Here is a 901,640-nt window from a genome sequence, read left to right as displayed (position 1 = left end):
CCGGTGGCGCGGGGTGGCGGTACGGGGTTTCCGCGGGGTTACGCGACAAGGGGCGCGGGGCGGCCGGGGGCCGCGAGGGGCCAGGACCGGCCACCGGGATCGCATACGAACCGCGGCGGGGCCGCGCCCGGGAGGTCTCCCTCGCGGACGCGGCCCCGTTCGGCACGCTGCTCACCGGTTGATCGACTGGATCTCCTCGACCGTGACCGCCTGCTCGGCGCCGAAGGTGCCGTCGGGCAGGTCGCCGCCGGTGCCGCCGCTGCCGGTCCAGGCGATCTCCCAGGTCACGGTGGCCTGGAGCGGGAAGGTCTTGCCGCCGGAGGAACGGAGGTACGTCAGCCCGCAGTCGGGCGTCTCGTCCGCCTTGCCCTTGGCGTACGGCTCGCCGATCGACCCGTCGGCGTTGATCGCGCACTCCCCGGAGGCCGGGAAGGTCGTGGCGTCCTTGGTCCCCGGCTCCAGCTTGAGGGAGACGGGCTTGGCCGTGGTGGTCGCCTGGATGTTCAGGCCGCCGGCGTCGAGCGAGGCGGTGACGGCGACCTCCTTGAAGGTGGCCTTGTCGAGCCAGGCCCAGGTCGGCAGGTTGACCTTGGTGGCCACCTCCGGGGCGAGCGCGACCTTGGTACCGGGCACCTTGAGCCGGCTGTAGGCGAGCTGGGCGAGGATGTCCGGGGTGATGGCGTTCTCCACCTCGGGGGTCTCGCCGTTGTCGACCCAGAAGGTCGCCTCGTCACAGGCGAATGCGGCCGGGTCGAGTGCCTCCTCCCGCACCGGGTCGCGGACCGCCTCCCACCACATGCCCTCGCCGGACTTCTCCTTGTTGAAGTCGTCGTAGGGCTCGCCGTTGATGTAGTGGTCCTGGGACATCCGGTACGCCTCGCCGGCGCCGCTGAAGTGCGGGATGTCCCAGCTCTTGCGGAACTCCTCCTCGAACTCCTCGGGCGTCCACTTCGGCTCGTACCAGCAGGCGGGCGGCGTCCAGTCACCGGCCGGGGCGACCGGACCCGCGCCGCTCCCGCCGGAGCCGTTCTTCGACTCGTCGTACGTGACGACGCTGGCGTAGATGCTGTCCCCGCCGGTGCCGCCGGAGGGCGTGGCGGTGCCCTCCGTCGAGCCGCCGGAGCCGCCGCGGGCCGCCCACGCGGTCTGCGGCAGCACGGCCAGGGCGGCGGCCGCGGTCAGCACGGTCAGGGCCCTGCCGGTCCTCGACCTCACGGATGTCACTGGCATGGCGAAGTCCCCCTCTTCGAATACACATCGGTGGTCTGCCAGACGCCCTTGTCGTTCTTCACCAGCCGGGTGTGGTAGAAGACCAGGGAGTCGCCCGAGCCGTCGACCGCGTCCGAGACCTTCCCGGACTTCAGCTCCTTGTTGAACGCCTTGGACTCGTCCGCGCAGTAGGACAGGGTCGCCTTGTCCTTCTTCCTGCCCTCGACGGTGACCTTGCGGTCGTAGTAGCGGACGGTGCCGGTCCAGGTGATCTTGTCGTCGTAGAAGCCCTGCACCCAGACGGCGGCACCCCGCGCGGCGTCGCCCGTGTTGTAGAAGCCGAAGGCGGGGCGTTCCAGGGAGCGCGTGTGGATCGCCTCGTCCAGGGAGTTGATCCGCCCCTCGCTGTCCCGCAGGACGGCCTCGACCACCGGGTCACCCGTGCCGCCGCCCTCGAAGACGTTCTTCATGTCCTTCGGCAGCTTGATCGCGGGGCGCTTGACCTCGGGCGACGCACTGGGGCCGGGCGCGGCACTCGTACTCCCGCCGCCGTCGGCCCCCGCGATCCTGTCGTCCTCAGCGGACTTCTCGCCCCCGCCGCCGCAGGCGGACAGCGACAGCACGGCGGCCACCGCCAGTGGGACTGCGGGCAAAGAGCGGCGGTTCACCATGGACTCCCCGTGAGACAAACGTTCCCTCTGAGGAACTGACGCTACCGGCGCCGGTGTTGGTTTCGCCATAGCGATCCGGCGTCAGGCAGGGCAGGAAGGTGTGAAGACCGTGGGGCGGCGCCCGCCGGAGGACTCATCCCCCGGCCGGCTGTTCCACCTCGTCCACCAGCCGGGCCAGCTCCAGCCGGGACCGCACCCCGAGAGCCGCGTAGATCCGGCGCAGGTGGTAGTCGACGGTGCGGACGCTCACCGAGAGCGCGAGGGCGATCTCCCGGTTGGTGCCGCCCTGGGCGACGTGCCGGGCGATGCGGCGCTGCTGCGGGGTGAGCCCGGTCAGGGCGGTGGGGTCCGGCGAGGACGGCGGGGTGGCCAGCGAACGGAGTTCGTCCCTGGCCTGGCGCGCCCACACCTCGGCGCCGCAGCGGGCGAAGCGGGCGACGGCGGCGCCGAGCCGGTCGCGTGCCTCGCGGGGCCGGCGGCGCCGGCGCAGCCACTTGCCGTACAGCAGCGTGGTGCGAGCGTGCTCGAAGTCGCCGCCCGCCGTGGCGTGCCGGTCCAGGGCCAGCCGGAAGAGGGCGTCCGCCCCGTCGGTCGGGTCCAGCAGGGCCTGGCAGCGCGCGAGTTGGGCCGCGGCCTGGGGGTCCGCGCCGAACTCCGCCCAGCCGGCGTAGTCCTCCAGCAGCGTACGGGCCTCGGCGGCGCGTCCGGCGGGGACGGCGGCCTCCACGAAGCAGGGCACGGCCAGCCGCCACACCGCGAAGTGGCCGCGCTGCGGTCCCGCCAGGACCAGCAGGCCGAGCCGGTCGGCGGCGTCCAGGGGCCGGCCGCGCCCCAGGTCGGCCCGGCCAGCCGCCCACTGGGCCAGGGTGAGCACCTGGGCCAGGCCGTGACTGCGGGCGGTGGCGCAGGCGGCCTCGACGTGTTCCTCGACCACGTGCGGCTCGTCCTCGATGGAGGCGGCGAGCGCCAGGACGGCGTGGTGGTGCGCGGCCGTGTTGCGCTGCCCGGACCGCAGCGCGGCGCGCAGCCCCTCCTCGGCGTGCGCCCGCGCCTCGGCGTGGCGTCCGGCGCGCAGTTCGGCGTAGGCGAGGTACTCCAGGGCGCGCGGCACCAGCGCGGCCGAACCGTCGTACCGGGCTCCGGCCAGAGCGCGCGCACCGGTGCGGCGGGCCGCCTCCACGTCGCCCAGCAGCAGCGCGGCGGTCGCGGAGCGCAGCAGCGTCTCCGGTGCCGCCGGCCCGGCGGTGCCCTGCTCCCGCAACCGGCCCAGTCGCCGAGCCGCCGGGCCGAAGCGGCCTTCCAGCAGGGCCCGCATGCCCGCCCGCTGATGGCCGGCCGCCTCCGGTTCCTGGCTGCCCGGGGTGTCCGGGCCGAGGGAGCCGAGGCAGGCCGTGCGGTCACCGGCGGCCCACGCGGCGTCGGCGGCGGCGAGGCGGGCGGCGGCGGCCCGTTCGGGGGCGGCGGGCGTGGCGAGGGCGGCGGCGAGCAGCAGGGCGTGGTGGGCGTCCCCGGCCGGCCCCTCGGCGAGCGTGACCAGGCCGCGTACGAGGGTGGGGCGGCCGCGGTCCTGGGCGGGCAGGGCGCTCTCGGGGACGGTTTCGGCGAGCAGCCGGGCCCGCGCCACGTCACCGGCGCTCAGGGCGAGTTCCGCCGCGAGGGTCTGCCAGGCGGAGCCCTGGGGGCCGGGCCCGGCGAGGGCGGCGGCGCGGGCGTAGGCCAGGGAGCGCAAAGAAAGCGGCTCGTTTCCTGCGGCCTCTGCGGCCTCGGCGGCCAGGCGGGCCGCGAGCCGGGCATCCTCCGCGCCGGCCGCCGCCGACCAGGACCGGTGCAGCAGGGCGGTGAGCCGGTGCCCGTCGGCCGCGTACTCCTCGGCGAGCGCGTGGTGGGCGGACCGCCGCCCGGCCGGGTCCACGCCGGCGTACACCGCCCGGCACAGCAGGGGGCTGCGGAACCCGAGCGTGCCGTCGGCCTCCCGGAGCACGGCGGGTGGGGGCGCGGCGTCCTGGGCCGTGTCGGGGGCGAGGCGGCGCAGGGCGCGCAGGACGAGACGGGCGTCGACGCGGTCGGCCCCGGCCGGCCGGGTGGCAGCCGCCACCAGGGCCTCCGGTCCGGCGGCCCTGGTGGTGTGGCCGGTCAGGGCCCGGCCGGCGACCCTCGCGAGGGTTGCCGCGTCGGCGAGGGGGCGGGGCAGCGGGGCGCGTCCGCGCAGCGCCGCCGGGGACAGGTGGCGGACCAGGGCGTGTAGCAGGGCCGGGTTGCCCTCGCCCTCGGCGATCAGTGCGGCGGCCACGGACGGTTCCACCGTCTCCCGTGCCGCCTCCTCCAGCAGGGCCGCGGCCTCCTCGGGCGCCAGCGGGTCCAGGTGGACGACGGGCAGCGAGGCCAGTTCCCCGGGCAGCGGCCGGTGGGTGGCGGCGGTGAGCAGGAGGCCGCCACCCGCCTCGGACAGCCGCTCGGCCGCCTCCCCGAGGAGCCGCCGGGCGGTGGGCGGCCACTGGTCGGCGTCGTCCGCGCACACCAGCGCCGGGACCCTGCCCTCGCCGTTCTCCACGGCGCGCAGCAGGGTCCCGGGGGTCCACTCCTGGTGGCGGGGCCCGGCGCCGGGCCCCGCCACCAGGTGGCCGGTACTGTCCGCGCCCAGGGCACGGGCCGCCCAGCGCAGCACGGCGGTGCGTCCGAGGCCGGGCTCCCCGGCCACCAGCAGGGCGGAGCGGTGGGCGGGGGGCTGGTGCCACCAGGCACGGATACGGCTCAACTGCGGCGCGCGGCCGTGCAACCGCACCGTGGGGAGGGCGGATTCCTCGCCAGTCATCCCCGGGAGGTTACGCGTGCGTAACCCGGTGCGGAAGCGGGCCGTCCGCCACTTCGGCCGTGCGAGGGGCCGTCCGTCAGCCACCGAGGGGGCACGTGCCCCGGTACTCCTCGATGTCGCGGTCGGGCTCCGGCAACGGGCAGAGGAACTGCTCGTAGCGGGTGTCGTCGTCGATGAAGCGCTTCAGCCAGGAGACGCTGTACTTGGCGATGGTGGTGTTCGAAATGTTGGGCGCGAAGTGGGTGGCGTTGTTCAGCTCCAGGTAGGCGCGGTCCGTGGTGGACGGCAGGGTGGAGTAGAACGGCTTCGCGTGGGTGGCGACCGGGGCGACGGTGTCGCCGTCGGCGCCCACGACCAGCGTCGGGGTGGTCACCTCGGGCCAGGTCTTGTCCAGGTTCCACGGCGTGAGCGGGATCGCCGCCTTCAACGAGGGCCGCGACTTGGCCGCCTCCAGGGTGCCGCCGCCACCCATCGAGTGGCCGATGACGCCGAGCCGCGTGCCGTCGATCCGTGTTCTGGCGGAGCTGCGCTCCGTCAGGTAGTCGAGGGCGGCGAGCATCTGGCGGCCGCGTGAGTCGGGCTGGTCGAGGGTGGTCAGCGTGTCGATGGTGAAGACGACGAAGCCCTGCGAGGCCAGGCGCGGCCCGAGCCAGGCCATGGAGGACTCGGTCGCGGTGAAGCCCGGGGTGACCACGACGGCCCCGAAGGTGCCGTCGCTGGTGCTGGTCGGGTAGTAGATGGTGCCGCCGCCGAAGCCGGAGACGAGCAGTGAGGAGACGGAGGTCTGCGAGACGGCGTAGGGGCCGCGCGGCGCCTCGATGCTCGCCCGGGTGGGCGCGGGGCCGCGCTCGTACGGGTTGTCGGCGGCGTGCGCGCCGGGGGTGGACAGCGTGGTGAGGCTGACGACCGCGGCGACGGCGGCGGCCGTCCCGGCCAGGCGGCGGGTCCGGGTGCGACGCGTGGGGGGCGGCGTGGTGGTTCCGGTACGCGGGGTGGATTGCACGGCGAGCGTCCTCTCGGTCGTGGGGCCCTTCCGCGGCGCAGGTCCGCCGGCGGCGCGGACACCGACGGCGTCACACCCTCACCGGCCGTGCGCCACGGGCGAGTTGGCTCTGCCACTGTCAGGGCGCTACGGCACCCCCGCCATCGGCAGAATCACCGGTCCTCGCGCGCACCCGCCGGTTCGGCACCTCGCCCGCGCCGCAGCCGCCACAGCCATTTCTGGGCCAGCAGTGTCAGCGTCCCCGCGACGGAGATGGCGACCAGGTTGAGGAGGAGTTGTTCGCTGCTGGCGCGGGTCTGGGCGTAGTTGCCGTAGGAGAGGGCGACGGCGGCGTTGGCGGCGGCGGGGATGGTGGTGACGGAGATGGCGACGCCGACCAGGGCGCCGGACTTGGCGGAGGTGAGGGAGAGGGTGCCGGCGACTCCGGCGAGGACGCCGACGATCAGGGAGAACTCGTCGGGCGAGACGATGAATTCGGTGATCGGGCGGTGCCTGGTCAGCTGCTCGGCGTGGAAGAGTCCGGCCGCGTCCATGGCGAGGCTGAACAGCACGGTCACCGCGATGGCGACGGCGAACCCGACGAGCAGGCAGATCAGGCACCGCGCCACGAGCCGGTGGCGCTTCTCCACGACGGCCACCGAGACGCCCGCGAGGGGCCCGAAGTCCGGGCCGATGGCCATGGCGCCGACGATCAGCACGGCGTTGTCGAGGACCACGCCGCAGGCGGCCAGCGTGGTGGCGAGGGTCATGAACGACAGGTAGGTGACGGAGAGCGTCGACTCCTCGTGGGTGATCTCGGCGAGCTGGTCCCACAGCACGGCGTCCGCGCTGTCCCCCGGCGCCTCCTTCTCGGCCCGGTCGGCCCCCTGCGACACCGTCAGGTCGACGTTCTCGACCGCGATCGACCCGGACGTGTCGACGCCGAGCCGGCGCAGCGCGTGCACCGCGTCGTCGCCCGACTCGCGGGCCACGTCGCAGAGGATCACATCCCCTTCCGGTTCGCGGGCCGCCCCGGGGAGCACGATGAGGTTGTACGTGCCGGGGACGCCCCGCAGCGTGGTGAGGGTCTCCTCGGTGCGCTCGGCCGGGGTGATGATCCGCAAGTGCAGCATGACGGCAGGTTAGGCCGGGCGGGGGCGCCCGTGGCCGGGGTTCAGGGCGTGTCCGCGTCGGTGGCCAGGCGGAGGCCGACGCCGATCGCGGTGAGGTCGCGCTCGTAGGCGCCGTGGCGGCGGGCGCAGCGGGCCTCGTCGGCGTTGCCCGCGAGGTCCAGCACGCCGTACGGGCTCGCGCCCCCGGGGAACGAGCCGACCGGCGCGGTGGTGCCGAGGCCGAGGTCGACGAGATTGGCGAGGCCGGTGCGGTAGGTGTCGCCCCGGGGGAACTCGCGGTCGTCGTCGCCCCGGGCCGCCCGCTCCCACTCGTCCTCGGTGGGCAGCCGGATCCGCCCGGGCGTGCCGGACCGTGCACCGAGCCGGCGGCAGTACGCGGTGGCCGCCTCCCAGGTGACGCCGGTGACCGGGTGGTCCGCCGGGGCCACGGGCGGGGGACGCCCGGTGGCCCGCGCGAACGGAACCCACTGCCCCACCGCGACCTGCGTCCGCGCGATCAGGAACGCGGGTACGCGGACCCGGCTGCGGGGCGCCTCCTTGCGGTACCACTCCACCGGCACCCCGGTCCGCGCGTACCGCTCGGCCACCTCCGCGACCGCCTCGGCGGGCGTCCCCGCAGCAGCCAGCCGTCCGGCACGTCCACCCAGTCGACCGCCGCCTGGTTCGCCGCTCCGCCCGGGGGCAGACGCGGACAAAGGGAACAGCCCCCGACAGCACGGGAAGAGGAGACGTCATGCACACCCTCGACACGGTGAACACCCTGGCGCAGCAGAACGGGGAGAACGTCCCCCCGTGGCTGACCGTGCTGGTCATGGCGGGCTGCCTGGTGATGGTGGTCGTACTGCTGCGGCGGCGGGAGGAGTGAGCCGCGCCCGCAGCTCAGCCGCTCCCCACGGCCTCGCCCCGGGCCGACGACCTGCGGATACGCCTAGGCCTTCCCCTGGACAGAGATCACAGGGGGTCGTGGAGACCCCCGCGAAGAGGCCGGACCCGGCACGGCCCGGCCTCTCCCGCGCTCACGGCCGTTCGCCCGCGTCCAGCAGGGCCGCCGCGGTGAACATCTCCACGCCCACCCGGATCGCCGACTCGTCGACGTCGAAGTCGCCGCGGTGGAGGTCGCGGGAGACGGGGTCCCCGGGGCGGCGGACGCCGAGGCGGGCCATGGCGCCGGGGACGTGTTCGAGGTACCAGGAGAAGTCCTCGCCGCCCAGGCTCTGCTCGGTGCCCTCGACGGAGGCGGCGCCGCGGCGGGCGGCCATGGCGGTGTGGAGGAGGTCGGCGGCCGCGGGGTCGTTGACGACGGGCGGGACGCCGCGGATGTAGGTGATCTCGGACTTGGCGCCGTACAGGGCGGCGATCTCGTCGATGGCGGAGTGGATCAGGTCGGGGGCGAGCCGCCAGGCGTCGAGGTCGAGGCAGCGGACCGTGCCGGAGAGTTCGGCGTGCTGCGGGATGACGTTGCAGGCGTGGCCGGAGTCGATGCGGCCCCAGGTGACGGCGAGCCCGGAGCGGGCGTCGACGCGGCGGGCGACCAGCGCGGGCACGTCGGTGACGACCTTGGCGGCGGCGGTGACCAGGTCGGTGGTCAGGTGCGGGCGGGCGGTGTGGCCGCCGGGGCCGTCGAGGGCGATCTCCAGCCGGTCGCAGGCGGAGGTGATGGGGCCGACGCGCAGGCCGATGCGGCCCGCGTCGACCTTGGGGTCGCAGTGGACGGCGAGGATGCGGCCGACGCCGTCCAGGACGCCGTTCTCGATGGCGTCGGCGGCGCCGCCGGGCAGCACCTCCTCGGCGGGCTGGAAGAGCAGCCGCACCGGGCGGGGCAGCTTGCCCTCGCGGTCCAGGGCGGCCAGGACGAGGCCGGCGCCGAGGACGGTGGTGGTGTGCACGTCGTGCCCGCAGGCGTGGGCGCGGTCCGGGACGGTGGAGCGGTACGGGGCGTCCGCCTTGGTGTCCGGGATGGGCAGCGCGTCGATGTCGGCGCGCAGCGCCAGCATGCCGCGCTCGTCGCCCTCGGCGCGGGTGCCGATGTCGCAGATGAGGCCGGTGCCGGAGTCGAGGACGCGGGGGGTGAGGCCGGCCTGTTCCAGCCGGGTCTTGATGGCCAGCGTCGTCCGGAATTCCTGGTTGCCGAGCTCCGGGTGCATGTGCAGGTCGCGCCGGAAGGCGATGAGCTCCGCACAGAGCCGGTCGGGGATCGTGCCGGCGAGCTCGATGGCGGCCGGTACGTCGGCGGCCAGGTCGCGGGCGGTCTCGGCAGGGGCAGGGGCACCGGGTTCGCGGGACATCAGTTGGTTCACCTTGGCAAGGTTAGGCCGCCACGGGAGCCAACTCACCATCGATCAACAAAACTTCAGCCGGAAAGACGTAAGAAAAACGGGCTCCGGATGATTGTCGTGCGAGCACGGAGGGTATGAAATTTGCTTTTGCCCGGCGTTCACCTGCGGTGATGGCATTCTGTTCAAGCCATGGGGAACGCAGGACGGCCGGGCCGGATCGGACAGGTATCCGTCTCATCTGGTGGGCACCCGTGGCGCCCGGGCGGCAACGGCCCGGTCTCCCGGGCCGCCGTGGGCGTCTCACGGGTTCAAGGGTACGGAAGTGAGCCGGTGGGCCGCTCGAGCGCTGCTGGTGACCCCGGAGAGGAAGCCCTGGGCGCGCGGTGAGGCGTGGCCGGTCAGCCACTCCGGGTCGATGTCCAGGACGGCGATCCGCACCCCGGTCCCGGCCAGCGCCAGGGGCAGGGTGTGCACCACGGTCGAGGGGAAGCTGAGCAGGGTGCGGCCGGTCGGGCCGCGCCGCGCTATCAGCTCCAGCGGCAGGTCGGGGCGGACCACCTCCAGGCCGGTGCCGTCGGTGAGGTGGCGCAGCTTGGCGGCGCTCTCCCGGCGGTGGGCGAAGTAGCGGGTGACACCGTGCGCGCGGACCAGGGCGTGCACGGCCTCGCGGTAGCGGGCCTCGTCGACGACGCCGGTCTCCACCAGCGAGGTCCCGACCAGGTCCGCCCCGCCGGTCAGCCGGGGCGGGCCGAAGCGGGCCCGGGTCCAGGCCAGCGTGTTGCGGGTGAGGGTCAGCCCCTCGGGCGCCGCGTCCACCGGCATCGCCGAGAAGACCTCGATGCGCGGGTGCCCCTCGCCGGGGGTCAGCCGGCGCCGGGCGGCGGCGGAGACCGGGGCGAGCAGCAGTTCGCGCGGGCCCCGGCGGCCGCCGCGCCGGTGCCAGCGGACCAGGCGTTCGCCCCGGGCCAGCTGCGCGAGGAACTCCACGGTGGCCGTCCCGTCGTCCACCACGACCAGGTCGCGGGCGCGGCTGAGGGCGAGCAGCAGTTGCACGTAGCGGGAGAACGGGTCGCCGATGACGACCCGGCCCGCCTCGCGCAGCCGGGGCGCGAGGCCCCGGACGGTGGCCAGCGGTGCGGCCATCCCGCCCCTGGCCTCCTCCCAGCGGACCTCGACGCCCTCGCCCCGGGCCAGCTCGGCCATGCGGCGGAGCTGGCCCCGGGACATCGGGTCGAGGGGCGAGAGGACGACCAGGGTGAGGCGGTCGGGGTCCTGCCCGGAGGCGTGGGCCCACTCCAGCACGTTGAGGAGCTGGACGGGGCTCTCCACGAAGGCCAGCGCCTCGTCCTCGCCCTGGGCGCGCCGGGCGGGCCCGCCGTAGGCGGGGGCCGGCGCGGGGTTCCCGGCCCCCGGGCGCCCGGGGCGGGGGTCAGACGGCGGCGGGCTCACGGCCGGCCTCGGCCTGGGCCTCGGCGACGACGCCGGGGACGCGGCGGAGCTTCTTCATCGGGCCGAGCTCCGACTCGTAGACCTGCTTGACGCCGTCGCCGAGCGACTCCTCGATGGTGCGGATGTCGCGGACCAGGCGGGACAGGCCCTGGGGCTCGACGGAGGCGGCCTGGTCGGAGCCCCACATGGCGCGGTCGAGGGTGATGTGGCGCTCGACGAAGGCGGCGCCGAGGGCGACGGCGGCCAGCGTGGTCTGGAGACCCGTCTCGTGGCCGGAGTAGCCGATCGGGACGTTGGGGTACTCGGCCTGGAGGGTGTGGATGACCCGCAGGTTCAGCTCCTCGGCCTTGGCCGGGTAGGTGGAGGTGGCGTGGCAGAGCAGGATGTTGTCGCTGCCGAGGACCTCGACCGCGTGCCGGATCTGGCGCGGGGTGGACATGCCTGTGGAGAGGATGATCGTGCGGCCGGTGGCGCGCAGGGCGCGCAGCAGCTCGTCGTCGGTGAGGGAGGCGGAGGCCACCTTGTGGGCGGGCACGTCGAACTTCTCCAGGAAGGCGACGGCCTCGGTGTCCCACGGGGAGGCGAACCAGTCGATGCCGCGCTTCTTGCAGTAGGCGTCGATGGCGCGGTACTCGTCCTCGCCGAACTCCACGCGGTGGCGGTAGTCGATGTAGGTCATGCGGCCCCAGGGGGTGTCGCGCTCGATGTCCCACTGGTCGCGCGGGGTGCAGATCTCCGGGGTGCGCTTCTGGAACTTGACCGCGTCGCAGCCGGCGTCGGCGGCGGCGTCGATGAGGGCGAGCGCGTTCTCCAGGTCGCCGTTGTGGTTGATGCCGATCTCGCCGGTGACGTAGACGGGCTGGCCGGGGCCGGCGGTGCGGGTGCCGAGGGTGCGCAGGCGGGGGTTGGTGCTCTGGTTGCTCATGGGTGGTTCCTCACGTGGTGGGTCCGGTGTACGGGTGGTGGTCGGGGTGTGAGCCGGGTCAGGGCCGGGCCGGGTAAGGGCTCTTGAGGTCGGGGCCGAGGAGCCAGGAGGCGATCTCCCGGACGGCGCCGCGGCCGCCGGGGGCGGTGGTGACCGCGCGGGCGGCGCGGCGTACCGGTTCGTGGGCACTGGCGACGGCGACGGGCCAGCCGGCCAGCGCGAAGCAGGGCAGGTCGTTGGCGTCGTTGCCGGCGTAGAGGACGCGGGCGGGGTCGACGCCCTGTTCGTCGCACCACTGCTTGAGCGCCTCGTCCTTGCGGTCGACGCCGTGCAGGACGGGGATGCGCAGCTTGCGGGCGCGGGCGGTGACGACCGGGTTCTGCTCGGTGGAGAGGATGAGCAGCGGGATGCCGGCGTCGCGCAGGGCGGCGATGCCGAGGCCGTCGCCGCGGTGGACGCTGACGCGTTCGCGGCCCTCGGCGTCGATCTGCACGGTGTCGTCGGTCTGCGTGCCGTCGAAGTCGAGGACGACCGCGTCCACGTCGCCGGGTCCGGGCCGGCGGGCGCCGGGCGCCTCGTTCCGGTCGAGGAGCGGGGCGAGGGCGCGGGCCCGGGCGAGGTCGTGCGGGTCGTCGATCTCCAGGACGCGGGCGGGGTCGGTGCGGACCAGCGCGGTGCGGCCGAAGAAGCGGTGGCGTACGGCGCGGAAGCCGTCGCCGCGCATCGCGTAGGCGGCGCCGGTCTCCAGCAGGTCCTCGGGCCGGTCCTGGCGGCGGGGGCGGTGGGCGGCGTCGTGGTTGACGCCGTGGCCGCTGCTCGGCGTGGCGCCGGTGGCCAGGTCCCGCCAGAGGAAGCCGTGGAAGGGGGCGGCGGTGACGGCCGTGTCGGCGCCTTCCAGGACCGCCGCGGTCACGCCGTCGACGTCGTCGGCGGTGAGGAACGGGCTGGTGCACTGGACGAGGAGGACCACGTCGGCGAGGCGGCCGTGGCGGGCCTCGTCGGTGTCCAGCGCGTGCAGCACGGCGGCCTCGCTGGTGGCGGTGTCCCCGGAGAGCGGCGCGGGCCGCTCCACCGTGGTGGCCCCGGCGGCGCGGGCCGCCTCGGCGATGGCCGGGTCGTCGGTGGAGACCAGCACCTCGCTGACGAGGCGGGCGGTGCGGCAGGCGTGCACGGCCCGGGCGACCAGCGGCACTCCGCCGACCTCGGCGAGGTTCTTGCCGGGCACGCCCTTGGAGCCGCCCCGGGCGGGGATGACGGCGAGGACGCGGGGAGCGGGGTCGCGCATGGCGTCTCCTTCGAGGGTCGGGCGTACGGGTCGGGGCTCGCCGGTGCCGGTCACAGCCGGCCCAGGCGGCGGACGAGGGGGGCGACGTTCTGGACGCCGTGCCGGTAGGCGGCGCGGGCGGCGCCGCGCACCGCGCCGTTGACGGCGGTGCGGGCCCGGCCGCGCAGCCCCTCGGCGGGGGCGGGGTCGAGGGCCCCGGGCAGCGGGGTGCCGTCGGGCGCGAGGTGGTGGCGGGCGAGCAGCCCGGGCAGGTAGCCGGGGGCGGTGCGCGCCGTGTAGTACGGCGTGATCGGCGGGAGTTCCTTCGCCCCGGCCAGTTCCAGCAGGGCGGCGGTGCGGGCGCGGGCGGTGTCGAAGGCGCTCGCGTAGGCGGTGCCGGGGGCGACGCCGTTGCGGTCCTGCCAGGTGGGGTCGGCGACCGGGGTGTGGCCCTCGTCGAGCCGGTCGAAGGAGGTGAGGCAGCCGGAGCCGATGAAGTGGTGGTTGCCGAGTGCCTCGCGCACCCCGAGGTCGGTGAGGACCGCGGTCGGGATCGACCGGTGCAGCGACTCCAGGGCGGCCGTGGAGCTGACGGTGACCAGCAGGTCGGTGTGGTCCAGGACCTCGCCCATGTTGCCGTGGACCAGGCGGAAGTTGGCCGGCAGCGGTCCCCGGTCGCGGGCGAGCCGCTGGTAGGGAATCTCCTCCAGGTGCGTGGTGTGCTCGCCGGGCTTGGAGCGCAGCTTGAGCAGGACCTCGCGGTCGGGGTGGGCGCGGGCGTGGCCGATGAGCCGGTCCAGCAGGTGGGCGCGGTCGGCGCGGCCGGCGGGCACCGAGGGCTGGGCGGCGAAGACCACGGTGTACGGGCGGCCGTCGGGGCCGGCCGGGCGGTGCGGGGCGCCGCCGAGGAAGGGCAGCGCGGCCTCGGTGACAGCCGTGCAGTCGGCGCCGACGCCCTCGTAGACGGCGCGGAAGCGTTCCGCGTCGACCGTCGAGTTGGCGAGGACCAGGTCGGCGCCGTGGCGCAGCAGCAGGCCGTCGGCGAGCTTCTCGTAGACGACGCCGACGTAGCCGGTGACCACGACCGGGCGCACGCCGTGGTCCTGGCCGAGGCGGGCGAGGCCGTGCAGGGCGGCCTGGACGGCGCCGCCGACCAGGGCGAGGACGACCAGGTCGTAGGGGGCGGCGGCGTCGTCGGCATGGCGGCGCCGCAGTTCCGCGAGGAAGCCGGCGAGGGGGACCTCGGCGAGGGCGTCGGGGCGCAGGCCGACCTCGGCGAGCTGCCGCTCGGTGGGGGTGGCCCGGCCGCGCAGCAGGTAGCCGTCGGTGGTGGCGCCCTCGGGGGCGAGCCGTCCGGCGGTGAGGGCACCCCATTTCCAGCGGGTGTCGGAATCCGCGAGAACGGCGATGCGCGGGGTTCGGTGGTTGCTTGCTGGCACGTCGCCGACGTTAGGAAGGGTCGGCGCCAAAGGGCCCAACGGGATGGCAACAAAGGGTTAACAGCGCACCGACGAAAGGAATTGCCGGGCCCGGGACGGAATGCGGCGAGGGGGTTAACAAGCTGTCCGCCCGGCGTTCACCTGGTGTACCCGAGGGCTTCGCGGAGCGGGCCTCGGACGCCCCTTAGCGTCGATTCCGTGGTCAAGCTCTCCGTCATCGTGCCGTTCTACAACGTGCGGCAATTCGCGCCCGACACTCTGCGCAGCCTGAAGGCGAACGCGCGGGACGATGTCGAATTCCTCCTGGTCGACGACTGTTCGTCGGACGGCACCCGGGACCTGCTGGAACGGGCCGTGGAGGAGGTGCCCGGCGCCGTCCTCCTCCCCCACGAGGTCAACGGCGGCCTCGCGACGGCCCGCAACACCGGCCTGGACGCGGCCCGCGGCACCTACCTGACGTTCCTGGACGGGGACGACTGGTACGCCCCCGGCTACTGCGGCCAACTCCTCGACGCCGCCGAGAGACTGGGGACGGACTTCGTCCGCGTCGACCACGTCCAGGTGACGGGGAAGGCCCGCCAGATCCACCGCATGCCGCACGGCCGCCGCGAGGTGCCGCTGCGCCCCCTCGACGCGATCCTCCCCGCCGACCGCTCCACCTCGGTCGACTACCCGTACGCCTGGGCGGGCGTCTACCACCGGCGGCTGCTCGACTCCGGAGTCCTGCGATTCCGGGACGGACTGCGCACCGCCGAGGACCGCCCGTGGATCTGGCGGCTGCACCGCGAGGCGGAATCCTTCGCGGTGACCAGCCTTTACGGTGTTTTCTACCGGCGCGGGGTCGCCTCTTCCCTGACCCAGATCGGCGACGTCCGCCAACTCGATTTCCTGCGCGCATTCGACCAGGTGGTCGAGGAGACGGCGGCGCACGAACAGGGGGCGGAACTCCTGCCGAAAGCCATTCGCACCTATTGCGCCGTGATGGCGCACCATCTGGAATCCATCGAAAGGTTCGAACCCGCCGTGGCCCGGACTCTGCGCGCCGAGAGCGCGGCCGCCCTCGGGCGGCTGCCGCAGGACATCCTCCGCTCCACCCTGTCGGCCCTCGGCCCCGAGCGCGCCGCCCGGCTCCGCCGCGTCCGGCGCCACCAGGCCCTGCGCCCCGGCGCCCCCGCCGCCGTCCCCGCCACCCGCGTCCACGAGGAGGCGGCCCGATGAACGACGCCCCCGCGCCCGCCGGCGTCCGCCCGGGCTCCACCCAGCTCTTCCTCGCCGCCACCCAGTACGCCGCGGCGACCGTGGTGGCCGCGCTCCGCGCCGGGCGGTTCGGGCCGCGTGCCGAGCACCGGCGCGTCCTGGTGGTCAGCGACACCTCGGCCGTCCCCGAGGTCGGCACCCCGCTCGACGCCATGCCCGGCTTCGCGGCGCTCGCCGGCGAGTTCGACGCCGTGCACTCCTGGAACGCCTTCATCCAGCCCTTCCACCCGGCCGGCTGGTCCCCGCGTGAGCAGGACTGCCCGCTGTGGGAGCGCGCGGTGCGCGAGGCGTGGCAACTCGGCGACGGCCCGCTGGAGGTGGCCTGCGAATCGCTCCAGGCCAACCCCTCCCAGGCGGTGGTCCGGATCTTCTCCGACGCCCCCGTCCACCTCTACGCCGACGGCCTGATGAGCTACGGCCCGACCCGCTCCCGGCTCGACCCGCTGATCGGCACCCGGGTGGCCCGCCTGCTCCACCTCGACCTCGTGCCGGGGCTGCGCCCGCTGCTGCTCGGCGAGTTCGGCGTCGAGCCGGAGGTGGTCCCCACCGAGGAGTTCGTGAAGGTCCTCGGTGAACTGGCCGAGGACCCGGCCTCCGTACGCGCCGCCGACGCGGCCGGAGCGGCGGGCACCGGATCGCCCGCGCTCCTGCTCGGCCAGTACCTCTCCGCGATCGACGTGCTCACCCCCGACGAGGAGGAACGCCTCCACCTGCGGCTGCTGCGCGGCGCCGCCGCCCTCGGCCACCGCGACATCGTCTTCAAGCCGCACCCCTCCGCGCCCGCCGGGTGGACCCGCGCGCTGGCGGAGGAGGCGGACCGGCTCGGCGTGCGGTTCGGGGTGCTGGACGAGCCCGTCCTCGCGGAGGTCGTCTTCCAGCGGCTGCGCCCCGCGCTGGTGGCCGGCTGCTTCTCCACCGCCCTGCTGACCGCCGCCGTCTGCTACGGCCTGCCCGTCGCCCGCACCGGCACCGACCTGCTCCTGGAGCGCCTGACCCCGTACCAGAACAGCAACCGGGTGCCCGTCACCCTGGTCGACGCGCTGCTCCCGGCGCTGGAGGACGAGGCGGCGGTCGACGCCTGGACGCCGCCGGGGACGGACGGGGCCGGGCTGCCCGAGGGGCTGGCCGAACTGGTCGCCACCGTCGGGTTCGCGATGCAGCCGGCCCTCAACCCGCAGCTGCGCCCGGTCGCGGAACGCCACCTGGCCCGGCTGCGGCACACCCCGGCCCTCGCCCGCTACTTCAAGCGCCGCCGCCTCACCGCGCTGGCGCTGCCCGGCGGCGTACCGGAACGGCTGGCCTTCGTGCCGCGCAACCGGGCCGTACGGGGACTGGCCCGGCGGGCGCGGCGGCTCTCGCCCCGCCTGTCGAAGGCGATGGGGTGAGGGCGGCGCCGGTCAGACGCCGCTGAGGGAGAGCTTCACCGCGAAGCCGAGGAAGAGCGCCCCGGCCGCCGTCGTCGCCCCCGCCGACAGACTCCGGCGGCGGCGGAAGGCGGCGGCCAGCCGGTGCCCGGCGAAGATCAGCGTGGACAGGTAGGCGAAGCTGGCCAGTTGCAGCAGGGCGCCGAGGATCAGGAAGGAGAGCGCCGGATAGGCGTAGGCCGGGTCCACGAACTGCACGAAGAACGACAGCAGGAAGAGGATCGCCTTCGGGTTGAGCAGGCTGGCCACCAGCGCCCTGCGGTACGGGCGTTCGCGGGCGGCGTCGGCCGGGGCCGCCTCGGGCTCCGGGCCGCTCTCCTCGCGCCGGTCGCGCCAGAGCCGCCAGGCGCTGCGGAGCATCCCGATCGCCATCCAGGTCAGGTAGGCGGCGCCCGCGTACTTGATGACGGCGAAGACCAGCGGGTTGGTGCGCAGCAGCGAGGCCGCGCCGGCCGCCGCCAGCGTCATCAGGATCGCGTCACCGGTGAAGACGCCGGCCGCGGCCGCGTACCCGGTCCTCGGTCCGCGCCGTGCGGCCACGGAGAGGACGTAGAGCGAGTTCGGGCCGGGGAGCAGCACGATGACGGCGAGCCCGGCGAGGTAGGTCGGTAGATCGGTGACACCCAGCATGAGCGGAGTTTCGCACGTCCGTGCGGCTTCACACCTCTCGATTCCAGGAAGTGGAACGGCCACCTCCGGGGCGGGTTCGGGCCAGCCCGCGCGCGGGAGGTTCCACCGGCTCCCGGGGTGGGCATTCAGGGGCCAGGAGCGGGCATGTCCGCGCGCCCACGCGCCGGGCCCCGCCGACCGCCAAGGGGAGGGTGCGGCTCATGCCCACTGGGCACACGGGACGAGGAAGACCGGTCGCCACGGCGACGATCGGGGCACTGGCACTGCTGGCCCTCGCGGGCTGCCGGGTCGACGCCGCGGCCGGACCGGGGCTCTCCCCGGCACCGCCACCGCCGGCCACCATGGAGGACGCCCGCCCGCCGAAGCCCTCGCCGCCCCCGCCACCGCCGACGCCTTCCCCGGCGCCCACCACCGCGACGCCCAAGCCCCCGCCACCCCCGCCCACGCCGTCCGCGACGAAGCCCGCCGCCCCGGCCGTCCTCATGCGGCCCGGCCAGACCAGCGAGCAGGTCCGCGAACTCCAGGCGCGGCTGGCCTCGCTCGGCCTCTTCGGCCGCTCCCCGACCGGTTTCTACGGCGACGTCACCAGCGAGGCGGTCTCCGCCTACCAGCGCAAGGGCGCCCTGCCGGTCACCGGCACCACCGACACCGTCACCTGGGACCGGCTGCGCGCGGGCACCCCCCGCCCCACCCAGGACGACCTGCACCCGCCGACCACCCTCCCGCTGGCCAAGCCCGACAAGCGCTGCCTGACCGGCCGGGTGCTCTGCATCAGCAAGCAGAGCCGCTCGCTGGCGTGGATGGTCGACGGCAAGGTGCGCGCGGCGATGGACGTACGGTTCGGCTCCCAGTACACGCCCACCCGCGACGGCGCGTTCAAGGTCTACTGGAAGTCCCGCGACCACCACTCGACGCTCTACGACACCCCGATGCCCTACGCCCTCTTCTTCAGCGGCGGGCAGGCGGTCCACTATTCGAAGGACTTCGCCACCCAGGGGTACGCCGGCGCCTCGCACGGCTGCGTCAACGTCCGGGACAAGAAGAAGGTCGCCGCCCTCTTCGACCAGGTCCGCGAGGGCGACCGCGTCATCGTCTACTGAGCCCGGAGGCCGGGACGAAAAGAGGCGCGGGCGGGACCGGGGGAACGTGTCCCGCCCGCGCCGACGGCACTGAGCCCAGAGGTACGGGGGGAACCCCGGCTCGTCGTGCCACGCCGATGACCAGTCGGCTCACTTCCTACTGCGCCGTACGTCCGGGAAGTGTCACACCGGGGTTTCGCGGGGCCGGCCCCGTACGGCGTCTCCCTTGACCTTCACACCGGTGTGAGCCCGGAGCATCTCCCTGGGACGGCGCCGCGAGACGGCGGTGCCGCCGGCCCCGAACCGAGGAGACCCGCCATGTCCACGCCCCCGCACAGCAGCACCGCCCCCGCCGCCGTGACCGTCCTGGGCCTCGGCCGGATGGGCGGCGCCCTGGCCGCCGCCTTCCTCGCGGCGGGCCACCCCACCACCGTCTGGAACCGGTCTCCCGGCAAGGCCGACGCCCTGGTCGTCCGGGGCGCGCGCCGCGCCGGATCGGTCGCGGAGGCGGTGGCCGCCGCCCCGCTCGTGGTGGTCTGCGTCGCCGACGACGAGGCCGTGCACCAGCTCCTCGACCCGCTGGAGGGCGCCCTCGCCGGCCGCACCCTGGTGAACCTCACCACCGGCACCTCCGCCCAGGCCCGCGCCAACGCCGCCTGGGCGAAGGAGCGGGGCGCGGCCTTCCTCGACGGCGCGATCATGGCCGTACCCGAGGACATCGCCACCGACGACGCGGTCCTCCTCTACAGCGGCCCGCGCGACGCCTTCACCCCGCACGAGCCGGCCCTGCGCGCCCTGAGCCCGGCCGGCACCACCTACCTCGACTCCGACCCCGGTCTCGCCGCCCTCCACGACCTGTCCCTGCTCGGCATCATGTGGGGCGTCCTCAACGGCTTCCTGCACGGCGCGGCCCTGCTCGGCACGGCGGGCGTCCGCGCCGAGACCTTCGCCCCGCTCGCCGCCCGGATGACCACCGTGGTCGCCGGCTACGTCACCGCCGCCGCCCCCGAGGTCGACGCGGGCTCCCACCCGGCGGGCGACGCCACCCTCACCGTTCACCAGGAGGCCATGCGCCACCTCGCCGAGGAGAGCGAAGCCCTCGGCGTCAACGCCGAACTCCCCCGCCTCTTCCAGCTCCTGGCCGACCGCGCGGTCGCGGACGGGCACGCCGAGAGCGGCTACTCGGCACTGGTGGAGCAGTTCCGGAAGCCTTAGGGGCTGTTGTCCCCGGACGGTACGGGCCAGGGCGTGGGCGCGCCGGACTCCCCGGTGCCGTCGCCCTCGTCCTGGCCCTCGTCCTGGCCCTCTTCCTCCGGCCCCGCCCCGTCCTCCGCGTCCTCACCGTCACCGGTCGACGGAGACGGGGCGTACCCGAAATCCGGGGTGCCGCCGTCGGGGCGGTCGCCGCCGGTGCCCGGCACCGGGACGGCCGGGAGGGTCAACTGGGGCTCCTGTCGAGGCAGGTCGAGGACGCCGCGGCAGAACCGTTCGATCGCGCCGGGGCCACCCTTGGCCAGCCGCTCCAGGCGGCGGCGGTGTTCGGCGTCCATCGTGCCGTCCTCGTAGGCGCGGCAGGCGGTCTCGGTGCGCTCCTCCCAGTCCCAGCCGCCGCCCCGGGAGGGCGTCCGGCCCGGGTGCGGGGAGCTCTCGGGTGTCGGGGTGCCCGAGCGGGGCGGGTCGGTCTCGTCCTCCTCCGGGGTCGGCTCGCCGGGCGAGGACGCCGGCGGCGACGGGGAGTCGGGCGGAGTCGGGGAGGCGGGCTCGGACGGGTCCGGCTCCGGGGAGACCAGGACCTCGGGCGAGGAGCTGTCGGCGGAGACGGAGGCGGCCGGTGCCGGGTTCTCGGTCCCGCGGAACGGGGAGGGCAGCACGCCGGCACCGGCGGCCATCGCCACCCCGCCGATCATGAACCCGCCCAGCGCCACCGCCAGTCCGAACCGCACCGGCCGCCCCCAGCGCGAGGGTGCCGGGGCGGGGCGGCCGAGCCGCACCACACCGGCCCCGGTCTCCCGGTGGGCGGTGCGGAAGGCGGCGACGGCCTCCTCCTCGCGGGCGGCGGCCTGTTCGGCCGGGCCGGGCGCGGTGAGCGTCGCGAACGCGGCCCGCAGGGCGGCGGCCTCCGGCGGGTCGGGGGGTGCGTCGGCGGGGCCGGAGTGCTCGCCGCGCAGCAAACGTTCGGTGGCGTCCTCGGTCGGCCATCCGTGGTGCTCGTCGGCCATCACATTTCTTCCTGCGTCCGCGGAGGTGTTCGCGTCACACTGACGGTTGTCGCCGGGGATCGGTGCGGCGACCTCTGGGGCGGTACGGAGCCGGGGGTGTCCTCGCTCCGGCCGGTGCGGTCGGCGAGGAGTTCGCCGAGCCGCTTCAGTCCCCGGTGGGCGGCGGTGCGTACGGCGCCGGGGCGTTTGCCCAGCGTGTGGGCGGCGCTCTTGGCGTCCAGGCCGACGACGACGCGGAGGACGACCGCCTCGGCCTGGTCCTGCGGGAGTTGCGCTATCAGCGCGAGGGTGTCCCCCGTCGACAGCGCCTCCATGGCCTCACCGGCGGTGTCCGTCTCGGCGGCCCGGCCGGTCAGTTCGGTTTCGTCGCCCCCTATGGCGGGCCGGCGGCCGCGCATGCGGATGTGGTCGAGGGCGCGGTTACGGGCGATCCGCGCGGCCCACCCCCGGAACCGGTCGGCGTCGCCGCTGAACCGGTCGAGGTCGCGCGCGATCTGCAACCACGCCTCCGACGCCACGTCCTCGGCGTCGGCCTCCCCGACGAGTGTCCGCACGTATCCCAGCAGCCGCGGCTGCACCGCGCGGTACACAGTCCGGAAGGCGTTCTCGTCCCCGTCCTGCGCCGCGTGAACCGCGGCGGTCAGCTCCGCGTCGTCCCCCAGCACTCCCTCATCCTGCCCCACTAGTCGGCCGCGCCGTCACCGGCCCGGCCGGGCCCCTCGGGGATGCCCGGCACCCCCTGCCACCGAACGCGCCCGCGCGGACCAGCACGCTACGACCTGCACGCCCCCGCCGTCCACGCCCCGCACACCCCGCTGTCACCCTGTCACCCACCGGGGTGTGACAGAAAACGCACCGGCGGCGCAGTAGGGAGAGACGGGTCGCCCGCGACTCGCGTCGGCAACGGCCGGGGTCACTCCTGTGGGGGGTGGCGGCCCCGGCCGTTGTTCTGCTCCGGGGCCTCGCCGGACGGAGAACCTAGATCCGCGAGTTCCGCACCGACTGCCACACCGCGCCGGCGAGGGCCCGCGCCGACCGGGCGACGGAGAGCTTCTCGTGCTCGCGGTACAGCTCCCAGTTGTACTGGACCAGGGAGAGCTTGTTGGAGGAGAGCGAGGTCGCCTGGCCGGCCCGGTAGACGGCGAGCGGCTCGGCCAGGCCGCGGGCGTCGGCGCCGTCGCGCATGATCGACAGCCACAGGGCGTAGTCCTGGCGCTTGCGCATCTCCGGCATCAGCCGCGTGCCGAGGACGGAGCGGTCGTACATGGCGGTCAGGGCGCCGATGTGGTCCCGCACCAGCATCGCGCGGTAGTCGACGTGTGCCCGGGCGCGGATCACCCGGCCGTTCGGGGCGAAGTCGGTGCTCTCGCCCGCGTAGTCGGCGTCCATCTTGTAGTACGAGGTGAAGGTCAGCGGGGCGGTGCCTTCGCGCGCGAAGGCGAGCTGCCGCTCGGTCTTCTCCGGGAGCCACATGTCGTCGCTGTCGAGGAAGGCCACGTAGTCGCCCCGGGCCCGTTCCATGGCGAGGTTGCGGGCGCGGCCCGCGCCACCCCGCTCGGGCGCCGTCTCGGGCAGCACGCGCTCGTCCTGCCGGGCGAACTCCCGCAGCAGCTCCATGGAGTCGTCCGACGACTGGTCGTCGGTGATCAGCAGCTCCAGGTCGGTGTGGGTCTGCGTGAGGACCGACCGGACCGCCGCGCCGAGCGTTGCCGCCGAGTTGTACACGGGCATGACGACAGACACCAGGGGCACGCGATTCTCCTTGCTCGGCCGGAACGACGGTCCATTCAAACATCGCGATCGAACAGGGAGCGACACGCAGGTCCTCCCCACCGGGCGGGGCCGCCGCCACCGGTGCCGCATACTCCCCCACCCCGACGGGTAGAGGCCGTTCCCCGCCTCGCGACGGAGCAGGGAGCTGCGGTGCTGCGTATCCACTTCACGCCCGAGGACCTCACCCGGGTCCGGGTGGCCCCGGGCCCCGACCTCCTGTGGGAGATCAGCAACAGCGTGCAGACCTTGCAGCGGAGGGACGGGGAGCGGGTCTTCGGCGCCTGGCGGCGGTGGGCGCGGCCCCGCCTCCCGGAGAGCCGGGAACTGCTCTCGCCGCTGCTGCCGCCGTACGGCTACTCGCCGGACTTCCTCACGCCGAGCGCCGGGGAGCGGCCCACGTTCCGGGCCGCCGTCGAGGCCCTGCTCGGGACGGAGCCCGCGAGGCTGCGGGCGGAACTGGCCCGGCTCGCCCGGTCGGCGCGGCTGCCGGTGTGGGCGGCCTCGCTGGCCCGGGGGGACACGGAGACGCTGACGCGGCTCGGCGACGCCCTCCACGCGTACCAGGCACGCGCCCTCGTCCCGCACTGGCGGCAGATACGGGCGGACGTCGAGGCCGACCGGGCGCGGCGGCTGCGGGACCTGATGGACGGCGGCACCGAGGCGCTGCTGTCCGGGCTCGGGCCCGACGCCCGCTGGCGGCCCCCGGTGCTGGAGGTCACCTACCCGGTCGAGCACTGCCTGCGGCTGGAGGGGCGCGGGCTGGTCCTCCAGCCGTCCTTCTTCTGCTGGCCCGCCCCGACCACCCTCGCCGACGGCACGCTGCGGCCCGTCCTGGTCCACCCCATCCGCCACACCCCGGGCTGGGCCGCGCCCCGGACGGGACCGGGGCCGCTCGGCCGCCTCCTCGGGCAGACCCGGGCGGAGCTGCTGCGCGCCACCGGCACGGGCTGTTCGACCGTGGAGGCGGCCCGGATGCTCCAGGTGACACACCCGGCGGTCAGTCAGCACATGAACGTGCTGCGGGCGGCCGGCCTGATCACCACCGTCCGTACCGCCGGCCGCTCCTTTCACCTCGCGACCGCCGAGGGCCGCGCCCTGCTGGCCGCCGAGGAACACCGGCCGTAAGCCCTCCCTTACGGCTCTTGTGCCCGGGGAGGCAGCGCCCCCACGCTGTGCCTGCCCGGCCAGACCCCCACACCTCCGGAGGCCACGTTGAGCACGTCCCGCCCCACCCGCAGAGGCGTTCTGAAGGCCGCCGCGGGGCTCACCGCGACCACGGCGCTCGGCGCCACCAGTGTCCTCGCGTCGGCGTCCGCCGCCCACGCGGCCGGCGACGGCTTCGGGCTGCGCATCGTCGACCGCAACGAGAGCGACGCGCGCATGTGGTACTACCGCTTCGCCACCGACGCGATCGGCTGGGACCCCGGCGTCAACGTCCTCCTCCCGGACGGCTACCACGCCGGCGGGCGCCGCTACCCCGTGCTGTACCTCTTCCACGGCGGCGGCACCGGCCAGGACTTCATCACCTTCGACCGGATGGGCATCCGCGCCTGGACCGCCGGCAAGCCGCTCATCGTCGTCATGCCCGACGGCGGCCCCGCCGGCTGGTACTCCAACCCGGTCTCCTCGAACGTGGGCCCGCGCAACTGGGAGACCTTCCACATCGCCCAGCTGCTCCCCTGGATCGACGCCAACTTCCGCACCTACGCCGAGTACGACGGCCGGGCCGTCTCCGGCTTCTCGATGGGCGGCTTCGGCGCGCTGAAGTACGCCGCCAAGTACTACGGCCACTTCGCCTCGGTCAGCTCGCACTCCGGCCCGGCCAGCCTGCGCCGCGACGCGGGGCTCGTCACGCACTGGGCCAACGTCTCCTCGGCCGCGGTGGAACTGGGCGGCGGCACGGTCTACGGCGCGCCCCTGTGGGACGAGGCCCGGGTCAGCGCCGACAACCCGGTGCAGCGCGTCGAGAGCTACCGGAACAAGCGGGTCTTCCTGGTCGCGGGCACCAGCCCCGACCCGGTCAACTGGTTCGACACCGTCAACGAGACGCAAGTCCTCGCCGGGCAACGGGAGTTCAAGAGCGTGCTCGGCGCGGCCGGCATCCCGCACGAGGGGCACGAGGTCCCCGGCGGCCACTTCGTCCGCCCCGACCTGTTCATCCGCGACCTGGACGGGATCGTCGCCCGCCTCCGCAAGGCCTGACCGCCGCCCCTCCGCCGACCTCCCGGGAGCCCGACATGCACGGACCCACCCCGCCCGGCCCGCGGCCGACCCGCCGCGCGCTGCTGCGCGGCGCCGCGGGCGGCGGCCTCGCCCTGACCGGCCTGGCCGCCGCCGCTCCGGGCGCGCACGCCGCCGCGTGGGCCCCGGGGGCGCGGGCCACCGGCGCCAAGGTCCGCGACCTCACGGGCCCCTCCCAGACCGGGCGCTTCGGCGCCCCCTGGACCGACCTCGGCATTCCGGCGCGCTGCCCCGACGGCTCGATGCTGCTGGTCTGCGGGGACACCTTCGACGGCGAGGGCGTCGGCGGCCCGGACTGGCGCTCGCCGGTGGGGCTGCGCTCCTCGCACGCCGACCCGGCCGCCCTCACCGTCGACGGCTGCGTGGGCGGCGGCCGGGCGGTGGGCCTGGTCCCGGAGGGCCACGAGGGCGGCACCACCGCCATCCCCTCCGACGTCTTCACCGTCGGCTCGACCATGTACATGCACCTGATGCGCGGCGTGATCTACCGGACCCACCACTCCGACTTCTGGCGCTCCGACGACAACGGCGAGACCTGGCAGTACCTCTGCCAGTGGCCCGGCGACCAGTACGGCGGCCAGTTCCAGCAGAAGACGTACGCGGTCGCCGACGACGGCTACTGCTACGTCCTCTCCACCGTCTTCAACCGCGACATCGCCTCCGGCCTGCTCCTGCACCGGGTCCGCCAGGACGCCCTGGGGAACCCGGCCGCTTACGAGCCGTGGGGGTACGCGGGCGGGGCCTGGGCCTGGGGGAACCCGCCGACCACGGTGACCGCCGCCCGCCGCTGGGGCGAGATCTGCTTCCGCGCGATGGACGGCGGCTACGCGCTGAGCTGGCTCAACATGGCCCCGCTCGACCTGCGGGCACAGTTCTTCCCGCTGCCGACCTCCAACCTCTTCACCACACCGGAGCAGACCACGATCGTCCCCACCGTCCCGGGCCGCGAGACCGGCAACGCGGTGGCCAGCCCCTACGGCGGCTTCATCGTCCCGGGCTCCACCGCCGGGGACCTGCACCTGGCCGTCAGCCAGTGGTACGACGCCCAGAACTACCGGGTGATGCAGTACCGGATTCGCGGGCTGACCCGCTGACCGGGCCTCACATCGGGAGAATCTTCACCCGGTCCAGGAACCGGAAGAAGAGCGGTTCGGCGAAGGGGTCCGCCGGGGCGGTGAAGGTGTCGAGCAGCGGCCGGTACGCCGCCTCGTGCCCGGCCTCGGCGGCCCAGGCCACGGCCCGGTCGGCGGCGTCGGGCGGCTCCAGGAAGTAGTCCTCGACGGCGAGGCCGTCGGCGGCCAGCCGCTGGGCCATCGCGTCCCGGGCGAGGCAGGCGGTCCACCCGCCGCTCTCCGGCCCGGCCGCCTCGATGACGACGCAGGCGCTGTCCATGACGTAGCCGAAGAGGGCGGGGTGGCCGGTCTCCTCGGCGAGGGTGTTCATGCTGCCGATGTCGGTGGGGCCGCCCTGGGTGGGGCACTCCCAGATCTGCCAGTCGTCGGTCCGGTGCTCCAGCAGGGTCAGCGCTCCGCCGACCGGCCGCAGGGCCGCCAGTGTGTCGAGCGGTGCGGCGCTCCTGGCCACGACGTAATAGCCCCAGTACCCCATAACCGTGCTCCCCCGCGCTCGTGTGCGTGACTCCACCGGCAGGGACGCCGCTCGGGTGCCCGAACGTTCCCGGCCGGGGGCCTGCGGCGACTTCAGCACATCAGGGGCCGCGCGCGCCACCGAAAGCCCGCATCCCGTCGGGCGGAGGGATGCGGGCCGCGCGGGCGCGCGCCGGGCTCAGACCTTCTCGGGCGCCGGAGCGTCCGGGACCTCCGGGACGGGCCCGGGCGCCGCCGGGGGCCAGGGCTGGTGGGCGCGGGCGTTCTGGCGCCCGGTCAGCGCCAGCACGAAGAGGACGGCGATGACCGCGTGCACGACGCTGAACAGCTCGGAGTAGGCGACGTACCGGTAGGCGCGGGCGATCTCGTCCACTTCCTCGGCACGGTCCAGCTGGCGGGCGACGAACTGGCTGACGGCGTTGTCGAGGAGGAAGGCGCCCCACCAGAGGTTGAGCAGCAGCGGGCCGCGCCGGTCGGCCGGCGAAACGGAGGCGTACCAGGTCTCGGAGGCGATCCGGCGCGGGAACCACAGGCTGACCACCGGCACGAACCAGCCACCGATCGCCCAGCCGCGCAGCATGGTGTGCCCGTACGGGTCGAAGACCTCGGCGTTGACCCGGGTCCGGCGGAACCACACGAGGAAGACCACGACGCTGGAGAGGTACACGAGCGACCAGAAGTACGTGGCGTACGCGGAGAACCGCTCGGCCACCGTCCAGTCGTCCTCGACGGACCAGTCTCCGCCCGCCGCCTGGTCCGCGAAGCCCGCCATCACCAGGTCCAGCACGGCGGCGACCAGGTCGGTGAGACCGACCAGCGCGAACAGCCCGGCGGTCGCCCAGCCGAGGGCGACCGGCGAGCGGAGCACGGCGGTGCCGGAGACCGGGACCCGCCTGCGGCCGCCGAGGTGCGTACGGCCGTCGAGCCGTTCGGCGGCCTCGCACAGTTCGCAGCGCACCGAGTCCGGCCGGGCCTCGGCGGTGCGGCACCTGACACAGAGCATGACGAAGGAACCCCCCACGGGTGGAGCCGTGCGCCCGCGCCCCTCCCCCGAGGCGTGCGGCCGCGCACAGCGGAAAGCCCCGTCCGTGCGCGGTCATCCGGCGGCGGACGGGGCGTTGACCAGCGAAGAGTAAGGCAGCGGCGCCGCCTCCGGAAGCTTCTTTTCCGGTACGCGGGTGGGCCGCCGGGTCACTCCTCCGTCGTCACCTTGTCGGCGAGCTGGCGGAACTCGGTCCAGCTCCGCTCCGGCTTGCCGCTGTGCCACACCTTCTCGGCCAGGGCGGCGAGCGGCATCCGGATGCCCTCGGCGATCTCGTCGGTGGTCTGGGCGCCCGCGATGTCGCCCCAGACGGCGAAGCGGGCGCCGAGGATCTGGTCGTTCCAGCGGCCGGCGACCGGCTCGGAGCCGCGCAGCACCAGCGGGGTCCACTCGCGGTAGATCCGCTCGCCGGTGGGATAGGTGAAGGTCTGGGGCTCGCCGAGCACGTAGTAGAGGTACTCGTCGTTCATGTTGATCACCTTGAACCCCTCCTCCAGGTACTGGAGGGGCGGGCGGGCGCCGATCTCCTTGCCGGTCCAGTACTCGACCTCCAGGCCCTTCGGCGGCTCGACCTGGGTGTCGGCGAAGAGGCCGTCGTTCCAGACCTTGAGGGTGCGGTCGAAGGGGCGCATGGTGGCGGCCCGGTCGGCGACCCAGCTGGTGGCGAGGTCTTCGACGCGGGCGTTCTGCCCGTGCTTCTCGCGGGCGGCGCGGGCCAGCTGGGGGTAGGACTGCTCGGGGTTCTGCGCCATCAGGGCCGGGTACTCGTCGGCGCCGAGGTGCCAGTAGCCGCCCTTGAAGAGCTCCGCGTACTCCTTCAGCAGGTCGTCGACGATGCGGGCGGAGTCCGGGTTGGCGATGTCGATGGCGCCGCGCGGGGTGTCGCCGCCCGCGGCGCGGAGCTGGAGGTCCGGGTGGGCCTTGATGACGGCGCCGAGGTGGCCCGGGGAGTCGATCTCGGGGATGACGGTGATGTGCCGCTCGGCGGCGACCTTGAGCAGGCGGCGGACCTGGTCCTTGGTGAGGTGGTCGTCCGAGACGATCTCGGGGTGGCTCTCGGACTCGATCCGGAACGCCTGGTCGTCGGAGAAGTGGAGCGAGAGCTGGTTGTACTTGAGGTCGCCCAGCTCGCGTATCCGGTCCTCGATCCAGTCGACCGGGTAGGGCTTGCGGGCGATGTCCAGCATGAAGCCCCGCTGCGGCTTGGCCGGGGCGTCCTTGATCACGCCCTCGGGCGCGCTCGACCCGGTGCGCAGCGCCTGCTTGAGGGTGCGGGTGCCGTAGAAGACGCCGGCCTGGTCGGGCGCGGTGATCCGGACCTGGCCGTCGGCGACCCGCAGCTCGTACGACTGGGGGCCGCCGGGGGTGTCGCCCTCCACGTCGAGGCGGACGTCGCCGCGCTCGGGCTCGGCCTCGCCGCCGTAGTCGACGTTCAGCTCGCGGGCGAGCAGCCGGCCCTCGTCGGCCAGCTGCCCGTCGGCGACGACGACTCTGCTGCCCTCCCCCGGCTTCCACCCGGGTCCACGCGCCGCCTCGTGCTCGCGCACCGAGGGGACGGTGGCGGGCTCCTTCGACACCGGGTACGAGGAAGGGTCGCGGACCGGCGCCTCGGCGGAGCCGCCGTCCGGGGTGGAGCCGTCGGGGGCCCGGTCCTCGTGCGGCCAGAACGCGACGGCCAGCGCGGCGGCCCCGGCGACGACCACCGCGGCGATGCCCGCGAGGTACCGGGCCCGCCCGCCGGACGGCTTGCGGTGGCCGCGCGGCCGGGCCGGGGTCGAGCCACCACCGGGCGCGTGGGGGCCGTCGGGGTCCTGCGGTTCGCGCGGGCGGTCGGCGTCCATGGAGGCTCCGTACGTCGTAGGGGCTGGCGGATCTGGGGAGGGGGAGTGCGGGTTCGGGGGCGGGGGTTGGTCCGTCCGGGTGAACGGGGTGCGGTGGGGGCGGGTCACCCGTCCGGTGGAGCGGGTGGGGGCGCGGGGAGCGCGAGGGACACGCCCGGGCGCCGCCGGCGGCGGGAAATCGCTCGGTCGGGGGTGTCAGCGCAGCGTGCGGGCGTCCACGAAACGTCTCGAAACTCTCCCGTTCGGATGAAATTCGCGCATGCGTCGGACTCTTTCCGTCATCCCTCGCTAGCGTGGCGGCGCTGTCCCCGCCCCCGTACGAGGAGCGCACGCTGCCCGCAGAACGAGGCCGGAGCACCCACGCCCCGGCCGTACCCGGCTACCCCACGGTGCCGCCCGGACTCGCCCGGCTCAACTCGGACCCGGCCGACCGGGCCGTCGCCGCGCTCCTGACCTGCTGCGCCAGCCCGGCCTGGGCGAAGCGGCTGGCGGTCCACCGCCCGTACCCGGACGTCGCGGCCCTGCTCGCCGCGAGCGACGAGGCGCTCTACGATCTGCCGCCCGGCGACCGCCGCGAGGCGCTGACCGGCGAGGCCGACCGCTCCGCCGCCCCGCCGAGCGGCTACTCGGCGGCGGACACCGCGCTGGCCCACGCCCAGACGGCGTACGCGGCGAAGTTCCGCTTCCCCTTCGTCGTCTGCCTGGACGGGGCGAGCGCGGCGCACGCCCTGAACCAGCGGCTGACCGCGATCCACACCCGCCTCGACCACGACGAGGAGGCCGAGCTGGCGCTGGCCACCGAGGAGCTGCGGCGCCTGGTCCGGGGGCGGCTGGCCCGCCGGGCGGCGGGCGCGGCCCGGCCGGCGGCCTCGCTCCCCGCCCCCGGCAGGCACGGCCCTGACCGCCCGTACGGGTCGCCAGAAGACGCCGTATGCCCGGAATCGCGGGATTCGGGGCGTCCTGATAGCCCGTACGTGCCAGTTTGATCACACCGAAGGCCCCGGCGCGAGGGAACCGACAACACGTCGCTACGATGTCCAGGGCCGGTGGACCGTACCCGGCCGGGCCAAGACCGACCTAGGAAGCCGGCAGGCCCCAAATCCTTTCCCCGGAGGGTTCTTCCGTGCCGGCTGGAACGCTGTACCGCGGCCGGGAAGGAATGTGGTCCTGGGTGGCTCATCGAGTCACCGGCGTCCTCATTTTCTTCTTCCTGTTCGTACACGTGCTGGACACCGCTCTCGTCCGCGTCTCTCCCGAGGCGTACGACGAGGTCGTTGCCACCTACAAGACGCCCATCGTCGCCCTGCTGGAGTACGGCCTCGTCGCCGCCGTGCTCTTCCACGCGCTCAACGGCCTGCGGGTGATCGCCGTCGACTTCTGGTCGAAGGGCGCCCGCTACCAGAAGCAGATGCTGTGGTCCGTGGTGGGAGTGTGGCTCGTTCTGATGGTCGGGGCCCTGTACCCCGTCCTCGGCCACGCCGTACGCGAAGTGTTCGGGAGCTGACGCTGATGTTCACTGAGACCAACGCCGCCGTCGGCCCCGTCGAGGGCGCTTCCCTCTACGACGTCGACCACCCCGCGCCGATCATCGAGCCGCCCCGCCAGCGCACCCGCAAGACGCCCAAGTCGACCCGCGGCAACTTCGAACTGGCCGCGTGGCTCTTCATGCGCCTGTCCGGTGTCGTCCTCGTCGTCCTGGTCATCGGCCACCTGCTGATCCAGCTCGTGCTGGACGGCGGCGTCTCCAAGATCGGCTTCGCCTTCGTGGCCGGCCGCTGGGCGTCCCCGTTCTGGCAGGTCTGGGACCTGGCCATGCTCTGGCTGGCGATGCTGCACGGCTCCAACGGCCTGCGCACCGTCATCAACGACTACGCCGAGCGCGCCAACACCCGACTGTGGCTGAAGGGCCTGCTCTACACGGCCACGGTGTTCACCATTCTGCTGGGCACGCTGGTGATCTTCACCTTCGACCCGAACATCCGCTAGGCACGGGGCTGAGGCAACCGACATGAAGATCCACAAGTACGACACCGTCATCGTCGGCGCCGGCGGCGCCGGCATGCGCGCCGCCATCGAGGCGACGAAGCGCAGCCGCACCGCCGTGCTGACCAAGCTCTACCCGACCCGCTCCCACACCGGCGCGGCCCAGGGCGGCATGGCCGCCGCCCTCGCCAACGTCGAGGACGACAACTGGGAGTGGCACACCTTCGACACGGTCAAGGGCGGTGACTACCTGGTCGACCAGGACGCCGCCGAGATCCTGGCGAAGGAGGCCATCGACGCGGTCCTGGACCTCGAGAAGATGGGCCTGCCGTTCAACCGGACGCCCGAGGGCCGGATCGACCAGCGCCGCTTCGGCGGTCACACCCGCAGCCACGGCGAGGCCCCGGTCCGCCGCGCGTGCTACGCGGCCGACCGCACCGGCCACATGATCCTCCAGACGCTGTACCAGAACTGCGTCAAGGAGGGCGTGGAGTTCTTCAACGAGTTCTACGTCCTGGACCAGCTCATCACCGAGGTCGACGGGGTCAAGAAGTCCGCCGGCGTCGTCGCCTACGAGCTGGCCACCGGCGAGATCCACGTCTTCCAGGCCAAGTCGGTCGTCTACGCCTCCGGCGGCACCGGCAAGTTCTTCAAGGTGACGTCGAACGCGCACACGCTGACCGGTGACGGCCAGGCCGCCTGCTTCCGCCGGGGCCTGCCGCTGGAGGACATGGAGTTCTTCCAGTTCCACCCGACCGGCATCTGGCGCATGGGCATCCTCCTGACCGAGGGCGCCCGCGGTGAGGGCGGCATCCTCCGCAACAAGGACGGCGAGCGCTTCATGGAGAAGTACGCGCCCGTCATGAAGGACCTCGCCTCGCGTGACGTCGTCTCGCGCTCCATCTACACGGAGATCCGCGAGGGCCGTGGCTGCGGCCCCGAGGGCGACCACGTCTTCCTCGACCTCACCCACCTGCCGCCGGAGCAGCTGGACGCGAAGCTCCCGGACATCACCGAGTTCGCGCGCACCTACCTCGGCATCGAGCCCTACACGGACCCGATCCCGATCCAGCCCACCGCGCACTACGCCATGGGCGGCATCCCCACCAACGTCCAGGGTGAGGTCCTCGCGGACAACACCACGGTCGTCCCGGGCCTGTACGCCGCCGGTGAGGTCGCCTGCGTCTCGGTGCACGGCGCCAACCGCCTCGGTACCAACTCGCTGCTCGACATCAACGTCTTCGGGCGTCGCGCGGGCATCGCCGCCGCCGAGTACTCCCACAGCAACGACTACGTGGAGCTGCCGGAGAACCCGGCCGCCCAGGTGGTCGAGATGGTGGAGCGGCTGCGGGACTCCAACGGCACGGAGCGCGTCACCGAACTGCGCACCGAGCTCCAGGAGACGATGGACGCCAACGTCATGGTCTTCCGCACCGAGCAGACCATCAAGACGGCCGTCGACAAGATCGCCGAGCTGCGCGCCCGGTACAAGAACGTCTCCGTCCAGGACAAGGGCCGCCGCTTCAACACGGACCTGCTGGAGGCCATCGAGCTGGGCAACCTGCTCGACCTGGCCGAGGTCATGGCGCAGTCGGCCCTCGCCCGCAAGGAGTCGCGCGGCGGTCACTACCGCGAGGACTTCCCCAACCGCGACGACGTCAACTTCATGCGCCACACCATGGCGTACCGCGAGGTCGGCGACGACGGCCAGGAGTCGATCCGGCTCGACTACAAGCCGGTCGTCCAGACCCGCTACCAGCCGATGGAGCGTAAGTACTGATGGCTACCCCCGTACTCGACAAGCCGGTCCAGGACGCCACCGCGTCCCACCTGATCACGATCACGCTGCGCGTGCGCCGGTTCCTGCCCGAGGTCTCCGACGAGGTCACCTGGGAGGACTTCGTCCTGGAGATCGACCCCAAGGAGCGGGTCCTCGACGCGCTCCACAAGGTCAAGTGGGAGATGGACGGGACCCTGACGTTCCGCCGCTCCTGCGCCCACGGCATCTGCGGCTCCGACGCCATGCGCATCAACGGCCGCAACCGCCTCGCGTGCAAGACGCTGATCAAGGACATCAACCCGGAGAAGCCCATCACGGTCGAGCCCATCAAGGGTCTCGCGGTCCTCAAGGACCTCGTGGTGGACATGGAGCCGTTCTTCCAGGCGTACCGGGACGTCATGCCGTTCCTGGTCACCAAGGGGAACGAGCCGACCCGGGAGCGCCTGCAGTCGGCCGAGGACCGCGAGCGGTTCGACGACACCACCAAGTGCATCCTGTGCGCCGCGTGCACCTCGTCGTGCCCGGTCTTCTGGAACGACGGCCAGTACTTCGGTCCGGCCGCCATCGTCAACGCCCACCGCTTCATCTTCGACTCGCGTGACGAGGCCGGCGAGCAGCGGCTGGAGATCCTCAACGACAAGGACGGCGTGTGGCGCTGCCGCACCACGTTCAACTGCACGGACGCCTGCCCGCGCGGTATCGAGGTCACCAAGGCAATCGCCGAGGTCAAGAAGGCGCTCATCACGCGCCGCTACTGAGCCTCCCTCAGGGACCCGCTCAGAGCCCTGCTCAGGCCCGAAGGCCCCGTTCCCGGTACGTCCGGGGGCGGGGCCTTCGGCATGCCCGGGGCAGCTTTCTTGAACATGTTCAAAAAGAGGTCTACTGTCACGCGTGACAGCTTTTTGAACACGTTCAAGAAGGGTGGGGCACATGGACCTCACAGTGGTCTCGTACGCCGTCTACCTGGTCGTCAGCATCGCCCTGACGATCTGGGTGGCCCGGACGCTGAGCCGCAACGGCCGCCTCTTCATCGCCGACGTCCTGCACGGCGACGAGCGGCTGGCCGACGCCGTCAACCACCTCCTGGTGGTCGGCTTCTACCTCGTCAACCTCGGCTTCGTCGCCCTCTACCTGCGCGGTGGCGACGACATCGCCTCCACCGCCGCCCTCTTCGAGGAACTCTCCGCCAAGCTCGGCGTGGTCCTGCTGGTCCTCGGCGTCCTCCACCTGGGCAACGTCTGGGTCCTCTCCAAAATCCGCCGCCGCGGCATCCGCGACCAGGAGACCCACCCGCCGGTCACCCCCGACGCCCACCTCACCGCCGGCCCGTTCGCCGCCCCGGCCAAGGGCTGACCCCGGTGCCCGCCACCCACCGGCCCGTACGGCGGCTGACCGTGCTGTACGACGCCGGGTGCCCGCTCTGCACCCAGCTGCGCGGCTGGCTGGAGCGCCGCCGCCAGCTCGTCCCGCTCGACCTGGTCCCGGCCGGGTCCGAGCGGGCCAGGGAGCTGCTGCCGGGCCTGGACCACGCGGCCACCCTGGACGAGATCACCGTGGTGGGCGACGGCGGCCAGGTCTTCCGGGGGACGGCGGCCTGGATCACCGTCCTGTGGGCCCTGGACGGCTACCGCGCCCTCGCCCACCGCCTCGCCACCACCACCTCCGGCGCCCTCCTGGCCCGGGGCGCGGTCCTGGCCGCCGCCCGCCTGCGGGAGACCACCCGGCAGTGGGGCGGGACCAGTTACCCGGCCACGGACGGATGGCGGTACGACCCCCGTACGGGCTGGGTCTTCGAGCCCCCGGGGTGCGACACGACCTGCCCGGCGGACGGCTAGGCTCGGACGCGTGGCAGGCAAGAAGACCAGCGAGGAACACGACGGGGCGAGCGCGCGGGGGGCGGCCGCCCCGTCGGCACGGGCGGGTACGGCGGCCCCGGCGGCCAAGGAGCCGGACGGCCGGACCGCCAAGAGCGAGCAGACCCGCACCCTGATCCTGGAGACGGCCCTGCGCCTCTTCCAGGAGCGCGGCTTCGACAAGACCACGATGCGCGCCATCGCCCGCGAGGCCGGCGTCTCCACCGGCAACACGTACTACTACTTCGCCTCCAAGGAACACCTGGTCCAGGGCTTCTACGACCGCATCGCCGACGAACACCGGGCGGCCGTGGCCCCGGTCCTCGCGCGCGAGACGGGCCTGGAGGAGCGCTTCGCCGGGGTCCTCACCGCCTGGCTCGACATCGCGGCCCCATACCACGAGTTCGCCGCCCAGTTCTTCAAGAACGCCGCCGACCCCGCCAGCCCCCTGAGCCCCTTCTCCACCGACTCCTCCCCCGCCCGCGACGCCGCCATCGCCATCCAACGCGAGGTCCTCACCGGCTCCCGCGCCAAGCCCCCCGCCGAACTGGCCACCCTCCTCCCCGAACTGATGTGGCTGGCCCAGATGGGCCTCGTCCTCTACTGGGTCTTCGACTCCTCCCCGGACACGGAACGCACCCGCAGGCTCGCGGTGCGGGGGGCGCGGCTGACGGCCCGGGGGGTGAGCTTGTCGCGGTTCCGGGTGCTACGGCCGCTGGTGCGGGAGGTGCACGAACTGCTGATGGACTTCCTGCCGGGGGCGAGCGAGACGCTCAGCGCCAGGGAACGACGGAAGGCGGGCGGGGAAGCTGCGCCCGATCCCACGGACACACCACAGCGGAACGAAACCTCCCCCTCTGCCGGGCACTGAGCACCGGTCCCGGTGAAGGCGGGGATGGGCGCCTTGGGAAACCCCGCGATGGTCGCGCTTCCCAGCCCTAGTTCAGCGAGGAACCGGGGCATCACCGATCAGGGCGTAGGTGAAAGCGAGGCGCCGGTCGAGCCATTCGGCGCGGATGTCCACGGTGCCGCCTCGGGAATCCATGACCTTCTCCTGGCCCGCGTGCCACACCAGCTTTCGTTCGGCCATGTCTTCGCCGTCGCCACCCGCCAGCGCGTCGAATGCCTGCCCGGCGAAGGAACCGATCTTGCCGACGGGACCCGCGGTGTGGAGCCGGAGGCGTCATGGTGCGACCGTCGCCAGCGCCCACACCGTCTTCCCGTACCGCCCCCGGTCGCGGACGCCCCACGCCTCCGCGACGGCCGTGACCACCGTGCGGGCGTGGCCGGGGAGGAGGGTGTCGGGGGGTGTGGTGGGGGACGGGACGCCGGGGGACTGGTCGGGGTCGGGGGTGGGGAGGACGGCCTCGTCGGGGATGCCGTCGGAGACCTCGACGAGGCAGGAGCCGTGGGCGAGGACGGTGACGGCGACCTCGAAGTCGGGTTCGTCGCGGGGGCCGTGGAGGACGGTGTCGGCGGCGAGTTCGGAGACCAGCAGGACGGTCTCCTCGCGTATCGCGCTCCGTGGCGGGTGTCCCCAACTGGCCAGATGGCCCCCGGTCCGGTGCCTGGCCTCACCCACCGAAGCGGGGTGCCGGGGCAGCCGGAACGCCTTGCGTCTCAGCACAACCGACTCCGTCATCCCCACAGTGCACACACTTCTCTCACATGACGCAACGTCAAAGGAGGAAGAAGAACGCCGCGGGCCGCCCACGGATCACTCCGGAGCGGCCCGGCGGGTGGTGGCCCGCTGTTTCGGCGGGCAGCGGGCGGAAAAAGGCGCCCACGGCCCGCCGAGGGGGTCGGAAGGGTCAGCTCCGCTTGGCGGCGAGCTGGACGATCGTGATGTCGGAGGGGGCGCCGACCCGTACCGGCGGGCCCCAGGCGCCCGCACCCCGGGAGACGTAGAGCTGGGTGTCGCCGTATCGCTCCAGGCCCTCGACGGTCGGGTTGGCGAGGCCGGCGATGAGGTTGCCGGGCCAGAGCTGGCCGCCGTGGGTGTGGCCGGAGAGCTGGAGATCGACGCCGTGCTCGACCGCCTCGTCGATGACGATCGGCTGGTGGGCGAGGAGGACGCTGGCCCGGGAGCGGTCCCGGTCGCCGAGGGCGCGGACGAAGTCGGGGCCCTGGCCGTAGCTCTCGCCCGCCACGTCGTTGACCCCGGCGAGGTCGAAGCCGGCCTTCTCCACGCGGGCGTTCTCCAGCGGGCGCAGCCCCAGCTCGCGGACGTGGTCGACCCACTCGGCGGCGCCGGAGAAGTACTCGTGGTTGCCGGTGACGAAGTAGCTGCCGTCGCGGGCCCGCAGCTGGGCGAGGGGTTCGGCGGCGTGGCCCAGCTCCGCCACGCTGCCGTCGACCAGGTCGCCGACGACGGCGATGAGGTCGGGCTGGGCGGAGTTGACCGTGTCGACGATGCGCTGGGTGTGCCCCCGGCCGAGTATCGGCCCGAGGTGGACATCGCTGACGACGGCGATGCGGTAGCCGTGGGCGGCGCGCGGCAGCTTGGCCAGCGGCACCGTGACGTGCTTGAGCCTGGGTCCGCGCAGTACGCCGTACGTTCCGGCGCCGACCGTGCCGAGGGCGACGGCGGCGGCCGTCCCGCCGACGATCCGGGAGACGAAGAGGCGGCGGGAGGGGGTGGGGCGGGGCTTCGGGTCCGGGTCGCCGGGCGGCAGGGTGCCGGCGGGCGGGGCCGGGGGCGCCGGGGCGGCCGGAGCGGTCGCGGTGGCCGGCTCGGCGACGGCGCAGCCGCCGGTGGCGGTGCCGGTAGCGGTGCCGGCGCCCGTACCCGTACCCGTGGAGTCCACCGGAGCCGAGGGCTCGGCGGGGTCGGCGGGCTCGGCCGGGGTCGCCGGGCCGGCCTCACGTCCCCGCTCCCCCGGTGCCCGCATGCGCAGCAGCAGCGGGCGGACCAGCTCGCCGGCGAGGAGGGCCAGGAGGAGGTAGAGGAAGACGGCGGCCCAGAGGTAGCCGGGCCAGGCCACGATCTGCTTGACCAGGAACGGCAGGCCGGAGCGGCCGGTGGCGAAGGCGCCGACGAAGAGCACCGGGCCGAGGACGAAGAGCGCCGTGGCGACGTGGCGCACGGGCGAGCCGGGCCGGGTGGTGTCCCGGACCATGCGGCGCCAGACGTACCAGTGCAGGGCCACCAGCGAGGCCAGGACGGCGCAGGCGACGACGACGAAGAGGGGGTTCATGGCGCTCGTTCGGTCCTCGGGTCAGGGGGTGGGGCCGGGCGGGGCGGGGCTGGTGGCGGGGGCGGGGTTCTTCTCACGGCGCAGGGCGCGCAGACCGCGCAACCCGACGATCCCCACGGCCGTCCCCAGAAGGAAGGACGTCACGGCGAGCAGCAGGTGGACCCAGAAGTAGGCGGTGGGGTCCCCGGCGGCGTCGAAGGCGAGCCCGCTCGCGTCGTTCCAGAGATTCTTGACGAAGGTGACCCAGATGAACCAGCTCCACACCCCGAAGGCGAGCAGGAACCAGGAGACCGGGCGGCTGAGCTTCATACGCCCAGTATCGCGGCCCGGCTCCACCGCCCCGCGCCGGGGTCGGGAGCCGGTGGCAGGCGTTCCGCTCGGGGCGGCGGGCAGTCGGCCGACCGGGGCGCAGACAGCATCCGCCCGTACCTGTACGTTCTCGATCGTGCCTGCCTTGCGAAAGACCACCGTGCTGGTCGCCTCCACCGTCTTGCTGACTCTTTCCGCCGCGTTCCCGGCAGTTGCCGCCGAGAAGCCGGACGACGACAAGGCGAAGCCGCCGGGGAAGATGTCGGAGATCGGCGGCGCGCGGCTGGGGCAGGCCGGTACGCAGGTGAACGCCGGGCCGGGGGTGCCCAAGCTCCCGAAGAAGCTCACCGGGCGGTCCTGGATCGTCGCGGACGCGGAGAGCGGGGACGTCCTCGCCGCGCACAACGCGCACTGGAGGCTTCCCCCGGCCTCCACGATGAAGATGCTCTTCGCCGACACCGTGCTGCCCAAGCTCCCCAAGGACGAGGAGCACCTGGTCACCGACGAGGAGCTGGCCGGTGTGGGCGCGGGCTCCAGCCTGGTCGGGGTCAAGGAGGACCAGACGTACACCGTCCACGACCTGTGGCTCGGCGTCTTCCTCTCCTCGGGCAACGACGCCGTGCACGTGCTGTCCGCGATGAACGACGGCATCGACAAGACGGTCGCCGACATGAACGCGCACGCCGAGGAGCTCCAGGCGCTCGACACCCATGTGGTCAGCCCGGACGGCTACGACGCCAAGGGCCAGCTCTCCAGCGCGTACGACCTGACGCTGATCGCCCGGTCGGGGATGCAGAAGAAGGACTTCCGGGAGTACTGCGCGACGGTGAGCGCGGAGTTCCCGGGCGAGAAGAAGAAGGGCAAGAAGCGCGAGCACTTCGGCATCCAGAACACCAACCGCCTGCTCACCGGCGCGTACGGCATGGAGCGGTACGAGGGCATCGCGGGGGTGAAGAACGGCAACACCACCAACGCCGGGGCCACCTTCACCGGTGTGGCCGAGCGGGACGGCCGGGTGCTGCTGGTCACCGTGATGAACCCGGACGGCAAGGAGAGCAACGCCGTCTACCAGGAGACGGCCCGCCTCTTCGACTGGGGCTTCGAGGCGGCGGAGAAGGCCGAGCCGGTCGGCACCCTGGTGCCGCCGGTCAGCGCCGTACCGGCCACCGGTGCCTCGGGCGCGCCGAAGGACGAGGGTGCGGCGGGCGGGGCCCCGGCTCCGGCGGCCGGCGGCGAGGCGCAGGCGGCCGCCTCCGGCGGCTCGGACGGGGTCGGCACGGCGCTGGCGGTGGCGGGCGGCTCGCTGGTGCTGCTCGGCGGCGCGGTGTACGTGGTCAACCGGCGCCGCCCGCTGCCCGGGCAGGGGACGGGCAGCCGGCGCCGCTGAGGAGCCGGGCTACCGCTGGAAGGGCTCGCGCCGGGGAGTCTCCCCGGCCGGGCGGGCCCGGGTGGCGCCGCCTTCCGGGTCCGTGGCCCCACCGGTGCCGTCGCCGTCGTCCGCGTCCGCCTCCCGGGCCCCGCCCTCCTCCAGCGGGGTCGCCGTCCAGGCCGCGCAGACGAGGACGAGTTTGGCGGTGAAGTTGATCCACAGGAGCAGGGCGATGGGGACGCCGAAGGCGCCGTACATGCTCTTGGCGGCGACCCCGCTGATGTAGCCGCCGAGCAGCAGCTTGAGGAGTTCGAAGCCGACCGCGCCGAGCAGGGCCGCGCCGAGCAGGGCGCGGCGCCGGGGGTGGACGGCGGGGAGCAGCGTGAGGACGTAGAGCAGGACGAGGAAGCCGGCCAGGACGGCGAGGGCGAAGGCGGCGGCCCGGAGCAGGACGGTGCCGATGCCGGTCTCGGCGAGGCCGATCTGCCGGGCGATCCAGCCGAGCGCGCTGCCGCCGGCCGTGGAGGCGACCAGCGAGACGATCCCGGCGGCGCCGAGGCCGAGCAGCACGAGCACGTCCTTGGCCTTGCGCGCGACCGGGTTGCCCTCCAGGTCGGGGAGTTCCCAGACGGCGCGCAGGCAGTCGCGGACGGAGCCGACCCAGCCGACGCCGGTGAAGAGGAGCAGGGCGCCGGCGATGAGGGAGACCGTGCCGGCGTTGTCGACCAGGGAGGCGATGTCGAGCTGGTCGGAGATGCCGGGGACCTGCTCGGCCAGCTGGTCCTGGAGTTCGCGCTGCCGCTCCTTGGAGAGGGTGGAGGCGGCGACGGCGGCGACCAGGGTGAGCAGCGGGAAGAGCGCGAGAAAGCTGAGGTACGTCATCGCGGCGGCCAGCTGCGACCACTTGGTGCGGTCCAGCGTCTCGTAGGTGCGCCACAGGTGGGTGTGCATGAACCGGGTCATCCACGGCCCGACCACCGGAAGCTTCGTCAGCCAGTCCACTCGCTCCGCCTACCCGCTGGGGACACGGCCATGACCGGCCGCACACCCCCACAATTACGGCATGAGCGGAGACAATTCAATGAATGGACCATCCCAGTGAAACTCGGGATGTTCCGGCATGAACAGCACCGATCCGGGCGATACGGTCGCGGGCATGGCTGTCGACACCACCGTTCCGCTCACCGGCCGGGGCCGCGGCGCCCCCACCGCCGCGCGCCTGCTGCGACCGCGCAGCTACGAGGAGGCGGCCGAGGCCGTCCGCGACTGCGGGCATCGCGGCGCCATCGCCCGGGGCCGGGGCAGGGCCCCCGGGGACACCGCCAGGGACACCGGGGGCGACGTCCTCGACATGTCCGCGCTCGACCGGGTGCACGCCATCGACGCGGCCGGCGGGACCGTCCTGTGCGACGCCGGGATCACCCTGCACCGGCTGGCCGAACTGGTGCTGCCGCTGGGCTGGTTCGTGCCCGTGCCGCCGGGGGCGGAGCAGGTCACGGTGGGCGGCGCGGTCGGCGCCGACCTGCACGGCCCCAACCACCACCGCGCCGGCTCCTTCGCCCGCCACCTGCTCGCCTTCGAACTCCTCACCGCCGACGGCGCGGTGCACGTCGTGGACCGGGGTACGCCGCTCTTCGACGCGACCACCGGCGGGCTCGGCCTGACCGGCGTGGTCCTCACCGCCACCCTCCAGCTCCAGCCGGTGGCCACCTCCCTGCTGCTGACCGGCTCGGCCCGCGCCACCGACCTGGACGACCTGATGGCCCGGCTCTGCGACGCCGACCTCCGCCACACCTACGCGAGCGCCCGCGTCGACCTGCTGGCCCGGGGCGCCGCCACCGGCCGGGGCACCGTCCTCCACGCCGACCACGCCCCGCCTGAGGCGCTCCCGGCCCGCCTCGCCCGCCGCCCGCTGGCCGCCCGCCCCCAGCTGCCGGCCCCGCCGCAGCTCCCGCCCGGCCTCGTCCCCCAGCTGAGCCCGGACCGGCCGCTGGGCCGCCGGGCGCTGGGCCTCCTCCACGACCTGCGGCACCGGGCGGCACCGCGCCGCCGTGCCGGGACCCTGCGCGGCCTGGCCACCGCCCTGCCCGTGCTGGACGGCGGGCACGCGCTGGGCCGGGGCGAGGGCTCGGTGGCGTACCGGTGCGCGGTCGGGCACGGCTGTGAGGACGTGCTGCGGCACCTGGTGCGGCGGGTCGCGGAGCAGGGGTACGCCACCCGGCCGGGGCTGCTGAAGCGGTTCGGGGAGGGGTCGCCGGGGTGGCTCTCCTTCCCGGCGCGCGGCTGGGGCCTGTCGCTGGAACTCCCGGCCCGAGCACCGGGGTTGACCGCCCTCCTCGACGAGCTGGACGAGGAGGTGGCGGCGGCCGGAGGCCGGGTCTGCCTGGCCCGGGACAGCCGGGTCCGGCCGGAGCTGCTGGAGGCGATGTACCCGCTGCTCGACGACTTCCGGGAGCTGCGGGCGGCTGTGGACCCCGGCTCCGTCTTCACCTCCGACCTCGCCCGGCGGCTCGGCCTGTGAACCGGCCGGCGGGACACCCGCGAAGGAGCGGCATGCCCAAGGACGCCTCCGGTCCGCCCCGGTCCCTGCTGGTCCTCGGCGGCACCTCGGCCATCGGCCTGGCCACCGCACGCCGCCTCATCGCGCGCGGGGCACGGCTGGTGCACCTGGCGGGGCGCCCCTCCCCCGCGCTGGAGAAGGCGGCCGGCGAACTCACGGCACTGGGCGCGGAGGTCCGTACGGTGCCCTTCGACGCGCTCGTCCCCGAGTCCCACCAGGCCTCGCTGGGACCGGTGTTCGCCGCCGGGGACGTGGACCTGGTGCTGCTGGCCTTCGGCATCGCCGGCGACCAGGCGCGGGACGAGTCCCGCCCGCTGGACGCGGTCCGGGTGGCGCAGACCAACTACACGGGCGCGGTCGGCGCCGGACTGCTCTGCGGCGCCGCGCTCCAGGAGCAGGGCCACGGCACGCTGGTGGTCCTCTCCTCGGCCGCCGGGGTACGGGCCCGCCGCACCGACTTCATCTACGGCTCGTCCAAGGCGGGCCTGGACGCCTTCGCGCAGGGGCTGGGCGACGCCCTGTACGGCACGGGCGTCCGGGTCATGGTGGTCCGCCCCGGTACGGTCCTCGACCCGGGCACGCCGCGCGGCGACGCCCGCCTGACCACCACCCCCGGCCAGGTGGCCGCCGCGATCGAACTGGGCCTGCGCCGCGGCTCGGAGACCGTCTGGGTCCCCGGGGGTCTGCGCCTGGTCATGTCGGCCGTGCGCGGGCTGCCCCGGCCGCTGTTCCGGCGGCTGGTGGTCTGAGCGGAAAGGTGCCCGGGTGGCTCCCCATGGGGGAGGGAGCCGCCCGGGCCAGGGGTGTCGGACGACCGGGGTCAGCGGACCTCGGCGACGGCCTCGGCGAGGCCGTTGGCCCAGAGCTGCTCGACGCGGGAGCGCTCGGCGGCGTCGGGCTGGGCGTTGGTGCAGGACGGGCCGGGGCCGCCGCCGGACATCAGCTGGCTGCACGGGCCGGAGTAGGTGTCGGGCAGGCCGAGCACGTGGCCGGTCTCGTGGGTGGTCACCCGGGTGGAGTTGTACTGCTGGTTCTGGGCGTAGTCGAGGAAGATGTAACCCCGGCCGTGGCCGTCGGTGCTGGCGTACGAGCCGCGCGGGTCGTTGCCCTCGCGGTACGTGAAGTCGGCGTTGGAGCCCTCCTGGAGGCGGACGTTGGAGACCGCGCCGTTCCAGATCGAGGTGGAGCTGGCGATCTGCGAGCGGAAGGTGGGGGCGGCCGAGGCGTCGTAGGTGACGGTGACGGCGAGCGCGCCCGGGTTGGCGGCGCGCTTCTCGGCGACCGCCTTCATGACCGCCTCCTGGAAGGCGCGGGTGGCGGCGGCGTTCTCGGTGGACGCCTCGTAGGCGGCGACCGAGCGCGGGGTCGAGGTCTCGGCGGCGGCCGAGGCGGGGGCGACCGAGCCGAGGGCGGCGGCGACGGCGAGGCCGAGCCCGGCGAGGGCGGAGGCGGTCCGGGTCATACGCATGTGGGGGTCTCCTGACTGTCCGCGGCACGGGCGGAGTGGGGTCCGCCGCGTACCGGACCGAGGAGTTCGGTCCGGGAACGAGTCTGGAGCGCACCGAGGTCGGGCACATGATGCCAACCTGCGATAACCCGGTCTTATATTCCTGGCCAAGCCCCGTACGCTTCCGCATGGTTGAGGGCTTTTGGCGTGCTTGGGGCCACTGGCGGGGCGGGCGGGGCGCTTCTAGCCTCGGTCCATGGAGCTCGAGGTGCGTCACCTTCGCGCGCTCTGCGCCATCGCCGACACCGGGAGCGTGCGTCGCGCCGCGCGCGAACTCGGCGTGAGCCAGCCCGCGCTGACCACGCAACTGCGCCGCATCGAGCAGAGCCTCGGCGCCGAACTCTTCCACCGGGGCCGCGACGGCTGCCGCCCCACCCTGCTGGGCCGCACCGTGCTCTCCCGGGCCCGCACCGTGGTCGACTCGATGGCGGTCCTGGTCGAGGAGGCCCGCGCCGAGGCGGCCGCCCTCGGCCGGCCCGGGCCCCGGCTGCGGGTCGGCTCGACCGCGAGCCGGATCGTCGGCGACTGGCTGCGCCGGCTGCGGGGGCGGATGCCGGAGACCGACATCACCCTCCAGGTCGACGTCTCGGCCACCGTGCTGCTCCGCTCGCTGCGCGCCGGGCGGCTGGACCTCGCCTTCGTCCACGAGGTGGAGGGCAGTCCGCTGCGCGTCCCGGACGGCCTGGTGCAGCACACCCTGCTGGAGCGCGAGCCCCAGTTCATCTCGTTGGCCCCCGACCATCCGGCGGCCGCCCGCCCGGTGGTGGACCTCGCCGACCTCGCCCACGACCGGTGGATGGTCGACCCCTCGGTCGACGGCGAGTGGGACGGCGTACGCCGGGTGCTGGCCGCCGCCGGGATCGACCCGCCGGTGCTGCACGGCGACTACCTGACCACCGCCTCCCTGGTGGCGCTCGGCGAGGCCGTCGCCCCCTGCCAGCCCACCTCGGGCCCGCGCGACGACATGGTCATCCGCCCGCTCCGCGACGACCCGCTCGCCGTCCGCCTCCTCCTGGTCACCCCGCCGCGCTGCCCGGCCGCCGGTCCCGCCTACGAGGAGCTGACCGCCGCCTACCGCGCGGCGGCGCTCCGGGCGGGCCCGTACCGCGAATGGCTGGAGGGCGCGCCGGAACGGCCGGGGGCCCTGCTCGGCAGCTGACCCCGGCCAGGCGTACGCCCGTTCAGTACCCGCGCCCGATCCGTACCGCCAGTTCCGGCGCCTCCCCCGCCCGGAGCGCCTCCCAGCAGGCGCGGAAGTCGGCGGTGATGTCGGTGCCGGCGGTGATCCCGGCCGAGTGGGAGGTGAGGGTGGTGCGCGGCAGTTCCCAGACGGGGTGGTCGGGGGCCGGGGGTTCGTCGGTGAGCACGTCGAGGACGGCGGTACGGACGTGGCCGGCGGCCAGGGCGCGGCCGAGGGCGGGGAGGCTGACGGTGGCGCCCCGGCCGACGTTGAGGAAGGTGGCGCCGCGCAGGGCGGAGAGCCGGGGGCCGGCGAAGAAGTCCCGGGTGGCGTCGGTCAGCGGCAGCGCGTCCACCACGAACCGGGCGCGGCCCAGCCACGGCCCGTCCTCCTCGGCGGTGATCCGCTCGTCGAAGGGGCCGCCCGGCGCGTGCTCGGCGCGTCCCACGCCCACGGTGTGCACCCCGGCGGCGCCCAGCGCGCTCGCCACGGCGGTGCCGATGTGCCCGGTGCCGTAGACCAACGCGGTCTGCCCTGCGGCCAGTTCGGAGGGTTCGCGGCGCCAGGCGCGGGCCGCGGTGCGGGCCAGGTGGCCGGGGACGCCCTGGCAGTCGGCGAGGACCCAGGCCAGCGCGTACTGGCCGATGCGCTCGCCCATCCGGCCCACGGTGCGGGTCAGCAGCACCCCGGCGGGCCAGCCCCCGTCGAGCAGCCCGTCGACCCCGGCGTTGACGCTGTGGAACCAGCGGACCCGGGGGTCGCCGCGCAGCGCGGGCGGCAGGGTGGCGCCGACCAGGACGAGCGGGGCGTCCTGCGCCCCGCCGGCCGCCCCGCTCAGCCGCCCTTCGGCGTCGTAGCCGAGCACCGGGCGGCCGGTGAGCGCGGTCAGCTCCTCGGCGACGGCCGGGGCGGTGCCGGGCCCCACGGCGAGGGCGGCCCGGTCGAGCAGGCCGGCGGGAAGAGGGATGGAGGACATGGGCGGCTCCTCTGCGCGGGATCGGGTCCGTGCGGGGATCGTCGCATCCGGAGGCGGGGGCGGGGCCGCCGGGCCGCGCCGGGGTCAGCGGGTGGCGTGCACGGTCACGGGCCGGCTGAACGGGTTGCCGCTCTGCATGACCGCGATGTGGCCGACGCCGACGATCCGGTCGGTGCCGGGGACGACGGCCACCTCGGCGAGTCCCAGTCCCTGCCGGGCGCCCTCGCGGACCTCGCCGCCGGTGGGCAGTTCGGGGCGCTTCACCTTGTAGCAGGGGCCGTCGGCGGCCTGGTACCAGAGGTTCTCGTGGAGGGTGCCGGTGTCGCCGTCGACCAGCAGCGGGGGGCGGGTGCCGCAGGCGCCCTCGGCTCCGGGCAGGTCGCGCCAGCGCTTGCCGTCCCAGCGCAGCCGCAGCTCCTCGTCGTCGGGCTCGTCCTCCACCTCGCCGTGGTTGAAGGAGTGCCGCCCGTAGGCGTAGACCTCGTCCGGGGCGACGGCGAAGACGGTGCCGAGCGCGGCGCCCGCCTCGGGCGGGACCGGGTCGGCGAACCGCCGCAGCGGGGTGTCGACGGTCTTCCAGCGGCTGCCGTCGAAGTGGTGGGCGGCGGTCTGGGTCATCTCCTGGCCCTCGCCGCCGATGCCGGGTCCCGTCGAGCGGTGGCCGACGGCCCAGAGGTCGTCGCCGGAGGTGCCGTCGAGGGCGGTGGCGGCCGAGGGCAGCAGGGTGGTGGTCCAGCGGGTGCCGTCCCAGTGGGCGGCCCGGCTGCGGTCGTCGCTGGTGATGTTCCCGGCGCCGTCGTCCTGGTCGGGCAGGTGCGGGTCCTGGAGGAGGGTGACGTCGTCGGGGCCGAAGGCGACCAGGTCGAGCAGGTGGCCGCCGGGCGGCGGGGCGACGGTGGACCAGCGGCCGTCCTCGTACCGCGCGATGACGGGCGTGCCGTTCTGCTCGGCGGTGGTGCCGGTCGCCCAGAGGGTGCCGGGCCCCGCCGCGTCCAGGCGCGGCGGGTACGGGAGGCCGGCGAGGGTGTCGGGGAGCGGCAGGCGGCGCCAGCCCTCGCCGGTGTCGCGCAGCGGGTGGCGGGCCGTGACCTCGCCGTTCTTCTGGTCGTACCCGCTGGCCCACAGGTCGTCGGGGCCGAGCGCGGCCAGGTCGGTGAGCCGGCCGTCCCGGTCGCCGACGTGGTCCAGGCGGAAGGCGGCCGGGGCTCCCTCGGGGGCGGCGGACCGGCCGGGCCGCGCGTCGTCCTTCTCCCCGCCCCCCTGCCCGGCCCCGCAGCCGGTCAGCACCAGCGTGAGCACGGTGAGCGTTCCCGCGCATGCGGTACGGCGCGCCATGGGTCCCCTTCCCCGGGCGGGCCGGGATGGTCCGCCCGCAACTGGCGGGCAGCGTACCCCTGCCGCCCCGGGGCCGCTCTCAGCCCTCGCGGCCGAAGGGGAAGTCGCGGAGCTTGCGCCAGACGCCGTCCGGGCCCTGCTCGTAGAGGGCGAACCCGGTGCAGGTCCAGCTCGCCTCGAAATCCTTCAGCGCCTCGTACGCCTCGTCCATCGCCTCCTCGGCGATGCCGTGGGCGATGGTGACGTGCGGGTGGTACGGGAACTGGAGCTCGCGGGCGATGGGGCCCGAGGCGTCCCTGACCTGCTTCTGGAGCCAGGTGCAGGCGTCCGCGCCGGCGGCGACCCGGACGTAGACCACGGGCGAGAGCGGGCGGAAGGTGCCGGTGCCGCTGAGCCGCATCGGGAAGGGGCGGCCGGTGGCGGCGACCTCGGCGAGGTGGCGCTCGATGGCGGGCACCGTCTCCGCGTCCACCTCGGTGGGCGGGACCAGCGTGACGTGGGTGGGGATGCCGTAGGCCGCGGTGTCGCCGAAGCCGGCACGCCGCTCCTGGAGGAGGCTGCCGTGCGGCTCCGGGACCGCGAGCGAAACGCCGAGCGTTACGGTCCCCACGTCGTACTCCTGTCCTTCGAAGGTGGCGGCGCCGTCCCCTGCCGGACGGCACCGCCTTCAGGTGCGGGCACGGCCGCGCCCGCCGGGTCCGGGACCCTTCAGTGCTTGGCGGGCACCAGGCCGAGCCGGTCGTAGGTCTGCGCCAGGGTCTCGGCCGCGACGGCGCGGGCCTTCTCGGCGCCCGCGGCGAGGATCGCGTCCAGCGTCTCCGGGTCGTCCAGGTACGCCTGGGTGCGCTCGCGGAACGGGGTGACGAAGTCGACCATGACCTCGGCGAGGTCCGTCTTCAGCGCACCGTAGCCCTTGCCGGTGTACTTCTCCTCCAGTTCGGCGATTGTCGCGCCGGAGAGGGTGGAGAGGAGGGAGAGGAGGTTGCTGACGCCGGCCTTCTCGGCGCGGTCGAAGCGGATCTCCGAGCCGGTGTCGGTGACCGCGCTCTTGATCTTCTTCGCGGTCACCTTGGGCTCGTCGAGGAGGTTGATCAGGCCCTTGGGGTTGGCGGCCGACTTGCTCATCTTGGCCGTCGGGTCCTGGAGGTCGTAGATCTTCGCCGTCTCCTTGAGGATGTGCGCGCCGGGGACGGTGAACGTCTCGCCGTACGTGGCGTTGAACCGCTCGGCCAGCGTGCGGGTCAGCTCCAGGTGCTGGCGCTGGTCCTCGCCGACGGGGACCTGGTCGGCCTGGTAGAGCAGGATGTCGCCGACCATCAGCATCGGGTAGGTGAAGAGGCCGACGGTGGTGCGGTCGTTGCCCTGCTTGGCGGACTTGTCCTTGAACTGGGTCATCCGGGACGCCTCGCCGAAGCCGGTGAGGCAGTTCATCACCCAGCCGAGCTGGGCGTGCTCGGGCACCTGGCTCTGGACGAACAGGGTGCAGCGCTCGGGGTCGAGCCCGGCGGCGAGCAGCTGGGCGGCGGCGAGCCGGGTGTTGGCCCGCAGCTCCGCGGGGTCCTGCGGGACCGTGATCGCGTGCAGGTCCACCACCGTGTAGAAGGCGTCGTGGGTCTCCTGGAGCGCCACCCACTGGCGCACCGCGCCGAGGTAGTTGCCGAGGTGGAACGAGCCTGCGGTGGGCTGGATTCCGGAGAGCACGCGAGGACGATCAGAAGCCATGGACCCATTGTCTCAGGTCCGCCGGGCCTGCCGGAATCGGACCCGTCATACCCCGGGGGGTGCCGGGTGTACGGGGAGCGCACGACCCGCGAGCGGGGGCGCGCACCCGGACACGGGTGAGCCCCGCGCGGCGGGCTGCCGTGCGGGGCTCATGCCGCCCTGGCGGGCGGGGGTCCCGGTCATCGCCCCCGGGACGGGGGCGGGGTGGCGTAAGGCGCCGGTCACCAGCGGTACCAGCGACCTCGCTTGCCCCCGGCACCGGCGGAGCGGAAGACGAAGCCCAGGACCCAGACGATGATCACGATCGCCGCGATCCACCACAGGATGTCGAGAGCGAAACCCGCGCCGAAAAGAAGAGCGGCGAGCAGAAGAACAAGAAGAAGGGGCACCATTTCGATCAACCTCCGCAGTATCGGTTTCTCCGTCGAGAGCCCATGTGCCCTCGATCACCGGACAGATTCCCGACACGTTCCTCACAGATTGGTAAAGACGGGAACTCGCAGGTGAGGGCCGCGCAAAGGGCGCGTCCGGCAAATGCGGGGACAGTGAACGCGCGCACGTGAGGAGCCCCTGCGCGCCACCTCACCGGGGCCGCCGGAGGGCGTTTACCGGTGCGGATGTTTGCCGTCCGGATCGTCGGTCATGCGACCCCTCAGAGTTCAACGCCCTCTCTCAAAGGAGTCGCAGACCATGAACGAGAAGCGCATGACCGACGAGAAGAGCAAGAGCCGCGTCGAGCAGGCCAAGGGCAAGGCCAAGGAGACCGTCGGCCGGGCCGTGGGCAACGAGCGACTGGCCGCCGAGGGCCGGGCCGAGCAGAGCAAGGGCGACCTGCGGCAGGCGAAGGAGAAGGGCAAGGATGCCTTCCGCCACTGACCGCCGGGGCCGCGCGGTGCCGCGCCGGGGCGGGCTCGCCGCCCGCCTCCTGCCGGGCCGGCTGCTGGCCGGCCGCACCGGCGCCGCCGCGCTCAGGCCCGGCGGACCGGCCGCCCCGGCGGCCTCGGACCCCCGGGTGTCCCGGCCCAGACGGCCACGCCCCGGCGGAGGGCTGACACGGGCCGCCCGGCGGCTCCTCACCCTGACGGCCGGGGCTTTCCGGCAGAGCGGCAGCCCTCTCCGCCGCTTCCGGGCCCGTCGGCCCGGCTGACCCGAAGGCCCGCTCCCCCTCCCGGCGGGGCCCACCGCGCCTCCCTTTCCTTTCCTTTTCGCGGCGGGTGAGCGGGGACGGGCCAGAAGCGGGGTGGCAGGATTTCCCGATCCTGCCACCCCGCTTCTTCGTGCGCGGAGAAGAATGTCCGAAGCGGCGGACCCGACTCACCACCCCCTCCCTCCACCTCCCCTCCGTCCGGGAATTCACGGACATTCCCCCACCACGTCTCGCCACCCCCGCGCCCTGCCCTCCTTTTCTGTTTCTTCACGTTCCCCGGGGGCATCCGGAGTTCCATGAATTCCTCATCGATGGCACGTGAGGGCCACCGCCGGGCGCGGCGGGCGGCCGACAGCACAGTGGTCTCCGCCGGGGCGCGCGCCGGCTTCGCCGCGCGCGGCGTGATCTACCTGCTGGTCGGGCTCCTCGCGGGCCAGATCGCCTTCCAGGGCGGCGGGAAGCAGGCCGACCGGGGTGGCGCGCTCCAGGAGATGTCCGGGCAGCCCTTCGGCGGGATACTCCTCTGGGTGCTCGGTGTCGCGCTGGTGGGCATGGCGCTGTGGCGGCTCTCGGAGGCGACGTTCGGCGTGGCGGGGCCGGACGGCGGCAAGGCGACGAAGCGGCTGGCCTCCGGGGCGCGGGCCGTCTTCTACGCCTTCGTCGCGTACTCGGTGCTGTCGTTCGCCGCGGGGGAGAAGAGCGGCGGCGGCTCCAGCGACAAGCAGTCGCAGGACATCACCGCGCAGGCGCTGGGGCTGCCCGGCGGGCAGTGGATCGTCGGCGTGGCGGCGCTGGGCGTGGCCGTCGCGGGCCTCGTGGTCGGCGCGCGGGCGGTGCTGCGGAAGTACCACAAGCATCTGCGGATGGGCGCGATGTCCCGCCGTGTCCGCCAGTTCGTGGACGTGACCGGCGTCTTCGGCGGCGCCGCGCGCGGCCTGGTCTTCGCGGCCGCCGGGGTCTTCGCCGTGACGGCGGCCGTCGACTACGACCCCGACGAGGCCAAGGGCATGGACGACACACTGCGCTCCTTCGCGGACACCCCGGCGGGCCCGTGGCTGCTGGTCCTGGTCGCGGTCGGGCTCGCCGCCTTCGGCCTCTTCTCCTTCGCCAACGCCAAGTGGCGCAAGGTCTGAGGGCGGCGCGGGAGGCGAGCCCGGAGCGCGGGGGGGCGCCCCGGACCGGCCGGTCCGGGGGCGCCCGTCGGTGCGGGAGCGTGGCGCCTCAGGGCTTCGGCACGGCGCAGCCCTCGCGGCCGAGGTCGATCTCGCTGCCGGGGCCTATGCAGGGGACGAGGGTGTAGGTCTGCTGGCCGTAGTTGATGCCCTCGCGGACGGTCACCTCACCGTTCTCGTCGACCTCGCACGGGTTGTTGTCGGTGCAGCGGCCGCCGCTCTCGTTGCCCGTGTTGTTGACGGCGACGACCTTGCCGGTGGCGTCGTCGATCACCGGGGAGCCGGAGGTTCCGCCGATGGTGTCGCACGCGTCGGTGTAGCGGACCGAGTCCTTCCAGGTCCAGCTGCCCTCCTTGAGCTGGTGGGCGAAGCCGTCGACGGAGCAGGTGTACGTCCGCTTCCAGTAGCCGGAGGCGACGGTGATCGCGGTGCCCTCGGACGGGCGGGCGGCGTCGAGTTCCAGGGCCTCGATGCCGTAGGCGCTCTCGATCTCGGCGTAGCTCTCGCCGAGCTGGTAGAGGGAGACGTCGGTGTCGGTCATGGTGCCGTACGCCAGCTTGGCGGCGCGGAGCGTGCCGACGCCGTTTCCGGCGCCGTCGAGCAGGGTGAAGGAGCGCGAGGAGGGCTGGTCGACCAGGACCTCGCCGGGCGCGGGGAACCCGGTCTCCAGGCAGTGCCCGTTGGAGAGGACCAGCGCGGGGTCGTCGGCCGAGGCGGACGGGGTGCGCACGACGGAGCCGGAACAGTTGGAGAGCGCGACGGTGCCGGCCAGGTCGACGGCGGCGGGCGCGGGGGCGGCCGGGCCGGGAGCGGCGACGGCGGGAGCGGCAAAGACGCCGAGCAGGGCGGCGGCGAGCAAGGCTCCGGCCAGGGGCTTCTTCATGTGGGGGGCCTCTCTGCGGCCCGTGCCGGACAGGTGGGGGGCGCGGCACGGGCGTGCGGACGAATTGACATGCGCATTGTTGGCGCACACCTTCGGCCGGACAAGGGACCAATTTCAGCCACCGCCCCCGCCAACTCCCCTAAGCTGGCCCTTCATGAGCGCCAGCGAGATCACCCGGACCGAGTGCCGGCAGTGCGGCACCGAGATCTACGGCGTGAACGGCCGCTACTCCTGCGCGGTCTGCGGCTGGGTCAACCCCTGGTACGAGGGCCACGGGGAGCTGCCCACGGCCGAGGACGACCCGGACTGGAAGGGCGGCCGCCGCTGAAACGCGGACGCCGGTACGGCAAGGAGGCCAGGGGAATCGTTCCCTCACCCTCCGCCGCACCGGCGTCCGCGCCCTGCCGGGCCCCTCGCGGGGCTCACTCCTCGTCGGGCAGCTCCAGCACCACCGTCCACACGTCGCCCACCGAGGGCACCTTCATGGTGCGCGTCTCCGCCATGAGGACGTAGACCACGCCGCCGCTGCTGTCGACGCGGTAGGCGTGGGTGCGGGCGCCCTCCTCGTGGACGGCCTCGATCCCGAACCCCTTGGCCGCCACCGTCTCCAGCAGCTCCTTGGCGTTGACCCGGCTCTCCACGGCGCCGAAGTACGGCGCGAGCACCTGCGGCACGATCCCGACGCCGAACCGGCCGAGACGGTACGCCTGGATCTCGATGCCCGTGGCGTGCCAGCCGGTGTCGTACTGCTCGAAGATGATCTCGACCAGGCCGTAGTCACGGCGCAGCCGCCCCCGGCTGAGGCCGTCGGTGTACTCGTAGCCCATGCACCGGTCCCAGACCGCCATGGAGTCGCCGAGACCGGCCCCCCTGATCCGGCCCTCGATCAGTACCTCGGCACAGAAATCCAGCGCGCTCATATCTCTCCTGCCGCTCCTCGCCGTTGACCGGCCCTGTCGACTTCCCTCTTCGCGCCGTCCCGGCGGCCGCGCACCCAGGGTGAGCACAGCAACCACCGCACAACCTCTCCAACGCCCCGGGCACGCGGCGGCAACGGGTCGGCGCACCGCAGAATTTCGCCGGATAACCGGTCAGGGGCGGACGAGTCGGGACGCCCGGGGGGTCACGGTTGGATAACGCCCCCTGCGCGCCGGCTGGCACCGGCCGCCCCGACCGCCTCGCCGGAGAGGGCCGGGTTTCCGGGCCCCGGCCGCGAGCGACGATAGAAAGGGGGCCGCACCCCGGCCTCACCCGCAGCAGGACGAACGGAGATCCCGTGTCTGGTACGCCTTCTGGTACGCACTCCTCCCCCGCTCCCGGTTCCGCGACCGCCGAGGCCATCGACGCCGCCGAGGCGCACAGCGCGCACAACTACCATCCGCTGCCCGTCGTGGTGGCGAGCGCCGAGGGCGCCTGGATGACCGACGTCGAGGGCAAGCGGTACCTGGACCTGCTCGCCGGGTACTCCGCGCTCAACTTCGGCCACGCCAACCCCCGTCTGATCGCCGCCGCCAAGGCCCAGCTGGACCGGGTGACGCTCACCTCGCGCGCCTTCTTCCACGACCGGTTCGCCGCCTTCTGCGAGGAGTTGGCCGCGCTCTGCGGCAAGGACATGGTGCTGCCGATGAACACCGGCGCCGAGGCGGTCGAGACGGCGGTGAAGACCGCCCGCAAGTGGGGGTACCGGGTCAAGGGCGTCCCGGACGGCGCCGCCCGCATCGTCGTCGCCACCGACAACTTCCACGGCCGCACGACCACCATCGTCAGCTTCTCCACCGACGAGGAGGCCCGCGCCGACTACGGCCCCTACACCCCGGGCTTCGACCTCGTCCCGTACGGCGACGCCGACGCCCTGGAGGCCGTCCTCACCGACGACACGGTGGCCGTCCTGCTGGAGCCGATCCAGGGCGAGGCCGGGGTCCTGGTGCCGCCCGCCGGCTACCTGCGCCGGGTCCGCGAGCTGACCGCCGAGCGGAACATCCTCTTCATCGCCGACGAGATCCAGTCCGGCCTCGGCCGCACCGGCGCGACCTTCGCCTGCGAGCACGAGGGCGTCGTCCCCGACCTCTACCTGCTGGGCAAGGCCCTCGGCGGCGGCGTCGTCCCCGTCTCCGCGGTGGTCGGCGACAGCGACGTCCTCGGCGTCTTCCGCCCCGGCGAGCACGGCTCCACCTTCGGCGGCAACCCCCTGGCCTGCGCCGTCGCCCTGGAAGTCATCGCCATGCTCCGCACCGGCGAGTACCAGACCCGTGCCACCGAACTCGGCACCCGCCTCCACAACGCCCTCGCCGACCTCGTCAAGGCCGACGGCCCGGTCCGCGCCGTCCGCGGCCGCGGCCTGTGGGCCGGCGTCGACATCGACCCCGCCGTCGGCACCGGCCGCGACATCTCCGAACGCCTCATGGCACGAGGCGTCCTGGTCAAGGACACCCACGGCTCGACCATCCGCATCGCCCCGCCGCTGGTGATCTCGGCGGAGGACCTGGACTGGGGGGTCGGGGAGCTGCGGGGGGTGCTGGGGATGGCGTAGGGGCCCGGCCCCTCAGAGCCCGGTCGCCCCGGCCGCCCCGCCCGCCAGCTCCTTCACGTACCGCCGCCCCGCCGTCCCGTTCCGCAGCACCGTCTCCCCCGTCACCGTGAAGCCGGCGCGGGTCAGCACGGTGTGGGAGGCGAGGTTGTCCAGGTTTGCCTGGGCGCGGAGGGAGGTGAGGGCGTAGTCGGTGGCGGCCAGGTGGCAGACGGCGTGGGCGGCCTGGGTGGCGAGGCCCTGGCCCGTGGCCGACTCGGCCATGCGGAAGCCGAGTTCGGCCTCGCCGTCTTCGATGTCCATCAGGTTGAAGCGGCCCAGGATCGTGGTGCCGTCGTCGGCGACCAGGACGTGGAAGTGGTCGGTTCCCTCGTCCTGGTAGGTGAGAAGGGCCTGGTGGCGGGCGGGGAACTCGGCGAAGTAGGCGTCGCCCCGGTCGCTGATGGTGCGGGCGAACCAGGCGCGGTTCTCGCGTTCGAAGGCGAGGAGGGCGGGGGCGTGGTCGGCGCGCAGGCGCTGGAGTTCGGGCACCGGAGACTCTTTCGGAGCGGGTCAGAGGATGACGTGCGGGAGGAAGCGGGCGTAGCCGTCGGTGACGGGCCCGGACGATTCGCGGATGCCGAGCCCCGCGGCCTCGTCGGCGACGACCCAGGCGCCGAGGACGACGTGGTTGGTGGGGCTGTGGGCGCCGGGGGCCGGGGTCGACAGGTCCGGCAGGAGGGCGAGTTGCTGGTAGCAGCTCGGGCCGGTGGCGGGCGCGGGGGTCGGCGTCTCGCCCGGCTGGTGGAGGGTGACGCCGGCGCCTTCGCGGCCGAGCAGGGGCTTGGTGACGTACCCGGTGGTGGCGGCGAGTTCGCGCGGGCCGTCGAGGTAGGAGGCGAGGAGGTTGGGGTGGCCGGGGTAGAGCTCCCAGAGGATGGCGAGGAGGGCCTTGTTGGAGAGGAGCATCTTCCAGGCCGGTTCGATCCAGAGGGTGGAGCCGGTGCCGCCGCCGTTGTCGAGGGTGTCCAGGACGTGCGGGCCGAACTCGTCGGTGGCCAGCCACTCCCACGGGTACAGCTTGAAGCAGCTGCGGATGAAGCGGAGCCGCTGGTCGACGAAGCGGTGGGAGAGGCTGTCCCAGCCGATGTCCTCGACGGCTATCGCCTCGGTCTCCAGACCCGCCTGGACGGCGGTCTCGCGCAGGTAGGCGACGGTCATCAGGTCCTCGCCGCACTCGTCGTCGATGGTGTGCGCGAAGTGCACGGGGCTGCCCGGCGGCAGCAGCGCGGCCTGCGCGCGCCAGGCGTCGACGAGCCGTTCGTGCAGGGAGTTCCACTGGTCGGCGCCGGGGAACCGCTCCTCCATCCAGAACCACTGGGCACTGGCCGCCTCCACCAGCGAGGTGGGGGTGTCGGCGTTGTACTCCAGCATCTTGGCGGGCGACCCCGACCCGTCGTACCAGAGGTCGAACCGGCCGTACAGCGAAGGCAGTTCGGCCTTGCGGTGCCAGGCCTCGGTGACGAGTGAGGCGAGGCGCGGATCGGTGATGCCGAGTTCGGCGAAGCGGTCCTTCTCCACGATGTGCGCGGCAGCGGCGAGGCACATCGCGTGCAGTTCCTCGACGACCTCCTCCAGCGCCTCGACCTCGGCCAGGCTGAAGGAGTAGTACGCGCTCTCGTCCCAGTACGGGCGGAGCGTGTCGTCGGGGTAGCGGGTCAGCGGGTAGATGACGCCCTGGGCCTCGACGGTCTCCTGCCAGCCGGGGCGCGGTTCGATGGTGTGGCGCTGCATGGGGGTGGTCCGTCCTGTACGCGGCGGGCGCGGGCGGCGCGGCCCGCACGGGCGGATGGGCAGGGGGTACGGGCCCGGGGGCGCGGCCTGACCGGCGCGCGCCCCGGGCGTGTGCGCTGCTGCGAGTGGAGGCGGGGGCGGCCGGTCAGCCGCCGCCGCTGCCCTTCCCCGAGCAGCCGAAGCCGCCGGAGCTGACCGAACTCTTGTTGAACGAACCGTCGCTGGCGTACCCGCTCTTGCTGTCGCCGCCGTAGTACCACCCGGCGTTGGAACCCCGGTCGCTGCCGTAGCGGCCGCTGCCCCCGGAGCTGCCGCCCCCGCCCGTCCCGCCGGTCGAGCCCGAGGAACCGTTCCGGCACTGGCTGGAGTCGACCACCTTGTACCCGCCGCCGTACGAGTAGCTGTTGCGGTCCACGCAGCGACGGTCGGGCTCCGAACTGCACGCGGCGAGGGCGGCGGCCAGCACGCCCATCGAGCCCAGCGCCACGGTGCTGGAGCGCACCCGGCGGCGGGCCGCCTTCTTGCGCCGCTGCTTCGCCGCCTGCTCCCCGGAACCGGAGTTGCGCTCCCCCGCGCCGGACTTGGTGAGGCGGACCGGCGCGGGCGGCCGCTCGTCGGCGACCAGCGGGTCCTGCGGTGCCGTCCCGCTGCCCGGGCCGGTGGCCGGGCGGGCCACGGGCGCGTCCAGTGCCCTGACGGCGGGCACGGTGATGTTCTCGGCCATGCTTGTCTCAGCTCCCCGTTCGTCTCCCCTGGCGACCCCGCCCAGGACACGCGTCCTCCCCCGGGGTCGACAGCTCTTTTCGGCCGCCGCCCTGGCGTGGCGTCCGCCGTCCGCGGCGCCGTCCCGGCGGGGCCGACCGGCCAAGGGGGCCCTGACGGGGGCTCCCTGACCGGATCTCGCCTTTATGCGCAGCCTACGCCGCTGCTCTCAGAAGGGACCCCGCGGGAGGCCGCACGGTTCCGCCCCGGCCGGAAACAGCGGGCGTATGGCCGTCGGGGCTCGCCTCAGGGCAGGCACCGGCAGAGCGTCTCCAGCGCGCTCTGCCAGGCATGGTCCGGCGGCCGCCCGTACCCGATGACCAGGCCCTCCGGCACCGGCCTGCCCGCCGCCTCCGCGTCCGGGTGCCGGAACCAGGAGAGCCCCTGCACCCCCAGCCCGTGCCAGGCCGCCGCCCGCAACACCTCGCTCTCGGTGCCGGACGGCAGCAGCAGCACGGCGTGCAGCCCGGCCGCGATCCCGCCGACCCGCACCGAGGGCGCCCGCCGCGCGAGGGTCGCCACCATCTCGTCACGGCGGCGCCGGTACCGCAGCCGCATCAGCCGCACCTGCCGGTCGTACGCCCCCGAGGAAAGGAACTCGGCGAGCGTCAGCTGATCCGGCGCCCCGCACGTGTCCGCGTACCCCTTGGCCGCCAGCACCTCGTCCACCAGCCCTGGCGGCAGCACCAGCCAGCCGAGGCGCAGGCCGGGGGCGAGCGCCTTGCTGGCGGTACCGAAGTAGGCGACCCGGTCCGGGGCCAGCCCTTGCAGGGCGCCGACCGGCCGCCGGTCGTGCCGGAACTCCCCGTCGTAGTCGTCCTCCAGGATCAGTCCGCCGGTCCGCCGCGCCCAGTCGACCACCGCCGCCCGTCGCGCCGGCGAGAGCGTGCCGCCCATCGGGAACTGGTGCGTCGGCGTCAGCAGCACCGCCCGCTCCCCGCCCAGCCCCGCCGGATCGGTCCCCTCCGCGTCGAAGGGCAGCGGAACCGTCCCCACCCCCTCCTCCGCCAGCCACTCCCGGTGGAACCGCAGCCCGTACGTCTCCACGGCCACGGTGCCGGGCCCCTGCCGCCCGCCATGCCCGGCCCGCGCCGCCAGCACCTCCGTCACCAGCTTCAGCCCGTGCGCCACCCCGGCGCACACCACGATCCGCTCCGGATCGGCGGCGACCCCTCTCACCCGCGCCAGGTACTCGGCGAGCGCCGCCCGCAACTCCGGCCGCCCGCGCGGATCGCCGTACCCGAAGGCGTCGTTGGGCGCGGCGGTCAGGGCCCGCCGGGCCGCCTTCAGCCAGGCAGCACGGGGGAAGGCCGACAGGTCCGGCGTCCCCGGGGTCAGGTCGTGCGCGGGCCCGGCCCGCTCGGGGACCCGCACCGGACGCTGACGACGCGGCACCGACGCGGCAGGACCCGCCTGCTCGGCGACCCGCGTCCCGGAACCCTGGCGCGCGGTGAGATGCCCCTCGGCCACCAGATCGGCGTAGGCGTCGGCCACCGTGTTCCGCGCGATCCCGAGGTCGCCCGCGAGCGTACGGGACGAGGGCAGCCGCGTACCGGGAGCGAGCCGCCCCGACCGCACCGCCTCCCGCAAGGCGTCGGTGAGCCCCTTCCGCAGCCCCGGCCCGGCCGGCTCCAGATGAAGGTCGATGCCGAGATTGGCCCAAGATTCCGTCACGGAAATGGACCATACCCCTGGGCTGTCCCCCACCTAGGCTCGAAGACACGAACCACCTGAACCACCCGGACCACCTGAACCGACACAGACCGGAAAGATCGGGGACACCACCACCATGACCACCGAGAACACCCCCGCCTCCCCCACCACTCCCACCACCGACACCTCCCCCGACGAGAAGACCGCCGCCTACCTGCCGGAGCACACCCCCCGCATCTCCGTCGCCGAACTGGCCCCCGACCTCTACCGCGCCCTGGCCCGCGCTGACGCGGCCACCCGCAAGGGCCTGGACCCGGTCATCGGCGAACTGGTCAAGATCCGCGCCTCCCAGATCAACCACTGCGCGTTCTGCCTCGACATGCACACCAAGGACGCCCTGGCGATGGGCGAGTCCGTCGAGCGCATCGTCCAGCTCAGCGCCTGGGAGGAGTCGAAGCACTACTACACGGCCAAGGAGATCGCCGCGATCGAACTGACCGAGGCCATCACGGTCCTCACCGACGGCTTCGTCCCGGACGAGGTCTACGCCCACGCCGCCGAACACTTCGACGAGAAGGAACTGGCCCACCTGATCGGCGCCATCACGGTGATCAATGCCTGGAACAGGCTGTCGGTGGCGGCGCGGAATGTGCCGGGGCATTACGTGCCGGGGTCGTTGGGGTAGTGAGGGGCTGCGGCTACGGGGCGGGGGGGGCGTAAGCGGGGGTCCGGGGGGGGCTCCCGCTTTGCCTTTTGCCGCGGGGTGGGTGGAGCAGACGCCGACGGTGGTGAGGCTGGGGGCGGGGCAGGAGGGGGCGGGCAGCGTGGGCACGGCGCCGCTTGGTGGGGCGGCCCCTGCTCCGTCGTGATCGAGTCGAGCTGGTGCCGTGGTCCCGGTGCGGGCGGGGATGGGCCCGCACGAAAGTCCGTGGTCGTTACACGGTGGGGAAAGTCCGGTGCGCAACGAACTGTTCGCTGGTGGGCATCCAGTGCTGGCCGCACCTGGGGCAGTACCAACGCCAGTTGTCCGGATCGTTGCGGAGGTAGGTGGTGTCCTTCCAGAGGAGGCCGTGGATGTCGGAGTGGCACGCCCGGTCGGGGCAGGGCGGGGGAACGGGGGTGGTGCGCGGGCGAGTTGTGGTGAGCATTGCGGCCTCCGTGACTCGGTGGGGTCAGGAGGGTGGAACGAGGGGGTGCGGGGGCTGGGTGTGGGGCCGGGATGAGGTGCGTTCGTTCGCGTGGTGATTCGGCGATGTGGTTCCGGGGGTGCCTGGAGTCTGCTCTCGCTTCACGCGGGGCGGGCGTCGGCGTGGCATCGGCGCGGGCGGTCGACACGCCGTACCCCGGACCGCTGGGACAGCCCCACGCCGTTCCGGCCCCCGCGTGGCCTCGACTGACAGCCGCCGCCCCCACCTCACCCTCCCCTGCCGCATCGAACCGGGGCACAGTCACACCACCGGAGCGCCGAGCGATGACGCCCATCCGAGTCGCCCCCACCTCACCCCCGCCCCACCTTGCTCCCCCCACCCCCGCCCCCTAGCATGAATGCGCTTTCACAACGGTTGAGGCGGGCTGGGGCGGGGGTTCGCAGTGGCGCGGTGGACGCGATGGATGCAGGGAACGCGGTGGACACAATGCGCGCAGTGGACGCGGTGGACGCAGTGGTCGGAATGTCGTGATGGGCCGGATGGGATGAGGGCAGGGGCGCGTGGGTGACGGGGTGGCGGGGACGCCGACGGTGTATGACGTTGCGGGGCGGGCGGGGGTGTCGATCGCGACCGTGTCGCGGGTGTACCGGAGTCCGGAGTCGGTGCGGGAGGCTACGCGGGAGCGGGTGCTCGTGGCGGCGCGGGAGCTGGGGTATGTGCCCAGTGGGAGTGCGCGCGGGCTGGCCAGCCGGTCGACCGGGGTGTTGGGGCTCTGCTTTCCCGACTACTCCGACCCGGACGCGGAGAGCGAGGCGGCCTCGGTGGACGCCGATGACGACCACGCCTTCATGCTCTACTCCGACCAGATCATCCGGGGTATGGAGCGGGCCGCGCGCCGGCACGGGTACGCGCTGCTCATCGCCGCCTCGCTGACCGGTGGGCCGGAGAGTCTGGTGGCGAAGGTCGCCGGGCGGGTCGACGGGTGCGCGGTGCTGGCGCGGACGGTGCCGACCGAGGATCTGGAGGTCATCTCGCGGCGGCTGCCGGTGGTGATGCTGGCCGGTCCGCCCGAGCAGGACGGCCCCGGCGGGCTCGACCGGCTCGACCACATCGAGGTGGCCAACGCCGACGGCCAGCGGGAGCTGACCCGGCACCTCATCGAGGACCACGGGCTGCGCCGCCTCACCTTCGTCGGCGGGATCGAGGACTCCCCGGACGCCGAGGCGCGGTTCGCCGGGTTCCGGGACGCCTGCCGGGCGGCGGGGCTGCCCGTGCCGGACGAGCCGGATCTGCGGGCCGAGCTGATGACGCAGGCCGGGGGCGCGCGGGCGGCGGAGGAACTGGTCGACCGGGCCGGGCCGCGCGGGCTGCCCGAGGGCGTGCTCTTCGCCAACGACCAGATGGCGGTGGGCGCCCTGCACGCCCTGGCCGGCCGGGGTCTGCGCGTACCGGAGGATCTGGCGGTGACCGGGTTCGACGGGATTCCGCTCGGGCGGCTGGTGCAGCCGGCGCTGACCACGGTCCGGCAGCCGATGCGGCGGCTCGGCGAGGAGGCGGTGGAGCTGCTGGTCAGGCGGCTGGCCGAGGAGCGGCGCGGGGAGCCGGAGTCGCTGGTGCTGCCGGTCGAGGTGGTCCGCCGCGCCAGCTGCGGCTGCGGGCACGAGGCGTAAGCAGGGGCGGGGCGGGCGCGCGTACGCTCCGGTCCATGGACAACCACAACCACGACTCCACGGAGAAGGCCAAGCGCCCCCGGATACTGATCTCGGTCGACATGGAGGGCGTCTCGGGGATCGTGCATCCCCGGGAGACCAATCCGGACGGGTACGACTACGGGCGGGCGCGGGCGTTGATGACCGCCGAGGCCAACGCCGCCGTCGCCGGTGTGCTGGACGCCGAGCCCGGCGCCGAGGTGTGGGTGGCCGACGCGCACGGGTCGTACCGGAATCTGCTGCCCCAGGAGGTCGACCGGCGGGCCCGGCTGGTGCGGGGCAAGCCGCGGCCGCTGGGGATGCTCGGCGGGATCGACGAGCGGACGGACGCGGTCCTCTTCGTCGGCTATCACGTACGAGCGGGCGCGGGACCGGGCGTCCTCGCCCACACGATGAGCGACGCGCTCCTCGACGTACGGGTGGACGGGCGCTCGCTCGGCGAGATCGGCCTCAACGCGGCGATGGCCGGGCACCTCGGCGTACCGGTGGTGCTGCTCAGCGGCGACGACGCGGCCTGTGCGGAGGTGCGGGAGCTGGTGCCCGGGGTGCGTACGGTCGCCGTCAAGGAGGCGCTGGGCCAGTTCGCCGCCGCGGGCCTGCACCCCGAGGAGGCGCGGGAGCGGCTGCGACGGGCTGCCGCCGAGGCCGTGGCCGGGCGGGAGGAGGTCCGGCCGTTCGCGCTGTCCGGTCCCGTCGCGGTCGAGGTCGATCTGGCGGCGGCGCACACGGTCGACCTGGCCGTGCTGATCCCGGGTGTGACCCGCGCCGAGGGCGCCCGCAGCGCTCGTACGGTCGCGTTCACCGCCCCCGATTTCGCCCAGGCGTACCGGGTCGTGCTGTTGCTGGTGCAGCTCGGGAGCATCCGGCCGGCGTAGGCCACCGCCGCCGTAAGGGGGCTGCGTCGGGACGGGGCGGAGCTGGCCGAAGAAGGTGCTCAGCCGCCGGAGTCCACCCCCGAGCGGCGCAGCGGCTCCCGCCAGAACCTCTGGGTCGCGCTGGCTGAAGTAGCGCTGGCGAGGGACGCGTAGTCCCCGGCCCAGGAAGCTCCCTGGGCGGCGCCGAGCCCCGCCGAAGGGAGTCGGGGTGCTTCACCCCATCGGGTCATCCCTGTTCAGAGGCGTCCCACAGGTCTTCCAGCGCGGCGTTGACGCGCTCCGGCTGCTGGGTGTGCGGGTAGTAGCCGGGGACGACGAGGTGGGCGGCGCCGGTCGCTTCGGCGGTCTCCTCGGCGCAGGCGATGAGCGGGAGGCCCGCGTACGTGCGGTACGGCTCGGGGGCGCCCTCCCAGTCGCCGGAGACCAGGAGCTTGGGGAAGGCGGCGCGGGCCAGCGGGACGAGATCGATGTCCGCGTCCCAGCACGGGAGTTCGGCCATGGTCGTGGCGGCGGCGCGCAGGCGGTCGGGGGTCGCCTCCGGGATCTCCATGCCTACGGACTCGGTGGCGCCGCGCAGGAATTCGGCCGGGGTGAGGTCAGGCGGCATGGCGGCGGTGGCCGCGCGGGCCCGTGCCAGCGCCTCGGCCACGACCGGGTGCCGCTCGGCGGGGCGCAGGGCGCCGGGCTGGATCAGCGTCAGCGAGCGGACCAGGTCGGGGCGGCGTACGGCGGCCGCCATGGCGCCGACCCCGCCGTACGCGTGGCCGACCAGGTGGGCGCCGGCCCCGAGCAGCCCCACGATGTCCTCGGCGTCCACCGCCCAGTCGCTCCGGGCGATGTCCGGGCTGCGGCCGTAACCCCGGCGGTCCATGAGGAGGAGCCGGCGGCGGGCGGCCAGGGGGCGCTGGGCGGCGAAGCCGTAGCGGGGATCCGTGCCCCAGGTCAGAATGCCGTGGACGAAAACGACCGGCCAACCAGCCGCAATCCCCGCGGTATTGAGGCGGTGGTCCCAGACGGTGGCGTGCACCGGGAGCCGGGGCTCACCCGGACTCCGGCTGCTGCTGGAAGCTCCGGACATCTCTGGTCGTCCCCCTCGGGCCGGGTACGTCGAACGAACGGGCCCGACCAGTCTGCGCCACCGGGCGGTCACCGGTACCACTCCCGAACCTCGCACACGCGGAGCCGAGTTCAGAGACGCGCGAAGAACTCCCGGTCGGCGCGCGCCAGTCCGGCCGCCTCATCGGCCGCGCCGGGGTGGTCGAAGTGCCCGGCGCTCAGGACGTGCAGCGTGCGCAGGTCGTCCGGCAGGGCATTGTGCACGGCGAACTGGCCGGGTGGCGGGACGGCCGGGTCGAAGAGGGCGGCCGCGACCAGGGTGGGGACGCTGACGAACGTGGCCGCTGTGGCGGCGTCGAAGTAGCGCAGTACATCGACGACTTGGGGATGGTCGCGGTGATGGCGGCGGACGGACTCGCCGCTTCCGGCGCAGGGCAGGGTGAGGCGGAGCGGGTGGTTGCCGAAGGTGGGGACGGTGAGCCGGGCGGCGGCGAACCGGTCGTCCCAGGGCAGGGCGAGGGCGCCGAGGCCGCCGCCGAAGCTCTCCCCGAGGTAGCCGAGCCTGGGGCCGGAGGGGTGGCGGGACAGCTCGGGGACGAGTTCCAGCAGGGCCGAGGCGGCGCACCACAGGTCGGCCACGCACGCCCCGATGACGTACGTGTCGCGGGACGCGATGCCGTGCAGCACGTGCGCAGCGGCCACCGAGGGCACCCCGGGCAGACGCGAGCGCTCCCCCATGCCGCGTACGCAGGGCAGCAGCGCCGCCGAGCGCGGCAGCGGCAAGGGCAGATCGGGCCCGGGCGCGTCCCGCCCGCCGTACCCGTGCCCCACGACGAACCCGTGCTCGACCGGCCCGTCCACGGGCAGCGCGAGCCACCCCCCGAGCCGCACCCCACCCACCGAACTGAACGACACCCGGCACACCCGCACCCCGTCCCGCACCTCCTCCACCACCCCCACCTCAGGCGCGGTGTCCACCTCCAACGCCTCCTCGTACCGCCCCCGCCAGAACCCCTCGAACCCCTCCGTCGCGACCGGCACCCCAACCCGCAGCAACTCCTCCACCCCGTACCCGTACGACGGATCAAAGGAATACCCGTGCCGAAACCCGGCCCCAGAACCAGCAACACCTGAGAACGATGACGACGCCATACCGCCGACTGTAAACACCGCCCAGAACCCAGCACCGCCCGACGAACAGCCCGGCCGGCGCTTGAGGCCACCTTGAAGCCGCACCGGAAGCGGCCCCTCAGCCAACCCCCGGCCCAACCACCCCGAGCCCCGCCGCCAAAGGCGGCCCCCCTGCGAATTCCCTCACAAACCACCCCACCCCCCTCACCCACCTGCTTGATTGGTTCCGGAACCATCCATTCCACCCCCGGCACAACACGGCTCCCCCGGCCGCGCCGCTGGCCAGCCCCCGTTACGCGAGTGTGACCAAACCCCCTCTTGCGGCGAGCGGAACCCCTGGTTCAGAGTCATGTATGCGCTTACAGGCAGCGCATACATGTCCGGTAGCGCTCAAGGAGGAGCCGCCATGCACCGCGCCGCCAGAACCGCCACGGCCGTGATCGCCGCGAGTACGGCGTTGGCCGTCGTCACGGGCTGCGGGGGCTCCTCGGGGACCGAGGTCGCCGCCGACGCCGAGCAGACCCTGACCGTGTGGGCCATGGGGGCCGAGGGCGAGAAGCTCGCCGAGGTCGCCGAGGAGTACGAGAAGGAGAACCCGCACCTGAAGGTGAAGGTGACCCCGGTCGGCTGGGACGTCGCCCACCAGAAGCTGGTGTCGGCCGCGGCGGCGGGGAACCTGCCGGACATCGCGCAGATGGGCGGGAGCTACCTCGGGGAGTTCGCCGAGCTGGGCGTGCTGGAACCGGTCGACACCCAGCGGTTCCAGAAGAAGGACTTCTTCCCGGCCGGATGGCAGCAGGGCGAGGTGGACGGCGAGGTCTACGGCGTGCCCTGGTACGTCGACACCCGCGTCCTCTACTACCGGACCGACCTCGCCGAGAAGGCCGGCGTCGACAAGGCGCCGACCGACTGGAAGGAGCTGCGGGCGCTCGCCTCGGCGTACCAGAAGGACGCCGGGACCAAGTGGGGCCTGTCGATCCAGCCGAGCGGGCTCGACACGGTGCAGAGCTTCTACCCGTTCCTGTACTCGGCGGGGGGCGAGATCATCGACGAGGACGGCAAGGTCGTCGTCGACAGCCCGGCCGCCGTCAGGGCGCTCAAGGAGTACGGCGCGTACTTCGACAAGGGCCTCGCCAACAAGTCGGTGCAGCCCGGCTACGACGTGGTCAAGGACTTCGGCAACGGCCGCGTCCCGATGTTCTTCGGCGGCCCCTGGCACGTGACCCTGCTCAACGAGGGCCAGCCCGACATCGAGGGCAAGTGGGCCGTGGCCGAGGTGCCCGCCGACGAGGCCTCCGTCTCGATGGCGGGCGGCTCCTCGCTGACCGTCTCCAAGGACAGCCCGCACAAGGCCGCCGCCGAGGAGTTCATCTCCTACCTGACCAGCACCGAGGGCCAGGCCGACTGGTACGAGCGGACCAAGGACCTGCCCGCCAACACCACCGCCTGGGAGTCCGGCGCGCTCGCCGACGACCCGGCGCTGAAGGTCTTCGAGAAGCAGATGAAGACGGCCAAGGCGTCCCCGACCCTCGCCAACCTCTCCGAGGTCACCGACAAGGTCGACCAGGCGATAGCCCAGGTCACCCAGGGCAAGGCCACCGCGGAGGAGGCGCTCGGCAAGGCCAAGGACCAGATCGAGGGCCTCGTCCAGAAGTAGGAGCCATGAGCACCACCACCCGTAAGGCCGCCGACGCGGCGCCCGGCCCGCGGCGGCCGGGGCGCCGGCGGGGTTCGCTGGGCGTGCAGCACGCGGCCGGCTGGCTCTTCTCGACGCCGTTCCTCGTGCTGTTCGCGGTCTTCATGGCGTTCCCCATCGTGGCGACGCTGCTGATGAGCTTCACCGACTTCGGACTGGGCAACGTGACCCGGCCGCTGGACGCCGAGTTCATCGGGTTCGAGAACTACACGCGGCTGTTCGGGGACGAGCGGTTTTTGAAGTCCCTCTTCAACACCGCGTACTTCGTCGTGGTCGGCGTGCCGCTGACGATCGGGCTCGGGCTGCTCGTGGCCGTCCTGCTCAACAACGGGATCGACCGGGCCCGGACCTTCTTCCGGGTCGGTTTCTACGCCCCTGTGGTCACCTCGATCGTGGCCGTGGCGGTGGTCTGGCGGTTCGTGCTCGACCCGAGTGACGGGCTGGTCGCCGGACTCGCCTCCGAAGTGGGCCTGACCGCTCCGGACTTCCTCGGCTCCGAGGCGCTGGCGATGCCTTCGCTGATCGCGATGGCGGTCTGGCGCAACCTGGGCACGGTGATGGTCCTCTTCATCGCCGGTCTCCAGGCCATCCCGACCGAGGTCCGCGAGGCCGCCCGCCTCGACGGGGCCGGGCCCTGGCAGGAGCTGCGCCGGATCACCATTCCGCTGCTGCGGCCGACCCTGCTGTACGCCAGCGTCATCACCACCATCGGATACCTGAACGTCTTCGAGGAGCCGTTCGTGATGACGCAGGGCGGACCGTCGGACTCGACCCTGACGGTCTCGCTGAACATGTACCGCGAGGGCTTCAACTTCTTCCACTTGGGCTACGCGAGCGCGATGGCGTACGTGCTGTTCGTCGTGATCATGGGCATCACGGTGCTCCAGCTCCGACTGCTGAAGGACAACACCCGATGAGCGCCGAAGGCCGTGTGCGCAGGCCCCTGACGTACGTCCTGCTCTCCGGCGGGCTGCTGGTGATGGCGGCGCCGTTCCTGTGGATGGGGCTCTCCGCCTTCAAGACGCAGCGGGAGCTGTCGGCGAGCCCGCCGGTGTGGATACCCGGCCAGTGGACGCTCGCGAACTTCCGGCAGCTCCTGGCCGACCTCGATCTCCCGCTGTACTTCATGAACTCGGTGATCGTGGCCGTCCTGGTCACCGTCTCCAACCTGGTCTTCTGCTCGATGCTCGGCTACGCCCTGGCGAAGCTGAGGTTCGCCGGGCGGAGCAAGGTCTTCGGGGTGGTGCTGGGCGCCCTGATGGTGCCGGGCAACCTGATGCTGCTGCCGCTCTTCGTGCTGATGAGCAAGCTCCAGCTGATCGACTCGTACGCCGGTCTGGTGCTGCCGTTCGCGGCGGGCGCCTTCGGGGTCTTCCTGATGCGGCAGTTCATGCAGTCGATCCCGGACGAGCTGCTGGAGGCGGCCCGGATGGACGGGGCCGGGGAGTGGTTCATCTTCTGGCGGATCGTGATGCCGCTGGTCAAGCCGGCCCTGGCGACGCTGGCGATCCTCACCTTCCTCGGCTCCTGGAACAACTTCGTCTGGCCGCTGATCGCCACCAACGACCCGGACAAGTACACGCTCCCGGTGGCGCTCGCCACCTTCGCCACCGACCCGAACAAGGCCGGCGGCTCCAACGGGGTCCTGATGGCCGGGTCCTTCCTGATCGTGCTGCCGGTGCTGGCCGTCTTCATCGCCCTCCAGCGGCACTTCACGCAGGGGATCGCCACCGCCGGCATGAAGTGACCGGCCCGCGCCCGCCCCCTAGTACCTCCCCCACCGCACCACCGCACCAGAAAGGCGTGCCCTGATGACGACCAGCACCCCGTTCCCCGAAGGCTTCCTGTGGGGCGCGTCGACCGCCGCCCACCAGATCGAGGGCAACAACACCGACAGCGACTGGTGGGTCAAGGAACACACCGCCGGTACGCACATCCAGGAGCCCAGCTACGACGCCTGCGACAGCTACCACCGCTGGCCCGAGGACATGGACCTGCTCGCCTCGCTCGGCTTCACCGACTACCGGTTCAGCGTCGAGTGGGCCCGGATCGAACCGGTCGAGGGGCACTTCTCGCGGGCCGAACTCGCCCACTACCGGCGGATGGTGGAGGGCGCGATCGAGCGGGGCCTGCGTCCCATGGTCACCCTGCACCACTTCACCGTGCCGCAGTGGTTCGAGGCGCGCGGCGGCTGGACCGCCGAGGGCGCCACCGAGCTGTTCGCCCGGTACGTGGCCGCGTGCGCGCCGGTCATCGCCACCGGCGTGGCCCACGTCTGCACCATCAACGAGCCGAACATGATCGCCGTCATGGCAGGCCAGGCCAAGCGCGGCGACATCGGCTTCCCGCCCGCCGGGCTGCCCACGCCCGACGAGGAGACCACCCACGCGGTGATCGCCGCCCACCACGCGGCGGTCAAGGAGGTCCGGGCGGTCTCCCCCGGCATCAAGGTCGGCTGGACCGTCGCCAACCAGGTCTACCAGGCCCTCCCCGGCGCCGAGGAGGTCACCGCCGCCTACCGCCACCCGCGCGAGGACGTCTTCATCGAGGCGGCCCGCGGGGACGACTGGATCGGCGTGCAGTCCTACACCCGTACCCGGATCGGCCCCGACGGCCCGATTCCGGCGCCCGCGGAGGCCGAGCGCACCCTGACCGAGTGGGAGTACTACCCGACGGCGGTCGGCCACGCCCTGCGGCACACCGCCGACGTCGTGGGCGACGTGCCCCTGATCGTCACCGAGAACGGCATCGCCACCGCCGACGACGAGCGGCGCACCGCCTACTACACGGGCGCCCTCGGCGAGGTCGCCGCCGCGATCGAGGACGGGCTCAAGGTCGAGGGGTACCTCGCCTGGAGCGCGCTGGACAACTACGAATGGGGCTCCTTCCGGCCGACCTTCGGCCTCATCGCCGTCGACTGGGAGACCTTCGAGCGCACCGCCCGCCCCTCGGCCGTCTGGCTCGGCTCGCTGGGGCGTACGCGGGAGCTTCCCGGCCGGGCCGTCTGAGCCCACGCGCCCCGGTGGGCGCAGGAGTTGTGCAACTTCGCACGGGGTCGGGGCGTCACAGCAGGTGTACATGACCGGCAAACGAAGGAAGACGGCATGGCCTGGATGCGACGCCCCGACACCCCCACGACCCGGCGCGGACGGGCCGGCAGAGCGGCGGCCTCCCTGGCGGCGGCGCTGCTCGTCTCCGGCGGGCTGAGCGCCGCCGCCCTGGCCCCGGCCACCGCCCTCGCGGCGGACGGGCCCGCCGCCGCGGCCGCCGACGACTTCAACGGCGACGGGTACGCGGACCTGGTCACCGGCGCCCCCGGCGGCACGGTCTCCGGCAAGACCGGCGCGGGGTACGTCGCGGTGACCTACGGCTCGGCGAAGGGGCCCGCCCCCGCTCCCGGCACCGTGGTGAGCCGTTCCACGGCCGGGGTCCCGGGCGCGGCCACCGCCAAGCAGCGGTTCGGCGAGACCTTCGCCAAGGGCGACCTGGACGGCGACGGCTACAGCGACCTGGTGATCGGCTCGGCCACCGCCGAACCCGGCGCGGTGATCCTCTGGGGCTCGCCGGAGGGGCTGACCGGCGGCACCGCCGTGGCCGGCTTCGGGCAGGCCCCGCAGGTCGGCGACTTCGACGGCGACGGCCAGGCGGACCTGGCGCTCTTCGGCGCCGCCCAGGTCGCGGGCGACGACCCGGTCACCCAGGAGGCCCGCCTCTTCCAGGGCCCGCTCACCCGCGAGGGCACCCCGGCCGAGCAGCTCGACTTCCTCGACCGCTCCGAGTGGTGGGGCTACGGCAGCGACGGCCCGGCCTGCGCCGAGGACGACAGTTGCGTGGACGGACCCGCCTCGGTCGGCGGCCCGGTCCAGCCGAAGGCGGTCGGCGACGTGAACGGCGACGGCTCCGACGACCTGGTCACCTGGCTCTACGAGGGCGACGGCGTCTGGGCCCACCACCTGTTCACCGGCAGCGGCACCGGCTTCCGGGACGCCCAGGAGGCCGGCCCGATCGGCAGCCGCGGCGACGACGCGGCCATCGGCATCGGCGACGTGGACGGCGACGGCTACGACGACGTGGTGACCGGCAGCGGCGAGGCCACCGCCAAGGTCACCGTCCGTTACGGCTCGGCCGCCGGCCTCGAAGGCCGCGAGGACGCGTTCGACCAGAGCCTGCCCGGCCTCCACGGCGCCCAGGAGAAGGGCGACCACTTCGGCTCCTGCGTCGCGGTGGCCGACGTGACCGGCGACGGCCGGGCCGAGATCGCGCTCGGGATCAGCGGCGAGGACTTCAGCGGCCTCACCGACGCCGGTTCGGTCGCCCTGCTCCACGGCACCGCCTCCGGCGTGACCGGCGAGGGCAGCCAGGTCCTCCACCAGAATTCCGCCGGGGTGCCCGGCGTCGCGGAGAGCGGCGACATGTTCGGCTCCGCCTGCGCCCTGCTCGACACCGACGGCGACGGTCACCGTGACCTGGTCGCCGCCGCGGCCGAGGAGAACGAGCAGGCGGGCGCGGTCTGGGCGCTGCGCGGCACCGGCGAGGGGCTGACGGTGGAAAGCGCCTCCGCCTTCGGGCCCGGCCACGTCGACGGCCCGGTCAGCAAGGCGACGTTCGGCAGCTTCCTGCGCTGACCCTCCGCCGTACCGCCGGCTCTCCGGGGCGCCCTTCCCGCCGTACGCGGGGAGGGCGCCTCATCCCGTGCCGGGGCCCTTGCCGGCGGGCGGGTCGGCGTAGACGCCGTGGAGCATGCCGGTGGCCTGGCCGATCTCGATGAGGTAGCCGTCGGGGTCACGCAGGTAGCAGCGGATCTCGGCCTTGCGGTCGATGGGCGGGGTGACGAACTCGGCGCCCTTGGCACTCCACTCCTCGTACACCGCCTGGATGTCGGCGACCCGGATGTTGAGGAAGCAGGTGGCGGTGGAGGAGTCCTGGGGCGGGTGGAGGGTGATGCCGGGCTTGTCGGGGGTGGGGCCGCCGCCGGGGTTCATGATGAGCCAGCTGTTGGCGAGGCGGACCGTGCAGGGGTTCTCCTCCAGGATCACCTCGCCGCCCAGCACCTCGCTGTAGAAGGCGCGGGAGCGCGGCACGTCGGCCACGGTGAGGAAGTAGGAGAGGAGCATCCCGGACTCGGGCGCGGGAAAGCTTTTCTCGGCCATGGGGTCGTTCCCCCAGTCTGTATCGCTGTCGGGTCCTCTCCCACGGTGGGGCCGGGGAGCCGGACGCGAAAGACGATCAAGGGCGGCCGAGGGGGCGTACGCGCCGGAGCGCCCCGGCGGACGGTGGTCCGCGGGGGCGCTCGGGTACGGAAGGAGGGGTGGCGGGGCCGTTACGGCAGCCACTTCTTCCAGGTGGACTCGTTGGCCTTCACCCACTTCTCGGCGGCCTTCTGCGGGTCCATCTTCTGGTCGGCGATCCAGAGGGAGACCTGGTTCTGGTCCTCGGTGGTCCACTCGAAGTTCTTCAGGAACTCCGCGGCCTCGCCGCCGTTCTCCGCGAAGTCCGTGTTCAGGTACTTCTGGAGCGGGGTCTCGGGGTAGGCGCAGGCGACCTTGTCCGGATCGGCGTCGCAGCCCTCCTCGTACTCGGGCAGCTCCACCTCTGTCATGGGCACCTTCTCGAAGAGCCACTGGGGCTGGTACCAGTAGGTGAGGAAGGGCTTCTTCTCCTTGGCGAACTGCTTGATCTGGGTGATCTGCGCGGCCTCGGAGCCGGCGAAGACGACCTGGTAGTCCAGGTCCAGGTTCTTCACCAGGGCCTTGTCGTTGGTGACGTAGGAGGGCGAGCCGTCCATCAGCTGGCCCTTGCCGCCGCTCTCGGGGGTGCGGAGCTGGTCGGCGTACTTGTTGAGGTTCTTCCAGTGGGTGACGTCGGGGTGCTTCTTCGCGAAGTACGCCGGGACGAACCAGCCGATGTGGCCGGTGACGCCGACGTCCCCGGCGGCGGTGATCGTCTTCTTCTCCTCGACGTACCGCTTCTCCTCCTCCGGGTGCCCCCAGTCCTCCAGGATGGCGTCGACGCGCCCCTGGCTGAGCGCGTCCCAGGCCGGGACCTCGTCGATCTGCACGGTGTCGACGCGGTAGCCGAGCTCGTGTTCCAGGAGGTACTGGGCGACGGCGACGTTGGCCTGGGCGCCGACCCAGGACTGGAGGGAGAGGGTGACGGACTTGCCGTCCCCGGCGTTGGCGTACGGCGACGCCTGCTGGGTCATGTCGGCGGCGCCGCAGCCGGCCACGGCGAGCAGGGCGCCGGAGGCGGTGAGGGCGGCGGCGGTGCGGGTGGCACGGCGCGACGGGCGGAGCTTCATGTCAGGCCCCCTTCGTCGTGGTGCGGCGTTCGGTGGGCTGGGTGACGCGGTCGAGCATCAGGCCGAGGCAGACGATCGCGGCGCCGGCGACGAGGCCGACGGCGAGGTCGCCCTGGGCGAGGCCGAAGACCACGTCGTAGCCGAGCGCGCCACCGCCGACCAGGCCGCCGATGATGACGACGGCGAGGACCAGGACGACACCCTGGTTGACGGCGAGGAGCAGCGAGGAGCGGGCCAGCGGCAGCTGGACCTGGCGGATCTGCTGGCCGCTGGTGGCGCCGAGCGAGCGGGCCGACTCCAGGGCGCCGGCGTCGACGCCGCGCAGCCCCTGCGTGGTGATGCGGACGACGGCGGGCAGCGCGTAGACCACGGCGGCGGCGACGGCCGGGGCGCGGCCGACGCCGAAGAGGGCGACGACCGGGATCAGGTAGACGAACTGCGGCATGGTCTGGAAGACGTCCAGGACGGGCCTGAGCGCGGCCTCCACCCGGTGGGAGCGGGCGGCGGCGATGCCGGTGGCGAAGCCGAGCACGAGGGTGACGGCGACGGCGGCGAGCACCTGGGAGAGGGTGTCGAGCGAGGGGTTCCAGACGCCGAGGACGCCGACCGCGGCCATCGCCAGGGTGGCGGTGAGCGCGGTGCGCCAGGTGCCGATGAGCCAGGCGAGGGCGGCGACGATCAGCAGCAGGCCCCACCAGGGCAGCCACTGGAGGCCGCCGCGGACCGGGTCGAGGACCCAGGTGGTGAAGTGCCCGGCCCAGTCGGCGGTGCCGCCGATCAGGGGCACCCCGGAGTAGAGGTGGTCGGTCATCCAGTCGACGGCCCTGTTGACCGGTTCGGCGATGCCGTAGGTCCAGGTGGTGGGCCATTCCAGGACGGAGGCGAACCGGGTGGAGAGCGCGACGGCGAGGGTAGCGACGGCGGCCAGGGCCCAGCCGACGGCCGGGGAGAGGGAGCCCGAGGGGGCCTCCCCGGCGCCGATGCGGCGGCCTGCGGCGGCGGTGGTGCGGTCCAGGACGACGGCGAGCAGCACGATGGGGATGCCCGCGGCGAGCGCCGCGCCGACGTCGACGGAGGCGAGCGCCTGGTAGACGCGGTCGCCGAGGCCGCCGGCGCCGATGACGGAGGCGATCACGGCCATCGACAGGGCCAGCATGATCGTCTGGTTGACGCCGAGCAGCAGCTCCTTGCGGGCCAGCGGCAGCCGGGCGGTGAAGAGGCGCTGGCGGGCGGTGGTACCGAGCGAGGTGACGGCCTCCATGACGCCCGCGTCGGCGCCGCGCAGGCCGAGCGCGGTGAGCCGGGCCATGGGCGGCGCGGCGTAGATGACGGTGGCGAGCACGGCGGCGGGGACGCCGATGCCGAAGACCAGGACGACCGGGAGCAGGTAGGCGAAGGCCGGGAGGACCTGCATGGTGTCGAGGACCGGCCGCAGCAGGCGGAAGACCCGGTCGGAGAGGCCGGCGGCGAGGCCGAGCAGGGCGCCGAGGATCACCGAGGCGAGGACCGCGACGATCATCAGGGCGAGCGTCTGCATGGTCGGCACCCACATGCCGAGGACGCCGCAGAGCAGGAAGGCGACGGCGGCGGTGACGGCGAGCTTCACGCCCGCCACGCGCCAGGCGATCAGCCCGGCGGCCACGGTGACTCCGGCCCAGCCGGCCGCGAGCAGCACCATGTAGACGGCGCGTACGGAGAGGACGACGGCGCCTGAGACGTGGCCGAAGAAGTAGAGGAAGAGCGGGTGGCTGTCGCGGTTGTCGATGATCCAGTCGCTGGCGGAGCCGAGCGGTCCTGAGACGTCGACGGTGAGCGCCTCGGGCCAGCTGCCCGAGGCCCAGCGGGCGTGGGCGAGCGGCACCAGGACGGCGGCGAGGACCGCGAGGGCCAGCAGCTTGGTGAGGGCCGGGTGGCGGCGGGCGAGGCCGGCGAGCCCGGCGCCGGTACGGCCCGGCGGGGCGGCGGCGCCCGTGGTCGGGGCGGTGGTGGCGGCCATCAGAGCACCGCCTCCCCCGCCTTCGCGGGCGGTGCGGCGGGTCCGGGGTCGGCGCCCGCGACCACGCCGAGGAGCCGGTGGTGGTCGACGACGCCGAGGCAGCGGCCGGCGTCGACGACGCGGGCGGTCTCGCCGGTGCGGGCGACGGCCTCGATGGCCTCGGAGACGGTGGCGCCGGGGGCGAGGGCGGGGCCCTGCCGGGCCTCGTCGCCGGTGGCGGGGCGCATCGCGGTGCGCACGGTGAGGACCTGCTCGCGCGGCACGTCGCGGACGAAGTCGCGGACGTAGTCGTCGGCGGGCGAGCCGACGATCTCCTCGGGGGTGCCGAGCTGGACGACGCGCCCGTCGCGCATCAGCGCGATGCGGTCGCCCAGGCGCAGGGCCTCGGAGAGGTCGTGGGTGATGAAGACCATGGTGCGGCCCTCCTCCTGGTGGAGCCGCTTGACCTCCTCCTGCATGTCGCGCCGGATCAGCGGGTCGAGCGCGCTGAACGGCTCGTCGAAGAGGAGGACTTCGGGGTCGACGGCGAGGGCGCGGGCAAGGCCGACGCGCTGCTGCTGGCCGCCGGAGAGCTGGCCGGGGCGGCGGTCCTCCAGCCCTTCGAGGCCGACCAGGGCGGCGGTCTCGGCGGCCTTGGCGCGGCGTTCGGCGCGCGGGACGCCCTGGATCTCCAGGCCGTAGGCGACGTTGTCGAGGACGGTGCGGTGCGGCAGCAGGCCGAAGTGCTGGAAGACCATGGCGGCGCGGCGGCGACGCAGTTCGCGCAGCCGGTTCTTGTCCATGGCGCGGACGTCCTCGCCGTCCATGGCGAGCTTGCCCGCGGTGGGCTCGATGAGCCGGGTCAGGCAGCGGACCAGGGTGGACTTGCCGGAGCCGGAGAGGCCCATGACGACGAAGACCTCGCCCTGGCGGACGTCGAAGCTGACGTCGTGGACGGCGGCGGTGCAGCCGGTGGCGGCGCGCAGCTCGACGGGGTCGAGGGCGGCGAGCGCCGGGTCGGCGGGGACCCGCTCGGCCTTGGGGCCGAAGACCTTCCAGAGGTTCTCGACGGAGAAGACGGGGGTGTTCCGGTCCGCGGGGGCGTCCTGGCCCGGCGGCGTACTGGCGGCGACGGTGGTACTCATCGGGCGTCACCGCCCAGCATCTCGGCGCACTTCTCTCCGACCATGAGGACTCCGATCATCGGGTTGACCGCCGGCATCGTCGGGAAGACGGAGGCGTCGGCAATGCGGATGTTGTGCAGGCCGCGGATCTTCAGCTCAGGGGTGACCACGGCGAGTTCGTCGTCCTCTGCGCCCATCCGGCAGGTTCCGGCGGGGTGGTAGACGGTGTGCGCGACCTTGCGGGCGTACTCGCTGAGCGCTTCGTCGTCGGTGATCTCGGGGCCGGGGGCGACCTCGCGCTTGAGCCAGCCGGCCAGCGGTTCGGTACGGGCGATGCGGCGGGCGATCTTGATGCCGTCGACCAGGGTCTGGGCGTCGTAGTCGTCCTCGTCGGTGAAGTACCGGAAGTCGAGGGCCGGCTTGACCTCGGGGTCGGCGCTGGTCAGGTAGAGGCGGCCGCGGCTGTGCGGCTTGGGGATGTTCGGGGTCATCGACACGCCGTGCGCGGGGCGTTCGTAGCCCAGGCGCTCGGGGTTGTCGGTGAAGGGGATCTGGTAGAAGTGGAACATCAGGTCCGGGCCGCGTCCCTTGGGGTCGCGGCGGACGAAGAGCCCGGCGTCGCTGTCCATCGCCGAGTTCTCGGGTATGGGCCCGTCGGTCTCCCAGACGATGACCGACTCCGGGTGGTCGAGCAGGTTCTCGCCGACGCCCGGCAGGTCGTGGCGGACCTTGATGCCGAGCTTCTCCAGGTCGGCGCGGGGCCCGATGCCGGAGTGCAGCAGCAGCCGCGGCGAGTCGACGGCCCCGGCGCAGAGCAGCACCTCGCGCCCGGCCTCGACCAGGATCTCCTCGCCGTCCTTGGTGCGCACGTGCACGCCGGTGGCGCGGTCGCCGTCGAAGGCGAGCTGGTACGCCCAGGTCTCCAGCATGAGGTGGAGGTTGGGCCGGTCCAGGTACGGGTGGAGGTAGGCGACCGAGGCGGAGGACCGCTTGTTGTTCTCCGGGTGGTAGGCGAGGTCGAAGAAGCCGACGCCCTCGCTGAACGGCTTCTGGTTGAACCCGTCGACGTGCGGCACGCCGAGCGCGCCCTGCGCGGCGTCGACGAAGTCGCGCGCGATGGCGTTCCGGTCCTTCTCGTCGACCGGCACGATGTTGTTCTTCAGCCGCGCGAAGTACGCCTCCATCGGCACGGCGCCCCAGCCCTCGGCGCCCGCGGTCTCCCACTCGTCCCAGTCGGAGGGGAGCGGCTTGAAGGCGATGAGGGTGTTGTGGGAGGAGCAGCCGCCGAGGACCTTGGCGCGGCTGTGCCGGATGTGGCTGTTGCCGCGTGGCTGCTCGGTGGTGGGGTAGTCGTAGTCGAGGTCGCCGCCGAGCAGGCCCATCCAGCGGCGCAGTGTGAGGACGTCGGGCCGGTCGATGTCGGAGGGGCCGCCCTCGATGATCGCGACGGTGGTGTCCGGGTTCTCGGTCAGCCGGGAGGCGATCACCGATCCTGCGGTGCCGCCGCCGATGACGACGTAGTCGTACGTGGGCATGTTGCTCCTCCTTGGCCTGCAAGGTGCTGCGCGTGGTGGGGCGTTCGCCGCCTGGTGCGGCCGCCTGCGTGCTGCGGGACTTGCGGTCGTGGCTCTGCGTGGGGGGTGCGGGCGTCCCGGGTGGGGCGGGGCGCCCTGGCCCGGCCGCAGGATCGGGTTCCGGCGGCCGGACGGGGTGGCGGACCTGGGGTCAGCCCGCGAACCAGCGCACCGGCTTGGGCGCGAGGTTCTGGTAGACGTGCTTGGACTCGCGGTACTCGGCGAGTCCGGCGGGGCCGAGTTCGCGGCCGGTGCCGGACTTGCCGAAGCCGCCCCATTCGGCCTGCGGCAGGTAGGGGTGGAAGTCGTTGATCCAGACGGTGCCGTGGCGCAGCCGGGCGGCGACCCGGCGGGCGCGGCCCGCGTCGGTGGTCCAGACGGCGCCGGCCAGGCCGTACTCGGTGTCGTTGGCGAGCGCGACGGCCTCGTCCTCGGTGGTGAAGGTCTCCACGGTGAGGACCGGGCCGAAGACCTCCTCGCGGACCACCCGCATCTCGCGGTGGCAGCCGTCGAGGACGGTCGGCTCGTAGAAGTAGCCGGTGGCCGGGCGGACTTCACTGGGCTCGGGCTGCTTGCCGCCGGTGCGCAGCACGGCGCCCTCCTCCAGCGCGGAGGCCACGTACCCCTGGGTCTTCTCCAGCTGGGCCTGGGAGACGAGGGGGCCGCACTCGACGCCCTCCTCGGTGCCCCGGCCGAGGCGGATGAGCTGGGCGCGGCGGGTGAGTTCGGTGACGAACCGTTCGCGCACCGACTCCTCGATGATCAGGCGCGAGCCGGCCGAGCAGACCTGGCCGCTGTGGATGAAGGCGGCGTTGAGAGCCTGGTCGACGGCGGTGTCGAAGTCCTCGTCGGTGGCGCAGGCGTCGGCGAAGACCACGTTCGGGTTCTTGCCGCCCAGTTCCAGCGCGACCTTCTTGACCGAGGCGGCGGCGGCCTGGGCCACCTTGGTGCCGCTGACCAGACCGCCGGTGAAGGAGACCAGGTCGACGTCGTCGTGGGTGCCGAAGCGGGCGCCGACGGTGTGGCCGGGGCCGGTCACCAGGTTGGCGACGCCCTCGGGCAGGCCCGCCTCGGCGAGCAGGCGGATCAGGGCGATCGTGCTCAGCGGGGTGATCTCGCTGGGCTTCAGCACGAAGGTGTTGCCCGCCGCCAGCGCGGGAGCCACCTTCCAACTCGCCTGGAGCAGCGGGTAGTTCCACGGCGTGATCAGGCCGCAGACGCCGACCGGCTCGTGTACGACGACGCTGTGGACCTCGTCGGTACCGGCGTCGACCACGCGGCCCGCGCCCTCGCCGACGACCAGGTCGGCGAAGTAGCGGAAGGCGTCGGCGACGCAGTCGACGTCGACCCGGCCCTCCTCCAGGGTCTTGCCCGCGTCGCGGCTCTCCAGCAGGCCGATCTCCTCGCGGTCGCGGACCAGCAGGTCGGCGACGCGGCGCAGCAGGGCGGCGCGCTCGGCGACCGGGGTGTGGGGCCAGGGGCCCTGGTCGAAGGCGCGGCGGGCGGCGGCGACGGCGGCGTCCGCGTCCTCGGTGCCGCCCTCGGCGACCACCGCGAACGGCTTGGCGTCCGCCGGGTCGATGATCTCCCGGACGGCCCCCGACGTGGCCGCACGCCACGTTCCGTCCACGTAAATGGTCTGTTCTGCCGACACGTCGTGTTTGCCTTTCGATCCAAGGGGTGTGCTGCCGCCTGCCTGCACGGCAGCCCGGTGCACCTGCCCATGGGCGTCGAATCCATGCCGTGCGGCGGGGGCATCGTGGGATGGCTCACCCGCGCCGTATGGCATACGGCGCCTTTACCGGGCAAAGGGGGCCTTACCGTTGGTCACGTCGGTGCGGCGGTGTGTTGCCGGGCGGTGTGTTTCGGCCCTCCGGGCCGGGGGTGGGGTGGCCTCAGGCGCCGGCCGGGCTGGAAGGTGGCGGCCGGACTGGAAGGCGGCCGGCCGGGCTAGGTGCGTGGCTTCGGGGGGCGGAGGAGGGCTACCGCTTCGGTGAGGGAGAGGGTGGGTTCGGCTTTGCGGAGGGCACGGACTGCGGCTACGGAGTCGCGCTCTCCGGTGAAGGCGACGGAGGCGAGGCGGCCGTCGAGCCAGCGGGTGCGCAGGGTGTCCTCGTCGAGGCGGGCGGCGCCGGCCACGGCGAGGGCGCGTTGCAGGCCGGGGCGTTCGTCTTCAGGCGCGTCGGCGAGGGCTCGCCCCAAGGCGGCGAGGACCTCGTCGGAGTCCTGGACGAAGCGCAGCCGGGTCTGGTTCTTCGGTGTTCCCCACATGACGGTTCCCTACCTGAACGCGGTCCAGCTACACGCCAGTTGAGCAAGATATGAGACTGGGCTGCCGACAGGGGTACACGCCGGGCACGGGTGGGGACTGGCGGGACTCGGAACGCACGGAACTGCTGTCGCCCCGGCACGAGCGGTGGCTGCGGCGGGCGTGGTGGCTCTACTGGTCGGTGCTGGCCCTGTCCGTGTGCCTCCTCGTGATGCGGATGGTCGAGGGAGACCCCCCTCTCCAGATCCTGTCCTCGGCTCTGCTGGTCGCCGTGTGGATCTTCGATCTGTACGCGCTGCGCAGGCGGCTCCGGCGTCACGAAGCCGCCTCGGCCGCCCGCCCGGAGGGCTGAGCGCCGCCGATCTGCGGGTCCGCTCCCCCGCTCGTACGCTGGGAGAAGCCGCAGATCGGCGGAGGTGAAGCCATGCCCCATCCCATCCGCGCGGCAGCCGCAGCCGCGGCGTCCACCCTGCTCGCGGCGACCGCGGCGCTGGCGGCGCCCGGAGCGGCCGCCGCCGCCGAGGACGACCTGAGCCGGCTGAGCGCCGAGGAGATCGCCGAGCGCGCCCGCAGCGAGCTGCGCGATGCCGCCTCGCTGCGGGTCACCCTCGACCAGGACCAGTTCGACGGGGGCACCGGCGCCCTGGAGGACCCGGCCACCGCCGACCTCGCCATGGACGAGGAGGGCCGGTGCGCGGGGAACGTGACGCTCACCCGCGGCCGGGGCAGCGTCGAGCTGGTCAAGCGGGGCGACGAGGTGTGGGTGAAGCCCGACCGGGACTTCTGGGAGGCCCAGCTCCCCGGCGGTCAGGGCAGGGCCGCCGCCGACACCCTGCACGGCCGCTACGTGCACGGCTCCACCCGGGACGGCGTCCTCGCGGCGGTCACCGAGGCGTGCGACCTGGGCTCCCTCAAGGAGGACCTGATCGGCGAGGCCACCCCGGACGAGGGCACCCGGATGACCAAGGGCAGGGCCACCACGGCCGTCCTCACCCCGGTGGTCCCGCTGCTGCGCCAGGAGGACGGCGAGCGCGTCACCCTCTACGTGGCCTCGGAGGGCCCGCCCCGCCTGGTCCAGGCGACCCGTACCTCCGACGTCAAGGAGGACACGGTCACCGTGACCGGCTACGGGGCCGAGGTCCGTGCCGAGGCGCCGGCCGAGGAGGACACGGTGGACCTGAGCACGCTGCGTGACCGGCTCGGGCCGCTCTGAGGGGCGTACGGGAACGGCGTACGGGTCGGCGTGCGACGCGAAGCAGCCTCCGGCCGCCCGGGTCGCGGGTGGTCGGAGGCTGCTTCTGGGTCACCGTGGCCGCGTGGTCGGTGCGCTCGCGCGGTCACGGGAGACGGGGGCGGCCCGGGGGCCGGGGGTGGCTCAGATGAGGCCCAGGGCGCGGACGGCGTCGCGCTCCTCGGCCAGCTCCTGCACCGAGGCGTCGATGCGGGCGCGGGAGAACTCGTTGATGTCCAGGCCCTGGACGATCTCGTAGGTGCCGTTCTTGGTGGTCACCGGGAAGGAGGAGATGAGGCCCTCGGGGACGCCGTACGAGCCGTCCGACGGGATGCCCATGGAGGTCCAGTTGCCCTCGGCGGTGCCGTTGACCCAGGTGTGGACGTGGTCGATGGCGGCGTTGGCGGCGGAGGCGGCGGAGGAGGCGCCGCGCGCCTCGATGATGGCCGCGCCGCGCTTGGCGACGGTCGGGATGAAGTCGTCGGCCAGCCACTGCTCGTCGCCCACGACCTCGGCGGCGTTCTTGCCCGCGATCTCCGCGTGGAAGATGTCCGGGTACTGGGTGGCCGAGTGGTTGCCCCAGATCGTCAGCTTCTTGATGTCCGAGACCTGCGCGCCGGTCTTCTTGGCCAGCTGCGACAGGGCGCGGTTGTGGTCCAGGCGGGTCATCGCGGTGAAGCGCTCGGCCGGTACGTCCGGGGCGGCGGCCTGGGCGATCAGGGCGTTGGTGTTGGCCGGGTTGCCGACGACCAGGACCTTGATGTCGTCCGCGGCGTGGTCGTTGATGGCCTTGCCCTGGGGCTTGAAGATGCCGCCGTTGGCCTCCAGCAGGTCACCGCGCTCCATGCCCTTGGTGCGGGGGCGGGCGCCGACCAGCAGCGCGACGTTGGCGCCGTCGAAGCCGACGTTCGGGTCGTCGGTGATCTCGATGCCCTGGAGCAGCGGGAAGGCGCAGTCGTCGAGCTCCATGGCGGTGCCCTCGGCGGCCTTGAGGCCCTGCGGGATCTCCAGGAGGCGGAGCCGGACCGGCACGTCCGCGCCGAGCAGGTGGCCGGAGGCGATGCGGAACAGCAGCGCGTAGCCGATCTGGCCGGCCGCGCCGGTGACGGTGACATTCACGGGAGTGCGGGTCATGGCGATCTCCGTTAGACAGCGGGCGGTGGGGCGTACCCCAGGTGCGGTGGACCCACCGGGCCGGGCCCGGGCCGGTCATCCGGCACCCGGGTCGCGCGGCGCTGGATGATCGATCTCTTGGTATCAAGAGAGTTCCGGTGGTCAGGCTATCGCGCTCCCGGGGTCACGCCAGGTGCGGGTGCTGTGGCGGGCCTCACGTGCCGCCTCCCCCGCCCGGGGCCGTCCCGTCCGTGCCCCGGCCCGGGGCACGGACGTACGGCCGGTGACGTTCCGTCGGCGGCGGGCGGGGTCACCCCGCGGGGGCTCCGTTCACACCCGGAGCGCGCCCGCCCCCGCCGGACGGGATCACGGCGTCGGAGTCGTGCACCCCGTCGTGCCGGCGGCCAGGGTGGCGCACGCCTTCGCGTCGGCCGGGTTCTCGACGGCGAGCATCGCGGTGTAGGCGTCGAAGGTGGTGGTGACCTTGGCGCTCTCCTGCGCCTTGCTGCCGACGTCGATGGCGATCTCGTCCCCCGTCGCGGCCTGGGTGATGCGGGCCCAGGCGGCCTCGCAGGTCTTGCTGTAGCGGATCTCCACCACGGTGGGGCCGACGGTGGCGGTGGCGCTGGTGACGGCCTGTTCGCCCGCGCACCCCATCGCCTCCGGGTCCTCCCCGGTGCAGTCGGCGCCCGCGCACTTCACGCCCGCCGGCAGTTTCTTGGCCGTCTTGGTGGGCTTGGCGGTGGGCTGCGGGGCGGGCTCCTCGCCGGGGGCGAGGAGGAAGAAGCCGCCCGCGACGAGGGCGACGGCGGCGACGACGCCGCCGAGGATCAGCGGCAGGCGCTTGCCCTTGCCGCCCTTGCCGCTGCCGCCGGAGACGCCGCCGCCGGGCGGGGGTCCCTGCGGGGCCGGGCCGCCGGGCGGGCCGGGCTGGCGGGGTACGGAGGGTATCGGGGGAGCCTCGCGGACGCCCGCCGGGGCGCCGCCGCGCGCGCCGGGGCCGTCCGCGCCGTTGACCTTGGCGCGCGCCCCCGCCTTGGTGGCCCGGTGTCCGAGGTCGATGCCCTGCGGCGGGGTGAAGTCACCGAGGGCGGCCCGCGCCTGGGTGATGCGGATGGCCTCCATGGTCATGTCGTGGCGCATCTCGGAGCGGCTCCAGGCGCGCTCGGCCAGCTCCCACATGGTGGTGAGGTGGACCGGGTTGGTGCCGGTCGCCTCGGCCAGGGCGATGATCGCCCGCTTGGGCGCGAGGAGGCGCCCGTTCAGATACCGCTCCCAGGACGTCTTGCTGTAGCCGGTGCGGTCCGAGACCGCGGCGATGCTCAGCCCGCTGCGGTCGACCAGCCGGCGCAGCTGTCCCGCGAACTCACGGACCTGCGGATCGAGTTCCTCCGGCAGTGGTTTCCATCGAGCCATGACGTGCCCCCCATTCCCCCCGTGCCTGCCCTGCTGCTGCTTCCCCGTGCGGTGTGCGGTCGCCCCCGGTGCCGCCGCTCCACCCTATTTCCCCGGCCCGCGTGGCGGACGGAGTCCCTCCGGAAGCTCTGGCCGCCGGTCGTGCGGCCGAGTTCCGACCTACCCCAAGGATGCGTGCGGCAAGGATGCCAGTTCCCGGACACGGGGCGCACGGGTGCACGGAGGCATCCGCCGCGCACATCGCACGCCCCGGTGAAGGGTGGTGGCCTTCACGGGACGCACACAGTCTCCCACCGGAATGCGTCACCCCGGGACGCCCGCCCGTTGCGGGATGGGAACACCGTGCCGGAACCGTCACTTCCGTGCGACAGCGCCCCTCCCGACCTTGAGGTGCCCATGGCGCCTCGCCCAGTCTGTACCAGGGCGCCCGCCCTCCGACGGGGGAGAGGACGGGCGCCCCTCCTTCCGCCGCCCGCCGGAAGCCCTTCGTCCGCGCGGATCAGCGCACGGGGGCGCACTCCTCGCGGCCGTGCACCGGCAGCAGGCAGGCCGTCGCCCCGGCCGCGGCACCCGGCTCGGGGAGCCCGGTCATCAGCGTCGCCAGGTACCCGGCGGCCTCCTCCTCACCCACCGGCCCCGCCGTCCGCGCGGGCGCCCCGGGCAACCGCAGCGCGAACCGGTCCCCGGCCCGCAGTCCGCTGGCCCGCGCCCACAACGCCCGGCAGTGCCGCCCGTACCGCACCTGGACGCGCCGGCCCTCCTCGGTGCGGTGCTCGGCGAGGGTGACCACGGCGTCGGCCCGGTCGCACCCCATCGCGCCGGGGGCCAGCCCGTCGCACTCCGGGCCGGTACAGCCGTGCACGAGGGGGCCGTCCTGCCGCCAGGGGCCGGTGCCCGGCTCGGACGCGGCGGCCAGCGGGGCGCGTTCGACCAGCTCCTTCACCCCGGCGCCCGCCCCGGCGACGACCGCCATAACCGCACCCGCCGCCAGCAGCCACCAGGCCCGGCGCCGCCGGGGCGACCGGGCGACGGGCTCGGCCGCGGCGTCCGGCTCCGGAGGGTCGGCGGGAACCCCGGACGGCCCCGCCTGCTCCCGGATCGTGCACGCCCCGCGCCCGCTCCACTCCGCGTCGGCCAGCTCCCACAGCGCCAGCAGCCGCCCCGGCCGCTCCCCCGCCACCTGGCAGAGCGCCACCACGGCGGCCCGGGGCACGGGCTGGGCACCGGAGAGGTACCGGCCCCAGGACGACTTGCTGTACGGGGTCGCGGCGGCGAGGGCGGCCAGGCTGTGCCCCGACCGCTCGCGCAGGGAACGGAGTTCGCCGAGGAGGCGGCGGCACTCCGGGGGCGTCGCGTCGTCGGTCATCGGCGCAGCTCCCCCCAGGTGTCGGGGCCCACGACCCCGTCGACCGGGATGCGCCGGGCGGCCTGGAAACGCCGGACCGCCTCCTGGACCACCGGCCCGTACAGCCCGTCGACGGCGCCCGGGTCCACCCCGTGCCGGCGCAGCAGGCACTGGGCCTCGACCACGTGCCAGCCGGAGCTGTTGATGTCGAGGTACGCGGTACGTTCGCGGCTGTGGCCCGCGTGCAACAGGCCCTCGGCACGGCGGACACGGCAGGTGTGCTCGGCCCCGCGCCGCCAGCGCTCCCCGTCCGGCCGCACCAGGTCGGGGCCGTCGGCGCGGCCCGGCCCGGCGGCGGCCCGCGTCCCCGAACCGGCGACCAGACCGGTGGTCAGCCCCACCGCGAACCCCAGCGCCACCGCCCCCACCAGGAGCGCGGCCGCCACCGCCCTGCGCCGCCGCCCCGCCGGCGGACCGGGCGGCTCCGGGTGCTCCCCGGGCCAGGAGCGCGAGGCCGGGCCGGTGTCGGCGACCGGCTGGGCGGTCCCCGTACTGTGCCCGTCGGCGGCCCGGTGCTCGGTGGCCACCTCGTGCAGGGCCAGCAGCCGCGTCGGGTCGACGCCGCAGGCCTCCGCCAGCCCGATCACGGCGGCGCGCGGCACGGGCGCCCGCCCGCTGAGGTACCGCTCCCACGACGACCTGCTGTACCCGGTGCGCGCGCCGAGCGCCGAGAGGCTGAGCCCGCTGTGGTCCTTCAGCCGCCGCAGCTGTACGACGAGCTGCCGCTCACGCCGGTCGAGACCGGCGGGCAGTTCCGCCCAACGTGCCATGTGTGCCGCCCCTGTCACCCGCTCCGCCCGCCACCACCCGTCACCGGCGGTCGCCCTCAGGCCGAAGCATGGCGGACCGACCGGGCCGTCCATGCGCGATACGGCCCGTAATCACCCGATCCGGAGACCTCTGCCGGGGGTTGCGCCGGAGTGTGCCGGGCGCGTGCGGTGGCCCGCACGGCGCGAACAGCGCGCGTGCGGCTCGCGACTTGGGTCGCGCGCCGCGGGGTGCCTGGGAACCGGGTGCTGATCGGTCTGCCTCGCCGTGGCGGCGGGGTCACCGAGGGCCTCGAACGCCGGCCGTTCGAGGCCACCCGCGCCGTCCCGCGCACGGGCCCCGACCCGCCGAAGATCGTGGTCGTCACCACCTTCGAGAACGACGCGTACCTGTACGGGGCGCCGCGCGCGGGCGCCGACGGCTTCCTCCTCAAGCGCGCCCGCCCGGCCGAGATCGCGCACGCCCTGCGCGCCGTCGCCGCCGGAGACTCGCTCCTCCTCCCCTCCGCCGTACGGGAGTTGGCGGCCGCCCACGCCCAGGAGCCCGGCTCCGCCGAGGCCCGGGAGACCCTGCGCCGGGCCGCCCTCACCGACCGCGAGGCCCAAGTGCTCCGCCCGATGGCCCGCGGCCTGTCCAACACGGAGATCACCACCCACCTGGCCGTCGGCACCGAGACCGTCAAGTCCCACGCCAGCGCCCCCTCTCCAAACTCGGCGCCCGCGACCGCACCCAGGCGGTCATCGCCGCGTACGAGTCGGGCTTCGTCTCCCCCGGCTGGTACACGGAAACACGGAGACACGGGTCCGGCGGCGGCTCCCCCTCGACCGTGACCACCCCCGCCACTACTGTGACGCCCATGCGATCGGGGGATACGACGGCTGCCCTGGAGGCCCTGCCGCCACTGGAGTCGGCCGAGCACCACAGCGCCGCGATGGCCATCTGCACCTCGCTGACCGAGGCCGACGTGGCGGAGCTCGAGGAACTGGTCCGCGACACCGCCGATCCGTTACGGGCCTTCAACGCCTTCTACATCCTGCTGGCCCGCCACCGCCGGGCCCTGGACGGCGGCCGGTTCCGCACCCTCTACCTCCGCCACGCGGGACGCTTCAGCGCGATACCGATGCGCGCCGTCCTCGAATCCGACCTGGCCCTCCTCGACCCGATGGGCCCGAACCTGCCGGCCGCCCTGCGCCACGCCGTCACGGCCGTGACCGCCTACCCGGACAACCTCGCCCTGGTCGCCCACCACGCCCGTGTCCTCGCCGAGTACGGCTGGAGCGGCGGCGAGACCTCCGAGGACGAGTTGCGCGAGGCTCTGACCCAGGTGGAGCGGGCCGTGGAGATCAGCCCCGAACAGGCCCGCTACCGGGCGGTCCGCGCCCAGCTCGCCGCCCTGCTCGACGACTTCGACACCGCGCTCGCCTCCGTCCAGCGCGCCCTGGACCTGGAGGACTCCTCACGCTCCGGCTACGCCGTGCGCATCGTCGAGTACCACCGCATACGGGCCGACATCGTCCTGCGCCGGGAGACCGAGCAGAACCGCAGGACCCTGCGGGAGACCGCCGACCGCCTGGAACGCTCGATGGAGGAGCGCGTACGGCGGGTGGCGGAGGAGACCCGCGCCCACGAGCAGAAGGAACTCACCCGGCTCCGCTCCGAAACCCTGGCAAGCCTCGGTCTGCTGGCAGCGGTCATCGCCTTCATCGCCACCGGCACCCAGATCGCCCAGGATCTCCCCGTCCGCGAAGCACTACGCCTCCTGGCGGGCCTCGCCGGCATGCTCACCCTCGTCTTCACCGCCTTCGGCGCCATCTTCGGCGTAGGCCGCCCCGCCCGCCTCGTCCTCCCCGGCCTCTTCGGCGCCGTCCTGTTCCTCTTCGCCTGGGCAACAGCATGACCTGACGACTGGGCCCGGCCGCCCCCTGAACCACACCTCAGAGCCCGGCCGGCGCTTGAGGCCACCCCGGACCGCGCCGCGAGGCTAGTCCACCGTGAAGTGCAACGTCCGGTCCAGGAACGGGAGTTCCAGCCAAGGATCGGGCTGCTGCATCAGCGCGAGCACCACGATCACCACGCCGAGCACGGTGTACGTCACCAGGTCCGTGAACCGCGAGCGGACAGCGAGCATCCCCACGGAGGGCAACCACCACCGCAACCCGGCTCCCACGAGCAGCGCCACTCCGACGAGCAGGGTGCCGACCCGCGTCACGTCGAAGGCCGTGAGGATCAACCCCAGCCCCACCAGCGAGAGCACCAGCAGCATCGGCCACTGCCGGGCGGGCGCGGGCGCGTCCCCGGCGGCGGCCCGCCCCCCGCCCTCGGGCCGGGCGATGGAGCGGGTGATCCGCGGGAAGCGCCGCGACCCAGGCTCCCGCCGCGTCCAGCCCAGCTTGGCCACGCCGGTGCGCACCCCGGCCCCGGCGCGGCTGGCCCCGCCGGCGGGCTCGGGGCGCGGCTCCGGGGCCTCGGGGGTCCGCTCGGCGGTGGGCCGGTCGTCGGGGGCGTCGGTGCTCATCGGTGGCGGCCTCTTCGGGGGATCAGGCGGCGGAGGCGGCCTGGCGCTCGGCCGCCTCGACGACGTTGACGAGGAGCTGGGCGCGGGTCATCGGGCCGACTCCACCCGGGTTGGGGGAGAGCCAGCCGGCCACCTCGGCGACGCCGGGGTGGACGTCGCCGACGATCTTGCCGTGCTCGTCGCGGCTGACGCCGACGTCGAGGACGGCGGCGCCGGGCTTCACGTCCTCGGGCTTGACCAGGTGCGGCACCCCGGCGGCGGCCACGATGATGTCGGCGCGGCGCAGGTGGGCGGCGAGGTCGCGGGTGCCGGTGTGGCACTGGGTGACCGTGGCGTTCTCGGAGCGGCGGGTGAGCAGCAGCGGCATCGGGCGGCCGATGGTGACGCCGCGGCCGACGACGACCACCTCGGCGCCGTTGATCTCGACGCCGAAGTGGCGCAGCAGCGTGACGATGCCGAACGGCGTGCAGGGCAGCGGCGCGGGCTCGCCCAGGACGAGGCGGCCGAGGTTGGTCGGGTGGAGGCCGTCGGCGTCCTTGGCCGGGTCCATGAGTTCGAGGATGCGGTTCTCGTCGATGCCCTTGGGGAGCGGGAGCTGGACGATGTAACCGGTGCAGGCCGGGTCCTCGTTGAGCTCCCGGACGACCGCCTCGATCTCCTCCTGGGTGGCGGTGGCGGGCAGTTCGCGCTGGATGGAGGCGATGCCGACCTGGGCGCAGTCGCGGTGCTTGCCCGCGACGTACTTCTGGCTGCCCGGGTCCTCGCCGACCAGGACGGTACCGAGGCCGGGCAGCACGCCCTGGGCTCGGAGAGCGGCCACACGCTGGGCCAGCTCGGACTTGATCGCGGCCGCGGTGGCCTTGCCATCGAGAATCTGGGCGCTCATGCCCCCATCCTCGCGGATGCGCGCCCTCCGCCGCCAATCCGGGCCGGAGTACGGACGGAGGGGCGGGGAGGGTGCCGTCCACGGGCGGTCGTTTTCGGCCAGCTGGTCCGCTCCGCCCGAATGATCACGGAGGTTGCACTTGCACAACGTCCACGGCTGGTGACTGGACAAGACCCCGGTGCATTGAGAACGATGATGCGCAGACAGTGCCGCGGGCAGTGCCGGGGGGAAGCGCCGCTTACGTCTTTCATCGCAACCTCCTGCGCGGGCCGCGCGTCCCCGCGCTTCAACGGAGGAATCCCGCCATGAGTTTCGGCGACCCCAACAATCCTTACGGCCCCCCGCAGGGCCAGCCGCAGCAGGGCCAGCCCGGCGGTTACGGTGCGCCGCAGGGCGGCCAGCCGGGCTACGGCGCTCCCCAGGGGCAGCCGGCCTACGGCTACCCGCAGCAGGGCGGCGGCCAGCCGGGCCAGCCCGGTTACGGCTACCCGCAGCAGCCGGGGTACCCGGGCGTCCCGGGGATGAAGCCGGAGATGCCCGGTCTGATGAAGACGGCCCGCGTGCTGCTCTTCATCGTGGCCGGTCTCCAGATCCTGCTCGGCCTCGTCCTCGGTGTCGCCATCGGCGCCGCCAAGGACGTCGCCAACGGCATGGAGACCAGCGCCGCCGACGGCCTGGTCGGCCTGGGCTACGCCCTGGTCTTCTTCCTGCTCGCGCTGGCCGTCCTCGCCATCGTGCTCGGCGTGAAGTTCTCCACCGGCGGCTCCGGCATACGCATCACGACCATCGTCTACGCCTCGCTGATGCTGCTCGGCTCGCTGAGCAACCTCTTCGCGGGCGAGGGCGGCTCCGCCACCTTCGGCGGCATCATCGCGCTGGCGATCTACGGCATCATCCTCGCCGCGATGGTCAACAGCCAGGCGTCCGTCTGGTTCAACCGCCCGCGTTACTGACCCGCGCGAGCAGTTGAGACGGCCGAGGGCCGCGCCGCCCGCTCGGGGACGCGGCCCTCGGCCGTCTCGCGTACCGGTCAGTGGAAGAAGTGACGGGTCCCCGTGAAGTACATGGTGACGCCGGCCTTCTTGGCGGCCTCGACGACCAGTTCGTCGCGGACCGAGCCGCCGGGCTGGACGACGGCGCGGACGCCGGCCTCCAGCACGATCTCCAGCCCGTCGGGGAAGGGGAAGAAGGCGTCGGAGGCGGCGAAGGCGCCCCGGGCGCGCTCCTCCCCGGCCCGCTCGACGGCGAGCTTGGCGGAGTCGACGCGGTTGACCTGGCCCATGCCGACACCGACCGAGGCGCCGCCCTTGGCGAGCAGGATCGCGTTGGACTTGACGGCGCGGCAGGCCCGCCAGGCGAAGGCCAGCTCGGCCAGTTCGCCCTCGCTGAGCGCGTCGCCGGTGGCGAGCGTCCAGTTGGCCGGGTCGTCACCGGGCGCCTGGAGGCGGTCGGCCTCCTGGAGGAGGGCGCCGCCGTCGATCTGCTTGGTCTCGACGGTGGCGGCGGGCGGCTCGGGGCAGCGCAGCACCCGGATGTTCTTCTTGCGGGTCAGCGCCTCCAGGGCGCCGTCCTCGTAGTCCGGGGCGACGATGACCTCGGTGAAGATCTCCGCGACCTGCTCGGCCATCTCCCGGGTGACGGGCCGGTTGACGGCGATGACGCCGCCGAAGGCGGAGAGCGGGTCGCAGGCGTGCGCCTTGCGGTGGGCCTCGGCGACGTCACCGGCGATGGCGATGCCGCAGGGGTTGGCGTGCTTGATGATCGCTACGCACGGGTCCGCGTGGTCGTAGGCGGCGCGGCGGGCGGCGTCGGTGTCGGTGTAGTTGTTGTACGACATCTCCTTGCCGTGCAGCTGCTCGGCCTCGGCGAGGCCGCCCTCGCCGAGGGTGTAGAGCGCGGCGGGCTGGTGCGGGTTCTCGCCGTAGCGCAGCACGGTGGAGCGGGTCAGGGCGGAGCCGAGGAAGTCGGGGAAGCCGCTGTCGTCGGCCGCCGCGTAGTCGTCGGCGAACCAGGAGGCGACCGCCACGTCGTACGCGGCGGTGTGCTGGAAGGCCTTGGCGGCGAGCCGCTTGCGGGCGGCCAGCTCGAAGCCGCCGTCGCGGGCGGCCGCGAGGACGGCGCCGTACTGGCCGGGGTCGGTGACGACCGCCACGGACGGGTGGTTCTTGGCGGCGGCGCGGACCATGGAGGGGCCGCCGATGTCGATCTGCTCGACGCACTCGTCGGGGGTGGCGCCGGAGGCGACGGTCTCCCGGAACGGGTAGAGGTTGACGATCACCAGCTGGAACGGCTCGACGCCCAGCTCGGTGAGCTGCTCGCGGTGGCTGTCCAGGCGCAGGTCGGCGAGGATGCCGGCGTGGACGCGGGGGTGGAGCGTCTTGACCCGGCCGTCCAGGCACTCGGGGAAGCCGGTCAGCTCCTCGACCTTGGTGACGGGGACACCGGCGGCGGCGATCCGCCCGGCGGTGGAGCCGGTGGAGACCAGCTCGACGCCCGCCTCGTGCAGCCCGCGGGCCAGCTCCTCCAGGCCCGTCTTGTCGTAGACGCTGACCAGCGCGCGGCGGATGGGCCGCTTCGTACCTTCGGCGGTCACGGAATCAGAACCTTTCGTCCCTCAATGCGGTGGCCGTTGCGGGCCAGACGCCCCACGACCTCGACGAGCAGCGTGCGCTCGACGTCCTTGATGCGTTCGTGGAGGGCGGCTTCGCCCTCCGCCGAGTCGTCCTCGACGACCTCGACCACGCCCTGGGCGATGATCGGGCCGGTGTCGACCCCGTCGTCGACGAGATGAACGGTGCAGCCGGTGACCTTGACGCCGTACGCGAGCGCGTCGCGTACGCCGTGGGCTCCGGGAAAACTGGGGAGCAGCGCGGGGTGGGTGTTGACCACCCGGCCGCCGAAGCGGGCGAGGAACTCCTTGCCCAGGATCTTCATGAACCCGGCCGAGACGACGAGGTCCGGCTCGTACGCGGCGACCGCCTCGGTCAGTGCCCGGTCCCAGGCCGCCCGGTCGGGGTGGTCCTTGACCCGGCACACGAACGAGGGGATTCCGGCGCGCCCGGCCCGCTCCAGTCCGGCGATCGCGCCCCGGTCGGCGCCGACGGCGACCACCTCGGCCCCGTACGCCCCGGCGCCCTCGGCGGCGATGGCGTCGAGGAGGGCCTGAAGATTGGTCCCGGAGCCGGAGACGAGGACGACGAGGCGCTTCGGGCGTGAAGACGCGGCGCTGGGAAGCGGCGAGGCCACGACGGGGGCCTTTCTACGGTGACGCCGGCCGTGCGGGCACGGCGCGTACGGGCGGTGCGGGAGGCGCTGCCTTGTCCGCTCGGACGCCTTTGTGCGGTCGTACAAAGGTCGCGCTCTCCGCGATACGGGGAACTCTACGAAGCTCCCGACCGTCAGCAACGATACCGGCACACTCACCGGCCCCCACGGGACGGGGGCCCGAGGGGGCGGTAGCGTCTGGGAGGGGTCCCCAGGGGGCCCTCGGGCCCGTCCCGGCAGCACACCACCCGCACCGGATCACCGGATCACCACCGAGGGAAGACACGCACCTGATGCCGGACCGACGCTCCGCCGCGAGCCTCCGCCTCCCCCTGCCCACCGCCGCCCCCGGCTTCGGGGGCCTCGCCCTGCCGGGCGCCGCCGCGACGGCCCCGGAGGGGTGGGGCGTGGTGGCGGTCAGGGAGAGCTCGGAGAAGGAACGGAAGTCCTCCTCCGAGCCGGAAGGCCGTTCCGGGTCGGGGTCCGACTCCGGTTCCGGCCAGTCGGACAACCCGTTCGCGCCGCCGCCCGAGGGCCGGCCCGACCAGCCGTGGAAGCCCCGGACGCCCGCCGGCGGCTCCGAGGACGGTTCCGGGCAGGGTGGCGGGGGTGGCCGCTGGAGCGACCGCCAGCCGGGCCGCTCGCCCAACCCCTTCGGTTCCGGTTCGCGCGACGGCAGCGGCGAGGGCCGCCCGCCCGGCCCCCGCTGGGACCCGCGCGACCCCGGCCAGCGCCGCGCCCGGTACGCCCTGCTGTCGGGCATGTGGTCGTTCTTCTTCGCCCTCTTCAACTGGCCCTCGGTCGCGCTGCTGCTCGGCGCCCTCTCGGTGTACTGGGGCGTGACCTCGCTGAAGATGCGCGGCAAGCCCGCCGAGGGCGCCGACGGCGAGGCACGCGAGGAGCGCAAGCCGGGCGAGAGCGCCCCGGCGCCCACCGACTCGGGCACCCGCCAGCAGACCACGGCCGCCGTCAGCGGCCTGGTGACGGCGGGGCTGGGGCTCGCCCTGGTGGCCGCGATGTTCAGCGCCCGGATCGTCTACAGCGACTACTACTCCTGCATGGACGACGCGCTGACCAACGCCACCCGCGACACCTGCGAGAAGCACCTCCCGAAGGACCTGCGCCCGCTGCTGGGCGTCAACACCGAGAACAACGGCTGAGCGACCAGCACGCGTGAGCGGGCGGACGGGGCACTCCCGTCCGCCCGCTCACGTGTCTCACCCGCGCCCTGGCGGCCGCTCCCCCGGCGGGTCCTGCGGTTCGGCGGGCAGGGCGCGCCAGTCCTCGGGGCCGTGGGCCGGAAGCTGGTCGTACAGGTCGTACGAGGTCCCGAAGGAGCCGCCGAGCGCGGCCACCGGGTCGGGACGGGAGACCCGCTCCCACCAGTCCAGCGGGTCGACGCGTTCCGGGTCGTCGTCCTCGGGCTCGTCCGCGTCCGTGGCGTCCCGGGGTTCGTCCTCCGCGCCGGGACCGGGCACCGGGTCCGTACCGCCGTCCGCCGCCCCCGGCACCGCCAGCCCCGTCCCCGTCATCGCGATCCCGAAGAGCCCGGCCCCGGCCCACCGGCCGCCCCCGGCCCCGGCCCCGGCCCCGCGCGGCTTGCGGGTGCGCAGCCGCCAGGCGCGCAGGGCGAGGGCGGTGGGGACGCCGAGGAGCAGGGTCCAGGCGAGCGCGGCCCCGCCGGCCGCCCACCAGACGGGGCCCAGCTCCGCCAGCCGCCCGGTCCCGAGCGGGCCGCCCGCCGCCCGGGCCGCGCCCGCGCAGACCAGGCCGGCGACGAGGGCGGCCAGGGCGGCGGTCCCGGCGGTGACCGAGGCCGGCCAGGGCGGGGGCGCTCCGTCCGTGCCTGTACCGGAGGAGCGGTCCGGGGCCGCCGCGCGCCCCGTGAACCAGCCCGCGGTGATCCCCGCCACCACCGGGATCGCGGCGCAGGCCCAGGTCAGCGGCGTGCCTGGCCCGTCCGGCGGGAACGCGGCGAGCAGCGGGAAGGGCGGCAGGGCGGGGCCCGAGGTGGCGGCGAGCGGCGTCACCAGGGTGTCGGTGCCGACCTGGAACCCGGTGCCGAGCGCGTAGGCGGCGCCCCAGATCACCGCGTTGGGGAGGAGGGCGAGGGCGAGCAGGAGGACGGCGAGCCGTCCGGACCAGACGTCGGTGAGCATCAGGTACGAGGCGCGGGCCGGTTCCCAGTGCAGGGTGAGCGAGACGCCGACGAGGACGGCGCCGCCGCCCGCGAGGGTGAGGGCGGCGGCGAGCCCGGCCCGGCAGGCGGTGGCCCCGCGCCGCCCGGTCAGCGCCGCGCGGACGCCTCCGAACCGGCCCTCCGGCCCGGCGGGTGACGGCACGTCGGCGACGCGGCCCCGTACCGAGCGGAGTCCGGTGAGGGCGGCGGCGAGCGCCAGCAGCGGCAGGTGCCAGGCGGCCTCACGCAGGGTGGGGCGCAGCTCGCCCCCGGCGGCGTAGAGGGCGGCGAGGGCGCCGACGGCGGTGTAGCCGCCGGTGACGCCCCAGACGACGGTGCGGGCGGGGATCTCGGGGGCCTCGGGTGTCTCGGGTTCGGCGGCGTCCCGGGCGGCGCGGCGGACCAGCCAGAACGGGAGGAGGGCCAAGAGCAGCGGGGTCAGGCCGAGCGGGGCGGGGACGCCGGTGAGGGTGTCGGCGCGGGTGAGGCCGACGCCGTGGCCCAGCAGCCACAGGCTCACGGCGGTCCCGGTGGCGCCGCCGGGTCCGCTGTCCGGGTAGGGCGAGCCGATCCAGAGCGCCATGACCACCACCGCGTACGCGCCGAGGCTCAGACCGGCGGCGACCGCGCCGCCGAACAGACACCCCGCCAGGGCCGGCGACCGGTCGCGGAGGCGGTCGGCAAGTGCCCGGAGACGGGCGGCGGGTGAAAGGGAGTCATCGGTCATTCGGGTCACACCGGTCATGCTCCCAATGCCACGGAGGGGATGCGCGCAACAGGCGAAGTCCGGAGGTGTCGCCGAAGATACGGTTATGTACTTTTCCGTACGGACGGGTGGGGTGTGCCCGCGCTGCCCGTGCCCTCTGCCTGTCCTGGCGGTCCCGGCCCCTGCTGTGGAGAACGCGACATGACGAACCGTCCCGCCCCGACGCTCCCGGCCCCCGCGGAACGCCGGAGACTCCGCGAGGCGGCCTCGCTCAGCCAGGCGGCGCTGGCCGCGCGGATGAGCGTCACCAGCACGACCATCCACTCCTGGGAGACCGGGCGCACCACCCCTCGCGGCCGCGCCCTGGAGGCGTACGCCACCTTCCTCACCACCACGGCCGACCGCCCCGGACCGGCCGGAGAGCCCGTCAGGAAGCGGCGAACGCAGCCGGGGACGGCGGCCCGGAAGGGCGAGGACAAGGCCCGGAGGGAGGTGGTCAGGGAGGCCGAGGCCCCGCCGGAACCGGCTCGCGCGGAGGCGTCCCGCCCGCGTCCCGCCCGGCCGGAACCCCCGCGTCCGTCCCCGCGTCCCCCGCGGCCGACCGGGGCGAGCCCCCGTGAGGCGTTCGACGCGCTCTACGCCTCCTGCGCGGGGGTGCTCGTCCGGCAGGCCTATCTGCTGACGGGCCGGCACACCGTGGCGGTGGAGTCGGTGGAGCGGGCGTTCCAGCTGGCCTGGGCGCGGTGGCCGGAGGTGGCGGTGGACCGGGACCCGGCGGGGTGGGTGCGGGCCGCCGCGCACGAGTACGCCCTCTCGCCCTGGCACCGGATGCGGGCCGCCCACCGCCGCCCGGCCGCACCCGGCGCCGCCGTCCCGCCGCCCCGCGGCCGCGCCGACCACGACCTGATGAACGCCCTGCTCTCGCTCGCCCCCCGCCACCGCCGCACGCTGCTGCTCTACGACGGCGTGGGCCTGGACCTCCCCGAGACGGCGGCGGAGACCGAGGCGACCACCCGCGCCGCCGCCCACCGGGTGCTCTCGGCCCGGGCCGCCGTCGCCGAGCGCGTCCCGGCCCTCGCCGACCCGGCCACCCTGCACCGGCGACTCGACGCCCTCTCCCCGCTGGATGCGGCCACGGAGGAGCAGGGGGCGCTCATCCGTACGGTGGGTGAGCGCAAGGTACGCCGGTGGACACGGTCGGCCGTGGCGCTCACCGCGGTGATCGCCGGGGCGACCGGCTTCTGCGTCAGCGTCGCCCCCGACCACTACGTCCGGCCGCCCGCGGCGGGCCAGGCGATCACCGGGGTCCCGCCGCACGCGGGACCCGGCCCCCTCTCGGAGGAGGACCGCTCGCTGCGGGAGAAGCTGCGCGAGCACCCGGCGGCCGGACCGGAACGAGTCAGGCCGCTGCCGCGCTGAGCACCGCCCGTCCCCGGGGACGCCTGAGGGCCCGCACCCCCTGCCGGGGGTGCGGGCCCTCAGGCGTCGCTGGTCGCGCCGTCAGGCGCGGGACCGGTCCGCGCGTCAGCCGGCGAGGATCGCGCGGGCGAGCTCGGCGGTCTCGGTCGGGGTCTTGCCGACCTTGACACCGGCGGCCTCAAGGGCCTCCTTCTTCGCCTGGGCGGTGCCGGAGGAGCCGGAGACGATGGCACCGGCGTGGCCCATGGTCTTGCCCTCGGGCGCGGTGAAGCCCGCGACGTAGCCGACGACCGGCTTGGTGACGTTGGCCTTGATGTAGTCGGCCGCACGCTCCTCGGCGTCGCCGCCGATCTCGCCGATCATGACGATCAGGTCGGTCTCGGGGTCCGCCTCGAACGCCGCGAGGGCGTCGATGTGCGTGGTGCCGATGACCGGGTCGCCACCGATGCCGACGGCGGAGGAGAAGCCGATGTCACGCAGCTCGTACATCATCTGGTAGGTCAGCGTGCCGGACTTGGACACGAGACCGATGCGGCCGGGCTTGGTGATGTCGCCCGGGATGATGCCGGCGTTGGACTGGCCGGGGGTGATCAGGCCGGGGCAGTTCGGGCCGATGATCCGGGTCTTGTTGCCCTTGCTCGACGCGTACGCCCAGAAGGCGGCCGAGTCGTGCACGGCGATGCCCTCGGTGATCACGACGGCCAGGCCGATCTCGGCGTCGATCGCCTCGACGACGGCGGCCTTGGCGAACTTCGGCGGGACGAAGATGACGCTGACGTCGGCGCCGGTCTTCTCCATCGCCTCGGCGACCGAGCCGAAGACGGGAACCTCGGTGCCGTCGAAGTCGACGCTGGTGCCGGCCTTGCGCGGGTTGACGCCACCGACGATGTTGGTGCCGTCACCCAGCATGAGCTTGGTGTGCTTCATGCCCGTGGCACCGGTCATGCCCTGGACGATGACCTTGCTGTCCTTGGTGAGGAAGATAGCCATGGTGTTGGAGTCCCTCGTCCTTACTTCGCAGCCGCGAGCTCGGCGGCCTTGTCGGCCGCACCGTCCATGGTGTCCACGCGCTGCACCAGCGGGTGGTTCGCGTCCGACAGGATCTTGCGACCCAGCTCCGCGTTGTTGCCGTCGAGGCGCACGACCAGCGGCTTGGTGACGTCCTCACCCTTGGTCTTGAGCAGCTCCAGGGCCTGGACGATGCCGTTGGCGACCTCGTCACAGGCGGTGATGCCGCCGAACACGTTGACGAAGACGGACTTGACGTCCGGGTCGCCGAGGATGATCTCCAGGCCGTTCGCCATGACCTCGGCGGAGGCGCCGCCACCGATGTCGAGGAAGTTGGCGGGCTTCACGTTGCCGTGCTTCTCACCGGCGTACGCGACGACGTCCAGGGTGCTCATGACGAGACCCGCGCCGTTGCCGATGATGCCGACCTCGCCGTCGAGCTTGACGTAGTTGAGGTTCTTGGCCTTGGCGGCGGCCTCGAGCGGGTTGGCCGCGGCCTTGTCCTCAAGGGCCTCGTGATCGGGCTGGCGGAAGTCGGCGTTCTCGTCGAGCGAGACCTTGCCGTCGAGGGCCAGGACCTCACCGGAGGCGACCTTGGCCAGCGGGTTGACCTCGACGAGGAGCGCGTCCTCGGCGACGAAGGTGTCCCACAGCGTCACCATGACCTCGGCGACCTTCTCGGCCACCTCGGCCGGGAACTTCGCCTGCGCGACGATCTCGCGGGCCTTCTCGATGGTCACACCGGTGTTGGAGTCGACCGGGACCTTCGCGAGGGCCTCGGGGGTCTTCTCCGCGACCTCCTCGATGTCCATGCCGCCCTGCACCGAGGCCATGGCCAGGAAGGTGCGGTTGGTGCGGTCGAGGAGGTACGAGACGTAGTACTCCTCGACGATCTCGGGAGCGGTCTCGGCGATCATCACCTTGTGGACCGTGTGGCCCTTGATGTCCATGCCGAGGATGTCGGTCGCCCGGGCGACCGCCTCGTCGGGGGTGGCGGCCAGCTTGACGCCACCGGCCTTGCCGCGCCCGCCGACCTTCACCTGGGCCTTGACGACGGACTTGCCGCCCAGCCGCTCGGTCGCCTCGCGGGCCGCCTCAGGCGTGTCGATGACTTCACCGGCCAGCACCGGTACACCGTGCTTGGCGAAGAGGTCCCTCGCCTGGTACTCGAACAGGTCCACGCGCGTCCGTCCCTTATCAGTGGTCTCGCCGCTGTGCGGTCGATGGTCTGCATGGGCGTGCCGCGGCGGGCAACGTGACTGCGCACTGTCACAGGGGAGGCGTACTCGGTCACCGGTACGCGGCATGTCCGTCTGGCAGGTTAACGCCGCCGCCGTGCCGCCTCTAAATCGCAGATCACACCTGAGCGGTGATACCTGTCACAGAGTGCCGCCACTCCTCCCCGGCCCGGCCCGGTCCCGGTCCCGCGCCCGGGAGACCCCCGCGCCCTGTGGTTCCCGCCGCCGAGGTGTCCTCACGGGCAGACCGGACGCGGGGGCCGGGACGGCGGGAACGGGGCCCCGGCTCCAGTCGGCCGGCTGATCGACTTCGCCAGGGGCGAACGGGCGGGACAGGAGGGCGGGCGCGGGACACCGCCGACCGGTGCCCTCAGGCCGCCGCCCCCTCCGGTATCGGGATCGTCCCCTTCTCCAGGGCCGCAGCCATGACGTCCGGGAAGAGGTCGGGGGTGCAGGCGAAGGCGGGGGCACCCAGTGCCGCGAGGGCCGCCGCGTGCTCGCGGTCGTAGGAGGGGGCGCCCTCGTCGGAGAGGGCGAGGAGGGTGACGAACTGGACGCCCGCCGCCTTCATCGCCGCGACCCGCTTCAGCATCTCGTCCTTGATCCCGCCCTCGTAGAGGTCGCTGATGAGGACGACGACGGTGTCGGCGGGGCGGGTGATCCTGCTCTGGCAGTAGGCGAGGGCGCGGTTGATGTCGGTACCGCCGCCGAGCTGGGTGCCGAAGAGGACGTCGACCGGGTCCTCCAGCTGGTCGGTCAGGTCGACCACGGCCGTGTCGAAGACGACGAGCCGGGTCGCGAGCGACCGCATCGAGGCCAGCACCGCGCCGAACACCGAGGCGTACACCACCGAGGCGGCCATCGACCCCGACTGGTCGACGCAGAGCACCACTTCCTTCTTCACCGCCTGCGAGGCCCGGCCGTACCCGATCAGCCGCTCCGGCACGATCGTGCGGTACTCGGGGAGGTAGTGCCGCAGGTTGGCGGCGATGGTGCGGTTCCAGTCGATGTCGTGGTGGCGCGGGCGGCTGATCCGGGCGCTGCGGTCGAGCGCCCCCGTCAGCGCGGTCCGGGTCCGCGAGGCCAGCCGCTTCTCCAGCTCCTCCACGACCTTGCGGACCACGGCCCGCGCCGTCTCCTTGGTCTCCTCGGGCATCGCCTTGTTCAGCGACAGCAGCGTCCCGACCAGGTGCACGTCGGCCTCGACCGCCTCCAGCATCTCCGGCTCCAGCAGCAGGGCCGCCAGCCCGAGCCGGTCGATGGCGTCGCGCTGCATCACCTGCACCACCGAACTGGGGAAGTACGTCCGGACGTCCCCCAGCCAGCGCGCCACCGACGGCGCCGACCCACCGAGCCCCGCCCCCCGCTCCGCCCCCGCCTTCAGCCGCCCGTCCTTCCCCTCACCTCGCCCGTACAGCGCGGCCAGCGCCTTGTCCATCGCCACGTCGTTCCCCGCCGGCACGTACCCCGTACCGTCCGCGGGCCCGCCACCGAGCACCATCCGCCAGCGCCGCAGGCGCTCCTCCTCCCCGCGACTGGCCGGCACCGGGCCGACGCCACCGTCCCCGGGCACGTCGCTCGCGTGGGCCGGCTGAGCCGTCCTGACCTCGGTCATCGCTGGGTTCCTTCCGTCACGTGGGGCCGGCTGGGGCCGGGCTTCGGGTACTGGGTGCCGGGGGTCGGCCGGTGGGCGCCGTCGACGCTCGGCCTGGTCATCCGGAGCCCCCGTCCCCCACGCCCACCGGCACCAGCTCGCCCAGGAGGTGGCGCAGCACCTCGGTGACCGCGTCGGCGCGTCCGGGGTCGAGGCCCGGGCCGAAGCCGTCAGCCGGGGTGCCGGGAAGGAGCTCGGTGCCGGGGACCGGGCTGCCGCGGCGGACCAGTTCGCCGAGGGTGCGGCGTATGCCGGTCTCGTAGGCGGAGAAGGTGCGGCGCAGGAGGGGCAGGACGTCGGTGAAGGCGGTGGCCGGGACCGCGGCGAGCCAGGTGTCCAGCAGATGGCGCAGGCGTTCGTCGTGGACGAGGAGCATGCCGCCGCCGGCCGCGCCGCCGAGGAACCCCTCGATCCAGGCGGCCGCGTCCGGGGGCGGGGTGCCCGGGGAGAGGGCGAGGCCCATCCGCCGGGCCACCGCGTCCTCGTCGAGGGTGCCCTCGTCGAGGAGGAGGCGGACCGCACGTCCCCGGACCAGGCCGGGCGCGCTCTCCCGGTCGGCGATGTTCCGCAGCACCGCCCGCCAGCGCTGCCGCAGCCCGGGGCCGTCGACCTGGGCGGCGGCGGTGTCGGCGAGCAGCCCCACCGCGGTGTGCACCGCCTCGATCTGGCGCCGGAGTTCCTGCGCGCCGTCGGTGTCGAGGCCGGTGCAGGCGGGCGGGAGGCCGACGAAGACCCGCTCGGCCAGCCCGGCGGCGACCTCCGCGAGGGAGGCGGTGTCCGTGCCCCGTACGTCGCCGTACCGCACCGACCGCACCAGGGCGGGCAGCGCCTGTGCCAGGTGGCCCACGTCGGTGTCGAGTGCGGCGCGGTCGGCGAGGGCGCGCATGACCTCGGGGAGCGCCTCGGACAGCTCGGCGCGCAGGCAGAGTTCGGCGAGGGCGGTGATGTCGGCGAGGTGGGTGGCCGAGGTGGCGTCGGCGCGCGCCTTGGCGGTGGCGGCGGAGGCGACGGTGGTGCCCCAGACGCCGGCCTCGGCGACCCGCACCGCGAGTTCCGGCTGCCAGGAGAGGCGCCAGCTCTCCCGGAAGGTGCCGGTGCCGGAGCGTGCGGCGGCCGGTGTGCCCCAGTCGACGCGCAGCAGGCTGAGGCGGTGGAGCAGGCGGCTGCGGGCGGCGTCGTTCTCCTTGCGGAGGTCCAGGTCGATCTCGCGGTCCGCCGCCTCGGGCTTGAACCGCAGGCTCCGCTGGAGGCGTTCCAGGTCGCGCTGGAGCGGCACGGCCGGTGCGGCGGCGGGGACTTCGCCGAGGACGTCGCCGACCGTCAGCCGGTCCTCGATCAGCGCGAGGGGCACGTCGGAGCCCTCGCAGAGGACGGAGCGGATCGCGTCGGTGGTCTCGGTGAGCCCGGCCAGCGGCCGGCCCCGCAGCGTGGCGAGGGCCCCGGCGAGCCGGACGGCCTCGATGACGTGGGCGGAGGAGATGTGCCGGCCCTCCTCCCGGAGCAGCCCGGCGACCTTGGTGAGCCAGCGCTCCACCGGCCGGTCGGGAGCGGAGAAGAGGTGGCCGTACCAGCCGGGCGAGGCGATCCCCGCGCCGTATCCCCCGGCCCGGGCGAGCCGGCGGTGGGTCCACGGCACCCAGGTCAGGCCGGTCTTGACCTTGGGAAGGCCCTTGAGCAGGGCGCGGTCGGCGGTGAGCGTGGTGCGCAGCGCCAGGGCCGGCACGTGCCAGGCGCCGCAGATCACGGCGACGGAGTCCCCGTGCTCCTTGCGGGCGGCCTTGAGCCGGACCCGCATGTGGGCCTCGCGGACGAGGTCGCGGGCGTGTCCGCCGTCCCCGAACTCCTCGCGCAGCGCGCCCATCGCCTCGCCGAGCGCGCGGAACGAGGCGAGCGCGGCCTCGCCCGCGTCGTCCTCGGCGCCGCTCCCGTGGCCGCCCCGGTGCTCGACCACGTCCTCCCACCAGCGCTCCGGGTCGTCGTAGCCGGCGGCGTCGGCGAGGACGGCCAGCGGGTCCACCCGCAGGGCCTCGGGATGCGGGCGCGCGGGGTGCTCCTCCTTGCCCGCCTCCCCCACCTTGTCGGCGTCGGTACCGGCGCCGTCGTCTTCGGCCTCGTCCGCCGCGCGCAGGGCCAGCGTGTGGGTGGCGGGGAGGTCGATGAAGTGGACCGGGACGCCCCGGTCCAGGGCCCAGCGCAGCGCGACCCACTCCGGGGAGAACTCCGCGAACGGCCAGAAGGCGGAGCGGCCGGGGTCGTCGGTGGCGTGGGCCAGCAGGGCGACCGGGGGCCGCATCTCCATGTCGGCGGCGAGGTGGGCCAGTGCGTCCGCCTCGGGCGGCCCTTCGATGAGGACGGCGCCGGGCTGGACCGCGTCGAGCGCGGCCCGCACCGACCGGGCCGAGCCGGGCCCGTGGTGCCGTACCCCGAACAGCCAGGGCCCCCGCGTCCCCGCCTGACCGCCGGCCGGCTGCCGCATCACCGTCCCCCTCTCCTCGCTCACGCTGCCCCCGTCCGTCACGTCGCCGGTCACGCGCTGACCTCGCGGCAGGCGCGGTAGAAGTCCTTCCAGCCGTCCCGCTCGCGGACGACCGTCTCCAGGTACTCCTGCCAGACGACCCGGTCGGCGGCCGGGTCGCGGACGACGGCGCCGAGGATGCCGGCGGCCACATCGGTGGGCCGCAGGACGCCGTCGCCGAAGTGGGCGGCGAGCGCCAGGCCGTTGGTGACGACCGAGATGGCCTCGGCGGTGGAGAGGGTGCCGCTGGGCGACTTGACCTTGGTACGGCCGTCGTCGGTGACCCCGCCGCGCAGCTCGCGGAAGACGGTGACGACCCGCAGGATCTCCTCGGTGCCGTCGGGCAGGCGCGGCAGGTCGAGGGAACGGCCGAGCTGCTCGACCCGGCGGGAGACGATGTCGACCTCCGCCTGGACGCTCTCCGGCAGCGGCAGCACGACCGTGTTGAAGCGGCGGCGCAGAGCGCTGGAGAGTTCGTTGACCCCGCGGTCGCGGTCGTTGGCGGTGGCGATGAGGTTGAAGCCGGGGACGGCCTGGACCTCGGCGCCCAGCTCGGGGATGGGCAGGGTCTTCTCCGAGAGGATCGTGATGAGGGTGTCCTGCACGTCCGCCGGGATACGGGTCAGCTCCTCCACCCGGGCGGTCATACCGTCCGCCATCGCCCGCATGACGGGGCTGGGCACCAGGGCGTCCCTGCTGGGGCCGTGGGCGAGGAGCTGGGCGTAGTTCCACCCGTACCGGATGGCTTCCTCGGGGGTGCCGGCGGTGCCCTGGACCAGAAGGGTGGAGTCGCCGCTGACGGCGGCCGCCAGGTGCTCGGAGACCCACGTCTTGGCGGTGCCGGGCACGCCGAGGAGGAGGAGCGCGCGGTCGGTGGCGAGGGTGGTGACGGCGACCTCGACGATGCGGCGCGGCCCCACGTACTTCGGGGTGATCACCGTGCCGTCCGGCAGGGTGCCGCCCAGAAGATAGGTCGCCACCGCCCACGGGGAGAGGTTCCACCGGGCCGGACGGGGGCGGTCGTCCTGGGCCGCGAGGGCGGCCAGCTCACCGGCGAAGGCGGTCTCGGCGTGCGGCCGCAGCGCCTCCTGCGGGGCGCTCTCCGCCTGCCGCTTGTTCGAATTCTCCATGTCGTCCGTCCCCCGCTGCCCGTTCTGCTCCGCCGCCGTACGCGCCACGTCACCCGCGGCCTTCCCGCTCTCCACCGACACGCTCATTCCCACGATCCCCCTTCGGCCCGATTGCTGGTGTCCACCGTGCACCCCGCCACTGACAATCGCTCTGACCTGCGTCGATGACGGATTGTCAGTGGCGGGCCCTACCTTCGACGACATGACTCAGCAGGGGGTGCGCTGGGCGGCGGAGCAGGTGCTGGCACTTGCTCCTGACGCGGCGTCGCGCAAAGCGGGAAGCAGACTCGGCGCTTCGGGCCCGTGGTCCGAAGCCGGATGTTCGAATGAGGGGGCGGTGTGGGGACTCTGCAAGGGCAGCGGCAGCAAGCCCTACCGGACGGTGGTCGACACGACCGGTCCGGCGTACCAGTGCAGCTGCCCGAGCCGGAAGTTCCCCTGCAAGCACGCGCTGGGGCTGCTCCTCCTCTGGAGCGACCCCGAGGGGCCGGTCGCGCCCGGCGACGGTGAGGGCGCGCCCGACTGGGCCCGTACCTGGCTGGCGGGCCGGGCGGAGCGCACCGCCGGGAAGAAGACCGCCCCGGCCGCTCCCGCCGACTCCGGGGCGGCGCGCAGGCGTGCGGAGCAGCGCGCCGAGCGGGTCTCGGCGGGCGCCTCCGAGCTGGAGCAGCGCCTGGAGGACCTGCTGCGCGGCGGGTTGGCCGCGGCGGAGCAGTCCGGGTACTCCCTCTGGGAGGAGACGGCGGCCCGCATGGTCGACGCCCAGGCGCCGGGGCTGGCCGCGCGGGTGCGGGAGCTGGGGGCGATACCCGGTTCGGGGCCGGGCTGGCCGGTGCGGCTCCTGGAGGAGAGCTCGCTGCTGTACCTGCTGGTGCGGGCGCGCCGTCGGCAGGCCGAACTGCCCGAGGCGCTCTCCTCGGTGGTCGGCGCGCGGCTGGGCCTGCCGGTGCGCGCGGAGGGCCCGCCGCTCCGTGACACCTGGCTGGTCCTCGCCCAGTACGACACCGCCGACGCCCGCCTGACCACCCGCCGCGCCTGGCTCCACGGGGCCACCTCGGGCCGGACGGCGCTTCTCCTCTCTTACGGGGCCGCGGGAAAGGCACCGGAGCTGACCCTTCCGGTCGGGCTGGCCATGGAGGCGGAGCTGACCTGGTTCCCGCGCGGTACCGGGGGGCGGGCGGAGCTGGGCGAGCGGTTCGGCACCCCGGCCGTCCCTTCGTCACGCCCCACGGGGGTGGACGTGACGGAGGCGCTCGGCCGGTACGGGCAGGCCGTGCGGGAGGACCCGTGGACCCCGCACTGCCCGGTCGCCCTCGGCCCGGTCGTCCCGGCGCCGCTCCCCGACGGCCGGGGCTGGCAGCTCGTCGCCCCGGACGGCTCCGCCGCACTCCCCGTGAGTGCCTCGGCCGCCGCGGGGCCGGGCCTGTGGCGCTTGGTCGCGCTTTCCGGCGGCGCCCCGGTCACGGTCTTCGGCGAGTGCGGCCACCGGGGGTTCACCCCTCTGTCCGCGTGGGTGGAGGGGGACGAGGCGGTGGTGCCGCTGAGTTGAGGAATGGCCCGGCGGTCACGTGCGGGCAGCGGGCACCGCACTGGCAACCGGCTTCGCGGGCGGTACGAGAACGGGCCCGGCGAGCGGACTCTGCCGGGGCGCAGAGCGGGCACGTGCGCCCCGAGCGGCGAGTGGCGAGTAGCAAGTGGCGAGCGGGACGAGAGGAAGCGGGGGCAGACCGGTGCGGAGGACGGCGGACATGCGTGACGAGATGGTGGGCGCGGCCCAGCGGGTGGCCGAGCAGGGGGCCCGGCAGGGTGAGGCGGGCGTGCGAGACACGACAGAGCCCGTCGGTCCACGCGGCGGACCGGCCGGCACCCCCGTCGAGCCGGACGGCGGACCAGCCGTCAGCCCCGGCGTGCGCGAGCGGCGGCCCGGCACACCCGCACGCCCGGCCGACGCCCCCGGCCTGAGGGACGCGGCAGCCCCGGAAGGGGCCGGCGACTCCGGCCCCGGCCCCGAGGCGGGCAACGAGGCCGGCCCCGAGGCAACCTCCGCGAACGGAACCCCTCCCCACCCCCTCCCCTGGGAGGAACTGGTGAAGACCGCGCTGCTCGGGACCGACCGGCGGGCCGCTCCCGTCCGGGCCGGGGCGGAGGGGAACGCGCCGGGGGCCCTGCTGGCGGCCGCGGCGGTGCGGACGGTGCGGTACCGGGCGGGGCTGCGGCCGGCGGCTCCGGCGGGTGCGCCGCTGTCGGCGGCGAGGCCGGACGAGCGGCCGCCGCTGCCCCGGGCCGCGCGGAACCGGCTGGCGCAACTGCTGGCGGTACGGACGGCCGGGGGGACGGACCGCAGAGGAGCGGCCCCGGATCTCACGGAGCTGCTGCCGCAGTGGCTGGCGACGGCGCTCCGGCAGGGGTTCGCGGCCCCGCACGATCTGCTTCCGGCCCTGCTGGACGCCGCACGGGCCCGGACCGATCTGCGGCCCGCCGCGCTGGCCTTCGCGGGGCCGCGCGCCCTGTGGCTGGCGCGGCTCAACCCGGCCTGGCGGTTCGCGCTGCGGGGTGTGCCGGGCGGGGCGGCGGGCACACCGGCGCCGGAGGACGCCGAGGGGGTGGCCCGGTTGTGGGAGGAGGGGCTGTTCGCCGAGCGGGTGGCGCTGCTGGGCACCCTGCGGGAGCGCGACCCGGCCCGCGCGAGGGAGTTGCTGGCCACGACCTGGCGTACCGAGCGCGCCGAGGACCGTCTGCTCTTCCTCGACTCCCTGCGCGCCGGGCTCGGCGAGGCGGACGAGCCCTTCCTCGACGAGGCGCTGGCGGACCGCAGCCGTAACGTCCGGTCGACGGCTGCCGAGTTGCTCTCCGCGCTGCCGGGGTCGGCGCTGGCCGGGCGGATGGCCGAGCGGGCGGCCTCCTGCGTCAGTCTCGCCCTGACCGGCGAGCCCCGGATCACGGTGGAGGCCCCGCACGAGTGCGACGCGGGGATGGAGCGCGACGGCGTGGCCGCCAAGCCGCCCGCCGACCGGGGGGAACGCTCCTGGTGGTTCGGCCAGTTGGTGGAGGCGGCCCCGCTCGCGACCTGGCCGGCGCGGCTCGGCGGGCGGACGCCGGAGGAGGTGGTGGCCCTGCCGGTGGACGAGGGATGGCAGAGCGAGCTGCACGGTGCCTGGTGCCGGGCGGCGGTGCGCCAGCGGGACGCCGCGTGGTCACGTGCCCTGCTGGGTGCTCCCGGCTCGCCCGTGGCGGACGGGCCGGGAGCGGTCTCCCTCGCCGAGCGGGCCCAGTTGCTCGGGGCGCTGCCCGACGGAGAACGGGCCGCGTGGGTGGCCGGGTTCATCGCGGCGCACGGGCTCTCCGACTCGTTCCAGCTCCTCGCCACCTGCACGGCCCCGTGGGCCGGGCCGCTCGGCGCTGCCGTGGTCGACGCGCTCACGACGGCGCGCCGGGCGGGCGGTTACCCGTGGAGCTACAGCGGCATCATGGGCCTCGCCGAGCGCTGCCTCGACCCGGCGGAGGCCCCGCGCCTCGCCACCCTCGCCCAGCCCGACCCGCCCGTGGCCGACCCGCCGGCCAACTCCACCACGGCCTACTGGACGGACGCCTTCGCACGCCTCACCGGCACCCTCCGCCTGCGCGAAGCCATGCACGCCGAACTCACCCGGGCCCCGGCGTGAGCGCGAGCCTGAGCCTGTGCCTGACGAGGGGCGTGTCCTACTTCTCCACGCCCTTCTCCACGCCGATGTTGGCCCGGACCCACTCCACGATCGCCCCGGTGGTCGCCCCGGGCGTGAAGATCTCCGCCACCCCCTTCTCCTTCAGCAGCGGGATGTCCTCCTCGGGGATGATCCCGCCGCCGAAGAGGCGGATGTCGGCGGCCTCGCGTTCGGCGAGGAGCTCGATGACCTTGGCGAAGAGCGTGTTGTGGGCGCCGGAGAGTACGGAGAGCCCGATGGCGTCGGCGTCCTCCTGGATGGCGGTGTCCACGATCTGTTCGGGCGTCTGGTGCAGCCCGGTGTAGATGACCTCCATGCCCGCGTCACGCAGGGCCCTGGCGATGACCTTGGCGCCCCGGTCATGGCCGTCGAGCCCCGGCTTGGCCACCACCACGCGGATCGGTCCGGCTGCCACACCCATCACTGCCTCCATGTAGCGAGATGTCCGCGCACCCTCACGGGCCGGGAATGTGAACGAACGTTATCGCCAGCCTCGCCCAACCGGCAGTTTCGGGGTCGGGCGCGAGGGGGAAATCACACGTGGGACACGGATGGCGAGGCGGCAGGACGCACCCGCCTCGTACTCAGGCCGGAGGTCGGCCCATGTCAGCACTGTCGCCGCCCTTCCCCCTCCTCTCTCCTTCCCGTCTCGCCCCTCTCCTCCGTCTCCCTTCGTTCGTCCGCCTCCCCGGCACACCGACCGCCTCGCACACCCCGGGGGCGTTACTGCGCGCGGCCGCGCTGGAGTTGTCCGTCCTGGTGGCCCATCTCGCGCTCTACCCGACCGGGTTGGCCGCCGAGCGGCCGGCGGACGAGGCGGACACGGCCGGGCCGTCCGCCCCCGCCTCCCCACGCCTCCCCCTCGCCCCGCTCCCCCCGGTCGTCCTCCTGCACGGTTTCGCCGACAACCGTTCCGTCTTCGTGCTGCTGCGCCGGGCCCTGCTGCGCGACGCGGACGGCACAGCTCGGCGCCGGACGGTGGTCTCCCTCAACTACTCGCCGCTGACCTGCGACATCAGGGCGGCCGCCGAGCTGCTGGGGCGGCACGTCGAGGAGGTGCGCAGGCGGACCGGGGCGGATCGCGTGGACGTGGTCGGGCACAGCCTCGGCGGCCTGATCGCCCGCTACCACGTGCAGCGGCTCGGCGGGGACGCCGCCGTCCGCACCCTGGTGACGCTGGGCACCCCGCACAGCGGTACGCGCGTCGCACGCCCCGCCGACGTGCACCCGATCGTGCGGCAGATGCGGCCGGGGTCGCCGGTGATCGAGGAGTTGGGGCGGCCGGCGCCGGGATGCCGGACGCGGTTCGTCGCCGTCCGCAGCGATCTCGACCAGATCATGGTCCCGACGAGCACCGCCCGGCTCGACCATCCCGACCTCCGCGTGGAGAACGTCCTGGTCACCGGCATCGGCCACCTCGCCCTGCCCGTCCACCCCACGGTCACCTCCCTGGTGCGCGAGGCGCTGGCCGCCCCCGCCGGGCAAGGGGCCGACACCAGGGCGTACGAGGCCCCGGGTGCGCCGGAAAGCGCCGGCGGCACGGTCGCCTGAGCCCTCGCGGGCCGGGCGGAGGCACCGCCGGGCGGCCGGCGGCACCCAGCCCACGCGGTGCAATGCCGTGGCCATCACCTTGCGGCAGGAGTCGCCCCGCCACGCCCGATTGACCCCGTTCACCCCGCTTCGCCGTCTCGCTCCCATGTCGGGGAGGACTCGAAACGGCAACGGACGCAACCATCCGGCCGCCCGCCCAGCGCCCGCACCGGCCCGCCGCATTCGAACAAGAATCGAATCTCCGGCCAAGCCTGCGCCCGCCGTCCCCCGAAAGGCGACCGAATGCCCCTTTCTCAACGCCAGGAAACCTGCCGAAGATTGTCGGCTCCGCGAACCGGCGGGTACAGTCGCCGCACTGCTCTGCCTCTGGGGGTGCCCCACGCCAGACCCCCAGCCCTGCTGTCGAGGCGAAAGAGAAGTTGGTGAACGACCGTCACCCGTCGGGGAGCACGCACACCCCCGACCCGGCTCCAGACGCCGACTACACGCAGTACGCCACGTACGACCAGCAGAACGCGCAGTTCGGCTACACCGGGTACGAGAGCTACGGCACGCATGCCCAGGACCCGGGCGCCTATGCGGGCGACCCCGCCTACGGCTCCGGGACGAGCGGGCTCTACGGCAACGCGGGGTACGCGACCGGGGCCTACGACACCGGCCAGTACGACGCCACCCAGTGGACGGACGCCGGCCAGGCGGCCACGCCGGCCGAGCAGCACACCCAGACTTTCGACCCGTACGCGGCGCAGCAGACGCCGTACGACACGGGCACGTACGACACCTCGGGCAGCGGGACCGCCTACGGCACCGGTACGTACGACACCACCGCCCTGGGGGCGGCCTCCGGCTACGAGCAGGCGGATCTCTCCGGCACCCCCGCCCAGACGACCGGCACGTGGACCCCGCCGGGCACGTACGACGCCACCGGCCAGTTCGAGACCGGGCAGTGGGACACGACGGGCCAGTGGGAGACCGGCCAGTGGGACACCACGGGCCAGTGGGACCAGGCCACCGGCACTCCGGCCGCCGCGCCCGAACCGGATCAGCACGCCTTCGAGACGGCCCCGTTCGAGACCGGCCAGTTCGAGACCGGCCAGTTCGACACGGTCCAGGACGCCACCGGGTACGCCACCGGCCAGTTCGACACCGGTCAGTTCGACACCGGCGAGTGGCAGACGGCGGCGCACCCCGCCGACGAGGCCGACGCCCGTGAACCCGCCCCGGCCGGGCGGGCCGGCGAGGACGACGCGCCGCACGCCTACGCGGCCGAGGACGACACGCCCGAGTCCTACTACGACCCGTACGAGGACGGCGACGGCGCGGGCGACGGCCGGTCGGCGGCTGTCGGACGGCAGGTCTCCCGGGGTGGCCGCTCCTCCCGGCGGCGTCAGCCCGCCAAGCGGTCGGCGCTGCTGACCGTGGCGGTGCCCTCGGTCTGCGTGATGGGCGTGACCGGGATCGCGGCGGCCTCCGTCGGTGACCTCGGCGGCGACGACCAGGACAAGGTGACGACGCAGGCGGCACCCGACACGAGCGCGGTCAAGCCCGCCGTCGCCAACCGCACGCTCGACACCCAGCTCACCAACCTCCAGGCGGACGTGAGCAGTTTCGCCGACCGGGCCAGCCGGACCCAGGAGCGCATCGACCTCAAGGAGCGCCAGGAGCTCGCCCGGAAGAAGGCCGCCGAGGACGCCGCCCGCGCCGAGCGACTGAGGCCGAAATTCGCCCTCCCGGTGGCGCAGCACGGCCTGAGCGCCTACTACGGCCAGGCCGGTATCAACTGGCTCTCCGTGCACACCGGCATCGACTTCCCCGTCTCGCACGGCACGCCGGTGATGGCGGCGACCGACGGCACGGTCCGCACGCAGTGGAACGACGCCTACGGCAACATGGTCATCGTCACCGCCAAGGACGGCACGGAGACCTGGTACTGCCACCTCTCCAGCACCACCATGCAGAGCGGCGAGGTCAAGGCGGGCCAGACCATCGGCCACGCCGGCACCTCCGGCAAGTCGACCGGCCCGCACCTGCACTTCGAGGTCCGCCCGGGCGGCGGCGCCTCGATCGACCCGCTCGCCTGGTTCCGCAGCCACGGCCTCGACCCGCAGTAGCCGCGGACCCCGCGCGCCGGTCAGGTGGCGGGTGCCTCGCCCCATTCCCAGGTGTCGACGACGCGCGGCCGGATTCCGTCGCCCGCGACCGGGTCGGACAGGACGCGGTCCGGGTCGATCAGGGTGACGGCATGGCCGTCGTGGGTGAGGCGGCGGACCGTTTCCAGGATCATCCGGCGGGCGACCGGGTTGATGGAGTACACCCGGGTGAGATCGAGGGCCACCTCGTTGTGGCCGGGCGGGGTGTGGGCGATGCCGTGCACGAGGCGTTCGGCGCCCGCGAACTGGATGGTGCCCTGGAGTTCGTAGACGAGGGCCGACCTGCCGGCCGGGCCGTGCAGGACGCGGCCGCCGCGCAGGACCGAGCGGGCCGGGGCCGGGGCCTCCATCAGGTGCAGGCCCATGTCGGCGGAGAGCCGTTCGCAGACGCGGACGCCGCGCACGCTGTTGCCGTGCCGGTCCAGGCGCGGGGAGAAGACGCCGATGCCGACCTGCCCGGGAAGCGCGCCGAGGATGCCGCCGGAGACGCCGCTCTTGGCGGGGATGCCGACGGTGGTGACCCAGTCGCCGGCCGCGTCGTACATGCCGCAGGTGGTCATGACGCTGAGGACCTGGCGGACCACCTCGCGGCTGACCACCTGTTCGCCGGTGACGGGCTGCACGCCGCCGTTGGCGAGGGTGGCGGCCATCAGGGCGAGGTCGCGGGTGGTGACCAGCAGCGAGCACTGGCGGACGTAGTCCTCGACGACGTGCGGGGCGGCCTCCTCGATGACGTCGTAGCCGCGCAGCATGTGGGCGATGGCGAGGTTGCGGTGGGCGGTCTCCATCTCGGAGCGGCAGACGGCCTCGTCGATCTCCAGCCGGCGCCCGGCGAAGGCGGAGATGCCGGAGACGACCCGCTCGAACCGCTCCTCGCGCGGGGCGCCGGGCGGGCCCGCGAGGGTGTGGGCGGTGAGGGCGCCGACGTTGATCATCGGGTTGCGGGGGCGGGCCGAGCCCTCCTCCAGCGACAGCTCGTTGAACGCCTCGCCCGAGGGCTCCACCCCGATCTTGGCGAGGACCGCCTCGCACCCCCGGTCGGCGAGGGCGAGGGCGTAGGTGAAGGGTTTGGAGATCGACTGGATGGTGAAGGAGGTGCGGCTGTCGCCCGCCTCGTAGACCGTGCCGTCGACCGCCGAGACCGCGACGGCCAGTTGCTCCGCGTCGGCGGCGGCCAGCTCCGGCACGTAGTCGGCGACGGCACCCGCCCGGTCGCCCGCGCAGGTCCGGAGGACCTCGTCCAGGTACTCGGGGATCGGTGACCGCACGGCTCGCTCCTCCCGGCGGCCGCCCGGCGTGCCCCTCCGGCCGCCTCGGGACCGCGCCCGCCCAGTCTGGGCGAAGCCTGGGCGGAAAGGAGGGCGCGACGCGATGATTTCCTGCCGCCCCACGGGTCTGTCCTGCCGCACCGTGTACGGGAACGCTGTACGCGCCGACCCTGGGGAGCTTCCGCCATGCGCATCGTCATCACCGAGTTCGTCAGCCTCGACGGCGTCGTCCAGGCGCCCGGCGGCGCCGCGGAGGACACCGACGGCGGCTTCGCCCACGGCGGCTGGTCGGGCCCCTACTTCGACCCGGAGATCGTCGGCGGCGCCTGGGACTCCGTGCTGGAGCAGGCCGACGCCCTGCTCTACGGCCGCCGCACCTGGCAGGGGATGGCGGCGGCCTGGCCGCAGCAGAAGGACGACCCGTTCGCCGACCGGATGAACGCGATCCGCAAGTACGTGGTCTCCGGCACGCTCGGCGAGGCCGACCTGACCTGGAACAACAGCACGCTGCTCGCCGGGGACAAGGCGCTGGACCGCATCCGCGAGCTGCGCGCGGGCGAGGGGCGCGACCTCCTCGTGCTGGGCAGCCCCTCACTGGCCCGGACGCTCCTCGCCGAGGGGCTGGCCGACGAGCTGCAGCTGATCGTCATGCCGGTGCTGCTCGGCGGCGGCAAGTCGCTCTACCCGGCGGACGGCGGCAAGCGCCCGCTGGAGCTGGTCTCCACCACGACCAGCCCCGCCGGCGTCAACGTCTGCACGTACCGGGTCCCGCACGAGGACTGACCCGGTACGGGTCCGGGGCCAGGTCCCGCTACAGCTTCTCGACCGGCGCGTACCGCAGCAGCAGCCGCTTGGGCTTCTCGCCGCCGAAGTCGACGGTGGCCTCGGCGGCCGAGCCCGCGCCCTTGACGCCGACGACCGTGCCCAGGCCGAACTGGTCGTGGGTGACGCGGTCACCGACGGCCAGCGCGACCACCGGCTGCTCGGCGGCGCGCCGGGTGGCGAAGGCCGGGGCGCCCTTGGCGCGGGTGGAGGAGGAGAGCGAGGAGGCGACGGAACCGGCCGGGCCGCGCGGGCTCGCGGCGGCCGGGGCGCCGATGGCCCCGGTCCGCTTCCACTTCAGGTGCTGCTCGGGGATCTCCTCCAGGAAGCGGGAGGGCGGGTTGTACGAGGGCTGGCCCCAGGCGCTGCGCATGGCGGCGCGGGTGAGGTAGAGCCGCTCACGGGCGCGGGTGATGCCGACGTAGGCGAGGCGCCGCTCCTCCTCCAGCTCCTTGGTCTGGCCGAGGGCGCGCATGTGCGGGAAGACGCCGTCCTCCATGCCGGTGAGGAAGACGACGGGGAATTCGAGGCCCTTGGCGGTGTGCAGGGTCATCAGGGTGATGACGCCGGAGCCGTCCTCGTCCTCGTCGGGGATCTGGTCGGAGTCGGCGACCAGGGCGACCTGCTCCAGGAACTCGGGGAGCGTGCCCGCGCCCTCCTCCTCGCTGCGGTCCTGCTCGAACTCCAGGGCCACGGCGGCCAGTTCCTGGAGGTTCTCGATGCGAGTCTCGTCCTGCGGGTCGGTGGAGGCCTGGAGTTCGGCGAGGTAGCCGGTGCGCTCCATGACCGCCTCCAGGACGGTGGCGGGCCCGGCGCCGGACTCGACCACCGTGCGCAGCTCCTCCATCAGCGTGTTGAACCGCTTGACGGCGTTGGCCGAGCGGGCCGCCATGCCGTACGCCTCGTCGACGCGGCGCAGGGCCTGCGGGAAGCTGACCCGCTCGCGCTGCGAGAGGGCGTCGATCATCGCCTCGGCGCGGTCGCCGATGCCGCGCTTAGGGGTGTTGAGGATGCGGCGCAGGGAGACGCTGTCCTCCGGGTTGGCGAGGACACGCAGGTAGGCGAGGACGTCGCGGACCTCCTTGCGCTCGTAGAAGCGGACGCCGCCGACGACCTTGTAGGGCAGGCCGACCCGGATGAAGATCTCCTCGAAGACACGGGACTGGGCGTTGGTGCGGTAGAAGACCGCGATGTCGCCCGCCTTGGCGTCGCCCGCGTCGGTCAGCCGGTCGATCTCCTCGGCGACGAACTGGGCCTCGTCGTGCTCGGTGTCCGCGACGTACCCGGTGATGCCGGCGCCCGCCCCGGCGTCGGTCCAGAGGTTCTTCGGGCGGCGGTTCTCGTTCCGCTCGATGACGGCGTTGGCCGCGGTGAGGATGGTCTGGGTGGAGCGGTAGTTCCGTTCCAGGAGGATCGTGGTGGCGTTCGGGTAGTCCTCCTCGAACTGGAGGATGTTGCGGATCGTGGCGCCGCGGAAGGCGTAGATCGACTGATCGGCGTCGCCCACCACGCACAGCTCGGCCGGCTCGGGGGCCGGGTGGAGCGGGTCGTGGTCGGACTCGGCGCCCTCGGGGACGTCCGCCGGGCGGTCGGCCGGGGTGCCGACCAACTCCCTGACCAGGGAGTACTGGGCGTGGTTGGTGTCCTGGTACTCGTCGACCAGGACATGCCGGAAGCGGCGCCGGTAGTGGTCGGCGACGTCCGGGAACGCCTGAAGCAGGTGGACCGTGGTCATGATGATGTCGTCGAAGTCGAGCGCGTTGGCCTCGCGCAGCCGCGACTGGTACATCGTGTACGCCTGCGCCAGCGTCTTCTCGAAACCGTCGGCGGCCTGGGCGGCGAAGTCCTCGGGGTCGACCAGCTCGTTCTTGAGGTTCGAGACCTTGGCGGTGAAGGACTTCGGCGGGAAGCGCTTCGGGTCGAGGTCGAGGTCGCGGCAGACCAGGGCCATCAGCCGCTTGGAGTCGGCCGCGTCGTAGATCGAGAACGACGAGGTGAAGCCGAGGTGCTTCGACTCGCGGCGCAGGATGCGCACGCAGGCGCTGTGGAAGGTGGAGACCCACATGGCGTTGGCGCGCGGGCCGACCAGCTCCTCCACGCGCTCCTTCATCTCGCCCGCGGCCTTGTTGGTGAAGGTGATCGCGAGGATCTGGCCCGGGTGCACACCGCGCTCGCCGAGCAGGTGGGCGATGCGGTGGGTGAGCACGCGGGTCTTGCCGGAACCGGCTCCGGCGACGATGAGCAGCGGCGACCCGCTGTGGACGACGGCGGCGCGCTGCTCGTCGTTGAGCCCGTCGAGCAGGGCGGCCGGATCGACGGCGGGACGCGGGGCGCCGTCCCGGTAGTACGCGTCCCGGTCCGCGGGCGCGTCGAACTTCCCGCCGAACAGGTCGGCCGGGATCTCCTCCGGTGCCTCCTCCTCGGGCGGGGGCGGCGGCTCGTCACCGAGCCGGGCAGAGGGCGCCGAGGACTGGAGGTCGGCCAGGAAGCTGTCGTCAAAGAGGCTGCTCATCGCCTACCGAGTCTAGGCCGCCGCGCCGACAACCGGGCCGCCCTTCCGGCGACCGGAGCCCTGACCTCGGGGGACGTGACGTACCGGACACGGGGGACGCACGCGGGGACGTACGAGGGAGCGTGCGCCAGGTCACACGAACCGCCGCCCGGAGCTGCTTTTCGACCGTTCACCGACAAGATAACGAAAATGTATCGGGCATATCGCTCACCAACCTTCACAGGCACCACACGAGTTGGCTAGCGTGCTCGCCGGGTCGGTTCGTCCCCCGCCGGCGACTCGCGCCGGAGCGCACCGCCCCCTGCCGAATCCGGTCCGCCCCCACGGGCCCCGGAGCCGGGGACCCACCGCGCACCACCGGGGTGAATCGGTTCTGATCCGAACCGTAGGGCAGCCTTCCGTACGCCCGAACCCGACAGCTAACCCGGCAGGCGGTCCACGGAAGGAGTCGCACGCCTTGGCGTCGCATCGCAAGCCTCGTGCCCCGCGCCACCGCACCGCCGGTGCCCTCGGCCTCACCACCGCCGCCCTGACCTCGGTGGCCCTGCTCTCCCAGACCGCGCAGGCGGCCCCGCAGCGTCCGGCGGCCAAGCCCTCCCTGGAGGAGGTGCAGAAGAAGGTGGACCGGCTCTACCGCGAGGCGGGCACGGCGACCCAGAAGTACAACGCGGCCCAGGAGCGGACCAGGACCCAGCGCGCCAAGGTCGACAAGCTGCTGGACGGGGTCGCCAAGCGGGCCGACAAGCTGAACGCCGCCCGGGGCGAGCTGGGCGCCTTCGCCGCCGCCCAGTACCGCAGCGGCGGCGTCTCCGAGACCGCCACCCTGCTGCTCGCCGACGACCCGCAGAGCTGGTTCGACCAGAACCAGCTGATGAACCGCCTCACCCAGCGCCAGAAGGCGGTCATCGACGACTACCAGACCCAGCAGGCCGAGGCGGGCCGCGAGCGCGCCAGGGCCGCACGCCAGCTGGAGAGCCTCACCGAGTCGCAGCGCGCCCTCAAGGACAGCAAGCGCGAGGTGCAGGGCAAGCTCACCGAGGCCCGCACCCTGCTCTCCGAGCTGACCGCCGAGGAGAAGGAGCGGCTGGCCGAGATCGAGCGGAAGAAGCAGGCCGAGGCGGAGCGGAAGGCGAAGGAGCGCGCCGAGAAGGAGGAGGCGGAGCGCAAGGCCCGCGAGGCGGCCGAGGAGAAGGAGCGCGAGGAGTCCGGCTCGGGCTCCGGCCCGGGCTCCGGTTCCGGCACGGGCACCGGCTCCGGCGGCGGCTCCACGGCCCCCGACTCCTCGTACGCGGCCAAGGCCGAGAAGGTCATCGCCTTCGCCCGCGCCCAGATGGGCAAGCCGTACGTCTGGGGCGCGGCCGGGCCCGACTCCTTCGACTGCTCCGGCCTCACCCAGGCCGCCTGGAGGACCGCCGGCATCTCGCTGCCCCGCACCACCTGGGACCAGGTCGGCGTCGGCCAGAAGGTCTCCGTGGACTCCGCCCAACCCGGTGACCTGGTCTTCTTCTACGACGACATCAGCCACGTCGGCATCTACATCGGCGGCGGCGAGATGATCCACGCCCCGAAGCCCGGGGCGAACGTCCGGGTCGAGTCGATCTACTACATGCCGATCCACAGCGTGGTGCGGCCGGCCTGACCGGCGGAAATTCCGTGGCGACCGCGAGCACGGCCGTCCTACTGTCGGACCGGTCCGCGGCGTCCGTCGCGGCCGACACGGGAGGGGGGGCCGGTGAAGCTCGCGGAGGCACTGGCGGAACGGGCGGCGGCGGTCCGGCGCGTGGAGCAGCTGCGTTCACGCGTCGAGGCGAGCGCGCGCTACCAGGAGGGGGAGACCCCGGCCGAGGACGCGGCGCGGCTGCTCGCCGAGGCCGACGAGGTGCTGGACACCCTGGAGGCGCTGATCCGGCGTATCAACCGGACCAACGCCACCGTGGAGCTGGGCCCGGACGGCACCCTCACCGACGCGCTGGCCCGCCGGGACGTGCTGCGGCTGCGCCACGCCACGCTCACGGCGGCGGCCGACGCGGCCGCGGGCAGTGGTGGCCGGGGCGGGTACGGGCGGCAGCTGCGGTCCGAGCTGCTCATGCTCTCGGCCCTGCCCGTGGCCGAGCTGCGGGAGCGGGCCGACCTCGTCGCCCGGGACCTGCGGCAGCTGGACGTCCGTGTCCAGCGCGCCAACTGGGAGGCGGACCTGGTCCCGTGACGTGGAGCAGCAGGTAGCCGTTCGGAGGCGTGCACAACCGAGGGCCGGCGGTTCCGGTCCGCCTCCTGGCGCGTGAAGGGCGACGCGGGGTTCGATTCCCCCTCGACAGTGCAGCCCAGCACCACGCACAGGTGACGGCGCACCGCGCACAGCACATCACCGCGTGCAGATTCGGACGGCGAGGGCGGGTTCGGGGCTCTCCACGTCGCGCGGCCCGGCCGCGCACGGCGAAGGCCGGGTTCCTCAACGTCGTTCTCGACGGTGGGGAACCCGGCCTTCGCCGTGTGTGCCGCGGCCCGCGTGGTGTCCGGTGGGCGGCGGGGTCAGGTCCAGAGGGTGGCGATGAAGATGTTGAGGACGGTCAGGCCGCCGACGGCGCCGAAGACGCCCTTGTCGACCTTCTCGTCGTCGCGTTTCACGTAGACCAGCGCGAGGATGACTATGAGGACCAGCAGTTTGATGCCGATCTTCATGTGGTTGAGGGTGCCGCCGTCCATCTCCCGGAGACCGACCAGGATGATGCCGGTCACGAGCATGGTGAGGGCGCCGTGGAGCATGGCGGGGATGAAGCGGGCCGTGCCCGCACCGATCGCCTTCATCTGGGTGAGGAAGCCACCCAGCAGTGAGGCGATACCGATGATGTGCAGGCCGACGAACACATTGATGAGGACGTCCATGGCCCGCACCCTAACGAGGGCCGACCTGCCCCCTGACCACCAGGGTCCTAGGGGGTGTCTGCCCGGTGGCGGGGCTGCTCCTGGCGGGGAGCGGCTGGGCCGCCCTGGTCGCGGCTGCCGTGGCGCTGATCGCGGGCACGTGCGGACGCCCGGGAGCCTCCGCCCGAGTTCGATCACGCGCCCCTGAGAGAGGGCACAACCCGGAAGCCTGGCGCTCCGAACCGGTCGGCCCCGGCCCCGCTTCGGATGTTTGCGGACAATCCGTCACCGGGCCGTGACATCCGGGCTTAGCTCCTCCCTGGCGCAACCGGCACTCGGCATAGTCCACAGGCACCGGCCGCGTCACCGAGACGGCCCCGGCGGCACCCGCTCCCCCTGTGCGGGCTCCGCCCGGGCCCGGCTCACCCCCTGACCCCGACCGGAAGGACGCGCGGCTGTGGCCTCGCACCGGAAGCCTCGATTCCGCAAGCTGGCGGTGAATCTCCCCGCCCCCGGGCGCCTCACTCCGGGAGCCTCCCTGCGTACCGCCACCGCCACCGCGCTGGCCCTCGCCGGGGCGGCCGGGTCGGTGGTCGCCGGGGCGCCGGTGGCCCAGGCCGCGCCCGGCCCGACGACCGCGCAGGTCAAGGCCAAGGTGGACCGGCTGCACCGGGAGGCGGAGATCGCCACCGAGAAGTACAACGGGGCCAAGGAGAAGGCCGACAAGGCCGAACAGCGCCTCGGCCGGCTCCAGGACGAGGCCGCCCGGCGCACCGCCCAGCTCAACCAGGCCCGTACGGCGCTCGGCGCCACCGCCGCCGCGCAGTACCGAGCGGGCGCCGTCGACCCGGCCGTCGAGCTCTTCCTGTCCTCCGACCCCGACGGCTACCTCGACCGGGCCGCCCGCGCCGACCGCGCCGCCGGGCGCCAGTCCGCCCAGATCGCCGGGGTGCGCCAGAAGATGCGCGCCGTCGACCAGCTGCGCACCGAGGCCGACTCCGTCCTCGCCGGGCTGGAGAAGCGCCGCGGCGAACTGCGGACCCACAAGAAGACGGTCACCGGCAAGCTGGCGGAGTCCCGCGCCCTGCTCGCCCGCCTCACCGCCGCCGAACGCGCCGAGGTCACCGGCGAGACCCCGCGCGCCTCCCGCGCCCAGGCCCGCCCCGCCGCCGCATCGGCGACCCCCGCGGCCGGGGCGGTCAAGGCCCCCAACTCCCGTGCGGCGCAAGCCATCGCCTTCGCCCACACCGCCATCGGCAAGCCCTACGTCTGGGGCGCCACCGGCCCCAACGCCTTCGACTGCTCCGGCCTCACCCAGGCCGCCTGGCGCGCCGCCGGCGTCTCCCTCCCCCGCACCACCTACACCCAGATCAACGCCGGCCAGCGCGTCCCCCGCTCCCAGCTCGCCCCCGGCGACCTGGTCTTCTTCTACTCCTCCATCAGCCACGTCGGCCTGTACATCGGCAACGGCCAGATGATCCACGCCCCCAACCCGAACGCCCCGGTCCGCGTCGCCCCGATCAGCGAGATGCCGTTCGCGGGGGCGACGCGGGTGGGGTGAGGAGGCCGCTCAGGCGTGGCTAGCCCACCCCTGCCCGCGGGGCCGGCCGGTCGCCCAGCGGTACGCCGCGCCCAGGGCGAGCGCCTGGACCAGGGCGCCTACGGCCACGCCGACGAGGGGGAGCGGGCCGGGCAGGGAGACGAGGAGGAAGGAGGTCGGGGCGGTGACGAAGAAGCCCCAGACGCCGGCCATGCTGGCGTCTGCGTGGGTGACCAGCAGGGTGTCCACGCCGATCCAGGCCCAGACGGCGGCCACGACGGCCAGGTAGCCGAGGGCCGCCGGGTTGAGCAGGGTGCGGCGGAAGGTCGTACCGGCGGAGCGCTGGGCGGCAGCCATCTGAGGGGCCTCCTGATGATCGTGGCGGTTGCTGTCGGTTCCACGTTCTCAGGGTCGGGGCGCTGCGGCCTGAGTAGAGGTACTCACCACCTGATGCGTACGGGTCAGCGGTACGTGTAGGTGTTCAGGGCGTCGACGGCGGACATCGGGTTGCCGTCGCCGTACTGGTCGACGGCGAGGAAGTTGGGCTTCTTGGCGGCGGCCGGAAGGCAGTGGTTCTCGGCGCGGTCCTGGAGTTTGGCGTTGTCGTTGCGGTAGGTCGGGTACATGGGGACGTCGCGGAAGTGGTTCATGACGAAGAGGCGGCGGAAGCCGGGTTCCTCGCGGGTGAGCGGCACGTCGTCCCAGCGGCTGTAGCAGGACCAGTCGGCGTCGCCGATGCCGCCGCCCATGGACCAGTAGTTCTCCACCGTCCAGTCCTTCTGCGCCATGAAGCCGAGGCGGTTCTTGCCGTGGTCGCGGCCGGAGGCGGCAGTGTCGTCGGTGAAGAGGAGGAGCCGGCGGCCCGCCTCGCGCAGGGAGCTGACCGTGGGCCAGCCGTTCTCGCGCACCCCGGCGGCGTCGGGCCGGAAGACCTTGGAGCCGAGGCGGCCGTCGGGGCCGAGGAGGGGGCCGAGTTCCGCGGTGAGCTGGTCAGCGGTGGTGTAGTCCTCCAGGAAGACGGTGACCACGGCCTCCCGGTCGCGGTCGAGGAAGTCGGCGATCGCGGTGAAGACGGTGGCCGCGTCGGCGTTCGAGCCGCAGGGGTTGAGGACCGGGATGGCGTGGCACATCCGCACCCGTCCGTCGGCGTGGTGCGCGTCCAGCATCAGCGCCCGTACGCCGTCGTCCAGTTGACGGGCGATGCGGTGCGGCTGGTTGGGGGCGGCGAGGGTCGAGCGGCCCTGGTCCTCGGTGTTGTGCATGGCGTTGTGGGCGGTGAGGAAGGTCAGGTCGGCGAGGGTGGGGTCCGCGGGCATGGGTTCCCGCCCGGCGGCGGACGCCTGGCCGGTGAGCCCGGTGAGCACCAGCGCGAGGGCCGCGGCGGCCACCGCGCTCCGGCCCGTGAACGTACGACATGCCCGCACCGCTGTTCCCCTCTCCGCACAACTCCGGGCGCTGGTACGCCCGTTGGGAGGGTGGCACAGAACAGGGCGGCGGGCCAGGGTGCGGCCGGCGCCTACACTGCCCGCCATGGCATGCCGCATCAGTGAGCTGGTCCTGGACGCCGCCGACGCCGAAGGGCTCGCCGTCTTCTGGAGCGAGGTGCTCGGCTACGTCGAGGTCGGCCGGGAGGACGACGGCAGCATCGAGATCGGGCCTCCCCGGACCGGCTTCGGCGGACCGCAGCCCACCCTCGTCCTCAGCCCGAGCACCGACCCGCGCCCCCGGCGGCTCCGCCTCCACCTCGACGTCAGCCCGACCGACCGCGACCAGGACGCCGAGCTGGAACGCCTGCTCGCCCTCGGCGCCCGGCCCGCGGAGATCGGCCAGAGCGGCGAGGAGAGCTGGCACGTGCTGGCCGACCCCGAGGGCAACGAGTTCTGCCTGCTGCGGAGGCGCGTACGTCCCGTCTGACCGGCCCCGGCCCGGCCCCGCCCCGGCTCCGGGTGCGGGCCACCGGGGCCGCGCCTAGCCTGGCGTCATGGCCGCGATGCTGATCAGCGGGGCGTCCGTCTGGGACGGGCTCGCCGACGCCCCGGCGGGAGTACGGGACGTCTGGGTGGAGGACGGCCGGGTCCGGGCGGTCGGCGCGGAGCTGGCCCCGCCGCCCGGCACGGAGCGGATCGACCTGACCGGGCACACCCTCACACCGGGCTTCATCGACTGCCACACCCATGTCGCCATCGAGCCGGACCTCACGCGCTCCCTGCTCAGTTCCTCGGCGGCGGCCGCCCTGCGCGCGGTCCCGGTACTGCGGACCCTGCTCGACCACGGCTTCACCACGATCCGCGACCTGACCTGCGCCGACGTCGCGTACACCACGCTGGACCTGCGGGACGCGGTGGCGGCGGGGCTGGTCGAGGGGCCGCGCATGCTGGTCGCCCCGCACCTGATCTCGGCGCGCGGCGGCCACGGTGACTTCAGCGGCGCCCTCGACGACCAGCGGCAGGGCCGTGACCGGGTGCTGGAGATGGCGGCGGCCGACGGGCCCGACGAGATCCGCGCCCGGGTACGCCAGGAGATCCGGGCCGGTGCCGACTGGATCAAGTTCGCGGCCTCCGGCGGGTTCAGTTCCCCCTCCGACGATCCCAGCCGCCCGACGTACAGCCAGGAGGAGATGGACACCCTGGTCGCGACCGCCGCCGACCTCGGTGTCCCGGCGACCCCGCACGTCTACAGCGACGAGGGGGTCCGGCGCGCGGTGCGGGCCGGGGTCCGCAGCGTCGAGCACGGCAACCTCGCCTCGGCCGGGACGCTGGCGATGATCGAGGAGGCCGGGGTCTTCCTCGTCCCGACGCTGTACACGATCCTCACGGACGCGCGGCGGGTGGACGACGACGCGTACTGGGCCACGCGGCCGGCGTACAAGCGGCGCAAGTTCCGGGAGTTCCACGACGCGTTGGTGGCGGCCGCCGAGCACCTGGCCGCCAGTGAGGTGAAGATCGCCTTCGGGACGGACGCGGGGATGTTCCCGCACGCGGAGAACTGGCGGGAGTTCCCGGCGCTGGTCTCCGCCGGGATCTCGCCGCCGCGCGCGCTGAGGGCGGCGACCAGTGTCGCCGCCGAGCTGCTGGGGCTCGACGGTCTCGGGGTGGTCGCCGAGGGGCGGACCGCCGACCTGGTCGCCATGCCGGGCGATCCGTTCACCGACATCGAGGTGACGGGCCGGGTCGACTTCGTCATGAAGGGCGGGGTGGTCCACCGGCGGCCGGACGCTCCTTAGACCGCCGGTTGGCCCGCCACCTCGCCGGGGCCGGCGGAGCCGTCCCGGTCGGCGGTGGGCGCCGGGCGGGGTGAGCGGGGGCGGATGCGGAGCTTGGACTGGCCGTGCGGCAGGGCCTCCCAGTCGTCCATGAACTCGGCGGTGAAGCCGTACTTCTCGGCCAGGGCCACCAGGGTCTCGGTGCGGTAGTAGAAGTCCTCCCGCAGGACGTGGTGCTCCTCGCGCTCCGTGCGGTCGAAGGTGAAGTCGAACCAGCCGTCGGGCCGCAGCACCCGGCCGACGTGGGCCAGGCACTCCTCGACGACCTCGATCGGGGAGTGCGAGAAGACGCTGTGCGCGTGGACGACGCGGAAGTGCGCCTCGGGCAGGAAGGCGAGGGTCAGGTCGCGGACCGGGGTGAGCCGGGGCAGCTTCTCCTGGAGGTGCCGGCGGACCAGGGTCTCCTGCGCGGCGAAGAGGATGTCCGGGGAGATGTCGAGGCCGTAGTAGTGGCCGGGGTCGAGGTACTCGATGAAGCGCCAGCCGCCGCGCAGGTTGCCGCAGCCGATCTCCAGCAGGTGGTCCTCGGGCCGCAGGCCGTGGCCGGTGAGGTAGTCGAACTGGAGGGCGCCGAGGGCGAGCCAGCGCTCGTGGGACTTGCTGCCGACCGCGGCCTCGGGGCTCGCCGCCGTGTCGTGGCGCATCACGGCCCGGTAGTAGTCGACGTGGTCGGGGTGGCGCAGCCGCAGCCAGGCGTCCCGGCCCGCGCGGGCGAGGTAGCGGGGCACCCGCTCCGGGTACCGCGCGGCGTAGCGGACGCGGTGGGCGAGGGTTCTGCGGTTGGCGGTCAGGTTCTTCCTCGGCACGGGCACTCCCCGGAAGTCGCGGCTCGCGGTCAGGAAATATCACCGCGGCGGCAGAGCCTATTGCCCGGAACGTCCGTTTTGGCGACGGCGGGCGGAGGGCGTGCGCCAGCCGGGTCAGCCGTCGCCCGATTGCCCCGCCGAGACTTCTCTGACTAAGGTCAGGGAATGGAGAAGGAGCAGGTGGAACAGGTACGACGGTTCAGCAGGACGACCGCCGAGCGGATCGGCGTGCTCCACGAGCACCACCTGGGCGGCGCCCGTCCCTACGGCCAGGCGCGGCTGCTCTGGCAGCTCGGCGACGGCGGCGGCCCGCACGACGTCCGGACGGTACGGGAGCGGCTCGGCCTGGACTCCGGTTACCTGAGCCGCCTCCTGCGGGCACTGGAAGGCGACGGCCTGGTCACCGTCGAGCCCCACCCGGACGACCGGCGGGTGCGCACCGTACGGCTGACCGAGGCCGGGCGGCGGGAGCGGGCCCGGCTCGACGAGCGCAGCGACGCCCACGCCACCGCCCTCCTCGCCCCGCTGACCCCACGCCGGCGCGCTGAGCTGACCGGCGCCATGGCCCGGGTCGAGCACCTGCTCACCGCCTCCACGGTCGCCCTGGACCCGCTCGACCCGGATCACCCGGACGCCGCGTACTGCCTGCGCTCGTACGCCGCCGAGCTGGCGGAGCTCTTCGCGGAGGGCTTCGACCCGGCGGCCAGCCTGCTGCCCGACCCGGACGCGCTGCGCGCCCCGCGCGGGCTCTTCCTCGTCGCCCGGCTGCACGGCGAGCCGGTGGGCTGCGGCGGGCTCAAGCTGCCGCCGGGCGCCCCGGCCGAGATCAAGCGCCTCTGGGTCCGCCCGAGCGCGCGCGGCCTGGGCCTCGCCCGGCGCCTCCTGGCGGAGCTGGAGGAACGCGCCGCCCGCCACGGCGCCGAGACGGTCCGGCTCGACACCCACCGGGCCCTGACGGCGGCGACCCGCCTCTACCGGGAGAGCGGCTACACCGAGGTCCCGCCCTTCAACGACGAGCCGTACGCGCACCACTGGTTCGAGAAGCGGACGGGCGACATGGCCTAGAGGTGTTGCCCGTCCCCGTACATGGGTCGGCGCGCCCTGGGCATGAGTCCCCGGTACGACACACGTGTAGAAGCGGCTGCTGGGCAGCAGACCGGGAAAGCAAAGGACGCGCTCATGGGCATCATCGCCTGGATTCTGATCGGCCTCATCGCCGGCGCCATCGCCAAGGCACTGACCCCCGGCAAGGACCCCGGGGGCTGCCTGATCACGATGGTCATCGGCATCGTGGGTGGCCTGCTGGGCGGCTGGCTCGGCAAGGTCGTCTTCGGGGTCCACTCGATCAACGGGTTCTTCCACCTGTCGACGTGGATCGCCGCCATCGCCGGTTCGGTGATCGTGCTGCTGCTCTACCGCCTGCTCACGGGGAACCGGCGCTGACGCGCCCCCTCCGGTACGGCGACGGGCGGCCACGAGGACGATCCTCGTGGCCGCCCTTTCCGTGTGCGGGGGCCGGGGAAGGCGTCACGGCGCCCGGTCGCCCACCGGCCCGACCTGGAAGCTGTCGCCGCAGACGCGCAGGCCGGCCAGGTCGCCCGTGGTCACCGTCTGCCGGGAGCCGGGCGGGTAGACGAGCAGGGTCGCGGCCTCGGGCCAGCACCGCCCGTCGGTGACGCCCTCGCCCGCCGTCTTGACGGTCGCGTGGGCCGCCTGACCCGGGCGCAGCCGGACCGCGCCGCCGTCGCCCGTGCCGTCCTGGCTGCGGGTGGCGGGCTCACCGACGCGCCTGCCGCCGGCGTCCAGCAGGGAGACCCCGGGGTGGCCGAGGAGGGCGCAGGGCTCGCTGCCGGTGTTGGTCAGGCGCAGGTCGAAGTACTTGCTGTTCATCTCCTGTCCGTTGGCCACCAGCGACAGCGCCAGGCCCTCCGTCTCGCACCGGGCGATCCCGCCGGGCTTCGGTGTGGCGGACGGGGCCGCGCTCGTCGTCGGCGGCGGTGACTGGGTCGGCTCCGCCGGGGTGCCCGTGGGTGTCGGGGTGGCGGTGGGCGAGGTGGGCGACGTGGGCGAGGTGGGGGCCTCGCTCGCGGCACCGGCGGCGTCCGCGTCCCCGCCGTCGGGCCCGCACGCCGAGAGCGCCGCCGCACAGGCGAGGGCGAGGGCCGCGCCCCACACCCCGCGCGGCCGCCCCCGCGCCTGATCCGGTCCGCCCCGCCGCCGCCCGTGCCCGTCGCGCCTGTGTGTATGGCTCATGCTGATGCGGTTACCCGCGCGGCCGGGGCCCTGCACCACGCGCCGCCGCCCGGCGGGGGGACGACGGCGCGCGGGAGGGCGTACGGGGACTCGGCCGTACGGGGTCTCAGTCGTGCAGGGCCTTGGTGAGGGCGTCGATCGCGAGGTGGCGGGCGACGTTGGCGGCGCGGGTGTCGCGCAGGCTGTCCAGGAGCAGGAAGTCGTGGACCATGCCGGCGACCCGCACGGCCGTCACGTCGACCCCGGCCTCCCGCAGCCGCGCCGCGTACGCCTCGCCCTCGTCGCGCAGGACGTCTGCCTCGTCCGTGACGACCAGCGCCGGGGGCAGCCCGCGCAGCTGCTCCGTGGTGGCCTGGAGCGGGGAGGCGTAGACCTCGGTGCGGTGGGCGGGGTTGGGGGCGTACTGGTCCCAGAACCACTTCATGCCGTCCCGGGTGAGGTAGTACCCCTCGGCGAACTGGAGGTACGAGGGGGTGCCGAAGTCCGCGTTGGCGACCGGATACAGCAGCACCTGCCCCTTCAGGTCGATGCCGCCGCGCTCCTTGTTCATGATCGCGAAGACCGCCGACATGGCGCCGCCGACGGACTCGCCGGTGACCGCGATCCGCGAGGTGTCGAGCCCGTGCTCGGCGCCGTGCTGGAGCACCCACTGGCCGACCGCGTAGTTCTGCTCGACCTGCGTCGGGTACTGGGCCTCGGGCGCCCGGTCGTAGACGGGGAAGACGCCCGCCGCGCCGGCGCCCACGGTCAGCTCGCGGAAGAGCCGGTCATGGGTGTTCTCGTCGCCGAAGACCCAGCCCGCGCCGTGGATGTAGAAGACCACGGGCAGCGGCCCGGTGGCCCCCTTCGGCCGGATGATCCGGGTCCGCACCTGCCCCCACTGCCCCGCATCGACGGTCACCCACTCCTCGTCGACCTCGGGCCGCTCCACACCCTCCCCGCTCTGGAGCCCGGCGAGGATGTCCCGCCCCTGCGCGGGCGGCACCTCGTAGATCCGGGGATGCGGATCGGTCGCCTCGGCCAGTTCCTTGGCGGCCGTCTCGAGGTAGGGGTCGGGGGGCGGGGGGAGCTGGGACGCCATGCGGTCCTCCGGTGGTGAGCGGGGGTGGCATTTCGTCCAGTTTTGGGGGAGTGGGACCGGGTCGCAATCGGAGCGCGGGGGCGGCAGCACCCGGCCCTCCCGCGCCCCGCCCCGCGAAAATCGCGGGCACCCCCGGCCTCTCCCCCGCCACACTGCCCGCATGGCTCGGACACGCGCGGCGCGGGCACGACAGGAGCGGGCTCTCGGGCACGTGGCGGCCCTGGCGCCGGACGCGCCGCCCGTCCCCGGCGACCTGCGCGTCACCCTGAACTTCCACCCCGACCGCTCCTGCCGGGGCATGCCCGTCCTCCGGGCGATGGCCGAGGCGGGCGCCTACCGTTCGCAGTTCGCCACCGGCACCAGCAACGGCGGCATGACCGCCCGCCCCGGCGGCGACCGGTGGCGCTGGGAGAGCCGCCTGTTCGGCGGGGCGTACGACGACTGCCCGCCCGGGGTGCGGCCGGTGTACGGGGCGCTGAACTTCCGCCACCGCCCGGTCGGCGCCGCCCCGCGCTTCGGCTCGTCCCACTTCCGCCTGCGCCCGGAGGCGTCGGCCCGCGCCACCTACTGCTACCCGGACAGCTCCACGGACCCCGCCGCCGTCGCCACGGCACAACGGGCCGCTGCTGCAGGTGAAGCAGTCCCCCGAGGTGGCCACACCGGCCCGCCGCACCAGCTACCGTCCCCGCCCGCCGCGCAGCGCGCCCATGCCCGCCTCCACGCGACCCACACGGCGAAGCCCCCGGTCGCGCCCCAGGTCATCAGAGGTCCAGCGGCGGGAGCTTCGCCCGCCGGGACGGCCTCCGCGTCCTGCGACGCCTCGTCCACCGCCAGTAGTTGGAGAGTGCCATTCCCGCGCCCATGAGCAGGGCGGCCACCGCGATCAGGGGCAGCCACTGCCGGGCGACGGCCACCAGCGCCAAGCAGAACCCTGCCGGGGCAAGCCACCGGAACCAGGGCTCCCCGGGGCCCCGGAGGGCGTCCCACACCAGGAAGGCGAGGACGCCCAGCGCCGTCAGCGCGCCCACGACCGGGATTCCGGCGGGGGTGACGTTCACCGCGTGCGGGGTCTCGGAGGCGTACCGGAGCAGGTCATCCGCTGTCCGCCCCGATTCCGGGCGCACCCCCGGCCTCCCCCTCCGCCACCACCCGCAGATGCTCGTTCCGCTCGCGGATCAGGCGAGCCATGTAGCGGTCGAGGGCGACCCGTTCGGCGAGGCGGCCCAGTGGGCCGAAGGGGGCGCGGAAGTCGATCTCGTCGCGCATCAGGGTGCCGCCGTGGCCGTCGGGGGTGAAGTGGTGGGCGTGCCGCCAGTGGTGGAAGGGGCCGGCGGTCTGTTCGTCGACGAAGTGGGTGGGGTGGCCGTAGGCGGTGATGCGGGAGGTCATGCGCCAGACGACGCCGAAGTGGCGGGCGCGCCAGGTGACCGTGTCGCCCAGGGACATGGTGCCGGTGGTGACGCCGGCGACGGCGCGTTCGCCGGAGCGGGCCATGGAGGCGGTGTGCGCGTCGACGTCGAGGGAGAGGCCGAAGACCAGCGGCACCGGTGCGGCGATCCGGGTCTCGAGCTCGAAGCGCGTCATGGGGGGACTGTACGGCGGGGAGGGGCGGCCCCTGTCAGCACCCCTCGGCGTATGTACCGGCCTGTTCACGATGTCGTCCCGGTTGGGCCGCACCACCTTCCGCGACCGTCCCCGCACGGCCTACGTTCCTCGGCGCAAGCGGGATTCCGGACACAGATCACCACAGGGGGACGGCACGATGGCGAAGACGACGGCGGGCGGGGCTTCCAGACGGCGGGTGCTGCGGCTGGCCGGGGGCGGGCTGGCGCTGGCGGCGTTGGGGGCGGGGGCGGCGGGGTGCCGTGAGGACGACGCCGACCGGCCGGCGGCCGGGGGCGACAAGCCGGCCGGGAGCAAGGACCCCTCGGCGGGCGGGGACGGGGAGGACGGGAAGGCGCCGAAGGCGCTGTGGAGCCAGTCGGTGCCGGCCGAGACCTACGGGGACAACGACGAACTCGTCGCCGTGGCCGGCATGGTGATCGCCAGTGGCTCGCCGCTCTCCGCCCGGGACGCCGCCACCGGCAAGGAGCGCTGGTCCCTGCCGGACGGCGTGGCCCCCGGCGCCCCGCTGCTGCTCGGCGACGGCACGCTGTACCTGGCGAGCGGCAAGTACGACGGCACGGTCTCCGGTTACGACCCGGCGAGTGGCAAGGAGACCTGGCAGGGCCGGCTGGGCAAGGAGTACCGCCAGCCGAGGCCGATCGCGGTGGACGCGCGGCAGGTGTACGTGGTCGCCGAGATCCTGGAGAAGGACAACTCCTCGCACACCAACCTGATCGCCGCCCTCGACGCCGGCTCGGGCAAGATCGTCTGGAGCGAGCAGCGCGACCTCGGCACCGAGCAGAACGGCATCCACGCCGCCGTCCAGGGCCGCCACCTCGTCTACACCGACTTCAAGAAGAACCTCACCGTGCGCGACACCAGCACCGGCCGCCAGGTGTGGACGCAGAAGACGGAGAAGACCAACTACGGCTTCTTCACCGTCCACGAGGAGCTGGTGATCGTCCCGCAGGGCGACCGGCTCCACGCGTACGCCCTGGCCGACGGCGCCCGCAAGTGGACGGTGAAGGCCGGGCACCTCACCACCTTCAAGGAGCCCGCCGTGGTGGACGGCGTCCTCCACATCGCCGACACCGCCCGCACGGTACTCGCCCTGGACCCGGCCACCGGCAAGGAGCTCTGGCAGTCGAAGGCGCTCGCCGAGGCGGGGTTCCAGGTGCCCCGGCAGTACGTGAAGGCGGGCACGCTCCTCTGCGTCGCCACCGACCTCGACAAGGACGGCGGGGTCGCCGCCCTCGACGCGGCCACGGGCGAGCTGCGCTGGACCTTCAACGACGGCACGGGCGACCACCACTCCTGGCTGGTCGCCACCGACGGGAAGCGGGTCTTCGCCCTGCACGGCAAGAAGCTGCACGCGCTGCCCGTGTGACGCGGACGCCGAGGCGCGGGGCCAGGGGCGGTGTCGCGACACCGCCCCTGGCCCCGCGTCCGGGTCAGCCGCCCGGGGCGTCGTCGACCTTGAAGTCCATCTGGACGGTTCCGCCGGTGACCGACTTGGCGGTGACCGTCACGCCGTACTGCTCGCCGTCGGCGGCGAGTTGGCAGCGTACGGTGGCGCCCACCCGGGCCGGCAGGTCCTCCTTGCAGGCCAGCGCGTCGGGCTGACGGCCCGTCTGCGCGGCCAGGGCGGCCTTGCCCTGGCGGGCGACCTCGGCCTTGTCGACGGCGGGCGCCCCGGCCGCGTCGTCCGGCGTGCCGGTGGGCTCGGGCGGGGTGGTGGAGGCTCCCTCGCCCGGGAGGTCGTCCACCTTGAAGCCGATCTGGGCCTTGCCGTCCTTGACGGAGGTCGTGGTGGCCGTGAGCCCCAGCTTCTTGCCGTCCGACGTCAACTCGCAGCGCACGGTGGCGCCCTTCTCGGCCTTGAGGTCGTCCTCGCAGGTCACGGAGTCGGGCTCCTGGCCGACCTGCTCGCCCAGCGCGGTCTTGGCCTGCTTCGCGACCTCGTCCTTGCCGACCGACCCGCCGGTGCTCACGCTCGCCGAGCACCCGGCGGCGAGCAGCACGGCCGCGGCCGCGGCCGCCACCCGTACCGTCGTCCGGCGCGGACTCTTCCGTCCCGGCTTCTGCACGATTCCCCCCGTTGAACTCTTGTTCGGCACGTCTCGGCCGCCGAACCTACCACCGCCGTCCCGCGCAGATCCCGACGAAGGTCACCCCACTCCCCCGTCGTCCGGGGGAGGCCCGGGCCCCACGCCCCCGCCTGGCGTCCCCGCATTGAAACCCGGAACAGCGAGCACCCGTACGCCCCGTCCCCGGCCGCTCGTCGCCGCCGCCGTCCTCCTCGCCGGTGGGGCGGGGGTCGCCGTGCTCCCCCCGGCCCGGGGCTCCGCCGCCCCTGCCGGCGCCGCGCCCACCCCGGCGACCGCCGCCCCCGGACCGAGCCACCGCCCCACCTCGCACGCCCGCACCGCTCCCCCTCCTTCGCCTGCCGCCCGGCTCAATCCTCCCCCGCCCCGACCGACGCCAGAATCCGGTCGACGCGTTCCTCCACACTCGCCGCCGGGATCTCGACCAGGCGGAAGCCGAACCGCCGGTAACTCTCCTCGTGCACCTTCTCGAAGGCGAGCGCGTCCTCGTAGCTGATGCGCCGGGCCGCGGTGGGTTCCACGAAGCCGAGGGGGCGGAGGAGGAAGACGTACGGCTCGTAGAGGCCCGGCGGGGTGGTGAGGCGGGTCAGCTCGGCGGTGAGGGCGGGCGGGACGGGGTGGCCGAGGTAGGTGGCGAGGGCGTGGGTGCAGACCGGAGAGCGGTCGAAGAAGCAGGGGCCGGGGGCGTCGGCGGCTTCCTGGCGGGCGCGCTGCTCGGCGGTGACGTGGGCGATGAAGTCCGGGGCGGTCCAGGGTTCGGGGACGCCGCGGGCCTGTTCGCGGGCGATGACGTCGGTGGCCGCCTCGGCGACGGTGCGGTGGCCGCGGGCCGCGAGGGCGCGCAGGACGGTGGTCTTGCCGGCCCCGGGGGTGCCCGTGAGGACGTGGCGCCGCATGGCGGGGGTCCTTTCCGGCCGGACTCCCCGTCATGCGGCGGGCCCGGCCTACTCCTTGTCGGGGGGTGTCTGGTCCGGGCCGCGCTCCGGACCCGGGTCCGTACTCCCCGCCGGGCCGGTCTCGCCCTGGGTACGGCTGCGGGCGGCGCGGCGCAGGCGGGGGTGGGCGGTGGGGTCGCCCCGGCCCTCGGACATGGCCTCGCCGATCATCTTGCGGACGGCGTCGCGCAGGCCGTGCAGAGGCTGGTGGCGGCGGGGCCCCGCGCCGGGGTCCTCGCGGAGTTCGCGGACGGTGGCCCAGCACAGCCCCAGCATGACGACGACGAAGGGGAGGGCGACGAGGATGGTGGCCGACTGGAGGGATTCCAGACCGCCCTCAAGGAGCAGGGCGGCGGCGACAGCGGCCATCAGGACGCCCCAGGTGACATTGAGCCAGGCCCGTGGGTGCAGGGCGCCCCGGCTGGTCAGCGACCCCATCACCAGGGAGGCCGAGTCGGCGCTGGTGATGAAGTACATCATGATGAGGACCATCGCGAACCAGGAGGTGACCTGGCCGATCGGCAGCGCGTCGAGCATCGAGAAGAGGGCGGCCTCGGTGCCCTCGGACTCCTTCTCGGCCATGTCGACCACGCCCGTCTCGTCCAGCCGGATACCGGTGCCCCCCAGCACGCAGAACCAGACGGCGGAGGCGCCGGAGGGGATCAGCAGGACGGCGAGGAGGAACTCGCGGATGCTGCGCCCCTTGGAGATACGGGCGATGAAGGTTCCCACGAAGGGCGCCCAGGAGAGCCACCACGCCCAGTAGAAGATCGTCCACGAGCCGAGCCACTCGGCATCGGTGAAGGCACCGGTGCGGGTCGCCATCGAGATCAGCTCGTTGAAGTACCCGCCGACGCTGGAGGGGATGGCGTCGAGGATGTAGACGGTCGGGCCGACGAGGAAGATGAAGAGCATCAGCAACGCGGCCAGCACCAGGTTGACCGAGCTGAGCCACTTCACCCCGCCGTGCAGCCCCGTGAAGGCGGAGACCACGAAGGCGGCGCCGAGCACCACGATGATCAGCAGCTGGAGCCCGGTGGTGTTCTCCACGCCCGCCGTCAGCTGGAGCCCGGTGGCGATCTGGAGGGCGCCGATGCCGAGGCTGGTGGCGGTGCCGAAGACGGTGGCGAAGACCGCGAGCAGGTCGAGCAGCCGGCCGATGACGCCGTTGGCCCGGCGTTCCCCGATGAGCGGGACGAAGACCGCGCTGATCCGGTTGCCGCGCCCCAGCCGGAAGGTGGTGTACGCGAGGGAGAGGCCGACCACGCCGTAGATCGCCCAGGGGGTCAGCGTCCAGTGGAAGAACGAGTACTCCAAGGCGCGGCCGGCCGCCTCTGGGGTGCCGGCGGTGGCGTCGGTGGAGGGCGGCGGGCTCAGGTAGTGGGCGACCGGTTCGCCGACGCCGTAGAAGATGAGGCCGATGCCCATGCCGGCGGCGAACATCATCGCGACCCAGGCGAAGTCGGTGAACTCCGGTTCGTCGTCGCCCTCGCGGGCCAGTTTGATGCGGCCGAAGCGGCTGAAGGCGAGAATCACGCAGAGGATCAGGAAGACATCGGCGGCGATCACGAAGAGCCACTCGAAGTTCTTCAGCACCCACGGCAGGGCGGAGTCCGAGAAGTTCTTGAACGAACTCTTGCCGAGGCTCGCCCACAGGACGACCCCGAGGATGCCGAGCACCCCGATGGCGACGACCGGGACGTCCGGCCGGGAGTCGGCGCCGGGCGGTTCGGCGGACGTCGGGCCGTGCGGACTGTCCGGGGGCAGGTCGGTGTCGGTGGTGCTCATAGCTGCCCACTATGGTCCGCACACCGGGCATACCGTCACCTACCACGCCGGAACGCCGCCGAACGGCGCGGCGGCCCGGCCCGGCCGCCGCGCCGTCTCCCCGGGGTCAGACCAGACGGCGGGCGGTGGCCCAGCGGGTCAGCTCGTGCCGGTTGGAGAGCTGGAGCTTGCGCAGCACCGCCGAGACGTGCGACTCGACCGTCTTCACCGAGATGTACAGCTGCTTGGCCACCTCCTTGTACGCGTAGCCCCGGGCGATCAGCCGCAGCACCTCGCGTTCACGCTGGGTGAGCCGGTCCAGGTCCTCGTCGACCGGCGGGGCGTCGGTGGAGGCGAAGGCATCCAGCACGAACCCGGCCAGCCGGGGCGAGAAGACGGCGTCGCCGTCCTGCACGCGGAAAATCGAGTCGACCAGGTCGGCGCCGGTGATGTTCTTGGTGACGTAGCCGCGGGCGCCGCCCCGGATGACGCCGATGACGTCCTCGGCGGCGTCGGAGACGGAGAGCGCGAGGAAGCGCACCGGGCGCTCGGCGGCGCCCATCAGCGGGGCGCAGCGGCGCAGCACCTCGACACCGCCGCCGCCCGGCAGGTGCACGTCGAGCAGGACGACCTCGGGGCGGGTCGCGGTGATGACGGTGACCGCCTGGTCCACGTCGTCGGCCTCGCCGACCACCTCGACGCCGGTCTCCTCGGTCTGCCCGATCTCCGCCTGGACGCCGGTGCGGAACATCCGGTGGTCGTCGACGAGGACGACCCGTACGCGCCGCCCGCCGTCCTCACCCGCGCCGCCGCCGGCCGTGGTCTCGTCACTCATCTCGTCGCCCTCTCTCCCGGCCCGGCTCTGGAGCCCGCCTGTACCCATCATCAGCCCGCAGGCACCCATCATCACGTGTCATCACGTGCCGTCACGTGGTCGTCCGCTTCATCTCCAGCTCCACCTCGGTCCCGCCGTCGGGCGCCGAGCGGAGCCGGGCGGTGCCGCCGTGGCGTTCCATGCGGCCGATGATCGACTCGCGGACGCCCATCCGGTCGGCGGGCACCGCGTCCAGGTCGAAGCCGGGGCCCCGGTCCCGTACGGAGACGAAGACCTCCGGACCCGCGACCTCCGCGAACACCTGCACCGGACCCTCGCCACCGTACTTGGCGGCGTTCACCATGGCTTCCCGCGCGGCCTGGATCAGCGCGGGCAGCGGCTCGTCCAGCGGGCAGTCGCCGACCAGGACGACCTCCAGCGGTACGCCGTGCTTGTCCTCGACCTCGGCGGCGGCGCGCTTGACCGCCTCGGCCAGCGTCGCCGGCTCGTCCTCGGCGGCGCGGCCCGACCCTTCCGGCCGGTGCAGCCAGTTGCGCAGCTCGCGCTCCTGGGAGCGGGCCAGGCGGCGGACCTCGGCGGGGCGGTCGGCGTTGCGCTGGATCAGGGTGAGGGTGTGCAGCACCGAGTCGTGGACGTGGGCGGCGACCTCGGCCCGCTCCTGGGCCCGGATGCGCATCAGCCGCTCCTGCCCGAGGTCCTGCGCCATCCGCACCAGCCACGGCCCGGCCAGCAGCGCCACCCCGACCAGCACGGCGAGCGAGGCCTGAAGGACCGCCCCCAGGTGCTCGGCCGACCCCTGGATGACGAACATCCCCGAGACCCCGGCCCCGACCAGCAGCACGCCCGCCGCCGACCGGGCCAGCGTCAGGTTCCGCCGCCTGCGCCCGGCCTCGGCCCAGCGGGCCCGCCGGGCGTTGTCGGCCTGCCGCCACACCACGGCGACACCGGCGCCGACCAGCAGGGCGGGGAAGAGATAGGCGCGGGCGGTGCCGTTGAGGTCGACCGAGGCGACGAAGACCATGGAGGCGACCAGCAGCGCCAGCAGGGCGACCAGCTGTCCCCGGTCGGCCTTGGCGGGCGCGCTCGGCGGCTGCGGCGCGAGCCCGCCGACCCCCAGCGGGACGAAGGACCAGAACGCGGCGTAGAGCAGCGCGCCCAGGCCGTTGGCGACGAAGAGGGCGACGAAGGCGAGCCGGACCCAGAAGACGGGCAGACCGAGGTGGCCGGCGAGACCGCGCGCCACCCCGCCCAGCCAGCGGCCGTCGCTGCTGCGGTAGAGCTTGCGCGGCTCCCGCTCCTGCTCGATGGTCCCTGCTGCGGCGTCCGGCATGGACCGATCGTCACACGGGCGCGCGGCCGGAGGCATCAGGGTTGTCCCCGAGGACGCCCCCGGTCCGCCTCTCGGGGTCGATTTCAGGGTCCGCCCAGGGTCGTACCGGCTGCCCGGACGCCGCGCGCCCCGTCACCATGGAGCCATGACCCCGCCGCCCGCCGGAGCCACCGGTGCCCCGCCCGCCCCCGAGCCGCCCGCCGAGGAGCGGCCGCCCGGCTTCCGCCGCGACCGGCGCCACCGCAAGATCGGCGGCGTCTGCGCGGGGCTCGGCCTCCACTACGGCCTCGACCCGCTGATCTTCCGCATCTGCCTCGCCGTCCTCTCCGCGACCGGCGGCATCGGCCTCCTCTTCTACGGCTTCGCCTGGCTCCTGGTGCCGTACGAGGGCGAGGAGGAGAACGAGGCGCGCCGGCTGCTCTCCGGGCGGGTCGACGGGCCCGCGCTCACCGCCGTCCTCTTCGCCCTGGTCGGCTGCGGGCTGCTGCTCTCGGTCATCAACAACGGCAAGCTCCTCTGGTTCGCCGTGCTGCTGGGGCTGCTGCTCGCCGGGGCCGCTCGCTGGTCGAAGGCCCGGCCGGAGCAGGGCGAACACGCCCAGGAGGGGATGCCGCCCGAGCCGAAGGCGCCGCCGGTGCCCGACGGGCCCGGGTCGTGGTGGCGCGGCCCGATCGTCAAGGACGGCACCCACGAAGGCTCCACCGGCTACCTCTGGGGCCCGGCCGCCCTCGGCGACGACACCGGCGGTGCCACCAGCACCCGGGCCCGCACCCCCGGCCGCCGCCCCGCCGACCCCCTGGCCGAACGCCCGCGCCGCCCCCGCTCCCTGGGCTTCCTCACCTTCCTGCTGGCCGGGGCGGCGGGCACCCTCACCGCCCTCGCCGACTGGAACACCCAGCCGCTCGGCCCCACCCTCCAGACCGCGCTGGCCGTCGCCCTCGGCGTCTTCGGCCTCGGCATCACGGTCAGCGCCTTCCTCGGCCGGACCGGCCTGGGCACGGTCTTCCTCGCCGTCCTCACCGCCGTCGCCCTGGCCGGCGCCGCCAACCTCCCCGCCGACGCCACCGCCGGCTGGGCCTCCCCGACCTGGCGCCCCGCCGACACGGCCGCTCTCCGCCCCGACTACCGCATCGGCACCGGCGACGCCACCCTCGACCTCCGCGAGGTCACCGTCCCGAAGGGCGAACGCGCCTCGGTCCGGGCCCGCGTCGCCACCGGCCACCTGCGCGTCCTCCTCCCCCGCACCACCACGGTCGACCTCCGCGCCGAGTCCGGCGTCGGCACCGTCCACCTCCCCGGCGACCGGTACGACGGCATCCCCGTCGGCAACGACGTCTCCCGCAAGGCCACCTACCGCGCCCCGGAAGGCGGCCTCCTCACCGTCCATGTCGAGACAGGCTTCGGCCTGACGGAGGTCATCCGTGCTACGCCATGAACCCCAGCCCGGCCGCCTCCTCGCCGGCACCGTCCTGATCACCGCCGCCGTCCTCTACGCCGGCGACGCGGTGTCCGCCTGGTCGATCCCGTGGTGGGTCCTGTTCCCGCTCGTCTGCGGGGGGTTGTGGGTGGCGGCGGCGGTGGGGGTGTTCGGGCACCTGCTCCGCAGGCGGCGCCGCCGGAGGACGGGCGAACACGTCAAGGGGTGCTGACGCGCCGGTGATTCCGAATCTCCCGACTGACCTCGTACGCCTTGCTCCGGTCGCCCTGCGCCAACGCCTCCTCTCGTTCGCGGGCGAGGGCGGTGCAGACCTTGCAGCCTGGGGCCGGTTTTCCCTCCAGAAGCCACGGTTCGATCGGCAGTTCCACCGGAGGAGACGGATAGGTCCTGGGGTCGGCCATGCGGAAGCCACGTTCCTTTCGCCTGAGTTCGGTCGGCCTTCATGTTCCGATCGGCACCCAGGACAGGGGAACTACGTACGTTTCCCACATCCGGACGTCCCGCGGACGGTAGACCGTCCCTATGGTTGGTAACGAGCGCCTGCGAGCAGTAATGGCCGCCGGGGGCTGGACTCACGCGGCCTTGGCCTCAGCAGTCGGCGTGGACCCGAAGAGCGTCGAGCGGTGGGTGAACTTCGGCAGAGTCCCCAGGAAGGTGACGGCAATCAAGGCGGCTCAGGCTCTCCAGAAGAACACGCACGAGCTGTGGCCTGCGCTCAGGCAGCCCAGGTCGGCACGAGCCGTGAGCCCCGAGTTGGCAGCCCTGTACGAGCAGAGGGCCGACCTCCCCGTTTCGGTGTTCATCGACCTTTTGTCCTCGGCGCGAGAGCGAATCCAGTTTTTGGTCTACGCAGCACTGTTCCTGCACGAGGCTTATCCAAGGTTGAACTCCCTGTTGAAAGAGAAGGCGGAGGCGGGGTGCAGGGTCCAGATCTGCTCAGGGGACGCGGATTCGCCCAACGTCCGTCTCCGTGGCGAGGAGGAGAAGTTCGGACACGGAATCGAGTCCCGATGCCGACTCGCCCTACTTCACTACAAACCCCTTCTCGATGTCCCTGGGGTCGAGACCAGAACTCACGGAACAACGCTCTACAACAGCATCTTCCGCGCCGACGATCAGATGCTTGTCAACGCCCATGTCTGGGGCGTGAACGCGTACGGAGCACCCGTCTGGCACCTCCGCCGCGCAGAAAGCGGAACCATGTTCAACGGATACGCGGAGTCATTCGACGCGGTCTGGTCGACCGCCCGGGAGGTTCAGCAATGACACGCACCGAGTTCTACGACGCCCCCCACGCCCCCGAGCCCAACAGCCTGGTCGTCGCCGCCTCCGCCGTCGTCACCGACGACCGGGGCCGCATCCTGATGCAGCGCCGGGCGGACTCGGGGCTCTGGGCCCTCCCCGGCGGCGGCATGGAGCTGTCCGACACCCTCCCCGGCACCGCTGTCCGCGAGGTCAAGGAGGAGACCGGCCTCGACGTGGAGATCACCGGCCTCGTCGGCACGTACACGGACCCGCGCCACGTCATCGCGTACCCGGACGGAGAGGTACGCCGCCAGTTCAACATCTGCTTCCGGGCCCGCCTCGTGGGCGGCACCCTGACGGTGTCGGACGAGTCGCTGGCGCTGCGGTGGGTGGCCCCGGCCGACCTGGGCTCGCTGGACATGCACCCGACGCAACGACTGCGGCTGACCCACTTCCTGGAGGGGCGGGACGCGCCCTACCTGGGGTGACTCAGTCCCCCACCCCCAACCCCATGTCCAGCCCCCTCCTCCTCCGCAACCGCAGCGCGTTGTCCGCCGAGAAGTGTTCCGCGCCGGCCAGGGCCAGGGGGAGCCAGGCCATCAGGTACGCCAGGTCGTTGCCGTAGTAGTACGGGGTGGTCGGCCAGCTGACGGTGAGCCACAGGACGAGGGAGATGAGGGCGCCGCCGGTTGCGGCCACGCGGGCCCAGAGGCCCAGCAAGGTGGCGAGGCCGACGAGGAGTTCGCCGATGGCCAGGGCGTAGCCGAAGGCGGTGGGGCTGTGCTGGGCGAGGTCGATGAGGAAGGGGGCGCCCGCGGTGGAGCGGACGTTGTCGAGGAGTTCGCCGAGGGAGCCGGGGCCGGAGGCGGAGAGGAAGGCGGAGTCGGTGAGTTTGTCGAGGCCGGCGTAGGTGAAGGTGACGCCGAGGAAGGCGCGGAGGGGGAGCAGGGCGTACCGGCGCAGGGTGGCGCGGATGCCGCGCCGGGGGCCGAGGCCTCCGGGCTGTTCGAGCAGGGTTCCGTGGGCCATGGCTGGTCGGCCGCCTTTCAGGTTGCAGGAGGGTGCGGGGGTCGTCGGCGCCCCTGCCCGTTCCGGGCTCCGACCATACGTACCCGCGTGGCGGACGGAGGGTCAGCGGCCGCCGGCGACGCGGAGGACGGCGCCCGTGGTGTACGAGGCGTCGGCGGAGAGGAGCCAGGAGACGGCTGCGGCGATCTCCTCGGGCCGGCCTGAGCGTCCGAGCGGAATGCCCGGGGCCTGCTTGGCGGGGCGCTCGGGGTCGGCGTGGAACTCGGTCCAGATGACGCCGGGGGCCACGCAGTTGACGCGGATGCCGTCCTCCGCGACCTCCTTGGCGAGGCCGACGGTGAGGGTGTCGACGGCGGCCTTGGCGGCGGCGTAGTGGACGTACTCGCCGGGGCTGCCGAGGGTGGCGGCGGCGGACGAGATGTTGACGAGGGCGCCGCCGCCGGAGGCGGCCAGGTCGCGGACGGCGCGGCGGGCGCAGAGGAGGTAGCCGAGGAGGTTGACGTCCAGGGCGCGGGAGAGTCCGGCCGGGTCGGCGTCGGCGAGGCGGCCGACGGGGCCGCTCATCCCGGCGTTGTTGACCAGGCCGGTGACGGTGCCGAGGGTGGCGGCCTCGTCGAAGAGGGCGTCGACGGAGGCGGCGTCGGCGGTGTCGACGGCGACGGCGAGCGCCCGGCGCCCGGCGGCGCGGACCCGTTCGGCGACGGCCTCGGCGGCGGCCCGGTCGGAGCGGTAGCCGACGACGAGGTCGTGGCCGTCGGCGGCGAGGCGGGCGCAGACGGCGGCGCCGATGCCCCGGCTGCCGCCGGTCACCACGGTCAGGGGCTGCCGGCTGGTCGTACCGGTTGTGGTCGTCATCGTGGGAGACCTCCGCGTCGCACGCTCCCCCGCCGGGCGCGGAGGGCCGTCCTCACCGTAACGGCGGCCGGCGACCGGTCAGTCTCCGACCTCGATGGTCACCTTGTTGGTCTCCACGCCCGCCGCCGAGACGAGCTGCACCTCGGCCTTGCCGGGCTCGACCTCGACCGGCACCGGGACGATCAGCGTGGTGTCGGAGGGGTTGGTGAAGCCGCCGGGCACCGGCACCAGCGGGACGTGGACGTGGACGGCTCCTATCCGGACGACCATCCGCGCGAGCCGGTCCGGGGTGCGGGCGCTCGGCGGCAGGAATCCGGCGCCGCGGATCTCGATGTCGTCACCCGTACGGATCGGGCCGTCCAGGTCACCGGCCTCGCGGGCGCGCACCACGGCGTGGATGACCGGCCGGGACCCCTCGGCGTACTTGCTGGCCAGGTAGGTCGCGGCGGAGACGAGGACGAGCAGGGCCAGGCCCCAGGGGAGGTCGGGCAGCTGGTCGGGGCGGCGGGCCAGGCGGACCAGCGCGTAGACCACGGCGACCGCGCTGACCAGGACGTACTGGGTGTCGGCGAAGTGGGCGCGGCCGCTGTCGTCGGTGAGCAGGTCGGCGGCGCGCGGCCGGGGCGCCTGCGCCTTCTGGAGCCGCTGCCCCTGGACGCGTACGGCGACCACGCGGCGGACCACGACGGCCACCGCGCAGGTCACGGCGAGCACGGTGACCAGCCCCGCGCCCCGGGCGAGGTCGAGCCCGGCGATGAGCGTGTCGCGTTCCCCGTCACCGGAGGCGAAGGCGAGCCGCCCGGCGAGGACGAGGACGGCGTACGCGGTGAGCAGCACCCAGAGCGCGGCGACCGCGCGGGAGGTGGAGAGCCGGTTGTCCTCGCCGATCACGGGGGCGAGGACGCCGCCGCGCCGGCCGTGGAGGCGGGCCGCGCCGGTGAGCAGTCCGCCGCCGAGGAGGGCGGCGAGCAGTCCGGCCGTACGGGCGGCGGTCCACCCGGCGGTGAAGGCAGTGGCGACCTGGCCGAGGAAGAGCGCGGCGACCGTGCCCCAGACGACGTACAGGGTGCGCCGCCACAGCAGCACGTACCACCCCTCGGCCTCGGCCCGGGCACGGGCGCCGACCTCGCGGGCCGCCTGGGTCAGCTCGTCGGAGATCCACTGGCGGGAGGCCCCGGCCGAGTACGAGACGGCGGCGGGCAGCCCCTCGCCCGCCGCCAGCGCGTCCCGCCGGGCCCGGAAGGCGGCCTGCGCCTCGCGGTGGGCGGCCCGGGTGCCGCGCGGGCAGACCGGGCACGTGCAGGTGTGCGGGTGCGGGTGCGGGGCGTCGGCCTGCTCCGCCTCGCCGCCCGGCTTCCCGTCCCCGGGGCCGGGCTTGTCCTCCGGGGAGCCGGCCTGGTGCGGTACGGGCGGCGGGGCCTCGTCCGTGGGGTGGCCCGGGGCGGGCGGCACGCCGGCCCCGCTGGTGTCGTCCGCCGGGTTACCGGCCTCTCGCCCCGCCACGGTCCATGCCCGCCTTCCCCGTCGTCCACGCTGGTCCCGGTGCCGTACGGCACCCTCGGCGCGCGCCGGTCCGGGGCCCGTTCAGGGGCCTGCCAACTGCCGCGCGGTGACTGCAAATTGTGCCGTATGGGCGGGGTCCGGGGCACATCAGGGGCGCGCGGGGATCACCCGGGGGCGCATACGCCCACGAGCACGCCGCTGACCTGCGACGGAGCGGGCGCGGGGGGGGCGTGCGCACCGTCCGGAACACCTCCGGACCTCCCCACCCCGGCCAATCCCCAGCCCGGCCGGCGCTTGAGGCCAAAACTCAGCCCGGCCGGCGCTTGAGGCCATCCGTGACGCGCACCCCGACGGCGCGCACGCAAATCCAGCGGCGGGGCGCGCCCCGGAAACGCCAAATGCCGCCGCACCCCCGGCAAGGGGACACAACGGCACCCGGCATCAAACCTGAGCCACCAGGCTCACTCCCACTCGATGGTCCCCGGCGGCTTGCTCGTCACATCGAGCACGACCCGGTTGACCTCGGCCACCTCGTTGGTGATCCGCGTCGAGATCCGCGCCAGCACGTCGTACGGCATCCGCGTCCAGTCGGCGGTCATCGCGTCCTCGGACGACACGGGCCGCAGCACGATCGGGTGCCCGTAGGTCCGCCCGTCGCCCTGGACGCCGACCGAGCGCACGTCGGCGAGGAGCACGACGGGGCACTGCCAGATGTCGCGGTCGAGCCCGGCCGCGGTCAGCTCCTCGCGGGCGATGGCGTCGGCCTCGCGCAGCAGGTCGAGGCGGTCCTTGGTGACCTCGCCGACGATGCGGATGCCGAGCCCGGGCCCGGGGAAGGGCTGGCGCTGGACGATCTCCTCGGGCAGGCCCAGTTCCTGGCCGACCATCCGGACCTCGTCCTTGAACAGCATGCGCAGCGGCTCGACGAGCTCGAACTCGATGTCGTCGGGGAGGCCGCCCACGTTGTGGTGGGACTTGATGTTGGCGGTGCCGGTGCCGCCGCCGGACTCGACCACGTCCGGGTAGAGGGTGCCCTGGACCAGGAAGGCGACGTCCTCGCCCTCACCGGCCGCCTCGGCGACGATCTCGGCCTGGGCCTGCTCGAAGACGCGGATGAACTCCCGGCCGATGATCTTGCGCTTCTGCTCGGGGTCGCTGACCCCGGCGAGCGCGGTCAGGAAGCGCTCCTCGGCGTCGACCACCTTCAGCTGGACGCCGGTGGCGGCGACGAAGTCCTTCTCGACCTGCTCGGTCTCGCCCTTGCGCATCAGGCCGTGGTCGACGTAGACGCAGGTCAGCTGGGTGCCGATGGCCTTCTGGACGAGGGCCGCGGCGACCGCGGAGTCCACGCCGCCGGAGAGGCCGCAGATGGCGCGCTTGGTGCCGACCCGGGCGCGGATCTCGGCGACCTGCTCCTCGATGACGTTGCCCATGGTCCAGGTCGGGGAGAGCCCCGCGCCCCGGTACAGGAAGTGCTCCAGCACCTGCTGGCCGTGGGTGGAGTGCATCACCTCGGGGTGGTACTGCACGCCGTAGAGCTTCTTCTCGTCGTTCTCGAAGGCGGCGACCGGGACCACGGCGGTGGAGGCGGTCACGGCGAAGCCCTCGGGCGCGGCCGAGCAGGCGTCGCCGTGCGACATCCACACCGACTGCTCGTCGGGGGTGCCCTCGAAGAGCGTCGAGCCGGACTTGGAGACGGTCAGCTCGGTACGGCCGTACTCGCGGGCGCCGCTGTTGTCGACGGTGCCGCCGAGGGTCTGCGCCATCAGCTGGAAGCCGTAGCACATGCCGAAGACCGGGACTCCGGCCTCGAAGAGCGCGCGGTCCAGGGTGGGGGCGTGCTCCGCGTACACCGAGGAGGGGCCGCCGGAGAGGATGATGGCCGCCGGGTTCTTGGCGAGCATCTCCGAGACGGGCATCGTGCTGGGCACGATCTCGCTGTAGACGCGGGCCTCACGGACGCGGCGGGCGATGAGCTGGGCGTACTGCGCGCCGAAGTCGACGACCAGGACGGTCTCGGCTGCGGCGGGCGACGCGGGGGACGCTGAGGGCACTGCGGCGGCCTTCCGGCGGGTGATCGGGTGATTCATGGGCTGATCACAGGGGGTGGATGTCCACTGATTCTAACGGGGCCCCGGTCCGCTTCATTCCGTCTCGTCCCCGCGGAGGGACCCGCTCCGCGCCGGGCCGGGCGGCGGCATCGGCCAGTTCGGGCGCGGGCCGCCCCGGGCGTGTGGGCCGTCTCACCATCCGGCCCGGCTTGCCCGGGGGCCGGGCGACGGGTGCATACTGGCCCCGTGATCCAGCACCTGAGCTTCCTCTTTACCTATGGCACCCGGCCCGCCGGCTGCCATGGTCGTGCTGCTTGATCCACTGACAAGCGTGCGAAGGCGCCCCGGGCCGAACGGCCCGGGGCGCCTTCCGTTTCCCGGACCTCTCGCACCCGGGGCTCCCCGCCCGCCCCCACCCACCGGCCCACCCGGACCGGCCCGACGGAGCAGGAGCCCACCCCATGACCACCACCACGACCGCCGTGACAGCCACGACCGCCACCGACCGCCCCGCCGAACGCACCGGCGCCCGCACCCCCGAGGCGGCCGAGCTGATCGGCGGGGCGCGGGAGCGGATCGACGCGCTCGACGACCGGATCATCGGCCTGGTCCAGGAGCGGATCGCGGTCTCCGCCGTCATCCAGGAGGCGCGGATCTCCTCGGGCGGCCGCCGCGTCAACCTCTCCCGCGAGATGGAGATCCTCAGCCACTACCGGGACGCCCTCGGCGCGCCCGGCACCTCGCTCGCCATGACGCTGCTGGAACTCTCCCGGGGCCGGGTCTGAGGGCGCGCCGCAAGGCCCCGCACCTGAGTTCGCATCGCTTCTCACCCGTACGGCGCGTGACCGCCGGGCGCCGGGCTTCGTTGGTCCCGGTGTCCGTGCCAGCCAGGGGCGGGCCAGCAAGAACCACGCGTGGCTTTCACTGGAGCGATGAGACGTGCGGCGCCTGTCCGCACGTCGTGGGACCTCGCTCCAGCGTGACCGGACGGCAGGGGACAGCGGTCCGGTCACCCCCTGAACGGCCGGCTCCGGGGACGCCCGGAACCGGTCGTCTCGGGCCCCGTCTCCCCGCGCGGGCCCGGCACCCCCTCACCCTCACCTCCGTACGACTTTCCGGCGCCGCTCCCCTCCCCCGGCGCCGCCGCCCGGCACCCTGGCGTCCGACGACGCCGTGCCGCACCGAAGGGCCACGCCGCGTCCAGGACGAGGACGCCGCGGGGCCCTTCGCGCGCCCGGAGGGCGGCACTCCCTTTCTGCCGGGCATTGCGGGATCAAGGGGCGGCAACCAGGACACTGCCCGGGGCATGTGCCCGACGGCGTAAGAATTCTGTGAAGTTCCGTACAACCATTCGTGCGGGCGCACGGTCATCCATGCGAAACACCGGCCACTTCCGTGCTCCTTGCGGCGGGCGGCCGCCTTCACCTCCGTACCGCCCTCCAGGCGGTACGCCTACACACGAGGTCTGAATGAAGCTTCGCCGTGCCATGGCCGTCGCCGCCGCGACCGCCGTCATCAGCCCCGTCGCGCTGCTCGCGGCCCCCGCCGCCTTCGCGACGGACGGACAGCAGGACGGCCAGAGCAGCGAGACCACCCCGGCGCCCACCGCGTCGGAGAGCGAGACGACGGCTCCCGAGGAGTCGGCCGAGCCGACGACCGACCCGGCGGAGACCGAGCCGGCCCCGGCCGAGAGCGAGTCGGCGCCCGAGGAGACCCCCGGCACCGAGGACCCGAGCGGCGAGCCGACCGACGAGCCCACCGAGGAGCCGACCGAGGGCACCGAGCCGTCGCCGTCCCCGTCCGACGACGAGGACGATGACGAGGACCCGGACGACGGCTACGAGATCTGCGTCGACGAGGACGGCAACGAGCTGGCCGACCTGGGCGTCTCCGTCTCCGGCCTGCCCGGCCAGGTCCGCGCCGGCTCCACCCACGAGTTCACCCTGAGCGCCGTCAACTCCGGCAAGACCACCCTGGAGTCGGTCGAGTGGGGCGCCATGATCGCCAACGAGAACGACGACCTGTGGCTGGAGGACGGCAGCCTCATCTCCAAGATCGACCTGGCGTTCTACGACCCCGAGGCGAAGCAGTGGGTCCCGTCCGGCATCGGTGTCGCCTTCGGTGAGACCACCCTCAAGGCCGGCCAGACGGTCGACATCAAGCTCCGCATGACCGTCGCCAAGGACGCCCCGCTGGGCGCCGGCTACGCGTTCGGGTTCACCGGCTACGTGAACGAGGAGGAGAACTGCGCCACCGAGGCGTACGCCTTCTACGACTTCACCGTGATCGGCGCGAGCGCCACCCCGAAGCCGGGTGACGCCGAGGAGAACGAGGGCAAGAAGCCGCAGGGCGGCCTCAAGCCCGTCGAGGAGAAGAAGACCCTGGAGCCGACCGGCCAGCTGGCCGAGACCGGCGCCGGTTCGATGCTGCCGGTCATCGGCCTCGTGGGCGGCGTGACCGTCCTCGCGGGCACCGGCGTCGTCTTCGCCGTCCGCCGTCGCGGCGGCGTCGGCACCGCCGCCTGATCCTCCTCACGCGGTCCCGGCGACGTGCCGGGGCCGCGCGGGGAAAGGCGTGCACACAGCGAAGGACCTGCGCTCGGAGGGGGGCGCAGGTCCTTCGTCGTTTCCGGAACGGCCCTATCGGGCCCGGGAGTTACGCCCCCTCGGTCGCCTCGGCCGTCTCGTCGGCGGGCCGCTGCTTCGGCGGCATCGCGGGCATCCCCAGGAAGGGCAGGTCGAGCGCGGCGAAGGCCTTGGCCGGGACCGCCGGGCGGACCGGCGCGACGGGCGCGATCCGCTCGTAGGGGCGGCCCTGGGCGGGGCGCGGGTCGGCCTCGCCCTTGTTGGGCCAGAGCGAGGCGGCGCGTTCGGCCTGGGCGGTGATGGTCAGCGAGGGGTTGACGCCGAGGTTGGCGGAGACCGCGGAGCCGTCGACCACGGAGATGCCGGGGTGGCCGTAGAGCCGGTGGTACGGGTCGATGACGCCCTCGTCGGCGGTGGCGCCGATGGGGCAGCCGCCGAGGAAGTGGGCGGTGAGCGGGGTGCCCATCAGCTCGCCGATGTTGGACCCGGCGAAGCCGTTGATCTCGGCGGCGATCGCGGTGGCGGCCTCGCCTGCCTCCTTGATCTGCGTCGGGTTGGGCGCGCCGTGGCCCTGGCGGGCGGTGAGCAGGCCCTTGCCGATCCCCTTCGGCTTGCGGTAGGTGGTCAGCGAGTTGTCCAGGGTCTGCATGACCAGGCCGATGATGGTCCGCTCCGACCAGCGGCGGTTGGAGAGCGAACGGAGCACGAGCAGCGGGTGCTTGGCGCAGTTGGCGAGGAAGCCCGCGACGCGCGAGGAGTTCTCGGCGTACGGCACCTGGAGGATGGTGAGGCCGCCCATGGCGTTGGACTTCTTGCCGTAGCGGACCGGCTCGATGTGGGTCGAGTCGTTGGGGTGCACCGAGGAGGTGATGGCGACGCCCTTGGTGAAGTCGACCTTCTTTGCGCCGTGCGCCTTGCGGTAGCGGCGGTCGGTGGTCTGCGCGCCGACCAGGCCCTCGGAGTTGGTCCGGGTGAGGGTGCCCAGCTTGTCGGAGAGGCGCGGGAGCAGCCCGGTGTCCTTCATCCGGTGCAGCAGCGTCTGGGTGCCGTAGGTGCCGGCGGCCAGCACGACGCGGCGGGCGGTGAAGGTGCGGCCGCGGCCCTTGCGCTGGGCGTTGGTCGGCAGGGTGCGGACGGCGAAGCCGCCGCGCGAGTCCTCGGTGACCGCGACCACGGAGGTCATCGGGTGGATGGTGGCCCCGGCCTTCTCGGCGAGGTAGAGGTAGTTCTCGTTGAGGGTGTTCTTGGCGCCGTGCCGGCAGCCCGTCATGCACTCGCCGCACTCGCTGCACGCCCGCCGCGAGGGCCCGGCCCCGCCGAAGTACGGGTCGGGGACCTCCTCGCCGGGCTTGGCGCGGCTCTCCCCCGTCGCGTCCTTGCCGTCGCCGAAGAAGACCCCGACGGGCGCCATGTGGAAGGTGTCGCCGACGCCCATCTTCTCGGCGGCCGCCTTGAGGTGGACGTCGGAGGGGGTGGTGGTCGGGTTGAGCCGCACGCCGAGCATCTTCTGCGCCTGGTCGTAGTACGGCTTTAGCTCGTCCTGCCAGTCCGTGATGGCGCCCCACTGGGGGTCGGTGAAGAAGGGCTTCGGCGGCACGTAAAGGGTGTTGGCGTAGTTGAGGGAGCCGCCGCCGACGCCCGCGCCGGCCAGCACCATGACGTTGCCGAGCAGGTGGATGCGCTGGATGCCGAAGAGGCCCAGCGCCGGGGCCCAGAGGTAGTTCTTCAGGTCCCAGGAGTTGCGCGGGAGGGTGGCGCGGGTGAAGCGGCGCCCGGCCTCCAGGACGCCGACGCGGTACCCCTTCTCGGTCAGCCGGAGCGCGGAGACGGCCCCGCCGAAGCCGGAGCCGACGACCAGCACGTCGTAGTCGTACCCGTCCCCGTCCGTCGGGGGCGCCGCCGCGGCGGGCTCGGGGGTGACGTCCCGGCTCTGGGCAGAGCTCTCCTGTGACATGGGCACTCCTCGGTTCGTACGGGCGCGGCCGGCCGGCGCGCGGGACCCGTCCGGCCGTCCCGTGCCGGGTCGCGGGTCCCCGCGCGCGGCGGGGTGGTGCGGGCGCCGGGCGGGGTGACCGGCCCGGCGCCGGGGTGGTTCAGCGCAGGCGGAAGACCTTCATGGCGCGCAGGCTGCGGGTCATGAACTCGGCGTACTTGGCGTCGTCCATGCCGAACGACGGGGCCATCGGCAGCAGCCGCTGGTGGGCGACGGTCTGCGGCTCGGTGTACTTCAGGATGCCCTCGGAGCCGTGCCGGCGGCCGATCCCGGACTCCTTCATGCCGCCCATCGGCGCCTGCACCGAGCCGTAGGCGGAGGCGTACGCCTCGTTGACGTTGACGGTGCCGGTGCGCAGGCGGGCGGCGAGGGCCCGGCCGCGGCGGCCGTCCTTGGTCCAGACGCTGGAGTTGAGGCCGAACGAGGTGGCGTTGGCGCGGGTGACCGCCTCCTCCTCGTCGCGGAAGCGGTAGACGGAGACGACCGGGCCGAAGGTCTCGTCGTTGCAGACCGCCATGGCCTCCTCGACGCCGTCCAGGATGGTCGGCTCGAAGAAGTACGGGCCGATGTCCGGCCGGGGCTGTCCGCCGGCCAGGACCTTGGCGCCCTTGGCGACGGCCTCCTCGACGTGGGCGCGGACCGCCTCGAACTGGCGCTCACCGGCGAGTGAGCCCATGTCGGCGCCGTAGGCGAGGGAGTTGCCGAGCCGCATCGCCTTGGTGAGGGCGGTGAACCGCTCCAGGAAGGCGTCGGCGACCGACTCGTGGACCAGCAGCCGCTCGATGGAGATGCAGAGCTGCCCGGCGGAGGAGAAGCAGGCGCGGACGGCTCCGGCGGCGGCCTTCTCGATGTCGGCGTCCTCCAGCACCAGCATGGCGTTCTTGCCGCCCAGCTCCAGCGAGCAGCCGATCAGCCGGGCGGCGGCGCGCTGGGCGACGATCTTGCCGGTGGTGGTGGAGCCGGTGAACGAGACGTAGTCGGCGTGGCGGACGACCTCGGTGCCGACGACCGGACCCTCGCCGACGACCACCTGGAACACCTCGGCGGGCAGCCCCGCTTCGATGAGCAGGTCGCGGCCCCACAGGGCGGTCAGCGCGGTCTCGGTGTCGGGCTTCATCACGACGGCGTTGCCGGAGACGAAGGCGGGCAGGGCGTCGCCGACGGAGAGTTCGAAGGGGTAGTTCCACGGCACGATCTGGCCGACGACCCCGCGCGGCTGGCGCAGCTCGGTGATCTTCGTCAGGACGGGGACGGCGCCGGTGTGCCGCTTGGGCCGCAGGTACGAGGGGGCCTTGCGGCCGTAGTGGCGGGCGGCCAGCGCGACCGCTTGCACCTCCTCGTGGGCGTGCAGCCGGGCCTTGCCGGTCTCCACCTGGATGAGGTCGAGCACCTCGGCCTGGCGGGCCAGCACCAGGTCGTGGAAGCGCAGCAGCACGGCGGCGCGGCGGGCGACCGGGGTGGCGGCCCACGCCTCCTGCGCGGCACGGGCCCGCGCGAAGGCGTCCGCGACATCCTCGGGCGTCGACTCCGGCAGGTCGGCCAGCTTCTCGCCGGTGAAGGGCGCGTGGTTGGCGGTCCGCCCGGAGCCCACCACGTCGCGGGTGAGCTGCGCGACCACCTGGGGCGTCACCACGTCGGCCGCGGTGCGGGTCCCTTCGGGGGCCGGGGCGAGGGGGTTGGTGCCGGTGCGCGCACCGGCGGCCTGCGTCTCCGTCATGAGCGTGAGCGTACGGCCACCCAGCGCTTTTGGGTACCCGCCGGTAAGTACGTTTCACCCCGCCCTCACATCGCGCCAGCGGTCACTGGCACATATGCGCTGATCAGCGGCTTGACGCCGTGAGGAGCCGTGGCGAACTCGATCACGGGCGTGTGCGCCATGCGACGGCGCGGGGCACGGAAGCCGTCCGGAGGCCAGTGTTCCGCTACTCCCGCCACTCCCCGTCGCGCAGGATCAGCCGCCCCCGCAGCTCCGGCACACCCCGCCAGGCGCGGACGGCGTCCGGCACCACCCGCAGGTACACGTACGGCGCCTCCTCGGTCCGCGGGTCCCACCCGAACCGGGCCGCGAAGCCGTCGGCCGCCTGGCCGGGGACCTCAGCCGCCGTGAGGCACGCGGCCCTCCCCTCCAGCTGGACCACGTCGGAGCTGTCGGGCAGGGCGAGCCGGGCGCGGGGGTCGGCGCGCAGGTTGCGGACGGTCGGGGAGGCGGCGGCGGTGCAGCACCACACCGCCCGGCCGTCCCACCGGAACCAGAGCGGGACCTGGTAGGGGCCGTGCTCGGGGTGGGCGGTGGCGAGCCACACGTCCCGCTCGGCGCCGAGCCGGGCCAGGGTGTCGCGGCGCCGCTCGGCGCGGGTGCGGGGTCCGGCGGGGGCGGCGGGGTCCTCGGTGGTCATGGGACGACCCTAGGAAGAGGCGGACGGCCCCGCATCGGGCCCCGGACCTACGCCCGGGGACCGGCGGGGCCGCATGTCCCGCACCTACAGCTGGACCGTGAAGTTCTCCGCGATGGTGCGGAACAGCTCCTCGCCGTCGTCCAGGGCCTTGCCCGCGCCGGGCATGCCGACCCGCAGCCGCCAGTAGACCTGCTTCTCGCCGGGGACGACCAACTCGCGGTACCGGCGGCGCAGCGGGTCCTCGTCGTCGGCCTCGCCGTAGCGGTAGTAGTCGAGGACCGTCTCGAAGGAGCCCCGGCGGCCCTGGTGCTCGACGGCCGTGGTCACCACCTTGGTCTCCTCGAACTCCGTGCCGTCGGTGCCGCCCTTCTCGTAGTGCCGCTTCCAGGCGGAGGCGGTCGGCGGGAGGGGCTTGTCATCAGGCTCGGCCACCGCGCGGTCGACCCGCTCGACGTAGACGAAGAAGACACCGCTCGGGTCGTCGAAGCGGACGCTGGTGTCGTCGCTGTCGGTGGCGGACCGCTTGTACTCCTTGGGTACGCCGATGTCGGCGGCGACCGTCTCCGCCTCCGGCCGGGAGACCCAGTCCTCGGGCAGCCCGCCGCCGAACGGGTTGACCGCGATCAGCACCAGCACCAGGACGACCGCGACGAGGCCGCCGAGCACCCCGTACTTCGCCTTCGGGCTGCGCTGCATGACCGGCGGCAGCCACTGGCTGGTGCTGCGACCCGAGCCCAGCAGCCGGGTGGCCGGGGCGGCGGCCGGCTGGGCGAGGGCGGTGAGGGCCTGGCGGACCTCGGCCGGGCCGGGGCGGAACGCCGGGTCCTTGCGCAGGAGCTGCATGATCACCTGGCCGAGCGCGCCGGGGGCCCGGGACGGTGTGGCGGGGTCGGCCGACAGGACGGCCTGGAGGGTGGCCGGGGTGTGCGAGCGGCGGAACGGCGAGACGCCCTCGACGGCCGCGTACAGCACGACGCCGAGCGACCAGAGGTCGGAGCAGGGCCCGGCTGCTGGCCGAGGACCCGCTCGGGCGCGATGAACTCCGGGGAGCCGACGAACGCGCCGGTCTCGGTGAGCCCCTGCTCGCCCTCGACCTGGGCGATGCCGAAGTCGGTGAGGACGACCCGGTCGCCCTTGCCGAGCAGCACGTTGTCCGGCTTGACGTCCCGGTGCAGGACCCCGGCCTCGTGGGCCGCCTCCAGCGCGCCGAGGACGGCGAGGCCGATCCTGGCCGCCTCGCGGGCGTCGAGGGTGCCGTCCTGGAGGCGGTCACCGAGCGAGTGGCCCGTGACCAGCTCCATGACCACCCAGGGCCTGCCCTCCTCCACCACCACGTCGTGCACGGTGACGACGGCCGGATGCTCGATCCGGGCGGCCGCCCGCGCCTCGCGGTGCATCCGCCGGTACGCGTTCTCCCGCTCGGCCTCGCTCAACTGGTCCGGCAGCCGGGGCTCCTTGACGGCCACCGCCCGGTGCACCACCAGGTCGAAGCCGCGCCAGACGGTGCCCATCCCGCCGTGCCCGAGCCGGTCGTCGAGCCGGTACCGCCCGCCGACCACCCGCCCGGCGCCGGGGCCGGCCGCCGGGGGCGCCGGGGTGGCGTACGGGTTCGGGCGGGCGGGCTCGGGCGGGCGGGCTCGGGCGGGCGCGGCGCCGGCGGGTAGCCGTACTGCCCGGCCGGGGAGGGCTCGCCCTGGCGGGGCGGGGGCGGCTGCTGCGGCGGGCGCAGGTCGTAGCTGGTGGGGTCGTTCTGCTGTCCCCCGTTGTTCGTCATGCCCACATCCTGTGGGCAGCGACCGGCCGGAATCCACCGCGAAGGCGACTCGGTGTCCGCACCGTGACACGGCGAACGTCGGGCGCTCCCCGCCTACTTCGGGGTGTAGCTCCCCGAGGCCTGCTCGAACAGGCGGTCCACCTGGTCGCGTTCGGCGTCGGGTCCGCGCACCTGGACGACGTGGTAGCGGTCGCCGACCAGCATCGCGAGATTGCGGACGTACAGCGGGGTGCCGTTGGCGGAGTCCCAGGTGAAGGTGCCCTCGGCCATCGACCGGCCACCCACCTCGATCAGCCGCAGGTTCTGCGAGGTGGTCCAGGAGGAGGCGCGGTACGGGTCGAGTTCCCGCTCGTGCTCCAGCTGGTACTTGAGGAGGTCGTCGCCGTAGCGGCTGGTGGAGTCGCGGCCGGGGACGACGATCAGCTCGAAGCTGCCGTTGGTGTAGACGACCTGACCCCGGCCGTTCCTGGGCTGCCGCTGCCAGCCCTTGGCGACGGCCACCTGGAAGCCCTCGGCGTCCTTGCGCAGGGTGAAGCCCTCGGCGACCTCGGGGGCGTTCCCGTCGGCGGGCGGCTCCTCGCTCTCCTCGTCCTCCGTGGGCCCGGTGTTCCCCCCGTCGGGCGAGGTGCCCGCCTCGGGGGGCGCGGAGCCTGCGGGCGCCTCGCGGGTCTCGCTGGGGGCGGGCGGCGCGGCGGGGCCGACACCGTCGCCCTCCCCCTCCTTGGGCAGGAAGAGCACGGCCGCCACGATCACCACGGTCACCCCGCCGAGGATGCTCAGCAGCAGGGTCCTGCCCAGCGACTTCGGCTCGCCCCGCTCCTTGGGCGGCCGCCCCTGCCGGGGGGCGCGGCGGGCGCGGGGGGTGCTGTACGCGCGGTCCAGGTCGGCGCCGTCTCCGTACTCGGCCCGGGGCGCCGGGGGCGCGGGCCGCTCCTCGCGGACGGGCGGCCTCGGCGCGGCGGCGGCACCCCTGCGCCGCTTGCCGCGACGGCGGACGAGGTCGCCCCGGCGGCGCTTCTCGGGGAGCTTGCGGGGCTCGTAGGGCGGGGCGGCGACGATGTCGCGTCCGGCGTCCGGCTCCGGCGCCGAACGCACCAGCGAGCGCAACCAGCCGCTCAGCTCCTCGAAGTCGGGCCGCTCGGTGGGGTCCTGGCGCAGCAGCGACTCCACGACGGGCCGCAGCGGGCCGCACTCCTCGGCGAAGGCGGGCGGCTCCGCGCACACCATCTGGACCAGTTCGGCGACGCTCTCCTCCGGGTAGGGCGCGTGGCCCTGCACGCTGCGGAAGAGCAGCGCGCCCAGCGCCCACAGGTCGGCGGCGGGCCCGACCGGCGCCGCGAGCTGCCACCGGTCGTGCACGGGCCCCGCCTGCTCGGGCGCCCACCGCTCGGTGACGGCCCCGACCACGGTCATCCGGGCCTGGCGCGCCCGCTCGGCCTCCAGCGGGGTGTCCGGGCCGCCCGTGGCGCGGGGCGTGGCCATGACCTCGTCCCAGCTGGCCGGCGCGGGCTTCTCCAGCTCCACCGCCGCCTGCTCGGGCACGTACGGGACGGCGGCGACGGGGAGGTGGTCCGGGCTGGGCAGGACGACGTGGTCGGCGTAGGGCGAGGGGGCCGCGTCGCCGGGCGCGAGCGCCTCGGGGTGCAGGCCGGGCGGCAGGGCGTGCGGGTCGCGGTGCGCGGTGCCGTACGGCTCGGGGTGGTCCTGGTGGGGCAGCCGGGGCCGGTCCTCGTCGCCGTCCTGCTCGCCGGCGGCCGGGTCGCGGGGGCGCGGGGTGGCGCCGTGCCAGGACGGGGCCGCCTGCTCGCGCGCGCCGACACCGTACGGGTCGGCTATCCGGCCCGGCACCCGCTCCTCGGGCTCCTCGGCGGCGGGCGCGGGCTGTTCGCCCAGCCGGCGCCGCTGCTCCTCGCTGAGCCGGGCGGCGGCCCGCGAGGTCCCGGCGCGGTACGCGGCGATGGCTCCGGCACGGGCGGCACGGGCCTCGGCGGCGGGGTCCTGGGCAGTCGTGGCAGGGAGTTCGGGCTGCGGGGCGGGGTCCGGCCGGGCGGGAGACGCGGGCTCGGGCCCGGCGGGAGCGGGCTCCTCCTCGCCCTCGGGGACCGGGACCGGGTCGTAGCCGCAGAGGGCCTCCTCGGCGGCGCCGGCGGCCAGCCCGGTGAGCATGACGCGGCCGTCCTCGCAGACCAGCACGGTGCGGGCGGTGATGTTGCGGTGGACCCAGCCGTGGGCGTGCAGCACCCGGAGCGCGGTCAGCACGTCGGCGGCGACCTCGGCGGCGCGGTACGGCGTCAGCGGCCGCTCGGCGAGCAGGGCGGCGAGCGGCCGGGCGGGCACGGCCTCGCTGACGATCCAGAGCGAGCCGTCCTCGGCGAAGACGTCGAAGACCTGGTCGAGCCGGGGGTGGTCGGGGATGCGGGCGGCGGCCTGGGCGGCCTCCATGGCGCGGCGGACGGCCGGGTCGGCGGGCCGGCGGGTGGCGCGGGCACCGGGCGGCGCGGCCTGCGCGTAGTCGTGCGTACCGGCCTGCCCGTCGAGGACCTCGGCCTCGACCACCTCGGGCAGCAGCACCTGGCGGACCAGGACCTCCTGGCCGCTGTAGGAGTCGAAGGCCGGGGTCTCGGACAGCTCGAAGGCGCCCGCCGGGGGAAGCGGCAGGCGGTACCGGTCGGCGAGGACCCGTCCCGCGTACTCGTCCATCCCGTCCCCCTTCCCCGGCGGCCAAATCCGTTCGCACACACGCCCGTTGGTTCTACCCCCGGACGCCGCCCCTCACGATACGTGGCGAGGCGGGCGGAGATGAGGCGATAGGCGATCCAGGGAACATCTGCCCGGGAAGCGCCGCCTCACTTCTTCGGCCGGAAGGTCTCCGTGAAGGTCCGCCAGGTGCCCTCACGCAGGTCGGTGTGCCAGTTCGCGTCCTTGGCGGTGTACATCAGGCCGTACCCGAGGCTCTTGTTGACGACCAGGCCCCGGTCGATCGAGCGGTACTTCACGCCGCCGTCGACGTAGGTGAACTCCCAGTCGGCCGTGTTCCAGCCCCGGTAGTCGACCGCCTCGATCTGGATGCGCTCGTACTGCGCCCGGCGCATGTACTTCTCCTGCGCCTTCCAGTCCGCGACCGGGTCGTCCTTCGGCGTCCCCGTCCACCCGACCAGCAGCTTCTGTCCGTCGGGCCCGGCGAACCGGGCCCCGGCGGCCCCGGTGGTGGTGTACTTCCACCCCTTCGGCAGCCCGATCCTGAACCCCTGGGAGTGGCGGTACGTGGTGTGGTCGAGGGTGTCGTCACCCGGCTCGCCGGGGTCGTGGCCGCTGCCCTCGCCGGCCTCGTCGCCCTTGCCCCCGTCACCGTCCTCGCCCTTGTCCCCGTCCGCGTCCCCGGTGCCCTGGTCGTCCTTGCCGCCGTCCTTGCCGCCGTCCGCGGCCTCGCCGCCCTTCCCGCCGTCCTGCGCGGGGCCGTTGCCGCCGTCGGCCTTGTCCCCGCTCTCGCCGCCGGTGGCCCCGGCCGAGGCGTTCTTGTCGCCGCCCTTGGCCGCGTCGTCCCCGCCGCCGGAGTCGCCGCCCCGGGTGAGGACGAAGCCGAGCACGGCCGCGACCAGCAGCACGGCGACGCCCAGCGCCACCAGCAGCGAGCGCCGCGAGACCACGTCGGTGAGCGAGGCCCGCGCGGCGGGCGGGCGCCCGCCCGCGGCGGTGGCCGTGGTGGGGGCCGCGGCGTGCGACACGGCGGCCGGGGGAACGACCGGCGCGTCGTCGGACGCCTGCATCTTCGGCCAGAGCGCGGGAGACCTGGCGGCACCGGCGGCACCCGCGGCCGCCGCCGCCTTCGGGGCCTTGGCCGCCTTCGGCGTCTTCTCCAGCTTCGGCCGGCTCTCCCGGGCGGCGCCGTCGGCCGGCTTCGGCAGCGGTACGACCTTGGTCGCGTCGGCGACCTGGCCCGCGCCCGCCTCCTCACTGGCGATCACGTCACGCAGCAGGGCCCGCGCGCCCGCCTCGTCGAGCCGCTGCCCGGGGTCCTTGGCGAGCAGCCCGTAGATGACCTCGCTCAGCGGCCCCGCGTTCTTCGGCGGGTCCAGCGGCTCCGTCATCACCGCGGTGAGCGTCGCGATGGCCGACCCCTTGTCGTACGGCGGGACGCCCTCCACCGCCGCGTACAGGAGCCCGCCCAGCGACCACAGGTCCGCCGCCGGGCCGGGCTTGTGGCCCCGCGCGCGTTCCGGCGAGATGTACGAGGGGGCGCCGACCAGCATGCCGGTCGAGGTGATCGAGGGGTCGCCCTCCACCTGCGCGATACCGAAGTCGGTGAGCACCACCCGGCCGTCGTCACCCTCGATGAGCACGTTCGACGGCTTCACGTCCCGGTGCAGGATGCCCTCCCGGTGCGCGGCCCGGAGCACCCCGAGAATGGCGAGCCCGACCTCGGCGGCCCGCTTGGGGGTGAGCGTGCCGTCCTCCCGGATCACCTCGGCGAGGGACTTGCCCTCGATCAGCTCCATCACGATCCACGGCCGGTCGTCCTCGTCCACGACGTCGTAGACGGTGACCGCGCCGTTGCTCCGGATACGGGCGATGGCCTTCGCCTCGCGCAGGGTCCGCGTGATGAGCCGCCGCTTCTCCTCCTCGTCGATCGACGAGGGGAACCGCAGTTCCTTCACCGCGACGGTCCGCCCCAGCGTCTCGTCCTCGGCCCGCCACACCGTGCCCATGCCGCCCCGGCCCAGCACACCACCCAGCCGGTACCGCCCGGCGAGCAGCCGGCCGCCGTCCTTGGCCCCGTCGTCCCGACGGCCCTTCTGCGACTGCTCCGCGTCCGTCATGCGTCCCCTCTGAACCCGCCCCGACAGAGCCACCATTGTCCCTCACGCGGGGAGCAGACTGCGCCTGGGGGATGGGGCCACTGTGGGGTGCGAAAGCCACACCGGGCAAGACGAGCCGGCCTTCAGCGGGGCCGCCTGCCGCACGATATGACGACACATCATGGCCAGGTGGGGCGATACGGGCGGGGGCGGGGCCCACCTCGACAGTGACCGCCCACCCAGCACTCACCTCCCCAGATGCCCCTGCACGGCGGCGTTCACCGCCTCCTCACACCAGTCGCCTCTTCAGCGGCGTGCCCTCGGCACTCTCAACGGCACGCTCGGCGGGGCTTCATCCGCAGGATCGGGAGCCCCAGTCGGCCGGAGCTTTCGGGAGCCGCCATTCATCTGGGCACATCACAGATCGTGCGGGTAGAGCTGGATTTGCGAAGCCCGGAAGGAAATCCACCCCTCCACCGCAGGAAGCTCCGACCTACGATTCGGGATTTCCAGCAGGAGGATGTCCGATCCCACTCTGACCTCTACGACCGCATCATCACCATCGCCGAATCCGACAACTCGGCCCGTGATGAGCGTGCCGGAATCCGCTCCAGCCTGCGAGAGGGGAGCAACACCGGAGGAGCCAGCCGTCCACCCTGTGACGCATTCCGGGACTTCGATCTCGACATCAGAGCAACCCACTTCGGCGGGGTTCGACCCCGTCCAGCGACCAGACGCGAAGAACTCTGGATGAGCGCACACCCGGAAGCCTTCACGGAAGACCACCAGGCGCGCCCACGCCCCGAAAGCCCGGTCGGTGACCGGCACACCCCACCGGACAGACCGGCCGAAGACCGCCCGGCCGGGGGCCAGCCCCAGGCCCCCGGCCGGCACGTGAGGTCAGACCGCCGGGTTCGAGTAGGCGAAGCGCCAGAACGTTGCCTGGGTTCCCGCTCCCGCACGCCCGTCGAGAGCCCCGGTGTAGCCGCGGAACTTCTTCAGGTACGCCTGGAGGGACACGATCGTCGCGGGCCCCACGACCCCGTCGATGGCCCCCTTGTAGGGAGCCGGCTGGCTGGGCCAGGTGGCGAGGAAGCGCTGCATCGCCTTCCAGCTGTTGGGGCCGAGCGCCCCGTCGATCGCCCCCGTGTAGCCGTACATGGTGAGGACCCACCGCTGGACGCGCTTGGCGCCCTGGTTGTCGAGGCCGAGGTTGACCGCGGCCGCGCTCGCCGTCCCGGCGAAGCCGACCACCGCCGCCCCGGACGCCGCCACCGCCAGCAGCCCGCCCCGGAGCAGCCCGCGCCGCGAGAAACCGTTCCGTCTGTCCTGTTCCACGTCAATCCCCCTGTTCTGGCCGGGAGTTCTCCCGGACTGGCGCATACGCTAGCCCGGATCGCCGACGGCGATCCGGGCCAGGAGGAGCTTGGTACGCGCCTGTCACAGAGGCCCGCGTGGCCCCCGTGCCCCCAGGGGCGCGCCTACCCCTGCACGATGTCCGGCGCCCCCAGCCGAGCCGCGTCCGCCGTCAGGTCGTCGGGCTGGCGCTGCGACTCCCGTTCGGCCTCGACGCGCATCTCGTAGTGCGCGACCTCGTTGTCGATCCGCTCCTGGTCCCAGCCGAGGACGGGGGCGACCAGTTCGGCGCACTCGCGGGCGCTGCGGGTTCCCCGGTCGAAGGTCTCGATGGAGATGCGGGTGCGGCGGGTGAGGATGTCGTCGAGGTGGTGGGCGCTCTCGTGGGTGGCGGCGTAGACGATCTCGGCGCGGAGGTAGTCGTCGGCGTAGCGCAGCGGTTCGCCGAGGGAGGGGTCCTCGGCGATGAGCTGGAGGAGTTCGTCGGTGAGGGTGCCGTAGCGGTTGAGCAGGTGCTCGATGCGGACCACGTGCAGCCCGGTGCGGGCGGCGGTGCGGGCGCGGGCGTTCCACAGGGCCTGGTACCCCTCGGCGCCGAGCAGCGGGACCTCCTCGGTGACGCAGTCGGCGACGCGCTGGTTGAGCCCGCGCACCGCCTCGTCCACGGCGTCCTTCGCCATGATCCGGTACGTCGTGTACTTGCCGCCGGCGACCACGACGAGCCCGGGCACCGGATGGGCCACGGTGTGCTCGCGGGAGAGCTTGCTGGTGGCGTCGGACTCGCCGGCGAGGAGCGGGCGGAGCCCGGCGTAGACGCCCTCGACGTCGTCGCGGGAGAGCGGGACGGCGAGGACGGAGTTGACGTGTTCGAGGACGTAGTCGATGTCGGCGCTGGAGGCGGCCGGGTGGGCCTTGTCCAGGTCCCACTCGGTGTCCGTGGTGCCGACGATCCAGTGCCGGCCCCAGGGGATGACGAAGAGGACCGACTTCTCGGTGCGCAGGATGAGCCCGGTGGAGGAGTTGATGCGGTCCTTGGGGACGACCAGGTGGACGCCCTTGGAGGCGCGGACGTGGAACTGGCCGCGTTCGCCGACCATGGCCTGGGTGTCGTCGGTCCAGACGCCGGTGGCGTTGACGACCTGCTTGGCGCGGACCTCGTACTCGCCGCCCTTCTCGACGTCGGTGACCATGGCGCCGACCACGCGTTCGCCCTCGCGGATGAATCCGGTGACCCGCGCCCCGTTGGCGACCTTGGCGCCGTACGAGGAGGCGGTGCGGATCAGGTCGAGGACGAAGCGGGCGTCGTCCATCTGGGCGTCGTAGTACTGGAGGGCGCCGACCAGGGCGTCCTTGCGCAGGCAGGGGGCGACGCGCAGGGCGTGCCGGCGGCTGAGGTGGCGGTGGGTGGGCAGGCCCCGGCCGTGGCCGCGGGCCATCGCCATGCCGTCGTAGAGGGCGACGCCGGCTCCGGCGTAGAGGCGCTCCCAGCCGGCGTGCTGGAGCGGGTAGAGGAAGGGCACCGGCTTGACCAGGTGCGGGGCGAGCCGCTCCAGGAGCAGGCCGCGTTCCTTCAACGCCTCCCTGACCAGGGCGAAGTCGAGCATCTCCAGGTAGCGCAGACCGCCGTGGATGAGCTTGCTGGAGCGGCTGGAGGTGCCGGACGCCCAGTCGCGGGCCTCGACGAGGCCGGTGGACAGGCCCCGGGTGACGGCGTCCAGCGCCGTGCCCGCGCCGACCACCCCGCCGCCGACCACGAGGATGTCCAGTTCCCGTTCGGCCATCGCGGCGAGCGCCTCGGCCCGCTCGTCCGGTCCCAGTGTGCCTGTCCTCACCCGTAACCTCCCGTGACGTCTGCCTGATCCGGACTGGTCTGGTCTGGTGCCGCGGCGGGACGGGCGCGATGCTCGCGGCCGGGGCGGGCCCACGGCCCTCGTGTTCCCGTTCCCCGGGCGGCCCACGCGCGGCCTCCCGGAAACCCGCTCCCTCTGCCCGAATTCTGACCCGCTCGTCCCGTATCGGCCACCGGCCGGGTGCGGGAGGGGCACCTGACCGGCGGTATGCGTGACACCTCTGCGCGCCGACATGCGCGCGATCCGACATCAATACCGCATCTCGTTCATATGTATGCCTAGTCTGACATTCACGCAGGTCCGCGCCGGTCCAGCGGCACCTCGGGGAGCCCGGGCCGGCGCGTCCCGCGCCCCCCCTCGACGCCCCGGCCCCCTCGAAGGACGGTCCACCGCCATGCCCGCAGACCTCGCCGTCATCGGACTCGGCTCGCACGGCCTGCCACTCGCCCAGGCCGCCGTCGGCGCGGGCGTCGACACCATCGGCTACGACCCGGACCGCGCCCGCGACCTGGCCTCGGGCCGCCTCCCCGGCACCGGCGCCGAGGGCGCCCTCACCGCGGCCGACGTCCGCCGGATGCTCTCCGGCGGCTTCCGCCCCACCGCCGACCCCCGCGAACTGGGCCGGGTACGGACCGCCGTCATCTGCGCCCCCGCGCCCCCCGGCCCCTCCGGCGGCGTCGACCTCGGACCGCTCGCCGAGGCCGCCCGCGCCCTCGCGGCCCGCCTGCGGCCGCACACCACGGTCATCCTGGAGTCCCCGGCGGGCCCCGGCACCACCGAGGAGTTCCTGCGCCCCCTCCTGGAGTCCGGCTCGGGCCTGACGGCCGGCCGCGACTTCCACCTCGCCTACTCCCCCGGCCGCACCGACCCCGGCAACCGCACCCACGGCTACGCCGCCACCCCCAAGGTCATCGGCGGCCTCACCCCGGCCTGCACCGAGTCGGCCGCCGCCTTCTACGGCCGCCTCACCGACAAGGTGGTCCGCGCCCGGGGCCCCCGCGAGGCCGAGACCGTGCACGTCCTGGAGACCAACTACCGGCACGTCAACCTCGCCCTGGTCAACGAGATGGCGGTGCTCTGCCACGACCTCGGCGTCGACCTCTGGGACGTCATCCGCTGCGCCGAGACCAAGCCCTACGGCTTCCAGGCGTTCCGCCCGGGCCCCGGCGTCGGCGGCCACGGCCTCCCGCTCGACCCCAGCTGCCTCCCGCACGCCGACGCCACCCCCGGCAACGGCCTGCGCATGGTCTCCCTGGCCCGCGACATCAACGCCCGCATGCCCCAGTACGTCATCCAGCGCGCCACCCAGCTCCTCAACGAGCACGGCAAGTCGGCCCGCGCCGCCCGGGTGCTGCTGCTCGGCGTCACCTACAAGCCGGACGTCGCCGACCAGCAGGGCGCCCCCGCCCAGGAGATCGCCCTGCGCCTCACCGAGCGCGGCGCCTCGGTCAGCTACCACGACCCGTACGTCCCGCACTGGTCGCCGGCCGGGCGCCCGGTGCCGCGCGCCGACTCCCTCTACGAGGCGGCGGCCGAGGCGGACCTGACGATCCTGCTCCAGAACCACCGCACGTACGACCTCCAGGGCATCGCCGTGAAGGCGCAGCTGCTCCTCGACACCCGGGGCACCACCCCGGCGGGTGCGGCCCACCGCCTCTGACCGGCCAGGACACACCGCTGCCCGGCACTCCGCGAGGGGGCGCCGGGCAGCGGGACGTGCGAGGGCGGGGCGGTCAGCGCTTGTGGTGCGAGTCCGCGACGGTGACCTCGACGCGCTGGAACTCCTTCAGCTCGCTGTAGCCGGTGGTCGCCATCGACCGGCGGAGCGCGCCGAACATGTTCATCGAGCCGTCGGGGGTGCGGGACGGGCCGGTGAGGATCTCCTCGGTGGTGCCGACCATGCCGAGGTCGACCAGCTTGCCGCGCGGCACGTCCTCGTGGACGGCCTCCATGCCCCAGTGGTGCCCCTTGCCGGGCGCGTCGGTGGCGCGGGCCAGCGGCGAGCCCATCATCACGGCGTCGGCGCCGCAGGCGACGGCCTTCGGCAGGTCGCCGGACCAGCCGACGCCGCCGTCGGCGATGACGTGCACGTACCGGCCGCCGGACTCGTCGAGGTAGTCACGGCGGGCGGCGGCCACGTCGGCGACGGCGGTGGCCATCGGGACCTGGATGCCGAGCACGTTGCGGGTGGTGTGGGCGGCGCCGCCGCCGAAGCCGACCAGCACACCGGCGGCACCGGTGCGCATCAGGTGCAGGGCCGCGGTGTACGTGGCGCAGCCGCCGACGATGACCGGGACGTCCAGCTCGTAGATGAACTGCTTGAGGTTGAGCGGCTCGGCGGCGCCGGAGACGTGCTCGGCGGAGACGGTGGTGCCGCGGATGACGAAGATGTCGACCCCGGCGTCCACGACGGCCTTGGAGAACTGGGCGGTGCGCTGCGGGGAGAGCGCGGCGGCGGTGATGACGCCCGCGTCGCGGACCTCCTTGATCCGGCGGCCGATCAGCTCCTCCTGGATCGGCGCGTCGTAGATCTCCTGGAGGCGGCGGGTGGCGCGCTCCTCGTCCAGCTCCTCGGCGATCTCGTCGAGCAGCGGCTGCGGGTCCTCGTAGCGGGTCCAGAGCCCTTCGAGGTTGAGCACGCCGAGGCCGCCGAGCTGCCCGACGCGGATCGCCGTCTCGGGGGAGACGATGGAGTCCATGGGGGCGGCGAGGAAGGGAAGCTCGAAGCGGTAGGCGTCGATCTGCCAGGCGATCGAGACCTCCTTCGGGTCGCGGGTGCGGCGACTCGGGACGACGGCGATGTCGTCGAATGCGTACGCCCTCCGGCCGCGCTTGCCGCGCCCGATCTCGATCTCAGTCACTGGGTGGCCTTTCCTGTGGGTCTCAAGTCCATCAGTATCCCCCGCCCGCACGCCGAAGAGGCGGCCCGGTGTCCCGGGCCGCCTCTTCGACCGTGCGACGGGTCAGCGCTTGGCGGCGTAGTTCGGCGCCTCGACCGTCATCTGGATGTCGTGCGGGTGGCTCTCCTTGAGCCCCGCCGAGGTGATCCGGACGAACCGGCCGTTGCGCTGGAGCTCGGGGACGGTGGGGCCGCCGACGTAGAACATCGACTGGCGCAGACCGCCGACGAGCTGGTGCACGACCTGCGCGAGCGGGCCGCGGTAGGGCACCTGGCCCTCGATGCCCTCGGGGACCAGCTTCTCGTCGGAGGCGACGCCCTCCTGGAAGTACCGGTCCTTGGAGAACGACTTGCGGTCGCCGCGGGTCTGCATCGCGCCGAGCGAGCCCATGCCGCGGTACGACTTGAACTGCTTGCCGTTGATGAAGAGCAGCTCGCCGGGGGACTCCTCGCAGCCGGCCAGCAGCGAGCCGAGCATCACCGTGTCGGCGCCGGCCACCAGGGCCTTGGCGATGTCGCCGGAGTACTGGAGGCCGCCGTCGCCGATGACCGGGACGCCGGCCGCCTGGGCGGCGAGGGAGGCCTCGTAGATCGCGGTGACCTGCGGGACGCCGATGCCGGCGACGACGCGGGTGGTGCAGATGGAGCCCGGGCCGACACCGACCTTGACGCCGTCGGCGCCGGAGTCGATGAGCATCTGGGCGCCGTCGCGGGTGGCGATGTTGCCGCCGATGACGTCCACGCCGGAGCTGTTCGACTTGATCTTGGCGACCATGTCGCCGACCAGACGCGAGTGGCCGTGCGCGGTGTCGACCACGATGAAGTCGACGCCGGCGGCGATCAGCGCCTGGGCGCGCTCGAAGGCGTCGCCCGCCACGCCGACGGCGGCGCCGACCAGCAGGCGGCCCTCGGAGTCCTTGGCGGCGTTCGGGTACTTCTCCGCCTTGACGAAGTCCTTGACGGTGATGAGGCCCTTGAGGACACCCTCGTCGTCGACGAGCGGCAGCTTCTCGATCTTGTGGCGGCGCAGCAGCTCCATGGCGTCGACGCCGGAGATGCCGACCTTGCCGGTGACCAGCGGCATCGGCGTCATGACCTCGCGCACCTGGCGCGTACGGTCCGACTCGAAGGCCATGTCGCGGTTGGTGACGATGCCGAGCAGGCGGCCCGAGCCGTCGGTGACCGGCACGCCGCTGATGCGGAACTTGGCGCAGATCGCGTCGGCCTCGCCGAGGGTGGCGTCCGGGTGCACGGTGATCGGGTCGGTGACCATGCCCGACTCGGAGCGCTTGACGAGGTCGACCTGGTTGGCCTGGTCCTCGATGGAGAGGTTGCGGTGCAGGACACCGGCACCGCCCTGGCGGGCCATGGCGATGGCCATCCGCGACTCGGTGACCTTGTCCATCGCGGCGGAGAGCAGCGGGACGTTCACCTTGACGTTCTTCGACAGGCGTGAAGTGGTGTCGATCTGGTCGGGCGCCATGTCCGACGCGCCCGGCAGCAGCAGCACGTCGTCGTAGGTCAGCCCGAGTGTCGCGAATTTCTCGGGCACTCCGTCGACGTTTGCAGTCATGACACCTTCCCCAAATGGCCTTGATCGGTGCGGATGTCCATGCTAACGGGATTCTGCCCGCTCCCATTCCACTCCTGGGAGATGGACGGGATGGCTCCGGACACATGTGTCCGACGTCTCCCCCGCGCTTCTGCCCGCCCGCCGCCCGGCTACTGCTCCGCCAGCGCCCGCAGCCGGCTCAGCGCCCGGTGCTGGGCGACCCGGACCGCGCCCGGCGACATCCCCAGCATCTGGCCGGTCTCCTCGGCGGTGAGACCGACGGCGATCCGCAGGAGCAGCAGCTCGCGCTGGTTCTGCGGGAGGTTGGCGAGGAGCTGCTTGGCCCAGGCCGCGTCGCTGCTGAGCAGGGCGCGCTCCTCGGGGCCGAGGGAGTCGTCGGGCCGCTCGGGCATCTCGTCGGAGGGGACGGCGGTCGAGCCGGGGTGGCGCATCGCGGCGCGCTGGAGGTCGGCGACCTTGTGTCCGGCGATGGCGAAGACGAACGCCTCGAAGGGGCGCCCGGTGTCCTTGTAACGCGGCAGGGCGAGGAGGACGGCGACGCAGACCTCCTGCGCGAGGTCCTCCACGAAGTGCCGGGCGTCGCCGGGCAGCCGGGAGAGGCGGGTGCGGCAGTACCGCAGCGCCAGCGGATGGACGTGCGCGAGCAGGTCGTGGGTGGCCTGCTCGTCACCCTCCACCGCGCGATGGACGAGGCCGCTGATCGCCGTCGTCTCGTCGTCACGCATCGGTCCATGGTGCCTTGGCGCCGAACGATCCGGGACATCGCGTCCCTCGTTGTGCACCGAAGCGTTATGAGCAGGTGCGCCGGACCTCATCGACTGCGCCCTCCCCTGCCGCTCGACCGACTCGTTCCCGAGGAACTCCACCCCTCAAGGATGCGGCATCGGCGCGCGAACCGGCGCGAGCCCTCCTGGCGAGGCGGAGAAACGGGGGTGTGCGCCCCGTCCGCCGGGCGGCGGACGGGGAGGACCGGCAGGTCAGCGGACGAGGCCCCAGCGGAATCCGAGGGCCACGGCGTGCGCGCGGTCGGAGGCGCCGAGTTTCTTGAACAGGCGCCGGGCGTGTGTCTTGACGGTGTCCTCGGAGAGGAACAGCTCGCGGCCGATCTCGGCGTTGGAGCGGCCGTGGCTCATCCCCTCCAGCACCTGGATCTCGCGCGCCGTGAGGGTGGGCGCGGCGCCCATCTCGGCGGAGCGCAGGCGGCGCGGGGCGAGGCGCCAGGTCGGGTCGGCGAGCGCCTGGGTGACGGTGGCCCGCAGTTCGGCCCGGGAGGCGTCCTTGTGGAGGTAGCCGCGGGCGCCGGCCGCCACCGCGAGAGCGACCCCGTCGAGGTCCTCGGCGACGGTGAGCATGATGATGCGGGCGCCCGGGTCGGCCGAGAGCAGCCGCCGGACGGTCTCCACACCGCCGAGTCCGGGCATCCGGACGTCCATGAGAATCAGGTCCGAGCGGTCGGCGCCCCAGCGGCGGAGGACTTCCTCGCCGTTGGCCGCGGTCGTCACACGCTCGACGCCGGGCACGGTCGCGACCGCCCGGCGGAGTGCCTCTCGGGCAAGCGGGGAGTCGTCGCAGACGAGGACGGATGTCATACCCGCCCTCCCGAGCTGATGCGCGTCACTTTGAGCCTCCAGGCTGGTACGTAATCGTCACCTGCGCGATCGACGCGGTCGGACATCTGCCCGACCGCCTTTTTCCTTCAATCGCCTAGCCCTCTCAACGACGGTCACCCGAAAGAGTTACGGGGTCACCGACCGCATTCGGCACTCTACGTGAGGAGCCGGACACGGGGCGGTGAGGGCGCGGTCATCGAGGAGAGCCGTACTCCACGAACTCTGCTATGCCCCATTTAGCGCCTCTTCTTCCCTTTTGGCAGTGTCTGTGACTAGATTCGCAATGAGTCATATTTTCATCTCCTAGGACAGTAGATGTGCGGTCTTCGAGAGCGAGCACCCCGGACACCCGCCCGGCGCCCGTCCCTCACCCCCAGGGCCGTCACCACGCCAGTACGGCCGACACTGCTACGACGGGACCAGTAATGGCTGATTTCTCCCGCCTGCCCGGACCGAACGCCGACCTGTGGGACTGGCAGCTGCTAGCCGCCTGCCGAGGCGTCGACAGCTCCCTCTTCTTCCACCCCGAGGGCGAACGGGGAGCCGCCCGCAGCGCCCGGGAGACCTCCGCCAAGGAGGTCTGCATGCGCTGCCCCGTACGCGCCGAGTGCGCCGCCCACGCCCTCGCCGTCCGCGAGCCCTACGGCGTCTGGGGCGGCCTCACCGAGGACGAACGCGAAGAACTGATGGGCCGCGCCCGGACCCGGCTGACCCCGGCGGGGGCAGCGCCGGCGCCGGGTCCTACCCCGCCCGGGCCCGGCTTCCCCTGACCTTCCGGAAGGAACGTTTCGCCATGCGGTGGCCAGGGGCCAGGGGCCGGGGGCCGCTGGGGTGCTTCCGCGAGGTGTGCGTGACAGCCCGGCCTTGGCGGAGCGGGGAAGGCTCGGCCAGCTCCGGCGCGCTCCGGCGTGCGGCGCGCGACCCCCGCCCCCGCCCCGGCCTCGTCACCGCCCCGCGGTAGCCGCCAAATGATCCAGAGTCGCCGCCACCGCCGGGACCTGGGCCAGGTCAGGCAAGGTCAGCGCGACGATCTCCCGCTCCACAGCCGGCTCGACCGCGAGGGTGCGGACGCCCTTCGGGCGGAGGGACTCCAGGGCGAGGGCGGGGAGGACGGCCACGCCGAGGCCCGCCGCGACGAGGCCGAGGACGGCCGGGTAGTCGTCGGTGGCGAAGTCGATGCGCGGGGTGAAGCCCTCGGTCTCGCAGACCTCGACCAGTTGGCGGCGGCAGCGGGGGCAACCGGCGATCCAGGGGTCGGCGGCCAGTTCGCCGATGCCGACGGACGCGGCGTCGGCGAGGCGGTGACCCTCGGGGACCAGGCCGACCAGGCGGTCGGCGAGGAGGGGGCGGACCACCAGGTCATCCCACTCGTCGGGGGCGGTGGCGCCCGCGTACCGGAAGGCGAGGGCGATGTCGCAGTCGCCGGCCCGGAGGAGTTCGGCGGAGCGCGGGGGCTCGGCCTCCTCCAGGGAGACGCGGGTGCCGGGGTGGGCCGCGCGCAGGGCGGCGAGGGCGGCCGGGACCAGGCTGGAGCTGCCGCTCGGGAAGGAGACCAGGCGGACCCGGCCGGCGCGCAGCCCGGCGATGGCGGCGACCTCCTCCTCGGCGGCGGTCAGCCCGGCGAGGATGCCCGCGGCGTGCCGGGTCAGCGCCTCGCCCGCCTGGGTGAGGCGCATCTCGCGGCCGGTGCGGATGAGCAGCGGGGTGCCGGCCGAGCTCTCCAGGGCCTTCATCTGCTGGCTGACGGCCGGCTGGGTGCAGCCCAGTTCCCGGGCGGCGGCGGAGAAGGAGCCGGTGGCGGCGACGGCGCGCAGGACGCGCAGGTGGCGTGCCTCGATCATGGGTCGAGCATAAGCGAGTCTTGGGGGCGACCGGAAATATCGGTCCCGGGCTTTGACCCTGGGTGACCGGGACCCTCGCGCGGGTGGCCCGTACCCCGCCCCTGCACGGGCGCTGATCATCAACTCGTAGCCTGACCCCATGACTACGGCTCTGATTACGGGATCGACCGCGGGCATCGGCGCCGCCTTCGCCCGGCGGCTCGCCGCCTCCGGCACCGACGGGAGCGGGGCGGACCGGGGCCACGGCGCCGGGCACCACCTCGTCCTGGTGGCCCGGGACCGGGAGCGGCTGCGGCGGCAGGCGACCGAGCTCCACGACCGGCACGGCGTGGAGGTGGAGGTGCTGCCCGCGGACCTCTCCACCGACGAGGGGATCGGGGCCGTGGAGGCCCGGCTGGCCGACCGTACGCACCCGGTCGACCTGCTCGTCAACAACGCGGGGTTCGGCAACAAGGGCGAGTACCTCGAAGTGCCGCTCGACGACGAGCTGAAGATGCTGAAGGTGCACTGCGAGGCGGTGCTGCGGCTCACCACCGCGGCCACCGCCTCGATGCGCGAGCGGGGGCGGGGCGGCGTCGTCAACGTCGCCTCGGTCGCCGCCTTCGTGCCGCGCGGCACCTACGGCGCGTCCAAGGCGTGGGTGGTGCAGTTCACCCAGGGCGCCGCCCACGACCTGGCCGGTTCGGGGGTCCGGCTGATGGCGCTCTGCCCCGGCTTCGTACGGACCGAGTTCCACCAGCGGGCGAAGATGGGCACCGACAACATCCCGGGGTGGATGTGGCTCGACGCGGACAAGCTGGTCGCCGCGGCCCTCACCGACCTGGCCCGGGGCCGTACCGTCTCCATCCCGGACCCGCGGTACAAGGCGCTGATGGGCCTGGTGAAGCTGACCCCGCGCGCCCTGCTGACCGGGATGACCTCGCGGACCGGCCGCAAGTACGGGCCGCAGTAGGCGCCGCACGTCCGGGGCGGGTCCCCGAGCACGCCGGAGGCCCGGCTCCCCGCGACGGGGAGCCGGGCCTCGGCTGCGGTGGGGGTCAGCCTCAGTGGCTGTGCCCGTGGCCGTGACCGGCCTCGGGCTCTTCCTCGGCCGGCTTCTCGACGACCAGGGTCTCGGTCGTCAGGAGCAGGGAGGCGATGGAGGCCGCGTTCTCCAGGGCGGAGCGGGTGACCTTGACCGGGTCGATGACGCCGGCCTTGACCAGGTCGCCGTACTCGCCGGTGGCCGCGTTGAAGCCCTGGCCCTTGTCGAGCTCCGCCACCTTGGTGGTGATGACGTAGCCCTCGAGGCCGGCGTTCTCGGCGATCCAGCGCAGCGGCTCGACGGCGGCGCGGCGGACGACCGCGACACCGGTGGCCTCGTCGCCACTGCGGCCGAGGTTGTCGTCCAGGACCTTGACGGCGTGGACCAGCGCGGAGCCACCACCGGAGACGATGCCCTCCTCGACCGCGGCGCGGGTCGCGGAGATGGCGTCCTCCAGACGGTGCTTGCGCTCCTTCAGCTCGACCTCGGTGGCCGCGCCGACGCGGATCACGCAGACGCCGCCGGCCAGCTTGGCGAGGCGCTCCTGGAGCTTCTCGCGGTCCCAGTCCGAGTCGGTCGACTCGATCTCGGCCTTGATCTGGGCGACGCGGCCCTGGACGTCCTCGGCGTTGCCGCCGCCGTCCACGATGGTCGTGTCGTCCTTGGTGACGGTGACGCGGCGGGCGGTGCCCAGCACGTCCAGACCGGCCTGGTCGAGCTTGAGGCCGACCTCCTCGGCGATGACGGTGGCACCGGTGAGGGTGGCCATGTCGCCGAGCATCGCCTTGCGGCGGTCACCGAAGCCGGGCGCCTTGACGGCGACGGCGTTGAACGTGCCGCGGATCTTGTTGACCACCAGGGTCGACAGGGCCTCGCCCTCGACGTCCTCGGCGATGATCAGCAGCGGCTTGGAGCCACCCGCCTGGATGACCTTCTCCAGCAGCGGCAGCAGGTCCTGGATGGAACCGATCTTGCCCTGGTGGATCAGGATGTACGGGTCGTCGAGGACGGCCTCCATACGCTCCTGGTCGGTCACCATGTACGGGGACAGGTAGCCCTTGTCGAAGGCCATGCCCTCGGTGAAGTCCAGGTCCACACCGAAGGTGTTGGACTCCTCGACGGTGATGACACCGTCCTTGCCGACCTTGTCCATCGCCTCGGCGATGAGCTCACCGACCTGCTTGTCCTGCGCGGAGAGCGCGGCGACGGCGGCGATGTCGGACTTGTCGTCGATCGGGCGCGCGGTGTCGAGCAGCTCGGCGGAGACGGCGGCGACCGCGGCGTCGATGCCCTTCTTCAGGGCGGCCGGGGAGGCGCCGGCGGCGACGTTGCGCAGGCCCTCGCGGACCAGCGCCTGGGCCAGCACGGTCGCGGTGGTGGTGCCGTCACCCGCGATGTCGTTGGTCTTGGTCGCCACCTCCTTGACGAGCTGGGCGCCGAGGTTCTCGTACGGGTCGTCGCACTCGACCTCACGGGCGATGGTGACGCCGTCGTTGGTGATGGTCGGGGCGCCGAACTTCTTGTCGATGACGACGTTGCGGCCCTTGGGGCCGATGGTCACCTTGACGGTGTCGGCCAGCTGGTTCACGCCGCGCTCAAGGGCGCGACGGGCGTCCTCGTCGAACTTCAGAATCTTCGCCATGGGAGCTTTTCGAATCCTCTCGGAGCGGCCTGCCGCCGCGCTCTCGAAATGAAACGCGCCCCTCGCCACCCGGCAAACACTCGCGGGGGCCAGGGGCGCGCTTCAGGAAAAAGGTGGAGTCTGCCGTCCGGGCTGACGACCGGACGCCTCCGGCCTGCTACTTCTCGATGATGGCGAGAACGTCGCGGGCCGAGAGGACGAGGTACTCCTCGCCGTTGTACTTGACCTCGGTGCCGCCGTACTTGCTGTACAGCACGACGTCGCCGGTCTTGACGTCGAGCGGCAGGCGCTCGCCGTTCTCGAAGCGGCCCGGGCCGACCGCGAGGACGACGCCCTCCTGGGGCTTCTCCTTCGCGGTGTCCGGGATGACCAGGCCCGAAGCCGTGGTCTGCTCGGCGTCGAGCGGCTGGACCACGATGCGGTCCTCGAGCGGCTTGATGGCAACCTTGGAGCTGGCGGTCGTCACGATCCGACCTCCCCCTTCGGAGATCACGGGGTTAACTGATCTGAGTGTGGCGACCAGGTCGATCCGTCGTCGCGGGTGCCGGACCTGCCCGTCGCTGTGTTGGCACTCTCCTGCGGGGAGTGCCAGACCTGAGACTATGACCGCGATTAGCACTCGGTCAAGCGGAGTGCCAATGCGCGCGGCGCGCGCTGCTCTCCCGCCCTGCCTTACAGGGCCGCCTGCCCTGCTCCCCCGGCCTTGCCGGGCCTCTACTCGGGCGGGCCGACCCGGCCCCGGTCGGCCAACCTGGACTCGGCCCGACAGCCTGGTCTCGGCTGACCAACCTCAGCCCGGCCGGCGCTTGAGGCCACCCCACCGAAGCCCCTGCGGGCTGACACGTGCGACCGAAGCCTCGGCCACCACCCCCAAGCCGGCCGGCGCTTGAGGCCACCCGGACCGGCACGGTCAGACGTGTCCGCACAAAACCCAGCCCGGCCGGCGCTTGAGGCCACCCGGACCGTCCGGGCGGAAGACTCGCCGCTCCGCGGCTCATCGGCCTCAAGCGCCGGCCGGGCTGAGGTTGGCCGGGCCGAGGCTGGCCAGCCTCAGACGTAGTCCTCCAGCCGGGCCACGGCATACCCCTTGGAGGTGATCACCTTCATCGCCTGGCGAACCATGTCCACCATGGTCCCGTCCCACTCCCCCGTCCCCCGGAAATGGGTGAGCACGATGTCCCCGGGATGCAGATCCCGATCCCATTCGCGGTAGTCGACCCGGTCGGTGAAGGCCTCGGCGTTCCAGAGGGGGACGGCCTCGATGCCGCAGGACTTGGCGGCCTTGAGGGTGTCCTGGTTGTAGTTGCCGTACGGGGGGCGGAAGAGGCGGGGACGCTTGCCGTACTGCTTCTCGATGATGTCCTGCATGCCGCAGATCTGGTGGCGCTGCTCCTCGTAGGAGAGGCCGGGCAGGTAGGGGTGGTCGAGGGTGTGGTTGTGGAGGGCGGCGCCCTGCTTCTGCATGGTGCGGAAGTAGTCGTAGTCCTCGCTGACCAGGTAGTCGCTGAGGAACGCCGAGTAGGGGATGTCGAGTTCCTTCATCATGCGGAGGAACTCGGGGTCCTTCTCGGCGCCGTCGTCGATGGTCAGGAAGACGACGCGTTCCTTGACGGGGACGGTGGTGAAGACGTGGGGCAGGTCCTCCTGGCCCTCGACCTCGAAGCCGTCGCGCGTGCTGAGGGTGGGTTTGGCGTCGGGCGGGGCGGGTGCGGTCAGGGGGACCTGCGCGAGGCCCCACCGGCGGGTGGCGGCGGCGATGGCGGCCTGCTTCTTGGCGAGCCGCTGGGCCTTGGTCTCGGGGGCGGGGCCCGCCTGGCCGGCCGCACCCGGCCCGCCGGAGCCGCTCTCCGTGCCGAGCGCGCACCCCGAGAGGAGCGCGGCGGCGGTGAGTCCGGCGGCGACGAGCCGGGCGGCGCGGGTGCGGCGCAGCAGGCCGCCCGGGCGGAGCCTCCGTCCACCCGATTGTTCATTTTGTCGTACTTGTCCCATGAATCCGCATCCTGGCAGCGCCCGGTGCTCCCGCCGCCCCGACACCGCGAGGGGCGCCCCCCGGTCCACCGAGTGGCCGACAGGGGCCGGGAGAATGGCCGGGTGACCGACCTGGACTCCTTCACCGCCCTGCTCACCCCCGAGGGCCGCGCCCTGCTCGACGCCGTCGCCGGCCACGATCCGGCCGACGAGCTGGCCACCGCGACCCGGCTGCGCCGCGACCACCCGGCGCCGCTGGTCTCGGCCGCGCTCGGCCAGGCCCGGCTGCGGCAGCGGGCGGCGGCCAAGTTCGGCGCGGACGCGGCCCGGATGTTCTTCACCCCGCACGGCGTGGAGCAGGCGACCCGTACCGAGGTCGCCGCCCACCGCGCGGCCCGGATCGCGGCGCTGGGCGCCGGCAGCGTCGCCGACCTGTGCTGCGGGATCGGGGGGGACGCGATCGCGCTGGCCCGGGCCGGGGTGCGGGTGCTCGCGGTGGACCGGGACCCGGCGACGGCGGCCGTGGCGCGGGCCAACGCCGAGGCGCTGGGGCTGGAGGAACTGATCGAGGTCCGGGAGGCGGAGGCCGCCGAGGTGGAGGCGGGCGGCTACGACGCGGTCTTCGTCGACCCGGCGCGGCGGGGCGGGCGCGGCGGGCGGGTCTTCGACCCCGAGGCGTACTCCCCGCCGCTCTCCTGGGCCGTCGAGGCGGCGCTGCGCGCGCCGGTGGCGGCGCTGAAGATCGCGCCGGGCGTGCCGCACGAGGCGATCCCGCCGCAGGCCGAGGCCGAGTGGATCTCGTACGGCGGGGACGTGAAGGAGGCCGTGCTGTGGTTCGGCGGGGCGGACGCGCCCGAGGGCGTACGCCCGGCGCCCGGTTCGGTGCGCGCGACCCTGCTGCCCGCCGGCGACCAGCTCTGGAGCCCGGAGCCGCCGCCGGACGTGCCGGCGGGCCCGGTCGGCCGGTACCTCTACGAGCCGGACGGCGCGGTGATCCGTGCCCACCAGGTTGCGGAGGTGGCCGAGCGGGTCGGCGGCCACCTGGTCGACGAGACGATCGCCTACGTCACCTCGGACAGCCTGCGCCCGACGCCGTTCGCCGCCGCGTACGAGATCACCGATGCCCTGCCGTTCAACCTCAAGCGGCTGAAGGCGCTGCTGCGGGAGCGCGAGGTCGGCGTGCTGACCGTGAAGAAGCGGGGTTCGGCGGTGGAGCCGGAGGAGGTCCGGCGCCGGATGAAGCTGCGCGGCCCGAACGCCGCCACGGTCTTCCTGACCCGGGTGGCCGGGGCGCCGACGATGCTGGTGGGCGGCCCCGCCCCGACTCCCTGACCAGAACTCCCGGACGCCACAGCGGAGTTCACACCTCCACATTTCCCCAAAGAAATTCTGCAAAACTTCTTTTGCAAACGGCCGACCCCCGCCTACGCTCCTTGCATGCCCGAACAGCCCTCCTCCCGCATCGACCTCACCCACAACCCGGCCGCGCTCAAGGCCCTCACCCACCCGCTGCGCGTCCGGCTCCTGGGACTGCTGCGGTCGGAGGGCCCCGCCACCGCCAGCGAACTGGCCGCCACCACCGGCGAGACCTCTGCCTCCACCAGCTACCACCTGCGGGTGCTGGCCCGGCACGGCTTCGTCTCCGAGGCCGCCGCCCGCGACGCCCGCGAGCGCCGCTGGCAGGCCGCGCACACGCTGACCACCTGGGACAACGAGGCGCTGCTCGACCAGCCGGGCGGCGAGGTATTCCTCGCCACCACCCGCCGCCAGCAGGTGGACCACCTCGGGCGCACCCTGGACCGCCACGAGGCCGACCTCGCCGCCGGACGGCTGGCCCCCGCCTGGCGCGCCGCCGCCCACCTCGACGACTACGAGCTGCGGCTGACCCCGGCTTCGGCCGCCGGGCTGTGCCGGGAGTTCGCCGCCCGCGCGGCCGAGCTGGCCGCCCGCGACGCCGGGAACCCCGAGGCCGCCCGGGTCGTCGTGGTCACGGCCGCGCTCCCGGTGGCCGGGCACCCGGACAGCCCCCGTGCCGAGGAATCCACCGGCGCGGACGCCAGACCCGCCCAGGACGGAGAGACCCCGTGACCGCCGCACCGGCCCCCGCCGACTCGCACGTCCTGGACCCGGAGACGGCCCGCCGCCGCTACGTGACCGTCAGCGCCCTGTTCTGGTTCCCCATCGGCCTCTACGTCCCCTCCCTCGTGCTGATCCTCGGTGAGCGGGGGCTCACGCTCGCCGCCGTCGCCGCCGTGCTCAGTTCGCAGGGGCTCACCGTGGCGCTGCTCGAACTGCCCACCGGGGGTCTCAGCGACGTGCTGGGCCGCAGGGCGGTGCTGGCCGCCGGTGGCGTGCTCTCCTTCGCGGGACTCCTGCTGCTCGCCCTCGGCACCGCCCCCTGGGTGCTCATCGTCGGCGTGGTGCTGATGGGCGCCTCCCGCGCGCTCGCCTCGGGCCCGGCCGAAGCCTGGTACGTCGACATGGTGCAGGCCCACTCCGGGCCGGGGGCGGAGCTGCGCACCGGTCTGTCACGTGGCAGCTCCGCCATGGGCGCCTCGCTGGCCGTCGCCACCCTGCTCGGCGGGCTGCTGCCGTGGCTCTTCGCCGGCTCCGGGCTCGCGGAGGCCACCGGCGGCACCGTTCTGCCCCTCTCCCTGCCCGGGCTGCTCAGCGCCGCCCTGGTCCTCTGCTACCTCGCCTACGTCCTGCTGCGCCTCCCGGAGCCGCCGCGCGCCCCCGGCACCCTCCGCTCGGTCCTCGGGAGTGTCCCGGGCACCATCGCCTCCGGCGTCCGCCTCGCCACCCGCGAGCGCGTCGTCCGCAAGGTCGTGCTCACCACCGCCGCCGTCGGCGCGGCCCTCGGAGCCATCGAGCTGCTGACCCCGGGCCGGGCCGCCGCGATCACCGGGGCCTCCGAGTCGGGCGCCGTCGTCTACGCGGGGCTCGCCACCGCCGGTTTCGCCAGCTCCTCGCTGGGCGCCCGGCTCGCCCCGCTCCTCGCCCGCCTCACCGGGGGCAGCGGCCGGGCCGTGCTCTTCGCGCTCGGCGGGATGGCGTGCGGGCTGGCCCTGCTCGGCATCTCGGCGCCGGGCGCGGGCGAGTCCGCCTCCAGCCCGGCCGTCGTCACCGGCGTCCTCGGCTACGTCCTGGTCTACCTCTGCCTCGGCACCGCCGGGCCCAACGAGAACGACCTGCTCCACCACCGCGTGGCCAGCACCGCCCGTGCCACCGCGCTCTCCGTGCAGTCCCTCGCGCTCCAGGCGGTGGCCTCCCTCGGCGGCCTGGTCGCGGGGCTCCTGCCGCTGGGCCCGCTGCCGCTGCTGCTGACGGCGGCCGTGGTGGGTGCGGGTGCCCTCATGTGGGTACGCGCGGTACCGGACGGACCGCGACCCGGTCATCCGGATGGCGCCGACGCACTCGCGGCGCCTGCCGCCAGCGGCGAACCTGGTCGCTGAGCGGTCGGCCGGCCGGGAGAAGGGCACCAGATGAGCGACAGCGAAGACTTCGACGCCTTCGGCGACGACGTGTACCAGCCTCAGGGCGAGGACACCACGGACGACTCCGGGATCTTCGACGAGGAGGACAACCTCATGAACACCGGGCTCGACGACCTGCGGGACGAGGGGTACTCACCCCCGGAGAAACCCCGGGCCGTCGAGCACACCGGGACCACCGCCGAGGAGGAACGCGAGGGCGAGAGCCTGGACGAACGCCTCACCGAGGAGGTGCCGGACGTGCAGGTGCCGCCCGGCGACGGCATCGGCGACGCCGTCGACACCGACGGCGAGCTGATCGACGACGAGGTCGGGGACGTGCGCGCCGGGCGCCTGGTCGCGCCGGACGAGGGCGCCCACGAGGACGCCGAGAAGGACATAATCGCCGAGGACGTGGGACTCGACGGGGCCGCCGCCTCCGCCGAGGAGGCCGCCGTGCACCTCGTCGAGGAGGACGCGGACGACCTCTGACGGCCCCCTCTCGGCGGGCCCGGAAACCCGCCGGCGACCGGCTCGTACGTACGAGAAGGCCGGGCGCCCCCGTGACGGGGGCGCCCGGCCTTCTCGCGTTCGTTCTCGCGTTCAGCCCTGGTAGACGCGGCGGACGAAGGCGGCGAGGTCCTCGTCGGCGAGGTGCTGGGCGAGGTCGGCCTCGCTGATGATGCCGAGGAGGTCGCCGTCGTCCACGACCACGACCCGGCGGACCTGGGCGTTGCCCATCGCCTGGAGGACCTCGGCGCTGTGGGCGTCGGGGGCGACGGCCACCGGGGCGTCCTCGATGAGGTCTTCCACGGTGGTGCGGTCCGGGGTCTTGCCTGCGGCCAGGACGTGGACGACCAGGTCTCGGTCGGTGACGATGCCGATCAGAGCGCCGTCGGCGCTCTTGACCGGGAGGGCGCCTACGTTGTGGTCCCGCATGACCTGGGCGGCTCGGTCGATCGTCTCCTCCGCCAGGATCGACTGGACGTCGGTGGACATGAGGGTGCGGGCGTCTGCCATCGGGGCTCCTTGGGTTCCGGGGGGCCTGTCCGCCCCGGTCCAAGGGTCACCGGGGGGCTCGCCTCCGGCGATCGGGGGCCGCCGATCGGGGGACCTCTTCCGCCGGGGTCCGGGCCGCCCCGGGTGGGGGTGGCCTCAAGCGCCGGCCGGGCTGTTCTTTGCCGGCCCGGTCACAGACGGCCTCGAACGCCGGCCAGGCTGCTACAGGACCTCGACCGACTCGAACCGCCACCGGTGTACGGCCCTGGTGATCAGTTCGGCGGGGGGCTCCGGCAGTTCGGGGAGGTCCGGGGCGTCGTCGGAGTGCCACCAGGTGAGGCAGAGAACGCGGTCCTGGGGGGCCTGGAAGAGTTCGGTGCGGAGGGGGGCCGGGGTCGCGCCGGCGAGTTCGGTGGCGCGGGTGCGGGTCCATTCGAGGAGGTCGTCGCCTCGGCCCTCGGTGGCGCGGGCCTCCCACATGAGGGTGTGGGTGGTCATGAGTAGAGGTTGTCCTTGGCGGTCTCGTGGACGTGGTCGTGGGAGTGGGCGTGGCTGTGCGGGTGGGGGTGGAGGTGGGCGTCGCCGGGGACGTGGGTCTCGGTGACGGGCAGGGAGGAGTCGGCGGAGAGCTGCCAGTCGGAGGCGGCCCGGTTACGGGCGACCATCTCGGCGCCGAGGGCGGCGACCATGGCGCCGTTGTCGGTGCACAGGCCGGGGCGCGGGACGCGGAGGCGGATGCCGGCGCGTTCGCAGCGCTCCTCGGCGAGGGCGCGCAGCCGGGAGTTGGCGGCGACGCCGCCGCCGATCATCAGGTGGTCGACGCCCTCGTCCTTGCAGGCGCGGACGGCCTTGCGGGTCAGCACGTCGACCACGGCCTCCTGGAAGGAGGCGGCCACGTCGCGGACCGGGATCTCCTCGCCGGCGGCCCGCTTCGCCTCGATCCAGCGGGCCACGGCCGTCTTCAGCCCGGAGAAGGAGAAGTCGTACGCGGCGTCGCGCGGCCCGGTCAGGCCGCGCGGGAAGGCGATGGCCTCCGGGTCGCCCTCGCGGGCGAGGCGGTCGATGACGGGCCCCCCGGGGAAGCCCAGCTGGAGCACGCGGGCGATCTTGTCGAACGCCTCGCCGGCCGCGTCGTCGATGGTGGCGCCGAGCGGGCGCACGTCGGAGGTGATGTCGGAGGAGAGCAGCAGGGAGGAGTGGCCGCCGCTGACCAGCAGGGCCATCGTGGGCTCGGGCAGCCGGCCGTGCTCCAGCTGGTCGACGCAGATGTGCGACGCGAGGTGGTTGACGCCGTAGAGGGGCTTGCCCAGCGCGTAGGCGTACGCCTTGGCGGCGGTGACGCCGACCAGGAGGGCGCCGGCGAGGCCGGGTCCTGCGGTGACCGCGATGCCGTCGAGGTCGCGGGCCTTGACCCCGGCGTCGGTCAGCGCGCGCTCGATGGTGGCGACCATGGCCTCCAGGTGGGCGCGGGAGGCGACCTCGGGGACGACCCCGCCGAACCGCGCGTGCTCGTCGACGCTGGAGGCGACCGCGTCGGCGAGCAGCGTCGTGCCGTGCACGATGCCGACGCCGGTCTCGTCGCAGGAGGTCTCGATGCCGAGGACGAGGGGTTCGTCGCGGTGGTCAGCCATGGTGTTCGGTTCCTTGTGCGGGCACGGAGTCGGGGTCGTCCGTGGCGGGGGTGGCGGGGGCGGCCGGGTTGACCGACGGGTCGCTGAGGCGCATCACGAGGGCGTCGACGTTGCCCGGCTGGTAGTAGCCGCGCCGGAAGCCGATGGGCTCGAAGCCGAAGCGGGCGTAGAGCGCCTGGGCGCGGGTGTTGTCGACCCGTACCTCCAGCATGACCTCGGTGCAGTCGAAGGCGGTGGCGTGTTCGAGGAGGTCGGTGAGGAGTCGCGAGCCGAGCCCGCTCCCCCACTGGTCGCGGGCGACGGCGATGGTCTGGACGTCGCCGGTGCCGCCTGCGGTGGCGAGTCCGGCGTAGCCGACGAGGCGGTCCCCGGTGTACGCGGCGACGTAGCGGTGGGTGGCCTCGGGGCCGCGGGCGTGGGCCAGCTCGGACCAGAACATGCCGCGCGACCAGGCGTCGTCGGGGAACAGCTCCCGTTCCAGGGCGAGCACCGGGTCGATGTCCCACCAGCGCATCTCGCGCAGGACGGGCTGCTCGGGCGGTGCGGTCTCCTGGCTGCTCACTTCGGGGTGACCACCTTGTAGTTCTTCGGCACCTGGGCGTCGGGCCGGCGCAGGTAGAGCGGCCGGGGCGGCAGCAGCTCCTCTCCGGCGGCGAGGCGTTCGGCGGCGACGGAGGCGAGGGCGGCGGCCGAGACGTGCTCGGGGGCGCGGGCGTCGGCGAAGGTCTCCGGGTAGAGCAGGGCGCCCGCCCCGACGGCCGGGAGGCCCGCGACGCGGTCGGCGAGGTCGGCGGGCCGGTCGACGGCGGGCCCGGACAGCGGGGTGCGGGAGTCGGCGTAGAGCCCCCAGTAGACCTCCTTGCGGCGGGCGTCGGTGGCGACCACGAAGGGGCCGGCGTCCGGGCCGAGGTCGCTGGCGTAGGCGAGGCCGTCCAGGGTGCAGACCCCGTGGACGGGGACGCCGAGGGCGAAGCCGAAGGTGTCGGCGGTCATCAGGCCGACGCGCAGCCCGGTGTACGGGCCGGGGCCGACGCCGACGACGACGCCGGTGACGTCGGCGAGGGCGAGCCCCGCGCCGGTCAGCAGCGTGTCGACGGCGGGGAGCAGCAGCTCCCCGTGGCGGCGGGCGTCCACCTGGGTGTCGGAGGCGAGGACCCGTTCGCCGTCGTGCAGGGCGACCGTGACGGCGGGGGTGGCGGTATCCAGAGCGAGCAAGAGCACGCAAACAGCCTACGGCGCCCGCGCTGCGAACACCGCCTGCCCGGGCCCGGCCGGGGCTCCTGCTACGGTCACCGGGTATCCGTATGCGCAGACGCCGTACCCCGGCGCCGTACGAGAGGTGGACCAGGTGTCCAGGAGCAGCTCGGGAGCCGTCGCCGGGCTCACCGCGGCGGCCATCGCCGTGGTCGGTTTCCTCGCCTATCAGGCATCCGCCAACGTTCCCGACAACCTCGGCAAGGCCCCCGCCGCCAGTTCCGGGCCGGGCCCGACGGGCTCCGCGAAGCCCTCGGCGAAGCCCCGCCCGGACGCCCTGCCCGAGGAGTCCGGCAGCGGCACCCGCGTGGTGTACGCGCTGGGCAAGGACCGGGTCTGGCTGGTGGACGCCAAGGACAAGGTCGAGCGGACGTACAAGGTCTCGCCGAGCACGGTCGACCCAGAGCCGGGGACCTACGCGGTGACCTCCCGGTCGGGTTCCATCACCGGGTCGGACGGCGTCCCGATCGAGCACGTGGTCCGCTTCGCCACCCGCGACGGCGTCGTCATCGGCTTCTCGGCCGCGGTCAACGGCGCGATGCCCGAGCTGGACCCGGCCCAGCGCACCGGCGGGGTCCGCGAGACCCGCGAGGACGGCAAGGCCATGTGGGTCTTCGCCACCGTCGGCACCAAGGTCGTCGTCCTCCCCTGACCTCCGCCTTCACCCACGTCAGCGCCCCGGCGGCCGAGAGGCTGCCGGGGCGCTGTGCTGTACGGGTGGGGGCCGGGCGGGGCTCAGGCGGCCCGGGGCGTCGGTACGTCCGGGGGCGTGGAGACGGCGGAGGCGGCGGCGCAGGACTGGAGCAGGGCACTCATCGAGACGGCGCCCTTCTTCTCCTGGCCGGCCTCGGCTGCCGCGTCGGCGGGAATCCCGGCGAGTGCCCCGTGCGACGGAACCTCGGGCAGGGCCTGGACGGCGGGCGTGTCGGATGCGGACGTCGTCATCAGGGTGCCTCCTGCGATCAGGGGGAAGGCGTACGGAGCAGGTAAGGCAGACCTAACCTGTACTCCCCGACCATGGGAACACGGCCGACACCCCCCGCGCAACATCTTCCCGACAGCGCGTCGGAAAACACCCGCGCGCGGGAGCCCGGCCCGAACACCCGCTCCCACCTGCCCGCTTGATCGAATCGGGCGCCGCTCAGCCCTCCCGCCCGTACGCCCCTTCGCCCGCGCTCTCGTCCCCGCGCTCCCGCAGTCCGTCCAGCGCGCCGCCGGCCCAGCGCTCGCCGACGCCGCCGACCGTGACCAGACGCACATCGTCCACGTCCGCGTCGGCCACCCCGGCGGGCAGCTCGTCTCCGGTGGCGCGGTCGATGCGGACGTGCAGACGGTCGGCGGAGAGCTCCTCGACCTTGCCGTCGCCCCACTCCACGACCACCACGGAGTCGGGCAGCGAGACGTCGAGGTCCAGGTCCTCCATCTCGTCGAGCCCGCCGGCCAGCCGGTACGCGTCGACGTGGACCAGCGCCGGCCCGCCGGTCAGCGAGGGGTGGACGCGGGCGATGACGAAGGTCGGCGAGGTGACGGCCCCGCGGACGCCGAGCCCTTCGCCCAGCCCCCGGGTCAGCGTGGTCTTGCCCGCGCCCAGTTCGCCGCTGAGCAGGACCAGGTCGCCGGGGCGCAGGACGCCCGCCAGGCGGAGGCCGAGCCGCCGCATGGCCTCGGGCGAGTCGACGGTGAGGCGGAGGGCGTCAGGGCCGCTCACGGGGGCGGTCCGGGTGTGCGGTGTTTCCATGCCCGCCAACGGTAGTCGCCCCGGGTACGGCTCCCGCGCGGACCAGCAGGTCGGCGAGCCGGTCGGTGACCGCCTCCGGGTGCTCCAGCATCACCAGGTGCCCGGCGTCGGGGACCAGTACCAGTTCGGCGTCGGGCAGGGCGGCGGCGATGACCTCGCTGTGGGCGCTCGGCGTGATCAGGTCCCGGTCGCCTGCCAGCACCAGGACGGGCACCCCGGCCAGGAGCGGCAGCGCCTCGGCCTTGTCGTGCTCGGTGAAGGCCGGGTAGAACTCCGCGACCACGTCGATCGGCGTCGACTCGATCAGCCGTTCCGCGAACCGGACCACCCCCGGGTCGACGTCCCGCGAGCCGAACGAGTACCGCTTGACCACCCCGGCGAAGAGGTCGGCCGTCGCCCGCCGCCCCCGCTCGACCAGGTCCACCTGCGAGCCCAGCACCTTCAGCACGCCCGGCAGCACCCGCCGGACGGCGTTGACCCCGACGACCGGCAGCCCGAAGTCGACCTCGGAGAGCTTCCCGCCCGAGGAGCCGACCAGCGCGACCCCGGCCACCCGCTCCCGCACCAGCTCGGGGAACTGCTCGGCCAGCGCCATCACCGTCATGCCGCCCATCGAGTGGCCGACCAGCACCAGCGGCCCCTCGGGCGCGGCCGCGTCGATGACCGCCTTCAGGTCCCGGCCCAGCTGCTCCATGGTGACCGGCACGCCCTCGGCCTGGGCCCGGCCGCGCCCGGACCTCCCGTGGCTGCGCTGGTCCCAGTGGACGGTGCGGACCACCCCGGCGAGGGCGGCCCGCTGGAAGTGCCAGGAGTCCTGGGTGAGGCAGTAGCCGTGGCTGAAGACGACGGTGGCGGGGGCGGGCGCCTTCCGCCCGAAGAGCCGTCTGCGGCGCGCCGTGGCCGCCTGCGGCGCCGCGTCGGGCTCGTCCACCTCGTAGTGGAGCGCCGTCCCGTCCTCGGCGACGGCGGTCCCCGGCGTACCGCGCAGCGTGCCGTACGGGCCCGAGGCGTCCAGGGCCAGCCGCGCGCGCCTGCGCATGCCGCGCCCGACGGTCAGCCGCTCCACGGCGACCCCGGCGGCGGCTCCGGCGGCGACGACCCCTATGGCCGCCCCGGCGAGCCCCGCCCGGCGCCAGCCGCCCGCGGCGGCCTCGGCGGCGGTCTTCGGCGCCGCCAGCGCCTCGGCGGCCGCTGCCGCGATCCGTGCCTCGACCTCGTCCACCTGCCGCTCCCTTCGCCGGTCCGGGCCCACTCCTGCCATCCTGCCCGCGCCGGGGCGCGGGCAGCGATCAATCGCGCGGACCGGCCGCGTCGGCGCCGGGCGCGTCCCCGTCCACGTAGACGCGCGGGACCCGGCCGCCGATCCGGGTGACGATCTCGTAGCCGATGGTGCCGGCCGCCCGTGCCCAGTCCTCGGCGCCCGGCTCGCCCCGGTCGCCCGGGCCGAAGAGCACGGCCTCGGTGCCCTCGGGCGGCATCTCGCCGCCGAGGTCGACCACGAACTGGTCCATCGCGATCCGCCCGGCGACCGTGCGCCACTTGCCGTCGACCAGGACGGGCCCGGCGCCGGAGGCGTGGCGCGGTACGCCGTCGCCGTAGCCGAGCGGGACGAGGCCGAGGGTGGTGGGGCCGGGGGTGACGTAGTGGTGGCCGTAGCTGACGCCGTGGCCGCCGGGGACGTGCTTGACCAGGGCGAGGGGCGCCGCCAGCGTCATCACCGGGCGCAGTCCGTGGTCGGCCGGGGTGCCGAGTTCCGGCGCGGGCGAGAGGCCGTACATGGCGATGCCCGGGCGGACCAGGTCGAAGCGGGCCTCGGGGAGGGTGAGGACGGCGGGCGAGTTGGCCATGTGCCGCACCTCGGGGCGCAGGCCCCCGGCGTACGCCCGGGCACTCATCTCGTCGAAGCGGGCGAGCTGGGCGGCGATGGAGGGGTGGCCGGGCTCGTCGGCGCAGGCGAAGTGGGACCAGAGGCCGGTGACGGTGACCAGCCCCTCGCGTTCGGCGGCCCGCGCCTTGCCGACGAGGTCGGCCCAGTCGGCGGGCTGGCAGCCGTTGCGGCCGAGGCCGGTGTCGGCCTTCAGCTGGATCTTGGCCCTGCGGCCGGTGGCGCGGGCCGCCTCGGTGACCTCGGCCAGCGCCCACGGGGCGCTCACCGACATGTCGAGGTCGGCCTCGATCCCCTCGCGCCAGGGTCCGCCGGGCGTCCAGAGCCAGCACATGACGCGGGCCCGCTCGGGCGTGATCCCGGCGGCCCGCAGCTCCAGCGCCTCGTACGGCGTGGCGACGCCGACCCAGCCGGCCCCGGCCTGGAGCGCGGCCTCGGCGCAGCGCACCATGCCGTGCCCGTAGGCGTCGGCCTTGACCACCGCCATGTAGGCGGCGCCGTCCGTCCGGGCGCGCAGGGCCCGCACATTGGCCCGCAGGGCCCCGAGATCGATCTCGACCCGCGCCCGCATCCGCTACCTCCGGTGGTTCTGGCGGTCTTCGCCCGGGGACGCAGACCGCGACGCTCATCGGGGCAGACGGGGTGGGGGCTGCGCCCCGCTTTCGGGGGCTGGGGCCTGCCTCGCGACGGGCCCCGGCTCGCCCGTAAGCGTAACCGGAGCCTCCGGGAGGGCTGGTCAGGCGCCGGGACACGGCGGATACCAGCCACCGCGCCCGTTTCGGGCAGCCGGCCCAGACCAGTTCCAGCCCAGCTTTTGACTGAACATTGACAATTATTCGCTGGACTCGGAAGGCTGCGCTCTCATCCCGCCACCCGGCAGGGCCCGCCCCACCCAGGAAAGGGAATCCCCCCATGCGTTCCAGACGGTCCGTCAGAGCCACCCTCGTCGCCCTCGCCGCCACGGCCGGCCTGCTCGCCGCCGTGCCCGCCGCCACCGCGGACCCCGAGAGCCCGGCCCCGGCCGCCTCCCCCTCCGCCGGGGTCACCGTGAAGGTGGCCCAGAGCGCCGCCGACCGCCTCGGCACCGCCCGCAAGGCCCTGGTGGACGCCGTCTCCGCGGATGTCCTCGCCCGCTCGCACGACGCGAGCGAGTTGTCGCCGAAGACCGCCGTGGCCCAGCTCGCCGAGGAGGGCCGCAAGGTCGTCGTCGACGTCCGCGAGGCCAAGGGCGACTGGGCGCGCGGCGTCGCCTACGTCGAGGCGTCCCGCGAGCACCACGGCGGGCCCGAGGGCTGGCTCTTCCTCGCCCAGCGCGAGAACGGCACCTGGGTGCCGGGCCTGGAGGGCGACGAGGCGTTCGCCGATCACGTGGCCACCTCCCCGCTGGTCGGCAAGGCCGAGCGCGCGACGATCACCGCCTACGCCGAGCGCGAGGCCGACCCGCAGGCGAAGCCCGGCGAGATCGGCACCCAGGCCAACGCGGGCGGCCTGCTGCTGCCCTGGGCCCCCGACACCGTCATGACGCTCACCGGCGGCCCCCACGCCCACGACAGCGCGACCGGCTACTGGAGCGCCCTCGACTTCGCGGGCGGCAGCGGCGAGGTCCGCCCCTCCCGTGAGGGCACCGCCACCTCGATGTGCGGCGCCGGCGGCGGCTGGACCCGGGTCATCCACCCCGGCGGCTTCTCGACGGACTACTACCACATGCACAACACGGCCTACTTCAACGGAACGGCCATCTCCGCCAGCACCCGCCTCGGCTCCATCGGCGTCGACACCTGCGCCGGCGGCTCGGCGACCGGCCCCCACGTCCACTGGAGCCTGCGCACCTACGACGCCAACCTCAACGGCACGTACACCTGGCTCAACGGCCGCACCATCGGCGGCTGGACCTGGTACAACGGCAACGCCCAGTACTCCGGCTGCGGCACCCGCCAGGGCCTCACGGCCTGCCCCGGCACGGTGATCTACAACCGGCACGCGTGACGCCCGCCTGAAGCGCCCGCCGAGGCCCCGGCACCCGGCTCACCGCCGTGCCGGGGCCTCAGCGCCTTCCGCCTCGGCGCCTTCCGTCAGCCCTCGACGTGGGCGGCCAGGTTGGCGAGGATCATCGTGCTGCCCTCCCGTGCCCGGTCACAGGCGTCGGCGGTCGCGTTGGTCTGGTCGATGGTGACCTCGACCCCGCCCTCGGCCTCCTCGAACGTCACCCCCATGACCTCGTCCGGAGCGCCGGGCACCGCCATCGAGAGGACGAGCCGACGCCCTTCCTCGACCTCCAGGAAGGTCCCGCCGAGCGGGTACCGCCCACCGTCCGGCCCGAGCAGCACGCACTTCCACCCGCCCCCGACCCGCACGTCCAGCTCGGCGCTCCCCTCCTCCGCACCGAACCACTCCTGCCACTCGGCCGCCGTCGTGTACGCCTCCCAGGCACGCGCGGCCGTGGCGTCCATGACCCGCGAGACGCGGTAGGGGAAGCCGGTGGTGGTGGTGTGCGCGCTCATGTCAGTACCTCTCGCATCTGGTCGGCCCAAGTGGCCGTTTCTGTCGCGGTGTTGACCGGCGGGCTTCCCGAGATTCATCGGGTTTTCCCCATGAGCCTGAGTCGCACGACTGGGGAAGGGGCGGCTCGACGCGGACGGCGGCGCCACACCCCCTGCCGGCACCCCGCCTGACCCTCAAGCCCGCAGAGACCTAGTGATCCACGTCACTCAGCCAAACTTTGCACCGATGTCGACAATTTCGCACGCGTATCAAGCGATTGCGGAGCGTGATCACGCGTGTCATTATTACCAAGCCTTTGCGCGATCTATACAAAATCTTCAAAGGGGCGGGAAAATGAAGACGGCAATTCGCAATTCCATCGTTATTGGTGCGGCCATAGCCGCACCCCTCACGGCAGCTACGACAGCCACCGCCGATACCAAGAACACGGCGGCCACAGTCGCTGGGGGAGACGTATCAGTGATGAGCGTGACGAGCTGCCCTCGAGATGGCGACCCCGGGGGTGGTCAGCGATGCACCACCATCGGTAATGGCGTTCTGACCGTACGCGGGTCGAGCACGTACATCACGGTCAACTACTACAGGAAGAGCGGTGGATCGCTCACCGCACGAAACGGTATGGAGCGAAACGGCTCCAACACTTGGGCGAGTTACCGCAACATGAACAACACTCCCTTCCACTACACCAACTCGTTCAGCCTTTCGTCCAGCTGCAAGTCAGTCATCGGGAAGCTGAACACCTCCGCCGGCGACACGTACCCGACGCCGGCGTACCCGCCCTGCTGAGCCCTTCGCCTCGCACATCCCAGGTTTGCCCCGCCCGGCCGGGCGGGGCAAACCTGCATTCCGGAAAGAACATGACCCGTGCTGACAGCAGTATTCCGTGACCAAGAGGGTTTCATCGCCATCGGCACCCTCCTCGTCATCGCCACCGCCGCGGTGGCGTATCGAATGGCTCGCCGACGTACCTCTCGACCAGGCACATATGCTCTGTGGATCACATCAGCAGCGAGCGTTGCCATATTGACCACGTGGACCACTGGCAACGTCTCCGAATCGGCTGTGTGCCTCGTCAACAAGGACGTTCTTGAGCCGTTCCGCGGCGCTCAGGGACTTCTCAACATGGGGATGTTCGTACCGTTCGGTCTTATCGGGACCGTGGCCACCCGAAGGCCCGCGCTGGTTGCCGGGCTGGGGCTGCTGCTGTCGGCAGGGGTGGAGACGGTGCAGGGTTCGGCTTCTGTCGTGGGCCGCCTGTGCGACACCTCCGACCTGGTGGCTAACGCTTCCGGTGTGGCCATGGGCGTAGTACTGGGTCTGGCACTCAATCGCTTCGACAAGGAAACGGGCAAGCAACTGACTGCCCGAACGGCACGCACCCTGACACTGGCCGCCTGCGTGACGGCGATTGCCATCACGGCTACATGGGTGTTCCGCATCACTCCCCACGTCGTGGAATACACCGTCAGCGAAACCCACGCCTCCAGCGAGCAGGAGGCTTCCGTGAAGTCAGCCGTCAGAAAGGAGTTCGGCGGCCATTACAGCGTGACTTCCGTGCAGTTCACGCGAGGAGAAGGCGACTCGGGAACCGTTACCGCGGCACTCGCCGCCGACGGGCGTGACGGGGCAGGTTCCGCAGAACTGGCATGGCCCGACACGGACCAACTGAGTGTCAGCCTCGTGCCCACCAGCGTTGAAGAAGGGTTCACTTTCAAGGTTCCTGACGCACCACAACCGGCGCGAACAGAGGACCAAGCCCGCGAGGTGGCAGAAGCTTATGCCGAAAGGTATGCGCCGTGGGCGACCGAGGGCACTCAGCTCACGGTCGATCCTCTCGATGAGAGCGAGGACGCCGGCTGGCAAGCAAGCTGGCGCAGATGGCAGGGGGATGTCCTCCTGCCTATGCGACTCGACATTCGGATGGAGAGGAACGGCAGTCTCACCAGCGTATTCAGGCGAAACATCGCCGATCCCGACCTGCCACCGATGCGCACAACCATCGGTCGCGCTTGGAAGATATTCGAGGATCATTTCAACGGCAGCGTGCAAGGCGGCGAACGCGCGGAACCAGTGCTGCTGGCTCAGGAGCGCGACGGTAACTGGCGAGTGCACTGGATACTTTCCGTGCAGACCGAACGTGAACACTACGGGGCGATCGTCGACGCAACGACCGGCGAGCTGCACTCACCGGAACAGGTAGCGCTGAGGTCGTGACGCCACCGCCCGACCCGACAGCGGCAGCCCCTTGCGGCGGACGCTCACCGACGGTCGGCGCCGTACTGCACCTCGGGCGAGCGAACGAAAACGGGCCAAGCCGGACCGGAGACCGTGAACCCCGGGACACTCGTGTCCTTGCTGTCACGGACGGGAACCCGGCCATGAGCGAGGGCGTACTCTTTCGCCCACTCCAGGCAGTTCCCGCCGGACGCATTGCTGTACGAGGACTTGGTCCACTCGGGGTCAAACACGGCTGTCCTCCCAGGGGTTCGGCCGCACTCCAGCGCGGAGGACCTACCCCTGAGAGGCCGCGTTCAGCCTTGCGCCTTCAACGAGCCCACGAAGGTGGACCAGGCGGAACCGCTCACGGTGAAGCCGGGGAGGCTCGTGTCCTTACTGTCTCGGACCGGAACGAGGCCGGTGGCTACGGCGTGCCCTCTCGCCCACTCCAGACAGTCTCCGCCGGACCCATTGCTGTAGGTGGACTTGATCCATTCAGGATCGATCATGGAAACGCCTCCAACGCCTTTTTCAAGAACCGGGCCGTCTCCATGGGAGACAGAGAACGGCCCCATAGCCGATCCCAGTGACGCTCAAGGTGCTGCACGCGCTCCGGCGCCTCTACGAGCGTGCCCGTGGAGATGGCTTCCTCGTACGCGTACGTCTGCCCCTTCGGGGTGGTCATGAGGATCAACGTGCCGCCGAGAAGTCCGTGGGCTCCGAGACCTGCTGGAACCATGTGGATCTCGCACGTCGGAGTGTCCACCATGCTGAGCACGAACTCCCATTGGGTTCGCATGACGTCGGGCGTCCCGATCTGCCGGGTCAGCACGGTCTCGTCCACCAATACGGACAACAACGGAGGATCGTCGGAGGAGAGACGGGCCTGCCGTTTCCGACGCAGGATGCCCTGCGTCTCCGACCAGCCTTCGTCACCGGGCCTCCACGCACGAAACAGCTCGCGCGCGTACTCCTCGGTCTGCAACAGACCCGGTATCACGGTGCCGCCGTACGCCTTGATGGCTACAGCGTCACGCTCCAAGTTCGAGCGCAACTTGTATTGATGCGGAACCGACTCCAGGCAAGCCAAATCGTACATGTCGGCGAACATGTCGTTCTTCGTCTCGAAGAACCGGTCGAGAAGCGCCGGCAGCACCGGCTGCGCCAAGTACTCCCCCCGCTCGATGCGCCCGAGACTCGCCTTGCTGATCGGCGTGCGGGTGCGCCCCACGAACTCCTCGATGAACGCGTCCATGCTCAGGCCACGTTGCTGACGAGCCTTGCGCAGTTGCAGCCCGAACAACATGCGGCCCGAATCCGGGGTCAGCTCCTTGGGTGTTTGCCCACCCGGCATATGCCCTCCATGTGCCATGAGCCGACTTCCGAATCGGCACATGTATCCGTCGCCAAGTTATCGAGGAATGGACCAGATTGAGGGGTAGTTGCAGATCCCCTCACCCCCTTGAGGCGCACCTCATGCCCTACATCGCCTGGCACCCCCGTACCCGCCGCCCCCTGGTTGTCCTGAACCGTTCCGGGCCCTGCGCGAAAGTGCGGCTCGTCCACAGCGAGGTCCCCTTCGAGGTGCCCGCCTCGGAGCTCCAGCACTATCCGTGGGCCGCCGATCCGCACGCGCCGCCGGGGTTCCTCGCGGTGCTGCTGGACACCCCGCACGCCGTGCGGGAAGGGGACTGGGTGGTCGTCGTGGGGTGTGCGCGGCGGGTGCGGGCGTTGGCCCCGTACTCGGCCGGGAGCAGGCTGCTGGAGCTGGAGGGGTACGGAAAGTGGGTGCTCGCCGCGCCGCGCGTCGCGTACAGGCGGTCCTCGGCCGGTGGGCCGGGCCTCTGACCGCACTGCTCATCGTCACCTCCACCGTCGTCGCCGTCTTCCTCGCCGTGGAAGGAACCCCGTGAACCCCGTGACCCCCGCGAACCCTATGAACCACCCCCTGAACCCGTCGAGCCCCCTGAGGACCGTGAACACCGTGAACACCGTGAATGCCGTGAATGCCGTAACCGTGCCCGCCCCCGCAAACCCCGCCCTCTTCGGTCACCTGGAGTGGAAGGCCGAGCAGATTCTCGGGCAGCTCCGCGACGGGTACTCGCTCGAACGCCTCAGCGCGGTCTACGAGGTCCCGGAACCGCATCTGCGGGAGCGCGTGCCCGAGTGGCGCCGGAAGTACCCGGCGCAGGCGCAGGCGTAGGAGTGGGGGCGGGGGCGGGGGTCCGCCCCGGTCAGCCGTTCCGGACCGTGACGGCCCCGTTGCTGGTGCGGATGTCGAGCGTGAACTCGCCCTTCGGGTCGTCGGGGACGTCGATGGCGCGGCTGCCGTTGGAGGTGGAGGCGGAGACTTGGTAGGCGGCCTCCGGGACGGTGAGGGTGACGGCGCCGTTGGAGGTCTCGGCGCGTATGTCGGCGGGGGTGTCGGAGGCGAGGTCGATCTTGCCGTTGGAGGTGCGGGCCTGGATGCGGTCGGCCTGGATGCCGGTGCCCTCGATGCGGCCGTTGCTGCTCCGTACCTTGACCGTGCCGGTGACCCCGTCCATCTCCACGCGGCCGTTGCCCGTGGACACCTCGACCGCCCCGACCCGCGCGAGCCGGATCGTGCCGCTGGAGAGCCCGCCGGTGACCGGCACCCCGGCCGGCACGTCGACGGTGTAACTGACGGAGCAGCGGTTGCCGCAGTCGCCGAGGACCAGGACGCCGTCCTCGATCCGGTGGGTGGCGCCCGAGGGCCGCTCGCCCTTGTAGTCGAGTTCACGGTGCAGCTTGTACGGGGCGGAGGCGCCGTCCTCGACGCCGTTGACCTTGACGCTGCCCGAGTCGTTCTCCAGGCGTACCGCGGTGATTCCGTCCGCGCCGGTGAGCGTGTGCTCGTCCTCGTACCGTTCGCCCTGGCCGAGGCCGCAGGAGGTGAGCGCGCCGGCGGCGACGACGGACACCGTGAGCGCGCCGAGAGCGCGGAAGAGCTGACGCATGGAAGTACCCCGTTCCGAGATCCGCCGGGCCCTGGCCGGCCCGGCTCAGTCGACGCTATGGCACCGGCTACCGGGGCCACCATGGGGTAAACCCCCGGGCCCGATGGGCCATTTGCCCCCACCCCGAAGCGGTGGTCCCCGGAATCCCGCGCTCCGGCCACTACCCTCGGCCCGAGCGACGAGAGGCGGGACGAGGATGCGGCCAGAGACGACCGACAAGGACCGGTTCCTGATCTCCCTGGGCCTGATCGCGGTGAGTCTGCTGTGGCTCACCGTCGCCCGGAACGCCTGGCTGGCCGGGCTCTGCTGGACCGGGGCCCTGCTGGGCGCGGCCGCCGCCGTCCGCTTCGGGTGGCTGCTCCGGCGGGCGCGGAGCGAGGAGAGCTGGCCGAGCGAGGAGACCTGACCGGAACGGACAGTCCCCGGGACCCGGCGACACGGCGGCACAGCGGCACAGCGGCACAGCGGCACAGCGGCACGGCGGCGGACCGAAGGCGGGATCTCCGTACGCCATCCGCAGGAGGCGGGGGCGCGTCCGGGCGGCCCGGGCCCGGCGGCGGCCGCAGGATCGGCCGCATGATGAAGCACCTGACGGCCGCCGCGCTCGCGGCCTGCCTCCTGTCCCTGGCCCCGGCCGCGTCGGCGGCCGTACCCGCGCCCCCGCCGCACGCCAACGCCGTGGCGGCGTCCGCCCCGCTGAAGGCGGCGGACCGGCACACGGCCGAGGAGATCCGCGGCTTCCTCCGCTGGTTCTACGACGGCACCGGCCCCTCCCCGTACCAGCGCGAGCACTGGACCTCCGACTACCTGAAGGCCAAGCAGGCCGAGACCCCCGACCACGACGTGATCCTCTGCGCCCAGAACGAGCCGGTCGCCATCGAGGTCGGCCCGGTCACGGTCGCCCAGTCCGCCGGGTTCGGCTGGGCCACGGTGACGACCTCCTGGGCGGGCGGCGCCCGCCAGACGCTCACCGCGTACGTGGCCCTCGACTCCGACCCGATCGAGCTGCACGACGTGGTCTGCGGCTGACCTGCGGTCAGAAGGCCGGCGGGAGGCCGGGCGGGGTGAACACGAGGCAGGGCTCCCCGCCCGCCTTCAGCCCCGCTTGACGTCCCGCCAGGCCGCCGGGAGCGCGCCGGCCACGTCCTGCGCGTCGACCGGGGCGCCGTCGGCCGCGTGGCGGGCGGCGAGGCCGTGCAGGTACGCCCCGGCCGAGGCGGCGTCACGGGCGGAGAGGCCGGCGGCCAGCAGGGAGCCGACGACGCCGGAGAGCACGTCGCCGGAACCGGCGGTGGCCAGCCACGGCGTGCCGGTGGCGTTGACGCGGACCGGCATCGACTCGTCGGGCGCGGCCACCAGCGTGGTCGAGCCCTTCAGCAGCACCGTCGCCCCGTACTCCAGCGCCAGCCGCCGCACCGAGGCCAGCCGGGCCGCCTCCACGTGTTCCCGCTCGACGCCGAGCAGCCGGGCCGCCTCACCCGCGTGCGGGGTGAGCAGGGTCGGCGCGGTACGGGCCCGCAGCCGCTCCCGGTCGAGGAAGCGCAGGCCGTCGGCGTCGACGAGTACGGGCACGTCCTGCGCCAGCACGTCGGCGACGCGCCGCCCGGCCTCCTCGTCCTCCCCCAGCCCCGGCCCGACCACCCACGCCTGCACCCGCCCCGCCTCGGACGGCAGCCCGGCGCTGACCAGCGTCTCGGGATGCCGCGCGACCACCGCCTGGTCCCCGGGACCCGCGTACCGCACGGCCCCCGCCCCGGTCCGCAGCGCCCCGTGCACGCACAGCACGGCGGCCCCCGGATAACGCGCCGACCCGGCGCAGATCCCCACCACACCCCGCCGGTACTTGTCGCTCTCCGGCGCCGGACGCGGTAGCAGCGCGGCCACGTCGGCGTGCTGCAAGGCCTCGGCCGCCGCCGGTCCCGGCAGGTCGAGGCCGATGTCGATGAGGCGGACCGTGCCCGCGTGCTCCCGGGCCGGGTCGACCAGCAGCCCCGGCTTGTGCGTACCGAAGGTGACGGTGAGGTCGGCGGTGACGGCGGGCCCGTGCACCTCGCCGGTGTCGGCGTCGACCCCGCTCGGCAGGTCGACGGCCACGACGGGCACCTTGTCGGCCTCGGCGGCGTGCGCCAGCCGTGCCGCGCCGGTCCGCAGCCCGCCGTGCCCGCCGAGTCCGGTGATCCCGTCCACCACCAGGTCGGCGCGGGTCAGCATCCGCTCGACGTGGTGCCAGTGGGCGGCGTAGGCGGGATCGGTCGCCGTCTCCTCCGCCGTCTCGATGATCTCGCCCCCGGCGGCCGCCAGCGCGGCCAGCCCGCCCGCGTGCGCCTTGGCCGGGGCGAGCAGCAGGGCGGTCACCCCGGCCCCGCGCCGTACCAGGCGCGCGCCGGCGTACAGGGCGTCGCCGCCGTTGCCCCCGGCGCCGATCAGCAGGACGACCCGCGCCCCGTACACCCCGGGACCGCGCCCGGGACGTACGGCGGGTACGGGTCCGCGCCCCGCCAGCAGGGCGGCGCAGGCGGCGGCCAGCCCGGCGGCGGCGCGCTGCATGAGCGCCCCCTCGGGCAACCGCGCCATCAACTCACTCTCGGCAGCACGGACGGCTTGCACGCTGTGGGCATGTCGCATGGCCTCAACCTTCCGCGATCACCACGGCGGACGCCACTCCCGCGTCGTGACTGAGCGACACATGCCACCCGGTCACCCCCAGCTCCGCCGCCCGCGCCGCCACCGTCCCGCGCACCCGCAACCGGGGCCGCCCGGTGTCCTCGGCGTACACCTCGCAGTCCGTCCAGAGCAGCCCGGCCGGCGCCCCGAGCGCCTTGGCCACGGCTTCCTTGGCCGCGAAACGGGCGGCGAGGGAGGCGGGGCCACGCCGGTCGCCACTGGGGGTGACCAGCTCGGCGGCGACGAAGAGCCGGTCGTGGAGGGCGGGGGTGCGCTGAAGCGAGGCGGCGAAACGCTCGATCTCGGCCACGTCGATGCCTACGCCGATGATCATGGGGCTACCTCACGGAGGTCCGGGGCAACCGCTGCACGCCTGCCGCTCATCCTTCTGCCGACCGCTCCATGCTAGGCCGGGCTGGAGAGCTCCCGATCACGGGCGGTGGACCGCGCCCCGTCTCAGCCTGGCCTCACCCCCGCGCCAGCAGCTCCAGCGAGTCGATCACCCGGTTCGAGAAGCCCCACTCGTTGTCGTACCAGGCGACGACCTTCACGTGGCGCCCGTCCACCCGGGTCAGCGCCGAGTCGAAGATGGACGAGGCCGGGTTGCCGGTGATGTCGGAGGAGACCAGGGGGTCCTCCGAGTACTCCAGGACGCCGGCCAGGGGGCCGTCCGCCGCCTTGCGGTAGGCGGCGAGCACGTCGTCGCGGGTGACGTCGCGGGCGACGGTCGTGTTCAGCTCGACAATCGAGCCGACCGGGACCGGGACGCGGATCGAGTCGCCCGACAGCTTGCCGTCGAGAGCCGGCAGCACCAGGCCGATGGCCTTGGCCGCGCCGGTCGTGGTGGGGACGATGTTGACGCCGGCGGCGCGGGCGCGGCGGGGGTCGCGGTGCGGGCCGTCCTGGAGGTTCTGCTCCTGGGTGTAGGCGTGCACCGTGGTCATGAACCCGTGCTCGATCCCGGCGAGTTCGTCGAGTACGGCGGCGAGCGGGGCCAGCGCGTTGGTGGTGCAGGAGGCGTTGGAGACGACGGTGTGCGCGGCCGGGTCGTACGCCTCGGTGTTGACGCCGTAGGCCAGGGTGACGTCGGCACCGTCGGAGGGGGCGCTGACCAGGACCTTGCGCGCGCCCGCGTCGAGGTGGGCGCGGGCGGCCTTGGCCGAGGTGAAGCGGCCGGTGGCCTCCAGGACGAGGTCGACATCCAGGTCGGCCCAGGGCAGCTGCGCCGGGTCGCGTTCGGCCAGCACCTTGATGCGGTGGCCGTCGACCACGAGGGTGTCGCCGTCGGCGGTGACCGGGCGGCCGAGGCGGCCGGAGGTCGAGTCGAAGGCGAGCAGCCGGGCGAGGGCGGTGGGCTCGGTGAGGTCGTTGACGGCGACGACCTCCAGGGTGGTGTCGCGCTCCAGCAGTGCGCGCAGCACGTTGCGGCCGATGCGGCCGAAGCCGTTGATGGCGATGCGAGTGGTCATGAGGGTGCTCTCCCTTGTGCTTCTGTCCCGTCCCACCAGCGTCGTTCTCCGGTCGCGCCGCCGACAGTGGCGGGATCGCCATGGTTCGCGAGGATCTCGCCAACAGGCGGCGGGACGCGTCACTCGCCCCGCGTGAAGGTCCGCCGGTACTCGCTCGGGGTGGTGCCGAGGATGCGCTGGAAGTGGAGGCGCAGGTTGGCGCCGGTGCCGAGGCCCACGTCGGCGGCGATCTGCTCGACGCTGCGCTCGGAGCGTTCGAGGAGTTCCCGGGCGAGGTCGAGCCGGGCCCGCATCACCCACTGCATCGGCGTGTAGCCGGTCTCCTCGACGAAGCGCCGGGAGAACGTACGCGCCGAGACCCCGGCCTGACGCGCCAGCAGGTCGAGGGTGAGGGGCTCGCCGAGCCGGTACAGCGCCCACTCCCGCGTCTCCGCGAACCGCTCCCCCAGCGGCTCGGGCACGCTCCGCGGCACGTACTGCGCCTGCCCGCCGCTGCGGTACGGCGCCGCCACCAGCCGGCGGGCCGCGTGGTTGGAGGCGGCCACGCCGAGGTCCCCGCGCAGGATGTGCAGGCACAGGTCGATCCCGGAGGCGGCCCCGGCCGAGGTCAGCACCGTCCCCTCGTCCACGAAGAGCACGTTCTCGTCGACCTGGACCAGCGGGTACCGGGCCGCGAGCGCCCGCGTGTAGTGCCAGTGCGTCGTCGCCCGCCGCCCGTCGAGCAGCCCCGTCGCGGCGAGCGCGAAGGCCCCCGTCGAGATGGCGGCGAGCCGCGCCCCGCGCACGTGCGCCCCGACCAGTGCCGCCACGACGGCCGGCGGCGGGTCCTCCCGGTCCGGACGCCGGTACCCGGGCACGAAGACGATGTCGGCCCAGCCGAGCGCGGAGAGCCCGTGCTCCACGTGGTACGCCAGCCCGTCACCCCCGGCCACCAGCCCCGGCGCCGCCCCGCACACCCGCACCTCGTACGGCATGCTCGCCCGCGTCGTGAACACCTGCGCCGGAATCCCGACATCGAGCGGCTTGGCCCCTTCGAGCACGAGGACGGCTACGCGGTGGAGGGGGGAAGGCGGCACGGGACGAGGGTACGTGGGGCCGCGAAGCGTCAGGCGGTGCGGCGGACGGCGAGGAGGGTGGCGTCGTCCGCCAGGTGGCCCGCGGTGTGGTCGGCCAGGTCTCCGACGAGCCGGTCGAGCAGCGCGTCGGGCGCCGTGGTCCGCCGTCCGGCGTCCGAGGCCACAAGGTCGCGGGCCCAGGCGGCGAGGGGGAAGAACGCGCCCTGGCGGTCGCGGGCCTCGGTGACGCCGTCGGTGACCAGCAGGACCGTCTCCCCCGGCGCCAGGGGGACGCGGCTGATCCTGGCCGGGCCGCTGCCGGTGAGTTCGGCCAGGCCGAGCGGGGGGTTCTGGCCCTCGGGGAGGTGCCGTACTCCGCCGGGGCCGAGGACGAGCGGCCCCTCGTGGCCGAAGTTGACGACCTCGGCGTGGCGGCCGTCACCGAGGAAGCCGATGACGACGGCGGTGACGAAGCGCGGCTCGTGGCCCGGGTCGACGGCGGCCAGGAGCGCGTTGTGGCGGCGCAGGCCGTCCTCGACGCGGGCGGCGACCACGGCCATGTCCCGCTCGTGGTAGCCGGCCTCGCGGAAGGCACCCACGACGGCCCCGGCCGTCGACAGGGAGGCCACCCCTTTCCCCTGGACGTCGCCGAGAACGATCCGCGCCCCGTGCGGGGTGGTCAGCACGTCGTAGAAGTCGCCGCCCATCCGGGCCTCGGTGTCGGCGGGCAGGTACGAGGTGGCCGACTCCACCCCTCCCCAGCCACGCGGGATGGGCCGCACCACCACCTCCCGGGCGGCGAGCACCGCGGTCTGGAGCCGGACGACATAGTCCCGGGTACGGGAGCGCAGCACGGCCACCAGGACCGCGACCGTGACCACGCACAGGTCCAGCAGGAAGCTCTCCACCCGGAGGTTCGGCCCCGGCGCCACCACCGTGAACAGCCGGTTCAGCAGCAGGGCGAGCACGCCGAAGAGGGCTGTCACCCGGGGCGAGCACAGGGCCGCCGCCAGCAGGGGCACCATCAGCAGCCAGTTCTCGACATCTGCCGAGCGCCGCACCCAGAACCCCACCACCCCCACCACCACGAAGAACACGGCGGGCACCACCCAGCCCCACCGCTCCGCCCGCAACAGCCACGGCCCCCGCACCCCGCCCGAGAACCGCCGCACCGCCCCGGCCGCCCGCACCTCGGCGGCGGAAGATCCCTCACCCATGCCCCGCAGTGTGACCGTCCGGTACTCCCGCTTCCCGCAGCCACGCCACAACTCGGTGGTAGGGGCCTCCGGCCGCAGACTCAGCCCGGTACGCCCGGTCAGGCAGCGGCCACCCCGGCCGCCCCGGCCCTCACTCCACCGTGACCGACTTCGCCAGGTTCCTCGGCTGGTCCACGTCGTTCCCCCGGGCCGTCGCCAGCTCGCAGGCGAACACCTGCAACGGCACCGCCGCCACCAGGGGCTGGATCAGCGGCGGCACGGCCGGGAGGCGGATCAGGTGGTCGGCGTAGGGGGCCACGGCCTCGTCGCCCTTCTCCGCGAGCACGATCGTGCGGGCGCCGCGAGCGCGGATCTCCTGGATGTTGGAGACGATCTTGCCGTGGAGGAGGGCGGAGGTGGCCGGTGACGGGACGACGACGATGACCGGGAGATCGGGTTCGATGAGGGCGATCGGGCCGTGCTTCAGCTCCCCGGCGGCGAAACCCTCGGCGTGGAAGTAGGCCAGCTCCTTGAGCTTGAGGGCGCCTTCGAGGGCGACCGGGTAGCCGGAGTGGCGGCCGAGGAAGAGCACCGTCTCCTTGTGGGCGAGGCCGCGGGCCAGTTCGCGTACCGGCTCCATGGTGGCGAGGACGGCGGCGACGTCCTCGGGGGCGCGGCCCAGCGCCCGGGCGGCCTCGCGGAGTTCGTCGGAGGGGCCGCGCCGTACCTCGCCCAGGTGGAGGGCGAGGAGGAGGCAGACGACGAGCTGGGTGAGGAACGCCTTGGTGGAGGCGACGGCGACCTCGGGGCCGGCGTGGGTGTAGAGGACGGCGTCGGACTCGCGCGGGATCGTCGAGCCGTTGGTGTTGCAGACGGCGAGGACGGTCGCGCCCTGTTCGCGGGCGTGGCGCAGGGCCATCAGGGTGTCGGCGGTCTCCCCGGACTGGGAGACGGCGACCACCAGGGTGCGCGGGCCGACGATGGGGTCCCGGTAGCGGAACTCACTGGCCAGCTCGACCTCGCAGGGCAGCTGGGCCCAGCGTTCGACGGCGAGGCGGGCGACGAGGCCGGCGTGGTGGGCGGTGCCGCAGGCGATGACGACGACCTTCTCGGCCTCGCGCAGGACGGCCGGGTCCAGGCCCAGTTCCGCGCCGAGGCTGAGGGTGCCGAGGGCCGGGTCGAGGCGGCCGAGGAGGGTGTCGGCGACGGCCTTGGGCTGCTCGGCGATCTCCTTGAGCATGAAGGAGTCGTAGCCGTCCTTCTCGGCGGCGGAGGCGTCCCAGTCGACGCGGTAGGTGCGGGCGTCCGCCGGTGACCCGTCGAAGCCGGTGACGACGGCACGGTCCGGGTGGACCTCGACCACCTGGTCCTGGCCCAGTTCCATGGCGGTGCGGGTGTGGTCGATGAAGGCGGAGACGTCGGAGGCGAGGAAGGCCTCGCCCTCGCCGCAGCCGACGACCAGCGGCGAGTTGCGGCGCGCCCCCACGATCACGTCCGGCACGTCCGCGTGCAGCGCGACCAGCGTGAACGCGCCCTCCAGCCGGCGGCAGACGGCCCGCAGCGCCCCCGCGAGGCGGGGCCCGCCCTCCCGGCCCGTGCCCTCCAGCGCCGCGTACTCCTCGGCGAGCAGGTGGGCGGCGACCTCGCTGTCGGTCTGCGAGCGGACCTCGGCGCCCCGGGCGGCCAGCTCCTCGCGGAGGGCGGCGAAGTTCTCGATGATGCCGTTGTGGACGACGGCGCAGCGGCCGCTCGCGTCGAGGTGCGGGTGGGCGTTGGTGTCGGTGGGGCCGCCGTGGGTGGCCCAGCGGGTGTGGCCGATGCCGGTGGCGCCGCCGTGCCCGTCACCGGTGGCGTCACAGCCGGGCAGCGGGTCGTCGACCAGGGCCTTCTCCAGCTGCGAGAGCTTGCCGGCCTTCTTGACGCAGGCGACCTGGTCCCCGGCGAGGACGGCGACGCCCGCCGAGTCGTACCCCCGGTACTCCAGCCGCCGCAGCCCGGCGAGTACGACGTCGAGCGCCGACTGCGCCCCGACATAGCCCACGATCCCGCACATTCGCGCACCCTTTCGCCCACGCCGCAGGCCGCCCGTACGGCGACCGGTTCGCATGTTCGCAGAGTGAGCGCTCTTGTACGATGAGCGACCGTTTTCGCGCGCGGCGCGCTCGCCGCCCCTCGCCGGAGCAACTCCCTTGCAGGTCGGACACGTTCGAGCGGGCGGAGCTCGCCGGCGGGCAGTTCCACGCCGACCGGATCGCCCGGACGGAGGGTGCCGCCGGTGCGGACGACGCGCACGATCCCGGCCCTGCGGACGAACGCACCGCACCCCTTCCCGCCCCGCTCACCCCACCCGGTCGAGCGCGTCCTCCACCAGGTCGAGGTACTCGGCCTCCTCCGCGTACGGCTTGCTGCCGTCGTGGTAGAGCACCACCGCGTCCTCCAGGTACTCCCCGAAGTCCTCGTCGGGCAGCTCCCGCGCCAGCTCCGCGACCACCGCCGAGCGGGCGAGCAGCGCCCGGTCCCGGCGCGCCTGCGCCCCGCCCCGCCACCGGCGCCAGGCCGCCAGCGGCCCCCGCCGCACGGCCGGAGCCGCCCCGGCGCTCCCCACGGCGAACCAGACCACACCGCCCGCCCCGTACGCCCCGCCGACGGCTCCCGTGCTCATCGCGTGCCCCATTCCGTCCCCCTTCGGTCGTCCCGTCCGTTCGGCCACGTGACCGAACCCACCCCCCACGGCGTTCACACAGCCGCAACAATGAGGGGGTGATCACTCCCGAGTCCCGGAGCGCCCACCGCAAGCCGGAGGCGACTCCCTACGTGGACCTCACCCGCGAGCAGTGGAGCGCTCTTCGTGAGAAGACTCCGCTGCCTCTGACCGCCGAAGAAGTCGAAAAGTTGCGCGGCCTCGGGGACGTGATCGACCTCGACGAGGTCCGGGACATCTACCTGCCGCTCTCACGCCTGCTCAACCTCTACGTGGGCGCCACCGACGGCCTGCGCTCGGCGCTCAACACCTTCCTCGGCGAGAAGGGCGAGCAGTCCGGCACCCCGTTCGTGATCGGCGTCGCGGGCAGCGTCGCCGTCGGGAAGTCCACGGTGGCCCGTCTGCTCCAGGCGCTCCTCGCCCGCTGGCCCGAACACCCCCGGGTGGAGCTGGTCACCACCGACGGCTTCCTGCTCCCCATGGCCGAGCTGCGCGCCCGCGGCCTCACCGCCCGCAAAGGCTTCCCGGAGTCGTACGACCGGCGGGCGCTGACCCGCTTCGTCGCCGACATCAAGGCCGGCAAGGACCAGGTGACCGCGCCGGTCTACTCGCACCTGGTCTACGACATCGTCCCGGACCGCCGCCTGACCGTGAACCGGCCCGACATCCTCATCGTCGAGGGGCTCAACGTCCTCCAGCCCGCCCTGCCCGGCAAGGACGGCCGCACCCGGGTCGGCCTCGCCGACCACTTCGACTTCAGCGTCTACGTCGACGCGCGCCCCGAGGACATCGAGCGCTGGTACCTCAACCGCTTCCGCAAGCTGCGCGCCACCGCCTTCCAGGACCCGTCCTCGTACTTCCGCCGCTACACCCAGGTCAGCGAGGAGGAAGCGCTCGACTACGCGCGCACCACCTGGCGCACCATCAACCTGCCCAACCTGGTGGAGAACGTCGCCCCCACCCGGGGCCGCGCCAACCTGGTCATAAGGAAGGGCCCGGACCACAAGGTCCGCAAGCTGAGCCTGCGGAAGCTGTAGGCCCCCCGCACGCGGAACGTCCCGTCACCGGGACCCGGTGACGGGACGTCCGACAAGCGGGGCGCAGCCCCGACCGCCTTATCCGAGCGCCGACTTCACCACATCCGCCAGCCGCCCCGCGATGGCCCCGGCCTGCTCGATGTCGGCGGCCTCGACCATGACCCGCACCAGCGGCTCGGTCCCCGAGGGGCGCAGCAGCACCCGGCCGGTCGCGCCCAGCTCCTGCTCGGCCCGGGCCACCGCCGAGGCCAGCTCGGCCGAGGTGGTCACCCGGCTGCGGTCCACGTCGGGCACGTTGACCAGGACCTGCGGCAGCCGCTCCATGACTCCGGCCAGCTCGGCCAGCGGACGGCCGGTCTCGGCGACCCGGGCCGCCAGCATCAGGCCGGTCAGGGTGCCGTCGCCGGTGGTGGCGTGGTCGAGGATGATGACGTGGCCGGACTGCTCGCCGCCCAGCGCGTAGCCGTGCTCCTTCATCTCCTCCAGGACGTACCGGTCGCCGACCGCCGTCTGGACCAGGGAGATGCCCTCGCGCTCCAGCGCCAGCTTGAAGCCGAGGTTGGACATGACGGTGGCCACCACGGTCTGCGAGCGCAGCCCGCCGTGCTCGCGCATCGACAGGGCCAGCACCGCGAGGATCTGGTCGCCGTCGATCTCCCGGCCCTCGGCGTCGACCGCCAGGCACCGGTCGGCGTCGCCGTCGTGGGCGATGCCCAGGTGGGCGCCGTGCTCGACCACGGCGGCGCGCAGCAGCTCCATGTGGGTGGAGCCGCAGCCGTCGTTGATGTTGAGGCCGTCGGGGTCGGCACCGATGGTGACGACCTCGGCCCCGGCCCGGGCGAACGCCTCGGGCGAGACGCGGGCGGCCGCGCCGTGCGCCTCGTCCAGCACGATCTTCAGGCCGTCGAGGCGGTTGGGCAGCACCCCGATGAGGTGCGCGACGTACTGGTCGAACCCCTCGTCGTAGTCGCGGACCCGGCCGACGCCCGCGCCGGTGGGCCGCTCCCAGGCGGCGCCGGTACGGTGCTCCTCGTACAGCGCCTCGATCCGGTCCTCCAGCTCGTCGGCGAGCTTGTGCCCGCCGCGGGCGAAGAACTTGATGCCGTTGTCGGGCATCGCGTTGTGGCTGGCGGAGAGCATCACACCGAGGTCCGCGCCGAGCGCACCCGTGAGGTACGCCACCGCGGGCGTCGGCAGCACGCCGACCCGCAGCACGTCCACCCCGGCACTGGCCAGGCCCGCGACGACCGCGGCCTCCAGGAACTCACCGGACGCCCGGGGGTCCCGCCCCACCACGGCCACCTGCCGGTGACCGGTGCTCGCCGTGCCCGCCTCGGCGAGCACGTGCGCCGCCGCGACCGACAGGCCGAGCGCCAGCTCCGCCGTCAGATCCGCGTTGGCGACGCCGCGTACCCCGTCCGTGCCGAAGAGTCGTCCCACTGGTGTGTCCTCCGAACCTCAGGGCCCGCCGGCCGCGCGCACGTACGACGGACGCGCGGATGCGCGAACGCGACGCGGGCATGCCGGGGCCCGTGCTCATGCTTCATACCGTTGTACGGCATACGGCTGCACGACCGGTGATCGCACGGCGCGTACAGCCCCGTATGCCCGAGATTCCCGGTCCGCACCCTCGCGGGGGCACACAGACCGGGAACAGATAGACGTACGCCCCGGCGGCACAGCACGTGCCGCCGGGGCGAGGCGTCGCGAGAGCAGCGAGCGATTTAGCGCTTGCTGTACTGCGGGGCCTTGCGGGCCTTCTTGAGACCGGCCTTCTTGCGCTCGACCGCGCGGTCGTCACGCGTGAGGAAGCCGGCCTTCTTGAGGGCGCCGCGGTTGTTGTCCACGTCGGCCTCGTTCAGCGCGCGGGCCACGCCGAGGCGCAGGGCACCGGCCTGACCGGAGACGCCGCCACCCGAGATGCGGGCGATGACGTCGTAACGGCCTTCGAGCTCGAGCACCTTGAAGGGCTCGTTGACTTCCTGCTGGTGCACCTTGTTGGGGAAGTAGTCCTCGAGGGTGCGGCCGTTGATCTTCCACTTGCCGGTGCCCGGAACGATCCGGACGCGGGCGATGGCGTTCTTGCGGCGGCCCAGGCCGGCGGCCGGCTGGGGCTCACCGAAGCCGGACGCGAGGGACTCCGAGGTGTAGTCGCCCTCGGGGGTCTCGGACTCGGTGGTGTACTGCTCGATGTCGTCGAGGGGGAGCTCGGCGGTGGTCTCGGCCACGATTCTCCTCAGATTCGTTTCAGTCTTAGGGGTGTGGCCGGAACTACTGCGCGACCTGGGTGATCTCGAACGGCACCGGCTGCTGGGCAGCGTGCGGGTGCTGCTCGCCCGCGTAGACCTTCAGCTTCGAGAGCATCTGACGGCCCAGGGTGTTCTTCGGGAGCATGCCCTTGACGGCCTTCTCGACGGCCTTCTCGGGGTTCTTGTCCATCAGCTCGTCGTAGCGCACCGAGCGCAGACCGCCCGGGTAACCGGAGTGGCGGTACGCCATCTTCTGGGTGCGCTTGTTGCCCGAGAGGTGGATCTTGTCGGCGTTGATGATGACGACGAAGTCACCGGTGTCGACGTGGGGGGCGTAGATCGGCTTGTGCTTGCCCCGCAGGAGGGTGGCGGCAGTGGTCGCCAGACGGCCCAGGACAACGTCCCGGGCATCGATGACGTGCCACTGGCGGGTGACATCGCCGGGCTTGGGGCTGTACGTACGCACGGTTCGTAGCCTTCGCTTCTTCAGTGAGTGGGTCCTGACATGGCCACCACGGACGATCACGACAGCCCTGGCCGCACATCGGTGACGCATCCGAGTGCTTGCCGCTGGTCATCGGCCCGGTGGGACCGGTGTAAGGGCCCCTCACGTGAGAATGAGCAAGCCAATACACATAACGAACACGCACGATACCCGCGTTTCCCCGAACGGGTCAAAACGCGAGTGCGCGCGGGGCGGACCCGAAGATCCGGACCGCGAGCCGAGGCGTATCCGCCCCTCCACCATAACCAACCCCGGTCGTAGGATGCGGGCCATGAGCTATGGGCAGGGGGGCCCTCCGTGGGGCCAGGGGGACAGGGGCCCGCAGGGGCAGCAGCCGTACGGGCAGCAGCAGCCGGCCACGCCGGACTGGGAGGCGCTCGCCTCGGCCTCCGAGGCGCGGGGACGTAAGCGCCGCTGGACGCTGATCGGGGGCGGCGCGGTCGCCACGGTCGCGGTCGCCGCGCTGGTCGCGACCCTGGTGGTGCGCGCCAACAGCGACGACCCGAAGGCGGCCGACCCGATCGGCGGGGTCTCCAGCTCCTCGACGCTGCCCGAGGACACCACGGCCCCGGCGCCGTCCTTCTCCGAGGTGGCCCCGCCGCCCCCGCCGGACCCGAAGGACTTCGTCTCCAGCGCCGAGAAGGACAAGGCCCCGCTGACGGCGCTCTCGCTCTACCCGGGCAAGAAGCTCACCGTCGGCGACCGCGTGTACGCCAAGGGCGCCCTGCACCGCACCACCAAGTGCGCGAGCGGCACCCAGGGCGCGCTGGGCCAGGTCCTCACCAAGAACGGCTGCGAGCAGCTGATCCGCGCCACCTACCGGCGCGACGGCGTCGCGGTCACCGTGGGCGTCGCCACCTTCAAGACGGCCGACGTGGCCGCCAAGGTGAAGGAGGAGACCAGCGGCAACGTCGCCTCGCTGGCCGGCGAGGGCGTCCCCACCTTCTGCCGCACCACGGTCTGCCGCTCCACCGCCAACGCCTACGGCCGCTACGTCTACTTCACCGTCGGCGGCTTCACCAACGGCGACGACGTCACCAAGCAGGACCGGGCCGTCTTCACCACCGGCGACGACGTGGCCGAATTCACCCTGCGCCAGATCCACCGGCGCGGCGTCGCCCAGGCGTCCCAGGCGGCCGCCGCGCAGTGAGCCCGGCCGCTCAGCCGCAGCAGGCGGTGCCGGGCAGGGTCCGCTTGTTGCGGGCCTCCCGGTTGCGGGCCGCCAGCAGCTCGTCGGCCGGGTAGCCGACCTCCTCCAGGGTCAGCCCGTGCGGGCGCACCACGTGCACCGCGGAGTCGCGCACCCCGGCCGCCAGCACCTTCCCGGGCCATTCCACGGGCCGGTGGCCGTCACCGACGAAGAGCAGCGCGCCGACCAGCGAGCGCACCATGTTGTGGCAGAACGCGTCGGCCCGCACGGTCGCCGTGACGATCCCGTCCGCGTCCCGCTCCCAGCTCAGCTCCTGGAGGGTGCGGATGGTCGTCGCCCCCTCACGCCGCTTGCAGTACGCCGCGAAGTCGTGCTCGCCGAGCAGCGCCACGGAGGCCGCGTTCATCGCCTCCACGTCGAGCGTCCAGTCGTGCCACAGCACGTGCCCGCGCAGCAGCGGGTCGACCCCGCCGGGGTGGTCGGTGACCCGGTACGCGTACCGCCGCCAGACCGCCGAGAACCGCGCGTCGAACCCGGCCGGCGCCTCCGCGACCCGCCAGATCCGCACATCGTGCGGCAGCCGCCCCGCGAGCCGCCGCAGCAGCTTCTCCCGGTGCTCCTCCCAGACCTCCCCCGGCAGGTCCACGTGGGCCACCTGCCCGCGCGCATGCACCCCCGAGTCGGTCCGCCCGGCCACCGTCAGCTCGTACGTCCGCTCCCCCGCCCGCGTCACGGTCCGCAAGGCGTCCTCGATCTCGCCCTGCACGGTCCGCCGGCCCGCGGCCTGCTTGGCCCAGCCGGAGAAGTCCCGCCCGTCGTAACTGAGGTCCAGCCGCACCCGCACGTGCCCGTCCTCGGGCCCGTCCCGCCGCTCCGTGTACTCCACCTGCTCGCTCACCCGCGCATCCTCGTCTCCACCGTCCCGGTACGGCGGCGGGCCCGCACCCCCGAGGGGATACGGGCCCGCACACACGCGTACGACCGGCTCAGGCGTCCTTCGCCTCGTCGTCCTTGGCCTCGGCAGCGGCCTCGGGCGCCTCGGTGGCGGCCTGGTCCTTGCTCGCGGCGTCTTCCTTGACCGCGCGCTTGGTCGCGGCCTCGGCCTCGCCAGTGGCCTCCTGGGCCACGGTCAGGGCCTCCACCAGCTCGATGACGGCCATGGGCGCGTTGTCGCCACGGCGGTTACCGACCTTGGTGATCCGGGTGTAGCCACCCGGGCGGTTCTCGTAACGGGGGCCGATCTCGGTGAAGAGCGTGTGGACGACGCTCTTGTCCGTGATGACCTGGAGAACCTGACGGCGGTTGTGAAGGTCGCCCTTCTTCGCCTTGGTGACCAGACGCTCGGCGTACGGACGCAGACGGCGCGCCTTCGCCTCGGTCGTCTTGATCCGGCCGTGCTCGAACAGCGAGCGCGCGAGGTTCGCGAGCATGAGCCGCTCGTGCGCGGCGCTGCCGCCCAGACGGGCACCCTTGGTGGGCTTCGGCATGGTCTTTCTCCTTGTGATCTGCACCGGCCGTACCAGGTACCGATGACAGTGTCCGCACGAACTTGTGTCCGCCGGAGTCTCACCTCAACCGTCGGCCGAAAGCCTGCCCGGCGAGCCACCTAAAGCCCGTCCGGCGATTGAGGACATCTTCTCAAACCGGCCACGCCCCCGAGGAATCCCCCGGCAGCCCGGCCACATCTCAGCCCGGAAATCCAGCCCGTCCGGCGCTTGAGGACATCTTTTCCAGCCCGTCCGGCGCTTGAGGACACCCGAGCCCCGGCAGGGGCAAGCCCGAAGGCTCACCCCTGCCGAGCAGAACCTCAGTACTGCTCGGTCTCCACGAACCCGGCGTCCGCGTCGTCGTCGGCGCCAAAGGCGTCAGCGGCGGCGGTCGGGTCGAATCCGGGCGGGCTGTCCTTGAGCGCCAGCGACATCCCGGCCAGCTTCGCCTTGACCTCGTCGATCGACTTGGCCCCGAAGTTCCGGATGTCGAGCAGGTCGGCCTCGGACCGGGCGACGAGCTCACCCACGGAGTGGATGCCCTCACGCTTGAGGCAGTTGTAGGAGCGAACCGTCAGCTCCAGCTCCTCGATCGGCAGCGCCAGGTCGGCCGCGAGCGCGGCGTCCGTCGGCGAGGGGCCCATGTCGATGCCCTCGGCGTCGACGTTGAGCTCACGGGCCAGACCGAACAGCTCGACCAGGGTCTTGCCGGCGGAGGCCATGGCGTCACGCGGACGCATCGCCTGCTTGGTCTCGACGTCGACGATGAGCTTGTCGAAGTCGGTCCGCTGCTCGACTCGGGTCGCCTCGACCTTGTAGGTGACCTTGAGGACGGGCGAGTAGATCGAGTCGACCGGAACCCGGCCGATCTCCTGGCCCGCCTGCTTGTTCTGGACGGCGGAGACGTAGCCGCGACCGCGCTCGACGGTCAGCTCCATCTCCAGCTTGCCCTTGGCGTTCAGCGTGGCGAGCACCAGGTCGGGGTTGTGCACCTCGACACCGGCCGGGGGCGCGATGTCGGCGGCGGTGACCAGACCCGGGCCCTGCTTGCGCAGGTACATCACGACCGGCTCGTCGTGCTCCGAGGAGACGACCAGCTGCTTGATGTTGAGGATCAGGTCGGTGACGTCCTCCTTGACGCCCGGCACGGTGGTGAACTCGTGCAGGACACCGTCGATGCGGATGGACGTGACCGCCGCACCCGGGATCGAGGAGAGCAGCGTGCGCCGCAGGGAGTTGCCGAGGGTGTAGCCGAAGCCCGGCTCCAGCGGCTCGATCACGAACCGGGAGCGGAATTCGTCGACGACCTCTTCGGTCAACGAGGGACGCTGAGCGATCAGCATGCTTTCTGTTCCTTCAGTCAGGGGCGCCCGCTATTTGACGCCCGACCCGCCGGGCGGTGAGCCCGGCAATGACACTGCTCAAGGGTACGGGCGGTACGGCCGAATCGGCCGTACCGCCCGGAAACCCACAGCCGGCCGGGGCTCACGCCCCGGCGGTCCGGTCAAACGCGGCGGCGCTTGGGGGGACGGCAGCCGTTGTGCGGGGTGGGGGTGACGTCCTGGATCGAGCCGACCTCCAGGCCGGTGGCCTGGAGCGAGCGGATCGCGGTCTCACGGCCGGAGCCGGGACCCTTGACGAAGACGTCGACCTTGCGCATGCCGTGCTCCTGCGCGCGGCGGGCGGCCGACTCGGCGGCCATCTGCGCGGCGAAGGGGGTGGACTTGCGCGAGCCCTTGAAGCCGACGTGGCCGGCGGAGGCCCAGGAGATCACGTTGCCCGTGGGGTCGGTGATCGAGACGATCGTGTTGTTGAACGTGCTCTTGATGTGCGCGTGGCCGTGAGCGACGTTCTTCTTTTCCTTGCGGCGCACCTTCTTGGCAGCGCCCTGACGTCCCTTGGGGGGCATGTCTTATCTCCAGTGGGAGGTGGTCGGTCCTACAGCGAAGACCGCTGACGAGCGTCCGCTGCGGACTACTTCTTGCCCGGCTTCTTCTTACCGGCGATGGCGCGACGCGGGCCCTTGCGGGTGCGGGCGTTGGTGCTGGTGCGCTGACCGTGGACGGGCAGGCCACGGCGGTGACGCAGACCCTGGTAGCAGCCGATCTCGACCTTGCGGCGGATGTCGGCCTGGATCTCGCGACGGAGGTCACCCTCGGTCTTGATGTTGTTGTCCACGTACTCGCGGATCTTGACCAGGTCCTCTTCGGACAGGTCGCGAACGCGGGCGTTGGGGTTGACGCCGGTGGCCTCCAGCGTCTGCTGCGAAAGGGTCCGGCCGATGCCGAACACGTAGGTGAGGGCGACCTCCACACGCTTCTCGCGCGGGATGTCGACACCGGAAACGCGTGCCATCTAATGGCTCCAGTTGTCTGTCGGAGGTCTGCCGCAGTGCCGCTCCCGACCGCCGATCCACCGGGGCGGTCGAAGCCGCCGAGGGGCATGGAACGGAACGGGTCCCCGGCCTCCGACCGGGGGTACCGCCCTTCTCACGTGGTCAGTCCACGGGAAGAGGCGGGCACTGCGTTTGGTGATACTGCTGTGCGTCGCGCGTGATCTGCGAGAGGCAGGTGTACGTCAGCCCTGGCGCTGCTTGTGGCGCGGGTTGTCGCAGATGATCATGACCCGGCCGTGACGGCGGATCACCCTGCACTTGTCGCAGATCTTCTTGACGCTCGGCTTGACCTTCATGGTGAGGTTCTCCGGGTCAGGTGCCGGCCACCACCCCGGGAGAGGGGTGGCGAGCGGGCAAGATCTACTTGTACCGGTAGACGATCCGGCCACGCGTCAGGTCGTACGGAGACAGCTCCACCACGACCCGGTCGTCAGGGAGGATGCGGATGTAGTGCATACGCATCTTGCCGCTGATGTGTGCCAGGACCTGGTGGCCGTTCTGGAGCTCAACCTTGAACATGGCGTTCGGAAGAGACTCGACGACAGTGCCCTCGATCTCGATGGCACCTTGCTTCTTGGCCACGCTTCGCCCTTCGAATCGACTACCTTGACCGGCTCCGTCACATTTGCACACCCATGCAGGCATGCGGATGCACGAGAGCCGACGCGTCAGTCTACGTCAGGCCTCCCGCAAAAGGCGAATCGAGGAACAATGCCCCGATGCGCTGATCCTTATGCGTTCCTGCCGCAGACCATCGCAGGACCCGCCCGGACGGACGAGTCCACCGGCCCACCCGTCCCACAGGACGCGCACGCCGGAAAACCCTGATCAGGCCGCCGGGTCCGGGGCCGTGGCGATCCCGAACTCGGCCAGCTTCGCCTTGCCGCCGTCCTCGGCGGTCAGCACCAGCGGGCCCTGCTCGGTGAGGGCCACCGAGTGCTCCCAGTGCGAGGACCAGGTCCCGTCGGTGGTGATCACCGTCCAGTCGTCCTCCAGCACCTCGGTCTTCGGGGTGCCGAGGCTCACCATCGGCTCGATCGCCAGGCAGAAGCCCGGGACCAGCTTCGGGCCCTTGCCCCGGCGCCGCTCGACGTAGTTCAGCAGGTGCGGGTCCATGTGCATCTCGGTGCCGATGCCGTGGCCGCCGTAGTCCTCGACGATCCCGTACTTGCCGCCGCCCGGCTTCGGCTGCCGGCGGATGTACGTCTCGATGGCGCGGGAGATGTCGACCAGCCGGTTGCCCTGCTTCATCGCGGCGATCCCGGCCCACATCGACTCCTCGGTCACCCGGGAGAGCTCGACCAGTTCCGGGGCGTGGCCGGAGCCGACGAAGGCGGTGTACGCGGCGTCGCCGTGCCAGCCGTCGACGATGGCGCCGCAGTCGATGGAGATGATGTCGCCGTCGGCGAGCACCGTCTTCTCGTCCGGGATGCCGTGCACCACGACCTCGTTGACCGAGGTGCAGATGGTCGCCGGGAAGCCGCCGTAGCCGAGGAAGTTGGAGCGGGCCCCGTGCTCCTCCAGCACCTTGCGGGCCACCTGGTCCAGGTCCCGGGTGGTGGCGCCGGGCACGGCCGCCTCACGCGTGGCACGGTGGATGGCGGCCACGACCAGCCCGGCCTCACGCATCTTGGCGATCTGCTCGGGACTCTTGATCTGCACCACGGGACTTGAACCTCCTGATTGTGGGCGGGATTCACCGCCGGCCTCGGTACCGGCCGCGGGACGCACCGTCTTCCAGTCTGCCGGACGCGCGACGGCCGCGGGCCCCTGGCGGGGACCGCGGCCGTCGCTGGGCGCGTAGCCCTACGTCACTTCTGGTCGGCGCCGAGGGCCGCCATCGCGCGGGCGGTGACCTCGTCGACCTTGCCGAGCGCGGAGATCGTCACCACGAGGCCCTGGGCCTTGTAGTGGTCGATGATCGGCTCGGTCTCGTTGTGGTAGACCTCGAGCCGCTTGCGGACGGTCTCCTCCTTGTCGTCCGCGCGCTGGTACAGCTCGCCGCCGCAGACGTCGCAGACGCCCTCGGTCTTGGGCTTGCTGTACTCCACGTGGAAGACGTGGCTGGAGTCGTTGCGGCAGATGCGGCGGCCGGCGATGCGCTTGACCACCTCGTCCTCGGGGACCTCCAGGTCCAGGACCGCGTCGAGCGCGACACCCTGCGCCTTGAGGGACTCGTCGAGCGCCTTGGCCTGCGACACGTTCCGGGGGAAGCCGTCGAGGAGGAAGCCGTTGGCGGCGTCCGGCTGGGCCATACGGTCCTCCGCCATGCCGATGGTCACCTCGTCGGGGACGAGGTTGCCGGCGTCCATGTAGGACTTGGCCTGCTTGCCCAGTTCTGTGCCCTGGCTGATGTTGGCGCGGAACAAGTCACCCGTGGAGATGTGCGGGATCGACAGGTTCTTGGCGAGGAACGCGGCCTGCGTTCCCTTGCCGGCACCAGGCGGTCCGACGAGGACGATTCGCATCAGCGGAGGAACCCTTCGTAATTGCGCTGCTGAAGCTGGCTCTCGATCTGCTTCACGGTCTCCAGACCCACACCCACGATGATCAGGATGCTCGTCCCGCCGAACGGGAAGTTCTGGTTGGCCCCGAAGCCGGCCAACGCCATCGTCGGCACCAGGGCGATCAGCCCCAGATACAGCGAACCCGGCCAGGTGATCCGGTTGAGCACGTAACTCAGATACTCAGCGGTCGGTCGGCCAGCCCGGATGCCCGGGATGAACCCACCATACTTCTTCATGTTGTCGGCGACTTCTTCGGGGTTGAAGGAGATGGCCACGTAGAAGAACGCGAAGAACACGATGAGGAAGAAGTACAGGATCACGTGGGCCGTCGCGCCCGTGTCCGCCAGGTTGTTGTTGATCCATTGGGCCCAACCCGCCTGGGAGTTGGAGAACTGGACGATCAACGCGGGGATGTAGAGCAGCGACGAGGCGAAGATGACCGGGATCACACCGGCCTGGTTCACCTTGAGCGGGATGTAGGTGGACGTACCGCCGTAGGAACGGCGGCCGATCATCCGCTTCGCGTACTGGACGGGGATGCGGCGCTGCGCCTGCTCGACGAAGACCACCAGGCCGACCATGGCGAGACCCACCAGGATCACGGTGCCGAACTCGATCCAGCCGCCGGCCAGGTCGCCCTGCTCCTTGATGGCCCACAGGGAGGCGGGGAAGCTCGCGGCGATCGAGATGAACATCAGGATCGACATGCCGTTGCCGATGCCGCGGTCGGTGATGAGCTCACCGAGCCACATGACGAGGGCGGTGCCGGCGGTCATGGTGAGGATCATGACGGCGGTCACGAAGATCGACTGGTCCGGCACGATCTCGCCGGCGACCGGGCAGCCCTGGAAGAGCGAGCCGCTGCGGGCGGTCGCGACCAGGCCGGTGCCCTGGAGGACGGCGAGCGCCACCGTCAGGTACCGGGTGTACTGCGTGATCTTCGCCTGGCCGGAGGAGCCCTCCTTCTTGAGGGCCTCCAGACGCGGGATGACCACGGTCAACAGCTGGAGAATGATGCTCGCCGTGATGTAGGGCATGATGCCCAGGGCGAAGATCGTGATCTGGAGCAGCGCGCCACCGGAGAACATGTTCACCAGGCCGAAGAGGCCCTGGGTGGCGTTCGCCTGGTCCATGCAGATCTGGACGTTCTGGTAGCTCACGCCCGGGATCGGTACGTGCGCGCCGATCCGGTAGAGGACGATGATGCCGAGCGTGAAGAGCAGCTTCTTGCGCAGGTCGGGCGTCTTGAACGCCCGGGCGAACGCGGTGAGCACGGTGCCTCCTGCGACCCCCGCGCACGTGCGTCAGAGGTGACGGTCTTGAGGTTCGACGAATAGGGATCGGCGGATGAGCCGGGCGGCGGACCACTCGACCCCGGGGACGGGATGTCCCCTGTTACAGCAACAGCGGACGCCACCTTACCGGCGAGAGCGCCCCCCTTGGAACGACCAACCGGGGATGCCCCATTTATGAGGCATCCCCGGTGGGTTACGTAACGGTCAACGAACTCAGACGAGCTCGGTGACGGTACCGCCGGCGGCGGTGATCTTCTCCTTGGCGGAGCCGGAGACGGCGTCGACCGTCACCTGCAGCGCCACGGAGACCTCGCCCTGGCCGAGCACCTTGACGAGGCTGTTCTTGCGAACGGCACCCTTGGCGACCAGGCCCTCGACGGTGACCTCGCCACCCTCGGGGAACAGCTCGGCCAGCTTGTCGAGGTTCACGACCTGGAACTCGGTCTTGAACGGGTTCTTGAAGCCCTTGAGCTTCGGGAGACGCATGTGGAGGGGCATCTGCCCACCCTCGAAGCGCTCCGGAACCTGGTAACGGGCCTTGGTGCCCTTGGTGCCACGACCAGCGGTCTTACCCTTCGACGCCTCACCACGACCCACACGGGTCTTGGCGGTCTTGGCGCCCGGGGCAGGACGGAGGTTGTGGACCTTCAGCGGGTTCTGCTCCGCCATGTCAGTCGACCTCCTCGACCGTCACGAGGTGGCGGACGGTGTGCACCATGCCGCGGAACTCGGGGCGGTCCTCCTTGACAACCACGTCGTTGACCTTCTTGAGGCCGAGCGAACGCAGGGTGTCGCGGTGGTTCTGCTTGCTGCCGATGTACGACTTCTTCTGCGTGATCTTGAGCTGCGGCATTACGCACCCGCTCCCGCACGCGCACGCAGCAGGGCCGCGGGGGCCACGTCCTCGAGGGGCAGACCGCGGCGGGCCGCGATCTCCTCGGGACGCTGGAGGCCCTTGAGGGCCGCCACGGTCGCGTGCACGATGTTGATCGCGTTGTCGGAGCCCAGGGACTTCGACAGGATGTCGTGAACACCGGCGCACTCGAGGACGGCACGCACGGGGCCACCGGCGATCACACCGGTACCGGGGGAAGCAGGCTTGAGCAGGACGACGCCCGCGGCCTTCTCGCCGGTGATGGGGTGCGGGATGGTGCCCTGGATACGGGGGACCTTGAAGAAGTGCTTCTTGGCCTCCTCAACACCCTTGGCGATGGCGGCCGGCACCTCCTTGGCCTTGCCGTAACCGACACCCACGGTGCCGTCCGCGTCGCCCACCACGACCAGCGCGGTGAAGCTGAAGCGGCGACCACCCTTCACAACCTTGGCGACTCGGTTGATCGCGACGACACGCTCGACGTACGCGGTCTTCTCGGCAGCTGCGCCGCCGTCACGGCCCTTCCGGTCCCGCCGCTCGCCGCCACCGGCACCGCTTCCGCGGCGCTGGGGTCCAGCCATTGGATTTACCTCTCTCTGTTTCCGCTAGCTACGCAGCGACATTGAGTCGCTGTCCGCGACGGAGGCTCAGAACTTGAGCCCGGCTTCGCGGGCGGCGTCCGCCAGGGCGGCGATGCGCCCGGCGTACTTGTTGCCACCACGGTCGAACACGACAGCCTCGACACCCGCGGCCTTGGCACGCTCGGCGACGAGCGCGCCGACCTGCTTGGCGTGGGCGGACTTGTCGCCTTCGGCACTGCGGATGGACGTGTCCAGGGTGGACGCCGACGCCAGGGTGTGACCCTTGATGTCGTCGATCACCTGGGCGACCATGTGGCGGTTGGAACGCGTCACGACCAGGCGCGGGCGCACTTCGGTGCCCGAGACCTTCTTGCGGACGCGGATGTGGCGGCGCTTGATGGCAGCGGCCTTGTAGGCGTTGCCCTTAGCGATCTTCACACCGTATGCCATGGCTTACTTACCCGCCTTTCCGACCTTGCGGCGGATGACTTCGCCCTCGTACTTGACGCCCTTGGCCTTGTACGGGTCGGGCTTGCGCAGCTTGCGGATGTTGGCCGCAACCTCGCCGACCTTCTGCTTGTCGATGCCCTCGACCGAGAAACGGGTGGGGGACTCGACCTTGAAGGTGATGCCCTCGGGGGCCTCGACCAGGATCGGGTGGGAGTAGCCGAGAGAGAACTCCAGGTTGGAGCCCTTCGCGACCACGCGGTAACCGACACCGTTGATTTCGAGCTTCTTGACGTATCCCTGGGTCACACCGGTGATCATGTTCGCCACCAGCGTGCGGGACAGGCCGTGCAGAGCCCTGTTCTGACGCTCGTCGTTCGGGCGCGTCACCGAGAGGGTGCCGTCCTCGCCCTTAGCGATCTCGATCGGCGCGACGATGGTGTGCGCGAGGGTGCCCTTGGGACCCTTCACGCCGACCGTGCGGCCATCGATGGTGACGTCCACGCCGGCGGGAACCGTGATGGGAAGCTTGCCAATACGCGACATGAGCTTTTCCTCCGTTCCCGACTACCAGACGTAGGCGAGGACTTCCCCACCCACGCCCTTCTTCTGCGCCTGCTGGCCGGTCAGGAGGCCGTGCGACGTGGAGATGATCGCCACGCCGAGACCGCCGAGGACCTTCGGCAGGTTGGTGGACTTCGCGTAGACCCGGAGACCGGGCTTGGAGATCCGCTTGATGCCCGCGATGGAGCGCTCACGGTTGGGACCGAACTTCAGCTCGAGGACGAGGTTCTTGCCGACCTCGGCGTCCTCGGTCTTCCAGCCCGTGATGAAGCCCTCCTGCTGGAGGATCTCCGCGATGTGCGACTTGATCTTGCTGTGCGGCATCACGACGGAGTCGTGGTACGCCGAGTTGGCGTTACGCAGACGCGTAAGCATGTCTGCGATCGGATCAGTCATGGTCATGAATCGGCCTTCGGCCTTTCTCGCCGGGGTTTCCTGTATGCGCCATCCCTCTCCCCGATCCGGGACGGGACGGGTGCGGCGCGGGGACCTGCGGCGTAGTAAGCGTCATATGCGGACTGCTCAGTGGTGAGCGTCCGCGGGCTGTCCAGGGCGGCGGACGGCCAACCTCTCCAGCCTAAGCCATCGGAGGAAGATCGTCCGCCGCCTGGTTGCTTACCAGAGGCCCGGTGAATCCCTGAAGCGGGATCTACCAGGAGCTCTTGGTCACGCCCGGCAGCTCGCCGCGGTGAGCCATCTCACGAAGGCAGACGCGGCACAGGCCGAACTTGCGGTAGACAGAGTGCGGACGGCCGCACCGCTGGCAGCGGGTGTAGCCGCGCACGCCGAACTTCGGCTTGCGAGCGGCCTTTGCGATGAGAGCCTTCTTCGCCACGGCTCACGCCTCCTTGAACGGGAAGCCGAGGTGACGAAGGAGCGCACGGCCCTCAGCGTCGTTGGTCGCCGTGGTGACCACGGTGATGTCCATACCCCGGACGCGGTCGATCTTGTCCTGGTCGATCTCGTGGAACATGACCTGCTCCGTGAGACCGAAGGTGTAGTTGCCACGGCCGTCGAACTGCTTGGGGGACAGGCCGCGGAAGTCGCGGATGCGCGGGAGCGCCAGCGACAGGGTGCGGTCCAGGAACTCCCACATGCGGTCGCCGCGCAGGGTCACGTGGGCACCGATCGGCTGACCCTCACGCAGCTTGAACTGCGCGATGGACTTCCGGGCCTTGGTGACGGCCGGCTTCTGGCCGGTGATCGTGGTGAGGTCGCGGATGGCGCCCTCGATCAGCTTGGAGTCGCGGGCGGCGTCGCCCACACCCATGTTGACCACGATCTTGGTCAGGCCGGGGACCTGCATGACGTTCTCGTACTTGAACTCGTCACGCAGCTTGCCCGCGATCTCCTCGCGGTACTTCAGCTTCAGACGGGGTGCAGTGGTGGTCGTCATCAGATGTCCTCACCGGTCCGCTTGGCAACGCGGATCTTGTTGCCGTCCTCGTCGAAGCGGTACCCGACGCGGGTGACGACCTTGTTGCCGTCCTTCTCCACGACGAGCTGTACGTTGCTCACGTGGACCGGGGCTTCGGTGGTCACGATCCCGCCGGCCTGCGATGCGCGGCCCGGCTGGTTCGCCTTGGTGTGCTTCTTGACCCGGTTGACACCCTCGACCAGGACGCGCTCCTCGCGCGGGAAAGCGGCAATGACCTTGCCCTGCTTGCCCTTGTCCTTACCGGTGATGACCTGGACCAGGTCGCCCTTCTTGATCTTCATGCTTACAGCACCTCCGGCGCGAGCGAGATGATCTTCATGAACTTCTTCTCGCGCAGCTCACGGCCGACCGGGCCGAAGATACGGGTGCCGCGGGGGTCGCCGTCGTTCTTCAGAATGACGGCGGCGTTCTCGTCGAAGCGGATGTACGAGCCATCCGCGCGACGGCGCTCCTTGACGGTGCGAACGATGACGGCCTTGACGACGTCACCCTTCTTCACATTGCCGCCCGGGATCGCGTCCTTGACGGTGGCGACGATGACATCACCGATGCCCGCGTAGCGGCGGCCCGAGCCACCGAGAACGCGGATGGTGAGGATCTCCTTCGCACCCGTGTTGTCGGCGACGCGAAGTCGCGACTCCTGCTGGATCACGTCTATCTCCTGATCGTCTGCCGGTTCCCGGCAGGGGAGGAACCCCGTGGGGCCGCTCCCCTGCCGAGCCTGGCGGAACTGGTCCGAGGGTTACCCCTCGGAGGGATGCTCTTGCCTGTAGTCCCGGAAGGGATTACTTGGCCTTCTCGAGGATCTCGACGATGCGCCAGCGCTTGGTGGCGGACAGCGGCCGGGTCTCCATCAGGAGGACACGGTCACCGACGCCGGCAGCGTTCTGCTCGTCGTGGGCCTTGAGCTTGTTCGTACGGCGGATGACCTTGCCGTACAGGGCGTGCTTGACGCGGTCCTCGACGGCGACGACGACGGTCTTGTCCATCTTGTCGCTGACCACCAGACCCTCGCGGGTCTTGCGGAAGCCGCGGGCGTCCTTGGTCTCTTCAGTCACATTGCTCTCGCTCATCAGGCGCTCTCCACCGTCTCGATGCCCAGCTCGCGCTCGCGCATCAGGGTGTAGATCCGGGCGATGTCCTTACGGACGGCCTTCAGCCGACCGTGGTTCTCGAGCTGACCCGTCGCCGCCTGGAAGCGGAGCTTGAACAGCTCGTCCTTGGCCTCGCGGAGCTTCGCCAGAAGCTCCTCGTTGCCCAGCTCGCGCAGCTCGGACGCCTTGGTACCGGCCGACATCACGACTCACCTGCCTCGCGCCGAACAATCCGGCACTTCATCGGAAGCTTGTGAGCAGCGCGGGTAAGCGCCTCACGCGCAATCTTCTCGTTCGGGTAGGACAGCTCGAACATCACCCGACCCGGCTTGACGTTCGCGATCCACCACTCGGGGGAACCCTTACCGGAACCCATGCGGGTCTCGGCGGGCTTCTTCGTGAGCGGACGGTCCGGGTAGATGTTGATCCAGACCTTGCCGCCACGCTTGATGTGGCGGGTCATCGCGATACGAGCGGCCTCGATCTGGCGGTTCGTCACGTAGGCGGGGGTGACCGCCTGAATGCCGTACTCGCCGAACGCGACCTCGGTACCGCCCTTGGCCATACCGTTCCGCTTGGGGTGGTGCTGCTTGCGGTGCTTGACCCTACGGGGGATCAGCATGACCCTCAGGCCTCCGTTCCGGTGCTCTCAGCCGGAGCGGCAGCGGCGGGCGCTTCGGCCTTGGGGGCCTCGGCAGCCGGCGCGGACTGCTGCTGCGGCTTACGACCGCGACGCTCGCCACCACGGCCACGGGCCGGGCGGTCGTTGCCGCCGCCACGGGCCGGGCGGTTGCCGGCGCGGGCCGCGGCGTTCTCGGCGCGAACCTCGGCGATGTTCTTGACGTCGCCCTTGTAGATCCAGACCTTCACGCCGATGCGGCCGAAGGTCGTCTTGGCCTCGAAGAAGCCGTAGTCCACGTTGGCGCGGAGCGTGTGCAGGGGCACACGGCCCTCGCGGTAGAACTCCGAACGGGACATCTCGGCGCCGCCGAGACGACCGCCGCACTGGATCTTGATGCCCTTGGCGCCGGCCTTCATCGACGACTGCATGCTCTTACGCATGGCGCGACGGAAGGAGACGCGGGAGGACAGCTGCTCGGCGACGGCCTGGGCCACCAGCTGAGCGTCGGTCTCGGGGTTCTTGACCTCGAGGATGTTCAGCTGCACCTGCTTGCCGGTGAGCTTCTCCAGCTCGCCGCGGATGCGGTCGGCCTCGGCGCCGCGGCGGCCGATGACGATGCCCGGACGCGCGGTGTGGATGTCAACGCGGACGCGGTCGCGGGTGCGCTCGATCTCCACCTTGGAGATGCCGGCCCGCTCCATGCCCTTCGTCATCATGCGACGAATGGCGACGTCTTCCTTGACGTAGTCCTTGTACAGCTTGTCGGCGTACCAACGCGACTTGAAGTCGGTCGTGACACCGAGCCGGAACCCGTGCGGGTTTACCTTCTGGCCCATTACCGGGTTCCTTCCTTGCTGCTGACGACCACGGTGATGTGGCTGGTCCGCTTACGGATCCGGTAGGCACGGCCCTGGGCGCGCGGCCGGAACCGCTTCAGGGTCGGGCCCTCGTCCACGTACGCCTCGCTGATGACCAGCGAAGAGGCGTCGGTGTGGTCGTAGTTGTGCGCGGCGTTGGCGATGGCGCTGTCCAGCACCTTGCCGACCGGCACGCTCGCGGCCTGCGGGGCGAAACGCAGGACCGCCTGAGCCTCCGTGGCGTCCATGCCACGGATGAGGTCCACCACGCGGCGGGCCTTCATGGGCGTGACGCGGATGTACCGCGCCTGGGCCCTGGCTTCCATGGTTGTCCCTTCGGTGTTAGTCATAAGTCGTTTCCACCCCGCCTTTAGCGGCGCTTCGACTTCCGGTCGTCCTTGACGTGGCCGCGGAAGGTGCGAGTCGGCGAGAACTCGCCGAGCTTGTGGCCGACCATCGACTCGGTGACGAACACCGGGATGTGGGTCTTGCCGTTGTGCACCGCGATCGTGTGGCCGAGCATGGCCGGGACGATCATCGAGCGACGGGACCAGGTCTTGATGACGTTCTTGGTGCCGGCTTCGTTCTGGACATCCACCTTCTTGATCAGGTGGTCGTCGACGAAGGGCCCCTTCTTGAGACTACGCGGCATCTAAACCCGCTCCTAGCGCTTCTTGTTCGTCTTGCGGCGGCGGACGATGTACTTGTTGCTCGCCTTCTTGGGAGAACGCGTACGACCCTCCTTCTGACCCCAGGGGGAGACCGGGTGGCGACCACCGCTGGTCTTGCCCTCACCACCACCGTGGGGGTGGTCAACCGGGTTCATCGCCACACCGCGAACGGTCGGGCGGACGCCCAGCCAGCGCTTACGGCCGGCCTTGCCCCAGTTGATGTTCGACTGCTCGGCGTTGCCGACCTCGCCGATGGTGGCGCGGCAGCGGACGTCGACCAGACGGATCTCGCCGGACGGCATACGAAGGTGGGCCATGGCCCCTTCCTTCGCGAGCAGCTGCACGGAGGCACCCGCGGAACGGGCGAACTTCGCGCCGCCGCCGGGCCGCAGCTCGATGGCGTGGATGGTCGTACCGACCGGGATGTTGCGGAGCGCCAGGTTGTTGCCGGGCTTGATGTCCGCGCCGGGACCGTTCTCGATCCGGTCGCCCTGCGACAGGTTGCGGGGGGCGAGGATGTAGCGCTTCTCGCCGTCCGCGTAGTGCAGCAGCGCGATACGCGCGGTGCGGTTGGGGTCGTACTCGATGTGCGCGACCTTCGCCGGCACGCCGTCCTTGTCGTGACGACGGAAGTCGATCACGCGGTAGGCGCGCTTGTGTCCGCCACCCTGGTGGCGAACGGTCACACGACCGGTGTTGTTACGGCCGCCCTTGCTGTGCAGCGGGCGGACCAGCGACTTCTCCGGCGTGGACCGCGTGACCTCGACGAAGTCGGCGACGCTGGAACCACGACGGCCCGGAGTCGTCGGCTTGTACTTGCGGATACCCATTTCTCAGTCCTCGTCCGATATCGGACCAGGGCGCTCCGTTAGGAGGCCTGGCCGAAGATGTCGATACGGTCGCCCTCGGCGAGGGTCACGATCGCGCGCTTGGTGTCGGCACGCTTGCCGAAACCGGTGCGGGTCCGCTTGCGCTTCCCCTGGCGGTTGATCGTGTTCACCCCGGTGACCTTGACCTCGAAGACCGCCTGGACGGCTTCCTTGATCTGGGTCTTGTTGGCGTTGGGCGCGACGATGAACGTGTACTTGTTCTCGTCGAGGAGCGCGTAGCTCTTTTCCGAGACGACCGGCTTGACGAGAACGTCACGGGGGTCCGTGAAGCTCTTGCTCAGCGGGGTCTCGACGGTGTTCTTGCCCTCCGCGGCGTGGCGCTTCGCCTTGGCGACGCGCGCGGCCTTGGCGGCCTTGGCCGCCTTGGGGGCAATGCTCGGGTGACGCGTGGCCATCAGGCGTCGCTCCCTTCGGTCTCGTTGGCGGCCTTGGGGCCGGACACGAAGGACTCGAAGGCGGCCTGGGTGAAGACCACGTCGTCCGAGACGAGCACGTCGTACGTGTTCAGCTGGCCCGGCTCCAGGATGTGCACCTGGGGCAGGTTGCGGGCGGAGAGCAGCGCGGCCTCGTCGGAGCGCTCGATGACCAGGAGCACGTTCTTGCGCTCGCTGATCTTGCCGAGCAGACCCTTGGCGGCCTTCGTCGAGATCTCGCCCTCGACCACGCCGGTGACGACGTGGATGCGGTTGTGGCGGGCCCGGTCGGAGAGGGCACCGCGCAGGGCGGCGGCCTTCATCTTCTTCGGGGTCCGCTGCGAGTAGTCACGCGGCACGGGGCCGTGGACGACGCCACCGCCGGCGAACTGCGGGGCGCGGGTCGAACCCTGACGGGCGCGGCCGGTGCCCTTCTGGCGGTACGGCTTGCGGCCACCGCCGCGCACCTCGCCACGCGTCTTGGTCTTGTGCGTGCCCTGTCGGGCAGCGGCCAGCTGGGCGACGACGACCTGGTGGATCAGCGGAACGCTGGTCTTCGCGTCGAAGATCTCCGCGGGGAGCTCGACGGTCCCGGCCTTGTCGCCTGCCGGCGAAAGGATGTCAATGGTGCTCATCGTTACCTCAGGCCCCCTTGGCCGCGGTACGGACCAGGACGAGGCCGCCGTTCGGACCGGGGACGGCGCCCTTGATGAGGAGCAGTCCCTTCTCCGCGTCAACGGCGTGGACGGTCAGGTTCTGGGTGGTGACCCGCTCGTTGCCCATGCGGCCCGCCATGCGGAGGCCCTTGAACACACGGCCCGGGGTGGCGCAGCCACCGATGGAACCGGGCGAGCGGTGCTTGCGCTGGGTGCCGTGACCGGCGCCGAGGCCCTTGAAGTTGTGACGCTTCATGACACCGGCGAAGCCCTTGCCCTTGCTCTTGCCGGTCACGTCGACCTTGAGGCCGGCCTCGAAGGTGTCGGCGTTCAGCTCCTGGCCGAGGGTGTACTCGCTGGCGTCAGCGGTACGGATCTCGACGAGGTGACGGCGAGGGGTGACGTCGGCCTTGGCGAAGTGACCCTTGAGGGGCTTGTTCACCTTGCGCGGGTCGATCTCACCGAAGGCGATCTGCACGGCCTCGTAGCCGTCGGTGTCATTGGTGCGGACCTGGGTCACGACATTGGCACCGGCCTTGACGACGGTCACCGGGACGACCCGGTTGTTCTCGTCCCAGACCTGAGTCATGCCGAGCTTCTCGCCCAGGATGCCCTTAATCTGCTTAGCCATCTCTAGCGCGCCTCTCAGAGCTTGATCTCGATGTCGACGCCGGCCGGAAGGTCGAGTCGCATCAGAGAGTCAACGGTCTTGGGCGTCGGGTCGAGGATGTCGATGAGGCGCTTGTGGGTGCGCATCTCGAAGTGCTCGCGAGAGTCCTTGTACTTGTGCGGCGACTTGATGACGCAGTACACGTTCTTCTCAGTGGGCAGCGGCACCGGGCCTGCGACCGACGCACCAGTGCGGGTCACCGTCTCGACGATCTTCTTCGCCGAAGAGTCGATGACCTCGTGGTCGTAGGCCTTGAGCCGGATGCGGATCTTCTGTCCCGCCATGGCTACTTGGTAGTCCTGTCTCTCGTAACGCTCTGGGACCCGGGGTCCGGTCTCTCTCTCCGACCCACGCGGTCGGGTGTGTCGCCTTCCCGCCCGTACGAATTTCCTCGCGGAATCCCATCTGGGGGGCTGCGTTCCACACCGTGGCCACGCGGTTCGGTGAAGCCACACCTTGCGATGTGGTGACCACCGGGCGCCTGGCTGGTACCCCGCACACGCTTCCCGGAAGATTCCCGTACGTCCGCCACAGCGCTGCCTTCGGCGAACCTGGGGCAGTTGAGGCGACGAGTACTGTGGGACTCGCTTCCAGTCCTCCCGGCGGGAGGCGCGCGGCATCGGCACTCAACCGAGCAACCCGGACAGTCTGCCACACGGGCCCCGCATAGAGCCAATCGAGCCGAGAAGCTTACCCCCGGCCTTCCCGCCGTCAAACGCGGACGCGGCCGAACGAGGGCGAGGGGCTTCGCCCCGATACACCGCACACACGTTCCCCCACTCCCTCATCAGGGCGAACTCCCCCCTTCGGAGCTCTCTGGCATGTGCCGGAGTCATACGTTTCTGCCCCGATGATCAGACCGGCCGCCACCTGGCCGGTCCCGAGGCAGGAGCATTCATGGTCAGCTCGCCCCACGAGGCGATGCACCGCGTCTTCCAGGACCACCCGGGCCTGTTCAGCCGGGTCGGCCCGGCGCTCGGCGTGGACTTCCCCCCGTACACCTCGTTCGACGTCATGCCCACCGACCTCACCGAGCTCCAGCCCGTGGAGCGCCGGGTCGACACCCTCTTACGCTTCGACACCGAGCGCGACGGGCCGTTCCTGCTCGCCGTCGAGGCCCAGGGGAAGAAGGACCCCGCCAAAACGGCAAGCTGGGCGTACTACCTGTCGTACCTGCACTCGAAGCACCGGCTGCCCCCGGTCCTGCTGGTCGTCTGCCAGGACCGGGGAACGGCGGAATGGGCTTCGCGGCCGGTTCGGATCGGCCCGGCCCCGTGGACCTCCTTGACTCTGCGCCCTCTGGTGGCGGGCCCGCACAACCTGCCGACGATCACCGATCCGGCAGAGGCCGCGGAGGACCTCGCGCTAGCGGTCCTGGCCGCCGTCACCCACGCGAAGGAACCGGCCGTCGGTGCCATACTGAAAGCCCTGTCCGCAGCGTTGCGCGATGTCCCGGAGGACGTGGCGGACCCCCTCGCCGAACTCACCGCACAAGGGCTCGGGAAGCTCCCGGCCGCCGATCTGTGGAGGACCCTGATGGCCGTGGATCTCTCGTTCTACAAGTCGCCGATCAGCCAGGAGATCCGCGCGGAGGGAAAGGCGGAAGGAGAAGCGCGGGCGTTGCTCGTCGTGCTTCAGGCCCGAGGGTTCGAGCTGCCGGCCGCGACGGAGCAGAAGGTCTCGGAGTGCCGGGACTCGCGGACCCTGAACCAGTGGCTGTCGCGCGCGGCGACGGCTGACAGCCTTGACGAGGTCTTCCGCGAGGACTGATCCGGCGCCGTACGGCGAGGGGCCCGCGGCACGGCGATCGTGCTGCGGGCCCCTCGCCGTACGCGCGGGAGCTAGACGCTCTCGGGGCTGCGCAGCTGGTCGGTCCCGGGGACCGGCTCGGCCGGGTCCGTGCCGAGCGTGACCACGCGGTTCTGGGCGTCGACGTGGACGACGGACGGGACGAGGGAGCGGGCCTCGGTGTCGTCGACCTGGGCGTAGCTGATGAGGATGACCAGGTCCCCGGGGTGGACGAGGTGGGCGGCGGCGCCGTTGACGCCGATGACGCCGGAGCCGCGTTCGCCCTCGATGACGTACGTCTCCAGCCGGGCCCCGTTGGTGATGTCGACGATGTGGACCAGCTCGCCGGGGAGCAGGTCGGCGGCGTCCATCAGGTCGCGGTCGACGGTCACCGAGCCGACGTAGTGCAGGTCGGCGTGGGTGACGGTGGCGCGGTGGATCTTGGACTTGAACATGGTGCGCAGCATGCGGGTGCACTCCTGGGGGAAGGGGTCGCGCCCTCGGGGAGGTGCGCGCCTACGTCGCCATGGTAGAGCGGGGCGGCGCGGAGCGAGGGGGCGACCGCTTCCCTACTGCGCGGGCGAAGCGTGGCCCAGCTGCTCCGACATCGTGCGCGCAGTCTCCCGCAGCTCCTCCCCCAGCTCGGTGAGGGTGGTGTCGGTGAGGCCGCGGGACGGCATGACGAGGGTGACGACCAGGGGGAGGGAGTCGCCGGCGGTGAAGACGGGGGCCGCGAGGGGGGGGTGACGCCCTCGCGGCGGGTCTCGGTGCGGGTCTCGGTGACGCGGGTGCGGGTGGCCTCGGTCAGGGGCCCTCCTCCAGCTGGGAGCGGAGGACCGGGTCGGTGAGCTGTTCGGGGAGGTGGGTGAGGTAGGCGCCGCCCATCGCGCTGTTGAGCAGGGGCATGGTGGCGTCGGACCGGACGGTGATGGGGAGGGCGCGGGCGCCGTACTCCCAGCGGACCACGACGGGGCCGTGGTCGCCCCAGCCCGAGAGGTTGACGGCGTGCGTGGTGCGGTCGCGGAGTCCTGGGAGGTGTTCGCCGACCAGGGCGACCTCGTGCATCCTGCGGAGTGACTCGACGCCGAGGCGGCGCATGGCCGGGCCCAGGTCGTACCTGCCCGAGCCGGGTGACTGGGCCACCAGGCCGGCCCTGGCCAGGCTCACCAGGTAGCGGTGGGCCTTGCTGGGTGCGTTCCGCTGGCCGTGGCGATCTGGGTGAGGCTCATGGGGCCCCTTCCCTCCTCCAGGGCTTGCAGTACCGTCATGGCCAGCTCGACGGACTGGATGCCCTGGCGCGGGGGCGCGCTGTTGTCGGTCGCGGGGCGATCATAGGGCTGCCCCCCCCGTGGGCGCTGGGGGTGCCGGGGGCTGGGCCGTCTTTCGCCCGCGCCCCCATCGACCGTGCCGGTCACAGATGGCCTCAAACGCCGGCCGGGCTGTGAGGGGCGCGGTTCGTACCCGGCGCGGCCGCTGCCGGTGGCGTGGTCCCAGGCGTGGTCTTCCGCACCTCGCTGAGCGGCCGGGAGATCTCCCGCTTCACCGGCGTCCTGGGCCTGGCACCGGACGCCGGCCGGTTCGCCGAGACCGGCCAGCAGGCACCCCAGTACGTCCTGGAGGAGCTGCTGCGCGAGGCCGTCGGCGAGCTGGCGGGGGCGCGGCTGGTCGAGGAGGTGGCGGGCCGTCCGGTGCAGGCCCGGGTGGTCTCCACCGACCCCTGGGCGGCCCGCATGCAGATCGCCGACCGGATGCGCCGGGACCGGGTCTTCCTCGCCGGGGACGCGGCCCTTCTCAACCCGCCGTTCGGCGGCCACGGCCTCAACACCGGGATCGGCGACGCCGTCGACCTCGGCTGGAAACTGGCCGCCGTCCTCACCGGGTGGGCAGGGCCGCGCGTCCTGCTCCTGGTCCGACCGGACCAGGTCGTCGGCTGGGCCGGGGCGACGGCGCCACCCGCCTCCCTCGCCCTGATCGACCGGCTCACCGGCCACCCGGCCCCGGCCGCGGCACCGCGCTGACCGCCCGTACGCCCGTACGCCCGTACGCGCACCACCTGAACAGAAAGCGCCCCGATGCCCCGCGACCGCATCGACGTGCACGCCCCCCTACCTCGACGGCCCCACCGAGGCCCTCTTCGCCTCCGGCTTCGCCCTGGCCGGCGGCGTACGCCTTCGCCCCGGCCGGCCGGGGCCCCGTCGCTATAGTTGGCCGGGACAACGGTCGGCCGGAGCGGGGGACGCAGCGTGGGGACACCCCGAGGGGCGGTCCAGCCGGTCACGGCGCGGTCCGTGGTGGAGCAGGCCACGCAGGCGCTGCGGCGGGCGATCCTGACCGGGGCGCTGGCCCCCGGCGCGGAGTACTCCCTGCGCGAGCTGGCCGGCATGCTCGACATCAGCTTCATCCCGATCCGCGAGGCCCTGCGCAGTCTGGAGAGCGAGGGCCTGGTCATCATGCGGCCGGGCCGCAGTGCCGTCATCGCCCCGCTCGGCCTCGACGACCTCCAGGGCATCTACCGGCTGCGCCGCACCCTGGAGCCGGAGATCGCCGCCCGCTCCTGCCTCCTGCTGAGCGAGGCCGAACTCGACCGACTGGCGGAGCGCGCGGCCGAGTTCGGCGCCGTCGGCCACGGCATGGCCGAGATCTACGACGACCACCACGCCTTCCACCTCGCTCTGGTGGCGCCCGCCGCGACCACATGGGACATCCGGGTGCTGACCACGCTGTGGCGGGCCGGCGAGCGGTACATCCGGATCGGCTTCGGCCGGCTCGACCCCGGCCCGGCCGAGCACCAGCGGCGCGGCGAGGCCCACGGCGAACTGGTCGCCGCCTTCCGCACCCGCGACCCCGCCACGGTCTCCGCCGCCGTCGAACGCCACCTGGCCCGGAACGAGAAGATCGCCCTGGCCGCCCTCTCCTGACACCGGACCCCGCCGCCATGTCGGCGACGGGTGGGAGCCGCCGTTACGTCACGAGGCCGTCGTCACCTCGGAGTTCGGCGCGTCGGACCGAGCCTGCCGGGCGCCGCGCGTACCCGGCCTGAGCAGGCCGGTGAGGACCGCGCCGAGGACGGCCGGGACCACGAACGCGTAGAAGCCTGCCTGCGGCGCGGCGACCAGGACAGCGACCGCCGCCAGGTAGCCGGGGCCGGCGATGGCGCCGATCCGGCCCACCCCCAGGCTGAAGCCGAGCGCGGTGCCGCGCCGCGGGGCAGGGTGCGCGTGAGCGACGTAGATGTTGACCAGGGCCTGGGTACCGAGGGCGCCGCAGCCGACGACGGCGGCGGCGAGCAGCAGTACGGGCCGGGGCTGCGGGGTGCTGCCGGGTGATCATCGCGGCGGTGGCGCAGAGGAAGCTGGTGAGGGTGGCGGCCTTGAGGAAGCCCCGGTCGGCGACGACGACGGCGGCGGCGGCGGCCAGGGTGCCGAGGACGGCGCCCGCGTTCAAGGCGATGGAGAACTCCAGCGAGGAGCTGAGGTCGTAGCCGGAGTCGACCATCAGGGTGGGCAGCCAGGTGCTGGCGCCGTAGACGATGACGGGTCCGGCGAAGGTGGCGGCCCAGAAGAGCAGGGTGGTGCGGCGGCGGCCCGGGGGCCAGCAGCGCGCGGAGCCGGCCGGCGGAGGCGCCCGGCGGAGGCGCCCGGCGGAGGCGCCCGGGGCGGGCTCGGCAGCGCCTTCGGCGCGCGGGGCGGGCACCGACCGGGACGAAGAGCAGCGGGACGACACCGAAGTGGAAGAGGGTGTGGAAGTCCCAGGACGGCAGCAGAGTGCTGCCGACGACGCCGGCGATGATGCCGCCGAGGGCGATACCGGTCTGGGCGGCTCCGACCTGGAGCGAGTGGCGGGCGGGGGCGGCGGCCTCGCTGACGTAGGCGGTGACCAGGGGGATCAGGGCGCCGGTGCCCATGCCGGTGAGGAACGGGGTGGCGGCGAAGAGGGTGAGGTCGCCGGCGACGGCGCTCAGCAGCATGCTCAGCGAGAGCACGGCGAGGCTGACCGCCATCGGCAGCCGGCGCCCGTAGAGGTCGCCCCACCAGCCCGCGGCGATCGACTCGAACGGCATCCCGAGCGCCGTCAGCTGCCCAACAGCCCAAGCGTCGACGTGGTGACCTCCCAGCCGGGGTGGGCGAGGAGCGAGGGGCCTACCGCGCCCAGGATGAAGAGGTCGTACCCCTCGACGCAGAGGATGACGAGGCGAGGAGGACGCCCGGGCAGCCGGGGCGTGGCCGGGTGCCGTGGGCGGTGGAGGCGGGGTTCATCGGGCACTCCGGGGGTGCGGGGCCGCACGGGTGACGGACCCTCGGCGGGCCGGAAACGGGGTTCGCGGCGGGCCGGGGTCCGGGCCGGGTGCGAGGTGCGGGTGGGTCCGGCGGCCGCGGGCCCGCGCGACAGCGGACCGCGCCTCCGCCTGCCCCCGGTCAGACCCCGGGTCAGGCCCTCGGCCAGGCCCCCGGGCTCACTCCGGGAACTCCTCCACCAGCTCCTGCTCCGCCCAGATGGTCTTCCCGCTCTGCCCGTACCGGCTCCCCCACCGGCGGCTGAGCTGGGCCACCAGGAAGAGGCCGCGCCCGCCCTCGTCGGTGGTGCGGGCCCGGCGCAGGCGGGGCTGGGTGTTGCTGGGGTCGGTGACCTCGCAGTACAGGAGTTCGCCGCGGATCAGGCGCAGGCCGATGGGGCCGCCAGCGTGGCGCACCGCGTTGGTGACGAGTTCGCTGACGATCAGCTCGGTGACGAAGGCGTTGCCCTCCAGCCCCCACTCGGTCAGCTTCCCGGTGGCCGCGTTGCGGGCCGCCCCCACCGCGCCGGGCTCCGCCGGGAACTCCCAGCTCGCGACGGACCCCGGGTCCAGCGCGGAGGGACGGGCGAGCAGCAGGGCCGCGTCGTCGAGGAACGGGGTGCCGTCCCCGCCGGTCATCAGTCCCTTGGAGAGCGAGGGCAGGCTCTCCTCGGAGCGCTGGAGCCGGGCCAGGCGGTCGGCCAGGTCGAGGGTGGCGGTGTCGAGGTCGGGCCCGTACCGCCGGAGCAGCCCGTCGGTGTACAGACACAGCACGCTGCCCGGCGGGGTGTCCACGGCGGCCGTCTCGAAGGGCAGGCCCCCGACCCCCAGCGGCGGCCCCGGCTGGAGGTCGACCGGCTCGGCGGGCCCGTCGGGGAGGGCGAGGATCGGCGGCGGATGGCCCGCCGAGGCCATCACGCAGCGCCGGGTGACCGGGTCGTGCAGGGCGACCAGGCAGGTGGCGCCGACCGTGTCGCGGTGGCCGGGCTCGGCCTCGGCGGCCAGCCTCGCCACCAGCGTGTCGAGCTGGGTCAGCACCTCGTCGGGGGCCAGCTCCAGGTCGGCCAGGGTCTGCACGGCGGTCCGCAGCCGGCCCATGGTGGCGGTGGCGTGCAGCCCGCTGCCGAACACGTCGCCGACGACCAGCGCGGTACGCAGCGAGGGCAGTGCGATGGCGTCGAACCAGTCGCCGCCGATCTCCGCCCCGGCCTCCGCGGGAACGTACGAGCCGGTGGTCTCCATGACCCGGGTGGAGGTGGACGCCTGCGGCAGCAGCCGCCGCTGGAGGCTGTCCACCGCCCGGTGCTCGCGGGTGTACCGGCGGGCGTTGTCCACGCTCAGCGCGGCCTGCGCGGCGATCTCGGTGAGCAGCTCCGCGTCGTCCTCGTCGAAGGGCTCGGGCCGCTCGGCGCGCCAGACGCCGACGGCCCCGAGCAGCAGGGCGCGGGCGAAGAGCGGGGCGATGACCAGGGAGTGGCCGCCCTCGGGCGCCGCGAGCCGGATGCTGGCGGGGTCCTTCAGCATCTCCTCCACGGCACCCCGGTCCATCCGGATGGTGCGGCCCTCCTGGACCTCGCGCACCATCGGCCGGTCGGGGAAGGGCGGCACGGTCGCGCCGACCGGCAGCAGTTGGTCGGGCCAGGGCCCGTCGGCGGAGCGCACCGCCACCCTGCGCAGCAGCAGGTCTCCCCCGCCGGAGGTCTTCGGCGGCTCCTCGCCGGTGAGGACGGCGTCGGCCAGGTCGACCCAGGCGATGTCGGCGAACTCCGGGACCAGGGTGTCGGCGATCTCCTGCGCCGTCCGCTCGATGTCGAGGGAGTTGCCGACCCCCGCGGAGGCCCGGTGGCGCAGCTCGGCCCGCTGCCCGGCACGCCAGTGCTCGGTGGCGTCGGTGAGGAAGATCGCGACGCCGGTGGGCCTCCCCGCGGCGTCCTCGGTCCGTACGGCGGAGTAGGAGAGCGACCACTCCTGGTACGGCGGGCGGGTGGAACGTACGTGCTGCTCCTGCGCGGCCAGCGGCCTGCCGGTCTCCAGCACGTCCCGCAGCGTCCGCTCGGTCTCCTCGGCGTCCTTCCCGTCCATCACCTCACTCAGCACGCTGCCCACCGGCTGGGGCGGCCCGCCGAACTTCCCGGGCAGCACATTGCTCCGCAGGACGGCGAGACCGGCGTCCCGCAGCAGGAAGCCCAGGCGGTCCTGGGAGAGCAGCGCCCGGAAGACGGCGTCGGCGTCCTCGGCCTCGGCGGCCCGGCCGGCACCGACCGCCACCACCAGCGAGAACGGGGAACCCCGCAGCTCCTCGACCCGGTACCGCACGCGTACGCTCCCGGCCCCGCCGCACCGCAGGACGGCCTCACCGCGCTCCGGCAGCCGGGCCCGGCGCTCCTCGGCCAGCAGCCGCAGCACGGAGCGGCCCAGTACCTCGTCCGCCGGGCGCCCCACCAGCTCCCCGGCCGCCCGCGACCACCCCGCGACGATGCCCCGGCGGTCGACCAGCGCCACCGCAGCACCCTCCGGCGGACCACCACCCGCCTCGCTCGCACCCATGGTGCCGTCACCACCGCCTCTCACCGGGTCGGTGCCCCCATCATGTCCCCCCACCCGCACCCCCGCCTTCCAGCCACCGACTCCGGGTGACCCCACCCCCGAAATCCCACCCCGACCTCCTGCCGTTATCACATATAGCGCCCTATGCAGATCGACAACTCCGCCGAGCCGGACGAGGCGACCGCCTACCTGCACGGCCCCGAGTACGCGGCCGACTCCGCGGCCCCGCCCTTCGCCCCGGACGCCCAGCTCGCCGCCCGCCGCGCCGGTCACGCCGGAGGAGCTGACCGACCGCGCCTGGGCACTGCGCAGCGAACCGCCGGACCCGATGCTCGTCCTGAGCGGCGCCGTCTGAGCCGCCCCACGCCACAAGGGCCGGGACCCCGCCGCACCACCGGCGGCGCCGGCCCTTCCCCCTTGCCCCACCCCACCCCGCCGACGCCGACTGCTTCATGTGCGGCCTGGAGCAGACGACCGAGGAGTCCGCCGTCGTCTTCCGCGACCCGCTCTGGACGGCGCAGACGGTCCCGGGCTACGACGTCCCGCGCTGGTTCGTCCTGCGCGCCCGGCGCCACGCCGAACGGATCACCGGCCTGGACGACACCGAGGCCGCCACTTTCGGCCGCCGCGCCCGCGACCTGGTGGCGGCGGTCACCGAGGCGACCGGCGCCCCGCGACCTACCCGGTCGTCTTCGGCGAGAACCGCCCGCACTTCCACGCCCTGATCACCGCCCGCGGCGCCGACGTCCCCGCCGACCGCCGCAGCGGCGACCTCTTCGAACTCCGCCCGGAGGCCGCCGACCCGGCCGCCGCCACCCTGGTCCCCACGGTCCGCGAGGCATACACCCGGCTCACGGCGAGCGGGACGACGGCCGGCGCCTGAGCAGGCCCCGCACACGCCGAAGGGCCCGTACGACCGAAGTCGTACGGGCCCTTCTCAAGCAGCTCGGAGAGCTACCAGATCAGCGCAAGGCCATCAATTACTTGATGATCTTGGTGACCTGGCCGGCGCCCACGGTCCGGCCACCCTCACGGATGGCGAACTTCAGGCCCTCCTCCATGGCGACGGGCTGGATCAGCTCGACGCGCATCTCGGTGTTGTCGCCCGGCATGACCATCTCGGTGCCCTCGGGGAGGTTCACCACACCGGTCACGTCAGTCGTACGGAAGTAGAACTGCGGGCGGTAGTTGTTGAAGAAGGGGGTGTGACGGCCACCCTCGTCCTTCGACAGGATGTAGGCCTGGGCCTCGAACTCGGTGTGCGGGGTGACCGAACCGGGCTTGATGATGACCTGGCCGCGCTCGACGTCCTCGCGCTTGATGCCACGGAGGAGCAGACCGACGTTCTCACCGGCCTGGCCCTCGTCGAGCAGCTTGCGGAACATCTCGATGCCGGTGACCGTGGTGGTGGTCTTCTCGGTCTTGATGCCGATGATGTCGACGGTCTCGTTGACCTTGAGGACACCACGCTCGATGCGGCCGGTGACGACCGTACCGCGACCGGTGATGGTGAAGACGTCCTCGATCGGCATCAGGAACGGCTTGTCGACGTCACGCTCGGGCTCCGGGATGGACTCGTCCACAGCCTGCATGAGGTTGAGGACGGACTGGCCCCACTCCTTGTCGCCCTCGAGCGCCTTGAGCGCCGAGACCTTGACGACCGGCAGGTCGTCGCCCGGGAACTCGTACTCGGAGAGGAGCTCACGGACCTCGAGCTCGACGAGCTCGAGGATCTCCTCGTCGTCCACCATGTCGGCCTTGTTCAGGGCGACGACGATGTACGGAACGCCGACCTGGCGGGCCAGGAGCACGTGCTCCTTGGTCTGCGGCATCGGGCCGTCGGTGGCGGCGACCACGAGGATGGCGCCGTCCATCTGCGCCGCACCCGTGATCATGTTCTTGATGTAGTCCGCGTGACCGGGGCAGTCGACGTGCGCGTAGTGGCGCGTCTCGGTCTGGTACTCGACGTGCGCGATGGAGATGGTGATACCGCGCTGGCGCTCCTCGGGCGCCTTGTCGATCATGTCGAAGGCCGAGGCCTCGTTCAGGTCCGGGTACGCGTCGTGCAGCACCTTGGTAATGGCGGCCGTGAGGGTCGTCTTACCGTGGTCGATGTGACCGATGGTGCCGATGTTGACGTGCGGCTTAGTCCGCTCGAACTTCGCCTTCGCCACTGGGGTCCTCCTGGAGAGTGGTTCTGTACGCCTTACTCATCGGCGCCAGGTGATCTTTGCTGGGATGCCGGGCCCGGGACACCCCTTCCGGGGTGCGGACGAGGTGTCCGCGGGCTTCCGGTGACAAGCCTAAAGCGTGTGCTCGGAAGAGTTACTCGCCCTTGGCCTTCGCGATGATCTCCTCGGCGACGTTCCGGGGAACCTCGGCGTAGGAGTCGAACTGCATCGAGTAGCTTGCGCGACCCGAGGTCTTGCTGCGGAGGTCGCCGACGTAGCCGAACATCTCCGAGAGCGGCACCAGGCCCTTGACGACCCGGGCGCCGGCCCGCTCCTCCATGGCCTGGATCTGGCCACGGCGGGAGTTGATGTCGCCGATGACGTCGCCCATGTAGTCCTCGGGCGTGGTGACCTCTACGGCCATCATCGGCTCGAGGAGCACGGGGCCGGCCTTACGGGCACCCTCCTTGAACGCCTGCGAACCGGCGATCTTGAAGGCGAGCTCGGAGGAGTCGACCTCGTGGTAGGCGCCGTCGAGCAGGGTCACGCGCACACCGGTCATCTCGTAACCGGCGAGGATGCCGAACTGCATGGCTTCCTGGGCGCCCGCGTCGACCGAGGGGATGTACTCCCTCGGGATGCGGCCACCGGTGACCTTGTTGACGAACTCGTAGCTCGCGTCGCTGTCCGTCAGAGGCTCGATCATGATCTGAACCTTGGCGAACTGACCCGTGCCACCGGTCTGCTTCTTGTGGGTGAAGTCCACGCGCTCGACGGTCTTGCGGATCGTCTCACGGTAGGCGACCTGCGGCTTACCGACGTTGGCCTCGACCCGGAACTCCCGCTTCATGCGGTCGACCAGGACCTCGAGGTGGAGCTCGCCCATGCCGCCGATGACGGTCTGGCCGGTCTCCTCGTTGGTGTGCACCTGGAAGGAGGGGTCCTCCTCCGCGAGACGCTGGATGGCGACACCCAGCTTCTCCTGGTCACCCTTGGACTTGGGCTCGATCGCGACCTCGATGACGGGAGCCGGGAAGTCCATGGACTCCAGGATCACCGGGGCCTTCTCGTCGGACAGCGTCTCACCCGTCGTGGTCTGCTTGAGACCCATGACGGCGACGATGTCACCGGCGCCCACCGACTCGATCTCCTCACGCTTGTTGGCGTGCATGCGGTAGATCTTGCCGATGCGCTCCTTCTTGCCCTTCACCGAGTTCAGCACCGAGGTGCCGGACTGGAGACGGCCCGAGTAGACGCGCACGAAGGTGAGCTTGCCGAGGTGCGGGTCGCTCATGATCTTGAACGCCAGCGCCGACAGCGGCTCCTCGTCGGACGGCTTGCGGGAGACGACCTTCTCCGCGTCCTTGACGTCCTGGCCTTCGATGGCCTCGACGTCGAGGGGCGAGGGGAGGTAGCGCACGACCGCGTCGAGCAGGGGCTGGACGCCCTTGTTCTTGAACGCCGTACCGCAGAACACCGGGGTGACCGTGGTGTCCGAGGACTTGCCCGACGCGATGGTGATGCGGCGGATGGCCGCGTAGAGCTGCTCGACCGAGGGCTCGTTGCCCTCCAGGTACAGCTCCATCAGCGCGTCGTCGTTCTCGGCGACGGTCTCCAGCAGCTTGGCGCGCCACTCGGCGGCCAGCTCGGTGTGGGTCTCCGGGATGTCGACGGTGTCGTACATCTCGCCCTTGGCGGCGTCCGCCGACCAGACGTACGCCTTCATCGTCACCAGGTCGACGACACCCTGGAAGTCGGCCTCGGAACCGATCGGCAGCTGCATGACGATCGGGGTCGCGCCGAGGCGGTCCGTGATCATGTCGACGCAGCGCAGGAACTCGGCGCCGGTGCGGTCCAGCTTGTTGACGAAGCAGATGCGCGGGACGCCGTAACGGTCGGCCTGACGCCAGACCGTCTCGGACTGCGGCTCCACACCGGCGACGCCGTCGAACACGGTGACGGCACCGTCGAGGACGCGGAGCGAACGCTCCACCTCGACCGTGAAGTCCACGTGGCCCGGGGTGTCGATGATGTTGATGGTGTGGTCGACGTCCTCGAGCGGCCAGTGGCAGGTCGTCGCGGCGGACGTGATCGTGATGCCGCGCTCCTGCTCCTGCTCCATCCAGTCCATCGTGGCAGCGCCGTCGTGGACCTCACCGATCTTGTACGAGACACCGGTGTAGAACAGAATCCGCTCGGTGGTCGTCGTCTTGCCCGCGTCGATGTGGGCCATGATCCCGATGTTGCGGACCTTGGCCAGGTCAAGTGAAGTGGTAGCCATAAGGCTTCAGTCTTCTCTCGGTCTCGATGGGGGTAGCGACTACCAGCGGTAGTGCGCGAAGGCCTTGTTGGACTCGGCCATCTTGTGCGTGTCCTCGCGCTTCTTCACAGCGGCACCCAGGCCGTTGGAGGCGTCGAGAAGCTCGTTCATGAGGCGCTCGGTCATCGTCTTCTCACGGCGGGCGCGCGAGTAGCCGACCAGCCAGCGCAGCGCGAGCGTGTTGGCGCGGCCGGGCTTGACCTCGATCGGGACCTGGTAGGTCGCGCCACCGACACGGCGGGACTTGACCTCGAGGGTGGGCTTGATGTTCTCCAGCGCACGCTTCAGGGTGATGATCGGGTCGTTGCCGGTCTTCTCGCGCAGGCCCTCCATGGCGCCGTACACGATGCGCTCGGCGGTGGAGCGCTTGCCGTTCAGCAGCACCTTGTTGATGAGGGAGGTCACCAGAGGAGAACCGTAGACCGGGTCGATGATGACCGGGCGCTTCGGGGCGGGGCCCTTACGAGGCATTCTTACTTCTCCTTCTTGGCGCCGTAGCGGCTGCGGGCCTGCTTGCGGTTCTTGACACCCTGGGTGTCGAGGGAGCCGCGGATGATCTTGTAGCGAACACCCGGCAGGTCCTTCACACGGCCACCACGCACGAGCACGATGGAGTGCTCCTGCAGGTTGTGTCCCTCACCCGGGATGTAGGCCGTGACCTCGATGCCCGAGGTCAGACGCACACGCGCGACCTTACGGAGGGCCGAGTTCGGCTTCTTCGGGGTGGTCGTGAACACACGCGTGCAGACGCCGCGGCGCTGGGGCGAACCCTCGAGTGCGGGCGTCTTGTTCTTTTCGACCTTGTCCTGCCGGCCCTTACGGACCAGCTGCTGGATCGTAGGCACTACTTCTCCGGTTTCTGTGTGCCGAACAGGTAAAGCTAACCTGGAACCCACCCGACCCACGCGGTCGGGTGTGTCGAATACCGCGGATGCCCCGCTAGCACACGGGAGAAGCGCAGATTGCGGTGCTGACGCCTATCGCTCACCGCGCGGGCTGGACACGCACGGGAGCCTAGGCACACCCCAGGCACAAGGTCTGAGCGTACCTATCGCACGGAGTTCGGTCAAAACAAATGCACGCGCAGCGGACGCGCTGGTCAGACGCCCCGTACCCCGGGGCGGACCGGCACCCTCCGCTGCATGATCGTCTTCTGGTCCCGCGGGGGACGCTACACCGGGCCGCGAGGTGGTGCCAGGGGCGCCCTGGCCTGAATCGTTCGCCGGGCCCCGGCACACTCACTCCCACCCTCTGTGCGTTTTCGGCCACAGAGCGCAGCTTTCCCGCCGAGTAGCGGGGCGGGGGGATTCATTCCGGTCAAGGGCGGGCCACCTGGGCCGGGGGGTCAGTACGTTGACCCGTCCCGCCCCGTCCGTACCGCCGGACGGGGCGCGCGGGCACGGACGCGGTGCGGGGAACCACGGGGAGGGAGCCGATGACGGCCGGGGGAGACGGGCTGGACGACCGGGTGCCGTTCCTGGCCCGGCTGGAGGGCGGCGAGCGGCAGGCGCTCCTCGCCCTCGGCTCACCGATGACGTACGCGCCCCGGCAGGCCCTGCTGCGCGAGCACGAGCCCTCCGCGCACGTCCTGCTCCTGCTCACCGGGTGGACCAAGGTGACGGCCGCGGCACCCAACGGGTACGAGGCGCTGCTCGCGCTGCGCGGCCCCGGCGACATCGTGGGCGAGTTCGCGGCCCTGACCAGCAAGCCCCGCTCGGCGCACGTGACGGCGCTGGAGGAGGTGCGGGCCGTCGCGGTGGAGCCGGCCCGGTTCACGGAGTTCCTGCGGTCGGCGCCCCCGGTGTCGATGACGCTGCTGGCGCTGGTGTCGGACCGCACCCGGGCGGCCGACCGGCGCCGGCTGGAGTTCGCCTCGATGACCGTGCGGGAGCGGTTCGCCTCGCTCCTGCTGGAGCTCGCCCGCGGCTTCGGGCAGCGGACCGCCGACGGGGTCGAGCTGCAAGTGCCGCTCAGCAAACAGGAGTTGGCCGGTTCGGTCGGGGCCTCGCGGGAGATGGTGCAGCGGCTGCTGAAGGAACTGCGGGACCGGGACGCCGTCGTCACCGGACGCCGGGCCCTGGTCGTGCGCCGCCCCGACGTGCTGCGCCGGATCGCGGGGGGCGGGCCCTGACGGCCGGCCGGGCTCTCTCCCTCCCCGTTCTCTGTAAACACCGTCACAGTCCGAGCGCGCCATCCGTCCTCACGCGGTCCGGCGCTCGGGCGCCACGCTGAGACCACTCGCCCGGCCCAGTCCGCGCCGGGCCGGGTACCGCCGTTCGCACTCCGGCCCCCAGGGCCGTTCCGAGAGGTAGGCAGGGCACGATGAACGATCCCGTCAACCGGACGATGCTGCTGGTCGACATCGAGAAGTTCAGCGACCGCGACGACGTCGAACAGGCCTTCCTGCGGCGGATGTTGTACGACGTGGTCGACCGGACCATGGAGCGGGCCGGGATCGACGAGACGCTGCGGCTGCGGGCCGACCAGGGCGACAGCGTCATGGAGTTCATCGACCCGAACGTCCCGGTGCCGCAGGTGCTGCGCTCGGTCATCTCCGAGCTGCCCGCGCAGCTGAAGGCGGTCAACCGGATGGCCTCCAGCGCCGCCCAGATGCGGCTGCGGACCGTGGTGGCCAGCGGGTTCATCGCCCTGGACGAGCGTGGCATCTGGGTCGGCAGCGACCTCAACCACGCCTGCCGCCTCCTCGACGCCGACCTCCTGCGCGCCGCCCTGCGCGAGCGCCCCGGCGACGTCGCCCTCTGCGTCTCGCAGAGCGTCCACGCCGGGATCGTGCGCCACGGTCACCTCGGCATCCCCGCCGAGGAGTTCCACGAGGTCACCCTCGCCAGCAAGAACGGGCCCCTGCCCGCCTGGCTCCTCGGCCCGGTCCCCGCCTCGGGACAGGCCGCGGCGGCGCCGGGCGCGGCGGGGCCCGCACCGACCCCGGTCCCGGACGCTTCGGGGGAGCGCCCGGGACCGGCCGGGGGAACGGAGGCCGGGCCGTCGGGGGGCGGCTCGGCCTCCACCTCCACCCCGGCACCCGCGCCCGCTCCGGCCACCCAGCCCCCGGCGGGCATCCACTTCACCGGCGGCGCCCCCGCCTTCGGCGGCAGCCTCGTCATGGGGAACCAGCACGGCGTCTCCGGCGGCCGGGTCGACGGCGACGTCGTGATGGGCAGCGTCGGCGGGCCCCCGCGCCCGGGGCGCACCCCGGACGGACACGCGCCGGGCGTCGACACCCCGGACCAGGACGCTCCTTCCCCCGACGACCGGCAGACCCCCGGCACCGGCGGGGCAGGCCCCCGATGAGCGCCGCCGACACCGCCACTCCCCCGGCGAACCCCGCCCCGAACGGCCCGGCCGCGCCCCCGGCCGACCCGAACGCCCCGCAGCAGCAGGGCCAGGGCCAGGCCGAGGAGCAGGACGAGGCGGGCGAGGAGCAGGACCGCCCGCAGGACGCCTGGTCGTCCCGGCGGGAACTGGCCGACCACGCGCCGCCCGCCCTGCGGATCGGCTCCGGTGCCGGGTTCGGCGGCGCCCTGGTCCAGGGGGATCAGCACGGCGTCTCCGGCGGGCGGGTCGCCGGTGACGTGATCATGGGGAGCAAGACCGAGATCTGGCAGCTCGGGCCGCCCGCGCCGCACGCCTCGGGCGAGGTCCCGGCGGCCACGCTGGAGCGGCTGGCCGAGTCGTTCGTCGCCGACGAGGAGGCGTTCGCGGCGCTCGCGGACCGGCTGCGCGAGGAGCGCGTCCTGGTCGTCCGGGGCTCCGCCTTCACCGGCCGCCGCACCGCCGCCCTGATGCTGCTCCGGCGGGCCGGCGCCACCTCCGTACGCTCCCTGCTGCGTGACCGCCCGCCCGCCGAGCTGGCCGCGCAGCTCGACGCCGAGCAGCAGCGCGCCGAGCAGGCGCGGGCCGGGGACGCGCCCGCCGCGGGCCCGGTCGGCTACGTGCTCTGCGACCTGATGGCCGACCGCACCCGCCCGCTGCGCGAGCCGCACCTGCTGGCCGTTCGCGACCGGCTCGCCGCGCACGACGGCTACCTGGTGGTGACGGCCGGCCCCACCGCCGTCCTGGAGGAGGTCGACCCGGCCGGCTGGCAGCCGCCCTCGGTCGCCGAGGTGCTCACCGCCCACCTCACCGCCCACCTGCGCGCCACCGCCCCGGACCCGGCGACGCGCGAGGAGTACGCCGGGCGCGAGTCGGCCCGCCTGCTGGCTCTGCCGGCCGTCACCGGTTTCCTCGCCCGCGACCACCAGCTCCGCGAGGCCGCCGCCTTCGCACCGGCGCTGGCCCGGCACGCGGCCGGGGGCCTCGCCGCCGACGAGCTGGACGCCTTCTCGCTGGGGGCGCTGGAGAGCCAGGTGCGGGAGTGGTTCGAGGAGGACGAGGCGGCGCTGCCCCTGCGCGACAAGGCGTTCCTCATCTCGCTGGCCGCCTTCGACGGCGGGCCGTACGCCCTGACCGCCGAACTCAGCGACCGGCTCTACGCCGAACTCCTGCGCACCCAGCGCCCGCACGCTCCCGCCGACGTACCGGTCTTCGGGACACACATCGGCAAGCGGCTCCAACTGGCGCGCGCGGAGCGGCGCCAGGCCGAGGAGGCGACCGAGTGGGGCCCGGTACGGCAGTGGGTGGCCGCCTTCCGCGACGACCGGGCGGCCCTGGTCCTGCTGCGGGAGCTGTGGACCGGCCACCCCTCGGCACGGCCCGCGCTGGTCCGCTGGCTGCGCGCGCTGGCCGAGGACGGGCGCCCGCTGGTACGCACCCGGGCGGCGGCGACCACGGCCGTCCTCGCCCACGCCGACCTGCCCTCCGCGATGGCCCTGCTGATCGAGGAGTGGGCGGCCTCCCCGCGCTACCGCCACCGCATGGTCGCGGCCGGCTCCCTGGCCCTGGCCCACTTCGTGGGCGCCCCCAACGTCCCCCGCGTCCTGGACGGCTGGAGCCAGGGCGAGGACCGCCCGATGCGCTGGGTGGCGATCCGCACCCACGCCCTGATCGGCCCCGAACGCCCGGCCCGCACCCTGCGCCTCCTGCGCACGGTGGTCCGCAAGGAGTACGAGGAGTCCCGGCGCGAGGACCCGCCGGCGCCGCTGGACGAGGTGATGGTCGAGGAGCTGGCCGGGGCGGTGGAGCTGCTGCTCCTCTCCGAAGCCCGCGAGACGGTCCTCGGAGAGCTGCTGGCCAGCTACGAGGTGGACCGGCCCGCCCGCGACCTCACCCTCGCCGGATTCCTGCGCGCCTGCGGACGCGGCGCCGAACTCCGTACCGACCCGGAGTCCGGTCTCGGTCCCGACCCGGCCGAGGAGGAAGGCCCGGACGAGGAGCACCCGCACGGCTGGCCGCTGGTCCTCGACTGGTACCGCGAGGCCGCCGCCGACCCGGCCACCGCCTGGGCCGCGCACGGCCTGACCCGGCTGTGGCGCGCGGCCCTCGGCGACTCCCTGCACAGCCGGGACGCCCTGGAGGTGCTGCGGCTGTGGGTGCTGGCCGCCGCCCACCGCCAAGACGTGGAGTGGGCGCTGGCCGCGCTGCTCCCGGCGCTGGTCGCCGCACCGGAGGACGCGCTGCGCCTGGCCCACCTGCTGCGCACCATGCCCGGCGAGGACGGCGCGCCCCCGCCGCCGGTCGCCGCCCGCCTGCTGACCGTCGTCCCGGCCGCCGGCCACCCCGTGCCCCAGCCCCGCTGAACCGCCGTACCGCCCGACCGCACCACCGCACGCCGAGGAGACGCGAGCCATGCCCGACCACCGCCGCCCGCCGGAGTGGCAGCAGAACGCCGACCGCCACACCGAGTTGCGCGACCCCGTGCTGACCGTGCGGCAGATCTCGCGGTTCGAGTTCAGCCGCAAGGCCCTCACCCGCATCGACCACGCCCTGGTCTTCACGACCCCGCGTGGCGGCCACGAGGTCTACCTGCCACCCCGCAGGCCCAGCCGCAGCGAGGTCGCCGCCAGGCGCTACACCTCGGTCTACGAGGTGGACATGGGCATCCACCCGTGGCGCGAGGAGCTGGCACTGCCCAGCGACAACGACGCCTTCGAGTTCGGCGCCGAGGTCGACTTCTCCTGGCAGGTGGTCGACCCGGCGCGGTACGTCGCGGGCGGACACCGGGACGTACCGGCGCTGCTCGTCGGGGAGTTGCAGCAGGCGGCGCGCCCGGTCACCCGGCGTTTCCCGGTCTCGGCCAGCGCCGAGGCGGAGCGGGAGCTGCTGCGGGCGACGGCCGGACTCGGCCCGCTCGGGGCGACGGCCGGGCTCCAGGTCACCTGGACCCTGCGGGTCCGCCGCGACGAGGGCGACATCGCCCACCAGCGGCGGCTGCGCGAGATCGACCAGAACGTGGCCGAGCAGATCCGCGCCGACCAGGGCGGCATGGAGGCCGACCTGGTCCGCCACAAGCGCGAACTCCAGCAGGACGCGCTCCAGATCAGCCGCTCCCTGGAGTACGGCGAGCAGGCGCAGCGGCTCGCGCTCCAGCAGCAGCAGTGGCAGCACGAACAGGCCCTGGCCGCCAGCTACCAGCAGATGGAGCTCCAGCGGGTCAACGCCCAGAAGATCGACTACTACCAGCACCACCTGGCCCAGGGCGGCATCCACGCCCTCGCGTTCCGCCTCGCCGAACACCCCGAGGACATGCGGCTGGTGATGGAGAACATGCGCCAGGACCAGATCCAGCTCATGCACTCCCAGCTCCAGCTGGTCGAACAGGTCCTCAAGGGCGACCACGCCGAGGCGTACGAGCTGGACGAGCCGAAGAAGCTCGCCCTGCGCACCATGACGGAGATCTTCAACCAGCGCCTCCCCGGCGTCCCCCACGAGCCCCCGGTCATCGGCCCGCCGCCCCCGCAGACCCCGCCCTACCCGGGCCAGACCGTCCCCGGCCAGACGCTCCCGGAACCCCCGCGGCTCCCCCAGCAGGCCCCGCCCGAGACCACCGGGCCCGAGGCGGCTCCGCCCACCCCGCCCCCCGGCAACCCGTACGCCTCCCCGCCCCAGGCCGGCCCGTACACCCAGCCCCACCCGTACGCACCCCCGCCCCCGCCCTGGCAGGCCCCGCCCGGCTACGGCACCGTCCCCACCGCCCCGGGCCCGGCCCAGCCGCCACCCGCTCCCCCGGCGGCCCCGCCCCAGCCCGAGCCCCAGCCCCGCCCCGACACCCCGCACGAGGACACCGCCCCGGCCCAGGACGGCACCCCATGACCGACCTCGACCTCACCACCCCGGACCCCGCCCCGCCCCCGGACCAGGACGCCGACCACACCCGGCCCCATCCCGCCCACCTCCCGCTCCCCGCCACGCAGCCCCCGTCCCCGCCCCCGCCCGGCGCCACCGTCGCCGCCCGCCTCCTGGCAGACCTGCACACCGAGATCGGGCGGGCCGACAGCAAGGCGGCCGTGCTGGTGGCGGCGCTCGGCATGACGGCGGGCGTCTTCACCGGGCTGCTGGCGGGCAAGGACTGGGCCCCGGGCTCGCTCGGCCCGGCCGGGCTCCTCCTGTGGTGGGCCGGGGCCGCCGCCCTCGCCGTCTCCCTGCTCGCCCTGCTCCTCGCGGTCCTCCCCCGCTACCGCGCCGACGCCTGGGCCCCGGGCGAGCCGCTCTCCTACTTCGCCGACATCCGCCAGGCAGCGGCGGCGGGCGAGGCCGAGCTGACCCGGGCGCTGGCCGCCACCGAACGCGACCCGCTGCACGGGCTGGCCCGCGCCCTGACCGGGACGAGCCGGATCGCCGCCGTCAAGCACCGCTGGATCAGGGCCGGGCTGATCGCCTTCAGTGCCGGCAGCGTCCTGCTCCCCACGGCCGTCCTCACCGGCTGACCCGTCCCCTTCCGTCCCCCGCCTCCGCCCGGCACCGCTCACGCCACCACCGCACCGCGAGGTATCCCATGACCACCACACCCAACCCGCCGGACAGCACCGACCCGCACCCCGCCGCCGGGCCCACGCCCCCGCAGTACCCCCAGCAGCCCCCGGCCTACCCCACCGGGCCCACCCAGCCGCCCGCGCCCCCGGCGTACCCGGCCCAGTACGCGCCCCCGGCGTACCCGAGCCCCACCCCGCAGACCCCTCCCCCGGCGCAGCACGCCGCACCGCCGGTACCGCCCCAGCCCCAGCCCGCGATCCCGCCGAAGCCCATCACCCCGGCACCGCTCCACGCCCACCACATCAGCACCGACCAGCGCCGCGTCTACCTCAAGGCACACCAGCGGCACGCGGACGCCACCGCTCTCGGCTCGCTCCTGATCTACCTGCCGCACTTCCTCTCCAGCCTGGTCGTGGTGAGCCTGGTCTCGCTGCTCGTCCTGGGCGACCTGGCCTTCCTCGGCATCGTCGGCTGGCTGCTGACCGGGCTGCTGATCTTCCACCGCCCGACCGAGTCGACCCTCGCCCGCCGCCTGCTGGGGCTGCGCCACCCGACGCGGGAGGAGTTCTCCCGGCTGGCGCCGGTCTGGCAGGAGGTGACCGCGCGGGCCGGGGTCGACGCGCAGAACTACGAGCTGTGGATCGAGGAGAACGACACCGACCTCAACGCGGTCGCCGCCGCCGGCCACATCGTCGGCGTCACCACCTTCGCCCTCAACCGCCTGCCCAACGGCGAACTCGCCGCCGTCCTCGCCCACGAACTCGGCCACCACGTCGGCGGCCACGCCTGGGCCTCCCTGCTCGGCTACTGGTACGCGCTGCCCGCCCGGCTCGCCTACCGCGTGATCCGGTTCCTCGCCGTGATCACCCTGCGCGTCGCGGCGGTCTTCTCGCTCCTCGGCTTCCTGGTGATCGCGTTCTTCCTCGGCATCGTCGCCTTCGGCACGATCACCACCCTCTACGGGCTCCCCCTGCTGATCCTCGCCGCCCCCTACGCCCTGGCCGCCGTGGGCCGCCGCGCGGAACTCCGGGCCGACCAGCACGCCGCCGCCCTCGGCTTCGCCCCGATGCTCGCCTCCGTCCTCCACCAGATGCACGGCGCCGACCAGGCGGCCAAGCAGCAGGCAGCCCTGGCCGCCCGCGCGGCCGGTACCCGGCTCCCCAAGGAGTCGGCGATGGCCAAGCTGCTCGCCACCCACCCCGACCACCACACCCGCCTGCACCACCTCCAGCCCTGGCTCCAGCCCCAGCCCCCGCGCTGACCTCACCGCCGGGCCCCGGACACGCCGAAGGGCGGCCACCCCCGAGGGGGTGGCCGCCCTTCACGGCCTTACCGGCCTACCAGCTCACTGGTTGTACGGACCGTAGTCGTAGTCCTCCAGCGGGACGGCCTGGCCGGAGCCGGTGCCGAACGGCGAGTAGTCGATGTCGTCGTAACCGACGGCCGAGTACATCGCGGCCTTGGCCTCCTCGGTCGGCTCGACCCGGATGTTGCGGTAGCGGGACAGGCCCGTACCGGCCGGGATGAGCTTACCGATGATGACGTTCTCCTTGAGGCCGATCAGGGAGTCCGACTTGGCGTTGATCGCCGCGTCGGTCAGGACCCTGGTCGTCTCCTGGAAGGACGCCGCCGACAGCCACGACTCGGTCGCCAGCGAGGCCTTGGTGATACCCATCAGCTGCGGACGGCCGGAGGCGGGGTGACCGCCCTCGGTGACCACACGACGGTTCTCGGTCTCGAACTTCGACCGCTCGACCAGCTCGCCGGGCAGCAGCTCGGCGTCGCCGGACTCGATGATCGTCACGCGGCGGAGCATCTGCCGGATGATGATCTCGATGTGCTTGTCGTGGATCGACACACCCTGCGAGTTGTAGACCTTCTGGACCTCGCCCACGAGGTGCACCTGCACCGCGCGCTGGCCGAGGATGCGCAGCACGTCGTGCGGGTTGGTGGCACCCACGGTGAGCTTCTGGCCCACCTCGACGTGGTCGCCCTCGCCCACCAGCAGACGGGCACGCTTCGAGATCGGGAACGCCACCTCGTCGCTGCCGTCGTCCGGGGTGACGACGAGCTTCTTGGTCTTCTCGGTCTCCTCGATCCGCACGCGTCCGGCGGACTCGGAGATCGGGGCGACACCCTTCGGCGTACGGGCTTCGAAGAGCTCGACGACTCGGGGCAGACCCTGGGTGATGTCGTCACCGGCCACACCACCGGTGTGGAAGGTACGCATCGTCAGCTGGGTACCGGGCTCACCGATGGACTGGGCGGCGATGATGCCGACCGCCTCACCGATGTCGACCAGCTTGCCGGTGGCGAGCGAACGGCCGTAGCAGTACGCACAGGTGCCGACGGCCGACTCGCAGGTCAGGACCGAGCGGGTCTTGACCTCCTCGACGCCGTGCAGGACCAGCTGATCGATGAGGACGTCACCGAGGTCGACGTTGGCCGGCGCGATGACCTTGCCGTCGACGACGACGTCCTCGGCCAGCATGCGGGCGTAGACGCTGGTCTCGACATCCTCGGTCTTGCGCAGGACACCGTCCGCACCGCGGTCGGCGATCTTGAGCTTGAGACCGCGCTCGGTACCGCAGTCCTCCTCGCGGATGATGACGTCCTGCGAGACGTCCACCAGACGACGGGTGAGGTAACCCGAGTCGGCGGTACGCAGGGCGGTGTCCGCGAGGCCCTTACGGGCACCGTGGGTGGCGATGAAGTACTCGAGGACCGAGAGGCCCTCGCGGAACGACGCCTTGATGGGACGCGGGATCGTCTCGTTCTTGGCGTTCGACACGAGACCACGCATACCGGCGATCTGACGCAGCTGCATCATGTTTCCGCGCGCGCCCGAGTTCACCATCATGGCGATCGGGTTGGTCTTCGGGAAGTTGTCGTTCATCGCCTCGGCGACCTCGTTGGTCGCCTTGGTCCAGATCGCGATGAGCTCCTGGGTCCGCTCGTCCTTCGTGATCAGACCCCGCTCGTACTGCTTCTGGACCTTGACGTCCTGAGCCTCGTACGACGTCACGATGTTGCGCTTGGCCTCGGGGACGACGACGTCCGAGATGGCCACGGTGACGCCGGACCGGGTGGCCCAGTGGAAGCCGGAGGCCTTCAGGTTGTCGAGCGTCGCCGCGACGACGACCTTCGGGTACCGCTCGGCCAGGTCGTTGACGATCTGGGAGAGCTGCTTCTTGCCGACCTCGTAGTCGACGAAGGGGTAGTCCTCGGGCAGCAGCTCGTTGAAGAGCGCGCGGCCCAGGGTGGTGTTCAGCCGGAAGCTGTCGCCCGGCTGGTACTCCGGCTCACCCTCCTCGGCGACCGGCGGGGTCCAGCCACGCGGCGGGATGGTGCCGACCGGGAAGCGGATGTCGATCTTCGACTGGAGCGACAGCTCGCCCGCGTCGAAGGCCATGATCGCCTCGGCGGTCGAACCGAAGGCACGCCCCTCGCCCTTCACGTGCCGGCCGTCGCCGTCCGTGGTGAGGAAGAAGAGGCCGAGCACCATGTCCTGGGTCGGCATGGTGACCGGACGGCCGTCGGCCGGCTTGAGGATGTTGTTCGAGGACAGCATCAGGATGCGGGCCTCGGCCTGCGCCTCCGCGGAGAGCGGCAGGTGGACGGCCATCTGGTCACCGTCGAAGTCCGCGTTGAACGCGGTGCAGACGAGCGGGTGGATCTGGATGGCCTTGCCCTCGACCAGCTGCGGCTCGAAGGCCTGGATGCCGAGGCGGTGCAGGGTGGGCGCGCGGTTCAGCAGCACCGGGTGCTCGGCGATGACCTCTTCGAGGACGTCGTACACCACGGTGCGGCCACGCTCGACCATGCGCTTGGCCGACTTGATGTTCTGCGCGTGGTTCAGGTCGACCAGGCGCTTCATCACGAACGGCTTGAAGAGCTCCAGCGCCATCGCCTTCGGCAGACCGCACTGGTGCAGCTTGAGCTGCGGACCGACGACGATCACGGAACGCGCGGAGTAGTCCACACGCTTGCCGAGGAGGTTCTGACGGAAGCGGCCCTGCTTGCCCTTGAGCATGTCGGAGAGCGACTTCAGCGGACGGTTGCCGGGGCCCGTGACGGGGCGGCCGCGGCGGCCGTTGTCGAAGAGCGCGTCGACGGCCTCCTGGAGCATGCGCTTCTCGTTGTTCACGATGATCTCGGGCGCGCCGAGGTCGAGAAGCCGCTTCAGGCGGTTGTTGCGGTTGATGACGCGGCGGTACAGGTCGTTCAGGTCGGAGGTCGCGAAGCGGCCACCGTCCAGCTGCACCATCGGACGCAGGTCCGGCGGGATGACCGGGACGCAGTCCAGGACCATGCCCTTGGGGCTGTTGCTGGTCTGGAGGAAGGCGGAGACGACCTTGAGGCGCTTGAGCGCACGGGTCTTCTTCTGGCCCTTGCCGGTCCGGATGATCTCGCGGAGGCGCTCGGCCTCCTCGTCCAGGTCGAAGGTCTCCAGCCGCTTCTGGAGCGCGGCGGCGCCCATCGAGCCGTCGAAGTACGTGCCGAAGCGGTCACGCAGCTCGCGGTAGAGCAGCTCGTCGCCCTCCAGGTCCTGGACCTTGAGGTTCTTGAAGCGGTTCCAGACCTCGTCGAGACGGTCGATCTCGCGCTGCGCGCGGTCGCGCAGCTGCTTCATCTCCCGCTCGGCACCTTCGCGCACCTTGCGGCGCACGTCGGCCTTGGCACCCTCGGCCTCCAGCTCGGCCAGGTCGGTCTCGAGCTTCTTGGCACGGGCCTCGAGGTCGGCGTCGCGCCGGTTCTCGATCTGCTGACGCTCGACGGAGACGTGCGCCTCCAGCGACGGGAGGTCGCGGGTGCGGCGCTCCTCGTCCACGAACGTGATCATGTACGCGGCGAAGTAGATGACCTTCTCGAGGTCCTTCGGCGCGAGGTCCAGCAGGTAGCCCAGGCGCGAGGGGACGCCCTTGAAGTACCAGATGTGGGTCACGGGAGCGGCGAGCTCGATGTGGCCCATCCGCTCACGGCGCACCTTGGCACGGGTCACCTCGACGCCGCAGCGCTCACAGATGATGCCCTTGAAGCGGACCCGCTTGTACTTGCCGCAGTAGCACTCCCAGTCCCGGGTCGGACCGAAGATCTTCTCGCAGAAGAGCCCGTCCTTCTCCGGCTTGAGGGTGCGGTAGTTGATGGTCTCCGGCTTCTTGACCTCGCCGTGGGACCACTGTCGGATGTCGTCCGCGGTCGCCAGGCCGATCCGCAGCTCGTCGAAGAAGTTGACGTCGAGCACTTTGTCGTCAATCCCTCTTTCAGGGTTCGTGCCCCACCGCCCGGAGGCGGAACGGGGCTCACATCATGGTCTGTACGGGTCCGGGGCGGCCGGGCCTCGCGGTGGAGCGAGGCCCGGCCAGGCCCGTCAGACCTCTTCGACGCTGCTCGGCTCGCGCCGGGACAGGTCGATACCGAGCTCCTCCGCCGCGCGGAAGACGTCCTCGTCGGTGTCGCGCATCTCGATGGACATGCCGTCCGAGGACAGCACCTCCACGTTGAGGCAGAGCGACTGCATTTCCTTGATGAGGACCTTGAAGGACTCGGGGATGCCGGGCTCGGGGATGTTCTCGCCCTTGACGATGGCCTCGTAGACCTTCACACGGCCGGTCACGTCGTCGGACTTGATCGTCAGCAGCTCCTGGAGGGCGTACGCGGCGCCGTAAGCCTCCAGCGCCCACACCTCCATCTCACCGAAGCGCTGACCACCGAACTGGGCCTTACCACCCAGCGGCTGCTGGGTGATCATCGAGTAGGGACCGGTCGAGCGCGCGTGCAGCTTGTCGTCGACCAGGTGGTGCAGCTTGAGGATGTACATGTACCCGACCGAGACCGGGTCCGGGAACGGCTCGCCGGAGCGGCCGTCGAAGAGCCGCGCCTTGCCCGAGGACTGCACCATCCGCTCACCGTCGCGGTTGGGGATGGTGTGGTCGATCAGGCCGGCCAGCTCGTCCTCGCGGGTGCCGTCGAACACCGGGGTGGCGACGTTGGTACCCGGCTCGACCCGGTCGATGCCGATCGACTGGAGCCGCTGGGCCCACTCGGTCTCGACACCGGAGATGTCCCAGCCCTGGCTGGCGAGCCAGCCGAGGTGGATCTCCATGACCTGTCCCGGGTTCATTCGGGACGGCACACCGAGCGGGTTGAGGATGATGTCGACCGGGGTGCCGTCCTCCAGGAACGGCATGTCCTCGATCGGCAGGATCTTCGAGATGACGCCCTTGTTGCCGTGACGGCCGGCGAGCTTGTCACCGTCGGTGATCTTGCGCTTCTGGGCCACGTAGACGCGGACCAGCTGGTTGACGCCCGGGGGAAGCTCGTCGCCCTCCTCGCGGTCGAAGACGCGCACGCCGATGACCTTGCCGGTCTCGCCGTGCGGCACCTTCAGCGAGGTGTCGCGGACCTCGCGCGCCTTCTCACCGAAGATCGCGCGGAGCAGGCGCTCCTCCGGGGTCAGCTCGGTCTCACCCTTGGGCGTGACCTTGCCGACCAGGATGTCGCCGGCGTCGACCTCGGCACCGATGCGGATGATGCCGCGCTCGTCGAGGTCGGCGAGGACCTCCTCGGAGACGTTCGGGATGTCCCGGGTGATCTCCTCGGGGCCGAGCTTGGTGTCACGGGCGTCGACCTCGTGCTCCTCGATGTGGATCGAGGAGAGGACGTCGTCCTGGACGAGGCGCTGCGACAGGATGATCGCGTCCTCGTAGTTGTGGCCCTCCCACGACATGAACGCCACGAGGAGGTTCTTGCCGAGCGCCATCTCGCCGAGCTCGGTCGCCGGACCGTCGGCGAGCACCTGGCCCTCGATGATCCGGTCGCCCTCGTCGACGACGACCTTCTGGTTGACCGAGGTGCCCTGGTTCGAGCGGGAGAACTTGGCGAGGCGGTACGTGGTGTACGTGCCGTCGTCGTTGGTGGTGGTGATGTAGTCCGCGGAGACCTCCTGGACCACACCGTCCTTCTCCGCCTTCAGCACGTCGCCGGCGTCGGTGGCACAGCGGTACTCCATGCCGGTGCCGACGAGCGGGGCCTCGCTCTTGATGAGCGGGACCGCCTGGCGCATCATGTTCGCGCCCATGAGGGCACGGTTGGCGTCGTCGTGCTCGAGGAAGGGGATCATGGCGGTCGCGACCGACACCATCTGGCGCGGCGAGACGTCCATGTAGTCGACGTCGTCCCCGGGGACGTAGTCGACCTCTCCGCCACGACGGCGGACCAGGACGCGGTCCTCGGCGAAGTGGAGGTCCTCGGTCAGGCCGGCGTTGGCCTGGGCGATGACGAAGCGGTCCTCCTCGTCGGCGGTCAGGTAGTCGACCTCGTCGGTGACGATGCCGTCGGTGACCCGGCGGTAGGGCGTCTCGACGAAGCCGAAGGCGTTGACCCGGCCGTAGGAGGCGAGCGAGCCGATCAGACCGATGTTCGGGCCTTCAGGCGTCTCGATCGGGCACATGCGGCCGTAGTGCGAGGGGTGCACGTCACGGACCTCGAAGCCGGCCCGCTCACGCGAGAGACCACCCGGGCCGAGCGCCGACAGACGGCGCTTGTGGGTGAGACCCGAGAGCGGGTTGTTCTGGTCCATGAACTGCGACAGCTGGCTGGTGCCGAAGAACTCCTTGATGGAGGCGACGACCGGCCGGATGTTGATCAGGGTCTGCGGCGTGATCGCCTCGACGTCCTGGGTGGTCATGCGCTCACGCACGACGCGCTCCATACGGGCGAGACCCGTACGGACCTGGTTCTGGATCAGCTCGCCGACGTTGCGCAGACGGCGGTTGCCGAAGTGGTCGATGTCGTCGGTCTCGACGACGATCTGAGTGCCGTTCTCGCCGGTCGTCTCGGTCTCGCCGGCGTGCAGCTTGACCAGGTACTTGATGGTGGCGATGACGTCGTCGGTGGTGAGCACGCCGGCGTCCAGGGGCGCGTCGCCGCCGAGCTTCTTGTTCACCTTGTAGCGGCCGACCTTGGCGAGGTCGTAACGCTTGGGGTTGAAGTAGAGGTTCTCCAGCAGCGTCTGCGCGGCCTCACGCGTGGGCGGCTCGCCCGGGCGCAGCTTGCGGTAGATGTCGAGCAGCGCGTCGTCCTGGCCCTGGGTGTGGTCCTTCTCCAGGGTGGCGCGCATCGACTCGTACTCGCCGAACTCCTCGAGGATCTGCTCGGTCGTCCAGCCGAGAGCCTTGAGGAGGACGGTGACGGACTGCTTGCGCTTACGGTCGATGCGGACGCCGACCATGTCGCGCTTGTCGATCTCCATCTCCAGCCAGGCACCCCGGGAGGGGATGATCTTGGCGGAGAAGATGTCCTTGTCGGACGTCTTGTCGATGGAGGAGTCGAAGTAGACGCCGGGCGAGCGGACCAGCTGCGACACGACGACACGCTCGGTGCCGTTGATGACGAAGGTGCCCTTGTTGGTCATGAGCGGGAAGTCGCCCATGAAGACCGTCTGGGACTTGATCTCGCCGGTCTCGTTGTTGGTGAACTCGGCGGTGACGAAGAGCGGCGCGGCGAAGGTGAAGTCGCGCTCCTTGCACTCGTCGATGGAGTTCTTCGGGGGCTCGAAGCGGTGGTCGCGGAAGGTCAGCGACATCGACCCGGAGAAGTCCTCGATCGGGGAGATCTCCTCGAAGATCTCCTCCAGACCGGACTTGGTGGGGACGTCCTGTCCGCTGTCCAGAGCCGCCTCGACCCGGGCCTTCCATGCGTCGTTGCCGAGCAGCCAGTCGAAGCTCTCGGTCTGGAGGGCAAGGAGGTTCGGAACCTCGAGGGGCTCCTTGATCTTTGCAAAGGAAATGCGCAGCGGGGCGGTGCTGGCGCCGTTGTTCGAATTCGCGGAGGCAGTGCGCGAGGCGGCCAAGAGGGGGTCCTTCCGAGGGCTCGGACTCACTACGCGCGTACCGGTCCCGAGCCGACACAGCGGAAGAAATCCCAGGTCAGGGCGGTTTCACTCCACGGTGCTCAAGCACGGGCATGCCCCTGGTGACGGGCAGGAGGCAGCTAACAGGCAGCGCAAAGGGTCAGTGTAGCCACTTGGCCCACTGATGTCCAGTGCGGGTGACCTGGATGGTCAAAGACCCTCGCTGTTCTCAACTCCACGATGCCCTCGCGCCCTCTTGGACGCATATCAACACTGCCCGGTTCGCCGCCGATCCATGCCTCGATACCCGGATCGGTGTGACGACGCGTCCTGAGAATTGCGCGCGGCGTGCTGTTCGTCAAGGCCCCGTCCCCCGAACCGGGGGCGGAACCGCCTCGTCTGCCGCCTCCCGACCTCGGCCCGGGGCCCCTTCACGCGGGCGCCCGCCGGTCACCGGACGGCACAACGATGATCACCATACCCGCAGGTGAGCAGGGCGCAAGGACCCCGGCCCGACCACGCCCGAAGGCGACCACCCGGATGGGTGATCGCCTTCGGGAACAGGTCGTCCGGCCCCCTGAGGGGCGCTGGACGGACGAGTCAGAGACTCAGGAGAGTCACTTGACCTCGACGGACGCGCCGGCGCCCTTGAGGGACTCGGCGGCCTTCTCAGCGGCCTCCTTGGTGACCTTCTCGAGGACCGGCTTCGGGGTGCCGTCCACGAGGTCCTTGGCCTCCTTCAGACCCAGCGAGGTCAGCTCACGCACGACCTTGATGACCTGGATCTTCTTGTCGCCGGCGCCGGTGAGGACGACGTCGAACTCGTCCTGCTCCTCGGCGGCCTCGGCCGGGGCGCCCGGGGCACCGGCGGCGGCGACGGCGACCGGGGCGGCAGCCTCGACGTCGAACTTCTCCTCGAACGCCTTCACGAACTCGGAGAGCTCGATGAGGGTCATTTCCTCGAACTGCGCGAGCAGGTCGTCCTGAGACAGCTTCGCCATGATGGCGTCCTTCCACTAATTCGGCAGGTGCCGGATGTACATGAAGGCGGGCGTACGTGGGCCCGCTGCGACCGGGAGCCGGGTCGGCCCCAGGTCATGACGCGAGCCGAATTACTCGGCACCGCCCTGCTCGTCGCGCTTGGCGCGCAGCGCGTCCGCGGTGCGGACGAACTTCTGCGGGAGCGCCTGGAAGACAGCCGCGGCCTTGGCCTGGTTGCCCTTCAGAGCGCCCGCCAGCTTGGCGAGCAGAACCTCGCGGGACTCGAGGTCCGCAAGCTTCTTGATCTCGTCGGCGGACAGCGCCTTACCCTCAAGGACACCGCCCTTGATGACGAGAGCGGGGTTCTCCTTGGCGAAGTCACGAAGACTCTTCGCCGCCTCGACCGGGTCACCGGTCACGAAGGCGACAGCCGTCGAGCCCTTGAGGTGCTCGTCCAGCTCGACCCCGGCCTCCTTGGCCGCGATCTTGGTCAGCGTGTTCTTCACCACTCGGTACTGAGCGTTCTCGCCGAGAGAACGGCGCAGCTGCTTGAGCTGCGCCACGGACAGTCCGGTGTACGCGGTCACGACAGCGGCGTTGGAGTTACGGAGCTTGTCCGTGACCTCCTCGACGGCTGCGACCTTGTCGGACGTCGCCATGAGCCTCGGCCTCCTTCCGGGGTGATGATCCTCGACTGACCTTGCGATCAGCCTCGTACAGCACTGGGACCGTCTGGATCAGGCACGTGAGGAAGGACGTCGGGCAGAAGTCTGCTTTAAGACGAAAAACGCCCCGGCGCAGGCGCACGGGGCGTGAGCTCGACTGGGCGTAACACGTCCAGGAGCACATCCACAGTCACCTACGCAGGCCGTCCGCGTGAGCGGAATCCTTCGGCCACCGCCCTCTCCGAGGAGCAGACGGTAACGACCAGCGGTCTTTGGCTTCTGGGGAAGAGTACGGGAGCCGGGCGGCGGGAGGCAAATCGCCCGGAAGCACGGCCTCCGGGCGGGGTCCGCGGACCCCGCCCGGAGGGGTGGATCAGGCGCCCTCGCCCATCTCGGCCAGCTCCTGGAGCATGTCCATCAGGTCCAGGGTGTCCTTCTCGGCCGGGGTGTCCACCTTGGCGGCGGCGCCGTAGTCGGAGAAGGTCTGGACGATCCGGACGTCGCCCTCGGGCGTCTCCATGGTGACGTCCATCTTCACGGGGAGGTCGTCGCCGTTGACCCAGACCTGGGTCTGGTAGCCCTCCAGGCCGGACTTCTCCATGGCCTCGACGAGCTCCTTGCGGTCCTTCTCCGGCAGGGCGTCGAAGGAGGAGTTGGCGTCCAGCATCTCCTTGAGGGAGAGCGTGCCCTTGTAGTGCTGGGTCTCCTCGCCGCCGACCTTGGCCGGACCGACGTGCTTGAGGTTGGGCGACTCCATCAGCACGGCGATCTGCTGCGCCGGGTCCTGGTTCATGTTCTCCAGGCCACCGGTCATGGCCTTGGCCATCTCGCCGCCGCCGGCCTCACCGGACTTGTCCATCTGCTCGGCCAGCTCGCCGAGGTCCATCTTCATCCAGCGACGGCCGTCCATCTCCTTGGCCGCCTCGGCGCCCATGTCGACGTACATGACGGAGCCGTCCATGATGACGCGGCTCGACTCGGGCGCCGTCGGGTCCGACTCCTGGAGGGCGGAGCCGGACATCGTCATGTCGAGCACGGTCGGGTCCCAGCCCATGACGCCGGACATCTTCATGTCGCCGCCGCCGGGGGTCCCCTCCGGCATCGTCATGGTCATCTCGACCTTGGCCGACTTGGCCTCGCTGGTGCTCTTGTACGCGGCGTTGAGCGCCTTGCCGGCCTCGGCACGCGAGAGCACCTTCGGCGCGCTGTCCGCGGCCTTGCCGTCGCCCTTGGACTCGGTCTCGCCGCCCTCACAGGCCGCCAGCCCCAGCACCATCGCGACCGCCGCCGCCGGAACCGCGACCCGGCGCGCCAGGTTCTTCTTCCCCACTGTCCCCACCCCTGCTTGCTCTCTCGGTGACCGGTCCCCCCGGGCACGCTTTACTTTCGTTTTGCACGGTACCGCACGCGTACGACAACCCCGTACGAAAAAAGGACCGGCCCCCGCAGCTCAGAGCTGTGGGGGCCGGTCCCTTCAGACGCGTACGCGACCGCGGCGCCGGTTGATCACGAGGATCAGACGGCGGCCGGGTCCTCCTCGACGAGGAGGTTGCGGGTGCGGTTCGGGTCGACCTGGATGCCGGGGCCCATGGTGGTGGCGACGGCGGCCTTCTTGATGTAGCGACCCTTGGCGGCGGAGGGCTTCAGACGAAGGATCTCGTCCAGGGCCGCGCCGTAGTTCTCCACGAGCTGGGTGTCGTCGAAGGACACCTTGCCGATGATGAAGTGGAGGTTGGAGTGCTTGTCGACGCGGAACTCGATCTTGCCGCCCTTGATCTCGTTCACGGCCTTGGCCACGTCCGGGGTCACGGTGCCGGTCTTCGGGTTCGGCATCAGACCACGCGGGCCGAGGACACGGCCGAGGCGGCCGACCTTGCCCATGAGGTCCGGGGTGGCGACGACGGCGTCGAACTCGTTGAGGCGGTTGCCCTTCGAGATCTCGTCGATCAGTTCGTCGGAGCCGACGATGTCGGCGCCGGCGGCACGCGCGGCCTCGGCACGGTCACCGGTCGCGAAGACCAGGACCCGGGCGGTCTTGCCGGTGCCGTGCGGAAGGTTCACGGTGCCGCGGACCATCTGGTCGGCCTTGCGCGGGTCGACACCCAGGCGGAAGGCGACCTCGACGGTCCCGTCGAACTTGGTCGCGGAGGTCTCCTTGGCGAGACGGATCGCCTCGAGCGGGGCGTAGAGCTTCTCCCGGTCGATCTTGGCGTCCGCAGCGCGGAGAGTCTTGCTGCGCTTCACTTCTGCTCCTGGCAGTTACGTCCGGGGGTGCCGGACAGGGTGGAGTCGTGGTACGGGCCGGCGCATGGCCCTGCCACAGAGAGGTCAGGCGGGGTTGAGGTCAGCCCTCGACCGTGATGCCCATGGAACGAGCGGTACCGGCGATGATCTTGGCCGCCTGGTCCAGGTCGTTCGCGTTGAGGTCGGGCATCTTGGTGGTGGCGATCTCGCGGACCTGCGCGTCGGTGATCTTCGCGACCTTGGTCTTGTGCGGCTCGCCCGAGCCCTTCTCCACGCCGGCGGCCTTCAGGATCATCTTGGAGGCCGGCGGGGTCTTGGTCACGAAGGTGAAGGAGCGGTCCTCGTAGACCGTGATCTCCACCGGGATGACCCAGCCACGCTGCGACTCGGTGGCCGCGTTGTAGGCCTTGCAGAACTCCATGATGTTGACGCCGTGCTGACCGAGCGCGGGGCCGACCGGCGGAGCCGGGTTGGCCGCGCCGGCCTGGATCTGGAGCTTGATCAGCCCCGTGACCTTCTTCTTCTTGGGAGGCATTGCTCTCTCCGGGTCCTAGTGAGAGTTTTCCGCCTTCACCCGGTTCATCCGGATGGAGGCATACCGCACCACGATAACGGGTATCGCGGCGCGACCAAAAACCGACAGGTCAGACGGGCTGTGAAGCCCGTCTGACCTGGTCGGAGGCGTGTGGTCCAGCGACTGCGCGGCCGGTCGGAACCGGCGCGGCTCAGTTCTTCTGGATCTGGTCGAAGCTCAGCTCGACCGGGGTCTCGCGGCCGAAGATCTCGACGAGGCCCTTGACCTTCTTCGAGTCGGCGTTGATCTCGTTGATGGTCGCCTGGAGGGTGGCGAAGGGGCCGTCGGTGACGGTGACCGAGTCGCCGACCTCGAAGTCCAGCACCTGGACCTCGACCTTGCGCTGCGGCGCCGGCTTGCCCTCGGCCTCGGCGGCCTCGCGGGCGGCCTTCTCCTCGGCCTCCGGGGCGAGCATCTTGACGATCTCGTCCAGGGTCAGCGGGTACGGGTCGTAGGCGTTGCCGACGAAGCCGGTGACGCCGGGGGTGTTGCGGACGACGCCCCAGGACTCGTTGGTCAGGTCCATGCGCACCAGCACGTAGCCGGGGAGCTTGTTCTGCCGGATGGTCTTGCGGTCGCCGTTCTTGATCTGGACGACCTCTTCCTGCGGCACCTCGGCCTGGAAGATGTAGTCCTCGACGTTGAGCGAGACGGCGCGCTGCTCGAGGTTGGTCTTCACGCGGTTCTCGTAACCGGCGTAGGTGTGGATCACGTACCACTCGCCGGGCAGGAGCCGCAGCTCGTCGCGGAGGGCGGCGATCGGGTCGACCGGCTCGGCCTCCTCGGCCGGAGCTTCCTCGGCCTCGGCCTCGGTCTCCTCGGCGGCGGCGACGTCCTCGGGCTCACCGACGGTGTCCTCGGTGATCTCCTCGGCGGGCTCGCCCGCGGCGGCGTCGGCAGCTTCGGCCTGGTCCGGCGTCACGGCGTCCGCCGACTCGACAATGCCGAGCGCGTCCTCAGTGGACTCGGGAGCGCCCTGAGGCTCGACCACGTCGTTCGGGTTCGGGTCAGACACGGTGGCTGCTTCTTCCTGGATACAAAGGGTGGAACGCGCGAAAGGGGCGCCCTAGGGCGCCCTTCGCTTCTGGGCTCTAGCCGAAGATGTACTTGACGGCGTTGGAGAAGCCGTAGTCAAACACGGTCACCAGACCGATCATGATCACGACGAAGATGATGACCACCGTCGTATAGGTGGTGAGCTGACTGCGCGTCGGCCAGACGACCTTGCGGAGTTCCGCGACGATCTGCCGGTAGAAGAGGGCAAGGCGCCCGAAGGGGCCCTTCTTGCCGCGCTTGCCGCCCTTGCGGTTCTTCTTCTTGCCGTCGTCGTCCTGGGCATCAGGCATGTCGATGGAGCCCACGGCGTCCGTCACGCGTCCTCACCTGATTTCCGGGTCGTGGCCGTGCCGCGCCCGGTGGAGCCGCACGGCGGTGCATTGCAGTACGTACATGCGCACACATCCTGGCGATGGAGTGTGTAGCAGGGCCGGAGGGACTTGAACCCCCAACCGCTGGTTTTGGAGACCAGTGCTCTACCAATTGAGCTACGACCCTTTGATGTACCCCAACGTACCGCATCCGCTCCCGTGCACTGTGTGCCGGTGATCAGTGCGGCCCGCTGAGGGCCAACGAGGTGAGAGTGTACGTGTTCTCGGGCCGGGCGTCGAACACGATCCTCCGCCGGGCCCGCCGGGGCGGGTGACCGAGGGATGAAACCCGTGTGCCCGCCGTGTTTCCGGTCTGGAACCATGGGGCCCATGAGCGCTGCAACCCCTCCCACCGAGCGCCGGGTCTCCGCGCGCATCGGCGCGATCTCCGAGTCCGCCACTCTCGCCGTCGACGCGAAGGCCAAGGCCCTCAAGGCCGCCGGGCGTCCCGTCATCGGATTCGGCGCCGGTGAACCGGACTTCCCGACCCCCGACTACATCGTCGACGCCGCCGTCGAGGCGTGCAAGAACCCCCGGAACCACCGCTACACGCCGGCCGGCGGGCTCCCCGAGCTGAAGGCCGCCATCGCCGCCAAGACGCTCCGCGACTCCGGCTACGAGGTCGACCCGGCCCAGATCCTGGTGACCAACGGCGGCAAGCAGGCCATCTACGAGGCGTTCGCCGCGATGCTCGACCCGGGCGACGAGGTCATCGTCCCGGCGCCGTACTGGACGACGTACCCCGAGTCGATCCGGCTGGCCGGGGGTGTCCCGGTGGAGGTCGTCGCCGACGAGACCACCGGGTACCGGGTCTCGGTGGAGCAGCTGGAGGCGGCCCGCACCGAGCGGACCAAGGTCGTCCTCTTCGTCTCGCCCTCCAACCCGACCGGCGCCGTCTACGACCGCGCCCAGACCGAGGCGATCGGCCGCTGGGCCGCCGAGCACGGCCTGTGGGTGATGACCGACGAGATCTACGAGCACCTCGTCTACGGCGACGCCGAGTTCACCTCGCTCCCCGCGATCGTCCCCGAGCTGCGCGACAAGTGCGTCGTGGTCAACGGCGTCGCCAAGACGTACGCGATGACCGGCTGGCGGGTCGGGTGGATCATCGGCCCCAAGGACATCGTCAAGGCGGCCACCAACCTCCAGTCGCACGCCACCTCCAACGTCTCCAACGTCGCCCAGGCCGCCGCGCTCGCGGCCGTCTCCGGCGACCTGTCGGCGGTGGAGAAGATGCGCGAGGCCTTCGACCGCCGCCGCCGGACCATCGTGCGGATGCTGGGCGAGATCGACGGCGTCGTCTGCCCGGAGCCGGAGGGCGCCTTCTACGCGTACCCGTCGGTGAAGGGGCTGCTCGGCAAGGAGATCCGCGGCAGGCGCCCGCAGAGCTCGGTCGAGCTGGCCGCGCTGATCCTGGAGGAGGTCGAGGTCGCGGTGGTCCCGGGCGAGGCGTTCGGCACCCCCGGCTACCTGCGGCTCTCCTACGCGCTCGGCGACGACGACCTGGTCGAGGGCGTCTCCCGGATGCAGAAGCTGCTGGCCGAGGCCCGCGACTGAGCGGACGCCTTCTCGCGCGCGGCGGCGCGGGTCCCCGGAGTGCCGGGGACCCGCGCCGCCGCCGTTTCTCTGTTCGGGCAACCGCCCGTACGGGGAATCCCGTTGCCGCACGGGGGCAGGCGTACGGCAAGATCCTGGGATGTTGAGTTCTTCGGGAGGACCCCTGCGCACCCCGACCGCCCGCGACGTGCGGCTGCTGCCCAAGGCCCACCTCCATCTCCACTTCACCGGCTCGATGCGGCCCGGCACGCTGCTGGAGCTGGCGGACAAGTACGGGGTGCGGCTCCCGGACGCGCTCACCTCGGGGCGCCCGCCGAAGCTCCGCGCCACCGACGAACGCGGCTGGTTCCGCTTCCAGCGCCTCTACGACACCGCCCGCTCCTGCCTGCGCGAGCCCGAGGACATCCGGCGGCTGGTCCGCGAGGCCGCCGAGGAGGACGTACGGGACGGCTCGCGCTGGCTGGAGATCCAGGTCGACCCGACCTCGTACGCCCCGCTGCTCGGCGGGCTCACCCCGGCGCTGGAGATCATCCTGGACGCGGTCGACAGCGCCTCGCGGGAGACCGGGCTCGGGATGCGCGTGGTGGTCGCCGCCAACCGGATGAAGCACCCGCTGGACGCCCGTACCCTGGCCCGCCTCGCGGTGCGGTACGCGGACCGGGGCATCGTCGGCTTCGGCCTCTCCAACGACGAGCGGCGCGGCATGGCCCGCGACTTCGACCGGGCCTTCGCCATCGCCCGCGAGGGGGGCCTGCTGGCGGCCCCGCACGGCGGCGAGCTGAGCGGCCCCGCCTCCATCCGCTCCTGCCTCGACGACCTGGACGCCGCCCGGATCGGCCACGGCGTCCGCGCCGCCGAGGACCCCCGCCTGCTGAGCCGCCTCGCCGACCGGCAGATCACCTGCGAGGTCTGCCCCGCCTCCAACGTGGCGCTCGGCGTCTACGACAAGGAGGGCGACGTCCCGCTGCGCACCCTCTTCGACGCGGGCGTCCCGCTCGCCCTCGGCGCCGACGACCCGCTCCTCTTCGGCTCCCGGCTGGCCGCCCAGTACGAGATCGCCCGCCGCGAGCACGGCTTCAGCGACGCCGAACTGGCCGAGCTGGCCCGCCAGTCGGTGCGCGGCTCGGCGGCGCCGGAGGAGGTGCGGCGCGGGCTGCTGGCGGACATCGACGCGTGGCTGACCGGCACCTCGGTGCCGACCGCCCGCGACGAGCCGGCCCCGCGCGACCGGGCCGGCCAGCCCGACCCGGCCTGACCCCGTCGCCCATCCGAGGAGTTGCCATGCGGATCACGGTGTTCGGCGCGACCGGCGGCGTCGGCGGCGAGGTCGTCCGGCAGGCACTGGAGGCCGGCCACGAGGTCACGGCGGTGGTCCGCGACCCGGCGGCGCTGAAGGCCGACGGGGAGCGGCTGGAGGTGGCCCGTGCCGACCTCTCCGACGTCCCGTCGCTCGGCCCCCTGGTGGCGGGCCGCGACGCGGTCCTCTCCGGCCTCGGCGCGCGCGGCCGCCGCACGGACGGCCTGGTCTCCCGCCTGACCGGCGCCGTGGTCGCGGCGATGGAGGCCGAGTCCACCCGCCGCCTGGTCATGGTGAGCGCCGCCCCGGTGATCCAGCCGCCCCCGGACGAGCCCCTGACGGCCCGGCTCACCCGCGCCGTCGTCCGCCAGGTCTTCGGCGAGGTCTACGCCGACCTCGCCGGCGCCGAAGCCCTGCTGGCCCGCTCCGGCACCGAGTGGACGGCGGTGCGGCCGCCCCGCCTGACCGATGGCCCGCTGACCGGCACCTACCGCCGCGTCACCGGCGCCAACCCGCGCGCCGGCCGTTCCCTCTCCCGCGCCGACACCGCCCACGCGATGCTGGGCGCGGTCGAGGACCCGGGCACGGTCCGCCAGGGGGTGGGCGTCGCCTACTGACTCTCGCCCTACGGCTCAAAGCTCGACGCCGACCGTCACCGGCTCGTTGACCAGCGTCACCCCGAAGGCGTCCCGGACGCCTGCGACCACCTCGCGGGCGAGCGCGAGCAGGTCCTCGGTGGTGGCGGAGCCCCGGTTGGTCAGGGCGAGGGTGTGCTTGGTGGAGATGCGGGCGGGTCCCTCGCCGTACCCCTTGGTGAAGCCGGCCTTGTCGATCAGCCAGGCGGCGGAGGTCTTGGTGCGGCCCTCGCCGGCGGGGAAGGCCGGCGGGTGGACGTCGGGGCCGAGGCGGTCGGCGACGCGGCCGAGGAAGTCGGCGAGCTGGGCGTCGTCGAGGATCGGGTTGGTGAAGAAGGAGCCGGCCGACCAGGTGTCGTGGTCCTCCGGGTCGAGCACCATGCCCTTGCCCGCGCGCAGCTTGAGTACCGTCTCCCGGGCCTCGCTGAGCGCGACCCGCTCGCCCTGCTCGGTGCCGAGGGCACGGGCCGTCTCGGCGTACCGGATCGGGGCGGAGAGTCCGTCGGCGTCCTCCAGACGGAAGCGGACGCGGAGGACGACGTACCGCTCGGGGTCGGCCTTGAAGCGGCTGTGCCGGTAGGAGAAGGCGCACTCCTCGGCGGTGAGGGTGACGGTCTCCCCCGCGCGGCGGTCGTAGGCGACCACCTCGGTGATGGTCTGGGCGACCTCCTGGCCGTACGCCCCCACGTTCTGCACGGGGACGGCGCCGGCGGAGCCGGGGATTCCGGCGAGGCACTCGATCCCGGCGAGCCCGGCCTCGACGGTGCGGGCGACGGCGTCGGTCCAGACCTCGCCGGCCGCCAGTTCCAGTTCGGTGCCGTCGAGGCGGAAGCCCTGGGTGGCGAGGAGCAGGGCCGTGCCGTCGAAGCCCTTGTCGCCGATGACGAGGTTGGAGCCGCCGCCGATGACCAGCAGCGGGGTCCCGGAGGCGTCGGCCTCGCGGACGGCGGCGATCACCTCGTCGTCCGTGGTGGCCGTCAGCAGCCTGGTCGCGGGCCCGCCCAGGCGGAAGGTGGTCAGCGGGGCGAGGGGAGCGTCATGGAGTTCCTGCACGGCACCAGCGTACGGGGGCAGGCCGGCCGCGCGACCTGCCCCCGCCGCCCGGGTCAGGCCAGCCGGACGGTGGCCCGGCTCATGCCGAGCACCTTCTTGCCGTCGCTCATGGCGGTGAGGTCGACGCGGACGGTGCCGTCGTCGTTCTTGACGGCGACCTTGCCGGAGACCTCGATCAGCGCGCCGGTGTCGTCGTCGGGGACGACGACGGGCTTGGTGAAGCGGACGCCGTAGTCGACGACGGCGCCCGGGTCGCCGGTCCAGTCGGTGACCACCCGGATCGCCTCGGCCATGGTGAACATGCCGTGCGCGATGACGTCGGGCAGGCCGACCTCCTTGGCGAACCGCTCGTTCCAGTGGATCGGGTTGAAGTCGCCGGAGGCGCCCGCGTACCGCACCAGGGTGGCGCGGGTCACCGGGAAGCTCCGCGCGGGAAGTTCGGTGCCGACCTCGACGTCGGCGTGGGAGATCTTCGCGGCCATCTCGCTCATCCCTCCTCGGCGGCGCGGGCCACCAGCTTGGTCCAGGCGGTCACCACGTGCTCGCCGGCCTCGTCGTGGACCTCGCCGCGGATGTCGAGGATGTCGTTGCCCGCCATGGACTTGACCGCCTCGATGACCGAGGTCACCGTCAGCCGGTCCCCGGCCCGCACGGGCCGCGTGTACGCGAACTTCTGGTCGCCGTGGACCACCCGGCTGTAGTCGAGCCCGAGCTGCGGGTCCTCGATCACCTGCCCGGCCTCGCGGAACGTGAGGGAGAACACGAAGGTCGGCGGGGCGATCACGTCCGCGTACCCGAGCGCCTTGGCCGCCTCGACGTCGGTGTACACCGGGTTGGCGTCGCCCACGGCCTGGGCGAACTCGCGGATCTTCTCGCGGCCCACTTCGTAGGGCTCGGTGGGCGGATACGTCCGCCCCACGAAGGACTGGTCGAGCGCCATGGGCCCGATACCTCCTGGTTCACCGGAACTTGTGTCGTACGACTCATCCTGGCACCCCGCGCCGGCAGCACCGGCGGCGGTACCTCCGACAACGCCATGAGGCCGCCCCCTCGGAAGGGGACGGCCTCATGGACGAGCCTGAAAAGATCAGCCCTTGATCAGCGCGTCTCGCGGTGCGCGGTGTGCGAGTTGCAGCGCGGGCAGTGCTTCTTCATCTCCAGTCGGTCCGGGTTGTTACGCCGGTTCTTCTTGGTGATGTAGTTCCGCTCCTTGCACTCCACGCAGGCCAGCGTGATCTTCGGGCGGACGTCGGTGGCAGCCACGTGAGTGCTCCTGATGACGAACGGATGGAAAGGTCTTGCACAAAAAAGAGTAGCCGATCGAAGGACCGACCCCACAATCGGCTACTTTTCGTAGCGGTGACCGGACTTGAACCGGTGACACAGCGATTATGAGCCGCTTGCTCTACCGACTGAGCTACACCGCTGCGATGTGATCCGGACCCCCGCCCGAAGGCGGGGACCCCTTTCACACCAGAGCCCCAAAACGGAATCGAACCGTTGACCTTCTCCTTACCATGGAGACGCTCTGCCGACTGAGCTATTGGGGCGAGCGAGGAAGACATTACACGCCCACCCGCCGATCGCCCAAATCCGATTCGGCACCCCCCGCGCCCGCCCCGGCCGCACCCGCCCGCCCCACCGTCCTCGCAGGTCCCGGCGGTTCCCCCGGGCCTCACGGGGACCCCGCAGCGCACGCCGGTACGACTTATCCGCTCCTCCTCGATGGCACTCCGGAGGCGGCCTAGGCTCGGCCACACACGGTGTGATCTTGACGGACGCAACGTGACGCCGCCCCACCGCGCCCGTGCCGCGGTGGCCGAACGGGTGCGGCCCGCGGGTCAGCAGCGCCCGCCCGCCGCCCGAGCCCCCAGGAGCGCGATGTCCGACAGCCAGCCGCAGCCTTCGCCGTCCCCCGGCTCCCCCGGGTCACCCGGCGGCCCGGGCGGCGCCGACGTCCTGCTCACCGGGGCCACCCTGACCGACGGCCGCACCGTCGACGTCCGCCTCGGGCGCGGCCGCATCCAGGCCGTCGGCACCGCCGGGACCCTGGCCCCGCTCGGCCTCCGCGTCGACCTCCGCGGCTACCTGCTCCTCCCCGCCCCGGCCGAGCCGCACGCCCACAGCGACCTCGCCCTCACCGCCGACGCCGCGGGCCCCGTCTCCCCCGACCCGGCCGACGTCCAGCGCCGCGCCACCGAGGCCGCCCTCCTCCAGCTCGGCCACGGCGCCACCGCGCTCCGCTCGCACGTACGCATCGGCGACGTACAGGGCCTCGGCGCCATGGAGGCCGTCCTCCAGGCCCGCCGGGCGGTCCGGGGCCTCACCGAGCTGACCGCCGTCGCCATGCCCCGGCTGCTCACCGGCGTCGCCGGGGCCGACGGGCTCGCCATGCTCCACGACGCGGTCAAGATGGGCGCCTCCGTCGTCGGCGCCTGCCCCGACCTCGACCCGGACCCGACCGGATGCGCCGAGGCCGTCCTCGACGCCGCCGCCCAGCACGGCTGCCCGGTGGACCTGCACACCGACGGCTCCGACCCGGTCCGCCTCACCCGCCTCGCCGCGATGGCGGGCGGGCTGCGCCCCGGCGTCACCATCGGCCCCTGCGACGGGCTCGGCCGCCTCCCCGCCGACGTCGCCGGACGGACCGCCGAGGCACTGGCCGCCGCCGGCATCACCGTGGTCTGCCTCCCACAGGGCCCCTGCGGCGGCCTGGAGCGCCGCCGGGGCCACGACACCCCGGTCCACCTGCTGCGGGCCGCCGGGGTCCGCGTCACGGCCGGCAGCGGCGCCCTGCGCGACCTCGCCAACCCGGTCGGCCGCGGCGACCCCCTCCAGGCCGCCCAGCTGCTCGCCTCCCGGCACGGGCTGCGCCCCGACGAGGCGTACGAGGCGGTGGCCGGCGCCGCACGCGAGGCGCTGGGGCTCGCCCCCGTGCGGATCGAGGCGGGGTTCCCCGCGGAGCTGCTGGCGGTGCGGGGGACGGGGCTCTCCGAGGCGCTCTCGCTCGGGTACAGCCGGATCGTGGTCCACCGGGGCCGGGTCGTCGCCCGGACCAGCGCGGTGCGCGAGTACTGCGACTCGGCCACCGCGGCCGTCGCCGGGCTGCCGAGGCAAGGGCGCACCGGGACCGAACCTGCCTGAACGGCACGCCGGTTCGGCGCTGGACGGGCGGGACGGCGCGGCCGGGCGTACGGTCGGGATCATGCGCATTGTCATCGCTGGTGGACACGGAAAGATCGCGCTGCGGCTGGAGCGGCTGCTCGCCGCGCGCGGAGACGACGTGACAGGACTGATCCGTAACCCGGAGCAGGTCGACGACCTGCGCGAGGCGGGCGCCCAGGCCGTCCTGTGCGACTTGGAGTCGGCGACCGTCGAGGAGGTCACCGAGGTGCTGCGGGGCGCCGACGCGGCGGTCTTCGCGGCCGGCTCGGGCCCGGGCAGCGGTACGGCCCGCAAGGAGACCATGGACCGCGACGGCGCCGAACTCTTCGCCACCGCCGCCGAACGCGCCTCGGTACGCCGCTTCCTGATCGTCTCCTCGATGGCCGCCGACGCCGAACACCCGGGCGACGAGGTCTTCGACGTCTACCTCCGCGCCAAGGGCGCCGCCGACGACGCCGTCCGGGCCCACCGGAACCTCGACTGGACGGTCCTGCGCCCCGGCTCCCTCACCGACGACGCCGGCACCGGCAAGGTCCGCCTGGAAGCCTCCACGGGCCGCGGCAGCGTCGCCCGCGACGACGTCGCCCGCGTCCTGATGGAGCTGATCGACACCCCGGCCACGGCGGGCCTCACCCTGGAGCTGATCTCCGGCGAGACCCCCGTCCCCGTCGCCGTGAAGGACGTCGCGGGCAACTGATCCGCCCCGCCCGCCTTCGCGGACGCACACGGCACAACGAAAGATCCCCTCCTCCTGCTTCGAGAAGCAGGAGGAGGGGATCTCCACCCAGTGTGGCGGCGCCAGGATTCGAACCTGGGAAGGCTGAGCCGGCAGATTTACAGTCTGCTCCCTTTGGCCGCTCGGGCACACCGCCTGGGATGCCGCCTCGTAGCCCCGCTTCGGGGCGGTGCTCCGTGGCAACGACGTAAACGATACCTGATGCTCGGGGGTGGTCCGCCACCCGGTTGTTCGCGGGCCGGTGGTGGCGGTGGTGGCTAGTCTTTGCGGGTGCGGCCGGGGCGGACCCCGGCCGCCTTTCTGCCCGACCGTTGCCAGCACACCACCGAATCAAGGAGCCACAGGACATGGCCGACTCCAGTTTCGACATCGTCTCGAAGGTCGAGCGGCAGGAGGTCGACAACGCCCTCAACCAGGCCGCCAAGGAGATCTCGCAGCGTTACGACTTCAGGAACGTCGGGGCGTCGATCGCCTGGTCCGGCGAGAAGATCCTGATGGAGGCCAACTCCGAGGAGCGGGTCAACGCCATCCTCGACGTCTTCCAGTCCAAGCTGATCAAGCGCGGGATCTCGCTGAAGGCCCTGGACGCCGGGGAGCCGCAGCTCTCGGGCAAGGAGTACAAGCTCTTCGCCTCCATCCAGGAGGGCATCTCGCAGGAGAACGCCAAGAAGGTCGCCAAGCTCATCCGCGACGAGGGCCCGAAGGGCGTCAAGGCGCAGGTGCAGGGTGACGAGCTGCGCGTCAGTTCCAAGAGCCGGGACGACCTCCAGGCCGTGCAGGCCCTGCTGAAGAACCAGGACTTCGACTTCGCGCTGCAGTACGTGAACTACCGCTGACCCGGGGACCGGGACGGCGTACGGCACAGCGGCGGCCGCCCCTGGTCAGGGGGCGGCCGCCGGCGGTTCAGCGTCGGGAGTGGCCGAAGAGCAGGCGGTAGGCGATGAGCAGCACCAGGGAGCCGCCGATGGCGGAGACCCAGGTGGCGGCGTCGAAGAACTCGTTGGCGATGGGGCGGTCCAGGAAGCGGCTGGATATCCAGCCGCCGATGAAGGCGCCCGCGACGCCGATGAGGATGGTGCCGATGAAGCCGCCCGGGTCGCGCCCGGGGAGGATGATCTTCGCGATTGCTCCGGCCAGCAGGCCGAGAATGATCCAGCTGATGATGCCCATGCGGTGATCCTGCCTCTCGCAAACATGTTCATGCGTCGGGCGGGTACATGTCGTGGATCTTCACCGCAGGCCCCTCCGCGGCACACACCGCGGTCCCCCGTGCGGGTCGTCGTTCCATGCGCCCGGACGCCGTCCTCCCAGGAGGACGTGCCGGGCGGACGCGTGGTTGCCCGGGAGCGTCAGCGGGCCGCGAAGGGCTGGTCGGTACGGACGATCTCGCGGCCGAGCGGCATCAGCGAGACGGGGATCAGCTTGAAGTTGGCGATGCCCAGCGGGATGCCGATGATCGTGACGCAGAGGGCGATGCCGGTGGTGATGTGGCCGAGCGCCAGCCACCAGCCGGCCAGGACCAGCCACAGCACGTTCCCCACGCAGGACGGGGCGCCCGCGTCGCGCCGCTCGACGGCGGAGTAGCCGAAGGGCCAGAGGGCGTAGACGCCGATCCGGAAGGCGGCGACGCCGAACGGGATGCCGATGATCGTGACGCAGAGCAGCACACCGGCGACCATGTAGGCGAGGAAGAGCCAGAAGCCGCTGAGGACGAGCCAGATGATGTTGAGGAGGGTCTTCAACGGCTGCCTGCCATCCGTTCGAGTCGGGCGATGCGTTCCGCCATCGGCGGGTGTGTGGAGAACATCTTCGCCATGCTCTCCCCCGGGCGGAAGGGGTTGGCGATCATCATGTGGCTGGCCGTCTCGATGCGCGGTTCCGGGGGCAACGGCAGCCGTTTCGTCCCGGCGTCCAGCTTACGCAGGGCGGAGGCGAGCGCCAGCGGGTCTCCGGTCAGCTGGGCGCCGGAGGCGTCGGCCTCGTACTCGCGGGAGCGGCTGATGGCGAGCTGGATGACGGAGGCGGCGAGCGGGCCGAGCAGCATGATCAGGAGCATGCCGAAGAGGCCGGGGCCCTCGTCGTTGTGGGAGCGGCCGAACGGGATCAGCCAGGCGAAGTTGACCAGGAACATGATCACGGAGGCGAGGGCTCCGGCGACCGAGGAGATGAGGATGTCGCGGTTGTAGACGTGGCTCAGCTCGTGGCCGATGACGCCGCGCAGTTCGCGCTCGTCGAGGAGGCGGAGGATGCCGTCGGTGCAGCAGACCGCGGCGTTGCGCGGGTTGCGGCCGGTGGCGAAGGCGTTGGGGGCCTCGGTCGGGGAGATGTAGAGGCGGGGCATGGGCTGGCGGGCCTGCGTCGAGAGGTCGCGGACCATGCGGTAGAGCTGGGGCGCCTCGAACTCGCTGACCGGCCGCGCCCGCATGGCGCGCAGGGCCAGTTTGTCGCTGTTCCAGTACGCGTAGGCGTTGGTGCCGAGAGCGACGAGGAGCGCGACGAACAACCCCGTCCGGCCGAAGAAGCTGCCGATGACGAGGATGAGCGCGGACAGGCCCCCGAGGAGTACGGCGGTTTTCAGCCCGTTGTGCCGGCGGTGCACGGTACGCCCTCCAGGATGGTGCGGCAGGGGGGCCCTTGCGGACCGGGTGCGTTCTTCTGCACCCAGTGGACCCTTCCTCCCTGGTCAACGCGAGGCGAGCGGCACCAGTTCCCGGCCGTCCGGGCGCAAGGGGCCGTACGGCCCGTGCCCGGGGCCGGTCAGAAGAGGCCGGTGTCGGTGAACCGGAGGATCAGCTGCGGGGCGCCGGAGAGGGCCACGCCGATGAGGGCGGCCAGCGCGACGGCGGCGGTGAGCGGCCGGGGGACGGCGCGCGGCAGGGCGGCGGCCCCGTCTGCGGCGGGCCGGAAGAGCAGGGCGGTCCAGCGCAGGTAGTAGACGAGGGCGACGACCACGTTGAGGGCCATGACGACGGCGAGCCAGCCGAGTCCGGCCTCGACGGCGGCCGAGAAGACGGCGACCTTGGCGAAGAGGCCGACGACGCCCGGCGGCAGCCCGGCCAGGCAGAGCAGGAAGAAGCCGAGGGCGAGGGCGTGGGCCGGGTGGGTGGCGTACAGGGCGCGGTGGTCGGTGAGGCGGCCGGCGGGGCGGGTGCGGGCGACCAGGGCGACGACGGCGAAGGCGCCGAGGTTCACGGCGGCGTACATGAGGGCGTAGGCGAGGGTGGCGCCGACGGCCTCGTCGGGGGCGCCGGTGTACGCGGCGGCGGCGAGCGGCACCAGGAGGTAGCCGGCCTGTCCGACGGAGGACCAGGCGAGCAGCCGTACGGCGCTGTGGCGGCGGCCGGGGCGCCGGCGGAGGGCGGCGGTGTTGCCCGCGGTCATGGTGACGGCGGCGAGGACGGCGAGCAGCGGGCCCCAGACCTCGCCGTAGGAGGGAAAGGCGAGGACGGTCACGAGGGCGATGCCGGTCAGGCCGACGGTCTTGCCGACCACGGAGAGGTAGCCGGCGACCGGGACGGGGGCGCCGGTGTAGGTGTCGGGGACCCAGAAGTGGAAGGGGGCGGCGGCGGTCTTGAAGGCGAAGCCGACGAGGGTGAGGGCGACGCCGGCCTGGGCGAGGGTGTGCAGCCCGGGGTCGGCGGCGGGGAGGCGCTCGGCGATCTCGGTGAGGTGGAGGGTGCCGGTGACGGCGTAGACGAAGCTGACGCCCAGGAGGGTGACGGCGGTGGCGGCGACCGAGGAGAGGAAGAACTTGAGCGCGGCCTCGGAGGAGCGGCGCTCCCCGCGGCGCAGGCCCACCAGGGCGAAGGCGGGCAGGGAGGCCACTTCGAGGGCGATGACGAGGGTGGCGAGGTCGCGGGAGGCGGGGAGCAGGGCGGCTCCGGCGGCGGAGGCCAGCAGGAGGAACCAGTACTCGCCGGCGGGGAGGCGGTCGTCGCGGACGGCGGCCTGCGAGAGGACGGCGGTGAGCAGCGCGCCGCCCAGGACGAGGAGCTGGACGACGAGGGTGAAGCCGTCGGCGGTGTAGCTGCACGCGCCGCCCGCCTCCTCGGCGACGCAGAAGGTGGCGCGGTTTTCGCCGAGCAGGGGCAGCAGGGTGAGCAGGGCCGCGGCGAGTCCGGCGAGCGTGATCACTCCGAGGAGTGGTTTACGGCGCTCGGGCAGGAACAGGTCGGTGACGAGGACGGCCAGTGCGAGGACGGCCGTGAGGGTCGGCGGGGTGATCGCGAGCCAGTCCACGGACTGCGCCTGGGCGGCGAGCGCGGGCTGGGCGAGGGCGGCCATGGCCGGCGCGGTCATGAGGCGCCTCCTGCGAGAAGCTTCTGCACGGCGGGGTCGGTGAGGCCGAGCAGGACTGCGGGCCAGACTCCGGCGAGGACGGTCAGGGCGACGAGCGGGGTCCAGGTGGCGGCTTCGTGCCCCCGGACGTCGGCGAGCGGCGGGGCGCCCTCGGGGACGGCGCCCATGCAGATCCGGCGGACCACGAGGAGCAGGTACGCGGCGGTGAGCAGGGTGCCGAGTCCGGCGAGGCCGAGGTAGACGAGGAAGGCGGGGCGGCTGAGTCCGGCGGCGGGCTGGAAGGCGCCGAACATGGCGAGCATCTCGCCCCAGAAGCCGGCGAGTCCCGGCAGGCCGAGCGAGGCGACGGCGGCGAAGGCGAGGAGGGCGCCGAGGCGTGGGGCGCGGCCGTAGAGGGCGGCTCCGGCGACTCCGGCGAGGGCGTCGATGTCGGTGGAGCCGGTGCGGTCCTTGAGGGCGCCGACGAGGAAGAAGAGCAGGCCGGTGATGAGGCCGTGGGCGACGTTGGCGAAGAGGGCGCCGTTGACGCCGGTGGGCGTCATGGTGGCGATGCCGAGCAGGACGAAGCCCATGTGGCCGACGGAGGAGTACGCGATGAGGCGCTTCAGGTCGCCCTTGCCGCCCTCGCGGACCAGGGAGAGGCAGACCAGCGAGCCGTAGACGATGCCGACGGCGGCGAAGGCGCCCAGGTAGGGGGCGAAGGCGTGGAGGCCGTCGGGGGTGGCGGGCAGCAGGATGCGGACGAAGCCGTAGGTGCCCATCTTCAGCAGGACGCCGGCGAGGAGGACCGAGCCGACGGTGGGCGCGGCGGTGTGCGCGTCGGGGAGCCAGCTGTGCAGCGGCCACATGGGGGATTTGACGGCGAGGCCGAGGCCTACCGCGATGACGGCGAGAACCTGTACAGTTACGGAGAGTGACGAGCCGCCGTCCGCGGCGAGCGCCACCATGTCGAACGTGCCTGCCTTCAGCCCGATGAGGAGCAGGCCGAGCAGCATGATCACGGAGCCGAGGAGGGTGTAGACGATGAACTTCCCCGCCGCCTGTTCGCGGGCGGCGCCGCCCCAGCGGGCGATGAGGAAGTACATGGGGATGAGGACCGTCTCGAAGGCCAGGAAGAACAGGACCAGGTCGAGGACGGCGAAGGTGGCGAGCGTGCCGGTCTCCAGCAGGAGCAGCAGCGCGACGAACGCCTTCGGCGAGGCCCCGGTGGGGGGCCGGAAGTAGCTGTAGAGCGCGCAGAGGAAGGTGAGGAGCGCGGTGAGGACGAGCAGGGGGAGCGAGATCCCGTCGACGCCCAGGTGGAGGCGGATGTCGAGGGCGGGAATCCAGCTGATGTCGGTGCTCGCCTGCATCACCGAGGGCCTGCTGTGGTCGAACCCGGCGGCCAGGGCGAGGGTGAGCAGCAGGATCGCGCCGGTGACGACGACGCCGTGGCGCAGCACGGCCTGGTCGGGGCTCTTGCCCTGGAGGCCGGGCGGGGCGGGCAGCAGGGCGGCGACCGCGCCGACGAGCGGTCCGGCGACGGTGGCGGCGAGGAGCAGCTGGAGCACGGGTTCGCTGATATCGGGCACGGCTCTCACGCTCCGGCGGCGGTGACGAGGACGGCGGCGACCGCCAGGACGAGAGCACCGGCGAGGAGCACGGTGAGGTAGGTCTGCGCGTTGCCGGTCTGGCTCTTGCGGACGGCGGCACCGAGCAGCCTGGGCACGGCGGCACCCGCGCGGACGTACGTGTCGACGACCTCGCGGTCGAGGAAGGCGGCGAGCCGGGCGGCGGCCAGGGTCGGGCGGACGAAGAGGGCCCGTGCGGCGGCGTCGAGGTGGAAGCCGGCGGCGGCGTGCCGGTGGAGCGGGCCGAGCAGGAGGCGGCCCGGGTCGGCCGGGTCGGGGCGTTCGGCGAGGTCGCCGTCCTCGGGGGCGTGTCCGGTGAGCGCCTCGGTCGCCATCTCGGCCTCGGACTCGGGCTGCGGCTCCAGCGGTCCGCGCGGCCGGGCGGCGGCCAGGGCCGTGGTGTGGCGCCAGGTGCCGTAGGTGACCAGGCCGCCGACGAGGGCGAGCCCGGTGGCGAGGACCGAGGTGGTGAGGGTGGGGGCGAGGGAGGCGCCGCCGAACCAGTCGCCGAGGACGCCGTAGGCGAGGCCGAGGGCGAGGGAGGGAGCGGCGAGGACCCAGAGGATGACGTTCATGACGAGGGGCTGCGAGCTGTGGACGGGGCGTTCGGCGCCCTGGCCGTGGAAGGCGCGGAGCCAGAGCCGGGTGGCGTAGGCGGCGGTGAGGACGGCGGTCGCGAGCCCGGCGACGAGGACGATCCACCCGGCGACGACCGGGGCGGCCTCGGTGTGACCGACTGCGGCGCGTTCGGCGGCGCCGAGGACGGCTTCCTTGGAGAAGAAGCCGCTGAAGGGAGGCAGGGCGGCGAGGGCGAGCAGGGCGACGGTCATCGTCCAGTACGCGTCGGCGGCCCGCGTCCGCAGGGCGCCGGTGCGGGCCATGGCGGTCAGCGAGTTGGTCCCGGCGGCGTGGATGAGGGCGCCGGCGGCGAGGAAGAGGAGCGCCTTGAAGGCGCCGTGGGTGAGGAGGTGGAAGACGGCCGCGGACCGGTCGGCGACGGCGAGGGCAGCCGTCATGTAACCGAGCTGGCCGATGGTCGAGTAGGCGAGGACGCGTTTGATGTCGTCCTGGGCCAGGGCCGCGAGCGCCGACCCGGCCATGGTGACGGCGGCCATCAGCGCGAGGACCACGAGGGCGGCGGCGGAGGCCGTGAAGACCGGGAGGAGGCGGGCGACGAAGTAGACGCCGGCGGCGACCATCGTCGCGGCGTGGATCAGCGCGGAGACGGGCGTGGGGCCGGCCATCGCGTCGGGCAGCCAGATGTGGAGGGGGAACTGGGCCGACTTGCCGGCGACTCCGGCGAGGAGCAGCAGGGCGATGAGGGTCGGGTGGTCGAGGCCGCCGCTGCCGACCGCGTCGAGGATGCGGGTGATCCGGAAGGACCCGGTGTCGGCGGCGAGCGCGAAGAGCCCGATCAGGAAGGGGACGTCGCCGAGCTTGGTGACGAGGAAGGCCTTGAGCGAGGCGGACCGGGCCTCGGGGGTCTCCCAGTAGTGGCCGACGAGGAAGTACGAGCAGATGCCCATGACCTCCCAGCCGACCAGCAGCACGATCAGGTCGCCGGAGTAGACGACGAGCAGCATCGCGGAGGTGAAGAGGGAGACGAGCGCGGCGTACGAGGGGTAGCGCGGGTCCTCGCGCAGGTAGCCGGTGGAGTAGAGCTGCACGCAGGTGGCGACGGCGGCGACCAGCCCGGCGACGACCACGGCGAAGCCGTCCAGGTGCAGGGCGAGTTCGACGGGGACGGAGCCGGTCGGGGTCAGCTCGGTGGCGGCGTTGATCGCGGGTCCGCCGTGCTGGCGGGCGGCGACCAGGGCGGCCAGGACCGTGGCGGCCAGCGGCGGCAGGACGGCCAGCGGGCGGACGAAGCCGGGGGCGACGCGGCCGAGGGCGAGTCCCGCGAGGGCGCCGAGCAGCGGCAGGACCGGGACGAGGACGGCGAGGGTCGTGGTGGTCACCGGGCGGCCTCCGCCTTCTCGGCCGGGCTGTCGTACGGGGTGGCGGCGCGTGCCTCGTCGGCGGCGAGGGCGGCTTCGGCTGCCGTGGCCTCGGCGTCGTCGTCGGCCTCCGTCTCGGCGGTGTCGCGGAGCCGGTCGATGTCGGAGGATCCGCGGTTGCGGTAGACGAGGAGGACGATCGCGAGGCCGATGCCGATCTCGGCGGCGGCCAGGGCGATGGTGAAGAGGGTGAGCGCCTGTCCGCCGTGGAGGGTGTCGCGCAGGGTGGTGCTCAGCCAGACGTCGAAGGCGACGAGGTTGAGGTTGACGGCGTTGAGCATCAGCTCGACGGACATCAGGACGAGGATCGCGTTGCGCCGGGCGAGGAGGCCGTAGACGCCGATGGCGAAGAGGAGGGCCGACAGGACGGCCGGGTAGGCGAGATGCATCAGCGGGTCCCCTCGGGGCCGGGGGTTGCTCCGTCGCCGGAGGCGGGGGAGCCGGGGTCCTCGTCGCCCGTGCGGCGGGAGAGAACGATCGCGCCGACCAGGGCGGCGAGGAGGAGGACCGAGAGCGCTTCGAAGGGCAGGACCCAGGAGCTGAAGAGGGCCGCGCCGGTGACCTCGGTGGAGCCCTGCACGGCCTGGTCGAGGTCGATCCAGGTGGTGCGGAAGCCGTCGACGACCACCCAGACCAGGGTGGCGGCGGTGGCCAGGGCGACGGCCAGGGCGACGGGCCGGTTGCCGGAGTCGGTGTCCGGGGAGCGGCCGATGGGCGCGCGGGTCAGCATCAGTCCGAAGAGGAGGAGGACGACGACGGAACCGACGTAGATGAGGACCTGGACCCAGGCGATGAACTCGGCGGTCAGCAGCAGGTACTCGACGGCGATGCCGCCGAGGGCGACGACCAGCCAGAGGGCGGCGTGGACCAGTTGCCGGGTGGTCACGGTGAGGACGGCCGCGCCCACGGTGACCAGCCCGACGAGGAGGAAGACGACCTCGACGCCGGTCGGCGACAGGAACCCCCGGTGCTGGACGGCGTCGGCACTCTGGGCGGCCGTGGCGAGGGCTGCCGTGGTCAGGGCGGTCATCGGGCGTCGCCGTCCTCGGGCCGGTCGGACTCGGGCTGGGTGGAGCCGGGCCGGCCGGAGTCCGGCTGCGCCGCCTCGGCGGCCGCGGCGGCTTCGGCGGCCTGCTGGGCCGCGGTGCGGTCGGCGGACTTGCGGGCGGCCGCGTACTCCTTGGGCTCCTCGGCGGCGGGGACCAGGGCGGGCGGGGCCGGCACGGTCCACATCCAGTCGCGGAGCTTGTCGCGCTCGTGGGTGAGGTCGCGGATGTCGGTCTCGGCGTACTCGAACTCCGGGGACCAGAACAGCGCGTCGAAGGGGCACACCTCGATGCAGATACCGCAGTACATGCAGAGGGAGAAGTCGATGGCGAAGCGGTCCAGGACGTTGCGGCTGCGCTCGCGTCCGCCGGGGGCGGCCGGCGGCACCGTCTCCTTGTGGGAGTCGATGTAGATGCACCAGTCGGGGCATTCGCGGGCGCAGAGCATGCAGACCGTGCAGTTCTCCTCGAACAGGCCGATGACGCCGCGGGTGCGCGGCGGCAGGTCGGGCTGCACGGCGGGGTACTGGGCGGTGACGGTCTTCCTCGTCATCGTCCGCAGGGTGACGGCGAGGCCCTTGGCGAGGCCGGAGCCGGGGAAGCTGCGGCCGGAGGGCTGCGGGGACGCGGTCATTTACTGGATCGCCACCTTCACGATGCCGGTGAGCGCGATCTGCGCGAGGGCGAGCGGGACGAGGGTGGTCCAGGCGAGTTTCTGGAGCTGGTCCTCCCGCATCCGGGGGAAGCTGACCCGCAGCCAGATCACCACGAAGGCCAGGACGGCGGTCTTCAGCAGGGTCCACACCCAGCCGAGCCCGTCGGCGCCCCAGGGCCCGTGCCAGCCGCCGAGGAACAGCACGGTGGTGAGGCCGCAGAGGATCACGATGCCCGCGTACTCGGCGAGCAGGAAGAAGGCGAACCGCAGACCGGTGTACTCGGTGTACGCGCCGAAGATGATCTCCGAGTCGGCCACCGGCATGTCGAAGGGCGGCCGCTGGAGCTCGGCAAGGCCCGCCACGAAGAAGACGACCGCGCCGACGATCTGCCACGGCAGCCACCACCACTGGAAGCCGTCGAGAATCCCGCTCAGCGACACGGTCCCGGCCGCCATGGCGACGGAGGCCGCCGCGAGCAGCATCGGCAGTTCGTACGCGAGGAGCTGGGCGGCGGTGCGCAGACCGCCGAGGAGCGAGTACTTGTTGGCCGAGGCCCAGCCGCCCATGAGCGAGCCGAGCACCCCGACGCCCATCACGGCGAGGACGAAGAAGACCCCCCCGTCGACGTGGACACCGGAGCCGGACTCCCCCGGGCCGACCGGCAGCACGGCGAGGACCAGCAGGTACGGCAGGAGCGCGACGGCCGGGGCCAGCTGGAAGACCCGCCGGTCGGCCTCGGCCGGGACGATGTCCTCCTTCTGCACGAACTTGACGCCGTCGGCCATGAGCTGCGCCCAGCCGTGGAACCCGCCGGCGTACATGGGCCCGAGCCGCCCCTGCATGTGCGCCATCGTCTTGTGCTCGGCCTGCCCGACGACGAGCGGCAGCACGAGGAAGGCGACGAGGAGGACGAGCAGACGCAGCGCGACGTCGAGTACGTCGTTCATGCGGGGTCGCCTCCGGTGGGGGTGTCGTCGGCCGGGGCGTCCTCTTCGGGGCTCCGGGGCGGACGCGCGGGGTTCTCGGGTTCGGGGGCTTCGGCCTCCGGGCGCGGTGTTTCCTCGTGAGCCGGCTTGGCGTGGTGCCAGGGGGCGTCGGAGCTGCCCGCGCGGGCGGGGCGGCTGCCCGAAGCGGGGGGTCGCTGCTGCGAGGCGGAGCCGTCGGCGGCCGAGCGGTTGCGGCGGGGCCGGGCGGGCGCGGGGCGGTCCGGGGAGTCGGTGGCCGGGGCGGCCGGAGTCTCGGGTGCCGTGGGCCCGGGCGGTTCGGCCGCGCCGGTGTCAGCCGGCTCCGGGGTCGCGGGCGGCTGCTGCGAGGCGCTGCCCTGCGAGGCCGAGCGGTTGCGGCGCGGGCGGCCGGGCGCCGGGGACGCGGGCGCCTCCGGGGTGGCCGGAGCATCGGCGGGCGTGGCCGGGGCGGCCCCGGTCACTTCCTGGGGTGGGCCCGCCTGCGGGGGCGAGTCCGCCTGCTGGGGCGCCGCCTGCTGGGAGGCCGAGCCCTGCGAGGCCGAGCGGTTGCGGCGGGGGCGGGAGGGGGCCTCCGGGGTTCCGGCTGCCTCCGGGGCGCCGACGCCCGTCGGAGTCGCCCCGGCTGCCGGGGTGTCCGGGCCGCCCTGCGAGGCCGGGCCCTGCGACGCGGACCCCTCGGTCGCGGTGCGCGTCCGGCGCGGCGGCCGGGTGGCGTCGGCGGAAGCGGTGCGTCGGGCCGGGCGGGCCGGGGCGGCGGGGAGGGTGCCCTTGAGGGGGCCCCACTCGTTGGGGTCGGGGACGCCGGGCGGGAGCATCTGGCGGCGCTTGGGGCCGCCGTGGTCGGGGCCCTCGCCGGGTTCCTTGGCGCCGGGCCATGCCTTGGCGACGCGGGCGGCGAGGACGAAGTCCTTGCGCAGGGGGTGCCCTTCGAAGTTCTCGGGCAGCAGGAGCGGGTCCAGTGCGGGATGCCCGGTGAAGGAGACGCCGAACATCTCGTGCGTCTCCCGCTCGTGCCAGGCGGCGCCCGCGAACACCTCGACGGCGCTCTCCAGTACCGGCGCCTCGTGCGGCACGGTGGTGCGCAGCAGCAGCCGGCGCACCGGCGCCAGGGCGACCAGGTGGGCGGAGACCAGGAAGCCGGTGCCGGGTTCGTCGACCGCGCTGAGCCAGTCGAAGAAGGTGCAGCCGAGGACGGAACGGGCAGTGCCGAGCGCACTGGTCCAGCTCGCGGCGGGCACGTCCACCGTCAGGACGTCGTACGACTCCTCGGCGTGCGCGTCGGGGCCGAAGAGGGTGTCGGCGGGGTGCGGGAGCCAGCCGGTCACCGGTCCTCCCCCGGGGTGTCGCCCGCCGTGCCCGGTGCGGGCGGCGGAGTGACCAGGCCGCTGGTGAGAGCGGCCGTGGAGGGACGGTCGGCACGGTGTCCGTACCGTTCGCCGAGCGATTCGCGGGCGATCTTCTCCTGGAGCTTGATGATGCCCTGGAGCAGCGCCTCGGGCCGGGGCGGGCAGCCGGGCACGTACACGTCGACGGGGATGATCTGGTCGACGCCCTTGGTGACGGAGTACGAGTCCCAGTAGGGGCCGCCGCAGTTGGAGCAGGCGCCGAAGGAGATGACGTACTTCGGTTCGGGCATCTGCTCGTAGAGGCGCTTGACGGCGGGGGCCATCTTGTCGGTGACGGTGCCGGAGACGACCATCAGGTCGGCCTGGCGCGGCCCGGGGGCGAAGGGGATGACGCCCAGGCGCATGAAGTCGTGGCGGGCCATCGAGGCGGCGATGAACTCGATGGCGCAGCAGGCCAGTCCGAAATTGAAGACCCAGAGGCTGTAGCGGCGGCCCCAGTTGAGGACCACCTTCATCGGGGCGGGGGCCAGGCGGGCGAGGCCGCCGAGGCGCTGGGGTGCGGGGAGGGCCACGGGGGCGGACGCGGGGGCGTCGCCCTGGCCGGTCGCGGGGGGTGTCACGTCCATGTGAGGACGCCCTTCTTCCATGCGTACAGCAGGCCGATGGTCAGGAAGCCCAGGAAGATGAACATCTCCACGAGCGTCGTCGCCCCGTACCCGGTCTCGGCGAAGACCGTCGCCCAGGGGAAGAGGAAGATCGAGTCGACGGCGAAGATCACGTACAGGAACGCGTAGACGTAGTAGCGGACCTGGGTGTGGGCCCAGCCCTCGCCGACGGGGTCGACGCCGCACTCGTAGGTCAGCAGCTTCTCCGGCGTGGGGACCACCGGCCGCAGCAGGCGGCCCGCGCCGAAGGCGACGGCCAAGAACAGCACGCCCACGACGGCGAGCAGGCCGACGACCGCGTACGACCGGAAGTACTCCCCGGCGAGCACCGTCATGCGACGACCTCTCTCCCGCGCCCGTGTTCCCTGACGCCGTGCGTCCGACGATCTGTACGCACGGGAGTCTAGGGCCTGCTAAAGATGCGGTAAGCAGCCCGCCCGTGTCCCGGGCGGGCCGAAGGACGCCCGCGGGCCGAAGGAGGGGTGGGGTTAACCCCCGGCACGGCGACCGGCGCACCTCATGGCGGGCCGCCCCCGCTGCGGGGGACCCTGGCAGACATGAGCACACCGACCACCGAGAGCGCCCCCGGCACGTCCGGCGAGCCGACGCCTCCCCGCCCGTCCCTCGCCCTGGACGGCAGGACCTGGCGGGAGATCGCCTATCTCCTGGCCAACCTGCCGTGCACGATCGTCGGTTTCGTCTACGCGGTGACCCTGCTCGCCCTCGGCGGCGGCCTGGCCGTCACCGTGATCGGTCTGCCGCTGCTGGCGCTGGCGCTCGGCGGGGCGCGGCTGCTGGGCCGGTTCGAGCGGGGGCGCGCGCGGCGGTTGCTGGGCGTACGGGTGGACGAACCCAGCCGGCTGCCCCGGGGGAAGGGCGGCGGGCTGAGCGCGGTGTGGCAGGCGCTGCGGGACCCGGTCGGCTGGCGGGCGATGCTCTTCTCGCTGATGCGGCTGCCGTGGGGTGTCCTCACCTTCTCGCTGACGCTGGTCGGGCTGTTCGTGCTGTGGCCGGTGCTGCCGTTCCTCGTCCGGCTGCTGGCCGACGCCGACCGGGCGATGGTGCGCGGGCTGCTCTCCCCCTCCGACGAGTTGGAGCGGCGGATCGCCGAACTGGAGTCGGACCGGGGCGTGGTGGTCGACACCGCCGCGGCGGACCTGCGCAGGATCGAGCGGGATCTGCACGACGGGGCGCAGGCGCGGCTGGTCAACCTCGCGATGGGGCTGGGCCTGGCCAAGGAGAAGCTGGCCGAGGGGACGGCCGACGCGACGGTGGCGGCGATGGTCGACGAGGCGCACGGCGAGGTGAAGCTGGCCCTCCAGGAGCTGCGGGACCTGGCGCGCGGCATCCACCCGGCGGTCCTGACCGACCGGGGTCTGGGCGCCGCGCTCTCCTCGCTCGGCGGTCGGTGCACGGTTCCGGTGAAGACCGCAGTCGACCTCCCCGAGCGTCCGGCGGCGGCCATCGAGGGCATCGCCTACTTCACCGTCTCCGAACTCCTCCAGAACATCAGCAAGCACAGCGGGGCCCGCTCGGCCTCGGTCGACGTGTGGCGCACCGGCGACCGGCTCCTGCTGCGGGTGGAGGACGACGGGCGCGGGGGCGCGCGGCCGGCCGGCGGCACCGGCCTGTCCGGGCTCGCCGAACGCCTCGACGCGGTGGACGGCGTCTTCACGCTGGCCTCCCCCGAGGGCGGCCCGACGGTGGCCACGGCGGAACTCCCCTGGCGTGCCAGGCCCGCCACCGAGCAGCCCTGACGCGGGGCGCCGGCTCCCCTGCCCCGCACGGACGGGGGTAGGGAAAACCCCCGTACGAAGACCCCCACGTGCTCCATGGCTCCGCCCGGCGGGCACGGCGAAGCTGGTGAGGTCGCCGGGAGAAGGCGGTGCGGCCGGACGACCGGACGGCCGGGAGCGAGCGCGGGAGAGGGCGAACGGATGGCCACGGAGTACGGGCACACGGGCGGGGCCGGGGAGAGTTCGGCGCTCTCCCGGCCGGGGCGGGGGCAGCGGCCGCCGGCCTTCCTGGGCGGCCCGTTCGCGGCCCGGACCTGGCGCGCGTTCGGCTACATCTGGCTGAGCCTGCCGATCGCCACCGCCACCTTCGTCTACGCGGTGACGACGCTGGCGCTCGGCGCCGGCCTCCTGGTGACCTTCGTCGGCGTGCCGGTCCTGGCCCTGGGGCTCGCCGGGTGCCGGGGCATCGGCGTGCTGGAACGGGCCCGGGCGCGGGCGCTGCTGGGGGCCCGGGTGGCGGAACCGCGTCCGCTGCGGGGGCGCAAGCCGGGCGTGCTCGGCTGGATGACCTCGGTGATCAAGAGCGGCGAGTCCTGGCGCCACCTCCTCTACGCCTTCCTGCACTTCCCCTGGGCGGTGTTCACCTTCTGCCTGGCCGTGCCCGTCTGGGCGTACGGCTGGGCGATGCTGACGTACCCGCTGTGGCAGTGGGTCTTCCCCCGGTACGCGGACGTGCCCGGCATCCAGCTCTACGGGGACGAGCACCGGGAGATCTACCTCGACTCGCCCCCGGAGATCGCTCTGGCCGCCGGGATCGGCCTGGTGATGACACTGCTCGTGCCGTACCTGATCCGGGGGCTGACCACGGTGGACCGGCTGCTGGTGACGGGGCTGCTGGGGCCGTCGCGGCTGGAGCACCGGGTGTCCGAGCTGGAGTCGGACCGGGGTGTGGTGGTCGACACCGCCGCGGAGGATCTGCGGCGGATCGAGCGGGAGCTGCGCGACGGGGCGCAGGCCCGGCTGGAGGGGCTGGAGAGCGAACTGGGGCTGGCCAAGGCCAAGCTGACGCAGGACCCGGAGGCGGCGGCCCGCCTGGTGGCGGCGGCCCACGGTGAGGTGAAGTCGGTCCTCCAGGAACTGCGGGGCCTGGCCCGGGGCATCCACCCGGCGATCCTCACCGACCGGGGCCTGGGCCCGGCGCTCTCCGCCCTCGCGGCGCGGTGCCCGGTGCCGGTGCGGGTCCAGGTGGATCTGGCGGACCGCCCGGCTCCGGCGGTGGAGGGCATCGCGTACTTCGCCGTCTCCGAGCTGCTCCAGAACGTCGGCGCGCACAGCGGGGCGCGGTCGGCCCGGGTCGACGCCTGGCGCTCCGGGCCCCACCTGATGCTCCAGGTGGCGGACGACGGAACGGGCGGCGCCGATCCCGGGGCCGGGACGGGGCTCGCCTCCCTGGCACGGCGGATGGACGCGGTCGACGGCGTCCTGGTGGTCGACTCCCCGCCCGGCACCGGGACGACGGTCACGGCGGAGATTCCGTGGCGGGAGAGCTGACCACCGGGCCCGGCCGGGGCGCAGCCCGCTCCCCTGCCGCTCCCCCGCCCTTCGCGCCCACGCCCACCACGTCCCCGCCACACCCGCCCAGCTCTTCCGGCCCACCACAGCCACCCCCACCCTCGTCGTCACTCTGTGTAACCGTCCGTTCGGGGCGCTCCTCCCCGCGCCGCTCGCCGCCCACACCCGGAGGGTGGCGGTCCGGCCCGGGTTCACCCGTGCGAGCGAGGAAGTTGTCCACAATCCCCCGGCCGTCCACCGTTCCGGCCGCCCGCCGACGCGCGACGGCGTTCCCTGGGATGCTGTACGGGCCGCCGGGGCACGAGGCCGCGGCGGTCGGGGTCGACCGGGACGAGCGGGGGGCGCAGGACGTGGGTGTGCAGGGAGCAGGTGCGGTGGAGGACAAGGTGCGGGTGGTCATCGCGGAGGACTCGGTCCTGCTGCGGGAGGGGCTGACCCGGCTCCTCACCGACCGGGGACACGAGGTCGTCGCGGGGGTCGGGGACGCGCAGGCCCTGCTGAAAACCATCGACGAGCTGGGCGCGGAGGGGAACCTGCCGGACGTGGTCGTCGCCGACGTGCGGATGCCGCCCACCCATACGGACGAGGGCGTCCGGGCGGCGGTGCTGCTGCGGCAGACCCACCCGCAGGTCGGGGTCCTGGTCCTGTCGCAGTACGTGGAGGAGCAGTACGCCGTGGAGCTGCTCGCCGGGGAGACGCGGGGCGTCGGCTATCTGCTGAAGGACCGCGTGGCGGAGGTCCGGGAGTTCGTGGACGCGGTGGCGCGGGTGGCGAGGGGCGGCACGGCCCTCGATCCGGAGGTGGTGGCGCAGCTGCTGGGCCGCAGCCGGAAGCAGGACGTGCTGGCGGTCCTGACCCCCCGCGAGCGGGAGGTGCTGGAGCTGATGGCGGAGGGCCGGACCAACGCCGCCATCGCCCGCCGGCTGGTCGTGAGCGACGGCGCCGTCGAGAAGCATGTGAGCAACATCTTCCAGAAGCTCGGCCTCTCGCCGAGCGACGGCGACCACCGGAGGGTGCTGGCGGTGCTCACCTACCTGAACTCCTGACCCCCGCCGGGGCCGGTGCGGGCGTCCTGGTGGACGCCCGGGGGACGGCCCGACGGCCGGAGGACCTAGCCTTCAGGGCTGATCCAGCCCGGGACGAAAGAACCAGGTGCGCGCCGGAGCGCGGAGGCGTAAACGGGAGCGCGGATGCTTACATAGCCGTACAAAGTGCCTCGGGAAGCCGTCTCACCTGCCCGTCCATCATGCGAGCAGCCCGAGGAAGGCCACCCTTACCGACGTAGGGTGGTCCACGGGAGAGCCGACGGGCCGGCGCTTCCCTTGCTGTCCCTGCCCCGCGGCGGGGAGACCACACTGCCCCGACGGGAGGACCAGTTCCGTGACCAGCCAGGTCAGTAGCACAGCCGAGCAGGCCGACGGCGCCGTTGTCGCCGAACAGCGGCCGCCGCTGCCGGGCGCCGGTCAGGACGGCGCGTCCGGCCCGTCGCCGGAGAGCGGTCAGCAGGCCGAGGCCAAGGAGGTCCGCAAGCTGGACCGGGTGATCATCCGCTTCGCGGGCGACTCCGGCGACGGCATGCAGCTGACCGGTGACCGCTTCACCTCGGAGACGGCCTCCTTCGGCAACGACCTCTCGACCCTGCCCAACTTCCCCGCCGAGATCCGCGCCCCCGCAGGCACCCTGCCGGGCGTCTCCTCGTTCCAGCTGCACTTCGCCGACCACGACATCCTCACCCCGGGCGACGCCCCGAACGTCCTGGTCGCGATGAACCCGGCGGCGCTCAAGGCCAACATCGCGGACGTGCCGCGCGGCGCGGAGATCATCGTCAACACCGACGAGTTCACCAAGCGCGCCATGCAGAAGGTCGGGTACGCCCAGTCCCCGCTGGAGGACGGCTCGCTGGACGGCTTCAGCGTCCACCCGGTGCCGCTGACCACCCTGACGGTCGAGGCGCTCAAGGAGTTCGACCTCTCCCGCAAGGACGCCGGGCGCTCGAAGAACATGTTCGCGCTCGGGCTGCTCTCGTGGATGTACCACCGTCCGACCGAGGGCACCGAGAAGTTCCTGAAGTCGAAGTTCGCCAAGAAGCCGGACATCATGGCGGCCAACATCGCCGCCTTCCGCGCCGGGTGGAACTTCGGCGAGACCACCGAGGACTTCGCCGTCTCCTACGAGGTCGCCCCGGCCGCCTCGGCCTTCCCCACCGGCACCTACCGGAACATCTCGGGGAACCTGGCGCTCTCCTACGGCCTGGTCGCCGCCGGGCAGCAGGCCCGGCTGCCGCTGTACCTCGGCTCGTACCCGATCACGCCGGCCTCGGACATCCTGCACGAGCTGTCGAAGCACAAGAACTTCGGCGTGCGGACCTTCCAGGCCGAGGACGAGATCGCGGGCATCGGGGCCGCGCTCGGCGCCGCCTTCGGCGGGTCGCTCGCGGTGACGACGACCTCCGGCCCGGGTGTGGCGCTGAAGTCGGAGACGATCGGCCTGGCGGTCTCCCTGGAGCTGCCGCTGCTCATCGTCGACATCCAGCGCGGCGGCCCCTCCACCGGCCTGCCCACCAAGACCGAGCAGGCCGACCTGCTCCAGGCGATGTACGGCCGCAACGGCGAAGCGCCGGTCCCGGTCGTCGCCCCGCAGACCCCGGCCGACTGCTTCGACGCGGCGATCGAGGCGGCGCGGATCGCGCTGGAGTACCGGACGCCGGTCTTCCTGCTCTCCGACGGGTACCTGGCCAACGGCTCCGAGCCGTGGCGCGTCCCGGAGACCGACTCCCTGCCCGACCTGCGCACCCCGTTCGCCACGGGCCCGAACCACACGCAGGAGGACGGCACCGAGGTCTTCTGGCCGTACAAGCGCGACCCCGAGACGCTGGCCCGCCCGTGGGCCGTGCCCGGCACGGCCGGCCTGGAGCACCGCATCGGCGGCATCGAGAAGCAGGACGGCACGGGCAACATCTCCTACGACCCGGCCAACCACGAGTTCATGGTCCGCACCCGGCAGGCCAAGATCGACGGCATCGAGGTGCCGGACATCGAGGTCGACGACCCGTCCGGCGGCGCCCGCCTGCTGGTCCTCGGCTGGGGCTCGACCTACGGCCCGATCGCCGCGGCCGTGCGCCGCCTGCGGACCGACGGCGAGTACGTCGCCCAGGCCCACCTGCGCCACCTCAACCCGTTCCCGAAGAACCTCGGCGAGATCCTGAAGCGGTACGACAAGGTCGTCATCCCCGAGATGAACCTCGGCCAGCTCGCCTCGCTGATCCGGGCCAAGTACCTCGTCGACGCCCAGTCCTTCACCCAGGTGACCGGCCTGCCCTTCAAGGCCGAGCAGCTCGCCACCGCGCTCAAGGAGGCCCTCGATGGCTGACGCCACCACAGCCGCGGACGCCCCTCGCTCCTTCCAGTCGCTGTCGCTGGTGCCCAAGAGCGAGGCCAAGCAGTCCATGAAGGACTTCAAGTCCGACCAGGAGGTCCGCTGGTGCCCGGGCTGCGGCGACTACGCGGTCCTCGCCGCCGTCCAGGGCTTCATGCCGGAGCTGGGGCTGGCGAAGGAGAACATCGTCTTCGTCTCCGGCATCGGCTGCTCCTCGCGCTTCCCGTACTACATGAACACCTACGGGATGCACTCCATCCACGGCCGCGCCCCGGCCATCGCCACGGGCCTGGCCACCTCGCGCCGCGACCTGTCGGTCTGGGTGGTCACCGGTGACGGCGACGCGCTCTCCATCGGCGGCAACCACCTGATCCACGCCCTGCGCCGCAACGTCAACCTCAAGATCCTCCTCTTCAACAACCGGATCTACGGGCTGACCAAGGGCCAGTACTCGCCCACCTCCGAGGTCGGCAAGCTGACCAAGTCCTCGCCCATGGGCTCGCTGGACGCGCCGTTCAACCCGGTCTCGCTGGCGATCGGCGCCGAGGCGTCGTTCGTCGCGCGCACGGTCGACTCCGACCGCAAGCACCTCACCGAGGTGCTGCGGGCCGCCGCCGACCACCCGGGCACGGCGCTGGTGGAGATCTACCAGAACTGCAACATCTTCAACGACGGCGCCTTCGAGGTCCTCAAGGACAAGCAGCAGGCGGAGGAGGCCGTGATCCGCCTGGAGCACGGCAAGCCGATCCGCTTCGGCGTCGACCAGGCCAAGGGCGTCGTCCGCGACCCGGCCACCGGTGACCTGAAGGTCGTCGACGTCACGCCGGAGAACGAGGCGGACATCCTCGTCCACGACGCGCACAACGCCTCGCCGACGACCGCCTTCGCCCTCTCCCGGCTGGCCGACCCGGACACGCTGCACCACACGCCGATCGGCGTCTTCCGCAGCGCAGACCGCCCGGTCTACGACACCCTCATGTCCGACCAGCTGGACGAGGCCGTCGAGCGCCAGGGCCAGGGCGACCTGTCGGCCCTGCTCACAGGCAACGACACCTGGACGGTCGCGGGCTGACCCCCGCCACCACCACCTGCCACTGGCCGGGGCACGCCGCTGGGCGCGCCCCGGCCCGTCGCCGTGTCCCGGGCGGCCGCTACGGCGCCTCCGCCCGGCGCACGTCGTAGGCGACCCGCGCCGCCTCCACCTCCGGTACGCGCCCCTCGGTCCAGCGGGCGAGGGCGTGGACGAGGTCGGCGGCCTCCTGGCCGAGCGGGGTGAGGGAGTAGTCGACGCGCGGCGGGATGACCGGGTGGGCGTCGCGGTGGACGATGCCGTCCCGCTCCAGCGTCTGGAGGGTCTGCGCGAGCATCTTCTCGCTGACCCCGCCGACCGCCCGCCGCAACTCGCTGAAGCGGTAAGTCCGCTCGGCGAGCGCGGCCAGCACCAGCACCCCCCAGCGGCTCGTGACGTGCTCCAGGATCGAGCGCGAAGGGCACATCGGGCTGTTCACATCGGGCCCCGCCGGCTGCGCCACGGCCACGCCTCCCTCTCCCGGACACTTTCACTCACCCCAGTACCTTACTCCGAAGTGGGTACTTACGAATCGAAAGTGCCCGCCTTAGAGTGAGTGAGCAGGGAGCGCCCCACCACGCTCCCCCGCCCCACCACACCCCGCACTCCAAGGAGCACCCCCATGAGCACCGTCGTCACCGGAGCCACCGGATCGCTCGGCCGCCTCGTCGTGGACGAGCTGCTGCGCGGCGGCGTACCGGCCGGCCAGATCGCGGCCCTCGCCCGCGACGAGCGGAAGGCCGCCCCGCTGGCCGCGCTCGGCATCGAGGTCCGCCTCGCCGACTACGACCGACCCGAGACGCTGGAGGCCGCCTTCCACGCCGGGGACCGGGTGCTGCTCATCTCCGGCAGCGAGATCGGCCGCCGCGTCCCGCAGCACACCGCGGTCGTCGAGGCCGCGAGCCGCGCGGGCGTCGCCCAGCTCGCGTACACCAGCGTGCTCGGCGGGCCCGAGGCCGACTTCGAGCTGGCCCGCGAGCACCAGGTCACCGAGAAGCTGATCCTGGAGTCGGGCCTGCCGTACACGCTGCTGCGCAACGGCTGGTACTCCGAGGTCTACACCGAGCAGCTGGCCACCGCCCTGGAGCACGGCGCCGTCACCGGCAGCGCCCCGCGCGAGGGCCGGATCGCCTCCGCCCCGCGCGCCGACTACGCCGCCGCCGCTGCCGCCGTACTGACCGGCGAGGGCCACCTGAACACCGCGTACGAGCTGAGCGGCGACACCGCCTGGTCGCTGCCGGAGTACGCCGCCCTGGTCTCCGAGGCCACCGGGCGCGAGATCGCCTACCGCGAGATCCCGGCCGACGCCCACCTGGCGATCTTCACCGGCGCGGGCCTGCCCGAGGAACTGGCGGCGATCCTCGTCGACGTGGACCGCGCCGTCGGCCGTGGTCTGCTCGCCGCCACCCCGGGCGACCTGGCCCGCCTCATCGGCCGACCGACCACCCCGATAGCGGAGACCGTCGCCGACGCGGTGGCCGCCCTGAAGGGCTGACCAGCACTCTCCGCACCCCTCCGCCGGGACTGTCAGGACCGTATCGCGATACGGACATGACAGCCCGGGCGGGCGGCGTTACATTCGGCTGAGGGCCGCGCTGGACAGTCGGCCGCGTCGCCGCTGGAGGGCCCGTGAAGCCGTCGTCGTCATCCGCCGCACCCGCACCGACCGCGCCCGGGGAGCCCGCCGAGGGCGCCCTGTCGAGCCGTGCCGGGCTGTTCAACGGCATCGCCGCGTACAGCATGTGGGGCCTGGTGCCCCTCTTCTGGCCGCTGCTGATGCCCTCCGGGGCCGGGGAGATCCTGGCCCACCGGATGGTGTGGTCGCTGGTCGTGGTCGGGGTGGTCCTGCTGGTGCTGCGCCGCTGGAGCTGGGCGGGCGAGCTGATACGCCAGCCGAAGCGGCTCGCTCTGGTGACGGTCGCGGCGGCGGTGATCACGGTCAACTGGGGCCTGTACATCTGGTCCGTCAACAACAACCACGTGGTCGAGGCGTCGCTCGGCTACTTCATCAATCCGCTGGTCACCATCGCCATGGGCGTGCTGCTCCTCAAGGAGCGGCTGCGCCCCGCCCAGTGGGCGGCGGTCGGCACCGGCCTCGCCGCCGTGCTGGTCCTCGCCTTCGGCTACGGGCAGCCGCCCTGGATCTCCCTCGTCCTGGCCTTCTCCTTCGCCACATACGGCCTGGTCAAGAAGAAGGTGAACCTCGGCGGCGTCGAGTCGCTGGCCGCCGAGACCGCCATCCAGTTCCTGCCGGCCCTCGGTTTCCTGCTCTGGCTCGGGGCGCGCGGCGAGTCGACCTTCGGCACCGAGGGCGGCGGGCACGCGGTGCTGCTGGCGCTGACCGGGGTGGTGACGGCGGTGCCGCTGGTCTGCTTCGGCGCGGCGGCGATCCGGGTGCCGCTCTCCACGCTGGGGCTGCTCCAGTACCTGGCGCCGGTCTTCCAGTTCGCGCTGGGCGTCCTCTACTTCAAGGAGGCGATGCCGCCGGAGCGCTGGGCCGGCTTCGGCCTGGTCTGGCTGGCGCTGACCCTGCTGACCTGGGACGCCCTGCGCACCGCCCGCACCAACCGGGCCCGCGCCGCCGAACTGGCCGCCCAGCTCCCGCAGGCCCCGGCCACGGCACCGCTCGCCGCTTCCGCTTCCGCTTCCGTCGAGGAGGCCCCCGGCCCGGAGATCGTGGCCGCCGCCGAGGACCCCGCACCCCGGCCCTGAAACTCGCTGGCCCGCCTCGGCCCGGTCCCGTTAGCCTGGCCGTATGCGTACGTACTCGTACTACTACTTCCGCTGAGCGCGAGCGCGTTCCGCGCCCGTGAGCGAAGCCGCGCGTCCGTCGCCCCCTGAGGACGAAAACGGCCGTCGGCGCGCCCGGGCATGCCGGAACGCGATCTTCCGCGCCCACCGGCCGTACGCATCCCAGGGACACTCATGCCTTCGCGCACCCACGCCCCCGTCTCCCCCGCCCGTTCCGCCCAGCTCGCCCTGAAGGACGTCTCCAAGGCGTACGGCGAGCGGGCCGTCCTCGACCAGGTCTCGCTGACCGTCCGCCCCGGTGAACGCGCCGGGGTCATCGGCGAGAACGGCTCCGGCAAGTCGACGCTGCTCAAGCTGATCGCCGGGGCCGAGACGCCCGACTCCGGCGAGGTCACCGTCGTCGCGCCGGGCGGCACCGGACACCTCCGCCAGACCCTCGACCTGCCGCCGCACCTCACCGTCCAGGACGCCGTGGACGACGCCCTCGCCGACCTGCGGGAGCTGGAAACCCGGCTCCAGGCGGCCGGGGAACGGCTCGGCGACGCCGGCGGCCGCGAGCTGGCCGAGTACGGCGAACTGCTCGCCGCCTTCGAGGCCCGCGACGGCTACCAGGCCGACACCCGCGTCGAGACCGCCCTGCACCACCTGGGCCTCGGCCACCTCGGCCGCGACCGGGCGCTCGGCTCGCTCTCCGGCGGCGAGCAGTCCCGCCTCGCGCTCGCCTGCGTCCTGGCGGCCGCCCCCGAACTGCTCCTCCTCGACGAGCCGACCAACCACCTCGACGACCGCTCCACCGACTGGCTCGCCGACCGGCTCCGCGCCCACCGCGGCACGCTGGTCACCGTCACCCACGACCGCGCGTTCCTGGAGCGGGTGACCACCACGATCCTGGAGGTCGACCGCGACACCCGCGCCGTCACCCGCTACGGCGACGGCTGGCAGGGCTACCGCCGCGCCAAGGCCGCCGCCCGCCGCCGCTGGGCCCAGGAGCACGAGGAGTACGTGGCCGAGCTGGCCCGCACCGAGGAACTGGTCGCGGCGGCCGGCCACCGCCTGGCCACCACCGGCCGCGACCCCGGCGAGGGGTTCGGCAAACACCGCCGCTCCTCCGAGAACAAGCTCTCGGCCCAGGTCAGGGCCGCCCGCGAACGCCTCACCCGGCTCCACACCTCCCCCGTCCCGCCCCCGCCCGAACCCCTCCGCTTCCGCGCCGCCCTCACCCCGCACACCGACCCGGCCGGGAGGGCCCTCAAGGCGGCCACGCCGCTGCTGACCCTCACCGGCGTACGCGTCGCCGACCGTCTCCACGTCGACGCGCTCCAGGTCGGACCGGGCGGCCGCCTGCTGGTCACCGGCCCCAACGGCGCGGGCAAGACCACCCTCCTCCGGGTGATCTCCGGCGCCCTCCGCCCCGACGCCGGCACGGTCGAACGCGCTCCCGGCACCCGCATCGCCCACCTCGCCCAGGAACTGGCCGTCGTCCCTGCCCCCGTACCGCTGCTCACGGCGTACGCGGCGGGCCGCCCCGGCCACCCCGACGAGTACGCGGCCGAACTCCTGGAACTCGGCCTCTTCCGCGAGGACGACCTGACCGTGCCGGTCCCCGCGCTCTCGGCCGGGCAGCGGCGCAGGCTCTCCCTGGCCCGGCTCGTCTCCCGCCCCGCCGACCTGCTCGTCCTGGACGAACCGGCCAACCACCTCTCGCTCACCCTGGTCGAGGAGATCGAGGAGGCACTGGAGGCGTACGCGGGCGCGGTCGTCGTCGTCTCGCACGACCGGCGCTTCCGGGAACGGTTCAGCGGGCGGCGGCTGGAGCTGGCGGGCGGCAGGGTGACGGCGTCGGCGGGCTGAGCCTCAGAACGCGCCGCTGACCAGCGCGCCCACCGGCAGGGAGAGGGTGGGGGCGCTGGTCAGCAGGGCCGCGAGCCACCAGTGGCGCCGGGCGTGCGCGGGGGTGGTGAGCTTCAGCAGACCCCGGTTGACCAGGAACCAGAGGGCGCCGTAGCCGACGGTCAACGGGACGACGACCAGCGTCCAGCCGAGCGGAGCGCCGCCGGCGAGGCCCAGGTTGGACACGTAGACCGAGAGGAGAAAGAAGGGGAAGAGCCCGATCACGCCCAGGCAGAGATTGGCCACCCCGGTCATCTGCCACCCACACCGCCCGGCCCCCGCCACCTGACCGTCCACGCGCACACCCACACCCGGCATGTCGTCCCCCCCTTCCTCCGCCGGGCCCCCCACAGCGGTTGCCCGAACCGTACCCGGACGTCCGCGCGCCCCGCGCACGCCCGTTCGCACCGTTCACCCCACGCTCCCCGCCCTCCGGCGTTTGAATGACCCCATGACTTCCACGACCCCGCCCGTCCCACCCATCCCGCCCGTCCACTGGAAGCTCGTCATCGACGCCGCGGACCCGCACGCCCAGGCCCTCTTCTGGTCGGCGGCGCTCGGCTACACGATCGAGGACAACGACGCCCTGATCGCCCGCGTCCTCAGCTTCGGCGGCGCCCCCGAGGAGGCCACCGTCGAGTTCCAGGGCCGCCGCGCCTGGCGCGACCTGATCGCCGTACGCCACCCCGACGACCCCTTCGACAAGGACACCGGCATCGGCGAGGGCCGCCGCGTCCTCTTCCAGCGCGTCCCCGAACCCAAGTCCGCCAAGAACCGCCTCCACCTCGACCTGCACTCCGGCGACCGTCCCCGCGAGTCCGAGGTGCGGCGGCTCACCGAACTGGGCGCGACGGTGGAGAGGGAGGTGGCGGAGGCCGGGGGCACGTGGGTGGTGATGCGGGACCCGGAGGGGAACGAGTTCTGCGTGAACTAGGAATGACGGCGTGACCGGCGCGGTCGCCACCCGCTGCTTACCCGGGTACTTCAACTCCATGATCGCCCGACCGCACACCCCGCCCTCGCCTGGCCCCGCTGACCGCAAGTCAGCCGGGTTTTCCGTGAAGGAGAGACAGTAAATGTGCGGTGCAGGATTGGCGGGCGAAGCAGAGATCGCCAGACGTATAGAATTGGCCGAGCGGGTCACGGAGAAGCTGATCCTGGCAGGATTCGCCCCCTCGCGGTACGGAGCACTTCCTAGGTCGGGCAGATTCCGAGTAAGTGCCGACCTTGTATTTCAGATCGCTCACCAAAATCATGCACTCAGCGATGATCAAGTTCCTGAGGGCTGCCGGATGGCACGCCTGCGACGCTGCAAATGACATGAACCCTTACGCGATTCGCGTAGAGGACAGAAAGAATCAGCGAGGCCCTGTCGCCCTCCGCCCGGAGGGTGACAGGGCCTCGCCGCAAGCAGACGCGAGGTCAGCTACGAGGCGCGGGAGCCCTACTTCCCCGCCACCTCCGTCAGCTTCTCCGGCGTGACCGCGCCCACGAACGCCCGCCCGTCCTCCGTGACCAGGGCGTTCACCACGCGGGTCGAGAAGAGCGTCCCCGTGCCGAAGTCGCCCTTCACCTTCTTGCCGAGGGAGTCGAGGGAGAGGCCGCCAGGGGCGTCGGACCCCGAGCCCGCCGCCGGAAGGCCCTCGCCCTTCGGGAAGGTCAGTTCGGCGACCGAGGCCCAGCCCTTGCCGTGGATCTCGGTTCCTTCGGCGGAGGCGAGGCCGGCGAGGGGGGCGGGCAGGGAGTTGAGGGCTTCCTCGGCGTCCTTGGGGGACTTGGGGGCCATGGCGTGGGCGTCGCCCTTGGCGTCCTTGCCGGATGCGTCCTTGCCCGGGGTGGCGTCGCCCGGGGCGAGTTCCTTCGTCTCGGTGATCTTGGCGTCCTTCGGCGGGGCGAAGGTGCCGGTGGACGGACGGGCGAAGTCGATCTTGGAGAAGCCGGCGTCGACGATGGCCTTGCCGCCGTCGGACGGGGCGACGGTGAACTTCAGCGGGGTGCCGGTCTCGGCGTCCACGGCGATGCGGACGGCCTTGACGGTGGAACCGGAGTCCTTGGGGGTGAGGGCGAGGCGGTAGGCGTCCCGGCCGGCGACGGTGGTGGTGCCGTCGACGGTGACGCGGGTGGTCTCGTCGGCGGCGTCGAGGGCCTGGGTGGCCAGTTCCTTCGGGGACATGTCGGAGACGTGGTCGTCGGCCGGGCGGTCGCCCTTGGCTCCGGCGTCCCGGGTGTGCAGGGCCTCGCCGGTGGAGCCGTCGTAGGCCCAGGCCTGGTCGCCGTCGCGGATGAGGCTGTACTCGTCGGCGCCGTCCACGAAGGTGAGCTTCTGGCGGTCGGGGCCGTCGCCGGCGACGCGCAGGGTGTGGGTGCCGGAGGCGAGCGAGGTCAGCTTCTCCTCGGGTGTGGCGGTGGAGCCACCCTTGCCGTCCTTGCCGTCCTCACCCTCGGCGCCGAGGCTGCCGGCCAGTTCGGAGAGGTCGAGGCCGCCGAAGGAGGGCAGGCCCAGGTCGACGGAGACCTTGACGGTGCCGGAGAACTGGTCGGTCTCGGAGGCGGCGATCTTCTCGACCAGCTCCTGGGCGGTGACCTCGGGGAGGTCCGGGTCGCCGCCCGCGGCCAGCGCCGGGACCAGGCCGATGGTGGCGGCGGCCACGCCGATGACGGCGACCGGGACGCCGTACCGGGCGGCCAGTCGGCCGGGCCGGCGCTTGGCGTCGGGTGCCGGGGTGCTCGTAGCGGAATCGTTCGGTGCCATGGCGCTTCCTCCGTGGTCGCGGTGGTACTCGGGGTCCGCTCGCGCCCTGCGGCGCCTTTCGCGCTCACCCGGTCGGGGCAAGGAGCGGTCTTCCACCATCTGACCAAAACGGGGCGCGTCAAGCGTCAGCCCCCGGGCCCAACCCGGTGTACCGCTGGAGGATGACGGCGGGTGGGTCCGGGAGGTGACGACCCGTAGGGGACGCGCGCCGGCCCTCGGTGACCAGGAGGTGCGTCAGCCCGCCCGGTGCACCACGGCGTCGCAGAGTTCGATGAGGGCGGCCTTGGCCGAGCACTCGCGCAGCGGGGTGAGGGCGGCGCGGGCCTCCTCGGCGTACCGGACGGTCTCGCGGCGGGCCTGTTCCAGCGCCGGGTGGGCGCGCATGGCGGCCAGGGCCTCGGCGTGGCGGGCGTCGTCGGTGAGGTCGGAGTCGAGGAGGGCGACCAGGGCCAGGTCCTCGGGACGGGCCTCGCGGCGGGCGCGGTCGCGCAGCAGGAGGACGGGGAGGGTGGGGATGCCCTCGCGCAGGTCGGTGCCGGGGGTCTTGCCCGACTCGTGGCTGTCGCTGGCGATGTCGAGGACGTCGTCGGCGAGCTGGAAGGCGACGCCGAGGCGCTCGCCGTACTGGGTGAGGATGTCGACGACGCGCTCGTCGGCGCCGGACATCATCGCGCCGAACCGCCCCGCGACCGCGATCAGCGAGCCGGTCTTGCCGCCGATGACGTCGAGGTAGTGGTCGACCGGGTCGCGGCCGTCGCGCGGGCCCGCGGTCTCCATGATCTGGCCGGTGACCAGGCGTTCGAACGCCTCGGCCTGGACGCGGACGGCCTCGGGGCCGAGGTCGGCGAGGATGTGGGAGGCGCGGGCGAAGAGGAAGTCGCCGGTGAGGACGGCCACCGAGTTGTCCCAGCGGGCGTTGGCGCTGGGCACCCCGCGGCGCACCTCGGCCTCGTCCATGACGTCGTCGTGGTAGAGGGTGGCGAGGTGGGTCAGCTCGACCACCACGCCGGAGGGGACGATGCCCGGCGCGTCCGGGTCGCCGAACTGCGCGGCCAGCATCACCAGGAGCGGGCGGAAGCGCTTGCCGCCGGCCTTCACCAGGTGCTGCGCGGCGTCCGTGATGAAGGAGACCTCGCTCTTGGTGGCCTCCAGGAGGCCGGCCTCGACAGCCGTCATTCCCGCCTGGACATCGGCTTCGAGTGCCTGGTCCCGCACGCTCAGCCCGAACGGCCCGACGACGGTCACGAGGGGGTCTCCTGTCTGCTGATGGTGCCCGGATCGCCCGGTCGGCCCGGTCCGCCGGTGGCACCGGTCTTCCCGGCGCCGCTGGCGATTGTCGATCGAACACCAGTGTTTGTCGATGTGTCGCCGTCGGCGCTCACGTCAGCGTATCCGGTCCGCTTTCGATCACCGTGAGCGCCTGCCCGTCGAATCGCCCGTCACGCCTCACCCCCGGCCGGGTGGAGGCGTGTCCGGGACGCGCCCGCGCCGCCCCCCGGGCGGAGGCCATCGGTGACCGGTATGTTCGCAAATGCCCCCGGCTACCTCACCGGCCCCATCGACCGCCCCCGACCCCCTTCCCTCCGCCCTTCACCCCGTTTGTCACCCTGGCACGCAGCCCAGGCCGCACCCGCCCGGCCCCGGCTGCCCGAACGAGCGGAAGCAGGCGACGTGCCCAGCAGCAACCCAGCAGACGACGAACCGACCAAGCGGCCCCCGGCCGTCGCGGACGACGAGCCGCCGCCGGAGGGCGCGCCGCCGCCCCAGGACGACACGGCCTTCTTCGGCCAGCCGAGGGGGCTCGCGACCCTCTCCGGCCTGGAGGTGTGGGAGCGGTTCTCCTTCCTCGGCATGCAGGCGATCCTCGTCCTGTTCTTCGCCGACACCGTCGCGGGCGGCGGCATGGGCATGGACCCGGGCACCGCCGCCTCGGTCTCCGCCGCCTACGGCACGATGGTCTACCTCGTCTCGGTGGCCGGCGGCTGGCTCGCCGACCGCATGCTCGGCTCGTACCGGGCGGTGCTGTGGGGCGGCATCCTCATCGCGCTCGGCCACTACTCCATGGCGGTCCCCACCGACGCCATGACCTGGACCGGGCTCGGCCTGATCAGCGCCGGCACCGGCCTGCTCAAGCCGAACGTCGCCACCATGGTCGGCAAGCTCTACCGCACCGACGACGACCGCCGCGACGCCGGCTTCGCCCTCTACTACATGGGCATCAACATCGGCGCCTTCCTCGGGCCGCTCATCACCGGCTGGCTCGGCGAGCACCAGGGCTGGCACTGGGGCTTCTCGGCGGCGGCCGTCGGCATGACGCTCGGCCTCGTCCAGTACGTGCTGGGCCGGCGCCACCTCGCGGGCCGCAAGCACGCCGCCGAGTTCGCGCTGCCGCCGACCGCGATGCGCCGGGCGGTGCTGCTGATCGTCGGCGGGCTGGTCGCGGTCGCCGTGATCGCCGGGCTGCTGAGCCTCGCCGGGTGGCTGACGCTGAGCCGGTTCGTGGACGCGCTCACCCTGATCTCGGTGCTGGCGCCGATCGCCTACTTCTGGGTGATGTTCAAGAGCCCCCGGGTCACCGCCGCCGAGCGCGGCCGGCTCCGCCCGTACATCGTGCTCTTCCTCGCCTCGGTGGTCTTCAACTTCATCCTCTTCCAGGCGTACTCCACGATGATCCTGCTGGCGTCGACCAACGCCCGCACCGAGATCCTCGGCTTCACCTTCCCGGCCAGCTGGTACGCCTCGGCGCTCGGTGCCTTCGAGGTGCTGCTGGCGCCGGTGGTGGCGGCCGTCTGGGCGCGGATGGGGACGCGGCAGCCGCACGCCTCCAACAAGATCGCCCTCGGGGTGATCCTGGGCGGCCTCTCCTTCCTGCTGATGGTGCTGCCGACCTCCGGCCACGCCGACGACACGTACCGCATGGCGGCCTGGTGGATCGTCGGCTCGTACCTGCTGCTCGGGCTCGGCGACATCCTGCTGGAGACCTCCGGGATGTCGGCCACCACCAAGCTGGCACCGGCCGCCTTCTCCAGCCAGACCATGGCGCTCTGGTTCCTCTCGCTGGCCGCCGCCAACGGCATCCAGTCCCAGGTGGTGCGGCTCTACGGCGAGGTCTCCAACCCCGCCTACTTCGGCGTCAACGGCGGTATCGCCGTCGTCGCCGGTCTCGCCGTGATCGCCGCGGCCCCCTGGCTGCGCCGCACCATGCACCCCGTCCACTGACCCGCGCCCCCACGCGAACACCCCCACTGCGAGGTCCCCCGCCATGTCCCTGCACATCGCCACCGGCCTGCCGTACCGGACGATCCGCGAGGACGTCCGCATCCCGCTGCCGACCGGCCGCCCCGGAGCCGACGGCTCCGAGATCACCCACCTGTACGCCCGGATCTGGCGGCCGGTCACCGACGACCCGGTCCCGGCCCTCCTGGAGTACCTGCCCTACCGGCTCAGCGACTGGACCGCCCCGCGCGACCAGCAGCGCCACCCCTGGTACGCGGGCCACGGCTACGCCTCCGTCCGCGTCGACGTGCGCGGCCACGGCAACAGCGAGGGGCTGCCCGGCGACGAGTACGACGCCACCGAGCTGGCCGACGGCGTCGCGGTGATCCACTGGCTGGCCGGCCAGCCCTGGTGCGACGGCAAGGTCGGCATGTTCGGCATCTCCTGGGGCGGCTTCAACTCGCTCCAGATCGCCGCGCTCGCCCCCGAGCCCCTCAAGGCGATCGTCACCGTCTGCTCGGCGGACGACCGGTACGACAACGACGTGCACTACATGGGCGGCTCCGTCCTCGCCGTCGACATGCACGCCTGGGCCTCCACCATGCTGGCCTTCGTCTCCCGGCCGCCGGACCCGGAGTTCGTGGGCCCCGCCTGGCGCGACATGTGGCTGAAGCGGCTGGAGGCGGTCGACCCGTTCATCCACACCTGGCTCGACCACCAGACCCGCGACGCCTACTGGCGGCACGGCAGCGTCAGCGAGGACTACTCCGCGATCAAGGCGAAGGTGCTGGCGGTCGGCGGCTGGCACGACCCGTACCGGGACACCGTGCTGCGGCTGGTCCGCCACCTCCCCGACGACCAGGTGCGCGGCCTGATCGGTCCCTGGTCGCACCAGTACCCGGACCGGGGCCTGCCGCCCGGCCCCGCCATCGGCTTCCTCCAGGAGACCCTGCGCTGGTGGGACCAGCACCTCAAGGGCGAGGACAGCGGTGTCATGAACGAGCCCAAGCTCCGCTCCTGGATCAGCGAGTCCCACCCGCCCGCCACCGTCTACCCGGAGCTGGAGGGCCACTGGGTCGGCGACCCGGCCTGGCCCTCCCCGTACGTCACCCCGGTCGAGTACGCCTTCCGGGGCGACCCGATCCTGGTCCGCTCCCCGCAGCACACCGGGCTCGCCGCCGGCCGGTTCTTCCCCTTCGGCAACGACGCGGACCTCCCGCCCGACCAGCGCGAGGAGGACGCCAACTCGGCCGCCTTCGAGTTCGCCGTCGACGAGCGGCTCCAGATCCTCGGCCGCCCCCGCGTCCGGCTCCGCCTCACCAGCCCGGCCCCGCGCGGCCAGGTCATCGCCCGGCTCTGCGACGTCGCCCCCGACGGCTCCTCGACCCTGGTCACCCGGGGCGTCCTCAACCTCTCCTCCCGGTACGGGCGGGACACGGTCGCCCCGTGGAAGCCCGGCGACACCGAGGACGTCACCTTCGAGCTGAACGGCATCGGCCACGCCTTCCCGCCCGGCCACCGCATCCGGCTCGCCGTCTCCTCGGCGTACTGGCCGTGGATCTGGCCGCAGCCCGGCTCCGAGGAGGGCTTCACCCTCGACCCGGCGGGCAGCGGCCTCGAACTGCCGGTGCGCGGCGCCGGCGACCGGGCGCTCGACGCCACCATCGCCTTCGCCGAGCCCGAGCAGTCCGAACCGCTCGCCGTCATCTACCCGGCCCCCGAGGACCCGGCCGACCAGCGGCCCGAACGCCTCGTCGTCCACGACGTGGCCGCCGGGAGCTGGCGCCTGGACGTCGACCCCCGGTACGGCGGCACCCGGATCTACCCGGACGGCCTGGAGTTCCACGAGGACGCCCTGGAGCAGTACACGATCACCGACAACGACCCGCTCAGCGCCGCCACCCGCTCCTCCTGGACGGTCCGTCTCCGGCGCCCGGAACTGGCCTGGGACGCCGAGGTCCGCACCCGCTCCGAGATCACCTGCGACGCCGGTGACTTCCTCACCCACAACGAGCTGACCTGCTCGGAAGGGGGTGAGGTGATCTTCCAGCGGACCTGGGAGCGGCGGATTCCGCGGACGGCGGGGTAGCGGGGGCGGCCGACTCCCGCCGGAGGCGCTCAGTGGCAGCGCAGCGTGCCCCCGCCCGCCGGCGGGAAGGTGCCGAGCGGGAGGGTGAGCTGGGCGGTGCACTCCGGGTCGGCGCACTCGCAGGTGAAGGTGACGGGAACCGTCTCCGGGTCGCCGGTGGTCCAGGGGCGGGCGAGGTAGGTGCGGTACTGAGTGGCCACCGCCTCGTTCTCCGCGCGGCGCAGGGCCCTGCGGCCGTGCGGGGTGGCGGCCGTGGGGCCTTCGGCGAGGGGGCCGGCGAGCAGGGCCTCGGCGGCGGTGCGGGTGTCGGCCGGGGTGGCGTCAGGGGTCACCGTGACGACGCGGTCGGCGAGGCCGTGCGCCTCGATCCGGGCGGCCAGGTCGGCGAGGAGCAGGGTGTACAGGGTGTGGACGCCCTCGGGCAGCCCGCGTTCGGCGAGGCGGCGGCGCTGGAGCTCCGGCGAGGGCATCAGCCACACCGCGCGGCCCGGGTCCGGCACGGTGTCCGGGGTGACCGGCGTCCCCTCCACCACGGTGAGCGGGCCGGGCCCCAGCGCCCGTACGTCGTCGGCGATCATCGCGCCGCGCTCGGCGTGCAGGGACATGGCGAGCAGGGCGGCGGGCGGCGCCGACCACCGGTCGGCCGGGGTGAGCGCCTCCCAGCGGGTCGCGGCCGGGTGGCCGGCGGCCAGGGCGCGGTCGCGGTGCTCCCAGGTCAGGGTGTCGCTCCGGTAGAGGCGCAGGCCCCGGCGGTGGGCCAGCGCCCGCGCCAGGGTGGTCTTGCCCGCGCCGGGCGGCCCGCCGATCCAGACCGCCTCCGGGGCGGGGCCGGGCGGCCGCTTCCGGCCGGGAACGGCTGGTTCCTTGCCCTCGGACACGCGGACTCCTCTCGGGCGGACGACCATCGGACGGCTCGCCCCCGTACGACGTGAACAGGCGGCTTCCCCGCCGGGAATCGGGCGCGGGCCCGCCCGGGCGGCTCCGCGCGGGCGCCCGAAGGCCGCCCGGACCGGGACGATACCGCCCGATCCCGGCCGTCCGGGGTCCGGATCGCGCCCCGGCCCTCCGCCCGCGTCAAGCACCATGCACACTGTCGTGGAGTGATGTCCCGCACATGCCGCCCGCGTGTGACGGCGGCGCGACGCCCGGAGGAGGCAGGGATGACGGTACTGGGACACCAGCCGCCAGGCCCTGACGAGGCGACCGGTCCGCCGGCCCCGCCGCCCGCCTCCGCGCTGGAGGTGCTCCGGCCCCGACTGCGCACGGCGGGCCAGCAGTTCGCGATAGGCCCCGGCTGGCGGCGGCTGGTGCTCGACTGCCACCACCGGATATCCGCCGAGTTCCCCGCGTACGAACTCCTCGCGGTGAAGCAGAAGTACGGGCGGCTCTCCTTCCAGGCGTTCCCGAGGCCGTGGCGGCCGGGCGAGCGGAGCTGGACCCCCGAGGAGCACGCCCGGCTGCACGACCTGCTCGACGCGACCACGGCCCGCAGTGAGAGCCTGTGCGAACGGTGCGCGGCCCCCGCCCGGCTGCGCCGCACCCGCCGCCTCTGGCTCACCCTCTGCGACGCCTGCGAGGCGACGGTCGAGGAGAGCGGCGAACTGGGCTGAGCCCCACGTGGTCGCCGGTCAGCCGTAGACGCGTTCCAGGACCCGGGCCACGCCGTCCTCCTCGTTGCTGGTGGTGATCTCGTCGGCGACGGCGAGGAGTTCCGTGTGCGAGTTGGCCATGGCGACGCCGTGCGCGGCCCACTGGAGCATCGGCACGTCGTTCGGCATGTCGCCGAAGGCGAGGGTGTCGGCGGGGCCGAGGCCGAGCAGTTCGGCGGCGCGGGCCAGGCCGGTGGCCTTGGTGACGCCGAGCGGCTGGAGCTCGACCGTGCCCGGGCCGGCCATCGTGACCGTGGCCAGGCCGTCCACGGCAGAGCGGGCGGTGGCGGCCAGCTCGTCGTCGGTCAGCTCCGGGTGGCGGACCAGGACTTTGGCGATCGGCCGCTCCCACAGCGCGTCGCGGTGCGGGACCGGGCGGGCCGGGAGCGTGGGGTGGGCCATGCGGTAGCCGGGCTCGATCAGCGTGTGGCCGTCGGCGCCGTCCTGGTCGACGGCGGCGTAGAGCGCGCCCGTCTCCGCCTCGATCTTGCCGAGCGCGGTGGCGGCGGTCTCCCGGTCCAGGGTCAGGGCGCTCAGCATGCGGCCGCTCGCCGCGTCGTAGACCTGGGCGCCCTGGCCGCAGACCGCGATCCCCTCGTACCCCAGCGCGGCCAGCAGCCCGCGCACCCCCGGCACGGGCCGCCCGGTCACCACGATGTGCCGGGCCCCGGCGCCGCGCGCCAGCTCCAGCGCGGCCCGCGTACGGGCCGAGACCCGGTCCCCCGCCCGCAGCAGCGTCCCGTCCAGGTCGGTCGCGACCAGCCCGTACGTCCGCCGGCCGCCCGCCGGCCGGGGCCGCTCCCGGGTCGGCGCCCGCCAGGGGGCGGCGTCCGCCTGCGCCTCCGCCTGGGCGGGGCCCGGCTGGGTGAGGACCGGGGTGTGCGCGTGGGGTGGCGCCTCGGGGGGCGCGGGGGACGGGTGTGCGGAGGGGAGGGCCATGATCCCCACGATACGGAGATACGCCCCTGGCATGCGCCACCCCGGCATGCACGGATTTCCCTGGCGGGGTGGGGCGTTGGGGGGGCGCTGCGCGGGCTGGGGTGCGGGGTGGCCGGGTGGGGGTGCGGCCACCCCGTTCGGGGGGGGTGCCTGCGGCGCGGGGGCGGGTTTGGCTGGGCTTCTGTGGGGCGCCGCCCCTGCGAGATGGCCTCAAGCGCCGGCCGGGCTGGATCGTGGCCGGGCTGGATCGTGGCTGGGGGTGCTCGGGGTGTCGGTTGGGGGCTGTTCGGGGTTTCGGTTGAGGGCCGTTCGGGTGGCGAGGGTGGTGGGGGCGTTGTCTGCTGGAGGTATGAGTGACCCGATTGAGACCTGGACCGACCGGCTGCGCGACACCGCCCCGGGGCTTGAGGAGAACCGGGCGCGGTCGTTCGTGCACGATCTGTACACCGCCGCGCAGAACGATCTCGGCGAGGAGGAGGCTGAAGCGGATTTCGAACGCGAGGAGTGACCGGCGCGAGGCGTGATCGGCGCGAGGCCTGACCGGGTGGCCGTCGCGGGCGGGCGGCTTCGCTAGGACGGCGCCGTGGCGTAGTAGAGGGTGATGTCCTCGGGGGCGTGGAGGCGCCAGCCCTCGCCGTCGGCGCTCACCACGGAGACCCAGCCCTCGGGGGCCGATTCTGGCTTGACGAGCGTGAAGGGGCCCTGTCCGTTCACGCCCCACACCGTGCTGCCGATGCCTACGGTTCCGCCGTCGTTGGTGCGGTATGAAGAGGCCATGGGGCGGTCATACCACCGCTGTTGTCCCCGTACGCCCCCCCTTCGGGGAGCGCGTGTGCGTGGGCGGCGGGGTGGGAGCGGGCCGCCCCTGCCGTGAGCGGGTTCCGCGCACGTAACGTGTGGCCCGGCCCACGGCTGCCTCGCGACCCCCTCATCCGGGGTGCGGGCGTCCCACGGGCTGACCGACCGCACGCACGGAAAGCGAGGCCGCACCCAGATGCCCGAGCCCACCCCGCTCGCCCTCCCCGAAGGCCACCCCTTCGGTCCGCACAACCTTCCGTACGGTGTCTTCTCGCCCGGTGACGCCCCGCGCCGGATCGGCGTCCGCCTCGGCGACCACGTCCTGGACGCGGGTTCCCTCGCCGCCGAACTGGGCTCGCCGCACGCCGCCCTGCTGACCGGCCCGACCCTCAACCCGCTGCTGGCCGCCGGTCGCCCGGTCTGGTCGGAGGTACGCGCCGCGCTGACCACCTGGGTCACCGATCCCGCCCACCACCCGGCCGTCGAGCGCCACGCCCACCCGCTCGGCGAGGTCTCCCTGCACCTGCCCTTCGAGGTCGGCGACTACGTCGACTTCTACGCCAGCGAGCACCACGCCTCCAACGTCGGCCGCATCTTCCGCCCCGACGCGCCCACCCCGCTCACCCCCAACTGGAAGCACCTGCCCATCGGTTACCACGGCCGCTCCGGCACCGTCGTGGTCTCCGGCACCGACGTGGTGCGGCCCAGCGGCCAGCGGAAGGCGCCCGCCGACCCGGCGCCGGTCTTCGGGCCCTCGGTCAAGCTGGACATCGAGGCGGAGGTCGGTTTCGTCGTCGGCGTCGGCTCCGAGCGGGGGCGCGCGGTGCCGCTGGAGGCGTACCGGGAGCACGTCTTCGGGCTCTGCCTGCTCAACGACTGGTCGGCCCGGGACATCCAGGCCTGGGAGTACGTGCCGCTCGGGCCGTTCCTGGGCAAGTCCTTCGCCACCTCGGTGTCGGCCTGGGTGACGCCGCTGGAGGCGCTGGAGACGGCGCGGGTCGTGCCGCCCGCCCGCGACGAGGCCCTGCTGCCCTACCTGGACGACTCCTCGGCCGAGCCCGGCGGGTACGACCTGCGGATCAGCGTGGAGATCAACGGGGAGGTGGTGTCCGAGCCGCCGTTCACCACGATGTACTGGACGGCCGCGCAGATGCTGGCGCAGACCACGGTGAACGGGGCTTCGCTTCGGACCGGGGACCTGTACGGCTCCGGGACCGTCAGCGGGGCCGAGGCCGGGCAGCGGGGGTCGCTGCTGGAGCTGACCTGGAACGGGGAGCGGCCCTTGGAGCTTGGCTCCGGCGAGCGGAGCTTCCTGGAGGACGGGGACGAGGTGGTGCTTCGGGCTTGGGCGCCCGGGCCTCAGGGCGTGCCCGTGGGGCTGGGTGAGGTGCGGGGCACTGTCGTGCCCGGCGCCTGATCGTTCGGCTTGCGCCGGGCTGGGCGGTATTTCGGCTTGCGCCGGGCTGGGCTGTGTCTCGGCTCGGCCCGGTCGCGCTGCCGGCGTTCAGGATGGCCTCGAACGCCGGCCGGGCTGGATTGCGGCCGGGCCCCGCAGCCCGGCCGCGCGTACAAGATGGCCTCAAACGCCGGCCGGGCCGGGATCTGGCCTCAGACGCCGGCCGGGCTGTCTGGGGCGGCCTCCCCGATGCCCTGTTCCGCCAAAGTGGCCAGCACCCCCGGCCCGTAGTTCTGGAGTTTCTTGTCGCCGATGCCGCCGATCTGGGCGAGGGCGTCGAGGGTGGTGGGGCGGGCGGCGGTGATCTCGCGGAGGGTGGCGTCGTGGAAGATCACGTAGGCGGGGACGCCCTGTTCCCTGGCCTGGGCGGCGCGCCAGGCGCGGAGGGCCTCGAAGACGGGGAGGGATTCTTCGGGGAGGTCGATGACGGCCTTGCTCTTCTTGGCGCCCGAGCCGCCGGCCGAGCCGGACCGGCTGCCCCGTGAGGAGGGTGCCTTCTTGGGCTCCTTGCGGAAGCGGACCTCGCGGCGGCCGCCGAGCACCTCGCCCGCCTCGTCGGTGAGGACCAGCGTGCCGTACTCCCCCTCGACGGCCAGCAGCCCCTGGGCCAGCAGCTGGCGCACGGCCCCGCGCCACTCGCCCTCGGTCAGCTCCTGGCCGACGCCGAAGACGGAGAGCTGGTCGTGGTCGAACTGGATGACCTTGGCCGTCTTGCGGCCCATCAGGATGTCGATGATCTGGCCGGTGCCGAACTTCTGGTTCCGCTCGCGCTTGAGGCGGACCACCGTCGACATGGCCTTCTGCGCGGCGACCGTGCCGTCCCAGGTCTCCGGCGGGGTGAGGCAGGTGTCGCAGTTGCCGCAGTTCTCGCCGGTGGGCTCCTGGCCGAAGTAGCGGAGCAGCTGGGCGCGGCGGCACTGGGCGGTCTCGCAGAGGGCGAGCATCGCGTCCAGGTGGGACTGGGAGCGGCGCCGGTGCGCCTCGTCCCCCTCTCCGGACTGGATGAGCTTGCGCTGCTGCACGACGTCCTGGAGGCCGTACGCCATCCAGGCCGTGGAGGGGCGGCCGTCGCGGCCCGCGCGGCCGGTCTCCTGGTAGTACCCCTCGACCGACTTCGGCAGGTCGAGGTGGGCGACGAAGCGGACGTCGGGCTTGTCGATGCCCATGCCGAAGGCGATGGTGGCGACGACCACGAGGCCGTCCTCGCGCAGGAACCGGGACTGGTTGGTGGCGCGGGTCCGCGCGTCGAGCCCCGCGTGGTACGGGACGGCCTCGACCCCGTGGTCGCGGAGGAAGTCGGCGGTGCGCTCCACGGAGTTGCGTGAGAGGCAGTAGACGATGCCCGCGTCGCCCGGGTGCTCCTCCTTGAGGAAGGTGAGGAGCTGCTTCTTCGGGTCGTTCTTGGGGACGATCCGGTACTGGATGTTGGGCCGGTCGAAGCTGGCGACGAAGTGTTTGGCGTCCGGCAGGGCGAGCCGGCGGGTGATCTCCTGGTGCGTGGCATCGGTCGCGGTGGCGGTGAGGGCGACCCGGGGGACATCCGGCCAGCGCTCGCCGAGGACGGAGAGGGCGAGGTAGTCGGGGCGGAAGTCGTGGCCCCACTGGGCCACACAGTGCGCCTCGTCGATGGCGAAGAGGGAGATCTTGCCGCGCTGGAGCAGTTGCAGGGTGGTGTCGACGCGCAGCCGCTCGGGGGCGAGGTAGAGCAGGTCCAGTTCGCCGGCGAGGAACTCGGCCTCGGTGAGGCGGCGCTCCTCGAAGTCCTGGGTGGAGTTGATGAACCCGGCGCGGACGCCGGCCGCGCGCAGGGCGTCGACCTGGTCCTGCATGAGGGCGATCAGCGGGGAGACGACGACGCCGGTGCCGGGGCGCACCATGGCCGGGATCTGGTAGCAGAGGGACTTGCCGCCGCCGGTGGGCATGAGGACGACCGCGTCGCCGCCGCCGACCAGGTGGTCGATGACGGCTTCCTGGTCGCCGCGGAACGCGTCGTACCCGAAGACGGAGCGCAGGGTGGCGAGCGCGTCCCGGCGGTCGTGGACCGGGGCCTCGCCGCTCCCCTCGGGGAAGGCACCGGAAAGCTCCTCGCGGGCCCCCTCCTCCCCGAACGCGTCGTCCGGGAAGGGCTCGTCGCCGAACGGGTCCTCCTCCGGGGGGCCGTCGTCGAAGAGGTCGTCGGGGAAGCCCTCGGGCCCGTCGTACGCGGGGGTGCCGCCGTCCGTGCTGGTGCTCGCCATGCCGCTCGTTCCGTTCATCGCTCCGTGCCCCGTGCCCCTCGCTCGCCTGCCCGTCCGCTCCCTGCGGTGCCCGGGGCCACGTGTGGTCCCTGAGGCTGCCTCCAGCGTAGGGGGCCGGAGGGACAGCCCGGGAAGTTGTCCACAGGGTCGGCCGTCACACCGGCGGTGAGCTGCGGAAACGGGGGCCGGGAGAGAGGGTGACGGAGTTGTCCACAATCGGCCGGGTCCGGTCCGCCCCTGGCACACCGCCGCCGCCCGGCGCCCCTCCGCGGAGGGGCGCCGGGCGGCGGCGGTGTGCCAGGGGCGGCGGGTGCGGTCAGCGGACGAAGACGCTCGCCTGGCCCGCCAGGTCCAGGAAGTACTGGGGAGCGACCCCCAGCACCACCGTGACCACGACGCCCACGCCGATCACGCTCATGGTCAGCGGCGAGGGCACGGTGACGGTCGGCCCGTCGGCGCGCGGCTCGCTGAAGAACATCAGGACGATCACCCGGACGTAGAAGAACGCGGCGACGGCGGAGGAGAGGACACCGATGATCACCAGGGCCCCGGCGCCGCCCTCGGCCGCCGCCGAGAAGACCGCGAACTTCCCCGAGAAGCCGCTGGTCAGCGGAATGCCGGCGAAGGCCAGCAGGAAGACCGCGAAGACCGCGGCGACCAGCGGAGAGCGCCGGCCGAGCCCCGCCCACTTGGAGAGGTGGGTGGCCTCTCCCCCGGCGTCCCGCACCAGGGTGACGACGGCGAAGGCGCCGATGGTCACGAAGGAGTAGGCGGCGAGGTAGAAGAGGACGGAGGAGACGCCGGCCGGGCTGGCGGCGATCACACCGGCGAGGATGAAGCCCGCGTGCGCCACCGAGGAGTACGCGAGCAGCCGCTTCACGTCGGTCTGGGTGACGGCGACGATCGCGCCGACCACCATCGTGGCGATGGCCACTCCCCACATCACCGGCCGCCAGTCCCAGCGCATGCCGGGCAGCACCACGTAGAGCAGGCGGAGCAGGGCGCCGAAGGCGGCGACCTTGGTGGCGGCGGCCATGAAGCCGGTGACCGGGGTCGGGGCGCCCTGGTAGACGTCGGGCGTCCACATGTGGAACGGGACGGCGCCGACCTTGAAGAGCAGCCCCATCAGGACCAGGGCCATGCCGATCAGGAGCAGCGCGTCGTTGCCCATCGTCTGGGCGAGGACCGGGTCGTTGCTGATCAGCGTCCCGTCCACCACGTCGGCGATCACGGCGTACGAGACGGAGCCCGAGTAGCCGTAGAGCAGGGCGATGCCGAAGAGAAGAAAGGCGGAGGAGAAGGCGCCGAGGAGGAAGTACTTGACCGCCGACTCCTGCGACATGAGCCGCCGGCGGCGGGCCAGGGCGCACATCAGGTAGAGCGGGAGGGAGAAGACCTCCAGCGCGATGAAGAGGGTCAGCAGGTCGTTGGCTGCGGGGAAGACGATCATGCCGCCGACCGCGAAGAGCATCAGCGGGAAGACCTCGGTGGTGGCGAACCCGGCCTTGACGGCCGCCTGTTCGGCCTCGCTGCCGGGGACGGCCCCGGCCTGCGCCACGAAGGAGTCGACCCGCTTGCCGTGCGCCCGGTCGAGGCGGCGCTCGGCGAAGGTGAAGGCGGCCAGGACGCCGGAGAGCAGGATGACGCCCTGGAGGAAGAGGGCGGGCCCGTCCACCGCGAGGGCGCCCATGGCGACACTGGTCTGCTTGGTGGTGGCGTACCCGCCGACCGCGAGGGCGACGACCGAGGCGAAGGCGGCGCCGAGCGCGACCACGGTCAGCCAGAGCTGGATGTGGTAGCGGGCCCGGCGGGGCGCGAAGGCCTCCACGACGATGCCGATGACGGCCGCCCCGATGACGATCATCACGGGGGCGAGCTGGGCGTACTCGATGGTCGGCGACGGGATCTTGGAGATCGGGTCGGCCGCCGCGCTTGTCCACAGGGTGTGGACGGCGTTTGCGTTCACTTGGCCGCCTCCACGTCGGGCTTCGGGTCCTTCTGCTGTACGTCCGAGAGGGTGTGGTTGACCGCCGGGTCGACCAGCTCCGTCAGCGGCTTCGGGTAGAAGCCGAGGAAGAGCAGGAGCGCGATCAGCGGGCCGATGACGGCGAGTTCCCGCACCTTGAGGTCAGGCATCTTCGCGACCGACGGCTTGACCGGGCCGGTCATGGTGCGCTGGTAGAGGACCAGGGTGTAGAGCGCGCCGAGCACGATGCCGACGGTGGCGATGATGCCGATCACCGGGTAGCGCGCGAAGGTGCCGACCAGGACCAGGAACTCGCTGACGAACGGGGCGAGTCCGGGCAGCGAGAGCGTGGCCAGCGAGCCGACCAGGAAGGTCCCGGCGAGGACCGGGGCGACCTTCTGGACACCGCCGTAGTCGGCGATGAGCCGCGAGCCGCGCCGCGAGATCAGGAAGCCCGCGACCAGCATCAGCGCCGCCGTCGACAGGCCGTGGTTGACCATGTAGAGGGTGGCGCCGGACTGGCCCTGGCTGGTCATGGCGAAGATGCCGAGGATGATGAAGCCGAAGTGCGAGAGGGAGGCGTACGCCACCAGCCGCTTGATGTCGCGCTGGCCGACGGCGAGCAGGGCGCCGTAGATGATCGAGACCAGGGCGAGGACCAGCACCACCGGCGTCGCCCACTTGCTGGCCTCCGGGAAGAGGCCGAGGCAGAAGCGGAGCATCGCGAAGGTGCCGACCTTGTCGACCACGGCCGTGATGAGGACCGCGACGGGAGCGGTGGCCTCGCCCATGGCGTTGGGCAGCCAGGTGTGCAGCGGCCAGAGCGGCGCCTTGATCGCGAAGGCGAAGAAGAAGCCGAGGAAGAGCCACTTCTCGGTGGAGGCGGCCATCTCCAGCGTGCCGTCCGCCCGCGCCTGGGCGATCTCGCTGAGCGAGAAGGTGCCCGCCACCGCGTACAGCCCGATGACGGCGGCCAGCATGATCAGGCCGCCGGCCAGGTTGTAGAGGAGGAACTTGACCGCCGCGTACGACCGCTGGGTGGCGGCCTGCGCCTCGTCGGTGCCGCTCGCCCGGTCCCCGAAGCCGCCGATGAGGAAGTACATCGGGATCAGCATGGCTTCGAAGAAGAGGTAGAAGAGGAAGACGTCGGTGGCCTCGAAGGAGAGGATCACCATCGCCTCGACCATGAGGATCAGCGCGAAGAAGCCCTGGGTGGGGCGCCACCGCTTGGAGCTGTTCTCCAGGTGGTCGGCGTCGCGCCAGCCCGCGAGGATGACGAACGGGATCAGCAGGGCGGTCAGCGCGATCAGCGCCACCCCGATGCCGTCGACGCCCAGTTCGTAGCGGACGCCGAAGGCGGGAATCCAGTCGTACGACTCGGTGAGCTGGTACCGGGCGCCGCCGGGCTCGAAGCGGACCAGGACCGTCATCGCGAGGACGAAGGTGGCCACGGAGAAGAGGAGCGCCACGACCTTGGCCGTGCCGGAGCCCCGTGGTCCGTCGCCGTCGGAGCGGCTGCGGGCCGCCGGGACGGCGGCCGTCACGATCGCGCCGATCGCCGGGAGCGCGGCCGTCGCTGTCAGCAGGGGAAACGACATCGGTATCAGACCGCCCTCATCAGCAGGGTCGCGGCGATGAGCACCGCCGTACCCCCGAACATGGAGACCGCGTACGTACGGGCGTAACCCGTCTGGAGTTTGCGCAGCCGGCCGGAGAGGCCGCCGACGGAGGCGGCCGTGCCGTTGACCACGCCGTCGACCAGGGTGTGGTCGACGTAGACCAGGGAGCGGGTCAGGTGCTCGCCGCCGCGGACGAGGACGACGTGGTTGAAGTCGTCCTGGCCGAGGTCGCGGCGGGCCGCCCGGGTGAGCAGCGAGCCGCGCGGCGCGACCACCGGCACCGGCTTCCGGCCGTACTGGAGCCAGGCCAGCCCGACGCCGATCAGCAGGACCACCACGGTCGCCGAGGTGACGACGGCGGCGCTGAGCGGCGAGTGGCCGTGCTCGAAGGCGGTGACCGGCTCCAGCCACTTGATGAAGGAGTCACCGAAGCTGAAGAGTCCGCCCGCGAAGACCGAGCCGAAGGCGAGCACGATCATGGGGATCGTCATGGACTTCGGGGACTCGTGCGGGTGGGGTTCGTTCCCCTGGGCGTCCGGCTGCCAGCGCTTCTCGCCGAAGAAGGTCATCAGCATCACGCGCGTCATGTAGTACGCGGTGAGGGCGGCGCCCAGCAGGGTGACCGCGCCCAGAATCCAGCCCTCGGCCCCGCCCTTGGCGAAGGCCGCCTCGATGATCTTGTCCTTGGACCAGAAGCCGGAGAGGCCGGGGAAGCCGATGATCGCCAGGTACCCGAGGCCGAAGGTGACGAAGGTGACCGGCATGTACTTCCGCAGGCCGCCGTACTTCCTCATGTCGACCTCGTCGTTCATGCCGTGCATGACCGAGCCGGCGCCGAGGAAGAGCCCGGCCTTGAAGAAGCCGTGCGTCACCAGGTGCATGATCGCGAAGACGTAGCCGATCGGGCCGAGTCCGGCCGCGAGGACCATGTAGCCGATCTGCGACATGGTCGAGCCGGCGAGCGCCTTCTTGATGTCGTCCTTGGCGCAACCGACGATCGCACCGAAGAGGAGCGTCACCGCGCCGACCACGACGACCACGGTCTGGGCGTCGGGGGCGGCGTTGAAGATCGCGCCGGAGCGGGTGATGAGGTAGACGCCGGCGGTGACCATGGTCGCCGCGTGGATCAGGGCGGAGACCGGGGTCGGGCCCTCCATCGCGTCGCCCAGCCAGGACTGGAGCGGCACCTGGGCCGACTTGCCGCAGGCGGCCAGGAGCAGCATCAGGGCGATGGCGGTCAGCTTGCCCTCGCCGGTCTCGCCGGTGGAGGCGAGGACGGGGCCGAACGCGAAGGTGCCGAAGGTGGTGAACATCAGCATGATCGCGATGGAGAGGCCCACGTCGCCGACGCGGTTGACCAGGAACGCCTTCTTCGCCGCCGTCGCCGCGCTCGGCTTGTGCTGCCAGAACCCGATCAGCAGGTACGAGGCGACACCGACGCCCTCCCAGCCGACGTACAGCAGGAGGTAGTTGTCGGCGAGGACCAGCAGGAGCATCGCCGCGAGGAAGAGGTTGAGGTAGGCGAAGAAGCGGCGGCGGCGTTCGTCGTGCTCCATGTAGCCGATGGAGTAGACGTGGATCAGGGTGCCGACGCCGGTGATCAGCAGGACGAAGGTCATCGACAGCTGGTCGAGCTGGAAGGCGATGTCGGCCTGGAAGCCGCCCACCGGAATCCAGCTGAACAGGTGCTGGTGCAGCGCCCGGTCGTCCCCGGCGCGGCCCAGCATGTCGGTGAAGAGCACCACGGCGAGGCCGAAGGAGGCGGCCGCCATCACGGTGCCGAGCAGGTGGCCGGCGCGGTCCAGGCGCCGGCCGCCGAGGAGGAGCACGGCGGCTCCGAGCAGGGGCGCCGCGACGAGCAGCGCAATCAGGTTCTCCACGATTCAGCGACCCCTTACAGCTTCATCAGGCTGGCGTCGTCGACCGAGGCCGAATGGCGGGCACGGAACAGCGACACGATGATCGCGAGCCCGACCACGACCTCCGCGGCGGCGACGACCATCGTGAAGAAGGCGAGGATCTGGCCGTCGAGGTTGCCGTGCATGCGGGAGAAGGCGACGAGCGAAAGATTGCAGGCGTTGAGCATCAGCTCGACGCACATGAAGACGACGATGGCGTTCTTGCGGATGACCACACCGGTGGCCCCGATGGTGAACAGCAGCGCCGCGAGGTAGAGGTAGTTGACGGGGTTCACTGGGCGTTCTCCTCCTCCCGGTCACGGCCCAGACGCTCGGCGGAGCGCTGCTCCAGCGCCTTGAGGTCGTCGAGGGCCTCCTGGGAGACGTCCCGGATCTGGCCGCGCTCGCGCAGCGTCTTGTTGACGGTCAGCTCGGACGGGGTGCCGTCGGGGAGCAGGCCGGGGATGTCCACCGCGTTGTGCCGGGCGTAGACGCCGGGGGCCGGCAGCGGCGGTACGTGCTTGTTCTCGCGGACGCGCTTCTCGGCCAGCTCGCGCTGGGTGGAGGCGCGTTCGGTGCGCTCGCGGTGGGTGAGCAGCATCGCGCCGACCGTGGCGGTGATGAGCAGGGCGCCGGTGATCTCGAAGGCGAAGACGTACTTGGTGAAGATCAGCGCGGCGAGTCCCTGGACGTTGCCCCCGGAGTTGGCGGCGGCCAGGCCGTTGAACTGGCTGATGCCGACCTGGCCGATGCCGGCGATCAGCAGGATGCCGAAGCCGAGGGCGGCGAGGGCGGCCAGCCAGCGCTGGCCCTTCAGGGTCTCCTTGAGCGAGTCGGCGGCGGTGACGCCGACCAGCATGACCACGAAGAGGAAGAGCATCATGATCGCGCCGGTGTAGACGACGATCTGCACGATGCCGAGGAAGTACGCGCCGTTGGCCAGGTAGAAGACGGCCAGGACGATCATGGTGGCGGCGAGGCAGAGCGCGCTGTGCACCGCCTTCTTCATCAGGACCGTCGACAGGGCGCCGAGGACGGCGACCGTGCCGAGAATCCAGAACTGGACGGCCTCGCCGGTGGAGGTGGCGGAGGCAGCGAGCAGGCTCATCCCTGTCCCTCCTGACCGGGCTTGGCGGCCGATCCGGCCGAGGCGGCGGTCGAGGAGGCCGGGGCCGGGGCCGCCGGAGCGCCCTCGGCCGGGGCGACCGGCTCGCTGTCGACCACCGCGGGCTCGCCCTGGGAGACGGCGGGCTGGCGGACGGTGCCGGGGGCGGCCTCGGTGACCAGGCCCCGGTAGTAGTCCTGCTCGTCGGTGCCCGGGAAGATCGCGTGCGGGGAGTCGACCATGCCCTCGGTCAGCCCGGCGAGGAGCTGGTCCTTGGTGTAGATCAGGTTCTCCCGCGTGGAGTCGGCCAGTTCGAACTCGTTGGTCATCGTGAGTGCCCGGGTGGGGCACGCCTCGATGCACAGGCCGCAGAGGATGCAGCGGGCGTAGTTGATCTGGTAGACGCGGCCGTACCGCTCGCCGGGCGAGTAGCGCTCCTCGTCGGTGTTGTCCGCGCCCTCGACGTAGATCGCGTCGGCCGGACAGGCCCAGGCGCACAGCTCGCAGCCGACGCACTTCTCCAGCCCGTCCGGGTGGCGGTTGAGCTGGTGGCGGCCGTGGAAGCGGGGCGCCGTCGTCTTGGGCTGCTCCGGGTACTGCTCGGTCAGCCGCTTCTTGAACATGGCCTTGAAGGTCACGCCGAAGCCCGCGACGGGGTTCTGGAACCCCTGGTCCGACTGATTGGCTCCCTCAGTCATCGGACGCCTCCTTTCCTTCCGTGTCACCACGGTCACTCACAGTGTCCGGCGCGCCACTGACAACGAGCTCCCGCTCGCCGCGCGCGGGCCTCCTGGGCACCGGCGGCAGGGCCTGGCCGGGCAGCGGCGGCACCGGGTAGCCGCCGGCCATCGGGTCGAACGCGGGTTCCTCCGTACGCTGTTCGGCCTCGCGCTCCTGGTCGCGGCGGTCGCGGTAGAAGTCGATGACGAAGGAGAGCAGCAGCAGGAAGATCAGCCCGCCGAAGACGTACAGGGCGATGTCGGCGAACGGCATGTTCTCGTTCCGCAGCGTCCGCACGGTGGCGACCAGCATCAGCCAGACCACGGAGACCGGGATGAGCACCTTCCAGCCGAGCTTCATCAGCTGGTCGTAGCGGACCCGGGGCAGGGTGCCGCGCAGCCAGATGAAGAGGAAGAGCAGCAGTTGCAGCTTGAGGGTGAACCAGAGCATGGGCCACCAGCCCTGGTTGGCCCCTTCCCAGAAGGCGGTGACGGGGAAGGGGGCCCGCCAGCCGCCGAGGAAGAGCGTCACCGCCACCGCCGAGACGGTCACCATGTTGATGTACTCGGCGAGCATGAACATCGCGAACTTGATCGACGAGTACTCGGTGTTGAAGCCGCCGACCAGGTCGCCCTCGGACTCCGGCATGTCGAAGGGGGCGCGGTTGACCTCGCCGACCATCGTCACGATGTAGATGAGGAAGGAGACCGGCAGCAGCACGATGTACCAGCGGTCCGCCTGCGACTCCACGATGGTCGAGGTCGACATCGAGCCGGAGTAGAGGAAGACCGAGGCGAAGGCGGCGCCCATGGCGATCTCGTACGAGATCATCTGGGCGCAGGAGCGCAGGCTGCCCAGGAGCGGGTAGGTCGAGCCGGAGGACCAGCCGGCCAGCACGATGCCGTAGATCCCGATCGAGGCGACCGCGAGGATGTAGAGGAGCGCGATCGGCAGGTCGGTCAGTTGCATCGTGGTGCGCTGGCCGAAGATCGAGACCTGGTTGTCGGCGGGGCCGAAGGGGATCACCGCGAAGGCCATGAAGGCGGGGATCGCGGCGATGACCGGCGCCAGCACGTAGACGGCCTTGTCGGCGCGCTTGACGACGACGTCTTCCTTCAGCATCAGCTTGGCGCCGTCGGCCAGCGACTGGAGCATGCCCCAGGGCCCGGCCCGGTTGGGGCCGATGCGGCGCTGCATCCAGGCGACGACCTTGCGCTCCCAGACGATCGCGAAGAGCACCGTCAGCAGCAGGAAGGCGAAGCAGAAGACCGCCTTGACCAGGACCAGCCACCATGGGTCGCGGCCGAACATCGAGAGGTCCTCGGCCGCCAGCAGGATCGGACTCACGCCGCCACCCCCCGGGCTCGGGCGCGCGCGCGGCGGGCGCGGTGGACGGGGGTTGCGGGCACGGCGGCACCTCCGGTGCGCTCAGGGTTCACGACTCCTCCACTTCCGCCGGGGCCGCGGCGGCCGGCGCGATCCGCACCAGCTGGCCGGGGACGGCCCCGGTGTCCGAGGCCACCCCGGTGCCGGTGGAGTTGAGCGGCAGCCAGACCACCCGGTCGGGCATGTCGGTGACGAGCAGCGGCAGTGCGACGCTGCCCGCCGGGCCCGCCACGGTGAGGACGGTGCCGTCGGCGGCCCCGATCTCGGCGGCGGTGGCGGCGGAGAGCCGGGCCGGGGCGGCGTGCCGGGTCCCGGCCAGCGCCTCGTCGCCGCGCTGGAGCAGCCCCTGGTCGAGCAGCATCCGGTGCCCGGCGAGGACGGCCTCGCCGGCGGCGGGCCTCGGCAGCGCGGAGCCGGCCGGGGCCTCCGGCGGCACGGCGGGGCGCGACGGGCGGGCGTCCCAGCCGCCGAGCCGGTCCAGTTCGCGGCGGGCGGCGCGGATGTCGGGCAGCGCCAGTTCGCCGCGGCCCGTCTCGTCCACCTCGGCGACCGCGTCGGCCAGCATGTGCAGGACGCGCAGGTCGCCGGGGGCGAGGCGGCGGGTCATCTGCTCGGGCTTGAGCGCCGCCTCGAACATCCGGGAGCGGCCTTCCCAGTTGAGGAAGGTGCCGGACTTCTCGGCGACGGCGGCGACCGGGAGCACCACGTCGGCGCGCTCGGTCACCTCGGAGGGCCGCTGTTCCAGCGAGACCACGAACTCCGCCCGGTCCAGAGCCTGCCGGGCGCGAGCGGGGTCGGGCAGGTCGGCCACCTCGACGCCGCCGACCAGCAGCGCGGTCAGCTCGCCGGAGGCGGCGGCCTCGACGATCTGGCCGGTGTCGCGGCCGTACCGGGGCGGGAGTTCGGCCACGCCCCAGGCGGCGGCGACCTCGTCGCGGGCGCGCGGGTCGGTGGCCGGGCGGCCGCCGGGCAGCAGCGAGGGCAGCGCCCCGGCCTCGACGGCGCCGCGCTCCCCGGCCCGGCGCGGAATCCACACCAGCCGGGCGCCGAGGGCGGCGGCGGCGCGGACGGCGGCGGTCAGGCCGCCCTCGACGGTGGCGAGCCGTTCGCCGACGAGGATGACGGAGCCCTCGGCGCGCAGCGCCTCGCCCGCCTCCTTGCCGACGCCCTCCAGGCCGAAGCCGGTGCCGAGCGCCTTGAGCCACTCGGTCTCGGTGCCGGGAGCGGCGGGGAGCAGGGTGCCGCCCGCCTTGGTGAGGCCGCGGGTGGTGTGGGTGGCCAGCGCGAAGGTGCGCTGGCCCTTCTTGCGCCACGCCTTGCGGAGCCTGAGGAAGACGCCGGGCGCCTCCTCCTCGGCCTCGATCCCGGCGAGCAGGACGGCGGGCGCCTGCTCCAGGTCGGCGTAGGTGAGGCCGCCGCCGTCGAGGTCGCGGCCGCGTCCGGCGACCTGGGAGGCGAGGAAGTCGGCCTCCTCACCGCTGTGCGGGCGGGCCCGGAAGTCGATGTCGTTGGTGTCGAGCGCGACCCGGGCGAACTTGCTGTACGCGTAGGCGTCCTCGACGGTGAGGCGGCCACCGGTCAGCACTCCGGCGCGCCCGCGGGCGGCGTGGAGCCCGCGGGCGGCGGCCTCCAGCGCCTCCGGCCAGCTGGCCGGCTCCAGGGTGCCGCTCTCGGAACGGACCAGGGGCTGGGTGAGGCGTTCGGGCGACTGGGCGTAGCGGAAGCCGAACCGCCCCTTGTCGCACATCCACTCCTCGTTGACCTCGGGGTCGTCGGCGGCGAGACGCCGCATGACCTTGCCCCGGCGGTGGTCGGTGCGGGTGGCGCAGCCCCCGGCACAGTGCTCGCAGACACTGGGCGAGGAGACCAGGTCGAAGGGGCGCGAGCGGAACCGGTAGGCGGCCGAGGTGAGGGCGCCGACCGGGCAGATCTGGATGGTGTTGCCGGAGAAGTACGACTCGAAGGGGTCGCCGTCGCCGGTGCCGACCTGCTGGAGCGCGCCGCGCTCGATCAGCTCGATCATCGGGTCGCCCGCGACCTGGTTGGAGAAGCGGGTGCAGCGGGCGCAGAGCACGCACCGCTCACGGTCCAGGAGGACCTGGGTGGAGATCGGGACGGGCTTCTCGTAGGTCCGCTTCTTCCCCTCGAAGCGGGAGTCGGGGTCGCCGACCTGCATCGCCTGGTTCTGGAGCGGGCACTCGCCGCCCTTGTCGCAGACGGGGCAGTCCAGCGGGTGGTTGATGAGCAGCAGCTCCATCACCCCGCGCTGGGCCTTCTCGGCGACCGGGGAGGTCAGCTGGGTGCGGACCTCCATCCCCTCGGTGCAGGTGATGGTGCAGGAGGCCATCGGCTTGCGCTGGCCCTCCACCTCGACGATGCACTGGCGGCAGGCGCCGGCCGGGTCGAGGAGCGGGTGGTCGCAGAAGCGCGGGATCTCGATGCCGAGGAGTTCGGCGGCGCGGATCACCAGGGTGCCCTTGGGCACGGAGATCTCGATGCCGTCGATGGTGAGCGTCACCAGGTCCTCGGGCGGCACCCCGGCCGGGGTGCCGGGTGCGGCGCCGGTCGTCACGGTCATGCCTTGGCCTCCAGGTGCTGGTCCGCCCAGAGCGTCGACTTCGCGGGGTCGAAGGGGCAGCCCTTGCCGGTGATGTGCTGTTCGTACTCGTCGCGGAAGTACTTGAGCGAGGAGAAGATGGGGGACGCGGCGCCGTCGCCGAGCGCGCAGAAGGACTTGCCGTTGATGTTGTCGGCGATGTCGTTCAGCTTGTCGAGGTCGGACATCTTCCCCTGGCCCGCCTCGATGTCGCGCAGCAACTGCACGAGCCAGTACGTGCCTTCGCGGCAGGGCGTGCACTTGCCGCAGGACTCGTGGGCGTAGAACTCCGTCCAGCGGGTGACGGCGCGGACCACACAGGTGGTCTCGTCGAAGCACTGGAGCGCCTTGGTGCCGAGCATCGAGCCGGCGGCGCCGACGCCCTCGTAGTCGAGGGGGACGTCGAGGTGCTCGTCGGTGAACATCGGGGTGGAGGAGCCGCCGGGCGTCCAGAACTTGAGGCGGTGGCCGGGGCGCATCCCGCCGCTCATGTCGAGGAGCTGGCGCAGGGTGATGCCGAGCGGCGCCTCGTACTGGCCGGGTCCGGCGACGTGCCCGCTGAGCGAGTAGAGCGTGAAGCCCGGGGACTTCTCGCTGCCCATCGAGCGGAACCACTCCTTTCCCTGCTGGAGGATGGCGGGAACCGAGGCGATCGACTCGACGTTGTTCACCACGGTGGGGCAGGCGTAGAGGCCGGCCACGGCGGGGAAGGGGGGCCGCAGGCGGGGCTGGCCGCGACGGCCTTCGAGCGAGTCGAGGAGGGCGGTCTCCTCACCGCAGATGTAGGCGCCGGCGCCCGCGTGCACGGTGAGGTCGAGGTCGAGACCGCTGCCGAGGATGTCCTTGCCGAGGTAGCCGGCCTCGTACGCCTCGCGGACCGCCTCGTGGAGCCGGCGCAGGACGGGGACGACCTCGCCGCGCAGGTAGATGAAGGCGTGGCTGGAGCGGATCGCGTAGCAGGCGATCACGATGCCTTCGATGAGGGAGTGCGGGTTGGCGAAGAGGAGGGGGATGTCCTTGCAGGTGCCGGGCTCGGACTCGTCGGCGTTGACGACGAGGTAGTGCGGCTTGCCGTCGCCCTGCGGGATGAACTGCCACTTCATCCCGGTGGGGAAGCCGGCGCCGCCGCGTCCGCGCAGGCCGGCGTCCTTGACGTACGCGATGAGGTCGTCGGGGCTCATCGCGAGGGCTTTTCGCAGGCCCTCGTAGCCGTCGTGGCGGCGATAGGTCTCCAGGGTCCAGGATTCGGGCTGGTCCCAGAAGGCCGACAGGACGGGTGCGAGCAGCTTGTCGGGGCTGGTCTGGTTCATCTCGGTGGCCACCGTCATCACTTCCCCTCCTCGGAGCCGTCGCCGGTGACCGGACCGGCCGGGTTCTCCGGGTCGGCGGGCGCGGTCTGCTGCGGCGCGTCGTGCGAGCTGAGGTGTTCGGCGGGCGAGGGCGTGTGGCCGGTGGCGTCGGGGGCGCCGTCCTGGCCGCGCGGGTGGACCACGCGCTGCTGCGGCAGTTCGCCCTTGGCGAGCCTGAGGCCGATCAGCGAGGCGGGCCCGGCACCGCCGGTGGCCTCGACCGCGCCCGGCCGCTCGTCGGGGAAGCCTGCGAGGATGCGCGCGGTCTCCTTGTACGTGCAGAGCGGCGCGCCCCGGGTGGGCTCGACGGTGCGGCCCTCGCGGAGGTCGTCGACGAGGCGCTTGGCGGAGTCGGGCGTCTGGTTGTCGAAGAACTCCCAGTTCACCATCACCACGGGGGCGTAGTCGCACGCCGCGTTGCACTCGATGTGCTCCAGGGTGATCTTGCCGTCCTCGGTGGTCTCGTCGTTGCCGACGCCGAGGTGCTCCTTCAGCTCGTCGAAGATGGCGTCGCCGCCCATCACGGCGCAGAGCGTGTTGGTGCAGACCCCGACCTGGTAGTCGCCGGAGGGCTTGCGCCGGTACATCGTGTAGAAGGTGGCGACGGCGGTGACCTCGGCGGTGGTCAGGCCGAGGAGTTCGGCGCAGAAGGCCATGCCGGTCCGGGTGACGTACCCCTCCTCGGACTGGACGAGGTGGAGCATCGGCAGCAGCGCGGAACGGGAGTCCGGGTAGCGGGCGATGATCGCCTCGGCGTCGGCCTTGAGCCGGGCGTGGGTCTCGGCCGGGTACGCGGGGGCGGGGAGCTGGGGCATGCCCAGGGCCACCGAGGGGCTGGGCGGTGTGGCGGTCACCGGTCGACGCCTCCCATCACGGGGTCGATGGACGCGACGGCGACGATGACGTCGGCGACCTGGCCGCCTTCGCACATGGCCGCCACGGCCTGGAGGTTGGTGAAGGACGGGTCGCGGAAGTGGACCCGGTAGGGACGGGTGGAGCCGTCGGAGACGACGTGCGCGCCCAGTTCGCCCTTGGGCGACTCGACGGCGGCGTACGCCTGGCCGGGCGGGACCCGGAAGCCCTCGGTGACCAGCTTGAAGTGGTGGATCAGGGACTCCATCGAGGTGCCCATGATCTTCTTGATGTGGTCGAGGGAGTTGCCGAGGCCGTCCGGGCCGAGGGCGAGCTGCGCCGGCCAGGCGATCTTCTTGTCGGAGACCATGACCTCACCGGGCTCGCGGAGCCGGTCGAGACACTGCTCGACGATCTTCAGCGACTCGCGCATCTCGGCGAGCCGGATGAGGAACCGCCCGTAGGAGTCGCAGGTGTCGGCGGTCGGCACCTCGAAGTCGTACGTCTCGTAGCCGCAGTACGGGTCGGTCTTGCGCAGGTCGTGCGGCAGGCCGGTCGAGCGGAGCACCGGCCCGGTGATGCCGAGCGACATGCAGCCGGCCAGGTCGAGATGGCCGATGCCCTTCATGCGGCCCTGGAACAGCGGGTTCCCGGTGGCGAGTTTGTCGTACTCGTCGATGTTCTTGCGGAGGGTCTTCACCCCCTCGCGGACCTGGTCGAGGGCGCCGGCCGGGAGGTCCTGGGCGAGGCCGCCGGGGCGGATGAACGCGTGGTTCATGCGCAGGCCCGTGATCAGCTCGAAGAGGTCGAGGACCACTTCGCGGTCGCGGAAGCCGTAGATCATGATGGTGGTGGCGCCCAGCTCCATGCCGCCGGTGGCGATGGCCACCAGGTGCGAGGAGAGCCGGTTCAGCTCCATCAGCAGGACACGGATCACCGACGCGCGGTCGGGTACCTGGTCCTCGATGCCGAGGAGCTTCTCCACGCCGAGGCAGTAGGCGGCCTCGTTGTAGAAGGGGGTCAGGTAGTCCATGCGGGTGACGAAGGTGGTCCCCTGCGTCCAGGTCCGGTACTCGAGGTTCTTCTCGATGCCGGTGTGCAGGTAACCGATTCCGCAGCGGGCCTCGGTGACGGTCTCGCCGTCGATCTCCAGGATCAGCCGCAGCACGCCGTGGGTGGACGGGTGCTGGGGACCCATGTTGACGATGATGCGCTCGTCGTCGGACTTGGCCGCGGCCTCGGCGATCTCGTCCCAGTCGCCGCCGGTCACCGTGTAGACGGTGCCCTCGGTGGTCTCGCGCCCGGCCGAGTAGCCGACCGCGTCCTCCTCGGCGGCGGTTGCGTGCCCGGCCTCCTGCCGGGGGTGGGAAGTGCTCATCAGCTGTACGACCTCCGCTGGTCGGGAGCCGGGATCTGGGCGCCCTTGTACTCGACGGCGATGCCGCCGAGCGGGTAGTCCTTGCGCTGCGGGTGGCCCTGCCAGTCGTCGGGCATCATCAGCCGGGTCAGCGCGGGGTGGCCGTCGAAGACGAGGCCGAAGAAGTCGTACGCCTCGCGCTCGTGCCAGTCGTTGGTCGGGTAGACGGAGACCAGCGAGGGGACGTGCGGGTCGGCGTCGGGGGCCGAGACCTCCAGGCGGATCAGCCGGTTGTGGGTGATCGAGCGCAGGTGGTAGACGGCGTGCAGCTCGCGTCCCTTGTCCTCCGGGTAGTGCACGGCGCTCACCCCGGTGCACAGCTCGAAGCGGAGCGCCGGGTCGTCCCGCAGGGTGCGGGCGACGCGCACCAGGTGCTCGCGCTCGATGTGGAAGGTGAGTTCGCCCCGGTCGACCACGGTGCGGTCGATGGCGTTCGCCGGGAGCAGGCCCTGCTCCTCGAGGGCGCCTTCGAGTTCGTCGGCGATCTCGTCGAAGACGCCGTACCCCTCGCGGGAGGTGGGGCCGCCGTAGGGCCGGCTGGCCGGTCCCGGGAGCGAGACGGTGCGGACGAGGCCGCCGTACCCGCTGGTGTCGCCGGTGTCCTGGGCGCCGAACATGCCCCGGCGGACGCCGATGACGTCGCCGCCCTCGCGGCGGGCGGCCGGGAGCGCGGACTCCTCGCGCGGCTCCTCGGGGTCCTGGTGGGTGTCGCTCACCGCAGCAGCCCCTTCATCTCGATGGTCGGCAGCGCCTTGAGGGCGGCTTCCTCCGCCTCGCGGGCCGCCTCCTCCTTGTTGACGCCGAGCTTGGAGCTCTGCACCTTCTGGTGGAGCTTGACGATCGCGTCGACGAGCATCTCGGGGCGCGGCGGGCAGCCCGGCAGGTAGATGTCGACGGGGACGATGTGGTCGACGCCCTGGACGATCGCGTAGTTGTTGAACATGCCGCCGGAGGAGGCGCAGACGCCCATGGAGATGACCCACTTGGGGTTGGGCATCTGGTCGTAGACCTGGCGCAGTACGGGCGCCATCTTCTGGCTGACCCGGCCGGCGACGATCATCAGGTCGGCCTGCCGGGGCGAGCCGCGGAAGACCTCCATGCCGAAGCGGGCCAGGTCGTAGCGGCCGGCGCCGGTGGTCATCATCTCGATGGCGCAGCAGGCGAGGCCGAACGTGGCCGGGAACATGGACGACTTGCGTACCCAGCCCGCGGCCTGTTCGACGGTGGTGAGCAGGAAACCGCTCGGAAGTTTCTCTTCGAGTCCCATGGGTGGCTCTCAGACCCCTCTATCCCTCGTGATCCCTCGTGGGCGTGCGGTTCAGTCCCATTCCAGGCCGCCGCGGCGCCAGACGTAGGCGTAGGCGACGAAGACGGTGAGCACGAAGAGGAGCATCTCGACGAGCCCGAAAAGCCCCAGGGCGTCGAAGCTCACGGCCCAGGGGTAAAGGAAGACGATCTCGATGTCGAAGACGATGAAGAGCATCGCCGTCAGGTAGTACTTGATGGGAAATCGCCCACCGCCGGCCGGAGTCGGGGTCGGCTCGATGCCGCATTCATAGGCTTCGAGCTTGGCCCGGTTGTACCGCTTCGGTCCGATCAGGGTGGCCATGACCACGGAGAAGACCGCGAAGGCCGCCCCCAGGGCTCCCAGTACGAGGATGGGCGCATACGCGTTCACCGCTCCTCGCTCCTCTCAGTCGGCACTGACTGCATTCGGCGACGTGGGCCCCTCGGCGATTCCGCCCGATCCGCCCCGGCACGCCCACGAAGATCGCGAACATGTGAGGCAGTTCACAAGCCCAACTGCCCCGCATCCTATGCCTGCCGTCCTGTGATCTGCGACACGGGGGTCACCAACGTCTTTGTGATCTCCACCACCTGACGAAGGATCATGAAGTCGGATGAGCGGTGATCTTCACACGTGAAGCACCCGAGTGATCACCAGAGGTGACATCTTCGATCATCGGAGCAGGTCGGAGGGGGTTTCGCTAGCAAGATCGACTGTCCGGAGCAACTTTGCGATGGACGCCCCGGCTTGATATAGGGACAGGCCATCTATCCGGCCACGGACAAGCGGAGCCTCGCCCTCCTGTCGACTCGGGACGGACCGGCGAAAAGCGGACTCCTCGCCACCACACCTCCGCAAGCACTCCGCAAGGGGCCCCGGACTCCTCCGCACCGGTGTGCGTGCACACGTTCACGAGCGCGCGGGACGCAGCTGACGCAGTGACCGTTCCGTGACCTGCGCCACGTCGTCACCGACGGCCGGATCCGGGGCTTGGCCATCCGCCCACTGCGGTGGTATGCCGTGGGCAATTCGGGCGTAACGCGGAAAACCAGTGATCACACGCATGATCACGACGGCCCGATTTGCCCGTTGTGGCGTCAATAAGGGCCCGTGCGCCGCGCGTTCGGCGGGCAAAACGGACAGCTGTGGCGCACCCCACGTTTCTTGTGGGTAACCGGACGACCCTGGTAGCGGTTGTCCCATGTCCCACTCCGCTCCCATACGCAGCCACCGGAAGCCCCGCCGCCGCAGCACGTCGACCATGGCGCTGCGAGCCGGAGTCGCCGGTGGCGTCCTCAGCACCATCGCGGTCGCCGGCAGCGCCAACGCCGCCACGGCCGCCGAACCGGTCACCGAGACCATCGAGATGCCCACGCTGACCGCCGCCCTCACCTCGAAGGTGGCCCTCTCCGCCGAGGCGACCCAGCAGGCCGCCGACGCGTACCAGTACCGCGCCGAGCAGCAGTCCGCGGCCGAGAAGGCCGTCAAGGACGCCAAGAAGGCGCACAAGGCGGCCGAGAAGAAGGCCGAGGCCGCCGCCAAGAAGAAGGCCGAGGAGCGCGCCGCCGCCGCCGAGCGGGCCGCCCGCAGCGCCGAGCGCACCGACCTGTCCGGCGTCCAGACCGCCGCCGCCACCTCGTCCTCCTCCGGCTCCAGCGCCTCCGCGCCGAGCCAGGACGTCCCGGCCCCGGCCTCCGGCTCCGTCGCCTCGGTCGTCAGCTTCCTCCAGGCGCAGGTCGGCGACGCCTACGTCATGGGCGGCACCGGCCCCAACTCCTGGGACTGCTCCGGCCTCGTCCAGGCCGCCTTCAAGCAGGTCGGCGTGGACCTCCCGCGCACCTCGCAGGAGCAGTCGACCGCCGGCACCCAGGTCGGCACCTCCAACCTCCAGGTCGGCGACATCCTCTACTGGGGCGGCCAGGGCTCGGCGTACCACACCGGCGTCTACATCGGCGACGGCAAGTACCTCGACGCCGCCAACCCCTCCAAGGGCGTCGTCATCCAGGACCTCTCCGGCTACCCGGCCGACGGCGCGGTCCGCGTCCTGTGAGCTAGCAGTACCCCCGTCCCCAGAACACGCGAAGACCCGCCTCCCTGAAGGGAGGCGGGTCTTTCGCTGTGCGTACGGGCCGCGCCCGCGCCGGGAGTTACGCCTTCGGCGCGACCTTCGTCAGGCCGTTGATGACGCGGTCCATCGCGTCGCCGCCGGTGGGGTCGGTGAGGTTGGCCAGCATCTTGAGGGTGAAGCGCATCAGGACCGGGTGGGTCAGGCCGCGTTCCGTGGCGAGTTTCATGACCTTGGGGTTGCCGATGAGCTTCACGAAGGCGCGGCCCAGGGAGTAGTAGCCGCCGTAGGTCTCCTTGAGGACCTTGGGGTAGCCGAGGAGGGCGCGTTCGCGCTGGGCCGGGGTGGAGCGGGCGTGGGCCTGGACGATGACGTCGGCGGCGATCTGGCCGGACTCCATGGCGTAGGCGATGCCCTCGCCGTTGAACGGGTTGACCAGGCCGCCCGCGTCGCCGACCAGGAGCAGGCCCTTGGTGTAGTGGGGCTGGCGGTTGAAGGCCATCGGGAGGGCGGCGCCGCGGATCGGGCCCGTCATGTTCTCCTCGGTGTAGCCCCACTCCTCGGGCATGGAGGCGGTCCACGCCTTCAGGACCTCGCGCCAGTCCAGCTCCTTGAAGGAGGCGGAGGTGTTGAGGACGCCGAGGCCGACGTTGGAGGTGCCGTCGCCCATGCCGAAGACCCAGCCGTAACCGGGCAGCAGCCGGTCCGGCCCGGGGCCGCGCTTGTCCCACAGCTCCAGCCAGGACTCCAGGTAGTCGTCGTCGTGGCGGGGCGAGGTGAAGTACGTGCGGACCGCGACGCCCATCGGGCGGTCCTCGCGCCGGTGCAGGCCCATGGCGAGGGAGAGCCGGGTGGAGTTGCCGTCGGCGGCGACGACCAGCGGGGCGTGGAAGGTGACCGGGGTCTTCTCCTCGCCGAGCTTGGCCTCGACGCCCGTGATGCGGCCGGTGCGCGGGTCGGTGATCGGGGCGCCGACGTTGCACCGCTCGTGGAGGCGGGCGCCGGCCTTCTGGGCCTGGCGGGCGAGCTGCTCGTCGAAGTCGTCGCGCTTGCGGACCAGTCCGTAGTCCGGGAAGGAGGCGAGATCCGGCCAGTCGAGCTGGAGGCGGTGTCCGCCGCCGATGATGCGCAGGCCCTTGTTCCGCAGCCAGCCGGCCTCTTCGGAGATGTCGATGCCCATCGCCACCAGCTGCTTGGTGGCGCGGGGGGTGAGGCCGTCACCGCAGACCTTCTCGCGCGGGAAGGCGGTCTTCTCCAGGAGCAGGACGTCGAGTCCGGCCTTGGCCAGGTGGTAGGCGGTCGTCGAGCCGGCCGGCCCGGCGCCGACGACGATGACATCCGCGGTCTGTTCGGTGCGGGGCTCGTTCACTGCTGGCTCTCCCCGGGACTGGGTTATCGGGTGCCGTCCGGCACGGGACAGGTGCAGTCTATGCAGCGGTACCTGTCACCGAACTGAAGGGCCGCACCGAAGATGACCAACCCTCCGCCCGCGATCGGCCTGCGCGTCCCCACCGAGGAGGACGCCTACGCCTGGCACCGGGCGTTCGACGACCCCGAGGTCATGGAGTTCCTCGGCGGGAAGTCCGCCGAGCGTTCCGTCTACGAGGAGATGACCGCCCGCCAGCGCCGGCACGACGCCGAACACGGCTTCTGCTTCTGGACGCTGACCGATGCCCGGGGTGAAGTGCTGGGCTTCACCGGGGCCCAGCCCTGGCCGCACGACTGGAGCCCCGCTGTCGGGCAGATCGAGATCGGCTGGAGGCTGACTCGGGCCGCCTGGGGCCGGGGGTACGTGACGGCCGCGGCCCGCGAGACGCTGGAGCGGGTGCGCGCCGCCGGGGTCGAGGAGGTCGTGGCTCTGGTGGACGCGGCCAACCATCGCTCCTCGGCCGTGGCTCGGCGGCTGGGCATGGGCGAGCCCGAGGAGTTCCGGACGCCGTCCGGGCGGGCTGCCTACTGCTACCGGCTGAAGCTCTGACGGGGGCCGGGGTGGGCTGGGCTGGGGCCGCCCCGGCCTTTGGCCTCAAGCGTCGGCCGGGCTGTCTTTGGCTGGGGGTGGCTGGGGTCCGCCTCAGCGTGCCGCGCCTTGACCCTGCGGGTCACTGACTGGCCTCAAACGCCGGCCGGGCTATAGGGATTCGCGGTTCGTTCGCCGTCTGGTCGGGCGGGGCCGCACCGGGGTACCTCCTCACAAACTGCAGGGTGCGGGGTCAGTCGCTTCAAGACGGCCGTGTGTGCAGTTTGCTGCGGGGGCACCCCGGCACGACCCCGCCCTTCCGTCTCGCCGGCGTCGTCCCGCCGGTGGGAGGAGAAAAGACAGACCGTCCCCTATTGATCTGTGTGGCCGGCTGAAGCCACGACGGTGGTCGCTGTGGAGAAGCCCGGTATGGGGGACGGCCTCGTCCCCCCCTCCGGCGGTCGGCCGCGTACGAGACCGTGGGGTGGGGACGTGTCGGGGTGCCCCCGCAGCAAACTGCACACACGGCCGCCATGCTCCAACTGACCCCGCACCCTGCAGTTTGTGAGGAGGTACCCCGGCGCGGCCCCGCCCCACCCCCGCACCGGAGAAACCGCGAACCTCACAGCCCGGCCGGCGCTTGAGGCCAATCAGTGACCCGCAGGGTCACGGCGGGGCAGACGGCGGCGGAGCCCAGCCACAGCGCAACCGAACCCAGCCCGGCCGGCGAGTGAGGCGAGTCAGTGACCGGCAGGGCACACCCGGCGCCACCGGCGTGGCCGGAAGAGGCGGGCTCAGGGAGCCTTGTAGCCCCGGTGCAGGGCGACGATCCCCCCAGTGAGGTCGCGCCACGCGACCCTGCCCCAGCCGGCCTTCTGAAGGAGCCCGGCCAGCGCCGGCTGGTCGGGCCACGCGCGGATGGACTCGGCGAGGTAGACGTAGGCGTCCGGGTTGGAGGAGACGGCGCGGGCCACGGGCGGCAGGGCGCGCATCAGGTACTCGGTGTAGACGGACCGGAACGGCGCCCAGGTCGGCTGGGAGAACTCGCAGATCACGACGCGGCCGCCGGGCCTGGTCACCCGGTACAGCTCGGCGAGGGCGGCCGAGGTGTCCTGGACGTTGCGCAGGCCGAAGGAGATCGTCACCGCGTCGAAGGTGTCGTCGCGGAAGGGGAGCCGCATCGCGTCGCCGGCCGTGAACGGCATCCAGGGGTGGCGCTGCTTGCCGACCTGGAGCATGCCGAGCGAGAAGTCGCAGGGCACGACGTACGCGCCGGCGCGGGCGAAGGGCTGCGAGGAGGTGGCGGTGCCGGCCGCCAGGTCGAGGATCTTCTGCGCGGGCCGCGCGTCGACGGCCCGGGCCACCTCCTTCCGCCACAGCCGGGCCTGCCCAAGCGACAGCACGTCGTTGGTCAGGTCGTAATGGGCCGCCACGTCATCGAACATCGAGGCGACTTCCTGCGGCTGCTTGTCCAGAGATGCACGCGTCACCCCGCCATTGTGCCTCCGGCCGCCGCGCGCCCCGGGGCCGGGCCACCCCCGGCGCGCCCCGCCCGCTCAGCGGGCCCGGTGCACCAGCCGCCCGGCCAGCACGGTCGCCACGCAGGCGGTCGCTCCCCCGTCCCGCAGGGCAGCGGCGTCGGGTACGTCGAAGGCGGCGAGGTCGGCCCGGGCACCGGGGGCGAGCGGTACGCCGGAGAGGGCGTCGTGGCCGCCCGCGAAGGGGTCGAAGGACGGCACGCCCTCGCCGGAGACCGGCCCCGCGACGACGGAGACCCCGGACCGCGCCAGCGCCGAGCGCACGGCCGGGTCGGTGACGGGCCCGGCCACCCGGGTCACGCCGTGCCGCAGCAGCCGCTGGAGGCCGCGCCGGACGCTGCCCGCCCAGCGGGTCCGGTCGGGGGCGAGGCGGGCGAGGGCGTCGCCGGTGAGCGGGGTCTCGCCGAGCTGGTCGTACTCGCGCGGGTCCGGGTGGTAGGCCGCCTCCAGCAGGGGGGCGGCCCGGGTGTGGGTGAGGCCGGTGGTGAGGAGGCCGGGCCAGGCGCGGGTGCGGGCGCCGGGGTGGGCGGCGGCCAGGTCCGCGCGGGGGCCGACGGCCAGCACCGCCTCGCCCTGGACCAGGACGGCGCCGTCCGGCAGCGGTTCGGCACCGGGCGGCAGCAGCAGCGGGGCGGTGTGGAGGGTCAGCATGGGGAGCGGCCCGGTCAGTTGGGGGCGAGCAGCTTCAGTTCGGGGTGGGCGGTGCCGCCGTCGATGGCGATGGAGGAGATGTGCGAGGCCACGCGGTCGTCGACGGGGTCGTCGGCCGGGTCGTCGTGGACGACGAGGTGCTCGTAGGTGGTGGCGCGCTGGGCGGGGACGCGGCCGGCCTTGCGGATCAGGTCGATGATCTCCAGGCGGTTGGAGCGGTGCTTGGCACCGGCCGAGGAGACGACGTTCTCCTCCAGCATGATCGACCCGAGGTCGTCGGCGCCGTAGTGCAGCGACAGCTGGCCGACCTCCTTGCCGGTGGTCAGCCAGGAGCCCTGGATGTGCGCCACGTTGTCGAGGAAGAGCCGCGCGATGGCGATCATCCGCAGGTACTCGAAGAGGGTCGCCTGCGTGCGCCCCTTCAGGTGGTTGTTCTCCGGCTGGTACGTGTACGGGATGAAGGCGCGGAAGCCGCCGGTCCGGTCCTGCGAGTCGCGGATCATCCGCAGGTGCTCGATGCGCTCGGCGTTGGTCTCGCCGGTGCCCATGAGCATGGTCGAGGTCGACTCGACGCCCAGCCGGTGGGCGGTCTCCATGATCTCCAGCCAGCGCTCGCCCGACTCCTTGAGCGGGGCGATGGCCTTGCGGGGGCGGGCCGGCAGCAGCTCGGCGCCGGCGCCCGCGAAGGAGTCCATACCGGCGGCGTGGATGCGCTCGATGGCGTCCTCGACGGTGGTCTTGGAGATCCGCGCCATGTGCTCGACCTCGGAGGCACCGAGCGAGTGGATCACCAGCTCGGGGAACTCCTTCTTGATCGCGGCGAAGTGCTTCTCGTAGTACTCCACGCCGAAGTCCGGGTGGTGGCCGCCCTGGAACATGATCTGCGTGCCGCCCAGCTCGATCGTCTCCGCGCAGCGGCGCAGGATGTCGTCGAGGTCGCGGGTCCAGCCCTTCGCCGTGTCCTTCGGCGCGGCGTAGAACGCGCAGAAGCGGCAGGCGGTGACGCATACGTTGGTGTAGTTGATGTTCCGCTCGATGATGTACGTCGCGATGTGCTCCGTACCGGCGTACCGGCGGCGGCGTACGGCGTCGGCGGCGGCGCCGAGGGCGTGCAGCGGAGCGTCCCGGTAGAGCGCCACCGCCTCCTCGGGGGTGATGCGGCCGCCCGCCGCGGCACGGTCGAGGACGGACTGGAGGTCGGCCTTCTCGGTCACGCGGCTGACACCTCTCGGCGCGGGGGGATTACCTGTCCACCTCAGACTACGCCGTACCCGTTCGTGCGGTTCGCTCGCCTCCGGGGCGCTGGTGGGGCATGTTCCAGCCGTCCGCCAGCCGCGAGGGGCGCAGCCGGTGGCCGCCGCCGTAGAACTCGCAGAACTTCGTGATCAGCGGGTCCCAGCCCTCCGGGTCCACGTGGTGCGTGTCCGGGACGACCAGGTCCTCCTCCACATGGGTGCGCAGGACCTCGGCCTGGAAGGCGGTGGCGTGCAATGCCGGGCCGCCGAAGGGGTGGGCCGCGACGACCCGGCACTCCAGCTGGACCGGGCACTCGGCGACGCGGGGAGGGCGGACCAGGTCGGAGGGCTGCTCGGTCAGGTGCGCGGCCGCGAACTTCTCCGGCTCGTACCGGTAGCCCTGCTTCGCCTTCTTCTCCGGGACGTCGGGTCTGCCGGTGGTGAGGGCGAGGCGGTCGACCGCGTCCGCCAGGGCCGAGGAGGGGAGGCTGAGGACGCACTCGCGCTCGCGCAGCAGGTTGGCGGTGGTCCGGGCGGCGTCGCCTAGGCCGAGCATGGCGTACTGCCCGAGCCACCAGGCGGAGGAGATCGGCGCGAGGTTGGCCGTGCCGTCCTCGTTGCGGGTGCTGACCAGCACCACCGGGGTGCCGAAGTAGAGGACCTTGAGTCCGGGGACGACGTGCATGGGCGGCGCCTTTCGCGGAGTTCCGGCGGAGGGTCCGCGCTGGGGCGCGGCCTCTGCGACCCTCTCGCGGGCGGGGCGGGGGCGCTGGCGGGAATGCGACCTGGCGTTTCCGGGCTGCGGCCACCCGGCTCAGGCGGCCGCCGCCCCCGCCACCAGCAGCACCCCGTACGCGCCCGCCAGCAGGCTCGGGCCGAAGGCGAAGGCGGTGCGGCGGCCCGCGCCCTTCGCCAGGACGAGGAACAGGCCGTGGACCGCGCCCACGACCAGCCCCGCGAAGGCGCCGAGGAAGACGGCGCCGAGGCCGTACCAGCCGAGGGCGGCGCCGAGGGCGAGGCAGAGTTTCACGTCGCCGAAGGCGAAGCCGTCCGGGTTGATCAGGAAGAGGACGAAGGCGCCGCCGCCGAGGGCGAGCAGGCCGTACAGGGCGCCGAGCCAGGAGCCGGCGGCGCCGGGCAGGGCGGCGGCCACCCCCAGCAGGGCGAGGACCCCGGCGGCGAGCGGCAGGGTCAGCGGGTCGGGCAGCCGCATGACGCGCAGGTCGACCACGGCGAGGAGCAGGCCGACCGGGGCGGCGAGCAGCCAGACCGCCAGTTCGGGACGCGGTCCGGTGGTGAGGGCGAGGGCGGCGCAGAGGGCGGCGGTCAGGAGTACGGGGAGCGCCCGGCGGCCCAGTGGCGTACGGCAGTCGGGACAGTTCGGCCCGCCCAGCCAGCCGCCGAGCGGGTGGCCGTCCGGGCAGGCGGTGTGCCACTCCTCGCCCGCCGGGGCGGCGAAGCGGTACGCGGCGCGGGGCAGCAGCGCGCCCCAGCCCGCGCCCCAGAGGGCGGCGAGCGGGGCGAGCCAGAGGGGGCCGGTCACCCGGCGGCGGACGCGGTGTCGCGCCAGGCCGGAAGGAGCTCGTCGAGGAGGGCCTCGGTGCGCGGGGGCAGGCCCCGGGCACCGCTGCGGGCCACCAGGCCGGCGGCGCGGCGGGCGAGGGCCTCGGTGTCGCCGCCCGCGTGGGTGGCGCGGAGCAGTTCGTTCCAGAGGCGCTCGTCGTCGGGGGCGGTGGACAGGGCGCGCTCCAGCGCCTCGATGGCCTTGCCGGCCCGCTCCTTCTCCAGGTGGAAGGCGGAGAGGGCGAGGCCGATGTCGGCGACGAGGAGCGGCAGTTGGGCGTCGACGATCTCGTGCGAGAGCCAGCCGTACCGTCCCTCGGGCCGGTCGGCGAGGAGCGGGCCGCGGACCAGGCCGAGGGCGTCGGTGAGGGCCCGGCCGCGCACGGCACGGTCGGTGGCGCCACGGCCCTGGGTGGCCTCGTGGTAGAGCGAGCGGAGCACGTCGAGGTCGGAGACGACGGACTTGGCCAGGTGGAGGCGGCCCGCCTCGTCGGTGGTCAGGCGGGGCGTGCCGTCCTCGTCGGTGCCGAGCCAGTCGCGCAGCCGGTCCACCAGCGCGTCCCGCACGTCCTCGGTGACCCCGCGCGGCCAGAGCGCCGAGGCGAGCACGCGTACGTGGACGCCCTCGCGGTGCAGCAGGAGCTGGGCCAGCGCCTCGTGGAGCAGGACGGAGCGGGAGCCGTCGGGCGCGTCGATGCCGATGATCTCGTACGGGCCGACCATGCGGGCGTAGACGGCCGGGCGGCCCTGTTCGGTGACGTCGACCAGGAAGGGCGGCGGGGCGGCGCCCGGCTCGGGCTCGTGGTCCGGGTCGGCGGTGGTGAACAGGTCGACCAGGGCGCGCTGTTCGGCGGCCTCGACGCGCTGCGCGTCCAGCTCCAGGCCGAGCAGCGGGGCGAGCAGGCGGCCCTCCGGGGTGATCTCCATCTCCCAGGCGGCGCCGGGGAGTTCGCCGCTCTCGGTGCCGATGAGGTAGCCGAAGCCGAGGCGCGGGGCGTCGGCGGCCAGTTCGGCGAGGCGGGTGGCCTGTTCGGCGGTGGGCTCGGCGGCCAGCAGGACCAGGTGCGGGGCCCAGCGGGTGTGCTGGGCGGGGCCGGTGCGACCGGTGAGGACCGAGTCGTGGCCGGCGGTGCCGAGCGCGCCGCGCCGCTGGCGGGTCTCGGCCTCCATCGTCTCCAGCAGCGCGGGGACCCCGTCGAGGTGGCGCAGCCGGGTCGGGGCGATGGCGGTCAGCTCCTCGCCGAAGCCGACCAGGGTGACGGTCATCCGGTCCGACCAGCCGCTGGTGGCCAGTTCGGCGGCGACCGAGGCGAAGACGGCGTCCCGGTCGGCGGCGGCGCCGCTCAGCGAGACGATGCCGGGGACGGCCTCCAGGTTGAGCAGGAGGCGGGAGTCGTCGAGCGTGCCGAGCGAGACCAGGCCCGGGAAGGGCGCGGCCGCCTCGCTGTCGCCGTACCGCTCGCCGTCGGCCCGCGCCAGCATCCAGAAGGTCTCGTCCTGGCCGGTCTGCCACGGCGCGGGCGGCTCCCCGGCGGGCTGGGCGAGCTGGAGGTGGAGGTCGCCGTCGCTGAGCCAGGCCGCGTAGACGGTGGGCAGCGGGCGCGACTCGTCGGCGAGCGAGGCGGCGAGGCCGCGCAGGGAGCGGTCGAGGAGGCGTACGCCCTCGGAGTCGGCGCCGATCAGCAGGGCGTCCTGGACGTCGGCGGCGGAGCCGGCCGGAACCGGCGGCTCCATGCCGCGGCGGCCGCCGACGGCGCTCATCGCCGACTGCCACAGGGCGGCCCGGCGGCGCCGGCCGAGGGCGCCGAGGAGGCCGGCGGCGAGCAGCGGCGCGGTGATCAGGGCCTCGGGGAGGCCGAAGGAGAAGCCCTCGGCGGCCGGGGCGGCCGTCTGGGGCTGCTCGGCCGGGCGTTCCGTCGGGATCGAGATCTGCTGGGTGTCGCGGTCGGTGGCGCCGGTGTCCGGCTTCTGCTCCTGGGCGGCGGAGCCGCCGCCGGTGGCGGTGTCGCCGGACTTGGCGTAGTCGGCGATCTGCTCGCGGAGTTCCTCGGAGACCTGGGGGGCCTCGTCGGGCATCTCGACCAGTTCGCCGCCGGTGGCGTCGGCGGGCATCTCCATGATCCAGCCCGGCCGGATCAGGCTGGCCTCGGAGAGCCGCGAACCGTCGGGCTGCACCCGGTCCTTGTTGAGCTGGTAGATCTCGTGGTAGCGGCGGCCGTCGCCGAGGTGGCGCTCCGATATCTCCCACAGGGAGTCGTGGTGGCGGCCCTCGGGCGGCTGGATGCGGTAGTACTTCGTGTCGCCCTTGGCCGCGGCGGGCTTGGCAGCGGCCTGCTCCGCCTGGGCGCCCGCCTGTTCGGCGACGGCGGAGGCGGCCGACTGGGCGGCGGTCCGGTCCTGGCCGAAGAGGCCCGGGGTCTGCTGGGCAGCCGCGGCGGCGGGCTGCTGGTGCCCTTCCAGCTGCTGGCCGAGCTGGCCCAGTCCGGGCGAGAAGCTGGCGGCGGTCGCGCCCAGGAGCAGGACGGCGGCGACCAGTTGACGGGCCAGCGCCTGGCTCGGGCCCGCGCCCGGCACCCGGGAGGGCAGCCCCACGCCGGAGAGCGCCGCCTTCACCTCGACCAGCACACAGGCGGTGAACTGCGCCCAGGCGAACCACACCACGACCGCGAGCACGTTCAGGAACGTGTCCACCGTGATCTCCTGCTGGAGCATGTCCAGCGAGGGGGCCTCGTCCGGCAGCGGCCAGCCGATCACGGAGGCCAGGGCCAGCGGCACGCCGACCACGAGCACGGCCAGCGCCAGGAAGGCGAGGACCGCCTTGGCGAAGTCGCCGAAGGTCCGCCGCGTGCGGGGCAGCGGCTGGGGCTGCGGCTGTCGCGTCGCATGCGTCGAACGCGTCGAGCTGTGGGGGGTGCGGCGGGCCATGGGCACAGTCCTGTGGACGGGTACGGGGGCGGCTTCGCCGCCTGTCGTACGGGGTCGGGTTGGGTGTGGCCTGAGCCTACTTAGTCGGCATGACCCTGTCGAAGGGATGCGGGTCTGGACCCGCGGGGTTCCCGCTTGGGGGCGGGGATTCCCCCTTGTCTTTAGGGACCGGGAACTGGGGGTGGCGGTTCCCTGCCGGGGGCATCCGGGGCTGGGCTTGTCCTTTGCCCACGCCTCTGTCGACCGTGCCGGTCACCGATGGCCTCAAACGCCGGCCGGGCTGTAGGGGTTCGCGGTTCGTTCGCCGTCTGGGTCGGGCGGGGCCGGCTCGGGGTACCTCCTCACAAACTGCAAGGTGCGGGGTCAGTCGCTTCAAGACGGCCGTGTGTGCAGTTTGCTGCGGGGGCACCCCGGCACGACCCCGCCCTTCCGTCTCGCCGGCGTCGTCCCGCCGGTGGGAGGAGAAAAGACAGACCGCCACCCATTGATCTGTGTGACCAACTGAAGTGACGACGGTGGCCGCTGTGGAGAAGCCCGGTATCGGGGACGGCCTCATCCCCTCCCCCGGCGGTCGGCCGCGTACGAGACCGTGGGGTGGGGACGTGTCGGGGTGCCCCCGCAGCAAACTGCACACACGGCCGCCATACTCCAATTGACCCCGCACCATGCAGTTTGTGAGGAGGTACCCCGGCGCGGCCCCGCCCCACCCCCGTGCCGGAGGAACCGCGACCTTGACAGCCCGGCCGGCGCTTGAGGCCAGTCAGTGACCCGCAGGGTCACGGCGGGGCAGACGGCGGCGGGCCCGGCCGCAGCGCAACCGAACTTAGCCCGGCCGGCGCTTGAGGCCAATCAGTGACCGGCACGGTCGAGGGGGTGCGGGTCGCGACGGAGCCCAGCCGGTCCCAGCCCCTGCCGGGAGGCGAGCCCCAGCCGGGAGGCGAGCCCCTGCCGGGAGGCGAGCCTCAGCCGACGGCGTTCTCGGCGACCGAGCGGCCCTTCACGGTGACGGCCCCGCCGTAGAACATTCCGGTGAAGACGGGGTCGTAGGTGAGCTGGATCTCCACCTCGACCTGGTCGACGGAGGCGGCCACGCAGCCGCTGGCCGCGATGTCGGCCCCGTTCATGCCCATCTCGGCGGCGAACTGGCGCACGCGCGCCCCGCAGTTGGCGTAGTTGATGGGAGCGGGGCCGCCCTCGTCCTCGTAGAGGGCTTCCCGGTCGATGTCCTGGGCGGCGTAGCGGGCGGCCTGTTCGGCGATGTCGGCGGCGCGTTCGCGCTTGGAGATGGAGAGTCCGCCGTCGATGACGAAGGCGGCGAGGGTGAGGAAGACGAGGGCGAAGATGATGACGGCCCCGGCTCCGGAGCCCCGGTCGTCGGGCCGGCGTCGGCGTACGGCGGCGCGCAGGCGCGCGGGGATCGTCACGCCGTCCTCCGGAACGGGTCCAGGGGCGAGCTGAAGCTCGCCGTGAGCGTGGTGGGGACGTTGACGCCGATCATGGCGAGGCCCCGGATCTGGCAGCTGACCTCGACGGTGAACAGGGTGTCCGGCTCGAACCCGGCGCTGGTCTGGCGCACGCTGACCGGGCCGGCGCAGACGTCGGCGAGGTTGGCCTCGGCGGCCCGGCGGGCCTCGGCGAGGGCGGTGCCGTGGTCCTTCTGGATCGACCCGGCACGGGCGGCGTCCCGGGCGGCCCCGTCCAACGCGCCGCGTCCGTCGACCAGTTGGCCGAAGGCGACCAGGACGAGGATGAAGAGGATCATCACCGGGGCGAGGATGACCACCTCGATGGTGGAGATCCCCGCGTCGGCGGCGGGCCGGGAGGCCCCGGGGCGGCCGAGGAGCCTGGCCCGGCGGTCCCGTACGAGGGAGGCCAGGCGCGTCCTGCGTGCCGTACGTGCCGTGGGTGCCGGCGGAGTCATCAGCCGCCCTCCTCGACGAAGCGCTCGACCGGGCCGGAGGACTGCGCGTGGACGGTGAGGTCGAGCCCGGGGAAGACGGTGGGGATGCGGGCGGTGATCTCCACGCCCACGGTGTTCGGTTCGGGCTGGAGCATGGTCACGTTCGGGCTGACGACGAGCTGCGGCCCGAGCTGCCGGATGTAGGCGTTGGTGACGGTGCGGGCCTCGCCGCGCCAGCCCCCGGGGTTCTCGTCGGCGGTGGCGCGGGCCTTGCGGGCCCCGGCCTGGGCGGCGGCCTGGGCGACGTGGTCGGCGAAGAAGTACAGCGCGAACTGGACCGTCGCGAAGATCATGAAGAAGAGGATCGGGGTGAGGAAGACGAACTCGATCGCCGTCATGCCGCTGTCGCCCGACTCCCTGGCCGCCGCCCGCCGCGAGGCGGCGAACCGGCGCAGGGCCGAGCCGCGCGCGGGCACGGCACGGCGCGGTCTGCGGGCATCCCCTCGGGGGCCTGGCCTTCTCGGTACGGGCTGCACGGGTTCGGGGCTCCTGGGACAGGCGGACTCATGGGTGGACGGCAAGGGGTCCGGGCGCGCGGCCCGGACCCCGGGGCGTCCGGGGTGAGAGGGGCGGGGTCAGCAGGTGCTGCCCGCGTCGGCGCCCTTGATGCAGTCGCCCACCTTGTTGGCACCCTCGCTGAGGGCGGCGTTGAGGATGGCCGCGACGACGCCGACGATGGCGACGACGACGGCGGAGATGATGACCCACTCGACCGCGGAGGCACCGCGGTCGGTGTCCTCGTCACGGGCGCGCTCGACGCGCGCCTGGAGGAAGGTGATCAGGAAGTCGACGGCGGGGTGGCTGAAGCTCCGTCCGAATCGCATGGCGAGTCCTCTCGGATGGTCGGTGGGGTCGGTCGAGGTCGGGTGGGCGGGTGTGAGGAGCCGGTTCAGACCTGGAACACACGCATGGCGGCCGGGAAGATCAGGAAGACGAGGAAGCCGGCGCAGAGCAGGAGCTGGGCGACGAGCATGGACTGGGACTTCTCGCCCGCCGCGCCCTCGATCTCGGCCATCTCGCGGTGCCGCATGGTCTCCGCGCGGGATGCCAGCGACTCGCGGACCTTGGCGCCGTCGTCGGCGACCAGGGCCAGCGAGGCGGCCAGGTCCTTCAGCTCCTCGATACCCAGTTCCTCACCGAGCTCACCGAGCGCCTGCCACTGGCTGTGCCCGGTGATCCGGGCGTCGTTGAGGGCGTTACGGATGCGCTTGGCGGCCCAGCCGTCGCTGACCTCGGCGGCCGCCATCAGCGCCTCGGGCAGGCCGCGGCCGCCCGCCAGGCTCATGGAGACCAGGTCGAGGTAGGCGCCGATGACGCGCCGCAGGTCGCGGCGGCGGTCGGCGGCGTCCCGGCGGACCTCCAGGTCGGGCAGGAAGAAGAAGACCAGGGCGAAGGCGAGCGCCATCCAGACGGGGATGATCGGGCTGGAGCCGAAGCCGAGCCGCCACACGATGACGAAGAGGAACGGGCCGAAGAAGAGCCCGGCCCCCGCCAGCAGCACCTTGGTGGCGAGGAACTTCTCCCAGCTCCGGTCGAGGACCGCGAGGTCGGCACGGAGCGAGCGCTGCTCCCAGCCCTGCTGGAAGTAGAGCTCGGCGACGCGCGTACCGACCTTGGAGCGCAGCGTGTCGAGGCGGCCCGTGCTGTCGCCGGCGCCGCGTCCCGAGGAGTAGGCACTGCCCCGGGCGCGGAGCGCGTCGATGCGGGCGACCTGGGCGACGGGGCTGGACTTGGCCGGCATCAGGGCGCGGACCAGCGCGTAGATGCCGAGGCCGAGGACGGCACCGATGAGGATCGGCGTGGTCAGGCTCATCGCCGCGTCCCTTCCTGCTCGGGGGCGGCGCCGTAGGGCGCGGCCTGGCCCGGCGCGTCAGGGGTGCGGGGCCGGACGAACTGCTGGACGGCGGGCTGGTCGCGGACGAGGAAGCGTTCCGGCGTCTCGATGGTGGAGAGCTTGCGCAGCCACCAGAAGCCGAGCGCGAAGAGGCCGCAGACGCAGGCGAGTACGGCCTGGCCGACGGGGGTGCCGTACGGCGCGACGAAGTCCCGGTTGAAGACGGCGAGTCCGAGGACGAAGGCGACCGAGACGGCGACGACGATCTGCACGGAGCGGCGGGTCGAGGAGCGCTGCGCCATGACGCGCTGCCGCATGTCGACCTCCTCGCGGGCCGACTTGGCGAGCGCGCCGAGGACCTGGCGCAGACCGGGCCCGCGCAGCCGGGCGTTGAGCATGAGCGCGGCGACGATGATGTCGGCGGAGGCGTCGTCGATCTCGTCGGCGAGGTGCTGGAGCGCCTCGGGCAGCGGGGTGCGCGAGCGCAGCCGGTCGACGAGGGCGTCCAGGTGCGGACGGAGGACGGGGGCGGCGGCGCGGGCCGAGGCAGGGATGGCCTGTTCGAGGCCGACGGCGCCGGCGATGGTGTCGCGCAGCGACTCGGTCCAGGAGGCCAGCGCCTCCACCCGGCGCATGGCGGCCCGCTCCTCGGCGGCACCGCCGAAGAGCTTGTCCCAGAAGAAGACGAGGACGCCCGCGGCGATACCGGCCACCGCCCAGCGGGTGACCAGCAGAACGACCAGGCCGACGCCGGCCGCGAGCGAGCCGCGCTGTCCGGCGAACCGGAGCAGTTCGGCGGCGCGTTCACCGGCCTTGGCCTTCTCGTGCTCGGGCTTGGCGGGCAGCCCGCGGATGGCGGTGACGAGCAGGGCGATGCCGCCGCCGACGGCGAGGCCGCAGCCCAGCGCGTAGAGCACGGGGAGGGAGAAGAGGCCGCCCATGCCGTCGAGGGGGCCGGCGGCGAGGTGCAGGGGACGGTTCATGCGGCTCACGCCCAGTTCCCCCGGTAGCCGAAGGCCACCAGGTCGTCGAGGCAGGCGATCGGGGCGTGCGGGACGACGCGTCCGTCCGGGGTCTCGGCGAAGATCTCGCTGGACAGGACGCGTCCGTCGACGCCGTTGACCTCGCGGATGGAGGTCACCATGCGCTGGAGCCGGCCGCCGGTCTGGTAGTTGTTGCGCCGCTGGATGAAGACGACGAAGTTGACGGCTCCGGCGACGAGCATCTGGCTGGCCTCGATGGGGAGGCGCTCGCTGGCCTGGAGGGCGTAGGTCGAGATGCGGTTGAAGACCTCGTGCGAGCTGTTGGCGTGGATCGTGGAGAGCGAGCCGTCGTTGCCCTGCGACATCGCGTTGAGCATGGTGACGATCTCGTCGCCGAGGACCTCACCGACGATGACCCGCGAGGGGTTCATGCGCAGGGAGCGGCGGACCAGCTCGGCCATCGAGATCATGCCCTGGCCCTCGGAGTTGGGCAGGCGCTCCTCGAAGGCGACCACGTTGGGGTGGAGGTCGGCGAAGGTGTCGAGGCCCAGCTCCAGGGCGCGTTCGACGGTGATGAGGCGTTCGGCGGGCGGGATCTCGTTGGCCAGCGCCCGCAGCAGGGTCGTCTTTCCGGCGTTGGTGGCCCCGGCGATCATGATGTTCTTCCGGGCGCGGACCGCGCAGGCCAGGAAGTGACCGACCTCCGGGGTGAGGGTGCCGTTGCCGACCAGGTCCGACATGAAGACCTTGCCCATGCGCGCGCGGCGGATGGACAGGGCCGGGCGGCGGGTGACGTCCATGACGGCGGAGAGCCGGGAGCCGTCGGGCAGCCGCAGGTCGAGCTGGGGGTTGGCGGAGTCGAAGGGGCGCGAGGAGAGACCGGAGTAGGCACCGAGGATCTGGATCAGCTCGACCAGTTCCTCGTCGGAGTCGGCGACCGGGTCGACCTTGGCCTCACGGCCGTCGGCGTACCCGACGAAGACCTGGTCGGCGCCGTTGATGTCGATGTTCTCGACCTCGGGGTCGTCCAGCAGCGGCTGGAGCCGGCCGACGCCGAAGAGCGCCGCGTGCACGGCCGCCGCGTACTGCTCCTCGGTCTCGGCGTCCAGCGGGGTGCGCCCGGCGTTGATCTCCGCGCGGGCGTACTCCTCCAGGATCTGCGCGATGACGGCGCGCGCGTACTGCCGCTCGTCCTCGCCGGACATCGCGGCGACGCCGGACACCTGGTCGAGGCGGCGCTGCTCGGCGATGCGGTCGCCGGCCTCCTGCCGGAACCGCTTGACGAGCTGGTGGTCGACGCTCATCGCCCGGCCCCCGCGGCGGGGGTGCTCCAGGCGGCGCCGAACTGCTGGTACAGGTCGGCGCTGATCTTCCGGGCGGACCGGATGAGCAGCGACTTGTCGAGCCGCCCGCGCCGGCGCCCGGCGAGCTGGTCGGCCCCGGCCGGGTCCTCGGCGAGGGTGCCGACGACGCGGGCCCCGGTCTGTCCGGCCACCAGCATGTCGTTGACCTGGTGGACGAGTTTGGCCGAGCCGCCCGGGTCGGTGACGAGCACGACCCCGATCAGCGGCGTCGCGATCCCCGCGGCCCCGCGCGGCCCGCCGTGCAGCCGCTGCGTGAGATGGCTGGCCCGGTCCCGTACGCGCGCCAGCGCCTCCGGGGTCGTCCGCGAGACGAGCAGCACGAGCTGGGCGTACGGGAAGAGTTCGACGGCGGCGGTGTCGCCGCTGATCCGCCCGCAGTCGGCGATGACGTCGGCCGGGGCGTGCGGGGAGTCGCCGAGCTGGGCGAAGGACTGGCCGAGCGTGGGCCAGAGGCCGGTGAACCCGGCGGCCTGCTCGGCGCTGCCGATGCCGACCAGCACGTCGAGTCCGCCGGAGAGCGGCTGGGTGTGGTCCCAGAGCTGATCGGGGACGAGGCCGCGCCGGGCGGTGGCGGCTATCGACAGCATGCCGGTGTTCGGGTCGAGCGAGCCCCCGTGCGCGGCGGCGCTGCGGTAGAGCAGGTCACCGCCGGCCGGGTCGGTCTCGGCGAGCAGGACACGGCGCGGCCAGACGGCGGACAGGGCGACGGCGGCGGTGGTGACACCGGGCGATCCCTTGTCGGCGGCGAGGACGATCAAGGCCATGGCGGGCCCCCTCAGCTGCCGTCGGAGGCGCCGCCGGCAGCGCTGCCGGCGGGCAGACGCACCAGGGCGACCTCACCGGCGTTGGCCGCCTGGGCGAGCGGTCCGGCGACAGCCTTGTCCACGGTGACCGTGACGGGCAGGGTGCCGGAGCTGACCGTGCCCTCCTCGGCCTCCCTGACCAGCGCGATCTGGGCGCTCTCGACCAGCGGGGCACCCGCGGCCGAACCGGAGCCGGTCTCGGCCCCGTCGTTCCGCGACTTGGCGGCGGCGTCGCCCACCCGGTACGCGGTGACGGTGTCACCGGGCTTGAGCCCGGACGGGTACTGGCCCTCCTTGAGGGAGAGGCCGACGTTGACCTTGCCCTCGGGCAGGCCGGTGCCCTCGGCGAACATCTCCCCGACGGCGACGGCACCGCTCGGGATCGTGTACTTGGCCTTGAGCTTCTTCAGCGAGGCGAGCTGCGACCACTCGACGTAGTTCACCGACTCGTCGGCGGCGACCAGGACTTCGGTCACGGCGTCGTCGGTGACGGCGGCCCCGACCGGGATCTCCTTCTCGATCTTGACCGCCGATATTCGGTCACCCGCGCGCAGCACCAGCACGGTCGCGCCGAGGGCGCCTACGAGGATGAGCAGGACGGCGAGGGCCGCGAGGGCCGGCTTGCGCTCCCTGGGCGGCGTGGGAAGCCGCTCCCCCGCACCCGGCTGAGCCGGTGCGGAGGCCCGGTTGTTGCCCCCGCCCGCACGCTCCTGGATCTTCACGCAGCCGCTCCCCGTACCCAAGAATCTGTCGTCATGACACCGTGGCCCGCCCGGTCCGCAAGGTGGTGACACCACCTGCGGTCGTCCGCCGCGCCCCACCCCGTCTGGCGGTCCGGCGCGCCGCGCATGGTCACGCGTCGGGCCATCGCACCGTATCAGCAGCGGGCGGGGCGGCCTCAAGGGCTGAACCGCCCTCAGGAGCACCTGCCGGACTGGTGCTTTTCACGCCGGAGACGGGGCGGGCGGTTCCCGGCCCGCCCCTGGAACCTCGTCACACCTACTTCCGCACCCACCCGAAGGGGACCCCCGCCCCGCGCACGGGCCCTCCGCGAGCCACCTCCGTCCCCGCATCTCCCCAGAATCTCCCCAGAACGTCACCGGGCCGCCGGTCACCAGCTGTCGTCCTCGCCCTCCTTCCACTCGGCGTCGCGCAGGCACTTCGTGGACACCGACGTCGTGACCTCACGCCGGTCGAGCCCGCGCCCCCCTCGCTCGCACCAGATTCGCGAGGCTGCGCCGGACGTCGGCATCCACCTCACCGCCGCCCGCCGGTACGTCGCCCGCCTGGGAATCCGGGCTTCCGCGTCGACTTCACCCCCTGACCTCCCCCGTGAAGACGAGCTGCCCGTTGGCCGCGTACAGGTGGGCGCCCTTGACTCCCTCCCGGTAGAGGCGCACGGAACGGTCGTCGCTGTCAGTCGACTCGGGGAGTGCCTGCCAGCCGCGCTCCCGCAGATACGCGCAACTCGCCTCCAACGCCGTCTCGCTCTCCGGCCCGTCACCGCCCCGCGGCCACCCGGCCACCCGTACAGAACCGGGTTCCGGGTCGCCGAAGAGGTCGTCCGGGTGGACGGGGCGCCGGAAGACCGCCCCGATCGCCTCCCGGATCTCGGCGGCGACCGCTCGCTGTGCCGCTTCCCGCTCGTCGGGCAGTTCCTCCCCGGCCGGCCTCTCGCGGCCGCCGTCCGGCAGCAGGCTGAAGGAGACCCCTCCCGGTCGGCAACTGAAGCCGGCGGCACCCAGGCCGGCCTTGCCCGCCACCACGTACGGCTCGTCCGCCGCCCTCGGCCGCTCGTCCACCGACCAGCCGTCCTCCCGGAGGCGGAAGGCGAAGGCGTCGTAGAGCTGGTCGGCCGTACGCGTGTCCTCGGAGCTGACGGCCGTCACAGCCACGCCGTGGACGGACAGGGGGGAACTGATCAGGGTCACCTCGGCCCCGGGCAGTACCGAGTCGATCACCGGCCTGACGGCTTCGGCGAGCTGGGACGGGCCGGGACTGGACCGCTTCTGTGGCATGGGGCGCGAATCTTTCACCTAGGAGGAGGGGACGTGCCGTGCGGGATCTGTGGGTCAGAAAGGGTTCAGCAGGTCGATGGTCGCGGTCACCGCATCAGAGCCCTTGTCGAGGGACTTCTTCCAGGATTCGGTGTTCAGGTCGCCCTCAGCCAGGACTTCCGCGAACTGGGTCCAGTTGTTGACCGCGCGGGTGCCCTTGGCGGCGACCTCCAGAGGCTGGGTGACGACCTCGGCGAGACCCCACGAGGCGGCCTTGGCGGCACCCGCGTAGAGGATGGCCTTCTCCTCCGAGGAACCGCCCGCCAGCATCCTCTTGTTGGTCTCCTTCGCCGCGACGTCACTCGCCAGCGAAGTGACCTCGGAGAACAGCTCGCCGGGCGGTACTTTGTCGAGGAGGTCGTGGTCTTTGAGACTCGTGTACAGGGGGGCCGCCGCGTCGGTGAAGCCCATCCGTCCGCTCACGATTCCCTGGGCGATCGGGTCGATGTCCCCACCGAGACGAGCGACTTCCTCCGGCGTCAGCCGCTCCTGGAGGAATCCGACGAGGCGACGAATCTCGGTGGCACCGGTCATCTCCTCGTCGAGGGAGCTGTCGACAGTCGTCAGGGAGTCGTACTCTCCGGCGAAGACACGCCTCAGATTGTGCACTCCCTCAGCCTTGGGGTCGTAGTAGTCGGAATGGCCGAAAGCTCTCATCGTGTCGAGTCGGGTGATGTCCGGAAAGTCCGCCGGATCGGATCCGTGCCCCTGGCTGTAAGAGACCGCATCCCCCGGGGCGCGCATCGCGAAGAAGTGAGTGTTGGGCATTTGAAAGTCCTTGATACTGCGAATGTTCGGCCCCAGTCCCGGACTCCCCATGAAGACGACCTTGTCGACGTCGTCCATCCCCTCCTGCAACGCCTTGCTGGTGACCAAGGTGCCGTAGCTGTGGGCGAAGATGCCCAACCTGGCGTCGGGCCGCAAACTTACCCCTATTCCTCGCCTGAAGGCCCTGAGCTCCCGGCCTCCGACCTCCGCCTTGGCAGGGTCGACCGAATCACCTTGTTCAGGAGTGTCATATCCCAGCCAACTGATCACGGCCCCATCGGGACGTTCGACACCGTCGCCATCCACCAGCAGATCGACACCTCCGTCCGCGAAACTCTGGAAGTTGTCCAGACGATTGGTAACTCCTGGCACACGGAAAGCCACATCACCGGCCGTCTCCAGATCACCCAGCACCTCTGCGATCTTCCCATCCGCAAAGGGGTTGGCAACCGGGTCGGCGACACCACCCGCATCCGGTTGGAACATGAGGAACTGACGAGGAATCTCGCGGTAGGTAATCTTCCCGGTCTCCGGATCCGCAACCGCCTGCCTTCGGAGGGAAAGGAACCGTTGAAGCGCAAGCAATCGTCTCCTGCTGCGCTCGAACGCGGGAGAGTCCGGGGAGAGACCCTCCAAGTGGCGCGCCTCCTTCTCATACTGCCTCTGGATGGAGATCCGGTTGGCCGCGAACCTCAGGGGCGGCGGAACACCGTCCAGATTTCCGACCCTCACGGGGTCGGCGACCGCCAACGCGGCCTGCTGCTCGGGCGTAAGACCTTCCACATACTCCTTCACCGCCCTTGCCCGCGCCTCTGGAACGGCCGTCTCGTACTCGGCCAGGACCTTCTTGAGTCCGGCCTTGAACTCTCCACCCGCACCGGCCTTCCGGGCCAGGCTGACGGGTAACCCGTGCTGCGCGAGCGCGTCGAACGGCGACTTCGAAGGCGACCGCAGGATGCTCGCCTTCTTGCGCAATTCACGGGCCGTTTCGTTCAGGTAGCTCAGCAACGGCAACAGATGGCCGACCTCGCTCAGGACATCCAGGTCGGACGCTCTCCTCCTCAGTGCTGGTATCTCCTTGGCGGTGCCATCCATCGACGCGGCGAGCTTCTCCAGCATGGCCGGATCAGCGAAGACCATTCCCATGGCCCGGGAAGGTAGCCGCCGAGACGTAGCATCCGGGCCGCAGAACGTCCGAACTGACCAAAATTTTGCGGAGGTTAAGTGAGGCCGCCAAACGGCGTGGCCGTACGACCTGCGGCCGGTCGGTCCATGGGTTTCGGGCGTCCGGCGGTGCCACGCACGTGCGCGGGGCCGAAAAGCGATGGCCGAACAAGGCGGAATGGCACCTACCGCTTCCCGGCCGGATACCGTGGCCGCCCACCCAAGAAGGCCCGCCACCGCGACGGGCACATCAGGCCGTGCAATCCCGGGAGTTGTCGTGCCAAAGAAGCACATCGAGCTACGCAAGCTTGCGGATGACGTCGGAGAACTCCTGACAGGGACCAACGACATAGCCAAGGACGAGAAGCCTTCGCCAGCGGATCAGTGGCAGGGCCCCACTGCGACACGCATCCGGGGTGAACTCCGGGTACTCACAGCCAAGCTCCGCGTGTCGGCCGCCTCACTGGAGAAGGAATCGGCCGCAATGGCTTTGCGAGAAATCGACAAGCAGGGCTCGTGATCACCCGGCATGGGGCGAGGGGGCTACCTTCGCCCTCACCGCCGGCCACAGACTGGTTGACCGTGCCTTCAGCGCTTCTCCCATTCGGGATTTCGCAGACACTCGGTGACCAGGCTGAAGGAAAGGCTGCGCCTCTGCTGTAGGCCCACATCAACCCTCACCGACACCCACCCATTAACCCCGGGCTTCTCCATGGTGAGGAGTACCTCGTCCGGGAGTTCTTCCGTGAACTGCAGATCCCCCTCGTCGGGGCTCCGGGTTCTACTTCCGTTCTGCCAGCCACGCTCCAGCAACCGCTCCCCTGCTGCCCGAGCCAGCTCCTCGATACTCCGCTTGTCTCTGGACGAGGCTTGGCCACGGTAGGTAACACCCTGCTGAATCTTGCTCGCGTTCTTGTCCGCGCTCATGTCGAGCCCTCCGCACTCCTCAAGATCAGCGGAGTCCTTCACCATCTCCACACCCGGCCACGCCTCCTTCATCGCCGCCATGGCATCCGGACGCATCGCCTCGTACGCCTGCTCGTAGGTCTGCTTCGGCTCGCCCAGCCCGCAGCCGGCCAGCATCCCTAACAACGCCAGCGCCGCCACGGCCGACAGCCTCAGCCGCGCGCCGCGCGTCCCGTCGAGCCCGTCCACCCCGGCGCTCCTTCCTCTCGGGTTCCGGCGGCTGTTCCGCCGATCGCCGTCCGAGCCTCGCACCACCGCCACACGCCTCGCAGCGGTACGGCGAAGCCTGCGAGAGTCGGCCGAGATGGGGTGGGTTCGGGCCCTTCGGTCCAGCAGGCGAAGGTCAGCGCATCAGGGCGGGTAATAGGGTCCTTGGGAGGAAACGCCGACGGGCACACCGGCATGGGGGGGGGAGCCCGATGACCGACCGCCGCCCCACCGCCTCCTGGCTCTCCGTGCTGCTGCTCGCCCTGGCGCTCGGCGCGGGGCTCGTGGTCGCCGCGCACGTCGTCGCGCCGGACGGTGCCCGGCACGTGCTTGCCGGGTCGGACGGGCTCACCTCGCCCGTCGAGCGGCGGAACCAGAGCTTCGTGACCGGAGGGCTGCTGGCCCTGCTGCCGTTGAGCGTCCTGCTGTCGGGCACGGTCGTACGCCGGGCACGGTACGGGCGGGTGACCGCGGCGGGGTCGGAGGAGGAGCCGCCCGCGCTGAGGCCCACGCGAGGGGAGGCCCGGGCGGCCGCCGGGGTGGCCGTGGCGGTGGCCGGGGCCGCGCTGTGGACGCTGGGGGCCACCGGCGAGCGGACCGGAGCCGGGCGGGAGGGCGTACGGGAGCTGGCGCCGCTGTGGTCCGGGGACTTCTGGCCCGGGCTGCTTCTCGTCGGGCCGGGGGCGGCCCTTCTGCTGTTGCTCCTGGTCCGGATCGGCGCCGCGCTCCTCCACGTGGTCCGGGGGCGTCTGGGGCGCGGGGTCCCGCTCGTCCTGCGGTACGCCCGGGCCGACGCCCAGCCGGTCTTCACCGCGCCCACCGAGCCGTCCCGCCGCTGGCTGACCGGCGCGCTCCGGCATGAACTGCGCCTCGCGCTGGCCGAGTTCGAAGCGGCCGCACTGCCTGCCGGGCCGGCCAGGGAGTGGGCCTGGTCCGGGCTGGACGCCGCCATCCTGGCCGTCGGCCACCAGGACGAGGCGGGCGGCGGCCACCGCGACCCCGCCGCGCTCACCGCCGCCCTCGTCCTTGTCCGCTGCGTCCGCGCGGGACTCGGCACCTGCGGCGCCCGGCCCGGTACGCGGCCTCCGGTGCGGATGGCCGCCGCCTGCTGTGCGCTCAACCCGCTGCACGGCCCGGCCAGCCTCCGCGAGCGGCTGCGGGTGCCGGGCGGCGGCCCCGGTACCGAACTGCCGGTCTGTTCCCTGTGCTCCGACTACCTCCGGCTCCCCTTCGTCAGCCCGTCCCCCGGCCTGCTCCTGCTGCCCGGACCGCGTCGTACCCGGGTGCCGTACCTGGAGGCGGCCGGCCCGCTGCCCCCCGTCGACGGGGGCCTCAACGCCCTCATCCGCGAGATCAAGGAGACGCCGGTGCGTACAGAACCGTCCCGAGTCCGTGACCGGCGCGGCCCGCTCCTGGTGGCCTCGGCCGCCCTCGGGCTGGCGGCGATCGTCGCGCTGGCCGGGCAGGCCGGGGCGGGCGGAAGCGTCAACTGGCTCGTCCCGCTGCCGCTGTTCGTGGGCGCGGCCATCGGCGCGGTGTACGGCCGGCGCCACCCGGGCGAGCGCCGGGCGGAACCGCGCACCGTCTTCACCACCGCCGAGGAGGCGGCCTTCGTCCGGATGCGGGCCAAGGCCGCCGAACTCCTGCCGGAGCTGGGTCTGTTGATCGCGGAGGCCCCGGTCGCACTGCCCGGCGGAACGCCCGGCATCGAGCGGGCGCTCGACGCGTACGCCGCCGCCGGGACCGTGCTGGACGGCGCCCGCGACGTGGCCGACCTCGCCGGAGTCGTCGCCCTGGTCGAGGAGGGCACCGCGCCCATCCGGGCGGCGATGAACGCGGCCCGGCCCCGCCGCAGGCGGCTGCTTTCGCGCCGCCCGGTCCCCGCCCAGCCGCACACGCCGCTGACCTGCTTCTTCAACCCGTTCCACGGCCTGGCCACCGCCGGGGAGGTGTCCTGGCGGATGCTGGGCCGCCGGGACCTGCTGACGGTCGCCGTCTGCGCGGAGTGCGCCGCCGCCCTCGCGGCCCGCCGCACCCCGCAGTCCCTCACCGTCCGGCACGAGGGCCGCCTCGTCCCGTACTACGAGGTCCCGTCGGATCAGAGCCTGTGGGCGGCCACCGGCTTCGGCTCTCTCACCGGCGTCCCGCTGGCCCCGCTGGTGAACCGGGGCGACTTTCGCCGAGCCGCCGAACGACGTTGAGCGGCACGGAAGTTGGCTCGACGGCATCCCTGTCACCCGCAAGTGGGTACGCTGCCCGCCATGTCCGACAGCCGCGACACGTCCCCGACCGCCCCGCCACTGCTCCCGGTGGGCGGCGCCGAGCTGCGCCGTGACCCCGCCCTGCACGAGGCCGTACGCCGCGTGGGGCAGCGGGTGGGCGTGGACTTCACGGACGACGAGAGGGTGCGGGAGGAACTGCGGCGGGGACGTGACGCCCTGGCCGACGGCTCGGCCACGACCGGCCCCGGCTGCCTCGCCTTCCTGCTCCTGATCGTGGCGGCGGGGCTGGCGGTCGCCGACCAGATCTCGCCCGCACTCACGGCCCACCGCCCGGCCCTCCTCGCCGGCGCGGGCGTCTGTGCCGTTCTGGCGGTCGCCGCCATGGGCTGGGCCGTGGCGCGGTGGCAGCGGGCCCGCCGGGACCCGTTCCTCGCCGCTTACCGCGAGGTTCTCTCCCTCGCTCAGGCGCACGGCCTGACCTTGACCCACGTACCGGACTGGCTGGTGGGGAAGGCCGGCGGTTCGAGCCAACCCTGGTACCCGCTGCCAGAGGTCGCGCCGCCCGGAGCCGCCACGGGCACGACCCCGCCACCGCCGCCGTCCGCGCCCCGCGACGCGGGCGTCCGGCCCCCGCACAAGCCGGCCGAGGTCACCGCCTGGGAGCGGACGGCCGGTCAGGGCGGCTGGCACGACGAGTTGGGAGGGCTGCTGGCGTTGGCCGGAGCGGGCGCGGCCGTCTGGGCCTACGTCGAGGACCAGCCGGTCGGCTACACCGGCCTGGTCCTGGGCCTGGCCTCGGCGATCGCCGTCTGGGTGCTGGGCCACCGGCAGGGCGTCCGTAAGGAACGCGGCCGGGAGGCGGCCCTGCGCCACCTGGCGGACCTCCGAGCGGCCCAGGCGGCCGGAGCGGCCGTACCCGAACTCTCTACGCAGCTCCGGAGGCTGCTGGAGGAGGACGGGCCCGACGGCTGACGGGCGGCGACCGCCGTCCGGGCAGGTTCAGCCGGAACCGCCCGTGGACGGTACGGGCAGGCTCTCGTACGGTGGGCGCCAGCCCCCTCCGCCCACGGCAGTGAGTTCCCCAGCGATGTCCACCACCGACGCGGTACGCCCCCACGACCGGCATCGCACGGCGCCGGAGCCGGCGCTCCGCCCTGCGGCCGAACCGGGGTCCGGGGTCGAGATCAGCATCTGGTCACGGCTGTTCTTCGACGGCAAGGCGCTCGTCCTGCGCTCGCGCGGGTTCTTCGGCGAGCGCCGCGAGAGGCGGTACCCGCTGTCGGGACCGCAGGGCATCAGGCGGGCGGTGCTGGTCTTCCCGGACGCCGAGACGGCCGCCCGTGAGCGTGGCGCCGGTGAGGTGTGGCTCCTGGACGCCTCGGGGCGCCCGGTGGCCCGGCTCCTGCCGTACCAGTGGATTCCGGCGGGCGCGCCCTGGCTGAACTTCGAGGAGGCGGTGCGGCGCAGTGGGATCGCCGCCCTGTTCAAGGCGTGCGGCATCCCGGTCGAACGGACCACCCAGGACCGGGCCGACGCGCCACGCGTGCCCTGGTGGCAGAAGCTGACCCTCCTCCTCAGCCCGGGGCCGGCCCTTCCCCTGTGGTACCAGGCACTGCGCATCGCGCTGGGCGGCGTGTGGTTCCTGGCGTTCACGGTGCTGTTCTTCTCCGAGGCGAGCCTGCCCCGGCTGATGCTGCTGGCGGCGGGGACCGCGTTCCTCGCCCCCGTGGCGCGGCTGACGGTGCGACGCGTCACCGCCCTGCGCAACCGTTCGGCCGCCCGTCTCGATCCGGCCCCGCTCGTGGAGATCTCCCCCTGTCCCGGGCCGCCCGAAGAGGACGGCACTGTGGCCACCAGGCGTTTCGTCTCCCGGGCCGTCCTGCGGGTCTTCCCCGGCGAGCTGTCGGTGGTCGACCCGTACGGTGCGGACGTACGCCGTGCCCTCTCCGGCCCTGCGGGAGCTGTCGCGGTGGTCAGGATGACGGGCCCCGACGGCGAACCGGTCGGGGTGGAACTGCGCTACGCCTCGGGGGTCCGGGCGCCGATCGGCGCGTGGGCCGGCTGGTTCGCGGGGCCGGGCGGAGAGGCGGCATGGGGCCGGTTCCGTCGTGCGGTGCCGCTGCCCTGCGAGGAGCGGAAGGTGAGCGCGGTGGCGCTCACCCCGAGTCTCACCAGGGGCCCCGGCGCCGCTTTTCCCGGGCCAAGGGCGAAGGAGGCACGGCAGGACGCGCTCTTCACCCGCAGCATCGGGACACTCCACTCCACGATGTTCATGATGTTCTCCTCGAGCTTCTCCTTCTGGTGGGCGCCGGTCGTCCGCATCGAGTCCCCGGCCGCCGCCCGGGGCTCCGCCCTGCTCGGCCTGGCCGGCCTCCTCCTCCAGTTCGCTCCCTGGTGCTGGCACCACCTGCGGAGCCGCTCGCACTTCGAACGCCCGGTCTCCGGGGAGGGCCGGTCCCTCCGGCCCCGCAGCCGCCCGCGCCCGGCACGCTCGTGCACCTCCCCCACCACCCGGAAGGCCCGTACGAGATGACCGAGGAACGCGCCCGCAGACGCGCCCGCCTGGCCTCCGGCGAACGCGGCGTCCTGGTCGAACCCGCCGCCGACGCCCTCACCCTGTACGCCGTCTTCACCGGTGTCCCCTTCGCCGTCGCTGCCTACTGCCTGACCGTGCAGCGCGCCGAACTCGGCGTCGTCGGCCTCACCTTCCTCCTCATCGGCTTCGCCGCCGGCGTTCCCCTCGCCCTGCGCGTCGGCGAACGCCGCCGCGCCGCCGCCCTGATCACCGAGATCCGCGCCGCCCACCCCCTCGGCCCCGACTGCCACCCGGTCCGGACGGGCCTCAACGAACCGGGCCGTAGCCCCGGCCACCTCTGGGACACCACCCCACCCCGCGACGCCGTGGTCTCCGTCCAGGACGACACCCTTCAACTCCGCGCCGAGAGCGGCGAATCACTCGACATCCCCTTCACCGACATCCTCGGCGTCCTCCTCCTCCCCGCCGGCCGAGGACGCGCCGCTGCCGACCTCCACCTCCACTCCGGCGAGGCGATAGAACTCCGGACGACCCGCATCCGCCCTCTGGGGGTGACCTTGTCGGAGGCGGGGGTGCGGGTGTTGTTCGAGGATGTCCACGTGTGAGGAGCGGAACAGCACCCTCCGACCCCCTGGCCGGATACCGCACCCGGCCGCCGAGCACCGTTCCTCCGCTGCCTAACGTTTCGTCCAGACGTGACACCAGGCAGCGGGATGAACGGAGTAGGCGGCGTGAGGACGGTCAATCCGCAGGATCTCGAACAGCTCGCCGAGCTGCTCGACGGGCGCGGCGGACTCCTGGCTTCCCTCGCGGCTGGGCGCTGCCTTCCAGGGGAGCAGGTTCTACCAGAGCCTGACCAGCGTCCCGTTGACCGACGGAGTGCGGGGCGACCTGATCGGAAACGGGGTCAACAGAGTCCGGTCCTCCTCCACGGTTCGTTCCCTCAGGGTCAACCGGGTGATCAACTTCTTGGTCGGGCATGACAAGCTCGCCGGTCGATACGGCGGCCTGCCCCATTCCGGACAGCAGGTGAAGCGGGCCGCCAACGCCAGTCTCACCAGGGTCGGCCAGGGCCTGTTCCAGGCCCGCGGCGGCATGGCCAACCCCGGTAAATCGCTGCGCTTCGCCGTGGCCGGAACGGTGAAAACGGCTGGCTTCCTGCGTACGACGAGCGTCGTCGGCAACGCACTCTCCACCGGCGTCAGCGTCGCCAACGTCGTTTCGCACGGCAATCCGGTCAACGCCTTCAAGGAGAAGGGGGCCGAGTACGTCGCCGACGTCGCGGAGGTGGGCTTCAACGCCTCCCTCACCGCCGCCACGGTCGCACCGAACCCCGACACCATCGGCCTTGTCGTCGGAACCGGCCTCATCTACGGCGGGGCGAAAGTCGTGGAGAACTGGGACGACGTCAAGAAGGGTGCGGGCAAGGCGGTGGACTGGGCGAAGGGCACCGGCGGCAAAGTCTTGGACGGGGCCAAGGATGTGGCAAAGAAGGCCGATCCGAGAAACTGGTTCTAACAGGTGGAATCGTACGAACCACTGGGCGTCCCCGGCGCTCCGGACAGGAGGCACACATGGCGTTCGGGCGAGGAAGAAGCGAGCGCGCGCGGAGCGAGGCACCGCCTCCGCCGCCGGCGCCCGCGCAGGTGGACTGGTACGACGTCCGTACCTTCGTCCTCGGCATGGTCTGGCGCCCCCACACCCCCGAGCAGCCCGGCAACAAGTTCGGCGACCGCGCCATCCGCGTCCCCATGGGAACGGAGGAGCATCCTGTCAACGTACCTTGCGCGTATGCCGGTTCGGACGAGCAGACCACCTCCCGCGTCCCCGGCGCCGCCTTCACCCTGTACGAGGACCCGGCCCAGGAACGCCTCCTCTGTTCGGTCATGGGGCCGGTCGAGGAGGGCCGCACCCTCAGCTACGAGGTACGCGACGCCGCCGGCAATCCCCTCGGCACCCTCCACCGCATCGCCGGCAACCGCTTCACCCGCCACACCTGGCGCATCGACCAGCCCGGCCGTCCGCCGGTCAACGGGGTGGGCGAACTGGCCAGCCGCAGTTCGGTCGGCTATCGCGCCGCTGTCGTGGCCATGCGCCTCCTCGACTCCCTGCCGGAGGCCGAGGGCGGAAAGAAGCCGAAGAAGTACCGCACCCTCGTCTGGCAGGCGGGCGAGGAGGAAGTCATGCTCTCCGAAGCCAGCAAGAAGATGACCATCACCGCCGTCTGGCTGGACCGCCGCCCCGCCTTCGCCTTCCCCCTCGTCGGCGACGCCCCGCCCCTGCCCTGCTGACCTCACCGGAACGGCGTAGACGCCCTATTCGGGCGAACCGGCCGTGACCGCCCCCCGGATGTCCGGCCGCCCCTACTACACACCTGTCGTCGCCCAGTACCGTGTTCGTACTGAGCTTCGTGGCGAGCGGCGGCGTACCGGCTCGCACGGATGAGGCAGCGAACGGGGGATACAGCGTGAGGACGGTCAATCCGCAGGATCTGGAGCAGCTGGCGAAGCTGCTGGACGGGCGTGGAGGGCTTTCGGACAAGCTGGACGAGGCATTCACCCGCGCCTCCAACCTGGGGGTCACCAGCAAGCTGACCACCCTGCGCCCGCTGCGCTCCTGGGTCTCCGACACCGCGCCCGATCTGCGCAAACGCGCCACCTTCGCCAGGTTGGAGGACGGTGATCCCGAAGCGGGGCTGCGCTGGGCGGGGTTCACCGACAAGGATCTGGCGAAGTACAAGGGCGAGGGGCTCACCCCTGACGCCCTGCTGCTCGCCAACTCGGTGGCCGCGAGCGACGACCCGAACGCGGAATCGTTCAAGCGCCAGGAGAACGAGTCCCTGAAGGACTGGGTGACCCGCCTCCAGGCCAACGCCCTCTCCAGGATTCCGGGGCTCGGCCCGCACGAGCAGACCATCGAGCGCATGATCAAGGCGGTGGGCGACTACGGCTCCATCGTCGCGGCCGGCACCGTCTTCACCGTGCAGGGTGCCTCCCTGACCAAGGTCCTGGTCGGCAACTCCCTGAAGCAGGGGGCCCTGCGTACGTGGAAGACGCGGCTGGGCGTCACCATGCGCTCCAGCAACCTCGGCTGGGTCCGGTCCGCCGGCAACTGGCTGATCAGGACCCGCCCCCCGATCCGCTCCCTCTCGGCGCCGGGAGCCTGGCTGCCGGGGCGGCTGGGCGCGCTGTTCCAGCAGAGTTCGCTGTACCAGAACCTCAGCCGCGTCCCGCTGACCAGCGGTGTGCGCGCGACGTGGCTGGGCACCGGCTACGACGCGCTGCGCCGCTCGTCCCTCGCGCGGAACCTGCGGGTGAACCCCGCCATCAACTTCCTGGTCGGCCACGACGGCCTCGCCGGCCGGTACGGCGGCCTGACCCACTCCGGGCAGGCGGTGACGCGCTCCGCGCAGGCCAGCCTCACCACCGTCGGCCGGAACCTCTTCACCGCCCGGGGCGGCATGGCCAACCCCGGCTCCTCGCTCCGGTTCGCGGCGGCCGGTACCGCGAAGGCGGCGGGGTTCCTGCGCGGCGCGGGCGTCGTCGGCGGCGTGGTCTCCACCGGCGTGAGCGCGGCCAACGTCATCTCGCAGGGCAACCCGGTCGACGCCTTCAAGCGCAACGGCGCCGGATACGTCGCCGACGTCGCCGAGGTCGGCTTCAACGCCTCCCTCACCGCCGCCATGGTCGCCCCCAACCCGATCACCATCGGCGCCGCCGTGGTCACGGGCGCCATCTACGGCGGCGCCAAGATCGTCGAGAACTGGGACGACATCAAGGCCGGCGCCGGCAAGGCCGCCGACTGGGCCAAGGACAAGGGCGGCAAACTCGTCGACGGGGCCAAGGACCTGGCCAAGAAGGCCGACCCGAGAAACTGGTTCTGACCCGTTCCGGTACGCACGGAGGACGACGCATGACACGTGGTGGCACGACCAACCCGAACCCGGAACCCCCGGTGGAGCAGGTCGGCTGGGCCGACGCCGACCGGTTCGTGGTGGGCTGGGTGGAGCGGCCGCGCGGCAGTAGGCGACCGCAGGCCGTCCTGGGCGCGCACGCCGTCCGCGTCCTCCGCGGCCCCCTCGCCCAGCGCGTCCACGCCCCCTGCGCCTACGTCGGCGAGCACGAGGACACCCGACGGGCCGCCCCCGGCGCCGCCTTCACCCTCTTCGAGGACCCCGGACTCCAGCACCTCCTGTGCACGGTCACGACCCCGGACTCCGACGGGCACGACCTGCTGTACGCGGTCCGGGACGCGTCGGGCGAACTGATCGGTACGGTACGCCGGGTGGCCGGCGGCCCGCTCAGCCCGCACACCTGGCGGATCGACCAGCCCGGCCGTCCCGAGGTCACTGGCACCGGCAAGCTCGGCAGCCTGAAGAGCCCCGGCAAGAAGCTGGGCGCCTCGGCCGGCATCGCCGTCGACCTGGTCACCCGCGCCCTCACCGCCCAGGACGGTGCCAGGAAGCAGAAGAAGCCCCGCACGCTGCACTGGTACGCGGGCGAGGAGAAGGTGATGGAGTCCGAGGGCAGCGACACGGTCTCCGTCCGCGCCGACTGGCTCGACCGCCGCCTCGCCTTCGCCTTCGCCCTGATCGGCGACGGCCCGAAGCCCGCGAAGGGGGCTGCGGGAAGCTGAGCGGCGGGGCCGTCCGTCCTCGGCCGGCCCCGTTCCGCCTTACCGGCTCGCGGCCCTCGGGGACAGCCTGCGAGGCGCGCCCCTCAGTCGAACTTCCGCGCCCGTCCCCACAGGAACATCAGCTCCATCGCCACGCACAGCCCTCCGCTGATCGCCCAGGCCGTGGTGGAGGCCGGCTTCACGTCGGCCGCCATGCGGGGGAACTGCCAGCCGGTCGGGTCGACCACGACGACGGCCGGGTCGCCGGCCTTGATGTCGTCGGTGCAGGCCGACAGGCCGCCGGTCTCGACCCGGCCGATCTCGCCGGTGTCGCGGTCCTCCCAGACCAGCTTGCAGGTGCGCGCCCGGTCGTACCTGGCGCTCATCTCACCGAAGCCGGCGACGACGGCCGGAGTGCGCACGCCGTGCCGGTCCAGGACCGTTTCCCCCATCGCCGGCCCCACGAAGAGCATGAAGGCGAAGCCGAGAACGGCGACGAAGGTGCCGGGGCCCGCCCCCGCGTAGGCCCAGGCGACGAGGAGGGCCGCCAGGGCCACGACGACGCCGAGCAGGAGCAGCAGCGTGCTCTCGCTCTGCGCCAGCCACCCCGACCCCAGCAGCACCGGCGGCAGGAGGAGCGCCACCATGAGCGTCGCCCGCCACGGCCTGCGCGGTTTCCCCGGCTTCTGCGGGGTGGCCTGGTAGGCGGCGTCGGGGCCCAGGAAGTCGGGCTGGGGGGAACTCATACGTCCTGCCTGCGGTGGTGGGGGGGGGAGGTGGCGAAGTACGGGTCAGGCGGCGGGCGTGCCCGGGGTGTCCACGTGCAGGTCCTCCTTGTCCGGGAGGAGGTCGGTGACCTTGTCCCAGATCTCGCCCACGTCCGAGGCGACGACGACCAGCGGCGAGTCCGGGCCCACGGCGCCGGGCAGGATCGGCTCGGCGGGCTGCTCGCGAATCCAGTAGCCGAGGGGGCCCGCGTCCCAGACGGCGAGGGCGCGGACCATGGCGGTGCGCTCGCCCTCGTGGTCGCCGTCCCAGACGGTGGTGATCCGCCAGTGGGAGTTGAGGGAGGCGACCAGTTCGACGAAGAGTTCCAGGGCGTCGCCGGTGAGGCTGCTGTCCGCCTCCCGCACGGCCGCGCGGGTGGCGGCGAGCAGGGCGGCCTCGTCCTCGCTCGGCTCGGCCAGCGCGGTGAAGGCGGCGTCGAGCGTGGCCATGGTCGTCTCCAGGCGGGAGACGGGCCGCTCGGGCGCGGCGACCCTGTCCTTGCGGAGGTTGACCTTGCGGGCCAGCTCCCACACCAGGAAGGTCGGCTCCACCGGGGTGTACTCGGACTCCTCCTCGCCGGGCCAGCCGTCGTGCGAGTAGACCGCTTCCTGGCCGACGACGACGCCGTGGTTGACCGGGCCGTGCTCGCCGGTGACCTCCACCTGGACCATCACCATGGGCTCGGCGAGGGCGCCCAGCAGCGGGGCGAGGACCTGCGAGAGTTCGCCCTCGGCGCCGACCAGGGCCGCCGCCTGGAGTTCGACCAGCGAGTCCCACAGCTCGTCGGGCGGGTTCTGGCCGTCGACCAGGTGGGCGAGGACTGCTATGTGGCGGTCTGCGAGGCGCAGGCGCGCCCGCGAGCTGTCGTACGAGGGCACTGGTCTCGGTTCCTCCCGTGAGTCCGCGGCGACGCGGTTCACTTCTTGTCGTCCTTCTTCAGGTCCTTGGCGTCGTTGGTGCACTGCTGGGCCTCGTCCCGCAGGGACTTCGCCACGTTGGTGCACGTGGTGTGCCAGGTCCTGAGCTTGCCCCGGACCGCGTCGGCGTTCGGCCCCGACCAGCTCTTCATCTGGGTGGTGGAGTGCCGCTTGGGCTGGTCGACCAGACTGTCTATGTGGTCGGCCAGCGAACGCAGCCGCTGCGCCCGCTGGGTCAGCTCCTCGATCTGCGGATCGGCCATTTCCGTCTCCCCCGTCGCTCGATCCCGTCCAGCATAGCGATCGGTGCACGGGCCGCCAGGGGCAGCCGGGGGCCGTGCGGGGGCCCTGGTGGAGGGGTCAGCGAAGCCCCCTCCGCATCTCCACCAACTCCCTTCCGGGGAACTGCTTCCCATGCGATAGCGTCCCCTGATACGAACGGATCGTCCGTTCATCGTTGTCTACACGGGGAGGATCGTCATGGATCGCGGTGCAGATCTCACTCGACTCCGGGAACTTTCCAAGACCTTCAACCGGAAGGCCACCGACCTCCAGGCGCTGATCAAGGCGCTTCAGTCGGCCACCTCCGACAGCACCGGCTACTGGAAGGGCCCCAAGGCGGACCGCTTCCGTGACGACTGGCAGGAAGTGAAGCCCACCTTCGAGAAGTGGGTGACGACCCTCAACGAGGCCGGCAAGTCCGCGCAGACCAGCGCCGACAACATCGAGCGCGCCACCTGATCCCAGGCAGGCAGCCGACGCGAAAGGGGAGCCGCCCCGGCCGGGGCGGCTCCCCTTTCGCGTGCCGCGGCGGGCGGGGCGGTCAGGAGACCATGACCGCCTGGACCGGCTGGAAGGTGCCGCCGGAGACCATCAGGCCGCTGCCGGCCGGGCCGCCGCCGCTGTTGGCGGGCAGCCGGATGCCGAACAGCTCGCCCTCCTGCGGGCTCTGCGGGGTGAGCAGAAGGCCGTTGCGGGACTTGCGGGCGTCGACCACGAAACCGCGGTACTGCCCGGCGAGGGTGTCCGAGGTGCCGGCGGCGATGAGGCCGACCCCGCCGTCCGCGCCCTTCTTGACGACGCCTTCGAGCGCCTCGTCGAGCGAGGTGTCGTAGACCAGTTCGGCGTCGTCGACGAGGACCACGTACGGGCGGCCCGCCGCCTTCTCCTCCAGCTCCTCGAGGTCGTCCTCGCGGGACTCGGAGTCGAGGATGCCGAGGACGCCGTCGCGGCCTTCGAGCGTACGCAGCGGGGAGCGGCGGGGCAGGACGAGGATGACCGGTGTGCCCCGGGCCAGCAGGGATTCGGCGGCCGAGCGGAGCGCGGTGGAGCGGCCCGACTTGGGCGGGCCCGCGATGACGTAGCCGGGGCCGTCCTCCTCCAGGTCGATGCCGAGCGGGGCGAGTTCGTCGCCGCCGACCGCGAGCAGCGCCCAGAGCGGCGAGGGCGGGGTGAAGTCGGGCTCCAGCGCCATCGCCTCGGCGGCGTCGATGCGGGCGGGCAGGGCGTCGACCCGCAGCGGGCGCCGGTCGGCGGGCAGCCGGCCGTACCGCTCGGTGGCCGCGTCGGCGAGTTCGCGCAGGGCACGGACCTGGGCCTGGCCTGCCGGGTCCTCGGTGAGGAGGGCGAGCTGGGTCTCGTCCACGCCGGTGTCGGTGACGCGCAGGGCGCGGCCGGGCGGCATGCTCTTGGGCACCTCGCGGGCCTGGAGTCCGGCGGTGGAGTAGTCGTTGGCGTCGGCGAAGCGCAGCACCAGGCGGTCGGCGAAGGAGGAGGCGACGTGGCCGCTGAGGCCGGTGCGGTCGGCGGTCATGACGACCTTGAGGCCGACGGCCGAGCCCTCGCGGAAGATGCGCTGGACCATCTCGATGAGCTGCCCGTAGTTGTAGCTCTCGAAGGTGGACATGAACCCCTCCCAGCTGTCGAGGAGAAGCACCATCCACGGCAGCCGGTCCTCGGGGGCGGCCCCGGCGCGTTGCTCGGCGGCGCTGGAGGCGCCCTCGGCGGCGAGGAGTTGCTGGCGGCGGGCGATCTCGACGAGGAGGCGGTTGATGAGCCGCCGGGCGCGGTCGGGCTCGTCGCGGCTGACGACGGCGCCGACGTGCGGCATCCGGATCAGCGGCAGCAGCGCGTTGGAGCCGCAGTCGATGCCGTAGACGTGCACGTCGTGCGGGGAGGTGGAGCGGGCCAGCGAGCCGGCGAGGGTGCGCAGCGCGGTGGAGCGGCCGGAGCGGGCGCCGCCGACGAGCATGGTGTGCTCGCCGTGGACCAGGTCGAGGACGAGCGGCCGGCGGCTCTGCTCGGAGGGCCGGTCGACGAGGCCGTACGGGACGGGCTGGACGTCGTCGTGGTCGGCGGGCGGCGGCGGGTAGGCGGCCATGGCGTCGAGGGAGATCTGCTCGGCGAGCGGCGGCAGCCAGGGGCTGCGCTGCTCGCTGAAGCCCATCAGTTCGGCCCCGCCGCGGACCGCGTCGACCAGCACGGCGAGGTCGGTGACCATCGTCCCGTCGTCCTCGGCCTCGGCCTTGCGGGGCAGCGGGCGGCTGTACGCCTGCCAGGGCACCGGGGTGTGGGTGGCCTTCGGGCCGGTTCCGCCGACGGCGGGGCGGCGGCCACCGATGCGGGCGGACTGGACGCCGACCAGGGACTGGGCGCCGGAGCGGACGTAGGCGCGGCCCGGGGTGGACTTGGCGATGGCGCCGGAGTCGGGGGCCTCGATGACGTCGAGGGACTCGGAGGCGTCGGTGACGCGCAGGGCGATCCGCAGGTTGGTGTTGGCGCGGATGTCGGCGCTGACCACACCGGCGGGGCGCTGGGTGGCGAGGATCAGGTGGACGCCGAGCGAGCGGCCCCGGCGGGCGATGTCGACGAGGCCGGCGATGAAGTCGGGGAGTTCGGCGACGAGGGAGGCGAACTCGTCGATGACCAGGACGAGCCGGGGCATCGGTTCGAGTTCGGGGCGGAGCTTGCGGGTGTCGTTGTAGTCCTCGATGTCCTTGGTGCCGGTGTTGAAGAGGATCTCCTCCCGGCGGTGGAGCTCGGCGGCGAGCGAGGCGAGGGCGCGTTCGGTGAGGTGCGCGTCGAGGTCGCTGACCATGCCGACGGTGTGCGGCAGCCGGGCGCAGTCCATGAAGGCGCTGCCGCCCTTGTAGTCGATGAGGACGTAGTTGAGGGCGTCCGGGCGGTTGGCGACGGCGAGCGAGGCGATGATCGTCTGGAGGAGTTCGGACTTGCCCGCGCCGGTGGTGCCGGCGACCAGGGCGTGCGGCCCGTCGCGGCGGATGTCGAGGACGAAGGTGCCGTCGGCGGCGATGCCGATGGGGGCGGCGGTGGTGGAGCCGCCGGCCCGCCAGATCCGTTCGATGTCGGCACCGGACGGGTCGGGCATCTCCAGGAGGTTGAGGAGGCGGGCGGCGGTGGGCAGGGCGCTGTCGGCGTCGTCGCGGCTGACGTCGCGGACGGGGGCGAGGGAGCGGGCGAGCAGTTCGCACCAGTCGGCGGTGACCTGGTCGCCGAGGACCTCCCCGGCTTCCTCCAGGCCGTGGCCGCGCAGCCGGAAGTGGTGCGGGCTCTCCGCGGTCCAGGCGGCGACGGCGCGGCACTCCTCGGGGAGCAGCCGCTCGTCCTCGTCGAGGCAGAGCGCGTAGATGCCGAAGCGGGGTCCCTCGGTGAGGAGTTGGGGGACGCCGGGCATGCGGCGCAGGATGCGGGCGCCGTCCAGGACGACGAGGACGTTGGTGTCCGGGTAGAGGTTGCCCAGCGCGTTGTGGTTGTCGCGGGCGGCCTTGCGGCGGTTCAGCTCGCCGAGGAGTTCGTTGACCCGGCGGGCGACCGTCTCGGAGTCGAAGGCGACCAGCGCCATGCAGTCCTGCCCCTGGGCGGGGGCGGTGTGCGGCAGCCAGTGCAGCCAGGACCAGTCGGCGCCGGACGGGGTGTGCGAGGTGAGGCAGACGACGGAGAGGTCGCGGGGGCTGTGCAGGGCGGCGGCCTGGACGGTGAGCCAGCGGGCCGTGGACAGGGCGCGGGCCCGGTCGCCCGCGACGCCGACGACACCGAGGTCCTGGAAGGGCAGGGCGACGGGGACGTCGAGCAGTTCGGGCTGGTCGGGCCGGTCCTCCTCGCCCCACATGCCGCCCCGGCCGAGGGCGAGTTCGACGTCGGAGTGGAGGGTGCCGGTGCCGACCCGCAGCAGCATCGCGTCCGGGTCGGTGAGGCGGCGCTCCCAGAGGCGGCGGCGGGGCCCGGTGGCGAAGAGCAGGATCTCGGCGGGGTCGGGCATCTCTGCGCGCCGCTCGCGCTGCTCCTGCTTGCAGGTGGTGGCGAGCAGGTCCTCGTGGGCGGCGAGGTCCTGGCGGTACTGCTTCATCGACGTGCGGTGCTTCTTCTTGCCGTCGCGGTTGTCGCTGATCCACTGGCCGGCCATCATCAGCGGGCTCATCAGGCAGAACAGCAGCATGAAGATCTGCTTGGTGATGAGCCACATGGTGATGCCGAAGAGCATCGGCATGAACGCCATGATGAACTGGAACTTGGCCCGTTCCGCCTTGGTGGGCGGCTGGGGGACGATCAGCCGGGAGCGGCGCCGCAGCGGGTTGAGGCGGGGCGGCCGGTTGTAGGCGAGGCCGCCCTCGCTCATCCGGGAGAGGTGGGCGTCGGGGGCGACGGCCCGGTCGAGGACGAGGAGGGTGTCGCCCACCCGGACGGTGTCCCCGAGCGGCCAGGGGGTCTCGCCGTCGGCCTCCTCGCTGTCGACCAGCACGGTGAGCCCGGTGTCGGGCGCGGGCACGAGGACCGCTTCGCCCTGGACGTCGATCCGGACGCGCAGCGCGGTGGCGGGGAGGGTCGGGTCGGGGACCTGCACGGTGCAGTGGGCGCCGGAGCCGATGTCGGCGGCGCCCGCGCCGAGCCGGACGACCCGCCCGGAGGCGGGCCCGCCGGCCACCCGTATCTCGTACCAGCCGACCGGCTCGCCCCGGCGCAGCAGCGGGCCGACGCTGTCGTCGGTGGAGACGCGCATGCCGTCGCTGAGGACGGCGGAGGCGGGGGCGGCCGGGTCGCAGAGCCGGCCGTCGGCCCAGAGAGAGAGGTGGTGTCCGCCGCCGGCGGCGGGGGCGCGCAGGGCGGTGACGACGCCGCCGGCCCCCTTCTGGAACGGTTCGGCGCCGGTCAGCGCCAGGGCGACGTCGGCGGCGGTGGCCGACTCCTCCGCGTCGACCATGACGTCGTGGGGCTGGGTGCCCTCCCCGACTACGGTCACCAACACACGCATGGCCGTGTTCCTCCCCGTCAGCCCATTGGTCCGTCGAGGCTAACGGAACGCTCCGGCGCCGTACCCGCCCGTACGCGGGCCCGTCCCCTTCGTCCCGCTCCGGGGTGCGCGGACGGTGGTTCAGGCCGGCGGCAGCAGCGTGACCGGGACCTCTCCGGCGCCGATCCGGGAGGCGAAGGCGCGGACGCCGCCGAGCTGTTCGAGGCCGAAGCGGAAGTCCAGGGTGGTGAAGTAACGCTCCAGCAGGGCGGCGTCGAACGCCTCCCAGCGGGCGGCCTGCTCGGCGACCTTGGCGACCTCCTCCAGGGAGAGGTCGCGGGAGGCGAGGAAGGCCTCGTGGACCTGGCGCACGGTCTGCTCCTGCTCGGCCAGGTACTCCTTGCGGGCGGCCCAGACGGCGAAGACGAAGGGCAGGCCCGTCCACTCCTTCCACATCTGGCCGAGGTCGTGGACCTGGAGGCCGAGGCGCGGGGCGTCGTGGAGGCTGGCGCGCAGGGCGGCGTCGCCGATGAGGACGGCGGCGTCGGCCTCCTGCATCATCGAGCCGAGGTCGGGCGGGCAGGTGTAGTAGTCCGGGGTGACGCCGTACCGCTCGGCGAGCAGCAGTTCGGCGAGGCGGACCGAGGTGCGGGAGGTCGAGCCGAGCGCGACCCGGCGGCCGTCGAGCTGCTCCAGCGGGAGCTGGGAAACGATCACGCAGGACATGACGGGCCCGTCGCAGCCGACCGCGATGTCGGGCAGGGCGACCAGGCCGTCGGCGTGCTTGAGGAACTCGACCAGGGTGATCGGGCCGATGTCGAGGTCGCCCCGGACGAGCTGCTCGGAGAGCTTCTCCGGGGTGTCCTTGGTCAGCTCCAGGTCGAGCAGGGTCCCGGTGCGGGCGAGTCCCCAGTAGAGGGGGACGCAGTTGAGGAACTGGATGTGGCCGACCCGGGGGCGGCTGGGCCCTGGGGCCGGCCCGGCGGGCGCGTCGCGGTGCGCTCGCGCGCTGGAGTCGGTCGGGAGGTCGTCGGATGCGTCAGCGCGAGAATTGTCCACCTCGTGAGGCTAGCCCCGGCTTGCGGCGCCCTCGCGCCGGGGCCCGCCGAACGGTGCCGGCGCGCGGCGCCACGAGTACGGCAGGTGTACCGTTGTCAACGCCTGACCTGCGACAATCAAACATCCGGGTGAAGTGATCTTTCCCTCTACCGGTGCCGAGCTTCTGCATGCTAGGCTCGCCGCAAGTTGCAGTTTGGTTTCCCTTGCAGTACAGAGCCTGCGGAGCATGTGACCGCAGGCTCTCGTCATTTTCAGACTTTTGCACTTGTTTTCACACTTGCAGGTTCTGGAGCAGGGCAACCCTTTGGCCCAAGGAGGGCTTATGGCTACCGGAACCGTGAAGTGGTTCAACGCCGAAAAGGGCTTTGGATTCATCGCCCAGGAAGGCGGAGGCCCCGACGTCTTCGTCCACTACTCCGCGATCAACGCCAACGGCTTCCGCTCCCTCGAGGAGAACCAGGCCGTGACCTTCGACGTCACGCAGGGCCCGAAGGGCCCGCAGGCGGAGAACGTCACCCCCGCCTGAGCATCCGCTCAGCTGGGAGTGGCCGACTGATCCGGTCCCGATAGCAGTACCCAAGGAGCCCCGCTCCTCCGCCTCGGCGGAGGGGACGGGGCTCCTGCCTTTCCCGGGCTGCCCGCCGGGGCTCACTTCCGGTACAGCGCCTCGATCTCCTCGGCGAAGTCCTTCTCGACGGCCGGCCGCTTGATCTTCAGCGAGGGGGTGAGGTGGCCGCCCTCCTCGGTGAAGTCGACCGGCAGCACGGTGAAGCGGCGGATCGACTCGGCCCGCGAGACGAGCTTGTTGGCGTCGTCCACCGCCTTCTGGAGCGCCTCCAGCAGCTCCGGGTCACCGACCAGCTCCTCGGTGGACAGCGCCTCCTTCTTCCGCATCTTCCGCCAGTGCGCGATCCCCTCGGGCTCCAGGGTGAGCAGGGCGGTGATGTACGGGCGGTCGTCGCCGACCACCATGCACTGGCCGACCAGCGGGTGGGCGCGCAGCCAGTCCTCCAGCGGGGCAGGGGCGACGTTCTTGCCGCCGGTGGTGATGAGGATGTCCTTCTTGCGGCCGGTGATGGTGAGGTAGCCGTCCTCGTCGAGGGCGCCGAGGTCGCCGGTGGGGAACCAGCCGTCGACCGGGCCGCGGGTGACCTCGCCGCTCTCGGCGTCCCAGTAGCCGGAGAAGACGTGGCCGCCCCCGAGCAGCACCTCCCCGTCGTCGGCGATCTTCACGCGGCCGCCGGGCAGGGGCCAGCCGACCGTGCCGAGCCGGGGTTTGAGCGGCGGGGTGACGACGGCGGCGGCGGTGGTCTCGGTGAGGCCGTACCCCTCGAAGATCTCGATGCCCGCACCGGCGTAGAAGGCGGCGAGGCGGCGGCCGAGGGGGGAGCCGCCGCAGATGGCGTACCGGACGCGGCCGCCGAGGGCGGCGCGGATACGGCGGTAGACCAGCGGGTCGTAGAGGGCGCGGGCGGTGCGCAGGCCGAGGCCGGGGCCGGGGCCCGTGCCGTGCTGCTGGGCCTCGGTGGCCTCGCCCCAGGCGCGGGCGATCCGTGCGGCGCGGTCGAAGGAGGAGGCGCGGCCCAGCTTCTCCGCGGTGGCGCGGCCGGTGTTGAAGACCTTCTCCAGGACGTAGGGGATGGCCAGGAGGAAGGTGGGGCGGAAGCCCGCGAGGTCGGCGAGGAGGTCGTCGGTCTTGATGCTGGGGGCGTGGCCGAGGCGGACGCGGGCACGGAGGCAGCCGATGGCGACCATCCGGCCGAAGACGTGGGAGAGGGGGAGGAAGAGGAGGGTGGAGGCGGGGTCCTTGGAGACCGACTTGAAGACGGGGTGGAGGAGCTCGATGGCGTTGTCGACCTCGGCGAAGAAGTTGCCGTGGGTCAGGACGCACCCCTTGGGGCGGCCGGTGGTGCCGGAGGTGTAGATGAGGGTGGCGGTGGTGTCGGGGGTGAGGGCGGTACGCCGGCGGGTGACCTCCTCGTCGTCGACCGCGCTCCCGGCCTCCTTGAGGCGGCCGAGGTCGCCCACCGGGTCCTTCTCGGAGGTGGCGAAGGACCAGAGGTGGGCGAGGTCGGGGAGCCGGTCGCGTTCGGGGCCGATCGCGGCGGCCTGTTCGGCGGTCTCGACCGCGAGGGCCTTGGCCCCGGAGTTCTGGAGTATCCAGCGGGTCTGGAAGGCCGAGGAGGTCGGGTAGACCGGGACGGTGACCAGGCCGGCGGCCCAGGCGGCGAAGTCCAGCAGCGTCCACTCGTAGGTGGTGCGGGCCATGATGGCGAGCCGGTCGCCGGGCTCCAGGCCGGTGGCGACCAGGCCCTTGGCGAGGGCGAGCACGTCGGCGGCGAAGTCGGCGGCGCTCAGGTCCCGCCACCGCCCCGCCGCGTCCTTGCGGGAGAGGACCGCCTCGCCGGGCGCCTCGCGCGCGTTGTCGAAGGGGATGTCGGCCAGCGAGCCGGCGGCCGGGGCCGGGGCGAAGGCCAGCACGGCGACCTCGCGGACCGCGCCGTCCACCCGGGTCAGCTCCGGTTCGACCAGGCGGGGCCGTCCGTCCTCCCCGGTGGTGCGGGCGAGCGGCGTGGCGGGCGGGGTGGTGGGCGCGGTCATGAGGGCGGCTCCTCGGCAGGTGGGCTCGGCGGGCGGGCGGCGTCCCGGTCCGGGGGACGGGGTGCCGGTACGGGCGTACGTACCGGGTGCGGTCCGGTGCGGACGGTCACCGGTGCGTACGAGGGTTGCTCGGACGTCGAGTCGGGTGGAGTCGGCGGTGTGTGCGGTCGGGGGACGTGTGGTGAGGGCGGGCCGGGTGGCCGTCAGGGACGTTCCAGGATCGCGGTGACGCCCTGGCCTCCGGCGGCGCAGATGGAGATCAGCCCCCGGCCGGGGCCGCCGCGTTCGGCGAGCAGCTTGGCGAGGGTGGCGACGATGCGGGCGCCGGTCGCGGCGAAGGGGTGGCCGGTGGCGAGCGAGGAGCCGGCGACGTTGAGCCGGTCGCGGTCGACGGTGCCGAGCCCCTGCTTCTCCCAGGAGGCGAGGGTGGCGAGGACCTGGGAGGCGAACGCCTCGTGGATCTCGACCAGGTCGAAGTCGGCGAGGGTGAGGCCGGCGCGTTCCAGCAGCCGGGGCACGGCGTGGGTGGGCGCCATCAGCAGGCCGTCGGCCTCGGGGACGCAGTCGGTGACGTCGCCGGAGACGAAGTCGACGGCGGCCGTCTCGTACCAGGTGAGGTGGGCGAGCGGGGTCAGGCCGCGGGCCGCGGCCCACTCCTCGCTGCCGAGCAGGACGGTGGCGGCGCCGTCGGTGAGCGGGGTCGAGTTGCCCGCGGTCATGGTGGCGCCGGGGTGGGCGGTGCCGAAGACGGGCTTGAGGGTGGCGAGTTTGGCGGTGGTGGAGCCGGGGCGGAGGTTCTGGTCGCGGGCGACGCCGCGGAAGGGGACGACCAGGTCGTCGAGGAAGCCGCGTTCGTAGGCGGCGGCGAGCCGCTGGTGGCTGGTGGCGGCCAGTTCGTCCTGGTCCTCGCGGCTGATGCCCCAGGCGCGGGCGGTGACGGCGGCGTGCTCGCCCATGGAGAGGTGGGTGCGCGGTTCGGCGTTGCGCGGGATGTCCGGGATCACGTGGCCGGGCCGGATCTTGGCGAGCGCCTTGGCGCGGGCGCCCGCGGACTTGGCGCGGCGCGCCTCCAGCAGGATGCGGCGGAGCCGGTCGTTGAGGCCGATCGGGGCGTCGCTCGCGGTGTCGGAGCCGCCCGCGATCGCCGAGTCGGTCTGGCCGAGGGCGATCTTGTTGGCGGCGGCGATGACCGCCTGGAGTCCGGTGCCGCACGCCTGCTGGATGTCGTAGGCGGGAGTACGCGGGTCGAGGGCGGAGCCGAGAACGGTCTCGCGGGCGAGGTTGAAGTCGCGGCTGTGCTTGAGCACGGCCCCGGCGACGAACTCGCCGACCCGCTCGCCGCCCAGGCCGTACCGCTCGACCAGGCCGTCCAGGGCGGCGGTCAGCATCTGCTGGTTGGAGGCGGCGGCGTACGGGCCGTCGGAGCGGGCAAACGGGATGCGGCTGCCGCCGATGACGGCGACGGGACGTGCGGTGCGGTGGGGCGGTTTCATCTCGACCAGCTCCTGACCCTTGAGTAACCTTACTCGGAAGTAAATTACCGACCAACCCGGGAGTTCGACAATGGCCGACCGCTATCTGCGTTTCACCCACTCCACCCCGGGCCGGTTCGCCACCCGCCGCCTCGGCCTGCCCCAGCCCGCCGAGCTGCGCCGCTGGTCGGCGGAACACCCCACCCTCGACGGGCCGTTGCTCCACCTCACCGCCGGGATCTCCGCCCACCGCGACGCGCTGGCGGCGGCCCTGGCGCGGACCGGGCTCGATGTACGCGACCAGGCCGAGCGCCCGGCCGCCGTGGTCCTCGACGCCACCGGCGTACGGGACACCGCCGGGCTCGGCGCGGTCCACGCGGCGCTCCACCCCGTCGTGCGGGGCGTCCGCGACAGCGGCCGGATCGTCGTCCTCGGCACCGCCCCCGACCCGGCCGACCACCACCAGGCCGCCGCCCAGCAGGCGTTGGAGGGGTTCGTCCGCTCCCTCGGCAAGGAGACCGGGCGCGGCAGGACCGTCCAGCTGGTCCGGATCACCGATGTCCCCGGCGCCGAGACCACCCTCCGCTTCCTCCTCTCCCCCAAGTCCGCCTACGTCAGCGGGCAGGTCATCACCACCGGGGCCCTCGGAGAGCAGGCCGCCGCGACCGGGGCCGCCGACGAGGACAAGCCGCTGGCCGGGCGGACCGCGCTGGTCACCGGGGCCGCCCGGGGCATCGGTGAGGCGGTCGCCGCGACCCTCGCCCGGGACGGGGCGCACGTCGTCGTCCTGGACGTGCCCGCCGCCCAGTCCGACCTGGTCGCCGTCGCCGAACGGCTCGGCGGGACCGCGCTGCCGCTCGACATCACCGCCGAGGACGCGGGCGAACGCATCGCCGCCGCCCTCCCCGACGGCCTCGACATCCTCGTCCACAACGCCGGTATCACCCGGGACCGGCGGCTCCAGAACATGCCCGCCGACCGCTGGGCCTCCGTCCTCGACGTCAACCTCGCCTCGGTCCTCACCACCACCGACGCCCTGCTCAAGGCCGGCACGATCCGCCCCGGCGGCCGCATCGTCGCCACCGCCTCCATAGCGGGTCTGGCCGGCAACTCCGGCCAGACCAACTACGCCGCCTCCAAGGCCGGAATCGTCGGCCTGGTCCGCTCGCTGGGGCCGCGCGCCCTCGCCGAGCACGGCGTCACCGTCAACGCGGTCGCCCCCGGCTTCATCGAGACCAAGATGACCGCCGCCGTCCCCCTCTTCATCCGCGAGGCGGGCCGCCGCATGAACTCCCTCGCGCAGGGCGGGCGCCCGGCCGACGTCGCCGAGACCACCGCCTGGTTCGCGCACCCCGGCTCGGGCGCCGTCAACGGCCAGGTCGTCCGGGTCTGCGGCCAGTCGCTGCTGGGGGCCTGACCATGACCGACACCCACCTCGCCACCCCGCCCGCGCTCCTCCCGCTGCTCGCCAAGGGCGGCGCCACCTCCCTCTTCAAGCGCGCCTCGGCCGGGGCCGCGCCGCCCGCCACCCGGCTCGTCCTCTCCCGCGCCGAGGTCGACCCGAAGGCCCTCCGCGCGTACGCCGAACTCTGCGGCTTCGCCGCCGACGGCGTCCCGGACGAGCAGTCGGTCCTGCCCGTCACCTATCCGCACCTGCTGGGCTTCCCGCTCCAGCTCCGCCTGATGACCTCGGCCGCCTTCCCGTTCCCGCTGATGGGCCTGGTCCACACCTCGATCACGATCACCCAGCACCGCGAACTGCGCGGCGACGACGGGCCCGAACTGATCGTGTACGTGGAGGAGTTCCGGCCCCACCGGCGCGGCACCGAGGCCGTCGTGGTGACCGAGGCGCGGCTGGCCGGGCGTACCGTCTGGTCCTCGCGCTCCACCTACCTGGCCCGGCACTCCGGCGCGAACGCCCCGGCGGACGCCGGACGGCCCGCCGAACCGCCCGCCCTCCCCGCCGAGTCCACCTGGAAGCTCCCCGCCTCCCTCGGCCGCCGCTACGCCGCCGTCGCCGGCGACCGGAACCCCATCCACCTCTCGGCGCTGACCGCCAAGCCCTTCGGCTTCCCGCGCGCCATCGCCCACGGCATGTGGACGGCGGCCCGCGCCTTCGCCGCGCACGCCGTCCGGGGCCCGGTCACGGCGAGCGCCACCTTCCACGCCCCCGTCCTGCTCCCCTCGACCGTGGTCTACGCCTCCGCGGGGCCCGACTTCACCGTGCGCGGACCCGACCGGCCGGACGGCACCCCCGGCAGGCTCCACGTGAGCGGGCGGGCGGTGCCGCTGCCGGCCGGGTAGGCAGCCCCGCTCAGCGCGGGGTCCAGCGCTCGCCCTCCATGAGGTTGCCGAGGCCGGCCCAGGCGAAGTTCATCAGCGTCGCGGCCGCCTCCTTGGCGGTGACCGAGCCGTCGGTGTTGGCCCACCCCGCCAGCGACTCGGCGGCGCCCACCAGGGCGTGGGCGAGGCCCACCACCTCCCGGTCGCCCAGCTCCGGGTCGTCGTGGGCCTCGCGGGCGGCGGCCGCGATCAGCTCCGTCACGAAGGCCACCAGGTCCGCCCGCATCGTGGCGACCTCGCGGACGAAGGGCTCGCCGCTGGTGCGGGCCTGGTTGTGCAGCACCGCCCAGCCGTCCGGGTGCTCGGCGGTGTGCGTGAAGAAGGCACCGAGCCCTTCCCAGAGCTGGCGGTCCGGAGGCGTCGCCGGGTCCACGCCCTGGCGCACCGCGCGCACCAGGGCGGCAGCCTCGCGGCGGATGCAGGCGGTGAAGAGGTCTTCCTTGGAGTTCAGGTAGAGGTACACCAAGGGCTTGGACACGCCGGCCAGTTCGGCGATGCCGTCCATGGAGGCGGCCCGGTAGCCGTGGCGCGCGAACGTGGCCACGGCGGCGTCCAGCATCTGCCGCTCCCGCACCTCGCGGGGCATCCGCTTGCTCCGCCCCGTCCCCCGACCGGACTTCGTCTCGGCCACGCGGCCCGCCTCCCTGAGTCAAAAAGTCCCGTCCAAGAGTACGGGGGTGTGCCGTTGCCTGGGGGACGCCCGGGGGCGGGCGGACTCTCTGCCTGGCTTGCCCGGGACCCCGGCACGGGGGTGGCCTCAGGCGCCGGCCGGGCTGGGGCTGGGGCGGGGTGGTGGGGGTGGCACTCCGGTGCCGGTCACTGACTGGCCTCATAGGACTCGACCCTGTCCGCGCCGGTCGAGCCGTCCGGCCCGGCGCCGTCACCGGGCATGGTGGTGGTCGGCATGAGGCCGCTGGTACGGGGGCCGTGCCCGCCGAGTCCGACGGTACGGCCGTCCCCGCCCACGACCAGGGCGATCTGGGCCTCCGGGTCGATCGTCGGCATGGTCTGCGGGACGGGGACGGCGGCCACGTAGGGCCGCATACGGCTGGTGCCCCGGGGGGCGGTGGTCCTGGACATGTAGGGGTCTCTCGCTCGGGTGACGTCGGTGCGGTGAATGCGGCTACGGGCAGGGGTGATCCCTACTCCGCCATGCCGGGCCCCAGTTCGTGCAGCCGCCCGCAAGCCAGCATCGGGCAGCGGACGTAGCGGGGCCGGGGGTCGACGGGGGCGGGCTGTCGCGCTGCCGGGTCGGCCTCGGCGGGCTCGGCGGTCTCGGCGGTCTCGGCCTCGTCGCCGGGCGGTTGCACACAGCGCTTGCAGCGGCACGGCGGGAAGCGCATGGGGTTGAACTCGGGCGGGGCCTGCATGGGATCGGTCCAGTTCACGACCGCCCCTGGTGGTCCGCGAGGTGATGACGGCGGAGCAGGACCCGGCAGTCGGTGGCCCTGCTCCAGTCGTCCTCGGCGCGGGCGGCGGCTTCGCCGCGTACCAGGGCTCGGCAGGTGGGGCACGGCACGGTACCGGCCTCGGGATCGCTTCGTTTACTCATCGGGGGACCCCAGCTCGGGCACATGGCCGCAAGACCGCAACCGACCGCACGACGCATCGGGTCAGGGCACGCGCTGCGCCAGATGCGTAAAGAGGCCGGCCTCACGCTGGCGCAAGCGGTGGACGGGCTGCCCTTCGACGAATCCACGCTCCAGCGGGTGGAGACGGGCTGGAAGTCGTTCCGGCAGGGGTCCCACCTGCGCGCACTGCTGGAGCGGTACGGCATCGAGGACGAGGAGGAGATCGACCGCCTCGTCACCCTCCAGCGGGAGGGAGCGAGCCGGGAGTGGTGGACGGGCGTCAGCACGTCGCTTCTCTCCGGAATGCCGCGCTTCCTCGGCGTGGAGTCGGCGGCTCGGGAGATCCGGATATTCCATCCGACCGCCGTGCCCGGGTTGCTTCAGACGGAGGCGTACGCGCGGACACTGCACCAGCTACACAAGCCCATTGACGAGATCACCACCGAGTTCATGGAGGAAAGCGTTCGCCTGCGGATGAGGCGGCAGGAGGCGCTGACTCGTGACGAGGAACCGTTGAAGCTATGGGCTGTGCTCTACGAACCGGCCTTGCGCTACCCGATCGGCGCGCCGCACGTCATGCGGGAGCAGTACACGCATCTGGCCGAGCTGGCGACACGTGACAACATCACTCTTCAGGTGCTTCCTCAGACCGAAGGCGCCTACGTGGCGTTCCACGACGTGAACGTCATGAGCCTCGGCGACGGGCTGCCCACCACCGTGCAGACCGACACCGCTTGGGCCACCGTCGCGGTGAGCGACAAGCCGAAGGAAGTGCACCGCTTCTCCCGCCAGTTCGATGCCATGGTGGCTGGCGCCCTTCCCCCCATGGACACCCCGAAGATCTTGCACCAACTAGTTAGAGAGACTGAAGGATGAACTTTCCCCTCGTCGTCGCAGACGTCACCTGGCACAAGTCCTCCTACAGCAACGCGGGCGGCAACTGCGTAGAGGTAGGCCGAGGCGCCCCCGGCGTCGTTCCCTTCCGGGACAGCAAGGTCGAAGGCGGGCCCGTGGTCGCCGTGGGCACGGCGACCTGGTCCGCCTTCGTCGCCGGTCTGCGCGCTCAGGCACCCGCAAGCGCCTGAGCCGGAACGCCTACGGAAGCCCCGCCCCGCCTCTTCGGCAGAGGCGGGGCGGGGCTTCCGTACGTATTCCTCGACCGTGCGAGTCTGACCCCCGCACGGCGGGACGGCGAGTGAGGGAGTGCGGACGTGGCCCAGGAGCGGGTGGGGCTGGTCGAGCGGATGGAGGTGCACCAGGTCGCGGTGTACGTGGGGGCCATGGTGACCGGGGCGCTGGTGGGGTGGGCCGCGCCCGGGATCGCGCCGGGGCTGGAGCACGCCGTGAACCCCGTACTCGGGGCCCTGCTCTTCGTCACCTTTCTCCAGGTCCCGGCGGCCGAGCTGTTCCGGTCGCTGCGGGACGGGCGGTTTCTGGCGGCCGTGCTGGTGGTGAACTTCCTCGTGGTCCCGCTGGTGGTGGCGGCGGTGTTCGTGCTGCTCCCGGCCGACCAGGCGGTGCGGATCGGCGTCCTGCTGGTGCTGCTCTGCCCCTGCGTCGACTACGTCATCGTCTTCTCCGGCCTGGCCGGGGGCTCCAGCCGCCGTCTGCTGGCGGCGACTCCCCTGCTGCTGGTCGCGCAGATGGTGCTGCTGCCCGGGTTCCTGTACCTGTTCATGGGGGCGGAGCTGGCCGAGGTCGTCGACGTGGGGCCGTTCGTCGAGGCGTTCCTCGTGCTGATCGTGATTCCGCTGGCGCTGGCGTGGACGGTCCAGGGCTGGGCTGCCCGCAGGCCCGCCGGGCGGCGCGCGGCCGACGCGGCGGGCACCGCCATGGTCCCGCTGATGGCGGCGACCCTGCTCGCGGTGGTCGCCTCCCAGGTGCCCAGGATCGGCGACAGCCTCGGCGACGTGGCCGCCGTCGTCCCGTTCTACGCCGCCTTCCTGGTGATCATGGCCTTGGCGGGCCGGGCCGTGGCCCGTCTCTTCCGCCTCCCCTCCCCGGCCGGACGCGCCGTCGTCTTCAGCGGCGCCACCCGCAACTCCCTGGTCGTCCTCCCCCTGGCACTGGCCTTGCCGGACCGGTTCGCGGCCGCCGGGGCGGTGGTGGTGACGCAGACGCTGGTGGAGGTCGTCGGCATGGTGGTGTACGTGCGGGTCGTACCCCGGCTGGTCCCGGCGCGGCGGAGCCCGCGAACCGCCTGAGGTGCCGTCGCGGACCGACCGGCCGCCCGAGGACGGACAATGAACACATGGGAGAAGCAAAGGAGTTGGGCGCGTTCCTCCGCTCGCGACGGGCGCGGGTCCGCCCCGAGGAGGCCGGCTTCGCCTCCGGCGCGGGCAAGCGACGCGTCCCGGGTCTCCGCCGCGAGGAACTGGCCCACCTGGCGGGCGTGAGCGTCGACTACTACGTACGGCTCGAACAGGGCCGGAACCACAGCGCCTCCGACGCGGTGCTCGGCGCCGTCGCCGAGGCCCTGCGGCTCGACGCGGACGAGCGCGCCCACCTGTTCCGGCTGGCGCGTCCCGGAAGACCCGGCTCCCGCGACGGGCCGCCCGCCCAGACCGCCGAACCACCCCGTGCCGGCATGCGCCACCTGCTTGACTGGATCAGTGCCCCGGCGCTGGCCCTCGGGCGGCGCATGGACGTCCTCGCGTGGAACCGGCCCGCGACCCGGCTCATCACCGACTTCAGCCGGCTGGCACCACGCGAGCGCAACCTCTCCCGGCTCCATCTCCTCGACCCCGTGATCGGCGCCCGCTACCCGGACCGCGACATGGTCGCCCGCGAGACAGTCGGGCACCTGCGCATCGCCGCGGGCGCCCACCCCGACGATCCGCTGCTGGCCGAGCTGGTGGAGGAACTGCGCCGCGAGAGCGTGGAGTTCGAAACCCACTGGCAGCGCCACACGGTGCGCACCAAGGCGTACGGCATCAAGCTCATCGACCATCCGGAGGCCGGGCGTCTGGCCCTCTCCTACGAGTTGACGCGCTTCCCGCAGGACCCCGAGGTGAGCCTGCTGGTGTACACGGCCGCGCCAGGATCACGGGAGGAGGCCGCGCTGCGCCTTCTGGGCAAGGAGTGAGCCGTGCCGCGGTACGGCGTGGGGGGGTGCGGCGGTACCCAGGTCGGGCCGGCCCACGGCAGGACCGGGCAGCCGGACGGACGGGCCGCACCGCACACGATGGAGCGGCAGCCCCACCCCTGCCAGGGAAGGAAACCCCATGCGTCTGCTCGCCTCCACCGTCGCCGTACTGGCCGCCGGTGCGCTCACCCTCGCCCCGCAGTCTCCGCCAGCCCCTCCCGAGCGCTACGTGGTGCCGGGTGACCGGGCGTTCCCCACGGGGGTGGCCCACGACCCGAGCAGCGGACACTTCTATGTCGGCAGCGCCGAGGACGGCACGATCCAGCGGGGCCACGTGGACGAACCCCGTACCGAGGTGTGGTCCCCCGACGGAACGGACGGCAGGTCGTTCACCTCGGCACTGGCGCTGGACGGCGCGGGCCATCTGTACGTCAACGGCGGCCCGACCAGCACCCTGCGCGTCTACGATCCCGACGACGCCACCCTGCTGGCCACCCTGAAGGGGAAGCCGGGCGGCTTCGTCAACGACGTGGCGCCGGTCTCGGGCAAGGTCGCCTACGTGACCGACTCCTTCAAACCCGTCATCTACCGCGTCGCCCGCTCCGGGGACCGGTGGACGATGCGCCCCTGGCTCGACGTGCGGGCCGCCGGGATCGACTGGGTCGACGGCGAGCACAATCTCAACGGCATCATCTCGGTCGGCCGCCACCTGCTCGCGGTGCAGAGCAACACAGGGCAGCTCTGGCGCATCGACCCGGCCAGCCGCGAGGTGGTCGAGGTCGACCTGGGCGACGAACTCCTGCGCAACGGCGACGGGCTGGCCTGGCGCGACGGCCGCCTCTACGTCGCCCAGGGCAACCTCTTCGACGCGCCCGGCGCCGAGGCGCGGGTCGCCGTCGTGGCACTCGACGCCGATCTCGCGAGCGGACGCGTGGTCGACGGACTCACCCCGCCGGAAGGGCTCCAGCACCCCAGTGCCATCGCCCTGACCGGCGGCGAGGAGCCGCGCCTCCTCGTCGTCAACAGCCAGTTCGACCGGTGGTCGGCGGGGCTGCCCCCGCGGACCCTGCCGTTCACCATCGCGTCGCTGCGGCTGCCGGAAGAGGGTGCCGACGACTGAGGCGGGCGGGCTTCTCACTGCTTCACGTCGCCAGGTCACGTCTCCGCAGCCGTGCCGGCCCGGTCCCGAGCACCCCCTCCGCGACCGCCACCAGCACGCCCACCGGCCCCCAGTCCGGATCGGCGCCCGGGAGCTTCGGTACGTGGGTGAAGGAGGAGAGGTCCATGACCACGGCGGGCAGGTCGAGGACGGGGCCGGCCCAGCCGATCAGCAGGCAGAGCGTGGCGATCGCCCAGCAGGCCGGGGCGGCCCGGGGGAGGAAGGCGTAGAGGGTGAAGGCGACGGCGGCCAGGGTCCAGACGGCGGGGAGTCGGGCCAGGCAGGCGAGGAGGAGGGTGGGGAGGTCGCGGCCAGGGTGAGGGTGACGGCGGGGAGAGCCAGGTCAGCGGCGAGGAGCCGTCGTCGCGGGCGGCGTCGCCCGCCGCGCGCAGGACGAAGGCGGCGCCGACCAGTGGTACGAGGCGCGGACCAGCCGGGACGCCCGCCTGGTCCGCCGGCCGGGCACCCTGCGGGACGGGATCGCCACGGTCGGACCCGAGTCCACGCCGGGCCGCCGGATGACCGAGACGCTGGAGTTCTCCGACTTCATGCGGAACGCGAGGGAGAGCCTGCTCAGCCGCTGGCGCGCCCACCGCGAAGAGGTCTTCGGACCGGCCGGGCCCGGAGCGGCCGACCACGGCTGACGCGCCTCCTCCCCCGCGCCTGCGGCCGCCCCGGAGAACGCGGAACGCCCCGCTCTCCCGGAGGAGGGCGGGGCGTCGCGGACCGTACGCAGCCGGGATCAGGCGGCGGCGGGCGCTTCCTTGGCGTCCAGTTCGAAGCTGGTCGCGTTGTCGTACGCCGTGCGGTCGAGGATGTTCTCGCGCGCCGAGACGAGGACCGGGACGAGGGCCTGGCCGGCCACGTTGGTGGCGGTGCGGATCATGTCCAGGATCGGGTCGATGGCGAGCAGCAGGCCGACGCCCTCCATGGGCAGGCCCAGGGTGGAGAGGGTCAGGGTCAGCATGACCGTGGCGCCGGTGAGCCCCGCGGTGGCGGCGGAGCCGACGACCGAGACGAAGGCGATCAGCAGGTAGTCGGTGAGGCCGAGCTGGATGTCGAAGATCTGCGCGACGAAGATCGCGGCGATCGCCGGGTAGATCGCGGCGCAGCCGTCCATCTTGGTGGTGGCGCCGAAGGGCACCGCGAAGGAGGTGTACTCCTTCGGCACGCCGAGCCGCTCGGTGACCTTCTGGGTGACCGGCATGGTGCCGACCGAGGAGCGGGAGACGAAGGCCAGCTGGATCGCGGGCCAGGCGCCCTTGAAGAACTGGACCGGGTTGAGCTTGGCGACGGTCGACAGCAGCAGCGGGTAGACGCCGAAGAGGACGATGGCGCAACCGATGTAGATGTCGGCGGTGAAGGTCGCGTACTTGCCGATCAGGTCCCAGCCGTAGGTGGCGATGGCGCTGCCGATGAGGCCGATGGTGCCGATCGGGGCGAGGCGGATGACCCACCACAGGGCCTTCTGGAGCAGGCTCAGCACCGACTCGCTGAGGGTGAGGATCGGCTGCGCCTTCTCCCCGAGCTGGAGCGCGGCGATACCGGCGACGGCGGCCATGAAGACGATCTGGAGCACGTTCAGCTCGGTGAACGGCGTGATCACGTCGGTCGGGATGATCCCGGTGAGGAAGTCGATCCAGGAGCCGGTGCTGTCCGGCTTGGCGCCGTCCTTCGGGGTGAGGCCGGTGCCCGCGCCCGGGTTGGTGACCAGGCCGATGACGAGGCCGATGGCGACCGCGATCAGCGAGGTGATCATGAACCAGAGCAGCGTGCGGGAGGCGAGCCGGGCGGCGTTGTTCACCTTCCGCAGGTTGGTGATGGAGACCAGGATCGCGAAGAAGACGAGGGGGGCCACGGCCAGCTTCAGCAGGCCGATGAAGACACCGCCGACCTGCTCCAGCGTGGTGACCAGCCAGTCGATCTGCTGGCTGCGGGCGAGCCAGCCGAGGAGCACACCGAGGACGAGGCCGCCGAGTATCTGCGCCCAGAAGGGGATCTTCGGTATGCGGGAGCCGGTACGGGGCTGCCCGGCCCCTCTGGCCTGGGCGTCCTCGGGGCTGGGCTCGGAGGCAGGGTTCTGCGCGGACACGGACACACTCCGGTGGATGCGGTGGGGGTGGGGGACGAAGGGCGGTGCCCGGGGCACGCGCTCCCGCGCGGTGCGAAGCGCGCGGGAGCGGACGTACGGGATGACCGTGCGGCCGGGCGTCTGGGCGGTGCCGGTGCCTGAGCGCCCCGAAGGGCCGGGCCCGGGCGGCGGGGTTGAGCGGCGTGACGCGGTCGTGCGTCGGCCCCCGCCGGGCGGGTCTCAGGCGGTGCGACAGACCGCCGGACGGCGACACGCCGCCGAGACGCGGCGGCAGAGGTCGACGTGCAGACGCGCCACGAGCGGGGTGCTCCTGGCCTGGCGGTGCGCGGCTGCGGTCATCATGGCGGATACGTTAACACCGGTACTTTGGGAACATCAAAGGACTTCTTTGGGGAGTGGGGAACGCCTCACACGCCTCCTCCCCGCTCCGCGCGCTCCCCGGGCACGCGAAAGCCCCGGCGGCGGCCCGAGGGGGCCGGCCTGCCGGGGCCGGGAAGAGCGAGGTCAGCCGGACTTGCCCGCGGTGGCGGCCGCGTCGACGGCGGCGTCCTCCTGGCTGCGGTTGGCGTCGAGCCTGGCCTTGGTGCGGTCGACCTTGGCCACCACGTTCACCGAGGCCTGGTCGCGGTCCTTGCGGAGGGCGACGAAGCTGATGGGCGCCGAGATCACCATGGCCAGCAGGAGCATCCACAGGACGTTGGAGCCGCCCACGCCCTTGGGCACGATTCCGAACTGGACCAGCAGTCCGACGACCACGAAGCAGGCGGCGAAGATCCCGAAGCGCTTCAGGGTGTAGCGGAGCATGAGGAATCCACTCTTCCGGTCAACAGGGCCCCACAGGGGCGGGCGCATCCAGTGAAACACGGGCCCCCGAAGCCGCCGCCTCCAGGGGGCCGGTGTCCGGCATTCCAGGCATCCACCACCCGGCGCGGCAGCGGCTCAGAGCGGCAGCAGCATGGTGATGTCGTCCCGGTCGTCGCCCGGACCCACCCGGATCATGCCCGGGACACGGCCGACCTCCTTGTAGCCGCAGGAGGCGTAGAAGCGGTCGACGCCGGTCCCGCCGCGGCAGGTCAGCCGTATCGCCTCGATGCCGTCGAAGGAGCGCCCGGCCCGCTCGACGGCGTCCATCAGCTCCCGGCCGCACCCCTGGCCCTGGAGGCGGGGGTGGACCATGACCGTGTACGCCCAGACCCAGTGGCGCTGGAGCCGGTGGGTGTTGCGGCCGAGGAAGGCGGTGGCGGCGACCCGGCCGTCCGCGTCGCGGCCGGCGACCAGGTGCATCTGGCGGGCCTCCAGGGCGACGAGGTGTTTGAGGTAGTCGGGCCGGACGTCCTCGGCGGTGACGGGCGGGACGAAGCCGACGGCGCCACCGGCGTTGGAGACGTCGGTCCACAGGCCGATGATCTGGTCGCGCAGCTCCGGGGTCTGCGGCGGGTCCACCGTGAACGTAAGGGTCATGGGGCGATGCTAATCCTTACCGAGAAACGGGAGAGGCCCCGTCCGCAGTGCGGACGGGGCCTCTCGGGGGAAGCGGGAGCCGGAGGGGCGGACTCAGACCCGCATCGGCTGCGGCTCGTCGCGGCGGCCCGCGTCGGGGCCGTCGTACTCGCGGATGATCTCGTACCGGGTGTTCCGCTCGACGGGCCGGAAGCCGGCGTCGCGGATCAGGTCCAGGAGGTCGTCGCGGGTCAGCTTGTTCGGCGTGCCGTAGTTGTCCGCGTCGTGGGTGATCTTGTACTCGACCACCGAGCCGTCCATGTCGTCGGCGCCGTGCTGAAGGGCGAGCTGGGCGGTCTGCACGCCGTGCATCACCCAGAAGACCTTCACGTGCGGGACGTTGTCGAAGAGCAGCCGGGAGACCGCGAAGGTCTTCAGCGCCTCGGCGCCGGTGGCCATGGTGGTGCGGGCCTGGAGCTTGTTGCGGACCTTGCCGTCCTTCATGTCCACGAAGTCGTGCTGGTAGCGCAGCGGGATGAAAACCTGGAAGCCGCCGGTCTCGTCCTGGAGCTCGCGCAGCCGCAGCACGTGGTCGACGCGGTGGCGGGGCTCCTCGATGTGGCCGTAGAGCATCGTCGCCGGGGTCTTCAGCCCCTTCTCGTGGGCGAGGCGGTGGATGCGCGACCAGTCCTCCCAGTGGGTGGCGTGGTCGACGATGTGCTGGCGGACCTCCCAGTCGAAGATCTCCGCGCCGCCGCCGGTCAGCGACTCCAGGCCGGCCTCGATCAGCTCGTCGAGGATCTCGGAGGCGGGCATGCCCGAGATGGTCTCGAAGTGGTGGATCTCGGTGGCGGTGAACGCCTTCAGGGAGACCTGCGGCAGCGCCTCCTTGAGGGCGGAGAGCGAGCGCGGGTAGTACCGCCACGGCAGCGAGGGGTGCAGGCCGTTGACGATGTGCAGCTCGGTGAGGTTCTCGCCCTCCATCGCCTTGGCGAGCTTCACCGCCTCCTCGATCCGCATCGTGTACGCGTCCTTCTCGCCCGGCTTGCGCTGGAACGAGCAGTAGGCGCACGAGGCGGTGCACACGTTGGTCATGTTGAGGTGGCGGTTGACGTTGAAGTGGACGACGTCGCCGTTCTTGCGCGTCCGCACCTCGTGGGCGAGGCCGCCGAGCCACGCCAGGTCGTCGCAGCCGTAGAGGGCGATGCCGTCCTCGCGGGTCAGCCGCTCACCGGCCCGGACCTTCTCCTCCAGCTCACGCTTGAGCCCCGCGTCCATCCGGCTGCCTTCCTCTCGCCTGCGTCGCGACCCCTCCCGTCGACGGAGGAGCCGGGTCGAGCCTACGCCCAGGGCCCGGGCGGGCCGAAGCCGCCCGGGCCCTGGGACGCGTCGGCTCACTCCTCCTCGGGCAGCTCCCCCACCCGGTTCTCCCACTTGGTGGAGAGGACGACGGTGGTGCGGGTGCGGGAGACGCCCCGGGTGCCGGAGAGGCGGCGGATGGTGCGCTCGAGGCCGTCGACGTTGCCGACGCGGACCTTGAGCATGTACGAGTCGTCACCCGCGATGAACCAGCAGTCCTCGATCTCGTGCAGGTCGCGCAGGCGCTGGGCCACGTCCTCGTGGTCGGCGGCGTCCGAGAGGGAGATGCCGATCAGCGCGGTGACCCCGAGGCCGAGCGCCTCCGAGGCGACGGTGGCGCGGTAGCCGGTGATGACCCCGGCGGCCTCCAGCCGGTTGATGCGGTCCGTGACGCTCGGCCCGGAGAGCCCGACGAGCCGGCCCAGCTCGGCGTAGGAGGCCCGGCCGTTCTCCCGGAGCGCCTGAATGAGCTGCCTGTCCACCGCGTCCATACCAGAAGCCTTCCATTGTTTAGCGTTCTCGCGGAACTATGTATAGAATCAAAGGCGAGCAGGGTCAAGGTCCTGAGAATCTTTCCCGATCGGAGCGATTCACCAACGACTGCCACCCGACCGCTCAGCCAGGGGAACGATCAAAGACGATCATCAGGAGTGACCACACCGTGTACACGATCGAGATGGCCTACGCGCACATGCGCTCCCTCCAGGAGCTGGCCAACCGTTCGCGTTCCGAGCAGCCCGCAGCCGCCCACAAGGTCGACCGGACCCGGGGCCCGCGGCGCACCACGAAGAAGCGCTGACCGAGCGCGACCCAAGCGCTGACCAGGAAGACCTGGCGGAACAGCGCTGACCAGGACGGGCCGCACCCCGTCCACGCACCGTCCCGGCGCGGCACCCGACAGGGTCCGCGCCGGTCGTCGTAGGGAGGCCGGTCTCACGCCGGACGCCCCCCGCCCAGCTCCCCGCGCCAGCGGCGGTACAGCCCGTGCTCGACCCCGGCCGCGTCCAGCACCCGCCCGGCGACGAAGTCGACCAGGTCCTGGATGTGGGTGGCGCCCGCGTAGAAGGCCGGGGAGGCGGGCAGCACGATCGCGCCGGCCTCGTCCAGCGCCACCAGCTGCTGGAGGGTGGCCCGGTTCAGCGGGGTCTCCCGCACCGTCACCACCAGCGGCCTGCGCTCCTTGAGGGTGACGCTCGCGGCGCGCTGGAGCAGGTCCTTGGAGAGCCCCAGCGCGATCCCGGCCACGCTCGCCGTCGAGGCGGGCACCACCAGCATCCCGCGCGCCGGGTACGAGCCGGAGGACGGCCCGGCCGCCAGGTCCCCGGCGGGCCAGTACCGCACCCGCTCCCCCGCCAGCGCGTCGGCCACCTCGAAGGTGTGCGGCTTGCCGTCGGCGCCCCGGGCGAGCCAGGCCGCCAGGTCCTCGCGCCAGTGGGCGTCGCGGAAGGAGATGCCGGTCTCGTCCAGCAGGGTCAGCCGGGCGGCCCGGCTGACGACCAGGTCGACGTCCTCGCCGGCCGCCAGCAGGCCGCGCAGCACGGCCGCCGCGAACGGGGTGCCGGAGGCGCCCGAGACGCCGACGATCCAGGGGCGGCGCCGGTCGGCGGTCATGGACGCCCTTCCTCTCGTGTACGGGTGGCGGCGGCGCGGCTCAGCCGAGGCTCAGCCCGCGGACCAGCAGGTCGGCGAAGGCGAAGACGAAGAGGCTGATGCCGATGAAGCCGTTGGTGGTGAAGAAGGCCCGGTTGAGCCGGGACAGGTCGTGCGGCCGCACGATGGAGTGCTCGTAGACGAAGGCCGCGGCGACCACGACGAGGCCGGTCCAGAAGAGCACCCCGGCGTCGGTGAGCAGGCCGTACCAGACGAAGAGGCCGGTCACCACGGCGTGGCTGACGCGCGCGCCCCACAGGGCGGCCGGGATGCCGAAGCGGGCCGGGACCGACTTCACACCGTGGGCGCGGTCGGCCGCCACGTCCTGGCAGGCGAAGATCAGGTCGAAGCCGCCGATCCAGACGCCCACCGCGAGGCCCAGCACCACGGCCTCCCACGACCAGGCACCGGTGATGGCGAGCCAGGCGCCGACCGGGCCCATCGCCTGGGCGAGGCCGAGGATGGCGTGCGGGTAGGTGGTGAACCGCTTGCCGTACGGGTAGACCACCATCGGCACGACGGCGATCGGGGCCAGCGCCAGGCAGAGCGGGTTGAGCGCGGCGGCGGCGGCGAGGAAGACGGCGAGGGCGACCAGCGCGCCGGTCCAGGCCGAGCGGACCGAGACGGCGCCGGTGACCAGTTCGCGGGTGGCGGTGCGCGGGTTCCGGGCGTCGATCTCGCGGTCGATGATCCGGTTGGCGGCCATCGCGAAGGTGCGCAGGCCCACCATGGCGATCGTGACGAGGAGCAGGTCGAGCCAGTGGACCCGGCCGTCCATCAGGAAACCGGCGGTGAAGGCGGCGATGTAGGCGAAGGGCAGCGCGAAGACCGAGTGCTCGATCATCACCAGCCTGAGGAAGCTCTTGACCTTCCCCGACCGCACCGGTTCGGGCCCCACGGCCTCGGAGGCGGCGGAGGCGCTCACAGTCCGTACTCCTTCCACCGCTTGTCGACGAGGGCGGCGGTGTCCGGGTCGGAGACGACCATCTCGGGCCAGCCGCCGTCGCGGGTGTACCCCTCCTCGGGGAGCTTCTTCGTCGCGTCGATCCCGGCCTTGCCGCCCCAGAACTGCTGGTACGAGGAGTGGTCGAGGTGGTCGACGGGGCCCTCCACGACAGTGAGGTCCCGGGCGTAGTCGGTGTTGCCCAGCGCCCGCCAGGCCACCTCGTGCAGGTCGTGGACGTCGCAGTCGGCGTCGACCACGACGATCAGCTTGGTCAGCGACATCATGTGCGCGCCCCAGATGGCGTGCATGACCTTCTGCGCGTGCTTCGGGTACTTCTTGTCGATCGAGACGATCGCGCAGTTGTGGAAGCCGCCGGCCTCGGGCAGGTGGTAGTCGACGATGTCCGGAATGATGATCTTGAGCAGCGGCAGGAAGAACCGCTCGGTGGCGCGGCCCAGCGGCCCGTCCTCGGTCGGCGGCCGGCCGACCACGATGGACTGGAGCAGCGGGCGGCGGCGCATCGTCACGCAGTCGATGGTCAGCGCGGGGAACGGTTCCTGCGGCGTGTAGAAGCCGGTGTGGTCGCCGAACGGGCCCTCGGGCAGCATCTCGCCCGGCTCCAGCCACCCCTCCAGGACCACCTCGGCCTGGGCCGGGACCTGGAGCGGCACCGTCTTGCAGTCGACCATCTCGACCCGCTTGCCCTGGAGGAACCCGGCGAACAGGTACTCGTCCATGTCGCCGGGGAGCGGCGCGGTGGAGGCGTAGGTGACGGCGGGCGGGCAGCCGAAGGCGATGGCGACCGGCAGCCGCTCACCGCGCTGGGCGGCGAGCTGGTAGTGGTTGTGGCTGTTCTTGTGGATCTGCCAGTGCATGCCGATGGTGCGCTTGTCGTGGCGCTGGAGGCGGTAGAGCCCGAGGTTGCGCATGCCGTTGACGGGGCTCTTGGTGTGGGTCAGGCCCAGGTTGAAGAAGGAGCCGCCGTCCTCGGGCCAGGTGAAGAGGGCCGGGAGCCGGTCCAGGTCGACCTGGTCGCCCTGGAGCACGACCTCCTGGACGGGCGCGTCCTTCACCTTCTTCGGCGGGATGTGCGCGACCGAGCCTAGCTTGCCGAGGGCGTCCCGCATCCCCATGAAGCCCTGCGGCAGCTCCGGCTTGAGCAGCGAGCCGATCTTCTCGGTGATCTGGTCGAAGGACTTCAGCCCCAGCGACTTGAGCAGCCGCCGGTCGGTGCCGAAGACGTTCATCGCCAGGGGCATGTCCGAGCCCTTGACGTTCTCGAAGAGCAGCGCCGGGCCGCCGGCCTTGTTGACGCGGTCGACGATCTCCCCGATCTCCAGGTACGGATCGACTTCGGCCTTGATGCGCTTGAGGTCGCCATCGCGCTCCAGGGCGCGGAGGAGCGAGCGAAGATCGTCGTAAGCCATGCCGTCCAGTATCCGGCACCGGCTAACCTTGGCCGGTAATGGGGCCCTGATCGGGTCTCCTACCGCCACACACAGGGGGACGCCTCATGCTCCGGGTGCTGATGATCCTTGTGCCTCTGGCACTGAGCATCTACGCGTTCATCGACTGCATCACCACCGACGAGAAGGACATCAAGCACATCCCGAAGCCCCTCTGGGCCATCCTCGTGCTGCTCTTCCCCCTGGTGGGCTCCATCTCCTGGCTGATCGTCGGCAAGGACCGCGCCACGGCGGGCCCCGGCCCGCTGGCCGGACGCCGCTCGGGCGGCGGCTGGGTCGCGCCGGACGACAACCCGGACTTCCTCAAGTCGCTGAAGGACGAGGGCAAGGGCGCCTCCGACGACGCCGCCTTCCGCGACAGCTGGGAGGCGGACCTGCGCCGCCGCGAGGAGGAGCTGAAGCGCCGCGAGTCGAAGGACGAGCCGCGTCCGAAGGACCCGGACGAGGAGAAGTGAAAGACCGGGCGCGTACGGCGGCTCAGCCGGCCGCGTAGGCGTCGCGCAGCTGGCGCCAGCGGTCCAGGGTCCAGGTGGACCAGTCGGGGGCGCGGCCGTCGAGGGCTTCGCGCAGGTACTCGAAGTGCTGGTGCCAGCCGGCGAGGGCGTCCAGGCGCATCGCCGCGCCGCCCTTGAACTCGTTGGTGAAGCGCAGGGCGGTCGCATCGGGCCCGGTGGGCTCCAGGTGGAAGCGGACCCGGCCGTGGTAGGGCGCGACGGTGTACTCGGCGACCCGCCAGACGTCCCAGGCGGTGACGCGGCCGGTGACCACGGCCGCCTCCTCGGGGAGGCCGCCGCCGCTCAGGCAGCGCAGGGTGACGGCCCCGCCGAGCCGCGGCTCCAGGACCTCGGCGGCGGCCAGCCAGCCCGGCAGTCCCTCCGGCGTGGCGACCGCCTGCCAGACCCGGTCCACGGGGTGCGGCAGGGGCAGCAGGAAGCGGAGCGTCTGGTAGTGCCCCCAGGCGTGGCCCGCGCCGGGGCGGACGGTGCTGTCGGTCATGGGACCAAGGATCGCCGCGACCCGCCGGGCCGCTCCCTGTGACACGCGGCGGGACACGCAGGAGGGACCGGCCCTGGGTGCGGGCCGGTCCCTCCTGGGCGTCTCCGGTGTCCGGTCAGACTCCGGCGTAGGAGTGCTTGCCGGTGACGAAGATGTTGACGCCGTAGTAGTTGAAGAGCCAGCAGCCGAAGGCGATCAGCGCCAGGGTGGCGGCCTTGCGGCCCTTCCAGCCGGCGGTGGCGCGGGCGTGCAGGTAGCAGGCGTAGGCGACCCAGGTGATGAAGGACCAGACCTCCTTGGGGTCCCAGCCCCAGTACCGGCCCCAGGCGTCGCCGGCCCAGATGGCGCCCGCGATGATCGTGAAGGTCCACAGCGGGAAGACGGCGGCGTTGACCCGGTAGGCGAACTTGTCCAGGGTCGAGGCGGCGGGCAGCCGCTCCATGATCGAGGAGCGCAGCGCACCGGGCTTCTCGCCCCGGGCGACCTTGGCCTCGTAGAAGTCCTTCAGCAGGTAGCCGAGGGTGCCGACGGCGCCGAGGTAGAAGACGGCGCCGCAGAAGATGGCGGTGGAGACGTGGATCCACAGCCAGTACGAGTCGAGGGCGGGGGCCAGCTGGTCGCTGTTGGTGTAGAGGACCGTGGTGGCCAGGCCCAGGTCGAGCAGGACCGTGGTGACCAGGGGCAGGCCGACCCAGCGGACCTTCTTCTTGGCGAAGAGGAAGGCGAGGTACGTGCCGACGGCCACCGTGGTGAAGGTGATCGAGAACTCGTACATGTTGCCCCAGGGCGCGCGCTGCACCGACAGGGCGCGGGCGACGACTCCGGCCGCCTCCAGGACGAAGGCGAGGACCGTCAGCGAGATCGCGATCCGGCCGTAGACATCGCCCTGCGCGTCGTGGCCGGCGGCGCCGGGCCCGTCGGGGACGTCGCGGGTGCCGGCGGCCGAGCGGGTGACGACCTTGGGACGGTCCAGGACGGCGGTCCCGCCGTCCTTCTGGCGGACGGTCACGGCGGGCGCGGCGGCCTTCTCGGCCTGCCCGCCGCTGAGCGCGGCGGCGGTGCGGCCGACCTTGCTGCGCCCGCCGAGCACCCACTCGGCGATGTGGGCGAAGAAGGCCAGGGTGTAGACGGCCATCGAGGAGTAGACCAGCCAGTTGCTGTACTGGGCCAGGTTCTCGTTGGCGGCGGCGGCGAGATTCACTTCTCTGCCCCTTCGGAAGGTACGGCGTCGGGTTCGGCGGCGGTGGGCGCCCGGTCGTGGAGGTCCCCGGCCAGCTCGGCCAGTTCCTCGGGAAGCTTCGCGGATTCGCTGCGGCCGAGTCCGGCCATCTCGACGACGGTCACGCCGTCGTCACCCCGCACGGCCCGGACCCACACCCGGCGCCGCTGGATGAACAGGGAGCCGGCCAGGCCCGCGATGGCCGCGACGGCTCCGGTGAGCGCGAGCCCGCTGCCGGGCTGGTGCGACACCTGGAAGCTGGCCCACTCCTCGATCTTCTTCTCGAAGGTGACCGAGCCCATCCCGTCGGGCAGCTCCATGGTCTCGCCGGGCAGCATGCGCTGCTTGAGCAGCTCCCCGTTCTCGTCCTTGAACTCGGTCATCTTGGTGGTGTCGAGCTGGTAGACGTTCTGCGGCAGCCCGGAGTCCACGCCGAGGCTGCCGTGGTACGCGTTGAGCGCGAGCACGGGGAAGTCCAGCGCGGGGAACTGCGAGAACATGTCGCCCTTGCCCTCACCGGCGAAGGTGGGCACGAAGAACGCCTGGAAGCCGAGCTGGGTCTTCTCGCCGTCCTTGTCGCGGTAGCCGTCGAGGACCTTGATGGCGCCGGTGGAGGTGAGGTTGGCGTCCCTGGGCAGCAGCGGGACCGGGCCGCTGAAGGCGACCTCGCCGCGCGCGTCCCGGACGGTGACGACCGGGGCGTAGCCGTGGCTGATCAGGTAGACCTTGGAGCCGTCGATCTCCAGCGGCCGGTTGACCTCGATGGTCCGCTTCTTCGGCGCGGCGTCCGGCGACTCGGTGTAGGTGACGTCCGCCTCGAAGGTGCGCGGGGTACCGCGCTGCGGCCCGCTCTGCTCGTACGTGCCGCTGAACTTGTCCAGGGTGAAGCTGAACGGCGGCAGGTCATCGGTGTCGAAGAGGCTGCCGGGCTTGAAGTCGTCGAACTGGGTCAGCGTGTTGGAAAAGCCGTCGCCCTGCACGATGAGCTTGCCGCCCTCGTACTTGTAGAGCTGGCCGATGCCGAAGGCCACCAGGATGACGATCAGGGCGACGTGGAAGATCAGGTTCCCCGCCTCCCGCAGGAAGCCCTTCTCGGCGGAGACGGCGTCGCCCGCCCGGTCGGCCCGGAAGCGGCGCTTCTTCAGCAGCCCGAGCGCGACCTCGCGTACCTCCTCGGGGTCGGCCTCGGTGCGCCAGGTCGCGTACGCCGGGAGCCGGTCCAGGCGGCGCGGGGCGCGGGGCGGGCGGCCGCGGAGCTGGCCGACGAACTGCCAGGTGCGCGGGACGATGCAGCCGATGAGGGAGACGAAGAGCAGGATGTAGATCGCGGAGAACCACACCGAGCTGTAGACGTTGAAGAGGCCGAGCTTGTCGTAGATCGGCGAGAGCGTCTCGTGGGCCTCGCGGAACTCCTCGACCTTCAGCTCGTCGATGCCGGTCTGCGGGATGAGCGAGCCGGGGATCGCGCCGAAGGAGAGCAGGAAGAGCAGGATCAGCGCGACCCGCATCGAGGTGAGCTGCCGCCAGAACCAGCGGGCCCAGCCCACGCACTCGCGCCAGGTCCAGGCGAGCGCGCCGCCGAGGCCCGGCTTGCGGACGCCGCCGAAGGAGCCCGGGACGGACTGCCCCTCCTCCGGCGCCTCCAGGGGGGTCGTGGAGAGCTGGGAGCCGGCCTCGCTCAGCTCGCGGTCGTCCGCGACGGCGGTGTCCGCCTTCGCCGGATCGGGGCTGTTCGTCACCAGGGTGCCTTCGCGCTTCTCTTCGGGGTCTTCGGCGGGCGGGGGTACGGGTCGGTCGGGCACGTTCAGATCCCCACCTCGAAGCCGCTGGTCCACACCTGCATCTCCTGGACCAGGTGGTCCCAGGCGCCGGTGACCAGGAGCAGGCCGGTGGCGATCAGCATGAGGCCGCCGATCCGCATCACCCAGGCGTAGTGCTTCTTGACCCAGCCGAAGGCACCGAGCGCCTTCCGGAAGGCCACGGCGGCCAGTATGAAGGGGACGCCCAGGCCCAGGCAGTAGACCACCATCAGCAGCGCCCCGCGCCCGGCGGTGCCGTCGACGAGGGCGAGGTTGGTGACGGCGGCCAGGGTCGGGCCCATGCACGGCGTCCAGCCGATGCCGAAGAGGATTCCGAGCATCGGCGCGCCCCACAGGCCCCGTTCGGGCTTGGCGTGGAAGCGGAACTCCCGGCGGGTCAGCCAGGACATGCCGCCCATGAAGAAGAGGCCGAGGAGGATCGTCAGGCCGCCCAGCACGCGGGAGATGATCTCGCGGTGCTCCTGGAGGGTCATCCCGATGCCGCCGAAGAGGGCGCCGCCGGAGACGAAGACCACGGTGAAGCCGAGGACGAAGAGCGAGGCACCGAGCGCCATCCGGCCCCGGCGCGCCTCGCCGAGGTCGGTGCCGCTGATGCCGGTGACGTAGGAGAGGTAGCCGGGGACGAGCGGCAGCACGCAGGGCGAGAAGAACGAGACGAGCCCGGCGAGCAGCGCGATCGGCAGGGCCAGCAGGAGGGCGCCGCCGAAGACGGTCTGGTTCTGCTCGACCGCGAGGAGGGCGGCCTCGGTCACGGGCGCGGACACGGGGGTCACTTCTCCGCGAGGACCGGGTCGATCATCGCCCGCAGCTGCTTCTCGCTCACCGCCTGGAGGGTGCGGGCCGCGATCTTCCCGTCCCGGTCGATGACGACCGTGGAGGGGATGGCCTGCGGTGAGAGGCTGCCGCGCGGGAAGCGCAGGATCTGCTTGCCCTGCGGGTCGTACAGGCTCGGGTACCCGACCTCGTAGTCCTTCTCGAAGGCGATGGCCGGGCCCTTGTTGGAGTCGCGGGTGTTGATGCCGACGAACTGGACGCCCTGGTCGGCGGTGTCCTCGGCGACCTTGACCAGGTTGGGGGCCTCGGCGCGGCAGGGGGCGCACCAGGAGCCCCAGACGTTGACGACGACGACCTTGCCCTTGTGGTCGGCGAGGTCGAAGGTGGAGCCGTCGAGGGTCTCGCCGCCGATGGCGGGGGCGTCCTTGCGCTCCCCCTTGTCGACCTTGGCGATGCCGTCCTTGCCCGCGACGTAGTTGGCGCCGGAGCCGCTCTGCGTGGTGCCGCCGTTCCCTTCACCGCAGGCCGTCAGCAGCAGGGCGGCGACGGCGGCCGACGCGGTCAGCGAGAGGCGCCGGGTGAGGACACGGCGAGAGCGGGGGGCACGGCTGGCGGCACTCATGTGAAAAGTTTCCCATGCCGGTTCCGGGGATCTTGGGCACCCCCCTCTACGGGGTGGCCGCCAGAACATCGCGCAGTTGGGAACGGGCGGTGACGCCCAGTTTCGGGAAGCTGCGGTAGAGGTGCGAGCCGACCGTGCGCGGGGAGAGGAAGAGCCGTTCGCCGATCTCCCGGTTGGTCAGCCCGCCCGCGGCGAGCCGGACGATCTGCCGCTGCTGCGGGGAGAGTTCGGCGAGCGCGTCGGGGGCCGTACCGCCGGCGTCGAGCCCGGCGGCACGCGCCTCGGCCCGGGCCCGCTCGGCCCACGGGTGCGCGCCCAGGCGCCGGAAGGTCTCCAGCGCCTCGGTGAGCGGGCCCCGGGCCTCGGCGATCCGGCGGCGGCGCCGCAGCCACTCGGCCAGGTCGAGCAGCGCCTGCGCGTGCTCGAAGGGCCAGTGCTCCCCTACCGGATCGGCCAGCGCCGCCCGGAAGTGCGGTTCGGCGTCCTCGGGGTCCGCCAGCAGGCCACGGGCCCGGCTGATCAGCGCCCGCAGCCGAGGGGAGGCGCCGTCCGCCGCGCGCTCGACGATCGCCGCGGCCTCGGCGCGGCGGCCGCAGCGCACGGCGGCGGCGGCCAGCTCCGCGAGGGCCGGGAAGGACGCGTGGTAGTGCACGGGCGCGCCGTCCGCCGTGAAGACCCGGCGGAGGTGGGCGTACGCGGTCGCGTGGGCGCCGTCGGCCGTAGCCGCGAGGCCGAGCGCGCGGCGGGCGTAGACGGAGACCGAGCGGCTCTCCAGCGGATCGACCAGGCCGAGCGCCTCCTCGGCCCGGGCGCGGGCGGCGGCCGTGTCGCCCTGGAGGGCCAGCACGGTGGCGTCCACGGCTGCGGCGCAGGCCACGGCGTGGTCGAGGCCGGCCGCCCGGCCGACCGCGAGAACACGGGCGCAGACCGTGCGGGCCTGGTCCCATCTGCCCCGCTCCAGATAGGCCCAGGCGACCGCGCCGCCCAGTCCCTCGGGCAGGGCTCCCCACGCCTCCCGGCGGCCCAGCGCCTCGTCGAAGGCGCGGACGGCGCGCGGGGTCTCGTCCAGCAGCCACGCCATGATCCCGACGGCGGTGAGCCGTTCCGGCCGGGCCTCCGCCTCCGCCTCGACGGCCAGCCGCGGCAGCAGGGCGACGAGCCGGTCCCGGTCCGTGAAGGGGTCCGCCACCGCCCGCGCCCAGCCGTGCGTCGCCGCGTGGGGGCCGTCGTCGGGAAGGTGCCGCAGCAGTTCCTGGACGCGGCGGCGCTGGCTGTCCTCCCCGGAGTAGAAGCGGACCACGGCGGCGTTGGCCACCAGGTCCAGCGCGGCGCCGGGCCGCATGGCCGCCCACCGCTCGGCCTCGTCGGCCAGCTGGGCGAAGACCGGGGTGTGGCGCGCGGTCAGGACCGCGAGGCGCCCGGCCTGGACGGCGGCCGAGGCGAGCAGGGCCGGGTCCTCCGTACGGGCGCGGGCCGCGGCGACCAGCTCCTCGACCCAGGCGAGTTCCCCGGTGAAGACGGCCGCCGCCGACGCCTCGACCAGCAGCCGGGCGCTCTCCTCGCGCCGGGGCGCGAGTTCGGCGGCGCGCCGCAGGGCCTGCGCGGCCGCCGCGTGGCCGCCCCGGCGGCGGGCCCGGCCGGCGGTCCGCTCCAGCTCCGCCGAGACGGCCGCGTCCGGGCCCGGGCAGGCGGCGGCCAGGTGCCAGGCGCGCCGGTCCGGCTCCTCGCGCAGCAGCCCGGCGAGGGCGCGGTGGGCCGCGCGCCGGTCGCCCGGGGAGGCGGCCTGGTACACCGCCGACCGGACCAGCGGGTGCCGGAACCGCACCTCCCGTCCCGCCGCCCGGACCAGCCCGGCCCGTTCGGCGGGCGCCCAGACCGCGTCCCCTGCGGGCGGCAGCCCCGCCGGGAGGACGGTCGCGGAGTCGGCGCTGTCCATGGCGGCCAGGAGCAGCAGGGCCCTCGCGGTGGCGGCGGACAGTCCGGCCAGGCGGGCGGCGAAGAGCTGTTCGAGGCGGTCGGTGAGCGGCAGCGGACCGGCGGGCGGCAGCCCCGCGCCCGCGCCCGGCGCCGTGTCGGTCCTGGCCAGTTCCCACAGGGCCAGCGGGTTGCCGCCCGCCTCGTCGAGAATCCGCTGCCCGGTCTGCCCGGCGGGGCGGTCGGGTCGCCGCTCCAGCAGCTGCCGGGCGGCCGTCCCGTCGAGCGGTCCCAGGGTGAGCGCTGGCACCCGCCGGTCGAAGCCCGGGAGGTGCCCGCCGCCCCGGGCCCCGATCAGCAGCCGGACCGGTTCGCCCTCCAGCCGCCCGGCGACGAAGGACAGCACGGCCAGCGAGGCCCGGTCGCACCACTGCGCGTCGTCCAGCACCACGAGTACGGGACGGCGCCCGTCCCCCAGCCCCGACAACAGGCTCAGCACGGCGACCCCGACGAGCAGCAGTCCGGGCCCGGGCGAGGTGGCCGGCCCTTCGCCGAGCACGTCCCGCAGCGCCGCCCGCTGCCGCTCCGGCAGCGCCGCCACCTCGGCCCGCACCGGCCGCAGCAACTGGTGCAGGGCGGAGTGGGCGAGGCTCGACTCCGACTCGCTGCCCCCGGCCCGCAGGACCCGACCGCCACCGGCCCCGGCCCGGCGCGCCGCCTGCTCCAGCAGCGCGCTCTTCCCGGTGCCCAGGTCACCGACGACCATCAGCACCGGCTCGGCCGATTCCGGCTCCACCGCGCGGAAGAGCCGGGTCAGTTCCGCGTCCCGGCCGACCACCGCTGTCTGCTCGTCCACCACGGCGTCTCCCGGAAGTACGGCTGTCGCCCGGGGTCGCCCGGCCCCGGGCCGCCCAGGCTACAAGCGGCCGCGCCCCCTCCCCGGGCCGTTCGCACGGGTGCAGTCACCTGACGGATACCGCACCCGCCCCGCCCGCTCCTACGGTTCCAGGAAAACCCCACCGCACCCCACTTCCCCGAGGAACCCCCATGGAAGAAATCACCCTGGGAAACATCACCGTCACCCGGGTACGGGAATACTTCGGCTCCGTCGACATGACGCCCGAGACCTTCTTCCCCGAAAGCCCGAAGGAGGTGTGGGACGACGGCGCCTCCTGGCTGACCCCGCATTTCCTCGACGCCGGAACCCGGCACGTCCATTCCGCGATCCAGACCTGGCTGCTGCGCAGCGAGGGCAGGACCATCCTGGTCGACACCGGTGTGGGCAATCACAAGGACCGCCCGTACGCCCCGGTCTGGAACCGCAGGGAGACCGAATTCCTGGCCAGTCTCGCCCGCGCCGGTGTCACCCCCGAGGACGTGGACCTCGTCGTCAACACCCATCTCCACGTCGACCACGTCGGCTGGAACACTTATCTGCACGACCGGCAATGGGTGCCGACTTTCCCCAACGCCACCTATCTGATGCCGAAGGCCGACTTCGCCTTCTGGAATCCCGAGAACGGCCACACGCCACGCCTCGGCCGGGGCAACCAGAACGTCTTCGAGGACAGTGTGGCCCCGGTGCACCGGGCCGGGCAGACACTGCTGTGGGAGGACAGCCACCGGATCGACGCCGGTCTCCGCCTCGACGCCGCCCCCGGCCACACCCCGGGCTCCTCCGTGCTGACCCTCACCTCCGGGACGGACCGCGCGGTCTTCGTCGGCGACCTGCTGCACAGCCCCGTACAGATCCTCGAACCCGACACCAACAGCTGCTTCTGCGAGGACCCCGCCGAGGCCCGCGCCACCCGCCGCAAGGTGCTGGGCTGGGCCGCCGACCACCACGCCCTCGTCGTCCCCGCCCACTTCGGCGGCCACGGCGCCGTCGAAGTGACCCGCGCGGGCGACACGTTCGCCGTCCAGGGCTGGGCGCCCTTCGCCCCGTACACCGAGCGGGTCTGAGCACCGCGGAAAGGCACACGCCATGCACCACCCCACCGGTCCCGGCCCCGTCGTGACCACCGCCCGGGGAGCCGTCCGCGGCCTGCGCCAGGGCGCCACCACCGCCTACCGGAACATCCCCTACGCCGCCCCGCCCCTCGGCGCCGCCCGGTTCGCGCCGCCCCGGCCGCACGCCCCGTGGGACGGCGTACGGGACGCCACCGCGCCCGGCCCCAACGCCCCGCAGTCCGGGCGTGCCCTCGGCAGCGTGGACCTCTCCCCCTACTTCGGCACCGGCTGGAGCCGGGGCGCGGACTACCTCACCGTCGACGTCCGGACGCCCGCCGCCGTCCCGGACGGCGGCACCCTGCCCGTCATGGTCTTCGTCCACGGCGGCGGGTTCGTCGCTGGCTCGACGCGGTCCGCCCTGTACGACGGCTCCGCCTTCGCCCGCGACGGGGTCGTCCTCGTCACCCTCAACTACCGGCTCGGCATCACCGGCTTCCTCGACCTCCCCGGCGCGCCCGCCAACCGCGGCCTGCTCGACATCCTCGCCGCCCTCGGCTGGGTGCGGGAGAACATCGCGGCCTTCGGCGGCGACCCGGGCAACGTCACCCTCTTCGGACAGTCGGCCGGGGCCACCCTCGTCGGCGGCGTCCTCGCCACCCCCGAGGCCGCCGGGCTCGTCCGCCGGGCGATCGTCCAGAGCGGCAGCGGCCTGGGCGCGTTCACCCCGGAGCAGGCCGCCCGCGTGACCCGGGCGGCGGCGGAGGAACTGGGCGTCGCACCCCACGCCGACGCCTTCGCGCACCTCCCCGACGACCGGCTGGTCGAGGCGGCCGCCCGGCTCGCCGGCCTCGACCTGCGGACCGCGACGCACCACGATCCGCTGCTCGGCCTCAGCCCCTTCAGCCTGGTCCTCGACACACAGCCCGCCGACTCCGTCGCCACCGGCCCCGGCTCCGGCGTCGACCTGCTCATCGGCACCACCACCGAGGAGGGCAACCTCTACCTGGTCCCCGCCGGCACCTACGCCACCTCGACCGCCGAGGACGTGGCCGCCACCGCGGCAATCGCGCACCCGGACCCGTCCCGCCTCGTGGAGACGTACCGCACCTCCCGCCCCGGCGCCTCCCCCGCCGAGCTGCGCTCCGCCCTCCTGGGCGACGCCCTGTTCGGCGCGGGCAGCTGGGCCCTGGCCGACGCCCACGCCGCCCACCCCGGTTCCGCTACCTACGCCTACACCTTCGGCTGGCGCTCCCACGCCCTGGACGGACAGCTCGGCGCCGCCCACACCGTGGAGCTCCCCTTCGTCTTCGACCTGACGCACCTGCCCGAGCTGCACGGCCCGTCCGCCCTGCTCGGCCCCGCCGCGCCCCCGCCCGGCCTCGCCGCCCGCACGCACGCCACCTGGGTCCGGTTCGCCAGGACCGGCGACCCCGGCTGGGAGGCGTACGAGGGCGAGCGCCGGGCCACGATGCGCATCGGCGCCGAGTGGACCCTGACCGACGACCCGCGCGGCCGGGAACGCCGGGCATGGCTCAGGCAGACCCCCTGACCGGCTTGCGGAATCGTTCCTTCAGCGTCAGGTACCGGGCCCCTTCCGCCCTACGCCACCCGTACCACCGGTACCGCCGGTGCCCTCCGTCCCGTCGGGACTCTCCGTCCCGTCGGGCCTCAGGTACGCCTTCCAGCCGCCGGGCGGGGTCTCGCCGACGCCCAGGGCGCGGAGCTTGCCCAGCACCTCGGGCTTCTGCACGTCGAGCCAGTCGACGAGCTGCCGGAAGGAGACCAGCCGGACGTCCTTCTCGCCCGCCATCTGCTTCAGCGACTCCTCGACGGCGTCCATGTAGATGCCGCCGTTCCACTCCTCGAAGTGGTTGCCGATGAACAGGGGCGCGCGGTTCGACTCGTACGCCCGGCGGAAACCGGCCATGTACGCGCCGGTCGCCTGCTCGCGCCAGGCCGGGTAGTTGCCGGGCGGGCCCTGGGTGGAGTTCTGGGACTGGTTGTACATGAAGTTGTAGTCCATCGAGAGCGTCTCGAAGGAGCGCCCCGGGAAGGGCACGGCCTGCAAGGGCAGGTCCCACAGCCCCTCGCGCTTGACCGGCCAGGTCTGCCGGCCGCCGGGCGAGGAGGCGTCGTACCGCCAGCCCAGTTCGCGGGCCTTCGGCAGCAGGTTGTTCTGGCCGAGCAGGCAGGGGGTGCGGCCGCCGACCAGTTCCTTGTCGTAGTCGAACGGCAGCGGGTCCTCGTCCTCCCACCCGGTGTGGGTGCGCCACTGCTGGACGAACGCCTTGGCCTGCTCGATCTCCGCGCCCCACTGGGCCGGGGTCCAGTTGGCCACCGAGCCGGAGCCGCCGCAGAAGTGGCCGTTGAAGTGGGTGCCGATCTCGTGCCCGTCGAGCCAGGCGCGCCGCACCCCCGCGAGGGTGTCCTTGATGTGCGCGTCGGTCAGGTACCCGATGTCGGAGGCGCCGACCGGGTTGTTCGGCGGGCTGTACAGCCGCTTCTTCGACTCCGGCAGGAGGTAGAGCCCCGAGAGGAAGAAGGTCATGTGGGCGTCGTGCTGCTCGGCCAGGTCCAGGAACCGGGTGAACAGCCCGTTCCCCACCTCCCCCGCCCCGTCCCAGGAGAAGACCACGAACTGCGGCGGCTTCTCCCCGGGCTCCAGCGGCTTCGGCGCCCCGGGCTGGTGCGGCTGCTTCCCGGTGTACGAGGTCGAGCCGTCCCCGATCAGCTCCGCCTCGGGCTTGTCGGGCTTCCCCCCGCCCTGCTCGCCCCTGCCCGGGCCCTCCCCCGACCCCGGGCCACCGCTGCCCGCGTTCCCCACCCCACAGGCGGCCAGCAGGGGAGCGGCGGTCGCTCCCGCGCCCAGCGCCAGCAGGTCTCGACGGGTGATTTGTCGCATGATATCCCCTTTCCGCGCTGCCCCCATACAACGCCGACAAGGGGTTAGAGGCCGAGACCCACACACAGGTTCCCCACTCGACCACCCGTCTGCCAGACCTTCACACCTCACCCCTGGGGGTCACAACCGGTGACGCCTCAGGCGCCGGCGGGGCTGTCAATCAGCCCGGCCGGCGCTAGCCGGGCCGGCGCTTGAGGCCAAAAAAAATGGGGGCCAGGCCCACCGGGCCTGACCCCCGCAACAGGGACCCTCAGCGTCGCGGAAGCAGATGCTCGGGCACGAGGTCCCGGGCCGGCTCGGAGTAGCCGACGGAGACGATCCGGTCGCCGCGGTAGGTGAACGAGGTCAGGGAGGCGAGCGAGCACTGCCGCCGCCGAGGATCGTGCCAGAGCCGCCGCCGCTCGACGTAGCTCCGCACGGTCCAGATCGGCAGCTGATGACTGACGAGCACAGCCTCGTGCCCCCGGGCCGCGGCGGCGGCCGCGTCGAGCGCCCTGGTCATCCGCACGACCTGGTCGATGTACGGCTCCCCCCACGAGGGCCGGAACGGATTGGTCAGATGCCGCCAGTTGGCAGGCTTCCGCAGCGCCCCGTCCCCGACCCCGAACGTCTTCCCCTGGAAGACGTTCCCGGCCTCGATGAGCCGCGCGTCGGCCCCGAGCTCCACCCCGTGCGCCTGCGCGACCGGCGTCGCGGTCTCCTGCGCCCGCTCCAGCGGGGAGGCGACGACATGGGTGACGTCCCGCCCGGCGAGATGCTCCGCCACCCGGTCGGCCATCTTCCGGCCCAGCTCGGAGAGGTGGTACCCGGGCAGCCGCCCGTACAGAATCCCCGAAGGGTTCTCGACCTCACCGTGCCGCATCAGATGGACGACGGTGATCTCGTCGGCGCTCATCGCGTTCCCTTCCGCTTCGCTGCTCGTCGGCTGTTTCTCCGGCCCTGGCTCATGCCGTGGCCTCGGCCGCCGCGCGGGCCGCGGCCGGCAGGGCGGCGGCGATCCGCTCGACGGCGCGGTCGTCGTGCGCCGTCGAGACGAACCAGGACTCGAAGGAGGACGGGGGCAGGTAGACCCCCTGGGCCAGCATCGAGTGGAAGAACGCGGTGAAGCGGAAGCTTTCCTGCCGCTTCGCGTCGTCGTAGTCGCGGACCTCGTCGGCGGTGAAGAACACCGAGAACATATTGGAGGCGTTCTGCACCCGGTGCGCAACGCCCTCCTTGGCGAGCGCCGCCGAGACCAGCCCGCGCAGCTCGGCGGAGACCGCGTCGATCCTGTCGTACGCGCCCTGGTCGAGCAGGCGGAACTGGGCGAGCCCGGCGGCGGTGGCGACCGGGTTCCCGGAGAGGGTGCCGGCCTGGTAGACGGGCCCGGCGGGGGCGAGCGAGGCCATCACGTCGGCGCGGCCGCCGAAGGCCGCCGCCGGGAAGCCGCCGCCCATGACCTTGCCGAAGGTCATCAGGTCGGGCCGGACGCCCTCGACGCCGTACCAGCCGGCCCGCGAGGTACGGAACCCGGTCATGACCTCGTCGGAGACGAAGAGCGCGCCGTTCTCGCGGCAGAGCCGGGCCAGCCCGGCGTTGAACCCCTCGCCGGGCGGGACGACGCCCATGTTGCCGGGGGCGGCCTCGGTGATGACGCACGCGATCTCGCCGGGGTGGGCGGCGAAGGCGGCGGCGACGGCGTCGAGGTCGTTGTAGGGCAGCACGATGGTGTCGCCGGCCTGGGCACCGGTGACGCCGGGGGTGTCGGGCAGCGCGAAGGTGGCGAGCCCGGAGCCGGCCGCGGCGAGCAGCGCGTCGACGTGCCCGTGGTAGCAGCCGGCGAACTTGATCACCTTGGCGCGGCCGGTGAAGCCCCTGGCGAGCCGGATCGCGGACATGGTCGCCTCGGTCCCGGAGGAGACCAGGCGGACCTGCTCGACCGGCTCGATCCGGGCGACGATCTCCTCGGCGAGCGCCACCTCGCCCTCCCCGGGCGTCCCGAAGGATGTGCCGCGGGCCACGGCCTCCTGGACGGCGGCGACGACCTCGGGGTGGGCATGGCCGAGGATCATCGGCCCCCACGAGCAGACGAGGTCGACGTACTCCCGGCCGTCGGCGTCGGTGAGGTACGGACCCGTACCGGACACCATGAACCGGGGCGTACCGCCCACCGCGCCGAACGCGCGTACGGGAGAGTTCACGCCGCCGGGCGTCACGGAGGCCGCACGGTCGAAGAGCGTCTGCGAAACTGGGGCTTCGTACTGATAGGTCACACAAGCCATGGTGTCAGAGCCTTCGAAGTTCCTGCGGACCGGTGTTCGGCGGACGTTTCGCTCCACGTCGGCGGGGGAGGCCAATGACACGATGATCGGGTTGCGCGGCGGGCTGTGCGGCGCGGAAAAGCACTCGGGTGGAGATATGCATCGCGGTGGCGGACTGGGCGAGGGGACCGGCGACCTCGGACCCCGGCGTGCCCGGAGGGGAAAGCACCGGCGCGACGCCGCATCTCGGGCTCAGGACCAGGGACCGGCACGCGGTGGCGTGGAGCCGGTGCGCGAGGGGACCGACCGGGGGGAGACCGGGCAGAGCGAGATCAGGAGTGGGGGCCGGGTGGGGGTGACCTACAAGTACTTCGGCGCGCCGAACGGCGCCACGGCGGCCCGGGTGCCGCTCTCGATGCGCCCCGAGGAACTGGGCGGCGACGAGCTGGGCATGGGCGGCATGTTCACCCGCATCAAGCCCGAGACGGTCTCGGCCATGGTCCTGACCGGCATCGAGGGCATACCGCTGCACCGCGTCCCGCCCCTCGAACTGGTCGTCCTCCACCCGGACTACGCCGTCGTCAAGCTCCCGATGACCGTGGTGGACCCCCTCCGCGGCATCGGCGAGGAATCGGTCGGCGCGGCCGCCTTCATCTGGTCCACCGTCCCCGACCGCGGCGGCCCGAGCGACGCCTTCAACGTCTACCAACTCCTCCACGAATGGCAGGACTTCTCCCACCGGCTCCATGAGGCGGGGCACCAGCCGTACTGCTTGGTGTGGCCCTAACCACGAGGCATCCCCTGGCCACGAGGGGCGTTTTCCAGCCGTATTCGGCTTCTCCGGCCGGATGATGATGCGGCGTCAGCGGTCTGGGCAGTTCTATGCTTCGACGGGACTGTAGAAGCAGTTTCCGCAGGCAGGGCTGTACGCAGATCGTGAAGGAGAACGCCCGACATGGTGTTCAAACGGCTCCTCGGTTCGCTCGGCGTGGGCGGGCCCACCGTCGACACCGTCCTCGACGCCGCGCCCGGTTCCGGCAGTGCGGCCGTGCCCGGTGGGGCGCTGACCGGACGGGTGCATCTCAAGGGTGGTGGCTCGGACTTCGACATCTCCGAGATCACCCTGGAGCTGATCGCCCGGGTCGAGGCCGAGACCGAGGAAGGTGAGCAGCACGGGACGGTCGCCTTCGAGCGGTACGTGGTCGGTGGCGGGTTCCGGCTGGCGGCCGAGACCGAGCAGGTGGTGCCGTTCTCGGTGGTGCTGCCCTGGGAGACCCCGGTGAGCGAGCTGTACGGGCAGCCGCTCGGCATCGTGCTGGGGGTGCGGACCGAGCTGGCGGTGGCCGGCGCCAAGGACAAGGGCGACCTGGACCCGCTGGCGGTCGGCCCGCTCCCGGCCCAGGAGGCGATCCTGGAGACGCTGGGCCGGCTGGGCTTCGGCTTCCGCTCGGCCGACCTGGAGTACGGGCGGATCGGCGGCACCGGCCAGCAGCTCCCCTTCTACCAGGAGATCGAGCTCTCCCCGGCGCCCCAGTACGCCCACGCGCTCAACGAGATCGAGGTGACCTTCCTCGCCCACCCCGGCGGCCTGGAGGTCGTCCTGGAGGCCGACAAGCGCGGCGGGATGTTCACCCCGGGCCACGACGCCCTGACCCGCTTCACCGTCTCCCACGAGGACGTGGCCTCGCGCGACTGGGCCGCCGAGGTCGACGGCTGGGTCCGCCAGCTGGTCGAGCACCGGGCGGCCTACGGCACGCACGCCTCGTACGGCCACCACGACCCGTACGCGGGCGGGCACCACGGCCACCACGACGGCCACCACGACGGCCACCGGTCCGGGCCCGGGATGGGGACGGCGATCGCCGCCGGTGCGGCGGGGCTGGCGGTCGGGGTCGCGGGCGGCCTGGTCGCGGCCGAGGTCGTCGACGAGGTCGGCGACTTCTTCGAGGGCGACGAGGACGACGGCGGCGACGAGGGGTGACCACGGGGGCGGGCCCGGTGGCCGGTCCCGGCAGGGGCCCTGTCGCACGGACGCCCGCCCTTTTACAGTGCTGTAGTACCGGTCGCCCCGAGCGGGTGCGGCTGCCCGAGGAACAGACAGGACACCCATGCTCGGCATCAGCGAACTCGCCGTCATCCTGCTAGTGATCGTCGCCGTTCTCGCCGTGAAGCGGCTGCCGGACCTGGCCCGTTCCTCGGGCAAGGCGGCGCGCATTCTCAAGAGCGAGGCCAAAGCCATGAAGGAGGAGTCCCGCCAGGGCGTGGACGGCCAGGACCGTCCCGGCCAGGCGGTGTACTACGCCACCGAGCCGCTCCCCGAGCAGCAGCCCCGCCCGGCGGACGGGCAGCAGGGCCGGCCGGACCCGCAGAACCCGGGCTCCCGCCCGGCCTGACGTGACCTGACCCCGCACACGGCGGGTGCCCCGGACCTCGCCCGGTCCGGGGCACCCGCCGTGTCGCGTCGCCGTCACCGGCGTCCGCGCCTCACCCCTGTCACTCCTGGACGCGCAGGGCGGCCAGTTGCTCGGCGAAGGGGACGACCTCCTCCAGCGGGTCGTCGGCGGGGGCCGCCCGGCGTCCGCCGGACCCGGTGAGCAGGGCGGCCAGTTCGGCGGCGGCCCGGTCGATGCGGCGGTTGAGTCCGTCGGTGTTGCCCCAGTCCTCGGAGGCCGCGTAGACGGCGGTGGGGACGACCACGGCCCGCAGGTAGGCGAAGAGCGGGCGCAGGGCGTGTTCGAGGGCGAGGGAGTGGCGGGCGGTGCCGCCGGTGGCGGCGATCAGCACCGGCTTGCCGGTCAGGGCCTCCTGGTCGAGCACGTCGAAGAAGGACTTGAACAGACCGCTGTAGGAGGCGGTGAAGATCGGCGTGACGGCGATGACCGCGTCGGCCCCGGTGACCTGGTCGAGGGCGGCGGTGAGCTTCGGGCCGGGGAAGCCGGCGGTGAAGTTCTGGGCGATGTCGTTGGCCAGGTCACGGAGTTCGACCGCCTCGACCCGGACCGGGACCTCGGCGGCCCCGAGGTCCCGGGCGACGGCCTCGCCGAGTCGGTCGGCGAGCAGCCGGGTGGAGGAAGGCACGCTCAGGCCGGCCGAGACCACCACGACCCGCAGGGGGCCGGAGGGGGAGACGGGCTCGTTGGCGCTGTAGCGCGGGTCGTTGGCCCTGTCGTCGGGGGCCTCGGCGGCGGGGCGGTCGCCGGACTGGAGGGGGAACTCGGTCACTTGGTCACCGCCTCGGAATCGGCGCTCTCCTGGGCGCGGGCGCGCAGGGAGGCGTGGGTGGGGGCGTCGGGGACGTCGGCCGGGCGGTCCTTGGCGAACTCCTCGCGCAGGACCGGGACGACCTCCTCACCGAGGATGTCGAGCTGCTCCAGGACCGTCTTGAGCGGGAGCCCGGCGTGGTCCATCAGGAAGAGCTGGCGCTGGTAGTCGCCGACGTCCTTACGGAAGCTGAGGGTCCGCTCGATCACCTGCTGGGGCGAGCCGACGGTCAGCGGGGTCTGGCTGGTGAACTCCTCCAGGCTCGGCCCGTGCCCGTAGACCGGCGCGTTGTCGAAGTACGGGCGGAACTCGCGGACCGCCTCCTGGGAGTTCTTCCGCATGAAGACCTGGCCCCCGAGGCCGACGACGGCCTGTTCGGGGGTGCCGTGGCCGTAGTGCGCGTACCGGTTGCGGTAGAGGCGCACCATGCGCTTGGTGTGCTCCATGGGCCAGAAGATGTTGTTGTGGAAGAAGCCGTCGCCGTAGTACGCGGCCTGTTCGGCGATCTCCGGGGAGCGGATCGAGCCGTGCCAGACGAACGGGGGGACGCCGTCGAGCGGGCGCGGGGTGGCGGTGAAGGACTGGAGCGGCGTGCGGAACTTGCCCTCCCAGTCGACCACGTCCTCGCGCCACAGCTTGTGCAGCAGGGCGTAGTTCTCGATGGCCAGCGGGATGCCCTCGCGGATGTCCTTGCCGAACCAGGGGTAGACCGGGCCGGTGTTGCCGCGGCCGAGCATCAGGTCCACCCGGCCGTCCGCGACGTGCTGGAGCATCGCGAAGTCCTCGGCGATCTTCACCGGGTCGTTGGTGGTGATGAGGGTGGTCGCGGTGGAGAGGATGAGGTTCTCGGTGCGGGCGGCGACCCAGCCGAGCATGGTGGTGGGCGAGGAGGGGACGAACGGCGGGTTGTGGTGCTCGCCGGTGGCGAAGACGTCGAGGCCGACCTCTTCCGCCTTCTCCGCGATCCGCAGGATCGCCTTGATCCGCTCGGCCTCCGTCGGGGTCCGGCCGGTGGTGGGGTCCGGCGTGACGTCGCCGACGCTGAAGATCCCGAACTGCATGGCTGGTCACCTTCCGCAGGTTGTTGATTGTTCAACTATACCCGTCCAACGAGGAGCTCCCCCGAGGTATTCCCCCGGCCCCGACGGAGGGACAAAGCGCCTGCACCGCCCCATACCGACCCCCGTCCCAGTGTGCCAGGATCACCCCGCCCCCACCTGGGGAGGAGGCCCGGCGGCAGCACCTACCGTGCTGACATGAACATCATCGACCTGGCCCCCGGCGACCCCCGCCTCACCACCGACGCCCTCCCCGTCCTGGCCGAGCTGCGCCCCCACCTCACCGCCCGCCTCCTGGAGGAGGTCCACGCCGCCGGCCACCCGCAGGGCCTGCGCTTCAGCGCGCTGTACGACACGGAGGGCCGGTGCGTGGCGGTCGCGGGCTGGCGGGTGATCGCCAACACCAGCGCCATCCGCAAGCTCTACGTGGACGACCTGGTCACCGCCGAGGCGGCCCGCTCCACCGGCGCCGGCCGGGAACTCGTCGCGTACCTGGAGGACCGGGCCCGCGAGCTGGACTGCCGCGTCCTGGATCTCGACTCGGGCACCCAGCGCACCGACGCCCACCGCTTCTACCTGCGCGAGCGGTTCTCGATCCGCGCGTTCCACTTCACCAAGCTGCTGCGCTGAGGGCCGCCTCGGGCGCGGACCCGGTGGGCGCGGTGCCTATGCTGGCGGTTGGTTCCGGGGGTCGTCCGGCCTCGGGAGTCGTCCCGCCGACCTTCTCCGAGGAGCACCGTCATGAGCGCCGCGCCCACCCCCGGCAACCGGATCGCCGTCGTCACCGGTGCGAGCAGCGGCATCGGCGCCGCCAGCGCGCGCAAGCTGGCCGAGGCCGGGTACCGGGTGGTGCTGACCGCCCGCCGCAAGGACCGCATCGAGGCGCTCGCGGCCGAGTTGACCGAGGCGGGGCACAGCGTCACCGCGTACCCGCTGGACGTGACCGACCGGGCGGCCGTCGACGAGTTCGCCACCGCCTTCCAGAAGATCGCGGTGCTGGTGAACAACGCCGGCGGCGCGCTCGGCGCCGACCCGGTGGCCGCCAGCTCCCCGGACGACTGGCGCCAGATGTACGAGACCAACGTCATCGGCACCCTCAACATCACCCAGGCCCTGCTGCCCGCCCTCACCGCGAGCGGCGACGGCACCGTGGTGGTCATCTCCTCCACGGCCGGGCTCGCCACCTACGAGGGCGGCGCCGGGTACGTCGCGGCCAAGCACGGCGAGCACGTCCTCGCCGAGACACTGCGGCTGGAGATCGTCGGGACGCCGGTGCGGGTCATCGAGATCGCCCCCGGCATGGTGAAGACCGACGAGTTCGCCCTGACCCGCTTCCGGGGCGACAGCGAGAAGGCCGCCAAGGTCTACGCGGGCGTCGCCGAGCCGCTGACCGCCGACGATGTCGCCGACACCGTCGCCTGGGCGGTGACCCGCCCCAGCCACGTCAACGTCGACCTGCTCGTCCTCCGCCCGCGCGCGCAGGCCTCCAACACCAAGGTCCACCGGGAGCTGTGATCCGCCGATGACCGCCTCCGCCGCCCCCGGCCCGGACGCCCCCGGCCCCGGCCCCGACCTGGCCCCCGGGCCGCCCGAGCGTCCCGTCGCCACCCCCCAGGAACGCCGCCGGCTGGCGGAGGAGACCCGGACCGAGAAGTACGTCTGGTGGTCGCTGGGCTACTTCTTCTTCGGCATCCACATCGTCGCCTTCGTGATGATCTACGCCGTCACGCACGCTCGCTGAGCCGCGCGTGCAGCTCGGCGCCCGCGCCGGTCAGCCCGGTCACCTCGGCGTGCTTGCCGCGCTGGGCGTACTTGGCCGTGATCGTGTCCAGCACGGCGACGGCCGAGGCGTCCCAGAGCCGGGCCGCGCCGAGGTCCACCACGACCTGGTCCGGGTCCCCGGCGTAGTCGAAGCGGTCGGCGAGGCCGTTGGCGGAGGCGAAGAAGAGGTCGCCGGTGACCGCGTACCGCACGGTGGAGCCGTCCGGGGCGCGGGTGACGGCCAGCTCGGCGCGGCCCGCGACCCGGCGCGCGAAGACCCCGAGCGCGGCCAGGCAGCCGGCGATGACGCCGACGGCCAGGTTGTGGGTGGCGACCACGAAGACGACGGTGACCGCCATGACCGCGGTCTCGCCCACCGGCAGGCGGCGCAGGGTCGCCGGAGTGATCGAGCGCCAGTCGAAGGTGGTGAAGGAGACCATCACCATCACCGCGACCAGCGCCGCCATCGGGATCGCCGAGACGGCCGGGCCGAGGGTGAGGCAGAGCAGCAGCAGGAAGACCCCGGCGAGGAAGGTGGAGAGGCGGGTGCGGGCCCCGGCCGTCTTCACGTTGACCATGGTCTGGCCGATCATGGCGCAGCCGCCGAGGCCGCCGAAGAAGCCGGTGACGACGTTGGCGACGCCCTGCCCGACCGACTCGCGCCGCTTGTCGGAGGGGGTGTCGGTGAGATCGTCGACGAGCTGCGCGGTCAGCAGCGACTCCATCAGCCCCACCAGCGCCAGCGCGAGGGCGTACGGGGCGATCAGCGTCAGGGTGTCGAGGGTGAAGGGCACGTCCGGCAGGCCCGGGGCCGGCAGTGAGGTGGGCAGGGCGCCCCGGTCGCCGACGGTCGGCACGGCGAGCCCGGCGCCGACGGTGATCAGGGTGAGCACCACGATGGAGACGAGCGGCGCGGGCACCACGGTCGTCACCTTCGGGAAGACGATCATCAGCGCGATCCCGCCGGCGATCAGCGGATAGACCGCCCACGGCACGTGCTCCATCTCCGGGACCTGCGCCAGGAAGATCAGCACGGCGAGCGCGTTGACGAACCCGACCATGACCGCGCGCGGCACGAACCGCATCAGCCGGGCCACGCCCAGCGCCCCCAGCACGATCTGGATCACCCCGCCGAGGATCACGGCGGCGACCAGGTACCCGAGCCCGTGCTCCCGGTTGAGCGGCGCGATCACCAGCGCGACGGCCCCGGCGGCGGCCGAGATCATCGCCGGCCGCCCGCCGACCACGGAGATCACCACGGCCGTGGTGAACGAGGCGAACAGCCCCACGGCCGGCTCCACCCCCGCGATCACCGAGAAACTGATGACCTCCGGAATCAGCGCCAGCGCCACCACCAGCCCTGCCAGCACCTCGGTCCACAACCGCCGCGGCGACATCCGGAACCGCCCCAGCAGCCCCCCGCCACCGGACGGCGGCACGGGCGCAGGAGCAGAGGCAGGGGCAGGGGCAGGAGACAGCAGCGAAGCAGAGGAAAGAGCCAAGAGAACCGCGAGACCTGTCGTACTAGGGGCGCACCACACAACCGGCACGCGACTACGGACCAGCACCCCCGCACAGACACGGCCGGGCACCCACCCGACTGTACCGAGCCGAGCCCCCACACGGCCCGCGCGCCCACTTCGCCCCCGGCCGGCGCTTGAGGCCATCTGGCTACGCGCGCGTGCGCCCCGGACCCCAGCCAAAATCAGCCCGGCCGGCGCTTGAGGCCAAAGATCAGCCCGGCCGGCGCTTGAGGCCATCTCTGACCGCAAGGCCGGCCGGGCGAAAGCCGGAACGCCCAGCCCAGCCCAGCCGCAGGCGTCACCCCTTGACGCAGACGACCTGCTTGAGCTGAGCCACGACCTCGACCAGATCCCGCTGCTGGTCGATGACCTGCTCAATGGGCTTGTAGGCCCCCGGGATCTCATCCACGACCCCGGAGTCCTTCCGGCACTCCACCCCCCGCGTCTGCTCGGCCAGGTCCCGCAGGGAAAACCTCCGCTTGGCCGCGTTCCGGCTCATCCGCCGCCCGGCCCCGTGCGAGGCGGAGTTGAAGGAGGCCTCGTTCCCGAGCCCCTTCACGATGTACGACCCGGTCCCCATCGACCCGGGGATGATCCCGTAGTCCCCGCTGCCGGCCCGGATCGCCCCCTTCCGCGTGACGAGCAGATCCATCCCGTCGTACCGCTCCTCACTCACGTAGTTGTGGTGGCAGGAGATCTCCGGCTCGAAGGTGACCCGCGCCTTCTTGAACTCGCGGGAGACCACCTGCTTGAGCAGGTCCATCATCAGCGTGCGGTTGTACCTGGCGTACTCCTGCGCCCAGAACAGGTCGTTCCGGTACGCCGCCATCTGCGGGGTGTCCGCGACGAAGACGGCGAGGTCACGGTCGACCAGGCCCTGGTTGTGCGGCAGGTCGCGGGCGACGCCGATGTGGTGGTCGGCGAGTTCCTTGCCGATGTTGCGCGAGCCGGAGTGGAGCATCAGCCAGACGTCCCCGTCGGTGTCGACGCAGACCTCGACGAAGTGGTTGCCCGAGCCGAGCGTGCCCATCTGGTGCGCGGCCCGCTCGCGGCGGAAGTGGACGGAGTCGGCGACGGTGTCGAAGCGGTCCCAGAAGGCTTCCCAGCGGTTGGTGCCGAAGCCGTGCGTGCGCGTCGGGTCGACGGGCCGCTCGTGCATCCCGCGCCCGACCGGGATGGCCTCCTCGATCTTGGAACGCAGCCGGGAGAGATCCCCGGGCAGGTCGTTGGCGGTGAGCGAGGTCCGCACCGCCGACATGCCGCAGCCGATGTCGACGCCGACGGCGGCCGGGCAGACCGCGTCGCGCATGGCGATCACCGAGCCGACGGTGGCGCCCTTGCCGTAGTGCACGTCGGGCATGACGGCGAGGCCCTTGATCCACGGCAGGGTGGCGACGTTCTGGAGCTGGCGCATCGCCGCCTCCTCGACCCCCGCCGGGTCAGCCCACATGCGAATGGGTACCCGCGCGCCCGGAATCTCCTGGTAAGCCATGGTTGTCTCGTTCCCCCGGTACGTCGGCCGCACGCTGCTCTGGAAGGCGGGGCCGCTGGACGTCACGCGCGAATACCTGGCCAAATAACGGGAGCAACGCCCGCATACAGGGCGGGCGACCGGCGACCCCGGCGGCGCGTGCGATACACATTGTGTCCATCGGCCGCCGCAGCACGGCAACCGGATTTCCGGCGCGGCGCCGGGCGACGAAGCCGTACGAGAGGAGCCCCGACCGTGGCGCGTAAGGCGTATTCCCGCAGGGCACGGGTGACCGGCACACTGATGCTGCTGGTCGCCCTCGGCGCGGCGGGCTGCACCGGCGACCCGGCCGCCGAGGACTCCCCCGACGCCAAGCCGGCCGGCGGCGAGGCGACCACCGCCCGGGCCGAGCCCGGCAAGTACCAGACGCTGCCGCAGCCCTGCCGCGCGGTGGAGACCGGCACGCTCGACGCGATGCTGCCGGGGCTGGCCCAGCTCGACCAGGAGCAGCGGCAGAAGGCGTACGAGGGGACCTCCTCGGTCACCTACGACTCGGACCGGCGCACCGGCTGCCGCTGGAAGGTGGACTCGGCGGACGCCGGACACCTGCTGCGGATCGACTTCGAGCGGGTCGTCTCGTACTCGGCCTCGGTCAGCGACGACGCCCGCGCGCAGGCCGTCTACGGGGACCGGATGAAGGAGGCGGAGCTGCCGCTGCCCTCCGACCCCCGCGAGGAGCAGCCGGAGCGCCGCGCCGACGACTCCGCGAAGGCCGACCGCGACGAGGCCCGCGCCACCGCCCCCGCCGACGACGAGGCGGGCCAGGGCGCCTCCCCCGAGACCTCGGAGAAGCCGGGCAAGGGGAAGGAGAAGGAAGCCGGGAAGAGCGAGGAGCCCGCAGACGAGACGGTGGACCCGTCCGCCCCGGCCGAGGGGCTGGAGCCGCGCCTCCTTCGGGAACTGGCAGACGACGCGTTCATCGACGACCAGCTCACCACCTCCTCCTCCGGCTCCGGCCAGCGCACCGTGACTGTGGTGTTCCGCACGTCCAACGTCATCGTCACCGTGGAGTACGAGGTCCAGCCGAAGCAGGTCGCCGAGGTCCCCGACAGCGCGTCCATGCAGGAAAAGGCGCGTGAGTTGGCCGGCCTGCTGGCCGAGCGGCTGAGCGACGTGTGACCCCGCGCGCCCCGGCGCGCACCTCCGGAGCGGGTGGGTCGCCCCGCCGCTTCGGCGTACGGTGACCCCTCGGACCATCCGATCCGTCCGGTTCGGCCCGACCGCACGACTTGAGCGAAGGAACCATGCACCGACCAGCACAGCGACTGACCCGCATACTCGCCTGCGCCGCCGTCCCGGTGATGCTCGTGGCCGCCGGCTGCTCCTCGGACGACTCCTCGGGCACCGACGACGCGCAGAAGGACAAGCCGGCCTCCTCGTCCGCGGCCTCCGCACCGGCCGTGGAGAAGGCCGCGTACGGCACGCTCCCGGAGGCGTGCTCCACGCTCTCCAAGAAAACGCTGAAGGACCTGGTCCCCGACGCGGACAGCCTCAAGGGCAAGACCGGCAAGTCCGACGACACCGCCTCGCGCGCCACCTGCTCGTGGAACAGCCTGGACACCAAGGGCGTCGACGGCTCGCAGTTCCGCTGGCTGCACGTCTCCCTGATGCGGTTCGACTCGGACGAGGCGCTCGGCTCGGGCGCGGAGCGCGCCGAGAAGTACTACGCCAAGCAGATCGCCGACGCCAAGGCCACCGAGGACGCCAAGGAGGTCGCCGCCGAGCCGGTCTCCGGCACGGGCGACGCCGCGACAGTGGTCTCGTACGAGCTGAAGAAGAAGGAAGGCACCTTCAAGCAGCAGTCGCTGGTGACCCGCGTCGAGAACGTCGTGGTGACCGTCGACTACAACGGCGCCGGCCTCGCGGGCCAGAGCTCTCCGAAGACCGCGGGCCTGGTCGAGGACGCCACCAAGGCCGGCAAGGAGGCCGTCGCGGCGGTCACCAAGGCCAACAGCGCGGACGCCAAGGGCTCCTCGGGCGAGGACTCGGGCAAGGAGTCGGAGAAGGACACCGGCAAGAAGTCCGAGAAGGACGACGACGAGAACGCCGGCCAGGGCGCGGACCCCGGCAAGTCCTGACGGACAGCGCCTCGTCCCGCTTCCCTCCGCGGAGCCCGGTCACCTTCCGGTGGCCGGGCTCCGGCGCGTTCCGGAGGCTCGTGGGGCGTTACGCCGCGCGCCGGTCGCGCCGGGCCTTGATCCGGCGGCCCGTGGCGACCAGGGGCAGCAGCGCAGCCAGGGAGAGCTGGAGGGCGCAGCCGGTCACCAGCAGGCGCTCGGCCCCGGGGGCGCCGGCGGCCCAGGCGACGAGGCAGCCGATGTTGACGGCGGCCCAGACGACCGTGGCGACCGCCATCCGGCCCGTCGGCTTCGGGTACTCGACCCGGCTCACCATGAGCCAGGCGACGCCCACCACCAGCGCGAGGGTGAGGGCGAAGGGCAGTTCCAGCAGGACGACCGAGACGACGGTGAGCGCCGCGAAGGGGATCGGCATGCCCTCGAACATGCCGTCGCGCGAGGTGGTGACGGAGAAGCGGGCCAGTCGCAGCACCCCGGCCAGCAGCACGGCGACCGCGCCGACCACCGTCAGGCCCAGGTGGTAGCCCTCGCCGACGAGCCCCCAGACCACGACGAAGTAGGCCGGCGCGAGACCGAAGCTGATCAGGTCCGAGAGGTTGTCCAGCTCCGCGCCCATGCCGGAGCTGCGGAACTTCCGTGCCACCAGCCCGTCGCACAGGTCGAAGAGGGAGGCCAGCAGGATCAGCATGACGGCGGTGGCCGCGCCCTGCCGCAGGGTGCCGTCGCCCGGCCCGCCGGTCAGGTAGGGGACCAGCACGGCGGTGGTGATGAAGTACACCGAGGAGAACCCGCAGACCGCGTTCCCCAGGGTCAGTATGTCGGCGGCCGACAGCCTGGACGGGGACGGCTGCCGCCCGCTCCTGCCCGGCGCCTCCCCCGGTACGTCGCGGCCGGTGTCCGGGCCCGCGTTCCGGCGTGGCTCCTCGGGTGTCTCCTCGGCACGCAGCACTGCCCTGTCCGTGTCGGTCGTGGTCAAGGCAGTCTCTCCTCCGCGCGTCCGTTCGCCGGCGGGCCACCGGTGGCGAGCATCATGCCAGCACGCGAACGGGGTCCCTGTCGTACCCCGGCACAGGCGTCCGCACACATGTGCCAGTCTGTTGGGCGCAACAGGACGCAATCCGCCGGGACCCGACGGACCCGCAGGACGACGGAGAGGGAGCGCCAGTGGCGGCGACAGAGCTGACACGGACTCACCGCATACTCATCGGGGTGGTCGTGGCCGGTGCGGTGGTCATCGCGGCCATCGGTTTCGCCGGTTCGTACACGGCGGTGCGTGAACTCGCCCTGGACAAGGGGTTCGGCACCTTCTCGTACTTCTTCCCGATCGGCATCGACGCGGGCATCTGCGTGCTGCTCGCCCTCGATCTGCTGCTGACCTGGATGCGCATCCCGTTCCCGATGCTGCGTCAGACGGCCTGGCTGCTCACCGCGGCCACCATCGCCTTCAACGGCGCCGCCGCCTGGCCCGACCCGCTCGGGGTCGGCATGCACGCGGTGATCCCGGTGCTCTTCGTCGTCGCGGTGGAGGCCGCCCGGCACGCCATCGGCCGGATCGCGGACATCACCGCCGACAAGCACATGGAGGGCGTGCGGATCACCCGCTGGCTGCTCTCCCCGCTGCCGACCTTCCTGCTGTGGCGCCGGATGAAGCTGTGGGAGCTGCGCTCCTACGAACAGGTCATCAAGCTGGAGCAGGAACGTCTCGTCTACCAGGCCCGGTTGCGTTCCCGCTTCGGCCGCTCCTGGCGCCGCAAGGCCCCGGTGGAGTCGCTGATGCCGCTGCGCCTGGCCCGGTACGGCGTCCCGCTCGCGGAGACGGCCCCGGCCGGCCTCGCCGCCGCCGGCATCGAACCGGCCCTCCTCCCCCCGGCCCCCGCCCCCGCCCGCCAGGAACTGGAGCGCGCCGACCGGCCGGCCACGGAGACGGCCCCGGCCCCGGCGCCCACCTCCCTGGAGAAGCAGCCCGCGGAGCGCCCGGCCGCGGAGGCGCCGCAGGAGCAGCAGGCGCCCCCGCCGGAGGGCAGCCCGTGGTTCGCCGGGCAGCAGGGCCCGGTGCAGTACGCGGGCACGTACGACCCGCAGTACGAGCCGGACCCGCAGACCTTCGCGGAGTACCAGCGGTACCAGCGGTTCGCCGCGCACGAGGCCCAGGTGGCCCAGGAGGCGCAGGCGGCGCAGGCGGCCGAGGCCCAGCAGCAGGCCGCCGAGGAGGAGCGGCGGGACGGCGTGCAGGTTCCGGCGGGCCCGGGCCGAACCCGTCCGCTCGGCGGCGCCCCGGCGATCCCGGCCCAGCGCGAGGGCGGCCGGCCCGCCGAGGGCGAGGAGTTGGAGCAGTCGCAGCCCACGCTTCCGGAGGACGAGGTCCCGCAGGTCCCCGGCGGGGGCGCGATCGACGAGGAGACCTTCTTCGCGGCCTTCCGGCGGTACGTGGAGGTCAACGGGAACTACCCGAACGCCCGCAAGTTCGGCCTGTACCTCCAGGACCACCACCAGGTCAGCAACGAGGCCGGTGGCCCGCTTCCCGAGGGCGACCTCTGGCCGTACCTGCGCGAGTGCCGCCGCCGCTACGAGCAGGAGCAGGCCCAGGCCGCTCCCGAGCCCGACTTCACCAGCGCCTGACCGCCCGGCGCACCCCGCACACGGCGAAGGCCGCCTCCCCGGTACTCGGGGGAGGCGGCCTTCGCCGTACGTACGCCGCAGAGCGGTCAGGCGCCCAAGAGGCGGCGGACCCGGTCCTCGCCGACGGCGAGCAGCAGGGTGGGCAGGCGCGGGCCGGTGTCGCGGCCGACGAGGAGCTGGTAGAGCAGGGCGAAGAAGCCGCGCTGGGCCGCCTTCAGCTCGGGGGTCGGCTTGGCGTCGGCGGGGAAACCGGCCTGGATCTTCGGCACGCCGTAGACCAGGGTGGTCAGCCCGTCGAGCGACCAGTGGCTGTCGAGGCCGTCGAGGAGGAGGCGCAGCGACTCGCGCGCCTCGTCGCCGAGGCCGGCCAGCGCCTCGGTGTCGGGCTCGGCGCGGACGACGGTGCGGGCCTCGGCGTCGACGTAGGTGTTGATCCACGCCTCGGCGCGGTCGAGCCGGGGGCGGACCTCGTCCAGGCCGGTGATCGGGCGGGTGGGGTCCAGCTCGCTGAGGATGCGCAGGGTCTGGTCCTCGGCGCCGGCGGTGATGTCGGCGACCGAGGCGAGCGTGCGGTACGGCAGCGGGCGCGGGGTGCGCGGCAGCTCACCGGCGGCGGTGGCGGCGGCGCGGCTGTGGGCGGCGGCGTCGGCGGGCAGCGCGGTGCCGTCGGCGACCTTGGCCTCCAGCTTGTCCCACTCGTCGTAGAGCCGCTGGATCTCCTGGTCGAAGGCGATCTTGAAGGACTGGTTGGGGCGGCGGCGGGCGTAGAGCCAGCGCAGGAGCTGGGGCTCCATGATCTTCAGGGCGTCGGACGGGGTGGGCACGCCGCCCTTGGAGGAGGACATCTTCGCCATGCCCGAGATGCCGACGAAGGCGTACATCGGGCCGATCGGCTGGACGCCGTCGAAGATCTCCACGATCTGGCCGCCGACCTGGAAGGAGGAGCCGGGCGAGGAGTGGTCGACGCCGGAGGGCTCGAAGATGACGCCCTCGTAGGCCCAGCGCATCGGCCAGTCGACCTTCCAGACCAGCTTGCCGTGGTCGAAGGTGGAGAGCTTGACCGTCTCTCCGTGGCCGCAGGCGCAGGTGTAGGCCAGCTCCGTCGTCTCGTCGTCGTACGAGGTGACGGTGGTGAGGTCCTTGTTGCAGACGGTGCAGTACGGCTTGTACGGGTAGTAGCCGCCGCCCGCCGTCGTGCCGTCGTCCTCGGCCGCGGCGCCGGAGCCCTCGGCGGCCTCCAGCTCGGCCTCGTCCACCGGCTTCTGCGACTTCTTGCCGGGGGCCTTCTTGGTGCGGTACTGGGCGAGGATCGCGTCGATGTCGCCGCGGTGGCGCATGGCGTGCAGGATCTGCTCGCGGTAGGCGCCCGAGGTGTACTGCGTGGTCTGGCTGATCCCGTCGTACTCCACGCCGAGCGCGGCCAGCGCCTCGGTCATGGCGGCCTTGAAGTGCTCGGCCCAGTTCGGGTACGCCGAGCCGGCCGGGGCGGGGACGGCGGTGAGCGGCTTGCCGATGTGCTCGGCCCAGCTCTCGTCGATGCCCGCGACGCCGGCGGGGACCTTGCGGTACCGGTCGTAGTCGTCCCAGGAGATGAGGTGGCGCACGGTGTGGCCGCGGCGGCGGACCTCGTCGGCGACCAGGTGCGGGGTCATGACCTCGCGGAGGTTGCCCAGGTGGATGGGGCCGGAAGGGGAGAGCCCGGAGGCGACGACGACCGTCAGGCCGTCCGCGCCGGGCGCCTCGTCCGCCGTGCCGTCGGCCTTTTTGGCACCGGCTCGTCGCTCCGCCTCGGCGATGACCTCGTCCGCGTAACGGGAGACCCAGTCGGCGGTCTCTGTGCTCTGAGCCACGATCGGCACGTCCTTCTTTCTCATTCACCTTCGGTGGCCGCCCGGGACTTCGGTCGCGGCCCGCCACCATTGTCCCAGCTCGCCGCCCTACCACGAAAACCGCTTTTCACGGCGCTCGCGCCAGGTGGGATACTTGGCGCGACCTCAGGGGGTTCCCAGGAACCCCCTAGCACCCCAAGGAGAACGGCACCCCACCCCATGGCCTCGGTCACCTCGCTCACCGCTTCCGTCCACCAGCGTCTCGCGGACGCCCTCGCGGCTGCCCTGCCGGAGGCCGGCGCCGCCGACCCGCTGCTGCGACGTAGCGACCGGGCCGACTACCAGGCCAACGGCATCCTGGCCCTCGCCAAGAAGCTCAAGGGCAACCCGCGCGAGCTGGCCGCCAAGGTCGTCGACGCCATCGGGGCGGACGAGGTGATCCAGGACGTCGAGGTCTCCGGGCCCGGCTTCCTCAACCTCACCCTCTCCGACGCCGCCATCACCCGGAACCTCGCGGCCCGCGCCGCCGACCCGGCCCGCCTCGGCGTGCCGCTCGCCGAGGCGCCCGGCACCACGGTGATCGACTACGCCCAGCCGAACGTCGCCAAGGAGATGCACGTCGGCCACCTGCGCTCGGCCGTGATCGGCGACGCGGTCGTGCGGATGCTGGAGTTCACCGGTGAGCAGGTGGTCCGCCGCCACCACATCGGCGACTGGGGCACCCAGTTCGGCATGCTCATCCAGTACCTGATCGAGCACCCGGGCGAGCTGGCCGCCACCGCCGAGAGTGCCGCCGTGGAGGCCGGCCAGGCCAGCGTGGAGGCCGGTGAGCAGGCCATGTCGAGCCTCAACCGGCTCTACAAGGCGAGCCGCGCCCTCTTCGACTCCGACGAGGAGTTCAAGACCCGCGCCCGGCGCCGGGTGGTCGACCTCCAGGCGGGCGACCCGGAGACGCTGGCCATGTGGCAGCGGTTCGTGGACGAGTCGAAGGTCTACTTCTACTCCGTCTTCAACAAGCTCGACATGGAGATCCACGACGCCGACGTGGTGGGCGAGTCCGGGTACAACGCCATGCTCGCGGAGACCTGCCGCCTGCTGGAGGAGTCCGGTGTCGCGGTCCGCTCCGAGGGCGCCCTCTGCGTCTTCTTCGACGACGTGAAGGGCCCCGACGGCCAGCCGGTCCCGCTGATCGTGCAGAAGTCCGACGGCGGCTTCGGCTACGCGGCCACCGACCTCTCCGCCATCCGCGACCGCGTCTTCCAGCTCAAGGCCGACACCCTGCTCTACGTGGTGGACGCACGGCAGTCGCTCCACTTCAAGATGGTCTTCGAGACGGCCCGGCGGGCCGGCTGGCTCGGCGAGGAGGTGAAGGCGGTCCAGCTCGCCTTCGGCACCGTCCTCGGCAAGGACGGCAAGCCCTTCAAGACCCGCGAGGGCGAGACGGTCCGGCTGGTCGACCTGCTCGACGAGGCCGTGGAGCGCGCCACCGCCGTGGTCCGCGAGAAGGACGTCAAGGAGCAGCTCACCGAGGAGCAGATCGCCGAGCGCGGCGCCGAGGTGGGCATCGGCGCGGTCAAGTACGCCGACCTGTCGACCTCCGCCGCCCGCGACTACAAGTTCGACCTGGACCAGATGGTCTCGCTCAACGGCGACACCTCGGTCTACCTCCAGTACGCCTACGCCCGTATCCAGTCGATCCTGCGCCGGGCGGGCGAGGCCCGCCCGGTGGCCCACCCGGAGCTGGCGCTGGCCCCGGCCGAGCGGGCGCTCGGGCTGCACCTGGACCAGTTCGGCGAGATCGCCTCGGACGCCGCCGCCGAGTACGCCCCGCACAAGCTGGCCGCGTACCTCTACCAGACGGCCTCGCTGTACACGACCTTCTACGACCAGTGCCACGTGCTCTCCGCCGACAACCCGCCGGAGGTCGTGGAGAACCGCCTCTTCCTCTGCGACCTCACCGGCCGCACCCTCCACCAGGGGATGGAACTGCTGGGCATCCGCACGCCCGAGCAGCTCTGAGCGAGCGGCACGACGACAGCGGCAGGGGCCGGACGGTACGCGCGTACCGTCCGGCCCCTGCCGCGTTCCGGGCGTCTCAGCGGGCCGCCGCGAACCCCTTCTCCAGGCGCCGCAGTCCCTCGGCGATCTCGTCCGGGGTCTGCGTCACGAAGCAGAGCCGCAGGGTGCCGTGGTCGGGGCGGTCGGCGAAGAAGGGCGCGCCCGGCACGTACGCCACGTCGAAGCCGACCACGGTGCGCAGCAGGGCGGCGGTGTCGTGCCCCTCGGGCAGCCGCGCCCAGACGAACATGCCGCCCTCCGGGGTGGTCCACGTCGAACCGGCGGGCAGGGCGTCGGGCAGGCCCGCCAGGAGGGCGTCGCGGCGGGTGCCGTAGACGGCGGCCACGCGGGCCACGTGGGCGTCGAGGTCGTTGTCGGCGAGGTAGCGGGCGGCGGCCAGCTGGTTGACGGTCGGGGTGTGCAGGTCGGTGCCCTCCTTGACCAGGGCGCAGGCGGCGCGCAGCGGGCGGGGCGCGCGCAGCCAGCCGAGGCGGAGCCCCGGCGCCATCACCTTGGAGAAGCTGCCGAGCAGCACCGTCCGGTCGGCCGCCTCGGGCAGCGAGGCGATCCACGGCAGCCGCTCCCCGGCGAACCGCAGCTCGCCGTACGGGTCGTCCTCGACGATCCACAGGCCGCGCCGGGCCGCGATCCGGGCGACCTCACGGCGCCGGGCGACGGTCATGGTGCGGCCGGTCGGGTTCTGGAAGGTGGGCACGGTGTAGAGGAACTTGGGGCGCTCGCGGACCACCAGCTCCTCCAGGGCGGCCGGGTCGATCCCGTCGTCGTCGCAGGCCACCGGCACGATCCGGGCCCCGGCGAAGGCGAAGACCTGGAGCGCGGCCAGGTAGCAGGGGCTCTCCACCAGCACGGTGTCGCCCGGCTCGATCAGCGCCTGCGCGACCAGGGACAGGCCCTGCTGCGAGCCGGTGGTGACCAGCACGTCGTCCGGCCCGGTGGCAAGCCCGCGCACCGTCATCCGCTCGGCGAGCGCCCCGCGCAGCGCCGGCTCGCCCTCGGTCGTCGCGTACTGGAGCGCGCGGGGCGCCTGCTCGGCCAGGACCGCCCGGAACGCCTCGGCGATCCCCTCGGCGTCGAACAGCTCCCGTGCCGGCAGCCCGCCCGCGAAGTTGATCACCTCGGGCCGCGCCGTCACCGCCAGGATGTCCCCGACCGGCGACCCCCCGCCGCCTACGGCCCGCCCCGCGAGCGGCGGCGTGGGGACGGATGCGGCAGGGCTCAGCGACATGGGGCACTCCTCGTTCTGCGTACTCCGCCCGCGCCGGGGCGGCCTCCCCGCACTCTAGGAGCCCGCCATGTGGACACCCGGCCGCCCCCGCCCTACCCGGGCTGGTGCTCGCTCCACTCGGAGGCACCGGGCGGATAGTCGTACGCCGGCCGCCCGGCCGACGCGCTGGTCCGGAACGGCCGCCCCCGGTCGTCCACCCTGAACACCCCCTGCCGCTCCCCGCTCGACCACTCCACCTCCAGGTACCAGCTCACGTCCCGCCCCCCGGTGTGCGCCGTCACCCGGAACATCTCCGGATCGCTCTCCCTGATCTTGTACGGGAACGGGCGCTGCCCCTCGGCCGCGCGGGCGGCGGGAGCGCCCTGGTCGAGGTCGACGTCGAAGGCGCGCAGCGCGACCCCGCCGCCGCAGCCGACCCCGGTCCCGTAGTCGGTCCACGGCAGCGGCTCCCCGGTACGCACCACCCGCACGTGCAGCGCCTGGAGGACGACCGTCTCGCTCCCCTTCCCCTGAAGCGTCACCTCCACCACCTGCTCGTCCGCCGACACCGCCCCCATCGCCGCCACCCACGCGGGCGCGTCCTGCTCGACGGGCGGCGGTCGCACCGCGTCGGGCTCCCGGTCCACCAGGTACCGCTGACTGCACTGGTCCTCCCAGGCGTGCGCCCGCACGGAGGCGTGGAAGGGGACGCCGGTGGACGCGGGGGCTGCGGGCTTGCCGTCCGCCGGACTCCCCGGGGAGGCACTGGGGGTGCCCGAGGGGGACGGCGACGCGGACGGCTCGTCCGACGCGGAGCCGGACGGGCTCGGGCTCCCGGACCCGGACGCCTGCGACGAGGCCACCGGGCCGCGCGTGGCTCCCGCCGGTTGTCCGGCCCCGGCACCGGGCCCCTCGCTGCCGAGCCGGCCTACGAGCAGGGCTCCGGCGGCGGCCACGGCGACGACGCCGGCGGTGGCGGCCAGGACGAGGCGGCGACGGGGCCGGAGGGAGGGCGGGGCGTCGGAGGTCTTCGAGCCCTCCGGGCTCTCCGGGGAGTCCGGGCTTCCCGGGACGCCGTCGGCATCCGGGGTGCTGGCCTGCGTACCGGAACCGGCAGCAGGGGCGTCGCCTCCTGCCCCGCCTCCGGCGCCCTTCCCCCGCTGCTCCCGGGCCGCGTCGGCGAGAATCCACCGCCGGTGCACCTCGACCAGCTCCTCCGGAGTCGCCCGGCAGAGGCGGGCGAACCGGTTGAGGGGCGCGAAGTCGGCCGGTACGGCGTCCCCGTTGCAGTACCGGTGGAGCGTCGAGGCCGACAGATGCAGCCTCTTGCCGAGCGCCCCGTAACTGAGCCCCGACCGCTCCTTGAGCGTGCTCAGCAGCGCGGCGAGCTGCGCCGCCGCCCCCGTGGAATCTGCGGTCCCCACCCGTCCCCCATCCCGTAAGACCGTTCCAGGGCACCCACGTTCCCGCAGGTCAGGCCCTACTTCATCGTTCCAGCGTCCCGTTCCCCCGGATCTTGCTGGCGGCCGGGACGAAGCGCGCCGCAAGCTTCGGTCATCCAAGCACGCCGCACCGCTGAAAGGACGTCACCATGACCGCCACGCCCCGCTCCCGCCGCCTGCGCACCCTCGCCGCCGCCCTCGTCACCACCGCAGCCCTCTCCCTCACGGCCTGCCAGACCGGCGCCGCCGACGCCACCGGAGTCGTCGACTCCACCCAGCCGCCGGTGCCCGCGGCGGAGGCAGCGCAGGAGGCGCCGGCCACCGGCGAGGAGGCCACCCAGGTCGCCGGCCGCAAGTCCCCCGCGAAGACCACCTCCTGCACCGCCGAGGGCACCAAGGTCACCGTCACCGAGGCCCCCCGCCCGATCAACCACCTCCTGATCAAGGCCACCAACACCAGCGACACCACCTGCCACCTCTACTACGCCCCCTACCTCCGCTTCGACCAGGCCCAGTCCGCCGTCCCCTTCATCGAGGAGAGCAAGCCCCAGGCCGTCGTCACCCTCGCCCCCGGCGAGTCCGGCTACGCCGGCGTCCTCACCTCCACCCCCGACGGCTCCCACCCCTACGACGCCACCTCCCTGACCCTCTACTACGCCGCCCGCTCCGGCCAGGGCTCCACCGGCGCCCCGAGCCACCCCGCCCTCCCCTCCGACTCGGTCCGCATCGACAGCAGCAACGCCGTCACCTACTGGCAGACCTCGGCGGCGGACGCGCTGATGTGGTGACCCGCACCATGCGAAGGCCCCGGCCCTGCGGAGGGGAGCCGGGGCCGACGCACGGATACGCCCTCAGCCACCAGGCCGCACGTACGCCACGGGCCCACCCGACTCGGACTCCAGCCGCCGCCCGAGCAACAGGCGGGCGCGGTCGGCGCCGGGGGCGTCGGGATTCACCCACTGCTGCGGGGTGACCAGCTCGGTGACGCTTCCGGCAAGGGCCCCGTGAAACCGGTACCGCCCGTCGCCACGGCTGTCGTACCCATCGATGCCGGTCAGCACAGCCACGACGTACTGGCCGAGGGTGACGGCCATGAGCCCGGCCCGGACGACCCGCTCGGGATCACAGCGCCACCAGCCGGAGAGGGCGGCTTGGAGTTGGCCGGGGGTGAGCTGGGTGGAGAAGCCGGTCCAACCCCGCTCCGTGTCATCGGCCTTCTCCGCCACCCCGACCCGCAGAACAGGCAGTTCGTGACTGCCGACAGCCGGGGGGCCGACGGCCTCGCGACGGGCCAGGGTCTCGATGTCGACCGTCGGCATAACGGTGCGATTGCCTCGTGCGCGGAGGGTGGGCAGGAGGCCCGAGGCAATGAGTCGCCGCAGCGTTCCGACTGCCAGATCCAGCCGTGCTGCCGCCTGGACAGTCGTCACATCTGTCATCGCACTCACCCTCGTGAAGCCCAACCATACAACGTAGCGTTGTAAAGTTATAACCAATCCCATCGCGGACGGCGTAAGTATCTGACGTCGCACGTTTGCCGCGAAGGCGGCCGATACGTACAGTGGTCGCATGATCACGCACCCTGTGCGCGTCACCCCCGACGCCCTGAAGGATCTGCTCCGCCTCTACCGCCAAGACCCCCAGATCCTCCGAGCGGCACTCCAGAAGATCCGCCTGCTGGAGAGCAACCCCTACGCGGGCCGCCCGCTCCTCGGGGACCTGGTCGGCTGCCGGAAGCTGGTCGTCGGTGACCGCACGTGGCGCATCGTCTGGCGGGTCCTCACGGACGCCGAGGGCAACACCAGTATCGAGATCTCCGAAGCGCTGGCCATCGGCGCGCGCGAGAACAACCGCGTCTACGAGGAGGCCCGCAAGCGACTCGAACGCATGGAGCCGTCCGAGGCCCGCGCGGACCTGGCCGACTTGCTCAGGCGTTTCGGCATGGACAGCCCCACTCAGGAGCCTTCGGCCGCACCACCCGAGGAGCCGGTGCCCGGCTGGCTCCGCGAGCGCCTCCTCGACCAGGCCGGACTCCCGGCCGACAAGGTGGCCGCCATGAGCCTCCGGGAGGCCGTGGACGCGTGGACCGCCTGGACCGCGCGCCCGAGGGGGTAGTTCAGGCTGCCTGGTCCTGCGTTTCGTCCAGGTCCTCGCGCGTCATCCCGAAACGCTCCAGCACTTCGTCGAAAGTGAAGCGCTCCCCGGTGTCGTCCACGGCCCGAGTGAGCACCACCAGCGCGTCGAGCAGGTCCTCCTCCAGCTGCTCGATCCGGTTCAGCCGGTCCACGCCGACCACGGCAGCGACCGGCTTGTTGCGGCGCTCGACCACGACGTCACGGCCGGCCTCCGCCTCCTTGACCAGTCCGGCCACACCCTTACCCGTCGCGTCGGTGACCGACAGGACCATGTGCGCTTCGCTGAGATTCCGCATGGGAAAACTGTACAGCTCGGGGCGCGAATCTGCACAGATTCGCGCCCCCGGTCGGTGCAGCCCTGTTCACCAGGGCTATCCCGTCACCCCAGCTTCCGCGCCACCTCAGTGGCCCAGTACGTCAGGATGACCTGCGCCCCAGCCCGCTTGATCCCCGTCAGCGACTCCATGATCGCCGCGTCCCGGTCGATCCAGCCCCGCTGGGCCGCCGCCTCGATCATCGAGTACTCCCCGCTGATCTGGTAGGCCGCGACCGGCACGTCGGAGGCTTCGGCGACCTTGGTGAGGATGTCGAGGTAGGGGCCGGCCGGCTTGACCATGACCATGTCGGCGCCCTCCTGGAGGTCGAGAGCGAGTTCGCGGAGGGCGTCGCGGGTGCCGGCGGCGTCCTGCTGGTAGGTCTTGCGGTCGCCCTGGAGGGAGGAGCCGACGGCCTCGCGGAAGGGGCCGTAGAAGGCCGAGGCGTACTTGACGGCGTAGGCGAGGATCGCCACGTCCTCGTGGCCGGTCTGGTCGAGGGCGTCGCGGATGACGCCGACCTGGCCGTCCATCATGCCGCTGGGGCCGACCACGTGGGCGCCGGCGTCGGCCTGGACCTGGGCCATCTCGGCGTACCGCTCCAGGGTGGCGTCGTTGTCGATCCGGCCGTCGGCGGTCAGGACGCCGCAGTGACCGTGGTCGGTGAACTCGTCAAGGCAGAGGTCGGACATGACCAGCAGGTCGTCGCCGACCTCGGAGCGGACGTCGCGCAGGGCGAGCTGGAGGATGCCGTCGGGGTCGGTGCCGGCCGTGCCGACGGCATCCTTCTTCGCGTCCTCGGGCACGCCGAAGAGCATGATGCCGGAGACTCCGGCGGCGACGGCCTCGGCGGCGGCCTTGCGGAGGGTGTCGCGGGTGTGCTGGTACACGCCGGGCATCGAGCCGATCTCGACCGGCTCCGAGATGGACTCGCGGACGAAGGCCGGCAGGACGAGGTCGGCCGGGTGGAGCCGGGTCTCGGCGACCATCCGGCGCATCACCGCGCTGCTCCGCAGCCTGCGGGGCCGGCTACCGGGGAACGATCCGTACGCACTCACGACCACAAACACCTACTCCGACGAACCGAGAACGGGACGGGCGCGCCGGGCGAGGAAACGCGGGAGCGGGCCCACCCCAAAGGGTAGGCCCGCTCCGGTACGTCCTGGTTCAGCGCCCCCGCCTCACGAGGAGGAGGCGGCCCTGCGGCGCCGGGCGCCGGGGCGCCGCTCGCTGGGCCGGGCGACGTTCTCCCCGGCCTCCAGCGCGGCCGCCCTGCGCTCCGCGCCGAAGGAGGCGAGCGCCTCGGCCAGCTTGTGCACCGAGGGCTCGGGCGCCATCACGTCGACTCTCAGCCCGTGCTCCTCCGCCGTCTTGGCGGTGGCGGGCCCGATACAGGCGATGATCGTGACGTTGTGCGGCTTGCCCGCGATGCCGACCAGGTTGCGGACGGTCGAGGACGAGGTGAACAGGACCGCGTCGAAGCCGCCGCCCTTGATCGCCTCGCGGGTGTCGGCCGGCGGCGGCGAGGCGCGCACCGTCCGGTAGGCGGTGACGTCGTCCACCTCCCAGCCCAGCTCGATCAGCCCGGCCACCAGGGTCTCGGTGGCAATGTCGGCGCGCGGCAGGAACACCCGGTCGATCGGGTCGAAGACCGGGTCGTACGGCGGCCAGTCCTCCAGGAGCCCGGCCGCGGACTGCTCGCCCGAGGGGACGAGGTCGGGCTTGACGCCGAAGGCGATCAGCGCGGCCGCGGTCTGCTCGCCGACGGCGGCGACCTTGATGCCCGCGAAGGCCCGCGCGTCGAGCCCGTACTCCTCGAACTTCTCCCGGACCGCCTTGACCGCGTTGACGCTGGTGAACGCGATCCACTCGTAACGTCCGGTGACCAGGCCCTTGACGGCCCGCTCCATCTGCTGCGGGGTGCGCGGCGGCTCGACGGCGATGGTCGGCACCTCGTGCGGCACCGCGCCGTAGGAGCGCAGCTGGTCGGAGAGCGAGGCCGCCTGTTCCTTGGTGCGCGGCACCAGGACCTTCCAGCCGAAGAGCGGCTTCGACTCGAACCAGGAGAGCTGGTCGCGGCGGGCCGGGGCGCAGTGCTCACCGACCACGGCTATGACCGGTCGGCCGCCGTCCGGCGAGGGCAGCACCTTGGCCTGCTTGAGGACCTGCGCGACGGTGCCGAGCGTCGCCTCCCAGGTCCGCTGACGGGTGGTGGTCCCGGCGACGGTGAGCGTCATCGGGGTGTCGGGCTTGCGCCCGGCCGCCACCAGTTCGCCCGCCGTGGCCGCGGCCTGGTCGAGGCTGGTGGAGACGACGACGGTGCCGTCGCTCGCGCCCAGCTCGGTCCAGCAGCGCTCGGTGGCGGTGCGCGCGTCGACGAAGCGCACGTCGGCGCCGGTCTCGTCGCGCAGCGGGATACCGGCGTACGCGGGGACGCCGACCGCCTCCGCGATGCCGGGGACCACCTCGAAGGTGACGCCCTCGGCGGCGCAGGCGAGCATCTCGCGGACGGCCTCGGAGTCGAGCCCCGGGTCGCCCTGGACGGCCCGCACGACCCGCTTTCCGGCCCGCGCGGCCCCCATGACAAGATTGGCGGCATCGCCGAATCGGCGGGCCTCCGCGGGGGTTGACGCCTCGTCAGCGGAAAGTTGCGGCATGTCCGCGCCCGCCCTGGCATGCGCCCTGACGACGTCGAGCACCTGCTCCTCCGCGACCAGGACGTCGGCGGCGGCCAGCGCCTCGACGGCGCGCAGAGTGAGAAGCCCCGGGTCGCCGGGACCGGCACCGAGGAAGGTGACGTGCCCATGGTCGGAGAACATTGCATTTACAGCGGTGGTGGGGCTCAAAGTGCTCGCTCCCCCATCAGACCGGCCGCACCCTTGGCCAGCATCTCGGCAGCGAGTTCGGTGCCGAGCGCGGCCGCCTCGTCATGCGTCGTGGGCACGGGACCGGTGGTGGACAGCTGCACCAGCGCGGAACCGTCGGGCGAACCGACGACGCCCCGCAGGCGCATTTCCTTGACAACCTGCCCGTCGGCCAGAAGGTCGGCCAGCCCACCCACGGGTGCGCTGCAACCGGCCTCCAGGGCAGCGAGCAGGGAACGCTCGGCGGTGACGGCGGCCCGGGTCACCGGGTCGTCCAGCTCCGCGAGCACGGCGGCGAGCGGCAGCCCGTCGGCCTCATGGCCGGCGGCGCACTCGATCGCCAGGGCCCCCTGGCCGGGGGCGGGCAGAATCGTGTCGACCGAGAGGTACTCGGTCACCTCCTCGCTCCTGCCGACACGGTGCAGCCCGGCCGCGGCGAGAACCACCGCGTCCAGCTCACCGCTGCGGACGAAACCGATGCGGGTGTCGATGTTCCCCCGGATCGGCACGGTCTCGATCGCCATCCGGTGCCCACGGGCGTACGCGTTGAGCTGCGCCATGCGCCGGGGCGAACCGGTGCCGATGCGCGCCCCCTCGGGCAGCTCCTCGAAGCGGAGCCCGTCGCGGGCGATCAGCACGTCGCGCGGGTCCTCGCGGGCCGGTACGGCGGCCAGGACGAGCTCGTCCGGCTGGGCCGTCGGCAGGTCCTTGAGCGAGTGCACCGCGAAGTCCACCTCCCCGCGCACCAGCGCCTCGCGCAGGGCGGCGACGAAGACGCCGGTGCCCCCGATCTGCGCCAGGTGCTCGCGGGAGGTGTCGCCGTACGTCGTGATCTCCACCAGCTCGACGGGCCGCCCCGTCAGCTGGTGGACGGCGTCGGCCACCTGTCCGGACTGGGCCATGGCGAGCTTGCTGCGCCTGGTCCCGAGTCGCAATGCCTTCTCGGTCATGACCGGTCTCGATTCAGGTCGTCCGTGGTGGTGCGGGCGGGCGCGGCACTGTCGCCGCGCGCCCCGTTGTCGGCCCGGCTGACGGCCGCGACCGTCTGCGGGTCGAGGTCGAAGAGGGTCCGCAGGGCGTCGGCGTACCCGGCGCCCCCGGGCTCTTGGGCCAGCTGCTTGACCCGCACGGTCGGGGCGTGCAGGAGCTTGTCGACGACGCGGCGGACGGTCTGCGTGATCTCCGCCTGCTCGCGTTCGCCGAGGTCGGGGAGGCGGCCGCGGAGCCGCCCCATCTCGCCGGCCACCACGTCGGCGGCCATGGTGCGCAGGGCGACCACGGTCGGCGTGATGTGGGCGGCACGCTGGGCCGCGCCGAAGGCGGCGACCTCCTCGGAGACGAGGGTGCGGACCGCGTCCACGTCGGCGGCCATCGGGGCGTCGGCGGACGCCTCGGCGAGGGATTCGATGTCGACCAGGCGGGCGCCGGCGACGCGGTGCACGGCGGCGTCCACGTCGCGCGGCATGGCCAGGTCGAGCAGGGTCAGCGGGTCGCCGTCGGTGCGCCCGGCGACCGCGGCGGCGACCGCCTCGGCGGTGAGGACGAGGCCGGTGGCGCCGGTGCAGGAGACGGCGATGTCGGCGCGGGCCAGCTCGCCGCTGACCGAGGCCATCGGCACGGCGCGGGCGGCGAAGCCCTCGGCGGCCGCGGCCCCGCCGGGCTGGGCGAGGATCTCGGCGAGCCGCTCGGCGCGCTCCAGGGTGCGGTTGGCGACCACGATCTCCTGGACCCCGGCGCGGGCCAGGGTGGCGGCGGCCAGCGAGGACATCGAGCCGGCGCCGATGATCAGCGCGCGCTTCTTGGCGGCCCAGTCGGCGACCTGCTCGCCCTGGGCCAGCTGCTCCAGGCCGAAGGTGACCAGGGACTGCCCGGCGCGGTCGATGCCGGTCTCGCTGTGAGCGCGCTTGCCGACCCGCAGGGACTGCTGGAACAGGTCGTTCAGCAGCCGTCCGGCGGTGTGCAGCCGCTGCGCGGTGGCGAGGGAGTCCTTGATCTGCCCGAGGATCTGCCCCTCCCCGACCACCATCGAGTCCAGCCCGCAGGCCACCGAGAACAGGTGGTGGACGGCGCGGTCCTCGTAGTGGACGTAGAGGTACGGCGTGAGTTCGTCGAGGCCGACCCCGCTGTGCTGGGCGAGCAGGGTGGAGACCTCGGCGACACCGGCGTGAAACTTGTCCACGTCGGCGTAGAGCTCGATGCGGTTGCAGGTGGCGAGGACGGCCGCCTCGGTGACGGGCTCGACGGCGAGCGCGTCCTGGAGGAGCTTGGCCTGCGCGTCGGCGCTCAGCGCGGCGCGTTCCAGGATGCTCACGGGCGCGCTGCGGTGGCTCAGCCCCACGACGAGAAGACTCATGCCGGCATCACGGCGGGAACGTCCCCGTCGGGTCCCTTGCGGGGGGTGGTGTGCGGGCCCGCGGGCAGCTCCGCGGGGGCGGCGGGCGCGGTGGCGTCCTCGCCGGCCTTGCGCTGCTCGTGGAAGGCGAGGATCTGCAGCTCGATGGAGAGGTCGACCTTGCGCACGTCGACGCCCTCGGGCACCGAGAGGACGGTCGGCGCGAAGTTCAGGATGGAGGTGACCCCGGCCGCCACGAGCCGGTCGCAGACCTGCTGGGCGCCGCCGGCGGGGATGGTGATGACGCCGATGGAGACGCCGTTCTCGGTGACGATCCGCTCCAGGTCGTCGGTGTGCGAGACGGGCATCCCCGCGACGGTGCGGCCGGTCAGCGCCGGGTCCTGGTCGAGCAGGGCGGCGACCCGGAAGCCGCGCGAGGCGAAGCCGCCGTAGTTGGCGAGGGCCGCGCCGAGGTTACCGACGCCGACGATGACGACGGGCCAGTCCTGGGTCAGGCCCAGCTCGCGGGAGATCTGGTACACGAGGTACTCGACGTCGTAGCCGACCCCGCGCGTCCCGTAGGAGCCGAGGTACGAGAAGTCCTTGCGCAGCTTCGCCGAGTTGACGCCCGCCGCCGTCGCCAGCTCCTCGGAGGAGACCGTGGGGACGGAGCGCTCCGACAGCGCGGTGAGGGCTCGCAGGTAGAGCGGAAGCCTGGCGACCGTGGCCTCGGGAATTCCTCGGCTGCGGGTCGCCGGTCGGTGAGTTCGGCCAGTTGCCACGGTGCTCCTGCGGGTAGAGCGAGGCTGTGGGCGGCCGCGCCTGCGCAGACCGCCCCGTCCCGTGCAGGCTATGCCTTTGTGAACGCGTGCACAAAGATGGTGTCCCATTTGTCCACCCAAAGTGACCGGGGTCACGCGTACTTACCAGCCGGTCCGGGAACCGTCCGGCCCGCCCCGCACGTCCCTGGAAAACCGCTCCGGACCTGCGGCTACGGAGCCGGGGAGCCGTTCGCCCCGCCGTCACCGCCCGCTCGCCGGCCGTTTCCCGGGCCGAAACCCCCCGCCCGTACGAGCGCCCGCGCGCTCAGCTCAGCGCCTTCCGCAGCCGCTCCGGGCTGACCCGCCAGAAGTCGTGCTGCTCCCCGTCGACGAGCACCACCGGGATCTGCTCCCAGTAGGCGTCGTGGAGCGCCTGGTCCTGGAGGATGTCCTTCTCCTCCCACACCGCGCCGACCTCGGCGCAGACCGCCGCCACCACCTCGCGGGCGTCATCGCAGAGATGGCACCCGGGCTTGCCCACCAGGGTGACGACCCGCTCTGCGGGAGCCTTCTTCGCACGACGGAACACCGGACTCATACCGCCCATTGTGGCCCCGACCCCTCCGCGGCCCGCGCGCCGGGGGCCGCCACACCGCCCGCGACGGCCCGTCACACCCCCGACCCGAAGTGTTCACGACCGGGCACCCTCCGGGGTCCGGGCGTGCCCCGAGGACTGACTATGCTCTCGACATGCCCCTCCCCACGCCCGACGGCAAGTCCGGCCGGAACCCGCTGAGGATGCGCCTCTCCTGGGAATGGCTGACCCCCCGCAGACGCCCGGCCACCGCGCGCAGCGTGCTGGCGGGCGAGGCGAGCGCCGAGGCGGCCCGCAAGACCTCGCAGGCGCCGGAGGAGGCACTGGAGGCCGGAGCCACCGAGGTCACGCCCGCCGAGGAGCCGGCCGAGCCGGAGTTCCCGGTCGCCGGGGACGAACGCGCCGCCGCCTTCTTCGACCTGGACAACACGGTGATGCAGGGCGCCTCCCTCTTCCACTTCGGCCGCGGCCTGTACAAGCGGAAGTTCTTCGAGCGCCGCGAACTGACCCGCTTCGCCTGGCAGCAGGCGTACTTCCGGATCGCGGGCACCGAGGACGCGGGGCACATCCAGGACGTCCGCGAGTCCGCCCTCTCCATCGTCAAGGGCCACCGCGTCGCCGAACTCATGTCGATCGGCGAGGAGATCTACGACGAGTACCTCGCCGGCCGCATCTGGTCCGGCACCCGCGCCCTCGCCCAGGCCCACCTCGACGCGGGCCAGCGGGTCTGGCTGGTGACCGCGGCGCCGGTGGAGACCGCCACGATCATCGCCCGCAGGCTCGGTCTGACCGGGGCGCTGGGCACCGTCGCCGAGTCGGTCGGCGGGGTGTACACCGGCCGCCTGGTCGGCGAGCCGCTGCACGGCCCCGCCAAGGCCGAGGCGGTCCGCGCGCTGGCCGCCGCCGAGGAGCTGGACCTCGACCGCTGCGCCGCGTACAGCGACTCGCACAACGACATCCCGATGCTCTCGCTGGTCGGCCACCCCTACGCCATCAACCCGGACTCCAAGCTCCGCAAGCACGCCCGGGAGCACGACTGGCGGCTGCGCGACTACCGGACCGGGCGCAAGGCCGTGAAGATCGGCATCCCGGCCGCCGCCGGGGTCGGCGCGCTGGCCGGCGGCACCGCCGCCGCGGTCGCCATCCACCGCCGCCGCTCCTGACGCGACACGCACAGGCCGCCCTTCCGGCACGCCGGGGGCGGCCTTTCGGCGTACGTGCCTCCACCATCGCGCCCCTCGCACCACCGTGCGCCCGGCCGGACCGACTACCCGACAAAACGGCGTTCTTACCCCGCCGCGCCCCACGGCACGCACGTTCACCCGAGACGACCACAACACGTCCCCCACACGGCCGGAATTCGGACTCTTCCGATCAGCTGGCGATCACTCTGTGCCAAGCGAACAGACCGATAAGGGCCACGGAACCGTCGCAATCGGTGATTTGAGCAACTCGGTGTAGCGCCGCCTGTACGAAGCGTTATTCTCCTCAGACGCAATTCCGGTGCCTCACACCGCCACATCGAGTGAACGGCGACGCACCGTACGTGATGGAAGCTCTGCCTCTGGGAGTCCCGTGTACCCACACGTCGGGGTTGACGCCTCGGGCCTGGCTACGCTGCGCGCAACGGTCGTCGACCGCCTGCGCAGCTTCGTCCCCACCGTTTACGCCGTCCCCGCCCTCGCCGCCCCCGCGCTCCCCTCATCCGGGTCCGCCGGTTCCGCCTACGCCCTCGCCGAAAGCGGCGCCGCCGTCGGCAGACGGGGCCGCACCGGCTCCGCCCGCCGCGCCGGCGGGGCCACCACCACGGCCCGCCGTCCCGCGGCCGACAGCGACAGCGCCCGCATGATGGAACTGGTCGAACGCGCCCAGGACGGGGAGGCCGAGGCGTTCGGGAAGCTGTACGACCAGTACAGCGACACCGTCTACCGCTACATCTACTACCGGGTGGGCGGAAAGGCCACCGCCGAGGACCTGACCAGCGAGACCTTCCTGCGCGCCCTGCGCAGGATCGGCACCTTCACCTGGCAGGGCCGCGACTTCGGCGCCTGGCTGGTCACCATCGCCCGCAACCTGGTCGCCGACCACTTCAAGTCGAGCCGCTTCCGCCTCGAAGTGACCACCGGCGAGATGCTCGACGCCAACGAGGTCGAACGCAGTCCCGAGGACTCGGTCCTGGAGTCCCTCTCCAACGCCGCCCTCCTCGACGCCGTCCGACGTCTCAACCCCCAGCAGCAGGAATGCGTCACGCTCCGATTTCTCCAGGGCCTGTCGGTCGCCGAGACCGCACGCGTCATGGGGAAGAACGAGGGCGCGATCAAAACGCTCCAGTACCGGGCGGTCCGCACCCTGGCCCGCCTGCTCCCGGACGACGCCCGCTGACCGTCCCGCACCACCCGTCCCCACCGCTGTCCCACCCTGTCCCGCCCCTGTCCCCGTACCGAGCTCGCCGTCCCGCCGACCGCCACGCACCGTGCCCGTCAACTGGCCGTGCGTGGCTGTTCGCTGGGTTCCGCGGACCGATCGCGGCAGTTCCGTAACCAGGGGGCCGGGCCAGTCGTTGGGGGGATTGCAGACTTCCCCCGGATGCGCTTCAGCAGCCCCGCCCTCACTCGATCGGGTGGACGCCGCCGCGGTGCGGAACTCCCGGATCGCGCGGGGAGTCGATCGTCATGACGAGAGGAGGTGCCGCCCGTGATCGCGAATGTATCGGCACACCGGCGGGCGAACGCCTTCGCCCAGGCCCTGGAGGAGCAGACGCCCCCGGGCCAGGCGGCCGAGGTCCGGCCACCGGCGGCGTCCGGGGAGCAGCCCGGCGCGGCTCCCGCGGAGCGCGCCGAGGAGAGCAGGATGCTCTCCCTGGCAGCCGGGCTCGGCGAAGTGCCCAGACCCCAACTGGACCCCGAGGTGAGAACCGTCCAGCGCGCCCAGCTGGTCGCCGCGATGGAGGCGATGGCCGGCTCCGCGCCGGACCCTTCGGTGCCCGAGCAGCGCTCCGGCCGGGGCGCGCACCGGGCCAGCCCCCTGCGGAAACTCCGCCCCCGCTCGCGCCTCACCAAGGGCCTCGCCGCGGGCGGCCTCACGGTGGGCGTCGCGGCGGGAGCCTTCGGCGGCGTGGCCGCGGCCAGCTCCGACGCCCTCCCCGGTGACTCGCTCTACGGGCTGAAGCGCGGCATGGAGGACATCAAGCTCGGCATGGCCGGTGACGCGGCCGACCGCGGCGGGATCTACCTCGACCACGCCTCGACCCGGCTGAGCGAGGCCCGCCGTCTGATGGAGCGCGGCCGCTCGGGCTCCCTGGACCACGAGTCGCTCGCCGAGATCCGCCGCGCCCTGGGCGCCGTGCACCACGACGCCGGCCAGGGCCACCGGCTGCTCAGCGCCGCCTACCAGGAGGGCGGTTCGCTCCGGCCCATCCAGCAGCTCTCCTCCTTCTCCCAGTCGCACCGGGCCACCTGGACCTCGCTGCGCGACCAGCTCCCGCCCACCCTGTTCGACGTGAGCGACCAGGTGAGCGAGGTCTTCGACGCCATAGAGGAGGAGGTCGAGCCGCTCCGTTCGCTGCTGCCCGGCGCCCCCTCCCAGGACGACCGGCCGGGCGGCTCCCCCGCCCCCGGCTCGTCCCCGCCCGCCGGGTCCGGCTCGGTGGCCCCCGGCGAGCCGGACCCGTCCGGCTCGGCGGAGCGCGAGGGCGGCGGCCAGGGCGGCACCGGCGAGAAGGGCAGCCCGATGCCGTCCGCCGGTGACCAGCAGGACGACGGCCTCCTCGGCGGCTCGACCGGCGGCCTGCTCGACCCGCCCCGGACCGGCCAGGACTCCCCGGCCCCCTCCCAGGAGCAGCGCGAGCCCGGCACCGCCCCGGACGTCACCCTCCCGCCCCTCCTCCCGGGCCTCCTCCCCGGCCTCGGCATCGACGCGGGCGACCGGGACTGACCAACCCGGCACCCGTACGAACCGGAGGGCCTCACCGTGCGCGGTGGGGCCCTCCGGCGTGTGCGCCGGCCCGGCCCGGTGCCCTTACCCTCCTCGGATGACCGACGCGACGATCACGTCCGCATCCCCCCAGCCCACCACCTTGACGGTCCGGGAGATCACCGAGGACGACCTGGACGGCTGGGGCCGCGCCTACAGCAAGGGCAACTTCGTGCCCTACCGGGCCGCCTCCCTGGAACGGCGCCGGCGCGTCTTCGAACCGGGCCGGTGGCTCGGCGCGTACGAGGGTGAGGAGTGTGTGGGGACGTTCCGGGGGCTCGCGCTCGATCTGAGCGTGCCGGGCGGGGCCCTGCTGCCTGTCCTCGGTGTCAGCTCGCTCGCGGTCGTGCCCGCGCACCGGCGGCGGGGCATCCTCTCCGCGCTGATGGCCCACGGGCTGAACGCGGCGGTCGAACGGGGCGAGGCGGCGGCGGTGCTGCACTCGGCCGCGTACCCGGTGTACGGCCGGTACGGCTTCGCGCCCGCCACCCGGCACGGCGGCTTCACCGTCGATGTCACGGCCTCGGGCGGCCTCCGCCCGGGCCTCGACATCTCCGGCAGCCTCCGCGAGGCCGCCCCGGAGGAGGTACGCCGCCTCGGCCCGGCCCTGTTCGACGAGGCCCGCCGCAACCGGGCCGGCGCGGTGAGCCGCCCGGAGTGGAGCTGGCGGCGGCGGACCGGGGCGGCGCTGCTGCCCGGGGAGGAGTGGGACGCGCCGACCGTCCTCGTCCACCAGGATGGCGCGGGACAGGTGCGCGGCCTCGTCGCGTACACGGTCGACGGGAAGTGGAGCGACCGCGTCCCCGACGCGACGCTGACCGTCACCGACCTCATCGCCACCACCGCGCAGGCCCGCCGCGCGCTCTGGGCCCACCTGCTCTCCGTCGACTGGGTGCGCAGGATCGAGGTCCCGGACGCCGCCCCGGACGACCCGCTACCGCTCCTCCTGCGCGACCCGCGCGCCGTCCGCCCGCTCCCCCACCCGGCGGACTGCCTCTGGCTGCGCCTGCTCGACCTGCCCGCCGCGCTGACCGTCCGCACCTACCCGCCCGGCCTGCGGCTGACGCTGCGCGTCGCCGACCCGGCCGGTCACGTCGACGGGACGTGGCTGCTGCGCACCGGCGCCGACGGCTCGGCCGAGGTCACCCCGGACGGCGGCCCGGCCGGCCTGGCCCTGGACGCGGCCGCCCTAGCCGCGCTCCACCTCGGCGGCGAGCAGGCGAGCAGGCTGGCTGCGGCCGGGCTGGCCACCGAGTTGACCCCGGGCGCGGCCCGCCTCGCGGACACCCTTTTCCGTACCTCCGCCGAGCCGTGGTGCCCCGACCACTTCTGAACGCGGGCGGGCCCCCCGGGGGACCTCAGAAGAAGACCGACCGCCGCTGCACCAGCAGCTTGTACAGCGTGTGCTGGATCTGCTCGCGCACCTGGTCGGTGAGGTTGAACATGAGCATCGGGTCCTCGGCCGCCTCCATCGGGTACCCGTCGGTGGGGATCGGCTCGCCGAACTGGATGGTCCACTTGGTCGGCAGCGGCAGCGCGCCGAGCGGCCCGAGCCACGGGAAGGTCGGCGTCAGCGGGAAGTACGGCAGCCCCAGCACCCGCGCGAGGGTGCGGGCGTTGCCGACCATCGGGTAGATCTCCTCGGCGCCCACGATGGAGCAGGGCACGATCGGGACGCCCGCGCGCAGCGCCGTCGAGACGAAGCCGCCCCGCCCGAACCGCTGGAGCTTGTACCGCTCGCTGAACGGCTTGCCGATCCCCTTGAACCCCTCGGGCATCACCCCGACGATCTCGCCCGCCCCCAGCAGCCGTTCGGCGTCCTCGGCGCAGGCGAGGGTGTGACCGGCCTTGCGGGCGACCTCGTTGACCACCGGCAGCCGGAAGACCAGGTCGGCGGCGAGCAGCCGCAGGTGGCGTTCGGCCGGGTGCCGGTCGTGGACGGCGACCTGGAGCATCAGCCCGTCCAGGGGCAGCGTCCCGGAGTGGTTGGCGACGATCAGGGCGCCGCCGTCGGCGGGGATGTTCTCGATCCCCTTCACCTCGACCCGGAAGTACTTCTTGTACACCGGGCGCAGCAGCGACATCAGGACCTGGTCGGTGAGTTCCTCGTCGTAGCCGAACGCGTCGACCTCGTACTCGCCGGTGAGGCGGCGCCGCAGGAAGGCGAGGCCGCCCGCGATGCGCCGGTCCCAGCCGCCGTCGTCCCGGGCGGGCCCGGGTTCCGGCCCGGCGGCCGGCTGCGGCTGCTCGGGCAGCGCGCGTACGGGGGCCGGGGTGCGGGGGCGGCGACGGCGCGGCCGGTCGTCGTCGAAGGGGATGACCTTGGCGTCCGCCATGGTGCTCTGCTCCTTAGTCGGCGCTCGGTACGGGGTACGCGGTGCTGGGTGCTCGTACGGTCTCGGCGACCCGGTCGACGGCGTGGGCCACGGCGTGCGGCGGGAGGAGTCCGCTGCCGCGGGCGCGGGCGAAGTCGGCGAAGGTCTGCGCGGTGGTCCAGGCGGGGTGGAAGCCGAGGGTCTCGCGCATCTGCACGGTGGAGACGACCCTCCCGTGGGTGAGCAGCCGGATCTGTTCCCGGGAGAAGTCGGTGACGCCGACGGTCCGCAGCGCCGCCCCGACCCAGGTGACGGCGGGGAGCAGCACGGGCACGGTGGGGCTCCCGAGCCGCCGCGCGCACTGGGAGAGCAGGACCACGCCGTCCCCGGCGATGTTGAAGGTGCCGCTGTTGAGCGTCCCCCGGGCGGGTTCCCCGGCGGCGATGCTCAGCACCTCCAGGCAGTCCTCCTCGTGGACGAACTGGAGGCGCGGGTCGTAGCCGAGGACGGTCGGCAGCACCGGCAGCGAGAAGTACTCGGCGAGCGGGGTGTCCGCGCCGGGCCCGAGGATGTTGGCGAACCGCAGCACGCAGACGGCCACGTCCGGCCGCCGCCGCGCGAACCCGCGCACGTACCCCTCGACCTCGACGGCGTCCTTGGCGAAGCCGCCACTGGGGAGCGCCTTGGCCGGGGTCGTCTCGGTGAAGACGGCCGGGTCACGGGAGGCGGAACCGTAGACGTTGGTGGACGACTTCACGACGAGCCGCCGCACGCTGGGCGCCTTCTGGCACGCCCCGAGCAGCTGGAGCGTCCCGATGACGTTGGCCTCCTTCACGGAGGACCGCCCACCACCGCCGAGCGGCGTCCCGGACACATCGAGATGCACCACGGTGTCGACGCGGTACTCCGCGAGCAACCGCCCGATGGCCGGCCGCCCGATGTCGGCCTGCACGAACTCGGCGTCCCCCAGCTGATGCGCGGGCGCCACCGAGTCGACGGCCACCACCTTGTCGACCCCCTCCTCCCGCTGCACCCGCCGCACGAACCGCCCACTCAACGGACGCGCGACCCCCGTCACGAGCACGACCCTGCCCAAGTCAGCGCCTGCCTTCCCCAGTCAGCTGTGCCCCGGCAACCCTTGCCACCTCACGGTAACGGCTCAACATCGCCCCACGACGACACCGTGCCGCCCAACCACTGCTCTCAGCCAGGCCACGAAATTCAGCCCGGCCGGCGCTTGAGGCCATCTTGTACGCGCGCGTACGACCCGGACCCCAGCCAAACTCAGCCCGGCCGGCGCTTGAGGCCACCCCAAGTGGCCGGGGCCACAAAAAACGAGGCCCTCCCACCCACAGGCAGGAGGACCTCGTAAAGCACGCCGCTAGGCGCTTACTTCTTGTTGCGACGCTGCACACGCGTCCGCTTCAGCAGCTTGCGGTGCTTCTTCTTGGCCATCCGCTTACGCCGCTTCTTGATAACAGAGCCCACGACTACCCTCGCTCACTTCTCGGACAACCCCCGTTTTCACCGGGGGTCATTGGTGCGGGGCTGCATGGGCCCACACGACCTACGTCGGCTTAGCCTACCCGCCCCACGCCCGAGCCCGTAATCGAGGTCCCGCGGCCCCGGCCGTCAGGCCGTCTCCACCCCCACGTAGGAGTCGCGAAGGTACTCGTGAACCGCCTGTTCCGGGACGCGGAAGGACCTTCCGACCCGGATGGCGGGCAGATGACCGCTGTGCACCAGGCGGTACACGGTCATCTTGGACACGCGCATCACCGAGGCGACTTCCGCCACGGTCAGAAACTGGACCTCGTTGAGAGGCCGGTCAGCAGCAGCCATGTCACACCTGAACCTTCCGCACATGACGGGCACCGGCTTCCCCTCCGGTGACTCCTCGTCTCTGTGCGCTCACTCCCCAATGTAGGGGCGGGTGATGCGAGTGGGGAAGAGGAGCCCCTGCCGGGTCCCTACGGTGACAGACACGCCCGATTGAGTACATAGCGCGTCAGCGGCTCGTAGCAGGCCGACCGCACTCCGTCATCGAGCGGCACCGCCACCGCCACCCGCCCCTCTGCCTCCCCGACGAAGGGCGCGGGGTCGTCGGTGTCGGCCGGCCCGATCGCCTCGAACCCCAGCTGACCTGCCCCGCAGGCCCAGCCGTGGTCGCCGACGACGAGCCCGGGCAGCGGCCCGCCGCCCTCCGCGGCCGCGCCGAGCACCACGCGTACGGGCAGCGGCGAATGACAGTGCGCGCCCGGCTCACAACCCGCCCCCGGGGCCGCTTCCGCTCTCACCAACGCGACGCCCTGTACGTAGTCGATCCGGTGCGTGCGTAGACCGAACCGGGTCGTTATGTCGACACTTCGGCCCTGCGCGGGGGTGAGGACGTGCCCTCCCGCCGCCGAGACGGCCCGCGACAGGGCGGCGTAGAAACCGAGGAGGCGGTGGGGGTGCCCGGTGCCGAAGAGGACGGGGCGCCGCTCGGCGACGGCCCGGCCGAGCCGTACGGCGAAGCGGTCGAGGGCCAGCAGGGTCCGGTCCGGGTCGACGGTGTCGGCGCCGTCGGTCCGGCGCGGGTCGGCCGAGACCCCGCACCGCCGTGCCATCAGTGCCAGCACGTCGCGCTCGCGCCAGACGCCGGCCGGGTCGAGGCCGAGCAGCACGCGGGGATCGCGGGCGGCGAAGAGGCGGTAGCTGCGCAGGCTCGCCTCCCGGGTGGTCGCGACGGGCCCGGCGATCCCGCTGGCGAGCAGGTGCGCGCGCAGGGCCGCCCGGGAGGGCGACGGGGCCGGGGTGCGCGGGGTCGGCAGGAGGGACACGTACGCGATGCTGACGCACCGTGGAGCGTACGAGCCCGGTTCGCCGGAAATCCCCCCGGTCGGCCCAGCGTTCGCGCGGCCCGCGAGCGCCCCCGCCGGAACACCCCGGCCGCGCCCCGGGCTTCTACGGCAGCAGCCCGCGCTGCGGGAACGCCGCCTTCCGGGTGGCCAGGACGGCCTGGTCGAGCCGGTCGGCCGGGTCGTAACCGCCTTGCCAGTCGCGGTAGCTGACGGGCCAGCGGCCGTCGGTCATCCGCATCGGGCCGGGCTGACGGGTGCGGGCGTAGACGAGCTGCTTCCACTCCTCCGGAATCATCGACTCCGGCGGAATGGGCTGCCCGGCGGCGACCGCGGCCAGGTGCGTCCAGGCGCGCGGGACGACGTCCACGACCGCGTACCCGCCGCCGCCGAGCGCCACCCAGCGGCCGTCGGCGTGGTCGTGCGCCAGGCCGTGGCAGGCGAGCTGCACGGCGCGCTGGGCGTCGAGGGAGATGGCGAAGTGGGCGAGCGGGTCCTCGAAGTGGGTGTCGGCGCCGTGCTGGGTGACCAGCACCTGCGGCCGGAACTCCGCCAGCAGCTCGGGCACGACGGCGTGGAAGGCCCGCAGCCACCCGGCGTCGCCGGTCCCGGCCGGCAGCGCCAGGTTGACCGAACTGCCCTCGGCGCCCGGCCCGCCGGTCTCCTCGGGCCAGCCGGTGTGCGGGAAGAGGGTGCGCGGATGCTCGTGCAGCGAGACGGTGAGGACCCGTGGGTCCTCCCAGAAGGCCGCCTCGACGCCGTCGCCGTGGTGGACGTCGGTGTCGACGTACGCGACGCGTTCGGCGCCGAGTTCGAGGAGACGGGCGATGGCGAGGGCGGCGTCGTTGTAGACGCAGAAGCCTGAGGCGGCCCCCGGCATGGCGTGGTGCAGGCCGCCGGAGAAGTTCACGGCGTGCTCGGCCTCGCCGCGCCAGACCGCCTCGGCGGCGCCGACGGAGAGCCCGGCGATGGCCGCCGACACCTCGTGCATCCCGGCGAACGCCGGGTCGTCCTCGGTCCCCAGCCCGTACGACCCGTCCGCCGAGGCCGGATCGGCGGAGACGGCCTTGACCGCGTCCACGTAGTCCTGCCGGTGGACCAGCCGCAGCGTGGAGTCCCCGGCGGGCTTGGCCCCGGTGACCTTCAGCTGCCGGTCGACGCCGTACGCCGAGATCAGGCCCCGGGTCAGCGTGAGCCGCACCGGGTCCATCGGATGGCGAGGACCGAAGTCATAGCCGGTGACCGTCTCGTCCCACATCAGCTGCGCGCGCCCGCTCATGCCCGTCACCGTACCGGCCGCCGGTTCCCTCGAACGAGCGGGCATACCCGACGGTCACCAGGACCAGCACCATCGGCACCAGCATGGCCCCCCGGTAGCTCCAGGCGTCGCCGACGACGCCGACCAGCGGGGAGCCGACGAGGAAGCCGACGTAGTTGAAGACGTTGAGCCGGGCCACCGCCGCGTCCGACCCGGCCGGCCCGCCCTTCTCGAACCCGATCCGCCCGGCCGCCGCGAAGGTCTGCGGCACCAGCACGCAGAGCCCGAGGCCGAGCAGGGTGAAACCGGCCATCCCGGCCGCCACCCCGGGCGCGCCCGCGACCAGCGCGAACCCGGCGGCGGCCAGCACCGCCCCGGCCCGCACCACGGCCGCCGCCCCGAACCGCCGCACCCCGAGGTCCCCGAGCGTCCGCCCGAGCAGGGTCATCACCATGTACACGTTGTAGGGCACGGTCGCCGTCTGCTCCGAACTCCCCAGCACGTCCTGGAGGTACTTCGCACTCCAGTTGGAGACCGTCGAGTCCCCGATGTACGCGAAGCTCATCACCAGGCAGAACGGCAGCAGCACGGCGAACGCCACCCCGCGCCCGCTCCCCGTGCCGCCCGCCACCCCCACAGGCCCGGCCGCCGCGTCCACGTACCAGCGGCTCCCCAGCAGCGCGAGCGGCAGCAGCACCCCGACGACCGGCGCGTACGAGACCCCGAGCGCCCACCCGCCGTGCGCCCCGAGCCACGCCAGCGAGGCCCCGGCGATCCCGCCCAGGCTGTACGCGGCGTGGAAACCGAGCATGATCGACCGCCCGTAGGCCCGCTGGAGACTCACCCCGAGCATGTTCATCGAGGCGTCGAGCGCGCCCACCGCGAGACCGAAGACGGCCAGCGCGAGAGCGAACTGGATCATCCCCTGACCGACCCCGACCGCCAGCAGCGCGAGGAGGACCACCGGCTGGGCCCACCGCAGGACGAGGCTGGGCGCCACCCTGCGGACGACCCACTCGGTGACGACGCTCCCGACACCGGCGAGGACCGGCACGGCGGCGAGGAAGGCGGGCAGCAGGGCGTCGGAGATCCCGTACCGGTCCTGGATCGCCGGGATGCGAGTGACGAGCAGCGCGAACGCCACTCCCTGGACGAGGAAGCTGAACGCCAGGGCCGCCCGCCCCCGCCGCATACGCGTGTCGGTCATGGCCGCAGAGCGTACGACCGCCCGCTACCCGCCGGTATCCCTTTGACCTGATCAGGTGGAACCCATGACCAGCCGAGGCAACTCGGCCATGTCCGCGAAGAGTTCGGTGGCCCCCGCGAGCCGCTCGGCCGGCGTCGTCGCGCTGAACCCGTACACGTCCATCCCGGCCGCCCGCGCCGCCTCGATCCCGAGCGGACTGTCCTCGACCACGGCACACCGCTCCGGCGCCACCCCCATACGCGCGGCCGCCCGCAGGAAGAGGTCCGGCGCGGGCTTGCCCCGCCCGACGTCGTCCGCGCTGAAGACGTGCTCCTCGGGGAACCACGCGTCAAGACCGGTCTTCCGGTGCCCGACCCGGATGCGCTCATGACTCCCGGACGAGGCCACGCAGTAGGGCACACCCGCGGATCGCAGCTCCGCCAGGACCTCCATGACACCCCGCACGGGCTCCAGCTCCCGCCGGAACGCCTCGAAGACCCGTCCGTGGAACTCCTCGTCGAACTCCGGGGGAAGCCGCCGGCCCGACCGCTCCAGCACCAGGTCGTGGATACGGTGCACCGCCCCGCCCATGTAGTCCCGCAGCGAGTCCTCATAGCTGGTGGGGTGGCCCAACTCCGTCAGATAGCCGGCGAGGATGGTGTTGGAAAGGGGCTCGCTGTCCACGAGCACCCCGTCGTTGTCGAAGACGACCAGGTCGTAGCGCATGCCATCGACCCTAATTCTCCTGGACGCAGAAATGCCTCGGGCCCCGGAAACCTGTTTACACAAGATTTCCAGGGCCCGAGGCCAAAGAAAGTTCGGCGGCGTCCTACTCTCCCACAGGGTCCCCCCTGCAGTACCATCGGCGCTGTAAGGCTTAGCTTCCGGGTTCGGAATGTAACCGGGCGTTTCCCTCACGCTATGACCACCGAAACACTACGAAACACACCAGCAACCACAACCCACCTCTAGACAGGTATGTGATTGGTGTTCGTGGTTTCAGAACCAACACAGTGGACGCGAGCAACTGAGGACAAGCCCTCGGCCTATTAGTACCGGTCAACTCCACCCCTTACAGGGCTTCCATATCCGGCCTATCAACCCAGTCGTCTACTGGGAGCCTTACCCTCTCAAGGAGGTGGGAATACTCATCTCGAAGCAGGCTTCCCGCTTAGATGCTTTCAGCGGTTATCCCTCCCGAACGTAGCCAACCAGCCATGCCCTTGGCAGAACAACTGGCACACCAGAGGTTCGTCCGTCCCGGTCCTCTCGTACTAGGGACAGCCCTTCTCAATATTCCTACGCGCACAGCGGATAGGGACCGAACTGTCTCACGACGTTCTAAACCCAGCTCGCGTACCGCTTTAATGGGCGAACAGCCCAACCCTTGGGACCGACTCCAGCCCCAGGATGCGACGAGCCGACATCGAGGTGCCAAACCATCCCGTCGATATGGACTCTTGGGGAAGATCAGCCTGTTATCCCCGGGGTACCTTTTATCCGTTGAGCGACGGCGCTTCCACAAGCCACCGCCGGATCACTAGTCCCGACTTTCGTCCCTGCTCGACCCGTCGGTCTCACAGTCAAGCTCCCTTGTGCACTTACACTCAACACCTGATTACCAACCAGGCTGAGGGAACCTTTGGGCGCCTCCGTTACTCTTTAGGAGGCAACCGCCCCAGTTAAACTACCCATCAGACACTGTCCCTGATCCGGATCACGGACCCAGGTTAGACATCCAGCACGACCAGAGTGGTATTTCAACGACGACTCCACACACACTGGCGTGCATGCTTCACAGTCTCCCACCTATCCTACACAAGCCGAACCGAACACCAATATCAAACTGTAGTAAAGGTCCCGGGGTCTTTCCGTCCTGCTGCGCGAAACGAGCATCTTTACTCGTAATGCAATTTCACCGGGCCTATGGTTGAGACAGTCGAGAAGTCGTTACGCCATTCGTGCAGGTCGGAACTTACCCGACAAGGAATTTCGCTACCTTAGGATGGTTATAGTTACCACCGCCGTTTACTGGCGCTTAAGTTCTCAGCTTCGCCACACCGAAATGTGACTAACCGGTCCCCTTAACGTTCCAGCACCGGGCAGGCGTCAGTCCGTATACATCGCCTTACGGCTTCGCACGGACCTGTGTTTTTAGTAAACAGTCGCTTCTCGCTGGTCTCTGCGGCCACACCCAGCTCACCGAGTAAATCGGATCACCAGACATGGCCCCCTTCTCCCGAAGTTACGGGGGCATTTTGCCGAGTTCCTTAACCATAGTTCACCCGAACGCCTCGGTATTCTCTACCTGACCACCTGAGTCGGTTTAGGGTACGGGCCGCCATGAAACTCGCTAGAGGCTTTTCTCGACAGCATAGGATCATCCACTTCACCACAATCGGCTCGGCATCAGGTCTCAGACTATTGCCAGACGGATTTACCTACCTGACGTCCTACACCCTTACCCCGGGACAACCACCGCCCGGGATGGACTACCTTCCTGCGTCACCCCATCACTCACCTACTACCAGCTCGGGCCACCGGCTCCACCACTTTCCATTCCCCGAAGGGTCCGGAACGGCTTCACGGGCTTAGCATTACTGGATTCAATGTTTGACGCTTCACAGCGGGTACCGGAATATCAACCGGTTATCCATCGACTACGCCTGTCGGCCTCGCCTTAGGTCCCGACTTACCCTGGGCAGATCAGCTTGACCCAGGAACCCTTAGTCAATCGGCGCACACGTTTCTCACGTGTGAATCGCTACTCATGCCTGCATTCTCACTCGTGAACCGTCCACAACTCGCTTCCACGGCTGCTTCACCCGGCACACGACGCTCCCCTACCCATCACAGCGGGCGTTGGCCCTCATGCTGCAATGACACGACTTCGGCGGTACGCTTGAGCCCCGCTACATTGTCGGCGCGGAATCACTAGACCAGTGAGCTATTACGCACTCTTTCAAGGGTGGCTGCTTCTAAGCCAACCTCCTGGTTGTCTCTGCGACTCCACATCCTTTCCCACTTAGCGTACGCTTAGGGGCCTTAGTCGATGCTCTGGGCTGTTTCCCTCTCGACCATGGAGCTTATCCCCCACAGTCTCACTGCCGCGCTCTCACTTACCGGCATTCGGAGTTTGGCTAAGGTCAGTAACCCGGTAGGGCCCATCGCCTATCCAGTGCTCTACCTCCGGCAAGAAACACACGACGCTGCACCTAAATGCATTTCGGGGAGAACCAGCTATCACGGAGTTTGATTGGCCTTTCACCCCTAACCACAGGTCATCCCCCAGGTTTTCAACCCTGGTGGGTTCGGTCCTCCACGACCTCTTACAGCCGCTTCAACCTGCCCATGGCTAGATCACTCCGCTTCGGGTCTAGAGCGTGCAACTCAAACGCCCTCTTCGGACTCGCTTTCGCTACGGCTTCCCCACACGGGTTAACCTCGCTACACACCGCTAACTCGCAGGCTCATTCTTCAAAAGGCACGCAGTCACGACGCACCGAGCAAGCTCGATGCGCGACGCTCCCACGGCTTGTAGGCACACGGTTTCAGGTACTATTTCACTCCGCTCCCGCGGTACTTTTCACCATTCCCTCACGGTACTATCCGCTATCGGTCACCAGGGAATATTTAGGCTTAGCGGGTGGTCCCGCCAGATTCACACGGGATTTCTCGGGCCCCGTGCTACTTGGGTGTCTCTCAAACGAGCCGCTGATGTTTCGACTACGGGGGTCTTACCCTCTACGCCGGACCTTTCGCATGTCCTTCGCCTACATCAACGGTTTCTGACTCGTCCCACGGCCGGCAGACCGTAGAAGAGAGATCCCACAACCCCGCATGCGCAACCCCTGCCGGGTATCACACACATACGGTTTGGCCTCATCCAGTTTCGCTCGCCACTACTCCCGGAATCACGGTTGTTTTCTCTTCCTGCGGGTACTGAGATGTTTCACTTCCCCGCGTTCCCTCCACACTGCCTATGAGTTCAGCAGCGGGTGACAGCCCATGACGACTGCCGGGTTTCCCCATTCGGAAACCCCGGATCAAAGCCTGGTTGACGACTCCCCGGGGACTATCGTGGCCTCCCACGTCCTTCATCGGTTCCTGGTGCCAAGGCATCCACCGTGCGCCCTTAAAAACTTGGCCACAGATGCTCGCGTCCACTGTGCAGTTCTCAAACAACGACCAACCACCCACCACCCCGAGACATACATCCCGAGTTCACTGGGGCCGGCAACCGAAGAAACAGCCACATCGTGGCCGCTCCCTCAGACACCCAACAGCGTGCCCGACACCTTCCATCCCCTTGAACTGTTTTCCACGCCGAAGCAGTACTCACAGTCCCAGCAGACCGAATGTGCCGAATAGTCAACGTTCCACCCATGAGCAACCAGCATCAGACGTTCGCTGATGAACTGGCCTCTGGACCACCAAGCCCGAGGGCCGGCAGTCAAGAAGTGCTCCTTAGAAAGGAGGTGATCCAGCCGCACCTTCCGGTACGGCTACCTTGTTACGACTTCGTCCCAATCGCCAGTCCCACCTTCGACAGCTCCCTCCCACAAGGGGTTGGGCCACCGGCTTCGGGTGTTACCGACTTTCGTGACGTGACGGGCGGTGTGTACAAGGCCCGGGAACGTATTCACCGCAGCAATGCTGATCTGCGATTACTAGCGACTCCGACTTCATGGGGTCGAGTTGCAGACCCCAATCCGAACTGAGACCGGCTTTTTGAGATTCGCTCCACCTCACGGTATCGCAGCTCATTGTACCGGCCATTGTAGCACGTGTGCAGCCCAAGACATAAGGGGCATGATGACTTGACGTCGTCCCCACCTTCCTCCGAGTTGACCCCGGCGGTCTCCCGTGAGTCCCCAGCACCACAAGGGCCTGCTGGCAACACGGGACAAGGGTTGCGCTCGTTGCGGGACTTAACCCAACATCTCACGACACGAGCTGACGACAGCCATGCACCACCTGTACACCGACCACAAGGGGGCGCCTGTCTCCAGACGTTTCCGGTGTATGTCAAGCCTTGGTAAGGTTCTTCGCGTTGCGTCGAATTAAGCCACATGCTCCGCCGCTTGTGCGGGCCCCCGTCAATTCCTTTGAGTTTTAGCCTTGCGGCCGTACTCCCCAGGCGGGGCACTTAATGCGTTAGCTGCGGCACGGACAACGTGGAATGTTGCCCACACCTAGTGCCCACCGTTTACGGCGTGGACTACCAGGGTATCTAATCCTGTTCGCTCCCCACGCTTTCGCTCCTCAGCGTCAGTATCGGCCCAGAGATCCGCCTTCGCCACCGGTGTTCCTCCTGATATCTGCGCATTTCACCGCTACACCAGGAATTCCGATCTCCCCTACCGAACTCTAGCCTGCCCGTATCGACTGCAGACCCGGGGTTAAGCCCCGGGCTTTCACAACCGACGTGACAAGCCGCCTACGAGCTCTTTACGCCCAATAATTCCGGACAACGCTTGCGCCCTACGTATTACCGCGGCTGCTGGCACGTAGTTAGCCGGCGCTTCTTCTGCAGGTACCGTCACTTTCGCTTCTTCCCTGCTGAAAGAGGTTTACAACCCGAAGGCCGTCATCCCTCACGCGGCGTCGCTGCATCAGGCTTTCGCCCATTGTGCAATATTCCCCACTGCTGCCTCCCGTAGGAGTCTGGGCCGTGTCTCAGTCCCAGTGTGGCCGGTCGCCCTCTCAGGCCGGCTACCCGTCGTCGCCTTGGTGAGCCACTACCTCACCAACAAGCTGATAGGCCGCGGGCTCATCCTGCACCGCCGGAGCTTTACACCATCCACCATGCGGCAGACGGTCATATCCGGTATTAGACCCCGTTTCCAGGGCTTGTCCCAGAGTGCAGGGCAGATTGCCCACGTGTTACTCACCCGTTCGCCACTAATCCCCGCCCGAAAGCGGTTCATCGTTCGACTTGCATGTGTTAAGCACGCCGCCAGCGTTCGTCCTGAGCCAGGATCAAACTCTCCGTGAATGTGTACCCGTAATCGGGTGCAACAGACATGAGAGCGGTGCGACAAGGAGGAATAGTCCCTGTCGCACACAGCGTCCTCGCTGTTGTATTTCAAAGGAACCTCAACCAACCAGAAACCTGGCCGGTCGGGGTATCAACATATCTGGCGTTGACTTTTAGCACGCTGTTGAGTTCTCAAGGAACGGACGCTTCCTTTGTACTCACCCTCTCGGGCTTTCCTCCGGGCGCTTCCCTTCGGTACTTCGTGTTTCCGACTCTATCAGACTCTTTCGCGTCCGATTTCCTCGGTGCCTTTCCGGTGCCAGCTCCGCGTTTCCGCTTCGCTTTTCCCTTTCGGCGGTTCCGACTCTATCAGATCCTTTCGGGCCTGATTCCCAGTCAGCGGGATTCGCCTTCGCGGCTGTTGAGCCGTTCCGACTGGTGAGACTTTAGCGGATTCCCTTTCCCCGAGCTAATCGGGGGCGGCCCTGTCGGGACGCGGATTCCTCATTCCGCAATGCGCAACGGAACGAGCAGCGGAGACCGCTGTGCGTTCTGAAGAGGTCCTGCGGAGTGGTTGCCCGGGGACCGGTGGGAACCGGCGCTCACGTCGGGCAACTCGGTGGACCTTACGGAGGGGCTCCAGGGGCTGTCAACTTGGGGTGGTCCCGTCTAAGCTCGCCTCGTGACCACGCGTACGCACAACGGGCTCTGGTGGGCCGCCTGACGGCGGCCAGCCCTGACGTATGCAGACAACGGCCGCCGCATCGGCGGCCGTTGGCGTATCTCCTCCCTGACCGGGGGCGGCCGGCCGGACGGTGCGGGGCCCCTCGGAGAGAGCGAGAGAGATGACGCGGGTATTCAGCGGGATCAAGCCGACCGGGCATCTGACGCTGGGGAACTACCTGGGCGCCGTACGGCAGTGGGTCGAGCGTGACCAGCACCGGGCGGACGCGCTGTTCTGCGTGGTGGATCTGCACGCGCTGACCGTCGAGCACGATCCGGCGCGGGTCCGCAGACTGAGCCGGCAGGCCGCGACGCTGCTGCTGGCGGCGGGGCTCGACCCCGAGCAGTGCACGGTTTTCGTGCAGAGCCACGTCGACGAGCACGCGCGCCTCTCCTATCTCCTGGAATGCGTCGCCACCGACGGGGAGATGCGGCGGATGATCCAGTACAAGGAGAAGTCCGTGAAGGAGCGGGAGCGCGGTGGGAGTGTGCGGCTGTCGCTGCTGACCTATCCCGTGCTGATGGCGGCGGACATCCTGGCGTACCGGACGGACGAGGTGCCGGTGGGTGAGGACCAGACGCAGCACGTCGAGCTGACGCGGGACCTCGCGGAACGGTTCAACCAGCGGTACGGGCAGGCGTTCGTGGTGCCCCGGGCGACCAACCCGCCGGTGGGGGCGCGGGTCATGGATCTGCAGGAGCCGGGCGCCAAGATGGGGAAGTCGCACGAGTCGGGGGCGGGCATCGTCTATCTGCTGGACGAGCCGGAGGTGGTGCGGCGGAAGGTGATGCGGGCGGTGACCGACAGCGGCCGCGAGGTGCGCCACGACCGGGAACGGATGCCCGGGGTCACCAACCTGCTGGAGATCCTGGCGGGGTGCACCGGCGCCGATCCCGAGAAGCTCGCCGGGCAGTACACCTCGTACGGCGCGTTGAAGAAGGACACTGCCGAGGCGGTGGAGGAGGTGCTGCGGCCGGTGCGGGAGCGGCATGCCGCGCTGGTGGCCGATCCCGGTGAGGTGGACGCGGTGCTGCGGCGCGGGGCCGAGCGGGCGCGGGCGATGGCGCGGCCCGTGGTCGACGAGGCGTACCGGGCGGTGGGGCTGCTGCCGGCCTGAAGGGGCGGGGGGGTGGGGCTGCCCCGGCGCCCCACCCCGTTCCGGTCAGCCCTTGCCGGAGGCCAGTTCGCGGCTGCGGTCGCGGGCGGCTTCGAGGGCGGCGATGAGGGCGGCGCGGACGCCGTGGTTCTCCAGTTCGCGGATGGCGTTGATGGTGGTGCCGGCCGGGGAGGTCACGGCCTCGCGGAGCTTCACGGGGTGTTCGCCGCTGTCGCGGAGCATGACGGCGGCGCCGATCGCGGCCTGCACGATGAGGTCGTGGGCCTGGGAGCGGGGCAGGCCGAGCAGGATGCCGGCGTCGGTCATCGCCTCGACCAGGAAGTAGAAGTAGGCGGGGCCGGAGCCGGAGAGGGCGGTGGCGGCGTCCTGCTGGGACTCGGGGACGCGCAGGGTCTTGCCGACGCCGCCGAAGATCTCCTGGGCGATGGCGAGGTGCGCCGGGTTGGCGTGCGTACCGCCGGAGATCACCGACATCGCCTCGTCCACCAGGGCGGGCGTGTTGGTCATGACGCGGACCACGGGGGTGCCGGCGGCGAGGCGCTCCTCGAAGTACGCGGTGGGGATGCCGGCGGCGCCGCTGATGACGAGGCGGTCGGCGGGAACGTGCGGGGCCAGCTCCTCGACGAGGGCGCCCATGTCCTGCGGCTTGACGGTGAGGATGAGGGTGTCGGCGGTCTTGGCGGCCTCGGCGTTGGTGACCGGGGTGACGCCGTACCGCTCGCGGAGGGTGTCGGCGCGCTCGGGGCGGCGGGCGGTGACGAGGAGGTCCGCGGGGGACCAGCCGGCGCGGATCATTCCGCTCAGCAGGGCCTCGCCGATCTTGCCGGTGCCGAGCACTGCGACTTTCTGGGTCATGTCGGGGTTCGCCCTCCGCGTGGTGCCGTACGTGCCGTTCCGCCCGTCATCCTCGCACCGGTGGGCGAGGGGGCGCGGAGGTGTCCGCTGGGCGGTCGGTCAGGTGGTGCGGCGGCGCAGGGTGGCGGCGCCGAGGACCAGGACGAGTACGGCGCTTCCGGCGACGATCGCGAGGTCGCGGACGAAGGTGCCGGTGACCCCCGGGCGGGTGAGGACCTCGTTCATGGCGTCGACGGCGTACGACATGGGGAGCACGTTCGAGACGGCCTCCAGGGCGGGGTGCATGGTGGCGCGCGGGGTGAAGAGGCCGCAGAGCAGCAGCTGCGGGAAGATCACCGCCGGCATGAACTGGACGGCCTGGAACTCGGAGGCGGCGAAGGCCGAGACGAAGAGGCCGAGGGCGGTGCCGAGCAGCGCGTCGAGGACGGCGACCAGGAGCAGCAGCCACGGGGAGCCGGTGACGTCGAGGCCGAGGAGCCAGACGGAGAGGGCGGTGGCGAGCGCCGACTGGACCACCGCGAGGGCGCCGAAGGCGAGGGCGTAGCCGGCGATGAGGTCGGCCTTGCCGAGCGGCAGGGCGAGGAGGCGTTCCAGGGTGCCCGAGGTGCGTTCGCGCAGGGTGGCGATGGAGGTGACCAGGAACATCGTGATGAGCGGGAAGATCCCGAGCAGGGAGGCGCCGATGGCGTCGAAGGTGTCCGGGCTGCCGTCGAAGACGTAGCGGAGCAGCGTGATCATCACACAGGGGACCAGGAGCAGCAGGGCAATGGTGCGCGGGTCGTGGCGGAGCTGGCGCAGGACGCGGGCGGCGGTGGCGAGGGTGCGGGCGGCGGAGAAGGCGGTGGGGCGCGCCGGTGTGGTGGTGGCGGTCATGGGGTGCGCTCCTCGGGGGTCGTGGCCGGGTGGCCGGCGGTGTCGACCAGGTGGAGGAAGGCTTCTTCGACGGTGGGGCGGTTCGTGCGCGTGCGCAGGGCCTCGGGGGTGCCCTCGGCGAGGACGCGGCCCTCGCGCATGAGGAGGAGGCGGTGGCAGCGCTCGGCCTCGTCCATGACGTGCGAGGAGACGAGGAGGGTGGTGCCGTGTCCGGCGGCGAGGCGGTGGAAGAGGTTCCACAGGTCGCGGCGGAGTACGGGGTCGAGGCCGACGGTCGGTTCGTCGAGGACGAGGAGTTCGGGGGCGCCGAGCAGGGCGACGGCGAGGGAGACCCGGCTGCGCTGGCCGCCGGAGAGCTGTCCGGCGAGGGCGTCGGCGTACGCGGTGAGATCGACGTCGGCGAGGGCGCGGGTGACGGCCTCGGCACGGCGGGCGGTGGCGGGGCGGCCCGGGTCGAGGACGGCCGCGAAGTAGGCGAGGTTCTGGCGGACGGTCAGGTCGTCGTAGACGGAGGGCGCCTGGGGGACGTAGCCGATGCGGTGGCGCAGGCGGGGGTCGCCGGCCGGGTGGCCGAGGACGGCGAGGGTGCCGGTGACCTTGGCCTGGGTGCCGGCGAGGGCGCGCATGAGGGTGGTCTTGCCGCAGCCGGAGGGGCCGAGGAGGCCGGTGACCCGGCCGGTTTCCACGGTGAAGTGGAGGTCGTCCAGGACGGTGCGGGAGCCCCGGGTGACGGTGAGGGCGGTGGCGGTGACGGCGGCGCCCGGGGCGTCGTCGGGCGGGGCGTCGTCGGGCGGCGGCTTTTTATTCATCACCTGTTGAATACTCCTCCTGGGGCGGGTCCGGGTCAAGGGACGAGGAGGAGCGGTACGCGTACGCGAACGGCGCGCCGCCCGGCCCGGTGAAGCTCCGGGAGGGCGGCGCGCCGGGCGGGGCGGTCAGGCGGTGGCGGGCCGGGTGGTCAGGACGAGGTCCACCACGTACCGCTCCTCGACGTGGCCGTCGGGGAAGAGCCGGAGCAGCCGGGCGCGCTCGCGGTCGAGGAAGTCCTGGGCCAGGGCGGCGTCGGCGACCAGGAAGAGGGAGTGGCTGGCGAGGTTGGCCAGGTGGTCGTCGACGGTGAGTCTGCGGGACCAGGGAATCCGGTGGGTGAGCGGGGCGTCGGCCACCGGCTCGGGTTCGGGGGCGCCGGGGCGGGAGGGGGCCTTGGCCAGCGCTCCCACGACGGGGTCCCCGACGGCGGGGGCGGCGCCGGCGTCGGCGCGGCCCGGGATGTGCGCGCCGTGGGCGGCGCCTTCCGGGCCGAAGTGGGCGAGCAGGCGGTCGGCCTGGTCCGCGACCCAGGCGTGGGAGGAGTCGGAGATGTTCCACCAGCGGGCCAGGACGCCGCCGGGGCGCAGCACGCGGTACGCCTCCGGGAGGGCGCGCCCGGGGTCGGTCCAGTGGAAGGACTGGGCGAAGGTGACGAGGTCGGCGGTGCCGTCCGCGAGGGGGAGGGCGTTGCCGTCGCCGCGGACCAGAGGGGTGCCGGGCAGGGTGCGGCGGAGTTCGGCCGCCATGCCTTCGCCGGGCTCGACGGCCAGGACGTGGGCGCCGCGTTCGCGGAGCTGGGCGGTGGCGATGCCGGTTCCGGCGCCGATGTCGGCGACCCGGACTCCGGCGAGGGGGCGGCCGAGCGCTTCCTCCAGGGCCTCGTACAGGGCCGGCGGGTAGGAGGGGCGGTACGTGGCGTAGTGGGCCGAGGCGGTGTTGAAGGAGGCGGCTCGGCGGGTGCGGTCGGCCAGGGGGTTGGGCATGCGGGCTCCTCCGGGGGTGGGCGCTGGTTCAGGTCGTGGCTATCACCAGGGGGGTTGTGGGGGCCAGGGGTTTCCGTACCGGGCGGGAAGTGAGGCGCGGGACGGCGATGAGTTTGCGCGGGCGGGACGGTCGTAGGGGGTGACAGGTGGCGCGGTGTGCGTCGCGGAGTCGTCCCGGAGGGGGTTGTCCGTCATGGCGGAAAACGTGAAGGGCCCGGCCAGTTACTTCCCGTCGATCGAAAAGAAGTACGGGCGGCCGGTGGCGGAGTGGCAGGAGCTGGTGCGCTCGTCGCCGCTGACCCGGCACATGGAGCTGGTGGCCTGGCTCAAGGCCGAGCACGGGCTGGGGCACGGGCACGCCAACGCGCTCGTGGCGCACACCCTCGCCGAGGAGCGCGCGCAGTAGCGGGCGGTCAGCGCTTGGCGCGGCGTCCCGGGTGGCCGGTGCGGCGGGCGCGGCGCCGGGACGCCTGGGTGACGGCCTCCTCGTACTCGGCGCGGCGCAGCCCCTCGCCCGGCGCCTCGCGGAGGCTGCGCAGGGCCCAGGCGACGAGGACGCCGAGGAAGCCGATGGCCATGAGGCCGCGCAGCGACTGCTGGCGCTCGGGGTCGGGGCGCTTGGTGAAGCTCTCCCACTCCCGGCCGAAGGCGATGGCGGTGCAGAGCGCGAACATGCCGACGACCAGGACGTTGAGCACCCAGCCGACCTCGGCCAGGGCCATGCCCTGGTAGCCGATCCGCAGCAGCACGGCGCTGACGGCGGCCAGTGCGAGGGAGCCGGCGGCGACACCGGCGCGGCGCAGGCCGTAGTGGCCGGAGTGGTCGAGCCAGGTGGTGCCGAAGAACCGGATCGGCTCGGGGTGCGGGCCGGGGGCGGTGGGGCGGGTCGAGTCGGTCACGGTGGCGATTGTCTCCGGTCGGGGGCGGGGGCGGGGAGAGGCCCGGCGTGCGGGGTCACCAGACGGGCCGGAGCGGGGGGAGGTCGTCGCCCGTGAGGGTGCGGATGAGGGCGGCCAGTTCGGTGCGGAGGGGGGCGAGGGTGGCGCCCTCCTGGCGGTCGGCGAGTTCGCCCTCCAGGGTGTGGAGGACGCGGCCGGCGACGGCGAGGTGGGTGCGGGCGGCGTCGGTCAGGACGAGGAGCTTGCGGCGGCCGCCCGCCGGGTGGGGGTCGCGGCGGAGGTAGCCCCGGTGTTCCAGGTCGTCCACGAGCTGCCCGGCGGCCTGCTTGGTGACGCCGAGGCGTTCGGCCAGTTCGCTGCTGGTGACGGGGGTGCGGGCGAGCAGCTGGAAGACCATGCCGTGGACGGGGCGCAGGTCGCGCTCGCCGGCGGCGGCGACCCGGTCGTTGAACTCGGCCAGCACCAGCTGGAACGCCATGCCGAGCAGGAAGGTCAGCTCGGCCTCGGGCAGCGGGTCGTCTCGGCGCACGGGATTCATGATGACACGCAGGAGACAAGCTGCTTTACTCCCACTAAGTAAAGCAGCTTGACTCACTGTCGCCGTCACCGAAGGAGCCTCCGCCGTGCAGGTCGTCGCGCCCTCCCCCGCCCATGTCACCGCCACCCCGAACGCCGTCATGACCGGGCTGGCCGCGCCCAGCCGGGGCAGCACCGAACTCAGCACCTGGCGGGTGCGGATGGAGGCGGAGGCTGCCGGTCCGGTGCACACGGCCGACCGGGAGCAGGTCTGGACGGTGCTGAACGGGGCGCTGGAATTCACCTGCGAGGGGGAGGCCGCCACCGTCTCCGCGGGCGGGACCGCCATCCTCCCGGCCGGGGCGACGCGCCGGGTGCGGACGGCGCGGGGCCCGGCCGAGGCGCTGGTCGCGATGACCGCCGGGGGTGTGGTGACGACGCCGGGGAGCCCGGAGCCGCGGCGGCTGCCCTGGGCGGAGTGAGGCCGGGTACGCCTCGGCCCCGGCGCCCGCTGGGGGCGGCCGGGGCCGGGGGGGGTCGCAGGCGGGTCAGCCCAGCTTCGTCACGTCGCGGACCGCGCCCTTGTCGGCGCTGGTGGCCATGGCGGCGTAGGCGCGCAGGGCGGCGGAGACCTTGCGCTCACGGGCGACCGGCTCGTAGCGGCCGCCGAGGGCCTCGCGGCGGGCGTCGAGGGTGGCGTCGTCGACCAGCAGGTCGATGGAGCGGTTCGGGATGTCGATCCGGATGCGGTCGCCGTCCTCGACCAGGGCGATGGCGCCGCCGGAGGCCGCCTCCGGGGAGGCGTGGCCGATGGAGAGGCCCGAGGTGCCGCCGGAGAAGCGGCCGTCGGTGATGAGCGCGCAGGTCTTGCCGAGCCCCCGGCCCTTCAGGAAGGAGGTCGGGTAGAGCATCTCCTGCATGCCGGGGCCGCCCTTGGGGCCCTCGTAGCGGATGACGACCACGTCGCCGTGGGTGATCTCCTTGCGGAGGATCTTGTCGACGGCCTCCTCCTGCGACTCGCAGACGACGGCCGGGCCCTCGAAGGTCCAGATCGACTCGTCGACGCCGGCGGTCTTGACGACGCAGCCGTCCACCGCGATGTTCCCGCGCAGCACGGCGAGGCCGCCGTCGGCGGAGTACGCGTGCTCGACGGAGCGGATGCAGCCGCCGGCCGCGTCGGTGTCGAGCGAGTCCCACCGCTCGGACTGGGAGAACGCCTCGGCGGAGCGGCGGCAGCCGGGGGCCGCGTACCAGAGGTCCAGGGCTTCGGCGGAGGCCGCGCCGCCGCGGATGTCCCAGGTCTTCAGCCACTCGTCGATGGTGTCGGAGTGGACGGTGTGGACGTTCTCGTTGAGCAGGCCGCCGCGGTACAGCTCGCCGAGGAGGGCGGGGATGCCGCCGGCGCGGTGCACGTCCTCCATGTAGTACGTGCCGCCGGGGGCGACGTTCGGGGCGACCTTGGCGAGGCAGGGGACGCGGCGCGAGATGGCGTCGATGTCGGTCAGGTCGTACCCCAGCTCGGCCTCCTGGGCGGCGGCGAGCAGGTGGAGGATGGTGTTGGTGGAGCCGCCCATGGCGATGTCGAGGGCCATGGCGTTCTCGAAGGCCTCGCGGGTGGCGATGTTGCGGGGCAGGACCGAGGCGTCGTCGTCCTGGTAGTACCGCTTGGCCAGCTCGACCACGGTGGCGCCGGCCCGCTCGTAGAGCGCCTTGCGGGCGGTGTGGGTGGCGAGGACCGAGCCGTTGCCCGGGAGGGAGAGGCCGATGGCCTCGGTGAGGCAGTTCATCGAGTTGGCGGTGAACATGCCCGAACACGAGCCGCAGGTCGGGCAGGCGTTCTCCTCGATGCGGAGGATGTCCTCGTCGGAGACGGACTCGTCGACCGCGTCGCTGATCGCGTTGACCAGGTCGAGTTTTCGCACCGTGCCGTCGACCAGCGTGGCCTGGCCGGCCTCCATGGGGCCGCCGGAGACGAAGATCGTCGGGATGTTGAGCCGCAGGGCGGCCATCAGCATGCCCGGGGTGATCTTGTCGCAGTTGGAGATGCAGATCAGGGCGTCGGCGCAGTGCGCCTCGACCATGTACTCGACCGAGTCCGCGATGAGGTCGCGGGAGGGCAGCGAGTAGAGCATGCCGCCGTGGCCCATGGCGATGCCGTCGTCCACCGCGATGGTGTTGAACTCGCGGGGCACCGCGCCCGCCGCCTTGATCGCCTCGGAGACGATCCGGCCGACCGGCTGGAGGTGGGTGTGCCCGGGGACGAACTCGGTGAAGGAGTTGGCCACGGCGATGATCGGCTTGCCGATGTCCTCGCTGGCTACACCGGAGGCCCGCATGAGGGCGCGGGCGCCCGCCATGTTCCGGCCGTGGGTGACTGTGCGGGACCTCAGCTCGGGCATCGTCGCTCGCTCCTTCTGGGCCTTCTGGGGGAATGGGTCTGGCTTCGAGCGTACGCCTTCCGTGCCGCTTCGTGGACAGTTTGTCCACGCCGTGGGACAGGGCGCGCGGGACCGGCGGCGGCTCAGGCGCCGGCGGCCGGTACGGCCTCCGGGTCCGTCAGGTACCGCTGGAGCGTCGGGGCGACCGTGGCCACGATCGTCTCCGGGTCGGCGGAGGCCAGCGGCTCCAGCTCCAGTACGTACCGGAGCATGGCGACGCCGATGAGCTGGGAGGCGGCCAGTTCGGCGCGGAGCGTGGGGTCGGGGACGGGGACCTGGGCGGCGATGCGCTCCAGCAGGTTGCGCGTGACGAAGCCGCGCATGATGTCGCGGGCCGCCTCGTGGGTGAGGGCCGAGCGGACCACCGCCAGCACGGGCCCGCGGGTCCTCGGGTCCTCCCAGAAGCCCAGGAAGAGGCGGGCGACGCGTTCGCCGACGCCGTCGATGCCGTCGGCGAGGAGGGCCGGGAGCTCCTTGGCGGGGAAGGCGAGGGAGAGGTCGACGGCGGCGGCGAAGATCTCGTCCTTGGTGCCGAAGTAGTGGTGGACGAGGGCCGGGTCGACGCCCGCGGCCTGGGCGATCCGGCGGATCGAGGTGTTGTCGTAGCCGCGGGCGGAGAACTCCTCGCGGGCGGCGGCCAGGATGCGGTCGCGGGCGGCCGGGGTGCCGTCGGCCGAGCGGAGGGAGGGGCGTCCCCGGCGGCGGGGCGCGTCCGGTGTCACCGGCCGGGGCCGGGGGTGTGCGGCGACGGGGTGGCGGCCAGGTGGAGGCGGGTGAAGGCGAGCGCCTCGGCGAGGTCGGCCTCGCGTTCGGCGCTGGACATGGCGCGCCGGGTGTTGACCTCGATGACGACGTGGCCGTCGAAGCCGCGGGCGGCCAGGCGCTCCAGGGTCTCGGCGCAGGGCTGTGTGCCCCGGCCGGGGACGAGGTGCTCGTCCTTGTTGGAGCCGGCGCCGTCGGCGAGGTGGAGGTGGGCGAGGCGGTCACCCATGCGGTCGACCATGTCGAGGGCGTCGGTGCGGGCCGTCGCGGTGTGCGAGAGGTCGACCGTGAAGTGCCGGTAGTCGTCCTTGGTGACGTCCCAGTCGGGCGCGTAGGCGAGCATCTCGCGGTCGCGGTAGCGCCACGGGTACATGTTCTCCACGGCGAAGCGGACATCCGTCTCGTCGGCCATCCGCCAGATGCCGGAGACGAAGTCCTTGGCGTACTGCCGCTGCCAGCGGAACGGGGGGTGCACGACGACGGTGGACGCGCCGAGCCGCTCGGCGGCGGACTTGGCGCGCTGGAGCTTGGTCCACGGGTCGGTCGACCAGACGCGCTGGGTGATCAGCAGGCAGGGGGCGTGGACGGCGAGGACCGGTATCCGGTGGTAGTCGGAGAGCCGGCGCAGCGCCTCGATGTCCTGGCTGACCGGGTCGGTCCAGACCATGACCTCGACGCCGTCGTAGCCCAGGCGCGCGGCGATCTCGAAGGCCGTCGCCGTCGACTCCGGATAGACCGAGGCCGTCGACAGGGCGACCTTCGCATCGGGGATGCGCACCACTGGTTCTGCCACGAGGAACAGCGTAACGGGGCCGCAGGCGCGCGGCCCGGGACGGGGGCGTGGGGTGCGACACCCCACCGCGGGTACGGCGGCGGTCCACGGTCAGCGCTCCTCGGGCCAGCGCTGGGACTCGGCCCAGTCGGCGTAGGTGGTCCAGGGGACGCCGGGGAAGCGGGCGTGCAGGGCGGGGATGTCGACGTCGTAGCCGTGCCCGGCGAGGAAGGCCCACATGGCGCCCATGTCCGGGTCGGCCTCGCGGACCGCCTCCAGCGGGGTGGGGCGGTACGCCAGCTCGCGGTCGGTGGCGGCGCCGATCGCGGCCGCCATCTGCGGGCCGGTGGGGTCGTCGCCGGCCAGCTCGACGCGCTCGCCCTCCCACGCCCCGGGGGCGGCGATGATCTCGGCGACGACGTGACCGAGGTCATGGCGGGCGATCTGCTGGAGCCGGGTCTCCGGGTCGAGCGGGAGGGCGAGGAATCCGGCCTCGACCTCGTCGGCCAGGCCGAGGGCGTTCTCGTAGAAGTAGGTGGGGGCGACGACGGTGGAGGGCACGTCGGCGGCGGCGAGGAGGCGCTCGGTGTGCGCCTTGGTCTCGAAGTGCGGGATGCCGGTGTGGAGGTCGGCCCCCGCGACGGAGGAGAAGACCAGGTGCGGCAGGCCCGCCCGCTCGGCGGCGCGGACGACGGCGGCCCCCTGCTCCTTCTCGGCGTCGAGGCCGTCCTGGAACGGCGTGGTGACCGCGAAGGCCGCGTCGGTGGAGCGGAAGAGCGTGGCCAGCGCGTCGGTGTCGGTGAGGTCGCCCTCGACGATGGAGACGCCCGCCCCCGCGAGCACCTGGGCCCGGACGCTGCCCGGGTCCCGCACCATGGCTCTGACCTGGTGCCCTGTGCGCAGCAGCGCGGCGGTGACGGCACCGCCCTGGCCGCCGGTGGCGCCGAGTACCGCGATGGTCGCGAGGGTCATGGGTCGCCTCCTGGGACGGCTGTGCGCTGCGGGTTCCGCGTGGGTCACGGGACGAACAGGGTGTTACGCCTCGTATGTCCGTTCCCGTTATGTGCGTTCCCGTTGCGCGGGCCGTCAATCTCGCCGGGCGGGGGTGGTTCGGCGCCCGGGCGGCGTGGGCGCGTGGGGCGTGCGAGACGCGCGGGGCTCGTGGGGGCGCACACCGCTCCGCGATTCGCACACCCGTGCGCCTGGGTGGGGCCGGCAGGGCCGGGCATGACCACCTCGAACCGCCTGATCGGGGGCGGGCGAGGCGCACGGGCGACGGCGGGGCGGGGCTGTGGTGGTGATGGTGGCGGTAGCGGCGAGGGTGATCGCCCGGGCACGCGCGGTGTGGCCGGTGTGGGCGGTGTGGCAGGTTCGCGGGCGGCTGGCGCGCCGGCGGGCGGGCCTGCATGGCCCCGCCCCGGCCCCCGTTCCGCCCACCGCCCCGCCGTCACTGCGCCGGCATGTGGTCCAGGTGCCGGAGAATGACGCCTTCGCGCAGCGCCCACGGGCAGATCTCCAGCGTCTCCACGCCGAAGAGGTCCATCGCCGCCTCGGCGACCAGGGCACCCGCCGGGAGCTGGGCCGCCCTGCCCTCCGAGACCCCGGGCAGCAGCGCCCGCTCGGCGGCCGGCATGGCCGCCAGCCGGGGCACCCACTCCTCCAGCGACTTCCGCTTCAGCTCGCGCTGGACGTACAGCCCCTCGGCGGAGCGGGCCGCCCCGGCCAGCCGCGCCAGCTGCTTGAAGGTCTTGGAGGTGGCGACGACGCGGTCCGGCGCGCCGAAGCGGCTGAACTCGCCGACGACCCGGGCGATCTGCGTCCGTACGTCCTTGCGCAGCGCCCGTACGTCCTCGGCGTCCGGCGGGTCGCCGAGCAGCCGCCCGGCCGTGAGCCGCCCGGCGCCGAGGGGGAGCGAGACGCAGACGTCCGGCTCCTCGTCCGTGCCGTACGCGATCTCCAGGGAGCCCCCGCCGATGTCGAGGACGAGCAGCCGTCCGGCCGACCAGCCGTACCAGCGGCGGGCGGCCAGGAAGGTCAGGCGCGCCTCGTCCTCGCCGGAGATGACCCGCAGCGCCACGCCGGTCTCCTCGTGGACGCGGGCCAGCACCTCGTCCCCGTTGACCGCCTCCCGGACCGCCGAGGTGGCGAAGGGCAGCAGCTCCTCGACGCCCTTGTCCTCGGCGGCGGCCAGCGCCTCGCGGACGGTGGCGACCAGCCGCTCGACGCCGTCGGGCGTGATCGCGCCGGCCTCGTCCAGGAGCTGGGCGAGGCGCAGGTCGGTCTTGTGGGAGTGCGCGGGCAGCGGGCGCGCGCCGGGGTGGGCGTCGACCACCAGCAGATGCACCGTGTTCGAACCCACGTCGAGGACACCGAGTCTCATACGGGGAACGCTACTGCCCGCCCGGCGCCGCGCGGTCCCGGTTCACCGGGCTCCCGCATAGGCTGGAAACGTGCCAAAGACGAAAAAGGCGAAGGACGACCGCCCCGCCGGGGCGGCGGAAGCATCGGTCAAGGGGAAGAAGGGCAAGGTGAAGGCGGCGAAGGCGGACAAGGACGCGCGGGACGAGCGGGTCCAGGACGAGCAGGGGCTCGATTTCGCCCGTGCCTGGGTGGAGTTTCCCGATCCCGCCGACGACGAGCAGGTCTTCCGCTGCGACCTGACCTGGCTGACCTCCCGCTGGAACTGCGTCTTCGGCAGCGGCTGCCAGGGCATCCAGGCGGGCCGTGCCGACGACGGCTGCTGCACGCTGGGCGCCCACTTCTCCGACGAGGAGGACGAGGAGCGGGTGGCCGGCCATGTGGCAAGGCTCACGCCCGACATCTGGCAGCACCACGACGTGGGCACCGACTCCGGCTGGACGCAGGAGGACGAGGACGGCGACCGCCAGACCCGCCGCTGGCAGGGCTCCTGCATCTTCCAGAACCGCCCGGGCTTCGCCGGCGGCGCCGGCTGCTCGCTGCACATCCTGGCGCTCCGCGAGGGCCGCGAGCCCCTGGAGACCAAGCCGGACGTCTGCTGGCAGCTTCCGGTCCGCCGCACCTACGAGTGGATCGACCGCCCCGACGACACCCGCGTCCTCCAGGTCTCCATCGGTGAGTACGACCGGCGCGGCTGGGGCCCCGGCGGCCACGACCTGCACTGGTGGTGCACCTCCGCCACCTCCGCCCACGGCGCGGGCGACCCCGTCTACGTGAGCTACGCCCCCGAACTCCGCGAACTCATGGGCAAGGACGGCTACGACCGCCTCTCCGAACTCTGCGAGGCCCGCCTCGCTTCCCAGCTGCCGATGGTGGCGCCGCATCCGGCTGATCCGGGGGCGGGGAAGTAGTCGGGCCGGGGCCTGGCCGGCGTGGGCGGCAGGACCGTCACGGCCGGCGGCTCGCGTCGGCGTTCCCCTCAGCCTGACTGAGCCGGAGGCCGGCCGGGTCGCCACGCCCGACCACGGGTCTCCTCCTCAGCCGTCACCAGCGGCTCCGCAAGCAGCTCCACCCGGTCGCGACCGACGTCGAATCCGAGCACCGGGTGGCCGGCGCCGCCCTCGCCGCACATCAGCACCGGCTTGCCCAGGCGCCGGCCGATCGCGGTAAAGAAGTCGCAGAGCACGTCGAGCCGGTCCTGGCCCTGGGTTCCCGTAGATCGACGTCGAAGTCGATCTCCTCCGCCGAGTGGAAGCGGAAGATCGCCAGGACCTCGGTGATCGGCCGGACCCGGAGTTCCGCGCGCTCCGCCTCGGCCGGGCGGGACAGCACGGCCTCCGCGCGAGGCATCGGGAGTCCCGCCCCGCCCTCGGAGGAGCGGCAGGTCCAGCCGCTCTCCTCCACGAGGTCGAGAACCGCCTGCCAGTCCTCCACCGAGGTCCCGGGGACGACCACGCCGGCAGCGCCCCCATCAGGTCGGGGTCGAAGAAGCCGCTGACGTCGTCCCAGAGCAGATCGGCCACACCGCCATCCTGGCCGTCCCGCCCTCAGTCCGCACGGGCATTCCCCGGGTTCCCTCGTCCCGCCCCGCCTCCGGCATTCAGTGGTCCCCGCCCCACTCCCCCGCGTCACCCACGCCCCGCCCGCCGTCGCCGCCACCGCCGGTACAGCGCCATCACGATCACCCCGCCAGCACGGAGACGACGAGGGCCCCATGTCCGGCACGTGCGGCATGCCCGGTGCGTAGACCGGACGAGCAGTACCGTCAGCGCTCCGCCCAGGAAGACGCCGGTCTCGCCTTTCCGGTGCGGCGGCCCGTCCTCGTTCTGGCCTCCTGGCACAGGCATGCCCAGTCTCCCTGGGGCTCCGGTCAAGTTGGATCTCCACTCACGAACGTCCGTGGGCGGCTTGCCGTTGCGGCTCGGCCGTGATCGTTGAGGCGCACACCGTCGGGGCGTCTTGCCCGCTGCCCGTTACCCGCTGCCCGGCTCGAACGGCCCGGATTCCGAAGGCTCCGGCTCCGACGGGCCCGGTTCGGAGGGGATCGGGCCCGGGTCCGTGGGTCCCGGGTCGGTCGGGCCCGGGTCGGACGGGCCGGGGTCCGTGGGTCCCGGGTCGGTGGGGCCCGGGTCGGTCGGTCCCGGGTCCGTGGGGCCGGGGTCGGTCGGCTTCGGGGTGCCGGGGTCGGTCGGGCCGGGATCGCTGGGGCCCGGCGGGGAGGTGCCCGGGTTGGGCGGGCCGGGGCGGCCGGGGACGCCGGGGGCGGCGCCGTACCCCCGGACGGTGACCACGGCGCCGTGCGGGCCGATGGCGATGCGGGCGCTCCAGTGGCCACGCGGCTCGCGGTCAGCGTCGACGAACACCCGGAGGATGACCGTTTCGCCAGGTGCCAGCGTGCCGGAGGTACGGCTCAGTCGGAGCCAGGCGGAGCCTGCGCGTGCGGACCAGTCGACGGGGGTCGTGCCGGTGGCGGTCAGGGTGACGAGGGTGCCGTCGCGGGTGTGCCGGGCCTCGACGGCGAGGGAGCCGTGGGGCGAGCCCTCGGGCGGTACGCCGGGGGCGGTGACCTCGACGGAGACGTCGGGGCGGTCGGAGGGGCGGGCGCTGCCGGTGTTCTCGTAGTGGCCGTCGGCGCCGGGGCCCGCGTCCGGGTCCCCGCTCTCGCTGGCCGCGACCGGACGCCCGCCCTCCGCCTCGCCGGTCTGGGGCGCGCCCCGGTAGGCGGCCCACAGGGCGAGCACCGGTGCGGCGACGACGGTGGCGACCAGGGTGGTGGTGACGGCGCGGGCCCGCATCCGCTCGCGGCGGGCGGCACGGTCCCGGGGGTCCATCGGAAAGCCCTCGCGGTTGAAGCGCGGGGCGGTGCGGACCACGCGGTGCGGCCGCGCTCCGGCGGGGAAGGCGGCGGCCAGCGCGGCCCGGTCGGGGGCGACCAGGGGCAGCGGCCCGGAGACGGGACGGGCGGTGCCCGGCCAGGGGGCGGCGGCCTCGGCGCGCTCGGCGGCGCGGCGGCAGCGGGGGCAGTCGTCGACGTGCCGGACCAGTTCGGTGCGCAGGGCCGTGCTGAGCAGGACCCGCCGGTCGCCGGTGAGGCGGGCGACGCTGGGGCAGGTGCCGCGTTCGACCACACTGAGCGCGGCCCTGGTCCGCTCGACCTCGCAGGAGGCGGCGGCGAGCAGGGTCCGGGTGGCGGCGGGGTCGGCGCCGAGCACCGCCGCGATCTCCTCGGGGGCCAGGCCGTGGCGGACGGAGAGCTCCAGGGCCTCGCGCTGCTCGGGGCTGGTTCCGGCCGCCTCCGGCCAGGCGAGCCGGGCCAGTTCGGCGGCGCGCATCTCGTCGGGGGCGCGGCGGCGTTCCCGGGGGGCGTGCGCCGGGGGCCGTCCGGCCTGCGCCTCGGCCAGTTCGCGGAGGCAGACCCAGCGGGCCAGGGCGTAGAGCCAGGCGCGGCGGCCGGCCGGGCCGCGGGCGGGGCGGGAGCTGTTCCGGGCGGCGAGGGCGACCACCTCGCCCAGGGCGGAGTGGGCGAGGTCGTGGTCGTGCAGGATCGAGAGGCAGTAGGTGAACAGGCCGTCCAGATGGACGTCGTCGCCCTCTCCCCGGGCGGCGGTGACGGCGGCCTGGGCAGGCGTTCCGGCCTTCCGGGAGACCGGGGCGCGGTGTGCCCTTGGCGCGCCGGCGGGGTGCGTGGGGCGGTCGGTCCTGCTGCTCATCACCCGGACGACCGTAGGCGCGTTCGGCGGAACCTTCCGCCAACTTGAACGCTTTTCATCCATACGGGTGAACACATCCCTCATAAGGGGACAGGAGATAAGGTTTCAGCCCGCCGGACGGCTCACTTCAGGTGAGGCGAACGCGCCCCGGAGTCGCCCGGTCCCGACATGGCCGAATCCTTGCGGTCCCGGCGGGGAGCGCGAAGAAAGTTCCGCCGGGACCGATGAGCCCCGCGCACCACCCGGGTCAGGGCAGTCATGGGATACATCGCCTCCGGCATCTCCATGTCACTCGACGGCTTCGTCACCGGCCCGGGCCCCACCCGCGAACGCCCGCTCGGCGAGCGCGGGGAGGTGCTGCGCCGCTGGCTGGACGAACCGATGGCGACGGGGGACCGCGCCCTGCTCGCCGGGATGCGCGCCCGCACCGGCGCGGTCGTCATGGGCCGCAACGGCTACGCCCCGTACGAGGGGGGCACCGCGGGCCCGCTCGGCCCGATCCCGTGCGTCGTCCTCACCCACTCCCCGCCCAAGCCCGACGAGGTCGGCGCCCCCGAGGTGTTCACCTTCGTCACCGGCGGCATCGGGGAGGCGCTGGAGCGGGCCGGGGAGCTGGCGGGCGGCAAGGACGTCGTGCTGCACGGCGCCTCCCCGGTCCAGCAGGCGCTGCGCGCGGGACTCGTCGACGAGCTGTGCGTCAGCCTGACCCCGGTCATCCTCGGTTCCGGCACCCGCCTCTTCGACAACCTGGAGGGGGTCCACGTCCAGCTGGAGCGGCTCCAGGTGGTGATGTCGCCGGGCGTGACGCACCTGCGGTTCCGGGTCAGCCGGTAGGGTCCGGCCCCCGCGCGGCGTGGAGTGTCGGTGGGCGCCGCTACGGTGGGGCGCATGGCTGCCCGTACGAAATCCGCCAAGGAACGGCCGTCCTACCGGTGCACCGAGTGCGGCTGGCAGACGGCGAAGTGGCTCGGCCGCTGCCCGGAGTGCCAGGCCTGGGGCACGGTCGAGGAGTACGGCGCGCCCGCCGTCCGCACCACCGCCCCGGGGCGGGTGACCAGCTCCGCCCTGCCCATCGCGCAGGTCGACGGCAAGCAGGCGACGGCCCGCCCGACCGGCGTGCCCGAGCTGGACCGGGTGCTCGGCGGCGGTCTGGTGCCCGGCGCCGTGGTGCTGGTCGCGGGCGAGCCGGGCGTCGGCAAGTCCACGCTGCTGCTGGACGTCGCGGCGAAGGCCGCCTCGGACGAGCACCGCACGTTGTACGTCACCGGCGAGGAGTCGGCCAGCCAGGTCCGGCTGCGCGCGGACCGGATCGACGCGCTCAGCGACCACCTCTATCTCACCGCCGAGACCGACCTCTCCGCCGTTCTCGGCCATCTCGACGCGGTCAAGCCCTCGCTGCTGGTCCTGGACTCCGTGCAGACCGTCGCCTCCCCCGAGATCGACGGCGCGCCCGGCGGCATGGCGCAGGTCAGGGAGGTCGCCGGGGCGCTGATCCGGGCCTCCAAGGAGCGCGGCATGTCCACGCTCCTGGTCGGCCACGTCACCAAGGACGGCGCCATCGCCGGCCCGCGCCTGCTGGAGCACCTGGTCGACGTGGTGCTCCACTTCGAGGGCGACCGGCACGCCCGGCTCCGCCTGGTCCGCGGCGTCAAGAACCGCTACGGCACCACCGACGAGGTCGGCTGCTTCGAGCTGCACGACGAGGGCATCACCGGCCTCGCCGACCCCAGCGGCCTCTTCCTGACCCGCCGCGCCGAGCCGGTCCCGGGCACCTGCCTGACGGTGACGCTGGAGGGCCGCCGCCCGCTGGTCGCCGAGGTCCAGGCGCTCACCGTCGACTCGCAGATCCCCTCCCCGCGCCGGACCACCTCGGGCCTGGAGACCTCCCGGGTCTCGATGATGCTGGCGGTGCTGGAGCAGCGCGGCCGCATCACCGCGCTCGGCAAGCGGGACATCTACTCGGCGACGGTCGGTGGCGTGAAGCTCTCCGAGCCCGCCGCCGACCTGGCGGTGGCCCTGGCCCTGGCCAGCGCGGCGAGCGACACCCCGCTGCCGAAGAACCTGGTGGCGATCGGCGAGGTCGGTCTCGCGGGCGAGGTCCGGCGGGTGACGGGCGTCCAGCGGCGGCTGGCGGAGGCGGCCCGGCTGGGCTTCACCCACGCCCTCGTACCGGCCGACCCGGGGAAGGTGCCGCCGGGGATGAAGGTGGTCGAAGTGGCCGACATGGGGGACGCGTTGCGGGTTCTGCCGCGGCGGCGCCGGGCCCAGAGCCCGGCAAGCCCCCAGGAGGCGGAGGAGCGCCGGTAGACTTTTGCCAGGTCTCGCCGGTCCGGCAGGAGTCGTCGTACGGTCCGGACGCGCCGTGACCTGGTCGGCCGCGCCGGTGGAGCTGTGGCCTCGGGGGCTGCGGTCCCCCGGCCCGACGGGCCGCGACCAGGGCGGGGCGGCAGAGGCAAACCCGCGACCGGAGGAGTGCAGTGGCAGCCAATGACCGGGCAACGGCCCCCGGCAAGTCCGGCGGGCCCGGTGCCGACGGGCTGATGCGTGCCTCGCTGAGCGCCGTCGCCCCCGGCACCCAGCTGCGGGACGGGCTGGAGCGGATTCTGCGGGGGAACACCGGCGGACTCATCGTGCTCGGCTGGGACAAGACCGTCGAGTCGATGTGTACCGGCGGCTTCGTGCTGGACGTCGAGTTCTCCGCGACCCGCCTGCGCGAGCTGTGCAAGCTCGACGGCGGCATCGTCCTCGACAAGGACCTCACCAAGATCCTGCGCGCCGGAGTCCAGCTCGTCCCCGACCCGACCATCCCCACCGACGAGACCGGCACCCGGCACCGCACCGCCGACCGCGTCTCCAAGCAGGTCAACTTCCCCGTGGTCTCGGTCAGCCAGTCGATGCGGCTGATCGCGCTCTACGTGGACGGGCAGCGCCGGGTCCTGGAGGACTCGGCCGCCATCCTCTCTCGCGCCAACCAGGCTCTCGCCACATTGGAGCGGTACAAGCTCCGGCTGGACGAGGTGGCCGGCACGCTCTCGGCGCTGGAGATCGAGGACCTGGTCACGGTCCGCGACGTCACGGCCGTCTCGCAGCGGCTGGAGATGGTCCGCCGGATCGCCGCCGAGATCGCCGAGTACGTGGTGGAACTGGGCACCGACGGGCGGCTGCTCGCCCTCCAGCTGGACGAACTGATCGCCGGCGTCGAGCCCGAACGCGAGCTGGTCGTCCGGGACTACGTGCCGGAGCCCACGGCGAAGCGTTCCCGCACGGTGGACGAGGCGCTGGCGGAGCTGGGCAAGCTCAGCCACACCGAGTTGCTCGAACTCCCCGTGGTGGCGCGGGCGCTCGGCTACACCGGCTCGCCGGAGGCGCTGGACTCGGCGGTGTCGCCGCGCGGCTTCCGCCTCCTGGCGAAGGTGCCGAGGCTGCCCGGCGCCATCATCGACCGGCTGGTGGAGCACTTCGGCGGCCTCCAGAAGCTGCTGGCGGCCAGCGTGGACGACCTCCAGACGGTGGACGGCGTCGGCGAGGCCCGTGCCCGCAGCGTCCGCGAGGGCCTCTCCCGCCTGGCCGAGTCGTCGATCCTGGAGCGGTACGTCTGACCGCTCCGCCCGTCCCATGAGAAGCGCCGCCGCACGGAGTTCGTGCGGCGGCGCTTCTCGTGTCCGTACCGGAGCGGGCCGGTCAGTCCTTGGCGAGGACGAAGGAGATCTTGGCCGTGGCGACGGGCGCCTCGACCTCGGCGAGGTAGGTGCCGGGTCCGGCGGCGCCGGCCGGCGGGGTGGCGCACTTGTCGGCGCTGGCGCGGCGGTCCCAGGTGACGGTGTGGGTGACGCTGCCCTGGGCCGGGAGCTTCAGCAGCAGGCTGCCGGTGGCGGGGCAGTGCGCGGAGGACCAGAGCGGCTTGTCCTCGCCGGTCTCAGTGATCGTCAGCACGGCTGTCTTGGGCCCGAGATCGACCTTGCAGTCGGCCTTGGAGGTGTTCTCGGCCTTGAGGACGAGTTTCGGCTTCTGGTCCGGCTCGTAGGTGTTCTTGGTGGGGCGCAGGCTCATCTCCACCGCACCGGCCGGGCAGTTGGGCAGGGTGGACCCGGTGGGAACCTGTTCGCCGGTGGTCTCGCCGCCGCCCGCGCCCGCGCCGCCCGCACCGGGACCGGAACCGGAGTTCCCGTCACCGGCCTCGCCGCCTCCGGCGCCCTCGCCGCCCGTGCCGCCGGAGCCATCCGTACCGCTCTCGTCGTCCTCGCCGGACTCGTCGCGGCCGCCCGGGTGTTCGCTGATCGCGGGGCCCGAGGGGGAGTCGCCGGGGGTGATGGAGGGCGCGGGGCTGTGGCCGCCGGAACCGGAGGCTCCGTCGCGCTTCCCGCCGCCGCCGACCGACACCACCAGCCAGGTCACGAGGAGGGCGAGCACCGCCACGACGGACAGCAGAACAACCCTCCGTCGCCAGTAGATGGAGGAGGGAAGCGGCCCGATCGGATTGCGCAGAGATCCCACGCCCAAACCTTACGAGAGATCAGGCGCGTCTCCGGCCCTACCCGCCGCTCGGAGTACATCTTTTCCGGATCATCATTCCACCGGGCACCCGATTCAGGCCCCGGGACAGCACACCTGCGGCCACCCTGTCGACAGAGGGTCACCAAGCGTGCACGGAACGGCAGATTCCCGGTTCCGGGGCGCCCGATGAGACGCACGCCGCACGGACCGCCGGGTTACAGCGGAACCACCGGTGTCGGTAAACCGTATGTACGGCGAGAGAATCATCAGCGCGGAGCGGTGCCGGCAGGCCGGGCACCACTCCGCCGACCGCACACCGCCCAGGACGGCCTGGACCGCTCGACAGCTTGGACGGCATGAACAGCATCTTGGAACCGGATCTCGCGCCCGCCGCCGCGGCGCACGCCGCCCCGCTCCCCGACGGGAGCACGGGTGAGGCCGCCGGCGAGACCCTCGCCGCCGCGGGCGACCTGGGAGGGACCTCCGGTCTCTACCGCGACATCCTCGACTTCGCCCACTCCACCCCGACCTGGACCAAGGACGTCGCCGAGCTGTGGACGGAGCTGGGCCTGCTGGTCTTCGCGGCACTGTTCCTCGCCGGCTGGTGGCGCTCACGCCGGTTCAGCCCGCAGGCCACCGCCGTGGCGGTGCTCGCACCGCTGGTCACCGGCGTCGCCTACGTACTGAGCGAGACCTTCAAGTCGGTCATCCAGGAGGAGCGCCCCTGCCGGGCCGTGGCGAACGCCGCCGCCTCGCTGGTGCCCTGCCCGCCGTACGGCGACTGGTCGTTCCCCAGCAACCACTCGACCATCGCCGGGGCCGCCGCCATCGGCCTGGCGCTGGCCTGGCGCCACCTGTGGCGGCTCACCGTGCCGATGGCGATCCTGATGGGCTTCTCGCGGATCTTCGTCGGCGTGCACTACCCGCACGACGTCGCGGTCGGCCTGGTCTTCGGCGGCCTGGTCGCCTGGGGCCTGGTCCGGCTCTGCACCAAGCCGCTCACCAGACTGGTGGTGACGATGCGCGGCTCGGGCTCGGAGGCCGTGGTCTGGCTGGCGGGGCCGGGCGCGCCCCGGCACTCGGCCGGGGGCGACCAGGTGAGGTGACCTGTCACCCGGCCTGCCGGGTGATTCACACGGACAGCGGTGCGGTGCCCCGGCGGGGCGCCGCACCGCTGCGCGTGTCGCGAGGGGTCCTCGTGGCAGGATCGAGAACGCCATGACTGCGTCGATGAAGCCCATGCCGAACACCCCCGCCCCCGACCGGCCTGAAGCCGTCCGCACCGCCACTCCCCCCACCACCCCACCGGCCCGCACCCCCCAGGCGGCCCACGAACCGGCCGCCGAGCCCACGCCCTGCGCCACCGTGCCGCGCCCGGCCGCCGGCGAACCGCAGGCCGGAGCCGACCTGCACACCCCGGTCATCGCCTGGTTCGAGCAGCACGCCCGCGACCTGCCCTGGCGCGACCCGGACGCGGGCGCCTGGGCGGTGATGGTCAGCGAGTTCATGCTCCAGCAGACCCCGGTCAACCGGGTCCTGCCGGTCTACGAGCAGTGGATGGCCCGCTGGCCGCGCCCCGCCGACCTGGCCGCCGAGGCGCCCGGCGAGGCGGTCCGCGCCTGGGGCCGGCTCGGCTACCCGCGCCGCGCGCTGCGCCTGCACGGCGCGGCCGTCGCCATAGCGGAACGCCACGGCGGCGACGTCCCGGCCGAGCACGCCCAGCTGCTCGCCCTGCCCGGCATCGGCGAGTACACGGCCGCGGCCGTCGCCTCCTTCGCCTACGGGCAGCGGCACGCGGTGCTCGACACCAATGTGCGCCGCGTGCTGGCGCGGGCGGTGACCGGCGTGCAGTACCCGCCGAACGCGACCACCGCGGCCGAGCGCCGCCTCGCCCGGGAGCTGCTGCCGGAGCGGGACGAGACGGCCGCCCGGTGGGCCGCCGCCTCGATGGAGCTGGGGGCGCTGGTCTGCACCGCGCGCAACGAGAGCTGCGCCCGCTGCCCGCTCGCCTCCCGGTGCGCCTGGAAGGCCGCCGGCAAGCCGCCGCACAGCGGTCCGGCCCGCCGCGGCCAGAGTTACGCCGGCACCGACCGCCAGGTCCGCGGCAAGCTGCTCGCGGTCCTGCGGGAAGCGGTGGCGCCGGTTCCGCAGGCGGTGCTCGACCGCGAGTGGGACGACGCCGTGCAGCGGGCCCGCGCGCTGGACGGGCTGGTCGCCGACGGCCTGGTCGAGCCGCTGCCCGACGGGCTGTACCGGCTGCCGCACTCCTGACCGTCCGCGCACGAAACCGGACGTAAGCCCTCCGCGCGCCCCCGCTCCGGGGGCGCGCGGAGGACTGTTACACAACCGACGTACATCCGTGCGCCCACCGCCGTCCCACGCGCCGGGCCCCGTTACACCGCGCCCGTAGGTTCCTGTCCGTACCACCCCACCGCCTCCCGGGCGGTCAGCGGTGGCCAGGGGATTCACGGGGTCGAGCGGAGGCGGACATGGCGCAGAACGAGGTGCTGGAGTTCGAGGAGTACGTCCGCACGCGGCAGGACGCCCTGCTGCGCAGCGCGCGCCGGCTGGTCCCCGATCCCGTCGACGCCCAGGACCTGCTCCAGACGGCGCTGGTGCGCACGTACCGGCGGTGGGAGCTGATAGCGGACAAGCGGCTGGCCGACGCCTATCTGCGGCGTGTCATGATCAACACGCGGACGGAGTGGTGGCGCTCGCGCAAGCTCCAGGAGGTCCCGACCGAGGAGCTTCCCGAGCCCGCGGTCACCGACGGCACCGAGCAGCACGCCGACCGCGCCCTGCTCATGGACGTGCTCAAGGTGCTGGCTCCGAAGCAGCGCAGTGTCGTGGTGCTGCGACACTGGGAGCAGATGTCCACTGAGGAGACCGCCGCCGCCCTCGGCATGTCGGCCGGCACGGTCAAGAGCACGCTGCACCGGGCGCTCGCCCGGCTCCGCCAGGAGCTGGAGAGCCGTGAACTGGAGAGCCGCGCGCCCGAGCGTGAGGAGCAGGAGCGTTGCGCGGCCTGAGGGCTAATCCCAGAGGAGCGGTGGTCTGCGCCGCCGTCGTCTCCCTCCTCCTCGTGGCCGCCCTCATGGCCTGCACCGCGACCAGCACCGGCACCCGCGACGAGGGCCCGGCCCGAAGCGAACCGGTCGCCTCCTCCCCCACCGGCGCGGCGAGCCCCACCCCCCGGGTGAAGCGGGCCGACGCGGTGAAGCTGCTCAAGGCCGACCCCGAGGTCGACGCGGGGATCAAGCGCGACCTGAAGCCCTGCGTCGGCGACGAGTACCCGGTCGACGTCAGCTACGGCGACCTGACCGGCGCCAAGGTCTCCGACGTCGTGATCAACGTACTGACCTGCGGCGACGCCGTCGGGGTCGGCGCCTACGTCTACCGCGTGGCCGCGGAGGGCAAGGCCGCCGAGAAGGCGGCCGCCACCCAGGGCTACGTCAACGTCTTCCGCAACGAGACGCCCCCCGTCTACGCCGAGATCGACCGGGGCGACCTCGTGGTGACCCGGCAGATGTACGACAAGGGCGACTCGGTCGCGTACCCCTCGGGCGAGGAGGTCGTGACCTACCGGTGGAAGGACGATTCCTTCGCGGAGCGGTTCCGGCAGCACAACGACTACAGCAACACCGTCACCTCCGAGCCGCCGCAGGCGCTGGCCGAGACCCCGGCGCCGGCCCGGAGCGAGGGCGCGCCCGCGGCCTGACACCATCGTTTCGCGACCGCCCCCGAGAACTGGAGAGACAGAGGACCCGCCCGATGGCCGACCACACCCATGTCCTGTTCGTGGAGGACGACGACGTGATCCGGGAGGCGACCCAGCTCGCCCTGGAGCGGGTCGGCTTCCGGGTGACCGCCATGCCCGACGGGCTCTCGGGTCTGGAGGCGTTCCGCGCCGACCGGCCGGACATCGCCCTGCTCGACGTGATGGTGCCCGGCATGGACGGGGTCAGCCTCTGCCGCCGCATACGCGACGAGTCGACCGTGCCGGTGATCATGCTCTCGGCGCGGGCCGACTCCATCGACGTGGTCCTCGGCCTGGAGGCGGGCGCCGACGACTACGTCACCAAGCCGTTCGACGGCTCGGTCCTGGTCGCCCGCATCCGCGCCGTGCTGCGCCGCTTCGGCCACGCCGCCGGGGCCCAGGGCGCCAGGGCCGAGGAGGAGCCCTCCGCCGGGCCCGCCGAGGACGACGGGCTGCTCCGCTTCGGGGACCTGGAGCTGGACACCGAGGGCATGGTGGTGCGGCGGGCCGGCACCCCGGTCGCGCTGACGCCGACCGAGATGCGGCTGCTGCTGGAGTTCTCGGCCGCGCCGGGCACCGTCCTCTCCCGCGACAAGCTGCTGGAACGCGTCTGGGACTACGGCTGGGGCGGCGACACCCGGGTGGTCGACGTGCACGTGCAGCGGCTGCGCGCCAAGATCGGCCAGGAGCGGATAGAGACCGTCCGCGGCTTCGGCTACAAACTGAGGGCCTGAGGTGTCCGGCCCCTTCCGCCGCCGCTCCGCCCCCGCCGGGCCAGGGGCTGCCTCCGGTACCGGCCCCGGCGGCGCGTCCCCAGCCGCCGGGGCCCACCAGGGGAGCTGGTGGAGACGGCTGCGTGAGCGGCTGCGCGGGCAGCTGCACACCGGGCTGCGGTGGAAGCTGAGCGCGGCCATCACCCTGGTCGGGGCGCTCGTCGCGCTCGCCCTCAGCCTCGTCGTGCACAACGCCGCCCGGATCTCGATGCTCGACAACGCCCGGGACCTCCAGGACGAGCGGGTCCAGTTCGCCCAGCGGATCTACGCGGGGACGGGCCGGCTCCAGTTCGGCGCCAAGATCGACGACCCGGAGATCCCCGACGAGCTGCGGGAGCGCGCCGAGGCGGGCCGCCGCGCCACCTTCATCCAGGAGTTCCGCGAGGGCGTCCCCGACATCTGGGGCGCGGTGCCGCTCGGTGACGGCCGCATCCTCTCCGTGCACACTCGCTTCACCGACCGCAGCTCCACGATCATGCGCGACCTCGACCGGGCCCTGCTGATCGGTTCGGGCGCGGTCATCCTGGGCGGCTGCGCGCTGGGCGTCCTCATCGGCGGGCAGCTCTCCCACCGGCTGCGCAAGGCGGCGGCCGCCGCGGGCCAGGTCGCCGAGGGGCGTACCGACGTACGGGTGCGGTCGGCGATCGGCGGGGTGGTCCGGGACGAGACCGACGACCTGGCCCGGGCGGTGGACGCCATGGCGGACGCGCTGAAGCAGCGGCTGGAGGCGGAGCGCCGGGTCACCGCCGACATCGCCCACGAACTGCGCACCCCGGTCACCGGGCTGCTGACCGCCGCCGAGCTGCTGCCGCCGGGCCGCCCCACCGAGCTGGTACGGGACCGGGCGCAGGCCATGCGCACCCTGGTCGAGGACGTCCTGGAGGTCTCCCGCCTGGACACCGCCGCCGAGCGCGCCGAACTCCAGGACATCGCGCTGGGCGAGTTCGTCACCCGCCGGGTCCGCACGCTCGGCCCCGAGGTCGAGGTGCGGGTCCTCTACGACGCCGACGTGGCGACCGACCCGCGCCGCCTGGAACGCGTCCTCGGCAACCTGCTGGCCAACGCCGCCAAACACGGCAGGCCCCCGGTCCAGGTCACCGTCGAGGGCCGGGTGATCCGGGTCCGGGACCACGGGCCGGGTTTCCCCGAGGCGCTGCTGGCGGACGGGCCGAGCCGGTTCCGCACCGGCAGCGCCGACCGGGCGGGCCGGGGCCACGGACTGGGGCTCACCATCGCCGCCGGGCAGGCCCGGGTGCTGGGGGCACGGCTCACCTTCCGCAACGTCCGGACCCCCGGCGCCGCGCCCGGTGCCCCGCCCGAGGGCGCGGTCGCGGTGCTCTGGCTGCCCGACCACGCCCCGACCAGCACGGGGAGCTTCCCGGTGGTCCGGCTCCCGGACGACGGTCAGGGCGCGGGCGGCCGGCGCGGGCCCTGGTGGCGTGGCACGCCGAACGGCGGCGCGGGCTGAGAGCCCGCACCGCCGTTCCGGGGTGCCGTCCGCGCCGGGGCGCGGGGTGCTACGGCCGGATCACAGGCCCTTGCTGCGCAGGAACGCGGCGGGGTCGATGGCGGAGCCGTAGTTGGGGCTGGTGCGGACCTCGAAGTGCAGGTGGGGACCGCTGGAGTTACCGGTGTTGCCGGAGAGGGCGATCTTCTGGCCCTCCTTGACCGTCTGGCCAGGGCTCACGTTGATCTGCGACAGGTGCGCGTACTGGGTGTACGTGTTGTCGGTGTGCTTGACGACGACGGCGTTGCCGTAGGCGGGGCCGTCACCGGCACCGTTGCCGCCGGCCTTGACGACCGTGCCGCCGGCGGCGGAGTGGACGTCGGTGCCGACCGACACCGCGTAGTCCTGGCCGGAGTGCTTGTTGGCCCAGCGGTCACCGCCGGTGCCGTAGGTGGCCGAGATGGTCGCGTTGTTCACCGGGACGGTCCACGCGGACTTCTTCTTCGCGGGCTTGCTCTCCGGCTTCTTCTCCGCCTTCTTCTCGGCGGGCTTGCCCTTGGGCGCTTCCTTCTTCGACTGCTCGGCGTGCTTGACGGCCGTGGCCGCCTTCGACTGCGCGTCGGCCTGGGCGGCGACCGCACCGGCCGCAGCACCAGGAGCGGTGTCCGCACCGGTCGCGGCGGACGCGACCCCGACCCCGAGCATCGCCGAGGCGCCGAGACCGGCGGCCAGGACGGCGACCCGAGTACGGAGCTGGGGCGAGGCGAGGTTGAGGTTCGTGGCGCGCTTCGACATACGGGGTGGACCTCCGTGAGGGGGGAACGAATGAGCCCGACGTTTCGCCGGTGCCTCACCTTGGTAACCCGCCGCCCCACCTCAGGACAAAGGGCCCATCTACTACCGGATGTCGTATATCGGAGGGGGGTAACCCACGCCCTTGACAGTTCAACCTCAGAGCCCCGAACCCACCCGAAACACCCCTCAGAAGGGGGCGAGGCCCCAGATCGGGACCGAAAGAGGGGGGTCACCCCGTCGAAGTGAAGCCGTTCACACGCCAAGCCCGCACACCAACCCGCCAAACCGCCGCTTAAACCCTCAAATCGGACCGATGCACTCCTATGGGGCGTAGTAGGCCCAGAACCCCCTGTGTCGCTTGTCACCCGGCACCCCCTCCGAGACCCCCTCGAAAGTGGCCTGGGCCACCCACCCGAGCCCCTCAACTCGCCCTCCCCGAAGCCCGAATGAGGCCCCTGGAAGTGGCCCAGGCCACTCCCAGGAGGGCATCCGGGGCCTAGGACGCCGCCGCAACCCCCGGACAAGGGGGATGCGGGGGGGGTCGGGGGCCTCCACAAGGGCCTCGGGAGAGGTCCGGGCGCCTGAGAACGGGGCTCGACAGGCCCTGCGCAGAGCCTCGGCGCCTCGCCCCTCCGCCGAGGAGCCCCGGAACGGCCTTGATCCGGGCCGCCCGGGCGGCCAGCGTGCGGCCATGGGATCACCGGGACGGGCCCGCGAGGACGCGGAAGCAGGCAAGGGTGCGGGAGCAGGGGCGACGGCCGGAACCTGCCTGCCTTCTCCCGCTGCCCCTCCGGCCCGGCAGGATTGCCCCCGTGCCCCCACTCCTCACCGGCCTCCCGGCCGACCTCTGGACCGTCCCGTACGCAGGCTCCCGCTACCCGGGCTCCCCCGCCGCCACCGCCCGCCCCGACCTGGCCCTCGGCGCCAACTGCCAGCTCTACGCCTACGAGGTCCTGCGCCACTTCGGCCGCCCCCTGCCGCCCCTGCGCTCGGCCGAGCTGTGGGCGGACCGCACCGCCACCCGCGAGGTCCCCGGTCCCGCCCCGCTCGACCTGCTCCTGTACAGCCCCGACGGCACGGCGTACGGCGCCCACGTCGGCGTCTGGGTGGCCGAGGGCTCCGTGCTGCACCTGTGCCGCGAGGTGGGTCGCCCGGCCCTCTGGCACCCCGACGACTTCGCGGCGAGGCCCCGCTACCGGCGGCTGGTGGGGGTCAAGCGGGCGCTGCCTCAGGCTTGACCTGGCCGCGGCGCCCCGGGACCGCGCCCCGCCAGAGAAAAAGCCGCCTCCCCGGCCCCGTTCCGAAGAACAGGCCCAGGGAGGCGGCTCAGCGCGGGGGCGCCCCCGAGGGGGCGCTCCGGCTTACTCCTTGCTCAGGTTCGGACCGCCGCCGGCGGCCGACTCGACCGGCGGGGCGTCCGGGAGCGCGGCCTTCTCCTCACCCCGGAAGGTGAAGGTCTTGGCGTCGCCCTCGCCCTCCGTGCCGACGACCACGATGTGGCCGGGGCGGAGGTCGCCGAAGAGGATCTTCTCGGACAGGGTGTCCTCGATCTCCCGCTGGATCGTGCGCCGCAGCGGGCGCGCGCCCAGCACCGGGTCGTAACCCTTCTTGGCGAGCAGCTCCTTGGCCTCCTGGCTGAGCTCCAGGCCCATGTCCCGGTCCTTCAGACGCTCGTCCACGCGGCCGACCATGAGGTCGACGATCTGGAGGATGTCGTCCTGGCTGAGCTGCGGGAAGACGATGACGTCGTCGACACGGTTGAGGAACTCGGGGCGGAAGTGCTGCTTCAGCTCGTCGCTGACCTTCGCCTTCATCCGCTCGTAGTTGCTCTTGGTGTCGCCCTGGGCGGCGAAGCCCAGGTTGAAGCCCTTGGAGATGTCCCGGGTGCCGAGGTTGGTCGTCATGATGATGACCGTGTTCTTGAAGTCGACGACCCGGCCCTGGGAGTCGGTCAGGCGACCGTCCTCCAGGATCTGGAGCAGCGAGTTGAAGATGTCCGGGTGGGCCTTCTCCACCTCGTCGAAGAGGACGACGGAGAACGGCTTGCGGCGTACCTTCTCGGTCAGCTGACCGCCCTCCTCGTACCCCACGTAGCCGGGGGGCGAGCCGAAGAGGCGGGAGACCGTGTGCTTCTCGCTGAACTCCGACATGTCGAGGGAGATCAGTGCCTCCTCGTCACCGAAGAGGAACTCGGCGAGCGCCTTGGACAGCTCGGTCTTACCGACACCGGACGGGCCGGCGAAGATGAACGAGCCACCGGGACGCTTCGGGTCCTTGAGGCCGGCCCGCGTACGCCGGATCGCCCGGGAGAGCGCCTTGACGGCGTCCTTCTGGCCGATGACGCGCTTGTGGAGCTCGTCCTCCATGCGCAGCAGACGCGAGGACTCCTCCTCGGTCAGCTTGAAGACCGGGATGCCCGTGGCCGTGGCCAGGACCTCGGCGATCAGGTCCTCGTCGACCTCGGCGACGACGTCCATGTCGCCGGCCTTCCACTCCTTCTCCCGCTTGGCCTTGGCGGCCAGGAGCTGCTTCTCCTTGTCGCGGAGGGAGGCGGCCTTCTCGAAGTCCTGCGAGTCGATCGCGGACTCCTTGTCCCGGCGGACACCGGCGATCTTCTCGTCGAACTCGCGGAGGTCCGGCGGCGCGGTCATCCGGCGGATGCGCATCCGGGAACCGGCCTCGTCGATCAGGTCGATCGCCTTGTCCGGCAGGAAGCGGTCCGAGATGTACCGGTCGGCCAGGGTCGCGGCGGCCACCAGCGCGGAGTCGGTGATGGAGACCCGGTGGTGGGCCTCGTACCGGTCCCGCAGACCCTTGAGGATCTCGATGGTGTGCGGCAGCGAGGGCTCGGCGACCTGGATCGGCTGGAAGCGGCGCTCCAGCGCGGCGTCCTTCTCCAGGTGCTTGCGGTACTCGTCGAGGGTGGTCGCACCGATCGTCTGGAGCTCACCGCGGGCGAGCATCGGCTTGAGGATCGAGGCGGCGTCGATCGCGCCCTCGGCGGCGCCCGCGCCGACGAGCGTGTGCAGCTCGTCGATGAACAGGACGATGTCGCCGCGGGTGCGGATCTCCTTGAGGACCTTCTTCAGGCGCTCCTCGAAGTCACCGCGGTACCGGGAGCCGGCGACCAGTGCGCCGAGGTCCAGGGTGTAGAGGTGCTTGTCCTTGAGGGTCTCGGGCACCTCGCCCTTGACGATGGCCTGCGCCAGTCCCTCGACGACGGCGGTCTTGCCGACGCCGGGCTCGCCGATGAGGACCGGGTTGTTCTTGGTGCGGCGCGAGAGCACCTGCATGACCCGCTCGATCTCCTTCTCGCGCCCGATGACCGGGTCGAGCTTGGATTCGCGGGCGGCCTGCGTGAGGTTGCGGCCGAACTGGTCGAGGACCAGGGAGGTCGAGGGCGTGCCCTCGGCCGGACCGCCTGCCGTGGCGGCCTCCTTGCCCCCCGAGTAACCGGAGAGCAGCTGGATGACCTGCTGCCGCACCCGGTTCAGGTCGGCGCCCAGCTTCACGAGGACCTGGGCGGCGACGCCCTCGCCCTCGCGGATCAGGCCGAGCAGGATGTGCTCCGTGCCGATGTAGTTGTGGCCGAGCTGGAGGGCCTCGCGGAGCGACAGCTCCAGGACCTTCTTGGCGCGAGGGGTGAAGGGGATGTGGCCGGACGGGGCCTGCTGGCCCTGGCCGATGATCTCCTCCACCTGCTGGCGGACCGCCTCGAGCGAAATCCCGAGGCTCTCCAGGGCCTTAGCGGCGACACCCTCACCCTCGTGGATCAGTCCCAGGAGAATGTGCTCGGTGCCGATGTAGTTGTGGTTGAGCATCCGGGCTTCTTCCTGAGCCAGGACGACAACCCGCCGCGCGCGGTCGGTGAACCTCTCGAACATCGTTAATCGCTCCTCAGAGCGGTCAGGCAGTAAGGGGTCGGTCCCCTCCCTGTCCTTCCGCAGCTTAGTCCCGCAAGCGGGGACCGCTCATTCCAACTGCCGACACCCGTCGATGGCCTCCTGACCCCGAACGCCGACAACTGCTCCAACCCGATGGTGCGAGACGATGTTCCCGCAGGCCAAGCTGTTACCCGCACTGCCACTACGCCGATGGCGAACGCGGGACGGCCGGACGAGGCTCGCGCCCCTCCCCACTAGGCATCTCTTACCCGCGCCGACCGGCAGTCCATGCCGATCACCCCCCATCCCTCAGCTACGGGCGAACAGCCTTGCGCCGCCGAATGCCGCGCGGACCTCTCGCCGTACGAACGCTTCGCACACACGTAACGACGCTCCGTAACCCCGGGATGGTTCCCGGCGTTCTCCCCCACATGACATCGACGGACCGCGAGGACGGGGCGTACGGCGCCTGGCGCCGGTGGTACGCGCGGGTGCCGGGGTGGGCGGTGACGGGCGGGGCGCCGCCGCTGCTGCCGGCCGGGGCCGCCTTCGACGCGCTCTCGCTGCCCGCGGCGGCGGGGCGGGAGGTGCTGGACCGGCTGCGCCCCGCGGCGCCGGTGGCGCTCGACGGGGAAACGATGCACCTGCTGGTGGCACCCGGCTCCGCGGGCGAGCTGCCGGGGCTGCTCGACTGGCTGGAGTGGGGGCCGCTCGTACCGGAGCTGCGCGGTGTCGGGGAGGGCGGCCACCTGGTGGCGCCCCCGCCGCCGGGGCTGCCGGGGTCCGGGGTGGCCGCGCGGTGGCTGCGGCCGCCGGTGGCCCGCGGGCCGGGGCGCGCGCCCGTCCTGCCCGGTCTGACGCGTCTGGGCGACGGCGGCGCCCCCGACCTCGTACGGCTGGTGAGCGTGGCGGCCACCGCGTGCCACCGGCTCAGGCTGGGGAGGAGCGGAGATCAGCCGTTGGCCTTCTCGTACTCGGCGCGGATGTTGGCGGGGACGCGGCCACGGTCGTTGATGTCGTAACCGTTCTCCTTGGCCCAGGCACGGATGACCGCGGTCTCGGGGCCGGAACCGCCGGAGGTGGCGCGGGTCGCGCGGCCACGGCCGCCGGTGCTGCGGCCGCCGGTGCGCCGGCCGCCCTTCACGTACCGCTCCAGGAGCGAGCGCAGCTCTTCCGCGTGCTCGGACTTGAGGTCGATCTCGTAGGACTTGCCGTCGAGCGCGAACGTCACGGTCTCGTCCGCCTCGCCACCGTCGAGGTCATCGACAAGAAGGACCTGAACCTTCTGTGCCACGGGATTTCCTTTCATCGATAACTTCAGGGCCGAGGCTGCAGCGGACGTCCGCTGTTTCGCCGTCCCCTGTTATATGCAGTACGCCGGAAAGCAAACCGCTTTTCACCGGAAAACACAAACCCCCGGAGGGAACCGATGCGCGCAAGAGTCCGGGATGAGGTCCGGAAACGTGCGCGTTTCGGACATAGCTCACCACAGTCGGGCCGCGTTCGGGAAATGGCGGGCGATCGCCGTACAGCTCCGGGGCTCAGAGATGCAGAAGCATCCGGCTGTTGCCGAGGGTGTTCGGTTTCACCCGTTCGAGCCCGAGGAACTCCGCGACACCCTCGTCATAGGAACGCAGCAGCTCGCTGTAGACGTCGTGATCGACCGGTGTCTCACCGATCTCGACGAAGCCGTGACGGGCGAAGAAGTCGACCTCGAAGGTGAGGCAGAAAACCCTTCGCACTCCCAGCCAGCGCGCGGTCTGAAGGAGCTTGCCGAGCACCTGATGCCCCACACCCGCGCCTCTGACCTCAGGATTCACCGCGAGAGTGCGGACTTCGGCGAGGTCTTCCCACATCACGTGAAGGGCGCCGCACCCCACCACCTCGGCGTTGTCGTCGCGTTCCGCCACCCAGAACTCCTGGATGTCCTCGTAAAGGGTCACCGTCGCTTTGTCGAGCAGGATGCCCTTGCGTACGTAGGAGTCGAGCAGAGAGCGGACCGCGGGGATGTCGCTGGTGCGGGCGCGGCGGACGCTCAGGGCTTTCGCGGGGAGTGCGCCATTGCCGCCCGGCGCGCGGCCCGGTGCGGCCCCGTCCGGCGCGGCCGGGTGTTCTGCTGCTGCTTCTGCGGAGTCATCCGCCGACCCTGAGGACATACCGGCGACGCTATCGCCCGCCACCGGTCCCGGGGGCACCGCCCTCCGATTCCGGGAGTTCCGCCCGCGCGGCGGGAGCGGAGGGCGCCTCGGAGTCTTGTGCCGGTTCCGGGGGGCCTTGCGCTTCTCCGGCTTCTGCGGCTTCTTCCGCGCCTTCGGACTCTTCCGCACCTTCCGCGCCTTCCGGTGGCGCGGGGACTTCCCGGGCCCCTTCCGCGGGAAGTTGGATGACACGCATCGCATCACCGAGGGCATCGCGTTGTTCCGGCGACATCATGCCGAAGAAGGCGACGAGTGCGGCGGCCTGGTTGTCGCTGCGCTGCCACGCCTCGTTCATCAAGGCCGCGGCGTACGCGGCCCGGGTCGAGACGGCCGCATATCGATAGGCCCGCCCCTCCGCTTCTCTCCGCACCCAGCCCTTCTGATAGAGATTGTCCATTACCGTCATCACGGTGGTGTAAGCGATCGATCGTTCCTGCTGGAGATCTTCCAGCACTTCCCGAACCGTCACCGGACGGTTCCACTTCCACACCCGTGTCATGACGGCGTCTTCAAGTTCTCCCAGGGGCCGAGGCACAGGTGCACCTTAGTGCGGGAACAGGCGCATTCCCCGGCGGACATGGCGCGGCGCACGAAAAGGGATCGCCCCTTCCCCGTCCCAGGAATGCGGAAACCCCGCTCCGGCCGTGCGGCGGGGCACGGCGGGCGGGGTGCGTCGGGGGACCGGGCCGGTCAGGCGTCCTTGGCCGGTGCGGTGGCCTGCCGGGTGTGGTCGGCGCGGGCGAGGACGGCGTCGACGGCCGCGTCCTCCTTGGCCTTGTTGGCGCCACCCTGGGTCTTCACGATGGTCACGATGAGGCCGCCGAAGAAGAGGGCCATCACCGTGGGAGGCAGAAGCGCGGAGACGTAGTCCATGGGTCCAGGGTAGCCACCGGCTTCCCGGGCACGCGTCCGCCCCCGGCCGTGTCGGCGCGGGGGCGGAGGACGAGGCGCCGGTCAGCCGGCGGCGAGCTTTCTTGGGGGTTCCGGCGGGGCCGGTTTGCGCTTGGGCGGGAAGACCTCGGCGGGGGTGGGGACCGGACGCTCGCGCTCCGGCTCGGGCGTGGCGGGGCGCCGGTCGGGGCCGGGTCCGGCCGGGCGTCGCTCCTCGGCCGCGTCGCCGCCGCCGGGCAGGGCGTGCAGGCGGGTGCGGGAGGCGGGCACCGTGGCCCGTGCGGGCTCGGCCGGGGCCTTGTGGCCGGCCAGTTTGGCCCGGACCGCGCGCTCGACGAGGGCCCGGCAGCGGGCGAGCAGGTCGGACGCCACCGCGTTGCCACGCAGCGCTCTGAGGGCGGCGAGGTCGTCGGGAACCGGCTGGTACCCGGCACCGAGGGCTTCCTCCAGCAGCGGGAGGTACCCGGCGACCGTGCCCGGCAGGGCCGCCCGGTAGCGGGCGAGGTCGGCGAGGAGGAAGTCACGGAGCCGGGCACTCTCGTGGACCGCCTCGTCGACCGAGTGGGCCAGACGCAGACAGGTGGAGACGTCTTCGTCGTCGGCGGTGCTGGGATGGAGGGCGATGGCGAGGGCGCGTCGGAGCACACGCAGCTCGTCTGCGCTGAACGCCATGCCGCCGCGGAATCCGTATGGCGTGGGCATGGGCCGACGATACGCACAAACCAGACAAAATCCGCTTAACGTAAATGGGGTGGCGCGGTTCCGCACGTCAGGGCCCACCGAACGGCCCCCGCCGCTCCGCCGGAAGGGCGGACGGACGGGGGCCGGGGGCCGGGGACGCGGGGCGCGGTCAGATACGGGGGCGGTTGCGCTCGTAGACCAGGCGGAGGCCGATGAGGGTGAGCCAGGGCTCGTGCTCGTCGATGACGGTGGACTCCTTGAGGACCAGCGGGGCGAGGCCGCCGGTGGCGATGACGGTGACGTCCTCGGGGTCGTCGGCCAGTTCGCGGGCCATCCGGGCGACCACGCCGTCGACCTGGCCGGCGAAGCCGTAGATGATGCCGGACTGCATCGCCTCCACGGTGTTCTTGCCGATCACGCTGCGGGGGCGGGCCACCTCGAACTTGCGGAGCTGGGCGCCCTTCGCGCCGAGCGCCTCGACCGAGATCTCGATGCCGGGGGCGATCACGCCGCCGACGTACTCGCCGCGGGCCGAGACGGCGTCGAAGGTGGTGGCGGTGCCGAAGTCGACGACGACCGCGGGGCCGCCGAAGAGTTCCATGGCGGCGGCCGCGTTGATGATGCGGTCGGCGCCGACCTCCTTCGGGTTGTCCATGAGGATCGGCACGCCGGTCTTGATGCCGGGCTCGACCAGGACGGCGGGCACGTCGCCGTAGTACCGCCGGGTGACCTCGCGCAGCTCGTGCAGGACCGAGGGGACCGTCGAGCAGATGGCGATGCCGTCGATGCCGTCGCCCAGTTCCTCGCCGAGCAGCGGGTGGGTGCCCATCAGGCCCTGGAGGAGGACGGCCAGTTCGTCGGCGGTGCGCCTCGGGTCGGTGGAGATCCGCCAGTGCTCGACGATCTCGTCGGCGTCGAAGAGACCGAGAACGGTGTGGGTGTTGCCGACGTCGATGGTGAGCAGCATCAGGCGCCCGCTCCCTCGACGAGGGTGAGGCGGGCCTCGCGCAGGTCCAGGCCGATGTCGAGGATGGGCGCGGAGTGGGTGAGGGCACCCACCGCGAGGTAGTCGACGCCGGTCTCGGCGTAGGCGCGGGCGTTCTCCAGGGTGAGGCGGCCCGAGGACTCCAGCAGGGCGCGGCCGTCGACCAGGGCGACGGCCTCCTCGGTCTCGATGGTGGTGAAGTTGTCCAGCAGGATCAGGTCGGCGCCCGCGTCCACCACCTCGCGGAGCTGGTGCAGGGTGTCGACCTCCACCTCGATGGGTACCTCGGGGAACCGCTCGCGGACCGCGCGGAAGGCGGCGGCGACGCCGCCCGCGGCCACCACGTGGTTGTCCTTGACCAGGGCCGCGTCCGAGAGCGACATCCGGTGGTTGACGCCGCCGCCGCAGCGGACCGCGTACTTCTCCAGGGCGCGCAGGCCCGGGGTGGTCTTGCGGGTGTCGCGGACCTTCGCCTTGGTGCCTTCCAGGGCGTCGGCCCAGGCGCGGGTGGCGGTGGCGATGCCGGAGAGGCGACAGAGGAGGTTGAGGGCGCTGCGCTCGGCGGTGAGCAGGTCGCGGGTGCGGGCGGTGACGGTCAGCAGGGGCTCGCCGGCGACGATCCGGTCGCCGTCCTCGGCGTGCCGCTCCACCTCGAACTCCTCGGTGGCCACGATCGACAGCACCGCCTCGGCGATCTGGAGACCGGCGACCGTGCCGTTCTCCCGCGCGGTGAAGTCGGCGACGGCGACGGCGGACTCGGGGATGGTGGCGACGGTGGTGACGTCCTCGCCGTCGGCGAGGTCCTCGGCGAGCGCCAGCAGGGCGACCTGCTCGACGTCGAACGGGTCGATGCCGGCGGCGGTGAAGAGGGCGGCCAGCGCCGGGTCGATGGTCAGGTCGCTCTCCTCGGGCGCGTGCCCGCAGCCGCAGGAGTCACCGCAGCCGCCGCCCTCGTCCTGGGCGCCGATCCGGTGGAGGGGGAGGTCGGGGGTGCTGCTCACGGTCGGGGCTCCTGGGGAGGGTGGGGTCCGGATGGGCGGGGGTCGGCCGGTGCGTGGCCGCCGGTACGGCTCACGGCGTCTCCCCGGCCGGGACGGTGGCCGGGAGACCGGCTCCGTCGGTGGTGTGCACACTGAGCGTACGGTCCTGGTTCAGCCGGGTGACGAGATGGCGGCGCCAGTGGGTGTCGTCCCGGTCCGGGTGGTCCTCGCGCCAGTGGCAGCCGCGGGTCTCGGTGCGGCGGCGGGCGGAGTCGACGAGGACCCGGGCGACGCAGAGGAGGTTGGTCGCCTCCCAGCTCTCGGCGCCCGGCTCGGCGGGCTTGGCCTCGGCGGGCGCGCCCTCGGCCGTCGTGTCCCCGGCCTGCGCGCGGAGGGCGGAGAGGGTCTCGGCGGCCTCGGCCAGGGAGGCTTCGGAACGGATCACTCCGGCGCCGCGCGTCATGGCCCGCTGGATCGCGAACCGCTGCTCGGGGGCGAGGAGCGGGATCGTCTCGGTCCGGGCGGGCTCGGCCGGTACGGGCGCGGGGGCACCGGCCGGGCGGGCCGCCACGATCGCCTCGGCGATGCGCTCGGCGTAGACCAGGCCCTCCAGGAGGGAGTTGGAGGCGAGCCGGTTGGCGCCGTGGACGCCGGTGCAGGCGGTCTCCCCGCAGGCGTAGAGGCCGGGGAGGGTGGTGCGGCCCGAGCGGTCGGTGCGGATGCCGCCGGAGGCGTAGTGGGCGGCGGGGGCGACCGGGACCGGCTCGGTGACCGGGTCGATGCCGTGGGCGCGGCAGGCGGCGAGGATGGTCGGGAAGCGCTCGGCCCACATCTCGGCGCCGAAATGACGGCCGTCGAGGTACATGTGCTCGGCGTCCTGCTCCAGCATCCGGCGGGTGATCGCCTTGGCGACGATGTCGCGGGGGGCCAGCTCGGCCAGCTCGTGCCGGCCCACCATGAACCGCGTGCCGCCGGCGTCGACCAGGTACGCCCCCTCGCCCCGGACCGCCTCGGAGACCAGCGGCTGCTGGCCCTCGGCGTCGGCGCCGAGGAAGAGGACGGTCGGGTGGAACTGGACGAACTCCAGGTCGGAGACCTCGGCCCCGGCGCGCAGGGCGAGCGCCACGCCGTCCCCGGTGGAGACGGCCGGGTTGGTGGTGGCGGAGAAGACCTGGCCCATGCCGCCGGTGGCGAGGACCACGGCGGGGGCGTGGATGGCGCCGACGCCGTCGTGCCGCCCCTCCCCCATGACGTGCAGGGTGACGCCCGCGGTGCGGCCCTCGGCGTCGGTGAGCAGGTCGAGGACGAGGGCGTTCTCGACGGTGCGGATGCGGCGGGCGCGCACGGCCTCGACCAGGGCGCGGGAGATCTCCGCGCCGGTCGCGTCGCCGCCCGCGTGGGCGATGCGGCGCCGGTGGTGGCCGCCCTCGCGGGTGAGCGCGATGGTGCCCGCCGCGTCGGCCTTGTCGAAGACGGCGCCGGTGTCGATGAGGCGGCGTACGGCGTCGGGCCCCTCGGTGACGAGCAGGCGGACGGCGTCCGCGTCGCAGAGTCCGGCGCCGGCGACGAGGGTGTCGTCGAGGTGCTGCTCGGGGGTGTCGCCCTCGCCGAGCGCGGCGGCGATCCCGCCCTGCGCCCACCGCGTCGACCCGTCGTCGAGCCGCGCCTTGGTGACGACGACCGTACGCAGTCCGGCCGCGGCGCAGCGCAGGGCGGCGGTGAGTCCGGCGACGCCGCTGCCGACCACCACGACGTCGGCGGGCTCGGCCCAGCCCGGGGCGGGCGCGGGCAGCCGTATCGCCGTGCGGGGGGCGGTCGGTGCGGAGGGCTGGCCGGTCACGAGGCGGCTCCGTGCGGTGCGAAGTGGAGGGGGAGGTTGTCGATGAGGCGGGTGGTGCCGACCTTGGCCGCGACGGCGAGGAGGGCGTCCCCTTCGTGGTCCTCGGTGATCTCGGCGAAGGTGGCCGGGTCGATGAGGGCGAGGTAGTCGAGGACGAGCGGCGGCTCGGCGCGGGCCGCTTCCTCCAGGACGGCACGGGCGGACTCGCGGACGGCGGCCGGGCCCGGGAGCCGCGCGTGGGCCACGGCGTGCGCGTCGGCGGCGAGCCGGGACTCGCCGAGGGCGTCGAGCGCCTCGGCGCGGGCGGCGTCGCCGGGGGCCGCGTCGGCACGGTCGCGCAGGGCTTCCTGGGCACCGAGGCGGTCGCGTCCGGCGAACAGGGCGCGGGAGAGGGCGAGGGCGGTGCGGCGCTCGGCCGGGGAGAGGAAGCGGTTGCGGCTGGAGCGGGCCAGCCCGTCGTCCTCGCGGACGGTGGGGACGGCGACGATCTCGACGCCGAAGTTGAGGTCCTGGACCATCCGCCGGATCAGCGCGAGCTGCTGGGCGTCCTTCTGGCCGTAGAGGGCGAGGTCGGGCCGGGTGAGGTGGAGGAGTTTGGCGACGACGGTGAGCATGCCGTCGAAGTGACCGGGGCGGGTGGCGCCCTCCAGGAGTCCGCCGAGCGGCCCGGCGGTGATCCTGACCTGCGGTTCGCCGCCCGGGTAGACCTCGTCGACGGAGGGCGCGAAGACCAGGTCGGCGCCGGCCGCGCGGGCGGTGGCCAGGTCGGCGTCGAGGGTGCGCGGATACCGGTCGAGGTCCTCGCCCGCGCCGAACTGGAGCGGGTTGACGAAGACGGTGACGACGACCTGCCCGTCGTCTCCGGCCAGTTCGCGGGCGGTGCGGACGAGCTGGGCGTGGCCCTCGTGGAGCGCGCCCATGGTCATCACCACGGCCCGGCGCCCGGGGCGCGGCGCGGCGTGCAGTTCGGCGGCGGTGCGGACGAGGGTGGCGGCCGGCGCCGGGGAGGTGGGGGTGGGGTGGGTCATCGGTCCTGTCCGTCCTGGTCTTCGCCGTCGGGGCGCTCGTCCTGGTGGTCGCCGTCGGCGGCGCCGGGTGCCTGGCGGGGTACGGCGTCCTCGGCGCGGTCGGCGAGGACGGCGAGGAGGGCGGCGGCGAGGTCGGGCTTGAGCAGGCCCTGGTCGAGGGCGCGGTCGGCGGTGGCGCGGGCCATCGCGAGGTACCCGGGGACGGTGCGCGGGGCGTGCGCGCGCAACTGCTCGACGTGGGCCTCGACCGTCCCGGCGTCACCACGGGCGACGGGGCCGGTGAGGGCGGCGTCGCCGGAGCGCAGGGCGTTGTCGAGGGCGGCGCCGAGGAGGGGGCCGAGCATCCGGTCGGGGGCGGTGACCCCGGCCGTGCCCAGCAGCTCCATCGCCTCGGCGACCAGGGTGACCAGGTGGTTGGCGCCGAGCGCGAGGGCCGCGTGGTAGAGCGGACGGGCCTCTTCCGCGATCCACTCGGGCTCCCCGCCCATCTCGATGACGAGGGCCTCGGCGGCGAGCCGCAGTTCGTCGGGGGCGGTGACGCCGAAGGAGCAGCCGGCCAGGCGCTGCACGTCGACCGGGGTGCCGGTGAAGGTCATGGCGGGGTGCAGGGCGAGCGGCAGCGCACCGGCCCGGCGGGCGGGGTCGAGCACGCCGACCCCGTACCGGCCGGAGGTGTGCACCAGGAGCTGGCCCGGGCGGACGGCGCCGGTGGCGGCGAGTCCTTCGACCAGGCCGGGCAGGGTGTCGTCCGGGACGGTGAGGAGGACGAGGTCGGCGGCGGCCAGCACCTCGGCCGGGGTGACCAGGGGGACGCCCGGCAGCAGGGCGTCGGCGCGGCGCCGGGAGGCGTCGGAGACCCCGGAGACGGCGACGGGGCGGTGCCCGGCGAGCTGGAGCGCGGCCGCGAGGGCGGGACCGACACGGCCCGCGCCGACCACGCCGACGGTGAGGCGGGCGGGGCGGTCGTGGGGGTCGGGGAGGGAGGGTGTGTTCACTCGGCTGGGGCCTTCCGTTCCAGTCCGCTGGGGGTACCGGACGATTTCCGTCATGCTAACGCGGGCCATTCGGGCGGGGCGCGCGGTTGTCCACAGGCTGTGCATATTTGTACGACCGGCGGAGTGACAGCCTCCATTTGGTCTCTCCGCAGGTCGCGCCGGAGCGGCGGGCACCGGACCGGCGAACCGGACCGAATGCCTCCGCACCTGCTTCCGCGACGCCCGCCACGCTCTCCCACGGCTGGGACATCATCGGGGCATGAACGAGAACGAGCGGAATCGGCAGAGGGTGACGGACCCCGCGGAGCGGACCGGGAGGGTGTCACCCGTCCCGGAGGGAAGCGAGCAGGGCGAGGCTCCCGGCGAGAGCGAGGCGCACGCCCGGCGCGCGGCGGCCCTGCGGGGCGCGGAACGCGTCCTCGCGCGCCACAGCATGGACGCCACCCTCCAGGAGCGGCTGGCCGCGCTGCCCGCGCAGGCTGCCTCCGTCTACGACCTGGCGGAGCCGGTGGACGTGTACGGCAACGGCGTGGTCGAGGCCCTGGAGGACCGGGTCGCCGACGCGCTCGGCACCGAGGCCGCCGCCTTCTTCCCCACCGGGACGATGGCCCAGCAGGTCGCTCTGCGCTGCTGGGCGGGGCGTTCGGGGAACAACACGGTGGCGCTCCATCCGCTGTCCCACCCCGAGGTGCACGAGGGTGGCGCGCTCGGCTCGGTCAGCGGGCTGCGCACGGTCCACCCGACGCGGGAGCGAAGGCTGCCGACCGCCGCCGAGGTGCGGGACTTCCCGGAGCCCTTCGGCACCCTGATGCTGGAGCTGCCGCTACGGGACGCCGGTTTCACCCTGCCCACCTGGGAGGAGCTGACGGAGGTGGTGGCCGCCGCCCGCGAGCGGGACGCCGTGGTCCACCTCGACGGCGCCCGGCTCTGGGAGTGCACCACCCACTTCGGCCGCCCCCTGCAGGAGATCGCCGCCCTCGCCGACACCGTCTACGTCTCCTTCTACAAGTCGCTGGAGGGCATCGGCGGCGCCGCCCTGGCGGGCCCGGCCGAGCTGGTGGAGGAGGCCAGGACCTGGCGCCACCGGTACGGCGGCCAGGTCTTTCAGCAGTTCCCCACCGCCCTCGCCGCCCTGCACGGCTCGGAGACGGTCCTGCCGCTGCTCCCCTCCTACGTGGCCAAGGCCCAGGAGGTCGCCGAGGCGATCGGCGCCGGGTTCACCGCGGCCGGCCTGCCGTGGTTCCGGCTCCACCCCCGGCCGGTCCACACCCACCAGTTCCAGGTCTGGCTGCCGTACGAGGCGAAGGCGCTGGACGCGGCCGTCACGGAGCTGGCCGAGGAGACGGGCACGGCCCTGTTCCGCCGCTGGACGCCGGGGGACGCGCCGGGCGTCTCGATGGCCGAGGTGACGGTGGCGGGGCCGGGGCTGGCGTGGTCGCGGGAGGAGGTCGCCGGGGCCGCCGAGGAGTTCGCGCGGCGGGTGTCGGCGGGGTGAGCCGGGGCTGAGCGGGGGCCGCGGCCTCAGCGGGCGCCGCCGGTCCCCCCGGAGCCGGCGCGGACCAGGCGCGTCTCGTAGGCGAGGACGACGACCTGGACGCGGTCGCGCAGGCCGAGCTTGGTGAGGATGCGGCCCACGTGGGTCTTGACGGTGGCCTCGGAGAGGACGAGGTGGGCGGCGATCTCGCCGTTGGAGAGGCCCTGGGCGACGAGGACCATCACCTCGCGCTCCCGCCCGGTGAGCCGGTCCAGTCCGGCGTGCCGGGGGGCGGCGGAGGCGTCGGGGAGCATCGGGGCGAACCGGTCGAGGAGGCGGCGTGTGGTCGACGGCGCGACCACGGCGTCCCCGCTGTGCACGGAACGGATCGCGGTGAGCAGTTCGGAAGGAGGAACGTCCTTGAGCATGAACCCGCTGGCGCCGGCCCTGAGGCCGGTGAAGGCGTACTCGTCCAGGTCGAAGGTGGTCAGGATCAGCACCTTCGGCGGGTTCTCGGCGGCGCAGATCCGCCGGGTGGCCTCCACGCCGTCCAGGCGCGGCATCCGCACGTCCATCAGCACCACGTCGGTGGCGGTGGAGCGCAGCGCCTCGATCGCCTCGGCGCCGTCGCTCGCCTCCGCGACCACCTCCATGTCGGGCTGGGCCGAGAGCACCATGCGGAAGCCGGTGCGCAGCAGCGCCTGGTCGTCGACGAGCATCACGCGGATCGGCGCCATGCGAATCCCTTCCCTGTCCTGTCCGGGTACTGCCTGGTACTGCTGCGGTGGTGGCTTTCGCGGCCCGGTCCGCCGGGCGTGGGCCGCCTGCCGGGGCGGTCCGTCGAGGATGTCACCCCGCCGGTTTCAGCGGGAGCAGGACGCTGACGCGGAAGCCGCCGCCCGGGCGCGGGCCCGCGTCCAGCGTGCCGCCGACCATGCCGACGCGTTCGCGCATCCCGATCAGCCCCTGGCCCTGGCCGTCGGCGCCGCCCTCCCCGTACAGCTCGCGGGGGGCACCGGCGCCGTCGTCCTCGACCAGGACGCCGACGCCGTCGTCGAAGTAGACGAGCCGGACGCTGGCGCCGACGTCGGGCCCGGCGTGCTTGCGGGTGTTGGTCAGGGCTTCCTGGACGATGCGGTAGGCGGTGAGGCCGACGCCGCTGGGCAGCGGGCGCGGGGAGCCCTCGACGCGGTAGTCGACGGCGAGCCCGGCGGCCCGCACCTGCTCGATCAGCTCGCCGAGCTGGTCGGCGTCGGGCTGCGGAACGTACTCGCCGGTGTCGGGCTGGCCGTCGCTGCGCAGCACGCCGAGCAGCCGGCGCATCTCGGCGAGCGCCTGGCGGCCGGTGGTGGAAATGGTCTCCAGCGCGGCCTTGGCCTGCTCGGGGGCGGCGTCGATGACGTACGCGGCGCCGTCGGCCTGGACCACCATGACCGAGACGTTGTGGGCGACCACGTCGTGGAGTTCCCGGGCGATGCGGGCCCGTTCGGCGGCGACGACGATCTTGGCCTGGGCCTCGCGTTCCCGCTCCAGCCGGTCGGCCCGCTCCTCCAGCTGCTCGAAGTAGGCCCGGCGGGTGCGCAGCGAGTCACCCAGCACCCAGGCGAGGACGAACGGCACCGTCATCACGGCCGCCCAGAACAGCCGGGCCGCCGTCCCTCCGCTCTCCAGCGGCCAGCGGGCCTGGGCGAGCGGCGCCGCGAGGATTCCGCCGACGAGCGCCAGCCGCGAGGCCCACTTCTCCCCGTGGGCCGCGGCGGTGTGGATGACCACCAGCATCGCGAAGTCGGCCGGGATCACCGGCACGTCCAGGATCAGCTGGGCCACGCCGCCCGCGACGGCGAGGAGCAGCATCCGCTCCGGCGCCTTCCGGCGCAGCGCGACCACCACGCAGAACACCACGGTGATCACGAGGTGCGGAACGAGGGCGATCCGCCGGGGGGCGCCCGGGTCGGCCGGCAGCAGCTCCATCGAGCTGACACCGAGCAGGACGACGGCCCAGAAGCAGTCGACCCACGTGGGGTGTCGGCGGATGAAATCGTAGAGACGCTGCACGTGACCCAGCGTATGCAGGTCGCCGAAGCACCCGGGTCAACCGGAGGGCCGATCCGTGTCCGCCACGCGTACTCCCCTAGGTGGACGCCCGTCACACGCACCCCCTGGCAGCACCACACGCCCCTGCCTCCCGCTTCCCCGACGGAACCGAGGCCGGACCACCCGGCGGGCGCCCCTAGCCTTGGCCGGATGACGAGCGAGGGCGCGTGGCGTGGGTGGCGGGCGGCGACGGAAGAGGCGCTGTACGGGGCGGACGGGTTCTACACGGGTGAGGCGGGTCCGGCCGGGCACTTCCGTACCTCGGTGCACGCCTCGGCGCTGTTCGCGGGGGCGGTGGCCCGGCTGCTCGGCGCGGTCGACCGGGCGCTCGGCGGGCCGCCGGAACTGGCCTTCGTCGACATGGGCGCGGGCCGGGGCGAGCTGAGCGCCGGAGTGCTCCGCGCGCTGGCGCCCGAACTGGCGGCGCGCACCACGGTGTACGCGGTGGAACGGGCAGTGGGCCGCCCGCCCGGGCTGGACCCGCGCATCGAGTGGCGGGCCACTCCCCCCGGCGGGGTGACGGGCCTGCTCTTCGCCAACGAGTGGCTGGACAACGTCCCGGCCGAGGTCGCCGAGGTCGCGCCGGACGGCACGGTGCGCCTGGTGGAGGTCGCGCCGGACGGTACGGAACGGCTGGGCGCCGGGGTCTCGGCCGAGGATGTCGCCTGGCTGGAGCGGTGGTGGCCGCTGGCGGGGGCCGCACCCGGGGCGCGCGCGGAGCTCGGGGGGCCGCGCGACGCCGCCTGGGCCGAGGCCGCCCAGGCGGTGCGGCAGGGCCTGGCCGTGGCGGTGGACTACGGCCACGAGCGCGCGGCCCGGCCCCCGTTCGGCACGCTGACCGGCTTCCGCGAGGGGTGCGAGACGCGTCCGGTGCCGGACGGCTCCTGCGACCTCACGGCGCACGTGGCCCTGGACGCCTGCGCGGCGGCGTTCACCGCGACCCCGGCGGGCGCCTCGGGTCCCGGCCCGGTCCTGCTCACCCAGCGCGAGGCCCTCCACGGTCTCGGGGTCCGGGGCGGGCGCCCGCCGCTCGCGCTGGCCTCCACCGATCCGGGCGCGTACGTACGGGCGCTGAGCGGCGCCGGTGAGGCGGCCGAGCTGACGGCCCGCGGCGGCCTCGGCGACTTCGGCTGGCTGCTCTGTCCGGTGGGCATCCCGCTGCCGCCGCTCGCCGCCGGCCCGGAAGGCGGCGGCTGATGAGGCGGCTCAGGTGCCCGGAGCGGGCACGGCGCGCGGCGCGAGCGGTGCGGAACTGGTGGCTCCGCCGGTACGCAAGGGCCCGCTCCCGCCTCCGTGCCCTGCTCGGCGGCCTCTCTGGCGGGCTCCTCGGCGGCCTACTTGTCGATGTCCCCGACGACGAAGAAGAGCGAGCCCAGGATCGAGACCATGTCCGAGACGAGGGTGCCGGGCAGCAGCACGGTCAGCGCCTGGATGTTGTTGTAGGAGGCGGAGCGGAGCTTGAGCCGGTAGGGGGTCTTCTCCCCCTTGCTGACCAGGTAGTAGCCGTTGATGCCGAGCGGGTTCTCGGTCCAGGCGTAGGTGTGGCCCTCGGGGGCCTTGAGGACCTTCGGCAGCCGCTGGTTGACGGGGCCGGGCGGCAGCTCGGCGTACCGGTCGAGGCAGGCGTCGGCGAGGTCGAGGGAGTTGTAGGTCTGCTCCAGCAGGCACTCGAACCGGGCCAGGCAGTCTCCCTCCTCCCGGGTGACGACCTTGAGGACACCGGCCAGCTCGCCGTAGGCGAGGTACGGCTCGTCGCGGCGGAGGTCGAAGTCGACGCCGGAGGCGCGGGCGATGGGGCCGCTGACCCCGTAGGCGTGGACGTGTTCCTGGCTGAGGACCCCGATGCCCCGGGTGCGGCCGCGGAAGATCTCGTTGCCGAGGACGAGCCGGTCGAAGACGTCCATGCGGGCGCGGACGGCGGCGACGGCGGCGCGGGCGCGCTCGGGCCACCCCGCCGGCAGGTCCTCCTTGAGGCCGCCGACCCGGTTGAACATGTAGTGCATCCGCCCGCCGGAGAGCTCCTCCATGACGGCCTGGAGCTCCTCGCGCTCGGTGAACGCGTGGAACATCGGCGTGATGCCGCCGAGTTCGAGCGGGTACGAGCCGAGGAACATCAGGTGGTTGAGGACCCGGTTCAGCTCGGCGAGGAGCGTCCTGAGCCAGACGGCGCGCTCGGGCACCTCCATGCCGAGCATCCGCTCGACGCCGAGGACCACGCCGAGCTCGTTGGAGAAGGCCGACAGCCAGTCGTGGCGGTTGGCGAGCATGATGATCTGCCGGTAGTCACGCGCCTCGAAGAGTTTCTCGGCACCCCGGTGCATGTAGCCGACGACTGGTTCGGCCGAGACGACCTGCTCCCCGTCGAGCACGATGCGCAGCCTGAGCACGCCGTGGGTGGAGGGGTGCTGGGGCCCGATGTTGAGCACCATGTCGGTGCTCTCCGCGCCGCCGCCGATGCCGATCATCGTCTCCGTCATGGGGCCAGTCTCTCGCATCTACGCTGGGGGCATGGAGACGGGGAGCGGGACAGCGGCAGGCGGACCGGCGGCCGGCGGCACGGGGCGCGAAGGCCCGTCCGGCGACCCCGTCTGGACCGCGCTGCCACCCGGCCTGCTGGTGATGCGCCGGCTGCTGCTGGTGGCCTGGTCGGCGGGGCTCGCCCTGGTGGCCGGGGTGACACTCGGCGTGCTGGTCGGCCCCGCCTGGGCCCTGTTCGCCCTGGTCCCCCTCTCGGTCCTGCCCTGGGGGTGGCCCCTGCTGGGCCGGAACTGGCGCTCGTGGCGGTACGCCGAACGCGCCGACGACCTGCTGATCAGCCGGGGCGTCCTCTGGCACGAGCAGACGGTGGTGCCGTACGGCCGGATGCAACTGGTGGAGGTCACCTCGGGCCCGCTGGAGCGCCGGTTCGGCCTGGCCGGGGTGCAGCTGCACACGGCGGCCGCCGCGACCGACGCCCGCATCCCCGGCCTGAACCCGGCCGAGGCCGAACGCCTCCGCGACCGCCTCACCGAACTGGGCGAGGCCCGCTCGGCGGGGCTGTGAACGAGGAGACGGGGCCGGGCCCCGGCACACCACCTGGCCCGGGCGATCCGTCCGGCCCCGGCGATCCGTCCAACCCCGTTGATCCGCCCGGCTCGTCCGGCCCGCCGGAGGCGGACCCGCCCGCCGAACGCCGGCTGCACCCCGTCACCCCGCTGCGCCGGGCCTGGGCGCCCGTGGCGCTGCTGGCGGGGTGGGCCCTGCACGATCCGAACAGCGCGTACCGGCATGTCAGCGATCTGGCGACCGAGACCCTGCTGCTGGGGCTCGGGGTGCTGCTGCCCGCGGCCGCGCTGTACGGGTTCCTCTCCTGGTGGGTGACGCACTTCTCGGTCACCGACACGGAGTTGCGCATCCGGACGGGCGTGCTGTTCCGGCGTACCGCGCACATCCGGCTCGACCGGTTGCAGGCGGTCGACGTGACGCAGCCGCTGCTCGCCCGGTTCCTCGGCGTGGCCAAGTTGAAGATGGACGTCATCGGGACCAGCAGCAAGGACGAACTGGCCTACCTCGGCCAGGCGGAGGCACGCGCGCTGCGGGCCGAACTGCTGGCGCGCGCCGCCGGGTTCTCCCCCGAGGAGGCGGGCGAGGTCGGGGAGGCGCCGGTCCGGGAGCTGGTCCGGGTGGCGCCGCGCATGCTCGCCGTCTCGCTGCTGCTGACGGCCACCACCTGGCTGTCGCTGATCGGCGCGCTGCTGGTGCCGGGCTTCCTCTGGTTCGCCACCCACAACCTGTGGACGGTGCTGGCCGCCGGCGTCCCGCTGCTGGGCGCCGCCGGAGCCACGAGCGCCGGGCGGTTCGTCCGCGAGTACGACTGGACGCTCGGCGAGTCCCCCGACGGGCTGCGGCTGGACCACGGGCTGCTCGACCGGTCGCACGAGACGGTGCCGCCCGGCCGTGTGCAGACGGTGCGGATCGTCGAGCCGTGGCTGTGGCGGCGGCTCGGCTGGGTACGGGTGGAGCTGGACGTCGCCGGCTCGGACAACGGCGTCCTGCTGCCGGTGGCCGACCACGCCACCGCCCGCGAGATCATCGGGCGCGTCCTGGCCGGAGCCGAGGTACCCGGGGAGTTCGTCCGGCCGCCGGGCCGCGCGGCCTGGTGCGTACCGGCCTGGTGGCGCGGGTACGGCCTCGCCGTCACCGACCGCCTCTTCGCCGCCCGGCACGGCCTGTTCCACCGCACCGTCGCCCTCGTCCCGCACGCCAAGGTGCAGAGTGTCCGCCTGAAGCAGGGCCCGTGGCAACGCCACCAGGGCGTCGCCGACCTCCACGTCGACACCGGCGCCTCCAAGACGGTCGTCGCCCACCTCCGCGACGCCGACGAGGCCGCCACCCTCCTCCGCGACCAGGCCGACCGGTCCCGCACGGGCCGCCGCACGGCACAGCCGGACCGGTGGATGACGGGGGCGGCGACGGGAGGGGGGACCGAAAGCGGAACCCGAAGCGGACCCGGAGCGGGGGAGGGGACGGGCCCGGATCCAGGGAGGGGAGCCGGCCGGGGAACGTTTCCCGGGGCGGGTGGCGTCTCTGGGGGGTGACGCGCCCGGATCGCACGGCATATGCCGTCCGCTTGGTCACCTCAACCAGGCGCGCGGTGGCCCGGCCATGAATTCCGCATGTCTGATTGGTGATTCCCTCGCTGCCCGCCGGTACCCGACACGCGGGATACTGACGAGTAAGGGGCTTGCACGCAACGGACCGAGGGGCAGCGTGAGAAGGGCGGACGGGCACAGCGCGGTCCATCTCTGGTCCCTCAGCGAGGAGATCGGCATCGAGGACGACTCCTCCGGTGACGGGCTCGTACTCACCGGGCCCGACGGGGTCGACCGGGTGCCCGAGGTCTCGCCCCTGGTGCGGGAGGCGCTGCGGCGGATGCAGTTGGGGCCCGTCCTTCTCGCCAACCTCGCCCCGGAGCGGGGCAGAGGATGCGCGCCGGACGAGCCGCTGCCGGCCGCCGGCGGGGACCCCGGGCTGTCCCGGGTCCTGGCGAGCATCACCCACCTGGTGGTGCGCACCCTGGCCATCGACGACCTCGGGGGGCCGCTGCTCTCCGCCTTCCCCCTCTCCCGCTCCGCCCCCTTCACCCCGGTGCGACCGCCGCCGCGGCGGGCGGTGCGGATGGCGAGCGGGGTCTCGCTGACCCAGGAGAGCGGCGGCATCGCGATGTGGTCGGCGGCCGCCTCCCACCGGGTCCTGCTGCACCGGCCGGAAGCGGCGCTGGTCGCCTCGCTGCTGGGGTGGCCGGTGACGCCGGAGGACGCCGCCGACGCGCTGCCGGTGCCGGGGGCGGTGCCCCCGGGCGTCATCGGCTACCTGACCGCCGCCGGGATGGCGCGGCCGGTCCTCGGTCCGATGCCCGGCCGTACGGCCCCGCGCTCCCGGCTGACCGGGTGAGCAGGGGTTTCACAGCAGCCAGTCGGAGGCCTGGGCGATCCTGATCGCGTCCACCCGGTTGCGGGCGTTGAGCTTGGAGACGACCGTGGTCAGGTAGTTGCGGACGGTTCCGGCGGACAGGTGTAGTTCCCTGGCGATCTCGCCCGGCTCCCAGCCCTGCGCGACCAGCCGCAGCACTTCGGTCTCCCGCTCGGTGAGCGGGCTGTCCGCGCCGTCCCACGCCGAGAGGGCGAGCTGCGGGTCGATCACCCGGTGACCGGCGACCACCCGGCGTACGGCGGCGGCCAGTTCCTGCGGCGGGGCGTCCTTGAGCAGGTAGCCGGAGACGTGCGCCGACAGCGCGCGGCGCAGGGTGCCCGGGCGGCCGAGGTTGGTCAGGATCAGCGTCCGGCACTCCGGGAGCGACTCGCGCAGCCGGGCGGCGGCGGTCAGTCCGTCGATGCCGGGCAGATCGATGTCGATGATCGCGATGTCCGGCCGGAGTTCCAGCGCGCGCGGCAGGATCTCGTCGCCACGGCCCACCTCGCAGACGACCTCCAGGTCGTTCTCCAGGTTCAGCAGGGCGACCAGCGCGCCCCGGACCATGTGCATGTCCTCGGCCAGCAGGATGCGTATCGCCATGGAGGCCGCTCCTCAGTGTTCGTGGGGGAGGTTCGGGTGCGGTTACGCGACGGGGCCCTGGGCGTACGCCTCGGCCCGGGTGCCGGAGGCGCCGCGGTCCGGCCGCGCGGGGGCCTCGGCGGTGAGGGCGAAGGTCTCCGCCTCCGCGCGGGAGACGGAGAGCCGGCCCTGGACCGCCCGCAGCCGAGTCTCCAGGTTGCCGAGGCCGCTGCCGCTGTGCGGCGACATGTCGCGGTAGCCGGGGTCGACACCGTCGTTGGAGATGCGCAGCCGCACCAGGCCGCCCTCCCGGACCGCCGTGATGGCGCAGATGCCGGCGCGCGAGTGGCGCAGCAGATTGGTGACCGCCTCGCGGGCCACCGCCGCCAGCACCGTGTCGACCTCCGGATCGATGGCGCCGAGCCGGATGTCGGCGTGGACGGTGACGTCCGCCGACCGCAGCAGCGACTCGGCCGACGACAGCTCCTGCTCCAAGGACATCCCACGCAGCCCGGCGGCGACCGAGCGTACGTCGGCGAGGGATTTCCGTGACACGGCGAGGACTTCGCCGACCTCCTCCATCGCCCGCTCGGGGTGGCTGGGCACCAGGCGGTGGATCAGCTCGCTCTTCAGCGTGATCACGGAGAGGCTGTACCCGAGCAGATCGTGCAGGTCGCGGGCGAAGCGCAGCCGTTCCTGCGTGACCGCCATCCGGGTCCGCTCGACGCGGGTGTCGTGCAGCACCTGGACCAGCTCCGCCAGGCGGGAGAGGCCGTAGACCACCAGGCCGGTCAGCAGCGTGGACTGCACCAGGTAGAAGGCGTCGCGCAGCGGCAGGCCCTCCAGCAGCGGCGGGAGCGCCATGGTGAGGCCGACCAGGCCGTAGGCGGGCCAGGCCCAGCGCGGCGGCAGCAGGAGCAGCAGCGACCCGGCGAGGAACCCGGCCATCGAGCCCCACTGGGACTGGAAGAAGACCAACGGCGCGAAGGTCAGCACCGCCTGGCTGCCGAGGGTGGCGCACCGCCGGGGCAGCGGGGAGAGCCGCGCCCGCGCGCGCGAGTGGCCGATCTGGAGCAGGAAGACCCCGGCCTGGCAGACGAACGACATGGCCAGCGACGACCGGGTGTGCGGCGCAGCCGCGAGGTTGAGGGAGGTGACGCTGAGATAGCCGAGCAGGACGACGACCAGGATGACCCGGGCTATTCTCGGCGCGGGCAGGTACAGCGGGTCGGCCGGCACGCCCGGGACGAAGGCATCGCCGGTCTCCGGTTCCGCCTCCCCGGCCGCCCCGGGGCCCTCCAGCGGCCTGCCATCGCCCCGTCGCATCCGCGTACAACCCTTCCCCCGTCGAACCTCCGTGCTACGCAAGGAGCGTAAGTGATCTGCGGGGAGGCTGTGCCGGAATCGTGGCGGGGGTGCGCGCGGAATCCACGCGCCACCGGAGGGCGGCGCGTGGGAACCGTAACCGGAATCAGACGAAGAGCGGGGTCGGGTTCAACTCCTCCAGTCGGCAGCGTTCCGTACGCAATCCCAGCTCCACAGGCGTGTCGTAGAGGCGGCCGGGGGCGAAACGGGGCCAGAAGTGGCGCAGGCCCGGCACCAGAACCTTGACAACCGGAAGATCCAGATCCGGCCTGGTCTGGTCCAGAACGAGGAGTTCGAGGCCACGTGATCGCAACAGTTCCGTGATGGAGCGGACGTCGTCCAGGAGATCACCCGCGGGGGTGTACGCCCAGTGGCCGGGGGTGCGTGCCGGGGTGGCCGGATCGGCCCGTAGGTAGGGGCGGTTGGCGGCGGTGGCGTGCCGCCACCAGTCCAGCGGGTCGGGGTCGGTGCAGCGGTAGCCGCGACCGTCCGGGGTCACGTCGTTGACCAGGGGCAGCAGTTGGCCCATCTCGGTCAGGGCCCGGCGCAGCGCCACCCGCGGGTCGAAGTGGGCGCCGAAGCCGAAGACGATGTCCTCGGCCTGCTTGTCGGTGCGCCGGGAGAGCGCGGCGACCACCGGGATGCCGAGGTCGGCGGTGAGGTCCAGCGCCCACACCTCGCGGTCCACCGACCCGTAACCGGCGCGCAGTCGCTCGATGTACGGCTCGTCGAACGCGTCGAGGTCGACGGCCGGATGGCGGGTGCGGTTGTACCACCAGATCGCCACGGCGTCCCGCTCGACCAGTTCCAGGAACCCCTGGACCAGGGCGTCCTCGGGGCTGCTGCCCGCGGCGTTGCCGTTGGAGTCGGCCCACACCCCGTCGGGCGCCTCGTGTTCGCCGAAGAAGAGCAGCGAGGTCGGCAGCAGCCGCTGCCTCCCGTGGGTCAGCGACCAGACCGGGGTCCACTCGGTGGGGCGGTCCTCGTCGAAGCGGCGCGGCACGTGGTGCAGGTGGGAGCCGCCGCCGTTCCAGTGGTCGCGGTCGGCGAACTGCCGGTCGTGGAAGAGCTGGACGGCGTTGGGGTGTACGGCGGCCTCGCCGAGCGCGCGGTAGGTGTCGCGCACCACCGGCTCGTCGCCCTGCCGGGTCCCGCTGTACCGCTCGACCGCCTCGCAGAGCGCGCTGGTCCGCGCCTCGGTGTCGGTGAGCCCCTTGCCGCCGCTGAGCGAACGCAGCCCCGCCCGCAGTCCGGCGAGGGTGCCGCTGCGCATGGCGAGGTTCTGCCCGGAGAGGTAGCTGCTGATGAAGCCGGGGCTGCCCGGCGCCCGGCGGATCTCCTTGACGATGCCGGTGACGGGGCCGACCAGGTGCCCGTACCGCTCCAGCATCTGGGCGGGGGTCAGGGCCCGGTGGCCGTTCAGCTCGCCGGCGGCCTTGGGACGGGACACGGGGACGAACGGAGTCTCGATCCTGCGGGCCGTCAGCCCCGGGTCGCCGCAGACCGCGCACTGCGGGAGCCGGGCGGCGGGGTGGGTCGCGGTCTCCAGGGTCAGCGTGTCCAGGGTGGTGATTCCGTCGTGGCTCGCGCCGCGCGCGCCCGCCAGCCACTTGGCCGCCTCCAGGACGGCCAGGTGCGCGGCGACGGCCCGGCCGGCCGCCAGCGTGGCGGGCGGGCGCCGTACGGGGCCCTCCTCGCCCAGCGCCCGCTGGAGCGGACGTTCGGCGTACCGGTGGCCGCGCAGCCGGGTGGCGAGGCAGTGCCAGCACGGGCCGTCGTGCGGGCGAAGGACAGGCCCGAGCCAGAGCGCGGCCGAGCCGGTCCGCACGGGGAGCCAGGGGGTGCCGGCCGTACGCTGCCGGGCGTCGATCTCGGCGAGTTCCGGGGCGAGGTAGTCGTCGCACAGGACGAGCGCGAGGTCGGCGCGCTCCGCTCCGTCGGTCACCGTCAGCCCCGAGGCGCGGCACGCCTCGGCGGCCCCGGCCGCGTCGGTGCCGGCCAGGGGGACGAGCGCCACCGTCGCCCCGGCCAGCGCGGCCAGGGCGGCGGGGGCGCCGGGGCCCGCGAGGTCCCAGTACGCCTCGGCGGCCGGGTCGGCCGTGCCGGGCGTACGGAGGCGGAGCAGGCCGGCCGCGTCGAGTGCGCGCAGCGAGCCGGCCGCCTCCTCGGCCGTCAGCGCCGGTGTGGCCGCGCTGATCACCTCGGCGTGGTCGCGGGTTCCGTCCAGCAGCGGCGCCAGCACCTCGGCGGGGGCGCCGCGCAGGGCGGTCACCCCGCGCTGGGAGACGAGGTAGGCCGCCTCGCCGGGCACCACGGTCGCCCGCAGATGACTCTTGAAGCCGATCAGCCCGCCGCGGTCACCGGCGGGCCCCCGGCCGTCTCCCCCCAGGCCGGTCATGCCTGGCGCTGCTCGCGGCCGGACGGGGCCGGGACGGCCGGAGAGGCGGCGATGCAGATGGTGAAGAGCGCGGTGCCGTGCTCGGGCAGGGTCTCCAGGTCCTCGATGACCAGCGTGCGGGCCGAGGAAGCCGCTCCGTCGGCGCGGGTGGCGGAGATCGTGGCAGAGCTCATGGTGATGGCTTCCCTTTCGTCCGTGGGGTGCGCGCGCCCGGTCGTGTCCGGCGCCTCCCCCGAGGCCCCCCGGTCGGGGTCCGTTCCTGCGATTCTGGGCGTACACGGTGAACGCCGGACAGACCTGCGCGTCACCAAGCGGCCATGAAATTCTCATGACGCCGACGACTGCGTTCGGCGCAGCCCGAAACAGGGGGCCGTACGGCGGACCGGGGTGCAGATTAACCGGGGCGGTTCAGGCGGCCGGGCTCGGGGCGAGCAGCGGGGCCGGCGCCGGCGTACGCAGCCGGCCGCCGAGCAGGGCCATGCCCAGCGGCGTCACCGAGTGCAGCGCGCAGTTGCGGACCCGGCGGGTGGTGATGAGGCCCGACTCGCGCAGTATCGAGGCGTGCTGGCTGGCACTGCCGGGCGAGACGCCGAGCCGCGCGGCGAGCTGGCTGGTGGTGCAGGTGCTGGTCAGCGCGCGCAGGGCGGCCGCCCGGGTCTGGCCGACCAGGGCCCGCAGGGCCTCCCCGCCGATCGCGTCGGCCTCGTCGGTCGGGGCGAACAGCTCGGAGACCTCGGAGGGTACGGCGAAGACCAGCGCGGGCTGGCCGCTGTCGCGTTCGGCGTGCAGCGCGCGGCCCACCAGGCCCGGGAGGAAGGCGGACGGACTCAGCAGCAGTCCGCGGCCCTTGAGGTGGAGGTCCAGCTCCGGGCCGTCGTGGATCTCCAGCACCGGCGGGTTCCACACGATCCTCGGATGGAGCGTGGCGAGGAGGCGCTCGACGCCGCCGGTCATCACGATCCTGCCGTGCTCGGCGCACTCGTGGTCGAGGTGTTCGAGGACGCGGTCCCAGTACGGGGCGCCGCCCGCCCGCCACATGTCCACGGCGAGCCGGGTCACCTCGGTACGGGTCAGGTGCAGCGCGGAGAGCACCGAACTGTCGGCCTTCGGGGAGGAGTCGAGGAGGAAGAGCAGGTCGTCGGGGGCGCGCAGCGAGCGGAGCAGGGGCAGCAGAGGGCGGCTGAGGGAGTAGGTGTCGCGGAGTCTCGCCAGGGTCTCGCCGCGCCATCGGGCGTACTCCGCGTTGCGGGAGTGGGCCAGCGCGCCGAGCGCGAAGATCCCCTCGGCGACCGGCCCGAGCGTGCTCTGCAGGCGCGTGCGGGCCAGGTCCGCGGCGGAGAAGTGAATCCTCTGCATGTGTTCCCCCGTTGATGTGTGGTGGACCCGCGGCAGGCGCGCGGCCGGACCGCCTCCACCGGGTCGCGGTGGAGGGGCTGTGCCGCTGCCCGCCCGGCCGGACGGTGTCCGAGGGCGGGTGCCGTACGCACGGATACGCACGAATACCTCGTGTGCTGGTGCCAGGGGCGCCGGCGTGCGGCCGCTCCTGTCCAGACCTTTCCAGACGGTGCCACGGCGGGTGGCGTGCGGACAGTGCCGCGCTCCTTGAGCCGCCATGGCCGATTCACCACCACGATCATGAATTCTTCAGGTGTGGCTCCGGGCGGGGCCCGGCGAAAGATCCCGGCCCCGTTCCGGGGCTCGGGTTTCGCGCCGCGCGCGGCCCGCCGGGCCTGCCCGGCGGCCCCGGGGGCGCGGGCATGTGGCGGCCCATCACTACGAGTTACGAGGCCACAGGACCGGGCGGGGCTTCCCGGGGGTCTGCGTCCGCCGCCCCTGAGCCGGGGTCCGCCCGAGGGCGGGGGACGCCGGAGGGTGGCCCGGAGGGGGCGTGTCCCGGCCATCGGGGTGCGTTCAAGACGGCCAGGACCCGGCACCCGGCCGAGGCGTGCCCTTCGGCCATCAGGGGCCGCGCCTGGCTGATTCTCGCCGTTCCGGTGTCCGGTGCGGCGGTGGGGGGTCCTCGGCCGCCGGCCCGGCCGGGAGGAGAAAGGTGGCCAAGTCCCGGGCCCCCGGGAGGGTTTGCCGAGGACCGAAACTGTGGCTCGCGGATGTGCGGGAGACCTACGCTGCGCCGGCGGGAACGTGGAGTTCTCTGCGGGAGGCCCGGGAGCGCCCGGCGCCCCGAGACGAAGGCGGGTCCCTGTGCGCTTCAGGAGACCGCTTCCCAGCGAGCGCCCTTGGGGGAGAGCTGTGATCAGGGAATCCGTGGAGGACGTGGTCGTCCGGGCCAGAGCGGCCCAGGCCGAGATCGCCTCGTGGTCGCAGGAGGAGGCCGACCGGGCCGTCGCGGCCGTCGGCTGGCACTGCTACCAGGAGGAGACGGCGCGCCGGCTGGCCCGGCTGAGCCACCGGGAGACCGGGCTCGGGGACGCCGAGGACCTGTACGCCCTCCAGCGCAGGCGGGTGCTGGGCATCCTGCACGACCTGCACGGGGCCCGGACGACCGGCGTGGTCGAGTCGGACCCGGCACTGGGTCTGGTGAAGATCGCCAAACCGCTGGGGGTGATCGCGGTGGCGAGCCCGGCGACGGCCCCGGCCCCCGGCATCATCTGCAACGCGCTGCCGATGCTGAAGACCCGTAACGCCGCCGTCTTCAGCCCCAACCCCCGGGCCCGGCGCAGTGCGCGGGCCACGATCGACGTGATGCGGGCCGCCCTCGCCTCGGTGGGCGCGCCTCCGGACCTGCTGGCCTGCCTGCCCGAGGCGGGCCGGGAGGCGGGCTCGCAGCTGATGGCCGAGGCGGACTCGGTCGTCGCCATCGGCGGCTCGGGCACCGTACGCCGCGCGTACCGCAGCGGTACGCCCGCGATCGGGGCCGGGGTCGGCAACCCGACGGTGGTGGTGGACGAGACGGCGGACCTGGCGGCGGCGGTGGCCGCCGTGCAGCACGGCGCCGGGTTCAACCACGGCACCTCGTGCTCCTCGGAGAGCAACGTCCTGGTCCACCACTCGGTGGCGGCCGCCTTCGAGCAGGGCCTGGCCGACGCCGGCTCGTACCTCTGCGACGAGGCGGAGACGGACCGGCTGACCCGGCGGCTGTGGCCGGACGGCGCGACACTCGACCGTGACCTGATCGGCCGCCCCGCCACGGAGCTGGCCGCGGCGGCCGGGATCGACCTGGGCGGGCGGGAGGTCACCGTCCTCGCCGCCCGTTGCGCCGACCCCTGGCGGGACCAGCCGCTGCTGCGGGAGAAGATCTCACCGCTGCTGACCCTCTGCGTCTACCGGGAGTTCGGCGAGGCGGTCCGCCTGGTGCAGTCCATCGCGGAGCGGTGCGGCCTCGGCCACAGCTGCGCGGTGCACACCACCCGCGAGGACCGGGTGCTGCGGCTGGCCGAGGAGGTCACCCACTGCCGGGTCGTCGTCAACCAGTCGACGATGACCAACACCGGCAGCCTCTCCGCCGGTGTCCCCTTCACCACCACGCTCTCCGCCGGCAGCTGGGGCGGCTCCAGCGTCGCCGGCAACGTCACCTGGCGCCACTTCCTCAACCACACCACGGTCTCCCGGCCCATCCCGGCCCGGGTCCCCGACGAGGCGGCGCTCTTCGCCCCGTACCGCGCGGACACCGCGGCCCCGTCCCACCCCCGGCTCCTCGCCCCCGCGGACGCCTGACGGCCTACGCGGAACGGCCGAAAAGAAGGGCAAGTCGTGCCGATCGAACGCATCAACGGAATCAGGCTCCACTACGAGGAAAGCGGCAGCGGCGAGCCGGTCGTCATGGTGATGGGCTCCGGCGCGGGCGGCCGCTCCTGGCACCTGCACCAGGTGCCGGCGCTGCGCGCCGCCGGGTACCGGGTCGTCACCTTCGACAACCGGGGCATCCCGCCGACCGACGCCTGCGCCGAGGGGTTCACCGTCGACGACATGGTGGCCGACACGGCAGGGCTCATCGAGCACCTGGGGCTCGGCCCGTGCCGCCTGGTGGGCACCTCGCTCGGCGCCCACGTCGCCCAGGAACTCTGCCTGGCCCGGCCGGAGCTGGTCAGCCAGGTGGCGCTGCTGGCCACCCGCGGCCGGGACGACGCGATGCGCCGGGCGCAGTCGCGCGCCGAGCGCGAGTTCCACGACGAGGGCGGCGTGCTGACCCCGCTGTACGGCGCCACCGTGCGCGCCCTGCAGAACCTGTCGCCGGCCACGCTCCGCTCCGAGAAGGAGATCCAGGACTGGCTGGACATCTTCGAGATGGCACCCCTCTCCGGGGCACCGGGCCACCGCGCCCAGCTCGGCATCGACATGACCGCCGACCGGCTGCCGGCCTACCGGCGGATCGCCACGCCCTGCCTGGTCGTCGGGTTCGCCGACGACCTGATCCTCCCTCCGCACCTGGGCCGCGAGGTCGCCGACGCGATCCCCGGCGCCCGGTACGTGGAGGTGGCGGACGCGGGCCACTACGGCTACCTGGAACGCCCCGACCAGGTCAACAACGCCCTGCTCGACTTCTTCGCGCAGCGCGCCTGAACCGGCAGGGGGCCGGGAGGCGCCTCGCGCGGCGTCTCCCGGCCCCACCGGACCGCACCAGCCCGGGCCGGTTCGAGCCCAGGTGAAACACGTTGAACCGGTCGACACGGCCGGGAAACCATGCCGCGGGAACCGGGATCTGACCGGAACCCCAACATGAGGAAAGGGAAACTCATGGAGAACCCGTTCGACGACGACAACGGCATCTTCTACGTGCTGGTCAACGACGAGAACCAGCACTCGCTGTGGCCCACGTTCGCCAAGGTGCCGGACGGCTGGACGGTCGTCTTCGGCGAGGACAGCCGCCAGAACTGCCTCGACTACGTCGAGAAGAACTGGACCGACATGCGGCCCGCCAGCCTGATCCGCGAGATGGACGGAGTCCCGGCCACCTCCCGGGGTACGGCGGCCCAGACCGCCGTACCCGCCTGATCGACCGGCGCGAACCGTCGCGGGTGTCCCGGAGTGCAGTCCGGGGCACCCGCTCCCGCGTGTTCAGACCACGTCGCGGCGCATCGGCACCAGCACCGCCACCGCCGCGGCCACCAGGGCGTAACCGGCCAGCAGCAGTCCGCCACCCACCGGGGAGAGCAACGAGACGGGACTGGTGGCCAGTTCGCCGGCGACGGCCTCGGCGACGTAGGTGAAGCTGGTCAGGGAAGCCGTGGCGCCGCCGGGGAGCAGCGGGTAGACCAGGTTGACGCCCGGGATCATCATGAGGATCAGCTCGCCCATGTAGAGGTAGCCGATGACCACGGCGAGGGCGACGGTCATGTTGCGGATCAGCGCGCCCATCGCCACCCCGAGCAGGGTGTAGACCGCCATCGTCAGGGCCAGCCGCAGCAGCAGCTCCCAGACGGTGCCCGCGGCCAGGCCGGGCGTGACGCCCCGCGCGGCCAGCGCCCCGTAGAACCCGGCCCCCGCGCTCACCGCCAGCACCAGCCCGTAGACCAGTCCGGCGCCCCCGAAGGTGACCAGCTTGGCGGTGAGCACCTGCCAGCGCTTCGGCGCGAAGAGGAAGGTGTACGTGGCGGTGCGGTGCCGGTACTCCGCGGTCATCGCCAGCGTGCCGAGGGCGGCCGGGACGAAGACGGTGAAGCCGAGCATCCCGAGGACGGAGAGCACCCCCTCCTCGGTGTCCAGGCCGGGCATCGGCGGGCTGAAGTTCTCCGGGCCCACGACGGCCATCAGGCCGACCAGCCCGCCGCCGAGCAGGACGGCGGTCACCAGCGCCCACCGCCACATCCTGGTCGCCGCCAGCCGGCGGAACTCCGCCTTGATCAGCGCGTTCACCGTGCGTCCCCCTCGTACTGCCCGGCCTGTCCGGCCCGGTCCTGGGTCAGGTCGAGGAACAGCTGCTCCAGGCTGCCGTCCTCGGCGCCGAGTCCGTGCACCCGCAGCCCGGCGGCCGCGGCCAGGTCGGCCGTCTCGGCGGCGGTGAGCCCGCTGACCCGCAGCGAGCCGTCCTCGGCGGTGGCCACCTCGGCGTCCGGGCCCCGGGTGCCGTCGAGGATCAGCGCCCGCAGCTGCTCGGCGTCGGGCGAGTGGACCAGGACGGTGGGGGGCCGGCGCCGCGCGATCTCCGCCAGCGGTCCGGCGGCGACCATCCTGCCGCGCCGGATCACCACGACGTCGTCGACGATCTGCTGGACCTCGCTGAGCACGTGGCTGGAGACGAGGACCGTGCGGCCCTCGGCGGCCAGTTCGCGCAGGAAGGTACGGAGCCAGGCGATGCCCTCGGGGTCGAGGCCGTTGCTCGGCTCGTCGAGCAGCAGGACGCTCGGGTCGCCGAGGAGCGCGGTGGCGAGGCTGAGCCGCTGCTTCATGCCGGTGGAGAAGGTGCGGGTGCGGCGGTGGGCGTGCTCGGCGAGGCCGAGACGGTCCAGCAGCTCGTCCACCCGGCTGTCCGGGTGGCCGCCCATCGCACAGTAGATCCGCAGGTGGTCGCGGGCCGAGTGGTTGGGGTGGAAGGCGCCGGCGTCGAGGACCGCGCCGACCGTCCTGGTGGGGCGGTCCAGCTCCGTGTAGCGCCGGCCACCGATGGTGGCGGTGCCCTCGGTGGGGGTGACCAGGCCGAGGATCATGCGCATCGTGGTGGTCTTGCCCGCGCCGTTGGGGCCGAGGAAGCCGGTGACGACGCCCGGCTCCACGGCGAAGCTCACCGAGTCCACGGCGGTGACCTCGCCGAACCGCTTGGTCAGGCCGGTCACCTCGATCCCGTACGCCTTCACCGGCCCCTCCCCAGGTGGTGGGTGAGCTGCTCGGCGAGCTGGTCGGCCTCGTCGACCGAGAGCACCAGCTCGTCGAAGTCGGCGGAGGCGGCGGCGCGGTCCAGCAGGACGTGCAGTCCGGGCGAGCCCCGGTAGGCGGCGACGAGCTGGCGCGGCCCCTTGACCAGGCCCCAGGTGCCGACCTTCGCGAAGCCGGAGACCTGTATGCCGCTGCGGGTGCCGTGGGCCTCGCGCAGCGGGTCGCGGACGGGGTCGACGCGGCGCAGGGCCGCCAGCGGGACGGTCACCTTGTCGCGCTTGAGCCACATCCGCTCCCAGCCGCTGAACGTCACGGTGAGGTCGGTGCCGGAGATCTTCATCAGTGCCATGGGGAGCTTCCCATCCCTCGGGGACCCGTGAGGTCCGCTGCGACTTCTGCGCTGGCCATCTGTTCTAGTAGTTGTATATCAGATAGATTGAAGCTGTGCAGCTCCTACTCGATCTCGACAGCGAGGTCCCGATCTACCAGCAGATCCGGGACCGGGTGGTGGAATCCGTCGCGGACGGCACGCTGGGCCCGGGCGCTTCCCTGCCCTCGACCCGGCAGTGCGCCGTCGACCTCGCGATCAACTTCCACACCGTCAACAAGGCCTACGACCTGCTCCGCCGGGAGGGGATCATCCGCATCAACCGCAAGAGCGGCGCGGTGGTCCACCCCGACGTCGGCCGTGCCACGCCCGAACTGCGGGCGGGCGAGGACTGGCGGCCCCGGCTGCGCGTCCTGCTCGCCGAGGCGGTCGTCCGGGGCGTGCCCGAGGCGGAGGTCGCGGCGTACGTCCGCGCGGCCCTCGACGGGTTCGCGCTCGGCCGGGCGGACGAGGAGAAGGACGGAGGTGGATAGGGGATGGTGACCGTACGACCGGGCGGCCGCCGCGTATTCGGCGCTCGCCGAAGACGGTTGCGGGCCGGGCCGCCCGCGGGGGAGGTTGCCGGACGGTGCCGGGTGCGCGGCCGCGCGGCGGCGCACCCGGCAGGACCGCTCCCGCGAGGCCGCTCCCATGACCATGACAGCCATGACCATGACTTCGTCGGACGGATCAGGTGAACGCCGTGCTCGTCAGCCTTCTCGTCAACTCCACGGTGCTCCTGCTCCTGGGCGCCGTCTTCTACGCGGCACCGAGCCCGCGCCTGAGTCCGCACGCGGTGCTGTTCGGCGTCCGGGTGCCCCCCGGCCGGGCCGAGGCGCCCGAGGTCCACCGGGAGCGCCGCCGCTACCGGGCCCTGCTGCTGCCCGCCACCGCGGTCCTCACCGCGGTCTCGCTCGGCCTCGGCGCCCTCACCGACAGCGCCCTGGTCGGCTCCGTGGCGGCGCTGGTGCTCTGCGGGGTCGCCGCCGTGCTCTGGCTCCGCGCCCACCAGGCGCTCACCCGCGCCAAGGAGGAGGGCGGCTGGTACGAGGAGCTGCGGCAGGGCGTCGCCATGGACACCTCGCTGCGCACCGACCCGGTGCGGATGCCCTGGCTCTGGGTGGTCCCCTCGCTGCTGGTCCTCGCGGTGAGCGCGACGGCCGGGGCCTTCGCCTACCCGGAGCTGCCGGACACGCTGTGGCTGCCCGAGCGCTCCCCCTCCGGCACCGCGTACCGCGCGTTCGCCACCACCTTCTGGTCGGCCTTCAGCCTGGTCCTCGCCCAGCTCGCGGTCACCCTCACCATGGTCGGCACGGTCGCCGCGGTCCTGCGGGCCCGTGCCGACGTGGACGCCTCCCGGCCCCGCGCCAGCGCGGCCGAGTACCGCCGCAGGCTCGTCCTGACCGTCCGTGCCCTGCTCGGTGTGGGCGCGCTGGTCAACGTGATGCTGCTCGGCCTCTCCGCGATGATGTGGACCGGCAACCGCTCGGGCGCGCTGCTCGCGGTGGTCGTCGGCGTGCCGGCGCTGCTGGCGGTGGCCGGCGCGGTGTACCCCTTCCTGCCGATGGCGCGGGCCGGGGCCGGGGAGGACGAGGCGACCGGCCTGGTGACGCGGGACGACGACCGGTTCTGGCGGGCGGCCGGGACCGTGTACGTCAACGCCGACGACCCGGCCGTGCTGGTCCCCAAGCGCGTCGGCCTGGGCTGGACGGTCAACCTCGCCAACCGCCGCCTCCTGGCCGGCTGCGCCGTGGTCCTGGTGCTGGGCGCGGCGGCCGGTGTGGTGCTCGCCCTCGGCTGACCGCGAGGGCGGGCCGGCCCGTTCCGCTTGCGGTCAACTCCCCTGTGACCAGCGGCTTTCCGCTGCTGCTGAAGCTGATTGCGGTAGCTCCCGGCGCACGGGAGTCTGGTGAGGCAGGCGAGGCATGTCCCGCCGCCCCCGTAGTCGACGCCGTACCGCGGCGTGTCGCGCTGTGGTCCGCGCCGGGGCACGACGATCAGCGTGAAGGGTCCGGTGGGTGCAGTGGGCGCAGGGGACGCAGTGGGTGCCGAGGGGGCGGAACGGGACGCGGTCGGCGCGCTCTTCGAGGAGCTGGTGCGCGAGCACCGGGTCACCGGGGCGCAGCTGGCCGTCTACCGCGACGGCACCCTCAGCGAGTACGCCACCGGCCTCGCCTCGGTCCGCACCGGTGAACCGGTGACCACCCGGACGGGTTTCCCCTTCGGCTCGGTGACCAAGTTCCTCACGGCCGAGCTGGTCATGCAGTTCGTCTGCGACGGCGACCTGGACCTCGACGACCCCCTCGCCGGGCTCCTCCCCGACCTGGGACGCGCCGCCGACCCGGCCCTCGGCACCGCCACCGTCCGCCAGCTCCTCAGCCACACCGCCGGGGTGGTGGACAGCATCGAGTACGACGAGATGCGCGGTCCCTCCTACCGGCGGTTCGCCGGGGCGTGCGCCCGGCAGCCCGCGCTCTTCCCGCCGGGCCTCGCCTTCTCCTACTCCAACACCGGCTACTGCCTGCTGGGCGCGGTGATCGAGGCGGCGTCGGGGATGGACTGGTGGACGGCGATGGACAGTTGCCTGCTGCGTCCGCTCGGCATCGAGCCGGCCTTCCTGCACGACCCGCGCCCCGGCCAGGGCGGCGCCACCCGGCCGGTGGCCGAGGGCCACGCGCTGCGCGCCGGCGGCGAGCGGGCCGAGCGCGTCGACCACATGGCCTCGCTCTCGCTGGCCGCCGCCGGCGGACTGGTCGGCAGCGCCACCGACCTGGTCACCGCGGCCCGCCCCCACCTGGCCGACCGGAAGACCTTCGCCCAGCACGACCTGCTCCCCGAGGACGCCGTCCTCGCCATGCGCACCTGCGTGCCGGACGCCGAGCCGTTCGGCCTGGCCGACGGCTGGGGGCTGGGCCTGATGCGCCACGGCACCGGCGACGGCGCCTGGTACGGCCACGACGGCGCGGTGGGCGGCGCCTCCTGCAACCTCCGTATCCACCCGGACCGTTCGCTGGCGCTGGCGCTGACCGCCAACTCCACCGCCGGGCCGAAGCTGTGGGAGGCGCTGGTCGCGCGGCTGCCGGAGGCCGGGCTCGACGTGGGCCACTACGCGCTGCCCGTCCCCGACTCCCCGCCCCTCGCCCCGGACGCCGGCCACCTCGGCACCTACGCCAACGGCGACCTGGCGCTGATGGTGGCCCACGACGCCGCCGGCGACCTCCTCCTGACCCGCGAGAGCTACTCCGACTACCGCCTCTCCCTGCACGAGGACGACCTCTTCGTGGCCCGGAGCGGCGAACCCGGCGCGCTCCCGATCACCGGCCGCTTCGTCCGGGAGCACCCGGCGGGGCCGGTCGCCCTGCTCCAGTACGGCGGCCGGGCCATGCACCGGCTCTGACCCGCCCCCTCTGGCCGGCCGGGCGCCCCGCGACGGGTGCCCGCGCTCCGGCCTTCCCGCCCGCCGGGAGCCGCCGTGTCCGTGCGCCATCAGTTTCGAGATATCCGGAGAGTTCACGATGTTCCAGGATGAGCGGTCGATGCCGGCGGTCCAGCACGCGACGGTCGTGGAGGGGTTCGCGGCCCGCGCGGCGGCCACCCCGGACGCGGTGGCCCTCGTCTGCGGCGGGCGCGCCCTGACCTACCGCGAACTCGACCGGCGGGCGGACGGCCTGGCGCGCGCGCTGGCCGGGCGGGGAGTGGGCGCGGAGTCCCGGGTGGGGCTGCTGATGGCCCGCTCGGCGGAGGTCGTCGTCGCCATGCTCGCCGTGCTGAAGGCGGGGTCCGTGTACGTCCCGCTGCATCCGGACAGCCCCGAGGAGCGGACCCGTTCCCTCCTCACGCGCAGCCGTGCCGTGCTCGTCCTCACCGACCAGGACCGGTCCACCGTCGCCGGGTTCCCCGCGCTACGGGCGGACACCTCCGCGGCGGGCAGCTCCCCCTGCCCGCCGCGGCCCCTCTCCCGGACGCGCTCGCGTACGTCATGTTCACCTCGGGCTCGACCGGCGTCCCCAAGGGGGTGGCCGTCCCCCACGCCGCCGTCACCGCGCTGGCCTCCGACACCCGCTGGCGCGGCGGCGCCCACACCCATGTCCTCTTCCACTCCCCGCACTCCTTCGACGCGGCGACGTACGAGATCTGGGTGCCGCTGCTGCGCGGCGGCACGGTCACCGTCGCCGAGGAGGAGATCAGCCCGCCCGTGCTGCGCCGGGCCGTGGCGGGCGGGGTGACGGCCGTCTTCCTCACCAAGGCCCTCTTCGACCTCCTCGCGGAGGAGGACCCGGGCTGCTTCTCGGGCCTGCGCGAGGTCTGGACCGGCGGCGAGGCCGCCTCCCCCGCCGCGATGGCCCGCGTCCAGCAGGCCGTGCCGGAGCTCACCCTGGTCCACGTCTACGGCCCCACCGAGACGACCACCTTCGCCGTCTGCGGCCCCCTCACCCCGGCCGACACCCGCGACACCCCGGTCCCCCTGGGCTCCGCGATGGACGGCACCGCCGCCCACATCCTCGACACCGCCCTCGCCCCGGTACCGGTGGGCACCGCGGGCGAGCTGTACCTCGGCGGCACCGGCCTCGCCCGCGGCTACGACGGCCGGCCCGACCTCACCGCGACGCGGTTCGTGCCCGACCCCGAGAGGCCCGGCGAGCGGCTGTACCGTACCGGTGACCTGGTCCGCCGCCGCCCGGACGGCCGGATCGACTTCCTCGGCCGCACCGACACCCAGGTCAAGATCCGCGGTCACCGCATCGAACCCGCCGAGATCGAGACCGCCCTCCTCGCCGACCCGGCCGTCACCCGCGCCTGCGTCGTCGCCCGCGAGGACCGCCCCGGCGTCCGGCGCCTCGTCGCCTACCTGGTGGCCGCCGCCCCGCAGGACCCGTCGGCGCTGCGCGACCGGCTCGCCCGGACGCTTCCGGAGTACATGGTCCCGGCCGCCTTCGTCACCCTCGACACGCTGCCGCTGACCCCCAACGGCAAGATCGACCAGCGCGCGCTGCCCGCCCCGGGCCCGGCCACCGCCGAGTCCCCGTACCGCGCGCCGCGCAACGACACCGAGCGCGCCCTGTGCGAGCTGTGGGCCGGCCTCCTCGGGGTCGAACGGGCCGGCGCCGACGACGACTTCTTCGCCCTGGGCGGGGACTCGGTCACCGCTCTGAAGGCGCTGTCACGGCTGCGCCGCACGCTCGCCGTCGACCTGCCCGCCCGTACCCTCTTCGACCACCCGACCCCGGCCCGGCTGGCGGCCGTGCTGACCCGGGAGACCACGGGCACGGCGGCGGCCCCGGGCGGGGAGATCCCGGCCGCGACCCGCGACGGAGGGCCGCTGCCGCTCTCGCCGGGGCAGGAACGGCTCTGGTTCCTGGACACGTTCGCGCCGGGCGGCGTCGAGTACAACACCGGCCTCGCGCTGCGCGTCGCGGGCGGGCTGGACCTGACGGCGCTGCGCGGCGCGCTGGACGGCCTCGCCGCGCGGCACGAGCCGCTGCGCACCACCTTCACCGAGGGCGGGCAGACCGTGCACCCCGCGCTTCCGCTGCCGCTGCGCGCGGTCGACGCGGACGGCGAGGAGGAGCTGCGCCAGGTGCTGGCGGCGGAGCAGGCCACCCCGTTCGATCTGCGCACCGGGCCGCCCGCACGCGTCCTGGTGGTGCGACTCCCCCGGCAGGCGGCGACCGTGCTGGCCCTGACGGTGCACCACATCGTCACCGACGGCTGGTCGATGGGGATCATCACGCGCGAGCTGAGCACCCTGTACACGGCTGCGGTACGCGGCGAGCGGGCCCCGCTCCCGCCGCTGCCCGTGCGGTACGCGGACTTCGCCGCCTGGCAGCGCGACCGGGTGGCCGGCGACGCCTTCGACGGCCAGCTCGCCTACTGGCGCGAGAAGCTGGCCGGAACCGAGCCCCTGGACCTGCCCACCGACCGGCCCCGCCCGGCCGTCCGCACCACGGCCGGCGCCCTGCACACCTTCGAGGTCCCGGCGGAGCTGGCGGCCCGGCTCACCACGGTGGCCCGGGAGGGCGGCGCCAGCCTCTTCATGGCGCTGACCGCCGTCACCCAGCTGCTGCTCTCCCGGCACACCGGGCAGCGGGACATCGCGCTCGGCACGGTGGTCGCCGGGCGCGAGCGGCCCGAAGTGGAGGAGCTGGCCGGGTTCTTCGTCAACACCTTGGTGCTGCGGCAGCAGGTACCGGGGCAGCTGCCGTTCGACGGCTTCCTGCGGCAGGTCCGCGCCACGGTGCTGGACGCCTTCGCCCACCAGGAGGCCCCGTTCGACCGGGTGGTGGAGGCGGTGGGCGCCGACCGCGACCCGAGCCGTACCCCGCTCGTGCAGGCCCTGCTGGTGCTCCAGAACTCCCTGGACATCGCTCCCGACTTCGCGGGCCGCCCGGCCCGCCGGCAGCCGGTGCCCCGGGCCTCCTCCCGGTTCGACCTGCTGTGGGAGTTCTTCACGGAGCCCGACGGGCGGCTCACGGCCGAGGTGGAGTACAACTCCGACCTCTTCGACGCCGCCACCGTGGAGCGGCTCGGCCGCCACTGGCTGACCCTCGCCGGGCAGGCGGCGCGCACGCCCGCGCTGCCGCTGGCCCGCCTCACCCTGCAGGACGCCGCCGAACGCGCCGCCCTGCTCCCGCCGTCCGAGGCCGCGGAGACGGAGGGCGCCCCCTTCCGCACGGTCGTGGAGCTGGTCGCCGAGCGCGTCGCGGCGGCCCCGGAGGCGATCGCGCTCCGGCACGGGGACGCTTCCGTCCCGTACGCGGAGCTGGGCCGCCGCTCCGACCAGCTCGCCCGGCACCTGCTGGCCCTGGGCGCCGGACCGGAACGCCGGATCGGCATCTCGCTGCCGCGTACCCCGGACCTCGTGATCGCCGCCCTCGCCGTCCTCAAGACCGGTGCGGCCTACGTCCCGCTCGACCCGGAGTACCCGGCCGACCGCCTCCGCCACATGCGGCAGGAGAGCGGCGTCCACCTCACCGTGGACGCGGCCGTCGTCGCCGGGGCCCTGACGGCCGACGACAGCCCGGTGCCGTCCCCGCCCCTCGCCCCGGCCAACGCGGCGTACGTCATCCACACCTCCGGCTCGACCGGCAGGCCCAAGGGTGTGGTCGTCCCCCACCAGGCCATGAGCCGCCTGATCGCCTGGGCGACGACGCTGGGCGAGGAGACCTTCCGCCACACCTTCTTCTCCACCAGCCTCAACTTCGACGTCTCCGTCTTCGAACTCTTCGGCACCCTGGCGGCGGGCGGCACGCTGGAGATCGCGCACGACATCCTCAGCCTCACCGACCGGCCGGCCTGGGACGGCACGCTGATCTCCGCCGTCCCCTCCGCGGTCGCCGCCGTCCTGGACGACCCCACGACGCGCCTGCGCCCGAAACTCCTCGTCCTCGCGGGCGAGGCGTTCCCGGCCTCGCTCCTCCACACGGCGCGGCGCACTCTGCCCGGCGCCACCGTCGCCAACATCTACGGCCCCACCGAGGCCACCGTCTACGCCACCGGCTGGTTCTCCGACACGGGCCCGGCCCCGGAGGGCGCCACCGTCCCCATCGGCCGCGCCCTGGCGGGCAAGAGCGCCTACGTCCTGGACGCGACGCTCAACCCGGTCCCGGACGGCGTCCGCGGCGAGCTGTACCTGGCGGGCAGCCTGGCCCGCGGCTACCACGGTCAGCCCGGCCTGACGGCCGCCCGCTTCGTCGCCCACCCGTACCACCCGGGACAGCGGCTCTACCGCACCGGCGACCTCGTCCGGCGCCGCCCCGACGGCACCCTGGAGTACGCCGGCCGCAACGACCAGCAGATCAAGATCCGCGGCCACCGCGTGGAGACCGGCGAGATCGAGACCGTCCTCACCGGGCACCCGGGGATCGCCCGGGCCGCCGTCGTCCTCCGCGAGGACACCCCCGGCACCAAGTACCTCGCCGCCTACCTGGTCCCCGCGGGGGGAGCCGCCCCAGACGCGGCCGGGGTCCGGGCGCACCTGGCCGGGGCCCTTCCCGGCCACATGGTCCCGGCGGCCTTCGTGACGCTGGACGCGCTGCCGCTCAACGCCGCCGGCAAGCTCGACCGGACCGCCCTGCCCGCTCCCCACTTCACCGCCGGCACCACCGCGTACACCGCGCCCCGCACGGAGACCGAACAGCTGCTCGCCGGCATCTGGGCGGAGGTGCTGGGGCGCGAACAGGTCGGCTCCCGCGACAACTTCTTCGACCTCGGCGGCGACTCGATCATCAGCCTCCAGGTGGTCTCCCGCGCCCGCCGCGCCGGGCTCGCCCTCACCTCCCGCGACGTCTTCCTCAACCCGACCGTCGCCGCCCTCGCCGCCCGGACCGGCGAGGCCGCCACGGAGCCGCGGTCTCTCGCGGAGCAGGGCGTGGTGAGCGGCGAGGTCGCCACGACGCCGATCCGCGAGTGGTTCTTCGCCACCCACCCCGCCGCGCCGCACCACTTCCACATGGGCGCCGGGTTCCTGCTCCCCGCCGGTACGGACCTCGCCGTCCTGCGGGCCGCGGTGGCCGCCGTGCTGGAGCGGCACGACGCGCTGCGCTCCACCTTCACCCGGGCCGCCGACGGCAGTTGGGCCGGGCGGATCGCCGCCACCCTCGACGTGGACGAGGTCTTCACCCCGGTCCCGGACGAGGGGGACGCCGCCTGGGCGACGCTGACCGCCCGGGTCCAGGCCGGGCTGGACCTGGCCCAGGGGCCGCTCGTCCGCGTCCTGGTGCGGACCGCCGGGCCCGACGCGCCCCCGCAGGTCCTGATCGCCGCCCACCACCTGGTGATGGACGGCGTCTCCTGGCGGGTGCTCCTGGAGGACCTGGAGTCGGCGTACCGGCGGATCGCGGAGGGCGCCGAGCCCGCGTACGGCCCCAAGGGCACCTCGGTCCGGCAGTGGGCCGAGCGGCTGGCCACGCACACCACGGCGGGGAACTTCGATGGGGAACTCCCGTACTGGGAAGGGGTGCTGGCGGACACGGCCACCCGGCTCCCGGTGGACCTGCCAGGCGGGGCGAACACCGTCGGCAGCGAGCGTTCCGTCTCGGTGGGCCTCACCGCCGAGGAGACCGAGGCGCTGCTGCACGCCGTCCCGTCCGTCTACCGCACCCGGCCCAACGACGTCCTGCTGGCCGCGCTCGCCCGGACGCTCGGCCCGTGGGCCGGCGGCGGCCGGCTGGCCGTGCACCTGGAGGCGCACGGCCGCGCGGAGCTGTTCGAGGATGTCGACCTGACCCGCACCGTCGGCTGGTTCACCTCCCTGCACCCCGTCACCCTCGACCTCCCCGCCGCCCCGGAGGACGGCGACTGGCGGGAGCTGCTGCCCGCCGTCAAGGAGCGGCTGCGGTCGGTCCCCGGGCAGGGCGTGGGGTACGGCGCGCTGCGGTACCTGCGGGCCGCCGAGCCGGGCCCCGCCGGGGACCGGGCCCGCGCGCTCGCCGCGTCGCCCACCCCCGAACTGGCCTTCAACTACCTCGGCCACTTCGGCACGGCCGACGACGCCGGCTGGGCCCGCTCCCTCGTGCTCAACCCGGGCGGCGAGCACGACCCGGGCGAGCGGCGCGGCCACGTCCTGGAGGTGGTCGGCGCCGTCCAGGACGGGCGGCTGACCTTCACCTGGGCGTACTCCGGGACGCTGCACGAGCGGGCGACGGTGGCGGCGCTGGCCGAGCGCTACGCGACCGAGCTGCGCGGGCTCCTCGCGCACTGCGCCCGGCCCGGCGCGGGCCGCTGCACCCCCTCCGACTTCCCCCTGGTGCGGCTCACCCAGGACGAGGTGGACCGGATCACCCTGGGCGACGGCGAGGGGCGCGGGCCGCGTGAGGTGGCGGACGTGTACCCGCTGACGCCCCTGCAGGCGGGGATGCTCTTCCACGCCCTGAACGACCCGGAACAGGGCTCCTACCTGGAGCAGTTCACCTTCGTGCTGGACGGGGCGGACGACCTGGACGCCCTGGCCGGGGCGTGGCGGCGGGTGGTCAACGCCTCGGACGCGCTGCGGGTCTCGCTCACCTGGGCCGGACTGCCCGAGCCGGTGCAGGTGGTCCACCGGGAGGTGCGGGTCCCGGTGGCGCGGCTGGACTGGAGTGACCGTACGGAGGCCGAGTGCGCGGCGCTGCTGACCGCGCTGCTCGCCGAGGACCGGGCCGCCGGGATGGAGCTGGCCGGGGACGGCCCGCTGACCCGGGTCGCGCTGGCGGCGCTGCCGGGCGGACGGGTGCGGGTGGTGTGGACCTTCCACCATCTGCTGCTCGACGGGTGGAGCAGCGCGGCCGTCGTCGCCGACGTGGTGGCCGCGTACGCCGCCGCCCGGGGCGGGGAGCCGGCGCGGCTCCCCGTGCGCGGCGCCTTCCGCGACCACCTGGTGTGGCTGGCCGGACGGGACCGGGCGGCGGGCCGGGCGTTCTGGCGGGACCGGCTCGCCGGGTTCGCCGGGCCGACCGCGCTGCCCTACGACCGCGCCCCGGGTGAGGCGCACCGCACCGGGTCCACCGGACGGTTCGCCACCCGGCTCGGCGCGGACGCCTCGGCGGCCGTCACCGCCGCCGCCCGCCGCCACCGGGTGACGCCCGGCACGATGGCGCAGGCCGCCTGGGCGCTGACGCTGGCCGCGCACGCCGGTACGCGGGACGTGGTCTTCGGGACGACGGTCTCGGGGCGGCCCGCCGGGCTGCCGGGCGCCGAGTCGACGGTGGGCCTCTTCATCAACACCGTGCCCGTGCGGGTCACCGCCCTGCCCGGCGAGCCGGTCGGGCCGTGGCTGCGGCGGATCGGCGAGGCGCAGGCAGGGGCCGACGAGTACGCCCACGTGCCGCTGCACGAGATCCCCGCCGACGTGCCCGCCCCGGCCGCGCTCTTCGAGAGCCTGCTGGTGGTCGAGAACTACCCGGTGGCCACGGGCGAGGCCGCCGGTCACGGGGTGACGGTCCGCGAGCTGGACGCGGTCGAGTCCACCAACTACCCGCTGACCCTGACCGTCCGCCCCTCCGCCACCTACGAGCTGACCGTCGGTTACGACCCGGCGCTGTTCGACACCGACACCGCCGAGCGGCTCACTGACGGTTTCCTGCGGGCCCTCACCGCCCTCGCCGAGGACACCGGCGAGGGGAGCCTGGCGGCGCTTCCGCTGCTGGCCGGGGCCGAGCGCGAGCGGGTGCTGGGCGAGTGGAGCGGCGGCCTGGGCGGGGCGACCGCGGACTCCTCGGTGCCCGAGGCGTTCGCCCTGCGGGTGGCCGCGACGCCGGACGCGCCCGCCGTCCGCTGCGGCGCCCTCACCTTCACCTACCGCGAACTGGACGCCCGCTCGGACCGGGTCGCGGCGGCGCTGCGCCGGCGCGGGGCCGGAGCCGGGGCCCGGGTGGGGCTGCTGCTGCGCCGCTCGCCCGACGTGGTGGTGGCGATGCTGGCGGTGCTGAAGACGGGCGCGGCCTACGTCCCGCTGCACGCGGCCCACCCGGTGGAGCGGATGGAGCAGATCCTCGGCAGCGCCGGGGCCCAGCTCCTGCTCGCCGACGCCGACGCCCCGCACCTCCCGGCCGGGGTCGGCGTGCTGCGGCTCGCGGACGCCACCCGGCGGGCGAGCGACCCCGCCGGGGCGGGCGCGGGCACCCCGGCGCGGGCGGTCCCGGCCGACGAGCCGGCGTACGTCATGTCCACCTCCGGGTCGACCGGCACGCCGAAGGGCGTCACCGTCACCCACCGGGCCGTGGTCTGTCTCGCGGCCGACCGGCGCTGGGAGTCGGGCGCCCACCGGCACGTGCTGTTCCACTCGCCGCACTCCTTCGACGCCGCCACCTACGAGGTGTGGGTGCCGCTGCTGAACGGCGGCTGCGTGGAGGTGGCCGAGGAGGACCTGTCGGCGCCGGTGGTGCGGCGCGCGGCCGGTCGCGGGGTGACGGCGGTCTTCCTGACCACGGCGCTCTTCGGCGCGCTGGCCGAGGAGGACCCGGCCTGCTTCGCGGGGCTGCGCGAAGTGTGGACCGGCGGTGAGGCCGCCTCCGCCCCCGCGATGGCGCGGATGGCCGCGCACTGCCCGGGGACGGAACTCGTCCACGTCTACGGCCCGACCGAGGCCACCACCTTCGCCCTCTGCGGCCCCGTCACTCCCGACGACACCGCCCGCCCCCGCCCCGTCCCCCTCGGCCGCCCCATGGACGAGACGCTGGCCTACGTGCTGGACGGCGCGCTGCGCCCGGTCGGCGTCGGTGTCCCGGGTGAGCTGTACCTGGGCGGTCCGGGGCTGGCCCGCGGCTACGACGGGCAGTCCGCGCTGACCTCGTCCCGGTTCGTGGCCGACCCCTTCGGCTCGGGCCAGCGGCTGTACCGCTCGGGGGACGTGGTGCGGCGGGGTCCCGACGGCCGCCTCGCCTTCCTCGGCCGCGGTGACGGCCAGGTGAAGATCCGCGGCCACCGCGTCGAACTGGGCGAGATCGAAGCGGCGCTGCGGGCCCGCGCCGACGTCGGCGGGGTCGCGGTGGCGGCCCGGGAGAGCCGCTCCGGGTCGCAGCGGCTGGTGGCGTACGTGGTCCCGGCGGGAGGTGCGGCGCTGGACGTGCCGGCCGTCCGGGCCGACCTGGCCGGGCGGCTGCCCGCGTACATGGTCCCCTCGGACCTGGTCGAGCTGGCGGCGCTGCCGCTGACCGTCAACGGCAAGGTCGACCGGCGGGCGCTGCCCGCGCCCGGCGACGCGGACGGCGGCCGGGACGAGGAGGGCGCGGAGTACACCGCGCCGCTGCCCGGGACGCAGACCGTGGTGGCGGAGGTCTGGGCCGAGGTGCTCGGGGCCGAGCGGGTCGGCGCGCACCAGGACTTCTTCACGCTGGGCGGGGACTCCATCGCGGGGCTGAAGGTGGTCTCGCGGCTGCGGACGCGGCTGGGGGCGGACCTCTCCCCGAGGACGCTCTTCGACCACCCGACCGTCGCCTCCCTCGCGGCGGCCGTCGACGCGGCCCCGGCCGGGAACGGTCCCGGCTCCGGCGGCCCGGTGCCCCGGGCACCCCGCGACGGTGCGCTGCCGCTCTCCTTCGCGCAGGAACGCCTGTGGTTCCTCGACGAGTTCGCGCCCGGCTCCGGCGAGTACAACGTGGTGACGACGCTCCGGCTGACCGGCGCCCTCGACCTGCCGGCGCTGCGCACGGCGGTCGCGGGCCTGGTCACCCGTCACGAGGCGCTGCGCACCACCTTCGCCCCGGTGGACGGCCGTGGCACGCAGACGGTCCACGCCCACCTGGAGGTTCCGGTGCGCGTGGCGGAGCCCGGCTCCGGCGAGGAGGCCCGCGCCGCCCTGCGCGCCGAGGCGATCCGGCCGTTCGACCTGCGCACCGGCCCGCTGATCCGCGTCCTGCTGGTCCGCGACGCCCCCGGCGCCTCCCCGGACGGCGCCACGCTGATGCTCACCCTCCACCACATCGTCACCGACGGCTGGTCGATGGGGATCGTCGCCCGCGAGCTGAGCGAGCTGTACGCCTGTGCCGTACGCGGCACCGAACCGGCGCTGCCCGCGCTCCCGGCGCACTACCCGGACTACGCGGCCTGGCAGCGCGACCGCCTCACCGACATGGCACTGGAACCGCATCTCACCTACTGGCGCGGCCAGTTGGATGGCCTCCCGGTACTGGAGCTGCCCACCGACCGGCCCCGCCCGGCGGTCCGCAGCGGGCGCGGCGCCCTGCACTCCTTCCCGGTGCCGCGTGAGGTGGCCGTGGCCCTCGGAGAGGCGGCGCGACGGCGGGGCGCGACCCTGTCGATGGCGCTGACCGCCGTCACCCAGCTGGTGCTGGCCCGGCACAGCGGACAGCGCGACCTGGCGGTGGGGACCGCCGTCTCGGGCCGTGACCGCACCGAACTCGAAGGGCTCGTCGGCTTCTTCGTCAACACGCTGGTACTGCGCTCCCGGATCGACGAGGCGGCCGGTTTCGGTGCCCTGCTCGACCAGGTGCGCGGGACCACGCTGGCCGCCTTCGCCCACCAGGAGGTGCCGTTCAGCCGCCTGGTGGAGGAGCTGGCCCCCGACCGCGACCCGAGCCGCACCCCGCTGGTGCAGGCCGCCGTCACGCTCCAGAACGCGCCCCGGGACTCGTTCGCGCTGCCCGGGCTGCTGGTCGAGGAGACGCTGCCGCCGGTGGAGACGGCCCCCTTCGACCTGAACGTCGAGTTCGAGCCGAGGCCCGACGACGGGCTCTTCGCCGTCGTCTCGTACAGCACCGACTTGTACGAGGCCGCCACAGTGGCGCGGCTGGCCGCGCACTGGCTGGAGCTGGCCACGCGGCTCGCCACCGGCGACCCCGAGCGCCCCCTGCGCGAGGTGCCGATGCTCGGCCCCGCCGAGCAGGCCGAGGCCCTGACAGCCGCCGAGGGCAGGGCGACCGGTACCCCGTCCCTGTCGGTCCCGGCCGCCTTCGCGGCCCGGGTGGCGGAGAACCCCGACGCCCTCGCCCTCCTCTCACCTTCAGGACGGCTGACGTACGCGGAGCTGGACGAGCGCGCCGACCGCCTGGCCCGCGCTCTCGCCGAACGGGGTGTCACCGCCGAGTCCCGGGTGGGCCTGCTCCTGGAGCGTTCGGCGGACCTGGTCGTCGCCCTGCTCGCCGTCCTGAAGGCGGGCGGCACGTACGTCCCCCTCCACACCGCCAACCCCGAGGAGCGCACCCGCGACCTCCTCACCCGCAGCCGCACGGAACTGGTTCTCACCGACCGCGACCTGCCCTCCGTCGCCGGCGTCCCCGCGCTCCCGGTGCACACCGCACCTACGTCGTCCGGCCGGACCCCGGCCACGGTCCACCCCGACGGCCTCGCCTACGTCATGTACACCTCGGGTTCCACGGGCAAGCCCAAGGGCGTCGCGATCACCCACGCCGACATCACCGCGCTCGCCGCAGACTCCCGCTGGCACAACGGCGCCCACCACCACCTCCTCTTCCACTCCCCCCACTCCTTCGACGCCGCCACCTACGAGATCTGGGCCGCCCTCCTCAACGGCCACACCCTCACCGTCGCCCAGGAGGACATCACCGCCCGCTCCGTCCGCCGGGCGGTCACCGAGGGCGTCAGCTCCCTCTTCCTCACCAAAGCCCTCTTCGACCTCCTCGCCGAGGAGGACCCCGGCTGCTTCACCGGCCTCCAGGAAGTCTGGACCGGCGGCGAAGCCGCCTCCCCGACCGCCATGGCCCGCGTCCAGGCCACCAACCCGGACCTGACCGTGGTGCACGTCTACGGGCCCACCGAGACAACCACCTTCGCCATCAGCGGCCCCCTGACCCCGGCCGACACCGCACACGGCCCGGTCCCGCTCGGCCTGCCCATGGACAACACCCAGGCCTACGTCCTGGACACCTCCCTGGCCCCGGTCCCCGCAGGCGTCCCCGGCGAGCTCTACCTCGGCGGCACCGGCCTCGCCCGCGGCTACGACAGCCAACCCGCCCTCACCGCGAGCCGCTTCATCCCCGACCCGCACCACCCCGGAGCCCGCCTCTACCGCACCGGCGACCTCGTCACCCGCCACCCCGACGGCCGCCTCCACTTCCTCGGCCGCACCGACACCCAGGTCAAGATCCGCGGCCACCGCATCGAACCCGCCGAGACCGAGACGGTCCTCCTGACCCACCCCGAGGTCACCCGCGCCTGCGTCCTGGCCCGCCCCCTCCCCTCCGGCGGGCGCCACCTCGTGGCCTACGTCGTCACCGGGCGCCCGCTTCCCGAGGCGGAGTTGCGCTCCCACCTCGCCGCGACGCTCCCCGACTACCTGGTGCCGAGCGCCTTCGTACCGGTCGAGACGATCCCGCTGACCGCCAACGGCAAGATCGACCACCGCGCGCTGCCCGACCCGCACCTCACCACGGGTACCGCGTACACCGCGCCCGCCACCCCCATCGAAGAGACCCTCGCCGCCATCTGGGCCGAGGTCCTCGGCGCCGAACGCGTCGGCGTCCACGACAACTTCTTCTCCCTCGGCGGCGACTCCATCACCAGCCTCCAGGTCGTCTCGCGCATCCGGGCGGCCTGTGCGGTGGAACTGTCCCCGCGCGCCCTCTTCGAGCAGCCGACCGTCGCCGGGCTCGCCGCCACCGTGGCCGAGGCCGCCGGTACCGACGCGGGCGCCATCACCCCGGCCCCGCGCGACGGCGACCTGCCGCTCTCCTTCGCCCAGGAACGCCTGTGGTTCCTGGAGGAGTTCGCCGGTTCCACCGTCGAGTACAACGTGGTGGAGGCCCTGCGGCTGACCGGCCCGCTCGACACCGGCGCGCTCCGCGCCGCCTTCGCCGCCCTGGTCGCCCGGCACGAGGCGCTGCGCACCACCTTCGGCTCCGTCGAGGGCCGCGGCGTCCAGGTGGTGCACGAGGCCGGGCAGCCGGTGGAGTTCCGCACCGCCGAGGTGGACGCGGGCGAGGACGGTACCGCGCGGCTCGCCGAGGCGGTGCGCCAGGAGGCGGCCCGGCCCTTCGACCTGCGGACCGGGCCGCTGCTGCGGGTGCTGCTGCTGCGCCGGTCCGCGCGGGAACACGTGCTCGTGCTCGCGCTGCACCACATCGTCACCGACGGCTGGTCCATGGGCGTCCTCACCCGCGAACTGGGCGCCCTCTACACCGCCGCCGTCGAGGGCCGGGACGCGGCGCTGCCCGCCCTGCCCCTCCAGTACCCGGACTACGCCGCCTGGCAGCGGGGCCGCTCGGTGGCCGAGGACGAGATCGCGTACTGGGCCGGGGCGCTCGCCGGGCTGGAGCCGCTGGCGCTGCCCACCGACCGGCCCCGCCCCGCCGTCCGGACCAGCGAGGGAGCCCTGCACACCTTCGAGGTCCCCGACGCCCTCGCGGCCCGCCTCGCCGCGGCCGGACGGAGCGAGGGCGCGAGCCTGTTCATGGTGCTGACCGCCGTCACCCAGCTGCTGCTCTCCCGGTGGACGGGGCAGCGGGACGTGGCCGTGGGCACCGCCGTCTCCGGTCGCGACCGGGCCGAACTCGAAGGGCTGGTCGGCTTCTTCGTCAACACCCTGGTGCTGCGGTCTCAGGTCGACGAGCGGCTGCCGTTCACCGGGCTGCTCGCCGGGGTGCGCGGGAACGTACTGGACGCCTTCGCCCACCAGAGCGTGCCGTTCAGCCTCCTGGTGGACCGGCTCGCCCCGGACCGTGACACCAGCCGCACCCCGCTGGTGCAGGCGATGGTGAGCCTCCAGAACACCCCGGACGAGGAGCCGCTCGCCCTGCCGGGGCTGGAGGTGGCCCCGGTCGAGGTGGCGCGGGACACCGCCCAGTTCGACCTCACCTTCGGCTTCCGCGAGGAGGGCGGCGCGCTGCTGGCGGGCGTCGAGTACCACACCGGCCTCTTCGACGCGGCCACCGTGAACCGGCTCTCCCGCTGGTGGCTGCGGCTGGCCGAGGCCGTCCTCACCGCGCCCGGCACCCCGCTGCTGGCGCTGCCCGCCCTGCCCGACGAGCCGGCGGCCCCGGCCGCCCCCGCGCCGCGCCCCGAGGTGCCGCCGCTCAGCGCCCCCGCCCTCTTCGCCCGCCGGGTCGCGGCCGCCCCGGACGCGCCCGCCCTGATCCACACCGACGGCACCACCCTCACCTACCGCGAGCTGGACGAGCGGGCCGACCGCCTCGCCCGCCGCCTGGTCCGGGCGGGCGCCGGCCCCGAGGAGCGGGTGGCGCTGCTGCTGCCCCGCTCGCCCGACCAGGTCGTCTCGGTCCTCGCGGTGCTCAAGGCGGGCGCGGCCTTCGTCCCGGTCGACCCGTCCTACCCGGCCGACCGCACCGGCTACGTCCTCGCCGACTGCGGGGCCCGCCTCCTGCTCACCCACCGGGAACAGGCCCGAAAGCTCCGCGAGGCCGGCCGCCTCCCGGAGGAGCCCGGCCTCTCCCTTCTCCTCCTCGACGACGCGCCGGACACCGCCGAGACCCCCTCGGTACCCGCTGCCGGCCTGCCCCCGCTGCCCGAAGTCCCGCTCACCGCTGGGGCGTACGTCATCTACACCTCCGGCTCGACCGGCCGCCCCAAGGGCGTGACCGTCACCCACGCCGGGCTCTCCGCGCTCGCCGCCACCCAGGCGGCCCGGCTCGGCGCCGGTCCGGGCTCCCGGGTCCTCCAGTTCGCCTCGCCCGGTTTCGACGCCTCCTGGTGGGAGCTGTCGATGGCGCTGCTGACCGGCGCGGCCCTGGTCGTCGACCCCCCGGAGCCGGGCGCGGCCACCACCGACTGGGGCGGCAGGCTCGGCCCCGTCGTCGCGGCCACCGGGGTCACCCACGCGACCCTGCCGCCCGCCCTGGTGGCCGCGCTCGACCCGGCCGTCCTGCCGCCGGTGCTGGTGGTGGCCGGCGAGGCGTGCCCGCCGGAGACGGTGCAGCGGTACGCGCCGGGCCGCACCCTGGTCAACGCCTACGGCCCGACCGAGACCTCCGTCTGCGCCACCATGAGCGCCCCGCTCGTCCCCGGCCCCGGCACGCCGCCCATCGGCACCCCGGTGACCGCCGCCGAAACGTACGTTCTGGACGCCTGGCTGCGGCCGGTGCCGACGGGGGTGCCGGGTGAGCTGTACGTGGCCGGCAGCGGGCTGGCGCGCGGCTACCTGGACCGGCCCGGGCTCACCTCGGGCGCCTTCGTCGCCGACCCCTTCGGCAGCGGCGGGCGCCTGTACCGGACCGGTGACGTGGTGCGCCGCCGCGCCGACGGCGCACTGGAGTACCTGGCCCGCCGCGACGACCAGCTGAAGGTGCGCGGCTTCCGGGTCGAGCCCCGCGAGATCGAGAACGTGCTCGCGCGCCACGCCTCGGTGGCGCAGGTCGTGGTGGACGCCCGCCCGGCCGGCTCCGCCGCCGGTACGACGCGGCTGGTGGCGTACGTCGTGCCGGTGACGCCCGGCGCGGCCGACGCGGCGGCGCTGCGGGAGCACGCGGCGGCGGCGCTGCCGGAGTACATGGTCCCCTCGGCTTTCGTGGTGCTGGACCGGCTGCCGCTCAACGCCCACGGCAAGACCGACCGGGCGGCGCTGCCCGCTCCGGACGCCGCCCCCGACGGCACGTACACCGCACCCCGGCCGGGCGCGGAAGCGGTCCTCGCGGGGATCTGGGCCGAGGTGCTGGGCGTGGAACGGGTCGGCGCGCACGACAACTTCTTCGACCTGGGCGGCGACTCGATCCTCTCCATCCAGCTGGTGGCCAAGGCCCGCCGGGCCGGGTTCGACCTCTCCTCGCGGGACGTCTTCGCCCGCCAGACCGTCGCCGCCCTGGCCGCCGTCGCCCGGCCGTCCGGCGCGGAGGCGGCGACGCGGGTGACGGCCCAGCAGTCCACGGTGACCGGACCGGTCGCCACCACCCCGATCCGCGAGTGGTTCTTCGCCCACCACCCGGCGGCCCCGGACCACTTCGCCATGTCGATGGCGTTCGAGCTGCGCGCCGGGACCGCCCTCGGCCACCTGCGCTCGGCCGTCGCCGCCGTCCTCGCCCACCACGACGCCTTGCGCACCGTCTTCACCGCACCCGGCCCAGATGGCCCCGTCACCGCGACGATCCTCCCGGACGCCGACCTGGACGCCGTCCTGGAGACGTACGACCTGAGCGGCGCCCAGGACGCCGAGGCCATGGAAACCGCCTGGCGGGAGCGGGCGGCCGCCGTCCCGGCCGGGATCGCCCTCGGCGGGCCGCTGTTCCGGGTCCTGATCGGCGTGGCCGGGGACGGGCAGCCGCTGCGGGCCCAGTTCACCGCCCACCACCTCGTGGTCGACGGCGTCTCGTGGCGAGTGGTCCTCGCCGACCTGGAGACCGCCTGCCGGCAGCTGGCCGCCGGGCAGGCGGTCGACCTGGGCCCGAAGACCACCTCCGTCGCCCAGTGGGCCGACCGGCTCGCGGCCCACGTGGCGGCCGGCGGCTTCGACGCGCAGGCCGCCTACTGGCGTACGGCGCTGGAGGGCGCCACGACCGAGCTGCCGGTGGACACCCCCGGCGGCTCCCGCACCGTCGGCGAGGAGCGGACCCTGCTCGGCTCCCTGAGCGCCGAGCGGACCACCGCCCTGCTCCGCCGTGTCCCCGCCGTCTACCGCACCCGCACCGACGAGGTGCTCCTGACCGCGCTGGCCCGCGCCCTGCGCGGCTGGACCGGACAGGACCGGGTGGCCGTCGCCCTGGAGGGCCACGGCCGTGAGGAACTCTTCGCCGACGTCGACCTGACCCGCACCGTGGGCTGGTTCACCTCGCTCTACCCGTTCGCCCCGGCCCTGCCGGCGGGCGGGGGGTGGAAGGAGTCGGTGACGGCGGTCAAGGAGCAGCTCCGGGCCGTCCCCGACCGGGGGATCGGCCACGGCGCCCTGCGCCACCTCGGCGCGCCCGGCACCGCCGCCGACGCCCTGCGGGACCTCCCCGAACCGCAGATCTCCTTCAACTACCACGGCCAGTTCGACGTGGTGGCGCCCTCCGGCGAGGGAACGGCCACCGCCCCGGCCGGGCTGTACGCCGCCGAGCTGCCCGACGCGGGCGGCGACCGCAGCGGCCGGGAGCTCCGCACCCACCTCCTGGACGTGGTCGGCGGCATCGAGGACGGCCGCCTCACCTTCGCCTGGACCTACTCACCGGGTCTGCACCGCGAGGAGACGGTCCGCGCGCTGGCCGACGCCTTCTTCGCCGAACTGGAGGCGTTCGTCGCGCACTGCGCCGAACCCGGCGCGGGCGGCTGCTCGCCCGCCGACTTCCCGCTGGTCCCCCTCGGCCAGGAGGAGGTGGACCTGCTGGCGGGCGACGGGCGGAACGTCGCCGACCTCTGCCCGCTCACCCCCCTCCAGGCCGGTATGCTCTTCCACACCCTCGACGGGCCGGGCACCGAGGCGTACCTGGAGCAGTTCACCTGCGTCCTCGACGGGGTGCGCGACACCGGCGCCCTGGCCCGTGCCTGGCAGCGGGTGGTGGAGCGGTCCGACGCGCTGCGCTCCTCGGTCGTCTGGGAGGCCGTCGGCCGGCCGGTGCGGGTCGTCCACCGCGAGGTGGTGCTGCCGCTGGAGGTGGCGGACTGGACCGGCCGCACCGAGGAGGAGCGCGCGAACGCCCTCGCCGGCGTCCTCGCCGAGGAGCGGCGGCGCGGTCTCGACCTCACCGCGGCGCCGCTCTCCAGGGTGCTGCTGGCCCGCCTCGACGAGGAACGCGTCCAGCTCGTCTGGACCTTCCACCACCTGCTGCTGGACGGCTGGAGCAGCGCCGCCCTGCTCACCGACGTGGTCGCCGAGTACGCGGCCCTGACCGGCGGCGGGCCGGGCGCCGCCCCGCGCGGCCCGTTCCGCGACTACCTCGACTGGCTGGCCGGGCGCGACCACGCCGAGGGCCGCGCCTACTGGCAGCAGCGGCTGGCCGGCTTCATCGAACCGGTGGCGCTGCCCACCGACCGCCCGGCACCGCAGGCGCACCGGGGCCGCTCCACGGCCCGCGTCGAGGTCCCGCTCACCCCGGCGGCGGGGAGCGGCGCGACCGCCTTCGCCCGGCGCCTGCGCGTCACCCCCAACGCCCTGGTGCAGGGAGCCTGGTCGCTGCTGCTCGCCCACCACGGGTCCACCCGTGACGTGGTGTTCGGCGCGACGGTCTCCGGCCGCCCCGCCGAACTGCCCGGCGCCGAGGAGATCCTGGGCCTCTTCATCAACACGCTGCCCGTCCGCGTCGACACCTCGCCCGGACTGCGGGTCGGCGAGTGGCTCGCCACCATCCAGCGGGACGCCGCCGAGGCGGGCCGCCACGAGTACGTCGCGCTACGCGACATCGCCACCGAACTGCCGCCGGGCACCGCCCTCTTCGACACCCTGCTGGTCTTCGAGAACTACCCGGTGGACCCCGAGGGCGCCGCCCGGCACGGCGTCCGGCTCCGCGAGCCCGAGGCCGTCGAGGCGACCAACTACCCGCTCACCCTGATCGCGGGCACGGCCGCCGGGGACGCCCCCGGGAGCACCGGCCTGAGCCTCACCCTCGCCTACGACCCGGAGCTGTTCGACGGCACCACCGCCGGCCGCCTCGCGGCCGACCTGGCCCGCCTGGTCGAGGAGGTCTGCGCCGACCCGGACCGCCCCCTCGGCGAGGTCCCGGCCCTCTCCGCCGACGAGGCGCGCGAGGCCCTGCGCCGGGGCACCGGCCCGGCCGCCGAGCCGCCCGTGCCCCTCGGCAGCTGGTTCGCCCGGCAGGCGGCGGCCCGCCCGGACGCGCCCGCCGTCTCGGTGGGCACCACGGAACTGTCGTACGCCGAGGTGGACGCCCGCGCCGACCGGCTGGCCCGGCTGCTGCGCGGGCGCGGCACCGACGCCGAGACGCGGGTGGCGGTGCTGCTGCCCCGGTCGGCCGCGTGGGCGCCGGCCGTCCTCGGCGTGGCCCGGGCGGGCGGCGTGCACGTCCCCGTCGACCCGGCGTGGCCCGCCGACCGGCTCCGGTACGTCCTCGACGACTGCGGCGCCGCCCTGCTGGTCACCGACTCCGCGCACGCCGCGGCCCACGGCAGCGACGGCCCGCCCCTCCTCGTCCTGGACGACCCTGCGGTCGTGGCCGAACTGGCGGAACTCCCCACCGGCGCCCCGGAGATCGCCGTACCCCCCGCCTCGGCCGCGTACGTCATCCACACCTCCGGCTCCACCGGCCGCCCCAAGGGCGTCGTCGTGCCGCACCGGGGGCTGACCTCGCTGGCCGCCTCGCTGACCGGCGCGGGAGGTGGAGGGGGCGGCGCCCCGGCCCGGGTGCTCCAGCTGGCCTCGCCCGGCTTCGACGCCTCCGTCCTCGAACTCCTGCTGGCCTTCGCCACCGGCGGCACCCTCGTCCTGCCGTCCGCCGAGGGCCCGCTGGCGGGCGAGGAGCTGGCCCGGGTGGTCGAGGAGGAGCGGGTCACGCACGCCCTGATCCCGCCGACCGTCCTCGCCAGCGTCCCGCCCGGCCGGATGCCGGGCCTCACCACGCTGTTCACCGGCGGCGAGGCGTGCGGCCCCGAACTGGTCCGCCTCTGGTCGCCGGGCCGCACCCTGGTCAACGCCTACGGCCCCACGGAGACCACGGTGGTCGCCACGATGAGCGGCCGGCTCGACCCCGGCACCGCCGACGCTCCCCCGCCCGTCGGCCTCCCGGTCACCGGCGCCGCCGTGCGCGTCCTCGACGCCCGGCTCCGCCCCGTCCCGGCCGGCGTCCCCGGCGAGCTGTACGTGGCCGGCGCCGTCCTCGCCCGCGGCTACCTCGGGCAGGCCGCCCTGACCGCCACCCGATTCGTCGCGGACCCGGAGGGAGGCGGCGGCCGCCTGTACCGCACCGGCGACCTCGTCCGCCGCCGCGCCGACGGCCAGCTGGTGTACGTGGGCCGCGCCGACGACCAGGTCAAACTCCGGGGCCTGCGGATCGAACTCGGCGAGATCGAGGCGGCCCTCACCCGCCACCCCGCCGTCCGCCAGGCCGCCGTCACCGTCCGCGAGGACCGCCCCGGCAGCCGCCGCCTCGTCGCCTACGTGGTCCCCCACGCCGGCACCGAGGCGCCGGACGCCGAGACGCTCCGCACGTTCGCGGGCGGCTCCCTGCCCGCGTACATGCTCCCCGCCGCCTTCGTCCCCCTCCCCGCGCTCCCGGTCAACGCCAGCGGCAAGACCGACCGCCGCGCCCTGCCCGCCCCCGACGACGAGGGCGACCGCGCCACCAGCTACGTCGCCCCGCGCACCGCGACCGAGCGCGCCCTGTGCCAGATCTGGTCGGAGGTGCTGGGGGTCGAACGGGTCGGCGTGCACGACAGCTTCTTCGCCCTCGGCGGCGACTCGATCCTCTCCATCCAGGTGGTCTCCCGGGCCCGCCAGGCGGGCCTGCACATGTACACCCGGGACGTCTTCGTCGGCCAGACCGTGGCCGGGCTCGCCGCCGAGGCCGACGCCGCCCAGGCCGCCGACGCCCCTACCGGGGAGGAGTCCGAGGCCGGCCCGCTGCCGCCGGTCCCGGTCGCCGAGTGGTTCTTCGCCACCCACCCTGAGGCGCCCGCCCACTTCGACATGACGATGTCCTTCACCCTCGCCCCCGGCACCGACCCCGCCGCCCTGCGCACCGCCCTCGGCGCCCTCCTCGACCGCCACGGCATGCTGCGCGCCGTCTACGCCCAGGAGGCGGGTCAGGACTGCTGGACCGGCCGCATCCTGCCCGCACTCTCCCCCGACGCCGTCCTCACCCTCCACGACCTCACCGCCGCCCCCGACCAGGAGGCGGTCTGGAACACCCTGCTCACCGAGGCCCAGTCCGGCTTCCGCCTCGACACGGGTCCGCTCTTCCGCGTCCTGTACGGCGAGCGGGGCGCCGGCCAGGCCCCCTGGCTGAGCCTGGTCGCCCACCACCTCGTCATCGACGGCGTCTCCTGGCGCATCCTCCTGGACGACCTGGAGGCGGCCTACGCCCAGGCCGCCTGTGGCACCGGGCCCGTCACCCCGCGCGAGCGGACCTCCTCGGTCCGCCAGTGGGCCGAACTCCTCGCCCGGCACGTCGCCGAGGGCGGCTTCGACGACCAGCTCGACCACTGGCGGGAGGCGGGCGAGGCGGCCGCCGCACCGCTGCCCGTCGACCACCCCGGCGCCCCCAACACCGGCGCGGAACTGACCGGCACCGCCACCACCCTCTCCGCCGAGCACACCCACGCCCTGCTCAACCTCGCCCCCGGCCACTACCGCACCCAGATCAACGACATCCTCCTCGCCGCCCTCGCCCGGGTCCTCGCCGACTGGACCGGCCGCCCCCGCACGGCCGTCGCCCTGGAGAGCCACGGCCGCGAGGACCTCTTCGAGACCGTCGACCTCTCCGGCACCGTCGGCTGGTTCACCGCCATCCACCCGGTCGCCCTGGAGGCCCCCGCCACCACCGGCTGGCCCGCCACCATCCGCGCCGTCAAGCGCCACCTGCGCACCGTCCCCGACCACGGCGTGGGCTACGGCGCCCTCCGCCACCTCAGCGCCCCCGACTCCCCCGCCCGCGCCCTCCTGGAGACCCCCGCCCCCCAGCTCAGCTTCAACTACCTGGGCCGCCTCGACCTCACCACCGACACCCCCGGCTCCGGCCTCCTCCGCACCGAACTCGACCTCGCCGGCCGCGACTACGCCCTCACCGAGACCCGCCCCCACCTCATCGACGTGGCCGCCATGGTCCAGCAGGGCCACCTGACCACCACCTGGTCCTACTCCCGCGCTCAGTACGACGCCCGTACCCTGACCCGCCTGTCCACCGCGTACACCCGAGCCCTGGAGGAGATCGCGACTGCCTGCCTGGAGAGGTGAGGAGGGCGCGGGGGCCTGGGCGGTGCCGTACGCGGGCCGGGCTCCGCGGCCTGACCGGACGTGCTGATCGCCGGCGTCCGCCGGGGGCGCACCGGGCCGGGCGGGCAGCAGGGCCACAGGCGGAGGTCCGCCGCTCACACCCCGACCCGCGCCGCCCCGCCCCGTCGAAGGCGGCAGGGCGGCGGGCAGCAGGGCGAGGGCCGTGATCCCGGTTAGGAGCAGCAGGGTGTTCGGCGCAGCCCAGCCTCGCGCCGGTACCTGTGCGAGCGCGTGGCCGAGTACCGCCAGGCAGCCGCGGGCAGCACCGCCCCGGCCATGCCGAGCCGCTGCGCGACGGGGCGGTCCCGCTCCGGGAGCGGCATCGCGGTGGCCGGCACCACCGCGGCGAGCACCAGCGGAAGGCTGATCCAGAACACGGACTGCCGGCCGAAGTGCGCCACGAGGAGCCCGCCGAGCACGGGCCCGCTCCCGGCCGCCACCGCGATGGCGCCGGTCCGCAGAGCGACCGCCCGGCGCGGTTCCTTCTCCGGGTACGCCGGCCGCAGCACCGCGAGTGTCGCGGGCTGGAGCAAGGCGCCGCACACCCCTTGCGCCACCCGCAGCCCGATCACCCAGCCGACCGAGGGCGCCAGCGCGATCCCGGCCGAGGCCAGGCCGAAGCCGGTCGGTCCGAGGCGGAGCAGCCGCAGATGCCCGTACCGGACGCCGAGCCGCTCTGCGAGGACCAGCAGGGCGGCCACCGCGACGAGGTAGCCGGTGCCGGTCCACCGGAGCTGCGCCGCGCTCGCCCCGAACGCGCGCCGCGGCCCGGGCCGGGCCATCAGGAGCACCGTGCCGTCCAGCGCCACGATCGTCGCCCCGCCGGTGTCGACCAGGAGCGGCGCGGCCCGCCCGACCCCCCGAGGTGCCCGAGCGCCCGCCGTCAGCCCTCCGCCGACGCCTTGCGGATCAGCGGCTCGAACTCCCGCCGCACATAGGCGTCGAACGGTTCGGTGAGGGCGCCGTCGATCACCTCGCGCACCCCGTGCCCGGCGGCGCACTCCTTCAGCGCGGCGCGGGACTCCGGCCCCACCCCGCCACCGACGATCAGCACCCCGAACTCCCCGGACGCCAGGAGCCCGCGGGCCTCCTCGTCGGTGCTCACGCCCTCCGCGTCGAAGCCGTCCTCGCGCAGCGTGGCCAGTACCTCCCGCACCCTGGCGGGCGTCCTTCCCAGCACCAGCGTCTTCACGGTCATGCCTCCCGGCTACGTCGACATCTGCGCACGCGGCCCTGGACGCTCAACCCGAGTCGGGGTCAACTGCCGGCCGGAGAGCGGAGGTCACACGCCCGCGGCCTCGGGCTTGTCGTCCTTCTCCGGCACCGCGCCTGCCGCCTGCGCCTCCTGCGCCTCCCGCGCGGTCTCCGGCATGTCCGCCGCCAGAACCCGCTCGGCACGCCACAGCAGGAAGGCCGCGACGGCTCCGCCGAACAGGACGGCCACGGCGCCGAAGAGCTGGCTGGTTTCCAGGCCGGCTGCGAAACCCTCGGCGACTACTTGGCGTTCGGCGGCGGTGTCTGCCTCGGCCAGGACGCTGGGCAGCGAGGCGGCGCCCACCGCGCCCGGCACGAGGGCGGCGAAGCGGGAGTTGAGGACGGCGCCCAGGGTCGCCACGCCGAGCCCGTTGCCGAACTCGCCGAGGGTGCCGTTGACCGCGGCCCCGACGCCCGCCTTCTCCCGGGGGATCGCGCTCATCAGCGCGTTGGCCATGGCGGGCGTGGCCAGGGCGATACCGATGCCCATCACGACGAGCCCGGAGACCATCCCGGCGTACGCCCCGCTGCCGAAGAGGGCGATCACGGCGAGGCCCGCCGACAGCAGCCCCATGCCGATCGCGATGGTGAGCGGCGTGCCGATCTTCGGCAGGACCCAGGCACCGATGCCGACGAGGTTGAGGACGACCACGCTGATCGCGAGCGGGGCGATCCGCAGCCCCGCCTCCAGCGGCCCGTACCCGAGGACGAACTGGAGGTGCTGGGTGAGCAGGAAGAGCGAGCCGCCCATGCCGAAGGCGATCAGCACCGCGCCCGCCACCGCGCCGGTGAACCGGCGGTCGCGGAAGAACCGCATGTCGAGCATGGGGTGCGGGGTGTGCAGCTCCCAGAGGACGAAGGCGGCGAGCACGGCGAGGCCGATCGCCCAGGAGGCGGCGACGTACCCGGAGAGCCAGCCGTGCTCCGGGCCGGAGATGATCGCGTAGACCACGCCGGTCATGCCGACGGTGGAGAGCAGCGCTCCGGGCAGGTCGGGGCGTTCGCCGTCCTTGCTCTTCGACTCGGGGACGAGCGCGACCACCGCGACCAGGCCCAGCAGGGCGACCGGGATGTTGATCAGGAAGATGACGCCCCACGAGAAGTGGTTGAGGATGACGCCGCCGACCAGCGGGCCGATCGCGACGCCCAGCGCGTTGACCGTGGCCCACAGGCCGATCGCGCGGACCCGCTCCCGCTCGTCGAAGATCTGGACGACCACGGCGAGGGTGGTGGTGATCAGCAGCGCGCCGCCGACGCCCATCCCCGCGCGGGCCGCGATCAGCTGGGCGGAGGACTGGGCGAGCCCGGCCACCAGTGAGCCCACGCCGAACACCGCGAGCCCCACGACCAGCATCTTCTTCCGCCCGTACCGGTCGGCGGAGCTGCCGGCGGTGAGCAGCAGTCCCGACTGCACCAGCGAGTAGGCGTTGATCATCCACTGGACGTCGGCAGTCGAGGCGTCCAGTTCGCGGGTGAGGGAGGGGATCGCGACGTTCAGCACCGTGTTGTCGAGCAGCACCGTCAGCTGGGCCAGGCAGATGACGCCGAGGATGAGCCAGCGCTGTGGATGGCCCGTCGGTGCGGTACCGGCGTCAGTGGTCGTGGCCGCCATGGGTTCCTGCCCTTCATTCACGTCTGTCCTGACGGGGGGACCGTCGTGCCGGCAGGACCGGAAAGCGCCACGGCCGCCGCACTCACGGCATTCCGCTCACCCTCACCGACCGCACCGCACCGGACAAGAAGTTTCCGTACTGCCCAAAGCCCGGGCGGGCCCCGGCCGTCGGCACCGGTGCGGGCGGTGGCCGCCCGGCGCACACAACAGTCCCCGTACCGGGCCACGTTCCGGTACGGGGACTGTTCTGGTGCGCGTGCGGGCTGTCAGGCCCGCAGGGCGGTGCGGAGGGTGCCGACGTCGAGCTGTTCGGTCTCGTCGTGTTCGGTCAGGTCGATGACGTGGCCGACCTCGTCGCGGCCGTGCGCCGGGCGTTCGGGGGCGGCGGCCCGGTCGTCCTCGGCGTCCTCGTCCGCGCCGCCGGTCGCGGTGGGGGACGGCGGGGAGGACGGCTCGCGGCCGTGGCGCACCTGGCCCGCCTGGGCACCGGCCACGCCCTGCGGGGCGGAGGCGGGGCGGGCGGTGTCCTGCCGGTGCGCGGCGAGCGCCTCCTCACCGACGACGTCGGCGAGGTCCTCGTGCTCCAGCGCCTCGGTGGGCGACTGGCCGGCGGTGCCGAAGAAGTCGAAGCCGCCGATGGCGCGCGGCGCCCGGGCGCGGGCGGGGTCGACGACGGTCGCGGCGACGGGCACGGAGGGGCGCCCGGTCCCGATGGTGCCGGCGACCGGTCCGTACGCAGGGTTCTGCGGGGCGGCCGCCTGGGGCTTCCCCGCCGCCGGGTCCCCCTCCGGGGTCGTGGGCTGCGGGGCGGCGGGCTGCGGGGTCGCGGGTTGCGGCACCGGTCCGCGCGCGAGGCGTTCCAGCGCGGCACCCGCCCGGCGGTACAGCTCCGGGGTGGCCTGGCGCGGCACCCGGTGGGCGCCGGGTGCGGGCACCGGGGCCTGCCCGGGCGCCGGTACGGGGGCGAGGCCGACGCCCTGCGCCGGGGCGGCGGGGAGGGCGCGGGCCGGGGCGGCCGCCTCGATGGCGAGGCGGCGGCGGCCTTCGAGCGCGCTGGCCCGCTGGGTCTCGGCGTTGGCGTACCGGCGCAGCAGGGCGGCGTGCTCGCCGCGCAGGCCCGCGATCTCGGTGCGCTTGGCCCGGATCTTCTGCTCCAGCCTGGCGCGCAGTTCCCGGGACTCCTCGAGGTCCGCCTCCAGTTCGGCGACGCGCTCCTCGTGGCGCCACTCGGCCCCGGCCCGCGAACGGGTCAGTTCGGCGACCCGCTTGCCCGCCTCCCGGTCCCAGCGCCGCATGAGGACGGCGCTGACCACGGCGGCGAGGGCGGCGGCGGCCACGAGCAGCCGCAGGACCAGCGGATCGGGGAAGATCCAGGCCAGTGCGGCGCAGGCCAGGGCGAGCGCGGCGAGGACCGTCGGCGGCAGCAGCCGGTGCAGCGGTGGGGAATGGCGATGACGTCCACGTGGCATGGCCAGAAACTTACCGCGCGTAGGCGCACGGATGGAGCCCCGACCGGAAATCTCCTCCGTTGGTACGACGAGCTGCCGAGCGCACCCCGCACGCGAACTCCCCACAGGGGAAAGCATTCCGGCCCCGGAAAAGGCTCCGGACACGGGCCAGGGGCGTTCACCGCCGGGCCGATTGACGGAATCCGAGCTTCCGCCGGGGGGTGCGGCACCAGGTATTTCAAGATCATTTACGGACGTGTCCGCACCCCCGGACCGAACCACGGGAGACCGAGCCGTCTCCGGAGGCTCAAGGGGCTCAGGAGCCCAGCAGACCCTTCTCCTTGAGGTACGCCCCGGCCACGTCGGCCTCCTTCTGGCGCTCCTCGTCGACCTTGCGGTTCAGCTCGGCGAGGTCCTCGGTGGTGAGGGTCTTGGTGAGCTTGCCGAGGATGCCGGCTATCTCCTTGTCCCCGGCGTCCTTGGTGTGGACGACCGGGAGGATGTTGTCGGCGTTCTGGAGCTTCTTGTCGTCCTCCAGGAGCACCAGGCCGTAGTTGGCGAGGGTGGCGTCGGTGGTGGTGGTCAGCACGAGCTGGTCGGTGCCGTTCTTCACCGCCTGCTTGGCCTGCGGGGTGCCCACGCCCTTGGGGTCGATCCCGGTGACGTCGATGCCGTAGGTCTTCTTCAGGCCCGGGGCGCAGAACGGGCGGGTCTCGCATTCGTCGCCCGCCGCGATCTTGACCTTCTCGCCGGACTTCCCGAGATCCGAAAGCGTCTTCAGGTTGTGCTTGTCGGCGAATTCCTTGCTGACCGCGAAGGCGTTCTGGTCGACGGCCTCGCCGTGCGCCAGGACGGTGAGCCCCTTCGGCTCGGCGAACTTCCTCAACTCGGCCACGGTGGCGTCGGCGTCGCTGGAGGCGACCGGTTCGGCGTCGGGCCCGTTCTTCTGGAGGTTGAAGAATTCGGTGAGCGTCGCGGCGTATTCGGGAACGATGTCGATCGCTCCCTTCTCCAGTTCCTTGGCGTAGACCTCGCGGTTCTGCACGGTCTTGACGTCGGTGTCGTAACCGGCGTCGCGCAGGATCTGCGCGTACAGCTCACCGAGCACCTTGGCCTCGGTGAACCGGGCGGCGCCGACGACGAGCGAGCCCTTGCCGCCCTCGCCCGAACCGGCCTTCTCGCCCTTCCCCTGGTCCTCCAGGCTCTCCCCGCCACAGGCGGCGAGGGAGACGGCGAGCGCGGCCACGGCGAGCGCCGCACCGGACTTCCTGCCGAACCGCGAGGTCCGTCGCGTGTTGCTGTTCATGGGGTGTCCACCATTCGTCGGATCAGGATCAGGATCAGGATCGGGGGGGGTACTGCTGCCTGTCGGGCACTGCGGAAGAGTCGGGGGCACCGGTCAGGGCGCCGCGTCGGCCGGGGTGACCCGGGGCGTACCGCCGGAGGAGGCCGGAGCGGACCGGCCCGGCCCGCGCTTCGCCGCCCGGGCGGCCCTCCCCGCGCCCCGGTCGGGAGCCGTCAGCCGGGTGACCAGGACGAGCACCCCTTCGACCAGCACCGCCAGCAGGGCGACGAGGAAGGCCCCGGCTATCACCTGCGGGGTGTTGCTCAGCCCGAACCCGGCGGTGATGATCCGGCCCAGCCCGCCCTCGCCGGCCATCGCGGCGAGCGTGGCCGTGGCGACGACCTGGACGCCGGCGGTGCGCAGCCCGGTCATCAGCAGCGGCTGGGCCAGCGGCAGCTCGACCCGGCGGAAGAGCTGCCAGCCGCTCATCCCCATGCCCCGGGCGGCCTCCACGACGGGCCGGTCCACCTCGCGCATGCCGAGGTAGGCGTTGGTCAGCAGCGGCGGCACCGCGAAGAGCACCAGGGCGATCAGCGTCGGCACGCCTTCGCGCGCGCCGAGCGGGGTGAGGGAGAGCAGGACGAGCACGGCGAGGGTGGGGACGGCGCGGCCGACGTTGGAGATGTTGACCGCGAGCGTGCCGCCCTTGCCGAGGTGGCCGAGCCACAGCGCGAGCGGGAGCGCGACGAGGCAGGCGATCACCAGGCAGACACCGCTGTAGTAGAGGTGTTCGCCGAGGCGGTTCCACACGCCCTTCTCGCCCTGCCAGTGGGCGGCGGTGGTGAGCCAGGTCCAGGCGCCGATGAGGTCGTTCACGGAGTCGTCGCCGCCTTCCTCGCGGGAGCCGGGCCGGGTGCGGCGGCGCCCAGGCGCGTCCAGGGGGTGCAGAGCCGTTGCAGGCCCAGGAGGAGCACGTCGGCGGTGATCGCCAGGATCACGCAGAGCACCGAGGCGGCGAGCACCTGGGCGCGGAAGTCGGTGTCGAGGCCGTCGAGGATGAGGGAGCCGAGGCCGCCGTAGTCGACGATGGCGCCGACCGTGGTGAGGGCGACGGTGGAGACGGTGGTGATCCGCACCCCTGCCAGCAGCGCGGGCAGCGCGAGCGGCACCTCGACCTCCCAGAGCAGCCGCCACGGCCCGTACCCCATGCCGGTGGCCGCCTCGCGGGCCTCCTCGGGGACGGCGTCGAGCCCCGCGAGGGTGTTCCGGACCAGGATCGTCAGCGAGTAGAGCACCAGCCCGGTGATCACCAGCGCCGCCGAGAGCCCGAAGAGCGGGAGCAGCAGGGAGAACATGGCGAGCGAGGGGACCGTGTAGAAGAGCGTGGTCACCGCGAGGACCGGGGCCGCGAAGGCGCGCCTGCGGTGGGCGAGGACCGCCAGCGGGAAGGCGGTCAGCACGCCGATGACGACGGCGGCCACCGTGATGCCGATGTGCTGGAGGGTCGCGTCGACCAGGTCCTGGCCGCGCGTACGGAAGTACTCCCCGCAGACCCAGTCGTTGGCCACCAGGCAGTTCGCTGCGCTCACCCCGCCCGCCTCCCCCGCATCCCGCCGTTCACACCCCTGTTCGGCGGACCCCTGTACGACAGGGACCACCCCGCGCGGCCCTTCCTGACGGGACCGCCGAAACCGCCGGAAACCCACCCTTACCGAACAGGTGTCCACGACTGTCTGCGACCCTAGCGCCGGGCACCGACAATCGCCGGGGTTCGCCCCTTTCCGGGGCAGACCTGCAACACAGCCTTCACACGCCCACCATCCACGGCCACGACAAGGGGGACCCATGATCCGGTTCGAGCAGGTCAGCAAGGTGTACGCGGACGGGACGACCGCGGTGGACGACCTCACCCTCGAGGTCGCCGCGGGGGAACTCGTCACGCTCGTCGGGCCCTCGGGGTGCGGCAAGACCACCACGATGAAGATGGTCAACCGGCTCATCGAGCCGACCTCCGGCCGGATCTTCCTGGACGGCGAGGACATATCCGCCGTCGACCCGGTCGAGCTGCGCCGCCGCATCGGCTACGTCATCCAGCAGGTCGGCCTCTTCCCGCACAAGACGGTCCTGGAGAACACCGCCACCGTCCCGCACCTGCTCGGCTGGAAGCGCGCCAAGGCCCGCGCCCGCGCCGCCGAGCTGCTGGAACTGGTCGGCCTCGACCCGTCCACGCACGGCACCCGCTACCCGGAGCAGCTCTCCGGCGGCCAGCGCCAGCGCGTCGGGGTCGCCCGCGCGCTCGCCGCCGACCCGCCGGTGCTGCTGATGGACGAGCCGTTCGGCGCCGTCGACCCGGTGGTCCGCGAACACCTCCAGAACGAGTTCCTGAAGCTCCAGGCCGAGGTCCACAAGACCGTGCTCTTCGTCACCCACGACATCGAGGAGGCGGTCCGGCTCGGCGACCGCATCGCCGTCTACGGCCACGGCCGCATCGAGCAGTTCGACACCCCCGCCGCCGTCCTCGGCGCCCCCGCCACCCCCTACGTCGCGGACTTCGTCGGCGCCGACCGGGGCCTCAAGCGGCTCTCGGTCACCCCGATCGAGCCCGGTGACCTGGTCCGCCCGCCCGTCGTCCACCTCGACGACCCGCTGGCCGCCGCCGGGCAGCGGCTGCGCGCCGAGGGCGCCCGCTGGGCGGTGGTGCTGGACGGCGAGGAGAAGCTGCACGGCTGGATCTCGGCGGCCCGCGCCGAGGGCGCCGAGGGGACCGTCGGCGAGCAGGCCCGCCGGATGGAGGCGTGGCTGCCGGTCGGCGCGCCCCTCAAGCGCGCCTTCGCGACCATGCTCCAGCACGACGCCGGCTGGATCGCCGTCCTCGACCCCGACGACGACCACCGCTTCCTCGGCGTGCTGACCCCGGCCGCGCTCCACGAGGCCCTGCGCCGCTCCACGGCCGCCGACTCCCGCGCCGTGCCCCGCGAGGACGTCGCCCTGGAGACCGTGCACGCCGTCTGACAGGGTCCGCGCGGTGGTGGCGTCCCCGCACGGCTCTAGGCTGGAGACATGAGTACGTCGTTTGGGCGCGGGCGCGTCGCAGGGCTTCCGGAGTGGGACCGCTGCGCGGTCATGGGCGTGGTCAACGTGACCCCGGACTCGTTCTCCGACGGCGGCCGCTGGTTCGACACCGAGCGGGCGGTCAAGCACGGCCTGGACCTGGCCTCGCGCGGCGCCGACCTGATCGACGTGGGCGGCGAGTCGACCCGCCCCGGCGCGCCCCGGGTGGACGAGGCCGAGGAGCTGCGCCGGGTGGTGCCCGTGGTGCGGGCGCTGGCCGCCGAGGGCCTGGTCGTCTCGGTCGACACGATGCGCGCCGCCGTCGCCGAGCAGTCGCTCGCCGCCGGCGCGCTCCTGGTCAACGACGTGAGCGGCGGTCTCGCCGACCCCGCGATGATCCCGGCGGTGGCCGCCGCCGGGGCGCCCTTCGTGGTGATGCACTGGCGCGGCTTCAGCTCCGCGATGAACAGCCATGCCGTCTACACCGACGTGGTCGGCGAAGTCACCGACGAGCTGCGGACGCGGATCGACGCGGCCGTCGCCGGCGGCATCGCCCCCGACCGGATCGTCGTCGACCCGGGCCTCGGCTTCGCCAAACAGGCGCCGCACGACCTGGCGCTCGTCGCCCACCTGGACCGGCTGCGGGCGCTCGGCCACCCGCTGCTGGTCGCCGCCTCCCGCAAGCGGTTCCTCGGCCGGGTGCTGGCCGGCCCCGACGCCACCCCGCCGCCCGCCCGCGAGCGCGACGCGGCCACCGCCGCGATCTCCGCGCTCTCCGCGCAGGCCGGCGCCTGGGCGGTCCGCGTCCACGACGTCCGGCCGACCGCCGACGCCGTCCGCGTGGCCCGCGCGGTCGAGGCCGCCCGCTGACCCCCGGCCCGTTCCACCCCCACAAGCTCTCCCCCGCGCGCCCCTCGCGCGCCCCCGACGAACGGAGCCCGGTGACCTCCACCGAGATCGAGCAGGTCGAGCGTGCCAACGCCGAGTACTACGACATCGTGGAACGCGGGGACTACGCGGAGCTGGCCGCGCTCTGGCTGGACGAGGAGTCCCTGTCCTGCGTCCACCCGGGCTGGCCGGTCCTCAGCGGCCGGGGCGAGGTGCTCCGCTCGTACGCCGTGATCATGGCGAACACCGACTACATCCAGTTCATCCTGACCGACGTGCAGACCTCCCTGCTGGGCGCGACGGCGATCGTGACCTGCACGGAGAACATCCTGAGCGGGGGCCCGCCGCCGGAGGACGGGGAGCTGGGTCCGCTGGTGGGGCAGCTGGTCGTCGCGACCAACGTCTTCCGGCGCACCACCGAGGGGTGGAAGCTCTGGTCGCACCACGCCTCCCCCGTCCTCGCCGAACTGGAGGGGGAGGACGGCGACGGGGACGGCGGGCCGGGTGAGGAATCCCCTGCCTGAGGGCGGGCTGATTCGCCGGCGTTCTGGGTAGGGGCCCCTTCGCCGTCCCTGCCCGGAGGGTGGGGGACCGGTTTTCGGGCGGGCGCGGCCAGGTGCGCGTCATGTGGGGTTCCCCGGTTCTTCCCCGTGCTGTCCCGACCCCGTGGGCGGGCCGTGTCGGTGGCCACCGGTAGCCTCGCCTGAGGCCGGTGGGCCGGCCGCACGCGCGCACCGCCCGCCGACAACGACAAGAGCAGGAGTGATTCGCGTGGATCGTGTCGCGCTGCGCGGCCTCAAGGGCCGAGGGCACCACGGTGTCTTTCCCAAGGAGCGCGAGGAGGGCCAGACCTTCATCGTCGACCTCGTCCTCGGTCTGGACACCCGGCCCGCAGCCGAGAGCGACGACCTGACCCGGACCGTCCACTACGGCATCGTCGCCGAGGAGGTCGTGGCCGTGGTCGAGGGCGAGCCGGTGAACCTCATCGAGACCCTGGCCGAGCGCATCGCCCGGACCTGCCTGAAGACGGACGCGGTCCAGGAGGTCGAGGTCACCGTCCACAAACCGGACGCCCCGATCACCGTCCCGTTCGACGACGTGACCGTCACCATCACCCGGAGCCGTGTATGAACCCGAACAGCAGCGACCCCACCGTGCAGCCGGTCCCGGCCTCCGTCGTCGAGCAGGTGGACGCCGCCGACGTGACCCTCTCCAACCCGAAGACCGCGGTGATCTCCCTCGGCAGCAACCTCGGCAACCGCCTGGAAACCCTCCAGGGCGCCGTCGACGCGCTGGAGGACACCCCCGGCCTGCGGGTCAAAGCCGTCTCCCCGGTCTACGAGACGGAGCCGTGGGGCGTCGAGCCCGGCTCCCAGCCCTCGTACTTCAACGCGGTCGCGGTGATCCGCACGACGCTGCCCCCCGGCTCGCTGCTGGAGCGCGCCCAGGCGGTCGAGGAGGCGTTCCACCGGGTCCGCGACGAGCGCTGGGGCCCGCGCACCCTGGACGTCGACATCGTTGCCTACGCCGACGTCGTCTCGGCCGACCCCGAACTCACCCTCCCCCACCCGCACGCCCACGAGCGCGCCTTCGTCCTCGCCCCCTGGCACGACGTGGACCCCGAGGCCGAGCTGCCGGGGCAGGGCTCGGTGGACGAGCTGCTGTCGGCCCTGGCCGGGGACGGCCTGACCCGCCGCGAGGACCTGGAACTCCGACTCCCGGAGTAGACGTTGCCCCCGTGGAACGGCCGGGCGTACGCCCCGTGCCCGGGGCAAGCTGGAGGAAGGGGCCCGGCCCGCCTGAGCCCGGCCGCCCCCTGTGACGTCGCGGGATGCGCCCGCCACGCGTGCGAAAGGACCTGACCTCCGTGAAGCAGCTCCGCATCAGGACACTGGCCGGCCTCCTCGTGGTCGCCGCCGTACTGTCCTGGGCGGGTGCCCGGCTCTGGGACGCCTTCGGCACCCTGCCCGCGGTCCCGCTGTTCGCCCCGATCGTGCTGGCGGCCATCGCCGCCGTACTGCTGGCGACGGCCCTGGCGTTCCGCTCCCGGCTGCGCGCGCAGCGCGAGCGGCGTCCCGAGGCGAAGGGCGTCGACCCGCTGGTGGCCGCCCGCGCCCTGGTCTTCGGCCAGGCGAGCGCCCTGGTGGCCGCGCTGGTCGCCGGGATGTACGGCGGGGTGTCGGTCTTCCTCCTCGGCTACCTGGAGGTCCCGGCCCGCGCCGACCAGGCGCTCTACGCGGGCGCCTCCCTGGTCGCGGGCGCCGGTGTGATCGCCGCCGGGCTCTACCTGGAGCGGGTCTGCAAGCTCCCCGAGGACGGCGACGACAACACCCCGGGCGCCGCCCCGACCGTCTGACCTGGGCCCCTGGCACACGAAAGGCCGGGCGCACCCCGCTGAAGGGAGCGCCCGGCCTTCGTACGTCCTGTCCCGGTCCGGGTCAGCGGGCCATGATCAGGCTCATCGCCTCGTTGCGGGTGGCGGCGTCGCGGAGCTGGCCGCGGACGGCCGAGGTGATCGTCTTGGCGCCGGGCTTGCGGACCCCGCGCATCGTCATGCACATGTGCTCGCACTCCACGACGACGATGACGCCGCGCGGCTCCAGGATCTCCATCAGCGAGTCGGCGATCTGCGTGGTCAGCCGCTCCTGGACCTGCGGGCGGCGGGCGTAGACGTCGACCAGCCGGGCCAGCTTGGAGAGCCCGGTGATCTTGCCGTCGGCCGAGGGGATGTAGCCGACGTGCGCGACCCCGACGAACGGCACCAGGTGGTGCTCGCAGCTGCTCTGCACCTCGATGTCCTTGACCAGCACCATCTCGTCGTGGCCGAGGTCGAAGGTGGTGGTCAGCACGTCCTCGGGCTTCTGCCACAGCCCGGCGAATATCTCGCGGTACGCCCGCGCCACCCGCGCCGGCGTCTCGCGCAGGCCCTCGCGGTCCGGGTCCTCGCCGACGGCGAGGAGCAGCTCGCGCACGGCGTGCTCGGCCCGCTTCTCGTCGAACTCGCCGATCGCGCCCAGCCCGTCCAGCGTCACCGGGTCGGTCATCTCTGCCTCGTTCCTGTGCGTATTACGCGTGTCACCTGCGGGCATACGAAACGGCCGCGCCCCCAGGCTAGAACCTGGGGGGCGCGGCCTGCATTCCAGCCCCGCCCGCCGCACAGCGGATGTGGGAGCCGTCACGCGGGGTGTGTCACTCCTCGGGACGGTCCTCCGGGGAGGCCGGCGGCTTCGTCAGGTCCGGGGTGGAACCGTTCGAGGGGCCGGTGCCGAGGGCGGCCGGGGAGCCGTTGGCGCCGTTGGTGAGGCTCAGCTCCTTGGGCGAGAGGACCGGCGGCCGCGTCGAGGGCGTACGCCGGGTCGAGCCGGTCCACGCGGGGCGGGCCGGGCGCTTGACGATGGTGGCGAAGATCTCGGCGATCTCCTCCTTGCCCAGCGTCTCCTTCTCCAGGAGCTGGAGGACCAGGTTGTCGAGGACGTCGCGGTTCTCGACCAGGATCTCCCAGGCCTCGTTGTGCGCCGTCTCGATGAGCTTCTTGACCTCCTCGTCGACGAGCGCCGCGACCTCCTCGGAGTAGTCCCGCTGGTGCGCCATGTCGCGGCCGAGGAAGGGCTCGGTGTTGTCGCCGCCGAACTTGATGGCGCCGAGCCGCTCGGTCATGCCGTACTGGGTGACCATCGCGCGGGCCGTACCGGTGGCCTTCTCGATGTCGTTGGCGGCGCCGGTGGTCGGGTCGTGGAAGACCAGTTCCTCGGCGGCCCGCCCGCCCAGCATGTAGGCGAGCTGGTCGAGCATCTCGTTGCGCGTGGTGGAGTACTTGTCCTCCTCCGGCAGCACCATCGTGTACCCGAGGGCGCGGCCGCGCGAGAGGATCGTGATCTTGTGCACCGGGTCGGAGTTGGGCGAGGCCGCCGCGACCAGGGCGTGTCCGCCCTCGTGGTACGCGGTGATCTTCTTCTCCTTGTCGGACATGATCCGGGTCCGCTTCTGCGGGCCCGCCACGACGCGGTCGATCGCCTCGTCCAGCATGTGGTTGTCGATCAGCTTCTGGTCGCTGCGGGCGGTCAGCAGGGCCGCCTCGTTCAGGACGTTGGCCAGGTCGGCACCGGTGAAGCCGGGGGTGCGGCGGGCGACGGCCGAGAGGTCGACGTCCGGGGCGACCGGCTTGCCCTTCACATGGACCTTGAGGATCTCCAGGCGGCCCTGCATGTCGGGCCGGTCCACGGCGATCTGCCGGTCGAAACGGCCCGGGCGCAGCAGCGCCGGGTCGAGGATGTCCGGGCGGTTGGTGGCGGCGATGAGGATCACGCCGCCCTGCACGTCGAAGCCGTCCATCTCGACCAGGAGCTGGTTGAGGGTCTGCTCGCGCTCGTCGTGACCGCCGCCCATGCCGGCGCCGCGGTGGCGGCCGACGGCGTCGATCTCGTCGACGAAGACGATCGCCGGGGCGTTCGCCTTGGCCTGCTCGAAGAGGTCGCGGACGCGGGAGGCGCCCACACCGACGAACATCTCGACGAAGTCGGAGCCGGAGATCGAGTAGAACGGCACGCCCGCCTCACCCGCGACGGCGCGGGCCAGCAGGGTCTTACCCGTACCGGGCGGGCCGTAGAGCAGCACGCCCTTGGGGATCTTGGCGCCGACGGCCTGGAACTTGGCCGGCTCCTGGAGGAACTCCTTGATCTCGTGGAGCTCCTCGACCGCCTCGTCCGACCCCGCCACGTCGGCGAAGGTCGTCTTCGGGGTGTCCTTGGTGATCAGCTTGGCCTTGGACTTCCCGAACTGCATGACGCGGGAGCCGCCGCCCTGCATCTGGTTCATCAGGAAGAGGAAGACCAGGACGATCAGGACGAAGGGCAGCAGCGAGAGCAGAATGCTGAGGAACGGGCTCTGCTTCGAGGGCGAGACCGTGTAGCCCTCGGGGATGCTCTTGTCCTCGTAACCCGCCTGGAGCTTCCGGGCGAGGTCGAAGCCCATGTCGCCGATGTAGCTGGCCTGGATCTTCGCACTGCCGTCGATCTTCTGGCCGTCCTTGAGATCGACCTTGATCATCTGGTCGTCACCGGTGGTGAGGCTGGCCGACTGTACTTGCTTGTCGTTGATCGCCTGGACGACCTGGCCGGTGTCGACCGTCTTGTGCCCGCCGGACGAACCGACGACCTGCATCAACACGACCACGGCGAGGACGGCCAGCACGATCCACATGACGGGCCCACGGAAGTATCGCTTCACGTCCATCCATACGGAGCGGTGCCGCCCCGTCCCTCCTGCCATCGCGAGATTGATAAAGGCTGTACTAGGGAGTGCTCTGCGGCTCGGTCACGTGCCCGCGCCCGACACTCCCGGGAGCGCGGTGATCCGCGGGTCCAGGAGCCGTGCGCCGTAGAACAGTTCTGACGATTGTTCTTCGGACGGTACCCCAGCATTGTCACCCGCGACCGCAGGGGACGGGCCGGAAACCGTCTTCCCCTCTCCAACGGCGCGCGGTGTGCGAGGGTTCCCCGCGCTCAGCCGCCGTAGACGTGCGGGGCGAGGGTGCCGACGAAGGGCAGGTTGCGGTACTTCTCGGCGAAGTCCAGGCCGTAGCCGACGACGAACTCGTTGGGGATGTCGAAGCCGACCCACTCGACGTCGATGGCGACCTTGGCCGCCTCGGGCTTGCGCAGCAGGGTGCAGACCTTCAGGGAGGCCGGGCCGCGCGAACCGAGGTTGGAGATCAGCCAGGACAGGGTCAGGCCGGAGTCGATGATGTCCTCGACGATCAGGACGTGCTTGCCCTGGATGTCGGTGTCCAGGTCCTTGAGGATGCGGACCACGCCGGAGGACTGGGTGCCCGCGCCGTACGAGGAGACCGCCATCCAGTCCATGGTGACGGGGGTGGAGAGCGTCCGGGCCAGGTCGGCCATGACCATGACGGCGCCCTTGAGGACACCGACGATGAGCAGGTCCTTGCCCGCGTACTCCTGGTCGATCTGCTCCGCCAGCTCCACCAGCTTGGCGTCGATCTCTTCCTTGGTCAGCAGCACCGACTGGAGGTCGGAGCCCATGTCTTTCGCGTCCACCCGCACATCACTTTCGTCGTCGGCCGCGGCCCCGGGGTCTTCACTCCCCGGGCCGACGGCCGTCGTCCGAGCCGGCGTCCGAACCCTGCGGTCGGCGTCAGCCTTGCCGGAGGACAAGTCTGCCACCCTGCCGCCGGGCCTCCACCTTGCCCGGCAGGTTGATGGCCCGCTGCCCCCGCCAGCCGGTGATGAGCCGGTCGACCTCCTCGACGTGCCGGGCGAACAGGGAGCCCCCCGGAGCACCGGCCGCGACCAGCGCCCGGCGCAGGATGCGGCGGCGTACGGCGGCGGGCAGCGCGTACAGCCGGCCGCAGTCCAGCTCGCCCGTCTCGTCGCGGACGGCGGCCTCCTCGCGGGCGGCCCAGGCGTCCAGCGCGTCCGCGTCGTCCCGGGAGAGCTGGGCGGTACGGGCCAGGGCCTCGACCACGCCCTTGCCGAGCGCCTTCTCCAGCGCGGGGAGCCCCTCGTGGCGCAGCCGGGAGCGGGTGTAGGCGGGGTCGGTGTTGTGCGGGTCGTCCCAGACGGGCAGGGACTGGGCGAGACAGGCCGTGCGGGCGGTCTGCCGGTCCAGCTGGAGGAAGGGCCTGCGGTAGCGGCCCGAGTCGCCGGAGACGGCGGCCATGCCGGAGAGCGAGCGGATGCCGGAACCACGGGCGAGCCCCAGCAGGACGGTCTCGGCCTGGTCGTCGCGGGTGTGGCCGAGCAGGACGGCGGCGGCGCCGAGCCGCTCGGCGGCCTCGTCGAGGGCGGCGTACCGGGCGTCCCTGGCGGCGGCCTCGGGACCGACCCGGCGGGCACCGCCGGCGTAGGGGGCCCCGTGCGCGGTCCGGTCGGAGGCGGCGGCCACGCGGACGGCGGCCGACTCGACCGGGTCGAGGCCGAGCGCGGTGAGCCGGGCCACGACGTCGGCGGCGCGGTCGTCGGAGCCGTACTGGAGGCCGTGGTCGACGGTGATGCCGCCGGCCCGGATGCCGAGGCGGGGGGCTTCGAAGGCGAGGGCGGAGGCGAGCGCCATCGAGTCGGCGCCGCCGGAGCAGGCGACCAGCACGAGCGGGCCCTCGGCGGGCGGGGCGGCGCCCGGGGCCTCACCGGGCGCGGGGACCTGGGCGGGGGCGCCGGAGGCGGCGCGGGCGCGGATCTGGCGGGCACGGCCGGCGCGGGTGGCGCGGCCGACCCGTTCGAGCAGCTCGGCACGGGGCGGGCGGACCGGCTGCCCGGTCAGGGGGTGGGGGTGTTCGGCGAGGAGGTCGTTCAGGACGCGGCGGACCGCGAGGCGTATCGCCGCGACCGCTGGATGGGGACCCATGTCCGGTTCCCTTCATGAAGTTTTCGGGGGCGGGGGCTCAGCTGCCGTCACTCAGCGTGCGTAGATGGTGACAGAAGCCGGGCATTCCCTGAGCATCGCACGCCCGTGAGCCACCTCACGGTCCCTCGGACGGGTGATTACGGGGGCGTACGCCTGCCACGCCCCCGCGCCGGGTCATGCTTCGGGGCCGCGGTGGACCCGGGCGATCCACTCGGCGGGGTGGGTGATCTCGGCGGCCGTGGGGAGGGTGTTGGGCGAGGTCCAGACCCGGTTGAAGCCCTCCATGCCGACCTCGTCGACCACCGCGCGGACGAACCGCTCGCCGTCGCGGTACTGGCGGAGCTTGGCGTCCAGGCCCAGCAGCCTGCGCAGGATCTGGTCCAGGCGGTTGGCGCCGGCGGCGCGGCGGCGCTGGAACTTCTCGCGGATCTCCACGACCGAGGGCACGATCCGCGGGCCGACGCCGTCCATCACGTAGTCGGCGTGGCCCTCCAGCAGGGACATGACGGCCGTGACCCGGGCCAGGATCTCGCGCTGGGCAGGGGTCTGGACGAGGTCGACCAGGCTGCGGCCTTCGGTCTCCTGCTCCGGGGCGTGCGCGCCGGGGCGCGCGCCGGGTTCGGTCTCCGGGCCGGTGGCGGTGCCGGTGCCGGTGGCACTGGGCTCCGCGGTCTCCCCGCGGCGGCCGCCCGTGAACGTCTGGACGGCGTCCGAGAGGCGTTCCAGGAGCGTGCCGGCGTCGACGTCGGTCTCCGCCAGGAACGCCTGGATCTCGGCCTCCAGGTGGTCCCGGAGCCAGGGGACGGCGGTGAACTGGGTCCGGTGCGTCTCCTCGTGGAGGCAGACCCAGAGCCGGAAGTCATGCGGGTCCACGCCCAGCTCCCGCTCGACGTGGACGATGTTGGGCGCCACCAGGAGCAGGCGGCCGCCGCCGTCCGGGGCGCCGGGGAGGTCGCGGGTGGCCGGGGCGAACGTCTCGTACTGGCCCAGCACCCGTGAGGACAGGAACGACAGCAGCACGCCCAGCTCCACACCGGTGACCTTGCCGCCGACCGCGCCCGCGATCATGCCGCCCGGGCCGTTGCCCCGGCGGGCGCGCATCTTCGTCATCAGCGGCTTCAGCAGCGAGCGGAAGCCGGCCACGTTGGCCTCGATCCAGCCCGGGCGGTCCACCACCAGCACCGGGGTGTCGTGTCCCGCCGCCGTGGCCATGCCCGTGAACGCGCGCACGTGCTCCTCGGCCGCCACCGCGTGGGCGCGCAGTTCCGCGACGACCTCGCGGGCCTCCTCGCGGGTGATCTCCGGGCCCGGGCGGGCCAGCCTGCTTGCCGTCGTGACGGCCAGCTTCCAGTCGACCATCTCCACACCACCGATGCTCGTCATGGGTCAACCGTACGTGCTCAGGGGGCCTGGCGGCCCCCGGTGGAACAGGGTCCTGGGGTGGCTGGGCTCCGTCGCGTCGGCCCGCCGCCCGCGGCCGTGCCGGTCACCGACGGCCTCGCGGGCCCCGGGCCTGGGATTGGCCGGGCTCTGGTTCGACGTGCCGGGTCTCGACCCTGCGGGTCACTGGTGGCCTCCCGCGCCGGCCGGGCTGTGGGTTGCTGGGCTCCGTCTCGACCGTGCCGGTCACTGACTGGCCTCAAACGCCGGCCGGGCTGTCAGGTTCGCGGTTCCTCCGGCACGGGGGTGGGGCGGGGCCGCGCCGGGGTACCTCCTCACAAACTGCAGGGTGCGGGGTCAGTCGCTTCAAGACGGCCGTGTGTGCAGTTTGCTGCGGGGGCACCCCGCCACGACCCCACCCCACGGTCTCGTACGCGGCAGACCGCCGGAGGGGGGACGAGGCCGTCTCCGATTGCTCGCTCCGCCACAGTGACCACTGTCGTCGCTTCAGCTCGTCACACAGATCAATGAAGGACGGCCTTGTCTTTTCCTCTCCCACCGGCGGGACGACGCCGACGAGACGGAAGGGCGGGGACGTGCCGGGGTGCCCCCGCAGCAAACTGCCGTGCTCGGCCGTCTTGAAGCGACTGACCCCGCACCATGCAGTTTGTGAGGAGGTACCCCGGTGCGGCCCCGCCCGACCCACACGGCGAACGAACCGCGACCCTCATAGCCCGGCCGGCGTTTGAGGCCGTCTGTGACCGAGACGGTCACGATCGGCAGGTCGGAGCGAAGCTCAGCCAGATCCCGGCCCAGCCGGCGTCGAGGCCAGGGCCGAAGCCCGCCCGGCGATTGCGGGCGGTCAGGGCAGGCCAGTGGGGGGCACCCGGAAGCGGTGGAATGGCCCCGAGCCGGGAGGCGGGTCAGCAGCCGCAGCGGGCCAGGGTGGAGGCGAGGTGGTCGAGGGTCGACTGGGCGGTGGTGGGGTCGGTGGTGGCGGAGGCCAGGAAGGAGAAGGCAAGGAGGCGGCCGTCGCTGGAGACGACGGTGCCGGCGAGGGTGTTGACGCCGGTGAGGGTGCCGGTCTTGGCGCGGACGACGCCGGTGCCCGCGGCGGCGTCGGGGCTGGTGTAGCGCCCCGCGAGGGTGCCGCTGAAGCCGGCGACGGGCAGGCCCGTGAGGACCGGGCGGAGTTCGGGGTGGTCGGTGTGGGCGGCGCGGGCGAGGAGGGAGGTGAGGAGGCGGGCGGTGACGCGGTCGGCACGGTCGAGGCCGCTGCCGTCGGCGAAGCGGGCGCCGTCGAGGGGCAGGCCGAGGCGGCCGAGGGCGCGGCGGGTCTCGCGTTCGGCGCCGGCGAAGTCGGCCTTGGCGCCCGCGGCGAGGGCGGTCTGCCGGGCCAGGGCCTCGGCGATGTCGTTGTCGGAGTGGGTCAGCATCCGCTCGACCAGGGCGGAGAGGGGGGCCGAGCGGACGTCGGCCAGTTCCTCGGCCTGGTCGGTGGCGGTGGCCGCGCGGACGGCGCCCTCGACCTTCACACCCCGGTCGGCGAGGAAGCGGGCGAAGGCCTCGGCGGCGTCCTGGGCGGGCCGGGTGGAGCGCGGGGCGGGCCCGGAGGTGGAGGAGTCGAGGCGGCCCTCGTCGGCCATCAGGGCGGTGACGGGGGCGAGGTTCTCGTTGGGGCCGATGGGGTGCTGGGTGGAGCCGCTGTACGCGGAGGTGTCGTAGGCGAGCCGGATGGTGCGCGCCCCGCGCTGCTTCAGGGTGTCGGCGGTGTGCCGGGCGAGGGTGCGCAGGGAGGCGTTGCCCTGGGCGTCGGCGCGGGCGGTGAGGGTCGGGTCGCCGCCGCCGACCAGGACGATCTGCTCGGGCGGGGCCCCGTCCTCGTAACCGGGGGCGGGTTCGGCGACGACGGTGGTGCGTATGCGGTGGTCGGGGCCGAGGACGCTGAGGGCGGCGGTGCCGGTGGCGATCTTGACGGTGGAGGCGGGGACCCTGGCGGTCTTCGCCCCGCGCCCGTAGACCTCCTTGCCGGTGGCGGCGTCGACGACGGAGGCGGTGGCGCCGGGGCCGAGTCCCTTGGCCTTGAGCAGCGGCTCCAGGGCGAACTTGAGGGCGGCGGCGGTGGGCGCCGGGGCCTGCCCGGCCGCGGCCTCGCGGGCGCCCTTCCCGGTGCGCGGCTCCAGGGCGCCCGCCTCCAGCGGGGTGAGGACCGCGGCGGCCTCGGAGGCGACCGGGGCGGAGCCCGCCGGGAGCGGACTGCCCGCCTCCGTACGGTGATCCCCGTCACCCGCGCCCGGGGCGAGCGCGGCGCGGCTGCTCTCGGCCGTACGCTGACCGCCGGAGTCCCAGGGACCGGCGGCGGCCGCTGCCGCGCTCGCCAGGGTCAGGCCGGACACGGCGGCTGCCGCCGTGAACTGCCAGGTCTTGAGCCGCCACCCACCGCGCCCGGACACCCCGCACCAGCCCCTTTCGCGATCACACACCTGCGTGAGGGACACTTAACCACTGCGTCTTGCCGCGAGCATGGCAGCCCGTCTGCCCGGGGGAGGACCGCAGATCACTCGTTGTATGAGCATGGAGGAGCCACCGGTGGAGTTCGACGTCACGATCGAGATTCCGAAGGGTTCGCGGAACAAGTACGAGGTCGACCACGAGACCGGCCGGATCCGCCTGGACCGTCGCCTCTTCACCTCGACCAGCTACCCGGCCGACTACGGCTTCGTCGAGGACACCCTCGGCGAGGACGGCGACCCGCTGGACGCGCTGGTCCTGCTGGACGACCCGACCTTCCCCGGCTGCCTCATCTCCTGCCGCGTCATCGGCATGTTCCGCATGACCGACGAGGCCGGCGGCGACGACAAGCTGCTCTGCGTCCCCGCAGGCGACCCCCGGGTGGACCACCTCAAGGACATCCAGGACGTCTCGGAGTTCGACCGCCTGGAGATCCAGCACTTCTTCGAGGTCTACAAGGACCTGGAGCCCGGCAAGTCCGTCGAGGGCGCCGACTGGGTCGGCCGCGCCGAGGCCGAGGCCGAGATCGAGCGCTCGTACCAGCGGGCCAAGGAAGCCGGTCACTGAGACCGCCTGCGGGCCGCGTACGTGGCCCGTCGAGCGACGGGCGGCGCGCTCCTTCCCGGGAGGGCGCCGCCCGTCGCCGTGTGCGGCGGGCCTGCGCGGTCGCGGGTTTCGCGGCGGCGGGCCAAGGTAGGAGGGCCGTGGGTGCGCGCCGCCTCACGGTGCGCATACTGGGCATCACGGACAGACCGCGGGCAGGCGCGGCAGGCCGTCCGGGCAGGACGCGAGGAGCGAGGCGGAGCAGGTGACGGAGGACGCGGACGACCGCAAGCCGCAGTCGGACGAGGCACGCAGCGCCTTCACCCCTCCCCAGGGGGTTCCGCAGTCGCAGTCCCCCGAGAACGAGTCGCAGATCACCTCCGAGTTCGCCCTCCCCGAGGGGCTGGCGGCGCCGCCGGCCGGTGAGGACGCCGAGCGTTCGGCGTTCACCCCGCCCGCCACCTACGACGCGCGCAGCGCGCCCCCCGCCTTCACGCCCGCGCAGGGCATACCGATGGTGCGGCTGGCCAAGAACAGTCCCTGGCAGGACCGGATGCGGGCGATGATCCGGCTGCCCGTCGCCGAGCGCCCGGCGCCCGACCTCACCCAGAAGACCGACGACGCCGGCCCGGCCGTCCCGCGCGTACTCGACCTGACGCTCCGTATCGGCGAGCTGCTGCTGGCCGGGGGCGAGGGAGCCGAGGACGTCGAGGCGGCGATGTTCGCGGTCAGCCGGAGCTACGGCCTGGACCGCTGCGAGCCGAACGTCACCTTCACCCTGCTCTCCATCTCGTACCAGCCCTCGCTGGTCGACGACCCGCTGACGGCCTCCCGGACGGTGCGCCGGCGCGGGACGGACTACACGCGGCTGGCGGCGGTCTTCGGGCTGGTGGACGACATCAGCTCGGACGACACCGAGGTGTCGCTGGAGGAGGCGTACCGGCGGCTGGCGGAGATCCGCAGGAACCGGCACCCCTTCGACACCTGGGCGCTGACGCTGGCCGCCGGGCTGCTGGCCGGTGGCGCCTCGATGCTGGTCGGCGGCGGCCTCGTGGTCTTCGTGGCGGCGGCGCTCGGCGCCATCGCCGGTGACCGGATGGCGTGGATCTTCGCCGGGCGCGGGCTGCCGGAGTTCTACCAGTTCGCGGTGGCCGCCATGCCGCCCGCCGCGATAGGGATCGCCCTCCAGCTCGCCCACGTGGAGGTACGCGCCTCCGCCGTCATCACCGGTGGCCTCTTCGCGCTGCTCCCCGGACGGGCGCTGGTCGCGGGCGTGCAGGACGGCCTGACCGGCTACTACATCACCGCCGCCGCCCGCCTCCTGGAGGTCATGTACCTCTTCATCGGCATCGTGGTCGGCGTCCTGGTGATGCTGTACGTGGGCGTGCAGCTCGGCGCGGAGCTCCAGCCCCGGGAGGCGCTGCTGTCGGTGGAGCGGCCGCCCATCCAGATCATCGCGGCGATGGCGCTGACCCTGGCCTTCGCCGTCCTGCTCCAGCAGGAGCGCTCGACGGTGCTGCTGGTGACGCTCAACGGCGGCGTCGCCTGGTCGGTCTACGGCGCGATGCACTTCGCCGGGAACATCTCCCCGGTCGCCTCGACCGCGGTCGCCGCCGGCCTCGTCGGCCTCTTCGGCCAGCTGCTCTCGCGCATCCAGTTCGCCTCGGCGCTGCCGTACGTGACGGCGGCGATCGGCCCGCTGCTGCCCGGTTCGGCGACGTACTACGGGCTGCTCGGCATCGTCCAGGGCGACGTCAACACCGGCCTCGCCTCACTGAGCACCGCCATCGCGCTGGCCCTGGCCATCGCCATCGGGGTGAACCTCGGTGGCGAGACCGCCCGGCTCTTCCTGCGGGTGCCCGGCGGCCCCGAGGCGGCCACCCGCCGCGCGGCCAAGCGGACCCGCGGTTTCTGATCCCGGACAGGGACGAGGCCGGAATCCGGTACGCCCGGAGTCCGGTGTGCGAAAGGGGGCGCCCCCCGGGCCTGGGGGGCGCCCCCTTTCGCTTGCGGTCGGGCCGGTCAGCGCTTGGCGTGACGGCCGCGCTGGGGCGGGGCGGGGGGCGGGGTCGGGCCCGCGCCCGGACCGGCCGCGGCGGCGCGCCTGCTCTCGCCGCGCGCCTTGACGAACTCGATGATGATCGGCACGACCGAGACGAGCACGATCAGGATCAGCATCGCCTCGATGTTCTCGCGGACGAACGCGATCCGGCCGAGCCAGGCGCCGAGCAGCGTCACCCCGGCGCCCCAGAGGATGCCGCCGATGATGTTGAAGGTGATGAAGGAGCGGTACCGCATGGAGCTGACGCCCGCGATGATCGGCGTGAAGGTGCGCACGATCGGCACGAAGCGGGCCAGGACCAGCGACTTCGGGCCGTGCTTCTCGAAGAACTCGCTGGCCTTGGTGACGTTCTCCTGCTTGAACAGGCGTGAGTCGGGCCGCTTGAAGAGCGCGGGCCCGACCTTCTTGCCGAAGAGGTAGCCGGCCTGGTCGCCGACGATCGCGGCGACGCAGATCAGCACGATGGCGAGCCAGAGCGGGAACTTCAGCTGGCTGGTGGTGATCAGCAGCCCGGTGGTGAAGAGCAGCGAGTCACCGGGCAGGAAGAAGCCGATGAGCAGGCCCGACTCGGCGAAGACGATGAGCAGCAGGCCGTAGATGCCGAACTGGTTGAGCAGGTAGTCCGGGTCCAGCCAGCTCGGGCCGAGCGCAAGCGTATTCACTGTTCCGGACTCCTGGGGTGGGCGGGGCGGGACGGTACAGCCGACCAAACTACCAACGCCCCGCCCCTCGCCCGTGCCGCGCCCTTACCGTTGCTTTACTCCGTACGGCGGGCGTTGGCGTGGATCGCGTCGTGCAGGTACTGGGCGAGCCCGGGGCGGATCGCCTCGTACGTGGCGGTGAAGCGTGGGTCTGCCACGTACATGTCGGCCAGGCAGGTGTGCATCCGGGCGTCGCACGGGTAGTGGGCGCTGTCGATGAACCGGCGGTGCTCCTCGGCGGCGTCCATCGCCTCCGGGGCGTCGGCGGGCACCCCGCGCGCCAACAGCTCCGCGACGCGGGCGTGCAGGGCGTCGAACTCGTCCTTGAGCCGCTGCCAGTCGGCCTTGGTGTACGAGGCCGTCCGGCGCTGCGACGCGCGGTAGGCGTCGGTGTGGCCCCAGCGCTGCTGGGCCTCGTCGGCGTACTGGTCGGGGTCGTACCCCTCGAAGACCTCGAACTTCTCCTCGGGAGTGAGGTTGATGCCCATCTGTGCTGCCTCCATGGCGGCGGCGACGGCGTCAGCCATCCGCCGCAGGGTCTCGATGCGGTCGGTGAGCAGGGCGTGCTGGCGCCGCAGGTGGGCGCGGGGGTCGGCGTCGGGGTCGTCGAGCAGCGCGGCGATCTCGTCCAGGGCGAAGCCGAGCGCCCGGTGGAAGAGGATGCGCTGGAGCCTGTCGAGGTCCCCGTCGCCGTAGCGGCGGTGGCCCGCGGCACTCCGGCCCGAGGGCGAGAGCAGGCCGATGGCGTCGTAGTGGTGCAGGGTGCGCACGGTCACCCCCGCGACGGCGGCCACCTGCCCGACGGTGTAGTCCATGGGGTCTCCTCTCGTTTCGGTCGGTTCGTGGTGCGTGCGGGGGGCGGGTGGGCGGTGGGTGCTGGGTGGGCGCCGGTGCTGGGTGCTGGGTGGGCGCCGGTGCTGGGTGGGAGCTGCTGGGTGGCGTCCGGACGACTGGCCGTGTGCAGCCACCGGGGTCCGTGCGGACACCGGGGTCCGTGCGGACACCGGGTCCCGTGCGGACACCGGGCCCTGTGCGAGCCGAGCCCTGTGCGGACACCGAGTGGCGGCCGCTGCTGAAAGCGTGCCTCCTCACGTCGCGTGAGGTGCAAGGCGGCGGGCAGGCGGAGCGGCACGGGCCGGGGGCGCTCGGCGCGACCAGGCGAACAGGGAGGCGCTATGCCGGGTTTACCCGCTTATCGTGGTCCGGTACGCGTCGCGGGGCTTCCTTTGGGGGCCCCTCCCCCTCCCCGCCCCTCCCTCCCTCCGCCCGACCTACACCCAGCCCAGCCCAGCCCCCACACCACCCCACCGCAAAAGGAGCCCTCATGCCCGGCACCGTCAACGTGGCCGTCATCTACTACTCCTCCACCGGCACCATCGCCCGCATCGCCGACGCCATGGCGACCGCCGCCACCGAGGCGGGCGCCCATGTGCGGCTGCGGAAGGTGCGGGAGCTGGCGCCGCAGGCCGCGATCGACTCCAACCCGGCGTGGGCGGCCAACGCCGACGCGACCAAGGACCTGCCCGAGGCAGAGCCGGACGACATGGTCTGGGCCGACGCGGTGATCTTCGGCTCGCCGACCCGGTACGGCAACGTCTCCGCCCAGCTCAAGCAGTTCATCGACACCCTCGGCGGCCTCTGGGCCGAGGGCCGGCTCGCCGACAAGGTCTACAGCGGCTTCACCGCCAGCAGCACCGCCCACGGCGGCCAGGAGTCGACCCTGCTGGCGCTCTACAACACCGTCCACCACTTCGGCGGCATCCTCGTCACCCCCGGCTACACCGACCCCTCGAAGTTCGTCGACGGCAACCCGTACGGCACCTCGCACGTCTCCGGCCAGGGTGACCTGCCGGTCGGCGACCAGACCCTCCAGGCCACCAAGGTGCAGGCCGAGCGGGTCGTCCGGGTGACCCGGGCGCTCAAGGAGGGCGGGCTCACCGGTGGCGCGTGAGACCCCGCCGGCCGTCGCCTGCCGCCCCGCCGCCGCTCACTCGGGGCGCGCGGCGGGCGGCGCCCCCTCCCGGTACGGATTGCCCTCGGTCGCGTACGGGTTGGGCTCGCCCTCGGCGAGGATGCCGCGGAACGGCTCGCCCTCTCCGGCGAAGGTGTACGCCCCTGCCTCGATGCGCGCGATCAGGCCGCGGGTCCATTCGGCACCGGTGTCGGCGGAGTGCACCCAGAGGTTCATGATCTCGCCGATGTGGCCGATCGACTCGGCTCCGGCCTCGGGCGTCCAGTACTCCGTCACCGAGCGGCGCCACTCCTCGATGGAGCGCAGCCGCTCCCGGAGCAGCGTGACCGCCTCGGCGCGCTCCAGGTCGACGAGGAAGCCGAGGGCGGCGTAGAGCAGGTCGGGCTTCTGGTCGTAGCCGGTGAGTGCGGCGCGCAGCAGGCGGAAGAATTCCGCCTCGCCCTCCTCGGTCATGGAGTACTCGGTGCGCGGCGGGCCGCCCGCCGTGGACGGCGCCGTCTCGTGGGCGACCAGAAGTCCTTGCCGCGCCAGTTGTCTGAGCGCGTGGTAGATCGAGCCGGGCTTGGCGCTGGACCACTCGTGGGCGCCCCAGAACTCCAGGTCGTTGCGGACCTGGTAGCCGTGGGCCCGCCCGTGCTGGCGCACCGCGCCCAGCACCAGCATCCGGATCGCCGACATGCGCCGCACCACCTCCCGCGGAGCCCGGACCGGGCCCGACCTGGTCAATTTTGACTAGGGTACGGGAGCCCGGGCCGGGAGGGCAGACCGGTGCCCCCACGTCAACCACCCCGCCGGCTACCCCCACTCCTCGCCCCGCTCCTTCGCCACCAGCTCGAAGGCGACGGCCCCGTCCAGGCTCTCCCGGATGATGTCGGCGTGGCCCGCGTGCCGGGCCATCTCGGTGATCAGCCGGAGCAGCAGCCAGCGCAGCGAGACCCGCTGGCCGGGCGGGAACCAGGGTGCGTCGGGGAGTGGGAAGGTGGCGTCCAGCGTCTCGGCCGCGCGGATGAACTCCTCGGTGCGGCGGGCCACCGCCTCCCAGGCGGCCAGTTCGGAGGCGACCGTCTCCTCACCGACCAGCTCGTAGCCGTGCTCCTCGTCGGCGTACGTCTCGCCCTCGGCCGGCTCCGGGGCGCTCCCCGTGGCCCGCTCCAGCCAGCTCTGCTCGGTGAGCCGGACGTGCTTCAGCAGGCCGGAGAGGGAGAGTTGGCTGGCGCTCGGCCGGGTCGCCGCCGCCTCCTCGCTCAGGCCGAGCAGGGCGCGCCGGATGCCGCCCCGTTCGGCGTCGAGGAAGGCGAGGAGCGTGCCGCGCTCGTCGCCCCGCGCCTCGGGGTCCACGTGAACCACCATGTGCAGCCGCCCTTCACCGTGTCCGGCCCCGACTCGTGCGGGGCTCTTGCGGACACCAGCCATCCTGGCGGGCCACGCGGTCAGGAACGGTCCGGAACGGGGTACAGGACGCGCGTAAACCCTCCGTCGGGGGGACCGGAACGGGATCAGGGCGGGGCGGGAGAGGGGGAGGAGAGGGGGCGGGGCGGGTCAGGACCGGAGGGTCAGAAGGGGAAGGTGCTCCGGCCGTGCTGGACGGAGATCCACTTCTGGGTGGTGAACGCCTCCACGGTGGCCTCGCCGTTGAGACGGCCGGAGCCGCTGGCCTTCTCGCCGCCGAAGGCGACCTGGGGGTCGTCCTGCACGGTGGAGTCGTTGACGTGGATCATGCCGGTCTCGACGCGGTGGGCGAAGTTGACCCCGCGTTCGGCGTCGGCGGTATGGACGGCGCCGCTCAGCCCGTAGGGCGTGTCGTTGGCGATGCGGACCGCCTCGTCGTCCCCGTCGAAGGGGACCAGGACGACGACGGGGCCGAAGATCTCCTGGTGGAGCAGGGCCGAGTCGGCGGGCACCCCGGTCAGTACGGTCGGCTCGACCAGGTTGCCGAGGGTGCGGCCGCGGACCAGGGCGGTGGCGCCCTCGGCGAGCGCCCGCTCGACCATGGCGCTCAGCGCGTCGGCCTGGAAGTCGCTGATCACCGGGCCGAGGTCGGTCTCCTCCTCGCGCGGGTCGCCGGTGCGCAGGGCGCGGACCCGGGCGGTGAACTTCTCGGTGAACTCGGCCTCGACGGCCCGGTCGACCAGGATGCGGTTGGCGGCCGTGCAGACCTGCCCCTGGTAGACGAAGCGGCTGAAGACGGCGGCGTCCACCGCGTAGTCCACGTCGGCGTCGGCGAGGACGACCAGCGCGCTGTTGCCGCTCAGCTCCAGCACGGTCCGCTTCAGGTGGCTCGCGGCGACCGCGCCGACGTGCCGGCCGACCCGGTCGGAGCCGGAGAAGGAGATGACCCGGGGCACGGGGTGGGCGATGAGGGCGTCGCCGATCTCGGCGATGTCGGTGACGACGACGTTGAGCAGCCCGGCCGGCAGCCCGGCCTCCTCGAAGATGCGGGCGATGAGCCCGCCGCCGGTCACCGGGGTGTTCTGGTTGGGCTTGACGACCACCGCGTTGCCCAGCGCCAGCGCGGGGGCGACGGTCTTCAGCGCGACGAGGAACGGGAAGTTGAACGGGCTGATGACCCCGACCACGCCGACGGGCAGCCGGTAGACGCGGTTCTCCCGGCTGCGCTGCGAGGCGGGCACGATGAGGCCTTCGGGGCGCACCGTCAGCCGGATCGCCTCCCGCAGGAACTCAGCTGCCGCCTCGACCTCGTGGCGGGCCTTGGAGCGGGTCGCGCCCTGCTCCTCGCACATCGCCTCGACGATCTGGGCGGTGTGCTCCTCGGTGATCTGCAGCGCCTTCTCCAGCACCGTCCGCCGGGCGTGCGGCCCGGCGGCGGCCCACGGCTTCTGGGCGCGCTCGGCGGCCCGGTAGGCCTCGTCCACCTCGGAGACGGTGGCCACGGTGATCGCCGCCAGCTTCTCGCCGTTGAACGGGTTGAAGTCGATGATGTCCCAGGAGCCGGTACCGGTCCGCCACCGCCCGTCGATGTACTGGTGGGCGAGCCGCCCGAAGTCGGCGAAGCCGGGGCCGGATGCGGCGGCCCCTGCGAGGACGGTGGAGTCGGACATGTGATCCCTAACCGCTGACGCGAAGTTCACCGGACCCGTGCCGCAGCGCGGGGGCCGGTCGTGCCCTGTGCCGGTGTGCGCGGCCGGACGCCGCCCGGCCCGCACGCGGCTCATCGTACGGCCGTGTCACGTGAGTTGGACCAGACCGCGCAGCAGATCGCGGGTGCGGGCGGGGTCCGGGCTGTCCCGCTGGAGCCGCTCCATGGCCTTCTCGTACTGGGCGACCTCCTCGCGCTTGTCGAGGTAGAGGGCGCTGGTGAGCTGCTCCAGGTAGACGACGTCGGAGAGGTCCGACTCGGGGAAGCTCAGCAGGGCGAAGGCGCCGGACTCGCCGGCGTGGCCGCCGAAGCTGAACGGCATGACCTGGAGGGTGACGTTGGGCCGCTCGCTGAGCTCTATCAGGTGCTCCAGCTGCTCGCGCATGACCGTCCGGTCGCCGTACGGGCGGCGCAGGGCGGCCTCGTCGAGGACGACGTGGAAGCCGGGGGCGCGCTCGGAGACGAGGAGCTTCTGCCTCTCCAGGCGGAGCGCGACCCGCCGGTCGATCTCGGCGGCGCTCGCCCCGGGCATGCCCCGCTCGACCACCGCGTGCGCGTACGCCTCGGTCTGGAGCAGGCCGTGCACGAACTGCACCTCGTAGACGCGGATGAGGGAGGCCGCGCCCTCGAGGCCCACGTAGGTCTGGAACCAGCCGGGCAGGACGTCGGAGTAACTGTGCCACCAGCCCGCGACGTTGGCCTCCCGGGCCAGGTCGAGCAGGGCGGCGCGCTCGGCGCCGTCGGCGACCCCGTACAGGGTCAGCAGGTCCTCGACGTCCCTCGCCTTGAAGCTCACCCGTCCCAACTCCATGCGGCTGATCTTCGATTCGGAGGCGCGGATCGAGTAGCCGGCCGCCTCTCGCGTGATGCCGCGTCCCTCTCGTAGCCGCCTCAGCTGCGACCCGAGCAGGATGCGCCGCACCACCGAGCCTCCGGACTCGCCTGCGGTCACCTCTCAGCCCTCCCCATCGTTCAGGGTTCCGCAGTCTGCCACTAAAACCTCCGGGGTGTACGCGTTCGGTTACGGAAACAGACAAGCGCAAGGAGGCTCCACCTCAGGGGCGCGAAACAGTCACGGGAAGAAATCGTGGGCAACGCACACAGGAACCCCGAATTCCGGCGCGTGCACGTGCATCTGCCCTTGCATCTGCTCCCCGCATTCGCAACGATGGCTCGCGCACCACCGCCATATCGCTACACACCGCGAAACCGGGGAGTGCCTCGCATGGGGACGAATGGATCGACCATGCTCGCGCCGTTAAGGCAGGGGCTTCCCCCACTCGACCCCGCGCACGTCCGGTACGCCGCCTCCTGCGCGCTCCCGCCCCGCTATGAAGCGGTGCGCAGCGCCCGGGCGTTCACCCGGCGGACCCTCGCGGAGTGGGAGAACGACAAGCGGTTCGACGACATCGCCCTGGTCGTCTCGGAACTCGTCACCAACGCGCTGCGGCACGCGCTGCCCGCCGACACCCCGCGCCCCGACGACCCGCCGGTACGGCTCCATCTGACGGCCTGCGAGCGCCGCCTGGTGTGCGCCGTGCGCGACCCCAGCACGGGGACGCCGGCGGCGCGCCCGCCGGGGGACTGCGACGCGGAGTCGGGGCGGGGCCTGTTCCTCGTCGACTCCTTCAGCGACGCCTGGGGCTGGCACCCGCTGGCGGGGCAGCTCGACGGGAAGGTCGTCTGGGCGCTCTTCGAGATGTGAGCGGGCCAGGGCCAGGGCGGCGTACGCCCAGGCCCTGGTCCGTACTCCCGTACCGCTCTCAGGCCCCGGCGATCAGGTGGTCGAACTCCCCGTCCTTGATGCCGAGCAGCATCGCCTCGATCTCGGCGCGCGTGTAGACCAGCGCCGGGCCTTCGGGATACCGGGAGTTGCGGACGGCCACGCCGCCGCCGGGCAGCTTCGCGAACTCGACGCACGAGCCCTGCGAATTGCTGTGTCTGCTCTTCTGCCAGGCCACGTCGTGGAGTTCGCTGGCCGCCATGCCGTTGTACACGTGGTGCACTGGATCGCTCCCCCGTGGCGCCTCGGCTCGGCCCGGGCCGGTGGTGAGGCGGGTCGTGAACTGGTCGGGTACGCCGTCGCGGACGCGGTGGTGAAGCGGTCGGGTGGGCGGTTCGCGACGTCTCCTCATGAGTCTGGACTCGTTCGGATCATAGCGGTGTTCACCTGCGGATGCATGGGCAGATGCACGTGCACGAGGGGTGTTGCCGCGGTTACGGAACCGTCCCGCCTCCGCCACGAACGCCCAGGTACCGGGCGTCGCGGCTTGACGCCACGCGGCGCGCCGGTGGACCCTCCCCGGTGTCCGGCACCCGGCGGGAGCGCGTCCTGACCGGTTGTCACCACGCTTCGTTCCAGGGGGAAATGTCATGCGCAAGTTGGTCCGGCTCTCCGTCGCCGCCTCGGCGGCCGCCCTGCTCCTGCTCACCGGCTGCGGCGGCGACTCGGACAGCTCCGGCGGCGGCACCGGCAAGCACAAGGGCGGCAGCCACGGCCAGGACTCCGACGGCGACGGCGGTACGGGCGGCTCCGGCTCCGGCGGCGCCTCCTCCGCGCCCGGCTCGGCCGACGGCGCCTGGCACGCCACGGTCGAGGGCACGTCGCTCTTCCTCACCATCACCGGCAACCAGGCCGCCACCATCGGCAAGGGCAGCTGCGCGGGCACCTACCAGGCGCAGACGCTCAGCCTGAAGTGCGCGGACGGCAGCACCGACCGCACCAGCGGCAAGGCGGAGCTGAGCGGCGACGGCGACTCCCTGACCGTCTCCTGGGAGGCGTCGGGCGAGGAGACCTTCCGCCGCGTCGACCCCGGCACCCTCCCCCAGGAGCTGCCCACAGACCTCCCCACCGAGCTGCCCTCGGACCTGCCCACGGGCGACGTGACGACCCAGTAGGCGCGCACGGTCACTCCCCGGCGGCGCGTTCGGCGCGGGACTCGGCGAACGACGGGGACTCCTCCGCCGCCTCCGAGACCTGCTCCAGCGCCGCCAGCAGCATTCCCGCGCCCCGGCGCACCACCCGGTCCGGCACGCCCTCGCCGTCCCAGGCCGCGAGCGCCGCGCGCACCTCGTCCCACTGCGGCACCCTGCGGTCCCTGAGGTCCCGGGCGCCCCGCTCGGTGGTGGTCCGCAGGGCGTGGGCGAGGCGCTGGGCGGCCGGTACGGGGACGGCGCCGCGCTCGGGCAGGTGGGCCTCCATCAGCATGGCGGCCCGGGAGAACGCCCCGATCGCCTCCTCTGCGTCGTCGGCCGAGGTGCGGGAGAGGCCCCGGCTGCGCACCGGCTCGTGCGCGGCCCGGGCCAGCGCCTCCTGCCACGCGGTGTGCGCCGCCCGGGCCTCCAGCAGCGCCGTGCGCACCCGGGTGTCGTCGGGCCCGGCCGGGGTGGCGTACCGCTCGACCACCTCGGCGGCGTACCGCCCGGCGGCGGTCAGCCAGTCGGCGAGGCGGGTGCGGAGCCGCGGCGTCTCCCAGGCCGGGAAGAGGGCATACGAGGCCATCGCGAGGAGGCCGCCGATCAGGGTCAGCACGACGCGTTCGGGCACGGTCTGGGTCCACTCCTCGCCGCCCATGCCGAGCAGGAAGACCACGTAGCCGGAGACGAAGAACTGGCTCACCGCGTAGCCGGTGCGCATCAGCAGGTACATCAGGGCGGCGCAGACCACCGCGAGCAGCGCCGAGACGCGCACGCTCGGTTCGGTGAGCTGGAGGATGCCGGTGGCGGCGATGACCCCGAGCAGGGTGCCGCCGAAGCGGGCGACGGCCCGGGAGTACGTACGGGAGAAGTCGGGCCGCATCACCATGACGGCGGCCAGGGGCGCCCAGTAGCCGTGGCCGAAGGGCAGCAGGGTGCCGATGAGGTAGCCGAGCAGGGCGACGGCGGTGACCCGGATGGCGTGCCGCAGGATGGCCGAGTCCGGGCGCAGTTCGGCGCGCATGCTGCGGGCCACCACGGGGACCAGGCTGATCAGGCCGGGCCGGTGGAGGACGGCCGGGGCGGCCGGTTCGGCCGGTTCGACGGGGAGGGGCGGCTCGTCCGGGGGCGGCGGGGCGGTGTGCGCGCCGGGGGCGGGCGGCTCCTGGGGGGCGCCGGGCTCCCGGGTGCGGGCGAGGGTGGCGCGGGTCGCCTCCTCGCGGACGGCGTCGGCGCGGGCGGCGGCCTGCGGGGGCGCGTCCGGGGCGGCGGTGGAGCGGCCGGCCGGGTCGGCGGTCTCGATGACGTCGCCGAGCAGCGCCTTGAGCCGGAGTGCGGACCGGCGGGCGGGTCCGGTCAGCACGTCGCCGGTGTCGGGGGTGCGCAGGGTGGCGACCGAGGGCGCGTCCAGGGCGAGGGGCGTGCCCCGGCGTACGGCGCGGGCGGCGGCGTCCAGTACGGCCGCTGCGGCGGCGAGCAGTTCGCGGACCCGGTCGCGTTCGACACCCTCGGCGGGGGCGCCGAGGGCCGGGTCGGCGAGGGAGGCGAGGACGGGGCGGATACGTTCGGCCAGGCCCCGGGCGCCGGAGAGTTCGGCGGGGCGGTGGCGGTGCTCGCGGGGGGTGAGCTGGGCGGCCTCACGGGCCTCCATGAGGGGTTCGGGGTCGAAGTCGGCGTGCGGGTCGTGGCGGAGCCTGCGGGCGTAGTCGGCCTCGGCGGCGAGCGCGTCGGCGAGGGCGTCGCGGTGGGGCCGCCAGCGGCTGAAGGGGAACAGCACGAGCAGCGCGGCCTGCACCAGCCCGCCGAAGAGGCTCATCGCGGCGTGTCCGGCCGCCTCCGCGACGGAGCTGGGCAGGGTGATGGTGATGAGCATGATCGCCACGTTGGAGGAGGCCATCACGCCGACGGTGGGCCCGGCGGCCCAGCTCAGCCCCGACAGGAACGCCCAGACGGCCAGCAGGGCGAGGAAGAGGGCCAGGTGGGAGGCGGAGAGGTAGCCGAGGAAGGTGCTGACGCCGAGGGTGGCGCCGGAGACGAGGGCGAGCTGCGGGCGCGGCCGCCAGCTGCGCTGGAAGGTGGCGATGGCGGCCTGGTAGGCGCCGAAGGCGGAGCTGGCGGCGACCGCCGGGGAGAAGAGCCAGAGGCTGACCCCGATGACGAAGGCGAGACCGAGGGCGCCGCGCAGCGCGCTCAGCGGCTCCAGCCTGCGCCGCTCCACCGCGAACCCCGCCCGCGCGGTGTGGCCCAGCGCCGAGAGCCAGCTCATGCGTCCGAGCGTAGGCGCAGGCGGGCCCGTCCGCGCGGAACGGCACGGGGGCTCGGGGGGCGTACGCCGGGGCGGGCTGAAGGACTCACGCCCCGGCGCGTACCCGGTCAGCCCCGGTCGATGCGGCCCCGGTGGCCGTCGACGCCGGCCCGGTCGGCGGCGCGGGTGCCGTCGTCCCAGCCGGCCCGGTCGTCGGCGCCGCGTACCCGGGTGGTGGTGGTCCGGGGGAAGAGGCGGCGGGTCTCCTCGGTGACGGCGAGGTCGCGGCCGGCGAGGACGGGGAGCAGGTCGGCGGCGGCCAGGGTCTCGGTGGCGGCGCGGGCGGTCTCGGCGAGCCGGTCGCCGAGGCGGTGGGCGTAGGCCAGCATGAACGACTGACGGAACGTCTTGGTCCGCTTGCGCCCCCCGGCGCGCTGCGCGGCCTCGGCGCGGCTCATCGCGGTGGCCGCCTGCACCAGCAGCGAGGTGTAGAGGAGTTCGGCCGGCTCCAGGTCCGCCTCGTGACCGACCACGGTGGAGAAGGCCAGTTCCTCGTTCCACACGGCCTGGCACCGGTTGGCGCGGGCGACGGCGTCCAGCAGGATCGCCTTGGCCGTCTCGTACGGCGGGTCGACCGAGATCCGGCGTGCGCCCGGCGCGTCCGCTCCCCCGCTCCGGCCGGCCGACAGCTGGGCCTCGTCGACGCTGTGCCGGGCCATCAGCTCCTGCGCCTTGGCGGTCAGCGCCTCCGCCTCCGGCGGGTATCCGGTCGCCTCCGCCTTGGCGAGCAGGGCGCGGATACGGCCGAGCATGCGGTCCTCGGGGGCTTCGCCGCCGGGGGTACGGGGCGGGGCGGCGGCCGCGCCGGAGGGGTGGCCGCCCGGGGGCGGGCCGAGGGGTTCCAGGGCAGGCAGCCGCAGCAGCAGGCGGAGCGCCTGGAGGACGGCGGTGGCGCGGGCGAACCGGTCGCGGCCGCCGGTCCCGGCCCAGGCGGGGGCGGCCAGCGCGTCGAGCTGGCGGCGCCAGAGCGGGGTGAGGCCGTTGCCGTAGCGGGCCAGTTCGGCGGCGGTCAGCTCGGCCAGCGCGGTACGGGCGGCCGGGTCGAGCTCCTGGCGGCGGGCCTCCCGGTCGAGGTCGGCGGGGAACCAGCCCCGCTCCCAGGCCCGGCGGACGTACTCCTCGCCGCGCCGCAGCAGCTCCCGCCCGGCCTCGTCGGGGTCGGCGGCGGCCAGCAGGGAGGCGCCGGTGTCGAGGGCGGCGTCGTCGTCGGCGCCGCCGTAGAGGGCGGCGGCGAGGGCGCGGGCGACGGGGGTCTCCGGTCCGGCGCCACCGCCGTCCCCCGCGCCGCCACCGCTCCGTCCGCTGCCGCCCATGGCTCCGCTCCCCCTCGTCCGCGCGCTCTCCCGCCGGTCGGGGGCGTACGGCTCCATGGTCCCAGAACGGCGGGCGCTCCCGCCCCGCTCCCGGGGGCGTGCACCGCTCCCGCCCGGGGCGCGCGCCGCCAAACCCGAGTGCCCCGGTTTCCTTCGATCCGGTGGTCCGGGGGCCGGAAAGGGATGAGTGGCGCCGGGGCCGCACAGGATCTCGCTGAACGATCACCGCACAACCGTGCGAACCGGTCGCACAGGCCGGTCGTACGGAGAGGAGTCCCCTTGAGCGAGCAGAGCGCCGAGCAGTCGGAGCAGAGCGTCGGCACCATCGGCCTGGTGCGCCCCCTGGACGCCGCCGTCCCGCCGGCCGCGCCCGCCCCCGACGAGACCTGGCACTTCGGCCGGGTCCTGAAGGAGGACGCCGACGGGAACCCGGTCCACGAGGCGACCGCCTGGGTCTATCACGGCGAGGGCAACAGCGGCCTGGTCCGCCCCGTCCTGCTGGCCGACGGCTTCAACTCCGGCCACAGCTCGCTCGACGGGCTCTACGACGGCCTGGAGCGCGGCGCCTACCCCTTCCTCGGCGAGCTGCGCCGGCGCGGCCGGGACGTGATCATCCTCGGCTGGGGCGACCGCAGCGCCTCGATCCTGGCCAACGCCCGCTTCGCGAGCGAGGCGATCCTGCGCACCATCGCCCAGCGGCTGGGCGGCGAGCAGCTGGTGGTCGGCGGGTTCAGCATGGGCGGCCTCGTCACCCGGTACGCCCTGGCCAAGCTGGAGCACCAGCGGATCGACCACCAGACGGGCACCTACTTCTCCTGGGACACCCCGCACCGGGGTGCCTGGGTGCCGATCGGCCTCCAGGCGTTCGCGCACTACCTGAAGCAGCTCAACCCGTACAACAGGGCGCTGTCCGACCAGATCAACAGCCCCGCCGCCAAGCAGATGCTCTGGCGCCACCTCGACTCCGTCCAGGCGAGTGCCGAGGTGACCACCGAGCGCGAGGAGTTCCTCGCCGAGCTGGAGCGGGTCGGCGGCTGGCCGCGCCTCCCCCGCCTGCTCGCCGTCGCCAACGGCCGGGGCGACGGCAGCGGCAACGGCGTGGAGGCGGGCGTCCCCGCCCTGCGCTCCGCCGGCCCGGCCTTCCCGCGTACCGTGCTCCACACCCAGCAGGAGGGCGCGGGCGCCGTCGTCGCCGAACTCCGGGCCCTGCTCGGCAAGAACGAGACGGTCACCACGGACGACCTCCCCGAGTTCGACGGCGCCCCCGGCGGCACCCTCTCCTCCTTCGCCCTCGCCGCCGCCGCCCTGAACGCCCTGCCCCTGGCGAGTGCCGAGGCCCCCGTCCCCTCGGTCTGCTTCGTCCCCGCCGTCAGCGCGGTCTCGGTCCGCGACCTGGACACCACCGAACTGCTCCACACCGACATCGGCAAGACGCCCCCGGACGAGAGCGACTTCGACGACCATCTCTGCGCCTCGGAGAACGAGCCGCACACGAAGATCACCGAGGAGCTGGGGTCCTGGCTGATCGACCGGTTCTGACCGGCGGCGGCTGAGGGGGCGGGCAGGCAGCAGGATGGCGGGCATGGCGCCGCTCCCTGGGCGACGGGCCGGGAGGACGAGGCCGACGTCTTCCTCGCCCCCGCCCTGGAGCTGCCCGCCCTCCCGGTGGTCCGCTTCCCGCCTGGGCCGGGTCCCGCACCGCGCCGGCCCTCCTGCTCCCCTCGGACCCGGCCCGCGGCCTCACCGCGGACATGGTCGCCGAACTCCACGCCTGGCAGGCCGCGTGGTGAGCCGGGGACCGATTCATGGCTCAGCGGCGTCCGCCGAACTCCCAGGGGTGCACCTCGACGGCCGCGTACCGGCCGGGAGTCAGGAGGGCACGAGCCGCCTCCCGGCCCGGCGCCCGGACCAGGGCTGCCGTCCCCAGCCAGGCGGCACCGTCGTCGGAGAGCAGCGGGCCGTAGGCGATCAGGCCGTCACGGCACCCGGCCGGGGGCTCCAGGTCGGCCGGCTCGCCCGTCCCGAGGCCGAGCACCAGGAACCGCTCGCCGCCCGCAGGACCGCCGGGGTACTCCCACATGGTGCGCCCCAGCGTGTTCCGCCAGCGGCGTATCAGCACGTCCCGGTAGGCGCCCGCCTGGTAGTTGGGCTCGTCGAAGGCGAAGGCGCGGGCGGCGGCGGGATCGGGCAGACCCACGATGTGCAGGCTGCCCGTGGGGAGTTCGCCGTCATCGTCGGAGAAGGTCGGGCCCCGCGCGATCAGCTCCTCCTCGTACCGGTCCATGTACGCCCAGTGCTCCTCCTGGAGTTGCTCGCGCAGGGGGAGGGAGCCGGGCCGGTCGCGGTGGTAGCAGAGGAAGTCCATGGCCAAGGATCTCCCGGGGCCGGGCGGCCAGGCCAGCGGGTTCGTCACTCCCGTCCGGCACAATCCCCCCGTGCCCCTCACCCAGCTCATCCCGCGAGAACTCAACCGGGCGACCCTGGCCCGCCAACTGCTCCTCGAACGGAGCCCGTTGTCCGTCCCCGACGGCGTGCGGCAGGTCGTGGCGCTCCAGGCGCAGCACCCGGCCTCCCCGTACGTGGCCCTGTGGAACCGGCTCGGCGGCTTCGACCCGGCCGGGCTCGACGCCGCGTTCGCCGACCGGACGGTGGTCAAGGCGACGCTGATGCGCATCACCCTGCACGCCGTGCACGCCGAGGAGTACGCGCCGTTCCGCGCGGCGATGCAGCCGACGCTGTACGGGTCGCGGCTCGGCGCCCGGTTCGCCGGGACGGGCCTGACGCCCGCCGACGCGGCGCGGCTCCTCCCCGGGCTCCTGGAGTTCGCCCGCACCCCGCGCACCTCCGCCGAACTGCGGGCCTGGGTCGAGGCGGAGGTCGGCGCCGAGAAGCGGGAGGGCGCCTGGTGGGGGCTGAAGGGGTACGCCCCGCTCCACCACGCCCCCACGGAACCCCCCTGGACCTTCGGGCAGCGCCCGTCCTTCGTCGCCGCCGGGCTCGACGTCCTGCCCACCCGGGCGGACAGCGACCCCCACGTCCAGGAGGGACTGCGCACCCTGATCCTGCGCTACCTCTCCGGCTTCGGCCCCGCCTCCGTGGCCGACGTGGCCCAGTTCGCCCTGGTCCGCCGAACCGCCGTACGCCAGGCCCTGGCCGCCCTCGGCGAGGCCGTCGTCCACCTCCCGGGCCCGGACGGCACGCCGTACCACGACCTGCCGGACGCACCCCGGCCGGACGCCGGCACGCCCGCCCCACCCCGCCTGCTGGGCATGTGGGACAGCATCCTGCTCGCCTACGCCGACCGGGCCCGCGTGATACCCCCCGCGTACCGCCCCCTGGTGATCCGCCGCAACGGCGACGTCCTGCCCACGCTCCTGGTCGACGGCGAGGTCGCGGGCGTCTGGCGCCCTGTCGGGGGCGCGGACGGGGACGGGGGCGGCATCGAGGCGACCGCCTTCCATCCCCTCTCCCCCGGGACCTGGGAGGCCCTGGCCGCCGAGGCCCGCTCCCTGACGGCCCTGCTCGCCGCCCGCGACACCACGGCGTACCGGCGTTACGGCCACTGGTGGGCGCGCCTCCCCGAGGGCGGGGAGGTGCGGCGGCTCTGAGGTCAGCGGGCCGGGGGTCAGCGGGACCGCCGGGGGCCGTACCAGTCCAGGCACAGCACGGTGGCGTCGTCGGCGAGGCGGCCGCCGCAGGCCTCGTCGACGGCGGCGGTCAGGGTGTGGACCACCTGGCGCGGGTGGTCGCCGGCGGTGGCCAGGACGAGGGCGGAAAGGTCGACGATCTCGGCCCGGCGTTCGCGCATGCCGTCGGTGTAGAGGACCAGGCGGTCGCCGGGGCGCACGTCGAGTTCCTGGACCCGGTGCGCGTCGGCCTCCGGGACGCCGAACGGCAGGTCGACCTCCGGGTGCACCTCCTCGACGCGCCCCTCCCGCAGCCGCAGCGGCCAGTGGTGGCCCGCGTTGACGAACTGGGCGCCGCTGCCGTCCAGGGCCAGGCGGAACAGCAGGCCGGTGGCGAAGGTGCCGCTCCCGTGGTCGAGGAGTGCCTGATGGGTCCGGCGGGCCTGTTCGGCGAGGTCCACCCCGGCCCGGCGGGCACCGCGCGAGGCGCTGACCAGCAGGGTGGCCATGAGCGAGGCCTCGACGTCGTGGCCCATGGCGTCGGTCACCGAGACGTGCAGGGTGTCGCGGTCGAGGGCGAAGTCGTAGGTGTCGCCCGCGATGTTGTCGGCGGGCACCAGTGCCGCCGCCAGGGTGAACGCGTCGGCCTCGCAGCAGGGCGAGGCGGGCAGGAGCTGGCGCTGGATCTCGGCGGCCAGGCTGACCGTGGTGGTGCGCTGGCCCCAGTGGTAGAGGTCGGTGAAACGGCGGTCGGTGACGAGGATGTACGCCAGCACGTGCGTGGCCCCCTCGATCCGCTCCCGCACCTCCGCCGTGACCTCACCCGGGAGGAAGAGTTCGAGTACGCCGAGCGTGTCACCGCGGTTGGTGACGGGGGCCAGCACGCGCGTCCCCGCGGGGCCGTCCGGGACCTGGAGGAGGCGCTGGGTGCGCAGCACCTCGTCGTAGCGGGTGCCGTCCAGCGGGAGCCGCTCGATGCGGTCCGCCTGGCCGGCGGCGGTCTCCTCGGTGACCCGCACCATCCTCCGGCCGACGGCGTCGAGGAAGAGGAACGACACGTTCCAGGCACCGAGCCCGTCCCGCAGGTCGCGCGCCACCACGTCGAGGGAGGCCACCGGCGCGGCCCGCTCCGCCGCCGCCAGCAGCGCCGCCGCTCCGCTTCGCTCCCGTGCCACGACGTCCTCCCAGGTGCCCGGTCCGCGCCCCCGCGCGGTGGACGAGGGCCGTCCCCTCCAGGTTCGCCCCCACGGGCCTTCGGCGCGCCACGAGACCATTGTCGGCCCCCGGTGCAAGAATCGTACGTATGAGCGAGAGATGGGCGGTGGTGGCGACCGAGGGCGGCGGTGCGGAGGTGGCACCGCTCGCCGCCGACGGCACGCTCGCCGGCCCGGTCGTCCGGGAGGCGGCGCTCGCCGAGGCGGTCCGCTCCCGGCCCGGCGTCTCCCGCTGGGTCTGGCGCGCCACGGCCGGGATCTACCCACAACTCCTCCGGGCGGGCGTCCGGGCCGAGCGGTGTTACGACGTGGAGGCCGCCGAGACCCTGCTCCTGGGCCACGAGGGCCGACTCGGCGAGCCGCACTCGGCGGCGGCCGCCCTCGCCCGGCTGCGCGGCACGCCCGTACCGCCGGACCCGCCGCCGCGCGCCGCCGAGCCCGGCGCCGGCGCGCAGTCCTCCCTCTTCGAGCCGCAGCCCGTCCCGGTGGGCCTCACCGACCTCGCCGAGGTCTACGCCGAACAGCTCCGCCGCCACGAGCACGCCGTCCACCCCGGCCGGATGCGGCTGCTCACCGCGAGCGAGTCGGCCGGGGCCCTGGTCGCGGCCGAGATGACGGCGGCGGGGCTGCCCTGGCGGGCGGAGACCCACCGCGAGCTCCTGCGCGAGCTGCTCGGTGAGCGGTACGGCGGCTCGGGCGAGCCCCGGCGGCTGGCCGAACTGGCCGACGAGGTCTCGGCGGCCTTCGGCCACCGGGTGCGGCCCGAACTCCCGGCCGAGGTGGTGCGGGCCTTCGCCCGCGCCGGGATCAAGGTCAGCTCCACCCGGCGCTGGGAGCTGGAGAAGATCGACCACCCGGCGGTCGCCCCGCTCCTCGCCCACAAGAAGCTGTACCGGATCTGGGTGGCGCACGGCTGGCAGTGGCTGGCCGACTGGGTGCGGGACGGGCGGTTCCGGCCCTCCTATCTGCCGGGCGGCACCGTCAGCGGCCGCTGGGCCACCAACGGCGGGGGCGCGCTCCAGATCCCGAAGGTCATCCGCCGGGCGGTCGTCGCCGACCCGGGGTGGCGGCTCGTCGTCGCCGACGCCGACCAGCTGGAGCCGCGCGTTCTCGCCGCCGTCTCCGGGGACCGGGCCCTGATGGAGGTGGCCTCCCGGCCCGACGACCTCTACCAGGCCGTCTCCGACCGGGCCTTCCAGGGCGACCGCGACCTCGCCAAACTGGCCGTCCTCGGCGCGGTCTACGGCCAGACCTCCGGTGACGGCCTGAAGAACCTGGCCGCCCTGCGCCGCCGTTTCCCCGCCGCCGTCGACCACGTGGACGAGGCCGCCCGCGCCGGCGAGGAGGGCCGCCTCGTCCGCACCTGGCTCGGCCGGACCTGCCCGCCCGCCACCGCACCGGGCGGCCCCGCCGAGGAAGCGGGCATCCCCGACGCGCTGCCCGAGGGGGACTCGGGCGGGTACGCCCCCGGGGCCTCCTCCGGCGCCCGTGCCCGGGGCCGCTTCACCCGCAACTTCGTCGTGCAGGGCAGCGCTGCCGACTGGGCGCTGCTCCTCCTCGCCGCCCTCCGCGCCTCGCTCGCCCCGCTCCGGGCCGAGCTCGTCTTCTTCCAGCACGACGAGGTGATCGTCCACTGCCCCGAGGAGGAGGCCCCCGTGGTCGTCTCCGCCATCGCGGCGGCCTCGGAGCGGGCCACCGCGATCTGCTTCGGGGACGTGCCGGTGCGGTTTCCGTTCACCACGGCGGTGGTGGGGTGCTACGCGGATGCCAAGGGGTGACTTCGGGGCGCGGCTCGTCGGCCCCGGGCCGACTTGGGCCTCCTTTCCGGCAGGGCCTCACGCCGCCGGCGGCGGCTGGGCCGGATCGGCTGCGCCTGGCCGGGCTCGGCTGGGCTCGGCTGGGCTCGGCTGGGCTCGGCTTTCCGACCTTCCCGAGGTGACCGTGCCGGTCATCGATGGCCTCACACGCCGGCCGGGCTGGGTTCGGTTGCGCTGTGGCTGGGCTCTGCCTCCGCCTGCCCCGCCGTGACCCTGCGGGTCACCGACTGGCCTCAATCGCCGGCCGGGCTGTCAAGGACGCGGTTCCTCCGGCACGGGGGTGGGGCGGGGCCGCGCCGGGGTACCTCCTCACAAACTGCATGGTGCGGGGTCAATTGGAGCATGGCGGCCTCGTGTGCAGTTTGCTGCGGGGGCACCCCGACACGACCCCACCCCACGGTCTCGTACGCGGCCGACCGCCGGAGGGGCGGACGAGGCCGTCACCCATACCGGGCCCCTCCACAACAACCACCGTCGTCGGTCTCGCTCGCCACAAAGATCAATCGGGGACGGTCTGTCTTCTCCCCCACCCACCGGCGGGACGACGCCGACGAAACGGAAGGGCGGGGACGGGTCGGGGTGCCCCCGCAGCAAACTGCACACACGGCCGCCTTGAAGCGACTGACCCCGCACCCTGCAGTTTGTGAGGAGGTACCCCGACCCGGCCCCGCCCGACCCACACGGCGAACGAACCGCGAACCCCTACAGCCCGGCCGGCGATTGAGGCCAATCGGTGACCCGCAGGGGCACGGCCGGAAGGTCGAGGGCGGAGCGCAGCCCACAAAAGACAGCCCGGCCGGCGATTGAGGCCAGTCAGGGGCGGCGCGGGCCACCCGGGGACCAGCCGAAGGGCAGCCCAGCCGGGCGCGAGCCCAGAAAGACGGCCCGGCAAGTGAGGGCTGGGCTAGAGCGGGGTGGCGGCCTTCAGGACGAGGAGGAGGGTCAGGGCCGCGTTGGCGGAGGAGGCGGCGGAGGCGGCGGCTCCGGTGGTGGCCATGAGGAAGGCGAGGCCGGGGCGGGTCATGGCGGGGGGCAGGCGGCGAGGCGAGGGGGCGGGGCCCAGCAGGGCAGCGACCCGGCGCGGTACGGGCCCGGGGGCCGGCCCGGCGAAGGCCAGGCCGAGGGCGGGCCCGGAGCGGGTGCTGAGGGCGGCCCGGCCCACGGCACGGGCGGTGAGACGGCGGTCCCCGACCGCCAGCGCGGCCTCCTCGTCGGCCCAGCGCTCGGTCCCGTAGGCGACGGCGGAGCGCAGCGGGCGCAGCAGCGGGTTGAGGCAGGCGGCGAGGCGGACGGCGAGCAGCAGCCGGTGGTGGCGCCCGTCGAGGTGGGCCTGTTCGTGGGCGAGCAGCGCGTGCCGCTCGTCCGCGTCGAGGCTCTCCAGCATGGCCCGGGAGACCACGATGCGGCCGGGCCGGCCGGGCAGCGCGTAGGCGTACGGCTCGGGATCGGGCAGGACGGTGGGGTGGGCGCCGGGCAGCCCGGCCAGGGCCCGGCGGGTGCGCAGCCGCAGCCGGGCCTCGCGGACGAGGGCGAGGGCGCAGGCGGTGAGGGCGGCGAGCAGGGCGATGAGGGCGGCGCTGCCGGTCACCTCGTCGTAGGGGACGACGGCGCGGACCTCGGGGGCGGCCCAGGCGTCGGGCAGCGGGTTGCCGGGGAGGCGCGCGGTGCCGGCGACGACGAGCAGGGCGAGGCAGAGCGTGCTGCACACGGCGAGGACCAGGCTGAGTCCGGTGAGCAGCCGGGTGCCGGTGCGCGGGTGGAGGTGCTGTTCGGCGAGGCGGGCTATGGGGTGCGCGGTGAGCGGCAGGATCAGCGGGAGGAAGACGAAGAGCCCCATGTCAGCCGCCGTCGGTGTCGCCCCGGGCGCTCTCCAGCAGGGCCCGCAGAAGACGCTCGTCGTCGCCGGAGAGCGAGGAGACGAAGCTGGTGAGGACGGCGTCGCGGTCGCGTTCACCGTCCAGGACGCGGCGCATGCGCAGCGCGGCGAGCCCGGCCTCGTCGGCGGCGGCGGTCCACAGGAAGGCGCGGCCGGAGCGCTCGCGGGTGACGGCGTTCTTGGCGCCGAGCCGCGACAGGATGGTCATGACGGTGGTGTACGCGAGGTCGCCGCCGAGGCGTTCGCGGACCCAGGCGGCCGAGACGGGCTCGTCCGCGGTGTGGAGTACGGCGAGCACCTGTGCCTCAAGCTCGCCCTGCCCTCGGCGCCTTCCGCCCTGTGCGTTCATCCCGGCCATGCGGCCACCTCCCGTTGTCCGGCCCGTACGGCCCGTCGCCCCCCATTCTCCGGGATCGGCGGGCGTGACGGGTACGCGTCGGCCGGCCGAACCCCGGCGGACCCCGGCAAGCCCGTGGCCGGACCGCGCCGAACCCCCGCAGCCCTCCGGAGGGCCCCTCCGGTCACCGGTCCGGCAGAGCCTCCCCACATGATCCACACAGCCTCCGGGGCAACCTTCGCGCTGAGACAGGACCCGGACACGCACAGGATCATTCCGCCACCGACCGGCCCCTAGTGTCCTTGGAGTCAGCAGGGAACACCGCAGAACACCGCACCCGAAAGCCGCTGGAGATCCTCATGCGTACACGTCTCGCCAACCGTTCCGCCCGTCTCCTTCTGGCCGCCGCCGCGGCGACCGCCCTGGCCGCGACCACCACCGCCTGCGGCCCCGAGGACAACGGCGCCGCGGCGCCCGCGGCCTCCACCTCGACCGACGCCTCCGCGGACGCCTCCGACGGCAAGGAGGGCGGGACGGACTCCGGCGCCGAGGGCTCCGGGAGCGAGGCCGGGGCCGGCGCGGACAAGGGCGGCGACAAGGGCGCCGGCGGGGGCGGTGTCGGCCAGTCCTGCGGCACCAACGACCTGGACCTGACCCTCACCCCCAAGTCCCAGGCGGGCGGCTACTACCAGGTCACCGCCAAGGCCAAGTCGGGCATCACCTGCTACCTGGACGTCAACACCCCGAGCGTCTCCTTCGGCTCCGACCCGGAGGGCGTCGCCTCTCCGGTCGGACAGGGCGGGGAGGACCCGATCAAGCTGACGGGCTCCGCCGTGGCGTACACCGGGATCAGCCCCAAGACCACCAAGGGGGACGCGGGCGTCGAGTTCGAGAACGTGATCGTCTCCGTCACCGACGAGGACCCGAACCCGGCGGAGCTGGCGCTCCCGGAGCCGGCCGTGGTGGAGAAGCCCATCGTCACCAACTGGTCCACCAACCCCGGTGAGACCGTCCCGGTCATCGTCTGAGCAGCACCCCCGCCAAACGGACCACCCGGGCCGTCCGGACCGCCGGACCACCCGGGTGACGACGGCGAAAAGGCCGGCGGGGACCTCGTCCTGGTCGTGATCGAGGTCCCCGCCGGTGGTCCCGCAGACGGAATGCGGGACCGTGAGGCGCCGGGGACCACGGCCGGGTGGCCGCCGTCAGAAGGTCCCTGGCGCCGGGTCGCGGGACCTGGCGGGGCGGGCGTCCGCGTACTCGCGGTGGCGGACGCGCTCCGTCGGTCCGAAGCTGGGGGTGGCGGTGCCGGGGCAGCGCCGAGGGGGACCAGGTCCGGATCGCGGCCCTGGCCCACGCGCGTCTCTACAGTAATGTAGAACTCACGTCGGTCGGCAAGTGGCCGCCGCATTCCCCGGAGACGGGACACCTCCGGGCCGAGGCCGGGAGCCGTCCGTGACGCGACACCCCCGCTCCACCAGACCCGAGTCGGGCGCCGCCCCGGCTTTCCACGCCACCTCCGCCGGGCGTCCGGCGGGTCCGCGCGAACTCCTCATCCGGGACGGCGCGGACCGCGAGATAGGGCGGATCGAGTTCCGCCTCTGCCGCGCCTGCGGCACCGGCCACGTCGTATCGGTCACCGTCGCCCCGTCCTGGCAGGGCCAGGGCCTGGCCCGCGAGGCCCTGCACCGCATCCTCCCGGACGACCTCGCCCTCACCTGGACCACCTCCCGCCAGACCGCCCAGGGCCGCGCCTTCTTCGCGGCGGTCACCGAGGAGACCGGCATCGACTTCCCGGCGGGTCAGCCGGGCTGCGTCCACCTGCGGGAACCGGGCTGAGCCCCGGGCGCCGCCCCCTCCTCTCCCCCGGGCTCACCCGTACGGGTCACCCGCACCCTCCACGCGTGTACGACGGCCCGCCCGCGCGCATATAGCGACCAGGTGTCACGCCCGCCGCCGGACCCCATCGCGGGAGGCCCGCAGATGACCGCTCCCGTCTCCTCTGCCGGCTCCCGTGACGGGGGTCCGGCCCTGTCGCGCGGGCGTCGGTGGGCGGCCACGGGGGCGCTTGCGACGAGTCTGCTCGTCGTGGCGATGGACATGACCGTGCTGAACATCGCGCTGCCCGCACTGGCGGCCGAACTGCGGCCCACGTCGGTGCAGTTGCTGTGGATCGTGGACGTGTACTCGCTCGTCCTCGCCGGGCTGCTCGTCCCCTGCGCGGCCCTCGCCGACCGGTGGGGCCGCAGGCGTACGCTCCTGCTCGGCTACGGGCTCTTCGCCGGGGCCTCGCTGCTGGTGCCGGCCGCCGACGCCGCGCCCGGCGTGATCGCGGTCCGGGCCCTGCTCGGGGTGGGCGGCGCGATGATCCTGCCCACCACGCTGTCGATGATCCGGGTGCTCTTCACCGACCCCGCCGAACGCGCCACGGCGCTCGGGGTCTGGGCGGCCGTGTCGGGGCTGGGCGCGGCGGCCGGGCCGCTGGCCGGGGGGTTCCTGCTCCAGCACTTCCCCTGGCAGGCGGCCTTCCTCGTCAACGTCCCGCTGATCCTGGTGGCGCTCGTCGCCGGGCTCGCCCTGCTGCCGGAGTCGCGGGTCGCGGAGCCGGGGCGCTGGGACGCGCGGGCGGCGGTGCTCGCCCTGGCCGGCATGGTGCTGCTGGTGTGGGCGGTGAAGCGGTTCGGCGAGGGGAACGGGCCCACGGCGCCGGAGGCGTGGGCGGCACTGGCCGGGGCGGGGGTGGCTCTGACCTGGTTCGCGCTGCGCTGCCTGGGGCGCGCGGACCCGCTGCTGGAGCTGCGGCTCTTCGGGCGGCGTCCCTTCACGGCCGGGATCGTCGCCGCCCTCGGCACCACCTTCTCCATGGTGGGGGCCATGCTTTTGCTCGCCCAGTGGCTCCAACTGGCCGACGGCGCGTCCCCGATGGCGGCCGGGGTACGCCTGCTGCCGGTCGCCACCGCCGGGGTCGCCGCCTCCCTGCTGGCGCCCCCGCTGGCCCGGCTCCTCGGGGCCCGGGCCGTCCTCGCGGGCGGCCCCGCCGTCACCGGCACCGGCCTGCTGGTCCTGGCCCTGAAACCGGGACCGCTCGACCTCCCGACGGTCCTGACCGCCCTGACCCTGATCGGCGCGGGCACCGGTTCACTCGCCGTCGGCTCGGCCCTGATCATGTCCAGCGCCCCCGAGGAACAGGCGGGCAGCGCGGGCGCGCTGGAGGAGACCTCGTACGAACTGGGCGCCGCCCTCGGCGTCGCGGTCCTCGGCACCGTCGCGGGCCAGGTCTACCGGGCCCGGCTCACGGACGCCCCGGCCCTGCACGGCGCTCCCCCCGAACTGGCCGCACAGGCGGCCGAGTCGCTCGGCGGCGCGGTCGGGGTCGCGGACCGCCTGGCCCTGCCCCGCCTGGCCGACCAGGCGGCGGCCGCGTTCACCGAGGCGCTGCGCACGGCGGGACTGGTCGGCGCCCTCCTGATGTTCGCGGTGGCGGCGACGGTGTTCGCGCTGGCGCCCGGTCGCCGGTCTGCTTCAGGCTGAGCCGTGGCGAGGGCAGGGACCGCGCGGAACGGCCGTACGGCCGGCCCGGCGAGCCGACTCCGCTACCGTCCCCCGCATGACCGCACCCGACGCCACTCCCGACGCCCTGACCGACTCGCTCACCGCCACCCGTACCGCCTACGACGCCGCCGCCGACACCTACGCCCAGCTCTTCCGCGACTCCCTGCGCGACGCGCCCCTGGACCGCGCGATGCTGGCCGCCTTCGCCGAGGCGGTACGCGGGGCCGGGCCGGACGCGCGAGTGGCCGATCTGGGATGCGGCCCGGGCCACGTCACCGCGCATCTGGCCGGCCTCGGCCTGGTCCCGCGCGGCTTCGACGTCTCGCCCGCCATGATCGGCCTGGCCCGCGCCGCCCACCCGGAACTGCGGTTCGACGTCGGCTCGATGGCCGGGCTGGACCTTCCCGACGCCACGCTGTCCGGCGTGCTGTCCCGCTGGTCGGTGATCCACACGCCGCCTGCGGAACTCCCGCCCGTGCTGGCCGAGTTCGCGAGGGTCCTGGCCTCCGGCGGCCAGTTGCTGCTCGGCTTCTGGGCCAGCGAGTCCCCCGACCACCGCACCCAGGTCTTCGACCACGCGGTGGCCCCGGCCTACCGCTGGTGCCCCGACCACCTCTCCGCCCTGCTCCGCGAGGCGGGCCTGACCGAGACGGCCCGCCTGATCCGCGAGCCGCAGCCCGCCGACCGCCGCCAGTTCCGGCAGGTCCATCTGCTGGCGCGGAGGGCCGATGTGACGGCGTGACAGCGTGACGGGCAGCGGCCCGTGACGGGCCGGGGCGGCGGTGGGCGCGGGCGGGGCGCCGACGCGGTCAGGTCGGGGAGGGGGCGGCGGAGGACCGCAGTTGCTCGATCACGTCGTCCAGGTGAGCGGCGGCGGCACGGCCCGCGGCCTCCGGGTCGCGGCCCACCACCGCCTCGATGATGGCCAGGTGCTGGGGGAGGGACCGGGCGGGCCGGCCGGGGCGCAGGGCCAGCCGGAACTGGTAGCGCACCATGGGCCCGTTGAGCCGGCCGAGGGTGCGCCGGGCGACCTCCTGGCCGCTGGCCTCGATGACCAGTTCGTGCAGCCGCTGGTTGAGGGCCGAGTAGGCGTCCCAAGCCCCGTCGGCGACGGCCTGCCGCATGTCCACGCCGATCCGGGTGAGTTCCGCGCGCTGGTCGTCGGTGGCCAGGGTGGCCGCCTTGGCCGCGCACAACTGCTCCAGCGCCGAGCGGCACTCGGTGATCTGCACGGCCTCCTCCACGGAGACCGTGCGCACCCGCGCGCCCCGGCGGGGGACGATTTCGAGAAGTTCCTCGGCGGCCAGGTCCTGGAGTGCCTCACGGACGGCCCCGCGCGTGGCGCCGTAGGCCGCGGCGAGGTCGTTCTCCACGAGCCTCTGCCCGGGGACCAGGTCTCCGGAGCGCAGGGCGTGCCTGATGGAGTCCGCCACGTGCTGGCGGGCTGCGGCGCCCGTGAGCTTGTCGGTCACTCGGTCGTCCTCTTCCGTCGTCTTCCGTCGCCGTGCTTGGGCCGTCGGCAGCTTCCCGCAGGAAACCTTAATGCGCCGTCCGGGGGAGGCCCCAGCCGGGAAAGCCGAGGGCGACAATTTTGCGAAACATCTTGTCAACAATCTTGTTGATGATTTAGCTTCCTCGTCACACCCCGAACACGAAGGAGGGGCCATGCCTGCCGTAGGAGCCTTTCCGGCCCCGGAGGTCACCCGTCGCGGTTCCCAGACCGCCGTTCCCTGCCTGTTCATGCGGGGAGGCACGTCGCGGGGCCCGTTCTTCGACGCCCGGCTGCTGCCGGGCGACCCGGGCCTGCGGGACGCCGTCCTGCTGGCGGCGATGGGCTCGCCGGACGCGCGGCAGATCGACGGTGTCGGCGGCGGCCACCCGCTGACCAGCAAGATCGGGCTCGTGCGCCCGGCCTCGGCGGCCGGGGTCGACCTGGAGTGGACCTTCGCCCAGGTGCAGCCCGCCGGGACGACGGTGGACACCTCGTCCAACTGCGGGAACATGCTCGCCGCCGTGGTGCCCTTCGCCCTGGAGACCGGCATGATCGCCGCCACCGCAGACCGCACCACGGCACGTGTCCTGACCCTGAACACCGGCATGGTCGCCGAGATCACCGTCGCCACCCCGGCCGACCGCGCGGGGGCCCGGCACATCGCCTACGAAGGCGCCGCACGCGTCGACGGCGTCCCCGGCACCGCCTCCCCCGTCGAGATCGGCTTCCTGGACACCGCCGGCTCCGTCGCCGGCTCCCTCCTGCCGACCGGCCGGACCCGGGACACCCTCGACGTGCCCGGCCTCGGACCCGTCGACGTCACGCTGATCGACAACGGCCAGCCGCTGGCGATCGTCGCCGCCGGGCGCCTGGGTGCCACCGGGTACGAGTCCCCGTCCGAGATCGACGCGGACGAGGAGCTGCGCGCCCGGGTGGAGGCGCTGCGCCTGGTGTGCGGCGAGGCCATGGGGCTGGGCGACGTGTCGGCGCGCAACTATCCGAAGATGACGCTGGTGGCGCCCGCCCGGCACGGCGGAACCCTCTCCACCCGCAGCCTCATCCCCCGCGTCTGCCACCAGTCCATCGGCGTGCTGGCCGCCGTCACGGCGGCCACCGCCTGCGTACTCGACGGCAGCGTCGCCCACGAACTGGCCACCGCCGTGCGGGGGACGGACCCCACCGTCTCCGTCGAGCACCCCTCCGGCTCCTTCGACGTCACCCTGGCCCGCGACGCGGCGGACCCCCGGCGCGTCACGCGCTCCGCGCTGCTGCGCACCGCCCGCCTCCTCATGGCCGGGGACGTCCTCGTCCCCCGCTCCGTCTGGGACCCCGCCCCCACCGTCCAGGAGAAGTCCGCGTGATCATCGACATCCACGGCCACTACACCACCGCTCCCGCCCCGCTCGGGCGCTGGCGGGAGGCCCAGACGGCCGCGCTGGCCGACCCGGTGCGGGCGCCCGACCCGGCAGGGCCGGTCATCAGCGACGACCAGATCCGCGAGTCGGTCGAGACCAACCAGCTGCGGCTGATGGACGAGCGCGGCATCGACGTCACCGTCTTCTCCCCGCGCGCCTCCTTCATGGCCCACCACGTCGGGGACTTCGCCACCTCCGCCGCCTGGTCCCGCATCTGCAACGACCTGTGCCACCGGGTCTCGGAGCTGTACCCGGACCGGTTCGCCCCCGGCGCGATGCTCCCGCAGTCACCCGGCGCGGACCCGGCCACCACGATCCCGGAGATCGAGCGGGCCGTCCGGGAGCTGGGCGCGGTCACCGTCAACCTCAACCCCGACCCGAGCGGCGGCCACTGGACCGCTCCGCCGCTGAGCGACCGCTCCTGGTACCCGGTCTGGGAGAAGCTCGTGGAGCTGGACGTGCCCGCGATGGTGCACGTCTCCAGCAGTTGCAACCCCGCCTTCCACACGACGGGGGCGCACTACCTGAACGCCGACACCACCGCCTTCATGCAACTGCTCGACAGCGACCTGTTCGCGGACTTCCCCGAGCTGCGCCTGGTCATCCCGCACGGCGGCGGAGCCGTGCCGTACCACTGGGGCCGGTTCCGGGGCCTGGCGCAGGCGCTCGGCAGGCCCGAGCCGGAGGAAGCGCTGCTGCGCAACGTCCACTTCGACACCTGTGTCTACCACCAGCCCGGTATCGACCTGCTGCTGGAGGTGATACCGGCCGCCAACGTCCTCTTCGCCTCCGAGATGGTCGGAGCCGTCCGCGGTGTCGACCCCCGCACCGGTCACCACTTCGACGACACCCGCCGCTACGTGGAGCGGGCGAACCTTTCCGCGGTGGACCTGGCGGCGGTCCTGGAGGGCAACGCCCGCCGGGTCTACCCCCTTCTGGACGCCCGCCTGACCTCCCAGGGCCGCTGAGCCCGGCCTCCCCAGAGCAAGGAACGCACCATGCACCCTCTCGGAATCGTCCACCGCGCCGTCGAGCGCGCCGACCGGGCGGCCGTCGAAGCGCTGTCGGCGTTCGGCGTCGCCACCGTGCACGAGGCGATGGGCCGCCTCGGCCTCATGCGCCCCTACATCCGCCCGGTCTACGAGGGCGCCCGGCTCTGCGGCACGGCCGTCACCGTCCTTCTCCAGCCGGGCGACAACTGGATGCTGCACGTCGCCGCCGAACAGGTGCGGGAGGGTGACGTCGTGGTCGCCGGCTGCACGACCGAGAGCGAGGACGGCTTCTTCGGGGAACTGCTCGCCACCTCGCTGCGTGCCCGCGGCGCCGGAGGGCTCGTCATCGACGGCGGCTGCCGCGACGTCGACGACCTGCGCCGGATGGACTTCCCCGTCTTCTCCCGCGCCGTCAACGCCAAGGGCACCGTCAAGGCGACCCTGGGCTCGGTCAACGTCCCTGTCGTCGTCGCCAACGCCCTGGTCAACCCCGGTGACGTGGTGGTCGCGGACGCCGACGGCGTGGTGGTCGTACCCGCCGCGCGGGCCGCGGAGGTCGCCGAGGCCGCCGCGCGGCGCGAGGCGGCGGAGGAGGGCAAGCGGCAGCGGTTCCGCGACGGCGAACTGGGCCTCGACCTGTACGCGATGCGCGGCCCGCTGGCCGACCTCGGCCTGACCTACCTCGACTGACGCCCCGAGGAGCACCCCTGATGACCGACCGGTCCTTCCCCGTCACCCCCGGCTGGCTCGACTGGTACCGCGGCCCGTCGGTACCCCGCTTCACCCCGCCGCCCGGCTCCGTCGACGCCCACTGCCACGTCTTCGGCCCGGCCGCCGACTTCCCCTTCGCCCCCGAACGCAAGTACACCCCTGTCGACGCCTCCAAGCACGACCTGTTCGCCCTGCGGGACCACCTCGGTCTCTCCCGCAACGTCATCGTCCAGGCCACCTGCCACGGGGCCGACAACAGCGCTCTGGTGGACGCCCTGCGCACCGCAGGCGGCCTGGCCCGCGGGGTCGCGACCGTGCGCCCCGACGTCAGCGACGAGGAGTTGCGACGCCTGCACGAGGCGGGCGTACGCGGTGTGCGCTTCAACTTCGTCCGCCGCCTGGTGGACGCGGTCCCCACCGAGGCGCTCCAGGCGGTGGCCCGGCGCATCGCGCCGCTGGGCTGGCACGTCGTCCTGTACTTCGAGGCGGCGGACCTCCCCGGTCTGGAGCGCTTCTTCTCCTCCCTGCCGGTGCCGCTGGTCATCGACCACATGGGGCGCCCCGACATCACCGGGAGCCCGGACGGTCCCGGGTTCGCGCGCTTCCTGCGCTTCGTGGAGGCGGGGGACGTCTGGGTGAAGGTCTCCTGCCCCGAGCGGCTCACCGTCTCCGGGCCGCGCGCCCTGGACGGCGAACGCGAGGCGTACCAGGACGTGGTCCCGTTCGCCCGGAAGGTGGTCGACACGTTCACCGACCGCGTCCTGTGGGGCACCGACTGGCCCCACCCCAACCTCAGGGACCACATGCCCGACGACGGGCTGCTCGTCGACCACATCCCCCACGTGGCGACCACCCGCGACCGGCAGCGCGCCCTGCTGGTCGACAACCCCATGCGTCTGTACTGGCCGGAAGAGGCCCGCTGACACCACCCGGCCCGGCGCTGACGCCGGGCCCTCGTTCCAGGAGCCCGCAGTGGAGCACAACCGCACCACCAACGCGGCGAACCGGCTGGACCGGTTGCCGATCTCGAAGTTCCACAAGACCACCCTGCTCGCGGTGGCATTCGCCTACTTCTTCGAGTTCGCGGACATCAACACCTTCGCCATCACCGCCCCGGTGGTGCGGGAGCAGTGGGGGGCCGAGGTCAACGACATCGCCTACGTGACCTCGACGTCGTTCGTGGGCATGTTCATCGGCGCCGTCGTGGCCGGCGGGCTGGCCGACCGGCTGGGGCGCAAACGCACCCTGACCTGGACCACCCTCTGGTTCACCCTGTGGTCGTTCGCGTGCGTCTTCGCCTGGGACCTCTGGTCCCTCGGTGTCTTCCGCGTGCTGACCTCGGCCGGCCTGTCCGCCATGACCGTCGTGGCGGTCGTCTACATCAGCGAGATCTTCCCCAGCGCCAAGCGCGGCAAGTACCAGGCGTACGCCATCGTGATCGGCATCTGCGGCACCCCGGCCACCAACCTCGTCGCCTCCGCGGTGGTGCCGATGGCCGACTGGTCCTGGCGTCTGGTCTACCTGTGGGGCACGCTCGGCGTGTTCTTCCTGTACTTCGTCCGCAAGCTGGAGGAGTCCCCGCAGTGGCTGGAGGCCAGGGGCCGGCACGCGGAGGCCGAAGCCGTCCTGACGCGCATCGAGGCGAGCGCGGCGGCCGAGCACGGCCCCCTTCCCGAAGCGCGGCAGCCCCGTCCCCGGGGCCCGGTCGTCAAGCGGGGGCTGGGACTGCTCAAGGACAAGAAGTTCCTCTACCCGACGATTCTGCTGTCGGTCCTGTGGATCACCCAGACCATCGGCTTTTTCGGCTACTCCAGCTGGGCGCCGACGCTGCTGGCCGCCGAGGGCGTCAGCGTGGAGGACTCGATCTTCTACGTCGCCCTGACGACCGTGGGCGCGCCGCTCGGCTCGTTCCTCGCGGCGATGGTGACCGACCGGTTCGAACGCAAGTGGTGCCTGGTCGTCTTCGGCCTGGTCATCGCGGCCTCCGGGTTGCTCTACGGGCTGACGTTCACCCCGGTGCTCATCGTCGTCTTCGGCTTCCTGGTCAACCTCTTCGAACGCGGCTACACCGCTCTGGCCTACGCGTACGCGCCGGAGCTGTTCGACACCAACGGCCGTTCCCTGGGGACCAGCATCGCCTACGGCCTGGGACGCCTGTCGAACGCGGCGGGCCCGCTGATGATCGCCGGCATCTACAACGGCATCGGCTACGAGGCGGTCTTCATGTTCATCGCCGGTACCTGGACGGTCGGAGCCGTGGTGCTGGCCCTGTTCGGGCCGGCGACGCGCCGCCAGAGGCTGGCGGCCGACGCCGGGGAACAGCGGGAACCGCGGCCCGCGCCCGCCTCGTCCTGACCCTGGCCGCGCGGGGCCGGAACGCCTCTCAGATCAGCCCCTCCGCCGCCTCCTGCTCGGCCAGGCGCTGGAACTCGCCCAGGTCGTAGTTGGCGAGGGTGGCGTCGAGGTTGGTGAGGGCGCCGAGGTGTTCGAGGAAGCCCTCGGGCTCGTACTCGATCTGGAGGGTGACGCGGCTCTCCATGGCGTTCAGGCGGTGGAAGGTGACGACTCCGGCGTGGTGGACGCCCTCGGTCGTGCGCCAGGCGATCCGGTCCTCCGGGACGACCTCGGTGAGTTCGGCGACGAACTCCTTGTCGGCGCCGGGCAGGGAGAGCTGCCAGGCGAAGGTGGAGTCGTCGATCGGCTGGACGTGCTTGACGTGGCTGAGGAAGGTGGGCCAGCGCTCGACCTCGGCCCAGAGCCGCCAGCTGATCGCCACCGGCGCCTTGATGTCGACGGCTTCGAGCAGTGAGGACGCCATGGGGGTTCTCCTGTGGGGTAGGGGTCGACGGGTCCCGGACGCGTACCCCCGATGGGGCGGGGTACGTCCGGGCGGCTCAACAACCACGCGGGCGGGAGAGGTGGAGAACGTCGCCGTAGGCTCGGGCCGTGGAAACACCCTTACGCGACACCGAGCGGACCCCGGACGCGGAGCCGCCCGCCCCCGAGGAGCAGGAGCCCCGCCCGGACCCGGCGCGGCGCAAGCGCCGCGGACCCGGTCCGTTCCTCCTGCTGGTCCTGCCCACGCTCACCGTGGTGCTGGCCGGTGCGGTCTTCCTGGTGGCCACCGACCGCCTCTCCGGCCTGCTCGGCGGGGACGACGGAGACCAGGCGCCCGCTCCCCAGGCCGTGACGGACCGGGTCGACCCCTCCCTCCTCCCCTGGCTGCGGAAGGCGGCGGACCGGTGCGACACGCTCCGCCCCTCCGTACTCGCCGCGCAGATCGACCTCCGGTCGGGCTGGAGCAACGACGGGGCGGCGCTGTCGGGACCCTCCGGCCTCGCGGGCTTCACCCCCGCCCAGTGGCGCGAGTGGGGCGAGGACGCCAACGGCAACGGCACCTCGGCGCCGAAGGACCCCGCCGACGCCATCATGGCCCTCGGCCGCTGGGACTGCGCCCTCGCCGAACGCATGACGGAGTCGCGCACCAGAGGCACGGTCAACGGCGACCTGCTGGACCTGACGCTCGCCGCCTACGACCAGGACGAGACCGCCGTCACGAAGGCGGGCCGCGTCCCGCCGAAGGCCCTCCCGTACGTCCGCAAGGCCAAGCAACTGTCCCGCCAGTACGCCCAGTTCGACACCGTCCCCTCCCCCCTGCCGGGCGCCGAGGGCCCGCCCCGTGACGGCTACCTGCACCGCCCCCTGCGCTCCACCACCCTCAGCTCCGCCTTCGGCACCCGCCGGCACCCGCTCTCCGGCGTCACCAAACTGCACACCGGCGTCGACTTCCCGGCCCCCCAGGGCACCCCGGTCACCGCCGCCGGCCCGGGGACGGTCGTCTTCGCCGGCCTGACCCGGGCCTACGGCAACCGCGTCGTCGTCGACCACGGCGAGGCCGACGGCAGACGCCTCCAGACGACCTACAGCCACCTCTCCGCCCTGCACACCACCCAGGGCAGCACGGTGGTCCCGGGCACCACCCTCGGCCGGGTCGGCTCAACCGGCCTCTCCACCGGCCCCCACCTGCACTTCGAGGTGATGCTGGACGGGCACTACACCGATCCGGTTCCTTGGCTGGACGGGGGTGGGTGAGGGACGGTCCTCAAGACCGTCCCGGCGGGACACCAGGAGCAGTGCGCGCCGTCAGGGCACCGGCCCGCCTCCGCTCGGCGCGTTGCTCAGGTCGACCACGCAGAAGAGGTTGTCGTCCGGGTCGGCCAGGACCACGAAGTCGGGCTGGGGCGGATAGAGCTCCCAGTCGACGGGCCGGGCTCCGAGCGCGGTCAGGCGGCCCACCTCCGCCCGCTGCTCCTCGGCCGAGTCCGTGAAGAGGTCGAGGTGGAGGCGGGGACGTGGCTCGGGTGGGGAGTCGCTGAGCATCAGGGCCAGGGTGCGGCCCGAGCCGTCGGCGTGCTGGAGCGTCCGCCAGGTCGCGGACCGCCATTCCTCGGCGGCCACCAGATCCAGGGCTTCCGTCCAGAAGGTCACCGCCCTGGGGAGGTCCGTGACACCGATGACCGGGATACCGAGTCGCAACATGGGAACGACTCTAGAGGCCGGCCCACCGGATCAGGCCGAACGGAACCGGCCCGCCTTGACGCCCTCCAGGAACGACGAGAAAGCGTCGGCGGACACGCCGAGCACCGGGCCGCTCACCGCCTTGGAGTCCCGGACCGGGACGGTGCCGTGCGAGACGACGAGGTCGGTGGCCACCTCGACGCAGGTGCCGCCTTTGTCGCTGTACGAGGACGGGAACCAACGCGGGGACGGGGACGTGGACGCCATGGAAGTACCCCTTAGCAGAAGGCTGTTCGTCAGCCGAGCGTAAGCCGCCGCCTCAGCCCGCGCGAGAGCGCCTTCGCGCCGTGGCCGGAACAGCAAGGAGCCCCGCCACCGCTCCCGGGAGGGGAGATGGACGGGGCTTCCTTGACGCTGTTCGCCCGGGTCAGGCCGAGCGGAACTCGCCCGCCTTGACGCCCTCCACGAAGGAGGAGAACGCGGCGGCCGGGACGCTGAGCACCGGGCCGCTCACAACCTTGGAGTCACGAACGGGGACGGTGCCGTGCGCGGCAACCAGGTTGGTGGCGACCTCCACGCAAGTGCCGCCGTTGTTGCTGTACGAGGACTTGAACCAGCGGGGGGAGTCGGTCGTCACGGGGAGCCCTTTCGTAACTGGTTGATCAGGGCCACGGAGGCTGCTTGCGACAGTGCCTCGGCCTGTAGCTGATGGTACGCCGTCAGCATGCCAATGACATCGCTGCCTTCACGCTCCAGGTGGCCCTGCGCCTGGGATTCGGCGTAATAGATCATGGACCGATCCGAAAGGGTCAGGAGATTCACAGGCCGGTCGAGTGTGCGCCGCTCGCCTATCTCGAACGGCGCGATCTGAAGCATGGTGTTGGGCATCCTGGCGAACTCGGCCAGATGCTCCAACTGGCCTTCCATCACTTCATGACCGCCAATGGGGCGCCTGATGCAGCTTTCGTCCATGGTGACGAAGACCATGGGCGGCCGCTGCCGAATCAGTGCATCTTGGCGTTCCGCCAAGATCCTCACCCGCTCAGATGCCTGCTCGGGGCTGATCGCGCCCCGCTGAACTGCGTTGGCTGTGAGCACCCGCGCGTACTCCTGTGTCTGAAGCAGGCCGGGAATGATCCCGATCTCGAACACCCGGATCTCCGCCGCCCGCGCCTCGTACCCCAGGTACTCGGGGAAGCCCTCCAGCAACACCCCCTGCTTCACTTCACGGAACTTCCGCTCGAACTGATCGCCGGTACCCAGGGCCCTGTCGATACTGCGCGAAAAACGCAAGGTAGGAGGCTTGCGACTAGTTTCGATGGCCGAAATATGCGTGCTGGAATATTCAGTCGCGTCGGCCAGCTCGTCCTGGGTCCACCCCCGTTCCTCTCTTGAGCTGCGCACCAGCGCACCGAAGGCGGCCCGAGGGCTGCTCTCCGGGTTGAGTTCTTTCCGATTGACCATGCCGCTCCCAACTCTTCGTTCCGAAGACACAGGTTGAAGCGTTCCTGACTCTAGGCCAGCCTGAGCGCTCCCGGTAGCGGAATAGCTACAGAGAGGAACAAGCATGCCTGGAAACAGCGTTGCCCTGGACGAGGACCCGGCAAGCACCCGCGTCGACTGCGACTCCTGCGTGGAGTTCCGCCTCGGCGAGACCGAGGCCAACGCCGAGCGGGACTGGAGCAGGGCGACCGACTGCCGCGTCCTGCTCAGACGCCACCAGGACTCGGCGGAATGCGTGGCCCGGGAGCCCCGGTGAACACGCCGGCCCCGCCGGACGAACCCCCCGACGGCCCGGACGAACCCACCGAACCGGCGGAGGACTCCCCGCAGTTGCGGCGCCTGCGGGCCCGCATGGCCGAGGAGAACCGCCTGCGCCGCTGGCTCCGGCGCGCCACATGACCGCACCCGCAGCCTGCCCGGCGACGGGCGCCGAGTACCTCGCCGAGGTCCACGGGGGCGCAGCCGCCTCCTCCGTGTTCATCGGCGGGGTCATCGCCCCCACCCGCCGCCTCGCCCTGCGCTGGCTCCACCACCAGGCCCACCGCCTCGCCGACGCCCTCGACCCCGACCCGCACACGACCCACCTGCCCCCACACGCACTGCGCCCCACACCCCGCACCGCCGAACACGCCCCGACCCAACTCCGCTTCTGGGCCGCCGACTCGGACTACACCGAGGAAGCCACCGACCGCCTGGCCACCGGCCACCCGTACCGCTTCACCGCCCGCCAGGGCCCGGCCTGGTACCAGCTCACCGCCCGGCCCCTGCACACCCCCTCCAGCTCCGTCCGGCCGCCCGCGCGACGGCGGCGGCCGGACGGGCCTCATCCCGACAGAGGAGACACCGTGACCACACCGAACGCATCCCCCGAAGACGACCTGCCGGACCCGGCGGACACCCCGGAACCGGACCCGGCCCGGCCCGAACCCCCGGACGCCCCCCGCTACGTCCGCTGCCCCATGCTGGGCTGCGGCCGACTCCACGAAGTCACCGACCTCTGATGACCCGCACCATCGCCGTCACCGTCGCCGCCCTCGCCTGGACAGCCACCATCGCCGTCCTCACGGCCCGGCTCTGAGCGGGGGCCGGGGCGCCGGCCGCCGCTACACCGTCCGGAACATCCCCACGGACACCGGCGCCGTCTCCCGGAACCCGAACTTCTCGTACAGGAACCGCGCGTCCCCGTCGGCGATCAGCGAGACGTACGCCCCGTCCGGCGCCCGGCGGTCCAGTTCCTCGACCAGCTCGCCCATGATCCGCCTGCCCAGCCCCCGGCCCTGGTGCTCGGGCGCGACGCAGATGTCGACGATCTGGAAGAAACAGCCACCGTCCCCGACGACCCGGCCCATCCCCACCGGCTCGTCACCGTGCAGCACGGTCACCCCGTGCCAGGTGTTGGGCAGCCCGGCCTCGGCGGCCTCCCGCGTCTTCGCACTCAGCCCGGAGACCACGCGCAGCCGGAGATAGGTCTCGACGGAGGGCGGGCCGGCACGCAGCGAGTAAGGGTCAGTATGGGTTCTCACCTGCTACAGGTTAAGCCTTCGGGCGCAGGTCGGCCAGCACCTCCGCCCGGGCCGCAGCACCGGGTGCGCGAGAGCCATCCGTTCACCGGCCCTGGCCGCACCCAGCAGACCGGTGCACCTGGCAGCGGGAAGCGAGGCCGGGAGGGTCGCCACGGGCGCACCCTCCCAGCGTCCGCTGACGCGGCCGGCGTCCCCACACCTCCCGCACACAGCCACGGTGTCCCGCCGGCCGCCGCTGTTCGCTGGCGGGCCACGGCGGCCCCTGCTACCTTCCCGGAGGCCGTGCGAGAGAACGAGGAGGTGGTACCCGTGAACGCAGGATCGACATGGGTGCTCTCCTCCGGTGCCACGGTCGGGCGATAGAGGTCGTCCGGGAGCGCCGCCCCCGCGCACTCCCGAAAGGCACGACCATGCGCGTCACTCCCCCGCACCTCACTTCCGAGCAGCGTCTCGACGGCGGCGTCCGCGAACGCGCCTTCACCCTCGGCGAGATCCCCGGCATCCTGTGGACACCCGCGTTCGCATCCGCGTCCGCGCCCGTACCGCTGATCCTGCTGGGCCACCCTCCCCTCGGGCTGCGCAGGATGTACCCGCGCCTGGTGGACCGGGCCCGGCGCTCCGCGGCCGACGGTTTCGCCACGGCCACGATCGAACTCCCGGGGAGCGGTGAGCGGCCCCGCCTTCCCGCTGTCGAGGAGGCCCGCGCCGGCCTCCGCGGGGCGAGGGAGGCCGGCGAGCCGGTCACCGACGAGATCATCGACGCCCTCGTCCTCCCGCTGGCCGACCAGGCGGTCCCGGAGTGGCGGGCCGCCCTGGACGCCCTGTTGTCGCTGCCGGAGATCGGCGGCCCGGTCGGGTACTCGGGGGGAGTGCTCTCCCTCGGCGTCCGGCTCGCGCTGGCCGAGCCGCGCGTCGTGGCCGCCTGCCTCTTCGCCGGGAGTTTCGTGCCGCGGGCCGTGTTCGAGGAGGCCCGGCAGCTCACCGTTCCGCTGCACGTCCTGCTCCAGTGGGACGACGAGGGGAACGACCGGCAGGCGGCCCTGGACCTGTTCGACGCCTTCGGCTCCGCGGAGAAGACCCTGCACGCCAACATGGGCGGGCACACCGGCGTCCCGTCCTTCGCCGGGGACGCCGCGGCCCGGTTCTTCACCCGCCACCTGAGGTAGGAGCGGTGCGTGGGGCCCGGCTCGGCGAGCCGGGCCCCACGTAACAGGAACTGTCTACGTGTAACAGCCATGTAGGAAGGCACGGCCCGGCGGAACGGCCCGCCCCCTCCCCCGGGTCTACGTGATCAGCAAGGCTCGCTCACGGCGGGCAGACATCACGACCGCAAGGACGACCGATGCGCGCTCAGAAGATCACCCTCGCCACGCTGGCCCTCGTCACGGGCCTCACCCTCACCGCCTGCCAGGGCGACGACACCGCCGCGAGCGCCGACAACGCAGCCCCCGCGGCCTCCTCCCCGGCCGGGGACGACGGCGTCTCGGGCCAGGAGACGGACAAGGAGACGGCCGCGACGACCGGCGGCACCGCCTCCGAGGAGCCCGAGGGCAGCGGCGGCGGACAGGTCAACACCGGGCCCTGCAAGACGGCGAACCTCGACATCTCCAGCACCCACGGCATGGGCGAGGGCACCCTCCACATCGCCTTCAAGAACACCGGGGACGCCTGCTTCCTCAAGGGGTTCCCGGGCGTCGACCTCAAGGCCGACAGCGGCCCGGGCGGCATCAACGCCAACCGCAGCGACCTCGCCGCCCCGAGCGTGGTCCTCAAGACCGGCGAGTCGACCCGCGCCACCCTCCACTACCCGGCCAACCACTCGGGCGGCTCCGGCGTCGACATCACCCTGCTCGACATCACCCCGCCCAACGAGACCCACTCCAAGACCGTCCCCACCAAGATCAACGTGCCTGTCTCCGACCACTCCACCTCGGACGAGGTCATCATCGACCCGGTGGGCACCGGGAAGCAGTGAGACGGGGGCGGAGCGCGGCGGGGGCGGGCCAGCCCTCGCCCGCCGGCTCCCCTCCACACGCCGCGGCAGCGCGGTCCCCGGTGCCGCACCAGACAGCGCCTGCCCTGTTCGAGGCCACGGTGAAAGTCGCGTGCAGGACTTCAGGTCCATGGCCATGATGGTGGCCGTGATGGGCTACACCGACGTTCCTGCCCGGCTGGGTGAGAGTGCTCTGCCTGACGGGCGGCTGCTTGGCTGGGCAGAGTGGGGGCCGTCGGACGGGGCGCCTGTTCTGTTGTGTCCTGGTGCCGCTACGAGCCGGTGGCTCGGATTCGGCGCAGGCGTGGTCGAGGCGCTCGGAGTGCGTCTTGTCTCCGTGGATCGTCCGGGGCTCGGTGTCTCGACGCCCGCCCCCGGGCGGTCCTTCTCCGACTTCGCCGGAGACATGCGCCAGCTCTGTGTGCAGCGGGGCCTGGGGCAACCTGTTGTGGTCGGGAATTCGCAGGGTGCACCCTTCGCTCTTGCCTGCGCTGCGGAAGGGGTCGCCTCGGCACTGGCTGTCGTCTCCGGTGCGGACGAGGTGGCCAGGCCGGAGTTTGCTTCAGTTCTGGACGTGGACCTGCGGGGCCTCGTCGAGCGGACCGCGTGCGATCCGGCCGGTGCCGAGGAGTTCTTCGCCGGCTTCACTGCGGATGCGATGTGGGACATGGTCATGACCGGGAGCCCGGGGTGTGACCTTGCCGTGTACCAGGACCCTGATTTCGCGGCTGGTTACCGCAGGGCCTTGGGCGAGGGATTTGCTCAAGGTGCCGCTGGCTACGCCCGTGACACGGTCCTGGCGATGGGGCGGTGGCCGTTCGCCCTCGACGAGATCGCCGTCCCTGCCGATATCTGGTACGGCGAGCAGGACACCAGTCACTCGCCCGACAACGGGGGGCTGCTTGCCGCCCGTGTGCCCGGTGCTCGTCATCATGTCGTGTCGGGGATCGGCGGAGCCCTGCTGTGGACTCATGCCGAGCCGATCCTCACACGCCTCCTTGAAAGGGCTGTCACCCACCGGTAGATGTCCGGTCCGTGGCCGTGCCGGGGCGCTGCTGCGGATCATCCGCAGAGGCACGGGGTCGGTAGCGACCTTGCGGCGGGCCCAGAACCTTCGCCCCCGCGGCCCAGTTCACCGCCCAGCGCCGTTTCACGCTGGATGCCACCGCCTGAGCCCCGGCCCTCCGCACCAAAGACCCTGCACCCAGGGCCCGGGAACGATCGCCGAGGGTGACCCGCACGGCATGGCTGCCCCGCCTGAGGACATACGTCAGAAAAGCCCCTGACGAGAGGACGCCCCGCGTGCCGACCCCGCCGACCCCCACCCCCACCGCCCAGCAGCTCCGCCACCTGCTCTCCCGGTACGCCCAGGCCCGCATCGCCCAGTTCGAACGCGACACGCCCGCCCGCCGGAACGCCCTCACCGAGGCGACCCGGGCCCTGTGCGCCGTGACGAGTACGCCCGACATCAAGACGGCCCTGTTCAAAGCGGACGACCTCCTGGCCGCCACCTGCCCGGAGGACCACCTCACCAGACGCGCCGCCGGCGCCCGCCAGACCTCCCGCGTCCTGATGACCTGAGGGGCAGGGAGTCCGCCGGCCCGGCCGCCCCGTTCGCCCTCTTGCCCGCCCGGCCTCGGACCCTTATTTTACGCACGAGTAAGTACGCGTATCAGGAGGGGAGTTGACATGACCGCCTATCAGACCGTCATGGTCGGCACGGACGGTTCCGAGTCGTCGTTCGCGGCGGTCGAGGGGGCCGCGCGGCTCGCCGCCGTCTGCGGGGCCGAACTCGTCGTGGTCTGCGCGTACGTACCGATGCGCGGGCCCGAACTGGTCCGCGCCCAGGATCAGCTGGGGGCCGAGGCGTACCAGGTCGTGGGGTCGGCGCCGGCCGAGGACACCCTTCAGACCGCCCGGGACCGGGCGCGCGCGCAGGGCGCGGAGCGGGTGCGTTCGCTGGCGGTGGAGGACGAGCCGGTGGCCGCGCTGGCCCGGGCCGCGCGGGAGTGCGCGGCCGATCTGCTGGTCGTCGGCAACCGGGGTCTGCGCTCGCTGGCCGGGCGGCTGCTGGGCTCCGTACCGGCCGACATCGCCCGCAAGGCCCCGGTCGACGTGCTCATCGTGCACACCACGTGAGCGCCGGGGCGGAGGCCGGGGAGCCGCACCCCGGCGTCGAGGAGCTGCTGCTCGGCGGCGGCCGGGCCTACACGCGGCAGGAGGTCGCCGAACGGGCCGGGGTCGGGCCCGAGCGCACCCGGCAGCTCTGGCGGGCCCTCGGCTTCGCCGCCGTCGACGACGACGCGCGTGTCTTCACCGACGCGGACGCCGAGGCGCTGCGCGCCGGCGAACGGCTCATCGCGGCCGGGCTCATCACCGAGGAGAGCGAGACGATGATGGCCCGCGCCCTGGGCCACCACCTCTCCCGCCTCGCCGAATGGCAGGTCCACGCCCTGTGGACCTGGGCGGGCCGCGACCCCGCCCGCCCGGTGGACGGCGCGGCCCTGCTGGAACACGCCGCCGTCCTCCTCCCCGAACTGGAACTGCTGCAACGCCACGTCTGGCGCCGCCACCTCGCCGCGTACGCCGGACGCGCCCTGGCCGGGGCCCCCGCGCCCGGCGGGCACAGGCAGGCGCACGAGAGCGGGGACGTCCGCGAACGGGCCGTCGGCTTCACCGACATGGTCGGCTACACCCGGATGACCCGCGGCCTGGACACCGCCGCCCTCGGCCGCGTACTCGACCGCTTCGAGACCCTCACCGGCGACGTGGTCGCCGAGGGTCGCGGCCGGGTCGTCAAAACCATCGGCGACGAGGTCCTCTACGTCTGCGAGTCCGCCGCCTCCGCCGCCGACATCGCCCTCGAACTCACCACCCGCGCCCAGGCCGAACCGGACCTCCCCCGCCTGCGCACCGGCCTCGCCCACGGCCCCGTCCTCAGCCGCTTCGGCGACGTCTACGGCTCAGCCGTCAACATCGCCGCCCGCCTCACCGCCGTCGCCCGCCCCGAAACGGTCCTGGTCAACACGGAACTGGCCGGCGAACTGGCCGGCGACACGGCCTACACCCTGAAGGTGCTGCGCCCGGTGTCGGTCCGCGGCTACAGCCGACTCCGGCCGGTACTGCTGCGCCGGGGGCGGGGGGCGGGGTGAACCTCGGTCACCGCCTCCGCTACCCCGGGGAGCGGGCAGCCGTACAGGGTCACAGGAAGCGAAGGTCCGCGATGGCGTCGAGGTCGATGCCGTACGGGGCGTAGACCTCGGTCGTGTTGACCGAGGTCAGCCGCTCACGGTCGATGACGAGGGCGGCGGCGGCGGTCTCCCAGACCTGCCCCGCGTCGTCCGCCTCGATCTCCAGGTACGGCGGAATGCGGGGCCACTCGTCGATCTCCAGCCGTACCGGGCCGAGGGTGTACGAGGTCCGCCGGTTCTCCTGGTAGCCGCGCGGCGTGAGGCTGATCAGGCCGAGGAGTTGGCATGCTTCCTCGGTCCGCCGCTCCGTGAAGATCATCCCGCACGGTCGAAACGGTCCGCCCCGCATCCACCCCGCCCCCGCGACCCGAACCCCCAGTACTCCCAACCCCTCACCCCCACCGGAGGCCCCCGTGCACACCCCCCTGCTCCGCGCCGTAGGCGCCGCCACCGCCGTCTACGGGGCGCTCGTCACCGCCCGCCCCGGCCTGCTCGCCAAGCCCTCGGGCCTGACCACCCCGGACGGGGAGGTCGCCCGGGACACGGAGATCTGTCTCCGGCCGCTGGTGTGGCGGGACCTCGCTGTGGGGATCGCCATGGCCACGGCGCCCGAGGGACCGGCGTTGCGTACCGCGACCGCCGTGCGGATCGCCTCCGACCTGGGGGACGCGCTGCTGCTGGGGCCGACGCTGGACCGGCCCTACCGGCCGAAGGTGCTGGCGGTGTCGGTCGGGTGGGCGGCCCTGTCGGTGATCGGGCTGTACGCGCGGCGGGGGAAGTGACGGGCGCCGTCTACCGCTTCCTCGGCGGCCACGGGAAGAAGCCGCTGGTCCGGGCGCGGTAGGCGGCGTACCCCGGCCGCTCGGCCATGTGCCGCTCCAGCAGGGCCTTGCCGCTGCCGAAGATGAGGAGGGCGGACATGACGAGGGGGGAGACGAGGGTGGCGGCGGCGACCGGCGGGGCGGCGCAGACCAGGAGGAAGAGGCCCCACCAGACAAGGAAGTCTCCGAAGTAGTTGGGGTGGCGGGTCCAGGACCACAGGCCCCGGTCCATCACCTTTCCCTTGTGGGCGGGGTCGGCCTTGAAGCGGGCCAGTTGGCGGTCGCCGAGCGCCTCGAAAGTGAGGCCGACCGCCCACAGGGCGGTGCCGAGGGCCGCAAGGGCGCCGGCCGGCTCGCGGACGTACATCGCGGCCTGGACGGGGAGGGAGACGAGCCATACCAGGGCGCCCTGGAGGAGGTAGACCTTGCGGAAGGCGTAGGCGGCGGGGCTGCCGGGGGCCTTGGCGAGCATGGCAGCGTACCGCGGGTCCTCGCCGTGGCCTCGGCCGCGACGCGCGATGTGGACGGCGAGGCGCAGGCCCCAGGCGCAGGTCAGGGCGGTGGCGAGGAGGGCGAGGGTGGTGTCGCCGGGGTCGGGCCGGGTGCGGGAGCAGGCGTACGAGGTGAGGGCGACGGCGGCGAAGGCGGCGCCCCAGGCGACGTCGACGATGCGGTGGACGCCCTTGCGCAGGGCGAGGGCGAAGGTCACCAGCATGACGGCGAGGGCGGCGCCGGCCGCGACGGCGAGGTTGAGGGCGAGGCCGCCCCAGTCGGTCATCGGGCCGCCTCCCCGAGGCCGTCGTACCAGGCGGCCGGGGTCGCGGGCATGGCGCTGCTGCCGTCGCGGCCGGGCCGCACGGCGAGGATCTGGTCGACGCCCATGCGGCGCTGGTCGAAGGCGAGGGAGCCTCCGGCGAGGTAGAGCCGCCAGACGCGGGCGGTGACCTCGCCGACCAGGGCGACCGCCTCGTCCCAGCGTTCCTCCAGGGTGTCGGCCCAGGCGGCGACGGTACGGACGTAGTGCTCGCGCAGCGACTCGGTGTGCCGGACCTCCAGCCCGGCGCCCTCCAGGAGGCCGACGGTCTCGCCGAGGGGGCGCATGTGCATGTCGGGGGCGATGTACGTCTCGATGAAGGCGCCGCCGCCGGGGGCGTGGGCGCCGCGCGACATCTGCTGGACGAGGGCGCGGCCGCCGGGGCGCAGGCGGTCGTGGATCAGGCGGGTGAAACCGGGGTACTCGACGTCGCCGACGTGTTCGCCCATCTCGATGGTGGTCACCGCGTCGTACGTCTCGCCGGGCTCCAGGTCGCGGTAGTGGCTGAGGCGCACCTCGACCAGGTGGTCGAGCCCTTCCTCCTTGACGCGGGCCTCGACGTGGTCGCGCTGTTCGCGGGCGAGGGTGACGGCGGTGACGCGGGCGCCGTGGTGGCGGGCGGCGTGCAGGGTCAGCGAGCCCCAGCCGCAGCCGATGTCGAGCAGGCGGGCCCCGGGGCGCAGCCCCACCTTGCGGCAGACCAGCTCCAGCTTGTCGTACTGGGCCTGGGCCAGGCCGTATCCGCCGGTGCCGGGCGGGCGGGTGAAGTAGGCGCAGGAGTAGGCCATCGCCGGGTCGAGGAGGAGGCGGTAGAAGTCGTTGGAGAGGTCGTAGTGGTGGCTGATGGCGGCCCGGTCGCGGGCAGTGGTGTGGGTGGCGCCGAAGAGGCGGGCCGGGCGGCCGGGGGCGGGCGGGCGCGGCCCGAGCGCGCCGAGGGAGACGGCGGCGGGGACGGCGCGCAGGAGTTGGCGGGGGCCGGGCGGGCCGGGCAGGTCGCGGGGCGCGGCCGACCAGAGGGCGCGCAGGGCCTGGCCGAGGTCGCCCTCGACGTCCAGATCGCCGCTGATGTACGCCTGGGCCAGGCCCAGTTCGCCGGGCGCCCAGAGCAGGCGGCGCAGGGCGCGGCGGTGGCGGACGACGACCACGGGCAGGGCGCCGGAGGGGTCGGCGGGGCCGGACTCGCTGCCGTCCCAGGCGCGGAGCCGGAACGGCACGGGCCCGCCGGTGATCTCCTCCAGCGGCCGGGTCATGCGCTGGGCGGCGCCTTTCACGCGGGGCTCCCTTCGGTACGGGGTGCGGGGACGGCGGCGTCCTCGCGCTTGAGCAGGATCTGCCGGACGTCGAGGTAGCCGGTGGCGAACCCGGCCTCGGAGTAGGCGAGGTAGAAGTCCCACATGCGGCGGAACACGGAGTCGAAGCCGAGCGCGTCGACCTCGGCCGTCCGCTCGGCGAACCTCGCGCGCCACAGCCGCAGCGTCTCGGCGTAGTGCGGGCCGTAGCGGTCGTCGCGGACCAGGCGCAGGGTGGTGCCGGTGCGGGTCAGGTCGTCGACGGCGCGCAGGGAGGGGATCATCCCGCCGGGGAAGATGTACTTCTGGATCCAGGTGTACGAGGAGCGGGTGGCGCGCATCCGCTCGTGCGGCATGGTGATGGCCTGGAGGGCGACGCGGCCGCCGCGGGCCAGCCGCCGGTCCAGGACGGCGAAGTACTCGGGCCAGAACTCCGCGCCGACCGCCTCGATCATCTCGACGCTGACGATCGCGTCGTAAGTCCCCGTCACGTCCCGGTAGTCGGTCAGCCGGACGTCGACGCGGTCGGCGTAGCCGGCGTGGGCGACCCGGCTCAGGGCGAGGTCGCGCTGTTCGGCGGAGAGGGTGACGGTGGTGACGTGGGCGCCCCGGGCGGCGGCACGCAGGGCCAGCTCCCCCCAGCCGGTGCCGATCTCCAGCAGCCGGGTGCCGGGGCCGACCTGGGCCAGGTCCAGCAGCCGGTCGATCTTGCGGTGCTGGGCGGCGGGCAGGGCGTCGAAGGTGGCGGGCAGGGAGCGGAAGACGGCGCCGGAGTAGGTGAGCGTCTCGTCCAGGAAGAGGGCGAACAGGTCGTTGGAGAGGTCGTAGTGGTGCTGGACGTTGTCGCGCGCGGCCTCGACGGTGTTGCGCTCGGAGGCCGGGCGGCGCAGGTCCCAGAGCCGCCGCACCCGGTGCAGCGGCGCGGGCACCAGCTGGGTGAGGTGCTGGGCCAGCACCCCGAGGACGGCGGGCAGGTCGTCGGCGTCCCACTCCCGCGCCATGTACGACTCGCCGAAGCCGATCAGCCCGCCCACCGCGATCCGGCGGACGAAGGCGTCGGTGTCCCGCACCCGCAGCCACGGCCCGCCCTTGCCGAGCCGCCGCCCCTCGGGACCCTCACCCCACCCCACGTGCAGCGGCAGCCGGTCCAGGGCGCGGGTCAGCAGCAGCCGGCCGAGCAGGGCGCGCGGCGGGGAGCAGCGCGGCACGGTGGCGACGCCGGGCCAGCGGGCGGCATCGACCTGGTCGCCGCCGGTCGGGGCGGCGGGCGGCGGGGCGGACACGTTCATTCCAGGCCCTCCTGGGGGCGGTGGCGGGGACGGGGGACGACCGGCAGGCCGCGCGCCCACAGCCGGATGCCGTGGAGGCGGATGCCGAGGGAGACGGCGAGGGTCGAGAGGGGGCGGCGGGCGGCGGCGCGCAGCAGGGCGCGCGCGGTGGCGGGCCCGCGCGTGCCGCGCACGGTCGCGGTGAACCGGCGTACGCCCTCGCGGTCGAGGTGGACGGCGAGGTCAAGGTGGGCGCCGGGCTCGGGGAGCCGCATGCGGTAGGTGCCGTCGACGGTGAAGAAGGGCGAGACGTAGAACTCCTTGGGCGTCTCGGCCCGGCCGTCGGTGTCGCCGGGGCGCAACAGGTAGCAGTGGCGTTCGCGGTAGGTGTTGTGGACCTCGGCGACGACGCACCGCAGGTCACCGGCGCCATCGCCGTCTCCGTCGCCCTCGCCGTCGGGGCCGTGGCACCAGTACAGGGTCAACGGGTTGAAGACGTGGCCGAGGACGCGGGCGTGGGCCAGCATCAGGACGCGGCCGCCGGCGAGGTCGATGCCGTGGGCGGCGAGGTAGCGGTCGAGGCCGGCGCGGAGGGCCGGGCCGGGGGCGGCGCCGGGCGCGGCCGTGCCCGCGAAGTGGTCGCGGGCGTCGAAGCGCGCCAGCGGGCGCAGGGCGCGGGGCAGCACGGGTATGTGGTCGAGGTCGACCAGCCAGAGATAGGTGCGCTGCCCGAAGGCGTACCGGCGCGGGCCGGTGCGGACGTGCCGGATCTCGCAGCGGTACAGCGCCGGGGCGGACGGCGCCGGGGTCACCAGGCCACCCCGAGCCGTTCGGCGGCCAGGACCCCGGAGCGGCAGCCGTCCTCGTGGAACCCCCAGCCGTGGTAGGCGCCCGCGTAGACGGTCCGCTCGCCGCCGAGTGTGGGCAGTTCCTTCTGGGCGGCCACCGACTCCGGGGTGTAGACGGGGTGTTCGTACGCCATCCGGGCCAGGACCGTGTCCGGGTCGACGCGGCCCTCGTCGCCGAGGGTCACCACGTACCGCTCGGGCGCGTCGAGGCGCTGGAGGCGGTTCATGTCGTAGCTGACCCGGACGTGGCCCCCGGCACCGGCGCCGCGCGGGACGACCTGGCCGCACTCGGGCAGCAGGTAGTTCCAGGAGGCGCGGGCGCCGGGGGCCTTCGGCAGGAGCGAGGTGTCGGTGTGCAGCACGGCCGGGTTGGCCGAGTACGGGAAGGCGCCCAGCACCCGCTGTTCGTCGGCGCTCGCGTCGGCGAGCATCGCCAGCGCCTGCCCGGGGTGGACGGCGATGACCACGGCGTCGTACACCTCGGTCGAGGCGGTCCCGGAGCCGGCCCCGGAGGTGACGTGCACGGCGGAACCGGTGCGCACCACGCGCCGGACGGGGGCGGAGGTCCGCACGTCCGGGAGCTCTTTGACGAGCACGTCCACGTACGCGCGCGAACCGCCCGTCACCGTCCGCCAGACCGGCGACCCGCTCACCGAGAGCATCCCGTGGTGCTCCAGGAACCGGAACAGGTACCGCGCCGGGTACTCCAGCGCCGTCCCCGGCGCGCACGACCAGACCGCCGAGACGAGCGGGATCGCGAAGTGCTGCACGAAGTACGGCGAGAACCCGTGCCGGTCCAGGAACTCCCCGAGCGCCGGCCCCGCCTCGCCCCCGTCCGCCAGCAGCGCCCGCGCCCGCCGGTGGAAGGCCGTCACCGCCGTGAGCATCCGGACGAACCGCAGGTCGGCCACGTTCCTCGGCTGCGCGAAGAGCCCGCGCGGCCCGAGCGCGCCCGCGTACTCCAGGCCGCACCCCTCGCACCGCACCGACATGCTCATCTCGGACTCCTGGGTCTCCACGCCCAGTTCGGCGAAGAGCCGCAGCAGACGCGGGTAGGTCCGCTCGTTGTGCACGATGAACCCGGAGTCGACCGACCGCACCACCCCGTCCGCCCCGGTCAGCTCGTGCGTGTGCGCGTGGCCCCCCAGCCGCTCGTCCGCCTCGTACACGGTGACGTCGTCCGCCTCCCGCAGCACGTACGCCGCCGTCAGCCCGGCGATCCCCGCCCCCACCACCGCGATCCGCCGCCGCTCCCGCCCCATGCCACGCTCCCCTTCACCACGCACACCGAGAACAGGGGCCCGGCCGGAACCCCTCACCTCTCTCTTCGGAGCGGGGGGCCGGTTGGATTGGGGAAGAGATGATTTTTTCCGCGGTAGGGCGGGCGGCGCGGGTCACCGGCCGGGCAGGTGGCCGCCCTTCCGCGCCCGCTCCCACGCCTCCGCGCCGTCCGGGACGAACGCCCCCGCCGCGATCAGCGCGTCGATCTCCGCCGCCGTGCACCAGCGGAGTCCGGCGATCTCTGCGGGGACCGGCCGCAGCGGGCCGTCCGTGCGGGTCTCGTGGCGGGCGAGCCAGTACGGAAAGATCGCGCCGTCGCAGAAGAAGGTGAAGAGGGGTACGGGGTGGGCGCGCACGCCCGGTTCCTCGGCCGGCTCGCGGGCCGCCGCCGCCTCGTAGCTCTCACCGCGGTGACCGCGCCGCCGATCAGCCCGTTGTGGAGGCCGGGGAAGCGGGTGGCGTGGGCGGGGCGGCGGTGGACGAGGTGGCGGCCGTCGGCCCGGTGACAGACGGTGACCGCGATGCGGTGGGGCCAGCCGTTGCGGACGGCCTCGCCGCGTTCCACCACGCCGATCACCCGGTCACGCTCGTCGACCCGGTCGACCCCTTCGGTCACGCCGCAACCCCCCTGTTCAGCAGTCCCCTTCAGCCTCTCAGACCGAGCCGGGCCCGTACCCTGCGCCCCATGACGACCCACGAGCGCGAACTCACCCACGGACCTGTCGACCTGTGCCGCCCCGACGGCACCTTGGCGCCGGAGGCGGTCGGCTGGTCACGGCGGCCGGTGCACCGGGCCAACCTGCGCGGGTGGGGGCGGACCAAACGCTGGGAGTACTGGTGCGTCACCACCCCCACCCACCTGGTGGCGCTGACCGTCAGCGACCTGGACTTCCTGCGGCTGGACGCGGTGTACGTCCTGGAACTCGTCCCGGGCGGTCGGGAGATCGAGCGGACCGCGCTGCGGCCGGGCGGGCCCGGCACCCCGCTGCCCGAGGGCGTCGCGGGCGTCCCCGGCCCCTTCGGCGGCCATGACCTCACCGTCGGCCCGGCCCGGCCGGTGCGCGACCAGGTCCGGATCGGCATCCGGCGTGAGGGCGCGGGCACCCGGCTGACCGCCCGCTGCCTGGCCCCCGGCACCGGGGAACAGGTGGAGGTGGACGTGTACGCGGGGCTGCCCGAGGGCCACGAGACCCTGTCCGTGGTGGTGCCCTGGGGGCCGGACCGCTTCCAGTACACCTCGAAGCAGACGGCGCTCCCGGCCCACGGCCACGTCCGGGTCGGGCGGCGCGTGCTCGCCTTCGCGCCCGGCGACTCCTGGGCGGTGCTGGACCACGGGCGCGGGCGCTGGCCCCGGGTGGCGCACTGGAACTGGGGCGCGGGCTCGGGGCGTACCGACGGGCGGACGGTGGGGCTCCAGTTCGGCGGGCGGTGGACGGAGGGCACCGGCGCCACCGAGAACGCGCTCTGCGTGGACGGCCGGCTCTCCAAGCTCGGGGAGGAGTTGGCCTGGTCCTACGACCTGGCCGAGCCGCTGGCCCCCTGGCGGGTCCGCACCCCCGGCTCCGACCAGGTCGAGCTCACCTTCACCCCGGTCCACGACCGGGTCACCCGGACCGACGCGGGCCCGCTGTCGAACCACACCGACCAGTGCTTCGGCCACTGGAACGGCACCGTCCGCACGGACGCGGGCGAAGAAGTCGCCATCCGCCAGGTACTGGGCTGGGCGGAGGACGTCCGCATGCGCTGGTGACAGGGCCGGACGGGTGGAGTTGAACGTTCCGTTCAACACTTGTCGTTGACAACAACGCGTGCTTCTCGCACGCTGGTGCCATGACGACCGAGCCGGGCTCCCAGCAGCCCTCCCCCGACGCCGGCACCGACGGCCCCTTCACCGCCCCCGACCCCGAGCAGGCGCGCACCCACCGTGTGCACGCCTCGCTCTTCCGGATCGCCGAGCGGCACGCCGCCACCGACGAGCAGCGGCGCCGCCAGGTGCACCCCTCGATGATCGGCCCGCACGAGGCCGTCCGCCTCGTCTCCTACCTGCTCAGCGGCACCGCCCTGCCCGAGGGCGACGAGCCGGAGGTCGACCAGGCCGACGTCACCGCCGCCCTCACCCTCGTCCCCAGCGCCCGCGCCGACCTGGACGAACTGGAGACCGGCCTCCTCCGCATGGCCCGCGGCCGCGGCATGACCTGGCAGGAGATCGCCTTCGGCCTCGGCCTCGGCACCCCCCAGGCGGCCCGCCAGCGGTACGAGCGGCTGGCGGGGCGGGCGGGCGGGGAGGAGTAGCCCTCACCCGTTCTCCACCCGGATCCACCAGTTCAGCGGAGCCGCGAACGCCGCCCAGCACAGGTAGGGCAGGAGCAGGGCGGCGGCGCGGCGGTCGATGCGGTGGAAGAGGAGGACCGTGGCGGTGACGGCGTGGCAGAGGATCAGGAGGCGTCGTGGCGCGTCTGCCCGCGCGCGGGCGGGGCGGTCCGCCTCAGTCCGTGGCGCGCTCCGCCGCCGACTTCTCCGTGGTGGCTCCCGAGGTACGCAGCGAGCCGCCGGAGGTCTCCAGGTGGGCGCGGACGAACCACTGGAACTGCTCCAGGTCGCGGAGCTGCTCGATCAGGAGGTCCTCGGTGGCCGGGTCGATCCGGCCCGCCTCGGTGACGGCCTTGCGGACGTCCTCGACGACGCCGGTGTAGACGACGTCGAGGGCGCCGAGGTGGGCGATGGCGTCGCCGCGGCCGATGCTGTAGTCCTCCCAGGTGCGGGCGGAGACCAGTGCGCCGGGCGTGCCCTTGGCGACGCCGCCGAGCGCCGCGATCCGCTCGGCCACGTCGTCGGCCATCTCGCGGACCCGGTCGACCTGCGGGTCCAGCATCTCGTGGACGGCGATGAAGTGCGGGCCGACCACGTTCCAGTGGATGTGCTTCAGCGTCAGGTGGAGGTCGTTGAGGGCGTAGAGCCGCAGGCGCAGCAGGTCGATGAGCTTGCCGCCCTGCTCGACCGTGAGGCCGGGGACGGTGTAGCGGGGGGTGGTGTCGGTGGCCATGGGGTGTCGTCCTTCGTGTGGGGCGGGCGGTGGGTCACGTGATCTCTTTCTGTTCCCCGTGATCACGTGACCCACCGCCCGCCCACTCGTCGGAGTGACAGGGAGAAGGGGATGTTGACGCCAGGCGGGGGAGGCGGCCGCACCGTCCGTCCCCGTCCCAGGCGTTACGCGTGCCCCTCCGGCACGTACACCACGTTCGGCTTGCCGGTCACCGGGTGGGGGCCGATGCGGGTGTGGACGCCGTAGACCTCGTGCAGGAGTTCCTCGGTGAGGACCTCGGCGGGGGTGCCGGTGGCGACGACGCGGCCGGCGGCCAGGACGTAGAGGCGGTCGCAGTAGGCGGCGGCGAGGTTGAGGTCGTGGAGGACGACGAGGACGGTCGGGGGGAGGGTGCGGGCCAGGTGGAGGATGTCCAGCTGGTAGCGGATGTCCAGGTGGTTGGTGGGTTCGTCCAGGGCGAGGATGCGGGGGCGCTGGACCAGGGCGCGGGCGATCAGGGCGCGCTGGCGTTCGCCGCCGGAGAGTTCGTCGAGGCGGCGGTCGGCGAGATGGGCGGCGCCTACGCGTTCCAGGGCGGCACGGGCCTGGGCGGCGTCCTCGGCGGTGTCGCCCTCCCAGAACCGTTTGTGCGGGCTGTGGCCCATGGCGACGGTTTCGCGGACGGTCAGGCCGAAGGCGCCGGTGGCCTCCTGCGGTACGGCGGCCACCAGGCGGGCCCGCTCCTTGGCGGTGAGGTGGGCCGCGTCCTGCCCGTCGAGGAGCAGGCGGCCCGAGGTGGCGGTGAGGGTGCCGTAGACGCAGCGGAGCAGCGTGGTCTTGCCGCTGCCGTTGGGGCCGACCACGCCGACCGTCTCGCCGGGGGCCGCCTCCAGGTCGACGCCGTCGAGGAGGACGGCTCCCTCGCGGCCCCGGCCGGGCGGGGGGAGGCGGTAGCCGAGTCCTTCGGCGCGCAGCGAGCCGGGCGCGGCGGCGCCGAAGCCCGGGTCGGCGGGGGCGGGGGCGGTGCGGTGGGTCATCCGGTGACTCCTTCTCCGCGCGATGACCGGCGCAGCAGCCAGAGGAAGAACGGGCCGCCGGTGAGCGCGGTGATGACGCCGACCGGGATCTCCTCGGGCGCGGCGACGGTACGGGCGACCAGGTCGGCGACGACCAGGAAGAGGGCGCCGCCGAGCGCGGTGACCGGCAGCAGCCTGCGGTGTCCGGCGCCGGCCAGCAGCCGGGCGGCGTGCGGCACCATCAGCCCGATGAAGCCGATCGCGCCGCTGACCGCGACCAGCACGCCGGTCACCAGGGAGGCGAGGACGAAGGCGCCGGCGCGGAAGCGGTGGGTGTCCAGGCCGAGCACGGTGGCGCCCTCCTCCCCGGCGAGGAGCAGGTCGAGCGGCCGGGAGAGGGCGAGCAGCAGCCCGGTCCCGGCGATCAGCACGGCGGCCGGGAGGAAGAGGCTGTCCCAGCGGGCGCCGCCGAGGCCGCCGAGGGTCCAGAAGAGGATGGCGCGGGCGTGTTCGGCCTCGGTGGAGAGGACCAGGACCAGGCTGGTCAGCGCGGAGAGGATGTACTGCACGGCGACCCCGGCGAGGATCAGCCGCCCGGTCGTCATGGTGCCGCCGCGCCTGGCCATCGCGTAGACGGCGACCAGGGCGCCCATCGAGCCGGCGAAGGCGGCGACGGGCAGGGCGACGGTGCCGAGCAGGCCGGTGCCGACGCCCGCGACGATGACGAGGACCGCCCCCGTGGAGGCGCCGGAGGAGGCGCCGAGCAGGAAGGGGTCGGCCAGCGGGTTGCGGACCAGGGCCTGGAGGACGGTACCGGCGACGGCGAGCCCGGCGCCGACCACGACGGCCAGCAGCACGCGCGGCAGCCGCACGTTCCAGATGACCGGCGCGAGCGGCGTCGGCTCGCTCCCGGTCAGGGCGGCCAGCACCTCGCCGGGCGGGACGCGGACCGAGCCGAGGGCGAGCCCGGTGAGGGCGGCGAGCAGCAGCAGGCCGGTGAGCAGGGTGAGGACGGCGGGGTAGGGCAGGGCCCGGCGGCGGGGCTTCGCCGCCGGGGTGTCCGCGAGGGCGGTCACCTCGGGGCCCTACTTGGCGGCGAGGTCGGGGTGGAGCTGGTCCGCCAGCTCGTCCACGGCGTCGGGGACGCGCGGGCCGAGCACGGCGGAGGAGAGCGGGAGGACGGCGAACCGCTCGTTCTTGATGGCGGGCACGTCCTTGAGCGCCGGGTCGTTGAGGAGCTGCTTCTTCTTGGCGGCGACGGGGGTGCCGCCGTAGTCGTAGATGACGACGACATCGGGCTTGCGCTCGACGACCTTCTCCCAGGAGACGTCGCCGAAGGACTTGTCGAGGCCGGCGAAGACGTTGCGGCCGCCGGCCCGGCTGATGAGGTCGTTGCCGATGCCGTGGCCGCCCGCGGTGAAGGCCGAGCTGTCGCCGCTGTCGAAGACGAAGACGGCGGGCTTCTCCGCGCCCTTGAGGCGTTCGGCGGTGGCCGCGAGCTGCTTCTCCTGCTCGGCTATGAGCTTCTCGGCGCGCTCGGGGACGCCGAACGTCCGCGCCACCTCGCGCAGTTCCTTGCGCAGCTCCCTGACGCCCACGGGTCCGTCCGTGCAGCCCTCGACGTTGAGGCGGGTGGTGATGCCGTCCTTGGCCAGGGCCGCGCGCTCGCGCCCCGAGCCCTTGTCGAAGGCGCTCGCGTAGCCGCCGTAGACGAAGTCGGGCGAGGTGGCGATCAGCTTCTCGTACGAGGGGTACTCGTCGGCGACGACCTCGATCTGGTCGTAGGCGGCGCGGTACTCGGGGAGGATCTTGTCGTCCAGGAAGGCGGTACCCGCCATCCGGTCCTCCAGGCCGAGGGCGAGCATGACCTCGGTGACGTGCTGGTTCATCGTCACGGCCCGCTCGGGCGGCTGCTCGAAGGTGGTCTTCACCCCGCAGTTGGTGACGGTGTACGGGAAGCCCTCGCCGCCCTTGGCGTCCTTGCCGCCCTTCGCCCCGGTCTGGCCGCCGTCGGCGGCGCCGCAGGCGGTGAGCGGGAGGAGGAGTGCCGCCGTGGCGGCGAGCGCGCGCGGGGCGCGACGGGGTCCGGGCATGACCGTGCCTCTCCGGGGGATGACCGCGTCCCCTGGTAGTGCGAGTTGAGGCGGCGGGTCAGTGTCGGACTCCCGGGCCCGCCCGCGTCGCCGCGTCGTGCCCGGTCACCGTGGCGGGACCGCGCCGGATTCGCACCGGCTTCCTGTCCTCCGCCGCCTGGGTGAACGCCGCGATTCTGCCACGCGGGGGGCGGGGGGGCCGGGGCGAGGCGGGGAGACGGTACTCACACCGGGGGCGGGGCGGGGCACGGCGCCGGCCCCACGGGCCTTCGCACGACTGGAAGCACGACGACCACCATATAGTCAAAAATAAGCCACATCATCGCTACTGATTCTTCACATGACCGAAGAGGCAAAGGCGGAACAATGCACCAGAAGATCTATTTTCGAGCCAGCGAACGGAAACCCCGAATTATTCGATATGCCCACACAAGGGGATAAGCGAACAATTCGACTTCTGGCCACTGGCCTGCAACGGCTCACGCCGCCAGGCCCGGTTTCCCGCATGATCTCCGCGAGCCCCGCCCGGGGACTCACAGGAGGGGGATCCGATGAGGAAGTTCGACAGGTCGATCGCTCTAGGTTTTGCGAGCGCGGCACTTGCCGTAAGCACTTCCGTGACGTCGGCGTCAGCAGACGCCCCGCAAACGGCAGTCGGCACCACGACCGAGGTGATCACCCTGGCGGACGGCACCGAGGTCGGTCAGGTCACCCACCACCAGCGGGGCGACGGCACGCAGCCGCCCGCCGAACTGGGCGACCCCGAGGAGTGGGGCGTGGCCACGATCGAGATGGACGATTCGACCATCAAGCCCATGATAGAGGCATGCACCAACCCGTCCAGCGGCGGCAAATGGTGCTACGGCTGGTACCTCACCGGCGCAACTGCCACCAAGAAATACTGCTATTCAAACTATTACCACGGCACGAAGACTCACAAGTCGTCGGTGACCATCGCCAACGGATCAGCCTCCAGCGGGTGGGTGGCCAAGGGTGCTTACGCCAACGCCAACAGGACAACGGGCGCGGCGTACACATGCAAGACGTACTACGCCACGAAGTAAAAGCTGCATTCCCACGCCCGACGGGCCACTCGTCACCCGCAGACAACCGCCGCGCGTGACGAGTGGCCCCGCTGCTGCTACCTGCTGAAGTCGGTTCACAAGCGAACAGGAAAGACGATCACCCACCTTCTGCGAACTTACCTCACACCAGCCATAGCCGCTCTCACAACAGGCGCGCTTCTGGGCCTCATCGGCCCCGGGGCCGCCGAGTGGAATAACTCTTTCGGAGCCGCCCTGAGCCTGACTTTCTCCAGCGGCTGGCCGTGGGCCTGTTACGCCTTCCTGGTGGGATTCCTCTGCCGCTCGAAAATTATGGCAGGGAGCCTTTCTTTCGCTGGACTGACCACCGGCGTCACCATTTACTACCTTTTCAAATACATGAACCCGTACGTACCGCCGGGGGCGACAAACACCATCGGTGAAGGGTTCTCTTCCGGAGTTGTCCTTTGGGGAATCTACGCGCTCGCGCTCGGGCTACCCATGGGCCTCGTCGGGCACCTTGCCCGCAACCAAGGACTCGTCGCGTTGCCCTTCCGAATCGTCGTCCCGGCGATCGCGTTCTTCGAGACCACCCTGCGGCTTGACGTAGAAGCCGAGGGGCAGGACTACGTCACCCTTCTCACCTGGAATGTGACCAGGTATGCGGCAGCCACTACAGCCCTGGTCATCTTCGGGCACGCCGCCTGGTCCTTCTGGTGCCGCCACCGTCGTGGCTCCACGGAGAGTGATGCGTACCGCACGCACCATCTTCACGGTGAATGAGCGCGGGGCAGCCCGCCACTCCCCCGTAGGCTCGGCCTCCGTCCTCACCACGCAGGGAGCTCCCGTGCCCCCACCCCCCGCCTCCAGCACCTCCCCCGCCGTCGGCCGTGCCCTCGACATCCTGCTGTTCCTCGCCGGGCGGACCGGGCCCGTGCGGGCGGGGGTGCTGGCGCGGGAGCTGGGGATGCCGAGGTCGTCGGCGTACCACATTCTGGCGGTGCTGGCGGAGCGCGGGTTCGTGACCTATCTGCCCGGGGAGCGGGCGTACGGGCTCGGGGTGGCGGCGTTCGAGATCGGGTCGGCCTATCTGCGGCACGAGCCGCTGGAGCGGCTGGCGCAGCCGGTGGTGCGGCGGCTGGCGGGCCGGCTCGGGCAGACCGTGCACCTCGGGGTGGTCTACGGCGCCGAGACGGTCTACCTGCTCAAGGAGCGCCCGCCGCGCGCCTCCGCCGCCGGCACCGCCCTCGTCACCGACATCGGCGTCCGCCTCCCCGCCCACCTGACCGCCAGCGGCCGCGCGATCCTCGCCCACCTCCCCGAGGCCCAGGTCCGCGCCCTCTACCCGCGCCCCGGCGACCTCATCACCCGGACCGGCCGGGGCCCGCGCTCGCTCGCCGAACTCCTCGACCTGCTCGCCGCCGACCGGGTGCGCGGCTGGTCGGAGGAGACCGAACTCGTCTCGGAGGGGCTGCGCTCGCTGGGCACCGCCGTCTTCGACCACCACGGCCACCCGGTCGCCGCCCTCTCCACCACCTGGCGGCGCCACTACGCGCCGCACGACCCCGAGCGGGTACGGGAGGAACTGGGCCGGGCGGCGGCGCGGCTGACCTCGGCGGTGTCGGGGCGGGCGCCCGGGGCCGGGTGAGGGGTCAGCGCTTGCGGGCGACGGCCCCGTACATGGCGATGTCGCGGCCCTCGACGCCCTCCTGCTCGGGGCCGGGGCGCCAGGTGTGGACCTGGGTGACGCCCGGGTCGAGCAGGTCCATGCCGTCGAAGAAGGAGGTGGCGGTGGCGAGGTCGCGCAGGGCCATGGGCATGCTCTGCTGCCGGTACTCCTCAGCGACCCGGCCGACCTCCTCGGGGGCGAAGTCGGCGGTACCGATGGTCATGGCCAGGTAGCTGCCGGAGGGCAGCGGGTCCAGGAGCCGGGCGACCAGGCGGCGGTCCTCCGGGGGCAGGATGAAGTGCATGATGCCGATGATCATCAGGCCGACCGGCTTGTCCAGGTCGATGAGGTCGCGGAACTCGGGGCTGCCGAGGATGGCGTCCGGGTCGTGCATGTCGGCGTCCACGTACGCCGTGGCGCCCTCGGGCGAGCTGCGGAGCAGGGCCCGGGCGTGGGCCAGGACGATGGGGTCGTTGTCGACGTAGACCACGTGCGACTCGGGGGCGACCTCCTGCACCACCTCGTGGAGGTTGGGCGAGGTCGGCAGGCCGGTGCCGATGTCGAGGAACTGGCGGACGCCGTGCTCCTCGGCGAGGTACCGGCCCGCGCGGTGCATGAACCGGCGGTTCTCCCGCATGTGCACGGGGAGCGCGGGCCAGTGCCGCCGCATCGCCTCGCCCGCCTCGGCGTCGACCGGGTAGTGGTCCTTGCCACCCAGGATGTAGTCGTAGACGCGGGCGGAGTGGGCTCGGGAGGTCACCAGTCCGCTCGGGCGCGGGTCCGGGCTGTTCATGCGGCGTCCCTTTCGGTCGAACACGTGCGTGGGGTCATCTTCTCCTGCCTCTGCCCGGAGCGCCGCAGCATGTACGCGCCGGTTGGCCGGAGTTCACCGTTTCCCCCGTACCTGGAGGGCGATGACGGCGATGTCGTCGAGGCGGTTCTGCACCGGCGGCAGCAGTCCCTGGACCAGTTCGGCCAGGGGGAGGCCGAGGCCCGCGAGTTCGTCGGTCCGTTCGCGCAGCCGCCCGAGGTTGTGGCCGATGTCGGTGCCGGGTGTCTCCACCAGTCCGTCGGTGTAGAGGACGAGCACGTCGCCCTCCCGCAGGACCGCGTGCAGGTCGGAGCGGGGGACGGCGTCGGCGACGCAGAGCGGCGGGTCGGCCGTCGTCAGGCCGTGCAGGTACCGCGCGGGCTGCCCGGCCGGGATCAGCAGGGGCGGCGGATGGCCCGCGTTGGAGAGGGTGACGTGCCAGAGCTCCTCGCTCTTGCGGCGCAGGATCGCGTGGACCGCCGTGACCATCGACGGCGTGTCGAGGGCCTGGACGACCCGGTCCAGGCGGGCCAGGGTCGCGGCGGGGCTGGTGTCGGGGCCGCTGTCGTAGGCGAGGGCGCGCAGCATGCTGTTGACGCGGCCCATGGTGGTGGCGGCGTCCACGTCGTGGCCCGCGATGTCGCCGATGGAGAGGGCGAGGGCGTCCGGGGCGAGGCTGACCGCGTCGTACCAGTCGCCGCCGACCTCGGCGTCCGAGTCCGCCGGGTGGTAGAGGGCCGTGCTGACCAGCCCCGCGACGGGCGGCGGGGCGGCCAGGAAGGACTGCTGGAGGGCGAGGGCGGTCTCCCGGGCGCTCTGGAGTTCCATGGTCCGCCGCAGGGGGCCGCTCATCTGCTGGAAGACGTCCTGGAGCAGGGCGAGGTCGCCTTCGTCGCAGGGCGGGTTTCCGCGACAGGTCGCGGTGGCGGCCAGTGCGACCGTCCGCCCGGAGACCACCACGGGCACCAGGGCCACGCTGGTCGCCCCGGCCTCCCGCAGCCACCGGGCCGAGGCGGGCGAGATCCCCTCCTCGGGCGGGTGGCCCTCGGGGAAGGTCATCAGCTGGGCCTGCTGCTCGCGCATGGCGCGCTGCGCCACGGGCCCCAGCAGGAAGTCCGGCTCCAGCGGGGAGAGGGCGGGCAGGCCGGGGGCGAGGTCGACGCGCTCGACCTGGTCCACCGGCAGGGTGCCCGTACTCCAGGAGTCGGTGGCCTTCTCGTGCGGGACGAGGAAGATCGCGACGGCGTCGGCGAGCTCGGGGACGACGGCGGCGGCGGTCGTCATGAACGCCTCGCTGAGGTCGCGGGCGGCCGGGACCGGGGCCATCCGGGCCAGCAGCTTCTCGCGGGTCCGGGTCCGCCAGTGCTCCTCGGCGTCGGCGACGCTGCCGACCCACTCGATCCGGCCGGCCTGGTCCTCGACGGGGGTGGCGACGATCCGCACGTACCGGTGGCGGCCGCTGCCGCCCTCCGCGCGCATGCGCACGATGGTGTCCAGGGGGGTCCGCTCCCGGGTGGCCCGGAGCCACTTGCGCTCCAGCCCGTCCCGGTCCTTGGGGTGGATCGCGTCGGTCCACGAGCCGTCCTCGCCCGGGTGCCACAGCTTCTCCTGGACCTCGCCGCCGACCAGCGTGGTGACGACCCCGTCGGCGGAGAGCGTCCAGACGGTCTGCGGCACGGCACCGAGAAGCGCCTCGTACCGCCTCAGGAGGCGGTCGCTGTCGGTCACCGCTGCCTCCTTCGCCCCGCGGCACCGCCGACCGGGCTGCGGCAGAGATCCTCCCGGCGGCACGCAGGAGGAAGCGGCTCCTCCGCAGCGCCAGTATCACCCGCCCCGGCCCACTCGGCATGCGCGGCGCCGGCCCCTCAGCCGGCACTCCCCTCCCCGACCAGCAGGACCCGGCGCCCTCGCGTGTGCCCGGCCTGGCTGTCGGCGTGGGCCCGGGCGGCCTCGGCGAGCGGGTACGCCCGGGTGACCGGAATGTGCAGCTCACCCCGGTGGAGCATGGCCACGGTCGCGTCGAGCGCGGCCCACACGTCGCCCGCCGTCCCGGAGAACCGCACCCCCTGCTCCGGCGCCGTCAGGTCCGCGATGGAGACGACCCGGCCCGCCTCCCCGGTCAGCCCGACCAGCTCCCGGACCACTCCGGCCCCGGCCAGGTCCAGGGCCGCGTCCACGGGGCCGAGCCGCCGCACCCGCCCGGTCCACCCCGGGCCGTACGTCGTGGCGTCGGCGCCCAGGCTCCGCAGGTACTCCTGGTTGGCGGGCCCGGCGGTGCCGGTCACGGCGATGCCCCGGGCGCGGGCGACCTGGAGCACCGCCGACCCGACCCCGCCGGCGGCACCGCTCACCAGCAGCCGCTGCCCGGGGCGGACGCCGACCTCGCCGAGGACGCGCAGGGCGGTCTCCATGACCGAGGGGTAGCCGGCCGCCTCCGCGAAGGAGAGCCCCTCGGGCATCGGGGCCCAGGCCGACAGCACGGCGAACTCCGCGTAGGTCTCGGCGCCCTCGCCGAACACCCGGTCCCCGGGCCGTACCCCTTCGACGCCCTCGCCGACCTCGTCGACCACCCCGGCGGCGTCCAGTCCGAGCCCCGCGGGCAGCGGGGCGGGCGGGTGCGCGCCCAGCTTCTGACCCTCGCGGACGCGCCAGTCGACCGGGTTCACCCCGGCCGCCCGCACGGCGATCCGTATCCGGCCGGGGCCCGCGTGGGGCTCCCCGGCCTCGGTCAGGCGCAGCACCTCGGGGCCGCCGTACGCGGCGAAGCTCACTTTTCTCATGCCGGGAAACGTAGCACTAACGGTTAGCTTTTTTGAACCGTTACGTTTTCGTGGCTGATAGCGTACGGACCATGCCCGAGCCGACCGGACGCCGCGCACGCAAGAAGGCCGCGACCCGACAGAAGATCGCCGAGACCGCCCTGCGGCTCTTCCTGGAGCGCGGCTACGAGGCAGTGGGCATCCGCGAGGTGGCCGCCGAGGCGGACGTCGCCGTCACCACGCTCTTCTCGCACTTCCCGGCCAAGGAGGCCCTGGTCTTCGCGGAGGACGCCGACTTCGCGCGCCGCCTCATCGAGGCCGTCACCGACGAGGCGCCGGGGGCCCCGCTCGTCCCCGCCCTGCGCCGCGAGGTCGAGGCGCTGGTCCGGCACTGCTCCTCGGACGAGGCCGCCCCCGTGTACCACCTGATCGACACCACCCCCGCCCTGCGCGAGTACGAGGCGGCCATGCGGCAGCGCCACGCCGACGCGCTGGCCACCGCCCTCACCGGGACCCGGGCCGGGAGCCCGACGGCCTGCCGCGCCCTGGCCACCTTCACCGTCGACGCCTACGCGCTGGCCCGGGACGCGGACGAGCCCTCCGCCGCGCTGGACGAACTCTTCGCGATGATCGAGGCGGCCTGGGCGGCGGGGGGACCGGCCCGGCCGTAGCCACCCGGCCCGCCCCGTCTCGTATCCGAGATTTCGCGGCGCGCCCTCTGGTCCGGCCCGCCGCCGCGCCCTGTCATGGGGAGACCCGGCCCACCCGGCCCACCCCAGGAGGCAGCAGTGAGCACCGTTCCCCCGTACTCCCCCGTCCGTGCCGCCCGCGGCACCACGCTCAGCTGTCTCGGCTGGCAGCAGGAGGGCGCGCTGCGGATGCTGATGAACAACCTGGACCCGGAGGTGGCCGAGCACCCCGAGGAGCTGGTGGTCTACGGCGGTACCGGCAAGGCGGCCCGGAACTGGGAGGCGTACCACGCGATCGTGCGGACCCTGCGCACGCTCAAGGACGACGAGACGCTGCTCGTGCAGTCGGGCAAGCCGGTCGGGGTGCTGCGGACCAGCGAGTGGGCGCCGCGCGTGCTCATCGCCAACTCGCACCTGGTCGGCGACTGGGCCAACTGGGAGGAGTTCCGCGGCCTGGAGCAGCGCGGGCTGATCATGTACGGCCAGATGACGGCCGGTTCGTGGATCTACATCGGCAGCCAGGGCATCCTCCAGGGCACCTTCGAGACCTTCGGCGCCGTCGCCCGCAAGCGGTTCGGCGGCAGCCTCGCCGGGACGATCACGCTCACCGCCGGGCTCGGCGGGATGGGCGGCGCCCAGCCGCTCGCCGTCACCATGAACGACGGCGTCGCCCTCTGCGTCGAGGCCGACCCCACCCGCATCGCCCGCCGCCTGGAGCGCCGCTACCTGGACGTGGCCGCCGACGACCTGGACCACGCCATGCGCCTGGCCACCGAGGCCCGCGACGCCCGCCGCCCGCTCTCCGTCGGCCTGGCGGGGAACGCCGCCGAGGTCTTCCCCGAACTGCTGCGCCGGGGCGCCCCGATCGACATCGTCACCGACCAGACCTCCGCCCACGACCCGCTCGCCTACCTGCCCGAGGGCGTCGCCGTCGAGGAGTGGCGCACGCTGGCCGCCGCCGACCCCGCCGCCTTCACCGAGCGGGCCCGCGCCTCCATGGCCCGCCACGTCGAGGCGATGGTCGGCTTCCAGGACGCGGGCGCCGAGGTCTTCGACTACGGCAACTCGATCCGCGACGAGGCCCGCAAGGGCGGCTACGACCGGGCGTTCGCCTTCCCCGGCTTCGTCCCCGCCTACATCCGGCCGCTCTTCGAGGAGGGGCGCGGCCCGTTCCGCTGGGCGGCGCTCTCCGGCGACCCGAAGGACATCGAGGCGACCGACCGCGCGCTCGTCGAGCTGTTCCCCGACAACACCCACCTGCACCGCTGGCTGAAGCTGGCCGGCGAACGCGTCACCTACGAGGGACTGCCCGCCCGCATCTGCTGGCTCGGCTACGGCGAACGTCACCGCGCGGGGCTCCGCTTCAACGAGATGGTCGCCTCCGGCGAACTCTCCGCCCCGGTCGTGCTCGGCCGCGACCACCTCGACTCCGGCTCGGTCGCCTCCCCGTACCGCGAGACCGAGGGGATGCTCGACGGCTCCGACGCCATCGCCGACTGGCCGCTCCTCAACGCCCTGGTCAACACCGCCTCCGGCGCCACCTGGGTCTCCCTGCACCACGGCGGCGGCGTCGGCATGGGCCGCTCGATCCACGCCGGGCAGGTCTGCGTCGCCGACGGCACCGACCTGGCCGCCGCCAAGCTGGAACGCGTCCTCACCAACGACCCCGCCATGGGCGTCCTGCGCCACACCGACGCGGGCTACCCGCACGCGAGCGAAGTCGCGCGGGAGCGCGGGGTACGGGTGCCGATGAACGAGGGGTGATCCGGCGGCCGGTGGGTACGGATGGCCCCGAGCGTGGAGGAGGCGCCGGTGCACGCGTCGGAAGGGGCCCGGGCGGTGGCCGTGGCCAGGTCGGTCGCGGCCTCGCTCGGCCTGCCCGCCGACGAGGCGGCCGTCCTGCACGACTCGAACAAGCTCACCCTGCGGCTGCTGCCCGCCGACACCCTGGCGCGGGTGGCGCCCGCCGCCGACCAGGTCGCGGAGTTCGAGGTCGGCCTCGCCCGGCGGCTCACCGAGGCCGGCTGCCCGGTGGGCGCGCTCGACCCCCGGGTGGAGCCGCGCGTCTACGAGCGGGACGGCTTCGTCGTCACCCTGTGGAGGTACTACGAGCCGGTGGCGGCGGGCGAGGTCACTCCGGACGCGTTCGCCCGCGCGCTGGCCCGCTTGCACACCGGGATGCGTGAACTGGACGTGCCGGCGCCCCGGTTCACCGAGCGCGTCGAGCGGGCCCAGCGGTTCCTGGCCGACCACGAGCGCACGCCCGGCCTCGTCCCGGCGGACCGGTCCCTGCTCCAGGAGACCCTGAGCGTTACGGCGGAGTGGATCGCCGCACGCGGCGCCCCCGAACAGCTGCTCCACGGCGAACCGCATCCGGGCAACGTCCTCGCCACCGCACACGGCCCCCTCTTCATCGACTGGGAGACCTGCTGCCGGGGCCCGGTCGAGTTCGACCTCGCGCACGCGCCCGAGGAGGTGGGACCCGCTTACCCGGGCGTGGACGCGGAGCTGCTGCACCGCTGCCGACTCCTCGTGCTGGCGATCGTCACGGTGTGGCGCTGGGACCGCGAGGACCTCTTCCCGGACGGGCGGCGCATGGGCGAGGAATGGCTGGCACGGACCAGGGCGGCGGCCGGGCGGGACTGACCCGCACCCTTCAACAGTTGCGTAAATAGACAACTATGCTCGGTGCCATGGACGATGCGACGACCCCGCGCCCCGCCGACGCCGCGACCGAACCCGCCGTACTGGACGACGGCCCCGCGGCCGGACTGCGCCTGCGCATCACCGGCCGCCCGGCGATCCTCCAGGTCACGCGCGCGTGCGAGAGGGAACAGGCGCCCGGCGAGACCGCTGAGCGGGAGTTCGGCGTGACCGAGGTGTACGTGTACCGGCGCGACTGGCGGGTGAAGAGCCCGCCCCTGCGGTACGGGTACGACCCGGCCAGCCCCTGAGCCGGCCCGTCAGGCGGCAGGCGGGCCCGGACGCTCGGCCTTCGCGCCCTCGGCCGGGGCGGCGGCGGCCCCTTCCTCCTCCTTCAGCGCCCGCGCCTCGCTCTTGAGAATGCGCAGGGAGCGGCCCAGCCCCCGGGCCGCGTCGGGGAGTTTCTTCGAGCCGAACAGCACGATGACCACGAGGGCCACGATCAGCAGATGCCAGGGCTTCAGGGCGTTGGCGTACACGGCGGGCCCGTCCTCTCCTCGTACAGCGCGGGCCCCCGGGGGTGACCCCGCCTCGTCAGTTGCTAGATTGCGCAACCATAATAACGACGGGCTACGGTGAGGCGGCGGGGATGGCACGGGCGCACAGGCACAAGGACCGCCGACCCCGGCGGCGCGGCCGGGAGAAGCCCCGCCGCGCGCTGCGGACCACGCTCGCCGTCGGGCTGTCGCTGGCCGTGCTGACGGGGGCGGGCGCGGGCTGGGCGTACCTGCGGCTGGGCAACAACATCGACACCTTCGGCGCCGACGGCCTCTCCGACCACCGCCCCTCCTCGGCGGCGCTCGGCCAGAACGTGCTGGTCATCGGCTCCGACTCGCGCTCCGGCGAGAACAGCTCGCTGGGCGGCGGTCAGGGGGAGGTGGGCCGCTCCGACACCGCCTTCCTGCTCCACGTCTACGCCGACGGGAAGCACGCGGTGGCCGTCTCCATCCCCCGGGACACCCTGGTGGAGATCCCCGCCTGCAAGCTCCCGGACGGCAGCTGGACGGAGCCGCGCGAGCAGGCCATGTTCAACGCCGCGTTCTCGGTCGGCGAGACCCCCGAGGGCAACCCCGCCTGCACCCAGAACACCGTCGAGAAGCTGACCGGGCTCCGGGTCGACCACACCGTCGTCGTCGACTTCCAGGGCTTCGCCGCCCTCACCGAGGCCGTCGGCGGGGTACGGATATGCCTCCCCGCCGACATCCACCAGGGCGACCTGGACCCGAACCGCACCACCCCGGGCAAGCGCGTCTTCCGCAAGGGCGTCCAGGAGGTGCAGGGCCAGGCCGCGCTGGACTACGTACGGCTGCGCCACGGCGTCGGCGACGGCTCCGACATAGGCCGGATCAAACGACAGCAGGCCTTCGTCGGCGCCCTGGTCAAGAAGGTGCGCGAGGACGGGCTGACCCCCACCCGCCTGCTGCCGCTCGCCGACGCCGCCACCCGCTCCCTCACCGTCGACCCCGGCCTCGGCTCCGCCGACCGCCTCATCTCCTTCGCCATGTCGCTGAAGAACGTCGAACTCGACGACACCCGTTTCGTCACCGTCCCCTGGCGGTACGAGGGGGCCCGCGTCGCCGTCGTCCAGCCCGAGGCCGACGCCCTGTGGGCCGCCCTCCGCGCCGACCGGCCGCTCGAAGAGAAGGGGAAGGAGGAGGAAGGGGAGGGAGAGGAAGCGGTCGACGGGGCCGGGATCGCGGTCGCCGTCGCCAACGGGACGACCGTCACCGGGCTGGCCGCCCGCGCCGCCGAGGCGCTGAGCGCGCACGGGTTCACCGTGACCGGGACCAGCACCGCGCCGGAGCAGGGCGGCCCGACCACCGTCGTCCACCACGGTCCCGGTGACCGCGAGGCCGCCGCCACCGTCGCCCGCCTCTTCCCCGGCGCGAAGCTCGCCGCCTCCCCGGACCCGGGCGTACGCGTCACGGTGGGCGAGGAGTACGCGGACACGCCCTCGCCCGGCCCGTCTCCGAAGCCGTCCAGGGCCCCCGGCGAGGACGCCCGTTCCGCCGCCGACGACATCTGCTCCGACCTGAGCTACGGCTGAGGGCGCCCGGGACCGGAGGAGCAGCGGGAGTCGCGGGAGTCGCGGGAGTCGCCGGGGTTCACACCGCGCCGCCCGCCCGCTCGTGCCGCCGGCGGGCCAGTACGAGGACGACCGCGTACAGGGCCAGCACGGTGGCGAGCAGCGCGTAGTAGAGCGGGGGCAGGGTGCCCATCGCGAGGAGCGGGCCGAGCGGGGAGAGCGGGAGGAGGACGCCGATCACCGCCAGGCCGAGGGCGGCGCGGTGGACGGGCCCGGTGGACCGGCCCTCGGCGGCGTGGCGGCCGCCGCGCAGGATGACCATGACGAGGGCCTGGGTCAGCAGGTTCTCCGTGAACCAGCCCGCGTGGAACGCCTCCTGGGAGGCGAGGGTGTCATGGGTGGTGAGGGCGAGGACGCCGAAGGTGGCCACGTCGGCGGCGGCGTTGATCAGACCGAACCCGGTGATGAAGCGGAGGAAGCCGCGTGGGCGCAGCCGGATCGGGCGGCGCAGCACGGCGCGCGAGGGGCGTTCGTAGGCGAAGGCGAGCTGGGCGGCGTCGAAGCAGAGGTTCTGGACCAGGACCTGGGCCGGGAGCATCGGCAGGAACGGCAGCAGCAGGGCGGTGGCGAGCATCGCGAAGACGTTGCCGAGGTTGGAGGAGAGGGTGATCCGCAGGTAGGTGCCGATGTTGCCGCCGCTGTGGCGTCCGGCGGTGATCGCCCGGTCGACGGCGGCGAGGTCCTTCTCGGCGAGGACCACGTCGGCGCTCTCGCGGACCGCGTCCACCGCCCCGCGCGGGCAGAGGCCGACATCGGCGGCGTGCAGGGCGGGCAGGTCGTTGACGCCGTCGCCGAGGAAGCCGACGGTGTGCCCGCCGGCCCGGAGCGCGGTGACGATGCGGGCCTTGTGCTCGGGCCCGCACCGCGCGAAGACCGTCGTACGCCGGGCCACGGCGCCCAGTTCGGCGTCGGTGAGGCGGTCGGTCTCGTCGGCGGTGAGGACCTGGCCGGGGTCGAGGCCGAGGTCGCGGCAGACCTGGGCGGCGGTGCCGGGGTGGTCCCCGGTGAGGATCTTGACGCCGACGCCGCGCCCGGCCAGTTCCCCGAGGGCGTCGGCGGCGGTGGGGGCGAGGGCGTCGCCGAAGGTGACCAGGCCCCGGAAGGTGAGGCCGCGTTCGTCGGCGTGGGTCCACTCGCCGGGCCGGGAGTCCCGCTCGGCGACGGCCACCGCGAGGAGCCGGGAGCCGGCGGCGGCCTCGGTGGCGGCGAGGCCGAGCAGCCGCTCCCGCTCGTCCGGGTCGAGGGCGCACCGGTCGAGGACCTGCTCGACGGCGCCCTTGACGACGAGGGTGTGGCGGCCGAGCCGCCCCGGGGTGCGGACGACGGCGGTGGACAGGCGCCGGACCGGGTCGAAGGGGAGCGCGGCGACGCCCTCGGGCCCGTCGGCGGCCTCCTCCCCGGCGGCCTCCAGGACCGCTTCGTCCAGGGCGTCCGGGACCGGCAGGTCGGCGAGGTGCAGCGTCCACCAGGCGTTGGCGGCGGCCCACCGCAGCACCTCGGGGTCGTCCTGGCCCTCGGCGTCCAGGGCGCGGGTGACGACGGGCCGGTCCTGGGTGAGGGTGCCGGTCTTGTCGAGGCAGAGCACGTCGACGGCGCCGAGGTCGTGCAGGGCGGGCAGCCGGGTGACGATGACCCGGTGCTCGCGGGCGAGGCGTGAGGCGCCGCGCGCCAGGGCGGTGGTCACCACGACGGGCAGCATCTCGGGGGTGAGCCCGACCGCGACGGCCACCGCGAACGGCAGCGTCTCCAGGCCGCGCCCGTGCAGCGCCGCCCCGGCGACCAGCACCAGCGGCGGGGTGAGCAGCATGAACCGGATCAGCGTCCAGGAGATGCCGTGCACCGACCGGTCGAAGGCGGTGAACCGCCGCCCGTCGCCCGCCCGGTGGGCGGCGGCGAACCGGGTGGCCGCGCCGGTCGCGGTGACCAGCGCGGTGGCGCTGCCGTAGGCGACGCTGCTGCCCTGGAAGCAGAGGTGCGGCGGCGCGAACGGGCCGGGCGGCGGCGCCCCCGGCTCTTGCACGGCCTCCTTCGCCACCGGCGCCGACTCCCCGGTCAGCGCCTGCTGATGGACGCTGAGCCCGGTCGCCCGCAACAGCCGTACGTCGGCGGGGACCAGGTCGCCGGGGCCGAGCCGGACCACGTCACCGGGGACCACCTCGCCGACCGGGATCTCCCGCGCCTGGGGCGGACCCTCCTCGTCGGCCCGGCGGACCACGGTGGCGGTGGTGGGGAGCAGGGCGCGCAGCAGGCCGACGGAACGGTCCGCCCGGTGTTCGCCGGTGACCCGCAGGACGCAGCTGACCAGCACCAGGGAGCAGATCACGGTGGCCGTGCCCCAGGCGGCGACGACGGCGGAGAGCAGGCCGAGGCAGAGCAGCACGGTGGTGAAGGGGTCGCGCAGGCTGTGCAGCAGGCGGCGGCGCCGGGTGATCCGGCGCCGCGCCGGCAGCGCGTTCTCCCCGTGCCGGGCCAGCCGCCGGGCCGCCTCGTCCTCGGTGAGGCCACGCGGGCCGCTGCCGTGGGCGCGCAGCAGCTGGAGCGAGGTGAGCCGGGTGGCGTCCGGCGGGGCGGCGGGCTCGGGGGCGGGCGGCTGGGGTGGTACGGGTGCGGCCGCCCGGCAGACGGCCGCCCGCTCAGCCACCGGCTCCACGCAGGCGCCTCGGCCGGCCGGCGTCGGCGGCCTCCTGCTCGGCGAGCCGCCCGACCATCGACTGGACGACGGTGACCACGTCCGGGTCGTCGACGAAGTAGACCTGGCGGCGGCCCTCGCGCCGGGAGCGGACGAGTCCGGCCAGCTTCAGCTTGGTCAGGTGCTGGCTGACGGCCGGGAGCGCCCCGCCGACCCGCTGGGCGAGCCCGCTGACGTCGCTCTCGCCCTCGGCCAGCGCCCAGACGATGTGCAGCCGCGCGGCCGACGAGAGGAGCCCGAAGGTGGTGGCCGCGGCGGCGAGCACCTCGCCGGACGGGTCCTGGAACCCGGTGTCCTGCGCCACTGTCGCCCTCCTTCTCCCGCCTCGTCGGTCCGCCACCCGGCGGGCGGGGCCAGTCTAGGCGGCGCCTCCGGCCGGACGGGCCGCCGCCAGGTGCGGGTAGAGCAGGGCGGGGTCCTCGCCGAGCCGCGCCTTCCAGCGGGCGGTGCGCTCGTCGGCCAGCACTTCGAGGGCACCGGCCTCCAGCCCGTCGAGGGCGGCCCGGACGATCGCCTCGGGCGCCGCCTTCTCGTCCTCGATCCCCGCCATCATGTCGGTGTCGACACTGGCCATCGCGAGCGCCGTGACCTGCGTGCCCTGCCCGGCGAGTTCGTACCGGACGCCGTTGGTCAGCGCCCAGGCCGCCGCCTTGGAGGCGCCGTAGCTGTTGGAGTGCTCGTAGGCCATCCACGCCATGACCGACAGCACGTTGAGCACCGCCCCGCCGCCGCCTGCGGCCAGGACCGGCGCGAAGGCGCGCACCGTGCGCAGCGGGCCGAAGTAGTTGGTCTCCATCTCCCGCCGGATGGACTCCTCGGGCCCGTCGGTGAGCCGGGCGAAGGTGGAGATCCCGGCGTTGTTGACGAGCAGGGTGGTGTCGGCGGCCGTGCGCGCGGCCCGTGCGACCGAGGCGGCGTCGGTGACGTCCAGCTCCAGCGGCACGACCCCGGGCAGCTCGGGCAGGGTCTCGGGCCGCCGGGCTGCGGCGTACACCTTCTTCGCTCCCCGGCGCCGGAGTTCGGCGACGAAGCTGCGGCCGATCCCCCGGTTCGCCCCGGTGACCAGCGCGATCTCATCTCGAATGTCCATGCCCGGTACGCTAGAACCTCACGTCGACGTGAGAGTCAAGCACGCGAAGAGGGGAACTCCGGCCGATGCTGAAGATCGGGGAAGTGGCCCGCCGCACCGGGGTGAGCGTGCGCGCCCTGCGCTACTACGAGGAACAGGGCCTCCTCACCCCCGACCGCACCCCCTCCGGCCAGCGCCGCTATCCCGAGGAGACCGTCGAGGTGGTCCTCCTCTTCCAGCGCTTCTACGCGGCCGGACTCAGCAGCCGGGCCATCGCGGCCCTCCTCCCTTGCGTCAACAACGGCCACCCCAGCACCCCGCAGCGCCACCTGCTCCGCACCGAACGCGACCGCCTCGCCTCCCGCGTCGCGGAGATGACCGACACCCTGCACCGCCTCGACCAGCTCATCACGGACGCGGACCGGCGGGCGGGCGTGGCCGCCTAGTCGTCCGACGGACCGGCCCGGCGGGCCGCACCGCCTCACCCCGCCCCCCGCACCACCCCCGCGAACCGCCCGGCCACCGCGCCCCACACCTCCGCCGCCCCCGCCTCGTCCGCGAGCGCGTCCCGGTGCAGCGCCTCCCGCTCGTACCCGTACCGCCGCAGCCGCTCCTCGTTCCACCGCAGGATGCCGGTGGCCTCGGCCTCGGGGTGGAACTGGACGCCCCACGCCCGCTCCCCCACCCGGAACGCCTGGTACGGGCAGCCCTCGCTCTCGGCGAGCCAGTGGGCGCCGCCGGGGAGGCGGGTGATCGCGTCCACGTGGTTCTGGATGGCGGTGGGGCGGGGTGGCAGGCCGGTGAAGAGCGGGTCGGCGGTGGCCTCGGGGCGCAGTCTCAGCGCGGTCGAGCCGAATTCGGGGCGCCCGTGCTCGCCGCGTACCTCGCCGCCCGCGACCTGGGCGAGGAGCTGGCCGCCGAGGCAGATCCCGAAGTACGGGGTGCCGTCGTCCAGGGCCTGCCGGGCCAGCTCGCGGGTGGGGGCGAGCCAGGGCGCGCGGTCGTCCTCGTCGGGGAGGTAGCCGCCCCCGAGGACGAGGAGGGCGGCGTGGTCGAGGCGCGGGGGCACCGGTTCCCCGTCGTACGCCCGGACGAGGACCGGGGTGACTCCGGCCGCCGCCAGCCAGGCCGCCCACCGCCCCGGTCCCCCGCGCGGGAAGTTCTGGATGACCAGTGCCGTCGTCGCTGCCGTCGTCGCCGTCGCCGTCACGCCCGCGTGCCCCTTCGCCGCCGCACCGCCGCCGGAGAGCCCGGCGGCCCGGCCGCCCAGTAGACAGCGGCGCGGCCGGAGGAGTCCACCCCCGGCCGCGTGCGCCCCGGTACCCGCCACCGTCACAGGGCGGGCCGGTTCAGGGCGGTCCGCTCAGGCGGCGGGCCGGTCCGTGCGTTCGACGACGTCCGCCTGCTCGGGGCTGCCCACGAAGACGTGCTGCCGGGAGTGGCTCAGGTAGGCGAAGATCCACGACACCAGGGCGCGCACCTTCTGGCTGGAGCCGGAGAGCAGCGCCAGGTGGACGGCGAGCCAGACCAGGAAGGCGGCGGGCCCGCGCACCAGCCGTCGGCCGCGGCCGAGTTCGGCGACGGCCGAGCCGCGCCCGATCATCGCCATGTAGCCCCGGTCCTTGTAGCCGAACGGCTCGGTCGGCCGCCCGGCCCGCTGGGCGAGGATGTTGCGGGCGGCCCAGGCTCCGGACTGCTTGGCGACGGAGCCGAGCTGGGGCAGCCGCTCGTCCCGGTCGTCGGTGATGTTGGCGGCGTCCCCGAGCACGTACACGCCCTCGTAGCCCGGGACGGTGAGGTCCTTGGCGACGTCGATGCGCCCGCCACGCCCCTGCGGCATCCCCGATTCGCGGAGCAGCGCACCGGCCTTGAGGCCGCCGGCCCAGATGACCAGGTCGGCGTCCATGGTGGCGCCGTCGGCGAAGCTGAGCCCATCCTTGCGCACCTCGGTGACGGCCGAGCCGAGCTTGAGCCGTACGCCGCGCTCGACCAGCCGGCTGGCCGCGTACGCCTGGGACTTCTTGCTGAAGCCGCCGAGCGTCCGGTCGACCATGTCCACCAGCGCGACCGAGCACCGCTTGGCGAGGTCGCCCACGAAGAGCTTGGGGACGACGTAGTTGATGGCGTCGGCGATGGCCCCGGCGGTCTCCACCCCGGTCGGCCCCGCCCCGACCACGGCCACGTTCATCGGCTTCTGCCCGTTGTCCTTGTCGGCCTGGTCGAGCAGGGCGACCAGCTTGGAGCCGAGCCGGGTGGCGTCGGTGGCGGAGTAGAGCGGGTACGCGTTCTCGCGGGCACCCGGGGTGTCGAAGAAGTTGGCCTCGGCGCCACAGGCGACGATCAGCGCGTCGTCGGCCTCGTACACGGTCCCGTCGGTGAGGGTGATGGTGCGGCGGCCGGGGTCGACGGCGGCCACTCTGGCGGTGAGCACCCGGACCGACGGCTGCTTGCGGAAGATCGACCGCAGCGGCCTGGCCAGCTCCGACACCCCGATCTGGGCGGTGGCCAGCTGGTAGAGCAGCGGCTGGAACTGGTGGTACCCGTGCACGTCCACCAGCAGGGTCCGCACCCCCACACGGCCGAGCTTCGTGGCGGCTTCGATTCCCGCGAAGCCGCCTCCCACGACGATGACCTCGTACGTCTCTGCCATGCCTTCACGCTATGCCCGCTATCCCGGGGGTGCATTCCGGGTGACTTCGGAGGGTGAGCACAATGACCTCCGATGAGTACCCCACACACCCCCGCCACACCTCTGACCGTCTCCGCCGCCGTCCTCGTCCGCGACGGACGCCTCCTCGTGGTGAGCAAGCAGGCCGCGCCCGGTCTCTTCTACCTGCCGGGCGGCAAGCCCGACCCCGGCGAGACCTCCGAGCAGGCCCTCCACCGCGAGCTGCACGAGGAACTGGGCATCACTCTCCGCCACCACCGCTTCCTCGCCGAGATCTCCGCCACCGCCGCCCTGGAGGGCGTCCCGATGCGCATGCGCGTCTACGAGGGCGAGACCCCCGACACCCCCCGCCCGGCCGCCGAACTGGCCGCCCTGCGCTGGACGGACGGCCGCGACCCGGGCCTGACACTGGCCCCGGCCGTCTCCGGCCAGGTCGTCCCCCTGCTGCGGGAGCGGGGGCTGCTGCCGGGCTGACCTGTTGTCAGTGGGCCGCCCTAGGCTCGTCCACGTGATCGAAAGACTGTGCGAGAACTACGCGGACGACGAGGTCAACCTGGTCTTCGTCCGGGGGATGCCGCTGACCTGGCTGGTGGCGGGGCTCGTGCGGTCGCACCGGATGGTGGTCGCGGGCAGGGAGGAAGCCGGCTGGGCCTGGGTGGTGCACCTGATGCACGACGCCGAGGAGGAGGACTACGCCCCGGTCGACTACCGGCCCCTGTGCCCCGCCGGGACGGAACTGGTGGTCTTCGAGACCGAGCCGTGCCGGGGCAAGGCGCACGGCCCCGCCTTCACCTACTACCGGGACGGCCGGACGGTGGTGCACTTCAGCTTCGAGGACCTACGGCAGCGCGTCGGCGACGACCCCGACCACCTCTCGCCCGAACTGCTGGCGGCGGGGCTCATCGGCCCCGGTACCCCCTGTCCGCCGGCCGGGGAGGACGGGCACCTGTGCTGGGAGCACAGCGACGCCGACGAGCTGCGGCTGCTGCGGACGCTCGCCGCCCACTTCGCCCTGCCCTCGCCGCCCTTCACCCCGGAGGTGACCCACCCGTGAACACGCTGCCGCCGAACCGGCCGGCCCTGTTCTGCAAGGGGTTCGACCTGCCGGGGCTCACCGGCGGCTTCGCCCAGCTCTTCCTCAACATCGGCGAGCGCCGCGAGTCCCGGCGCGGCGGCACCCACCCCGACGAGCTGGTCGGCCCGCTGCTGGCGGCGGGCATCGTCGGCGACACCTCCCGCTACGACGCCGACCCCGCCTTCAACGCGGACGGCCGCCACACCCTCGCCCTCCTGGCCGCCCACTACGGCCTGCCCAGCCCTCCGCTCCCCCTCCCGGCAGGGAACTCCCCTTCCGCGTAAGGCGTTTGAGGATTATGGAGACCAGGATGCGGAAGGGTTACCAAGGAACCGGACCCGGCGCGATCACCCCGGACGGATGCGCCGTCGAGCTGTACTCCCGGCTGCCGATCGGGGCGGAACCGGAGATCATCGCGGCGGCGGTGCCGCCCCGCGCGCACATCCTGGAGCTGGGGTGCGGGGTCGGACGGATGACGCACCCGCTGGTGGAGCGCGGGTTCACGGTGACGGCGGTGGACGAGTCGGCGGAGATGACCGACCGCGTCCTCGGCGCCCGCACGGTGTGCAGCCCCATCGAGGAGCTGGAGCTGGGCGAGCGGTTCGACGTCGTGCTGCTCGCTTCGTTCCTGGTCCACGCGGGCGACGCCGAGGTCCGCCGCGGCCTGCTCCGCACCTGCCTGCGCCACCTCGCGCCGGGCGGCGTCGTCCTCATCCAGCGCGAGGGCGAGGACTACCACTCCGACGTCCCCCGCGAACGCGTCGACCCGGCCGGTTTCACCGTCCGCATCGCCTCCGACGAACCGCTCGGCGACGGCGTCCACCGCGTCCGCTGCGAGTACACCTTCCCCGACGCCGAGTGGACCCAGACCTTCGTCTCCCGCCCGATGACCCGGCAGCAGTTCGAGGACGCCTTGGCCGAGGCGGGACTCCAGGTCGACAGGTACCTGACGGAGGACCGGGTCTGGGTGCGGGCGGTGGCGGCGCCGGGCGCGTCCCCGTCATGAGCCCGGGCTGACGGGGCACGATGTCGGCATCATCGCGAGCCGGACGACGAGGAGTGTCCCCATGATCGAGGCCGAGAACATCAGGGACTGGCGGGACCACAACGTCGTGGACGCCGAGGGCCACAAGATCGGCACCCTGGAATCGGTCTACGTCGACACGGTCAGCGACAGCCCGTTCATGATCGGCATCGTGATCGGCCTGCCGACCCGCCGGCGCATCACCTTCGCGCCCCTGGAGAAGGCGGTCGTCTCCCCCTCGTACGTGAAGGTGGCGTGGCCCAGGCAGCTGGTGAAGGAGGCGCCCACCATCAGCACCGACGGCGAACTCCTCGCCGAACAGGAGCGGGGCATCTTCGACCACTACGGCCTGGAGTTCGGCGTGGGCCACAGCCGCCGGCTGGCCCGGCGGTGACGCCCCGGCCGGGGCTCGCCGGCCCCGGCCCGGCCCGGGTCAGCCCTGGACCTGCTTCGGGTCGACCACCTCGTCCGCCGGGGGCTCCTCGGCGTCGACCTTCTTGTTGTAGTCGGTGAGGGTGGTCTCGCCCGGATTCTCGCCGCCCTTGTTGACGGCCTTGAGAATGTACGGCTCGCCCTCGGTGGCGACGTAGAGGGTGAATTCCTCGCCGTTCCCGGACTTCTTGGTGAGGGTCAGGGCGGATTCGCCGTTCACCTCGGTCTCCTTGCCCTTCTTCATTCCCTGGCGTTCGGACTTGTCGCTGTCGAGGGCGGCGACGACGGCCTGCTTGTCGCACATTCCCTCGGTGCCGGCCTCGTCCGCGTCGGACTTGACCCACTTGCCCGCGAGCTTGTCGACGGCCCCGTCGGAGGCGGCGCCCTGGGCCTTGAGGACGTTCTTCCAGAACGCCTTGTCGGCGCGGAGGTAGACGGCCTGGCCGGCCTGGACCACGTCGGCCTCGGCCTCGGGGCCGGTGAGGGTGCCGGTGCAGTTGTCCTTGTTGTCGACGCTGAAGTCGAGCTTCATCTCCTGGCCCTGCTGCTCGCCGGTGCCGGTGATGTGGACGGACTCGGCGTCCCGGGTGGCCTTCACGGCCGCCGCGGCTATCTCGTCGGCGCTCTTCCCGGCGAACGGGCCCTTCTCGCCGGAGCCCGCCGAGCCGCCGCCGTCCCCGCCCTCCCCGCAGCCGGCCAGCACGGACACGCCGAGCGTGACGGCGCCGAACAGGACGAGAACCTTCTTCGCGGACATAGGAATCCTCCCGTGGGAATACTGAAAGCGTGAGCGTGCGCTTGAGGGTGAATGCGCGGGAGAGGCGGTCCCGGAATTCGCCGGGACCGGCGCAATCGCCCGCTGAAGCGCGCCTGCCCGTAATGCGCGTGAGGATTCCGGGGACATTCCGTGCCGCCACGTTCGCGCCACGAGCGAGCGTGCCCGGCCATCCTCCGGAATTCCGGAATGAAATCCTCCGCCTATTTCTCCCTCATCCCCGCCCCGCCACCACCTCCGTCGGCTTCGCGCACACGCAGAAGAGGTTGGACTCCGGGTCGGCGACGATCACGTAGTCGTCCTCGGGGTCGTCCGTGACGTGCTCGACCGGGCGGGCGCCGAGCCCGGTGAGGCGGGCCACCTCGCCCTCCTGGTCGTCGGTGTAGAGGTCCAGGTGCATCTGGTCGCGGGCGGTGACGGGGGTCAGGGCCCGTTGCAGCGAGAGGTTGACCCGCGCCCCGTACAGGACGCGGAAGTCGTCGCCGGGGTCGGTGGAGGAGGGGACGAGGTCGAGTGCCGCGCTCCAGAAGCGGGTCATGGTGTCGAGATCGGCGCAGTTGATGACGGTGGAACCGAGTCGGATACCCATGCCACCCCACCTTCCCCGTCCGGCGCCGCCCGGCCGCGCAGCCGCGCCGGACGCCGTTCCACCGTCCTCGTCCCCCGCCCGGCGACCACCGCGACCGCGCCCACCACGTGGCCCGCGCCGGGCGCCCCGGCCCCCATCACGGCGGTGGTCGCCACGGCGCTCAGCGGCACCGACCCGCTGACCAGCACGGCCCGTTCGGCGCCGAGGACGTCCAGCGCGGTGAACCACAGCACGTACGCGACGGCCGTCGCCACCGCCGCCAGCTGCCCGGGCGTCGGCAGCACGTACGCCCCGGTGGCCACCACCCCGGCGAGGCAGATCGGCACGGCGGACGCGCGGGCGGACGCGGAGACCCTGAGCGCTCCCAGCGGCGCCACCAGCGGAGCCGCGACCAGCACCCCGGCCGCGACCACCCGCCCGCTGGGCCGGGCGCGGGCGAAGAGCGGGGTCAGCACGCCGACCACCAGCGGGGCGGTGCCGACGACGACGAACGCCGGATCGGTGTGGTGCCCGGCGGCGGTGGCGGCGACGCTGAAGCCGGCCATGCCGAAGCCCGCCAGGACCAGGACGCACAGCCACTGCCCGGGGGTGATCCGGGGCGCGGGGCCGGGCGGTCCGGGCGTACGGCTGGCCGCGCGGCTGCGGGAGCTGATCCGGGCCGGGGCGGCGCGCTGCGGCCGGGCACGGTGCTGCCGCCGACGCGGGCCGTGGCGGCGGAGTTCGGACTGTCGCCCCGCCGTGGTCCCGCGAGGCGGAGGTCCTGTCGGCCGTACGCGCCGGGGGGCTACGACGTCCAGGGGCTCGGCGAATGCGCTCTCGCCCCGCCACCGCCGGACCGGCCCGGCGGCGGCCTCGTCATCGGCCTCGCGGCGCTGGCCCCGACCGCGATCACCCACCTGGTGGGCGTGGCGCGGGCGGCGGGGGCGCCCCCGCCGCCACCCGGCACGCCCCGGCCGCCAGGATGAGAACTCCGCCGGCCCCGGACCCGGGAGGCTCCCCGTGCCCACCCCCGCCGACCACCTCGCCCTCGCCCGCACGGCCCGAGACGGTGCCGTGCTGCTCCGGCTCGCGCGCACCCCGTACTCCTTCGTGTGGCAGGCCCTGGCCACCAATCCGCACACGCCGTCCGCCGCCCTCGTGGAACTGGCCGGGTCCCGCGACAGCCCTCACAACGACAACGGCCTCCTCCGCCTGCTGGCGGAACGCCCCGACGCCGGTCCGGTCGTCCTGCGCGCCACCCTGGCCGCCGTCGCGGCGAAGCTCGCGGAAGGCGAACGGCCGTACGCCGCCGTGCTCGCCCTCGCCGGCCGCCCGGAACTCGACCCCGCCGAGGTGGCCGCGCTCGGCACGCTCCCCGGCGCCTCCGCCCGCCTGCGCCGCGGGCTCGCCCGGCGGCTGGCCGACCGGCCGCCCGCTTACCGCCTCCCCGGCGGGGAACACGCGGGGACGGAGGGGAACACGGCGGAAGGATGAGACATGCGCGAGGACATCAGGACCGTACGGCTCTTCGCCGCCCTCCTCGTCGCGATGGGCGTCTTCGGCACCGTCGCGGGCTCGATCGCCTCGCACTCCGTGCCGGTCGCCCTCGGCGTGATCGCCACGCTGAGCGGTGTGATCCTGACCGTCTTCACCTGCGTCGCCCGGCGGAGGGCCGCGCCCCGGTGAAGGCGTGCCCTACGAGCCGGGTGCCTCGTCCAGCGGTACCCCCAGCCGCCCCGCCACCGCGCTGAGGGCGTCCCCCAGCGGCAGGGCGACGCGGGCGAGGGCGTGACGGTCGCCCCGGGTCGGGTCCCGGTTGACGATCAGCACGGGCTGACCGGCCTGGGCCGCCTGGCGGACGAACCGGAGTCCGGACATCACGGTCAGCGAGGAGCCCAGTACCAGCAGCGCGCTCGCCTCGCGGACCAGGGCGCGGCACTGTTCGGCCCGCTGCGGCGGCACCGCCTCGCCGAAGAAGACCACGTCCGGCTTGAGGACGCCGCCGCAGACGGTGCAGGAGACCACCTGGAAGTCGCCGACCTGCGCGTCGGTGAGGTCGGCGTCCCCGTCCGGATTGATCCCGGCGGCCACCGGCGCGAACCCCTTGTTGGCCTCCTCCAGCCGGAGCGCCAGCTCACGCCGGTCGCTGAAGTCACCGCAGCTCAGGCAGACGACCCGGTCCAGGCGCCCGTGGAGGTCGACGACGCCCTCGCTCCCCGCGGCCTGGTGCAGCCCGTCGACGTTCTGGGTGATCACCCCGGAGAGCAGACCGTGCCGCCCGAACGCGGCCACCGCCCGGTGCCCGGCGTTGGGCAGGGCCCGGCCGAAGGTCCGCCAGCCGAGGTGGCTGCGGGCCCAGTACCGGCGCCGGGCGGCGGGGTCGGCGGTGAAGTCCTGGTAGGTCATCGGGGTGTGCCGGCTCAGGCTGCCGCCCTCACCCCGGTAGTCGGGGATGCCCGACTCGGTGGAGATGCCCGCCCCGCTCAGCACCAGCACCCCGCCCCGGCCCAGCGCCTCGGCGACCGGCGCCAGGTCCGTGGTGCCCGGCGAGGGCTCCTCGGTGGGGGTCCAGCTCAGGGTGGGTCGCATCCGCATGCCTCCAGGGTACGGAGGCGGCCCCGGTACCGCCGGGGGTGCGTTTCCGGCCGTAATCGCTGACAGGTGCATGACCATGAAGCGGGAGCGGCAGAGGTCCCTTGGCCCGGCGCGGAGCCGAGCCCCCCTGACTGAAGGGACAGCCACCGCCATGCTGCACTCCCGATGGTTCAAGACGGCCGGCGCCGCCGCGGCCCTCACCCTGGCCACCGCCACCGCCGCCTACGCGACCCCCGCTCCCACCCCCGCCCCGGACCACACGGCCGCCGCCGTGACCCTCCGCTACGACGACAGCCGCGCCGCCGGCTGGGAGGCGGCCATCGCCGCCGGGGTCGCCAACTGGAACGCCTCCGTCAGCAACGTCCAACTCGTCGAGGCCGCCCCCGGCACCCGCGCCGAGATCCAGATCATCGCCACCACCGGCTGGCCCCAGGCCACCCTCGGCCCCGTCCGCCCCGGCGGCACGGCCCGGGTGGAACTGGGCAGCCAGGCCGTCGCCGAGGGCCACGACAAGACCCGCATAGCCGCCCACGAACTCGGCCACAGCCTCGGCCTCCCCGACACCAAACCAGGCCCCTGCTCACAGCTCATGTCCGGCTCCACCGGCGGCACCACCTGCAAGAACGCCACCCCGAACGCCACGGAACGCTCCCGCGTCCAGTCCCTGTACGCGGGCGGCTTCGCGTCCCTCGTCCCGGCGGACGGGCGGGTACTGGTGGACGCGCCGTAACGGGGCGCCGCTGCCGAAGACCCCTCGCGCGCCCCGGCCCCCGCCTCGCCGCCCGGCCGGGGGCGGGGTGCGCGAGGGGCACGGCACACCCCGGAGTCCCCGATTCCGCCCCACCCCGCCGCAGTGGGACAATCCCGCAATGGCTAATCCGCAAGTATTTTTCGACGTAGAAGCGAACGGCACCTCCCTCGGCCGGATCACCTTCGAGCTCTTCGCCGACGTGGTCCCCAAGACCGCCGAGAACTTCCGCGCCCTGTGCACCGGCGAGAAGGGCACCGGGAAGCAGGGCGAGCCCCTGCACTTCAAGGGCAGCGGGTTCCACCGCGTCATCCCCGGCTTCATGTGCCAGGGCGGTGACTTCACCCGGGGCAACGGCACCGGCGGCGAAAGCATCTACGGGGAGAAGTTCGCCGACGAGAACTTCCAGCTCAAGCACGACACCCCCGGCATCCTGTCGATGGCCAACGCCGGCCCGAACAGCAACGGCTCCCAGTTCTTCATCTGCACCGAGGCCACGCCGTGGCTGGACGGCAAGCACGTCGTCTTCGGCAAGGTCGTCGACGGCATGGACACGGTCAAGGCCATCGAGTCGCGCGGCTCCCGCACCGGCAAGACCTCCGCGACCCTGACGATCAGCGACTGCGGCCAGCTCTGACATCGCCCTGAAGCCCCCGATTGCCGCGCCCTTGAGCGCGCGGTGGTCGGGGGCCTTGTCAGCGATATTCCTCCCACGCTGGAATGCCCCCATACCCGGAAAACCAGATCGCCGCGCCCGAGACGAACGCGGCGATGCCTTCAGCACGGAACGTCAGCGCCTCCTGTTCGGGCAGAGCCGCCATGCCGGGCGTACACCCCTGGAGTTCCGGCAACCCGGTCCAGCCCCGCGGCGAAGTCTTCCGACGCGAAAGCAGCGCCGGACTCCACTTTGCTCACTTGCGCCTGCTTGTAGTGAAGCTTGTCAGCGAACTGCGCCTGAGAGAGCTCCAGTGCCTCTCTCAACTCCTTGGCCTTTACCGAAGAAGTCCGCGCCATCGACTGGGCGGTGCGGCCCGCCTTTCGACTCGCTCATGGATTCAACTCCCCCGTGTTCCAACACTGTTGGAATGGATTCGGGCCTTTCGAGCGCACCCCTGACGAGGTCACTCTGTGTTCACCGCCGGCAGCTCAACCGCACCCAGTGACCCGTGAGGACACCGTCTCCGTGAAGCCCGAATCCCAGCCACCGTCCACCCCCACCAATGCCCCCCCACCAATGCCCCCCACCCCCTGCCATACCTGCCAGGAATTCACCCTCGCCGAGGCCGTCGCCGACGGTGAGCGGGACTGGAGCAAGGCGACCGACTGTCGCGTGCTGCGCAAGCGGCACCAGGAGGCGGGCGAGTGCCTGGGCCGGGAGGCGGGGTGAGCGGTGTGGAGTCGGGCCCGGCGGAACCCGAGTTCAACCCGCTGCGATACCCGCCCTGCGCCTGCCCCCTGCATCGCGCCGAGCAGGAGCCCGCGCAGGAGCCCGAACCTGAGGAGGACTCCCCCTCCCTCCGCGCACTCCGCGCCCGCATCACCGAGGAGAACCGCTTACGCCGCCGGCTGCGGGGATCGTCGTGAACGGGGGCGTCGCACGGCAGCACCTACCTCTTCGTCGCCCGCGAAGAGGCGGCCTGGTACCTGCTCACCGCCCGCCCCCTGCTCACCGCTCCCCCGGCTCCCACTCCAGCAGCCGCACCTTCGCCACCGTGCGCACATGCCGCCGCATCGCCGCCGCCGCCCGTTTCGCCTCCCCCGCCTCGATGGCGTCGAGGATGGCGTGGTGCTGGGCCAGGGAGCGGTCGGGGCGGCCCGGCTGGCGGAGGGATTCGCGGCGGCTTTCGGTGATCTGGTCGGTGAGGGAGGCCATGAACTCGGCGAGGAGGGGGCTGTGGCCGGCCTCGGTGACGGCGGCGTGGAAGAGGCGGTCGCCCTCCTCGCCGTGGCCGCCCGAGGCGATCTCCTCGGCCATGTGGGAAAGGGCGGCGCGCAGGGCGGTGAGGTCGGTCTCGGTGCGGCGGCCGGCGGCGAGTTCGGCGAGTTTGGTCTCCAGGGCCTCGCGGGCCTCCAGCACGTCGGGGAGGCGGCGCCGGCGTTCGACGAGGCGCTCGACCGGTTCGTGGTCGAGGGTGTCGCGGAGCAGGTAGGTGCCGCCGCCGTGCCGGGTCTCCACCAGGCCCTGGACTTCGAGGACGACCACGGCCTGCTTGACGGAGGCGCGGCTGACCCCGAGGCGCTGGGCCAGGTCGCGTTCGGCGGGCAGGCGGTCCCCGGCGGCGAGGCGGTGCTCGGCGGCGTAGGCGCGGAGGCGTTCGAGGACCTGCTCGTAGAGGCGGGTACGGCCCATCGGGCGCAGCGCGTCGTCGGTCATGCGTAACCCCTGTCCTCCTGCTCCCCCGGGCGCCCGGAGCGTAACACCGGGGCCTTGAGCAGCCCTTGCGCCGGCCTTGATCCGTACCCGGTGGCCGAGTGGCTGAACCAATTCGTGCGCGACCCGTTGACACCCGGCGCGTCAGGGCCGAGCGTGGTCCAGCCACTGGGCCAATGAGGCGTTCCGCTTCGTCGGCCCCGGGTCCTTTCGGGCTCAACACCCCACTGGACCCCGTGACATGACCCATTGGGACCCATGGGACGGGAGCCCCTGATGTCTGCCGAACTACTCTCCATCCTGGTGCTGGCGGTGCTGTTCGTCGTCGGCACCACCCGCTCCGTGAACATGGGCGCGCTGGCCTTCGCCGCCGCCTTCGGGGTCGGCACGCTGGCCGCCGGGCTCGACGCGGACGGGATCTTCGCCGGGTTCCCCGGTGACCTGTTCGTGGTGCTGGTCGGCGTGACGTACTTCTTCGCCATCGCCCGCGCCAACGGCACCACCGACTGGCTGGTGCACGCCGGAATCCGGCTGGTGCGCGGCCGGATCGCGCTGATTCCCTGGGTGATGTTCACCGTCACCGGGGTGCTGACCGCGATCGGCGCGGTCAGCCCGGCGGCGGTCGCCATCGTCGCGCCGCTCGCCATGGGCTTCGCCGCCCGGTACGGCATCAAGCCGCTGCTGATGGGCGCCCTCGTCGTGCACGGCGCCCAGGCCGGCGGCTTCTCGCCGATCAGCATCTACGGCTCGACCGTCAACGGCATCCTGGAACGCGAGGGCCTGCCCGGCAGCCCGGTCGCCCTCTTCCTCGCCAGCCTCTTCGCCAACCTGGCCATCGCCGCGCTGCTGTTCGTCGCACTCGGTGGACTGCGTCTGCGGGGACGGGACTTGGGCGACGAGGAGACCACTGACGGCGAGGGCGGCGGCTCCGGCGGTACAGGGACGACGGTCACCGGCACCCGCACCACCCCCGACGCCGACCTCCTGCGGCTCACCCCGGCACGGATCGCCACCCTCGTGGGGCTGGTCGCGCTGGTCGTCGCCGTGCTCATCTTCGACCTGGACGCGGGCCTGACCGCGATCACCCTCGCCGTGCTGCTCGCGGTGGTCTGGCCGGAGGACAGCAAGGCGGCGGTGGCCCACATCACCTGGCCGACCGTGCTGCTGATCTGCGGGATGCTCACCTACGTCGCGGTGCTCCAGGAGATGGGGACGATCGACTGGGCGGGCGAGCACGTCGGGTCGATCGGGATTCCGCTGCTGGCGGCGCTGCTCTTCTGCTACATCGGCGCGGTCGTCTCCGCTTTCGCCTCCTCGGTCGGGATCATCGGGGCGCTCATCCCGCTCGCCGTGCCCTTCCTGGAACAGGGCGAGATCGGCGTGGTCGGGATGGTGGCGGCGCTCTCGGTGTCGGCCACCGTGGTCGACGTCAGCCCCTTCTCGACCAACGGCGCGCTCGTGCTGGCCGCCGCCGAGGACACCGACCGCGAGCGCTTCTTCCGGCAGCTGATGCTGTACGGCGGGGCCGTCACCGCTCTGGCCCCGCTCGTGTTCTGGCTGGCGCTGGTGGTGCCCGGCCTCTGACCTGGGTAACCCTGGTCAGGAGGCGCCGCCTGACCAGGGCGCCCCCGCCCACCCCGACCGGCGCAGCCCCGCCCGGCCCGCCCCGGGCCCGACCCCGAGGAGAACCACCCGTGACCTCGCCCGCCGCACCCGAGACGGCCCCCCTCTTCCCGGCGCTGCACACCCCGCCGACCCCGCCGAAGCCCGCCCTCCGCTTCGGTGACCGCACCCTGGAGTACGGGGAGGTGGCCCGCCTCGCCGGGGCGCTCGCCCGTGAACTGCCGCACGGCCGCCGGGTCGCCGTCTGGGCGACGCCCAGCCTGGAGACCGGCGTGGCGGTGGTCGCGGCGCTGCTCGCCGGGGTGGCCGCCGTACCGCTCAACCCGAAGGCGGGGGCGCGCGAGCTGGCGCACATCCTCGCGGACAGTGATCCGGCGCTGGTGCTGGCCGCGCCCGGTGAGACGCTGCCCGAGGAGTTGGCGGGGCTGGCCCGCCGGGACGTGGCGACCGACCCCGGCGCCGTACCGGGGGCCGTGGCGCTGCCCGCCGAGCCGGGGCCCGAGGCACCCGCGCTGATCGTCTACACCTCGGGGACGACCGGCCCGCCCAAGGGCGTGGTCCTGCCCCGGCGCGCCCTGACCAGCACGCTCGACGCGCTGGAGGACGCCTGGCAGTGGACGGCCGACGACACCCTCGTGCACGGCCTGCCCCTCTTCCACGTGCACGGCCTGATCCTCGGCGTCCTCGGCCCGCTGCGGCGCGGCGGCTCCCTGGTCCACCTGGTCCGCTTCTCCACGGACGGGGTGCGCCGGGCGCTGGAGGAGGGGGCGACGCTGATGTTCGGCGTCCCGACCATGTACCACCGCATCGCCGAGGAGGCCGCCGGGGACGCGGCGCTCGCCGCCGCCCTCGCCAAGGCGCGGCTGCTGGTCTCCGGCTCGGCCGCGCTCCCCGTCCACGACCAGGAGCGCATCGCGGCTGCCACCGGCCGCCGGGTCGTCGAGCGGTACGGGATGAGCGAGACCCTGATGAACACCAGCGTCCGCGCGGACGGCGAGCCCCGCCCGGGCACGGTCGGCGTGCCGCTGGCCGGGGTGGCGCTGCGGCTGGTCGAGGACGACGGGACCGAGATCGCGGAGTGGGACGGGGAGACGGTCGGCGAGATCCAGGTGCGCGGCCCGAACCTCTTCACCGAGTACCTGAACCGCCCCGACGCCACCGCCGAGGCGTTCGACGGCGACTGGTTCCGCACCGGCGACATGGCGGTGCGCGAGCCCGACGGGTACGTGCGGATCGTCGGCCGGCGCGCCACCGACCTGATCAAGTCCGGCGGTTACAAGATCGGCGCGGGCGAGATCGAGAACGCCCTGCTCGACTTCCCCGGCGTCCGCGAGGCGGCCGTCACCGGCGAGCCCGACCCGGACCTGGGCGAGCGCGTCGTCGCCTGGCTGGTCACCGAGGACGGCCCGCTGGACGAACAGGCGGTCGCCGACCACGTGGCCCGCCAGCTCGCCCCCCACAAGCGCCCCCGCGTCGTCCGCTACCTCGACGCCCTGCCACGCAACGACATGGGCAAGATCATGAAGCGGGCCCTGCATGGCTGACCGCGACGCCCTCACCGCCCGTGCCCTGATCGCCTCCCTCGACCCGGACTACGTCGAACTGGGCTTCCTCGGAACCGAGTTCACCGACGGCCCGCTGGAGTGGTCCGGCTACGGCACCGCCCGCGAACGGGCCCGCGAACGCACCGGTGAGCGCGAGTCCGTCGTCTGCGCCACGGGCCGCGTGAGGGCCGGGTCCGGTGCCGCGCCCGCCCCCGAAGCCGTCCTGATCGCCTTCGAGTTCGGCTTCCTCGGCGGCTCGCTCGGCGAGGCCACCGGCGACCGCATCGAGGCGGCGTACGCGCACGCCCGCGCCCAGCGGCTGCCCGTCGTCTCCCTGGTGGCGACGGGCGGCAGCCGGATGCAGGAGGGGATGCGGGCGCTGACCCAGCTCCAGCGCGTGGCCCGGCAGACCGTGCTCACCCGGCGCGCCGGGCTCCCGCAGCTCGCGGTGGTCCGCGACCCCACCACCGGCGGCGGCTGGGCCACCCTGGCGGCCGGCGCCGACGTGGTCCTCGCCCTGCCCGGCGCCCAGGTCGGCTTCGCCGGCTCCCGGGTCCGCCCGGCCGGCGCCGACCCCTGGGCGTACACCGCCGAGGGCCAGCACGCGGCCGGGCACATCGACGCCCTGACCGAACCTGCCGACCTGCCGGACGTACTCGGACGGTGGCTGACCCTGCTCGCCGATCCGCCCGCCCCCGCCCGCCGGGCAGAACCCCCGCACGCCCTGACCACCGGGCCCCTCCCGGCCGACGGCACCGAGGCCGTCCGCCGCACCCGCTCCCCCGAACGCCCCCGCGCCGACGCCTACCTGGACGCCTACTTCGACTGGCGCGAGGAGATCAGGGGCGACCGCACCGGCGCCACCGACCCCGGCATGCGCTGCGGCTTCGGCCGGCGCGACGGCCGGACCGTCGCCTACGCCGCCCAGTGCGGCACCGCCACCCGGCCCGCCGGATTCCGCACCGCCGCCCGCCTGGTCCGCACCGCCGACCGGCTCGGCATCCCCGTCCTCACCCTCATCGACACCCCGGGCGCCGCCAACGACGCCGCCGCCGAACAGGGCGGCGCCGGGCCCGCCATCGCCGGCCTCTTCGCCGCCGTCGCCGAGGCCGGGGTCCCCGTCACCTCGCTCCTCGTCGGCGAGGGCGGCTCCGGGGGCGCGCTGGCCCTGGCCGCCCCCGGCCACCTCTGGGTCACCCCCGACAGCTACTTCTCCGTCATCGCCCCCGAACTGGCCGCCGCCATCCTCAAGCGGCCCCCGGAGGAGATCCCGGCCACCGCCGACGCGCTGCGGCTGCGCCCGCAGGACGCGGTGGAACTGGGGGTGGCGCGGGGGGTCGTGCCGGGGCCGGCCTAGGAACGCACGTACGTGCGGGGCGCCCCACCCGGGCGCCCCGCACCTGCCTCCCCCGTATTCCCGCAGGTCAGATGGCGGGCACGGTCGCCCCCGCGTTCCCCATCATGCGCATCAGCACGCGCAGGGTGGTGGCGTACTCGGCGTCGGTGATGCCGTCGTGCAGCTCGACGCGCCATTCGGGGGCCCGGTCCTTGAGGCCGGCGCGGGCCGCGTCCCCTGCCTCGGTGATCCACAGCCGGCCCTCACCGTCCCGGGTCACCCAGCCGGAGGCGAGCAGGACCTCCGCCTCGGCGGCGAGATCGTCCTCGGGCCGCAGGAACGAGACCATGGCGGACCGCAGTTCCTCGACGCTCCTGCCCTGCCCGTCCTCGGACACGTCGTTCACCGACAGGAACCGCAGCATCCAGAACCGGGGCTGCGTGAACCCCACCTCGGCCTGCTTCCGCCGCACGAACCCGATGGTCGCCTCGTACGCGAGCTTGGTCCAGTACGCGACGGGCTGAGCCGCCAACTCCTCGTCGGTGTACTGCACATCAACGGTCACGGTGCTGTCCCCTCGTCACGGCGACCCCAGGTCGGGCCGACGCGCCCCAACGTAGAACCTCGACCAGGGTTGAGGACAAGGGCGGCCGGAGAACACCGTACGAACCAAGGGCTTGCGTCTCCAGCGGGTGGAGACCCGAAGGTGGGGGCATGGACGACCACCCCCTCCACACCATCGGCGAGCTGTCCCGCCGGACCGGCACCCCGGTCAGGACCATCAGGTTCTACTCCGACGAGGGCCTCCTGCTCCCGGCCGGACGCTCGCCGTCCGGCCACCGGCTCTACGACGAGGAGGCGACCGAGCGGCTGGCGCTGGTGCGGACCCTGCGCGAGCTGGGGATCGGCCTGCCGGCCGTACGGAAGATCCTCGACCGGGAGCTGACCCTGCCGGAAGTCGCCGCCGCGCACGCGGAGGCCCTGGACGCCCAGATCGCCGCCCTGCGGGTACGCCGCGCCGTCCTGGCCACGGCCGCACGGCAGGGCACCGGCGCGGAGGAGATCCGCACCCTGCACCAACTTGCCAACCTGTCGCAGGGTGAGCGGCAGTCCCTCGTGGACGAGTTCCTCACCGCCGTCTTCGGCCCGGAACCCGGCATGCCGCTCGCGGGGGTCGCCCGCACGCTGACGCCCGAGCTGCCCGACGAACCCGACGCCGCCCAGCTGCGGGCCTGGCTGGAACTGACCGCCCTCACCCGCGACCCCGATTTCCGCGCCCACCTGCGCGACCTCTGCCAGGAGGCGGCATCCGGGACGGGCACCCCGGGCGTCCCCCGCCCCGACCTGACCGCGACCGTGCGGGAGGCCGTCGCCCCGGCCGTGGCGACAGGGCTCGCCCCTGACTCGCCCCGGGCCGGCGAGATCCTGACCGCCCTCCTCACCCGCTGCGCGCCCCTGCTCGGTGGCGGCCCGGAGACGGACCGGGTGCGGGAACTGACGGCGAGGCTGGAGCGGTACGCCGACCCGCGCCGTGAGCGGTACGTCCGGCTCCTCGCCGTGGTCAACGGCTGGCCCCCGCCCAGCAGTACACGCCCGGCGCTGACCTGGGCCACCGAGGCCCTGCGCGCCCGGCGCGGCCAGGAGCCGGTCAGCCCTCGACCAGCGACCGGTGCATGATGTGCAGCCCCACATACCCCTCGCCCGGATGCCGGAACCCCTCGGGCAGCGTGCCCAGCACCTCGAAGCCCAGTGACTCGTACAGCTTCACCGCGCGGGTGTTGGTCTCCACGACGGCGTTGAACTGCATCGCCCGGTACCCCTCGGCCCGCGCCCAGTCGATGGTGTGCGCGCAGAGTGCGCGGCCCACGCCCCGGCCGCCGTGCGCGGGGTCGACCATGTAGCTGGCGCTGGCGATGTGGCTGCCGTTGCCCATGTGGTTGCGGTTCATCTTGGCGGTGCCGAGGACCGTCCCGGAGTCGTCCACGGCGACCACGGTGCGGCTCGGCGCCTTCACCATCCACCAGCCCTCGGCGTCCTCGCGGGAGAGGTCGAGGGGGTAGGTGAAGGTCTCGCCCGCGCGGACGATGGACTCGAAGAACGGCCAGATGGCGTCCCAGTCCTCGGTGCGGGCCTCACGGATCAGCATCCGGCCATCCTCACCCACGAACGACCAGGTGGTCCACGGTATTTCCGGGGCGCAGGCGAGCCCGCCCTTGACCTCAACGCCGCTTGAGCTTCTAGTTTCGGCCGGGCTCGACCACCGACGCCGAACCGTTCCGAGGAGTCCGTATGCCCGCCACCGAGACCGTCCCCGCCGCCTACCGCCACGCCGTCGTCCCGCACCTCCTGGTCGACGACGCCGACGCCGCCCTCGCCTTCTACGAACGGGCCCTCGGCGCCGAGCCCCGCTTCCGCCTCGACGGCGACGAGGGCGAGGTGGTGCACGCCGAACTCACCGTCGCCGGCGCCGTCCTGATGCTCGGCGACGCCCGCGGCGACCTGCGCTCCCCAGCCGCACTCGGCGCCACCCCGGTGATCCTGCACGTCTACGTCCCCGACGTGGACGCTCTCACCGCACGGGCCACCGCTGCCGGGGCCGAGCTGCTGGAGGGCCCCGCCGACCAGTTCCACGGGGACCGCACGGCCATGCTCCGCGACCCCTTCGGCCACCTGTGGATCTTCCTCACCCACCTGGAAGATCTCACCCCGGAACAGATCGCGCAGCGCCTGGCCGAGGCGAACGGCACCGCCGGAACCACCGGCTGACCTCGGTGAACCCGGTGACAGCACGGCCCGCGCTCCGTACGCTGGCCCACGGCCGGGCCCTGTCCGGACCCGCGCCGTGCCGTCCCGCCCGCCCCGGAGGAACCCGTGCCCGCCACTCCCGGTCCCCTGAGCGACGTCTCCCCGACCACCCTCGCCGACCTCCTCGGTCGCGAGCAGGTCATGGACTTCGGGCTGCGGACGCTCTGGCCGACCCCGCCACGGGTCGCGGGCCCGGCCTTCACCGTCCGCTGCGCCCCCGGCGACCAGCTGATGCTGCACGCCGCGATCTACCGGGCCGCACCCGGTTCGGTCGTGGTGGTCGAGGGCGGCGGCACCGAGTACGCGGTGGCCGGGGGCAACGTCTGCGCCGTCGCCCAGCGCCGGGGCATCGCCGCCTTCGTCGTGGACGGCGTCGTCCGCGACCTGGCCGAGATCCGCGCCTCGGGCTTCCCCGTCTTCGCCCGGGGCGTCGTCCCCAAACCCGGCACCAAGAAGGCGGCGTTCCCCCTCAACGAGGAGATCCGCTGCGGCGGCGTCACGGTACGCGCCGGTGACCTGGTCGTCGCCGACGAGGAGGGTGTCGTCGTGGTCCCCGCCGCCCGGCAGGACGAACTCCTCCAGGCGGCCCGCGCCAAGGCGGCGAAGGAGGCGGCCCAGTCCCTCGACGCCTGGGAGACCGACCACTACGCCCGTATCCAGCAGGCCCTCGACGCCCAGGGCTTCACCGGCTGAGGCCGGCCCCGCACACCCGAACGGAGCCCCGCATGCCGCTGCGCTGCGCCCTGCTGAACGACTACCAGGGGGTCGCCACCACGTCCGCCGACTGGTCCCCTGTGCTGGACCGCGTCGAACTGACCGCCTTTCCCGACCATGTCGGCACGGAAGACGAACTCGCCGCCGCTCTGACCGACTTCGACATCGTCGTCACCCTGCGCGAACGCGTCCCCTTCCCCGCCTCCCTCTTCGCCCGCCTCCCCCGCCTGCGCCTGCTGGTCGCCTCCGGCATGCGCAACTCCGCGATCGACCTCGCGGCGGCCCGCTCCCACGGCGTCACCGTCTGCGGCACCGCCAGCTACTCCGCTCCCCCGGTCGAACTGACCTGGGCCCTCGTCCTCGGCCTCGCCCGCAACCTCGTCGCGGAGAACACCGCCCTGCGCACCGGTGGCCCCTGGCAGTCCACCCTCGGCGCCGACCTGCACGGACGCCACCTCGGCGTGGTCGGCCTCGGCCGGATCGGCTCCCAGGTCGCCCGGATCGGCGCCGCCTTCGGCATGGAGGTCGCCGCCTGGAGCCCCAACCTCACCGAGGAACGCGCCGCCGAACACGGCGTCCGCCTCGCCCCCGGCCTGGACGCGCTGCTCTCCGACAGCGACGTGGTCACCCTCCACCTGAAACTGGGCGAGCGCAGCCGGGGCGTCATCGGCGCCCGCGAACTGGCCCTGCTCAAGCCCACCGCGTACCTCGTCAACACCTCCCGCGCCGCCCTGGTCGACCACGACGCCCTCCTCGCCGCCCTCCGCGCGGGCCGCATCGCCGGCGCCGGCCTCGACGTCTTCCCCACCGAACCCCTCCCCGCCGACGACCCGGTCCGCACCACCCCCCGCCTCCTGGCCACCCCGCACCTCGGCTACGTCACCGAGCGCACCTACGCCACGTACTACCGCGAGGCCGTCGAGGACATCGCCGCCTACCTGGACGGCAACCCGGTACGCCTGCTGGGCTGAGCCCCGTCCGGTCCGTCACCCGGTGAGGTCGCGCAGGTGCGGCACCGCCCGGGTCAGCTCCCGTACGCCCCAGGCGATCAGCGCCACCCCCGCCAGCTCCGGCACCACCCACCAGCCGCCGCGCACGCTTTCCCCGAAGACCACGACGCCGAGCAGGAGACTGACCGAGGCGTCCCCGATGGTCAGCGCCGGCTGCGAGGCGGCGAGCGGCCCGGCCTGCAAGGCGTTCTCCAGCAGCAGCACGGCCGCGACCCCGGTCACCGCGAACCCGTACGTCTGCCAGGTCGCCAGGAACGCGGTGAACCCGTCGTCGGCGAGCGTCCCCGTGGCCGACTTGAGCAGCGCCGCCGTCAGGGCGTTCCCCACGGCGGCCGCTGTTCCGAGCGCCGCCGCCCGGAACAGCGGCGACCGGTACACCCGCGAAGCGGCCACAGCCGCCGCCATCACCCCCAGACACCCCACCAGCACCGGAATCCACCGCGTCATCGGCGCATCGGTACGCGCCCCGGCCGGCGCCGCCGCCCCCAGCACCACGACCAGCCCCACCACCACCGCCGCCACCGCCCACCACCCCTCACGCGGCAGCCGCCGGTGCAGCAACGGCACCCCGATCAGCAGCGCGAACGGCAACTCCAGCACGAACACCGGCTGCACCAGCGCCAACGGCCCGTTGACCAGCGCCAGCGCCTGGAACAGGGCCGCCCCCACGACCCCCGCGATCCCCAGCAGCCACACCGGCTTCCGCGCCAGCTCCCGCAGCAGCCGCCACCCCCCGCCCGACGCCACCTCGGAGGCGGCCTTCCGCTGGAAGGCGGTACCGGCGGCATTGCTGGCGGCACCGAGGACGGCGAAGAGGACGGCGAGGGCGAGCATGGGTGATCCGTGCCCGGCCGCCCCCGCCCCCTCCCTGAGCTGCGGCGATTGCCGCCGATCGGAGCAGGCGGCCGGGCGGGTGCGGCCTCACCCGGTCTTGGAGACGAGCCGGCCCAGCGGGTGCGGCTCCTCGCCGAGCGCCCGCCGTACCGCCTCCCACTCCTCGCTGCCGACGCCGAGGACGTGGCGCAGGTACGCCAGGGTGACCTCCTGCACCAGAGCGACCCGGGCCGGGTTCTCGTCGGTCGTCTCGGCCACCTCGTACCCGGAGATCCCGCCGAGGAAGTGCTCCGCCCCGAAGAGGGTCAGCAGACTCTTGTCGCCCGGACTCAGTACGTACGGATCGGCCATCCACTCCGGCCCCCGCACGGTCAGCGGCGAGGCGTCCCGGTCACCCGCGACCACCAGGGCCGGGGCCTTCAGGTGCGCGAACTCCGGGCCCCGCAGCCAGGGCAGGTTCTCGGCCGCGAACGGCGTCAGGGCGTCGCCACCCCGGCCCGCCGTGGCGAGCAGCACCCCCGCCCTGACCCGGGGGTCGGACAGGTCCTCCGCCCGTCCCGTCCCGGGATCGAGGACGCGCAGCCCCAGCAGCACCCCCGCCGTCTGCCCGCCGAAGGAGTGCCCCGCCACCGCGACCCGCTCCTGGTCGACCCGCCCGGCCAGCCCCGGCACCTGCCCCACCAGCACATCGAGCTGGTCGAGCACCCGCCGCACGTCCTCGACCCGGTACCGCCACAGCCCGGTCCGCCGCGGATCGTCCGCCGCCGGCCCCACGCTCTTCGCGTCGAGATGCGTGGGCTGCACCACCACGAACCCCCGCGCCGCCCAGTAGTCGGCCAGCGGCCCGTACCCCTCCAACGACGCCCCGAACCCGTGCGCGAACACCACCACGGGCAGCCCCCGCCCTGTGACGGGCGCCGACACACGAACCCGCAGCTCCACCCCCCGCCCGGGCACGGACAACACCAACGGCTTGACGGAAACGACAGGCACAGGCGCGCGCACGCTACTCATACGGACCACTTCCCTCTTCCCCCTTCCAGCGACCGAGGGTTCCGGTCTGTCCGGAGTTACGCTAAAACCTGACGCTGACGTCAGAGGCAAGAGAGGCACCCGACCCATGATGCGCATCGGCGAACTCGCCACCCGAACCCACGTCAGCGCGCGAGCCCTCCGCTACTACGAGGAACACGCCCTCCTCACCCCCGACCGCACCCCCAGCGGCCAGCGCCACTACCCGGAATCCGCCGTCGCCCGCGTCCACCTCATCCAGCAGCTCTACGCCGCCGGCCTCTCCAGCCGCACCATCCGCGACCTCCTCCCCTGCGTCCTCGACGACCAGGCCACCCCCGAACTCCTCCACCGCCTCACCGAACAACGCAACACCCTCACCGCCAAACTCACCGCCCTCACCACCACCCGCGACACCCTCGACAGGGTGATCGCCAACGCGGAGGCCAACTTGCGGACGGGGGAGGCGTGCGGGGGCGGGGAGTGACCACCCCAACCCCTCGCTCCGGGGCTCCGGGCCCGGGCGGCCCCCGTACCTCGTCGCGACCGACGCCCCGGCGGGGCGGACGCATCCACTCCTCGACCGCCGCCATGGCCCGCGCGCCCCGGGTGACGGGCCCCCCGTCAGCCCGCGCGTGACCGCCCGCGCGAGGACGGCGGAGATCTGCGCGCCCAGGGCGTGGTCGTCGGTCACACACCGCCGCTCAGCCCTCGCCTCCGACCTCGTCGCCGGCCTTGCCTCCGCGCAGACGTCGCGCCCGCTCGGCGATGCCGCTCGCGAGCTTGTCCCGCACGTTCCCGGCTCGGTCCAGGGTCTCGTGGCCGACCGTCCTGGCGGCCGCCACACCCATCGCCCCCGTCTCGAGCGCCCGGTCCCTGGCCTGCACGGCGGCCTCCACCCACCGCCTCGTCTCGGTGTACTGACGACCGGCCCGGTCGGCCACACGCTCCTGGAACTCATGGACGACGACCACGACCTGGTTGCTCGCCTCGACCACGGCCGGGGACTTGGCCGGGTGCAGCAGCACCTTCGCGTTGGCCGCGCCGGCCGCCACGTTCATCCTCGTCACCAGCCGGTCGGTGCACCGCAGGATGAGCTCCTGCCGGTCCCGCCGGGCCGCCCTCAGCCCGAGGCGGTGCCCGTTCAGCTCCTCCGGCGACACGTCCCGCACCCGGTCGAGTTCGAGCACCGCCACCGCGTCCTGCAACTGGAAGCAGCGAGCGAGGACAGCGAGCCACTCCCGCACGACCGGCTCGGCCTCACGCACCGTCGCCGCGAGTTCCCCGATCTTGGCCTGCCGCTCCATCTTCTCCGCGAGCGCGTCGAGTTGCCGCAGCCCGTACGCCTGGGTCTCCGCAATCGTGGCCGGCCCGCCCTGCACCTTCGACCACGTGACCTCGTCGACTCCGCCCCGCTGCCGGCGCACGGTCATGGCCTCCTCGATGACCAGCCCCGTACCGATCATGCGGGAGAGCACCGCGTCCTTCTGGGCCCGCAACACGTCGTCGACCTTGGCATCGATCACGTCGAGATACTCGGTGATCTCGTCCATGGCCTGCTCCATCGCCACCTGCGCCAACAACTTGGCGACATTGGCGAGAGCGACCGGGCTCCCCACGAACGACCGGGACCCTCGGGCGAACTCGACAAACCCCTTGATCTGCCCCCGGCCCCCCTTCAGCACACCGGTACTGATCCCCGTCGCCGCACTCTCCCGCAACCCGTACTTCTTGACCTGCTCCGCCGACTCCGCGGTCAGTTTCACCCACCGCCCGGAGACACCGGCACCCCCCTCCGCCCCCTCCTTCACCACGGCGGCCCCGGCCCCGACCACCCCCTTGATCCACCCCGGACCGACCTTCTTCCCCACCAGCCCCTCCGAGACGAGGAACCTCTCCACGTCCCCCACGTCCCCGATCACCGCCAGCCCGTCACCATCACTGACCAGCTGAACCTCGTCCTTCATCGCCCACCCGCCCACTCCGGAGTACTCCTAGGCGGACGAGACTATCCAGACAAACCCAAGGACAGGCCCATTCAGCCGAGTTGGGCGACCTGCCCCACTTCCCACACCCGACCGCCACTGCCACCGCACTCATCCTGGCTGCCGAAAAGCACTGAGGCCCAGGTCAGAACTTCTCTGACCTGGGCCTCACCGGAGCCGCCTTCGGGATTCGAACCCGAGACCTACGCATTACGAGACCGCGAGCGATCATCCCAGGGAATGCCCTGCCGTACTGTCTCGTGACATTTTTCCTGGTCAGAGCATCTGCAGCAGCTTGGCCCGTGCCACCTGGTGCCGCACCGTCCAAAGGCGTCTGTCCACCGCCCGTCCACCGGAGGGGGTACCGCCAGCTCACCAGCAAGACTGACGACGGGCTCCCGACCACACTGTCGACTGGCGGGAGAGGTGCATGGAGGTCACTGTCTGACCTCGACAAGCGCCCTTCGCTGGGTTCCGGCACCGTACCACCTGCTCGCGTGCCGCACGCGGTAGCCATTGGGACGCCGTCGCAGACAGTGCGGCCCGTGGGGGAGCTCCGGATCCGCAGGCCCCGCCCCGGCGAGGAGACCCCTACCTGCGGTAAGACACCGAGCTGACCTGCGGCGGATCGCCAAGCCGGGCGACGCATGCGGGGGCCCGTCACGCTCGTAGGCTGGTGCTGCACTGAGCGACACGGAGGTCTGCCATGGCAAGGGGGTCCCGGCAGGCGAAGAAGGAACAGCGCCAGCAGCTCAAGAAGCTCCCCTTCTGAGAGAGGCCCGCCTCAGGGCGCGCAGGCTAGCCGAGGGACTGGATATCGAGCTACCTGACGCGCCGGTCACCCATCGCATCGCCGGTACGCCGGGTAGATGCGATGCGCCCGCCGGGCTCGCCCCCAACCGGGCCGCCGTGGCCCTGCACCATGCCGTCCGGGCGGTGCACGACCGCTACCCGGCGCCCCGTCCCTGTGGGCGGTCCACCTCCACTCCAGCGCGTAGGCGTAGCCGGGACACAAGCCTGCGAGGCGACAGGTGTACCAGGCGGCGGCCGGATCTCACCGCTCGTCGGGGACCGCCTCGCCACGCGGTGCCATCAGCCGGATCAAGTGGCCCTGTCCCTGGAACAGGAAGGTGAGGTCGCGGCCTACGCGCCGGTCGAGCGGTTGCGGCTCCTCGCTCCGTATCAGGCCGTGCAGCCGGGCGAGCTCCACCGCATGCAGCCGTGTCGCCGCTTCCAAGACTTGGGCGTAGCGTTCCGTCGCGGCTCGGGAGCGCCGCCAGCCGGTGAGGACGAGGACTGCCGCCGCCACCAGGCCGGGCCACCACAGGACGCCCACGCCCACGTACAGCACGCCCCAGCCGGCGAGGGTCGTCGTACGGCTGAGCTCGGCGCGGGCGTCGGTGATCTCGGCGCGTGTCGTGTCCGACAGGCAGAGCCGCAGGTGTGGCCACACCGTGGCGGGGTCGAGGTCGTACTCGCGCCGCAGGCGGACCGCCACTGCGGCGATACGGTCACCCATCCACGTGGGACACGTGGGCCGTTCGACGGCGACACGGTTGATACGGCGCCGCTGTTCCGCCGACGACGAAGGAGCGGCGGGTGTGGAGGGAGTGTTGTCGCGCGGGGCGAGCGCCCGTTGTCGCGCTCGTCGTTCGACGTCTGCCCTGCGCTGCCGGGTCAACTCGTCCCAGCGGTCGCGTCGTACAGCCGACCTCCGACGAGCTAGTAGGCGCAGCGGAACCGGCCAGGCGTCGGAGTCCACCGCCACCCAGACCCGTTCGAGGCCGGATCCCAGGGCCTGGGCGACCACGCCCACCGCGGCGGCGCCCAGCAGCCCGGCGATCAGCAGCACCACCAGGCCGCCGGTCGAGCTCACGCGCGGTGAGGCCGCCCAGGTGTCGATGTGCTGGATCAGGCGCGTGATGTCGATTGCGTGCCCGTGGCCCAGGGCTCGCCCGCCCGCCAGGATCGCCAGGTAGAGGGCTCCGGGCAGCACCAGGATGGACACCCAGCGCTCGGCCAGGTGCTTGCCGAGCTCGGACAGCAGCCCGCCCACGTCAGGTCCTCACCCAGCGCAGCGCCTCTCCGGAGAGTGAACATGCCGGCGGCTCCTCGCGGGCGTCGTCCGGCCACCACAGTCGGGAGCAGCGGCCGTCGGGGCAGAGGAACACGACGTCCAGGGGCTCGGCCGACGGCAGCACGTCGGGGCGGGGCACCGCCGTGCGTGAACCGTCCCCGTACGCGCCCATCGCGTCACCGTGGCGCAACAGCGTGTGGTGGAGCTCGTCCAACTCCCGCTCCACATCACCTCCGGACCGTACGGCGGTGAGGAGCTGGTCCAGTACGGCGTCCCCTCCGGTCTCCCCGAGGAGCGATCGCAGATCCTCCAGTTCGGTGCACACCCGGGCAAGCGCGTCCTTGATTCGTACCTGCCGGTCCGCTGCCCTCTCGTCGGCCATCGCGGCCTACCCCCACGGCGTTGTCCAGTCGATCAACGGGACGTTACCGTCTCTGTCATGGGGGACCAAGGGGAAGACCGCGCGGAGCGTGGCGAGTTGAGGGCGACCGTCGCCCGGTGGCTTGAGCGGGCGCTCGAAGACGGCTACCACCTGGCGCTGGAGCCGGAGGCGATCGAGGCGGAGCGTCTGCTGGCCCGTACGCTCCCGGACGGGGCAGGACTCCGGGCGGAGGAGGGGGCCGACGACCTCGACGCCCGACTGCTGCTGGGCCGGCTGCGGCTGTGCCAGGCCATGGCCCTGCCCGAGACTGAGGCGGTGCCGCAGCTCAACCGGGCCGTTGAGGACCTGATCCCGTGCTTCGTCGCCGACGTCGGCATGGACGAGCTGCCCGAACCGGTCGTGGGCCTGATCGCCGAGAAGACGGCCGAGGTCGCGGACCGGTACCGGACCGCCCCGCGCGTCGACCACGCGGAGGACAACGAGGCCTGGCGCGAGCTGTGGCGGCGCATCGTCGACGCCGTACACCGCGACCGTCCGATGCGCCTGCTCCACCTCGGCTACCTGTGCGACACGCTGTGGAAAACCCATCACATGCGCGGCCGGACCGCCGACCTGGAGGAGTCCCTCGCCACGGCCCGCCGCATGCTGTGGGAGACCGACGAGGAACACCCGATGCTGCCCTGGGCCAAGGTCCAGCTGAGCAAGGTGCTTTGCACGCACTACGAGGTCACGGGCGATCGTACGTCAGTGGACGTGGCGGTGACGCTCGCGCGGGATTCACTGCGACCCGAGCCGGAGACGCCCGCCGCGCTCTCCAAGCACTCCCTGGCGCTGAGCAGAGCACTGCTTTACCTCTACGCCCGCACCGGCGCGGAACGGCACCTGAGGGAGGCGCGCCGGGTGAGCGAGAAGGCGCGCGACGCCACCCCCGACGACACAGACGGCCGCGCCGCCCACGAACGGCTCCTGGAGTGGGCCGCGCGGGCGGAGACCTGCCGGTCCCATCTGCGTGCCCCGGAATGGTTGATCGGCCTACGGGACTTGAGGAAGTCGCAGCGGGAATACGCCGTGTACGAGCAGGCGGGCCGGCACGCGCGGTGGTACAAGGACAGATCCCTCGCCCTAGCTCGTGCCGCCGAGACGGCGGACCTGGCCACCCTGTCCGACGCCGTCGCGGAGGGGCGGCTCGCGCTGGCCCTCGTATCCGACAGGTGCGCGGGACGGGTCGGGTGCCTACAGGAGCTCGGACGCGCACTGCGGATGCGCTTCCGATTGACGGGGGTCCGCGACGATCTCGACGCGGCGATCGAGGCGGGCCGCGCGTCGGTGCACGCCGTCGCCCGGTACGTCAAGGTGCCCCGTTTCTACGCGTTGGCGGCGCCGTACGCGCTGAGTGTCCTGGGCCGGACGCTGCTGGTCGCCTTCTCCGTGACCGGGAGGCAGGAGCAGCTGGAAGAGGCGATCGACCTCGCGCGGCAGGCGGTACGGATCGCGGACGCCGACCACGCCGCACGGCCAGAGTTCCTGGAAATGCTGGCCGAGGCGCTGGACTCCAGGTACGAGCTGACCGGGTCGGACAGCGACCGGGCCGCCGCGACGGCAGCCACCCGGGAGGCGCTCCGGGCCCGCGAGGCGGCGGTGTCCCACCGGCGCCCCGATGCGCTGGACATGCTCGCCGAGCACGGTCTGGCCGTCGAGGCCCGGGAGGCCAGGCGGGCCTTCGACGAAAAGAACCGGCCCGTCCGCGAATCGGACATGCTGGCCCGCAAGGCTGAGACATTGATGCGCCGCCCCTGGGACGTCGCCCGTGAGGGGCTCGACTCAGCGGTGAAGGCGGCCTCGGATGCCGTGGAGCTGCTGGCCTACGAGGATCCGGAGCGCGCGGACCGGCTCGGCCTGCTCAGCACGACGTATGTGGCGAGGTTCCGGCGGACGGGCACCGTGGACGACCTCGACCGGGCCGTCGACGCCGCCCGGCGCGCGGTGGCCGCGCCCCACGCCCCGCAACGGCGCGGTGCGCATCTCTCGGCGCTCGGCATGGCGCTCGACGGACGGGCCAGGGCCACCGGCTCGTCGGAGGACATGAACGAGGCGGTCGAGGTTTTCCGGCTGGCGCAGGACGCCTTCGTCGACCTCGATTCACGCCGCCGCCTGGCGGGACGTCGGCTGCGCAACGCGCTCGTCTCGCTCTACGACATGACCGACGAACATATGGTGGAGAGCCTGGACGAGGCGGAAGACCTGGTACGGGAAGCGCTGCGCGAGCTGACGTCCGAGCATCCCGACCGGGGTGACCTCCTCAACGAACTGGGCCTCGTCATGTCTCGTCGCCATGAGCGGCGGCCCGACCCCGAAGTGCTGGACACGCTGATCGATACGGCCAGGGAGGCGGCGGCCCTTCCGGCCGACCCCCTGGACCGTGGAATTCGTCTCGGGAACCTCTGCAAGTCGCTCATGACGCGTTGGCGTGCGCAGGGGGATCCCGCCGACCTCGATCACGCCCTCCGGTACGCAGAGACCGCGACGTCGATGTTCCCCCGCGACCACCCGGACTGGGCGGTGCACGCCATGCTGTGGGCGGAAGCACTGCTGTACCGGGCCGGAGAGACCGGGAAGCTCACCGATCTGCGAGCAGGGTGGGAGAAGCTCACGCTGGCCGCCCGCAACGACGCGGCCCGGCCCTCCGTACGGATCCGGGCGGCGCGCAGCGCGGGGAACACCGCGGTGCGCGATCCCTCACGCACCACGTACGCCGAATCCGTCGGCCTGCTGGAGGAGGCGGTCCGGCTCATGCCCAGGACGGCACCTCGCGGACTGAGCCGCGACGACCGGCAGCAGGCCCTCAAGGACTTCGGGGCGACCGCCGCGCTCGGCGCCTCGCTGGCGCTCGCGCTCCGAGACAACCTGACCGACGCCGGCCCCGCACACGAACAACGGGCCCGCGGGCCTGTCGGCAGCAGGGCCCGCGGATTCCTCGGGCTTCGGTTCCCTCGCCGCCGGAGCAGGCGAACGACTTCGCCCCTGGCCCCTGGCCCCGCCCCCAGCCCTGGAGGGTCACAGGATCAGGAGCTTCTCCGCGGGGCTCTGCGCATGCTGGAGCAGGGCCGTACCGTCATGCTGGGCGAGTTGCTCCGCACCCGGGGCGATCTGACGCACCTGCGGGCACGTCATCCGGAGCTAGCGCGCCGGTTCGTGGAGCTGCGGAACCGGCTCGACAGCACGCAGGCCGCCACCACGGCCCGGGACGGAGCGCGCCCGGACGACATCCCGTTCGCCGACTCGGTCGACGCAGTGTCGACCGACGCGCGCGCCGAGAAGGACGCCACCGGACCGTCGGCCGGGGAGGCGGCCGCCAGGGCAGCGGTGGACGAACGGCGCAGCATCGCCGCCGCTTTCGACCAAGTGATCACCGAGATCCGCGCGCACGACGGCTTCGACTCGTTCCTCCAGCCACCCCACGTCGAGGAACTCATCGACGCGGCCCAGGACGGCCCCGTCGTAGTGCTCTCCGTTGGTCCGCAGCGCAGCGACGCCCTGCTTCTCACGCCTGACGGCACATTAGGTTCCGTCCCTCTCCCCGACCTCGACGCCACGACACTCGAAGCGCGGACCGTCGCGTTCGCGGAGGCGCTCCAGGCCACGGAAAGCCGCTCAAGCGCCGAGCGAATGGCCGCCCAGCGAACCCAGTGCGAGGTCCTGGAATGGCTCTGGGACACCGCCGCAGAGCCCGTACTCCAAGCCCTCGACCTCCACGGCCCGCCCCCGGCCGGCGCCCCCTGGCCACGCCTGTGGTGGGTGCCGTCCGGGCTGCTCGGCCGACTGCCGCTGCACGCCGCCGGGTACCACCGCGCCGAAACCGGAACCCGCACCGTAATGGACCGCGTCGTGTCCTCGTACACGCCGTCCATCACCGCCCTGCGCCATGCCCGTCGACCTGTCCCGGCCGCCCCTACCCCAGAACAACAGGCCCTGATCGTGAGCCTGCCGGAAACACCCGGCCAGCGCCCGCTGCGTTGGGTACGGGACGAGGTCGACCGGGTCTCGGCGCTTCTGCCGCAGGGCACGGTCCTCGAACAGGAGGCGGCCACCCGTAACGCCGTGCTGACGCGTCTGGACGCCTGCACGTTCGCCCACTTCGCCTGCCACGGCACCAGCGACCGGCGCGACCCGTCCCACAGCGCGCTGCTGCTCTACGACCACGGCCGCAGTCGTGACCTCGACGGGGACAGTGGCCCGCTCACGGTCGCGTCCTTGGCACCGGTCCGGCTCGATAACGCCCAGCTCGCCTACCTGTCGGCGTGCCACACGGCCGTCACGGAAGCGGAGTCCCTCGTCGACGAGGCGATCCATCTCACGAGCGCGTTCCAGCTGGCCGGGTTCCGCCATGTCGTGGGCACGCTGTGGGCGGTTGCGGACACCGCGGCCCCGTCCATCGCGGAAGGGTTCTACCGGGAACTGCGGGAGGCGTCCGGCGACCTGGACGCCTCCCGATCGGCCTTCGCCCTGCACCAGATCACCCGCGAGACGCGGGACCTGCTGCCCGCAACCCCGTCCCTGTGGGCGGCGTACGTCCACGCGGGTGCGTGACGCCCGTCGGCCCCTCGTACCGAGCGCGCCCTGCTTGTCCACGACGCAGAATCGTCGCCTTCACCGCATACGGTCGGAGCGTTTCCCGGGCGACTTTGACCGCCATCACTTCAAGATCAACGGTCACGCTGCGTACTCGACCACGAGAAGTGGACCAGAGCCGAACTTCAAGGCCATTGACAGTAGGTGACAGACTTCGTTGAGGAGGCATCTTCGCAAGCCCGATGTCCGGATCTTCGAGCTCCCCGCCGAACGGTAAGGATCTGGCTGCTGGCGGATGGACGATCGGCGACAGTCACGAGCACGACGTCGAGGGTGGACGAGCGACTGGGCTGCGGACGGTACGGATCGGCAGGCAACAGGCTTGGCCGAGAGACGAGCCACAGGCCGACCGGACGGTTCCCGATGCCCTGGCTGCGATCAGTCTTCTGCTGGACGGGTCTGCGTGGACTTGTCGGCCACGATCACGGCTGCGACGGCCACCCGACTGACGACACCCCAAACACTCCAGCCCGCGCCAACGCCTACGTCTGTCACAAAGCCACAACCAGGACGACGCTCATCCTCCTCCCCCGGCCGCTGAAGCTCTCGGCGTAGGCCGGGAGCCGCTGGTGCAGTCCTGACGAGCATCAAGCACGTCCGTCCACCGGCTGTCCACCGGAGCCATCGCCGACAAGACCAATCCAGCGGCGGAATGCACCAAAACAGCAGGTCAAGACCTTACGATTGGGCGCCAGCGACAGGTCATGGAGCCGCGATCTACGCATTGTGATGCGTAGACCACGAGTGTCCGATTAGCCCGGATTCCAAGGTCAACGAAACAAAGAAACCCCAGGTCAGAAGCCTGACCTGGGGTTCGCAGTTGAGCCGCCTTCGGGATTCGAACCCGAGACCTACGCATTACGAGTGCGTTGCTCTGGCCATCTGAGCTAAGGCGGCAAGCTGCGGAAGAAGAACCCCTTCGGGTCCCGTCTCCGGGGAAGAGGTTCGCATCTGCAGCGACGTTCAGTGTACAGGGTTCCGGGGAGTGCGACGGACCGGGCCCGGAGGGAGCCCGGGCCCGGGGTCAGCAGCGGGTGCCGTGGTCGGGCGGGGTGCCTTCCAGGAGGTAGGTGTTGATGGCGGTGTCGATGCAGTCGCTGCCTCGGCCGAAGGCGGTGTGGCCGTCGCCGTCGTAGGTGAGGAGGGTGGCGGAGTCGAGCTGGGAGGCGAGGCCGCGGGCCCAGCGGTACGGAGTGGCCGGGTCGCGGGTGGTGCCGACGACGACGATGGGGGCGGCGCCGTTCGCCTCGATGCGGTGCGGGCCCGAGGTGGCGGGGGCGGGCCACTGGGCGCAGTTCAGGGAGGCCCAGGCGAAGCCCTCGCCGAAGACGGGGGACGCCTTGCGGAACTCGGGCAGGGCCGCCTCGACCTCCTCGGGGGTGGCGAAGGCCGGGGGGAGGTCGAGGCAGTTGACGGCGGCGTTGGCGGACATGAGGTTCTGGTAGCCGCCGTCGGCGTCGCGCTCGTAGTAGAGGTCGGAGAGGGCGAGCAGGGCGTCGCCGTCGCGGTCCTTGACGGCGCTGGTCAGGGCGGTGCGCAGCTGGGGCCAGCCGGCCTCGTCGTAGAGGGCGGCGACCACGCCCATGGTGGCGAGGGACTCGGTGAGGGCGCGGCCCTGCCCGGCGGGGAGCGGGTCGGCGTCGAGCCGGTCGAAGAACGCGGTGAGGTTCCGCCCGGCGCTCCGGGGGTCGCCGGTGCCGAGGGGGCAGTCCTTCCGCCGGACGCAGTCCTTGGCGAAGGCGGTGAAGGCGGTGTCGAAGCCGGCGGTCTGCTCCAGGTTGAGCCGGCGGGCGTCGAGGGTGGGGTCCATGGCGCCGTCGAGGACCAGGCGGCCGACGCGGTGCGGATACAGCCCGGCGTAGGTCGCGCCGAGGAAGGTCCCGTACGAGGCGCCGACGTAGGTCAGCTTCTCGTCACCGAGGGCGGAGCGGGCGAGGTCCAGGTCGCGGGCGGACTCGACGGTGGAGACGTGGCCGAGGGTTTTCCCCGCGTCCGCCTGGCAGCCCTTGCCGTACTTCTGGAAGGCGGAAACCAGCGCCTGCTGCTCGGCCGGGGAGTCCGGGGTGGTGTCGGTGGCGGTGTGCGCGTCCATCGCGGGGCCGTCGAGGCAGGTGACGGGCTCGCTGTCGGCGACGCCGCGCGGGTCGACGGCCACCATGTCGTACCGGGCGCGGACCGGTGCCGGGTAGCCGAGGGCGGCGTACGACTGGAGGTAGCCGATGGCGGAGCCGCCGGGGCCGCCCGGGTTGACGAGGAGGGAGCCGAGGCGGGAGCCGGGGCCTGTCGCCTTCTTGCGGGAGAGGGCCAGGTCGAGGGTGCCGGCCGTCGGGTTGTCGTAGTCCAGGGGCGCCTTGAGCCGGGCGCACTCGAACTCCTCCTTGCCGACGCCCTCGCAGGTCCGCCAAGCCGGACGCTGCCCGTAGAAGGGGGCGAGGGCTTCGGGGACCGCCTTGGGGAGGGCCGCGAGGACCTTGTCGCCGGCGGCGTCCGCCGTGGTGCTCTCCGCGCTGCACGCCGGCACGAGGGCGACGGCCGCGGCGAGGAGCGCGGCCGCCAGAGGGCGGCGCGGTGAGCGGCGGGCAGGGGGGCGAGGGCGGCGGTTCTCCATGCAGCCGACTCTAACGCTTAGCTGTTACACGACTACTATGTGTGACGAGAGGGAGGGCGGGAGAAGCCCTTCAGCTCGGGCCGGCGGTCAGCCAAACCACTCGTTCAGGGGACGCGTCACCCTGCTCGCAGCGCCATGGCCATCGCCTCGACGGCGAGGAGGGGCGCGACGTTCCGGTCGAGGGCCTCGCGGCAGGCGGCGATGGCCTCGATCCGGCGGAGGGTGGCGGCCGGGGTGCTGTCCTCGGCGATCCGCTCCAGGGCGTCGCGGAGCTCGACGTTGGCGACGGCCTCCGGGGAGGAGCCGAACTGGAGGGCCAGGACGTCGCGGTAGAAGCTGGTGAGGTCGACCAGGGCCAGGTCGAGGCTGTCGCGCTGGGAACGGGTGCGCCGGCGCTTCTGCTTCTCCTCCAGCTCCTTCATGGCACCCGCCGTACCGCGCGGCATCCGGCCGCCGCTCTGCCCGCCGAGCGCCGCCCGCAGCGCCTCGGTCTCCTTCTCGTCGGTCTCCGTGGCCGCCTGCTTGGAGTCCTCGCTCGCCGCGTCGATCAGCTCCTGGGCGGCGCGCAGCCCCGCGCCCACGTCCCCGACGCGCAGCGGCAGCTTGAGGACGGCGGCCCGGCGCTCACGGGCCCGCTCGTCGGCGGCGAGGCGGCGGGCCCGGTCGATGTGTCCCTGCGTGGACCGCGCGACGGAGGCGGCCAGCGCCGGGTCGACCCCGTCGCGCCGGACCAGGATGTCGGCGACGGCCGCCACCGGCGGCGTACGCAGCGAAAGGTGCCGCGAGCGCGAGCGGATCGTCGGCAGCACGTCCTCCAGCGAGGGGGCGCAGAGCAGCCAGACCGTTCGCGAGGCCGGCTCCTCGACCGCCTTGAGCAGGACGTTCCCCGCGCCTTCGGTGAGGCGGTCGGCGTCCTCCAGGACGATCACCTGCCAGCGTCCGCCGGCCGGGGACATCTGGGAGCGCCGGACCAGGTCGCGGGTCTCCTTCACACCGATGGAGAGCAGGTCGGTACGGACGACGTCCACGTCCGCGTGGGTGCCGATGAGGCTGGTGTGGCAGCCGTCGCAGAAGCCGCAGCCCGGGGTGCCGCCCGGCAGGGCCCGGTCCGGGCTGGTGCACTGGAGGGCGGCGGCGAAGGCCCGCGCCGCGTCGGCCCTGCCCGCTCCGGGCGGCCCGGTGAACAGCCAGGCGTGCGTCATCCGGGACGCCTCGGGCAGCGGATTCCCCGAGGCCGCCGCCGTCACGTAGGCGTCGGCGTCCCGGGCGGCCGCGTCGAGCTGCCCGACCACCCGCTCCTGGCCCACCAGGTCGTCCCACACCGACATCGGCACGCCTCCATCCACATCCACCCCGCCGAGCAAGCCCACCCCGGGCTCGCCCGCCCCATTCTCCGCGACACGACTGACAGGGCCCAAATGCCGGGGCGCCGGCCTTCCCGCACCAGGCGAGCAGCGAGGCCGCCACTCCGGCGCCACCGGGTCGGCGGCGCCCTGCCGGCCGGCTGAGGGCCCGAGGGGCAGCGACTTCCGAACCCAACGCCATGAGCAGTGCGGCCCAGCGGCGTGCGCGCCCCTCCTGCCTGGCGGACACGGGAAGGCCGGGCTACGCGCGGACGCGGCACTGCCGCGAGCCGACCACGCGGGCCATCCCAGCAGGGCGCCCCCAGACCACGAGGCCCAGCGAACACGCGCCCAGCGCCCAAGCACCGAGGCCCGCCCAGTCACGCAGCGCCGACGCTCCGCAGCGGAGCCGGAACCCACCCGCAGCGGGCAGGTCCGACGACCGGGCCAGCTCGGCAGCGGATCGCCCACCATCAGGCGGAACCCGGCGGCGGGCCCGCAGGCGACCACGCCCGCACGCGAGCCCCACCCGCCCGGCAAGCGGCATCGGGCTAGCCGCAGGCACACGGGAACCATCAGACCGACGGCCTCGCCCCGCCCCCGGGACGAGGCCGCGAAGAACGCGCCCTACCGCCGCCCGCGCCCTCCACGCCGGTCGTCCTCGTCCCCGTCGTCGTGCGGGCCGAGAAGCTCGTCCGCCAGGCTGGGGAGGTCGTCGAGGGGAGTCTCCTCCGCCCAGTCGGGGCGCGGGCGCGGGGCGTTCGGGTCGATCTGGGGCATCTCCCGGGTGCGCTCGTTCTCGCCGGGGGCGGAGTCGCGGGCATCGCGGGCCGGGCCCGTCGCGTCCTCCCGGAAGTAGCCCGGCGGCACGCGGTCGGCGGGCGCGTCCGTGCCGGGGCGGCCGGCCTCGGAAACGCGCGGGAAGGCCGTGGTCTCCTCGTCGTCCCCGGCGCCCGGCTGCGGGACCTGGGGGATGACGGCGGTCTCCTCGGCGTCGGACGGGGTGGGGGCGGAGGCCTGCGGCAGGACCGCCGTCTCCTCGTTGTCCGACGGCGCGGGCGCCTGGCCGGTGTGCCGGTCGTCGTCCTTGGTGAAGGAGTAGGAGCCACGGCCTTCGCTCCGGTCGTCCTTGGTGAAGGAGTGGGAGCCTCGGCCCTCGCCCGGGTCGCCCTTGGTGAAGGAGTGGGCCGGGCCCTGCTCCCCTTCCTCGGGCGCCTCGGGCTTGCGGAGGGAGTGGACCGGGGTCGGGACGGTCGTCTCGCTGTCGGTCTGGGGCGCTTCGGCGCGCAGCGCCGCTTCCCGCTCGGCCGCGCGGCGAGCCTCCTCGGCCCGGACCCTGGCCTCCTCCTCGGCACGCAGGCGCGCCTCCTCCTCAGCCTGGCGGCGCGCCTCCTCCTCTGCTTGGCGGCGTGCCTCCTCGGCGCGGAGCAGGGCCTCCTCGGCCTGGCGCTGCTTCTCGCGGCGGCGCTCCTCGGCCTCCTTGCGGAGCCGTTCCTCCTCGACCTTGCGCAGGCGCAACCGTTCCTGCTCGGCGGCGCGCAGCTCCTCCTCGGCGCGGAGGCGGGCTCGCTCCTCCTCGGCGCGACGCTCGGCCTCCTCGGCGCGGCGGCGGGCCTCCTCGGCCTGGCGCTCGGCCTGCCGCTCCGCCTCCAGCCGCTTGGCCTCCTCCAGCTCGCGCTTCTTGCGTTCCTCCTCCTCGGCGCGCAGCCGGGCGAGCTGCTCCTGGCGCTCCCGCTCCAGGCGCTCCTCCTCGGCCTTGCGTGCGGCCTCTTCCTCGGCCTTGCGGCGGGCCTCCTCCTCGGCGGCGCGACGGGCCTCCTCCTGAGCCTTGATCTCGGCCTCGGAGAGGGGAAGCAGCTGGTCCAGGCGGTGCCGGACGACGGTGGTGACGTCCTCGGGCTGCTGGCCGGCGTCGACCACGAGGTAGCGGTCCTGGTCGGCGGCGGCCAGGGTGAGGAACCCGGCCCGGACCCGCTGGTGGAAGGCAGCCGGCTCGGACTCCAGCCGGTCCGGTGCCTCGGTGAACCGCTCGCGGGCCGTCTCCGGGGAGACGTCGAGCAGGACCGTGAGGTGCGGGACGAGGCCGCCGGTGGCCCAGCGGGAGATCCGGGCGATCTCGGTGGGCGCGAGGTCGCGCCCGGCGCCCTGGTAGGCGACCGAGGAGTCGATGTAGCGGTCGGAGATGACGACGGCGCCGCGCTCCAGCGCGGGGCGGACGACGGTGTCGACGTGCTCGGCGCGGTCGGCGGCGTACAGCAGGGCCTCGGCGCGGTGCGAGAGGCCGGCGCTGGAGACGTCGAGGAGGATCGCGCGCAGCCGCTTGCCGATCGGGGTCGCCCCCGGCTCGCGGGTCACGACGACCTCGTGGCCCTTGGCCCTGATCCACTCGGCCAGCGCCTCGGCCTGGGTGGACTTGCCGGCCCCGTCGCCGCCCTCCAGGGCGATGAAGAAACCGGTCGCGGCGGGCGCGGTGGCCGGGTCGTCGCCGCGCAGCGCGTCCCGCAGGTCGCGGCGGAGCGGGACGCCCTGCCGGTCGTCGGCCTTGGCGAGGAGGATGGCGGCGACCGGCAGCAGCAGGGCGCCGAGCAGCATCAGGGTGAAGGCGGCGCCCCCGTGGGCGAAGACGAACTTGCCGGCCTCGACCCGGTGGCGGCCGATGCCGCCCGCGATGAGCGGGGCGGCGAGCACGGAGACGGCGAGGGTCAGCCGGACCACGGCCTGGAGGTGTTCCCCCTGGCGCGCCCTGCGGAACTCCTCCGTCTCCTGGTCGATCAGGGTGTGCCCGGCGTGGGCCGCGACACCCGCCGCGAATCCGGCGAGCAGCAGCAGGAGCAGCACGGTCGTGACGTCGGGGACGAGCCCGGCGGCGAGCAGGGCCACGCCGGTCAGCGCGACGGCGAGCGCCAGCAGCCGGCGCCGGGAGAGCCCGGGCAGCACGCGCTGGGCGGAGCGGACGCCGATCCCCGTACCGCCGGTGAGGGCGAGGACGAAGAGGCCGAAGAGGACGGGGCCGCCGTCGAGGTCCTTGGCGTGGATCACGGAGACGGCGACGGCGCCGGAGATGGCGGCGGTGACCGCGGCGCAGCCGACGACCAGGAGGCGGATGGTGCCGGTGCGGCCCCGGTCGGGGCCGGTGCCCGTCTTCGGGCGGCGCAGCCCCTCCAGCGGGGAGCGGGCGCGCGGCGTGCGGGTGCCGGGCAGCGTCAGGAAGTAGACGACGGAGAGCGAGGCGGCGAAGAGGCCGGCCGCGACGTACGAGGCGAGGGCGACCTGGTGGGTGGCGAACCAGTCGATGCCGGTGGCCAGCAGGTTCCCCACCAGGGTGACCGCGACCAGCACGGCGGCGGCCAGTGGCACCCCGGCGAAGGTGGTGCGCAGGAATAGCCGGTGCAGGGCTTCGGAGCGGTCCGGCAGCGGGCGCACGGCGTCCGCGCCGGCGGCCGGGGCGGGCAGCAGCGCGGGCGCCGCGCTCTCCCGGCAGACCGTCCAGAAGCGTTCGGCGACGCCGAGGACGAAGACCGTCACCAGGAGGGTGGCCAGTGCCGTGTCCGGGGTCCAGTCGATCCAGAGCGGCGCGACGATCAGCAGGGCGGCCCGCAGGCCGTCGGCGACCACCATCGTCCAGCGGCGGTCGAGCGGGCCGTCGGGTGCGGTCAGCGAGCTGACCGGGCCGAGCAGAACCGCGCCGAAGAGCAGGGTCGCGAGGACGCGGACACCCAGGACGACACTGACGGTGAAGGCCGCGCCCTGGTACCCGCCGCCGAACGCCCCTTGCGCGAGCGAGGTGTGGAAGGCCAGCACCACCAGCACGAAGAGGGCAAGGACATCGCCGACACCCCCCACCAGCTGGGCGCTCCACAGCTGCTTGAGGGGGCGGAAACGCAGCAGGGCGCGCACGGCGCGCTCTCGGGAATCTGCGACCAGGGCGTCGTCGGGGGCCGGGTTCACGACCGTTGGCTGCTCGGCTCGCGTCATCCCGCCAGCCTAGCCCGCTCGTTCGTCACCCGGTCGGCCCGCCCGAACATACGACCGTCCGGCCTGGTCCAAAACCGCCCGACGCCGACAATCGGCGTCACCCTCGCACTCCACGCCACCCGCGCACACCTCCGCACTCCGGGGGACCCCTGGCCCACCCGCACGACCGCACTTCACCGCTTCACCCGTGTCGCACCCCGCCGCCTCACATGGACCCCAACCCCTCCCTCGCGTCCCTCACGCTCCGTGATCACTTGCTGAAGGGCACCTGCCCCTCGTACGCCTGAACGAAAACCGCCCCGCCCCGAAAGATCGCGGAGCGGGGCGGCGCGCGAGCGCACTCGGCCCGAGGGGGCGCGCACCGCACGCCTCGTAGAACAGCAGTTCGCGCCCCGCGCGCCTCCCCCACCGGACGAGCGCGGCCCGGTCGGCAGAAGGGGCGGGACGTTTCCGCACCCGAGGGGGGACGGCGGGAGCGAGGTCACCCGGACCTTCCGCCCCCGCCGGGAGGCTCACTCCTCGCCGGAGCCGGCCCCGTCCCCGCTCGCGGTGCTCTTCTTCGTCGTCTTCTTCGCGGTCGCGGTGGTCTTCTTGGCCGCCGTCTTCTTGGCCGCCGTCTTGGTCGCCCCCGCGGTCTTCTTCGCGGCGGCGGTCTTGGCGGGCGCCTTCTTGGCCGGGGCCTTCTTCGCGGTCGACTTCTTCGCCGGGGCCTTCTTCGCGGTCTTCTTCTTGACCGGGCCGCGCGCCCGCTTCTCGGCGAGCAGCTCGTAGCCGCGCTCGGGCGTGATCTCCTCGACGCTGTCGGCCACCCGCAGCGTCGCGTTGGTCTCGCCGTCGGTCACGTAGGCACCGAAACGACCGTCCTTGACCACCACGGGACGCTTGCTGACCGGGTCCTCGCCCAGTTCCTTCAGCGGCGGCTTGGCGGCGGCGCGGCCGCGCTGCTTGGGCTGCGCGTAGATCGCGAGGGCCTCGTCCACCGTGATGGTGAAGAGCTGCTCCTCGTTCTCCAGCGACCGCGAGTCCGTCCCCTTCTTCAGGTACGGGCCGTAGCGGCCGTTCTGCGCGGTGATCTCGACGCCTTCGGGGTCGGTGCCGACGACGCGCGGCAGCGACATCAGCTTCAGCGCGTCCGCCAGCGTCACCGTGTCCAGGCTCATCGACTTGAAGAGCGAGGCCGTGCGCGGCTTGACCGCGTTCTTGCCGGTCTTCGGCGTGCCCTCGGGCAGCACCTCGGTGACGTACGGCCCGTACCGCCCGTCCTTGGCCACGATCGGGTGGCCCGTCTCCGGGTCGGTGCCCAGCTCGAAGTCGCCGCTCGGCTTGGCCAGCAGTTCCTCGGCCAGCTCGACGGTCAGCTCGTCGGGCGCCAGGTCCTCGGGGATGTCGGCGCGCTGGTGGTTCTCGGAGTCCTTCTCGCCGCGCTCGATGTACGGCCCGTACCGGCCGACGCGCAGCTTGATGTCGTCGCTGACCGGGAAGGAGGAGATCTCCCGCGCGTCGATCGCGCCGAGGTCGGTGACGAGTTCCTTGAGGCCGCCGAGGTGGTCGCCGTCGCCGTTGCCCGCGGCGGAGGCGGCACCGGCCGCGGCGTCGCCCTCACCGAAGTAGAAGCGGCGCAGCCACGGCACGGCCTGGGCCTCGCCGCGCGCGATGCGGTCGAGGTCGTCCTCCATGCGGGCGGTGAAGTCGTAGTCGACGAGCCGGCCGAAGTGCTTCTCCAGGAGGTTGACCACGGCGAAGGAGAGGAAGGAGGGAACGAGCGCCGTCCCCTTCTTGAAGACGTACCCGCGGTCGAGGATCGTCCCGAGGATCGACGCGTACGTCGACGGGCGGCCGATCTCGCGCTCCTCCAACTCCTTGACCAGCGACGCCTCGGTGTAACGGGCGGGCGGCTTGGTGGAGTGGCCGTCGACGCTCATCGCGTCCGCGGCCAGCGGGTCGCCCTCGCTGACCTGCGGCAGCCGGCGCTCGCGGTCGTCCAGCTCGGCGTTGGGGTCGTCGGCGCCCTCGACGTACGCCTTGAGGAAGCCGTGGAAGGTGATGGTCTTGCCGGAGGCGGAGAACTCGGCGTCGCGTCCGTCGGAGGAGCGGCCGCCGATCTTCACGGTGACCGAGTTGCCGACGGCGTCCTTCATCTGGGAGGCGACGGTCCGCTTCCAGATCAGCTCGTAGAGCCGGAACTGGTCACCGGTCAGACCCGTTTCGGCGGGCGTGCGGAAGCGGTCGCCGGAGGGGCGGATCGCCTCGTGCGCCTCCTGCGCGTTCTTCACCTTGCCGGCGTAGGTGCGCGGCTTGTCGGGCAGGTAGTCCGCCCCGTACAACTGCGTGACCTGCGCCCGGGCCGCGCCGACCGCCGTGTCGGAGAGCGTGGTGGAGTCCGTACGCATGTAGGTGATGAAGCCGTTCTCGTACAGCTTCTGGGCGATCTGCATGGTCGCCTTGGCGCCGAAGCCGAGCTTGCGGCTCGCCTCCTGCTGGAGCGTCGTCGTCCGGAACGGCGCGTACGGCGAGCGGCGGTACGGCTTCGACTCGACCGAGCGGACGGCGAAGGCGGAGTCGGCGAGGGCGGCGGCCAGCGTGCGGGCGCCCGCCTCGTCGAGGTGGAGGGTGTCGGACTTGAGCTGCCCGACGGAGTTGAAGTCGCGGCCCTGCGCGATCCGCTTGCCGTCGACGGCGCTGAGGCGGGCGACGAGCTGGGCGGGATCGCTGCTGTCACCGCCCCGGCCGGTGCCGAAGGTGCCGGTCAGGTCCCAGTACTCGGCGGTGCGGAAGGCGATGCGCTCGCGCTCCCGCTCGACGACGAGACGGGTGGCCACCGACTGGACGCGGCCGGCCGACAGGCGCGGCATGACCTTCTTCCACAGGACCGGCGAGACCTCGTAGCCGTAGAGGCGGTCGAGGATGCGGCGGGTCTCCTGGGCGTCGACCAGCTTCTTGTTCAGCTCGCGCGGGTTGGCGACGGCGGCGCGGATCGCGTCCTTCGTGATCTCGTGGAAGACCATGCGGTGGACGGGGATCTTCGGCTTCAGCACCTCCTGGAGGTGCCACGCGATGGCCTCGCCCTCGCGGTCCTCATCGGTGGCGAGGAAGAGTTCGTCGGACTCGGCCATCAGCTCCTTGAGCTTCCTGACCTGCGCCTTCTTGTCCGCGTTGACCACGTAGACGGGCTGGAAGTCGTGCTCGACGTCGACGCCGAGCCGGCGGACCTCGCCCGTGTACTTCTCCGGCACCTCGGCGGCGCCGTTCGGAAGGTCACGGATGTGTCCGACGCTCGCCTCGACGATGTAGCCGGGGCCGAGGTAGCCCTTGATCGTCTTCGCCTTGGCGGGCGACTCGACGATGACGAGGCGGCGGCCGCCCTCTGCGGTCTCGCTGGTCGGGGACAACGTGGCTCTTCTCTCCGGTCGACACTGAATCCTTCCCGAGCCCGTGGTTCCGGGATGGGGGCCGGGTTTGCGCTGCGGAGTGTGACGGTACATCCCGCCCCCGTGTCACACGGGAAAAGCCCACCCCGGCCACTGGAACGGTAACCCGACTCCGTCCGTTCCTGCCGCCCGGAGTACCGACCCGGCCATTCACCGCAGATCGGGACGGGGCCGACGGGTATGCTTCCGCGCCGCCGCGAGGGCAGGAAACGGCCCTGCGGGGGTACGGAAGCAGGCGATACGGGTACGGGCCGGTCCCCGGCTCAGCCGGCGGAGGCGCCCCCCCGGCCGGTGCCCTGCGGCGCCGGGCCGCCGGTCAGAGGCGGCTGAAGCACCACAGGCCGAGCGCCAGCGAGGCCGCCGCGACCGAGGCGGCGACCGCCGCCGACCTGCCCGGGGCCGCGCCCTCGTAGACCGGCCGACGGTGCCGCGCCCGGACGGCCGTCCAGACCAGCAGCCCCAGCCCGAACAGGGCGAACACCGCTCCGGCGAAGGCGGCCGGGGTGGCCTCGACCAGGTTTCCGAGCGGCTGGGCGACCCCGCCCTCCCCGGGCGTGGCGAGCGACCCGCCCGGCCCCTGCCCGCCCGCCCGCACGGCGGCGCCGACGGTCCCCTCCGAAACCCCGGTCGCCCCGTCCATGACCCGCTCCCCCTTGTCCACCGGGCCGTCCGAGCGGCTCCGGGACCAGGAGGCTGACACCCCGGTACGGCGCCTGGGGGAACCCGGGGTGAACTCCCGGCCGGTACCGCGTGTCGCCCGGGCGCGCGGCTCGCCAGGACACCCCGGACGTACGACACGGGCGTACGGCATCCGGCGGAAGCGGTCCGCGCGCCCGGGCGGACCGGGCGGCTACGCCTCGGTCCGCGTCCCCTCCTCCACCGGCTCCAGGAAGCCCTGCTCCACCAGGAGCCGGATCTGGGCGGGGGTCTGGTCGCGCAGGCGCACCGGGTCCTCGCCGATGAGCTGGGCGATGGCGTCGAGGATGCGGCCGGCGCTCAGCGAGCCGTCGCAGACCCCGGCGAACCCGGCGCCGACCGTGTCGACCTGGGTGGCCCGGCGCATGCCGCGGTGCTGGCGCAGGACGACGTGCTCGGGGTCCTCGGCGCCCGGCAGGCCGATCTGCTCCTGGACGACCTCCGGGGCTAGGGTGAAGTGCCCGGCGAGCAGGGCCGCGTCGTCGTGCGTGCGCAGGTAGTCCTGGCGGGCGAAGTGGGCGCGGACCGTCTCGCCGAGGGGCTGCTCGACGGGGTGCGGCCACTCCTCCACGACGATCGACGGCTCGGCCGCGCCACTGCGGCGGAGCGTGATCCAGCCGAAGCCGACCGCCTTGGTGTTCCGCGCCTCGAACTCGTCCAGCCACGCCTCGTACCTGGCCGCGTAGGTCTCCGGGTCGGTGCGGTGGTCGCCGGAGTCGCGCAGCCACAGTTCGGCGTACTGGGTGATGTCCTGCACCTCGCGCTGCACGATCCAGGCGTCGCAGCCCTCCGGCACCCAGGAACGGAGCCGGTCGCTCCACTCCTCACCGTCGACGTGCTGCCAGTTGGCCAGAAAGTGCGCGTACCCCCCTTCGTTGAGCCGGTCCCCCGCCTGCTGAACGAGCGTGCGGCAGAGATCGTCCCCGCTCATCCCGCCGTCCCGATAGGTGAGGCGGGCGCCCGGGGAGATGACGAAGGGCGGGTTGGAGACGATCAGGTCGTAGCGGTTCCCGTCGACCGGCTCGAAGAGGGAGCCTTCGAGGAGTTCGGCCCCGGGGGCGCCGGAGAGCGCGAGGGTCAGCGCGGCGAAGCGCAGGGCGCGCGGGTTGAGGTCGGTCGCGGTGACCCGGGTGGCGTCGACGGAGGCGTGCAGCGCCTGGATTCCGGAGCCGGTGCCCAGGTCGAGGGCGTCCCCCACCGGCCCGCGCACGGTGAGCCCGGCCAGCGTCGTGGAGGCGCCGCCCACGCCGAGGACGACGCCCTCGGCCGCGCTGCCGATGCCTCCGGCGCCGCCCACCGCGCAGCCGAGGTCCGAGGCGATGAACCAGTCCTGGCCGTCCGGCCCGCCGTAGGGCCGCACGTCGATCACGGCGCGGACCACCTCGCCCCCGGCCTCCCCGGCGGCCTCCCGGCGCAGCCACCCGCCCTCGACGGCGTCGCCGAGCAGCCCGCCGGGCAGCGCGGCCTCCGCCTCGGCAGGGGTGACGGGGCACTGGAGGAGGAAGAGGCGGACCAGCGTGTCGAGCGGAGTCCCGCCGCGCGTGGCGCGCAGCGCGGGCACCGTCTCCGCACGCGCGAGGGCCGCGTACGCCGGGGCACCCAGCCGTTCCAGGAGCCCGTCGGCGGTGAAGTCGGCGTCGAGGAAGGCGGTCCGCAGGCGCGGGGCCAGGTCGGAGCGGTCGGTCAGGGGAAGGCTGGGGGTACTCACCCGTCCATTGTGGGGGCTGGGGGGTGCGTGGGGCCGCAAGGGGCTGGAGGGCCCGGCTCCCGTGCGGCGAGGCCGGGGACGCGCCGGCGACCGGGCGGCACCGTGCGGCGTCAGGCCCGGTCTGCTCGCATGTTCATGACGGGGCGGAACCTGTCACTCCGTCCGACATGGCGCGGGGCGACCTGCCCAGGACGCGAAGTCCCGGCAAGCCGCCCCGTTGCCGCCCGGGGGACTCGCCCCCGGGCGTCCGCTCAGGCCCCGGAGGGCGACGGTGCCGGTGACGTGGTGGAGCTCTTGCAGGACTCCTGGTTCTTCATCGCCTCGCCGACCTCGCCGGACTGGAGCTTCTCCAGCGCCTCGTTGCCGCTCTTGCTGATCTTCGACAGCTCGCCGGCGATGTCCTTGAGGCCGTCCGCGAACTCACCCTGGTCGCCCGTGTCGAGGTCGTCGACCTGCTTCTTCAGGTCGCCGTACGCGGTCGAGATGCCGTTGAGTTCCTTCACGGCGTCGTTCTTCGTCTTCTCGCCGTCGTCGACCGGCGGGGCACCGGCCTTGCTCACCGCGGAACCGATCGCCTTGTAGGCGGCCGACATGTCCCCGAACGCCTTCGAGTCCGTCTTCTGGACATCCTCAGGACTGCTGTTGTCCGAGGTCTGCTCCTGGATCGCGGCGTTCGCGTCCGAGATCTTCTTGGCCTGCGGCTGCACGTCGTCGCAGACCTGCTTGGCCCACGCGTCGAGCTTCTCTTCCTTGTCGTCGCCGCATCCCGTCAGCGCCATCGCCAGTACCGCACCGCCGGACAGTGCGGCTGCGAGCTTCTTGTTCACCGGATTGGTCCCTTCCGTGGCTCTCGGCCCCGGAACTTACACGGCCCCCGGGTACCAACCCTCACGCGAGCGTCCGATACCTCCCCTTTTGAAGCCCTTTGGCCCAAGAGAGACAAGGCTCACGGATCCCGCACAACTCCTTCGGGAACTCTCACCCCGTCAACAGCCGCCGGAACACCGGTGGTTGACCGTACGGCCGGGATACGACGCAGGTCAGCGGGGGTACGAGGCAGGGCGCGGCCGGAGTCAGGCGAGGGTGGCGGTCGGCCAGGACATGCGGATCAGGCCGCCGGACTCGCCGGTCTTCACCTGGACGTCGTCGACGAGGCCGCTGATGACGGCGAGCCCCATCTCGTCCTCGCCCTCGGGGTCCTCGGTGACGGGCAGGCCGGCCGTGCCGGCCTCGATGTCGGTGGGCACCGCGTGCGGCGCCTCGTCCACGACCTCGATGGAGAACTGCTTCTCGTCCTCGATGAGCCGCACCTGCACCGGCTCGGCCACCTCGTGGAGCTGGTGCAGTCCCACGGCACGGGTGCACGCCTCGCCGACGGCGAGCCGCACCTCGTCGAGGGCCGCGTCCGCCACCCCGGCGCGGCGCGCCATCGCGGCCCCGACCAGACGTGCCGTCCGCACATGCTCGGGCAGCGGGGTGAAACGGAGCTCAACGGTGGCCATGCGTCCCCCTCGGATGTACGGGAGTGCTCTCCGGGAGAAACCGGATCACCGAAATCCGGCGACTCCCGTCTGCTGTGGACCCGAGCCTGCCACGTGTCCTGTGAACGGCCGACGGCGGGCGCGGCGCACCACGTCCGCGCGCAGCCGCGACCGGGCAGGGACGCGGACGCACCGGACCGGAGCCCCGTACGCGACGCGCGGGCATCGGGCGGGCGGCGGGCGTTCGCGACAGCGCACACCCGCCGACGACGGCGCGCACCGGGACCTGCCCGGCGCGCGCTCCGCGTCTCAGTCGGTGGCCGCGATGGCCTCGTCGACCGACTGGTGGATCGGGAAGACCTTGGTGAGCCCCGTGATCCGGAAGATCTTGAGGATGCGCTCCTGGTTGCAGACCAGACGCAGGGAGCCCTCGTGGGCCCGCACGCGCTTCAGTCCGCCCACCAGGACACCGAGGCCGGTCGAGTCGAGGAAGTCGACGTTCTCCATGTCGACGACCAGATGGAAATTGCCGTCGTTCACCAGCTCGACCAGCTGCTCCCGCAGCTTGGGCGCGGTGTACACATCGATTTCGCCACCGACCTCGACAACCGTACGATCATCGACGGTGTGGGTCGACAGGGACAGGTCCACGAATCCTCCAGCACCTTGCTATCGAGCGGTCATCCCTCGGGACACCTCGGCTTGATCCCCCGGGACGGTTCGCCAGCCGCGTGCGCATTCAATCACTTACCGGCAGGCGCGCACGACGCCTTCGGTCCATTGTCCGTCACGCCAGTGACAGACTCGGAGCCGATGACCGAGTTCTCCCGGCCGAGCCGTCCCGATGGGGGCGGAGCTCCCCGCCCCACGCCTCGCACGGTCCTGGACCGCCTGGTGGCCTCCCGACAGGGCAGCGGCCACGGTTCCGCCGTGCCTGCCGAAGGGGGCCACGAGGACGGCGGACCGGCCGCGACGCCGGAATCCCGCATCACTCATACGGAGCACCTGCCCCCGCGAGCCGGACGTCATGCCGTCTGGCCCGACCGGATTCGCCCGGAGGTGATCGCGGCGGTCCAGAAGGCGGGCATCGCCGACCCCTGGGCGCACCAGGCGGCCGTCGCCGAGCACGCGCTGGACGGGCAGTCGGTGATCGTCGCCACCGGCACCGCCTCCGGCAAGTCCCTCGCCTACCTGGTCCCGGTCCTCTCCAGCCTCCTCGACGGCTCCGAGGCGCCCAACGGGCGTGGCGCCACCGCCCTCTACCTCTCGCCCACCAAGGCCCTCGCCGCCGACCAGCTGCGCGCCGTCAAGGAGCTCTCGGCCCCGCTCGGCCACGCGGTCCGGCCCGCGGTCTACGACGGCGACACCCCGGTCGAGGAGCGCGAATGGGTCCGCCAGTACGCCAACCTCGTCCTCACCAACCCCGACATGCTGCACCGCGGCGTCCTCCCTTCCCACCCGCGCTGGTCCTCCTTCCTGCGCGCTCTGCGCTACGTCGTCATCGACGAGAGCCACACCTACCGGGGCGTCTTCGGCTCGCACGTCGCCCAGGTGATCCGCCGCCTGCGCCGCCTCTGCGCCCGCTACGGCTCCGACCCCGTCTTCCTGCTCGCCTCGGCCACCGCGGCCGAGCCCGCGGTGGCGGCCGGGCGCCTGACCGGGCTGCCGGTCAGCGCGGTGGACGACGACGCCTCGCCCCGGGGCGAGCTGGTCTTCGCCCTGTGGGAGCCGCCGCTGACCGAGCACCACGGGGAGAACGGCGCGCCGGTCCGCCGCACCGCCACCGCCGAGACCGCCGGCCTCCTCACCGACCTCGCCGTGCAGTCGGTCCGCACGGTGGCCTTCGTCGGCTCGCGCCGCGGCGCCGAGCTGATCTCGGTCATCGCCCAGGAGCGCCTGGCCGAGGTCGACCGGTCCCTCGCCCGGCGGGTCGCCGCGTACCGGGGCGGCTATCTCCCCGAGGAGCGCCGCGCCCTCGAACGCGCCCTGCACTCCGGCGACCTCCTCGGCCTCGCCGCCACCACCGCCCTGGAACTGGGCATCGACGTCTCCGGCCTCGACGCCGTCCTGATCTGCGGCTATCCCGGTACGCGCGCCTCCCTCTGGCAGCAGGCGGGCCGCGCCGGGCGCGCCGGGCAGGGGGCGCTGGCCGTCATGGTGGCCCGTGACGACCCGCTGGACACCTATCTCGTCCACCACCCGGAGGCGATCTTCGACCAGCCGGTGGAGTCGACCGTCCTCGACCCGGACAACCCGTACGTCCTCGCGCCCCACCTGTGCGCCGCCGCGGCCGAGCTGCCGCTCACCGAGGAGGACCTCGCCCTCTTCGGCCCGGCCACCCGGGAGCTGCTGCCGCAGCTGGAGGCGGCCAAGCTGCTGCGCCGCCGGGCCCACGGCTGGCACTGGACACGGCGGGAGCCGGCGGCCGACCTGGCCGACATCCGGGGCGGCGGGGGCAGGCCCGTGCAGATCGTCGAGGTGGGCACCGGCCGGCTGCTGGGCACCGTGGACGCCAACGCCGCCCACGGCTCGGTCCACACCGGCGCCGTCCACCTCCACCAGGGCCGCACCTATCTCGTCCGGGACCTGGACCTGGAGGACTCGGTGGCGCTGGTGGAGCAGGCCACGCCGTCCTACTCGACCACCGCCCGCGACACCACCGCCATCTCCGTGCTGGAGACCGACGCCGAGATCCCCTGGGGCGACGGACGGCTCTGCTACGGCTCGGTGGAGGTCACCAACCAGGTCGTCTCCTTCCTTCGCCGCCGCCTGATCACCGGCGAGGTCCTCGGCGAGACCAAGCTCGACCTGCCGCCCCGCACCCTGCGCACCCGCGCCGTGTGGTGGACGGTCACCGAGGACCAGCTCGATGCCGCGCGCATCAACCCGGAGCAGCTCGGCGGGGCACTGCACGCCGCCGAACACGCCTCCATCGGCATGCTCCCGCTCTTCGCCACCTGCGACCGCCGCGACATCGGCGGCGTCTCCATACCGCTCCACCCGGACACCCTCCTTCCCACGGTTTTCGTCTACGACGGCCACCCGGGCGGCGCCGGATTCGCCGAACGGGGCTTCCACACCGCCCGCCAGTGGCTCGCCGCCACCCGCGAGGCCATCGACGCCTGCGAGTGCGAGGCGGGCTGCCCCTCCTGCATCCAGTCGCCCAAGTGCGGCAACGGCAACGAGCCGCTCCACAAGCGGGCCGCCCTCCGGCTGCTCACGGTGCTGCTCCGGGGGGCCCCGCCCGCGCCCTGACCCGGACCGCGAACGGCCCCGCCCCCGCCTCGGCCGTCACGTCGGACACCTCCCCGACCAGGGCGCACCGCACCACCTCGGCCCCTTGCGCGGCGGCCACCCGCCGCGCCTGCGCACAGGCTCCCTTCTCCCCTTCACCCCAGTGGTCGGCGGCCGCGAGCGCGGCGAGGTCGGCCACGCCGCCCGCCTGATGGCGTACGGCGACGGCATGCCCCATCGCCAGCAGCGCGGCGAACACGGCACAGAGCGCCGCCGAGGCGACCGCCGCCCAGACGGTGGCGGCGCCCCGGTCCCGGTCAGAGGGAGCCGTGCTTGTGCTGAGGAGGTCGCGTCCGGGGGCCCTCATTCGCCTCCCTCCCCGGTGCCGCCTCGGGCTGGTTCCTCGTTCCCGCCGGTGTCGCCGGCCTCTCCGGTGGGCGGTCCGTCGACCGGGCCGCCTGTTCCGACCGTCTCCTCGGCCAAGGCGACGGCCCGTGCGTGGAGGGCGATCGTCAGCTTCCCCAGGCCGGGTGTGCCGGCCCGTACCTCGACGTGGACCAGGTCGCCGGTGCGGCCGACCGTGACCTCCGCTCCCTCGGGTGCCGCCTGGAGCGCTGCCTCGACCACCGCGGCGGGCGGGTCCTGCCGGGCCGCGGCGCGGGCACCGGCCCGCGCCGCGTCCACGCACTGGATGTGGGCGGCGACCGCCAGCAGGGCCCAGACCAGCGCCAGCAGGAACACCACCAGCGTCGGCAGCACGACCGCCGCCTCGGCGGTCACCGCCCCACGCTGGCCGTCCCTGCGCCGGCCGTCACCGGAGCGCCGGCACCGGCGCACGAAGGCACCCCCGGCCCACCGGAGGCCCGGCGCCCCCGCCCCCTCAGAACGGCGCATCGAGGGCCTTCTCCACCGCCGACTGCAAGGCGGACGCCACCGCGTCACCCGTGACGATCTTGTACAGCACCCCGGCGAAGGCGACCGCCGCCAACAGGGCCATCGCGTACTCCGACGTGGCCATGCCCGCGTCCCGGCGGGTCCGCGCCCGCGTGGACCGCCGCCGGTGCCGCCGGGTGCCCTCGTCTCCGCGCGCCCCCGTCCGGCGCCCCGCCGTCCTGCGAGGCCCGAACTCGCGGTCCGGGCGCGAAGACCGGCCGCGCGCTCCCGGCTCCGGACCCTGGCCGCTCTCCACCACGACCAGCCGCACCGGCACCGCCTCGGCCGACTTCCGCGCCCCGGACCCGTTCCGGGCCGCCTCCCTGCGCCGGGCCCGGTCCTGAGCCCGCAGCCGGGCCAGTGCCTTCCCGGGCACGAGGACAGGCAGAGCGGAGGGTGAGCCCGGCGGCGGGGCCACTCCCCCTCGGGGCAGTGCCCCGGCCACCAGGTCGCCCGGCCCCTGCCCGGCCGAGGAGGCCGCCTCGGCCGGCCGCTCCTCCTCGGTCCCGGGGACCACTCCCTGACCGCCGGTCACGATCGCCCCTCCCACAGCCGGCCCCTTCGTCTCGTAACCGTTCATCTCGTTCATTCCGGAACCGCTCATCTCGGAACTCCTCATGTCAGCACTCCTCATGTCAGAAACCGTTCGCCTTGCTCAGGCAGGGCCATCGCCTCTGCCGTTCCCCACCGCCGACCGGACCGGCCGCCGGCGCCCCGGCCCCGCCGGACCGGCAGGGCGGCCCCCGAGCTCCGCAGGCGCTCCAACCGCTCCAGCCCGTCACCTCAGCCACCGCCCCTCAGCAGCCCGCTCGCCAGGCCGATCACCACCGGGGCGACTCCGAGCGCGAGGAAGGCGGGCAGGAAGCAGAGCCCCACCGGTGCCGTCACGGCGACCGCCGCCCGCCGGGCGCGTTCGGTGGCCGCGCGGTTCCAGTCGGCCCGTGCCTCGGCGGCGATCCGGGCCAGTGGTTCGGCGGCCGGAGCGCCGGAGGCCGCCGCGCGTTGCAGGCAGCGGGCGAGTGCCGAGGCCCCGGGCGCTTCGGCGACATGGCGCCAGGCCGCCTCCGGGTCCCCGCCGAGCCGGATGTCGGCTGCGGCCCGGGCGAGCCCCTGTCCCACGGGCCCGCCGACCGAGGCTCCGACCGCACGCGCCGCCTCCACCGGGCCCGCCCCGGCCGCGACACAGGCGGCGACCAGATCGGCGGCCAGGGGGAGCTGGGTGTCCACCGTCGGCCGGGCCGCACCCCGCGCCCACCTCGGCAGCAGTCCGGGTGGCCGCCGTCCCGGCCTCGGCACGCTTCCGGTGGCCCGCCCCGCCTCCCGCCGGGCCGCCCACCGGTGACCCCACCAGCCCGCAGCACCCCCCGCGATCACCTCCAGGGCCCCGCCGCCGACCAGCCACCCGACGGCGACTCCGGCGACCCCCCAGACTGGGGCGGCCCGCCGCCCCACGGCCCACGCCCGCACCGGCGACGGCCCGCCGGCAGGCACGGCCCCGTGCAGCCCGCGCCAGCGCGCCCGCGTCGCACGGCGCGCCCTGACCGACGCGCCCCAGCCCGCCAGCAGCACCAGGACCCACAGGGTCGCCCCCAGCCTGTGGACAAGGTCGGCGCTCATCGCGGTACCCCCGCCCGCCGCACGATCCCCAGCGCCCACCACAGCCCCGCCGACTCCAGGGCCGAGCCCAGCAGCAGACAGGCCAGGCCCGCCGGCGTGTGGAGCAGCACCCGGAGCGGGTCGGCCCCCATCGCCCAGCCCAGGACCAGGCCGAGCAGCGGCAGCGCCGCCAGCATCAGCACCGTCGACCTGGCCCCGGCCAGTTGGGCGGCCAGGTCGGCCGCCTGGTCCCGCTCGGCCCGCAGCGCCGCCGCCAGTCGTTCGACACCGGCCGCCAGGCCCGCACCCCGGTCGACCGCCACCTCCCAGCAGGCGGCGAGCCCCGAGAGCCCTTCGGCGCCGGGCGCCCCCGCGGCCTCCCGCAGCGCGCCCGCGACATCCCCGCCGAACCGCGCGGCCGCCGTCACCCCGGCCTGGGCACCGCCCAGCCCCCGGGCCCCACCGAGCGCGTGCAGCAGGGCCGCCACCGGCTGACGCCCCGACCGGACCTCTTGGGCCAGGGCTCCGCAGAGTTCGCGGACCGCCTCGGCCCGCCGCTCGCGGGCCCTCGCCGCCGCCCGGGCCGCCAGCCTCCGCCGCGCCACCGGTACCGCCGCGCACCCGGCGGCCAGCGGCAGGAACGACTGGCCCGCGGCGGCCAGCACCGCCCCGGCCACCAGGCAGGCGGCTTCGGGCCGGGACGCGGCCCGGCGACGTAACGCCTCCGCCGTCCACCGGGTCTCCGCCTGTGTCACGCCCGCGATCCGGGCGGCCCGGCTCCGCAGCCTCGCCCGCCCGTGGACGTGGCGCGCGACCGCCTCCGTACCCCAGAGCAACCCGCCCACCGTCACCGCACCGACCACACTCACACTCATCCTTCGGTCTCCTCGCTCGCCCGCGCCCGTCGTCAGATCCCCAGCAGCTCCCGCAGTCGTGGCCAGCCCTCCTCCCCGGCGAAGCCGTCCGGGCCCCAGCGCAGCGCCGGGACCGTCACCACGAGGCCCGTCGCCTCCCGGGCCAGCACGTGGACCGCGGCCAGCCGGCGCCTGCCGTCCCGGTCCCGGGCCAGGTGGAGCACGACCGACAAGGCGGCCGCGACCTGGCTGTGGAGGGCGGCCCGGTCGAGCCCCGCCGCCGTCCCCAGCGCCTCCAGCCGGGCCGGGACATCGGCGGCGGCGTTGGCGTGGACGGTGCCCGCGCCGCCCTGGTGACCGGTGTTGAGGGCGGCGAGGAGGTGCAGCACCTCGGCGCCGCGGACCTCGCCGACCACTAGCCGGTCGGGACGCATCCGCAGGGCCTGGCGGACCAGGTCGTCGAGGGCGACGGCGCCCCGGCCCTCCTGGTTGGCGGGCCGGGTCTCCAGGCGGACCACGTGGGGGTGGTCCGGGCGAAGCTCCGCCGAGTCCTCGGCGAGGACGATCCGCTCGGCCGGTCCGACCAGCCCGAGCAGGGCCGAGAGCAGCGTCGTCTTGCCGCTGCCGGTACCGCCGCTGATGAGGAACGAGAGCCGGGCCTCGACCAGGGACGCCAGCAGGCGGTCGCCGCCCGGCGGCAGGGTGCCCGCCGCCACCAGTTCGGCGAGGGTGAATGCCCGGGGGCGGACGACCCGCAGGGAGAGGCAGGTGCAGCCGACGGCGACCGGAGGCAGCACGGCGTGCAGCCGGGTGCCGTCGGGGAGCCGGGCGTCCACCCACGGCCGGGCGTCGTCCAGCCGCCGCCCGGCGACCGACGCGAGCCGCCGGGCCAGTCCGCGCACCGCCTCGGCGTCGGCGAAGCGCACCCCGCTGAGCTCCAGCCCGGCGCCCCGGTCGATCCACACCCGGTCGGGGGCGGAGACCAGGACGTCGGTGACCCGCGGGTCGGCGAGGAGGGGTTCGAGCGGGCCGGCCCCCGCGATCTCGGAGCGCAGCCGGGCCGCCGTCCGCAGGACCTCGGCACCGCCGAGCATCCGGCCCTGTTCGCGCAGCGCCTGGGCGACGCGCGCCTCGGTGGGTTCCGCGCCCTCCTCGGCGAGGTGGCGCCGGACGGCGTCCAGCAGACCCGCCTCCGCGGCCGCCGCGCTCATACGGCCGCACCCCCGGGAGCCGGGGTCCACGCCTCACCGAGCGCGGCCCGGAACAGGTGGCCCCGGCGGGCCGGCTCCTCCTGGGCCCGCAACTCCGTCTCGCCCTCCGGCGCCGGGCCGGGGCTCGCGACCCGTCCCCACAGCTCGCGGCAGAACCGCGCCAGCGGGCCACGCGGGCCGCTCCCGGGCGGCGTGCCGGTCTCCTGGGCCTCGACGGCGGCCGGGTCGTACGGCACCACCCCGGCGAGGTCCAGGCCGAGCAGGGCGGCGACCGCGTCGGGCGCCAGCCCGCCACCGGGCGTCCCGGGCGTCCCCGCGGGCCGGACGGCGACCCGCAGGTCCCGCACCTCCGGAGCGAGCACGGCGGCCATGCGCCGGGCGGCCGCCACCGCGCGCAGCTCCGCCGGGACGACGAGCAGGACCAGGTCGAGCTGGGCCAGCGCCTCGGCCACCTCCCCGCCGGCCCGGCGCGGCAGGTCCACGACGACCGTGCCGCCGCCCCGCCGGGCCGCGCCGAGCACCGCCCGTACCGCTTGCGGCGGCACCGCGGCCGTGTCGCCCCGGTCCCAGCTGAGCAGCCGCAGGCCGTGCAGCTCCGGCAGGGCCTCCTCCAGCGCGCGGCGCGCCATCCTGCCCCGGGACCGGGCGAAGGCCGGCCAGCGCAGCCCCTCGGCCTGTTCTCCGCCGAGCAGCACGTCGAGGCCGCCGCCCAGCGGGTCGGCGTCGACCAGGACGGTGCGGCTGCCGCCGGCCGCCGCCGTCACGGCCAGCGCACACGCCAGGGTCGACGCCCCCGCGCCGCCGCGCCCGCCGACCACCCCCACGGTGCGGGCGCTGCGCCCGGCCCCCTCGACCACGTCGGCGATGCGGTCCACCAGCCACGCCTCGGCGTCGGGCAGCCGCAGCACGTGCTCGGCTCCGATCCGCACGGCCCACTGCCAGACGGCCGGCTCGCCCTGGTCCCGCCCGACCAGGAGCACGCCCGGCCGGCGCGGAGCCCGCTCCATCCGTGCCGCCGCGTCGTCCCCGACCAGCACCAGCGGCGCGGCCTCCCACTCGCCCCGCCGCTCCGGCAGCGTGGGCAGGACCAGCGGCCGGGCCCCGGCGGCGGCACACAGCCGCAACAGGTCGTCCAGGAGCACGGGGTCCTCGGTCACGATGAGCGGCCCCACCGGCCCGCCCGGTCCGCCACCCGCGCGGGCGGCGCCCCCGCCGGGCCCGCCGACCGCCTCGAAGACCTGCCGCGTCTCCCGTCCCACGTCCTCGCCCTCTCCTCGCCACCCGGCCGTCGCCGCCATACCGATTCCTCCTCGTCCCGCCCTCACGGCCTCGTCCCGACCTCGCACCCGCGCGCCTCCGTTCCCCGCCCAGGGCCCGTGCCGCGCACGCCACTTCCCGCCACGCGCCCGACGGGCGTCCCCAAGCCATCGCTCGTCCACGCCCGCACTCCCCCGCTCCCTCGCCATCTCTCCGCCGCCCTTCCTCTCCGGCCCCCGGGCCGTCCGTCTCCGCGCAGCGGGACGCGCGTCCATCACGTCGCCCCGCGCCGGCCGTGTCCGGTCCGGCCGCTCACGCGCACGCCGGACCGGTGGTCCGCATCCGGCCAAGGGGGAAGCCGAGTCGACTGAGCCCCTGACGGGGAATCAGCGGAACTGCCGCTTCCGCCTGGCCGAAAGTCGACGCACTCGTCCGCGTTCACAAAGAACTCGGCGACGCGTCGACCCGAACTCAGGGCGAAGTCACGTGAACTCGCACCCGAACTCCGGTCACGGCATTCACCTTGCAGAAGCCTGGGAAATGATGTGGATCTTGGTCGAAAACCGTGGACTACTCGCAGGTTGTGAATAACTCCGTCACCCGGACGAGAACTGTCCGGCGGGAACTTCTCGAGGACCCCCGAAGAGAGGGGCCGAGATCTCCATGAACATGGCGGAAGAACTCCTCAACGGCCGGCCCTCAGGCGGTAGAGGCGAGGCAGGAGGAGACAAGAGTGACGAACCCGAGCATGTCGTCCGCAGGCCGCTGCCCTGACGGTGCGTAATCGAACGCCAGGCAGGGCGGGCATATGCCGAAGGCGCCTCGCGCGGCTCGCGCAAGGCGCCTTCGGGGGGTCCGGACCCGTCAAACGTGCCCGGACATGCGACGACCCCCGCCGGGGGGGGAGAGCGGGGGTCGTCCCCACGGCCGACTCGGGGGGGGGAGGAGCCGGACCGGGGTAGCACGGTCGCGAACGATCCGTGACGTCCATGGTGTACCCGAGGGCCTTCTCAGGCAAACCCACGCGCCACACCTTACGCCGAATGGTGGGCGCCTATGCTCGACCCCGTGGAAAACCGCTCCTTGCCCCGCACCGCAGCCTTCTTCGACCTGGACAAGACGGTCATTGCGAAGTCGAGCACACTCACCTTCAGCAAGTCCTTCTACCAAGGCGGGCTCATCAACCGCCGCGCCGTACTGCGCACCGCGTACACACAGTTCGTGTTCCTCGCGGGCGGCGCCGACCACGATCAGATGGAGCGCATGCGCGCCTATCTCTCCTCCCTCTGCCGTGGCTGGAATGTGCAGCAGGTGAAGGAGATCGTCGCGGAGACCCTGCACGATCTGATCGACCCGATCATCTACGACGAGGCCGCCTCCCTGATCGAGGAGCACCACGCCGCCGGGCGGGACGTGGTGATCGTCTCGACCTCGGGCGCGGAGGTGGTCGAGCCCATCGGCGAGCTGCTCGGCGCCGACCGCGTGGTGGCCACCCGCATGGTGGTGGGCGAGGACGGCTGCTACACCGGCGACGTGGAGTACTACGCCTACGGACCGACCAAGGCGGAGGCCGTGCGCGAGCTGGCCGAGAGCGAGGGGTACGACCTCGCGCGCTGCTACGCGTACAGCGACTCGGCGACCGATGTGCCGATGCTGGAGGCGGTCGGCCACCCGCACGCGGTCAATCCGGACCGGACGCTGCGCAAGGAGGCGGTGGCCCGCGAGTGGCCGATTCTCGACTTCCACCGGCCGGTCCGGCTCAAGCAGCGCCTCCCCTCCCTCTCCCGGCCCCCGCGTCCGGTGCTGGTCGCCGCGGCGGCCGTCGGGGCGGCCGCCGTCACCGCCGGGGTCGTCTGGCTGACCGCCCGGTCCCGGCGGGGCTCGGCCGCCGCCTGAAGAAGTGGCCGCCCGGGTTCCGCTTCGGCCGGAGGAGGAGTACAAAGGAAGTAACGGCCCGCGAGACCAGGGACATCCGAGAGGATGACCTTTCACGCACCAAGGCCCCACGGACCGCACAGGACCGCCGAGTACCCACGCCACGCAGGACCCGACGAATCGGGTAAGCCGTTCCAGGCGCCGGGCAAAGACTCCGGCCGGGCGGCACATCGCGAGGGACGCTTGGTAACCCGACGGCCCTGCGAAGCAGCGGTACGCGTACGCGTACCGCTGCTTCTTCGTCCACCGGACTTTCTCCCGACCGCTCAGGCCGCTCCGCGCTGGAGCGCCTCGCAGACGGCGGTGGATTCGCGGGCGCCCAGTTCGAGCGCCTTGCCGCAGTGGGTGATCCAGGCGGCCATCCCCTCCGGCGTGCCGGAGACGTAGCCGTCGAGGGCGGCGACGTAGGCGGCCCGGCCCAGCTCCGCGTGGCCGACCTCGGCCGGGCAGATGGACTTGGGGTCGAGGCCGCTGCCGACCAGCACGATGCGTTCGGCGGCGCGCGCGATCAGGCCGTTGTGCGAGGTGAAGGGGCGCAGCGCCAGCAGTTCGCCGTGCACCACGGCGGCGGTGACCAGCGCGGGGGCGGCCGAGCCGGCGAGGAGCAGCGAGTTGAGTCCGTCGAGGCGGCCGGCGACCTCGTCCGCGTCGGGCTGGGCCAGCTCGATCAGCGGCTCGTCGGCGCGCTCGCCCGCCTTGCGGGGGCGGCCCACGGTGTCGTCGCTGTCGGCGGCGGCGACCAGGTGGAGGCGGGCGAGGACGCGCAGCGGCGACTGGCGCCAGATGGAGAGGAGCTGGCCCGCCTCGGCGGTCAGCCGCAGGGAGGCGCCGACGGTCCGGTCCTCACCGAGGCTGAAGTCGCTGCGGCGGCGCAGCTCCTCCAGGGCCCAGTCGGCGCCCGCCAGCGCGGCGGAGGCGCGGGCTCCGCGCAGCGCCGCCTCGGAGGTGATCTCCGTGCTGCGCCGGCGCATGACGCGGTGGCCGTAGACCCGGTCGACCGCCTTGCGCACGGATTCCACGGCTTCGGGCACCCCGGGCAGCTCGCCGAGCGCGACCAGGGGGTCGGCCGGTCCTGCGGCGGGCGTGGGGCCTGCGGACGCACGTGACGTACTCATGGGTACGACAGTACGCAACGCGCACCACGACCCCACGATGGAGTGGTCTTCTTCACGCCGGTTCGCCACGCACCGCGCCCGGCGCACTACGCTAGGTGAACATGAAGATCGGTTTCGTTGGGAAGGGCGGCAGCGGCAAGACCACGCTGTCCTCCCTGTTCATCCGCCACCTGGCCACCACCGGCGCGCCCGTCGTCGCCGTGGACGCCGACATCAACCAGCACCTCGGCCCCGCCCTCGGGCTGGACGACGCCGAGGCCGCCGCCCTGCCCCCGATGGGCGGCCACCTCCCGCTCATCAAGGAGTACCTGCGCGGCGACAACCCCCGCATCGCCTCCGCCGAGACCATGATCAAGACCACCCCGCCGGGCCGCGGCTCCCGCCTGCTGCGGGTGGACGAGGAGAATCCGGTCTACGCGGCCTGCGCCCGCCCGGTGCGCCTGGACGGCGGCGAGGTCCGGCTGATGGCGACCGGCCCGTTCACCGAGTCGGACCTCGGGGTGGCCTGCTACCACTCCAAGGTCGGCGCCGTGGAGCTCTGCCTCAACCACCTGGTCGACGGCGCCGGCGAGTACGTCGTGGTCGACATGACGGCCGGCTCGGACTCGTTCGCCTCGGGCATGTTCACCCGCTTCGACATGACCTTCCTGGTCGCCGAGCCGACCCGCAAGGGCGTCTCGGTCTACCGCCAGTACCGCGAGTACGCCCGGGACTACGGCGTCGCCCTGTGCGTCGTCGGCAACAAGGTGCAGGGCCCCGACGACCTGGAGTTCCTGCGCGAGGAGGTCGGCGAGGACCTGCTGGTGACGGTGGGGCACTCCGACTGGGTCCGTGCGATGGAGAAGGGGCGTCCGCCGCACTTCAGCGCGCTGGAGGCGGAGAACCGGGCCGCGCTGGAGACGCTGCTGGCCACCGCGGACGCGGCGTACGGGCTGCGCGACTGGGAGCGGTACACCCGGCAGATGGTCCACTTCCACCGGAAGAACGCGGAGAGCTGGGGGAACGAGCGGACCGGGGCCGACCTGGCCGCGCAGATCGACCCCGAGTTCGTCCTGAGCGAGGACGCCGTCCTCGCCCTGCCGGGCTGACCGGCGCGGGGGCCCGGTCGTGTGTACCCACCGGGCCCCGGACCGGCTACGCGCCCTCGGCCTCGTCCTTGCCGGAGCCGCCGGACTTGGCGGGCGCGGCCGGGGTCTTCGCCGGGAACTTCGCCCAGCCCTGCTTCGGTTCCTTGCCGACCTTCAGGTCGCGGAGCTGGGCGAGGACCTTCGGGTCCTGCGCGTCCAGCCAGTCGACGAGCTGTCGGAAGGAGACGCAGCGCGTCTCGGGCTTGGTGCAGACGTGCTCGATCGTCTCCTCGATGGCGCGCATGTACGTGCCGCCGTTCCAGGACTCGAAGTGGTTGCCGATGATCAGCGGCGCGCGGTTGCCCTGGTAGGCGCGGTCGTACGCCTGGATGAGGCCGTCGCGGAGCTGGTTGCCCCAGGTGTCGTGCATGGCCGGGTCGCCCTGGGTGGTGGTCCCGGACTGGTTGACCATGAAGTTGTAGTCCATGGAGAGCGTCTCGAAGTCGCGCCCCGGCAGCGGCACGAGCTGGAGCGGGATGTCCCACAGCCCCTTCTTCTTGCCGGGCCAGACCTGGTTGCCGATACCGCTGGAGTCGTAGCGGAAGCCGAGGTCGGCGGCGGCGCTGATGAAGTTCTCCTGGCCTTCGAGGCAGGGGGTGCGGGCGCCGATCAGCTCCTTGTCGTAGTCGAAGGGGAGCGGGGCGGCGTCCTTGAGGCCGCTGTGCGACTTCCAGGTCTTGACGAAGCTCTTGGCCTGGGCGATCTCGCTCTTCCACTCGCCGACCGACCAGGTGCCGACGCCGCCCTCGGGGCCGCAGAAGTGGCCGTTGAAGTGGGTGCCGATCTCGTTGCCCTCCAGCCACGCGCCGCGGACCTCGCGGACGGTGTCGGCGATGCCCTCGCGGTCGTTGAAGCCGATGTCGGAGCGGCCGGGGCCGTGCTGCGGCGCCTCGTACTTCTCCTTCAGCTCCTCGGGCAGCAGATAGACGCCGCTGAGGAAGTAGGTCATGGTCGCGTTGTTGGCCTTGCCGACCTTGCGGAAGTGCGAGAAGAGCTTCTGGCTGTCCTCGCCGGCGCCGTCCCACGAGAACACGACGAACTGCGGGGGCTTCTGGCCCGGCTTCAGGCGCTGGGGGCGCGGCTGGTGCGGCTGCGCGCCGGTGTGGGCGGTGGAGCCGTCGCCGATGAGGCGTACGGCGTTCTCGGGGGCCGGGGCGGGGGACGCCTGGCCTCCGGGCTGCTGCCCGTCGCCGGTGCCGCGCTCCGTACCGCAGCCCGCCAGCCCCGCCGCGCAGACCGCTGCGGTGACGACGCCGACGGTGATCCTCCTGGTGGCGGCCATCTCGGCACACCTCTTCCTTGGGTCGGGGTCTCCGGCTCGCCCGCGCTCGTCCGGCCGCGCCGCCGAGGAGTGCCGACCCCGGGACCGCCGGGACCTCCAGGCCCAGCCGCATGCGCCGTCAAGGTCGCACGGGCGGGTTACGGCCCATCCATGACAAGCCGCATATAAGCGCACTATTCGCTCGCACGGATGAATCGATCACCCATTCACGGCTTTTGCCCCACCTCATTCTTTACTCTGCATTACGATCCGTTTACCCAGAGTTGATAGACGTGAGCCAGGCCCCGGCGTCGTCGCCCGCACCGCGACGCCGTTCCCGCGCCAAGGACCCCCACCCACCTCCGTCAACCACAGCCCGTCCGGGCCGGCCCGCACCCGCCCCGGAGCCCAGGGCGCGGTCCGGCGGCCGGCGGTGGTGATCCGCGGCGTCCGACCGCTCCGTGCCGCCCGGCCGCACCCGGGGGCAGCGAGGGCGGGACCGCCGCCCGAGGTGGGCGCGCGGTCGTCGCACACAGGTTCCGCCCGGCCGGGTCGCCGGGCGGCAGCACCAGGGGTCACGGACGGCCCCGGCTCCCCACCCCAGGGGCCGGAGCCTCACCACCGGGGCGGGCCGGCCCGCACCCGGCACCACCACCGCAGGACAGAGACGGACGAGCGCGCCCGAGGGAGCCCGGACCGGCACCCGAGGCCCGGGCCCCCACGCGCCTCCACCCCCGGCACACGCCGGTGAGGGCCGAGACGGCAGCCCAGGCAGAACGGCCACGCCTGCCGCCGAAGCGGGCCCGGCCCCGTCAGCCGGACCACTCCCCGGCCACCCACACCCCAACACCCGACAGGAACCACCGACATGGAAACGGGCGGTACCAGCCACCGATGAGCGACCAGTACGCACCGGGACCCGACCCCTCACCAGGGCGGCGTCCCCCACCCAGCCCGGCCCCGGACACACCCCGGGCACCCGGTGCCGAGGGAACGCACGCCCCACCGCCCGCGAGGCCCCACGCCTCACGGCCGGCGCGGGCCCGCCCCACGGCCACCCCGCCGGACGGCGCGCAGCCGCCACGACCCGGCGCGGAAGCGCCGTCCCGTCGCGCGGGCACGCCGGCCGCGCCCCCGAAGACCACCTCCCCCTCGGCGGGCCCCGACGCCCCCGCGCACCTCGGCGCGGACTCCGTGCCGAGGACGGCACCACCAGAGGAAGCACGCATGAAAGGACGGTCCATGACCTCCTCCACCTCCACCATCAACCCCCACGACACGGCGGACCTGTCGCCGCCCTCCCGGGAGCAGGAGCCGCACGGGCCGCCGGGCGGAGGCCGGTTCCGCATCAGCGGTGCCGATCTCTCCGCCTCCATCGCGGTCTTCCTGATCTCCCTGCCGCTCTCCCTCGGCATCGCGCTCGCCACCGGCGCCCCGCTCCAGGCCGGACTGGTCGCCGCCGCCTGCGGCGGGCTGATCGCCGGACGCGTCGGCGGCTCCCCGCTCCAGGTCAGCGGCCCCGCCGCCGGCCTCACCGTGGTCACCGCCGACCTCATCGTGCAGTACGGCTGGCGGACCACCTGCGCCATCACCGTGCTCGCCGGGTTCGCCCAGATCGGCCTCGCCGCGCTGCGGGTCGCCCGGTCCGCGCTCGCCGTCAGCCCCGCCATCGTCCACGGGATGCTGGCCGGTATCGGCATCACCATCGCCGTCGCCCAGGTACACATCGTGCTCGGCGGCACCCCCCACAGCTCGGTCGTCGACAACCTCCGCGACCTGCCGTCCCAACTCGCCGCCGTGCAGCCGGAAGCCCTCCTGGTCAGCGCGCTCACCCTGGGGCTGCTCCTGGCCTGGCCGCGGCTGCCCGGCCGGGGCGCGCGGCTCGCGAAACTCCTCCCCGCCCCGCTGGTCGCGGTCGCGGGAGCCACCGCCGCCGCGCAGCTCGCAGGCATGAACCTGCCCCGGGTCGACCTGCCCTCGTGGAGCAGCCACGCGCTGGCCGGCTTCCCGACCGGGCCGGTGACCGGGCTGGTCACCGCCGTCGTCGCCGTCACCCTGGTGACCAGCGTGCAGTCGCTGCTCGGCGCGGTCGCCGTGGACAAGCTGATCAGCGCCCGGCCCGGGGACGACTCCCACATCCCCCGCTCCGACCTGGACCGCGAACTGGTCGGCCAGGGCACCGCCAACGTCGTCTCGGGCGCCCTCGGCGGCCTGCCCGTCTCCGGCGTCGCCGTCCGCAGTTCCGCCAACGTCGCCGCCGGGGCGGTCAGCCGGGCCTCGACCATGCTGCACGGCCTCTGGGTGATCATCGCCGCGCTGCTGCTGGTCCCCGTGCTGGACCTGATCCCGCTGGCCGCGCTCGCCTCCCTGGTGGCGGCGGTCGGCGTGCAGATGGTGAGCCTCAACCACATCCGCACCGTCACCCGGCACCGCGAGATCGCGGTCTACATCGTGACCACGCTCGGCGTGGTCCTCTTCGGCGTCCTGGAGGGCGTGGCCCTCGGCATCGCCGTCGCCGTGGGGGTCGCCCTGCACCGGCTGACCCGGACCCGGATCACCCACCGCGAGACGGAGGACGCCCACCACATCCGGGTGCGCGGCCAGTTGACCTTCCTCGCGGTCCCCCGGCTCACCCGCGCCCTGCACCAGGTGCCGCGCGGCAGCCGGGCCGTGGTGGAACTCGACGGCTCGTTCATGGACCACGCCGCCTACGAGGCGCTCCAGGACTGGCAGACCACCCACACCGTCCAGGGCGGCCAGGCCGAGATGACCGGCCGCGCGGGCGCCCGGATCGCCGAGCCCACCTCGCCGTCCCACTCCTGCTGCCGCCCGTGGACCCCGTGGCGCAACCACCACTGCGGCAAGCCGGCGGCCACCCTGCTGGCCGGCGACGCGCCCGCCCCGGTCCGCGTCCACGAACTGGCCGACGGCCTCGGCGCCTTCCAGCGTGACACCGCACCCCACGTGCGGGGTGAGCTGGCAAGGCTGGCCCGGGAGGGGCAACGGCCCGCTCAGCTCTTCCTGACCTGCTCCGACTCGCGGCTGGTCACCAGCATGATCACCTCCAGCGGCCCCGGCGACCTCTTCACCGTCCGCAACGTCGGCAACCTCGTCCCGGTCCCGGGCACCGAGTCGGCCGACGACTCGGTGGCGGCGGCCATCGAGTACGCGGTCGACGTGCTGGAGGTCCGCTCGATCACCGTCTGCGGCCACTCCGGCTGCGGCGCGATGCAGGCGCTGCTCAACGCCCCGCCCGCCGAAGGGGAACCGGCGACGCCGCTGGGCCGCTGGCTGCGGCACGGGCTGCCCAGCCTGGACCGGATGGCCGCCGAGGGCAGCTCCTGGGCGACGCTCAAGGGCCGGCCCCCCGCCGACGCCGCCGAACAGCTCTGCCTGGTCAACGTCGTCCAGCAGCTGGAGCACCTGCGGGCGCACGAGGCGGTGGCCCGCCGGCTGGCCGAGGGCACGCTCACGCTCCAGGGCATGTACTTCCACGTCGGAGAGGCCCAGGCATACCTGCTGACCCCCTCGCAGGACCTCTTCGACCGGGTGGTCGCGTCCCCCGCGCCGAGCGGCCCAGGCGAGGTGCCCGGCGAGGTTCCGGGTGAGGAGGAGGTGGCCGACGCGGTGCGCTGAGCCGGTGGAGCCGGGGCCGCCCGGGTGACAACGGGCGGCCCCGGCCACCGGGCCGGAGCCCGTTCCCGCCGGGTGCGGATACGCGTCCGGCGCATGGGGTACGCGCCCCGGCACCGTTCGGCGGGACCGGGCCGGCCGGCCGGGTGGGGACACCCGCCCAGGTCAAAGGCCCGGCCCCGTTGAACCCGACCCGTCCTCGGCCCGTGTCAGGGAGTACCCCCCGCACGACCGGGGGCCGTACCGCGTACCGCACGTCGACCGGGCACACAGGTCTAAACCAATTCGCCGACACCCCTTGTCACCTGGGGCTGCGGATGATGAGCTGTGGCCTGGGACACAACGGACACCCTGGGAAAGGGAGATGTCGTGAGCAACGAAAGCCTGGCCAACCTTCTTCGCGAGGAGAGGAGGTTCGCGCCCCCCGCCGAGCTGGCGGCCGCCGCGAACGTCACCGCGGAGGCGTACGAACAGGCCAAGGCTGACCGGCTCGGCTTCTGGGCCGAGCAGGCCCGCCGCCTGACCTGGGAGACCGAGCCGACCGAGACGCTGGACTGGTCGAACCCGCCGTTCGCCAAGTGGTTCGCGGACGGCAAGCTGAACGTCGCGTACAACTGCGTGGACCGCCACGTCGAGGCGGGCAACGGCGACCGGGTCGCCATCCACTTCGAGGGCGAGCCGGGCGACAGCCGGGCCATCACCTACGCGGAGCTGAAGGACGAGGTCTCCCGCGCCGCCAACGCCCTGACCGAGCTGGGCGTGCGCAAGGGCGACCGGGTCGCGGTCTACCTGCCGATGATCCCCGAGGCCGTCGTCGCGATGCTGGCCTGCGCCCGGATCGGGGCCGCCCACTCCGTGGTCTTCGGCGGCTTCTCGGCCGACGCCATCGCCGCGCGCATCGCCGACGCCGACGCCAAGGTCGTCATCACCGCCGACGGCGGCTACCGCCGGAACAAGCCCTCCGCGCTGAAGCCGGCCGTGGACGACGCGGTGGGCCGCTTCGACTCCGTCGAGCACGTCCTCGTGGTGCGCCGCACCGGACAGGACGTCGCCTGGACCGAGGGCCGCGACCAGTGGTGGCACGAGGTCACCGGCCGTCAGCCTGCCGAGCACACCCCCGAGGCGTTCGACGCCGAGCAGCCCCTCTTCATCCTCTACACCTCGGGGACGACGGGGAAGCCCAAGGGCATCCTGCACACCTCCGGCGGCTACCTCACCCAGGCCGCCTACACCCACCACGCCGTCTTCGACCTCAAGCCGGAGACCGACGTCTACTGGTGCACCGCCGACATCGGCTGGGTCACCGGCCACTCGTACATCACCTACGGCCCGCTGGCCAACGGCGCCACCCAGGTCATGTACGAGGGCACCCCGGACACCCCGCACCAGGGCCGGTTCTGGGAGATCGTCCAGAAGTACGGCGTGACGCTGCTGTACACGGCGCCGACCGCCATCCGGACGTTCATGAAGTGGGGCGACGACATCCCCGCCAAGTACGACCTCTCCAGCCTGCGGGTGCTCGGCTCGGTCGGTGAGCCGATCAACCCCGAGGCGTGGATGTGGTACCGCAAGAACATCGGGGGCGACCGCTGCCCGATCGTCGACACCTGGTGGCAGACCGAGACCGGCGCCATGATGATCGCCCCGCTGCCCGGCGTCACCGAGACCAAGCCCGGCTCCGCCCAGGTCCCGCTCCCCGGCATCGCCGCGACCGTCGTCGACGACGAGGCCAACGAGGTGCCGGACGGCGGGGGCGGCTACCTGGTCCTCACCGAGCCGTGGCCGTCGATGCTCCGCACCATCTGGGGCGACGACCAGCGGTTCCTCGACACCTACTGGTCGCGCTTCCCCGAGAAGTACTTCGCCGGGGACGGCGCCAAGAAGGACGACGACGGCGACATCTGGCTGCTCGGCCGGGTGGACGACGTCATGCTCGTCTCCGGGCACAACATCTCGACCACCGAGGTCGAGTCCGCTCTGGTCTCGCACCCCAAGGTCGCCGAGGCGGCCGTCGTCGGCGCCGCCGACGAGACCACCGGCCAGGCCATCGTCGCCTTCGTCATCCTGCGCGGCACCGCCTCCGAGGACGAGGGCCTCGTCGCCGAGCTGCGCAACCACGTCGGCTCCGCGCTCGGCCCGATCGCCAAGCCGAAGCGCATCCTGCCGGTGGCGGAGCTGCCGAAGACCCGCTCCGGCAAGATCATGCGCCGCCTGCTGCGCGACGTGGCGGAGAACCGCGAGCTGGGCGACGTGACCACGCTCACCGACTCCTCCGTCATGGACCTCATCCAGACGAAGCTCCCGAGCGCCTCGTCCGACGACTGAGCCCACCACCTCCGCCGTACGACCGGGGCCCGGCCACGCATCGCGCGCGGCCGGGCCCCGGTGCCGTACGCGGCGGCGCCCCAGGTCAAAGGGGTCGCGCGGCACCAGCCACTCCGGGCGGTCACCCGGTAGGGTGACGGACGGGAGCGCGTGGCCCTTGCCGCGCACGCCTCACAACCGCAGAGGGGACGCCGGGAAGTCTGGTCGGCACGGCATCGCGACGCGATGCCCGTTCAGCCGTACCCGGACTCCGACGAAGGACCCCCTCAATGACCGGCTCCACTCCCACCGGCCCGCCCGGCGCCTTCAGCCGCCCCTCGCTGCCCGAGCGCACCCGCCTCGCCGACGCACTCCGTACCGAGACGGTCGGCGGCATACTGCTGCTGGTCGCCGCCGTCGCCGCCCTGATCTGGGCCAACGTCGGCTCCGACAGCTATGCGGCGGTCCGCGACTTCCACTTCGGCCCGGCCGTGCTCGGCCTCGATCTGTCGATCGGGCACTGGGCCGCCGACGGCCTGCTCGCGATCTTCTTCTTCGTCGCGGGCGTCGAACTGAAGCGGGAACTGGTCGCGGGCGAACTGCGCGACCCGCGCCGCGCCCTGCTGCCGGTGGTCGCCGCGGTCTGCGGCATGATCGTCCCCGCGCTCGTCTACGTCGTGGTCAACGTGACCGGCGGCGGCGCCCTCACCGGCTGGGCCGTCCCGACCGCCACCGACATCGCCTTCGCCCTGGCGGTTCTCGCGGTCATCGGCACCTCGCTGCCCTCGGCGCTCCGCGCCTTCCTGCTGACCCTCGCGGTGGTCGACGACCTCTTCGCCATCCTGATCATCGCCGTCTTCTTCACCAGCGACCTGAACTTCCTCGCCCTCGGCGGCGCCGTGGTGGGCCTCGCCCTCTTCTGGTTCCTCCTGCGCACCGGAGTCCGCGGCTGGTACGTCTACGTGCCCCTCGCCTTCACCATCTGGGCGCTGATGTACAACAGCGGCATCCACGCCACCATCGCCGGTGTCGCGATGGGCCTGATGCTCCGCTGCACCGCCCGGGAGGGCGAGGACCACTCCCCCGGCGAGCACGTCGAACACCTGGTGCGCCCGGTCTCCGCCGGCCTCGCCGTCCCGCTCTTCGCCCTGTTCGCGGCGGGCGTCTCGGTCTCCGGAGGGGCGCTGGCCGACATCTTCACCCGGCCGGAAACGCTCGGCGTCGTGCTCGGCCTCGTCGTCGGCAAGACCTTCGGCATCTTCGGCGGCACCTGGCTGACCGCCCGCTTCACCCGCGCCTCGCTCAGCGACGACCTCGCCTGGCCGGACGTCTTCGCCGTCGCCTCCCTGGCCGGGATCGGCTTCACCGTCTCCCTGCTCATCGGCGAGCTGGCGTTCAGCGACGATCCGGTGCTGGCCGACGAGATCAAGGCGTCGGTGCTGGTCGGCTCGCTCACCGCGACGCTGCTCGCCACCGTGCTGCTGCGGATGCGGAACGCCAAGTACCGCAAGCTCTGGGAGGCCGAGGAGCGCGACGAGGACGAGAACGCGATCCCGGACATAGACGAGCAGGACGACCCGGCCCACCACCGCCGCCTCGCCGACCGGTACGAGAAGCTCGCCGCCGAGCACCGGGCCCGCGCCGAGGCCCTGGAGGCGGACGACACGCCGAACCCGCCGCCCGGCGCCTGACGGGCCGCCACCCGGCGGTCCCGCTCACGAGGGTTTCCCCGCCCGGACAGGCATGTTCCGCGCCCGGACGGGGATGCGCCGAGGCGGAGAACGGGGCGTACGCCGGTGGTGTCCGGGCCGGACTCCCGCACCGCGAGGAAGCGCTGGGCGCCGCCGTCCGGCATGATCTGACGGAGCAGTAACCACAAGCACCGGACGCGCGGGACCGGCCCCGGGGCCACCACCGTGCGGCCGGGCCGGAGCGGAAGACGCCGGAGCGGACGTCGGACGAGATGCCGGTGGGGACACCGGGAGAGAAGAGGGAGATCGCGATGAGCGCACCCGTAGGCGCAGACCGCAGCCTCGGCCAGCTGGTGGCCTCGGCCACCGCCGAGCTGTCCGCGCTGGTGCACGACGAGATCGCGCTGGCGAAGACGCAGCTCAAGCAGGATGTGAAGCGCGGCGTCGTCGGCAGCGCGGCCGGGATCGCCGCCCTGACGGTGCTGATCTTCTCCCTGCCGATGCTGAGCTTCGCGCTCGCCTACGGCTTCCGGACCTGGACCGGCTGGAACATGGCGATCTGCTTCCTGCTCTCCTTCGCCGTCAACGTGCTGGTCGCGGCGGTGCTCGGCCTGGTCGCGCTCGTCTTCATGAAGAAGGCGAAGAAGGGCAAGGGCCCGCAGAAGACCGTGGCCTCCGCCAAGCAGACGGCCGCCGTCCTCCAGAACGCCAAGCCGCACCCCCGCCCCGAGCCGGCCGGCGTCCTGCCCACCGTCTCGGGCCGCCCCTACCCCGCCGCGGCCGTGGAGGCCAAGGGCGCGCACCTGGACCGTGGCGGTGAGGGAGGCACGGCTGTGGCACGCTCGTCCTCATGACGGACCCCGCCACCCATCCGGCCCAACCCGCCACCATCATCCGGCCCGACGGCCCCTGGACCCACCGGGACGTCGCGGCCAACGGCGCGCGCTTCCACATCGCCGAGGCCGGTGAGGGGCCGCTGGTCCTGCTGCTGCACGGCTTCCCGCAGTTCTGGTGGAGCTGGCGGCACCAGCTGACGGCGCTCGCCGAGGCCGGGTACCGGGCCGTCGCGATGGACCTGCGCGGGGTCGGCGGCAGCGACCGCACCCCGCGCGGCTACGACCCCGCCAACCTCGCCCTCGACGTCACCGGCGTCATCCGCTCCCTCGGCGAGCCCGACGCCGCCCTGGTCGGCCACGACCTCGGCGGCTACCTCGCCTGGACCGCCGCCGTGATGCGCCCCAAGCTGGTGCGCCGGCTGGTGGTCTCCTCGATGCCGCACCCCCGCCGCTGGCGCTCGGCGATGCTGACCGACCTGCGGCAGACCCGGGCCGGGTCGTACATCTGGGGGTTCCAGCGGCCCTGGGTCCCCGAACGTCAGCTGGTGGCGGACGAGGCGGCGCTGACCGGGCGGCTGATCCGCGAGTGGTCGGGGCCCAGGCTCCCCGACGACGAGGCGGTCGACACCTACCGGCAGGCCATCAGCATCCCGTCCACGGCGCACTGCTCGATCGAGCCGTACCGCTGGATGGTGCGCTCCATGGCCCGGCCCGACGGCGCCCAGTTCAACCGCCGCATGAAGCTGCCCGTCCGCGTCCCCACACTCCATCTGCACGGGGCGCTCGACCCGGTGATGCGCACCCGCAGCGCCGCCGGTTCCGGGGAGTACGTGGAGGCGCCGTACCGCTGGCGGCTCTTCGAGGGGCTCGGGCACTTCCCGCACGAGGAGGACCCGGAGCTCTTCTCGCACGAGCTGATCAGCTGGCTGAAGGACCCCGAGCCGGACCGCTGAGCCGTCGGCGCTGCGCTCGGGGCGACGGGGCGCGTCCGCGCGCGCTCCGGCACAGCTGTTCGCTCCGGCGCGACTTGCCCCGCGCATACGCCAATTGGGCGCCCCCGCCGCGGTTACCGACCATGGGGCGCGGGCACACGTCCGGGTATGGGCTGGACGCACGACTACAACGACGTAGCACGCAACCGCCGCCTGGCCGCCGCGCCGGGCACGCGCCGCCGGGGTGATCTCCGGGACCGGGGGCTCGCACCCGATTCCCGGGAGATCGGCATTCCCCGCATCCTCCGCCGCCGCGCCCGCTGGGTCTCGGCGCGACTGCGGCACACCCGCGACTGAGCCGGTCTCCGTGGCCTGACTGCCTCACCGAGGCGCCTGCCCGCACCGCTCCGGACGCACACACCCCTTTCCCGACCCGACACCCGCGCCCCACCGAGCCCGCCCCCGACACAGGGCGGGCTTGCTCATGGGCGCAGGGGAACCGGCCGGGCGGGGCCTACATGGCGCAGGCGTCGCTGGAGACCGGCTGGCTGGCCCGGCGGCCCTCCCGCACGTCCTCGCGGACCTCGTCGGCGGTGAGGGCGTAGCCGGTGTCCTCGTCGTCCAGGGACTTGGCGAAGATGACGCCGTACACCTCGCCCTTCGGGGTGAGGAGGGGGCCGCCGGAGTTGCCCTGGCGGACGGTGGCGTAGAGCGAGAAGACGTCGCGGCTGACGGTGCCGCGGCGGTAGATGTCGGGGCCGTCGGCGGTGATGCGGCCGCGGACGCGGGCGGCGCGCACGTCGTACCCGCCGTTCTCCGGGAAGCCGGCGACGATGGCGCTGTCGCCGCGCTCGGCGTCCTGGGAGGCGAAGTTGAGGGCGGGGGCCTGGAGCTCGGGGACGTCCAGGACGGCGATGTCCTTCTCCCAGTCGTAGAGGACGACCGTGGCGTCGTAGCGGCGGCCCTCGCCGCCGATCTGGACGGTCGGCTCGTCGACGCCGCCGACGACATGGGCGTTGGTCATGACGCGCCGCTCGTCGAAGACGAAGCCGGTGCCTTCCAGGACCTTGCTACAGCTCTGCGCGGTGCCGACGACCTTGACGATGGAACGCTTCGCCTTCTGCGCCACGGGGCTGGCGGCGAGGCCGGAGTCGGGCGGCTGGACCTCGGTGATCGGCTCGTTGGCGAAGGGGCTGAAGACCTGCGGGAAGCCGTTCTGCGCGAGGACCGAGCGGAAGTCGGCGAACCAGGTGCCGGCCTGCTCCGGCAGGGCCCGGTCGACGCCCTGGAGCACCTTGGAGCCGCGCACCTCCTTGCCGACGGTCGGCAGGGTCGTGCCGGCCAGCAGCCCGCCGATCAGCCAGGCGACCAGGAGCATGGCGACGACGTTGACCACGGCGCCGCCGGTGGCGTCCAGCGCGCGGGCCGGGGTCCAGGTGATGTGGCGGCGGAGCTTGTTGCCCAGGTGGGTGGTGAGGGCCTGGCCGACCGAGGCGCAGACGATGACGATGACCACCGCGACGACGGCGGCGACCGTACTGACCTCCGCGTCGTCGGTGACGGCGTCCCAGAGGACGGGCAGCAGCAGCACGGCGGCCAGTCCGCCGCCGAGGAACCCGATCACCGACAGGATGCCGATGACGAACCCCTGGCGGTATCCGACCACCGCGAACCACACGGCGGCGATCAGCAGCAGGATGTCCAGCACGTTCACCGAATCTGCCCTCTCCTTAGTCGTGCCTGGGCACCTGGTCGTTGCCTGGAAGCTGCTGTCCGGTCGGCACCGGATCACGCCGCCGCGTCCCGTGGGTTCGGTCACACGACGGCACCGGGCGCGCGGCCTCCGCCACCACGGCGGCGCACCACGCACCCGTGCCCACGCGACCGTCCGGAACGCGCCGGTGGCCGCGCCCCCGTCACCTTGTCATGCGTGCCGGTCGAGCGTGACCTGCTTTGTACGGTCCCAGGGCTGCTCCCAGCCCGCGTAGTGCAGGATGCGGTCGATCACGCCGGCGGTGAATCCCCAGACCAGGGCCGACTCGACAAGGAAGGCGGGACCGGCGTGGCCCAGCGGGTGGACGGCGGTGGCGCGGTTGGCCGGGTCGGTGAGGTCGGCCACCGGCACGGTGAAGACGCGGGCCGTCTCGCCCGGGTCCACCACCCGGACCGGGGTCGGATCGCGCCACCAGGCGACCACCGGCGTCACCACGAAGCCGCTCACCGGGATGTACAGCTTCGGCAGCACGCCGAACGGCTGGACGCCCAGCGGGTCGAGGCCGGTCTCCTCCTCGGCCTCCCGCAGGGCGGCCCGCAGCGGGCCCGTGGTGAGCGGGTCGCCGTCCTCCGGATCGAGGGAACCGCCGGGGAAGGAGGGCTGGCCGGCGTGGGAGCGCAGCTTGGCGGCGCGCTCTATGAGCAGCAGTTCGGGTCCGCGCGGCCCCTCGCCGAAGAGGACCAGGACCGCCGACTGGCGGCCCGCCCCGCTCTCGGGCGGGAGGTAGCTGCTGAGCTGGCGCGGGCGCACCGTGTCCACGACGTGCGCCACCGGCCGCAGCCACTCGGGCAGGCCCTTGTCGCTCACCGTCACGCGCTCCTCGCGCTCCTCCTCGCGGACGCCGCTGGGGACGTCCTGGTCGATTCCGCCGGTCTGGGTCATCGGCACCCCCGTCTCTGTGAACACAACGCGGCGCGCACCGCGGATCGTTCCGGCCCCTCGCGGCCGGGCCCCGGGTCCCGTAAGCCCGTCATCGCGGCCCCGCCTCGGGAGCGGCGAGGCCCGGGTAGTCCGGCGGGGGCTTCAGGCGCTGGCCGGGGAAGCCGCCCTTCTCGTACTTCAGCAGCTTCTTCGCCTTCTCCGGGTCGGTCTCGCCCTCGCCGTACGACGGGCAGAGGGGGGCGATCGGGCAGGCCCCGCAGGCGGGTTTGCGGGAGTGGCAGATGCGGCGGCCGTGGAAGATGACGCGGTGCGAGAGCATCGTCCAGTCCTTCTTCGGGAAGATCGCCGCGACCGCCGCCTCGACCTTCTCCGGGTCGGTCTCCTCGGTCCACTTCCAGCGGCGCACCAGCCGGCCGAAGTGGGTGTCGACGGTGAGCCCGGGGACGCCGAAGGCGTTGCCCAGCACGACGAAGGCGGTCTTGCGGCCGACGCCGGGCAGCGAGACCAGGTCGTCCAGCCTGCCCGGCACCTCGCCGCCGAACCGGTCCCGCAGGGCGGCCGAGAGGCCCAGCAGCGAGCGGGCCTTGGCGCGGAAGAACCCGGTCGGCCGGATCAGCTCCTCCAGTTGCTCGGGCGGCGCCGCGGCCAGGTCCTCGGGCGTCGGGTATTTCGCGAAGAGGGCGGGTGTCGTCTGATTGACCCTCAGGTCGGTGGTCTGCGCCGAGAGGACGGTGGCGACCAGGAGCTGGAAGGGGTTCTCGAAGTCCAGCTCCGGGTGGGCGTAGGGATAGACCTCGGCCAGCTCGCGGTTGATCCGGCGGGCCCGGCGGACCATGGCCAGGTGCGACTCGCGCCAGGGCCCGCCGTCGAGGGCGGCTCCCTGGACGGACTTGGAGGCGCCGCGCTTCGCCGGGGCCGGGGGCGCGGCGGGCTCGCGGACGACGGGCGGCTTCGCGGCGTCGTCCGGTTTCTTCGCGGCGGGCTCCCGCCCGGTGCTCTTCGCCATGGCACGAAGGCTACGCCGGACGACCGACACCGGGCGGGAACCTCACGAGAGCCCCACCCCCTCCCACCCGCCCCTCACCTGCGCACCCACGCCGCGCCACCTCCCGCCTCGTACACCCGTACGTGTGTACGACATGACGGTGCGTGTGCGCGACCGGCAGGCGGGTAGGCGGTCGGGGCGCCGCCGGTGCGACGCGCGCGTTGCGCTGTTCGGTGACGCGCGTCCGCCTATCGGACGCACTCGCGAAAGGGGGCCGCTTTGCCGTTCCTTTACCTCCGGCACCCCCGGAAGCGGGGGCGTTCGCCCACAGCGCAACGGCAGGCCGTGCCCTCCCGCGACAACGCCGTGGCCTGCACTCCAGCCGCTTCCCGCAAGGGCTCCGGGCCGGCTCCGGCCGTCACCCGGACGGCCCCACCAGGGCCCTGGGACCCTCCGATCGGCCCCCTGCCGCACGGAACGGCACACCCGTCCGGCATCCTTGTGACTGATCGCACTGTTTGACCCGTCCGGCAAAATGGGGACCACGGTTCCCTGAGCAGGTCGACATAGGAGAGAACTCGTGGACGATGTTCTGCGGCGCGCGCCGCTCTTCGCGGCGCTCGACGACGAGCAGGCCGCGGAGCTCCGCGCCTCCATGAGCGAGGCGACCCTCGCCCGTGGCGACGCGCTGTTCCACGAAGGCGACCCCGGCGACCGCCTGTACGTGGTCACCGAGGGCAAGGTGAAGCTCCACCGCACTTCCCCCGACGGCCGGGAGAACATGCTGGCCGTGCTCGGCCCCGGCGAGCTGATCGGTGAGCTGTCGCTCTTCGACCCCGGCCCCCGTACGGCCACCGCCAGCGCCCTGACCGAGGTCAAGCTCCTCGGCCTGGGCCACGGCGACCTCCAGCCGTGGCTCAACGCCCGGCCCGAGGTGGCCTCGGCCCTGCTGCGCGCCGTCGCCCGGCGCCTGCGCAAGACCAACGACCAGATGTCCGACCTGGTCTTCTCCGACGTGCCCGGCCGCGTGGCCCGGGCCCTCCTGGACCTCTCCCGGCGCTTCGGGGTGCAGTCCGAGGAAGGCATCCACGTCGTGCACGACCTGACCCAGGAGGAGCTGGCCCAGCTCGTCGGCGCCTCCCGCGAGACGGTCAACAAGGCCCTCGCGGACTTCGCCGGCCGCGGCTGGCTGCGCCTGGAGGCCCGCGCGGTCATCCTGCTCGACGTCGAGCGCCTGGCGAAGCGCTCGCGCTGACCCACCCGGAAGGGCCGGGCAGGGCCGCACCAGACCGGGGCGGGCCCGTCCGGCCCTTCGGCATGCCCGGGCTCAGCCGCCGAGCAGGTACTCCAGCTGGGCCCGCACCGACAGCTCGGCCGCCGGCCACAGGCTCCGGTCCACGGCCGCGTAGACCAGCGCGACGACCTCGCCCGGCTCGGTGACCCCGGCCTCCACCGCCGCCCTGACCTGGTCGAGACGGGCGGAGCGGTGGGCGAGGTAGAACTCCAGCGCCCCCTGCGCGTCGTCGAGGACCGGGCCGTGGCCGGGCAGGACGGTGCTGACGCCGTCGTCGGTGGTCAGCGAGTGGAGCCGCCGCAGCGAGTCGAGGTACTCGCCGAGCCGTCCGTCGGGGTGGGCGACCATCGTGGTGCCCCGCCCGAGGACGGTGTCCCCGGTCAGCACGGCCCGGTCGGCGGGCAGGTGGAAGCTGAGCGAGTCGGAGGTGTGCCCGGGGGTCGGCACCACCCGCAGCTCCAGCCCGCCGGTGGTGACGACGTCCCCGGCGCCGAGCCCCTCGTCGCCCAGCCGCAGCGCCGGGTCGAGCGCGCGCACCCTGGTCCCGGTCAGCTCGGCGAAGCGGGCGGCGCCCTCGGCGTGGTCGGCGTGGCCGTGGGTGAGCAGGGTCAGCCCGATCCGCCGCCCGGCCGCCTCGGCGGTGGCCACGACCGCCCTCAGGTGCCCCTCGTCCAGCGGCCCCGGGTCGATGACCACGGCGAGGTCCGAGCCGGGCTCGGCGACGAGCCAGGTGTTGGTGCCGTCCAGCGTCATCGCCGAGGGGTTGGGCGCGAGGACGTTGACGGCGCGGGCGGTGGCCGGGCCCGCGACGGCGCCCCGGGGCTGCCCGGGCAGGGCGGCGGCGTCGGTCATGACTGCTGACCCTCCAGCGGTATGCGCGGCCCGGTCGGCACGTGCTTGGTGAACTCCTCGTGCCCCGGCCAGGTCAGCACGACCTCCTCGCCGCGCAGCTCGGCCTCGGCCACCACCGGGGTGAGGTCCTGGCCGGCGGCGCCCGCCAGGGCCTCGGCGGCGCTCGCGTACGGCAGCAGGGCGCGCAGGGTGGCGATGGTGGGCGGCATCATCAGCAGCTCGCCCCGGTCGTAGCGGGCGGCGGCGTCGGCGGGCCGGGCCCATTCGGTGCGGTCGGCCTCGCCGGAGGTCTCGACGGTGACCTGTCCGGCGGGGAGCACGGCGGCGAAGAACCAGGTGTCGTAGCGGCGGGGCTCGAACTCCGGGGTGATCCAGCGCGCCCAGGCGCCCAGCAGGTCGGAGCGGAGGACGAGGCCGCGCCGGTCGAGGAAGTCGGCGAAGGACAGCTCGTGCCCCTCCAGCGCGGCGCGGTCGGCCGCCCACTGATCGCCCGTGGTGTCGGCGACGACGCTGTCGGGTCCGGGGCCGGCCAGCAGCACCCCGGCCTCCTCGAAGGTCTCCCGCACCGCCGCGCAGACCACCGCCTGCGCCTCGGCCGGGCTCACCCCCAGCCGCTCGCCCCAGCTCTCCAGCGACGGCCCGGCCCACCGCACGGGCCCCTCGTCGCGCGGGTCGACCCCGCCGCCGGGGTAGGCGTACGCGCCGCCCGCGAAGGCCATCGAGGCGCGCCGCCGCAGCATGTGGACGCGGAGCCCCGTGCCGCCGGGCTCGTCGCGCAGGAGCATGACCGTGGCGGCCCGCCGGGGGGTCGCCGGGGTGAGTTCGCCGCTGGCCAGGGCCCTGATGCGGGCGGGCCACTCGGGCGGGTACCACTGACCGTTCGCCATGGCCGGAGGCTATCCGCTGCGGCCGGAATCTTCGAGAGCCGCCCGCACGCCCCCGGGAACGCGGAACGCGCCGCTCCCCGTGGGGAACGGCGCGTACGCGTGCGGAGGAGGGACGGGATCAGGCGGAGACCAGCTCCACCTGGATCTCCACCTCGACCGGGGCGTCCAGCGGCAGCACGGCCACGCCGACGGCGCTGCGGGCGTGCACGCCCTTGTCGCCGAGGACCTCGCCGAGGAGTTCGCTGGCGCCGTTGATCACGGCGGGCTGGCCGGTGAAGTCCTGGGCCGAGGCGACGAACCCGGTGACCTTCACCACGCGGGCGACCCGGTCCAGGTCACCGGCGACCGATTTCACGGCGGCCAGGGCGTTCAGCGCGCAGACCCGCGCCAGGTCCTTGGCGTCCTCGGGCGTCACCTCGGCGCCGACCTTGCCGGTCAGCGGAAGCGCGCCGTCCACCATGGGCAGCTGGCCCGAGGTGAACACGTACACCCCGGAGGTCACCGCGGGCTGGTACGAGGCGAGCGGCGGCACCACGTCGGGCAGGGTCAGCCCCAGCTCGACGATGCGTGCCTCGACCGCGCTCACGCCTTCTCGCGCTTGAGGTAGGCGACGAGCTGCTCGGGGTTGGGGCCGGGCACGACCTGCACCAGCTCCCAGCCGTCCTCGCCCCAGGTGTCCAGGATCTGCTTGGTCGCGTGCACGAGGAGCGGCACCGTCGCGTACTCGAATTTCTTGGTCATGGGGCGAGCGTAACGGCTCGCGGGACCCACCCCGCGCGGGCGGTCTCATGCGTACCGGGACGCCCCAGTGGTTAGGCTCGATGGCGTGAGCAGGCTCCAGGTCGTCAGTGGCAAGGGCGGGACCGGTAAGACGACGGTCGCCGCCGCACTCGCGCTCGCCCTCGCCTCGCGGGGGCGGCGGACCCTGCTGGTCGAGGTCGAGGGCCGGCAGGGCATCGCCCAGGTCTTCGAGACCGAGCCGCTGCCCTACGAGGAGCGGAAGATCGCGGCCGCGCCCGGCGGCGGCGAGGTGTACGCGCTGGCCATCGACCCGGAGCTGGCCCTCCTGGACTACCTCCAGATGTTCTACAAGCTCGGCGGCGCCGGCCGCGCCCTCAAGAAGCTCGGCGCCATCGACTTCGCCACCACCGTCGCCCCCGGCCTGCGCGACGTCCTGCTCACCGGCAAGGCGTGCGAGGCGGTCCGCCGCAAGGACAAGAAAGGCCGCTACGCCTACGACCACGTGGTCATGGACGCCCCGCCCACCGGCCGCGTCACCCGCTTCCTCAACGTCAACGACGAGGTCGCCGGACTCGCCAAGGTCGGCCCGATACACCATCAGGCGCAGGCGGTCATGGGCGTTCTGAAGTCCCCGCAGACCGAGGTCCACCTGGTCACGCTGCTGGAGGAGATGCCGGTCCAGGAGACCGTCGACGGCATCGCCGAGCTGCGCGGGGCCGGGCTGCCGGTCGGCCGCGTCGCCGTCAACATGGTCCGCCCGGCCCTGCTCGGCGACGCCGCCCTGCGCACCGCGCTCCGGTCCCCGTCGCACACCGCCGTCGCCAAGGCGCTCTCCACCGCCGGCCTCGGCGGCGCCCGGCGCGGCGGCAAGGCCGAGCGCCTGGTCGACCCGCTCCTGGAGCAGGCCGGCGAGTACGCCGAGCGGAACACCCTGGAGCGCGCCCAGCGCTCCGTCCTGACCGGCCTCGGCCTCCCTCTGCACGAGCTGCCGCTGCTCACCGAGGGCATGGACCTGGCCGGCGTCTACGAACTGTCGGCGCTCCTGCGCGAGCAGGGCGTCGGGGCCACGGCCTGACCCGGTGAGCCCGGAGCGAGGAGGACCCCAGGTGAGTCTGGAACCGGCGAATCCGCTCGCCGTCGATCCGCTGCTGGACGACCCGGAGACGCGGATCGTGGTCTGCTGCGGCTCCGGTGGCGTCGGCAAGACGACGACGGCCGCCGCGCTGGGCCTGCGCGCCGCCGAACGCGGCCGCCGCGTCGTGGTGCTCACCATCGACCCGGCCCGCCGCCTCGCCCAGTCCATGGGCATCGACTCGCTGGACAACGTCCCGCGCCAGGTCCCCGGCATCGAGGGCAAGGGCGAGCTGCACGCGATGATGCTGGACATGAAGCGGACCTTCGACGAGATCGTGGAGGCCCACGCCGACCCGGAGCGGGCCCGCGCGATCCTGGAGAACCCCTTCTACCAGTCGCTGTCGGCCGGGTTCGCCGGGACGCAGGAGTACATGGCGATGGAGAAGCTCGGCCAGCTCCGCGCCACCGACGCCTGGGACCTCATCGTCGTCGACACCCCGCCCTCGCGTTCCGCCCTGGACTTCCTGGACGCCCCCAAGCGGCTCGGCTCGTTCCTGGACGGCAAGCTCATCCGGCTGCTGATGGCGCCGGCGAAGGTCGGCGGCCGGGCCGGGATGAAGTTCCTGAACGCCGGGATGTCGATGATGACCGGCGTCCTCGGCAAGCTCCTCGGCGGCCAGCTCCTGCGCGACGTCCAGACCTTCGTGGCCGCCATGGACTCCATGTTCGGCGGCTTCCGCACCCGCGCCGACGCCACGTTCCAGCTGCTCCAGGCGCCGGGCACGGCCTTCCTGGTGGTGGCGGCGCCCGAGCGGGACGCGCTGCGCGAGGCCGCGTACTTCGTGGAGCGGCTCGGCGCGGAGAAGATGCCACTGGCCGGGCTGGTCCTCAACCGCGTGCACTCCAGCGGCGCCGCCCAGCTCTCCGCCGAGCAGGCACTGGCGGCGGCGGAAAATCTTGACGTCGGCGGCATTGTGGATCAGCCGCCCGGGAAAGCTGGACTCGTCGGTAACTCCGCCCCCGAGGCCGCCACCGACCGCGCCACCTCCTCCGGTCCCGGCTCCCCCGCCGACCAGGACGGCGTACGCGCGGACACGGCTGCCGGGGCAGAGGAGGAGAAGGATACAGACGAGGAAGTTCCGGTTCCGGTCGAGGAGTTGACGGCGGGCCTGCTGCGCCTGCACGCCGAACGCATGCGCCTGCTCGCCCGCGAGCAGCGCACCCGCGACCGCTTCACGGCCCGGCACCCCGAGGTACCGCTCGCCGAGGTACCCGCCCTGCCGGGCGACGTGCACGATCTGGCGGGCCTGCGCGCCATCGGCACGCACCTGGCCGAGGCCGGCACCGGCCCGGCGGACGAAGCCTGACCGCAGGCGCGAGCGCGCGTACGGCGAGAGCCCGGCCACGGGCATCCCGCGCCGACCTCCGTCCCCGTGACGGTGCACCCCGTGCGCCGCCCACGTCCGGGATCAGGCGCCCGGCCGTCGCCGGCCCGCGCCTGGTTCCCGTACTCCTCGCTCGCCCTTGCCGACCGGTCTAGCCGACGGCGAGCAGCCGCGCGTAGACCTCGCGGTCGTCGGCGGTCAGCGCGGAGCTGTCGTTCACCTCCGCGTCGGCGGGCAGCAGGCCCACCCCGCGCTCGTACTCCACGCGCGCGGTCTCCAGCAACCGTCGCCACGACGTGACGGTGGGCCGCCGGCGCAGCAGCGCTCGGCGCTCCCGCTCGGTCATGCCACCCCACACGCCGAACTCGACGCGGTTGTCCAGCGCGTCGGCCAGGCACTCCGTACGCACCGGGCATCCGGTGCACACCGCCTTGGCCCTGTTCTGCGCTGCTCCTTGTACGAACAGTTCATCCGGATCGGTAGTGCGGCAGGCGGCCTGCGCACTCCAGTCGGTCACCCAGCCCATACCGGCGCCGTCCTCTCCCGAATCGAGGCTCCCCCACGGCGGCAGCGGCATATTCACCGCAGCCAGTTGAGGACGTTACGGAAGCCGGGCACAGCACAACACCCCCAGCGGGCCCAATCTTGAATGGCCCGAACGGACTATGCGTACGCGGCAGATCACCCAACGGAGTGACCTGAGGACATACGGGGCCTTCCCGGCGCATGAGGACGTTCGGCCAGGGACATGAAGGACATCAGCACACGGACACCCCCATAGCGCCGCCGGGCGGCGGTGATGGGGCGGGTGGTGCCACCGGTCCTCGGGTGTCGGATGTTCGAGAACGCGACCGGCGGGTCGGTGCCGGGAGTTCGGGGCTCCGGGCGCCGGACCGGTGTGCGGCTCGGTCTCAGACTCTGGTCATGCGCGTTCCACGCTCGCATCGTGCACGGGGGCTTGCTACGGCAGTGCTGTGCTGTGACAGTTGTGGATACCTTAGGCCAAGGTTTGCGTCCCTGTCCGGCGAATCCCAACCTCCGCGACGGGAGTTGCCCGGCTGCCGGAGCCTCCCGTTCCGGTCCGCCTGAGCCAACCGGATGTCACAGTCCGGTACCGCCCTTCTCCCAGGGCCCCGCTCCCTCGGAACAGCACACGTGACGGATTAGGCTGCCTCTCATGGGAAACAAGCGCTCGGGCGGCGGCCTGTCTCCGGCCCAGCAGGCCGCCAAGTTCCTCGGGGTCAGCGTGGTCGCCGGCGCGGTGCTGGCAGGGATCGCCCTGCCCGCCGCCGGGGCCCTGGGCCTGGCCGCGAAGGGCTCCGTCGAGGGATTCGACGAGCTGCCGGCCAACCTCAAGACGCCACCGCTGAGTCAGCGCAGCACCATCCTGGACGCGGAGGGCGGCAAGATCGCCACCGTCTACTACCGCGACCGCACGATAGTCCCCCTCAAGGACATCTCGCCCTACATGCAGAAGGCGATCGTCGCGATCGAGGACTCGCGCTTCTACGAGCACGGCGCGATCGACCTCAAGGGCATCCTCCGCGCGGTCAACGAGAACGCGCAGAGCGGCGGCGTCTCCCAGGGCGCCTCGACGCTGACCCAGCAGTACGTGAAGAACGTCTTCGTCGAGGAGGCCGGCGACGACGCCGACAAGGTCGCCGAGGCCACCCAGCAGACGATCGGCCGCAAGGTCCGCGAGCTGAAGTTCGCCATCCAGATCGAGGAGGAGCTCGGCAAGAAGGGCATCCTCGAGAACTACCTGAACATCACCTTCTTCGGGCAGCAGGCGTACGGCATCGAGGCGGCCGCCCAGCGGTACTTCTCCAAGCCGGCCAAGGACCTGAACATCCAGGAGTCGGCACTCCTCGCGGGCCTCGTCCAGTCGCCCAGCCGGTACGACCCGGTCAACGACGAGCAGGAGGCGATCAAGCGGCGCAACACCGTCATCCAGCGGATGGCGGCGGTCCGCGACATCACCCCCGAGGAGGCCGAGAAGGCGAAGAAGGCCCCCCTCGGCCTGAAGATCAGCCGCCCCAGCAGCGGCTGCATCACCGCCGTCAAGGGCGCCGGCTTCTTCTGCGACTACGTCCGCCGCGCCTTCCTCTCCGACCCGGTCTTCGGCAAGACCGCCGAGGAGCGCCAGAAGACCTGGGAGCGCGGCGGCCTCACCATCCGCACCACCCTGGACCCGAAGGCCCAGGAGTCGGTGCAGGCGGCCATAGAGAACGGGGTCAACAAGGACGACGAGGTCGCCACCGCGGTCGCCCTGGTCGAGCCCGGCACCGGCAAGATCACCGGAATGGGCCAGTCCAGGCCGTACGGCTACGGCAAGAACGAGACGGAGATGAACCTCTCCGTCAACGCCTCCATGGGCGGCGGCGCCGGCTACCAGCCCGGCTCCACCTTCAAGCCCATCGTGGCCGCCGCCGCCCTGGAACGCGGCATGCCGGTGACCAAGACGTACTCCTCGCCGTACGAGATGCCGTACCCGAGCCCGGTCGCCACCTGCTCCGGGAACTACGTCAACACCTCCTCCGAGAAGCTGGCCAACGAGAACGAGAAGGAGGTCGGCCCCTACTCCATGAAGGAGGCGACCGCCCTCTCGGTGAACACCTACTTCGTGCAGATGATCAGCGAGATCGGCACCTGCCCGGTCATCGAACTGTCGAAGAAGATGGGCATCGAACGCTCCGACGGCAACGAGTTCGGCCAGGGCCCCTCCATCGCGCTGGGCACCCAGGAGGTCTCCCCGCTGACGATGGCCTCGGCGTACGCCACCTTCGCCACCCGGGGCACGTACTGCTCGCCGATCGCCATCGCCTCGATCACCGGCCCGGACAAGAAGTCGATGCCGGTGCCGAAGTCGACCTGCACCAAGGTGATGTCGGAGAAGACCGCCGACACCGTCAACACGCTGCTGCGCGGCGTGGTCGAGGACGGCACCGGCCGCCAGGCGGGCCTCGAGGGCCGCGCCAGCGCGGGCAAGACCGGAACCACCGACTTCCGCTACGCCGCCTGGTTCGCCGGCTACACCCCGAACCTCTCCGGCGCGGTCTGGGTCGGCGACCCGCAGCACAAGCGCCAGATGGTCGACATCACCATCGGCGGCCGCCCGTACGACAAGGTCTTCGGCGGTGAGGTCCCCGGACCGATCTGGAAGACCGCGATGGCCGGCGCCCTGGAGGGCAAGGAAGCCCCCGGCTTCAACCTGGTCGACATTCCCGAGCCCAACAAGCCCGGCAAGAACAAGCCCAACCGCCCCGGCAACGGCAACGGCAACGGCGGCGGCGACAACAAGCCCGGCGGCAACCGCCCCGGCGGCGGCGACAACCCGTTCCCGGACGTCGAGCTCCCGGGCGACTGGTTCGGCGGCGGCCAGGGCCGCTGACCGACCCGTCGACGCACCACGACACGAGAAGGGCGCCTCCGGTACCAACCGGGGGCGCCCTTTCTTCTTTACTCCTGCGGGTCAGCCCGCCAGCTGCTGCTTCACCAGCGCCGACACCCGGCCGCCCTCGGCCCGGCCGGCCACCTTCGGGTTGACGATCTTCATGACCTGACCCATCGCCCGCGGCCCCTCGGCCCCGCCGGCACGCGCCTCCTCGACGGCCTGGGCGACGATCTGGCCCAGCTCCTCGTCGGAGAGCTGCTTCGGCAGGTACTCGGCGAGCAGCTCTCCCTCGGCCTTCTCCCGCTCGGCCTGCTCGGTACGGCCGGCCTGGCCGAAGGCGTCCGCGGCCTCGCGGCGCTTCTTCGCCTCCTTGGCGATCACCTTCTGCACCTCGTCGTCGGAGAGCTCGCGCGCCTGCTTGCCCGCGACCTCCTCCTTGGTGATCGCGGCCAGCGTCAGCCGCAGCGTGGCCGAACGCAGCTCAGCGCGGTCGCGAATCGCCGCGGTGAGGTCTTCCTGAAGCCTGGACTTGAGCGTGGTCATGACGTCAGTGTCTCAGGTGCGCCGCCCGGGCCGCCCGCGGATTTCCCCCTCCCCCGCCGTCTGCGACGATGAGCCCATGCGCGCGCGATACGGAGTACCCCTGGGAATCACGGCGGCCGCGGCCGCCGGACTCGCCTACTCGGCCGGGTTCGAGGCCCGCTCCTTCCGGCTCCGCCGGGTCACGATCCCCGTCCTCCCCCGAGGCATGCGCCCCCTGCGCGTCCTCCAGGTCTCCGACATCCACATGGTCTCCGGCCAGCGCAAGAAGCGCGCCTGGCTCCAGTCCCTGGCCGGCCTGCGCCCCGACTTCGTGATCAACACCGGGGACAACCTCTCCGACCCCGAAGGCGTCCCCGAGGTCCTCGACGCCCTCGGCCCGCTCATGGAGTTCCCCGGCGCCTACGTCTTCGGCTCCAACGACTACTACGGGCCCCGCCTGCGCAACCCCGGCCGCTACCTGATCGAGAAGCTCCAGGGCCGCCACGGCCTCAACGGCAACGAGCCCGTCACCGGCGCCGTCCACAACCCGTGGGAGCCCATGCGCGACGCCTTCGACGAGGCCGGCTGGCTCAACCTCACCAACACCCGGGGCACCCTCAAGATCGACGGCCACACCATCGGCCTCACCGGCCTGGACGACCCGCACATCAAGCGCGACCGCTACGCCCGCGTGGCCGGCGGCCCGGCCGCCTCCGACGACTTCTCCCTCGCCGTCGTCCACGCGCCCTACCTGCGCACCCTGGACGCCTTCACCTCCGACGGCTACCCCCTGATCCTGGCCGGCCACACCCACGGCGGCCAGCTCTGCATCCCCTTCTACGGCGCCCTCGTCACCAACTGCGACCTGGACACCGACCGCGTCAAGGGCCTCTCCACCCACACCGAGGACGGCCGCACCGCCTACCTCCACGTCTCCGCCGGCTGCGGCACCAACCGCTACACCCCGGTCCGCTTCGCCTGCCCCCCCGAGGCCACCCTCCTGACCCTCACGGAGCGCGAGACCCACACCTGACCTGACCCTGCGCGACCTCCCGACCACCCCCGAGAACCGGATTTCGCCTCTGGCCCGCAGTCCGCTAAAGTAACGGTGTCGCCGCGAAGCGGACGACATCGGGGTGTAGCGCAGCTTGGCAGCGCGCTTCGTTCGGGACGAAGAGGTCGTGGGTTCAAATCCCGCCACCCCGACAGCCGAGTAGCAAACCAGAGGGCCCTTACCTAACCGGTAAGGGCCCTCTGGCGTTGGCCCACCGGCTCCGCGTCGGTCACCCCCCGCTCTGCACGGGATGACGACCACGCCTTACCAACATCCCGTTCACCATGCTCATCCGCCTCAACGGCAACCCTGCGCCTGCCGAAATGTTCCGCCTCCCCACCTTCGAGTGAAGGATCGGACTGAGTAGCGGCTTTGCGCAGTCGACTGCGTACTCTCCGTGATTGATCGACTTGGTTCTTCATCACAGGAGGCAGGTATGCGCAGGTCAGCGGTGGCCGTATTGGCTGCGGGGCTTTTCTTCACAGGGGCGGGCAGTGCCGTGGCGGATGCGTGGCGCAGCATGCCCTTGCTGAAGAGCGAGGGGGTCGCCTTCGAGAGGGCCAAGTACACGATGTACCCCAAGTTCACCAAGCACGGCGGCTTCGGGTTCAAGGGAAATCTGCGGGACGTCAATCACGGTGACGGCCACAACGTCTACGTCCAGGCGAGGGTCGAGGGCTACAGCTGGCGGCGGTTCAACGGACAGCAGAAGAAGACCGTCAGAATCCAGAAAGAGGTCTACGACGGCGCGGCACTGTACGTGAGCAACGCGTGGATTCGGGCTTGCCGGGATCGCGGATCGCTGCGGCCCGACAACTGCACCAGGACCCTGCATTACACGCGCTGAGTCCGTCCCGTCACCAGGCGAGAAAGAGCTGACCTCTATGTCCCCGAATCCTGCCCCCGTACTCCGGGCCAAGGGCGTCGACGTCCGATACGGCGCACAACTCGCCGTGCAGGGAGCCGATCTCGCGCTCCTGCCCGGTGAGGTCGTGGCCGTCACCGGCAGCAGCGGGTCCGGCAAGAGTTCGCTGTTGCACTGCCTGGCCGGAGTGCTGGCGCCGTCCGCCGGCTCGGTGAGCTTCGAAGGGCGGGAGTACGGGGCTCTCGGGGACGAGGAGTTGTCGGCGCTGCGGCGGGAGCGGTTCGGGTACGTGTTTCAGCACGGCGAGTTGCTGCCCGAGCTGACCGTCGAGGAGAACGCCTCGCTCCCGCTGCGGCTCGCCGGGCAGCGGAAAGGCCCGGCGCACCGTGCGGCGACGCCTGTACTGGAACGGCTGGGGATGGGGGAGTTTGCAGAGCGCCGCGTCTCCCAGCTCTCCGGCGGCCAGGCCCAACGAGTCGCGGTCGCAAGGGCCTTGGTGCACCAGCCCGCTGTCGTCTTCGCCGACGAGCCCACCGGCGCTCTGGACTCGGTCAACGCGGCCGCCGTGCTCGACGAGTTCCTCACACTCGCCCGGGACCGCGGCACCACCGTACTGCTCGTCACGCATGACGAAGGGGTCGCCTCGCACGCGGACCGACGTTACGTGATGCGCGACGGCCGTATCAGCCTCGGCCGGGGTGTCCCCTCGCCCGCCACGGGCGAGCCTGCCTCTCGGAGTGCCTCATGAACTCCTTGGCCCTCGGCCTCCGACTGGTTGTCCGCGGCCCTCGCGCCACCCAGCTCCGTTTCCTGCTCATGACCCTCGGCTGCGCACTCGGTGTGGCCTGCCTCGCCGCCGCGCTCAGCATTCCGGCGATCCTCGCGGCGCACGACGGCCGGGCGGCCGGGCGCGACGTGCAGGGGGGACCCAGCTCCGGGGCACTCTTCCTGGAGCGCAAGGACCCCTTCGGTTCCCGTCCGCTCACGCGGATCTTCATCTCCCCGCCGAAGACGGGATCGGTTCCCCTGCCGCCGGGGGTCGAGCGCGTACCGCAGCCGGGCGAAGTGGTCGTCTCGCCCGCCTTGCGGGACCTGCTCGCCGAACGCCCCGGGCTCAAGGGAGCTCTGCCGGGCCGGGTCGTGGACACCATCGGGCCTGCCGGCCTCACCGGCCCGCAGGAGCTGTACGCGTACGTCGGGCGCACGCGTGCCCAACTGCCGGCCGACGAGGCGAGGCCGCTCGGCGGTTACGGGAATCGCTGGACGGCGCCGGACGAGGCAGCGATCGACGACGGCACGGTCGCGCCCCTGCGGTTCACGCTCTGCTGTCTCGTGCTGCTGCCGCTCTTCGTCTATCTCTCGGTGTGTGTGCGGCTCTCCGCGGAGGCCCGGTCGCGGCGGCTCGCGTCCTTGCGGTTGCTCGGCCTGAGCGCGCGGGACACCATGCGCGTGAGTGCGGTGGAGACGCTCTGCGCCGCCGCCGTCGGGGCCGTACTGGGCGTCGGGCTGCATCTGCTGGTGAACGCCTTCGTCGCGCAAACCGGTTGGGTGGGGCTCGCCTGGTACCCGGCGGACGGGCTGCCGTCCGCCTGGACGCTGGCCGCCTGCTTGCTCGGCTGTCCGGCCCTCGCGTATCTCGCCGGGCGTCGGCACGCCAGGGAAGCCGCCCTGCGTCCCCTCGCTGTACGACGTCAGGCCCAGCCCGGGAAGCCCCGGCGATGGCTGGCGGCTCTGCTGGTCCTGCCGGGTCTGGGCATCGTCACGGCGTACTGCGTCCTCGGGGTGCTCGGGGTTCACGTCGAGCCGAGCGCGCTCACCTCCTTCCTGGTGCCGGCAGGCGCCCTGCTGACCGGGGCGGGGCTCGTGCTCGCGCTGCCGCCGGTCACGGCCTGGCTGGCCGCGCGGGTCGCCGCCACCACTCAGCGGTTGCCCCTCACCTTGGCCATGCGGCACCACGAGGCGGCGCCGGGCGCCGCCCTCCGCGTCGTCAGCGGACTCGTCCTGCTGGTCTACGCGGCTTCCCTCACGCAGGGCGTACTCGTCGAGCTGGACCAGGTGAGCCGGCGGACGGCGCCGAATCAGGAGTACGCGGTGCCGTTCCGGCAGGTGACGGCGGAACAGCGGGCGGCGATGACGAAGGTGGAAGGGGTATCAGGACATGCCACGCTTACCTACCCGACGCCTGACCAATCAGGGATTCTGGTGGCCACTTGCGGGCAGTTGGAGAAGTTCGTCCGGCCCGGAAGCATGCGGGGTTGTGTGGACGGCCGGCCACTTGCTCTGCACGACCCCGGCACGGCTCCGTATGACCTACGCGAGCGAGGACGGACGCATGCGATCGCGTTGCGGGACGAGGACGGACGGGCGGCCGGAAGCGCCCGGTTCACCGTCCCGGAGGAAATCGTCACCTTCAGCGTCGCGCAGCCGTCCGCTCTGACGTCAACCGTCCTGCTCGTCCCCCCGAAGGCCCTGCCGCCCGACCTCCACCCCGCAGGAGCCCAACTCCTGCTCAGCGGCGCTCCCGAGCCCGAGGCAGTCCAGGCCACGCTGGACCGCCTCGCCGGGATCGCGCCCACGGCGCAGATCGACCCTGTCGGCATCGTCATCGAGTCCCTCCGCCAACTCTCCGTCGTCAAGGGGCTGCTGGGTACCGGAATGATCCTCGGCCTCGTCATCGGAGTCGCCGCGTTCCTGGTATCGGCGACGGACCGGGCCATGGACCGGCGGCGCAGGACGGCCACCCTGACTTTGCTGGGCATCCGGACCCGTACGCTGCGGGCCGCCCAGTGTGCGCAGGTGTTGTTGCCGCTGGCGGTGGGGATCGGCGGGGCGCTCGTCGCCGGGCGGCTGGCCGAGTCCAGTTATCTGGTGACGGGGGGCGGGGCCGTGTTCTGGGACGGTGAGGGGCTGCCGCTGCTTCTGCTCAGCGGGTTGGGGGTGCTGGCGGTTGCCGGGCTGGCCTCTCTGCCGATGGCCCGGCGGCATCTCGATCCCGAGTTGCTGCGGCGGGATTAGGGGGTGTCGACGGGCGTCGTACCCGAGGATCCCGGTGCGCCGGAGGGGGCGCTTCGGGCCGCTGCTTCCGCGTACCGCTTCCCCAGTCGCGCGAACGCCTCCGCCAGTTCCGGCGGGCCCATGATCTCGAAGTCGGCGTCGAAGCGGCCGATGAGGGCGGCCAGGCTCGGCCAGGACCAGGAGCCGAGGGTGAGGCGGCAGCGGTCGGGGGACACTTCCTCGGCCAGGCCGTCGTGGACGTAGCCGGCGACCTCGGTGGCGGGCAGGTGGAGGACGATCTCGCCCCGGCAGGGCCAGGCGGGAGTGCCGTCGGGGTGGTGTGCGCCCCGGAAGCGGGTGGCGACGTAGGCGGTGACGTCGCCACCGGGGAGTTCGCGCGGGGTGAAGCGGGGGCCCGTCGGGGTGCGCGGGGTGAGGCGGTCGACGCGGAAGGTGCGCCAGTCCCCGCGGTCGAGGTCCCAGGCGACGAGGTACCAGCGGCTGCCCCAGGTGACCAGGTGGTGGGGTTCCGCCCGGCGCGGTGGTGGCGTACTCGGGGCAGGGGCGTGGTCCGGGGCCCGGTAGTCGAAGCGGAGGGTTTCGCGGGCGCGGATGGCGGTGCTGAGGGCGAGGAGGACCTCGGTGTCGGCCTGCGGGGCGAGGTCGGTGCGGGGGCGGGTGACGGCGGTGATCTGGAGGGCGTCGATCCGGTGACGCAGCCGGGCGGGCATGACCTGGCGGACCGTGGCCAGGGCGCGGACCGCGTCCTCCTCGATGCCGGCGCCGGTCGTCGCGGCGGTCCGCAGAGCGACCGCGAGGGCGACCACCTGATCGTCGTCGAAGAGCAGCGGCGGCAGCTCCGTGCCCGCACCGAGCCGGTAACCCCCGTCCGGGCCTTTGAGGGCCGCGATGGGATAACCGAGTTCGCGCAGGCGGTCGATGTCGCGGCGGACGGTGCGCGGGCTGACGTCCAGCCGTTCCGCCAGCAGCGCGCCCGGCCAGTCCCGGCGGGCCTGGAGCAGGGAGAGCAGAGCCAGCAGCCGCGCCGAGGTTTTCTGCATGGCTCCATGGTGCACGGAGTAGCGGACACATCCTGGCCGCTTCTGCTGGGACGGTGGGGCTGTGCCCGCGAGGAGGGCACGACCGATACGCCGAGCACGGGAAACCGGAACGCCGGAACACCGGAATCCCCGCACCCCTCTCGAAGGAGGCGGCCCCAGTGGCTGCGACGACTACCACCACCCCCACCCCGCTCGACGCCGAACGTGCCGACCTGATCGGAGCGCTCGCCTCCGTGCGCGGGGCGCTGACCGCCTCCGTGGCCGGGCTCGGCGATGAAGAGGCCGGGCAGCGCCCCACCGTCAGCGCGCTCTGCCTGGGCGGGCTGGTCAAGCACGTGACCGCCGTGGAGGAGACCTGGGCGCGGTTCATGGTGGAGGGGACGTCCGCGCTCCGGTTCGACCTCCCCGACGGCGTCACCTGGGCCGACCTCGCCGCCGGCACCGCGCGCGAGCTGCCCCGGTGGATGACCGAGCGCGAGGACGAGTTCCGGATGTTGCCGGGCGAGACGCTGGCGGGGGTCGTCGAGCGGTACGAGGAGGTGGCCGGGCGTACCGACGCGGTCATCGCCTCCGTACCCGATCTGTCGACGGCGTACGCGATGCCGGACGTGCCGTGGCAGGAGCCGGGCGAGGTGCGCAGTGTGCGCCGGGTGATCGCGCACGTCATCGCCGAGACGGCGCAGCACGCGGGGCACGCCGACATCCTCCGCGAGACGCTCGACGGCCGGACCAGCAGCTGACGCCCGACACCGCCACGCGAGGCGATCCGCATACGACGAGTCGAGAAGAGGCCGCAGCATGACGAGGTACGGGATCGCCGTGCGGGGGTGGCCGCGATGACCGTCCTCTCCCACCGCGCGCTCAACCGGGCGACGCTGGCCCGCCAGTTGCTGCTGGACCGTTCCGGTCTGGGGCCGCTCGACGCCGTCGCCCACCTGGGCGGCCTTCAGGCGCAGGAGCCGCAGGAACCGTACCTGGGTCTCCACGCGCGGCTGCGCGCCTTCGACCCGGCGGAGCTGTCGGCGCTGCTCGTGGACCGGCAGGTGGTGCGGACCCATCTCATGCGGCGGACGGTCCACCTCGTCACCGCCGACGACGCGCTGGCCTGGCGCGGCCGGCACGAGGCGATGCTGCGCCAGCGGGTGCTGGGCGTCTACCGGGCCGAACTCGCCGGCGTCGGCCTGGAGGATCTGGCCGAGGCGGGTCGGCAGGTCATGGCCGACGGCCGGCCCCGCACGATGGCCGAGGTGGCGGCGGAACTCGCCGGTCGCTGGCCCGGGCCGGGGAAGCGGGCGCTGGGCGAGATGGTGGTGGCCGCGCTGATCCCGATGGTGCAACTGCCCCCGCGCGGCCTGTGGCGCCAGAAAGCTGGCGTACGCAACCTGCCACTCGCTGCGTGGCTCGGCCGCGACATCGTCCCGCCGCCGGCCGCGGGCGGCCCCGATCCGGCCGGGGAGGCCCTGGTACGCCGCTACCTTGCGGCGTACGGTCCGGCTGCCTCGGCCGACCTGCGGGCCTGGTGCGGCCTGGCCGGGCTGCCCGCCGCCGTCGCCGCCGTCCGCGACGACCTGGTCACCTTCCGGGACGAACGCGGCCGCCTCCTCCTCGACCTCCCCGACGCCCCACGCCCCGACCCCGACACTCCGGCCCCGGCCCGCTTCCTCCCCGCCTTCGACAACGCCGTCCTCGGCTACCACGACCGCACCCGCATCATCGACGACGCCCACCGGGGGCTCTCGGTGGCGGGGGAACGGGTGGTGCTGGTGGGCGGCCGGGTGGCCGCGACGTGGGGGGCCGGGGAGACGGGGGCCGTGACGGTGCGTCCGCTGAGGCGGATGGCGGGGGTGGAGCGGGACGAGGTGGTGGAGGAGGGGCGGGGGGTGGCGTTGTTCCTGTCCGAGGGGGAGAGCGCGAGTGTCGAGATCGTCGACTCCTGAACCTCAGGGCCCCCGCCCTACTGCCCCTTGGCCTTCTCCAGCCTCCGCCGCTCGAGGAAGTTCGGGTACCGGATGGTGATGCCCGCCATGCCGCCCTTGCCGGTGACGCGCAGCAAGGGGGTGCCGGGGCGGAGGGTCTCCGGGTGGAGGGTTTTGTTACGGAGGCCGCCTACGCCGGGGTCGACGTCGTCGGAGTCCACCCACCAGCCTTCCGGGACGACGATCGTCACGCCGGCCATCTCGCCGTACGCCTCGATCTCGACCTCGGGGAGGGCGCATTCGACGCGGGTGAAGTCGAGGCGGACGCCCGCCATGCCGCCATGGGCGGTGATCTTGGCGGGGACCTTCCAGCGGCCGGTGCGGGAGGCGCCCTGCATGCCGCTCTTGATGACCAGGGGCGGGACCGGGGCCAGGGCGGCGGAGCCGGGCAGGTCGGCGGTGAGGGGGGCCAGTTCGCCGTAGGTCTTGGCGGTGAGGGCGCGGCCGACGCGGTCCTCCAGTTCGTCGATGTCCAGGCGGCCGTCGGCGGCGGCGTCGCGCAGCCGCTCCACCACGGCGTCGCGCTCCTCGTGGGAGACGCGCAGCTGGTCGCGCGGGACTGGGGTGTTCGAGGCATCGGCCGTCATGGCCAGCATCTTACGGACTGGGGTTCGGCCGGGCGATGCCCAAGTGGTCGCCTCAGCCTTTCCGCAGGCCGCCCGGGGACGCGGCGAGGGCCCAGATGATGAAGACGTCGAGGGCGATCACGATGATCGACCACACCGGCTGGTACGGGAGGAAGAGGAACTGGGCGACGAGGCTCAGCGCGGCGAAGAGGAGGCCGGGCAGCCGCGCCCAGCGGGCCCGCCCGAGGATGCCCGCGCCGGTGGCGGCGACGGCCACGCCGAGGACGAGGTGGATGACGCCCCAGCCGGTGAGGCTGATCCGGTAGGTGTAGTCGGTGACGTCCTCGTAGAAGGGGTCCCCGACGATTCCCGCGATGCCCTGCAACGCGGTGAGGATGCCCTGGCAGACCATCAGGACGCCCGCGAAGATCAGGCCCTCGGTACGCCAGCTGCCGTGCGGGCCGGGTGCCGGCGCGGGGGCGGAGGGCCCGTCGAGGCGCTGCCAGGGCTCGTCCGCCTGTTCCAGGCCGGGCAGGCCGCTGCCGAACTGGGGCGGCGCCGGCGGTACGGGGCGCGGCTGCTCGGGATCCGGGTGGGCGCCGGGGTCGGGCGGGGAGGTCATGGGAGGCTCCTCGGGCAGGTTCCGGGCGGGGGCGTTCCCCGGTGACCGTCGAGCGGGCGTCGAGCGGTCCTGTCCTGTGAGCCTTCGCGCTGGGGGCGCCGGGCACGATTCGGCGAGGGCCGTTGGGATGACGCCCCCGGGCCGTGCCGTCCGGCCCGGGGGCGGCACGTGGCCCGCTCCCCTATTCCGCGGGGACGAGCCCCGCCTCGACCAGGCCGCGCAGGACCGCCTGGCCGAGCGTCTGGACGGCGGACTGGGGGCGGACCATGACGGTGATCTCCTTGATCAGGCCGGTCTCGTCGAAGTGGAGCAGGTCCATGCCGTGGATCTCCTTGCCGTCGACCTTGGCCCGGAAGAGCAGGACGTCCGCCGGGGAGGCCGGGGAGCCCTGGTCGCGACTGGTGGCCGCCTCGCCCGTGAAGGTGCCGATGTAGCGGAAGTCCTCGAAGGTGCGGACCAGGACGCCGAGGAGGCCGAGCACCATCTCCTCGCCGTCGAACGGCTTGAAGGAGACCGGGCTGTACAGGCGGACCTCCGGGAGGAACAGCCCGCTGAAGCCGCTCAGGTCGCCGGTGGTGGTCGCGGTCTCGACGGCGGCGCGGAAGCGGGCCGCGGTGGCGGAGGACGCGGGGTCGGACACAGTGGCTCCTGTCGACGGGCCTACGCGCGGTGGGCGTGGGCGGGGAGTGCGGCGGTCCGCGCCGGCCTGCGCGCGGGCCGCCCGCATTCTTCGGGACGGGCCGTTGCGGGGACAAGGCCCTGACCGGGGCGGATTCAGCCGGGGAGCCCGGCCAGCCAGGCCGTCAGCAGGTGGTTCACCTCGGCAGGGCGCTCCTGCTGGAGCCAGTGGCCGCTGTCGTCGAGCAGGTGGGAGGCGACCAGGCCAGGGAGGGTGCGGGGGTAGGCGGCGATGGCGTCGGAGAGCCAGGTGGTGGAGGCGTCGAGGGCGCCGCCGAGGAAGAGCGAGGGCTGCACGATCGGCGCCCCGTCGTACTCGGCGAGGTCTTCCCAGTCGCGGTCCATGTTCCGGTAGCGGTTGAGGGCACCGGTCAGTCCGGTGCGTTCGAACTCGCCCACGTAGAAGTCCAGGTCGGCCTCGGTGAGCCAGGCGGGGCGGGCGTCCGGGAAGCGCTCGCGCATGGTGCCGCCCCGGGAGATGAAGTGCGGGTCGCGGGCGTCGGGCCCGGGCATGGTGTCGGCGGAGAGCGCGGCGTAGATACCGCCGAGCCAGCCACGGACGTCCGGCTCGATCTCCGACTCCGCGCGGCCGGGCTGCTGGAAGTAGGAGACGTAGAACTCGTCGTCGCCGCCCATCCTGGCGAACATCTCGCTGGGGCGCGGCCCGCCGTGCGGCTCGTACGGGACGCTCAGCAGCGCGACCGCGCGGAAGACGTCCGGCCTGGTCAGCGCCGCGTCGGCGGCGATGCGTGAGCCCCAGTCGTGGCCGACGACGACGGCCACGCGTTCGCCGAGGGCGTGGACGACGGCAACGCAGTCGGCGACCAGCTCGGTCATGCGGTACGCGGCCGGGTCGGCGGGCCGGGACGAGCGGCCGTACCCGCGGACGTCGACGGCGACGGCGCGGTAGCCGGCGGCGGCCAGGGCGGGGAGCTGGTGGCGCCAGGAGTACCAGGACTCGGGGAAGCCGTGTACGAGGAGGACGAGGGGGCCGGTGCCCTGCTCGACGAGGTGGGTCCGGCCCGCCGGGGTGGCGACGGTGCGGTGGACGAAGGGGCCGGGCTGGGCGCCGGTGGGCTGGGCGTTGGTTTCCACGGGTCCTCCAGAGTGGGCGGCGCGGACGCGGTGCGGCAGGCGGGCCGGGACGGGGGCCGGCGCCGGTGCCTGTCTCAACGATCATCCGAGGGCGCCTCCCCCGGCACCAGCTTTGTTGCCACTCCGGCAAGCTGCGGGCACTTCCGAAACCGGTCGATGTTTCACGTGAAACCATCCAAGCGATGTTTCACGTGAAACACGCCAATCGGCCATCGTGCGGCATACGTGGTTTCACGTGAAACTTCGACCCGCCGGGGGCGACGGAAACCTCGTACGCCGGCCGAGTCAGGCCCGTCCCCGCCTTGTTGGCCAACCTCGGCCTCCGGTGTCCGTTCCGGCTCGTACGCTGAGCCGCATGAATGCGGGCGGGCCCATGGGGCGGGTGGTGGACGGCCGGTTCGAGCTGATCGCGCGGCTCGGCGGGGGCGGGATGGGGCTGGTCTGGCGGGCACGGGACCTCGCCCTCCACCGGGAAGTAGCGCTGAAGGAGGTGCGCCCGCCGGACCCGGCCCTGCTGGAGTCCGATCCGACCGCGGCGCGGATGCTGCGCGAGCGGGTGCTGCGCGAGGCGCGTTCGCTGGCCCGGATCGACCATCCCCACGTGGTGACCATCTACCACATCGTCGATTCCGCCGAATTCGCCCATCCCTGGCTGGTGATGGAGCTGGTCACCGGCGGCTCGCTCCAGGACCGGCTGGGCGAGGGCCGGATGGCGCCGGCGGAGGCGGCACGGCTCGGCCGCGGTGTCCTCGCGGCCCTGCGCGCGGCCCACGCGGCGGGCATCCACCATCGGGACGTGAAGCCGGCCAACGTCCTGCTCCGCCCCGACGGCCGCCCGGTCCTCACCGATTTCGGCATCGCCGCCCTGCGCGAGTCCACCAGCCTCACCGCCACCGGCGAACTCGTCGGCTCCCCCGACTACATCGCCCCCGAACGCCTCCGTGGCGACGAGGGAAACCCGGCCTCGGACCTCTGGTCGCTGGGCATGCTGCTCTACGTCGCCGTGGAGGGACACCACCCGTTCAGACGGGCCTCCACCCTCGCCACCCTGGCCGCCGTCCTCGACGGCCCGATCCCCGAACCCCGTTACGCGGGCGCCCTCTTCCCCGTACTGGAAGCTCTGCTCACCCGGGATGCCGCCGCGCGGCCGGACGCGGAGGCCCTGGACGCGCTGCTGGCGCGGGCGGAGGCCGAGGCGGAGCCCGGTTCCGGGCCGGGTTCGGGCGGGGTGGGTGACGGAGGCGCGGAGCACACCTGGCGGCTGGGGGCGGTGGCGCCGCAGCCCGCCGGCCCGGCGCTCGTCCGTACGCCGACCCAGCGGGTCGAGCCCGAGGACGCCCCGGCGCCGGGCAGCGGCGCCGCACCGGCGGGGCCGGACACAGCGGCTCCGGCGGCGGCTGTCGCGACCGCCGGCTCGGCCTCGAAGGGGCCCGCCACGCCGCTCGTCCCGGACGCGGAGGACGTCGACGCCCCCACGGCCCAGGAGCGCGCGCGGGCCCGGCGGCTGACCCGGCGGACGCGGATCGCGCTGAGCGTCTCCTCGGTCCTGAGCACGGCGATGGTGGTCGGCGGCTTCTACCTGTTCGGCCCGGGCAGCGACCGCGACCCGGGGCGCGACGACCGGGCGGCCGCCCCCAGCTCCACTCCCTCGGCACCGTCCGTGGCCCCCGTCGAGGACGCCACCCCGGGGCCGGAGGAGTCACCCGAGGAGTCGCCCGAGGAGGCAACCACCCTGCTCACACCGGAGTCGGTCCGGCGGATCGTCTCGGAGCTGGAGAAGGTGATGGGGACGACGAAGGTCACCGCGTTCGACGTCCACCAGAACCACGCCTCCGCCAAGGCGCCGCTCCAGCGGGACCCGAAGCTCTGGGACACCTACGAGTACCGCGACGGGAAGGCCGTACGCGCCAGCGCCGGGGGCGTGGTGCGGGCCGGCGACGCCGTGGTCGACCTCGACCGGTTCGACTGGGACGCCCTGCCCGGCCTGATGACCGAGGCCGAGAAGCGGCTGGGCGTCGAGAAGCCCGAGAACCGGTACCTCATCGTCGACCCGGCCTCCCCCTTCCACGACAAGCAGCCGGTGCTGCGGCTCTACCTCAGCGACGAGTACGGCGGCGGCTACCTCACCGCCGACGTCGACGGCAAGGTCATCGACGTCAGCCCGCGGAGCTGACGGTCACCGCCTTCCCCGGCATGTTCCGCGGCGCCAACACGGGCAAGGCGGTGGTGCGCGTCGCGAGCTGAGCCGGGTGTCCGTCCCCGGCCCCCTGCACCACCCCCCGCCCATCCGGTTACATGGAGCCATGAGTGACACGAATGCCATGCCCGACTGGGAGAAGCGGTTCCGGGCCCCGCGAGTCTCCCTGCCCGAGTGGGCCGAGGACGCCCCCGACCGTGCGCTGTTCGTCTCGAACGCGACCGGCACCTACGAGCTGTACGCCTGGGACCGGGCCACCGGCGCCCAGCGGCAGGTGACCGACCGGCCCAACGGCACCACCGACGGCGTGCTGACGCCCGACGGTGAGGCGGTGTGGTGGTTCAGCGACACCGACGGTGACGAGTTCGGCGTGTGGATGCGCCAGCCCTTCGGCGGCGGCGAGGACGTTCCGGCGGTGCCGGGGCTGGAGCCCTCGTACCCGGCGGGGCTCGCGATCGGGCGGGACGCGCGCTCCACGGCCGTCGTCGGGCGTTCCACCGACGAGGACGGGTCGACGATCCACCTGGTGCGGGACGGCGGCGCGCCCGCCGTGGTCTACCGGCACCGGGAGTCGGCCGGCGTCGGCGACCTGTCGCGGGACGGCACGCTGCTGGCGATCGAGCACACCGAGCACGGCGACGCCATGCACTCGGCGCTGCGGGTGCTGCGCCTGGGCGGCGGCCCCGGCGAGCCGCTGGCGCTGGAGACCGTCGCGGAGCTGGACGACACCCGGGGCGGCGAGGAGGAGCTGGGCCTCGCGGTGATGGGGTTCTCGCCGGTCGAGGGGGACACCCGGCTGCTCATCGGCCACCAGCGGCGCGGTCGCTGGGAGCCGATGGTGTGGGACGTGGCGGACGGTTCGCAGACCGAGCTGCCCATCGAGCTGCCCGGCGACGTGTCGGCCGAGTGGTACCCGGACGGCTCGGGGCTGCTGATCGCGCACAGCTTCGAGGCCCGTAGCGAGCTGTGGCGGTACGACCTGGCGGCGGGGACGCTGGCCCGCGTCGACACCCCGGCCGGTACGGTCTCCGGCGCCACCGCCCGCCCCGACGGCACCGTCGAGTACCTCTGGTCCTCGGCCGCCGTGCCGCCGCAGGTCCGCTCGACCACCGGCGAGGTCGTGCTGGACGCGCCCGGCATGAAGGCGCCGGGTTCGGTGCCGGTGGAGGACGTGTGGGTGGACGGCCCGGGCGGCCGGGTGCACGCCCTGGTGCAGCGGCCCGAGGGCGAGGGCCCGTTCCCGACGGTGTTCGAGATCCACGGCGGTCCGACCTGGCACGACAGCGACGCCTTCGCGGCCGGCCCGGCGGCCTGGGTCGACCACGGCTACGCGGTGGTCCGCGTCAACTACCGGGGCTCGACCGGCTACGGCCGCGAGTGGACCGACGCGCTGAAGCACCGGGTCGGCCTGATCGAACTGGAGGACATCGGCGCGGTCCGCGAGTGGGCCGTCTCCTCGGGCCTCGCCGACCCGCGCCGCATCGTGCTCTCCGGCGGTTCCTGGGGCGGCTACCTGACCCTGCTGGGTCTCGGCACCCAGCCGGACGCCTGGTCGCTGGGGCTGGCCGCGGTCCCGGTCGCGGACTACGTGACGGCGTACCACGACGAGATGGAGGGGCTGAAGGCGATGGACCGCACCCTCCTCGGGGGCACCCCGGAGGAGGTTCCCGAGCGGTTCGCGGCCTCGTCGCCGCTGACCTACGTGGAGGCCGTGACGGCCCCGGTCTACATCTCGGCCGGGGTCAACGACCCGCGCTGCCCCATCCGGCAGGTCGACAACTACGTGGACCGGCTGGTGGCACGCGAGCACCCGCACGAGGTGTACCGGTACGACGCGGGCCACGGCTCGCTCGTGGTCGAGGAGCGGATCAAGCAGGTGCGGCTGGAGCTGGACTTCGCCGCGCGGTACCTGCCGGCCTGATCCGGTGCGCCGCCGCGCCCCGTGCCCTGCCCCGGCGCGGGGCGCGGCGGCGCACCCCCGTACCGTGGGGGGTGTGTACCGGTTCCTGCTGACCCCGCGCTGGTGGGGCATCAACCTGTTCGTGGTCCTCGCCATCCCCTTCTGCGTCCTCATGGGGTCCTGGCAGCTCGGCCGGTTCGAGGACCGGGCACAGGCGCACAAGGAGGCCGAGGAGAAACCCGTCGTCAGCACGGAGCCCCCGGCCCCCGTGGGCGAGCTGCTCCCCGTCGACAAGGTGACCTCGGGCCGCGTCGCCGAGGCCACCGGCACGTACGAGGACCAGTTCCTCGTGCCGGCCCGCGTGGTCGGTGAGCGGGAGGGCCACTACGTGCTGACTCTGCTCCGCCAGTCCGACGGTTCGCCGGCGCTGCCGGTGGTCCGGGGCTGGCTGCCGGGCGCCGCCGACCCGGACGCGGCGCCGGCGCCGCCCAAGGGCGAGGTCTCGCTGAGCGGCGTCCTCCAGGCGCCCGAGCACACCCGCTCGCCCGGCGTGTACAAGGACGGCGGCCTCCCCGCCGACCAGGTGGGCATCATCAGCGCCGCCTCCCTGGTCAACCTCGTGCCGTACCCCGTCGAGAACGCCTGGGTGACCCTCACCGACGGGCAGCCGGGCAACGCGGGGCTCACCCCGGTGCCCCCGGCCGCCACCCCCGACAGCGGGCTGGACCTCAAGGCGTTCCAGAACCTCGGCTACACCGGTGAGTGGTTCGTCTTCGCCGGGTTCGTGGTCTTCATGTGGTTCCGGCTGCTGCGCCGGGACGCCGAGGTCGCCCGCGACGAGGCCCTCGGCATCGCTCCGGAGGGCCCGCCCCAGCCGGTCACCCCCGGACCGTCCGCCGGCAGCGGGGCTCCCGAGGACACCGCCGCCGAGGACCGCAAGCCCGCGCCGACGCCGTAGCAGCGCGTCCACCGCCCGTACGACGATGCCCGCCCCCTTCACCGAGGGGGCGGGCTTCGTCGTGAACGGCGGGTGCGCGGTGGCGGTCAGCCTCCGGCCGGGAGGGCGTCGGTGTGGTAGACCGTGCCGGCGCAGGCGTCGGGGACGGTGGTGGCCGTGGTGGGGGCGCCCGGGTCGGCGATGTGGCTGACGGTGACGCTGCCGTCGGCCTTGCCGCCGTCGGAGCGCATCAGCTGCGGCTGGACGTCGGGGGCGGTGGCGCCCTGGTCGGTGCCGCCGCTGGAGCCCTCGGCGGGCGGCGTCGGGTCGGTCGGGGTGGTGCCGCCGGTCCCGCCGTCGCCGCCGCTGCCGGTGTTCGGACAGCTCTCGGACGGAATCCAGGCGAACTTCACCTCGTACGCGGCGCCGGGCGCGAGGACCAGCTGCGAGGCGGCCGTGACCGGCGAGGGGAGGCCGGTGGCCGGGTCGCCCGGGGTGTGCGGCACCACGCTGACCTTGCTCGCGTCGGCCGCGCCCAGGGCGACCGCCGAGACGGTGCCGGAGCTGGCGACGGTGCAGCCGCGGTCGGAGACGTTGGTGACGCGGAAGGTGCCGTAGAGGGAACCGTCCGCGCCGCGTCCCTCGGTGGAGGTGGAGGCGGAGCCGAGCTGGGTGGCGTCGCAGAGCGGGGAGGAGGCGGCGCGGGCGTCCTCGGGGAGCGAGGAGCCGTCCGGGTTCTCGCCGGGCTGGGCGGACTGGCCGCCTTTGCCCTTGTCCCGTTCCTTCTCGGCGCCGGGGGCATCGGCGTCGCCCTTGCCCGCGCCCGCGCCCGGCTCCTTGCCGGAGCCCGCGCCCTCACCGCCGGTGCCCCCCTGCACGTCCTCCCCGTGCCCGGCGATGGAAGGGCGGTCGTCGGACGAGGGCGACGTGGTCACGTGGACCAGCGCCGGAACGGCCGTGCCCACGAAGAGCGCCGCCGCCGCCATCCCGACGACCGCCTGGCGCTTACGGGCCCGGCGGGCCGGCACCGCGCGCCGCAGGTGCTCAAGGGTGGCATCGGTGTCGGCGGGGCCGAGCCCGTCGGCGGCGCTGTGCAGGATGCGGCGGAGGTCGTCCTCCTCCAGCGGGGCCGGGCCGTCGAGTTCGGGGTCGAGCGGGCCGGCAGGACCGGTGGGTGCCTTGGACGGCGGGGTCTCGCCCCGCAGCAGGCGCCGCAGGTCGTCCTCGCCGAAGGAGGCGGTGGGCTCGGCGGCCGGCTGGGCCGGGATGACCGTGGTCTCGGCCTCCGGTTCCTGTGCGGCCTCGTCGCGGGCCTCGCCTGCGGGCTCCGCGCCCGGTTCCCGGGTGTCCTCGCCCGTATCCCCTTCGGGCCGCTCGGATCTCTTGCCGCCCTGCTCGTCCACCGCTGCGTTCCCAGTCTGCTTCGGCTGCTGTTCGTCCCGCTCGTGCCCGCCGTCGGGGGCCTCGGTCCGGCCGGGCCCCTGAGGGTTGCGGCCGTCACCGTCGCGCCGCTCGGGGCGGCCCGCGCTCACGACGTACTGCCCATCGCCACGCGGAGAGCCGCGATGCCGCGTGAACCGTACGCCTTGACCGAGCCGACGGATATGCCGAGGGTCTCGGCGGCCTGGGCCTCGGTCATGTCGGCGAAGTAGCGCAGCACCAGGACTTCGCGCTGACGGCGCTGGAGGCCGCGCATCGCCTTGATCAGGGCGTCGCGCTCCAGCTGGTCGTAGGCGCCTTCCTCGGCGCTGGCCATGTCGGGCATCGGCTTGGAGAGGAGCTTCAGGCCGAGGATGCGGCGGCGCAGCGCGGACCGGGAGAGGTTCACGACGGTCTGCCGCAGGTAGGCGAGGGTCTTCTCGGGGTCGCGGACGCGTTTGCGCGCCGAGTGGACCCGGATGAACGCCTCCTGGACGACGTCCTCGCAGGAGGCGGTGTCGTCGAGGAGGAGCGCCGCGAGCCCGAGGAGCGAGCGGTAGTGGGCGCGGTAGGTCTCGGTCAGATGGTCGACGGTGGTCCCCGCCGTGGTCGTCGGCGCGCTCATCGTGGCCTCGGCGCCGTCACGCGGGGCCGGGGCACGGGCGGGCTGCCGGGTCGCCGGCATGGGGGCGATCACCGGCATGCCGCCGGAGCCGACGGCCGCCCGGGGGCGCCGTGAGGGGCGCAGGGGGAGACCCCTCGCCTGTACCGCTGTGAAGTCCAGAACTTCTGCCACGTCTGTTGGACACGCTTCCCCCCGACAGGGTTGTACGCGGCAGGCATGGTTCCCGGCGTTGCGTCGAATGCCCTCATGCGTAACCGATCTTCCCTTTTCCCCAGTTTTCGCGTCATTCCGGTGGCGGCGGTCGACTCCGCCCAAGGAATGACCGTCGGCCGGAGTTCCCCCCACCGGCTTTCCGGACCGAGAACGGTTACTGAAGACGCCTCGCGCGGCGCACCCGGTTGCGGGGCACGGCGAAGCGTTTCCCCACGGACTGCCCGACCGCCCGGGCACGCCCGCGTCGGTGCAGCTCAGAGGGTCCACCACCTGATCGCGCACTCAATTTACACAGGCCCTACACAGACTTCGGCGCCCGAGCGGAGGAAATTTCCCCTCCCGGCCAAGTCATGTCCGCATACCGGACATTAGCGCGCCCATTCCTCCGGGAAAACCCCGTTCACCACCGGAAATCCCTTTTCCCGGCCTTGCCGCACCCCTGCGCGCTCTCTCCGCATTACGGACGCGCCCCTCCGGCCCGCCGGGGAGCCGGGCTACCAGCCCTCGCGCTCCTCGCGCCCCTCCAGCGCCACCATCTCGGCGAGCTGGGCGGTGTTGAGCGCGGCCCCCTTGCGGAGGTTGTCCCCGCAGACGAAGAGCTCCAGGGCGGTCGGGTCGTCCAGGGCCCGCCGGACCCGGCCGACCCAGGTCGGGTCGGTGCCGACCACGTCGGCGGGGGTGGGGAAGTCCCCCGCGGCCGGGTCGTCGAAGAGGACGACCCCGGGAGCGGTGGCGATGATCTCGCGGGCCCGCTCGACGGTCACCTCGTGCTCGAAGCGGGCGTGGACGGTCAGCGAGTGCGTGGTGACCACGGGGACGCGGACGCAGGTGACGGCGACGCGCAGGTCGGGGAGGCCGAGGATCTTGCGGGACTCGTCGCGGACCTTCATCTCCTCCGAGGACCAGCCGCCCTCGCGCAGCTCGCCGACCCACGGCACGACGTTGAGGGCGAGCGGTCCGGGGAAGGGCCCCATGTCGTCGCCGACGGCCCGGCGTACATCGCCAGGACCGGTGCCCGGTTCCGCGACGGCCGGGCGCGGCCCCGTACCGGTCACGGCGGTCAGCTGGCGGCGGAGCGTGTCGACGCCCTCGCGTCCGGCGCCGCTGGCGGCCTGGTAGGAGGAGACGATCAGCTCGCGCAGGCCGAACTCGGCGTGCAGGGCGCCCACCGCGACGATCATCGACAGGGTCGTGCAGTTGGGGCTGGCCACGAGGGATCGGGGCCGCGAGCGCACCGCGTGCGGGTTGACCTCGGGGACGACCAGCGGAACGTCCGGGTCCATCCGGAAGGCGGCGGAGTTGTCGACGACGACGGCGCCCTGGGCGGCCGCGATCGGCGCCCAGTGGGCCGCCACCTCGTCGGGGACGTCGAACATGGCGATGTCGACGCCCTCGAAGGCGTCCTCGCTGATGGCGAGGACCTCGACCTCCTCACCCCGCACGGCCAGCTTGCGGCCGGCCGAGCGGGGTGAGGCGATCAGACGGATCTCGCCCCAGATGTCGGCGTGCTGCGACAGGATCTGGAGCATGACCTGGCCGACGGCTCCGGTCGCTCCGACGACCGCGAGAGTCGGCCGGGACTTCATCGCCCGGTGCCCCCGTACACGACCGCCTCGTCCGAGTCGGAGTCGAGGCCGAAGGCGGTGTGGACGGCGCGGACGGCGTCGTTGACGACGTCGGCGCGGGTGACGACCGAGATGCGGATCTCGGAGGTCGAGATCAGCTCGATGTTCACCGCGGCGTTGGAGAGCGCCTCGAAGAAGGTCGCGGTGACGCCCGGGTTGGTCTTCATACCGGCGCCGACCAGCGAGATCTTGCCGATCTGGTCGTCGTAGCGCAGCGAGTCGAAGCCGATGGAGCCCTTGGCGCGCTCCAGGGCGTCGATGGCCTTGCGGCCCTCGGCCTTGGGCAGCGTGAAGGAGATGTCGGTCAGGCCCGTGGAGGCCGCCGACACGTTCTGCACGACCATGTCGATGTTGACCTCGGCGTCCGCGATCGTGCGGAAGATCGCCGCGGCCTCGCCCGGCTTGTCGGGCACGCCGACGACCGTGACCTTGGCCTCGGAGGTGTCGTGGGCGACACCCGAGATGATGGCCTGCTCCATCTTCTGGTCCCCTTGCGGTTCGTTGCTGACCCACGTGCCCCGGAGCCCCGAGAAGGAGGAGCGCACGTGGATCGGGATGTTGTAGCGGCGGGCGTACTCCACGCAGCGGTGGAGCAGCACCTTGGAGCCGGACGCGGCCAGCTCCAGCATGTCCTCGAAGGAGATCCAGTCGATCTTGCGGGCCTTCTTGACGACCCGGGGGTCGGCGGTGAAGACGCCGTCGACGTCGGTGTAGATCTCGCAGACGTCGGCGTCCAGCGCCGCCGCCAGCGCCACGGCGGTCGTGTCCGAGCCGCCGCGACCGAGGGTGGTGATGTCCTTCTTGTCCTGCGAGACGCCCTGGAAACCGGCGACGATGGCGATGTTGCCCTCGTCGACCGAGGTCCGGATGCGGCCCGGCGTGACATCGATGATGCGCGCTTTGTTGTGGACCGAGTCGGTGATGACACCGGCCTGGCTCCCCGTGAAGGACTGGGCCTCGTGGCCCAGGTTTTTGATCGCCATCGCCAGCAAGGCCATGGAGATCCGCTCCCCCGCCGTCAGCAGCATGTCGAACTCGCGGCCCGAGGGGATGGGGGACACCTCCCCGGCGAGATCGATCAGCTCGTCCGTCGTGTCACCCATCGCCGACACCACGACGACCACCTGGTGGCCGTTCTTCTTGGCATCGACGATCCTCTTGGCGACACGCTTGATGCCTTCGGCATCGGCTACGGAGGAGCCGCCGTACTTCTGCACGACAAGGCCCACGTGCGCTCCTCGGTCAATCAGTTTCGGTCCGCGCCTCGGAGCGATCGGCTCCGCCGCGGTCGGCTCATTTTACCGAGCCGGCCGGAAACACCCTGGTGGTATCACATCCCGAGATGTCCCGCTCGGACAGCGATCACCGCCCGGGCGCCCCACGGCCGCTCGACCCGTCCCCTTCCCAGGGCCTCACCGATCACTCCCGGTTGTGGGGGTGACCACAAAAGGTTTAGAGCCGGACGGGGCCGTCTCGTCCGCTTCCGCCCCGCCTCACCGGCGCCCCCGGTTGCGGGGGTGCTGCCGCGCCGCCCGCTCATTCCCGAACTTGTACGCGCCGGTCCACCGCGCCATGACCTCCTGCGGGTCGCCCGCCGCCACCTCCTCGGTGAACTTGGCGGCCCGCTCCCCACGCAGAGTGGCGGCCTTGCGGCCCCGGTGCGTGACGACGACGGTGCCGTCGGCTCGGGCGGTCCAGGTGAATCCGGCGGGTGCGGGCACGGGGCTCCTCGGGCGTCCGTCACGGGCGCCGGGTGCGCGCCCCCGGCTCGTCGGAGCCTACGACAGCGGCCAACCGGCCTACGTGGCCTCCGGACTGACCCCACGTCGCCCACGCCGGGGCGTTGTCAGTCCCCCTCGCCATCCTTGTCGGTATGAGCCACACCATCGCGTACTCCACCGCCGGCACGGCCGAACGGAAAGGGAGGCGGACGTGGCCGAAGGGCTGACCGGGCCGTTCCTGATGGTGGTCGAGGACGTGCTCCGCGCGGGCTCGCACGGGGGCCGGGGCGTACGCGTGACGGGCCAGGTCGAGCGGGGCAGGGTTCGCGCGGGCGACGAGGTGGAGGCCGTCGGGTTCGGTGCCGGAGCAGCCACCGTCCCCGTCCTCGCGGTGGAGGCAGGCGGGCTTCGAGCGGCCGGGGCGGGGGCGGGCACGAACGCCGGAGTCGTGCTGGCGGAAGCGGTGGCGGGCGCGCTGGAGCGGGGGCAGGTGCTCGCGGAGCCCGGGACCGTCGGCGCCCACCGTCACTTCTTCGCCGACCTGGCCGTGCTCGCCGCGGATCAGGGCGGGGTCGGGCTGCGGGACGGTGAGCGTCTGGCCGTGTATCTGCGGGCGGCCACCGTCACGGGAACCCTGGCCCTGCTCAAGGGGACGGAGGTGCTGCGTCCGCTGCACCAGGGGTCCGTGGCGGTGGCGCTCGAACACCCCGTACCGGTGGAACGCGGCCAGCGCTTCGCCGTCCGGCACGCCGGGCGGGCTGTCGGCTCGGGGACCGTGACGGGGCTGTCCCGTTGAGGGGCAGGCCGCGTCTGCGGTGTCGGGTCAGCGGACCGGGCGCATGCCCAGAGGGGCGCCGATCTCCTCGGCCATGACCCGGCCGGCCTCCTCGTCGAGGGACTCGTCGGTGAGGTCCTGGTCGGTGTCGAGGCCGTCGAGGGCCGGGAGGGGCTGGTTGAGGCGGACGTGGACCACCAGGGACTGGAGGGCGCGCAGGGCGGCCGAGGCGGTGGTGCCCCAGTTGGAGAAGTAGGAGAACTGCCACCACCACAGGGCCTCGGCGGTGCGGCCCGCGCGGTAGTGGGCCATGCCGTGGCGCAGGTCGGCGACGATGTCGGCGAGGCCGTCGGAGATGCGGGCCGGGACCGGGGCGGTGCGGGGCTCGTAGGGGTCGAAGACCTCGGAGTAGACGTCGACGGGGGCCAGCAGGGTGGCGTACCGCTCGCGCAGCTCGTCGACGTCGGGCTCGGGGCCCAGGTCCGGCTCGTACCGCTCCTCGGGGAGGAAGTCGGCGTGGGCGCCGAGGCGGCCGCCGGCCAGCAGCAGTTGGGAGAGTTGCAGCAGGAGGAAGGGGACGGCGCTGTCCGGCTCGTCACCCTTGGCGACCTCGGTGACGGCGACCAGGAACGATTCGACCTGGTCGGCGATCTGGACGGCGAAGTCGTCGGGGTCCTGCGTGGTGGAGTGGAGCGTGGCGTCAGACATCGAGGAGTCGTCTCCCTTCGAAGGCGCGGCCCAGAGTGACCTCGTCCGCGTATTCCAGGTCTCCGCCCACCGGCAGCCCGCTGGCGAGGCGGGTGACCTTCAGGCCCATGGGCTTGATCATCCGGGCGAGGTACGTCGCCGTGGCCTCGCCCTCCAGGTTGGGATCGGTGGCGAGGATCAGCTCGGTGACGGTGCCGTCGGCGAGCCGGGCGAGGAGTTCGCGGATGCGCAGGTCGTCCGGGCCGACGCCCTCGATGGGGCTGATCGCCCCGCCGAGCACGTGGTAGCGGCCCCGGAACTCCCGGGTCCGCTCGATCGCCACGACATCCTTCGGCTCCTCGACCACGCAGATCACCGCGGCGTCGCGGCGCTGGTCGCGGCAGATGCCGCACTGCTCCTGCTGCGCGACGTTCCCGCAGACCGAGCAGAAGCGGACCTTGTCCTTCACTTCCAGCAGGGAGTGCGCGAGGCGCCGCACGTCGGCCGGCTCCGCCTGGAGGATGTGGAAAGCGATCCGCTGCGCGCTCTTGGGACCGACGCCGGGCAGCCTGCCCAGCTCGTCGATCAGCTCCTGGACCACGCCTTCGTACACGGAACGCCTTCCTTCGTGCTCCGCGGCGCCGGACCCCTTGCCGGGGCCGGGCCGTCGCTTCGTACCGTAGTCGCCGGGGCGCCCGCCCATAAGGCGTGCGGCGGATTACGGCGGCGGATTCACCACGGGTGAACGCGCCGGGGTCGAACTCGGATCAAGTGGGACGGAACGGGACGCGGCGGACTGACTCCGCGCCCAGTTCCGCGCCGGGGGTCAGAACGGCAGGCCGGGGATGCCGCCGCCGCCGAGGCCCTGGGCCAGCGGGCCGAGCTTCTCCTGCTGGAGCTGCTGGGCGTTCTCGTTGGCCGCCTGGACCGCCGCGACCACCAGGTCGGCGAGGGTCTCGGTGTCCTCCGGGTCGACGGCCTTCGGGTCGATGACCAGGCCGCGGAGTTCACCGGAGCCGTTCACCGTCGCCTTGACGAGGCCGCCGCCCGCCGAGCCGTCCACCTCGGTGCGGGCCAGTTCCTCCTGGGCCGCCGCGAGGTCCTGCTGCATCTTCTGGGCCTGCTGGAGCAGCTGCTGCATGTTGGGCTGGCCACCACCGGGGATCACGATCAGCTCCTGTGTTCTGGGCTCTGGGGTCAGAGAGGGGGTCGGGTCGTGACGGGAGCCGGCGCCCGGGCCGGGCCCGGGAGTTTCCCGCCTGTCTTGAGCGTACGTGCTCGGCCCGAGCCTCGCTGAGGCACTCTTTCGGGTGACCGCCTTCCCCCGCGCCCTACCTGATCAGGGCCCCTTCCGGGGGCTCCGGCGGCAACGGCACGACCCCGCTGCGCGGTAGTAAGGAACCTTCCGCCCCGCCCGGAACCGCCCACCCGGCACGGGCGTTACGGAAAGCACGCGTACGCGCACGCGTCGTGCCCGCGGCTCAGTACCATCCCGTACGGCCGTCCGCCAGGCCCCGCCGCCGCGCGCACGGTCCGCCGACGACGGCCCCGCACAGCGACGCCGAGAGGGAGTGCCTGGTGAGCCAGCCCGAAGAGCAGCCCGAGGGCCGGGCCGACGACGCCCGCCCCCGGGAACGGCATCGCCCGCGCCACCCCGCCGACCTCGCCGGCCGCCCCTTCCCGCTGGGCGACTGGGGCCAGCCGGCCGACCGCCTCACCGAGCTGTACGAGTGGGTCGAGGAGTCGGCCCTCTCCACCGCCGACTGGTACCTCGCCGACCGGGCCCGCAAGCGCCGGGGCGCCCGTCTGCTGCGCGCCGGGACGGCGCTGGGCGCGGCGACCGGCGCCGCCCTGCCGCTGCTCGACCTGACCGGCGCGGTCCCCGGCGCCTCCCCGTGGGCCTGCCTGGCGGTGCTGATGGCGGCCGCCTGTGTCGCCCTCGACCGGTATCTCGGGCTGACCTCGGGGTGGATGCGGGACATGGCGACCGCGCAGGCGGTGCAGCAGCGGCTCCAGGTGCTCCAGTTCGACTGGGCCTCGGAGTGCGTGCGCGAGGTGCTGGGCCCCACCGACGGGACCGCGGCCGAGGCCGCCGACCGCTGTCTGGGCGTGCTGCGTCGCTTCACGGACGACCTGAACGACCTGGTCAGGACGGAGACGGCGGACTGGATGGTGGAGTTCCGCACCGGCCCGGCCCCGCTCGCCGCCCGCGCCTCGGGCGGCCTCCCGGCCCGCGCGGACCTGCCCTCCCAGGGCGCCCGCCCCGCCCTGCTCCCCGGCACCCGCCCGAACATGCCCCGCCAGCGGCCCCCGGACGCGCGCTGACCCGCGCGGCCGGGGCCGGCCGGTTCAGCTGAAGACGATCATCGAGCCCTGGCCCAGGCTCCTGGTGACCGCCGCGTGCAGGCCGAGCCAGACGTGGCGTTCCCGGGCGAAGGGGCTGTCGTCGAGGGGGGCGGGGGCGGCGGGCTCCTCCAGTTCGGTGGGGCCCTGCGGGGGTGCGGGGGCGGTCGGCGGGTTGGCCGGGTCGATGCCGATGGACGGGGCGACGTACTCCAGGTCGCGCAGCAGGCCGTGGGAGGAGCCGAGCGGGCCGCCTCCGGCGAGGAGTTCGTCGTTGGCCAGCGGTTCCGGGAAGTCGACGGGGACGTAGGCGCCGGCGTGGTCGTAGTGCCAGACCAGGTGGGAGCGCTGGGCGGTGGCCTCGAACATCTCCAGCAACTGTTCGTAGTCGCCGCCCAGTTCGTCGACCGGGGTCACTTCGAGGCCGCAGACCTGGAGCAGGTAGGCGCGGCGCAGGAAGTGCAGGGCCTCGTAGTCGAAGCCGGCGACGGGGGCGACGTCGCCGGAGAGGCCGGGCATGTAGGAGTAGACCGGCACGGCGGGCAGTCCGGCGGCGCCCAGTGCGGAGTCGTAGAGCGCGAGTTCCTCGGCGAACGGGTTGTCGGGGGCGTGGCACAGCACATCGACAAGGGGAACCAGCCACAGGTCACAGGCCAACAGAACTCTCCTCGGTCGCCGTTGGGATCACCACGGGAAGCGTAGTGGGGGTTCAGGCGGGATCGTGGGTGCTGGTACAGGTCGTGCGGGAAGGGTACGGCGGAACCGGGCCGTCTGGCTCCGGGTGGTGCGGGCCGGATCAGCCGGCGTCGGGTCCGGCCAGTTCCTCGATGAGGGCGAGCGAGTCGGCGTTGTAGGCGGCGATGATCGCCTGGGCCTCGGGGTAGCGCCGGTGGGCGAGGGCGTCGATGAGGGCTCCGTGGCCGGTCCAGAGGCGGCCGCGCAGGTCGTCCTGGCGGCGCAGGTAGGGGACGGAGCAGACCCACGACTGGAGCCGGAGGCGGTAGGCGAAGTCGGAGAGGTAGGGGTTGCCGAAGAGGGCGCAGAGTTCCTGCCAGAACCGCAGGTCGTAGCCGATGAGGACGTTGAGGTCGCCGGCCGAGGCGGCGCGGGCGGCTTCCTCGCCGCGGCGCCGTACGGCGAGGTAGCGGCCGGCGTCGCCGGGGGTGCGGTGGCCGAGCCCGCTGAACATCGCGTCCGCGATCAGTCCCCGCGCCTCGACCATCGCCCGGTAGTCGGCGACCGAGAACTCGTGGACGCGGAAGCCCCGGTGCTGGACGGAGTCGAGCAGCCCCTGCGCCGAGAGGTCGACCATCGCCTCCCGGACCGGGGTGGCGGAGACGCCGTACTGCTCGGCGATCTCCTTGACGGTGAACTCCTGGCCGGGGCGGAGCCGTCCGGCGAGGACCTCGTCACGGAGCGCACCGGCGATCTGCTGGCGCAGCGTGGAGCGGGTGACGGCGTGGGCGCTGTTCTCGCGCGTCGCGCACATCTGCCTGTCCTTCCCGTTCGCCCTCGCGTATGAGCACGTCAGCCTACGCGCTACGGGAGCGGGGAGCGCCGCGCGTGCACCGGGAAAGAGACCGGGAGGGGGCGGTTCCGGCGGGCGCGGGCGGGGCGATGTTTCACGTGAAACCACGGAGGGTGACCGATGTTTCACGTGAAACATCGGTCACCCTCCGTGCGGCGGCCCGGCCCGGCCGGGCCGTGGCCCTCAGACCGTGTGCTCGTCGGCGACGGTCAGCGCCTCGTCGAGGGCGGCGAAGCCCTCCTTCAGCTCCTCCTCGGTGACGGTGCACGGCGGCACCACGTGGGTCCGGTTCATGTTGATGAAGGGCCACAGCCCGCGCTTCTTGGCGGCGGCGCCGAAGGCGGCCATCGGCGCGTTGGCCTCACCGGTGGCGTTGTACGGCACCAGCGGCTCGTGCGTCTCGCGGTCCTTGACCAGGTCGAGCGCCCAGAACATGCCGACGCCCCGGACCTCGCCGACGCTCGGGTGGCGTTCGGCGAGGCGGCGCAGCTCCGGCTCGACCACCTCGGCGCCGAGCCGGGCGGCGTTCTCGACCACGCCCTCCTCCTCCATCACCTGGAGCGTGGCGACGGCGGCGGCGCAGGCCAGCGGGTGACCGGAGTAGGTGAGGCCGCCCGGGTAGGGCCGCTTGGCGAAGGTCTCGGCGATCTTGCCGCTGATGGCGACGCCGCCGAGCGGCACGTACCCGGAGTTGACGCCCTTGGCGAAGGTCATCAGGTCGGGCACCACGTCGTAGAGGTCGGCGGCGAACCAGGTGCCGGCGCGGCCGAACCCGGCCATGACCTCGTCGAGGATGAAGACGATCCCGTACCGGTCGCAGATCTCGCGGACGCCCTGGAGGTAGCCGGGCGGCGGGGCCATGATGCCCGCGGTGCCGGGGATGGTCTCCAGGATGATCGCGGCGATGGCCTGCGGGCCCTCGTAGGCGATGGTGGATTCCAGGTGGGCGAGGGCGCGCTCGCACTCCTGCGCCTCGTTCTCCGCGTAGAAGGGCGTGCGGTACAGGAACGGCGCCCAGAAGCGGACGACGCCGGCGCTGCCGTTGTCAGAGGCCCAGCGGCGCGGGTCGCCGGTGAGGTTGATCGCGGCGGCGGTGGAGCCGTGGTACGAGCGGTAGGCGCTCAGCACCTTGGGGCGGCCGGTGTGGACGCGCGCCATCCGCACGGCGTTCTCGACGGCCTCGGCGCCGCCGTTGGTGAAGAAGATCTTGTCGAGGTCGCCCGGGGTCCGCTCGGCGATCAGCCGGGCCGCCTCGGAGCGGGCCTCGACGGCGAAGGCCGGGGCGAAGGTAGCGAGTTTGCCCGCCTGCTCCTGGATCGCCGCGACCACCTTCGGGTGCTGGTAGCCGATGTTGGTGAAGACCAGGCCGCTGGAGAAGTCGAGGAAGCGGTTGCCTTCGTAGTCCCAGAAGTACGACCCCTGAGCGCCGGCCACGGCGAGCGGGTCGATCAGGTCCTGCGCGGACCACGAGTGGAACACATGCGCCCGGTCGGCGGCCTTGACGGCGGCGCCGGTCTGCGGGTCGGGCTCGGGGAGCCCCGGAAGGGGGGAGCCGTGCTGGCTGGACTGAGGGGTCATGCCCACAGGCTAAGAGCGTGGAAGGCGGCCGGGGCAATGGGCGGTGTGTCTGGTGGCGGGAGGCGGGGGCGACAGGTTGTCGGGTGGCGGCCCCCACGGGGCGGCCGGGGCGGGGAGGGCGCCCGGGCCGCCCCCGGCATCAGCCTCGTCCTTTGGCCACCTTGAGCGCGGCCGTGGTCCGCGCCTCGTCGAAGGCGTCCACCGGGTCCTGGTCCCCCTTGCGCCAGGGCGAGGCCCCGCACCAGGGCCCGATCGCGCGGAACACCGGCAGCGCGGCCTCGTACATCTCGCACCGCATCAGGTGGTACGCGAGGAGGTGGCGCAGGCCGGGCAGGCGCGGGTCGGTCTCGGGGACGGTGGCGAGGGCCCGCGCCACCGTCAACAACAGCCCCTTGTCCGCCGGCTCGGTCCCCATGCGGCGCCGGCCGGACCGTTGCCCGTCCTCGTCCAGCGCGTACAGGTAGACGCCGGGGAGGACGGAGCCGGGCGGGGCGGCGGCCAGGGCCCGCTTGGCGAAGTCGTACATCAGCTCGTCGGAGCCGTGCCACTTGGCGCACCAGTACTGGAGGGCCTGGAGGTGGCCCGCCCAGTGGTAGGGGGCGCGGGTCTGGAGTCCCGCGAAGAGGCGGGAGAACTGGCCGTGGTCGTAGTTGAGGGCGCGGGCGGCCGTCAGCATCACGACCCAGGGGCCGGGGTCGGCGGGGGCGAGTTCGGACGCCTCGTGGGCGGCCTTCATGGCGTCGGGGAGCATCCGCTGGAAGGTGTCCATGTTGGCCTGGGAGACCTTGTGGGCGTAGGCGCTGCCCCGGATCGCCCAGGCCCGGTGGACCATCAGCCCGGCGCGGACGGTGGCCGCGTCGCCGCTCTCCGGGTGGGCCTTGCGCCACCGCTTGAGCCAGTCGTCGTCCTCCTGGGCGAGTTCCTGGAGGAGTTCGACGCGCGACCAGCGTTCGTCCCAGTCCTGCCCGGCCGCCTCGACGTAGGCGGCGGCCTGCTTCCACTCCCCCCGGCGGGCGCCGAGGACGGCCTCGACGAAGGCGTCGTGGTCGGGGTCGGTCCGCGGGGGCCCGGCCCGGTCCGGGTCGAGCTGGGCACGGGGCACCAGGCCGTGCAGGGCGGGGTCGAACGCCGCCCGCTCCCGGGAACGACGCACCCGGGAGGCTATGGAGGCCACACCGATACCGGCGGCCGCGAGGACGAAGATGCTGATCACCGCGTGATCATGCCGCCACACGACCCCCTGGGCAAGGGAATTGGCCCCGGCCTCTCCCATCGGCCGGGGTGCACCTTTCGTTCCGGTCCGGATACGAAGGGTGGCGGTCCGGGGCACGGGCGCACGCCCGCCGACTATCCTCCGGACCAGTGGCAGACGCGTGTTACGGGGGAGGCGGCGCCGCGATGGAACAGCTCGGTCCGGGGGACCCGCAGCAGATAGGGGCGTACCGCCTCCAGGCCCGCCTCGGCGCGGGCGGCATGGGACAGGTCTATCTGGCGCGCTCCGAACGGGGGCGCACCGTCGCGGTGAAACTGGTCCGGCGTGAGCTGGCCGAACGGGCCGAGTTCCGCGACCGGTTCCGCAAGGAGGTCGCGGCGGCGCGGCGGGTCGGCGGCGCCTGGACGGCCCCCGTGCTCGACGCCGACACCGAGGCCGAGGTGCCGTGGCTGGCCACCGGGTACGTCGCGGGCCCCTCGCTCCAGTCGGTGGTCGCCTCGCACCACGGACCGCTGCCCGAGCGCTCCGTCCGCATCCTGGGCGCCGGCCTCGCCCACGCGCTGAAGGACATCCACGCGGCGGGCCTCATCCACCGCGACCTCAAGCCCTCCAACGTCCTGCTCACCATCGACGGCCCGCGCGTCATCGACTTCGGCATCGCCCGCGCCCTGGAGACCACCGCCGAGGCCGCCCTGACCCGGACCGGCGCCGTGGTCGGCTCGCCGGGGTTCATGGCCCCCGAGCAGGTGCGCGGCGACCGGGTCACGCCGGCCGCCGACGTCTTCTGCCTCGGCTCGGTCCTCGCCTACGCGGCCACCGGCGCCCTCCCCTTCGGCACCGCCAACAGCGGCGTCCACGCCCTGATGTACCGCATCGCCCAGGAGCCCCCCAACCTCGCGGACGTCCCCGAGAACCTCCAGGACCTCATCGGCGCCTGCCTCGCCAAGAACCCCGAGGACCGCCCCACCCCGGACCGCCTGCTCGCCCTGACCGGCGCCGACGACACCGTCAGCGACGGCAAGGCCCTCGACCCCTGGCTCCCCGGCGGCCTCGTCGCCCAGCTCGGCCGCCACGCGGTCCGCCTCCTCGACCGGGAGGACCCGGAGAACGGCCCCGCCGCCGAAGCAGCCGCCCCCGCCGGACCCAGCGCCTCCGCACCGGCCGAGGCCGGTACGCCCGCCGGCACGCCGAGCCCTCCCGCCACCCCGGCGACCCCGCCCGCTCCGGCTCCGGCTCCGGCCCCGGAGTCCGCCCCCACCCCGCCGGACCCGGGCGCCCCCGGCACACCCCCGCCCGGCGGTGTCAGCCACCTCCCCACGGTCGTCGTCGGCACCACCCCGCCACCCCCGCCCCAGCCCACGGCCCATCCCCACGCGAACCCGGCGCCCCCGCCCCCGCCGGCCCAGCCCCAGGCCACTCCTGCTCCCCCGGCCCACGCCTACGGCCAGCCCCACCCCGCCTACGGCTACCCCCAGCCCCACCAGCACCCGGGGCTGGCGCCCACCCCGCCGTACGGCCCGGCCCCGCTCCCGGCGCCCGCGCGGGACCGGACCCCGACGGTCCTCCTGCTGGTCGTCGCAGTGATCGTCGCCCTCGGCGCGGGCGCCGGGGTGTACGCCTACCTCAACGGGGACGACGGCGCCGACCTCGCCAACGACCCGAAGCAGCCCTCCCCCACCGCCACCGCCGACCCGGGCGGCTCCGGCACCCCGAACGGCGACCCGACCCCGGCCGAGGGCACGCCGTCCGGCGACGAGGACGACGACGAAGGGGACGCCGAAGGCGACGGGGACACCGTCCCCGCCGCCTTCCTGGGCACCTGGACCACCACCATCGGCACCGCCGACGAGCGCCGCCTCGTCCTCCAGCAGGGCGAGGTGGGCGACACCGTCCTCTCGCTCACCGCGACCGGGCCGCTCAAGGGCAGCGCCAGTTCGTACCGCTGCGTCTTCCAGGCCCAGCTGAGCGAGGTGCCGAACTCCCGTGGCCCGGTGCGGGTCGGCCCGTCCCGGGTGGTGGTCGGCGAGCCGATGACCTCGTGCAGCTCGGGCGAGGCCACCACCCTCACCCTGCACGGCGACGGCCGCCTGACCCGCGTCAACGACGTGACCGGGGAATCCCTGACCTACACGAAGGCGGGCTGAGCCCGGCCCTGATCAGGCGGAGGGCTCTCCCGTCCGGCCGCCCTTGCGGAAGCTCCACCCGGTGTTGAGGCAGGCTTCGGCGAGCGGTTCGAAGTAACCGTCGGGGTGTCCGAGTTCGGCGGCCAGTTCGTCCCAGCGGTGCTCCACCACGTACTCCTTGCAGCGGTCGCAGGCGAACCACTGCTGGGACTCGTGGCGGAGCTTCTGCTTGGTGCCCTCTTCGTCGGTGACCCGCCAGAAGTGGACGGACTTGACCGGGAACATCAGGGCCAGCGGGCGGGACGGCTCCCAGCAGAGGGTGCAGACGCGGGGCGTCCACGTCCGCTCGGGGGACAGGTCGTCGAAGTAACCCATGGGCGCAGGGTACTCGCGCTCGTCCGGCAGTCGTCCCGCCATCACTCACTCCCGTCGGATTGCCAGCCAGGCGGCTATCGCCTCTGTCATGGGCATACCCGTCTCGATCTCGGCGAAGAGGAACTGACCGCCCGCGTTCGCCTCCAGGAACCACGGGTCACCCCGCTCGTCGATGGCGAAGTCAAAGGCCGCATAGGCAAGTTGGGCTTCCTGGAGGTAGCGGCGCACGGCGGCGCGCAGGGCGCCGTCCACCTCTCCGGCCACCCAGGTGCTGGCGTCGGCGGGGAGGAAACGCCAGTCGAGGGTGGGCGTGCGCGGGGTGACGTACGCCGGGAAGTACCGGTCGCCGACGACGGTGAGCCGCAGGTCGGTGCGTTTGGGAACGCGCTGCTGGAGGCAGGTGGCGCAGGCCGCGACGCCGGTGAAGTCGGCATCGGGCGGGACGGCGGCGGTGGGCAGGGTGAGCGGCGGATTCTGCGGGTGACGGCCGGACACCGACTTGACGACGAGCCCGCTCCCGGCGTCCGCGTACCCCTTCTGGAAGCGCGCCGCCTCGTCGGGGTCGGTGGTGACGAGGGTGTCCGGGACGCGCAGCCCGGCGCGGGCGGCGGTGGCCAGCTGCCAGAGTTTGTGACGCGAGCGCTCCAGCGCGTCCGGATCGTTCATCCAGCGTGCGCCGGTGGCGCGCAGGGCACCCCAGAGGGCGCGTTCACACTCCAGGGTGATCCACGCGCGCTGCTCGGCAGAGACGTGCGCCCCCGGTGTGCCCGGGCGTCGCACCCACACCGAGCGGATCTCCTCCAGGGCGACGCGCCCGCCCGGGGTGGCGAGATGGCCGGTGACCTGGCCGTCCGGGGTGACGCGGACGGCCAGGTCGGCGCGGCCGGGGAAGTCCGCCGGGTCGAACCGGAGGACCGGGACGCCGCGTCTGCGCAGCTGGAGCACGACCGCGTCGGCGGTGACGTCCTCCTCGCAGGTCAGGACGAGGACGGTCATCGCTCAGTCGTCCCAGTGGGTCTTGCTCCCGGCCGTGGAGGCGGTGGAGCCGAGCCGGGCGAGGAGCGCGGTGTCCTCGGCCGCGTACCCGCCACCGGCCAGGACGTTGACCTGTTCGGCCTGGTCGAAGGCGTAGGGCGCCGTCGGCTCGCCGGCCTGCGGACGGGCGTACTGGAGGGCGAAAGGCGTCATCGTCATCGTGCACTCTCCTCGGCGTCTGGCCTCTGTCGGGTCGCGAACGGGGGTGTGCGGGTGGCGCCGCGGACGCCCTCTGAGGCGCCCGCCCGACCGGACGTCCGGTCAAGAGAACTTGTGCCCAGAGCGTGGCGAAAGTAGGGACAATCCGGTAATCAATCGCGTTCCTGATTACCCAGACCGGGGGGCAGATGCCAGCGCCGAAGTCCGTGGACCCCACCGCCTCGCTCGCGGCGCTGCTCGGCGCGCGCATCCGCAGACTGCGGAAAGCGAAGGGCTGGAGCCAGACGGAGCTGGCCGCGAAGGGCGCGACCTCGCAGGGGCGCCTCGCGCAGATGGAACTCGGCCGCGAGACCCCCAGCCAGACGGTCTGCCACCTCCTCGACCAGGCACTCGACGCCGACGGCGAACTCCTCGCGCTCTGGGCCCACATCGAGCGCACCCCGTACCCGGACTGGTCGCGCGCCTTCATGCGGTTCGAGCAGCGCGCCACCCGGATGCGCAAGTACATGGCCGCCACCGTGCCGGGCCTGCTCCAGACCGAGAGCTACGTCCGCGCCCTGCTGACCGCGGCCCGCCCCAGCGTCGGCGGCGCCCTGGAGAGCCTGGTACGCGCCAGGCTGGAGCGGCGGCGGCTGCTCACCGGGGAGTCCCCGCCGTACTTCTGGGCGATCCTCGACGAGTCCGTGCTGCGCAGGCCGATCGGGTCGCCGGAAGTGATGCGGGAGCAGCTGACGTACCTGCTGCACATGGAGGAGACGGAGCGGGTCTCGCTCCAGGTGCTGCCCTTCTCCGCCGGCGTGCACCCGGCGCTCGGCGGCTCGGTCACCGTCCTCAGCTTCGACCGCCGCCCGGACGTCGCCTACCTGGAAAGTTCCCACTCCGGAGAGCTGATCGACGACCCCGAGGCGGCCGCGGGCTACGGGCTAGCATTCGATCAGCTTCACGCCCAGGCGCTCTCACCCCATGCGTCCGCAGCCATGATCCGCAACGTGTTGGAGGGCTCCTACGGTGTCACTCGCGTCTCCCGACGGCGTCGCCGGTCCGTGGCGCAAGAGCAGCTACAGCAACACGCAGGGTGGGGACTGCGTCGAGGTCCGCGACGACCTGCCCGGCCTGGTTCCGATACGTGACAGCAAGGACCCGGGCCGGGGGACGGTACGGGTCTCGGACCGGGCGTGGCGGGTGTTCCTGCGGGTGACGCGGGGTTAGGTCCCGTCGGCCGACGCCCGGTCGGCGCGCCCGCCGGGTACGCCCGCCGGGTACTCCCGGGCGGGCAGGGGCGGAGGCCGCGTGCGAGGGTGGGGCGCGCAGGCGAAACGGTTCGCCTGCCGGAGAGGCGGCGCACGCCGGGCGAGGGGGAGTCGGCGGTGACCGAGCAGCGGCAGCAGGACAACCGGCCCCCGACCCCCTCGCGCCGCTCGCAACGCCGCCAGACCGTCGCCGAGCTGCGCTCCCAGGGCCGCGCCGGTCCCGGACTGCGCGACATACTCCCCGGCTTCGTCGGCATGGTCCTCGTCACCGCCGGCCCCGTCGTCGGCCTCGCCTGGCTCTACCGGGACTACGGACTCGGCGCCCTGCTCGTGGGCGCCCTCCTCCTCGCCGCCACCACCCTGATCGGCGTCCCCTGGCGGCGCGCGGTGGTCCGCCGGCGCGGCGGCCGCTACACCCCCGCCGAACTCGCCGTCCTCGACGACCACGGACTCGCCGTCGCCGCCGAACGCATCCTGCGCCGCGACGGCTGGCACGTCCTGCCCATGCCCGACGACGGCCGCCCCCGCCTCTACGCGCGCGACCGCCGCGACCGGCGCCTCGACGTCTCGTTCCGCCCGGTCGACGGCGGCCCCGGCGCGGCCGAACCCCCGGGCGGCCCGGCCACCCTGCGCCAGCCCGGCGGCCCCGCCGACGACCGGGTGATCCGCGTCGTGATCAGCATGGGCACGTACAGCCCCGCCGAGATTGAATGGGCCTCCCGGCCGGGCGGCGACCACCTTGTCGACGGGCGGCAGTTGCAGCAGTGGGCCTCCGGGACCTCCCTGGACGCGCTCGGCCTGCTCGGCTGACCGTCACCCCGCGAATCGCCCCCGCGCTCCTTCGATGTGCCCGAGGTACCGCTGCGTCCAGTCGCACATCAGGTGGGTCGTCTCGCGCAGGGCCAGACCCGGTTCGGTGAGGGTGTAGTCGACGCGGGGCGGAACAGTCGGGTGCACGTAACGCTCCACCAGGCCGTTCCGTTCCAGCATGCGCAGGTTCTGGGTGAGCATCTTGTGGCTGATGCCCTCGACCCGGTCGCGGATCTCGCTGAACCGCACGGTGGACTCACCGAGCGCGTCGATGATCAGCAGCGCCCACTTGTTGGCGACCTCCGAGAAGATCTCGCGCGCCAGGGAGTCGGCGCGGCTCAGGTCCGCGTCCTCGGGTGTGCCGCTGAGCTGCTTGGTCACCATCAGGTTCCCCCGTCACCGAAAAGTGCGTTCTTCCTTGTCAGCGGCGACTCTCCTACGGTTCCCGGGTAACCACAAGTGACCCGTGGGGCGCCCGGCCTTCGCGCCTGCTCACCATGCTCATCACCCTCACCCTCACGCTCACGCGGACGTACGACGACAAGGAGACGACAGCATGGCGATCACCCTGGTGGACCCCGAGGGACTGCCGAAGGTCGGTGCCTACCGGCAGGTGGCCGTGGCGACCGGGTCACGGCTGGTCTTCGTCGCCGGGCAGGTCGCCTGGGACGCGGACGGCGCCACGGTCGGCGCGGGCGACCTCGCCGCCCAGGTCGAACGCTGCTACCTCAACGTCCACACCGCCCTCACCGCCGCCGGCGGCACCTTCGCGGACATCGCGAAGCTCACCGTGTACGTCGTCGACTGGACGCCCGACAAGATGCCGCACTTCCTGGACGGGGTCGCCCGCGCCGCAGCGCGGCTGGGAGAGACCCCGGCCGCGCCCGGCACGCTGGTGGGCGTCGCCGCGCTGGACGTGCCCGAGCACCTGGTCGAGGTGGAGGCGACGGCGGTCCTGGACTGACCACCGCCGCCCCGCCTCAGCCGCGGGGGCTCACCAGGGGCTCACCCCTCGGCCTCCGCCTTCCGCAGCAGCTCCGCCATCCGGTCGAAGCCGCGCCGCTCGGCGTGCTCGCGCGGGGTGACGCCGTCCCGGTCGGCGAGGTCCGGGGTGGCCCCGGCGGCGAGCAGCAGCCGGACGGTCTCCTCGTGGTCCGGTCCCCCGTCGCCGAGGATCACCGCCTCCAGGAGCGCGGTCCACCCCAGGCCGTTGACGTGGTCCACCTCCATCGACGCCTCCCGCAACGCGGCCCGGATGTACGGCACGTGCCCGCGCTCGGCGGCCGGGATGAGCGCGGTACCGCCGAACCGGTTCCGCAGGGTCTGGTCCGGCTCGGCCGGCAGCAGCGTCCGCATCATCTCGACGCTGCCGGTGACCCCGGTGACCAGCCAGGCACTGTCGTCCCGGTCGTCCTGCGCGTCCGGATCGGCCCCGGCCTCGACCAGCACCCGGGCCGCCGCGACATGGTCACCGAGCGAGGCGAGCAGCAGCGGGGTACGCCCCGAGGCGTCACTCACCTCGGTCCGCGCGCCCGCCGCCAGGGCCGCCTTCACGCCCTCGGCGTCACCCGCCTCGGCCGCCTCGATCAGCCGGGCCTCAGCCTTCTTCTGCTCCTGCCGCGACACGGCCTGACCTCCTCCGGCCCCGTTGCTCCCGCTCTTCCGGTCAGCGAAAGAGGGCGGTGACACCGGCCTTGGCGAACTTCTCGTCCAGGTCACCGCTGGGGGCGCCCGCCACGCCGATGCCCGCGACCGGGGCGCCCTTCACGGTGACGGGGGCGCCGCCCGCGAGGAAGAGGGTGCCGGGGATGTCCTTGAGCGTGGGCGCGCTGTCGAGCCGCTTGACCAGCTCGGAGGTGGGCGCGTTCCAGGACACGGCGGTGAACGCCTTCTCCTGCGCCGCCTCGTACGACTGCGGCCCCGCGCCGTCCCCGCGCAGCGTCACCAGGGGACGCCCATCCCGGTCGACCACGGCCACCGACACCTTCTGCTTCTCCTTCCCCGCCGCGTCGAGAGCGGCCTGCGCCGCCTTGGTGGCGGCGGCGATCGTCAGGTGCGAGGTCTGCGTGACGTGACGCCCGGAGGCGTCGGCGGCGGCCTGGACCGCGGCGGGCTTCGCCGCCGGAGCGGTGTCCGCGCTGGCGGAGACGGTGCCGAAGACCCCGGCACCGAGCGCGACGACGACGGCCGAGCCGGTGAGCACGCGGGTGCGGGTGGAGCGGAAGGCGGTGGAGAAGGACATGGGGACTCCTCGGGTGGGCGGCCGCACGGGCCGGTACGGAAGGGAAGGGAAGGTGGGGGGGGTGGCTGTCGGCCGGGGCCCGTGACGTGTTCGCTGGGGGGACCCTGTCGGGCCGCCGGGTCTCCCGGTCTCCGGGCCGCCGGCCTGCTTCCATCCTGGTTCCGGGGCGTGCCGCCACCCGTCCTCCGCCCGGCTCGGACCGGCCTGCCGGACGGGCGACACGCGGGTCAGCCGATCGGCTGATGCGCCCCGCCGGGCCGGGGGCGATGATGCGGGAAGCCCCGGCTCACGCGGGCAGGACGGGTCCGCCGAACCCGGGCCCGCGGGACCCCGTACCGCACGGAACGCCCCCACCCCCGCCCGCGCACCACCGAAGGCCAGGCCCCACCCCATGCGCCACCCCGACGACGACCTCCAGCCACCGCCCTCCCCCGGTGCCCCCGCCTCCGGCGCCTTCGCCCCCGGCGCCCAGACCCGCGACGACCGCTGGCTCTCCGCCCTCCTCACCACCGCCTTCGTCGTCCTCCTCGCCGGCGCCCTGCTCCGCTACGTCCTCAAGCACGGCGACAGTGAGCGGCTGCCCTGGATCGTCGGGCTCAGCGTGGTCCTCGCCGTGGTGCAGGTGGCCGGGCAGGCGCGGCCCGGGAGCCGTCGCGCCGGACGCGTACGCCTGGCCGTGGTCGTCGCCTGCTGGGTGGTGATCGTGCTGCTGGCGCCGAGCTTCGCCTGGTGCGCCGTCCCTCTGATCCACACCGCGCTGCGCCTCCTCCCCACCCACTCGGCCGTCGCCCTGGTCACCGCTCTCGCGACCCTCGTCGTCCTCGCCGAACTCCGCCTCGCCGACGGCTTCGACCCCAACCACCTCCTCCTCCCCCCGGTCGTCGCCGCCCTCGCCACCGGCGTCTTCGTCTACCTGACCCGCGAGGCCACCCGCCGCCAGCACCTCATCGACGACCTGGTCCGCACCCGCCGCGAACTCGCCGCCACCGAACGCCGCGAGGGCACCCTCGCCGAACGCCAGCGCCTCTCCCGCGAGATCCACGACTCCCTCGCCCAGGGCCTGTCCAGCCAGAACATGCTGCTCCAGGCAGCCGACCGCCAGTGGGACACCGACCCCGAAGCGGCCCGTACCCACCTCCGCACCGCCGCCTCCATCGCCGCCCACGGCCTCACCGAGGCCCGCCGCCTCGTCCACGACCTCGCCCCCGCCGACCTCGCCGAGGGCGCCGGGCTCGCCCAGGCCCTCGCCACCCTGGCCGCACGCGAGTCCCGCGACGGCCTCACCGTCCGCTTCCACGCCGAGGGCCCCGACACCCACCTCCCCGACCAGGCCGCCTCCGCCCTCCTCCGCACCGCCCAGGGCGCCCTGGCCAACGTCCGCGAACACTCCGGCGCCCGGACCGCGGCCCTCACCCTGACGTGCCTGGACGACACGGTCGCCCTCGACGTGGCCGACGACGGGCGGGGCTTCCCGACCCCCGAGCCCGGCGGTACGCGCGACCCGCTGGGCGGCCCGGACCCCCTCGGCGACCCCGACCCGCTGAGCCGCCCCGACCCCCTGCGCGGCCACGGCCTCCCCGCCATCCGCGCCCGCCTGCGCCAGCTCGGCGGCACCCTCGCCATCGAATCCACCCCGGGCGAGGGCGCGGTCCTCACCGCCACGATCCCGCTGACCCCTGCCTCCGAGCCCGCCCCGTAGGAGCCCACGTGCCCGCCGCCACCGACGAGCCGCCCACCCCTCACCCCGTCCGCCTCCTCCTCTGCGACGACCACGCCGTGGTCCGCGCCGGCCTGCGCGCCCTCCTCTCCAGCGCCCCCGGCATCGAGGTCGTAGCCGAAGCAGGCAGCGGCGAAGAAGCCCTCGCCCTCACCACCCTCCACCACCCCGACCTGGTCCTCATGGACCTCCAACTAGGCGAAGGAATCGACGGAGTCGAGACCACCCGCCGCCTCACCACCCTCCCCGACCACCCCCCGTACGTCCTCGTCCTCACCACCTACGACACCGACGCCGACATCACCCGAGCCGTCGAAGCGGGCGCCACCGGCTACCTGCTCAAGGCCGAACGCCCTGAAGAGCTCTTCACGGCCATCAGGGCTGCGGCATCGGGGCGTACGGCGTTGTCGCCGCCTGTGGCACAGAGGGTGATGACTCACTTGCGGAACCCGCAGCCCGAGCTGACGCCGAGGGAGCGGGACATTTTGCGGCACCTTACGCAGGGGCTGGGGAACCGGGAGATCGCCAGGGCGTTGTTCATCAGCGAGGCGACGGTGAAGACCCATCTGGGCCGGATCTATCAGAAGTTGGGGGTGGAGACGCGGTCGGGGGCGGTGGCTGTGGGGAAGGAGCGGCGGTTGTTGGGGTGAGGGGATGGGTGGCGGAGGTGGGTTCGTGGATTGGGGGGTGGGTGGGGTGGGTTGGGCGCGTAGGTTGGGGGGCGAGAGGGAGGGGGCGGTGATGAGTAAAGGGATGGCAAAGGTCATCTGAAGGTGCAGGTGGGGAAGGGTGGTCCCCGCGAGGGCGGGGGTGTTCCGCCGTTCGAGGAACTGGGTCAGGGACGGGGCTGGTGGTCCCCGCGAGGGCGGGGGTGTTCCGACCTGCGTTCCCGGCGCCCGGAAACACGAATGATGGTCCCCGCGAGGACGGAGTGGTTCGCCATGGACTGGTCCAGCGCGTTGCGCCTCACCTCACCGCCCGCACCATCACCGTCAGCTGAGGCGAGGCCGGCGAAGGCTGGCTGGTACCGATGTCCTCGTACCCCCACGAGCGGTACAGGGCATGCACCTTCCCGTCTCCTGCCGAGGAGTTGACCATCAGAGTCACGTACCGGTCGTCGCTGGCGGCGAGGAGTTCGTCGTGGATGCGTCGGGCGGTGCCTGTCCCGCGCCAAGCGGGTCGTACGCCGATCTCCTTGAGGGCGAGCGTCGGCTGCGCGGTGTACTTGTCCCCAGGGGCCGGGGTGGTGCGCTGCCAGTACCGGTCGCCGCGCTCGATGCGGTTGGCGTACGCGTAGCCAACCGGCTTGCCCTCGGAGTAGGCGAGCACGGCGACGAAGCCAGGTTCGCGGCCATGACGGTCCAGCCGCTCACCGAACACAAGGGCCGAGTAGTTCGGGAGGTGCAGGAGCGGGGCTCGCACCTCCGCGTAGACCTCGACCATGTCCTCGCGTATGTCGTCCAGGCTGGTGAAACGTCGCAGTTCGACAGTCGGTGCCGTGGTCATGTTGCCGTCCTCCAGGCTGCGGTGTGCTCGGTCCAGGTCTGCACGGTGGGGCTTCCGGGAGCGATGACGCGCAGGGTGGCCCCGAATTCCCCCAGCATGCGGGAGACCCTGGGGTGATGGACAGCGGCAGGCGCCTGCACCCTCATGGCCACGGACACGGCTGCCTCCGTTTCCCCCTGGGCGAGTTGGGCGTGCGCGAGCCGGGTGGTGGTGATGGCACGCGATCGGGCCATGTGCGGGCGGAGTGCGGACAGGCAACGGTGCCCGTGCCGCTCGGCCGTCGGGTAGTCGCCCAGTGCCAGATAGGCCGACAGGGCAAGCGAGTCCAGCTCTGCCTGGTCGTAGAAGGCGAGCAGCCACATCGGCCGCTCCGCGTCGGCGGTGGACCGGCCCATCGACTCCTGAGCCTGGTCGAAGGCGCGTCGCGCCCCGGTGCGGTTCTGCGCCGTTCCGTAGATGGCTCCTTGGCGCGCCAGACCGAGCGAGGCGAACAACGGATCACGCCGAGTGATGTGCAGGCTGCGCGCCACATCGTTGGCGGCGAGCGCGTCCGCCGGGCGTCCCAAGTGCCGGTACATCGTGCCCGTATGGCTCCAGATCCGGAACTTGATCGCCTGGTCACCGGACATCTCGGCCAACGCCTGCGCCTCACGCATGTGCGCCTTGGCGATGTCGTACCGGCCGCCGTCGATCGCCGCCCACATGGCCGAGGACCGGAACGCCGCCGCCGAGGCGTACAGGTTGGCCCGAACGCGCTGGGAGGCACTGCCGGAGTTCTGCAAGTTCAGCGCCTCGTCGGCGAGGGCGGCGGCCTTCTGCTCGATGCCGAGCTGCCCGCCGTGGCGGTGGTCGCTCGCGATGATCTCGGCGAAGCGGTGCTGGAGACGGTGCACGTCGCCCATGCCGATACGGCGAGTCGAAGAGCCCGGGGCGGCCGCTGCGGCGACCGCGGCGATTCCACCGACGAGAGTGCGGCGCTTCATGTCGGACTCCTCCTGCTCCGAAGCGGCCGGCGCAGGTGCGACCCGGCCCCGTGGCACGAACCCTAAGTCCGTGATCGGGAGCCCTGTGACCTCTTCCAGCGCCAACCGCGTCACCGCGTGCGGCCACCGAATGCGCCCGGACTTCCAGGCGCGGACCGATGCCCCGTCGTGGCTGCCGGAGCGTCCCCGCAGCCGGTCCACAGCCTGGTTCACGGCCTCTGCCAGGGCATTCGCGCTGTACCCGTGCTCCCGCATCCATGCCTCAAGGGCGAGGTTGCGCATGGCTTTCATGCACGCACCGTAGCGCCGCGTGCGGGATCCGTCAGGCTCGATGGGTCAAATTCTCCTAGGGGCCGGAGCCCGGAAGCCACAACTACGACCTATCCGCCCACAGGCGCGCAGGAGTTGGGTCTACGTAGGCGCTGCTCCCCATCGACCGGCGAGGGGCGGCCGTTAGCACCCCGAAGCAGCCACACCGACGTGGAGCCCTCATGCCTGACAAAACGGAATCCGCTGGTACCGCCGTCGAGTCTCCCCACAACCCGCCCTCGCCCCCACCCCCGCGGCAGCCCGCCCCCACCACCCCGGCGTTGCTCATCGGCCTAGGCATCGGCCTCCCCCTCCCCGCAGCCGACCTGGTCAGCCCGGCGAACGCCCGCCACCCGAACCACCCCCACCTCGAACCCGCCCCCACCGGCCACCCCGCCTACACCGAAACCCTCCCCCGCACCCCCGACTCCGCCCCCGCCGCCCGCCGCCTCATCCGCCAGGCTCTCGGCGCCTGGGCCCTCGACGGCCTCGCCGACGACGCCTGCCTCGTCGCGGGCGAGATGGTGGCCAACGCCTGCCGCCACACCCGGAGCCCGGTGATCCGCGTCTCCGTGACCAGGCTCGACGGGCCCGGCGTGGAGATCGCGGTGACCGACCGCTCCCGCGCCCTCCCCATCCGCAAGCCCAGCCGCCCCGACGCCCTCGACGGCCGCGGCCTCGTCCTCGTGGACGCCATCGCCGCCCGCTGGGGCGCCGACCCCAAGCGCTGGGGCAAGCGCGTCTGGGCGGAGGTGCGGGCGGCATGAACGCGTACGAGAGGCCGGACACGCACGAGCGACTGGGCGCGCCCGGCTGCCGGCAGTGCGAGGAGCTGCGGGGCGAGGAGGCCCAGGCCCGCCAGGAGTTCGACCACTCCCGGGCGGTGGACTGCCGCGTACTGCTCCGACGCCACCCCCACCACGACAGCCCGGCGCCGCCCGCCCCCACCGCCCCGCGATGACGGAACCCCGAGCCCGTCTCCCCCACCCCCGCCGCCACTGGACCCCCGGCACCTGCTGGCGCTGCGAGGCCCGCGAGGTCCCGGTGCTCTGGCTCGGCCCCGTACAGACCTCCTCCGGCACCGGCTCGTTCACCGCCTGCGACCCGTGCCTGCGCCGCCTGGAGACGTACGTACGGCGCGAACTCGCCTTGCGGAACGCGGCCCCGGCGTTCTGACCGGGATCGCGGCCCGCCCCACGGACCACCTGCTCGGCTCCCAGCCGTGCTCCTGCCGAGCCAGGTACCGCCCTCCCCCAGCGGAGGGGGAGCACCGGAACGCCCCGCACCATCCCCGCAAGGAGTGACATGCCCATCACCAGCCCCCGCACCGCCCGCCCTTGGGGCGCCGCCCGCCTGGCGCCGTACCCGACCACCACCCACGTCCCGTACCGCAGGACCGAGATCGACCCGCTCACCCAGCTCGGCGTGGCCCTCGACCGGCACGGCCGGGTGGTGGAGATGGCCAAGCACGGCACCAGCACGGGGACCGAGACGAACACGACCACCAGCAGCGACGGCCAGAACAACGACCAGGACAGCGACAAGGACTGACCGACCCATGACCGAGCAGGGACCGGTGCTGGTGGCCACCGAGACGGACGACGCCACCGCGGACATGGTGATCGGCGAGCTGAACAGGCGGGGCGTGCCGGTCGTCCGGTTCAACCCCGCCGACCTCCAGGACGGCACGCTGACGGTCTCTGCCCGGTTCGGCGCCTGCCCGGGCGTCCCCGTCGCCGGGCAGGTGCGCACCCCGTCGCGGACCGCCGACCTCACCAGGGTGCGCGCGGTGTACTGGCGGCGCCCGGACTGGCCCGCCTACGCCCGGCTGGGCGCGGACGACGCCCGGTACGCCGCCGCGCAGGCCCGCCACGGTCTCGGCGGAACCCTCTACTCCCTGGCCGGCCCCCGCTGGGTCAACCACCCCCTGCGCAACGCCGCCGCCGACCACAAACCCGCCCAGCTCGCCCTGGCCCAGCGCCTCGGCCTGCCCGTACCGGCACGCTCATCACCAACGACCCGGACGAGGCGCGGGATTTCCTCCACGCCCACGGCCAGGTCATCCACAAGCCGCTCCGCTGGACCCCGTACCAGCGCGACGGCGTCCCGGTCACCGGATGGGCCGCGCCGGTCACCGCCGACGGGATCGACGAAGGCGTACGCGTGACCCCGCACCTCTTCCAGGCGCGGGTGCCGAAGGTCGCCGACCTCCGCGTCCTCGTGGTGGCCCGACGGCTGTTCGCCGTACGGATCGACTCCGGTCTGCTGGACTGGCGTCGGGACTACTCGGCGCTGACGTACCGCGTGGCCACCCTGCCCGCGCCCGTGTCCGCCGCCCTCCTCGCCTTCCTGGACCACTGCCACCTGCCCACCGGCAGTTTCGACCTCGCCCTCGACCGGCCGGAACACCCTGGTTCCTCGAACTCAACCCCAACGGTCAATGGGCCTGGCTGGAACACACCACCGGCCTCCCGATGGCCGCCACCGTCGCCAACCTGCTGGCAGAAGGAGCCACCCCGTGTCCGATCCGACGACCACCACCGAACGCCGAGCCCTCGCCGCCCGCCTGGCACAATCCGGCGCCCTGCACACCCCCGCCTGGCGCCAAGCCGTCGAATCCGTCCCCCGCGAAGCCTTCCTCCACCCCGGCGTCTTCCTCCCCGAACCCCGCGGCCGCTGGCGTCCGGTCCTCGCCGACCGCACGCCCGGGCCGGAGTGGGCCCGACTCGCCTACAGCGACCGGTCGTTGGTCACCCAGCTCGACGGCTCCCTCACCCCCGACCAGGCCACCACCGAACCGGTGCCCGGTGTACCCACCTGCTCGTCCACCGAACCTGCCCTCGTCCTGCGCATGCTCGAAAGCCTGGAGGTGGAGGAAGGGCAGGAGGTGCTGGAGATCGGCACCGGGACCGGGTACTCCACCGCCCTGCTCTGTCACCAGCTCGGCGAGGACGCCGTGACCACCGTCGAGGTCGACCCGGCCGTCGCCCGCCGCGCCGACGAAGCGCTGGAGGGCATCGGGGTCTCGACCTGGACCGTCACCGGCGACGGGCTGCTCGGGCATCCGCCGCGTGCCCCGTACGACCGGGTGATCGCGGCCTGTGCCGTCCGCCGCGTCCCCTACGCCTGGGTCCGCCAGACCCGGCCGGGCGGCGTCATCCTCACCACGTTGGGTTCGTGGGCGCACGGCGCCGGGCTCGCCGAGGTCAGCGTCGGCGCGGACGGGACCGCCGAGGGGCGGATCATCGCGCCGGTCTCGTTCATGCAGGCCCGCGCCCAGGCCCCGCCACCCGTCACCGGTGACCTGGCCGCCCGTGCGGCCTACGCCGACAGCGAGCGGGAGGTACGCGTTCCGCCCACCGCCCTGGACGAGTGGACTCCGGCCTTCCTCGCCCAGCTGACCGTCCCGGACGCGCAGCTCGTCCACGCCCGTACGGCGGAGGGCGAGCAGCGGACGTACTTGTTCGACCCGGGACGTGAGTCCTTCGCCGAGTTCGTCCCCGGCGGCCGGGGCTCGGCCGGCCGGACCGTGCGTCAGGGCGGGCCCGTCCGGCTCTGGGACCAGGTCGAGGAGGTCCTGCTCGCCTGGTGCGACGCGGGGAGTCCGGGCATCGACGCCGTACGGCTGCGGGTGACGGAGACGGCGCACCACTACTGGCTCGACGGCACGAGCGCCCCGTCCCTGCGCTGGGGGCACGCCCTGCGGTGAGCCGCGCGCCCCCTACCGCCTGCGGCCCGCCCGGCGGCGGATCATCCACGGCAGCACGTACCAGCACAGCCCGAACCACACCATCACCCCGCCCACCAGTACCTCGGCGAGCAGCGACGGGACGGCCGTGCGCAGTATCAGCAGCAGCGTGCCGCAGATGGTGAGGGCGAGGAGGACCATGCCGCAGACCATGAGGCGGGCGGCGGCGTCGACCAGTTCGTCCTTCACGCGCAGGCCGGAGAGGAAGCGGTGGAGGGAGACGGGGGCGATGAGGGAGGCGGTCGCGAGGGCGGCGAGGACCACGGTGACGACGTAGATCCCGCGGTCGAGGCCGGCCAGTTCACCGAAGAGCGAGGTGAAGGCGACGCTCAGCAGGAAGCCGAAGAGGATCGAGATGCCCGTCTGCGCGACCCGGGTCTCCTGGAGGACCTCGTTCCACTTCCGGTTGACCCGCTCGCGGGCCGTCTCCGGACGCTCCTCCTCCAGCTGGGGCGGCCCCGCGGCGACCGTGCGGGCGTTCTGCCCGCAGGAGCAGGAAGGGCAGGTGTACGGGTCGGTCGTGGTCATGGTCGGCATCCTCCGTCTCAGCTCCGTCCGTGTGCCCCGAACCGGTACGAACATGCAGGTGGGGCGTGTTCCGGCGGTCCGCGGGGGGACGGAAGCCCCGGCTCCGGGTGAACACCTCCCGAACTTCCCGCCGCCGTCCCCCCGCAGCGGACCCGCGCCTCCTACGGTGTCCCTCCCCAACCCGTACAGGCGTACGGGCGGGGTCGAGGCCGATCGGGGGAGGGGCCGGGATGGAGTGGGTCAACGCCGAGAACGTGATCGCGGTGGGGACGTTCGCGGTGGCGAGCGCGATCGCGTTCGGGCAGTGGTGGTACGAGCGGATGGTGCCGCGCAGGCGGCGCATCGGGTACCGGGTGCAGCTCGACACCGCCATCGGGGACGACGACGGCACCGGCGGCGGCAACACCCGCCTCGGCCTCTTCGACGAGGCGGACGGCATGGACGAGGCCAGCGTCGTGCTGCTGCGGATCGAGAACGACGGGGCGCTCTCCGTCTCCGCCGGCGACTACACCTCGGGCGGCCTGCACGGCATGACCGCCACCTTCGACGGACGCGAGGTGCACGGCGTCGCGGTCACCGTCGGCCCCGGCAGCGGCGCCCTGATGTCGCACTTCACCCCGGCGCACGGCCTGGAGTACGACGGCTCCAGCCTGCGCATCCCACGCGTCCCGCTCAACAGGGGCGAGTACTTCAAGCTGCTGGTGCTGCTGAGCGGCGGCACCGTCGGCTCGAAGGTCACCGTCAGCGGCGGCGTCCAGGACGGCGACGTGCACCCCAACGAGTCGCTGACCCCGGACGAGAAACCCCCGGTGTTCAGCCGTCCCGCCCGGCTGACCTCGATGGCGTTCCTGGTCGGCATCGCGCTGCTGGCGGGGCTGATCGTCACCGGCGGCGAGCGGCCGCCGCCGATGGGGTGTGCGACGGGGAGCCTGGAGGTGACGGGCTCGACGGCGTTCGCCCCGGTCGCCGGGGAGCTGGCCGAGGCGTACATGGAGCAGTGCCCCGGCTCGCGGATCACGGTGGCGGCACACGGGAGCACGACCGGCCTGCGGGAACTGGCCGAGCGCGGGGCGGCCGCGAAGGACGGCGCCCCGCCCCTGGTGGCGCTCTCGGACGGGCCCGCCCCGGAGGACCAGGAGGCCGGGGACGCGGGCGCCGAGGGCGGCGCGGGCGGCGGCCTGGCCGGGACGCGGCTCGCCGTCTCCGTCTTCACCCTCCTCGCCCACGCCGACGTCCCCGTGCGGAACCTGACCCTCGCCGACCTGCGGCGGATCTACGCGGGCGAGGTGACCGACTGGCGCGAGGTCGGCGCGGACCGCTCGCTGCCGATCGTGCTGGTCGGCCGGGGCGCGGCCTCCGGCACCCGGGACGTGCTCCAACGCCGTCTGCTGGACGGGGCGTTCGAGCCGCCCGCCTCCTCGCGGGACTGCTCCCGCAAGGACAACCCGAAGGCGTCCGTCATCCGCTGCGAGCTGGACACCACCGACCAGGTCATCGCCACCGTGGCCCGCGTCCCCGGCGCCCTCGGCTACAGCGAACTGCGCACCACCAGCACGCTGGAGGGCGTCCGTAGGTTCAGCCTGGACGGGCGGCGCCCCTCGCTGGACGGCGCCGGCCACGACGCGTACCCGTACCGGGAGATCGAGTACGCGTACACCTACGGGCGTCCGCCGGCCGACTCCCTGGCCGCCGGTTTCCTCGCCTTCGCCACGCGCGGGCCCGGGCAGGACGTGGTGCGCACCCACGGGCATCTGCCGTGCGGGACGCCCGAGGGGCTGCGGGTCTGCGGGGCGGCCGACTGACTCGCGGGAGGCGGGAGTTCACTTGCCGCCGGGCTCCGGGAACTCCTCGCCGAAGTGGTACGGGGCCAGGCAGTAGCTGAAGCCGGCCTCGCCGTTCAGCTCGATCTTCTCCTGCTCGCAGTAGGCCGTGAGGCCGTCGGCGATGTGCCAGCCACCACTGTCGCCCTGGCCGTCGAACCAAAAGATGCCGCCTGCGTAGTGGATCGTGGCGCCGGAGTCCGGGTCGGTGAGGTTGAGCGACTCGTAGTTCTCCGGGCGGTCGCGGACCAGGGCGACCAGGTCGTCCGGGACGCCCCGGTAGAGGGAGGCCTGAAGGGCGTAGTCGTCCTCGGCGTAGAGGTTGAGGGAGCCCTCGTGGTCGAAGGTCAGCAGGAGGGCGCGGCCGTCGGCGGTGAAGTACCAGACGGCGGACTGGCCGCCGCCGTCGTTCCACGCGAGGCGCTCGGCGCCGTCGACCGTGGCCGGCTCCACGTCCGCTTCGGCGGCGACCAGCGCGGCGCGCCGCCGGACCTCGCCGAGCGCGGTGGCCTGGAGCGCCTGCCAGGTGGCGTTCTCCGCGAGAAGGGCGCTGCTGTCGTCGTTGCTCATGCCGGGAAGGGTAGGGGACGGGACCGACAACGCGGCGGGTGCCAGGGAGAGCTGTACGGCTCTCCCTGGCACCACGCCGCTTCTCCGTCTGCCCCCCTCGCGCTCCGGCGGACCGGGACCCACCAGCCATGCCCAGGGCCGCGACCATCAGCAGCGCCCCGGCACCGAGCCACGCCCCGGCCAGACCGGTGTCCGGCAGCGGGCCCGGCGGGAGCGGCCCCGGCGACGGGCCCGGGGTCGGCTTCGGGCCGGGCCTGCGGCGGGTGTTGGTGATCGTGCAGGTCACGTCCCGCCGGGGAGCGATGTCGACGGCACTGCCGGCCACGGGCGCGGGCTCCTCCCCTTCGGCCCCGCAGCTCCACTCGGAGGCGTCGCCTCGAGCCGGGGCGTCTGGAACCGGTACGGCGTGGTGACGGTCCCGCCCGTCCGGAACGTGTCGTTCACGAACCACCCGTCGGGCGCCGCGACCTGCCGCACCCAGAACTGCCGCCCCTGGTTGGCACCCCCCGCCGCCGTCCCGGTCACGACGAACGAACAGTCCCCGTCCGCATCGGACAGACGGGTGAAGGCAGGCGGCCCCCCGTCCTCGGCCGCGTACAGCCCGAGCCGCACCCCCGCCAGCGGCGCCACCGAGGTGTCCCCGTTCCGGTCGCCCCCTGTCTTGACGGTGACCGCGGAGGTACTGGCCGTCGGCGCCGGCACGGCCCGCGGCTCAGACCCCTCGGCCCGCTCCTGCGCCCCCGCCTCGGGCAGCCCCGACCCCCGCAACACCACTGTGGCCAGGACCCGGCGGCAGCGCGCAGGCGCCCGGGGAGTTCGCTCCGCACCCTCGCCAGCCTCGGCTCCGTGGAGGGAGGCAAGGAATGGCGATTATTGCCTCATGATCCGATGAACAGGCTGATGAGGGCCGAGCGTGTCACCGCCTCCGAGCACTGACGACCCCGCCCGGCGCAGCCCATGACTTCGCATCAACTCACGAGCCTCCCGCGCCGCTCCCCCCTAGGATCGTCCGCACTTCATCCGCCGAAGGCAGGGAGCAGCCCCCATGAACACCGTCACCAAAGACGCCGTCGACGAGGCCATAGCCCCAGCATTCAAGGAGGTCAGGACCGCGATGGACACCCACAGCGAAAAGAGCCTCCGCATGTACACCGAGGCCCTGACGGCCCTGCTGGAACTCCGCAAAGCCATGACGTCCGAAGAACCTCCCCGGAACTGACCCCGCGTGCCGCCACCCACTCCCCGCACCCTCCACCTGAGGGGCCGCCGCTTCTCCTACCTCGACTTCGGAGGCCCCGGCCCCACCCTCCTCGCCCTCCACGGCCACTTCGGCCGCGGGACCACCTACGCACCCCTCGCCGCCGCCCTCACCGGCCGCTACCGCGTCCTCGCCCCCGACCTCCGCGGGCACGGCCTCTCCGACAACGGCGGCACCTTCACCCCCGAGGAGTACGTGGCCGACACCGTCGCCCTGCTCCACGCCCTGGACCTGACCCCGGCGGCGGTCCTCGGCCACTCGATGGGCGGCGCCCTCGCCTTCCTCCTCGCCGAACGCCACCCTGAACTGGTCCAGACCCTGGTCGTCGCCGACATGACCGTAAAGAACCAGCCACCGGAGACCCAGCCGATTCTGGACATCACCGACTGGCCCCGCCGCGCCCCGTCCCGCGAAGCCCTGCGCGAGGCGGTCGAGGCCCGGGGCATCCCCGACGCCACCTACTTCCTCGACAGCGCCCACCGCTTCCCCGACGGCTGGGGCTTCCTCTTCGACCAGGCCGACCTGATGGCCTCCCAGGCCGCCCTGGCCGGAGACTTCTCCGCCGCCTGGCTACGCTCCGCCGGGCCGCCCGCGCTCCTCCTCCGCGCCGAGCACAGCTTCCTCCTCACCCCGGCCACCGCCCGCTGGATGGCCGACGCCCGCCCCGACACCGCCCTCCGCCAACTCCCCGCCTGCGGCCACTGGCTGCACACGGACGACCCGGCCGGGTTCGCCGAGGCGGTCGCCGACTTCCTGGACAGCCGACGGCCGGGCGCGAGCCGGCAGCACCGGCACCCGTGAGTGAGGCCGGCCACGCCCTCCACCCGCCGGCCATCCCCCCAACCCCATTACGCCAGCGCCTTTCCCGCGCCCTGACGCCCCTTCACCTCCGCCCGCGGAACCCGTCACTCCTCACTTCCACCCCTCACCCTCCCCAACTCGCCGGAACCCCCCACTCCAGCCCCACCCCACCCCTCCCGCCGCAGGTCAGCGCTCCCCCACTCCAACCACTTGCCGCAACGATCTTCATTGCCCGACGTCACCCGGCGTGATACACAGAGTGACCATGCGTGTCCTCGTGCACCCCTCCTCGTTACCGGCGGGGCGCGCGGACGGGTTCCCACGCAAACTCGGCCAGGGATTGGCGCCAATGCGGTGCCGCAACACCACACTCCTCGGCGAGAATGGGCGTGACCTCTGCACACCGGCAGAGGACGAAGAACAACCCACTAGGGGCGGTGAGTTACATGCTTATGGCAGCCGACAAGGGCGACATCACCACCATCATCGGCGGGATCGCCCCCAACTGGGGGCCCTTCGGCGAGCTGGGGAACGAAGCGAAGACCATGATCCAGGTGGTCATGGCCATCGCCATCCTGCTCTGCCTGGGCATCGCGATCTGGGGCGCGGCCAAGCAGCGCATCGGCGCGACGGCACTGCGCGACACCTTCAGCGCGGAGCAGGGCAAGGGCCTGATCATCGCCGGCCTGACCGGCGTCTTCATCATCGGCTCCCTCGGCACCCTCTTCACGATCGTGTACGGCATGGCCGTCTGACCCCCCGCCCCGCCCCGCCTCCACCACCCGTCCGTCGCGCCCACCGGCTGAGGTCGTGTCTCCCTGATGTCCAGTCACCACACCGCGCCCGCGCGGCCACGAGCAGGACTACCGTCGTACGTAGCCCACCGGACGGTGCGGCCCTACGTCGACGCCGAGGGGGCGTACGCGGCATGAACCCGGGAGACGAACAGGGCTACGACACCGACGAGCGCTACGGCGGCACGGGCCAGACCCGCACCCGCCTCCCCGGCGACGAGGACACCTACGACACCGCGCGCCGCTCCATGCGCCCCTCCAGGAGCCTCATCACCGTCGTCGGCGTCGTCGTCCTCCTCATCGCCGCCATCGCCTTCGCCAACCAGAACACCGACAACCCGGGCACCCCCTCGGACGCCAGGGGGCCGGCCGCATCTCCGACGTCCCCCACGGGCACGGCTCCGGTGGACACCTCGACATCGGGCATCCCTACGGGACACCCCCAGACGAAACAGGGGGCGGAGAGCGCGGCGGCGAATTACGCGGTGGCTCTCGTCTCGGCGGAGATCATCAAGCCAACACGTCGCAGCGAGATCATCGACAGTGTCTTCGTCGCTGAGAAGAAAGATGAGCTCAAGGCGAAGTTCGACAGTGCGTACTCGGAGAAGTTCCTGAGCGATCTCGGGCTCGACGAGAACGGCGAGGCGCCCACAGGGTCCACCTACATCTCGAGGACAACACCGGTCGGCACCAAAGTCCGTAGCTTCTCCTCAAGCCAAGCTTCGCTCGAGGTGTGGTGCACGGGTGTTTACGGCACCGCAGGTGAAGACTCGCGAAACCCCGTGACCAGCGATTGGTTCACCCTCACTCTCGATCTTCGCTGGGCGGAAGACGACTGGAAGGTGGAGAGCTTCACGCAGGCCCCCGGGCCCGCCCCGGTGAATGGCGACAACCGCGTCTCCCCTGCGGACGAGATCTCCAAGGCCGTCGAAGGGTTCGGTGGATTCAGCTATGCGCGCTAGTGCACGGACTTTCAGGTACTCCGCGCTCGTCGCCGCGGTGCCGACAGGAATCCTGCTCACCGCAAGCCGGGCGTTCGCCGCGCCTGACCCCCCGGACGACGGTCGCTGCGACCTAGTTGTCGGCGCCGCCAAGGAGTTCTGCGAAAGCGAAGGTTCCTCCTCAGGAGCCGGCACCAGCTCAACCCCCGACCCCCTGGGCTCCACCCTCGACCCCCTCTCCTCCCTCGCCAAGGGCTGCGCCCAGGCCGCCGCCTGGACCGTCGACAAGCTCTCCGCCGCCGTCGACTCCACCGCCAACGTCGACTTCACCAACCCCCAGTTCCTCCAGCAGTACGCCGTCGTCTTCGCCGCCTCCACGGTCCTGACCCTGCTGCTCTGGCTCCTCGCCGTGGCCAAGCGCGCCGTCCGCGGCGTGCCGCTGACGACCGCGCTCTCCGAGGCGATCGGCTTCCTCTGGCTGACCGTGCTCGCCTCCGCCTTCACCCCCCTGATCCTCTACACCGTGGTCTCGGCGACGGACAGCGTCACCACGGTCCTGGCCAAGTCGACGGGCGGCCAGACCGAAGCCTTCTTCGGCACCTTCTCCGAGGCACTGAAGAAGGGCGAGGACATCGGAGGCGGCCCGATCATGCTGATCGTGGTCTCCCTCGTCTCGATCGTCGCCGCCGGCGTCCTCTGGCTCGAACTGGTGATCCGCGCCGCCCTCCTCTACGTCGGTGCCCTCCTCGGCACCGTCGTCTACGCCGGCTTGGTCGACAAGAACCTCTGGAAGCACGTCCGCCGCTGGGCGGGCATCATGATCGCCGTGATCCTGGTGAAGCCCGTGATCGTGATCGTGCTCGGCCTCGCCGGCGCGCTGTCCGCCGAGGATGGCCCCAACGCCTTCTCCGCGGTCGTCTCCGGCCTCGCCATCATCCTCCTCGCCATCTTCGCCAGCGCCATGATCTACCGCTTCGTCCCCGGCTTCGGCGACGAGATCGCCGCCTCCCGCAACAACCGCCTCTCCCAGGGCGCGGAGGGCCGCGCAGCCGCCGTCCTCTCCTCCCCCGCGGCCCTCGTCTCGCAGGGCATCAAGGCCCACAGCGGCCGGCAGAGCGGTGGCGACGGCGGCGGCGCCTCCCAGCCCCGCCCCGCCAACCAGGCGAGCGGCGGTATGGCCGCCCACGCCTCCCGAGGCGGCTCGGGCGGCGGCTCCCCCAGCGCGCCCCCTCCACGCTCGGGCAACCCGGTCAACAGCCCGCACGCCGGCTCCCGAGGCAGTTCCACCGGCTCCCCCCGCTCCGGAGGTGACGGGCGTTGACGACGACGTCCCACTCGATCGCACCGCGCCGTACGTATCTCATCGGCCGCGCCCGCCCCAACGCCGTCATTGGCAAGAACCGCGAGACCGGCGAGATCGTGCTGATCGTCTTCGGCGCGTTCCTCGGCATGATGTGCGGGCTGCTGGTGCCCACCCTCTCGGTACGCATCGCCCTCCTCGCGGGCCTGCCCATGGTCGGGCTGGCCGCCGTCTACGTCCCCTACAAGGGCCGCACGTTCTACAGGTGGTTCGAGATCAACCGGAGCTACAAGCGGATGCTGCGCCGCGGCACCACCTACCGTTCCTCCAGCGCCGAAGCAGGCACCCGCCTCGACGGCCGCGAGGTCGCCGTCGGCCCCCCGCCCGGAATCGGCCGCATCAACTGGCTCGCCGCCCCCTTCGGCCCCGACGAGATCGCCGTCCTGCTCCACGCCGACCGGCGGACCGTCACCGCCGCCATCGAGATCGAGGGCCCCGGCGTCGGCCTGCGCGACTCCGAGGACCAGGAAGCCCTCGTCGACCGCTTCGGCACCCTGCTGAAGCACGTCGCCAACGGCGACGGCTTCGTCACCCGCCTCCAGATGCTGGCCCGCACTCTTCCCGCCGACCCGGACGCGCACGCCAAGGACGTCGCCCAGCGCGGTGACTCCCGCTCCCCGGGCTGGCTCCAGAGCTCCTACGACCAGCTCCAGTCGATGGTCTCCACCTCCAGCGAGCAGCACCGCGCCTACCTGGTCGCCTGCATGCACTACTCCCGCGAGCTGGCCTCCGAGGCCAACGCCATGGCCCGCGCCTCCCGGCGCCAGGGCGGCGGCCGCCGCCTCGACCGCGACGCGGGCCTCGCGGTGGTCATGGCCCGTGAGCTCACCGACATCTGCTCGCGCCTCCAGGAGGCGGACATCCGCGTCCGCCAGCCCCTCGGCCAGAGCCGCCTCTCCTCCCTGATCCACTCCATGTACGACCCCGACCACCCGATCGACCACATCCAGGCCATGTCCCAGCGCAACGCCTGGCCCGCCGAGCTCGACGCCGTCGAGCCGACCTTCCTCAAGGCGAAGACCCGCGAGTCCACCACCCGGGCTCCCTGGTGCCACGCCACCGCCTGGGTGAAGGAGTGGCCGATGACCCCGGTGGGCGTCAACTTCCTCGCCCCTCTCCTCGTCCACACCCCGGACGTGATCCGGACGGTCGCCGTCACCATGGACCTGGAGCCGACCGAGGTCGCCATCGAGCGGATGCTGACCGAGAAGACCAACGACGACGCGGACGCCTCCCGCGCGGCCAAGATGAACCGCACCGTCGACCCGCGGGACGCCGCCGCCAACTCCCGCCTCGACCAGCGCGGCGAGGACCTGGCCAGCGGCGCCGCCGGCGTCAACCTCGTCGGCTACATCACGGTCTCCTCCCGCAACCCCGAGGCCCTCGCCCGCGACAAGCGCACCATCCGCGCCTCGGCCGGAAAGTCGTACCTGAAGCTGGAGTGGTGCGACCGCGAGCACCACCGCGCCTTCGTCAACACCCTGCCCTTCGCCACCGGCATCCGCCGCTGACCCCGTACGCCACGACCCGCTGAAGGAGGGCCTGCCATGCGCGATCCGCTGACCGCCCTGACGGACACGTTCACCTCGTTCCTCTTCGGCAAGGTGGAGACGACCCGGCTTCCCGTCCGCACCTCCACCGGACAGGCACAGGCCGTGTACCTGCCGACCGCCGCCCCCGGCCTCGGCGACTCGGGCGTGATCATCGGCCGCGAGGTCTACAGCGGCAAGGGGTACATCTACGACCCCTTCCAGCTCTACGGCCAGCAGCTGCCGGCGCCCCACTGGCTGGTCCTCGGCGAGTCCGGAAACGGCAAGTCCGCGCTGGAGAAGACGTACGTCCTGCGCCAGCTCCGCTTCCGCGACCGCCAGGTCGTCGTCCTGGACGCCCAGGGCGAGGACGGAGTCGGCGAGTGGAACCTCATCGCCGAGCAGCTGGGCATCACTCCCATCCGCCTCGACCCGACAGCCGCCCTCGACATGGGCATCCGCCTCAACCCGCTCGACCCCTCGATCACCACCACGGGCCAGCTGGCGCTGCTGCGCACCATCATCGAGGTCGCCATGGGCCACGGCCTCGACGAGCGCTCCGGCTTCGCCCTGAAGGTCGCCCACGCGTACGTCACCAACTCGGTCACCGACCGCCAGCCCGTCCTGACCGACATCGTCGACCAGCTCCGCCACCCGAAGCCGGAGTCGGCCGAGGCCATGAACGTCGCCATAGACGACGTGCGCGCCTGGGGCCTGGACGTGGCACTCGTCCTCGACCGGCTCGTCGACGGTGACCTGCGCGGCATGTTCGACGGCCCGACGACCGTCGGCATCGATCTCGACGCCCCCCTCATCGTCTTCGACCTCTCCCACATCGACCGGAACTCGATCGCCATGCCGATCCTCATGGCGATCGTCGGCGTCTGGCTGGAGCACACCTGGATCCGCCCCGACCGGAAGAAGCGCATCTTCCTGGTCGAAGAGGCCTGGCACATCATCAACTCGCCCTTCGTCGCCCAGCTCTTCCAGCGGCTGCTGAAGTTCGGGCGCCGTCTCGGCCTCTCCTTCGTAGCCGTGGTCCACCACCTCTCCGACGTGGTGGACGGCGCCGCGGCCAAGGAGGCCGCCGCCATCCTGAAGATGGCCTCCACCCGCACCATCTACGCCCAGAAGGCCGACGAGGCCCGCGCCACCGGCCGCGTCCTCGGTCTGCCCCGCTGGGCGGTGGAGATCATCCCGACCCTGACACCGGGCATCGCCGTGTGGGACGTCAACGGCAACGTGCAGGTCGTCAAACACCTGATCACGGAGACCGAACGCCCCCTCGTCTTCACCGACCGCGCCATGACGGAGTCCTCCGTCGACCCGGACGACCTGGGGTTCAACGCGGAGCTCCTCGCCGCCGAACAGGAGGCGGAAGAGCGAGCGGCCATGATGGAACAGCACGTACGGGCCCACTACCCCGACGCCGGACACCCCGGTTACCCCGAGTCGACGTCCACGGTGGCCTGAGATGGCCGCCGCACCCCGGGAGCACGGCTCCTCGGCAGACGCGGCACCCGCCCAGCGCGGCGTCCCCGACGGCCTGCTGATCGGCGTCCTCGCCTTCCTTCTGGCCTCCACCTGCCTGGTGTGGACGGCGACCGGCCTGGCCGGCCTCCTCAGCCACGGCGCCTGGCCGGACGGCGTGGAGTTCGCCCGCACTCCGGCAGCCCTCCGCTCCCTGCTCTCAGCCCCCCAGGACCTACCGGCCGCCTGGCCCGAGACGCCGCCCGGCCAGCTCTCCGGGTGGGGCCTCTTCTGGGGCCTGGCCATCGGCCAGCTCCTCCTGGTCCTCACTCTGGCGCTGGCTGTCGCCTTCTCTCTCGCCCGCCGCAAGGCCGCACGAAGGGACCGGGCCGCCCGCCACGACGACCTCCCTCCGAGCAACGCTCCTGCCGGCACACCGGCCCCCACCGAGCCGACTCTCCTGAAACCCACGCCCACGACCTCCGCACAGCACTCCGCATCGCCCTCCCCAGCCGCACCCAGGCCGGAGCCTTCCTCCTCCCGCACCTCCCCGTACGAGCCCGAGCCCCACCTGTCGCAGCAGGACCCGGATGTCCGATCGTTCGCGGCTGCCCCTCCGAGCACCCCCGTCGAAACGATGTTCCCCTCGCCACGACCGGAACAAGCCGCTCCCGCGTTCACTCGTTCGAGTGCTTACGGCACCGGCCTCCCAAAGTCGAGGTCGCAGCTCCAGCTCGGCTCCCGGGAAACCCGCCTCGAACTGGCCGTCCAGGCCCTTCAGTCGGCGGAGGGCGCCGCGCTCGTCGTCACCTCCGCCCCCACGCTCTGGGCCGGGACGAAGGACGCTCGCAGCAAGCTCGGGCCGGTCCACCTCTACGACCCGTCGCACCTGTGCGACACCCCGGACCGCCTCCGCTGGTCCCCGACCGCCGGGTGCCAGGACATGGCCACAGCCACGGCCAGGTCCGTCGCCCTCCTCGCGCCGGTTAAGCCGCACTCTCCTCTGGACGCCGCCGTCGCCGACACCGCCCAGACGCTCCTCCGGTGCTTCCTGCACGCCGCGGAGACCGCCGGCAAGGGCATCAAGCGCCTCCACCGCTGGTCCCAAGGCAGCCAGCTCCAGGAGGCCGTGACGACCCTTCGGACGCACCCCCGCGCGGCGGCGGGCAGTGCCGGCGAACTGGAGAGCGCCCTCACCGCCCACCCGGTACGCCGGGACCAGGCACTCCAGCTCATCGCCAAGACCCTGGCCTCGCTCAGCACCGTCCACATCCGCAACGCATGCGTGCCGAACCGCTCCGACATCACGGCGGTGGAGTCATTCGTCACCGAAGGGGGCACTCTTTACGTGGTGGGCGAGTCCGTCGAGGACCCGAAGTCCCATCCGGGCGCGGTGCCCCTGGTCACCGCGTTCGCCTCATACGTGGTCGAGCACGGCCGCCGCGTGGCCGCACGGTCACCCGCCGGGTGGCCGCACGGTCACCCGCCGGCCGGCTCGACCCACCAGCCCTCCTGCTTCTGGAGGACCTTGCCGCCGTCGCGCCCTTGCCGCAGCTCTCCGAGCTTCTCGCCGCAGGCCCCCAAGAGGGCATCCACCCCCTCGTCCTGCTCCGCTCCGAGGAACAGGCCAGGAGCCGCTGGCCTGGCAAGCCCTCCCTCTTCAAGACCCCTTGAAAGCAGTCCAGAACACAAAAAAGCCCGGGTGGTGAGAAACGACTTTTCGTTTCTCACCACCCGGGCGACAAAAGTGGTGGTCCCCGGACCGAAATCCGGGGACCACCACTTTGAATAATAGTTCGGCGGCGTCCTACTCTCCCACAGGGTCCCCCCTGCAGTACCATCGGCGCTGTAAGGCTTAGCTTCCGGGTTCGGAATGTAACCGGGCGTTTCCCTCACGCTATGACCACCGAAACACTACGAAACACACCAGCAACCACAACCCACCTCTAGACAGGTATGTGATTGGTGTTCGTGGTTTCAGAACCAACACAGTGGACGCGAGCAACTGAGGACAAGCCCTCGGCCTATTAGTACCGGTCAACTCCACCCCTTACAGGGCTTCCATATCCGGCCTATCAACCCAGTCGTCTACTGGGAGCCTTACCCTCTCAAGGAGGTGGGAATACTCATCTCGAAGCAGGCTTCCCGCTTAGATGCTTTCAGCGGTTATCCGTCCCGAACGTAGCCAACCAGCCATGCCCTTGGCAGAACAACTGGCACACCAGAGGTTCGTCCGTCCCGGTCCTCTCGTACTAGGGACAGCCCTTCTCAATATTCCTACGCGCACAGCGGATAGGGACCGAACTGTCTCACGACGTTCTAAACCCAGCTCGCGTACCGCTTTAATGGGCGAACAGCCCAACCCTTGGGACCGACTCCAGCCCCAGGATGCGACGAGCCGACATCGAGGTGCCAAACCATCCCGTCGATATGGACTCTTGGGGAAGATCAGCCTGTTATCCCCGGGGTACCTTTTATCCGTTGAGCGACGGCGCTTCCACAAGCCACCGCCGGATCACTAGTCCCGACTTTCGTCCCTGCTCGACCCGTCGGTCTCACAGTCAAGCTCCCTTGTGCACTTACACTCAACACCTGATTACCAACCAGGCTGAGGGAACCTTTGGGCGCCTCCGTTACTCTTTAGGAGGCAACCGCCCCAGTTAAACTACCCATCAGACACTGTCCCTGATCCGGATCACGGACCCAGGTTAGACATCCAGCACGACCAGAGTGGTATTTCAACGACGACTCCACACACACTGGCGTGCATGCTTCACAGTCTCCCACCTATCCTACACAAGCCGAACCGAACACCAATATCAAACTGTAGTAAAGGTCCCGGGGTCTTTCCGTCCTGCTGCGCGAAACGAGCATCTTTACTCGTAATGCAATTTCACCGGGCCTATGGTTGAGACAGTCGAGAAGTCGTTACGCCATTCGTGCAGGTCGGAACTTACCCGACAAGGAATTTCGCTACCTTAGGATGGTTATAGTTACCACCGCCGTTTACTGGCGCTTAAGTTCTCAGCTTCGCCACACCGAAATGTGACTAACCGGTCCCCTTAACGTTCCAGCACCGGGCAGGCGTCAGTCCGTATACATCGCCTTACGGCTTCGCACGGACCTGTGTTTTTAGTAAACAGTCGCTTCTCGCTGGTCTCTGCGGCCACACCCAGCTCACCGAGTAAATCGGATCACCAGACATGGCCCCCCTTCTCCCGAAGTTACGGGGGCATTTTGCCGAGTTCCTTAACCATAGTTCACCCGAACGCCTCGGTATTCTCTACCTGACCACCTGAGTCGGTTTAGGGTACGGGCCGCCATGAAACTCGCTAGAGGCTTTTCTCGACAGCATAGGATCATCCACTTCACCACAATCGGCTCGGCATCAGGTCTCAGACTATTGCCAGACGGATTTACCTACCTGACGTCCTACACCCTTACCCCGGGACAACCACCGCCCGGGATGGACTACCTTCCTGCGTCACCCCATCACTCACCTACTACCAGCTCGGGCCACCGGCTCCACCACTTTCCATTCCCCGAAGGGTCCGGAACGGCTTCACGGGCTTAGCATCACTGGATTCAATGTTTGACGCTTCACAGCGAGTACCGGAATATCAACCGGTTATCCATCGACTACGCCTGTCGGCCTCGCCTTAGGTCCCGACTTACCCTGGGCAGATCAGCTTGACCCAGGAACCCTTAGTCAATCGGCGCACACGTTTCTCACGTGTGAATCGCTACTCATGCCTGCATTCTCACTCGTGAACCGTCCACAACTCGCTTCCACGGCTGCTTCACCCGGCACACGACGCTCCCCTACCCATCACAGCGGGCGTTGGCCCTCATGCTGCAATGACACGACTTCGGCGGTACGCTTGAGCCCCGCTACATTGTCGGCGCGGAATCACTAGACCAGTGAGCTATTACGCACTCTTTCAAGGGTGGCTGCTTCTAAGCCAACCTCCTGGTTGTCTCTGCGACTCCACATCCTTTCCCACTTAGCGTACGCTTAGGGGCCTTAGTCGATGCTCTGGGCTGTTTCCCTCTCGACCATGGAGCTTATCCCCCACAGTCTCACTGCCGCGCTCTCACTTACCGGCATTCGGAGTTTGGCTAAGGTCAGTAACCCGGTAGGGCCCATCGCCTATCCAGTGCTCTACCTCCGGCAAGAAACACACGACGCTGCACCTAAATGCATTTCGGGGAGAACCAGCTATCACGGAGTTTGATTGGCCTTTCACCCCTAACCACAGGTCATCCCCCAGGTTTTCAACCCTGGTGGGTTCGGTCCTCCACGACCTCTTACAGCCGCTTCAACCTGCCCATGGCTAGATCACTCCGCTTCGGGTCTAGAGCGTGCAACTCAAACGCCCTCTTCGGACTCGCTTTCGCTACGGCTTCCCCACACGGGTTAACCTCGCTACACACCGCTAACTCGCAGGCTCATTCTTCAAAAGGCACGCAGTCACGACGCACCGAGCAAGCTCGATGCGCGACGCTCCCACGGCTTGTAGGCACACGGTTTCAGGTACTATTTCACTCCGCTCCCGCGGTACTTTTCACCATTCCCTCACGGTACTATCCGCTATCGGTCACCAGGGAATATTTAGGCTTAGCGGGTGGTCCCGCCAGATTCACACGGGATTTCTCGGGCCCCGTGCTACTTGGGTGTCTCTCAAACGAGCCGCTGATGTTTCGACTACGGGGTCTTACCCTCTACGCCGGACCTTTCGCATGTCCTTCGCCTACATCAACGGTTTCTGACTCGTCCCACGGTAAGCAGACCGTAGAAGAGAGATCCCACAACCCCGCATGCGCAACCCCTGCCGGGTATCACACACATACGGTTTGGCCTCATCCAGTTTCGCTCGCCACTACTCCCGGAATCACGGTTGTTTTCTCTTCCTGCGGGTACTGAGATGTTTCACTTCCCCGCGTTCCCTCCACACTGCCTATGAGTTCAGCAGCGGGTGACAGCCCATGACGACTGCCGGGTTTCCCCATTCGGAAACCCCCGGATCAAAGCCTGGTTGACGACTCCCCGGGGACTATCGTGGCCTCCCACGTCCTTCATCGGTTCCTGGTGCCAAGGCATCCACCGTGCGCCCTTAAAAACTTGGCCACAGATGCTCGCGTCCACTGTGCAGTTCTCAAACAACGACCAACCACCCACCACCCCGAGACATACATCCCGAGTTCACTGGGGAAGCAACCGAAGAAACAGCCACATCGTGGCCGCTCCCTCAGACACCCAACAGCGTGCCCGACACCTTCCATCCCCTTGAACTGTTTTCCACGCCGAAGCAGTACTCACAGTCCCAGCAGACCGAATGTGCCGAATAGTCAACGTTCCACCCATGAGCAACCAGCATCAGACGTTCGCTGATGAACTGGCCTCTGGACCACCAAGCCCGAGGGCCGGCAGTCAAGAAGTGCTCCTTAGAAAGGAGGTGATCCAGCCGCACCTTCCGGTACGGCTACCTTGTTACGACTTCGTCCCAATCGCCAGTCCCACCTTCGACAGCTCCCTCCCACAAGGGGTTGGGCCACCGGCTTCGGGTGTTACCGACTTTCGTGACGTGACGGGCGGTGTGTACAAGGCCCGGGAACGTATTCACCGCAGCAATGCTGATCTGCGATTACTAGCGACTCCGACTTCATGGGGTCGAGTTGCAGACCCCAATCCGAACTGAGACCGGCTTTTTGAGATTCGCTCCACCTCACGGTATCGCAGCTCATTGTACCGGCCATTGTAGCACGTGTGCAGCCCAAGACATAAGGGGCATGATGACTTGACGTCGTCCCCACCTTCCTCCGAGTTGACCCCGGCGGTCTCCCGTGAGTCCCCAGCACCACAAGGGCCTGCTGGCAACACGGGACAAGGGTTGCGCTCGTTGCGGGACTTAACCCAACATCTCACGACACGAGCTGACGACAGCCATGCACCACCTGTACACCGACCACAAGGGGGCGCCTGTCTCCAGACGTTTCCGGTGTATGTCAAGCCTTGGTAAGGTTCTTCGCGTTGCGTCGAATTAAGCCACATGCTCCGCCGCTTGTGCGGGCCCCCGTCAATTCCTTTGAGTTTTAGCCTTGCGGCCGTACTCCCCAGGCGGGGCACTTAATGCGTTAGCTGCGGCACGGACAACGTGGAATGTTGCCCACACCTAGTGCCCACCGTTTACGGCGTGGACTACCAGGGTATCTAATCCTGTTCGCTCCCCACGCTTTCGCTCCTCAGCGTCAGTATCGGCCCAGAGATCCGCCTTCGCCACCGGTGTTCCTCCTGATATCTGCGCATTTCACCGCTACACCAGGAATTCCGATCTCCCCTACCGAACTCTAGCCTGCCCGTATCGACTGCAGACCCGGGGTTAAGCCCCGGGCTTTCACAACCGACGTGACAAGCCGCCTACGAGCTCTTTACGCCCAATAATTCCGGACAACGCTTGCGCCCTACGTATTACCGCGGCTGCTGGCACGTAGTTAGTCGGCGCTTCTTCTGCAGGTACCGTCACTTTCGCTTCTTCCCTGCTGAAAGAGGTTTACAACCCGAAGGCCGTCATCCCTCACGCGGCGTCGCTGCATCAGGCTTTCGCCCATTGTGCAATATTCCCCACTGCTGCCTCCCGTAGGAGTCTGGGCCGTGTCTCAGTCCCAGTGTGGCCGGTCGCCCTCTCAGGCGCTACCCGTCGTCGCCTTGGTGAGCCACTACCTCACCAACAAGCTGATAGGCCGCGGGCTCATCCTGCACCGCCGGAGCTTTACACCATCCACCATGCGGCAGACGGTCATATCCGGTATTAGACCCCGTTTCCAGGGCTTGTCCCAGAGTGCAGGGCAGATTGCCCACGTGTTACTCACCCGTTCGCCACTAATCCCCGCCCGAAAGCGGTTCATCGTTCGACTTGCATGTGTTAAGCACGCCGCCAGCGTTCGTCCTGAGCCAGGATCAAACTCTCCGTGAATGTGTACCCGTAATCGGGTGCAACAGACATGAGAGCGGTGCGACAAGGAGGAATAGTCCCTGTCGCACACAGCGTCCTCGCTGTTGTATTTCAAAGGAACCTCAACCAACCAGAAACCTGGCCGGTCGGGGTATCAACATATCTGGCGTTGACTTTTAGCACGCTGTTGAGTTCTCAAGGAACGGACGCTTCCTTTGTACTCACCCTCTCGGGCTTTCCTCCGGGCGCTTCCCTTCGGTATTTCGTGTTTCCGACTCTATCAGACTCTTTCGTGTCCGATTTCCTCGGTGCCTTTCCGGTGCCAGCTGCGCGTTTCCGCTTCGCTTTTCCCTTTCGGCGGTTCCGACTCTATCAGATCCTTTCGGGCCTGATTCCCAGTCAGCGGGATTCGTCTTCGCGGCTGTTGGGCCGTTCCGACGTCCAGAACCCTAGTGGATTCCCGCCGCAACTCATAATCGGGCCGATGTGGTCCGAGCGAGATGCGTCAGCTCCGGAAAACGAATTCCAGGCAGCCATGACGGCATGCCGGGGATCTTCCCGTAAGGGATCTTGCTGGGGTGTGGAGTGCCGCGACCTAGCGCGACTGAGGTGCTGCCCGAAGCGCCTGTCGGGCTGCGGCAGCTCGGAGTACCTTACGGATCAGGCCGGGGCGTGTCAACCCCGTCCTGCGGCTCGTATCAGTCCAGGTCAGCGAGCCGGCCCTCGGCGTCCGGCTGGGCGTCCTCGACCCTGCGCAGCAGCCGGGTCAGCACCTCGCCGAGCTTGTTCCGCTCGCCGTCGTCGAGGTCCTGGAGCAGCTCCTCCTCGAAGACGGTGGCGAGCCGCATGGCGTCGAGCCACTTCTCGCGGCCCTCGGTCGTGATCTCCACGATGACCCGGACCCGGTTCGCCTCGTCGCGGTCCCGGGTGACCAGGCCCTCCGCGACCATGCGGTCGATGCGGTGGGTCATGGCGGCGGGGGTCAGGCCCAGGCGCTTGGCCAGCTCGCCCGGGCCCAGTCGGTACGGGGCGCCGGAGAGAACGAGGGCCTTGAGGACCTCCCACTCGGCGTTGGTGAGGTCGAGGGCGGCGGTCTGCCGGTTGTAGGCGACGTTCATCCGCCGGTTGAGGCGCCCCAGGGCCGAGACGATCTGCTCCACCTGGGGGTCGAGGTCCTGAAACTCCCGCTGGTACGCGGCGATCTGTTCCTCGATGGACGGCTCGGCGTCAGGGGTGTCGGCCATGGGCGGCAGTATGGCACGGCTCGCCTTGGCGTTGAAGTCCTTCAGTGTGTATCGTTTAGCTTCGAAGTTTAGCTCTGAAGTCTTACGACTCTAAGGCAGGTGAAAGTGACCAGGGCGATGGGTGCGGCGCTGCACAGGATTCAGCTGGGCAGTGCCCTCGCTGCGTTCGGGATCGGGTTCACGGTCCCGTTCCTCTACGTCTACGTGGCGCAGGTGCGTGGGCTGGGCGCGGGTACGGCGGGGTTCGTCCTCGCCGCGTTCGCGATGGCGGCGCTGGTCGTCCTGCCGGTGGTGGGGCGGGTGATCGACCGGCGCGGGCCGCTGCCCGTCGTCGTGGCCGCCTCCGTTCTGGGCGCGGTGGGCGCCCTCTGCCTCGGGTTCGCCTCGACCGCGGTGACCGCGGTGCTGGCGGCGACGCTGCTGGGCGCCGGTTCGGCCGTGCTCCAGCCGGCCCTGGCCACGATGATCGTCTGGTGCTCCACGCCGCTGACCCGCACCCGGGCCTTCACCATGCAGTTCTTCCTGCAGAATCTGGGCCTCGGCGTGGGCGGGCTCATCGGTGGCCAGATCGTGGACGAGCACCGGGCGGGGTCGTTCCTGCTGCTCTTCTCGATCGAAGCGGTGATGTTCCTGGTGCTGGCCGGCGTCGCGCTCACCGTGCGCCTGCCGCAGAGCCCGGTCATCACGGACCAGGCGCCCGGGGCCGAGGCTCCGGCCGGTGGCGGGGGCATACGGGCGCTGCTCCGCCACCGCGCCATGGTGCAGCTGTGCGTGCTGGGTTTCGTGCTCTTCTTCGCCTGCTACGGCCAGTTCGAGTCGGGCCTGTCCGCCTACGGCGTGGAAGCGGCCGGGATCTCCCCGTCGACGCTGGGGGTGGCGCTGGCGGCCAACACCGCGATGATCGTGATCGCGCAGTTCGCGGTCCTGAAGCTGGTCGAGCGGCGCCGGCGCAGCCGGGTCGTGGCGCTGGTCGGGCTGATCTGGACGGTGGCGTGGCTGGCCGCCGGTTACGCCGGTCTCGGACACGGCAGCGAGGCCATGGCGACGGCCGCCTTCATCTCCACGTACGCGCTCTTCGGGCTCGGTGAGGCGATGCTGGCGCCGACGGTGGCGCCGCTGGTGGCGGACCTGGCTCCCGCGCGGATGGTGGGGCAGTACAACTCGGCCTTCGCGCTGGTGAAGCAGTTGGCGCTGGCGGTGGGGCCCGCGGTGGGCGGGCCGATGGGGGCGACGCTGCACGGGCCGTACATCGTGACGTTCGTGCTGTTCTCGCTGCTGATCTCGGTGCTGGCGCTGCGGCTGGGGCGGGTGCTGCTGCCTCAGCAGGACAAGCCGGAGCCGGTGGGGAGCCGGGTGGTCGCGGTGGGGCGGCCCGAGGAGGGCGGCGTGGCGGCCGTACCGGTCGTGGGGACGGCCGAGTCGACGCCGTCGCGCGTGTAGGAGGCGTAGGGAGCGCGTCCGTCCCCGGCAGGGGGCGGGCGCGCTTTCGTGTGTCAGGTGGTGGGGAGGGCGAATTCGCACCAGACGGACTTGCCGCCGCCGGGGGTGCGTCTGCTGCCCCAGCTGGAGGCGATGGTGGCGATGATCGCGATCCCGCGGCCGGCCTCGTCGCCCGCGTCGGCGCGGCGGCGGCGCGGGAGGTGGTCGTCGCCGTCGGTGACCTCGATGATCAGGCGGCGGTCGGTCCTGCGGAGCCTGAGGCGCATCGGCGGGGTGCCGTGCTGGAGGGAGTTGGCGACCAGTTCGCTGGCGGCGAGGACCCCGAGGTCGTGGAGGTCGGGCGGGAACCGCCAGCTGGTGAGGACGCCGGAGGCGAAGGCGCGGGCCCGGGGTGCGGCCTCGACGCCGCCGAGCAGGTCGAGGGCGGCGTTCCGGAAGAGTTCCGCGTCGCCGCCGACGCGGGCGGGGTGCTGGAGGACGAGGACGGCGACGTCGTCGTCGTGGGTCTCGGTGACGCCGAGGGCGCGCATCAGCCGGTCGCAGACGACCTTGGGGCTGCCGGTGGCTCCGGCGAGGGCTGCTTCGAGTTGATGGAGGCCCTCGTCGATGTCGGCGTCGCGGCGCTCCACCAGCCCGTCGGTGTAGAGGACGGCGGTGGAGCCGGGGGCGAGCGGGATGGTGTCGGAGGTGTGCAGCCAGCCACCGGTGCCGAGCGGCGGACCGGTGGGTTCCGGTGCGCGGTGGATGGCGCCGTGCTCGTCGCGGACCAGGATCGGCAGGTGGCCGGCGGAGGCGTAGACGAGGCGGCCCTCGTTGGGGTCGTGGACGGCGTAGACGCAGGTGGCGATCTGGCTGGGGTCGATCTCGGTGGCGAGGCCGTCAAGGAGCTGGAGGACCTCGTGCGGGGGCAGGTCGAGGCGGGCGTAGGCGCGGACGGCGGTGCGCAGCTGGCCCATGACGGCGGCGGCGCGGACCCCGCGGCCCATGACGTCGCCGATGACCAGGGCGGTGCGTCCGCCGCCGAGGGTGATCACGTCGTACCAGTCGCCGCCGACCGCCGCGTCGGCGCCGCCGGGCTGGTAGGTGGCGGCGATGCGCAGGTCGTCGGGTTGTTCGAGTTCCTGCGGGAGGAGGGAGCGCTGGAGGGTGACGGCGGTCTCGCGCTGGCGGCGTTCGCTGGCGCGCAGCCGTTCGGCGGCGTCGGCCTGGTCGGTGACGTCGGCGGCGAAGACGAGGACCCCGGATTCGGCGCTCTGGGCGTCGCCGTCCTCGGCCTGCGCGCCGCTGTCGTCGGCGGTGGGGACGGTGATCGGGGTGCAGGTGAAGGTGTACGAGCGGCCGCCGGGAAGTCGGCGTGATTTGACCGTGCGGGGGCGGCCGCTGCGCAGGACCTGGTCGAGGAGGGTCAGGAGCCCCAGCTCTTCGAGTTCCGGCATGGTCTCGTCGGCCGGGGTGCCGATCGGGCGGACGCCGAACGCCTCGGTGTAGGCGTCGTTGACGTACGCGATGTGGTGCGCGGGGCCCTGGAGGACCGCGACGAGGGCCGGGACGCGGTCCAGGACGGCGCGTACGGGCAGGTCTTCGAGGCGGGCGGCGGGCCCGGTGGGGTCGGTGCCCGCGCGGGCGGCCGGGACGGCGCCGGTGTCGGCGCGCCGGGTGGTGCGGCGTTGGGTGCCGGGGAACCGGGGGCTCCATCGCGTGAAGTTCACCGATTCTCGCCTCGTGTTGTCGTGTGCGGGGAGTGAGGGTTGGGGCGGGTGAGGACCGCCCGGTCCGGGTGGGGGCCGGAACGGGGGATTCCCGGTGGGCGCTGGATCATGCCTGCTGTGTCGCTTCCGGTGGGGCGTCGCCCGTCCGGGGCCGGTGGCGGCCGGGCGGTGCCCGGCGGTCCGGAGCCGGACCATCGTCACACGGCCGGCCGGGCGGACCCGGTCGATTCCGTCAGACGCCGGTTGTCCGAGGGGGGTTCCGTATCGGCGTCAGGAGGACTCGTTCGGGCGTTTGTTCCCGGCCGCGAGTTCGAATTCCGCACGGGGATGCTCCAGGGAGCCGAGGGAGACGACTTCGCGTTTGAAGAGGCCCGAGAGGGTCCATTCGGCCAGGACACGGGCCTTCCGGTTGAAGGTGGGGAGCCGCCCGAGGTGGTAGGCGCGGTGCATGAGCCACGCGGGATAGCCCTTCAGCTTGCGCCCGTAGACGTGGGCGACGCCCTTGTGCAGCCCCAGCGAGGCGACCGATCCGGCGTAGGCGTGCCGGTACGGCCGCGGGGCCTCGCCGCGCAGCGTGGCCAGCAGGTTGTCGGCGAGCACCTTGGCCTGGCGGACGGCGTGCTGGGCGTTGGGGGCGCATTCGGGCACGCCGGGGGGTGCGGTGGGGCGCGCGGAGGGATCGGGGTCGGGGCCACCGTCCGCTCCGGCCGGGGCGCCCGCTCCGTCGGCCGGCTCCCGCACCACGGGCCCGACAGTGAGATCGGGTACGGCGGCGGCGTCCCCGGCGGCCCAGGCGTGCGGCGTGCCGACGACGGCGAGTTCGGGCGTGCAGCGCAGTCGGCCCCGCCCGTCGAGCGGCAGGTCGGTCGCGGCCAGCACGGGGTGGGGTTTGACGCCGGCGGTCCACACCAGGGTGCGGGTGGGGTGCCGGGAGCCGTCGCTGAGCACGGCCACCCGGCGTTCGCAGCTCTCCAGGCGCGTGGTGAGCCGTACGTCGATCTTGCGGCGGCGCAGCTCGCGGAGGGCGTAGCGGCCCATGTCGGGGCCGACCTCGGGCAGGACCCGGTCGGCGGCCTCGACCAGGAGCCACTTCAGGTCCTCGGGCTGGATGTTGTGGTAGTGCCGGGTGGCGTACCGGGCCATGTCCTCCAGTTCGCCGAGCGCCTCCACGCCCGCGTAGCCGCCGCCGACGAAGACGAAGGTCAGGGCGGCGTCGCGGAGGGCGGGGTCGCGGGTGGAGGAGGCGATGTCCATCTGTTCGAGGACGTGGTTGCGCAGGCCGATGGCCTCCTCGACGGTCTTGAAGCCGATGCCGTGGTGGGCGAGGCCGGGGACGGGCAGGGTCCGCGAGACCGAGCCGGGGGCCATGACCAGTTCGTCGTAGCGCACTTCGAGCGGGCCGGCGCCCTCGTCGTCGGTGGCCTTGGTGCGGACGTGGGCGGTACGCGCGGCGTGGTCGACCGTGACGGCCTCGCCGACCAGCAGGCGGCAGCCGCGCAGGACGCGGCGGAGCGGCACGACCACATGGCGCGGCGAGATGGAGCCGGCCGCCGCCTCGGGCAGGAACGGCTGGTACGTCATGTACGGCTCGGGGGCGACGAGGACGATCTCCGTCTCCCCGGGTCTGCTCTTCGCACGCAGCCGCAGAGCGGTGTACATGCCGACGCAGCCGCCGCCCACGATGAGGATGCGTGCCGGTGCGCTGCCGGAGGTCGTGTCCCGGGATTTCGAGGCCTTCACCTTCCCATGACGCATCGGCGGACGGACTTTGTCCACAGGCCCGACGATTCGTATGACCGGACAGCCGGAAAGGCCGGGGAGCCGCCCGAGGTTGGCCGGATTCGAAGTTACGCAGGTCAGCCCGATGGTAACCAGCGGTCACAGGGGGTGCATTGCGGGGTGAACCGGTGCGTACTTCGATCAGGGCGCGCCACGCCCGGAACGGGCCCCTTCTGAATTGACTCCGGCTCAACTATGTTCGTGAGCCGTCGGGGTGCTGGGGGGTGCCCGCAGGGCTGGCCGCTCCTCAGACTCGCGACTCACATATGGCGGGGAGTCTCCGGGGGGAGACGCCATGACCGGGGGAACGCATGCATATTCAGGACTCTCAGTGGCCGGCGACGACATCGACGGCCCCCAGAACCGCACCGTCCGGCCCGGCCGGCCGTTCGGCACCCTTGCGGGTGGACGCCCAGCGCAATCTGGAGCACGTGCTCCGCGCCGCCCGCGAGGTCTTCGGTGAGCTCGGGTACGGCGCGCCGATGGAGGACGTCGCGCGCCGCGCCCGCGTCGGGGTCGGCACGGTCTACCGCCGCTTCCCCAGCAAGGACGTGCTGGTCCGGCGGATCGCCGAGGAGGAGACGGCCCGCCTGACCGACCAGGCGCGGGCGGCGCTGGGCCAGGAGGACGAGCCGTGGTCGGCGCTCTCCCGCTTCCTGCGCACCTCGGTCGAGTCGGGCGCGGGCCGGCTGCTGCCGCCCAGGATGCTCCGCGTCGAGGTGGGTACGGCGCTGACCGGCCAGGACCCCGCCCGGGTGCCCCAGCAGCGCCAGGCCGAGCCCGGTACGGGCGGCGAGCTGCGGCTGGTCGAGCAGCGGGAGGCGCCCGAGGCCGAGCAGGACTCGGCGGGGACGGGCGCGCTGCTCGACGTCGTCGGCCGGCTGGTCGAGCGGGCCCGCGAGGCGGGCGAGCTGCGGTCCGACGTGACTGTCGCCGACGTCCTGCTGGTGATCGCCACGGCTGCGCCGGCGCTTCCGGACACGGCCCAGCAGGCCGCCGCCTCCGAGCGGTTGCTGGAGATCCTGCTGGAGGGCCTGCGCTCGCGGCCTGCCTGACCTCGGAGTTCGCCGTGATCCCACCGGGCCGGTGAGGTGGCCCGGTTCCGCTCCCGCCCGTCGGCCCCGCCCGCTTCTGCTCGGACGGGGCGCGGTCTGGCCCGGGTGGGTGTGCCGCGGCTCCGCCCTGCCTCCGGGCACACCATCCCGTTCCCTCTCCGACGTGCCCGCCCAGACGCCCGTGCCGCGCCCGCGTCCGCGTGGACCTGAGGCGCGGACGGGAGCGCCCTCCCGGGCCGTGCGCCCCGGGCGCCCTCCGCCGGGTTCCGGCTCCGCCACCAGGCACGAAGGGCCGCGCCGGCGACCCGCTGCGCCCTGGGCCCCCGCTGCGCGGCGCATGATCCCCCGCCGGGTGGGCCGGCGTGAAGGGAGAGGCCGCGAAAACCCCTCGGACGAGTGATCCGGATGCGTGTGGAGGATCAGGGGGAGCGGCCTGTGCCAGGCTTTCGCCCGCAAGCGTTTACGGGTCGGCCAGCGGGGGCTTCCGCCATGAAGGATGACGGTCCGAATCGGACGGGCCGCGGTTCGTCCGAGGGATACGAGCAGGGCCAGGTGCCCGCGCAGGGGGCCGGCCGGCCGGGCTGGGCGCAGGCGCCCTCCGGCGGCCCCGCGCGCCCGCCGCTCGACGGTCCGGCCCCCGGTGACCTCGCAGGCGTGCCCGAGCAGCGCCGGCGCGAGCTCGCCGAGGCGGAGTCGCCCGCGCCGCTCCCGGACGGCCCGGTGCCCGACGCGGCGCTGGTCCGGCGGATGCGCGGCGGCGACGACGGGGCGTACGAGGAGCTGTACCGGCGGCATGCCGAGGCGGTCCGCCGGTACGCGCGGACCTGCTGCCGGGACGCGCACACGGCCGAGGACCTGACCGCCGAGGTGTTCGCCCGGACGCTCCAGGCGGTGCGGGGCGGGGCAGGGCCCACCCACGCGGTCCGCGCCTATCTGCTCACCACGGTGCGCCGGGTGGCGGCCGGCTGGACGCGCACGGCCCGGCGGGAACAACTCGTCGAGGACTTCGCGGTCTTCGCCGCGCAGGCCGCCCGCACGGCGGAGGTGTCGGACGAGGACACCCTCGACCTCGGCGCGGACGTGCTGGCGATGCACGAGGCCGAGCAGTCGATGGCGATGCGCGCCTTCCGCACGCTGCCCGAGCGGTGGCAGGCGGTGCTGTGGCACACCGAGGTGGAGGACGAGTCGCCGAGCGAGGTGGCGACCCTCTTCGGGCTCGACGCCAACGGCACCCGGGTGCTCGCCTCCCGGGCACGCGAGGGACTGAAGCAGGCGTACCTCCAGGCGCACGTCAGCACGGCGCTCACGCGGGACGAGGAGTGCGCCCGGTACGCGGACCGGCTAGGGGCGTACGCCCGGGGCGGGTTGCGTGCGCGGGCCGAGCAGGGCTTGCGGACGCACCTCAAGGAGTGCTCGCAGTGCAGGCTGGCGGCGCTCCAGATCAAGGAAGTCGCGGGCGGCATCCCGGCGGTCGTCCCGGTCGCGGTGATCGGCTGGTTCGGCGCGGCGGGGTACGCGAAGGTGATGGCGCTGATCGGCGGCGGTGCGGCGGGCGCGGCGGGAGCCGGTTCGGCGGCGGCCTCCGGGGGCGCGGCGGGGGGTGCGGCCGCGGAAGGAGCCAGCACCCCGGTGAAGATCGGCATCGGCACGGCGCTGGCCGTCACGGCGGGGGTCGCGCTGGCCCTGGTCCTGATCGGCGACAGCGACCCGGCCAAGCCGCCCCGCCAGAAGCCCCCGGTCGCCCAGCCGGCCGCCCCCCAGCCCCCGCCGCCCTCCCCGGCGCCGGAACTTCCCGCTCCGGCTCCGCCCCCGGCACCGGAGCCCACCCCGGAGCCCACCCCCACACCGACCCCGGAACCCACACCGACGCCCACCCCTACCCCGACGCCCACGCCGGAACCCCCACCGCCGTCCCCGGCCCCGACTCCGGAACCCCCGGCTCCGGCCCCGCCTCCCCCGCCGCCGGCCCCGGAGGCGTACCGCTGGAGCGAGCTGGCGTACGCGCCCCTCGGTGACGCCACGCAGCCGCGGATGCGGCCGGGCGAGAGCAGCTGGGTGTGGCAGCGGCAGGGGCTGTCGATCGGCGGGACGCCCTACGCGGACGGGGTGACCGTGCACGGCGCCTCGTCGGTGACGATCGATCTGAACCGGCCCTGCTCCGCCTACCAGGCGCTGGTCGGGATCGACGATCTGACGATGGGGCTGGGCGAGGCCCGGTTCTCGGTGCGGGCGGACGGCGTCACACTCTGGAGCTCGCCGTGGGTGGAGGGCGGGGACCCGGCGGTTCCGGTACGGGTGGGGCTGACCGGGCGCAAGACGGTGACGCTGGTCGCCGAGCCGAGGTCGGCCGGGGGCAACCTCGCCCTCGCGGACTGGGCGGAGTCCCGGTTCACCTGCGACGGGGAGTCGTCGGGCGCCGAGGAACCCGGCAGCACGGGTGGCACGGACGGGGAAGAGGGCGCGCAGGGCGCGGAAGAGAGCGGGTGAGCGCCGGTCAGCCGCGCCCGGCGGCGCCGAGCGCGCCGCGCTGCGCCGGCGCGATCCCCTCGGGCACGGCGCGCTGACGCCGCGGCGAGGTGCCGGTCCAACAGGAGCCCCGGCGGGTGGCGAGACGACGCAGCCACAGTTCGACGGAGACGAGCTGGGTCAGGCCGTCGACCGGCAGCGGGTCCCCGTCGGCGGCGGCCCGCAGCGCGCGCCGCACGGTCCGCGCCTCGACCAGGCCGGTCTGGGCGAGGAAGGGCGTGTCGAAGAGGGCGACCAGTTCGGCCATGGCGACCCGCAGCCCGGTCCTGGCGACGGTCGCGGCGGCCCCCGGCTCGGGCGCGCCCCAGCCTTCCGGGAGTTCGGTGACCCCGGCCCCTTCGAGCACCGTCCGCAGCACCTCGGCGCGCGCGCCGGGGCGCACCCGGAGTGCTTCGGGGAGCGCGCGGCAGGCACGCACCACCTGGTTGTCGAGGTACGGGGTGTGCAGGCGCTGGAAGCGGACCTCGGCAGCCTGTTCGAGGACGCGGAGGTCGGCGGCGTGGCGGGCCAGCGCCGCGCGGGCCCGGAACTCGCCGGGGCGCTGGCCGGGCCCGGGGCCGGGGCGGGCGGCGGCGTCGGCGAGGCGGAACGACACTTCAGCGAGGGCCTCGCCGGTCAGCCAGCGGGCGGCGGGTCCTGGCCGGGCCCAGGTGAGGGCGGCCAGCGAGGCGCCGACGGCGCCGGGGCTCTCGTCGAAGGAGCGGTGCAGCAGGCGGTCGGCGGCGGCCTCGATGCCGGCGCGGTAGGGCGTCCTGGCGAGGCGGCGGGCGGCGGCGTAGACGCGGGCGGGGACGGTGGCGGAGCCGTCGGCGCGGGTCAGGGCGGCGACCGGGCGGACCAGGTTGCGTCTGCGGCGGTCCATCAGCAGGTCGGCGAGGCGCGCCGGGTGGGCGTCGAGGACCTGGCGGGCGCCGTGCCCGGTGAGGTGGTCGGCGCTGCCGGACGCCAGGCGCAGCCGGTGCCGGGCGGCGAACGCGAGGGTGGGGCCCGGCTCGTCGGTGAGCGGCCCGTCCAGCTCGGCGAAGGGGAGCGCGTCCTCGGCGCCGGTGACGACGACGTGGTGCAGGCGCGGGTCGGCCGCGAGTGCGCCGGCCCGCTCGGTCTCGGCGCCGGAACCGGCCGCGGAGAGGTCGTTGAAGGTGAGGGCGCGCAGCCGCTCGCCGGCCCCCGAGCCGTGGCCGAGGACGGTGCCGGGCAGCCCGGGCAGCCCCGCCGCGAGCAGCGCCAGCGTGGCGGAGGCGGGGCCTCCGGAGAGGTCGGCGCCCATGCCGGGGGCGGGCAGGCCGCGGGCGGCGCGCCGCTCGTGCGGGCCCATGCCGGGGACCGGTCCGGGGTCGGCGTCGAAGGCGGGGACGTGCCGGGGTGCGTCGAGGCGGGCGCGGACCGCTTCGACCAGGGCGTCGCGGACCCCGTCCACGGCGCTGTGGGCGTCGGCGGCCGGGGCGGCTACGGCGAGGGAGGCGACCGGTTCGTACCCGGCGATCTCGCGGGCGCCGTTGCGCAGGATCAGGGCGTGGCCCGGCGGGATGCGGTGGACGCCGAGGAAGGGGGTGGTGTCGTGGACGGCCTCGGGCACGTCGGGCAGGGCGAGCAGCGCGGCGAGGTGGCCGATGTCGAGCGGGGCGCCGATCAGGTCGGCGAGCGGGAGGGCGGCGGTGGCGTAGGCGGTGCCGCGGGCCCAGGGGGTGTGGAAGACGGGGCGTGCGCCGGCGAGGTCGCCGAGGACGGTGGTGCGCCGGCCGGCCTGGACGACGGCGGTGTAGCTGCCGGGCCAGGCGGTGAGGTGGCGCAGGGCGCCGCCGCGGGCGGCGAACAGGCCGACTCTCAGCTGCTCGTCGGTGGCGGCGCAGGTGCCGAGGACGGCGATGCGGGTGTCGGCGTCGGCGCGGACGACACGGATCTCGTCGGGTCTCCAGTCACCGACGGCCCAGAGCGGGTCGGGCCCGTCCCAGAGCAGCCGCGCGCCGACCGGCGTGAGCAGGCCGCCGTCCTCGTCGTCGATGCCGACGGATTCCGCGCCCGCGCCGAAGGGTCCCGCGCCCGGTTCGGGGGCGTACGCGCCGTATCCGAGGCCGGTGCCGTCCGGGGTGGTGGCGTGTGCCGGGGGTGGCGGGCCGGGCGCGGCCTGGCGCGGACGGAGTCCGGTGGAGGCGCTGCTCCACCCCACCAACCACCGCATACGGCCTCCACAGGCTGTGGACAGAACAGGGTGCCGCGGGGAAACGCCCACGGTATGGGCACCATGCTGCCACGAAGGAGGCGCGCGGGAGCGCTTGCGGTGGCGCTCCCGCCAAGCCGAATGCGCCCCTGGCAAGAGCCAGTTGGGCCGTCGCCGGGTCCCGGACCTGGCAGCGGCGGGGGAACCATCGGGTTCCGGCCATTTCGAACCGGTCTACGAGACCGGCTGACGCGCGCGGCGTGTCGTGCGGTCCGGGAGGCGCCGAGAGCCTCCCGGACCGAGCCGTCGCCCGCGGGGATGAAGGCGACGGTGTCCCCCAGCCCACTGAACGCGGTGTCAGCGGGCCGACCCACGCACCGCCCATGGAAACGCCAGCCCGCCGGCCCCGGTAAGGCGCACGGCCGGGCGCACGGCCACACGCCCGGAGCACACTCCGTCCGCGCGCCCGCCGAGCACCGGCCACAATCCCGCCAACCGGAACTATGCCCCTTAACGCTTGGGATGCGGCGAACTACGCTGGGTTTACGAATGCCGGACGCCTATGCCGCGCCCCGGCAGCCGTCTGTGTCGAGGGGTGGCGCATGTCCAGGGAGCAACGCGGGCCGAACGAGAAACTCGGCACCGTTCTCGCCCTCGCGGGAATGAGCAACGCCGGGTTGGCACGCCGGGTCAACGACCTCGGCGCGCAGCGGGGACTGACGCTGCGCTACGACAAGACCTCGGTGGCCCGGTGGGTGTCCAAGGGGATGGTGCCGCAGGGCGCCGCGCCCCATCTGATCGCGGCCGCCATCGGGCAGAAACTCGGCCGCCCGGTGCCACTGCACGAGATCGGGCTGGCCGACGCCGATCCGGCGCCTGAGGTGGGGCTCGCCTTCCCGCGTGACGTGGGGGCGGCGGTGAAGTCCGCCACCGAGCTGTACCGGCTGGATCTCGCGGGCCGGCGCGCCGGTGGCGGAATCTGGCAGTCCCTGGCCGGTTCCTTCGCCGTGAGCGCCTATGCGACCCCCGCCTCACGTTGGCTGATAACCCCGGCCGACTCCTCGGTCGCGCGGGAGGCCGCCCCCTCGGAGGGCGGCTCCCCCCGGCAGAGGGTCGGCCACGCCGACGTCCGCAAACTCAAGGAGGCGGCGGAGGACGCGCGCCGCTGGGACTCCAAGTACGGCGGCGGCGACTGGCGTTCGTCGATGGTCCCGGAGTGCCTGCGGGTCGAGGCGGCCCCGCTGCTGCTCGGCTCGTACTCCGACGAGGTGGGCCGCGCCCTTTTCGGCGCCAGTGCCGAACTGACCCGGCTGGCCGGCTGGATGGCCTTCGACACGGGGCAGCAGGAGGCGGCGCAGCGGTACTACATCCAGGCGTTGCGGCTGGCCAGGGCGGCGGCCGACGTCCCGCTCGGCGGGTACGTGCTCGCCACCATGTCGCTCCAGTCGACCTACCGCGGCTTCGGCGACGAGGGGGTCGACCTCGCGCAGGCGGCGGTGGAGCGCAACAGGGGGCTCGCGACGGCGCGCACCATGAGCTTCTTCCGTCTGGTCGAGGCGCGGGCGCACGCCCGGGCGGGGGACGCGCAGGCCGCGGGCGCCGCCCTGCGCGCCGCCGAGGGCTGGCTGGAGCGCTCCCGGGACGGCGACGCCGACCCGCAGTGGCTCGGCTTCTACACCTACGACCGGTTCGCCGCCGACGCCGCCGAGTGCTACCGCGACCTCAAGGCACCGCGCCAGGTCAGGCGCTTCACCGAGCAGGCCCTCTCCAAGCCGACCGACGAGTTCGTCCGCTCCCACGGCCTGCGCCTGATCGTTTCCGCCGTGGCCGAGCTGGAGTCGGGCAACCTCGACGCCGCCTGCGAACAGGGCGTGCGCGCCCTGGAGGTGGCCGGCCGGATCTCCTCCGCCCGCACCACGGAGTACGTCCGCGACCTGCTGCACCGCCTGGAGCCGTACGGCGACGAGCCGCGCGTGGTGGAGCTGCGCGAGCGGGCCCGGCCGCTGCTGACCGCCCCGGCGTAGGGGCGCGCGAGGTGACCTGAGCCACTGCCCGGGCGCTCCCGCACCACCCATGATCATCGGGTGACGGGTTTGAGGCCGGTGCCAGCGGCGCAGGCCACTATCGGGGCAGGGAGGTGGTGCGCGTGCGGGAAGAGACCGACGTGGTGGTGATCGGCGCCGGGATCGTCGGGCTGTCGACGGCGTACGCGCTGTCCCGGCAGCGCCCCGGCATCCGCGTGACCGTGCTGGAGAAGGAGCAGGGCCCGGCCCGCCACCAGACGGGCCGCAACAGCGGCGTCATCCACAGCGGCGTCTACTACCGTCCCGGCTCCCTCAAGGCCCGGTACGCGACGCGCGGCGCCGCCGAGATGGTCCGGTTCTGCGCGGAGCACGGCATCCCGCACGAGGTCACGGGCAAGCTGATCGTCGCCACCGGCCGCGAGGAGCTGCCCCGCCTGCACGCCCTCGTCCAGCGCGGCCGGGAGAACGGCATCCCCGTCCGCGAGCTGGGCCCCTCCCAGATCCCCGCGTACGAGCCCGAGGCGCGCGGCCTCGCCGCCATCCACGTCGCCACCACCGGCATCTGCGACTACGGCGCGGTCTCCCGGGTGCTCGCCGAGTCCTCCAAGGCCGACATCCGGTACGGCGCCGAGGCCGGCCTCATATCCCGCCGCCTCGGCCGGGGCGTCGCCGTACGGACCAAGGACGGCACGGTGGTGCGCGGCCACGTGCTGGTCAACTGCGCGGGCCTGCACTGCGACCGCGTGGCCCGGCTGGCGGGCGACGACCCGAAGATGCGGATCGTCCCCTTCCGCGGCGAGTACTACGAGCTGGCCCGGCCCGAACTGGTCCGCGGCCTGGTCTACCCGGTCCCCGACCCGGCCTTCCCCTTCCTCGGCGTCCACCTGACCCGCGGCGTGGACGGCGGCGTGCACGTCGGCCCGAACGCCGTCCTGGCCGGGGCCCGCGAGGGCTACTCCTGGCCGGTGGTGCGCCCCGCAGACCTCGCGGGCACCCTCGCCTGGCCGGGCTTCTGGCACCTCGCCCGCCGCCACGCGGGGTACGGCCTCGGCGAGGTGGGCCGCTCCCTGTCGAAAGCGGCCTTCACCCGGGCGGTGCGCAGGCTGCTGCCCGCGGTCCGCGAGGACGACCTGGTGCCCGCCCCGGCCGGGGTGCGCGCCCAGGCGGTGCTGCGCGACGGCACCCTCGTCGACGACTTCCTGATCCGCCAGGGCCCGAGCACCGTCCACGTCCTCAACGCCCCCTCCCCCGCCGCCACCGCCTCCCTGCCCATCGGCCGCGAGGTGGCCCGGCGGGTCCTGGGGGTGCTGGAGCGGGGCTGACGGGGATCGCGGCCCCCGTGCTCACGGCCGCCGCCGCTTCGCGCCCGGCTCCGTAGACTGGAAGGCGTGGCGGCGGCACCGTCCCGCGCTCCGCCCCTCCGGGGCCCAGGACGCGGACGCTTCCGTGCCCCTCCCCCGCGCCGGGCCGCACCTCAGCCGTGCCCGGCGGACGTCCCCGTCCCCGTACGCCGAAATGCGGTCCCGACTCCCGTGAGCAACCAGAACCCGCCCCAGCTCCCCGCCCCCGCGACCGCCGCGCCGGACACCTCACAGGTCCCGGCGCCGCCCCGCAGCGCCCGGACGTCGGCGGCCAAGCCGGAGCGCACCCGGATGTTCGCCGACGGCACCGGTCCCGCGGCCGACCCGGCCGGCTCCCACTTCGAGCGGCGCATCCGCAGCTTCCAGCCGCGCCGCAGCCGGGTCACCACCGGGCAGGAGGAGGCGCTGCGGCGACTCTGGCCCACCTGGGGCATCGACGTGGACGGGCAGCACGTGCTCGACCTCGACGCGATGTTCGGCGGCCGGCCCGTGGTCCTGGAGATCGGCTTCGGCATGGGCGAGGCGACCGCGCGGATGGCCGCCGAGGACCCGGACACCGGCATCCTCGCCGTCGACGTCCACACCCCCGGGCAGGGGAACCTGCTGGGCCTCGCCGACCGGCTGGGCCTGGACAACGTCCGGGTGGCCAACGGGGACGCCATCATCCTGCTCCGCGAGATGCTGGCCCCCGAGGCCCTGGCCGGCCTGCGCGTCTACTTCCCCGACCCGTGGCCGAAGACCCGCCACCACAAGCGGCGCCTGATCCAGCCCGACTTCCTGAGCCTGGCGGCCCCGCGGCTCGCCCCCGGCGCCCTCCTGCACTGCGCCACCGACTGGGAGCCCTACGCCGAGCAGATGCACGACGTGCTCAGCGCCCATCCCGCCTTCGAGAACACCGTGGAGCTGCCCGGGGCCGCGGTCGAGGGGACGGACGGCGTGGTGCGGCACGGGTACGTGCCGCGTCCCGCGTTCCGGCCGCGCACCCGGTTCGAGGGGCAGGGCCTGGACAAGGGGCACGTCGTCCACGACCTTCTCTTCCGCAAGGTGGCGGAGCCGGCCGCGAGCTGACAGGGCTGGCCGTCACCCACGGGTGACGCGGTGGACCGGAACGGACGCCACCGGGGCACAGGGCGACAAATTTTCGCGACGGTCTGTGGCGGTCTTTTCACTCGTCGGGACTAATCAGCCCTCCGGGAACTGGTTAGGGTCGTTCTCGTGATCAACAGCCCGTCGTACTCGGCCTCGCAGCCCGAGCAGCCGCACGGGGCCGGTGCCGAGGGCGCCGGTCCCGGCCAGGCGCTGCCGCCCCCGCCGCCGATGCCCCCGTATCCGGCCGCGCTCCCCCGCATGCGCTGGTGGCAGCGGCACGCGGTGCGGGTGGGCCTGCTGGTCGGCCTGCTCACGGTCTCGGGCGGCATCATCCTCGCCCTGGTCCGCGAGCAGACCGGTACGCACGGCTTCCTCGTCGGCCTCGGCCTCGCCCTGCTGCCGGTGCCGCTGCTGCTCGCGGTCTTCCGCTGGGTGGAGGCGGTCGAGCCGGGCCCGTGGCGGAACCTGGTCTTCTGCTTCGCCTGGGGAGCCTGCGCCGCCGCGCTGATCGCCATCGTCGCCAACACCCTGGCCACCGAATGGCTGGTCGGCTCCACCCTGGAACCGTTCGCGGGCGGCGACGAACCGCTGAAGCCCGACGCGGTCGGCGCCACCTATGTGGCCCCCGTCGTCGAGGAGTCCGCCAAGGCGGTCTCCGTGCTCCTGATCTTCCTCTTCCGCCGGCAGCACTTCCGCGGCCTGCTGGACGGCGCGGTGACGGCCGGCCTCACCGGCGCCGGCTTCGCCTTCACCGAGAACATCCTCTACCTCGGGAACGCCTTCGGCCGCGACCAGTTGAGCGGCGACAGCGGCATGGCCTCGGTCACCGCCGCCACCTTCTTCGTGCGGATCGTGCTGTCGCCCTTCGCCCACCCGCTCTTCACCCTGCTCACCGGGATCGGCTTCGGCCTGGCCGCCCGAACCCCGGGCCGCCGGCGGGTGCGCCGGGTCCTGCTGCCCCTGGCCGGCCTGCTGCTCTCCATGGGCATGCACGGCCTGTGGAACGGCTCGGCCACCCTGATGGGACCCTTCGGCTTCATCATCGTCTACGCCCTGGTGATGGTCCCGGTCTTCGGCCTCTCCGTCTGGCTGCTGGTCTGGGCCCGCGCCGACGTGCTGCGCGCCGTCCGCGCCCACCTCCCCGCCTACGTGGCGGCCGGCTGGCTCGCCCCGGCCGAACCGGCCGCCCTCGCCACGATGAACGCCCGCCACCTCGCCCGGGACCACGCCCGGCGCGCCGGCGGCCGCAAGGCGGTGCGCGCCCTCGCCGCCTACCAACGCGACGCCACGACCCTGGCGGTGCTGCGGCGGCGCGGCGAACGGGGCCAGGCCGAGCCGGACTTCGTCGACCGCGAGCGCGCCCTGCTCAACTCCCTCTGGGAGCGTCGCGAGACGATCCGCCCGGCCCAGCTGCACGCCGCCCGTCTGCTGGCGCCCCCGCCGCCCGCGATGTGGCTGCCGCCCCAGCAGGGCGGCTGGGGCTGGGGCACGCCGTACGGGGCTCCGGGCTGGGGCGGGGCGCCGTGGGGCGGGCCCTGGCCGGGACCGGCGGCGGGGCAGGGACCCGCACCGGCACCGGCCGGCCCCCCGGCGCCGCACTCGTCGCCGTACGCCCCGCCGCCGCACATACCCCCGCAGCAGCGGTAGCCGTCTCCGCCCGGCGACCGGGCCGGTGTCCGGGGTCAGGCGGAGGCGACGGTGAGCAGGCTCAGTTCCTCGTCGGTCAGCGTGAGGTCGGCGACGGCCAGCAGCGCCGGAAGCTGTTCCACGGTGCGGGCACTGGCGATCGGCGCGGCCACGGTCGGGCGCGCGGCGAGCCAGGCGAGGGCCACGGACGCCACCTCGGCACCGTGCGCCTCCGCGACGGTGTCCAGGGCGGCGAGGACCTTCTGGCCGCGCTCGGTGGCCAGGTGCTGCTCGGCGCCTGCGGCACGGGCGCTCTCCACGGTGGTGCCCGGGCGGTACTTGCCCGTCAGGAAGCCGGCGGCCAGCGCGTAGTACGGCACCGCGGCGAGGCCCGCGCGGGACGCCACCTGCTGGAGCGGGCCTTCGTAGGTGTCGCGGGAGACGAGGTTGTAATGGGGCTGGAGCGCGACGTACCGGGCCAGGCCCTCGCGGTCGGCGACGTCCAGGGATTCCTGGAGGCGTTCGGGGCTGATGTTGGAGGCGGCGACGGCGCGGACCTTGCCCGCCTTCACCAGGTCGTCGAGGGCGGTGACGATCTCCTCGACCGGCACGGAGGGGTCGTCGAAGTGGGTGTAGTACAGGTCGATCCGGTCGGTGCCGAGTCGTCGCAGCGACTCCTCGGCCGCCGCCTTCACGTTGGGGGCGGAGAGCCCCTTGAACTGCGGGTGGCTGCCGACCTTGGTGGCGACGACGATCTCGTCCCGGTTGCCGCGCGAGGCGAGCCACTTGCCGATCACCGTCTCGGACTCACCGCCCTCGTTCCCCGGCACCCAGGAGGAGTACGTGTCCGCGCTGTCGATGAAGTTGCCGCCCGCGGCGGCGTAGGCGTCGAGGACGGCGAAGGACTGCGCCTCGTCCGCGGTCCAGCCGAAGACGTTACCGCCGAGAGCGAGCGGGAAGACGTCGAGATCAGAATTGCCGAGAGGGCGGAGAGAAGTCATGGGGAGATCAACAAAACGGCCCGCTCGCCCATTCCTGGCCGAGGCATGCCCGCGCGAACAGATCCGGCGGCCCTGACGTCGGGGGGTAGCCGCCAGGACCGCCGGAGTTCGGCCACCCGAACCGTGACACGGCGCGGGCGGGAGCCACGTGGCGCACACGGCGGCACACGGGCACGGCAGGAGAAGAGGGGAGAGCAACAGGCGTGCGTCCGGCCCGGGTTCCGGCCCACCGCGAACCCGCCCGCCATGACGGCGGGCGGGCACGGTACAGACCGGTCTCAGATGTTGAGGCCCTTGCCCCGCAGCCAGCTGAGCGGGTCGACGCCGTCGCCGCCACCCGGGTGGATCTCCAGGTGGAGGTGGGGCCCGGTGACGTTGCCGGTGGCACCGACACGGCCGATCACGTCGCCGGTGGTGACCTTCTGCCCGGCGCTGACGGACATCGAGGACTGGTGGGAGTACCAGAGTTCGGTACCGTCCTCCAGCTCCAGGATGGTGCGGTAGCCGTACGAACCGGCCCAGCCCGCTTCCTTGATGGTGCCGGAGTGGATCGCCTTCAGCGGGGTCCCGGTGGGGGCGGCGAAGTCGAGCCCGGTGTGGTAGCCGGAGGACCACATGGCACCCGCCTGACCGTAGGTCGAGGTCAGGGTGTACGAGGTGGTGGGGAGCGAGAAGCTGGCGGCGAGCTTGGCGAGGCGCTCGGCCTCCTCCTTCTTCCGCTTCTCCTCGGCCTTCTTCCGCTCCGCCTCGGCCAGCTTCTTCTCGGCGGCCTCCTGGACCTTCGCGGCCTCGGCCACGGCCTGCTCGGCGGCGGCCTGCTCAGCCGCGCGGGCCGCGCTCTGGTCCGCCTGGTCCTGCTGGTGCTCGGCCTGCTGGATGATGCGCGCCCGCAGCGCCTCGCCGGCGTCGGTGGTGCCCTGCTCGGTGTCGGCGACGGTGACCCCGGCGCCGGTGAGCGGGCTGGCCGTCACCTGCGTGTCGGACTCCTTGTCGGAGCCGAGCAGGCTGCCGACGCCCGGCAGCGAATCGGCGTCGGGGAGGGACGCCTTGACGGAGGAGAGGTCGGGGAGCGAGATGGAGACCGGGGGCTTCTCCTTGGCGGTGGCGATACCGCCGGCGCCCACCGCGGCGATGACGCCGACGCCGAGGACGGTGGAGGAGCGGGCCAGGCCACCGCCGCGCTGCTTCGCGACACGGTGCCGGCCGCGGACGGGACGGATGGACTCCTCGGTGGGATTCCATTCCTCCCAGGGTCCCCCGGCGGGTCCGTAAGCCGTGGGACCGGTGACCGGGTCCTCGTCGTTCGGCACGAACAGGGCCTCAGGGGCAGGACGGTTCGACGCCACGCGGGCGCTCTCCTTTCCTTCCTTCTCGCCTACCGGGTTAGCTGACGGGTTCGGAGCAGGAAGGTCTCCTACGGCCGCCTCGAAAGGCGTCCGATTCACCCCAAGGAGTGGTTCCCCGGTTCCCTACGGGATTCGGCGCGTGCGCGCGGAGCCGTCTCGGGTGACGGCCGGGACAACCGCGCTGCGTTATCGAACGTTAATAGACACCCGGCCTGGATTCCAAGCTGTTCCGGATGATCGTTGGACCCCGGGGCCCGGACGTACCGGGGCACCGAGGGGCGGATTCGGGCGAGTTGCCTGCACAGAACCACCACAGGATCAGCTGACGGTATGTCAGTTGTTATGCGGGGAGCGCTTACTCACTCACCCTCGGTGACGGCATCGGCAGCGGGCAAGCGACTCCGGCCGGAGTCCGGACTCCTCAGGGCCGGCGGAGCGCCAGCAGCGCCATGTCGTCCTGCGGTCCGCAACCGGTGTGCGCACGAACCTCCCGGGAGAGCGTCTCCAGCAGGTGGTCGGGCGCCTCGAAACGACGCCCCGTCAGCCGCGACGCAGGGTCGTAGAAGACCCCGTTCCGGTCCCGCGCCTCCGTCAGCCCGTCGGTGAAGAGCAGCAGGGTGGCGCCGGAGGGGAACGGTGTCGCGTCCGACCGGTCCGGCCACACCCCGAGGTCTCCCATGCCGAGCGGGAGCGCCGGCTGGCTCGGCACCAGCACCCGCACGTCTCCGTCGCCGTGGAGCAGCAGCGGCTCGGGATGGCCCCGGTTGACCGTGCGGACGACGGACTGCCCGGGCGGGATCTCCGCCAGCAGCGCGGTGGTGAACCCCTCGAACTGGTCCAGCCCTTCCCGCCGCACCCCCTCGCGGGCGAGGGCGCGTTCGAGCCGCTGGGCCACCTTCTCCAGGCTCGACTCCTGCTCGGCGGCCTCCCGGAACGCACCGATGACCACCGCGACCGCCTCCACCGCGCCGAGCCCCTTGCCCCGCACGTCGCCGACGAGCAGCCGCACCCCGTGCGGGGTCTCCTGGACGGCGTAGAGGTCGCCGCCGATGAGGGCGTCGGCCTGGGCGGCCTCGTAGCGGGCGGCGATGTCGAAGCCGCCGATCCGCTCGGCGGGGATGGGCAGCACCGCGCGCTGGGCGGCCTCGGCGATGCTGCGGGCGGTGGCGAGCTGTTCGCCGCTGCGGCTGACCAAGCGGTTGCTGAGCACGGCGAGGAGGACGCAGGTGAGGATGGTGAGCAGCTCGGTGGTCGAGTCCACCCCGCCCAGCGTCCCGGTCTGCCACTGGAGGAGCACCACCACAGCCAGCGCGAGGACCCCGGTCAGCACGGTGCCGAGGAGCGAGAAGAACGGCGCGGCGATCAGCGGCGCCGCGGCGTAGAGCGGACTGGCGTTGAAGCGGGGCGGCGCGGCCTCGTCGAAGATGACCCCGGCGACGATCAGCACCACGGGCAGCAGGCGCATCAGCGTCCGGGACCGGCCCCCCGTGTGCCGGTCGCCCTTGTAGGTGCCGAGGATCTCCTGCCCGGGTGCGCCCCGCTTCCTCGCCGGGGCCTTCCGGGCGGCCGGCCGGCCCGTCTCCTTCTCCGCGTGCTCGCCGCGTTTCCCCACCAGCCTGTCTCCTGATCCTTCGGCCGGCCCCCGGTCGGCCCGGCCCGGACACGCCCGCTTCCGCGTCAGCGCTTCCCCCATGCTTCCGCCCACCCCGTGCGGCGGCGAGCGGACAGCGTCCGAACGAGTACCGGCACAGGCAGCGCACACACGACGAAGGCCCGGATTCCTCGAAAGGAATCCGGGCCCTGGCCTTCAGTAGCGGGGACAGGATTTGAACCTGCGACCTCTGGGTTATGAGCCCAGCGAGCTACCGAGCTGCTCCACCCCGCGTCGGTGAAATCAACTATACGCCATCCAGAAGGCTCCTCGCGCCACGCCCGCTCCGGAGGGTGGGCCTCCGCCCCGGCGCGGCGGACGGAGGCCCGGGACTCGGTCACCGGCGTCGTCCGCGTCCGCCCGCGACCCGGTCCAGGGCGAACACACCGATCGCGGCCAGCGCGATCTGGATGCCCCACTCGGCCCAGTCGACGCCCCCGGTGTCGGCGAGGCCGAACTGGGCGGCGAGGAAGGTGCCGACGAGCGCCGCCACGATGCCGACGACGATGGTCAGCAGCAGGCCGATGCGCTGGCGGCCGGGGACGACCAGGCGTCCCAGGACACCGATGACGATGCCGATGACGATCGCGCTGATGATCCCGGATATCTCCATGGGACACGCCTCTCGTTTACTCGTGCCGTGCCTGCGGCGGACCGGCGACGAGCGCGTCGGCCCCTTGTCGCACGTGTGCCCGGGCGGCGACGGGCCAGTCCCCTCCCGCGCAGAATCAGGCGGTCCTGTGCCCGCGCCGGCCACCGGGCGTACGCCATGGGCGTACGGGGCGTATGGGCGACAGGCGTACGTTCCCGCCCGACACGAAGACGCCCCCTCCCCGCGCCCACAGGAGCACGGAGAAGGGGTCGGGAAAAGCCCGTCGCCCGCCCGGGGGATTGGGTTGCCGGCCGGGCGACGGGTGTTCGGGGGGTGGGTCAGACGTTGACGCCGAAGTCCTGGGCGATCCCGGCCAGGCCGGAGGCGTAGCCCTGGCCGACCGCGCGGAACTTCCACTCGGCGCCGTGGCGGTAGAGCTCGCCGAAGACCATGGCGGTCTCGGTGGAGGCGTCCTCGGTGAGGTCGTACCGCGCGATCTCGGCGCCGCCCGCCTGGTTCACCACGCGGATGAAGGCGTTCCGGACCTGGCCGAAGCTCTGGCCGCGGGACTCCGCGTCGTGGATGGAGACGGGGAAGACGATGCGGGTGACCTGCGGCGGGACCGCGACGAGGTTGACCTTGACGGCCTCGTCGTCGCCGTCGCCCTCACCGGTGAGGTTGTCACCGGTGTGCTCGACGGAGCCGTCGGGGCTGGTCAGGTTGTTGTAGAAGATGAAGTGCTGGTCGGAGAGGACCTTGCCGGACTCGTCGCAGAGCAGGGCGCTGGCGTCGAGGTCGTAGTCGGTGCCGGTCGTCGTGCGGACGTCCCAGCCGAGCCCGACAAGGACCGCGGTCAGCCCGGGGGCTTCCTTGCTGAGAGAGACATTGCCGCCCTTTGCCAGGGAAACGCCCACGGTCTTCTCCTTCTGCGGTTCGTCCTGCGTGCTCGTACCGGGTCCCGCGCCCGCGGCGCCTCGCGGCCACCGGGTGCGGGCGGGCGGGGTGCGACGGCCGGACTGGGGGACCGGCCGCGTGCCGTCGTACGACTCGCAGCCGCCACGCCTGCGCCGGGCGCCGTGGGTGGCGGCGCCGACGCCGTCGAATCTACCTCATCTCTACACGCATGTAGAAGTAGCCCCGGTGCCCCCTCCGTTCCGCCGCGGCCCCCACGTCCTCTCTGCCCAACAGGCGCATCCCGTCACCCTTTGTTTTAGTGGAAAAGTCGCCAATCGACGGAAAAGCCATCAGCCAGAGCACCTCCGCGGAGGCCCCACCATGTCGCTGTCGTCCTTCGGGTCCTTCGGGGGCCCCGGCCCCGACCCCTTCTCCGACCTGCTGAACCGTTTCTTCGGGATGACTCCCGGCGCCTCCCCGCCCGCCGTCCAGCGGGTTCCCATCGGCCGCCTGCTCACCGAGTCCGCCCGCGACCTGCTCGGCCGCGCCACCGCCAAGGCCGAGGAGGACGGCTCGGAGGACCTCGACACCGAGCACCTGCTGTGGGCGTGCACCCAGGTCGAACCGTCCCGTTCGCTGCTGGCCAGGGCCGGGGTCGACCCCGACAAGCTCGCCTCCGCCATCGAGCAGGCGCTGCCCGGCGAGAGCCGTACGCCTTCGGCCGAACCTGGTCTCACACCCGCGGCCAAGCGCGTGCTCATCGCGGCCCACGCCCGCTCGCAGGCGGCGGACGTCTCCTACATCGGGCCGGAGCACATCCTCGGCGCGCTGCTGGACGACCCGAACTCCGGCGCCGGACGCTTCCTCCAGGCGCAGGGCACGGACCCCGGCGCACTCTCCCGGCGCGCGGACGCGACGGCACGCTCCGAGGGCGCGCCGGCCGCGGGCAAGCCCGACAGCGAGACGCCGACGCTCGACGAGTACGGCCGCGACCTGACCGCCGAGGCCAAGGCCGGCAAGCTAGACCCGGTGGTGGGCCGGGCCGACGAGATCGAGCAGACCATCGAGATCCTCTCGCGCCGCTCGAAGAACAACCCGGTGCTCATCGGCGAGCCCGGCGTCGGCAAGACCGCGATCGTGGAGGGGCTGGCCCAGCGGATCATCGCGGGCGACGTCCCGCGCACGCTCCACGACAAGCGCGTGATCGGCCTGGACCTGTCGGGGCTGGTCGCCGGGGCGCAGTACCGCGGGCAGTTCGAGGAGCGGCTGAAGAACGTCATCGACGAGGTCAAGGCCGCCTCCGAGTCGACCATCCTCTTCATCGACGAGCTCCACACCGTCGTCGGAGCGGGTTCCTCCGGCGAGGGCGCGATGGACGCGAGCAACATGCTCAAGCCCGCCCTCGCCCGCGGTGAGCTGCACGTCGTCGGCGCCACCACCATCGACGAGTACCGCAAGCACATCGAGAAGGACGCGGCGCTGGAGCGGCGCTTCCAGCCGGTGCTGATCGAGGAACCGAGCGTTCCGGAGACGGTGGAGATCCTGGAGGGGCTGCGCGACGGGTACGAGGCCCACCACGGCGTGCGGTTCAGCGACGAGGCCCTTGCCGCGGCGGCGGAGCTCTCCGACCGGTACCTGACCGACCGGTTCCTCCCCGACAAGGCGATCGACCTGATGGACCAGGCCGGGGCGCGGGTGCGGCTGAAGTCGCTGGGGCGTTCCGGCGAGGAGATCGAGCGCGAGGACGAGCTGGCGAAGCTGACCCGGGAGAAGGACGAGGCGGTCGACGCGGAGCAGTTCGAGCGCGCCGGTGAGCTGAAGGAACGTATCGCCAGGATCGAGTCGGAGCTGGCCGGCATCGAGGAGCGGCGGGAGGGCGTGGTCGAGGTGACCGTCGACGACATCGCCGACGTCCTCGCCCGCCGCACCGGCATCCCGGTCGCCCAGCTCACCGCCAGCGAGAAGGAGAAGCTGCTCAAGCTGGAGGACGCCCTGCACTCGCGGGTCGTCGGCCAGGACGAGGCGGTCACCGCGGTCTCCCAGGCGGTCCGCCGCAGCCGGGCCGGCATGGGCGACCCCAACCGTCCGACCGGCTCCTTCCTCTTCCTCGGCCCGACCGGCGTCGGCAAGACCGAGCTGGCCAAGGCGCTCGCCGAGCTGCTCTTCGGCGACGAGAACCGCATGGTCCGCTTCGACATGAGCGAGTTCCAGGAGAAGCACACCGTCTCCCGGCTGGTCGGCGCCCCGCCCGGATACGTCGGCCACGAGGAGGCCGGCCAGCTGACCGAGAAGGTCCGCCGGCAGCCCTACAGCGTGCTGCTCTTCGACGAGATCGAGAAGGCGCACCCCGACGTCTTCAACGCGCTGCTCCAGGTCCTGGACGACGGCCGCCTGACCGACGCCCAGGGGCGGACCGTCGACTTCCGCAACACCGTGGTCATCATGACCAGCAACATCGGGGCGCAGCTCATCCTCGCCCACGAGGGCGACGTGTCCGAGATCAAGGACGACCTGATGGACGAGTTGAAGACCCGGTTCCAGCCGGAGTTCCTCAACCGGGTCGACGCGACGATCATCTTCCAGGGCCTGGCCGAGAAGGACCTGTCGCAGATCGTCGACCTCATGCTGGAGCGCAGCGCCCGCCGGGTCCGCGCGCAGGACATGACCCTGGAGGTGACCGACGCGGCGAAGAGGCTGCTGGTCGCCCACGGCCACCAGCCGGAGTTCGGCGCCCGGCCGCTGCGCCGCACCATCCAGACCGAGCTGGACAACCGTCTCGCCGAACTCATGCTCCTCGGCGAGGCCGAGCCGGGCGACCTCATCGTCGCCGACGTCGACAACGACGCCCTGGTCTGCCGGATCGAGCGCCCCCGGAAGTCGGGCGGCCCGGACACCGACGGTGACAAGGCCGGCTCCGCGAGATCCGGCTCCGCCCAGCCCGACACCCCGAAGGCCACCGGCGCCTCACCCGCCTGACCTTCGCCTACGCTCCCCTGCTGACCGAATCGGAGTCCGGCACTCCGGGTCGGTCAGCCGCGCGCCTCACCCTTCACCCTTACGGAGAGTTGTCACTGTCAGTGACGAGTGGCAAGCTCAACGGCATGACCGACAACACGAGCGACACCGCCTTCCGCCCTGCCGCCCCGCCCCTGACCGCCTGGCCCGCCGCCCCCGCCCCTGACACCCCGTCCGCGGTCGTCACCGCCCTGTGGGCCCGGATGCAGGCCCGCGACTGGAGCGGCGTCGCCGCACTCCTCGCCCCGGACGCGGTCGTCGACTGGCCGGTCAGCGGAGAGCGCCTCCCCGACCGCGACGCCTACGTGGCGGTCAACGCCGCCTACCCGGAAGGCTGGACGGTCCACGAACCGCACGTCATAGCGCAGGGCAGCACCGTGGTCTCCGAGGTCCGCGTCGACCACGAGGAGGTCGGCACCCACGTCGCCGTCTCCTTCTGGACCGTGGAGAACGGCCTCATCACCTCCGGCCGCGAGTACTGGACCATGCCCGGCAGCGACCCCTCCCCGCCCTGGCGAGCCCACCATGTACGCCCGCTGTGACGCCGCGCCCCCGGGCGGGTACGCGCACGGCGCGGTACGCGGACGGGCGGTGCACCAGGGACCCCGCCACCGGCCGTCAGCCTCCGGCGAGCACCTTGCGGTAGACCTGCCGCGAACCGCCCTCGGGGCCCGCCGGGGCCTGTTCGGCCGGGGAGAAGCCGAGCGAGGAGTAGAAGGCTCGCGCGCCGCTGGTGACGGCGCCGGGGTGGTCGGCACCGAAGGTGACCACCTCCAGCGTCCCCGGGCCCTGGACGTACCTTCGGACGGCCTCGGCCAGGAGGGCGCGGCCCACACCGGTGCCCCGCGCGCGCTCCGAGACGACGACCCAGTGCACATGGTGGACGGGCGGCTCACTGCCGAAGAGCAGCCCGCCGGCGAGGCTTCCGCCGTCCGCCACCGCGACCAGCGCCCGCTCCTCCCGGACGTGCTGGTCCAGGGCCTGGTGGAAGCCGGGCTCGTCGACCATCGGGCCGAACCAGTGCTCCACCTCGGCGGCCAGGGAGAGCAGGCTGGGGATGTCGGAACTCAGCGCGGGTCTGACGATCATCCGCCGAGCCTAGCGGCGCACCGCGGGACCGGAGCCGGGCCGCCCGACCGGCCAGGGCCCCGGTCGGGCGGACAGGGCCTAGAGTCCGCCGCCGGTCTCCGGCCGGACCACGATCGGCTCGCCCCACATCCGTACGACCTCGAAGGAGGTGCTTTCCCTCACCAGCCGGTAGGCGGCGGCCCGGTCAGCCTTGCGGCGGCAGGCGGCGAGGAAGAGTTCCGCCTCGCGCTGGTCCCGGCGGGGGGTGCCGCAGAGTTGCCAGGCCTGGCCCGACCACGCCTCGGGTCGCCACCTGACCATCGGCTCCGGGGTGTCGGCGGCGATCCCGTACCGCGAGGGCACCGGCGTGGGGCGGTCGCCGGCCTCGTCGGCGGGGGCGCCGCCCCAGCGGTCGCGGTAGGCGGAGCGGTGGTTGGAGCGGCGCCGGGTCTCGCAGAGCAGGCAGCCGTCCGGGGCCGCCTTGTCCACCGGGCCGTACGGGTGCTGGGAGCAGCGTGTGGTGGGGGCCGGGCCCGTGGACTCCTCCAGCAGGTCCAGCGCCCGCTTGAGGTCGGCCCGGATCTCGTGCAGGGCCTCCTCGGGCGTATCGCCTCGCAGCTCGTCGCCCGACTCACCGAGCACCCGGAGCATCCGCCCCAGCGCCACCATCTGCGCGTGATTCATCCGGTCCACACCTCCACAACCACGAAACCGGCCACCGGCACCGCACCTCGGATCACCGCCGGGCAAGCTCCCGGTCCCGCCGGGGCCGCCCGGTTCTCCCCTCGGTGGAGCACGGGTGGGGCCGGCGATCCGAAAACAGCGACGACCCCCGGCCAGAGAGCCCCTGACCAGGGGTCGAGCGGTAGGCCGTGTGGGACTCGAACCCACAACCAATGGATTAAAAGTCCACTGCTCTGCCAATTGAGCTAACGGCCCGTGCCGATCGGCACACCCGAGCATAGCCCGCCGGTGGCCGAGAGCCGATGGGGTATCGGCTCCGGGCCCGTCGGAAGGGGGCGGCCGGTGCCGGGGCGGTGCTCGGACAGCCCCGGCGCCGGAGGTGCCGCACCGGTCAGAAGATCCCCTTGTAGGTCAGCCACCCGGTCGTGATCTTGGTCCGGGACGAGAAGGAGCCCTTGCCATTACCGGTGTTGCGGTACACGACGCCCTTGTTGTCGACCACCAGGAGGTCGTTCTTGCCATCGCCTGTCATGTCGCCGACGCCCAGCACGTGGGTGTAGGTGCTGCCCCACTTGGTGAACACGGTGACGCGGCTCTTCAGCGTCCCGTCGCCCGCACCGTCGTAGCGGTAGAGCGTGCCGTCCTTGGCGCGGGCCAGGACGTCGCCGTGACCGTCACCGTTGAGATCACCGGCGCCGAGCACGTGCGTGTAGGACCACGCGGTGCGGATCTTCTTCCCCGCGCCCAGCTTCCCGGCCTTGGTGCCGGGGAAGACCCAGATGTCGCCGGTGGAGCTCTTCCGCGCCAGCAGGTCCGGGAGGCCGTCCCCGGTGAGGTCACCGGGCGAGGTCAGCACGTTGTACGCCTCCCAGCCGCCGCCGAGCGAGGTGCGGGTGCTGGTCTTGGCCGGCGGGTGACCGCAGACGCCGTCGTAGCGGTAGAGGTTGCCGACCGTGTTGCGGACGAGCAGGTCGTTGCAGCCGTCGCCGGTCAGGTCGCCGAAGGGCACGTAGGTGTACTTGATGTGCCAGCCGGCGCGGCTCCACTTGTCGTGGACGCCCGTCGCGGGGAAGTCGTGCGAGGTGAGGGTGCCGTTCTTGTTGACGGTCAGGACGTTGCCCCTGCCGTCCGCCTGTTCGTCGCGGTAGGCGGCGGTGCCGCCGCTGACCTCCACCGTCCCGGTCTTCACCGGCACATAGGAGGACTCGCCCGCCGCCTTGACGCTCACGGTCCAGGTGTGGGCGCCGTTCTGCGGCTTCCTGCCGCCGGTGGCGAGGCCGTCCCAGATCGCGGAGATCGAGGCGGCGGCGCGCGCGGTACCGCTGACCGTGGCGACCGTCTTCCTGGTGACGTCGGTGAAGGTGACCTTCCAGGCGTCTGCCGGACGGCTGAGCTGCCAGTGGCCGGTCCACGGCTCCTTGCCGCCCGCGCGGACGAAGTTCTGCTCGACCCGGGACTCGATGGAGGCGACGGGCGAGCGGGGGACGGGCACTTCGGTGACGTGAACGCGCTGGTCGGCGTCGACATGGGCGACGTTGCCACCGAACGGGTCGACGGCCCAGCCGATGCCGTGGCCCGACTGGACACCGGAGGCCAGCAGGGTCGTGGCCGGCTTGGTCCCGGCGCCGCGGGAGAAGTCCGTGACCATCAGGTCGCCCCCGGTGGCCCGGACGAGGAAGCCGTCGCCGAGGCGGGGCTCCCCGCCGGCCGGGACGCTGACGCTCTTGCCGAGAGTCTGGTCGAAGACCCCGGCCTTCGTGCCCCCGCACGCCCAGTAGATCCAGCGCCCGACCGCCTGGAGCGCGGTGGGCTTGCAGCCGGAACCGGTGTCGACGGCGGCGGCGGTCTTCTCGGTCTTCACGTCGTAGGCGGCGACGGTGCCGGTCGCCGTCGCGGGCTTCCAGACCTTGTTGCCCCACAGCGCGGCAGCGGTGGCCGTGAAGGTGTGGATGACGTTGGAGTCGTAGAACTTCTCCAGGTCGCCCACGGCGTACTTGGCGGAGTCGCGGTCCTTCACCAGCACGTGGCGGCCGGTGGCGGCGGCGATCTCCGGTCGCTCCCAGCCCATCGGGCCGATGAGGCGCGAGACGTTCTGCCCGAGGGGGACGCTGACCCCGTTGCTGCTCGGGTGGGCGGCCCACCCGTTGCCCAGCGCCGTCAGGCTGGCGCAGGAGGGGCCGCCGTCGGGGCACACCTTGTAGTCGCCCAGGGAGCGGGTCACCGTCTCCGGTCCGGAGACGATCCTGGGCGCGCCGGAGGTGGTGAGTTCGTAGGAGCGGAGGGAGGGCTGGCCCTGGACGGGGTCGGTGCCGACGGTCAGCAGGCGACCGCCGCCGAGGGCGAGACCCCGCACCGTCCCCGGCACCGGCGGCAGCGCGTGCACCGGCGCGGCGGTGGGCCGGCCGTCCGCGCCGACGCTGATCCGGCGGACCGCCCAGTCGGAGGCCGATTCCCCACCGGCGACCAGGACGCTCCCGTCGGGAGCCGGGGTCAGCCGGGCCTGGGCGTGCGGCAGCACCGTCACCGGGTCGCCGCCGCCGATGCGGACGGCGGAGAGCGGCTGGCCGATGTGGTGGTCGGGCTGTGCCTCCTGGTGCACGACGAGCAGCTGGTCACCGGAGATCTCCAGCGCCATCTGGTGCCTGGTCGTGGTCTTCACCGGGCCCGGGACCACGGTGCGGACGGCGGGAGCGTCCAGGTTCCGGCGGTCGAGGGTGAGGACCTCGGGGGAGCTCGGTTCCCAGCCGGCCACGTAGCGGTCGGTCAGCGTGACCCGGCCGGGCGAGGGGCGGCCGGCGAAGAGCGGGGTGGTGGTGCCGGTCGCGTAGTCGAGGAGGAACGCCCGCTTCACGGCGTCGGCCCCGCGTACGCCGATGACGGCGGCCTCGTGGGTCTGGTCGAGGACATTGACGAAGCTCTCCCCCGCGCCGAGCGGGATCTCCTGGTCCGTGACGGTGCCGTCGGCCGCGCCGCGCAGCAGGTGCAGGACGGTCAGTCCGCCGGTCTCCCGGCTCGTGGTCAGCACGGTCGAGGCGTTGTGGCCGCGCTGCCAGGTCTGCTTCTCCGGCAGGGCGATCGTGACCGAGGGGGCCTCGCCCTCCATCGGCCGCAGCTCCAGGGTGCGGGCGGAGGGCGACCACCAGGCGCCGAGCGTGCCGTTCCACCAGGTCGCGTTCTCGGCCTGCCGGCTGGTCCCGGTGGCGTACTCCGTGTACTCCACCGAGCGGCCCTCCTCCCGGTGGAGGAAGCCCTGCTCACCCGCGACGAACACCTCGTCCACGCGTGGCTGGAAACGCGAGGGCGCGTCGATGACGGCCCCGGCGGGCGCGGCGGCGGGTGCGGCGGCGGCCGTGCCGGGCAGGGCCGCGACCGACACCAGTCCGGCGGAGACGGCGAGCGCGCAGACGGCGGCCACCGTCGGGCGCAGGCGGGCGTGCTGGGCCAAGGAGATCCCCCCCAGGGATGCGATACGACCCGTCCACCGCCGGTCGGCGGGGCGGCCCACGGCCGGAGTCGGCTCTGCGGGGGCCTGCCCGGCGGCCCGGAGAGGACGGCGGTCCGCGTGGCCCTGGTTCCCCTGGGCCGGTCAACTCCGGCCCTGCCCACGCGTGATGACGGATGTTAACAGTAGAGATTTTGTGACGGAAGCGTGGGGCACTCGAAACGGAACGGCTGGCGGCGGAGGGCGGGGGAGCCTCCTCGGCGGGGAGGGGGCGGCGCTTCGGGCCCTGGCCGGGTGGAAACGGAAGAGCCCGTCCTCTCCGTGGGAGGAGAGGACGGGCTCTTCGGAGCGGTGGGCTCACCGGCGGGACGCGGTCCCGGCCGGGGTCACCGGCAGGAATCAGCCGTTGCGCTTCCAGCGCGGCTTGTCGTCACGGCGGCCGAAGGAGGACGAGGACGAGGAGGACGGGCCACCCCGGTGGTCGTCACGGCGGCCGTAGGGACGGTCACCGCTGCCACGGTGGCCGCCGGTCGGGCGGTCGTCGCGGCGGTCCCGGTTGAACGGACGGTCGCTGCCACGGTGACCGCCGGAGGGGCGGTCGTCACGGCGGAAGCCGCCACGGTCGTCACGGTCGTCGCGACGGAAGCCGCCCTCGCGACGGTCACCACCACGGAAACCGCCACGGTCACCACCGCGGTCGTCGCGACGGAAACCGCCCTCACGACGGTCACCACCACGGTCGTCCCGACGGAAGCCACCCTCACGACGGTCACCACCACGGAAACCACCACGGTCACCACCGCGGTCGTCGCGACGGAAACCGCCCTCACGACGGTCACCACCACGGTCGTCCCGACGGAAGCCACCCTCACGACGGTCACCACCACGGAAACCACCACGGTCACCACCGCGGTCGTCGCGACGGAAACCGCCCTCACGACGGTCACCACCACGGTCGTCCCGACGGAAGCCACCCTCACGACGGTCGCCGCCGCGGTCGCCCCGGTCGTCCCGGCGGAAGTTGTTGCGCTCCCGCTCGCGCTCGCGCTCCTCGGCGGCGAGCGCCGCCTCGGCCTCGGCCGCGACCTCGGCCTTGGCGGCCTCGGTCACCTCGGCCACGGCGGCCTCCGGGTCGTCACCGCGCTCGCGGGCGGCGCGGGCGGTCAGTCGCTCGGCCTCCTCGCGGAGTTCGGCGGCGCGACGGGTGGCGCGCTCCAGCTGGCGGGTGAGGTCGCCGACCTCACGCTCGGCCTGCTTGGCGGAGTTGTCCGCCGAGTCCGCCTGAACCTCGGTGAGCGAGCGGGCGCCGGTGATCTCGGCGACCTCCGGGTCGAAGACGCCGCTGCCGCCCACGATGTGGCGGGTGGCGTCGACTCCGGCGTCCTCCATGAGGCGGAAGATCTGGCGGCGCTGGTGCGGCAGCGACAGCGACACGACGGTGCCGGAGCGGCCGGCGCGGGCGGTACGGCCCGAGCGGTGCAGGTAGTCCTTGTGGTCGCCGGCGGGGTCGACGTTGAGGACCAGGTCGATGCCGTCGACGTGGATGCCGCGGGCGGCGACGTCGGTGGCGACGAGGACGTTGACGTGGCCGTCCTTGAAGTCGGCCAACGTCCGCGTACGGGCGCCCTGGGTCATGCCGCCGTGCAGCGCGTCGGCCTTCACGCCGGACTCGCGGAGCTGCTCGGCGACACGGTCGGCGCCGAGCTGGGTGCGGACGAAGATGATCGTGCGGCCCTTGCGCGCGGCGATGGCGCCCGTGACGGGGGCCTTGTCGCGCGGCTTCACGATGAGGATGTGGTGGCTCATGGTGGTGACGGCGCCCTGGGCGGCGTCGACCTCGTGGCTCACCGGGTTCTTCAGGTAGCGCTTGACCAGGCTGGAGATCTCGTTCTCCATCGTGGCCGAGAAGAGCATGCGCTGGCCGCCCTCGGGGACCTGGTCGAGCAGCTCGGTGACCTCGGGCATGAAGCCCAGGTCCGACATCTGGTCGGCCTCGTCGAGGATGGCGATCTCGATGTTCTCGAGCGAGCAGGCGCCGCGGTTGATGATGTCGCGCAGACGGCCCGGGGTGGCGACGAGGATGTCGACGCCGCGCTCCAGGGCGTAGATCTGGTTGCCCATCGAGGTGCCGCCGCAGACGACCTTCATGCGCAGGCCGAGGACGTCGCCGTACGGCTGGAGCGCGTCGGCGACCTGCATGGCCAGCTCGCGGGTGGGGGTCAGGATGACGCCGCGCGGCTTCTTCTTCTCGGTGTGGCCGCCCGACAGGGAGGCGAGGAGCGGCAGACCGAAGGAGAGGGTCTTGCCGGAGCCGGTGCGGCCGCGGCCCAGGATGTCCTTGCCCGCCAGCGCGTCCGGGATGGTCGCGGCCTGGATCGGGAAGGGCTTGGTCACACCGTTCTGGGCGAGCTTGCGGACGATGCCCTCGGGCAGGCCGAGGGAGGCGAAGGTCACGCCGTCGTCCTCGGTCTCCGCCTCGTCGTCGGCGGCGTCGGTGGCCTCGGCGTCGAGCTCGGCGGCGTCGGCCTGCGCGGCCTCGTCGGCCTCGGGCAGCTCGGCGGCGGGGATCTCGGCCGTCACGGCCTCGGGGGTGATGGCCTCGGCGGCCGGGATGTCGTCGTGCCGCAGCTGGGACTGCTCGGGCAGGACGGTGTGGTCAGTGCTGGAAACGGACATGCGAAATGCGAAACCTTCCGGAGTCTCGGCACGCGCCCATTACTCCGTGAAGTCGCAACTTGATGAAGTCGCAATCGACCGCCTCAGTGCGGTCCGGCCACGGCTAGGAAAAGAGAACGCGCCACGCGGCGCTGGTCGGCCCCTCCCCTTCGGATGAAAGCGGGGAGAAACAGTGCGCCGGGCAAATGGGATCAAACGATCTACCACCATACGCACCCCTCCCCCGTCGTGGCAAACCCGCAGCCCGGAGCCGTACGTCACCCTTCGCCGGGCCCCTCCGGCCCTTCCGGCCCGTCTGGCTCCGGACCGGGCTCCTCCTCCGGCGCCGGCCCCGGCGCCGACCCCCCCGTCTGCCGGTACAGCGAGGGCGTCCCCGCCGGCCCGCCCCGGCCCTCGCCCCGCCCGTTGTCGTCCGGGGCCTGCGGCGGAGTCCCCCCGCCGGGCTCGCCGGGCTCCTCCGCGGGCGGCGTCGTCGGCCCCGGCTCGGGGTCCGGGCCCGGCTCCTGGGGCGGCGGGGTGCTCGGGTCGGGCTTGGGGTCGGGCCCCTTCGGCGGGTTCGGCGCGGTGCCGCCGCCGCCCGGCCCACCGTGTCCGGGATCACCCGCGCCGGGGGGCCGGGGCGACGGGGTGGGCCCGGACGGCTCGTCGGTCGGCTCGGCGACCCTGCCGTCCTTGCCCCGGACGCGCCGGCCGTCACCGCGGCCCTCCCGCCCGTCGCCCTCGCCGCGCTCGGCCCCGTCCTCGCGCCCGGCGCCGTGGCCGCCGTGGAAGCCGCTGCCGCCGGTGCCGTGCTCCGTCCCGCCGTCGGGGGCGGCCTTGCCGTCCTTCGGGGAGGCGGTGGAGGAGACGGGTGAGGCGTCTTCGGCGTCCTGGCCGACGCTCACGCAGCCGCTCGCCGAGGCGACGGCGGCCACCACGGCGAGGAGTCGGACGGGGCGGGACAACTGGTGCACTTCAGGGCCTCCCGGCGTACGGAGCGGAACTCCCCTGCCCAACTCCCCTCGCGCCGCGCAGGACACGAAAGACGGGCTCGCACGCGACAATGGCCGCGTGCTGGAAATGACTCGCGATGCCTTCGAGGAACTGGTGAGCCAGGCCCTCGACCAGATCCCGCCCGAGCTGACCCGCGTGATGGACAACGTCGCCGTGTTCGTGGAGGACGAACCCGACCCGTCCGACCCGGAGCTCCTCGGCCTCTACGAAGGGACCCCGCTGACCGAGCGCGGCGAGTGGTACGCGGGCGTGCTGCCCGACCGCATCTCCATCTACATGGGCCCCACCCTGCGCTACTGCGACTCCCCCGAGATGGTGGTCGACGAGGTCGCCGTCACCGTCGTCCACGAGATCGCCCACCACTTCGGCATCGACGACGACCGCCTCCACGAACTCGGCTGGGGCTGACCGCCCCCGGACCCACCCGTTCCGCACCGCCGCGCCCCCGCGAACCCCCCGCCGGGGCCCGGCGGGAGGCATGTCCCGGCCCCGCCATGGGCAGGCGCCGGGCATGGCCGACGCGACGGAGGAATCCCCCCGGCGGACCCGCGCCCACCGCGGTCGCCCCGCCCCCAAGAGCCCCACCGGTACCGCGCCCCTCCTGACCGTCCGCCCGAAAGCGGGACCCCTGCGCCGCTGGGCCGGGCTGACCGCCGTGGTCCTGCTGGGCGCGTGGCTCGGCCTCCTCGCGGTCGGCAGCGTGGGCGCCCCGGTCGGCCCCATGGACACCCGGATGACGCTCCGCCCCTCGCTCACCGGCGGCACCAAGATCAACGTCTCGCCGCTCGGCGCCCTGGAGCTCGACTCGCACGTGGCGCCGCTCCGCCTCGACGTCGACGTGGACCGCCTCGACCCGGACCGCTCGGCCGCCCTGGTGCAGAACCCGGCCCTTTTCTCCCAGCTCGGCGACGAGGTCTCCGCCGACGTCCAGGACGGCACCCTGGACCTCGCGCTCCGCTCGGTGACCGCCGTCGTCGTCGGCGCCACCGCGCTCGGCCTGATCGTCTACCGCCGCCCCCGCCGCGCCCTGGCCGCCGGCGGCCTCTCGCTCGCCCTGCTGGCCTCCTGCGGCCTCGCCGCGTACGCCACCTGGAACCCGAAGTCGGTGCTGGAGCCCAAGTTCTCCGGGCTGCTGACCAGCGCCCCCTCGGTGGTCGGCAACGCGCGGTCGATCGTCAGCGAGTTCGACGTCTACCAGAAGGAGCTGGCCCGCCTGGTCACCAACATGACCAAGCTGTACGACGCCACCTCCACCCTCCCCGCCTACCAGCCGGACCCCGGCACCTTGCGGGTCCTGCACGTCTCCGACATCCACCTCAACCCGGCCGCCTGGCACATCATCGAGTCGCTGGTCGAGCAGTACGAGATCGACGTGATCATCGACTCCGGCGACACCATGGACCACGGCTCGGCCGCCGAGAACGCCTTCCTCGACCCGGTGGGCCGGCTCGACGCGCCGTACGTCTGGGTGCGCGGCAACCACGACTCGGCCGCCACCCAGCGCTACCTCGGCAAGTTCAAGAACGTCCGGGTGCTCGACCACGGCAAGGCGGTGAACGTCGGCGGGCTGCGGATAGCCGGGATCGGCGACCCCGCGTACACCCCCGACCGCAGCCAGGAGGCGGCCGGTGACCCCGGGGAGGTGGCGGCCGGGATGAAGCTGGCGGCCGAGCTGCGCCGGCAGGCGGCGGCCGGGACGCCGGTGGACATCGCCGTCGCGCACAACCCGGTCGCGGCCAAGGAGACCGACGGCGAGGTGCCCCTGGTCCTCGCCGGGCACCTGCACAACCGCAAGACGCAGCTGCTGCCCGGCGGCACCCGGCTGCGCATCGAGGGCTCCACCGGCGGCAGCGGCCTGCGCGCCATCGAGCAGGACACCCCCGACCCGGTGATGGCCTCGGTCCTCTACCTCGACCGCGAGAACCGGCAGCTCCAGGCGTGGGACGAGATAAGCCTGGGCGGGCTCGGCCTGAGCACCGCCGAGGTCAGCCGCCACCTCCCCGAGGAGAACCAGCCCGGCGCCAAGCCCTCGCCAGGCGGCTCCAAGAGCCCGTCCCCGGGGCCCTCCACACCCCGCCCCAACCAGTGACCGGGCGGGCCGCGGCGGGCGCGGGCAAAAGCGTTTTGGCGAACCGGCTTGCCATCCCATATGCTTCTCACGTCCCCGACGCGCTGAACCAGCGCCCAGGCGGGCCTCTTAGCCCTCATCGTCTAGTGGCCCAGGACGCCGCCCTTTCAAGGCGGTAGCACGGGTTCGAATCCCGTTGGGGGCACGCATCACCTGTGTGGGACTCGTCCCGCACACATCTGGTCCTGTGGAGCAGTTTGGAGTGCTCGCCACCCTGTCAAGGTGGAGGCCGCGGGTTCAAATCCCGTCAGGACCGCGCTGACCTTCCGAGGTCGCGTGGCTGGGTAGCTCAGTTGGTACGAGCGATCGCCTGAAAAGCGATAGGTCGCCGGTTCGATCCCGGCCCCAGCCACAGAGAAGGGAAGTCCCGGACGCTACGGCGTCCGGGACTTTTCTGCTGTACGCCCCTGCTCAGCGTCGCGGCGACGCCTGATATCAACGCGCATCATGCAGGCATGGCGATGACACTCCACCTCCCCGACGACCTCGACGCGAAGCTCGCCGAACGCAAGCGCACCGGCCGCAGCAAGCAGGCCCTGGCCATCGAGGCGATCCGTGAGGCCGAGGCTCGCGCAGAACTGAACGTGTACGACATCCTCACCGAGCTGATGGACACCGACTCGGAGATCCTGGACCACCTGAAGTGAGCGAAGTCCGCCGCCGGCGTGTTCGGTGGCGAGTTCCGCCCGATCTGCCCGCCGGGCATCCGGTCCCGCCGGTCCAGGAAGCGGGGCCGTTCGTCGAGGCCGTCGCCCAGGACCACTGCGACGTGCCCGTGATCGCCAAGCGGCTCACGGAGTGGGCCCCGGTCCGGTAGTCGCCCCGGGCCACAGCGCCGGCCGGGCCTCCCTTCATCGCCAGGACCCCCTGCCCCCGGGAAACTCGGTCGCCACTTCCCCCGCCGGGGTGAGATCCTGGGATCCGTATGTCTACGATCTCCGACCTTCAGCCCCTGTTGGCCGAGCTGTCGTTGCGCGACGCGCACCGGCTCGGCCGTCGACTGGAGGGCACCCGCCGTATACGCAAGCCGGAGTCCAGGGCGGCCGTCCTGGAGGAGATCAGGGCGGAGGCGGAGAAAGGCGCGGCCAGGATGGCCGAGCGCCGGGCGCGGGTGCCGGAGATCAGCTATCCCGAGCAGCTGCCCGTCAGCCAGAAGAAGGATCTGATCGCGGAGGCGATCCGGGACCACCAGGTGGTCGTCGTCGCCGGTGAGACCGGGTCCGGCAAGACCACCCAGATTCCCAAGATCTGCCTGGAGCTGGGGCGGGGGGTGCGCGGCATGATCGGCCACACGCAGCCGCGCCGGATCGCGGCCCGTACGGTGGCCGAGCGGATCGCCGACGAGCTGGACACGCCGCTCGGCGAGGCGGTCGGCTGGAAGGTGCGCTTCACCGACCAGGTCCGCCAGGACGCCACCTTCATCAAGCTGATGACCGACGGCATCCTGCTCGCGGAGATCCAGACCGACCGCGAGCTGCGCGCCTACGACACGATCATCATCGACGAGGCCCACGAGCGCAGCCTCAACATCGACTTCCTCCTCGGGTACCTGGCGCAGCTGCTGCCGCGCCGGCCCGACCTCAAGGTCGTCATCACCTCCGCGACGATCGAGACCGACCGGTTCGCGCGCCACTTCGGGCCGCGGATGGCGACCGTGGGCGGGAAGGCGGCCGACGAGGACGCCGCCGCGCCGGTGATCGAGGTGAGCGGGCGGACGTACCCGGTGGAGGTGCGGTACCGGCCGCTGCTGGAGGAGGGCGGCGAGGACGCCGACCGCGACCAGGTCACCGCGATCTGCGAGGCGGTCGACGAGCTCCAGGCCGAGGGCCCCGGCGACGTGCTGGTCTTCCTCTCCGGCGAGCGGGAGATCCGCGACACCGCCGACGCGCTGGCCAAGCGGAACCTGCGCGGCACCGAGATCCTGCCGCTCTACGCCCGCCTCTCCCACCAGGAGCAGCACCGCGTCTTCCAGCGCCCCGGCCCGGGCGTCCGCAGCCGTGTCGTGCTGGCGACCAACGTGGCCGAGACCTCGCTGACGGTCCCCGGAATCAAGTACGTCATCGACCCGGGCACCGCGCGCATCTCGCGGTACAGCCACCGCACCAAGGTGCAGCGGCTGCCGATCGAGCCGGTCTCGCAGGCCAGCGCCAACCAGCGCAAGGGCCGCTGCGGCCGTACCTCGGACGGTGTCTGCATCCGGCTCTACTCCGAGGAGGACTTCCTCGCGCGACCGGAGTTCACCGACGCGGAGATCCTGCGGACCAACCTCGCCTCGGTCATCCTGCAGATGACGGCGGCCGGGCTCGGCGACATCGGGCAGTTCCCCTTCATCGACCCGCCGGACCACCGCAACATCCGCGACGGTGTGCAGCTGCTGACCGAACTGGGCGCGCTCGACCCGGCCGAGAAGGACCCGCGCAAGCGGCTGACCGAGCGCGGGCGCCGGCTGGCGCAGCTGCCGGTCGACCCGCGGCTGGCCCGGATGGTGCTGGAGGCCGACCGGAACGGCTGCGTCCGCGAGGTCATGGTGATCGCGGCGGCCCTGTCGATCCAGGACCCGCGCGAGCGGCCCGCCGAGAAGCAGGCGCAGGCCGACCAGCAGCACGCCCGGTTCCGGGACGAGACCAGCGACTTCCTCGGCTTCCTCAACCTCTGGCGGTATCTGCGGGCGCAGCAGAAGGAGCGCTCCTCGTCCGGGTTCCGCCGGATGTGCAAGGCGGAGTACCTCAACTACCTGCGCATCCGCGAGTGGCAGGACATCTACACGCAGCTGCGGACGGTGGCGAAGCAGATGGGCCTGGAGCTGCGCGAGGAGGACGCGGCCGACGAGCCGGTCCACATCTCGCTCCTCTCCGGCCTGCTGTCGCACATCGGCATGAAGGACGTGAAGGAGACCGCGACGCCGGCCGCCTCCGCCGCCAAGCAGGGGCGTGAGGGCGCGCGCGGGGGCCGGAACGAGTATCTGGGCGCCCGGGGCGCGAAGTTCGCGGTCTTCCCCGGTTCGGCGCTCTTCAAGAAGCCGCCGCGGTTCTTGATGTCGGCCGAGCTGGTGGAGACCTCCCGGCTCTGGGCGCGGGTCAACGCCAGGATCGAGCCGGAGTGGGTCGAGCCGCTCGCCGGGCACCTGGTGAAGCGGACGTACAGCGAGCCGCACTGGGAGAAGGATCAGGCCGCCGTGGTCGCCTACGAGAAGGTGACGCTGTACGGCGTGCCGATCGTGGCGCACCGGAAGGTGAACTACGGCCGGATCGACCCGGAGGTCTCCCGGGACCTTTTCATTCGCAACGCCCTGGTCGAGGGTGACTGGCGCACCCACCACCAGTTCTTCGCCGCCAACCGGAAGCTGCTGACCGAGGTCGAGGAGCTGGAGCACCGGGCGCGGCGCCGCGACATCGTGGTCGACGACGAGACGCTCTTCGACTTCTACGACCAGCGGGTCCCGGCCGAGGTGGTCTCCGGCGCCCACTTCGACTCCTGGTGGAAGCGGAAGCAGAAGGAGGAGCCCGAACTCCTCGACTTCGAGCGCTCCATGCTGCTGACGGAGGCGGCGCAGGCGGTCACCAAGGCCGACTATCCGGACTCCTGGCGGCAGGGCGGGCTGAAGTTCCGGGTGACGTACCAGTTCGAGCCGGGGGCGGACGCGGACGGCGTGACCGTGCACATCCCGCTCCAGGTGCTCAACCAGGTCACCGACGAGGGCTTCGACTGGCAGATCCCGGGCCTGCGCGAGGAGGTCGTCACCGAGCTGATCCGCTCGCTGCCGAAGCCGATCCGCCGCCACTACGTGCCCGCGCCCAACTACGCGCAGGCGTTCCTCAAGCGCGCGGCCCCGCTCCAGGAGCCGCTGCCGGTGACGCTGGCGCGCGAGCTCCAGCGGATCGTGGGCGTGCCGGTGACCGGCGACGACTTCGACACCTCGCGCGTCCCCGACCACCTGAAGATCACCTTCCGGGTCGTCGACGAGCGGCGCCGCGCCCTCGCCGAGGACAAGGACCTGGAGGCGCTCAAGCTCAAGCTGCGCCCCAAGGCCCGCCAGGCGCTCTCGAAGGCGGCCGCCGCGACGGCCGAGCGTTCCGGCGGCCCTTCGATCGAGCGGTCGGGGCTGACCGACTGGACGATCGGCAAGCTGCCGGAGGTCTTCGAGACGCGCCGGGCCGGCCAGCCGGTCAAGGCGTACCCGGCCCTGGTCGACGAGGGTTCCTCGGTCGCCGTCCGCCTCTTCGACTCGCCCGCCGAGCAGCGGCAGGCGATGCGGCGCGGCATCCGGCGGCTGATCCTGCTCAACATCCCGGTCAACCCGGCCAAGTTCGCCGCCGACCGGCTCACCAACCAGCAGAAGCTCAACCTCTCGGCCAACCCGCACGGCTCCGTCCAGGCCCTCTTCGAGGACTGCGCGACGGCCGCCGCCGACCGCCTCATCGCCGACCACGGCGGCCCCGCCTGGGACGAGGAGGCGTACCGGAAGCTGTACGAGAAGGTGCGCGCGGACCTGGTGGACACCACGCTGCGGGCGATCCAGCAGGTCCAGCAGGTACTGGCGGCCTGGGGCGCGGTGGAGCGGCGGCTGAAGTCGACCCGTTCGCCGGCGCTGCTGGCCAACCTCGCCGACGTCCGCGAGCAGGTCTCGGCGCTGATTCACCCGGGCTTCGTCACGGAGGCAGGGCTCGGTCGTCTGCCGGACCTCAAGCGCTACCTGGTCGCGGCCGACCGGCGCCTGGCGCAGATGCCGACCGGGGTGCAGCGGGACACGACGCGGATGGCCAAGGTCAAGGAGATGCAGGACGAGTACGCGTGGCTGCTGGAGCAGTTGCCGCAGGGCAGACCGGTACCGAAGGAGGTGCTGGAGATCCGCTGGATGATCGAGGAACTCCGGGTCAGCTACTTCGCGCACGCCCTCGGGACGGCGTACCCGGTCTCCGACAAACGCATCGTGAAGGCGGTGGACGCGGCGGCCCCGTGAGGCCGGCGGGGCCTGCGGGACGGGCGCCGGAAGCGTGAGCGTGCGGTCGCTGAGAGCGAGTTCGCGTGGTGGGCCGGGACTGGGGTAGAGTCCTGTCTCGCAGCACGGCGCGGAAACGAGCGGTGCGCACCAGCAAGGTCCTGTGGAGCAGTTTGGAGTGCTCGCCACCCTGTCAAGGTGGAGGCCGCGGGTTCAAATCCCGTCAGGACCGCAGTGGAGGCCCCACATCTTCGGATGTGGGGCCTTCTTCGTTGTCCCGCACGGGAGTTGGCCGTGCGCGCGCCGTCTTGACGGTCCGTGCGGGCGCCGGTACTCAGGCAGCGGGGCCCGGCGTGGCCGCGCCGCGCGCCCCGGGGAGGTGACCCGTGCCGGAGTCCGCCAAAGCCGCTCTGCCGCCCGCCGAGGGCCCTGACCCACTCAGCACGGAACGGTCGGCCCGCGAGGCCGCCCCGGGGCCCCTCGCGGGCACCCAGGGCCCGTCGGCCGCCCGCCCGCGCCATGCGACCCGCGCCCTGCTCCGCGCCCACCTGGCGGCCGCCGTCGGCACGCGCCACCGAACCGGACGGTGCGCGGTCTGCGGGCGGCTGCGACGGCTGGCGGAGGCCGGTGCGGCCTTAGGTGACGAAGGTCCCGCCACCGGATGACGGAGGACGGCCGCGCGTGGGCGCCGACGGTGCCAGGGTGGGGGTGAGCGGCCGGCGCCCGGGAAGGCGGTCCCCAATAGTGCAACCGTCGCCCGCAGGACAAGACGGGCGCCATGTGACGGGTGTCACCGAAAGAGTTTCTGAAGGGGAGCACTTTAACCGCCCCATACAACCGATCAATTTAATATGTGCAATTGCACCAGCCCCGGAGGCTACCGACGAGTTCCCCGAGGAGCCCTCCCCGGCCCGGGCTCCCGCTGGGCCGACCCCGCCCGCGGAGTCCCCCAGGAGGCCCGTACGGGACAGATCCGCGCAGGTGCGAGGGGTGCGCCGGGCGGAGCCGGGGGGCGGTCCGGAAGCGCCGGCGGGCGGGCGCGAGCGGCCCGCGGACACAAGAAGATCGCGCTGGACCCGGCGGAGTCCAGCGCGATCAGAACGACTTACCCGTGGGGTACGGGAGACGGGGTCCGTTGGGGCGGACCGCCGCGTCGTGTGGAGCTATGGGGTGCTGTGCGAGGCCGTGACGGGCGCACGCCGGGTTGGGGGACCCGGAAACGCCCTGTTTCAGGCGGTTTTTCAGGCTTCGCTGCGCTGCTGCGGGATGCCCGCGAGCAGCGCGCGGACCTCGGCCTCGCGGTAACGGCGGTGTCCGCCGAGCGTGCGGATCGACGTGAGCTTGCCAGCCTTCGCCCAGCGCGTGACCGTCTTGGGGTCGACACGGAACATCGTGGCGACCTCAGCGGGGGTCAGCAGCGGCTCGGCATCAGGGGTGCGAGCGGTCATGAGCGGCCTCCTCGGGAGAACCGAACCTTCTCGGTTCTTTCCTCTAAATTCTGCACCTTGACCCACGTTGCCCGAAATGGCGGACGCGGGTCGAGTCGGTTATAGGACGAACGGCTTGTCCTCGGCACTACAACTACACCATCCGTCCAGCCACGTCGGCCAAACCGATGGAATTGCCCTCTCAGGTGGCCATCAGCGGCGGTAAGCCGATGGACCGTGTCATAGCGGACAGTCACACCCCCGTGACGATCAGTCACAGGAGTGATCAGGAGCCACCACACCGCCCAAAGAGCACAAGGGTGAGCAATCCGCCCCTAGTTGGGCGAATGGAGCCCGCACCGGGCTCCTTGTCCTATTTTGGCACGAGGGCGGGGGAAGGACGCAAGATTCCGTCTCCGTGGGTTCCCTCACGTTTGAGGCATACGCCCGGATCGGGACCTAGGACCTAGGTCCTCCTCGGGGCCGTCGGTCCAGGCCGCCGGCCGCCTCAGTTGGCGAACTGCCTCTCGCGGACCGCACGCCACCGCTCGACGAGCCGCGCGTACGCCTCGCCCGCCACCACGTCGTCGCCGACGCCCAGGGCGCGGATGCCCGAGGCGACGTCGGCCGCGGAACGGTCGGCGTCGAGCACCTCCGGCGGGAGCACGTGCACCAGCCCGCCGTAGTCCAGCTCGACCAGCGCCCGCGGATGGAACTCCTCCAGCCACCGCCCTACATCTACCAGGCTCGTCACCAGCGGCCCCCCGGCCTGCCGCGCCCCCCGCTCGGAGGGATCGGCCGCGGCCACGCTGTCGCGCAGCGCGCGCAGCCCGCGGGCCACCCGGCGGCGAGCCTGAGCCATCGGGGTGCGGTAGCGCAGCAGCGGAGCCTCGCCCTCCGCACCCCGGTCGTACTCCCGGTCCTCGTCGCCGACCAGCACGAACCAGCTGAGCGGGACCGACCAGGCGGCCTGCCTGATCCAGGCGCGGGCGTCGGGGTGGCGCTCCAGGTGGCGGGCGTGGTCGGCGGCGGCCTGTTCGCGGACGGCCGGGGGCAGGGCGGCGTCCAGCACCGTCGGCGGGAAGAGCTCGGCCGTCTCGCCGAGCGCCTCCCAGCACCGCAGCCGGGTCGTCCAGGGGCAGATCAGCGGGGTGTCGCCGGACCAGAGCACGAAGGCGTCGGTGCTCTCCCGCTCCGGGGCGGGCAGCGGCGGCGTCGCCAGCACGGCGGTGAGCCGGGCCCGCAGCTCCTCCTCGACGGCCGGCGGCTCGGCCTCGTGGGCGTACCGCTCCCAGTGGCCGCGATCGGGTTCGGGGAACGCGCCGAGCGGTTCGTAGACCCGCAGGTACGACGCGTACGGAAACCTCACCGCGGACACCTGGGGCACCCCGCTCCCTCCCTGTGACACCGGCTCGGACTTCTCGCGCATCGTGCCACGCGGGGCCACCCGGGCGAGGGAAGATCGGGCTCGGGGGACGACCGCGGCACGGGCTCGTTCTACCCTCATGCCACGGCGTCCGCCACCTTTACGGACTCCGCCCATCCGCCGCATCTCACCGGGAGTCACCACCGTGACCGACGTATCCGACGGCGTCCTGCACACCCTGTTCCGTTCGGAGCAGGGCGGCCACGAGCAGGTCGTGCTCGTCCAGGACCGAAGCAGCGGCCTCAAGGCCGTCATCGCCCTCCACAGCACCGCCCTGGGCCCGGCCCTCGGCGGCACGCGCTTCTACCCCTACGCCGACGAGGCCGAGGCGGTCGCCGACGCGCTCAACCTCGCGCGCGGCATGTCGTACAAGAACGCCCTCGCCGGGCTCGACCACGGCGGCGGCAAGGCCGTGATCATCGGGGACCCCGAGCGCGACAAGACCGAGGAACTGCTGCTGGCCTACGGCCGGGCCGTCGCCTCGCTCGGCGGCCGGTACGTCACCGCCTGCGACGTCGGCACCTACGTGGCCGACATGGACGTGGTCGCCCGCGAGAACGAGTGGACCACCGGCCGCTCCCCCGAGAACGGCGGCGCCGGCGACTCCTCGGTCCTGACCGCCTTCGGCGTCTACCAGGGCATGCGCGCCTCGGCCCAGCACCAGTGGGGCGACCCCTCGCTGCGCGGGCGCAAGGTGGGCGTGGCCGGGATCGGCAAGGTCGGGCGGCACCTGGTCGGCCACCTCCTGGCGGAGGGCGCCGAGGTCGTCATCACCGACGTCCGCGAGGAGGCCGTGCGGCTCATCACCGAGCGGCACCCCGAGGTCACGGCCGTCCCCGACACCGAGGCGCTGATCCGCACGGCCGGGCTCGACGTCTACGCGCCGTGCGCCCTCGGCGGCGCCCTGAACGACGCGTCCGTCCCGGTCCTCACCGCCCAGGTGGTCTGCGGCGCCGCCAACAACCAGCTCGCCCACCCCGGCATCGAGAAGGATCTCGCCGACCGCGGCATCCTCTACGCGCCGGACTACGTGGTGAACGCCGGAGGCGTCATCCAGGTCGCGGACGAGCTGCACGGCTTCGACTTCGACCGCTGCAAGCAGAAGGCGGCGAAGATCTTCGACACGACGCTGGAGATCTTCGCACGTGCGAAGTCCGACGGCGTGCCCCCGGCGGCCGCCGCCGACCGGCTCGCCGAACAGCGCATGGCGGAGGGCCGCCGGGCCTGACCCGACCCCCGGACGGACGATCATTTCCGGCCAATTTTCCCCCGTCGCCGAGGTGTGCGGCGGGGGATTCGGCTGCGTCGGGAAGGGCGGAGGGGCCCGGGAGGGTTACGGGACGTAACCGGTCGAAACGCCCGGGAGCGGGAAGGGTCGCGCGGGTGTGCGCGGCGGCCGGCGCGGGCCGGGGAAACGGCGTGCCAGCAGGGCGATCACGCTTCGCCCGTCGTGCGATCACGCTCTGAACAGGCCCGGGAGCGGCGCACGCGGGCGCGGGAGGCCGGTTGGTCAGGTACCGGTCAGGGCGATCGGCGCACCCGGCCGGGGCGAGACAAGACTCACGCCCGTCGGCGGGTCGCCGTCGGCGGGCGGGTTAAACTCGCAGCTGACCAGCGAGGACAGGGGCTCCTCGACGGTGCTGACCACCGGTCCGTCCGGTGGGCGGCGTACCGGATGCACGCGGAAGCAGGTACCGTTGAAGCCCTACGGGCACGGACTCCCCACGGAGAGTCCGTCTCGAAACATGAACGCGTGTCAAGACTCTGGGGCCGTCGAGCCCCGTCACCGAGGGGGTCGAGCCATGGGGCGCGGCCGGGCCAAGGCCAAGCAGACAAAGGTCGCCCGCCAGCTGAAGTACAACAGCGGCGGGACTGACCTGTCGCGTCTGGCCAGCGAGCTGGGCGCATCGACTTCGAGTCAGCCTCCGAACGGCGAGCCGTTCGAGGACGACGAGGACGAGGACCCGTACGCACAGTACGCGGATTTGTACAACGACGACGAGGACGAGGACGACGAGTCCGGTCCCGCGTCGAAGCAACGCCGCGGCGCTTGACTTCGCACTGAGCACCCGGTCAGGGACCACCCAGGTCCCGGACCGGGTTCTGTGTTGTCCTGCGCGACAACGGACCGAGTGAGCGAGCGCGTGGTGCGAGCCACGCGCTGAAACGTGCGTACCCGCGCACCGCGCGGCCACCCGGGGACCGCCGCCCGAGCGGCGCCGGTCCCGGGCCGGGCCGGCGACGGCGCGATCCGCGCCACCGCCCTCGGTCCCGTCGGCAGCTTCCGGGCCGGTCGGCCCGCCCCTGCCGTCTTCATCGAAGCCATGATCGTCCTACCTGGTCACCGCCGTCGGCGGGTGCCGCGCCGTGACCGGGTGGCCACGGCGCGGCACCGTTCGCCTCAGGCCGCGTAGTCACCCGTCAGGGTCGCGCCGGTCGCCTCGTCGCCGCGCCGGGTGATCTCGCCGGCCACCCAGGCGTCGACCCCGCGGTCCCGCAGCGTGGTCAGGGCGATCTCGACCGAGCCGGCCGGGACGACGGCCATCATGCCGACGCCCATGTTCAGCGTCTTCTCCAGTTCGAGCCGCTCCACCTGGCCGGCCTTGCCGATCAGGTCGAAGACGGGGGCCGGGGTCCAGGTCGTCCGGTCGATCCTGGCGTGCAGCCCGTCCGGGACGACCCGGGCCAGGTTGGCGGCGAGGCCGCCGCCGGTGATGTGCGAGAAGGCGTGGACCGCGGTGGTGCGGGTCAGCGCCAGGCAGTCGAGCGAGTAGATCTTGGTCGGCTCCAGCAGCTCCTCGCCGAGGGAGCGGCCGAACTCCGGCACCTCCCGGTCCAGGCTCCAGCCGGCCCGGTCGAAGACCACGTGGCGGACGAGCGAGTACCCGTTGGAGTGAAGACCGGAGGAGGCCATCGCGATCACCGCATCGCCCTCGCGGATGCGGTCCGGGCCGAGCAGCCGCTCGGCCTCGACGACGCCGGTGCCCGCGCCCGCCACGTCGAAGTCGTCCGGCCCGAGCAGCCCCGGGTGCTCGGCGGTCTCGCCGCCGACCAGCGCGCACCCGGCGAGGACGCAGCCCTCGGCGATGCCCTTGACGATGGCGGCGACCCGCTCGGGGTGGACCTTGCCGACGCAGATGTAGTCGGTCATGAAGAGCGGCTCGGCCCCGCAGACCACGATGTCGTCCATGACCATGGCGACCAGGTCGTGGCCGATGGTGTCGTAGACGCCGAGCTGCCGGGCGAGGTCGACCTTGGTGCCGACGCCGTCGGTGGCGGAGGCGAGCAGCGGCCGCTCGTACCCCTTGAGGGCGGAGGCGTCGAAGAGGCCGGCGAAGCCGCCGATGCCGCCGAGGACCTCGGGGCGCCGGGTCTTGCGCACCCAGTCCTTCATCAGCTCGACCGCGCGGTCACCCGCTTCGATGTCGACGCCGGCGGCGGCGTACGAGGCTCCGGTGGGGGTTTCAGACATGGCTGGGACTTTCGTGTCGGCCGGCCCGGCGGCCCGCCCGTGCCGTCGGCGGTGACGGCACGCGGCGGAGGGGCGGCGGGGCTACCTGCTACGGGCGGCGGAGGGCGTCGGCGGCGTCGGCGCCGCCCGCCAGCTCGGTCTCCAGGAGCTGCTTGCCGAGCAGCTCGGGGTCGGGCAGCGTCATCGGGTATTCACCGTCGAAGCAGGCCCGGCAGAGGTTCGGCTTGTCGATGGTGGTGGCCTCGATCATCGAGTCGATCGAGATGTACGCCAGCGAGTCGGCCCCCATGGAGGTGCCGATCTCCTCGACGGTCATGCCGTTGGCGATCAGCTCTGCGCGGGTCGCGAAGTCGATGCCGAAGAAGCAGGGCCACTTGACCGGCGGCGAGGAGATGCGGATGTGCACCTCGGCCGCGCCGGCCTCACGGAGCATCCGGACCAGGGCCCGCTGGGTGTTGCCGCGGACGATCGAGTCGTCGACGACGACCAGCCGCTTGCCTCTGATGACTTCCTTGAGCGGGTTGAGCTTGAGGCGGATGCCGAGCTGGCGGATGGTCTGCGAGGGCTGGATGAAGGTCCGGCCGACGTAGGCGTTCTTGACCAGTCCGGCGCCGAAGGGGATGCCGCTGGCCTCCGCGTACCCGATGGCGGCCGGCGTGCCGGACTCCGGGGTCGCTATGACCAGGTCGGCCTCGGCCGGGGCCTCGGCGGCGAGGCGGCGGCCCATCTCGACGCGCGAGAGGTAGACGTTCCGGCCGGCGATGTCGGTGTCGGGGCGGGCCAGGTAGACGTACTCGAAGACGCAGCCCTTCGGCTTGGCCTCGGCGAAGCGGGAGCTGCGCAGGCCGTTCTCGTCGATGGCGACGAGTTCGCCGGGCTCGATCTCGCGGACGAAGCTGGCGCCGCAGATGTCGAGGGCGGCGCTCTCGCTGGCGACCACCCAGCCGCGCTCCAGGCGGCCGAGGACCAGCGGGCGGATGCCCTGCGGGTCGCGGGCGGCGTAGAGGGTGTGCTCGTCCATGAAGACGAGCGAGAAGGCGCCCTTGACGTCGGGGAGGACCTTGGCGGCGGCGTCCTCGAGAGTGAGGGGCTTGCCGTCGTCGTCCGTCTGCCCGGCGAGGAGCGCCGTGATCAGGTCGGTGTCGTTGGTGGCCGCGACCTGGGTGGCCCGGCCGTTCTCCTTCGGCAGCGCGGCGACCATCTCGGCCAGCTCGACCGTGTTGACCAGGTTGCCGTTGTGGCCGAGGGCGATCGATCCGTGCGCGGTGGCGCGGAACGTCGGCTGGGCGTTCTCCCACACCGAGGCACCGGTGGTGGAGTAGCGGGCGTGGCCCACCGCGATGTGGCCCGTCAGGGAGCCGAGGGAAGTCTCGTCGAAGACCTGGGAGACAAGGCCCATGTCCTTGAAGACGAGGATCTGGGAGCCGTTGCTGACCGCGATTCCCGCGGACTCCTGGCCCCGGTGTTGGAGGGCGTACAGCCCGAAGTAGGAGAGCTTGGCGACCTCTTCGCCCGGAGCCCAGACACCGAAGACGCCGCAAGCGTCCTGGGGGCCTTTCTCACCGGGGAGCAGATCGTGATTAAGGAGACCGTCACCACGTGGCACGCCTCCGAGTGTAGGCGAGATCGACCACCGGGCCGAATGGGGGACCCCGTCTTTTCTGGAGCACACCCGTGTGACCTGCGGGTTCTCCGGGCGGATGGAGAAGTGTGAGGTATCGCTCCCCGTCCGTCCGCCCGGAGGCGGGGCCGGTCAGGCGAGGACGGGCAGCAGGGCCGAGATGTCGGCGCGCTCGCCGCCCGCCGTGAGGTGCCCGCCGTCGACCGCCTCGGCCCAGCTGGTGCGGCCCGCCGCGAGCCGCACCCAGGTCAGCGGGTCGGTCTCGACCACGTTGGGCGGGGTACCCCGGGTGTGCCGGGGGCCCGCGACGCACTGCACGACGGCGTACGGCGGCACGCGGACCTCGACCGAGCCGCCGGGGGCCTTGGCGGCCAGCGCGTCCGCGAGGACCCGCACCACGGCGGCCAGCGCCTGGCGGTCGAGCGGGATGTCGAAGCCGGTGGCGCGCCGCAGGTCGTCGGAGTGGACGACCAGTTCCACGGCGCGGGTGACGAGGAAGTCGGTGAAGGTCATCGCGCCGGCCCGGGCGGCGATGATCCGGTCCAGCGGGACGTCGGCCAGCAGCCGGGCGAAGTCCGCGGTGGCCTGGGTGTACCGCTCGACCGGATCCTGGTCCGCGGCGGCCAGGCGGGCGGACCGGGCGTTGGACTCGGCGCGGGAGCCGGTGCCGGCCGCCCAGTCGAGCAGCCGGACCTCCGCGGCGGCCGGGGCGGGTTCGACCAGGCCCGAGCGGAGCCCGTCGACGCCGGTCGCGAGGTGCGCGACGAGTTCGGCGACGCTCCAGTCGCCGAGTCCGCTGGGGGCGCCCAGCTGGTCGGGGCGGAGCACGCGGACGGCCCCGGCGACGTGCGCGGCCTGCGCGAGCACGGCGGCGCGGGTCTTCACCGGGTCGTACGAACGGGAACGGCGTGCGGAGGCTGCTGGCATGGGGCCGAGACTACGACGCCCGGGGGCGGATGTGGGGCCCGGGTGAAGATACGGCCCCCGGGCGGTGACCGGTTGTCTCCTGCAGCTTCCCGTTATGGCACGGGAGTTGACGGTACGTGCGGGGACGCGCGAGGTCCCGGCGCCGGTCGCGGGGACCGGTGCCGGGACCTCGGGAGAGCCGTACGGCCGGCGTGGCCGTCAGGCCATCAGCGCCTCGATGGTGCCCTCGTGCGCCTCGCGGACCTCGCGCAGGGAGAGGGTGAACTCGCCCTGCACCTCCAGCGCGTCCCCGTCGACCACACCGATCCGGGTGGCCGGGAGGCCGCGCGCGCCGCACATGTCGGTGAAGCGCAGCTCCTCGGAGCGCGGCACGGAGACGACCACGCGCCCGGCCGACTCGCTGAACAGGAAGGTGAAGGCGTCGAGCCCGTCCGGCACGACGAGCCGGGCGCCCTTCCCGCCGCGCAGGCAGGACTCGGCGACGGCCTGCACGAGGCCGCCGTCGGAGAGGTCGTGCGCGGCGTCGACCATGCCGTCGCGGGAGGCCGAGATGAGGATGTCGGCCAGCAGCCGCTCGCGCTCCAGGTCGACCCGGGGCGGCAGACCGCCGAGGTGGTCGTGGACCACCTGGGACCAGGCGGAACCGCCGAACTCCTCGCGGGTCTCCCCGAGGAGGTACAGCAGCTGGCCCTCCTCGGCGAAGGCGCCCGGGGTCCGCCGGGCCACGTCGTCGATGACGCCGAGCACGGCCACGACCGGGGTCGGGTGGATGGCCACGTCACCGGTCTGGTTGTAGAGCGAGACGTTGCCGCCGGTGACCGGGGTGCCGAGGATCTGGCAGGCGTCGGCGAGACCGCGGATGGCCTCGGCGAACTGCCACATGACGGCCGGGTCCTCGGGCGAGCCGAAGTTGAGGCAGTCGGAGACCGCGAGCGGCTTCGCGCCGGTGGTCGCGACGTTCCGGTACGCCTCGGCCAGCGCCAGCTGGGCCCCGTGGTACGGGTCGAGCTTGGCGAACCGGCCGTTGCCGTCGGTGGCGATGGCGACGCCGAGCCCGGACTCCTCGTCGACCCGGATCATGCCGGCGTCCTCGGGCTGGGCCAGCACCGTGTTGCCCTGCACGAAGTGGTCGTACTGGGAGGTGATCCAGGACTTGGACGCCTGGTTGGGCGAGGAGAGCAGGGCGAGGACCTGCTCCTTCAGCTCGGCGCCGGTGGCCGGGCGGGGGAGCTTGCCCGCGTCGTCGGCCTGGAGGGCGTCCTGCCAGTCGGGGCGGGCGAGGGGGCGCTCGTAGACCGGGCCGTCGTGGGCGACGGTGCGCGGGTCGACGTCGACGATCTTCTCGCCGTGCCAGAAGATCTCCAGCCGGTCCCCGTCGGTGACCTCGCCGATGACGGTGGCGATGACGTCCCACTTCTCGCAGATGGCGAGGAAGCGGTCGACCTTCTCCGGCTCGACCACGGCGCACATGCGCTCCTGCGACTCGCTCATGAGGATCTCCTCGGGCGAGAGCGTGGAGTCGCGCAGCGGTACGTCGTCCAGGGTGACCCGCATGCCGCCGGAGCCGTTGGAGGCCAGCTCGCTGGTGGCGCAGGAGAGCCCGGCCGCGCCGAGGTCCTGGATGCCGACCACCAGCTTCTCGGCGAACGCCTCCAGAGTGCACTCGATGAGGAGCTTCTCCTGGAAGGGGTCGCCGACCTGGACGGCGGGGCGCTTGCTGGGCTTGGCGTCGTCGAAGGTCTCGGAGGCCAGGATCGAGGCGCCGCCGATGCCGTCGCCGCCGGTGCGGGCGCCGTAGAGGATGACCTTGTTGCCGGTGCCGGAGGCCTTGGCGAGGTGGATGTCCTCGTGCCGCATGACGCCGATGGCGCCGGCGTTGACCAGCGGGTTGCCCTGGTAGCAGGAGTCGAAGACGACCTCGCCGCCGATGTTGGGCAGGCCCAGGCAGTTGCCGTAGCCGCCGATGCCCGCGACGACGCCGGGCAGCACGCGCCGGGTGTCGGGGTGGTCGGCGGCGCCGAAGCGCAGCGGGTCGACCACCGCGACCGGGCGGGCGCCCATCGCGATGATGTCGCGGACGATGCCGCCGACGCCGGTGGCCGCGCCCTGGTAGGGCTCGACGTACGAGGGGTGGTTGTGCGACTCGACCTTGAAGGTGACCGCGTAGCCCTGACCGACGTCGACCACACCGGCGTTCTCACCGATGCCGACGAGCATGGCGTCCGACTGCGGGGCCTTCTCGCCGAACTGGCGCAGGTGCACCTTGGACGACTTGTACGAGCAGTGCTCGGACCACATCACCGAGTACATGGCGAGCTCGGCGCCGGTGGGACGGCGGCCGAGGATCTCGCGGACCCGGGCGTACTCGTCCTCCTTGAGGCCCAGTTCCGCCCAGGGCTGCTCGGTGTCCGGGGTGTCGGTCGCGTGCTTGACCGTGTCCAGGCTCATGCGCTGACCAGCTTCTTGATGATCGAGGTGAAGAAGGGCAGGCCGTCGGTGCGGCCGGAGCCGACGAGCGGCTCGACGGCGTGCTCCGGGTGCGGCATGAGGCCGACGACGTTCCCGGCCTCGTTGGTGATGCCGGCGATGTCGCGGAGCGAACCGTTCGGGTTGACGTCGAGGTACCGGAAGGCGACGCGGCCCTCGGCCTCCAGCATGTCGAGCGTGCGGGAGTCCGCGACGTACCGCCCGTCCATGTTCTTCAGCGGGATGTGGATCTCCTGGCCCGCCGCGTAGTCGCCGGTCCAGGCGGTGGCGGTGTTCTCCACGCGCAGCTTCTGGTCGCGGCAGATGAAGTGCAGGTGGTCGTTGCCGAGCATCGCGCCGGGCAGCAGGTGGGCCTCGGTGAGGACCTGGAAGCCGTTGCAGATGCCGAGCACCGGCAGGCCCGCGCGGGCGCCGTCGATGACCTTCTCCATCAGGGGCGAGAAGCGGGAGATGGCGCCGGCCCGCAGGTAGTCGCCGTAGGAGAAGCCGCCGGGCAGGACCACGGCGTCGACCTGCTGGAGGCTCTTGTCCTTGTGCCAGAGCGGCACGGCCTCGGCGCCCGCGAGGCGGATCGCCCGCTGGGTGTCGCGGTCGTCCAGGCTGCCGGGGAAGGTGACGACGCCGACCCGGGTGTTCGAGCGGGCGGCGGGGGTGGGTCCCGCGGTCACTTCTCTTCCTCGACCTTCACGGTGAAGTTCTCGATCACGGTGTTGGCGAGGAAGGTCTCCGCCAGTTCGTGGATACGGGCGAGAGCGGCGTCGTCCACCGGCCCGTCCACTTCGAGTTCGAAACGCTTTCCCTGACGTACGTCGGAGATTCCCTCGAAGCCGAGACGCGGCAGTGCACGCTGCACCGCCTGGCCCTGAGGGTCGAGGATCTCCGGCTTGAGCATGACGTCGACTACGACGCGTGCCACTGGCACTCCCGGTGTGTGGTGCTGGTGCTGAGCAGGTCCGTTCAGCGTACCCGGCGAAAATTTCTACGCGCGTAGCGAGCGTGACGGGCATCACGTTCCGGTATCAGAAGTGATGCGCTCGCGAAAAATCCAGGGAAAATCGCGCAGCCCGCATTCCGGGCCATCATGAGGGAACAATGAGAGGGTCTTCCCCAAGGATTGTCCGCCGCTGTACAAAGGAATGGCCGCGATAATGCGGCATTCCACAGAAACAGCCGAACCACCGGCATCACCGCACGTCCCGGCCGCGTCCCGCCAGGTCGGCGCCCCGGTCCACCCGACCGGGACCCGCCCCGACAGGCCGCGGAGCACCGGACCGGGGTGCCGCATGAAGGGACCGATATTCGTGGCGCAGCGAGTCGTGGTCACTCTCTTCGACGACATCGACGGCGGTGAAGCGTCGGAAACGGTCGCCTTCGGGCTGGACGGCACGTCGTACGAGATCGACCTGAACCGAACCAATGCGGAAAAGCTCCGCGAAACGCTGGAGCCGTACCTGAAGGCCGGCCGCAAGCGCTCCGCCTCCGGCCGCACCTACCAGCGGACCTCCGTCGCCGCCGACCCCGCCGCGGTGCGCGCCTGGGCCCGCTCGCACCAGGTGGACGTACCGCCGCGCGGGCGCATCCCGAAGCGGGTCTACGAGGCGTTCGAACAGGCCAACTGAGGCGGGCCCGGCTCCTGGCCGGGCCCGGGACCGGGGGTGCGCATCCCGGTGCGAGCAGCCGACTTGCGCGACACCCCTGGTGATCAGCTAGAGTTCGGAGCACGCCGAGGGGCGAGGCCGACAGGCCGAAACCCCCAGGTAGTGCGGGTGTAGTTCAGTAGTAGAACACCCTCTTTCCAAGAGGGAGGCGCAGTGTGCAATTCCTGTCACCCGCTCTTCAGCACCGCCTGGATCTCCGGTGGTCTTCGGACCACCCGGAAGTTCGGGTAGAGTGAGGGAAGCGCCGATCGGTGAGAGCCGGTCGGATGCGATGCGGACGTAGCTCAGTTGGTAGAGCGCAACCTTGCCAAGGTTGAGGTCGCCAGTTCGAACCTGGTCGTCCGCTCCGTTGAAAGGCCCCAGTCGATGACTGGGGCCTTTTGCTTGCTCCGGGGGTGTCGAGCGGCCCCGGGTCCGCTCGCTCTGACATTTGTCATGGGGACCGGTGACAGCGTGCACTGCCGAGGGCCTCCGGGGGCGGGGAGGGTGGAGGCATGAAGACCGAAGACCACGTGATCGATGTGACTGATCTGCGGCGGGTGTACGGGGGCGGCTTCGAAGCGGTTCGGGGCGTCTCCTTCAGCGTCGGCCGCGGGGAGCTGTTCGCGCTGCTGGGGACCAACGGCGCGGGCAAGACCTCCACCCTCGAAGTGCTCGAAGGGCTCGCGCGGCCCGCCTCCGGGCGGGTGCGGGTGCTCGGGCACGACCCGTTCAGCGAGCGGGACGCCGTGCGGCCCCGGATCGGGGTCATGCTCCAGGACGGCGGGTTCCCCTCCGAGCTGACCGTCCGCGAGACCCTGCGGATGTGGGCCGGGTGCACCAGCGGTGCCCGCCCGATCGGGGAGGCGCTGGAGATGGTCGGGCTCGGCAAGCGGGCCGACGTACGCGTCAAGGTGCTGTCCGGTGGTGAGAAGCGGCGGCTGGACCTGGCGCTGGCGCTGCTCGGGCGGCCCGAGGTGCTGTTCCTGGACGAGCCGACGACCGGGCTGGACGCCGAGGGCCGGCAGGACACCTGGTCGCTCGTGCGCGAGCTGCGCGCCGAGGGCACCACGGTGCTGCTGACCACGCACTACCTGGAGGAGGCCGAGGCGCTCGCCGACCGGCTGGCCATCCTCCACGAGGGCCGGATCGCCAGCGAGGGGAGCGTCGAGGACGTGGTGAGCGCGCAGCCGTCGCGGATCACCTTCGACCTGCCCGACGGCTGGTTCCCCGGCGACCTGCCGCCGCTGGACCAGCTCGGTGTCACCGGGCACTCGCACGACGGCCGCACCGTGCGGCTGATGACGCAGAACCTCCAGCAGGCCGCGACCTCCCTGCTGCTCTGGGCCCGCGACGCGGGCGTCACCCTCGGCTCGCTGGACATCCGGGCCGCCTCGCTGGAGGAGGCGTTCCTGCACATCGCCCGCGAGGCCGACGGCCGGGGCGACTCCGTCACCGGGTCCGCCGCACCCCTCGACACCCGGAAGGAGACCGCCGTATGAGCGCCGTCACCACCTCCCCCGCGCCCGCCGGGCAGCCGGAGCGCACCCGTCCGCTCGGGCGGCTCGCCGCCCTGGCCCGCGCCGAACTGGCGCTGCTGGTCCGGAGTAAGGGCGTCATGTTCGCCGCGCTCTTCGTGCCGTTCGCGCTGCCGTTCAGCGTCGCCCAGACCGTGGACGACGAGACGCTGAAGGGCACCGGGCTCACCCTCGGGCTGGTGCTGCTGCCCGGCGCCATCGGCTTCTCGCTCCTCTTCGCCGTCTACAGCTCGCTGGTCACCATCTACGCGACCCGCCGCGACGAGCTGGTCCTCAAGCGGCTGCGCACCGGTGAACTGCGGGACAACGAGATCCTGGCCGGGACCGCGGTGCCGTCGATCATCATCGGCCTGGTCCAGTCGGCCGTGCTGATCGTGGCCGTCACCGCGCTGCTCGACATCGGCGCGCCCAAGGCGCCCCACCTGGCCGTCCTCGGCATCCTGATCGGCATCGTGCTGATGGTGGTGCTCGCCGCGCTGACCAGCGCCCTGAGCCGTACCGCCGAGTCCGCGCAGGTCATGGCGATGCCGGTGCTGCTGGTGCTGATGCTCGGCTCCGGCATGGTGGTGCCGCTGGAGGTCTTCCCGGACTCCCTGGCCTCCGTCTGCGAGCGGCTGCCGCTGACCGGCGCGATGGCGCTGATCCGGGGCGGCTGGACCGGCGAGCTGTCCGGCGGCGACATCCTCACGGCCGCCGTGACGTCGCTGGCCTGGATCGCGCTCAGCCTGTTTGCTGTACGCCGGTGGTTCCGCTGGGAGCCCCGCCGCTGACGGCACCGACGAGCGCCGACGAGCACCCGACAAGCACTGAGGGACGGATCACCGTGACCGGGACCGGGGACCACGAGGACGCGGCCACGTACGGCGCCACCGCCCAGGCGGCCATCCGGCGGCCCCGGACGTGGTGGGGCCGGAAGGGCACCGCCGCCAAGGTGGAGTCGTACACCCGGATCTCGTTCCACCTCTTCCCGGTGGCCCAGCTGGTCACGGCGCTGCTCTCGCTCACCCCCGTCCCGGCGCGCTCCGCGCTGCCGGTGGCGGGGGCGCTGCTCGTGCACGTCGTCCTCGGCCTCCGGCTGACCGGGCAGGCGCTGGACTGGGTGGCGGGGCGCCGGGCGCGCCCCCGACGGCTGCTCTGCGCCTACATGGCGTGCGGCTTCGCCGGAGCCGCGATCGCCGCCCTCGTCCTGGTCAAGCTGCCGGACGACCCGCCGGCCACCTACTACACGGCCTGCGTGGGCACCTACGTGCTCTTCCTCGCCTTCAGCTGCGGCCTCGGGGTGCTGGCGCTGCGGACCCACCGGCAGAGCCTGGTCGCGGTGGCCGTCGCCACCTTCGGCGGGTGGCTGCTCGGCTCGGCCCTGCTCCCCGCCCCGGCCGCCGCCGCGCTCGCCCTCTCCACCCTGCTGAGCGCGGGCGGCCTCACCCTGGCCTCCCGCTTCTCCATCTGGCTCCTGCAAGCCGTCTACGAACTCGACGAGGCCCGGCACACCCGGGCCCGCCTCGCCGTCGCCGAGGAGCGGCTGCGGTTCGGGCGGGACCTGCACGACGTGCTGGGCCGGAACCTCTCCGTCATCGCGCTCAAGAGCGAGCTGGCGGTGCAACTGGCGCGGCGCGAGCGGCCCGAGGCGGTCGAGCAGATGGCGGAGGTGCAGCGGATCGCGCAGGAGTCGCAGCGTGAGGTCCGCGAGGTCGTCCGGGGATACCGGGAGGCCGACCTGTACACCGAACTCCTCGGCGCGCGTGGCGTGTTGAGCGCCGCCGGGATCACCTGCACGGTGACCGGCACGCCGACCGGGCTGCCCCGGCCGGTCCAGGCGGCGCTGGCCTGGGTGGTGCGGGAGGCGGTCACCAACGTCCTGCGGCACGGCAACGCGGCGCACTGCCGCATCGCGCTGACCGTCGTCCCGGCGGGCCCCCGGGCCGAGGGCCGGCCCGCCGTGGCCGAACTCACCGTGGAGAACGACGGCGTACCGTCCGCGTCGAACGGCTCCACCGGCGGCCACGGTCTGGCCGGGCTGCGGGAGAGGCTCGCGGCCGAGCAGGGGACGCTGGAGGCCGGGCCGGCCGGGAAGAGCGCGTTCCGGCTGGTGGCCCGGGTGCCCGTACCGGCGGACGAGGTGGCGGAGTCTGGTGTTCCGGGGGAGACCGCGGAGCGGGCCCGCCAGGAACTGGAGTAGGAAGAGGCCATGACCGAGCAGAGCCCCGAACCGCCCGCGCCCACCGGCCCCGCCCCTTCCGGCGGGGCGCCCGTCCGCGTCCTGCTCGCCGACGACGAGCACCTGATCCGGGGCGCGGTGGCCGCGCTGCTCGCCCTGGAGGACGACCTGGTGGTGGTCGCGGAGGCGGCGACGGGGCCGGAGGCGCTGGCGATGGCCCGCGCCCACCGGCCCGACGTGGCCGTCCTCGACCTCCAGATGCCCGGCGCCGACGGTGTGGCGGTGGCCACATCGCTCCGGGACGAACTGCCCGCCTGCCGCGTCATGATCGTCACCGGGCACGGCCGGCCCGGCAACCTCAAGCAGGCCCTCGCGGCCGGGGTGCGCGGCTTCGTGCCGAAGACGGTGAGCGCGCAGCGGCTGGCCGAACTGGTCCGCTCGGTCCACGCCGGGAACCGCTACATCGACCCGGAGTTGGCCGCCGATGCCATCGCCGCCGGGGACTCGCCGCTGACCGCCCGCGAGGCGGAGGTGCTGGAACTGGCGGCGGACGGGGCGCCGGTGGCGGAGATCGCGGAGCGGGCCGCCCTCTCCCCCGGCACCGTCCGCAACTACCTCTCCTCCGCCGTGACCAAGCTGGGCGCCGAGAACCGGCACTCCGCGGTCCGTCTCGCCCGCGAGCGCGGTTGGGTATAGTGGTGCTCGCGCCACGGCGCAGCAGGCGAACGTAGCTCAGTTGGTAGAGCGCAACCTTGCCAAGGTTGAGGTCGCGAGTTCGAACCTCGTCGTTCGCTCCACGGAAGAAGCCCCGGTCCATCGGACCGGGGCTTCTTCGTGTGCGGTGCGGCCGACGGCCCGCGCTCCCCCTGGCAGGAGGGCGCGGGCCGCGCGCAACGGCTCGCTACGGGCTCAGCCCCAGCTGACGCCGGTCAGCCGCTCGTACGCCTCGATGTACTTGGCGCGGGTGCGGGCGACGACCTCCTCGGGCAGGGCCGGCGGCGGCTGCTCGGCGTGGCGGTCCCAGCCGGACTCGGCGGAGGTCAGCCAGTCGCGGACGAACTGCTTGTCGAAGGAGGGCTGGGCGCGGCCCGGCTCCCACGCGTCGGCGGGCCAGTACCGCGAGGAGTCCGGGGTGAGCACCTCGTCGGCGAGGATCAGGGTGCCGTCGGCGTCGTGGCCGAACTCGAACTTGGTGTCGGCGAGGATCAGGCCCCGCTCACGCGCCACGTCCAGCGCCCGGCTGTAGACGGCGAGGGTGGTCTGGCGCAGCTCGGCGGCGGTCTCGGGGCCGACCAGGCGGGCGACCTCCTCGTAGGAGACGTTCTCGTCGTGGTCGCCGACGGCCGCCTTGGTGGCGGGGGTGAAGATCGGGGCGGGCAGCTCGGAGCCGTTGACGAGGCCGGGCGGGAGGGCGAGGCCGCAGACGGTCCGGCTCTCCTCGTACTCGACCAGGCCGGAGCCGGTCAGGTAGCCGCGCGCGACGCACTCGACGGGCGCCATCTCCAGGGACTTGCACACCAGCGTGCGCCCCTGCCAGTCGGCGGGCGCCCCCTCGGGGAGGGTGGTGGAGAGCACGTGGTTGGGGACGAGGTCGGCGAGCTGGTCGAACCACCACAGGGAGAGCTGGGTGAGGACCCGGCCCTTGTCGGGGATCTCGGTCGGCAGCACCCAGTCGTACGCCGAGATGCGGTCGCTGGCGACCATGACGAGGTCGCCGGCCTCGTTCTGGTAGAGGTCGCGCACCTTGCCCGTGTGCAGATGCACCAGGCCCGGTACTTCGACGGGCTCGGGCTTTTCGACGAATCCGGACACGGTTCCTCCCCGTGGTTCTGGCCAATGCCCCCGATTCTTCCGTATCGCCCGAGCTCCGGCCCGGTCAGGGTGGCGGGCGGGGCCGGCGCCCGGCCCCGGCGCGGCTCAGTCGCGTTTGCAGATGCGGTCGAGGAGGTTGGCGGTGGCGCGCTGCACCCGTTCGTCGACGTGGCCGGGGCGGTCGAGCGCCGGGGACCAGGCGAAGGTGCCGGAGGCGAAGACGAGGGCGCCGCTCGGGGCGCGGTACAGGGAGGTCTCCTGGTGGCGCTTGACGCCCTCGTGGTCGCGGTACGGGGAGTGGGCGAGCAGGATGCGGCTGTCGTGCTCGGGGAGCCGGGTGCGCGGGAAGTACCGGTCGGCCTCGCCCGCCACCATGCCGGGCAGTTCGTCGCCCTCGTGGGCGCCGGTCGCCTCCCAGAGCCAGTGCGAGGCGTTGCGCACCACCATCGGATGGGGCTCGGGGACCCGGCCCGCGTACTGGATGCCGAGGAGCTGCTGCTCGGCCCGCTCGACCTCGCGCCAGAGCGTGGGCCGGCCGGGGCCGCGGCGCTTGCGGCAGATCAGCATGCGGTCCGGTACACCGGAGGCCGAGGGTGACAACTCGACCTTCCAGTACATGGTGTTGGCGGAGAGGAAAACCAGCGAGGTGCCGTGGTCGCGGGCCAGCTCCACGGTGTTGCGCATCGGCACCGACCAGTACTCGTCGTGGCCGGGGAAGACCAGGCCGCGGTAGCGGGTCGGGTCGATGCGGCCGGAGTGCAGATCGCGGGTGTCGGCATAGGCGAGGTCGTAGCCGTACCGCTCGGCCCAGCGGATGAAGTCGTAGGCGTGGCCCACGTGCAGGGGCAGGCCCGCGCCCGCGTACGGCCGGTCGAAGGAGAGGGTGACGGCGGCGTCCTCCTCGCCGAGCAGCTTCCCCGACTCGTCCCAGGCGTGGTAGAGGCTGGCGCCTGTCCGCCCGTCCTCCGGGTAGAGGTTGTACGCCTGCCAGGTCACGTCGGGCAGGACCAGCAGCAGGTCGGCGGGGTGACTGTCGCGGACGGTGAAGGGCACGTGCGAGCGGTACCGGCCGTCCGCCGTGGTCAGCACCGCGACGTACGCGCCGATGCTCCACAGGGTGGGGACCTGGAGCCGCCAGGAGAGCCACCAGTGGTGGCAGGAGACCGTGCGGTCGGCGGTGAGGGGCGGGGGCTGCACGATGCCGGAGAGGCGGGGGCTGGTGGTGATCTTGGAGGCGCCGTCACCGCCGTAGTGGCCGATGCGGTAGACGTCGACGGAGAACTGCTGGGGCGGGTTGACCGTGATGTGGAAGTCGATCGACTCACCCGGTGCCACGGCTCCCGCCGAGGCGAAGCCCTTGATCTGCTGGTCCACGTCGTCGGCGGTGCGCGGGCCGCCGCCCGGTCTCGGCGGGGGGATACGGGGGCCCGAGGCGCCCGGCGCCGGGGCGTGCTCCACGTACCAGGGGACCACCTGGCCGGTGTCGTCGAAGTAGTTCTCGCTCCCGCGCAGCCAGGGCACCGGGCCCTGGCCGAAAGGGTCCGACACGGCGTGCGCGTACGCACCCGATTCCCACCGGCGGATGTGCCCCGACCCCATGCGGCTCCCCTCCCTCGCTCACCGGAGTCCGCGCTGCCGCGTCCACTCCGCATCCGGCGACCGCGCCCAGCACATCACATTACGCACGCGCTCCGTCACCGTTCGTCTCGAATTGACGGGAACGGAGTGCATGGCTCCCGTTGGTCGCGGGGGTTCGGTCCGGCTATCCCCCTACTTGCCCCGGTCCGGGGGGTGCGTGTCGCCTGCGGCGCTTGGGGGTGGGTGGGGGTGTGGCTTCGGTTGCGGCCTGGTGGGGCAGTCGGGTGATGCAGGGCTGGGTTTCGGACAAACCTTGGGGGGCGCTTGACTTGCGGGGCCCTCGCCCTCATGCGCCGGGGGGCTGTTCGCTTGGCGGGGCGCCCCTTGACCGTGCCGGTCATGGAGTGGCCTCAAGCGCCGGCCGGGCTGTCTTTGGGCTGGGCTTCGGTTTGGCCGTGCCGGTCACTGGTGGCGCCTCAAGCGCCGGCCGGGCTGTCGGTAGCCGGGCTCCGTCTTGACCGTGCCGGTCACTGACTGGCCTCAAACGCCGGCCGGGCTGTCAGGTTCGCGGTTCCTCCGGTGCGGGGGTGGGGCGGGGCCGCGCCGGGGTACCTCCTCACAAACTGCAAGGTGCGGGGTCAGTCGCTTCAAGGCGGCCGTGTGTGCAGTTTGCTGCGGGGGCACCCCGACACGACCCCACCCCACGGTCTCGTACGCGGCCGACCGCCGGAGGGGGGACGAGGCCGTCACCGATGGCTCCCTCCTCCACAGTGACCACCGTCGTGCTTTCGCTCGCCACAAGGATCAATCGGGGACGGTCTGTCTTTTGCCCACCCACCGGCGGGACGACGCCGACGAGACGGAAGGGCGGGGACGGGTCGGGGTGCCCCCGCAGCAAACTGCACACACGGCCGCCATACTCCAATTGACCCCGCACCATGCAGTTTGTGAGGAGGTACCCCGGCCCGGCCCCGCCCGACCCACACGGCGAACGAACCGCGAACCCCTACAGCCCGGCCGGCGTTTGAGGCCATCAGTGACCCGCAGGGTCGCGGTCAGCAGGGACAAGACGGGGGCCATCCGGGACCAGCCCCATCAAGCCCGTCCGGCGCTTGAGGACCTCGCTTCAGCCCGGCCGGCGACTGAGGCCATCCTGGACCGGCAGGGTCGAGGCTGGCAGGTCGGGACGGAGCCCAGCACAAAACAGCCCGGCCGGCGTTTGAGGCCATCAGTGACCGGCATGGTCGAGAACCGGCAGGTCGAGACGGAGCGCAGCCCAGCCGAATCCCAGCCCGGCCGGCGTTTGAGGCCAAGCAGTGACCGGCACGGTCGGACCGGCAGGCGGCCGAAGAGAGCCCAGCCGGGCCGCAGGCCGATGAGCAGGGGCGGCGAGTGAGGTCAGACCAGTCGGACAGGCTTGTCCGGGCGGACCCCGGTGCGAAGGACCCAGTCGAGAAGGGGCCCCCCGTCGCCCTGGTCGACCAGCCCCGTCACACGGACCGCCAGGTCCGACGCACGACGGCCCTGTACCAGGAGGACGGGCCCGTCGAGCCAGTCGAGCCCCGGCAAGGCCCCAGCGGTGTCCATCGCGGAGCAGCACACCATGGCGGCCACGTGCGCGGCGAGCAACTCCCGCCCCGTACGCGGCGGCTGAAGCGGACAGAGCGGCAGCCGCCCCCCGGCCGACAGGGTCTCGTCGGCCCCTTGCCCCACGGGGGCCGGAACCGCCGCCGGAACCCGCGCCTCGTCGCGGGCAACCTCCGCCGCGAGCGCCTCGGCGAGCTCCTCGGCCCGCCGGGCCACCCGCCGCCGCACCTCACCCCCGGGCTGGGGAACCGTGGCGGCCCGGCCCGCCGCTTCCCCTCCTATGTCCACGCCCGTCCGCAGCGCCAGTTCGTCGTCGGAGGCGGCGGCCAGTTCGTCCTCGGTCAGTTCGGGGAGGCCGCCCGGCTCGGCCGCGGGCACCCCGGCCGGCACTGCCAGATGCTCCAGCACCCGGGCGAGGGTGGCGCCGCCGGGCTCGGAGGCCGGGACGCCCAGTTCGTCCAGGACCCGGTGGAGGCGGGCCGCCTCGGTGCGCCAGGTGCGGTCGACGACCTCGTCGGCGTACCCCTCCCAGTCGACGGGGAGCCACTGGGGTTCGCTTCCGGCGGGCTCGCCGTGGAAGAGGCGGGCGGCGAGGAGGGAGGTGGATTCGTCGATCGTGCCGGGCTCCTCCAGCAGGTCGCAGGCGGGGCGTTCGCCGAGGCGGGTGGTGAAGTCGTCGGCGAGCCGGTCGCGGCGGGAGAGTTCGGTGAGGGCGGCGACCACGCCCGCGTCGAGCCGGGCCGGCCAGCGCCCTATGCGCCAGGCGGGCAGGGCGACCCGGTTCAGCAGCCGGTCCCAGCCGGCGTAGGCGAGGCCGACCTGTTCCTGGGCGGCGATGCGCAGGCCGTAGTCGACCGCCTTGGCCCGCTCGGAGGAGGTGGCGGCGACCGCCCGCTCCATCTCGGCGGCCTCCTCGCGGCAGGCGTGCAGCAGCATCCGGGCGAGGCGGGCCGTCCCGCCGAGGACCAGCCGGGCCAGTGGCCCCCGGCCCGGTTCGGTGCCGAGGGCGGCGGCCGCGTCGAGGCCGCGGACGAACCGGCGGGCGGCGATGATGTCGGGCTGCGCCGAGGGCCCCGTACCGGCGACGACCGGGGCCAGTACGGCGCGGAGTTCGGCCACGCGCATCCACCACAGGAAGGGCGAGCCGATCACCAGGACGGGGGCGGCCGGCGCCTGGCCGGGCGCGGAGCGGACCGCGTCGGCGCCGAGCGCGGGGTGGCTGCGGTCCTCCAGCCAGCTGTCGCAGTCAGGGGTGAGGGCTATCGCCGAGGGGGCGGGCACCTCCAGCCGGTCGGCGAGGTCCCGCACCAGGCGGTGCAGGTCGGGGGCGGAGCCCTCGCTGACCGGGACGGTGGGGCTGACCGCGGGCCGCGCCCGCGCCACCGCGAGCGCGAGCCCCGCCGCGGCGACGAGGACCAGGACGGCGACGGCCGAGACCAGCGCGCGGGCCGCGTCCCAGACCGGACCGGTGAGCACCCCGGTGGGCGCCCCGGCGAGCAGGACGACGGCGAGGGCCGCCGGGAGCAGGGCGAGGGCCACCGCCCGGCCGCGCACCCGCAGCACGGCGACGGCCCCAGCGCGCGCCGCTTCGGCACCCGCCTGCGCACTCACACCTGACACGACCGGTCACACCCCTTTATCGCCCGCCCGGCGCCCGCTGTCCCAGCCGGTGCCGACGCGCTTCGACGGCGTTGCTCATTCCCCCACTGTGGCACCCGGCACCGACATCGCAATGCCGGTGGGCCAAGTGCCGCACACCCCGGTCCACGGGCCGCAGAGCGCTTGCGCGGCACCCTAGTTGGGGGTGGGCGGAGCGTCAGCCGGATGGCGGATCGGTCACTCGATGGAATGCCTTTGGGCAGAGCTCGCCCGTGACGCGCGCGCCTCTGCGATCCTCACGCGCCCCCTGCCGGCGCCCCCGCACGCCCGAAAACGCCGCGTCCCCCGCCCACGGCCGAAGGCCGGTGAACGGGGGACGTGAAGAACGGCGTACCCGCGGCGCGGGGCGTACGCGGGGAGCGGTCAGCCGCGCTCCTCCACGGCGACGCGGGCCGCGATGTCGGAACGGTGCTGGGAGCCGTCCAGCCGGATGCGCGCCACCGCCGTGTACGCGCGGTCGCGCGCCTCGGTCAGGTCGGCCCCGGTGGCGGTCACCGAGAGGACCCGGCCGCCCGCGCTGACCACGGCGTCGCCGTCCTGGCGCGTACCGGCGTGCAGGACGTACGCCGCCGGAGCGTCCAGTTCCGCGACCTCGGCCAGCCCCTCGACCGGGTCGCCGGTGCGCGGCGTACCCGGATAGTTGTGCGAGGCGACGACCACGGTGACCGCGGCCTCCTCGCTCCAGCGCAGCGGCGGCAGCGCGGCGAGGGTGCCGTCGGCGGCGGCGCGCAGCACCCCGGCGAGCGGGGTCCGCAGGCGGGCCAGGACCACCTGGGTCTCGGGGTCGCCGAAGCGGGCGTTGAACTCGATGACGCGGATGCCGCGCGAGGTGATCGCGAGCCCGGCGTAGAGCAGCCCGGAGAAGGGGGTGCCGCGGCGGCGCAGCTCGTCCACGGTCGGCTGGAGGACGGTCTCCAGGACCTCGTCGACCAGCTTGGGGTCGGCCCACGGCAGCGGCGAGTACGCGCCCATGCCGCCGGTGTTGGGGCCCTGGTCGCCGTCGAGCGCGCGCTTGAAGTCCTGCGCGGGCTGGAGCGGGACGACGGTGCGGCCGTCGGTGACGGCGAAGAGGGAGACCTCCGGGCCGTCGAGGAACTCCTCGACGACCACGCGTCCGCCCCCGGCCGAGACGCAGTTCAGCGCGTGCTCGCGCGCCTCGTCCACGTCCTCGGTGACGACGACGCCCTTGCCGGCCGCGAGTCCGTCGTCCTTGACGACGTAGGGCGCGCCGAAGGCGTCGAGGGCGGTGTCGATCTCGGCGGGGGTGGTGCAGACGTAGCTACGGGCGGTCGGCACCCCGGCGCCGGCCATGACGTCCTTGGCGAACGCCTTGGACCCCTCCAGCCGGGCGGCCTCGGCGGACGGGCCGAAGCAGTCGATCCCGGCCACGCGGACCGCGTCGGCGACGCCCGCGACCAGCGGCGCCTCCGGGCCGACCACGACCAGGTCGGCGCCGAGACCGGTGGCGAGGCGGGCGACGGCCGCGCCGTCGAGCGCGTCGACCGGGTGCAGCTCGGCCACCTCGGCGATGCCTGCGTTGCCGGGCGCGCAGTACAGCGCGGTGACGTCGGGGTCGAGGGACAGGGAGCGGCACAGGGCGTGTTCGCGGGCGCCGGAGCCAATGACAAGGACCTTCACAGGCTTCAGCCTAGCCCGGCCGGGCGGCGCCCCCTGTACGGGCTGCCGAGAAGCGGCCCGCTACTCGTTCGTATATTCCTCCACCACCGTGGCCCCCAGCTCGCGCATGATCAGGTCGTGCCCGGAGAGCGCGGACTCGTCGAGGTCCGGGTCGTCCTCCTCGGGGATGTCGTCCTCGATCGAGGTCGTGCGTCTCGGTGGTTCGGGAGCCGGGGGCCGCTGCTCGCGCTGCGGCGCCGACGGCCCCTGCGGGGCGGGCGCCGGAGTCGGGGGCGCCGCCGGGACGGGCTGCGGCGGGGCGGGCGCGGGCGCCGGGGCGGGCGCCGCCGGGCGTGGCTGCGCCGGGGCCTGGCCCCAGCCGCCTCCGCCACCACCGCCGGGCGGGGTGGCGGGACCCTGACCGCCCGAGGCGTCGATGACGGTCTCGATCTTCCAGCTGACCTGGAACTCCTCGCTGAGCGCCTGCTTCAGCACGTCCTCGCTGCCGCTGCTCGCGAAGTTGTCGCGGGCGCCGGCGTTGAGGAAGCCGAGCTGGAGCGTGGTGCCGTCGAACCCGGCGACGTGGGCGTTCTGGCTGAGCAGGATCCAGGTGAAGCGGCGGCGGTTCTTGACCGCTTCCAGGACGTTCGGCCACAGGGCACGGGCGTCGACCGCGCCCGGCGGGGGCGTGGCGGGGGCGGTCTGCGGCTGGGCCTGCCCCTGCGGGCGGCCCGGCCCCTGCGGCTCGGCCTGCTGCGGACCGGGCCCGGCGGGACCGGCACCGGCACCGGCCGTCGGCCAGCCGCCGGGCCGGCGCGCGGCGGGCGCGGGCGCGCCGGAGCCGGGGGCGCCGAACCGGGCCACGCGCCCGGGCGGGCCGGGGCCGCGTCGGCGAGGGGCGCGTCGGGCGCGGGGGCAGGCGGGGCGCTCTGCTGGGGGGCGGGGGCCGGGGCAGGAGCCGGGGGCGCCTGCGGGACCTGCGGCTGCGCGGGGGCGTACGCCTGGGGGGCGAGGGGGGCGGCGGCCTGCGCCGGGGGTCCGCTGCGCTCCAGCCGCTCCAGGCGGGCGAGGGTGGAGCGCTCGTCGTCGTAGGCGGCGGGGAGCAGGACCCGCGCGCAGATCAGCTCCAGCTGGAGGCGGGGGGAGGTGGCGCCGCGCATCTCGGTCAGCCCCTCGTTGACCAGGTCGGCGGCGCGGCTCAGTTCGGCGGCGCCGAAGACCGAGGCCTGGGCCTGCATCCGCTCGACCAGGTCGGCGGGGGCGTCGATGAGGCCCTTCTCGGCGGCGTCCGGAACGGCGGCGAGGATCACCAGGTCGCGCAGCCGCTCCAGCAGGTCGGCGACGAAGCGGCGCGGGTCGTTGCCGCCCTCGACGACGCGGTCGACCACCTCGAAGGCGGCGGCGCCGTCCCCGGCGGCGAAGGCGTCCACCACGGAGTCGAGCAGCGAGCCGTCCGTGTAGCCGAGCAGCGCGGTGGCCATGGCGTACGTCACGCCGTCCTCGCCCGCGCCGGCCAGCAGCTGGTCCATCACCGACATCGAGTCACGCACGGAGCCGGCCCCGGCCCGCACGACCAGCGGCAGCACGCCGTCCTCGACCCGGCTGCCCTCCTTGCCGCAGACCTCCGCCAGGTACTCGCGGAGCGTCCCCGGCGGCACCAGCCGGAACGGGTAGTGGTGCGTACGCGAGCGGATCGTCCCGATGACCTTCTCGGGCTCGGTCGTCGCGAAGATGAACTTGAGATGCTCCGGCGGCTCCTCGACGACCTTCAGCAGGGCGTTGAACCCCGCCGAGGTCACCATGTGCGCCTCGTCGATGATGTAGATCTTGTACCGGCTGGAGGCGGGCCCGAAGAACGCCTTCTCCCGCAGGTCACGGGCATCGTCCACGCCACCGTGCGAGGCGGCGTCGATCTCGATCACGTCGATCGAGCCGGGCCCGTTCCGCGCCAGGTCCTGGCAGGACTGGCAGGTCCCGCAGGGGTCCGGGGTGGGACCCTGCTCACAGTTCAGGCAGCGCGCGAGAATCCGGGCACTGGTGGTCTTGCCGCAGCCGCGCGGTCCGCTGAACAGGTACGCGTGGTTGACCCGGTTGTTCCGCAGCGCCTGCTGCAGCGGGTCGGTGACATGTTCCTGCCCGATGACCTCGGCGAACGACTCCGGGCGATAACGGCGGTACAGCGCAAGAGACGACACACTCACGAGCGTACTGGCGACCACCCACACACCGGGAAACGCAAGCGCCCCCCACGCACCCGCCAGAGCCAACCTACCCTTGCTGCCTTCCGGCCCTGGGGGAGTTCAGTCAGATAGCGCCACGTGAGGGGCTCCGCACAAGGTACCCGATCCCGCCTCCGGATACGAGTTCGCAAGCACTCCTCGCGGTCATGTAATGTTTGACGCGGAGGATTCGCCTAGAGGCCTAGGGCGCACGCTTGGAAAGCGTGTTGGGGGCAACCCCTCACGAGTTCGAATCTCGTATCCTCCGCCATTGCTCTCACCGGGCAATACGTCGAAGGGCCCCACCGCAAGGTGGGGCCCTTCGACGTTGTCTGCCTCTACTGCCTCAACGGCGCCCGGGTAGGGGCGTTCTCCGGACTGGAAAAGGGTCTGTCCGGCCGCGCACGCCCCCGGCCCCGCGCTCCTGCGGGCCGCCTCAGGACTCGTCGGCCCGTAGCCCCGCCAGCAGTTCCGCCTGGTCCGTCAGGACCCCGGAGAGGATGGTGCGGGCCACGCGGAGGAGTTCGGCCACGTCGGGGTTGGTCAGGGAGTAGTGGACGGCGGAGCCCTCGCGGCGGGGGACGACCAGGTTGGCGCGGCGCAGGACGGCCAGTTGCTGGGAGAGGTGGGCCGGCTCGACGCCGATGTCGGAGAGGAGCTCGGAGACGGCGTGTTCGCGGCGGCTGAGGAGTTCCAGGACGCGGATGCGGACCGGGTGGCCGAGGGTTTTGAAGAACTCCGCCTTCAGCTGGTACAGCGGTGTGCTCACCGGACGGCTGCCTTCGTGCGAGGGCCGTGCATCGCGTCCACCTCGGAACTTTTGGCCTGGGGCTCGGAAATCGCCAAGGTTAGCAACGGCGGGCCGGTGAGGGTCAGGCCGTACCGGCGGGCAGAGGGCCGGTGCGGCCGAGGTGGGCGTGGGCGGCTGCCAGGGCCTCGGGCCCAGTCGCGTACTCGCGGTCCCGCAGCGCGTCCAGTGCCCCGACCGAGGCGAGGGTCCGGCGGTGGGCGGGGCGGATGCCGCAGGCCAGCACGGCGATTCCGCGCCGGCCCAGGTCCTCGACGGCCTCCTTGAGGGCCAGGGCCCCGGTGGCGTCCATCGTCGTGACGCGCGCCAGGCGCAGGATCACCACGCGGACACCGGCGACCTCGGAGAGCTCCAGGAGGACGCGGTGGGCGCCGGCGAAGAACAGCGGGCCCTCGACGCGGTAGGTGGCGATGTGCTCGCTCGGCGGGACGTGTTCCGCGTCGCCGTGGACGGCCGGCGGCTCGGAGGGGGCGTCGGTCCGGTCGATCCGGGCCTGGACGGCGACCGCCCTCAGGGCCAGGGCGCCCGCGACGACCAGGCCGATGACCACCGCGAGGACGAGGTCGAGGACGAGGGTGGCGACGGCGGTCAGCACGAGGACGACGGCGTCCGAGCGGGTCGACCGGACCATCGCCCGCAGCGCGCCGGCCTCCACCATGCGGACCGCGGTGGCGATCAGCACCCCGGCGAGCGCGGCCAGCGGGATCTTGGAGACGAGGGGGGCGGCGGCGAAGACGATCACCGCGAGGACGGCCGCGTGGGTCAGGGCGGCCAGGCGGGAGCCGGCGCCGCTGCGGACGTTGACGGCGGTACGGGCGATGGCCGCGGTGGCGGGTACACCGCCGAACAGCGGGGCGGCCAGGTTGGCCACGCCCTGCCCGAAGAGTTCGCGGTCGGGGTCGTGCTTCTGGCCCGTCGTCATGCCGTCCGCGACCGTGGCCGACAGCAGTGACTCCAGCGCGGCCAGCGCGGCGACCGCCAGCGCCGGGGCGAGCAGCGAGCCCAGTGCGGACAGTTCGAGGAAGTCCAGCGAGGGCGCGGGGAGCCCGGACGGCAGAGCGCCGATCGGGGCCGCCCCGTCCAGGTGGAAGAACTGGGCGGCCGCCGTCGCCGCGACGACGGCCACGATCGAGAAAGGCACGGCGGGCCGCCAACGGGCGCCGAGCAGCATCACCGCCGCCACGCCGAGGGCGAGGCCGGTCGCGGTCCAGTTCGGAGCGCGTACGAACTCCTCGACGGCGCGCCAGGTCACCATCAGGACCGAGTCGCCCTCGGGAGCGGCGACCCCGAGGGCGTTCGGGACCTGTTGCAGCCCGATCACGCAGGCGATGCCGAGGGTGAAGCCCTCCACCACCGGCGCCGGGACGTACCGCATGTACCGGCCGGCCTTCAGCACGGCCAGCGCGAGCAGCAGGACGCCGGCCAGCAGGCCGACCGTCAGCACCCCGCCCGGGCCGTACTGGGCGACGATCGGCACCAGCACCACCGTCATCGCGCCGGTCGGGCCGGAGACCTGGAGGCTGGAGCCGCCGAACAGCGCCGCGAGCGCCCCCGCGACGACGGCGGTGGCCAGTCCCGCCTCGGCGCCCAGGCCGGAGGAGACCCCGAAGCCGAGCGCGAGCGGCAACGCCACGATCGCCACGGTGAGGCCGGCGAGCAGGTCACGGCGCGGGTCGCGCGTCATGGCGGCGAAGTCCGCGCGGGTGGGCAGCAGGGACCGCACGCGGGTCCACACCTGGGCAGGCAGCGGGCTCACGACGCCGGAACCTCGGCCTGGCGCGGCGGAATCGGCACTGTCACGCACCCCTTTCGACCTTCGTCACCCCGGCCGCCCGGGACCTCCCCACGACGGCGCACACAGCATGTAGTGAATTGCTTAATTTCGCAATTCGTTGATTCCCGGCTCGCGACAAACACACCATCAGCGCCGATTACGGCACATCTCGCATCCCCCGTGCCATGCTCGGAACTTTCAACCGGCGAGCGAGACGAGGAAGAACATGGCCAGCACGGAGCAGGTCGCGGAGCGGTTTCACGCGGCGTTGACGGCGGCGGACGCGGACGGGCTGCGGGGGGTGCTGGCGGACGAGGTGACGTTCGAGGGGCCGGTGGCCACCGCGTCCGGGGTCGCGGAGTGTGTCGCGGGGCTGGTGGAGATGGGGAAGATGATCTCCGGGGACCAGGTCGAGGTGCGGCTGGCCGACGACGGGAACGTGCTGACCTGGTCGACCGTGCGAGCCGGCGGCGGGCCGGGGCGGCCGACCGTGACCTGGCTGCGGGTGGACGGGGAGCGGATCACCGCGATCCGTACCGTCTTCGACGCGCGGGGGACCGGCGGCCGCTGAGCCCGCGGACGTTCAGTCGCCCAGGGCCGCCAGGAAGGCGCGGGCCGGGCAGAAGAACGTCACTCCCGTCACCGCTCGCGAGTAGTCGAGGATGCGGTCGTGGAGCGGGGGCGGATCGCCCAGGAACATGCGTTCCAGCATCTTCTCGGTGACCCAGAGGTGGCGGGAGTAGCCGATGAAGTAGGTGCCGTACTCGCCGGTGCCGGGGTGGGCGAAGGGCATGTTGTCGCGGAGGATGTCGTGTTCGCCGTCGGCGTCCTGGATGGTGCAGAGGGTCTTGTGGGACTTCTGGCCCTCGGTGGCGTCGGGCTTCTCGACGTTGTCGAACTTGGTGCGGCCGATGATCTCCTCCTGGGTGCCGGTGGTCTGGGCGCGCCAGGCGGAGAGGTCGTGCAGGTACTTCTGGACGACGACGTAGCTGCCGCCCGCGTACGCCGGGTCCTCGTCGCCGACGAGGGTGGCGGCGGGGAGGGCGGCGCCGTCCGGGTTGGCGGTGCCGTCGGCGAATTCGAGCAGGTCACGGCCGTCGAAGTAGCGGAAGCCGGTGACGTCGTCCACGGCGGTCACCGAGTCGCCGAAGGCTTCGAGGAGGATCTTCTCGAACTCGACGATCAGGTCGGGGGAGGCGGCGCGGAGGTGGTAGAGCAGGTCGCCCGGGGTGGCGACGGCGGTGTGCTTCTCCCCCTTGATCTCCCGGAACGGCCGCAGCTCCTTCGGCAGCGGCTTCCCGGTCAGCCGCGGCCAGCCGTGGTGGGAGATGCCGACGTTGCAGGTGAACATCGCCCCGTTGGCGCGGATGGTGATGTCCTTGATCAGGTCGTCGGTACCGGCGACCACGGACCGGACCGTCGCCGCCGCCTCCTCCCCGTCCTTCACGACCAGGACGAGGAAGCCGGCAGCCGCGCTCAGCGGGGCGTCGATGTACTGGGGTTCGGTGGACTGAGACACGGCGGCGATGACCCCTCCAGGTGTCCGGTGCCGACTGGCTGCCTGCGCCCAGCTTCGGACAGCGCCGCCCGGCCCGCCACCGGCGTGACCCGGTGGCGGGACCGCGCCGGGCTCACCCCTCGACGTACGCCGCCAGATGCTCCCCCGTGACCGTCCCGCGCTTCTCGGTCAGGTCGGCCGGGGTGCCTTCGAAGACCACGCGGCCGCCGTCGTGGCCGGCGCCGGGGCCCAGGTCGATGATCCAGTCGGCGTGGGCCATGACGGCCTGGTGGTGTTCGATGACGATGACGGACTTGCCGGAGTCGACGAGGCGGTCGAGGAGGGCGAGGAGCTGGTCGACGTCGGCGAGGTGGAGGCCGGTGGTGGGCTCGTCCAGGACGTAGGTGCCGCCCTTGTCGGCCATGTGGGTGGCGAGCTTGAGGCGCTGGCGTTCGCCGCCGGAGAGGGTGGTCAGGGGCTGGCCGAGGGTGAGGTAGCCGAGGCCGACGTCGGCGAGGCGGGTGAGGACGCGGTGGGCGGCGGGGGTGCGGGCCTCGCCCTCGCGGAAGAACTCCTCGGCCTCGGTGACGGGCATGGCGAGGACCTCGCTGATGTCCTTGCCGCCGAGGTGGTGTTCGAGGACGGACGCCTCGAACCGCTTGCCGTCGCACTCCTCGCAGGTGGCGGAGACCCCGGCCATCATGCCGAGGTCGGTGTAGACGACGCCGGCGCCCTTGCAGTTGGGGCAGGCGCCCTCGGAGTTGGCGCTGAAGAGGGCGGGCTTGACGCCGTTGGCCTTGGCGAACGCCTTGCGGATCGGGTCGAGGAGGCCGGTGTAGGTGGCCGGGTTGGAGCGGCGGGAGCCGCGGATGGGGCTCTGGTCGACGGAGACGACCTCGTCGCTCCCGGGGATCGAGCCGTGGATGAGGCTGCTCTTGCCGGAGCCGGCGACGCCGGTGACCACGGTCAGGACGCCGAGCGGGATGTCGACGTCGACGTCCTGGAGGTTGTGGCGGTCGGCGCCGCGGATCTCCAGGGTGCCGGTGGGCTCGCGTACGTCCTTCTTCAGGGTGGCGCGGTCGTCGAGGTGGCGGCCGGTGAGGGTGTCGGAGGCGCGCAGCCCCGCGACGGTGCCCTCGAAGGAGATGGTGCCGCCGCCGGTGCCGGCCCCCGGGCCGAGGTCGACCACGTGGTCGGCGATGGCGATGGTCTCCGGCTTGTGCTCGACGACGAGGACGGTGTTGCCCTTGTCGCGCAGCCGCAGCAGCAGGCCGTTCATGCGCTCGATGTCGTGCGGGTGGAGGCCGATGGTGGGCTCGTCGAAGACGTACGTGACGTCGGTGAGGGACGAGCCGAGGTGGCGGATCATCTTGACGCGCTGGGCCTCGCCGCCCGAGAGGGTGCCGGCGGGCCGGTCGAGCGAGAGGTAGCCGAGGCCGATCTCCACGAAGGAGTCGAGGGTGTGGCGCAGCGCGGCCAGTAGCGGCGCGACCGAGGGTTCGTCCAGGGTGGCGACCCAGTCGGCGAGGTCGGTGATCTGGAGGGCACAGGCGTCGGCGATGTTCAGCTCGCCGATCCGGGAGGAGCGGGCGGCCTCGCTGAGGCGGGTCCCCTGGCACTCGGGGCAGGCGGTGAAGGTGACGGCCCGGTCCACGAAGGCGCGGATGTGCGGCTGCATCCCCTCGCGGTCCTTGGAGAGGAAGGACTTCTGGATCTTGGGGATGAGCCCCTCGTAGGTGAGGTTGGTCCCCTCGACCTTCACCTTGGTCGGCTCGCGGTACAGGAAGTCCCGCATCTCCTGTTCGGTGAAGTCGCGGATGGGCTTGTCGGGGTCGAGGAAGCCGGAGTCGGCGTAGAGGCGGACCGTCCACCAGCTGTCGGACTTCCAGCCGGGGATGGTGAAGGCGCCCTCGCTGATCGACTTGGAGTCGTCGTAGAGCTGGGTGAGGTCGATGTCGGAGACGGTGCCGCGGCCCTCGCAGTGCGGGCACATGCCGCCGGTGCGGGTGAAGCTCTGCCGGACGGTCTTGGAGTTGCCGCGCTCCACGGTGATGGCGCCGTGGGCGCGGACCGAGGGGACGTTGAAGGAGTACGCGTTGGGCGAGCCGAGGTGCGGGTCGCCGAGGCGGCTGAAGAGGATGCGCAGCATCGCGTTGGCGTCGGTGGCGGTGCCGACGGTGGAGCGGGGGTCGGCGCCGAGCCGCTGCTGGTCGACGATGATCGCGGTGGTCAGCCCTTCCAGGACGTCGACCTCGGGACGGGCCAGCGTCGGCATGAGGCCTTGCAGGAAGGCGCTGTACGTCTCGTTGATCAGCCGCTGCGACTCGGCGGCGATGGTGTCGAAGACCAGGGAGCTCTTGCCCGAGCCGGAGACGCCCGTGAACACCGTGAGCCGGCGCTTGGGGATCTCGATGCTGACGTCCTTGAGGTTGTTCTCCCGCGCGCCGTGCACGCGGATCAGGTCGTGGTGGTCGGCGGCGTGCGGCGCGGCCGACGGCGCGTCCTGCCTCGTGGCCCTGGTCATCGTCTGGTCTCTCCCCTGGGTGGCGATGCGAAGCTGGCGGTACGGGCGGCCGGTCAGCGGCGTTCCTGGATGCGGACGAGGTTGCCCGCGGGGTCGCGTACGGCGCAGTCGCGGACGCCGTAGGGCTGGTCGGTGGGCTCCTGGACGATCTCGGCGTCGCCCGCGACCAGCTTCTCGAAGGTGGTGGTGAGGTCGGGGGTGGCGAGGAGGATGCCGCCGTAGGTGCCCTTGGCCATCATCGCGTCGATGGTGCGGCGCTCGTCCTCGGTGACGCCCGGGTCGGCGCCCGGCGGCAGCAGGACGATGGCGGAGCCGGCGCCTCCGGGCGGGCCGACGGTGATCCAGCGCATGCCGCCGTAGCCGACGTCGTCGCGGACCTCCAGGCCGAGGAGGTCGCGGTAGAAGGCGAGGGCGGCCTCCGGGTCGTTGTGCGGGAGGAAGCTCGCGTGGACGGTGAGGTGCATGGGGTTCTCGGCGCTCATGGACCTCACGCTAGGCGGGCCGCCCGGTGTGCGCTTCTCGATTCCTGACCGGTTCCGCGCCGCCGCCCGCCGCCTCCCCGTCCGGGGTGCTCGCCCGGGGCGGCCTGGCCTTCCTGACCGGCCGGGTCACCTGCTTCGCCACGCACGCGGGCATCCCCTCGATGTTCTGCCCGGCCAGGTCCTGCCGCTCCCGGAAGACGCTGGGCGGGACCCCGACCAGCTCGGTGAAACGGCTGCTGAACGTCCCGAGCGAGGAGCAGCCGACCGCGAAGCAGACCTCGGTGACGCTGAGGTCGCCCCGCCGGAGCAGGGCCATCGCCCGCTCGATCCGCCGGGTCATGAGGTACGAGTACGGCGGCTCGCCGTAGGCCAGCCGGAACTGCCGGCTGAGGTGGCCCGCCGACATGTTCACGCCCCGGGCCAGCGCCTCCACGTCCAGCGGCCGCGCGTACTCCCGGTCGATCCGGTCGCGGACGCGCCGCAGGAGCGCGAGGTCGCCCAGGTGGGGGGCCGGGGGCGGGGTGGGGCTCATCCTTCGGATGATGCCACGGCGGGGGTGGGGGCGCCCGGGGGAGCAGATGCCTCCGGTTGTGCGGGTAAGGGCGGTATCGGCCCAACAGCGGCGATATGCAGCCGAGTTGGTGGATTACGCCGACCCGAGGCCCGGCCTCGGACCAGGCTGGTCCGGTACTGCCACCCGACACCGGCACAGGGAGGACGGAAGGCGTGGGCAAGCAGACGAAGTGCGGCTCGACGCAGACGACGACGGGCAGACCGTGCGGGAAGCCGGCCATGGTCGGTTACTCCCGCTGCCAGCTGCACCGGGGTACGTGGACGCCCCGGCAGCAGCCCCGGCGCAAGAAGCGGGGATAGGCGCGTCCGGCGCGGGCGGGGCGGTCCGCCGCCTCACCCGCGCCCGTACGTCGCGCGCCACCGGCGCCTGTGGGCGGCGTCGCCCTGGCCCGCGCCGCCGAGAGGGAGGAGGGCGGTCAGCGGGGTGCCGGTGTTCCACAGGCCGAGCAGGTCGCGGTGGACCGCGGTGATGCGGTGTTCGGCGGCGAGGGCGAGGGCGGCCTTGCCGAACGGGCAGGTGGCCGCGAAGACGGCGACGTCCGCGCGGTGGTGGAGCCAGGCCGTGCCGAGGAACTTCTGCATGTCGCCGCTGGGCACGTACCGGTGCGGGGCGTAGTGCTTGCACTGGATCACCAGGCGGCGGCCGTCGGGCAGGGTCGCGGTGACGTCGGCGCCCAGGTCGCCGGAGCCGCCGGTGACGACCACGTCGCGGCAGCCGTCGCGGCGGCAGAGGGCGGCCACGTGGTGCTCGAACTCCTGCCAGGTCAGGGCGTCGATCTCGGCGAGGCTCGCGGCGCGGAGCGCCGCGGGTTCGTGGGGGCGGGGCTCGCCGCGCCGGGGGAGGCGGTCCGTGTGGTGGAGCCACCACAGGGCTGTGGCGGAGGCTCCGGTCGCGGCCGCCACCAGGACGTACGGCCAGATCGTCGACCAGGTCATGGCCAGCAGGCCCGCCGTGGCGGCGGCTGCGCCGAGCCTGGTCCTGGCTTGCCGGGTGCGGCGTGCTGGGCTCCGCCGGGATGTGCCCCGCCGGGCTGGCCTCCGCTGTGCCGGGCGCCGCCGTGCCGGGCGCCGGGTCCCGCGCTTCGTCGCCATGCGGCGTCCCCCGTCCCTGCCGTGCGTGTGCGTGGCCGTCGGCCAGTCTGCGCTGGGGGTGCCGGGGGCGAAAGGGCGCCCGGTTCGCCAGGTGGCGCGAAACTGGCCTGGGCTTCGTGCCGCCCGCGCCGTTCATGGACTGGCCTCAAGCGCCGGCAGGGCTGTTGGTTGCTGGGCTCCGTCTCGACCCAGCCGGTCACTGATTGGCCTCAATCGCCGGCCGGGCTGGGTTGCGCTGTGGCTGGGCTCCGCCTCCGCCTGCCCCACCGTGACCCTGCGGGTCACCGACTGGCCTCAATCGCCGGCCGGGCTGTGGGGTTCGCGGTTTCTCCGGTGCGTGGGTGGGGCGGGGCCGCGCCGGGGTACCTCCTCACAAACTGCATGGTGCGGGGTCAATTGGAGCAAGACGGCCTCGTGTGCAGTTTGCTGCGGGGGCACCCCGACACGACCCCACCCCACGGTCTCGTACGCGGCCGACCGCCGGAGGGCGGAAGAGGCCGTCACCCATACCGGGCCTCTCCACAGCGACCACCGTCGTCGGTCCAGTCGGCCACAAAGATCAATCGGGGACGGCCTTGTTTTTCCCCACCCACCGGCGGGACGACGCCGACGAGACGGAAGGGCGGGGACGGGTCGGGGTGCCCCCGCAGCAAACTGCACACACGGCCGCCTTGAAGCGACTGACCCCGCACCCTGCAGTTTGTGAGGAGGTACCCCGGCCCGGCCCCGCCCGACCAGACGGCGAACGAACCGCTAACCCCACAGCCCAGCCGGCGTTTGAGGCCAATCGGTGACCGGCACGGTCGAAAGGCACCCCAGGCGGACCAGGCGACCAGGCGGCTACGCCGCCACGAACCAGGCACCCCGGCGGCTACGCCGCCGTGTCCACCAGCCTCCAGCCCCCGGCAGCCTCCACCTGGAGAAGGCACACCCCCGGCACCCCCAGCTCCACCCGGGCCGCCCCCGTCCCCTCGGCCAGCACCGGACCCGGCCGGAAGTCGCGGTAGAGGCGGCGGACGCGGAAGGGGCCAGGGCCCTGGTGGTGGAGGACGACCAGGCGGGAGCGGGTCTCCTTGGTGAGGATGTCGGGGCCGGTGCCCTCGGCCGAGGGGCCCAGGTCGCGGGTGTGGGCGGTGGCGAGGAGGGTGGCGGTCCAGGGGCCGGAGGCGCGGATGTCCAGGGCGAGGCCGGCGGCCGTGGCGGTGCCGCGGGGGACGGGGAGGACGGCGCCGACCGGGCCTTGTTGGCGCAGCAGGCGGACGCGGCCGCGGCGGCCGGAGCCGGCGATCACCTCGGCGGTGCGCGGGGTGTCGCAGGTGAAGGCGAGCAGCAGCGGGGCCGCGTCGCCGGGGGTGCGCAGGGTGAGGCGGAGGGCGCCGTTGCCGTGGCAGCTGTCGTAGGCGGGCGGCGCGTGGGCGGGCCCCGTGGCGGCCTCGGCGTCGGCGAGGCGGGTGGCGTCGGCGCGGCAGACCTCGACGGTGCGGGCGGCGCCGTGCGGCGGGGCCCAGCGGACGGCGGCGGCGGCCGGGCCGTGCCGGGGGTCGAAGAAGCAGTCGGGAGCGTCGGGAGCGGGGGCGGGCGCGTCGAGGCCGAGCAGCCGGTCGAGGGTGGTGAGAGCGGCCCGGCCTTCGGCGAGGATGCCCGGCACCTGCTCGGTACCGGCCCGCCCGGCCTCGTCGTACGCCTCCAACGCCCGGCTCCAGGCAGCCAGTTCCTGGTACGGGGAGCCGGGGGCGGGGACGAAGGGGTGGGCCTGGAGGAGGAGGCCGAAGGTGGTGACGGCCGGGTCGTGGGCCGGGCGCGGGGCGGGCAGGGGCGTCGCTGTGGGGTGGGGCTCAGCGGTGCGTGGAGACGGGAGTGGGGGTGGGCCGGGGTGCTCCGGGGTGCCGCCGGTCCGGGCCCGCACCGGCCGGTACGCCGCGGCGACGCAGGTGGCGGCGTAGACGGCGAGGAGGCCGAGGGCGGCTTCCCAGCGGCCGGGGGCCAGCAGGACGGCGGCGAGGGCGAGGGCCAGGGGTGCGGCGCCCAGGAGCAGGGCGCGGCGCAGGGTGCCGGGGTGCGGGGCGCGCGAGGGGGCCGGGGGTGCGGCGGGCCGGGGCCCTGCCGGGGTTTTCGGCCGGCGGTTGCCGCGGGTCCGGGGAGGCGGGGGTGACGGGGGCGGTTCGGTGCCGCGGCCGACCGGGCCCCACCAGCGCTGGCCCTGTTCCATCGCACGCACCCCCCGAGCCGGACCGTCGAAGGCATTGTGGCAGGGGGCGCGGGGGATCGGGGTGGACGCGCTCAGCGGCGCGGGTGCCCCGGGCGTACGCCGGTCTCGGTGAGGATCGTGCCGGCGGCGGCGGTGTTGCCGGGGTCCAGCGCCCGGGCCATCGCGGCGACGGCGGCCTCGGGGGCGGCCTCGGGCGGGACGACGAGGAGGGAGAAGAGGGCCCGGTCGTCCCGGGTGACGAGGGCGGTGTCGTCCGCGACGGGGTAGCCGTCGATCCGGACCACACGGTCGTCGATCACGAGGCGGGTCGGCAGCACTCCCCATGTCTCCAGGTCCACGCCGACCCGGGTCACCGGGTCCCAGTGCCCGGCCAGCCCGCCGATGAGCCGGGGGATCTCGACGTTGACCCGGTGCGAGTAGGGCCACCAGGCGCCGTCGAAGAGCCCGTCGCGGTGTCCGGTGATCTCCAGCCGGAGGACCGGGCCGGGACCGAACCGGCCCGCCTCGGCGGCCGGGTGGGCCCCGGTGTCCCGCCGCCGTGCTCCTGTGTCGGGGTCCACGTCTGCCATGGCGTACGCACCTCCCACGAGACCGGGATCGCTGCCGCCCCGGGAGCGTGCCGCGCGGCGTCGCCAAGCCGCGCCGCTGCTTCCACGGTACTGCGCCGAAGCCCGCTACGGGGGCTCTGACCAGGGCGGATTCCAGAAATGCGGAGCTGCCGGGCACGGGCGGGGAGCGGCGGTCAGCCCAGCGTCATGTGGAGCAGCCCGGCGGTGCCGACGGTGAGGATGAGGACGCGCAGGGCGACCGGGCGCAGGCGCTGGGCGGCGCGGGCGCCGACGGGGGCGCCGGCCGTGGCGCCGGCGGCGATCAGCAGGGCGGCGGGCCAGTCGATGTCGGCGGCGATCAGGAAGAACCCGGCGGCGACCGCGTTGACCTGAGCGACCAGGACGTTCTTGAGGGCGTTGATCCGCTGGAGGGGCGCCTCCAGCAGGGCGCCGGAGAGGGCGACGTAGAGGATGCCCTGCCCGGCGGAGAAGTAGCCGCCGTAGACGCTGGCCAGGCCGAGGCCGATCCGGAGGGGGAGGCCGCCGCCGGGGCGGGTGAGGCGGCCGCGCAGGGCGCGGGTCAGCAGGGGCTGTACGGCGATCAGGAGGAGGGCGAGGCCGACGAGGACCGGCACGACGGTGGCGAAGACACCGGGCGGCAGCACCATGAGCAGCCCGGCGCCGACGAGACCGCCGGCCGCCGCGCTGGCGCAGAGGGGGATCAACAGGCGGCGTTGCCCCGCCAGTTCGCGCCGGTAGGCGTAGGCGCCGCTGACCGAGCCGGGGATGAGGCCGAGGGCGTTGGAGACGGTGGCGGTGACCGGGGGCAGCCCGGTGGCGAGCAGCACGGGGAAGGTGACGAGGGTGCCGGAGCCGACGGCCGTGTTGAGCGCGCCGCCCGCGAACCCGGCGAGGAGGACGGCGACGGCCTCCCAGAGCGTCACGAGGCCGCCCCGGTAGTCAGGGCGGGGCGGGGGCCGGTGGGTATGCGGGGCGCCGGGCGGGGGACGCGGTCGGCGGGGCGGTGCTGTCGGAGCATGCGGTGACGGTACGCCCGGGACGTTTCGGCAGGCGGCGAACAGTGTCCGGCAGCCCGCTCACCCCGCCCCCGAGACGAGGCGCACCTCGCCGGCGGACGCGGGCAGACCGGGCCGCACCAGCCACGCCCCGCACCGGTCGGCCGGGACGACCAGGTGCGGGGCGTCGAGCAGGGCGCCGCCGAGGCGGACGGCGAGCAGGACGGGCGCGTACCGGAACTCCTCGTCGACCTCGGCCCAGGCGGGCACGGCCCGGTGCCCGTCGGCCCCGGCGACCACCAGCAGCCGGCCGGCCCGGTCCTTGCGGGTGGCGCGGGCGGCGCGGGCAGGGTGCCGAGGAGCACGTCCCGCAGGAGCGGGCCCGTGAAGGTGTGGTGGCGCGGGCCGCTGGTGACGCAGTCGAAGACCACCTCGGCGCGCTGCTCCGGCCAGCCGCCCGCCAGCTCCGCCACCACGGTCAGCCGGGCCGACTCCCCCGCCTCCCCGCACACCTCGACGCGCCGCCCGCCCCCCCGGCCTGCCCGAAGCTCCGCTCAAGGCGCGCCTCCCGCCCTCCGCCTCACCGGTCCCGGAGCAGAGGGATGCCCCGCCCTCTCCCGCCAACCGCAGATGCCGGCCAATCGGCCCACGCTCTCCGCGGCTTCGGGCGGGAGGGGCGAGAAACGGCCGCAGGCGCGGGAAGACAACACCCTGCCCCCTCCCTTGTCGCCCCGGCTACCGTCCGGTACGTTCCCCCGGCCGAACGGACGAGCGGGAAGAGGCGGGCGATGGAGCAGGCGGGGCGGGGCGGGCGCACGGCGCTGGTGACGGGGGCCTCCTCGGGGATCGGGGCGGCGGTCGCGGCACTGCTGGTGGCGCGCGGCTACCGGGTGCTGGGCACCAGCCGGGACCCCGAGCGGGTCGCCGCACCGGTCCCCGGCGTCACCTACCTGGCGCTCGACCTCGCCGACGACGCCTCGGTGCGGGCCTGCGCCGAGGCCGCCGGGCCGGTGGACGTGCTGGTCAACAACGCGGCCGAGAGCCAGAGCGGCCCGCTGGAGGAGCTGCCGCCCGAGGCGCTGGAACGCCTCTTCCGGGTCAACGTCCTCGGCGCCGTCCGCCTCACCCAGCTCCTGCTGCCCGCCATGCGCGAACGCCGCGCGGGCCGGATCGTCATGGTCGGCTCGATGCTGGCCAGCTTCCCCCTCGCCTACCGCTCCTCCTACGTCGCCTCCAAGGCGGCCCTGAAGGGCTTCGCCGACGCGGCCCGGCGCGAACTCGCCCCGTACGGCGTCAGGATGAGCACGGTGGAGCCGGGCTCGATCGCCACCGGGATCAGCGAGCGGCGCACCGAGTACGTGGCGGAGGACTCCCCGTACCGCGCCGAGTACGCGACGATGCTCCGGCACCTCAACGCCAACGAGGCCGGCGGGATCTCGGCGGAGAAGGTCGCGGCGACCGTGCTGCGGGCGGTCGAGGACGAGCGGCCGCGCCCGCTCTACGCGGTGGGCAGCAACGCCCCGTTCGTCTTCGCCCTGCGCCGGCTGCTGCCGCGCGCGGCGGTGCTGCGGATGGTGGCGCGGCGGCACGGGCTCGGCTGAACCCCTTCCCACCTGCGGCTCCGTCCGCGTGCGGGCCCGCCCGGGCCGGGTGACCATGGCCGCATGGAGAAGACACTGCGGCTCGCGCAGGAGCCCCAGGCCGACGCGCTGCTCAGCCGCAGCCCGCTGGCCGACCTGGTCGGCATGCTGCTGGACCAGCAGGTGCCGATGGAGTGGGCGTTCAGCGGGCCGTACACGATCGCCCGGCGGATGGGCGCGGACGACCTCGACGCGCACGAGATCGCCGCGTACGACCCGGACGAGTTCGCCGCGCTGCTCTCCGCCAAACCGGCCGTGCACCGCTATCCCGGGTCGATGGCCCGGCGCGTCCAGCAGCTCTGCCAGTACCTGGTCCACCACTACGACGGTGACGCCGAGGCGCTCTGGCGGGACGTGGCCGACGGCGAGGAGCTGCTCGGCCGGCTCAAGGCGCTGCCCGGCTACGGCCCGCAGAAGGCACAGATCTTCCTCGCCCTGCTCGGCAAGCAGCTCGGCGTCCGCCCGCCCGGCTGGCGCGAGGCGGCCGGGGTCTACGGCGAGGAGCACGCCTACCGCTCGGTCGCCGACATCACCGGGCCCGAGTCGCTGGCCCGGGTGCGCGCCCACAAGCAGGAGATGAAGCGGGCGGCGAAGGCCGCCCGGGACGACGGGTCCTGAAGCCCGGCCGCGCTGTCCGGCGGCCGGTGGACCGACCCGGCGAAATGCGCCCATCGCGACGAGGTCCTCTTTCGCCGGGTGGCGTGAATCGCTAGGTTCCCCAGCAGCCGCGTTGAACACCTGCACGTCTCTCGTTCAGCTCTGCCAACTCCCGCCTCCGGCGGGGATGTTCACACCGGAATTCGGGGAGGGAACCCTGTGAAGGCACTGTCCCGCAGAACCATGGCCGTGGTGGCCGCCACCGCGCTCGCCACACCGCTGCTGCTCGGCGCGGCACCCGGCCACGGCCACAAGCCGTCGACGCCGGGCAAGGACGCGGCCGCGCTCGCCCGCGAGCTGGTCAAGGAGTCCTCGGCCCACGACGCCCACCGGCACCTGCGGAAGTTCCAGTCGATCGCCGACCGCAACGACGGCCATCGCGCGGCGGGTTCGCCCGGCCACGAGGCGTCGGCGGCGTACATCGAGAAGCTGATGAAGAAGGCCGGCTACAAGGTCACCCGGCAGACCTTCTCCTTCACCTACACCGAGACGCTGGCGCAGAAGCTGTCGGTGGTCGAGCCCGGTCAGCGGGACGTCGACGTGCACGCCATGACGTACACCACCTCCACCCCCGAGGGCGGCATCAACGCGGCCCTGGTCGACACCCCGGCCGACGCCGACGGCACCCCGGGCTGCACCGCCGCGGACTACTCCGCCGAGGTCAAGGGCGCCGTGGCGCTGATCGAGCGCGGGGGCTGCTCCTTCGCCGAGAAGCAGGCGGCCGCCGCCGAGGCGGGCGCGGTCGGCGCGATCATCTACAACAACACCGAGGGCGCCCTCTCCGGCACCCTCGGCGAGGCCGGGGCGGGCCGCGTCCCGACCGGCGGCGTGACCCAGGCCGAGGGCAAGGCGCTGGCCGCCGACGCCGCCAAGGGCGCCAACGTCTCCCTGGAGATCCGCCAGCTCCAGGAGGAGCGCGAGACCGACAACCTCCTCGCCGAGACCCGCGGCGGCTCCGCCGACCGCACGGTCATGCTCGGCGCCCACCTCGACTCGGTCACCGAGGGCGCGGGCATCAACGACAACGGCTCCGGCTCGGCCGGCCTGGTCGAGGTCGCCCTCAACCTCGCCGACGCGACGAACCAGAACCGCCCGGGCAAGCACGGCAAGGCCAAGGAGCCGCGCAACAAGGTGCGGTTCGCCTGGTGGTCGGCGGAGGAGAACGGCCTGCTGGGCTCCGAGCACTACGTCGGCACGCTCTCCGAGAAGCAGCGCGGCCAGATCCCGGCCTACCTCAACTTCGACATGATCGCCTCGCCCAACGCCGCCCAGTTCGTCTTCGACGGCGACGACTCCGACGGGGTCGGCGAGGGCCCCGGCCCCGAGGGCTCCGCCCAGATCGAGCGGGACATCACCGCCTTCCTGGACCGCCAGGGCAAGCCGCACGAGGGCACCGACTTCGACGGCCGCTCCGACTACGGCCCCTTCGTCGAGGCGGGCATCCCGGCCGGCGGCACCTTCACCGGCGCCGAGGGGCTCAAGACGAAGGAGCAGGCCAACCGGTACGGCGGCACCGCGGGCGAGGCGTACGACCCGTGCTACCACACGGCCTGCGACGACCTGAAGAACATCTCGATGAAGGCCTTCGACACCAACATCGACGTGATCGCCCACGCGGTCGGCACCTACGCGCACGACCTCTCCTCGCTCGGCAAGCCGGTGAAGCAGAAGGCGGCCCCCGAGGCCCAGCGTCACCAGGGTGAGGACCACTCCCACGGCCACCACCACGGCCTGACCGAGTAGGACGCACCGACGCCGGCCGGCCCGGACGGGTCCGGCCGGCGCTCCGGCGATGCCAAACCGAACAATTGCTCCCATCGCGGCCGGGGCACGGCGCACAAGGCTGCGGCCCCCCACCCCGGCCCGGTAGGCTTTCCGTGTGATCTTCAAGCGCATCGGAAACGGCCGGCCTTACCCCGACCACGGCCGGGAATCCACCCGCCAGTGGGCGGACGTGGCCCCGCGCCCGGTCCGCCTCGATCAGCTCGTGACGACCAAGGGCCAGCTCGACCTGGAAACCCTCCTCGCCGAGGACTCCACCTTCTACGGCGACCTCTTCGCCCACGTGGTGAAGTGGCGGGGCGACCTCTACCTGGAGGACGGACTGCACCGCGCCGTCCGCGCCGCGCTCCAGCAGCGCCAGGTCCTCCACGCCCGCGTCCTCGAACTGGACTGAGCGGCCCGAGCGGACCGGCCACCTGCCCGGCCGGCCACGGACGTGACCGTTCCGCATCCACACGGGACCGAATGGGCCCTTTTCCCACCGGTCAGGACCAAGCGGTAGATCCTTTAGTAGGCATTGCCCCGGGGCCGCACTACGCTGCGCCTCATGAGCATGCTCACTCCCCCCGGCATGGGCGGCAAGTACCGCATCACGGGGGACAAGTACCCCCGCATGCGCCCTACGGGCGGCCGCCGCAAGCTGGTCCTGGCCGCCACCGGCGGCGTGCTGGCCCTCGGACTCGTCGGCTGGGGAACCTTCCAGCTCGTCGACGTCTTCACCGGCGGTTCCACCGCCACGGCGGCAGGCGGCAAGAACTGCCCCGCGCCCGCCACCAGCGTCTCCCCGGCCAAGGTCACCCCCCTCCCCGCCCCGGGCCGGATCAAGGTCAACGTCCTCAACGCCACCGAGCGCAGCGGCCTCGCCAAGGCGACCGCCGACGCCCTGAAGAAGCGCGGCTTCGCCATCGGCGAGGTCGGCAACGCCACCGAGGAGTACGACAAGAAGGTCAAGGGGACCGTCCTGCTGCTCGGCGCGGCCGACGCGGTCGACGGCGCCTTCCCGGTCCTCGCCACCCAGGTCGGCGGGGCGAAGCAGAAGGTCGAGGCCCCGCTGAAGGGCGAGCCCGCCAAGGCGGACGCCGCCGAGGGCGAGGGCGAGGGCGAGTCGGACGAGGCGGCCAAGGGCCCCCGCAAGCCGAACGAGGTCGACCTGATCATCGGCGACGGCTTCAAGAAGCTGGCCCCCGAGGCCGCCGCCACCGGCGCCCTCAAGGCCCTCAACGCCCCGAAGCCCTCCCCGTCGCCCTCGTCCGGCGGGCGCTGCTGACCGGGCCCTTCCGCGCACGGCCGCGCCCCCGGGTCCCTGAGGACTCCGGGGGCGCGGCCGTGTGCCGGTATGCGGAACGCGTCAGTCTGCCTGGCCGTACATGCGGTCGCCGGCGTCGCCGAGGCCGGGGACGATGTAGCCGTTCTCGTTGAGCCGCTCGTCGACGGAGGCGGTGACGACGGTGACCGGGGTCCCCGCCAGCTCCCGCTCCATGATCTCGACGCCCTCGGGGGCGGCCAGCAGCACCACGGCGGTGATGTCGTCGGCGCCGCGCCGGATCATCTCCTTGATGGCGGCGACCAGGGTGCCGCCGGTGGCCAGCATCGGGTCGAGGATGTAGACCTGCCGGCCGGTGAGGTCCTCCGGCATCCGCGCCGCGTAGGTGGAGGCCTGGAGCGTCGACTCGTCGCGGATCATGCCGAGGAAGCCGACCTCGGCGGTGGGCAGCAGCCGCACCATGCCGTCGAGCATGCCGAGCCCGGCCCGCAGGATCGGCACCACCAGCGGACGCGGGTACGAGAGCTTGACGCCGGTCGTCCGCGCGACCGGAGTGTCGATGTCCACCTGCTCGGTGCGCACGTCCCGCGTCGCCTCGTACGCGAGCAGGGTGACCAGCTCATCCGCCAGACGACGGAAAGTGGGGGAATCGGTGCGCTTGTCGCGCAGCGTGGTGAGCTTGTGCGCCACCAGAGGGTGGTCGACGACGTGTATCCGCATGCCATCCACAGTAACGGGCAGGTCGGAGCGGGCATCCCGGGTGCCCGGGATGGCATCAACGCGGCGCGTGGGGGGAAAGTGGAGGAAAGCTCCCCCGGCTCGCGCGAGGGGGCGTGAACAGCAGCCCAGGGACGGGGGCCTGATGCCGGAACCGGCCGGACGCCGCACGGAGCGCGACGACGCCCGCGACCGCGGCGGTGTGCCCGACGCCACGCCCTGCCCCGACCCCGGCCACGACCGTGAGCGCGAGGAGGAGCTGTCCCGGCGCCGCGCCCGGGCCCGGCTCCGCGAGCGGGCTCTCGAACGCGCCCGGGAGCGCGCCCCCGCCCGGGAGCCCGGTGGCGGCCCCACCGGCCGCCACCGGCGCGCGACGGGCGCCCCTCAGGCGGAGGGCGACCCCGAGATACCCACGCCGCCCGCGAAGGACACCGGGGGCCCGGCCGAGCCGGAGTCCGACGCCGAGCGCCGCCGCAGGCGGGCCGCCTTCCTGCGCGAGCTGACCGAGGCCAAGGAGCTGCGGGCCCGGGTCCAGCCGCGCCGCGCCCGTGCCGCCCGGATGCGCCAGCAGATGCGGATGCGCACGTTCCGCTGGTGAGGACCACCGGGCCCGGCCCGCCCGTGCCCCGCCCGCCCCAGTCGCCCCACCGGCCCGGCACCCGCCGCGCCGCGCTCCCGTACCCGGCCCGGTGCGCCCCCCGGACGCCCCCGATCCACCCCGCCGGACGCGCGACGCGCACACGGCACGCGGAAGACCTCACCTGACGGGTTCCTTTCTGCCACGATTCCGGTGGGCGGGGCATCCCGCCTGCCTCCGCCGGAGGAACCGCCGACCGGCACACCTAGGACAGTGGGAGAGTCACGGTGTACTTCGCCGCACTGCTCGCGCGCACCGAAGTCGGGTGGGAAGCGAGCGACACAGACCTCGACGACGTGGAGACCCTGTCGGACCTCACCGATCTGGCCCGTGAGGCCACGACGGACGACGACACGGTCCTGGCCTACATCGAGCAGGAGGACACGTGGTTCGGCATCGTCCGGGTGGACGGTGAGGACGACCCGCGGATCTACGTATCCGACGCCGCGGCGGCCGCCCGCAGCTCGTACGGGGAGATGCTGCTCACCGACGAACTGCTCGGCCGCACCCCCGAGGACGGCGACGTCCTCGCCGACCTCGACCTCGACGGTACGGAGGAGGGCGAGCCGTACCGCGAGGACCAGGACGACGACACCTACGACTCCGGTGACCCGGCCGACCAGGCCGGGGCCGGGCCCCTCGGGGACGGCGGGCTCCTCGCCGACCTCGGCATCGGCGAAGGGGAACTGCGCGCCCTGCGCCCCGGCGACGCGCTCGGCGAGATCGCCGAGGTGCTTGGCGCCTCCGAGGTGCTGGAGGCGGTGCGCTGACCGCGCGGGCGGAGCGACGGCCGGGCCGGTAGGTTCCGAGTGTGAAGAGCACACGCCCGGAGCCGCCCGGTCCGGCCGGCCCCGCCCCCGACCCCGTCCGTACGCCCTGGGAGCCCGCCATGCGGCAGGCCCTCGCCGAGGCCCAGCGGGCGGGACGCGGCGGCGACGTCCCGGTGGGCGCCGTCGTCCTCGACCCGGACGGCCGTCTGCTCTCCGCCGCCCACAACGAGCGTGAGGCGGACGGCGACCCGACGGCGCACGCCGAGATCCTCGCCCTGCGCCGGGCCGCAGCCCGGTCGGGCCGGTGGCGGCTGACCGACTGCACGCTGGTCGTGACCCTGGAGCCGTGCACGATGTGCGCGGGCGCCGCCGTCCAGTCCCGCGTCGACCGCGTGGTCTACGGCGCCCGCGACGAGAAGGCCGGTGCCGCGGGCTCCCTCTGGGACGTGGTCCGCGACCGCCGCCTCAACCACCGCCCCGAGGTGATCGAGGGCGTCCTCGCCGCCGACTGCGCCGCGCTCCTGACCGAGTTCTTCCGCGCCCGCTGACCCTCCGCACCCGGCACCGGGATACGGATTTCAGCCCACGGCCCCCGATGGTCTAAGCTCTCTCTCGGTAGCGTGTCCGAGCGGCCGAAGGAGCTCGCCTCGAAAGCGAGTGTGGCGCAAGTCACCGTGGGTTCAAATCCCACCGCTACCGCCTCTGAACCGCCCCCGACCTGCACGCCAGGCCGGGGGCGGTTCTTCGTGCGCCCGGCGCCCTACGCGGACGCGTCGGGGGCGGGCGTGGCGAGGATGCCGTTGACCAGGACGTCGAAGCCCCAGCGGAACCGCTCCTCGGGACTCCCCGCGACCAGCGCGGGCATGTGCGCGGAGATCGCCGGGTGGACGGCCTCGCTCGCGGCGCCCAACGCCTGGACGGTGGCGTTCCACTCGTCGGTGGCGGCGGGGTCCCGCTCCCGGGTCGCCTGCTCGGCGGCGGTGGCCGTCGCGCTCTGGAGCAGCGTGTCCACCCCCCAGGCCGCCTGTTCCCGTCCGGCCCCGCCGCGCGAGAGCAGCACCAGCACGCGCTCCACCAGCCGCAGGTAGTTCTCGCCGCTCGGCCGGGCGACCAGCGCGGAGCGCGCCAGCTGCGGATAGGCGAAGAGCACCAGCGTGTACGAGCGCAGCACCGCGCGCAGCTGCTCGCGCCAGTCCCCGTCCCCGCCCTCGTCGTCCCCCGACAGGTCCACGTCGCCCAGCAGGGCGTCCAGGACCGCCGCGTGCAGGGCCGCCGTGTTGGCCACGTAGACGTAGAGCGAGGCCGGGCCGGTGTCCAGCTCCTGGGCGAGGCGGCGCATCGTGACCTTCTCCAGCCCCTCCTCGCGCATGATCCCGAGGGCGGCCGCCACGATCCACTGCCGCGAAAGGGCGGGCTTGGCCGGGCGGTCCCGGCGGCTCGTCGGCTCTCTTCTGCTGGACATGGCCCGAGCGTAACGAACATGTTCGCCACGGCGGCCGGGCCGTCCCCGCCGGGTGAGGGTCGGAGGGGACGGCGACGGGGGAGGAGCCGCCCCCTCCGGCGGGAACGGGCCCGGTTGTCCACGCGTACGGAAACGACTCCCGTGTCGTGGACCCCGCAGTCCGGGCCCGTTCCGGCCCGGCGGTCTCCTGCCGGCCGCCGGGCACAGCTCCACGCTGCGCGTCCCGGAGCCGCCCGGACAGCGGAGAACGACCCCTTCCATGGGGCCGTTGGTCCCAGAACCTCACTCGCCGCACCCGCCGATGATCGGTTGATCGCGTTAAACTTCCGCGATCCGTCGCACAGACCACCAGTCGGGTGGCGGAACCGGGACGGCCGGCCGGGGCGTCCCCGGCACGGAGAGTCGGACGCCAGGGGAGGCGGCAGGGGTGGTGCACGCCAAGAAGGTCGCGCTGTACGTGGTGGTGGTCTTCGTGCTGTTCGTGATCATCAGCGATCCCAAGGTTGCGGCGAGCTACGTCGAGCTCGGGTTCGAGGGCATCTCCAACGCCGCGTCGGCGGTCGGCGACTTCATGACCTGGATCGCCAACGGCGGGAATTCCTGACCGGCCCCGTCCCCGGATGCCGCTCGCCCGGCATCACCCCCGAGTGGCGGCGGCCATCCGGAGGGAGTACGCCCGTCCCGGCCCCCGGACGCGGCACTGCGCGCGCTGCGCACCCCGGCGCGCACCCCCGTGCTCGTACACTCCGCACACGTCGCGCGCGCCCTTGCACGTTTGCCGCGATCGCGCCAACTTGCCCCTCAACACGGCTTTATGCGGTGCTTGCACACAGTGCGTCCGTCTTGTGATGCTATGACCGCTTTTGACGGATAGTGGACGATCAAGGGGTGGCGTTGCCCGTGCCGGCCAGAACCGCGCCTCACGCACCGCCCCAGGACGGTCCCGGCCCCGGCGGCGCGAACACCGTGCCCGGCGCCGGAGCCGCCCCGGGTGCCGAAACCGTGCCCGGCTCCGGGACGGGCTCGGGGCGGACGCAGCGCAGCGCGCCCTTCCGGCCGGGGCGCGCCTCCGACCCGGCGGCCCGCAAACGCGGGGCGGACACCCGCGCGCTCACCCAGCTCCTCTTCTCCCAGCTCAAGGAGGTGGAGCCGGGCACCGCCGAGCACGCCCGGGTCCGCAGCGCCCTCATCGAGGCCAACCTGCCCCTGGTCCGGTACGCCGCCGCCCGCTTCCGCAGCCGGAACGAGCCGATGGAGGACGTGGTCCAGGTCGGCACCATCGGCCTGATCAACGCCATCGACCGGTTCGACCCGGACCGGGGCGTGCAGTTCCCGACCTTCGCGATGCCGACCGTGGTCGGCGAGATCAAGCGGTACTTCCGGGACAACGTCCGCACCGTGCACGTACCGCGCCGGCTCCACGAGTTGTGGGTGCAGGTCACCAGCGCCACCGAGGACCTCACCACCGCGCACGGCCGCTCCCCGACCACGGCCGAGATCGCCGAGCGGCTGCGGATCAGCGAGGACGAGGTGCTCGCCTGCATCGAGGCCGGCCGCTCGTACCACGCGACCTCGCTGGAGGCGGCCCAGGAGGGCGACGGGCTCCCGGGCCTGCTCGACCGGCTCGGCTACGAGGACCCGGCGCTCGACGGCGTGGAACACCGCGACCTCGTCCGCCACCTGCTGGTCCAGCTCCCCGAGCGCGAGCAGCGCATCCTGCTGCTGCGCTACTACAGCAACCTGACGCAGTCCCAGATCAGCGCGGAGCTGGGCGTCTCGCAGATGCACGTCTCCCGTCTGCTGGCCCGGAGCTTCGCGCGGCTGAGATCCGCAAACAGAATCGATCCCTAACCGGAACGGGTTGACTCGATTCGCGGCCCGGGCTGCGCGAAAACCCCTCACACCCCCTGTTTACGGGGCCAACTCCCCCGTTTTTTGTCGACTTACCGCTACAGCGTGTTGCCGACATGTGACATTCTGCGGGAACGGCGTTTGCCGCAGGCTCACCGCCGGTATTCAGGTGGAGGCTGCGTTCCTCGACGAGGGCGTCGCCGCGACCGTCCGCGACCTCAAGGGGGTGGCATGTCCGCAGAACAGGGCAGCTCGAAGGTGCTCACGCTCAGCAAGAGTGCCCCCGGTGTGCTCGACCGTGCGGAATTCCCGCATGGCCTGCCGCCGGAGACGACCCGTCAGGAAGACGCGCTCCGGCCCACGGTCCCGGCGCAGGCCGGCCACCCGGCCGGGCCCCCCGGCGCCGCGGACACGGTCACGCCGCTCCCGGAGGCCGACGAGGCGGTCCCGGCCGACCTTCCCGAGCCCTCGGGCGCGCTCGACACGCGCACCCTCTCCCGCTCTCTCTTCCTGCGCCTGCGCGAGCTGGCGGCGGAGGACTCCGGCGGCCAGGACAGCCCCGAGCGGGCCTACGTCCGCGACACCCTCATCGAACTGAACCTCCCCCTCGTCCGGTACGCGGCGGCCCGCTTCCGCAGCCGGAACGAGCCGATGGAGGACATCGTCCAGGTCGGGACCATCGGCCTGATCAAGGCGATCGACCGGTTCGACTGCGAGCGCGGGGTGGAGTTCCCGACCTTCGCGATGCCGACGGTGATCGGCGAGATCAAGCGGTTCTTCCGGGACACCAGCTGGTCGGTGCGGGTCCCGCGCCGCCTCCAGGAGCTGCGGCTCGCGCTCACCAAGACCAGCGACGAGCTGGCCCAGAAGCTCGACCGCTCCCCGACCGTGCCCGAGCTGGCGCACGCGCTCGGCGTCTCGGAGGAGGACGTCGTCGACGGCCTCGCCGTGGGCAACGCCTACACCGCCTCCTCGCTCGACTCCCCGGCCCCCGAGGACGACGGCGGCGAGGGCTCCCTCGCGGACCGCCTGGGGTACGAGGACACGGCGCTGGAGGGCGTGGAGTACCGCGAGTCGCTCAAGCCCCTGCTGGCCAAGCTGCCGCCGCGCGAGCGCCGGATCATCATGCTCCGCTTCTTCGCCAACATGACCCAGTCGCAGATCGGCGAGGAGGTCGGCATCTCCCAGATGCACGTCTCCCGCCTCCTCACCCGCACCCTGGCCCAGCTCCGCGAGGGCCTGATCGCGGACTGACCGCCTCCACCCGGCCCCGGCGGCCGGGCGCACGCCCCGTCCCCGGGCGTACGCCCGGCCGCCTTCGCATGTGCGCACAGAAAGAAGCGCGCCCCTCGGGAAGAGGGACGCGCGTCTGCCGCTCGGGCTGCCGTGCCTACCAGAACCGCGACCAGCCGGCTTCGGGAACCAAAGGGGCGCGTCGTTGTCGAGACGCCCGTCGCGCGCAGGCCGCGAGGCGGTTGAGCACGTCGGGTGGCTCGACAACGACTCAGGCGTCCCGGCGGCGAGCGAAGCTCAAAAGATCACGAGAAGGCGAGCCAGGCGACTGCGGCGAGGATCGCCACGACGGCGATCACGCCGACGATCAGGCCGACCCGGGGGCCGGAGGACTGGGCGGCCTGCGTCTGCTGTCCGGCGGGGCCGGGCTCGTCGACGAAAGCGCGGAACATCTGCGTACTGCCGGCCGGGTCGTGACCCTGGGGACCCTGCGGCGACTGGGGGTTGTGTGCCATGGGCCAGGACACTAGCGAATCCGGGCCGCCTGCCCAACCCTCGGGCGATGTGGGCCGGTTCGCCCGGTCCGGCGGGCCCGCGCGCGAGGGCGTCGCGAGGGGGCTCCACACCGTGCGGAATCGCCTGTTCACCAGGCGCGTCCGGGGCCTTTGCCAAAGCGCCCCGGGCTTTGCATCCGCACCCCCAGACCTTTGCCGACTCTTTAGCGCGATTGCCCCAGTTTCGTTTGCCTGCGGCAACCATCCAGTTCTATCGTTGCCCTAAGCAACAAACAGGAGAGGCCGATGGCTGCTCAGTCCCAGTACGAGCAACTGGCCCGTCAGCTCAGCGCCATCGGAGCAGTGAAAAGAGGACTCGCCCGCGTCCTGCCGAACGACTGCCCGCCCGGTTCCATCGCGGTGCTCAACCTTCTCGACCTGCACGGCGAGATGCGGATGAGCCGGATGGCCGAGCTGCTGGCCGTCGACATGTCGGTCACCAGCCGCCATGTGGCACACGTGGCGGACCGCGGCTGGCTCGACCGGTCCCCGGACCCGTCGGACCGCCGGTCTCGAATCCTCCGTCTCACGCCCGAGGGCAAGCTCCTGCTGACCGAGCTGTCCGAGCGCTACGTCAGAGCGCTCGGCCACTACATGGAGAACTGGTCGGACGAGGAAGTCGACCAGCTCATCTCGCTCCTCGGCCGCCTGCGCGAGGACTTCGGTGACTGCCGCTCGATCCCGAGCCGGCTCACCGACGAGCCCGCGCCGGTGCCGAGCGACCAGCCGACCGCCCGTACCTCCCTCTAGGACGCGCGGGCGGCGGGCCGGTCCGGCCGCACCCGCGGTGGGGACCGGCCCGCCGTCCGTGTCCGTCCGGACGGGGGACGTACATCCGCGCACGATGTAAGAGAAGGATTTTCATGGCAACAACCACGCCGGAAGGTGTGCGGGGCAGCCATGCCGCCAAGCACGGCGGCGCCGCCGCGGCGTCTGCCGGTGCGCCCATGTCGCACCGGCAGATCATGGAGGCGCTCTCCGGGCTGCTGCTCGGCATGTTCGCCGCGATCATCTCGTCGACGATCGTCTCCAACGCCCTGCCCAAGATCATCGGAGACCTGGGAGGCGGGCAGAGCGCCTACACCTGGGTCGTCACCGCCTCGCTGCTGACCATGACGGCCTCCACGCCGCTCTGGGGCAAGCTCGCGGACCTCTACAACAAGAAGGCCCTGGTCCAGATAGCCCTGGTCATCTTCGCGATCGGCTCGATCGTCGCGGGGCTGTCGCAGGACCCGGCCATGCTCATCGCCTGCCGGGCGGTCCAGGGCATCGGCGCGGGCGGTCTCGCCGCGCTGGCCCAGATCATCATGGCCGCCATGATCGCCCCGCGTGAGCGCGGCCGGTACAGCGGCTACCTCGGCGCCACCTTCGCGGTGGCCACCGTCGGCGGCCCGCTGCTCGGCGGCGTCATCACCGACACCTCGTGGCTCGGCTGGCGCTGGTGCTTCTACGTGGGCGTGCCCTTCGCCCTGATCGCCCTGGTCGTGCTCCAGAAGACCCTGAAGCTGCCCGTGGTCAAGCGGGACGTGAAGGTCGACTGGCTGGGCGCGTTCTTCGTCGTCGCCGCGGTCTGCCTGCTGCTGGTCTGGGTGACCTTCGCCGGTGACAAGTACGACTGGATGTCGTGGCAGACCGGTGTCATGGTCGGCGGCTCGATCGTGCTGGCGCTGATCTTCATCCTGGTGGAGTCGAAGGCCTCCGAGCCGATCATGCCGCTGCGGCTCTTCCGCAACCGCACGATCACCCTGGCCTCGCTGGCCTCGCTCTTCGTCGGTATCGCGATGTTCTCCGGCACCGTCTTCTTCAGCCAGTACTTCCAGCTGGCGCGCGGCGAGTCGCCGACGATGTCCGGTGTCATGACGATCCCGATGATCGCGGGCATCTTCGTCTCCTCCACCGCCTCCGGCATCATCATCACCAAGAACGGCCGCTGGAAGGCGTGGCTGGTCTCCGGCGCGGTGCTGCTCACCGCGGGCCTCGGCCTGCTGGGCTCCATCCGCTACGACACCCCGTACTGGCACATCGCGCTCTTCATGGCGCTGATGGGTCTGGGCGTCGGCATGATGATGCAGAACCTGGTGCTCTGCACCCAGAACCAGGTGGCCCCCTCGGACCTCGGCTCGGCCAGCTCCGTCGTCACCTTCTTCCGCTCGCTCGGCGGTGCGGTCGGTGTCTCGGCGCTCGGCGCCGTCATGGCCACCAAGATCTCCGACTACGTGACCGAGGGCCTCACCGCGCTCGGCCCGAAGGCCGCCGCGGCGGCCCAGCAGGGCGGCGGCTCCAGCGGTGGCTTCCCCGACCTGGACGCCATGCCGGCCCCGATCCGGACCGTCTTCGAGTCGGCCTACGGCCACGGTGTCGCGGACGTCTTCCTGATCGGCGCCCCGATCGCGGCCCTCGCCCTGATCGCCGCGATCTTCATCAAGGAGGTCCCGCTGCGGACCCAGGGCGCCCTGGCCCAGACCGAGAGCGAGGGCGGGCAGACCGCTCCGGTCCCGGCTCCGGCCGAGGCCCGCGTCCCGGCCGCCGCCACCGCGGAGACCACCGCGCTCGGCACGGCCGCCGGCCAGGCCCAGGCGTTCGAGACGGCCCCGCCCGCCTCGAACGGCATCTCCGTCCACGGCACCGTCCGGGGCGCGGAGGAGGCGCCGGTGGTCCACGCCACCGTCACGCTGATCTCGCTCGGCGGCCGCCAGCTCGGCCGCGCGGTCGCCCAGGGCGACGGCTCCTACGCGCTGGACGCCCCCGAGCCCGGCAGCTACGTGCTGATCGCCTCGGCCGACGGCTTCCAGCCGCAGGCCAGCACCGTGGTGGTGGGCGAGCAGCCGCTCGGCTACGACATCCTGCTCAGCGGGACCAGCGGGCTGACCGGCACGGTCCGTGCCGAGGACGGCGGCCCGGTCGGCGGAGCCATGGTGATCGTCACCGACGTGCGCGGCGACGTACTGGCCACCGGTGCCAGTGACGAGGCCGGCGCCTTCACCTTCACCGAGCTGGTGCCCGGCCCGGTCACGATCACGGTCAACGCCGAGGGCCACCGCCCTGCGGCGCTCCCGGTCGAGATCGGCGCCACCGGCGTCACCCACGTCGAGGTCGCCCTGCACACCGGCGCCCGCGTCCAGGGCGTCGTCCGGGCCGCCGGCGGTCCGCTGGCCGGGGTGCGCGTCACCCTGGTCGACGCCGCGGGCAACGTCGTCGCCTCCCGCACCACCGCCGAGGACGGGGCCTACGGCTTCGCCGACCTCGACGGCGGCGAGTACACCGTGATCGCGACCGGCTACCCGCCGGTGGCCACCGCGGTCACCCTCAGCGGGCCCGGCACCGACGGGCACGACATCGAACTCGCCCACCCCGGCGAGTGACCCGCCCGCGCCCGGCGCCCTCCCCGTGAGCGGCGCCGGGCGCGGCCACAGGCCACGGGTCCGGCGGGCGTCCCCAGCGGAGGCGCCGGGCGGAACCCGTGGAAGGGCCCCGGACAACGTGGCGGACCGGCAGGGGACGGCCGGTCCGCCCTCGTCCGGGGCCCGTCGTCGCTCTACCAGGACCGGCCCACGGACCACGGCGCGGTTCCACCCGTAAGGGTCGCCTCGGGGCGAATGGGGTGCCGGCGGCAAACCGTTTCGGTACGGAGGAGTCGTACGGGAGCGACAGGCGGGCCCCTCACCCGGGCGGGAGCCGGGCGGGGTGCCGGGGGCGGCCGGGGGGTGACACGCTGCGGGGGCGGCGGCGACGGGGCGGACACGGGGGCGCGCGGGCGGCGGGGCCGTCGGCGCACAGACTTCCCGCCGGGCGGCCGCCGGGCCACGGGCCCGGGCGGCACAGGGCGGACACGGACATCGGGCGGCCGGCGCCGAGAGCGGCGGCCGCGCACACCGAGAACAGCGGAACTGCGCAAGGAGAGAGACCGGATGGGACTCACCGCACGGATTCGGACCCGCGACGGATGGGCAGTGCCCCACGCCGTCGTCACCGTCACGGACATGACCGGACGCCAGGTCGTCCGTGCCGACGCCGACACGGACGGCCTGGTCGAGGAGGCGGCCGAGCTGACCCCCGGCCCGTACACGGTCATCGTCACGGCGGTCGGCTACGGCCCCTCGGCCTCCACCGCGCTGGTCGGCGCGGGCGGCAGGGCCGACGCGGGCACCATCGTGCTCACCCGGCAGGGCGGCACCGAGCTGCCCGCGCCCGGCACCTGGACGGTCGACCCGGCCCACTCGACGGTCGGCGCGGTCGCCCAGCACCTGGGGATCTCCAGCGTGCGCGGCCGGTTCACCGACTTCACCGCCCGGGTCGAGATCGGCGGGGAGGACGGCTGGTCCAAGTCCCGCGTGGAGGCGGTCATCCAGGCCGCCTCGATCGACACCGGCAACCAGATGCGCGACGGCCACCTGAAGTCCCCGGACTTCCTCGACGTGGTCAACTACCCGCAGATCACCTACCTCAGCTCCGGCATCGAGGTCGCGGGCGAGGACCGCTGGACCGTCCACGGCGACCTGCGCATGCACGGCGTCTCCCGCCCGGTCGACCTCGACCTGCGCTACCTCGGCACCGGCTCCGACCCCTGGGGCGGCACCCGCGCCGCCTTCACCGCCACCGCCGAACTGCGCCGCGAGGACTTCGCGATGAACTACAACCAGGTCATCCAGGCGGGGATCTCGGCGATCGGCACGAAGCTCCGGGTGGAGATGGACATCCAGGCCGTGCAGGGGGACACCCTGCCGGGCTGAGATCACGGCTCGCCCTCGATCCGGGTGCCGGTCAAAGATGGCCTCAAGCGCCGGCCGGGCTGATCCTTGCCGCTCCGGGCGTCGCACGCTCAGGCGGCAGAGCCCCGCGTAGGGTGCGGCCATGTCTCCCTCCATCGCCACCAACACCCGGGTCGACCGTGCCGAACTGCTGGACTTCGTCCGGCCCCGGCACCGGGCCCTCCTGCTCACCGCCCGTGCCGACGGCTCCCCGCAGGCGTCTCCCCTGACCTGCGGGGTCGACGGCGAGGGCCGGATCGTCGTCTCGACCTACCCGGAGCGCGCCAAGACCCGCAACGCCCAGCGGAATCCGAAGGTCAGCGTGGTCGTGCTGAGCGACGAGTGGAACGGCCCCTGGGTCCAGATCGACGGCACCGCCGAGGTGATCGACGCCCCGGACTCGGTCGAGCCGCTCGTCGAGTACTTCCGGGTGATCTCCGGGGAGCACCCGGACTGGGACGAGTACCGCGCCGCCATGCTGAAGCAGGGCAAGTCCCTGATCCGGATCACCCCGGAGCGCTGGGGCCCGGTCGCCACCGGCGGCTTCCCGGCCCGGCTGGCCTGAGGCCCGGCAGGCGGGGTCCGCCGGGCGCGGGCCCCGTCACTCCTCCCGCGCCACCATCGCCTCGATCCCGGCGACCAGCAGGTCGAGGGCGGTGGCGAAGTCCCGCTCGCGCATCTCCTCCACGGTGTGCCCGCCGCGCTCGGCCCGCAGCCGGCCCGGCTCGGTGAAGTCGCCCTCCAGGCCCGGGTGCCGGCGGATCGAGCCCATCGCGTGGCGGAAGTAGGCGTCCTGCGTCATCCCCGCTTCCCGCGACCGTTCGACGTAGTGGCCCTCGGCGGTGCCGAAGCCGTAGACGAACTGCGAGACCGCCTCCATCGCTCCCTGCTGCCGCTCCGGCCCGAGGCCGGTCCGGGCCAGCACGCGGCGCAGCCGGCGCGCGAACGCCATCGAGTGCGGCCCGATGTTGAGGTACGTGCCCGCCAGCGCCGACGCCCAGGGGTGGCGGACGAGGAGGGCGCGGTACCCGGCGGACAGGGCGCGCAACTCCGCGCGCCAGTCGTCCGCCTCGTCCTCCCTGCCCGTGCCCGCCAATTCGGCGAAGGCCGCGTCGAGGGCGAGTTCCAGCAGGTCGTCCTTGGTGTCGACGTACCAGTACAGGGACATCGCGGTGACGCCCATCTCGCCCGCGAGGCGCCGCATCGAGAACTTGGCCAGCCCCTCGGCGTCCAGCAGCCGCACCGACGCCTCGGTGATCCGTTCCCGGTCGAGCCCGTTCCGGGCAGCGGACCTGGCCGGTTTCGCCGGCTCCTCGGCGGCGGCCAGCCAGATGCTGGGCCGGGGCGGCGACGGCTCCTCGGGCACGCCGGTTCCGGCGGCGGGTTCGCCGGTGGCGGGACGGCTGGGCTCACGCTCCACGGGAGGCTGCCTCCTCGGACTTCTCGGACTTCTCGGCGGGGACGGGCTCCGGCTCGGCTCCGCGCTCGGCGCGGCTCAGCAGGTACGCGGCGAGCAGGCCGCCGGTGAGGACGGCGGCGGCGCCGACGAACTGGCTGGTGGACAGGCCCGTCGAGAAGGATTCGGTGACCCGCTCCCGCGCCTCGCCGGAGTCGGCGGCCGCCATCGCCGCCGGGAACGACCCGGCCGCGCCGGCCCCGAGCAGGGCCGCGAACCGGGAGTTGAGCACGGCACCGAGGACCGCCACCCCGAGGCCGTTGCCGAACTCGGCGAGGGTGCCGTTGATCCCGGCGCCGACGCCGGCCTTCTCCTTCGGGATGGAGCTCATGATCGCCAGTGCCATGGCCGGGTTGGCGATGGCGCAGCCCACCCCGATGAAGAGCAGACCCGCCAGCACCCCGGCGTACCCGTCCGAGGCGAACAGGGCGATCGAGGTCACGCCGACGGCCAGCATCGACACGCCGACGCCGATCGCGGCCGGGGTGCCGAGCCGCTTGGTCCAGCGGGCCGAGATTCCGGAGAAGTTGAGGACGACGACGGTCAGCGCGAGCGGGGCCGTCCGCAGACCCGCCTCCAACGGACCGTAGCCGAGGACGAATTGCAGGTGCTGGGTGAGGAGGAAGAGCGAGCCGCCCATGCCGAAGGTGATGAGCACCGCGCCCGCGACGGCGCCGGTGAACCGCTTGTCGCGGAAGAAGGACATGTCGAGCATCGGATGCGGAACGCGCAGTTCCCACAGGACGAACCCGCTCAGCACGGCGAGGCCGAGCCCCGCCCCCGCCAGCACGGTCGACGAGCTCCAGCCGTGCTCGGGGCCGGAGATGATCGCGTAGACCAGCGAGGTCATGCCGACGGTGGAGAGCAGCGCGCCGACGAGGTCGGGCCGGTCGCCGCGCGGGTTCTTCGACTCCGGGACCAGCGCCACCACGGCGACGACCCCGATCAGCACGACCGGCACGTTGATGAGGAAGATCGAGCCCCACCAGAAGTGGTTGAGCAGTACCCCGCCGATCAGCGGGCCGGCGGCGAACCCGAGCGCGTTGACCGCCGCCCAGATGCCGATCGCCCGCGCCTGCTCGTGCGGGGCGAAGATCTGCATGGCGACCGCGAGGGTGGTGGTCAGCAGCAGCGCACCGCCCACCCCCATCCCGGCGCGGGCCGCGATGAGCTGCGCGGAGGTGGTGGCGAGCCCCGCCGCCACCGACCCGATCCCGAAGAGCACCAGGCCGGTCAGCAGCATCTTGCGGCGCCCGTACCGGTCGGCGGCGTTGCCCGCGGTGAGCAGCAGCCCCGACTGGACCAGCGCGTACGCGTTGATCATCCACTGGATGTCGGAGGTGGAGGCGGCCAGTTCGCGGGTGAGCGAGGGGATGGCCACGGTCAGCACGGTGTTGTCGAGCAGCACCACCAGTTCGGCCAGGCAGATCACCCCCAGGATCAGCCAGCGCTGGGGGTGCCCCTGACCCTCGGGCGTCGGGTCGGGGGCGGGCGCGGGGGCCGGGCTCTCGGCGGCTGCCGTCATCCGGGGGCTCCTGGGTCGGGGGCGGTCGGGCTCACTTATACACCGTAAAGCTCGCCTTCTACGGTGTAAAACCCCTGCCTCCCCGGTACCTTTCCCGGGCTCACCGTTCACCCGGAAAAGAGGCAATCATGCGTATCCACCTGGCTTTGAGACGCCATGCCGTACCCCTCCTTCTGGCCATCGGGCTGGTCCTGACCGCCTCGGCCGCCGCCCATCCGGCCACCCCGCGCCCCGTCCCCCTCCGCGTCGCCACGTACAACATCCACGCGGGCGCCGGCGAGGACGAGGTCTTCGACCTGGACCGGCAGGTACGGGCGCTGCGCTCGCTCGACGCCGACGTCATCGGCCTCCAGGAGGTGGACGTGCACTGGGGCGAGCGCAGCCAATGGCGCGATCTCGCCCGCGAACTGGCCCACCGGCTGGGAATGCACGTCGCTTTCGCGCCGATCTACAGCCTCGACCCCGAGCCCGCCGCCTCCGGCCCCACGCCCCCGCGCCGCGAGTTCGGCGTCGCCGTCCTCTCCCGCCACCCCGTGCTCCGCGTCCGCAACCACGAGATCACCCGGCTCTCCACCCAGGGCGAGAACCCGCTCCCCGAACCGGCCCCCGGCTTCCTCCAGGCCACCGTCGCCGTCCGCGGCCTCCCCCTCGACGTCTACGCCACCCACCTCGACTACCGCCCCGACCCCGCCGTCCGCGCCGCCCAGGTCGCCGACATGCTCCGCGTGATGGACCGCCCCTGCCCGGGCCGCTGCCCCGCCCACCTCCTCCTCGGCGATTTCAACGCCCGCCCCGACGCCCCCGAACTCGCCCCGCTCTGGACCACCTTGCGCGACGCCGACCCGGGCGCCCCCACCTTCCCCGCCTCCGCCCCCGACCGCCGCATCGACTACGTCGCCACCGGCGCGGGTATCACCGTCCGCAGCTCCTGGACCGCCCCCACCGGCATCGCCTCCGACCACCTCCCCGTCGTCGCCGACCTCCACCTCACCCGCCGCTGACCAGGGGCGGCGGGCCCTGACGCGCATCCGCCCCCGGGTCCGCCGCCTTCAGCACGTACCCCGCGCCCCGCCGCGTGTGAATCACCGGCACCCCGCTACCCGCCCCCACGTCGATCTTCCGCCGCAGGTACGAGATGTAGAGCTCCACCAGGTTCCCGCGCGCCCCGGCGCCCGCGCCCCAGACCCGCTCCAGGATCTGCGCCTTGCTCAGCACACGGCGCGGGTTGCGCATGAGGTACCGCAGCAGCTCGAACTCGGTCGCGGTGAGCCGCACCGGCACCCCGCCCCGCGTCACCTCCCGCGCCTCCTCGTCCATCGCCAGATCACCCACGACCAGGAGCGGCGCCCGCTCCCCGGCCGACTCCACCAGCGCCCGCACCCGCGCGACCGCCCGCGCCGCGTCCCCGCTCACGAAGAGCACCGGCACCTCGGGCACCACCTCCTCCAGCCGCGCGAGCCGCCCCCGCAGATCCGCCGGAAGCCCGTGCAGCACGACGACATCGGGCCGGAACTCCCGTGCCACGGCCACGAACTCCGCTCCCGCGCTCACCACACACCACCCTTCGCCCCGCAACGCCGCCCCGAGCACCCGCCCGTCACCACCCCCGGCAACCAGCAACACCCGCACGGCCTCCGTCGCCGCCAGGGGCTCCCGCCGCGCCGCCGTGATCTGCTCCGTACCCAACGTCAGGCTCATGGGCGCCAGCGTGGCCGGGGGGCGTGAGAGGCCACTGAGTGGAACCTATGATTCCGCTGAGAATCGGGGAGGTGGGTCGGCCGCGGGTCGCGCCGTGGCCAGCTGGGGGGAAGGGCCGAATCGCCCTCGTGCGGGTCGCCGTTGGGGGGCAGGGCGCCCGGGCCCACCTCAGAGCAGCCCAACCACACCAGCCGCCCTCCACGAACAGCCCGCCCGCACGGACCACCCCTCAGAACAACCCGCCCTGCCGATGCGCCGGCTCCACCGCCCTCACCTCCACCCCGTCGGTGTCCGCCCCCTCCCCCGCCGCGTCCAACTGCCACCCGGCCATGAGCCTCGTGTCGACCACCAGCACGGCCCGCCGGCTCCCCTCCCGCGCCAGATGCAGATCGGGCCCGGCCGCCCCCACCAACCGCCCGGCCACGACAGCCCCGTCCCGCAACCCGCCCACCAGCGCCCCGGCCCCGCCCCACTCGGCCTCCGCCAGCCGGAACACCCCACCGTGGTCCACCACCGCGAACTCCGCCCGCTCCAGCGCCTCCGGCCACCCGGCCAGCCCCACCGCCCGCCCGTGCCACTCGGCCAGCTCCGCCGCCCGCACCCCGGCCGGCGGCAACTCCGCCCGCACCGCCCGCTTCCGCGCGTACGGCACCCGGTCGGGCACCCCCAACGCCGACCGCAGCAACTCCTCCGCCCGCCGCGCCGCCATCAACGGCCCCCGCCCGAGCCAGGTGAACGCCACCGCACCCTGTTCCAACAGGCGCGCCGGCCCCCGGTCCTCCCGCGTGATCCCCACCTTCACCATCCCCGGCCCGAACCACGCCAGATACACGGCATACGCCCGCGGATCATCGGCCATCGTGTCCGCCGCCACCGACCGCGCCCGGTCCAGCCGCGCACACTCCTCACACTGCGCCCGCGTACTCCCGGCCCCCACCTCGGCCCGCTCCGGACAGACGGTCCGCCGCCCACCCCGCCACACCCCGAGACACCGCCGCACCCCACGCACCCGAAACCCCAGCCCTTCCCCGACCCTCAGCTCACTCCCCCGCTCCCCACGCCCCTCGGCCCACCACCCGAGCACAGGCCGCTCCTCCCGCCACGCCATCCCGGTGCACCACCACACGGACCCCACACCGTCACCCCGCCACGGGCTCGGCGGCCACCAGGTACCCGCGGAACGTGGCACCCGGCCGCTCCGCCGCCCAGCCATCGGCCCTTTCGACCGAAACGAGTTCGGTGCTGCCCGGCACGGGGTACCCGACGCCGTCCCCAGCAACCTCGTACCGGCAGTGCACCTCCACGACCGCCTCGGCCTTCACCCGGATCGAAGCACCCTCTTCCCCCGCCCCACCGTGGCGCTCCTCCCGGAAATCAATATCAGCCGCCCGCCCGGCCCCAACGACATCCGCGTCATCCTCGGCATCGGCCTCCACCACCTGCCACTCGACGACATCCCCCGGCCGAAAGCTCTCCCCACAGCGCTGCGTCTGCCGGCCATCGAGCCAGATCGTCACGGTCATACGGCCATTGTCCGCCGTGCTACTAACAACGCGAGAGGCCCCCAGGATCTCTCCTGGGGGCCTCTCGCCTGCTGTGCACTCGGCAGGATTCGAACCTGCAACCTTCTGATCCGTAGTCAGATGCTCTATCCGTTAAGCTACGAGTGCTTGTGCTTCCCGGGGTTTTTTTCGCCCCGGTCGGCGTTGCGTGGACAACATTACCCCACCTGCGGCGTGAGGCGAAATCCGATTAGCCCACCCCCTTTGACCTGCGGAAACATCCAGACGGGTGGGGGTGGGGTGCCGGGCGCCACGGGCCCGGGCGGCGGTTTCGGGGCGCCGGCGCGGGGCGCGGGCGGGGATTCCGCTTCCGTCCGTCGCCGGAAGGCAAGCCTCGCGGCGCGGCTCTTCCCGGCGGACACGACGAAGCCCCGACCGCTGGGCGATCGGGGCTTCGGTGAGGCGGAGGCGGAGGGATTTGAACCCTCGATGGGGGGTAAACCCCAAACCGCATTAGCAGTGCGGCGCCATAGACCGGACTAGGCGACGCCTCCAGCACACCCTCGCGTGGCGAAGGTGCGTCCAGATGATGACACAGCCAGGTGGCCCGTCACCAATCGCCACCCAAGGTACTAGGCGTGATGCCCGCAGGGCAAAGCATTCTTGGCGCGGTGTGGAAGCGGAACGTCGGCGGCCGTGGGGCGTTAGGCAGGGCGCCGGAGTGCCCGGCGATCTGTACCGGACGACCTGGAGCCCCCTTGCTGCGCCGCACCGCTCTCGCCCTCGCCGCCTCAGCCGCCGCCCTGCTGGGTGCCGTCCCGCTCGCCGCGCAGGCGCACTCCGGGCCCGGCGGCCCCGTACTGCCGTCGGTCGGGGTGCCGGGACTCGGCGCGGGGCCCGGTTTCGGTGCGGGGCAGGACCGGCTGACGGTGAGCGTGCGGGACGCGGGGGCGGGGGACGGGACGTTCGTCCTGCGGTGCCGACCCGCCGGGGGAGACCACCCGGACGTGCAGGGCGCGTGCGGGCGGCTGGCGGAGCTGGCGGCGGGAGGACAGGACCCGTTCGCACCGGTGCCGAGGGACGCCATGTGCACCATGCAGCACGGCGGGGACGCGACGGCGCGCGTCGAAGGGACCTGGCGGGGGCGGGCCGTGGACGCCTCGTTCGCGCGTACCGACGGCTGCCGGATCGCGCGATGGGACCGGCTCGTCCCCGTCCTGCCTTCGACCGGATCATGACGCGACCCGCGCACAAGGCACACACCTCCTCCGTGCGACCTCCCTCTCATCCGGCACCCGGGGACCGGTCTGCCCGTAGACTCCCTCCCGTGACAGGCTGCGGACCCGGGGGCAGGATGACCCGAGAGGTCGGCAAACCGCAGTGATCAGGGAGGAACCGTCGTCGTGAGCAGCAGGCCATCACGAGGCGCTGCTCGCCTCGCAGCAATACTCGACGCGCTCCCCGACGCCCTGGTGCTCGTCAACTGCAACGGCACGGTCGTCAACGCCAACACCATCGCCCTGGAGCGCCTGGAGGCACCCGGTACGGCGCTGGTCGGGCGCGGACTGCTCGACCTGCTCCCGGAGTTCGACTCGCGGCTGATCCCCGGATCGATGCGCCGCCCGGACACCATCGACGAGCAGGGCCGCACCAGGCCGACGCGGATGACGGCCCGGCGTACCGACGGCGCCGAGTTCCCCGTCGAGGTGACCAGCGCGAGCCTCGCCGAGGGGCGGGAACCCGGCTGGGGCGCCCCCTCGCAGTTCGGCGCCGGGGCGGCGGACCAGCGGTACACCGGCGACGAACTGCTGATGATCGTGGTCCGGGACCTCTCCGGAGCGGTCGACACCGAGGCGGAGCTGGCCCGTTCGCAGCGGCAGACCGAGATGATCCTGCGGGCGGCGGCCGAGGGCGTCGTCGGCACCGACACCGACGGGCGCGTCGTCCTGGTCAACCCGGCGGCGGCGCAGATCCTCGGCTTCCGCGCCGGGGACCTGGGCGGCCGGGAGTTCCACACGCTGGTCCTGCACTCGCGGGCCGACGGGGAGCCCTTCCCGTACGCCGAGTCGCCGCTCGCCGACACGCTGCGCTCCGGGCGCAAGCACCGGGTGCGGGGGCAGGTGCTGTGGGCCAAGGACGGCTCGCCGGTGCCCGTCGACCTCACCACCGCGCCCGTCCGCGACGGGGACCAGCTGGTCGGCGCCGTCGTCACCTTCACCGACCGGCGCGCCCACGAGGCGCTCGTCGCCGAGCACGCCGAGGAGCTGGCCGCCGCCGAGAAGCGCTACGAGGAGCTGGCCGAGCGCGAACAGCGGCGGTACGAGGAGCTGGAGACCTCCTCGACCGAGAAGTACGAGAAGCTGGAGCGCACCTCCCGCGAGCGGTACGAGGACCTGGAACGCACCTCCACCGAGAAGTACCAGGAGCTGGAGCGCGCCTCCCGCGAGCGGTACGAGACGCTGGAGCGCGAGTCCACCGAGCGGTACGAGGCGCTGGCGGAGCGGGAGAAGGAGCGGTACGCGGCCCTCGGCGAGCGGGAGAAGGACCGCTACGAGGCGCTCGCCGCCCGCCACGACCAGTTGGTCGCGGTGCTCTCCGAGTCCCTGCGCGGCCCCCTCGACCACCTGCGGAGCGAACTGGGTTCGCTCGCCGCCGACCCGGCGGGACAGCTCTGGCCCGAGGCCAACCAGATCCTGCACCACCTCTCCGCCGGCTACGCGCGGATGACGACCCTCGTCGACAACGTCCTCGGCTACCAGCGGCTCGACGCCGGTCAGGACAGCCTGGACCGCAAGAAGGTGCTGCTCGACGAGGTCATCGCGGCCGGCGTCGAGGGCGCCGTCGAGCTGATCGGCCCGGGCCGGGCCCAGTTCGCCGTGCACGCCCCGTCCATCGAGGCGGAGATCGACCCGCACCGCTTCGCCACGGCGCTGGCCCACCTCATCGCCGACGTGGCCGGCATCGACGCCACCGGCAACGCCCGGCAGACCCCGCAGGCCATGGCGGGCGGGTACATCGACTCCACGGTCGTCGTCGCGGCGGCCCTGCGCGGCAACGCGGTACGCATCGAGGTGCGCGGCCCGTTCGCGGGCGGCGACCCGGTGCACGAGCCGCTGGTACGCGGCATCGTCCGGGCCCACGGCGGCGTCCTCCAGACCCACGCCATGCCCGGCATGAGCGGCAGCGCCTACGTCCTCGACATCCCGCTCGGCGAGGGCGCCGGGGCGGTCCAGGCCCCGCCGCAGGCCGAACTGCCCGCCGGTGCGACGCCCGAGCAGGCACCCGAGGGCACCGCCCCGGAGGCCGAGTCCGAGCGGCCGCACGGGCGGCGGCGCCGGCGTGCCGCGCCGCGCTCCTCCGTCGACTCCTTCCTCGGCACCTCCACCGACGGCACTCCGGCCGCGCCTGAGCCCGCCCCCGCGGTTGCCCCCACCGGGCGCCGCCGTGGCCGCCGGGCGGCCGACGAGACGCCGGTCGAGGCCGTACTGGCCGGGCAGGAGGGCGGCGAGACCCCGGCCGCGGGCAGCGCGGTCGCCCTGCCCGCGCCCACCGGCGCGGCCGAGGGCGGCACCGGGCGCAGGCGCCGCCGCGCCGCCGCGCCCCAGGACGCGAACGTCCCGACCTCCGAGGGCGCGGTGACCACCGCGGCCGAGCACGCCGCCGGCACCGCGGCCTCCGCCAGCGCCCTGGGCGGCACGGTGCCTCCGCAGGGGGTGCCCCCGACCGGGCTCCGCGCCACCCAGCCCGCGCTGCCGCCCGCCGGTTCCACCGGCCCCGGCGCGGCCGTCGTCATCGCCCCGGGGGTCCGCCCCGGGCTCGGCGCCGCCGTGCCGCGCCCCGCACAGGCCCCCGACGACCAGCAGGACCGCTCCGTCCAGCGCCCCGCGCCCCCCGCCATGCCCGCGCTGCCGCCGGCCGGAGCCCCCGTGCCCGCCCAGCCGACACCGCCCGGCACCCCGAACGCCCCGGCGGCGCCCGCCCCTCCGGCCCCCACGGTGGGCACCCCGGGCGAGACGGTCCAGGCGATGTCCTCCGGGCAGCCGAACACCGCGCCCGCCCCCGGCCAGACAGCCCCCCAGGCGGCCCCTGCCCCCGTGGCCCCGCACTTCGCGCCGCCCTCCGGCCCGACCGCCGCCTCCACCGGCACCGCGGTCCCCGTGCAGCCGACCCCGCAGCCAGCCGCCCCGAACCCGGCCACGGCGCCCGTCCCGGCTCCGGGCCCGGTTCCCGTCCCGCCGGTCACGGCCGCCCCCGGTGTCCCGGTACCGCCCGGCCCGGCAGCCCCCGGCGCCGCCGCGAGCCCCGCAACTCCGCCGCCCGCACCCGCTGTTCCGGCCCCGTCCGCCGAGACGCAGGCCCCGGCGGCCAGCCCCGCGACCCCGGACCGGTCCGCCGGCACGACCGCGCAGGGTGCGGCCGTCACCGGCATGCCTCCGGCGCCGGGGTTCCCGCAGCCGGCCACCCCGCAGGCTCCGGTCCCGCCCGGCTTCCCGGCGGGTGCGGCCCAGACCGGGCAGCCCGCGCCCCAGCCGTCCGCTGCCGGCCCGTTGACGCCGCCGTTCGCCGTCGGCCAGCCGCTCCAGGTCCCCGCGCCGGGCTCGCCGGTGCCGCCGGCCACGCCCGCGGCAGGGCAGGCGGCACCGGCTCCCGGCGCCGTCCCCGACCCGGACCCGACGGCCGTGCGGCCGCAGCACCCGCTCGCCCCGCCGCAGCTCCCCGCCGCGCCGCAGGGCGGACCCGCCTCCTCCGTGCCGCTCCCGCCCATGACGGGCACGCCCGCGGCCCCGGGGGCGCCGGCCGCTCCGGCGCCGGGCACCCCGGCCGCGCCCGTGGAGCAGCAGACCCCGCCCGCCGGGCTCCCGGCCCAGCAGGCCGTGGCGCAGCCGGACGTGCCCGATCAGCAGTCTGTCGTTCCGCCGGGCCAGGTTCCGCCGGGCGCCGCGTACCCGGCCGCTCCCGTGACTCAGCAGCCGCAGCCCACGCAGGCGTTGCCCGGTCAGCAGGCGGCAGGACCCCGGCGGGCGCGCCGTGCCCTCGCCGACGGACCCGGGCAGGTGCCGGGCGAGGGGGCGGAGGCCGGGACCGGCCTGGCCCTTCCTTCGGCGGAGGACGCTCACGGGCCGGCGGGTCACCCCGCGCTCGACCACACCCCGCCCCAGGCGCACCCGCTGCCGACCGCTTCGGCTCCGCTGCCGGAGGCGACGCCGGCCGGGGGGACGCCGGTCTCCCCGCCCGCGGCCGACGGCTGGGCCGTGCCCACGGCGGCGACCGGCTCCGTGCCCCTGCCCGAGGCGGCTCCTCCTGCGGAGGTGCAGGAGCCGACGGCCGGACCGCAGACGGGGAACGTGCCCGGGCTCCAGGCAGGGCCTGAGGCGGTTTCACGTGAAACATCGCCCGTCGTCCCCACTGGGGGCGAGGCGCCCGTTTCACGTGAAACATCCGACGAGGCTCCGGTCGCCCCTGTTTCACGTGAAACATCGACCGACCACCCGGCTGCTCCTGTTTCACGTGAAACCTCCGCTGCCGCCCCGGCCCCGACTCCGGCACCGCAGCCGCAGCGCGTGGCCCAGCCGCTCCCGGCCGAGTCCGCCGAAGAGCAGGCCGCCTCCGCGCAGAACCGGGCGTTCAGCGTGCGCACCCTCGGCCAGGGAGTGCCCTTCGCGGCCCCCGGCCGACCGGCCGAGCCGCAGCGCCGCCCCCTGAACAACCCTGCCCAGCCGCCGCAGAACCCGCCGCCTCCGGCCCCGGCCCCGGCCGGCCGCCGACGGAAGCTGGGGACGCCCCCGGCAGCGGAGGAGGCCGCGACGCCTCCCGCACCGCAGCAGTCCGCCCCGCAGGCGCCGCCGCAGCAGCCAACTCCCGTGCCCGGCGCGCCCGTACCGGCGGCGGCCCCCGCGCCGGACGCCGACGGCTATCCCGCGCAGGGCCGGTCGTACGCGATAGGCGCGCCCGACGAGGGGGCCGAGGGGCCGGAGCCGCTGGACGGGCCCAACGGCGCCGTCGAGGTGGCCAACCAGCCGCAGCCCCAGCCGCAGGACGCCGAGCTGCCGCCCGAGCCGCTCGACAACCCCCGGCGTCTGCTGGTCTGGCCGGCGCCCGACGTCTCCACCCAGCAGGCGCTCAGCGACCGTGGGTACCGTCCGGTGATCGTGCACTCCCGGGAGGAGGTGGACGCGCAGATCGCCGCCTTCCCGGCCGCGCTCTTCGTGGACCCGCTGACCGGGCCGATCACCCGGACCGCCCTCCAGTCGCTGCGCCAGGCCGCGGTGGCCGCCGAGGTCCCGGTCCTGGTGACCGCCGGGCTGGGGCAGGCGACGCGTGAGGCGGCGTACGGTGCCGATCCGGCGGTGCTCCTCAAGGCGCTGGCCGCGCGCGACAGTGAGCAGCACCCCTCGCGGGTCCTGCTGATCGAGGAGCGCGAGGAGATCGCGGTGGCGCTGACGGCAGCGCTGGAGCGCCGGGGCATGCAGGTCGCCCGGGCCACCACCGACACCGACGCGGTCAACCTGGCCACCCAGATGCACCCCAACCTCGTGGTGATGGACCTGATGCAGGTCCGCCGCCGCCGGGCCGGGGTGGTGGACTGGCTGCGGGCCAACGGGCGGCTCAACCACACGCCGCTGGTCGTCTACACGGCCGCCGGGATCGACCCGGCGGAGCTGCCGAGGCTCGCCTCCGGGGAGACCGTCCTCTTCCTGGCCGAGCGGTCGACCACCGACGACGTCCAGGCCCGGATCGTCGACCTGCTGGCGAAGATCGGCACCAACTGAGCCAGGGGCAAGGCAGCGAGAAGGGGCGGTGTCCGCGGACACCGCCCCTTCTTCCGTACCGGCCGGGCTACAGGGTCGTGACGTCCAGCCCGCCCTCGGCGTACTGGCGGCGCAGGACCTTCTTGTCGAACTTGCCGACGCTGGTCTTCGGGACCGACTCGATGACCGTCCACCGCTCGGGCAGCTGCCACTTGGCGACGGAGCCGGCGAGGAACTCGCGCAGCTCGGTGAAGCCGGTGGTGGCGCCCTCCTTGAGGACGACCGTGGCCAGCGGGCGCTCGCCCCACTTGTCGTCGGGGACCGCGACGACGGCGGCCTCGGCGACGTCGGGGTGGGACATCAGCGCGTTCTCCAGTTCGACGCTGGAGATCCACTCGCCGCCGGACTTGATCACGTCCTTGGCGCGGTCGGTGAGGGTGAGGAAGCCGTCGGGGGTGATGACGCCGACGTCCCCGGTCTTCAGCCAGCCGTCGGCGCTGAACTTGTCCTCGGGGCGGAGCGGCTCGCCGTCCGCGCCCCCGTAGTAGGCGCCGGCGATCCACGGCCCGCGGACCTCCAGCTCACCGGCGGAGGTGCCGTCCCAGGGCAGGTACTCGCCACCGGGTCCGGCCAGCCGGGCCTCGACGCCCGAGGGGAAGCGGCCCTGCGTGAGGCGGTAGCCCATCTCATCCTCGGTGCCGACCGCGTGGGCCGGCGGCCGGGCGATGGTGCCGAGCGGCGAGGTCTCCGTCATGCCCCAGGCGTGGCAGACACGCATGCCGAGCCGGTCGAACTCCGCCATCAGCGAGGGCGGGCAGGCCGAGCCGCCGATGGTGACCTGGGTCAGCGAGGAGACGTCGCGGGGCTTGGCGGTCAGTTCGGCGGCGAGCCCCTGCCAGATGGTGGGGACGGCGGCGGCGTGGGTGGGCCGTTCGGTCTCGATCATCTCGGCGAGCGGGCCGGGCTGGAGGAAGCGGTCGGGCATCAGCATGTTGACGCCGGTCATCAGCGTGGCGTGCGGCAGGCCCCAGGCGTTCACGTGGAACTGGGGGACCACCACGAGGCTGGTGTCCGCGTCGGTCAGCCCCATCGACTGGCTCATGTTGACCTGCATGGAGTGCAGGTAGATAGAGCGGTGGGAGTAGACGACGCCCTTGGGGTCGCCGGTGGTGCCGGAGGTGTAACACATGGCGGCGGCGGCCCGCTCGTCCAGTTCCGGCCAGTCGTAGCGCGTGGCGCGGCCGGCGAGCAACTCCTCGTACTCGTGGACGCGGGGAGCCACGCCCGCCAGCAGGGAGCGGTCGCCCGGGCCGGAGACGACGACGTGCTCGACGGTGGGCAGATGCGGCAGGAGCGGGGCGAGCAGCGGCAGCAGGGAGCCGTTGACGATGATCACCTTGTCGGCGGCGTGGCCGACGATCCAGGCCAGCTGCTCGGCGGGCAGCCGCAGGTTGAGCGTGTGCAGGACCGACCCCATGCACGGGATGGCGAAGTACGCCTCGACGTGCTCGGCGTTGTTCCACATCAGGGTGGCGACCCGGTCGTCCGGCCGGACACCCAGCTTGTCCTTGAGGGCGTGGGCGAGCTGTGCGGACCGCTCGCCGATCTCACGGTAGGAGCGGCGCTGCGGCTCGGCCTCTCCCGTCCATGTCGTGACCTGCGAGTTTCCGTGGATCGTCATGCCGTGCATGAGAATCCTGGTCACGGTCAGCGGTACGTCCTGCATGGTGCTCAGCACGGCGTCCTCCCGGGGGCGCTACGCGGCAGTAGGTTTGGCCTGATTCTCAGCCCATACCGCTTGGTATGTCACTAGTCCGGGGGTCTTGAAATCAGAGCGAAGGGTGCTGTACAGGGCAGCCGAGGACGAGGGCGACGTGTCGACCGGTACCGGGTGGCTCCGGGCCCCCCGGGGCCCGCCTTCAGCGGGCGGCGGTCAGCTCCGGGTCGGTGCGCAGCTTGCCGAGCGCGCGGGAGACGGCGCTCTTGACGGTCCCCACCGAGACCCCGAGGATCGCGGCCGTCTGGGCCTCGCTGAGGTCCTCGTAGTACCGCAGGACGACCATGGCGCGCTGGCGGGCCGGGAGTTTCATGATCGCGCGCCACATGGCGTCGCGCAGGCTCTGTGCCTCCGCCGGGTCGACGCCCGGCAGCACCTCGGGTTCGGGCAGCTCCTCGCAGGCGTACTCGTCGACCTTGCGCTTGCGCCACTGCGAGGTCCGCGTGTTGACCAAGGCGCGGCGCACGTACCCGTCGAGCGCCCGGTGGTCCTCGATGCGCGGCCAGGCCACGTACGTCTTGGCCAGGGCGGTCTGGAGGAGGTCCTCCGCGTCGTTCGGGTTGGGCGTCAGCGAACGGGCGGTCCGCAGCAGCACGGGCTGGCGGGCCTCGACGTAGGAGGCGAAGGACGGGTAGCGCGCCGGGGAGGCGCCGCCCGCCGTCGACGTGCCGGTGCGGACGGACACCTGGGTCACTGTCATGGCTCCACGCTAGGAGCGCGGCCCCGGCGGCGGATCGCCCACAGGTCGCGAAGCCCCGTCCCCCTGTGGGTGTAGGACGGGGCCGCCGCGCACCTCCTGAAGGTGGAGGCCCGGCCGAGGGCCGGTCAGGGAGGTCCCGGAGGCCGAAGGCCCCCGCTTTCGCCCGCTGTTCAGCTGATCCGGGCCACCGGGGCGCTGACCTGGTTGCGGTCGATCGTCAGGGTGCTGCCGCCGTGCGTCTCCGTGACGTTGCCCGCGTACTGGTGGATGCGGGCGTCCGGCGCCCAGGCCTGCCTGTCGAGGACGGGCTCGCCCCAGAGGTCGGGCTGCTGCTGCCAGCGCGCGAACCAGATGGCCGCCGGCAGGTCGGTCGTCCCGGCCCGCCGCTCGCTCTCCAGGTGGCTGATGCCGGAGGAGGCGCTGGAGTAGAAGCCCGGCACGTAGCCGCTGTCGGTGACCGCGCGGTTCCAGGCCCGGACGAAGGCGAGGGTGGTCGCGGCGCAGTCGGCCTTCCGGTGGTCGTACGCCTCCATGTCGAGGTAGAGCGCGCTGCCGCGTTCCATGCCGAGGGCGGCGGCGCGGTCGACCGCGTCCGCGCCCTCCGCCGCGCCCCGCTCGACGGGGTCGCCGGTGATGCGCACGTTCTGCTTGTTGGCCGCGATGACGCAGGGCGACTGCGAGCCGACGTAGATCGGCAGGAAGTTCCAGCCGATGCGGTCGCCCTCGGTCAGGTACTCCGGTGTCAGGTTCGGCTGGTTCGGGCAGGCGCGGCCGCGGCCGCCGAAGTAGACCCCGACGGCGCGGTAGTCGGAGGCGCGCCAGTTGCGGAGGACGCCCATCGAGGGGGCGTGGCAGGTGTCGAACGCCTTGCCGCGGAAGACGTTGGCCTCCGCCGGCAGCTCCTGGCCGGCCTCCGGGAAGGCCGGGAACTCCGGTACGCCCGGCACGGGCTGGGCGGGGACGGCACCGGGCCGGGGTGCCTGCTGGCCCTCGGGGGCGGGGAGGGGGCGGGGGCGCAGGGACGGCTCGGGGGCCGAGTCCGCCTCGGAGCCACCGGGGGTCACCTCGCCGCGGACCTGCTCCGGCGACGGCGGCGGGGCGGCGCTGTCGCCGTACGCGGTCGTCACCCCGGCACCCGCGGCGGACGCCACCGCGACCGCCAGCGCGAGCCATCTTCTGATCATCATTTGGCGTCTCATGTGATGAGTGAAGATCCCGGCGACCACGACTCGGTGGGGGCGCGCCCCACGTCATCCGTACGGGGTGGCGAAACACCTCGTACGCGGGCTCCCGGGTCGCGGCCGCGCGCGGGATGTGCTGGGGCTCCTCTCCGCGCTCCCCGGCTCGTACGCCCGCTCGCCGTCGGCCCGGTTCCGCGCACAGCACTGCGCGGCGGTGCGTGGTGCACCGCCGCGCGGGCTGGTCGTCCCCCATGGCCTTCGACCCCCGTACGGACCATGAGGCCCGGGAGGGGGCTTACCAGAGCTGGTTGAAGCTCACCCAGACGCTCTTGTCGGACTGGTCGATCGAGGTGAAGGCCGCCTCGTTGACCTGGGCGGAGTTGTTCTCGTTCGAGGCGCCCGAACCGACGGCCTGCTGCTGGGTGGTGGCGGAGTTGCCGCTGTTGTCGTCGCCGACCCCGCTGCCGCTGACCGTCGCCACGGCGGCGTTCGATCCGTCGTTCGCGAACGAGCCGTTGTCGGCGACGGCGACGCCCGCGCAAAGGGCGGCGGCCAGCGGAAGAGCGGCGACGGCGGCGAGAACGCGAGCGGTGCGGATGCTTGCCATGTGTTCCTCCATAGCCCGGGCGGACCCGGTAAGTGCCTTGTCGCTCCGGGCAGTTGGCCGACCGCCCGGATGCGCTGCGATTGCTGGATCAGAATTGCCCAGCCCCCCGCCCAGGAACCACCCGAGACCGCCCACTTCCCCCGCAAGTGTGAGCAGTTTCTTCTAAACCCTTCACGCGCCCCCAAAGCGACCGCACAGGCCCCACCCGGCCGCCGTCCCCGCCCGCGCACGCGAAAGGGGCGCCTCCACCGGAGACGCCCCTTCTGCTGCACACGCTCTTCAACCGCTGCGGAGGGTGTGGGATTTGAACCCACGGTGATGTCGCCACCACGACGGTTTTCAAGACCGTTCCCTTAGGCCGCTCGGGCAACCCTCCCCGCGCCATCGGGCCCTTCGGGGCGTGGTGGCGCGGGGACAAGAGTAACGGCTCAGTCGTCGCCCACGCGATCGCCCAGCGTGACGTCGACCGTCTCGGTCTTGCCGCCGCGCTCGTAGGTGATCTTCACGGTGTCACCGGGCTTGTGGGTCCAGATCTCGCCGATGAGGGTGGGGCCGCTGTCGATGATGGTGTCGTCCAGCTTGGTGATGACGTCGCCGGACTTCAGGCCGGCCTTGGCCGCGGGCCCGTTCGGGGAGACGGCGGCGGAACCGCCGGGCCCCTCGTCGGAGATGGTGGCCCCCATGCGGTTGTCCTCCAGGGAGACCGAGGCACCGATGACCGGGTAGACGGGCTTGCCGGTCTTGATGAGCTGCTCGGCGACGTTCTTCGCCTGGTTGATCGGGATGGCGAAGCCGAGGCCGACCGAGCCCGCCTGGCCGGAGCCGCCCATGCCGTTCCCGGCCGACTGGATGGCGCTGTTGATGCCGATGACGGCGCCGCCGGAGTCGAGGAGCGGGCCGCCGGAGTTGCCCGGGTTGATGGAGGCGTCGGTCTGGAGCGCGCTCATGTAGGAGCTCTTGGAGTTGCCGCCGTCGCTGGAGGCGACCGGGCGGTTCTTGGCGCTGATGATGCCGGTGGTGACCGTGTTGGACAGGCCGAAGGGGGCGCCGATGGCGATGGTGGAGTCGCCGACGGCGACCTTGTCGCTGTTGCCGAGCGGCAGCGGGGCGGGGCCGTCGCTGTTGCGCAGCTTGAGCACCGCGACGTCGTACCCCTCGGCGCGGCCGACCACCTCGGCCACGTACTTCTTGCCGTTGGAGAAGGTGGCGGAGAGCTTGCCGCCGTCGGCGGCCGAGGCGACGACGTGGTTGTTGGTGAGGATGTGGCCCTGCTTGTCGTAGACGAAGCCGGTGCCGGTGCCGCCCTCGCCGTCGCCGCCCTGGGCGTCGATGGTGACGACGCTCGGCAGCGCCTTGGCGGCGACGCCGGCCACCGAGCCGGCCTCGCGCTTGACGCTGGTCGGGGTGTCGGAGGCGGAGACGGTGGTGGAACCCGAGCCGTCGCCGTCGCTGGCCGCCCAGTAGCCGATGCCGCCGCCGACGCCGCCCGCGATCAGCGCCGCCGCCAGCACCGCCGCGACCAGCCCGCCGCGCCGGCCCTTGGCGGGGGCGGGCTGCTGGTAGGAGGCTCCCCAGGCGGGGCCGCCGCCGGGGGTCGCGTAGGAACCGCCCCCGGCGTACGCCGGGGTGGCGGGGGGTTCGGCGTAGGGGGAGGGGGCGCCCTGCGGAGGCGGCGGGGGCCAGTCCCCGGCCGGTGCGGACTGCTGCGGGCCGCCCCTGGCGGGGTCCACCGGTGCGGGGGGTACGGACGGGGCGGGCGGCACGGAGGGGGGTACCTGCTGGCCCTCGGTCCCGGCGCCCTCGGTCCCTGAGCCCTCGTTCTCGGTGCTCACAGCTGGTTCTCCTCGGTCCACGGCGATCGGTCACGGTCGCGGCCCGGTACGGCCCGACTGTCCAGATGTTCGCAGTCAGCTTTTCCCACCGGACGTCAGGGCACCGTAAGGCGACCCTGTGCACCCACCGCCATCCTTTTACTTCCGGCAAAACGGGCGCGCGCCGGGGAAAGTTCCCTGCCACGCTCCTCCACCCTGCCGGAGACGGGCGCCGGGTGCTTCTTTTGCGCGTCTGCCCGCCGGTGGTGACACCATGACCGGGTGATGCCCACACCCCGGGAAACCATCAAGGTCATCGCCCACCGCGGCGCCTCCGCGGACGTGCCGGAACACACCCTGGCCGCGTACCGCAAAGCCATCGAGGACGGCGCCGACGGCCTGGAGTGCGACGTGCGGCTCACCTCCGACGGGCATCTGGTCTGCGTCCACGACCGCCGGGTCAACCGCACCTCCAACGGCCGCGGCGCCGTCTCCGCGCTGGAGCTCGCCGATCTGGCCGGCCTCGACTTCGGCTCCTGGAAGGACACCACCCGGGTCGGCCCGGTCGGCCCGGGGGCGGGGCTCGACACCGCGGTCCCGGTACCGCCGGTGAGCGAGCGGCCGCAGTGGGACGCCGAGCGGACCTCCGTGCTGACCCTGGAACGCCTGCTGGAGCTGGTGAGCGACGCGGGGCGCCGGGTGGAGCTGGCGATCGAGACCAAGCACCCCACGCGCTGGGCCGGGCAGGTCGAGGAGCGGTTGATGACCCTGCTCGACCGCTTCGGCCTGGCCGCGCCGGCCTCGGCCGCCGAGTCACCGGTCCGCGTGATGAGCTTCTCGGCCCGCTCGCTCCACCGCGTCCGTGCCGCCTCGCCGCACCTGCCGACGGTGCAGCTGATGCAGTTCGTCGGCGTACGCCACCGGGACGGCCGGCTGCCGCCGGGGGTGGGCATCTCCGGGCCGAGCATCCGCATCCTGCGCGGCCACCCCTCTTATGTGGAGCAGGTCCACCGGGCCGGCAACCGCGTCCACGTCTGGACCGTGGACGACCCGGCCGACGTCGCCCTCTGCGCCGACCTGGGGGTGGACGCGGTCATCACCAACCGGCCGCGCGCGGTGCTGGAACAGCTCGGCCGGGGCTGAGAACCGCCCTGCCCGCCTCGGTCCCCGCCGGGGGCGCGTACGGCGCGCTTCCGGGAGAGTGTGGGGCGCCTTCCGCGCGCCGGGTGTGCGCTGACGCGGAGCGGAACCGCTGCTCACGCGCCCGCGAAGGGGGAGGGAAAGTGTGAAAGGGGCCACGATGGCGGAAGCGGTTGTTTCGCTTCCGGGCCGGTCCAACCCTTGCGCATATGGGGCGATAGCCGCCCATAACGGCACGCCAATCCTCTGATTCACCTCACGGGGAGTACACCGGCGCGTTCTTTGGGTGGCCGCGCCCGCCGAATGCGTCACCGGGAGCGGATTGGCCGGTTTCCGGCCGGATGCAATGGGGCATTCACCCTCTGGCGTGGGGCAAAGGAGGTCCGGGGGTGGCGTTGGTGGTGGCACAAGAAGTGCCCACGTCGTCGAGCATGGCTGTTCCTCACGGCCCTGCGGGCGTGGGGAAGGCGCGACGCCGCATGCGCGAGCAGCTGCGGCTGAGCGGAGTATCGGATTCAGCCATAGACGACGCCGTACTGATCCTGTCGGAGCTGCTGAGCAACGCCTGTCGGCACGGCCGTCCGCTCGACGACGCGCCCATCGGCGACGGCGACGTACGGGCCGCCTGGCGGGTCGACGACCGCGGCAGGCTGACGGTGGAGGTCACGGACGGCGGCGGCCCGACCCGCCCGGTCCCGTCCACCCCGTCGGTGACGGCCAAGGGCGGCCGCGGGCTCAACATCATCACGGCCCTCTCCGAGGAATGGGGCACCCGGGACGGCGCCTGCGGCGAACTCACCGTCTGGGCCCTCCTCTCCACGAGCCACCGGCGCGAGGACTTCGCGGAGCGGATCACCGCCCCGCCGGTCTCCGCCCTGGCCGAGCTCGACTTCAGCGAGGCCCTGGGCGCCCTCGACGACCTGACCTGAGCCCACTCCCGGAACTCCCCGCGGGCGTCCGCCCGTACGAACGGTGCGGGGCGGCGCGCACGCGGGGGTGACGGCCCCGAGGACGCCGCCTTCGCCCGCCGGGGAACGGCTAGGCTCGCGCCGTACCAGACGAGCCGTACCCGGGAGAGATCCGATGGCCAAGAAGCGTCCGCAGAAGCCGGGCAAGAAGGCACAGCTCGCCGACGGGGAGATCCCGGTCGTCGGCGCCCGTGAACCCTGCCCCTGCGGTTCGGGCCGCCGCTACAAGGCGTGTCACGGGCGGGCCGCCTCGCACGCCGTGACCGAGCTGGTGCAGCGCCCCTTCGAGGGGCTGGCCGGTGAGGGCGACTGGGTGGCACTGCGCGAGCTGGTGCCCGCGGCCACCGTCGAACTGACCCTCAAGGACGGCCTGCCCGAGGGCGTGCCCTCGGTGACGCTCGCCACCGTGCTGCCGCTGGCCTGGCCCGCGCTGCGCCGCGAGGACGGCTCCGTCCTGCTCGGCCTCCAGAACGACACCCCCTCCGGCGACCTCAGCCGCGATCTGGCCGACACCCTGCTGCGCGCCCTGGAGGCCAAGCCCGGTACGCCCGTCGAGGCGCGCCGGCTGCCCGCCCAGTCCGCCGCCTCCGCCGCCGAACGGCCCCGGCTCCAGGAGCTGCTGGACCCCGAGGCACCGTTCGAGCCGCGGGTGCACAGCGGGTTCGAGTTCTGGGTGCCGGAGGCCGAGGCCGGGCAGACCTCGCCGGAGGTCACCGCCTCCCTGGAGCGGGCCAACGAGGCCGCCATCCCCACGGCCCGGCTGACCGGTGTCGAGTGGGCGTACTGGTGCCGGACGCCGGAGAAGAACCACCTGCGCTGGGTCATGCCGCACAGCGAGGAGCGGCTGCTCGACGCGCTGGCGCGACTGCACGCGGCGGGCGCCTCCTCGCTCGGCGAAGGGACGCGGCTCGTCGGGTCGTTCCGGGCGCACGGGCTGACGGTGCCGGTGTGGGACCTGCCCACCACCATGGAGGCCGAGGACGTGGAGAAGCCCGCGGCGGCCTTCGCCGAGCGGCTCGCCGCCGCGCTCGCCGAGGAGACTCCGCTCACCGCCGAGGAGCGCCGGGCCCGCGGCGGCCTGACCAACCGGCAGGTCACGCTCAACTGAACCCGGGCCGCCGGTCGTACCGGACCTCCAGGGTCCGGCGGCCGGCGGGCGGTGACTCCTGTCACATCAGGCCGTTTCCGCAGGGAAATCCCCACGCGGGACAGGCCGATCGAATTTGCTAACCGGCGATCTCTTGTTACGGTTCAAGTAGCCCGGTTGCTGGTGCATCCCCCGTCGCCAGCAACCGGGCCCTTCCATGTCCGGACCTCTTCCGGACGGGCCGGGCCCCTGGCCGCGCCGTGCGCGATGCCTCAGCGGCCACGTTCGCCCTCGCACACGGACACCCCGCACGCCACGGTCAGTTGGCGTACGCCCCCGGCGCTCGCGCTCTTCGGCCGCCCCGCACAGGGGTCGCTCGCGCGTGGTCCGGGGGCGGTCGGGTCCTACAGGTCGGTGGCGTTGACGCCGGTCTCGTTGAGGGTGTCGACGAGGGCGTCGAGCACGGCGCCGATCTCCGGCAGGGCCGGACCGCCGGGAGTCTCGGCCGGCGGACGCTCCCAGCGGACCCGGCCGGCGTCCTTGGCCGACGGGGGCAGGAGCAGGTAGCCGCCCTCCCCGTGGAAGCGCAGCGAGCCGGGGACGTGGTCCTTGGCGTACAGCAGCTCGCCGAGGCGCGGCAGGGAGTACGGGGCGACCAGCAGCGCCCAGCGGTCGCGCGTCGCGAGGACGGGGCCGGTGGCGACGCCCGCCCGGTCGAGGGCGGCGAGAGCGCGGGCGGCGGCCACGGCGGGGAGGCTGACCGCGCTGGCGCCGCGCCCGGTGGCGAGGAGGACGGGGGCGGCCGGGCGTTCGCTCCACCACCAGCGGACCATGCGCTCGTCGGTGGTGGCCGCGAGGAGCCCGGGGTCGGCCGGGTGGTCGCCGGGCAGGGCGCACTCCGGGTCCGGGCAGCCGCAGCCGGTCGGGCCGGCGGGGTCGGACCGGGCGCCGGGGACGACCGGCCAGTGCCGGTGGACCGCCGCCACCGCCACACCGGTCAGGTCGGGCTGGTCGGGCTGGTCGGGCTGGTCGATCGGATGGGTCAGGTCGGGACAGGCCGCCGGGGCGCTCCCGCGGGTGCGCCGGGACCGGAGCTTGCGTCGCCTTCCGAGGATCTCGCGCATGAGCGCTCGTTCCTTTCCGTTGAACGCCGAGGGTCATCACACTGGACGTGCGTCACTTCACCGTGCGTACAAACTGGCGCATCACATCCCCGGCCTGCGGCAGGGGGCGCCCCGTGGGGCCGTGCGTGGAACCAGGCGGAGGACGGCGACGCCTGGCACTTACCGGAACCGCGCTTGCCGGACCGGGGACTCCTGTCGCCTCCGCCGCGGGAGGATGGGGCGCGGTCGCTGTCGACTGGGACGCCCGGGGCGGCTGCCAGGTTCCCTCAAGGTCCCTGCCTGCCC

809 protein-coding genes, 21 tRNA genes, 6 rRNA genes, 1 other RNA gene, 15 pseudogenes and 3 riboswitches are annotated in these 901,640 nt (G+C 73.0%); of the genes and pseudogenes, 342 read left to right on the top strand and 510 right to left on the bottom strand.

What is annotated here, in order from left to right; all coding sequences use genetic code 11:
* Positions 1-171: 171 nt before the first annotated feature.
* The 6 genes and pseudogenes from OIM89_RS19690 to OIM89_RS19665 all read right to left on the bottom strand — a co-directional run.
* A complete protein-coding gene (locus OIM89_RS19690; RefSeq protein ID WP_175458586.1) occupies positions 172-1,230 on the bottom strand; it encodes a hypothetical protein in 1,059 nt (352 codons plus the stop codon).
* Positions 1,221-1,880 (bottom strand): hypothetical protein, encoded by a 660-nt coding sequence (locus tag OIM89_RS19685; RefSeq protein ID WP_052230961.1) that lies wholly within the window; start codon positions 1,878-1,880, stop codon positions 1,221-1,223. The genes OIM89_RS19690 and OIM89_RS19685 overlap by 10 nt, the downstream gene beginning before the upstream one ends.
* Before the next feature lie 133 nt (positions 1,881-2,013).
* The gene (locus tag OIM89_RS19680) at positions 2,014-4,692 is read right to left on the bottom strand and encodes a helix-turn-helix domain-containing protein (RefSeq protein ID WP_226965297.1); all 2,679 of its coding nucleotides are present in this window, start codon (positions 4,690-4,692) and stop codon (positions 2,014-2,016) included.
* A gap of 76 nt (positions 4,693-4,768) precedes the next feature.
* Entirely contained in the window at positions 4,769-5,695 is a 927-nt protein-coding gene (locus OIM89_RS19675) for an alpha/beta hydrolase family protein (protein WP_030698493.1), read from the bottom strand.
* 152 nt (positions 5,696-5,847) lie between these two features.
* Positions 5,848-6,807, bottom strand: a complete 960-nt coding sequence (locus OIM89_RS19670; protein WP_030698492.1) for a DUF389 domain-containing protein — start codon at positions 6,805-6,807, stop codon at positions 5,848-5,850.
* Between the two features lie 16 nt (positions 6,808-6,823).
* Positions 6,824-7,492: pseudogene (locus OIM89_RS19665) on the bottom strand (formylglycine-generating enzyme family protein); the annotation flags it as partial.
* Between the two features lie 48 nt (positions 7,493-7,540).
* On the opposite strand from OIM89_RS19665, the gene OIM89_RS19660 reads away from it, so the two are divergent.
* On the top strand, positions 7,541-7,672 hold the full coding sequence (locus OIM89_RS19660; RefSeq protein ID WP_257202784.1) for a hypothetical protein: 132 nt from the start codon (positions 7,541-7,543) through the stop codon (positions 7,670-7,672).
* Between the two features lie 151 nt (positions 7,673-7,823).
* Here OIM89_RS19660 and OIM89_RS19655 read toward each other — a convergent pair whose 3' ends face one another.
* The 5 genes from OIM89_RS19655 to OIM89_RS19635 form a co-directional block, all read right to left on the bottom strand.
* Entirely contained in the window at positions 7,824-9,092 is a 1,269-nt protein-coding gene (locus tag OIM89_RS19655) for an amidohydrolase (protein ID WP_264491798.1), read from the bottom strand.
* Between the two features lie 291 nt (positions 9,093-9,383).
* Positions 9,384-10,532 carry a hypothetical protein gene (locus OIM89_RS19650; RefSeq protein ID WP_030698489.1) on the bottom strand — a complete coding sequence of 383 codons (1,149 nt, stop codon included), beginning with the start codon at positions 10,530-10,532 and terminating at the stop codon, positions 9,384-9,386.
* Positions 10,513-11,457 (bottom strand): N-acetylneuraminate synthase family protein, encoded by a 945-nt coding sequence (locus OIM89_RS19645; protein WP_003948410.1) that lies wholly within the window; start codon positions 11,455-11,457, stop codon positions 10,513-10,515. The genes OIM89_RS19650 and OIM89_RS19645 overlap by 20 nt, the downstream gene beginning before the upstream one ends.
* A gap of 58 nt (positions 11,458-11,515) precedes the next feature.
* On the bottom strand, positions 11,516-12,742 hold the full coding sequence (locus tag OIM89_RS19640; protein ID WP_047464818.1) for an acylneuraminate cytidylyltransferase: 1,227 nt from the start codon (positions 12,740-12,742) through the stop codon (positions 11,516-11,518).
* Between the two features lie 50 nt (positions 12,743-12,792).
* Positions 12,793-14,160: a capsular biosynthesis protein gene (locus OIM89_RS19635; protein WP_264491478.1), complete on the bottom strand. Its 1,368-nt coding sequence runs from the start codon at positions 14,158-14,160 to the stop codon at positions 12,793-12,795.
* Between the two features lie 198 nt (positions 14,161-14,358).
* Here OIM89_RS19635 and OIM89_RS19630 point away from each other — a divergent pair, with 198 nt between their 5' ends.
* Together OIM89_RS19630 and OIM89_RS19625 are read left to right on the top strand one after the other, a co-directional pair.
* Positions 14,359-15,378: a glycosyltransferase family 2 protein gene (locus OIM89_RS19630; RefSeq protein WP_030698486.1), complete on the top strand. Its 1,020-nt coding sequence runs from the start codon at positions 14,359-14,361 to the stop codon at positions 15,376-15,378.
* On the top strand, positions 15,375-16,802 hold the full coding sequence (locus OIM89_RS19625; protein WP_264491477.1) for an alpha-2,8-polysialyltransferase family protein: 1,428 nt from the start codon (positions 15,375-15,377) through the stop codon (positions 16,800-16,802). Before OIM89_RS19630 ends, OIM89_RS19625 begins: the two co-directional genes overlap by 4 nt.
* Before the next feature lie 12 nt (positions 16,803-16,814).
* On the opposite strand, the gene leuE is transcribed toward OIM89_RS19625, so the two are convergent.
* Positions 16,815-17,471, bottom strand: a complete 657-nt coding sequence (gene leuE, locus OIM89_RS19620) for a leucine efflux protein LeuE (protein ID WP_030698484.1) — start codon at positions 17,469-17,471, stop codon at positions 16,815-16,817.
* 200 nt (positions 17,472-17,671) lie between these two features.
* Here leuE and OIM89_RS19615 point away from each other — a divergent pair, with 200 nt between their 5' ends.
* Both OIM89_RS19615 and OIM89_RS19610 read left to right on the top strand, forming a co-directional pair.
* A complete protein-coding gene (locus OIM89_RS19615) occupies positions 17,672-18,571 on the top strand; it encodes a L,D-transpeptidase family protein (protein ID WP_030698483.1) in 900 nt (299 codons plus the stop codon).
* 297 nt (positions 18,572-18,868) lie between these two features.
* Positions 18,869-19,765, top strand: a complete 897-nt coding sequence (locus OIM89_RS19610) for an NAD(P)-dependent oxidoreductase (RefSeq protein ID WP_047464808.1) — start codon at positions 18,869-18,871, stop codon at positions 19,763-19,765.
* On the opposite strand, the gene OIM89_RS19605 is transcribed toward OIM89_RS19610, so the two are convergent.
* The 3 genes from OIM89_RS19605 to OIM89_RS19595 all read right to left on the bottom strand — a co-directional run bounded on the left by OIM89_RS19605 (position 19,762) and on the right by OIM89_RS19595 (position 22,521).
* On the bottom strand, positions 19,762-20,769 hold the full coding sequence (locus tag OIM89_RS19605; protein ID WP_264491476.1) for a hypothetical protein: 1,008 nt from the start codon (positions 20,767-20,769) through the stop codon (positions 19,762-19,764). The genes OIM89_RS19610 and OIM89_RS19605 overlap by 4 nt on opposite strands.
* Entirely contained in the window at positions 20,769-21,434 is a 666-nt protein-coding gene (locus tag OIM89_RS19600; protein WP_030698480.1) for an RNA polymerase sigma factor, read from the bottom strand. The genes OIM89_RS19605 and OIM89_RS19600 overlap by 1 nt, the downstream gene beginning before the upstream one ends.
* A 313-nt stretch (positions 21,435-21,747) precedes the next feature.
* A complete protein-coding gene (locus OIM89_RS19595; RefSeq protein ID WP_030698479.1) occupies positions 21,748-22,521 on the bottom strand; it encodes a glycosyltransferase family 2 protein in 774 nt (257 codons plus the stop codon).
* Positions 22,522-22,692: 171 nt separating this feature from the next.
* Here OIM89_RS19595 and OIM89_RS19590 point away from each other — a divergent pair, with 171 nt between their 5' ends.
* The 3 genes from OIM89_RS19590 (at position 22,693) to OIM89_RS19580 (ending at position 25,877) form a co-directional block, all read left to right on the top strand.
* Entirely contained in the window at positions 22,693-23,667 is a 975-nt protein-coding gene (locus OIM89_RS19590) for an ArsR/SmtB family transcription factor (protein ID WP_030698478.1), read from the top strand.
* Positions 23,668-23,754: 87 nt separating this feature from the next.
* Positions 23,755-24,744, top strand: a complete 990-nt coding sequence (locus tag OIM89_RS19585) for an alpha/beta hydrolase (protein WP_047464800.1) — start codon at positions 23,755-23,757, stop codon at positions 24,742-24,744.
* Positions 24,745-24,779: 35 nt separating this feature from the next.
* On the top strand, positions 24,780-25,877 hold the full coding sequence (locus OIM89_RS19580; protein WP_264491475.1) for a DUF4185 domain-containing protein: 1,098 nt from the start codon (positions 24,780-24,782) through the stop codon (positions 25,875-25,877).
* 7 nt (positions 25,878-25,884) lie between these two features.
* On the opposite strand, the gene OIM89_RS19575 is transcribed toward OIM89_RS19580, so the two are convergent.
* The 3 genes from OIM89_RS19575 to OIM89_RS19565 form a co-directional block, all read right to left on the bottom strand.
* Entirely contained in the window at positions 25,885-26,391 is a 507-nt protein-coding gene (locus OIM89_RS19575) for a hypothetical protein (RefSeq protein ID WP_151169310.1), read from the bottom strand.
* Between the two features lie 177 nt (positions 26,392-26,568).
* A complete protein-coding gene (locus tag OIM89_RS19570) occupies positions 26,569-27,411 on the bottom strand; it encodes a DUF4328 domain-containing protein (protein WP_052230960.1) in 843 nt (280 codons plus the stop codon).
* 170 nt (positions 27,412-27,581) lie between these two features.
* Positions 27,582-29,273, bottom strand: coding sequence for a beta-N-acetylhexosaminidase (locus OIM89_RS19565; RefSeq protein WP_037665458.1), 1,692 nt, complete (start codon positions 29,271-29,273; stop codon positions 27,582-27,584).
* 293 nt (positions 29,274-29,566) lie between these two features.
* On the opposite strand from OIM89_RS19565, the gene OIM89_RS19560 reads away from it, so the two are divergent.
* The 8 genes from OIM89_RS19560 to OIM89_RS19525 all read left to right on the top strand — a co-directional run bounded on the left by OIM89_RS19560 (position 29,567) and on the right by OIM89_RS19525 (position 35,760).
* The gene (locus tag OIM89_RS19560; protein WP_030700163.1) at positions 29,567-30,259 is read left to right on the top strand and encodes a 2-oxo-4-hydroxy-4-carboxy-5-ureidoimidazoline decarboxylase; all 693 of its coding nucleotides are present in this window, start codon (positions 29,567-29,569) and stop codon (positions 30,257-30,259) included.
* Between the two features lie 137 nt (positions 30,260-30,396).
* A complete protein-coding gene (sdhC, locus tag OIM89_RS19555; protein WP_003948436.1) occupies positions 30,397-30,777 on the top strand; it encodes a succinate dehydrogenase, cytochrome b556 subunit in 381 nt (126 codons plus the stop codon).
* A gap of 5 nt (positions 30,778-30,782) precedes the next feature.
* Positions 30,783-31,259 (top strand): succinate dehydrogenase hydrophobic membrane anchor subunit, encoded by a 477-nt coding sequence (locus OIM89_RS19550; protein ID WP_264491474.1) that lies wholly within the window; start codon positions 30,783-30,785, stop codon positions 31,257-31,259.
* A gap of 22 nt (positions 31,260-31,281) precedes the next feature.
* The gene (sdhA, locus tag OIM89_RS19545) at positions 31,282-33,036 is read left to right on the top strand and encodes a succinate dehydrogenase flavoprotein subunit (RefSeq protein ID WP_030700165.1); all 1,755 of its coding nucleotides are present in this window, start codon (positions 31,282-31,284) and stop codon (positions 33,034-33,036) included.
* The gene (locus OIM89_RS19540; protein ID WP_023419107.1) at positions 33,036-33,794 is read left to right on the top strand and encodes a succinate dehydrogenase iron-sulfur subunit; all 759 of its coding nucleotides are present in this window, start codon (positions 33,036-33,038) and stop codon (positions 33,792-33,794) included. The genes sdhA and OIM89_RS19540 overlap by 1 nt, the downstream gene beginning before the upstream one ends.
* A gap of 172 nt (positions 33,795-33,966) precedes the next feature.
* Entirely contained in the window at positions 33,967-34,389 is a 423-nt protein-coding gene (locus OIM89_RS19535; RefSeq protein ID WP_151169308.1) for a hypothetical protein, read from the top strand.
* A 5-nt stretch (positions 34,390-34,394) separates the two neighbouring features.
* Entirely contained in the window at positions 34,395-34,871 is a 477-nt protein-coding gene (locus tag OIM89_RS19530; RefSeq protein WP_030700167.1) for a thiol-disulfide oxidoreductase DCC family protein, read from the top strand.
* A gap of 10 nt (positions 34,872-34,881) precedes the next feature.
* The gene (locus tag OIM89_RS19525; protein WP_191835054.1) at positions 34,882-35,760 is read left to right on the top strand and encodes a TetR/AcrR family transcriptional regulator; all 879 of its coding nucleotides are present in this window, start codon (positions 34,882-34,884) and stop codon (positions 35,758-35,760) included.
* Positions 35,761-35,832: 72 nt separating this feature from the next.
* Here the strand turns inward: OIM89_RS19525 and OIM89_RS19520 are convergent, their stop codons facing one another.
* The 4 genes from OIM89_RS19520 to OIM89_RS19505 all read right to left on the bottom strand — a co-directional run bounded on the left by OIM89_RS19520 (position 35,833) and on the right by OIM89_RS19505 (position 38,395).
* Positions 35,833-35,979, bottom strand: coding sequence for a hypothetical protein (locus OIM89_RS19520; protein WP_175459114.1), 147 nt, complete (start codon positions 35,977-35,979; stop codon positions 35,833-35,835).
* Between the two features lie 93 nt (positions 35,980-36,072).
* Positions 36,073-36,531 carry an ATP-binding protein gene (locus tag OIM89_RS19515; RefSeq protein ID WP_223124280.1) on the bottom strand — a complete coding sequence of 153 codons (459 nt, stop codon included), beginning with the start codon at positions 36,529-36,531 and terminating at the stop codon, positions 36,073-36,075.
* 169 nt (positions 36,532-36,700) lie between these two features.
* The gene (locus OIM89_RS19510) at positions 36,701-38,086 is read right to left on the bottom strand and encodes a metallophosphoesterase (protein ID WP_047464779.1); all 1,386 of its coding nucleotides are present in this window, start codon (positions 38,084-38,086) and stop codon (positions 36,701-36,703) included.
* A 21-nt stretch (positions 38,087-38,107) separates the two neighbouring features.
* A complete protein-coding gene (locus OIM89_RS19505) occupies positions 38,108-38,395 on the bottom strand; it encodes an SCO4848 family membrane protein (RefSeq protein ID WP_030699731.1) in 288 nt (95 codons plus the stop codon).
* A 136-nt stretch (positions 38,396-38,531) separates the two neighbouring features.
* Here OIM89_RS19505 and OIM89_RS19500 point away from each other — a divergent pair, with 136 nt between their 5' ends.
* A complete protein-coding gene (locus OIM89_RS19500) occupies positions 38,532-39,782 on the top strand; it encodes a D-alanyl-D-alanine carboxypeptidase family protein (RefSeq protein WP_030699730.1) in 1,251 nt (416 codons plus the stop codon).
* A gap of 9 nt (positions 39,783-39,791) precedes the next feature.
* Here OIM89_RS19500 and OIM89_RS19495 read toward each other — a convergent pair whose 3' ends face one another.
* On the bottom strand, positions 39,792-40,766 hold the full coding sequence (locus OIM89_RS19495) for a YihY/virulence factor BrkB family protein (protein ID WP_030699729.1): 975 nt from the start codon (positions 40,764-40,766) through the stop codon (positions 39,792-39,794).
* Positions 40,767-40,920: 154 nt separating this feature from the next.
* Here OIM89_RS19495 and OIM89_RS19490 point away from each other — a divergent pair, with 154 nt between their 5' ends.
* Together OIM89_RS19490 and OIM89_RS19485 are read left to right on the top strand one after the other, a co-directional pair.
* On the top strand, positions 40,921-42,285 hold the full coding sequence (locus OIM89_RS19490) for an FAD-binding oxidoreductase (RefSeq protein WP_030699728.1): 1,365 nt from the start codon (positions 40,921-40,923) through the stop codon (positions 42,283-42,285).
* Positions 42,286-42,317: 32 nt separating this feature from the next.
* Positions 42,318-43,073: an SDR family NAD(P)-dependent oxidoreductase gene (locus OIM89_RS19485; protein ID WP_030699727.1), complete on the top strand. Its 756-nt coding sequence runs from the start codon at positions 42,318-42,320 to the stop codon at positions 43,071-43,073.
* Positions 43,074-43,144: 71 nt separating this feature from the next.
* Here OIM89_RS19485 and snpA read toward each other — a convergent pair whose 3' ends face one another.
* The gene (gene snpA, locus OIM89_RS19480; protein WP_047464773.1) at positions 43,145-43,792 is read right to left on the bottom strand and encodes a snapalysin; all 648 of its coding nucleotides are present in this window, start codon (positions 43,790-43,792) and stop codon (positions 43,145-43,147) included.
* 235 nt (positions 43,793-44,027) lie between these two features.
* Here snpA and OIM89_RS19475 point away from each other — a divergent pair, with 235 nt between their 5' ends.
* Positions 44,028-44,990, top strand: coding sequence for a LysR family transcriptional regulator (locus tag OIM89_RS19475; RefSeq protein WP_030699725.1), 963 nt, complete (start codon positions 44,028-44,030; stop codon positions 44,988-44,990).
* A gap of 22 nt (positions 44,991-45,012) precedes the next feature.
* Here the strand turns inward: OIM89_RS19475 and OIM89_RS19470 are convergent, their stop codons facing one another.
* The 5 genes from OIM89_RS19470 to OIM89_RS19450 form a co-directional block, all read right to left on the bottom strand.
* Positions 45,013-45,987, bottom strand: a complete 975-nt coding sequence (locus OIM89_RS19470; RefSeq protein WP_030699724.1) for an NAD(P)-dependent oxidoreductase — start codon at positions 45,985-45,987, stop codon at positions 45,013-45,015.
* An 84-nt stretch (positions 45,988-46,071) separates the two neighbouring features.
* Complete coding sequence (locus tag OIM89_RS19465; RefSeq protein WP_264491473.1) at positions 46,072-47,322, bottom strand: hypothetical protein; 1,251 nt, start codon at positions 47,320-47,322, stop codon at positions 46,072-46,074.
* A 79-nt stretch (positions 47,323-47,401) separates the two neighbouring features.
* Positions 47,402-47,932: a 2'-5' RNA ligase family protein gene (locus tag OIM89_RS19460; RefSeq protein WP_264491472.1), complete on the bottom strand. Its 531-nt coding sequence runs from the start codon at positions 47,930-47,932 to the stop codon at positions 47,402-47,404.
* A 98-nt stretch (positions 47,933-48,030) separates the two neighbouring features.
* Positions 48,031-49,044, bottom strand: coding sequence for a tryptophan--tRNA ligase (gene trpS, locus OIM89_RS19455; protein WP_030699721.1), 1,014 nt, complete (start codon positions 49,042-49,044; stop codon positions 48,031-48,033).
* A 221-nt stretch (positions 49,045-49,265) separates the two neighbouring features.
* Positions 49,266-49,436 (bottom strand): hypothetical protein, encoded by a 171-nt coding sequence (locus OIM89_RS19450; RefSeq protein WP_008405281.1) that lies wholly within the window; start codon positions 49,434-49,436, stop codon positions 49,266-49,268.
* Positions 49,437-49,734: 298 nt separating this feature from the next.
* Here OIM89_RS19450 and OIM89_RS19445 point away from each other — a divergent pair, with 298 nt between their 5' ends.
* From OIM89_RS19445 to OIM89_RS19435, 3 genes are all read left to right on the top strand, one after another.
* Positions 49,735-49,920: a CsbD family protein gene (locus tag OIM89_RS19445; protein ID WP_023419080.1), complete on the top strand. Its 186-nt coding sequence runs from the start codon at positions 49,735-49,737 to the stop codon at positions 49,918-49,920.
* Positions 49,904-50,191: a hypothetical protein gene (locus tag OIM89_RS19440; RefSeq protein ID WP_217685966.1), complete on the top strand. Its 288-nt coding sequence runs from the start codon at positions 49,904-49,906 to the stop codon at positions 50,189-50,191. The genes OIM89_RS19445 and OIM89_RS19440 overlap by 17 nt, the downstream gene beginning before the upstream one ends.
* Positions 50,192-50,502: 311 nt before the next feature.
* Positions 50,503-51,324: a DUF1206 domain-containing protein gene (locus OIM89_RS19435; protein WP_372587992.1), complete on the top strand. Its 822-nt coding sequence runs from the start codon at positions 50,503-50,505 to the stop codon at positions 51,322-51,324.
* 88 nt (positions 51,325-51,412) lie between these two features.
* Here the strand turns inward: OIM89_RS19435 and OIM89_RS19430 are convergent, their stop codons facing one another.
* The gene (locus tag OIM89_RS19430) at positions 51,413-52,246 is read right to left on the bottom strand and encodes a S1 family peptidase (protein WP_030699718.1); all 834 of its coding nucleotides are present in this window, start codon (positions 52,244-52,246) and stop codon (positions 51,413-51,415) included.
* A gap of 154 nt (positions 52,247-52,400) precedes the next feature.
* On the opposite strand from OIM89_RS19430, the gene OIM89_RS19425 reads away from it, so the two are divergent.
* Positions 52,401-52,574, top strand: coding sequence for a hypothetical protein (locus OIM89_RS19425; protein WP_023419076.1), 174 nt, complete (start codon positions 52,401-52,403; stop codon positions 52,572-52,574).
* A 94-nt stretch (positions 52,575-52,668) separates the two neighbouring features.
* Here the strand turns inward: OIM89_RS19425 and OIM89_RS19420 are convergent, their stop codons facing one another.
* A complete protein-coding gene (locus OIM89_RS19420; RefSeq protein WP_030699717.1) occupies positions 52,669-53,166 on the bottom strand; it encodes a hypothetical protein in 498 nt (165 codons plus the stop codon).
* A gap of 356 nt (positions 53,167-53,522) precedes the next feature.
* Here OIM89_RS19420 and rocD point away from each other — a divergent pair, with 356 nt between their 5' ends.
* Positions 53,523-54,776: an ornithine--oxo-acid transaminase gene (gene rocD, locus OIM89_RS19415; protein WP_264491471.1), complete on the top strand. Its 1,254-nt coding sequence runs from the start codon at positions 53,523-53,525 to the stop codon at positions 54,774-54,776.
* Positions 54,777-54,788: 12 nt separating this feature from the next.
* Here the strand turns inward: rocD and OIM89_RS19410 are convergent, their stop codons facing one another.
* The 4 genes from OIM89_RS19410 to OIM89_RS19395 form a co-directional block, all read right to left on the bottom strand.
* A complete protein-coding gene (locus tag OIM89_RS19410; RefSeq protein ID WP_151169291.1) occupies positions 54,789-55,304 on the bottom strand; it encodes a GNAT family N-acetyltransferase in 516 nt (171 codons plus the stop codon).
* A 21-nt stretch (positions 55,305-55,325) separates the two neighbouring features.
* A complete protein-coding gene (locus OIM89_RS19405) occupies positions 55,326-56,546 on the bottom strand; it encodes a glutathionylspermidine synthase family protein (RefSeq protein WP_264491470.1) in 1,221 nt (406 codons plus the stop codon).
* A 145-nt stretch (positions 56,547-56,691) separates the two neighbouring features.
* Positions 56,692-57,270 (bottom strand): hypothetical protein, encoded by a 579-nt coding sequence (locus OIM89_RS29885; protein ID WP_319802330.1) that lies wholly within the window; start codon positions 57,268-57,270, stop codon positions 56,692-56,694.
* 284 nt (positions 57,271-57,554) lie between these two features.
* Entirely contained in the window at positions 57,555-58,982 is a 1,428-nt protein-coding gene (locus OIM89_RS19395) for a PLP-dependent aminotransferase family protein (RefSeq protein WP_030699712.1), read from the bottom strand.
* Positions 58,983-59,097: 115 nt separating this feature from the next.
* Here OIM89_RS19395 and OIM89_RS19390 point away from each other — a divergent pair, with 115 nt between their 5' ends.
* The 3 genes from OIM89_RS19390 to OIM89_RS19380 all read left to right on the top strand — a co-directional run bounded on the left by OIM89_RS19390 (position 59,098) and on the right by OIM89_RS19380 (position 62,693).
* On the top strand, positions 59,098-59,646 hold the full coding sequence (locus OIM89_RS19390; protein WP_030699711.1) for a carboxymuconolactone decarboxylase family protein: 549 nt from the start codon (positions 59,098-59,100) through the stop codon (positions 59,644-59,646).
* Between the two features lie 1,053 nt (positions 59,647-60,699).
* Positions 60,700-61,779, top strand: coding sequence for a LacI family DNA-binding transcriptional regulator (locus OIM89_RS19385; RefSeq protein WP_030695831.1), 1,080 nt, complete (start codon positions 60,700-60,702; stop codon positions 61,777-61,779).
* Positions 61,780-61,814: 35 nt separating this feature from the next.
* A complete protein-coding gene (locus OIM89_RS19380) occupies positions 61,815-62,693 on the top strand; it encodes a M55 family metallopeptidase (protein ID WP_264491469.1) in 879 nt (292 codons plus the stop codon).
* 226 nt (positions 62,694-62,919) lie between these two features.
* Here the strand turns inward: OIM89_RS19380 and OIM89_RS19375 are convergent, their stop codons facing one another.
* Both OIM89_RS19375 and OIM89_RS19370 read right to left on the bottom strand, forming a co-directional pair.
* Positions 62,920-63,771 (bottom strand): alpha/beta fold hydrolase, encoded by an 852-nt coding sequence (locus OIM89_RS19375; RefSeq protein WP_264491468.1) that lies wholly within the window; start codon positions 63,769-63,771, stop codon positions 62,920-62,922.
* Positions 63,772-63,881: 110 nt separating this feature from the next.
* Positions 63,882-64,802 carry an acetylxylan esterase gene (locus tag OIM89_RS19370; protein ID WP_175458250.1) on the bottom strand — a complete coding sequence of 307 codons (921 nt, stop codon included), beginning with the start codon at positions 64,800-64,802 and terminating at the stop codon, positions 63,882-63,884.
* A 484-nt stretch (positions 64,803-65,286) separates the two neighbouring features.
* Between OIM89_RS19370 and OIM89_RS19365 the strand changes: the two genes are divergently transcribed.
* From OIM89_RS19365 to OIM89_RS19345, 5 genes are all read left to right on the top strand, one after another.
* Positions 65,287-66,537, top strand: coding sequence for a sugar ABC transporter substrate-binding protein (locus tag OIM89_RS19365; RefSeq protein ID WP_030695835.1), 1,251 nt, complete (start codon positions 65,287-65,289; stop codon positions 66,535-66,537).
* Positions 66,538-66,542: 5 nt separating this feature from the next.
* Positions 66,543-67,493, top strand: a complete 951-nt coding sequence (locus OIM89_RS19360; RefSeq protein WP_030695836.1) for a carbohydrate ABC transporter permease — start codon at positions 66,543-66,545, stop codon at positions 67,491-67,493.
* Positions 67,490-68,323 carry a carbohydrate ABC transporter permease gene (locus tag OIM89_RS19355; RefSeq protein ID WP_175458242.1) on the top strand — a complete coding sequence of 278 codons (834 nt, stop codon included), beginning with the start codon at positions 67,490-67,492 and terminating at the stop codon, positions 68,321-68,323. Before OIM89_RS19360 ends, OIM89_RS19355 begins: the two co-directional genes overlap by 4 nt.
* 64 nt (positions 68,324-68,387) lie before the next feature.
* On the top strand, positions 68,388-69,584 hold the full coding sequence (locus OIM89_RS19350; RefSeq protein WP_030695838.1) for a glycoside hydrolase family 1 protein: 1,197 nt from the start codon (positions 68,388-68,390) through the stop codon (positions 69,582-69,584).
* A gap of 96 nt (positions 69,585-69,680) precedes the next feature.
* Complete coding sequence (locus OIM89_RS19345; RefSeq protein WP_264491467.1) at positions 69,681-71,201, top strand: FG-GAP repeat domain-containing protein; 1,521 nt, start codon at positions 69,681-69,683, stop codon at positions 71,199-71,201.
* A gap of 60 nt (positions 71,202-71,261) precedes the next feature.
* On the opposite strand, the gene OIM89_RS19340 is transcribed toward OIM89_RS19345, so the two are convergent.
* The 7 genes from OIM89_RS19340 to OIM89_RS19310 all read right to left on the bottom strand — a co-directional run bounded on the left by OIM89_RS19340 (position 71,262) and on the right by OIM89_RS19310 (position 79,818).
* Positions 71,262-71,726, bottom strand: a complete 465-nt coding sequence (locus tag OIM89_RS19340; protein ID WP_226965307.1) for a VOC family protein — start codon at positions 71,724-71,726, stop codon at positions 71,262-71,264.
* 170 nt (positions 71,727-71,896) lie between these two features.
* Positions 71,897-72,874, bottom strand: coding sequence for an ABC transporter substrate-binding protein (locus OIM89_RS19335; RefSeq protein WP_030695841.1), 978 nt, complete (start codon positions 72,872-72,874; stop codon positions 71,897-71,899).
* A 1-nt stretch (position 72,875) separates the two neighbouring features.
* Positions 72,876-74,870 carry an ABC transporter permease gene (locus OIM89_RS19330; RefSeq protein WP_195730927.1) on the bottom strand — a complete coding sequence of 665 codons (1,995 nt, stop codon included), beginning with the start codon at positions 74,868-74,870 and terminating at the stop codon, positions 72,876-72,878.
* Positions 74,870-75,994, bottom strand: a complete 1,125-nt coding sequence (locus OIM89_RS19325) for a quaternary amine ABC transporter ATP-binding protein (protein ID WP_030695843.1) — start codon at positions 75,992-75,994, stop codon at positions 74,870-74,872. Before OIM89_RS19325 ends, OIM89_RS19330 begins: the two co-directional genes overlap by 1 nt.
* Complete coding sequence (locus OIM89_RS19320) at positions 75,991-77,508, bottom strand: GMC family oxidoreductase (protein WP_030695844.1); 1,518 nt, start codon at positions 77,506-77,508, stop codon at positions 75,991-75,993. Before OIM89_RS19320 ends, OIM89_RS19325 begins: the two co-directional genes overlap by 4 nt.
* A 190-nt stretch (positions 77,509-77,698) precedes the next feature.
* Positions 77,699-79,177 (bottom strand): aldehyde dehydrogenase family protein, encoded by a 1,479-nt coding sequence (locus OIM89_RS19315; protein WP_247860850.1) that lies wholly within the window; start codon positions 79,175-79,177, stop codon positions 77,699-77,701.
* Positions 79,178-79,497: 320 nt separating this feature from the next.
* Positions 79,498-79,818 (bottom strand): hypothetical protein, encoded by a 321-nt coding sequence (locus OIM89_RS19310; protein ID WP_030695846.1) that lies wholly within the window; start codon positions 79,816-79,818, stop codon positions 79,498-79,500.
* Between the two features lie 50 nt (positions 79,819-79,868).
* Between OIM89_RS19310 and OIM89_RS19305 the strand changes: the two genes are divergently transcribed.
* On the top strand, positions 79,869-80,168 hold the full coding sequence (locus OIM89_RS19305) for a hypothetical protein (RefSeq protein WP_264491466.1): 300 nt from the start codon (positions 79,869-79,871) through the stop codon (positions 80,166-80,168).
* Positions 80,169-80,240: 72 nt separating this feature from the next.
* Positions 80,241-81,029 (top strand): hypothetical protein, encoded by a 789-nt coding sequence (locus OIM89_RS19300; RefSeq protein ID WP_264491465.1) that lies wholly within the window; start codon positions 80,241-80,243, stop codon positions 81,027-81,029.
* Positions 81,030-81,191: 162 nt separating this feature from the next.
* Here OIM89_RS19300 and OIM89_RS19295 read toward each other — a convergent pair whose 3' ends face one another.
* From OIM89_RS19295 to OIM89_RS19280, 4 genes are all read right to left on the bottom strand, one after another.
* Positions 81,192-82,181 carry a malate dehydrogenase gene (locus OIM89_RS19295; protein ID WP_030695849.1) on the bottom strand — a complete coding sequence of 330 codons (990 nt, stop codon included), beginning with the start codon at positions 82,179-82,181 and terminating at the stop codon, positions 81,192-81,194.
* A 345-nt stretch (positions 82,182-82,526) separates the two neighbouring features.
* Positions 82,527-83,576, bottom strand: coding sequence for a helix-turn-helix domain-containing protein (locus tag OIM89_RS19290; RefSeq protein ID WP_264491464.1), 1,050 nt, complete (start codon positions 83,574-83,576; stop codon positions 82,527-82,529).
* A gap of 499 nt (positions 83,577-84,075) precedes the next feature.
* Entirely contained in the window at positions 84,076-84,942 is an 867-nt protein-coding gene (locus tag OIM89_RS19285; RefSeq protein ID WP_151169266.1) for a helix-turn-helix domain-containing protein, read from the bottom strand.
* Complete coding sequence (locus tag OIM89_RS19280; RefSeq protein ID WP_151169264.1) at positions 84,939-85,751, bottom strand: helix-turn-helix domain-containing protein; 813 nt, start codon at positions 85,749-85,751, stop codon at positions 84,939-84,941. The genes OIM89_RS19285 and OIM89_RS19280 overlap by 4 nt, the downstream gene beginning before the upstream one ends.
* 306 nt (positions 85,752-86,057) lie before the next feature.
* Between OIM89_RS19280 and OIM89_RS19275 the strand changes: the two are divergent.
* Positions 86,058-86,524 (top strand): annotated as a pseudogene (locus OIM89_RS19275) (LuxR C-terminal-related transcriptional regulator); the annotation flags it as partial.
* Between the two features lie 81 nt (positions 86,525-86,605).
* On the top strand, positions 86,606-87,646 hold the full coding sequence (locus OIM89_RS19270; protein WP_264491797.1) for a hypothetical protein: 1,041 nt from the start codon (positions 86,606-86,608) through the stop codon (positions 87,644-87,646).
* A gap of 84 nt (positions 87,647-87,730) precedes the next feature.
* On the opposite strand, the gene OIM89_RS19265 is transcribed toward OIM89_RS19270, so the two are convergent.
* Positions 87,731-88,264 (bottom strand): DUF3017 domain-containing protein, encoded by a 534-nt coding sequence (locus OIM89_RS19265; RefSeq protein WP_030695853.1) that lies wholly within the window; start codon positions 88,262-88,264, stop codon positions 87,731-87,733.
* A 22-nt stretch (positions 88,265-88,286) separates the two neighbouring features.
* On the bottom strand, positions 88,287-89,150 hold the full coding sequence (locus tag OIM89_RS19260) for a bifunctional methylenetetrahydrofolate dehydrogenase/methenyltetrahydrofolate cyclohydrolase (protein WP_047138778.1): 864 nt from the start codon (positions 89,148-89,150) through the stop codon (positions 88,287-88,289).
* A gap of 305 nt (positions 89,151-89,455) precedes the next feature.
* On the opposite strand from OIM89_RS19260, the gene OIM89_RS19255 reads away from it, so the two are divergent.
* Complete coding sequence (locus OIM89_RS19255) at positions 89,456-90,103, top strand: hypothetical protein (RefSeq protein ID WP_030695855.1); 648 nt, start codon at positions 89,456-89,458, stop codon at positions 90,101-90,103.
* A 77-nt stretch (positions 90,104-90,180) separates the two neighbouring features.
* On the opposite strand, the gene purH is transcribed toward OIM89_RS19255, so the two are convergent.
* Together purH and purN are read right to left on the bottom strand one after the other, a co-directional pair.
* Positions 90,181-91,743, bottom strand: a complete 1,563-nt coding sequence (purH, locus tag OIM89_RS19250; protein WP_264491463.1) for a bifunctional phosphoribosylaminoimidazolecarboxamide formyltransferase/IMP cyclohydrolase — start codon at positions 91,741-91,743, stop codon at positions 90,181-90,183.
* Positions 91,740-92,396 (bottom strand): phosphoribosylglycinamide formyltransferase, encoded by a 657-nt coding sequence (purN, locus tag OIM89_RS19245; protein ID WP_030695857.1) that lies wholly within the window; start codon positions 92,394-92,396, stop codon positions 91,740-91,742. The genes purH and purN overlap by 4 nt, the downstream gene beginning before the upstream one ends.
* Positions 92,397-92,707: 311 nt before the next feature.
* On the opposite strand from purN, the gene OIM89_RS19240 reads away from it, so the two are divergent.
* Positions 92,708-93,574, top strand: a complete 867-nt coding sequence (locus OIM89_RS19240) for a hypothetical protein (RefSeq protein ID WP_264491462.1) — start codon at positions 92,708-92,710, stop codon at positions 93,572-93,574.
* 57 nt (positions 93,575-93,631) lie between these two features.
* On the opposite strand, the gene OIM89_RS19235 is transcribed toward OIM89_RS19240, so the two are convergent.
* Complete coding sequence (locus tag OIM89_RS19235; RefSeq protein ID WP_247860847.1) at positions 93,632-95,320, bottom strand: DUF6350 family protein; 1,689 nt, start codon at positions 95,318-95,320, stop codon at positions 93,632-93,634.
* A gap of 180 nt (positions 95,321-95,500) precedes the next feature.
* On the opposite strand from OIM89_RS19235, the gene OIM89_RS19230 reads away from it, so the two are divergent.
* Positions 95,501-96,718, top strand: a complete 1,218-nt coding sequence (locus OIM89_RS19230; protein ID WP_175458091.1) for a helix-turn-helix domain-containing protein — start codon at positions 95,501-95,503, stop codon at positions 96,716-96,718.
* Positions 96,719-96,823: 105 nt separating this feature from the next.
* On the opposite strand, the gene sucD is transcribed toward OIM89_RS19230, so the two are convergent.
* The 5 genes from sucD to OIM89_RS19205 form a co-directional block, all read right to left on the bottom strand.
* Positions 96,824-97,708 (bottom strand): succinate--CoA ligase subunit alpha, encoded by an 885-nt coding sequence (gene sucD / locus OIM89_RS19225; RefSeq protein WP_030304865.1) that lies wholly within the window; start codon positions 97,706-97,708, stop codon positions 96,824-96,826.
* Between the two features lie 20 nt (positions 97,709-97,728).
* Positions 97,729-98,907 (bottom strand): ADP-forming succinate--CoA ligase subunit beta, encoded by a 1,179-nt coding sequence (sucC, locus tag OIM89_RS19220; RefSeq protein WP_003948506.1) that lies wholly within the window; start codon positions 98,905-98,907, stop codon positions 97,729-97,731.
* 427 nt (positions 98,908-99,334) lie between these two features.
* Positions 99,335-100,579 (bottom strand): VWA domain-containing protein, encoded by a 1,245-nt coding sequence (locus tag OIM89_RS19215; RefSeq protein ID WP_030695861.1) that lies wholly within the window; start codon positions 100,577-100,579, stop codon positions 99,335-99,337.
* A gap of 97 nt (positions 100,580-100,676) precedes the next feature.
* Complete coding sequence (locus tag OIM89_RS19210) at positions 100,677-103,094, bottom strand: DUF5682 family protein (RefSeq protein WP_264491796.1); 2,418 nt, start codon at positions 103,092-103,094, stop codon at positions 100,677-100,679.
* 50 nt (positions 103,095-103,144) lie between these two features.
* Positions 103,145-104,350, bottom strand: a complete 1,206-nt coding sequence (locus OIM89_RS19205) for an ATP-binding protein (RefSeq protein ID WP_372587991.1) — start codon at positions 104,348-104,350, stop codon at positions 103,145-103,147.
* Positions 104,351-104,600: 250 nt separating this feature from the next.
* Between OIM89_RS19205 and OIM89_RS19200 the strand changes: the two genes are divergently transcribed.
* Positions 104,601-105,812 carry an SWIM zinc finger family protein gene (locus OIM89_RS19200; protein ID WP_030695864.1) on the top strand — a complete coding sequence of 404 codons (1,212 nt, stop codon included), beginning with the start codon at positions 104,601-104,603 and terminating at the stop codon, positions 105,810-105,812.
* A gap of 199 nt (positions 105,813-106,011) precedes the next feature.
* Positions 106,012-107,925 (top strand): DUF5691 domain-containing protein, encoded by a 1,914-nt coding sequence (locus OIM89_RS19195; protein WP_264491461.1) that lies wholly within the window; start codon positions 106,012-106,014, stop codon positions 107,923-107,925.
* A gap of 37 nt (positions 107,926-107,962) precedes the next feature.
* Here OIM89_RS19195 and OIM89_RS19190 read toward each other — a convergent pair whose 3' ends face one another.
* Complete coding sequence (locus tag OIM89_RS19190; RefSeq protein WP_030695866.1) at positions 107,963-108,385, bottom strand: cobalamin B12-binding domain-containing protein; 423 nt, start codon at positions 108,383-108,385, stop codon at positions 107,963-107,965.
* 182 nt (positions 108,386-108,567) lie between these two features.
* Here OIM89_RS19190 and OIM89_RS19185 point away from each other — a divergent pair, with 182 nt between their 5' ends.
* Both OIM89_RS19185 and OIM89_RS19180 read left to right on the top strand, forming a co-directional pair.
* Positions 108,568-109,515 carry an esterase/lipase family protein gene (locus OIM89_RS19185; RefSeq protein WP_175458087.1) on the top strand — a complete coding sequence of 316 codons (948 nt, stop codon included), beginning with the start codon at positions 108,568-108,570 and terminating at the stop codon, positions 109,513-109,515.
* A gap of 422 nt (positions 109,516-109,937) precedes the next feature.
* The gene (locus OIM89_RS19180) at positions 109,938-111,626 is read left to right on the top strand and encodes a M23 family metallopeptidase (protein WP_247860843.1); all 1,689 of its coding nucleotides are present in this window, start codon (positions 109,938-109,940) and stop codon (positions 111,624-111,626) included.
* Between the two features lie 20 nt (positions 111,627-111,646).
* Here OIM89_RS19180 and OIM89_RS19175 read toward each other — a convergent pair whose 3' ends face one another.
* Positions 111,647-112,933, bottom strand: coding sequence for a glutaminase (locus OIM89_RS19175; RefSeq protein ID WP_247860842.1), 1,287 nt, complete (start codon positions 112,931-112,933; stop codon positions 111,647-111,649).
* Positions 112,934-113,119: 186 nt separating this feature from the next.
* On the opposite strand from OIM89_RS19175, the gene OIM89_RS19170 reads away from it, so the two are divergent.
* Positions 113,120-113,716, top strand: a complete 597-nt coding sequence (locus tag OIM89_RS19170; RefSeq protein WP_030695870.1) for a dihydrofolate reductase family protein — start codon at positions 113,120-113,122, stop codon at positions 113,714-113,716.
* 28 nt (positions 113,717-113,744) lie between these two features.
* On the opposite strand, the gene pcrA is transcribed toward OIM89_RS19170, so the two are convergent.
* Positions 113,745-116,267 carry a DNA helicase PcrA gene (gene pcrA / locus OIM89_RS19165; protein WP_030695871.1) on the bottom strand — a complete coding sequence of 841 codons (2,523 nt, stop codon included), beginning with the start codon at positions 116,265-116,267 and terminating at the stop codon, positions 113,745-113,747.
* Positions 116,268-116,559: 292 nt separating this feature from the next.
* Positions 116,560-116,717: riboswitch (cyclic di-AMP (ydaO/yuaA leader) on the top strand.
* A 7-nt stretch (positions 116,718-116,724) separates the two neighbouring features.
* Between pcrA and OIM89_RS19160 the strand changes: the two genes are divergently transcribed.
* Together OIM89_RS19160 and OIM89_RS19155 are read left to right on the top strand one after the other, a co-directional pair.
* On the top strand, positions 116,725-117,906 hold the full coding sequence (locus OIM89_RS19160; protein WP_264491460.1) for a C40 family peptidase: 1,182 nt from the start codon (positions 116,725-116,727) through the stop codon (positions 117,904-117,906).
* Between the two features lie 93 nt (positions 117,907-117,999).
* Positions 118,000-118,473 (top strand): DIP1984 family protein, encoded by a 474-nt coding sequence (locus tag OIM89_RS19155; protein ID WP_047464697.1) that lies wholly within the window; start codon positions 118,000-118,002, stop codon positions 118,471-118,473.
* A gap of 323 nt (positions 118,474-118,796) precedes the next feature.
* Here the strand turns inward: OIM89_RS19155 and OIM89_RS19150 are convergent, their stop codons facing one another.
* Complete coding sequence (locus OIM89_RS19150) at positions 118,797-119,150, bottom strand: hypothetical protein (protein WP_030695874.1); 354 nt, start codon at positions 119,148-119,150, stop codon at positions 118,797-118,799.
* A 436-nt stretch (positions 119,151-119,586) separates the two neighbouring features.
* Between OIM89_RS19150 and OIM89_RS19145 the strand changes: the two genes are divergently transcribed.
* On the top strand, positions 119,587-120,690 hold the full coding sequence (locus OIM89_RS19145; protein WP_264491459.1) for a C40 family peptidase: 1,104 nt from the start codon (positions 119,587-119,589) through the stop codon (positions 120,688-120,690).
* Between the two features lie 9 nt (positions 120,691-120,699).
* On the opposite strand, the gene OIM89_RS19140 is transcribed toward OIM89_RS19145, so the two are convergent.
* Positions 120,700-121,026, bottom strand: a complete 327-nt coding sequence (locus OIM89_RS19140; protein ID WP_030695876.1) for an SCO4225 family membrane protein — start codon at positions 121,024-121,026, stop codon at positions 120,700-120,702.
* Positions 121,027-121,130: 104 nt separating this feature from the next.
* Positions 121,131-122,057, bottom strand: coding sequence for a PI-PLC domain-containing protein (locus OIM89_RS19135; RefSeq protein WP_264491458.1), 927 nt, complete (start codon positions 122,055-122,057; stop codon positions 121,131-121,133).
* 142 nt (positions 122,058-122,199) lie between these two features.
* Between OIM89_RS19135 and OIM89_RS19130 the strand changes: the two genes are divergently transcribed.
* Both OIM89_RS19130 and OIM89_RS19125 read left to right on the top strand, forming a co-directional pair.
* The gene (locus OIM89_RS19130) at positions 122,200-122,583 is read left to right on the top strand and encodes a VOC family protein (RefSeq protein ID WP_030695878.1); all 384 of its coding nucleotides are present in this window, start codon (positions 122,200-122,202) and stop codon (positions 122,581-122,583) included.
* Positions 122,584-122,650: 67 nt separating this feature from the next.
* Positions 122,651-123,892, top strand: a complete 1,242-nt coding sequence (locus OIM89_RS19125; RefSeq protein WP_264491457.1) for a metal-dependent hydrolase family protein — start codon at positions 122,651-122,653, stop codon at positions 123,890-123,892.
* Here the strand turns inward: OIM89_RS19125 and OIM89_RS19120 are convergent.
* Positions 123,889-124,737 (bottom strand): class I SAM-dependent methyltransferase, encoded by an 849-nt coding sequence (locus tag OIM89_RS19120; protein ID WP_030695880.1) that lies wholly within the window; start codon positions 124,735-124,737, stop codon positions 123,889-123,891. The genes OIM89_RS19125 and OIM89_RS19120 overlap by 4 nt on opposite strands.
* A gap of 165 nt (positions 124,738-124,902) precedes the next feature.
* Between OIM89_RS19120 and OIM89_RS19115 the strand changes: the two genes are divergently transcribed.
* Positions 124,903-125,802 (top strand): helix-turn-helix domain-containing GNAT family N-acetyltransferase, encoded by a 900-nt coding sequence (locus tag OIM89_RS19115; RefSeq protein WP_264491456.1) that lies wholly within the window; start codon positions 124,903-124,905, stop codon positions 125,800-125,802.
* 114 nt (positions 125,803-125,916) lie between these two features.
* Positions 125,917-126,180, top strand: a complete 264-nt coding sequence (locus OIM89_RS19110) for a GlsB/YeaQ/YmgE family stress response membrane protein (protein WP_030695882.1) — start codon at positions 125,917-125,919, stop codon at positions 126,178-126,180.
* A gap of 84 nt (positions 126,181-126,264) precedes the next feature.
* Here the strand turns inward: OIM89_RS19110 and OIM89_RS19105 are convergent, their stop codons facing one another.
* The gene (locus OIM89_RS19105) at positions 126,265-126,627 is read right to left on the bottom strand and encodes a DUF4232 domain-containing protein (protein ID WP_264491455.1); all 363 of its coding nucleotides are present in this window, start codon (positions 126,625-126,627) and stop codon (positions 126,265-126,267) included.
* Positions 126,628-126,637: 10 nt separating this feature from the next.
* On the opposite strand from OIM89_RS19105, the gene OIM89_RS19100 reads away from it, so the two are divergent.
* Positions 126,638-126,937, top strand: coding sequence for a hypothetical protein (locus tag OIM89_RS19100; RefSeq protein WP_238469608.1), 300 nt, complete (start codon positions 126,638-126,640; stop codon positions 126,935-126,937).
* Between the two features lie 159 nt (positions 126,938-127,096).
* Here OIM89_RS19100 and OIM89_RS19095 read toward each other — a convergent pair whose 3' ends face one another.
* Positions 127,097-128,071 (bottom strand): alpha/beta hydrolase, encoded by a 975-nt coding sequence (locus tag OIM89_RS19095; RefSeq protein WP_030695884.1) that lies wholly within the window; start codon positions 128,069-128,071, stop codon positions 127,097-127,099.
* Between the two features lie 160 nt (positions 128,072-128,231).
* On the opposite strand from OIM89_RS19095, the pseudogene OIM89_RS19090 reads away from it, so the two are divergent.
* Positions 128,232-128,696 (top strand): annotated as a pseudogene (locus OIM89_RS19090) (DUF3626 domain-containing protein); the annotation flags it as partial.
* A gap of 467 nt (positions 128,697-129,163) precedes the next feature.
* Here the strand turns inward: OIM89_RS19090 and OIM89_RS19085 are convergent.
* Complete coding sequence (locus OIM89_RS19085) at positions 129,164-129,655, bottom strand: SRPBCC family protein (protein WP_030695887.1); 492 nt, start codon at positions 129,653-129,655, stop codon at positions 129,164-129,166.
* A 178-nt stretch (positions 129,656-129,833) separates the two neighbouring features.
* On the opposite strand from OIM89_RS19085, the gene OIM89_RS19080 reads away from it, so the two are divergent.
* On the top strand, positions 129,834-131,063 hold the full coding sequence (locus tag OIM89_RS19080) for a PQQ-binding-like beta-propeller repeat protein (RefSeq protein ID WP_175458079.1): 1,230 nt from the start codon (positions 129,834-129,836) through the stop codon (positions 131,061-131,063).
* A gap of 64 nt (positions 131,064-131,127) precedes the next feature.
* Here OIM89_RS19080 and OIM89_RS19075 read toward each other — a convergent pair whose 3' ends face one another.
* The 5 genes from OIM89_RS19075 to OIM89_RS19055 form a co-directional block, all read right to left on the bottom strand.
* Positions 131,128-131,718, bottom strand: coding sequence for a DUF4333 domain-containing protein (locus OIM89_RS19075; protein WP_030695889.1), 591 nt, complete (start codon positions 131,716-131,718; stop codon positions 131,128-131,130).
* 413 nt (positions 131,719-132,131) lie between these two features.
* The gene (locus tag OIM89_RS19070) at positions 132,132-132,677 is read right to left on the bottom strand and encodes an AAA family ATPase (RefSeq protein WP_264491453.1); all 546 of its coding nucleotides are present in this window, start codon (positions 132,675-132,677) and stop codon (positions 132,132-132,134) included.
* Positions 132,678-132,725: 48 nt separating this feature from the next.
* On the bottom strand, positions 132,726-134,504 hold the full coding sequence (locus OIM89_RS19065; RefSeq protein ID WP_047464680.1) for a BCCT family transporter: 1,779 nt from the start codon (positions 134,502-134,504) through the stop codon (positions 132,726-132,728).
* 106 nt (positions 134,505-134,610) lie between these two features.
* Positions 134,611-135,318: a LuxR C-terminal-related transcriptional regulator gene (locus OIM89_RS19060; protein WP_003948537.1), complete on the bottom strand. Its 708-nt coding sequence runs from the start codon at positions 135,316-135,318 to the stop codon at positions 134,611-134,613.
* A gap of 91 nt (positions 135,319-135,409) precedes the next feature.
* Positions 135,410-136,648, bottom strand: a complete 1,239-nt coding sequence (locus OIM89_RS19055) for an ATP-binding protein (RefSeq protein ID WP_030695893.1) — start codon at positions 136,646-136,648, stop codon at positions 135,410-135,412.
* 145 nt (positions 136,649-136,793) lie between these two features.
* On the opposite strand from OIM89_RS19055, the gene OIM89_RS19050 reads away from it, so the two are divergent.
* From OIM89_RS19050 to OIM89_RS19035, 4 genes are all read left to right on the top strand, one after another.
* A complete protein-coding gene (locus OIM89_RS19050; RefSeq protein ID WP_030695894.1) occupies positions 136,794-138,083 on the top strand; it encodes a PspC domain-containing protein in 1,290 nt (429 codons plus the stop codon).
* Positions 138,070-138,297: a hypothetical protein gene (locus OIM89_RS19045; protein ID WP_030695895.1), complete on the top strand. Its 228-nt coding sequence runs from the start codon at positions 138,070-138,072 to the stop codon at positions 138,295-138,297. The genes OIM89_RS19050 and OIM89_RS19045 overlap by 14 nt, the downstream gene beginning before the upstream one ends.
* A 341-nt stretch (positions 138,298-138,638) precedes the next feature.
* Positions 138,639-139,352, top strand: a complete 714-nt coding sequence (locus tag OIM89_RS19040; RefSeq protein WP_247861531.1) for a helix-turn-helix domain-containing protein — start codon at positions 138,639-138,641, stop codon at positions 139,350-139,352.
* Positions 139,349-139,819, top strand: coding sequence for an NUDIX domain-containing protein (locus tag OIM89_RS19035; protein WP_047464675.1), 471 nt, complete (start codon positions 139,349-139,351; stop codon positions 139,817-139,819). The genes OIM89_RS19040 and OIM89_RS19035 overlap by 4 nt, the downstream gene beginning before the upstream one ends.
* A 1-nt stretch (position 139,820) precedes the next feature.
* Here OIM89_RS19035 and OIM89_RS19030 read toward each other — a convergent pair whose 3' ends face one another.
* The 4 genes from OIM89_RS19030 to guaA all read right to left on the bottom strand — a co-directional run bounded on the left by OIM89_RS19030 (position 139,821) and on the right by guaA (position 144,772).
* Positions 139,821-140,360 carry a DoxX family protein gene (locus OIM89_RS19030; protein WP_175458846.1) on the bottom strand — a complete coding sequence of 180 codons (540 nt, stop codon included), beginning with the start codon at positions 140,358-140,360 and terminating at the stop codon, positions 139,821-139,823.
* 102 nt (positions 140,361-140,462) lie between these two features.
* On the bottom strand, positions 140,463-141,215 hold the full coding sequence (locus tag OIM89_RS19025; RefSeq protein WP_030695899.1) for an SDR family NAD(P)-dependent oxidoreductase: 753 nt from the start codon (positions 141,213-141,215) through the stop codon (positions 140,463-140,465).
* Between the two features lie 78 nt (positions 141,216-141,293).
* Positions 141,294-142,718, bottom strand: coding sequence for a hypothetical protein (locus OIM89_RS19020; protein WP_175458845.1), 1,425 nt, complete (start codon positions 142,716-142,718; stop codon positions 141,294-141,296).
* A 461-nt stretch (positions 142,719-143,179) separates the two neighbouring features.
* Positions 143,180-144,772 (bottom strand): glutamine-hydrolyzing GMP synthase, encoded by a 1,593-nt coding sequence (gene guaA, locus OIM89_RS19015; RefSeq protein WP_030695901.1) that lies wholly within the window; start codon positions 144,770-144,772, stop codon positions 143,180-143,182.
* A gap of 458 nt (positions 144,773-145,230) precedes the next feature.
* On the opposite strand from guaA, the gene OIM89_RS19010 reads away from it, so the two are divergent.
* Together OIM89_RS19010 and OIM89_RS19005 are read left to right on the top strand one after the other, a co-directional pair.
* Positions 145,231-145,554, top strand: a complete 324-nt coding sequence (locus OIM89_RS19010; protein ID WP_030695902.1) for a chorismate mutase — start codon at positions 145,231-145,233, stop codon at positions 145,552-145,554.
* Between the two features lie 684 nt (positions 145,555-146,238).
* Positions 146,239-147,294 carry a hypothetical protein gene (locus OIM89_RS19005; RefSeq protein WP_226965324.1) on the top strand — a complete coding sequence of 352 codons (1,056 nt, stop codon included), beginning with the start codon at positions 146,239-146,241 and terminating at the stop codon, positions 147,292-147,294.
* A 130-nt stretch (positions 147,295-147,424) separates the two neighbouring features.
* Here the strand turns inward: OIM89_RS19005 and OIM89_RS19000 are convergent, their stop codons facing one another.
* The 9 genes and pseudogenes from OIM89_RS19000 to OIM89_RS18960 all read right to left on the bottom strand — a co-directional run bounded on the left by OIM89_RS19000 (position 147,425) and on the right by OIM89_RS18960 (position 161,501).
* Positions 147,425-149,308 carry a GMC oxidoreductase gene (locus tag OIM89_RS19000; protein WP_226965325.1) on the bottom strand — a complete coding sequence of 628 codons (1,884 nt, stop codon included), beginning with the start codon at positions 149,306-149,308 and terminating at the stop codon, positions 147,425-147,427.
* Between the two features lie 139 nt (positions 149,309-149,447).
* Entirely contained in the window at positions 149,448-151,064 is a 1,617-nt protein-coding gene (locus tag OIM89_RS18995) for a succinic semialdehyde dehydrogenase (protein ID WP_030695905.1), read from the bottom strand.
* A gap of 205 nt (positions 151,065-151,269) precedes the next feature.
* Positions 151,270-151,743: a pyridoxamine 5'-phosphate oxidase family protein gene (locus OIM89_RS18990; protein WP_226965326.1), complete on the bottom strand. Its 474-nt coding sequence runs from the start codon at positions 151,741-151,743 to the stop codon at positions 151,270-151,272.
* An 84-nt stretch (positions 151,744-151,827) separates the two neighbouring features.
* Positions 151,828-153,517 (bottom strand): annotated as a pseudogene (locus OIM89_RS18985) (serine/threonine-protein kinase).
* Between the two features lie 93 nt (positions 153,518-153,610).
* A complete protein-coding gene (locus tag OIM89_RS18980) occupies positions 153,611-156,217 on the bottom strand; it encodes a protein kinase domain-containing protein (protein ID WP_217466866.1) in 2,607 nt (868 codons plus the stop codon).
* 146 nt (positions 156,218-156,363) lie between these two features.
* Positions 156,364-158,334, bottom strand: a complete 1,971-nt coding sequence (locus OIM89_RS18975) for a serine/threonine-protein kinase (protein WP_047464653.1) — start codon at positions 158,332-158,334, stop codon at positions 156,364-156,366.
* Positions 158,335-158,730: 396 nt separating this feature from the next.
* Complete coding sequence (locus OIM89_RS18970) at positions 158,731-159,141, bottom strand: hypothetical protein (protein WP_264491452.1); 411 nt, start codon at positions 159,139-159,141, stop codon at positions 158,731-158,733.
* Positions 159,142-159,213: 72 nt separating this feature from the next.
* Positions 159,214-159,651, bottom strand: a complete 438-nt coding sequence (locus tag OIM89_RS18965) for a hypothetical protein (protein ID WP_264491451.1) — start codon at positions 159,649-159,651, stop codon at positions 159,214-159,216.
* 143 nt (positions 159,652-159,794) lie between these two features.
* Positions 159,795-161,501 (bottom strand): glycerol-3-phosphate dehydrogenase/oxidase, encoded by a 1,707-nt coding sequence (locus tag OIM89_RS18960; protein ID WP_030695911.1) that lies wholly within the window; start codon positions 161,499-161,501, stop codon positions 159,795-159,797.
* 412 nt (positions 161,502-161,913) lie between these two features.
* Between OIM89_RS18960 and OIM89_RS18955 the strand changes: the two genes are divergently transcribed.
* Positions 161,914-163,179: a nucleotide sugar dehydrogenase gene (locus OIM89_RS18955; protein WP_030695912.1), complete on the top strand. Its 1,266-nt coding sequence runs from the start codon at positions 161,914-161,916 to the stop codon at positions 163,177-163,179.
* Positions 163,180-163,252: 73 nt separating this feature from the next.
* Here the strand turns inward: OIM89_RS18955 and OIM89_RS18950 are convergent, their stop codons facing one another.
* From OIM89_RS18950 to OIM89_RS18935, 4 genes are all read right to left on the bottom strand, one after another.
* Positions 163,253-164,380, bottom strand: coding sequence for a GuaB3 family IMP dehydrogenase-related protein (locus tag OIM89_RS18950; RefSeq protein ID WP_030695913.1), 1,128 nt, complete (start codon positions 164,378-164,380; stop codon positions 163,253-163,255).
* A gap of 102 nt (positions 164,381-164,482) precedes the next feature.
* Positions 164,483-165,991 (bottom strand): IMP dehydrogenase, encoded by a 1,509-nt coding sequence (guaB, locus tag OIM89_RS18945; protein ID WP_030695914.1) that lies wholly within the window; start codon positions 165,989-165,991, stop codon positions 164,483-164,485.
* 149 nt (positions 165,992-166,140) lie between these two features.
* Positions 166,141-166,716 carry a sigma-70 family RNA polymerase sigma factor gene (locus OIM89_RS18940; RefSeq protein WP_030695915.1) on the bottom strand — a complete coding sequence of 192 codons (576 nt, stop codon included), beginning with the start codon at positions 166,714-166,716 and terminating at the stop codon, positions 166,141-166,143.
* Between the two features lie 252 nt (positions 166,717-166,968).
* Entirely contained in the window at positions 166,969-167,580 is a 612-nt protein-coding gene (locus OIM89_RS18935; protein ID WP_003948568.1) for a response regulator transcription factor, read from the bottom strand.
* Positions 167,581-168,026: 446 nt separating this feature from the next.
* On the opposite strand from OIM89_RS18935, the gene OIM89_RS18930 reads away from it, so the two are divergent.
* The gene (locus OIM89_RS18930; protein ID WP_003948569.1) at positions 168,027-168,371 is read left to right on the top strand and encodes a WhiB family transcriptional regulator; all 345 of its coding nucleotides are present in this window, start codon (positions 168,027-168,029) and stop codon (positions 168,369-168,371) included.
* 174 nt (positions 168,372-168,545) lie between these two features.
* Here the strand turns inward: OIM89_RS18930 and OIM89_RS18925 are convergent, their stop codons facing one another.
* Positions 168,546-169,442 carry a LysR family transcriptional regulator gene (locus OIM89_RS18925; protein WP_047464639.1) on the bottom strand — a complete coding sequence of 299 codons (897 nt, stop codon included), beginning with the start codon at positions 169,440-169,442 and terminating at the stop codon, positions 168,546-168,548.
* Positions 169,443-169,581: 139 nt separating this feature from the next.
* Here OIM89_RS18925 and OIM89_RS18920 point away from each other — a divergent pair, with 139 nt between their 5' ends.
* Complete coding sequence (locus OIM89_RS18920; protein WP_030695917.1) at positions 169,582-170,394, top strand: SDR family NAD(P)-dependent oxidoreductase; 813 nt, start codon at positions 169,582-169,584, stop codon at positions 170,392-170,394.
* 91 nt (positions 170,395-170,485) lie between these two features.
* Here OIM89_RS18920 and groL read toward each other — a convergent pair whose 3' ends face one another.
* The 3 genes from groL to OIM89_RS18905 all read right to left on the bottom strand — a co-directional run bounded on the left by groL (position 170,486) and on the right by OIM89_RS18905 (position 174,097).
* Complete coding sequence (groL, locus tag OIM89_RS18915) at positions 170,486-172,108, bottom strand: chaperonin GroEL (protein ID WP_030695918.1); 1,623 nt, start codon at positions 172,106-172,108, stop codon at positions 170,486-170,488.
* A 157-nt stretch (positions 172,109-172,265) separates the two neighbouring features.
* Positions 172,266-172,574 carry a co-chaperone GroES gene (gene groES, locus OIM89_RS18910; protein ID WP_003948573.1) on the bottom strand — a complete coding sequence of 103 codons (309 nt, stop codon included), beginning with the start codon at positions 172,572-172,574 and terminating at the stop codon, positions 172,266-172,268.
* 584 nt (positions 172,575-173,158) lie between these two features.
* Positions 173,159-174,097: a polysaccharide deacetylase family protein gene (locus OIM89_RS18905; protein WP_051727077.1), complete on the bottom strand. Its 939-nt coding sequence runs from the start codon at positions 174,095-174,097 to the stop codon at positions 173,159-173,161.
* A gap of 102 nt (positions 174,098-174,199) precedes the next feature.
* Here OIM89_RS18905 and OIM89_RS18900 point away from each other — a divergent pair, with 102 nt between their 5' ends.
* From OIM89_RS18900 to OIM89_RS18885, 4 genes are all read left to right on the top strand, one after another.
* Positions 174,200-175,408 (top strand): class I SAM-dependent methyltransferase, encoded by a 1,209-nt coding sequence (locus OIM89_RS18900; protein WP_175458316.1) that lies wholly within the window; start codon positions 174,200-174,202, stop codon positions 175,406-175,408.
* Between the two features lie 105 nt (positions 175,409-175,513).
* Positions 175,514-176,164: a winged helix-turn-helix domain-containing protein gene (locus OIM89_RS18895; protein ID WP_264491450.1), complete on the top strand. Its 651-nt coding sequence runs from the start codon at positions 175,514-175,516 to the stop codon at positions 176,162-176,164.
* Complete coding sequence (locus OIM89_RS18890) at positions 176,161-177,531, top strand: MFS transporter (RefSeq protein ID WP_151169210.1); 1,371 nt, start codon at positions 176,161-176,163, stop codon at positions 177,529-177,531. The genes OIM89_RS18895 and OIM89_RS18890 overlap by 4 nt, the downstream gene beginning before the upstream one ends.
* A 30-nt stretch (positions 177,532-177,561) precedes the next feature.
* Positions 177,562-178,041: a DUF5709 domain-containing protein gene (locus OIM89_RS18885; protein ID WP_030695923.1), complete on the top strand. Its 480-nt coding sequence runs from the start codon at positions 177,562-177,564 to the stop codon at positions 178,039-178,041.
* Between the two features lie 111 nt (positions 178,042-178,152).
* On the opposite strand, the gene OIM89_RS18880 is transcribed toward OIM89_RS18885, so the two are convergent.
* The 5 genes from OIM89_RS18880 to tsaB all read right to left on the bottom strand — a co-directional run bounded on the left by OIM89_RS18880 (position 178,153) and on the right by tsaB (position 181,400).
* Positions 178,153-178,569: a CBS domain-containing protein gene (locus OIM89_RS18880; RefSeq protein WP_030695924.1), complete on the bottom strand. Its 417-nt coding sequence runs from the start codon at positions 178,567-178,569 to the stop codon at positions 178,153-178,155.
* A gap of 201 nt (positions 178,570-178,770) precedes the next feature.
* Positions 178,771-179,046 (bottom strand): hypothetical protein, encoded by a 276-nt coding sequence (locus tag OIM89_RS18875; protein WP_030695925.1) that lies wholly within the window; start codon positions 179,044-179,046, stop codon positions 178,771-178,773.
* Positions 179,043-180,179, bottom strand: a complete 1,137-nt coding sequence (tsaD, locus tag OIM89_RS18870) for a tRNA (adenosine(37)-N6)-threonylcarbamoyltransferase complex transferase subunit TsaD (RefSeq protein WP_003948581.1) — start codon at positions 180,177-180,179, stop codon at positions 179,043-179,045. The genes OIM89_RS18875 and tsaD overlap by 4 nt, the downstream gene beginning before the upstream one ends.
* Positions 180,172-180,741 carry a ribosomal protein S18-alanine N-acetyltransferase gene (gene rimI / locus OIM89_RS18865; RefSeq protein WP_003948582.1) on the bottom strand — a complete coding sequence of 190 codons (570 nt, stop codon included), beginning with the start codon at positions 180,739-180,741 and terminating at the stop codon, positions 180,172-180,174. The genes tsaD and rimI overlap by 8 nt, the downstream gene beginning before the upstream one ends.
* Positions 180,738-181,400, bottom strand: a complete 663-nt coding sequence (gene tsaB, locus OIM89_RS18860) for a tRNA (adenosine(37)-N6)-threonylcarbamoyltransferase complex dimerization subunit type 1 TsaB (RefSeq protein ID WP_030695926.1) — start codon at positions 181,398-181,400, stop codon at positions 180,738-180,740. Before tsaB ends, rimI begins: the two co-directional genes overlap by 4 nt.
* Before the next feature lie 127 nt (positions 181,401-181,527).
* Here tsaB and OIM89_RS18855 point away from each other — a divergent pair, with 127 nt between their 5' ends.
* Positions 181,528-182,085 (top strand): L,D-transpeptidase, encoded by a 558-nt coding sequence (locus OIM89_RS18855; RefSeq protein WP_030695927.1) that lies wholly within the window; start codon positions 181,528-181,530, stop codon positions 182,083-182,085.
* 83 nt (positions 182,086-182,168) lie between these two features.
* Here the strand turns inward: OIM89_RS18855 and OIM89_RS18850 are convergent, their stop codons facing one another.
* The 4 genes from OIM89_RS18850 to alr form a co-directional block, all read right to left on the bottom strand.
* Entirely contained in the window at positions 182,169-182,378 is a 210-nt protein-coding gene (locus OIM89_RS18850; protein ID WP_030695928.1) for a hypothetical protein, read from the bottom strand.
* A gap of 196 nt (positions 182,379-182,574) precedes the next feature.
* Positions 182,575-183,171, bottom strand: coding sequence for a tRNA (adenosine(37)-N6)-threonylcarbamoyltransferase complex ATPase subunit type 1 TsaE (gene tsaE / locus OIM89_RS18845; RefSeq protein WP_037665085.1), 597 nt, complete (start codon positions 183,169-183,171; stop codon positions 182,575-182,577).
* Positions 183,128-184,393, bottom strand: coding sequence for an alpha/beta fold hydrolase (locus tag OIM89_RS18840; protein WP_030695930.1), 1,266 nt, complete (start codon positions 184,391-184,393; stop codon positions 183,128-183,130). Before OIM89_RS18840 ends, tsaE begins: the two co-directional genes overlap by 44 nt.
* Before the next feature lie 67 nt (positions 184,394-184,460).
* Entirely contained in the window at positions 184,461-185,627 is a 1,167-nt protein-coding gene (alr, locus tag OIM89_RS18835; protein WP_264491449.1) for an alanine racemase, read from the bottom strand.
* A gap of 341 nt (positions 185,628-185,968) precedes the next feature.
* Between alr and OIM89_RS18830 the strand changes: the two genes are divergently transcribed.
* On the top strand, positions 185,969-187,042 hold the full coding sequence (locus tag OIM89_RS18830; RefSeq protein ID WP_264491448.1) for a M23 family metallopeptidase: 1,074 nt from the start codon (positions 185,969-185,971) through the stop codon (positions 187,040-187,042).
* Between the two features lie 86 nt (positions 187,043-187,128).
* Here the strand turns inward: OIM89_RS18830 and OIM89_RS18825 are convergent, their stop codons facing one another.
* Complete coding sequence (locus tag OIM89_RS18825) at positions 187,129-187,557, bottom strand: SRPBCC family protein (protein ID WP_047464622.1); 429 nt, start codon at positions 187,555-187,557, stop codon at positions 187,129-187,131.
* Positions 187,558-188,422: 865 nt separating this feature from the next.
* Between OIM89_RS18825 and OIM89_RS18820 the strand changes: the two genes are divergently transcribed.
* A complete protein-coding gene (locus OIM89_RS18820; protein ID WP_078857989.1) occupies positions 188,423-189,772 on the top strand; it encodes a VanZ family protein in 1,350 nt (449 codons plus the stop codon).
* Between the two features lie 44 nt (positions 189,773-189,816).
* Here OIM89_RS18820 and OIM89_RS18815 read toward each other — a convergent pair whose 3' ends face one another.
* The 3 genes from OIM89_RS18815 to OIM89_RS18805 form a co-directional block, all read right to left on the bottom strand.
* Positions 189,817-190,026 (bottom strand): DUF397 domain-containing protein, encoded by a 210-nt coding sequence (locus OIM89_RS18815; protein WP_264491447.1) that lies wholly within the window; start codon positions 190,024-190,026, stop codon positions 189,817-189,819.
* Between the two features lie 63 nt (positions 190,027-190,089).
* Positions 190,090-190,284: a DUF397 domain-containing protein gene (locus OIM89_RS18810; protein WP_078857988.1), complete on the bottom strand. Its 195-nt coding sequence runs from the start codon at positions 190,282-190,284 to the stop codon at positions 190,090-190,092.
* Positions 190,281-191,129 carry a helix-turn-helix domain-containing protein gene (locus tag OIM89_RS18805; protein WP_195730902.1) on the bottom strand — a complete coding sequence of 283 codons (849 nt, stop codon included), beginning with the start codon at positions 191,127-191,129 and terminating at the stop codon, positions 190,281-190,283. Before OIM89_RS18805 ends, OIM89_RS18810 begins: the two co-directional genes overlap by 4 nt.
* A gap of 122 nt (positions 191,130-191,251) precedes the next feature.
* Between OIM89_RS18805 and OIM89_RS18800 the strand changes: the two genes are divergently transcribed.
* The gene (locus OIM89_RS18800; protein WP_226965337.1) at positions 191,252-191,623 is read left to right on the top strand and encodes a hypothetical protein; all 372 of its coding nucleotides are present in this window, start codon (positions 191,252-191,254) and stop codon (positions 191,621-191,623) included.
* 88 nt (positions 191,624-191,711) lie between these two features.
* Positions 191,712-191,978: a hypothetical protein gene (locus tag OIM89_RS18795; RefSeq protein ID WP_319643972.1), complete on the top strand. Its 267-nt coding sequence runs from the start codon at positions 191,712-191,714 to the stop codon at positions 191,976-191,978.
* Positions 191,979-192,009: 31 nt separating this feature from the next.
* Here OIM89_RS18795 and OIM89_RS18790 read toward each other — a convergent pair whose 3' ends face one another.
* Entirely contained in the window at positions 192,010-192,753 is a 744-nt protein-coding gene (locus OIM89_RS18790) for a DUF4097 family beta strand repeat-containing protein (RefSeq protein ID WP_264491446.1), read from the bottom strand.
* A gap of 196 nt (positions 192,754-192,949) precedes the next feature.
* Between OIM89_RS18790 and OIM89_RS18785 the strand changes: the two genes are divergently transcribed.
* Complete coding sequence (locus OIM89_RS18785) at positions 192,950-193,159, top strand: hypothetical protein (protein WP_030695940.1); 210 nt, start codon at positions 192,950-192,952, stop codon at positions 193,157-193,159.
* A 170-nt stretch (positions 193,160-193,329) separates the two neighbouring features.
* Positions 193,330-193,782 (top strand): hypothetical protein, encoded by a 453-nt coding sequence (locus OIM89_RS18780; protein WP_030695941.1) that lies wholly within the window; start codon positions 193,330-193,332, stop codon positions 193,780-193,782.
* Positions 193,783-193,848: 66 nt separating this feature from the next.
* Here the strand turns inward: OIM89_RS18780 and OIM89_RS18775 are convergent, their stop codons facing one another.
* The 8 genes and pseudogenes from OIM89_RS18775 to OIM89_RS18740 form a co-directional block, all read right to left on the bottom strand.
* Positions 193,849-195,378 carry an NAD(P)H-hydrate dehydratase gene (locus OIM89_RS18775; RefSeq protein ID WP_199919021.1) on the bottom strand — a complete coding sequence of 510 codons (1,530 nt, stop codon included), beginning with the start codon at positions 195,376-195,378 and terminating at the stop codon, positions 193,849-193,851.
* A gap of 4 nt (positions 195,379-195,382) precedes the next feature.
* Entirely contained in the window at positions 195,383-195,751 is a 369-nt protein-coding gene (locus OIM89_RS18770) for a holo-ACP synthase (RefSeq protein ID WP_030695943.1), read from the bottom strand.
* A 133-nt stretch (positions 195,752-195,884) separates the two neighbouring features.
* A complete protein-coding gene (gene gap, locus OIM89_RS18765) occupies positions 195,885-196,886 on the bottom strand; it encodes a type I glyceraldehyde-3-phosphate dehydrogenase (protein WP_030695944.1) in 1,002 nt (333 codons plus the stop codon).
* Positions 196,887-197,005: 119 nt separating this feature from the next.
* Positions 197,006-197,962, bottom strand: a complete 957-nt coding sequence (locus OIM89_RS18760) for a GlxA family transcriptional regulator (RefSeq protein WP_030695945.1) — start codon at positions 197,960-197,962, stop codon at positions 197,006-197,008.
* A 29-nt stretch (positions 197,963-197,991) separates the two neighbouring features.
* Entirely contained in the window at positions 197,992-199,158 is a 1,167-nt protein-coding gene (locus OIM89_RS18755) for a PP2C family protein-serine/threonine phosphatase (protein ID WP_238469622.1), read from the bottom strand.
* A 130-nt stretch (positions 199,159-199,288) separates the two neighbouring features.
* A complete protein-coding gene (gene glmS / locus OIM89_RS18750; protein WP_257380714.1) occupies positions 199,289-201,190 on the bottom strand; it encodes a glutamine--fructose-6-phosphate transaminase (isomerizing) in 1,902 nt (633 codons plus the stop codon).
* A gap of 146 nt (positions 201,191-201,336) precedes the next feature.
* A pseudogene (locus OIM89_RS18745) lies at positions 201,337-201,456 on the bottom strand (MOSC domain-containing protein); the annotation flags it as partial.
* A gap of 19 nt (positions 201,457-201,475) precedes the next feature.
* Positions 201,476-201,799 carry a hypothetical protein gene (locus tag OIM89_RS18740; protein WP_030695948.1) on the bottom strand — a complete coding sequence of 108 codons (324 nt, stop codon included), beginning with the start codon at positions 201,797-201,799 and terminating at the stop codon, positions 201,476-201,478.
* 98 nt (positions 201,800-201,897) lie between these two features.
* Between OIM89_RS18740 and coaA the strand changes: the two genes are divergently transcribed.
* Entirely contained in the window at positions 201,898-202,875 is a 978-nt protein-coding gene (coaA, locus tag OIM89_RS18735; protein ID WP_175458295.1) for a type I pantothenate kinase, read from the top strand.
* A gap of 78 nt (positions 202,876-202,953) precedes the next feature.
* On the opposite strand, the gene glmM is transcribed toward coaA, so the two are convergent.
* From glmM to rplM, 3 genes are all read right to left on the bottom strand, one after another.
* A complete protein-coding gene (gene glmM / locus OIM89_RS18730; protein WP_030695950.1) occupies positions 202,954-204,315 on the bottom strand; it encodes a phosphoglucosamine mutase in 1,362 nt (453 codons plus the stop codon).
* A gap of 284 nt (positions 204,316-204,599) precedes the next feature.
* Positions 204,600-205,103: a 30S ribosomal protein S9 gene (gene rpsI, locus OIM89_RS18725; RefSeq protein WP_008407256.1), complete on the bottom strand. Its 504-nt coding sequence runs from the start codon at positions 205,101-205,103 to the stop codon at positions 204,600-204,602.
* A gap of 43 nt (positions 205,104-205,146) precedes the next feature.
* A complete protein-coding gene (gene rplM, locus OIM89_RS18720) occupies positions 205,147-205,590 on the bottom strand; it encodes a 50S ribosomal protein L13 (RefSeq protein WP_003948612.1) in 444 nt (147 codons plus the stop codon).
* 310 nt (positions 205,591-205,900) lie between these two features.
* On the opposite strand from rplM, the gene OIM89_RS18715 reads away from it, so the two are divergent.
* On the top strand, positions 205,901-206,779 hold the full coding sequence (locus OIM89_RS18715; RefSeq protein WP_264491445.1) for a hypothetical protein: 879 nt from the start codon (positions 205,901-205,903) through the stop codon (positions 206,777-206,779).
* 10 nt (positions 206,780-206,789) lie between these two features.
* On the opposite strand, the gene truA is transcribed toward OIM89_RS18715, so the two are convergent.
* The 31 genes from truA to rpsJ form a co-directional block, all read right to left on the bottom strand.
* Positions 206,790-207,677, bottom strand: coding sequence for a tRNA pseudouridine(38-40) synthase TruA (truA, locus tag OIM89_RS18710; RefSeq protein WP_052230956.1), 888 nt, complete (start codon positions 207,675-207,677; stop codon positions 206,790-206,792).
* A gap of 88 nt (positions 207,678-207,765) precedes the next feature.
* Positions 207,766-208,266: a 50S ribosomal protein L17 gene (gene rplQ, locus OIM89_RS18705; protein ID WP_023418947.1), complete on the bottom strand. Its 501-nt coding sequence runs from the start codon at positions 208,264-208,266 to the stop codon at positions 207,766-207,768.
* Between the two features lie 320 nt (positions 208,267-208,586).
* The gene (locus OIM89_RS18700) at positions 208,587-209,609 is read right to left on the bottom strand and encodes a DNA-directed RNA polymerase subunit alpha (protein ID WP_003948616.1); all 1,023 of its coding nucleotides are present in this window, start codon (positions 209,607-209,609) and stop codon (positions 208,587-208,589) included.
* A 161-nt stretch (positions 209,610-209,770) separates the two neighbouring features.
* On the bottom strand, positions 209,771-210,175 hold the full coding sequence (gene rpsK / locus OIM89_RS18695) for a 30S ribosomal protein S11 (RefSeq protein ID WP_003948617.1): 405 nt from the start codon (positions 210,173-210,175) through the stop codon (positions 209,771-209,773).
* A gap of 65 nt (positions 210,176-210,240) precedes the next feature.
* Positions 210,241-210,621 (bottom strand): 30S ribosomal protein S13, encoded by a 381-nt coding sequence (rpsM, locus tag OIM89_RS18690; protein ID WP_023418946.1) that lies wholly within the window; start codon positions 210,619-210,621, stop codon positions 210,241-210,243.
* A gap of 222 nt (positions 210,622-210,843) precedes the next feature.
* Positions 210,844-210,957: a 50S ribosomal protein L36 gene (rpmJ, locus tag OIM89_RS18685; RefSeq protein ID WP_003948619.1), complete on the bottom strand. Its 114-nt coding sequence runs from the start codon at positions 210,955-210,957 to the stop codon at positions 210,844-210,846.
* 64 nt (positions 210,958-211,021) lie between these two features.
* On the bottom strand, positions 211,022-211,243 hold the full coding sequence (infA, locus tag OIM89_RS18680; RefSeq protein ID WP_003948620.1) for a translation initiation factor IF-1: 222 nt from the start codon (positions 211,241-211,243) through the stop codon (positions 211,022-211,024).
* 246 nt (positions 211,244-211,489) lie between these two features.
* Positions 211,490-212,326 carry a type I methionyl aminopeptidase gene (map, locus tag OIM89_RS18675; protein ID WP_175458293.1) on the bottom strand — a complete coding sequence of 279 codons (837 nt, stop codon included), beginning with the start codon at positions 212,324-212,326 and terminating at the stop codon, positions 211,490-211,492.
* A 146-nt stretch (positions 212,327-212,472) separates the two neighbouring features.
* Complete coding sequence (locus OIM89_RS18670; RefSeq protein WP_030695954.1) at positions 212,473-213,129, bottom strand: adenylate kinase; 657 nt, start codon at positions 213,127-213,129, stop codon at positions 212,473-212,475.
* Positions 213,129-214,442 (bottom strand): preprotein translocase subunit SecY, encoded by a 1,314-nt coding sequence (gene secY, locus OIM89_RS18665; protein WP_003948623.1) that lies wholly within the window; start codon positions 214,440-214,442, stop codon positions 213,129-213,131. The genes OIM89_RS18670 and secY overlap by 1 nt, the downstream gene beginning before the upstream one ends.
* Before the next feature lie 234 nt (positions 214,443-214,676).
* The gene (gene rplO, locus OIM89_RS18660; RefSeq protein ID WP_047138864.1) at positions 214,677-215,132 is read right to left on the bottom strand and encodes a 50S ribosomal protein L15; all 456 of its coding nucleotides are present in this window, start codon (positions 215,130-215,132) and stop codon (positions 214,677-214,679) included.
* Between the two features lies 1 nt (position 215,133).
* Complete coding sequence (gene rpmD, locus OIM89_RS18655) at positions 215,134-215,316, bottom strand: 50S ribosomal protein L30 (protein ID WP_003948625.1); 183 nt, start codon at positions 215,314-215,316, stop codon at positions 215,134-215,136.
* Complete coding sequence (gene rpsE / locus OIM89_RS18650; RefSeq protein ID WP_003948626.1) at positions 215,316-215,918, bottom strand: 30S ribosomal protein S5; 603 nt, start codon at positions 215,916-215,918, stop codon at positions 215,316-215,318. Before rpsE ends, rpmD begins: the two co-directional genes overlap by 1 nt.
* Positions 215,919-215,984: 66 nt before the next feature.
* A complete protein-coding gene (gene rplR / locus OIM89_RS18645) occupies positions 215,985-216,368 on the bottom strand; it encodes a 50S ribosomal protein L18 (RefSeq protein ID WP_264491444.1) in 384 nt (127 codons plus the stop codon).
* Positions 216,369-216,371: 3 nt separating this feature from the next.
* A complete protein-coding gene (rplF, locus tag OIM89_RS18640) occupies positions 216,372-216,911 on the bottom strand; it encodes a 50S ribosomal protein L6 (RefSeq protein WP_003948628.1) in 540 nt (179 codons plus the stop codon).
* 21 nt (positions 216,912-216,932) lie between these two features.
* Positions 216,933-217,331, bottom strand: coding sequence for a 30S ribosomal protein S8 (gene rpsH, locus OIM89_RS18635; protein WP_003948629.1), 399 nt, complete (start codon positions 217,329-217,331; stop codon positions 216,933-216,935).
* A gap of 247 nt (positions 217,332-217,578) precedes the next feature.
* Complete coding sequence (locus OIM89_RS18630; protein WP_003948630.1) at positions 217,579-217,764, bottom strand: type Z 30S ribosomal protein S14; 186 nt, start codon at positions 217,762-217,764, stop codon at positions 217,579-217,581.
* A gap of 3 nt (positions 217,765-217,767) precedes the next feature.
* Positions 217,768-218,325, bottom strand: coding sequence for a 50S ribosomal protein L5 (gene rplE, locus OIM89_RS18625; protein WP_003948631.1), 558 nt, complete (start codon positions 218,323-218,325; stop codon positions 217,768-217,770).
* Positions 218,325-218,648: a 50S ribosomal protein L24 gene (gene rplX, locus OIM89_RS18620; RefSeq protein WP_047138865.1), complete on the bottom strand. Its 324-nt coding sequence runs from the start codon at positions 218,646-218,648 to the stop codon at positions 218,325-218,327. The genes rplE and rplX overlap by 1 nt, the downstream gene beginning before the upstream one ends.
* Before the next feature lie 2 nt (positions 218,649-218,650).
* A complete protein-coding gene (rplN, locus tag OIM89_RS18615) occupies positions 218,651-219,019 on the bottom strand; it encodes a 50S ribosomal protein L14 (RefSeq protein ID WP_003948633.1) in 369 nt (122 codons plus the stop codon).
* A gap of 133 nt (positions 219,020-219,152) precedes the next feature.
* Positions 219,153-219,440 carry a 30S ribosomal protein S17 gene (gene rpsQ, locus OIM89_RS18610; RefSeq protein WP_003948634.1) on the bottom strand — a complete coding sequence of 96 codons (288 nt, stop codon included), beginning with the start codon at positions 219,438-219,440 and terminating at the stop codon, positions 219,153-219,155.
* Positions 219,440-219,664: a 50S ribosomal protein L29 gene (gene rpmC, locus OIM89_RS18605; protein WP_003948635.1), complete on the bottom strand. Its 225-nt coding sequence runs from the start codon at positions 219,662-219,664 to the stop codon at positions 219,440-219,442. Before rpmC ends, rpsQ begins: the two co-directional genes overlap by 1 nt.
* Positions 219,664-220,083: a 50S ribosomal protein L16 gene (gene rplP / locus OIM89_RS18600; protein WP_003948636.1), complete on the bottom strand. Its 420-nt coding sequence runs from the start codon at positions 220,081-220,083 to the stop codon at positions 219,664-219,666. The genes rpmC and rplP overlap by 1 nt, the downstream gene beginning before the upstream one ends.
* Positions 220,084-220,088: 5 nt before the next feature.
* Positions 220,089-220,919: a 30S ribosomal protein S3 gene (gene rpsC, locus OIM89_RS18595; protein ID WP_003948637.1), complete on the bottom strand. Its 831-nt coding sequence runs from the start codon at positions 220,917-220,919 to the stop codon at positions 220,089-220,091.
* Positions 220,919-221,266, bottom strand: a complete 348-nt coding sequence (rplV, locus tag OIM89_RS18590) for a 50S ribosomal protein L22 (RefSeq protein WP_004571827.1) — start codon at positions 221,264-221,266, stop codon at positions 220,919-220,921. The genes rpsC and rplV overlap by 1 nt, the downstream gene beginning before the upstream one ends.
* Positions 221,267-221,310: 44 nt before the next feature.
* A complete protein-coding gene (gene rpsS / locus OIM89_RS18585) occupies positions 221,311-221,592 on the bottom strand; it encodes a 30S ribosomal protein S19 (protein WP_003948639.1) in 282 nt (93 codons plus the stop codon).
* Between the two features lie 12 nt (positions 221,593-221,604).
* Complete coding sequence (rplB, locus tag OIM89_RS18580) at positions 221,605-222,441, bottom strand: 50S ribosomal protein L2 (protein WP_003948640.1); 837 nt, start codon at positions 222,439-222,441, stop codon at positions 221,605-221,607.
* Positions 222,442-222,479: 38 nt separating this feature from the next.
* Positions 222,480-222,896, bottom strand: a complete 417-nt coding sequence (gene rplW, locus OIM89_RS18575; protein ID WP_003948641.1) for a 50S ribosomal protein L23 — start codon at positions 222,894-222,896, stop codon at positions 222,480-222,482.
* Positions 222,896-223,549, bottom strand: coding sequence for a 50S ribosomal protein L4 (rplD, locus tag OIM89_RS18570; RefSeq protein ID WP_030695955.1), 654 nt, complete (start codon positions 223,547-223,549; stop codon positions 222,896-222,898). Before rplD ends, rplW begins: the two co-directional genes overlap by 1 nt.
* Positions 223,550-223,556: 7 nt before the next feature.
* Entirely contained in the window at positions 223,557-224,201 is a 645-nt protein-coding gene (rplC, locus tag OIM89_RS18565; RefSeq protein ID WP_003948643.1) for a 50S ribosomal protein L3, read from the bottom strand.
* A gap of 14 nt (positions 224,202-224,215) precedes the next feature.
* The gene (gene rpsJ, locus OIM89_RS18560) at positions 224,216-224,524 is read right to left on the bottom strand and encodes a 30S ribosomal protein S10 (RefSeq protein WP_003948644.1); all 309 of its coding nucleotides are present in this window, start codon (positions 224,522-224,524) and stop codon (positions 224,216-224,218) included.
* Positions 224,525-225,137: 613 nt separating this feature from the next.
* Between rpsJ and OIM89_RS18555 the strand changes: the two genes are divergently transcribed.
* A complete protein-coding gene (locus OIM89_RS18555; protein WP_151169186.1) occupies positions 225,138-226,010 on the top strand; it encodes a hypothetical protein in 873 nt (290 codons plus the stop codon).
* A 71-nt stretch (positions 226,011-226,081) separates the two neighbouring features.
* Here OIM89_RS18555 and panD read toward each other — a convergent pair whose 3' ends face one another.
* The 3 genes from panD to OIM89_RS30030 form a co-directional block, all read right to left on the bottom strand.
* Entirely contained in the window at positions 226,082-226,495 is a 414-nt protein-coding gene (gene panD, locus OIM89_RS18550; RefSeq protein WP_030695957.1) for an aspartate 1-decarboxylase, read from the bottom strand.
* A 337-nt stretch (positions 226,496-226,832) separates the two neighbouring features.
* On the bottom strand, positions 226,833-227,195 hold the full coding sequence (locus OIM89_RS18545) for a hypothetical protein (RefSeq protein WP_264491443.1): 363 nt from the start codon (positions 227,193-227,195) through the stop codon (positions 226,833-226,835).
* Positions 227,192-227,296, bottom strand: a complete 105-nt coding sequence (locus OIM89_RS30030) for a helix-turn-helix domain-containing protein (RefSeq protein WP_408907679.1) — start codon at positions 227,294-227,296, stop codon at positions 227,192-227,194. The genes OIM89_RS18545 and OIM89_RS30030 overlap by 4 nt, the downstream gene beginning before the upstream one ends.
* Before the next feature lie 228 nt (positions 227,297-227,524).
* Here OIM89_RS30030 and OIM89_RS30025 point away from each other — a divergent pair, with 228 nt between their 5' ends.
* Both OIM89_RS30025 and OIM89_RS18535 read left to right on the top strand, forming a co-directional pair.
* A complete protein-coding gene (locus OIM89_RS30025) occupies positions 227,525-228,046 on the top strand; it encodes an FAD-dependent monooxygenase (RefSeq protein WP_408907680.1) in 522 nt (173 codons plus the stop codon).
* Between the two features lie 225 nt (positions 228,047-228,271).
* Positions 228,272-228,946 (top strand): GntR family transcriptional regulator, encoded by a 675-nt coding sequence (locus OIM89_RS18535; protein WP_264491442.1) that lies wholly within the window; start codon positions 228,272-228,274, stop codon positions 228,944-228,946.
* 48 nt (positions 228,947-228,994) lie between these two features.
* Here OIM89_RS18535 and OIM89_RS18530 read toward each other — a convergent pair whose 3' ends face one another.
* Complete coding sequence (locus OIM89_RS18530) at positions 228,995-229,198, bottom strand: hypothetical protein (RefSeq protein ID WP_047464579.1); 204 nt, start codon at positions 229,196-229,198, stop codon at positions 228,995-228,997.
* A gap of 152 nt (positions 229,199-229,350) precedes the next feature.
* On the opposite strand from OIM89_RS18530, the gene OIM89_RS18525 reads away from it, so the two are divergent.
* On the top strand, positions 229,351-229,509 hold the full coding sequence (locus tag OIM89_RS18525; protein WP_264491441.1) for a hypothetical protein: 159 nt from the start codon (positions 229,351-229,353) through the stop codon (positions 229,507-229,509).
* Positions 229,510-229,716: 207 nt separating this feature from the next.
* Here the strand turns inward: OIM89_RS18525 and OIM89_RS30020 are convergent.
* The 3 genes and pseudogenes from OIM89_RS30020 to OIM89_RS18515 form a co-directional block, all read right to left on the bottom strand.
* Positions 229,717-230,088, bottom strand: a pseudogene (locus tag OIM89_RS30020) (MFS transporter); the annotation flags it as partial.
* A gap of 11 nt (positions 230,089-230,099) precedes the next feature.
* Positions 230,100-230,291, bottom strand: coding sequence for a hypothetical protein (locus OIM89_RS18520; RefSeq protein ID WP_195730895.1), 192 nt, complete (start codon positions 230,289-230,291; stop codon positions 230,100-230,102).
* 190 nt (positions 230,292-230,481) lie between these two features.
* Complete coding sequence (locus OIM89_RS18515; RefSeq protein WP_264491795.1) at positions 230,482-232,803, bottom strand: SpoIIE family protein phosphatase; 2,322 nt, start codon at positions 232,801-232,803, stop codon at positions 230,482-230,484.
* A gap of 497 nt (positions 232,804-233,300) precedes the next feature.
* Between OIM89_RS18515 and OIM89_RS18510 the strand changes: the two genes are divergently transcribed.
* Positions 233,301-233,573 (top strand): hypothetical protein, encoded by a 273-nt coding sequence (locus tag OIM89_RS18510; RefSeq protein WP_226965347.1) that lies wholly within the window; start codon positions 233,301-233,303, stop codon positions 233,571-233,573.
* Positions 233,574-233,828: 255 nt separating this feature from the next.
* Here the strand turns inward: OIM89_RS18510 and tuf are convergent, their stop codons facing one another.
* The 4 genes from tuf to rpsL all read right to left on the bottom strand — a co-directional run bounded on the left by tuf (position 233,829) and on the right by rpsL (position 238,184).
* Complete coding sequence (gene tuf / locus OIM89_RS18505) at positions 233,829-235,022, bottom strand: elongation factor Tu (RefSeq protein ID WP_030700000.1); 1,194 nt, start codon at positions 235,020-235,022, stop codon at positions 233,829-233,831.
* Positions 235,023-235,173: 151 nt separating this feature from the next.
* Positions 235,174-237,300 (bottom strand): elongation factor G, encoded by a 2,127-nt coding sequence (fusA, locus tag OIM89_RS18500; protein WP_030699999.1) that lies wholly within the window; start codon positions 237,298-237,300, stop codon positions 235,174-235,176.
* Between the two features lie 39 nt (positions 237,301-237,339).
* Positions 237,340-237,810: a 30S ribosomal protein S7 gene (rpsG, locus tag OIM89_RS18495; RefSeq protein ID WP_003948651.1), complete on the bottom strand. Its 471-nt coding sequence runs from the start codon at positions 237,808-237,810 to the stop codon at positions 237,340-237,342.
* Positions 237,811-237,812: 2 nt separating this feature from the next.
* Positions 237,813-238,184, bottom strand: coding sequence for a 30S ribosomal protein S12 (rpsL, locus tag OIM89_RS18490; protein ID WP_003948652.1), 372 nt, complete (start codon positions 238,182-238,184; stop codon positions 237,813-237,815).
* A gap of 590 nt (positions 238,185-238,774) precedes the next feature.
* Between rpsL and OIM89_RS18485 the strand changes: the two genes are divergently transcribed.
* From OIM89_RS18485 to OIM89_RS18460, 6 genes are all read left to right on the top strand, one after another.
* The gene (locus OIM89_RS18485; protein WP_030699998.1) at positions 238,775-239,470 is read left to right on the top strand and encodes a Crp/Fnr family transcriptional regulator; all 696 of its coding nucleotides are present in this window, start codon (positions 238,775-238,777) and stop codon (positions 239,468-239,470) included.
* Between the two features lie 191 nt (positions 239,471-239,661).
* Positions 239,662-240,648 carry a hypothetical protein gene (locus tag OIM89_RS18480; RefSeq protein ID WP_175510477.1) on the top strand — a complete coding sequence of 329 codons (987 nt, stop codon included), beginning with the start codon at positions 239,662-239,664 and terminating at the stop codon, positions 240,646-240,648.
* Positions 240,645-243,032, top strand: coding sequence for a hypothetical protein (locus OIM89_RS18475; protein WP_264491440.1), 2,388 nt, complete (start codon positions 240,645-240,647; stop codon positions 243,030-243,032). Before OIM89_RS18480 ends, OIM89_RS18475 begins: the two co-directional genes overlap by 4 nt.
* A 49-nt stretch (positions 243,033-243,081) precedes the next feature.
* On the top strand, positions 243,082-244,545 hold the full coding sequence (locus tag OIM89_RS18470) for a hypothetical protein (RefSeq protein ID WP_247860804.1): 1,464 nt from the start codon (positions 243,082-243,084) through the stop codon (positions 244,543-244,545).
* A complete protein-coding gene (locus tag OIM89_RS18465) occupies positions 244,542-245,159 on the top strand; it encodes a Pycsar system effector family protein (RefSeq protein ID WP_264491439.1) in 618 nt (205 codons plus the stop codon). Before OIM89_RS18470 ends, OIM89_RS18465 begins: the two co-directional genes overlap by 4 nt.
* Positions 245,160-245,227: 68 nt before the next feature.
* Positions 245,228-246,466: a M48 family metalloprotease gene (locus OIM89_RS18460; RefSeq protein WP_257204365.1), complete on the top strand. Its 1,239-nt coding sequence runs from the start codon at positions 245,228-245,230 to the stop codon at positions 246,464-246,466.
* Between the two features lie 84 nt (positions 246,467-246,550).
* Here the strand turns inward: OIM89_RS18460 and OIM89_RS18455 are convergent, their stop codons facing one another.
* The 10 genes from OIM89_RS18455 to OIM89_RS18410 form a co-directional block, all read right to left on the bottom strand.
* Complete coding sequence (locus OIM89_RS18455; RefSeq protein WP_030697569.1) at positions 246,551-250,450, bottom strand: DNA-directed RNA polymerase subunit beta'; 3,900 nt, start codon at positions 250,448-250,450, stop codon at positions 246,551-246,553.
* A gap of 126 nt (positions 250,451-250,576) precedes the next feature.
* The gene (gene rpoB / locus OIM89_RS18450) at positions 250,577-254,059 is read right to left on the bottom strand and encodes a DNA-directed RNA polymerase subunit beta (protein ID WP_023418925.1); all 3,483 of its coding nucleotides are present in this window, start codon (positions 254,057-254,059) and stop codon (positions 250,577-250,579) included.
* Between the two features lie 617 nt (positions 254,060-254,676).
* Positions 254,677-255,060 carry a 50S ribosomal protein L7/L12 gene (gene rplL / locus OIM89_RS18445; protein WP_030697570.1) on the bottom strand — a complete coding sequence of 128 codons (384 nt, stop codon included), beginning with the start codon at positions 255,058-255,060 and terminating at the stop codon, positions 254,677-254,679.
* A 111-nt stretch (positions 255,061-255,171) separates the two neighbouring features.
* Complete coding sequence (gene rplJ, locus OIM89_RS18440) at positions 255,172-255,699, bottom strand: 50S ribosomal protein L10 (RefSeq protein WP_010638874.1); 528 nt, start codon at positions 255,697-255,699, stop codon at positions 255,172-255,174.
* Between the two features lie 379 nt (positions 255,700-256,078).
* Complete coding sequence (locus tag OIM89_RS18435) at positions 256,079-257,035, bottom strand: hypothetical protein (RefSeq protein WP_030308448.1); 957 nt, start codon at positions 257,033-257,035, stop codon at positions 256,079-256,081.
* A gap of 185 nt (positions 257,036-257,220) precedes the next feature.
* Entirely contained in the window at positions 257,221-257,949 is a 729-nt protein-coding gene (gene rplA, locus OIM89_RS18430) for a 50S ribosomal protein L1 (protein ID WP_030697571.1), read from the bottom strand.
* A 100-nt stretch (positions 257,950-258,049) separates the two neighbouring features.
* On the bottom strand, positions 258,050-258,484 hold the full coding sequence (gene rplK, locus OIM89_RS18425; protein ID WP_030697572.1) for a 50S ribosomal protein L11: 435 nt from the start codon (positions 258,482-258,484) through the stop codon (positions 258,050-258,052).
* 190 nt (positions 258,485-258,674) lie between these two features.
* Positions 258,675-259,538: a transcription termination/antitermination protein NusG gene (nusG, locus tag OIM89_RS18420; RefSeq protein WP_030697573.1), complete on the bottom strand. Its 864-nt coding sequence runs from the start codon at positions 259,536-259,538 to the stop codon at positions 258,675-258,677.
* A gap of 76 nt (positions 259,539-259,614) precedes the next feature.
* Complete coding sequence (gene secE / locus OIM89_RS18415) at positions 259,615-259,896, bottom strand: preprotein translocase subunit SecE (protein WP_003948664.1); 282 nt, start codon at positions 259,894-259,896, stop codon at positions 259,615-259,617.
* A gap of 108 nt (positions 259,897-260,004) precedes the next feature.
* Positions 260,005-260,077 (bottom strand) — tRNA-Trp (locus OIM89_RS18410).
* 203 nt (positions 260,078-260,280) lie between these two features.
* Here OIM89_RS18410 and OIM89_RS18405 point away from each other — a divergent pair.
* The 3 genes from OIM89_RS18405 to OIM89_RS18395 all read left to right on the top strand — a co-directional run bounded on the left by OIM89_RS18405 (position 260,281) and on the right by OIM89_RS18395 (position 263,421).
* Positions 260,281-261,507 carry a pyridoxal phosphate-dependent aminotransferase gene (locus OIM89_RS18405; protein WP_103487385.1) on the top strand — a complete coding sequence of 409 codons (1,227 nt, stop codon included), beginning with the start codon at positions 260,281-260,283 and terminating at the stop codon, positions 261,505-261,507.
* Between the two features lie 139 nt (positions 261,508-261,646).
* Positions 261,647-262,762: an adenosine deaminase gene (locus OIM89_RS18400; protein ID WP_264491438.1), complete on the top strand. Its 1,116-nt coding sequence runs from the start codon at positions 261,647-261,649 to the stop codon at positions 262,760-262,762.
* A 26-nt stretch (positions 262,763-262,788) separates the two neighbouring features.
* Positions 262,789-263,421, top strand: coding sequence for an NAD(P)-dependent oxidoreductase (locus OIM89_RS18395; RefSeq protein WP_264491437.1), 633 nt, complete (start codon positions 262,789-262,791; stop codon positions 263,419-263,421).
* A gap of 15 nt (positions 263,422-263,436) precedes the next feature.
* Here the strand turns inward: OIM89_RS18395 and OIM89_RS18390 are convergent, their stop codons facing one another.
* From OIM89_RS18390 to OIM89_RS18365, 6 genes are all read right to left on the bottom strand, one after another.
* Positions 263,437-264,492: a UDP-N-acetylmuramate dehydrogenase gene (locus OIM89_RS18390; RefSeq protein WP_217466802.1), complete on the bottom strand. Its 1,056-nt coding sequence runs from the start codon at positions 264,490-264,492 to the stop codon at positions 263,437-263,439.
* Positions 264,493-264,545: 53 nt separating this feature from the next.
* Positions 264,546-264,974 carry a MaoC family dehydratase gene (locus OIM89_RS18385; RefSeq protein ID WP_010638882.1) on the bottom strand — a complete coding sequence of 143 codons (429 nt, stop codon included), beginning with the start codon at positions 264,972-264,974 and terminating at the stop codon, positions 264,546-264,548.
* Positions 264,975-264,979: 5 nt separating this feature from the next.
* Positions 264,980-265,432 (bottom strand): MaoC family dehydratase N-terminal domain-containing protein, encoded by a 453-nt coding sequence (locus OIM89_RS18380; protein ID WP_030697578.1) that lies wholly within the window; start codon positions 265,430-265,432, stop codon positions 264,980-264,982.
* A gap of 158 nt (positions 265,433-265,590) precedes the next feature.
* Positions 265,591-265,755 carry a 50S ribosomal protein L33 gene (gene rpmG / locus OIM89_RS18375; protein ID WP_003956487.1) on the bottom strand — a complete coding sequence of 55 codons (165 nt, stop codon included), beginning with the start codon at positions 265,753-265,755 and terminating at the stop codon, positions 265,591-265,593.
* Between the two features lie 91 nt (positions 265,756-265,846).
* A tRNA-Met gene (locus OIM89_RS18370) sits at positions 265,847-265,919 on the bottom strand.
* A gap of 50 nt (positions 265,920-265,969) precedes the next feature.
* A tRNA-Thr gene (locus OIM89_RS18365) sits at positions 265,970-266,042 on the bottom strand.
* Positions 266,043-266,373: 331 nt separating this feature from the next.
* On the opposite strand from OIM89_RS18365, the gene OIM89_RS18360 reads away from it, so the two are divergent.
* Positions 266,374-267,636 (top strand): amidohydrolase family protein, encoded by a 1,263-nt coding sequence (locus tag OIM89_RS18360; RefSeq protein WP_030697579.1) that lies wholly within the window; start codon positions 266,374-266,376, stop codon positions 267,634-267,636.
* Between the two features lie 61 nt (positions 267,637-267,697).
* Positions 267,698-268,354, top strand: a complete 657-nt coding sequence (locus OIM89_RS18355) for an SDR family oxidoreductase (RefSeq protein ID WP_226965350.1) — start codon at positions 267,698-267,700, stop codon at positions 268,352-268,354.
* 93 nt (positions 268,355-268,447) lie between these two features.
* Here the strand turns inward: OIM89_RS18355 and OIM89_RS18350 are convergent.
* Positions 268,448-268,529 (bottom strand) — tRNA-Tyr (locus tag OIM89_RS18350).
* Positions 268,530-268,740: 211 nt separating this feature from the next.
* On the opposite strand from OIM89_RS18350, the gene OIM89_RS18345 reads away from it, so the two are divergent.
* Positions 268,741-269,229 carry a YajQ family cyclic di-GMP-binding protein gene (locus OIM89_RS18345; RefSeq protein ID WP_003948676.1) on the top strand — a complete coding sequence of 163 codons (489 nt, stop codon included), beginning with the start codon at positions 268,741-268,743 and terminating at the stop codon, positions 269,227-269,229.
* Positions 269,230-269,296: 67 nt separating this feature from the next.
* Here the strand turns inward: OIM89_RS18345 and OIM89_RS18340 are convergent, their stop codons facing one another.
* The 13 genes from OIM89_RS18340 to OIM89_RS18280 all read right to left on the bottom strand — a co-directional run bounded on the left by OIM89_RS18340 (position 269,297) and on the right by OIM89_RS18280 (position 281,312).
* Positions 269,297-269,563 (bottom strand): GlsB/YeaQ/YmgE family stress response membrane protein, encoded by a 267-nt coding sequence (locus tag OIM89_RS18340; protein ID WP_003948677.1) that lies wholly within the window; start codon positions 269,561-269,563, stop codon positions 269,297-269,299.
* A gap of 179 nt (positions 269,564-269,742) precedes the next feature.
* Complete coding sequence (locus OIM89_RS18335; RefSeq protein WP_030697581.1) at positions 269,743-270,135, bottom strand: YccF domain-containing protein; 393 nt, start codon at positions 270,133-270,135, stop codon at positions 269,743-269,745.
* Positions 270,132-270,992, bottom strand: a complete 861-nt coding sequence (htpX, locus tag OIM89_RS18330; protein WP_175458412.1) for a zinc metalloprotease HtpX — start codon at positions 270,990-270,992, stop codon at positions 270,132-270,134. The genes OIM89_RS18335 and htpX overlap by 4 nt, the downstream gene beginning before the upstream one ends.
* A gap of 158 nt (positions 270,993-271,150) precedes the next feature.
* On the bottom strand, positions 271,151-272,692 hold the full coding sequence (locus OIM89_RS18325) for an NADH-quinone oxidoreductase subunit N (RefSeq protein WP_264491436.1): 1,542 nt from the start codon (positions 272,690-272,692) through the stop codon (positions 271,151-271,153).
* Positions 272,689-274,263, bottom strand: coding sequence for a complex I subunit 4 family protein (locus OIM89_RS18320; RefSeq protein ID WP_151169174.1), 1,575 nt, complete (start codon positions 274,261-274,263; stop codon positions 272,689-272,691). The genes OIM89_RS18325 and OIM89_RS18320 overlap by 4 nt, the downstream gene beginning before the upstream one ends.
* 5 nt (positions 274,264-274,268) lie before the next feature.
* Entirely contained in the window at positions 274,269-276,260 is a 1,992-nt protein-coding gene (locus tag OIM89_RS18315; RefSeq protein ID WP_264491435.1) for an NADH-quinone oxidoreductase subunit L, read from the bottom strand.
* Positions 276,257-276,688 carry an NADH-quinone oxidoreductase subunit NuoK gene (gene nuoK / locus OIM89_RS18310; RefSeq protein ID WP_030697586.1) on the bottom strand — a complete coding sequence of 144 codons (432 nt, stop codon included), beginning with the start codon at positions 276,686-276,688 and terminating at the stop codon, positions 276,257-276,259. Before nuoK (OIM89_RS18310) ends, OIM89_RS18315 begins: the two co-directional genes overlap by 4 nt.
* Positions 276,688-277,329, bottom strand: a complete 642-nt coding sequence (locus OIM89_RS18305) for an NADH-quinone oxidoreductase subunit J (protein WP_238470567.1) — start codon at positions 277,327-277,329, stop codon at positions 276,688-276,690. The genes nuoK (OIM89_RS18310) and OIM89_RS18305 overlap by 1 nt, the downstream gene beginning before the upstream one ends.
* On the bottom strand, positions 277,326-277,979 hold the full coding sequence (locus OIM89_RS18300) for a NuoI/complex I 23 kDa subunit family protein (RefSeq protein WP_226965368.1): 654 nt from the start codon (positions 277,977-277,979) through the stop codon (positions 277,326-277,328). Before OIM89_RS18300 ends, OIM89_RS18305 begins: the two co-directional genes overlap by 4 nt.
* Positions 277,980-278,948, bottom strand: coding sequence for a complex I subunit 1/NuoH family protein (locus OIM89_RS18295; protein ID WP_226965369.1), 969 nt, complete (start codon positions 278,946-278,948; stop codon positions 277,980-277,982). It abuts the gene before it with no gap.
* Positions 278,945-280,291, bottom strand: coding sequence for an NADH-quinone oxidoreductase subunit C (locus tag OIM89_RS18290; RefSeq protein WP_226965370.1), 1,347 nt, complete (start codon positions 280,289-280,291; stop codon positions 278,945-278,947). The genes OIM89_RS18295 and OIM89_RS18290 overlap by 4 nt, the downstream gene beginning before the upstream one ends.
* The gene (locus OIM89_RS18285) at positions 280,288-280,938 is read right to left on the bottom strand and encodes an NADH-quinone oxidoreductase subunit B (RefSeq protein ID WP_030697591.1); all 651 of its coding nucleotides are present in this window, start codon (positions 280,936-280,938) and stop codon (positions 280,288-280,290) included. The genes OIM89_RS18290 and OIM89_RS18285 overlap by 4 nt, the downstream gene beginning before the upstream one ends.
* Entirely contained in the window at positions 280,929-281,312 is a 384-nt protein-coding gene (locus OIM89_RS18280) for an NADH-quinone oxidoreductase subunit A (RefSeq protein ID WP_047464439.1), read from the bottom strand. Before OIM89_RS18280 ends, OIM89_RS18285 begins: the two co-directional genes overlap by 10 nt.
* A 222-nt stretch (positions 281,313-281,534) precedes the next feature.
* On the opposite strand from OIM89_RS18280, the gene OIM89_RS18275 reads away from it, so the two are divergent.
* The 5 genes from OIM89_RS18275 (at position 281,535) to OIM89_RS18255 (ending at position 288,732) form a co-directional block, all read left to right on the top strand.
* Positions 281,535-282,734 carry a sensor histidine kinase gene (locus OIM89_RS18275; protein WP_047464435.1) on the top strand — a complete coding sequence of 400 codons (1,200 nt, stop codon included), beginning with the start codon at positions 281,535-281,537 and terminating at the stop codon, positions 282,732-282,734.
* 180 nt (positions 282,735-282,914) lie between these two features.
* A complete protein-coding gene (locus tag OIM89_RS18270; protein WP_030697593.1) occupies positions 282,915-284,264 on the top strand; it encodes a sensor histidine kinase in 1,350 nt (449 codons plus the stop codon).
* Between the two features lie 395 nt (positions 284,265-284,659).
* A complete protein-coding gene (locus OIM89_RS18265) occupies positions 284,660-285,331 on the top strand; it encodes a response regulator transcription factor (protein ID WP_026048070.1) in 672 nt (223 codons plus the stop codon).
* A 334-nt stretch (positions 285,332-285,665) separates the two neighbouring features.
* Positions 285,666-287,654 carry a 2-oxoacid:acceptor oxidoreductase subunit alpha gene (locus OIM89_RS18260; RefSeq protein ID WP_264491434.1) on the top strand — a complete coding sequence of 663 codons (1,989 nt, stop codon included), beginning with the start codon at positions 285,666-285,668 and terminating at the stop codon, positions 287,652-287,654.
* On the top strand, positions 287,647-288,732 hold the full coding sequence (locus OIM89_RS18255; protein WP_030697595.1) for a 2-oxoacid:ferredoxin oxidoreductase subunit beta: 1,086 nt from the start codon (positions 287,647-287,649) through the stop codon (positions 288,730-288,732). Before OIM89_RS18260 ends, OIM89_RS18255 begins: the two co-directional genes overlap by 8 nt.
* Positions 288,733-288,811: 79 nt before the next feature.
* Here the strand turns inward: OIM89_RS18255 and OIM89_RS18250 are convergent, their stop codons facing one another.
* A complete protein-coding gene (locus tag OIM89_RS18250) occupies positions 288,812-289,156 on the bottom strand; it encodes a winged helix-turn-helix transcriptional regulator (RefSeq protein ID WP_051727176.1) in 345 nt (114 codons plus the stop codon).
* A gap of 195 nt (positions 289,157-289,351) precedes the next feature.
* On the opposite strand from OIM89_RS18250, the gene OIM89_RS18245 reads away from it, so the two are divergent.
* The 3 genes from OIM89_RS18245 (at position 289,352) to abc-f (ending at position 293,331) form a co-directional block, all read left to right on the top strand.
* Entirely contained in the window at positions 289,352-290,224 is an 873-nt protein-coding gene (locus OIM89_RS18245; protein WP_047464424.1) for an SDR family oxidoreductase, read from the top strand.
* Between the two features lie 134 nt (positions 290,225-290,358).
* Positions 290,359-291,441 carry an EamA family transporter RarD gene (gene rarD / locus OIM89_RS18240; RefSeq protein WP_264491433.1) on the top strand — a complete coding sequence of 361 codons (1,083 nt, stop codon included), beginning with the start codon at positions 290,359-290,361 and terminating at the stop codon, positions 291,439-291,441.
* 213 nt (positions 291,442-291,654) lie between these two features.
* Entirely contained in the window at positions 291,655-293,331 is a 1,677-nt protein-coding gene (gene abc-f, locus OIM89_RS18235; RefSeq protein WP_264491432.1) for a ribosomal protection-like ABC-F family protein, read from the top strand.
* A 3-nt stretch (positions 293,332-293,334) separates the two neighbouring features.
* Here the strand turns inward: abc-f and OIM89_RS18230 are convergent, their stop codons facing one another.
* Complete coding sequence (locus tag OIM89_RS18230) at positions 293,335-293,688, bottom strand: hypothetical protein (protein ID WP_264491431.1); 354 nt, start codon at positions 293,686-293,688, stop codon at positions 293,335-293,337.
* Positions 293,689-293,821: 133 nt separating this feature from the next.
* Here OIM89_RS18230 and OIM89_RS18225 point away from each other — a divergent pair, with 133 nt between their 5' ends.
* On the top strand, positions 293,822-294,304 hold the full coding sequence (locus tag OIM89_RS18225; protein WP_226965376.1) for a VOC family protein: 483 nt from the start codon (positions 293,822-293,824) through the stop codon (positions 294,302-294,304).
* A gap of 510 nt (positions 294,305-294,814) precedes the next feature.
* Here the strand turns inward: OIM89_RS18225 and OIM89_RS18220 are convergent.
* Together OIM89_RS18220 and OIM89_RS18215 are read right to left on the bottom strand one after the other, a co-directional pair.
* Positions 294,815-296,122 (bottom strand): LolA family protein, encoded by a 1,308-nt coding sequence (locus OIM89_RS18220; RefSeq protein ID WP_264491430.1) that lies wholly within the window; start codon positions 296,120-296,122, stop codon positions 294,815-294,817.
* A 234-nt stretch (positions 296,123-296,356) separates the two neighbouring features.
* A complete protein-coding gene (locus tag OIM89_RS18215) occupies positions 296,357-297,367 on the bottom strand; it encodes a polyprenyl synthetase family protein (protein ID WP_030697603.1) in 1,011 nt (336 codons plus the stop codon).
* A 426-nt stretch (positions 297,368-297,793) separates the two neighbouring features.
* Here OIM89_RS18215 and OIM89_RS18210 point away from each other — a divergent pair, with 426 nt between their 5' ends.
* Complete coding sequence (locus tag OIM89_RS18210) at positions 297,794-299,341, top strand: peptide MFS transporter (RefSeq protein WP_030697604.1); 1,548 nt, start codon at positions 297,794-297,796, stop codon at positions 299,339-299,341.
* Between the two features lie 43 nt (positions 299,342-299,384).
* Positions 299,385-301,427, top strand: a complete 2,043-nt coding sequence (locus OIM89_RS18205) for a CocE/NonD family hydrolase (RefSeq protein WP_175458949.1) — start codon at positions 299,385-299,387, stop codon at positions 301,425-301,427.
* A 29-nt stretch (positions 301,428-301,456) separates the two neighbouring features.
* Here OIM89_RS18205 and OIM89_RS18200 read toward each other — a convergent pair whose 3' ends face one another.
* Complete coding sequence (locus OIM89_RS18200) at positions 301,457-302,305, bottom strand: hypothetical protein (RefSeq protein WP_264491429.1); 849 nt, start codon at positions 302,303-302,305, stop codon at positions 301,457-301,459.
* A 282-nt stretch (positions 302,306-302,587) separates the two neighbouring features.
* Between OIM89_RS18200 and OIM89_RS18195 the strand changes: the two genes are divergently transcribed.
* Positions 302,588-303,037, top strand: a complete 450-nt coding sequence (locus tag OIM89_RS18195; RefSeq protein ID WP_030697607.1) for a hypothetical protein — start codon at positions 302,588-302,590, stop codon at positions 303,035-303,037.
* Between the two features lie 18 nt (positions 303,038-303,055).
* On the opposite strand, the gene OIM89_RS18190 is transcribed toward OIM89_RS18195, so the two are convergent.
* The gene (locus tag OIM89_RS18190; protein WP_030697608.1) at positions 303,056-304,015 is read right to left on the bottom strand and encodes an HAD family hydrolase; all 960 of its coding nucleotides are present in this window, start codon (positions 304,013-304,015) and stop codon (positions 303,056-303,058) included.
* 349 nt (positions 304,016-304,364) lie between these two features.
* Between OIM89_RS18190 and OIM89_RS18185 the strand changes: the two genes are divergently transcribed.
* Positions 304,365-304,523 (top strand): hypothetical protein, encoded by a 159-nt coding sequence (locus OIM89_RS18185; protein WP_008408170.1) that lies wholly within the window; start codon positions 304,365-304,367, stop codon positions 304,521-304,523.
* Between the two features lie 62 nt (positions 304,524-304,585).
* On the opposite strand, the gene OIM89_RS18180 is transcribed toward OIM89_RS18185, so the two are convergent.
* The gene (locus OIM89_RS18180; RefSeq protein WP_226965382.1) at positions 304,586-304,792 is read right to left on the bottom strand and encodes a hypothetical protein; all 207 of its coding nucleotides are present in this window, start codon (positions 304,790-304,792) and stop codon (positions 304,586-304,588) included.
* 217 nt (positions 304,793-305,009) lie between these two features.
* On the opposite strand from OIM89_RS18180, the gene fahA reads away from it, so the two are divergent.
* Positions 305,010-306,230, top strand: coding sequence for a fumarylacetoacetase (fahA, locus tag OIM89_RS18175; protein ID WP_264491428.1), 1,221 nt, complete (start codon positions 305,010-305,012; stop codon positions 306,228-306,230).
* Between the two features lie 191 nt (positions 306,231-306,421).
* On the opposite strand, the gene recQ is transcribed toward fahA, so the two are convergent.
* From recQ to OIM89_RS18100, 15 genes are all read right to left on the bottom strand, one after another.
* Entirely contained in the window at positions 306,422-308,506 is a 2,085-nt protein-coding gene (gene recQ / locus OIM89_RS18170; RefSeq protein ID WP_217466389.1) for a DNA helicase RecQ, read from the bottom strand.
* A gap of 316 nt (positions 308,507-308,822) precedes the next feature.
* Complete coding sequence (gene nuoN / locus OIM89_RS18165; protein WP_030697612.1) at positions 308,823-310,472, bottom strand: NADH-quinone oxidoreductase subunit NuoN; 1,650 nt, start codon at positions 310,470-310,472, stop codon at positions 308,823-308,825.
* Positions 310,469-312,070, bottom strand: coding sequence for an NADH-quinone oxidoreductase subunit M (locus tag OIM89_RS18160; protein WP_047464400.1), 1,602 nt, complete (start codon positions 312,068-312,070; stop codon positions 310,469-310,471). Before OIM89_RS18160 ends, nuoN begins: the two co-directional genes overlap by 4 nt.
* 5 nt (positions 312,071-312,075) lie before the next feature.
* Positions 312,076-313,971: an NADH-quinone oxidoreductase subunit L gene (nuoL, locus tag OIM89_RS18155; protein WP_226965383.1), complete on the bottom strand. Its 1,896-nt coding sequence runs from the start codon at positions 313,969-313,971 to the stop codon at positions 312,076-312,078.
* 14 nt (positions 313,972-313,985) lie between these two features.
* Positions 313,986-314,285 carry an NADH-quinone oxidoreductase subunit NuoK gene (gene nuoK, locus OIM89_RS18150; RefSeq protein WP_003948727.1) on the bottom strand — a complete coding sequence of 100 codons (300 nt, stop codon included), beginning with the start codon at positions 314,283-314,285 and terminating at the stop codon, positions 313,986-313,988.
* Entirely contained in the window at positions 314,282-315,097 is an 816-nt protein-coding gene (locus OIM89_RS18145; protein WP_030697615.1) for an NADH-quinone oxidoreductase subunit J, read from the bottom strand. The genes nuoK (OIM89_RS18150) and OIM89_RS18145 overlap by 4 nt, the downstream gene beginning before the upstream one ends.
* On the bottom strand, positions 315,094-315,792 hold the full coding sequence (gene nuoI, locus OIM89_RS18140; RefSeq protein ID WP_226965384.1) for an NADH-quinone oxidoreductase subunit NuoI: 699 nt from the start codon (positions 315,790-315,792) through the stop codon (positions 315,094-315,096). Before nuoI ends, OIM89_RS18145 begins: the two co-directional genes overlap by 4 nt.
* A complete protein-coding gene (gene nuoH, locus OIM89_RS18135; RefSeq protein ID WP_030697616.1) occupies positions 315,785-317,161 on the bottom strand; it encodes an NADH-quinone oxidoreductase subunit NuoH in 1,377 nt (458 codons plus the stop codon). The genes nuoI and nuoH overlap by 8 nt, the downstream gene beginning before the upstream one ends.
* An 88-nt stretch (positions 317,162-317,249) precedes the next feature.
* On the bottom strand, positions 317,250-319,778 hold the full coding sequence (locus OIM89_RS18130) for an NADH-quinone oxidoreductase subunit G (protein WP_226965385.1): 2,529 nt from the start codon (positions 319,776-319,778) through the stop codon (positions 317,250-317,252).
* Positions 319,775-321,127, bottom strand: a complete 1,353-nt coding sequence (gene nuoF / locus OIM89_RS18125) for an NADH-quinone oxidoreductase subunit NuoF (RefSeq protein WP_175457817.1) — start codon at positions 321,125-321,127, stop codon at positions 319,775-319,777. The genes OIM89_RS18130 and nuoF overlap by 4 nt, the downstream gene beginning before the upstream one ends.
* Positions 321,124-321,960, bottom strand: coding sequence for an NADH-quinone oxidoreductase subunit NuoE (nuoE, locus tag OIM89_RS18120; RefSeq protein WP_030697619.1), 837 nt, complete (start codon positions 321,958-321,960; stop codon positions 321,124-321,126). Before nuoE ends, nuoF begins: the two co-directional genes overlap by 4 nt.
* Positions 321,961-321,995: 35 nt before the next feature.
* Positions 321,996-323,375 carry an NADH-quinone oxidoreductase subunit D gene (locus OIM89_RS18115; protein ID WP_030697620.1) on the bottom strand — a complete coding sequence of 460 codons (1,380 nt, stop codon included), beginning with the start codon at positions 323,373-323,375 and terminating at the stop codon, positions 321,996-321,998.
* The gene (locus tag OIM89_RS18110; protein ID WP_047464384.1) at positions 323,375-324,130 is read right to left on the bottom strand and encodes an NADH-quinone oxidoreductase subunit C; all 756 of its coding nucleotides are present in this window, start codon (positions 324,128-324,130) and stop codon (positions 323,375-323,377) included. Before OIM89_RS18110 ends, OIM89_RS18115 begins: the two co-directional genes overlap by 1 nt.
* A complete protein-coding gene (locus tag OIM89_RS18105; protein WP_003948736.1) occupies positions 324,127-324,681 on the bottom strand; it encodes a NuoB/complex I 20 kDa subunit family protein in 555 nt (184 codons plus the stop codon). The genes OIM89_RS18110 and OIM89_RS18105 overlap by 4 nt, the downstream gene beginning before the upstream one ends.
* A 51-nt stretch (positions 324,682-324,732) precedes the next feature.
* Complete coding sequence (locus OIM89_RS18100; protein ID WP_003948737.1) at positions 324,733-325,092, bottom strand: NADH-quinone oxidoreductase subunit A; 360 nt, start codon at positions 325,090-325,092, stop codon at positions 324,733-324,735.
* An 871-nt stretch (positions 325,093-325,963) separates the two neighbouring features.
* Between OIM89_RS18100 and OIM89_RS18095 the strand changes: the two genes are divergently transcribed.
* Positions 325,964-326,752 (top strand): C40 family peptidase, encoded by a 789-nt coding sequence (locus OIM89_RS18095; protein WP_037665331.1) that lies wholly within the window; start codon positions 325,964-325,966, stop codon positions 326,750-326,752.
* 97 nt (positions 326,753-326,849) lie between these two features.
* Here OIM89_RS18095 and OIM89_RS18090 read toward each other — a convergent pair whose 3' ends face one another.
* Positions 326,850-328,136 carry a geranylgeranyl reductase family protein gene (locus OIM89_RS18090; RefSeq protein ID WP_008409051.1) on the bottom strand — a complete coding sequence of 429 codons (1,287 nt, stop codon included), beginning with the start codon at positions 328,134-328,136 and terminating at the stop codon, positions 326,850-326,852.
* A gap of 102 nt (positions 328,137-328,238) precedes the next feature.
* Here OIM89_RS18090 and OIM89_RS18085 point away from each other — a divergent pair, with 102 nt between their 5' ends.
* Positions 328,239-328,745, top strand: coding sequence for a GNAT family N-acetyltransferase (locus OIM89_RS18085; RefSeq protein ID WP_030697623.1), 507 nt, complete (start codon positions 328,239-328,241; stop codon positions 328,743-328,745).
* Positions 328,746-329,518: 773 nt separating this feature from the next.
* Here OIM89_RS18085 and OIM89_RS18080 read toward each other — a convergent pair.
* The 17 genes from OIM89_RS18080 to OIM89_RS18000 all read right to left on the bottom strand — a co-directional run bounded on the left by OIM89_RS18080 (position 329,519) and on the right by OIM89_RS18000 (position 347,551).
* Positions 329,519-330,214 (bottom strand): demethylmenaquinone methyltransferase, encoded by a 696-nt coding sequence (locus OIM89_RS18080; RefSeq protein WP_226965387.1) that lies wholly within the window; start codon positions 330,212-330,214, stop codon positions 329,519-329,521.
* Between the two features lie 66 nt (positions 330,215-330,280).
* Positions 330,281-330,913, bottom strand: a complete 633-nt coding sequence (locus OIM89_RS18075; RefSeq protein ID WP_030697625.1) for an imidazolonepropionase-like domain-containing protein — start codon at positions 330,911-330,913, stop codon at positions 330,281-330,283.
* Between the two features lie 14 nt (positions 330,914-330,927).
* The gene (mqnC, locus tag OIM89_RS18070; RefSeq protein ID WP_264491427.1) at positions 330,928-332,127 is read right to left on the bottom strand and encodes a cyclic dehypoxanthinyl futalosine synthase; all 1,200 of its coding nucleotides are present in this window, start codon (positions 332,125-332,127) and stop codon (positions 330,928-330,930) included.
* A gap of 46 nt (positions 332,128-332,173) precedes the next feature.
* Positions 332,174-332,833, bottom strand: coding sequence for a flavin reductase family protein (locus OIM89_RS18065; protein ID WP_264491426.1), 660 nt, complete (start codon positions 332,831-332,833; stop codon positions 332,174-332,176).
* A gap of 129 nt (positions 332,834-332,962) precedes the next feature.
* Positions 332,963-333,691, bottom strand: a complete 729-nt coding sequence (locus tag OIM89_RS18060; RefSeq protein WP_030697628.1) for a prepilin peptidase — start codon at positions 333,689-333,691, stop codon at positions 332,963-332,965.
* The gene (locus tag OIM89_RS18055) at positions 333,688-336,636 is read right to left on the bottom strand and encodes a BTAD domain-containing putative transcriptional regulator (protein WP_264491425.1); all 2,949 of its coding nucleotides are present in this window, start codon (positions 336,634-336,636) and stop codon (positions 333,688-333,690) included. The genes OIM89_RS18060 and OIM89_RS18055 overlap by 4 nt, the downstream gene beginning before the upstream one ends.
* 962 nt (positions 336,637-337,598) lie before the next feature.
* The gene (locus OIM89_RS18050; protein WP_030697630.1) at positions 337,599-338,060 is read right to left on the bottom strand and encodes a pilus assembly protein TadG-related protein; all 462 of its coding nucleotides are present in this window, start codon (positions 338,058-338,060) and stop codon (positions 337,599-337,601) included.
* Entirely contained in the window at positions 338,057-338,557 is a 501-nt protein-coding gene (locus tag OIM89_RS18045; protein WP_030697631.1) for a TadE/TadG family type IV pilus assembly protein, read from the bottom strand. The genes OIM89_RS18050 and OIM89_RS18045 overlap by 4 nt, the downstream gene beginning before the upstream one ends.
* Positions 338,557-339,072 (bottom strand): TadE family protein, encoded by a 516-nt coding sequence (locus OIM89_RS18040; RefSeq protein ID WP_078857982.1) that lies wholly within the window; start codon positions 339,070-339,072, stop codon positions 338,557-338,559. The genes OIM89_RS18045 and OIM89_RS18040 overlap by 1 nt, the downstream gene beginning before the upstream one ends.
* Positions 339,073-339,171: 99 nt before the next feature.
* Positions 339,172-339,420 (bottom strand): hypothetical protein, encoded by a 249-nt coding sequence (locus OIM89_RS18035; RefSeq protein WP_023418858.1) that lies wholly within the window; start codon positions 339,418-339,420, stop codon positions 339,172-339,174.
* 65 nt (positions 339,421-339,485) lie between these two features.
* A complete protein-coding gene (locus OIM89_RS18030) occupies positions 339,486-340,409 on the bottom strand; it encodes a type II secretion system F family protein (RefSeq protein ID WP_023418857.1) in 924 nt (307 codons plus the stop codon).
* On the bottom strand, positions 340,406-341,413 hold the full coding sequence (locus OIM89_RS18025) for a type II secretion system F family protein (RefSeq protein ID WP_175457825.1): 1,008 nt from the start codon (positions 341,411-341,413) through the stop codon (positions 340,406-340,408). Before OIM89_RS18025 ends, OIM89_RS18030 begins: the two co-directional genes overlap by 4 nt.
* A 5-nt stretch (positions 341,414-341,418) precedes the next feature.
* Positions 341,419-342,717 carry a CpaF family protein gene (locus OIM89_RS18020; RefSeq protein WP_030697634.1) on the bottom strand — a complete coding sequence of 433 codons (1,299 nt, stop codon included), beginning with the start codon at positions 342,715-342,717 and terminating at the stop codon, positions 341,419-341,421.
* Positions 342,714-343,541, bottom strand: coding sequence for a hypothetical protein (locus tag OIM89_RS18015; RefSeq protein WP_030697635.1), 828 nt, complete (start codon positions 343,539-343,541; stop codon positions 342,714-342,716). The genes OIM89_RS18020 and OIM89_RS18015 overlap by 4 nt, the downstream gene beginning before the upstream one ends.
* Before the next feature lie 11 nt (positions 343,542-343,552).
* Positions 343,553-344,302: a hypothetical protein gene (locus OIM89_RS18010; protein ID WP_030697636.1), complete on the bottom strand. Its 750-nt coding sequence runs from the start codon at positions 344,300-344,302 to the stop codon at positions 343,553-343,555.
* 591 nt (positions 344,303-344,893) lie between these two features.
* Positions 344,894-345,598, bottom strand: a complete 705-nt coding sequence (locus OIM89_RS18005) for a hypothetical protein (protein ID WP_247860789.1) — start codon at positions 345,596-345,598, stop codon at positions 344,894-344,896.
* Between the two features lie 54 nt (positions 345,599-345,652).
* Positions 345,653-347,551: an alpha/beta hydrolase family protein gene (locus OIM89_RS18000; RefSeq protein ID WP_264491424.1), complete on the bottom strand. Its 1,899-nt coding sequence runs from the start codon at positions 347,549-347,551 to the stop codon at positions 345,653-345,655.
* 295 nt (positions 347,552-347,846) lie between these two features.
* Between OIM89_RS18000 and OIM89_RS17995 the strand changes: the two genes are divergently transcribed.
* Positions 347,847-348,089 (top strand): hypothetical protein, encoded by a 243-nt coding sequence (locus OIM89_RS17995; protein WP_078951618.1) that lies wholly within the window; start codon positions 347,847-347,849, stop codon positions 348,087-348,089.
* Between the two features lie 68 nt (positions 348,090-348,157).
* Here OIM89_RS17995 and OIM89_RS17990 read toward each other — a convergent pair whose 3' ends face one another.
* Positions 348,158-348,724, bottom strand: a complete 567-nt coding sequence (locus tag OIM89_RS17990) for a hypothetical protein (protein WP_247860787.1) — start codon at positions 348,722-348,724, stop codon at positions 348,158-348,160.
* 230 nt (positions 348,725-348,954) lie between these two features.
* Here OIM89_RS17990 and OIM89_RS17985 point away from each other — a divergent pair, with 230 nt between their 5' ends.
* The 8 genes and pseudogenes from OIM89_RS17985 (at position 348,955) to OIM89_RS17950 (ending at position 358,135) form a co-directional block, all read left to right on the top strand.
* Positions 348,955-350,943, top strand: a complete 1,989-nt coding sequence (locus tag OIM89_RS17985; RefSeq protein WP_264491423.1) for a hypothetical protein — start codon at positions 348,955-348,957, stop codon at positions 350,941-350,943.
* 60 nt (positions 350,944-351,003) lie between these two features.
* The gene (locus tag OIM89_RS17980; RefSeq protein ID WP_264491422.1) at positions 351,004-351,936 is read left to right on the top strand and encodes a hypothetical protein; all 933 of its coding nucleotides are present in this window, start codon (positions 351,004-351,006) and stop codon (positions 351,934-351,936) included.
* A 115-nt stretch (positions 351,937-352,051) separates the two neighbouring features.
* The gene (locus OIM89_RS17975; RefSeq protein ID WP_257380690.1) at positions 352,052-353,497 is read left to right on the top strand and encodes a hypothetical protein; all 1,446 of its coding nucleotides are present in this window, start codon (positions 352,052-352,054) and stop codon (positions 353,495-353,497) included.
* Positions 353,494-354,105 (top strand): hypothetical protein, encoded by a 612-nt coding sequence (locus OIM89_RS17970; RefSeq protein WP_257380689.1) that lies wholly within the window; start codon positions 353,494-353,496, stop codon positions 354,103-354,105. The genes OIM89_RS17975 and OIM89_RS17970 overlap by 4 nt, the downstream gene beginning before the upstream one ends.
* Before the next feature lie 187 nt (positions 354,106-354,292).
* Positions 354,293-355,018, top strand: a pseudogene (locus tag OIM89_RS17965) (PE-PGRS family protein); the annotation flags it as partial.
* Between the two features lie 56 nt (positions 355,019-355,074).
* Positions 355,075-355,791, top strand: coding sequence for a hypothetical protein (locus OIM89_RS17960; RefSeq protein WP_264491421.1), 717 nt, complete (start codon positions 355,075-355,077; stop codon positions 355,789-355,791).
* A gap of 176 nt (positions 355,792-355,967) precedes the next feature.
* The gene (locus OIM89_RS17955; RefSeq protein WP_030697646.1) at positions 355,968-357,383 is read left to right on the top strand and encodes a hypothetical protein; all 1,416 of its coding nucleotides are present in this window, start codon (positions 355,968-355,970) and stop codon (positions 357,381-357,383) included.
* Positions 357,384-357,412: 29 nt separating this feature from the next.
* The gene (locus OIM89_RS17950) at positions 357,413-358,135 is read left to right on the top strand and encodes a hypothetical protein (protein WP_175458430.1); all 723 of its coding nucleotides are present in this window, start codon (positions 357,413-357,415) and stop codon (positions 358,133-358,135) included.
* Positions 358,136-358,218: 83 nt separating this feature from the next.
* Here the strand turns inward: OIM89_RS17950 and OIM89_RS17945 are convergent, their stop codons facing one another.
* Genes OIM89_RS17945 through OIM89_RS17935 form a run of 3 tightly spaced genes read right to left on the bottom strand, consistent with a single transcriptional unit; the run spans position 358,219 to position 360,062 of the window.
* Complete coding sequence (locus tag OIM89_RS17945; RefSeq protein WP_217466412.1) at positions 358,219-358,860, bottom strand: hypothetical protein; 642 nt, start codon at positions 358,858-358,860, stop codon at positions 358,219-358,221.
* A 45-nt stretch (positions 358,861-358,905) separates the two neighbouring features.
* Positions 358,906-359,760 carry a hypothetical protein gene (locus OIM89_RS17940; protein ID WP_030697649.1) on the bottom strand — a complete coding sequence of 285 codons (855 nt, stop codon included), beginning with the start codon at positions 359,758-359,760 and terminating at the stop codon, positions 358,906-358,908.
* 38 nt (positions 359,761-359,798) lie between these two features.
* On the bottom strand, positions 359,799-360,062 hold the full coding sequence (locus tag OIM89_RS17935) for a WXG100 family type VII secretion target (protein WP_030697650.1): 264 nt from the start codon (positions 360,060-360,062) through the stop codon (positions 359,799-359,801).
* Between the two features lie 217 nt (positions 360,063-360,279).
* Between OIM89_RS17935 and OIM89_RS17930 the strand changes: the two genes are divergently transcribed.
* Complete coding sequence (locus OIM89_RS17930) at positions 360,280-360,540, top strand: WXG100 family type VII secretion target (RefSeq protein WP_003948777.1); 261 nt, start codon at positions 360,280-360,282, stop codon at positions 360,538-360,540.
* Between the two features lie 82 nt (positions 360,541-360,622).
* On the opposite strand, the gene OIM89_RS17925 is transcribed toward OIM89_RS17930, so the two are convergent.
* Both OIM89_RS17925 and OIM89_RS17920 read right to left on the bottom strand, forming a co-directional pair.
* Positions 360,623-365,068, bottom strand: a complete 4,446-nt coding sequence (locus OIM89_RS17925) for an FtsK/SpoIIIE domain-containing protein (protein WP_175458432.1) — start codon at positions 365,066-365,068, stop codon at positions 360,623-360,625.
* A gap of 120 nt (positions 365,069-365,188) precedes the next feature.
* Positions 365,189-366,106, bottom strand: coding sequence for a menaquinone biosynthetic enzyme MqnA/MqnD family protein (locus OIM89_RS17920; protein WP_030697652.1), 918 nt, complete (start codon positions 366,104-366,106; stop codon positions 365,189-365,191).
* A 322-nt stretch (positions 366,107-366,428) separates the two neighbouring features.
* Between OIM89_RS17920 and OIM89_RS17915 the strand changes: the two genes are divergently transcribed.
* Entirely contained in the window at positions 366,429-366,632 is a 204-nt protein-coding gene (locus OIM89_RS17915) for a cold-shock protein (protein WP_003948780.1), read from the top strand.
* 122 nt (positions 366,633-366,754) lie between these two features.
* On the opposite strand, the gene OIM89_RS17910 is transcribed toward OIM89_RS17915, so the two are convergent.
* Positions 366,755-368,707 carry an AMP-dependent synthetase/ligase gene (locus tag OIM89_RS17910; protein WP_264491420.1) on the bottom strand — a complete coding sequence of 651 codons (1,953 nt, stop codon included), beginning with the start codon at positions 368,705-368,707 and terminating at the stop codon, positions 366,755-366,757.
* Positions 368,708-368,910: 203 nt separating this feature from the next.
* Positions 368,911-370,200 carry an acetyl-CoA C-acetyltransferase gene (locus OIM89_RS17905; RefSeq protein WP_030697654.1) on the bottom strand — a complete coding sequence of 430 codons (1,290 nt, stop codon included), beginning with the start codon at positions 370,198-370,200 and terminating at the stop codon, positions 368,911-368,913.
* A gap of 70 nt (positions 370,201-370,270) precedes the next feature.
* Between OIM89_RS17905 and OIM89_RS17900 the strand changes: the two genes are divergently transcribed.
* Both OIM89_RS17900 and OIM89_RS17895 read left to right on the top strand, forming a co-directional pair.
* The gene (locus OIM89_RS17900; RefSeq protein WP_030697655.1) at positions 370,271-371,596 is read left to right on the top strand and encodes a 3-oxoacyl-ACP reductase; all 1,326 of its coding nucleotides are present in this window, start codon (positions 370,271-370,273) and stop codon (positions 371,594-371,596) included.
* 2 nt (positions 371,597-371,598) lie between these two features.
* Positions 371,599-372,483 carry a MaoC/PaaZ C-terminal domain-containing protein gene (locus OIM89_RS17895; protein ID WP_195730866.1) on the top strand — a complete coding sequence of 295 codons (885 nt, stop codon included), beginning with the start codon at positions 371,599-371,601 and terminating at the stop codon, positions 372,481-372,483.
* Between the two features lie 10 nt (positions 372,484-372,493).
* Here OIM89_RS17895 and OIM89_RS17890 read toward each other — a convergent pair whose 3' ends face one another.
* From OIM89_RS17890 to OIM89_RS17875, 4 genes are all read right to left on the bottom strand, one after another.
* Positions 372,494-373,108 (bottom strand): TetR/AcrR family transcriptional regulator, encoded by a 615-nt coding sequence (locus OIM89_RS17890; protein ID WP_030697657.1) that lies wholly within the window; start codon positions 373,106-373,108, stop codon positions 372,494-372,496.
* 230 nt (positions 373,109-373,338) lie between these two features.
* The gene (gene tgmA, locus OIM89_RS17885; protein ID WP_226965399.1) at positions 373,339-373,602 is read right to left on the bottom strand and encodes a putative ATP-grasp-modified RiPP; all 264 of its coding nucleotides are present in this window, start codon (positions 373,600-373,602) and stop codon (positions 373,339-373,341) included.
* Positions 373,603-373,664: 62 nt separating this feature from the next.
* Positions 373,665-373,910, bottom strand: a complete 246-nt coding sequence (locus OIM89_RS17880) for a hypothetical protein (protein ID WP_030697659.1) — start codon at positions 373,908-373,910, stop codon at positions 373,665-373,667.
* Complete coding sequence (locus OIM89_RS17875; protein WP_186009369.1) at positions 373,907-374,074, bottom strand: hypothetical protein; 168 nt, start codon at positions 374,072-374,074, stop codon at positions 373,907-373,909. Before OIM89_RS17875 ends, OIM89_RS17880 begins: the two co-directional genes overlap by 4 nt.
* Positions 374,075-374,096: 22 nt before the next feature.
* Between OIM89_RS17875 and OIM89_RS17870 the strand changes: the two genes are divergently transcribed.
* From OIM89_RS17870 to OIM89_RS17845, 7 genes and pseudogenes are all read left to right on the top strand, one after another.
* Complete coding sequence (locus OIM89_RS17870; protein ID WP_264491419.1) at positions 374,097-374,969, top strand: helix-turn-helix domain-containing protein; 873 nt, start codon at positions 374,097-374,099, stop codon at positions 374,967-374,969.
* Positions 374,966-375,178 carry a DUF397 domain-containing protein gene (locus OIM89_RS17865; RefSeq protein WP_030697661.1) on the top strand — a complete coding sequence of 71 codons (213 nt, stop codon included), beginning with the start codon at positions 374,966-374,968 and terminating at the stop codon, positions 375,176-375,178. The genes OIM89_RS17870 and OIM89_RS17865 overlap by 4 nt, the downstream gene beginning before the upstream one ends.
* A 126-nt stretch (positions 375,179-375,304) precedes the next feature.
* The gene (locus OIM89_RS17860; RefSeq protein ID WP_264491418.1) at positions 375,305-376,297 is read left to right on the top strand and encodes an arsenic resistance protein; all 993 of its coding nucleotides are present in this window, start codon (positions 375,305-375,307) and stop codon (positions 376,295-376,297) included.
* 47 nt (positions 376,298-376,344) lie between these two features.
* Positions 376,345-376,590: pseudogene (locus OIM89_RS30015) on the top strand (helix-turn-helix domain-containing protein); the annotation flags it as partial.
* A gap of 341 nt (positions 376,591-376,931) precedes the next feature.
* A tRNA-OTHER gene (locus OIM89_RS17855) sits at positions 376,932-377,000 on the top strand.
* Positions 376,972-377,178 carry a hypothetical protein gene (locus tag OIM89_RS17850; protein WP_157877535.1) on the top strand — a complete coding sequence of 69 codons (207 nt, stop codon included), beginning with the start codon at positions 376,972-376,974 and terminating at the stop codon, positions 377,176-377,178. The genes OIM89_RS17855 and OIM89_RS17850 overlap by 29 nt, the downstream gene beginning before the upstream one ends.
* Before the next feature lie 139 nt (positions 377,179-377,317).
* A complete protein-coding gene (locus OIM89_RS17845) occupies positions 377,318-378,298 on the top strand; it encodes an SMP-30/gluconolactonase/LRE family protein (RefSeq protein ID WP_051727178.1) in 981 nt (326 codons plus the stop codon).
* A gap of 22 nt (positions 378,299-378,320) precedes the next feature.
* Here OIM89_RS17845 and OIM89_RS17840 read toward each other — a convergent pair whose 3' ends face one another.
* A complete protein-coding gene (locus OIM89_RS17840) occupies positions 378,321-378,464 on the bottom strand; it encodes a hypothetical protein (RefSeq protein WP_264491417.1) in 144 nt (47 codons plus the stop codon).
* Positions 378,465-378,855: 391 nt separating this feature from the next.
* Between OIM89_RS17840 and OIM89_RS17835 the strand changes: the two genes are divergently transcribed.
* Positions 378,856-378,981 carry a hypothetical protein gene (locus tag OIM89_RS17835; protein WP_264491416.1) on the top strand — a complete coding sequence of 42 codons (126 nt, stop codon included), beginning with the start codon at positions 378,856-378,858 and terminating at the stop codon, positions 378,979-378,981.
* Between the two features lie 98 nt (positions 378,982-379,079).
* Here OIM89_RS17835 and OIM89_RS17830 read toward each other — a convergent pair whose 3' ends face one another.
* The 5 genes from OIM89_RS17830 to OIM89_RS17810 all read right to left on the bottom strand — a co-directional run bounded on the left by OIM89_RS17830 (position 379,080) and on the right by OIM89_RS17810 (position 383,719).
* The gene (locus tag OIM89_RS17830) at positions 379,080-380,429 is read right to left on the bottom strand and encodes a dicarboxylate/amino acid:cation symporter (RefSeq protein WP_030697666.1); all 1,350 of its coding nucleotides are present in this window, start codon (positions 380,427-380,429) and stop codon (positions 379,080-379,082) included.
* 504 nt (positions 380,430-380,933) lie between these two features.
* Positions 380,934-381,233 carry a DUF4229 domain-containing protein gene (locus OIM89_RS17825; protein WP_003948794.1) on the bottom strand — a complete coding sequence of 100 codons (300 nt, stop codon included), beginning with the start codon at positions 381,231-381,233 and terminating at the stop codon, positions 380,934-380,936.
* A 135-nt stretch (positions 381,234-381,368) separates the two neighbouring features.
* Positions 381,369-381,890 (bottom strand): GNAT family N-acetyltransferase, encoded by a 522-nt coding sequence (locus OIM89_RS17820; RefSeq protein ID WP_047464306.1) that lies wholly within the window; start codon positions 381,888-381,890, stop codon positions 381,369-381,371.
* Between the two features lie 93 nt (positions 381,891-381,983).
* Positions 381,984-383,147: an aminofutalosine synthase MqnE gene (gene mqnE, locus OIM89_RS17815; protein WP_008415789.1), complete on the bottom strand. Its 1,164-nt coding sequence runs from the start codon at positions 383,145-383,147 to the stop codon at positions 381,984-381,986.
* Between the two features lie 116 nt (positions 383,148-383,263).
* Complete coding sequence (locus OIM89_RS17810; RefSeq protein WP_008415787.1) at positions 383,264-383,719, bottom strand: Lrp/AsnC family transcriptional regulator; 456 nt, start codon at positions 383,717-383,719, stop codon at positions 383,264-383,266.
* 170 nt (positions 383,720-383,889) lie between these two features.
* On the opposite strand from OIM89_RS17810, the gene OIM89_RS17805 reads away from it, so the two are divergent.
* Complete coding sequence (locus OIM89_RS17805) at positions 383,890-384,027, top strand: hypothetical protein (protein ID WP_162911730.1); 138 nt, start codon at positions 383,890-383,892, stop codon at positions 384,025-384,027.
* A 134-nt stretch (positions 384,028-384,161) separates the two neighbouring features.
* On the opposite strand, the gene OIM89_RS17800 is transcribed toward OIM89_RS17805, so the two are convergent.
* The 3 genes from OIM89_RS17800 to OIM89_RS17790 are packed head-to-tail and all read right to left on the bottom strand — an operon-like array spanning position 384,162 to position 387,251.
* Complete coding sequence (locus tag OIM89_RS17800; RefSeq protein ID WP_047464304.1) at positions 384,162-384,839, bottom strand: UbiX family flavin prenyltransferase; 678 nt, start codon at positions 384,837-384,839, stop codon at positions 384,162-384,164.
* A 40-nt stretch (positions 384,840-384,879) separates the two neighbouring features.
* Positions 384,880-385,803, bottom strand: a complete 924-nt coding sequence (gene mqnP, locus OIM89_RS17795) for a menaquinone biosynthesis prenyltransferase MqnP (RefSeq protein ID WP_030697669.1) — start codon at positions 385,801-385,803, stop codon at positions 384,880-384,882.
* Positions 385,800-387,251 carry a menaquinone biosynthesis decarboxylase gene (locus OIM89_RS17790; protein WP_264491415.1) on the bottom strand — a complete coding sequence of 484 codons (1,452 nt, stop codon included), beginning with the start codon at positions 387,249-387,251 and terminating at the stop codon, positions 385,800-385,802. The genes mqnP and OIM89_RS17790 overlap by 4 nt, the downstream gene beginning before the upstream one ends.
* Positions 387,252-387,337: 86 nt before the next feature.
* Here OIM89_RS17790 and OIM89_RS17785 point away from each other — a divergent pair, with 86 nt between their 5' ends.
* Entirely contained in the window at positions 387,338-387,745 is a 408-nt protein-coding gene (locus OIM89_RS17785; protein WP_030697671.1) for a PLD nuclease N-terminal domain-containing protein, read from the top strand.
* A gap of 22 nt (positions 387,746-387,767) precedes the next feature.
* Here the strand turns inward: OIM89_RS17785 and OIM89_RS17780 are convergent, their stop codons facing one another.
* The 6 genes from OIM89_RS17780 to OIM89_RS17755 all read right to left on the bottom strand — a co-directional run bounded on the left by OIM89_RS17780 (position 387,768) and on the right by OIM89_RS17755 (position 395,491).
* Entirely contained in the window at positions 387,768-388,286 is a 519-nt protein-coding gene (locus tag OIM89_RS17780) for an SRPBCC domain-containing protein (RefSeq protein WP_003948803.1), read from the bottom strand.
* A gap of 115 nt (positions 388,287-388,401) precedes the next feature.
* Complete coding sequence (gene ccsB / locus OIM89_RS17775) at positions 388,402-389,487, bottom strand: c-type cytochrome biogenesis protein CcsB (protein WP_030697672.1); 1,086 nt, start codon at positions 389,485-389,487, stop codon at positions 388,402-388,404.
* Positions 389,484-391,307 carry a cytochrome c biogenesis protein ResB gene (locus tag OIM89_RS17770; RefSeq protein ID WP_030697673.1) on the bottom strand — a complete coding sequence of 608 codons (1,824 nt, stop codon included), beginning with the start codon at positions 391,305-391,307 and terminating at the stop codon, positions 389,484-389,486. The genes ccsB and OIM89_RS17770 overlap by 4 nt, the downstream gene beginning before the upstream one ends.
* A gap of 2 nt (positions 391,308-391,309) precedes the next feature.
* Positions 391,310-392,089: a cytochrome c biogenesis CcdA family protein gene (locus OIM89_RS17765; protein ID WP_037665338.1), complete on the bottom strand. Its 780-nt coding sequence runs from the start codon at positions 392,087-392,089 to the stop codon at positions 391,310-391,312.
* A 5-nt stretch (positions 392,090-392,094) separates the two neighbouring features.
* Complete coding sequence (locus OIM89_RS17760) at positions 392,095-392,721, bottom strand: TlpA family protein disulfide reductase (protein WP_030697675.1); 627 nt, start codon at positions 392,719-392,721, stop codon at positions 392,095-392,097.
* A 46-nt stretch (positions 392,722-392,767) separates the two neighbouring features.
* Positions 392,768-395,491, bottom strand: coding sequence for a LuxR family transcriptional regulator (locus OIM89_RS17755; RefSeq protein WP_264491414.1), 2,724 nt, complete (start codon positions 395,489-395,491; stop codon positions 392,768-392,770).
* 191 nt (positions 395,492-395,682) lie between these two features.
* Here OIM89_RS17755 and OIM89_RS17750 point away from each other — a divergent pair, with 191 nt between their 5' ends.
* A complete protein-coding gene (locus OIM89_RS17750; RefSeq protein ID WP_175457978.1) occupies positions 395,683-396,597 on the top strand; it encodes an MBL fold metallo-hydrolase in 915 nt (304 codons plus the stop codon).
* Positions 396,598-396,619: 22 nt separating this feature from the next.
* Positions 396,620-398,134 carry a carboxylesterase/lipase family protein gene (locus OIM89_RS17745; RefSeq protein WP_226965403.1) on the top strand — a complete coding sequence of 505 codons (1,515 nt, stop codon included), beginning with the start codon at positions 396,620-396,622 and terminating at the stop codon, positions 398,132-398,134.
* 27 nt (positions 398,135-398,161) lie between these two features.
* On the opposite strand, the gene OIM89_RS17740 is transcribed toward OIM89_RS17745, so the two are convergent.
* The 3 genes from OIM89_RS17740 to hemL form a co-directional block, all read right to left on the bottom strand.
* Positions 398,162-399,487, bottom strand: a complete 1,326-nt coding sequence (locus tag OIM89_RS17740) for a hypothetical protein (protein WP_030697679.1) — start codon at positions 399,485-399,487, stop codon at positions 398,162-398,164.
* Positions 399,488-399,737: 250 nt separating this feature from the next.
* Positions 399,738-400,382 carry a histidine phosphatase family protein gene (locus tag OIM89_RS17735; protein ID WP_047464296.1) on the bottom strand — a complete coding sequence of 215 codons (645 nt, stop codon included), beginning with the start codon at positions 400,380-400,382 and terminating at the stop codon, positions 399,738-399,740.
* A gap of 49 nt (positions 400,383-400,431) precedes the next feature.
* Positions 400,432-401,748: a glutamate-1-semialdehyde 2,1-aminomutase gene (hemL, locus tag OIM89_RS17730; protein WP_047141136.1), complete on the bottom strand. Its 1,317-nt coding sequence runs from the start codon at positions 401,746-401,748 to the stop codon at positions 400,432-400,434.
* A gap of 268 nt (positions 401,749-402,016) precedes the next feature.
* Here hemL and OIM89_RS17725 point away from each other — a divergent pair, with 268 nt between their 5' ends.
* The 3 genes from OIM89_RS17725 to OIM89_RS17715 all read left to right on the top strand — a co-directional run bounded on the left by OIM89_RS17725 (position 402,017) and on the right by OIM89_RS17715 (position 404,120).
* Positions 402,017-402,514: a hypothetical protein gene (locus tag OIM89_RS17725; protein WP_008415761.1), complete on the top strand. Its 498-nt coding sequence runs from the start codon at positions 402,017-402,019 to the stop codon at positions 402,512-402,514.
* 168 nt (positions 402,515-402,682) lie between these two features.
* Positions 402,683-403,708 (top strand): sporulation protein, encoded by a 1,026-nt coding sequence (locus OIM89_RS17720; RefSeq protein WP_226965405.1) that lies wholly within the window; start codon positions 402,683-402,685, stop codon positions 403,706-403,708.
* 127 nt (positions 403,709-403,835) lie between these two features.
* A complete protein-coding gene (locus OIM89_RS17715; RefSeq protein ID WP_003948814.1) occupies positions 403,836-404,120 on the top strand; it encodes a twin-arginine translocase TatA/TatE family subunit in 285 nt (94 codons plus the stop codon).
* A gap of 100 nt (positions 404,121-404,220) precedes the next feature.
* On the opposite strand, the gene OIM89_RS17710 is transcribed toward OIM89_RS17715, so the two are convergent.
* Positions 404,221-404,949, bottom strand: a complete 729-nt coding sequence (locus OIM89_RS17710; RefSeq protein ID WP_037665717.1) for an FMN reductase — start codon at positions 404,947-404,949, stop codon at positions 404,221-404,223.
* Positions 404,946-406,049: an LLM class flavin-dependent oxidoreductase gene (locus tag OIM89_RS17705; RefSeq protein ID WP_151169114.1), complete on the bottom strand. Its 1,104-nt coding sequence runs from the start codon at positions 406,047-406,049 to the stop codon at positions 404,946-404,948. The genes OIM89_RS17710 and OIM89_RS17705 overlap by 4 nt, the downstream gene beginning before the upstream one ends.
* A 195-nt stretch (positions 406,050-406,244) precedes the next feature.
* On the opposite strand from OIM89_RS17705, the gene OIM89_RS17700 reads away from it, so the two are divergent.
* From OIM89_RS17700 to OIM89_RS17690, 3 genes are all read left to right on the top strand, one after another.
* Positions 406,245-406,676 carry a GNAT family N-acetyltransferase gene (locus tag OIM89_RS17700; RefSeq protein ID WP_030700027.1) on the top strand — a complete coding sequence of 144 codons (432 nt, stop codon included), beginning with the start codon at positions 406,245-406,247 and terminating at the stop codon, positions 406,674-406,676.
* 111 nt (positions 406,677-406,787) lie between these two features.
* Positions 406,788-407,561, top strand: a complete 774-nt coding sequence (locus OIM89_RS17695) for an SDR family NAD(P)-dependent oxidoreductase (RefSeq protein WP_030700026.1) — start codon at positions 406,788-406,790, stop codon at positions 407,559-407,561.
* A gap of 7 nt (positions 407,562-407,568) precedes the next feature.
* The gene (locus OIM89_RS17690) at positions 407,569-407,787 is read left to right on the top strand and encodes a hypothetical protein (protein ID WP_238470307.1); all 219 of its coding nucleotides are present in this window, start codon (positions 407,569-407,571) and stop codon (positions 407,785-407,787) included.
* On the opposite strand, the gene OIM89_RS17685 is transcribed toward OIM89_RS17690, so the two are convergent.
* Both OIM89_RS17685 and OIM89_RS17680 read right to left on the bottom strand, forming a co-directional pair.
* Positions 407,771-409,204, bottom strand: a complete 1,434-nt coding sequence (locus OIM89_RS17685; protein ID WP_151170433.1) for a SulP family inorganic anion transporter — start codon at positions 409,202-409,204, stop codon at positions 407,771-407,773. The genes OIM89_RS17690 and OIM89_RS17685 overlap by 17 nt on opposite strands.
* A gap of 424 nt (positions 409,205-409,628) precedes the next feature.
* Positions 409,629-410,822 (bottom strand): RtcB family protein, encoded by a 1,194-nt coding sequence (locus OIM89_RS17680; RefSeq protein WP_195730856.1) that lies wholly within the window; start codon positions 410,820-410,822, stop codon positions 409,629-409,631.
* 234 nt (positions 410,823-411,056) lie between these two features.
* Between OIM89_RS17680 and OIM89_RS17675 the strand changes: the two genes are divergently transcribed.
* Positions 411,057-411,980, top strand: a complete 924-nt coding sequence (locus tag OIM89_RS17675) for a hypothetical protein (RefSeq protein WP_052230947.1) — start codon at positions 411,057-411,059, stop codon at positions 411,978-411,980.
* Positions 411,981-412,105: 125 nt separating this feature from the next.
* A complete protein-coding gene (locus tag OIM89_RS17670) occupies positions 412,106-412,939 on the top strand; it encodes a DUF3558 family protein (protein WP_217465957.1) in 834 nt (277 codons plus the stop codon).
* Positions 412,940-413,027: 88 nt separating this feature from the next.
* Here the strand turns inward: OIM89_RS17670 and pssA are convergent, their stop codons facing one another.
* Positions 413,028-413,915 (bottom strand): CDP-diacylglycerol--serine O-phosphatidyltransferase, encoded by an 888-nt coding sequence (pssA, locus tag OIM89_RS17665; protein WP_030700223.1) that lies wholly within the window; start codon positions 413,913-413,915, stop codon positions 413,028-413,030.
* Positions 413,916-414,103: 188 nt separating this feature from the next.
* Here pssA and OIM89_RS17660 point away from each other — a divergent pair, with 188 nt between their 5' ends.
* On the top strand, positions 414,104-415,558 hold the full coding sequence (locus OIM89_RS17660; RefSeq protein WP_217465958.1) for a DUF2637 domain-containing protein: 1,455 nt from the start codon (positions 414,104-414,106) through the stop codon (positions 415,556-415,558).
* Between the two features lie 86 nt (positions 415,559-415,644).
* On the opposite strand, the gene lysS is transcribed toward OIM89_RS17660, so the two are convergent.
* A complete protein-coding gene (gene lysS, locus OIM89_RS17655) occupies positions 415,645-417,417 on the bottom strand; it encodes a lysine--tRNA ligase (RefSeq protein ID WP_226965640.1) in 1,773 nt (590 codons plus the stop codon).
* Between the two features lie 189 nt (positions 417,418-417,606).
* On the opposite strand from lysS, the gene argS reads away from it, so the two are divergent.
* On the top strand, positions 417,607-419,406 hold the full coding sequence (argS, locus tag OIM89_RS17650; RefSeq protein WP_247860773.1) for an arginine--tRNA ligase: 1,800 nt from the start codon (positions 417,607-417,609) through the stop codon (positions 419,404-419,406).
* A gap of 76 nt (positions 419,407-419,482) precedes the next feature.
* Here the strand turns inward: argS and OIM89_RS17645 are convergent, their stop codons facing one another.
* Both OIM89_RS17645 and OIM89_RS17640 read right to left on the bottom strand, forming a co-directional pair.
* Positions 419,483-420,691 carry a PLP-dependent aminotransferase family protein gene (locus tag OIM89_RS17645; protein WP_226965407.1) on the bottom strand — a complete coding sequence of 403 codons (1,209 nt, stop codon included), beginning with the start codon at positions 420,689-420,691 and terminating at the stop codon, positions 419,483-419,485.
* Positions 420,692-420,783: 92 nt separating this feature from the next.
* Positions 420,784-422,094 carry a helix-turn-helix domain-containing protein gene (locus OIM89_RS17640; protein ID WP_175457973.1) on the bottom strand — a complete coding sequence of 437 codons (1,311 nt, stop codon included), beginning with the start codon at positions 422,092-422,094 and terminating at the stop codon, positions 420,784-420,786.
* Between the two features lie 167 nt (positions 422,095-422,261).
* Between OIM89_RS17640 and OIM89_RS17635 the strand changes: the two genes are divergently transcribed.
* Positions 422,262-422,900, top strand: a complete 639-nt coding sequence (locus tag OIM89_RS17635) for a DUF4232 domain-containing protein (protein ID WP_264491413.1) — start codon at positions 422,262-422,264, stop codon at positions 422,898-422,900.
* A gap of 63 nt (positions 422,901-422,963) precedes the next feature.
* Here OIM89_RS17635 and OIM89_RS17630 read toward each other — a convergent pair whose 3' ends face one another.
* On the bottom strand, positions 422,964-423,551 hold the full coding sequence (locus OIM89_RS17630) for a helix-turn-helix domain-containing protein (protein WP_030699653.1): 588 nt from the start codon (positions 423,549-423,551) through the stop codon (positions 422,964-422,966).
* A 130-nt stretch (positions 423,552-423,681) separates the two neighbouring features.
* On the opposite strand from OIM89_RS17630, the gene OIM89_RS17625 reads away from it, so the two are divergent.
* Positions 423,682-424,227: a type II toxin-antitoxin system RelE family toxin gene (locus tag OIM89_RS17625; protein ID WP_195730850.1), complete on the top strand. Its 546-nt coding sequence runs from the start codon at positions 423,682-423,684 to the stop codon at positions 424,225-424,227.
* 1 nt (position 424,228) lies between these two features.
* On the opposite strand, the gene OIM89_RS17620 is transcribed toward OIM89_RS17625, so the two are convergent.
* From OIM89_RS17620 to OIM89_RS17590, 7 genes are all read right to left on the bottom strand, one after another.
* Positions 424,229-424,543, bottom strand: a complete 315-nt coding sequence (locus OIM89_RS17620) for a type II toxin-antitoxin system prevent-host-death family antitoxin (protein WP_030699651.1) — start codon at positions 424,541-424,543, stop codon at positions 424,229-424,231.
* An 83-nt stretch (positions 424,544-424,626) separates the two neighbouring features.
* Positions 424,627-425,619, bottom strand: a complete 993-nt coding sequence (hemB, locus tag OIM89_RS17615; RefSeq protein WP_030699650.1) for a porphobilinogen synthase — start codon at positions 425,617-425,619, stop codon at positions 424,627-424,629.
* Between the two features lie 123 nt (positions 425,620-425,742).
* Positions 425,743-427,380, bottom strand: coding sequence for a uroporphyrinogen-III synthase (locus tag OIM89_RS17610; protein ID WP_151169104.1), 1,638 nt, complete (start codon positions 427,378-427,380; stop codon positions 425,743-425,745).
* Between the two features lie 23 nt (positions 427,381-427,403).
* Entirely contained in the window at positions 427,404-428,375 is a 972-nt protein-coding gene (hemC, locus tag OIM89_RS17605; protein WP_030699649.1) for a hydroxymethylbilane synthase, read from the bottom strand.
* Positions 428,372-429,778, bottom strand: coding sequence for a glutamyl-tRNA reductase (locus tag OIM89_RS17600; protein ID WP_264491412.1), 1,407 nt, complete (start codon positions 429,776-429,778; stop codon positions 428,372-428,374). Before OIM89_RS17600 ends, hemC begins: the two co-directional genes overlap by 4 nt.
* Entirely contained in the window at positions 429,775-430,539 is a 765-nt protein-coding gene (locus tag OIM89_RS17595) for a redox-sensing transcriptional repressor Rex (protein ID WP_030699647.1), read from the bottom strand. Before OIM89_RS17595 ends, OIM89_RS17600 begins: the two co-directional genes overlap by 4 nt.
* Positions 430,540-430,843: 304 nt before the next feature.
* Positions 430,844-431,125 carry a glutaredoxin family protein gene (locus OIM89_RS17590; protein WP_037665643.1) on the bottom strand — a complete coding sequence of 94 codons (282 nt, stop codon included), beginning with the start codon at positions 431,123-431,125 and terminating at the stop codon, positions 430,844-430,846.
* Between the two features lie 191 nt (positions 431,126-431,316).
* Between OIM89_RS17590 and OIM89_RS17585 the strand changes: the two genes are divergently transcribed.
* The 4 genes from OIM89_RS17585 to OIM89_RS17570 all read left to right on the top strand — a co-directional run bounded on the left by OIM89_RS17585 (position 431,317) and on the right by OIM89_RS17570 (position 436,418).
* Positions 431,317-432,276 carry an HAD family hydrolase gene (locus OIM89_RS17585; RefSeq protein WP_264491794.1) on the top strand — a complete coding sequence of 320 codons (960 nt, stop codon included), beginning with the start codon at positions 431,317-431,319 and terminating at the stop codon, positions 432,274-432,276.
* Between the two features lie 412 nt (positions 432,277-432,688).
* Positions 432,689-433,495 (top strand): ECF subfamily RNA polymerase sigma factor, BldN family, encoded by an 807-nt coding sequence (locus OIM89_RS17580; RefSeq protein ID WP_030699644.1) that lies wholly within the window; start codon positions 432,689-432,691, stop codon positions 433,493-433,495.
* Between the two features lie 312 nt (positions 433,496-433,807).
* Positions 433,808-435,046 carry a DUF5667 domain-containing protein gene (locus OIM89_RS17575; protein WP_030699643.1) on the top strand — a complete coding sequence of 413 codons (1,239 nt, stop codon included), beginning with the start codon at positions 433,808-433,810 and terminating at the stop codon, positions 435,044-435,046.
* A 97-nt stretch (positions 435,047-435,143) separates the two neighbouring features.
* Positions 435,144-436,418, top strand: coding sequence for a GNAT family N-acetyltransferase (locus tag OIM89_RS17570; RefSeq protein WP_264491411.1), 1,275 nt, complete (start codon positions 435,144-435,146; stop codon positions 436,416-436,418).
* Between the two features lie 25 nt (positions 436,419-436,443).
* Here OIM89_RS17570 and OIM89_RS17565 read toward each other — a convergent pair whose 3' ends face one another.
* The 11 genes from OIM89_RS17565 to OIM89_RS17515 form a co-directional block, all read right to left on the bottom strand.
* Positions 436,444-437,421 (bottom strand): lysophospholipid acyltransferase family protein, encoded by a 978-nt coding sequence (locus OIM89_RS17565; RefSeq protein WP_264491410.1) that lies wholly within the window; start codon positions 437,419-437,421, stop codon positions 436,444-436,446.
* 13 nt (positions 437,422-437,434) lie between these two features.
* Positions 437,435-438,496: an NAD-dependent epimerase/dehydratase family protein gene (locus OIM89_RS17560; protein ID WP_151169098.1), complete on the bottom strand. Its 1,062-nt coding sequence runs from the start codon at positions 438,494-438,496 to the stop codon at positions 437,435-437,437.
* Positions 438,497-438,789: 293 nt separating this feature from the next.
* Positions 438,790-438,888: a 30S ribosomal protein bS22 gene (locus OIM89_RS17555; RefSeq protein ID WP_003948845.1), complete on the bottom strand. Its 99-nt coding sequence runs from the start codon at positions 438,886-438,888 to the stop codon at positions 438,790-438,792.
* Between the two features lie 144 nt (positions 438,889-439,032).
* A complete protein-coding gene (locus tag OIM89_RS17550; protein ID WP_003948846.1) occupies positions 439,033-439,242 on the bottom strand; it encodes a helix-turn-helix domain-containing protein in 210 nt (69 codons plus the stop codon).
* Positions 439,243-439,370: 128 nt separating this feature from the next.
* Positions 439,371-440,222 (bottom strand): phosphatase, encoded by an 852-nt coding sequence (locus OIM89_RS17545; RefSeq protein ID WP_030699640.1) that lies wholly within the window; start codon positions 440,220-440,222, stop codon positions 439,371-439,373.
* A gap of 124 nt (positions 440,223-440,346) precedes the next feature.
* A complete protein-coding gene (locus tag OIM89_RS17540; RefSeq protein ID WP_087774487.1) occupies positions 440,347-441,519 on the bottom strand; it encodes an acetoin utilization protein AcuC in 1,173 nt (390 codons plus the stop codon).
* Entirely contained in the window at positions 441,470-442,705 is a 1,236-nt protein-coding gene (locus tag OIM89_RS17535; protein ID WP_226965413.1) for an MFS transporter, read from the bottom strand. The genes OIM89_RS17540 and OIM89_RS17535 overlap by 50 nt, the downstream gene beginning before the upstream one ends.
* Positions 442,706-442,756: 51 nt before the next feature.
* Entirely contained in the window at positions 442,757-443,410 is a 654-nt protein-coding gene (locus OIM89_RS17530) for an HAD family hydrolase (RefSeq protein WP_030699637.1), read from the bottom strand.
* Positions 443,411-443,500: 90 nt separating this feature from the next.
* Positions 443,501-443,617 (bottom strand): 5S ribosomal RNA (gene rrf, locus OIM89_RS17525).
* A 96-nt stretch (positions 443,618-443,713) separates the two neighbouring features.
* Positions 443,714-446,833: ribosomal RNA gene (locus tag OIM89_RS17520) — 23S ribosomal RNA — on the bottom strand.
* Between the two features lie 322 nt (positions 446,834-447,155).
* Positions 447,156-448,682 (bottom strand): 16S ribosomal RNA (locus OIM89_RS17515).
* The 16S, 23S and 5S rRNA genes sit together here, the layout of an rRNA operon.
* A gap of 827 nt (positions 448,683-449,509) precedes the next feature.
* On the opposite strand from OIM89_RS17515, the gene trpS (OIM89_RS17510) reads away from it, so the two are divergent.
* The gene (trpS, locus tag OIM89_RS17510; RefSeq protein WP_030700201.1) at positions 449,510-450,505 is read left to right on the top strand and encodes a tryptophan--tRNA ligase; all 996 of its coding nucleotides are present in this window, start codon (positions 449,510-449,512) and stop codon (positions 450,503-450,505) included.
* A gap of 45 nt (positions 450,506-450,550) precedes the next feature.
* On the opposite strand, the gene proC is transcribed toward trpS (OIM89_RS17510), so the two are convergent.
* From proC to OIM89_RS17490, 4 genes are all read right to left on the bottom strand, one after another.
* A complete protein-coding gene (proC, locus tag OIM89_RS17505) occupies positions 450,551-451,360 on the bottom strand; it encodes a pyrroline-5-carboxylate reductase (RefSeq protein WP_003948858.1) in 810 nt (269 codons plus the stop codon).
* A gap of 99 nt (positions 451,361-451,459) precedes the next feature.
* Complete coding sequence (locus OIM89_RS17500; RefSeq protein WP_030700200.1) at positions 451,460-452,233, bottom strand: ABC transporter permease; 774 nt, start codon at positions 452,231-452,233, stop codon at positions 451,460-451,462.
* Positions 452,230-453,042, bottom strand: coding sequence for an ABC transporter ATP-binding protein (locus OIM89_RS17495; RefSeq protein ID WP_047470974.1), 813 nt, complete (start codon positions 453,040-453,042; stop codon positions 452,230-452,232). Before OIM89_RS17495 ends, OIM89_RS17500 begins: the two co-directional genes overlap by 4 nt.
* A 126-nt stretch (positions 453,043-453,168) precedes the next feature.
* Positions 453,169-454,026: a class I SAM-dependent methyltransferase gene (locus tag OIM89_RS17490; RefSeq protein WP_030700198.1), complete on the bottom strand. Its 858-nt coding sequence runs from the start codon at positions 454,024-454,026 to the stop codon at positions 453,169-453,171.
* Between the two features lie 193 nt (positions 454,027-454,219).
* On the opposite strand from OIM89_RS17490, the gene OIM89_RS17485 reads away from it, so the two are divergent.
* A complete protein-coding gene (locus OIM89_RS17485; protein ID WP_047470977.1) occupies positions 454,220-454,432 on the top strand; it encodes a DUF4287 domain-containing protein in 213 nt (70 codons plus the stop codon).
* 7 nt (positions 454,433-454,439) lie between these two features.
* Here OIM89_RS17485 and OIM89_RS17480 read toward each other — a convergent pair whose 3' ends face one another.
* Together OIM89_RS17480 and OIM89_RS17475 are read right to left on the bottom strand one after the other, a co-directional pair.
* Positions 454,440-454,925: a hypothetical protein gene (locus OIM89_RS17480; RefSeq protein WP_047470979.1), complete on the bottom strand. Its 486-nt coding sequence runs from the start codon at positions 454,923-454,925 to the stop codon at positions 454,440-454,442.
* A gap of 55 nt (positions 454,926-454,980) precedes the next feature.
* A complete protein-coding gene (locus OIM89_RS17475) occupies positions 454,981-455,463 on the bottom strand; it encodes a MarR family winged helix-turn-helix transcriptional regulator (RefSeq protein ID WP_175457495.1) in 483 nt (160 codons plus the stop codon).
* A gap of 85 nt (positions 455,464-455,548) precedes the next feature.
* Here OIM89_RS17475 and OIM89_RS17470 point away from each other — a divergent pair, with 85 nt between their 5' ends.
* On the top strand, positions 455,549-455,923 hold the full coding sequence (locus OIM89_RS17470) for a cupin domain-containing protein (protein ID WP_078858237.1): 375 nt from the start codon (positions 455,549-455,551) through the stop codon (positions 455,921-455,923).
* Positions 455,924-455,989: 66 nt separating this feature from the next.
* Here the strand turns inward: OIM89_RS17470 and ilvD are convergent, their stop codons facing one another.
* From ilvD to OIM89_RS17445, 5 genes are all read right to left on the bottom strand, one after another.
* Positions 455,990-457,840, bottom strand: a complete 1,851-nt coding sequence (gene ilvD, locus OIM89_RS17465) for a dihydroxy-acid dehydratase (RefSeq protein WP_030699869.1) — start codon at positions 457,838-457,840, stop codon at positions 455,990-455,992.
* A 122-nt stretch (positions 457,841-457,962) separates the two neighbouring features.
* Entirely contained in the window at positions 457,963-458,601 is a 639-nt protein-coding gene (locus OIM89_RS17460) for a TetR family transcriptional regulator (RefSeq protein ID WP_030699870.1), read from the bottom strand.
* Complete coding sequence (locus tag OIM89_RS17455; RefSeq protein ID WP_030699871.1) at positions 458,598-459,434, bottom strand: sugar phosphate isomerase/epimerase family protein; 837 nt, start codon at positions 459,432-459,434, stop codon at positions 458,598-458,600. The genes OIM89_RS17460 and OIM89_RS17455 overlap by 4 nt, the downstream gene beginning before the upstream one ends.
* A 90-nt stretch (positions 459,435-459,524) precedes the next feature.
* Positions 459,525-460,385 carry an NmrA/HSCARG family protein gene (locus OIM89_RS17450; RefSeq protein ID WP_030699872.1) on the bottom strand — a complete coding sequence of 287 codons (861 nt, stop codon included), beginning with the start codon at positions 460,383-460,385 and terminating at the stop codon, positions 459,525-459,527.
* Positions 460,386-460,860: 475 nt separating this feature from the next.
* Entirely contained in the window at positions 460,861-461,793 is a 933-nt protein-coding gene (locus OIM89_RS17445) for a Ppx/GppA phosphatase family protein (RefSeq protein WP_264491409.1), read from the bottom strand.
* Between the two features lie 148 nt (positions 461,794-461,941).
* Between OIM89_RS17445 and OIM89_RS17440 the strand changes: the two genes are divergently transcribed.
* Positions 461,942-462,742, top strand: coding sequence for a hypothetical protein (locus OIM89_RS17440; RefSeq protein ID WP_411292344.1), 801 nt, complete (start codon positions 461,942-461,944; stop codon positions 462,740-462,742).
* 68 nt (positions 462,743-462,810) lie between these two features.
* On the opposite strand, the pseudogene OIM89_RS17435 reads toward OIM89_RS17440, so the two are convergent.
* Positions 462,811-463,354, bottom strand: a pseudogene (locus OIM89_RS17435) (hypothetical protein).
* A 450-nt stretch (positions 463,355-463,804) separates the two neighbouring features.
* Positions 463,805-465,541 (bottom strand): BACON domain-containing protein, encoded by a 1,737-nt coding sequence (locus tag OIM89_RS17430; RefSeq protein ID WP_217466555.1) that lies wholly within the window; start codon positions 465,539-465,541, stop codon positions 463,805-463,807.
* A gap of 258 nt (positions 465,542-465,799) precedes the next feature.
* Between OIM89_RS17430 and OIM89_RS17425 the strand changes: the two genes are divergently transcribed.
* The 3 genes from OIM89_RS17425 to disA all read left to right on the top strand — a co-directional run bounded on the left by OIM89_RS17425 (position 465,800) and on the right by disA (position 469,140).
* Positions 465,800-466,375, top strand: a complete 576-nt coding sequence (locus OIM89_RS17425) for a dihydrofolate reductase family protein (RefSeq protein ID WP_030699876.1) — start codon at positions 465,800-465,802, stop codon at positions 466,373-466,375.
* Positions 466,376-466,429: 54 nt separating this feature from the next.
* Complete coding sequence (radA, locus tag OIM89_RS17420; RefSeq protein ID WP_003948876.1) at positions 466,430-467,848, top strand: DNA repair protein RadA; 1,419 nt, start codon at positions 466,430-466,432, stop codon at positions 467,846-467,848.
* A 170-nt stretch (positions 467,849-468,018) separates the two neighbouring features.
* Complete coding sequence (gene disA, locus OIM89_RS17415) at positions 468,019-469,140, top strand: DNA integrity scanning diadenylate cyclase DisA (protein WP_010645237.1); 1,122 nt, start codon at positions 468,019-468,021, stop codon at positions 469,138-469,140.
* A gap of 82 nt (positions 469,141-469,222) precedes the next feature.
* Here the strand turns inward: disA and OIM89_RS17410 are convergent, their stop codons facing one another.
* Positions 469,223-470,035: a hypothetical protein gene (locus OIM89_RS17410; RefSeq protein WP_030699877.1), complete on the bottom strand. Its 813-nt coding sequence runs from the start codon at positions 470,033-470,035 to the stop codon at positions 469,223-469,225.
* A gap of 356 nt (positions 470,036-470,391) precedes the next feature.
* On the opposite strand from OIM89_RS17410, the gene OIM89_RS17405 reads away from it, so the two are divergent.
* The 6 genes from OIM89_RS17405 to cseC all read left to right on the top strand — a co-directional run bounded on the left by OIM89_RS17405 (position 470,392) and on the right by cseC (position 476,033).
* Entirely contained in the window at positions 470,392-471,141 is a 750-nt protein-coding gene (locus OIM89_RS17405) for a phosphatase PAP2 family protein (RefSeq protein WP_030699878.1), read from the top strand.
* 112 nt (positions 471,142-471,253) lie between these two features.
* The gene (locus OIM89_RS17400) at positions 471,254-472,306 is read left to right on the top strand and encodes an A/G-specific adenine glycosylase (protein WP_047470995.1); all 1,053 of its coding nucleotides are present in this window, start codon (positions 471,254-471,256) and stop codon (positions 472,304-472,306) included.
* A gap of 218 nt (positions 472,307-472,524) precedes the next feature.
* Positions 472,525-473,064 (top strand): SigE family RNA polymerase sigma factor, encoded by a 540-nt coding sequence (locus tag OIM89_RS17395; RefSeq protein ID WP_030698866.1) that lies wholly within the window; start codon positions 472,525-472,527, stop codon positions 473,062-473,064.
* Between the two features lie 20 nt (positions 473,065-473,084).
* A complete protein-coding gene (locus tag OIM89_RS17390; protein WP_030698867.1) occupies positions 473,085-473,753 on the top strand; it encodes a lipoprotein in 669 nt (222 codons plus the stop codon).
* Positions 473,754-473,806: 53 nt separating this feature from the next.
* Positions 473,807-474,526 carry a two-component system response regulator CseB gene (cseB, locus tag OIM89_RS17385; protein ID WP_030698868.1) on the top strand — a complete coding sequence of 240 codons (720 nt, stop codon included), beginning with the start codon at positions 473,807-473,809 and terminating at the stop codon, positions 474,524-474,526.
* A 1-nt stretch (position 474,527) separates the two neighbouring features.
* The gene (cseC, locus tag OIM89_RS17380; RefSeq protein ID WP_030698869.1) at positions 474,528-476,033 is read left to right on the top strand and encodes a two-component system sensor histidine kinase CseC; all 1,506 of its coding nucleotides are present in this window, start codon (positions 474,528-474,530) and stop codon (positions 476,031-476,033) included.
* Between the two features lie 60 nt (positions 476,034-476,093).
* Here the strand turns inward: cseC and OIM89_RS17375 are convergent, their stop codons facing one another.
* Positions 476,094-476,807, bottom strand: a complete 714-nt coding sequence (locus OIM89_RS17375) for a M23 family metallopeptidase (protein ID WP_030698870.1) — start codon at positions 476,805-476,807, stop codon at positions 476,094-476,096.
* Positions 476,808-477,619: 812 nt separating this feature from the next.
* Between OIM89_RS17375 and OIM89_RS17370 the strand changes: the two genes are divergently transcribed.
* Positions 477,620-478,045 carry a hydrolase gene (locus tag OIM89_RS17370; RefSeq protein WP_217466553.1) on the top strand — a complete coding sequence of 142 codons (426 nt, stop codon included), beginning with the start codon at positions 477,620-477,622 and terminating at the stop codon, positions 478,043-478,045.
* A 123-nt stretch (positions 478,046-478,168) separates the two neighbouring features.
* On the opposite strand, the gene OIM89_RS17365 is transcribed toward OIM89_RS17370, so the two are convergent.
* Positions 478,169-480,691, bottom strand: a complete 2,523-nt coding sequence (locus OIM89_RS17365) for an ATP-dependent Clp protease ATP-binding subunit (protein ID WP_030698872.1) — start codon at positions 480,689-480,691, stop codon at positions 478,169-478,171.
* Positions 480,692-481,098: 407 nt separating this feature from the next.
* Between OIM89_RS17365 and OIM89_RS17360 the strand changes: the two genes are divergently transcribed.
* Positions 481,099-481,713: an SCO3374 family protein gene (locus tag OIM89_RS17360; RefSeq protein ID WP_247860764.1), complete on the top strand. Its 615-nt coding sequence runs from the start codon at positions 481,099-481,101 to the stop codon at positions 481,711-481,713.
* Here OIM89_RS17360 and OIM89_RS17355 read toward each other — a convergent pair.
* The 10 genes from OIM89_RS17355 to OIM89_RS17310 form a co-directional block, all read right to left on the bottom strand.
* A complete protein-coding gene (locus OIM89_RS17355; protein WP_003948890.1) occupies positions 481,644-481,985 on the bottom strand; it encodes a histone-like nucleoid-structuring protein Lsr2 in 342 nt (113 codons plus the stop codon). The two genes, OIM89_RS17360 and OIM89_RS17355, sit on opposite strands and share 70 nt — an antisense overlap.
* A 247-nt stretch (positions 481,986-482,232) precedes the next feature.
* On the bottom strand, positions 482,233-482,847 hold the full coding sequence (locus OIM89_RS17350) for an amino-acid N-acetyltransferase (protein ID WP_030698874.1): 615 nt from the start codon (positions 482,845-482,847) through the stop codon (positions 482,233-482,235).
* Between the two features lie 10 nt (positions 482,848-482,857).
* Entirely contained in the window at positions 482,858-483,388 is a 531-nt protein-coding gene (locus tag OIM89_RS17345; RefSeq protein ID WP_229360081.1) for a BlaI/MecI/CopY family transcriptional regulator, read from the bottom strand.
* A gap of 191 nt (positions 483,389-483,579) precedes the next feature.
* Positions 483,580-483,762 (bottom strand): hypothetical protein, encoded by a 183-nt coding sequence (locus tag OIM89_RS17340; RefSeq protein ID WP_030698876.1) that lies wholly within the window; start codon positions 483,760-483,762, stop codon positions 483,580-483,582.
* Positions 483,763-483,843: 81 nt separating this feature from the next.
* The gene (locus OIM89_RS17335; RefSeq protein ID WP_030698877.1) at positions 483,844-484,452 is read right to left on the bottom strand and encodes a hypothetical protein; all 609 of its coding nucleotides are present in this window, start codon (positions 484,450-484,452) and stop codon (positions 483,844-483,846) included.
* 178 nt (positions 484,453-484,630) lie between these two features.
* Entirely contained in the window at positions 484,631-485,428 is a 798-nt protein-coding gene (locus OIM89_RS17330) for a type III pantothenate kinase (protein WP_003948895.1), read from the bottom strand.
* A complete protein-coding gene (gene nadC / locus OIM89_RS17325) occupies positions 485,428-486,447 on the bottom strand; it encodes a carboxylating nicotinate-nucleotide diphosphorylase (protein ID WP_047471004.1) in 1,020 nt (339 codons plus the stop codon). The genes OIM89_RS17330 and nadC overlap by 1 nt, the downstream gene beginning before the upstream one ends.
* Before the next feature lie 70 nt (positions 486,448-486,517).
* Positions 486,518-488,266, bottom strand: a complete 1,749-nt coding sequence (locus tag OIM89_RS17320; RefSeq protein ID WP_175457491.1) for an L-aspartate oxidase — start codon at positions 488,264-488,266, stop codon at positions 486,518-486,520.
* Positions 488,263-489,294: a pantoate--beta-alanine ligase gene (panC, locus tag OIM89_RS17315; RefSeq protein ID WP_264491408.1), complete on the bottom strand. Its 1,032-nt coding sequence runs from the start codon at positions 489,292-489,294 to the stop codon at positions 488,263-488,265. The genes OIM89_RS17320 and panC overlap by 4 nt, the downstream gene beginning before the upstream one ends.
* Positions 489,291-490,289: a Rossmann-like and DUF2520 domain-containing protein gene (locus tag OIM89_RS17310; protein WP_175457490.1), complete on the bottom strand. Its 999-nt coding sequence runs from the start codon at positions 490,287-490,289 to the stop codon at positions 489,291-489,293. Before OIM89_RS17310 ends, panC begins: the two co-directional genes overlap by 4 nt.
* Positions 490,290-490,548: 259 nt before the next feature.
* Here OIM89_RS17310 and OIM89_RS17305 point away from each other — a divergent pair, with 259 nt between their 5' ends.
* Positions 490,549-491,784: a threonine aldolase family protein gene (locus tag OIM89_RS17305; RefSeq protein WP_264491407.1), complete on the top strand. Its 1,236-nt coding sequence runs from the start codon at positions 490,549-490,551 to the stop codon at positions 491,782-491,784.
* A 26-nt stretch (positions 491,785-491,810) separates the two neighbouring features.
* Here the strand turns inward: OIM89_RS17305 and OIM89_RS17300 are convergent, their stop codons facing one another.
* The gene (locus OIM89_RS17300) at positions 491,811-492,500 is read right to left on the bottom strand and encodes a response regulator (RefSeq protein ID WP_030698883.1); all 690 of its coding nucleotides are present in this window, start codon (positions 492,498-492,500) and stop codon (positions 491,811-491,813) included.
* Between the two features lie 112 nt (positions 492,501-492,612).
* Positions 492,613-493,818 carry a sensor histidine kinase gene (locus tag OIM89_RS17295; protein ID WP_264491406.1) on the bottom strand — a complete coding sequence of 402 codons (1,206 nt, stop codon included), beginning with the start codon at positions 493,816-493,818 and terminating at the stop codon, positions 492,613-492,615.
* Positions 493,819-494,007: 189 nt separating this feature from the next.
* On the opposite strand from OIM89_RS17295, the gene OIM89_RS17290 reads away from it, so the two are divergent.
* Complete coding sequence (locus OIM89_RS17290) at positions 494,008-495,054, top strand: SAM-dependent methyltransferase (protein ID WP_226965424.1); 1,047 nt, start codon at positions 494,008-494,010, stop codon at positions 495,052-495,054.
* A gap of 137 nt (positions 495,055-495,191) precedes the next feature.
* On the opposite strand, the gene OIM89_RS17285 is transcribed toward OIM89_RS17290, so the two are convergent.
* On the bottom strand, positions 495,192-496,334 hold the full coding sequence (locus tag OIM89_RS17285) for an NADH-quinone oxidoreductase subunit D (protein ID WP_030698886.1): 1,143 nt from the start codon (positions 496,332-496,334) through the stop codon (positions 495,192-495,194).
* Positions 496,335-496,365: 31 nt separating this feature from the next.
* Between OIM89_RS17285 and OIM89_RS17280 the strand changes: the two genes are divergently transcribed.
* The 3 genes from OIM89_RS17280 (at position 496,366) to OIM89_RS17270 (ending at position 499,290) form a co-directional block, all read left to right on the top strand.
* Positions 496,366-496,899, top strand: coding sequence for a PH domain-containing protein (locus tag OIM89_RS17280; protein WP_047471016.1), 534 nt, complete (start codon positions 496,366-496,368; stop codon positions 496,897-496,899).
* Positions 496,896-498,434 (top strand): PH domain-containing protein, encoded by a 1,539-nt coding sequence (locus OIM89_RS17275; RefSeq protein WP_175457486.1) that lies wholly within the window; start codon positions 496,896-496,898, stop codon positions 498,432-498,434. The genes OIM89_RS17280 and OIM89_RS17275 overlap by 4 nt, the downstream gene beginning before the upstream one ends.
* 172 nt (positions 498,435-498,606) lie before the next feature.
* Positions 498,607-499,290, top strand: a complete 684-nt coding sequence (locus tag OIM89_RS17270) for a hypothetical protein (RefSeq protein WP_030698889.1) — start codon at positions 498,607-498,609, stop codon at positions 499,288-499,290.
* 9 nt (positions 499,291-499,299) lie between these two features.
* Here OIM89_RS17270 and OIM89_RS17265 read toward each other — a convergent pair whose 3' ends face one another.
* The 5 genes from OIM89_RS17265 to OIM89_RS17245 all read right to left on the bottom strand — a co-directional run bounded on the left by OIM89_RS17265 (position 499,300) and on the right by OIM89_RS17245 (position 505,009).
* Positions 499,300-499,911 carry a response regulator transcription factor gene (locus OIM89_RS17265; RefSeq protein WP_023418729.1) on the bottom strand — a complete coding sequence of 204 codons (612 nt, stop codon included), beginning with the start codon at positions 499,909-499,911 and terminating at the stop codon, positions 499,300-499,302.
* Positions 499,912-499,953: 42 nt separating this feature from the next.
* Entirely contained in the window at positions 499,954-501,216 is a 1,263-nt protein-coding gene (locus OIM89_RS17260) for a sensor histidine kinase (RefSeq protein WP_047471011.1), read from the bottom strand.
* A 145-nt stretch (positions 501,217-501,361) separates the two neighbouring features.
* Positions 501,362-503,653: a TOMM precursor leader peptide-binding protein gene (locus tag OIM89_RS17255; RefSeq protein ID WP_264491405.1), complete on the bottom strand. Its 2,292-nt coding sequence runs from the start codon at positions 503,651-503,653 to the stop codon at positions 501,362-501,364.
* Positions 503,650-503,826, bottom strand: a complete 177-nt coding sequence (locus OIM89_RS17250) for a hypothetical protein (RefSeq protein WP_175457485.1) — start codon at positions 503,824-503,826, stop codon at positions 503,650-503,652. Before OIM89_RS17250 ends, OIM89_RS17255 begins: the two co-directional genes overlap by 4 nt.
* 235 nt (positions 503,827-504,061) lie before the next feature.
* Entirely contained in the window at positions 504,062-505,009 is a 948-nt protein-coding gene (locus tag OIM89_RS17245) for an ArsR/SmtB family transcription factor (RefSeq protein WP_023418725.1), read from the bottom strand.
* An 894-nt stretch (positions 505,010-505,903) separates the two neighbouring features.
* Here OIM89_RS17245 and OIM89_RS17240 point away from each other — a divergent pair.
* The 3 genes from OIM89_RS17240 to OIM89_RS17230 all read left to right on the top strand — a co-directional run bounded on the left by OIM89_RS17240 (position 505,904) and on the right by OIM89_RS17230 (position 508,606).
* Complete coding sequence (locus OIM89_RS17240) at positions 505,904-507,328, top strand: aldehyde dehydrogenase family protein (RefSeq protein ID WP_047471013.1); 1,425 nt, start codon at positions 505,904-505,906, stop codon at positions 507,326-507,328.
* A gap of 36 nt (positions 507,329-507,364) precedes the next feature.
* Positions 507,365-508,174 (top strand): alpha/beta fold hydrolase, encoded by an 810-nt coding sequence (locus OIM89_RS17235; RefSeq protein WP_030698893.1) that lies wholly within the window; start codon positions 507,365-507,367, stop codon positions 508,172-508,174.
* 174 nt (positions 508,175-508,348) lie between these two features.
* Positions 508,349-508,606, top strand: a complete 258-nt coding sequence (locus OIM89_RS17230; protein WP_003948915.1) for an MbtH family protein — start codon at positions 508,349-508,351, stop codon at positions 508,604-508,606.
* 63 nt (positions 508,607-508,669) lie between these two features.
* Here OIM89_RS17230 and OIM89_RS17225 read toward each other — a convergent pair whose 3' ends face one another.
* From OIM89_RS17225 to OIM89_RS17215, 3 genes are read right to left on the bottom strand one after another with little or no spacing between them, the layout of a single operon-like run.
* The gene (locus OIM89_RS17225; protein ID WP_010645176.1) at positions 508,670-509,467 is read right to left on the bottom strand and encodes an ABC transporter permease; all 798 of its coding nucleotides are present in this window, start codon (positions 509,465-509,467) and stop codon (positions 508,670-508,672) included.
* On the bottom strand, positions 509,464-510,405 hold the full coding sequence (locus tag OIM89_RS17220; RefSeq protein ID WP_264491404.1) for an ABC transporter ATP-binding protein: 942 nt from the start codon (positions 510,403-510,405) through the stop codon (positions 509,464-509,466). The genes OIM89_RS17225 and OIM89_RS17220 overlap by 4 nt, the downstream gene beginning before the upstream one ends.
* Entirely contained in the window at positions 510,402-510,773 is a 372-nt protein-coding gene (locus OIM89_RS17215; protein WP_030698896.1) for a hypothetical protein, read from the bottom strand. Before OIM89_RS17215 ends, OIM89_RS17220 begins: the two co-directional genes overlap by 4 nt.
* Positions 510,774-510,868: 95 nt before the next feature.
* Between OIM89_RS17215 and OIM89_RS17210 the strand changes: the two genes are divergently transcribed.
* The 5 genes and pseudogenes from OIM89_RS17210 (at position 510,869) to OIM89_RS17190 (ending at position 536,010) form a co-directional block, all read left to right on the top strand.
* Positions 510,869-511,285 carry a GntR family transcriptional regulator gene (locus tag OIM89_RS17210; RefSeq protein WP_030698897.1) on the top strand — a complete coding sequence of 139 codons (417 nt, stop codon included), beginning with the start codon at positions 510,869-510,871 and terminating at the stop codon, positions 511,283-511,285.
* Positions 511,286-511,494: 209 nt separating this feature from the next.
* Positions 511,495-512,592: a DUF1648 domain-containing protein gene (locus OIM89_RS17205; RefSeq protein WP_229360080.1), complete on the top strand. Its 1,098-nt coding sequence runs from the start codon at positions 511,495-511,497 to the stop codon at positions 512,590-512,592.
* A 240-nt stretch (positions 512,593-512,832) separates the two neighbouring features.
* Entirely contained in the window at positions 512,833-514,188 is a 1,356-nt protein-coding gene (locus OIM89_RS17200; RefSeq protein WP_047471014.1) for a serine hydrolase domain-containing protein, read from the top strand.
* Positions 514,189-514,306: 118 nt separating this feature from the next.
* Positions 514,307-514,642: pseudogene (locus tag OIM89_RS17195) on the top strand (AMP-binding protein); the annotation flags it as partial.
* Positions 514,643-514,770: 128 nt separating this feature from the next.
* Positions 514,771-536,010: a non-ribosomal peptide synthase/polyketide synthase gene (locus tag OIM89_RS17190; RefSeq protein ID WP_264491403.1), complete on the top strand. Its 21,240-nt coding sequence runs from the start codon at positions 514,771-514,773 to the stop codon at positions 536,008-536,010.
* 212 nt (positions 536,011-536,222) lie between these two features.
* On the opposite strand, the gene OIM89_RS17185 is transcribed toward OIM89_RS17190, so the two are convergent.
* The 7 genes from OIM89_RS17185 to OIM89_RS17155 form a co-directional block, all read right to left on the bottom strand.
* Positions 536,223-536,858, bottom strand: a complete 636-nt coding sequence (locus OIM89_RS17185) for an MFS transporter (protein ID WP_374197952.1) — start codon at positions 536,856-536,858, stop codon at positions 536,223-536,225.
* Positions 536,859-536,932: 74 nt separating this feature from the next.
* Positions 536,933-537,241, bottom strand: a complete 309-nt coding sequence (locus tag OIM89_RS17180) for a hypothetical protein (RefSeq protein ID WP_030699146.1) — start codon at positions 537,239-537,241, stop codon at positions 536,933-536,935.
* A gap of 90 nt (positions 537,242-537,331) precedes the next feature.
* A complete protein-coding gene (locus tag OIM89_RS17175; protein ID WP_175457827.1) occupies positions 537,332-538,915 on the bottom strand; it encodes an MFS transporter in 1,584 nt (527 codons plus the stop codon).
* Positions 538,916-539,181: 266 nt separating this feature from the next.
* The gene (locus OIM89_RS17170; protein WP_226965430.1) at positions 539,182-540,384 is read right to left on the bottom strand and encodes a hypothetical protein; all 1,203 of its coding nucleotides are present in this window, start codon (positions 540,382-540,384) and stop codon (positions 539,182-539,184) included.
* Positions 540,385-540,679: 295 nt separating this feature from the next.
* Positions 540,680-541,669, bottom strand: coding sequence for an ABC transporter substrate-binding protein (locus OIM89_RS17165; protein WP_030699148.1), 990 nt, complete (start codon positions 541,667-541,669; stop codon positions 540,680-540,682).
* A gap of 93 nt (positions 541,670-541,762) precedes the next feature.
* On the bottom strand, positions 541,763-542,524 hold the full coding sequence (locus OIM89_RS17160; protein ID WP_030699149.1) for an ABC transporter permease: 762 nt from the start codon (positions 542,522-542,524) through the stop codon (positions 541,763-541,765).
* A complete protein-coding gene (locus OIM89_RS17155) occupies positions 542,521-543,237 on the bottom strand; it encodes an ABC transporter permease (protein ID WP_030699150.1) in 717 nt (238 codons plus the stop codon). The genes OIM89_RS17160 and OIM89_RS17155 overlap by 4 nt, the downstream gene beginning before the upstream one ends.
* 256 nt (positions 543,238-543,493) lie before the next feature.
* Between OIM89_RS17155 and OIM89_RS17150 the strand changes: the two genes are divergently transcribed.
* From OIM89_RS17150 to OIM89_RS17125, 6 genes are all read left to right on the top strand, one after another.
* Positions 543,494-544,660, top strand: a complete 1,167-nt coding sequence (locus OIM89_RS17150; RefSeq protein ID WP_175457830.1) for an ABC transporter ATP-binding protein — start codon at positions 543,494-543,496, stop codon at positions 544,658-544,660.
* Between the two features lie 48 nt (positions 544,661-544,708).
* Positions 544,709-545,569: a dihydropteroate synthase gene (gene folP / locus OIM89_RS17145; RefSeq protein WP_078858244.1), complete on the top strand. Its 861-nt coding sequence runs from the start codon at positions 544,709-544,711 to the stop codon at positions 545,567-545,569.
* 71 nt (positions 545,570-545,640) lie between these two features.
* Positions 545,641-546,111: a nuclear transport factor 2 family protein gene (locus OIM89_RS17140; RefSeq protein WP_030699153.1), complete on the top strand. Its 471-nt coding sequence runs from the start codon at positions 545,641-545,643 to the stop codon at positions 546,109-546,111.
* A 247-nt stretch (positions 546,112-546,358) separates the two neighbouring features.
* Entirely contained in the window at positions 546,359-546,718 is a 360-nt protein-coding gene (gene folB / locus OIM89_RS17135; protein WP_023418702.1) for a dihydroneopterin aldolase, read from the top strand.
* Positions 546,715-547,314, top strand: coding sequence for a 2-amino-4-hydroxy-6-hydroxymethyldihydropteridine diphosphokinase (gene folK / locus OIM89_RS17130; protein ID WP_030699154.1), 600 nt, complete (start codon positions 546,715-546,717; stop codon positions 547,312-547,314). Before folB ends, folK begins: the two co-directional genes overlap by 4 nt.
* A gap of 140 nt (positions 547,315-547,454) precedes the next feature.
* Positions 547,455-547,943 carry a DUF3180 domain-containing protein gene (locus tag OIM89_RS17125; RefSeq protein ID WP_264491402.1) on the top strand — a complete coding sequence of 163 codons (489 nt, stop codon included), beginning with the start codon at positions 547,455-547,457 and terminating at the stop codon, positions 547,941-547,943.
* An 82-nt stretch (positions 547,944-548,025) separates the two neighbouring features.
* On the opposite strand, the gene folE is transcribed toward OIM89_RS17125, so the two are convergent.
* The 6 genes from folE to dacB all read right to left on the bottom strand — a co-directional run bounded on the left by folE (position 548,026) and on the right by dacB (position 556,782).
* Positions 548,026-548,631 (bottom strand): GTP cyclohydrolase I FolE, encoded by a 606-nt coding sequence (gene folE, locus OIM89_RS17120; RefSeq protein ID WP_003948942.1) that lies wholly within the window; start codon positions 548,629-548,631, stop codon positions 548,026-548,028.
* 145 nt (positions 548,632-548,776) lie between these two features.
* Positions 548,777-550,819, bottom strand: a complete 2,043-nt coding sequence (ftsH, locus tag OIM89_RS17115; protein WP_030699156.1) for an ATP-dependent zinc metalloprotease FtsH — start codon at positions 550,817-550,819, stop codon at positions 548,777-548,779.
* 269 nt (positions 550,820-551,088) lie between these two features.
* On the bottom strand, positions 551,089-551,643 hold the full coding sequence (hpt, locus tag OIM89_RS17110; RefSeq protein ID WP_015507657.1) for a hypoxanthine phosphoribosyltransferase: 555 nt from the start codon (positions 551,641-551,643) through the stop codon (positions 551,089-551,091).
* A 97-nt stretch (positions 551,644-551,740) separates the two neighbouring features.
* Positions 551,741-552,949 carry a tRNA lysidine(34) synthetase TilS gene (gene tilS, locus OIM89_RS17105; protein WP_030699157.1) on the bottom strand — a complete coding sequence of 403 codons (1,209 nt, stop codon included), beginning with the start codon at positions 552,947-552,949 and terminating at the stop codon, positions 551,741-551,743.
* Positions 552,950-553,123: 174 nt separating this feature from the next.
* Entirely contained in the window at positions 553,124-554,332 is a 1,209-nt protein-coding gene (locus OIM89_RS17100; protein WP_264491401.1) for a zinc-dependent metalloprotease, read from the bottom strand.
* A gap of 920 nt (positions 554,333-555,252) precedes the next feature.
* On the bottom strand, positions 555,253-556,782 hold the full coding sequence (dacB, locus tag OIM89_RS17095; protein ID WP_030699159.1) for a D-alanyl-D-alanine carboxypeptidase/D-alanyl-D-alanine-endopeptidase: 1,530 nt from the start codon (positions 556,780-556,782) through the stop codon (positions 555,253-555,255).
* A gap of 136 nt (positions 556,783-556,918) precedes the next feature.
* On the opposite strand from dacB, the gene OIM89_RS17090 reads away from it, so the two are divergent.
* Both OIM89_RS17090 and OIM89_RS17085 read left to right on the top strand, forming a co-directional pair.
* Entirely contained in the window at positions 556,919-557,407 is a 489-nt protein-coding gene (locus OIM89_RS17090) for an inorganic diphosphatase (RefSeq protein ID WP_003948948.1), read from the top strand.
* Between the two features lie 241 nt (positions 557,408-557,648).
* A complete protein-coding gene (locus OIM89_RS17085; protein ID WP_030699160.1) occupies positions 557,649-559,298 on the top strand; it encodes a threonine/serine ThrE exporter family protein in 1,650 nt (549 codons plus the stop codon).
* A 107-nt stretch (positions 559,299-559,405) separates the two neighbouring features.
* On the opposite strand, the gene OIM89_RS17080 is transcribed toward OIM89_RS17085, so the two are convergent.
* Together OIM89_RS17080 and OIM89_RS17075 are read right to left on the bottom strand one after the other, a co-directional pair.
* Positions 559,406-560,107 (bottom strand): DedA family protein, encoded by a 702-nt coding sequence (locus OIM89_RS17080; RefSeq protein ID WP_030699161.1) that lies wholly within the window; start codon positions 560,105-560,107, stop codon positions 559,406-559,408.
* Positions 560,108-560,202: 95 nt separating this feature from the next.
* Positions 560,203-560,961: a MerR family transcriptional regulator gene (locus tag OIM89_RS17075; protein WP_030699162.1), complete on the bottom strand. Its 759-nt coding sequence runs from the start codon at positions 560,959-560,961 to the stop codon at positions 560,203-560,205.
* A 509-nt stretch (positions 560,962-561,470) separates the two neighbouring features.
* On the opposite strand from OIM89_RS17075, the gene wrbA reads away from it, so the two are divergent.
* A complete protein-coding gene (gene wrbA, locus OIM89_RS17070; protein WP_030700099.1) occupies positions 561,471-562,097 on the top strand; it encodes an NAD(P)H:quinone oxidoreductase in 627 nt (208 codons plus the stop codon).
* A gap of 36 nt (positions 562,098-562,133) precedes the next feature.
* Here wrbA and OIM89_RS17065 read toward each other — a convergent pair whose 3' ends face one another.
* From OIM89_RS17065 to OIM89_RS17050, 4 genes are all read right to left on the bottom strand, one after another.
* Positions 562,134-562,796, bottom strand: coding sequence for a PadR family transcriptional regulator (locus OIM89_RS17065; RefSeq protein WP_030700098.1), 663 nt, complete (start codon positions 562,794-562,796; stop codon positions 562,134-562,136).
* A gap of 117 nt (positions 562,797-562,913) precedes the next feature.
* Positions 562,914-563,468, bottom strand: coding sequence for a DinB family protein (locus OIM89_RS17060; protein ID WP_226965434.1), 555 nt, complete (start codon positions 563,466-563,468; stop codon positions 562,914-562,916).
* A 203-nt stretch (positions 563,469-563,671) separates the two neighbouring features.
* A complete protein-coding gene (locus OIM89_RS17055; RefSeq protein WP_047471222.1) occupies positions 563,672-565,177 on the bottom strand; it encodes an aldehyde dehydrogenase family protein in 1,506 nt (501 codons plus the stop codon).
* Positions 565,178-565,303: 126 nt separating this feature from the next.
* On the bottom strand, positions 565,304-566,167 hold the full coding sequence (locus OIM89_RS17050) for a helix-turn-helix domain-containing protein (protein ID WP_030700095.1): 864 nt from the start codon (positions 566,165-566,167) through the stop codon (positions 565,304-565,306).
* Positions 566,168-566,440: 273 nt separating this feature from the next.
* On the opposite strand from OIM89_RS17050, the gene OIM89_RS17045 reads away from it, so the two are divergent.
* Positions 566,441-566,920, top strand: coding sequence for an ATP-binding protein (locus tag OIM89_RS17045; protein ID WP_030700094.1), 480 nt, complete (start codon positions 566,441-566,443; stop codon positions 566,918-566,920).
* Positions 566,921-566,978: 58 nt separating this feature from the next.
* On the opposite strand, the gene OIM89_RS17040 is transcribed toward OIM89_RS17045, so the two are convergent.
* Complete coding sequence (locus tag OIM89_RS17040; RefSeq protein WP_030700093.1) at positions 566,979-567,221, bottom strand: DUF397 domain-containing protein; 243 nt, start codon at positions 567,219-567,221, stop codon at positions 566,979-566,981.
* Between the two features lie 367 nt (positions 567,222-567,588).
* On the opposite strand from OIM89_RS17040, the gene OIM89_RS17035 reads away from it, so the two are divergent.
* A complete protein-coding gene (locus OIM89_RS17035; protein WP_030700092.1) occupies positions 567,589-568,113 on the top strand; it encodes a hypothetical protein in 525 nt (174 codons plus the stop codon).
* 10 nt (positions 568,114-568,123) lie between these two features.
* On the opposite strand, the gene OIM89_RS17030 is transcribed toward OIM89_RS17035, so the two are convergent.
* Positions 568,124-570,397 (bottom strand): FUSC family protein, encoded by a 2,274-nt coding sequence (locus tag OIM89_RS17030; RefSeq protein WP_175457834.1) that lies wholly within the window; start codon positions 570,395-570,397, stop codon positions 568,124-568,126.
* A gap of 107 nt (positions 570,398-570,504) precedes the next feature.
* Complete coding sequence (locus OIM89_RS17025; protein ID WP_264491400.1) at positions 570,505-571,749, bottom strand: DUF2786 domain-containing protein; 1,245 nt, start codon at positions 571,747-571,749, stop codon at positions 570,505-570,507.
* A gap of 279 nt (positions 571,750-572,028) precedes the next feature.
* On the opposite strand from OIM89_RS17025, the gene OIM89_RS17020 reads away from it, so the two are divergent.
* Positions 572,029-573,288: an esterase/lipase family protein gene (locus OIM89_RS17020; RefSeq protein ID WP_030700054.1), complete on the top strand. Its 1,260-nt coding sequence runs from the start codon at positions 572,029-572,031 to the stop codon at positions 573,286-573,288.
* Between the two features lie 271 nt (positions 573,289-573,559).
* Here OIM89_RS17020 and OIM89_RS17015 read toward each other — a convergent pair whose 3' ends face one another.
* Positions 573,560-574,114 carry a YciI family protein gene (locus OIM89_RS17015; RefSeq protein ID WP_030700055.1) on the bottom strand — a complete coding sequence of 185 codons (555 nt, stop codon included), beginning with the start codon at positions 574,112-574,114 and terminating at the stop codon, positions 573,560-573,562.
* Positions 574,115-574,262: 148 nt separating this feature from the next.
* Between OIM89_RS17015 and OIM89_RS17010 the strand changes: the two genes are divergently transcribed.
* Positions 574,263-575,357, top strand: coding sequence for a winged helix DNA-binding domain-containing protein (locus tag OIM89_RS17010; RefSeq protein ID WP_413747428.1), 1,095 nt, complete (start codon positions 574,263-574,265; stop codon positions 575,355-575,357).
* Between the two features lie 17 nt (positions 575,358-575,374).
* Here OIM89_RS17010 and OIM89_RS17005 read toward each other — a convergent pair whose 3' ends face one another.
* On the bottom strand, positions 575,375-576,550 hold the full coding sequence (locus tag OIM89_RS17005) for a PP2C family protein-serine/threonine phosphatase (RefSeq protein ID WP_175510892.1): 1,176 nt from the start codon (positions 576,548-576,550) through the stop codon (positions 575,375-575,377).
* Between the two features lie 128 nt (positions 576,551-576,678).
* On the opposite strand from OIM89_RS17005, the gene OIM89_RS17000 reads away from it, so the two are divergent.
* Positions 576,679-578,367: a bifunctional 3'-5' exonuclease/DNA polymerase gene (locus OIM89_RS17000; RefSeq protein WP_030700057.1), complete on the top strand. Its 1,689-nt coding sequence runs from the start codon at positions 576,679-576,681 to the stop codon at positions 578,365-578,367.
* Positions 578,368-579,310: 943 nt separating this feature from the next.
* Here the strand turns inward: OIM89_RS17000 and OIM89_RS16995 are convergent.
* Both OIM89_RS16995 and OIM89_RS16990 read right to left on the bottom strand, forming a co-directional pair.
* On the bottom strand, positions 579,311-580,243 hold the full coding sequence (locus OIM89_RS16995) for a M56 family metallopeptidase (RefSeq protein ID WP_047471232.1): 933 nt from the start codon (positions 580,241-580,243) through the stop codon (positions 579,311-579,313).
* 1 nt (position 580,244) lies between these two features.
* Complete coding sequence (locus OIM89_RS16990) at positions 580,245-580,640, bottom strand: BlaI/MecI/CopY family transcriptional regulator (protein WP_030699942.1); 396 nt, start codon at positions 580,638-580,640, stop codon at positions 580,245-580,247.
* Positions 580,641-580,978: 338 nt separating this feature from the next.
* Here OIM89_RS16990 and OIM89_RS16985 point away from each other — a divergent pair, with 338 nt between their 5' ends.
* From OIM89_RS16985 to OIM89_RS16970, 4 genes are all read left to right on the top strand, one after another.
* Positions 580,979-581,647: a hypothetical protein gene (locus tag OIM89_RS16985; RefSeq protein WP_030699941.1), complete on the top strand. Its 669-nt coding sequence runs from the start codon at positions 580,979-580,981 to the stop codon at positions 581,645-581,647.
* 427 nt (positions 581,648-582,074) lie between these two features.
* Positions 582,075-582,458 carry a GNAT family N-acetyltransferase gene (locus OIM89_RS16980; protein WP_030699940.1) on the top strand — a complete coding sequence of 128 codons (384 nt, stop codon included), beginning with the start codon at positions 582,075-582,077 and terminating at the stop codon, positions 582,456-582,458.
* 144 nt (positions 582,459-582,602) lie between these two features.
* Positions 582,603-584,150 carry an MFS transporter gene (locus OIM89_RS16975; RefSeq protein WP_047471236.1) on the top strand — a complete coding sequence of 516 codons (1,548 nt, stop codon included), beginning with the start codon at positions 582,603-582,605 and terminating at the stop codon, positions 584,148-584,150.
* A gap of 76 nt (positions 584,151-584,226) precedes the next feature.
* Positions 584,227-584,913, top strand: coding sequence for a class I SAM-dependent methyltransferase (locus OIM89_RS16970; protein WP_051727333.1), 687 nt, complete (start codon positions 584,227-584,229; stop codon positions 584,911-584,913).
* Between the two features lie 67 nt (positions 584,914-584,980).
* Here OIM89_RS16970 and OIM89_RS16965 read toward each other — a convergent pair whose 3' ends face one another.
* On the bottom strand, positions 584,981-585,643 hold the full coding sequence (locus OIM89_RS16965) for a GntR family transcriptional regulator (RefSeq protein ID WP_030699937.1): 663 nt from the start codon (positions 585,641-585,643) through the stop codon (positions 584,981-584,983).
* Positions 585,644-585,836: 193 nt separating this feature from the next.
* On the opposite strand from OIM89_RS16965, the gene OIM89_RS16960 reads away from it, so the two are divergent.
* The 5 genes from OIM89_RS16960 to OIM89_RS16940 are packed head-to-tail and all read left to right on the top strand — an operon-like array spanning position 585,837 to position 591,136.
* Positions 585,837-587,024: a 4-oxalomesaconate tautomerase gene (locus OIM89_RS16960; RefSeq protein WP_030699936.1), complete on the top strand. Its 1,188-nt coding sequence runs from the start codon at positions 585,837-585,839 to the stop codon at positions 587,022-587,024.
* The gene (locus tag OIM89_RS16955; RefSeq protein ID WP_047471239.1) at positions 587,021-588,046 is read left to right on the top strand and encodes an amidohydrolase family protein; all 1,026 of its coding nucleotides are present in this window, start codon (positions 587,021-587,023) and stop codon (positions 588,044-588,046) included. Before OIM89_RS16960 ends, OIM89_RS16955 begins: the two co-directional genes overlap by 4 nt.
* Positions 588,047-588,076: 30 nt before the next feature.
* A complete protein-coding gene (gene ligK, locus OIM89_RS16950; RefSeq protein ID WP_047471241.1) occupies positions 588,077-588,760 on the top strand; it encodes a 4-carboxy-4-hydroxy-2-oxoadipate aldolase/oxaloacetate decarboxylase in 684 nt (227 codons plus the stop codon).
* Positions 588,761-588,780: 20 nt separating this feature from the next.
* Positions 588,781-589,704 carry an amidohydrolase family protein gene (locus tag OIM89_RS16945; RefSeq protein WP_264491398.1) on the top strand — a complete coding sequence of 308 codons (924 nt, stop codon included), beginning with the start codon at positions 588,781-588,783 and terminating at the stop codon, positions 589,702-589,704.
* Positions 589,705-589,753: 49 nt separating this feature from the next.
* Positions 589,754-591,136, top strand: a complete 1,383-nt coding sequence (locus OIM89_RS16940) for an MFS transporter (protein WP_047471244.1) — start codon at positions 589,754-589,756, stop codon at positions 591,134-591,136.
* Positions 591,137-591,164: 28 nt separating this feature from the next.
* Here the strand turns inward: OIM89_RS16940 and OIM89_RS16935 are convergent, their stop codons facing one another.
* Positions 591,165-591,599 (bottom strand): SRPBCC family protein, encoded by a 435-nt coding sequence (locus tag OIM89_RS16935; protein WP_151169056.1) that lies wholly within the window; start codon positions 591,597-591,599, stop codon positions 591,165-591,167.
* 128 nt (positions 591,600-591,727) lie between these two features.
* Between OIM89_RS16935 and OIM89_RS16930 the strand changes: the two genes are divergently transcribed.
* Positions 591,728-592,873 (top strand): M23 family metallopeptidase, encoded by a 1,146-nt coding sequence (locus OIM89_RS16930; RefSeq protein ID WP_264491397.1) that lies wholly within the window; start codon positions 591,728-591,730, stop codon positions 592,871-592,873.
* A gap of 51 nt (positions 592,874-592,924) precedes the next feature.
* Here the strand turns inward: OIM89_RS16930 and OIM89_RS16925 are convergent, their stop codons facing one another.
* The 4 genes from OIM89_RS16925 to OIM89_RS16910 form a co-directional block, all read right to left on the bottom strand.
* Entirely contained in the window at positions 592,925-593,320 is a 396-nt protein-coding gene (locus tag OIM89_RS16925) for a VOC family protein (RefSeq protein WP_264491396.1), read from the bottom strand.
* 30 nt (positions 593,321-593,350) lie between these two features.
* Positions 593,351-593,566: a DUF397 domain-containing protein gene (locus tag OIM89_RS16920; protein ID WP_264491395.1), complete on the bottom strand. Its 216-nt coding sequence runs from the start codon at positions 593,564-593,566 to the stop codon at positions 593,351-593,353.
* Between the two features lie 160 nt (positions 593,567-593,726).
* The gene (locus OIM89_RS16915; protein ID WP_047471251.1) at positions 593,727-593,936 is read right to left on the bottom strand and encodes a DUF397 domain-containing protein; all 210 of its coding nucleotides are present in this window, start codon (positions 593,934-593,936) and stop codon (positions 593,727-593,729) included.
* Positions 593,933-594,763 carry a helix-turn-helix domain-containing protein gene (locus OIM89_RS16910; RefSeq protein WP_047471252.1) on the bottom strand — a complete coding sequence of 277 codons (831 nt, stop codon included), beginning with the start codon at positions 594,761-594,763 and terminating at the stop codon, positions 593,933-593,935. Before OIM89_RS16910 ends, OIM89_RS16915 begins: the two co-directional genes overlap by 4 nt.
* 103 nt (positions 594,764-594,866) lie before the next feature.
* Between OIM89_RS16910 and OIM89_RS16905 the strand changes: the two genes are divergently transcribed.
* The 3 genes and pseudogenes from OIM89_RS16905 to OIM89_RS16895 form a co-directional block, all read left to right on the top strand.
* The gene (locus OIM89_RS16905) at positions 594,867-595,058 is read left to right on the top strand and encodes a hypothetical protein (RefSeq protein ID WP_195730821.1); all 192 of its coding nucleotides are present in this window, start codon (positions 594,867-594,869) and stop codon (positions 595,056-595,058) included.
* The gene (locus OIM89_RS16900) at positions 595,055-595,201 is read left to right on the top strand and encodes a hypothetical protein (RefSeq protein WP_175459135.1); all 147 of its coding nucleotides are present in this window, start codon (positions 595,055-595,057) and stop codon (positions 595,199-595,201) included. The genes OIM89_RS16905 and OIM89_RS16900 overlap by 4 nt, the downstream gene beginning before the upstream one ends.
* Positions 595,198-595,602, top strand: a pseudogene (locus tag OIM89_RS16895) (hypothetical protein); the annotation flags it as partial. The gene OIM89_RS16900 and the pseudogene OIM89_RS16895, both read left to right, overlap by 4 nt.
* A 303-nt stretch (positions 595,603-595,905) precedes the next feature.
* Here the strand turns inward: OIM89_RS16895 and OIM89_RS16890 are convergent.
* Entirely contained in the window at positions 595,906-596,325 is a 420-nt protein-coding gene (locus OIM89_RS16890) for a GNAT family N-acetyltransferase (protein ID WP_151169048.1), read from the bottom strand.
* Positions 596,326-596,735: 410 nt separating this feature from the next.
* Here OIM89_RS16890 and OIM89_RS16885 point away from each other — a divergent pair, with 410 nt between their 5' ends.
* From OIM89_RS16885 to OIM89_RS16860, 6 genes are all read left to right on the top strand, one after another.
* The gene (locus OIM89_RS16885) at positions 596,736-597,491 is read left to right on the top strand and encodes a dienelactone hydrolase family protein (RefSeq protein ID WP_047470310.1); all 756 of its coding nucleotides are present in this window, start codon (positions 596,736-596,738) and stop codon (positions 597,489-597,491) included.
* Positions 597,492-597,667: 176 nt separating this feature from the next.
* Positions 597,668-598,300: a DUF4232 domain-containing protein gene (locus OIM89_RS16880; RefSeq protein WP_217467725.1), complete on the top strand. Its 633-nt coding sequence runs from the start codon at positions 597,668-597,670 to the stop codon at positions 598,298-598,300.
* A 154-nt stretch (positions 598,301-598,454) separates the two neighbouring features.
* Entirely contained in the window at positions 598,455-599,342 is an 888-nt protein-coding gene (locus tag OIM89_RS16875; RefSeq protein ID WP_229360191.1) for an alpha/beta fold hydrolase, read from the top strand.
* Positions 599,343-599,620: 278 nt separating this feature from the next.
* Entirely contained in the window at positions 599,621-599,899 is a 279-nt protein-coding gene (locus OIM89_RS16870) for a DUF5133 domain-containing protein (protein WP_030697978.1), read from the top strand.
* Positions 599,900-600,007: 108 nt separating this feature from the next.
* Positions 600,008-600,457: a universal stress protein gene (locus tag OIM89_RS16865; RefSeq protein ID WP_003949767.1), complete on the top strand. Its 450-nt coding sequence runs from the start codon at positions 600,008-600,010 to the stop codon at positions 600,455-600,457.
* A complete protein-coding gene (locus tag OIM89_RS16860; protein WP_030697977.1) occupies positions 600,454-601,470 on the top strand; it encodes an adenylate/guanylate cyclase domain-containing protein in 1,017 nt (338 codons plus the stop codon). Before OIM89_RS16865 ends, OIM89_RS16860 begins: the two co-directional genes overlap by 4 nt.
* 49 nt (positions 601,471-601,519) lie before the next feature.
* Here the strand turns inward: OIM89_RS16860 and OIM89_RS16855 are convergent.
* Positions 601,520-601,804, bottom strand: a pseudogene (locus OIM89_RS16855) (adenylate cyclase); the annotation flags it as partial.
* A 118-nt stretch (positions 601,805-601,922) separates the two neighbouring features.
* On the opposite strand from OIM89_RS16855, the gene OIM89_RS16850 reads away from it, so the two are divergent.
* Entirely contained in the window at positions 601,923-602,291 is a 369-nt protein-coding gene (locus OIM89_RS16850; protein WP_030697975.1) for a hypothetical protein, read from the top strand.
* Between the two features lie 10 nt (positions 602,292-602,301).
* On the opposite strand, the gene OIM89_RS16845 is transcribed toward OIM89_RS16850, so the two are convergent.
* The 6 genes and pseudogenes from OIM89_RS16845 to OIM89_RS16820 form a co-directional block, all read right to left on the bottom strand.
* Entirely contained in the window at positions 602,302-603,108 is an 807-nt protein-coding gene (locus tag OIM89_RS16845; RefSeq protein ID WP_030697974.1) for a DUF1295 domain-containing protein, read from the bottom strand.
* A complete protein-coding gene (locus OIM89_RS16840) occupies positions 603,105-604,415 on the bottom strand; it encodes an SAM-dependent methyltransferase (protein ID WP_175458747.1) in 1,311 nt (436 codons plus the stop codon). The genes OIM89_RS16845 and OIM89_RS16840 overlap by 4 nt, the downstream gene beginning before the upstream one ends.
* A complete protein-coding gene (locus OIM89_RS16835) occupies positions 604,412-605,722 on the bottom strand; it encodes an SAM-dependent methyltransferase (protein WP_030697972.1) in 1,311 nt (436 codons plus the stop codon). Before OIM89_RS16835 ends, OIM89_RS16840 begins: the two co-directional genes overlap by 4 nt.
* Positions 605,719-606,513 (bottom strand): DUF1365 domain-containing protein, encoded by a 795-nt coding sequence (locus tag OIM89_RS16830; RefSeq protein ID WP_030697971.1) that lies wholly within the window; start codon positions 606,511-606,513, stop codon positions 605,719-605,721. The genes OIM89_RS16835 and OIM89_RS16830 overlap by 4 nt, the downstream gene beginning before the upstream one ends.
* Entirely contained in the window at positions 606,510-607,811 is a 1,302-nt protein-coding gene (locus tag OIM89_RS16825) for an NAD(P)/FAD-dependent oxidoreductase (protein WP_151169036.1), read from the bottom strand. The genes OIM89_RS16830 and OIM89_RS16825 overlap by 4 nt, the downstream gene beginning before the upstream one ends.
* Before the next feature lie 132 nt (positions 607,812-607,943).
* Positions 607,944-608,446, bottom strand: a pseudogene (locus OIM89_RS16820) (NUDIX domain-containing protein).
* Positions 608,447-608,515: 69 nt separating this feature from the next.
* On the opposite strand from OIM89_RS16820, the gene OIM89_RS16815 reads away from it, so the two are divergent.
* On the top strand, positions 608,516-609,580 hold the full coding sequence (locus OIM89_RS16815; protein WP_264491394.1) for a DUF2804 domain-containing protein: 1,065 nt from the start codon (positions 608,516-608,518) through the stop codon (positions 609,578-609,580).
* Positions 609,581-609,660: 80 nt separating this feature from the next.
* Positions 609,661-610,122, top strand: a complete 462-nt coding sequence (locus tag OIM89_RS16810; RefSeq protein ID WP_030697968.1) for a DNA-binding protein — start codon at positions 609,661-609,663, stop codon at positions 610,120-610,122.
* A 3-nt stretch (positions 610,123-610,125) separates the two neighbouring features.
* Here OIM89_RS16810 and OIM89_RS30010 read toward each other — a convergent pair whose 3' ends face one another.
* From OIM89_RS30010 to OIM89_RS16790, 5 genes are all read right to left on the bottom strand, one after another.
* Positions 610,126-610,266, bottom strand: a complete 141-nt coding sequence (locus OIM89_RS30010; protein ID WP_368423294.1) for a tryptophan-rich sensory protein — start codon at positions 610,264-610,266, stop codon at positions 610,126-610,128.
* A gap of 49 nt (positions 610,267-610,315) precedes the next feature.
* A complete protein-coding gene (dps, locus tag OIM89_RS16805) occupies positions 610,316-610,873 on the bottom strand; it encodes a DNA starvation/stationary phase protection protein Dps (protein WP_003949756.1) in 558 nt (185 codons plus the stop codon).
* A 164-nt stretch (positions 610,874-611,037) separates the two neighbouring features.
* Positions 611,038-611,889, bottom strand: coding sequence for an ABC transporter ATP-binding protein (locus OIM89_RS16800; RefSeq protein WP_030697967.1), 852 nt, complete (start codon positions 611,887-611,889; stop codon positions 611,038-611,040).
* Positions 611,886-612,944 carry a FecCD family ABC transporter permease gene (locus OIM89_RS16795; RefSeq protein ID WP_030697966.1) on the bottom strand — a complete coding sequence of 353 codons (1,059 nt, stop codon included), beginning with the start codon at positions 612,942-612,944 and terminating at the stop codon, positions 611,886-611,888. Before OIM89_RS16795 ends, OIM89_RS16800 begins: the two co-directional genes overlap by 4 nt.
* 9 nt (positions 612,945-612,953) lie before the next feature.
* Complete coding sequence (locus OIM89_RS16790) at positions 612,954-613,961, bottom strand: ABC transporter substrate-binding protein (protein ID WP_257203579.1); 1,008 nt, start codon at positions 613,959-613,961, stop codon at positions 612,954-612,956.
* Positions 613,962-614,020: 59 nt separating this feature from the next.
* Positions 614,021-614,108: riboswitch (cobalamin riboswitch) on the bottom strand.
* 404 nt (positions 614,109-614,512) lie between these two features.
* Here OIM89_RS16790 and OIM89_RS16785 point away from each other — a divergent pair.
* The 3 genes from OIM89_RS16785 (at position 614,513) to OIM89_RS16775 (ending at position 616,652) form a co-directional block, all read left to right on the top strand.
* Positions 614,513-615,025 (top strand): lactococcin 972 family bacteriocin, encoded by a 513-nt coding sequence (locus OIM89_RS16785; protein WP_030697964.1) that lies wholly within the window; start codon positions 614,513-614,515, stop codon positions 615,023-615,025.
* A 285-nt stretch (positions 615,026-615,310) separates the two neighbouring features.
* On the top strand, positions 615,311-615,787 hold the full coding sequence (locus tag OIM89_RS16780; RefSeq protein WP_229360075.1) for a hypothetical protein: 477 nt from the start codon (positions 615,311-615,313) through the stop codon (positions 615,785-615,787).
* A gap of 64 nt (positions 615,788-615,851) precedes the next feature.
* Positions 615,852-616,652: an IclR family transcriptional regulator gene (locus tag OIM89_RS16775; RefSeq protein ID WP_030697962.1), complete on the top strand. Its 801-nt coding sequence runs from the start codon at positions 615,852-615,854 to the stop codon at positions 616,650-616,652.
* Between the two features lie 4 nt (positions 616,653-616,656).
* On the opposite strand, the gene OIM89_RS16770 is transcribed toward OIM89_RS16775, so the two are convergent.
* From OIM89_RS16770 to OIM89_RS16760, 3 genes are all read right to left on the bottom strand, one after another.
* Entirely contained in the window at positions 616,657-617,466 is an 810-nt protein-coding gene (locus OIM89_RS16770; protein ID WP_030697961.1) for an SAM-dependent methyltransferase, read from the bottom strand.
* A 93-nt stretch (positions 617,467-617,559) separates the two neighbouring features.
* Positions 617,560-619,212, bottom strand: coding sequence for a SpoIIE family protein phosphatase (locus OIM89_RS16765; protein ID WP_047470324.1), 1,653 nt, complete (start codon positions 619,210-619,212; stop codon positions 617,560-617,562).
* Positions 619,213-619,349: 137 nt separating this feature from the next.
* On the bottom strand, positions 619,350-620,264 hold the full coding sequence (locus tag OIM89_RS16760) for an NADP-dependent oxidoreductase (RefSeq protein WP_030697959.1): 915 nt from the start codon (positions 620,262-620,264) through the stop codon (positions 619,350-619,352).
* A gap of 71 nt (positions 620,265-620,335) precedes the next feature.
* Here OIM89_RS16760 and OIM89_RS16755 point away from each other — a divergent pair, with 71 nt between their 5' ends.
* From OIM89_RS16755 to OIM89_RS16740, 4 genes are all read left to right on the top strand, one after another.
* On the top strand, positions 620,336-620,914 hold the full coding sequence (locus OIM89_RS16755) for a TetR/AcrR family transcriptional regulator (protein WP_030697958.1): 579 nt from the start codon (positions 620,336-620,338) through the stop codon (positions 620,912-620,914).
* 117 nt (positions 620,915-621,031) lie between these two features.
* Complete coding sequence (hutU, locus tag OIM89_RS16750; protein WP_264491393.1) at positions 621,032-622,696, top strand: urocanate hydratase; 1,665 nt, start codon at positions 621,032-621,034, stop codon at positions 622,694-622,696.
* Positions 622,697-622,744: 48 nt separating this feature from the next.
* A complete protein-coding gene (locus OIM89_RS16745) occupies positions 622,745-623,578 on the top strand; it encodes a phosphotransferase enzyme family protein (protein ID WP_264296948.1) in 834 nt (277 codons plus the stop codon).
* 35 nt (positions 623,579-623,613) lie between these two features.
* Positions 623,614-623,886, top strand: a complete 273-nt coding sequence (locus OIM89_RS16740; RefSeq protein ID WP_030697955.1) for a hypothetical protein — start codon at positions 623,614-623,616, stop codon at positions 623,884-623,886.
* A gap of 9 nt (positions 623,887-623,895) precedes the next feature.
* On the opposite strand, the gene tatA is transcribed toward OIM89_RS16740, so the two are convergent.
* Positions 623,896-624,114 carry a Sec-independent protein translocase subunit TatA gene (gene tatA / locus OIM89_RS16735; protein WP_195730813.1) on the bottom strand — a complete coding sequence of 73 codons (219 nt, stop codon included), beginning with the start codon at positions 624,112-624,114 and terminating at the stop codon, positions 623,896-623,898.
* Positions 624,115-624,224: 110 nt separating this feature from the next.
* On the opposite strand from tatA, the gene OIM89_RS16730 reads away from it, so the two are divergent.
* Positions 624,225-625,682 (top strand): LCP family protein, encoded by a 1,458-nt coding sequence (locus OIM89_RS16730; RefSeq protein ID WP_264491392.1) that lies wholly within the window; start codon positions 624,225-624,227, stop codon positions 625,680-625,682.
* A 58-nt stretch (positions 625,683-625,740) separates the two neighbouring features.
* On the opposite strand, the gene mgtA is transcribed toward OIM89_RS16730, so the two are convergent.
* The 3 genes from mgtA to OIM89_RS16715 are packed head-to-tail and all read right to left on the bottom strand — an operon-like array spanning position 625,741 to position 629,500.
* The gene (gene mgtA, locus OIM89_RS16725; RefSeq protein WP_226965451.1) at positions 625,741-628,371 is read right to left on the bottom strand and encodes a magnesium-translocating P-type ATPase; all 2,631 of its coding nucleotides are present in this window, start codon (positions 628,369-628,371) and stop codon (positions 625,741-625,743) included.
* The gene (locus OIM89_RS16720) at positions 628,355-628,714 is read right to left on the bottom strand and encodes an ArsR/SmtB family transcription factor (protein ID WP_030697951.1); all 360 of its coding nucleotides are present in this window, start codon (positions 628,712-628,714) and stop codon (positions 628,355-628,357) included. Before OIM89_RS16720 ends, mgtA begins: the two co-directional genes overlap by 17 nt.
* A 54-nt stretch (positions 628,715-628,768) precedes the next feature.
* Positions 628,769-629,500 carry an SDR family oxidoreductase gene (locus tag OIM89_RS16715; RefSeq protein ID WP_030697950.1) on the bottom strand — a complete coding sequence of 244 codons (732 nt, stop codon included), beginning with the start codon at positions 629,498-629,500 and terminating at the stop codon, positions 628,769-628,771.
* A gap of 65 nt (positions 629,501-629,565) precedes the next feature.
* On the opposite strand from OIM89_RS16715, the gene OIM89_RS16710 reads away from it, so the two are divergent.
* Positions 629,566-629,925, top strand: a complete 360-nt coding sequence (locus OIM89_RS16710; protein WP_051727204.1) for a MerR family DNA-binding transcriptional regulator — start codon at positions 629,566-629,568, stop codon at positions 629,923-629,925.
* A 35-nt stretch (positions 629,926-629,960) separates the two neighbouring features.
* On the opposite strand, the gene OIM89_RS16705 is transcribed toward OIM89_RS16710, so the two are convergent.
* The gene (locus OIM89_RS16705) at positions 629,961-630,689 is read right to left on the bottom strand and encodes a type 1 glutamine amidotransferase (protein WP_051727208.1); all 729 of its coding nucleotides are present in this window, start codon (positions 630,687-630,689) and stop codon (positions 629,961-629,963) included.
* A 153-nt stretch (positions 630,690-630,842) separates the two neighbouring features.
* The gene (locus tag OIM89_RS16700) at positions 630,843-632,129 is read right to left on the bottom strand and encodes an NAD(P)/FAD-dependent oxidoreductase (RefSeq protein WP_030697947.1); all 1,287 of its coding nucleotides are present in this window, start codon (positions 632,127-632,129) and stop codon (positions 630,843-630,845) included.
* Between the two features lie 72 nt (positions 632,130-632,201).
* On the opposite strand from OIM89_RS16700, the gene OIM89_RS16695 reads away from it, so the two are divergent.
* From OIM89_RS16695 to OIM89_RS16675, 5 genes are all read left to right on the top strand, one after another.
* Positions 632,202-632,621, top strand: coding sequence for an NUDIX hydrolase (locus tag OIM89_RS16695; protein WP_195730811.1), 420 nt, complete (start codon positions 632,202-632,204; stop codon positions 632,619-632,621).
* A 34-nt stretch (positions 632,622-632,655) separates the two neighbouring features.
* Positions 632,656-633,201: a hypothetical protein gene (locus OIM89_RS16690; protein ID WP_030697945.1), complete on the top strand. Its 546-nt coding sequence runs from the start codon at positions 632,656-632,658 to the stop codon at positions 633,199-633,201.
* Positions 633,198-633,506 (top strand): Mu-like prophage major head subunit gpT family protein, encoded by a 309-nt coding sequence (locus OIM89_RS16685; protein ID WP_226965452.1) that lies wholly within the window; start codon positions 633,198-633,200, stop codon positions 633,504-633,506. Before OIM89_RS16690 ends, OIM89_RS16685 begins: the two co-directional genes overlap by 4 nt.
* A 26-nt stretch (positions 633,507-633,532) precedes the next feature.
* A complete protein-coding gene (locus tag OIM89_RS16680) occupies positions 633,533-634,228 on the top strand; it encodes a class I SAM-dependent methyltransferase (RefSeq protein WP_151169014.1) in 696 nt (231 codons plus the stop codon).
* 61 nt (positions 634,229-634,289) lie between these two features.
* The gene (locus OIM89_RS16675) at positions 634,290-634,640 is read left to right on the top strand and encodes a hypothetical protein (protein WP_030697942.1); all 351 of its coding nucleotides are present in this window, start codon (positions 634,290-634,292) and stop codon (positions 634,638-634,640) included.
* A 39-nt stretch (positions 634,641-634,679) separates the two neighbouring features.
* Here the strand turns inward: OIM89_RS16675 and OIM89_RS16670 are convergent, their stop codons facing one another.
* The 3 genes from OIM89_RS16670 to OIM89_RS16660 all read right to left on the bottom strand — a co-directional run bounded on the left by OIM89_RS16670 (position 634,680) and on the right by OIM89_RS16660 (position 636,938).
* Positions 634,680-635,435 carry a hypothetical protein gene (locus OIM89_RS16670; protein WP_175458948.1) on the bottom strand — a complete coding sequence of 252 codons (756 nt, stop codon included), beginning with the start codon at positions 635,433-635,435 and terminating at the stop codon, positions 634,680-634,682.
* Positions 635,436-635,667: 232 nt separating this feature from the next.
* Positions 635,668-636,042: a VOC family protein gene (locus OIM89_RS16665; protein WP_264491391.1), complete on the bottom strand. Its 375-nt coding sequence runs from the start codon at positions 636,040-636,042 to the stop codon at positions 635,668-635,670.
* Positions 635,988-636,938: an EamA/RhaT family transporter gene (locus OIM89_RS16660; RefSeq protein WP_226965453.1), complete on the bottom strand. Its 951-nt coding sequence runs from the start codon at positions 636,936-636,938 to the stop codon at positions 635,988-635,990. Before OIM89_RS16660 ends, OIM89_RS16665 begins: the two co-directional genes overlap by 55 nt.
* 103 nt (positions 636,939-637,041) lie before the next feature.
* Between OIM89_RS16660 and OIM89_RS16655 the strand changes: the two genes are divergently transcribed.
* Together OIM89_RS16655 and OIM89_RS16650 are read left to right on the top strand one after the other, a co-directional pair.
* Positions 637,042-637,515 (top strand): hypothetical protein, encoded by a 474-nt coding sequence (locus OIM89_RS16655; protein WP_063830380.1) that lies wholly within the window; start codon positions 637,042-637,044, stop codon positions 637,513-637,515.
* 3 nt (positions 637,516-637,518) lie between these two features.
* The gene (locus tag OIM89_RS16650; protein WP_030697937.1) at positions 637,519-637,707 is read left to right on the top strand and encodes a hypothetical protein; all 189 of its coding nucleotides are present in this window, start codon (positions 637,519-637,521) and stop codon (positions 637,705-637,707) included.
* 9 nt (positions 637,708-637,716) lie between these two features.
* On the opposite strand, the gene OIM89_RS16645 is transcribed toward OIM89_RS16650, so the two are convergent.
* Positions 637,717-638,610, bottom strand: coding sequence for an NAD-dependent protein deacetylase (locus OIM89_RS16645; RefSeq protein WP_030697936.1), 894 nt, complete (start codon positions 638,608-638,610; stop codon positions 637,717-637,719).
* A 157-nt stretch (positions 638,611-638,767) separates the two neighbouring features.
* Here OIM89_RS16645 and OIM89_RS16640 point away from each other — a divergent pair, with 157 nt between their 5' ends.
* Together OIM89_RS16640 and OIM89_RS16635 are read left to right on the top strand one after the other, a co-directional pair.
* Positions 638,768-639,346, top strand: coding sequence for a snapalysin family zinc-dependent metalloprotease (locus OIM89_RS16640; protein WP_030697935.1), 579 nt, complete (start codon positions 638,768-638,770; stop codon positions 639,344-639,346).
* A gap of 139 nt (positions 639,347-639,485) precedes the next feature.
* Positions 639,486-640,001 (top strand): peptidylprolyl isomerase, encoded by a 516-nt coding sequence (locus OIM89_RS16635; protein WP_030697934.1) that lies wholly within the window; start codon positions 639,486-639,488, stop codon positions 639,999-640,001.
* 58 nt (positions 640,002-640,059) lie between these two features.
* Here the strand turns inward: OIM89_RS16635 and OIM89_RS16630 are convergent, their stop codons facing one another.
* Positions 640,060-640,185, bottom strand: a complete 126-nt coding sequence (locus tag OIM89_RS16630) for a hypothetical protein (RefSeq protein WP_264296968.1) — start codon at positions 640,183-640,185, stop codon at positions 640,060-640,062.
* On the bottom strand, positions 640,142-640,378 hold the full coding sequence (locus OIM89_RS16625) for a helix-turn-helix domain-containing protein (RefSeq protein ID WP_264491390.1): 237 nt from the start codon (positions 640,376-640,378) through the stop codon (positions 640,142-640,144). Before OIM89_RS16625 ends, OIM89_RS16630 begins: the two co-directional genes overlap by 44 nt.
* A 220-nt stretch (positions 640,379-640,598) precedes the next feature.
* Here OIM89_RS16625 and OIM89_RS16620 point away from each other — a divergent pair, with 220 nt between their 5' ends.
* The gene (locus OIM89_RS16620) at positions 640,599-640,751 is read left to right on the top strand and encodes a hypothetical protein (protein ID WP_217467334.1); all 153 of its coding nucleotides are present in this window, start codon (positions 640,599-640,601) and stop codon (positions 640,749-640,751) included.
* Between the two features lie 279 nt (positions 640,752-641,030).
* Here the strand turns inward: OIM89_RS16620 and OIM89_RS16615 are convergent, their stop codons facing one another.
* On the bottom strand, positions 641,031-641,738 hold the full coding sequence (locus OIM89_RS16615; RefSeq protein ID WP_047470351.1) for a FadR/GntR family transcriptional regulator: 708 nt from the start codon (positions 641,736-641,738) through the stop codon (positions 641,031-641,033).
* A 273-nt stretch (positions 641,739-642,011) separates the two neighbouring features.
* Between OIM89_RS16615 and OIM89_RS16610 the strand changes: the two genes are divergently transcribed.
* The 3 genes from OIM89_RS16610 to OIM89_RS16600 all read left to right on the top strand — a co-directional run bounded on the left by OIM89_RS16610 (position 642,012) and on the right by OIM89_RS16600 (position 646,259).
* Positions 642,012-643,319 (top strand): SLC13 family permease, encoded by a 1,308-nt coding sequence (locus tag OIM89_RS16610; protein ID WP_030697932.1) that lies wholly within the window; start codon positions 642,012-642,014, stop codon positions 643,317-643,319.
* 110 nt (positions 643,320-643,429) lie between these two features.
* Entirely contained in the window at positions 643,430-644,902 is a 1,473-nt protein-coding gene (locus OIM89_RS16605; protein ID WP_195730807.1) for an acyl-CoA synthetase, read from the top strand.
* Positions 644,895-646,259, top strand: a complete 1,365-nt coding sequence (locus tag OIM89_RS16600) for a carboxyl transferase domain-containing protein (RefSeq protein WP_030697930.1) — start codon at positions 644,895-644,897, stop codon at positions 646,257-646,259. The genes OIM89_RS16605 and OIM89_RS16600 overlap by 8 nt, the downstream gene beginning before the upstream one ends.
* Before the next feature lie 67 nt (positions 646,260-646,326).
* Here the strand turns inward: OIM89_RS16600 and OIM89_RS16595 are convergent, their stop codons facing one another.
* The gene (locus OIM89_RS16595) at positions 646,327-646,791 is read right to left on the bottom strand and encodes a hypothetical protein (RefSeq protein ID WP_037665393.1); all 465 of its coding nucleotides are present in this window, start codon (positions 646,789-646,791) and stop codon (positions 646,327-646,329) included.
* Positions 646,792-646,952: 161 nt separating this feature from the next.
* Between OIM89_RS16595 and OIM89_RS16590 the strand changes: the two genes are divergently transcribed.
* Positions 646,953-647,915 (top strand): MerR family transcriptional regulator, encoded by a 963-nt coding sequence (locus tag OIM89_RS16590; protein ID WP_226965455.1) that lies wholly within the window; start codon positions 646,953-646,955, stop codon positions 647,913-647,915.
* On the opposite strand, the gene OIM89_RS16585 is transcribed toward OIM89_RS16590, so the two are convergent.
* A complete protein-coding gene (locus OIM89_RS16585) occupies positions 647,887-648,384 on the bottom strand; it encodes a GNAT family N-acetyltransferase (RefSeq protein ID WP_030697927.1) in 498 nt (165 codons plus the stop codon). The two genes, OIM89_RS16590 and OIM89_RS16585, sit on opposite strands and share 29 nt — an antisense overlap.
* Positions 648,385-648,527: 143 nt before the next feature.
* Between OIM89_RS16585 and OIM89_RS16580 the strand changes: the two genes are divergently transcribed.
* The 3 genes from OIM89_RS16580 (at position 648,528) to OIM89_RS16570 (ending at position 650,728) form a co-directional block, all read left to right on the top strand.
* On the top strand, positions 648,528-649,004 hold the full coding sequence (locus tag OIM89_RS16580) for a VOC family protein (RefSeq protein ID WP_226965456.1): 477 nt from the start codon (positions 648,528-648,530) through the stop codon (positions 649,002-649,004).
* Between the two features lie 105 nt (positions 649,005-649,109).
* The gene (locus tag OIM89_RS16575; RefSeq protein ID WP_047470363.1) at positions 649,110-649,736 is read left to right on the top strand and encodes an RraA family protein; all 627 of its coding nucleotides are present in this window, start codon (positions 649,110-649,112) and stop codon (positions 649,734-649,736) included.
* Between the two features lie 32 nt (positions 649,737-649,768).
* Complete coding sequence (locus OIM89_RS16570; RefSeq protein ID WP_217467332.1) at positions 649,769-650,728, top strand: D-2-hydroxyacid dehydrogenase family protein; 960 nt, start codon at positions 649,769-649,771, stop codon at positions 650,726-650,728.
* 15 nt (positions 650,729-650,743) lie between these two features.
* Here OIM89_RS16570 and OIM89_RS16565 read toward each other — a convergent pair whose 3' ends face one another.
* Both OIM89_RS16565 and OIM89_RS16560 read right to left on the bottom strand, forming a co-directional pair.
* Positions 650,744-651,601: a DMT family transporter gene (locus OIM89_RS16565; protein ID WP_047470371.1), complete on the bottom strand. Its 858-nt coding sequence runs from the start codon at positions 651,599-651,601 to the stop codon at positions 650,744-650,746.
* 87 nt (positions 651,602-651,688) lie between these two features.
* Positions 651,689-652,615: an alpha/beta hydrolase family protein gene (locus OIM89_RS16560; protein ID WP_226965457.1), complete on the bottom strand. Its 927-nt coding sequence runs from the start codon at positions 652,613-652,615 to the stop codon at positions 651,689-651,691.
* A 109-nt stretch (positions 652,616-652,724) separates the two neighbouring features.
* Here OIM89_RS16560 and OIM89_RS16555 point away from each other — a divergent pair, with 109 nt between their 5' ends.
* Positions 652,725-653,099, top strand: coding sequence for a MerR family transcriptional regulator (locus OIM89_RS16555; protein WP_226965643.1), 375 nt, complete (start codon positions 652,725-652,727; stop codon positions 653,097-653,099).
* A gap of 217 nt (positions 653,100-653,316) precedes the next feature.
* Here the strand turns inward: OIM89_RS16555 and OIM89_RS16550 are convergent, their stop codons facing one another.
* The 3 genes from OIM89_RS16550 to OIM89_RS16540 all read right to left on the bottom strand — a co-directional run bounded on the left by OIM89_RS16550 (position 653,317) and on the right by OIM89_RS16540 (position 657,056).
* A complete protein-coding gene (locus OIM89_RS16550) occupies positions 653,317-654,579 on the bottom strand; it encodes a hypothetical protein (protein WP_264491389.1) in 1,263 nt (420 codons plus the stop codon).
* 1,072 nt (positions 654,580-655,651) lie between these two features.
* The gene (locus tag OIM89_RS16545; protein ID WP_051727202.1) at positions 655,652-656,653 is read right to left on the bottom strand and encodes a hypothetical protein; all 1,002 of its coding nucleotides are present in this window, start codon (positions 656,651-656,653) and stop codon (positions 655,652-655,654) included.
* Position 656,654: 1 nt separating this feature from the next.
* A complete protein-coding gene (locus OIM89_RS16540) occupies positions 656,655-657,056 on the bottom strand; it encodes a hypothetical protein (protein ID WP_051727201.1) in 402 nt (133 codons plus the stop codon).
* Positions 657,057-657,347: 291 nt separating this feature from the next.
* Between OIM89_RS16540 and OIM89_RS16535 the strand changes: the two genes are divergently transcribed.
* Positions 657,348-661,643: a CHAT domain-containing protein gene (locus tag OIM89_RS16535; protein ID WP_257381335.1), complete on the top strand. Its 4,296-nt coding sequence runs from the start codon at positions 657,348-657,350 to the stop codon at positions 661,641-661,643.
* Between the two features lie 865 nt (positions 661,644-662,508).
* Here the strand turns inward: OIM89_RS16535 and OIM89_RS16530 are convergent.
* From OIM89_RS16530 to OIM89_RS16485, 10 genes are all read right to left on the bottom strand, one after another.
* Positions 662,509-662,582 (bottom strand) — tRNA-Thr (locus OIM89_RS16530).
* 127 nt (positions 662,583-662,709) lie between these two features.
* Positions 662,710-664,293 carry an alpha/beta hydrolase gene (locus OIM89_RS16525; protein WP_030697916.1) on the bottom strand — a complete coding sequence of 528 codons (1,584 nt, stop codon included), beginning with the start codon at positions 664,291-664,293 and terminating at the stop codon, positions 662,710-662,712.
* Between the two features lie 116 nt (positions 664,294-664,409).
* Positions 664,410-665,621, bottom strand: a complete 1,212-nt coding sequence (locus OIM89_RS16520) for a DNA polymerase III subunit delta' (RefSeq protein ID WP_217467308.1) — start codon at positions 665,619-665,621, stop codon at positions 664,410-664,412.
* 642 nt (positions 665,622-666,263) lie between these two features.
* Positions 666,264-669,611, bottom strand: coding sequence for a dTMP kinase (gene tmk / locus OIM89_RS16515; RefSeq protein ID WP_226965459.1), 3,348 nt, complete (start codon positions 669,609-669,611; stop codon positions 666,264-666,266).
* Positions 669,612-670,123: 512 nt separating this feature from the next.
* Positions 670,124-673,000: a type I DNA topoisomerase gene (gene topA / locus OIM89_RS16510; protein WP_030698222.1), complete on the bottom strand. Its 2,877-nt coding sequence runs from the start codon at positions 672,998-673,000 to the stop codon at positions 670,124-670,126.
* A 355-nt stretch (positions 673,001-673,355) separates the two neighbouring features.
* Positions 673,356-673,679, bottom strand: a complete 324-nt coding sequence (locus OIM89_RS16505) for a hypothetical protein (RefSeq protein WP_217467341.1) — start codon at positions 673,677-673,679, stop codon at positions 673,356-673,358.
* Between the two features lie 210 nt (positions 673,680-673,889).
* The gene (locus OIM89_RS16500) at positions 673,890-675,443 is read right to left on the bottom strand and encodes a methyltransferase (RefSeq protein ID WP_217467342.1); all 1,554 of its coding nucleotides are present in this window, start codon (positions 675,441-675,443) and stop codon (positions 673,890-673,892) included.
* Between the two features lie 251 nt (positions 675,444-675,694).
* A complete protein-coding gene (locus OIM89_RS16495) occupies positions 675,695-676,270 on the bottom strand; it encodes a hypothetical protein (RefSeq protein ID WP_030698225.1) in 576 nt (191 codons plus the stop codon).
* Between the two features lie 246 nt (positions 676,271-676,516).
* Positions 676,517-676,945 carry an ATP-binding protein gene (locus OIM89_RS16490; RefSeq protein ID WP_047139493.1) on the bottom strand — a complete coding sequence of 143 codons (429 nt, stop codon included), beginning with the start codon at positions 676,943-676,945 and terminating at the stop codon, positions 676,517-676,519.
* A gap of 288 nt (positions 676,946-677,233) precedes the next feature.
* Complete coding sequence (locus OIM89_RS16485) at positions 677,234-677,575, bottom strand: STAS domain-containing protein (protein WP_003949660.1); 342 nt, start codon at positions 677,573-677,575, stop codon at positions 677,234-677,236.
* Positions 677,576-677,737: 162 nt separating this feature from the next.
* Between OIM89_RS16485 and OIM89_RS16480 the strand changes: the two genes are divergently transcribed.
* Complete coding sequence (locus OIM89_RS16480; RefSeq protein ID WP_226965460.1) at positions 677,738-680,179, top strand: DEAD/DEAH box helicase; 2,442 nt, start codon at positions 677,738-677,740, stop codon at positions 680,177-680,179.
* Here the strand turns inward: OIM89_RS16480 and OIM89_RS16475 are convergent.
* The 7 genes from OIM89_RS16475 to ssd form a co-directional block, all read right to left on the bottom strand.
* Entirely contained in the window at positions 680,142-680,525 is a 384-nt protein-coding gene (locus OIM89_RS16475; RefSeq protein WP_030698228.1) for an Rv3654c family TadE-like protein, read from the bottom strand. The two genes, OIM89_RS16480 and OIM89_RS16475, sit on opposite strands and share 38 nt — an antisense overlap.
* Positions 680,522-680,938 carry a TadE family type IV pilus minor pilin gene (locus OIM89_RS16470; protein ID WP_217467343.1) on the bottom strand — a complete coding sequence of 139 codons (417 nt, stop codon included), beginning with the start codon at positions 680,936-680,938 and terminating at the stop codon, positions 680,522-680,524. The genes OIM89_RS16475 and OIM89_RS16470 overlap by 4 nt, the downstream gene beginning before the upstream one ends.
* A 100-nt stretch (positions 680,939-681,038) precedes the next feature.
* Positions 681,039-681,695, bottom strand: a complete 657-nt coding sequence (locus OIM89_RS16465) for a DUF4244 domain-containing protein (protein ID WP_264491388.1) — start codon at positions 681,693-681,695, stop codon at positions 681,039-681,041.
* Between the two features lie 179 nt (positions 681,696-681,874).
* The gene (locus tag OIM89_RS16460) at positions 681,875-682,708 is read right to left on the bottom strand and encodes a type II secretion system F family protein (RefSeq protein WP_226965462.1); all 834 of its coding nucleotides are present in this window, start codon (positions 682,706-682,708) and stop codon (positions 681,875-681,877) included.
* The gene (locus OIM89_RS16455) at positions 682,705-683,562 is read right to left on the bottom strand and encodes a type II secretion system F family protein (protein WP_030698232.1); all 858 of its coding nucleotides are present in this window, start codon (positions 683,560-683,562) and stop codon (positions 682,705-682,707) included. The genes OIM89_RS16460 and OIM89_RS16455 overlap by 4 nt, the downstream gene beginning before the upstream one ends.
* A gap of 32 nt (positions 683,563-683,594) precedes the next feature.
* Positions 683,595-684,752, bottom strand: a complete 1,158-nt coding sequence (locus tag OIM89_RS16450; RefSeq protein WP_047470555.1) for a TadA family conjugal transfer-associated ATPase — start codon at positions 684,750-684,752, stop codon at positions 683,595-683,597.
* Complete coding sequence (gene ssd / locus OIM89_RS16445) at positions 684,749-685,924, bottom strand: septum site-determining protein Ssd (RefSeq protein ID WP_195731478.1); 1,176 nt, start codon at positions 685,922-685,924, stop codon at positions 684,749-684,751. Before ssd ends, OIM89_RS16450 begins: the two co-directional genes overlap by 4 nt.
* 1,141 nt (positions 685,925-687,065) lie before the next feature.
* Here ssd and OIM89_RS16440 point away from each other — a divergent pair.
* Complete coding sequence (locus tag OIM89_RS16440; RefSeq protein ID WP_030698235.1) at positions 687,066-687,905, top strand: HAD family hydrolase; 840 nt, start codon at positions 687,066-687,068, stop codon at positions 687,903-687,905.
* A gap of 305 nt (positions 687,906-688,210) precedes the next feature.
* On the opposite strand, the gene OIM89_RS16435 is transcribed toward OIM89_RS16440, so the two are convergent.
* Complete coding sequence (locus tag OIM89_RS16435) at positions 688,211-689,059, bottom strand: Fic family protein (protein ID WP_030698236.1); 849 nt, start codon at positions 689,057-689,059, stop codon at positions 688,211-688,213.
* A 101-nt stretch (positions 689,060-689,160) separates the two neighbouring features.
* Here OIM89_RS16435 and OIM89_RS16430 point away from each other — a divergent pair, with 101 nt between their 5' ends.
* Complete coding sequence (locus tag OIM89_RS16430; protein ID WP_030698237.1) at positions 689,161-690,147, top strand: ATP-binding protein; 987 nt, start codon at positions 689,161-689,163, stop codon at positions 690,145-690,147.
* Between the two features lie 46 nt (positions 690,148-690,193).
* On the opposite strand, the gene OIM89_RS16425 is transcribed toward OIM89_RS16430, so the two are convergent.
* Positions 690,194-691,468 carry a hypothetical protein gene (locus OIM89_RS16425; RefSeq protein ID WP_030698238.1) on the bottom strand — a complete coding sequence of 425 codons (1,275 nt, stop codon included), beginning with the start codon at positions 691,466-691,468 and terminating at the stop codon, positions 690,194-690,196.
* Positions 691,469-692,689: 1,221 nt separating this feature from the next.
* Between OIM89_RS16425 and OIM89_RS16420 the strand changes: the two genes are divergently transcribed.
* From OIM89_RS16420 to OIM89_RS16395, 6 genes are all read left to right on the top strand, one after another.
* A complete protein-coding gene (locus OIM89_RS16420) occupies positions 692,690-695,083 on the top strand; it encodes a SulP family inorganic anion transporter (RefSeq protein ID WP_264491387.1) in 2,394 nt (797 codons plus the stop codon).
* A 324-nt stretch (positions 695,084-695,407) separates the two neighbouring features.
* Positions 695,408-697,405, top strand: a complete 1,998-nt coding sequence (gene acs / locus OIM89_RS16415) for an acetate--CoA ligase (RefSeq protein ID WP_107049107.1) — start codon at positions 695,408-695,410, stop codon at positions 697,403-697,405.
* A 269-nt stretch (positions 697,406-697,674) separates the two neighbouring features.
* On the top strand, positions 697,675-699,075 hold the full coding sequence (gene nhaA / locus OIM89_RS16410) for a Na+/H+ antiporter NhaA (protein WP_047470432.1): 1,401 nt from the start codon (positions 697,675-697,677) through the stop codon (positions 699,073-699,075).
* Between the two features lie 311 nt (positions 699,076-699,386).
* Positions 699,387-699,929, top strand: coding sequence for a phage holin family protein (locus OIM89_RS16405; RefSeq protein ID WP_226965465.1), 543 nt, complete (start codon positions 699,387-699,389; stop codon positions 699,927-699,929).
* Entirely contained in the window at positions 699,926-700,864 is a 939-nt protein-coding gene (locus OIM89_RS16400; RefSeq protein ID WP_003949642.1) for an alpha/beta fold hydrolase, read from the top strand. Before OIM89_RS16405 ends, OIM89_RS16400 begins: the two co-directional genes overlap by 4 nt.
* Before the next feature lie 147 nt (positions 700,865-701,011).
* Positions 701,012-701,200, top strand: coding sequence for a hypothetical protein (locus OIM89_RS16395; RefSeq protein WP_030698243.1), 189 nt, complete (start codon positions 701,012-701,014; stop codon positions 701,198-701,200).
* A 157-nt stretch (positions 701,201-701,357) separates the two neighbouring features.
* Here the strand turns inward: OIM89_RS16395 and OIM89_RS16390 are convergent, their stop codons facing one another.
* From OIM89_RS16390 to nth, 3 genes are all read right to left on the bottom strand, one after another.
* Positions 701,358-702,557 (bottom strand): MarP family serine protease, encoded by a 1,200-nt coding sequence (locus OIM89_RS16390; RefSeq protein ID WP_030698244.1) that lies wholly within the window; start codon positions 702,555-702,557, stop codon positions 701,358-701,360.
* A gap of 210 nt (positions 702,558-702,767) precedes the next feature.
* Positions 702,768-703,499: an NUDIX hydrolase gene (locus OIM89_RS16385; protein ID WP_047470437.1), complete on the bottom strand. Its 732-nt coding sequence runs from the start codon at positions 703,497-703,499 to the stop codon at positions 702,768-702,770.
* 88 nt (positions 703,500-703,587) lie between these two features.
* Positions 703,588-704,505, bottom strand: a complete 918-nt coding sequence (gene nth, locus OIM89_RS16380; protein WP_226965466.1) for an endonuclease III — start codon at positions 704,503-704,505, stop codon at positions 703,588-703,590.
* A 559-nt stretch (positions 704,506-705,064) separates the two neighbouring features.
* Here nth and OIM89_RS16375 point away from each other — a divergent pair.
* Positions 705,065-705,739, top strand: a complete 675-nt coding sequence (locus OIM89_RS16375) for a Crp/Fnr family transcriptional regulator (protein ID WP_003949637.1) — start codon at positions 705,065-705,067, stop codon at positions 705,737-705,739.
* A gap of 72 nt (positions 705,740-705,811) precedes the next feature.
* Here the strand turns inward: OIM89_RS16375 and OIM89_RS16370 are convergent, their stop codons facing one another.
* The 4 genes from OIM89_RS16370 to OIM89_RS16355 form a co-directional block, all read right to left on the bottom strand.
* On the bottom strand, positions 705,812-706,630 hold the full coding sequence (locus tag OIM89_RS16370) for an MBL fold metallo-hydrolase (RefSeq protein ID WP_030698247.1): 819 nt from the start codon (positions 706,628-706,630) through the stop codon (positions 705,812-705,814).
* Positions 706,627-707,517 carry an NUDIX hydrolase gene (locus OIM89_RS16365; RefSeq protein ID WP_217466902.1) on the bottom strand — a complete coding sequence of 297 codons (891 nt, stop codon included), beginning with the start codon at positions 707,515-707,517 and terminating at the stop codon, positions 706,627-706,629. Before OIM89_RS16365 ends, OIM89_RS16370 begins: the two co-directional genes overlap by 4 nt.
* 118 nt (positions 707,518-707,635) lie before the next feature.
* Positions 707,636-708,103 (bottom strand): RidA family protein, encoded by a 468-nt coding sequence (locus OIM89_RS16360; protein WP_003949634.1) that lies wholly within the window; start codon positions 708,101-708,103, stop codon positions 707,636-707,638.
* On the bottom strand, positions 708,100-708,258 hold the full coding sequence (locus OIM89_RS16355) for a hypothetical protein (protein ID WP_003949633.1): 159 nt from the start codon (positions 708,256-708,258) through the stop codon (positions 708,100-708,102). The genes OIM89_RS16360 and OIM89_RS16355 overlap by 4 nt, the downstream gene beginning before the upstream one ends.
* A gap of 85 nt (positions 708,259-708,343) precedes the next feature.
* On the opposite strand from OIM89_RS16355, the gene OIM89_RS16350 reads away from it, so the two are divergent.
* Positions 708,344-709,333 carry an ArsA family ATPase gene (locus OIM89_RS16350; protein WP_264491386.1) on the top strand — a complete coding sequence of 330 codons (990 nt, stop codon included), beginning with the start codon at positions 708,344-708,346 and terminating at the stop codon, positions 709,331-709,333.
* 31 nt (positions 709,334-709,364) lie between these two features.
* Entirely contained in the window at positions 709,365-710,699 is a 1,335-nt protein-coding gene (locus OIM89_RS16345) for an ArsA family ATPase (RefSeq protein WP_264491385.1), read from the top strand.
* A 169-nt stretch (positions 710,700-710,868) separates the two neighbouring features.
* Here OIM89_RS16345 and OIM89_RS16340 read toward each other — a convergent pair whose 3' ends face one another.
* A complete protein-coding gene (locus OIM89_RS16340; RefSeq protein WP_010643923.1) occupies positions 710,869-711,243 on the bottom strand; it encodes a WhiB family transcriptional regulator in 375 nt (124 codons plus the stop codon).
* 651 nt (positions 711,244-711,894) lie between these two features.
* On the opposite strand from OIM89_RS16340, the gene OIM89_RS16335 reads away from it, so the two are divergent.
* Positions 711,895-714,108, top strand: a complete 2,214-nt coding sequence (locus tag OIM89_RS16335; protein ID WP_030698251.1) for a transglycosylase domain-containing protein — start codon at positions 711,895-711,897, stop codon at positions 714,106-714,108.
* A gap of 81 nt (positions 714,109-714,189) precedes the next feature.
* Here OIM89_RS16335 and OIM89_RS16330 read toward each other — a convergent pair whose 3' ends face one another.
* The gene (locus OIM89_RS16330) at positions 714,190-714,654 is read right to left on the bottom strand and encodes a GatB/YqeY domain-containing protein (RefSeq protein ID WP_030698252.1); all 465 of its coding nucleotides are present in this window, start codon (positions 714,652-714,654) and stop codon (positions 714,190-714,192) included.
* Between the two features lie 76 nt (positions 714,655-714,730).
* Between OIM89_RS16330 and OIM89_RS16325 the strand changes: the two genes are divergently transcribed.
* The 5 genes from OIM89_RS16325 to OIM89_RS16305 all read left to right on the top strand — a co-directional run bounded on the left by OIM89_RS16325 (position 714,731) and on the right by OIM89_RS16305 (position 719,567).
* Positions 714,731-715,666 carry a metallophosphoesterase gene (locus OIM89_RS16325; RefSeq protein ID WP_003949627.1) on the top strand — a complete coding sequence of 312 codons (936 nt, stop codon included), beginning with the start codon at positions 714,731-714,733 and terminating at the stop codon, positions 715,664-715,666.
* A 99-nt stretch (positions 715,667-715,765) separates the two neighbouring features.
* Positions 715,766-715,839: transfer RNA gene (locus tag OIM89_RS16320), tRNA-Pro, on the top strand.
* A 284-nt stretch (positions 715,840-716,123) separates the two neighbouring features.
* Positions 716,124-716,534 (top strand): hypothetical protein, encoded by a 411-nt coding sequence (locus OIM89_RS16315; protein WP_217466905.1) that lies wholly within the window; start codon positions 716,124-716,126, stop codon positions 716,532-716,534.
* Positions 716,535-716,571: 37 nt separating this feature from the next.
* The gene (locus OIM89_RS16310) at positions 716,572-717,300 is read left to right on the top strand and encodes an ABC transporter ATP-binding protein (RefSeq protein WP_151168950.1); all 729 of its coding nucleotides are present in this window, start codon (positions 716,572-716,574) and stop codon (positions 717,298-717,300) included.
* Positions 717,297-719,567, top strand: a complete 2,271-nt coding sequence (locus OIM89_RS16305) for an FtsX-like permease family protein (RefSeq protein WP_264491384.1) — start codon at positions 717,297-717,299, stop codon at positions 719,565-719,567. The genes OIM89_RS16310 and OIM89_RS16305 overlap by 4 nt, the downstream gene beginning before the upstream one ends.
* On the opposite strand, the gene OIM89_RS16300 is transcribed toward OIM89_RS16305, so the two are convergent.
* A complete protein-coding gene (locus OIM89_RS16300) occupies positions 719,564-720,607 on the bottom strand; it encodes a helix-turn-helix transcriptional regulator (RefSeq protein ID WP_226965468.1) in 1,044 nt (347 codons plus the stop codon). The two genes, OIM89_RS16305 and OIM89_RS16300, sit on opposite strands and share 4 nt — an antisense overlap.
* Before the next feature lie 158 nt (positions 720,608-720,765).
* Between OIM89_RS16300 and OIM89_RS16295 the strand changes: the two genes are divergently transcribed.
* Positions 720,766-721,347: a DinB family protein gene (locus tag OIM89_RS16295; RefSeq protein WP_047470458.1), complete on the top strand. Its 582-nt coding sequence runs from the start codon at positions 720,766-720,768 to the stop codon at positions 721,345-721,347.
* A gap of 96 nt (positions 721,348-721,443) precedes the next feature.
* Positions 721,444-722,544 (top strand): winged helix DNA-binding domain-containing protein, encoded by a 1,101-nt coding sequence (locus OIM89_RS16290; protein WP_151168948.1) that lies wholly within the window; start codon positions 721,444-721,446, stop codon positions 722,542-722,544.
* A gap of 17 nt (positions 722,545-722,561) precedes the next feature.
* Here the strand turns inward: OIM89_RS16290 and OIM89_RS16285 are convergent, their stop codons facing one another.
* The 4 genes from OIM89_RS16285 to OIM89_RS16270 form a co-directional block, all read right to left on the bottom strand.
* Positions 722,562-723,170, bottom strand: a complete 609-nt coding sequence (locus OIM89_RS16285; RefSeq protein WP_175458925.1) for a DUF1707 domain-containing protein — start codon at positions 723,168-723,170, stop codon at positions 722,562-722,564.
* Between the two features lie 52 nt (positions 723,171-723,222).
* A complete protein-coding gene (locus OIM89_RS16280; protein ID WP_052231113.1) occupies positions 723,223-723,771 on the bottom strand; it encodes a hypothetical protein in 549 nt (182 codons plus the stop codon).
* Between the two features lie 181 nt (positions 723,772-723,952).
* The gene (locus OIM89_RS16275; RefSeq protein ID WP_030699674.1) at positions 723,953-724,411 is read right to left on the bottom strand and encodes a hypothetical protein; all 459 of its coding nucleotides are present in this window, start codon (positions 724,409-724,411) and stop codon (positions 723,953-723,955) included.
* Between the two features lie 134 nt (positions 724,412-724,545).
* A complete protein-coding gene (locus OIM89_RS16270) occupies positions 724,546-725,544 on the bottom strand; it encodes an alpha/beta fold hydrolase (RefSeq protein ID WP_030699673.1) in 999 nt (332 codons plus the stop codon).
* A gap of 373 nt (positions 725,545-725,917) precedes the next feature.
* Between OIM89_RS16270 and OIM89_RS16265 the strand changes: the two genes are divergently transcribed.
* From OIM89_RS16265 to OIM89_RS16255, 3 genes are all read left to right on the top strand, one after another.
* A complete protein-coding gene (locus OIM89_RS16265; RefSeq protein ID WP_264491793.1) occupies positions 725,918-727,717 on the top strand; it encodes a serine/threonine-protein kinase in 1,800 nt (599 codons plus the stop codon).
* A gap of 148 nt (positions 727,718-727,865) precedes the next feature.
* Positions 727,866-729,662, top strand: coding sequence for a prolyl oligopeptidase family serine peptidase (locus tag OIM89_RS16260; RefSeq protein ID WP_049978739.1), 1,797 nt, complete (start codon positions 727,866-727,868; stop codon positions 729,660-729,662).
* A 73-nt stretch (positions 729,663-729,735) separates the two neighbouring features.
* Positions 729,736-730,599, top strand: a complete 864-nt coding sequence (locus OIM89_RS16255) for an SURF1 family protein (RefSeq protein WP_264491383.1) — start codon at positions 729,736-729,738, stop codon at positions 730,597-730,599.
* Between the two features lie 86 nt (positions 730,600-730,685).
* Here the strand turns inward: OIM89_RS16255 and OIM89_RS16250 are convergent, their stop codons facing one another.
* From OIM89_RS16250 to OIM89_RS16230, 5 genes are all read right to left on the bottom strand, one after another.
* Positions 730,686-731,981: a hypothetical protein gene (locus OIM89_RS16250; protein ID WP_413747427.1), complete on the bottom strand. Its 1,296-nt coding sequence runs from the start codon at positions 731,979-731,981 to the stop codon at positions 730,686-730,688.
* A 125-nt stretch (positions 731,982-732,106) separates the two neighbouring features.
* Entirely contained in the window at positions 732,107-732,700 is a 594-nt protein-coding gene (locus tag OIM89_RS16245) for a SigE family RNA polymerase sigma factor (RefSeq protein WP_008413891.1), read from the bottom strand.
* A 629-nt stretch (positions 732,701-733,329) separates the two neighbouring features.
* Positions 733,330-734,421: an aspartate-semialdehyde dehydrogenase gene (locus OIM89_RS16240; protein ID WP_030699668.1), complete on the bottom strand. Its 1,092-nt coding sequence runs from the start codon at positions 734,419-734,421 to the stop codon at positions 733,330-733,332.
* Complete coding sequence (locus OIM89_RS16235) at positions 734,418-735,689, bottom strand: aspartate kinase (RefSeq protein ID WP_030699667.1); 1,272 nt, start codon at positions 735,687-735,689, stop codon at positions 734,418-734,420. The genes OIM89_RS16240 and OIM89_RS16235 overlap by 4 nt, the downstream gene beginning before the upstream one ends.
* 264 nt (positions 735,690-735,953) lie before the next feature.
* Positions 735,954-736,181 (bottom strand): hypothetical protein, encoded by a 228-nt coding sequence (locus OIM89_RS16230; RefSeq protein ID WP_030699666.1) that lies wholly within the window; start codon positions 736,179-736,181, stop codon positions 735,954-735,956.
* Between the two features lie 211 nt (positions 736,182-736,392).
* Between OIM89_RS16230 and OIM89_RS16225 the strand changes: the two genes are divergently transcribed.
* Positions 736,393-736,977 carry a hypothetical protein gene (locus OIM89_RS16225; RefSeq protein ID WP_264491381.1) on the top strand — a complete coding sequence of 195 codons (585 nt, stop codon included), beginning with the start codon at positions 736,393-736,395 and terminating at the stop codon, positions 736,975-736,977.
* Between the two features lie 27 nt (positions 736,978-737,004).
* Here OIM89_RS16225 and OIM89_RS16220 read toward each other — a convergent pair whose 3' ends face one another.
* From OIM89_RS16220 to OIM89_RS16210, 3 genes are all read right to left on the bottom strand, one after another.
* Positions 737,005-737,664, bottom strand: a complete 660-nt coding sequence (locus OIM89_RS16220; protein WP_047470480.1) for a DUF5063 domain-containing protein — start codon at positions 737,662-737,664, stop codon at positions 737,005-737,007.
* The gene (recR, locus tag OIM89_RS16215) at positions 737,657-738,256 is read right to left on the bottom strand and encodes a recombination mediator RecR (RefSeq protein WP_008413902.1); all 600 of its coding nucleotides are present in this window, start codon (positions 738,254-738,256) and stop codon (positions 737,657-737,659) included. The genes OIM89_RS16220 and recR overlap by 8 nt, the downstream gene beginning before the upstream one ends.
* A gap of 213 nt (positions 738,257-738,469) precedes the next feature.
* Positions 738,470-738,811 (bottom strand): YbaB/EbfC family nucleoid-associated protein, encoded by a 342-nt coding sequence (locus tag OIM89_RS16210; RefSeq protein WP_008413904.1) that lies wholly within the window; start codon positions 738,809-738,811, stop codon positions 738,470-738,472.
* A 410-nt stretch (positions 738,812-739,221) separates the two neighbouring features.
* Between OIM89_RS16210 and OIM89_RS16205 the strand changes: the two genes are divergently transcribed.
* Positions 739,222-739,968 carry an SLATT domain-containing protein gene (locus OIM89_RS16205; RefSeq protein WP_030699664.1) on the top strand — a complete coding sequence of 249 codons (747 nt, stop codon included), beginning with the start codon at positions 739,222-739,224 and terminating at the stop codon, positions 739,966-739,968.
* A 24-nt stretch (positions 739,969-739,992) separates the two neighbouring features.
* On the opposite strand, the gene OIM89_RS16200 is transcribed toward OIM89_RS16205, so the two are convergent.
* The 4 genes from OIM89_RS16200 to OIM89_RS16185 all read right to left on the bottom strand — a co-directional run bounded on the left by OIM89_RS16200 (position 739,993) and on the right by OIM89_RS16185 (position 744,305).
* Positions 739,993-740,643, bottom strand: coding sequence for a hypothetical protein (locus OIM89_RS16200; protein ID WP_030699663.1), 651 nt, complete (start codon positions 740,641-740,643; stop codon positions 739,993-739,995).
* Between the two features lie 139 nt (positions 740,644-740,782).
* Positions 740,783-741,475 carry a GntR family transcriptional regulator gene (locus tag OIM89_RS16195; protein WP_030699662.1) on the bottom strand — a complete coding sequence of 231 codons (693 nt, stop codon included), beginning with the start codon at positions 741,473-741,475 and terminating at the stop codon, positions 740,783-740,785.
* A gap of 222 nt (positions 741,476-741,697) precedes the next feature.
* A complete protein-coding gene (locus OIM89_RS16190; protein WP_264491380.1) occupies positions 741,698-743,092 on the bottom strand; it encodes an aspartate aminotransferase family protein in 1,395 nt (464 codons plus the stop codon).
* A 139-nt stretch (positions 743,093-743,231) separates the two neighbouring features.
* Positions 743,232-744,305 carry a DUF4034 domain-containing protein gene (locus tag OIM89_RS16185; protein WP_195730789.1) on the bottom strand — a complete coding sequence of 358 codons (1,074 nt, stop codon included), beginning with the start codon at positions 744,303-744,305 and terminating at the stop codon, positions 743,232-743,234.
* A 185-nt stretch (positions 744,306-744,490) separates the two neighbouring features.
* Between OIM89_RS16185 and OIM89_RS16180 the strand changes: the two genes are divergently transcribed.
* Complete coding sequence (locus OIM89_RS16180; protein WP_264491379.1) at positions 744,491-746,449, top strand: serine/threonine-protein kinase; 1,959 nt, start codon at positions 744,491-744,493, stop codon at positions 746,447-746,449.
* 12 nt (positions 746,450-746,461) lie between these two features.
* On the opposite strand, the gene OIM89_RS16175 is transcribed toward OIM89_RS16180, so the two are convergent.
* From OIM89_RS16175 to OIM89_RS16165, 3 genes are read right to left on the bottom strand one after another with little or no spacing between them, the layout of a single operon-like run.
* Positions 746,462-746,803 carry a hypothetical protein gene (locus tag OIM89_RS16175; protein WP_165398031.1) on the bottom strand — a complete coding sequence of 114 codons (342 nt, stop codon included), beginning with the start codon at positions 746,801-746,803 and terminating at the stop codon, positions 746,462-746,464.
* A gap of 45 nt (positions 746,804-746,848) precedes the next feature.
* The gene (locus OIM89_RS16170; RefSeq protein ID WP_047470486.1) at positions 746,849-747,799 is read right to left on the bottom strand and encodes an MvdC/MvdD family ATP grasp protein; all 951 of its coding nucleotides are present in this window, start codon (positions 747,797-747,799) and stop codon (positions 746,849-746,851) included.
* A gap of 3 nt (positions 747,800-747,802) precedes the next feature.
* A complete protein-coding gene (locus OIM89_RS16165) occupies positions 747,803-747,991 on the bottom strand; it encodes a hypothetical protein (RefSeq protein ID WP_030700143.1) in 189 nt (62 codons plus the stop codon).
* Between the two features lie 194 nt (positions 747,992-748,185).
* Between OIM89_RS16165 and OIM89_RS16160 the strand changes: the two genes are divergently transcribed.
* The 3 genes from OIM89_RS16160 (at position 748,186) to OIM89_RS16150 (ending at position 750,057) form a co-directional block, all read left to right on the top strand.
* Complete coding sequence (locus tag OIM89_RS16160; RefSeq protein WP_030700144.1) at positions 748,186-749,127, top strand: helix-turn-helix domain-containing protein; 942 nt, start codon at positions 748,186-748,188, stop codon at positions 749,125-749,127.
* Positions 749,102-749,206 carry a DUF397 domain-containing protein gene (locus OIM89_RS29870; RefSeq protein WP_234479791.1) on the top strand — a complete coding sequence of 35 codons (105 nt, stop codon included), beginning with the start codon at positions 749,102-749,104 and terminating at the stop codon, positions 749,204-749,206. Before OIM89_RS16160 ends, OIM89_RS29870 begins: the two co-directional genes overlap by 26 nt.
* Positions 749,207-749,364: 158 nt before the next feature.
* A complete protein-coding gene (locus tag OIM89_RS16150; RefSeq protein ID WP_047470489.1) occupies positions 749,365-750,057 on the top strand; it encodes a hypothetical protein in 693 nt (230 codons plus the stop codon).
* A 3-nt stretch (positions 750,058-750,060) separates the two neighbouring features.
* Here the strand turns inward: OIM89_RS16150 and OIM89_RS16145 are convergent, their stop codons facing one another.
* Positions 750,061-750,441 carry a winged helix-turn-helix transcriptional regulator gene (locus OIM89_RS16145; protein WP_030700146.1) on the bottom strand — a complete coding sequence of 127 codons (381 nt, stop codon included), beginning with the start codon at positions 750,439-750,441 and terminating at the stop codon, positions 750,061-750,063.
* Positions 750,442-750,613: 172 nt separating this feature from the next.
* Between OIM89_RS16145 and OIM89_RS16140 the strand changes: the two genes are divergently transcribed.
* On the top strand, positions 750,614-751,021 hold the full coding sequence (locus tag OIM89_RS16140) for a RidA family protein (RefSeq protein WP_030700147.1): 408 nt from the start codon (positions 750,614-750,616) through the stop codon (positions 751,019-751,021).
* Positions 751,022-751,062: 41 nt separating this feature from the next.
* Here the strand turns inward: OIM89_RS16140 and OIM89_RS16135 are convergent, their stop codons facing one another.
* Together OIM89_RS16135 and OIM89_RS16130 are read right to left on the bottom strand one after the other, a co-directional pair.
* Entirely contained in the window at positions 751,063-751,683 is a 621-nt protein-coding gene (locus tag OIM89_RS16135; protein WP_195730786.1) for an ankyrin repeat domain-containing protein, read from the bottom strand.
* Between the two features lie 40 nt (positions 751,684-751,723).
* On the bottom strand, positions 751,724-752,299 hold the full coding sequence (locus tag OIM89_RS16130) for a GlcG/HbpS family heme-binding protein (RefSeq protein WP_030700149.1): 576 nt from the start codon (positions 752,297-752,299) through the stop codon (positions 751,724-751,726).
* A gap of 391 nt (positions 752,300-752,690) precedes the next feature.
* Here OIM89_RS16130 and OIM89_RS16125 point away from each other — a divergent pair, with 391 nt between their 5' ends.
* Positions 752,691-753,998 (top strand): sensor histidine kinase, encoded by a 1,308-nt coding sequence (locus OIM89_RS16125; RefSeq protein ID WP_175458335.1) that lies wholly within the window; start codon positions 752,691-752,693, stop codon positions 753,996-753,998.
* 8 nt (positions 753,999-754,006) lie between these two features.
* On the top strand, positions 754,007-754,666 hold the full coding sequence (locus tag OIM89_RS16120) for a response regulator (RefSeq protein ID WP_030700270.1): 660 nt from the start codon (positions 754,007-754,009) through the stop codon (positions 754,664-754,666).
* 316 nt (positions 754,667-754,982) lie between these two features.
* On the opposite strand, the gene OIM89_RS16115 is transcribed toward OIM89_RS16120, so the two are convergent.
* Together OIM89_RS16115 and OIM89_RS16110 are read right to left on the bottom strand one after the other, a co-directional pair.
* Entirely contained in the window at positions 754,983-755,522 is a 540-nt protein-coding gene (locus tag OIM89_RS16115; protein ID WP_226965476.1) for a GNAT family N-acetyltransferase, read from the bottom strand.
* Positions 755,519-756,796 carry an XRE family transcriptional regulator gene (locus tag OIM89_RS16110; protein WP_264491378.1) on the bottom strand — a complete coding sequence of 426 codons (1,278 nt, stop codon included), beginning with the start codon at positions 756,794-756,796 and terminating at the stop codon, positions 755,519-755,521. Before OIM89_RS16110 ends, OIM89_RS16115 begins: the two co-directional genes overlap by 4 nt.
* A 344-nt stretch (positions 756,797-757,140) precedes the next feature.
* Here OIM89_RS16110 and OIM89_RS16105 point away from each other — a divergent pair, with 344 nt between their 5' ends.
* The 6 genes and pseudogenes from OIM89_RS16105 (at position 757,141) to tgmC (ending at position 760,523) form a co-directional block, all read left to right on the top strand.
* Positions 757,141-757,581 (top strand): ATP-binding protein, encoded by a 441-nt coding sequence (locus OIM89_RS16105; RefSeq protein WP_264491792.1) that lies wholly within the window; start codon positions 757,141-757,143, stop codon positions 757,579-757,581.
* Positions 757,578-757,775, top strand: a complete 198-nt coding sequence (locus tag OIM89_RS16100; protein WP_030699893.1) for a hypothetical protein — start codon at positions 757,578-757,580, stop codon at positions 757,773-757,775. Before OIM89_RS16105 ends, OIM89_RS16100 begins: the two co-directional genes overlap by 4 nt.
* Positions 757,772-757,990: a hypothetical protein gene (locus OIM89_RS16095; RefSeq protein WP_226965478.1), complete on the top strand. Its 219-nt coding sequence runs from the start codon at positions 757,772-757,774 to the stop codon at positions 757,988-757,990. Before OIM89_RS16100 ends, OIM89_RS16095 begins: the two co-directional genes overlap by 4 nt.
* 129 nt (positions 757,991-758,119) lie before the next feature.
* On the top strand, positions 758,120-758,365 hold the full coding sequence (tgmA, locus tag OIM89_RS16090; RefSeq protein ID WP_264491377.1) for a putative ATP-grasp-modified RiPP: 246 nt from the start codon (positions 758,120-758,122) through the stop codon (positions 758,363-758,365).
* 7 nt (positions 758,366-758,372) lie between these two features.
* A pseudogene (tgmB, locus tag OIM89_RS16085) lies at positions 758,373-759,327 on the top strand (ATP-grasp ribosomal peptide maturase); the annotation flags it as partial.
* 5 nt (positions 759,328-759,332) lie between these two features.
* Positions 759,333-760,523 (top strand): ATP-grasp peptide maturase system methyltransferase, encoded by a 1,191-nt coding sequence (gene tgmC, locus OIM89_RS16080; RefSeq protein ID WP_264491376.1) that lies wholly within the window; start codon positions 759,333-759,335, stop codon positions 760,521-760,523.
* Positions 760,524-760,535: 12 nt separating this feature from the next.
* On the opposite strand, the gene OIM89_RS16075 is transcribed toward tgmC, so the two are convergent.
* On the bottom strand, positions 760,536-761,090 hold the full coding sequence (locus tag OIM89_RS16075; protein ID WP_195730783.1) for a DUF6328 family protein: 555 nt from the start codon (positions 761,088-761,090) through the stop codon (positions 760,536-760,538).
* Between the two features lie 230 nt (positions 761,091-761,320).
* Here OIM89_RS16075 and OIM89_RS16070 point away from each other — a divergent pair, with 230 nt between their 5' ends.
* On the top strand, positions 761,321-762,892 hold the full coding sequence (locus OIM89_RS16070) for a PstS family phosphate ABC transporter substrate-binding protein (RefSeq protein ID WP_264491375.1): 1,572 nt from the start codon (positions 761,321-761,323) through the stop codon (positions 762,890-762,892).
* Positions 762,893-762,910: 18 nt separating this feature from the next.
* Here the strand turns inward: OIM89_RS16070 and OIM89_RS16065 are convergent, their stop codons facing one another.
* Positions 762,911-763,480 (bottom strand): hypothetical protein, encoded by a 570-nt coding sequence (locus OIM89_RS16065; protein ID WP_047470573.1) that lies wholly within the window; start codon positions 763,478-763,480, stop codon positions 762,911-762,913.
* Between the two features lie 1,045 nt (positions 763,481-764,525).
* Between OIM89_RS16065 and OIM89_RS16060 the strand changes: the two genes are divergently transcribed.
* The 8 genes and pseudogenes from OIM89_RS16060 (at position 764,526) to OIM89_RS16025 (ending at position 773,307) form a co-directional block, all read left to right on the top strand.
* Complete coding sequence (locus OIM89_RS16060) at positions 764,526-764,699, top strand: hypothetical protein (protein ID WP_186009398.1); 174 nt, start codon at positions 764,526-764,528, stop codon at positions 764,697-764,699.
* A gap of 6 nt (positions 764,700-764,705) precedes the next feature.
* Positions 764,706-765,539 carry an alpha/beta fold hydrolase gene (locus OIM89_RS16055; RefSeq protein ID WP_047470520.1) on the top strand — a complete coding sequence of 278 codons (834 nt, stop codon included), beginning with the start codon at positions 764,706-764,708 and terminating at the stop codon, positions 765,537-765,539.
* Positions 765,540-765,985: 446 nt separating this feature from the next.
* The gene (locus tag OIM89_RS16050) at positions 765,986-766,294 is read left to right on the top strand and encodes a hypothetical protein (protein WP_003949576.1); all 309 of its coding nucleotides are present in this window, start codon (positions 765,986-765,988) and stop codon (positions 766,292-766,294) included.
* 173 nt (positions 766,295-766,467) lie between these two features.
* On the top strand, positions 766,468-767,295 hold the full coding sequence (locus OIM89_RS16045; protein ID WP_030699883.1) for a hypothetical protein: 828 nt from the start codon (positions 766,468-766,470) through the stop codon (positions 767,293-767,295).
* On the top strand, positions 767,285-768,595 hold the full coding sequence (locus OIM89_RS16040; RefSeq protein WP_030699882.1) for a hypothetical protein: 1,311 nt from the start codon (positions 767,285-767,287) through the stop codon (positions 768,593-768,595). The genes OIM89_RS16045 and OIM89_RS16040 overlap by 11 nt, the downstream gene beginning before the upstream one ends.
* Entirely contained in the window at positions 768,592-770,145 is a 1,554-nt protein-coding gene (locus tag OIM89_RS16035) for an SCO6880 family protein (RefSeq protein ID WP_047470528.1), read from the top strand. The genes OIM89_RS16040 and OIM89_RS16035 overlap by 4 nt, the downstream gene beginning before the upstream one ends.
* A gap of 36 nt (positions 770,146-770,181) precedes the next feature.
* Entirely contained in the window at positions 770,182-771,636 is a 1,455-nt protein-coding gene (locus OIM89_RS16030) for an ATP-binding protein (RefSeq protein WP_030699880.1), read from the top strand.
* A gap of 1 nt (position 771,637) precedes the next feature.
* Positions 771,638-773,307, top strand: a pseudogene (locus OIM89_RS16025) (type VI secretion protein).
* A 120-nt stretch (positions 773,308-773,427) separates the two neighbouring features.
* On the opposite strand, the gene rrf (OIM89_RS16020) reads toward OIM89_RS16025, so the two are convergent.
* From rrf (OIM89_RS16020) to OIM89_RS16005, 4 genes are all read right to left on the bottom strand, one after another.
* Positions 773,428-773,544, bottom strand: a 5S ribosomal RNA gene (gene rrf, locus OIM89_RS16020).
* Positions 773,545-773,640: 96 nt separating this feature from the next.
* A 23S ribosomal RNA gene (locus OIM89_RS16015) occupies positions 773,641-776,761 on the bottom strand.
* A gap of 321 nt (positions 776,762-777,082) precedes the next feature.
* Positions 777,083-778,607, bottom strand: a 16S ribosomal RNA gene (locus OIM89_RS16010).
* 677 nt (positions 778,608-779,284) lie between these two features.
* Positions 779,285-779,830: a MarR family winged helix-turn-helix transcriptional regulator gene (locus OIM89_RS16005; RefSeq protein ID WP_047466521.1), complete on the bottom strand. Its 546-nt coding sequence runs from the start codon at positions 779,828-779,830 to the stop codon at positions 779,285-779,287.
* Between the two features lie 117 nt (positions 779,831-779,947).
* Between OIM89_RS16005 and OIM89_RS16000 the strand changes: the two genes are divergently transcribed.
* The gene (locus OIM89_RS16000; RefSeq protein ID WP_030700079.1) at positions 779,948-781,270 is read left to right on the top strand and encodes an MFS transporter; all 1,323 of its coding nucleotides are present in this window, start codon (positions 779,948-779,950) and stop codon (positions 781,268-781,270) included.
* Positions 781,271-781,323: 53 nt separating this feature from the next.
* On the opposite strand, the gene OIM89_RS15995 is transcribed toward OIM89_RS16000, so the two are convergent.
* Both OIM89_RS15995 and OIM89_RS15990 read right to left on the bottom strand, forming a co-directional pair.
* Entirely contained in the window at positions 781,324-782,979 is a 1,656-nt protein-coding gene (locus OIM89_RS15995) for a SpoIIE family protein phosphatase (RefSeq protein WP_030700080.1), read from the bottom strand.
* Between the two features lie 270 nt (positions 782,980-783,249).
* Complete coding sequence (locus OIM89_RS15990; RefSeq protein ID WP_226965484.1) at positions 783,250-784,734, bottom strand: NAD(P)/FAD-dependent oxidoreductase; 1,485 nt, start codon at positions 784,732-784,734, stop codon at positions 783,250-783,252.
* A gap of 428 nt (positions 784,735-785,162) precedes the next feature.
* Here OIM89_RS15990 and OIM89_RS15985 point away from each other — a divergent pair, with 428 nt between their 5' ends.
* Entirely contained in the window at positions 785,163-785,813 is a 651-nt protein-coding gene (locus OIM89_RS15985; RefSeq protein ID WP_037665735.1) for a TetR/AcrR family transcriptional regulator, read from the top strand.
* A gap of 489 nt (positions 785,814-786,302) precedes the next feature.
* Positions 786,303-788,300 carry a sigma-70 family RNA polymerase sigma factor gene (locus OIM89_RS15980; protein WP_151168920.1) on the top strand — a complete coding sequence of 666 codons (1,998 nt, stop codon included), beginning with the start codon at positions 786,303-786,305 and terminating at the stop codon, positions 788,298-788,300.
* A 7-nt stretch (positions 788,301-788,307) separates the two neighbouring features.
* On the opposite strand, the gene OIM89_RS15975 is transcribed toward OIM89_RS15980, so the two are convergent.
* Positions 788,308-790,518: an asparagine synthase-related protein gene (locus tag OIM89_RS15975; protein ID WP_151168918.1), complete on the bottom strand. Its 2,211-nt coding sequence runs from the start codon at positions 790,516-790,518 to the stop codon at positions 788,308-788,310.
* A 581-nt stretch (positions 790,519-791,099) separates the two neighbouring features.
* Between OIM89_RS15975 and OIM89_RS15970 the strand changes: the two genes are divergently transcribed.
* From OIM89_RS15970 to OIM89_RS15955, 4 genes are all read left to right on the top strand, one after another.
* A complete protein-coding gene (locus tag OIM89_RS15970) occupies positions 791,100-792,521 on the top strand; it encodes an MFS transporter (RefSeq protein ID WP_226965485.1) in 1,422 nt (473 codons plus the stop codon).
* Positions 792,522-792,643: 122 nt separating this feature from the next.
* Positions 792,644-793,843, top strand: a complete 1,200-nt coding sequence (lhgO, locus tag OIM89_RS15965) for an L-2-hydroxyglutarate oxidase (RefSeq protein WP_030699412.1) — start codon at positions 792,644-792,646, stop codon at positions 793,841-793,843.
* A 210-nt stretch (positions 793,844-794,053) separates the two neighbouring features.
* Positions 794,054-794,950, top strand: coding sequence for a tRNA (guanosine(46)-N7)-methyltransferase TrmB (gene trmB / locus OIM89_RS15960; RefSeq protein ID WP_030699411.1), 897 nt, complete (start codon positions 794,054-794,056; stop codon positions 794,948-794,950).
* Positions 794,951-795,097: 147 nt separating this feature from the next.
* Positions 795,098-796,618 carry a PrsW family intramembrane metalloprotease gene (locus OIM89_RS15955; RefSeq protein ID WP_195730779.1) on the top strand — a complete coding sequence of 507 codons (1,521 nt, stop codon included), beginning with the start codon at positions 795,098-795,100 and terminating at the stop codon, positions 796,616-796,618.
* Positions 796,619-796,653: 35 nt separating this feature from the next.
* On the opposite strand, the gene OIM89_RS15950 is transcribed toward OIM89_RS15955, so the two are convergent.
* The 6 genes from OIM89_RS15950 to OIM89_RS15925 all read right to left on the bottom strand — a co-directional run bounded on the left by OIM89_RS15950 (position 796,654) and on the right by OIM89_RS15925 (position 802,101).
* Positions 796,654-797,598, bottom strand: coding sequence for an aldo/keto reductase (locus OIM89_RS15950; RefSeq protein WP_217467126.1), 945 nt, complete (start codon positions 797,596-797,598; stop codon positions 796,654-796,656).
* A gap of 278 nt (positions 797,599-797,876) precedes the next feature.
* A complete protein-coding gene (locus OIM89_RS15945; protein WP_047466514.1) occupies positions 797,877-798,944 on the bottom strand; it encodes a M23 family metallopeptidase in 1,068 nt (355 codons plus the stop codon).
* An 11-nt stretch (positions 798,945-798,955) separates the two neighbouring features.
* A riboswitch (cyclic di-AMP (ydaO/yuaA leader) is annotated at positions 798,956-799,092 on the bottom strand.
* A 273-nt stretch (positions 799,093-799,365) separates the two neighbouring features.
* Positions 799,366-800,556 (bottom strand): PP2C family protein-serine/threonine phosphatase, encoded by a 1,191-nt coding sequence (locus tag OIM89_RS15940; protein WP_030699407.1) that lies wholly within the window; start codon positions 800,554-800,556, stop codon positions 799,366-799,368.
* 199 nt (positions 800,557-800,755) lie between these two features.
* A tRNA-Met gene (locus tag OIM89_RS15935) sits at positions 800,756-800,829 on the bottom strand.
* Between the two features lie 103 nt (positions 800,830-800,932).
* Complete coding sequence (locus OIM89_RS15930; protein ID WP_030699406.1) at positions 800,933-801,208, bottom strand: GlsB/YeaQ/YmgE family stress response membrane protein; 276 nt, start codon at positions 801,206-801,208, stop codon at positions 800,933-800,935.
* Positions 801,209-801,525: 317 nt separating this feature from the next.
* Complete coding sequence (locus OIM89_RS15925; protein ID WP_030699405.1) at positions 801,526-802,101, bottom strand: TerD family protein; 576 nt, start codon at positions 802,099-802,101, stop codon at positions 801,526-801,528.
* 361 nt (positions 802,102-802,462) lie between these two features.
* On the opposite strand from OIM89_RS15925, the gene OIM89_RS15920 reads away from it, so the two are divergent.
* Entirely contained in the window at positions 802,463-805,057 is a 2,595-nt protein-coding gene (locus OIM89_RS15920; RefSeq protein WP_226965486.1) for an ATP-dependent Clp protease ATP-binding subunit, read from the top strand.
* 125 nt (positions 805,058-805,182) lie between these two features.
* Positions 805,183-805,638 (top strand): nuclear transport factor 2 family protein, encoded by a 456-nt coding sequence (locus OIM89_RS15915; RefSeq protein WP_217685636.1) that lies wholly within the window; start codon positions 805,183-805,185, stop codon positions 805,636-805,638.
* Positions 805,639-805,714: 76 nt separating this feature from the next.
* Here the strand turns inward: OIM89_RS15915 and OIM89_RS15910 are convergent, their stop codons facing one another.
* From OIM89_RS15910 to OIM89_RS15885, 6 genes are all read right to left on the bottom strand, one after another.
* Positions 805,715-806,185 carry a GNAT family N-acetyltransferase gene (locus OIM89_RS15910; RefSeq protein WP_047466509.1) on the bottom strand — a complete coding sequence of 157 codons (471 nt, stop codon included), beginning with the start codon at positions 806,183-806,185 and terminating at the stop codon, positions 805,715-805,717.
* A 78-nt stretch (positions 806,186-806,263) separates the two neighbouring features.
* The gene (locus OIM89_RS15905; protein ID WP_030699401.1) at positions 806,264-806,848 is read right to left on the bottom strand and encodes a hypothetical protein; all 585 of its coding nucleotides are present in this window, start codon (positions 806,846-806,848) and stop codon (positions 806,264-806,266) included.
* 182 nt (positions 806,849-807,030) lie between these two features.
* Positions 807,031-807,103, bottom strand: a tRNA-Lys gene (locus tag OIM89_RS15900).
* A gap of 136 nt (positions 807,104-807,239) precedes the next feature.
* Entirely contained in the window at positions 807,240-810,293 is a 3,054-nt protein-coding gene (locus OIM89_RS15895) for an FG-GAP repeat domain-containing protein (RefSeq protein WP_226965487.1), read from the bottom strand.
* Positions 810,294-810,689: 396 nt separating this feature from the next.
* On the bottom strand, positions 810,690-812,966 hold the full coding sequence (locus tag OIM89_RS15890) for a DEAD/DEAH box helicase (RefSeq protein ID WP_151168906.1): 2,277 nt from the start codon (positions 812,964-812,966) through the stop codon (positions 810,690-810,692).
* 257 nt (positions 812,967-813,223) lie between these two features.
* Entirely contained in the window at positions 813,224-813,919 is a 696-nt protein-coding gene (locus tag OIM89_RS15885) for a hypothetical protein (protein WP_195730774.1), read from the bottom strand.
* A 97-nt stretch (positions 813,920-814,016) separates the two neighbouring features.
* On the opposite strand from OIM89_RS15885, the gene OIM89_RS15880 reads away from it, so the two are divergent.
* The 9 genes from OIM89_RS15880 to OIM89_RS15840 all read left to right on the top strand — a co-directional run bounded on the left by OIM89_RS15880 (position 814,017) and on the right by OIM89_RS15840 (position 821,691).
* Entirely contained in the window at positions 814,017-814,367 is a 351-nt protein-coding gene (locus tag OIM89_RS15880; RefSeq protein ID WP_023418183.1) for a metallopeptidase family protein, read from the top strand.
* Between the two features lie 103 nt (positions 814,368-814,470).
* Positions 814,471-816,048, top strand: a complete 1,578-nt coding sequence (locus OIM89_RS15875; protein ID WP_030699398.1) for a metallophosphoesterase family protein — start codon at positions 814,471-814,473, stop codon at positions 816,046-816,048.
* A 111-nt stretch (positions 816,049-816,159) separates the two neighbouring features.
* Positions 816,160-816,232: transfer RNA gene (locus OIM89_RS15870), tRNA-Glu, on the top strand.
* 36 nt (positions 816,233-816,268) lie between these two features.
* A tRNA-Asp gene (locus tag OIM89_RS15865) sits at positions 816,269-816,343 on the top strand.
* A 22-nt stretch (positions 816,344-816,365) separates the two neighbouring features.
* Positions 816,366-816,439, top strand: a tRNA-Phe gene (locus OIM89_RS15860).
* A 103-nt stretch (positions 816,440-816,542) separates the two neighbouring features.
* Positions 816,543-816,734 (top strand): hypothetical protein, encoded by a 192-nt coding sequence (locus tag OIM89_RS15855; protein WP_030699397.1) that lies wholly within the window; start codon positions 816,543-816,545, stop codon positions 816,732-816,734.
* Positions 816,735-817,012: 278 nt separating this feature from the next.
* Complete coding sequence (hrpA, locus tag OIM89_RS15850; protein ID WP_264491374.1) at positions 817,013-821,047, top strand: ATP-dependent RNA helicase HrpA; 4,035 nt, start codon at positions 817,013-817,015, stop codon at positions 821,045-821,047.
* Positions 821,048-821,183: 136 nt separating this feature from the next.
* Positions 821,184-821,258: transfer RNA gene (locus tag OIM89_RS15845), tRNA-Asp, on the top strand.
* A gap of 154 nt (positions 821,259-821,412) precedes the next feature.
* Complete coding sequence (locus OIM89_RS15840) at positions 821,413-821,691, top strand: DUF6274 family protein (protein ID WP_047466499.1); 279 nt, start codon at positions 821,413-821,415, stop codon at positions 821,689-821,691.
* Positions 821,692-822,267: 576 nt separating this feature from the next.
* On the opposite strand, the gene bldC is transcribed toward OIM89_RS15840, so the two are convergent.
* Positions 822,268-822,474 (bottom strand): developmental transcriptional regulator BldC, encoded by a 207-nt coding sequence (gene bldC, locus OIM89_RS15835; RefSeq protein WP_003949541.1) that lies wholly within the window; start codon positions 822,472-822,474, stop codon positions 822,268-822,270.
* 487 nt (positions 822,475-822,961) lie between these two features.
* Positions 822,962-823,840: a hypothetical protein gene (locus OIM89_RS15830; RefSeq protein WP_030699394.1), complete on the bottom strand. Its 879-nt coding sequence runs from the start codon at positions 823,838-823,840 to the stop codon at positions 822,962-822,964.
* Positions 823,841-824,024: 184 nt separating this feature from the next.
* Here OIM89_RS15830 and OIM89_RS15825 point away from each other — a divergent pair, with 184 nt between their 5' ends.
* Both OIM89_RS15825 and OIM89_RS15820 read left to right on the top strand, forming a co-directional pair.
* Positions 824,025-825,107 (top strand): Leu/Phe/Val dehydrogenase, encoded by a 1,083-nt coding sequence (locus tag OIM89_RS15825; protein WP_030699393.1) that lies wholly within the window; start codon positions 824,025-824,027, stop codon positions 825,105-825,107.
* A gap of 574 nt (positions 825,108-825,681) precedes the next feature.
* Complete coding sequence (locus tag OIM89_RS15820) at positions 825,682-825,933, top strand: DUF3073 domain-containing protein (protein ID WP_008409756.1); 252 nt, start codon at positions 825,682-825,684, stop codon at positions 825,931-825,933.
* 347 nt (positions 825,934-826,280) lie between these two features.
* Here the strand turns inward: OIM89_RS15820 and purM are convergent, their stop codons facing one another.
* The 6 genes from purM to purS all read right to left on the bottom strand — a co-directional run bounded on the left by purM (position 826,281) and on the right by purS (position 833,302).
* Positions 826,281-827,351 (bottom strand): phosphoribosylformylglycinamidine cyclo-ligase, encoded by a 1,071-nt coding sequence (purM, locus tag OIM89_RS15815; protein ID WP_030699392.1) that lies wholly within the window; start codon positions 827,349-827,351, stop codon positions 826,281-826,283.
* An 88-nt stretch (positions 827,352-827,439) separates the two neighbouring features.
* Positions 827,440-828,957 carry an amidophosphoribosyltransferase gene (purF, locus tag OIM89_RS15810; protein WP_264491373.1) on the bottom strand — a complete coding sequence of 506 codons (1,518 nt, stop codon included), beginning with the start codon at positions 828,955-828,957 and terminating at the stop codon, positions 827,440-827,442.
* Between the two features lie 147 nt (positions 828,958-829,104).
* Entirely contained in the window at positions 829,105-829,899 is a 795-nt protein-coding gene (locus OIM89_RS15805; protein ID WP_030699391.1) for a maleylpyruvate isomerase family mycothiol-dependent enzyme, read from the bottom strand.
* Between the two features lie 198 nt (positions 829,900-830,097).
* Positions 830,098-832,347, bottom strand: a complete 2,250-nt coding sequence (gene purL, locus OIM89_RS15800; RefSeq protein ID WP_226965493.1) for a phosphoribosylformylglycinamidine synthase subunit PurL — start codon at positions 832,345-832,347, stop codon at positions 830,098-830,100.
* Positions 832,344-833,054 carry a phosphoribosylformylglycinamidine synthase subunit PurQ gene (purQ, locus tag OIM89_RS15795; protein WP_030699389.1) on the bottom strand — a complete coding sequence of 237 codons (711 nt, stop codon included), beginning with the start codon at positions 833,052-833,054 and terminating at the stop codon, positions 832,344-832,346. Before purQ ends, purL begins: the two co-directional genes overlap by 4 nt.
* Positions 833,051-833,302, bottom strand: coding sequence for a phosphoribosylformylglycinamidine synthase subunit PurS (gene purS, locus OIM89_RS15790; RefSeq protein ID WP_008409760.1), 252 nt, complete (start codon positions 833,300-833,302; stop codon positions 833,051-833,053). Before purS ends, purQ begins: the two co-directional genes overlap by 4 nt.
* A 385-nt stretch (positions 833,303-833,687) precedes the next feature.
* Here purS and OIM89_RS15785 point away from each other — a divergent pair, with 385 nt between their 5' ends.
* The 8 genes from OIM89_RS15785 to OIM89_RS15750 all read left to right on the top strand — a co-directional run bounded on the left by OIM89_RS15785 (position 833,688) and on the right by OIM89_RS15750 (position 838,516).
* Entirely contained in the window at positions 833,688-834,005 is a 318-nt protein-coding gene (locus OIM89_RS15785; protein ID WP_264491372.1) for a histone-like nucleoid-structuring protein Lsr2, read from the top strand.
* A gap of 143 nt (positions 834,006-834,148) precedes the next feature.
* Positions 834,149-834,220, top strand: a tRNA-Gly gene (locus OIM89_RS15780).
* A 97-nt stretch (positions 834,221-834,317) separates the two neighbouring features.
* Positions 834,318-834,390: transfer RNA gene (locus OIM89_RS15775), tRNA-Gly, on the top strand.
* A 148-nt stretch (positions 834,391-834,538) separates the two neighbouring features.
* Positions 834,539-835,525 carry an ABC transporter ATP-binding protein gene (locus OIM89_RS15770; RefSeq protein ID WP_047466480.1) on the top strand — a complete coding sequence of 329 codons (987 nt, stop codon included), beginning with the start codon at positions 834,539-834,541 and terminating at the stop codon, positions 835,523-835,525.
* Positions 835,522-836,331 carry an ABC transporter permease gene (locus tag OIM89_RS15765; RefSeq protein WP_030699386.1) on the top strand — a complete coding sequence of 270 codons (810 nt, stop codon included), beginning with the start codon at positions 835,522-835,524 and terminating at the stop codon, positions 836,329-836,331. Before OIM89_RS15770 ends, OIM89_RS15765 begins: the two co-directional genes overlap by 4 nt.
* A gap of 53 nt (positions 836,332-836,384) precedes the next feature.
* Entirely contained in the window at positions 836,385-837,740 is a 1,356-nt protein-coding gene (locus OIM89_RS15760) for a sensor histidine kinase (protein WP_264491371.1), read from the top strand.
* Positions 837,741-837,749: 9 nt separating this feature from the next.
* Positions 837,750-838,415, top strand: a complete 666-nt coding sequence (locus tag OIM89_RS15755; protein WP_018894829.1) for a response regulator transcription factor — start codon at positions 837,750-837,752, stop codon at positions 838,413-838,415.
* Between the two features lie 25 nt (positions 838,416-838,440).
* Positions 838,441-838,516 (top strand) — tRNA-Gly (locus OIM89_RS15750).
* A gap of 112 nt (positions 838,517-838,628) precedes the next feature.
* On the opposite strand, the gene OIM89_RS15745 is transcribed toward OIM89_RS15750, so the two are convergent.
* The 7 genes from OIM89_RS15745 to ffs all read right to left on the bottom strand — a co-directional run bounded on the left by OIM89_RS15745 (position 838,629) and on the right by ffs (position 848,303).
* Complete coding sequence (locus OIM89_RS15745) at positions 838,629-839,531, bottom strand: phosphoribosylaminoimidazolesuccinocarboxamide synthase (protein ID WP_030699383.1); 903 nt, start codon at positions 839,529-839,531, stop codon at positions 838,629-838,631.
* A gap of 105 nt (positions 839,532-839,636) precedes the next feature.
* A complete protein-coding gene (locus OIM89_RS15740) occupies positions 839,637-841,130 on the bottom strand; it encodes a N,N-dimethylformamidase beta subunit family domain-containing protein (RefSeq protein WP_030699382.1) in 1,494 nt (497 codons plus the stop codon).
* A gap of 1,377 nt (positions 841,131-842,507) precedes the next feature.
* A complete protein-coding gene (locus tag OIM89_RS15735) occupies positions 842,508-844,316 on the bottom strand; it encodes a hypothetical protein (RefSeq protein WP_030699381.1) in 1,809 nt (602 codons plus the stop codon).
* Between the two features lie 402 nt (positions 844,317-844,718).
* On the bottom strand, positions 844,719-845,993 hold the full coding sequence (gene purD / locus OIM89_RS15730) for a phosphoribosylamine--glycine ligase (RefSeq protein WP_030699380.1): 1,275 nt from the start codon (positions 845,991-845,993) through the stop codon (positions 844,719-844,721).
* Positions 845,994-846,053: 60 nt separating this feature from the next.
* Positions 846,054-846,467 (bottom strand): hypothetical protein, encoded by a 414-nt coding sequence (locus OIM89_RS15725; protein ID WP_264491370.1) that lies wholly within the window; start codon positions 846,465-846,467, stop codon positions 846,054-846,056.
* On the bottom strand, positions 846,461-848,167 hold the full coding sequence (locus OIM89_RS15720) for a DNA polymerase III subunit gamma and tau (protein ID WP_264491369.1): 1,707 nt from the start codon (positions 848,165-848,167) through the stop codon (positions 846,461-846,463). Before OIM89_RS15720 ends, OIM89_RS15725 begins: the two co-directional genes overlap by 7 nt.
* Before the next feature lie 37 nt (positions 848,168-848,204).
* An RNA gene (gene ffs / locus OIM89_RS15715) (signal recognition particle sRNA small type) lies at positions 848,205-848,303 on the bottom strand.
* A 71-nt stretch (positions 848,304-848,374) separates the two neighbouring features.
* Here ffs and OIM89_RS15710 point away from each other — a divergent pair.
* Positions 848,375-848,462, top strand: a tRNA-Ser gene (locus tag OIM89_RS15710).
* A 165-nt stretch (positions 848,463-848,627) separates the two neighbouring features.
* Here the strand turns inward: OIM89_RS15710 and OIM89_RS15705 are convergent.
* Together OIM89_RS15705 and OIM89_RS15700 are read right to left on the bottom strand one after the other, a co-directional pair.
* A complete protein-coding gene (locus OIM89_RS15705) occupies positions 848,628-848,960 on the bottom strand; it encodes an ArsR/SmtB family transcription factor (protein ID WP_003949519.1) in 333 nt (110 codons plus the stop codon).
* Between the two features lie 103 nt (positions 848,961-849,063).
* Complete coding sequence (locus OIM89_RS15700; RefSeq protein ID WP_052230996.1) at positions 849,064-850,722, bottom strand: SulP family inorganic anion transporter; 1,659 nt, start codon at positions 850,720-850,722, stop codon at positions 849,064-849,066.
* 277 nt (positions 850,723-850,999) lie between these two features.
* On the opposite strand from OIM89_RS15700, the gene OIM89_RS15695 reads away from it, so the two are divergent.
* Complete coding sequence (locus OIM89_RS15695; protein ID WP_047466470.1) at positions 851,000-851,344, top strand: nuclear transport factor 2 family protein; 345 nt, start codon at positions 851,000-851,002, stop codon at positions 851,342-851,344.
* Between the two features lie 12 nt (positions 851,345-851,356).
* Here OIM89_RS15695 and OIM89_RS15690 read toward each other — a convergent pair whose 3' ends face one another.
* From OIM89_RS15690 to OIM89_RS30005, 9 genes are all read right to left on the bottom strand, one after another.
* Positions 851,357-852,265: a Dyp-type peroxidase gene (locus tag OIM89_RS15690; protein ID WP_078858062.1), complete on the bottom strand. Its 909-nt coding sequence runs from the start codon at positions 852,263-852,265 to the stop codon at positions 851,357-851,359.
* Between the two features lie 139 nt (positions 852,266-852,404).
* Entirely contained in the window at positions 852,405-854,795 is a 2,391-nt protein-coding gene (locus tag OIM89_RS15685; RefSeq protein ID WP_264491368.1) for an excinuclease ABC subunit UvrA, read from the bottom strand.
* A gap of 53 nt (positions 854,796-854,848) precedes the next feature.
* Complete coding sequence (locus OIM89_RS15680) at positions 854,849-855,277, bottom strand: VOC family protein (protein ID WP_372588010.1); 429 nt, start codon at positions 855,275-855,277, stop codon at positions 854,849-854,851.
* A 10-nt stretch (positions 855,278-855,287) separates the two neighbouring features.
* The gene (locus OIM89_RS15675) at positions 855,288-855,809 is read right to left on the bottom strand and encodes a helix-turn-helix transcriptional regulator (RefSeq protein WP_047466468.1); all 522 of its coding nucleotides are present in this window, start codon (positions 855,807-855,809) and stop codon (positions 855,288-855,290) included.
* Positions 855,810-856,183: 374 nt separating this feature from the next.
* Complete coding sequence (locus tag OIM89_RS15670) at positions 856,184-856,753, bottom strand: restriction endonuclease (RefSeq protein ID WP_030699372.1); 570 nt, start codon at positions 856,751-856,753, stop codon at positions 856,184-856,186.
* Positions 856,754-857,813: 1,060 nt separating this feature from the next.
* Positions 857,814-859,151 carry a hypothetical protein gene (locus OIM89_RS15665; protein WP_264491367.1) on the bottom strand — a complete coding sequence of 446 codons (1,338 nt, stop codon included), beginning with the start codon at positions 859,149-859,151 and terminating at the stop codon, positions 857,814-857,816.
* 71 nt (positions 859,152-859,222) lie between these two features.
* The gene (locus tag OIM89_RS15660) at positions 859,223-859,720 is read right to left on the bottom strand and encodes a DUF5994 family protein (protein ID WP_030699733.1); all 498 of its coding nucleotides are present in this window, start codon (positions 859,718-859,720) and stop codon (positions 859,223-859,225) included.
* 173 nt (positions 859,721-859,893) lie between these two features.
* On the bottom strand, positions 859,894-860,643 hold the full coding sequence (locus OIM89_RS15655; RefSeq protein ID WP_030699734.1) for a sulfite exporter TauE/SafE family protein: 750 nt from the start codon (positions 860,641-860,643) through the stop codon (positions 859,894-859,896).
* A gap of 153 nt (positions 860,644-860,796) precedes the next feature.
* On the bottom strand, positions 860,797-860,985 hold the full coding sequence (locus tag OIM89_RS30005) for a hypothetical protein (protein ID WP_413470889.1): 189 nt from the start codon (positions 860,983-860,985) through the stop codon (positions 860,797-860,799).
* 518 nt (positions 860,986-861,503) lie between these two features.
* On the opposite strand from OIM89_RS30005, the gene OIM89_RS15645 reads away from it, so the two are divergent.
* From OIM89_RS15645 to OIM89_RS15625, 5 genes are all read left to right on the top strand, one after another.
* A complete protein-coding gene (locus OIM89_RS15645; protein ID WP_175458230.1) occupies positions 861,504-862,316 on the top strand; it encodes an SDR family oxidoreductase in 813 nt (270 codons plus the stop codon).
* Between the two features lie 63 nt (positions 862,317-862,379).
* Positions 862,380-862,973, top strand: coding sequence for an HhH-GPD-type base excision DNA repair protein (locus tag OIM89_RS15640; RefSeq protein ID WP_264491366.1), 594 nt, complete (start codon positions 862,380-862,382; stop codon positions 862,971-862,973).
* A 222-nt stretch (positions 862,974-863,195) separates the two neighbouring features.
* Complete coding sequence (locus OIM89_RS15635) at positions 863,196-864,755, top strand: M28 family metallopeptidase (RefSeq protein WP_264491791.1); 1,560 nt, start codon at positions 863,196-863,198, stop codon at positions 864,753-864,755.
* A gap of 136 nt (positions 864,756-864,891) precedes the next feature.
* Positions 864,892-865,188, top strand: a complete 297-nt coding sequence (locus tag OIM89_RS15630; RefSeq protein WP_003949502.1) for a type II toxin-antitoxin system VapB family antitoxin — start codon at positions 864,892-864,894, stop codon at positions 865,186-865,188.
* 153 nt (positions 865,189-865,341) lie between these two features.
* Complete coding sequence (locus tag OIM89_RS15625; RefSeq protein WP_229360062.1) at positions 865,342-866,061, top strand: LytR C-terminal domain-containing protein; 720 nt, start codon at positions 865,342-865,344, stop codon at positions 866,059-866,061.
* An 81-nt stretch (positions 866,062-866,142) separates the two neighbouring features.
* On the opposite strand, the gene upp is transcribed toward OIM89_RS15625, so the two are convergent.
* Positions 866,143-866,778, bottom strand: a complete 636-nt coding sequence (gene upp, locus OIM89_RS15620; protein ID WP_030699739.1) for a uracil phosphoribosyltransferase — start codon at positions 866,776-866,778, stop codon at positions 866,143-866,145.
* A gap of 403 nt (positions 866,779-867,181) precedes the next feature.
* Here upp and OIM89_RS15615 point away from each other — a divergent pair, with 403 nt between their 5' ends.
* The 4 genes from OIM89_RS15615 to OIM89_RS15600 all read left to right on the top strand — a co-directional run bounded on the left by OIM89_RS15615 (position 867,182) and on the right by OIM89_RS15600 (position 868,881).
* A complete protein-coding gene (locus tag OIM89_RS15615; protein WP_037665660.1) occupies positions 867,182-867,373 on the top strand; it encodes a hypothetical protein in 192 nt (63 codons plus the stop codon).
* A gap of 266 nt (positions 867,374-867,639) precedes the next feature.
* Positions 867,640-868,182: a hypothetical protein gene (locus OIM89_RS15610; protein WP_264491365.1), complete on the top strand. Its 543-nt coding sequence runs from the start codon at positions 867,640-867,642 to the stop codon at positions 868,180-868,182.
* 41 nt (positions 868,183-868,223) lie between these two features.
* A complete protein-coding gene (tadA, locus tag OIM89_RS15605) occupies positions 868,224-868,730 on the top strand; it encodes a tRNA adenosine(34) deaminase TadA (protein ID WP_008409112.1) in 507 nt (168 codons plus the stop codon).
* Positions 868,731-868,796: 66 nt separating this feature from the next.
* Positions 868,797-868,881: transfer RNA gene (locus tag OIM89_RS15600), tRNA-Ser, on the top strand.
* Positions 868,882-868,942: 61 nt separating this feature from the next.
* Here the strand turns inward: OIM89_RS15600 and OIM89_RS15595 are convergent.
* Positions 868,943-869,644 carry a TetR/AcrR family transcriptional regulator gene (locus OIM89_RS15595; protein ID WP_047466456.1) on the bottom strand — a complete coding sequence of 234 codons (702 nt, stop codon included), beginning with the start codon at positions 869,642-869,644 and terminating at the stop codon, positions 868,943-868,945.
* Between the two features lie 427 nt (positions 869,645-870,071).
* Here OIM89_RS15595 and OIM89_RS15590 point away from each other — a divergent pair, with 427 nt between their 5' ends.
* The 3 genes from OIM89_RS15590 (at position 870,072) to OIM89_RS15580 (ending at position 872,749) form a co-directional block, all read left to right on the top strand.
* Complete coding sequence (locus OIM89_RS15590) at positions 870,072-870,248, top strand: hypothetical protein (protein WP_030699743.1); 177 nt, start codon at positions 870,072-870,074, stop codon at positions 870,246-870,248.
* 362 nt (positions 870,249-870,610) lie between these two features.
* A complete protein-coding gene (locus tag OIM89_RS15585) occupies positions 870,611-871,495 on the top strand; it encodes an RNA polymerase sigma factor SigF (RefSeq protein WP_030699744.1) in 885 nt (294 codons plus the stop codon).
* Between the two features lie 231 nt (positions 871,496-871,726).
* The gene (locus tag OIM89_RS15580; protein ID WP_030699745.1) at positions 871,727-872,749 is read left to right on the top strand and encodes an RNA polymerase sigma factor SigF; all 1,023 of its coding nucleotides are present in this window, start codon (positions 871,727-871,729) and stop codon (positions 872,747-872,749) included.
* Between the two features lie 284 nt (positions 872,750-873,033).
* Here the strand turns inward: OIM89_RS15580 and OIM89_RS15575 are convergent, their stop codons facing one another.
* Positions 873,034-873,243, bottom strand: a complete 210-nt coding sequence (locus tag OIM89_RS15575) for a hypothetical protein (RefSeq protein ID WP_030699746.1) — start codon at positions 873,241-873,243, stop codon at positions 873,034-873,036.
* 285 nt (positions 873,244-873,528) lie between these two features.
* Between OIM89_RS15575 and OIM89_RS15570 the strand changes: the two genes are divergently transcribed.
* The 4 genes from OIM89_RS15570 (at position 873,529) to OIM89_RS15555 (ending at position 878,595) form a co-directional block, all read left to right on the top strand.
* Entirely contained in the window at positions 873,529-874,032 is a 504-nt protein-coding gene (locus OIM89_RS15570; RefSeq protein ID WP_030699747.1) for a MarR family winged helix-turn-helix transcriptional regulator, read from the top strand.
* Between the two features lie 113 nt (positions 874,033-874,145).
* Entirely contained in the window at positions 874,146-876,644 is a 2,499-nt protein-coding gene (locus tag OIM89_RS15565; RefSeq protein WP_264491364.1) for an MFS transporter, read from the top strand.
* 546 nt (positions 876,645-877,190) lie between these two features.
* On the top strand, positions 877,191-878,012 hold the full coding sequence (locus OIM89_RS15560) for a YceI family protein (RefSeq protein ID WP_047466452.1): 822 nt from the start codon (positions 877,191-877,193) through the stop codon (positions 878,010-878,012).
* A gap of 121 nt (positions 878,013-878,133) precedes the next feature.
* Positions 878,134-878,595, top strand: a complete 462-nt coding sequence (locus tag OIM89_RS15555) for a PPOX class F420-dependent oxidoreductase (protein ID WP_008409107.1) — start codon at positions 878,134-878,136, stop codon at positions 878,593-878,595.
* 36 nt (positions 878,596-878,631) lie between these two features.
* Here OIM89_RS15555 and OIM89_RS15550 read toward each other — a convergent pair whose 3' ends face one another.
* Complete coding sequence (locus OIM89_RS15550) at positions 878,632-879,450, bottom strand: TetR/AcrR family transcriptional regulator (protein WP_030699750.1); 819 nt, start codon at positions 879,448-879,450, stop codon at positions 878,632-878,634.
* The gene (locus OIM89_RS15545) at positions 879,440-881,011 is read right to left on the bottom strand and encodes an MFS transporter (RefSeq protein WP_264491363.1); all 1,572 of its coding nucleotides are present in this window, start codon (positions 881,009-881,011) and stop codon (positions 879,440-879,442) included. The genes OIM89_RS15550 and OIM89_RS15545 overlap by 11 nt, the downstream gene beginning before the upstream one ends.
* Positions 881,012-881,139: 128 nt before the next feature.
* On the opposite strand from OIM89_RS15545, the gene OIM89_RS15540 reads away from it, so the two are divergent.
* On the top strand, positions 881,140-882,012 hold the full coding sequence (locus tag OIM89_RS15540; RefSeq protein WP_151168887.1) for an endonuclease/exonuclease/phosphatase family protein: 873 nt from the start codon (positions 881,140-881,142) through the stop codon (positions 882,010-882,012).
* Here OIM89_RS15540 and OIM89_RS15535 read toward each other — a convergent pair.
* The 5 genes from OIM89_RS15535 to OIM89_RS15515 form a co-directional block, all read right to left on the bottom strand.
* Positions 881,999-882,709, bottom strand: a complete 711-nt coding sequence (locus OIM89_RS15535; RefSeq protein WP_030699753.1) for a winged-helix domain-containing protein — start codon at positions 882,707-882,709, stop codon at positions 881,999-882,001. The genes OIM89_RS15540 and OIM89_RS15535 overlap by 14 nt on opposite strands.
* A gap of 229 nt (positions 882,710-882,938) precedes the next feature.
* Positions 882,939-883,817 (bottom strand): DUF2797 domain-containing protein, encoded by an 879-nt coding sequence (locus tag OIM89_RS15530; protein WP_257381184.1) that lies wholly within the window; start codon positions 883,815-883,817, stop codon positions 882,939-882,941.
* Positions 883,818-883,848: 31 nt separating this feature from the next.
* Positions 883,849-884,232, bottom strand: a complete 384-nt coding sequence (locus tag OIM89_RS15525) for a DUF6578 domain-containing protein (protein WP_264491362.1) — start codon at positions 884,230-884,232, stop codon at positions 883,849-883,851.
* A 74-nt stretch (positions 884,233-884,306) separates the two neighbouring features.
* A tRNA-Arg gene (locus OIM89_RS15520) sits at positions 884,307-884,379 on the bottom strand.
* A 295-nt stretch (positions 884,380-884,674) separates the two neighbouring features.
* A tRNA-Ser gene (locus tag OIM89_RS15515) sits at positions 884,675-884,765 on the bottom strand.
* Positions 884,766-884,969: 204 nt separating this feature from the next.
* On the opposite strand from OIM89_RS15515, the gene OIM89_RS15510 reads away from it, so the two are divergent.
* Positions 884,970-885,449 (top strand): subtilase-type protease inhibitor, encoded by a 480-nt coding sequence (locus OIM89_RS15510; protein ID WP_257381183.1) that lies wholly within the window; start codon positions 884,970-884,972, stop codon positions 885,447-885,449.
* Positions 885,450-885,614: 165 nt separating this feature from the next.
* Positions 885,615-890,981, top strand: a complete 5,367-nt coding sequence (locus OIM89_RS15505; RefSeq protein WP_264491361.1) for a PAS domain-containing protein — start codon at positions 885,615-885,617, stop codon at positions 890,979-890,981.
* Between the two features lie 67 nt (positions 890,982-891,048).
* Here the strand turns inward: OIM89_RS15505 and OIM89_RS15500 are convergent, their stop codons facing one another.
* The 6 genes from OIM89_RS15500 to OIM89_RS15475 form a co-directional block, all read right to left on the bottom strand.
* Entirely contained in the window at positions 891,049-892,698 is a 1,650-nt protein-coding gene (locus OIM89_RS15500; RefSeq protein ID WP_264491360.1) for a long-chain fatty acid--CoA ligase, read from the bottom strand.
* Between the two features lie 181 nt (positions 892,699-892,879).
* The gene (locus OIM89_RS15495) at positions 892,880-893,437 is read right to left on the bottom strand and encodes a SigE family RNA polymerase sigma factor (RefSeq protein WP_030699760.1); all 558 of its coding nucleotides are present in this window, start codon (positions 893,435-893,437) and stop codon (positions 892,880-892,882) included.
* Between the two features lie 170 nt (positions 893,438-893,607).
* Positions 893,608-894,624: a DUF1906 domain-containing protein gene (locus OIM89_RS15490; RefSeq protein WP_030699761.1), complete on the bottom strand. Its 1,017-nt coding sequence runs from the start codon at positions 894,622-894,624 to the stop codon at positions 893,608-893,610.
* Positions 894,625-894,913: 289 nt separating this feature from the next.
* Positions 894,914-895,225: a hypothetical protein gene (locus OIM89_RS15485; RefSeq protein ID WP_264491359.1), complete on the bottom strand. Its 312-nt coding sequence runs from the start codon at positions 895,223-895,225 to the stop codon at positions 894,914-894,916.
* A 289-nt stretch (positions 895,226-895,514) separates the two neighbouring features.
* Positions 895,515-895,601 (bottom strand) — tRNA-Ser (locus OIM89_RS15480).
* Between the two features lie 52 nt (positions 895,602-895,653).
* Positions 895,654-897,057 carry a S1C family serine protease gene (locus OIM89_RS15475; RefSeq protein ID WP_030696624.1) on the bottom strand — a complete coding sequence of 468 codons (1,404 nt, stop codon included), beginning with the start codon at positions 897,055-897,057 and terminating at the stop codon, positions 895,654-895,656.
* A 264-nt stretch (positions 897,058-897,321) separates the two neighbouring features.
* Here OIM89_RS15475 and OIM89_RS15470 point away from each other — a divergent pair, with 264 nt between their 5' ends.
* From OIM89_RS15470 to OIM89_RS15460, 3 genes are all read left to right on the top strand, one after another.
* Entirely contained in the window at positions 897,322-898,179 is an 858-nt protein-coding gene (locus tag OIM89_RS15470; protein WP_030696625.1) for a glycerophosphodiester phosphodiesterase, read from the top strand.
* Between the two features lie 476 nt (positions 898,180-898,655).
* The gene (locus tag OIM89_RS15465) at positions 898,656-899,105 is read left to right on the top strand and encodes an ATP-binding protein (RefSeq protein ID WP_319802329.1); all 450 of its coding nucleotides are present in this window, start codon (positions 898,656-898,658) and stop codon (positions 899,103-899,105) included.
* A gap of 154 nt (positions 899,106-899,259) precedes the next feature.
* Positions 899,260-900,252, top strand: coding sequence for a DUF5926 family protein (locus OIM89_RS15460; protein ID WP_030696627.1), 993 nt, complete (start codon positions 899,260-899,262; stop codon positions 900,250-900,252).
* Between the two features lie 383 nt (positions 900,253-900,635).
* On the opposite strand, the gene OIM89_RS15455 is transcribed toward OIM89_RS15460, so the two are convergent.
* Positions 900,636-901,355 (bottom strand): bifunctional DNA primase/polymerase, encoded by a 720-nt coding sequence (locus tag OIM89_RS15455; protein WP_238469317.1) that lies wholly within the window; start codon positions 901,353-901,355, stop codon positions 900,636-900,638.
* Between the last annotated feature and the right edge of the window lie 285 nt (positions 901,356-901,640).

The sequence above is a fragment of the Streptomyces sp. BI87 genome, from assembly GCF_025957665.1.
Lineage (GTDB): Bacteria > Actinomycetota > Actinomycetes > Streptomycetales > Streptomycetaceae > Streptomyces > Streptomyces albidoflavus.
The sequence above is the reverse complement of the archived record's forward strand: the minus strand, read 5'-3'. Positions and strand labels throughout refer to the sequence as shown.

Excerpts from the sequence above, each read along its gene's own strand:
- OIM89_RS17285 (WP_030698886.1), bottom strand. The coding sequence starts at position 496,334 with ATGACGGAGACGATGATCGGCATCGGCGGCGGCGCGGAGAGCACCGAC.
- OIM89_RS17750 (WP_175457978.1), top strand. The coding sequence starts at position 395,683 with ATGGAAGAAATCACCCTGGGAAACATCACCGTCACCCGGGTACGGGAA.
- OIM89_RS18465 (WP_264491439.1), top strand. The coding sequence starts at position 244,542 with ATGACCGACCTCGACCTCACCACCCCGGACCCCGCCCCGCCCCCGGAC.
- OIM89_RS15740 (WP_030699382.1), bottom strand. The coding sequence starts at position 841,130 with ATGGGGTCGGGGCACATCCGCCGGTGGGAATCGGGTGCGTACGCGCAC.
- OIM89_RS15635 (WP_264491791.1), top strand. The coding sequence starts at position 863,196 with ATGGCCGTGGTGGCCGCCACCGCGCTCGCCACACCGCTGCTGCTCGGC.
- rplW (WP_003948641.1), bottom strand. The coding sequence starts at position 222,896 with ATGGCCACGCGTCACCCGAGCATTGCCCCCAAGGCGGCCAAGGCCGCC.
- OIM89_RS15570 (WP_030699747.1), top strand. The coding sequence starts at position 873,529 with ATGGCTGCTCAGTCCCAGTACGAGCAACTGGCCCGTCAGCTCAGCGCC.
- OIM89_RS16310 (WP_151168950.1), top strand. The coding sequence starts at position 716,572 with ATGTCCCCGAATCCTGCCCCCGTACTCCGGGCCAAGGGCGTCGACGTC.
- OIM89_RS15890 (WP_151168906.1), bottom strand. The coding sequence starts at position 812,966 with ATGTCCGTTTCCAGCACTGACCACACCGTCCTGCCCGAGCAGTCCCAG.
- OIM89_RS15525 (WP_264491362.1), bottom strand. The coding sequence starts at position 884,232 with ATGACCGTGACGATCTGGCTCGATGGCCGGCAGACGCAGCGCTGTGGG.
- OIM89_RS18880 (WP_030695924.1), bottom strand. The coding sequence starts at position 178,569 with ATGGCAGACGCCCGCACCCTCATGTCCACCGACGTCCAGTCGATCCTG.
- OIM89_RS19655 (WP_264491798.1), bottom strand. The coding sequence starts at position 9,092 with ATGTCCCGCGAACCCGGTGCCCCTGCCCCTGCCGAGACCGCCCGCGAC.
- OIM89_RS18255 (WP_030697595.1), top strand. The coding sequence starts at position 287,647 with ATGGCTGACGCCACCACAGCCGCGGACGCCCCTCGCTCCTTCCAGTCG.
- OIM89_RS16395 (WP_030698243.1), top strand. The coding sequence starts at position 701,012 with ATGGGCTGGACGCACGACTACAACGACGTAGCACGCAACCGCCGCCTG.
- OIM89_RS19485 (WP_030699727.1), top strand. The coding sequence starts at position 42,318 with ATGCCCAAGGACGCCTCCGGTCCGCCCCGGTCCCTGCTGGTCCTCGGC.
- OIM89_RS16115 (WP_226965476.1), bottom strand. The coding sequence starts at position 755,522 with ATGACCACGGCACCGACTGTCGAACTGCGACGTTTCACCAGCCTGGAC.
- OIM89_RS19490 (WP_030699728.1), top strand. The coding sequence starts at position 40,921 with ATGGCTGTCGACACCACCGTTCCGCTCACCGGCCGGGGCCGCGGCGCC.
- OIM89_RS17495 (WP_047470974.1), bottom strand. The coding sequence starts at position 453,042 with ATGAATAAAAAGCCGCCGCCCGACGACGCCCCGCCCGACGACGCCCCG.
- OIM89_RS19605 (WP_264491476.1), bottom strand. The coding sequence starts at position 20,769 with ATGGCCGACGAGCACCACGGATGGCCGACCGAGGACGCCACCGAACGT.
- bldC (WP_003949541.1), bottom strand. The coding sequence starts at position 822,474 with ATGACCGCTCGCACCCCTGATGCCGAGCCGCTGCTGACCCCCGCTGAG.
- OIM89_RS19610 (WP_047464808.1), top strand. The coding sequence starts at position 18,869 with ATGTCCACGCCCCCGCACAGCAGCACCGCCCCCGCCGCCGTGACCGTC.
- OIM89_RS15535 (WP_030699753.1), bottom strand. The coding sequence starts at position 882,709 with ATGAGCCTGACGTTGGGTACGGAGCAGATCACGGCGGCGCGGCGGGAG.
- OIM89_RS18470 (WP_247860804.1), top strand. The coding sequence starts at position 243,082 with ATGCCCGACCACCGCCGCCCGCCGGAGTGGCAGCAGAACGCCGACCGC.
- OIM89_RS17565 (WP_264491410.1), bottom strand. The coding sequence starts at position 437,421 with ATGGCGGACGCCAAGGTCATCCCCTTCGACGACGACCGGCCGCGCCGT.
- OIM89_RS16695 (WP_195730811.1), top strand. The coding sequence starts at position 632,202 with ATGAGTACCCCACACACCCCCGCCACACCTCTGACCGTCTCCGCCGCC.
- nhaA (WP_047470432.1), top strand. The coding sequence starts at position 697,675 with ATGACCGGCTCCACTCCCACCGGCCCGCCCGGCGCCTTCAGCCGCCCC.
- OIM89_RS19190 (WP_030695866.1), bottom strand. The coding sequence starts at position 108,385 with ATGGGTGTGGCAGCCGGACCGATCCGCGTGGTGGTGGCCAAGCCGGGG.
- OIM89_RS18955 (WP_030695912.1), top strand. The coding sequence starts at position 161,914 with ATGCCCGCAGACCTCGCCGTCATCGGACTCGGCTCGCACGGCCTGCCA.
- OIM89_RS19670 (WP_030698492.1), bottom strand. The coding sequence starts at position 6,807 with ATGCTGCACTTGCGGATCATCACCCCGGCCGAGCGCACCGAGGAGACC.
- OIM89_RS18850 (WP_030695928.1), bottom strand. The coding sequence starts at position 182,378 with ATGACGACGTCCGCATCCGACACGCCCGCCGTCCAGGCCCTGCCCGAG.
- OIM89_RS16455 (WP_030698232.1), bottom strand. The coding sequence starts at position 683,562 with ATGAGTGTGAGTGTGGTCGGTGCGGTGACGGTGGGCGGGTTGCTCTGG.
- OIM89_RS16490 (WP_047139493.1), bottom strand. The coding sequence starts at position 676,945 with ATGGCCACCGTTGAGCTCCGTTTCACCCCGCTGCCCGAGCATGTGCGG.
- OIM89_RS17540 (WP_087774487.1), bottom strand. The coding sequence starts at position 441,519 with ATGAGCGGGCGCGCGCAGCTGATGTGGGACGAGACGGTCACCGGCTAT.
- OIM89_RS16885 (WP_047470310.1), top strand. The coding sequence starts at position 596,736 with ATGCGCGTCACTCCCCCGCACCTCACTTCCGAGCAGCGTCTCGACGGC.
- OIM89_RS18105 (WP_003948736.1), bottom strand. The coding sequence starts at position 324,681 with ATGGGACTCGAAGAGAAACTTCCGAGCGGTTTCCTGCTCACCACCGTC.
- OIM89_RS18475 (WP_264491440.1), top strand. The coding sequence starts at position 240,645 with ATGAGCGCCGCCGACACCGCCACTCCCCCGGCGAACCCCGCCCCGAAC.
- OIM89_RS16195 (WP_030699662.1), bottom strand. The coding sequence starts at position 741,475 with ATGTGCGCGACGCGCGAGAACAGCGCCCACGCCGTCACCCGCTCCACG.
- OIM89_RS19680 (WP_226965297.1), bottom strand. The coding sequence starts at position 4,692 with ATGACTGGCGAGGAATCCGCCCTCCCCACGGTGCGGTTGCACGGCCGC.
- OIM89_RS19035 (WP_047464675.1), top strand. The coding sequence starts at position 139,349 with ATGACACGCACCGAGTTCTACGACGCCCCCCACGCCCCCGAGCCCAAC.
- OIM89_RS17330 (WP_003948895.1), bottom strand. The coding sequence starts at position 485,428 with ATGCTGCTCACCATCGACGTCGGCAACACCCACACCGTTCTCGGTCTC.
- rpsH (WP_003948629.1), bottom strand. The coding sequence starts at position 217,331 with ATGACCATGACTGATCCGATCGCAGACATGCTTACGCGTCTGCGTAAC.
- OIM89_RS19325 (WP_030695843.1), bottom strand. The coding sequence starts at position 75,994 with ATGAGTACCACCGTCGCCGCCAGTACGCCGCCGGGCCAGGACGCCCCC.
- OIM89_RS15920 (WP_226965486.1), top strand. The coding sequence starts at position 802,463 with ATGTCGCTGTCGTCCTTCGGGTCCTTCGGGGGCCCCGGCCCCGACCCC.
- OIM89_RS17670 (WP_217465957.1), top strand. The coding sequence starts at position 412,106 with ATGCACCGACCAGCACAGCGACTGACCCGCATACTCGCCTGCGCCGCC.
- OIM89_RS15575 (WP_030699746.1), bottom strand. The coding sequence starts at position 873,243 with ATGGCACACAACCCCCAGTCGCCGCAGGGTCCCCAGGGTCACGACCCG.
- OIM89_RS19010 (WP_030695902.1), top strand. The coding sequence starts at position 145,231 with ATGACCACCACCACGACCGCCGTGACAGCCACGACCGCCACCGACCGC.
- OIM89_RS16050 (WP_003949576.1), top strand. The coding sequence starts at position 765,986 with ATGCTTATGGCAGCCGACAAGGGCGACATCACCACCATCATCGGCGGG.
- OIM89_RS18035 (WP_023418858.1), bottom strand. The coding sequence starts at position 339,420 with ATGCGATTCGGACGGAGCTTCAGCCACCCCGCCGTCGACTTCCTGATC.
- OIM89_RS15540 (WP_151168887.1), top strand. The coding sequence starts at position 881,140 with ATGCGTATCCACCTGGCTTTGAGACGCCATGCCGTACCCCTCCTTCTG.
- OIM89_RS19340 (WP_226965307.1), bottom strand. The coding sequence starts at position 71,726 with ATGGCCGAGAAAAGCTTTCCCGCGCCCGAGTCCGGGATGCTCCTCTCC.
- argS (WP_247860773.1), top strand. The coding sequence starts at position 417,607 with ATGGCCTCGGTCACCTCGCTCACCGCTTCCGTCCACCAGCGTCTCGCG.
- rpsM (WP_023418946.1), bottom strand. The coding sequence starts at position 210,621 with ATGGCACGCGTTTCCGGTGTCGACATCCCGCGCGAGAAGCGTGTGGAG.
- OIM89_RS17760 (WP_030697675.1), bottom strand. The coding sequence starts at position 392,721 with ATGAGTGCCGCCAGCCGTGCCCCCCGCTCTCGCCGTGTCCTCACCCGG.
- snpA (WP_047464773.1), bottom strand. The coding sequence starts at position 43,792 with ATGCGTATGACCCGGACCGCCTCCGCCCTCGCCGGGCTCGGCCTCGCC.
- OIM89_RS19065 (WP_047464680.1), bottom strand. The coding sequence starts at position 134,504 with ATGAGCACCACCGACACCGACCTGCCCCCGGACAGTCCGCACGGCCCG.
- OIM89_RS19515 (WP_223124280.1), bottom strand. The coding sequence starts at position 36,531 with ATGACGGAGTCGGTTGTGCTGAGACGCAAGGCGTTCCGGCTGCCCCGG.
- OIM89_RS19005 (WP_226965324.1), top strand. The coding sequence starts at position 146,239 with ATGAAGCTTCGCCGTGCCATGGCCGTCGCCGCCGCGACCGCCGTCATC.
- OIM89_RS17820 (WP_047464306.1), bottom strand. The coding sequence starts at position 381,890 with ATGACCCTTACGTTCACGGTGGACCCGCCGCAGACCCCGGAGCTGCGC.
- OIM89_RS16675 (WP_030697942.1), top strand. The coding sequence starts at position 634,290 with ATGATCGAGGCCGAGAACATCAGGGACTGGCGGGACCACAACGTCGTG.
- OIM89_RS16630 (WP_264296968.1), bottom strand. The coding sequence starts at position 640,185 with ATGGCGGCTCTGCCCGAACAGGAGGCGCTGACGTTCCGTGCTGAAGGC.
- OIM89_RS16160 (WP_030700144.1), top strand. The coding sequence starts at position 748,186 with ATGCCAGCGCCGAAGTCCGTGGACCCCACCGCCTCGCTCGCGGCGCTG.
- OIM89_RS18975 (WP_047464653.1), bottom strand. The coding sequence starts at position 158,334 with ATGACGGACGCGGAGCAGTCGCAGAAGGGCCGTCGGGACGACGGGGCC.
- OIM89_RS18830 (WP_264491448.1), top strand. The coding sequence starts at position 185,969 with ATGCGTTCCAGACGGTCCGTCAGAGCCACCCTCGTCGCCCTCGCCGCC.
- OIM89_RS18250 (WP_051727176.1), bottom strand. The coding sequence starts at position 289,156 with ATGTGCCCTTCGCGCTCGATCCTGGAGCACGTCACGAGCCGCTGGGGG.
- rplB (WP_003948640.1), bottom strand. The coding sequence starts at position 222,441 with ATGGGTATCCGCAAGTACAAGCCGACGACTCCGGGCCGTCGTGGTTCC.
- OIM89_RS17735 (WP_047464296.1), bottom strand. The coding sequence starts at position 400,382 with ATGAGCGCCGACGAGATCACCGTCGTCCATCTGATGCGGCACGGTGAG.
- OIM89_RS17170 (WP_226965430.1), bottom strand. The coding sequence starts at position 540,384 with ATGCCACGTGGACGTCATCGCCATTCCCCACCGCTGCACCGGCTGCTG.
- OIM89_RS29885 (WP_319802330.1), bottom strand. The coding sequence starts at position 57,270 with ATGGCCGAGAACATCACCGTGCCCGCCGTCAGGGCACTGGACGCGCCC.
- OIM89_RS18510 (WP_226965347.1), top strand. The coding sequence starts at position 233,301 with ATGTGCGGCCTGGAGCAGACGACCGAGGAGTCCGCCGTCGTCTTCCGC.
- OIM89_RS16095 (WP_226965478.1), top strand. The coding sequence starts at position 757,772 with ATGACGGAACCCCGAGCCCGTCTCCCCCACCCCCGCCGCCACTGGACC.
- OIM89_RS16770 (WP_030697961.1), bottom strand. The coding sequence starts at position 617,466 with ATGAACAGCCCGGACCCGCGCCCGAGCGGACTGGTGACCTCCCGAGCC.
- OIM89_RS17570 (WP_264491411.1), top strand. The coding sequence starts at position 435,144 with ATGACCGACGCGACGATCACGTCCGCATCCCCCCAGCCCACCACCTTG.
- OIM89_RS16715 (WP_030697950.1), bottom strand. The coding sequence starts at position 629,500 with ATGGACATTCGAGATGAGATCGCGCTGGTCACCGGGGCGAACCGGGGG.
- OIM89_RS15950 (WP_217467126.1), bottom strand. The coding sequence starts at position 797,598 with ATGACTTCTCTCCGCCCTCTCGGCAATTCTGATCTCGACGTCTTCCCG.
- OIM89_RS16535 (WP_257381335.1), top strand. The coding sequence starts at position 657,348 with ATGGCCCTGCCCGAGACTGAGGCGGTGCCGCAGCTCAACCGGGCCGTT.
- OIM89_RS17780 (WP_003948803.1), bottom strand. The coding sequence starts at position 388,286 with ATGACCGACAGCACCGTCCGCCCCGGCGCGGGCCACGCCTGGGGGCAC.
- OIM89_RS16130 (WP_030700149.1), bottom strand. The coding sequence starts at position 752,299 with ATGTCCTTCTCCACCGCCTTCCGCTCCACCCGCACCCGCGTGCTCACC.
- OIM89_RS18825 (WP_047464622.1), bottom strand. The coding sequence starts at position 187,557 with ATGAGCGCGCACACCACCACCACCGGCTTCCCCTACCGCGTCTCGCGG.
- OIM89_RS16400 (WP_003949642.1), top strand. The coding sequence starts at position 699,926 with ATGACGGACCCCGCCACCCATCCGGCCCAACCCGCCACCATCATCCGG.
- OIM89_RS16460 (WP_226965462.1), bottom strand. The coding sequence starts at position 682,708 with ATGAGCGCCGACCTTGTCCACAGGCTGGGGGCGACCCTGTGGGTCCTG.
- OIM89_RS17865 (WP_030697661.1), top strand. The coding sequence starts at position 374,966 with ATGAACTTTCCCCTCGTCGTCGCAGACGTCACCTGGCACAAGTCCTCC.
- OIM89_RS19170 (WP_030695870.1), top strand. The coding sequence starts at position 113,120 with ATGCGCATCGTCATCACCGAGTTCGTCAGCCTCGACGGCGTCGTCCAG.
- OIM89_RS18740 (WP_030695948.1), bottom strand. The coding sequence starts at position 201,799 with ATGAGCACGGGAGCCGTCGGCGGGGCGTACGGGGCGGGCGGTGTGGTC.
- OIM89_RS17305 (WP_264491407.1), top strand. The coding sequence starts at position 490,549 with ATGAACGAGAACGAGCGGAATCGGCAGAGGGTGACGGACCCCGCGGAG.
- OIM89_RS15455 (WP_238469317.1), bottom strand. The coding sequence starts at position 901,355 with ATGCGCGAGATCCTCGGAAGGCGACGCAAGCTCCGGTCCCGGCGCACC.
- OIM89_RS16620 (WP_217467334.1), top strand. The coding sequence starts at position 640,599 with ATGCCCCCCACCCCCTGCCATACCTGCCAGGAATTCACCCTCGCCGAG.
- OIM89_RS16935 (WP_151169056.1), bottom strand. The coding sequence starts at position 591,599 with ATGGCGTCCTCACTGCTCGAAGCCGTCGACATCAAGGCGCCGGTGGCG.
- OIM89_RS19000 (WP_226965325.1), bottom strand. The coding sequence starts at position 149,308 with ATGTCACAGGAGAGCTCTGCCCAGAGCCGGGACGTCACCCCCGAGCCC.
- OIM89_RS19355 (WP_175458242.1), top strand. The coding sequence starts at position 67,490 with ATGAGCGCCGAAGGCCGTGTGCGCAGGCCCCTGACGTACGTCCTGCTC.
- OIM89_RS16175 (WP_165398031.1), bottom strand. The coding sequence starts at position 746,803 with ATGGGTTACTTCGACGACCTGTCCCCCGAGCGGACGTGGACGCCCCGC.
- recQ (WP_217466389.1), bottom strand. The coding sequence starts at position 308,506 with ATGGCGAGCACCAGCACGGACGGCGGCACCCCCGCGTACGACGGGCCC.
- panD (WP_030695957.1), bottom strand. The coding sequence starts at position 226,495 with ATGCTGCGCACCATGTTCAAGTCCAAGATCCACCGCGCCACCGTCACC.
- OIM89_RS15580 (WP_030699745.1), top strand. The coding sequence starts at position 871,727 with ATGTCCGCAGAACAGGGCAGCTCGAAGGTGCTCACGCTCAGCAAGAGT.
- tilS (WP_030699157.1), bottom strand. The coding sequence starts at position 552,949 with ATGGGTCCCCATCCAGCGGTCGCGGCGATACGCCTCGCGGTCCGCCGC.
- OIM89_RS17900 (WP_030697655.1), top strand. The coding sequence starts at position 370,271 with ATGGCCGACCGCTATCTGCGTTTCACCCACTCCACCCCGGGCCGGTTC.
- OIM89_RS19215 (WP_030695861.1), bottom strand. The coding sequence starts at position 100,579 with ATGACCGAGGTCAGGACGGCTCAGCCGGCCCACGCGAGCGACGTGCCC.
- OIM89_RS17500 (WP_030700200.1), bottom strand. The coding sequence starts at position 452,233 with ATGACCGCCACCACCACACCGGCGCGCCCCACCGCCTTCTCCGCCGCC.
- OIM89_RS19420 (WP_030699717.1), bottom strand. The coding sequence starts at position 53,166 with ATGAGCGCGCTGGATTTCTGTGCCGAGGTACTGATCGAGGGCCGGATC.
- OIM89_RS19450 (WP_008405281.1), bottom strand. The coding sequence starts at position 49,436 with ATGGTGCCCCTTCTTCTTGTTCTTCTGCTCGCCGCTCTTCTTTTCGGC.
- OIM89_RS16045 (WP_030699883.1), top strand. The coding sequence starts at position 766,468 with ATGAACCCGGGAGACGAACAGGGCTACGACACCGACGAGCGCTACGGC.
- OIM89_RS19445 (WP_023419080.1), top strand. The coding sequence starts at position 49,735 with ATGAACGAGAAGCGCATGACCGACGAGAAGAGCAAGAGCCGCGTCGAG.
- OIM89_RS17960 (WP_264491421.1), top strand. The coding sequence starts at position 355,075 with ATGGCGTTCGGGCGAGGAAGAAGCGAGCGCGCGCGGAGCGAGGCACCG.
- OIM89_RS18670 (WP_030695954.1), bottom strand. The coding sequence starts at position 213,129 with ATGCGAATCGTCCTCGTCGGACCGCCTGGTGCCGGCAAGGGAACGCAG.
- OIM89_RS16450 (WP_047470555.1), bottom strand. The coding sequence starts at position 684,752 with ATGAGCGCGGCGGCCGCGGAGGCGGGTCTGCTGGACGCCGTCCGGCGC.
- OIM89_RS17895 (WP_195730866.1), top strand. The coding sequence starts at position 371,599 with ATGACCGACACCCACCTCGCCACCCCGCCCGCGCTCCTCCCGCTGCTC.
- OIM89_RS18385 (WP_010638882.1), bottom strand. The coding sequence starts at position 264,974 with ATGGCCGCGAAGATCTCCCACGCCGACGTCGAGGTCGGCACCGAACTT.
- OIM89_RS17100 (WP_264491401.1), bottom strand. The coding sequence starts at position 554,332 with ATGACGAGCATCGGTGGTGTGGAGATGGTCGACTGGAAGCTGGCCGTC.
- OIM89_RS17980 (WP_264491422.1), top strand. The coding sequence starts at position 351,004 with ATGTCCGACAGCCGCGACACGTCCCCGACCGCCCCGCCACTGCTCCCG.
- OIM89_RS18795 (WP_319643972.1), top strand. The coding sequence starts at position 191,712 with ATGAACCACCCCCTGAACCCGTCGAGCCCCCTGAGGACCGTGAACACC.
- OIM89_RS16835 (WP_030697972.1), bottom strand. The coding sequence starts at position 605,722 with ATGAACGTGTCCGCCCCGCCGCCCGCCGCCCCGACCGGCGGCGACCAG.
- OIM89_RS18355 (WP_226965350.1), top strand. The coding sequence starts at position 267,698 with ATGCGCATTGTCATCGCTGGTGGACACGGAAAGATCGCGCTGCGGCTG.
- OIM89_RS19105 (WP_264491455.1), bottom strand. The coding sequence starts at position 126,627 with ATGAACAGCAAGTACTTCGACCTGCGCCTGACCAACACCGGCAGCGAG.
- OIM89_RS17265 (WP_023418729.1), bottom strand. The coding sequence starts at position 499,911 with ATGGCGATACGCATCCTGCTGGCCGAGGACATGCACATGGTCCGGGGC.
- OIM89_RS16760 (WP_030697959.1), bottom strand. The coding sequence starts at position 620,264 with ATGAGAAAAGTGAGCTTCGCCGCGTACGGCGGCCCCGAGGTGCTGCGC.
- OIM89_RS19025 (WP_030695899.1), bottom strand. The coding sequence starts at position 141,215 with ATGACGACCACAACCGGTACGACCAGCCGGCAGCCCCTGACCGTGGTG.
- mqnE (WP_008415789.1), bottom strand. The coding sequence starts at position 383,147 with ATGGACGCGGGGCTCAAGCGTGAGCTGGAGGAGAAGGTCCGGGCCGGT.
- fusA (WP_030699999.1), bottom strand. The coding sequence starts at position 237,300 with ATGGCTACCACTTCACTTGACCTGGCCAAGGTCCGCAACATCGGGATC.
- OIM89_RS15905 (WP_030699401.1), bottom strand. The coding sequence starts at position 806,848 with ATGAATCACGCGCAGATGGTGGCGCTGGGGCGGATGCTCCGGGTGCTC.
- OIM89_RS17260 (WP_047471011.1), bottom strand. The coding sequence starts at position 501,216 with ATGCGACGGGGCGATGGCAGGCCGCTGGAGGGCCCCGGGGCGGCCGGG.
- OIM89_RS16740 (WP_030697955.1), top strand. The coding sequence starts at position 623,614 with ATGCTCGGTGCCATGGACGATGCGACGACCCCGCGCCCCGCCGACGCC.
- OIM89_RS18345 (WP_003948676.1), top strand. The coding sequence starts at position 268,741 with ATGGCCGACTCCAGTTTCGACATCGTCTCGAAGGTCGAGCGGCAGGAG.
- OIM89_RS15755 (WP_018894829.1), top strand. The coding sequence starts at position 837,750 with ATGACCGAGCAGAGCCCCGAACCGCCCGCGCCCACCGGCCCCGCCCCT.
- OIM89_RS18930 (WP_003948569.1), top strand. The coding sequence starts at position 168,027 with ATGGCTGATTTCTCCCGCCTGCCCGGACCGAACGCCGACCTGTGGGAC.
- OIM89_RS16420 (WP_264491387.1), top strand. The coding sequence starts at position 692,690 with ATGACCTCCTCCACCTCCACCATCAACCCCCACGACACGGCGGACCTG.
- OIM89_RS19360 (WP_030695836.1), top strand. The coding sequence starts at position 66,543 with ATGAGCACCACCACCCGTAAGGCCGCCGACGCGGCGCCCGGCCCGCGG.
- OIM89_RS15930 (WP_030699406.1), bottom strand. The coding sequence starts at position 801,208 with ATGGAGATATCCGGGATCATCAGCGCGATCGTCATCGGCATCGTCATC.
- OIM89_RS19615 (WP_030698483.1), top strand. The coding sequence starts at position 17,672 with ATGCCCACTGGGCACACGGGACGAGGAAGACCGGTCGCCACGGCGACG.
- OIM89_RS19310 (WP_030695846.1), bottom strand. The coding sequence starts at position 79,818 with ATGTGGGGAACACCGAAGAACCAGACCCGGCTGCGCTTCGTCCAGGAC.
- OIM89_RS18045 (WP_030697631.1), bottom strand. The coding sequence starts at position 338,557 with ATGACTCCGCCGGCACCCACGGCACGTACGGCACGCAGGACGCGCCTG.
- OIM89_RS18190 (WP_030697608.1), bottom strand. The coding sequence starts at position 304,015 with ATGGCCCTCCCCTCCGCACACCCGTCCCCCGCGCCCCCCGAGGCGCCA.
- leuE (WP_030698484.1), bottom strand. The coding sequence starts at position 17,471 with ATGCTGGGTGTCACCGATCTACCGACCTACCTCGCCGGGCTCGCCGTC.
- OIM89_RS15555 (WP_008409107.1), top strand. The coding sequence starts at position 878,134 with ATGTCTCCCTCCATCGCCACCAACACCCGGGTCGACCGTGCCGAACTG.
- OIM89_RS16000 (WP_030700079.1), top strand. The coding sequence starts at position 779,948 with ATGGGTGCGGCGCTGCACAGGATTCAGCTGGGCAGTGCCCTCGCTGCG.
- OIM89_RS15460 (WP_030696627.1), top strand. The coding sequence starts at position 899,260 with ATGGCCAAGAAGCGTCCGCAGAAGCCGGGCAAGAAGGCACAGCTCGCC.
- OIM89_RS17340 (WP_030698876.1), bottom strand. The coding sequence starts at position 483,762 with ATGGACTACGTCTCCGCGCTTCTGCCTCCCACGGTGATGGCCCTCTTC.
- OIM89_RS17720 (WP_226965405.1), top strand. The coding sequence starts at position 402,683 with ATGGTGTTCAAACGGCTCCTCGGTTCGCTCGGCGTGGGCGGGCCCACC.
- OIM89_RS17690 (WP_238470307.1), top strand. The coding sequence starts at position 407,569 with ATGACCGCCTCCGCCGCCCCCGGCCCGGACGCCCCCGGCCCCGGCCCC.
- OIM89_RS17680 (WP_195730856.1), bottom strand. The coding sequence starts at position 410,822 with ATGGCTTACCAGGAGATTCCGGGCGCGCGGGTACCCATTCGCATGTGG.
- OIM89_RS17935 (WP_030697650.1), bottom strand. The coding sequence starts at position 360,062 with ATGGCCGATCCGCAGATCGAGGAGCTGACCCAGCGGGCGCAGCGGCTG.
- hrpA (WP_264491374.1), top strand. The coding sequence starts at position 817,013 with ATGTCTACGATCTCCGACCTTCAGCCCCTGTTGGCCGAGCTGTCGTTG.
- OIM89_RS15530 (WP_257381184.1), bottom strand. The coding sequence starts at position 883,817 with ATGGCGTGGCGGGAGGAGCGGCCTGTGCTCGGGTGGTGGGCCGAGGGG.
- OIM89_RS17190 (WP_264491403.1), top strand. The coding sequence starts at position 514,771 with ATGTTCACCTCGGGCTCGACCGGCGTCCCCAAGGGGGTGGCCGTCCCC.
- OIM89_RS19080 (WP_175458079.1), top strand. The coding sequence starts at position 129,834 with ATGGCGAAGACGACGGCGGGCGGGGCTTCCAGACGGCGGGTGCTGCGG.
- OIM89_RS18885 (WP_030695923.1), top strand. The coding sequence starts at position 177,562 with ATGAGCGACAGCGAAGACTTCGACGCCTTCGGCGACGACGTGTACCAG.
- OIM89_RS16505 (WP_217467341.1), bottom strand. The coding sequence starts at position 673,679 with ATGGACGGGGCGACCGGGGTTTCGGAGGGGACCGTCGGCGCCGCCGTG.
- OIM89_RS16405 (WP_226965465.1), top strand. The coding sequence starts at position 699,387 with ATGAGCGCACCCGTAGGCGCAGACCGCAGCCTCGGCCAGCTGGTGGCC.
- OIM89_RS16280 (WP_052231113.1), bottom strand. The coding sequence starts at position 723,771 with ATGACCTCCCCGCCCGACCCCGGCGCCCACCCGGATCCCGAGCAGCCG.
- OIM89_RS17035 (WP_030700092.1), top strand. The coding sequence starts at position 567,589 with ATGCGCAAGTTGGTCCGGCTCTCCGTCGCCGCCTCGGCGGCCGCCCTG.
- OIM89_RS15975 (WP_151168918.1), bottom strand. The coding sequence starts at position 790,518 with ATGCGGTGGTTGGTGGGGTGGAGCAGCGCCTCCACCGGACTCCGTCCG.
- OIM89_RS18195 (WP_030697607.1), top strand. The coding sequence starts at position 302,588 with ATGACGGTACTGGGACACCAGCCGCCAGGCCCTGACGAGGCGACCGGT.
- OIM89_RS16190 (WP_264491380.1), bottom strand. The coding sequence starts at position 743,092 with ATGACCCCTCAGTCCAGCCAGCACGGCTCCCCCCTTCCGGGGCTCCCC.
- OIM89_RS17280 (WP_047471016.1), top strand. The coding sequence starts at position 496,366 with ATGGAGACGGGGAGCGGGACAGCGGCAGGCGGACCGGCGGCCGGCGGC.
- OIM89_RS16645 (WP_030697936.1), bottom strand. The coding sequence starts at position 638,610 with ATGCGACCCACCCTGAGCTGGACCCCCACCGAGGAGCCCTCGCCGGGC.
- OIM89_RS17550 (WP_003948846.1), bottom strand. The coding sequence starts at position 439,242 with ATGGCTGCTGCTGACCGGCCTCTCAACGAGGTCCAGTTTCTGACCGTG.
- OIM89_RS17075 (WP_030699162.1), bottom strand. The coding sequence starts at position 560,961 with ATGGACTACACCGTCGGGCAGGTGGCCGCCGTCGCGGGGGTGACCGTG.
- OIM89_RS19540 (WP_023419107.1), top strand. The coding sequence starts at position 33,036 with ATGGCTACCCCCGTACTCGACAAGCCGGTCCAGGACGCCACCGCGTCC.
- OIM89_RS19640 (WP_047464818.1), bottom strand. The coding sequence starts at position 12,742 with ATGCGCGACCCCGCTCCCCGCGTCCTCGCCGTCATCCCCGCCCGGGGC.
- OIM89_RS18075 (WP_030697625.1), bottom strand. The coding sequence starts at position 330,913 with ATGCTGACCCTCCACACCGCCCCGCTGCTGCTGCCGCCCGGTGCCGAA.
- rpmC (WP_003948635.1), bottom strand. The coding sequence starts at position 219,664 with ATGTCGGCCGGTACCAAGGCGTCCGAGCTGCGCGAGCTGGGCAACGAG.
- trpS (WP_030699721.1), bottom strand. The coding sequence starts at position 49,044 with ATGGCTTCTGATCGTCCTCGCGTGCTCTCCGGAATCCAGCCCACCGCA.
- OIM89_RS16285 (WP_175458925.1), bottom strand. The coding sequence starts at position 723,170 with ATGACGGCCGATGCCTCGAACACCCCAGTCCCGCGCGACCAGCTGCGC.
- OIM89_RS19470 (WP_030699724.1), bottom strand. The coding sequence starts at position 45,987 with ATGTCCTCCATCCCTCTTCCCGCCGGCCTGCTCGACCGGGCCGCCCTC.
- OIM89_RS19115 (WP_264491456.1), top strand. The coding sequence starts at position 124,903 with ATGGAGAAGGAGCAGGTGGAACAGGTACGACGGTTCAGCAGGACGACC.
- OIM89_RS18065 (WP_264491426.1), bottom strand. The coding sequence starts at position 332,833 with ATGCACGTCGTCCCCGGACTCAAGGTCCTCTACTTCGGCACCCCGGTG.
- OIM89_RS16335 (WP_030698251.1), top strand. The coding sequence starts at position 711,895 with ATGGGAAACAAGCGCTCGGGCGGCGGCCTGTCTCCGGCCCAGCAGGCC.
- OIM89_RS19685 (WP_052230961.1), bottom strand. The coding sequence starts at position 1,880 with ATGGTGAACCGCCGCTCTTTGCCCGCAGTCCCACTGGCGGTGGCCGCC.
- OIM89_RS18145 (WP_030697615.1), bottom strand. The coding sequence starts at position 315,097 with ATGAGCCTGCTCGCTGCCTCCGCCACCTCCACCGGCGAGGCCGTCCAG.
- OIM89_RS17970 (WP_257380689.1), top strand. The coding sequence starts at position 353,494 with ATGACCGAGGAACGCGCCCGCAGACGCGCCCGCCTGGCCTCCGGCGAA.
- OIM89_RS16845 (WP_030697974.1), bottom strand. The coding sequence starts at position 603,108 with ATGACCGACTGGGGCGGCCTCGCCCTCAACCTCGCCGTCGCGGCCGGC.
- OIM89_RS19230 (WP_175458091.1), top strand. The coding sequence starts at position 95,501 with ATGACGAACCGTCCCGCCCCGACGCTCCCGGCCCCCGCGGAACGCCGG.
- OIM89_RS18920 (WP_030695917.1), top strand. The coding sequence starts at position 169,582 with ATGACTACGGCTCTGATTACGGGATCGACCGCGGGCATCGGCGCCGCC.
- OIM89_RS19110 (WP_030695882.1), top strand. The coding sequence starts at position 125,917 with ATGGGCATCATCGCCTGGATTCTGATCGGCCTCATCGCCGGCGCCATC.
- OIM89_RS19335 (WP_030695841.1), bottom strand. The coding sequence starts at position 72,874 with ATGAAGCTCCGCCCGTCGCGCCGTGCCACCCGCACCGCCGCCGCCCTC.
- OIM89_RS15875 (WP_030699398.1), top strand. The coding sequence starts at position 814,471 with ATGGCCGACGCGACGGAGGAATCCCCCCGGCGGACCCGCGCCCACCGC.
- OIM89_RS19070 (WP_264491453.1), bottom strand. The coding sequence starts at position 132,677 with ATGCGGCGCCACGTCCTCACGGGCACCCCCGGGGCCGGCAAGACCACC.
- OIM89_RS16875 (WP_229360191.1), top strand. The coding sequence starts at position 598,455 with ATGATGGTGGCCGTGATGGGCTACACCGACGTTCCTGCCCGGCTGGGT.
- OIM89_RS16610 (WP_030697932.1), top strand. The coding sequence starts at position 642,012 with ATGTCTGCCGAACTACTCTCCATCCTGGTGCTGGCGGTGCTGTTCGTC.
- OIM89_RS17530 (WP_030699637.1), bottom strand. The coding sequence starts at position 443,410 with ATGCGCTACGACCTGGTCGTCTTCGACAACGACGGGGTGCTCGTGGAC.
- radA (WP_003948876.1), top strand. The coding sequence starts at position 466,430 with ATGGCTGCCCGTACGAAATCCGCCAAGGAACGGCCGTCCTACCGGTGC.
- OIM89_RS16340 (WP_010643923.1), bottom strand. The coding sequence starts at position 711,243 with ATGGGCTGGGTGACCGACTGGAGTGCGCAGGCCGCCTGCCGCACTACC.
- rplE (WP_003948631.1), bottom strand. The coding sequence starts at position 218,325 with ATGACGACCACCACTGCACCCCGTCTGAAGCTGAAGTACCGCGAGGAG.
- OIM89_RS19580 (WP_264491475.1), top strand. The coding sequence starts at position 24,780 with ATGCACGGACCCACCCCGCCCGGCCCGCGGCCGACCCGCCGCGCGCTG.
- OIM89_RS17290 (WP_226965424.1), top strand. The coding sequence starts at position 494,008 with ATGACGAGCGAGGGCGCGTGGCGTGGGTGGCGGGCGGCGACGGAAGAG.
- OIM89_RS18025 (WP_175457825.1), bottom strand. The coding sequence starts at position 341,413 with ATGAACCGTCCCCTGCACCTCGCCGCCGGCCCCCTCGACGGCATGGGC.
- hemC (WP_030699649.1), bottom strand. The coding sequence starts at position 428,375 with ATGACCGAGAAGGCATTGCGACTCGGGACCAGGCGCAGCAAGCTCGCC.
- OIM89_RS19300 (WP_264491465.1), top strand. The coding sequence starts at position 80,241 with ATGCCCCATCCCATCCGCGCGGCAGCCGCAGCCGCGGCGTCCACCCTG.
- OIM89_RS19185 (WP_175458087.1), top strand. The coding sequence starts at position 108,568 with ATGTCAGCACTGTCGCCGCCCTTCCCCCTCCTCTCTCCTTCCCGTCTC.
- nth (WP_226965466.1), bottom strand. The coding sequence starts at position 704,505 with ATGGCGAAGAGCACCGGGCGGGAGCCCGCCGCGAAGAAACCGGACGAC.
- OIM89_RS18300 (WP_226965368.1), bottom strand. The coding sequence starts at position 277,979 with ATGACCGCGTCCCCGCAGCCCTCCGGCCGCAGCTTCCCCGGCTCCGGC.
- OIM89_RS16615 (WP_047470351.1), bottom strand. The coding sequence starts at position 641,738 with ATGACCGACGACGCGCTGCGCCCGATGGGCCGTACCCGCCTCTACGAG.
- OIM89_RS16600 (WP_030697930.1), top strand. The coding sequence starts at position 644,895 with ATGGCTGACCGCGACGCCCTCACCGCCCGTGCCCTGATCGCCTCCCTC.
- OIM89_RS19390 (WP_030699711.1), top strand. The coding sequence starts at position 59,098 with ATGACCACCGAGAACACCCCCGCCTCCCCCACCACTCCCACCACCGAC.
- proC (WP_003948858.1), bottom strand. The coding sequence starts at position 451,360 with ATGACCCAGAAAGTCGCAGTGCTCGGCACCGGCAAGATCGGCGAGGCC.
- OIM89_RS19235 (WP_247860847.1), bottom strand. The coding sequence starts at position 95,320 with ATGACCGATGACTCCCTTTCACCCGCCGCCCGTCTCCGGGCACTTGCC.
- OIM89_RS16260 (WP_049978739.1), top strand. The coding sequence starts at position 727,866 with ATGCCCGACTGGGAGAAGCGGTTCCGGGCCCCGCGAGTCTCCCTGCCC.
- OIM89_RS16670 (WP_175458948.1), bottom strand. The coding sequence starts at position 635,435 with ATGTCCGCGAAGAAGGTTCTCGTCCTGTTCGGCGCCGTCACGCTCGGC.
- OIM89_RS19505 (WP_030699731.1), bottom strand. The coding sequence starts at position 38,395 with ATGAAGCTCAGCCGCCCGGTCTCCTGGTTCCTGCTCGCCTTCGGGGTG.
- rplX (WP_047138865.1), bottom strand. The coding sequence starts at position 218,648 with ATGAAGATCAAGAAGGGCGACCTGGTCCAGGTCATCACCGGTAAGGAC.
- OIM89_RS19430 (WP_030699718.1), bottom strand. The coding sequence starts at position 52,246 with ATGAAGAAGCCCCTGGCCGGAGCCTTGCTCGCCGCCGCCCTGCTCGGC.
- OIM89_RS16800 (WP_030697967.1), bottom strand. The coding sequence starts at position 611,889 with ATGACCCACCGCACCGCCCCCGCCCCCGCCGACCCGGGCTTCGGCGCC.
- OIM89_RS16425 (WP_030698238.1), bottom strand. The coding sequence starts at position 691,468 with ATGGCCGCCACCAGGAGGATCACCGTCGGCGTCGTCACCGCAGCGGTC.
- OIM89_RS18245 (WP_047464424.1), top strand. The coding sequence starts at position 289,352 with ATGAGCACCGTCGTCACCGGAGCCACCGGATCGCTCGGCCGCCTCGTC.
- OIM89_RS19550 (WP_264491474.1), top strand. The coding sequence starts at position 30,783 with ATGTTCACTGAGACCAACGCCGCCGTCGGCCCCGTCGAGGGCGCTTCC.
- OIM89_RS17740 (WP_030697679.1), bottom strand. The coding sequence starts at position 399,487 with ATGCGACAAATCACCCGTCGAGACCTGCTGGCGCTGGGCGCGGGAGCG.
- OIM89_RS19375 (WP_264491468.1), bottom strand. The coding sequence starts at position 63,771 with ATGTCCGGAGCTTCCAGCAGCAGCCGGAGTCCGGGTGAGCCCCGGCTC.
- nuoI (WP_226965384.1), bottom strand. The coding sequence starts at position 315,792 with ATGACTGAGGGAGCCAATCAGTCGGACCAGGGGTTCCAGAACCCCGTC.
- folP (WP_078858244.1), top strand. The coding sequence starts at position 544,709 with ATGAGTACGTCGTTTGGGCGCGGGCGCGTCGCAGGGCTTCCGGAGTGG.
- OIM89_RS17645 (WP_226965407.1), bottom strand. The coding sequence starts at position 420,691 with ATGTCGCTGAGCCCTGCCGCATCCGTCCCCACGCCGCCGCTCGCGGGG.
- OIM89_RS17250 (WP_175457485.1), bottom strand. The coding sequence starts at position 503,826 with ATGAGCTCTGCCACGATCTCCGCCACCCGCGCCGACGGAGCGGCTTCC.
- OIM89_RS16220 (WP_047470480.1), bottom strand. The coding sequence starts at position 737,664 with ATGTCTGACGCCACGCTCCACTCCACCACGCAGGACCCCGACGACTTC.
- OIM89_RS19330 (WP_195730927.1), bottom strand. The coding sequence starts at position 74,870 with ATGGCCGCCACCACCGCCCCGACCACGGGCGCCGCCGCCCCGCCGGGC.
- OIM89_RS16550 (WP_264491389.1), bottom strand. The coding sequence starts at position 654,579 with ATGAAGGACGAGGTTCAGCTGGTCAGTGATGGTGACGGGCTGGCGGTG.
- OIM89_RS19625 (WP_264491477.1), top strand. The coding sequence starts at position 15,375 with ATGAACGACGCCCCCGCGCCCGCCGGCGTCCGCCCGGGCTCCACCCAG.
- OIM89_RS18935 (WP_003948568.1), bottom strand. The coding sequence starts at position 167,580 with ATGACATCCGTCCTCGTCTGCGACGACTCCCCGCTTGCCCGAGAGGCA.
- OIM89_RS19280 (WP_151169264.1), bottom strand. The coding sequence starts at position 85,751 with ATGGCACGTTGGGCGGAACTGCCCGCCGGTCTCGACCGGCGTGAGCGG.
- OIM89_RS18555 (WP_151169186.1), top strand. The coding sequence starts at position 225,138 with ATGGTCAGCTCGCCCCACGAGGCGATGCACCGCGTCTTCCAGGACCAC.
- OIM89_RS18480 (WP_175510477.1), top strand. The coding sequence starts at position 239,662 with ATGAACGATCCCGTCAACCGGACGATGCTGCTGGTCGACATCGAGAAG.
- guaB (WP_030695914.1), bottom strand. The coding sequence starts at position 165,991 with ATGACTGCAAACGTCGACGGAGTGCCCGAGAAATTCGCGACACTCGGG.
- OIM89_RS16305 (WP_264491384.1), top strand. The coding sequence starts at position 717,297 with ATGAACTCCTTGGCCCTCGGCCTCCGACTGGTTGTCCGCGGCCCTCGC.
- OIM89_RS19475 (WP_030699725.1), top strand. The coding sequence starts at position 44,028 with ATGGAGCTCGAGGTGCGTCACCTTCGCGCGCTCTGCGCCATCGCCGAC.
- OIM89_RS19055 (WP_030695893.1), bottom strand. The coding sequence starts at position 136,648 with ATGCCGGACGCCGCAGCAGGGACCATCGAGCAGGAGCGGGAGCCGCGC.
- OIM89_RS16570 (WP_217467332.1), top strand. The coding sequence starts at position 649,769 with ATGCCGCTGCGCTGCGCCCTGCTGAACGACTACCAGGGGGTCGCCACC.
- wrbA (WP_030700099.1), top strand. The coding sequence starts at position 561,471 with ATGCCCGGCACCGTCAACGTGGCCGTCATCTACTACTCCTCCACCGGC.
- OIM89_RS15595 (WP_047466456.1), bottom strand. The coding sequence starts at position 869,644 with ATGTCCAGCAGAAGAGAGCCGACGAGCCGCCGGGACCGCCCGGCCAAG.
- OIM89_RS17335 (WP_030698877.1), bottom strand. The coding sequence starts at position 484,452 with ATGGCGTTCAGCGCAGACGAGCTGCGTGTGCTCCGACGCGCCCTCGCC.
- OIM89_RS16180 (WP_264491379.1), top strand. The coding sequence starts at position 744,491 with ATGGAACAGCTCGGTCCGGGGGACCCGCAGCAGATAGGGGCGTACCGC.
- OIM89_RS18990 (WP_226965326.1), bottom strand. The coding sequence starts at position 151,743 with ATGACCACCGAGGACCCCGCCGCCCCCGCCGGACCCCGCACCCGCGCC.
- OIM89_RS18360 (WP_030697579.1), top strand. The coding sequence starts at position 266,374 with ATGTCCGACAGCCAGCCGCAGCCTTCGCCGTCCCCCGGCTCCCCCGGG.
- OIM89_RS19095 (WP_030695884.1), bottom strand. The coding sequence starts at position 128,071 with ATGGCGTCCCAGCTCCCCCCGCCCCCCGACCCCTACCTCGAGACGGCC.
- OIM89_RS16960 (WP_030699936.1), top strand. The coding sequence starts at position 585,837 with ATGCCTGCCGTAGGAGCCTTTCCGGCCCCGGAGGTCACCCGTCGCGGT.
- rplC (WP_003948643.1), bottom strand. The coding sequence starts at position 224,201 with ATGGCTAAGCAGATTAAGGGCATCCTGGGCGAGAAGCTCGGCATGACT.
- OIM89_RS15980 (WP_151168920.1), top strand. The coding sequence starts at position 786,303 with ATGAAGGATGACGGTCCGAATCGGACGGGCCGCGGTTCGTCCGAGGGA.
- OIM89_RS16825 (WP_151169036.1), bottom strand. The coding sequence starts at position 607,811 with ATGGGGCGGGAGCGGCGGCGGATCGCGGTGGTGGGGGCGGGGATCGCC.
- rplK (WP_030697572.1), bottom strand. The coding sequence starts at position 258,484 with ATGCCTCCCAAGAAGAAGAAGGTCACGGGGCTGATCAAGCTCCAGATC.
- OIM89_RS17350 (WP_030698874.1), bottom strand. The coding sequence starts at position 482,847 with ATGTCCTCAGGGTCGGCGGATGACTCCGCAGAAGCAGCAGCAGAACAC.
- OIM89_RS17490 (WP_030700198.1), bottom strand. The coding sequence starts at position 454,026 with ATGCCCAACCCCCTGGCCGACCGCACCCGCCGAGCCGCCTCCTTCAAC.
- OIM89_RS19060 (WP_003948537.1), bottom strand. The coding sequence starts at position 135,318 with ATGAGTGACGAGACCACGGCCGGCGGCGGCGCGGGTGAGGACGGCGGG.
- OIM89_RS16365 (WP_217466902.1), bottom strand. The coding sequence starts at position 707,517 with ATGGCGAACGGTCAGTGGTACCCGCCCGAGTGGCCCGCCCGCATCAGG.
- OIM89_RS17625 (WP_195730850.1), top strand. The coding sequence starts at position 423,682 with ATGATCACGCACCCTGTGCGCGTCACCCCCGACGCCCTGAAGGATCTG.
- OIM89_RS16435 (WP_030698236.1), bottom strand. The coding sequence starts at position 689,059 with ATGAGTACGTCACGTGCGTCCGCAGGCCCCACGCCCGCCGCAGGACCG.
- OIM89_RS18280 (WP_047464439.1), bottom strand. The coding sequence starts at position 281,312 with ATGACGGTGCTCGCCGGGGAGTACTTCCGGTCGTACGCGGTCGTCGGC.
- OIM89_RS15495 (WP_030699760.1), bottom strand. The coding sequence starts at position 893,437 with ATGACAGTGACCCAGGTGTCCGTCCGCACCGGCACGTCGACGGCGGGC.
- OIM89_RS17610 (WP_151169104.1), bottom strand. The coding sequence starts at position 427,380 with ATGTTCTCCGACCATGGGCACGTCACCTTCCTCGGTGCCGGTCCCGGC.
- OIM89_RS17930 (WP_003948777.1), top strand. The coding sequence starts at position 360,280 with ATGGATCGCGGTGCAGATCTCACTCGACTCCGGGAACTTTCCAAGACC.
- alr (WP_264491449.1), bottom strand. The coding sequence starts at position 185,627 with ATGCGGGCGCGGGTCGAGATCGATCTCGGGGCCCTGCGGGCCAATGTG.
- OIM89_RS16555 (WP_226965643.1), top strand. The coding sequence starts at position 652,725 with ATGCGCATCGGCGAACTCGCCACCCGAACCCACGTCAGCGCGCGAGCC.
- OIM89_RS16590 (WP_226965455.1), top strand. The coding sequence starts at position 646,953 with ATGGACGACCACCCCCTCCACACCATCGGCGAGCTGTCCCGCCGGACC.
- glmS (WP_257380714.1), bottom strand. The coding sequence starts at position 201,190 with ATGTGCGGGATCGTGGGCTATGTCGGGGCGCAGTCGGCGCTCGACGTC.
- OIM89_RS18230 (WP_264491431.1), bottom strand. The coding sequence starts at position 293,688 with ATGCCGGGTGTGGGTGTGCGCGTGGACGGTCAGGTGGCGGGGGCCGGG.
- OIM89_RS15765 (WP_030699386.1), top strand. The coding sequence starts at position 835,522 with ATGAGCGCCGTCACCACCTCCCCCGCGCCCGCCGGGCAGCCGGAGCGC.
- OIM89_RS15660 (WP_030699733.1), bottom strand. The coding sequence starts at position 859,720 with ATGGCAGACGTGGACCCCGACACAGGAGCACGGCGGCGGGACACCGGG.
- OIM89_RS19125 (WP_264491457.1), top strand. The coding sequence starts at position 122,651 with ATGGCCGCGATGCTGATCAGCGGGGCGTCCGTCTGGGACGGGCTCGCC.
- OIM89_RS17485 (WP_047470977.1), top strand. The coding sequence starts at position 454,220 with ATGGCGGAAAACGTGAAGGGCCCGGCCAGTTACTTCCCGTCGATCGAA.
- OIM89_RS16430 (WP_030698237.1), top strand. The coding sequence starts at position 689,161 with ATGAAGATCGGTTTCGTTGGGAAGGGCGGCAGCGGCAAGACCACGCTG.
- OIM89_RS15640 (WP_264491366.1), top strand. The coding sequence starts at position 862,380 with ATGGAGAAGACACTGCGGCTCGCGCAGGAGCCCCAGGCCGACGCGCTG.
- OIM89_RS16330 (WP_030698252.1), bottom strand. The coding sequence starts at position 714,654 with ATGACCACGCTCAAGTCCAGGCTTCAGGAAGACCTCACCGCGGCGATT.
- OIM89_RS17975 (WP_257380690.1), top strand. The coding sequence starts at position 352,052 with ATGTCCACCACCGACGCGGTACGCCCCCACGACCGGCATCGCACGGCG.
- rpmJ (WP_003948619.1), bottom strand. The coding sequence starts at position 210,957 with ATGAAGGTCAAGCCGAGCGTCAAGAAGATCTGCGACAAGTGCAGGGTG.
- OIM89_RS18275 (WP_047464435.1), top strand. The coding sequence starts at position 281,535 with ATGAGCACACCGACCACCGAGAGCGCCCCCGGCACGTCCGGCGAGCCG.
- OIM89_RS18810 (WP_078857988.1), bottom strand. The coding sequence starts at position 190,284 with ATGATCGATCCTGAATGGATCAAGTCCACCTACAGCAATGGGTCCGGC.
- OIM89_RS17825 (WP_003948794.1), bottom strand. The coding sequence starts at position 381,233 with ATGCTCCGCTACACCCTGAAGCGCTTCGGGATCTTCGCCGCCTGCTTC.
- OIM89_RS19255 (WP_030695855.1), top strand. The coding sequence starts at position 89,456 with ATGAGTTTCGGCGACCCCAACAATCCTTACGGCCCCCCGCAGGGCCAG.
- OIM89_RS17745 (WP_226965403.1), top strand. The coding sequence starts at position 396,620 with ATGCACCACCCCACCGGTCCCGGCCCCGTCGTGACCACCGCCCGGGGA.
- OIM89_RS16300 (WP_226965468.1), bottom strand. The coding sequence starts at position 720,607 with ATGCAGAAAACCTCGGCGCGGCTGCTGGCTCTGCTCTCCCTGCTCCAG.
- trpS (WP_030700201.1), top strand. The coding sequence starts at position 449,510 with ATGACGCGGGTATTCAGCGGGATCAAGCCGACCGGGCATCTGACGCTG.
- OIM89_RS17890 (WP_030697657.1), bottom strand. The coding sequence starts at position 373,108 with ATGCCCCGCGAGGTGCGGGAGCGGCAGATGCTGGACGCCGCCGTGGCC.
- OIM89_RS15990 (WP_226965484.1), bottom strand. The coding sequence starts at position 784,734 with ATGCGTCATGGGAAGGTGAAGGCCTCGAAATCCCGGGACACGACCTCC.
- sdhA (WP_030700165.1), top strand. The coding sequence starts at position 31,282 with ATGAAGATCCACAAGTACGACACCGTCATCGTCGGCGCCGGCGGCGCC.
- groL (WP_030695918.1), bottom strand. The coding sequence starts at position 172,108 with ATGGCGAAGATTCTGAAGTTCGACGAGGACGCCCGTCGCGCCCTTGAG.
- OIM89_RS17450 (WP_030699872.1), bottom strand. The coding sequence starts at position 460,385 with ATGACCCTCGCGACCATCGCGGTACTCGGCGCCACCGGCGGCCAGGGC.
- OIM89_RS15685 (WP_264491368.1), bottom strand. The coding sequence starts at position 854,795 with ATGACCAGGGCCACGAGGCAGGACGCGCCGTCGGCCGCGCCGCACGCC.
- tgmA (WP_226965399.1), bottom strand. The coding sequence starts at position 373,602 with ATGTCCAGGACCACCGCCCCCCGGGGCACCAGCCGTATGCGGCCCTAC.
- OIM89_RS15490 (WP_030699761.1), bottom strand. The coding sequence starts at position 894,624 with ATGATGATCAGAAGATGGCTCGCGCTGGCGGTCGCGGTGGCGTCCGCC.
- OIM89_RS17950 (WP_175458430.1), top strand. The coding sequence starts at position 357,413 with ATGACACGTGGTGGCACGACCAACCCGAACCCGGAACCCCCGGTGGAG.
- OIM89_RS17600 (WP_264491412.1), bottom strand. The coding sequence starts at position 429,778 with ATGAGTCTTCTCGTCGTGGGGCTGAGCCACCGCAGCGCGCCCGTGAGC.
- rplO (WP_047138864.1), bottom strand. The coding sequence starts at position 215,132 with ATGGCGGAGCAGAACCCGCTGAAGGTCCACAACCTCCGTCCTGCCCCG.
- ftsH (WP_030699156.1), bottom strand. The coding sequence starts at position 550,819 with ATGGACGTGAAGCGATACTTCCGTGGGCCCGTCATGTGGATCGTGCTG.
- OIM89_RS16140 (WP_030700147.1), top strand. The coding sequence starts at position 750,614 with ATGGCGATCACCCTGGTGGACCCCGAGGGACTGCCGAAGGTCGGTGCC.
- OIM89_RS16585 (WP_030697927.1), bottom strand. The coding sequence starts at position 648,384 with ATGCTGATCCGTGAGGCCCGCACCGAGGACTGGGACGCCATCTGGCCG.
- rpsJ (WP_003948644.1), bottom strand. The coding sequence starts at position 224,524 with ATGGCGGGACAGAAGATCCGCATCCGGCTCAAGGCCTACGACCACGAG.
- OIM89_RS18130 (WP_226965385.1), bottom strand. The coding sequence starts at position 319,778 with ATGACCGTGACGACCGGCGCCGCACCCGGCACCCCGGCCGGGGTGCCG.
- rpmD (WP_003948625.1), bottom strand. The coding sequence starts at position 215,316 with ATGCCGCAGCTCAAGATCACGCAGAAGAAGTCGTACATCGGCAGCAAG.
- OIM89_RS18485 (WP_030699998.1), top strand. The coding sequence starts at position 238,775 with ATGACGGCCGGGGGAGACGGGCTGGACGACCGGGTGCCGTTCCTGGCC.
- OIM89_RS17165 (WP_030699148.1), bottom strand. The coding sequence starts at position 541,669 with ATGAACAGCAACACGCGACGGACCTCGCGGTTCGGCAGGAAGTCCGGT.
- OIM89_RS17910 (WP_264491420.1), bottom strand. The coding sequence starts at position 368,707 with ATGACCGCGCCCACCACCCCGCCCGCCACGCCGCTCGCCCGCACCACC.
- OIM89_RS17255 (WP_264491405.1), bottom strand. The coding sequence starts at position 503,653 with ATGACCGGCCTGGGGGGAGACGGCCGGGGGCCCGCCGGTGACCGCGGC.
- OIM89_RS19260 (WP_047138778.1), bottom strand. The coding sequence starts at position 89,150 with ATGAGCGCCCAGATTCTCGATGGCAAGGCCACCGCGGCCGCGATCAAG.
- OIM89_RS15545 (WP_264491363.1), bottom strand. The coding sequence starts at position 881,011 with ATGACGGCAGCCGCCGAGAGCCCGGCCCCCGCGCCCGCCCCCGACCCG.
- OIM89_RS17045 (WP_030700094.1), top strand. The coding sequence starts at position 566,441 with ATGGGGACGAATGGATCGACCATGCTCGCGCCGTTAAGGCAGGGGCTT.
- rplP (WP_003948636.1), bottom strand. The coding sequence starts at position 220,083 with ATGCTGATCCCCCGTAGGGTCAAGCACCGCAAGCAGCACCACCCCAAG.
- OIM89_RS18220 (WP_264491430.1), bottom strand. The coding sequence starts at position 296,122 with ATGGCACCGAACGATTCCGCTACGAGCACCCCGGCACCCGACGCCAAG.
- OIM89_RS17835 (WP_264491416.1), top strand. The coding sequence starts at position 378,856 with ATGACCGAGACGCTGGAGTTCTCCGACTTCATGCGGAACGCGAGGGAG.
- OIM89_RS19040 (WP_247861531.1), top strand. The coding sequence starts at position 138,639 with ATGGCCGCCGGGGGCTGGACTCACGCGGCCTTGGCCTCAGCAGTCGGC.
- folE (WP_003948942.1), bottom strand. The coding sequence starts at position 548,631 with ATGACCGACCCGGTGACGCTGGACGGGCTGGGCGCGATCGGCGAGTTC.
- OIM89_RS16995 (WP_047471232.1), bottom strand. The coding sequence starts at position 580,243 with ATGGGGCTCTTCGTCTTCCTCCCGCTGATCCTGCCGCTCACCGCGCAC.
- OIM89_RS17060 (WP_226965434.1), bottom strand. The coding sequence starts at position 563,468 with ATGGTGGTTCACGTGGACCCCGAGGCGCGGGGCGACGAGCGCGGCACG.
- OIM89_RS18115 (WP_030697620.1), bottom strand. The coding sequence starts at position 323,375 with ATGAGCACTTCCCACCCCCGGCAGGAGGCCGGGCACGCAACCGCCGCC.
- OIM89_RS16005 (WP_047466521.1), bottom strand. The coding sequence starts at position 779,830 with ATGGCCGACACCCCTGACGCCGAGCCGTCCATCGAGGAACAGATCGCC.
- OIM89_RS16925 (WP_264491396.1), bottom strand. The coding sequence starts at position 593,320 with ATGTTGCGACTCGGTATCCCGGTCATCGGTGTCACGGACCTCCCCAGG.
- rpsC (WP_003948637.1), bottom strand. The coding sequence starts at position 220,919 with ATGGGCCAGAAGGTAAACCCGCACGGGTTCCGGCTCGGTGTCACGACC.
- OIM89_RS17785 (WP_030697671.1), top strand. The coding sequence starts at position 387,338 with ATGCTCCGGGTGCTGATGATCCTTGTGCCTCTGGCACTGAGCATCTAC.
- OIM89_RS15770 (WP_047466480.1), top strand. The coding sequence starts at position 834,539 with ATGAAGACCGAAGACCACGTGATCGATGTGACTGATCTGCGGCGGGTG.
- OIM89_RS16880 (WP_217467725.1), top strand. The coding sequence starts at position 597,668 with ATGCGCGCTCAGAAGATCACCCTCGCCACGCTGGCCCTCGTCACGGGC.
- OIM89_RS18185 (WP_008408170.1), top strand. The coding sequence starts at position 304,365 with ATGAGTGACCCGATTGAGACCTGGACCGACCGGCTGCGCGACACCGCC.
- OIM89_RS18805 (WP_195730902.1), bottom strand. The coding sequence starts at position 191,129 with ATGCCGGGTGGGCAAACACCCAAGGAGCTGACCCCGGATTCGGGCCGC.
- OIM89_RS19350 (WP_030695838.1), top strand. The coding sequence starts at position 68,388 with ATGACGACCAGCACCCCGTTCCCCGAAGGCTTCCTGTGGGGCGCGTCG.
- OIM89_RS18940 (WP_030695915.1), bottom strand. The coding sequence starts at position 166,716 with ATGCGTGACGACGAGACGACGGCGATCAGCGGCCTCGTCCATCGCGCG.
- OIM89_RS19210 (WP_264491796.1), bottom strand. The coding sequence starts at position 103,094 with ATGCGGCAGCCGGCCGGCGGTCAGGCGGGGACGCGGGGGCCCTGGCTG.
- OIM89_RS16100 (WP_030699893.1), top strand. The coding sequence starts at position 757,578 with ATGAACGCGTACGAGAGGCCGGACACGCACGAGCGACTGGGCGCGCCC.
- OIM89_RS16065 (WP_047470573.1), bottom strand. The coding sequence starts at position 763,480 with ATGAGCAACGACGACAGCAGCGCCCTTCTCGCGGAGAACGCCACCTGG.
- OIM89_RS15560 (WP_047466452.1), top strand. The coding sequence starts at position 877,191 with ATGGGACTCACCGCACGGATTCGGACCCGCGACGGATGGGCAGTGCCC.
- OIM89_RS18905 (WP_051727077.1), bottom strand. The coding sequence starts at position 174,097 with ATGGGACAAGTACGACAAAATGAACAATCGGGTGGACGGAGGCTCCGC.
- OIM89_RS17905 (WP_030697654.1), bottom strand. The coding sequence starts at position 370,200 with ATGAAACCGCCCCACCGCACCGCACGTCCCGTCGCCGTCATCGGCGGC.
- OIM89_RS18285 (WP_030697591.1), bottom strand. The coding sequence starts at position 280,938 with ATGGACGTGACACCCCCCGCGACCGGCCAGGGCGACGCCCCCGCGTCC.
- OIM89_RS17365 (WP_030698872.1), bottom strand. The coding sequence starts at position 480,691 with ATGTTCGAGAGGTTCACCGACCGCGCGCGGCGGGTTGTCGTCCTGGCT.
- rpsG (WP_003948651.1), bottom strand. The coding sequence starts at position 237,810 with ATGCCTCGTAAGGGCCCCGCCCCGAAGCGCCCGGTCATCATCGACCCG.
- OIM89_RS19425 (WP_023419076.1), top strand. The coding sequence starts at position 52,401 with ATGAGCGCCAGCGAGATCACCCGGACCGAGTGCCGGCAGTGCGGCACC.
- OIM89_RS17375 (WP_030698870.1), bottom strand. The coding sequence starts at position 476,807 with ATGTCGAAGCGCGCCACGAACCTCAACCTCGCCTCGCCCCAGCTCCGT.
- OIM89_RS17845 (WP_051727178.1), top strand. The coding sequence starts at position 377,318 with ATGCGTCTGCTCGCCTCCACCGTCGCCGTACTGGCCGCCGGTGCGCTC.
- OIM89_RS18030 (WP_023418857.1), bottom strand. The coding sequence starts at position 340,409 with ATGAGCCTGACCACGCCGATCCTCATCGGTGCCGTCCTCGGCCTCGGC.
- OIM89_RS16755 (WP_030697958.1), top strand. The coding sequence starts at position 620,336 with ATGCCCGAGCCGACCGGACGCCGCGCACGCAAGAAGGCCGCGACCCGA.
- OIM89_RS16265 (WP_264491793.1), top strand. The coding sequence starts at position 725,918 with ATGGGGCGGGTGGTGGACGGCCGGTTCGAGCTGATCGCGCGGCTCGGC.
- OIM89_RS17445 (WP_264491409.1), bottom strand. The coding sequence starts at position 461,793 with ATGAGACTCGGTGTCCTCGACGTGGGTTCGAACACGGTGCATCTGCTG.
- OIM89_RS17585 (WP_264491794.1), top strand. The coding sequence starts at position 431,317 with ATGCGCCTCTCCTGGGAATGGCTGACCCCCCGCAGACGCCCGGCCACC.
- OIM89_RS19140 (WP_030695876.1), bottom strand. The coding sequence starts at position 121,026 with ATGGCTGCCGCCCAGCGCTCCGCCGGTACGACCTTCCGCCGCACCCTG.
- OIM89_RS19380 (WP_264491469.1), top strand. The coding sequence starts at position 61,815 with ATGGACAACCACAACCACGACTCCACGGAGAAGGCCAAGCGCCCCCGG.
- OIM89_RS16110 (WP_264491378.1), bottom strand. The coding sequence starts at position 756,796 with ATGAAAGCCATGCGCAACCTCGCCCTTGAGGCATGGATGCGGGAGCAC.
- OIM89_RS19510 (WP_047464779.1), bottom strand. The coding sequence starts at position 38,086 with ATGAACCCCCTCTTCGTCGTCGTCGCCTGCGCCGTCCTGGCCTCGCTG.
- OIM89_RS16975 (WP_047471236.1), top strand. The coding sequence starts at position 582,603 with ATGACCGCTCCCGTCTCCTCTGCCGGCTCCCGTGACGGGGGTCCGGCC.
- OIM89_RS19270 (WP_264491797.1), top strand. The coding sequence starts at position 86,606 with ATGCGATCGGGGGATACGACGGCTGCCCTGGAGGCCCTGCCGCCACTG.
- OIM89_RS30030 (WP_408907679.1), bottom strand. The coding sequence starts at position 227,296 with ATGACGGTACTGCAAGCCCTGGAGGAGGGAAGGGGCCCCATGAGCCTC.
- OIM89_RS19305 (WP_264491466.1), top strand. The coding sequence starts at position 79,869 with ATGAGACTGGGCTGCCGACAGGGGTACACGCCGGGCACGGGTGGGGAC.
- OIM89_RS15970 (WP_226965485.1), top strand. The coding sequence starts at position 791,100 with ATGTCCAGGGAGCAACGCGGGCCGAACGAGAAACTCGGCACCGTTCTC.
- OIM89_RS17685 (WP_151170433.1), bottom strand. The coding sequence starts at position 409,204 with ATGTCGCCGCGGCGGTTGTGGACCGAGGTGCTGGCAGGGCTGGTGGTG.
- OIM89_RS19365 (WP_030695835.1), top strand. The coding sequence starts at position 65,287 with ATGCACCGCGCCGCCAGAACCGCCACGGCCGTGATCGCCGCGAGTACG.
- OIM89_RS18800 (WP_226965337.1), top strand. The coding sequence starts at position 191,252 with ATGCCCTACATCGCCTGGCACCCCCGTACCCGCCGCCCCCTGGTTGTC.
- OIM89_RS16920 (WP_264491395.1), bottom strand. The coding sequence starts at position 593,566 with ATGGCGTCCACGTCCCCGTCCCCGCGTTGGTTCCCGTCCTCGTACAGC.
- OIM89_RS16170 (WP_047470486.1), bottom strand. The coding sequence starts at position 747,799 with ATGACCGTCCTCGTCCTGACCTGCGAGGAGGACGTCACCGCCGACGCG.
- OIM89_RS19435 (WP_372587992.1), top strand. The coding sequence starts at position 50,503 with ATGGCACGTGAGGGCCACCGCCGGGCGCGGCGGGCGGCCGACAGCACA.
- sucD (WP_030304865.1), bottom strand. The coding sequence starts at position 97,708 with ATGGCTATCTTCCTCACCAAGGACAGCAAGGTCATCGTCCAGGGCATG.
- OIM89_RS18305 (WP_238470567.1), bottom strand. The coding sequence starts at position 277,329 with ATGACCGCCCTGACCACGGCAGCCCTCGCCACGGCCGCCCAGAGTGCC.
- OIM89_RS16640 (WP_030697935.1), top strand. The coding sequence starts at position 638,768 with ATGCTGCACTCCCGATGGTTCAAGACGGCCGGCGCCGCCGCGGCCCTC.
- nuoE (WP_030697619.1), bottom strand. The coding sequence starts at position 321,960 with ATGCCCCAGCTCCCCGCCCCCGCGTACCCGGCCGAGACCCACGCCCGG.
- OIM89_RS19290 (WP_264491464.1), bottom strand. The coding sequence starts at position 83,576 with ATGGCTCGATGGAAACCACTGCCGGAGGAACTCGATCCGCAGGTCCGT.
- OIM89_RS16650 (WP_030697937.1), top strand. The coding sequence starts at position 637,519 with ATGCGCGAGGACATCAGGACCGTACGGCTCTTCGCCGCCCTCCTCGTC.
- tsaD (WP_003948581.1), bottom strand. The coding sequence starts at position 180,179 with ATGGCTGACCACCGCGACGAACCCCTCGTCCTCGGCATCGAGACCTCC.
- OIM89_RS16625 (WP_264491390.1), bottom strand. The coding sequence starts at position 640,378 with ATGGCGCGGACTTCTTCGGTAAAGGCCAAGGAGTTGAGAGAGGCACTG.
- rpsS (WP_003948639.1), bottom strand. The coding sequence starts at position 221,592 with ATGCCGCGTAGTCTCAAGAAGGGGCCCTTCGTCGACGACCACCTGATC.
- OIM89_RS17635 (WP_264491413.1), top strand. The coding sequence starts at position 422,262 with ATGACCGCCACGCCCCGCTCCCGCCGCCTGCGCACCCTCGCCGCCGCC.
- OIM89_RS18895 (WP_264491450.1), top strand. The coding sequence starts at position 175,514 with ATGCCCGAACAGCCCTCCTCCCGCATCGACCTCACCCACAACCCGGCC.
- OIM89_RS16710 (WP_051727204.1), top strand. The coding sequence starts at position 629,566 with ATGCTGAAGATCGGGGAAGTGGCCCGCCGCACCGGGGTGAGCGTGCGC.
- OIM89_RS17620 (WP_030699651.1), bottom strand. The coding sequence starts at position 424,543 with ATGCGGAATCTCAGCGAAGCGCACATGGTCCTGTCGGTCACCGACGCG.
- OIM89_RS18460 (WP_257204365.1), top strand. The coding sequence starts at position 245,228 with ATGACCACCACACCCAACCCGCCGGACAGCACCGACCCGCACCCCGCC.
- folK (WP_030699154.1), top strand. The coding sequence starts at position 546,715 with ATGAACCCGAACAGCAGCGACCCCACCGTGCAGCCGGTCCCGGCCTCC.
- OIM89_RS18325 (WP_264491436.1), bottom strand. The coding sequence starts at position 272,692 with ATGACCGCGCCGGCCATGGCCGCCCTCGCCCAGCCCGCGCTCGCCGCC.
- OIM89_RS18755 (WP_238469622.1), bottom strand. The coding sequence starts at position 199,158 with ATGGGTGAGGGATCTTCCGCCGCCGAGGTGCGGGCGGCCGGGGCGGTG.
- OIM89_RS15565 (WP_264491364.1), top strand. The coding sequence starts at position 874,146 with ATGGCAACAACCACGCCGGAAGGTGTGCGGGGCAGCCATGCCGCCAAG.
- fahA (WP_264491428.1), top strand. The coding sequence starts at position 305,010 with ATGCCCGAGCCCACCCCGCTCGCCCTCCCCGAAGGCCACCCCTTCGGT.
- OIM89_RS16990 (WP_030699942.1), bottom strand. The coding sequence starts at position 580,640 with ATGGCCGGGATGAACGCACAGGGCGGAAGGCGCCGAGGGCAGGGCGAG.
- OIM89_RS17695 (WP_030700026.1), top strand. The coding sequence starts at position 406,788 with ATGAGCGCCGCGCCCACCCCCGGCAACCGGATCGCCGTCGTCACCGGT.
- OIM89_RS16060 (WP_186009398.1), top strand. The coding sequence starts at position 764,526 with ATGAACACCGTCACCAAAGACGCCGTCGACGAGGCCATAGCCCCAGCA.
- OIM89_RS19565 (WP_037665458.1), bottom strand. The coding sequence starts at position 29,273 with ATGGACGCCGACCGCCCGCGCGAACCGCAGGACCCCGACGGCCCCCAC.
- OIM89_RS18770 (WP_030695943.1), bottom strand. The coding sequence starts at position 195,751 with ATGATCATCGGCGTAGGCATCGACGTGGCCGAGATCGAGCGTTTCGCC.
- OIM89_RS19405 (WP_264491470.1), bottom strand. The coding sequence starts at position 56,546 with ATGCAGCGCCACACCATCGAACCGCGCCCCGGCTGGCAGGAGACCGTC.
- OIM89_RS19690 (WP_175458586.1), bottom strand. The coding sequence starts at position 1,230 with ATGCCAGTGACATCCGTGAGGTCGAGGACCGGCAGGGCCCTGACCGTG.
- OIM89_RS16790 (WP_257203579.1), bottom strand. The coding sequence starts at position 613,961 with ATGCCCGGACCCCGTCGCGCCCCGCGCGCGCTCGCCGCCACGGCGGCA.
- OIM89_RS17430 (WP_217466555.1), bottom strand. The coding sequence starts at position 465,541 with ATGAGCAGCAGGACCGACCGCCCCACGCACCCCGCCGGCGCGCCAAGG.
- OIM89_RS18995 (WP_030695905.1), bottom strand. The coding sequence starts at position 151,064 with ATGACGGAGACGCAGGCCGCCGGTGCGCGCACCGGCACCAACCCCCTC.
- OIM89_RS16985 (WP_030699941.1), top strand. The coding sequence starts at position 580,979 with ATGCGTACACGTCTCGCCAACCGTTCCGCCCGTCTCCTTCTGGCCGCC.
- OIM89_RS18270 (WP_030697593.1), top strand. The coding sequence starts at position 282,915 with ATGGCCACGGAGTACGGGCACACGGGCGGGGCCGGGGAGAGTTCGGCG.
- OIM89_RS16970 (WP_051727333.1), top strand. The coding sequence starts at position 584,227 with ATGACCGCACCCGACGCCACTCCCGACGCCCTGACCGACTCGCTCACC.
- OIM89_RS15625 (WP_229360062.1), top strand. The coding sequence starts at position 865,342 with ATGAGCATGCTCACTCCCCCCGGCATGGGCGGCAAGTACCGCATCACG.
- OIM89_RS17345 (WP_229360081.1), bottom strand. The coding sequence starts at position 483,388 with ATGACACGGGTGTGGAAGTGGAACCGTCCGGTGACGGTTCGGGAAGTG.
- OIM89_RS18160 (WP_047464400.1), bottom strand. The coding sequence starts at position 312,070 with ATGTCGTTTCCCCTGCTGACAGCGACGGCCGCGCTCCCGGCGATCGGC.
- OIM89_RS17840 (WP_264491417.1), bottom strand. The coding sequence starts at position 378,464 with ATGGACCTCTCCTCCTTCACCCACGTACCGAAGCTCCCGGGCGCCGAT.
- OIM89_RS17360 (WP_247860764.1), top strand. The coding sequence starts at position 481,099 with ATGGTTCCCGGCGTTCTCCCCCACATGACATCGACGGACCGCGAGGAC.
- OIM89_RS19535 (WP_151169308.1), top strand. The coding sequence starts at position 33,967 with ATGGACCTCACAGTGGTCTCGTACGCCGTCTACCTGGTCGTCAGCATC.
- OIM89_RS18780 (WP_030695941.1), top strand. The coding sequence starts at position 193,330 with ATGATGAAGCACCTGACGGCCGCCGCGCTCGCGGCCTGCCTCCTGTCC.
- OIM89_RS18180 (WP_226965382.1), bottom strand. The coding sequence starts at position 304,792 with ATGGCCTCTTCATACCGCACCAACGACGGCGGAACCGTAGGCATCGGC.
- OIM89_RS18295 (WP_226965369.1), bottom strand. The coding sequence starts at position 278,948 with ATGAACGACGTACTCGACGTCGCGCTGCGTCTGCTCGTCCTCCTCGTC.
- OIM89_RS16040 (WP_030699882.1), top strand. The coding sequence starts at position 767,285 with ATGCGCGCTAGTGCACGGACTTTCAGGTACTCCGCGCTCGTCGCCGCG.
- OIM89_RS17875 (WP_186009369.1), bottom strand. The coding sequence starts at position 374,074 with ATGAGTAAACGAAGCGATCCCGAGGCCGGTACCGTGCCGTGCCCCACC.
- tmk (WP_226965459.1), bottom strand. The coding sequence starts at position 669,611 with ATGACGCGAGCCGAGCAGCCAACGGTCGTGAACCCGGCCCCCGACGAC.
- tsaE (WP_037665085.1), bottom strand. The coding sequence starts at position 183,171 with ATGGAAACACCGCACACCCGGACCGCCCCCGTGAGCGGCCCTGACGCC.
- OIM89_RS16245 (WP_008413891.1), bottom strand. The coding sequence starts at position 732,700 with ATGCCGGTGATCGCCCCCATGCCGGCGACCCGGCAGCCCGCCCGTGCC.
- OIM89_RS17175 (WP_175457827.1), bottom strand. The coding sequence starts at position 538,915 with ATGGCGGCCACGACCACTGACGCCGGTACCGCACCGACGGGCCATCCA.
- OIM89_RS18205 (WP_175458949.1), top strand. The coding sequence starts at position 299,385 with ATGTCCCTGCACATCGCCACCGGCCTGCCGTACCGGACGATCCGCGAG.
- OIM89_RS17700 (WP_030700027.1), top strand. The coding sequence starts at position 406,245 with ATGAACATCATCGACCTGGCCCCCGGCGACCCCCGCCTCACCACCGAC.
- ilvD (WP_030699869.1), bottom strand. The coding sequence starts at position 457,840 with ATGCCCGAGCTGAGGTCCCGCACAGTCACCCACGGCCGGAACATGGCG.
- OIM89_RS16810 (WP_030697968.1), top strand. The coding sequence starts at position 609,661 with ATGACGACCGAGCCGGGCTCCCAGCAGCCCTCCCCCGACGCCGGCACC.
- OIM89_RS17810 (WP_008415787.1), bottom strand. The coding sequence starts at position 383,719 with ATGGACGCGGTGGACAGGCAGCTCATTCAGGCGCTCCGGGAGAACGGC.
- OIM89_RS16465 (WP_264491388.1), bottom strand. The coding sequence starts at position 681,695 with ATGAGCGGTTCCGGAATGAACGAGATGAACGGTTACGAGACGAAGGGG.
- OIM89_RS19645 (WP_003948410.1), bottom strand. The coding sequence starts at position 11,457 with ATGAGCAACCAGAGCACCAACCCCCGCCTGCGCACCCTCGGCACCCGC.
- OIM89_RS19295 (WP_030695849.1), bottom strand. The coding sequence starts at position 82,181 with ATGACCCGCACTCCCGTGAATGTCACCGTCACCGGCGCGGCCGGCCAG.
- OIM89_RS18085 (WP_030697623.1), top strand. The coding sequence starts at position 328,239 with ATGACCAACCCTCCGCCCGCGATCGGCCTGCGCGTCCCCACCGAGGAG.
- OIM89_RS18700 (WP_003948616.1), bottom strand. The coding sequence starts at position 209,609 with ATGCTGATCGCTCAGCGTCCCTCGTTGACCGAAGAGGTCGTCGACGAA.
- ligK (WP_047471241.1), top strand. The coding sequence starts at position 588,077 with ATGCACCCTCTCGGAATCGTCCACCGCGCCGTCGAGCGCGCCGACCGG.
- OIM89_RS17395 (WP_030698866.1), top strand. The coding sequence starts at position 472,525 with ATGGCGCAGAACGAGGTGCTGGAGTTCGAGGAGTACGTCCGCACGCGG.
- OIM89_RS17015 (WP_030700055.1), bottom strand. The coding sequence starts at position 574,114 with ATGGACTTCCTCTGCTACCACCGCGACCGGCCCGGCTCCCTCCCCCTG.
- OIM89_RS17630 (WP_030699653.1), bottom strand. The coding sequence starts at position 423,551 with ATGACAGATGTGACGACTGTCCAGGCGGCAGCACGGCTGGATCTGGCA.
- OIM89_RS18785 (WP_030695940.1), top strand. The coding sequence starts at position 192,950 with ATGCGGCCAGAGACGACCGACAAGGACCGGTTCCTGATCTCCCTGGGC.
- OIM89_RS16355 (WP_003949633.1), bottom strand. The coding sequence starts at position 708,258 with ATGACCAAGAAATTCGAGTACGCGACGGTGCCGCTCCTCGTGCACGCG.
- OIM89_RS16030 (WP_030699880.1), top strand. The coding sequence starts at position 770,182 with ATGCGCGATCCGCTGACCGCCCTGACGGACACGTTCACCTCGTTCCTC.
- OIM89_RS17800 (WP_047464304.1), bottom strand. The coding sequence starts at position 384,839 with ATGACCGCCGACCGGCGCCGCCCCTGGATCGTCGGCGTCTCGGGCGCC.
- OIM89_RS15485 (WP_264491359.1), bottom strand. The coding sequence starts at position 895,225 with ATGGCAAGCATCCGCACCGCTCGCGTTCTCGCCGCCGTCGCCGCTCTT.
- OIM89_RS19345 (WP_264491467.1), top strand. The coding sequence starts at position 69,681 with ATGGCCTGGATGCGACGCCCCGACACCCCCACGACCCGGCGCGGACGG.
- OIM89_RS17215 (WP_030698896.1), bottom strand. The coding sequence starts at position 510,773 with ATGGCACTGATGAAGATCTCCGGCACCGACCTCACCGTGACGTTCAGC.
- OIM89_RS16315 (WP_217466905.1), top strand. The coding sequence starts at position 716,124 with ATGCGCAGGTCAGCGGTGGCCGTATTGGCTGCGGGGCTTTTCTTCACA.
- abc-f (WP_264491432.1), top strand. The coding sequence starts at position 291,655 with ATGCCTTCGCGCACCCACGCCCCCGTCTCCCCCGCCCGTTCCGCCCAG.
- OIM89_RS17245 (WP_023418725.1), bottom strand. The coding sequence starts at position 505,009 with ATGCAGAGGATTCACTTCTCCGCCGCGGACCTGGCCCGCACGCGCCTG.
- OIM89_RS15820 (WP_008409756.1), top strand. The coding sequence starts at position 825,682 with ATGGGGCGCGGCCGGGCCAAGGCCAAGCAGACAAAGGTCGCCCGCCAG.
- OIM89_RS16385 (WP_047470437.1), bottom strand. The coding sequence starts at position 703,499 with ATGACCCAGACCGGCGGAATCGACCAGGACGTCCCCAGCGGCGTCCGC.
- rpsQ (WP_003948634.1), bottom strand. The coding sequence starts at position 219,440 with ATGAGCGAGAGCAATGTGACTGAAGAGACCAAGGACGCCCGCGGCTTC.
- rplQ (WP_023418947.1), bottom strand. The coding sequence starts at position 208,266 with ATGCCGAAGCCCACCAAGGGTGCCCGTCTGGGCGGCAGCGCCGCGCAC.
- OIM89_RS18925 (WP_047464639.1), bottom strand. The coding sequence starts at position 169,442 with ATGATCGAGGCACGCCACCTGCGCGTCCTGCGCGCCGTCGCCGCCACC.
- nuoK (WP_030697586.1), bottom strand. The coding sequence starts at position 276,688 with ATGCATCTCGCCTACCCGGCCGTCCTGTCGGCCCTCCTCTTCGCCATC.
- OIM89_RS17055 (WP_047471222.1), bottom strand. The coding sequence starts at position 565,177 with ATGTCCGACTCCACCGTCCTCGCAGGGGCCGCCGCATCCGGCCCCGGC.
- OIM89_RS19575 (WP_151169310.1), bottom strand. The coding sequence starts at position 26,391 with ATGGGGTACTGGGGCTATTACGTCGTGGCCAGGAGCGCCGCACCGCTC.
- OIM89_RS16370 (WP_030698247.1), bottom strand. The coding sequence starts at position 706,630 with ATGACCGACGCCGCCGCCCTGCCCGGGCAGCCCCGGGGCGCCGTCGCG.
- OIM89_RS16700 (WP_030697947.1), bottom strand. The coding sequence starts at position 632,129 with ATGGCAGAGACGTACGAGGTCATCGTCGTGGGAGGCGGCTTCGCGGGA.
- OIM89_RS19320 (WP_030695844.1), bottom strand. The coding sequence starts at position 77,508 with ATGCCCACGTACGACTACGTCGTCATCGGCGGCGGCACCGCAGGATCG.
- OIM89_RS17705 (WP_151169114.1), bottom strand. The coding sequence starts at position 406,049 with ATGCAGTTCGGGATCTTCAGCGTCGGCGACGTCACGCCGGACCCCACC.
- rplV (WP_004571827.1), bottom strand. The coding sequence starts at position 221,266 with ATGGAAGCCAGGGCCCAGGCGCGGTACATCCGCGTCACGCCCATGAAG.
- OIM89_RS19240 (WP_264491462.1), top strand. The coding sequence starts at position 92,708 with ATGCCGGACCGACGCTCCGCCGCGAGCCTCCGCCTCCCCCTGCCCACC.
- OIM89_RS17030 (WP_175457834.1), bottom strand. The coding sequence starts at position 570,397 with ATGAGCTGGCTCTCGGCGCTGGGCCACACCGCGCGGGCGGGGTTCGCG.
- OIM89_RS17915 (WP_003948780.1), top strand. The coding sequence starts at position 366,429 with ATGGCTACCGGAACCGTGAAGTGGTTCAACGCCGAAAAGGGCTTTGGA.
- OIM89_RS15645 (WP_175458230.1), top strand. The coding sequence starts at position 861,504 with ATGGAGCAGGCGGGGCGGGGCGGGCGCACGGCGCTGGTGACGGGGGCC.
- OIM89_RS19265 (WP_030695853.1), bottom strand. The coding sequence starts at position 88,264 with ATGAGCACCGACGCCCCCGACGACCGGCCCACCGCCGAGCGGACCCCC.
- OIM89_RS16580 (WP_226965456.1), top strand. The coding sequence starts at position 648,528 with ATGCCCGCCACCGAGACCGTCCCCGCCGCCTACCGCCACGCCGTCGTC.
- OIM89_RS19050 (WP_030695894.1), top strand. The coding sequence starts at position 136,794 with ATGACCCCGCCGCCCGCCGGAGCCACCGGTGCCCCGCCCGCCCCCGAG.
- OIM89_RS17150 (WP_175457830.1), top strand. The coding sequence starts at position 543,494 with ATGATCCGGTTCGAGCAGGTCAGCAAGGTGTACGCGGACGGGACGACC.
- OIM89_RS18405 (WP_103487385.1), top strand. The coding sequence starts at position 260,281 with ATGAGCGCTGCAACCCCTCCCACCGAGCGCCGGGTCTCCGCGCGCATC.
- OIM89_RS16815 (WP_264491394.1), top strand. The coding sequence starts at position 608,516 with ATGACGACCCACGAGCGCGAACTCACCCACGGACCTGTCGACCTGTGC.
- OIM89_RS16540 (WP_051727201.1), bottom strand. The coding sequence starts at position 657,056 with ATGGCCGACGAGAGGGCAGCGGACCGGCAGGTACGAATCAAGGACGCG.
- OIM89_RS16680 (WP_151169014.1), top strand. The coding sequence starts at position 633,533 with ATGCGGAAGGGTTACCAAGGAACCGGACCCGGCGCGATCACCCCGGAC.
- upp (WP_030699739.1), bottom strand. The coding sequence starts at position 866,778 with ATGCGGATACACGTCGTCGACCACCCTCTGGTGGCGCACAAGCTCACC.
- OIM89_RS18225 (WP_226965376.1), top strand. The coding sequence starts at position 293,822 with ATGACTTCCACGACCCCGCCCGTCCCACCCATCCCGCCCGTCCACTGG.
- rpsE (WP_003948626.1), bottom strand. The coding sequence starts at position 215,918 with ATGGCTGGACCCCAGCGCCGCGGAAGCGGTGCCGGTGGCGGCGAGCGG.
- OIM89_RS17985 (WP_264491423.1), top strand. The coding sequence starts at position 348,955 with ATGACCGACCGCCGCCCCACCGCCTCCTGGCTCTCCGTGCTGCTGCTC.
- OIM89_RS17230 (WP_003948915.1), top strand. The coding sequence starts at position 508,349 with ATGGAGAACCCGTTCGACGACGACAACGGCATCTTCTACGTGCTGGTC.
- OIM89_RS19440 (WP_217685966.1), top strand. The coding sequence starts at position 49,904 with ATGCCTTCCGCCACTGACCGCCGGGGCCGCGCGGTGCCGCGCCGGGGC.
- OIM89_RS17590 (WP_037665643.1), bottom strand. The coding sequence starts at position 431,125 with ATGGGCGGTATGAGTCCGGTGTTCCGTCGTGCGAAGAAGGCTCCCGCA.
- OIM89_RS16240 (WP_030699668.1), bottom strand. The coding sequence starts at position 734,421 with ATGAAGTCCCGGCCGACTCTCGCGGTCGTCGGAGCGACCGGAGCCGTC.
- rplJ (WP_010638874.1), bottom strand. The coding sequence starts at position 255,699 with ATGGCGACGTCCGACAAGGTCGCAGCCGTCGAGGAGGTCACGGACAAG.
- OIM89_RS18020 (WP_030697634.1), bottom strand. The coding sequence starts at position 342,717 with ATGAGCGTCGACCACCAGCTCGTCAAGCGGTTCCGGCAGGAGGCCGGC.
- OIM89_RS15910 (WP_047466509.1), bottom strand. The coding sequence starts at position 806,185 with ATGATCGTCAGACCCGCGCTGAGTTCCGACATCCCCAGCCTGCTCTCC.
- OIM89_RS15855 (WP_030699397.1), top strand. The coding sequence starts at position 816,543 with ATGGCGATGACACTCCACCTCCCCGACGACCTCGACGCGAAGCTCGCC.
- gap (WP_030695944.1), bottom strand. The coding sequence starts at position 196,886 with ATGACCACTCGCATCGCCATCAACGGCTTCGGCCGCATCGGCCGCAAC.
- OIM89_RS15665 (WP_264491367.1), bottom strand. The coding sequence starts at position 859,151 with ATGGAACAGGGCCAGCGCTGGTGGGGCCCGGTCGGCCGCGGCACCGAA.
- OIM89_RS19085 (WP_030695887.1), bottom strand. The coding sequence starts at position 129,655 with ATGACGCGCTTCGAGCTCGAGACCCGGATCGCCGCACCGGTGCCGCTG.
- rplD (WP_030695955.1), bottom strand. The coding sequence starts at position 223,549 with ATGAGCACCATTGACATCCTTTCGCCGGCAGGCGACAAGGCCGGGACC.
- OIM89_RS17790 (WP_264491415.1), bottom strand. The coding sequence starts at position 387,251 with ATGGCTTACGACGATCTTCGCTCGCTCCTCCGCGCCCTGGAGCGCGAT.
- hemL (WP_047141136.1), bottom strand. The coding sequence starts at position 401,748 with ATGGCTTGTGTGACCTATCAGTACGAAGCCCCAGTTTCGCAGACGCTC.
- OIM89_RS16665 (WP_264491391.1), bottom strand. The coding sequence starts at position 636,042 with ATGGGTATCCGACTCGGTTCCACCGTCATCAACTGCGCCGATCTCGAC.
- OIM89_RS18715 (WP_264491445.1), top strand. The coding sequence starts at position 205,901 with ATGAGCTATGGGCAGGGGGGCCCTCCGTGGGGCCAGGGGGACAGGGGC.
- OIM89_RS16480 (WP_226965460.1), top strand. The coding sequence starts at position 677,738 with ATGACCGAGTTCTCCCGGCCGAGCCGTCCCGATGGGGGCGGAGCTCCC.
- OIM89_RS16560 (WP_226965457.1), bottom strand. The coding sequence starts at position 652,615 with ATGAGTAGCGTGCGCGCGCCTGTGCCTGTCGTTTCCGTCAAGCCGTTG.
- OIM89_RS18395 (WP_264491437.1), top strand. The coding sequence starts at position 262,789 with ATGCGGATCACGGTGTTCGGCGCGACCGGCGGCGTCGGCGGCGAGGTC.
- OIM89_RS16565 (WP_047470371.1), bottom strand. The coding sequence starts at position 651,601 with ATGCTCGCCCTCGCCGTCCTCTTCGCCGTCCTCGGTGCCGCCAGCAAT.
- OIM89_RS18400 (WP_264491438.1), top strand. The coding sequence starts at position 261,647 with ATGTTGAGTTCTTCGGGAGGACCCCTGCGCACCCCGACCGCCCGCGAC.
- OIM89_RS17535 (WP_226965413.1), bottom strand. The coding sequence starts at position 442,705 with ATGACCGACACGCGTATGCGGCGGGGGCGGGCGGCCCTGGCGTTCAGC.
- OIM89_RS18790 (WP_264491446.1), bottom strand. The coding sequence starts at position 192,753 with ATGCGTCAGCTCTTCCGCGCTCTCGGCGCGCTCACGGTGTCCGTCGTC.
- tgmA (WP_264491377.1), top strand. The coding sequence starts at position 758,120 with ATGCCCATCACCAGCCCCCGCACCGCCCGCCCTTGGGGCGCCGCCCGC.
- OIM89_RS19205 (WP_372587991.1), bottom strand. The coding sequence starts at position 104,350 with ATGAGCGTGTCGGTGGAGAGCGGGAAGGCCGCGGGTGACGTGGCGCGT.
- OIM89_RS19285 (WP_151169266.1), bottom strand. The coding sequence starts at position 84,942 with ATGACCGACGACGCGACGCCCCCGGAGTGCCGCCGCCTCCTCGGCGAA.
- OIM89_RS16525 (WP_030697916.1), bottom strand. The coding sequence starts at position 664,293 with ATGGAGAACCGCCGCCCTCGCCCCCCTGCCCGCCGCTCACCGCGCCGC.
- OIM89_RS17945 (WP_217466412.1), bottom strand. The coding sequence starts at position 358,860 with ATGAGTTCCCCCCAGCCCGACTTCCTGGGCCCCGACGCCGCCTACCAG.
- OIM89_RS19150 (WP_030695874.1), bottom strand. The coding sequence starts at position 119,150 with ATGGACGTCCTCATCAATGTGTTCGTCGGCCTGCACATCATCGGTATC.
- OIM89_RS16475 (WP_030698228.1), bottom strand. The coding sequence starts at position 680,525 with ATGAGGGCCCCCGGACGCGACCTCCTCAGCACAAGCACGGCTCCCTCT.
- OIM89_RS16785 (WP_030697964.1), top strand. The coding sequence starts at position 614,513 with ATGAGGAAGTTCGACAGGTCGATCGCTCTAGGTTTTGCGAGCGCGGCA.
- OIM89_RS17405 (WP_030699878.1), top strand. The coding sequence starts at position 470,392 with ATGAACAGCATCTTGGAACCGGATCTCGCGCCCGCCGCCGCGGCGCAC.
- OIM89_RS18980 (WP_217466866.1), bottom strand. The coding sequence starts at position 156,217 with ATGGACGAGTACGCGGGACGGGTCCTCGCCGACCGGTACCGCCTGCCG.
- OIM89_RS16635 (WP_030697934.1), top strand. The coding sequence starts at position 639,486 with ATGGCTAATCCGCAAGTATTTTTCGACGTAGAAGCGAACGGCACCTCC.
- OIM89_RS15680 (WP_372588010.1), bottom strand. The coding sequence starts at position 855,277 with ATGAGCGCCGAGAACCCCATGCACCTCACCGTCCACGCGAGCTTCCTC.
- OIM89_RS17870 (WP_264491419.1), top strand. The coding sequence starts at position 374,097 with ATGGCCGCAAGACCGCAACCGACCGCACGACGCATCGGGTCAGGGCAC.
- OIM89_RS16905 (WP_195730821.1), top strand. The coding sequence starts at position 594,867 with ATGCCTGGAAACAGCGTTGCCCTGGACGAGGACCCGGCAAGCACCCGC.
- OIM89_RS16945 (WP_264491398.1), top strand. The coding sequence starts at position 588,781 with ATGACCGACCGGTCCTTCCCCGTCACCCCCGGCTGGCTCGACTGGTAC.
- OIM89_RS16730 (WP_264491392.1), top strand. The coding sequence starts at position 624,225 with ATGGCACGGGCGCACAGGCACAAGGACCGCCGACCCCGGCGGCGCGGC.
- OIM89_RS18095 (WP_037665331.1), top strand. The coding sequence starts at position 325,964 with ATGGCGCTGCGAGCCGGAGTCGCCGGTGGCGTCCTCAGCACCATCGCG.
- OIM89_RS19195 (WP_264491461.1), top strand. The coding sequence starts at position 106,012 with ATGCGTGACGAGATGGTGGGCGCGGCCCAGCGGGTGGCCGAGCAGGGG.
- OIM89_RS17475 (WP_175457495.1), bottom strand. The coding sequence starts at position 455,463 with ATGAATCCCGTGCGCCGAGACGACCCGCTGCCCGAGGCCGAGCTGACC.
- OIM89_RS15695 (WP_047466470.1), top strand. The coding sequence starts at position 851,000 with ATGGCCAGCACGGAGCAGGTCGCGGAGCGGTTTCACGCGGCGTTGACG.
- OIM89_RS17000 (WP_030700057.1), top strand. The coding sequence starts at position 576,679 with ATGAGCGAGAGATGGGCGGTGGTGGCGACCGAGGGCGGCGGTGCGGAG.
- OIM89_RS16440 (WP_030698235.1), top strand. The coding sequence starts at position 687,066 with ATGCTCGACCCCGTGGAAAACCGCTCCTTGCCCCGCACCGCAGCCTTC.
- OIM89_RS16145 (WP_030700146.1), bottom strand. The coding sequence starts at position 750,441 with ATGGTGACCAAGCAGCTCAGCGGCACACCCGAGGACGCGGACCTGAGC.
- OIM89_RS16910 (WP_047471252.1), bottom strand. The coding sequence starts at position 594,763 with ATGGTCAATCGGAAAGAACTCAACCCGGAGAGCAGCCCTCGGGCCGCC.
- OIM89_RS16325 (WP_003949627.1), top strand. The coding sequence starts at position 714,731 with ATGCGCGCGCGATACGGAGTACCCCTGGGAATCACGGCGGCCGCGGCC.
- panC (WP_264491408.1), bottom strand. The coding sequence starts at position 489,294 with ATGACCCACCCCACCCCCACCTCCCCGGCGCCGGCCGCCACCCTCGTC.
- OIM89_RS19520 (WP_175459114.1), bottom strand. The coding sequence starts at position 35,979 with ATGGCCGAACGAAAGCTGGTGTGGCACGCGGGCCAGGAGAAGGTCATG.
- OIM89_RS18775 (WP_199919021.1), bottom strand. The coding sequence starts at position 195,378 with ATGCGACATGCCCACAGCGTGCAAGCCGTCCGTGCTGCCGAGAGTGAG.
- OIM89_RS17400 (WP_047470995.1), top strand. The coding sequence starts at position 471,254 with ATGACTGCGTCGATGAAGCCCATGCCGAACACCCCCGCCCCCGACCGG.
- OIM89_RS16520 (WP_217467308.1), bottom strand. The coding sequence starts at position 665,621 with ATGTCGGTGTGGGACGACCTGGTGGGCCAGGAGCGGGTGGTCGGGCAG.
- OIM89_RS19660 (WP_257202784.1), top strand. The coding sequence starts at position 7,541 with ATGCACACCCTCGACACGGTGAACACCCTGGCGCAGCAGAACGGGGAG.
- purM (WP_030699392.1), bottom strand. The coding sequence starts at position 827,351 with ATGTCTGAAACCCCCACCGGAGCCTCGTACGCCGCCGCCGGCGTCGAC.
- OIM89_RS19030 (WP_175458846.1), bottom strand. The coding sequence starts at position 140,360 with ATGGCCCACGGAACCCTGCTCGAACAGCCCGGAGGCCTCGGCCCCCGG.
- rplF (WP_003948628.1), bottom strand. The coding sequence starts at position 216,911 with ATGTCGCGTATTGGCAAGCTTCCCATCACGGTTCCCGCCGGCGTGGAC.
- OIM89_RS17925 (WP_175458432.1), bottom strand. The coding sequence starts at position 365,068 with ATGCGTGTGTTGGTGACCGTAGTCGGGGAGGGCACCCAGCCCCACGAC.
- OIM89_RS16165 (WP_030700143.1), bottom strand. The coding sequence starts at position 747,991 with ATGACGCCTTTCGCCCTCCAGTACGCCCGTCCGCAGGCCGGCGAGCCG.
- cseB (WP_030698868.1), top strand. The coding sequence starts at position 473,807 with ATGGCCGACCACACCCATGTCCTGTTCGTGGAGGACGACGACGTGATC.
- OIM89_RS15805 (WP_030699391.1), bottom strand. The coding sequence starts at position 829,899 with ATGCCAGCAGCCTCCGCACGCCGTTCCCGTTCGTACGACCCGGTGAAG.
- OIM89_RS17025 (WP_264491400.1), bottom strand. The coding sequence starts at position 571,749 with ATGGGCGGCAGCGGACGGAGCGGTGGCGGCGCGGGGGACGGCGGTGGC.
- OIM89_RS17300 (WP_030698883.1), bottom strand. The coding sequence starts at position 492,500 with ATGGCGCCGATCCGCGTGATGCTCGTCGACGACCAGGCGCTGCTGCGC.
- OIM89_RS18000 (WP_264491424.1), bottom strand. The coding sequence starts at position 347,551 with ATGGGAATGGTCTTCGCTGATCCGGCCATGCTGGAGAAGCTCGCCGCG.
- OIM89_RS19465 (WP_264491473.1), bottom strand. The coding sequence starts at position 47,322 with ATGGCGCGCCGTACCGCATGCGCGGGAACGCTCACCGTGCTCACGCTG.
- OIM89_RS16125 (WP_175458335.1), top strand. The coding sequence starts at position 752,691 with ATGCGCCACCCCGACGACGACCTCCAGCCACCGCCCTCCCCCGGTGCC.
- OIM89_RS15915 (WP_217685636.1), top strand. The coding sequence starts at position 805,183 with ATGACCGACAACACGAGCGACACCGCCTTCCGCCCTGCCGCCCCGCCC.
- OIM89_RS16070 (WP_264491375.1), top strand. The coding sequence starts at position 761,321 with ATGGAGTGGGTCAACGCCGAGAACGTGATCGCGGTGGGGACGTTCGCG.
- rplR (WP_264491444.1), bottom strand. The coding sequence starts at position 216,368 with ATGGCATACGGTGTGAAGATCGCTAAGGGCAACGCCTACAAGGCCGCT.
- rplL (WP_030697570.1), bottom strand. The coding sequence starts at position 255,060 with ATGGCGAAGCTGTCTCAGGACGACCTGCTCGCGCAGTTCGAGGAAATG.
- OIM89_RS18875 (WP_030695925.1), bottom strand. The coding sequence starts at position 179,046 with ATGACCACCCACACCCTCATGTGGGAGGCCCGCGCCACCGAGGGCCGA.
- OIM89_RS17425 (WP_030699876.1), top strand. The coding sequence starts at position 465,800 with ATGGGATACATCGCCTCCGGCATCTCCATGTCACTCGACGGCTTCGTC.
- OIM89_RS15675 (WP_047466468.1), bottom strand. The coding sequence starts at position 855,809 with ATGAGCCCCACCCCGCCCCCGGCCCCCCACCTGGGCGACCTCGCGCTC.
- rpsK (WP_003948617.1), bottom strand. The coding sequence starts at position 210,175 with ATGCCCCCCAAGGGACGTCAGGGCGCTGCCAAGAAGGTGCGCCGCAAG.
- pcrA (WP_030695871.1), bottom strand. The coding sequence starts at position 116,267 with ATGAGCAGCCTCTTTGACGACAGCTTCCTGGCCGACCTCCAGTCCTCG.
- OIM89_RS18380 (WP_030697578.1), bottom strand. The coding sequence starts at position 265,432 with ATGGCGCTCGACCAGTCCTTCGTGGGGCGGACGTATCCGCCCACCGAG.
- OIM89_RS19130 (WP_030695878.1), top strand. The coding sequence starts at position 122,200 with ATGGCATGCCGCATCAGTGAGCTGGTCCTGGACGCCGCCGACGCCGAA.
- OIM89_RS16075 (WP_195730783.1), bottom strand. The coding sequence starts at position 761,090 with ATGACCACGACCGACCCGTACACCTGCCCTTCCTGCTCCTGCGGGCAG.
- OIM89_RS18055 (WP_264491425.1), bottom strand. The coding sequence starts at position 336,636 with ATGGCCCGCCGCACCCCCCACAGCTCGACGCGTTCGACGCATGCGACG.
- purL (WP_226965493.1), bottom strand. The coding sequence starts at position 832,347 with ATGAGCCTGGACACGGTCAAGCACGCGACCGACACCCCGGACACCGAG.
- OIM89_RS16290 (WP_151168948.1), top strand. The coding sequence starts at position 721,444 with ATGACCGTCCTCTCCCACCGCGCGCTCAACCGGGCGACGCTGGCCCGC.
- OIM89_RS18005 (WP_247860789.1), bottom strand. The coding sequence starts at position 345,598 with ATGCCACAGAAGCGGTCCAGTCCCGGCCCGTCCCAGCTCGCCGAAGCC.
- OIM89_RS17065 (WP_030700098.1), bottom strand. The coding sequence starts at position 562,796 with ATGTCGGCGATCCGGATGCTGGTGCTGGGCGCGGTGCGCCAGCACGGG.
- OIM89_RS15470 (WP_030696625.1), top strand. The coding sequence starts at position 897,322 with ATGCCCACACCCCGGGAAACCATCAAGGTCATCGCCCACCGCGGCGCC.
- OIM89_RS18340 (WP_003948677.1), bottom strand. The coding sequence starts at position 269,563 with ATGGGCATCATCAGCTGGATCATTCTCGGCCTGCTGGCCGGAGCAATC.
- OIM89_RS17715 (WP_003948814.1), top strand. The coding sequence starts at position 403,836 with ATGCTCGGCATCAGCGAACTCGCCGTCATCCTGCTAGTGATCGTCGCC.
- OIM89_RS18015 (WP_030697635.1), bottom strand. The coding sequence starts at position 343,541 with ATGGCCTTGATCGTCCTCGCCGCCGACAAGGGATCGCCCGGTGTCACC.
- OIM89_RS15465 (WP_319802329.1), top strand. The coding sequence starts at position 898,656 with ATGCGCGAGCAGCTGCGGCTGAGCGGAGTATCGGATTCAGCCATAGAC.
- OIM89_RS16865 (WP_003949767.1), top strand. The coding sequence starts at position 600,008 with ATGACCGCCTATCAGACCGTCATGGTCGGCACGGACGGTTCCGAGTCG.
- dps (WP_003949756.1), bottom strand. The coding sequence starts at position 610,873 with ATGGCCACCGACACCACCCCCCGCTACACCGTCCCCGGCCTCACGGTC.